Source organism: Microbacterium sp. ARD32, assembly GCF_031844385.1.
GTDB lineage: Bacteria > Actinomycetota > Actinomycetes > Actinomycetales > Microbacteriaceae > Microbacterium.
The window spans coordinates 112,155-1,025,416 of the sequence record NZ_JAUZVD010000001.1; the positions used below are offsets into that span (position 1 = coordinate 112,155).

The window sequence follows — 913,262 nt, forward strand, 5'->3', positions numbered from 1 at the left end:
CTGCAGGACTACCGCTTCCGCACGATCGTCATGGAAGAGGTCATCGCTGCCGGTGCCGGCTCTCTGGCGGGTGCCTTCGGCATCCAGGACGACCTGGCCGTGCCGTACCTGGTGCACATGGGCACGCAGGAGCAGAAGGAGAAGTGGCTGCCGAAGATGGCCACCGGTGAGATTCTCGGCGCGCTCGCCATGACCGACCCGGGGGCGGGCTCTGACCTCCGCGGCATCAAGACCAACGCGAAGAAGGTCGACGGCGGCTACATCCTCAACGGCGCCAAGACCTTCATCTCCTCGGGCACGACGGCCGACATCGTCGTCACGTTCGTCAAGACCGGCGAGGGCACCCGCCCCGACGCGTTCAGCCTGCTGATCGTGGAGAAGGGCATGGAGGGCTTCGACCAGGGCAAGAAGCTCAGCAAGATGGGCTTCCACGGGTGGGACACCGCAGAGCTCAGCTTCACCGACGTGTTCGTCCCCGACGAGAACCTGATCAGCGGCAAGGAGGGTCAGGGCTTCATCCAGCTGATGATGAACCTGCCGCTGGAGCGACTGTCGATCGGCGTCGCTGCGGCGGCCGCCGCCGAGGCCGCCACCAACTGGACCATCGCATACACGAAGGACCGCGAGGCGTTCGGCGAGCGCATCGCCGACTTCCAGAACACCCGCTTCCGTCTGGCCGACATGGTCACCACCACCGAGGTGATGTGGGCGTACGTCGACCGCGCACTGCTGGCCTACAAGGAAGGCAAGCTCAGCGCCGAGGACGCCGCGAAGGTGAAGTTCTGGGCCACCGAGCGCGAGTGGGAGGTGCTCGACATGGGCGTGCAGCTGCACGGCGGCTACGGCTACATCATGGAGTACCCGATCGCGAAGGCCTTCACCGACGCCCGCGTGCACCGCATCTACGGCGGCACCAACGAGATCATGCGCGACCTCGTCGGCCGTCAGATCGCCGGCAAGCGCTGACGTCGCGGTCGCCGACCCCGCCCCCCGCGGGGATCGAAGCGTCGCGTCAGCCCAGCTGCCAGGGGAACGTCGCGGCGAACACGGCGGCGGATGCCAGGATCACGACGATCACGAACACCGTGTCGCGCGTGCGCCACGGAACCAGGTGCCGCTCGGTGCGGCTGGGGTGGGCGCCGAAGGCACGGGCATCCATCGACAGCGCCACGCGCTCGGCGTGACGGATGCCCGAGGCCAGCAGCGGCACGACGTACCCCCACCCGCGCACCAGGCGGGCGATCGGGCCGCGGCCGCCGCCCGTGCCTCCGTACCCGTGCCCGCGCACACGGTGCGCGGCGCGGATCACCGACAGCTCGTACCCGAAGCGGGGCACGAACCGGTAGGCGGCCAGCGCCGTGTACCCGATCCGGTACGGCACCTTCAGCTGCTGCACCGACGCGCGCACCAGGTCGGGCCCGCCCGTGGTGAGTCCGCCGATCAGGGCGAGCGCGAGGATCGCGCCCAGGCGCAGCGCCGTCGCGAGGCCGATGGCCAGCGCGCCCTGGTGCAGCATCCAGTCGCCGATCCGCAGCACGACGGCGCTGCCGGCGACCTGCTCGGGCGCGATCCACACACCGAACCCGACGGTGAGCACGGCGATGCCGATCGGCACGCCGAGCAGCAGAGCGGTGGCGCGGCGGGTGAGCCGCGCGCCCGTGAGCACGATCACGTACGACAGCGCCAGGAAGACCGCCGGGGTGAGCAGATCGCGGGTGGCGATCAGCAGCGCCATCGCGGGCAGCACGGCGGCGATCTTCGCGAGCGGGTTGAGATGGTGCAGCCAGAACCGGCGTGACGGCGATGCCGCGGAGTACGGATCGATCGGGTTGGGCTCGGTCGGGGCGGAGGCCGGTGCGACGGAACCCGGTGCGACGGACGACCTGCGAGCGGCGGCGTCGGACGACTCACCGGCAGCGGGATGCCGCGCGGCGAGCACCTCGGCGGTGGGACCGGCGGCGGCGAGCGCGCCCGCCTCCAGCACGACCGTATGAGTGGCGTACCCGGCGACGAGGTCGAGGTCGTGCGTGACGATCACGATCGTGGTGCCCGAATGCTGCAGCTCCCGCAGCAGCTCCAGCAGTTCGCGGGCGCGGGCGGCGTCCTGCCCGAAGGTCGGCTCGTCGAGGGCGATCACGCGCGGCCGGGTGATGAGCGCGGTGCCGACGGAGAGCCGGCGCTTCTCGCCGCCGGAGAGCAGGAACGGATGCTCGTCGGCCTTGTGCCTCAGCCCGAAGCGGTCGAGCATCTCGTCCACGCGGGCGTCGATCTCGGCGGCGTCGGTGCGCTGCAGCCGCAGCCCGTGTGCCAGCTCCTCCCGCACGGTGTGGGCGATGAACTGGTGCTCGGGGTTCTGGAACACGAAGCCGATGTGCGAGGAGAGTTCGCGCGGCGATGCCCTGCCGGCATCCAGCTCGCCGATCATCACGGTGCCGCGCGGCGGCGGCACGACCCCGCCCAGCGCCTGCAGCAGCGTGGTCTTGCCCGCGCCGTTGGCGCCGACGATGGCGGTGAACGAGCCGGTGGCGATCTGCAGAGCGGGTATGCCGAGGATCGTCGTGCCCTGCTTGCGCACCACCAGCCCCCGCACCGTGATGGCGGCCCCGCCTTCTCCCGACCCTTGATCCGGTTCCTTGGGTCGCTGACCTGCCTCCTCGGGCCGCCGGTCCTCATCCTCGGCCGGCCCGTCGTGCACCACGCGCCCTGCGGCATCCAGCTCGATCACCCGCGTCGCGAGCCGCAGCGCCGCGTCGATATTGTGCTCCACGAGCACGATGGCCCGGTCGGCGGCATCCGTCGTCAGCTCGGCCAGCGCGGCGTACACGTCGGCGACGCCCTGCGGATCGAGGTTGGCGGTCGGCTCGTCCAGCACGATCACGCGCGAGCGCATCGCCAGCGCGCACGCGATCGCCAGGCGCTGCCGTCCGCCGCCGGAGAGCAGGTCCGGGTTCCAGCCGCGGCGGTGCCAGAGGCCGACGCGGCGCAGCGCCTGCTCGGTGCGCTCCAGCACTTCGGATGCCGGCAGCAGCAGGTTCTCGAGGCCGAAGGCGACCTCGTCGAGCACGGTGCCGGTGACCAGCTGCGAGTCGGGGTCCTGGAACACCAGCGAGATCTCGGTGCTCAGCTGCGCCACCGGCGTGGTGCGCGTGTCGTGCCCGGCCACCTCGACGGTTCCGGTCATCTCGGCGTCGATCGTCTGCGGGATCAGGCCGTTCAGCGTCAGTGTGAGCGTGGACTTGCCCGACCCGCTGGGTCCCCGCAGCAGGACGACCTCACCCGGGTGCACGTCGAAGCTCACGTGCTGCGGCGACGGGTGCGCGGCGTCGACGTGCGTGACGCTGAGGTCGCGCACGCGCAGCAGGGGCGCAGGCTCATGCACGGTGACTCACCCTACCCTCGCCGCCTCGCGCGCTCCCGCAGCGCGCGGCGCCGCACTTCGTGCTGGCGGGGTGCGTGCCACTGTGCTTCGCGGGGCCCGAGTGGCGCCCTCCGCGGGGCTGAGGCCGCAATCCGGAACCCGCGACACGCCCGGAGTGAAACCGCGAGACGCCCGGGGGCACGACCAACGCACGGCGAACGCGATTCAGCGCTTCGGGGCGATGCCCGCGCGGCGCAGCGCGTTGCCGACGGCGATGCCGATCGCGGTCCAGGCGACCGGGCCCAGCACCGAGATGGACAGATACACGACCTGCACCCAGAGTGCGAAGCGGCCGAGGTCCACCACGAAGCCGACCACGACGGCGACGATCGCGCCGATGATCGCGGCCGAGACGAAGAACCGCCAGCGACCCCACGCGCGGTACCGCGTGAGGGCGGCTACGCCCTCCTGGATGGCGCCGAACAGCAGTGCGGTGCCGATGAAGCGCATCGCGAAGGTGGGATTGAACGCGCTGGAGATCAGCGCCGCGATCACGTGCGTGATCAGCGCCACCAGCGGCCGGCGCAGCACCTCCTGCGCGATGATCCCGGGCAGCACGTGCACGCCCAGCACCAGCCCGTACAGGTAGGGCGTCACGGCGAGCACGCCCAGCGTGATCACCCCGGCGATGCCGCCCAGGATGCCCGTGGCGACGCCGATGGCCGCGCAGACCAGAAGCGTGCGCGTGCTCAGGACGGCGGCGGGTGGCACCGCTCCAGGCTACGCGATCACCGCGGGGTCCGGCGCCGCGCCGGCGGATGTCGACTTTCGGCCAGACCTTCGCGAATCGGTCGCGAACGCTCTCAGCCGAGGGATACGTTTTTACGGCGATGCGGCACAGTGGCCGCATCGGGAACAGGAGCACCTCGTGAGACGAACCCCCCTCAGAGTGACAGCGGCCGTATCCCTGGCCGCGTTGTTCATCGGATGCACGGCCACCACCGGCTTCGCGGCAGAGGGGGTGACCACTCCCACGCCGGTCGACGGAACCCCCGGGCATTACATCGTGGTGCTCAAGGCCGATCCGCTGGCGACCTATGACGGCGACACCAAGGGCCTGCGGGCGACGAAGCCCCCGAAGGGCCACAAGCTCGATGCGCACTCCGCCGACTCGCAGAAGTACATCGCCCACCTCAGGAACGAGCAGCGCAAGCTCGCCAAGAAGGCGGGCGTCACGCCGGATGCCGATTACCAGGTGACGGTGAACGGCTTCGCCGCAGACCTCACCGGTCCGCAGGTCGACGAGCTGCGCGCCTCGAAGGACGTGCTCGGCGTGTACGCCGACAGCATCCGGCATCCGCAGGCGCAGTCCTCCACCGACTTCCTCGGCCTCGGCGACGACGCCAAGGGCCTGGGCGGCGTGTGGCAGCAGACGGGCGGCGTCGCCACCGCGGGCGCGGGCGTCGTGGTGGGCGTGGTCGACACCGGCATCGCGCCGGAGAACCCGTCGTTCGCCGGTGAGAAGCTGAAGAAGGCGAACAACAAGAAGTCGAAGGGCCAGCCGTACACGGACGGCTCGTACGTGTACTTCGACAAGGCCGACGGCAACACGTTCAAGAGCCCGATCGTCACCGGACAGCAGTGGGACAAGCACGACTACTCGACCAAGCTGGTCGGTGCGCAGTACTTCTCATCCGGCGCCGCGGCGGCGGGCTTCGACTTCCAGTACGACTACCTCTCCCCGCGTGACGGCGCCGGCCACGGCTCGCACACGGCGAGCACCGCGGCCGGCGACTTCGGCGTGAAGGCATCGGTGTCCGGCGTCGACCTGGGCACGATCTCGGGCGTCGCGCCGGCAGCCAAGATCGCCATGTACAAGGCCTGCTACGAGGGCCCCGATCCGGCCGTCACCGACGACGACATCTGCGCCCTCAGCGACCTGGTCTCGGCCATCGACGCGGCGGTCGCCGACGGCGTCGACGTGATCAACTACTCCATCGGCGGCGGAGCGGCCACCGGGGTCGTCGAGCCCGACGACCTCGCGTTCCTCAGTGCGGCGGCCGCGGGCATCTTCGTCTCGGTCAGCGCCGGCAACGCCGGCCCGGATCCCATCACGGCCGACCACGCGTCCCCCTGGTACACGACGGTCGCGGCATCCACCATCCCGACCTGGGAGGGCACCGTGCGCTTCCCCGGCTTCGAGAAGGCGGGCGCGTCGGTGAGCGTGCCGTTCGGCAGTGAGATCGACGGCCCCTCCATCTACGCCGGCGACGCGGCGGCGGCGGACGGTGCTGAGCTGTGCCTGCCCGGCTCACTCGACCCCGCCCAGGTGAAGGACCACATCGTGGTCTGCGATCGCGGCGAGAACGCGCGTGCCGAGAAGTCCGAGGTCGTGAAGGCCGCGGGCGGCATCGGGATGATCCTGGTGAACGTTCCCGGCGGCGCCGACTCGCTCGACAACGACTTCCACGTCGTGCCCACCGTGCACCTCGCCGCGGCGAACCGCGCGGCCGTGCTGGAGTACGTGCGCGGCGGCGCCGATCGTCCCGTCACGCTCATCGGCGAGAACACCACAGGCGAGGTCACCCCGGTGCCGCAGATCGCCGGCTTCTCGAGCCGCGGCCCGATGAAGGCCGCCGGGTCCGACATCATTAAGCCCGATGTCGCCGCCCCCGGCGTGGCGATCCTCGCCGCGACGAACAACGCGCGCAAGGCGAAGCCGACCTTCGGCATCCTGTCCGGCACGTCGATGGCGTCGCCCCACGTCGCCGGCCTCGGCGCCCTCTACCTCGGAGAGCGTCCGAACGCGACGCCGGCCGAGATCAAGTCGGCACTGATGACGACGGCCTACGACACGGTGAACGCCGACGGCTCGAAGAGCACCGACGTGTTCGCCCAGGGTGCCGGTCAGGTCGACCCGAAGCGCTACTTCGAACCGGGGCTGCTGTACCTCAACGACGTGCAGGACTGGGCGTCGTACATCGAGGGCGTGCTCCCCGGCAGCTTCAGCGGGGTGGATCCGATCGACGCCAGCGACTTCAACGGCGCATCGATCTCGATCGGCACGCTCGCCAGCGCGCAGAAGGTCACCCGCACGGTCACCTCGACCGCCGCGGGCACCTACACGGCCCAGGCGTCGATCCCCGGCGTGAACGTGACGGTGGAGCCGGCGACCCTGTCCTTCTCGAAGGCGGGGGAGTCGAAGAGCTTCACGGTGACGTTCGACAACGCCACCGCTCCCGTCGAGAAGTGGGCCACCGGCTCGCTGACCTGGAAGAGCTCGGCCGGCGACGTGCGCTCGCCGCTGGCGGTCTTCCCGGTCACCGCCGACGCACCCGCCGAGGTCAGCGCGACCGGTGCCGAGGGCTCGACCGCAGTCGAGATCACCCCGGGACTGAACGGCACGCTGCCGCTGAACCTGAACGGACTCACCCCGCTGCAGCTGCTCGTCGACGAGGACAACCCCGTCGACGGCCACTCCGGCGACGGCGCGTCCGGTGACGACAACAACGACGTCGCCTGGATCGTCGACGTGCCCGAGGGCACGACGCTGAGCCGTTTCGACCTGGACTCGTCGGACGACGCCGGCAGCGACCTCGACCTGACCGTCTACCGCGTGGTGTCGCCCACCGACCTGCGCTACTACGAGAAGTGGCAGTCGGCGACGGCTTCGGCCGACGAGCAGGTGACCGTGACCGCGCCGACGGCCGGCACCTACGTGGTCATCGCGAACATCTACTCGGCGCCGAACCCGATGACGTGGGACATGACCTACGCCAACGTGGCGCCGGGGGCGGGCCAGGGGGCGCTCACAGCGACCCCGAACCCGCTGAGCGTCACGCGCGGGCAGGCCGTCTCGTACGACCTCTCGTGGTCGGGCCTGGATGCCGCGAAGTACCTCGGCGTCGTGCAGTACGGCGACTCCGACGTGCGCACGATCGTGACGGTCGACGCCCGGTAGCGGGTCGCGCAGCGGGGCCGGATGCCGATCGGCATCCGGCCCCGTCCGGTCTGGGGTGAGGTCCCGATACGAATCGGCTCCCGGAATGCATCCGGCCGTCGGCGTCAGCCCTGGTTCGGCAGCCGCACCTCGACGCCGTCCAGCGGGAACTTCTCGAGGTAGGCGGCGATGTAGGGGCAGTAGGGCACGATGGTGTCGCCGGTCGTGGCGGCGTCGGCGAGAGCCTCGGATGCCAGCTGCTGGGCCAGCCCGCGGCCCTGGAAGGCGTGGTCGACCTCGGTGTGGGTGAAGCGGAACTCGCCCCGGCGTCGTTCGAACTCGGCGAATCCCGCGAGGGTGCCGTCGAGGTGGATCTCGTAGCGCGAGGCGTCATCGTTGCGGTTGACGGTGATGTCGGGCATTGCTCCTCCTTCGGTTCCGTCCAACCTACGCGCTCCCGGCGCGCACGGGGGCTGTGGAGAGCCGGGCCGGGTGTCGGTCGTGATCGTTAGGCTGGAGGGATGCCGCAGCCGCCCGACCCGCGCGAGTGGGCCACCCCGTCCGCCGACGGCGCGCACCCGGACGAGCCGTGGCCGGACGAGCCGTGGCCGGACGAGCCGTGGGACGTGCCGGAGGAGGGCGACTGGATTCCGCCCGAGGACGGTTACGTCCCGTCCTCCGACTGGGGTGCGCCACCGGCATCCGCTCCTTCCTCTTCCACGGGGGCGCCCACGCGCCCGGCGCCCTCCCGGTTCCCGACCGCCCTCGAGGCGCTGCGGACGGTGTTCGGCTATGACGCGTTCCGCGGCGACCAGGCCGCCATCGTCGAGCAGGTGATCGGCGGCGGGGATGCCGTGGTGCTGATGCCCACCGGCGGCGGCAAGTCCGTCACGTATCAGGTGCCGGCACTGGTGCGCGAGGGCACGGGGCTCGTGATCAGCCCGCTGATCGCGCTCATGCACGACCAGGTGGATGCCCTGCGCGCGAACGGCGTGCGCGCGGCGTACCTCAACTCCACGCAGAGCGCCGACGAGCGGCGGGAGGTCGAGCGGGCGTACCTGGCCGGCGAGCTCGACCTCATCTACGTCGCACCGGAGCGACTCTCGTCCGCGCAGACCACGCGGCTGCTGCAGCGCGGATCGCTCAGCGTGATCGCGATCGACGAGGCGCACTGCGTGTCGCAATGGGGCCACGACTTCCGCCCCGACTACCTGACGCTCGGCGATCTGGCGGAGCGGTTCCCCGGTGTGCCGCGCATGGCGCTCACCGCCACCGCGACCAGAGCCACGCACCAGGAGCTCACGCAGCGCCTGAACCTCGACCGCGCCGAGCACTTCGTCGCCAGCTTCGACCGCCCCAACATCCAGTACCGCATCGTGCCGAAGGCCGACCCGCGCAGGCAGCTGGCGGAGTTCATCCGCTCGCAGCCCGAGTCCGCCGCAGGCATCGTCTACGCCCTCAGCCGCAAGTCGGTGGAGCAGACGGCCGAGTACCTGGCATCCCGCGGCCTCGACGCTCTGCCGTACCACGCCGGCCTCCCCGCCGAGGTGCGCGCCGCGAATCAGGCGCGCTTCCTGCGTGAGGACGGCGTGATCATGGTCGCCACGATCGCGTTCGGGATGGGCATCGACAAGCCCGACGTGCGCTTCGTCGCGCACATCGACCTGCCCAAGTCGGTGGAGGGCTACTACCAGGAGACGGGGCGCGCCGGGCGCGACGGCGAGCCGTCGGTGGCGTGGATGGCGTACGGCCTGGCGGATGTCGTGCAGCAGCGCCGCCTGATCGATCAGAGCCCGGGAGACCGCACGTTCAAGATGCGGATGGGGCAGCATCTGGATGCCATGCTCGCCCTCTGCGAGACAGTGGCCTGCCGGCGGCAGAACCTGCTGCGGTACTTCGGGCAGGATCTTCCGGAGGCTGGGTCCCTGAGCGAAACCGGCGGAGCCGGGAGAGTCGAAGGGTGCGGCAACTGCGACACCTGCCTGGAGAAGCCCGACACCTTCGACGGGCTGGTCCCCGCGCAGAAGCTGCTGTCCACGATCGTGCGGCTGAAGCGCGAGCGCAATCAGGCCTTCGGCGCCGGCCACCTCATCGACATCCTGCGCGGGGCGTCCAACGATCGCATCCGCAGGATGCACCATGAGCAGCTCGCCACCTACGGCATCGGAGCGGACCTGTCCGATCAGGACTGGCGCAGCGTGGTGCGGCAGCTGCTGGCCCGCGGCATCCTCGTCGCGCAGGGCGACTACGGCACCCTCGCGCCCGGCGAGGCGGCCACCGCTGTCCTGCGCGGCGAGGCCGAGGTGCCGCTGCGCAAGGACACGATGGGACGGGCGAGCGCGTCGCGCGCCCGCAGGCAGAGCGCCGCGCAGGAGCTGGATGCTGATGCTCAGCCGCTCTTCGAGGCGCTGCGCGCCTGGCGGGCGGCGACCGCGAGAGAGCAGGGAGTGCCCGCGTACATCGTCTTCGGCGACGCCACGCTGCGTGCGCTCGCCGAGCACCGTCCGGCGTCCGTCGAGGCGCTCAGTGGCATCAGCGGCATCGGCCAGAAGAAGCGGGATGCCTACGGCGAGGCCGTGCTCGAGGTGATCGCGGCGCACTGATCGCGGCGCAGTGATCGCGGCGCACTGATCGCGGCGCAGGGATCGCGGTGCACTGATGATCGAGCGTGTGATCGGACGCTCGACGCGCCCCGGGACGTTTCGCGCACGAATCTGTGAGAACACTGGACGCGGTCCGCGAGGTGCGAAACGTTTCCGGCAACGCCTGCCGACACGGATGTCGGTTCTGGGGAGGACTCGTTGATGACGGAGTGAGGGCTCCGCCGCCAGGGAGAGGTGTCATGGATCACAGGAAGTTCGGGTCTCAGAGAGGGCAGAAGCTGATAGGGCTTCTGGGAGCCGCGGCCGTCGTGATCGGAGGTGGGCTCACGCCATTGGCCGCGTACGGCGCGCCGGGGGACCATTCAGAGTCGTCGTCTCGATTCCTCAGCGGTAGCCTGCTGCTGGACGGGGTCTCTCTCGACGGCGTGGCCGCATTGGCGGGTGTTCAGACAGTCATGACGGGACGTCCACGTCGCCGCAGACGAAGACGAATCCGCTGGATCTCACCGCGTTGAGCACGCTCAACGTCCAGATTCCGGGCGGCGTCAGCGTGCCGTTGGCAGACTTCCTTCAGCTGGGCGCGGTGAACGAGTATTCTCAATCCTCCGACGGAGCCGCGTCGCGAGCGGCAACCGGTGCTGTCAGCGACAGCGGCGCGGTCGACACCTCTGCGCGCGACGACTATCCGTCCGACGCCTCGCTTCACCTTTCGGAGTTGCTGGGCTGGGGAGCCACCAGCACGATCGCAAACCTCGACCTCGAGATCGGTGCGGTCACCGCTCAAGCGGGTGTTGACGGAGCTGGGACGGTCACGCGCGACTACAGCGCCGCCGGTGCCACGCTGGATCTCGCCCTGCCGGCGATCGCCGGACTTGAAGACGTGCTCACCGGCACCGACGGCGTCGCCGATCTGGTCGATGACGCAGTCGGTTCTCTTGTCGGACCGAACGGCGCACTTGCCGGAGCTATCGCAACGCTGACGGGAGTGACTGGCATTCTCGGTGAGAGCGGAGTGGACATCACACTCACCACCGATGTGCAGTCGGCGCTGAACACGATCCTCGACACTCCGCTGGAGGATGCTGACGGTGTGCTCTCGGTGACACTGCGAGGCGGGATCGTGCATGTCGACCTCGATAAGCTGCTGCAGACGACACCAGGGGGCCCGTCCTTGGTCTCAATGCGGGCGCGTTGCTCGGTGCTCTGACGACGCCGATCAACAACACACTGCTGGCCTGTGGCCGTTCTCACTGGCGATGATCGCGCTCGATCTGCTGTTCATCCGAGACGAGTCGTGGGAGCGCCTGGCCCGCGGAACGCGCGAGCTGCGGGTGCGAGCGCAGCGGGCGGGGCGGCGCCTGTTCGCCGCGGAATCCGACGCGGTCGCCTGACTGCTCGGGAGTTGCCGCAGCCATCGCTCGAACAGGATGTCGCTGGTCACAGGGCACGATGGCCGGCCTTCTGCTGTGGCGAGCGGACAATCCGACCCGGGCCCGCCTTGCCTAAACATTGAAGGAAGGGTACAGGTGACTTCGCGTGGCATTGTCGAAGACCTACTGTTGAGGAATCCCTGCTCCTGCTCCGAGAGGAAACGCCATGGTCGACGCAGCCGTCCGTCCGGCATCCGCACCCCACGCCGACATCGACGTCGCGCGTGTGAACGATCTGCTCCTGGGCACCTGGGCGCACACGCGCCGCGAGGCGCGCGCGCTGATCAAGGACCCGGCGTTCTGGCGTGACGAGAGCCTGGGCAAGGACGAGCACCGCGAGCGCGTGCTCACCCAGCTGCACCTGCTGGTGGAGAACAAGGCCGTGCATCGCGCCTTCCCGAAGCAGTTCGGGGGCGAGGAGGACAACGGAGCCAACATCGCCGGCTTCGAGGAACTGGTCGCCGCCGACCCCAGCCTGCAGATCAAGTCGGGCGTGCAGTGGGGCCTGTTCGGCGGGGCGGTGCTGCAGCTGGGCACGGAGGAGCACCACAAGAAGTGGCTCCCCGGCATCATGGACCTCTCCATCCCGGGTGCTTTCGCGATGACCGAGATCGGGCACGGCTCGGATGTCGCCGCGGTCGGCACCACCGCGACCTACGATCCGGTGACCGAGGAGTTCGTCATCAACACGCCGTTCCGCGCGGCGACCAAGGAGTACCTGGGCAACGCCGCCCTGCACGGCATCGCCGCGACGGTGTTCGCCCAGCTGATCACGAACGGCGTCAACCACGGGGTGCACTGCTTCTACGTGCCGCTGCGCGACGAGCACGGCAACGACCTGCCCGGAATCGGCCGTGAGGACGACGGTCTCAAGGGCGGACTGAACGGCATCGACAACGGCCGACTCAGCTTCGATCACGTGCGCGTCCCGCGCACCAATCTCCTCAACAAGTACGGCGATGTGGCGGCGGACGGCACCTACACCAGCCCGATCGACAGCCCCGGACGCCGCTTCTTCACCATGCTCGGCACTCTCGTGCAGGGCCGCGTCTCCCTCGACGGCGCCGCATCCTGGGCATCCGCCCTCGGCCTGCACATCGCGATCACCTACGGCTCTCAGCGCCGCCAGTTCGACGGCGCTGACGGCTCGGAGACCGTGCTGCTGGACTACGGCAAGCACCAGCGCCGTCTGCTGCCGCGGCTGGCGACCACCTACGCGCAGATCTTCGCGCACGACGAGTTCCTGCAGAAGTTCGACGGCGTCTTCTCCGGGCGCACCGACACGCCGGAGGATCGGGAAGATCTCGAGACCCTGGCCGCAGCGCTCAAGCCGCTGTCCACCTGGCACGCCCTCGACACGCTGCAGGAGGCGCGCGAGGCGTGCGGCGGCGCCGGGTTCATGTTCGAGAACCGCCTGGTCGGTCTGCGCGCCGACCTGGACATCTACGTCACCTTCGAGGGCGACAACAACGTGCTGCTGCAGCTGGTCGGCAAGCGGCTGCTCACCGACTTCGCCCAGCAGTTCAAGGGCAAGGATGCCGCGGCGCTGGCCAAGTACGCGGTCGGGCAGACCGCGGGCAAGGTGTTCCACGGCGCTGGCCTGCGCGCCCTCGGCCAGGCCGTCGCCGATCTGGGCTCGACCGCCCGATCTGTGGAGAACGGCCTGCGCGCCGAGCAGCAGCACGAGCTGCTCACCGAGCGGGTGCAGCAGATGGTCGCCGACATCGCCGGCCGCCTGCGCCCAGCGGGCCGGGACAAAGTGCTCGGCGAGAAGCTGTTCAACGAGAACCAGGCCGAGCTGATCGAGGCCGCCCGCGCGCACGGTGAGCTGCTGCAGTGGGAGGCGTTCACCGATGCGGTGAACTCGGTCGAGGATGCCGACACGAAACAGGTGCTCACCTGGCTGCGCGACCTGTTCGGGCTGAGCCTGGTCGAGAAGCACCTGGCCTGGCATCTTATCAACGGGCGGCTGTCCACGCAGCGCGCCGCCGCCGTCTCGAGCTACATCGACAGGCTGTGCGCACGGCTGCGCCCGCACGCGCTCGAGCTGGTGCAGGCCTTCGGGTTCGAACCCGAGCACGTGCGCGCTCCGATCGCCAGCGGCATCGAGCAGCAGCGTCAGGACGAGGCGCGTGCGCATTACGCCGCGCTCGCCGCCGACGGCACCGCGCCGATCTCCGAGAAAGAGCTGCGCCGGCGCGCGAAGCGAGACGAAGCGGAGCTGCGCAAGAAGAAGGCCTGAGCACACGTCTCCGCGCGGAGCGCACGGCCCGGTAGCGTGAAGCTGTGACGTCCATGGCATCCGTCCTGACCGGCCCGGACCTGCGCGACCGCTGCGCGTGGGTCGGCGACGACGACGAGTACCGCCGCTACCACGACGAGGAGTGGGGCCGGCCCCTGCACGGTGACCGCGCCCTGTTCGAGAAGATGTCGCTGGAAGGTTTCCAGGCCGGGCTCAGCTGGATCACGATCCTGCGCAAGCGCCCGCGGTTCCGCGAAGTGTTCGCAGGCTTCGATCCGGCTCAGGTCGCCGAGTTCGGCCCCGACGACGTGGACCGGCTGATGACGGATGCCGGGATCATCCGCAACCGCGCGAAGATCCTCGCCACGATCTCGAACGCGGCACTCGTGCGTGAGCTGGCGGAGGGCGAGCTGGATGCCCTGATGTGGTCGTTCGCGCCTGCGGCATCCGCTCGCCCGCGCTCCTTCGCCGACGTGCCGGCGACCACCGCCGAGTCGACCGCCCTCAGCAAGGCGCTGCGCAGGCGCGGGTTCCGCTTCGTCGGCCCGACGACCATGTATGCGCTGATGCAGTCCGCCGGCATGGTCGATGATCACGTGGGCGGATGCTGGCGGGCATCCGCCGGCTGACCGGGCGGCATCCGGCGGGATGGTGACCACTCCCCATCGGGCGATCGACCGCGCGCGATAAACTCGTGAGCGGCGCGCGCTGCGCGCGCACAGGGGGGACTCAGCAGTATGAGGATGCTGTCTTGGATGCGGGCGCGCCCGAAGGCGATCGCGGCCGGCGCCGGAGTCGCGATCGGCGCGGTGGTGCTCACCGGCATGGCGGTCGCCTACGACGGCCTCCCCACGGCGAAGGTCGACCTGAACGACGCGGGCGTGTGGCTGACGAAGACCTCCAGCCTGCTCGTGGGCCATTTCAACCACGAGTCCACCGTGCTCGACGGCGGGCTGCGCACCGCCGGTGAGAGCTACGACATCCTGCAGGATCAGTCCTCGGTCCTCATCGTCGACAGCGGCAGCAACACGATCGCCCCGGTCGATCCGGCCCGCGTCTCGCTGGCCGGCTCCGTCAAGCTCGCCGGCGAATCCCAAGTCGCGCTGGGCGCATCCACCGTCGCCGTCATGGAGAACTCGTCGGGCCGGCTCTGGGTGATGGCGTTCAGCGCACTGAGCGGGTTCGATCCGCGCAGCACCGAGCCCGTCGTCACGCTGGGAGAGAACTCGGCGGTCACGGTGGGCGCAGACGGCGCCGTGTACGGGGTGGCCGGGGCCAAGGGCCAGATCGTGACGATCGAGACGGATGCCCAGGGCGCGCCGGCCGGCCGGTCGACGACCGAGATCGGGAAGGTCGACAAGCACAAGCGCCCGACGATCACCGCGGTCGGCTCCGTGCCGGTGGTGCTCGACGGATCCGGCACCGTGCTCGCTCCCGACGGAGTGCGCTCCGAGATCACCACCGACGGGTCCGCGGTGCTGCAGCAGGTGTCGGCGCAGACGGATGCCGTCACCGTCGCCACCGCCGACTCGCTCGTGCGCGTGCCGCTGGACGGCGGTGAGCCGACCCGTCAGTCGGTGCCGGGCAGCGGCGCTCCGGCGGCGCCTGTCTTTCTGCAGGGCTGCACGTACGGCGCCTGGGCGGGCTCGGCGCGCTTCATCCGCGACTGCGCCGGCGAGCGCGCCGACGTGGCCGAGAAGATCCCAGGGGCCAAGAGCCGCAAGCACCTGACGTTCCGCGTCAACCGCGACGTGATCGTGCTCAACGACATCGTCAGCGGCGCGGCCTGGCTGGCGGACGAGAGCATGCAGCGCGTGGATGACTGGACCGTCCTCACCCCGCCCAAGGGCGAGACCGAGGACGAGGACGAGCGGACCACCGAGGAGACGGTGGAGACGACTCTGCCCAAGCGCGGTGAGAAGAACACCCCTCCCACCGCCGAGGACGATCCGGGCCTGGGCGTGCGCCCCGGCGCGACCACCATGCTGCCCGTGCTGGACAACGACAACGACCCGGACGGCGACGTGCTGGTGGCCTCGCTGGTCGGTGCGCAGCCGTCGGTCGGGGTGGTGCAGCCGGTGCTCGACGGCGCGGCGCTGCAGATCGCCGTGCCGGAGGATGCCCGCGGTTCGGCATCCTTCCGGTATCAGGCCGACGACGGCCGCAGCGGAACCGACACCGCCCGGGTGCGCGTGTCCGTGCACGAGTGGAGCGTCAACGCCGCCCCGAAGTCCAAGCGACCCACCCGGCTCGCCGTCGAATCCGGCGGCACGATCTCGTACAACGTGCTGCCGGACTGGATCGATCCCGACGGCGACGACATCTACCTGCGCGAGGTGGTCGCGGCTCCCGGCGACGAGGTCGAGTTCACCACCGGCGGTCAGATCACCTACCGCGCCCTGGGCAGCCTGCAGGGCCGCAAGGAGGTGCAGGTCACGGTGTCCGACGGGCTGGGCGAGACGGCCACCGGCATCATCCGGCTCGACGTGCAGCCGGCGGGCTCGACGCTGCCGAAGACCAACGCCGATCACGTGGTGACCCGTCCCGGCGTCTCGGTCACGGTCTCGCCCCTCACCAACGACGCCAGCTCCGGCCGGGAGCAGCTGCGGCTGGCGGGCGTCGACCCCGTAGCCGGTGCGAGCATCGACTCGGACTTCCCCAACAAGCAGTTCACGTTCACGGCGCAGAAGTCCGGCGTCTACTACGTGCAGTACCTGGTCGCCGCCGGCCCCAACGCGGTGCCCGGCCTGGTGCGGGTGGACGTGCTCGACACCGCCGACAGCGACCTGCCGCCGGTGGCCGTGCGCGATGTCGCGCTGCTGCCCGCCGGTGGCGAGGTGCTGCTCGACCCGCTGGCGAACGACTCCGATCCCGCCGGCGGGGTGCTGGTGCTGCAGTCCGCGAGCCTGGACGATTCCGCGCGCGGCGTCTCGGTGTCGGTGCTGGAGCATCAGACCCTGCGCATCGGCGACCAGGGCGGGATGAACGGCCCGACCCGCATCGAGTACCGCATCTCCAACGGCACGCGCTCCGCAGTGGGCGAGGTCGTGGTGCTGCCGATCCCCGCACCCGAGCGGGTGCTCGCGCCCGTGGCGCTGGACGATCAGGCCGTGGTGCGCGCAGGCGACGTGGTGACGATCCCCGTGCTGGCCAACGACTCCCACCCCAGCGGCGACGCGATCCACGTCGTGCCCGAGCTGGTCGAACCGCTGGTCGACCCCGCCGACGGCGAGATCTTCGTCTCGCAGGACACCGTGCGCTTCCGCGCCGGTGACGAGCCGAAGACGGTGAGCGCCACCTATGAGATCGTCGACTCGATGGGCCAGAAGGCGGCCGCGTACATTCGCATCCAGATCGTGCCCGTCGACAGGAAGACGAACGCGGCCCCCACCCCGCGCGACCTCACCGTGCGCACGCTCAGCGGCGCCACGCAGCGGATCGCGATCCCGCTGGACGGCCTCGACCAAGACGGCGACTCCGTCGAACTGCTCGGGCTGGGCAGCAGCCCGCTCAAGGGCCGGGTCGCTGAGACCGGGCAGGACTTCCTCAGCTATGAGGCCTTCGAGGATTCGACCGGCGTGGACACCTTCACCTACCGGGTGCGCGACCGTCTCGGGCGCGAGGGCATCGGCACGATCCGGGTCGGGATCGCCCCACGTGAGAAGGTGAACCAGGCGCCATACGCGGTGAAGGACTCCGTGGTCGTGCGTCCGGATCGCGAGGTGGCGGTGCCGGTGCTCGCGAACGACTCCGACCCCGAGGGCGGCAAGATCGTGCTCGTCAAGGACGGCATCTCCCAGCCGGATGTCGACGGGGTGAAGGCGCGCGCCCTGGGCGATCGGGTGCTGGTGCGGGTGCCCGATCGCGAGTTCGAGACCTCGGTGCGCTACACGATCGTCGATGAGCTGGGCGCCACGGCATCCGCCGCGATCGCGGTGACGGTCGACCCGGATGTGCCGCTGAAGGCGCCGATCGCGCGCGACGACCGCGTGCTGGTCACCGATGTCAAGGACACCGCCACGGTCGACGTCGACGTGCTCGCCAACGACGAGGACCCCGACGGCACGACCCAGGCGCTGAGCCTGGATGTCGGCGCCGGGGGCACGCTGCGTCCGGACGAAACAGTGCGGGTGACCGTCGGCGAGAAGGCGCACATCGTGCGATACACGATCACGGATCGCGACGAGAAGCAGGCATCCGCGTTCATCTTCGTGCCCGCGCTGGCCGACATGCGCCCCATCCTGACGAGCGTCGAGCCCGTGGTGGTGAAGAGCGGCGAGACGAAGGTGCTGCCGCTGGCCGACTACGTGACGGTGTTCGGCGGGGGCCGCGCGATCATCACCGAGACCGCGAAGGCGAAGGCCCCGCACAGCAATGGCGACAACCTCGTCAAGGACGAGAACACGCTGGTCTACACGCCGGCCGACGGATACTTCGGCAAGGACTCCCTCACCTTCGAGGTGACCGATGGCGACCGGGTCGACGACCCGAAGGGGCGCAAGGCCACCCTCACCATACCGATCACGGTGCTCCCGCCTGAGAACCAGCCGCCCGCCTTCACGGATGCCGAGCTGTCCGTCGCTCCCGGCGAGAAGGCGACCACGCTCGACCTGGCGGCACTCGCCTCCGACCCCGATCCCGACGACGAGGTCTCGTTCCGTCTCACCGGCGGCTCGGGCAACGGCATCACCGCGCGCGTGGAGGGCACGACGCTCAGCGTCGAGGCGGCGAAGGACGTACCCAAGGGCACGACGGCGAACCTCGTGCTCAGCGTCACCGACGGCACCGCCGACCCGATCCAGGGCCGCGTCACGGTGACGGTCACGGCATCCACCCGCGACCTCCCGATCGCCACCGACGACGTGCGCGACGAGGTCGACCAGGGCGAGCCGATCACGATCGACGTGCTCGAGAACGACATCAACCCGTTCCCGGACACGCCGCTCTCGGTGATCTCGGCGTCACCCGAGACCGGCCGCGGCGAGGTGGTGCTCGACGGCGATCAGGTCACGATCACCCCCGACCCGGATTTCGTCGGGATGCTGGTGGCGCGCTACCGCATCCAGGATGCGACCGGCGACCCCGATCGGGCGGCGGAGGGCCGCATCCGCCTCACGGTGCAGGGCGTGCCCGACGCGCCGGGAACGCCGACGGTGACCAGCGTCACCGACCGGCAGGTGGTGCTCTCGTGGGGGTCGCCGGTGAACAACGGCGCCGAGATCACGAAGTACACGGTGCGCGCGGTGCAGGGCGGCGCGTACTCAAAGGAGTGCGAGTCCACCACCTGCACGCTCGACAAGCTCACCAACGACGTCGAGTACGTGTTCCAGGTGACCGCGACCAACCGCGTCGGCGAATCGGAACCGTCGCCCTCCAGCGAGGTGGCGCGGCCGGACACCCGCCCCGACACGCCCAGCGCACCGACCCTCGCGTTCGGGGACCACGAGCTGAAGGTGGACTGGACCGCGCCCAGCAGCTCCGGCTCGCCCGTCGAGTCGTACACGCTCGAGATCAGTCCCGCACCGCCCTCGGGGGCGACGCAGCTGACCGGCATCACCGGCACCAGCACCGTCTGGAAGGGCCTGGAGAACGGGCGCGAGTACCAGGTGCGCATCCAGGCCCACAACCGGGCGCCGCAGCCGTCGGAGTGGAGCCTGTACTCCCGCGGCGAGACGCCGGCCGGTCCGCCGAAGGCGCCCGCGCAGCCGACGACCGCCGAGCTGGATCCTGTCGGATCCAAGGCGCAGATGAAGGTGAGCTGGGTCGCGCCCGACGACAACGGGGCGGCGATCTCGGGCTACGAGCTGAACATCATGCGCGGGGGCGCGGTGGTCGGCGAGCCGATCATGGTCGCTGCCGGTGTGACGAGCCAGGCCGTGCAGGTCGACCCGTCCGAGACCGGCTACACCTTCCGCGTGCGGGCGATGAACAAGGCGCCGAAGCCGGGCGATTGGAGTCGGCCGTCCGCGGAGCGCCGCGGTGTGCTCGCCCCGGGCGCGCCCACCGGGGTGCGGGCCACGCCGGGCGACAACACGGTGACCGTCGCGTTCGCCCCCGGTCCGCTCAACGGCGCGAAGTCCGGCGAGGTGAGCTACGAGTACCGCATCGGCGAGAACGGCACCTGGAACGCCATGCCCGGCGACAAGGTGATCCGCAGCGGCGTGGCGAACAACAGCACGTACTACATCTATGTGCGCGGTGTGGCCAGGGTCGCGGGCACCTCCACCAAGGCCGGAGCAGTGTCGGCCGGTTCGAATGCGGCCAAGCCCTTCGGCGCGCCGAACACACCGAGCCTCTCCGCCAGCGTCAGCGGGCAGGAGATCACCTGGCACATCGGTGCGACCACGCGCAACGGCCGGGACGTGACGGTGAGCTGGGCCGACAACCGCGGGCACTCCGGAACCGTCGGCACCGGCGGCGGAAACGTGCCGTTGAGCTACGGCTGGAGCACGCCGGTGTCCTTCACCGTGACCGTCACCGACAAGCCGAACTCCGACCAGCCCGCCGCGCCGCAGACGCGCACTGTGACGGCCAACAGCGGCACGGGGGCCAAGCCTCTGCCTGAGGTCTGGGTTTCGAGGGGCGGTCGGATGAACGGCACCTGCAACTACGTGCGCGTGGCGACATCAGCCGATTTCCCTGGGGGAAAGTACCTTGTCACAGTCTGGAAGAACGGCGTGTTCTCCGCGAACAACGAGGGAAATTCTCAGTCGATTGCCGCAGGCGCATCGACGGATCTCAAGTCGTGGATCTGCGATGGCGAAGCAGGGAAGACTGTGACGGTGAGCTTCGACGGCGTGAGTGCCAACATCCACTCCACGACGTGGTGATGGCACAGGCTGGGGCACTTCTGCCCATGTCGCCGCCTGGGCAGCGGAATATCGCTCTGCGTACAATGACACGGACGCATGAAGGAGCGCCGAGGGGGGAATTCGCCGTCATGAAGGCACTGTCGTGGATGCGCGCGCGCCCGAAGACCCTCGCGGCGACGGCGGGCGTGGTCATCGGCAGCGTGGCCCTCACCGGCATGGCACTCGCCTACGACGGACTGCCCACGGCGAAGGTCGACCTGAACGACGCGGGCGTGTGGCTCACCAAGTCGTCCAAACTGCTCGTCGGTCACTTCAACCACGCGTCGACCGTGCTCGACGGGGGCCTGCGCACCAGCAGCGATGACTACGACATCCTGCAGGACGGCGGAACGGTGCTGGTGGTCGATCGCGGCAGCTCGACGCTCACCGCCGTCGATCCCGCCAACGTCGCGCTCACCGACAGCGCGACGATCCCCGGCAGCGCCGAGGTCGCGCTCGGCAACCGCACGGCGGCTGTGCTCGACGCCGCCTCCGGCGATCTCTGGGTGGTGGGCACCTCGTCGCTCTCCGGCCTCGACATCAAGGGCGGCAAGCCTCTGATCGAACTCGGCAAGAACGCCGATGTCGCTGTCGGCCAGGACGGCACGGTCTACGCCGTCTCGCCGGAGGGCGGCGATCTGGTCACCATCCCGGTCGACGAGCAGGGCGAGGCGCTCGAGCCGAGCACGTCGGCGCTCGACGGCGTCAAGGACGCCGAGCAGCCCGAGATCACCGTCGTCGGAGACGTGCCGGTCGTGCTGGTTCCCTCCAGTGGTGCTGTGCTGACCGGAGGGCACCGCACCGAGATCGAGAATGCGAAGGATGCCGTGCTGCAGCAGGCATCCGCCTCCTCCGACGCCGTGGCGGTCGCGACGCCGTCGGCGCTGGTGCGGGTGCCGCTGGACGGCGCCGACCCGACGGTCAGCGACCTCGGGTCGGAGGGCGTGCCCGCCGCTCCGGTGTTCCTGCAGGGGTGCACGTACGGGGCGTGGGGCGGGTCGGCCCGGTTCCTGCGTGACTGTGCGGGGGAGCGGGACGACGTCGATGCGAAGATCCCGGGTGGCAAGCGCAGCAAGCATCTGACGTTCCGGGTGAATCGCGACGTGATCGTGCTGAACGACATCATCGGCGGGGAGGCGTGGCTGGCCGATGAGAGCCTGCAGCGGGTGGATGACTGGAGCATCCTGACTCCGCCGGAGGGCGACACGGAGGACACGGACGAGTCCACGGAGGAGACGGTGGAGACGTCTCTGCCGGATCGCAAGAAGGAGAACACACCTCCTGAGGCGGCGAACGATCGGCTGGGTGTGCGCCCGGGTGGGACGACGCTGCTGCCGGTGCTGGACAACGACAACGACTCCGACGGCGACGTGCTGGTGGCCTCGCTGGTGGGCGAGCAGCCCTCGATCGGGCAGGTGCAGCCGATTCTGAACGGCGCCGCGCTGCAGATCATGGCACCCGAGGACGCGTCCGGCCGGGCGGTGTTCACGTATCAGGTGGATGACGGGCGCGAGAACGGCACCGACACGGCGAAGGTCACCGCGACGGTGTACGACTGGGACACCAACTCGTCGCCCAAGCAGAAGCGCCGCACCAAGACCAAGCTGTCGGTGGAGTCCGGCGGCACCCTCGCGTACAACGTGCTGCAGGACTGGATCGACCCCGAGGGCGACGATCTGTACCTGAAGGGCGTCGAGGCGGCGGATGGCGATGAGGTGGAGTTCACCACCGACGGGCAGATGACCTACCGCGCGGTCGGCAGCCTGCAGGGCCGCAAAGAGGTCGGCGTCGTCGTCGCCGATTCCCTGGGCGAGCTCACCAACGGCACGATCCTGCTCGATGTGAAGCCCGCCGGCACCACCGCGCCGGTCACCAACGCCGACCACATCGTCACCCGCGTCGGCGAGACGGCGACGGTCGCGCCCCTGGCCAACGACACCAGCTCCGGCCGCGATGAGCTGCGGCTCAGCCGGGTGGAGCCGCTGGACGGCACCACGATCCGGCCGGACTACGCCAAGAAGCAGTTCACCTTCCGGGCGAACGCCCCTGGCGTCTACTACGTGCAGTACCAGGCGTCATCGGGTCAGGCCGATGCCAAGGGCATCGTGCGCGTCGACGTGATGGACGAGCAGGACTCCGAGCTGCCGCCGGTGGCGGTGCGCGATGTGGCGCTGCTGCCCAGCGGCAAGGAGGCGCTGGTGGGCGTGCTCGCCAACGACTCCGACCCCGCCGGCGGCGTGCTGGTCGTGCAGTCGGTGTCGGTGCCGCCGCACAGCGGCGTGGCGGTGTCGATCCTGAACCACGAGATGCTGCGGATCAGCGACCAGGGCGCACTGGACGAGCCGGTGAAGATCACGTACCGCATCTCGAACGGCAGCAAGTCCGCCGAGGGCGATGTGACCGTGGTGCCGATCCCCGCACCCTCCAAGCTCTCGCCTCCCGTCACGCACGACGACGAGGCCGTGGTGCGCGCGGGCGATGTGGTGACCATCCCCGTGCTCGACAACGACGTGCACCCCAACGGCGACGCGATGCACGTCGCCCCGAAGCTCGTCGATCCGCTTCCGGACCCTGCCGAGGGCGAGGCCTTCGTCTCGCAGAACACCGTGCGGTTCAAGGCCGCCGACCAGCCCGGCACCGTGTACCTCACCTACGAGGCCGTCGACACGAGGGGGCAGAAGGCCGGCGGACACATCACCGTGCAGGTCCTGCCCGTCGACGCCGAGGTCAACGCGCCTCCGCATCCCGCCGACCTGACCGCGCGCACGCTGGCGGGCGCCAGCATCCGCATCCCGATCCCGCTGGACGACATCGACACCGACGGCGACTCGGTGGAGCTGCTCGGCCAGGACATCGCGCCGGTCAAGGGGCGGATCACCGAGACCGGCGGCGACTTCCTGGAGTACGAGGCCTTCGCCGACTCGCACGGCGTCGACAGCTTCACCTACCGGGTGCGCGACCGCCTGGGCGGCGAGGGCACGGCGACCATCCGGGTGGGCATCGCCCCGGCCGAGTCGATGAACCAGGCGCCGTTCGCCGTGAAGGACAGCGTGGTCGTGCGCCCCGGCCGCTCGGTGGCCGTGCCGGTGCTGGCGAACGACTCCGACCCCGAGGGCGATGAGATCCGGCTGGTCAAGGACGGCATCACAGCGGCGGACGAGTCCGGCGTCACCGGCAAGGTCTCCGGAGACCGCGTGATCGTGCGCGTGCCCGACCGCGAGCTCGAGGCGTCGCTGCAGTACACGATCCGCGATGCGAAGGGATCCGAGGCATCCGCCCCGATCCTGGTCACGGTCGACGAGGACGTGCCGCTGATGGCGCCGATCGCCCGGGACGACCGGCTGCGCGTGGAGGATCTGAAGGACTCGCTGACCGCCGACCTGGACATCCTCGCCAACGACGAGGATCCCGACGGCACCGCCGCCGCGCTCGAGGTGCGGATCGAGGGCGGCGCGAAGCTGATCGACGGCCACAAGGCGCGGATCACCGTGACCGAGAAGCGCCAGCTGATCCGGTACACCATCACCGACCAGGATGAGCAGTCCGCGTCGGCCTTCATCTTCGTCCCGTCGCTGAGCGAGCTGCGCCCCACCCTGCGCTCCACCAAGCCCGTGGAGGTCAAGAGCGGCGAGACCAAGCAGCTGCCGCTGGCCGACTACGTCACCGTCGTCGGCGGCGGCTCCGTGCGCCTGACGGAGGCCGCGAAGGTCAGCGCGGGCCACGACAACGGCGACTCGCTGATCAAGGACAAGACCACGCTGGTGTACACGCCGAAGAAGGGATACTCCGGCAAGGACTCGCTGAGCTTCGAGGTGACCGACGGCAAGACCGTCGAGGACCCGAAGGGCCGCAAGAGCACCCTGTCGATCCCGATCACGGTGCTGCCGCCCGAGAACCAGCCGCCGGAGTTCATCGACGGCCAGCTGGACGTCGCTCCCGGCGAGGATGCAACCTCGCTCGACCTGGCGGCGCTGACCACAGACCCCGACAAGGGCGACGCCGACAAGCTCCGCTATCGCATCACGAAGGGCCCCGGCGACGGACTGAACGCCCGGCTCGACGGCAGCACGCTGCTGGTCGACGCCTCGAGGACCACTCCCAAGGGCACGACGGCCTCGGTCGTGCTGAGCATCACCGACGGCACGACCGACCCGATCGAGGGAAGAGTCGCCGTCACCGTCACCGCCTCGACCCGCGAGCTGCCGGTCGCGAGCCCCGACACCGTTGACGAGGCCGATCAGGGCGAGACGATCACCGTGCCGGTGCTGAAGAACGACATCAACCCGTTCAAGGCCGACGGCGAGCCGCTGAAGCTGCTCTCCGCGGTGCCGGAGAGCGGAGACGGCCAGGCCGAGGTCGACGGGGACCAGGTGAAGATCACCTCCGGCGCGGACTTCGTCGGCGTGCTCGTGGTGCGGTATCGCGTGCAGGATGCGACGAAGGATCCGGATCGTGAGGTGGACGGCCGGGTGACCGTGACCGTGCAGGGCGTTCCGGATGCCCCGGGCGTGCCGCGCGTGACGACGGTGGAGGACCGCACGGTGGTGCTGAACTGGTCGGCGCCATCGAACAACGGCGCCGAGATCGACCACTACACGGTCACGTCGGTGGGCGGGCGGCCGTACTCCAAGACCTGCGCCACGACCACCTGCACGCTGGAGGGTCTGGTCAACAACGTCGAGTACACGTTCGAGGTGACCGCCCACAACCGGGTGGGGGACGGGCCCGCCTCGGCGCTGTCCGAACCCGCGCGTCCCGACGTCAAGCCCGAGACCCCGCTGCCGCCCAAGCTCGTGTTCGGCGACAAGGCGCTGAAGGTGAGCTGGGAGACGCCGCAGTCCAACGGATCGCCCGTGGAGTCGTACACGCTGCAGATCTCACCCGCACCGCTGAGCGGACCGTCGGAGCGCACCGGCGTGACCGGCAACACGCTCACCTGGGAGGGGCTGGAGAACGGCACGAGCTACCAGGTGCGGGTGCGCGCGCACAACAAGGCGCCCGACCCCTCGGGGTACAGCATGTGGTCGCTCGACGAGGTGCCGGCGGGGATCCCCGGAGAGGTCGCCGCGCCCACCGTGAACAGCGCCCCCTCCCTCGGCAGCGAGGCGCAGATGAGCGTCTCCTGGAACGACGCCGATCCCAATGGCGACGCGGTCAAGAACTACGACCTGCTGATCTACCGCGGCGGCACGCTGTTCAAGACGGTCAAGGCCGGGACGGCCACGTCGCAGACGGTGTCGGTGCCCACGAACGCGGCCGACTACACCTACGCGGTGCGGGCGACCAACAAGGCCGGCACCAGCGCCGCCAGCCCGCAGTCGACGCCGCGTCGCGCGTTCGGCACCCCGGGCGCCCCCTCGAACGTGAAGCTGAAGGAGGGTGACCGCACCATCACCATCACCTCCTACGACATGCCGGCCTCGGCGCTGAACGGCGCCAAGCCCGGCGAGATCCGCTACCAGTACCTGCTCAAGGGCTCGGGAAGCTGGACCGACTGGAACGGCAGCAGCGCCATCGCCGCGACGAACGGAACCTCGTACACGGTGCAGCTGCGCGCGTACTCCGTGATCGACGGGCAGCAGTCCCAGGCAGGGCCGGCCTCGGCCGCCTCGAACTCTGTGATCCCCTTCGGCGCACCCAAGGCGCCGACCGGCTCCGCGTCGAAGAAGGGGGACCAGCAGATCACTCTGGGCTGGAACTCGGGCGGCTCCGGCAACGGACGCCCGGTGACCACCTACATCAAGATCGACGGTGGCGGCTGGAAGAAGGTAGCTGGACCGAACGACAAGAAGAGCGGCACTGAGACCGTCGGCAACGGCTACAAGCAGACGCACAGCATTCAGGTCAAGGTGGTGGCGACCGAAGGCGGCGAGGCACTGTCACCGGTCTACAAGGCGACGACGAGCAACCCGCCACCGCCTCCGCCCGCCAAGGTCTGGGTGACGCAGGGCGACCCGAAGGGGAGCTGCGTCAACGGATGCCGTCAGTTCATCGTCAACTGGGAGAACCTCAACATCGGCACGAAGGACGTCATCTGCTATTCGAGCGCGGACGGCGCCATCGGAAACCCGCCGTACCGGTACTCGATCAACTTCGACGGCAAGGGGTCCAAGCAGATCGGCTGCTACAAGGGACGAGACGACGTCAACGTCTGGGTCGACATCCAGGGCTGGGGAGACAGCGTCGACACGACGAAGAAATTCTGGTCCCGCCCCTGACCCATTCAGGTTTCACCACTCGAGAAGAAGAGAACAGACATGAGTATGACCCCCGAACAGGCAGCCTGGTTCCAGAGCACGTTCCAGCGCCTGGTGGAGAACATCGACAAGGCGCTGCAGGGCAAGCCCGAGGTGGTCGGCCTGGTGCTCTCCGCCATGCTCGCCGAGGGCCACGTGCTGCTCGAAGACGCTCCTGGCACGGGGAAGACCAGCCTGGCCAAGGCGCTGGCCGCCACCGTGCAGGGCACGAGCTCCCGCATCCAGTTCACGCCCGACCTGCTGCCCTCCGACGTGACCGGTGTGACGATCTACGACCAGCAGGCGCACAAGTTCGAGTTCCACAAGGGGCCGATCTTCGCATCCATCGTCCTGGCCGACGAGATCAACCGCGCCTCGCCGAAGACCCAGTCCGCCCTGCTCGAGGTCATGGAGGAGTCGCGGGTGACCGTCGACGGCGTCACGCACGAGGCTGGCCGTCCGTTCCTGGTGATCGCGACCCAGAACCCCGTCGAGCAGGCCGGAACCTACAAGCTCCCCGAGGCGCAGCTGGACCGCTTCCTGGTGAAGACCTCGATCGGCTACCCCAGCCTGTCGGTCACCGAGAGCATCCTCGGCGGCGCCGCCCAGCGCAACCCCGCCGCCTCGCTGTCCGCGGTGATCACCACCGGTGCCGTCGCCGACATGGCAGACCTGGCCGCCACCGTGCACGTCGAGTCCGCCGTGCTGCGGTACGCCGCCGAGCTGGCCGAGGCCACCCGCACCGACGGCGCCATCAAGCTCGGCGTCTCGGTGCGCGGCGCGATCGCGATGATCCGCATCGCCAAGGTGTGGGCCGCAGCGCACGGCCGCCACTACGTGCTGCCCGACGACATCAAGGCGCTCGCCCGCCCGGTGTGGCAGCACCGGCTCATGCTGGATGCCGAGGCGGAGTTCGCCGGCACCACCGCCGACGCTGTCATCGCCCGCGTCCTCGAGTCCGTCGCCGCGCCGCAGGCGCGCACGAACGCCTGATGACCGCGGAGACGATCGCGGCGCCGGCACCGGTCGACCGCGAGGCAGGATGGCGCGACATCGTCGCTGTCATCGGCGCGCGCGTGCTCGCCCGGCTGCAGAGCATCGCGGCCGTCATCCGCCCCCTCGGCTGGACCGTGATGGCGCTCGCCGTCGCGGCGTGGATCACCGGGCAGCTCCTCGGCTGGCACGAGCTGATCGTCGCAGGGCTCGTGCTGGCCCTGGTGGCCGCGATCTGCGCGCTGTTCCTGATCGGCCGCACCGAGTACGACGTGTCGCTCGACCTGGCGCGCACCCGCGTGGTGGTCGGCGAACGCGCGGTCGGCGGCCTCACGCTGCTGAACCGCGGCGCGCGGGCGATCCTCCCCTCGCGCGTCGTGCTGCCGGTGGGCGGCGGACGCGGCGAGTTCTCCATTCAGCGCCTGGCCCCTGGTCAGGAGGCCGAGGAGCTGTTCGCGATCCCCACCCACCGCCGCGGCGTCGTGAAGGTCGGGCCGGTCAGCGTGGTGCGCGGCGACCCGCTCGGGCTGTTCGAGCGCGCCCACCGCCGCGACGAGCCGGTCGACCTGTACGTGCATCCGAAGACCACCCTGTTCGGCGGCCAGTCGCTCGGCTTCCTGCGCGACCTGGAGGGTCTGCCGGCATCCGACCTGTCCCGCGACGACGTCTCCTTCCACGCCCTGCTCGAGTACCAGCCGGGCGATGACCTGCGGCACGTGCACTGGCGCTCCACCGCGCGCACCGGCACCATGATGGTGCGTCAGTTCGAGGAGACCCGCCGGTCGCACTTCGTGATCGGCCTCACGCGCTCGCCGCGCGACTACCGCACCGACGACGAGTTCGAACTGGCGATCTCGGTCGCGGGCTCGATCGGCCTGCGCGCGCTGCGCGATTCGCAGAAGGTCGACGTGCGGGTGCAGGGCCGCGAACTGCCGGCCGGAACCGGCAAGCAGCTGCTCGACTCGCTGGCGATGGTCGATCACTCGCGCGGCCGCGACGGCGGGGTGCCGGAGCTGGCCGGCGTGCTGTCCGCGACCATGGCATCCGCCAGCGTCGTCGCCCTGGTCTGCGGTTCTGCGGTCTCCGGCGAGGACCTGCGACTGGCATGCTCGCGGATGCCGTTCGGCGCCCGCGTGATCGCCGTCGTGGTGCAGGGCGGCGTGGAGCAGCCCGCGCTGCGGCGCATCGCCGACGCCGACGTGGTCACCATCGGCGCCCTCGACCAGCTGCCGCTCGCCCTTCAGAAGGTGCTCGCATGACCTCCGTGCCGACTTCGACCGCGACGCCGCTGCCGCTGCGGCGCTGGATTCTGGATCTCTCCGCGACCGCGGTCCTCCTGCTGGTGGCGCTGATCGGCTTCTGGCCGAGCTTCGCCGGTCCGTCGTTCCTCGTCGCCGCTGTCGGCGGGATGCTGCTGGGCCTGGCCATCGCCGCAGTGTGCGCGCTGAAGCGCTGGGGCATCCTCATCGTCGCTGGCTTCACGATCGCCGCCTACTTCCTGTTCGGCGGAGCACTCGCCCTTCCCGGCACGACGCTGATCGGGGTGGTCCCCACGCTGGAGACGCTCCAGGGCCTCGCGCTCGGTGCCGTCACCGCGTGGAAGCAGCTGCTGACCACCGTCGCACCGGTCTCGCCCGCTGACGGCCACCTGGTGGTGGTGCTCATCGTGGCACTGGTCGCAAGCGCGACCACCGCTTCGCTGGCGCTGCGGCTGCGTCAGGTGTGGTGGGCGCTGATCCCCGCGGCATCCGCTCTGCTGCTCGTGATCGGACTCGGCGTGCCCGACCCTGCTTTCCCGCTGACGCAGGGCGTGATCTTCGCCGCTGTCGCCGTGGTGTGGATGTCGCTGCGCACCTGGTGGGCGCCGCAGAGCAGCGCGGTGGACGTGTCGGAGATCGATCCCGGTCGCGCCGCGCACATGCGCACCAGGCGGATGCTGAGCGGCGTCGCCGTGCTCGCGGTCGCCGGTCTCGCCGGCGCCGGCCTGGGTGCGATCGCGCAGCCGGGCGAGCCGCGCCACGTGTTCCGGGATGCCATCGTGCCGCCGTTCAACATCCGCGACTATCCCAGCCCGCTGCAGGCGTTCCGCAAGAACGTGCGCGACGAGGCGGACAAGACGCTGTTCACGGTGACCGGCCTGCCCGAGGGCGCCCGGGTGCGTCTGGCCGCGATGGACGACTGGGACGGCATCGTCTACAACGTCACCGACGGCGGCCCTGGCACCTCCAGCGCGTTCAGCCCGCTGCGCTCGAACATGGCCGCCGGAGCGGACGGGCAGAAGGCCACGCTGCGCTTCGACATCGGCGACTACAGCGGCGTCTGGGTGCCGGGCACGCAGGGCGAGGACCAGATCACGTTCGAGGGCTCCCGCGCCGAGCGGCTGCGCCGCAGCGGGTACCACAACACCGCCACCGGAACCACGGTGGTCACTGAGGGGCTGCAGAAGGGCGACACGTACACGGTCGACGCGGTGCTCCCGAAGATCCCCACGGACGAAGAGCTCGGCGACACCGCGATCGTGAAGATGAAGCTGCCCGAGCTGCACAACGTGCCCGAGGAGCTCAGCACCCTCGCCGCCGAGACCGTGACCGAGGCGAAGACCCCGATCGGGCAGGTGCGCGCCCTGCAGACGTACCTCTCCAAGAACGGTTTCTTCAGCCACGGACTCGGCTCGCAGGCGCACCTGTCCCGCGCCGGTCACACGGCCGAGCGCATCGCGACGCTGGTCGGCGGCGAGCAGATGATCGGCGACGACGAGCAGTACGCCGTGACCATGGCGCTGATGGCGCGCGAGATCGGCATCCCGGCGCGCGTGGTGATGGGCTATTACCCGAAGAAGGAGAGCGACTCGGGGGTGTTCAAGGCCACCGGCGACGACGTGCACGCGTGGGTGGAGGTGAACTTCACCGGCTACGGCTGGCTGCCGTTCGACCCGACGCCGCCCGAGGACCAGGAGCCGCAGGACCAGAACACCAAGCCGCGCGTCGACCCCAAGCCGCAGGTGCTGCAGCCGCCGCCCCCGCCGCAGGAGCCGGTCGACCTGCCGCCGACCGTGCCGGACGACCGCAAGCCCGAGGACGACGCGCCCAACATCCTGGGCATCATCGGGGTCATCCTCGCCATCGGCGGCATCTCGCTGCTGACGCTGCTGATCCTCAGCTCGCCGTTCATCGTGATCGGCGCGTGGAAGGCATCCCGCCGCCGCGCCCGCCGCAACGCGCAGCGCACGGCCGATCGGATCAGCGGCGGCTGGGACGAGCTCACCGACCGTGCGATCGACTACGGCGCGCGCCTGAGCCCCGGCGGCACGCGCTTCGAAGAGGCGGCCACCGTCTCGGCGGCGCTGTCGCTTCCCGCCGCGACCACGCTGGCAGACCGCGCCGATGATCAGGTGTTCGGGCCGGACGACCCGAGTCAGGGCGACGTCGACGCCTTCTGGGCCGAGGTCGACTCGCTGGTCGGCGGGCTGGGCAGACAGGCGGGTTTCTGGAAGCGCGTCAAGGCGCGCCTCAGCCTGCGCTCGCTCACCGGTCGCGGCCGGATCTCGGCGCGGATGCAGGAGCTGAAGGATGCCGCGACCGCGCGCGTTCGCCGTGAACCTGGCAACATCGACAGCAAGACCACGCGATCCGAGAGCGAGACCTCATGACGACGATGCTTCCGCCCGGTGACGTCGCGCCGATCGGGCGCAGGGCCGTCGCGTACCTGATCGACGCGGCCATCGGCTTCGCGATCGCGGTGGTCGTGCCGACGGTGATCATGATCGTCGTCGTCATGACCAGCCGCGACCTGATGGGCTCGCTGCTGGTCGCGAGCCCGGTCTTCGGCGTGCTCGGCATCGCGTGGGCGGTGGTCTACACGCTCATGCAGGCCGGTCGCGGATCGATCGGGATGCGCGCGCAGGGCATCCGGCTGGTGAAGGCGAACGACGGCTCGCCCCTCGGGTTCGGCCGGGCGCTGCTGCGCAATGTGATCTGGGGACTGGCCGCGTCGATCGTGGTCGGCTACTTCACGGTGCTCTTCGACGGCTCCGGGCGGTTCCAGGGCTGGCACGACAAGGTGGCCGGGGCGCTCATGCTCCAGGGCGCCGCGCCGGCGGCATCCGGTCGCACTCCGGCGCCGTCTGCCGCGGGCGCCGTCCCCACTGCCCCGACGCCCGCTCCCGCGTTCGGGGCTCCGGCTCAGGGCGCTCCGGCTCAGGGGGCTCCGGCTCAGGGTGCGCCCGGTGGTCCCGCGTTCGGGGTCCCGGCTCCGCAGGATGCGCCGGCGATCCCGCAGACGTCGATGCCCGGGTTCGCCCGGCCCGGCGGATTCGCTCCGCCGCCCGCGTCCGCGCCCCCGGCCGCCCCGGCCGAACCGGTGCACCCGGGTACCGCGGCGCAACAGCAGCCGGCGGACGACGAGTTCTCCGAGCACACGGTGCTCTCGCCGCCGATGCGCCGAGACCTGCCCGAGGATCCGCTGATCTCGTTCGTCCCGGGGGTGACCCAGGAGTCGGCGCCGATGGCATCCGCCCCGGAGCCCGCTGAGCCGGCCGCTCCGGCCCCGGTCGAGCCCGTCTCGGACCCGACGCCGCTGGACACCGTCGCGGCCCGGCTGGGCGGGCAGGCCGCGTCCGTGCCGTCGGTGGATGCCCCCGGCGCGCCGACGCCCCCGCCCTTCGTGCCCCCCGTCGCTTCCGAGCAGCCGGTCACGGCGCAGCACCCGCTCGTGCAGCCGGACGAGCACCCGCTCGTGCAGCCGGACGAGCCGGACGGGGAGCAGGATGACGACATCGAGTCGACGCGCATCAGCGTCCCGGGGCACCGCCTGGTGTTCACGTGGGACGACGGACAGCGCGCCACCGTGTCGGGCCGCACCGTCTTCGGCCGCAACCCCGAGGACGACGGCGCCGTGAACGTCGCGGTGCGCGACGAGACCCGTTCGCTGTCGAAGACCCATTTCGAGGCCGGCGCCGAGACGCGCGGCGGCTGGGTCATGGACCGCCGGTCGACGAACGGGACGGTGATCGTGCGCGACGGCGTGCGCATCGCCTGCCCGCCCGGACAGCGCGTGCCGATCCGCCTGGGCGACGCCCTCGAGATCGGCGACCGCATCGTCACGATCGGGGGTTACGTGTGACCGCGCCGGTGCTCACCTCCAGCGGATGCGCCACCGACGTCGGGGCGCGCCGCAAGCTCAACGAGGACTCGTACCTGGCATCGGCGCCGCTGTTCCTCGTGGCCGACGGGATGGGCGGGCACGACGCGGGCGAGATCGCGAGCGCCACCGTGATCGAGCACTTCTCGTCGCTGGTCGGACAGGATGCGCTGTCGATGGGGCAGGTGCGCGACGCGCTGGCATCCGCCCGGCAGGCCGTCGCCGCGATCAGCCAGCAGGGCGGCGCGGGCGCCGGCACCACGCTCAGCGGCGTGGCCGTGGCCACGGTCGACGGCCTCGGCTACTGGCTCGTGATCAACATCGGCGACTCGCGCACGTATCAGTTCGCGGGCGGCGCGCTCGAGCAGATCAGCGTCGACCACTCGTACGTGCAGGAGCTGATCGAAGAGGGCGAGATCACGCCCGAGCAAGCCAACATCGATCCGCGGCGCAACATCATCACCCGGGCGATCGGCGCGGGCAGCGTCGGCGACGCGGACTACTGGCTGTTCCCGGCCGAGCGGGGCGACCGGATGCTGGTGTGCTCCGACGGCCTGACCACCGAGCTGACCGACGAGCGGATCGCCGAAGTGCTGCGCAGCGAGTCCGATCCGCAGCGCGCCGCCGAGATCCTGACCGCCGAGGCGGTGCGCGCCGGCGGCCGCGACAACGTGACCGTGGTGATCGTCGACGCCGTGACCGTCGCCTCGGTGCGCGGCATCCACGTGCAGGCCGACGACGACGAAGAGCTTGCCGACACGCGCCCGCGCGCGGCGGCGGATGGAGGAATGCGATGAGTGACGTGATCTACCGCCCGGGCGACTGGCAGGTCGTGGTCGAGGAGTCGGGCATCGCCGCGCTTCCCGGCGATGCCGGCGCCGACAAGGTCGTCGCGCTCTCGGCGATGCTCCGCGACGGCGTTCCGGCGCTGACCGAGGTCATCGACGTGCTCTCCGGTGGCGCCATCACCGGTCTCGGCTCGTTCGCGGTCGCGCTGTTCGACGCCGGGGGCACCCGCTTCGCCGTGCGCGGCGCGGTGACGGTGAGCACCGGCTTCGAGGAGGGCTTCTCGGGCGAGGACATCACGACGTGGAGCGAGCGCTACATCGCCGGCGAGCCGCGCTTCGAGATCCGCATCGGCGACGCGGGAGACGGCGTCGAGTACCCGATCCGCTCGGGTGTGGTGCTCACCTCGGGCATCCGCGTGGGCGAGGCGTTCTCCGCGCCGGACGCCGTGCCCGAACCGGAGGCGCCGGTTGCGGTCGAGGGCGAGCCGGCGGACGCCGCCGAGGTCCCGGCCGAGGAGGCGCAGGGGGACGACGCCGAGGCGGATGCAGCGCCCGCGATCGACGCCGCGCCGGAGCCGGAGCCCGAAGCGGATGCCGAGCCGGAGCCGGAGCCCGAGCCGGAGCCCGAAGCGGATGCCGAGCCGGAGCCCGAGCCCGGGCCCGGGCCCGAGCCCGAGTCCGAGCCGGAAGCGGATGCCGAGCCGGAGCCCGAAGCGGATGCTGAGCCGGAGACCGAATCCGGCGACGCGCCGAGCGAGACCATCACTCCCGACGAGCTGCTGCTCGCGCGCTCCGCGAACGAGCCCGACGACGCGGCGGGCGAGCCCGACGTGAACCGGACGATCGCCCCCGATGAGCTGCCCTCGGCCGCCCCCCAGCAGGCGGGCGATGACGCCGATGCGGCGGCATCCGCTCCGCACGTGCCCGACGCGATGGGCGGCCTCGTGACGCCCGCACCCGTGGCGGCGCCGGCGGAGGACGACGACCTCGGCGACCATGACGGCGCCACCATCTCGGTGGCCGAGGCGCGACGACTGCGCGTTGCCGGGTCGTCGCCCGAGGCGCCCACCGAGGCGCTGCCGGTGATCGACGACATCCGCCCGCCCGCCGCCGGCGCGCGGATCCGGCTGTCCACCGGTCAGGTCGTCGACCTGGACCGCGCCGTCATCATCGGACGCAAGCCGCGCTCCACGCGCGCCAGCGGCAGCACCATGCCGCACCTGATCGCCGTGGACAGCCCGCAGTCCGACATCTCCCGCAACCACCTCGAGGTGCGCCCCGAGGGCGACTCCGTGGTGGTCGTCGACCTGCACACCACCAACGGCTCCACGCTGCTGCGCACCGGCTCCGACCCGGTGCGCCTGCATCCGGGCGAGCCCACGCTCGTGCTCGGCGGCGACGTCATCGACGTGGGCGACGGCGTCACGGTCGCCGTCGAGGGGGTCTGATGAGCCGCGCTCCGTCGCCGCCGCCCGAGCTGCCGGGGTTCGAGTACCTCCGGCCGCTCGGCACCGGCGGCTTCGCCGACGTGTTCCTCTACGAGCAGCAGCTGCCCAAGCGCGAGGTAGCAGTGAAGGTGCTGCTCGCCGATCGCCTGGCGGCGGGTGCCGCCGAGGAGTTCACCAACGAGGCGAACGTGATGGCCATGCTGTCCACGCATCCCGCCATCGTCACCATCTACCAGGCGGGCGTCGCCACCGACGGCCGCCCGTACATCGTGATGGAGTACTGCCCCAGGCCCAACCTGCAGGTGCGCACCCGCAAGGAGCCGTTCTCGGTCGCCGAGGCGCTGCGCGTGGGCGTGCAGGTCAGCGGAGCGGTGGAGACCGCGCACCGCGCCGGGGTGCTGCACCGCGACATCAAGCCCGCGAACATCCTGGTCACCGTCTACAACCGCCCGGCGCTGACCGACTTCGGCATCGCCTCGACCACCGGCGTCGACAGCGACGCCGCCGGCATGTCGATCCCGTGGTCGCCGCCGGAGTCGTTCGCCGAGAACCCGTCCACCGGCGTGCGCACCGACGTGTACGCCCTCGGCGCGACCGTGTTCACGCTGCTCGCCGGCCGCTCGCCGTTCGAGCGCAAGGGCGAGCGCAACTCCAGCGCCGACCTGATCGAGCGCATCGAGCGGATGGCCGTGCCGCGCATCGAGCGCGCCGACGTGCCCGAGAACCTGCAGGCCGTGCTGGCCAGGGCGATGGCCAAGCGCCCCGACGACCGGTACCCCAGTGCGGTGGCGTTCGCCCGTGCGCTGCAGAAGGTGCAGATCGAGCTGGCGCACTCGGTCACCCCCATCGACATCGTCGACGAGCATCCCTCGCACGACGAGCTGGAGGATGACGACGACGGCCTCACCCGGGTGCGTGAGGTGCGCTCGATCAACCCGGACACGCAGTCCGCCACGCGCCCGTCCGCCACCACGCTGCGCAAGCAGCCGAGTGAACCGGCCGGCGGGATGCCGCGGTTCGACAGCCCGGCTGCGGAAGAGCTCGATCAGACGCAGCGTCGCGCGCCGTCCGCGTCGTCCGCGCCCGGCCCGCAGACCGATGACGACGACGCACCCACCGTGCTGCGCGCCCCCCGGGTGGTCGCACCCGTCGCAGCGACGGCCGGGACGCCCGCCGGGGCGCAGCCGCTCCCCGAGCAGGCGCAGCCGCAGCATCCGGGGGAACCGGCCGCCGGCCGCCGGCGCGGTGGCATGCCGTGGTGGGGCTGGCTCATCGCGGCGGCGGGCGTGGTCGCCGTCGTGCTCGGCATCGTGCTCGCCAGCGCGTTCGCCGACGGCCTGAAGCCGGCCGCGCAGCAGACGACCGAGGCGCCGCCGCAGCCGAAGGACCCGATCGCGGGACTGGTGCCCGAGGTGACCGACCTGAAGGGCGCCGCCGACGACGGCGTCGTGACGTTCACCTGGAAGAACCCGGCGCCCGAGGACGGCGACGCGTACATCTGGTACGAGGTGACCCTGGACGGACAGGGCGATACGAACGCGACGGAGAAGACGAGCGTCACGCTGGACGGGACGCACACGGGGCGCACCTGCATCGAGGTGCTCATCAAGAGGGCTGACGGGCGATCCTCGCCCGAGCCGGTCAGGGGGTGCGTGGGCTGATGGAAATCACGGTGGAGTACGCGGGGGAGTACTTCTCCCTCGATCCCGGCGAGGCGTTCTGCGTCGGGCGTCAGGGCGACCTGGAGCTCGACGACAATCTGTTCCTGCATCGCAACTTCCTGGAGATCTCGAACACCGACGGCTTCTGGTGGCTGTCCAACGTGGGCGCCCGGCTCACCGCGACCGTCACCGACTCGTCCGGCGGCGTGAACGCGTGGCTGGCGCCGGGGGCGCGGCTGCCGATCGTGTTCGAGCAGACCACGGTCGTGTTCACCGCGGGACCGACGACCTACGAGTTCACGATCCACGCCAAGGGCCCGGCGTTCCGCATCGCTCCCCGCGAGGCGGCCGACGACGGCCAGTCGACCATCGGGCACGTGCCGCTCACTGAGAGCCAGAAGCTGCTCATCCTCGCGCTCGCCGAGCCGCTGCTGCGCCGCGAGGGCACCGGCACCAGCGAGATCCCCAGCTCGGCGCAGGCGGCCGAGCGGCTGGGGTGGACGAGCACGCGCTTCAACCGCAAGCTCGACAACGTGTGCGACAAGTTCGACCGGATCGGCGTGCAGGGCATGCGCGGCGGCCAGGGCAAGCTGGCGACCAACCGCAAAGCGCGCCTGGTCGAGCACGCCGTGTCGAGCAGGCTGGTCACCCGGGACGATCTGGCCCTGCTGGATGCCCCGGAGCAGACCCCGGAGGACGACGCCGACGCCTAGCGCGCAGACGCCGTCCGATCACCGGTCGCAGGAATGACGCGCGATAGTGTGAAGCGCGCGTGTTCAAGGAAAGCAGGGAACCATGCCGTCTCAGACGACAGCAGCCGCACCGTCGCAGCTCGTGCGCCTCTCGGTGCAGTGGGAGTCCGAGCGCATCGACGTCGGCGTGCCCGGCGGCGTACCTGTCGCCGAGGTGCTCCCGTCGCTGACGCGACGACTGCGGATGCTGGACAGTTCGTCGGCATCCGCCGGATTCCGGCTGGTGCGCGCCGAGGGCAGCCCGCTCGACCCCGACCGCACCCTCGCCGCGCAGAACGTGCACGACGGCGATTTCCTGGTGCTCGAGCAGGGGGCCACCGCGGCACTGCCCAAGCGCTACGACGACCTGGTCGAGGCCGTCGCCGACGTGGTCGAGGAGAACGCCCCGGCCTGGTCGGTGCAGAACACGGTGACCACGGCGACCGTGGTGGCATCCGTGCTGCTGCTGCTGGGCCTCGTCCCGGCGGTGTGGGCGTGGGTGGATGCCGGCACCGTCGTCACCGCCGCCGGCGCGGGCGCGGCAGCCGTCGTGCTGCTGATCTGCGCGCTGGTGATGGATCGCACCGGGGCGCCCCCGCAGGCGGCCATGGCCCTCGCACTGGTCTCGTCGGTGTACGCCGGAGTCGGCGGGTACACGGCGCTGCCCGGCGGGCCGGGCTGGGGCCTGCCGGTCGTGCTCGCCGCCGCCGGGATGCTGGTCTTCGGAATCGTCACCATGCTGGGCCTGCGCAGCCAGCGCGAGTACGGGCTCATCCCGGTCACCCTCGGTGGCATCCTCCTGGTCGTCGGCGCCGTGATCGAATGGCTCGGCGCGCCGGTCGCCTCGACGCTGGCGGCGGCCATGAGCCTGGCCGGCATCGCCGGTCTGGGCGCACCCTGGGTGGCGCTGGCCTCAGTGCCGCTGAGGGTGGTGTCCGCGCGTGACGACTCCGAGGTGTACGACGCCCCCGCGCACATCTCGCCGCAGCAGGTCGCGGCGCTGTACGTGCGAGCGCACCGGTACCAGGTCTCGCTGCGCATCGCGCTGTGCCTGATCGTGCTGGTCGCCATCGTGCCCGTGGTCGCCTCGGGCTTCTGGGGACTGCTGCTGAGCATCGTCACGCTGCTCGGCATGCTGCTGGGCACCAGGCAGGTCTACTCGCGGTTCGACATCGTGGTCGTCGTCGCCGGCGTGCTCACCGGGGCCTCGCTCGCCCTGGTCGCCGCGGTCATCGCGCACCCGACATGGATCGGGGGACTGGTCATCGGCCTGGCGGCGTCCGCCGCGTGCGTGATCGTGATCGTGCTGCTCAGCACCAGGGTGCGCATGGGGCTGACCCGGTTCGCCGACTTCGCGGAGTGGGCCACCATCGCCCTGCTGCTGCCCCTGGCCATCATCGCCGGAGGCTGGTTCTGATCCATGGCATCCAAATCCGAGCTGCTGCAGGCGCAGGCCTTCAACCGCCGTCGCCTCCAGACGGCCTTCACCAGCGGAGCGCCCGGCGGGCGTGAGCTGCCCCCGGCCAAGCCGATGCGCGGCGTGGTCGTCAGCGTCGCCCTCGGCATCCTGACGATCATCGTCTCGCTGCTGATCGGCACCTTCACCGGCACCCTGCCGAAGGGCTGGGGCGACGGGTCGATCATCGTCGTGCAGGGCGAGGGGTCGCGCTACGTCGCCCTGGGCGACACGCTCTACCCGGTGAAGAACCTCGCCAGCGCGCGCCTGCTGGTGGGCACCACCAAGATCACCTCGGTGCCCGCGAGCAAGCTCGACGGCATCACACGCGACCCGTCGCCGGTCGGCATCGACGGCGCGCCGGACTACCTTCCGGCGCCGGATCGCCAGTACGACGGCGCCTGGCTCAGCTGCGTCGCGGCCGACGCGCCGCTGAAGATCTCCACCCGGCTGCTGGGCGATCCGTCGGGACCGGCGGATCAGGCGGCGCTGGTGAAGGACGACGACGGCGGCTACTGGTTCGTGCAGGACGATCGCCGCTACGCCGTGCCGCGGGACAGTGTCGCCGTGGTCGCCAGCGTCTTCCTGGGCATCGACGACGTCGGGTCCGTGCCGAAGGTGCCGGGCGCATGGCTGAACCTGGTCGCACCCGGCACGCCGCTCGATGTGAATCTGGGAAGCAAGCTGGGGTCGGATGCCGGAGCCGCGGGCCTCATCGTCGGCCAGGCCGTGCAGACGCAGGCCGACGGCCAGACCGTGGCCGAGTACATCGTGGACGGGAAGGGGCGCCTCGTGCCCGCGACGCCGTTCGCCCGCACCCTGCTGACCGCGTACGTCGGCGTCGACCCGGTCGTGATGACGGTGGCCGAGGCGACCAACCTGCGCGACGTGAACTCCGACGCCGTGCCCGAGGACTGGCCCGAGCGCGTACCTGCCGAGTCGGCCGACCCCGCTCGTGCCTGCCTGCAGATGAAGCCGACCTCGGACGGGCCGATGGTGTCGGTGGCGACCAGTCCGGACGAGCTCGAACCCGGCACCAGGGTGCAGCCCGGTGCCGGAGCGGCGCTGACCGCACGCGGCAGCGGCGAGGGGGCCACGTACGGATTCGTCTCGGAGGCCGGCGTGTTCTTCCCGATCGAGGCCGCCGAGGACCTCAAGCTGCTCGGCTACAGCACCGCGCAGTCGGTGAGCGTGCCCACGGCGTGGACGCAGCTGCTCGAACAGGGCCCGACGCTGAGCCAGGGGATCGCGCAGAGGACGGCGCCGAGGCAGGAGAAGTGATGCGCGCGCTGCGCAGTGCGGCGGCGGTCGTGGGCATCGTCGTCGCTCTCGGGCTGGGTGCTCCGGCGGCGGATGCCGATCAGACGCCACCGGCATCCGCTCCCTCCATGGATGCCGGTCAGCAGTGCACGCCGGGCAAGCGGCTGCTCTCGTCGGCCCCGAGCTACCTCGTCGACCGCCTCGGCCTGGCCGAGGCGTGGACGCTGAGCCGCGGGCGGGGCGTGACCGTCGCGGTCGTCGACTCGGGCGTGCAGGCGGGCAACGTGCACCTGAAGGGCGCCCTCGTGCCCGGGTTCACCAGCTTCGGCGGCGGATCGGCGCCGGCCGACGCCGACGTGGCCGGGCACGGCACGGCCGTCGCCGGACTGATCGCGGCACGGCGGGTCGAGGGCTCCGGGGTGATCGGCATCGCACCGCAGGCGAAGATCATGCCCGTGCGCGCCTTCGAGGCCGCGCCCGATTCCAACGGCTCCTCCCGCGACCTGGTGGTGCCGACCACGGCATCCATCGTCGCCGGCATCCGCTGGGCGGCCGACCACGGCGCCCAGATCATCAACGTCTCGCTGTCCGACGACGGCTCCGCCGGGGCCTACCGCAGCGCGGTCGACTACGCGCACGACCGGGGCGCGCTGGTGATCGCCAGCGCGGGCAACCGCCGCACCGCCGGCACCGACGGCCCCGACCCGGCGCACTTCTACCCGGGCGAGCTGCCCGGCGCGCTCGCCGTGGCTGCGGTGCTGGCCGACGGCAGCTGGAGCGCGGAGTCGTCGTACGCCGGCGAGCACGTCGACATCGCCGCTCCCGGCCAGTCGGTGCCCACCGCGTACATCTCCGGCGGCGACTGCGTGCTCAACCCGGACTCGGCGTCGTCCAGCTACGCCACCGCAATCATCTCGGGTGCGGCGGCGCTGATCGCCTCCCGCTACCCGGACGAGTCGCCCGATGAATGGGCGTTCCGGCTCACGCAGTCGGCACTGCGCGTGTCCCCCGGTCAGCGCAGCGACACCGTCGGGTGGGGCGAGGTGCGGCCCGCCGGCGCCCTGGCGCTCATCGACGACGGCAGCCTGCCGGGGCCGGATTCTCCCGCGCATCCGCCGCAGAAGCCCGAACCGCAGGCGGAGCGCACGGTCGACCTCGATCCGGTCTCCGATCCCCTCGACCCGGCGCGCGTGATCGTCGGGTGGGGGCTGGGCGCGGGAGCGACGATCTCGATCGTCCTGCTGCTGATCTCCCGCTCGCGGGCACGGCGTCTGCCCGGCTGACCTGCGCGCCGCATGGGGAGTGCTCCCCCTATGGCGCGCGGAGACCTCTTCGTAGGATTGCTTCAACGGTCCACGGAAGAGGAGTTCATGGTGAGTCTCGACATGGCGGACGCCAATCGCCTGCTGGCAGAGCTGCGCGAGAGCGCCGCCGAGATGCAGCGTGAGCTCCGCGCGGTGGCGACGGCGACGGAGCAGATGACTGCCGTGACCGTCGAGGACGACAAGAAGGCCGTCAAGCTCACGCTCGCCAGGAACGGCGCGGTCGAAGCGCTGGTCCTCGACGAGGACTGGCGCGACACGATCGGCGAGGAGAACCTCGGCGCGTCGGTGAGCATGTGCTACCAGACGGCGCTCGGCAAGCGGTTCGACCAGCTGCTCAGCGGTGTCGAGGAGCAGCCCGACGACGACGCCCGCATCGCGATCCCGGCGTCCGCGCCGGCGCCGCTCGGCGACCCGACGACGGCCTCGGCCGAGGAGGGGCGCAGCAGCATCCAGCACGCGGTCGACCAGGCGCGCGACCAGCGCGAGGCGTACCTGGCCAAGGTCAACCAGCGCGGCAGCGAGGTGCGGGATGCCGTGAACTCGGCCCAGACCGTCATGGTGACGCGTCGCGGAGCGACCATCACCGGCGTGGCCGTGGACGACCGCTGGGTGCGCAACGCGGATGACGCCGTGATCGAGCGGGAGATCGTCCGGGCGATGAACAACGTGATGACGATGTCGGCCCGCGATCGGCAGAACGCATATGAAGGCTTCCCGGCCGTGCAGCGGCTGATGGAGATGACGAAGGATCCTCGCGAGATGCTGCGCCGTATGGGCAGCATCCGCTGAGAGAAGGAGCAGAGACATGGGCCTGTGGGGAACGATCAAGGACGTGGGCGGCGACATCGTCGATGCGGTCACTCCCGTCGACGAGATCATCGATTTCGGCAAGAACATCGCGGAGGGCGACCTGATCGGCGCAGGGGGCAACATCCTCGACGCGCTCACTCCGATCGACGAGATCGTCAGCATCGGATCCCACATCTTCGGGGGGCCTGACGGCCTGGGGATGTCGGAGCTGACCGACGACGTGGCCGACAGGCTGCCGGTGATCGAGGGGGAGTCGGCGCTTCCCGAGGCGCCCCCGCAGCCGGACGCCTCGTCGTTCGGCCCCGAGGGAGAGGTCGACGTCGAGACCGAGTACCTGCGCAAGGATGCCGGGATCTGGGATGAGGGCGGATCCAGCTACGCGACCATCGCCGGCGCGGCCGACGGCCTGACGATCGACCCGTCGGCGTTCACGTTCTTCGGCGTCGAGGCGGCGCAGGCGTATGCCGACTTCCAGGTGACGATGGCGCAGCTGCTGCACAGCGCTCCGGACGCGCACAAGGGGTTCGCGGAATCGCTGCGGCTGACGGCCGACGACTACGACAGGACCGACCAGGACTCGGAGACCGCGCAGAAGAAGGACATTCCCGACGGCGGGGACGGCACGCCCGGCGGCGGCGGGGGGAGTACCGGCACCGGTGGCGGAAGCGTCGGCGGCGGCGGCGGAGGGAACCCCGGCGGTGGTGTCGGCGGCGGTGGCGGGGGGAACCCCGGCGGTGGCGTCGGCGGTGGCGGCGTCGGCGGCGGTGGCGTCGGCGGCATCGATGAGGGCGACTCCGGGATCGACGACCCCAAGGTCGACGGCTCGGTCGACGGGTCGGTCGACGACGCGGGCGACGATGCCGCTCAGGATGCCCTGCTCGACGCCAGGGCGGATCAGCTCGACACCCGCGCCGACGCGCTCGACAAGCAGGCGGACCAGGCTGACGCGCACGCCGAGAAGGCGCTGCAGCAGACCGAGGCGATCGATCAGCAGATCGACGAGCTGCAGGAGCGCGCCGCGGAACTGGACCGCACCGCCACGGACGCCGACCGGCGTGCGACTGAGCTCGACCTCAAGGCCGAGCAGCAGCTCGAGGCCGGAGACTCCTCCGGGGCGCTGCAGAGTCGCACCGATTCGGCCGCGCTGCGCGCCGACGCGGCCGCCCAGCGCGCCGAGGCCGCTGAGATCCGCGAGCAGATCGAGGACCTCGAGGGCCAGCGGGACGAGGCGATGGAGGAGATGACCGACGCGCGCGAGGACGCCGCCGAGCTGCGCGACAAGGCGGCCGAGCTGCGTGACAGTGCTGCTGACCTGCGTGATCAGGCGGCGGACGGCACGCAGGGCGACCAGCCCGCCGAGGCCGAGCTCGAGACCCCGGTCGAGATGGACGTCGATCCGGTCGGCGACCCGGTTCCGGACAACGTGGCCGGCGAGCACGTGCCCGGCGACCTGGTCGGCGACCCCGCGCCGGATGGCCCCGCCGGAGGCGATGTGGCCGGCGAGCCCGTGCCGGATGGTGCGGCCGGTGGCGATGTGGCCGGTGGCGATGTGGCCGGTGGCGATGTCGCCGGGGGCGACGTGGCCGGGGAGCCCGTGCCGGATGGTGCGGCCGGTGGCGATGTCGCCGGGGGCGATGTGGCCGGAGAGCCCGTGCCGGATGGTGCGGCCGGTGGCGACGTGGCCGGAGAGCCCGCGCCGGTTGACGCGCCTGATCGTGAGGCCATCCGCGTCGACACCGGCGACGGCGCTGTGCAGACCGGCTTCCCCGGCGGCGGCGGCGCCGAAGGACTCGGTCAGTCGGCCTCCGCCTGGCAGAGCCGCCTCAGCAACTGAACGTGAATCGAAGCAGCAGGAAGAAGGACTGAAATGAACAATCGTGCTCCCACCGGTCGCGGCGGCAGTGACATGACTGCTCGGAACGCAGAGGATTCGAAGTCGGACTTCGACCGCTTCACGGGCTTCATCGATACGGTCGTCGACATCATCAACGGCGGCATCGGCATGCTCGACCTGGTGCTTCCCGACGGGATCATGGAGAGGATCCAGGGCCTGCTCGACAAGATGTTCGCCAAGGTGAAGGAGGCGATCGACAAGGTCGGCGAGGTCTTCGCCTATGTCGGAAGCCCCTCCACGCTGCGCACCACCGGGCTGGACTGGGTGCAGGACGTCGGCAACCCGGCGCAGCAGTGCACCGCCACGCTGCAGCCGTCCGTGCTGCCGACGACCGGCCACTGGACGGGTCAGGCGTACGACGCCTACCGGCTCCGTGTCGACCTGCAGAAGCCGGCCGCCGACGACGTGCTCACCAAGTGCCAGGACATCAACACCCAGCTCGACAGCTTCGCGGGCGCGATCGAGAACTTCTGGATCGGGATGCTCGGCGCGGTCGGCGCCCTGGTGATCGGCGTGCTCGCCACCGCAGCCGAACTGGCCGGCGTCGTCACGGCGCCCGCGGCGATCGCCACGATCATCGGCGCCGTCGGCGTGTTCCTCACCTTCCTGGTAGACGGCATCTCCGCCATCACATCCGCCAACCAGGCGACTTCGTCGTTCGTGGTGAGCGTCACGAACGCTCTCGCCTCGACGAGCGCCTACCCGGGCGGAGCCTGGCCGCGTCACACGGCTGCGTGAACGTGACCGGCATCCAGCAGGCCCCAGCAGCGCAGCACGCGCTGCTGCTGGAGTTCGGCGAGCACCGCGAGCGCATTCCGGCCGGCGAGCCGTTCGTGATCGGGCGTGCCGCCGACCTGTCGATCGGCGACAACCCGTACGTGCACCGGCGCTTCCTCGAGATCGCGGAGCGCGATGGCATGTGGTGGCTGACGAACGTCGGCTCGGGGCTCACCGCCTCGGTAGCATCCGCCGACGGGCTCGCGCAGTCGTGGCTCGCTCCGGGCGCCACGATGCCGCTGGTGTTCGGCGCGACCACCGTGATGTTCACGGCGGGCGAGACCACGTACGAGCTCGCCCTCAGCGCGGACAGCCCGTACTACGAGGTGACCGCGTCGTGGCGACCGGGCGCCGGCTCGGAGAGCGTCTCCGGGCTGCTCTCGCCCGTGCAGCGGATCCTGCTGACGGCGCTGGCCGAGCCCATGCTGCGCGCAGGCGCCGCAGGGTCGGTGCGGCTTCCGCCGCTGGAGCAGGTCGCGGTCCGGCTGGGCTGGTCGCTCGAGAAGCTCGAGCGCCGTGTGGGCAGCCTGTGCGGCAAGTTCGCACGACTCGGCATCCGAGGACTGGAGCGCAACGCCGACGGCGAGCTGCTCGCGTCGGCGCGGTCGCGGATCGTGGAGCATGCGGTCGGCGCGCGGATCGTGACGCCCGAGGACCTCGAGCTGCTCGACGCGTTCGTCGCGCAGGACGCGTTCGCGACGGTCTGACAAGGTGTTCCCCCGGCGGTTCGTCTCCAGGGGCACCTGATATACACGTAGAGGCGCGTCGAGCGCCTCGGGGGCCGCGCGCGACGCGCGCGGGTCGTTTGACGAGGAGGATGTGGATGAGTACTCCGGCAGGTTGGTATGACGACGGTTCCGGGCGTCAGCGCTGGTGGGACGGGCAGCAGTGGACCGAGCACTACGCGCCGGCCGGCGAGCAGGCCGCTGCCGCCGATGACGCGGCTGCGGTCGACGCCACGGCTGCGCCGGCGGATGCCGATGCCGCTCCGGCATACGCCGCTGCGGGGTACTCGGCACCGGCCGCCCCGGTGCAGACGACCGCGCCGGTGAGACGGACGGCCGTGCTCGGCTTCATCGGGCTGGGCCTGGCCGTGGTGGGCACGGTGCTCGCATGCATCCCGAACGTCCTCACGTTCGCGATCGCCTGCGTCGTGCTGCTGGCGGCCTTCGTGGTGTCGCTGATCGCGGTGTTCCAGAAGGGCACGGCCAAGTGGCCCTCCATCACGGGAATGGCGCTGGCGGTCGTCGGCGGCATCATCGGGATCGTCGTGCTGGTGGTCACGCTGGCAACGGCCATCGCGAAGATCCCCATGCCGCCGCTGCCGACGGACTTCCCGTCATCGCCCGGCATCGAGCAGCCCTCCGACCCGCCCGCCGACGGGCAGAGCGACGGACGCCCATCGCCCGAGGAGATCGCCCACGGGGTCGAGCAACTTGCTCACGAGGGCGGCGTCACCGACTACGACGACAAGCCCGACTTCTACCCGTGCGTGGGCCAGTACCTTTACGACTCCGATCTCTCGGACGAGGCGCTGCGCGCCACGGCCGCGGGTGAGGACCTCGATGGCGCTGAGCGTGAGAAGGCCATACAGATCGGGGTTGAGGCCACAGTCGAGTGCTCCACGCCTTAGGAGATCGCGTGCGGTCTCGATGGGCACAGCTCCCCATGGGATCGCGCGGCGATGCGGGCTATCATCGCCGTGGACGAGTTCGTAGGAGGGGATGACCGATGGTCAACAAGGCGCAGCGGTTCGACGGCGGCGGGTTCCAGCTCGACGAGGACACGGCGATGCGTCAGATCAAGCTCGTCGAAGACGCTCAGAAGATCGTCGACGAGTCTCGCAAGACGATGGCCAGCCTCGGTGAGGGGCAGACTCCCGTGGTGTGGACCGAGGATGGCAAGTCCGTGGATCTGACTGCAGAGCTGAAGCGTCGCTACGATGCCTCAGGCAAATGGCTCGACGCGATCAGCGCCGACCTCGCCACAGCACGCGAGAACATCAGCAAGGCCATCGACGAGACGCAGCTGCTGAACGAGGCGCAGAAGGTTCACTATCAGAACCTGCTGTACCGGACGACCGGCACCACGTCCAACGGGCCGATCGCCGTCTGACCGGGGGAGAACATGGGACAGAACGTAGAACGCCTCGGCCGGCTGAAGCTGAACCAGTCCAACTGGGTCGCCGTATCGGTCCGGCTGGGCCAGCACGTGCAGCGCAGCGCGACCTTCGAGTCGATCGATGAGGCCAGCTCGGGGGTCCAGAAGGCGGCACACACCGACGGCTTCGAAGGCGACCTGGGCGACGTGATCCGCACGGGTCTCACGAAGATCCACAAGGATCTGCTGGATTTCACCGAGTATCAGGCCAAGCTCAACAAGGTGATCACCATCGCCAACGATGTGCTGCACAGCACCGCATCCGAGATGGACGGACTGCCGGACAGCGAGCTCAGCTCGCATCAGAAGGACACGCTCGCCCACGCGACCGAGACCAATTCGCCGGTGCAGGTCTCGCCCGGCGTCATGCTGACTCCCGCGCAGGCCGAGAAGTACTACCTGGATCAGGCGGATGCCCGGCAGGAGGAGGCCGCCACCAAGCTCACCATGAGGCTGGACAAGCAGCTGCAGGAGCTCATCGACGGGCTGCCCGAGTCGAAGTACGATCCGCCCAAGCCGCCCAGCGACGACGAGAACGGCGGCGGTGGCACCGGCGAGATCTCCCACGAGTACGGCGGCACCGGCTCGGGCGGCGGCGACGGGCGCTACGACGGGCCGGGTGTGCACAACCCGAACGACCTGAACGACGACAACAACCCGAACAACAACAACAACTCGAACAACGACGGCAACAACAACGGTGACGGCAACGGCAACGGCGACGACGACGGTCGGCCTCCCAGACTGTCGACGTGGCCGCCCATCACGGAGCCGCCGCTCCCGCCGTATGAGCCGCCGCTCCCGCCGTACGAGCCGCCGGTGTGGCCCCGGCCCGATGACAGCGACCCGCCGCCCAACGTGGACGGCGACGGCAACGGCAACGTGCCCGGCCCCAATCCTCCGGGCTCCAACCCGCGGCTCACCCCGCCTCCCGGCACGATCGGCACGCCCCCGGGCGGTGTCGGCGGCGGCATCGGCGGCGGCGTCGGCGGAGTGGTCGGCGGCACCGCAGGCGGTGTCGGCGGTGCAGCCCTGGCCGGTGGCCTGGCACGTCCGGGTGCCCTGGGCGCTGCCGGTGGAATGGGCGGCCTGAACGGCGCAGCCGGCGCGGGTTCGGCACCTGGAACCGCCGGTGCGGGCGGTGCAGCCCGCGCGGGTGGCGCGAACGTGATCGCGCAGTCCGGGGGAGGCGGCGGGCGTGCCGGCATGATGGCCGGTGGCGGCGCGGCGGGCGGCGGACGCGGTGGCAAGGGCAAGCGCCGCCGCGGTCAGGATCTGGTGGCATTCGAGGTCGATCCCGAGGATGACGACGTCACTCCGGATCTCGGTGCCGCCGGCGCAGCAGGCAGCTCGACATCCGACGGTCGCGAAGAACTCGGCTGGTGACTCTCGGCCCAAGGGCGCTCTCCTTCGGGTGAGCGCCCTTCGGCGTGCGCGCGCGCTGGCGTGTCAGCGCGCATCAGCGCCGGCCGCGATCGCAGGCGGCGGCCTCAGGCGGCGATGATGCGGATCACGCAGTCGCCCAGCTGCAGCACCATGCCCGGCACCAACCCGAAGCGCTGGTGCGGGGTCATCGGGCCGGAGCGTCCGTCACCGGTGCGCAGCATCGAGCCGTTGCCCGAGCCCAGGTCCTCGAACCACGCCTGACCGTCCACGACCCCGAACCGGCCGTGCGTCCGCGACACCGAGCGGTCGCCGTCGGGTACGGCCACGAGCGCGGCATCCGGCCGCTCGCCATCGGGCAGACTCGGAGCGCGACCGATGTAGCCGATGCCGGTGATCGGCATGGTGCTGCCGTCCTGGAACTGCAGAGCGACCACCGCCTGCGCGAGGGCGTCCATCGGCGCGGGTTCCGGAGCCGGAGCGACGGGACCGGCGACGGTCTCGGCCGGTGCAGCCGTGTCTGGTGCGTCGGATGCCGGGGCGACGGCATCCGATTCCGCCGCGGAGGCCCGTGCCGCGGAAGCCTGCGCCGCGGGCTGCGGGGCGGGCGGAGCCGAACGCTCCAGCACGCGACGGAACGCCAGCTCGGCATCGCCGCCGAGCACCAGCACATCACCGGGCACGAGGAAGTACGGCGTCTGCGAGGCCAGGTCGGTCACGCCGCCGCCGAGGTGGCGCACGGAGGCGCCGTTGGCGGAGCCGAGGTCCTGCACCCACAGGTCGCCGTCCTCGATGCCGAATGCGGCGTGCGTGCGCGACAGCGAGCGCGCGCCGTCGGGAACGCGCACCAGGATCGCGTCGGGGATCGACTCGGGCGCGCGGGGCGCTCGGCCGATGAAGCCCAGGCCGCTCGCCCTGACCACGGTGCCGTCGGCCAGTTCGAACACCGGGACGGTGCCGGCGTCGGGCAGCTGAGGCTGGGCGGGAGCGGATGCGGGGGATGCCGGAGCGATCGACGCCGGCGCCGCGCCGGGCACCCGCGAGATGGGGGCGCTCGCGATCACCGCGCCGTCCGTGCCGATGACGGTCGACTCGCCGGCGGCGGTCACTCGCGCCTCCAGGCTCGGCGCGCGACCACCGGCGGCGGTGGCCAGGCGGGCTTTGCGCACGTCGATCATCCGCGCACCGCTGACGCCGTCGAGCGCACCCGCGGCGGCCAGGCCCACCGGCAGCAGCACCGGGATGACGTGCGCCACGCCCATCAGCAGGCTGCGCGGCAGCAGACGGCGTGCGCCGACGGTCACCTCGGAGTCGCGGCGCACCGTGCGGATGCCGCAGGCGAGGTTGCCGGGTGTGGCCCCGGTGTGCCCCTCCCACACCCATGCGATCGCCCACAGCTCGATCACCGTCACGGCCAGCAGCACGAGAGAGCCGCTGACCAGCCAGACCAGCGCCGCCGCGACCGCCACGATCGCGACGTCGATCAGATACGCACCGGCGCGCTGCCCGGAGGTCGCCACCACGGAGGCGGCCCCCGGGCGCGACGGTGCGGGGGAGACGCCGGATGCGGGTGCCATGGGCGGCGAGAGAGTCACGAGAAGACCTCCAGGATCTGTCCGGCGATGTCCGAGCCGTAGAGCAGGGCGGCGGGGGCGAGAGCCAGCATCAGCCCCTCCAGGATGTCGCCCGTGCGCGACCATCCCAGCGAACGCCAGTCCCCGGCGAGCGGGACGGTCAGGCATCCGATGATCGTGCCGGCGAGCACCAGCACGATCGCGACCAGCAGTGTGCTGAACTGCAGCGCCAGCACCAGCGCCGTCGCCGCGAGCACGGCCACGACCGCCCCGGTGCCGAGCGCCGCGCCGCGCGCGACGCCGTCGCGCAGCTTGCGCGAGGTGAGCAGCAGGTAGCATCCGACGCCCAGCGTGCCGCCGAGCACGCACCACGACTGCACCGAGTCGGCGCCGGCGGCCGGAAGCGCGTACAGGGTCGACAGCAGCGCGAGCGCGCAGGCCATCACGATGCCCGCCTCCGAGCGCCGTCGCGCCAGGCGGTACTGGGCGGCCGCCTGCGCGGCGTGCACCGGTGCGGGCTCCGCCGGAGGGCGGGAGCGGATGCCCTGCGCGTCGCGGATGACGAACGGGATGTCGATCAGGTCCTCGGCATCCACATCCAGCGCCGCGCCGCGCATGTAATGGAACAGCGGGGCCGCGCACGCGATCTGCACAGCCACGATCGCCGCGGCCGGTATGTCGGCGATGAACGCCGCCGCGTGGATGACGGCGAGCACCGACCAGATCACCGCGACCACCGCGGTGCTGCCGGCCGCGGTGCGTCCGTGCGCGCGCACCAGCGCGTGACGCGCGCACGCCACGGTCGCGCCGGCGATCGCGCCGGCGGCCATCATCGCGCCCGCGTCGGCGAAGCCGGCCAGGGCGAGCGCGCCGGCGCCGGCGGCCAGAGCCGGTGAGAAGAAGGTGACGTAGGCGTTGCGCCCGGCCACCGGCTGCCCGAGCAGCACCAGGGATCCGACCAGCAGCACGCCCGCCGAGACCGAGACGGTCAGAGCGCTCGGTGCGATCACCGTGCAGGCCACCAGAGCGAGCGCGATCAGCAGCAGCAGAGTGAGCAGGGTCCAGCTCTGCGAGGAATCCCCGTGATGCGAGGCGTCCTTCGCGCGTCCTCGGCCGGCGCGACCGGTGCTCGCGCTCGCCGTGCGGTCGAACAGCCAGATGACTCCGCCGTCGCCGGGGGTGTCGGAGACCTCGCTGTCGAGCTCGATGGCGGCGCCCGAGGTGGTGGTGCCCACGTAGCGCTGCAGATCGACGCCGCCGACCGTGAGCAGTTCGGCCACCGTCGAATCGGCGGGAACGACCAGATCGTGGCGGCTGTGCGCGTCGGCCACGGTCAGGCGAATCGTCTTGGCTGCCATCCCCGCCCCTCGACGCTCCTCCATGAGACGCCGGTTCATCGCGGCATCCCTGACATGATAGTAGGCGACTCGAGGAGGGCCAGTCGTGAGCACCACCAGCAACCGCCGTGCGCCGAAACCGCCGGCCGGAGGCCAACTCACCCTGCAGCAGGCGCCGGAGCTGCCCAAGCCGGAGGGCGCCTCGAACACCCTGATGATGGCCCTGCCGATGGTCGGCAGCCTGGGCTCGGTCGCCGTGCTCTCGCTCACGCAGGGCGGCGATGCCACGCGCACCTACATCATGGGCGGCATGTTCCTCTTCATGGCGCTGTCCATGGTCGGCGGTCAGATGTGGCGCCAGAAGTCGCAGCACTCCACGAACGTCGAGAACACCCGGCGCGAGTACCTCGCCTACCTCGCCGAGACGCGGGATGCCGTGCGCGAGGTGGCGACCCGGCAGCGCCGGTACGACGAGTGGATGCTGCCGGCGCCCGAGACGCTGCCGTTCATCGTCGAGGAGGGCTCGCGGGTGTGGGAGCACGCGGCCACCAGCCCCGAGTTCCTGGTCACGCGCATCGGCACCGCGACGCAGCCGCTCGCGATGACCCTCGACGAGGCGCCGATCCCGGCGCTCGCGCAGCTCGATCCGGTGAGCGCCTCGGCCGCGCACCGCTTCGTGCTCACCCACGATCAGGTGCCCGACCTGCCGCTCGCGCTCGATCTCGGCAGCTGCGCGCGGCTGGAGATCGTCGGCGACCGGGTGCGCGCGCGCGGTCTGGCGCGCGCGGTCGTCGCGCACCTGGCCACCTTCGTCGCCCCGGAGGATCTGCAGGTCGCCGTCGTCGCATCCGGTGCCGATCTGCCGTACTGGGAGTGGGCCAAGTGGCTGCCGCACGCGCAGTCCGACACGCAGACGGATGCCGTCGGCGGGGCGCGCCGGATCGGCTCGTCATGGTCGGAGATCGAACCCCTCGTCGTCGACATCCGCTCCCGCGGGCTGGCGAGCGGCCGCGGCGGCGGCACGGTGCCGCACCTGGTGGTCGTGCTCGACGGCGCGGAGCCGCCCGCCGGGCATCCCCTCGCCGAGGAGGGCGGCGTCGACGGCGTCACCGTCATCGACCTCGCCCGTGAGTGGGCCGAGCTCAGCGACCCGCTCACCACCCGGCTGATCGTCGAGGGCGAGGGCGGCTCGCAGCTCACCGTCGCCCGCCGCGGCTACGGCGCGATCCAGGCCGCGCCCGACTTCCTGGGCATCGCCTCGGCGGAGGCCGTGGCCCGTCGCCTGACCGGGCTGGGCGAGACCGCGCAGGACGACGAGGCGGCCGGCGGTGCACGCGCGATCTCGGCCGAGCTGACCGATCTGCTGGGACTCCCCGACGTGCGCGATTTCGATCCGGAGCTGGCGTGGAAGCCGCGCTCCGCGCGCGACCGGCTGCGCGTGCCGATCGGACTGACCGCCACCGGGCAGCCGATGATCCTGGACATCAAGGAATCCGCCCAGCAGGGCATGGGCCCGCACGGCATGCTGATCGGCGCCACCGGCTCGGGAAAGTCCGAGGTGCTGCGCACCCTGGTGCTCTCCCTCGCGCTGACCCACTCGTCCGAGGCGCTGAACTTCGTGCTCATCGACTTCAAGGGCGGTGCGACCTTCGCGGGCATGGCCGACATGCCGCATGTCTCTGCCGTGATCACGAACCTCGGCGACGACCTCACCCTGGTCGATCGCATGCAGGACGCCATCCAGGGCGAGATGACCAGACGGCAGGAGCTGCTGCGCGACGCCGGCAACTTCGCCAACGTCACCGACTACGAGGCGGCGCGCAAGGGCGGCCGCACCGACCTGAAGCCGCTGCCGGCGCTGCTGATCGTCGCCGACGAGTTCTCCGAGCTGCTGGCGGCCAAGCCCGACTTCACCGAGCTGTTCGTCGCGATCGGGCGGCTGGGCCGCTCGCTGCAGGTCCACCTGCTGCTGTCCACCCAGCGGCTCGAGGAGGGCAAGCTGCGCGGGCTGGACTCCCACCTGTCCTACCGGATCGGTCTGAAGACGTTCTCGGGCGCCGACTCGCGGGCCGTGATCGGCGTGCCCGACGCGTTCACCCTGCCCGGCGGCGGCGGGCACGGCATCCTGAAATCGGATGCCGAGACGCTCACCCAGTTCCGCGCCGCCTACGTCTCCGCTCCGCCGAAGACCCGGCGGCGGCGACCCGGCTCCGCGGTGGACGCGGCCGAACCCGAGCAGCCGATCCGCGCGATCGAGGCGAGGGCGTTCACCGCCGCGCCGGTGATCGTGCAGGAGGAGGAGCCCGCGCTCGAGGCGGTGCCCGAGGCCGCGGCGAGCGGCGGCGAGGCGCCCGAGAAGCGCGTCACCTTCGACATCGCCGTCTCGCTCATGAAGGGCCGCAGCATGCCGGCGCACCAGGTGTGGCTGCCGCCGCTGGATGTGCCCGCGACGTTCGACGAGCTGCTCGGCGACCTCACCGAGGATCCGCAGCTCGGGCTGATCTCGCCGCGCTGGCGGCAGGCCGGCCCGCTCACGATCCCGCTCGGCATCGTCGACCGGCCGCTCGAGCAGCGCCGCGACAGCCTGACGATGAGCCTGGTGGGCGCCGGCGGTCACCTGGCGATCGTCGGCGGCGCGCGCAGCGGCAAGAGCACACTCGCGCGCAGCGTGCTGACCGGCATCGCCCTGACGCACACTCCGCACGAGGTGCAGTTCTACGTGATGGACTTCGGCGGCGGCACGTTCGTGCCGTTCTCGAAGATGGCGCACGTCGCCGGCGTCGCCGGCCGCAACCAGCCGGACGTGCTGCGACGCATGTTCCAGGAGGTCGTCGGCATCGTCAACGCCCGCGAGCGGTACTTCACCGCGAACGCGATCGACTCGATCGAGACCTACCGGCGCATGCGCGCGCAGGGCCGGGCGGACGACGGCTACGGCGACGTCTTCCTGATCGTCGACGGCTGGCCGACGATCCGCGCCGAGTTCGAGGAGATGGAGTTCGAGATCCAGGCGCTCGCGGGACGCGCGCTCACCTTCGGCGTGCACCTGGTGGTCACGACCACGCGCTGGATGGACTTCCGCACCGCGATCCGCGACACCTTCGGCTCCAAGCTCGAGCTCCGCCTGGGTGACACGAGCGACTCCGAGATCGACCGCAAGATCGCCGCGAACGTGCCGCTGAGCCGGCCCGGCCGCGGCCTCGACCCCACCAAGCATCACATGCTCACCGCGCTGCCGCGCGTGGACGGATCCGGCGACCCCGACACGCTGAGCGAGGGCGTTGAGGATCTCATCACCCGCGTGAACGCGGCCTGGAAGGGCCCGCGCGGGCCCAAGCTGCGGCTGCTGCCCGAGATGCTGGAGATCTCCGAGCTGCGTCGCCGGGCGGAGGGCACCCCGCAGCAGGACCAGGTGCTGCTCGGCGTGGACGAGGCAGAGCTCGCGCCGACGGCGTTCGACGTGAAGCGCAACCCGCACCTGTACCTGTTCGGCGACACGCAGTCGGGCAAGTCCAGCTTCCTGCGCACCTTCGCGCACGAGATCATGCGCACCGCCACGGCCAAGGAGGCGCAGTTCTTCGTGGTGGACTACCGGCGAGCCCTGCTGTCGGAGATCCCGGACGAGTACCTCGCCGGCTACTACACGACGGCCCAGCAGGCCGGCGAGGAGCTGGGCGGCCTGACCGAGTACCTGCGCAGCCGGCTGCCAGGGCCGGACGTCACGCCGCAGCAGCTGCGCGATCGGTCCTGGTGGTCGGGGGCGGAGGTGTATGTGCTGGTGGACGACTACGACCTGGTCAACACCCAGTCGGGCAACCCGATCGCGGTGCTGCAGCCCCTGCTGGCGCAGGCCACCGACGTGGGGCTGCACCTGCTGCTCACCCGCCGGTCGGGCGGTGCGTCGCGCGCCACGTTCGAGCCGGTGATGCAGACGCTGCGCGATCTGGCCGCCCCCGGCATCCTCCTCTCGGGCAGCCCGGACGAGGGCGCGCTGATCGGGAACGTGAAGGCCACACCGGCCGTGCCAGGGCGCGCGAAGGTCATCACGCGCGAGCACGGGCTGCAGATCATGCAGCTGGCCTACGCGCCCTCTCAGCTGTGAGCATGGGCAGTCCTGAGTGGGCAGAGCTACCCATAGGCATCCGCTGGAGGCGGGTCGTAGGGTGTTACTAGTCGCCGAACAGCGGTGACACGGCCCCTCCGGGGCTGAAGCAATCAGGGCGATGAACGCCCTCAGGACCAGGAGGTGACCGTGGGCGGAGAAGTCTCTGCAGCGGATGGTGCTCTTCAGCGGGGCGCCAAGATCGTCAACCAGTCGAAGGTGGACATCGTCGGTGAGCTGAACGCGATTCAGAACAAGCTCTCCGGCATCGGCTCGTCGTGGACCGGCTCCGGCGCCGCGGCCTTCCAGCAGACCTTCCAGGCGTGGCAGGACAAGTCGCGCCGCATCACGAACGCTCTCGACCAGTTCGAGCAGAACCTGATCGACTCGCAGAGCGCGTACACGCAGACCGACGACACATCCAAGGCGTCGCACAACAAGTTCATGGGCCGTCTCGGCTGAGACGCGGAGGGAAGAACAACATGGGTGGTAACGGCTACAAGATGCAGTTCGGCGCCGTCGACGCAGCAGGTACAGACCTGGTCGGCAGCGCGAGCACCATCGAGACCAAGCTCAACGACATGGAGACCGCACTCCGTCCGCTGCAGGCGGACTGGACCGGTTCGGCCTCCGAGGCCTACGTTCAGGCCAAGGCCAAGTGGAACGCGGCGCTGACCGAGATGAAGGCGCTCCTGCACGACATCGGTCGTCAGGTCTCGCAGGACTCGGCCGACGCGCAGGCCAACGAGAACCGCAACAAGAACCGCTGGTGACCTCGCGTCACTGACGCGGCTCGCGTTCAGAACCGGCTGTCGCCCCTTCGGGGGCGGCAGCCGGTTCTCGTTCAGCCCTCGGCGTCGGCGAGGTGCCGCGCGTGATGGCCGAGCACCTTGACCATGATGCCGCGGCGACGCAGCTCGGCCACCGTGCGGGTCTCCTCGTCGCGGTCGCGGCCGAGGGCGTGCACATTGGCGACCACCAGCACGTCGCCGGCGCGCAGCGTCTCGATCAGCCGCGCGAGCCGGTCGCCCCAGCTCTCCAGGATCTCGGGAGCCGGATGCCGGAAGCCCTCGATGGGCACGCCGAAGCGGGTCAGATCCTCGCGCTGCTGCGTGACCGACGGCATCCCGTCGCGCGCCACGACCAGCCCGACCAGCCGGGCGCCCTCGGGGCGGGCCGACCACCAGTCGTGATCGTCGTTCGCCAGGCACTTGGGGCAGGTCGCCGCCGCGTGCGGCAGGTGCAGCGGGCTCGTGAGCGCGATCTCCGGATTCCCGTCCCCCGCATTAGCCACGTCACTCATGTCGGCACCTCCGGCCTCCATTCTGCCCGAAGTCTGCGTCTCAGATTCGAATCGCTCAAGTTGCTGCATCTCGGCATCGAATGGGACCGTTTGCGCGACTCGAACGCGCGAGTCAGAGCATCCCGAGTGCCCGGACCGCGTCGCGCTCCTCCACCAGCTCGGCCACCGACGCGTCGACGCGCGCCTGCGCCCAGGCATCCGGTTCCAGTCCCTCGACGATCTGCCACTGCCCGTCGACGGACCGCACCGGGAACGACGAGATCAGACCTTCCGGCACCCCGTACTCTCCGTGCGAGACCACGCCGGCACTGGTCCAGTCGCCATCGCCCGCCGTGTCCCCCGTGCCGTGCACCCAGTCGCGCACGTGATCGATGGTCGCGTTCGCCGCCGATGCCACCGACGACGAGCCGCGCACGTCGATGATCTCCGCGCCGCGCTTGGCCACCCGCGGGATGAAGGTCCGCTCCTGCCAGGCGCGCACGTCGCCGACGCGCTGGGCCAGGGCATCCGCCGCCGGCCGCCCGTCGAGCGTCGCGTGCGCGATGTCGGGGAACTGCGTGGCGGAGTGGTTGCCCCAGATCGGCAGCCGGCGCACGCTCGCGACCGGCGCGTCCAGTGCCAGTGCCAGCTGCGCCCGCGCACGGTTCTCGTCGAGTCGGGTCAGGGCGGTGAACCGCTCGGCGGGTACGCCATCGGCGGCGGATGCCGCGATCAGCGCGTTCGTGTTGGCCGGGTTCCCCACGACGGTCACCCGGATGTCGGATGCCGCGGATGCCGCGATCGCGGCGCCCTGGGGGCCGAAGATCCCGGCGTTCGCCGCCAGCAGGTCGCCTCGCTCCATGCCGGGCCCGCGCGGGCGGGCACCGACCAGCAGGGCGAGGTTCGCGCCGTCGAAGGCCACGGACGGGTCGTCGGTCACCTCCACGTGCTCGAGCAGCCCGAACGCGCCGTCCTGCAGTTCTAACGCCGCACCCTCGGCCGCTTTGATGCCCTGCGGGATCTCCAGCAGTCGCAGCCGCACGTGCTCGCCCGCGCCGAGCATGTCGCCGGCCGCGATGCGGAACAGCAGCGCGTAGCCGATCTGTCCGCCGGCCCCCGTGATCGTGATCGTCGTCGCCATGGAATCCGAGCCTACGCCGTTCGCCGAAACCCCTCCTGGTCGCCGAAACCCCTCCTGATTCGCGCAGTTCACGAGGGGTTTCGACGGCAGCGAGGGGTTTCGGCGCAGTACCCGGGGTACCTTTTCTCCATGACCTTCAATCCGGATGCCGACATCTCGGGCAACACCACCCGCCGCCGCGGGCGCACCGCCGCGATCGCGGGAGGCGGAGTGGGAGTGATCGGCATCCTCGCCCTGATCATCGGGCCGATGCTCGGCGTCGACCTGTCCGGCCTCGTCGGCGGCGTCCCAGGAGGCGGCGGCCAGCCGGCGGCGACCGGTGAGAACACCCTCAGCGAGTGCGACACCGGCACCGACGCGAACACGAACGACGACTGCCGGATGGCCGGCGCCGAGGTCATGCTCAACGACTACTGGGCCGCGCACGTCGACGGCTACGTCAAGCCGTCGCTGACGATCGTCGACGGTCAGACCTCCACGCAGTGCGGCACGGCATCCAACGCGGTCGGCCCGTTCTACTGCCCGCCCGAGCAGGGCGTGTATCTCGACCCGACGTTCTTCCAACTCATGCAGCAGCAGTTCGGAGCCTCGGCCGGCAATCTCGCGCAACTGTACATCGTCGGGCACGAGTGGGGCCACCACATCCAGAACATCACCGGCGTGATGGACGAGCATCCGAACAACGGCACCGGCCCCGACAGTAACAGCGTGCGCACCGAGCTGCAGGCCGACTGCTACGCCGGAGCCTGGCTGAAGGATGCCGTGAAGCTCAAGGACAGCAACGGCGAGAACTACCTTCAGCCGTACACCGAGGCGCAGCTGGCGGATGCCGTGAACGCCGCCTACGTGGTGGGCGACGACCACATCCAGGAGCAGTCCGGCTTCGTCAATCCGGAGAGCTTCACGCACGGCACCAGCGAGCAGCGCAAGTACTGGTTCGCCAACGGCTACACCAACGGCCTGGGCGTGTGCGATACGTTCCAGGTGCCCGGCGACCAGCTGTAGCCGGGCGCGGATCTCCTTGCAGGGGGCTCAGGCGCGCAGCGCCCGGGGGGGCTCAGGCGCGCAGCGCCTGGAGCAGGGTTTTCGCCAGGCCGAGCACGCCGCCGCGGGCGCGGAACCGCGTGAGGCCCTCGCTCACCTGCGCGGCGGTGCGGGCGGAGACGAACCACGGCGGGGTCGGCAGGATCGTCGCCCGCGACCGGCTCAGGGCCTCGGGGTGCAGGATGCGATCGGGCACCCACCGCGGGAACGGGCGGAACGGCCCGCGCACGATCGACCGCTCCACGCCGTCGAGCAGCAGTGCGTTGTGCACGACACCGATGCCGCTTCCCACGTCGTCGAGTGTGTTCCCCGGGAACGCGCCCCAGGTCAGCGTCGGGATGATGAATCCGAACGCCGTCCAGCCGTTGATCGCGATCGAGCCGTAATGCAGTTCGGCGATCGCACGCCCGAAGCCGCTGCCGAGCGCCTTCTCGGTGGCCGGGTCGATCAGCAGGTTGGCGCCCAGGGTGCCCTGCAGCTTCTCGTTGGCGTGCGCGACCGCGGCATCCAGGAACTCCTGCCCGGTGCCGGGCAGCTCCACCACCCCGAGCACGGGTGCGAAGTACTCGGTGGTCTCCAGGGCCGTGGCATCCTGCCCGTCGTCGATCTCGACCAGCAGGCGGTCGGCCAGCACCAGGGCATCAGGATAGTCCTCGGCCGCCCGCTGCATGCGCGACGGCGACCCGGGGTACCAGATCGGCCGCTCGGGGGCGCCGGCGTAGGCGCGACGCAGCTCGGCGCGGAACTGCTCGGCCTGCGGCCAGTCGGATGACATGATCACGAGCTGCCCGGCGATGCAGTTGTGCCCGCAGTTCTGCAGCCGCATGGTGGCGACGTGCTCGGCCTGGTAGGCGAGGTCGGCATCCGTCCACTCGCCCGGAACGACGATGATCGGCGAGACGCCGCCCAGCTCGGCGGTGATCGGCTTCTTCAGCTGCGGACGGTTCTCGCGCCGGCGGCGCTTCCCTGCGGCGCCCGGGCCCCACACGATCGCGTCGAAGGTCGCGGCGGATCCGGTGATGTGCACGTGCACCAGGTCGCGATGCCCGGTCAGGTAGGCGCCGACGCCCGGCCCCCCGCGCACGATGCGCAGGAACCCGGGCTCGATCAGCGGGGCGAGCGCCCGTTCGTACACGGGCACCAGGGCGTCCTGCGTGGGGTTGACCTTGAGCAGCGCGACGCGGTTGTGCGCGAGCAGCTCGTACAGCACGTCGAGCACGGGGATCGAGGTGATGTTGCCGGCGCCGAGCACCAGCCCCACGCCACCGGATGCCGAAGGCGTCAGCTGCGCGAGGCCCGCTGACTCGCGCGCGGTGTTCGGCGTGATGCCCGGTTCGAGCCACACCTCGCCACGGAAGCCGGAGAGCAGAAACCTGTCGATGCCGGTGAGCGGGAACGCGTCGACCTTCGTGCGCCCGCCCGGTGCGCGGCCGAGCGCGACGCCGTCGAGGGCGCTGCGACCCTGCGACAGCTTGGTGAGGGTGTCGGCGTACGCGTCGAGCGCGCCGAGCACCGAGTACGGGCCGCTCAGCCATTCCTCACCGCGCAGCGGATGCCCGGGGCGCAGCCCCTTGGAGTCGGATGCCGTGTTCGCCCAGTCCTCGATGGTCGCGGACACGCTCGCCCGCAGCGCGCGCAGCAGGGTCACGCGCTGCGCGACGGTGAGGTTCGACCAGGTGCGCGAGCCCTGCTGCAGCACCGCGATGTCGGCGTCGAGAGCCTCGCGCGTCGCGTCGTCGAGCTCGGGGAGAGCGGATGCCGCGGCATCCGACTTCTTCGCCGTGGTCACGGCAGCATCCTGAGTCATCGTCGTCTCCTTCGGGCCTCGCCGCGTGCGGGATGACACCCAGCCTACGAGGATGTGGGACCGGGTTCCAGGCGGCCGGTCTCAGATCAGCGAGAGCTCGCGCAGCTTGGCCTCGACGTCGGCGTTGGACGGCTCGACGTGGTGGCTGGAGTCGGGATACACGACCACCGGGATGTTCGTGCGCCCGGAGATCTCCTTGGCCACATCCGCTGCGGCGGGGTCGGCGACCAGGTCGATGTAGGTGTACTGGATGCCCAGCTCGTCGAGCTGCTTCTTGGTGCGGCGGCAGTCGCCGCACCACGCGGCGCCGAACATGGTGATGGTGTCGGATGCAGGAGTGGTCATGCATCCAGGGTAAGGCCGCCGCGGATGCCGAGGGTCGCGCTGAGCCCGTCGAACTGTCGTCAGAGCACCTTGGACAGGAAGTCCTGGGTGCGCTCCTCCTTCGGGTGGTCGAAGATGTCGGCGGGAGCGCCGGACTCGACCACCTTGCCGTCGGCCATGAACACCACACGGTCGGCGACTTCGCGCGCGAAGCCCATCTCGTGCGTGACCAGCACCATCGTCATGCCGGATGCCGCCAGGTCGCGGATCACCTGCAGCACCTCGCCGACCATCTCGGGATCCAGAGCGCTGGTGGCCTCGTCGAACAGCATGATGCCTGGGCTCATCGCGAGTGCGCGGGCGATCGCGACGCGCTGCTTCTGGCCTCCCGAGAGGGATGCCGGACGGGCATCCGCCTTGTCGGCGAGCCCCACCCGCGTCAGCAGCTCGGTGCCGCGCTTGCGCGCCTCGGCCCTGCTGAGCATCTTCAGCTCGATGGGCGCCAGCGCGACGTTCTCGAGCGCGGTCATGTGAGGGAACAGGTTGAAGTGCTGGAACACCATGCCCACGCGCTGGCGCACGGCATCCAGAGTCTTCCCCTTGGCGGTCGCGATGTTCTCGCCCAGGATCAGCACCTCGCCGCTGGTGACCTCCTCCAACCGGTTCAGGCAGCGCAGCAGGGTGGACTTGCCCGACCCCGAGGGGCCGATCACCGCGACGACCTCGCCGTTGGTGACGGTCAGGTCGATGCCCGTGAGCACCTCGTTCTTCCCGAACGACTTGTGCAGGTCGCGCACCTCGATCGGGTTGCCCTTGGCGGTGGAGACCGGGCGGGTGTATGTCTGCTCGTTGTTCGTCATGGTCATCCCCTACTTGTTGAACTTCCGGTCGACCCAGTTCGACAGAACTGTGAGCAGCCAGATCACGATGAAGTACATCACGCCGACCACGATCCAGATCTCGAACGAGCGGAACGTGGAGGCGATCACGATGCGACCCTGGTAGGTCAGCTCGGCGAAGCCGAGCACCGAGAGCAGCGAGGTGTCCTTCAGCGTGATGATGAACTGGTTGATCAGGTTGGGCGTCATGATCTTGAACGCCTGCGGCATCACCACCCGGCGCATCGACGGACCCCAGCCCAGTCCCAGCGAGCGCGAGGCCTCCATCTGCCCTGGATCCACCGACTGCACGCCGCCGCGCACGATCTCGGTGATGTACGCTCCCGCGTTCAGCGAGAGCGTGATCACACCGGCGGTGAGCGCGTCCAGCGGCTGCCCGGTCACGGCCGGCACGCCGAAGTAGAAGAAGAACGCCTGCACCAGCACCGGGGTGCCGCGGAAGATGTTCACGTACGCGCTGGCGAGGAAGCGCAGGAACCGGTTGGTCGACAGCTTCAGGATGCCGAAGATGATGCCCAGGATCATCGCGAAGATGATCGACAGCGCGGTGGCGAGCAGCGTGAGCAGCAGACCCTGCGACAGCGGGCCGATCGAGGTCTTCAGCAGCGCCCAGAACGAGTTGTCGGCCGTGGCGTCGGCGTCGTCGATCGCCAGGTAGCGGTCGACGATCTGCTGGTAGGCGCCCGAGTCCTTGGCGTTCTGCAGGCCGGCGTCGAACATCTTCAGCAGCTCGGCGTTCTGGCCCTTCAGCACGGCGAAGCCGTAATCAGCGCCGGGCTCCGGATCGGTGACGACCTTCAGCGGCACGTTGCCGGAGGCGATGCCGAACTGCAGCACCGGCGCGTCCTCGAAGGTCGCGGCCGAGTTGCCGGTGGCGACGTCGTTGTACATGTCGGCCGAGTCCTGGAAGGCGTTGACCGTGAAGCCCACGTCCTTGCCGAGCTCCTTGGCGAAGTCGTATCCCACGGTGCCGGTCTTCACGGCGACGGTCTGACCCTTGAGATCCTCGTACGAGCTGATGTCGCTGTCCTTCGCGACGGCCATCTGCACGCCCGACTCGTAGTACGGATCGGAGAAGTCGAACACCTGCTTGCGCTCGTCGGTGATGCTCATGCCGGCGATCACGCCGTCGGCCTGACCGGCGGTCACGGCGGCGAGGGCGGCGTCGAAGCCGAGCGGCTTGATGTTCACCGTGAAGCCCTGGTTCGCCGCGATCGCCCGCATCAGGTCCATGTCGATGCCGACGTTCTTGCCGTCCAGCTTGTAGATGAACGGTGCGAACGTCGTGTCGGTCGCGATCGTGAACTCGCCGTGGGTCTTCTCGGTGTCGGTCGCGAACGCCGGGTTCTTCGGCAGGTCGCCCGGCTTGCCGGGGTCGAGCTTGTCGTTGCCCAGCGCCGCCTTGCCGCCGCCGATCGACGTCGCCTCGGGTGCGTTGTCGCCCAGGTAGTCGTCGAGGATGCCCTGGTACGTGCCGTCCGCGATGACGTTCTTCAGGCCGGCGTTGAACGCCTTGCGCAGCGCCTCGTTGTCGCCCTTCTTCACCGCCATGCCGTAGCTGGAGGCCTTCTCCTGGTCGGTGACGGTCTTCAGCGCGACATTGCCGGTGGCGATGCCGTAGGCCAGGATCGGGTAGTCGTCGAAGACCGCGGCGGAGTTGCCGGTGGTCACGTCGTTGTACGCATCCGCGGCATCCTGGAATCCGGTGACGGTGAAGTCGTACTCCTTGCCGAGGTCCTCGGCGAAGTCGTAGCCCTCGGTGCCGGTCTTGGCCGAGACCGTCTTGCCGGCGAGGTCCTCGTACCCGGTGATCGAGTCGTCGTCCGAGGCGATCGCCATCTGGATGCCGGAGTCGAAGTACGGGTTCGAGAAGTCGAACGTCTTCTGCCGCTCCTTGGTGATGGACATGCCCGCCATCACGGCATCCGCCTGACCGGCGGTGACGGCGGCGAGCGCCCCGTCGAAGCCGAGCACGTCGATCTTGACGTCGAAGCCCTGATCCTCGGCGACCGCGTGGATCAGGTCGATGTCGATGCCGCGCAGTTCGCCGTCGCGCTGGAACTCGAACGGCGCCCAGGTGGTGTCGGTCGCGATCGTGAAGGTCTTGCCCTTGACCCCGTCGTCGGATGCCGCGGGCTTGGTCGCCGCGTTGGCGATGCCGACCGCCCCGCCCACCGTGAACAGCAGGATGAACATGGCCGTGAGGGTCGCGAGCAGCGGGAGACGGTTCTCGCGCCACCAGTTCGCCGGTTGTCTGAGCAGAGTCATGGAGTCCTCGTCGTCTTCGTCGTCAGCGGTGTGTCCTGGCCCGTGCCACCTTACTCGCCCCCCGTTTCCGGCCCAGGCCCGCAGTACTGGCACACACTGAAAGATGGCACGATTGAACCCGCGTCGCATCGATCCGGGGGAGGTGGGCAGATGAGCGCTCCTGTCACCGGCATCCCGGTCACCGTCATCGTGCCGACCTTCAACGAGCGCGACAACGTCGCAGAGCTGGTCGCGCGCACGGCCGCGGCGCTCGCCGCGTACGACGTGGAGATCCTGTTCGTGGACGACAGCTCCGACGACACCATGGCGGAGATCGCCCGGGTCGCGGCATCCGCCGCCGTGCCGGTGCGCGGCATCCACCGCGAGCACAACACCGGCGGACTCGGCGGCGCCGTCGTGCTCGGTCTTGCCGAGGCCGCGCACGACGTCTGCGTGGTGATGGACGGCGATCTGCAGCATCCGCCGGAGCTGCTGCCGGCCATGCTCGCGCGGTTCGGCGAGGGCGATGCCGATGTCGTGGCGGCGTCCCGCTACATCGGCGGAGGGGACTCGGCGGGGCTGGGCACCGCGATGCGGTACGGGGTCTCGAGGGCGGCGACCGTCATCACCAAGGCGATGTTCCTGCGCCGGCTGTGGCGCAGCAGCGACCCGATGACCGGCTTCTTCCTGGTCGACCGCACCCGTCTCGACCTGGCGCGACTGCGTCCGCAGGGCTTCAAGATCCTGCTCGAGATCCTGGTGCGCGCGGGGGAGCGGCATGATCTGCGCATCGCGGAGGTGCCGATGGAGTTCGGCGAGCGCCGCCACGGCACCTCGAAGGCCAGCCTGCGGCAGGGTGCGACGTTCCTGGCGCATCTGGCCCGCCTGCGCTTCGGCAAGATGGGCCTGTTCGCGATGATCGGCGGCCTCGGCGCGATCGCCAACATCGGCATCATGTGGGCGCTCACTCAGCTGGGCATGGACTACGTGCCGGCGGCGATCATCGGCGCCGCGGTGACCATCGTCGGCAACTTCGTGCTGCAGGAGCTGTTCGTGTTCCGCGCCGAGCGCGCCGACGCATCGCGCCTGTGGGTGCGCTTCGCGGCATCCGCCTCGTTCAACAGCGCCGAGGCGGCGCTGCGCATCCCGGTGATGGCGCTGATGGTGGAGACGTGGCACATCTCGGCGGTCGTCGCGACCGCGATCTCGCTGGTCGTGGCGTTCCTGGCCCGCTTCCTGTTCCACGCGCTGGTCGTGTACGCGCCGCGCCGGCGTCAGCCGGATGCCGTTGAGGAGCCGCCCGCCGACACGGCGGCGCTGCGCGTGCTGAAGGCGATCGATGCCGAGGCCATGCGCCCCGGCGAGCTCTGACCGCGCGCTGGGCTTCCGAGCCGCAGGTGCGCCCCTGAGCTCGTCGAGGGAGCGGGCATATCCTGGCTCGGTGAGTGAGACCGCCCAGCCCCGCTTCCGCCTGCAGCGGATGCTGCCCCGCGACCCGCGCGAGCCGCATCGCGTCGCGAGCTCACTGGAGCTGTTCTTCGACCTGGTGTTCGTGATCTCGGTGAGCACCGCCTCCGGTCAGCTGCACGACGCGCTGTCGGCAGGGCACGCGATGACCGGAGTGGTGTCGTACCTGATGGTCTTCTTCGCCATCTGGTGGGCATGGATGAACTTCACCTGGTTCGCGACCTCGTTCGACGTCGACGACTGGCTGTACCGGGTGGTCACGATCGTGCAGATGGCCGGCGTGCTCGTGCTGGCCGCCGGGATCGCACCGGTCTTCGACGCGCACGACCCGGACTTCACGATCGTGGTGATGGCGTACGTCGTGATGCGGGTGGCGATGATCGTGCAGTGGCTGCGGGCGTCCCGCTCCGATCCGGCGCTGCGTCGCACCGCGCGCACCTACGCGATCGGCATCGGCGTCGTGCAGGTGCTGTGGGTGGGGTTCCTCCTTCTTCCGGATGCCGTGCGGCTGCCGGCGTTCATCGTGCTGATGCTGGCCGAGCTCTCGGTGCCCGTCATCGCCGAGCGGCGGGCGTCGACGCCCTGGCATCCGCACCACATCACCGAGCGGTACAGCCTTTTCACGCTGATCGTGCTGGGCGAGAGCCTGCTGGCATCCGCCACCGCGATCATCGGCGCGCGGGAGGAGGTGGAGCCGATCGGCCCGCTGATCTGGATCGCGGCGGTCACGCTTGTCTCGGCCGCGGCGATGTGGTGGATCTACTTCTGGCCGCCGCACCACCGGGCGATCACGACACTGAGCAGATCGCTCGCCTACGGGTACGCGCACTACTTCGTCTTCGCCGCCGCTGCCGCGTTCTCGGCGGGTGTGGAGGTGCAGATCGACGAGCTCACCGATCACACGGAGCTGGGCTTCGTCCGCGCCTCGTTCACCACCAGCGTGCCGATCGCGATCTTCCTGCTCGGCATCTGGATCGTGGCGATCCGCGAGAACGCGGACCGGGTCGTGAACACGGCGGTGCCGCTGGGCGCGGCGCTCGTGCTGGTGGATGCCGTGCTGCCCGTGCCGGTCACCCTGACCGCCGTGGTGCTCGTCGCCATCGTGGTGGTGCTCGTGCTGCGCCCGCCGGTGAGCGCAGAGGCGTCTGACGCCTTGTCAACCCCATAGGCGGCGCCCGCGCGGGCATCCATCCTGGAACTCCACGGCGAGGCCTCCGGCGTCGCCCGAACGAAGGGAACCCGTCATGACCATCGGAACCGGAATCGTCCTGTTCGTGATCGGTGCGATCCTCGCCTTCGCGCTGAACGTGCAGGTGGAATGGGCCGATCTGCACATGATCGGCTACATCCTCATGGGAGCGGGCGTGATCGCCTTCCTCGTGGGGCTCGTCCTGATGGCGCGCCGCCGCAGGACCGACGTCATCACCCGCACGGAGGCGGCCCCCGACGGCAGCGGCGTGTCGCGCCGGTCGGTGCGGGCGCCGGGTGAGGTCGACGACCAGTTCTGACGTGCGCGCGCAGTTCTGACGATCGCGGTCCGGCGGGTCCTCGCCGGACCGCGATCCTCTGCTGTCCGGTCGGTCGCGGCCCGGACGGGTCAGGCCAGAGCGGGCGTGGGGGACTCCGCGGTGATCAGCGCCTGTAGCGCCTCGATGCGGCTGCCGAATCGCATCGGCAGGCTGACGTGCCGGAACCAGCGCACCTCGGCGCGGCCGTCGTCCTCGGTGATGCAGGCGACGAGATGGTGGGCGTCGGTCGCGCCGAAGCGGGTGTCGATGATCATCCAGTCATCCGGTGAGACCTGGTGCAGCATGAAGTCGTCCGACATCGCATCCTCCTGAACGTCTGCTCCCCCGATGATGCACAGTATGCGTCGCGGGGACGGGGAAAGCGCGGGGATTGACGGCGGTCGGATACGTCTGGTAGCCGCCGGACGGGGGATGCCGCGGTCAGGGCACGATGACGAGCTTGCCGCGCACGTGGCGGGTCCTGCTCTCGCGGAAGGCATCCGCAACGCCCTCGAGCGGGAAGGTCTTCGCGATCTCGACGCGCAGCACGCGCTCCGCGGCCATGGCCGCCAGCCGCGCGGTCTCGGCGCCGTCGGGGCGCACCCAGATGTGCCGGCCGCCGTGTTCGGTCACCGACGAGTCGGCGATGGAGACGTGCACGCCGTCGTCGCCGAGCACGGCGAGGGTGGTCTCCAGCATCCCTCCCGCGAAGTCGGCGACGGCGTCGACCGGCCCGCCGTTGAGCTCGAGCACGCGGTCGGCCAGGCCGTCGCCGTAGGCGACGGGATGGGCGCCCAGGTCGCGCAGGTAGTCGTGGTTGGCCTCGGATGCCGTCGCGATGACCCGCGCCCCGCGGGCGTGCGCGATCTGCACCGCGAAGCCGCCGACGCCGCCCGAGCCGCCGTGGATGAGCACGGTGCGGGCGTGCAGCTCGCCGAGTGCGTCGATCGCGCGCAGCGCCGTGCCGCCGGCGAGCGGGATCGCGGCGGCCTGCTCCCAGCTGAGGGATTCGGGCTTGTGCGCGACCGCGCGGACGGGCACGGTGACCCGTTCGGCGAAGGTGCCGCCGCCCACTGTGTCGGTGCGGGCGTACGCCATCACCTCGTCGCCGACCTGGAACTCCGGGGTGTCCATGCCGACCGCGACCACCACGCCGGACACGTCCCAGCCCGGGATCACCGGGAACTGGGTGGGCATGATGGCATCCAGGCCGCCGGCCATCAGCTTCCAGTCCACCGGGTTCACGCCGGCGGCCCGCACCTCGACCAGCACGGATGCCGGTGACAGCTTCGGCTCGGGGACCTCGCGCACCTGCAGGGCATCGAGATCATCGGTGAACTGGTGGTAGACGACGGCGCGCATGGGTCCTCCTGACGGTGTTCCCTCCACTCTGGCACGCCCTGCGGCGGGCGGGGCCGCGAGCGGCCGGGAGTCAGAGTCCCTGGCCGGCGTCCCAGAGCCGCTCGGTGCGGCCGGCCAGCAGGGCATCCAGCGAGATCGCCTGCGCGTCGGTCAGCGAGGCGACGTAGTCGATGATGCCCCGTCCCCGCGCGAGCGCGTCGAGCTCGGCATCCGTGCACGACTCGCCCTGCCCCGCCGACGTGCGCAGCCGACGGTGGTCGTCGGTCGCCAGCTCCACCAGATCGATCAGCCGCCGCGGGGCGCGGCGGGCGTCGCGCGGATCGTTCAGCCAGGCGGTGAAGCCGTCCACAAGCCGCTGCAGGATGCTGGCCTGTCCGCGCTGGTACACGGTGAGGTCGGGGCGTTCCAGGATGAACCGCTCGTGCAGGAACTTCAGCACCGCCACTTCGTGCCAGGCGGGGCGGTTCAGGCTGACGTGGCCGGAGCGGAGGTGCGGATGCCGGTGCACCTGCACCGACGACTGCAGCCGGGCGATCCATCCGGTCGTGAAGCGGGCCAGGGCGCGCTCGCTGGCCAGCGACCCGTCGAAGGGCTCGGCGAGCAGTCCGTCGATGACCTCGGATGCCACCTTCGCGACCGCTTCGCCGAACGCGTCGGGGTCGGCGATCCAGGCATCCTTCTCGAGCAGGCGCCGCCACAGCAGCTCCAGCGAGTGGCCCGGCACGCGGGTGGTCAGGTCTTCGGCATCCGTCGCGCGCAGCGTCGCGAGCTCCCGCCGCCACGAACGGAACTCGGCCGACAGCGCAGCCGGGTTCAGCAGACCCGCGCGGTAGAAGTCGTCGAGGTCGTGCAGCGAGTACGCGATGTCGTCGGAGATGTCCATGATGGAGCATTCGACGGTCTGCTGGCCCGGTTCGATCAACGGGAAGGCGGCCAGGGCGCTGCGGGCGTCGGCCTCGTCGATCGCATAGAAGCTGTACTTGCCGAAGCCGCCGCGGCGCGGCCCGCCCTGCCCGCGGCGCCACGGGTACTTCAGCACCGCGGCGCGCACGGCGGCGGTGAGGTTGAGGCCGACGCCGGGGCGGTCGTGCTCGTCGAGGCGGGTGAGGATGCGGTAGGTCTGCGCGTTGCCCTCGAATCCCTCGGTCAGGCCGAAGCGGCTGCGCGCGAGCCGGTCCAGGGCCTGCTCGCCCAGGTGCCCGAACGGCGGATGCCCCAGGTCGTGCGCCGCGGCGGCCGCCTGCACGACCACAGGATGCGCGCCGCCGAGCTCCTCGACGACGCGGTTCGCCTGGTCGGTGCGGGTGGAGAGGTGAGTGGCGATCGCACGGGCGACGGCGGCGACCTTGATGGAGTGGGTCAGCCGGTTGTGCACGGCTAGGCCGGCACCTGTCTGCGAGATCACCTGCGTCACCGCGGACAGGCGCGAGTAGTACGGCGAGAAGCGGATGCGCTCGACATCCACCCGGAAATGCGGATGCCCCTCGGCGCGCTGGAACTCGTCGAGGATCTCGGGCAGCCGTCGTGCCTGGCGGGGATCGTCCGTCATGAGTTCAGTGTGGCATCGACCGGGGGTGGTCCTGGCCCGACGACGTCTAGTCGAGTCCGTTGCAGTACGTCGTGAGATTCGCCACTCCGCGCGTGAGGACGCCGTCCCAGTCCTGGAACATCTTGTCGGACCTGTCCGTCAGCTCTATCAGCTCGTCCTCCGACATCCGGCTCATCTCGTCGTCGGTTGGCACCGTCGAGAACCCGGTGTAGTACGTCTCATACGCGTCGTACATGACAACGAGCTCGTCCAGCACCTCGGGAACGTTCACCTGGATCATCGCAGCCTTGATCTGCTGCAGGGCCGCCTCTCCGGATTCGATGCCACCGGTGATGTCACCGCGCGACACCGACCGGGCGGCGGCGTTGAAGGCCTGTGCTCCGTCCGTCCAGGCCTGGTTGACGATCTCGCAGGCCTGAACGCCGGTCTGATTGCTCTTCACCGCGCCGCACAGGTCGTAGCGCTGCATGTCGGCGGCAGCCAGTTCGCGCTTGTAGTCCGACACCTTCTCGCCGACGATCACCAGTTTGTTCTTGGGATCGTCCAGTACGACGGGGTAGCCCGCGGGTACGTCCTCCAGGAGCCCCCAGATCTCATCGGCATACCGCTGGTGGGCGTCGATCGTCGTGTCGAGAACGCTGCGGACGTCGGGTGCCTCGATCTTGTCGGCGACCTTCTGCAGGTCGGCGATCATCGCCTTGTGCTCGGTCTCCGCCTTCGCGAAGTCCTGTCGGGCGCCGGTGTCCTGGGGATCCTCGATCGCGGGCCACGCATCCAGGGCCAGGCCCCACTCGGCGGTGACGATCCCGCACGCCGCGTCGACGGTCTGCTGCTGGGGCTGCTGGGGCTGCTGCGGTGATGCGGCCTGGGGGCCGGGATCAGACGTGGGCAGCAGCGCCGAGCATCCGACGGTGCTGAGGGCCACTGCAAGGCCCAGTGCGACGATGCCCGCTCGTGTCGATGCCCTGCGCAGCATGATTTCCCCCCGGATCGGTGCGATGGGTCGATCCTATCGGCACCCCTCCAGCGCACGCGCCGGGACTGTCTCGGGTGAGGGGTGGGTGGCAGGAGCGGGAGCGGGAGCGGGGCGGAGCCGGGGCAAAGCGAAACCCCCGCGATGTAGAAGCTACGCGAGGGTTCCTGGGATGATTGTAACGATCACCCTTGTGGCTCCGACCGGCATCGATCCGGTGACCTTTCGATTTTCAGTCGAACGCTCTACCAACTGAGCTACAGAGCCGCGCGACCGGCGAACCTGTCGCGTCCGATACGAAAGGCCTTCCCGAAAGAAGGCCCGTCGCTTGGAGCGACCCTGACGGGACTTGAACCCGCGACCTCCGCCGTGACAGGGCGGCACGCTAACCAACTGCGCTACAGGGCCATAACTTTTCAATTGTATCGGAAGAGTGACCCCAACGGGATTCGAACCCGTGCTACCGCCGTGAAAGGGCGGCGTCCTAGGCCGCTAAACGATGGGGCCGCAGAGGTGAACCCTGGGGTTTCCCTTGCCGACGCTCAAGCATAAGGGACGGCGGGAGGAAAAACGAAATCAGGGGCGCGTCTGCTGCCGCTCCGGGCGTTTCGGGAGGACGATGGCAGTGCCTCCTGTGCCCGCAGGAGGCGCAGATCTCACGGCTCCGGCGACGACGCGGCCCGTGCCTCTGGTGCGGATGTGACGAATGTTGTTAGTGTGGCACCTGTGAAACCGGCGGAAGGGGCCGTGTGAACAGTGAAGTCAGTACGGACGCCCGCGCGGCGTCCGAGGAATGCGGGTGCGCCCCGACGCCCGCTGAGCGACGTGCCCTGTGGCCCTCGGCCACGGTGAGCCGCCGCGGCGCCATCGCCGTCGGCGCGCTGAGCGCGATCGCACTCACGGCGTTCGGTGTCTCCGCCGGCACGACCGCCGCGCTGGCCGAGCCCGGTTACCCCAGCTGGGACGACGTGCAGCGTGCCAAGGCCAGCGAAGCGGCCAAGGGCGCCGAGATCACCCGCATCCAGAACCTGATCCAGACCCTCACCCAGCGGGCCGCCGCCGCCGAAGAGGCCGCACGCGTCGCCGGCGACGAGTTCTACGCGGCGCAGCAGGCCTATTTCGACGCCGACGCCGCCGCCGAGTCGCTGCAGAGCCAGGCCGACGAGCAGTCCAAGATCGCCGACGAGAGCTCCCGTCAGGCGGGGCAGGTCGCCACCCAGCTGTACCGCACCGGCGGAGACCAGGCCGCCCTCGAGCTGTTTCTCTCGGATTCCGCGAGCGGCGCCGACGACCTGCTCTCCCGCCTGGGGAGCATGGACAAGCTCCTCGAGTACAACCGCACCGTCGCCGACCAGGCCGCTGCCGCACGCGACTCCGCCCAGCATCTGACGGACCAGGCCAAAGCGGCGCGTGACGAGCGGGATCGGCTGCAGAAGATCGCCGAAGACAAGATGGTCAAGGCACAGCAGGCATCGGATGCCGCGCAGGCGGCGCTCGACGAGAAGCAGAACAACCTCGTCACGCTGCAGGCCCAGCTCGCCGCGCTCAAGGACAACACGACGGCGACCGTCGCCGGCTACCAGGAGGGCGAGCGCAAGCGCAAAGCACGCGAGGCCGCCGAGAAGAAGGCGCGCGAAGAGGCAGCGCGCAAGGCCGCCGAGGCGGCGCGCAAGGCCGCCGAGGAAGCCGCGAAGAACCACGGCAGCGGCGGAGGTGGCGGAGGCGGCGGAGGCGGCGGAGGCGGCGGTTCCGGCTCCGGCGCATGGCGGCGACCCTCGGGCGGCCGGATCTCCTCCTACTACGGCCGGCGCAACGTCCAGTGCAGCAACAGCTACTGCGCGTCCCGCGACCACGGCGGCATCGACATCGCCAATGGCTGCGGCGCGTACATCTACGCGGCGCACTCGGGCACGGTCGACTTCGCAGGCTACAACGGCGGCTACGGCAACTACACGCGTATCCAGCACGGCGGCGGCATCGCCACCGGCTACGGGCACCAGTCCCGCTTCGCGGTACGCCGCGGACAGTACGTCAGCGCCGGACAGGTCATCGGCTACGCCGGCAACACGGGCAACTCGTTCGGATGCCACCTGCACTTCGAGGTGTACATCAACGGCGGGCGCGTGGATCCGTACCCGTTCATGGCGGCGCGCGGCGCGATCTAGCATCCGTCGCACGCTCGCGCGCATACGAAACCCCCGGCGTGAACCGAACGGTTCGCCCGGGGGTTTCGGCGCTTCGATCCCCACGCCCCACTCCGACCGCCGCTTCGCGTCGGACGGAGCCTCGGGGGCGCGTGGGCCCGGCTCAGCGACCCAGGGTGCGGAGCGCGCTTCGACAGGCTCAGCGACCCAGGGTATGGAGCTCAGCGACGCAGGTGCGGGGCGCTTCGACGAGCTCAGCGACCCAGGGTGTGAAGCTCAGCGACCCAGGGTATGGAGCTCAGCGACGCAGGTGAGGGCTCAGCGACCCAGAGTGCGGAGGTCAGTGCCCTTCGGTGCCGAAGCGCTCGATCGCCTCGTCGAGGATGCGCTGCGCCTCAGCGGCGTCGCCCCACTCGTCGACCTTGACCCACTTGTTGGGCTCCAGGTCCTTGTAGTGCTCGAAGAAGTGCGCGATCTCCTTCTTGGTGTACTCGGGCAGGTCGCCGATGTCCTGGATGTGCTCCCACCGCGGGTCCTTCGACAGCACGGCCACGAGCTTGTCGTCGCCGCCGGCCTCGTCGCTCATCTTCAGCACCGCCACCGGACGCACGTTCACGACGACGCCCGGGTAGATCGCGTGGTCGAGCAGCACGAGCACGTCCAGCGGATCGCCGTCCTCGCCGAGCGTGTTGTCGAAGTAGCCGTAGTCGGCCGGGTAGCCGAAGGTCGTGTACAGCACCCGGTCCAAGTGCACGCGACCGGTCTCGTGGTCGACCTCGTACTTCACGCGGCTGCCGCGCGGGATCTCGATGACGGCGTCGTGTGCGCCCATGTGGTGTTCTCCTCGGTTCGGATGCCGGAATCCGACGGATCCCGGGTGGAAGATCGCGGGGAGTCCAGCGGCCGCCCCGCACCAGAATACTCGGGCGCGCGCCCAGTCCGAGGCGTCAGCTCTTCTCCACCCAGACACAGACCACCGAGTCGTCGACCGGCTCGTCCGGGAGGAACCCCGTCAGCATCCAGCCCTCGGGCTGCAGGAACGGGTAGTGCTGGATGGGTGTGAACAGCTTCTCACCGCTGGCGGACGTCTGAGGTGCGGCATCCGACGGGCCCACCCGTCCCTGCGCGGGAGCGCGCTCGCCCTCGGTGATCACCTTCACCGGGCAGTACCCGCCGAAGCCCTCGCCGTCGAGCGTCACCGGCCACGAGCCGTCGGCGGTGCCGTCGCCCTCCGCGCCGATGTCGCGGGTGCGCTCCATCGTGCCGACCTGCGCGCATGCCGCGGTCGACTCGATCGCGTCGCGCATCACCTCGTGCACCCGGAATCCGCCGTCGATGGCCTCCACGCCGCTCACGGCGTCGGCGCAGCGCGCCCCAGAGGCGATCGGGAAGACGATCTGCTGCGGTGCATCCGGGGCATCCGGCTGCGCCAGCCACAGGAACCAGTTCTTCATGATCCCGTTGCCCGCCTCGAACTGCAACGGCACCGCGGCGTCGATGAGGCCGTCTCCGTTGGCATCCGAGTACGTCGGCTCGCCCAGCCGGAAAGTGGCGGTCTGCTGGTAGTACGGGTCCTCCACCTGCGCCGCGCCGTCGCTGAGCTTCACCGGGTACTGCACGCCCAGCGTGTCCCACGTGAAGGTGAGCGAGCCGAAGTCGACGTCGCGGATGGCATCCGGGTCCGGGGCGGACGTCGCAGGTGCCGCGGAGGACACCGGATCGGATGCCCGCGGCGCCGAAGGCGCGGGCGTGCACGCGGTGAGCAGTGCGCCGGTCAGCAGCAGCACGACGACGGGTTCCCTGCGGATCATGTGAGCAGGCTATCGGCGCGCGCGGCGGCGTGCACGGGCACCCGCCGATCGTTCCTCCCCCGTGACCGCGGACCTGCCCGTACGGTGGAGGGGTGCCATCGCTCGATCCCGCCGTCGCTGAAATCCGTCGCGCCGTCCGCTCCGCACTCGCGTCCGCGCCGAGCGCTCGCGTCGTCGTCGCACTCTCCGGCGGGGCGGATTCGCTCGCGCTGACTGCCGCGACCGTCTTCGAAGCCGGAAAGCTCGGCACGGCGGTCACGGCCGCGGTCGTCGATCACGGGCTGCAGCCCGGCTCGGATGCCGTCGCGCTGCGCGCGGCCGAGCAGGCCAGAGCACTGGGCGCGGATGCCGTGGTGCTGACCGTGCAGGTGGATGCCCAGCATCCGGATGGTCTCGAGGCCGCCGCGCGCGACGCCCGCTACGCCGCGCTGCGGCAGCGCGCTCGGGATGCTGCGGCATCCGCTGTGCTGCTCGGGCACACGCTCGACGACCAGGCCGAGACCGTGCTGCTGGGCCTGGCCCGCGGATCGGGCGCCGCGAGCCTGCAGGGCATGGCCGCGGCGCGCGCGGACGACGAGGGGATGCTGTGGCTGCGTCCCCTGCTCGGGGTGCGGCGGGCGACCACGCGGGCGTGCTGCGCGGCATCCGGACTGGAGCCGTGGGACGACCCGCACAACGTCGAACCGCGCTTCGCCCGCGTGCGCGTGCGAGAGCGGGTGCTGCCGGTGCTGGAGGACGAGCTCGGCCCCGGCATCGCCGAGGCGCTGGCACGCACGGCCGAGCAGCTGCGTGAGGATGCCGAGGCGTTCGACGAGATGATCCACGAGACCATCGAGGACATCGTCGAACATGCCGAGGCGGGCATCTCGGTGAGCGTCGCCGCGCTCGCCGCGAACCCGGCCGCGCTGCGCAACCGCATCATCCGGCTGGTGGTCGCCAGCGAGTTCAGCGCGGCGCTGAGCCGCACGCAGACGCTGGAGGTGGCGCGGCTCGTGACCGACTGGTCGGGCCAGGGGCCGATCGACCTGCCCGGATGCACGGCGAAGCGCGCCGGAGGACGGATCGTGTTCGCGGCACGCTGAGACCAGAGCACCGGTCCACGTGCGTTCGCGGGGCCCGGATGGTTGCCTCCGGGGCATCCGAGGCCGCGAAACGGGCCCCGCGAACGTCTCGGGCGGGACTACCTCTTGCCGAGCAGGCCGCCGAGGATGTCGCCGAGGCCGCCGCCGCTGGATTCCTGGGTCCCTGAGCCTGTCGAAGGACCGCCGCCGAGCAGCCCGCCGAGGCCGCCGAGGATGTCTCCCAGGCCGCCGCCACTGGATGCCTGGGTCCCTGAGCCTGTCGAAGAGCCGCCGCCGAGCAGCCCGCCGAGGATGCCGCCCAGGCCGCCACCCGAGCCGGAGGAACCACCCTTGGCACCCGCGATCAGGCCCATCACGATCGGGGCGAGGATCGGCAGGAGCTTGCCGAAGTCGATGCCGCCCGCGGTCTTCTCCGACTTCGTGAGGCTGTCGGTGACCTCCTGCTTCTTGTCGCCGAACACGTGGCCGAGGATCTTGCCGCCGTCCGCCTGATCCACGTCGTCGACCTTCGATGCGCCCGAGAAGCCGCCGTGTCGGTTCAGCGCGCCCTCGATCGCGGAGGAGCCCTCCGGCGTCTCGGCGTTCTTGGCCAGTCCGCCCACGATGGCGGCGCTGCCCTCCTGGACGGCCTGGCGCGCGACATCCCGGCTCACGCCGAACTTCTCGGCGATGTCGTCGATGGGCACGTGCTTGAGAATCTCTTCGACGTCCATGTCTTCCTTCCCCGCGGGCGCGTGCCCGCTCCACCGCTCACAGTAGCGCCCGATGCCCGGGCCGCAGCGGACACCGCCTAAAATCGATCCATGCGCGCAGCGGACATCTCTGAAGACCTCGCCCAGATCCTCGTCACCGAGGAGCAGATCCACGTCAAGCTCGAAGAGCTCGCGGAACGCGTCGCCGCGGATTACGAGGGCAAGGACATCCTGCTGGTCGGGGTGCTCAAGGGCGCGGTCATGGTGATGGCGGACTTCATCCGCGCACTGCCGTTCCACGCGCCGATGGACTGGATGGCGGTCTCCAGCTACGGCGCGAGCACCAAATCCAGCGGCGTCGTGCAGATCCGCAAGGACCTCGACACCGACCTGCACGGCAAGCACGTGCTCATCGTCGAGGACATCATCGACTCGGGTCTGACGCTGAGCTGGCTGCTGGAGAACTTCGCCTCGCGCGGTGCGGAGTCCATCGAGGTGCTCGCGCTGCTGCGCAAGCCCGAGGCCGCGAAGGTGGAGATCGACTGCAAGTACGTCGGCTTCGACATCCCGGTGGAGTTCGTCGTCGGCTACGGTCTGGACTACGCCGAGCGCTACCGCAACCTGCGCGACGTCGCCGTGCTCGCCCCGCACGTGTACAGCTGACGCCTCACTTCGTCCCGCGAGCCAGGGCGGTACGCCGACGGTGAACGCACAGCAGGGCGCTAGGCCCCGGGCGGTACGCTGAACGGATCATGGATGTCAAGAAGGTCTCCCGCAACCCGCTGATCTACATCGTGCTGATCGGCGCGCTGCTGTTCGCCGGTTTCCTGCTGATCTCGAACCTGTCGGCGCCCAAGCAGATCACCGCGCCGCAGGGGCTCGAGCTGCTCAACGGCAAGACGGTGACGAAGGCCGTCAACACCGACGGCGACCAGCGGGTCGACCTCACGCTCTCCAAGGCCTTCGAGGGCTCCAAGAACGTGCAGTTCTACTACGTCGAGGCCAGGGCGGACCAGGTCGTCAAGGCGATCGACGGCGCCGACATCAAGGCCGCCGATGTGGTTGACGTCGTGCCGCGCGCCACCTGGTTCGACGGCTTCCTCTCGCTTCTCCTCCCGCTGGTGCTGCTCGGGCTGCTGTTCTGGTGGCTGCTCTCATCGATGCAGGGCGGCGGCAGCAAGGTCATGCAGTTCGGCAAATCCAAGGCCAAACTCGTCAGCAAGGAGACGCCCACCGTCACCTTCGCCGACGTCGCCGGAGCCGACGAGGCCATCGAAGAGCTGCACGAGATCAAGGAGTTCCTGCAGGATCCCGCCAAGTTCCAGGCGATCGGCGCCCGCATCCCGAAGGGCGTGCTGCTGTACGGTCCTCCCGGAACCGGTAAGACCCTGCTCGCCCGCGCGGTCGCCGGCGAGGCGGGTGCCCCGTTCTACTCGATCTCCGGTTCGGACTTCGTCGAGATGTTCGTCGGCGTGGGAGCATCCCGCGTGCGCGACCTGTTCAACCAGGCCAAGGAGAACGCCCCGGCCATCATCTTCATCGACGAGATCGACGCCGTCGGCCGCCACCGCGGCGCGGGCCTGGGCGGCGGCAATGACGAGCGCGAGCAGACGCTGAACCAGATGCTCGTCGAGATGGACGGCTTCGACCCCAACGCGAACGTGATCGTCATCGCGGCGACCAACCGTCCCGACATCCTCGACCCCGCGCTGCTGCGCCCGGGCCGCTTCGACCGTCAGATCGGTGTGGACGCGCCCGACCTGAAGGGCCGGCAGAAGATCCTCGAGGTGCACGCCAAGGGCAAGCCGCTCTCCAAGTCGGTCGAGCTCGAGGTCGTCGCCCGCAAGACCCCCGGCTTCACCGGTGCGGATCTCGCCAACGTGCTCAACGAGGCGGCCCTGCTCACCGCCCGCTCCAACGCGCAGCTGATCGACAACCGCGCCCTCGACGAGGCCATCGACCGCGTGATCGCCGGCCCGCAGCGCCGCACCCGCGTGATGAAGGACCGCGAGAAGCTGATCACCGCCTACCACGAGGGCGGCCACGCGCTCGCCGCGGCCGCGATGAACCACACCGACCCGGTCACCAAGATCACCATCCTGCCGCGCGGCAAGGCCCTCGGCTACACGATGGTGCTGCCGCTGGACGACAAGTACTCCGTCACCCGCAACGAGCTGCAGGACCAGCTGACCTACGCCATGGGCGGTCGCGTCGCCGAGGAGATCGTGTTCCACGACCCCACCACCGGCGCCAGCAACGACATCGAGAAGGCCACCGGCATCGCCCGCAAGATGGTCACCGAATACGGCATGACCACTGAGGTCGGCCCCGTCAAGCTGGGCTCCGAGGGCGGCGAGATGTTCGTGGCGCGCGACATGAACCGCGGTCACGACTACTCCGACAAGATCGCCGAGACGGTCGACGAGCAGGTGCGCGTGCTGATCGAGCAGGCCCACAACGAGGCCTACCAGGTGCTCAGCGAGAACCGCGACATCCTCGACCGCCTGGCGCTCGCGCTGCTCGAGGAGGAGACGCTCGATCACCACCAGATCGCCGAGATCTTCACCGACGTGCGCAAGCTGCCCGAGCGTCCGCAGTGGCTCTCCAGCGCCGACCGACCTGTCTCGACGCAGCCGCCGATCGCCGTGCCGGTGCGCGAGGAGCCGATCGCCGCGGATGCCGCCGCCCCCACCACCACGGCCCGCGCAGCGGGTCCCAAGCCCGCCGGCGGACAGGCCCGACCGGCGACGGCGTGACGTGGCTGTCGACAGGGCGCGTGTCGAGCGGCTCACCCGCGAGCTGCTCGAGGCGATCGGGGAGGACCCGGAGCGGCCGGGACTGAAGCAGACCCCGAGCAGGGTGGCGGAGCTGTACGCCGAGCTCTTCGCCGGCGTCGACGAGGACCCCGCCGCCCACCTGGCGCGCACGATCAGCGTGACCCGCGGTCCCGCGCCGGACACCGTGCCCTCGGGAGCGGTGCTCGTGCGCGACATCCGGTTCCGCTCCGTCTGCGAGCACCATTTGCTGCCGTTCGCCGGCGTCGCCCATCTGGCGTACCTGCCGGGCGAGCAGGTGGTCGGGCTGGGTGCCCTCGTGAAGGTCGTCGAGACGCTCGCGGCGCGCCCGCAGGTGCAGGAGCGGCTGGGTGAGCAGATCGCGGATGCTGTCGCCGCGCACCTCGACACGCGTGGCGTGCTGGTGGTGCTGGATGCCACGCACGGCTGCGTCACCCTGCGCGGGGGCCGGCAGCCGAGCGCGTCGACCGTGACGGTCGCCGCGCGGGGCGAGTACACCGAGCCGTTGGCGCGGGCCGAGCTGATCGCCCTGATCGGCGCTTCGATTCCCACGCCCCACGGGGGATCGGGCTCAGCGACCGAGGGCGCAGCCGATGCGGCGACCCGGGAGCCGGTGTGACGGGCATCTGGGGCATCCTGAACACGACCCCCGACTCGTTCAGCGACGGCGGGCGCTACGTCGATCCGTCGGTGGCGATCGACCGGGCGCGGCTGATGCACTCGCAGGGCGCGCTGATCATCGACGTCGGCGGGGAGTCGACCCGGCCCGGAGCGGTGCGGGTCGACCCGCGGATCGAACGGGAGCGGGTGCTGCCGGTGATCGAGGCGCTGACGGATGCCGGCATCCCGACCTCCATCGACACTCTCAACGCCGACACGGCCGCCGCAGCGGTGCGCGCCGGCACGCGGATCGTGAACGACGTCTCCGGCGGGCTCGCCGACGAGCGGATGCTGGCCACCGTCGCCGACCTGGGCGCGGACATCGCGCTCGGGCACTGGCGAGGGCCGAGCGAGGACATGTACGCGCACGCCACGTACGCGCGCGCCGCCCGCGAGGTCGCCGGCGAGCTGCGCGCCCGCGTGGAGGCGGCCAACGCGGCCGGCATCGCCCCCGCGCGGATCATCGTGGATCCCGGCATCGGGTTCGCGAAGACCGCCGAGCAGAACTGGGAGGTGCTGCGCGGGCTGGACGAGATCACCGCGCTCGGGCACCGGGTGCTGGTCGGCACCTCGCGCAAGCGGCTGCTGGCGGACGCCCTGCACCGGGCATCCGGTCCCGACCCGCTCAGCGAGCGGCGCCGCGATCTCGCCACCGCCGTCACGAGCGCGCTGGCCGCGCGTGCCGGCGTCTGGGCGGTGCGGGTGCACGACGTCGCGGCCACGAGGGACGCGCTGGCGGTCGCCGGCGCCTGGGACGGAGCGTGAGATGGACTTCCTCGACGAGATCGCACTGACCGGGCTGACCGTGTTCGGCTATCACGGCGTCTTCGACTTCGAGCGCCGCGAGGGCCAGGAGTTCACGATCGATCTGCGCCTGGGGCTGCCGCTGAAGGAGGCCGCGGTATCCGATGACGTCGCCGATACGGTGCACTACGGCGAGCTCGCCGACCGGGTCGCCGCGATCGTCGCGGGCGAGCCGGTGAACCTGATCGAGACGCTCGCGCAGCGGATCGCGGATGCCGTGCTGCAGGACCGGCGCGTGCGCACGGTCACGGTGACGGTGCACAAGCCGCACGCGCCGATCGAGCAGACCTTCGCAGACGTCGCCGTCTCGGTCCACCGCGCGCAGCAGGAGGAGGCCGCATGGACGTCCGCCTGAACCAGCTGACCGAGCCGCCGGACCCCCGTCCAGGGCGGGACCCGCAGGTGGCGGTGATCGCGCTCGGCTCCAACGAGGGCGATCGCGGCGAGACGCTGCACGCGGCCGCCGAGCGGCTGCGCCGCCTGCCGCTGGTCGACGATCTGGTGATGTCGGAGCCGATCGAGAGCGTCGCCGTGAAGGTCGACGGACCCGACCACGACGCGCCGCGCTACCTGAACGCCGTCGCGCTGCTGACCACGCGGCTGGCGCCGCAGGTGCTGCTGGGCATGATGCACGCGATCGAGGAGGAGCACGGTCGCGTGCGGCTGGAGCGCTGGGGCGATCGCACGCTCGACCTCGACCTGATCGCGTACGGGGACTCCCGCAGCGACGAGGAGCACCTGCGCGTGCCGCATCCGCGTGCCGCGGAGCGGCTGTTCGTGCTGGAGCCGTGGCTGAGCATCGACCCGGATGCGGTGCTGCCGGGCGCGGGGCGAGTGGACCAGCTGGTGCGCCGACTGAAGGACCCGGCGACGGATGCAGGGGCCGACCGGTGAGGCGGACCTCCCTGGGCGTGCTGGCAGTGCTCGCGCTGCTGTCGGCGGCGGCCGGCTACGGCGTCGACCATCTGCTGACAGTCACCGGCCGCGCGACGTTCACCCCGACGATGCTGCTGCCGGTGCTGCTGGTGCTGCTCGCGGCCGGATGCCTGCTGCTCGCGTGGCCGGTGCGGCGCAGCGTGCGCGGCGGTACCCGGATCGATCCGTTCCGCGCCGCGAGGGCCTCGACGCTCGCTCAGGCGTCCAGCCTGCTCGGCGCGATCCTGACCGGCATCGGTGCGGGACTCCTGCTGTTCATCTCCAGCCGTCCGGTGCCCGCTCCGGTAGGGTCGACCCTGGCGATGATCGCCCTGATCGTCGGCTCGCTCGTGCTGATCGGGGCGGCACTGCTCGCCGAACAGTTCTGCACTCTGCCGAAGGATTCTGATGACCGAGATCCCGACGAACACGCCCGGTGAGGAGCACGACTCCGGGGCCACCGCGCTGGATGCCGGAACCTATCGGCGGCTGCGTGAGCCGCGCAGCGCCTCGGCGCTCGCGCTCGACGGCTCCTGGCACCAGATCTCGCCGCGCTACGTGGTCTCGCAGTTCGTGCAGAACGCGATCTTCATCGTGGTGCTGGTCGCCGCAGCGCTGATCCTGGCGTTCGTGCTCGATCAGACCTGGGTGTGGATCCCGGCCGGCGCCGTGCTGCTGATCACGCTGATCACCCTGATCATCCTGCCGCGCCAGGCCAGAGCGCTCGGCTACATGCTGCGCGACGACGACGTGGTGTTCCGCAAGGGCATCCTGTGGCAGCGCATGGTGGCCGTGCCCTACGGACGCATGCAGCTGGTCGACATCACGCAGGGTCCGCTGGATCGCGCATTCGGCATCTCGCAGCTGAAGATGGTCACCGCCGCGGCGACCACCGGCGTGCAGATTCCCGGCCTCACGCAGCAGGCCGCCGAGGCGCTGCGCGACACGCTCATCCAGGTCGCCGAGACCCGCAGGACCGGCCTGTGACTCTGCCCGCGGTACCCGGCCCCGAGCCCGATCGCGCCGACACGGCTGCGCCCGACGCGGTGCTGCCCGAAGGCGGCTCGTCGTCGCTCGCCGACGGCGAGTGGCACCGCCTGCATCCGCTCACCCCCCTGTTCAAGGGCGGCCTGGTGCTGATCATCGTGGCCGGAATCGTCATCTCGAATATGCGCGAGCGCCTGATCGGCTGGGTCGTGAGCCTGTTCGCCCCCGACGAGGCCAAGTACATGGGCTACGGCGGCGACCCGGTGGACTGGGTGCTGGAGAACAACCTCATCCTGCTCGTGCTGCTGGGGGTGCTGGCACTGGCGATCGTGCTGGTGCTGGTGTTCTGGCTGGTCTGGCGCTTCCACCAGTTCCGCATCACGGGAGACCACGTCGAGGTGCGCAAGGGCATCGTGTTCCGCGCGCACCGCCGCGCTCCCCTCGACCGCGTGCAGGGCGTGAACCTCACCCGTCCGTTCCCCGCGCGCGTGATCGGCCTCGCCAAGCTCGAGGTGGTCGGCGCCGGGACCGACGCGAACGTCGAGCTGGAGTACCTCGCCACCACGCGGGCGGAGTCCATCCGTGCGGACATCCTGCGCCTGGCGTCCGGTGCACGGGCTGCGCGGGAGCTGGCCCGCAACGGCGACGCGATCCCCGGCGCGGCCGCACCGACCGGGATGACCGCCCAGCTGGTCGGATCGATGAATGACGGGGTCAGCGGTCTGATCCAGGGCGTCGACCTGCAGGACGTCGCTCCCGAGAGCGTGGTGAAGATCCCCACCGGACGACTGGTCGGCTCGCAGCTGATCTCCGCAGTGCTGTGGGTGCTGTTCTTCGGCGCGATCTACGTGACCGTCGTGGTCTCCGCGTTCATCGGGATGACCGCGGACGGCGAATCCGGCGCGGACGTCACCGTCGCGATGCTGGGGATCACCTTCGGAATGGGCATCCCGCTCGTCATCGCCGTGGTCGGCATAACGTGGTCGCAGATCTCCAAGTCGCTGCGGTACTCGATCGCGCCCACGCCCGACGGTGTGCGCATCACCTACGGCCTGCTGACCACGATCACCGAGACGCTGCCGCCGGGGCGCATCTTCGCCGTGGAGGTGACCCAGTCGCTGCTGTGGCGGCCGTTCGGCTGGTGGGCGGTGAAGATCAACCGGATGAGCGGCAAGAGCGCCGCGCAGCAGCAGAGCAGCACGGCGCAGCAGTTCAACGTGGTGCTGCCGGTCGGCAAGCGCGCCGACGTCGAGCGGGTGCTGTCGCTGATCCTGCCCGATGCCCCGCAGGCGGACATCCCGCTGGTGTGGGAGCACGGCATCCTCGGACCGGTGCCGGGCGACCCCTACAAGACCATTCCACGCCGTGCCTGGTGGCACCGGCCGTTCTCGTGGCGGCGCCACGGCTACGCCGTGACCGACTTCGGGGTGCTGCTGCGGCGCGGAGCCGTATGGCGCAAGCTCGCCGTGTTCCCGCTGGCCCGGCTGCAGGGAGTGTCGATCGCGCAGGGGCCGATCGACCGGCTGCAGCGCGTGGCCGGCGGGCAGGTCCACTCGGTCACCGGGCCCATCTCGGGGACACTGTCCGGGTTGGAGCGCGACGACGCCCTCGAGCTGCTCGATCGCGTGAGCCGGGCGGCCGCGGATGCCGCCGCTCGCGATCACACGCATCGCTGGGGTGAGCAGGAGTCGGCTGTGGGCAGCGGCGTCGTGGCGGATGCCGTGAATGCGGCGGCACTGGATGCCGTGGAAGCGGTGGATGCGGTGGATGCGGCGGCGCTGGATGCTGGGCGCCCGCAGGCGCCGGCCGTCGAGCCGGAGCAGCGCTCGGAGTGAACGTGCATCGCGACGGACGGCTCGGCGTCGGGATCATCGGCGCGGGGCGCGTCGGACCCGTGGTGGGCGCAGCGCTCGCCGGAGCCGGACATGCCGTGACGGGGATCACCTCGGGCTCGGATGACGATCGCGCCGCGGCCGTGCTGCCTGGCGTGCCCGTGCTGGACGCGCTCGAGGTGGCGCGCCGCAGCGAGCTGGTCGTACTGGCGGTGCCCCATGACGAGCTCCCCGGGCTGGTCAGCGGCATCGCCGAGGTCGGCGGCTGGCAGCTGGGGCAGCTGCTGCTGCACACCGACCCGATCTACGGCATCGACGTGCTGCAGCCGGCCGCTGCGCAGGGGGCGATCCCGCTGGCCGTGCATCCGGCGATCGCTTTCACCGGCACCACGATGGACCTGCGCCAGCTGCAGGTCGCGTTCGCGGCCGTCACCGCGCCCGCCCCGGTGCTGCCGATCGCGCAGGCGCTCGCCGTGGAGATGGGCTGTGAGCCGGTGGTCATCGCCGAGCAGCATCGCGCGGCGTACGGGGAGGCCATCTCCACGGCATCCGAGTTCTCCCGCTCCATCGTCGGCCAGGCGACCTCCCTGCTGCGAGAGGTGGGAGTCGAGAACCCCGGCGGCTATCTCTCGGCGCTAGTGTCGTCCACCGTCGAGCAGGCGCTGCGCGAGGCATCCGGTCCGCTGGATCCGCCGCTGCTCTGAACAGCGCTTCGATCCCCGCGCCCACGCCGAGCGCCGCTCCGCGTCGGACGGAGCCTCGGAGGCGCGTGGGCCCGGCACAGCGACCCGGGGACTCAGCGGCCGCCGGAGAAGCCGCCGCCACCTCCTCCGCCGGAGAACCCGCCCCCGGTCGAGCCGCCGCCCGACGAGCTGGAGGGCGTGTAAGTGGCCGCCGTGTTCATCGACGTGGAGTAGTGCGACAGGCGCGAGCTGATCGAGACGCCGGCTGCCACGTCCATCCAGCCCGGGCTGCTGCCGGATGCCGAGTACGTGGTCTCCAGCACGGCGGTCCAGCTCTTCTCCTCGCCGAACAGCATGGCGTAGGGGAGCAGCTTCTCGTACAGGTGCACGACGTCGACCGTGCCGTCCTGGCCGCGATCGGCGCCGCGGTAGGACTGCAGCATCCGCAGCCGGTCGGCCTCGGCCACGCGGATGAACTCCTTCACCCCCATCAGGTACTCGTACTGCAGTGCTCCGTCCGGAGTCAGCACCGTGTGCGGGGCGAACGCGAAGAACGAGGTGATCGTCACGACGATGCCCGCCGCCAGCAGCGCCAGGAACGACAGCCCCAGCAGGTCGCGATCCTTCATCGCCGCGCTGATGAAGAACCCCAGCGTCGCCAGGAACAGGGCGATGGCGACCCAGCCGAACGCCATGGCGCCCCCGCTGCGCTCGGCGGTCAGCCAGCCGTTGCGCTCGGCCGCCGTGCGTCCCTTGGCGACCAGCCGCGTCATGCGCTTGGCGAAGCGGGTGCTGGACTTCGGGATGCGGCGCACGGTGTTCTCACCCGGGAACAGGCTCTCGATCGTCGCGCGATCCAGCGGCTGGTCGAGTTCGCGGTGGTGCAGGCGCCGCAGTGACGGCCGCTTTCTGGCATCCGTCGGATCCTCCTCCAGCCGCACCGCGCCCGTCACCGCCAGGTGCACCAGCTGCGCGGGCACCGGGTTCGGCGCCGCCGGGATCAACGGCGCCGCGGCCAGCGGCGGCAGCTCGGCGGGAACGTCGAACTGCGCGACGACGACGCCGGTCGCCCTCCGGCGGCGACGTGCGCGGACGGCGACCGCCACCCAGGCACCGATCGCGGTCGCGATGGAGCCCAGGCCGAACGCGGCAGCCCCGAAATCCGCCACGGGGTCCGCTCGGCGGGCATCCGGCTGCGTGACCGTGGCCGAGGTGAAGCCGATGGCCACCGTGACGCCGTCGCCGGCGGCTCGTGCGGCAGAGCGGACCGTGAAGGTCGCACCGTCGGACGTGCGCTCGGGCCCCTCGAGCGTGCACGGAGCACGCTCGCCCGTGCGGCCGCCGTAGCAGGCGGTGTCGCCCGTGAGCGCGTCGGCGAGCTGCGTCGAGAACGTCATCGTGGCCTGGAAGCGGCCGATGTCCTGCGTGCTGTTCAGCGGCAGCAGGTTCCAGTAGAACTCGTCGTTGCCGCTCTCGCCGCCGTGGATCATGAAGTCGTGCATGGTGGACTCGATCACGTAGGTGGTCGGTCCGTGCACGTAGTCGTCGTCGCCGGTGAGCACCAGCAGCATGCCGTCCTCGGTCTCGGTCTCGTACGGGACGTCGTGACCCTCGGCATCCTTCACCGACAGGATGCGGACGCTGAGCCCCGCGCCCTCGTAGCGCTGCGGATAGCCGCGGATGATGCCCTTGTTCTGGTCCGTGTCGGGGAACTCGGCCACGAGCGTCTCGGTCACGTGCGCGACCGCGCGGCCGTGGTCGTCGAGCGATATCCGGTAATCGGAGTCCCACGACGAGTACGAGAAGTCGTCGACGTCGGCGGAGGCGGCGGATGCCGGCAGCAGCACGGTCGCGAGCAGCCCGAGCGCCAGTGCGAGCATCGCGACGAGCCTCGCGGATGCGTGCCGCGCGGCGGGTGCGTGCGACGCGGGGGATGCGTGCGGCGCGGCGGGTGCGTGCGGGAAGGCGCGGAGTCGAGGTCGCATGCGTCCGAGGCTAGCCGAGGCGCCGTCATGCGCACCTCCGGCGATGCCCTCGTGCCGGATGCTGTGCTCGCGGGGCCCGAATGGTGGCCTCGCCGGGGCACGAGGCGGCGATTCGGGACCCGCGAAGCGCGCCGACGGCCGCCGGTAGACTTGAGGAGACTTTCTGCGAGGAGCCTCCACCCATGACTGACGCGTCTGCGCCGACCACCCCTTCGACGAGCTCAGGGACCCAGGCGGGTTCCGCGGGTTCAGGGACCCAGCAGGTGGCCTCCGAGGAGGACGTGTTCGAGCAGAAGGCGGTGCGGCTGGCCAAGCGCGACAGGCTGATCGCGAACCGGGCGGATGCCGGCGGCGGGGCCTTCCCGGTGGGCGTGCCGGTGACGCACGGCATCCCCGCGCTGCGCGCACAGTACGGCGACCTCGAGCCGGGCGCCGAGACGGGCGAGATCGTCGGCGTCGCGGGCCGCGTGGTGTTCAGCCGCAACACCGGCAAGCTCTGCTTCGCCACCCTCCAAGCCGGCGACGGCTCGCGCATCCAGGCGATGGTGTCGCTCGCGAACGTCGGCGACGAGTCGCTGGCGAACTGGAAGGAGCTCGTCGACCTGGGCGACCACGTCTTCGTGCACGGCGAGGTGATCTCCAGCCGCCGTGGTGAGCTCTCGATCATGGCCGACGACTGGGCCATCGCGTCCAAGGCGATCCTGCCGCTGCCCAACGTGTACGCCGAGCTGAACGAGGAGACGCGCGTGCGCAGCCGCTTCCTCGATCTCATCGTCCGCGACCGGGCCCGCACCACCGTACGCGCCCGCGCGGCGGTGAACGCCAGCCTTCGCGCCACATTCACCAGTCACGACTATCTCGAGGTGGAGACGCCGATGCTGCAGGTGCAGCACGGCGGGGCATCCGCTCGCCCCTTCATCACCCACTCCAACGCGTTCGACACCGAGCTGTACCTGCGCATCGCCCCGGAGCTGTACCTCAAGCGAGCCGTCGTGGGCGGAATCGAGCGGGTGTACGAGATCAACCGCAACTTCCGCAACGAGGGCGCCGACTCCACCCACTCGCCCGAGTTCGCGATGCTCGAGGCGTACCAGGCGTACGGCGACTACCACCAGATGGCCGAGCTCACGCAGGAGCTGGTGCAGAACGCGGCGATCGCCGTGGCCGGCTCCACGACGGTCACCTGGGCGGACGGCACCGAGTACGACCTGGGCGGCGAATGGGACCGCATCTCGATGTACGACTCGCTGTCGGCGGCGTGCGGCCGCACGGTCACCCCGCAGGACCCGGTGGAGGATCTGATCGCCTTCGCCGAGGCGAACGACGTGGAGATCCCGCCGCACGCCACCCACGGCAAGCTCGTCGAGGAGCTGTGGGAGCACTTCGTGAAGGGCGACCTGGTGCGCCCCACGTTCGTGATGGACTTCCCCGTCGACACGTCGCCGCTGGTGCGCGAGCACCGTTCGATCGACGGCGTGGTGGAGAAGTGGGACCTGTACATCCGCGGCTTCGAGCTGGCCACCGGCTACTCCGAGCTGGTCGACCCGGTCATCCAGCGCGAGCGCTTCGTCGAGCAGGCGAAGCTCGCCGCCGGCGGCGACCTCGAGGCCATGCGCGTGGACGAGGAGTTCCTGCGGGCTCTCGAGCACGGCATGCCGCCCTCCGGCGGCATGGGCATGGGCATCGACCGCCTGCTCATGGCCGTCACGGGCCTGGGCATCCGTGAGACGATCCTGTTCCCGCTGGTCAAGTAGTCATCGCCTCCGGAGCACCCACTCCGGCAGCAGCGCCGCCGAGAGCATCGTCGAGATGAGCGAGGCCATGCTGTGCTGCGGGTCGAGTTCCAGCGCCTCGTCCACGTAGCATCCGGCGTGCGACGAACGACCCAGGGCCCATGCCAGCCAGGCCGCCGCCGTCAGCGCGGCGGGCTTCGCACGGCGGGGCGCGCGCGAGGCCGCCAGCCGGACCACCTCGAGCGCACAGCCGAGCCGGTCGGGATCGGGCTGCGCGCCCCGGCCGAGGAACACCTCCCCGATCGCCGGTGGGACCTCGGTGTGCTGGTGCGAGAACTCCAGCTGCGCCTCGAGCGCCCGGTGCCCGAACGACAGATCCGTCGCCCACTGCACCAGGATCGCGTCGCGCAGCACGGGCCGCTCCAGGCACCAGAGCAGTGCGGCGCAGCTGTAAGGGCCGATGTCGCTCGGATCATCCAGCATCCCCTCGACGAACGAGGGCAGCCCGTCCAGCAGCACTTCGGCGGTGGCGAGCGCGAGCGGATTCTCGGACGCGCCGACGGCGGCGCGACCCTCGCGGTGCCGCTCCAGCACGTCGTCCAGCTCGGCGAGGGCGCGTCCGACCTGCTCGCGCTCGACGAGGTCGCTCGGCGGCAGCTGCGCCCCGGTGCGCTGGTCTCCGCTGAGATCACCCACACCGGGGATGTCCGGCAGGTGTGGGATGCCGTCCAGAGACTGCACGGTCGGTTCATCCTCCCGGTAATCGGCCCAGCCCTGCGGGGTGACGCACAGCGCGTCGACCAGCCGCAGTCCCGCGTCTGCCGCGACGTCGGCGAGTGCCTCCACCAGGACCAGATGAGGCAGCAGCAGGCCGTCGGGCACGGGCTGGGCCGGCTCGTCGGTGTAGACGACGATCGCGGCGGCGTCGATCCCGCTGACCTGCAGCAGCGCGTGAACGGCCGCGTCGGCGAACTCGTCGGGATCGATGTCGGGGTCGGGGAGGTCGACGCGCATCGCCCCGTCGGCCCGGGTGTCTCGGAACGGCAGCAGCACGAGGCTGCGTCGCGGGGTGAAGCCGGCCAGGGCCGGCACGATGCCGAGCAGATCGGCGGGGCGGGTGGCGTGGATGATCGTGTTCATGCGCCGAGTGTGCTCGCACCCCGCCCACGTCTGCGCGGCGTCGAGCCGCGTCATCCTCGGAAACTGTGCACAACTCGTCACTGAGGCGCCGATGTGGAGGAGCGATGGCGGTCCGGCCTCCGCCCGGCGAGCCGAGGGGCGGGACGACAGCGTACGATGGATGCGTGGACAACATCTGGATCGCGGCGGGGTGGGCCATTCTGCCGACCCTCGCGGTGAGCGTGATCTTCGTGATCGTGCTTCGCGGCATCCTGCGATTCGACCGCACCGAGCGCAAGGTGCACGCCCGGATCGAGGCGGAGGAGCGCGCAGCGCGCGGGCTCCCGCCCAAGGCATCCTGACGCCGGCCCCGGCCTGCGCCGTCGACCCGATCTCTGCGGCTACTCTGATCGAGAGCGAGCAGTCGAGACGGAGAGGGGGCGCACGGTGAGCTGGTTGGAGGCCTGGCCGTGGTGGGCCGTCATCGGCTACCTGGTGATCGACGTGACCGTGCGCGTGGTCTCCATCATCGTCGTGCCGCGCAACCGGCGCCCCACCGCGGCGATGGCATGGCTGCTGGCCATCTTCCTGATCCCCGTCCTCGGCGCGCTGCTGTTCCTGCTGATCGGCAATCCCAAGCTGCCGCGCGCGCGTCGGCGCAAGCAGGAGCAGGTGAACGCTTACATCGCCGAGACCGCCAGCCACTTGAACTTCGGATCGCTTCGGCCGAACGCCCCCGAATGGTTCCCCCCGCTGGTGGCGATGAACCAGCGTCTGGGGGCGCTGCCGCTGTCCGGCGGCAACGACGCGCACCTGATCAGCGACTATCAGGAGTCGCTGGATGCGATGGCCGACGCCATGCGGCAGGCCGAGCACTACGTGCACGTGGAGTTCTACATCCTGCAGAGCGACGCCTCCACCGACGACTTCTTCCGCGCCATGGAGGAGGTCGCCGCCCGCGGCATCCCGGTGCGGGTGCTGCTGGACTACTGGGCCAACCGCTGGAAGCCGCGGTATCGCGAGACGCTGCGGCGGCTGGATGCCATGGGCGCCGACTGGCACCTGATGCTGCCGATCCAGCCGCTGCGCGGACGATTCCAGCGGCCCGACCTGCGCAACCACCGCAAGCTCGTCGTCGTGGACGGCACCGTCGGGTTCGTCGGCTCGCAGAACGTGACGGACTCGTCGTACAACCTGCCCAGGAACATCAAGCGCGGGCTGCACTGGGTCGACCTGATGGTGCGGGTGCAGGGACCGGTCGTCGCGAGCCTGAACGCCGTGTTCCTGAGCGACTACTACGCGGAGACGGATCAGGTGCCCGACGCCGGCGACCTCACCCACGTGGAGCTCGGCGACGGGGAACTGGGGTGCCAGATCGTGCCGTCGGGGCCCGGGTTCGAGGTGGAGAACAACCTGCGGCTGTTCCTGGGACTGCTGTACGCGGCGCAGGAGCGGATCATGATCGTCAGCCCGTACTTCGTGCCCGACGAGGCGCTGCTGCTGGCGGTCACCGCCGCCGTCGACCGGGGTGTGCAGGTGGAGCTCTTCGTGTCGGAGCAGGGCGACCAGGCCGTCGTCTACCACGCGCAGCGCAGCTACTACGAGGCGCTGCTGCGCGCCGGCATCCGCATCTGGATGTACCCCAAGCCGTACATCCTGCACACCAAGAGCCTCACGATCGATGAGCAGGTCGCGGTGATCGGGTCGAGCAACATGGACATGCGCTCGTTCGGTCTGAACATGGAGGTGTCCATGCTCGTGCGCGGTGAGGAGTTCGTCGACGAGGTGCGCATCGTGGAAGACGAGTACCGCTCGCTCAGCCGCGAGCTGACCCTGGAGGAGTGGAACAAGCAGCCGCTGCGCTCCACCGTGCTCGACAACCTCGCCCGCCTCACCTCGGCCCTGCAGTAAAGCGTTCGCGGGTAAGCGTTCGCGGGTCCTGAATTGCGCCCTCCGTGCTCGCGAGGCGGCCTTTCGGGCCCCGCGACACGCGCGGGTGCGCTCGACCTGAATCTCGCCGGTCCCGGATCGTCGCCTCATGACGCGCGAGGCAGCAAAGTGGGACCCGCGAAGCGCGCGTCCGATGCGCGCAGCGAGAGGGGTGGATGCTGATTGCGAGACGCCCCGAGATCGCGGACACTGAGGGTATGAGCCGCTCGCGACTCCGCTTCGCTCCCGTCATGCTCGCCCTCGCCGCCGTGGCGCTGCTGGCGTCCGGGTGCTCGGCGACTCCGGCATCCCCGGTGCCGACCAGCACGCCCTCGCCGCGCGAGCATCGCAGCACCGAACCGGGCGATCTCTACGCCGCATGGCTCGACGGCGGGCGCATGATCGGCATCGTGACATGGGGTTCGTCGACGCCGACCTGTCAGCCGTTCGTGCAGGCGTCCTCAGCTGACGGACAGGACATCTCCGTCGAGCTGACGTATCCGCCGGAGGCGAGTGACGGATGCAACAGTGACCTGCGCCTGCTCGCCCACGTCATCGGCGTCGCGGACGGTGTCGACGCGAGCCGCGACGTGCGGATCAGCATCCGCGACGGCGACGAGTCGGGCTCCGCGGCGCTTGCCGGCTTTGCAGACCAGGAGACCGGAGTGCCGGATCAGGCTCCGACGGCCGGCTGGTTCGCCGACGACGGCATCCTGCTGCTGACGTACGGATCGAGTTCGTGCCCGCCGGAGGTCGACGAAGTGGAGCGCACGGATGCCGGCGCCACAGTGCGCTTCGCGAGTCGCGACCGCATGTGCACGATGGATCTGGCCCCGCGCGTGACTCCGATCGTGCTGCCCGACCCTGTCGACCGCGACGTCGCGTTCGTGCTGACGCTGCAGGGCGACAACCTCGACGGTGAGGTGCGCGTGCGCGGCTGACCCGTGCCCGGGCGCGCACGGCCTTTCGTGGCCCAGCCCGCGTGCTCCAGCCCGCATGCTCGCGGGGCGCATATGGTCGCCTGGCCGCACGGGAGCCCGTGACCTGGGACCCGCGACGCGCCCGGGTGCGCCGAATGTGGGTTTGGTGGGGCCCGTATGGCTGGCTCGCGGCGTACGAGGCAGCAAGGTGGGACCCGCGAAGAGCAGCAAGGTGGGACCCACGAAGAGCAGCAAAGTGGGACCCGCGAAGAGGCGCCGTGGCACGAGAGGGCGCGCAGCGCGCTAGAAGCGCGAGACGTCGTGGCCGGCAGGGAGCACGATGCTCAGAGCGCCCTGCTCGATGCGGCACAGCATCCGCACCGCCGTGCCGAGCTCGTCGCCGTCGAGCTCGATCGAAGTGGGCGCCGCCATCGCAGCCTCCGCCGACCGCGCGCGCAGGTAGCGGATCGAGGCGCTGCGCCCGCGCCGCTCCAGCGCGAGTCGTCCCGCGCGCGTGCGGCGCAGCACCGAGTTGTCCCACCAGATCTTGCGCCAGATCCCCAGCCAGCCCAGCGGCCCGGTCGGCTGGATGACGGCGACATCCATCGTGCCGTCGTCGAGCGAGGCATCCGGCATCAGCGCGATTCCGGCGGGCAGTGCGCCGCAGTTCGCGAACAGCATGCTGTGCACCTTGACCGTGTGCAGCCGCCCGTCGTCGAGCTGATACACCACGCGGAACGGCGTCGCGCGCGGCAGCGACCGGGCCGCACCGTCGAGGTACGCGACCCAGCCGACCGACCTCTTCAGGTCGGGCCGGGTGTTCGCGATCATGTCGGCATCCAGACCCATGCCCGCGAGCACGACGAAGCCGTGCTCGCTCTGCACGCCGTCCTCGCGCGTGAGGGTTGCCCAGCCGATGTCGACCGGATGCGTGAACCCGGTGAACACGGCATCCATCACCCGCTCGGGCGCCAGCAGCGGCAGCCCGAGGTTGCGCGCGAAGAGGTTGCCAGTGCCGCTGGGCACGACCGCGAACGGGATGCCGGTGCCGGCCATCGCCTCGGATACCGACCGCACCGTGCCGTCGCCGCCCGCGGCGAGCACGGCGGCCGCACCCTCTTCGATCGCGGTGCGCGTCACGCCCCGTCCCGGGTCGTCGACGCTGGTCTCGTAGATGCGCGGCGGATCCCACCCGTGTTCGTGGGACGACGCCAGCAGCGCGCTGCGCAGTCGCTGGGCGTCGGCCTTGACGGGATTGAGCACGAGTGCCGCGTGGCTGCGCTCGCTCCCGGATGCCGACATGACGCAACTCTAAGGCCGAACGCGGGCGGTCCCGTGCTCGGGGCCGTTCGCGGGTCCCGAATCGCGGTGCGCGGGTCGCTCCCGCCCGCTCGCGGGTCCCGAATCGCGGCATCCCGCCGGTGGATGCCGCAATTCGGGCCCCGCCAACGCGACACCGCCCAGCCCCGGATCAGCCCTGGGGGCCCGTGCGGGCGCTGCCGGCGCCGTCGATAGACTTGAGCGATGATCGATCTCACCCTCCTCCGCGACGAGCCCGAGCTCGTCCGTCGTTCACAGCTCGCGCGCGGCAACGCGCCCGAGACCGTCGACGTCGCGATCGAGGCCGACCGATCGCGCCGCGATGCGCTGAACGCTTTCGAAGCCCTCCGCGCCGAGCAGAACGCTTTCGGCAAGACCGTCGCGAAGGCCCCGAAGGACGAGAAGGCGGCACTGGTCGTGCAGGCCAAGGACCTGGCCGAGCGGGTCAAAGCCGCGCAGCAGGCGTCGAACGAGGCGGCGGATGCGGCAGCATCCGCTCTCGCGAAGATCGAGAACATCATCATCGACGGCGTCCCCGCCGGCGGCGAGGAGGACTTCGTCGAGCTGCGTCGCGTCGGCGACGTGCCGACCTTCGATTTCGAACCGCGCGACCACCTGGAGCTCGGCGAGCTGCTGGGCGCCATCGACATGGAGCGCGGCGTGAAGGTCTCCGGATCCCGCTTCTACTTCCTCAAGGGCATCGGCGCGCGGCTGGAGATCGCGCTGATGAACCTGGCGCTCGACAAGGCGCTGCAGAACGGGTTCACGCCCATGATCGTCCCGACGCTGGTGCGGCCCGAGATCATGCAGGGCACGGGGTTCCTGGGCGAGCACGCGGACGAGGTGTACCACCTCGACAAGGAGGACCTCTATCTGGTCGGCACCAGCGAAGTGCCGCTGGCCGGCTATCACAAGGACGAGATCCTCGACCTGACCGGCGGAGCGCAGCGCTACGCCGGCTGGTCCACCTGCTACCGCAGCGAGGCCGGCTCGTACGGCAAGGACACCCGCGGCATCATCCGCGTGCACCAGTTCAACAAGCTGGAGATGTTCGTCTACACCACCCCCGAGGATGCCGAGGCCGAGCACGACCGGCTCGTGGCGCTGCAGGAGGAGATGCTCACCGCGCTCGGCCTGTCGTACCGCGTCATCGACGTGGCCGCGGGGGATCTGGGATCGAGCGCCGCCCGCAAGTTCGACATCGAGGCGTGGGTTCCCACGCAGGGCGCGTTCCGCGAGCTGACCTCCACGTCGAACTGCACCACGTACCAGGCGCGCCGCCTCGACATCCGGTACCGGCCGGAGGAGGGAGCCAAGACAGCGAGCGTCGCCACGCTGAACGGCACCCTGGCGACCACGCGGTGGATCGTCGCGATCCTCGAGACGCATCAGCAGGCCGACGGGTCGGTGACGGTTCCCGAGGTGCTGCGCCCCTACCTGGGTGGAATCGACGTGCTGCGCCCGCTGGGCTGGACCGATCCCGCGCAGGCACCCGCAGAGGCACCCGCGCAGGTCGAGGAGTGACCCCGCGCGGCCTGGTCGGGCTGGACATCGACGGGACGATCCTGCTGCAGGACGAGACCCTCAGCCCCGGGGTGGTGGAGGCGATCGCGCAGGTGCGCGACGCCGGCTACGAGACGATGCTGGCAACCGGGCGCAGCTGGGCGGGCACGCGCCGCTATGTGGAGCAGCTCGAGCTGACCTCGGAGTTCACGGTGTGCTCCAACGGCGCGGTCATCATGCGCCGGGTCGACGACGAGTGGGTGCGCTGGCGCGTGGAGGTGTTCGACGCGAAGCCCGTGCTCGGACTGCTGCGCGACCGGCTGCCCGAGGCGCGATACATGGTGGAGCTCGCGTCGGGACAGCGGCTGTACACCGCCACGATGGACGACTGGACGCTGGATGGCGGGCGTGAGGTGGAGTTCGACGAGCTCGCCGCGCAGCCCGTCTCGCGGGTGGTCGTGGTCTCGCCCGAGCACGATGAAGCGGACTTCCAGCGCCTGGTCGCCGAGGCGGGGCTCAACGAGGTCTCCTACGCGATCGGGTGGACGGCGTGGCTCGACATCGCCCCGCTCGGCGTGGACAAGGGCACCGCGCTGGAGCGCGTGCGTGCCGAGCTCGGCATCCCGCGCGATCGCGTGCTGGTCGCCGGCGACGGACGCAACGACCTGGGGATGTTCGCCTGGTCGCTCGCCGAAGGCGGGCGCGCGGTGGCGATGGGCCAGGCTCCCGACGAGGTGAAGGATGCCGCGGGCGAGCAGACCGCCGTGGTGGACGACGGCGGCCTCGCGATCGCCCTGCGCACCCTGCTCTGAGCCGGGCGCGGCCACCTGCTCCCCAGTGGTTCCCCAGGTGAGCGCGGCAGAATGGCGGATGCCGACCATCGGCATCCTGCGGGAACCGATAGACTCGACGCCTGATCGTCCGGTGCGAACCGGGATCGGGAGGGTTGTCCGAGCGGCCGATGGAGCTGGTCTTGAAAACCAGTGGGCAGCGATGTCCCGTGGGTTCGAATCCCACACCCTCCGCTTCTGTTCGTGAAAGGCACTGAGTGAGCGAGTCCCGCAGTCGACGCACTCCCATCGCGCGTCATGGTCAGCTGCGCTCGCCTGGCGCGACCGGGCAGCTGCTCAAGCTGATCGGAATGGCCATGGCCGTCGTGCTGGTCAGCGGTCTCGGCGTGGCCGGCTTCGTGTTCGGCGGGATGCTGAACACGGTGAGCGCCAACGCGGTGGAGATCGACGGAGGCAAGGAGCTGCCGCCGGACATCTCTGCTCTGGAGGGCGGCTTCGACGTCCTGCTCACCGGCGTCGACACCTGCGAGCCGAAGTACGCGAAGCTGTTCGAGGACCGCTGCACCGGCCCGGATTCCGAGGGCACCCTCAACGACGTCAACCTGCTCGTGCACGTGTCGGACGCGCCGCGCCGTGTGACGGTCGTGAGCTTTCCGCGCGACCTGATGATCCCGATCCCGTCCTGCACGGATGCCGGCGGCCGCACCTATTCGGCCATGAGCAAGGCGCAGCTCAACATCGCCTACGAGCACGGTGGGGAGAAGGGCGGCCTGAACTGCGTCGCCAAGACCGTCTCGAGCCTGGTCGGTGACGAAGACATCGAGTTCGCCGCGAAGGTCACCTTCGGCGGTGTGATCGAGATCACGAACGCCATCGGCGGTGTGGATGTGTGCCTGGCCAACCCGATCAGGGACAGCTACACGGGTCTGGATATGAAGGCCGGCGACTACACGATCGAGGGCCTGCAGGCGCTGCAGTTCCTGCGCACCAGGCACGGCGTCGGCGATGGCAGCGACCTGGGCCGCATCAGCAACCAGCAGCAGTACATGTCGAGCCTGGTGCGCAAGCTGCTCAGCGGCGAGGTGCTCGGCAACGTCGGCACCATGCTGAAGCTGGCCGACGTGGGGCTGAGTAATCTCGAAGCATCCACGTCGCTGGCCAACCCGATGACGATCGCGCAGATCGCGCTCGCCGTGAAGGACGTGCAGCCCGAGGACTTCGTGTTCGTGCAGTATCCGGTGGTCGACGACCCTGCCGACAAGAACCGTGTGGTGCCCGACCAGCGCTCGGCGACGATCCTGTGGGACGCCATCAAGGCCAACAAGCCGCTGCAGATCACGCACGAGAACACCGACAAAGACGGTGTTGTCGTCAAGGAGCCGGCAGACGGCGAGACCGCACCGACGCCGGGTGCGACGGATGCGCCGTCGGATGCCGTGGAGCTGCCCAGCTCGGTCAAGGGCACGTCGGCCGCGCAGGTGACCTGCTCGAACGGCAACGTGCGTCGCTGAGTGCCTCGGTTCTCCGCTGAGCCCGCTCGGTTCGCCGCACCGCCGCCGACCGGTTATGATTGCATGACGTGCTCGATCGCGGTCGAGCACCTGGAGACGTCGCATAGTCAGGCCTAGTGCACCACCCTGCTAAGGTGGAGTCCTCGCAAGGGGACCGAGGGTTCAAATCCCTCCGTCTCCGCCATTGTCCTGAGTCGCGACATCGTTTACGAATGTGTCGCGGCTCGGGACCTTTTTCGTTGCTGGGGTGTTGACGAGTGACGGGGTGTTGGTGAGTCGGGTCATCGTTGACGGCGGTGGTCAAGGTTTTCGACGCTGCGCCACAGGCGTCAGTTCGCCTCGCAGCGCGGGTCTCATCCCGCACCGCCTGACCGATCGGGTCATGCCCGTGGTGCGCGAGAACGCGGGGCGACGCCGTCTGGTCCTTCCTGCTCGTAGCGGCGCACGAGGGTGTGCACCCATTGGCGGGTGACGCCGTAGCGGGTGGCGGCTTCGGCGTGGGTGAGGCCCTGGTCGGTGACGGCACGGACGATGACGAGGTTCTTCGGTTTCACCCGTCAACGATGACGCGACTCACCGGTCAACGATCACGACCCGGATCCGCGCGATCACCTGTCAACGATGTCGTGAATCTCAACACCTCCGTCTTCGCCATGTCCTGAGCCGCGACATAGTTTACGAACTGGTCGCGGCTCAGGATCTTTTCGTGGGTTTGACACCCCGTGCACCCGCACCTCGGGGCTGCCTAGGCCGTGAGTCGAGCGAGATGGAAAGTGCCGGGTCCAGGGGTCGCGAACCAGTCACTTTCCATCCGCTCGATGGTGGGTGATATGGAAAGTGTCGGGTAGGACGCCCACGTACCGACGCTTTCCATCTCGCCCAGAAGATCGCAGAAGTGACAGTCGTTCGATCGCAAACACGATAGTCGCCGGTCATGGCCTACCGGGAACGCATCGCGCCGGTCGGACCACCGGGTGCCGAGCGAGATGGAAAGTGCCTGGTCCACATGCCGCGGACCAGACGCTTTCCATCTCGCCCGCACTCAGCGCGGCTCGAACCGCACCGGTTCCTGACTGGCGGTGACGATCTCGCGCAGCCGCTCCAGCGTCGCAGGGGCGTCGCCCGCGGCGCGCGCCTGGATCAGTACGTTCCCGAGCGCGGTCGCCTCGACGGGGCCGGCGAGCACCGGCAGTCCGGTGCGGTCGGCGGTCGCCTGGCACAGCAGGCGGTTCAGCGAGCCGCCGCCGACCAGGTGGATGCTGTCGATCTCACGTCCGGACAGCTCGGATGCTGTGCGGACGGCATCCGCGAACGCCTGAGCGATCGACTCCACGATGCTGCGGGCGAAGGCCGCTCGCGAGGTCGGCGCGTCCGCGCCGCGCAGCGCGGCGATGCGGGCTGGCATGCCACCCGGCGCGCTGAGCGACGGGTCGTTCGCGTCGAACAGCGGCGTCTCGCCACCGGTATCCGCTGCCTGCGCCAGCAGCTCCGGCAGGTCGATCGCCTCTCCGTCCTCCTGCTCCCAGGCGCGCACGGTCTCGCTGAGCAGCCAGAGGCCGGTGACGTTGTGCAGGAAGCGGATGCGGCCGTCCACGCCGAGCTCGTTGGTGAAGTTCGCCTCGCGCGCGGCATCCGTCACGACCGGCCCGGGCAGCTCCAGCCCGACCAGCCCCCACGTTCCGCAGGAGATGTACGCGGAGTGCGGTGAGGACAGCGGAGCGGCGACGACCGCGGATGCCGTGTCGTGCGAACCCACGGCGATGACGGGCAGCTCCGCCCCGATGCGCTGAGCGAGCTCGGGGCTGAGCGTGCCGATCACGGTTCCCGGATCGACGAGCTCGGGAAGGACGCCGACCGGGATGCCGAGCCGCTCGGCGAGCTCGAGGTCCCACTCCGAGGTGTGCACGTCCAGCAGGCCGGTCGTGGACGCGTTCGTCCGCTCTGCGACCCGCCGGCCGGTCAGCAGGAACGCGATGAGGTCGGAGATCAGCAGTGCAGCATCCGCCTGCACGATATGCCCGTCGATCCGGTACTGGTACAGGGTGTTGAACGGCAGGAACTGCAGGCCGTTGCGGCGGTACAGCTGGTCGAACGGGATGATCTCGTGCACCTCGTCCACGCCGCGTCCGGTGCGCGCATCGCGGTAGTGGAACGGCTCCGCCACCAGCTCTCCGTCGCGCAGCAGCCCGTAGTCCACTGCCCACGAGTCGATGCCGATGCTCCGGATGCCCGGCTCACGGCGCACCGCCTCGGCGAGCCCCTCGACGACGTTCTCGAAGAGCGCGCCGAAGTCCCAGTGCAGTCCGTCCGCCCTTTCGACCGGGCCGTTGGGGAAGCGCGAGACCGGCTCGAGCTCGACGCGATCGTCGTGCACGCGTCCGATCATCACGCGGCCGCTGGTGGCCCCCAGGTCGACCGCTGCGAAGGCGCTGACGGCGCTCATCCCAGGCATCCGATCGTCGAGAGCACGACATCTCGTCGGGCGCACCGGACGTTCACGCGAACCTCCCGTGCGTTCGGCGAGATCCCGTGCTGTCGACGCGTAGCGCTCATCGCAGGAACGCGGCGGCCACGCCGGAGTCGACGGGGATGTGCAGACCGGTGGTGCGAGAGAGCTCGGGGCCGGTCAGCACGTACACGGCATCCGCGACGTTCTCGGGAACGACCTCGCGCTTGAGGATCGTGCGGTTCGCATAGAACTGACCCAGGTCCTCTTCGGCGACGCCGTAGGTGGCGGCGCGGTTGGCGCCCCAGCCTGAGGCGAAGATGCCCGAGCCGCGCACGACGCCGTCGGGGTTGATGCCGTTCACGCGGATGCCGTGCTCGCCGAGCTCCACCGCCAGCAGACGCACCTGGTGCGCCTGATCGGCCTTGGTCGCCGAGTAGGCGATGTTGTCCGGGCCGGCGAAGACGGAGTTCTTCGAGGAGATGTAGATGATGTCGCCGCCGAGCTTCTGCTCGATGAGCACCTTCGCGGCGGTCTTCGAGACCAGGAACGAGCCCTTGGCCATCACATCGTGCTGCAGGTTCCAGTCCTTCTCGGTGGTCTCCAGCAGCGGCTTCGACAGCGACAGTCCGGCGTTGTTCACCACCAGATCCACGCCGCCGAAGGCGAGCACGGCTTCGTCGAGCGCCGCCTGCACGGCATCCGCATCCGCGACGTTCGCCGCGACGCCGATCGCGACATCCGTGTTCCCGAGTGCGGCCGCGGCGGCCTGTGCCTTCTCCAGGTCGAGGTCAGCGACGACCACGCACGCGCCCTCGGCGGCCAGGCGGGTCGCGATCGCCTTGCCGATGCCGGATGCCGCGCCCGTCACGAACGCGATGCGGCCCTGGTGGCTCTTCGGCTTCGGCATCCGCTGCAGCTTGGCCTCTTCCAGCGCCCAGTACTCGATGCGGAACTTCTCTGCGTCCGAGATGGGGGAGTAGGTCGACAGCGCCTCGGCGCCGCGCATGACATTGATCGCGTTGACGTAGAACTCGCCGGCCACCCGCGCGATCTGCTTGTTCGCGCCGTAGGAGAACATGCCCACGCCGGGGATCAGCACGATCAGCGGGTCGGCGCCGCGGATCGCGGGGGATGCAGGCTGGGTCGCTGAGCCTGTCGAAGCGTGCGCATCGTAGTAGGCCTGGTAGTCGGCGCGGTACTCGGCGTGCAGCTCGTGCAGGCGGGCGATCTGCTCGTCCACCGACGCGGTCGCCGGCAGGTCGAGGATCAGCGGCTTGACCTTGGTGCGCAGGAAGTGATCGGGGCAGCTGGTGCCGAGGGCGGCCAGCGCGGGTGCCTTCTCGGACGCCAGGAAGTCGGTGACCACGGCGGCGTCCGTGAAATGCCCGACCATGGGCTTGTCGGTGGATGCGATGCCGCGGACGGTCGCGGCGAGGGCCGCTGCGCGGGCCCGGCGCTCCGCATCCGGCAATGCCTCGAAGCCCGGGCGGATGCCGCCGAAGGGCTGCTCCTTGCCGTTCGACGCGATGTACGCGGCGGCGGTGTCGATGATCCACAGCGAGTTCTTCTCGGACTCCTCCGAGGTGTCGCCCCAGGCGGTGATGCCGTGTCCGCCGAGGATGCAGCCCACGGCATCCGGGTTCTGCTTCTTGATCTCGGCGATGTCGAGACCGAGCTGGAAGCCGGGGCGGCGCCACGGCACCCACGCGACCTTGTCGCCGAAGATCTTCGCGGTCAGCTCCGGGCCGTCGGCGGCGGTCGCGATCGCGATGCCGCTGTCGGGGTGCAGGTGGTCGACGTGCGCGGCATCCACGAGCCCGTGCATGGCGGTGTCGATCGACGGAGCTGCACCGCCCTTGCCGTGCAGGCAATAGTCGAAGACGGCGACCATCTCATCCTCGCGGTCCGCGCCCGGGTAGACGTCGACGAGCGCGCGCATGCGGTCCAGGCGCAGCACGGCGAGGCCCTGCTCCTTCAGGGTGCCGAGGTCTCCGCCGGAGCCCTTCACCCACAGCAGCTCCACCGGCTGCCCGGTGACCGGATCGGTCTCCGTGCCCTTCGCGGACGTGTTCCCGCCGGCGTAGTTGGTGTTCTTCGGGTCGGCACCCAGTCGGTTCGAGCGCGCGAGCAGCGCGGCGACGGTGGGATTGGTCATGTCGGTGTCCTTAACTCGTGTTCTCGTTATCCCCGTCTATATGGCACAGAATGCCGGAATCGGGTGTGAATAGCGCCCATATGTGCCAAATAGACGGGGGAAGCGGGGGATCGGGGGTCAGGCGCCCCAGCCCGCCTGCACGCCGCCGACGCGATCGGCGGCGATCTGGGAGAGGTAGCCGGATGCCGCGAATGCGGCCATCGGGTCGGCGGGGAGCCCGCGTGATTCGCGCCATTCTGCGAGCGCGGGACGCACGTCGGTGTAGAACGCATCCATGAAGACGGCGTTCGCGGCCAGTACGTCGTTCGACGACTGCGCCTTCGCCAGAGCCTCGCGGTCCACCAGCAAGGCGCGGGCGGTCATCTCCTGCACGTTCAGCACCGAGCGGATCTGGCCGGGGATCTTGTCCTCGATGTTGTGGCACTGGTCGAGCATGAAGGCGACGTCGGGGTTGTTCAGGCCGCCGCCGCGCACCACCTCGAAGATGATGCGGAACAGCTGGAACGGGTCGGCCGCGCCCACGATCAGGTCGTCGTCGGCGTAGAAGCGCGAGTTGAAGTCGAACGAGCCGAGCCTGCCCAGGCGCAGCAGCTGCATGACGATGAACTCGATGTTGGTGCCGGGTGCGTGGTGGCCGGTGTCCAGGCAGACCATCGCCTTCTCTCCCAGCGCCGCCACCTGCGCGTACGACGTTCCCCAGTCCGGAACGTCGGTGTGGTAGAACGACGGCTCGAAGAACTTGTACTCCAGCACCAGGCGCTGCTCGTCGCCGAGCGCGGCGTAGATGGTGGCCAGCGAGTCGTGCAGCCGGTCCTGGCGCGCGCGCATGTCGGCCTGGCCGGGATAGTTCGAGCCCTCGGCCAGCCAGATCTTCAGGTCGCGGCTGCCGGTGGCATCCATCACCTCGATGCACGCGAGGTGGTGATCAATCGCCTTCTGCCGGATGCGGTCGTCCTCATGCGTCAACGCGCCGAACTTGTAATCCTCGTCCTGGAAGGTGTTCGAGTTGATGGTTCCCAGCCGCACGCCCAGGTCCTCGGCGTGCGTGCGCAGGTCGCCGAAGTCGCACATGTCCCACGGGATGTGCAGGGCCACGCTGGGTGCGAGCCCGGTGTGCTTGTGCACCTGGGCGGCATCGGAGATCTTCTCGAAGGGATCGCGCGGCGTGCCGGGCGTGCCGAACACGCGGAACCGGGTGCCGGAGTTCCCGAACGCCCAGGACGGCAGCTCGATCGACTGCTTCTCGAGCTCGGTCAGGATGTCGGGGGAGAGGATGCTCATGATTCGGTGCTTTCTGCTGCGGCGAGCTGTGTTTCGAGGTTGAAGACTTCGGTGAGCGGTGTGGCGGCCTGATCCGGCCGCCCGTCGAGGTCGACGAAGAAGCGGGCCATCTCGGCCTCCCAGCGGCCGGCGACCTCGGATGCCGCGAGGTAGGCCTGCGCGGCGGCATCGTCGTCGGTCTCGTAGTAGCCGATGAGCCGGCCGCCCTCGCCGAGGAACAGAGAGTAGTTGCGGCGTCCGGATGCGGCGATCTCAGCGAGCATCTCCGGCCAGACCGGCGTGTGTCGCGCGACGTACTCGTCGAGCAGCTCGGGACGCACCTGCAGCTGGAAGGCGACACGGGTGGGAGACGTCATCGTGCGGCTCCTGTCGATGTCCGGGAATCTCGATACTAAAGAATGAATCGTTTCATGCTCATGATTCGACTCTAGGCTTAGCGGTGACGGATGTCAACGACGCTCGAGCCATGGTTCGGGGAAGGAACACGCATGGCCGTGGGCGTGAAGGAGGTCGCAGCCGCGGCCGGGGTGTCCGTCGGCACCGTCTCGAATGTGCTGAACCGGCCCGACCGGGTGCCGGAGGGCACGGTTCAGCGCGTGCAGCAGGCCATCGACCAGCTGGGTTTCGTGCGCAACGACGCGGCCCGTCAGCTGCGCGCCGGGCGCAGTCGCAGCATCGGGCTGGTGGTGCCCGACATCGGCAACCCGTTCTTCGCCGAGGTCGCACGCGGTGCGGAGGACCGGGCGGCGGATGCCGGGATGACAGTGCTCCTGGGCAACAGTGACGAGAACGACGCGCGCCAGGGCGCGCACCTGGCGCTGTTCCAGGAGCAGCGGGTGAACGGCGTGCTGCTCACCCCGGCGTCGGACGATCTGGCGTCGCTGCGCCGGTTCACGGATGCCGGGATGCCGATCGTGCTCGTGGACCACGAAGCGGAGGAGGGCGCCCTCGCGTCCGTGGCGGTCGACGACAGGGAGGGCGGGAGGCTCGCGGTCTCGCACCTGCTGCAGGCGGGTCGCCGCCGGATCGCCTACGTCAGCGGCCCTCGCACGGTGCGGCAGGTGGCGCAGCGGCTGCGCGGCGCCGAGGATGCGGTGGCCGCCGTACCGGATGCGGTGCTCGAGGTGATCGAGCAGCCGTCGCTGACGGTGCTGCAGGGACGCGCGGCGGGCGAGCAGCTGGCCGCTCGCGCGGCGGAGGATCGTCCGGATGCCGTCTTCGCCGCCAACGACCTGCTCGCGGTCGGGCTGCTGCAGGCGTTCAGCTTCGGCTCGGGCATCCGCGTTCCCGAGGACATCGCGATGGTCGGCTACGACGACATCGACTTCGCGTCGGCGACGGTCGTGCCGCTCAGCTCGGTGCGTCAGCCCGCCCGGCTGCTGGGATGGACGGGCGTGGACCTGCTGCTGAAGGAGCTGGGCGGTGCCACCCAGGACGGTGACGACCACGATCGGCGCATCCGATTCCAGCCGGAGCTGGTCGCGAGGGACTCCAGCGGCGGCTGAGTTCTATCGTTCCCGCCGCGCCGGACGACGGCGAGTGCCCGTCACCGACCGCTGATGTGCTCCCGCAGGCAAGCGACGCGGTCGTCGATGGCTCGACCCACGAGCTTCTGCTCTGATTCCGGCACACCATAGCGCTGCGCGAGTCCTCGCCATTGCTCAACGGCCGACAGCACCTTGCCGACGCGCGCCTTGGCCTCGTCACCCGAGATCCTCATGGTCGACGCGAGCTCCGCCAGCCCCGCCGCTTCCTCGTCGCTGCCCGTGGCGCCTGCGATGGACGTGGAGCGGTCCTCGGCGAGGTCGGGGTTCGGGTTCACATCGAACACAGGGCTGAAGCGCCAGCCTCCGGGTGCTGCGAGGAATCCGTGATTTCGGAGGTGATCGTCGGTGTTGTGGAGCGCGATGCTCAGCACTACTCGGTCGAAGAGCTCGCGATGGTCTTCGCGAAGGGCAGCGGAGAGGTCCCGAAGATGCTCCGCGATCTCCACGTAGTCTCCGGACGCTCCGTCGACCTCTTCGAGCATGGTCATCGCGCTGATGTAGCCGATGCGCTGAGCCTCGGCGACGGGGCCGGATCGATCGAATCGGGAAAGGAGGAGGACGTGGCGCTCTCCCACCTTCACGAGGCTTCGGCCCGGAGCGCTGATTCCGGCGTTCTCTGCGATGTCCAGCGCGATGCACTCCCACGCCATGACATCTCGCCGGTCGCCGCTGTGGGGGAACTTCGCGATCCCCAACGTGCCGTCAGCCAGCTGCACCGCCGCTTTCGGCCGTGCGCCTCCGAGCGATGCTGTGCCCGCAGCCAGGAGCTTCTTGTAAGCAGTGGCGTCCTCGCCATCAGCTGCGACCTCGTCGCTTGCGCGCAGCAGTTCCGGCAGCGCGACGAGCCTCGGGACATCGGTGCGGGGTGAGAGCATCTCGTCGCTTCCGGGGCGCGAGTAGCGCAGTGCGCCCTGGCGTGTCTCATCGTTCACGCCGAGGAGGAAGTCAACCTCGTCCAGCGATCTCGCGCGGCGTCCTTCTTCAGCCGCGAGCTGGCGCTCGCGTCGGGCGAGGAGGTTGCGTCCCCACCTGTCCGGTGCACTGTCGCTGAACGCCCCGGGAAGTCGCTGCAAGTACTGGTTGCCGGAGAACAGCTGCAAGCCAGGATCGATCGGGGTATTGTCGCGCCCGCGGAGGTAGGCGGAGTCGTAGGTGAAAGTCGTCGTCACGCCCCTGCGCTCCCGAGTGAAATGCGCGGTTCCGGCGATGGTGGAGTTTCCGCCCTGGTGGACATGTACGACTATGTCGGTCATCGCACGCGCTTCCGATGGATGAGCTCGGAACGTGCTCGGCCGATATCCGTGCGGAGCGGATCGATGCTGTCAACCAGCGAGTCGAGGATGCCCAAGGCGCGAGCCACCTGAAGTGCGGACTCGAGCCGCACTCCGCCGTCACCCCGCTCCAGGTTGCGCAGAGTCGTCAGGGAGATGTCAGCGCGCTCGCTGACCTGCCGTGCCGTCAGGCCTTGCACCATGCGCCACGCTCGCAGGTGCGCGCCGAAGGTCGACTGCTGTCGCGTGATGTCGTATGGCATGATCAGCCTGCTTTCTAATGCCAGAATAATATCACTTACCGAAGTTAAGTGGCATCTTCCTGGCATTAGTGCTGCGTGCACGACTCCCGCATCGCGCTCTGCCCTCTCGGGTACCCTCGAAGCCATGGTGAACGCGACGACGCAGCCCGCCAGACGTGAGGCATTCGGATCCCGCAACGTCTTCATTCTCTCCGCCATCGGCTCGGCGGTCGGCCTCGGCAACATCTGGCGCTTCCCGTATGTCGCCTACGAGGGCGGCGGTGGGGCCTTCCTCATCCCCTACCTCTGCGCGCTGCTGACCGCCGGCATCCCGCTGCTCTTCTTCGACTACGCGATCGGGCACCGGTTCCGCGGCTCGTCGCCGCTGGCGTTCCGCCGCATGCATCGCGCTGCCGAGCCGCTGGGCTGGTGGCAGGTGCTGATCTGCGTGGTGATCGCCACCTACTACGCGGTGATCATCGCCTGGGCGGCGATGTACACCTGGTTCTCGGCGCAGATCACCTGGGGCGCTGGCAACGAGAACGACTTCTTCTTCAGCGACTTCCTGCAGTCCGGCGATGTCGCCAAGGGCGGTGTCTCGACCGACTTCGTGCCACAGGTGGGCTACCCGCTGATCGCGGTCTGGCTGGTCGTGATCGTGATCATGGCCCTGGGCGTCAAGCGGGGCATCGGCCGGGCCAACACGGTGCTCATGCCGCTGCTGACCGTGATGTTCGCCGCTCTCGTGGTGCAGTCGCTGTTCCTGCCGGGGGCGGTCGAGGGGCTGAACGCGTTCTTCACCCCGAACTGGGAGGCACTCGCGGATCCGGCGGTGTGGGCCTCGGCCTACGGGCACATCTTCTTCTCGCTCTCGGTGGCGTTCGGCATCATGGTCACCTACTCCTCGTACCTGAAGCGCAAGACCGACCTCACCGGGTCCGGTCTGGTCGTCGCCTTCGCGAACTCGGGGTTCGAGATCCTCGCCGGGATCGGCGTGTTCGCGGCGCTCGGGTTCATGGCGCAGGCGCAGGGGACGGACGTCGCGGGCGTCGCAGCCGACGGCATCGGGCTGGCCTTCGTCGCCTTCCCGACGATCGTGTCGCAGGCGACGGGCGGATCGATCATCGGCGTGCTCTTCTTCGGTGCGCTGGTGTTCGCCGGCATCACCTCGCTGATCTCGGTGCTCGAGGTGGTGGTCGCAGCCCTGCAGGACAAGCTCGGCTGGCGCCGAGTGCGCACCACCCTGGCCGTGACGATCCCGGTCGCACTGATCTCGATCGCACTGTTCTCCACCACCACCGCGCTGGCCGTGCTCGACACAACGGACGCGTTCGTGAACGCGTTCGGCATCATGGCTGTCGCGCTGGTGGCGGTGATCGTGGTGGCATGGCTGCTGCACCGGCTGCCCGTGCTCCGCGAGCACCTGAACCGCCGTTCGAGCTTCAGAGTCGGCTGGTTCTGGATGCTGCTGGTCGGCGCCGTCGCCCCTCTCGTACTCGGCTATCTGTTCGTCAACGAGCTGATCGCCAAGATCTCCGAACCGTACAGCGGCTACCCGGGCTGGTTCCTGGCGATCTTCGGCTGGGGGATGGTGATCGCCCTGGTGGTGCTCGCGATCCTGCTGTCGCTGCTGCCGTGGAGCCGCCGCTCGCACGCCAAGGACGATCCCGACTACGACGAGTTCCTGGTGCGGGAGAGGTACGAACCGGATGCCGAGACCGGCGCTGTCGGGCTGCCCGGCGCCGCGGAGGGAGCGCGCTCATGACCACCGCCGCCGTCGTGATGATGGTCGTCTCGCTCGTCACCGTGTGGGGCGGGCTGATCGCGGGGATCGTCAACCTCGCCCGGCATCCCGATGCCGCCGAGCCGGAGCCGCCTGCCGAGCTGTGACGCGGTCTCCGGCGCGTTCACCGCGACCTCAGTGCCGCGACATCCACGCCGCGACGCGGGTGATGGTGGGCGCGAACGCGGGTTCGTCCGGCCGGTTCAGGTGGCCGTGGGTCGTGCCGGGCTCGATCGACACGTCGACATCGACGCCGGCATCCTTCAGCGTGCGCGCGAAGTGCTCGCCCGAGACGCGCAGCTCGTCCACCTCGTCGTTGACCATGACGGTCGGCGGGAAGCCGGTCAGGTCTGCCGACGCGGCCAGGCCGGGGATCGCCGAGATCGGCGCGTTCCCCGGATCGCGGCCCAGATAGTTCTCGTACATGCCGTGCACGACGGCAGGGGGGAAGTGGTCGGCGTCCGGGTCGGCGTCCAGCGCCGCCCGCAGTGCGGCATCCGGAGCGGGCTGGACCGCAAGCAGCGTGGGGTAGGCCAGGAAGAGCCCGGTGGGCGGCGGAGCGGATGCCGTGGCGGGGGCGTGCCCCAGCATCCGCAGCACGGCACCGACCACGAGGTTCGCGCCCGCGCTCGCCCCGCCCGCGAACAGGCGCGCGGGGTCGGCGCCGAGTTCGGCGGCGTTGGCGACGAGCCACCGCCACGCGGTGAGGACGTCGTCCGAGCCGGCCGGGAAGCGGTTCCTCCCGTCCACGACGCGCCGATAGTCGACGCTGGCGACGGCCGCGCCGCGCTCTGCGAAGGCGCGGGAGACGGCATCCGCCTCGGGCATATCCAGATCGCCGTGCATGAACCCGCCGCCGTGAGCCCACAGCAGCGCTGAGCCGCGCAGCGGGCCGTCGGCGGCGGGGTAGACGCGGACAAGACCGTCGAGGGCTGCGCGGGGAGGGTGCATGTCTCCCAGAATGCCATCGGTCGGCCGGAAGTGCTGGCCGAGCGTCGCTGTGCAGTGGTTGAATCCACTCATGGGGCGGGAGAGGGCAGCAGGGCTGGAGTCGGTGCGCGTCGCGGAGGCTCTGCGGGAGGACATCATGCTCGGGCGTCGTCAGCCGGGGTCGCGCTTGATCGAGCGGGACATCGCCGCCGAGCTGCAGGTGTCCCGGCTGCCCGTGCGCGAGGCGATCCGAGCGCTCGTCGCGGACGGGATCGTCGTCACCCGGCCGCACAGCGGGGCCGTGGTGCGGGAGTTCTCCGTGCGGAACCTCCAGGACTTCGCCGAGGTGCGCACCGCGGTGGAGACGCTCGCCTTCGAGCTGGCCACGCAGCGCGCCGACGAGGAGGGACTGGCCGGCCTGGAGGCGATCATCGCCGAGGAGGAGGCGTCCGCGGCGAGCGGAGACATCCAGGCGGCGCGGCGGGCGTCGGCGCGGTTCCACGTGACCGCGGTGCACCTGGCCGAGAACGACATGCTCGCTGAACTGGCGGATTCCCTCGTGACGCGGCTGCGGTGGCTGTTCGGGCAGCACGACGAGCTCGCGGACACGGCGGCGTCGCACCGGGAGATCCTGCAGGCGATGCGCGCGCGGGACGTGGATGCGATCAAGACCCTCATTCCGGCGCACCTCGCTGCGGGCAGAGAGGCCGCCGAGGGGCGCCTGCGGGCGCGCCGCGCCGCCGCGGGCTGATTCCTCTCCCAGACGTCGGAGCCTGCCGGTACGCTCGTTGCGGGAGGTTCTCGTGGGACGAACGGCGGATGCCATCGGCGAGGGCGTCGCGATCGCGACGGCGGCGGCGAAGCTGACCGTGAAGAACCAGATCCTGGTGGGGACGATCGCCCGCGGGGGCGTGTTCGAGCTGGAACGCTACCTGGGGGTGGCGCGCGATGCGCTGCTGGCCATGGCCGAGGAGTCCGATGCTGCCGCCGATCTTCTCACCAGGCTGCGCAAGCGGGCCAAGGGGCGTCATTCCGATCCGCACGGCACGCACGACTACCGCGACCGCGACGTGCGCAATCTGCGTCGGCGTGCCAAGCAGTCCGCCGGGGTGGCCGACCGGCTGCGGAAGATGACAGAGGAACCCGACGCGCTGCGCGAGCTCGTCGAAGACGCGCGCGTCGCCGCGTGGGGAGACGTGCGCGGCAACCTCGACCGGCGGCTGCGCGTGGAGGGCATGCGCCCCGACCAGGACCCCGACTACGAGCGCATGCGCGACGCGCGGATGCAGGCCCTCAAGCTCGTCGACCTGCAGGCGCTGTCCTCCGAGCAGCGGGCCCGACGCAAACGGGAGAAGGCGGCCGAGAAGGCGGCAGAGAAGGAGTCCGCGCGCAGCGAGCGGAGCGCCCGTCGCGAGATGCGACACGCGGGGGATGCGTGACCACGTCGAGCGATTTCGCGTCGCGGTGAGCGGTGCTGTAGGCTGGTCCCTGGCCCGCTGAGCGGGCATGCGCCACTAGCTCAATGGATAGAGCATCTGACTACGGATCAGAAGGTTGGGGGTTCGAGTCCCTCGTGGCGCACACTGTGTTGAGACAGTGCTGAAGTCCCCTCCGCGGAGGGGACTTCTTGTGTCTGGGGGCGGTTGCTCTGTCTCCAGGCGGAGCGCGCGGTGTGCCGTCACCGGCTGCCCGTCGGGCGGGCCGGCGAATACCGACCGATCGGTCTGCCGCGCGACGTAGGCTGGTGGTGTGACTGCGTACGTCTCGGCTTTCGACCTGTTCTCCATCGGAGTGGGGCCGTCGAGCTCGCATACGGTGGGTCCGATGCGCGCCGGCGTCGACTTCGCCGCACGACTGGAGGCCGACGGCGCGCTCGCGCGCGTCGCGCGCGTCACGTGCGAGCTGTTCGGCTCCCTGGGTGCCACGGGGCTGGGCCACGGGACGCCGGATGCCGTGGTCGCCGGGCTGCAGGGCCTGCATCCGGAGACCTGCGATCCGGACGACGTCCGGGCGGCGTGGCAGGACTGGCAGCCCGGGCAGCGCCTGAACCTGGCCGGACGGCATCCGATCGACTTCGTCAAGGACGACGTCGTGCTGGTCCCGCGCACCCGGCTCCCCGGCCACCCGAACGCGATGACCCTGCGCGCCCTGGACGCCGACGGCGCGGTCGTCGCCGAGCAGACCTACTACTCGATCGGCGGCGGGTTCATCCGCCGCGACGGCGAGCAGGCGCGGGTCACCGCGGCCGAGCAGCCCTACCCCTACACCGACGCCGCCTCGCTGCTCGCACAGTGCGACGAGCACGGCCTGTCGATCGCCGAGCTCGCGCGCATGAACGAGACGGCATCGCGCAGCGAGGAGGAGGTGGCCGCGGGCCTGGATGCGATCTGGGACGCGATGCGCTCCTGCGTCGAGGCAGGTCTGCACACCGGCGGTACGCTGCCGGGAATCCTCAAGGTCAAGCGGCGCGCGAACGACATCCGTGAGCAGCTGGAGTCGGCCGAGGCCGACGGGCACGCGCAGGTCCCCGGCGAATGGCTCGGTGCGTTCGCTCTGGCGGTCAACGAGGAGAACGCCGCGGGCGGGCGCGTCGTGACGGCGCCCACCAACGGCGCCGCGGGCATCCTTCCCGCCGTGGCGATGTACTGGTGGCGGTTCCTCGCCGATTCCGGCCTGGGCATCGGCAACGCGGTCACGCCCTACGGTGAGCTCGTCGGCAGCGCGCTGCTCGGGTTCGGCGCGGAGGCATCGCTGATCGCCGTCGGCGCCATCGATGACCCCGACGTCATCGCCGAGGCGAACCGTCGCCGCGGCATCCGTCGCTTCCTGCTCACGGCGACCGCGCTGGGATCGCTGTTCAAGGCCAACGCCTCGATCTCGGGAGCTGAGGGCGGATGCCAGGCCGAGGTCGGGTCGGCCTGCGCGATGGCCGCCGGCGGGCTGACCGCCGTAATGGGCGGCACGAACCGGCAGATCGAGAACGCCGCGGAGATCGCGATGGAGCACCACCTCGGCCTCACCTGCGACCCGATCGGCGGGCTCGTGCAGATCCCGTGCATCGAGCGGAATGCGATCGCGGCCTCCACCGCCGTCACCGCAGCGCGGCTCGCGCTGCGGGGCGACGGCGAGCACTACGTGTCGCTGGATGCCGTGGTCGAGACGATGCGGCAGACCGGACTGGACATGTCGACCAAGTACAAGGAGACCAGCGAGGGCGGTCTCGCGGTGAACGTCATCGAGTGCTGATGCTCAGAGCTGCGAGCTCGCGAGGATCGAGGCGAGCAGCCCCGGGAAGCGGGCCTCGAGGTCGTCGCGACGCAGCGTCACCCGGCGTCCCGGCCCGTTCGGCGTCGGGTCGTTGCGGATGACCCCCGCCTCCCGCAGAACTTTCATCAGGTGCGAGCGGGTCGACTTCGGCACGTTCGGGTTGTCCCGGAAGCACTCGCCGATGTCCTGCGGGCCCTGCGCGAGCTGAGCCACGATCGTCAGGCGCTCCGGGTCGCCCAGCGCCTTCAGCACCGTAGAGAGCGAGAAGTCCTCGGGCTCGGGATGCGGCAGCGCTGTCTGTCCGGACATGGTTCAATAATAGTTGAACCAGGTGCTTCCGTGTGGCATCATCGTCTAGTTCGAAAATTATGGAACTAGGAGACGATGAGCATCCAGCCCGCAGACGTCAGACCGTCGCACAGCACCACAGGATTCATCCTCACGATCGTCGCGATCGCTCTCGCGATGGCGGCGTCGACGGCGTCATCGCCGTTCTATCCGCAGATCCAAGACGCGCTGCACCTCGATATCGTGCAGATCACGCTCGTCTTCGCCGTCTACCCGGCGGGCCTGCTCGCGACACTCCTCGTGGCCGGATCGCTCTGCGACCATCTCGGGCGACGGCCGGTCGCCTTCGCCGGGCTCCTCATGCTGGCGGTCAGCCTGGCGCTGTTCGCCTGGGGCGACTCGCTCGGCATCCTCCTGGTCGCGCGCATCCTGCAGGGCATCGCCACTGCGCTCGTCGTGGCCACCGTGAGCACGTACATGGCCGAACTGGCGCCGCCGGCGCTCGCGGGCCACGTCGCGCTGGCCAACGCGGCGGGCCCGGCGGCCGGCCTCGCCATCGGCGCCGTCTTCGGCGGCATCATGCTCGATCTGGCCTCGCCGGCTCTCACCCCGACCTTCTCCGTCATGATCGTGCTGATCGTGGTCATCGCCGCGCTCGTCTGGCTGCTCCCGGAGGTCGCGCTGCGGCGCCCGGGCGTCGTCGGATCGCTGCTGCCCCGGCTACGGGTTCCCCGTGCGGCGGCGCCGACGCTGCTGCGCGTGACACCCGCGATCATCGCGTCGTGGGGAACGGGCGGTCTGTTCATCTCACTGGGCGCCCACATCGCCGCCGAGGTGTTCGAAGCGCAGAGCCACACGCTCCAGGGTGCGACAGTGGGCATTCTCGCCGCGAGCGCCACGGCGGCGACCATCGCCCTCTGGCGCTGGAGCTCCCGCACGCTGTTGATCATCGGCGCTCTCGCGCTGGCGGCGGGCACGCTGGCGAGCATCGTGGCAGTGCTCACGGCATCGGCCCTCGGGTACTTCGCGATCATCGTCGTCATCGGCGTCGGCTTCGGACTCTCCTACGCCGGCTCTCTGCGACTGGTGCTTCCTCACGTCGCTCGCGAGGATCGTGCGGGGCTGTTCTCGGTGATCTACGTCATCGCGTACCTGTCGTTCTCGGTGCCCGCCGTGATCGCCGGAGCTCTGATCTCGCTCATCGGTCTCATCCCTGCGATCATCGGCTACGGCGTCCTCGTGAGCGCCTTCGCGCTGGTCGCGCTCGTCGCGCTGCTCGTCCAGCGGCCGGGAGCCGCCCGTGCGCAGGATGCTCCTGAGCCGAGCCGCGTCGTAGGCTGACGTCATGGCGACCAGACGCGGCAGAGGGCGGCCCCCGGGCGAGTCCGACGCGCGGGAGCGCATCGCGGCGGCCGCCGTGCACGAGTTCGGCGAGCACGGGTACGACGGCGCCACCGTGCGCGCGATCGCCGCCAGGGCTGAGGTGGATGCTGCGCTCGTGCACCACTACTTCGGGTCGAAGGCCGACCTGTTCGCCGAGATCACCGACTTCCCGCTGCGGCCGGACCTCGAGGTGCCGCGGATCCTGCGCGGGCCGCGTGAGCAGGCGGGCGAGCGGATCGTGCGCTTCGTGCTCGAGGCGTTCGAGCGCCCCGACGTGCGCAAGCGCGGCGTCATCGTGCTGCGCACCGCGATCAGCGGCAAGCTGACGGCTCCGCTGGTGACGGGTTTCCTCTCCCGCGAGCTGCTGCCGCGCATCGCCACCGAGCTGGACGCCCCGGATGCTTCACTGCGGGCGTCGCTGGTCGCGTCGCAGATCGCCGGGATGCTGATCACCCGGCACGTCGTGAAGCTCCCCGCGGTGGCGGCTGCCACGGTCGATGAGCTCGTCGCTCACATCGCTCCCACGATCCAGCGCTACCTGTTCGAGTAGCACGCCGCTCGCTGCGGACTGCCCTCTGTGGGCCTTGCTCTCTCTGCCGCTCGCGGGTCCCGTTCTGCGGCATCCTGCGCCCTGAGGCAGCAAAGTGGGACCCGCGACACGCCCGATCCGACCCAGCACCCGCATCCTGACCCCGGCCTTGACGCGGAGCGCAGCGCGATGAATAATTCATCGCATGATGAATAACGCGGACGCGGTGGTGATCGAGGGACTGCACGTCAGACGCGGCCGCCACGTCGTCTTCGACGGATTGTCGCTGAGCATTCCGCGCGGCCAGGTGATCGGCCTGCTCGGTCCTTCGGGATGCGGCAAGACCACGCTGATGCGCTCCATCGTCGGCGTGCAGCGCATCAAGGACGGCACCGTGCAGGTGCTCGGCGCGCCCGCGGGCTCGCGCCGGCTGCGCAGCCGCGTCGCATACGGTACACAGGGCTCGGCGGTGTACACCGACCTCACCGTCCGCGAGAACCTGCGCTATTTCGCATCCGTGCTGGGCGCGCCCCGCGCCGACGTCGACCGCGTCATGGCGCAGGTCGGGCTCGACGAGCACGCGAACCAGGCGGTCGACGATCTGAGCGGCGGGCAGCTGAACCGCGTCTCTCTCGGTGCCGCGCTGCTCGGCTCGCCCGAGCTGGTGGTACTGGACGAGCCGACCGTCGGCCTGGACCCGGTGCTGCGGGCCGAACTGTGGGCGCTGTTCCGCGAGATCGCCGATGCGGGCACCACCATGCTCGTCTCCAGCCACGTGATGGACGAGGCGCAGCGGTGCGACCGGCTGCTGCTCATGCGCGACGGGCGGATCATCGCCGACACCACCCCGGCGCAGCTGCTGGCCGAGACCGGGCAGAAGGATGCCGAAGCGGCGTTCCTGGCGCTGATCGAGCACGACGCGGACGCGCACTCGCGAACGACGCGGCGCTCGCGAAGGGAGCAGGACCGATGACCCGCACTCTCGCCACGGCCGGCCGCGTGCTGCAGCAGCTGCGCCACGACCCGCGCTCGATCGCCCTGATGCTGATCGCCCCGAGCCTGCTGGTCGGACTCTTCGCCTGGCTGTTCGCCGATCAGGACGGCGTCTTCGACAGGTTCGGCGGGGCGATCCTGGCGCTGTTCCCCTTCATCGTGATGTTCCTGATCACCTCGATCACCACGCTGCGCGAGCGCCGCTCTGGCACCCTGGAGCGGCTGATGACGACCCCGCTCGGCAAGGCGGAGCTCATCCTGGGCTATGCGGTGGCGTTCGGGCTGATGGCGATCCTGCAGGCGGTGATCACGGTTGCCTTCGCCGTGTACATGTGCGGGCTGAGTGTGGACGGGCCGCTGTGGCAGTTGGGGGCGGTGGCGGTGGTGGATGCCGTGCTCGGCACCTCGCTCGGGCTGCTGGCCAGCGCCTTCGCCCAGACCGAGTTCCAGGCGGTGCAGTTCATGCCGCTGCTGGTGTTCCCGCAGATCATCGTGGGCGGGCTGTTCATGCCGCGCGACCAGATGCCCGACGTGCTCTACGCCATCTCGGACTGGCTGCCGCTCAGCTATGCGATCGACGCCGTGCAGGCGGTCGCTGACGGCGACGAGGGGTGGGACCTCGGCGCACCGCTGCTGGTGGTGGCCGTGTTCGCGGTCGCTTTCCTGGTGGTGGCACCGCTCACCCTGCGCCGCCGCACGCCCTGATCAGTCCCGCGCCGCCCGGCTCTTGGTGTACGGCGTCGGTGCGGCGGCCCACGGGTCCTCGGGCCAGGGATGCTTCGGGTACCGCCCCCGCATCTCCGCCCGCACCTGGGAATAGGGGCCCGACCAGAACGACGCGAGGTCGTCGGTGACGGCGAGCGGTCTTCCGGCGGGGGAGAGCAGGTGGAACAGCACCGGCACCCTGCCGTCCGCGAGTCGCGGAGTCTGCGCCCATCCGAAGCACTCCTGCAGCTTCACGGCGACCACCGGGCGGGCGTCGGGATCGCCCAGCGGCGGGTAGGCGATGCGGATGCGGCTGCCGCTGGGCACCTCGAGTCGTTCGGGCGCGAGCTCGTCGAAGCGGCTCGCGGCCGGCCAGGGCAGCAGCCGGTGCAGAGCGGATGTCAGGTCCTGCCGGCCCACCGGGGTTCCCGCCGCGAGGCTGTCGAGCTCGGGCGCCAGCCAGTCATCGAGCCGGGCGAGCAGCGCGGCATCCGACACCTCGGGCCAGGGAGCGCCGAGCTCGCGGTGCAGCAGCGCCATGCGGCGGCGCAGCGCCTCAGCGGGCTCGGCCCACGCGAGCAGATCGAGACCCTCACGCCGAAGCGCACGCCGCACGGCATCCCTCCCCTCGGTCGCGGCGGCGCGAACCGGGGTGGAGGAGAGCAGAATGGCGCCGGCGCGGCGCTCACGACGGGCCTGCACCCGTCCGCCCGAGAACTCCGCCTCGATCCGGTCGGTCATCAGGTGGCCGGCGGCCTGCTGCAGCTGCTCCGCGCCGAGCACGGCGGCGGTCCGGATGATCGCTCCGGATGCTGCCGCCGCTCGACCGTTCGCCCGGGTCACCTCGGCGACGGCCAGCCACTCGGCGTCCGCCAGCGGTCCGCGGACGCCCGCGCGGGTGCCCGATGCCAGCAGGAAGGTCGCTCCGTCGGCGGTGCGGTCCACACGGCGCGCCACGCGATCGGGAAAGGCCAGCGCGATGACGAGGCCGGTTCCGTCAGCAGCGTCCCGAGCAGTGCGCGTGCGGCCCGGTGCTGCGGCGACGAGTCGCTCCAGTCGCCGCACGTCGTGCGACCAGCCACGCGCGTCGGGTCCGCGCCCGCCCCGCAGCGCGACGATGGCGGCCGCGGCATCCCCGTCGGCCATCCGGACATCGCGGTCGAGCAGGGCGACGATCTCGGCGGCCAGCCGGTGCCCGACGAGGGGACCGCCGTCGAGCAGGGCGCGGGCCAGGCGCGGGTCGGCGGGGATGCGGGCGAGAGCGCGCCCCTGGTCCGTGGCGCGTCCCGCGTCGTCGATCGCGCCCAGAGCGTTCAGCGCGGCGAGGGCATCGGCGAGGCCGACGGCGGGGAGTGGGTCGAGCAGCCGCAGTCCGGCGCCGGCTGGTGCACCCCAGCACGCCAGCAGCAGCGCGGCGCCCGTGAGGTCGGCGGTGACGATCTCGGGCGCGGGCCGGGCCGGAGCCGCGGCGTAGGCCCGTTCGTCGACGCAGCGGACGACGGTGCCGGGTCCCTGCCTGGTGGCGCGTCCGGCGCGCTGCACGCACGAGGAGCGCGGGGCGGCCGAGGTGACCAGCCCGGTCATGCCGCGTGACGCGTCGCGCTGCGGATGCCGCGACAGGCAGGTGTCCACCACCAACCGGACGCCGGGAACGGTCAGCGAGGACTCGGCGAGCGAGGTCGTGACGATGATGCGCGGCGGCTGGCCGGGCGTGCGGCCTCGGATCACCGCGTCCTGCTCGGCCGCCGGGAGCCTGCCGTGCAGCTCGCGCACGTCGAAGCCGCCGGCCGCATCGCGGACGCGCCGGGCGATCTCGGACACCTCCCGCGCGCCCGGGGCGAAGACCAGCACGTCGGCGGCCGGATCCCGGCCGTGCACGTCCCGGGCGGCGGATGCCGTCACCTCCGCGACATGATCCAGGAACGCGCGCGTCACTCCGCGCTCGTCCAGCCGTGGTGCGGGGCTCGGCGCCCAGCGCTCGGTGAGCGGGAAGGCGGGCTCGGTGTGCTGGACGATCGGCGCCGGGGCGTCATCGGCGGCAAGCGTCCGGGCGATCCGCTCGGCATCCAGCGTGGCGGACATCGCGATGAGCACGAGGTCGTCGCGCAGTTCGCGCACCTCGCCGAGCAGGCCGATCAGCAGGTCGGTCTCGAGCGCCCGCTCATGCACCTCATCGATGACCACGGCGCTGATGCCGTCGAGGCCGGGGTCATCCAGCATCCGCCGCAGCAGCACGCCGGCGGTGACGAACTCGACGAGCGTGTCACGGCCGACCGAGCGCTCGCCGCGGACGGTGAAGCCGACCCTGCCGCCCGGCGCGGAGCCGTCGAGCTGTGCCAGTCGCCGGGCCGCGGCGCGGGCGGCGACCCGGCGCGGCTGCGTCACGATCACCCGGCCGGACGCGCGGGACGACAGCAGCGGGGGCACCAGCGTGGTCTTCCCCGTGCCGGGCGGCGCGGTGACCACCACCGTGCGGCTGATGTCCAGCGCCCTGTCGAGGTCGCCGAGGGCGGCAGCGAACGACAGTCCGTCGCCGATGCGGTCCAGATCGAACACGGAGCGCCTGCCGGTTCAGCCGGACGCGGACGGCTGCTGGGGCGGGACGGTCATCCTCCGAGTCTACGGAGCCCCCACCGGGGCCGAGGTCACGTCGTCACGACGATCTTCCCGCCCTGGTGGGCGCCGCTCGCGACGTGCGCGTGCGCGGCGGCGACCTGCTCGAAGCCGAACACGCGCTCGACGGCGGGATGCAGCGCACCGGCTCGGACGGCCGCGGCGAGGAACGCCGCCATGCGCCGGACGGCCGCCGGGTCGAGAGTGTGGTCGAAGCTGCGGTAGCGGCGGATCGTCGACGGAGCGAAGGGCAGCGGGGCGGGCCGGGGATCGAGGAACCCCGCGAGCACGAGAGCGCCGTCGGGCCGGATGCCTCGTGACAGGCTCTCCACCCCGGGGCCGCCGACGAGGTCGAACGCGATGTCGACGCCTTCGCCGCCGGTGCGGCTGAGGACCTGTTCGCCGAGGTCGCCGGCATCATGGGCGATGACGGTCGCGGCACCGGCGTCGCGCAGCAGGGTCGCCTTCCCGGCGCTGCGCGTGACGGCGATCGGCTCCGCTCCGAGATGGTTCGCGAGCTGGATCGCGGCGCGACCGACACTGCCGGAGGCGGCGGTGATCAGGATGCGGTCGCCGGGCCGCATCCGCGCGGTCTCGACCAGCGCGCCGTAGGCGGTGGAGTAGCCCACCCACACTGCGGCCGCCTCTATCGCATCGAGCCCGTCCGGGCGCGGCAGCACCCGGCTCGCGGGCACGACGACGTGGTCGGCGTAGGTTCCGCGCTCGGCGGCATCGGGAACCGCGGCGAAGATGACCGGATCGCCCACGCGCAGCGAGGCCACGTCCGGGCCGACGGCATCGACGATGCCCGATCCCTCGACGCCCAGGCGCGCGCCCGGCAGCTGCACGGGCGCGGGCGAGCTGCCGGACCGCGCCATGACATCCAGCGGGTTGACGGCGAACGCCTCGATCCGCACCCGCACCTCTCCCGCAGCCGGCGCGGCGACCGGCTCTTCGCGCACCTTCAGAACCTCCGGTCCGCCGAACTCGTCGAAGACCACCACTCGTGACATCGTCATTCCTCTCCTCGGGACGGGCATCCCGTGAATCACGTTAGGAAGCGACGTGTTACCCGGTGGTAACCTCGGGCGCGTGCAGAACGAGCATGCCGGCGGTCTCCTGGTCGACTGCCCCACCCGGTTCGCGGTCGAGATCATCGCCGACAAGTGGTCGGTGCTCGTGCTGTTCGCGCTCGGCCAGCGGCCGCGTCGGCACGGCGAGCTCATCGAGGTGATCGGCGGCGTCTCGCGCAAGGTGCTGACGCACGCTCTTCGACGTCTGCAGGAGTACGGTCTCGTCGATCGTCGTGCACAGGGGCGGCACGTGGAGTACTCGCTGACACCCATCGGCGAGACTCTCATCGAGCCCATCGACGCGCTCACGTCGTGGGCGCGGGACAACGGCTCGGCGATCCTCGACTTCCAGGCCGACGCCTGACGTCGCCCCCGCGCCGTCTCCCCCGTCAGTCGGAGGCGGGTTCCGGCGCGGCGCTCGCCGCAGCATCCTTCGCCTGGGCGACACCGGCGCCGAAGCCTCGGCCGACTGCCTGACCCTGGATGAGCGCGGCCAGGTCGAGGCCGGTGGCGGCGTTCACGCTGTCGAAGACGGCGCGCATGGCGCGGGCATTGTCCCCGCCGACGACACCGGAGGCGCCGTCCTCGCCGGAGCCGCCGATGATCGACACGCTGCCGATGGTGGCGTAGCCCTTGGCGAACTCGGTCATGAGCGACGGCAGCACCTCGAGCACCCGCTGCGACAGGAAGGCCTCCTGGTTGGAGGCGATCGCCTTGGCCTCTGCCTCGACGGCGGCGGCACGGGCTTCGCCCTCGGTGCGGATGGCCTCTGCTTCGGCGCTGGCGCGCAGACGGCGGGCCTCGGCCTCGGCCTCGGCCTGTGCGCGCAGCGCGGCCGCCTCGCCGGCGGCGCGAGCCTTGTCGGCCTCGGCCTGCTGCTCGGCGATGCGGGTGCGGGCCTCGGCCTGCTTCACCTGCTCGATCGCGGCGGCCTCGGCGGACTTCTCGCGCGTGAACAGGTCGGCCTGGGCGCGGGTCTCCGCCTCGTAGCGCTGGGCGTCGGCGACGCGCTTCACGTCGGCATCCAGCTGCGCCTGCTTGTTCTCCGCCTGCTGCTGGAGGACCGCCTGCTCGGCCTGTGCCCGGGCCAGCTGCTCGGCCTGCTCGGCCTCGGCGCGCGCCCGGCCGATGCCGGCGTTCGCGTTGGCGGTGTTGGTGTCGAGCGCGGTCTGCTCGATCAGGTTGGCTTCCTGGTTGGCGATGTTCTTCTGGTTGATCGCGCGGTCGGCGTTGGTCTGCGAGATCTCGGCCGCCTGACGCTTGGCCTGGATCTCGGGCGCGCCCAGCGACTGGATGTAGCCGACCTTGTCGGTGATGCCCTTGATCTGGAAGGAGTCGAGGATCAGCCCCTGCTCCGCGAGCTCGCCGGAGATGTCGGAGCCGATCTGCTCGGAGAACTTCTTGCGCTCGCGCATCAGCTCGACGACGGACAGCTTCGCGACGATGCCGCGCAGTGCGCCCTCCAGCTGCTCGGTGGTGAACTGCTCGATGGCCTTGTCCTGCGAGGCGAAGCGCTCTGCGGCGCGACGCACGTAGAGGGGGTCGGAGCCGATCTTCACGATCGCGACGCCGTCGACGTTCAGCGTGACGCTGTCCAGCGACTGCGCCTCAGCATTCAGTGACACCTGACGCGAGCGCAGCGAGATGATCTCGTGACGCTGCGTGATCGGGTTGACCAGTGACTTGCCGTTGACGATCACCGTGACGGGCGATTCGCCGAGCTCGGAGCTGGTGCTGCCGTCCGCGTTGATGATCGCGCGCTGCACCTTCTGCTTGCGACCCGAGATGACCAGGGCCTCGTCGGCTCGGGCGACCTTGATCCAGCTGCGTGCGAACAGCAGCAGGACCAGTCCGACGATGACGACACCGACGACGGCGACGCCGACGATGATCAGGATGCCGAGTGCTCCGGCGATCTCCATAGAAGTGCCTTTCCCCTCACAGGTGGATTCAGCATCCACCTTGCCAGAGATCGGGAAGCGGTGGACAGACTTGGCCCCTGAGTGAGCGAAGCGGGACGAAGGACTATCTGCCGCGCAGCTTCTCCGTCAGCTCGAGCAGCGCTCGCAGCTCGTCGTCATCGAGCTTGGACATCCGCTCGGCGATCGAGCGCCCGTGCGCAGCGGCCAGCGTGCGGAACGCCCGCGCCCCGGCATCCGTCGCGGTGACCAAGGCGCCGCGTCCGTCGTCGGGGTCGGACGCCTTCGTCACCAGTTCTCGCGACACCATCCGATCGATCAGGCGGGAGACGCTGGGCTGGCTGATGAGGGACTTCGCGGTGATGTCGCGCAGGCGCGCGGTCATCTCGCAGGAGCGCACCACGGTGAGCAGCACGTCGTACTCGGCCTGCGTGATCGGTGCGCCCTCGAAGTCAGCGGTCATCTCGCCGAAGAGCTCGTGCTGGGCCCGGAACAGGCTCTCCCAGGCCTGCATGGCGAGCTGGCGATCGGTCATGGTCTTCAGCGTAGTGTCGGGCGCGGACATCGGGGCGGACGCAAAGTAAGGGCCGGTCGGAGAGGCTTCCGACCGGCCCTTGTCCCTTGCACCAAGAGTGTCCTGCAATCACATGCGGTTCATGCCACAGCAAACATTCACCGTGTGATGAGCATATAACGGCGAGGTAACGAATGCAACGGTTTGGTCACGGATCTGTCTTACTCTCGGAGCATGACCTTCACACGCACCGGCGTGCGCCGGTTTCAGCGCGCACCGAGCTCATGGGCTCTGATGCTTGCGGCGACCGCGCTCACAGGCGGCGCGATCGCGCTGGTCTGGCTGGTGGCGGTCCCGTGGGGACCGATGGTCTGCCCCGCGATCTATCCCGCGCCAAGGAACTGCTTCGCGTCGGACCGCGCCGGCACGGCGCTCGTGTCGACGGTCATCGTGATTGTGCTCTACCTGGCGACGATGGCGACGGCACTCGTCGGGCGTCGCGTCCGCGCGCTGACGATAGCGGGCGTCGTGCTGCTCGCGGCCGCAGCCGTGGTCTCGCACCTCGCGGTCGTCTGGATTCTCGGATTCACGCTCTGACGCCCAGGCTCCCGCCCTCCTCGGTAGGCGCATGCGCGCCGGCTCACGCTTCCGCGTATCGCGGCAGCTCGATGTCGGCGGACTTGCTGAACTGCTTCTGCATGAAGCCGCGCATCGGCCATCGCATCGCCCAGGCCATCGACGCCTGCATCAGCCGGATCGCCGGTGCCGTCATCGGGGCGTACCCGCCAGCCCCGCCGGCGAGCTCCTGAGCGCCGTCGGCATAGGGGCGCACGACACGGTCGTACTCGGCGAACCCCGTGGCGTGGTCGTCGCCGCCGCCGAGCTCTCCGGCCAGCACGTAGGCACCGACCAGTGCCACGCTGGTGCCCAGGCCACTGAGCGGGGTGGGGCAGGCCGCGGCATCCCCGACCAGAGCGATCCTGCCGATCCACCAGCGTGACATCCTCACCTTGCCCATCGAGTCGAACGAGAAATCGGATGCCGAATGCGCGGCTTCGAGCAGCCGCGGCACGTGCCATCCGACGCCCGCGAAGCGGTCTTCGAGCAGCGCGAGCTGAGACGCGCGATCGCGCCGATCGTATGAGACGCGTACGCCTGGTCGAGTGCGAAAGCTCAGCGCAGCCTTGGACTCCTCCGGCCGGCGACCCGGACGGATCGAGGCGACCAGGCCGCCGCGATGGTTGTACAGCTGGTACCAGTCGTCGAGGCCATCGAACGCGGGAGCAGTGAACCAGGCGGTGTACAGGCCGAGCGGATGCACGGCTTCGTCCTCCATGCCGAAGGCGATCGTCCGTACGGTCGAATGCAGACCGTCGGCGCCGATCACGAAATCGAATCGCCGCTGCGGCATGCCGCGGAAGGTGACGTTCACCCCGTGCGCATCCTGCGCGAGCCCGGTGATCGTGTCGCCGAAGATCCACTCGACGTCCTCGCGCAGCCGGCAGTGCAGCAGTTCGACCAGGTCGCCGCGCAGTATCTCGATCTCGGAGATGAACCCCTCTCCGCCGAAGGCGTCCGCAGGCATGGCGGCCCGTACTCTGCTCTCGGCATCCACCCACGACATGCCGGCCTGTGTCAGGCCCAGCTCTCGCGCCTCGTCCAGCAGGCCCATGCGCTGCACCACCTCACGTCCGGCGCCGCGCAGATCCACCGCCTGACCGCCCGACCGCGGACGTGCCGCGATCTCGACGATCGTCACGGCGAATCCGTTGCGCTGCAGCCAGTAGGCGCTGGTCAGACCCGCGATGCTGGCACCGGAGATGAGCACTCGTTTCCTGTTCATGCGTTGAAGGTACGAACGCGCCGGATTCACGAGCAAGCACGTACTAGTACGGATCGATGACGCCGAACGAACGGCCGCGCAGCAGCAGGAGGATCGAGGTTGCCGGCGCCGGTGTTCTAGTACAGGATGACGAGGATGGGAACCTCCTCTGCCGAGATCGCGACCTATTTGCGCTCTCAGATTCTCGCCGGCGAGCTGCGGCCCGGCGATGCGCTTCCCTCAGCCAGGGAGATCACCCGCACCTGGGGCGTGGCGATCGCCACGGCCAGCCGGGTGCATGCGCTGCTGCGCGCCGAGGGGCTGGCCACCCCGGTCCGCGGGGTCGGCACAGTCGTCAGGACCCCGGCATCCGCCGCCCGCTCTCGATCCGTTCGGATGGCGGGCTCGAGCAGCGCACGACGCGAGAACGAGTCCGACGCCGCTGCCGCGGTCCGCATCGTCACGGCGGCCGTCTCGATCGCCGACGTCGAGGGGATCGGATCGCTGTCGACGCGCAGAGTCGCGCACGCGGTGCAGCTGCCGCCGACGCTGCTGAACCGGCTCCACCCGACCAGGGAGGACCTGGTCGCGGGAATGCTGGAACGCACCCTGCGGGAGTGGTCACCGGAGCCGGTCACCGGATGCTGGCACGATGACCTCATCGCCGGACATCTCGAGCTGTGGCGGGTGTTCCGGCGTCACCCGTGGGCGGCGCCGGAGCTGTCCATCACCAGACCGCAGCTGATACCCGGCGCGCTCGCCTTCGCCGAGTGGGCGATCAGAACACTCACCCAGGCCGGCATCAGCCCGGAAGACGCTCTGGAGACGCACATCCTGCTGTTCCTGCAGGCAAGGGGCACGGCGATTCTTCTCGAACCCGAGGAGGAGGCCGAGTCGGTCACCGGAATGGATGCCGACACCTGGGTCGACGGCAGACTCGACACCCTCCGAGAGCTCAGCTCGACCGAGAACCATGCTGCGCTGCGGTCACTGGTCGGCTCGGGATACGCGCTCGACCTGGATCGCGCCTATGACCGCGGACTCCGTCTTCTCGTGGACGGAATCGCGTCTCGTATCCGGAGCGCGCAGTGAACGGTGCGAGCACTCGCGACCCGAGAGGGGCCGTGTGCTAGCCTGCCGAGGCGATGCGGCCGCATTGCATCCGACTCCCCGACCAGAACCGTGAATGCCCCATGCTCAACGGCGCCGCCTCGGCTGATGACCTGCTCGATGTCGACCCCATGATGATCCCGACGATCATGGCCCTGGCGGTGATCGTCTTCGTCGTGCTCCGGCGGCTGCGTCCCACGAAGGTGAGGCCTGTCGGGCTCATCCTGCTGCCGGTGATCGTGCTGCTGTTCGGTGTCGCCATCGCGGTGCCGGCCGCCATGCCGTGGCCGATCCTGCATCCCATCGATGCCGCCGTGCTGCTCGCCGATCTCGCCGTCTCGGTGGGACTGGGTGTGGCTCGCGGAAACAGCATCCGCATCGACTCCGGCGCCGACGGCATCCGCTACCGCTACACCGCTCCCACAGTGGCGCTGTGGGCGGCATCCATCGCCGCGCGGTTCGCGATCGGCACTGCAGGCGCCGCCCTCGGGGCCGTTCCGCTTCTGACCAGCGCGGCGGTGCTGGGGATGCTCGGTCTGTCGCTGATCAGCCAGAACAGCACACTGCTCGTCCGCATCCGCCGCTCTGGTGCCGGTCGCGCCGCTCAGATCAGCGCGAGCACCGGACCCTCGTGGGCCGCACGGTAGATCCGATTGCGGATGGCGTTCGCCTCATCCGCCGTCAGCGTGCTCTTCCGGCATTCCCGGTCCTCGCGAGGCTGTCGCCGCATCGGGTTCCGCACCGCACGCGTCGCAGACGATCCGCCCGTGGACTTCGCCTGTGCATCCGTCGTGCCGGTAGATGATCGGCGGGCCGTCTGGTGCGGCCCAGCGGTCGCCCCAGTCGGTGAGCGCGACGAGCGCTCCGCGCAGGTCGCGGCCCTTCTCGGTGAGCAGGTACTCCGCGGTCGCGGCCGACGACGACCGCTCCATCACGCCGGCGGTGACGAGGCCGTCCAAGCGTGCGGCGAGCACGTTGGTGGCGATTCCCAGTCGGCGCTGGAAGTCGCCGAATCGCGTGGCTCCGGCGAAGAGCGCGTTGCGAATGATCAGAAGAGTCCAGCGCTCGCCGACGATCTCCAGCGACCGCGCGATGGAGCACACCTCGCCGTCATACGTTCTGCCCAGCATGCCGTCCATTCTACTCCAGACACTTGCATCATAAAAGTGAGTGTGCGAGGGTGGACCCGCTTGCATGACGCAAGTAATCGATCCGCCGATGTGAGGACCAGATATGACGACAGCAGCAGCCGACTACACCTTCTCCTACGAGGTGCCGCAGTCCCCAAGAGAGGTGTACGACGCCGTCGTCGACGTGCGCGGCTGGTGGTCGCAGCGCATCACGGGCGACACCGACCGACTCGGCGAGTTCGTCTACGAGGTGCCAGGCATCCACCGGACCCGTGCGCGCATCACCGATCTCGCGCCGGGCAGGCGGGTCGTGTGGCGCGTCATCGAGAACTGGTTCGCGTCCGACCCGGATGTCGATGAGTGGGCCGGCACCGACATCGTGTTCGACATCGCACCGACCGAAGGCGGATCGCGGCTGACCTTCACTCATCTCGGCCTGACGCCAGAGCTGGATTGCTTCGACCGATGCTCTGTGGGCTGGTCTCGTCACGCGCTGGAGAGCCTGCGCAAGCTCATCACCACGGGAACCGGAGCGCCGATCACGCCCGCTGACGAGACCGCGCTGCAGAGCGCGTAGACGAAACGATGGCAACGTTCATCCTCATTCCCGGCGCGTGGCACGGTTCCTGGGCCTTCGAAGCCGTGACTCCGCTGCTGGAGGCCGCGGGGCACACTGTGCACGCGCTGACGCTCACCGGCCTGGGGCCCGATCACGACGAGGCGACGGTGGCGCGTGCGAACCTCGATACGCACGCCGATGATGTCATCCGGGTGCTGGACGCCTTCGACATCGCCGAGGCGACGCTCGTCGGGCACAGCTACGGCGGGATGGTGATCACGGCGGCTGCGGATCGCGCGGCCGAACGCATCTCCCGCCTGGTCCATCTCGACGCGTACGTCCCTCGCGACGGCGACTCCTGCTGGTCGTTGACGACGGATGCCTACCGGCAGTCCTTCATCGATGGCGCAAGTGAGACGGGTCACTCCGTCCGGCCGCCGTTCCGGGCCCCGAGCGGCGGCGAGCCTCGTCGACGCCCGCATCCGATGGCCTCGTTCGTTCAGCGTATCCGGCTGACCGGAGCTCTCGAGAGCATCCCCCGGCGCGACTTCATATACTGCTCCGGGTGGGAGGACGCAACTCCCTTCGCAGATCTGCGTACCCGTCTCGAAGCCGATCCGGGCTGGCAGGTGCATGACATCTCGACCGGCCACAACGCGATGCGGGAAGCCCCGGAGACAGTCGCCGAACTGCTGATCGACCCACCAGCATGAAAAGGGAGTGCCCATGACCTGGCCGATCGGATACCTGATCACCGTCACCATCCTGGCGTGGTGCACCTTCTTCGCCTGCGTCGCTCCGCGTCGTCCCAACCTGCTGGCGAAGTCGAGCTGGCTGTTCGGCATGATCGTCAACGAGGTGCCGTTTCTGGCCGCGTACTTCCTGATCGCCTCCACTGCTCTCGCGGCTTCCGAGGGCGACCTTCGCTCCGCTCCCGGACGGGTGGCAGCAGTGTTCGCCGCCGTTGTGCTCGCCGGCCTCGTGGTCATCGCCTGGCGAGGCATCCGATCCGATCGCGCCGTCGCACGCGCGCTGAACAAAGGGCTCGGAACCGACTGGCGCGACCGCGTGCAGGTTCCGCTGCGCCGGCACCGGCCCTGGCTGCGCATCCTGCTGGCCCCGTTCTGGCAGCGGCGACCCGACGTGCAGCGGATCAGGGACATCGCGTACGGCGATGCCGGCCGCCGCAATCTGCTGGACGTCTACCGGCGCAGGGATGCGCCGTCGAACGCGCCCGTGCTCATCTACTTTCACGGCGGAGGCTTCACCACCGGACGCAAGAGCCATGAGGCGAGGCCTCTGCTGACCTGGCTCGCCAGTCGCGGATGGGTCTGCATCAGCGCGAACTATCGCCTGCGTCCGGAGGTGGACTATCCCGAGCACCAGATCGACGCGAAGAAGGTCATCGCGTGGGTGCGCGAGCACGCAGACAGCTACGGCATGGACCCGGCGCGGCTGTTCGTCTCGGGCAGCTCCGCGGGCGCGAACCTGGCGGGCCTGTGCGCGTTCACCCCGAACGCCCCCGAGTTCCAGCCCGGCTTCGAAGAGGTCGACACCGCCGTCACGGGTGCGATCCTGCTGTACGGCTATTACGGGCGCTACTTCGGCGAAGCGCCCGACGAACCGGGCTCCGTCCTGCAGCCGCAGGGCCATTTCACCGGTCGCACACCGCCGCTGTTCATCGCACACGGCACCAGCGACGGCTGGGGCACAGTGGAGGCGGCCAGGCATGTCGCCGAGCTCACGCGGGCATCCGGTCGCAACACCGTCGTCTACGCCGAGCTGCCCGGCGGCCAGCACTCCTTCGACGTGTTCCACTCGCCGCGGTTCGAGGCCGTCGTCGACGGCGTCGAGGCGTTCACCGCGTGGGTGCTCGCCCAGGACCGCTCCGCTGTCGTCGGAGGGCAGGCATGATCCCCGGGCTGACGCCCTCCGGCGTGGCGGTGTTCTGCGTCGCCGCACTGGCCCTGGCGATGATGCCAGGGCCGAACGTCGTGTTCCTCGTCACGACCTCTCTCACCCGCGGTCCACGGGCGGCGTGGCGTTCCGCGATCGGCGTGGAGACCGCAACGCTGCTCTTCGCCGTCGCGACCGCGGCGGGGCTGGGCGTGATCATCGCGACGAGTGCCGTCCTGTTCCAGCTGCTGAAATGGGTGGGCGTCGGATACCTGATCTGGCTGGGCATCCGCAGCCTCCGTCTGCGGACGGATGCCCAGGGGCAGACCGAACCGCCGGACGAGTCCTGGCCGCGTGCATACGCCCGCGGGTTCCTTCTCGGCGTGGCGAACCCGAAGGTGATCCTGTTCTTCCTGGCGTTCCTGCCGCAGTTCGTCGATCCCGCGCATCCGGTGTGGCCGCAGCTGCTCGCTCTCGGGGTCGTCTTCGCGGTCATCGGGCTGCTCTGCGACCTGTTCTACTGTCTCGCCGCAGGCGGCGTGGGTCGCGCTGTCGGCCGTCGGGTCTCCGGTGGCCGGATGCTCAGACGCGCGCCCGCGCTGGCATACTTCGGGCTCGCGGCCTGGGCTGCGACGACGCAGCAGCATCCTGCGTGATCGCCGAGTCGACGAGGCGCGGCGGGGTGGCACTCGGGCGGGGAAGCGCGCGACGCTGCGGTTGGTAGATTCGCATCATGGCCCCGAGCGATTCCACGATGCGTCGCGTCAGGATCACGCTGCGCAAGCCGTGGTTCGCGCTGTACGGATTCGTCCGCCCGACGCTTGTCATCGCGGGCCGAGGGCAGCCGAGCCAATGGGGCACGGGCACCTGGCAGATGCCCGCAGGCGAGTCCGTGCGCGTGGCCGTGTTCCTGTTCAACAGGATCTGGCGCTTCGGGCGCGCGGAGGTCGTTCTGGAGCCTGATCATGCTCCCGAGTTCGAATACCGCGCACCCGCGCTCCCGTTCCTGTCCGGTCGGATCAGCGCACGGCCGACGACGGCTCGGTGAACGCCGGTGCCGATCTGTTCTCGCCGCGCGACCTGGCAACCCCGCTGAAGCGCCTCATCGGCGGTGATATCCCGCGCACGCCCGTCCTGCTCGGGCGGTGACCCGCCCGGAGCCTTCCGAGCCTGACAGCCGCGGTCACCGCATCCCGCGGGCCAGCTCCTGCATGTGCGCGTGCTCCTCGAACATCCCGGGGTTGTGAATCCGCGAGTCGGAAGACTCGCCCCGAACCGTCATGTCGTCGATGTAGCGGCGGTCGGCCTCGAGCCTGGCGGGCGCGTCAGCACCGACGTTCCCGTGGCCGGGAATGATCACCTCCGCCTGGGCGACGTACGGTGCCAGGCGGTCGAGTGCGTGGACGTACGCGGGCAGATCGTCCGGATGAAACGGCAGCGGCAGCTCGACGTCGCTGAGCATGTCGCCCGCGATCAGCACGCGCTGCGCGGGCAGCCACAGCGCGGTGTGGCCCGGTGCATGACCGTCGTGGATGATCAGCTCGATCTCGATCCCGGTCGGTGTCGACTCGGAGGGGACGCCGGTGTCGACGCTGCGCACCCGGCCCATCAGCTCCACCAGAGCTTCGGGGAAGTCGTCGCCGAGGAACTGGATGAGTGCCTCCCGCTCGGATGCCGCCAGCGCGGCCGTTCTCGCGGAGGCCCAGCGTGGAGCCGCGCCGAATCCCGGATGCCAGAGCAGATGATCCTGGTGCGCGTGCGTGGCGAACCCGCCGATCACGCGCAGGGACCGCCGGCGGATCGCGCCGGCCAGCGCGTCGAGCTCGTCGGGCATCCACGCGGGGTCGATCAGCAGGGCATCCGATCCGCCGACCAGCAGCGTCGAGTTCGTAGACATCCTCCGGCTGGTGGCGACCAGCACTCCGGGTGTCACTTCACGCAGTCGGGTCACCCCACCATCCTGACAGGGCTTTCGAACCGGCCGCCGATCGGCGACGGCTCCCGGGTCCGAACGCTTCGTCCCCCATCGAAACGTCGCACGCCTACGCTGATCAGCATGACGGTACACACCTACGAGTCGACCCTCTCCTGGGAGGGCAGCACCGGCACCGGATACCGGGCATACGGCCGCGCACACGACGTGCAGGTCGCCGATGAGATCATCACCCTCAGCGCCGACGCGGCGTTCCGCGGCGACGCCTCCCTGCCCAACCCCGAGCAGCTGCTGCTCGCCGCGGCCAGCTCGTGCCTGCTGCTGTCGTTCCTGGCCGTGGCCGCTCAGGCCGGCGTCGATGTGATCCGCTACGAGGATGCGGCGAGGGCGCACATGCCGATGGATCAGCAGCCCGCTCGCATCACCCGGGTCGAGCTGAGCCCGCGCATCACAGTGCGCAGCGCGGACGCCGAGGCCGTCACCGCCCTGCTGCATCAGGCTCACGAGGGCTGCTACATCGCCAACTCGATGACCGCCGAGGCCGTCATCGAGCCGACCGTGGAGGTGATCGCGTGAACGACCTCACGATCCCCATCACCGAGGTGGCCGCCGATATCGCGCGCATCGGCGCGGTGCTCGGGGCAGCCGGCATCGGTCTGGAGGGTGGCGGCGTCTGGAATGGCGCTGCGCACTACCTGGTCGCCGACGGCACAGCGGCCGTGCACGCGCTCGAGCAGGCGGGCATCCGCGGCGCCGACTCCCGGCCGGCGCTGGTCGTGCCGCTGCGCGCCGACGTGCCCGGAGAGATGGGGCGCATGATGAGCGCCCTGCACATCGCAGGCATCCGCGTCGACGCCCAGTACAGTGATCACGACAACCGCAAGGTGTTCGTGGTGGACGACCCGCAGCGGGCCGAGGCCGTGCTGCGATGAACCGGCCCGCGCTGGACCAGCTCGCCCAGGCGCTCGCCGAGCCCCGGCGCCTGCAGATCCTGCAGGAGCTGCTGGGTGGTGTGCCGCTGCCGGTGGGCGCGCTCGCGACCCGCATCGGCGTGGCGCCCTCGACGGTGACCTCCCACGTCTCGCGACTGCTCGATGCCGGGCTGCTCGATGTGGAGCAGAAGGGGAGGACCAGGCTGGTCACCATCGCCGACCCTGCCGTGGCCGAGGCCGTCGAGGCTCTGCTGCGGCTGACCGGCGAGCCGGCCGTCTCGTCGTGGGCGGCCAGCGACCGCCGCACCGCCATGCGCAGGGCGCGCTCGTGCTACGACCACCTGGCCGGGGATCTGGGCATCGCTGTGGCCGACCGGCTGGTGCAGCGCGGCCTGCTGGATGCCGATCTGGGCTCGGCATCCGTGGACCATACCGGCATCGGCGCCGAGCTGGGGCTCGAGCTGACGGTCGCCGACTCCTCCCGGCCGTTCGTGCGCGGATGCCTGGACTGGACAGCCCGCCGTCCGCACGTGGCCGGAAGGCTCGGCGCGGCCCTGCTGGACGCCATGCTGACGGCGGGATGGGTCACGCGGCGTCGCGACGACAGATCGCTGCGCATCACCCCGCACGGCGCCGCCGAACTCGACCGCCTGCAGCTCTGAGGCACCGCGCATACGGAAAACACAGGATGGGCATGCGTCGCGCATATCCGACCTGCATACCTTCTCCACTGTTCCCGCCCCAGGCCTCCCGCCCGGGCAGGTGAGCGGATCGGCAGCGATCCGCCGCACGGGAGCGCGGAGGAGGACTCGTGGGAATCAGAGAGCTGGTGCGCCGCACCACCCGGCGCACCTGGTTGATCGTCGGCGCGGTGGTGCTGGTCGCCGCCGGCACCGCGGTGTGGATGCTGGGATTCGTGCTGCCCTCGCAGCCTCAGGCGCAGCCGGCGACGCGCACGGCGACGGCGACGCTGGAGACGATGCAGAAGGTCGTCACCACCAGCGGCACGGTCACTCCGGCCGTGAACGACGATGTGACCTTCACCGTGTCGGGCGTCGTCACCGAGGTGGCCGTCAAGGCGGGCGACACAGTGGAGCAAGGGGCGCTGCTGGCGAAGGTGGACACGCTCGAGCTCGACGCGGACCTGCTCAGCGCGAAAGCCTCGCTGGCCGAGGCTCAGGCGACTCTCGCGTCGGCGAAGAGCGCGAACGACGGCAGCACCGCGGCGACCGCCCGGGTGTCGGCGGCGGCCGCTGCTGTCGAGGTGCAGCAGGCGCAGGTGGCGGATGCCGAGAGCGCGGTCTCCGCGGCGACGCTGGTCGCACCCGCCGCCGGGCTCATCACCGACGTGGGCATCGAGGTCGGCGATCGGATCTCCGGCACCTCGGGTGCATCCGGCTCATCTGGTTCATCGGGTGGCTCAGCCCCGGCGTCCGGCGGCGGAAGCAGCACGTCCTCCACCGCAGCATCCAGCGCATCAGGCATCTCACTGGTGAGCACCGACTCCTGGTCAGTGGACGTGAGCGTCGGCGAGACCGACATCGCGCAGGTGAAGAGCGGGCTGCAGGTGGAGCTGACCACCGCCGACGGAGACACGCTGTTCGGCACCGTCAGCGAGGTGGGCCTGGTGCCCTCCACAACCTCCGGCTCGCCCCAGTATCCGGTCGCCATCGCGATCACCGGCGACGGAGAGGGGCTGTTCGACGGGGTCTCGGTCGACGTGGACATCGTCTACGAGCGCCGCACCGACGTGCTGACCGTCCCGTCGGCCGCGGTGACGACCGCCGACGGAGCCAGTACGGTCACGATCGTCGCCGAGGACGGCACGCAGAGGAAGACCGAGGTGCAGGTCGGGGAGACTTCCGGCTCGCTCACCGAGATCACCTCCGGGCTGAGCGAGGGCGACGGTGTGCTGGTGGCGTCGTTCACGCCCGGCGAGGGCAACTCGAACGGCGGCGGCCAGGGCCAGTTCCCAGGTCGCGGACAGCTCCCCGGCGGCCAGATCCCGGACGGATTCCAGCCGCCCAGCGGCGGGTTCCCCGGCGCTGGCAACGGCAGCGGCAGCGGCGGGGGCGACCGATGAGCGTCGTGGCGGATGCCGCCGAGCACACCTCTGCAGATGCCCTCGACGCCCCGGTGATCGACCTGCAGGGCGCGCGCAAGACCTACCGCAGCGGCGAGATCGAGTTCGAGGCGCTGCGTGGGATCGACCTGACCGTCACTGAGGGCGAGTACGTCGCGATCATGGGGCCCTCGGGCTCGGGTAAGTCCACGCTGATGAACATCCTGGGCTGTCTCGACGTGCTCACCTCGGGCTCGTACCGGCTGGGCGGCGACGACGTGGAGCACCTCAGTGAGGCGCAGCTGGCCCAGGTGCGCAATCGCAGGATCGGCTTCGTGTTCCAGCAGTTCCACCTGCTGCCCTCGCTCACCGCGGCCCGAAACGTGGAGCTGCCGATGGTCTACGGGCGGGTCGATCCCGGCATCCGCCGCGACCGCGCCGCGCAGGCACTGGCCAGGGTCGGACTCGCCGACCGCCCGGGCAACCGGCCGGGCGAGCTCTCCGGCGGTCAGCAGCAGCGCGTCGCGGTGGCCAGGGCTCTGGCCGGTGACCCGACGATGATCCTGGCCGACGAGCCCACCGGGAATCTCGACTCGGCATCCACCGACGACGTGCTGGCGCTGTTCGACGAACTGCACGAGAACGGCCGCACGATCGTGCTCATCACCCACGAACTCGACGTGGCGCACCGCGCGCGCCGGATCGTGTCGGTGCGCGACGGGCGCATCGACTCCGACGAACTGTCACCGCTCGCCGCCGGCGCGAACGGGAGATCGCAGGGGAGCGCCGCATGAGCATCAACGAGACCTTCGCCACCGCCTGGCACGCCATCCGGGCGCACACGCTGCGCTCGCTGCTCACGGTGCTCGGCATCCTGATCGGCATCGCCGCGGTGATCGTGACCGTGGGGCTGGGGCTGGGCACGCAGAAGGATGTCAGCGAGCAGATCAACTCGCTCGGCAGCAACCTGCTGATCGTCTCGCCCGGGTCGAGCACCGACTCATCCGGCATGCGCGGCGGGTTCGGCACCGGCGCCACTCTCACCCTCGATGACGCGACAGCGCTGGAATCGGTGGTCGCCGTCCCCGACGTGCAGGCGGTCGCTGCCGAGAAGACCTCCTCGCTCTCGCTCGAGGCGAACGATACGAACTGGACCACCTCGGTCACCGGCACCACCGTCGCGTGGCCCGAGGTGCGCTCCCGCGAGGTCGCCTTCGGTGAATTCTTCGACCAGGAGGACTACGACTCCGACGCGCACGTGGTGGTGCTCGGTTCGCAGACGGCCACCGAGCTGTTCGGCCGTACGGGTGTGGTCGGGCAGTCGGTCACGATCGACGGCACCGACTTCGAGATCGTGGGCGTGCTCGCCAGTGCCGGAGCCAGCTCGTCCACCGACCTCGACGACGTCGCCGTCATCCCGATGAGCACCGCTGTGAGCACCGTGATGGGCGGCACCCGGGCGGCCAGCGTCTCGACGGTGTACGTCAAGGCCGAATCGGATGCCGTGCTCTCCGCCGCCTATCAGGAGGTGCACGCGACGCTCATGAATCTGCACGGCATCACCGACACCGACAGCGCCGACTTCACGGTGTCGAGCCAGACTGCCCTGGTCTCCACGGCGACCTCCGTGTACCAGACGCTCACCGTGCTGCTGACCGGTGTCGCCGCGCTCTCGCTGCTGGTCGGCGGCATCGGTGTGATGAACATCATGCTCGTCTCGGTCACGGAACGCACCCGCGAGATCGGGCTGCGCAAGGCGCTCGGCGCGCCACCCGGCGCCATCCGCAACCAGTTCCTCACCGAGGCGGGAGTGCTCGGCCTCGCCGGCGGGCTGGTCGGAGTCGTGCTGGGACTGGTGGCCTGCTGGCTGCTGCCCGCCGTCATCGGCAGCTCCCTCGTCGTGTCGGTCCCCGTCGTGCTGCTCTCCCTGGGCATGGCGGTCGCGATCGGCCTGGTCTTCGGCGTCTACCCCGCCACGCGGGCCGCTCGGCTCGCTCCCATCGACGCGCTGCGCAGTGAATGAAAGAAGGACAACCCATGCACACCACCCGCATCCGCCGGTCCCGGCTGGCGCTCGCCGCGGCAGGAGCTGCCACGCTGCTGACGCTCACCGCGTGCTCGGCCGCGTCCACGGCATCCGACTCCGCACCATCTTCGACAGCCGCACCGCAGGATGCGCAGGGCGCGCGCCAGCCCTCGGGCGTCTCGGGTGTGATCGCCGCCGCGCAGGACGGCCAGTTGCAGGTGCAGACCTCCGACGCGCAGACGACCGTGCGCTACACGTCGGAGACCGCGGTGCGCACGACCGTCAGCGGCACGGTCGCCGACCTGCAGCTCGGGGAGTGCGTGCTGGCCGTCGGCGGGGACGACGAGGCCGCGACCCGCATCACGGTCACCGAGTCGGTGGACGGCGAGTGCGCGATGGCAGGCATGCCCGGCGGAGGCGCGCCAGGCGGAGCGGCACCTGGAGCAGGCGGCGGAACACCCCCGGAAGGCGAGAGGCCGGAGGGGATGCCGACCGGCGCTCCGGGCGAGATTCCTGCGGAGCGCCCCGAGGGCATGCCGACGGATCGTCCGGACGGCGGTTCGGGTGAGGGCGCGCAGGGCGGCTTCCCCGGTGGCGGCATCACGATCGGGAAGGTGACGGCCGTGACCGCCGAAGCCGTGTCCATCGATGCGCTCGCGCCGGACGACGACGAAGCGGGTGCCACCACCAGCACCGAGCTGAGCGTGAACGCCGACACCACGGTGTCCCGCACCGCCGAGGGCACCACCGACGACATCGCCCAGGGCCTGTGCGTGAGCGCGCAGGGCGAGGCCGACGACGCCGGCGGCTACGACGCGACCTCGCTGACGCTCTCGCAGCCCGGCGACGACGGCACCTGCTCGCGCGGCCGCGGCGGCTTCGGCGGTCCGCCGAGCTCCGGAGACGGCCAGGGCGGTGACGGGGATGACTGACCGGACAGCGACCGTGTCCGGGCGCGTGTCCGGCGCGGTCCGTGCGCTGCTCGGCACGCTCCGGCGCCGCATCGTCGCCGGAGTCACGGCTGCCACCCTGGCGCTGGTTTGCGGTGGAGGGGCCGTGTACGCCGCCACCCGTGACGCCTCCGGCCAGTACCGCACGGCGGTCGCCGAGCGGGCCGATGTCACCCAGACCCTCGCCCTCACCGGACAGCTGGCCGCGGCGGCGAACCGCGACGTGGCCTTCCAGGTCGACGGAACGGTGCAGAGCGTGCTGGTGGAGCTCGGGCAGACCGTGACGGCAGGCCAGCAGCTGGCCACGCTCGACACCGAAGAGCTGGATGCCGCGGTGACGGATGCCGAGGACCGGCTCGCCCAGGCGCAGCAGCAGCTCGAGGACGACCTGGAGACGCAGCAGCACGGCGGCTCCTCCGGAAGCTCGTCGGGAGGATCGTCGGGCGGCGCGGCGTTCGATGGGTCAACGTCCGGCGCCGGGCCGGCCGGGTCGGGATCGGGTGGATCCGGGCCCTCGGCGTCAGGATCGGCGGGATCGGGGTCCGGCTCGTCCGACCGGCCGTCCGAGGGGATGGACCCCACGCCCACGGCCGAGCCCGAGCCCACGGCTACACCCACGCCGACGGCACCCGCCACCCCGTCGCCCGGCGACGGGTCGGGCAGCGACGAGGCGAGCGGCGATGCGGGCGGCGATGACGGGGACACTCCATCGGGCTCCGACGACCGGGATGATGCCGCCGTCACGGCCGCGGTCGCCGATGTCGCCGACGCCCAGCAGGCTCTGCTCGACCAGTACGAGCTCGCCGCCACGGCGCAGCAGAAGTCCGCGCAGTCGCTCACTTCCGCGCAGGACGTCTGCACGCCGTTCCTCGACGCGACGATCGCGGTCGACGAGCCCGCACCGTCAGAGGACGACGCCGCCGACGAGAATGCGCCGTCCTCCGAATCCACCGACGCGGAGGAGCTTCAGCAGCAGCTCGCCGATTGTCAGGCCGCGATATCGGGCACCCAGCAGCTACAGCAGCAGACCGCCGATGAGCAGTCCGCTCTGACCGATCGCGCCGACGCCCTCGATGGCGCCGTCGCCGCCCTGCAGAAGGCGCTCGGCGCCGTCGGCGGCGGATCCGATGCAGACACCTCGACAGATCCGGATGCCGAGCCGGATGCCGACGTCGAGCCGGGCGCCGGCACCGACCCGGACGCCGCTCGCGCATCGACTTCGTCCGATACCGGCCGGTCATCCACCGTGGTTGCAGTCGCCGCCTACCACTCGGCCTCACAGCCGGCATCCGCGCAGACCGCAGACGTGCAGTCGGCATCCGTCCAGACGGCGACCGGTGAGCAGACGCCCTCGGCATCCGGTGGATCCGGCATCGTCACCGCAGAGACGATCCTCGCCGATCGAGCGGCGATCGACGCGGCCGAGGCGACGCTCGCCGTCGCGCAGCGCGACCGCTCCCTGGCCACGCTCTCCAGCCCCATCGCCGGCACGGTCGTCTCGCTCGGGATGGCCGCGGGCGACGCGGTCACGGCGGGTTCCGGCGACACCGCCGTCGGCGTGCAGGCGGCCGACGGCTACATCGTGGAGCTCTCGGTGCCGCTTGCGCAGATCACCGGAGTGCAGGTGGGGCAGACCGCCACGGCCTCCCTCTCGGCCTTCGACGCCGAGTACGACGGCACGGTCTCGGCGGTCGGGGTGCAGAATGTCTCGGACACATCGACGCCCTCGTACACCGTGACGGTCGCGGTCGACGCCGGTGACGATCAGCCTCGCATCGGCGCCACCACGCGCGTCGAGATCAGCCTCGCAACCGCCGAGGACGTGCTCACCGTGCCGATCTCCGCCCTCGCGCGCGACGGCTCCAAGGCATCCGTCACGGTGCTCTCCGACGACGACACGACGCGCACCGTGACGGTGAAACCGGGCGCGGTAGGCTCCGAGCGTGTCGAGATCACCGATGGCCTCAGCGCGGGTGACCGCGTGGTGATCGCCGATCTCACCCAGCCGGTGGGTGATGAGGACGCCTCGTCGAGCACCGGCCTGAGCGGACTCGGCGGCAGCGGCTCGACACGGGGTGGATCCGGCGGGTTCCAGCCGCCGGAGAGCTTCACCCCGCCCAGCGGCTGAGCACGGCGATGCAGGAGAGGAGACGACGATGAGCGCGCAGCGCCCCCGGATGACGCATGTCGACGGTTCGCCCGTGCGCGCCCTCGTCGTCGACGACGAGCCGTCGCTGTGCGACATCCTGGCGATGGCACTGCGACACGAGGGCTGGCAGGTCGAGACGGCGATCACCGGTCAGGATGCCATCCGCACGGCCCGCAGTGCCGACCCCGACGTGATCGTGCTCGACATCATGCTCCCCGACATCGACGGCCTGACCGTGCTGCAGCGGCTTCGCGAGAGCGGCGTCGACGCCCCCGTGCTGTTCCTGACCGCGAAGGATTCGCTCGATGACCGGCTGGCCGGGCTGGATGCCGGGGGCGACGACTACGTCACCAAGCCGTTCAACCTCGGCGAGGTGGTCGCGCGTCTGCAGGGGCTCGTGCGCCGCACGGCCTGGCTGGATGCCGAGAGCACGGGTCCGCTGATCACGGTGGGTGACCTGAGCCTCGACGAGGACAGCTACGAGGTCGCACGGGCCGGCGTGGCCGTGGAGCTGTCGCCCACCGAGTTCCAGCTGCTGCGGTTCCTGATGCGCAACCCGCGTCGCGTGCACAGCAAGGCGCAGATCCTCGACAACGTGTGGGACTACGACTACGACGGCCGCTCCACCGTCGTCGACCTGTACATCTCGTACTTGCGCCGCAAGATCGACACTCTCGGGCCGCCGATGATCCACACCATCCGCGGTGTGGGGTACATGCTCAAGCCGGCGGCCGACGGATGAGCGCCGACGCGCCGTCCTCACACCGCCGTGGCCCGTTCCCGGGGCGGCGCGGGCCCTGGTCGCTGCGCGGCCGACTGCTGCTGGGGCTCACGCTGCTGGTCGCCGCGATCGCGGTCACCAACGGCGTCCTCACGGTCACCGCCTCGCACTCGCAGCTGATCGCACGCCTGGACCAGCAGCTGATCGGCGCGGCAGAGCGCACGCGCATGGTGTTCGACCGCGCCCCCGGTGACCGCCCTCCGCGCGACCAGCCGCCCCGGCCGGTGACCGAGTTCCTGCCAGGGCAGGGCGCCGGTGCGATCGGGTTGCTGGTGGTGGAGGGCAAGACCCTGTCGGCCGGCTACGTGGCCGACGACGGCACCGCGCACGACTTCTCAGACAAGCAGCTCGATGCGCTGCTGGCGCTTGACGCCGCGCACACGGCGGTGACGATCGATCTGGGCGGCGATCTGGGTGACTACCGGGTGATCCGCACCGAGGCCGACAGGGGACGGGTGGTCGCGGTGAACGGCCTGTCGCTGCGCGACGTCGAGCAGACCACCGCGAGCCTGATCGCCAACACCGCACTGGTCAGCGCCGCCGGGCTGCTGCTGGCGGTGCTGCTCGGCTGGCTGATCATCCGGGTGGCGATCCGCCCGCTCGATCGAGTGGCGGGCATCGCGACCCGGGTGTCGCAGCATCCGATGGAGTCGAAGGTGTCGGTGCCCGAACGCGTACCGGCGGCCGACACGTCGCCGCGCACCGAGGTGGGCAGGGTCGGGCTCGCTCTGAACGACCTGCTCAACAGCGTCGAGCAGGCGCTGGTCGCCCGCGATGCCGGGGAGCAGAAGCTGCGACGGTTCATCTCGGATGCCAGTCACGAGCTGCGCACGCCGCTGGCCGTCATCCGCGGATACACCGACCTGGCCGAGGGGGACGCGATCGACGTTCCTGAGCCGCTGCGGCGCCCGCTGCAGCGCATCGGCGCCGAATCCGTGCGGATGACCTCGATGGTCGAGGACCTGCTGCTGCTGGCCCGGCTCGACGAGGGACGCGAGCTGCGTCGAGAGCCCACCGCGGTCGCCGCGGTGCTGGCGGATGCCGTTGCCGACGCGCACGTCGCCGGGCCCGAGCACGTCTGGCAGCTCGACCTGCCCGAGCACATGCTGGAGGTCGAGGTGGACGCCGATCCGGAACGCCTGCACCAGGTGTTCTCGAATCTGCTGGGCAACGCACGCACGCACACGCCGGCGGGTACGCGCGTGCAGGTGCGGATGCAGGCGGATGCCAGTACGGCCACGGTCGAGGTGATCGACGACGGCCCCGGCATCCCTGCCGATGCGCTCCCCGACCTGTTCGAGCGCTTCACCCGCGTGGATCACTCCCGCACGCGGGACACCGGCGGCGCGGGGCTCGGGCTGGCGATCGTGCGGGCCATCGTCGAAGCCCATGGCGGCACGGTCGAGGTGCAGAGCGAATCCGGGCGCACCTGCTTCCGGGTGCTGCTGCCGCGCAGCGCGGCATCGGCCTGAGATCGGCGCGGCTCAGCCCTCTGCCGGTGCGCTCACGCCCAGCAGGAGCTGCGGCAGCGTCTGGCGCACGTAGGACGACTGCGGGAACGACTGCTCGTTGCCGCCCGACATGATCCACGACTCGAACGAGCGCTCATAGGTGAGGATCAGCACGCGCACGCCGAGCGCGGGCTGCCATTCGAAGCGACGTCCGATCCGCGAGAGCAGCAGCTCGAACGCGTCCAGCAGCGCCGGCAGGAAGGCGCGCTCCGAGGCGATCACGTCCTCGCTGCGGGCACCGGTGGCGGCGGCGAGCCGGCGCTCGCGCAGGCGGATGTTCAGCGAGCTCCAGTCCAGCGGGCGCATCTCGGCGAGCGCGATCGAGAGTGCCAGGGTGAGATCCTCACCCTCGTGCTGAGCGGCGTCGAAGCTCTCGGCCGCGGCTCGCACGCGCTGGGCGCACTCCTCGAGCAGCTCCACGTCCACGGCGTGCAGCAGATCCCGGTCGGCCGGGAACAGGGTGCGGAAGGCGCCCTCGCCGATGCCAGCCTCGCGGCTGAGCTCGGCGGTGAGGGCGGCGAGCGTGTCGTCCCAGGTGGGGAGCATGATGCGCGCGAACGTGATCACTCGCGATCGGTTCACGCGGCGCGTGGATTCGACTCGGGGATCGGCTTCCGCGCTCATCCTGCATCCGTCCTTCGCGCTGCGGTCTCGGCATCCGTCCGCGCAGCGGTGTCGCGCGGCCCGGCGTCTGTCAGCGTACCGGCCCGGGGTGCGGTTCCCCCGGGCGATGCGGTTCTCCCGCGCGCCGCATGCCTCGGCGCCTCGTCAGCCTCTGCGCCGGCGGGATCCCTCGACTCCAGCAGCGCGTGCAGTCTGCCGGATGCCGCCAGCAGCGCCACGCTGCGTTCGGCCAGCTGCGACAGGCGCTGCTGCAGCAGCATCCTCGCCTCCTCGCCGGAACCGTGCTCGCGGACCAGTTCGATGGCGCGTGCGACCAACGGCAGCGGGAAGCCGCCGGACCGCAGCGCGGCGGTGATCCGCGCGGCCGTGGTGGCGTCGGCGGCGTAGCGGCGTGCGCCGGAGCGCGGATCTCGATCGGGCGCGATCAGTCCCTGATCCTCCCAGTGGCGTAACGCGGAGGGCCGCACGCCCAGCGCGCCGGCGAGTTCGCCGATCGTCATCGCGTCGGCGTCTTCGAAGACGGTCGGGGCGTCGCGCGAGACGGCATCCAGCCCGTTCAGCGCATCGCGCACTCGGGCACGGGACTGAGCGATGTCCCTGTGCAGCTGGTCGATCTGCGCGGCGGCTTCGTCGAGGGATGCCGTGCGCAGCACCGGCATCAGCGAACGTGCCGCCACGGGGCCGATCGCGACGGCGAGCGCGCGGTACGCGCGGAGCGCGATCTCGTGCGTGCGCGCGTACCTGCGATAGCCGTTCGAGGCACGTTCGGCCGCAGGCAGCGCCCCGAGCCGCTCGAGATCGCGTACCTGCTGTGTGGAGTACCCCACTGCGCGCGCCAGCGCGGCAGTGGTGACGTGCTCTTGAGAGTTGTGCATCGGCTTCACCGGATTCCTGCGCTTGAAGTCCACATAAGCACATGAAGCTCACCATTGAAGTATGGAGATTCACAAGATCATCGAGGCCGTCCGTGACTTCGACGGCGCACTCGCCGTCGTGCCCGAGGGGGAGCCGTACCCCGAACTCGCCTGGGGAGACGCGTTCTTCTACTTCGCCCCCGACGGTGTGATGCCTGAGCGGACGCAGCCGTACGGCACTATCGTCACGAAGGACTATCCGGACGACACCGCCTTCTCGCTCGGCTCGGACAGGTTCCGGGTGAACATCCACGTCGGTCGGGACAGCGCGGCTCGGGTGACGGATGCCGACGCGAGTCCGGGCGACACCGACCGGATGCTGGCCCACCCGCTGTACGGCGAGATGGGGTGGGTGTGCGTGGTGAACCCAGCGGAGCACACCGGGGACCTGGTGCTCGCGCTGCTGCGTGAAGCGCACGAGGCGGCGCGCGAGCGGATGCTGCGGCGCGCACGGCGGGCGGGCTGATGCCCTCCGCGCAGACGCTGAGCCTGACCGATCGCCGGATCGTCGCTGCGTGGGCGGCGGGGTGCGCGGAGCGCGCGCTGCCACTGTTCGAAGGGGAGTGCCCCGGGGACGGCCGCCCCAGAGATGCGATCTTCCGCGCGCGGGCGTTCTCTGGAGGGGAGCTCAGCGCCGACGGCGAGATCCGTCGGCGGTTCGTCGCGGGGCGCGCTGCGGCCGCGGCGGGCTCGCCTGCGGCGGTGGCCGCCGCACGAGCGGCCGCCCAGGCCGCAGGGGTCGCGCACATGGGCGCTCATGCGCTGGGTGCGGCTGCGTATGCGGCGAGGGCGGCACGGCTGGCGAGTGCTGATGGTGAGAACGTGTTCGCGGCGGAGCTGGCGTGGCAGCTCGCCCAGGCATCCGCACCGGTCAGGACCGCGCTGCGGCAGCTGCCCGCGCTGGGGGCTGACCGATCCGGTCCGCTCGGCGCCGGCCTGCTCGCGCGCGGGGACCTGGGTGAGGCGATCCGGCGCCTTCAGACGGCGCTCTGATCGCGCGGCCTCGTGCGATCACCTTCTAAAAACAATAAGGCTTGCTTTTAGAAGTCGATCGGGTGTGTCATGGAGACGACAGACACGGGGAGGTCGGCCATGACGATGACGGCGATGCACGATGAGGATCCGACCGAGGCGTGGCCGGACGGTCCGCAGCGGGTGCGGATCGAGGCGGCTCCCCGTCCGGTGGATCTGGATGCCGCCGAGCACGCCGGCCGGCTCTTCCTGAAGGCGCTCGGCATCGACCCGGATGCCGCGGATGCCCCCGACCTGGCGCGCACGCCGCGCCGCTTCGCCGAGGCCTACGCCGAGCTGCTGCAGCCGGATCCCTTCGACTTCACCACCTTCGCCAACTCGGAGGGCTACGACGAGCTGGTGCTGATCCGCGACATCCCGGTGCGCTCGCTCTGCGAGCACCACCTGCTGCCGTTCACGGGAGTCGCCCATGTGGCCTACCTGCCCGCCGACCGGGTGGTGGGGCTGTCGAAGATCCCGCGCATCGTCGACCACTACGCCCGCCGCCCGCAGACCCAGGAGCGCCTCACCGTGCAGATCGCCGACGCGCTCGCCGCGCGCCTGCAGCCGCGTGGAATCGGAGTGGTGATCGAGGCGGAGCACACCTGCATGACCCTTCGCGGCGCTCGCGCCACCGGGACGAAGACGTCCACCTCGGCGCTGCGCGGACTCCTGCGGGAGGACCCGCGCTCGCGCGCCGAGTTCCTCGCGCTCGCCGCGGATCGCACACGCTGATCCCCGGCATCCACCCGTCATCAGCATCGGAAGGAGCACAGATGACCATCGCCATCGTCGGTGGGGGCCTGGCGGCCGCCACCGCTGCAACAGAACTGAGGGAGAAGGGCTACGACGGGGATGTCGTGATCTACGCCGCCGAGGACCATCTGCCCTACGAGCGCCCGCCGCTGTCGAAGGACGTGCTGCTGGGCAGCAAGCAGCTCGAGGACGCGCGGGTGCACGACGAGGCCTGGTACGCCGAGAACGACGTGAAGCTGCAGCGCGGCGTCACCGTGATCTCGATCGACTCCGCCGCGCACACGCTGCGCACCGAGCCCGTCGCCGGCGGGGAGGTCACGGAGCACTCCTATGACAAGCTGCTGCTGGCCACCGGCGCATTCCCTCGCCACTTCGACGTCGCCGACCGCGTCACGAACCCGGTGTACCTGCGCACCGTCGAGGACAGTGCACGCCTGCTCGCCGCGCTCAAACCCGGCGCGAGGGTCGTCATCGTCGGCGCGGGCTGGATCGGCCTGGAGGTGGCGTCGGCCGCTCGTCAGAAGGATGCCGAGGTCACGGTGTACGAGGTCGCCGACCTGCCGCTGGTGGGCGTGCTCGGGCCCGAGGTGGCAGAGCTGTTCGCCGAGCTGCACCGTGCGCACGGCGTGGATCTGCGCCTGGGCGCGTCCGTCGACGAGGCGGCGCTCGCCGATGCCGATCTGGTGGTGGTCGGCATCGGGGCGATCCCCGCGACCGAACTGGCCGAGAAGGCGGGTCTCGACGTCGACCACGGCGTGCTGGTCGATGCGACCCTGCGCACCTCCGACCCGGACATCTACGCCATCGGCGACGTCGCCAACCACCAGCATCCGGTGCTCGGCCGGCGCATCCGCGTGGAGCACTGGGACACCGCGATCGAGCAGGGCAAGGTGGCCGCGCACAACCTCGCCGGTGCGTCGGAGCCGTACACCCACCTGCCGTACTTCTTCACGGATCAGTACGATCTGGGCATGGAGTACTTCGGCAGCGTCGGCCCCGAGGGCTACGACCGCGTCGACATCGAAGGCGACACCGACGTCGCGCACGGCGGCGCGTTCCGCGCCTACTGGGTGAAGGACGGCACGGTCCGGGCGGCCATGCACGCCAACGACTGGGACGCGTCCGACGCCGTCCGGGACAGCATCGGCACGGCTCGATGACGGTGGCCGAGGGAACGGATGCCGGCATGGCCGGCGATCGGATGCGTCGCCGCATCGGCATCCGCGACTTCGACTTCTCCCGTCAGGTGGCGGTGATGGCCGTGATCAACCGCACACCCGACTCGTTCTACGACAGGGGCGCGACCTTCGCCCTGGAGCAGGCGGTGCAGAGCGCGCTGCGCGCCGGCGACCAGGGCGCGGACTGGGTCGACGTCGGCGGGGTGCCGTTCGGGCGCGGGCCCGCGGTCAGCACCGCGGAGGAGATCGACCGGGTGGTGCCGGTCGTCGCCGCGATCACCGCAGCCCGGCCCGAGCTGGTCGTCTCGGTCGACACGAACCGCGCCGCGGTCGCCGCCGCCGCGATCGACGCCGGCGCCGCGGTGATCAACGACACCAGCGGGCTGGGGGACGAGCGCATGGCCGAGGTCATCGCGCGCAGCCGGGCGCACGTCGTGATCACGCACAGCGTGGGACCGCCGCGGGCGGAGAAGCCGGCCGCGCACTACGACGACGTGGTCGGCGAGGTGCGCTCCTTCCTGCTCGAGCGGATGGCGCGCGCCGAGGCGGCCGGCATCCCGCGTGAGCGGATCGTCGTCGACCCCGGGCACGACCTCGACAAGAACACCCTGCACACGCTGGAGATCACGCGGCGGCTCGACGAGATGGCCTCCCTCGGCGCCCCGCTGCTGGTCGCCGTGTCGAACAAGGACTTCATCGGCGAGTCGATCGACCGTCCGCAGGGCGAGCGGCTCTCCGGATCGCTCGCGGCGATGACGGCCTGCATCCTGAAAGGGGCGAGAATCGTGCGCATGCACGACATTCCGCAGACCGTCGACGCGGTCCGCATGGTCGAGGCGATCCTGGGCTGGCGGGCACCGGTGCGGCTCGAGCACAACACCCACCCCACGCACAATGTCTGACGCCTCGATCGATCTCGTCTGGCCGGATCCGGCATCCGACCTCGACGATTCCGACCTGCTCGCACTGACCGCGTTCCCCGTCGCCCGCACCTGGCTGCGCGCGAACTTCATCGCCAGCCTCGACGGCGCCGCGACCCGCGACGGGCTCTCCGGCGGGCTCGGAGACGCCGCCGATCGGCGTGTGTTCGCCCTGCTGCGCCGGCCGGCCGATGTCGTCCTCGTCGGCGCGGGCACGCTGCGCGACGAGGGGTACGACGGGCTGCGCGTCGATGATGCGTCCATCGGCTGGCGCATGGCGGCCGGCATGCCGCCGCATCCGACCCTCGCCACCGTCAGCCGCAGCCTGCACCTGGATCCCGCGTCGCCGCTGTTCACGGAGGCGCCCGCGCGGCCGATCGTGTACACCGTGGCATCCGCTCCGCACGACCGGCGCGAGGCGCTGGCCGCGGTCGCCGACGTGGTGACCGTGGGTGAGACGGATGCCGACCTGCGCCGGCTGCGCGACGATCTCGCCGCCCGCGGCCTGCATCGCATCCACGCCGAGGGCGGCCCGCACGTGTTCGGCGCCCTGCTGGCGGCCGGCGTCGTGGATGCCCTGCATCTGACGCTCGCGCCCAGCCTGGAGGCGGGCGACGCGGGGCGCATCGTGCGCGGTACCGCAGCCGGGCCGCTGCCGGCGGATGCCCGGCTGGCGTCGGTGCTGCGATCCGGCGACGAGCTGCTGCTGCACTACCTGCTCTGAGGGCGTGCGGGCCGCTCGCAGGTTCTACGCGGCCTGCTCCTTCTCCGGTCCGCGGCCGAGCAGCACCAGCACGCGCTGCAGATGCATCGCCGTCAGCACCCCCGGTCCCGTTACGGCGTCGGTGTCGATGGAGCGCGTGTGCACGACCCGCGTCAGCGCTTCGACGGCCTGCGACGCCTGCTCTCGCAGAGCCTCGTCCTGGTCGTCGCCGAGCGCCGTCGCCACGGCGTGCGTGGCCGTCGACAGCGGCTCGACGACAGGCGGATCGAGCGGGAGGGCTCCCGGGCGCTCCCAGATCGTGTCTCCCAAGCATCCGGCGATGTCGCGGATCTGATGAGCGATCTCGTCGAGGGTCTCCAGCCGCTCGTGCGCATGCCCGGTGTCGAGATGGCGCCAGACGGCGCGCGGATTCCAGCGGCGGCTCTCATCCGCTTCGGCGAGTGCGGCGCGCAGCGATCGGCTGGTCTCGGCGAGCGCGCCCGCGCTGCCGTCCCACGAGCTGTGCTCGGGCGGCCAGGAATCGGCCACGGCATCCGCGATGTCGTCCAGATGGGTGGCGAGGCGGTGCTGGAACGCGTCGATGCGATCGATCGCCTCGGCGCCGAGCGGCGCGGGCGGGATCGCCAGATTGATGCCCAGGCCGATGACGATCCCCACGGCAGTCTGCGTGACGTAGCCGAGCGAGTAGTCCTCGCCGTCGGAGCCCCCGACGATGAGCACGAACAGCGCGGCCACCGGGATGTATTCGCGGGCGGCGCCGAACCAGCCCGTGCCGGAGATCAGCGTGCCGAGTCCGACCGCGCCCACGATCGTCCACAGATTCGGTCCGACCGTGAGCACCACCACCGCGGCCAGGCCCGCGCCGACCGCGAGACCGAGCAGGGTCTGCAGGCTGGAGCGCGCGGACGACATCAGCGTCGGATACATGCTGATCAGCGCTCCGAACGGCCCGTAGTACGGGTAGTCGTCGGTGACGCCGGGCATGAGCGGAGCGACCAGCCAGGCGATCCCGACCGCGGCGGCGGTCTTCGCGGCCAGCAGCAGCCGCGCGGGCGTGACGGCGTCGCGCAGAGACTGCGCTATTCCACGTCGAGGCATGCGCGGCGTCCTTCATCGGGTGACTGAGCTGCCATTCCACGCCGTGATGCGCGGGCGGGAGAAGGGGATTACGTGCCGGGCGTGTTTCTGGGACAATCCCGAACGGGTCAGGCGAACGCCCGCGTCAGCTTGTGCGGGTTGCAGACCTGACGGATGCCGCGGATGCGGCCCTGCGCGTCGAGCTCGAGCGAGAGCAGGTCGGTGCGCCCGGAGTGTCCCAGTGCGAACGCGGGCTCGCCGTTGACCTCGATCGGCTCGAGGGTGAAGGGCCGCGCGGGGTCGAACGCCGCCGCCTTCTCGAGCACGCCGCGGTAGAAGCGGCGCACCTTCTGGGCTCCGAAGATCGGGTTGCGCGTGGCCGAGACCACTCCGCCCCCGTCGGTCCACAGGATGCTGTCGTCGGTGAGCAGTCCGAGCAGCGCCTCGACGTCCCCGTCCTGCACGGCATCGACCAGCGCGCTGAGCGCCAGTGGATCCGCGGGAGCCGGGGCAGCGGCATCCTCGTCGAGTCGCAGCCGGCGCTCGGCCCGCGAGATCAGCTGACGCACCGCGGCCGGTGCCTTCTCGAGGATCTCCCCGATCTCGGTCGCCGGCATCCCGTAGGCGCGGTGCAGCACCACGGCCGCGCGCGCGTCGGGCGTGAGCTGCTCGGCCAGATGCAGCAGGGCCAGCGAGAGCAGCTCGCGGTCGGCGACCGCATCCTCGGGAAGCCGCGAGGTGGCGACCGGCTCGGGCAGCCAGTGCCCGACGTAATCCTCGCGCACGGATGCCAGCGACCGCACCCGGTCGATCGACCGGCGCACGCACGTGGTGGTCAGCCATGCCGGCCACGAGCGCACGGCCCCGGCATCCGCCCGCTCGGCCTTCACCGCGTCGATCGCGACCTCCGAGACGACGTCCTCGGCGTGGCCCAGGTCGCCCAGCATCCGGTAGGCGATGCCGATCAGCCGGCCGCGCTCCGCCTCCCAGGCGCGTGCGGCCGGGGTAGCAGGGGTCATGGTGTTCACGGTACCTCTTCGTCGTGCGCTCGCGAGTCCCGAATGGCTGCCTCGATACCCGCCGACGCCGCCGAACGGGACCCGCGAACGCGCCTGATCACACGATGGGATGCTTGGCATCCACCGGCGGCGCCATCTCCGTGGCGATCGCGATCCGGTTCCACACGTTGATCGTGCAGATCGCCATCACGATTCCGCCCAGCTCGCTCTCCGAGAAGTGCTCGGCGGCGACGCTCCAGATCTCGTCGGTGACGGTGTCGGGGCCGAGCTTCGTGATCGCGTCGGTGAGGGCGAGGGCGGCCAGCTCTTTCGGCTCGAACAGGTTCTTCGCGTGCTGCCAGGCGCCGACCGCGTGCAGGGTGCGCTGCGGGATGCCGTGCTTCGCGCCGTCGGTCGCGTGCATGTCGACGCAGAACCCGCAGCCGTTCACGATCGACGCGCGCAGCTTGATCAGCTCGTACAGCCGCTTCTCGACCGCCTTGCCCGAGTACGCCTCCATCCCGATCACCGCGGCGTAGCCGAGCTTGTTGGTGCGCGACATGTCGATCCTGGTCATGATGCTCCTTCCGTCGTGGACGTCGTCCGGACGCCCTCACCGTGTATGTCGGATCGCGCGCGCGAGGTGTGACATGCGTCATCCGGGCTCGGCCCGTCGCCCGTCCTGTCAGAATGGAAGCCCGAGCCCGTGACCGAGGAGTTCCCGTGCAGTACATCTCCACCCGTGGCGGCATGCGAGCCCAGCCGTTCAGCGAGACGCTGCTCGAAGGGCTCGCACCCGACGGCGGCCTCGCGGTGCCCGCCGAGCTGCCCCGGGTCGACGCCGAGACGCTCGAGCGCTGGCGCGCCCTGACCTACCCGCAGCTGGCCGCCGAGGTGCTCGGACTGTTCGCCACCGACATCCCCCGCGAGGACCTCGCGCGGATGACCGCCGCCGCCTACGCGGACTTCCCCGACGAGGTCGTGCCGCTGCACTCGATCGGCGACGGCATCACGCTGGTCGGGCTCTCGGAGGGGCCGACCCTCGCGTTCAAGGACATGGCGATGCAGTTCCTCGGCCAGGTGCTCGAGTACGTGCTCGAGCGCAAGGACCAGGTGCTGAACATCGTCGGCGCGACCAGCGGCGACACCGGCTCCGCCGCCGAGCACGCACTGCGCGGCAAGGAGCGCGTGTCGGTGTTCATGCTGTCGCCGCAGGGCCGGATGAGCCCGTTCCAGCGCGCGCAGATGTACTCGCTCGACGACGCGAACGTGCACAACATCGCCGTCGAGGGCGTGTTCGACGACTGCCAGAACCTGGTCAAGAAGCTCGCTGGCGACCTGGACTTCAAGCGCGCGCAGCATCTCGGCGCGGTCAACTCCATCAACCTCGGTCGCATCGCCGCGCAGGTCGTGTACTACTTCTGGGCGTGGCTGCGGGTGACGGATGCCGTGGAGCCGGAGTTCCGCACCGGCTTCGAGGTCTCGTTCGCGGTGCCGTCCGGCAACTTCGGCAACATCCTCTCGGGGTTCTTCGCCAAGGGGATGGGAGTGCCGATCCGGCGTCTCGTGCTCGCGGCGAACGAGAACAACGTGCTCGACGAGTTCTTCCGCACCGGCGTCTACCGGCCGCGCTCCGCCGCCGACACGCACGCCACCTCCAGCCCGTCGATGGACATCTCCAAGGCATCCAACCTGGAGCGCTTCATCTTCGAGCTGCTCGGCCGCGCACCCGAGCGCGTGGTGGACTTCTTCGCCGCGATCGATGAGCACGGCTTCGCAGATCTGTCGGCGGAGCAGCCGCGCTTCGCGGCGGAGTTCGGCATCGTCAGCGGCACCTCCACGCACGCGGATCGGCTGGCGACCATCCGCTCGGTGCACGAGAGCGCCGGCACCATCATCGACCCGCACACCGCCGACGGGGTGAAGGTGGCACGCGAGTACGTGGAGCAGGACGTGCCGATGCTCGTGCTCGAGACCGCCAAGCCGCAGAAGTTCGCCGAGACCATCACCGAGGCCATCGGCGTCGACCTGGAGTTCTCCGCCGAGCTGCGCCGGATGCTCGCGGCCCCGCAGCACGTCACCGAGATGGCCGACGACGAGCAGGCGCTGCGCGCCTTCGTCGTGGCGAACGCCCTGCACTGACGCCGGCCCCGGGTACACCTGCACGACCGGGGAACAGACGCACGGCCGATCGCGGCCTTTCGTCGTGCAGGTGTTCCCGGATCGTGCAGCTGTGACCGGAAGCAGGCGGAACGCCACCACTAGGCTGAGCGGATGAGCACCGTCCGCCCCGGCATCGCCGAGCGCCTGTCGCAGATGATCCGGCTGCCGACCGTCTCGGCGGAGCTCGAGCAGCGCGGGCTCGAGCCCTTCCACGCCTTCGAGCGACTGATCGCCGAGGAGTACCCCCGCGTGCACGAGCACCTCGCGCTCGAGAAGCACACCGACCTCGGCCTGCTGTTCCGCTGGAAGGGTCGGGATGCGACATCCGATCCGGTCGTGCTGATGGCGCACTACGACGTCGTGCCCGTCGACGAGTCCGACCCGTGGAGCCACCCGCCGTTCGAGGGGCGCATCGCCGACGGCCGCGTGTACGGGCGAGGCGCGCTCGACGACAAGGGCCCGCTGATCGTCGTGATCGAGGCCGTGGAGAACCTGCTGGCCGACGGCTTCGTGCCGGCGCGCGATGTCTACCTGTCCTTCGGCGGCAACGAGGAGACGTTCGGCGACGCCGCGCTGGCGATCTCCGACGCCTTCCGCGAGCGCGGCATCACGCCGTGGCTGGTCGTCGACGAGGGCGGCGCCGTGGTCGACTCACCCCTGCCGTTCGTACCGGGCGGTGCCGCCATGATCGGCGTGGGGGAGAAGGGCATCGTCACACTGCGGCTCTCCGCGCGCGGCGACGGCGGGCACGCCTCCACGCCGCCGACGCTCACGGCGGTGCGGCGCATCGCCCGCGCCGTGAATCGCCTCCACCCGGCGATGTTCCCGGCCCGCACGCCGAAGGCGATCAGCAGGATGCTGGCGCAGTTCGCCTCCCGCACCCGCGGCACCGCCGGGGTCGCGCTCAATATCCTCAGTAGGATGCCGTGGATCACGGCTCAGCTGTTCGCACGTCTCGGCGGCGAGCCGGCGGCGCTCGTGCGCACCACGGTCGCCGCCACCATGCAGTCCGGCGGCACGGCTTCGAACGTCATCCCGTCCCAGGCATCCGCCACGATCAATCTGCGCCTCGCGCTCGGCGAGACGGTCGACGGCACCGTGCTGCGCGTGCGCGACCGCATCCGCGATCCGCAGGTGGCGATCGAGGTGCTCGACGCCTCCGAGCCCTCCCCGGAATCGTCCACCGACGGACCGCCGTGGAAGCTGCTCGCCGATGCGCTCGCGGTCTCGCATCCCGGCATCCCCGCCACCCCCTACGTGATGATGGCCGCCACCGACTCGCGCCACTTCCACCGCTTCTCACCCGCCGTCTACCGGTTCGCTCCGCTGGAGATGTCGTCCGTGCAGCGGGCCGCGATCCACGGCGTGGACGAGTTCGTCGAGATCGCGGCGCTCGAGCGAGGGGAACGGTTCCACCGCGCGCTCCTCGAACGGCTAGGGTGAACCCACCCGACCCTTCGACAGGCTCAGGGACCCATCTGAAAGAGAGGCGCGATGACGCGCACATCACCCAGCCGAGTGACCCTCGGCGCGCTCGCCGCCGTGGTCGGTTTCCTCGCCTTCGTCGAGTTCACCAGCGGGGTGCTGCAGGGCTACTACACGCCCATGCTCACCGACATCGCCCGACACCTCGGCATCCACGACGCCGATGTGAACTGGCTGGAGGGCGCGCAGCTGATGCTGTCGGCACTCGTCGTGCCCGCGTTCGCGAAGCTGGGCGACATGATCGGGCACAAGCGGATGCTCCTGGTCTCCACCGCGCTGACCGGTGCCGCCGCGTTCGTGCTGCCGTTCACCGACTCGTTCGTCGTGTTCCTGATCGGCTGGGCGCTGATGGGGTTCTACGTGGTGTGGCTGCCGCTGGAGATCGCCCTGATCTGGTCGCGGTCGCGTTCGATGGCCGGTCGCTCGGTGATCACCGCCCGTGCGGCGGGGATGCTGGTCGCGGCGCTGGAGAGCGGAGCGATCCTCGGGGCACTCGCCGGCGGCGCGCTGATCGACCTCCTGCCGCTGTGGCTGGTGCTGCTGATCCCGGCACTGCTGATCGTGGTGTGCTTCCTCGTCGTGCTGTTCGGCGTGACCGAGTCGCCCGAACTGACCGGCGGACGCCTCGACACGGTGGGCATCGTGCTCATCTCGCTCGCGCTGATCGCGTTCACCGGCGGGCTCAGCCTGCTGCGGCTGCCGGGCGGGGTGACGAGCTTCTGGTCGTGGGGCGTCGTGGTGCTGGGCATCCTGCTGGTGATCCCGTTCGTGCTCTGGGAGCTGCGCCACGACGACCCGGTGATCGACGTGCGCATGTTCCGCTCGCCCGCGCTCGGTCCGGTGTTCCTCACCGCGGGGCTGTTCGGGGTGAGCGTGCTCGGCGCGCAGGCTCCGCTGTCGACGTTCGCGCGCACCGACCCTGCCGTCAACGGCTACGGACTCGGCACGACAGGATTCGCGACCTCGCTGATCATCGGCATCTACCTGATCGCGATGATCACCGGCGCGCTGCTGTTCCCGCTGATCGCACGACTCACCGCGCCGCGGGTGACGCTGATGGGGGCCTCGGTGCTCGTCGGCGTGGGATTCCTGCTGTTCCTGCCGTTCCACGACAGCTATCTGCAGGTCATCGTCAACATGATCGTGGTGGGACTGGGATCGGGGGCGCTGGTGGCCGCGCTGCCGGCTGCCGCGGCATCCGCTGCGCCGTCGACGCAGACCAGTGTCGCGACCGGCCTGACCAACTCGGTCAAGACCGTGGGCGGTGCGATCGCGTCGTGCGTGTTCGGCATCGCGCTGCTGAACGGCGTGGTCGCCGGCGGGGCGGAGGGCACCGCCGGCTCGTTCTCCGGGTACCTGACCGTGTGGATCGTGTGCGGGCTCACCGCGCTCGCCGCGGCCGTGCTGCTCGCCTTCGTGCCGAAGCGGGCGTTCACCGATCGCGTGGCGGAGGACGCCCCGGTCGTCTGACCGCACTGCCTCCCGCTCCCGTATGCGTCCGTGTCGCCTGGATCGTGCTCAGGCGACACGAACTCATACTGGAGCAAGGAGTGGTTCGGAGGATGCCGGTCAGTCGCCCTTCACGTTGACGATCTGGCGCAGCGTGTGCCGGATCGTCACCAGGTCGGATGCATCCGCCATAACGGTGTCGATCGGCTTGTACGCCTGCGGGATCTCGTCGATGAAGGCGTCCGTGTCACGGAACTCGATGCCGGCCATCGCCGTCCGCAGTTGGTCGTGCGTGAAGGTGCGCCGCGCCGCCGACCGGGAGTACTCCCGGCCTGCGCCGTGCGGTGAGGAGTTCAGCGACAGGGGGTTGCCCAGCCCCTCCACCACGTACGAGGCGGTGCCCATCGAACCGGGGATGAGCCCGGGCCGACCTGCGTCCGCCTGGATGGCGCCCTTCCGCGACACCCACACCTGCTTGCCGAAGTGCTTCTCCGACTCGGTGAAGTTGTGGTGGCAGTTGATCCGCTCCTGCTCGTCCACCGCAGTGCCGGCGAACTCCGACACCTGACGGATCACCCGGTCCATCATCTCCTCCCGGTTCAGCAGAGCGAAGTGCTGGGCCCACCGCAGCTCCCGGATGTACCGGGTGAACTCGGGAGTGCCCTCGACCAGGTAGGCCAGGTCAGGGTCCGGAAGGTCGATCCGTCCCCACGTCCCCTCCACGCATCGCTCCGCGCTGCGCGGAGCCTCTGACGCGTGGCCCCTCTGCTTCGCCAGCCGCTGTGCGACCGCGATGTGGTGCGTCGCGATCCTGTTGCCCACGCCCCGGGAGCCCGAGTGCAGGAACAGCCAGACCCTGTCGAGCTCGTCGAGCGAAACCTCGATGAAGTGGTTGCCCGAGCCGAGGGTGCCCAGCTGCAGCATCCAGTTGCCGGCGTACGACGCCGGGTCGAAGCCGTTCTTCTCGGCGAGGCCGTCCAACTCCGCGATCCTCGGCTCTGCGGTGGCGACGACCTTGCGGTTGTACCGGCCTGCCGAGAGGGGGATGGCGCGCTCGATCGCCTCCCGCAGCGGGGCGAGGTCGCGCTGGGCGAACTCGGATGCCGTGAACTGCGTGCGGACGGCGATCATGCCGCAGCCGATGTCGACACCGACGGCGGCGGGGATGATCGCGCCGAGCGTCGGGATGACCGAGCCGACCGTCGCCCCCTTGCCGAGGTGAGCATCCGGCATGAGCGCCAGGTGCGGGTGGATGAACGGCATGCGTGCCGTGGTGTGCGCCTGATCGAGCGTCTTCTCGTCGATCAGGGACGCCCACGACAGCAGCCGTGCGGAGAGCCTCTCCATGATTCCTTTCCTTCTGTGATGTGCCGGTCACAGGTCACGGAGGATTCATGAAAAATGCCCCGGACCTGACGGTGCGGGGCATGCGAGCAGCGGATGCTGTCACACGGCGCGCGCCGGAGGGTACGACTCGTCGCGGTCGTTGCGCTTCTGCTCGAAGGCAAGGACCGTGGGAAGGGCGCGCAGTGCGGTCATTCCGTCGTCTCCTCGGCTGGCTGCTGCACCGGTCGGCGCAGCCTTGCAACCATAGGGGAGGATCGCACGGCAGGTCAAGGGCGAATCCGCGGCCGGTGCGCAGCAGGCCTGGGCCGAGTGAGTCAGCGGATCGGCGCACGACCCATGGAGCGGCCGCTACGCTGAGCCGATGACCGAGCGCATCCGCAACATCGCTGTCGGCCTGATCGTGCGCGATGGGCACGTGCTGGCCGAGGAGTATCCCGCGACCGACCGGTACGGCCGATTCCTGCGTGCGGTCGGCGGCGGCATCGACTTCGGTGAACGCGCCGAGGAGGCCCTTCGACGGGAGTTCCAGGAGGAGCTGGCCGTCGAGATCCAGGCGGCCGAACTGCACGCGGTGACCGAGAACCTCTTCACGCTCGCGGGGCGCCGCGGGCACGAAGTGGTGCACGTGTTCTCGATCCGCAGCGACGAGCTCGAGCGGATGCCCCTGGATGAGCGGCGCCGCATCATCGACGGCGCTTCGACAGCCGGATGGTGGCCGCTCGACGAGCTCGGCGACTCGACGCTGCCGATGTATCCCGACGGCATCCTCGACCTCGCGCGGAGCCTTGCGGGATGATCAGCCCGCGTCGCGCGGCGGGTTGTGCATGATCTCGAGCCGGATGCCGTTGTCGTCCTCGATGAAGCCCGCGTAATAGCGCTCGGTGAAGCGCGGGTACTCCTTGGGCGCCCGCACCTCGGTCCATCCCGCGGCCAGGGCGATCGCGTGGATGCGCTCGACCTCCTCCCGGGACTCGACGGCGAACGCGAGGTGTTGCCAGCCGACCCGGCCGTGCACGTGCTGACCGGACTCGCGGGACTTGTAGAGCAGGATCTCGGGCTCGTCGGTGCGTCGCCAGTACGCGTGCTCATCCGCGTCATATGAGCGGGTGTATCCGAGAGCCTCGAAGACCGGGTTGAACTGCGCGGATGCCGCGGGCACGTCGTCGACGCTGATGCCGAGGTGATCGAAGGTCGCCATCCCCACAGTGTGCCGGATGCCGCCGACATCCGCGCGGACCGGATGACGGCGGCCGTACGGCTCAGGCGTCGATCGACACCATCCAGGCGATGCCGAAGCGGTCGACGAGCATGCCGAACTCGCCACCCCAGGGCGCAGGCGCCAGGGGGATGGTTGCGGTTCCGCCGTCGAGCAGGCCGTCCCAGATGCCACGCAACCGGTCAGCATCCTGCCCGCTCACCGCGGCCGGCTCACGCAGCACGACGAGGACAAGATCTCCGAGGCGATCGACTTCCTGAACCTCACCGACCTTGAGCAGCGCTTCCTCGACCAGCTCTCGGGAGGGCAGCGACAGCGCGCCTACGTCGCGATGGTGCTCGCGCAGGACACCGAGTATCTCCTGCTGGACGAGCCGCTGAACAACCTCGATGCGCAGCACTCCGTGCAGATAATGCGCCAGCTGCGCAGGGCCGCGGATCCGCTCGGACGCACGATCGTCGTCGTGCTGCACGACATCAACTTCGCGGCCGCCTACAGCGACTACATCGTCGCCATGGAGAGCGGGCGGATCGCCGTGCACGGCACGCCGGAGGAGATCATCCGCGACGAGGTGCTGAGCGCGGTGTTCCACACCCCCGTGACCGTGGTCGATGGACCTGGCGGGAAGTTCGCCGTGTACCACCGGTGACGGCCCCGGGTCACCGGTCCCGGTGATCCTCGGGAGCGAGGCGCGCACCACGCCGCGGCTCGCGGACGCCGGAGGCGAAGATCAGCCGGATGACGCGCTGCCGGTGGCCCGCCCACGGGGCCAGCAGCTCCAGCATCCCGTCGTCATCGGTCCGGCTGCCGGTCAGCGCGAACCCGACCTCGTGCGCGAGATGGAAGTCCCCGACGCTCACGGCGTCGGGGTCGCCGAGTGCGCGGATGCGGGTCTCGGCGGAGGTCCACGGTCCGATGCCGGGCAGGCTGGTGAGCACCCGCTCCCGCCCGTCGCCGTCGGATGCCGCGAGCACGGCGCGCTCGATGCTCGGACCACGCATCGCCGCGCGGGCGATCGTGCGCGCCTGAGGCGGCTCGAGCCCTGCGCGATGGAACTCCCACGAGGGGATCGCCCGCCACACCTCGGAGTGCGGTGCCGCGAACATGGGTCGCGGCGTGGGCCCGGGCGCGCGCTCGCCGTTGCGGCTGACCAGATGCCGCCAGGCGCCGAACGCCTGCATGCCGGTCACCTTCTGCTCGATGATCGCGCAGGTGAGCGCGTCGAAGACGCGGCCGGTGCGGGTCAGGCGGATGCCGGGATTGCGCCTCGCGACCTCCGCGAGCCTCGGATGCCCGGAGACGTCGAATCCGCTCTGATCGTCGTCAGCACCGCACAGCGCGGGTACCCGATCGAGCGCCTCGGTCGCGCCCGGGCCCCAGGCGGTGGCGTGCACACCGCCGGACGTGGCGCGGAGGCAGAGCGTGGCGACGCCGGCATCCGTGCGGAACGCCATCCAGATGCGTCCGCCCTCGACGACCATGGTCGGATCGTTGCGGCCGCGCTGCAGCATCCCGACCGTCGCCATCAGATCCAGCGGATGCCGAGGCCGATGGACGGATTCGCGCGGGACCGCGTGCGCTGTCGGCGCGGCATCCGTCAGGGTCATACCGAAACCCTACGCGCGGCGCCTGACATCGCCGACACCCCGTGTCGTCGTCCAGACCCCGTGGTGCCGACGCGGCGGAAGCCGGGGTCTCGGCGGAACGAATCGATCAGAAGCGGTCGGGCGAAGGGGTGCCGTGGCCGTAGCGGATGCTCACGTCGGCGTGCCGGTCGAACCGGTAGCCCACGCCGCGCACCGTGCGGACGATGTCCTCGTGACGGCCGAGCTTGGCGCGCAGGCGGCGCACGTGCACGTCGATGGTGCGCTCGCCCGGGGCATCCTCATCCGAGGACGACTGCCACAGGGCGGACACGAGCTCGGCGCGCTCGATGGTGCGGCCCTCGCGCAGCACCAGGTACTGCAGCAGTTCGAACTCCTTGTAGGTGAACGCGGCGGACTCGCCGTCGAGCAGCACGCGCTTGCGGGAGATGTCGACGACGACGCCGGCCTCCTCGTCCTTCTCCTCCTCGACGGCCGCATTCGCGCGGGCGATCGCGCCGGGCTCGTGCAGGGCGAGGCGCACGACGTCGAGGTCGCGGCCGCCGGCCGACTGAGGGGCGAGTGCGACGGTGGCGTGGGTCTCGGCGCTCGGGGCCAGCTCGGCGAGCGTGCGGCGCAGAGCGTCGACCAGCACCGGCAGGCTCACACCGGATGCGGCGGCCTTGATCTCGTCGATCCCGACGTACAGGGCGAAGCCGCGCGGCGAGCGGATCGAGGGCAGGTCTGCGGCGGCGTCTGCGGGAGAGACGACGCGGACGGGTGCGGTGACGGGACGCTCGAGGAGGGCGGTGTTCGACATGATGATGGTCCTTGAAGGCTGCGAGCCGGCGGGCTCAGGAGGCGTTGCACGAATGACCGGGATGAGCCGGTGGGGGATGAGCGCGAAGGGTGGGCGCTCAGAGACCTGCCCCTCAGGATGGAGGGACGAAACAGGTCGATCTGTCTTGTTGCGCCTTAGCAACACATTCGGCAACACATGCCGACGCGACCGGGCATCATCATCCCGGCAGTCCTGTTCGCCTCCTGGGCGGACGAAGGGCGTGCGTCGGTGGTCATGGGGCTGATTATTTCCCATCGTGTCGCCGTGTGTCAAAACGTGGCCTTCCCGGCTTCGTCACACGGCGTAACGTGGTGGCGTGACCCAGCCCGCGTATGATCCCGATTTCGAGCTCACTGATGAGAAGGATGCCTCCCGCTACGCACTCACGCGCGACGGCGAGCTGGTGAGCGTGCTGGACTACCGCGACGACGGGCGCACCGTGGCGCTCACCCGCGCGTTCACCGTTCCGGCGCACCGCGGGTACGGATACGCCGCGCAGGTGGTCGCCGGAGCGGTCGCCGACGTCGAGGCCCGCGGCGACCGCAGGGTGGATGCCGTGTGCTGGTACGTCGCGGACTGGTTCGACGCCCATCCCGAGAAGCAGGGCCTGCTCCGCACCCGCTGATCCGACGCATCCGATCGCGCTGATCCGACGCATCCGCACCCGCTGATCCGACGCATCCGATGACTCGCGCGCCCCGTCGCAGTGTGTGACGATGGCGGCATGAGACTCGCCGAAGCACTCGCCGTCCGCGCGGATCTGCAGCGCCGCATCGAGCAGCTCCGTGCGCGCATATCCGACAACGCCCGCTACCAGGAGGGCGAGGAGCCGGCCGAGGACGCATCGGCCCTGCTCGTCGAGGCGGATGCCGCGCTGGACCGGCTGCGCGAGCTGATCCAGCGGATCAACGCGACCAACACGCGCGTCGCGGTGGGCGACGGCACGATGACGGATGCCCTGGCCGCACGCGACGTGCTGCGGATGCGGCATTCGCTGCTTACCGACGCCGCGGCGGCGGCATCCGGCCAGGGGTTCCTGCGGCAGATGCGCTCCGAGCTGCGCCAGTTCTCCGCGCTTCCGGTCGGCGAGCTGCGGAGCAGGGCGGATGAGGCGGCCAGGGAGCTGCGCGAGCTGGACAGCAGCATCCAGCAGGCGAACTGGGGGAACGATCTGGACGAGTAGCGAAAGTCGGTAGTCGCGACGAAGCGGGCACAACCCCTTGGTCGGCGGGGCAAGTCGACCAGTACCGGGCGGAGGGCAGCCCATCCATCGCATGATGCAGCCCCGCATTCCGCACCGGTGACAGCGCACAGCGCAGGTCGCATCACCACGTGCCGGTCGTCGCGGTGAGGGTGGGTCAGGGGACCTTCCGCTGCTGTCACGGCACGCCTCAGGGGCGATGTCGGAGGCCGTCCGTACCTTGGAGACATGCGAATCCTGCACACCTCCGACTGGCACATCGGCCGCACGTTCCACGGGCACTCCACGCTCGCGGCGCTGGCCGAGGTGCTCGACGCGCTGGCGGCGCAGGTGCGCGAGAACGACGTCGACGTGGTGGTCGTCGCGGGCGACGTCTTCGATTCGGCCACGCCCGCCGCATCCGCCTACACCCTGCTCGACGACGCGCTGATGGCACTGCACGACACCGGTGCCACGGTGATCATGACCAGCGGCAATCACGACTCGGCGGCGCGGCTCGGGTTCCACTCGCGGCTGCTGCGCGACGGCATCCACGTGCTCACCGACCCGCTCGCGATCACGACCCCGATCACCGTGCACGACGAGCACGGCCCGGTGCGCTTCTTCGGCATCCCGTACCTCGAGCCCGCGATCGTGCGTCAGCACTGGACGGAGGCCGAGGGGAACGCCCCCGCGCTGCGCACGCAGGCGCAGGTGATGCATCACGCGATGAGCCGCGTCCGCGAGGGGATGGCCGCGCACGAGGGTCGCTCGGTCGCCGTGGCGCATTGCTTCGCGGCCGGGGTCGACGCCACCGCGGGCCTCGAGCGCGAGGTGCGCCAGGGCGGGCTCGACGTGGTGCCGCTGGCATCCTTCGACGGGCCCGACTACGTGGCGCTCGGGCACATCCACGGTCGCCAGCAGCTCAGCGACCGCGTGCGGTACTCGGGGGCGCCCCTGCACTACAGCTTCGGCGAGCAGCACAAGGAGCGCGGGTCCTGGCTGGTGGAGCTGGATGCCGACGGGCTCGCCGCCACGCAGTGGCTCCCGCTGCCGGTGCCGCGTGCGCTGGTCACGCTCACCGGCACGCTGGCGGAGATCCTCTCCGACGAGAACACCGCAGCGCACGCCGGCGACTGGGTGTGCGCGGTGTACACCGACGCCGTTCCGCAGCACGAGCCGATGCGGCGCCTGCGCGAGCGCTTCCCGTTCTGCGCGCTGGTGCAGCACCAGCCGCGGGGGGCGGATGCCGGCGACGAGCGCTCCTACGCCCAGCGGCTGCGCACGGCGGTGACCGATGTCGAGCGCATCGAGGCCTTCCTGGAGCACGTGCGCGACGGGCAGGGGGCGACCGACCGCGAGACCGAGCTGATCCGCGAGGTGCTCGACGATCGGGTGCGCGCCGAGGCGCTCGTCTGATGCACCTGCACCGCCTCGAGGTCGAGGGGTTCGGCCCGTTCCGCACGCGACAGATCGTCGATTTCGACGCGTTCGCCGACGATGGGATCTTCCTGATCGCGGGGCGCACCGGGGCGGGCAAGTCGTCGATCCTGGATGCCGTGTGCTTCGGCCTGTACGGGGGTGTGCCGCGTTACGACGGCGGCGAGAGGCGGCTGCGCAGCGATCACTGCGAACCCGAGGACGCGACCGAGGTGGTCGTGGAGTTCAGCACCGTCGCCGGCCGCTACCGGGTGACCCGCTCGCCCGCCTACGAGCGCCCCGCCAAGCGCGGCGGCGGCATGACCACGCAGCAGCCGTCGGCGCTGCTGGAGGAACTCGTCGACGGCGAGTGGATCGGCCGAGCCGCCCGCGTGGTCGATGTCGCGCACGAGCTGGATGAGATCCTGCAGCTCAGCCAGGAGCAGTTCCTGCAGGTGATCCTGCTGGCGCAGAACCGGTTCGCCGACTTCCTGCTCGCCGACAGCAAGGAGCGCCAGGCGCTGCTGCGCCGGCTGTTCGGCACCGAGCGCTTCTCCGATTACCAGGCGCGGTTCGATGAGCGGCGCCGCACGGCCGAGCAGGCGCTCGCCGGCCGCAGGGCCACGGTCGACGCCCGGCTCGACGAGGCCGAGCGGGTCGCCACCGATGCGCAGCTGTGGGGCGAGGATGCCGAAGCCGGCTCCGACACTGCGGACTCGCGCATCGAGCGCCTGCGACGGGCCATCACGCGCGCCGATTACCAGGTGGAGCGTTTCGGCGCGGAGCGCGACGCCGCGGAGAAGGCTCTCGCGGCAGCGGATGCCGCACTGGCCGAGCTCAAGGAGCAGCGACAGGGGCAGCTGGACCGCGACCGCGCCCGTGCTGCTCTCGCCGAGCTCGATGCGCAGGCGGACGGGATCGCGGTGGCCGCCGACCGGCGAGACCGTGGGCGCGCGGCCGAGGCGCTGCGAGCGCTGATCACCGCGGCCGCGCGGGCGCACACGGCTGCGGAGCAGGCCGCACGGGCCGAGGCGGGTGCCGTCGACGCGACCACCGACGCCGGCGTTCCCGCATCGGCTCTCGCCGGCGATTACCGCGCCTGGGCCTCCGACCGCATCCGCGAGAGCGGCGCCTGGCAGCAGGCGGCCGAGCTGGAGGCATCCGCTCCCCGGCGCGCCGCCGAGCTCGCGACGGCGCGGGAGACCGAGCGCGCGCTGAAGGCCGAACTGGCCGCGATCGATGTCGAACGCGACACGCTCCCCGAGCGGGTGGCGCAGGTGAGCGCTGAGCGCGACGCCGCCCGCACGCAGGGAGCGCTCGCCGAGGCGGCCGCCCAGGCCGTCGCGGCGGCCGAGGCCCGCGCCACGGGCGTGCTCGACGTCGAGAACCTCGCCGACGCCGCCGCGCAGGCCGCTCGCATCGAGGCCGAGGCGAGCGAAGCCCACGCGCGCGCTCAGACCGAGCTCTCCGCGCTGCGCAGACGCCGCCTCGAGGGCTACGCCGGTGAGCTCGCCCAGTCGCTGGTGGCCGGCGAGCCGTGCGCCGTGTGCGGTTCCGTCGAGCATCCGTCGCCCGCCGAGCACGCCGACCCGGTGACGGCCGACGACATCGCCCAGGCGGAGGCCGTCCGCGACGCCGCGGCGACCGCCGAGAGGGAGGCGACCCGCGCCCTGTCGGCTGTGCGCGCCGACCAGGCGGCCGCGGCCGAGCGGGCGGGCGGGCGCACCGCGGAGCAGGCGGCCGCAGAGCTGGAGCAGGCGCGCACCGCGCGCGAAGCGGCTCTCGCGGCAGCGGCGCGCGCGGAGGCGCTGACGGCAGAACTCGAATCGCTGCAGCGGGATGCCGCGGATGTCGAGCTGCGGCGCACGGCGGCATCCGAGGCGCTCCAGGCCGCCCGCACCGCGCTCTCCCTCGTCGAGCAGCGCATCGCGGATGCCGATCAGCTCGTCACCGCCGCCCGCGGCGATCACGAATCGGTTGCCGCGCGTGTCGCCGAGGCGCAGCGGCAGGTCGCCGCCGCCACGGCCGCCGCCGAGGCGATCGATGCGAATCTGGATGCTGCGGAGCGGGCGAGCGCGGCCCGGCGAGAGCGTGACCGGGCCATCGAGGATTCGATGTTCGACGACGTCACCGCGGCGGAGCAGGCCCTGCTGAGCACCACCGAGACCCAGGCGCTCGACGACCGGGTCACCGCGTACCGGGTGGCGCGCGAGAAGGAACGCGCCCTGCTGCTCGATCTCGAGCTGCGGGTGCTCCCCGACGAGGCGATCGATCTCGCCCCGGCGCAGGAGTCCGCCGCCGCCTCCCGCAGCGCGTGGCTGAAGGCCGTCGACGATGACAGCCGGGCGCGCGGTGTGCAGTCCGGTCTCACCGCGGCCGTCGACGCGGCGGCATCCGAGCACGCGAAGACCGCCGCCGAGGCCGAGGAGTTCGAGGTGCTGCGCGGCCTGGCCGACACTCTCGCCGGCCGCTCGGGCAACACCCGCCGGATGACCCTCGAGACCTTCGTGCTCGCCGCCGAGCTGGAGGAGATCGTCACTGCGGCGAACCTGCGGCTGCGCGACATGTCCGACGGGCGCTACGAGCTGCGCCACTCCGATGCGCTGGCGGCCAGGGGCGCGGCATCCGGACTCGGCATCGTCGTCTTCGACGCCTTCACCGGCCAGACCAGACCCGCCAAGTCGCTCTCCGGCGGGGAGACGTTCCTGTCTTCCCTCGCACTCGCCCTGGGACTGGCCGAGGTGGTCACGGCCCGCGCCGGCGGCATCCGCCTGGACACCCTGTTCATCGACGAGGGCTTCGGATCTCTCGACTCCGACACGCTCGAGACGGCCATGCGCACGCTCGACGAGCTGCGTCAGGGCGGCCGCACGGTCGGGGTGATCAGTCACGTGGAGGCCATGCAGGAGCAGATTCCGGCGCAGCTCACCGTGCGCGCACTGCCCGATGGACCGAGCGTGGTCGACGCTCCGCGCGGCTGACCGCGCACGGCGCGACCGATCGCCGCTGCGATCAGAGCGCGTACTCGCCGCGCACGTGCTCCCACAGCTGCGCGCTGCACACGGCGACGACCTCGTCCCACACCTGAGTCGCGCCGTCCTGAGCACGGTCCGACACCACCCGCAGCACCCGGATCGGCACGTCGAACTGCTGCGCCACCCACACGAACGCGTACGTCTCCATGTCGACGAGCACACCCCCGAGCGAGCGGATCCGATCCACGGCATCCGCGTCGTCGACGAAGATGTCGCCGGTCGCGATCGTGACGCCGACCCTCCCCGTCTCCACCCGCGCGGGCAGCGAGACGTGCCGGCCGATCACGCCCTCCAGATCCTGCACATCGTGCTGGATGGCGGCGCCGACGTCGTGGATGCCCGCTGCGACGGAATCGTCCACCGCACCCGCGGTGCCGACCACGACGATCTCCTCGTACTGATCGTCCGCGTCACGCGCATCCAGCGCCCGGGTCAGACCGACCCCGGCCATCAGCTTGCCCGGACCCGTGACGAGCCGATCGAAGCCGGGGAGCTCGGCGGGGAACGCCTGCAGCTCGGAGGCGAGGGCGGCGACGAGAAGTTTCACCCATCCATTCTGTCAGTGGGGCAGACTGGAACCGACGAAGGAGGCCACCGTGACCCTGCAGCAGCAGATCGCAGAAGAGCTGGGCGTCAAGCCCGAGATCGACGCCGCCGCCGAGGCGGAGGCGAGGATCGGGTTCCTCGCCGACTATCTGCGCGCCACCGGCGCGAAGGGCTTCGTGCTCGGCATCTCCGGCGGGCAGGACTCCACGCTGGCCGGGCGTCTCGCGCAGCTGGCGGTCGAGCGGGCGCGCGCCGACGGGCGCGAGGCGACGTTCGTCGCGGTGCGGCTGCCGTACCGGGTGCAGGCGGATGCCGCGGATGCCGAGGCCGCGCTCGACTTCATCGCCCCCGTCCGCTCGCTGACGATCAACATCGAGCACGGCGTCGACGGGCTGGAGCGCGACCTGGAGGAGGGCGCGGGCGAGAGCATCAGCGACTTCAACCGCGGCAACATCAAGGCGCGACTGCGGATGGTCACCCAGTACGCCGTCGGCGGTCATGACGGCCTGCTCGTGATCGGCACCGACCACGCGGCCGAGGCCGTGACCGGCTTCTACACGAAGTTCGGCGACGGCGCGGCGGACGTCGTGCCGCTGGCCGGGCTGAGCAAGCGGCAGGGGCGGATGCTGCTGCAGCACCTCGGCGCGCCCGAGCGGCTGTATCTCAAGGTGCCCACCGCCGATCTCCTGGACGGCGTGCCCGGGCGCCCCGACGAGGACGAGCTCGGCCTCTCCTACGAGCAGATCGACGACTACGTCGAGGGCCGGGAGGTCCCGGCGGACGTGGCCGCCCGCATCGAGGCGAAGTACCTCGCGACCAGGCACAAGCGGCATCTGCCGGTGACGCCGGCCGATGACTGGTGGCGCTGACCGCCGGCGCTGAATGGGGACTTCTCCCCCGAGACGACGCCCGCTCCGGCGAGTAGCATCGGGGCCATGGAAGCGGAAGAGCTCGAGGCTGTGCTGGCGCGGGGGTTCGAGGTGCTGCGCGAGGCGCAGGACGGACAGGCGCTCCCCCTTCCGTCGGATTCGCGGGGGAGCGACCGGGACGGCCTCGTCGAGATCGTCCTCGACGGCCACGGCATCCTGAAGGACGTCACGTTCTCGGATGAGGTCGGCGACCTCTCGCCGTCGGAGCTGGAGTCCGCGCTTCTCGAAGCGCAGCAGGACGCGATCCGCGCGTCCGGGCGCGGCCGGGTGCAGGATCTGCCTGACATCGGTTCGAGTGAGGTCGACGAGCAGGCCAGACGGCTGTTCGGCATGGAGGGGGAGTGATGGCAGGCGATCAGGTCGAGGTCGACTACGACAGGCTGGCGGGGGAGGTCTCGGAGGTTCTCGCCGCGAGCGATGCGCTCGACGAGGCAGTGAGCGCGGGGCTGGCCGCGCAGAAGATGACCGACGACGCGTTCGGTCTGCTCTGCCTGATGATGGTTCCGCCGGCGCAGCTCGTGCAGACCATCGGCAGCGCGGCTCTCGCGGTCGAGGCGATGGCGTATGAGGCGGCGGCGACGAACCTCAAGAACACGGCAGCCGACTACGAGTCCACCGACACGGCGTCCGCCGCGGCGTACCGCGCGATCTCGAGGGTGCTCCGGTGAGCCTGGTGGTCGCCCCCGAGCAGTGGGAGGCGCCGCAGTGGTTCCAGGGGAAGGCTCTCGGGGTCCCCGTGCTGGGGTCCGCGTTCTCGGCCGGGGCGAGTCTGGGATCGGGCGACTGGGCGGGTGCCCTCGGCTCGGGTGCGGGCCTGGTCGGTGACGTCGTCGGCATGGCGACCGACCCGCTGGGGACGCTCGCGTCGAGCCTGGCCGGGTTCCTGCTGGATCGCATGTCCTGGTTCCAGGAGGCCCTCAACGTGCTCGTCGGGAACCCGGCGGTCGTCACCGCCGTCGGGCTGACCTGGTCGAATGTCGGCGGCGTGCTCGCCGCGCAGTCGGAGCGGCTCATCGCGATCCGTGACAGGACCGCCGAGTACTGGCATGGTCAGGCGGCCGACGCCTTCCGCGAGCGGCTGACCCAGATGGCGGAGCGCGCCCAGATCGAGTCGGCGATGTGCCAGGGGCTGAATTCGGGATTCGCGATCGGCAGCGCCATCGTGAGGATCGTGCGCGACATCGTCTCGGCCATCTGCGCCGAACTGGTCGGCAAGCTCATCGTGTGGGTCGGCGAGGCTCTCGCCACGGCGGGCTTCGGTCTGCCCGCGATCGTCGCGCAGGCCACCTCGGCCATCGCGCGGTGGGTGTCGAAGGCGTCGAAGTGGTGCGACGAGCTCCTGGACTCGGCGGGACGCTTCGGGGAGCTCGTGAACAAGCTCTACAAGGCCTTCGACGAGGTGAAGATCATCAATACCACGATCGGTCCGGGGTCGGTGCTCGGTCTGCGCCTTCCGGCGAAGCCTCTTCAGATCAGCATCACACCCGATGTGATCGTCGGTGCCGGCGCGAACGGCGTGGATCAGGAAGTGAAGACCCTGGGCTGATGGATCTCGACGAAGAGCAGATCATGGCCGCCCGCGACCGGCTCGCGCAGCTGCAGCGCGAGGCGGAGGCGGCAGCAGCGGACAGCGCTCAGCTTGCGGACCGCCTGGCGAGCCGCAGCTACCGAGCGTGGTCGCGCGGGCGCGACGTGCAGGTGACGGTGGGCGCCGACGGGCTGGTGCAGGGCGTCGAGTTCACGGGAGACGCGATGACGCTGTCGCCGCGGATGCTGGCGGCGGCGACCCTGGATGCCCATGAGAAGGCGCTGGTCGTGCTGCGGGAGTCCGTGGAGGAGGAGGTCGCTCAGGCGCCGGATTCCTTCAGCGGGCTGCGCGGTGCGATCCTCGCCGACCTGCATCGGGTGATCCCGGTGGACGACGACCTTCCGGGCACCCGACGCTGACCGCACGCGTCGCCGGTGCGTGACCGGCAGCCGATGCGATACTGATGCCCGTGAGCGAGCAGAGACTGTCAAAGCGTTCCTGGACCGCGTCTTCGGGGGTGGTCCTGATCGTCATCGTGGCGACGATCGTTGGAGCCATCGTCGCCGCCGGTCTCACGACCGGAGTGGTGCGGCAGATCCTGGTTCCCGTCGTCGTGATCGTCGGCGCTCTTCTGGCCGTGCGGCTGAACCGAACGCGCGGCGTCCGTCAGAACGAGGCGCGCGTCGCGGCGGTCCGTGCCGCCTGGGCGCCGACCTGGAACGGCGCATCCTTCGAGCCGGAGGGCGAGCCCGACGGGCAGAGCGTCGGGCTGGCGCTGCCGCAGGGCTGGCAGTTGTGGGCGGTGCGCGCCCGGCTGCGCTTTCCGGTGTCCGGCACGCAGGTGAGTGCGGAGACCTGGGTGCTCGAGTCGGCACCGGGCTCGACGCGCTCACCCGCCTTCCGCGAGGTCGTGTGGGCGGGCGCGAGCACGGGTTCGGCACGGGTCTCCATCCCGCTGGGACAGTCCATCGACCCGCTGCTCGTCAAGCCGGCGTGGGCGGACGTAGACGGTGAGGGCGCGGACGGGACGGCGTGGATGCCCGCGGTCCGCGAGCGCGTGGCCCGGCACCACGACCTGGTCTCGACGCTGACGATCGGGGACGATCGCGTGGTCTTCCTCGCCGTGGACGACCCGCGACCCGAGAAGATGGTCGAGCGCGCCCAGCTGGTGCGCGATGTCGCGGCGATCGTGCGTCGGTAGCCCGCCGGCGCGGGCGATGTCCCACCCTGCCGATAGCCTCGGAGCAGGGCAACGGAGAGGGGCATCGTGCGGGTCATCACGGCGGAGCATCGCGTGGTCTGGAGTGCGAGCGATCTGAAGCTCGCCGCGGAGTGCGAGTTCGCGTGGGCGCGCGCTGTCGACGCCAAGCTCGGCCGCGTGCCCGCGGTGGAGGAGCCCGAGGACGCGACTCTCGAGCGCGCGGCGCGTCTGGGCGATCGCCACGAGGAGCAGGTGCTGCAGCGCTACGTCGCCGAACTCGGCGAGTCGACCGGGGAACGGCCGGGCGTGGTCATCCTGCCGAAGGTGTCGTCCAGGGATGTCGAGGCGCTGGATGCCGTGGTCGCCGGCACCGTGCGCGCGCTGCGCTCGCAGGCATGCGTCGTGTACCAGGCGGCGTTCTCCACGCCGGAGTTCGTCGGCTTCGCCGACTTCCTGCGGAGGGACCCGCGCGACGGCCGCTGGCGGGTGCAGGATTCCAAGCTCGCCCGGACGGCACGGAGCACGGCGCTCATGCAGCTGGCGGCATATGTCGACCAGCTCGACCGCCTGGGCATCCCCCGGGCTGACGAGGTCGACCTGATCCTCGGCGACGGCACGACCAGCACGCACCGCGTCGAGGACGTGCTGCCGCTGTTCCACGTGCGGCGCGCGCGGCTGCGCGCACTGATCGCCGATCGCGATCCCGCCGCGGGCGCGGCGGGTGCGCCGCTCGCCTGGGGCGACGACCGCGGCGATCTGCAGGTGACAGCCTGCGGGCGCTGCGCCACGTGCGAGGAGCAGGTGATCGCGCACCGTGACCTGCTCATGGTCGCGCGCATGCGGCCGGTCCAGCGGCAGCGGCTGCGGGCGGCCGGCATCCGCACCATCGACGATCTGGCCACGGCATCCGCTGCTCCCGGCGGGATGAACATCGACACGTTCACCGCCCTGCGCGCGCAGGCGCGGCTGCAGGCCGGGATGGCGCCGCAGCCGGGCGAGGCGCCGCCGTACGAGCTGATCTCGGCGAACGCGATCGGCATGATGCCGCGGCCCAGTCGCGGCGACCTGTTCTTCGACTTCGAGGGCGACCCGCTCTACACCGAGCCGGTCGCCTCGCCGGCCGGCACGCCGCAGTGGGGGATCGACTACCTGTTCGGGTGGACCGATCAGGACGAGCAGTACTCCGCGCTGTGGGCGCACACCTTCGCCGACGAGAAGCGCGCGCTGCTGGACTTCCTGGAGTTCGTGAAGCTGCGTCGTCAGGCGCATCCCGACCTGCACATCTACCACTACGCGCCCTACGAGACCTCGCACCTGGCGGCGATGGCCGCGCGCCACGGGGTCGGCGAGGCCGATGTCGATCGGCTGCTGCGCGAAGGCGTTTTCGTCGACCTGTATCCGATCGTGCTGCGGTCGGTGCGCATCGGCTCCCGCTCGTACTCGATCAAGAAGCTGGAGCCGCTGTACATGGGCGCCGAGGTGCGCACCAGCGACGTGCAGAAGGGCGACGACTCCATCGTCCAGTACGTGCAGGCGCGGGCGCTGGCGGCGTCGGGGCAGGATGCCGAGGCGCAGAGCATCCTCGACGATCTCGCCGACTACAACCGGTACGACTGCGTGTCCACCCGGCGACTGCGGGACTGGCTGGTGGGGCTCGCACGTCAGGAGGGGGTGCTCCCTGCGCCGCCCGACGACCCCGAGACCCGGGCGTACGAGCCGTCGCCGCTGTCGCTGGCGCTGCAGGCCGAGGCGATGCGGGCCGAGCGTGCGGGACGCAGCGGTGCGGAGTTCCGCGTCGCCGCGGCGGCGATCGACTACCACCCCCGCGAGGCGAAGAGCTTCTGGCAGGGGCACTTCCAGCGGCTGCGCGAGCCGGTGTCGATCTGGGAGTCCACGCGCGATGTGCTGCGGGTGGACGCGTCGTCCAGCGCTGTCGACGACGACTGGGGCGTCGCCGAGGGGCAGCGCGTGCAGACCCGACTGCTGCGGCTGCGCGGTGAGGTGGCGCCCGGGAGCACCCTCGGCATCGGCGCACGGCCCTTCGCCCTGTACGCCGTGCCGACGCCGTTCTCGGTGCAGGCGCCCTCGCGCGTGATCCACGTGCCGCACGAGGTCGAGGTCCTCGAGGTGCTCGATGACGGGTATCTGGTGCGCGAGCGCACTGTCGGCGGCCAGACCTGGGACACGCTGCCGCTCGCCCTCGCGCCGGCCGCGCCGCCGAACGCCGCGTCGCAGCAGACGGCCGTCGAGGAGTGGGCGGAATCGGTGCATCACGCGGCGCCGGACCTTCCCGCCGACGCCGCGACCGACATCCTGCGGCGCGTACCGCCGCGAACGCGCTCCGGCGCGCCGCTTCCGGATGCCGGAGCCGACCGCATCGATGCGATCGTGCGCGGCGTCGTCGACCTCGACGACAGCTACCTCGCCGTGCAGGGGCCTCCCGGCACCGGCAAGACCTACACCGGATCCCAGGTCATCGCGCGACTGGTGAACGAGCACGGGTACCGCGTCGGAGTGGTCGCGCAGTCGCACGCCATCGTCGAGAACCTGCTCGAGCGCGTGGTCGCCGACGGCGTGCCCGCGGCCAAGGTCGCCAAGAAGCCCAAGACGGGGGATGAGAGCGAGCGCCCCTACACGCTGCTCCGGCGCGACGGGATGGCCGCCTTCCTCGCCGAGCACGCCCAGGGCGGCGCCGTCGTGGGCGGGACGGCCTGGGACTTCAGCAACACGCGCCGGGTGGAGCGCAAGAGCCTGGACCTGCTCGTGATCGACGAGGCGGGCCAGTTCTCGCTGGCCTCCACCATCGCCGTCGCCGCCGGCGCGAAGCGGCTGCTGCTGCTCGGCGACCCGCAGCAGCTGCCGCAGGTCAGCCAGGGCACGCACCCCGAGCCCGTGAACACGTCGGCGCTGGGGTGGGTGATGGACGGGGATTCGGTGATCGACCCGGCGTACGGGTACTTCCTCGCGGAGTCGTGGCGCATGCATCCCGAGGTCGCAGCGCCCGTCTCGCAGCTGGCCTACGCCGGCCGGCTGGCGTCGGCGTCGGGGGCCGAGCGGCGCATCATCGACGGCGTCGCGCCGGGCCTGCACGTCGTCCCCGTGCGACACCGCGGCAACGCCACGCAGTCGCCCGAGGAGGCCGGCGAGGTCGTGCGCATCGTGCGCGACCTGGTCGGTCGCGACTACGTCGACGGGATGGTGGATGCCGCACCGCGGCCGCTCGAGCAGGCGGACATCATTGTGGTCGCACCGTACAACGCGCAGAAGCAGCTGATCCACGACGAGCTCGCCGCCGCGGGCTTCGCGGGAGTGGCGGTGGGCACCGTCGACAATTTCCAGGGCAAGGAGGCGGTCGTCTCGATCACGTCGCTGGCGGCGTCCAGCGGCCGGGACGCGCCACGCGGGCCGGAGTTCCTGCTGCTGCAGAACCGCCTGAACGTCGCGATATCGCGGGCCAAGAGCGTCGCCTACCTGGTGCACTCGCCGGCGCTGCTCGACGATCTTCCCTGGACGCCGGAGGGCGTGGCGCGCCTGAGCGCGTTCGCGCATCTGGTCGGGGCGGACCGTGACTGAGCGCGGGATGTCTGCTGGCCGGCACAGCCTCGACGACATCATGCGGGCATCCGCAGCGTGGATCTGGATCCCGCGAGGCGGCGACCACGAGAGGTCCGACCTGCAGCTGGTCCGCTACCCGGAGCGATTCGGAGGCGGAGTGCGGGCTTCGATGGTGCAGTCCGAGCGGGATGCCGCTGCCGTGCTCGACCACGCCGTCGAGCGCACCCGCGCGTGGGGGGAGCCGACGCTGACGTTCTGGACGAACGCCTCCGACCGGCCCGAGCTGGAGGCGGAGCTGCAGCGCAGGGGCGCCGAGCACGCGGACACGGTCGCCGTGTTCGCGAGGCCCATCGCCGGACTGTCGGTCGAGGTGCCGGCGGACGCCGTCGCGGAGGTCGTGCGGACGCTGGAGCAGGTGCGCGAGGTGGATGCCGTGAACGTGGGGGTCTGGGAGCAGCACCCGCTCGACGAGGCCGGGCTGCACGAGGAGCTGGCCGAGGTCACCGCCGCGTTGGAATCAGGAGAGGGTGCCCGCGTGCTGGCCCGCCTGGACGGATCGGCGGTCAGCACCGGCGGCTGCACCGTCGTCGACGGCTTCGTGCGGCTGTGGGGTGCTGCGACCCTCCCGCAGGCGCGCGGACGCGGTGCCTACCGCGCGGTGCTGGCGGAGCGGCTGCGGATCGGCGCCGAGCTCGGCGCTTCCACGGCCATCGTGAAGGGCCGCATCTCGACCTCTGCTCCGATCCTCGCGCGAGCGGGCTTCACCCACTACGGCGACGAGCGCGCGTACGTGCTGAACGTCGCGTAGCGTCGTCTGGCGGCATCCGTCCGGCACCCGCCGCCGGGCTCGCCGTCCGGCGGTGTCCGCGACGTGTGTCCGGCCGGCGGCGTTCGTGTCGATGGTGTCCGCGAGCCGCGAGCCGCGAGCCGCGAGCCGCGAGCGGGGCTCAGACCGTGCCGTACAGCCGGTCGCCCGCGTCGCCGAGGCCGGGCACGATGTAGCCCTTCTCGTTCAGGCGCTCGTCCAGCGCGCCCAGCACGAGCGTCACGTCGCGGTCGCCGACGAGCTTCTCGATCGCTGCGACGCCCTCGGGAGTGCCGAGCAGGCAGATCGCGGTCACGTCCTTCGCGCCGCGGTCGAACAGGAACTGGATCGCCGCGCCCAGCGAACCGCCGGTTGCGAGCATCGGGTCGATGGCGAAGCACTGCCGGTCGCTGAGATCGTCGGGCAGCCGCTCGGCATAGGTGGTGGGCTCGAAGGTGGTCTCGTCGCGCACCATGCCCAGGAATCCGACCTCGGCGGTGGGGATGAGCTTCACCAGTCCTTCCAGCATCCCGAGACCCGCGCGCAGGATCGGCACGACGATCGGGCGCGGCTCGGCGATCTTGACTCCCGTGGTGAGGGTCACCGGCGTCTTCACCTCGACAGGGGCGACCTTCACGTCGCGAGTGGCCTCGTACGCCAGCAGCGTTACCAGCTCCTCGGTGAGCTGGCGGAACACCGGCGACGGCGTCCGCTCGTCCCGCAGCACCGTGAGCTTGTGAGTGATGAGCGGGTGGTCGGCCACATGAACGCGCATGGTTACAGGTTACTGGGATGCGGGCCGCGCCGCCGCACTAGGCTCGACCGCATGACCGCCTACGACGAGCCCATGATGCGTGCGCTCGCGCTGGCAGCCCGCGCCGGCGCGGAGGGCGACGTGCCTGTGGGCGCGGTGGTGCTCGACCCGTCGGGCGCGGTCATCGGAGAGGGAAGAAACCTGCGCGAGCAGACACACGATCCGTCAGCGCACGCCGAGATCGTCGCACTGCGCACGGCAGCCCGGGCGCATGGCGGGTGGAACCTCGAGGGACACACCCTCGTCGTCACGCTGGAGCCGTGCACGATGTGCGCCGGGGCGATCCTGCAGGCGCGCGTCGGTCGCGTCGTGTTCGGGGCGTGGGACGACAAGGCGGGGGCCGCCGGATCGCAGTACGATCTGCTGCGCGATCGCCGCCTGCCCCACCGTGCCGAGGTCGTCGGCGGCATCCGCGCCGAAGAGGCAACCGTGCTGCTGCGCGACTTCTTCGAATCCCGCCGCTGAGCGCTTCGCCCTGCGAGGTGGGGTACTTCGCGGGTCCCGGATCGCGCCCTCCCGGCCCTCGAGCCAGCCATTCGGGCCCCGCGACACGCCCGGGGTGCTCGGGCCGGTTGTTCGCGGGTCCCGGATCGCGCCCTCCCGGCCCTCGAGCCAGCCATTCGGGCCCCGCGAGGCACCGACCCGGGCTCGCCTCAGAGCGCGGCGACCGCGGCCTCCGCGAGTCGCGCGACCAGCGTGAGATACCCCTGCGCATTCTCGTCGTAGTACCCGGTGTGACGGCCGTGCTCGTCGACGACGGTCTGCGAGGCGTGTCCCTCTGCGGCGCGGCCGATGGTGATGCCGCCGTCCACAGCGGGCGCCTCACCGCCATCGCACTCGTAGACGATGACGCCGGGGATGTCGCGCGGATCGACCGGATGCTGGCCGAGCCGGCCCAGGGGTGCGATGCTGTCGTTCGCGCCCTCGGTGGCGTACAGCACCAGGCGACCCTCGGCGATCGCCTCTGCCAGCGCCACCCCGGCGGCGTGCGTGACGCCCGCGGACGCGATCGAGAAGGCCGTGTTCACGTTCTCGGCGAGGTCGAGCGCGAACAGCTCGCCGAGCAGTGTCGACGAGTACGAGTACGTGACCGGCACCAGCCGAGCATGCGCGTTGCGCGCGTGCACGCGGTCGATGTCGATCGCCAGCCGGGCGGCGCCGACCGTGGCGTGCCTGGTCGCCAGCGCCGACACGTGCGTGCCCGAGTCCCACCCGAACCAGGCGATCACCGCCACCCGGCGCGGCTCGCCGCGGGAGACGCAGGAGCGGATCACGTCGGCGCACAGGCGCTGGGCGGCATCCGCCCACGCCGGGAACAGCCCGAGGTCGGTGTCGATCCCATGCAGCAGGAACACGACGAGATCGGCACTGCGGATGTCGCCGAACGAGACCACCGCGTGCGGGCCGGGATCCACCATCGTGAGGGATTCCAGATGCGCCTGCGAGTCGTGCTCCAGCACGGTCAGCAGATTGCGCAGCTTCTGCCGGGTGACCGCAGCGAGGCCGTCGCGCGCCAGTTCGGCGCGGAGCTGGTCGATCACGGCGGGGTCAGTCGGAGGACTTCAGGACGAACGCATCCGTGGAGGGCTCGGGATCCAGGGCCGGCCGGTACACGTCCGGTTCCAGGTAGATCACGCGGGCGGCGGGCACGGCAGCCCGGATGCGACGCTCGATCTCGTCGATGTCGGATGCCGCCTCGCGCACCGACTTGTCGGCGGTCAGGGCGATCTTCGCGGCCACCATCAACTCGTCAGGACCGAGGTACAGGGTCTTGATGTGGATGAGCTTCTCCACGTCATCGCATCCCGAGATCGCGTCCACGATCCGGTCGTAGTCCGCGCGGCTGGCTCCCTCGCCGACCAGCAGGCTCTTCGTCTCGACGCCGAGGATCAGCGCGATCACGATCAGCAGCAGACCGATCATCAGCGTGCCGAGCGCGTCGAACACCGGGTTGCCCGTCACGAGCGTGAGCCCCACTCCGAGCAGCGCGAAGGTCAGACCGGTCAGCGCCCCGGTGTCCTCCAGCAGCACCACCGGCAGCTCCGGCGCCTTCGAGCGGCGCACGAACGAGATCCACGACTGGCCCTTATCGCGCACCCGGTTGCTCTCCTTGACCGCGGTGCGTAGCGAGTAGCCCTCCAGCGCGATCGAGATCAGCAGCACCGCGAGCGGCAGCCACCACCAGGCCTTGTCCAGCTCGTGCGGGTGGACGAGCTTCTGCACGCCCTCGTAGACGGCGAACAGCCCGCCCAGCGAGAACAGCACGATCGAGACCACGAAGGCCGACACGTACCGCTCGCGGCCGTAGCCGAACGGGTGGGCGCGGTCGGCCTGCTTCTTCGACTTGCGGCCGCCGAGCATGAGCAGCAGCTGGTTGCCGGAGTCGGCGACCGAGTGGATCGCCTCGGCGAGCATGGATGCTGAGCCCGAGAGCGCCCACGCGATGAACTTGGCCAGGGCGATGCCCATGTTCGCCGAGAATGCCGCGATGATCGCCTTGCTGCCGCCCGATGCGCTCATGCCACGATTCTAGGCCGCGGATCCGGCGCGGCTCCGGCCACACGCCCGATTCCGGAGCCGCTCGCCTGGCGACCGGGCGCGGCTCGTAGGATGGGCGCATGGTCGATTCGCTTCCCTCCCTCGCGTTCCTCGGTGCCGGTTCGATGGGCGGCGCGATCCTGAACGGGGTCGTCGCGTCGGGTGTTCCGGTCGACGGCGGCATCATCGCCACCAACAGGACAAGGCAGAAGGCGGATGCCCTCGCATCCCTGCCCGGCGTCACCAGCATCGCACTCGAGGAGACTCCGGCCGGGAACACGGATGCCGTGGCCGCGGCGCGCATCGTCCTGATCGGCGTGAAGCCGGGGATGGTGCCCGATCTGCTGCGCGAGATCGCCCCGGCGCTGCGCGATGACGCGATCGTCGTGAGCCTGGCGGCGGGCGTCACCCTGGATACGTTCGAGAGCGTGCTGGGGGCGGGCGTGCACAGCATCCGCTCGATGCCGAACACTCCCGCGACGGTGGGACGCGCCGTGACCGGCATCGCCGCCGGCTCGGCGACCACCGGCGACGACATGGCGCTCGTGCGCTCGCTGTTCGAGACGGTCGGCGCCGTGATCGAAGTGTCCGAAGAGCAGATCGACAAGCTCGGCACCATTTCGGGCTCCGGGCCCGCCTACGTGTTCCTGCTGATCGAGGAGCTCACGAAGGCGGCCACCGGAATGGGCTTCTCCGAGCACGATGCGCGGCTGATGGCGGAGCAGACCTTCATCGGCGCTGCCGCACTGCTGGAGGCATCCGGCGAAGACCCGGCCGAGCTGCGCCGTCGCGTGACCAGCCCCAAGGGAACCACCGAGCGTGCGATCGCGGTCATGCAGGATGCCGGGCTGGAAGACATGTTCGCGCGTGCCACGGCGGCCGCGCTCGCGCGCTCCAAGGAGCTCGCCGCAGGTTCCTGAGCCGACCCCGATGTCGCGAGGCCTCCGACCGGGCGGCGCCTCGACAGGCTCAGCGACCCAGCGACATGCTCAGCGGTCCAGGCTGGCGAAGCGCTCGATGTCGCCGTTGGTGCCCGACACGATGATCAGATCGTGGTTGGTGACCACGGTGTTCGCCTCCGCATAGCGGAACGGCTTGCCGGGGCTCTTCACGCCCACGACCGTGACCTTGTACTTGGTGCGCACGCCCGACTCGTTCAGGCCGATGCCGCGGATGAACTTGGGCGGGTACATCTTCGCCAGCACGAAGTCGTCGTCGAAGCGGATGAAGTCCAGCATCCGTCCGCTGACCAGGTGCGCGACGCGCTCGCCCGCCTCGCGCTCGGGGTAGATCACGTGATTGGCGCCGACGCGAGCGAGGATCTTGCCGTGCGACTGCGACACCGCCTTCGCCCAGATCTGCGGCACCTTCAGGTCGACGAGGTTGGCGGTGATCAGCACGGATGCCTCGATCAGTGAACCGACGGCGACGACCGCGACCTGGAAATCCTGCGCGCCGATCTGCCGCAGGGCATCGATGTTGCGGGCATCCGCCTGCACCGTGTGCGTGACGCGCTCCGACCATTTCTGCACGAGCCCCAGGTCCTCGTCGATCGCGAGCACCTCGCGGTCGAGCCGGTCCAGCTCACCGGCGCACGCCGCACCGAAGCGTCCGAGTCCGATCACGAGCACCGGCGCGTCGCCGCGAACCATCTCAACCATGCCGATCAGTCTACGAGCGACCGGGCGGTATCCGAACGACTGCCGCCCGGTGGTCGGCAGACGCGGCACTCGAGGTTCAGTCGATGGGCGCTGGCGGTGCACCCTCGATGACCGCGGAGTAGCGCACACCCGGCGTCGCCTCGATCACCATGGTGAGCCGGTTGGATTCCGTCTTGAACGGCGCGGATTCACCGCCGTAGGCGACATCCGGTGCGCATTGCTCGTTCCACACGTGCATGATGTCTTCGTGACCGTCTCTCACGGTGATGTCCACCGCTCCGCTGCCCTCACAGGTGAACACCACGAACAGAGTCCCGCCCGCGCTGACGTCTGCGATGCTCAACCGACGATCGGCCTTTCCACGGGCAGCGAGTAGAGCTGCGATCGGCTCGTCGCGGCGACCGCCGCGGCGAGAGTCACCGTGCCGACGCGGCCCATGAAGATGGTGGCGGCGAGGATGTAGGAGCCGGCATCCGGCAGCGCCTCGGTCACGCCCGAGGAGAGACCCACCGTGCCGAAGGCGGAGATCACGTCGAACAGCACGTCGATGACGGGCAGCTTGGTGAGCTGGGTGATCGCGATCGTCGAGACGGCGACGATCGTCGCGCCCCAGGCGACCACCGACAGTCCCACGCGCTGCACATCAGACGGGACGCGGCGCCCGAACGCCTCGACCGACTGGCGTCCCCGCGCCTCCGACCAGACGGCGATGGCGAGCACGGCGAGGGTGGTCACCTTGATCCCGCCCGCGGTGGATGCCGAGCCGCCTCCGACGAACATGAGCATGCAGGCGACCAGCATCGACGAGCCGTTCAGATCGGAGATGTCGATCACGCCGAACCCGCCCGATCGCGTCATCGCCGAGAGGAAGAACGCCTGCATGGTGGTGTCCGCGGCATCCATCGACCCGAACGTGCGCGGATTGTCGTACTCCAGCAGCAGGAACACCGCCGCACCGAGCACGAACAGCAGCACCGTGGTGACCAGCGTCAGCTTGGAGTGCAGCGACCAGCGCTTCACGTGCCAGACGTGCTTGGCGAGGGTGTAGATCACCGGGAAGCCGATGCTGCCCAGGAAGACGCCCGCCATCAGGAGCAGGAGCACCAGGTAGTCGTCGTGGAACGCCACCACGCCTCCGTCGTTGGGTGCGAAGCCGGTGTTGGTGAACGACATGGCTGCGAAGTAGGGCGCCTCCCAGAGCGCCGAGACCGGATCGACTCCGGCCATCACCAGTGCCGGGTACAGCAGCACGGCCAGACCGATCTCGATGATCAGCGCCGACATGGCGACCGTGGTCAGCAGCTGCCCCACCTCGCCCAGCCGCACCGTCTGGCTCTCGTTGACCGGTCCGCCGTGCGCACGCAGTGGATTGGTGTCTCCTGCGGCCATCAGCTTGGCGCTGAGACCCAGTCGCTTGGAGATCACCTTGCCCAGCAGCGTGGCGACGGTCAGCACGCCCAGTCCCCCGATGTTGACGCCGATGAAGATCACGACCTGGCCGAAGCCGGACCAGTGCGTGCTCATGTCCACGGTGGACAGACCCGTGACGCAGATCGTCGACACGGCGGTGAACAGCGCGTCGCTCAGCGGGGTCACCGTGCGGGCGACCGACGAGATCGGCAGTGACAGCAGGCCTGTGAACAGCAGGATCAGCGCGGCGAAGATGACGAGCGCGAAGCGCGACGGCGACGAGATGATGAAGTGCTTGATCTGCTTCACGACGTCGCGCACGGAGCGTCGTGGAGAGGATGCCGACATCATGCCCGACATCGAACCCCCTCCTGCCACCGCGCGACGCCCTTCGCCGAGCTTCCGACATGGTACTCCGGGAGCGCGCGTGGTACTCCGTGTCCGCGCCGACTACCCTGATGGCATGACGGACATCTTCGACGTGATCGCGGACGGCACGAGGCGTGACATCCTCCAGCTCCTGCTGGGTCGCTCCGCGGAAGGGGATGCCGGCACCAGCGTCACCGAGATCGTCAGCGAGCTCGGCGTCAGCCAGCCCACGGTGTCGAAGCACCTCAAGGTGCTGCGCGAGGCGGAGCTGGTCACCGTGCGTGAGGACGGTCAGCGCCGCTTCTACAGCCTCTCGGTGGCTCCGCTCGAGGCGGTGGACGACTGGCTCGTGCCCTTCCTGGTGGATGCGTACGGCGATCAGGCGCCCGATGTCGACTATCCGGCGGTGCCCCTGCCGGACGGTGCGGCGCACGCCGCCGAGGTGGTCGGCCGCGCCGCGGCGTCCGCCAAGCACGTGGTGACGACCGCGCTGCGCCGGCTCAGCTGACGACATCCGCCACCGAGGGCGCTCGCCGCTTCGCCGCGATCACTCCAGTCACAGCGGTTTACATGCGTCGCATGTACCCCATATGCTGTGCTTCAGCAGAAAGGGGTATTGGGGATGCCCGATGTTCAAGACGTCCGATTCCTGACGGTGGCCGAGGTCGCCGAGCTGATGCGCGTGTCCAAGATGACCGTGTACCGGCTCGTGCATGCCGGTGAGCTGCCCGCGATCCGCTTCGGCCGCAGCTACCGCGTGCCCGAGTCGGCCGTCGCCGAGGCCCTGCAGCGTCCCATCGCCGACGTCGGATGACGCGGTGCGGGGCATGCCCTGCCGTTTGCTAGAATCGACGAAGGCATTTTTCCGTGCCCGTACCCGGGTGCCCGTCTTCGTGGCATCCAGCCCCTGACTTAGTGAGGTTTCCGTGGGTTCAGTCATCAAGAAGCGCCGCAAGCGCATGGCGAAGAAGAAGCACCGCAAGCTGCTTCGCAAGACTCGCCACCAGCGCCGCAACAAGAAGTAAGCGGCACGACACCGAGCGCCTGTCTTCGGACGGGCGCTTCGTGTTCTCCGCGGGATAATGGATGCCATGAAATCGATCGACATCGCCCAGCTCGCCGCCCGCGAGGGAGTCCCCCTCATCGACGTGCGCGAGCGCGACGAGTACGCGTCCGGTCACGTGCCCGGAGCTGTCAACGTGCCGCTGTCCGAGCTGGTCGACCGCCTCGACGAGCTGCCCACGGAGGCGTTCGACGTGATCTGCCAGGCCGGCGGCCGCTCCGCACGCGCAGTGAAGGCGCTGGAGTCGCAGGGCTACGACGCCACGAACGTCGAGGGCGGCACGGGCGAGTGGATCGCTCAGGGCCGACCGGTCGAGAAGTGACCACCCTCACCCTGATCGGCAAGCCGGACTGCCATCTGTGCGAGGTGGCGAAGCAGGTCGTCGATGCGGTCGTCGCCGAGCTGCCGGATGCCGCCGCCGAGCAGGTGGAGATCGTGCAGCAGTCGATCGCCGATGACCGCGATCTGCACGAGCGCTGGTGGGAGAAGATCCCCGTGGTGCTGATCGACGGATCGCTGCACGCGCACTGGCGGGTCTCGCCGGAGCGGCTGCGGGACGCGCTCGAAGAGGCGATCGGAAGCGATGTGCTGAGCGAGCGGAGCGAGTCGAAGTGCGATGTGCTGAGCGAGCGGAGCGAGTCGAGATGATCCGTCACGTGGTGAGCTGGAAGCTGGCCGAACCGGATGCTGCGCTGCGCGCCGAGCAGGCCGCGGAGGTCGCACGCAGGCTGAACGCGCTGATGGGCGTCGTCCCCGAGCTGCGCGCGGTGAGCGCGGGCGTCAATGTCGCGCATCCCGACGTCAACTGGGACGTCACTCTCGTCGCCGACGTCGAATCGCTCGACGCGCTGGAGGCCTACCAGGTGGATCCTGCGCATCAGGAGGCCGCCGCGTACATCCGCTCCGTGGTGGCGTCGCGGGTGGCTGTCGACTACGAGTTCTGAACAGCAGAACTCCTCAGAGCTGACGAGTTCTGACCATACTGCTTTACAGTAATGCGCACTGTCGAAACCCAACCGTGATCCCGAGCATCCCGCTCGTGTTGGTGGCGGGGGTGCGGGACGTGTCAAGATGAGTGGCGTACCCGTCCCCGGGCGCAAGCCCCGTCACATTGGAGTGGCCATGAACCGTCGTCCTCTTCTTCTCGCCACCGCTGTCGCGGCCGCCGCTGTGCTTGCACTGAGCGGCTGCGCGAGCAACCCGGGCTCGGACGGTGACGGTGGCGACAAGGCCCCGGCCGCCTCCGGCCCGGATTACGGCCTGGTCACCGCCGGCACGCTGACCATCTGCTCCGAGGTGCCCTACGTCCCCTTCGAGTTCGAGGGCGGTGACAACGGGACCGGCTACACCGGCTTCGACATCGACCTGACCGACGCGATCGCGAAGAAGCTCGACCTCAAGCTCAACGTGCAGGACGTCAGCTTCGACGGGCTGCAGTCCGGCACCACCCTGATCGCAGGCACCTGCGACATGGGAGCCTCGGCGATGACGATCACGGACGAGCGCAAGAAGAACATCGACTTCTCCGACCCGTACTACGACTCGCTGCAGTCGCTGCTCACCAGCGTCGACTCCGGCATCAAGAGCATCGGCGACCTCAAGGGCAAGAATGTCGGCGTGCAGCAGGGCACCACGGGCGAGAGCTACGCCAAGGAGCACGCCGAGGGCGCCACGCTCGTGCAGTACCCGGGCGACGCCGAGCTGTGGCCGGCGCTGAAGGCCGGACAGATCGACGCGATCCTGCAGGACCAGCCGGTGAACATCGAGCACGAGAAGGCCGACGACACCTACAAGATCGTCGAGGAGTACGACACCGAGGAGTCCTACGGCTTCGCCTTCGCCAAGGGCGAGAAGACCGAGCTGCGCGAAGCGGTCAACGAGGCGCTCCAGGAGCTGCGCGACAGCGGCGACTACGACACCATCTACGACACCTACTTCGCGGCGAAGTAAGCCGCGCGGGCGGATGGGAGGTCCACTCCGATGGCACTGAAGCGGAGGACCAGGGGCAGGCTGTACCGGTACTCGATGTACGCGCTGTTCGTCGCGCTGATCGTGCTGATCGCGATCGCCACGGACTGGGCGAAGATCGGCAAGCAGTTCTTCGACCTCGAGATCGCGGCCGAGCTGTTCCCCGACATCATCGTCGTGGCGCTGCGCAACACGGTGCTGTTCACGCTGATCGCCTTCGCCGGCGGTCTGCTGCTGGGCGTCGTGTTCGCCCTGATGAAGCTGTCCATCATCGCGCCCTTCCGCTGGTTCGCGACCGCGTGGATCGAGCTATTCCGGGGTTTGCCGGCACTGCTGACGATCTTCGCGATGGCGTTCATCCTGCCGATCGCGTTCGGGATCAAGCCTCCGGGCGGTCCCGTCGGCGCGGGCCTGATCGGTCTCATCCTGGTCGCCTCGGCGTACATGGCCGAGGTGATCCGCGCCGGCATCCAGGCCGTGCCGAAGGGCCAGACCGAGGCCTCGCGGTCGCTGGGCATGTCGCCGATGAAGACGATGTTCTGGATCGTGCTGCCGCAGGGATTCCGCATCATCATCCCGCCGCTGACGAACGAGTTCGTGCTGCTGCTGAAGGACACCTCGCTGCTGTTCATCGCGGGGACGTTCATCTGGTCGAAGGAGCTCACCAGCTTCGCGCGCGATGCCAACACCATGTACGCGAACGCGACGCCGCTGATCATGGCCGCGCTGCTGTACCTGATCGTGACGATTCCGCTCACCCGCTTCACCGCGTGGCTGGAGCGGCGGATGGCGAGGGAGAGATGAGCACGGATCTGATCGATGTCCACGCACCGGCGATCGACATCCAGGGCCTGGTCAAGAGCTTCGGCGAGAACGAGGTGCTCAAGGGCATCGACCTGACGGTCACTGCAGGTGAGGTGATCTGCATCATCGGCCCCTCCGGATCGGGCAAGTCCACGCTGCTGCGCTCGGTGAACCTGCTCGAGGAGCCCACCGGCGGGCACATCCTCATCGAGGGGATCGACGTCACCGACGAGGAGACCGACATCGACCGGGTGCGTCAGCGCATCGGCATGGTGTTCCAGAGCTTCAACCTGTTCCCGCACATGACCGTGCTGGGCAATCTCACGATCGCCCAGCGGCGCGTGAAGAAGCGCTCCAGGGCCGAGGCCGAGCAGGTCGCTCGGGAGATGCTGGACCGGGTCGGGCTGAGCAAGAAGGCGGATGCCTATCCCAGTCACCTCTCCGGCGGTCAGCAGCAGCGCGTGGCGATCGCCCGTGCGCTGTGCATGAACCCCGACATGATGCTCTTCGACGAGCCCACGTCAGCGCTGGACCCCGAGCTGGTGGGCGAGGTGCTGCAGGTGATGCGCCAGCTGGCGGACGAGGGCATGACCATGCTCGTCGTCACGCACGAGATGGGCTTCGCCCGTGAGGTCGGCTCGCGCCTGATCTTCATGGACGGCGGCCACATCCTGGAGCAGGGCGACCCGCGCGAGGTGCTGGCGAACCCGCAGCATCCGCGCACGCAGGACTTCCTCGCGCGCGTGCTCTGAGCCGCGACCTGTGAACACAGCAGCGGGCGGGATGCCGAAGCATCTCGCCCGCTGTCCTGATCTCTCAGCCGTCGACTTCGACGACCTCGGCTTCCGCGGCGTTGCGGCGCACCGAATCGATGCCGTTCAGCGCGCTCGCCTTGGACGAGTAGCTCTCGCCGGTGGCGATGGTCTCGCCGTTGCCGGCCTTCAGCCGGAAACGCCAACCGCCGCTCCTGTCGGTGTACAGCTCGAACTTTCCTGCCATGGGGCGTCCCCTCTCGTTCGGGTTCGAGGGCTGATCCCTCACGATGAAGATAGCGTGGCGCCCGATCCCGGGGAAGCATCCGGTTCACTCGTCTCCGCGACGGAGTACTTGAAGCCGATGTGCGAGCCGGCGAAGCCGAGCCGCTCGTAGAAGCGATGCGCGTCCACGCGCGCGGCATCCGAGGTCAGCTGCACCAGGCCCGCGCCGAGCTGCGGCGCCGCGGCATCCGTCACCCACCGCATCAGCGCGGAGCCCAGTCCCGCCGAGCGCAGGTCGCTGCGCACCCGCACCGCCTCGACGAGCAGGCGGCTCGCCCCCCGGCGCGCCATCCCGGGGATGAGGGTCAGCTGGAACGTCGCGGCGACGCCGTCGGCGGTCTCGGCGATCAGCAGGTCGTTCGAATCGCTCGCGAGGATGTCGCGCAGCGCCGACGTGTACAGCCCGCGATCCTCGGGCCGAGCCCGGTCGCCCCGCGCGGAGCTGACCGCATCGTCCGCGAGCAGGGCGATGAGGGCATCGGCGTCCTGCTCGGCGGCGCGACGCAGGACCGCCTCACCCGTGCGGAAGGGAAGCGGATGCGGCAGCGTGAGGTCCCGGAGCATGGGAACAGTCTGGCATCCTGAATCATGATGGACATCGGCACGCTTCTCGGTATCGAGCAGCTCACCTGGGGCATGCTCGTGCTGGTCGTCATCGCGGCCTTCGGTGCCGGCTGGATCGACGCGGTGGTCGGCGGGGGAGGACTGCTGCAGCTGCCGGCGCTGCTGCTGATCCCGGGCATCCTGCCGGTGCAGGCACTGGCGACCAACAAGCTCGCCGGGCTCGCGGGCACCACCACCAGTGCGGTCACGTACTACCGGCGAGCGAAGCCCGACCTGCGCACCGCGGTGCCGATGGCCCTCGTCGCCCTCGCCGGCTCGTTCGGCGGAGCCGCCGTGGCGGTGGTGCTCCCGGCATCCGCCTTCAAGCCGATCATCGTGATCGCGCTGCTGGCCGTGGCGATCTTCACCGCCTTCCGGCCGGAGCTCGGCGCGGCGACCAGGCTGCGCTTCCACGGGCGCCGTCATCACGTCGCCGCCGGCGCGACCGGCGCGGTGATCGGGTTCTACGACGGGCTGATCGGTCCGGGGATGGGCACGTTCCTGGTGATCGCGCTCGTCGCGCTGATGGGCTACGACTTCCTGCAGTCCAGCGCCAAGGCGAAGATCGTGAATCTCGCCACCAACGCGGGGGCGCTGCTGCTGTTCATCCCGCACGGAGCCGTGCTGTGGCTGTTCGGCCTGATCCTCGCCGCCGCGAACGTCGCCGGCAGCTATCTCGGCTCGCGGATGGCGATCGCGCGCGGCTCCACGTTCATCCGCGTCGTGTTCCTGGTGGTCGTGATCGCCCTGATCGGCAAGCTCGGCGTGGACGTCTGGAACGAGAACGTCGCCCCCGCCCTGGCATCCTGACCTCTCCCGATCGTCGAAACCCCTCCCGATTGTCGAGACCCCTCCTGATTCGCGCAGATCCTGAGGGGTCTGGGCAACCAGGAGGGGTCTCGGCGCAAGCGCGGTATCAGGACTCGGCGGGCTCGTCCTCGGGGACGAAGTCCACTCCGGCCTCGGCACGCTGCTCTGGCGTGATCGGAGCAGGTGCCTCGGTGAGCGGGTCGAACCCGCCGCCGGACTTCGGGAAGGCGATGACCTCGCGGATCGAGTCGGTCTTGGTCAGATGCTGCATGACGCGGTCCATGCCCAGCGCGATCCCACCGTGCGGGGGAGCGCCGAACTTGAAGGCATCCAGCAGGAAGCCGAACTTCTCGTCGGCCTGCTCTTCGGAGATGCCCATCACACCGAAGACGCGCTTCTGGATGTCCTCGCGGTGGATGCGGATCGACCCGCCGCCCAGCTCCGAGCCGTTGCAGACGATGTCGTACGCATACGCCAGAGCCGATCCGGGATCGGTGTCGAACGTGTCCTCGAACTCCGGCTTGGGGCCCGTGAACGCATGGTGCACGGCGGTCCAGGCGCCGGCCCCGACCGCGACATCGCCGGAGGCGACGGCATCCGACGCCGGCTCGAACATCGGCGCGTCGACGACCCACGTGAAGGCGAACTCGTTCGGGTCGAGCAGGTTCAGCCGACGGCCGATCTCCACGCGCGCGGCGCCCAGCAGCGCGCGCGAGTCCTTCGCGGAGCCTGCGGCGAAGAACGCGCAGTCGCCGGGCTTGGCGCCCACCAGCTCCGCCAGGCCGGCCTGCTCGGCCTCGGACAGGTTCTTCGCCACAGGGCCGCCCAGCGTGCCGTCCTCGTTGAAGAGCACGTACGCGAGTCCGCGCGCGCCGCGCTGCTTGGCCCAGTCCTGCCAGGCATCCAGCGTCTTGCGCGGCTGCGAGGCGCCGCCGGGCATGACCACCGCGCCGACGTACTCCGACTGGAAGACACGGAACGGGGTGTCCTTGAAGTACTCCGTGGCCTCGACCAGCTCCAGTCCGAAGCGCAGGTCGGGCTTGTCCGACCCGTACTTGGCCATCGCCTCGGCATACGTCATCCGCGGCAGGGGCGTCTGCACCTCGACGTCGATGGTCTTCCACATCGCGACGATGAGCGACTCCATCATCTCGATGACGTCCTCCTGCTCGACGAAGCTCATCTCGATGTCGAGCTGCGTGAACTCCGGCTGACGGTCGGCGCGGAAGTCCTCGTCGCGGTAGCAGCGCGCGATCTGGAAGTACTTCTCCACGCCGCCGACCATGAGCAGCTGCTTGAACAGCTGCGGAGACTGCGGCAGGGCGTACCAGCTGCCGGGATGCAGGCGAGCGGGCACCACGAAGTCGCGGGCGCCCTCGGGGGTCGACCGCGTCAGGGTCGGCGTCTCGATCTCGACGAAGTCGCGCTCGTGCAGCTCGTCGCGGATCGCCTTGTAGACGTCCGAGCGCAGGCGCATCGCGGCGGCCGGCGCCGGGCGGCGCAGGTCGAGGTAGCGGTGCTTGAGACGCGCCTCCTCGCCGATCGGGTCGGCCTCGGCCAGCCCGCTGGAGACCGGGAAGGGCAGCGGCGCCGACTCGTTGAGTACGACGACGTCGCTGGCGATCAGCTCGATCTCGCCCGTGGGCAGGTTCGGGTTCTCGTTGCCGGCAGGGCGGCGCGAGACCTCGCCGGTCACCTGCAGCACGAACTCGCTGCGCAGCGGGTGGGCGACCTCCTCATCGCGGATGACGACCTGGGCGATGCCCGAGGCATCCCGCAGATCGATGAACGCGACTCCTCCGTGATCGCGGCGACGATCGACCCAGCCCGAGAGGGTGACGGTCTGACCGATGTGCGCGGCTCGCAGCGAGCCTGCCGTGTGTGTGCGAAGCACGGAGGATTCCTTCTGATCGGGGAAATACGGACCTGCCCAGTCTACGTGGGGCGCTGCGGGGCCCAGCATCCGCCGGCGCCCCTCGCGGCGGGGCTCGCCTCGGCGGCCGCGCCGGCCGGGTCGGCAATACTGCCATTGCGCGTACTGCGATCAGGTACATACTTGCAATATGGAAAGTGAAGCGCGGATGCCGAGGGAAGAGGCCGCACGGGCGCTGCGCGCCGCGGAAGCCGTGCAGGCGCGAGCAGCCGGGGTGCCGCGCGGGCATGCGGTGCTGCAGCTGCTCCACGCCGTGATGATGTCGGCCTACATGGCCGTGTTCGTCTACACCGGGTCGGATGCCGTCGACACCGAGACCGCCGGCGGGATGCTGATGATGCTGGTGCTGCCGCCGATCGTCATCTCCAGCGGTCTGGTCAGCGGAGCAGGCGAGCGGTACGCGGGACGACTGCGCGCCGGCCGACGCTACTGGCTGGCGGTCGGCGTGTTCCTCGCGATGCTGCTGGTGCTGATGGCCTGGCGGATCCTGGGTGGTGGATACCCAGTCTGGGTGGTGGCCGTCAGCGCGGCGGTGACGCTGGTGATCTTCGCCGCCCGGCCGATCAGCAGCCTGCGGCGCGCCGACACCGGCGTGCGGGCGGAGGTTCCCGCGGTACCGCTGCCACACGGCGTCAGAGTGACTACGGTCATGATCGGCGCGGGCTTCGGTGGTGCGTGCGCGACGGTCTTCTTGCCGACCGCGGGCTGGCTGGTCGTATCGGCTCTGATGCTGTTCACGATCATGGCGCTCGCCGGCTCCTCGTCCTGGAGCCTGCGCTCCACCGGGTGGTGCTGGGGTGGTGCGCAGTGGACGGCGTTCGGCGCCTCCTCGGCGATCCTGTTCGCGCTCGCCGTGCTGCTGATTGCCACGGATGCCGTCTCTCCGGTCGTGCCGGTCGCGATGGGAGCGGTGATCGCGGCATCCCTGGTCGGCGTGGCCTTCCTGCCCGGGCGCGGCGAAGGCGAGGATGACTTCGCCCATGACGAAGGGGCGGGCGATGGCGCACCCGAGGCATGACCTCGACCCCGCGCTGCTGACGCCGGTGCGCCTCTCGCTGCTGGCGGCGCTGCCCGAGGGGATCGAGCTCGACTTCGCGGCGCTGCGCGACCTGCTCGAGACCGACGACTCCGCGGTGTCGAAGGGCATCGTTCACCTGCAGGATCAGGGCTACGTCGACATCACCAAGGGGTATGCGGGCACGCGTCCGCGCACCTGGGTGTCTTCCACCGCAAAGGGCCGCCGCGCCCTGGCACGCCACATGGCCGCCCTGCGCGCGATCGCGGGTGACCTCTGATCCTGGGCCGCCGCAAGGAGGGGTTGGCGGGAAGAGGCCCGCGATACGGTGAGGGAATGCCGGCATCCCGACTCCATCTCGTCCGCCACGGCGAGGTCTTCAATCCCGCGCGCGTGCTGTACGGGCGCCTGCCCGACTACCACCTCAGCGAGGCGGGCCGGGCGATGGCACACGCCGCGGCCGATCACGTCGCAGCGCTCGATCGGCCGGTCGTCGAGCTGCGCTGCTCGCCGCTGGAGCGCACGCAGGAGTCCGCCGCCCCCTTCGCCGAGCTGTTCGGGCTGATTCCCGTGCTGGAGCAGCGCATCATCGAGCCGACCAACGTGTTCGAGGGCAAGCGGATGTCGCGCGCGCTGCGCGACCCGCGCAACTGGCGGCACCTGCGGCGTCCGTCCCTGCCGAGCTGGGGGGAGCCGTACCGGTCGATCGCCGATCGGATGCTGGCGGCGATGGACGACGCCTGGGATGAAGCGGGCGGCGACGCTTCGATCCCTACGCCCCACTCCGACCGTCGCTCCGCGCCGCCCGGAGCCTCCGGGGCGCGTGGGCCCGGCTCAGCGACCCATGGGACGGGCTCAGCGGCGCAGGGTGAAGGCTCAGCGGTGCGGGGTGAAGGGGATGTGGTGCTGGTCTCGCATCAGGCGCCGATCTGGATCACGCACCTCGCGGTCGCTGGGCTTCCGCTGCGACACGACCCGCGCACGCGGCGGTGCGCGCTCTCCAGCGTGACCAGCTTCGAGCGGGTCGGCGACGTGTGGCGCGAGGTCGACTACGCCGAGCCCGCGGCATCCGGAATCGACCTCGGCGCCGTATGACTTTCGAAGAGCGCAAATGGCTGTACATCGCGCCGAAATACAGCCATTTGCGCGACTCGAACGGGGGTCACCGCCGTCGCATCGTTCCAGAGCACCCATAGGAAACGCGCGTACGATTCCCAGCGTGTCCTCGCCCGCCCGCTCCCGCCGTGACGTGCTGCGCATCGGCGCCGCCGCGCTCGCCGGCGCGCTCGCCGTGGGCTTGAGCGCATGCGCGCCCGATCCGGCCACCGAGGCGTTCCTCAACGGCGACGAGAAGGCCTACACGGCCGCCGACCTGCGATGGCAGGAGATCCCCGCCGACGAGCGCGGCGAGCCGGTGGTCTTCGGCGGCACCACGGATTCCGGTGAGAAGTTCTCCAGTGACGATCACACCGGAGACGTGATCGTCGTGAACTTCTGGTACGCCACCTGCGGTCCGTGCCGCGTAGAGGCGAAGGACCTCGAAGCCGTGTGGCAGCAGCACCAGGACGACGACGTCGTCTTCATGGGCGTGAACATCTTCGATCAGGCCGCCACGGCCAAGGCGTTCGCGAAGAAGTACGGCGTCACCTACCCGAGCCTGATGGACGCGGACAGCGGCCAGGCCAAGCTGGCCTTCGCCCGCGTCGCGCCCATCCAGGCGCCCCCGGCCACTCTCGTGCTCGACCGGCAGGGCCGTGTCGCCGCGCGCATCATCGGTCCGATCGACGGCACCTCGATCCTCTCGTCGATGATCAAGGGTGTGCTCGAGGAGCAGGCGTGAATCCGGATGCCGTGATCGGAGCCGGCGCGCTCTGGCTGGCGATCCCGCTGGCGATGCTGGCCGGTCTCGTGTCGTTCCTCTCGCCGTGCGTGCTGCCGCTCGTGCCGGGGTACCTCGGGTTCATCAGCGGCGCGGTCGGCGCTTCGACGCCCATGCCCCGGTCCGACCGTCGCTTCGCGCGCCCCGGAGCGTCCGGCGCGCGTGGGCCCGGCTCAGCGACCCAGGTGGGTGCGGGGCCGACGACGCGGCGCCGGCTGCTTCTGGGCGTGCTGCTGTTCATCCTGGGCTTCACGGTGGTGTTCGTGGGCATCACCGCGCTCAGCGGCACGGTCGGCGTCTTCCTGGTGCAGTGGTCCGAGCTGATCACGCGCATCCTCGGTGTCGTGATCATCGCGATGGGGCTGGTGTTCCTCGGCTTCTTCGGTTTCGCGCAGCGGGAGATGCGGATGCAGGTCAGCTCCACCGCCGGGCTCGTCGGCGCCCCGCTGCTGGGCGTGGCGCTGGGCCTGAGCTGGGCGCCCTGCATGGGCCCCACGCTCACCGCGATCGTGGCGCTGTCCTTCAACGTCGGAACTCCGGCGCGTGCGGCGCTGCTCGGCGCGTCGTACTCGCTGGGCCTCGGCATCCCGTTCCTGCTGCTGGCGCTCGGCTTCGGCTGGGCCACCAGAGCAGTCGGCTTCCTGCGTCGTCACATCCGCGTCGTGAACATCATCGGCGGCGCGATGCTGATCATCCTCGGCATCCTGATGGTCGCCGGCATCTGGAACATGATCATGTCGAGCCTCGGGGCGGTGATGGGCAGTGTCATCCTCCCGCTCTGACGGGTCGTCCGCGGCATCCGATCCGCTCCGCCCGGCCGACCACATCGACTCGGCCGACGCCGACGACGGCATCACGCAGCCCAAGCTCGGCCTCGTCGGCTGGCTGCGCTGGGGCTGGCGTCAGCTGACCTCCATGCGCGTCGCGCTGATCCTGCTGCTGTTCCTGGCGATCGGCGCGGTTCCCGGCTCGGTGTTCCCGCAGCGGTCCGCCGACCCGAACGGCGTACTCAAGTACAAGACCGACAATCCCGACCTGTTCCCGATTCTCGACAAGCTGAGCATGTTCGACGTGTACTCGTCGCCGTGGTTCTCGGCCATCTACATCCTGCTGTTCATCTCGCTGATCGGCTGCATCATCCCGCGCATCCGGCACCACGCCAAGGCGCTGCGGGCGCTTCCGCCGCGCACACCGGCGCGGCTGGCCCGGCTGGAGGACCACCGGTCGGTCACGCGCGAGGCTTCGGAGGCGGATGCCGCGGCATCCATCGACGTCGCCGAGAAGCAGCTCAAGGCGCTCGGCTACCGCGTCGCACGGTACGACCGCGGGCGCGTCTGGTCGGTCTCCGCCGAGCGCGGCTATTGGCGCGAGACCGGCAACCTGATCTTCCACATCGCCCTGGTCGGCGTGCTGATCACCGTCGGCGTGGGCGGCGGGTTCGCCTACACCGGCCAGCGCGTGGTCGTGGAGGGCAGCTCGTACGTGAACGCCCTGATCGACTACAACTCGATCAACCGCGGGCGCTTCGTGCCGGACGACGCGTTCGTGCCGTACGCGGTCTCACTGGACTCCTTCGACGTCACCTACGAGGCGGTCGGCGCTCCGGGAGCCGGGCAGGCCGGCAACTTCAAGGCCAACGTCACCGTGACAGAGCCCGACGGCTCGACGCGCAAGGACGCCGTCGAGGTCAACCATCCGCTGAGCGTCGGCGGCGACCACATCTATCTGCTCGGCAACGGGTACGCTCCCAGCATCACGGTGCGCAACGCGCAGGGCGTCGAGGTCTTCAGCGGCCCGGTCGAGTTCCTGCCGCAGGACAACAACCTCACCTCGCTGGGCGTGCTGAAGATCCCCGACGGCATGCCGAAGCAGCTGGGACTGGTCGGGTTCTTCTACCCGACCGCGGTCAAGCTCGACACCGGGGCGTTCACCTCGTACCGCGGCGACCTGACCATCCCGCTCCTGACGCTCGACGTCTACCAGGGCGACCTCGGCATCGACAGCGGCACCCCGGTCTCGGTGTACCAGCTCGACACGCAGGACATGACCAAGCTCAACGGCCGCGGAACCGAGACGAAGTCCATCCAGCTGCAGCCGGGCGAGACCGCCGATCTGCCCGACGGACTGGGCACGGTCACGTTCGAGGACGAGTCACCCGCAGGCGCGAAGGACCTCAGCGAGTCCGTCAAGCGCTACGTGTCGCTGCAGATCCACCACGACGACTCGGTCATCTGGGTGCTCGTCTTCGCACTGCTCGCGCTGGCCGGCCTCGGCCTGGCGCTGTTCGTGCCGCGTCGCCGCATGTGGGTCAAGGCGACGGCATCCGACGACACCATCCACCTGGAGTACGCTGGCCTCGCACGCGGCGAGGACCCGACCCTCGCCGCGGCCGTGGACGATCTCGTCCGCGGGCACGAGCGGCTGCTCGACGCGGCCGCATCGCGGCACCCCGCGAAGGGAGCATGACATGCCCGATCTGGATTCCATCTCGCGTCTGACGCTGTGGACGGCGATCGCCATCTACGCGCTGGCGTTCATCGCCTACGCGTTCGACCTGGCGAAGCGCTCGTCCACGGTGAAGGCCGAGGAGCGGATGCTGGTGATGGCGGACGGCTCCACCGTGGCATCCGCGCCGGTCGACGGTGATGCGGACGCGCCGGTCGGCAAGCGCTTCGTGATGGCGCGCATCGGCACCTCGCTGATGGTGCTGGGCTGGCTGTTCCACCTGACCGCGACGCTCACCCGCGGGTTCGCCAACGGACACGTGCCGTGGGCCAACCTGTACGAGTTCGCCATGACGGGCACGCTGCTGGTCGTACTGGTGTACCTGGTGATGCTCACCCGTCTCGACCTGCGCTACCTGGGCACGTTCATCTCCGGCTTGGTGCTGGTGCTGCTGGGCGCGGCGTCCGCCTACTTCTACGTGGAGGTGAAGCCGCTCGCCGATCCGCTGAAGTCGGTGTGGCTGGTCATCCACGTGTTCGTGGCCTCGCTGTCGGTGGGCATCTTCGCGCTCGCCTTCGCGCTCTCGGTGATGCAGCTGCTGCAGTCGCGGCGCGAGCGCCGGGTGGCAGAGGGCGTCGCGAACGCCGGCCCGGGCTTCCTGCGCACCCTGCCCGACACGGTGCGCCTGGAGAACCTGGCGTACCGGTTCGCGGTGGTGGGCTTCATCTTCTGGACCTTCACGCTGATCGCAGGCTCCATCTGGGCGTACTTCGCGTGGAGCCGGTTCTGGGGCTTCGACGTGAAGGAGACCTGGACCTTCATCATCTGGGTGCTCTACGCCGGGTACATCCACGCCCGCGCCACGCGCGGTTGGCGCGGCACCCCGTCGGCGTGGCTGTCGATCACCGGGTTCACCGCCGTCATCTTCAACTTCACGATCGTGAACGTGTACTTCAAGGGACTGCACGCCTACAGCGGCCTGAGCTGAGCCTCCCGTCAGGCGGCGCCCAGAGCCGGTCAGGCGGCGCCCAGGGGGATCACCTCGCGATACTCGGTGGCGTCGAAGTAGGTGACGAGCTCGACCTCGGCGATCGTCTCGGTCGGCGGCGTCGGATACTCGTGGTGGGTGTCGGATGCCAGCTGCGCCCACGCCTGGGCATCCAGCGTCTTGGCGTAGACGGTGGAGAGGTGGAAGGTCCACTCCTGCAGCGGCAGTTCGCCGATGCGGTGCAGGTCGGTGGCATCCAGCGCCTCGGTCAGCGACGCATACGCGCGCAGCAGCGAAGGGGTGCGCCTCAGACGCGCGATGATGATCTGCCACGGCGCGGGGAACGAATCGACAGCCTCGGTCGCGACGTCGATCGGATGCAGCGCTGCCGCCCACTTCTTCACGACTGAGCGCACCACGTCGATGCGCTCGGGCTCGTAGAGCCCGCGCAGGGTGACGTGCGCGGCGCCGGGATAGCGCACGCTGTTGCCGAGCCGCTGCCGCGCGGCATCCTGCACCCGGTCGAACTCCCGCATGACCGCACCGATCGGACGCAGCACGATGTACTGCTGCCCTTCGAGGTCCCGCAGCTGCTTCGGATCGGTCATGAAGTCGCGTGTCATCACGCGACCCTACCGGCGACGCCGGCGGGCCGCCGTCACATGTCGACCCCGGGCGGGGCGGATGCCGGATGCTACGCGGCGGCGAGCACCGCCTTCGCGCTGGTCGTGCGCCGGGCGGTCACCGCGAGGGTCGCGGCTCCCAGCGACAGCACGGCCCACACGATCAGCCCCGCGGCGGCCGCGCCGTTCGGCACGATCAGCCCCCCGAGCGCCGGCGCCGTGGGCATCGCGGCGCCCAGGCCCGCGAGCCAGCCGGGGATCGTGGAGATCAGCCCGGTCGCGACGGCGATCACGCCCACCAGGGCGCTGACCCATCGTCCGATGCCGCCGAGCACGGCCACCAGCGCCTGGTTCACCGCGGCGAACGCGACACCGGCGAGCATCGCGAAGGCGGCGAAGCCCCACCAGGTGGCGGCGTCGTAGCCGGCCACGATCTGGACGATCAGCGCGACGAGCAGACCCTGCCCGGCGCCGAGCGCAGCGGCGGGCCAGAATCCGCGCAGCACCATGCCGATCGATGAGCGACGTGAGGTCAGCGCGTTGCCGGGCACCGCCCGCAGCGCGATGAACGAGGCCAGCGCGCCGAACCACAGCACCACCGCCGAGAGCAGCGGGATGGCGGTCGGTCCGAACAGGGCATCCCCCTCGGCCGACGCCTTCACCGGGTCGGCGATCACGGAGGCCAGCTTGGTCGACTGCTGCTCGTCGAACGATGGCAGCGAGGTCGACGCGGTCTTCAGCCCGTCGGCGAGGTCGCCGGTGCCGGATGCCAGGCTGTCGACGCCGTCCGCCAGCTTGCCCGCGCCCTCGGACAGCGCGGATGCCCCGTCGCCGAGCTGGGTGGCACCGGATGCCAGAGCCGATGCGCCATCGCCCAGATCGCTCGCGCCGCCGGCGAGGGAGCGCGCCCCCGCCGCTGACTGGTCGACGCCGCTCGCGAGCTGCCCGAGCCCGCTGCCCAGCTGCGAGGCGGCCGAACCCGCCGTGCGCATCTGCTTCGCCAGCTCTGCGGGCGCCTGCTCGTCGAAGGCCGCGAGCCCCGCGGCGACACCGGCCGACGCGGCCTTGGCCTGAGAGGCACCGTCGCTCAGCTGCGGCAGTCCGCTCTGCAGCTGGGTCAGGCCAGCGCACACCTGCTCGAGCAGGGGGTCGACGCCGGGCACGCGCGTGCCGCAGGCCTGCACCAGCCCGTCGACACCTGACTTCACGCCGGCGACGCCGTCCGCGACGCCTGCCGTCGCCTGCGCGGCGCCGTTCGCCCCCGTGAACAGCAGCTCGGGCACGAGCCCGTCCTTCTCGAGGGTCGCCGCGCCGCTGGTGAGACCCTGACCGAGCTGTGTGGCGCCAGCGCCGGCCTCGCGCGTCTTGGAGGCGATGGTGTCGAGCCCGCTGCCGAGCTTCGTCGCGCCGTCCGAGAGCTGCGCGGCACCGCCGGAGAGCTTCGAGGCGCCATCGGCGAGGCCGTTCGCGCCGTCGGCGAGCTTCGACGCACCGTCGGGCAGCGCTGCGGCGCCGTCGGCTGCTGAACGCGCGCCGTCGGCCAGCTTCGAGGCTCCGTCCGCGGCATCCCCGAGCTGATCGCCGATCGTGGTGAACCCGACCAGCACGTTGCCGACCGTCGCCTCGCTGAGCATGGTGCCCATCGTGGAGGCCGCCACCGTGGCGATCTGGTTCGTGATCAGGTCGTCGGCGACCCGGCCGTCGGGCGGGGTCGTCACGGTGATCTTCGCCTGCTCGGCGGCATCCCCGCCGTCCTTCAGAGCGACGCCCGACGAGGTGGCGTCCGCCGAGAACGACTCGGGGATCGTGACGACCGCCTGGTACGTGCCGTCGCCGAGTCCCTTCGCCGCGTCGTCCTCGTTCGAGATCACCCAGGTGAGGTTCGAGTCGATGTCGTCGGAGCCCTCCACCAGCCCCGAGGCCAGCTGCCGCCCGAGCGGCGTGTACTGGTCGTCGATCGTGACCGGCTTGTCGAGGTTCACGACGGCGGCGGTCATCGACTCCAGCCGGTCGGTCGGGTTCTGCAGCGCCGTGACGAGGATGCCGCCGATGATCGCCGGCAGCAGCAGCACGCCGATCAGCGTCAGCCAGGTGATCGGCCGGCGCGAGCGCGCTCGTTCGATGGGGAGAGTCACTTCGTCTCACTCCGTTCGCTCAGTACATCGCACTTCGTCTCACTCCGTTCGCTCAGTACATCGCTTGCGGTCAGCTCGGACGCCTCGGACGAGGAATCGGTTCGCCGAGACCCCTCGCCCTTGCCGAGACCCCCCTCTGCAGACGCAATTGCGGAGGGGTCTGGACGAAGGGAGGGGGTATCGGCAGTCTCAGAAGAGGGTGCGGTCTCGCGGAGGTCGACGACGGATGCCGGGGAGCGGCCCGCATCCGTGAAGAGAGCCTGCGCGGCGGTCACGTCCGTGGCCGTGGCGAGCACGGCGACGGTGCGCCCCGCATCGCGCAGCCGCGCTGCCAGCTGGTCGCGCTCGGCGGCGGTGATCCGGTCCACGCCGTCGAGGACGACCAGACGCGTGCGGCCGCGCAGCGCCTCGGCGAGCTGCGCGGTGCCGTCTGCGTCGCCGAGCATGGCCACCCCCACCCGGGAGCGCACCCAGGCGGAGCGTCCGGGCAGCAGGTGGCCGTCGACGCGCAGCATCCCGGCATCCGCGTTCATCCGCCCCGCGAGGGTGAGCGACAGGGCGCGCAGCGCGCGCGGCGGTGCGCCGGTGACCACCAGCGCGCCGCCCGGCGCGAGCCGCAGGCGCGCACCCTCGATGTCGACGGCCGAGATCGTCAGGTCGTCGGCGGCGAGGATGCTGTCATCGCCCGGCCATGCCTCGAGCGACCGCTCCCGCTCCACGGCCTCGCCCTCGATGTCGACGTGCGGCAGGATGCGCTCCAGCCACCGCGGGATGCGCCAGGCGCGGTCGCCGAGGATCGCCATGACGGCGGGGATCAGCGTCATCCGCACCAGGAAGGCGTCGATCGCGATGCCGGATGCCAGGCCCAGGGCGATCGGCTTGAGCGACGAATCGCCCTCGGGCACGAACGCCACGAACACGGCGAACATGATCAGCGCGGCGGCGGTCACCACTCGCGCCGTGCTCGAGAAGCCGGAGCGCACGGCCCGGATCGCCGCCTCCCGGCGGGTTGCCGGATCGTGGCGGGCGGGGTCGTGCACGAAGTCCTCGCGCATGCGCGAGACCAGGAACACCTGATAGTCCATCGCCAGACCGAACAGCACTCCCATCAGCACGATCGGCATGAAGCTGATGATCGGACCTGTGCGGGCGACGTGCAGCAGGTCGGCGAACCAGCCCCACTCGAAGACGGCGCCCACCACTCCGAAGGCGGCGACGATCGACAGCAGGTAGCCGATCGCGGCGGTGACGGGCACCCAGATCGAACGGAACACGATCGCCAGCAGGATCAGCGACAGGCCGATGACGAAGATTCCGAAGGGCAGCAGGGCCGCGCCGAGCTGGTCGGAGATGTCGATGGCGACGGCGGTGAATCCGGTGACCTTCAGGTCGATCCCGAACTCGTCCTGCCACTCGTCGTGGTGGGCGCGCAGCTCCCTCACCAGGTCGGCGGTGGCAGAGTCGTCTGGCGCGGTCTCGGGAATGATCTGCACGATGCCCGTGTCGGCGGTCTCGTTCGGGGTGGCCAGCGCCACCTCGCGCACGCCGGGGAGCTTCTCGACGGCGTCGCCGAGATCCTCCATGAGGTTCAGCGGATCGGTGGAGGTGACGATCGTGCCGGTGAGGATCAACGGTCCGTTGAAGCCGGGGCCGAACTCGGCTGCGGTCAGGTCGTAGCTCTGCCGCGCTTCGGAGTCCTTCGGCAGCACGCCGGCATTCGGCAGGGCGAGATTCAGGCTCAACGCGGGCACGGCGACGATCGCCAGACCCAGCACGACCGCGATCGTGACCAGCACCGGCCGCTTCGTGATGCTGCCCGCCCAGCGCTCCGAGAGGCTGCGGCGCGCGCGCGGCGTGGGCGCGGCATCCGCCTCCCCGATCCTGACCCGTCGAGACCCCTCCTGGTCGTCGAGACCCCTCCCTGTCGACGCTGCTGCGGAGGGGTCTCGACGCTGCGGAGGGGTTTCGGCGGAGTGGGCGGAGCGGGCGCGGCGCGGCCGGCCGGCCACGCGACCCTTCACGAATCCGAGGAGTGCGGGGGTGAGGGTGACGGCGATCATGACGGCGATCGCGACGGCGACGGAGGCCGCGATGCCCATCGTGGTGAGGAACGGGATGCCCGCGAAGCCGAGCCCGATCAGGGCGATGAGCACGGTGATTCCGGCGAACACCACCGCGGAGCCCGCGGTGCCGACCGAGCGCGCGGCGGACTCCTCGGGGTCGACGCCCGCGCGCACCTGATCCTGGTGGCGGGCGACGATGAACAGCGCGTAGTCGATGCCGACAGCCAGGCCCAGCATGAGTGCGAGCAGGGGCGTGGTCGACGACACCGTCGCGAAGGCGGTCGCCGCGAAGATGCCGGCCATCGAGATGCCCACGCCCAGGATCGCGGTCAGCAGCGGCAGGCCCGCGACGACGAAGGAGCGGAATGTGACGATCAGCACGAGCAGCGCGATCAGCAGACCGACCGCCTCGGTGACCGTGACGGTCGGGATCGAGGTGGCGAACAGGTCGCCGCCGAGCGCGACGTGCGACCCGTCCGGCAGTGCGGTCCGCAGCTCGTCCACCTGCTGCTGCAGGTCGGCCTTGGCCTCTGCCGGGACGTCGGTCGACTGGCCCTCGAACTGCAGGCGCACGATGGCGGCGCTGTGTTCGGCGTTGACCATGCCGGTGATGTTCTCGTCGTACGGCGAGGTGACCGCCAGCACGCTGTCGTCGAGGTGCGTCAGGTCCTCGACCGATTCCTCGATGTCCGCTCGGTAGGGGTCGTCGCGGATGTCGTCGCCGGATGCTGCGACCACGATGAACTGCGCGTTCGTGCCGCTGACCTGCGGGAACGTGCGCTCGAGCTGCTCGAGGCCGGCCTGCGACTCGGTCCCCGGGATCGAGAAGGTGTTGTCCGTCCCTGCGCCGAGCACGAGTGCGCCGCCGCCGGCGATGCCCAGCACGAGGAGCCAGCTGACGAGCACGCGCCAGGGGTGGCGGTACGACCAGCGGCCCAGTGACGACAGGAGAGTGGACACGCGGCCTCCACGAGGGTTCGATACACAGGTGTATTCAATACGTACATGTATCGTAAGTGAGAGGTGCGGCCGGATGCTGTGCGCAGGATGTGAATGCGCGAGGATGGCCTGAGATGCAGCGAGCTTCTGGAGGGGTGATGTCATCTGCCACGCGAAGCAGGGAGAACACCCGAGCGCGCCTGCTCGAAGCGGCCACCCAGGTCTTCGCCGAGGTGGGCCTGGAGGGCGCGACCGTCGAGGCGGTGTGCGAGCGGGCGGGCTTCACCCGCGGCGCGTTCTACTCCAACTTCGAGTCGAAGGACGAGCTGTTCCTCACCCTCGCCGCCTCCGTCGGCGAGGCGCGGCTGAGCGCCGTGCGAGAGCGGGTCAGCGACCTCGTCAGCGCAGAGGCCCTGGAGGGATGCGACCCCGTCGAGCTCGTGCAGCAGATCATGGACTCCGGCGCGGACGACCGGCTCGGCGTGATGATGATGAGTGAGATCCGCATCCGTGCGCTGCGCGACCCGGCCTTCGGCGCGGCGTACCTCGCGCAGGAGCGCGAGATGACGGGCAGCATCGCCGAGATGATCCAGGAGATCATCGACTCCGGCCAGATCACCCTGCGCATCACCGCCGCCGAGGCCGCGAGCCTGCTCATGGTGGTCTGGGAGGGCATGACCGTGCGCGGCGCCATGGAGGGCGAGGACTCGACTCGGCTCCGGCGTGTCGGCAGCGAGTCCCTCGGCCGCATGGTCGAGCTCATGCGGGTCTGAGTCGGCGCGGTTCGCTCGCGCCCGTTCGCTCGCGCCGCGCGAAGGGCAGGTCAGTCGGGCAGCAGGGCGTGGCAGCGCTCCAGCCGCGCGAGCCACCACTCCCGGCGCTCGGTGGGGGCCTCCAGGCGCGTCAGCGCGGCAGCATCTGGAATCACCCGCGCCGCTGACACCGCACCGCCCATGGGACGCGCGTCGGCGACATCGTCGGCGAACAGTGAGGCGGTGCCCAGCCCGCAGTCGTAGTCGAGCTCGGGGAGGGATGCCGCGAGCGCCGCTCCCTGCGACAGGCCGATGGCCGTGTCGAGGGCGCTGGAGACCACGGCCGGCAGCCCGGCATCCGCGACGATCGACAGTGCGCGGCGGATGCCGCCCAGCGGCTGCGCCTTGACCACGATGAGGTCGGCTGCCTTGGCCTGCGCCACCGCCAGAGGATCGGCGGCCTTGCGGATGCTCTCGTCCGCAGCGATCGGGATGCCCTTGTGCTTGACGCGGTAGCGCAGCTCGGCCAGTTCCTCGACCGCGGTGCAGGGCTGCTCGGCGTACTCCAGGTCGAACTCCGCGAGCGCGTGGATGGCGGTCTCCGCCTCGTCGAGGTTCCACCCGCCGTTGGCGTCGATGCGGATCCGCCCGTCCGCGCCCATGGCCTCACGCACGGCGCGCACCCGGGCGATGTCGTCGGAGAGGGTCTGACCGCGCTCGGCGACCTTCACCTTCGCGGTGCGGCATCCGCCGAACCGCGCGAGCACCTCGGCGACGCGAGCGGCCTCGACAGCAGGGACCGTCGCGTTCACCGGCACCCGGTCCCGCACGGCGGCGGGCTGCACGTTCCAGGCGAAGTCGATCGCGGCATGCAGCCAGGTGGTGGCCTCGGCATCCTCGTACTCGACGAACGGCGAGAACTCCGCCCAGCCCTGAGGCCCTTCGAACAGCAGCGCTTCGCGCACGTCCACGCCGCGGAACCGCGTGTTCATCGGCAGGGCGACGACGCGGGCGGTGGCGGCGATCTCGGCGAGTGGCGGCGTCATGCGTCCATCATGCCCCGCCGTGGTTCACAACTCCGGAAGAACCTGGCCGAACTGCCGCTCAGTGGCGCCTGACAGCGCTTTCATCGCGCAGATCTCCGGAGTTGTGGACAGGCGCGTCAGCCGAGCTTCTTGTGCAGCTCGCCCATGCGGGCGCTCACGCGGAAGCCGAGGCGGGTGTTGACGGCGAGCATGTGCGTGTTCGACTCGGCGTTGAACGTGTAGATGCGCGGTGTGTCGGGGGAGTGGTGCTGCAGCATCCGCAGGTTCTCGAGCTTGATGCGAAGACCCAGGCCGTGCCCGCGATCCTCCCGGCGCACCAGCGTGCCCCACTGGTAGGCGTTGCCGTCGTCGCCGGAGACGACGATCTGCGTGTACGCGGCGACACGACCGTCGGCTGCCAGGGCGATCGTGCCGTAGGAGGTGCGCCGCTGCGCGGCCTGCATCGCCTCATCCGCCCGGAAGTCGGTCACGTCGGACGTGGATGCCTCCACTTCGAGGTCGCCGGTGGGAGCCTCGGTGTCCAGGAGCGCATCCAGCGCCGCCCACTCGGCGACGAACGCGTCGGGCACGGGACCCACCCAGCTGCGCAGCGTGTACCCGTCGTCAGGTGCTTCGGGGATCAGCGCATCGAGCAGGGAATCCGCCACGGGCAGGTCGAGGCGATTCTGCACGTCGCCCAGCGCCACGTCGTACCCGTGCCGGCGGGCGAACTCGCGGTTGGCGGCTCCGGTGCCGTCGGCGGGCAGGGAGACCGGCCAGAAGATGTCTGTGCGCATGGTGCTGCGCCCCTCGCGGGCCGCCTCGGTCTCGATGTGCTCGAGAAGCGCGGAGCCGACGCCCCTGCGACGGTGCTGAGACGGCACGTTCACGCCCATCATCGCGATGTGCAGATTGTCCTTCAGCGGCAGGGCGAGCGAGCCCGAGCCGACCACAGCGTCGTCGCGGACGGCGACGTACGCCTGTCGCCGCGTTGTCGCGGAGTCCTGCTGCAGCTCGGCGCGGCGCTCCTCCAGGCTCCAGATCAGCGCGTTCTCGCCCATGTCAGCGCGACGCGCGTCGGCGTACGCGTGCCACCAGGCGTCGACCTGGTCGCGGATGAATGGATCGATGCGGCGGATCTGAACAGCGGATGCCATCGTGCCAGCCTACGAGGGCGATCGAGGCGTTCCGTTGACAATAGTGTGTGGCGCACAATATAGTTTCACGCATGAGCGACTCGGAGTTCGACGGACATCTGCAGGAGCTGCGGCGCGGCACGGTCGTGCTGGCCAGCCTGCAGCTGCTGCGCACGCCCGGCTACGGCTACGGGCTGCTCGAGCAGCTGGCATCCGCCGGCTTCCCGACCGACGCCAACACGCTGTACCCGCTGCTGCGCCGACTCGAGAAGCAGGGATACCTCGACAGCGAGTGGAACACCGAAGAGGCGCGGCCCCGCAAGTTCTACCGCACCTCGGTTTCCGGCATCCGCCTCGCCGACACACTGATCCAGGAGGTCGCAGCCATCGCGAGCGCGACCGCCGCACTCCGTCCGGAGGAGAACTGACATGACCGCCACCGCCGACTACGCCGAGCGCTACCTCGCAGCCGTCTCCCGCGCGCTTCCGGCGTCCTCGCGCCCCGAGCTGCTCGCCGAGGTCGAATCGTCCATCGCCGAGCAGGTCGAGCCGCGCGTCGCCCGGGGCGAGAGCCGCGAAGACGCCGAACGCCACGTCGTCGCCGCACTCGGCGAGCCGATCGCATACGCCTCCTCGCTCATCGATCGCCCGATGTGGCTGATCGGGCCGCGCTACTACGCGGCCTGGCTGCGCCTGCTGCGGCTGCTGCTGGTGATCGTCCCGCTGTGCGCGGTCGGCGGCAGCGTGCTCGGGCAGCTGATCGCCCGCGCCTCGGTGGGAGAGGTGATCGGCAGCACCGTCGCGGTGCTGATCGGCACGATCGTGCACGTGGCCTTCTGGACCACGCTGGTGTTCTTCGTGCTCGAGCGCACCGGGTCCACCGGCGAGTCCGTGCTGGACTGGAGTCCCGACCAGCTGCCGCTGCCGGCCGAGCACCGCGCGGGTCGCAACGAGCTGATCGGGTCGCTCGTGTTCCTCGCGCTGGTGCCGCTCGCCATGCTGTGGGACGTGCTGCTCGGATTCTTCCCCACCGGTGCCGCGCCCGTCCCGGTGCTCATGCCCTCGCCGTGGACCTGGACGGTGATCCTCGGGTTCGTCGTGCTCGAGGCCGTGTTCGCCGTCGTGCTGTTCCTGCGGCGCCGCTGGAGCATGGCACTCGCCGTGGTGAACACGGTGCTCGCCGTCGGCTTCGCCGCGGCCAGCCTGACGCTGCTCATCCGCGGCGCGCTCGTGAACCCGGAGTTCATGGCATTCGTCACCCGTGCCGGCGGCGACGGCTTCGCGCAGGGCGAGCAGGGCTCGACCGCGCAGGGCGGCGTCTTCGGCATCCTCGCGGCGATCCTCGGCTTCTGCCTGATCGCGTTCCCCGCCTGGGACATCGCCGACGGGTGGCTGAAGCTGCGCCGGGCGGGTGCCGGCGGCGGCACCGCGGCGACGAGGGCGGAATAGGGTGGATGCCGTGACCGACGACTTCGTCTCCGACCTCTTCGACCCGGCGGAATGGGTGCTCGCACCGGGCGCCGAGGACTACACCGACATCACCGCGCACGTCTCCCGAGACGGTGGCGTCGCCCGCATCGCATTCGACCGGCCCGAGGTGCGCAACGCGTTCCGCCCGCACACGGTGGACGAGCTGCACCGGGCACTCGATGTCGCCCGGCAGGATCCGCGCATCGGCGCCGTGCTGCTCACCGGCAACGGTCCGAGCCCGAAGGACGGCGGCTGGGCGTTCTGCTCCGGCGGCGACCAGCGCATCCGGGGCCGCGACGGCTACAAGTACAGTGATTCGGACACCGAGGTGGCGGACCCGGCCCGCGCCGGGCGCCTGCACATCCTCGAGGTGCAGCGGCTGATCCGCTTCATGCCGAAGGTGGTCATCGCGGTCGTCCCGGGCTGGGCGGCCGGCGGCGGGCACTCTCTGCACGTGGTCTGCGACCTGACGATCGCGTCGGCCGAGCACGGCCGGTTCAAGCAGACCGACGCCGATGTCGGCAGCTTCGACGCCGGCTACGGCTCCGCGTACATGGCGCGCCAGGTCGGCCAGAAGTTCGCGCGCGAGGTGTTCTTCCTGGCCGAGGAGTACTCCGCGCAGCGCGCGTACGAGATGGGTGCGGTGAACCGAGTGGTCCCGCACGCGGAGCTGGAGCGCGAGGCGCTGGCGATGGCGCGCACCGTCCTGACCAAGTCGCCGACGGCGATCCGGATGCTGAAGTTCGCCTTCAACGCGGTCGACGACGGCATGGTCGGTCAGCAGGTGTTCGCGGGCGAGGCCACCCGCCTGGCGTACGGCACCGACGAGGCCGTCGAGGGGCGCGACGCCTTCCTGCAGAAGCGCGACCCGGACTGGTCGCCGTTCCCTTACCACTTCTGACGCGGTGCGGGTCGAAACGCGATGAGGCTGCATCCGATCGATTCCGGCGATCCGCGCGCCGTGCTCGAAGCGCTCCCCGCGGCACTCGACGGCACCCGCCCGCTCGCCCTGGGCTTCACCCCGTCAACCGGCGACGAGGTGGCGGACGGGACCGCCGCTGTCATCGCCACCTCCGGCTCCAGCGGCATCCCCAAGCGCGTCGTCCTCAGCGCGCAGGCGCTGCGGTCCAGCGCCGAGGCCACCGCCGAGCGGATCGGGTCGGGGCGGTGGACCCTCGCGCTGCCGGCCGGGTACGTCGCGGGTCTGCAGGTGCTGGTGCGATCGCTGCTCGCCGGCACCGCTCCGATGCTGCAGCAGGGCAAGCTGACGCCGGATGCCCTGGTCGCCGCCGCCGAGGCGGGCGGCCGGTACATCTCGGTGGTGCCCGCGCAGCTGGATGCGCTGGTCGATGCGGCCGGAGATCCGCGGGTGCTCGCCGCATTGCGCGCGCACGACGCGATCCTGGTGGGCGGGCAGGCGCTGTCCGACGGCATCCGGATGCGCGCTGCCGAACTGCGCATCCCTTTCGTGCACACCTACGGCTCGAGCGAGACCTCGGGCGGCTGCGTGTACGACGGCATCCCTCTGGACGGCGTCCGCGTGCGCCGGGTCGAGGACGAACTGCAGATCACCGGTCCGACGCTGGCGACGTCGTACCTGGGCGCCCCCGGTCTCACCGCCCGCGCGTTCATCACCGACGAGCACGGCACCCGCTGGTACCGCACCGGCGATCGGGGCTTCATCCTGGACGGCGAGGTCGAGGTGCACGGACGGCTCGACAACGTGATCGTCTCGGGCGGCGTCAACATCTCGCTCGACCGGGTGGAGCAGGCGGTGCGGGGCGTGCCCGGACTGGAGCAGGCCGTCGTGCTCGGGATGCCGGACGAGCGCTGGGGCGAGGCGTCGATCATCTTCGCCGACGTGCGCGGCGACGAGTGCGGGCGGATGCTGGAGCAGGCCCGCGACCGCGTGGAAGTCGAGGTCGGCCGGCACGCCCGGCCCGTGCAGCTCGAGAACGGGGAGATCCCGCTGCTGGCATCCGGCAAGCCCGACCGCGAACTGCTGCGCCGGATGATCCACGACGTGCCACCGATCCACGACGTGCCACCGCGTCCGTGAGCGCGCGGCTCGGGCTGTTGCACGCGTTCGCGGGTCCTGCTCTGCGGCCTCCGCGCGCATGAGACCGCAGGACGGGACCCGCGAACCGCGAAGACGCACCCCGCGCCCGCATCGTAGGCTGAGCGCATGGCGGTATACACCCACGGGCATCACGACTCGGTGCTGCGCTCGCACAGCACCCGCGACATCGCGAACTCGGCGGCGTATCTCGCCGAGCACCTCACCGCCGACGCGCACCTGCTCGACGTCGGCGCGGGGCCGGGCACCATCACGATGGACTTCGCGAGCCGCGTCGCCCGCGTGACCGCCACCGAGCTGAACGCCGACGCCCTCAGCCTGTCGCAGGCGCTCGCCGCCGAGCGCGGCGTGACGAACATCGACTTCACCGTCGAGGACGTGCATGCGCTCAGCTTCGCCGACGACAGCTTCGACATCGTGCACGCCCACCAGGTTCTGCAGCACGTGGGCGACCCCGTGCAGGCTCTGCGCGAGATGCGCCGGGTCGCCCGGCCCGGTGGCATCGTCGCCGCCCGCGACGCGGACTACGCGGGCTTCATCTGGTTCCCGCTGCTGCCCGAACTGGACGAGTGGCTGCGGCTGTATCGCGCGGCCGCACGCGCGAACGGCGGCGAGCCCGATGCCGGCCGGCGCCTGCTCGGCTGGGCGCGCGCCGCCGGATTCGCCGAGATCACCGCCACGGCATCCACCTGGTGCTACGCCACTCCGGCCGAGCGCGAGTGGTGGGGCGGCATGTGGGCCGACCGCATCCGGGAATCCGCTCTCGCCCGGCAGCTCACCTCCACCGGCATGGCGACGGATGCCGATCTGCAGCGCATCAGCGACGCCTGGCGCGCGTGGGCCGCCGACGGCGACGGCTGGTACCTGATCCCGCACGGCGAGATCATCTGCCGAGTCTGACGGTGCCGCCGCGGCCGTGCCGGACCCGAGGAGCCGTCGGATACATCCTCAGGCGGATGCCCCGGGGCGGGCGTTCCCGTAGCGTGAGAGCGTGATCCGCTCCGTCTCGCGCGCCTGGCTCGTCGTCGACATCATCGTCAGCGTGCTCGGGCTGGTGCTGACGACGCCCGTCTCGTTCGTCTTCGTCGCCGGTCAGCTGAGTTCGTGGCTGCAGCCGGACTGGCTCTCGAGTGGGGTGCTCGTGGTCGTCGCCGTGGCGATGTGGGGAGCGGCGTCCATCTCACGGCTCTCGCCGACGCTCGCCCTGATCGTCGCGTGGGGTGCCGCAGTGGTGCAGATGGCGTGCGGCCTGCCACCGCTGGTCGTCGACATCGCGGTGTTCCCGGTGCTGTTCGCCACCGGTGCCTGGGGCAGTCGCCGGTTGATGTGGTGGGGTGGGGCCTCCGCGGTCGGCGGGGGCGTGATCGCCGGAATGTACATCGCCCTGCTGCAGGTGAGCTCTCTGATCACCTCGGACGGCCCGCTGGACACCGCCGCGCGCGTGTCGCTGGTCGCCGTGCTGACGGCGACGAGCATCGCCTTTGCGCTGGTGATCGCGTGGGGCGCGGGCGTGCTGTGGCGGTCGGTGGCCTCCGGCAGGCAGACCCGCGACGCGCAGCTGCGCGCCGAGGCGGTGGCCGCCGAGGAGGCGGAGCGGGTGCGCATCGCCCGCGACATGCACGACATCGTCGCGCATTCGCTGGCGGTGGTGATCGCGCAGTCCGACGGGGCCCGGTACGCGGCGGCCGCGAGTCCGGAGCTCGCGCAGGAGGCGCTGGGCACGATCGCGCAGACGGCGCGCGGGGCGCTGTCGGATGTGCGGATGCTGCTCACGCAGCTGCGGCACCGTCAGGGCGACGGCCCGCAGCCGACCCTCGCCGACCTGGAGTCGCTGTTCGCGCACGTGCGGCAGGCCGGCGTCGAACCGCGGGTGACGGTCGATCCGATGCCGCCGGGCGAGCCGCCGGGCGCGATCCAGCTGGCGGTGTACCGCATTCTGCAGGAGGCGCTCACCAACGCCCTGCGGCACGGCGAGGGCGAGGTCGACGTGCGGCTGTCCTGGTGGGCGGACCGGGTCGATCTGGAGGTGCGCAACCGGGTGGCGACCCCGTCGGCGGCCTCGGCATCCGCATCGGGAGGGCACGGGCTGGTGGGCATGCGCGAGCGCGCCCAGCTGGTCGGCGGCTCGCTGGCCGCGCAGCAGGAGGACGGCTTCTTCGTGGTGCGGGCGTCGATGCCGATCGGCGGATGAATCGCGCGGGACGGTAATCCTGGACCGGTGCACGGCGGGGAGCGACGAAGATGGATGCCGGGGTTCTTCACCCGGCCAGGAGGGGTCATCATGATCAAGGTCGTGCTCGTCGACGACCAGGCGCTGTTCCGCGCGGGGGTGCGGATGCTGGTGGGCTCGCAGCCCGACATGGATGTCGTGGGGGAGGCCGGGGACGGGCGCGAGGCGCTCGAGGTGGTCGCGCGCACGCGTCCCGATGTGGTGCTGATGGACATCCGGATGCCGGTGATGGACGGGCTGTCCGCCACGGCGGAGCTGCTGAAGCAGCCGAACGCTCCGCGCATCGTCATGCTCACCACCTTCGACCTCGACGAGGCCGCGGCGCGCGCGATCCGGCAGGGCGCCAGCGGATTCCTGCTCAAGGACGCCGATCCCGAGTTCCTGCTGGCGGCCATCCGCACGGTCGAGTCCGGCTCGAGCGTTATCGCGGCCTCCGCGACCCGCGAGCTGTTCGCGCACTTCACCTCCGAGACCAAGCCAGTGCCGCCCAACTACGCAGACCTCACCGACCGCGAGCGGGAGATCTTCGCGCTGGCCGCACGCGGGCTGTCGAACTCCGAGATCGCCGCGCGCGAGTTCCTCAGCGAGGCGACGGTGAAGACGCACATCAGCCGCATCCTCACCAAGCTCGCGCTGCGCGATCGAGTGCAGCTGGTGGTCTTCGCCTTCGAGCACGGCCTGGCCTGAGCATCCGTCCTGCAGGTGCGGGTCGGCCGGATCCGCTCAGCGCGCGACGAGCAGGGCGCGAAGCGCCTGTGCGGCGCGCGTGGGCGATGGGCGCCAGGCGATGCCGAGCCGCGAGCGGACCTCGGGCGCGTCCACCGGCACCGCCTTCACCTCGTCCCAGCGGCGCCGCGTGGCGTCGCTGACCACTCCCACGCCCAGGCCGCGCGCGGCCAGCCGTTCGATGAACCACGGGGTCGACACCTCCCAGCGCGGCTCCAGGCCCGGACGCAGCTGCTCGAGGGCGGCGCGGTCGCCGGTGCCCGGCGGAAGGGCGATCACGTCGACCTTGCTCAGCTCGGCGGGACGGATGCCGCGCCGTGACGCCCACGGATGATCCGGGGCGACCACGGCCACGAGCGGGTCGTCGAAGAGCGTCACCGTCTCGAGTCCGGACGGCGGATGCTGCGCCCAGGCGACCACGGCGATGTCGAGCTCGCCGTGACGCAGGGCCGTGACGAGGTTCTCCGAGGTGTCCTCGTGCAGGCGCATCTCCAGCCCGGGGTGCGCGGTGTGCAGCTCTCCGAGCGCATCGAACAGCCGCGGCCAGGTCAGCCCCGACACGGTGCCGACGCGCAGCGACCCGAGCAGCAGGCCGCGCAGGTCGGCGGCGGTGCTGCGCACCTCGTCGAGGGCGCGCAGGGACGCGCGCAGCGCCGGCAGCATCCGCTCTCCGTCGGCGGCGAGCGACACACGCCGTCCGGTGCGGTCGAACAGCGCGACGCCGAGCTCCCGCTCCAGCTTCTGCACCTGCGTGCTCACGCCCGACTGGCTCACGTTCACGGCCTCGGCGGCCGCGGTGAAGGAGCCGGTGTCGGCGACGGCGACGGCGTAGCGCAGCTGATGAATCTCCATTTCCAGAACAGATGATACCCATGTGGATCAGCTGTTGGACAGATGAACGGACGGTCGCGAGGCTGGAGACATGAACACCACAGACCAGACCGTCCCCGTCCTCGTCCGCCTCGACATCGACACCGTCGCCCCGCACTTCTCCAAGGCGCTCGCCCACCTCGACAACGCGATGGTGCGGGAACTGGATGCCGTCGGCCTCGACGCCCGGCTCCGCGAGCTCGTGCGGCTGCGCGCCTCGCAGCTGAACGGCTGCAGCTACTGCGTCGACATGCACACCGCCGACGCGCAGAAGGCGGGCGACACGACGGCGCGCATCGCCGCGGTGGCCGTCTGGCGCGAGTCGTCCCTGTTCACGGCGCGCGAGCGTGCGGCGTTCGCCCTCACCGAGAGCATCACCCGGGCATCCGAGACCCACGTCCCGGACGCCGACTGGACGCCCGCCGCGCAGGTCTTCTCCCCCGAGGAGCTCGGCGCGCTCGTCTCGCTGATCGTCACGATCAACGCCTGGAACCTGGTGGGCGTCTCCACCCACGCCTGGGTCTGACGCGATGGACGAGAGTGCGGATCATCCTGCAGATGTACACGGGATGATCCGCACGGGCGATGTGCGCGGAGGGATGCCGCAAATAGCGTCGATGGCATGGAGATCACCACCACCGACCTGGGCCTCGCCGCACGCGTCCAGCACCTGACCAAGTCCTACGGCGCGGGGGCGGCCGGCGTGCGCGCGCTCGACGACATCAGCGTCGGCATCCGCCGCGGCCAGTTCACCGCCATCATGGGCCCCTCCGGCTCGGGCAAGTCCACGCTGATGCACATCATGGCCGGCCTGGACGCCCCCACAGAGGGGCGCGCATGGATCGGCGACACCGAGATCACCGGGCTGAGCGACCTGGAGCTGACGATCCTGCGCCGCCGTCGCGTGGGCTTCATCTTCCAGGCGTTCAACCTGGTGCCCACGCTGGATGCGCTCAGCAACATCCTGCTGCCGTTCGAACTGGACGGCCGCAGGCCCTCGGCGATCGAGAAGGCGCGCATCGACGGCCTCGTGGAGCGGCTCGGCCTGGCATCCCGCCTGAACCACCGCCCGCACGAGCTCTCGGGCGGGCAGCAGCAGCGGGTGGCGATCGCCCGCGCGCTGGCGACTGCGCCCGATCTCGTCTTCGCCGACGAGCCGACCGGAAATCTCGATTCGCGCAGCGGCCGCGAGGTGCTGCAGCTGCTCGCATCGGCGAGCCGGGAGCAGGGCCAGTCCATCGCGATGGTCACCCACGACGCCATCGCCGCCAGCCATGCCGACCGCGTGCTGTTCCTGGGCGACGGCCGCATCACCGCCGACCACCCGAGCCAGAGCGCCGAGCAGATCGCCGCGCACATGCTCGCGGCCGAGAGCGACAGCGAGGTGGCGGCATGACCGCGCTGGCCGCGGTCGTCCCCGACACGATGGCGACGCGCCCCCGCCTCGCCTGGCTGCGTGAGCGCGGCATGGGCGCCAGCATCCTGGTCGCGGCGCTGGCGGCGGCGTTCGGGGTGATCCTGGTCGAGGTGACCGCGTACATCGGCGCCGTGCTGCAGGCCGACCCGTTCATCGGCGACAGCGAGACGCTGACGATCGTCGTGATCATCCTGTCGGTGCTGCTGACGGGCGTCGCGATGTACGTCGCCGCGGTCGTCACTGCGAACACGTTCTCGACCATCATCGCCGGCCGCACCCGTCGCATCGCGCTGATGCGGCTGATCGGGGCATCCGCCCGCTCGCAGCGCGCCGAGGTCACCGGGCAGGGGCTGGTGGTGGGCGCCATCGGGGCCATCGCCGGTCTCGCAGTGGGCCTCGCGGCGTCCGCCCTGGGGATGCTGATCGGCGACCGCCTGATCGCGAACGCGCCCGACGGTGCGATCCTCGCGCAGCCGGCGATCGCCGTGCCGGCGATCGGCGTGGCGCTGACCACCTGGCTGGCCGCGCACATCGGCTCGCGCCGGGTGCTGGCTGTCACTCCGCTGCAGGCGCTGGGCGGCTCGGTGGAGCGCACGCACGAGCAGGTCTCGGGCCGCCGCGGCACGCACGTGGCCGCCTGGGTGCTGATCGTCGCCGGCGCCGCACTGCTGGCAGCCGGCGTCGCGGTCGGACTGGTCACGCCGCTCGGGGTGGTGGTCGCGTTCTTCGGAGGAGTGCTCTCGTTCACCGGCATCGTGACGGGTTCGGCGCTGTTCATGCCGCCGGTGCTGCGCCTGGTCGGACGGATGCTCGGGCGGGGCGCGACCGCGCGACTGGCCGCCGAGAACGCCCTGCGCCATCCCGAGCGCTCCAGCCGCATGGCCATCGGCGTGGTGATGGGCGTCGCGCTGGTGACCATGTTCGCCGTCGCGCTGGAGTCGTCCAAGGCGCTGATGATGCGCCAGACCGACGACGTGCCCGCCGACTTCTTCGCTCCCATGGACGCCTTCGCCGACATCATGATGGTGCTCGTGGCGGTCTCGGCCGTGATCGCCGCTGTCGGACTGGTGAATCTGCTGACCATCGGCGTCGTGCAGCGCCGACGCGAGCTGGGGCTGCTGCGGGCGATCGGGCTGACCGGCTCACAGGTGCGCCGGATGGTGCTGCTCGAGGCCGTGCACATCACGGTCGCCGCGACCGTGACCGGGCTGGTGCTGGGCATCGCGTACGGGTGGATCGCCGCGCAGTCGCTGCTGGGCGCGGTGCCCGTGCTGCCCGACTTCCAGCCGGCGGGCTTCGTCTATCCGGCGGTGCCGTGGGGGCCGGTGGCGGTGATCGTCGCGGCGACCGCGCTGCTGACCGTGATCGCCGCGGTCACGCCCACGCGCCTGGCCACCCGCGTCGCCCCGGTGGAGGCGCTCGCCGCCGACTGAGCCGGCGGCGAGCCGCAGACCGACTCGGCGGCTTGCCGGAATAGGCTGGACGAATGCCGTCGCCGTTCGATCAGTCGTACTACCAGGTCCGCGTCGAGTGGGGTGTCGAGGGGGTCGCGCGGCTGGCGCCTGCGGACGTGGTCGTGGTCGTGGATGTGCTGCGCTTCTCGTCCACGCTGGCGAACGTGGCCGCCGAAGGGCGCACCGTCGAGCTGGCGGATGCCAGGGAGTGGTCCTCCAACGGCGCGGCCGTCGCGGCAGCCGCGGCCGAGACCGGTGCCGTGGTGCTGATCGGCGGCATCCGCAACGCTGCGGCGACCGCCCGCGCGGTGATGACGCTGCAGGAGCGCCGCGGCGCACGCACCTCGGTGACCGTGATCGCCGCGGGGGAGCGGGCCGCCACCGGCGAGCTGCGCTTCGCGGTGGAGGATCACCTCGGTGCCGGTGCGGTGATCGCCGCCCTGGTCGACCTGGGCATCGACCACTCCTCGCCCGACGGCGCCGTGGCCGCGGAGTCGTTCCGAGCCCTGCGCCGCGCGCTGCGGCATCTGCTGGCCGCGTCAGGGTCGGGCCGCGAGCTCGCCGACGGGGTCGCCTCCACCGCGCGGATGGCCGAGGCGGGCATCCGTCCCGCGACGATCGAGGAGGCGGCTCAGGCGGATGCCGTGGATGCGGTCCCCGTGCTCGAGGACGGGGTCTTCGTGCGCTTCCGCTGAACCCGCGCGGGCGCGCTCGCGGCATCCGCGCGCCGCGCCGGCCGGTCGCCGGAAGCGCATAGGGTTTCCTGCATGAGGTACCTCCCCGCCTTCCTCGTCGACGCCGTGCTCGTGCTGGTCTTCGCCGTCATCGGGCGCGCTTCGCACAGTGAGGATCCTGCCGGGTTCCTGATCACGGCATGGCCGTTCCTGGTGGGGCTGGTCATCGGGCACCTGCTGGCGACGCTCGTGCCCGCGAGGCCCCGCCGCCCGTGGTCGCTGGGCTGGGGCGTGATCGCGTGGGTCGTGACGGTGGCGGGCGGGATGCTGCTGCGCATCGCGTCCGGAGACACCGCTGAGCTCCCGTTCATCATCGTCGCGACGCTGGTGGTCGGAGTCTTCCTGCTCGGCTGGCGCCTGATCGCCCTGCTGGTCCGTCGCTACCGCGGTGGCCGCCGGCGGGACTGAGCGTCCGGGTCAGCGCGGGACCAGCGCCGCCCGGCGATCGGCGGCAGTGATCTCGCGGCGGGTCCACACGAACAGGTGGCGCCGATCGAACTGTCGCGAGCACCTCGCGCAGGACGTCTCGCGGGCCGGTCTGCGATGCCGGTACGAGACGTGACCGGCCGGGCAGGTGCCCACCCACGGGGCGAGTTCGGTGGCGGTCTCGCCATGGTGCGTCGTGCCGCCGACGTAGCCGAGATCGCGCGCGATGCGCTTCCACTCGCGTCCGTGCCCGGCGGCGGACCCCGCGATCGCGTGGGCGACCTCGTGCAGCAGGGTCTGGTGGATGTCGTCGTCCTCGAACCGCGCCGCCAGGTACCGCGACACCGTGATGCGACGGCGCTGATAGTCGCACAGGCCCGCGCGCCGCTTGGCGTGATCGAAGTCGAAGCTCCACGTGTCGTCGAGGTGCAGGTCGATCAGCGCCTGTGCCCAGACGCGCACGCGGTTCAGATCGGCCATGGGATCAGCGTAGAACGCCGCGCCGACATCGGGCGACGCTTCGACAGGCTCAGCGACCCGGAGGACGGGCTCAGCAACCCAGGGGGACGGGGCCCGGATCAGACCAGCGCGTCGGCGCTGCGGCGCTCGGCCGCCTCGATGGCGCGCAGCGCCTGCTCGAGCTCGGTGTCGTCGGCACCCGCCTCGCGGCGCAGGAACAGCGAGCGCTTGAAGCTCTCCCGCGCCTCGTCGAAGTCGCGCGCCTCGTAGGCGTTCCTGCCGTGATGCTGATGAGCGAACGCGGCGATGCCGGCCCAGCCGTGGCCCTCGGCCTCTCCGGCGCAGTGCGCCAGCTCGAGTGCGGCGGCGGCGTGCGCCCCGCGGTTCTGCAGCACGGTGGCGTGCAGCACGCGGGCGCGCAGCAGATCCTTGCGGGTGCCGGCCATGCGCGCCTGGCGCACCGTCTCCTCGGCGACCTCGAGCGCCTCGTCGAGCCGGTCGAGCACCTTCAGCAGCCACACCCGCTCGAGCAGTACCGGCAGGCTGCGCTGATTCTCGATCTCGTCGAGCCGCATCAGGCACTCGCGTTCGCTGACGATCTCACGAAGGGTGTCGGGGTCGTAACCCTGGATCAAATTCACGACTGCTGGCTCCTCTCCGCGCACAGTCCAGTGTGCCGCCCAGGACCGGGAACGACGCGAGCCACGCCCTGCCGCACAGCATCCGGATCAGCGCAGGAACAGCCCCGCATCCGGCCGCGGCGACGCCACGGCATCCGCATCCGTCACCAGCGCGGCCCCGTGCGCGAAGGCGACGACCTCGTCTCCCTGTGCGATCTTCGCCGGATGCGGGCCTGCGGCCAGCATCCGCGGCAGCCAGTCGGTCGGCAGGGGGGAGGCGGATGCGGCGAGCACGAGGTTCCCGAAGCGCCGCCCCTTCAGAACCTGCGTGTCGGCCAGCAGCGCGACCTCGGCGAACACCGCCGCGGCCGTCGCCACCTGCCGGCGCGCGAAGGCCAGGCCGGGGCCGTCGGCGACGTTCACGAGCAGAACACCGGTGGGGGAGAGCAGCGTCGCGATCTCGCGGTAGAACTCCACACTGGTCAGGTGGGCCGGGGTCTGCGCTCCGGAGAACACGTCCGAGACGACGAGGTCGCAGTTGCCGGTCAGCGCCGGGGGGAGCCGGCGAAGCCCTTCGCGGGCATCGCCGATCCGGATGCGGATGGCGGCGCCGCGCGGCAGGGGAAGGTGCTCGCGCACCAGGTCGATCAGGGGCGCCTCCCACTCGATCACCTGCTGGCGGGAACCGGGGCGCGTGGCGGCGACGTAGCGGGGGAGGGTCAGCGCGCCGGCACCCAGATGCACGACGCTGAGCGGGTCGGATGCCGAGGAGCCGAGCTGATCGATGACTGCGCCCATCCGCACGATGTACTCGAAGTGCAGGTGGGTCGGATCGTCCAGATCCACGTGCGACTGCGGGGTGCCGTCGACGATCAGCTCGTGCCCGCCGCCGAACTCGCTGGGGGCGATCTCCGCGATCCCGCCGTGATCGAGGCGCGCCCGCGGGTTCTCGGCATCCCTCCCGCGTGACCGGCCCATGATGATGAGCCTAGCGATGGCGGGACGCGACGCTTCGAGGGGCTCAGCGACCCGGGCGCTGCGGGGACGGATGCCCATACCGCAGCTTTCCGGATTGGTCAAGGACTCCACTTGCCATGTCGCCGAAACGGACGTATAGTTGGTAGTTGCGCTCGCTTCTCCGTGCCCTCATATGGTGGTCGGCTCGTTGAGTTCTCGAGCGTGCACTCCACCGACGTCCAGGATCGACCAGCCCCTTGCCCGGGGCTCACGGAGGTTACTCCCTTGGCTGCTGCTCGCAACGCATCCACATCCACCACCAAGAAGAACGGCCGCGGAGTCTCCCGCCTCTCGTTCGCCAAGATCTCCGACACGCTGACGGTCCCGGATCTGCTCGCACTGCAGACCGAGTCGTTCGGCTGGCTCGTCGGGAACGAAGACTGGAGGGCTCGCGTCGCCGAGGCCAAGAAGGCCGGTCGCACCGACGTTCCCGAGGTCTCCGGCCTGGGCGAGATCTTCGAGGAGATCTCGCCGATCGAGGACCTGGGCGAGACCATGCAGCTCTCGTTCACGAACCCGTACCTCGAGCCGGAGAAGTACTCGATCGAGGAGTGCAAGGAGCGCGGCAAGACCTACGCCGCCCCGCTGTACGTCGAGGCCGAGTTCATGAACCACCTCACCGGTGAGATCAAGACCCAGACGGTCTTCATGGGCGACTTCCCGCTGCAGACCGACAAGGGCACGTTCATCATCAACGGCTCCGAGCGCGTCGTCGTCTCGCAGCTGGTCCGCTCGCCGGGCGTCTACTTCGACAAGACCCCCGACAAGACCAGTGACAAGGACATCGTCACCGCGCGCGTCATCCCCAGCCGCGGCGCCTGGCTCGAGTTCGAGATCGACAAGCGCGACCAGGTGGGCGTGCGCATCGACCGCAAGCGCAAGCAGTCGGTCACCGTCTTCCTGAAGGCCCTCGGCATGACCAGCGAGGAGATCCTCGCCGAGTTCGCCGGGTTCCCCTCCATCGAGGAGACGCTCGCGAAGGACACCATCCTCACCAAGGAGGACGCGCTCCGCGACATCTACCGCAAGCTGCGTCCGGGCGAGCAGGTCGCCGCCGAGGCCGCCCGCGCGCTGCTGGACAACTTCTACTTCAACCCGAAGCGCTACGACCTGGCCAAGGTGGGTCGCTACAAGATCAACCAGAAGCTCGGCCTGGCCGGCGCTCTCACCGACTCGGTGCTGACCGTCGAGGACATCGTCGCGACGATCAAGTACCTGGTGCGCCTGCACCGCGGTGACGAGTCGTACGAGGGCATCCGCTCGGGCAAGAAGGCCGAGATCCGGGTCGCCACCGACGACATCGACAACTTCGGCAACCGCCGCATCCGCGCGGTCGGCGAGCTGATCCAGAACCAGGTGCGCACCGGTCTGTCCCGCATGGAGCGCGTCGTCCGCGAGCGCATGACCACGCAGGACATCGAGGCGATCACCCCGCAGACCCTGATCAACGTGCGCCCCGTCGTGGCCGCGATCAAGGAGTTCTTCGGCACCTCGCAGCTGTCGCAGTTCATGGACCAGAACAACCCGCTCGCGGGTCTGACCAACAAGCGCCGCCTCTCGGCCCTGGGCCCCGGTGGCCTCAGCCGCGACCGCGCCGGCGTCGAGGTCCGTGACGTGCACCCGTCGCACTACGGCCGGATGTGCCCGATCGAGACGCCTGAAGGTCCGAACATCGGCCTGATCGGTGCGCTCGCCACGTTCGCGCGCATCAACTCGTTCGGTTTCATCGAGACCCCATACCGTCGCGTGATCGACGGCAAGGTGACCGACCAGATCGACTACCTCACCGCGGCCGAGGAGGCGGACTACAACATCGCCCAGGCCAACGCGCCGCTGGCCAAGGACGGCGCCTTCACCGAGAGCCACGTACTGGCCCGCCCGCGCGGCGGTTCGGGTGAGGTCGACCTGTTCCTGCCCGAGGAGATCGGCTACATCGACGTCTCGCCGCGCCAGATGGTGTCTGTCGCGACCTCGCTGGTGCCGTTCCTCGAGCACGACGACGCGCAGCGCGCCCTCATGGGCGCCAACATGCAGCGCCAGGCCGTGCCGCTGCTCCGCTCGGACTCGCCGCTGGTGGGCACCGGCATGGAGGGCTACACCGCGATCGACGCCGGTGACGTGGTCACCGCGCTGAAGGCCGGTGTGGTCAGCGAGGTCTCGGCCGACCGCGTGGTCGTCATGCTCGACGAGGGCGGCACGCAGGAGTACCACCTGCGCAAGTTCGACCGCTCCAACCAGGGCACGTCGTACAACCAGCGCGTCATCGTCAGCGAGGGCGAGCGCGTCGAGGTCGGCGAGGTCATCGCCGACGGCCCCGCCACCGACAACGGCGAGCTCGCGCTCGGCAAGAACCTGCTCGTCGCGTTCATGCCGTGGGAGGGTCACAACTTCGAGGACGCCATCATCCTCAGCCAGGAGCTGGTGAAGGACGACACCCTCTCCTCGATCCACATCGAGGAGTACGAGGTCGACGCCCGCGACACCAAGCTGGGTAAGGAGGAGATCACCCGTGACCTCCCCAACGTCAGCCCCGAGCTGCTGAAGGACCTCGACGAGCGCGGCATCATCCGCATCGGCGCCGAGGTCCGCCCCGGCGACATCCTGGTCGGCAAGGTGACGCCGAAGGGCGAGACCGAGCTGTCGGCCGAGGAGCGCCTGCTGCGCGCCATCTTCAACGAGAAGAGCCGCGAGGTGCGAGACACCTCACTGAAGGTCCCGCACGGCGAGCAGGGCACGATCATCGCCGTCAAGGAGTTCAACGCCGAGGAGGGCGACGACGAGCTGGGCTCGGGCGTCAACCGCCGTGTCGTGGTCTACATCGCCCAGAAGCGCAAGATCACCGAGGGCGACAAGCTCGCCGGCCGCCACGGCAACAAGGGCGTCATCGCCAAGATCCTGCCGGTCGAGGACATGCCGTTCCTCGCTGACGGGACCCCGGTCGACGTCGTGCTGAACCCGCTCGGCATCCCCGGCCGGATGAACTTCGGCCAGGTGCTCGAGACCCACCTCGGGTGGATCGCGAAGACGGGCTGGAAGATCGAGGGCGACCCGGAGTGGGCTGCCAAGCTCGGCGACGACGCCCGCGACGTCGCCCCGAACACCAAGGTCGCGACCCCGGTGTTCGACGGTGCCAGCCAGGAGGAGATCGCAGGGCTCCTGGACTCGACCCGCGAGACCCGCGACGGCGTGCGCCTGATCGACAGCTCCGGCAAGACGCAGCTGTTCGATGGCCGCTCCGGCGACCCGTTCCCGGCGCCCGTCTCGGTCGGCTACATGTACATCCTGAAGCTGCACCACCTCGTGGATGACAAGATCCACGCGCGCTCCACCGGCCCGTACTCGATGATCACCCAGCAGCCGCTCGGTGGTAAGGCGCAGTTCGGCGGTCAGCGCTTCGGTGAGATGGAGGTGTGGGCCCTCGAGGCCTACGGCGCCGCATACGCGCTGCAGGAGCTCCTCACGATCAAGTCCGACGACATCCTCGGCCGCGTCAAGGTGTACGAGGCGATCGTCAAGGGCGAGAACATCCAGGAGCCCGGCATCCCCGAGTCCTTCAAGGTGCTCATGAAGGAGATGCAGTCGCTCTGCCTGAACGTCGAGGTGCTCTCGGCCGACGGCACCGCGGTCAACCTCCGCGACACCGATGACGAGGCCTTCCGCGCGGCGGAGGAGCTCGGCATCAACATCTCCAGCCGCTTCGAAGCCGCATCGATCGACGAGATCTGATTCCTTCGGCAGGCTCAGCGCCCCTGGGCCGCTGAGCCTGCCGAAGCCCCCGACTTCTCTCAAAGAATTCCCACACAGGAGAACAAGTGCTCGACGCAACAACTTTCGATGAGCTTCGAATCGGCCTCGCGACCGCTGACGACATCCGCGGATGGTCCTACGGCGAGGTCAAGAAGCCCGAGACGATCAACTACCGCACGCTGAAGCCCGAGAAGGACGGGCTCTTCGGCGAGCAGATCTTCGGACCCTCCCGCGACTGGGAGTGCGCCTGCGGCAAGTACAAGCGCGTCCGCTTCAAGGGCATCGTGTGCGAGCGCTGCGGCGTGGAGGTCACCAAGAGCTCCGTCCGCCGTGAGCGCATGGGCCACATCGAGCTCGCCGCGCCCGTGACGCACATCTGGTACTTCAAGGGCGTGCCCTCGCGCCTGGGCTACCTGCTGGACATGGCGCCGAAGGACCTCGAGAAGGTCATCTACTTCGCCGCGTACATGGTGATCTCGGTCGACGAGGATGCTCGTCACCGCGACCTCGCCACGCAGGAGAACAACATCCGCCTCGAGCTGAAGACGCTCGGCGACCGCCGCGACGCCAAGATCGCGGAGCGGATGGCCAAGCTGGAGGAGGAGCTCGCCGCCCTGGAGGCGGAGGGCGCCAAGGCCGACGCCAAGAAGAAGGTGAAGGACGCCGCCGAGAAGGAGATGACCCTCACCCGCAAGGGCGCCGACGAGGCGATCGCCAAGCTCGAGCGCGTGTGGGAGGACTTCCGCACGCTCGAGGTGGGCGCCCTGCGTCCCGAGGACGACGTGTTCCACGAGCTGCAGGACCGGTTCGGTCAGTACTTCGAGGCCCACATGGGTGCGGAGTCGATCAAGCGCCGCCTGGAGACCTTCGACCTGAACGCCGAGGCCGAGAACCTGCACCTGCAGATCTCCGAGGGCAAGGGCCAGCGCAAGATCCGCGCGATCAAGCGCCTGAAGGTCGTCAACTCGTTCCTGGAGACCGGCATGAGCCCGGCCGCCATGGTGCTGGACGTCGTGCCGGTGATCCCGCCGGAGCTGCGCCCGATGGTGCAGCTGGACGGTGGCCGCTTCGCGACCAGCGACCTGAACGACCTGTACCGCCGCGTGATCAACCGCAACAACCGTCTTCGTCGTCTGATCGACCTCGGCGCCCCCGAGATCATCGTCAACAACGAGAAGCGGATGCTGCAGGAGGCCGTCGACGCGCTGTTCGACAACGGCCGCCGCGGCCGTCCCGTCACCGGCACCGGCAACCGCGCCCTGAAGTCCCTCAGCGACATGCTCAAGGGCAAGCAGGGCCGGTTCCGCCAGAACCTGCTCGGCAAGCGCGTGGACTACTCGGGCCGTTCGGTCATCATCGTCGGTCCGCAGCTCAAGCTGCACCAGTGCGGTCTGCCCAAGCAGATGGCGCTGGAGCTGTTCAAGCCGTTCGTGATCAAGCGCCTGATCGACCTCGGTCACTCGCAGAACATCAAGGCCGCCAAGCGCGCCGTCGAGCGCACCCGCCCCGAGGTGTGGGACGTGCTCGAGGAGATCATCCGCGAACGCCCCGTGCTGCTGAACCGCGCCCCCACGCTGCACCGTCTGGGCATCCAGGCGTTCGAGCCGCAGCTCGTCGAGGGCAAGGCCATCCAGCTCCACCCGCTGGTGTGCGCGGCGTTCAACGCCGACTTCGACGGCGACCAGATGGCCGTGCACCTGCCGCTGTCGGTCGAGGCTCAGGCCGAGGCCCGCGTGCTGATGCTCGCCTCGAACAACATCCTCAAGCCGTCGGACGGCCGCCCGGTCACCCTGCCCTCGCAGGACATGATCATCGGTCTGCACCACCTGACCACGGTCAAGGAGGGCGCTCTCGGTGAGGGTCGTGCGTTCGGCTCGGTCGGCGAGGCCGTGCTGGCGAAGGACGAGGGCACCCTCGACCTGCAGGCGAAGGTGCGCATCCGCATCCCGGGTCTGAGCTTCCTCGAGGGCGAGGCCCCCGAGGGCTACGAGCGCCACGGCCTGGTGGACGCCTCGCTGGGTCAGGCGATCTTCAACGACGCGCTGCCGAAGGGCTACCCGTTCGTGCGCGGCGTCGCCGACAAGGGCAAGCTGTCGCAGATCGTCAACAAGCTGGCCGAGGAGTACCCCAAGGTCGAGACGGCTGCCACGCTGGACCGCATCAAGGACGCCGGCTTCCACTGGGCGACCCGCTCGGGTGTGACCGTCGCGCTCAGCGACGTCATCACGCCCCCGGAGAAGGCCGACATCGTCGCCAGCTACGAGAAGAAGGCCGCCAAGGTCCAGTCGCAGTACGACAAGGGTCTGACCACCGACGCCGAGCGTCGTCAGGAGCTGATCCAGATCTGGACGGCGGCGACCGACGAGGTGCAGGCCGCGATGATGGAGCACTTCCCTGAGGACAACACCATCAACCGCATGGTGACCTCGGGCGCCCGTGGTAACTGGCTGCAGATCCGCAACATCGCGGGTATGCGTGGTCTGGTGAACAACCCGAAGGGTGAGCTCATCCCGCGTCCGATCATCTCCTCGTACCGCGAGGGGCTGTCGGTGGCCGAGTACTTCATCGCGACGCACGGTACCCGCAAGGGTCTGGCCGACACCGCTCTGCGCACCGCCGACTCGGGTTACCTGACCCGTCGTCTGGTGGACGTGTCGCAGGACGTCATCATCCGCGAGCAGGACTGCGGCACCTCGAAGGGCCTCGAGCTCCCGATCGCCGCTGTCAACTCGCAGGGCGTGCTGACGCGCGACCCGAACGTGGAGAACTCCGTGTTCGCGCGCACGCTGGCATCCGACGTCGTGTCCGAGTCGGGTGAGGTCGTCGCCTCGGCCGGTGAGGACGTCGGCGACGTGCTCATCGACAAGCTGGTCGAGGCCGGCGTGGAGACCATCAAGGTGCGCTCCGTGCTCACCTGCGACTCCGCCGTCGGCGTCTGCGCGCAGTGCTACGGCCGCTCGCTGGCCACCGGCAAGACGGTGGACATCGGCGAGGCCGTCGGCATCATCGCGGCGCAGTCGATCGGTGAGCCCGGTACGCAGCTGACGATGCGCACCTTCCACCTGGCATCCGCCGGTGACATCACCCAGGGTCTGCCGCGTGTGCAGGAGCTGTTCGAGGCGCGCACCCCGAAGGGCGCCTCCCCGATCGCCGAGGCCGACGGCCGCATCACGATCGAGGAGACCGAGAAGGCCAAGAAGGTCATCCTCACGCCCGACAACGGTGACGAAGAGGTGGTCTACCCGGTGCTGAAGCGTGCGACGCTCCTCGTCGAGGACGGCCAGCACGTCACGGTCGGTCAGCCCCTGCAGGTCGGCACGCTCGACCCCAAGGAGGTCATGCGTGTCATGGGTGCCCGCGAGGTGCAGAAGTACCTCGTCGGCGGCGTGCAGGGCGTGTACCGCTCGCAGGGTGTGCCGATCCACGACAAGCACATCGAGGTCATCGTGCGCCAGATGCTGCGCAAGGTCACCGTGGTCGACCACGGCGACACGGCGCTGCTCCCCGGCGAGATGGTCGACCTGAAGCGCTACCAGCAGATCAACCGCGAGGCCGTGTCCGAGGGCAAGCGCCCCGCGTCGGGCCGCCCGGAGCTGATGGGTATCACCAAGGCGTCCCTGGCGACCGAGTCGTGGCTGTCGGCCGCATCCTTCCAGGAGACGACCCGCGTGCTCACGCAGGCCGCCATGGAGGGCAAGCGCGACCCGCTGGTCGGTCTCAAGGAGAACGTCATCATCGGCAAGCTCATCCCGGCCGGAACCGGTCTGTCGAAGTACCGCAACATCACGGTCGAGGCGACCGAGGAGGCCAAGAGCGAGCGCTACCCGAACCGGATCTTCGCATCCGACGGGGCGTACGCCGACGGCGACTTCGGCTACGTCGACTTCGACGCGTTCTCGACCGACGACATCACCCCCGGCACCTATAACTGATAGCTGCTGGGAACGGCGGGTCTGCTCCTTGTGGGCAGGCCCGCCGTTTTCTTGTCTGCCCAGAAGAGGAGAACACCCAGAACAGGACGAATCACCGCCGTTCTCTCCTGTTCTCGGCTGTTCTCCTCTTCTCGGCATCGGCCCGAGGGCGAAGAGGCAGCCCCGCGCGCGATAGTCTCGCGGGGTGAGCACAGACACCCGCGGCGTCGTCGTGATCGGCGACGCCCTGATCGATGAGATCCGGGATGCCGGCGGCGTCCGCGAACTGGTCGGCGGCGCCGCCCTGAACGTGGCGGTGGGGCTGCGCCGGCTCGGCGTGCCGACGACGCTGATCGCGATGGTCGGAGCGGATGCCGCGGGCGACCACATCCGCGAGTATCTCGCCGACCACGGCGTGACGCTCATCGACAGCCCGTCCGAGCGCGGCTCGTCGCGCGCGGTGGTGCGACGCTCGGCGAGCGGAGAGCCCGAGTACGCCTTCAACGAGGCGGCGCAGCGGCGCAGCATCCGCTACTCCGACGCCGCGCGCGACGCGATCCGCGCGAGCGCGCTGGTCGCGGTGAGCTGCTTCCCCTTCGATGTCGAGGCCGAGACGCGGGCGCTGACGGATGCCGTCGGCGCCGCGCGACTGGTGATCGATCCGAATCCGCGCTCGGGCATGCTGCGCGATCGGGATCGCTTCGTGCGCGGGTTCGAGTCGCTGGCCGCGCGGGCCGAGCTCGTGAAGGTGGGATCCGACGATGCGGCGCTGCTCTACGACGGCGACCTGGATGCGCTGCGCAGGCGGTTGCGCACGCTGGGCGCCGGCGCCGTGCTGGCCACGGCGGGCGCCGACGGCGCGGTGCTCGAGACCGACGTCGCTGCGCTCACCGCTCCGATCGCGACGCTTCCGGGCCGCATCGTCGACACCGTGGGCGCGGGCGACGCCACGCTCGCGGCGGTCGCCGAGGGCCTGGTCGAGGGGCGGCCGACCTCGGATGCCGGCTGGCAGGCGCTCCTGGAGCGGGCGATGCTGATCGCCGCCGCGACCGTGCGCGGGGAGGGTGGTCTGCTGCGCACGCCCGAGTCACTCGCCGACGCGGATCGTGGCGTCTTCGGCAGCTGAGACGGCACCGTCGGAACGGCTCGCGCGGGAATCGCTCTCGATTTCCCGCGTCACGCGTCGGGACGGTATGCTTGACCTTCGTGCCCCCGGTTGACTGGACAAGCCGGACGGGGGTGCCTTGGCAAGTTGCCCGAGCGGCCAAAGGGAGCTGACTGTAAATCAGCCGCGTAAGCTTCACAGGTTCGAATCCTGTACTTGCCACCGTGCGGACAGCACAGGCGGAACCCCTCTCAGAACGTCGTTCGGGAGGGGTTCGCTCTGTGCGCAGCGGGTTCTTCGGCGTACTGTTGCCGACATGGGCAGTCTCGAATACAACAGCTCGCGTCCGCCGATCCAGGTGGACGACGTCACGCTCGCCCACCTGAAGATCGTGATCGGCACGAAGCTGCGCCGACACGAGAGCTTCATGATGACCTGGCTCGTCGATCCCGCCGGCACAGGGGGCAGGCTCACGACGTGGATGCACCCCAGCATCCCGCTGGTGTTCTCCTTCGACTCCTCGACGATGCCCGAGATCGATCCGAAGCGGATCGAGCACATGATCGAGTACCTGAACACCCGCGGTGATCTGGTGCTCGATCAGCTGGGGTGACCGGCAGCGGGCGCCGCCACATCGTTCACCGAGGGCGCTCGGGAGATCAGAGCTGTTGCAGGCGCTTCGCGGGGCCCTCGAATCGCGCGATCGCGATCTTCACATCCACCAGCTCCGTCTCGACGCGCTCCATCCGCGTCTCGAACCGGTCCATCCGCGTCTCGAACCGGTCCATCCGCACGTCGACCGCGTCGAAGCGTCGGTCGATCTGCCGGGTCTGGTGGCTGATCATCCAGCCGACGCCGCCCAGCATCGCCACCCCGAAGGCGAAGAGGGAGATGATCATTCCGATCACGTCGGCCGACATGTACATGGCTCCATTCTGCTCCGCTCGCGGGCTGATGTCACCGAATGTACTCAGCCGCTCGACACCAGAGGGGCCGGATCACGAGAACTGTGGAGAAGTCGTGAAACCGGCCCGGCTGTGCAGGATGAGTCGCTCAGGCCGCGTTGCGCACCAGGATGCGCCAGCGCTCGGGACCCTCGTCCAGGTAGCGGGTCTTGTAGGCGCCGCCGTGCTTGGCCTGCAGCTGGGTGAGCAGCGGCACCGGGTTGTGGGTGGCGGAGATCACCATGGCCGCGCCGGGGCGCAGGGATTCGATGGCTCCGAAGATCGCGGCATGGCGCACGGCATGCGGAATGGTCTGCACGTCGAGCTCGGGAAGCTCCTCGTCGACCTCGCCGCAGGTGCAGCCGGCCGTGGGGGACTGGTCGGTCGCCTCCGACCTGGATCGGTGGATTTCGATGTGGCCCATGATGTCTCCGTCTCTTCGGTGGGGATCTGCCCTGCGATTTTATTACAATGAACACCGTGGAAAAGAATCTCGCCGCCCCTGGCTCCGATCGCGTCTCCGCCGCGCACGCGGCGCACGCTGAGCCCCGGCGCGATACCGGTGGCAGGCGCCATGCCTCCACGCGCGAGCGGCTCCTGCGCGAGGTCGAGACGCACGGCCCCGTCTCCACGAGCGACCTGGTCACCGCGACCGGGCTGCACGAGAACACGGTCCGTGAGCATCTGGAGCGGCTGCGCCGGGACGGCCGGCTCCGCCGCATCCGCGCTCAGGCGCAGGGACGCGGGCGGCCCGGCTGGCGCTGGCAGGCGGTGCCCGCCGACGTCGTCAACCCGTACGCGGGCCTCGCGCTCGCGCTGGCCGACTCCCTCACGCACGCCGCACCCGATCCGGTCGTCCGGGCGCGCAGCGCCGGCATCCGCTGGGGTGCGGCGATCGCCGAAGATCATCCGGATGCCGCCGGCCCGACGCGCGCGCTCGTGATCGACCTGATGCGCGAGCAGGGCTTCGCGCCCGAGCCCGCCGCCGATGCGGGCGACGCGATCGTGCTGCACCGCTGCCCCCTGCTGGCGGCAGCCGCGCGCCGCAGCGACGTGGTCTGCGCCGTGCACGAGGGCATGGTCGCCGGCATCGTGCGCTCTCGCGACGAGGCCGCGGATGCCGTGCTGCTGCCCCTGCGCGCCGAGGGCGGCTGCCTGCTGCACCTGCGCGCCGCCTCGTGAGCGCCCGCACGCGCCTGCCGGCGCGGATGCTCTGGATGCTGCCCGCCGGCGTGGCGCTCCTGGCCGGACTCGACGCGGGCCTGGTGCTGCTCGGACTGCCCGCCCCTGTCACCACCGAGCGGCTGCCCGAGGTGCACGGGATGCTGCTGGTGCTGGGCTTCGTCGGCACTCTGATCAGCCTCGAGCGTGCCACCGCGTACGCGCGCCCCGCCGGGTTCATCGCACCCGCGCTGCTCGGGGCCGGCGGCGTCCTGCTCGTCGTCGCGCCCGTTCCCCTGGTGGCCGGCAAGTTCGTGCTGGCCGCGGGGGCGGCATCCTTCGTGCTGCTCTACGTTCCTCTCTGGCGACGGCAGTACGACGCCGCCCTGCTGACCCAGCTGTTGGCGGCCGGCCTGGCCCTGTGCGGTGCGGTGATCTGGATCGGGCAGGACGGCATGGAGCGCGTGATCCCGTGGCTGATCGGGTTCCTGGTGCTCACGATCGCCGCCGAGCGCGTGGAGCTGGCGCGCATCACGATGGGTCCGCGGGCCGCCATCCGCCTGCTGATCCACACCTGGGCAGCATCCGGCGCACTCGCGCTGGGCATCGTCCTCCCCGACGCCGGCGCGATCGCGCTGGGCGCGGTGCTGCTCTCGCTCACCGGCTGGCTGGTGGTGCACGATGTCGCCCGTCGCACCATCCGCGCGCGCGGCGTCACACGGTACATGGCGGCGTGCATCCTGGCCGGCTACGTCTGGCTGGCGGTCGCAGGCCTCGTGCTGCTGCTGGGCGAGCCGTCGGCGCAGCCCGCCTACGACGCGGTGATCCACTGCGTCTTCCTGGGCTACACGTTCTCGATGATCATGGCGCACGCCACCACGATCCTGCCCGCCGTGCTGCGCATCCCGCTGCCGTACCGGCCGGCGTTCTGGGTGCCGATCGGCCTGCTGCAGGTGGCGCTGGTCGTGCGGGTGTGGCTGGGCGACGGGCTCGGAATGCCGGTGGCCTGGCGCGTCGGCGGGGTGCTCGGCGTGGTCGCGCTGCTGCTGTTCGTGCTCACCGCTGTGGCCAGTGCGGTGGTGGGGCCACCGCAGAACTCCTTCCGAACGGATGCCGAAAGGGCCACCGCATGACGCCGAATCTCTCCGCCGGACCGAGCGACGGCCGTGCTTCCGCCCCGAGGAACCGCGGCTTCTGGCCGATGCGCGACATCCCGACCGTGGTCTGGCTGCTGCTGACGATCATCGCCGCGATCGCCCACCGTGCGCTGCCGATGCCGGGCTGGCTCATGCTGCATCTGCTGCTGCTCGGTGCGGTCACCCACGCGATCCTGGTGTGGAGCCAGTACTTCGCGTTCGCGCTGCTGCGCAGCCGGGCCACCGAGGCGGATCGTCGCACGCAGAGCGCGCGGCTGATCCTCTCCAACGCCGGTGCCGCCGTGGTCATCGCGGGCGTGCTCTGGCACAGCTGGCCGGTCACGGTGGTCGGGGCGGTCGCGCTGATCACGGCCGTGGCGTGGCACGCGATCAGCCTGCTCCTCCGCGCTCGCCGCAGCATGCCCGGACGGTTCGGGCGCACGATCCGGTACTACATCGCCTCCGCCGCGCTGCTGACGATCGGCGCCGGGCTCGGCGCCTGGCTGGCGCGCGGTGACGGAGCGGCGAACCTCGTGCTCGCCCACGCGTTCCTGAACGTGCTGGGCTGGATCGGACTGACGGTCGCCGGCACGGTCGTGACGCTGTGGCCGACGATCCTGCGCACGCGCGCCGACGAGCACGCGGCGACCGGGGCCGCGCGCGCACTGCCGCTGATGGCCGCAGGCGTGCTGATCGCCGCGGGCGGTGCTGTGGCCGAGCTGCTGCCCGTGGTGGCGCTGGGGCTGCTCGCGTATCTGGCCGGACTGATCATCATCGGCGTGTCGCTGTTCCGTGCGGCGCGGCGGAAGGCGCCCCGCAGCTTCGCGGCGCTGTCCGTCGGCATGGCGCTGGTCTGGTGGGCCGGAGCGGTGGGGATGCTGGCGATCGGCACGATCATCGCGTTCGCAGACGGGGCCGGGTTCGATGCTCTCGCGCGCCTGGTTCATCAGGTGGTGCCCTACCTCGCCGCAGGCTTCGCCGCCCAGGTGGTGATCGGAGCCCTCAGCTACCTGATCCCCGTCGTGCTCGGCGGCGGGCCCACCCCGGTGCGCGCCGGAACCACCGGGTTCGATGCGGCAGGCCCGCTGCGCGTCACGGTGGCCAATGCCGCGCTCGCCGTGTGCGCGCTGCCGGTCTCGAGCACGATGCGCGTGGCGGCATCCGTGCTGTACCTGATCGCGATGGCGTCGTTCCTGATCGTGATGCTCCGCGCGATGCGCGCGCAGCGCTGGGCCAAGGCATCCGTCGTCCCTCCGGCGGACGCGGCGGATGCCACCGGTGAGGATGCCGCGCAGCGGCCGGCACGCAGGCACGGACCCATCAGCCCCGAGGGCGAGCAGCCGCACGGGCGCCGCGCCGGGCAGGCGGTCGCGGGGCTGCTCGCCGTGCTGCTGATCGTGGCGGGCGCCGCGGCAGCGGACCCGATCGGCTTGGGCTGGGGTTCGCCGCCGGCCGGTGATGCGGATGCCCCGGTGCAGACCGTGCAGGTCGAAGCGGCGAACATGCGCTTCACGCCTGATCGCATCGAGGTCCCGATCGGCACCAGGCTGGTCATCAAGATCACCAACACGGACAAGCAGCTGATCCACGACCTCGTCACCGCGAACGGCGCCGCCAGCGTGCGGCTGGCGCCCGGCGAGTCCGACACCGTCGACGTCGGCGTGATCACGAGCGACCTCGACGGCTGGTGCTCGATCGCAGGGCACAAGCAGATGGGCATGACGCTGCAGATCGTCGCGACGGGGGCGCCGACGGCATCCGCTTCCCCCTCCCCGACACCGACGGCGGCCCACGATATGGATGGCATGCCCGGCGCGGAGCCCGGCGCCGGCTTCGCGCCCTACGACGCGGCCCTCCCTCCGCTTCCGGCATCCGCTGCCCCCGTCACCCGCGAGATCACGCTGACCGTCCGCGACGAGAAGACCGAGGTGGCGCCGGGCATCACGCAGACGCTGTGGACGTACAACGGCACGGCGCCCGGCCCGGTGATGCACGGCAGGGTCGGCGACCGGTTCGTCGTCACCCTGGTGAACGAGGGCACGATGGGACACTCGATCGACTTCCACGCGGGCTCGCTGGCGCCCGATGAGCCGATGCGCACGATCGGGCCGGGAGAGCGACTGACCTACACGTTCACCGCGACGCGCGCCGGCATCTGGATGTACCACTGCGCGACCATGCCGATGACCGCCCACATCGCGAACGGCATGTATGGCGCTGTCGTCATCGAGCCGCGTGACCTGCCGGCCGTCGACCGCAGCTATGTGCTCGTGCAGGGGGAGTACTACGTGGGCGATCACGACGGCGGTGAAGTGGATGCCGACCGGATCGCTACGCGTGACCCCGACCTGGTGACGTTCAACGGCTACGCGAACCAGTACGACCACGCGCCGCTTCCGGCCGCGGTCGGCGAGCGCGTGCGGGTCTGGGTGCTGGATGCCGGGATCGAGCGCCCCACGAGCTTCCATGTGATCGGCGGGCAGTTCGACACGGTGTGGGCGGAGGGCGCCTACCTGCTGAACCGCTCGGCGGACACCGGGTCGCAGGCGCTCGGGCTGCAGCCCGCGCAGGGCGGCTTCGTGGAGCTGACCTTCCCCGAGAAGGGCACCTATCCGTTCGTCTCGCACTTCATGATCGATGCGGAGCGCGGCGCGCACGGCCTGTTCGCCGTGACGGGTTAGCGCCGCAGGCGCGTTCGCGGAGCCGCGGCATCCGATTCTTCTTAGACTGAACCGATGCGACCCCTCACCGAGCCTCAGGTCCGCGCGGCGATCCGGAATGCGGATGCCGATGAGATCGACCGGATCGGCATGCCGCACGACTTCATCCTCACCGACTGGGACTACCTCGACTTCCTCGCCTGGCGTGACCCGGAGTCCAGCCGCCGGGCCGTGGTGATCGTCGAGCACGAGGGCGAGCCGGTGGGCATCGTGCTGCGGGCCACCGATCCCGTGCGGGTGCGCTCGGGGATGTGCAACATCTGCCGCACGCTGCAGCCGGGCAATCAGGTCGCTCTGCTGACCGCGCGTCGCGGCGGGGCGAAGGGCCGCAGGGGCGACAGCGCGGGAACGTACATCTGCGCCGACCTGTCCTGCCACGAGAACGTGCGCATCGCGCATCCGCTGGCTCCGAACGAGGTGCGCGCGCCGGGCCAGGCCGATCAGCGCCTGGACGGCACGCGGCAGCGCATGGAGGAGTTCGTCGCCCGCGTGCTCAGCGAGGAGTGAGTGCGCGCTGTGGCCGTCCGCGCGCTGTGGCCGTCCGCGCTGCTTCGCGTCCGCGCGGTTCGCGGGTCCCATCCTGCGGTCTCAACGGCGTCGACCCCGCAATTCAGGACCCGCGAGCACAGGGGACCGGATGCCCGAGCGTGTCGCGGGTCCCGGATCGCGGCCTGGCGCGCAGGGAGCCCGCGATTCGGGACCCGCGAAATTCTGGGCCTGAGTCCCAGCTAGGCTGACACTCAAGATCTGCGCGTCGAAGGAGAGCCATGTCCGAGTCCATCCTGCTTGCGGTCGACGACGGGCTCGCCCGCCTCACACTCAACCGTCCGGCGAGCCTGAACGCCTTCGACGCCGATCTCGCCCACGCGTGGCGAGACGCCACCGCCGAGGCCGTCACCCGCGACGACGTGCGCGCCATCCTGCTCGAGGGCAGTGGGCGCGCGTTCTGCGCAGGTGGCGACGTGGTGACCATGTCCACCTGGACCGGCGGTGGCGAGGACATCACCTCGCTGGCGCACGTCATCAACGAGGGCATCCTGTCGCTGACGACCTCGTCGGTCCCCGTGGTCGCCGCCGCGCACGGCACCACAGCCGGAGGCGGCCTCGGAATCCTGATGTGCAGCGACTACGCGGTGATCGGCGCCGGCTCGAAGATCGGCAGCCGCTACGCGAACGTCGGCCTGACGCCCGACCTGTCGGTCACCGCGCAGCTGGCTCGCGCGATCGGCGAGCGTCGCGCGCTGCAGCTGGTGCTGCAGGACCGCATGCTCTCGGCGGCCGAGGCGGTCGACTGGGGGCTGGTGGCCGAGGCGGTGGCGGTGCCGGCGGGCGGGGATGCCGATGCCGAGGCGGATGCCGTGCGGGAGCGCGCCGAGCAGGTGGCGCGCTTCTGGCTGGCGGGGGCGGCGGGAGCGTACGGGCAGGCCAAGCGCTTGATCCGCTCGCAGCCGTCGCGCACCTATCCGGAGCAGCTCGCCGAGGAGGCGCGCACGATCGGCGAGGCCTTCGACACCGCGGACGCCAGAGCGCGCGTGGCGGCGTTCGCCGCGGCATCCGGGAAGTCCGCGCGCTGAGTGCCGGGAGGCGGACACCTCCGCACGTGCCGGGAGTTATCCACAAGGGCAGGTGAAGCATCTGCGCCCCGTGGCAGGATGGGAGCACGATCGCCGGGAGGATCATCATGTCCGACAGCACGCCGCAGGCAAGTGGCCAGCAGCTGACCTCGAAGCTCATGCGCGGGGCCATCTGGATAGCGATCGGCGCGCTGATCGCCGCAGCCCTCGTCTGCGTCGTCTGGGTGCTGATCGGCAACCAGGACGGCCTCATCGGCCGCGCGTTCCTCACGATCCTGCTGCTGGCGGTGTTCGCCGGGATCGCGATCCTGGAGGCGAACCTCGCGCACCAGCGGCCCGACTGGCTGGCGCTGTCGAGCATGATCTCGTGGATCGTCGCGCTGCTGGTCGGCGCGGTGAAGATCTGGATGCCGGAGCCCAGTCCGCACCTCGGATGGGCGATGGGGCGCTTCTGGTACCTGCTCCTGGTGGTCGGCATCCTGCAGCTCGCGCTGGTGCACGCACGGTTCTACCTGAAGGCCTCGCAGCGGTACGTCACCACCTTCACGCGCGTGATCGTGATGGTCACGTTCGTGATGCTCGCTCTGCTCGTGGCGATGCTGGTGTTCTACCTGACCTTCCCCGAGCTGTTCCATTACGACGACCTGTACTGGCGCATCGTGATCGCTCTCGCGATCCTCGCCGCGGTGGGGACCACTCTCATCCCGCTGCTGAACGCACTGTTCGCGCCGAAGAAGACTCCTCCCGTGACGCCGCCGAGCGACTTCGTCGCTCCGCATGCCCCGTCGAACGGGCAGCCGCAGCCGGCGGCGTGGCCGACCTACGCCGATGGGCGCACTCCTCTGCCGGTGATGCCCGACGGCTCGCCGGACTGGAACGCCTACTACACCGGCTTTCCGACTTTCACGCCACCCGCCCAGTCCCTCCCTGCTCCGGATGCTGCGCCGCAGGCGTTCCCGGCAGCGTCGGACGCCCCGGCGCCCCACGTCCCGGCAGCACCTGAGGCGCCGGCTGCGCCCACGGACCCGCCCGCATCGAGCACCCCGCCTGCCGATCCGGGGCCGCCGCAGTACGGTGCGTTCCCGCCTCCGCCGCCCGCGCCCGGTCCCGGCCGGTGAACGCGGTCGATCTCGGACTGCTCGCCGCGGACATCGCGCGTGAGGCCGGTGAGCTGGCCGCACGCCGACGATCCGAGGGCGTCGCGCTCGCCGCCACCAAGTCGACCCTCGCCGACATCGTCACCGAGGCCGACCGCGAGGTGGAGCAGCTGATCCGTGAGCGGTTGCGCGCCGAGCGTCCGGACGACGGGTTCCTCGGCGAGGAGACCGGCGCCGAGCAGGGTTCGAGCGGGCTCACCTGGGTCGTGGATCCCATCGACGGCACGGTCAACTACGCGTACGGCCTCGGCGCATACGCGGTGAGCATCGCCGTGGTCGGCGGCGAGCCCGTTCCGGAGCGCTGGGACGACGTGGCGGCGGCCGTGTGCGTGCCTGCGGCCGGCGAGCTGTTCACCGCGGTGCGCGGCGATGGCGCCCGGCTCGACGGCATCCGCCTTCGGGTGAGCGACGAGACCCCGGCCGGCGCGCTGCTGGCCACCGGCTTCGGCTACGACCCCGCCACGCACGACGGCGACCTGGCCACGGTGCGCCGCGTCATGTCGATGGCGCGCGACCTGCGCCGGATGGGTGCGGCCGCCATCGACCTGTCGTACGTCGCCGCCGGCCGCCTCGACGGCTATTTCGAACGCGGCCTCAACCCCTGGGACCTCGCCGCGGGCGCGCTGCTCGTGCGCGAGGCCGGAGGCGTGGCCTCCCGGCTGGATCCGGACGCCGCGCGACCGATGCTGATCGCGGGCGCGCCCGCCGTGCACGACCGGCTGCGCGCGCTGATCACCGGCACCGGAACGCCGCGGTGAACAAGTTCGGTCAGACCATGGTTTTCTCAGCCATCAGCCTGTAACGTATTTACCTGTTCGTTACTTTCTCCCCCGACGTGAAAGTGACCAAGCGCCCCCGAGCTTGACAACGACCCGAGAGATCCGACTTGCCCCCTGTACGTTCCGAGGTTGACGCCGCGCCCACGCGTCGATCCAACCGACTCCGCGCCGCAGCACAGAGCACTTCGACGACCTCGGACGTCGATTCCTCGCCGACGCCCATCGTCGAGACCGTGCTGGCGGATGCCGTCGTCGCCGAGGCCGTGGTCGCACTCGCGGATGCCGTGGTCGCGCCCGGCGAGACTTCGTCCGACCCAGTGGATGCTGCGCGCACGGCCCCGCTGAGCCGCCGCGCACGTCGGCTCGCACGCACCGGACCGTCGCAAGTCGTGTCCGCTGACGCCGACGACACCGACACCGACCGAGCCCCGTCCGCAGCGACGGTCGCCGCAGCGATGCCCGAGACCGCAACGCCCGTCGCAGAGCCCGAGCTGCTGACCGAGCCCGAGCTCCAGGCCGAGCAGGCGCTCCAGGCCGAGCCGGAAGCCTCCCGGCCGGAGCTGCAGTCCGTGCACCCGCAGGTGTCGCAGTCCACCGCGGATGCGTTCACTCTGGCATCCGATGCTTTCGGATTCTCGCCTGTCGACGACTCCGCGCCCGCCAGCGCTTCCGCCGCCACCGACCAGACAGCGCCGACCGCGCAGCACGAGCAGGCCGAGCCGATCGCGGCATCCGGGCACGTCGCCCCCCGCCGCATCCGCCGCCGGATCACCGCCGCCGCCGCGTCGCTGGGTGTGATGGGCGTCGCGGGTCTCATCGCCGTCTCGATGACGGTCCCGGCCGGCGCGATCACCGCGGTGCAGCAGAAGGGATCCGCCGCCACCGCCTCGCTCGTCGCCGCCGATGCGCCCGCGAAGAAGGTGGCCGACGACGAGATCCAGGCCTACGTCGCCTCGAGCGACGTGCAGGACGAAGCGCTCGTCCGTGACAGCGAGTACTCCACGGTCTCGCTGATGGACGTGGCCGCCGAAGAGGGCATCAAGCGCGTCTCCGACAGTCTCTACACCAACGACCCCAACGCCGCGATCCAGTGGCCGTTCATGGTCGGCGTCGCCATGAGCTCGCCCTACGGAATGCGCAACGGCCGCATGCACGCGGGCATCGACCTGGTGCCCGGCGCAGGTGCGACCATCCAGGCGATCGCCGATGGCACGGTCCGCAAGGCGACGGAGTCCGGCGGCGGCTACGGCGTCACCGTCTATGTCGATCACATCATCGACGGGCAGGTCGTCACGAGCCACTACTCGCACATGCAGCACGGCTCGCTGGCGGTCAGGACGGGTCAGAAGGTGAAGGTCGGCGACCCCATCGGAAAGGTCGGCAACACCGGTCGTTCGTACGGGGCGCACCTGCATTTCGAGATCATCATCAACGGTTCCACAGTGAACCCGCTGACCTGGATGCGGGCGAACGCCGGACGGTATTCGTACTGACCGGCCGATTTCCATCCCGAGCCTCGCGGATGCTAGGCTCATCTGGTTGCCCTGACAGGGGCAGCACGCCCCGATAGCTCAGTGGCAGAGCACTTCCATGGTAAGGAAGGGGTCGTCAGTTCAATCCTGACTCGGGGCTCGTAGCGTCCATTCCACGGAACGGGCGATTGCGGCGGAGTAGCTCAGATGGTGAGAGCGCACGACTCATAATCGTGAGGTCGCGGGTTCGAGTCCCGCCTCCGCTACAGAATGTGAAACCCTCGGTGCGCCGAGGGTTTCGTCGTCTCCGGCGCAGCGCCCGCGCCGTTCCCCACATCGCGCGTGCCTCGCGCGTGCCTCCCGCTTCGCGGGTCCCGACACGCTGTCTCCTCGCCGACGAGGCCGCACACCGGGACGCGCGAAGCCCGCAGGTCGAGCGATTCGAACGTCGGTCCCCGCCCGATAAACTGAACCCGATGACTGGTACGCGTGCCGAGGCGGCATATTCCCGCTCTCTGGCAGCGTTCCGAACCCCGACTCTGGGACTGCTGCACGGGCGTCAGGCGCCGTTCGTGATCGCCGCGCTGTCGATGCTGTTCACCGCCCACCGACCGTCGGTTCCGATCGCCGAGGCCCATGCCGAGGTCGCCGAGGCACTGGACGAGCTGCGCGCCGCCGGTTACGACGATGACGATCGCCGCATCCCCGCCGGCACGGGCCGCGAGGTGTGCCGCACCTGGGCCAAGCAGGGCTGGCTGGTGCAGCAGATCGACGACGACGTGGAGGTCTACCGGCTCTCCGCTCACGCCGTCGAGGCGCTCGAGATCACCGGCCGCACCGGCGGCGGTCGCACCCGTGTCTCGAACTCGCGCGTGCGCACCCTCCTCGAGGCCGTCGAGCGGCTCTCCGACGATGCCGAGGCCGACCCGGCCAAGCGCATCGCGCGGCTCACCGCGGAGCGGGATGCCCTGGATGCCGAGATCCTCAGCATCCAGGCGCACGGCGCGGTTCCCGTCGACGACGAGGAGCTGTACGAAGAGGCCGAGAACGTGCTGCACCTCGCCCGCGAGCTGCCGGCCGACTTCACCCGCGTCGCCGAGTCGCTCAAGCAGATGCAGCGCGACGTCGTCGCCCACCTGCGCCGCGACGACCGCCCCACCGGCGACGTGCTGCGCGAGTACCTGCAGCGCGCCAAGGACGTCATGCAGTCCACGCCCGAGGGTCGTGCCTTCGCCGGTGCGCTGCGCCTGATCGGCGATCCCGATCGCATCGACGCGCTCACCTCGCAGCTGCACGAGCTGCTCGCACAGCCGTTCGCGCGCCTCCTCGACCCCGCGCAGCGCGTCGAGTTCGACGCCATCGGCCGCCGGGTCGAACTCGGCGTGGAAGAGGTGCTGAACGCCCAGCGGCGGGCATCCCACGTCATCTCCGGACAGGTGAAGACGCACGACCCGCTGCGCGACCGGCAGATCGACGAGCTGCTGCGCGACGTGATCTCCGGCCTGCACGACTGGTCGCGGAGCGCGCCGTCCTCGGCATCCGTCGACCCGATCCGCAGCCTGCCGCTGATCGACCTCGGCCGGCTGCGGCAGAGCATCGGCGACATCCGCCCGCCCGGCGCTCCGGCGCCCTTGACGGATGCCGACGACGTGGAGTATCTCGAGGCCGACTCCCGCTCGTGGGGCGGCCCGCGCTACGCCGAGCTGGAGGCGTACATCGCCGGGCTCGGCGCCGAGTTCGATCTGGGTGAGGCGTTCGCGGAGGCCCCGGACCAGACCCGCCGACCGGTGGACCTGGTCGGGCTGCTGGAGATCGCGCACCGCAACGGCATGACCGAGCACGACGGGATCTCGACCGTCGACACGCTGCGCCCAGACGGCACGACCAGGCGCTTCGCGTTCGTCTCGGCGACGGCGCGCTCTGCGGGCGGCTCGGCTGACGAGTCCGTCGCGACCAAGGAGGATCAGGATGCCTGAGACGACGACCGATCCGTCGGAGGGCGGTGCCCTGGAGACCGAGGCGCTTCGGCCCGTCGAGGTGGATGACGTCGGTGCGGATGCCTCGGAACCTGCGGCTTCCATCCCGGGCTCCGAGGTCGAGATGGATGACGTCGGTGCGGATGGCTCGGAACCTGCGGTTTCCATCCCGGGGCGTGCCGGCGACCCGTTCATCGCGCCGGTGGCGATGGAGGACGACCCTGACGAGCTGTTCCCGGGTGACCGCGGCACGCTCGACGCTGAGATCCGCCGCGTGCTGGTGCACGTGCTGCAGCGCCGGTTCCTGAGCGCCGAGGGCAACCGCGCCGAGTGGAGGCTGCTGCTCGAGCACCAGCACATCATCGAGTCCCGCATGCACGACCTGTACCTGCGGCTGGTCGTCGACCTGGGCCGTGGGTTGGCGTACAAGCAGCAGATCCGCTCCGATGAATTCGAGGTGCCGATCCTGCTCAAGGATGCCCCGTACAACCGCACCGAGACCCTCGTGCTCGTGCATCTGCGCACGGTCTTCCAGCGCGAGTCGGCGGCCGGCGAGGCCGCGCCGCGCATCGACATCGAAGACGTCGAGCAGACCGTGCTCAGCTATCTGACGGATGCCGACGGCAGCACCGCGCGCCAGCAGAAGACCATTCGCGCCGCACTGGACCGGCTCGACCGAGAGGGCGTGATCGACGAGGAGACCACCGGCCGCTACCGGATCAGCCCGCTGGTCGAGGTGGTGCTGAGCGCCGAGAAGCTCGCCGAGCTGCGCGCCTGGCTGCGCGCGCAGACGGAGACGGATGCTGATCCCGAGGCTCCCGAGGCTCCCGAGGCTCCCGAGCACGACACCCGCGCCACGGAGGTGGTCGCATGACCATGCTCGACACCCTCTTCGGCCTGATCCCCGCCGAGTCCCGCGGCCAGCAGTGGGTCGCCGAGGATCTGCAGCTGATCAACTGGGGCGGCTACGACGGCGGTCCGCACCGGGTGCGCTTCTCGCCGTACGCGACGCTGCTGTGCGGCGGCTCGGGCTCGGGCAAGTCCACCCTGATGGACGCCTACATCGCCCTGATGATGCCGCACACCACGCCCTTCAACGGTGCATCCAACGGCGGCGTCACGGGTCGCCCGCGCGGCGACGAGCAGCGCAACATCCTCTCCTACGGCCGCGGCAAGATCGACGAGTCGCGCACCGACGAGGGCACCAGGCTGCGCGTGCTGCGCGGCGACGGCGAGGACACCTGGACCGCCATCGCGATGACCTGGCGCGACCACGACGACTCGCGCTTCACCGCGATCCGCGCCTGGTACATCCCCGCCGGCGCGCGCATCCTCGAGGACACCGTGCGCGTGCGCGCGACGATCGACGGCTGCTTCGATCTCGCGCGCCTCGAGAGCGCAGCATCCCACCGCCTCAGCGATGCCTCCCTCAGGGAACTGGGACTGGAGACGCTCGGCACCGACCGCGAGTTCTCCGCACGCCTGCACGCCGTGCTCGGCATCGGCGCGGCGGGCTCCGGTGCCAAGGCGATGAGCCTGCTCGCCCGCATCCAGGCCGGCCAGCAGATCACCACGGTCGACGACCTGTACAAGCGTCTCGTGCTCGAGGAGCCCGAGACCATGGCCACCGCCGACGCCGTCGTCGCGCACTTCGACGAGCTCGAGGCCACGCGCACCAGTATGATCACCGCGCGCCAGCAGGTGAACGCCCTGGAGCCGATCGCCGGCATCCGGCAGCGGATCGCGGATGCTGCGGAGCAGACCCGCCTGATCGATGAGATCGGCGACTTCGCGAACCCGGACTCCCGCGCGGCTCTGTGGCGCGCTCAGCGGCGCCTCGACCTGCTGCGTGAGGTCGAGAGCGAACTGGGTGCTCGCAAGCGCACGCTGGACGCCGGCATCCGCGAGAAGAAGGCTCTCGTCGACGCCGTCGAGGTGCAGCGCGACGGCCTGCTCGACGTGCTGCGGCAGTCCGGCGGCGATCGGCTCGAGACCGCGCAGCGCGAGCTGCGGGCGGCCGAGCGGCGGCTCGCCGACGTGCAGCGCGAGCGCGCCCGCGTGGATGCCGTGCTGAGCGAGCTGGGCCTGTCGGCTGCGACCTCCGAGGAGTTCGCCGCTGTGCTCGCCGGCGCCCACCGGGCCGACGGCGAGGGCGACACGCGCCGCGCCGCCCGTGCCGCCTTCGCGGATGCCGAGACTGCGCGACGCGACCTGATGAGGCGCCGCGGCGAGCTCGACGCGGAGCGCGCCAAGGCGGATGCCGTGCACGGCAGCATCCCGTCACGATTGCACGAGGCACGGACACTGCTGGCGCGGGCGGCGGGTCTCGGGATCGACGACCTGCCGTTCGTCGGCGAGCTGATCGAGGTGCGCACCGAGTTCGAGCCCTGGCGCGAGGCGTTCAACCTGGCGCTCGGCGGCTTCGCCACGACGCTGCTCATCGACGTCGCGCACGTGGCCTCGTTCCGTGCGGCCATCGACCAGGTGCGCACCCCGATCCGACTGCGGTACGAGGGCGTGCACACCGGCCTGGCGACCTCGACCACCGCCGACGGGCGCACGCTGCCCGGTCGCCTCGACTTCCGTCCGACGCCGTTCACGGGCTGGCTGCAGCAGCGGCTCGATGAGCGTTTCGGCTTCGTGTGCGTGGACTCGTCCGCGCAGCTGGCGAAGCACCCGATGGCGCTGACGATCACCGGCCAGATGTCGCAGGGCAACCGCGGCGCGCACGGCGGGCACGGGCGCGAGAACGTGGTCGGCTTCTCGAACGAGCGGCGTCTGCACGACCTGGAGCGACAGCTGGCGGAACTGGATGCGCAGGTCGTCGCAGCGACGGAGGCTGCGGATGCGGCCGAGCAGGCGATCGAGGCCCTCGAGAACCGGAACACGGCGTTCGCGAAGATCCAGGACGTGACCTGGGAGCAGATCGACGTGAACGCCCTGGAGCAGCAGGTCGAGCGCTGGGCATCCGTCGAGGCCGAGGTGACCGGGGCGAATCCCGAGATCGCGCAGCTGAAGGAGCAGGCCGAGACGCTCAAGCTCAAGGCATCCGTCCTTCGCGACGAGATCGGCTCGCTGAGCGCGCAGCGCGACCAGGTCGCCGCACGCTGGGGCGATGTGACCGACGACGTCGACGACTGCCAGCGCGTGATCGATGCCGCGGACGGCACGGAGCTGGATGCCGGGCAGGCCGCGTTCCTGGATGAACGGTTCATCCTCGCCGACGAATCCTGCGATGCGGCCGGCGACCGCCTGGCACGGCTCGACGTCGCGCTGAAGACCGCGGCGGCACGGCTCGCGGCGGATCGGCGCGCGGCAGCCGAGGCGCACGAGGAGCAGCGCGAGCGGATGCGGCAGCTGATGGCATCCTTCCTGGAGCGGTGGCCGAACCTGAACCTGCTGCCCGACCCTGACGAGTCCGTGGCCGAGTTCGAGGGGATTCTGCAGGCGCTGCTCACCAGCGGTCTGCACGAACTGGAGACCGAGTGGCGCGACAGCCTGCTCGGCCTCTCCGGCAACGACCTGACCAGCCTGGATTCGACGCTCAGCCGGTCGGTGCGCGAGATCAGAGATCGCATCGAGCCGATCAACAGCATCATGCGCGAGCTGCCGTTCTACGACGACGAGCACCGGCTGCAGATCGCACCGCGCGAGAACCAGTCCGAGGCGCGCAAGCGCTTCCGGCGCGACCTGCGCGAGGTGCGCGGGCTGATCGATGCGGCGTCGACCGATGAGGAGCGCGAGAACGCGTACCGTCGGATGAGCCGGCTGATCGGGCGCATGCGCCGCACCGCTCCGGACTTCGCGGAACTGATCGATGTGCGCAACCACGTGCGCGTGTCGGCCGAGCGGGTCGTGGCGGCGACCGGCGAGCACGTCGCCCTGTACGACCACATCGGCGAGAAGTCGGGCGGCGAATCGCAGGAGCTGGTCGCGTTCATCGTCGGCGCGGCGCTGCGGTATCAGCTGGGGGATGCCGGGGCTTCGCGGCCGCGCTACGCGCCGGTGTTCATGGACGAGGCGCTCATCAAGGCGGACGCGCACTTCACCAAGCGCGCGATCGGCGCCTGGCGCGGCCTGGGCTTCCAGCTCGTGATCGGCGCACCGAACGACAAGTACAGCGCCATCGAGCCGCACGTGGACGTGGAGTACACGATCCTCAAGGACACTCGCGGAAGGTCGTGGGCGAAGCCCAAGGTCGCCGTCGCCTGAGCCCTGCCCGCTCCGCCGCCTCGAGACGCGCGCACTTCGACAGGCTCAGTGGCCCTGGGCTTCTGCTGCAGGAGCCAGGGGCTGCGGCTCCCAGTGCGGGCGGGCGGCGCGCTCGGCCTCGGAATCGCGGATGCCCTGCTCCACGACCTCGGCGAAGATGCGGCCGCCGGCATCGCCGGGGTGGATGCGGTCGCCGGCGAGCAGGTTCTCGTGCGGCTTGATGGCATTCGCCCAGTCGGCCACGACGACGCCTCTGCGCGCCGCCGCGAACTCCTGCAGATCGCGGTTGACGCCCGGAATCCAGTCGCGCGGGGCGTAGGCGTTCACGAGCACCAGGTCGCGGTTTCGGCCCACGGTGTCGGCCATCTTCTGCAGCACGCCTCTGTCGACCGGACCGTTGGTGCCGAGCGCCACGATCACGTGCTCGCGCAGCTCTCCGGCGGCGTCCAGATCGTCGATGATGCGCGGCCCGGCCCAGATCGACCGCGACACCTTCGCGTCGACCTCGACGCCGGGGAACCTCTGGTACAGCTCGGGAGCGGATGCCAGCATCACCGAGTCCCCGATGGCCGTCATCTCGTCGCCGCGGATCGCCTCGGGCGTCGGCTCGGGCGTCGGAGTCGGCGTCGCGGCAGCCCGCTTCATCGCCGCCTGGCCGGCGCGGATCGCCATCTCGGAGGTGGTCATCGGCGGCGCGCTCGCGACGGCCGCGGTGGTGCCGCTCAGCGCCAGCACGCCGGTCAGCAGACCGCCCAGCATCGCCAGACGACTCACCGGTCCGCGCGCGAAGCGCGCCCGCACCGCCCGCAGCGAGCGGCGGAGACCGAGCCGGCGCAGGGGTGTCTCCACGAGACGGTATGACGCGGCGGCCGCCACGATCGAGAGCACCAGCGCCACCGATCCGGCCCATACCGGCACCTCGGCGTCGCTTCCCGAGACTCCGAGATCGCTCGCCGCGAGGATCAGCACCAGCACCGGCCAGTGCCACAGGTAGATCCCGTACGAGCGGTCGCCGACCCAGCGCAGCGGCAGCACGTCGATCGCGCGCCCGAACCACGACCCGGGCGCGACGCCCGCGAACACCGCGAGCAGCGATCCGACGGACGCCAGCAGCAGGCTCTCCGGGAATCCCGCGCCGGAGGGCGTCTCGGGCTGCAGTGCGGCGGCGACGATCAGCCCGATCCCCAGCGTCCCGAGCAGCACGCCGCCGGCGCGCGCGAGCGGCCGCAGCATCCATTCCCGCTGCGGCATATTCCGGATGCCGAAGGCGAGGGCGATCCCGAGGAGCAGGCCGAAGGCGTGCGAGTCGGTGCCGAAGTAGCCGCGGGTCACGGCATCCGCCGCGACCAGCACCGACATCCACCACGCCGACGCGCCCGCCGCGACCACGGCGAACGCGACGAGCGCCCACCGCCATCGCAGGATCGCGACGAGCAGCGGCAGCAGCAGCGGCCACAGCAGATAGAACTGCTCCTCCACGGCCAGCGACCAGACGTTGCGGAACAGCTCCGGCTGCGTGGCGGTGAAGTAGTCGGAGCCGGCCAGCAGGGCCGTCCAGTTGTAGCTGAAGGTCGAGGCGCCCAGCAGCTGCCGGCCGATCCCGACCAGCACGTCGCCGCCGATCATCCACGCGGCGCTCGCGCACACCGTCAGCATCACGGCCAGCGCCGGCAGCAGGCGGCGTGCGCGGCGGCGCCAGAAGTCCAGCATCCGATGCCGCAGGCTGCGCCCGGTCGGTCGCAGCAGCAGCGAGGTGATGAGGAATCCGCTCACCACGAAGAACACGTCGACGCCGACGAATCCGCTGCGCAGCCCGGCGCCGGGGAACAGGTGATAGGCCAGCACCAGACCGACCGCGATCGCCCGGAGCCCGTCGAGACCCGCATACCGCGGGGCGTGGGGCACAGACGAGGACATCACGGAAGAAGGCGCATCTCAGAAGCAGGGGAAGGCCCCCAGTCTAGGCTGGACGGGTGCGAATTCGGCTGGACATCGCCTATGACGGCACCCACTTCCGCGGCTGGGCGAAGCAGCCGGGGCTGCGCACGGTGCAGGGCGTGCTCGAGGCCGCGCTGGCGCGGATCGTCGGGTCGCCCGCGCAGCTGGTGGTCGCCGGGCGGACGGATGCCGGCGTGCACGCGTCCGATCAGGTGGCCCATGTCGACCTGGACGAGGCGCAGTGGTCGCGCGTGACCGCGCGGCACGGACGAGCGGCCGCGGATCCCGCAGGATCTCTCGCCCATCGCATCCGCGGGGTCCTCGGGCAGTACCCCGATGTCACCGTCACCCGCACGACTCTCGCGCCCGAGGGCTTCGACGCGCGGTTCTCGGCGGTGTGGCGCCGGTACCGCTACCGGCTCGCCGACGCGACTGTCGGATACGACCCGATGCGCCGTCATGATACGACCATGGTGCGCGCGGCGCTGGATGCGGATGCCATGGACGCCGCCGCGCGCACGCTGATCGGCCTGCACGACTTCGCCGCCTACTGCAAGCCGAAGGAGGAGGCGACGACCATCCGCACCCTGCTGGACTATCGCTGGGCTCGGGATGCCGAGGGCGTGCTGGTGGCCGAGGTGAAGGCCGACGCCTTCTGCCACAGCATGGTGCGCGCGCTGGTCGGCGCGTGCGCGGCCGTGGGGGAGGGGAAGCTATCCGTCGACGACGTCGTGCGGCTGCGCGACGAGCTCACCCGCACGAGCGCGTTCAAGGTGCTGCCGGCCAGGGGGCTGACCCTGGCCGAGGTGGGGTATCCGGCGGACGATCTGCTGGCATCCCGCGCCGAGCAGACCCGCAACCGGCGCGATCGCGAGTGACGAGCGCGATCGCGAGTGATCATGCCCCGGTCAGACAGCGGCGGTAACGTGGCCGCATGAGGCTGATCTCATACAACCTGCGCAAGCACCGGGCGGCGTCCGAGCTGGTCTCGCTGGTCGTCGATCACGACCCCGACATCCTCTGCCTGCAGGAGTGCGACACGACTGCGCTGCCCGACTCGATCGACGGACTCTCGCTGGTGCGGGCCACCAGCGGCAACCGTCTGGGGCTCGCGATGTACCTGCGCAGCAACCAGTTCCGGGTCGAGCGGGTGCGCGCGATCGGGTTGAAGAAGTCGCTGCACGACCGGGTGCTGAAGCCGGCCGACGAACGCGTCCTCGGGGCGCTGCTGACGAACATCGACACCGGCCGGCAGGTGATCGTGGCCTCGTTCCACGCCGCTCCGCTGACGGCGCTGAACTCGCTGCGCCGCAACCAGATCCGCGCCGCCCTGGATGCTCTGCAGGAGCTGGCGCCGGGCGAACCCGTGCTCATGGTGGGCGACTACAACTACCCCGTGTTCAAAGAGAGCCTCAGCCAGACTGTGCGCGACCACGGCTACCGGCTGACGCTCAGCGACGATCGCACGTACACGAGGTATCGCGTGTTCCGCGGGCACTACGACTTCGCGACCTCGAACGGCTTCGACATCTCGAACATCACCACGCTGCCGCAGGGGACCAGCGATCACCGCCCGATCCTGGTGACCGCCGAGGCCGCGTAGGGCGCGGGTCTCCCTCTCACTGCGTCCGTCACTGCGTCCGTCCCCGGGATTCGCGGGTCCCAAGTTGCTGTCTCCGCCGGCGGTGAGCCAGCGATTCGGGCCCCGCGAGGTGCGGTGGGCTGCGGCTCGGGCGTGTCGCGGGTCCCGTTCTGCGGTGTGACGGGCGTGGAGCCCGCGATTCGGGACCCGCGGAGTGAGGTGCGGGGTGGGCGAGGACCCGCGAAGTGAGGTGCGGGGTGGGCGAGGACCTGGGGAGCGGGGTGCGGGCGCGCGAACCCGCCGGAGCTTCAGGCGCGGCGGGCGAGAGCGTCGCGCACGATGCGAGGTGCGCGGCGCGTCACGCGGATGTCGTTGGCGGTGAGGCGCACCACATCCCAGCCGGCTGCCGCGTAGTCGCGGTACTTCTGCAGATCGCGGTTCCACTGCTCTCGCGACGTGCGATGGTGGTCCCCTCGACCTCGATGGCTACCCGGAGCGACGGGTACGCGAACTCCGAGATCCCGAGCAGGCGGCCGTGGTCGTCGCGCACCTCGAAGTCGAGCACGGGTTCGGGCAGCCCGGCATCCTCGGCATCCAGACGGTACTCGGTCTCCAGCGGCGACGAGCTGCCCACCCGGATCCGCTCCAGTGCTGTGCGCAGCTTCTTCACGCCGATCTGGCGGCCGGATGCCACGGCCTCGAGCAGCTGCTCGAGCGTGGCATCCGCCTCCTCCGGATGCGGCGTGCCGTACCTGTCGCGCGGCACGTGCACGATCGCATCGCCGACGATGATCAGCTGCCGTGTGCTCAGGTCGCGGGCGAGCATCGTCCAGGTCGACGCCGCTGAGGAGATCGGGATGCCGTCGACCCGCTCGACCGACACCAGCCGCGGTTCGATGCGCCTGCCCTTCACGCCGACGCCCTTCGGCGCACGCCGAGGCGAGAGCACGGCGACGTCGAGATCCGTCGGGGCGTCGACCGGGTAGCCGCGGATGACGGCGGCGCTGCGTCCGCAGATGAACGCGCCCGGCGGCATGACTGTGAGGAAGCACTTCGCCTTCGACCGCATCCGGCGCGCCGCCGCGTGGCTAGATGCGAGCGGTGCGGAGTCGTCGGCGAGCTCCTTGTCTTCATCCCGGATGTCGGATGCGGTGCGGCGAGCCCCATGGAACGGGGCCGTCAGGTCGCGCGCTCGCAGGCGGGAGCGGCTGATTCCGGCACGCAGAGCATCGGTCGTGCTGAACTGCGCCCCGAGGAGATGAGGCAGCGGTGCGGGTGGAACTGGCATGCGAACAACATTGAGCGTCGCCGCGGACAGCGGATGCCGCAGAACCCGGTGACTGTGGACAACTCGCGCGATCGTTGAATTGTGGAGAGCAGTGGGTGCATGCGGTCCGGGTGTGTCGCGGGGCCTGAATGGCGGGGTGGGGGCGTGGGAGGCCGCGAAGTGGGACCCGCGAAAGGTGGGTGCATGCGGTCCGCGCGTGTCGCGGGGCCTGAATGGCGGGGTGGGGGATGGGGAGGGCGCGAAGTGGGACCCGCGAAGAGTGAGCCCCAGACCCCAGGCCTGAGGCCCGGGCCCCAGGAAGCCTGACCAGCGCAGGACGGGCCATCCTACGACGATGGTGTAAGCTAAACCCTTGGTGTCCGCTCTGCGCTGCGCGCGGGGTGGATACGACGAACGTGAGCCCTCCACTGGCGCCCTTCGACAGGCTCAGGAACCCCTGGCAGCGAAGCACCCCGGAGTGGGATTCACGAACTCCTCCGTTCGAATCAAGAAAGCAGCACTATCGTGACGCGCACTTACACCCCGAAGGCCGGGCAGGTCCAGCGTGACTGGGTCGTCATCGACGCCACCGACGTCGTTCTCGGCCGCCTGGCTTCGCACGCCGCCGCAATCCTGCGCGGCAAGAACAAGCCCACCTTCGCACCCCACGTCGACACCGGCGACTTCGTCGTCATCGTCAACGCCGAGAAGGTCGCCCTCACGGGTCAGAAGCTTCTGCAGAAGAAGGCCTACCGCCACTCGGGCTACCCGGGCGGCCTGACGGCCACGTCCTACGCCGAGCTTCTCGAGAAGAACCCGGTTCGCGCCGTGGAGAAGGCCGTCCGCGGCATGCTCCCGAAGAACACCCTGGGTCGTCAGCAGCTCGCCAAGCTCAAGGTGTACGCCGGTGCCGAGCACCCGCACGCCGCTCAGCAGCCGACGCCGTACACCCTCGACCAGGTCGCCCAGTAAGCGCCTCCCAGACTTCAAAGGACATACTCGTGGCTGACAACCAGGACACCACCGAATTCCCGCAGAACTTCACCACCTCGACCCCCGAGACCGAGGTCGCGGAGTCGTCGGCTCCCCGCCCCGTGCTCTCCGTGCCGGGCGCTGCCGTGGGCCGTCGCAAGCAGGCCATCGCCCGCGTGCGTCTGGTCCCCGGTTCGGGCACCATCACCGTCAACGGTCGCACGATCGAGGACTACTTCCCGAACAAGCTGCACCAGCAGCTGATCAACGACCCGTTCACCGCACTGAACCTCGTGGGCGCGTACGACGTGATCGCGCGCATCTCGGGTGGCGGCGACTCGGGTCAGGCCGGTGCTCTGCGCCTGGGCATCGCCCGTGCGCTGAACAACATCGACGTGGAGAACAACCGTCCGACCCTCAAGAAGGCGGGCTTCCTGTCTCGTGACGCCCGCGTCATCGAGCGCAAGAAGGCCGGTCTCAAGAAGGCCCGCAAGGCTCCTCAGTACTCCAAGCGCTGATCCGCGCAGTTCCTTCAATGGCACTGTTCGGTACCGACGGGGTGCGGGGGCTGGCCAACGGCCCCCTCACCGCCGAGCTCGCGCTCACCCTGGCCCAGGCGACCGCCGTCGTCCTGGGTCAGGGCCGTATCGCCGAGGCGCGCAGGGCCGCAGGCCGGCGCCTCACCGCGGTCGTCGCCCGTGATCCGCGCATCTCGGGTCACTTCCTCAGCGCTGCCGTCGAGGCGGGTCTCGCCTCCTCCGGCGTGGATGTGCTGGATGCCGGCACTCTGCCGACCCCGGCGGCGGCGTTCCTGATCTCGGACATCGACGCCGACTTCGGCGTGATGATCTCGGCATCCCACAACCCGGCCCCGGACAACGGGATCAAGATCTTCGCTCGCGGCGGTGTCAAGCTGCCCGACGAGGTCGAGCAGCGCATCGAGGCGACCATGCTGGCGGGCACCAAGCTGCAGCCCACCGGCGCCGACGTGGGTCGGGTGAGCCGATTCTCGGATGCCGAGGATCGCTACGTGCTGCACCTGCTGGCCTCGCTGCCGCACCGACTGGACGGCATCCACGTGGTGCTCGACTGCGCCAACGGCGCGGCATCCGGAGCATCCCCCGAGGCGTTCCGCAGCGCCGGCGCCAAGGTGACGGTGATCGGCGCCGACCCCGACGGCATCAACATCAACGACGGCGTCGGCTCGACCCACCTGGACAAGCTGGCCGCCGAGGTGGTGCGCGTGGGCGCCGACGTGGGCATCGCGCACGACGGCGACGCCGACCGCTGCCTGGCGGTCGACGCCGGCGGCAACATCGTGGACGGCGACCAGATCATGGCGATCCTGGCGGTGGCGATGAAGAGCCGCGGACGGCTCGCCGAGAACACCCTGGTGGCCACCGTGATGAGCAACCTCGGCCTGCACATCGCCATGCGCGAGCACGGCATCACCGTGCGCAAGACCGGCGTCGGCGACCGCTACGTGCTCGAGGACATGAACAACGGCGGCTTCTCGCTGGGTGGCGAGCAGTCCGGCCACGTGATCATGCGCGCCTTCGCCACGACGGGCGACGGCGTGCTCACCGGCCTGCACCTGGTGGCCGAGATGGCCCGTCAGAAGAAGTCGCTCGCCGAGCTCGCATCGATCATGACGGTGTATCCGCAGGTGATGATCAACGTGCCCGACGTCGACAAGGACGCGGTCTCGGATCACGCGGGCGTGCAGGACGCGGTGAAGGCCGTCGAGGGCGAGCTGGGCTCGAGCGGGCGGGTGCTGCTGCGCAAGTCGGGCACCGAGCCGCTGGTGCGGGTGATGGTGGAGGCGGCGGATGCCGAGACCGCCAGCGCCCACGCGGAGTCGCTCGCCGAGGTCGTGCGCAGGAATCTGGCTCTCTGAGCGCAGGATGCGACAGCGAGGCCCCGGCGAGTGGGGACTCGTCGGGGCCTCCGGCACAGGCGCTGGGGACGCTCTGCACCTGGCGCGGTGCACTGGGGATGCTGTTCCGCGCCAGTGGCATGTCCAGACGATGCCACTCCGCCAGTATATGAGTGCGGCGCGGTCCTGCGCGGTCAGTCGCGCGTGGCGAGGTATTCCGAGAGAGCGGTTTCTGCGTCGGGCGGCGTGAATCCGGCGTCGATGATCTTCTGCAGGTCGAGCACGCTGTTGCGCGGCCGCGGTGCGACCGGACCGGCGGCCGAGGCGAAGTAGTCGGCGGTGCTCACCCCGGTGACGCGGTCGGGGTCGTGCCCGGTCAGGCGGAACACGTCGCGGGCGATGTCGGCCCAGGTGCGGGCGGCGCCGGAGCCGGTGAGGTTGTAGGTGCCGTACGCGGCCCCGGTGCTGATCAGATGCCGGATGCCGCGGGCGATGTCCGCCGTGAAGCTGAGACGCCCGGTCTGGTCGTCGACGACGTCGGGATCGATGCCGCGCTGCGCGAGGGATGCCATGGTGCGCACGAAGTTGCCTCCGTCGCCGATCACCCACGAGGTGCGGACGATGTAATGGCGGGGAGCGGTCGCCACGGCCAGGTCGCCGGCCGCCTTCGACTGCCCGTACACGCCCAGCGGACTGAGCGCGGCGTGCTCGGCGTAGGGCTGCTCGGCCGTGCCGTCGAAGACGTAGTCGCTGGAGACGTGCACCAGGGTGATGCCGTGCTCGGTGGCGATGCGGGCGAGCGCGGCCGGTCCCGCGGCGTTGGCCGTCCAGGCCGCCGCGCGGCCCTCGGGCGTCTCCGCGGCGTCGACGGCGGTGTAGGCGGCGGCGTTGATGATCACGCCGTAGTCCCGCCATCGGCGCGCGGCGGAGAGATCGCCGGATGCCAGGTCGAGGTCGTCGCGCGTGGCGAACTCCACGTGGCCGAGGTCGCTGAACTCGGATGCCAGGGCACGGCCCAGCTGTCCGTTGGCGCCGAGCACCAGCATCCGGCGCGGCGGCACGGGCGTGACCTCGCCCAGCTGCGGATGCTGCAGGTCCTTCTGCGAGATCTCGGCGCCCTGCAGCGGGATCGGCCACTCGATCGCCGCGGTGGGGTCGGCGAGGTTCAGGAACGCGTACTCGGCGTCGGGCGACCAGTGGTCGTTGACCAGGTAGGCGTAGGCGGTGTCGGGTTCGAGCGTCTGGTACGAGTTGCCCACGCCGCGCGGCACGAACACAGCGCGCGACGGGTCGAGCTCGATCGTGAACACGGTGCCGAATGTGGCGCCCTCGCGCAGATCGACCCAGGCGCCGAAGATGCGTCCGGTGGCGACCGAGACGAACTTGTCCCACGGCTCGGCGTGGATGCCGCGGGTGGTGCCGACCTGGTCGTTGAAGGAGATGTTGTTCTGCACCGGGCCGAAGTCCGGCAGTCCGGCATCCGTCATCTTCTGGCGCTGCCAGTTCTCCTTGAACCAGCCGCGGTTGTCGCCGTGCACGGGCAGGTCCACCACGAGCAGACCGGGAATGGGTGTGGTGGTGACGCTGAGCGCTCTGCCGAACTCGAGGCTCATTGCCCCTTCTCCGCGTAGAAGGCCTCGGTGGCGTCCTTGGCGGGCGCCCACCACTGCTCGTTCGCGCGGTACCAGTCGATGGTGTCGGCCAGGCCCGCCTCGAAGTCGCCGTACTGCGGCTGCCAGCCCAGTTCGGTGCGCAGCCGAGTGGAGTCGATGGCGTAGCGCAGGTCGTGTCCGGCGCGGTCGGTGACGTGGTCGTACGCGTCGGCGGGCTGCCCCATCATGGTGAGGATCAGCTCGACCACGCTCTTGTTGTCCTTCTCGCCGTCGGCGCCGATCAGGTAGGTCTGGCCGAGCTCACCGGCATCCAGAATCCGCAGCACGGCCGACGAGTGGTCGTCGGCGTGGATCCAGTCGCGCACGTTCAGCCCGGCGCCGTACAGCTTGGGACGGATGCCGCGGATGACGTTGGTGATCTGCCGGGGGATGAACTTCTCCACGTGCTGGTACGGGCCGTAGTTGTTGGAGCAGTTGCTGATGGTGGCCCGTACGCCGAAGGAGCGCACCCAGGCTCGGACGAGCAGGTCGGAGCCGGCCTTGGTGGACGAGTACGGCGAGGACGGGTTGTACGGGGTGGTCTCGGTGAAGCGCTCGGGATCGTCCAGCTCCAGGTCGCCGTACACCTCGTCGGTGGAGATGTGGTGCAGGCGCACGTCGTGCTTGCGGGCGGCCTCGAGCAGCGTGTACGTGCCGATGATGTTGGTGTGCAGGAACGGCGACGGATCGGCAAGCGAGTTGTCGTTGTGCGATTCGGCGGCGTAGTGCACCACGGCATCCGCTTTCGCGAACAGCGAGTCGACCAGCGCCGCATCCGCGATGTCGCCCTGCACGAACGTCACCCGATCGGCGGGCAGCCCCTCGAGCGAGGCGAGGTTGCCGGCGTAGGTGAGCTTGTCCAGCACCGTCACGTGGTGGTCGGTGTGCGCGACCACGTGGTGCACGAAGTTCGATCCGATGAATCCGGCACCGCCGGTGACCAGCAGGTTCAACGCTCGCCCCTCTCCAGCAGCTCCAGCAGGTAGGAGCCGTAGCCCGACTTGACCAGCTTCTCGGCGCGTTCGCGCAGCGCGGCATCCGAGAGGAATCCCTGCCGCCAGGCGACCTCCTCGGGGGCGCCGATCTTCATGCCGGTGCGGCGCTCCATGGTGCGCACGTAGTCGGCGGCATCCGTCATCTGGTCGAACGTCCCGGTGTCGAGCCAGGCGGTGCCGCGGGGGAGCACCTGCACCTGCAGCTTGCCGCGCCGCAGGTACTCGCGGTTCACGTCGGTGATCTCGTACTCGCCGCGCGCCGACGGCTGCAGGTCGCGGGCGATCGATACGACGTCGTTGTCGTAGAAGTAGAGGCCGGGGACGGCGTAGTTGCTCTTGGGCTGCGCGGGCTTCTCCTCGAGCGAGACGGCCGCGCCGGAAGCGTCGAACTCGACCACGCCGTACGCGGTGGGCTCGGCGACCCAGTAGGCGAACACCGCGCCGCCGTCGATGGTCGAGAAGCGCTTGAGCTGGGTGCCCACGCCGGGGCCGTAGAGCAGGTTGTCGCCGAGCACCAGCGCCACCGAGTCGTCGCCGATGAAGTCGGCGCCGATCGTGAACGCCTGAGCCAGTCCGTCGGGGGAGGGCTGCTGGGCGAAGGAGATGCGGATGCCGAACTGCGAGCCGTCGCCGAGCAGACGCTCGAAGTGCGCGGCGTCGTGCGGCGTGGTGATCACCAGGATGTCGTCGATGCCCGCCAGCATGAGCGTGGACAGCGGGTAGTAGACCATCGGCTTGTCGTACACCGGCACCAGCTGCTTCGACACCCCCAGGGTGATCGGATGCAGACGCGTGCCGGAGCCCCCGGCGAGAATGATGCCCTTCATGCGTTCTCCTTGATCCGGCTGCATGAGGGCAGCCCTCTCAGTGCGACTCCCACAGCCGCGCCCTCTCAGCGTAGCGATATTGCCGTTGCGGCGTGTGATCGCCCTTTCCGCACGGCGACTGTTGTGCCACACTGAAGCGTCGGCACAGCAGGATCTGGGGAGACGTGCCGTCGCCAACCTGGGGAGAATCATCATGAGCAAGTTGAACGAGCTCGCATTTCGCACCAAGTCCCGCGCGCTGTCGCCATCCAGCTTCCGCGCATGGCGCGAGTTGGAGTCGCACGACCGCCTGTCGCCCGAGCAGATCACACAGCTGAGAGACCGTCGTGCGGTCGAGATCGCGCGGTTCGCGTTCGAGAACTCTGCGTTCTACCGCGAGTTGTACAGTGCTCACGGCTTCTCTCGCGCTGATCTCGAAGACCCGGCGGTGTTCACCGCTCTGCCCTTCCTGACCAAGGACATGATCCGTGAGAACTTCGATCGGATCCGAACCGCCGACGCGACACCGAAGAACGCGGTCAAGAGTGTGTCCAGCGGTAGCACCGGTCATCCGCTGACCGTGTTCAGCGATCGGCGCGCCCCCGTTCGCGCATACGAATGGCGCGCGATGGGGTGGTGGGGCGTCTCGCCGTGGGAGAACGCCGCGACGATCGACCGGTCGTGGCGCAAGGGATCCCGCAAGTGGCAGCACCGCGTCTTCTGGTGGCCCATCCAGCGGATGCTCTTCCATACGCTCGAACTCGACGATGCCACGCTGGAGCGATTCCTCTCGGAGTGGCACCAATATCGTCCCCAGTACGTCGTGGGATTCATCGGAGGCATCTCCACCGTCGCACAGCATGCCGCACGACGAAACGAGTCGCTCGAGCCCGCGAAGGCGGTGGCGGTGACCGCTGGTCCTCTGTTCGAGGGACACCGTCGCGAGATGGAGTCGGTGTATGGCGGCCGCGTCTACAACGTATATCGATCGACGGAGAGCAACTGGCTGGCCGCTGAGTGCCAGGAGCAGGACGGGCTGCATGTTTTCGAGGACATCAAGCGGCTCGAGGTCGTCCGTGAGGACGGCTCGCCGTGCGATGTGGGCGAGTCCGGCGAGACCGTGTTCACCGATTTCGAGAACCGCGTCTTCCCGCTCGTGCGATACCGCATCGGCGATCGCACTTCTCGCCTCGACGGAGCGTGCGCGTGCGGACGGCCCTTCGGCCGTGTGACACGCATCGACGGCCGCATCGTGGACTCGCTCGTCTTTCCCAGCGGGCGCACACTCACGGGAGACATCTTCGACTACTTCGAAGGCTGCAGCGACCAGATTCGTCAGTATCAGGTCTACCAGGGCGAGGACTTCGGTGTAGAGGTGACGCTGCGCCTCACGGAGCATTCCGATGCTCGCAAGGTGGCTGAGGAGCGTGTAGCGCGTTTGCGCGCCCACGTCGGCGGGGAAGCGCCGGTCACTCTGAAGGTCGTTGACGAGATCGAGCCCGTGCGGGGCAAGTTCCGGCCTATCGTGAGTGACGCTCAGCGGCCCTAGGCCTTACGATCCCGGCTTCGATGCGGCGCGCTCTGCTGTCCTGCGCCGGCGACCGTACTCGTTGTACGCGTATCCGGCACTGCCCGCAATCATCCCGGCGCCGCGATAAACCGTGATGAGACCGCGCGACCGATGGAGCAGTGACCGCGTCAGAACCCCGCGAAGCCATCTGATCGCTCCACCGACGATCCGAACAGCTCCCCTGAACACCATCAGTGTCCTCGCCCTGAGTCGACCGAGTGCAGTCGCCTCCAGAGTCACGTTCACGCGGGTTGCGGAGTTCCCGAAACGGAACATCCGCATGAGCACCCAGTTTCTGCTGAATCGAGCGGGATCCTCCTGCTCGACGACGACCGCATCCTCTGCCCAGCGGATCGTTCCTGCTCTCTGGGTGAGCAGACGCGTGAACATGCTGTCGCTGCCGCCCGTGAGTCCGAACTGCTCGTTGAACCTCAGTTTCAGTCGCTCGACGGCCGCGCAGTCGAGAAGCAGATTGTTCGTTGCTGCTTCCGGCATCAGCTGCAGATGATGCCGCTTCGGTCGTTCGAAGGCACCGCTGGCTCTCACCCACCTGTCAACATCGCGCGGAAGAGGAGTGAGGACCTTTCCGGCGACTGCAGTGGGCTGAAGGTCTCTATAGACGCGTGTGATGGCGGCCAGCCATCCTGGCTCGGCGACTTCGTCATCGTCGAGGAAGATCACCGTCGTGGCGCCGCTGCATTCGTGCAGCGCGCGGTTGCGGACGGCCGCGATGCCGGGTGAGGGCTCGACGACGTAACGCACTCCTCGCGACTGCACCGCTTCTCGGCCGCTCTCGGCCGGGTCGTTGTCCACCACCAGTAGCGAGGCGGACTCACCGTGCGGGAGATCCGCCAGCTGCGGCAGCACGGCGTCGAGGGCACGAGCGATCGCCTCGGGACGCTTGAATGTCGGGATCGCGACGACGTGGTGCCTCACGGGAGATCCTTTCGATGGCGGTTGTTGAGTGTCATGGCCTGCAGGTATGCATCGACATGGCGACGTCCCGCATGGGTCCACTCGCGGTTGTCGAGCCGCGGCTTCTGCGTCGGCGGTGAAGCACGGAGGTCCTGAATGGCGTCATCGAGTCCCTGAGCGGTGAGTTCACCTTGGAAGAGATGGACCCACCCCGGTCCGACCTCGTTCGCGAGGGCTCGATTCGTAGGATTGTCTGGCACCAGGATCGGGCGTTCGAGGGACAGCGCGGCGAGCGCGGCCCCCGAATTGTGCATCACGATGTAGGGGAGCACGATCAGCTCACTCGAAGTGACGAGCGTCACGAGCTCTGCCTCGCTGATGTAGCGCAGGTCTGCCTCCGCGCGGGGGAGAGATGCTACGCGCTCTCGGACGAAGCGGTCGGTCTGGGCGTCCGCAGGCTTTCCCGCCACGCGCAACGACAGTCCTGGCATATGGGACTCGCTGAAGGCGCTCAGGAGGCGGTCAATCCCCTTGTAAGCCTTGAGCAGTCCCGCGTACCCGATCCGACCCGTGACGGCGTCAGATTTCCGGTATTGGCCGAACCAGTTGATGTAGTGCCCATGCTCGATGAGCACGGCTGGTGTGCCCTCTTCGTCCGGTGTCGTCGGACTGAGGTGGATGCGCAGAGTGGTTCTGCCGATCAACGCGCGGACCAGCGCGCGGTCGACGGGCCCCACCGACGGCTCTGTGAGATTGTGCACGGTGCGTACGACCGGGATGCGGAACAGACGAACACGGGCGACGAAGAGAGCGAAAGCCACGCGCTTGGCGAGTCGGGTCAGCGGCGTGCGTCCAGCGAGCACCGCGTCCGCCCAGTGGACGTGGACGACGTCGAGGGGCTCGATGAGTGCTGACCGCCAGCTGAACGGAACATGCGTGATGCGCGGATCGGCTTCGATGGCGTGCGCCAGCTGGACGATATACGGGTTGGTCGTCGTCCTCGGCGCACCGAATGTCTGCATCACACGGATGCTGGGCATGGCATCTCCTCTCTTTTTCAATGGCGCCCACTCTGCGGTCAGCCCAGAGAGCGATACCAGCGGAAGGCAGCCGCGCCGAGCAGGAGGGCGTTCGCGACCGTCAGTAAGCCATACACGATGACAAAGGCCGGGCGGAGCCACAGCAGGATGAATACGAGGAGAAGCAGGCCGTAGTCGCTGGGCAGGACTGCCAGCGAGTACAGCGGCGACAGGCGATACTGAGGAGAGGATGCCGGCTCCGGAGACGGGGATGAGCGGCGGATCAGATCGGTGAGTACGAATCCGAAGAACATGACGTTCGCGACTACCTGAAAGGCGATCGGGAACAGCAGCATCGCCGTGTCGAGTTCGTAGAAGCGCCACCAGCACACCAAGACGGCGAGGTGGATGGTCGCGATCTTGAGCGCGTCGAACATGTGGTCGAGCCACTCGCCTCGTCGAGTGCCCCCGCCTCGCAGGCGTGCGAGCTGACCGTCTGCCGAGTCGAGTGCGTAGCCGAGCACCAGCAGCGCGACGATGAGGGCGGATGTGCCCAGCGTGGGTGGAAGCGCGGCGATGAGCGCGATTCCCGTGAGCGTGCAGATGGCGCTGATCACGGTCACCTGGTCCGGCGTCATCCTCAGCACGAACGCAACCGCTGCGAAGAACCGGCCCAGCGGGCGGTTCACGAATCGTGAATACGCTGCGGCACCCGCATTCGACTTCTGCGCTGATCGCAGCGACGCCATCGCGCTGCCCACACTCGCACTACGAGTCATGAAAGTCCCCTGCCCCTCATGCCAGACCCCACATCCGGCGCTGAGCACTCAGTTTAGTGATTCGCTGCGTGCGCTCGCTGGGGGTGCGCGCGCGAGCCGCGTGGAGGGAAGGACAGGTCACTGTTCATATGGCCGTAACGGTTTGCCCAGACCTTATGGTGGGCATGTGAGTGAGGCGCCGACGATCCTGGCCGTGTGCACGGGCAACATCTGTCGTTCTCCGATTGCCGAGTCGATCCTGAACGCTCGTCTGCGCGACGTCGGTGTGCGCGTCCGTAGCGCAGGAGTGCGAGCCGCAGTCGGACAGGAGATGCCGAAACCCGCGCAGCGGGTGGCTCTGAGCCGGGGTGCGGATGCCCGCGAACTGGGCGCGCACACCGCCCGCGCGGTGGACAGAACGATGCTTCTGGGCTCGGATCTCGTCATCGCCATGACGCGCGAACATCGTTCGCGCATCCTCGCGCTGGAGCCGACTCTGATGCGCCGAACCTTCACGGCGCGCGAGTTTGCTCGCCTTGCCGCGATGCTGACCGACACCGAGATGCGCGGCGTGGCTGACCGCCATCGGGGTGATCCTCCGGCGGGGATGCGCGCAGTGGCAGCGGTCGTGGCCGCCCGGCGCGGAGCATCAACAGTGCGGCCGAAGGACGACGATGTGATCGATCCGTACCGCCGCTCGTCCTGGGTATACGAGAGATCCACACGCCAGTTGGACGGGCCGATCGCGCAGCTGGAACGGGTTGCACGGATGGTGCTCGAATGAAATCTGTTCCATCAATGGACACGGTCAGGAGACTTCCAGATCACAATCGCGTAACATAGTGCCGGTCAGTGTCGATCAGGACTCGTCCCCGAGGGTCACGATCGTCTCCTCCCCCGAATGGATTCTGATACATGCCCTCCCCTCACGCATCGCTACATCCTGCCCGAACAAGCTCTCGTTTCAAGTCCTCGCGCCTCACTCGTACCGCAGCCGCGGTGGTCGCAGCAGTGGCCGTCACGCTCGCTGGTGCATCCTTCGCCCCGGCGCCGGCGAGCTCGCCGACGCGTGCGACCGCGAGCACCGCTGTCAAAGTCGTGCCCGGGTCTGAGAAGACCGTAGCCATCTCCTCCGCGACGCGACGCGACGTTGCCGCGACTGCGACGATGTCGCTCAAGAAGGTTCCCGCCACTGGCGATGGGGTCTACAGCACTGTACGTGTCAGATCCGGATCCTCCGGTGCCTATCTCGGCCAGGTTCGGGTGTGGCCGGGAGGCAAGTTCACGCTCACCATCAAACGGGCCAACGGCGCCAAGAAGGCTCAGACCTTGACGACTCTGACCGCAGCGGTCGCGCCACAGCGTCTCAAGAGCGGGCAGCGTCTCACACTCACCATGTCTGCGACCGGTGCCACCAAGGTAGCTCTTGCAGCCTCTGTTCGTGTGGGCGCAGCGAAGCTGCTGAGCGTGAAGGCGACTGATGGTTCGGTGCGCCGCATTCGTTCCGCTGGCACGTCTCGCCTGGAGTTCTACACGTCGAAGCGTTCTCCGGCAGCGACTTTCTCGGTGGTCTCCGCCTCGTCTTCCGCGCCGGGACAGGCGGCGCTCAAACCAGCGAAGGGCGCTGACAGCGCTGCGCCGAAGCCGACGAAATCCGCCGCGCCGAAGCCGACGAAGTCCGCCGCGCCGAAGCCGACGAAGACGGTCGCGCCGAAGCCGACGAAGACGGTCGCGCCGAAGCCTGCAGCGCCGAAGCCTGCAGCCCCGAAGCCTGTAGCCCCGAAGCCCGCAGCCCCGAAGCCCGCAGTGCCCGATCGCGACGCTGGAGGGGCGACTGCCACTCAGGCGCGGGGGCTGTCCGCATCGAACACGGGCGTTCCTGCTGGGACGGCGTTGAAGGTGCACAATGGCGACATCGTGGTCAACACACCGAACGCGGTGATCAGTGGCCTCGAAGTTCGGGGCACCATCCGGATCGAAGCGCCAGGAGTGGTCATCAAGAACTCCAAGATCATCGGTGGTAGCAGAGCCAGCAGCACCGGGCTGGTCACGAACATCCGCTCCGGGCAACCGTTCCGAATCGTCGACTCAGAACTGTATGCCGCGACGCCCGACCCGCTGTGGTACGGAATCCTGGGCTCGAACTTCACTGCAGAGCGGGTCAACATTCATGGTGTCGTCGATCCGGTGCACATCGTCGGCAACAATGTGATCGTCCGCAGTTCGTGGCTGCACGACACCTCCCACTGGGAGAAGGATCGCGAGCAGGGCGGCACCCCGACCCACGACGATTCGATCCAGATCGTCGGTGGGACTTCCCTCGTCATCGAGGGAAATCGGCTCGAGGACGCTCACAATGCGGCGATTCAGATATCGCAGAGCACATCCCGCGCGAAGCTGGGATCGATCGTCATCCGCGGCAACTACATCCAGGGCGGAGGGTGCTCGGTGAACATCGCCAGTACTCCCAGCCCCGTTCGTCCGATTGTCGAGAAGAACGTTTTCGGACCGGATCGCGTGTTCGCCACGTGCGCTGTCACTGCGCCGTCCAGCAATGCTCCATCGTTGAGCGGCAACTCCTGGTACTCCGGCGGCGCGGCTATGTCGAGCTACGTCCCGCGGTGAGCCCGGTGCACCGGCCGAGGCGGCCCCGTCGCCCGGCCGGTGGCACCGTTGATCGTGTGACGGGAGCCACGAGCGCTCCCCGTCGGCCATACTGGTCGCATGGTGTCTGGGATCTGGGGTTCCGGCGGAGTCCGCGGAAGGGGGAACGCGTGAGTCACCCTGCTGCATTGCTGGTCGTCAGCTATGGCTCGCACGAACTGGTAAGGGAGAACATCGGTCGTACGGCGATGCCGGACGAGACGCTTGTCGTCGTCGTCGACAACTGGACGACGGAGGTTGAGCGCGTCGCAATGACCGCGCTGGCACAGCGAAGCGGCTGGGTCCTCCTGACGCCTGATGAGAATCTCGGATTCGGCGGCGGGATGAACATCGCAGCCGCCGAGGCGATCGCTCGCGGGGCGGGGACACTCGTACTGCTCAATCCCGACGCGCATCTGCTCGATGATGGCTTCGAGCAGCTGATACACGCTGTGAACGAGCCAGACGTAATCGTCGCACCCGTCGTCCTGCGACCCGACGGATCGCATTTCTCCTCGGAGATGGAACTCGACCTCACCCGGGGGCGTATCCGCAGGAGAGAGGACGACCGCTCTTACCCGGAGACAGCGGTTTGGGTCAGCGGTGCGTGCCTGGCAATCGGTGCAGAGTTCTGGCAGCGTATCGGCGGATTCGACGACGACTACTTCCTGTATTGGGAGGACGTCGACTTCTCGGTGCGAGCCGGAGAGCTCGGCGGACGAGTGCGTGTCGATCCAACCATTCGCGCCGTGCACAGTGCCGGCGGAACACAGGTGACGGGCTCCCAGGCGAAGTCGCCGATCTACTATCGCTTCAATGCGCGCAACCGGCTGGTCTTCGCGGCCAAGCACGTAGGACGCGCGGCACAGTCTCGCTGGTTGCGCAGTTCGGTCACCGCGGCGTGGGGAATCCTGAAGCGAGGCGGGCGGAGACAGTTTCTTCGCCCCGCCCAGAACATCGGTCCGGTCCTCCGAGGAACTTGGGAAGGATGGCGCTACCTGCGTGCGTCGCGTCGCGTCGAAGCGGCACACAGCCGAACAGCCGGTGGCAGCGTGTCATGAATCGTTCGATCATTGCCGTCACGAGACTCCACCACGGCTTGGGAAACCGCATTCGGGTGGTGCTCTCCGCGCAGGATCTCGCCGAGTCCACCGGGCGCGATTTCGCCTACGTCTGGCCCACGGGGAGAGCCTTCGGCGCCCGCCTCGACGATCTGTGGCAGGCCGACATGCGACAGATCTCGGTGCCGCGGTCCCGAATGCTGGCGATTCGCCATCCATACCGGGATGCATCCGCAGACTGGCGTATGGAGGCCGACGGGGACGCCGTCTGGCAGATTCGTACGGCACAACCCATCGTCGTCGACGGAGCCATCGACACGTGGCATCCCCGCCTGCGTCGTCTGCGCCCCGTCGCGCCGATCACCGAACGCGTTGAAGAACTGTTCGACGCTGAGCTGCGCGGACGCCCCTACCTAGGGGTCATGATCCGCTCCCACTCTGTGTCGCACGAACGCACGCGAGCGGAGTCTCCGCTGGAGTGGTACTTGAAGCGCATCGGCGACGTCCGCCGTGACCATCCCCATATCCCGGTATTCGTCTCGGCCGACACCACCGATGCGCTGGATCAGGTGTGCTCGAGGTTCGACGATGTCCACGCGATCCGAGAGAAGGGTCCGTACAACAGCCTTTCGGCGCTCCGCGCTGCGGTGGTCGACCTCTATATGCTGGCGAGCTCAACACATATCCTCGCTCCGCACTACTCGAGCTTTCCCGAACTTGCACGGTACCTCGCAGGACCGGAAGTGCGCCTCGAGACCTCGATGACCGGTGAGAAGTCGCGATTCGATGCGACGGCCCTCACCCGTGTGGATGACCCCACGCGCCCTTTCAAGCGAAAGTCTGCTGAAGGGTAGACAAGTCGGGGGCGAAGCACTAGATTGCGTCGTGGGGAATTGTCGGAGTGTTGATGGCCACTGGGATACGGCCGCAACATTCCTTGAGGGGAATCTGGGGAGTTTGAGGTGACTCGAACGCTACGCGCTCTCTGCGCGATCGCGATGGCAGCTTTCGTGGCCTTGGCGTCTGCCGCGTGCACGCCGCAGGCGGACGAGGCGCTGCAGCCGGTGAAGAGCCAAACGCCGGCTTGGTCCACACCGGTGCCGGCACCCGGGGGATCGACTGTCGACGATGTTGAGGAGTCTCCTGCGCCCGTGCCGACGACCGAGGTGACGCTGAAGGAACCGGCTGAGCTGGGTGGCGGCGTACAAGCGCGCATCGACAAGGTCAGTCCTTTGGACGTCAAGGCGGAGACGCCTGGCGAGATCGCGGGTGCCGCAGTCGCGGTGTCGCTCACGATCGACAACGACAGCGACAAGGCCATCGATGTCTCGTCTGCGATGGTCTCGCTCACCGGAGCTGACGGTGTTCTCGGACAGCCGACCACGTCGGATCCGTATCGCCCGTTCCAGGGCACGGTCCGTGCAGGCGGCACGGCAGATGCGGTTTACGTCTTTCTGCTCCCGGAGAAGGCGCGAAGCGCTTTCGTTGTGAGCGTTCAATACCTGGCAGGAACGACGATGGCGCGTTTCGCCGAAGGATCATGAGAAAACTGGGGAATCTGATGCTGGGGAAGAGAATCTTACGCTCCGCAGTCGTGCTCTCGGCCGCGGCCGTGATCGGCGCTTCGCTGGTCGTCGGTGCTGGAGCGACTGCAGCGGCGGCTGACGTGCTGCCTGGGCCCGCGCCGATCGAGCAGCGAAACCCATCGCTGGTCACGGCAGACGTGCTGCCCACCGTGCAGATCGACTCCGGCGTCGTCTGGACGCAGGTCATGCACGGCAATGTCGTGTACGCGGGAGGATCATTCTCGCAGACGCGTCCTGCCGGAGCTGCTCCGGGAACGAACCTGACGCCGCGGTCCAACCTGCTTGCCTACGATGTGAGGACGGGAAACCTGCTGCCGTTCGACCCACAGGTCAACGGCACGGTGAAAGCGCTCGCGCTTTCCCCAGATGGGAACACGCTCTACGTGGGTGGGACTTTCACCAAGGTCGGATCGACGACGAGGTTCAACGTGGCGGCCTTCGATACCGCCACAGGCGCTCTGTCCGCCACGTTCAAGCCTGCGATCGGCGGCTCATATGTCAATGCCATCGTCGCTACCGATTCCACGGTCTACTTCGGCGGTCTGATCGGCGCAGCCGGTGGACAGCCGCGCACGAACTTCGCCGCCGCGAACGTTGCGGGGAAGGTCGTCGGCTGGGCACCGACCACTGACCTGCAAGTCGACTCGATGGTGATGGCTCCGGACGGACAGAAGCTTGTCGCGGCCGGGCGGTTCGCACACGTGAACAACGTCGAGCAGCGGGGACTCGCCGCGCTGGATCTGAGCAACGGCGCGCTGCTGCCCTGGAACGTTGCGAACGTCGTCAAGAACGGCCGTAACGACGGCAGTGGCAACTCAGGCAAGGCGGGGATCTGGTCTCTCACGACCGACGCGCACAATGTGTACGGCACCGGCTGGGTGTTCGCCGACGTGCCCACGGGCAACCTCGAGGGGCTGTTCGCCGCCGACACCGCGCAGGGCGATGTCGTGTGGATCGCGGACTGCCACGGCGATCATTACGGGGTCTTCAGCGACGGCGTCAACGTCTACAGCACCGGGCACGAGCATGAATGCACCACTGCCGGCGGTCTCCCGCAGGGCAACGGCACGATGCGCAACGCGACTGTGTACACAGCCGCAGCCAAGGGAACGCTGACCCGCTCGCCTTACGTGAACAGTATCTACGCAGACTGGAGCGGCTACACGGCTCCGGCCGCAGTCAACTGGTATCCCGATTGGCTGGGTGGCACTGCAACGGGGATGGGCCAGGCGGCCTGGACAGTGACGGGCGATTCCGATTACGTCGTCTTCGGTGGCGAGTTCATCGGCGTGAACAATCAGCGTCAGCAGGGACTCGTGCGTTTCGCTCGCGACCCTCAGGGCGGCGCGAAGCAGGGTCCCCGTCTGTCTGGTTCTGACTGGCAGCCCAGCGGCAGATCGGTGCGCGGTGGGACTGTAGATGTGGTCGTCAGTGCAAACTGGGATCGGGATGATCGGGATCTCACCTACGAACTCTGGGAGGACGGTGCGACAGCTCCTGCTGCCAGCACTGAGGCATCGTCGACGTTCTGGAACATGCCCGACGTCAAGCTCTCAGCAAAGGGCCTGACACCGGGGTCGACCCACACCTACACGGTCCGCGCCAAGGACGGAGATGGCAACACCTCGACCAGCAGCTCGATCACAGTGCAGGTGACTTCCACGCCTCCGTCGGCGTACGCGGATGAGGTACTGGCAGACGGACCCTCGCTGTACTGGCGCTTCAATCAGCCAGATCCGCGGATCGACTGGGCAGGCAGCAACAATGCCGTGACGCGGGCCGGGTACTCGGCGAGCTCCGACTCCGCGATCTCGGGCGAGGCCGGAGGCTCGGCCACGTTCGATGGCAGTCGACAGGGCTTCGCCGCCTCTTCGAAGACCGTGGCTGCCCCTGCGGCATACAGCGTCGAGCTCTGGTTCAAGGCGAACTCGGGGGCCACCGGCAAACTGATCGGGTACGGAAGCGCGTCGACTGGTGACTCCGGCTCCTACGACCGGCACGTCTATCTGACGTCTGACGGACGCCTGGTCTACGGCAACTACCCGAGCGCCGTGCGGACAGTCTCAACGCCGACCGGCACCTCGTATGCGGACGCCAGCTGGCACCATGTGGTCGCGACTCAGAGTGCCGAAGGTATGGCGCTCTACGTCGACGGGGAACTCGCTGCGAATGACCCGAGCACGACGACGGCGCAATCGTACCTCGGGTACTGGCGGATCGGCGGAGACAACCTCAGCGGGTGGCCGAGTGACCCGTCGAGTGACTACTTCAGCGGCAAGATCGACGAGGTGGCGGTCTATTCCGGAGCGCTGACTGCGCAGCAGGTCGACCGGCACTACGCTCTCGGGATCGGGAACCAGCTGCCGACCGCGAACTTCAGCGTCGCCGGCCAGGACCTCACCTGGAGCTTCGACGGATCCGCATCGACCGCGGGAGATGGCCAGACGCCAACGTCCTATCAATGGGATTTCGGCGACGATTCCGCCGTCGTCACGGGGGCGAACGCTGAACACGTGTATCAGCAGGCGGGTACCTACACCGTCACTCTCACGGTGACTGATGCGCATGGGACACAGGCCAGCAGCACTGAGACGGTCACGGCAACCGAGCCTCACCAGCCGCCGACGGCAGTCATCGGCGAAACCGCAGATGGCCTGACCGTGTCCTTCGACTCCGCTGCGTCCACGGCTGCGGGAGAAGCGACCATCGCGGCGGCGGCCTGGGACTTCGGCGACGACACGACGTCGACGGCGCTCGCGCCCTCGCACAAGTACGCGCAGGCCGGTGACTACACCGTCTCACTCGTGGTCACGGACAGCCTGGGAGCTGCGAGCGCCCCGGTGACGGCCACAGTGACGGTCGCCCATGCCGATCCGACCGCGGAGTTCAGCACCCAGGTGTCCGCTCTCGACGTGAACGTCGATGCGAGCGAGTCGACGGCCTCGGACGATGCGACGCTCACATACAGCTGGGATTGGGGCGATGGGAGCGCTGCCGAAACCGGTGTGACGGCGTCGCACACGTACACTGAGGCCGGCGCATTCGACATCACTTTGACAGTGCTCGACTCGCTTGGCGCGAGTGCGACGAAGACGCAGAGCGTCGACGCATCGGACTTCGTCGTGAAGGACGGTTTCGAACGCTCGGTGTCCTCGGGGTGGGACGCCGCCGATCAAGGCGGCACATGGACGGGCAGCACCGGGCTCAGCGTGAGCGATGGCTTCGGAAAGCTGACGGCGAACAAATCGCAGACGCGGAAGGCGACGTTGGCGGGCCTCGACCTCGCGGACTTCGACACGACGCTGACGGTCGGCTTCGACAAGATCGCCGACGGCGGCGGCCTGCACTTCAATGTGTTCGGGCGAGTAGTCGGAACCGACAGCTACGGGACGAAGTTGAGGATCGCTGCGAACGGCTCGGTGATCGTGAACCTGACGCAGACGCTGAACTCCGCTGAGGCACTCATCGCTACCACGCGCCTGTCCGACGTCGTCCTCCAGCCGGATGACCGGCTCAGCATCCGCTTCGCGGTCACCACACAGGGTGACGGTACGCAGCTGAAGGCGAAGGTCTGGCCGGCCGGTACGGCACAGCCCTCCGACTGGACTGTCACCGCCGTCAGCGCTGCGGCCGCGCTGCAAGGTGCGGGTGCGTTCGGCGTGGGCACATACGTGACCGGAAGCGTGACCAACGGGCCCATCGTGGTCATGGTCGACGACGTCGCCATCAGGGCGACCGAGGCGGTTGCGCACGTAGCGCCGACGGCCGCGATCGGTGCGACTCCCGACGGGCTCACGGTCGCGTTCTCGGCAACCGGTTCGCAGTCTCACGACGGGGCAGCGATCGTGGGTTACGACTGGGACTTCGGTGACGGGGAGACCTCCACCGAAGCTGCACCGAGCCACGTCTACGCCCAGCCCGGGACCTACACGGTCAAGCTCGTTGTGACCGACAGTTTCGGAGCGCACAGCGTCGAAGCGGCCACGCCGGTGACGGTGACGCGAGCGGCGCCGACCGCGGACTTCAATGCATCAACATCCGACCTCACCGTCTCTGTCGACGCGTCGTCGTCGAAGGCTGCCGCAGGCGGGGGCATCGACTCGTTCTCGTGGAACTGGGGCGACGAGTCGGCGCCCGGCACTGGTGAGACCGCGACGCACACCTATGCGAGCGCGGGCAGCTACGAAGTCGAGCTGACCGTCACCGACAGCTTCGGTGCGACCTCGAGTTCCACGAAGTCGGTGCTCGTGACCTCGGAGCAGTTCGTGGCCTGGGACGACTTCTCCAGTGACGTCGCGTCTGGATGGGGGACCGCCTCGGCCGGTGGCGCCTGGTCGGGGACGAAGGGGTTGTCGGTGAGTGGCGGCAAGGGTCTGGTGACCAACAACAGGTCGCAGACGCTGCGAGTGTCGCTGGATGAAGTGCAGTCCGACACGAGTGATTCCCGGTTCTCCCTTTCGCTGGATCGCGTCGTGGACGCCGGGAGCACACACGTCAACTACGGCGTGCACCGCAGCGCGGCAGGCGAGTACCGTGCAAAGCTGCAGGTCGCCGCCGGCGGCGTCGTGCGCGTCGGAGTTGCGAAGGTCGTCGGGACGGCCGAGACCCTGATGGCGAACAAGGTGCTGCCGGATTACACGTACGCAGCGGACGCCGTGCTGAACGTCCGCGTTCAGACCACCGTAGGTGGCGGGAGCACGACCGTGCAGGTGAAGGTCTGGGCTGCGGGAACGGACGAGCCGTCCGCGTGGCTCGTGGCCGCCACCGATGACGAATCCTCGCTGCAGGTGCCGGGGTCGATCGCACTCACGACCTACGTGAGCGGCTCCGCCACCAACGGCCCGGTGACGATCGCCTTCGACGACCTCAACGTTCGCTGACGTCGCGTACCGAGAGTGCCGCCGGGCGGAAGCCGCCCGGCGGCACTCTCCGTGCAACGACCGATGTCGGCAGGGGTTCGATCACGCGACTCTCTGCCTGAACAGTGCGTTCAGCGACCGCTCGAGTGCCCGGGTGACTGTTCGTGGTGCTTCGAAGAGCCAGCGGATCGGCGCACGCTGTTTGTTCCAGGCGAGGAACCAGCCGAGGCCGAGTGCTGCCAGCAGGTTCAGGACCGCCAGCGGCACCGCGCCCAGCTGGGCGAGCGCGGACATCGAGAGCAGCGCCATAAGCGGGAAGTGGCTCACGTAGTAGATCAACGACGAACGCCCGAATGCCTGCAGCGCAGGTGCCCCACGCCCTCGGCTCGTAAGTCTGGAGAACAACGCCGCCAGCAGCAGCATCCCGGCGACGCTGGCGGGGGCGGTCCACACGGCGAAGTGCAGTTGCTCCGGCCAGAAGCACGATGCGAGACCCAGCGCGGCGACGGGGATCCCCGCTAGGAAGACGAGGCGGCTGTTTATGATGGCCGCCAGCTTGTCTGGGAATTTCGCCAGCCAGTACCCGCCGAAGAAGAAGACCGCGAAGTAGGCCATCCGCTGCTCCATCGTTCCCGCGGGCAGCATGACACCGATGATGACGGCGAGGGCGGCCGGAAGCCAAGAAGGCAGCCGGGCGAACGCCGGGGCGATCAGGTAGTACACGCCGATGAAGAACAGGAACCACAGGTACGAGGTCGCGTACCAGGCACGCCAATGCCACCAGGGCATCCCCTCGATGTCGAGGAAAGTCATCTTCGCGATGATCACCCACACCAGGTACGGCCACAGGATCATCGAGAACTTGCCCGCGTAGTACTTCGCAAGGGGCTTCTCGAGTGATCTGGCCAGAAGAATGCCCGAGAGCAGCATCAGCGTCGGCATCCGATACGGCATGAAGAACTCATTGACGGTGCGGATGCCGCTGGGCATGTCGACACCGTAGAGCTCGGGCACCGCGCTGGCGTGCCAGATGAGCAGCAGCACGATCGCGGTGCCTCGCACTGCATCCATCCATGTGATCCGCGTAGCGGTGGTCGTCAGCGTCCCCATTGCCTGCCATTCCCCGTGCGGCTATCGGATTCCGCGGATTCGGTCCCTCGTGCGTTCCGCGATCGGTGATGGCCCGCCCCAGGGGTCCACCGCCATCAGGCCAGTTTACAGCCACCGCCGGACTACGCTTTGAATGAATGCGCCCACGATCGGGCGGGCGAGCACGCGATGGGGAGGATCCGGTGGACGGCAACCCCCTGCGACTCCTCGCGCTACTGGTGATCGGCCTGAACGTCGCTCTCGCTGTGTGGTTGCTGTTCCGCCGCGACTCCCGGTGGGCGATGGTCCTGTGGGGCGCGGCCCTGTTCTTCACGCCGGTGTATGTGAACTTCACGGTTCAGGGCGTCACCCTCACCATCCTGGATGCCGTCACGATCGTCGCGATCGCGGCGTCGATGCTCGACACTCGCTGGCAATGGTCGATCATCGACGCTCTGATGGGCACGGCGGTGCTGTGCATCTTCGTCAGTGGAATGTTCGGGGCGGTGCCGGGACATATCACCTACACCGTGGTGTCCTGGGTGCTGCCCTACATCTGGGGCCGCATCGTGGTCGCGCGGGTGGGCTTCGAGTGGGTGGCGAGCTGCATCACCGTGGCAGCGGTGCTGGCAGCGCTGCTCGCGATCATCGAGTTCCTCACCGGTGAGAACCTCTTCGTCCAGCTGCCCGGCGTAGCCGGCGCGATGTGGACCAACCTGCAGTATCGCGGGGGTCTGCTCAGAGCGGAGGGTGCGTTCGGGCATTCGATATCGCTGGGTTCGAGCCTTGCGATCTCGACAGCGTTCGCGATCGCCGTGCCATGGCACCTCAGGTGGAAGATCCCCGCACTGGTGACCATCGCCGTCGGGGCGGTGATGACCGTCAGCCGGATCGGGATGGTCGGGATCCTGCTCGTGGTGGGGTTCTCGCTCCTCTTCCTCGGACGCTACGTGCGCAGGGCGCACCGACTCGCCGTGGTAGCGATCACTGCCGTGGGCCTGCTGATCGCGCTGCCGTTCATCGCCACGGTCTTCGACGATGCCGGCAGTGAAGCCTCAGGCAGCGCCGAGTACCGCGCCGATCTCGTTCCGCTCATCCGAGACATGGTGGCGATCGGGATCAGCCCCGCTCGTGAGGTCTCTGCAGACGGCGCTGACTACTACGGGGGCTTCCGCTCCATCGACAGCGCACTCATCCTGACGGGCCTGCGCCATGGACTCCTGCCGCTCGCGATCTTCATTCTCATGCTCGGGATCTGCGCCTGGGTGGTGGTCACCGGAAAGGGCAACCCCGCTGCTGTCGCTGTGCTCAGTCAGGTGCCCGCACTGGCCACGGTCGCCCTCATCACGCAGTACGCACCGTTCGTGTGGTTCGTCGCGGGAGTCGCAGTCACGTCCTATAGTCTTGAAACCCGGCGGGGGTCTGCGGGGGCGCCGGAGACACGCCGACTCGCGCACCGCAGGATCCTGGAGGCATCGTGAGTCAGACGCAAAGCGCGGCGACGCGAATTCCGCTCATCCTTCTGCAGTTCTGGTGGGCGATCCTACTGGCCGCTGTGATCGGTGGCGCACTGGCGTACGGGTACAGCGCACTGCAGACGCCCCTGTTCCATTCCTCTGCGTCCGTGTATTTCTCAATGCGCTCCGCGACCAGCGGATCGGACATCAATCAGGGTTCTGCGTACACGCAGAACCAGATGCTGTCCTTCGCTCAGCTGGCCAAGTCCGCCGCCGTGCTCGAAGGCGTGCAAGACGAACTCGCAGGGAAGAACATCACGGTCGACGACACGCAGCTGCGCCGGATGGTGGCGGTGAGCATCCCTCAGAACACCGTCATCCTCGATATCACCGTCGCGTCCGCAAAACCCGCTGTGGCAGCTCAGGTCGCCAACCTCGTCGCCGAGAACCTCACGGACGCGGTCTACGAGATCGCTCCGAAGGACACCGATGGTGCACCGACGATCGACGCGAGAGTGATCGATCCGGCGGTTCCTGCCGCGTTCCAGTCGTCGCCGAACAAGACACAGGATGCGATTCTCGGCATCGTCGTCGGCGGTCTGCTGGCAGTGCTCGCGATCACCGTATGGACGCTGCTGGACCGCCGGGTGCGTTCCGTCACGGCGCTTGACGAGGTGACGGACCTTCCCGTGCTCGGTCAGGTTCCTTATCGCAGAGGCGGCTGGGAGACCGCGGCGTTCCTGTCGAGCCCGAACGGCTCAGCGGCAGAGGCGCATCGACAGGTGAGGTCAGCGTTGAAGTTCTCCGCCGTTGAACGGCCCATCGAGACGCTTGCGGTGACATCGTCTGTCGCGGGTGAGGGGAAGACGACCTCGTCGGTCAACCTCGCGCTCGCCTTCGTGGAGATGGGGCAGCGGGTGCTCCTGATCGATGCGGATCTTCGGCGACCCAACGTGGCACACGTGCTCGGGCTGGAGAACATCGTCGGACTCTCCACGGTTCTCGTCGATTCGATCGAGCTCCAGGACGCCATCGTCAGCATCCCCGCCGAACTCGATGTGCTGGTCGCCGGCGAGCGCGTGCCGAATCCCGCCCAGCTGCTCGCTTCCCATCGCATGACCGAGGTGCTCGCCGAACTCCGGGCGCAGTACGACCTGCTGATCATCGATACCGCCCCGGTGCTCTCCGTAGCCGACGCCACCATCATCTCCCAGTACGCCGACAGCACGATCGTCGTCACGAACACGCGCAAGACCACCAGAGCGCAACTGGAGCGCTGCCTCACCGCACTTCATGCGGTCGGCGCGAACCTCGCCGGGATCGTGCTCAACAAGGTGCGTGAACAGAAGAAGGAGAAGTACCTGTACACTGCCGACTCGTGAGATCGGCGGTCGCGTCAGGCCCTGTCCCGCTTGATCATGAGCCTCACGAAGGACAGCAGTGAGGTCGCGTCGCGACGGTACACCGGCAACGCCAAGAAGGCTGTGGAGACAGCGAGACCAACTGCGGTGCCGATGGCGGCCTGCCCCCACATTCCCAGCGCGTTGGTCAGGATGCCCGACGCCCACGCGGTTGCTCCTGCGGCGAGCGTGATGGCGATGATTCGGGAGGCTCCCTGATAGAGCTGCCGGCGCGGCATCGGTGTCACACGGGAGAGCCAGGCCAGCGAGATCGGCCATGCGATCGCAGGGTGGACGGCGAAGGCGACTGCCACGCCGAAGACGCCGAAGAAGGATCCGATCACGATGCAGACGATCTTGATCGCAGTCGTGACCATCGTGTAACGGAACAGCTGGGTTCCCAGGCCGCGGGCGAGGTAGACCCAGTAGCCGACGAATGACACGGTGGTCAGAAGCCCGGCGATGGCGAACATCTGCATCATCGGCGCCGCTTCGATCCATGCCGCACCGAGCATGATGCGCACGACGGGCTCAGCCAGTCCTGCCACGATGGCGAGGGGGATTCCGAGCAGATATCCCAGCGCGAGCTGTGCGGCGATCACGTAGGCGTTGAACCGTGGCCCATCCTGTTGCACGCGCGACAGCAGCGGAAGCGCGACAGACTGCAGAGGCGAGCGGACCTGCCCCAGAGGCGTCGTGACGAGCTGGTACGCACGGTTGTAGAGGCCGAGCGGGGCGGTGCCGAACCGCATTGCGACGACCATCGTGTCGACCTGTCGTGATGCGTACCCGATGAGGTTGGTCGCGACGATCGACCAGCCGAATCTCATCAGAGTCCGGATGGAGGTGGAACGGGAGTATGCGCGCGGGAGCCACCTGCCGACGATCACCACCCCTACGAGAATCACCAGGCCGGTGGTCAGCTGCTGCACCACCAGCGCCCAGTAGCCGACTCCCGCGGCCGCCGCGAGGATGGCGGCTGCCAGTGCGATCGCGGCAGCGAGCACATCGACGACGGCGAGTCCTCGCAGTTTGAGATCTCTCATCAGATTCGCGCGATGCTGCGTTGCCAGCCCGTTGAGCACGAAGGTGAGTGAGAGCCATTGAGTGATGCCGAGCAGATCGGGCTCTGCGGTCATCGCGCTGAGCGGCCACGACAGGCAGAACATCGCTGATGCGAGCACTGCTCCGATCAGCGCGTTCACCCAGAACAGATTGTCCCGCTGCGCATTCGTGAGCTCCGGTGCCTGGATGGATGCCGAGGTCAGACCGAAGTCGCGGAAGATCTCACCGAATCCGACGGCCACCAGCACGATCGCGAGAAGTCCATAGTCGTGAGGCGACAGCATTCGAGCGAGCACGACCACGGAGGCGAGTTGCAGGATGATGCGCGACGCCTGTGCGGAGAGCGTGAACAGCGCGCCTTTCGCCGCAGCCTGGGCCAGTGACGAAGCCATCAGCGGCTCCGCGTCGATCGCACTCGCTGGAAGGTCCCGCGTCCGATCCGGGCGGCCTTCAGCGGGTGCCGCACGGCGAGCCGAAGCAGCCCGAACCCGCGGAAGCGAGGCGGCCTTCGCCCAGCCAGGCGAGACCCCAGCAGCCGAGCGAAGAGGTATCGCCGTCTGCTGACCTGCAACGGCTGCGCGCCGGCGAGCTCCCGGATCGGCAGCGGTGACAGGGAGATGATCCCCGCGGCCTCGGCATCCCGGATCGCCTGCAGGCCGCGCGGCGTGCGTGCTATCAGTGCGCTCATCCCGTCGCCCTCGGAGAACACCGGGTAGCCTCGCTCGTCTGTCCGCCACGAGTCCGCGCAGACGATGTCAGCTGACTCGCCGACACCATCCGGGCACACTTTGCAGCGCCACTGCGTGGTGGGGCCGAGCACTCGGCCCCACGATTCCTCGTAGTCGGTGGATGCCGCGTGCTTCCCGGAGCGGACGAAGAAGCGTCCCGGCCATCCATCACCTCGGTAGCGCATGGCATCCACCGGCTGGTCATCGGGTACGCCGAGCTCGTTGAGCAGCGTTGACGTGGCGTGCTGGCTGGGCGTGCCCGCGCAGAAGAACGAGAGCATGAGCGGTGCTTCGCCGTCGACGAGGTCGGGAGCTGCGTTGCGAAGAGCAGAGATCTCGCACGGCTTTCCGCAGACGGCACTGCCCGGGTTGAGTACGTCGGCGTTGTCCAGCGCCGCCACTGGGGCGTATCGGGAGCCGGCCGCGGCGAGGGCCTGATCCCGCGTCATGATCGTGACGGGCACCGTGCGCCTCGGCTCCTTCTCGGCTGCAGCGGCACCTGTGATCCTCGCGGCGCGGTCTTGTGAGAGCAGCCACTGGTGCAAAGCCGTCAGCACGCCTCCGCTGCTGCCCGCTCTGCGAACTTCGGGGTCGGTCGCATGAGCCCGCCAGATGCCCTCGTAGCGGCCGAGGAGACGGTGCGGTGTCGACGATCGGCTGACGCTCGGTGCTGAGACAGTGACACCTGGGCAGCTTCGCTCGAAGATGCGCACAGCGTCGGGAACCGGTCGAGACTCCCCCTCAACCTGCGGACGCAGATACCCGCGGTCGTCGAGGCGCATCTGCACAGCGGTGTCGAGGCGGGCGCAAAGGCCACAACCGCTGCAGGCGTCGCGCCGCAGCACGTCGTCGATTGCTTTCTCCAGGGTTGTCATCCGGCCGCTCCCAGGAGGGCGACGATGTCATCCAGGGTGCGTCTTCCCGTGGCAGCTGCTTGCTGAGCCGCGCTCCTGTCGACCTGCGCGACAGCCGTCTCGACTCGTCGAGGCAGCGTGTCCGCGTCGTCGGTGCGCAGATCGAACCCGGTCGTCCAGCCCACCGAGTTGAGGAGGGGAGCGAACTTTCGTGAGTAGGCGAGTGGAACGGCGGGAACGCCGACTGAGAGCGCGTTGAGGCAGGCATGCATACGCGATCCCACAACGACCCGCGCTCCTGCGATCGTCTCGCGAACCGAGTCCAGGCTTGTGGGGACGACGAGCTCGATGTCTTCGCCCAGTTGCGCGGCGAGTGAGCGAATGGCTGGCACGTCGTTGTCAGCCATCGGCGAGTCGAGCACGTGGGCGAGCAGTGCAACCTCGCGGCCAGCCGCTCGCAGATGCTCGACAGTCTCGGTGATGACACGACGATAGATATCCGCCGGCACGTGAGGATTGTCATTCCAGAGCAGACCGCTGACGTTGACGAGTACGTCGCGCGTCTGTCCGACCGCGGGTTGATCGATCGCGAACACGAGGTCGGCTGTGGTCAGGTCGGGCGTGCGCCCCAGCTCTGCGGAGACTCGAGTGCTTTCCGGATCGCGTGAGAACACGAAACGTGAGCGGGCCAGGTTTCTGCGTGCAAGGGCGCGGCCACGTCTGGTGTTGAAAGGCCCGATCGTCTGCGGTGCCATCGCGATCGGCGTGCGAGCTTCGCTGGCGAACTCGTGCACGAGACCCATCGTGAGATGCCTTCGCAAGCCATAGATGTCGGCGAAGCTATCGCCTGATCGGGTGTCCCAGATCAGCGAGAAGTCCGCGAAGTACTTCTGCATCCCGAATCTGGGCAGAAGGCGCTCACGTACCAAAGACCGCGGTGCTCCCCAGGGGATCTGGCGCGGAGCGCTGCCGAAGTTGGCGAACGTGAATTCTGCGTGGGGGTAAGCGCGGCGCAGCAGATCTCGCGATCCGCGGGCGAGCACTGCAACTCCGAGGTTCGGTGACGATTCGTCTGCCCACAGGACGAGGATTCGTTCGGGCATGGGAGAGGTGGTCGACATTCTTCTCAATCAGGTTCTGCGATCGGCAAGCGAGGTGTGGTCGGAGCCGGCATGGGCCGCGGGCTGCAGCGCTGCGGCCACTACGATGCGGTACACATCTGGCGAATGGCGTCGGAGGGCTTGTCGACGGCTATCCGCGACGCCGGCGATGAGCTGACTCCAGTGTGCAGCGAATTCTGTCAGTTCGTCGGCGATGGCTTTTGCGTCGTCGACGGGCACGACTTCGGCGGTGATGTAGTCGCCGGCGGCTTCGGACGCCCCACCGGCATCGCTCACGACGACCGGGCGAAGTGCGAGCACGCCTTCGACGACCGTGTTCCCGAAGGACTCGTCGCCGCGAGAGGGCACCACCAGCACGTCGGCGTCGGCCAGGAAAGGCCAGATCGAAGGATGGAACCCGGCGAAGTCGACGTCGACTCCAGAGGAGCGAGCCTGCTCGCGCAGCTGCTCCTCGTACCATTCGTATCCGTCGAAGACCGCACCGACCAGAGTGACGGCCACCTCGCGCCCTCCGGCGTGGAGCATGGCGGCGGCGTCGATCACGAGGTCGACGCCCTTGCGTGGTGACAGACGACCGACATACAGAATGCGGAGGGGCCCGTCGAGCCGATCACGCGGCGCAACGGGATCATCCGGCGACGCCACTCCGTTGTGGATGATCGCCGAGCTGTGGGCGAGCGCGGGAAGAGCTGCACGGATGGTCTCGAGTGTGTACCGGCTGTTGGCGATCACGCGGTTCGCGGCCAGATGCGGCAGGTACAGCGCGGCGTTGATCAGGCGGCTGCCGGATGCCTCCGCCTCGTGCACGTGACTCACGACACGCACACGGCGGAGCCGCGCGATGACGGGCCACTGCGGAACGATGATGGTCGACACGTAGACCGCATCCGGTCGGACGCGGCCGATCAGGCGCCAGGCCGCTCTCAGACCGCGCAGTGCGCTGCTCAGCAGCGTCGGCCAGCCGCGGGGCTTGAGCAGAGACTTGCGCAGCACGAGCATCGGCACGATCACGACGTCAGCCCCCGCGGCGCGCAGCTCGTCGACGAGAGGACCCAGCGAGGGCAGCGCCACCACCACGCGCGCCCCTGTCTCGCGAAAGCCGATAACGCTCTCCAGCGCCATGCGGTCCGAGCCGAACAGCTCGGCGCCCGGGTGGACGACGAGCACGGTCTGCGGGACGCTCATCGCGGTACCCCGCCGGCGAACTCCCACTCCTCCGCCCGCCGCTTCGCGCGGCGTGCGCTGCCGTGTACGGATGAGCCGCGTGCGAGCCGGTGCGCGAGCTCCTCGTACGCCCGCGCCACGTCATCCCAGCGGAACCGGCGGCCCGCGCTCTCGCGCACCATCCGCCCCAGCTCCTGCACGCGCTCCGGCGACGCCTCCGCGGCGCTGAACGCCGCCGCGGCGTCGTCGGGGGTGCGGAAGAACCAGCCCTGCTCGTCGAGCACCTCGCGGTTGAAGGGCACGTCGAACGCGATCACCGCGGTGCCGGCGCCCATGGCGCGCAGCAGCGACGGGTTGGTGCCGCCCACGGAATGCCCGTGCGCATACGTCATCGCGTCGGCGTACAGGGTGTCGAGCAGTTCCTGGTCGTAGACGCCGCCGAGCAGGCGGATGCGGGGGTCGGATGCCGCGATCGCCGCGATCCGGTCGGTGTACTCGGCGCTGTACGGTGCCGATCCCACCACGAGCAGCGGCTTCGTCGCGCTGCTGCGGTGGTAGCCCTCCACGATCTCGAGCACATGGTTCTCGGGCTCGAAGCGCGCGACGACCAGGTGGTAGCCGCCCGGCTCGACGCCGTACTCGGCCAGCGAGCGGCCGGGGGAGCTGTTCAGGATCGGCGCCCCGTACCGGATCAGCTCGGTGGGCACGCCGAACTGGTGCGTGTAGTAGTCGGCGATGCCTGGTGCGTCGGCGATCAGGGCATCCGCCGTGCGCACACCGAACTGCTCGGCCCAGCGGTAGTACGCCCGGCCGCGCGGCCCCCACTTCGACCGGCGCCACTCGAGGCCGTCCATGTGCAGCGCGGTCGGAACCCGCCGCAGGCGCAGCAGCGGCACGAACGGCGAGTTGGCGGCGTTGAACACGAAAGCCGCGTCGGGCCGGCGCCGCGTCATCAGGTGCACGGTGGACAGGCCGGTGTGGCTGAGCGTCTCGATCTGCTTGACCGGCACGGCGGGCAGATGCACCACCCGCATCCCGAGGTACTCCTTCGCGGTGCTCTGCGAGCCGCGCGTGTAGACGACCACCTCGTGCCCGCGTTCGGCCAGGCGCCTGCCGACCTCTTCGATGGCGGTCTCGAACCCGCCGTACGCGGCGGGCACGCCCCTGGTCCCCACCATCGCGATGGTGAGGTGATCCCCTGTCCTCATCAGATCAGTATGCCCCGCTCGGCTGCAGCATGACCTTCGCGGTGCGCCACATGATCTGCAGGTCGTTCAGCACCGACCAGTTCTCCACGTACCGCAGATCCAGCCGCACGCTCTCGTCCCACGACAGGTCGCTGCGTCCAGACACCTGCCACGGGCCGGTGATGCCGGGCTTGATGTACAGGCGGCGGAACACCTCCGTCTCGTAGTCGGTCACTTCGCGGGGCAGCGGAGGGCGCGGGCCCACGACGCTCATGTCGCCGATGAGCACGTTCCAGAACTGCGGCAGCTCGTCCAGCGAGAACTTGCGCAGGATGCGTCCCACACGCGTCACGCGCGGGTCGTCCTTCATCTTGAACAGCACGCCTGCGCCTTCGTTCTGCTCCTGCAGCAGCGCGAGCTGCTGCTCGGCATCCGTGCGCATCGAGCGGAACTTCACCATCTTGAACAGCCGCCCGTCGCGACCGACCCGCTCCTGGAAGAAGAAGACCGGTCCGGGCGAGTCCGCCTTGATCAGCAGCGCGAGCAGCGGATAGATGACGGCGATCGGAATGAGCGCGAGGCCGGCCACGACCACGTCGAGCGCGCGCTTGACGATGTGCTGGCCGCCCGAGTACGACGGGATCTCCACGCGGATCAGCGGCAATCCGTCGAGCGCCTCGAAGGACAGCCGGGGGCCGGCCACGTCGGCCAGCCGGCTGGAGAGCACGAGCTCGGCGGCGGTTCCTTCCAGCTGCCAGCTGAGCCGCTTGACGAACTCCGCGTCACCGCTGGGCCGGCTGGCCACGACGATGGTGTCGGCGCCCAGCTCGGCCGCCGTCCTCGCCACCACGTTCACGTTGCCGAGCACCGGATAGGCGGCGTCGTCGACCACGATCTCGCGCGCGTTGCCGTCGAGCAGGGTCACCCCGACGATGCCGAAGCCCGCGGCGCGCGAGCGACTCAGCTTGGTGACCACGTACTCGACGTCCTCCCGGTTGCCGACCACCAGCGTGCGCGACGAGAACCGTCCGCGTCCGCGCTGCACGGTCAGCCACCGACGACAGGACCACCGGCTCAGCATCAGCAGCCCCAGCCCTGAGGGGAGGGCGACGAGCAGGAGCAACTGCATTCCATGCAGGCTCAGGAGCGCGTCGCCGATGGCGAGAGCGCCGAATGCCAAGCCGGTGGCGTGCGCGACGCCGCGGTACTCTGCCACGCTGGGACGGAAGAGTGCAGCATCGCGCGTGTGGGTGCCACCCAGCATCGCCAGCCACAGAGCGCACAGAAGGGATGCGCGCAGTGCGGTGTCGAGCAGGGGAGCCCCCAGCTGGAGCTGGATGACAGCGGTCACGCCCACTGCGAGGGCGATCATGCCGGCATCCGTGAGGTGCAGAAGCATCTTGTAACGCCGCTCCCAACGTCGGCGCTGCTCCAGCGTGGTGGTCGCGCGCGGTGCCACGAGCGTGTCGGGCATCGCGCGCCGGGCTCGCGGAGTGGAGGCAGGACGGGTGACCGTCGTGCCCCGCTGCAGCTCGAAGACCTCTTCTACAGAAGTCATGCTGCGACTCCGCGAGCCCGTGATGTGCGCAAACCCCAGTGCGACATTGTTTCCCCAGATTCCCCAGATTCTTCAAACCCCAGTCCCACTGCCCGAAGGCAGTGGGACTTCGAGTGCACCGTCCCCACGGTGCGTGGTCCGTGACCCCAGATCACGGAGAGTGGATGCAGCTCCCCAGCGGCATCCACGCCTGTGCCCCGATCAGCGATCCGGGGGAGCGCGGTTCTCGCGGCGGTTCATCGAGCCACCGCCAGAGCGTTCTGCGAGATGGTGTCGAGCGCGCGTCGCAGCGCGGTGCTCGATGTGTGCGCCGTGTACGGGAAGTACACGACCTCTACACCGACGACGGCGAACTCCCGCTCCAGGCGCAGACCCTTCTCTGTGCCCCGCCAGTCGTCGCCCTTGAAGAAGTGCGTGAAGCGCACATCGTTCCAGGCTTCGAGCTTGCTCGGGTCGGTCTCGATGTAGACGTCGTCGACGTACTGGATGCTGCGCACGATCTCGGCGCGCTCGGCGGTCGGGATGACGGGCTCGATGCCCTTGACCTGGCGGAGCATCTCATCGCTCACGACGCCGGCGACAAGGCGGTCGCAGTGCTGCCGGGCGTGACGAAGAATGTTCAGATGCCCGACGTGAAAAAGGTCGAATGCTCCAGCGGCATAGCCGACGCGCGTCCCCATGATCTCCCCAGATCGATATTCCCCAGAGTAGGCGGATCCCCATCCACCTCGCGGCTCCCAGTGCCGCGTCTCGAAGCCTACTGGATTCTACCCGCGTAGCGCAATGATGGATTTCCCGGCGTGGCGGACCCGTATGCTCGTCGCAACGACGGGAGCGTGCTACTGCCGCCGGGCATGCCGCACCGCCGCCAAGATCGCATCAACCGTCTCGGCGTCGGCATCCGACGCCGCCGCAGTGTTCTCCGCGACCACCGCCTGCACGATCTCGGCGCGCTGGATGCGGGTCTCGCGCGGGGCGTTGATGCCGATGCGCACACTGTCGCCCTTGATATCGAGCAGCGTCACCTCGATATCGTCGCCGATCAGCAGGCTCTCACCGATCCGCCTCGTCAACACCAGCATCCGATCAGCCTACCCGGCGGGGCCCACCAGGCCCGTCACGGCGGACTGAGGAGCATCGCGCACCACGCCGACCGTCTCGATGGCGAACGCGCCGGCCCCGCCGGCCTCGGTGTATGACAGCACCGGCAGCCCGTCGGTCTGCGCCGACACCATCCGCCGCACTGCCGCGCGCAGCGTCGGCGCGCACACCAGCACCGGTTCGCCGCCGTCGCCGGCGGACGCCGCGATCACCGCCTGACGCACAGACTCGACCACCGCCTCCATCCGGTCGGGCTCGAACACGATCTGCGGACCCTCGTCGCCCATCCGCAGGCTCTCCAGCATCGCCTGCTCCAGCAGCGGGTTGATCATGATCACGCGCAGCTTGCCGTCCTCGGCGAAGCGCGCGGCGATGGCGGGGCCGAGCGCCGCGCGGGCGGCCTCGACCAGGCCCTCCGGATCGGTCGAGATCTTGGCGCGCACGGCGAGCGCCTCGTAGATGCGGCTGAGGTCATTGATCGGCACCCGCTCGGCCAGCAGCGCCTGCAGCACCCGCTGCACCTCGGCCAGCGACAGCAGCGCCGGAGTCAGCTCCTCCACCGCCGCGGGCGACACCTGCTTGAGCGCGTCGGTCAGCTGACGCACGTCCTCGCGGCTCAGCAGACGTGCAGCGCCGGCATGGATCACGCTCGACAGGTGCGTGACGACCACGCTGGCGCGGTCGACGACCGTCGCCCCGGCGAGCTCGGCGCTGTGCCGCATCTCCACCGGGATCCACTTGCCCTCCAGGCCGAACACCGGATCGTGCACGGCCACTCCGGGCAGCGCGTCCAGTCCTGCCCCGAGTGCCAGCAGACGCCCGGGCGGCACGACGCCGCGGCCGGCCTCGACGCCGGCGATGCGGATGACGTAGGTCGACGCGGGCAGCTCCACGCTGTCGCGGGTGCGCACCGGCGGCACGACCAGACCCAGCTCCAGCGCGATGCGCCGGCGCAGCGCCTTGACGCGGGCGAGAAGATCGTCCGGTCCGCCGGTGACGAGGTCGACCACGTCGGAGGACAGCTGGATCTCCAGCGCGTGCACCCGCATCCGCTCCATGAGGTCTTCCGGGGTGTCCGCCGTCGACGTCTCGGCGGGCGCCTCCTCGGCGGCGGCGGCGGTGGCCTGCGTCGCCTTGACGCGCTGTGCGGCCAGGATCAGCAGGGCGCCGACGACGAGGAACGGCAGGATGGGCATTCCGGGGATGAAGCCCATCACGATCGCCGCGCACCCGGCGATGTTCAACGCGTTCACCGACTGGCCCAGCTGCGCGAACGCGGAGCTGCCCATGTCGGCCTCGGCGTTCGAGCGGGTCACGATCATGCCCGTGGACACGGCCATCAGCAGTGCCGGGATCTGCGTGACCAGGCCGTCGCCGATGGTGAGCAGGCTGTACGTGCTGACCGACTCCTCGATCGACATGCCGTGCGAGACCATGCCGATCGCGATGCCGCCGACGATGTTGATGATGATGATCACCAGGCCGGCGATCGCATCGCCCTTCACGAACTTCGAGGCGCCGTCCATCGCGCCGTAGAAGTCGGCCTCCGCGGCTACCTCCGCGCGGCGCTCGCGCGCCTGCGAGTCGGTGATGAGCCCTGCGTTAAGGTCGGCGTCGATCGCCATCTGCTTTCCGGGCATGGCATCCAGCGTGAACCGGGCGCCGACCTCGGCGACGCGTTCGGCGCCCTTGGTCACCACGACGAACTGGATGACCACCAGGATCAGGAAGATCACCGCGCCGATGATCAGCGACCCGCCCACCGCGATGGTTCCGAACGCCTCGATCACCTGCCCGGCGTACGCCTCGCCCAGCACGAGCCGGGTGGATGCCACGTTCAGCCCCAGCCGGAACAGTGTCGCCACCAGCAGCAGCGACGGGAAGACCGAGAAGTCCAGCGGCTTGCGGATGAACATCGTGTTCAGCAGGATCACCAGGGCGAACAGGATGTTCAGGATGATCAGCAGATCAAGCAGCACCGGCGGCACCGGCACTACCAGCAGCATGATGATGCCCACCACCGCGATCGGCACCACGATCCTGTTCAGCACTCCGCGCATGCGGTCCTCCTCGTCATAGCGGCCTCTCCCATCACGCCGTCGTCACCGGCAGCGAGTGCACGCCACGCGCCGAACCGCGCCGCCGCAGCATGTCGACGAACACCAGCACCCGGGCCACGGCCGTGTACAGCTCTGCGGGGATCTCCTGCCCCAGCTCGCAGGCCGCGTGCAGCGCCCGCGCGAGCGGGATGTCGCGCACCATCGGCACGCCCGATTCGAGCGCGCGCTCGCGGATCTTCTCGGCGACCACGCCCTTGCCCTTCGCGACCACCTTCGGCGCCGCCCGGCCCACCTCGTAGCGCAGCGCGACGGCGACGTGCGTGGGGTTGACCAGCACGACATCCGAGCCGGCCACCGCGGCGATCATGCGGTTGCGGCTCATCGCCAGCTGCCGTGATCTGCGCTGCTGGCGGATCAGCGGGTCGCCCTCGGAGTTCTTGTGCTCGTCGGTGACCTCGCGATGCGTCATCCTGGTGTGCTTCCTGTTGCGGCGCATCACCACGAACATGTCGATCGCTGCCAGGCCCAGACCGACGATGATCGCCACCTGCAGCAGCGCGGCTGTGCCCTCGGCGGCCGTGCCGAGCAGCCGCGTCACCGAATGCGCGCCGCTCGCCGAGAGGACCGGGATCAGCGTGGAGATCACGGCCCAGAGGGCGATCGCGATGGCGGCGGTCTTCAGCAGCGCCTTCGCGCCTTCCCACAGCGACTGCAGGCCGAAGATGCGCTTGAGGCCGTTGACGAGGTTGAACTGCTCGTAGCGGCCCGAGAGCTTCCGCGTCCGCACCCCGCCCTGCACGACGGCGCCGAGCAGAGTGACGATCACGACGCTGGTCAGCAGGGTGCCCAGCGTGGGCAGCACCGATCCCAGCCCGAGTCCGAGCACGCCCAGGGCCGCATCCGGGGAGGGGGCGCGCATGATGCCCGGCAGCGAGATGAGCTGCTCGGTTCCCGCCGCGGCCCCGGCCGCCATCGCCGCCGGCATGGTGATCGCCGCCGCCCCGATCCCCAGCCAGGCGGTCAGGTCCTGACTGCGTGAAAGCTTGCCCTTCTGGCGCGCTTCGCGCAGGTGCTTGTCGGTGGCCTTCTGATTGCGCTCGCCGCTGTCGCTCACTGGTGCACCCCCTGCATCAGGTGCACGGCCTGCGACACCAGCGCGTCGACGATGCCCGGCAGCGCCACGAACGTGAAGCCGACCAGCACGAGGGTGAGCAGGATCTTGATCGGGAAGCCCATCGCGAACGCGTTCAGCGCGGGCGCGACACGGGTGATCAGGCCGAGGCCGGCATCCGCGAGGAAGAGCACGAGGATCAGCGGACCGGCGATCTGCACGCTCGCGAGGAACAGCTGCACGACTCCGTCGACCAGCAGCTGCGCCGGCGAGACCAGCGACAGCAGACCGTCCACGGGGATGACGTCGAAGCTGCGCGCCAGGCCGGCGAGCACCACCTGGTAGCCGCCCGAGGCGAACAGCAGCGCGAGCGCCGTCATCTGGAACAGCCGGGTGAACTGCGCGCCGTTGATCGAGGCCAGCGGGTCGAACGCCTGCGCCATCTGGAAGCCGCCGAACACGTCGATCAGGCTGCCCGCCGCCTGCACCGCCGAGAAGCACACCAGCACGAGAAAGCCCAGCACCGCGCCGGTGAGCACCTGCAGCGTGAGCGCGGCGAAGAACGGACCGGTGTCCAGGCTCGCGTAGCCGGGCGAGACCGCACCGGACATCGCGAGTGCCAGCGCCATGGCGAGCATTGCCTTGATGCGCGCCGGGATGGCCCCGTATGAGAACGGCGGGGCGATCATCACGAACGCCGTGGTGCGCACGCCGGCGAGCATCGTCGCCTCGAGCCACGCGAAGTCGATCGGGATGTTCACCTCAGCCGCCGCTCAGCAGCTGGGGTATGCGGTCGAACATCGTGTGGGTGAACTGCACGATCTCGGAGATCATCCAGTTGCCGGCGATGAGCAGCGCGATCCCGACGGCGACGATCTTCGGCACGAACGACAGCGTCACCTCCTGCACCTGCGTGATGGACTGCAGCAGCGAGATCGCGAAGCCCACCACCAGCGCCGTGATCAGCAGCGGAGCGGCGAGCTTCGCCGCCACCAGCAGGCCCTCCATGCCGATGTCGAGCACCGCCTCCGGACTCATCCCGCACCCCCGTAGCTCTCCAGCAGGGTGCGGATGATGAGCCCCCACCCGTCGACGAGGATGAACAGCAGGATCTTGAAGGGCAACGAGATCATCACTGGCGGCAGCATCATCATGCCCATCGACATCAGCGCCGCGGCGACGACGAGGTCGATCACCAGGAAGGGCACGAAGATCACGAACCCGATGATGAATGCGGCGCGCAGCTCCGAGATCATGAACGCGGGGATCAGGGTGTACATCGGCACGCTCTGCGCATCGTCCGGGTTGGGCTGCGATGCCATCCGCGTCATCAGCGCGAGATCCTCTTCGCGCGTGAAGCGCAGCATCCAGTCCCGCAGCGGCGGCTGACCGAGGTCGATCGCCTGCGTGAACGTGATCGACCCGTCGATGTACGGCTGCACGGCGCTCTGATTGATGTCGGTCAGCACCGGCCACATGATGAACAGCGACAGGAACAGCGACAGTCCGGCGAGCACCTGGTTCGGGGGGATGCTGGGCAGCGACAGCGCGTTGCGCGTCATCGCGAGCACCACGAAGATCTTCGTGAACGACGACATCATCAGCAGCAGCGCAGGTGCGACCGACAGCAGCGTGATGCCCAGCAGGGTGAGGATCGAGGCGGACGGCGTGCCGTCCAGGCCGTTGATGCCGATCGTGATGCCCTCGCCGTCGGGCGGCGTCGGGGGAGTGGGGGCGTCTGGGTCGTCCGGCGCCGTGGCGGTCGGGACCGCGGATGCCATGGATGATGCGTCTGCGTGGGCCGTCGCTGCGGTGACCGGCGACGACTCGGCCAGTGCCTGAGCGCCCACGCCGGTGCCGAGCACCGCGCCTGCAGCGAGCAGCGTCGCGCAGATCAGCAGCAGCATCCCGTGCATCCCCGGCATCCGCAGCAGGCGGGCGGTGACCGAGCCCGCTCTCACCGGGCCTGCTGTCAGCGGGCGGGCCGTGACCGGACGGACGTTCATCGCCCGCGTCGCAGGAAGTCGGCGGTCTGCCGCCAGGTCTGCGGGGACAGGATCGAGCCGCTCAGCTGATCGGGCCGAGCCGGCCGGCGATGCCGGCGCAATGACTGCGACTCGGCGCCCGCCGCCTGCTGCTCCTCGGAGAGGAGGCTCTCGAAATCGGTGTGCACCTCGCTCCGCAGCGGCCGGGTGACGTGGCTGGCGGGCAGGCTGTCGATGACGTTCACGCCGTGCTCGGTCACGCCCAGCACATACCTGCGGTCGTCGGTCTCGACGATCACCAGCTGTGCCTTCGACCCCAGGGCCTGCCGGCCGATCACCGAGATCTCGGCGTCGTCGCGACGCCGCTGCATCCGCTTCCCCACCCGGCGCTGCACGTACCAGAGCAGCCCGAGCACCGCCGCCAGCGACAGGGCGACGCGTAGGAGGAGAAGCAGATCGTCCAGGTCAGACCTCGGCGTTCTCGAGGATCCGGGTGATCCGCACCGCGTAGTCCTGGTCGACGACGACGATCTCGCCGTGCGCGATCACCCGACCGTTCAGCAGCACGTCGGCCGGGGCGCCCGCCGAGCGGTCGAGCTCGACGATGCGGCCCGGCTCCAGCCCGAGCACGTCGCGCACCGCCATCCGCGTGCGTCCGATCTCCACGGTCAGATCCATCTCCACACCGGCGATGCGCTGCAGCCGGCGCGAGGCGGTCGGCGCGGCGACGGGGCTGTGCGTGATGCGGACCGCGAGGCGGCCGATCACGCGTCCGTCCTGGTCCTGCAGGTCGAACACCTGCGCGGCGGGGTGCGAGAACACCGCCGAGGCGTCTCCGACGGTCGCGTCGTCCAGGCGGCCGGCGCCGAGTGCGGCGACGGCCGCTTCGAGCGGTCCGTGCAGGCGCTCGACCAGCGGGGCATCCGCCAGGCCGTCGATGAGGGCGTCGGCCTCGAGGATCTGCACGGCCAGCTGCGCGCTCGCCTCGCCGACATAGCCGACGATCACGGCATCCCCGGTGTCGCCAGACGCCTGCGACGCGACCGCGACCGTGGGGGTGGCGGTGGGCAGACGCGAGGCGAGAGCGGCGGCGACCGCGGATTCGTAGGCGATGGTGCTGGTCACGGGAGCTCCTGTGCGGGTTCGGGGGTCGTGGCGGTCACGACGCAGGCGAGGCGTGCGCCGCTCGTGCCGACCGCGGCCGTCGCGACCGGCAGATCGCCGACCATGAGGTCGAGCGGCCGGTCGGCGGTGTGCGGAAAGGTGATGAGATCGCCGACGGACAGATCCAGCACCTCATGCGGGCGGATCGAGCGGGGTGCGAGCCGCAGTGAGAGCTCGACCGGGGTGCGCTCGACCTGGCGGTCGATCATGCCGGCAGGTGCGGTCTCCGGCGCGTTCCCTGCGCCGCCGGCCAGCGAGCGCAGCACGACGGATGCCGGCAGCATGACGCTCGCGTTCGCGGTGCCGCCGCTGACGCCGATCGGGAGCACCGCGACGATCACCGGGTCGTTGGCGGCCGCGACCTGGCTGAACTGCGAGCTGTGCTGGATGCCGGAGATCGTGATGCCGTCGGGGAGGACGCCGTCGAAGGAGCGGACCAGGTGCTCGATGGCATCCGCGATCAGCGAGCGGACGAGGGCCTGCTCGATGTGCGTCAGCGGGCGCTCCGGGGCATCCTCGCTCGCGCGGCCGCCGACCATCTGCACCACCCAGGCCGTCGCCAGCGAGGCGGGGAACTGGATCACCGCACGAGCGTCGGAACCGGGCAGCGCGCACACCACCAGGGTCGTCGCCGGCGGCAGCGAGCGGGCGTACTCGTCGTACGTCTGCATCGACACCGACTCGACGTCGACCTGCGAGCGGCCGTGCGTCTGCGCCGACAGCAGCGAGCCCCACTGCCGGGCGAACGCCTCGAACGACATCTCGAGGATGCGCGCCTGCTCGCGCGAAAGGGTCGTCGAACGGCCGAAGTCGTAGAGTACGACCTCGGTCTCCGTGCGCACGGCTGAGCGCGCGCCCTCGTCCATCACCACGAACCGGACTATCGGGCGATCGTCCGCGGGCGTAAGCAGTTCACAGGATCAGCGGGAGGGTGCCTTCGCCTGCAGGGCAGGCAGCAGCTGGCGCACCCCCTCATCGGCATCCGAGAGAACGACGACGTCGACGCGCCTGTTCTGGGCGAGCGCCTCGGCGCTGGTGCCCTTCGCGACCGGCCGGGCGTCGCCGTAGCCGACCGATTTGATCACGCCGGGGCTGATCCCGCACACCTCCACGAGGTGACGCAGCACCTGCGTGGCGCGGGCGGCGGACAGCTCCCAGTTGGTGGCGAAGGGGGCCGCCGACTGACGGGTATCGGCGTGCCCCTCGATGGAGATCTCGTTCGGGATGCTGGCGAGCACACCGCCCAGGGTGTTGAGGATATTGACGGCGATGCCCGAGAGCGTGGTGCTGTTCGTCGCGAAGAACGTCTCGGCGCTGACCAGGCTGATGGTCAGCCCGCGCGAATCGATCGTGAAAGTGGCCGTGTCGGCGAGGCCCTGCTCGCTGAGAGCCGTGCGGATGCGGTCGCGCAGCGCGGAGAGATCGTCGAGCTCCTTCTGGGCCGCGCTGACCTCGATGTCGGCGGAGTCCTCGCCGTCCTCGTCCAGCAGATGTGCGGGCACGATGACGCCGGCCGAGACGTCGACCTTCTCGGTCTGCTCCTGGCCGAACCCGGTCGCCAGCGATTCGCTGAGCGCGTTGAACTTCTTCAGGTCGATGGTCGACATCGAGAACAGCACGATGAACATGCACATCAGCACGGTGATCATGTCCATGTACGACGCCATCCAACGCTCGTCCGGACCCTCGTGCCCTTCGGACTCGATCCGGCGGCGCCGGCGCACGCTCATGACCCGCCACCCGGGGGCGCGGCGATCTCGTCGGCATCCTTGGCGGACTTGCCGGACTTGGTCTTGGCGGACTTGCCGGACTTGCCGCCCTTGCCGGATCCGGAATCCGAGAGGAGGGCGCTCAGGCGCTCCTGGACGAAGGCGGGAGTGGCGCCGGACTGCACGGCGAGCATGCCCTCCATGACGACGGTCATGCGCTCCAGCTCCAGCTCGCCCAGGCGCTGCAGGCGCCCGCCGATCGGCAGCCAGATGAAGTTCGCCGACAGCAGTCCCCACAGCGTGGCGACGAACGCGGTGGCGATCATCGGGCCGAGCGTCTCGGGGGAGTCCAGGCGCTCCAGCACGTGCGTGAGCGACACGACGGTGCCGATGATCCCCACGGTCGGCGCGAACCCGCCGAGGGTCATGTAGAACCGACTGCTCGCGCGGCTGCTCGCGGCGGAGGATGCGATGGCATCCTCGAGCAGGATGCGCAGATCCTCGGCATCCACCCCATCGGCGATGCTCTGCAGCGCCTGCCGCATCACCGGATCCTTCTCGTCGGCGACGCCCTGCTCCAGAGACAGCAGGCCCTCGGTGCGGGCCTTGTCCGCGTAGCCGACGATCGTGTCGATCACGCTCTGCGTGGAGCCCCCCTGGCCTCGGAAGGCGCGCGGAAGGGCGGCGACGGCGTTGAGGAAGTCGCGCAGCGTGCCGCTGGCGATGCCGACGGCGATCGTGGCGCCGAAGACGAGCACCATGGGCGCCGGCAGCAACAGGGCCGCGATCGACGCGCCCTCCATGTTGATCATCGCCAGGAGGGCACCGAAGGCCAGGACGAGCCCGAGGATGAGTGCGATGTCCATCAGCTGTCTCCGTCCGCTGCCGAGGAGGACATCCGGAGGGCCGAGTGGAGCACGCGCGCACGGAAATCGGTGATCTGCGCGATCAGCTCGTCCATGCTCTCCTGAACGACGAAGCGCGCGCCGTCGACCATGATGATCGTGGTGTCGGGCGAAGCCTGCACCCGTTCGATCAGGTCGGGGTTCACCGCGAACCGTGTGAGGTTCAGGCGCGTGACGACGATCATGAGCTCCATCCTGGAAGATCGGCCCCTCGCGAGAGGAGCGGCGACGGCCCATCCTGGTCCGTCGTCTCTGACTGTCGGCAGAGCGAGTCGCCCCGTTAGCCCACTCGTTCTCGGCACCAGCGCCGAGAACGAGTGCCCGTACGGTGAATCAGCGCTTCAGGTTGGTCAGCTCCTGCAGCACCTCGTCGCTCGTGGTGATGATGCGGGCGTTCGCCTGGAAGCCCCGCTGCGCGACGATCAGGTTGGTGAACTCCTGCGACAGGTCGACGTTCGACATCTCCAGCGCCCCGCTGATGATGTCGCCCAGTCCGTCGGCGCCGGCCTGTCCCACGGTGGCCTGACCGGAGTTCGCCGTCGGACGGAACTGCGAGGAGCCGGCCTTCTCCAGGCCGCCGGGGTTGGTGAACGCGGCCAGCGACAGGCGCGCGAGCACCTTCGACTCGCCGTTGCTGAACGTGCCCATCAGGCTGCCGTCCTCGGTGAGGGCGTACGACGAGAGCGTGCCGGCGGGGCGGCCGTCCTGTCCGGTCAGGGCGAGCGTGCTCACATCGCTGAAGCCGGTCAGCGCCGACAGGTCGACGGTGATGCCGTTGGATGTGATCGACGAGGCGCCGGCCTGCTTGCCGTCGGTGAACGTCAGCGCGGTGCTCGCGCCGTCCTGGTCGGCCACGTTCCATCCACCGGCGGTGCGCGTGAACGTCAGGCGCAGCGTCGAGGTGGAGCCGTCCGCGGCGTACACCTCGATGTCTCGGACCAGCTGGCCGTCGACGAGGGTCTCGGCGGGCAGGTTGCCCGTCGCATCCGCGCTGGTGGTGGCGACGGCGGGCACGACGGCGCCGACCGGCAGTGTGATGTCGCCGATCGCCTGCCCGCCGGTGATCACGCCGTCCTGGGCGGTCCAGCCCTGCACGAGCGCGCCGTCGACCGTGGTGAGGCGCCCTCCCGCATCGAAGGAGAACCCGCCGTTGCGGGTGTAGAGGGTCTCGCCGCCGTTGCGCACCATGAAGAAGCCGTCACCGGCGATCATCAGGTCGGTCGGCACGCCGGTCGGCTGCGGGGCTCCCGAGCTGAAGTTCGTGCGGATGCCGGCGAGCTGCACGCCCAGCCCCACCTGTGCGGGGTTCGAGCCGCCCGCATCGGCCTGCGGCATGGTGGAGTTCTTGACGAGCTGCGACAGCGAGTCCTGGAACTGCACGGCCGACGACTTGAAGCCGACGGTGTTGACGTTGGCGATGTTGTTGCCGGTCACGTCGAGCATGGTCTGGTGCGTGCGCAGTCCGGAGATGCCGGAGAAGAGAGAGCGGAGCATGAGATGCCTTTCGGGGGAGGGAGGATCAGGAGGAGAGGGTCAGCCCGGAGAGGGCGTCGAGCGGTACGGACTGCCCGCCGATGGTGACCAGGGGAACAGGGCCGGCGAACGAGACCGCCGTGACGGTGCCCGTCTGCGCGACGCCGTCGGCGTCGGTGTACTGCGCCTCGCGGCCCATGAGGACGGCGGCCGTGTGACGCATGCTCAGCGCGAAGCTCTCCGACGTCATCGTCGTGAGCTGGGTGAGCTGCTCCATCGAGGCGAGCTGCGTGGTCTGCGCGATCATCTCGTTGGTGTTCATCGGAGAGCTCGGGTCCTGATTCGACAGCTGGGTCACCAGGAGCTTGAGGAACACCTCCGAGTCGAGCGTCTTCTTCTGCTCGGTCGCCGGCACGGTGCTGCGGGACTGCAGGCCGGTCGCGGCGATGGGGTCGATCGAGGTCATCGTTCTCCTTTCGGTCAGGCGTACACGTCGATGCTCGAAGGCGACGACGAAGTCAGGAGGGAAGCGGTGCGGGGGATGCCGGCGGGTGCGGTCGGCAGCCCGCCGGACGTTCGAGCGCCCGGATGCTCGGATGCAGGGCGGCCCTGCGCATCGCGCTGCGACTGCCCATCCGCGCCGGTGCCGGCTTGACCGTCGGCGCGGGTCTGGCCGTCGGGACGGGCGTGGGACTGCGACGAGGATGCGGAGGACGAGTCGCCCGCGGCGACGTGGACGGATGCTCCAGGGGCTGCCACCGCGAGATCGCGGCGCAGATCGGTGAGGATCGTGCGCAGCGCGTCGCGGCCCACATCCGAGGGTGCGTGCAGCTCGAGGCGGATGCTCTCACCGGTGATGTGCGCCCGCACGGTGACCGGCCCGAGATTCTCGGGCGAGACGGTCAGCGTGATGCTGTGCTGACCCTCGGCTGAGCGGGCCAGCGCGATGATCGGCGGCGTCACCTGGGGGAGCAGTGCTGCGCGCGGAGCGGCGCTCGGAGCAGGAGCCGGTGCTGACGTCGCCGGCGTCGCCGTCGGGACGATGGGAGACGGAGCGGGCGCTGTGAGGTCGCCCGCGGCGGGCGCCGGCCCCTGAGCCTGTCGAAGGGCCGGGATGCCCGCGTTCTCAGATCCCTGAGCCCGTCGAACGCCCGCCGCCGGTTCACCCTCCGGCGCCTGAGCCCGTCGAAGGGCCGTCGCTGGTTCGCTCTCCGGTCCCTGAGCCTGTCGAAGGCCCGGAGCCCCCTCGCTCGCAGGTCCCTGAGCCTGTCGAAGGGCCGTGGCTGTGTCGCCGGGTGCGTCAGCTGCAGGTCTCTGAGCTTGTCGAACGGCCGGGACACCCTCGGAACCGGCGTCGTCCACGGACGCCTGCACCTGTCCTGCGGCAGCGACTGTCATCGGGGTCACGGCGCCGTCGAAGGCGGGCGACGCCGTCGGGACCGGAAGCTCGTCTGCACCGGCGGGGCCCTTCGACAGGCTCGGGGACCCATCGGCCAGAGGCTCGTCGGCGGAGCCCTGCGACAAGCTCAGGGACCCGTCGGTCAGAGGCTCGTCGGCGGGGCCCTGCGACAAGCTCAGGTACCCGTCTGTCGAAGGGGCGGCCGACACGTCCACCGGCACGGCCGCGGCAGCAGCCGCCTCTCGAACAGCATCCGCGAATCCGGACGACGACGCGGAGTCCGCGCTCCCAGACCGCTGGCCCGCGGCGGCTCGGGTCTCCGGCGCCGCGGCAGGAGCCAGCGTGAGCGGCATCATTCGGTGCCTCCGCTTCCGCGACGCAGCGCGATCTCATCGAGCTCATGCTGCTCGACGCGCAGGTCCTCCACCCGCAGCCGCATCTCGTGTGCGACAGCCAGCCGGTCCAGGCCCCGCACCGCGCGGCGCGCGTCGTCGTGTGCGCTCTGGGCGGCATCCACCGCCTCCTGCTGCTGCGTCGACAGCGACTCCAGATCGACCAGCATGCTGCGGCTGGCCACCCGAGCCGCAGCCAGTGATGCGAGGGTGCGCACGTCCACGGCATCCGACTCCGTCGCCGCGAGTGCTGCACGCAGATGACGATCCCTGGCCCGGGTCTGGTTCGCGTCGATCACCGCGCGCGACAGCTCCTGAGCGGCCTGGCGCTCCTGGATCGCGCGCACGCGCAGCAGACCGGCCAGCGAGAACAGGCGGCTCACGACACACCTCCGAGATCGGTGACCAGTCCGGCCAGCCGCCGCCACGACTCGTCTGCGGCACTGGTCTCATCCAGCGGCTGGGTGAGGAAGCGCGAGATGGCCTGCTCGTTCGCGAGAGCGGCATCCACGCGCGCGTTCGCTCCCGACTGGTAGGCGCCGATGTCGATCAGGTCGGCTGCCGCCTTGCGGGCGGCGAGCACCGCGCGCAGCGCAGAGGCCTGGGAGCGATGCTCGGGGGTGATGATCTTGCCAGCCACGCGAGACACCGAGGACAGCACATCCACGGCGGGATGGTGGCCCATCAGCGCCAGTGCCCGGTCCAGCACGACGTGGCCGTCGAGGATCGAGCGCACGGCATCCGCGATCGGCTCGTTGTGGTCGTCGCCGTCGACCAGCACCGTGTAGATGCCGGTGACCGACCCGCCGCTTCCGGTGCCCGCCCGTTCGAGCAGCCCCGCCAGGATCGAGAACGTCGACGGCGGATACCCGCGGGTGGCCGGCGGCTCACCGGCCGACAGGCCGATCTCGCGCTGGGCCATCGCGACGCGGGTCAGCGAGTCCATCATGAGGATCGCGTGCGCGCCGTCGTCGCGGAACGCCTCGGCGATGCGGGTCGCGGTGTACGCGGCGCGGATGCGGGCCATCGCCGGCTGATCGGAGGTCGACACGACCACGACGGAGCGTGCCAGGCCCTCCGGGCCCAGGTCGTCTTCGAGGAATTCGCGCACCTCGCGACCGCGCTCGCCGACGAGGGCGATGACCGTGGCATCCGCTTCCGTACCGCGCGCCACCATCGACAGCAGGGAAGACTTGCCCACGCCGGAGCCGGCGAACAGGCCCACGCGCTGCCCGCGCCCCACGGTCACCATGGTGTCGAGCACGCGCACGCCGAGTGGCAGCTGGGTGTCGATGCGGTCGCGGCCCAGGATCGACGGCGGCTCGTGATCCAGGCTCACGCGGGTGGCCTGCAGCGGTCCCTTGCCGTCGATCGGCCGACCGAGTCCGTCCAGCACCCGACCCAGCAGGCCGGCGCCGACGGGAACACGCAGCGGCCCGCCGCGGCCGCGCACCGGCATCCCGATCGTCAGGCCGGCGGTCGACGACAGCGGCATGCAGCTGAGCCCGTCCGGGCCGGTCGCGACCACCTCGGCTTCCACGCCTTCACCCAGCTCGACCAGGTCGCCGACCGCGCCGTCCAGCCCGCGCACCTCGACCCCCAGCCCGCGCACCCGGGAGACCAGGCCACGACGCTCCGGTCGTGCGGCCTCGAGCACCGCGCCCCAGCCGGTCACGGCGCCACCTCGTCGAGCACGCGCCGGGCGCGATCCAGCGCCTGCCCGATGCGGGCGTCGACGTATCCGTGCTGCAGCACCGCGATGGCATCGCCCGCGACGAGCGACTCGTCGGCGACCACTCGCACGTGCGCGGGTGCCGCATCGCTGCGCTGCAGAGTGCGCACGTCATCCGCGCTCATCCGCACCTCGGCGACGGGATCGGCGCCGCCGGCGGCGAGGGCGCGGCGCAGTGCGGTGCTCGCGGACAGGTCGCGATCGGCGAGCGCCTCGGCGAGGATCGTCTCGGCCAGCTCGATCGCCCGGGCCGAGATCCGCTGCTCGTCCAGCCGGGTCAGCTCCTCGGCGCGGGCGTGCAGCGCGGCGACGGCCGCATCCAGAGCGGAGACGGCGGATGCCACCTCGCGGCGGGCGGTGGCATCCGCATCGACTCGCTCGGCATCCGCGCGTGCCGCGGCCTCGGCGGCCTCGGCCATCGCCACTCGGAAGCCCTCGGCGTGTCCGTCCGCGTAGCCGCGCTGACGCGCGAGACGGCGCTCATCCGCAGCGACGGCATCCGCACCGCGCAGCCGGGGATACACCGCCGGGGCGAACGCGTCAGTAGACATATTCGTCCTCTTCGCTGCGCTGCACCGAGATCTCGCCTTCGGCCTCCATGCCGCGCAGCATGTGCACGATCTCGGCGCGGGCCTCCTCCACCTGGGAGACGCGCACCGGACCCAGCGCGCGCGACTCGGCCTCGAGGTTCTCGCGGTTGCGCTCGGAGACGTTGCGGCGGATGATCTCGGCGATGCCCTCGTTGGCGCCCTTCAGCGCCAGTGCGAGCGTGCGCAGGTCCACGCCGCGCAGCACGCGCTGGGCGTCGCGGTCGTCGAGGCGCACGATGTCGGCGAAGGTGAACATGCGCGAGCGGATGTCGTCGGCCAGGGTCCGGTCCCGGCTCTCGATGCTCTCCAGCAGCGCCTTCTCGATCGACGCGTCCGAGCGGTTGATGATCTCGACCAGGGGCGCGACCCCGCCGATGCGATCCGGCGCGTCCCGTGCGGCGAGGACGCCGGTGCGGGCCTTGAGCGACTCCGCGACGATCGCGATGGCATCCGGCGAGGCCGTTCCCATCATCGCGATCGCGTGCGCGACGTCGGTGCGGGTGGCCTCGGGCAGCACAGCCAGCACGGCCGCGGCCTGGTCGGTGGGCAGGTGCGCCAGCACGAGCGCGGCGGTCTGCGGCAGCTCGCCGTCGAGCAGGCTCGCCACCTGTGCGGGGTCGGCGGCGTTAAGGAAGTCGAACGCCGAGTTCGAGGAGCCCACTCGACCAAGCAGCGCCGCCGCGCGCTCGGCGCCGAACGACGCCTCCAGCAGGGTGGTGGCGATGTCGCGGCCGCCCCGGGCCGGCGGCAGGTGCCCGGCGGCCATCCGCTGGAAATCGCCCAGCGCCCGGGCGGTCGTCGTCACGTCGAGATTCTGCAGGCCGATGATCTCGGCCGTGATCGCCTCGGCCTCGGGCTCGGACAGGTGCTTCATCACCTCGATCGCCGCGGCGCGGTCGATGTTCATCAGCACCACGGCGGCGGTCTGTCGTCCTGTGAGCATCGTCACACCCCCACCCGGTCGGAGAGCAGCGTGCGCAGCAGCTCGGCGGTGCGCTGCGGGTCGCGCCGGCTGATCGCCTCGATCTCGCTGCGACGTCGCTCCAGGCTGACCTGTGCGGGCTCCTCCGGCTCGATCTCCAGCTCCATGACCGGCGACGGGTCGGGGGCGCTGATCGGCATCGGCACGGTCGGCTGCTGCTCCAGCGGCAGGGCGCCCGCGTAGGCGGCCACCGACGGGGCGCGCTCGCCGAACATCAGGTCGAACTCGTCGGGCTCCTGCTTGCGCCGCCGCATCCGCACGATCAGGAAGATGATCACGGCCAGCACCGGCAGCGCGATGGCGACCACGGTCAGCGCAAGCCCGAGCAGCGCGGCCTGCTGCTCGGCCGCCGCGGCATCCTTCGACGCCTGCAGCGCGGCCTTGGCGGCATCGGCATCGCGTTCGCTGAACGACACCATCTCGACCGTCAGAGCGTCGCCGCGCTCGCGGTCGATGCCCGCAGCGGCCGCGACGAGATCCTTCAGCTGGCCCGGCCCGATGTCGGCACCCGCCTTCTCGTCGACGGCGACCGACACCGACTGCCGGGTGATCGAGCCGGCCGGGGTCGACGTCGTCTGCGTGGACTTGTTCATGACGTTGTTGCGCGTCTGATCAGTCACCTCGGACGTGCTGTCGCCGTCACCGGAGGGCACCGCGATGTTGTCGGGTCCGAGCACGCCGGCGCCGCTCTTGCCGCCGGTGTTCGTCTCGGTGCGGGTGTGCTCCGAAGACGGCACCCCGCCCTCGACCGGCGTGTACGTCTCGTCGAGCCGCTCGTTGACGGAGCGGTCGACGTCGGCGACCACCGTGACGGTGGCGTTGCCCGCACCGACGACCTTGTCCAGCAGCTGCTGCACGCTGGCGGCCACCCGCGCCTCGTAGTCGCCGGCCTGCCGGTCGACGCCGCCGGTGGCGCCGACTCCGACAGTGGAGAGGGTGCGGCCGCTCTGGTCCACGACGGCGACGTTCTCGGTCTTCAGCCCGCTGACGGCAGCCGAGGTCAGGTGCACGATCGCCTCGATCTGCGACGGGTTGAGCGAAGATCTTCCCGTCTCGACGAACACCGAGGCGGTCGGGTCGACGGTCTCCGAGACGAACACGCTCTCTTCGGGGATGGCCAGGCGCACGGATGCCGCCGAGACGCCGTCCAGAGAGGAGATCGTCGCCGCGAGCTCGCCCTCGATCGCGCGCTTGTAGGCGACGGACTGCTGGAACTCCGACGTCGTCACGCCCAGGTCGTCGAGCAGGGAGTACCCCTCGGTGCTGTCGCTCGGCAGGCCCGCCGCTGCGGCGGCGAGGCGCTGGTCGTACACCTGCGCCTCCGGTACGAGCACGGTCGAACCGCCGTCGGCGAGCTCGTAGGAGACGGATGCCGAGCGCAGCTGCTCGACGACCGCATTCGCGTCCGACGCGCTCAGGCCGGTGAACAGCGGAGTCATCGTCGGGCGCGCGGCCCAGCTGGCGAACGCCGCGATGCCCAGGGCGAGCACCGCGATGCCGATGATCGCGATGGTGCGCTGCGCGATGGTGAACCCTGCGATGGTCTGCCGGGCGCGCTGGAACAGGGAGGAGACGGCCTTGGGCATCAGGCCTGCATCCGCATGATCTCGGTGAACGCGTCGACGCCCTTGTTGCGCACCGCGGCGACCAGCTCCAGCGTGACGGCGGCGCGGGTGGAGGCGATCATCGCGGCGTGGATGTCATCGAGATCGCCGGTGACCGCGGCCACCTTGAGGGTGTCGGCCTCGGACTGCAGGCTGCGCAGCTCATCGACTGCGCCGGTGATGCTCGCGGCGAACGTCGAGTCGCTCCCGGCGGAGGCAGCGGTCACCGAGGAGGCTTCGCCGATGAGCGAGGAGGTTCCGCCGATGAGCGAGGCGGTTCCGCCGATGAGCGAGGCGGGCAGGCCGGACGAGAGGGCGCCGATCCCGGATACGGCATCCATCAGCCACGTCCGATCTGCAGCGCCGCCTCGTAGGCATTGCGAGCGCGATCGACCACGCCGGCGCTGGCCTGATAGCCGCGCTGGGCGAGGATGAGCTGGCTCATCTGGTCGCCGAGGTCGATGTCGGGGTAGCGCACGTAGCCGTCCGCGTCGGCGAGCGGATGATCCGGCTGGTGCACCAGCCGGCCCTCATCGCTGCCCAGCTCGGTGCCGGCGACATACACGCCGGGGGAGGACGCGCTGTTCTCCACGAGCACGTAGCGCTGCTGGAACGCGGGAGCGGCCGGGGTGACGGCGGTGTTGATGTTGGCGATGTTGTCGCTGATCGCATCCAGCCACTTGCGGTGCGTGGTCAGGCCGGTGCTCGCGATGCCGATCGCGTCGAAGGTCATGATGTCGTCCGCAGGGCCGTGCGCACCGAGGCGAAGGAGCCGTTGATCGCCTGGGTCGCGAACTGGTAGCGCAGCATCGTGTCGATGCTGGAGAGCGTCTCGGTGTCGAGGTTGACGTTGTTGCCGTTCAGCCGCGTCGGCTCCAGCGACTCGCCGACGGTGGCGGTCGCCGAGCCGCGGCCGGCCTGCACGGCATCTGCGAGAGCCTGCTCGAACTGCACGCGCTTGGCGTGATAGTCGGGGGTGTTGACGTTGGCGATGTTGTCGGCGATGGCACGCTGGCGCAGCGAAAGGCCATCGAGCGCGCTGGAGAGCGCGGAGAAGGTGACAGAGTCGAACACGAACCGCTTCCATCCGTCGTCGGAATAGAGGCCGATCCGTGGCCTGTCTCGGTGAGCGCTCCCTGCTCGAGGTGCTCTATCGGCACGCGCGTCGCGCGCGTTAGGCGAGGCGCCCGATCAGCCGGCTACGTCGTTCAGCCAGCTACGTCGAGGAACGCGGGCACGTCGGCGCTGGTGTCGGGGACGCGCCGCAGCGCGACGAGCTGATGCGCGATGGCATCCTGCTCGGCGCGGACGACCGCGATGTGCTCCTGCTGCCGGCGCAGCACCTCCCGCGCGCGATCGGCGAGTTCCGCGGGCAGCGGCTCGGCGGGCGGATGCCATGATGCGGGCTCCCGCGAGCTGTCCAGGTCGCGCTCGAACCGGTCGAGCAGCTCCTCCCAGGTGGTCATGCCCGGCGCGCGACGAGCGACTCGGATGCCGAGTACCAGGCGTCGCGCAGCGGCGCGACGAACTCGAGGCAGGCGTGCGTGCGCTCCGGGTCGCGGCCGATGTTCGCGCCGATCAGGGTCTGGGTGAGGAACGTGTACACCGCGCGCAGCTGAGCGCTGCTCTCCCACGCGTCGGTCAGAGATGCGTTCAGCTCGGCGACGATGGCCTGGGCGTGCTGCAGCTGTGCGTTCGCCTCGTTCCAGTCCTCGCGGCGCTGGGCGACCTCGCCGCGCTCGATGTCGAGCATCAGCCGGTCGTAGAGCATCGTGAGCAGCCGTTCGGGGGTGGCCGACAGGATGGCATCGTCGAGGTAGCGCTGCTGCGCCCTCAGTGCGGCGTTCATCAGTTCGAGTCCTTCTGCGATGTGGGCAGCGAAGCCAGCTGCGAGGTCAGGTACGACGACTGCGACTGCAGCTGCGCCAGCTGGGTCTCCCACGCCATCATGCCTGCGCCGCGCCGGGTTCGGCGTGCAGCGAGTCCGCTGCCGCATGCCAAGCGTCGCAGAGCGGGGCGACGAGCTCCGCGCAGGATCGGGTGCGCTCCGGGTCGCGGCCGATGTTCGCGCCGATCAGCGTCTGGGTCAGGAAGACGTATAGCGCGTGCAGACTGGCACTGCCGTCCCAGACATCGGTCAGGGATGAGCGGAGCTCGGCGATGATCGCCTGGGCGTGCTGCAGCTGCACGTTCGCCTCGTCCCAGTCTCCGCGGCGCTGCGCGGCCTCACCGCGCTCGATGTCCAGCAGCAGGCGGTCGTACAGCATCGTCAGCAGCCGCTCAGGTCCCGCCGAGAGGATGGCGAGTTCGCGGTAGCGCTGCTGTGCCTTCAGGGCGGCGCTCATGAGCCTGATCCATTCTGCGACGGCGTCAGTGCCGCCAGCTGTGAGGTGAGATAGGAGGATTGCGACTGCATCCGGGAGAGCTGCACTTCGAGCTGCGCGTAGGTGCGCTCCAGGGTGGCCTTCCGCTGCGCGAGGCGCACGTCCCACCGCTCGATCTGGTCGCCGAGACCGTCGACCTCCTTCTGCTGACCGGTGATGCGTGCGGTGAGCAGTCCTTCGTGCTTGTCCGAATAGGTCTCGGAGACGTTCTGAACCCTCTCCGCGACTCCCGCGAACACCCGCGCGACCTGAGCGGGATCCTCGGCCAGAGCGGCGGAGTAGCGGGCCTGATCGAACGACAGCACGCCGTGTCTGTCGACGGAGATGCCGATGCTCGAGGGGGAGATGCCGTCGACCGGGTGCTGCACGGCGTCAGACAGCGCGAGCCGCAGCGCACGCACGGTGCTGTCTCCGGTGAAGACGCCCAGGGTGGTCGTTTCACCGACGCCGGTCGGCACGGTCGCGGTCGAGCCGTTGTCGATGCGGGTGAGCAGCGAGGCGATCTGCGAGATGAGGTCGCCGTGTGCCTTCGCCTGTGCAGAGGAATCACGTGCGACGCCGATCGTGACCGGGTCGGCAGGCTTGGCCGTCACCGTCACGTCCACGCCGGTGAACAGGTCCGTGAAGGTCCCGCTCGGCGAGGTGATGATCTGCTCGGCGGTGGTCCCCGCCCACAGGCGGATCTGCGCGTCGGCGCCGGTGGTGATGGTGGCGGCGCCCCCTTCGGTCGCGAGGTCGATCGAGGTGCCCGCATCGACAGAGGCGATGTCGCCGCGGTCGACACGGAACGCGCCTTCAGCACCGGCCTCGGCGGCGGTCAGCTGCAGCCGATAGAGGGGATCGCCCGCAGCATCCGCTCCTGCTGACACGGCGCGGGCGGTGATGCCGAACCCGGCAGCGTTGATCGCCTTCGCGACGTCCTGAGGGGAGGACGAGGTCGCTGTGATCTGCATCCGCTCGCCTGCCGAGTTCTGCAGAGTGAGGGTGGGCGGGTCATCGGGCCAGGACGCGTAGGCGGCACTGACGACGGAGTGCCGCTGCGCGACGGCGTCGACGACGATCTCAGCGCTGACCGGGTCGGCGTCCTTGCCGGCGGAGACAGTGATTCCGGATGCCGAGGAAGACGTGGTGAACCGGCTCAGGGCTCCGGGCTCGAGCGCTGCCGCTGCCTTCGTCCCGACATCCTGCAGGGAGGAATTCAGCGATTGGAGGTTCGAGATGATGACCCCCTTGTCAGTCATCTTCGACTTCAAGAGGTTGCGGGGGATGGCGTTGACATCCATCAGGGACTTGATGAGCTCGGTGGTGTTCAGGCCCGACACCAGACCGTCGAGTGCGATTCCCATGGGAGCCTTTCCGGAGCGGGGCGAAGCATCCGGGTGAGGACCGTTCGGACCTCACCCGGATGCGTGATCAGGATCAGCGCAGCAGCTGCAGAACGCCCTGGTTGGCCTGGTTGGCCTGAGCCAGCATGGCGGTGCCGGCCTGCGACAGGATGTTCTTCGCCGTGAACTTGACCATCTCGGCCGCCATGTCGGTGTCGCGGATGCGGCTCTCTGCAGCCGACAGGTTCTCCGCCGACACGTTGAGCGAGTTGATCGTCGACTCGAAGCGGTTCTGGATCGCACCGAGGTCGGCGCGGGACGACGAGACCGCCTCGATCTGCGCGTCCAGCAGCGTGATCGCGTTGGCCGCACCACCGGATGTGGTGAAGTCCAGCGCGCCGGCTGCGCCCGCCGTGCCGGCAGCCAGGCCGGTGCCAGGCGCGGTGACGGCGACCGATCCTCCGTTCAGCGAGGTGACGACGAGCTGGTTGCTCGCGTCGACCGAGGCGCTCAGCACCGCGCTGAAGCTGTCGCTGCTGTTGAGTGCGTCTGCGACTTCCTGAACGGTGTTGTAGGCGCCGGCCGCACCCAGGGTGACGCCGATGTTGCTCGTGCTGCCGTCAGCGTTTGTGACGGCGAACGCCTGCGCACCCGTCACGAGGGTGGGGGTGGCCACCGCGAAGCTCGTGCCGGATGCGCCGACCGTCAGCGAGTTCGCGATGCCGCTCACGTTCGCGCTGGTGAGGTTCACGCCGATGCGGCTCGCGGCGTCGCCGTCTGCGCCGACCTGGAAGCTCAGGTTGGCGCTGCCGTCGAGCAGCTTGATCCCGTTGAAGTTGGTCGACTCGCCGATGCGCTTCAGCTCGGCGGAGAGCTGCGTGGCCTCCTTGGTGATCGCCGCACGCGACTCACCGTTGTTCGAGTCGTTACCGGCCTGCACCGCGAGGTCGCGCATGCGCTGCAGGATGGAGTGGACCTCGGTCAGGGCGCCTTCTGCGGTCTGGATGACCGAGATGCCGTCCTGGGCGTTGCGTGCCGCGACGTTCAGGCCGTTGACCTGCGAGCGCAGGCCCTCGGAGATCGCCAGGCCGGCCGCGTCGTCCGCGGCCCGGTTGATGCGCAGACCGCTCGAGAGCTTCTCGAGCGACTTCGACAGGTCGTTCTGCGTGCTCGACAGGTTGCGGTAGGCGTTGAGCGCCGACACGTTGGTGTTGATCTGCATACCCATGATGTGTTCCTCCGTGATGGATTCTTACGGAGCCCATCCGTGGGCTCCGCAGAGACCTATCGGCAACCGGAGGCAGGGGGTAAGCAGACGCGGCGAAGGAGTCAGGTGACGGCGACTCCGACGGGCGAGAGGGCCCGCGCGACCCGGCTGCCGCCTGCTTCCGCGATCCGGGCGAGGAAGCCCTCCCGCACGGATGCCGAGACCCGGGAGGTCACCGACGCCTCCTGTCCGTCGCGGTAGTACTGCTCGAGCGCATCGCGCAGCAGGCGGATCGCCTCCGCGCGCTGCTGCGAGACCGCCGAGTGCGAGACGCCGAGCTCCTCGGCGATCTCCTTCACCGGACGCTCCTCGATGTACACGGCCTGCACGATCGCTCGCATCCGCTCGGGCAGCGCCTGGATGGCGTGCTGGAGCAGCTCGCGCCGCTCCGCGACGATCGCGGACTCCTCGGGAAGCGGGGTGAGAGAGGCCAGATCGGCCTCGCACGCCTCATCGATCGTGGTCACCGTGCGGGATGCGTCTGCCAGGGCCGCCGACACCTCGGTCGCAGACACTCCCATGGTCGCCGCGATCTCCACGGTGGACGCCTGCCGGCCCAGGGCCGTGGACAGGGTCTCCTGAACGCGCGTGGTCTCCTTGATGCGGCTGCGCACGCCGCGCGGGGCCCAGTCCATGGAGCGCATCTCATCGGCGAAGGCACCTAGAATTCGTCTGCGGGCGTACGCGCCGAAGGGAACCCCGAGTTCGGGATCGAAGGCATCGGCAGCTGTCACCAGTGCCAGGGCGCCGGCCGAGACCAGCTCTTCGCGGGGCACGTGCGTCGCGCGTGCATGGGTCTCGGAGGCGAGATAGCCGACCAGAGGCAGGTTCTCTACTATGAGGCGATTGCGCTCGTCTCGCGTCGGCATAGCTCTCGTTATCCTCCGGATAGCTGGGTTGGGTCTTCCCGCGTGGCCAGTATCCCCACCTACCACAACCTGAATGATAGCTGTATGGGGAGAAATACCCATACCCCTGGGATAACAATGTTGTGGAGCCGGTCGATAGTCGTCTCTGACCGTTCGATCGAAGTGGTCATCTGGGGAGAGAAGCCTAATGGGAGCCAACGAATTGTCCATGCTGCTATGGCGTGAACGCGAACTGCTGGAGCTGCTGCTGTTCAAGCTGGAGGAGCAGGAGCTGCTGCTCGCAGCCGGCCGCTCGCGCTGGACGCAGTTCGCCACACGCGAGATCGAGCAGGTGCTGGAAGGCCTGCGCGAGGCCGGCATCACGCGCCTGGTCGAGGTCGAGGCGATCGCCGCGGAGTGGGGTGCGCCCGAGGGCGCCGGCATCCGCGATCTGATCGAGGTCGCACCGACCGCCGCCTGGCGCGACGTCCTCACCGGGCATCTGCACGGGCTGACGAAACTGACCGACGAGGTCGCACGCCTTCGCGAGGGGAACTCCGAACGGCTGCGCGCCGTGCTGCGGGCGACGCAGGAGACGCTCTCCGGCCTCGGTGAGACCACCGGCGAGTACACCACGCAGGGCGAACGCGCGCGCGGCGATTCCGCGCGCATCGTCGACACGGAGATGTGAGGCACGATGTCCACTTTCAGCGGTCTCGGCACGGCGGCCAGCGCACTGGCGGCAGCGCGCCGCGGCATGGACGTCGTCGGGCAGAACATCGCCAACCAGGGAACGGACGGGTACACCCGGCAGCGCGTGACCACCTCGGCGATCCCCGCGGCGGCGCTGTCCACGCGATTCAGCGTCGGCGCGGCACCCGGACACGGCGTGGCCGTGGACGGCATCGCGCGGCTGGGTGATGCCCTGCTCGACGCACGGGTGCGCGAGTCGTCCAGCTCTGCCGGCTTCTGGTCCGCTCGGGCGCTCGCCGCCACCACCGCGGAGGCGGCGATGGCCGAGCCCACCGAGCACGGACTCTCGTCGCGCCTGTCGAAGTTCTGGGCCGGCTGGCAGGACCTGGCGATCGCCCCCGACTCCGGAGCGGCCGCCGCGGTGGTGCTGGAGAGCGCCGCGCAGCTCTCCGCCCAGCTCGCCGGCGGCTACCGCTCGGTTGCCACTCAGTGGAGCGACACCAGGGCATCCGCAGAGCGCACGATCGCGCAGGTGAACGCCACTGCCACGCAGATCGCCGATCTGAACGCCGAGATCCGCGACGCGCTGGCATCCGGCCGGTCCGCGAACGAGATCATCGACCGTCGCGACAGCCTGGTGCAGACGGCCGCTCGCCTCGTCGGCGCACGCGGCACGCTCGAAGCTGACGGGACGATGACCGTGCGTGTCGACGGCAATGCGCTCGTCTCCGGTGACAGCGCCCGAGGGCTGCAGCTGGACGGACCGGCATCCATGGGCGAGGCCGGGAAGCCGACGGTGTCGTGGTCCGGCCCGTCTGGATTCGCGGTGGCCGTGGACGGCGGCGAGCTGGGCGGGATGCTCAGCGTGCTCGCTCCCGCCGAGGACGGCGGCACCCTCGCCGGCATCGCCGACTCGTACAACGCCGTGGCGAAGGCCCTGCACGACCAGGTCAATGAGGTGCATCGCCTGGGTGAAACGGCATCCGGACAGCCTGGCGGCGACTTCTTCACACTTTCGACCACGGGACCGGCGGCGCTCGGCCTCGGGCTCGCCGTGCAGGATGCATCCGAACTGGCCCTCGCGAAGGCGGGCGGCGGACCTCTCGACGCGGGCAACGCGAACGCGATCTCCCAGATCGGGCGCGCAACCGGCTCGCCGGACTCGCTCTGGACCGAAGCCGTGGGCGTCTTCGCCGTCAGCACCGCCGGTGACATCCAGCGCGCACAGCTGTCGGACGCCACAGCAGTCACCGCGGTCACCGCACAGCGGTCCGTCGCCGCGGTCGACGGCGACGAGGAGACGATCAGCCTGCTCACCTACCAGAGCGCGTACCAGGCCGCAGCACGCGTGCTGACTGCGGTCGACGAATCCCTCGACGTGCTGATCAACCGCACCGGTCTCGTGGGTCGATAGGAGCCGCACATGATCTCTCGTGTCACCACCTCATCGATGGCATCTTCCGCGATGCGGCAGCTGCAGACGAATCTGTCGCAGCTGTCGCGGCTGCAGGAGCAGGCCACCTCGCAGCGGGCGTTCCTGGCGCTGTCCGACGATCCGGCCGCGGCGACGACCGCGCTGCGGCTGCACGGCGAGCAGCAGCGCAACGAGCAGTACGCCCGCAACATCGGCGACGGCCTGGCCTGGCTGACCGCCGCGGACTCCGCGATCACGGCCGGCACGACTCTGCTCGGCCGCGTGCGCACCCTCACGCTGCAGGGCGCGAACGACGGCGCCATGGATGCGACCGCCAAGGAGGCCATCGCCGTCGAGCTGGAGAGCATCCGTGCGGAGATGCTGTCCACGGCCAACACGACCATCGTTGGACGCTCGGTCTTCGCCGGAACCTCCGACAAGCCGGCCTTCGCCGAGGACGGCACCCACAGCGGCATCCCGGGGTCTGAGGTCGTGCGCCAGATCTCGGATGCCGGATCGATCCGGGTCGACAGCGACGGCGCCGCGGTGTTCGGCGTCGGAGCGGAATCCGTGTTCGCTCTGATCGACGACATCGTGGCCGACCTCCGCTCCGGCGTGAACGTCGGGTCCCGCGTGGAGCAGATCGACGAGCGACGCAACGCTATGCTCAGTGCGCAGGGCACGGTCGGTGCCAGGCAGACCCAGATCGAGCGAGCTCAGGAGGCGACGGTGCAGGACGCTGTGTCACTCGAAGCGAGACGCGCTGCCGTTGAAGACGTCGACTCCGTCGAAGTGCTGGTGCGCCTGCAGGCGCAGGAGCTCGTGTATCGAACCGCTCTGGCCGTCACCGGCCGCGTGCTGCAGCCGACCCTGATGGAGTTCCTGCGGTGAGCGCGGTCCTGAGCTTCATCACGCCCCCACCGGGGTTCACACCGCATACCGAGTTCGTGCTCGATCCGGTCGACGGCGCGGACGGTCTCTTCCGTCTCGATGCTGTGGCGGATGAAGCGCTGCGACTGTTCGTCGTGGACCCGCACACCGTGGTCGAGGGCTATGAGCCCGTGCTGACGGATCAGCAGGTTGCCGAGCTCGGCATGAGCGGTGCTGACGACGTGCTCGTGCTGGTGGTCGCCAGCCGCACACCCGACGGCGTGCACGTCAACCTTCTGGCGCCGATCGTCGCCAACCCCGCGACCGGTGTGGCCGCGCAGGTCATCCTGGACGGGCAGGACTACCCGCTCCGCGCAGCGCTCGGCTGAACCCGCAGCCGTCCTGGATTCATGCGACGGCGGAGAACGTCTCCCCGCCGCGACCCTGGGCCGCTGCGGATACGATTGAACCCGTCGAAGGGACACCGGATTCGTGACGGATGAGATCACGCGGATGCTGAGCGCCGCGCCTGAACGGCCTGCCGTGCCCCCGGCGAAGAGCCGCCTGCGTGCGAGCATCGCCATCGCACTGCTGCTGGTCTACGTGGCGGTCGTATTGGTGATGACGATGTCGCCGACGCCACTCGATCGCGGGTACGAGAGCTCGATCGACAAGGTGCTGGGTGTGCTGCACCGCAACGGCGTGCCCGAGTGGTTCGGCTACTCCAAGCTGGAGTTCACCGCGAACATCGCCATGTTCGTTCCTCTCGGCTTTCTGGTGGGGCTCGCGCTGCCGCAGCGCATCGCGTGGCTCGGTCTGCTGCTGCTCCCCGCCTTCTCGGGCGTGATCGAGATGACGCAGTCACTGATGCTGGCCGAACGCTTCGCCACCATCGAGGACGTGATCGCCAACAGCGCCGGCGGCTGGATCGGACTGCTGATCGCGTTCAGCATCCGGGCGATGGTGCACGCCCGCGATCAGAAGGTGATCGCGCGCGCCGAGTGGGAGCTGCGGCACCGCCGGTGGTGAGCCGCCAGGGGTTGCACAGCACGCCACTCGGTATGATCTCGGTGACCTAAGGAGCCATCATCAGCACGCCGAACCAACCCCTCAGCCGCCGGGAGGCGCGTCTCGCGCGCGAGCGCGAGAGGGCGACCGGCGCTTTCGCCGAGAAGCCGGGATCGCCGGATGCCGATGATGCGCCGACCACGCCGGCCGTCCCGATCCCGGATGCGCCGACGGCGGCGGCCCCGACCGTGCCGATCGGCTCGGGCGAGGACGACGTGGATGCGATGACGCGGCTTCAGCAGGACTACGACAGGCTGCACGGCCGCGGCTCAGGCGGCGATGACGGCGGCGACGGCGGGGATGGAGATGACGTGGACGGAGACGCGCCGAAGAAGAAGAGGCGTCGCTGGCCGTGGGTCGTCCTCTCGATCCTGGTCGTGCTGATCCTGCTCGCCGGCGTGGGGCTCGTCTTCCTGCTCCAGGCGATGCAGGTGCGCGATGACCTGCAGGCGGCCAAGGGGAAGATCACGCAGGTGGTTCCGCTGGTGAAGGCCGGCGACACCGAAGGGGTGAAGAAGACGGCATCCGACGTGCTCGCGCTGACGACAGCTGCCGACGAGACGGTCAGCAATCCGCTGTGGCAGTTCGCCGCGGGCGTGCCGTTCGTCGGGCAGAACGTGGCGGCCGTGAGCGAGACCACCAAGGCCACGCATGTGCTGGTGCGCGACGCGATGCCGATCGCGCTCGATCTGCTGGCCACGCTCGACGTGAAGAAGCTCAAGGTGGAGGGCGGCGGCATCAACCTGCAGCCGTTCCGCGACATCGGGCCCAAGCTTCCGCAGATCAAGGCGGCGTTCGACGAGGCGCAGGTGCACGTCGACAGGATCGACCGCACGGCGATCCTGCCCTTCGTCGACGAGAACATCGGCCAGCTGGTCGACATCGTCGACCAGGCGACTCCGGCCATCCAGGCCATCGAGAAGTACCTTCCCGACATCCTGAAGGTGCTCGGCGACGGCGGTGAGCGCACCTATGCGCTGCTGTTCCAGAACAACGCCGAGAGCCGCGCCACCGGCGGCAACCCGGGCACCGGAGCCATCCTCACCATCGCCGACGGCCGCGTCACCATGCGCGAGGACCGCGACGTGGAGCGCTACATCTACGCCGGCCTGAAGCTGGGATCGCCCGCCTCTATCGAGCCGGCCGAGACCCGGGCGCTCTTCGAGCCCGACACCACCAAGCACTCCCAGAACTTCACGCGCCTGCCGCACTTCCCCGACACGGTGAAGCTGTTCGACGGGCTGTGGAACCGGGTGAGCGGGCAGCAGCTGGACGGCGTCATCTCGCTCGACCCGGTGGTGCTGTCGTACATGCTCGAGGTGGCGGGGCCCGTCACCGTGGACGGCGAGAAGGAGCCGGTGACCGCCGAGAACGCGGTCTCGCTGCTGCTGTTCGACACGTATCAGCGGTTCGGTCTGGACGGGGATGCCTCGGACGCGTACTTCGCGAAGGTCTCCTCGGCCGTGTTCAAGCACATCATGGGTGGCGGCTGGGACCCGGTGAAGATGTTCGAGCAGCTGCAGAAGAGCGCCGAGGAGCAGCGCATCTACCTGTGGTTCAAGGACGAGAACGAGCAGAAGATGGCGGCCGACCTGGGCTTGGACGGCACGATCGCGTCGACGAACGAGAAGACCACGCAGCTGGGCATCTACCTCAACGACGCCGCGTACTCCAAGCTGGAGTACTTCCTGACGACGTCGATGGCGGTCACCTGCTCGGCCGAGAAGCGCACCGTCACGACGAGCGTCACGCTCAACAACGCCGTGCCGAGCGCGAACCTCAACGGCTGGACGCTCAACTGGCGGTACGACCGCCTGGGCATCGCGCGCACCACCATGGCCTTCGACGTGATCTCGATGGCCCTTCCCGGGGGCGAGCTCGTCGCCACCGAGCCCGCCAAGGGCGAGAAGGGGCGCGACCGCGACGGCGTGTACAACGGCCGGCAGACGAAGAGCCTGTTCACGACCGTTCCGATGGGGGAGTCGCGCACGGTGTCGTTCACCTCGACCGTGCCGAAGGATGCCACCCAGCCGCTCTCCGTGCGCTATTCGCCCACCGTCACGCAGACGCCGGTGAAGATCGACGACTCCTGCACCGGGATGTTCCCGGCCGCGAAGTGACCGGCGCGGGGTTTCCCGGGGCGCCTCAGCGTGCTTGACGGATTCTTCAGCAGATCTTGCGGTTAGACAAAGGTCTACATCTGGATATCCGAACGTCGATGTAGCAGACTACTTATGTGCGGGGGACGAACCCGAATCGGAACTCGCACGATGAGGATGAAGAGGTCCACAGGTCAACGCATCGACCACGGGGAGGGCCTGTGCGAAGACCTGGGTCAGGACGACGCTCTGGGGAGACGTCCTGACAACGGGCAACTGGGAAGTTACTCGTCCGCGGTCGGGCCACTGGGGGGCCCGATCGCCCTCATCCCGCGTCGTCGGCGGTGAGGCGGTAGCCGACGCCGCGCACCGTCTCGATGTAGTTCGGCCGCATCGCGCGGTCGCCGAGCTTTCTGCGCAGGTTCGTCATGTGCGCCTCGATGGCGCGTTTGTCGGCATCGGTCACCCGGTCGCTGACCGCATACGAGTCGCCGTGCACCAGCAGCGCCAGGTCGGCCTTGCTGCGCACCCGACGCCGCGATTCCATCAGCGCTTCCAGCAGGTCGAACTCGGTGCGCGTCAGCTCGACCTCCGTGCCGCTCATCAGCACGATCCGGGTCTCGGAGTTCAGCCGCAGGTCGCGGTGCGCCGCCCACGCGGCATCCGTCGTCTGGGTCGCAGCGCTCCGCTGCTGCACCGCCACCCCGCCGGTGCTCACGGTGGCGGACATCCGCTCGTCGACGACCGGCATCGCAGCCGACACCGTGGCCGGCACCAGCACTCGCGGTCGGCGCAGCAGCGCGTCGATGCGGGCGCGCAGCTCACGAGGACGGAACGGCTTGCTCAGGTACTCGTCGGCGCCGGCGCCGAGCCCCAGCACGATGTCGGCCTCTTCATCGAGTGCGGTGAGCATGACGATGTAGGTGTCGCTGGCGGCTCGGATGCGCCGTGCGGTCTCGAAGCCGTCGATCCCCGGCATGTTCACATCCAGCGTGGTGACCACCGGATGATGAGCGATCACGGCGTCCACGCCGTCGATGCCGTTGTCCACGGTGATGACGGCGAATCCCGCCGATTCCAGGGTCTGCGCCAGCAGATGGCGCACGTCCGGGTCGTCCTCGATGACCACGGCGGTGCGCAGAGGCGACGCATCGAACATCACAGGCCTCTCTGGGGAACGGGACCGCACATGTGTCCGCCTATGCTACCGCGTGGCGGACCCTCGCGGTTCCGCGATGTTCTCCGGGGGTCACTCGTCGCCGCGGGTGCGCTCCCAGCGGTCTCCGCCGTTGCGGAAGGCGGTGTCGGCGGCGTCGGCGGCAGCCGCGGCCAGATCGTCGTATTCGTAGCCGACCGCCGCCACCGAGGCCCAGCCGATGCTGGCCGAGGGGCGCAAAGACAGCGTGAGAGAGGGTGCATCGCTCGTCGTCACGCGTTCGAGCAGCTCGGTCAGCAGCTCCCGCACGCCGCCCTGCGAGCGCGGGAGCAGCACCGCGAAGCGGGTGGGGCTGAGTCGTTCGATGTCGGCGTCGGCCGGCAGGACGCCGTCGATGTCCTGCGCGAACTTCTCGCACACCGCGTTGAAGGCCGCGGTGCTGGACGCCAGCCGGATCTGATCCGGGTCGTCCAGCCTGATGTCGAGCAGAACCCACCATTCGTCTCCGGCGGCCTGTGCGCGGGCCAGACGGGCGCGTGCCGTGCGCTCGAAGCTGCGGTCGGGAGCGGACGACGCGTCGCCGGAGCGGGTGGTCAGCAGCAGCGTCGTCACCAGCGTGCACGTCACGTAGATGTCCACGCCGATCATGTTCAGGTTCCGGATCAGGTCCAGGCTGTCGTCGGGCGTGATGCCGCCGGTCGCCTGCACCACGCCGTTGATCAGGATGATCCCGGCCAGCAGCACGTAGGCGGCCGACACGCCCAGCAGCGGCATCGCCTCGTCGCGCAGCTGAGGCCCCAGGCGCAGCAGATCCACGATGATCAGCGCGGCGAAGACCGCCATCGCCACGAACACGACCCGGAACGCGATCGTGTACACCCCGAGCGCGTTGGCGGCGAGCAGGATCGCGGGAACGGCGACGAGCACGGCGAACGACAGCGGCAGAAAGCTGCGGCGCAGACCCCGGTACACGCGCAGCCCCGACCAGACCAGCGGCATCGGCGCCACCATCAGCGCCGAGCCCAGGGCGCGCAGCCTGCTGGGGAACCCGTAGTCCTGCGCCAGCCAGACGTACGAGCCGATCATCGCGAGCGCGAACGCCGCCGCCCACAGCGCCGTGGCGCGGGAGGGGCGGGGGAGGAAGCCGAGCCCGATGAAGATGATCGTGGCGAGCGTGGATATCGCGATCATCGGTATGGCGAGCGTCGTGGTGATCATGCGGACCCTCCTTGGTCGGGCGCGTCGGGCGCGGCGGGTGCGGCGGGCGCGGCGGAGGCCGGGAGGACGACGGTCACCCTGGTGCCCTTGCCGAGTTCGCTGTCGATCTCGAGCCGGCCACCCGCGGCGAGCACGATGTCCCGCGAGATGCTCAGGCCCAGCCCTGTGCCGGGGATGCCGCGTGCGCGCGCGAGTTCGGTGCGGTACTCGCGCTCGAAGACGCGGGGCAGTTCGTGTTCGGAGATGCCGATGCCGGTGTCGGCGACGATCAGTGCGACCTCCTGCTCGGCGGTGGGGAAGCCGGCGACCGAGACGCGGCCACCGCGCTGGGCGTACTTGACGGCGTTGCCGATCACGTTGTCGACGACCTGGCGGATGCGGAACGCGTCGGCGCGCAGCGGCAGCGGCTCGTCCAGGGACGATTCCACGATGACGCCCGCCGAGTCGGCCGCGGGCGCGAAGCCCTCCAGCGACGAGCGGGCGATCTGGGCGAGGTCGAAGTCCACCTCGGAGTCCTCGGCGATCGCTCCGGGCACGGACAGCGCATCGTCGATCAGCCGCTCCATGCGTGCCCCCGCGCGCTCGACCACGCGCAGCTGCTCGAGTGCGGCATCCGGCAGATCCTCCCGCTCCAGCAGCAGGTCGACGTGCCCCAGGATCGCCGTCAGCGGGTTGCGCAGCTCATGCGAGATCGTGCGCCGCTTGGCGTTCTCGCTGGCGCGCGGATCGGCGCTGGCGGTGATGTCCTCCACGACCAGCATCTGGCCGTCGCCGGTGACGATGCCGTGCTCGATGCTCTTGGTCGACGCTCTGACCGCGCGCCACTCGCCGTCCAGGCCGAACAGCCACACGACGCGGTCCTTGAACTGCTCGCCGCGTGACGCACGGGCGATCGTGGTCTCCTCCGAGGGGATGGCCGCGCCGCGGCGGCTGTAGTACTCGACTGAGCGGATCGGATGCTGCTGCGCCGCGCCTCCCAGCGCGAAGATCGTGCGGAACGTCTCGTTCGACACCTCCAGCACGCCGCCCGCGCCGACGCGGGCCAGACCGAGGTCGAGGGAGTTCATCAGGCGGTTGGTGCGCGCCTTCTGCTCGTTCACGCGCTGCAGTGCGCGCGCCAGGCGGGCCGACTGGGTGCGCAGCAGCTGCGCGGAGGAGCGGTTGCGCTGCGAGCCCACCGACATGATCATGCCGACGAATCCCAGGGTGATGATCAGCGCGACGGCGTTGATCGTGGTGGCGACGGTGATGCCGATCACGACCACGCCCAGGCCGCTGATCAGCGTGATCAGCGCGAGGGCCGCGATCAGCACGCCGGCGGAGTAGTACGTGGCGATCCACGAGACCGGGAGCACCCACAGGAAGGCGACCACGGGAACGTCGCCGACGGCGACGAGCGAGATCGCGGCGATGTCCGTCAGCGGGAGCAGCAGCACCACGGCAGATCCGACACGATGCCAGGGGAAGGCGAGCGACCCGACCGAGATCGCGACGAGCAGCAGCAGACCCGCGCTGAAGCACGCGTCGGTGAACCGCACCGGCGCGAGCAGTGCGATGCCGCCGCTGATCGTCACCACGGTGAAGGCGATCACGAGCTGCCATTGCCAGATCGAGCGGCAGCGGGCGTCGCCGAACGAACGGGCCACCGCCGAGAAAGGCGCTGTTGACCCGGTCGGCATGCGGCAAGTCTAGCGACGGCGGACGTCTGCGAGAGGGGGTCGGCCGCGCCATCGCGCCGATACGATGGAACCCGTGACTGCTGCCGCCAACCTGCCGCTGTCCCAGTACCGCGAGATCGACCGCGCCGACTGGGCGCGACTGTCGACCGGTCTGGATCAGCCGCTCAGCGAGACCGAGGTCGTCGGCATCCGGGGCATCGGCGACCGCCTCGATCTGAACGAGGTGCGCGAGGTGTACATGCCGCTGAGCCGGCTGCTCAGTCTGTACGCCTCGTCGATCCGCAAGCTGGGGGCGGCGACCAGCGAGTTCCTGCAGGAGGACGACGCGACCACCCCGTTCGTGGTGGGCGTCGCCGGGTCGGTGGCGGTGGGCAAATCGACCATCGCCCGGCTGCTGCGCGAGCTGATGAGCCGCTGGCCGGGCACGCCCCGGGTGGAGCTGGTCACCACCGACGGCTTCCTGTACCCGAACGCCGAGCTCGAGCGTCGCGGGCTTATGGAGCGCAAGGGCTTTCCGGAGTCGTACGACCGCCGCGCGCTGATCTCGTTCCTGACCGAGGTCAAGAGCGGAGCGGCCGAGGTGCGGGCGCCGTTCTACTCGCACATGCGCTACGACATCGTGCCCGACGCGCACGTGGTGGTGCGCCGGCCCGAGGTCGTGATCGTGGAGGGGCTGAACGTGCTGCAGCCGCCGCCCGCGCCGAACGACGTGGCCGTGAGCGACCTGTTCGACTTCTCGATCTACGTCGACGCCGACCCGAAGCACATCGAGCGCTGGTACATCGATCGCTTCCTCGCGCTGCGCCAGGCCGCGTTCGCCAACCCGTCGTCGTACTTCAACGTGTTCGCGCACCTGACCGACGACGAGGCGGTGGCGACGGCGCTGGGCTACTGGAACGAGATCAACATGCCCAACCTGCTCGAGAACGTGATGCCCACCAAGCACCGCGCCACCCTGGTGCTGCGCAAGGGCGCCGAGCACGCCGTCGAGAGCGTGCAGCTGCGGAAGGTGTGATCCGGTGACGGATGGCGCCACCCGACGCGGCCGGGTGATCGTCGTCGCCGCGCTGCTGCTGTACGCGGCAGGGGTGCTGCTGCTCACGCTGTCCCCGGCACCGATCAACCTCGGTCACGAAGAGGCGATCGACAAGGTCGTCCGCACCGTGCGCGACGACGCCGGGCAGGGCTGGTTCAGCTACTCCAAGCTGGAGCTCGCGGCCAACGTGGCGCTGTTCGCACCGCTCGGCCTGCTGCTCGCGCTGGCACTGCGACGCGGACTCGTCTGGCTCGGACTGCTGCTTCTTCCCGCGTTCTCGGGCTGCATCGAGCTGGCACAGGCGGTGTTCCTGCCCGATCGCACGGCATCCGTCTGGGACGTCGTCGGCAACAGCCTCGGCGGGTGGGCGGGACTGCTCGCCGCGGTCGTGCTGCTCGCACTGGTGCGCGGGCGCCCGGTCAGTGCGCGGTCTTACCCGGAGCGACGACGGCCTTGATCGTGCGGAACAGGATGTGGATGTCCTGCGTGAACGACCAGTTCTCCACGTAGTAGAGGTCCAGGCGGATCGAGTCCTCCAGCGACAGCTGGGAGCGCCCGCTCACCTGCCACAGCCCGCTCATGCCGGGCTTGACCAGCAGGCGTCGCTCGACCACGTCGTCGTACAGCGCGACCTCGTCGGGGCGCTGCGGGCGCGGTCCGACCAGGCTCATGCGGCCGGTGAACACGTTGAGCAGCTGCGGCAGCTCGTCGATGGAGTAGCGACGGATGAACCGGCCGACGCGGGTGATGCGCGGGTCGTCGGTCACCTTGAAGAACGGCCGGTCGGTGGTGCCCTGCAGATCGAGCAGGCTGGCCAGCTGGTCGTCGGCGCCCTGCTTCATGGAGCGGAACTTGATGATGGAGAACAGCGTGCCCCGCCGGCCCACGCGCTGCTGCGTGTACATGATCGGCCCGGGGCCGTCGACGCGGATGGCGATGGCCGTGGCGAGCATGATGGGCGAGGTGAGCACGATCAGCAGCGTGGAGACCACGATGTCGAACGAGCGCTTGGCGAACCGGCGATAGCCCTCGAGCCGGGGGAAGTCCACGTGCACCAGCGGCAGTCCCGCCACCGGCTGGGCGTGGATGCGCGGGCCCGCGACGTCGGTGAGCGCCGGCGCCACGACCCAGTTCACGTCTCGCTCGGCCATCGCCCAGCCCAGCCGCCGCATCGCCTGCGGCTCGAGCTCGTCGGCGCCGGTCAGGATGAGAGTGTCGGCGCCGACCGTGTCGATGGCCTGCGCGGTCTGAGCGAAGGAGCCGAGCACGGGCACGTCGTCGATCAGGTCGGACGCGCCGCCCGTCGTCACCGCGCCGACGATCACGTAGCCGGTGCCGTGGGTGCCGCGGATCTGCTTGATGATGTGCGCGATCTTGGCCCGGTCGCCGAGCACCACGGCGCGGTAGACGAAGCCGCCGTCCTTCTGGCGGCTTCGCAGCCACTGCCGGCACACCCACCGGCCCACGAGCAGGCCGGTGAGCCCGACCGGCAGCGAGAAGAGGAACAGCGTGCGGGCCACTTCGATGCGCAGGAAGAACGCGACCACGACGATGGCTGCGAACACGAACACCGTCGCATCCACCACCCGCCGGTACTCGACCACGCCGTGGCCGACGATGTGGCGGTCCCTGGTGTCGAAGGCGGCCAGCGCCAGCATCCAGAGCAGGCCGACGATGGTCAGCGGAACGGTGTAGGGCAGGCCCTTCGGGCCGTTCTCCCAGGCGAGGTTCGTTCCGAAACCGGGGAGGACCAGCGCCCCGAAGCCGGCCATGGTCGCGATGATGATCAGCGTGTCGACGTAGACGAGGCGCAAGGCGAAGCGCAGCGCCCACGCCGCCTCGCGGCGTCGCGGCGTGCTCGTCGTCGCGGCAGGAGCGTGCGCGTCAGCGCGCGTCCACGACAGCGGGGTGCCTCCATGGCGCGCGTTCAGCCCTTCGCTCGGCCCAGCTGTCACAACACCCGCTTCGTCAGTCGAATCAGCGATCTCGGCGTCGTGCAGTGTGCGACGGCGCGTGCTCACAGGGTACTACGCGTGTGCTCATCGCCGATGAGCAGCGCGCTGTTCAATCGCGACCGTAGATGTCGCGGGTGTACACCTTGTGCGCCACGTCGGCCAGCACGTCCTCCGAGCGGTTGGCGATGATCACGTCGGCGCGGCTCTTGAAGTCCTCGAAGTCGCGGACGACCTCGGAGTGGAAGAACTCGTCCTCTTCGAGAGAGGGCTCGTAGACGATCACGGTCACGCCCTTGGCCTTGATGCGCTTCATGATGCCCTGGATCGACGATTCGCGGAAGTTGTCCGATCCCGACTTCATGACAAGCCGGTGGATGCCGACCGTCTTCGGGCGGCGCGCGAGCACGTCGGCCGCCACGAAGTCCTTGCGGGTGGTGTTGGCATCGACGATCGCGGCGATGAGGTTCTGCGGCACCTCGGAGTAGTTGGCGAGCAGCTGCTTGGTGTCCTTGGGAAGGCAGTAGCCGCCGTAGCCGAACGACGGGTTGTTGTAGTGCGATCCGATGCGCGGATCCAGGCCGACGCCTTCGATGATCTGCCGGGTGTCCAGGCCCCGCACCGCCGCATACGTGTCGAGCTCGTTGAAGTACGCCACCCTCAGTGCCAGGTAGGTGTTGGCGAACAGCTTGATGGCCTCGGCCTCGGTCGGGTCGGTGAGCAGCACCGGCACGTCGGTGTCGAGTGCGCCCTCGAGCAGCAGATCGGCGAACCTGCGCCCCTCCGGGCCGCGATCACCGACGACGATGCGGGAAGGATGCAGGTTGTCGTACAGCGCGCGCCCCTCGCGCAGGAACTCGGGGGAGAAGATGATGGTGGCGTCGGGATGCTCTGTCGATACCCGGGCGGTGAACCCGACGGGCACCGTCGACTTGACCACGATGACCGCCGTCGGGTTGATCTCGAGAACCTCGTCGATGACCGACTCCACCGACGATGTGTCGAAGAAGTTCGCGTCTTCGTCGTAGTTCGTGGGTGTCGCGATGACGACGAAGTCCGCGTCACGGTACGCCGCCTGCGCATCGAGGGTGGCGGTGAGGTCGAGCTCGCGGGTGGAGAGGTAGTCCTGCAGCTCGGCGTCGATGATCGGGGAGATCCGGTCGGTGAGCAGCTGCACCTTGTGGGGATCGATGTCGACGGCGAACACTTCGTGGTGCTGTGCGAGGATGACGGCGTTCGACAGGCCCACGTAGCCCGTTCCGGCGATGGCGATCTTCATGACTGCAAGAGTATCGGCAGCGCGGGTGGTCGCCGTGCGGTCGCCGGGCGCCGGCTGAGCGTCAGGAGGCGGGGGTGCTCTCGGCGGCTGGAGTGCTCTGAGCCGCCGGTGTGCTCTCTGCCGCCGGCGTGCTCTCCGCGGCCGGCGGCGTCGGGTTCGTCGTGCCGGGATCCGTCGTGCCGGGATCGGTCGTGCCGGGGTCGGTCGTGCCGGGATCCGTGTCGGTCTCGGGGTCGGTGGTGCCGGTCCCGGGGTCGGTGGTGCCGGTTCCCGGGTCGGTGCTGCCCGTCCCAGGATCGGTCGTGTCGGGATCGGTCGTGCCCGGATCAGTCGTGCCCGGGTCGGCCGTGCCGGGATCGGTCGTGCCGGGGTCGGTGTCGGATGCCGGGGGCGGTGCGTTCTGTGCCGGGGGTGCGGGCTGTTCCGGCTGCGAGGCGCTGTCGTCCGGCGGGGTCGTGGGGAGCGCGGCGCGCGTGACGGTCAGGGCTTTGGTCACGCGGGTGCCGTCGGCGCCGGCAGCGGTCAGGGTGTAGCTCTGCGTCTCATCAGCGCAGCTGAAAGGCAGTTCGTAGCCCGCGGTCTCTGCGGGCATCGTGGCAGGCGGTGCGGCCGGGTCGATCACGGTCGAGGTCGGAGCGACCTGCACGTTCTCGGCGCCCACGACCTCCCAGCTGAAGGTCGCCGTGCCCTCGGCATCCGCGCTTGCGCACGCCACCGGCGCGAGGCCGGCGGCGAAGTCGACGATCACCGGCTGCTGCTTGCTCACCTGCTGCAGCACCGCGTTCTTCGATGTCGCGGCGGCCGGGTTCGACGCGCCGTTGGCCAGCAGTGCGAAGGCGGCGCCGACGCCGATGGCGAGCAGAATGGCCGCACCGGTGATCAGCGCGGCAACCACCCGGCGCCTCATCCGCCTCTTCGCGGCCTGCTGGTAGCGCTCGCGCCGTGCGGCGGCGCGAGTGGTGCGGTCGGGCCGGGGAATCAGTTCCGTCGTGGACTCGGCGGACTGCTGCGGCGTCTCGGGAGTCAGGCCCATGAGCAGCTCGTCGATGATCGACGTCTCATTCTGCGACTGCTCGGGCTTCGACGGGGTGGCGCGCTGCGGCGCGGCGGCCGGGGCCGTGGTGGCCGCCTTGCCGGCTGGATCTGTGCTGGCAGCAGGGGCCGCAGGCTTTCTGGCGGTGGCGGCTGATGCGGCGCCGACGGCCACGCTCTTGGCGTTCTTCGTCCACCTCACGTACTCGTCGATGACCGACTTCGTGTCGCCATCGGCGCGAAGCTCGCCCTTGTGCACCCAGAGCACCCGATCGCAGGTCTCCTTGAGGGAGCCGATCGAGTGGCTCACGATCATCACGAGCCCGGCGCTCTCACGCAGCTCGGCGATGCGCTTCTCGCTCTTCTGCCGGAAACGGCGGTCACCGACGGCGAGCGCTTCGTCGACGAGCAGGATCGAGTGGGCGCGCGCTGACGCGATCGCGAAGCGCAGCCGGGCTCCCATGCCCGCGGAGTAGGTGCGCATCGGGTGATGGATGAACTCGTTCAGCTCCGCGAAGTCGGCGATCTCGTCGACGCGTGCGGCAGCTTCCTCGGCGCTGAATCCCATCGCGAGCAGACCGAGCTTGATGTTGTTCTCGCCCGACAGCTCGGGCATGAGCGCGGCATTGACGCCCAGCAGCACCGGGCGGTCGCGCACGTAGATCGAGCCCTGCGAGGTGGGGATCAGTCCGCTGATGGCGCGGAAGAGGGTCGACTTGCCCGATCCGTTGTGCCCGACGACGCCGATCGTCTCGCCCTCTGACGCCGTGAACGTGATACCGCGCACGGCGGGGACCGTCGTCAGGTCGCGGCCGCCGCGCAGGGCCCGCAGACTGATCGTGTTGTCGCGCGCGGATACTCGCTTGCCCGACTTGAACACGCGATAGGTCACGTGGGCGTCGTCGGCGACGACCATCGCTCGCGGCGTCGCTCCGGACGCCGCAACCGGGGAGGAGGACAGAAGGTCAGTCACTGAGTCCGTACCTCGCTTCGGCCCGCCAGAAGTAGATGACGCCGAAGAGCAGGGTCCCGACGGCCCAGATGGGCGCCGCGATCCACGCGATGAGCGGAACGGTGTAAGTGGAGAGCACTGCGTCTCTCGCCATCGCGATGAACTCGTAGGTGGGCAGGAGATGGACGGCGGTGAGTGCGACGGGAAGGTGCGCGAGCGCACCGTCGACGTTGAACAGGATGCCGCTGCCGTAGAACAGCAGGCGGTTGAGGATGGGAATGAGCTGCTGCACGTCGCGCACGACCACCGTCATCCGTGCCACGATCAGCGCGACGCCCAGGTTGAAGATGCCCATCAGAAGGAGGATCGGGATCACCAGGAGCCACTTCCAGGTGATGGGTTCGCCGAACGCGATCAGCAGGATGTAGAGCAGGCACACGATCGGCACCATGCGCATCGCCTGCTCGATCACCGTCGAGACCGGGAGCAGGATGCGCGGAAATCCCAGGCTCTGAACAAGTTTCGCGTTGCTGGTGATGGACTTCGCTCCGCTCCCCAGCGAGCCGGTGAAGAACTCGAAGACGAACGTGCCGACGATCACGTACTGGGCGAATCCGGGGGGACGAGCCGCGCCCGACAGGATCAATCCGAAGATGGTTCCGTAGATCAGCGCCATCGACAGCGGTTTCAGCACCAGCCACAGCATGCCGAGACGATTGCGCACCAGGCTTCCGACCAGGCGCTGGCCGGCGAGCGTGAACGCGAATGAGCGTCGGCGCCAGGTCTCGGCCAGGTACGCACCCAAGGGCGGACGCTGCCCGACGGGATACAGTCCGTCGACGAGACTCGAGGAAACTGCATCGACCACGTCGCCGCTGCCCCTCTCTCCTGGTCGGCGCACTCGTGCCCGAAACAGCACAGGTGTTTCGTCGATTCTAGCCATGGCGCCCGGCAAGCTCCCTGCCGCCGTGTGATGATTCTTGCGGCGACTCTGCGCATCAGGAGGGATGTCCCATGTCCGAAAGCCCGTTCTCCCGGGTTCGCGCGCTGGCGCTGCGCGTGCTGCGGCGCGCCTCGGCAGCGCGTCCTGCCCGGCAGCGCGCGCGCCGTTCGGTCGCCGTTCCGGTGCGTTCGGAGCCGCTGCCTGAGACCGGGGCGACCATCCGTCGTTTCTTCGGCGGGGAGGCCCTGCCGGCGACCGAACGACCCGCCATTCCGGACGTGACCGTCGTGATCCCGGTGTACGACTCGGCGGCGTGGCTCGACGACTGCCTCTCGAGCGTGCTGGCGCAGACCCGCGTCTCCCTCGAAGTGGTGTGCGTCGACGACGGCTCCGCGGACGCGTCGTCACGAGTGCTCAGTCGCTATGCGGCTGCGGATCCGCGAGTGGTCATCCTGGAACAGCAGAACTCCGGGCAGTCAGTGGCGCGGAACACCGGACTCGCCGCGGCGCGCGGTCGCTACCTGATCTACCTGGACAGCGACGACTTCTGGCGCGAGGACAGACTGGCGGATCTCGTTGCGATGGCCGACCGCGACCGCCTCGACGTACTGCTGTTCGACGGGATCGCGTTCCGCGATGGCCGGGTTCGGGAACAGACGTGGGACTGGTATGCCACCTACTATCCGCGCGTGCGCAGGCATCGGCGGGTGCGATCGGGCGCTCGGATGATCGCCGATCTGCGGCGATGGGGCGACTACCGGCCGCACGTGGGCATGTACCTGTCCCGCACCGATTTCGTGCGCAGGAGCGAGGTCGCGTTCATCCCCGGCATCGTGCACCAGGACAATCCCTACACGTTCTCGCTGCTTCTCGCGGCGGAACGGGTCAGCCACGTCGGCTTCTCGATGTACGCCCGCCGGATGCGGGAGGGATCGACGATCACCGCACTGAAGGAGGCGGCATCGGCGAAGGGCTACTTTCTCAGCTACCTCGCCATGAGCCGGGTCCTGCGCCAGCGGACATTCGACGCAGCGGTGACCGACCGGCTGCAGGGAGTGATCGCGGGCGTGTTCGCGAGCGCGCGCAAACGGATCGCCGTTCTGCCGGCGGAGGCCCAAGAGCAGCTGGGGCAGCTGGACGCTTCCGGCGATGCGCAGGCAGCGCTGGCCGCGCTGCGGTCGAGCATCCGGACCGGCGAGTGAGGCGACGCGCGCGAGAGCGCGGGATTCGGCGTGTGAGATACTTCCGATGAAAGTCTGATGAAGGGGATTCGAACCTGGTGCTACAGCAAAAGTCTGCACAGGGCGTGGAAACTGAAGGTGATCGTCCGTCGGCGTCGGCTCCGGACGGCGCCGATTCTGCTTCAGCGGACCCCAACATCTCGCAGTCCGAGCAGAACGACCCAGCCGTCGCGCTCGTGCCCGACGTGCTGTTCCCCGGGCTGAGTCTGACCATCACCGCGATCGAATGGGAACGGGTGTGGGTCTCGCTGACCCTGGAGTTCAGCAGGCCGGTGTCGGGCGATGTCGACTTCGTCATCTACGACACGCTCCGGGCGTTCCCGGTCGACGCCGAACAGGTGGACGAGCGAACCCACCGCATCCGCATCAACGTGACGAACTTCCGCGACCGGCATCAGCTCCCGAACGGCACCTGGCGTTTTCTCGCGGTCATCGACGGGGAGCGGGGGCCGCTGGCCGGTTACCCACTCGCGCGGGCCGGTGAGCTGGCGGCATCGGGCCGGTCGTACCTCTACAACAGGAATCTGTCGACGTACGTGATCACGTTCGGGCTCTCGCAGGACGATCGAGCCGACGTCGTGATGCGGTCGTACCAGCTGAACCGTCCGACGCCCAAGCCGAAGTCGAAGGGGCGCTGACATGGGAGACAAGCCGACAGGGCGGCCGACGCAGATCCGAAGGGTTCTCAACGGCCTCGACGCGGTCACCTTCGGGCTCACGGGAAGATTCGCGACCTGGTTCGACGAGAAGACCGAGGGCGCCGTGACCGGCTGGGGTCACCGGGAACTGTATCGAATGCGTCAGTTCGGACTTCGCGTCCGTGCCGCGACCGCTGCTCGGGACCTGCGACTGCTGGCCGGACCCCGCTCACGGGATATCGCCGTCGCCGAAGGCGGTGACCGCCCCACCGAGCTTCGTGATCCGCGCCAGGAAGCGGAAGAGCGGATGCGCAAGCGCGCCGGCCGGCAGACGATCCTGTTCGCGTCCGAGATGCGGCCGACCCTCGCAGGCAATCTCTTGAGCATCTACGAGCGGATGTGCGAGCGCGGCCTGGACAGCGAGTTCGACATCCGCTTCAGCTTCCGCACTCTCGACCAGGTCACGCAGGAGGGCACGGCGCAGTTGGCGTCCGAGCTCGCGGCGGCCGACATCATCCTGATCGACGACTACTTCCCCCTGCTCAACAAGGTCACTCTGCGACACGATCAGAAGCTCATCCAGGTGTGGCACGCGGGCAGCGGCTTCAAGTCAGTCGGCTACAGCCGCTTCGGCAACTACGGATCGCCGCGTCTGACGGATACGCACCGCAAGTACACGTTCGCGATCTGCGGATCCACGCATCTCGTACCGGTGTACGCCGAGGTCTTCGGGATCCCCGAGGATGCTGTCATCCCGACGGGACTGCCCAGGATCGACTCCTTCCTCGACCCCGTGCGCTCCGAGCGGGTGAAAGCAGACTTCGCGGACTCCTATCCGCAGCTCGAAGGCAGGAAGAAGATCCTCTTCGCCCCGACGTTCCGGGGCGAAGGTGCGAAGTCCGCCTTCTACGACTATTCCAGGCTCGACTTCGAGCGCATCTACGAGATGTGCGGCGACGAGTACGTCTTCCTCATGCGGATGCATCACTTCGTCGCCGGCGCCCCGCCGATTCCGGCCGAATACGCTGATCGCATCCTGGACTTCTCGCACTTCCCGAACGGCAATGATCTGCTGCACTCGATCGACATCCTCATCACCGACTATTCGTCGATTCTCTACGAGTTCTCGCTGCTCGACCGGCCGATGCTCTTCTTCGCGTACGACAAGGACCTGTACTCCGCGACGCGCGGCTTCCATCGCGACTACGACGAGATGGCTCCGGGCAAGGTCTGCAACACCTTCGATGAGCTGATCCAGGCGCTCGAGACCGCCGACTTCGAGGAGTGGAAGGTCGAGCGCTTCCGCGAGGAGAACTTCGATCACATCGATACGGACTCCAGCGATCGAGTGATCGATCAGCTCATCCTCGACGACCCGCGCAATCAGCCGGAGGCGATCGAGGCGGCAGAGCGCGAGATCGTGCGCTTCGAGCTGGCCCGGCGGCTGGGTGCGGAGCAGTTCCACGTCGACCATCCAGACCACGTCGCGGCGCGCAACGTCGTCGCGGACTACCTGCGTCTCGATTCCGCAGTGGAAGAGACAGCTGAAGACAGCGCCGTTGAGACGCCGGGTGAGGGCGTTCTCTCGAGTGCTGACGATCGAGAGGTGCTTACATGAACATCGCCGTGATCTTCGCCGGCGGCGTCGGCTCACGCATGAAGCTGAAGTCGCTGCCGAAGCAGTTCCTCGAGGTGCACGGCAAGCCCGTGATCGTGCACACGCTCGAGCGCTTCGAAGAGCACCCTGACATCGACGGAATCGTCGTGGCGATCCTGCCCGAGTACTACGAGCAGCTCGAGAAGCTGGTGCACCGCTACGACCTCACCAAGGTGCGCATCGTCAACGGCGGCTCGACCGGTCAGGAATCCCGTCACTTCGCACTGCGCGCGGTGGCGGAGTGGTACCCGGCGGATTCGGTGGTGCTCGTGCACGACGGCGTGCGCCCGCACATCGATGCCGATCTCATCAGCGCGAACATCGCCGCCGTGCGCGAGCACGGATCGGCGATCACCTGCACGAAGGTGTTCGAGACGATCGTCGTGTCGGCGTCGGGCAAGGTCGACGACGTGATTCCCCGAGAGCTGCTCTACACGGCCCAGGCGCCGCAGAGCTTCATTCTGAGCGAGGTGCTCGCGGCGTACGATCAGGCGGTCGCCGACGGCGAGAACGACTCGATCGATTCGTGCAGTCTGATGCGGCACTACGGCCATGCGGTCCACATGGTGGAGGGTCCTCGTTCGAACATCAAGATCACGACGGCGGATGACTTCTACATCTCGAAGTCGTTCTTCGAACTCGCCGAGGCGCGGCAGCTGGTGGAAGCCTGATGCCCGAAGCCGCGTCGAACTCGGTCATCGCAGGCGATCTCGACGAGATCCTCGCCCGTCCCCTCCCGTGGGAGCTGCTGCGGGGAACCTCCGTCCTCGTCACCGGCGCGTCGGGGATGCTGCCGTCCTACACGGTGCGAACACTGCTCGCGCTCAACGATCGACTCGAGATGGGCATCACCGTGCATGCGCTCGTGCGCAACGAGCAGAAGGCACGCACGCTGCTGTCCGACATCGTCGACCGCGACGACCTGCACCTCATCGTGCAGGACATCTCCGACCCGGTGAGCATCGAGGGGCCGGTCGACTACGTCATCCACGGGGCGAGTGCGGCGCGCCCATCGCTGCATGCATCGAACCCCGTGGGCACCATCCGTGCGAATCTGACGGGAACGTTCAACCTGCTCGATCTGTGCGTCGAGAAGCAGGCCCGCGGTTTCGTGTTCATGTCCTCCGCCGAGGTGTACGGTGCGCAACCCGCGGGAACAGAGCTCATCACCGAGTCGAGCTACGGCGGGTTCGACATCCTGAACCCGCGCGCGTGCTATTCGGAGGGCAAGCGCGCCGCTGAGACGATCTCGGTGGCGTACGCCGCGCAGTACGGCATCACGGCCCGGATCATCCGCTTCGGGCACATCTACGGCCCGGGTATGGCGCTGGACGACGGCCGGGTTCAGGCCGACTTCGCGGCGCACGTGGTTCAGGGGCGCGACATCGTGCTGAACAGCGACGGGTCAGCCGTGCGGACGTACACGTACGTCGCGGATGCGATCGCCGGAATGTTCTTCGCCGTGCTGACGGGTGATGAGACCGCGTACAACGTCGCCGATCCCGAGGGATTCGTGTCGATCCGCCGCCTGGCCGAGCTCTTCACCGAAGTGCGGCCCGAACTGGGACTCAAGCTGCTGTTCACCAACGATGCCGATCGCAGCGCCTACAGCCCGTCGAAGGGGCAGGGGCTCGACAGCGCGCGTCTCTCCGCTCTCGGATGGCAGCCGGTCGTCGGCCTGCCCACCGGACTGTCGCGCATGGTCACGGCGCTGTCGGAGAGCTGATGCTCAGGGACGCGATGGCTGCTGGGCGCCGAGTTGATTGGCCAGCATGAGACTCTTTCGACGGATTGCACGTTTGGGCTCTCGTTCCGACGCCCGGCGACCGAACGTTGCGGCAGAACCCGAGTGCGAAAGTTCGCCTGAGCGCTCTGTCCTTCCGGCCATCGACGACGCCGTCAGGGACCATCTGGCGACGATCGATTCCCCGCGATTCGTCGTGGTGACAGACGAGCCCGACCATGGCGTCGAAGCTCTCGCGGAACGTTGGCGGGGGGCTCGCGGGTACATGGAGTTCCGACGCAGTGGTCTGCCACTGCTCAAGTCCGACAAGCGGGTTCACGGCTGGTTCACAACATCCGCCGAACTTCGTTCACTGCTCGCCGAACATGGGCCCTTCGACGCGATCATCGATGCGCGTCGGACGACAGAGAGATCGACTGCGCGATTCTGGGGATGGGCTCAAGCCTATTTGCGAAAGGGAGGATTGCACGTCGTCGTCGACGGCGCTGAGCACTCCGTGGAGTCGAGAATGCCGGGCTGGGTCGCTGGGACTCCGAGCACGCTCACCATTGGAGATTGGCGAGCTATAGCTGCGGCAAAGTCAACTGCATCCGAATACACGGCTCTCGAAGATGGTTTCGCGATCACTCAGGGCTCTCGGTATCTGCACGTCGTCAATGAAGCCGCCGCTGCGAGAGGCGTGCTGCAGGAGACGCTGCAGAAGACCAGCGTCGAGACGATCGACACCCTGCCATCAGTGGACTTCAGGTCCGACGCAGTAGTGACACACCACAATCTGACGCGACCACCAAAGAACTTGGAGACTGAATTTCTCGCGCCCGCGATGACCTTGCGGCATTACAGTGGTGAAATACGTTTTCACGGACAAATGGCTGCGAGTGTTGAGGATACGCTTCTCCCGCATTCCTTTCGGTGTCCGTGGAGCACCTGGAGGCACCACACGGTGCCGGCAAGCGTGGCGACGTTCACGGATAACAGCATCTTTCTGCTCAACGACGCTGACGAAGCTCCGTTTCTGCCAGACCGGCCGTACATCGATCTGACTCATCCTTACTCCGGGCACTTTGGGCACGTGATCGCTCAGGGGCTCGCACGGACCTGGGGAGTGAGCCGCGCGCTTGAGCGCTACCCGGAAGCCAAGGTTCTGCTGCAACGTCGTTGGAATTATGCCAAGAACCCGAACGCGAACGCCTTTGGCATCCTTGAACTCGCTGGGATCTCGGACGAACGGATTGAGTGGGTAACCGGCCCTGTCAGGATGCGGTCATTCATCGTTCCGTCGCTGGGGCTGCAGTATGCGTCTCCGATCTTCATGCACCCGGTCGTCGACGAAACATTCCGTCGCATGCGTGACCGCGTTGTGCATGGGGATGCGAAATCCCCGAAGAAGATCTTCATCAGCCGCTTGCCTCAGCCCGGAAATCGCACGTGCCTCAATACCGACGAGGTCGAGACGATCTTCGAGGAGCATGGTTTCTCGATCGTCTTCCCGGAGCGACTCAGCATGCGCGAACAGGCGAATCTCTTCGGGAACGCCGAAGTCGTCGCGGGCTTCGGTGGCTCGGGTCTGTACAGCCTGCTCTACGCCGACAGTCTCGAGCGCTTGATCGTGATTCAGTCTGAGTCGTACACAGGTCGAACAGAGCATCTGATGGCACTGACCCGCGCGAAGAATATTGACTACTTCTGGAATCCACCTGTGTCCGCGAAGGCGGATCACAAGACCGACTGGCGCTTCGACACAACACATAACGGTCCCGCATTGCGCCGCCTGCTCTCTGAAGTGTGAGCAAACGGGTTCCGCCTGCGTCGATCCGATGCCCGTAGTCTCAAAGCTGTTGCCAGCAGCGGACTACGATGATCGAATGAGGACGGCATGACTGATCCGACGCCAGACGCAACGCCTGCGTTGCCCGTGCGCGACGTGGTCGCGAGGATGGCGCCCTTCCTTCGCAGCTATGCCGTTGCTCCTTTCGCGCTGGTCATAGATCCGCAGGCATCGCCTCGGGAGAGATGGGAGGTTCGGGGGGATCGATGGTTCCGATGCGCCGTCGCGTCGGACGATGATCGACCGGACAATCAGTCGTGGGCTGCGACGGCAGCTGAAGCCGCAGCGTCTCCGAACCTGGTGGGACTGACCATCGTGTATCACGCGTGGTCTGTTCTGTTCGCGCGCACACAGGATCTGGAACTTGACGTCGGATGGCGCCAGGCCGCGTTCATTTGGATGAACAATGCCTACAACGCGCTCTCCTTCATCGCCGGCGGGAGCTTGGTGCAGCTGTCCGACGTAGAACTGCGAGTCGCACGGGAGAACCGCGATCGGGCTCACCGGATGACGCTCAGAGCGCGCTTTCACGTCTGATCCGGTGGCTCGGCGCGGAAACTCGAACGAATGGGCGCTCGAGTAGATCGCTGTCGTCAGTTACTGGCCGGGCGCCACTGCGCGACGAAGACGGCGATGCTGACGTGGTTGACGGGGAGGTGCGGGATCGTTGCGCCATCCGCAAGGATGGCCTTCCGCCCCTCCAGTTCCTTCCCCGCCACCGTGCCGAGCGCGATTGTTCCGTCGTCCAGATACCAGAACCAACTGTTGTCGATCCGGAATCGAAGACTCCAGCCGATCAGCTCCTTGCCGGGTAGGACGAAACGATTGGAAGGCAGGGTGGTGCGCCCGTCATTCTTGTACCGCATTCCCGGCGTGGAGTACTCGATCGCGCCGGACTTCGTCCGCTTCAAGGAGACCTCGCCCGTCGCGACGACGACGCGCTTCGTGTCCGCCGCGCTCAGTGACGATCCGCTGTGGAAACTCGCCGGATACATGAGGCTGCGCCGCTTCTGCTCGTAGACGGCGAGGTCAGTGCGCTCTCCTCGCTCAATGCGCGCGCTGGCCCGGTCCAGCGCGCCCAGGATGAACTCGCCCGACGCGGCCTGCAGTGTCTCGAGCTTTTTCTTCACCGGTGTGTAGTCGATGTCGCCGGGAAGCTCGGCGACATCGGTGGTGCCTGTGAACTGTCGGTCGTCGAGGCCGAACGTCGCAAGGAAATTCGGCACCTTCTGACCGTTGCGCTTTCCGACGAAGAGCTTCTTCTCGAACTGAACCGCAAAGCAGCACCCGTGGAATGAATTGGTGAACACTGCTTCTGCGTGCTCGATGTAACCGAGCCACTCTTCCATGCCGACGTCGTAGCGCGCGATGTGCTTGACGTCCGGGTCGGTCACTCGGCCGTGCTTGAGCGGGCGATCTGACAACTCGACGAGAGTGAGATCGTTTGCCTTCGCGTACTCGACAGCCTTCGTGATGGTGTCGGTCGCCTGCTCCATGACGTAGTAGAGAAGGACGAACCCTTCGAGCTTCGGCTTCTCCGAGACGTTCTGCCAGAATGCCTTGTCGTGCAGCATCACGGGGTCCATCACCGTGGGCGCCTTGACATCCGAATTCTGTTCGATATAAGCGCCGAAGTCCGCTTCGCGCACGCTGACATCAGAGATGTCGCTCAAGTACTCGAAGAACAACTCGGCTTCGTGCTCGGTGAAGTCCGAGGTCGCCCCGCGGCTCGCCGCATACGAAATCTTCTGCTTTCCTTCGAAAGCTTTGCTCCCGAGAAGGAAGCCGCGGTCGAAGACGTGCCTGGCGATCGGCTGCCAGATCACGTCAGTCACACAGATGTAGCAGTCGAAGCCGGGATCCTCGATCTCGAGAAGATCGGAATCATACACCTCTGCGGTGAACTTGAGATGCTTGCCGATGAAGGCTTCGAACTTGTCAAAACGACGTTCTCGTTCGACGGTGACGCTGCGGTACCCCACGGCGAGCTCTGCCCACTTCTCAAGCTCCGTTTCGCGGGCGGCCTTCTGCTTCGCGTCGGTCGCGTTGCGCAGGATCGCTTCGCGGTACTTCCGCTCGGTGTACTCCGTGGGGTTCCTCATGTTGAAGTCGTAGAAGTACGCCGGCTTGTAGTCCAAGATGGTCACATCGTGGCCATGCTGAATCAGGTACTCCTGAAATGCGTAGACGTGAAGGTCACATGCGAAGTTGAGGAACTTGGCATACCTGTTAATGCCAATCAGGGCAATCTTCAAAGTTGTTCCTCCGCCTGGCGGCATCGTCGGGGCTGACTGCTGAGTATCCATAGTATCGCGCTGGTGCGAGCGTGAGCGCGCCCGCGCCCGACGCGCGCGCGTGAGCGCCGACGGGCGTGGACAGCGCGCTGATACATTGGGCATCGAAGAGGAGCTGCGACGAACGACATGTGGGGAGTTGCCGAATGCCTGCACGCCCGTTCGTCTCGATCGTGGTCCCCGTCTACAACGACGAGCAGACTCTTGTGGCGTGCCTCGAGAGCTGCCTGAGCCAGACTCTGAGTGACATCGAGATCATCTGCATCGATGATGCGTCCACGGACGCTTCGGCCGACATCGTGACACGCATCGCGCACACCGATCATCGCGTTCGGCTGATTCGCCTCAATCAGAACCGCACTGCGCTGCACGCGCGCCGGCTCGGCGTCGAGGCGGCCGCGGCGGACCATGTGCTGTTCCTCGACGGCGACGACGAACTGGTGCCGGAAGCTGCCGATCTCGCCTGGCGCCAGGCGCAGCGATCGGGGGCGGATCTCGTGGGCTTCGGCATCTTCGTCGTGGATCCGCATGGGCGCACCGGGGGTGCGTACGAGCAGCGGTTGCGGCCGAAGCACGACGCTCTGCAGGGCCCAGAGGTGGTGCGCGGTCTGTTCCCCCAGGGGAAGCCAGCACAGGGCCAACTGTGGAGGCACCTGTACCGCACTGAGGTCGTGCGGCAGGCATACGCGTTGATCCCGGACGACACTGCTCTTGCGCGCATGAACGATCTCCCGCTGATGTTCCTCGTCGCCGCCCTCTCGAACAGTTACGTGTCGCTGCCCGAACGGCTGTATCGGTACCATTTCGGACGGGGCGGCAGCGGTCACCACATCGAGGATGTCGCACGCGTCGAGTTCTATGTGAGCGGCATCGACTCGATCGACGCCATCGCTGATGCGGTCGAGATCGTTGCCGATCGGGCTCCGGATCCAGACGCAGTGCGCGCAGCGTACGAGTCGGCTCGTACGTCGATCATCGCTTACATCTGCGACCAGATCGCGCGCTCCCCACACCCAGAGCTGCGCGCGGCGGGTCTTGATCGCGTGTACGAGAGTGTGGCCCCGCGGGCCGTGGCCCGGGCTGTCGCTGCTTTCTACCCGGCGGCTCTTGATGCACTGCGGGAGCATGGTGCCTCGGTGCCGCTGGAGGTGTGCCCGGTTCGCAACGTGATGCTGGTCGCGCGCACTCTCACAACCGGCGGGATCTCGAACGTGCTCTCTGCCCAGGCGCGTATCCTGCGCGACGCCGGCCACCGCGTGACGATCGTGCTGCGCGGCTCGATGAAGGACCGCTCGCTCGTGCCCACTGGCGTGGACGTGCATGAGCTGAGCGGACGCAGGCGCGCTGAAAAGTACGCCGAGTGGATAGGGCTCATCGTCGAGCGTGAGGTCGACGCGGTCCTCGACCACGAGATCCTTTCCGGGCTCGACTGGCATGAGTACGCAGCCCTGTCGAGGGCGGCCGGGGTCCCGACGATCGGCTGGATCCATAACTTCGCATTGCGCCCACTGCATGACGGCACTGCTCGCATCGGAGCGCTGCGAGAGTCGCTGCCACTGCTGCGCACGGTTGTGACGCTGTCGCCGCTGGATGTCGCACTCTGGAAGTCGCTCGGGATCGCGAATGTCGTTCACCTGCCGAATCCGCCTTCCCCCATGCTGCTGGACACGGTCTCCGCGCCCGCTGATCGCCAGGCACCTCGCGGGCGAATCGAATTGGTATGGCTCGGGCGGCTGGAAGAGCACACGAAGCAGTGTCTCGATTTGATTCGTGTCGGCGAAGAGCTCTCGCAACGTGGTGTGGATTTCCGGCTCACGGCAGTAGGCCCGGACTGGATCGATCTGACCGCCCGATCGTTCAATTCGAAAGCTGCCAAGGCGGGGCTCGCCGACCGCGTACGTGCCGTCGGGCCGCTGCAGGGACGTTTCCTGGTGGCGGCGCTCGACCGCGCGGATGTATTCCTTTCGACCAGCGCAATCGAGGGATACCAGCTCACGATCGCCGAGGCGCAGTCGCGTGGTTTGCCAGTGTGCATGTATGCGTTGCCGTGGCTACCTCTTGTGCGCGGCAACGGCGGCATCGTGTCGGTGCCTCAGCGTGACGCCGTCAGTCTTGCCGAGGCGGTGATCGATCTCGTCTCGGATCCACAGCGCTACGAGCGCATGTCCCGGGAATCTGTGGCAGCCGCCGAACGGGCCACCGCACATGATTACGGGCGACTGTATGAGGCACTGCTCGCTGACGATCTTCCGGCGGAATTCTCACCCGAGCCCACAGAGACAGATCTGCGAGCGTTGTTGGAGCTTGCCATCGGATACGCCGAGCCGCGCTCGGACAAGCTGAAGAAGTCGAGACAGGCCAATGACAAGCAGCGTCTGCTGTCGCTGGGTCGGCGTATCGTGCACAGGGTCCCAGCGCTTCGCCCGCTGGCCGAGAACGTCAGGCGAATCCTGGTTCGAATCTAGGCTCGGATACTCTGGCTATCGGAGTTGACCCAGATGGAAAGGCGCGAAGTGCGAGCATTGACGCGAGCGGAGCTGGTTGCCGGCGCGGTGGTCGCAGTGCTCGCGGTAGCGGGTGCCGTGTCGGCGTTGAGTGGGAGCTGGAAATGGGCGCTCGCGCTGCTGTGCCTGCTCGTTGCATCGATCGGCCTCTTCCTCGTCGCATGCCGTGTGGCGTCGCGTCGGCGCAGTGACCTCATCGTCCGCAAGATCGATCGGATCGAGGCGGACCTGCGTGGGGTGTCGAGCATGATGACTCGCAGCGCTGAACGATTGCGCACGCTCGACATGCGGAGTGCGGATCTCGGCGAGCAGGCCGGAGCACAATCCCGGCAGCTGGAAGCCGGCTTCGCCGACGTTCGAGGGATCGCCGAACGAGCTCAGCACATCGCCCGCGATCTGTACGATCTGCGCCTCGTGCTTGACGATCTCCAGGTGCACGGTCGGCAGGAGGAGGGATGACGAGCTTTCCTCAGCCTCACAGGGATGACCTGCTGATCCGCCTTCACGAGAACACGATCGAGACCGAGCGCTTCGACGAAGACGGAGTTGAGGCTGAGCGGCTTGCGCTGTATCGATCGCCGCTCCTCTCCGATGAGCAACTCGTGCGCGCGGCCGCTGAACTCGGCTCGACATGGGCGCTGCTGGCGCTGGTCGACCGGGCGGCTGACGGTGACTTCGATTGGGAGGACCTGCGCCGCGAGATCATCGCGCATGGCGATCGTCCGCGCGTGCGGGAGCCGTTTCTCGACCGCATCCCGCTCACACGCCTGTGGGCCATCACGCAGGCGATGGGTGGGACGACGGACGAGGTGGCGACGATCAGCGCCGGGGCGTCTTTCATAGCTCACAGAGCACTCGCCGGCGATCGCTTTCCGAGCGAGGATCGCGACGCGCTGGCGGCGTTGCTCACACAGGTCGGCCGGCGCCAGCTGGCTGAACGACTGTCCGGCGGTGCAGCGCCTGCGGGGTCGCCTGCCGGACGGGTGGGTGTGGCCGCGCATGCCGGGAAGCCGTCACGTCGCGTCGAAGTCGAGAACCAGCCGCCGGAAACCGAATATGACGTCCTGGTCATCGCCGACTGGTCGAGCGCGGCCATGGCGACGTCATTCGGCGAGCAGGTGGCAAGGGAACTTGCGGCGACCGCCGCTTCCGGATTGCGTGTGGCGATCCTGCAGCGCGAGTCGATTGCCCAGCCCCGTGCGCTTCAACCCGCTGAGGCGGTGGCACGACTGGTCGAGGAGGGTGTCGTCGCCCAGATCACGGACCAGACCGCGGCGATCGCGGGCCTCGTCGTGGTACGGCACGCCGGAGCGGCGCAAGGCCACTCGATGGCGCGTCTTCACATCGATGCGGCGCGTGTTGTCGTGATCGACGACCCGTCGTCGGGCGACATGCGAGCACGAACCTTCGCTCGGGCGGACGTCGACGACACTGTTCGCGGCTGGTTCGGCGATCGGAAGCCGGACTGGCTGAGGGTCGTACCCTCGCCCGCGACGGCACCGCAGGCGCGGCAGGTGGCGACAAGAGGACGTGCAGACGTCGATGATGCGCAGGCTCCGGTGCTGTCGATCGTCATGCCGGTCTACAACGTCGCTCCGTTCCTCGAAGCGGCGATCGTCTCGGTGCTGTACCAGGAGTTCCAGGACTTCGAACTGATCGTCGTCGACGACGCCTCGACGGACGAGTCCGCCCGGATCATCGACATGTACGCCTCGCTGGATCGGCGCGTGCGCGTGGTGGCTCTCGCGCAGAACACGATCGGCGGCGCCGGCATCCCGAGCAACATCGGCATCAGGCACGCCAGAGGCCGGTATCTCGGCTTCGCCGACAGTGACGATATCGTCACGCGCGGCGGGTTCGCGCGGATGATCGAGGCTGCCGATCGGGCGGATGCCGACGTCGTCATCGGAGGATTCGCGACCTTCCGAGACGATCTGCGCATCGTCGAACCGGCGTACGATCACGGTCGCGCCGTCGGGGTGCCACGCGGTGCCGTGATCTCCGCCGCCAGCCATCCGAGCCTGCTGCAGATGTCTCCCGTGCCATGGCGCAAGCTCTACCGCCGATCCTTCATCGAAGAATTCGCGATCGAATACCCTGAGGGCGACTACTTCTACGAGGACAATCCACTGCACTGGACGGTGCTCGCGCTTGCACAGAGCGTCGTGCTCATCGACGATCGGGTCAGCCTGCACCGACTCGGACGCGCAGGACAGACGATGGCTTCGGCTGAGCACAGGAAGGCTTCCTACGCTCATCACTTCACCACGGCGTTGCGTGCCGTCCTCGCCGTCCACGCCGAAGGGCGAGAAGCGCTGCTCGATGCCTTCGTCGAGAGATTGGCGGCGTCGCAGTGGGTGGTGCGTCAGCAGACGCACCCGGCAGCGCGCGCGATGATCGCGAAGCGGTTCGCTGCTCTGTTCGATCGCGTGGAAGCCGCCGGCGGCGTCGTCCCGAAGGCGCTGCAGGAAACCGTCAACGCCTACCGGTCAGGCTATCCGCATCGCGACGTCACCGTCGTCATCCCGGTACCGGACGGCGCCGGTCGGCTTCGACGTACCCTCGAACCGGTCCTTGCCACCATCGGCCTCAGCATTGATGTGCTCCTTGTGGACCAGGCAGCGACTGGCGAGACCGCCGAGTTGCTCAGAGACTATGCACGCCGCCACGCGAACGTTCACGTCTTCGAGCAGGGACGCGACGGGACCGGACGCGCATGGAACTCGGTGATTCCCCTGATCACGGGTCGCTACGCCCTGTTCCTCGAGTCCGGGGACGTCGTGGAGCCGACTGCCTTGCGCGCCGCCGCCGAGCGTGCGTCCAGTGAGCGCGCTGACCTCCTGCTCGGACGGCACCGCTTCAAGAAGTCGAGCGCCGAGTATGCGGCGCATGCCGCTGAGTGGCGAAGCCTGGCTGCATCGCAGACTGACGACGAGCGCCGTGTGCTGTCGGCGCAGATCGGAGCGGATGAGACCGCCCGGTTGGTTCGAACGGAGCTGCTGCAGGATGCCAACATGTTCTTCGGCGGGATCGGCGTCTTCGACGAGCTGCCATTCCATTGGCAGAGCCTCGCGAACGCCGAGAGCATCATCATCGCGGAGAAGCCCTTCCTCACCCGCAAGAACTCTGTGCGGCGACGCGAAGCTCGGCGCAGGGAGGAAGCTGATCCTGATTCGGTGAGGCAACTCCTCGACCTGATCGACGCTCGCCTTCAGGGCCTGTATCACTGGAGTGCGCTCCGCGAACCGTGGAGGGCAGCCGCCACGCAGATCATGGCCCATCAGCAACGAGGGCTCGATGACGAACAGCGGTGAGCGCTCGTCAACATGGTCTCGGCAACGGCAGCGTCCGGGTGACGTGGTGCGCCACTGCCCCCGTAGAATGGCCGCGCGCCGTCTCACCAACCTCCCGCGTGTCGGCGCCCGCCGACGCAGGCGGGTCACCATCGCAGTTTGGAGAGCGTCCTCATGAGTGCCGTCAGAACCCTCGAGCCCTATCGCGACGACAGGGGCAATGAGATCATCTACGAGGGCGAACCCCGTCGCGAACATGTCAGCGTTCGATTCGCCGGTGACAACAATCGTCTGTACGTCGCGGAGAATGCCAAGATCGTCTCCCTGAGCGTGGATTTCGCGGGCGATGGCGGGCAGGTCGAGATACTTCCCACTTCACGGCCACGAACCGGTCTGCGACTGAGTCTCCGCATCGGGCACAGTTCCAAGATCCACATCGGCGAGAACGTCGGCACGACCAATCGTGCATTCATTTCTGCCGTTGAGGGCGCAGAAGTGCGGATCGGGTACGACTGCATGATCGCCACCGGCGTCGAGATCCGCACTGACGATGCTCATCCGATCTACGGTGTGCGCACGGGAAAGCGCATCAACCCATCGGAGTCGATCGAGATCCGCGATCATGTCTGGATTGCCAAGAACGCTGTCATCATGGGCGGAGTCACCATCGGCACTGGATCTGTTGTCGGCTTCGGCAGCATCGTGACACGAAATGTGCCGAACAACAGCATCGCTGCGGGAGCGCCAGCTCGGGTCGTCAAACGACACATCGCCTGGGAGCGGCCTGTGTTGCGAACCCGGCGACCTGGGCAGGTTGTGCCCGCAGCGAACGAGAAGAACGCGGAGTACTGGAACCTGACCGAGGAGACGACGCCGGACGTCGTTCCCGTCGAGCGTCAACTGCGGCGCGGCTTCGCACAGTGGTTCACTCCGCGCCGGCAGCAGCGAAGCAAGCGCTGACCGCACCGTCGACAGCGCAATGAGTCCCCGGTGCGCGGCCCGGATGCCGCATCCCAGTAGATTGGGCTGATGCGAAGCGGGAAGGTCGGCAGACGAGTGCACACTCACAGACCCACCCGCACGTTCGTCTCTCTGACCGGTCCGGAGGGCAACATCGGCGACGCGCTCATCCGGCGCGGAACGCTCGAGTGGGCACTCGGAACCTCCGACGAGCTTGTCGTCTACACCGGCGCCGGCCCCGACGTGTGGCTTCGCCAGCTGGGCGTGCCCGACGAGGCCGTGGTGCTGCGCTCCAAGCGCAGCGTGCCGCGGTGGCTGTGGATGCTGCTGACCGCGCCACAGCATCCTGTGCTCGTGTTCGAGGCGGGGGAGGTGCCGCTGGATCGCGGCAACGTGCTGCGCGAACTCGTCTTTCTCGCCGAGACCGTGCTCGTACGGCTGAAACGCGGCGTGGTCGTGCGACCTCCTCGCGGCATCCGCGCGCCCACCGACCCCGCCACCTGGCTGCATGCGCGCGCCGCGCGACTGTCGCAGATCGCTCTGTGGCGAGACGCCAAGAGCGCTGCGCTCGCGGGCGGCAGCACGATCGCACCCGACATCGGATTCGCCGCCAGACCTGCCGCCGACGCGCCGAACGCAGCCCGCGACGAACTGATCGTGAGCCTTCGCGGCGCGCGCCCCATGCCGAACGTCGAGTGGATGCAGGCGATCCGCCGCACGGCCGAAGCCGAGCACCTGCGCATTCGCACGGTCGTGCAGGTGCGCGAGGACGAACAGCGCGCCCGCGAGCTCGCCGATGCGCTCGGCGGTGAATTCACGCCGTGGGGCGACACCGACGCCGTGGCACAGGAAGCCCGCCTGCGCGCGCACTACGGCCGCGCCCGACTGGTGGTCAGCGACCGCATGCACGTGCTCGTGCTCGCCGCGATCGACGGCGCCGCTCCCGCCGAGCTGGTGCCCGCCCCCACGCAGAAGATCTCAGAAGCCTTCGCAGCCATCGGCATCCGAGGGATCTCTCACGACGCCGCAACGGGCGATGCGGAGCAGCTGCAGCAGTTCCTTCGCGCGCAGCTCGACCGCACATCAGAGCTCCGCGGCCACCTCACGGCCGCCCGGATGCGGCTGGCCGAGATCGAGCACCGGATGCGCGAGACGATCCGGGCGGCACGGGCATGACCGGTCTGACGCGCGTGCTCTTCCTGTCGCACAGTCACGCCTTCGGCTCGTTCCGGGTGGGGAGCCACCACTACGCCCGGGAACTCGCGCGCCGCGGCGCCGAGGTGGTGCACCTGTCCACGCCGATCTCGCGGGTGCACCGGTGGCTGCGCCGCGTCAGCGGTGAAGACGACAGGGCAGTCCCACGGGGAACGCATCGCGACGCCGACGGCGTGACCCATCTCGTCCCGCGCACCGTGCTCCCCGCCCCCTACGGGCGCTTCGAGGTCGCCCGCGAACTCGCCGACCACGGCATCGGTCTCGACTTCGACGCGGTGCTGATCGATCAGCCGCTGCTGTGGGACGAGTCGGTCCGGCAGCTGTCGAAGCGGCTCGTCTACCGCCCCACCGATCTGTACCCGTCGGGGGTGAAGCACCGCATCCAGCCGCGCATCGTCGCCGCAGCGGACGGGGTCGTCGCGACCTCGTCCGAGGTGCTGCGCGGGCTCGGCGGCATCCGTCGGCCGTCGCTCGTGATCGGCAACGGCGTCGATGTCGGGCATTTCACGGCGGCACAGGACGACTCCGATCCGCGGCCGCCGGTGTGCGTCTACGTCGGCGCCCTCGATGCGCGCTTCGACTGGGATCAGCTGATCAGGTGGGCCCGTGCCCGCGCCGACGTGCACTTCGTCGTCGCCGGCCCGTCACCGCAGCCGCCGGTCGCTCTGCCGTCGAACGTGGAGCTGGTGGGCGCCGTGTCGTATGACGACCTGCCCTCGCTGCTGCACAGTGCGCGCGTCGGCCTGCTGCCGCTGTCCGACGACCCCCTCAATGCCGGGCGCAGTCCGATGAAGCTCTACGAGTACCTCGCCGCCGGACTGGCCGTCCTCGCGCGCGAGACGCCGGTGATCCGTGCGGACGAGAGCACGGGCATCCACACGTACTCGGACGCCGACGACGGCAGCGAGTCGCTGGAGCAGGCGCTGGCGCACGCATCACCGAACCGTGACGGGGAGACTCGCGCGATGGCTGAGTCGTGGGCGGCGAAGACGGATCAGCTCGTCGACTTCATCCTGGACCTGCCGCGCCGCTGACGAACGCGCTCACTCCACCGGCTGACCGGCGCGGGGGTGCGGCAACGCCGGCACGCCACGCCGTCGTCGCCGCACCAGCGCCCGCACCGCCAGCACGATGGCCAGCAGCGAGGCGAACACGCCGATCACAGCGAAGACCGACGTCACCACCGCCAGGGTGGTGAGCGCTCCTGCCGAAGAGGCCACAAGCGGAGCGGGGGTGATCGTCGGCGTGGGCGTCGCGGTCGGCGTCGGCGTAGGCGTAGGAGTCGGTGTCGGCGTGGGCGTCGCGGTCGGCTTCGGCTTGGCCTTGGGCAGCTTGGGGATGTAGAGCGTGCTGGCCAGGTGATGCGTCACCGCCTCCCATGTCGTCACATTGCCGGCGTAGTTGTCGACGGCGCGATGCTCGGCGATGAACTGCTTCACCGGATTGCTGCCCGATTTCGGCTTCGGGTAGCCGGGGATCGAGATGGCAGGCAGCTTCACGCCCTTGCGGACGGCATAGGCGTTGTAGAACGTGTCGACCGGCAGCTCGGCGAGCGAGACATCGGTGCTGAGATCGGTCGCTCCGCCGCAGAACCCGCGCGGCCACCCGCGGGATTCGAAGCCCTGCGCGATCTGCACCGTGTAGAGCACCCCGGCGATGATGCGCTTCTGCTGCTCTCCGTACAGGTCGTCGCCCTGAATCCATGCGGTCTCGGCCGTGTTGATGATCCCGCCGAGTCCCATCGAGGCGTGCTCGAAGTCTCGGCAGGACTCCTGGTTCTGCCCGTTCTGGAACTGGACGCCGGGGTTCGGCATCGGGGTTCTCTGGCAGGCCTTCACCTTGTCGTCCACCCACTGGCACATCAGGTCCTCCGGCGTCCGGAAGCTGCCGGCGGCGCTCGCCGGGGGCGTGGGCAGCTTGCCGTCGCTCGACACGTAGATGTACGCCTTCGTCCGCTCCCGCCACATGCTCAGCGCATGGTTGTAGAGGTCACGATCATCGAGGAAGACAGCGATGCTGATCAGGCCCTCGGCGGCCGAGAGCTTCCAGTTGCCGTTGTTCCGTCCGTAGTCGAAGGTCGTGAGTGTCGGGACGAACACCTTGCGCAGCATCTTGCTGAACGCGTCGACGTCGAACTCGTGCTTGGGTGACTTCGGGGCGTAGGTGTAGCGGATCAGCTCCGCAGCGCGCACCATCTGGCTCGCCTGCCAGGCGGTCATCAGGGGCCCGTTCGATCCGCCGTTCCCGCGGAAGTGCTTCGCGTACGCGTTGAGGATGGCCACGGCACGCTCGGCGTACGTCTGCTTTCCGGTGTACCAGTACATGAGCGCCTGCGCGTAGACCGCTCGGCTGTCGGCCCGCTGGTCGGAGCAGCCGACGCTGGGGTTCTGGTTGAACGATCCGCAGGCGGTGATCCGGCCGTGCGGGTCCGAGGCTCCCGCGGCGCCGAATCCTCGGAAGCTCGGCGCATCACGGGAGACGTAACGCGATGCGGCGAGCTTGGTGAAGTTGTCGTACCACGGCGCCTCTTTGGCGAGGATGTGCTGCTTCGTCGTCCGCAGATCGTCGAGGCTGAGGAATACGCCGGGATGCATGAACCCCGCCTTGGACACCACGGGCTGCAGGGTGTCCGGATTCGTCGCCGCCACAGCCTGATTCGCAGGAGACGCGACGACGACCGACGCCACCATGATCGCGGTGAGCAGCACGAAGGAGAACGCGCGGCGGATCAGCGCACGGTACGCCGTGCGCACCGATCGCCTGCTCGCCATGTTCGTCCTCCGCCGCCCCGCACGTGATCCTGTCGGCTATCCACTCTTGCCGACAACACGCGCTGCGCCAAACCGGAGCGCGAACGCAGGTTACTTGACCACGGATCTGGCGGCGCTGGTCTTGGCGACGGTCTTGTAGCCGGTCTTGGTGCCGGTGACGGTGACGGTGATCTTCTTGCCGGCGTCGGAGGCGGTGAGCCTATAGGTGGACTTGACGGCGCCGGTGATGCTGGCTCCGTTGCGCTTCCACCGGTAGTGCAGGGCGACGCCGGAGGGAGCCCACGTTCCGGCCTTGGCGGTGAGAGTCTTGCCGACCTTGGTCGTGCCCGAGATCGTCGGCGTCGGCGTGGCCGTGAGCTTCAATGCCATGGACAGTTTGTAGGTCTTGCCCCACGTCGAATAGCTGTCACGCCCGCTCACGAGAAGGTACGTGCGTCCCGCTGGCAGAGTGATCGCCTGCGACCGCAGCTGCGCGCCGTTCCAGTCGCCCGCTTTCACGGGGACTTGGTACAGCACGGTGCCGTTCTGGTCGAGCACGTTCACGTAGTAGGCGGTGCCGGTTCCCAGCCCGCTGGGGAAGGTCAGCGAGATCGTGGCTCGTCCGGCCTTGGGCACGTCGAACGCGTAGTAGTCGTCGTCGTAGTAGGTCGTCGTCAGGGAGGACCCGGCCACTGTCGCGCCCAGGGGGACGACATTCGCGCTCGCAGTCGAGCGGTTCGGCTCGGCTTCGGCGCGTGTGGCGGTCACAGTCATGGACAGCTTGTAGGTCTTGCCCCACGAGGCGTAGCTGTCGCGACCGCTGACTCCGATGTAGAACCGGCCAGCGGGCAGGTATGTGGCCAGCGACTTGAGTGCGGCGCCGTTCCAGTCGCCCGCTTTTACGGGGACCTGGTACAGCACGGTGCCGTTCTGGTCGAGCACGTTCACGTAGTAGGCGGTGCCGGTTCCCAGCCCGCTGGGGAAGGTCAGCGAGATCGTGGCTCGTCCGGCCTTGGGCACGTCGAACGCGTAGTAGTCGTCGTCGTAGTAGGTCGTCGTCAGGGAGGACCCGGCCACTGTCGCGCCCAGGGGGACGACATTCGCGCTCGCAGTCGAGCGGTTCGGCTCGGCTTCGGCGCGTGTGGCGGTCACAGTCATGGACAGCTTGTAGGTCTTGCCCCACGAGGCGTAGCTGTCGCGACCGCTGACTCCGATGTAGAACCGGCCAGCGGGCAGGTATGTGGCCAGCGACTTGAGTGCGGCGCCGTTCCAGTCGCCCGCTTTTACGGGGACCTGGTACAGCACGGTGCCGTTCTGGTCGAGCACGTTCACGTAGTAGGCGGTGCCGGTTCCCAGCCCGCTGGGGAAGGTCAGCGAGATCGTGGCTCGTCCGGCCTTGGGCACGTCGAACGCGTAGTAGTCGTCGTCGTAGTAGGTCGTCGTCAGGGACGATCCGGCCACTGTCGCGCCCAGAGGGACGGCATTCGCCCTTGAAACACTGCTGTTGGGCTCTGTCTCAGTGAGGCTTGTTGCGGCTGTCGCGGTGGACGCACCGGTCACCACAAGAACTGAGCCGATCAATGAAGCGATCGCGAGGATGGCGAGTCTGCGCAGGCCCGCAACCGGGCGCGACGAGTCGAGTTTCATGTTGTCCCCAGAAAGAATGCGGCCCGGTCAGATCCGGCCCAGCGGCCAAATACTATTGGGCGCAGTCGAGCCCGCACAAGCATTTGTTTTTCACCCCAGCGCGCCCTCCAGCACGTCGGAGATGATCCCGGCGGTGCGGTCCCAGTCGTGGGCACCGTGCGGCGGCTCCACGCGTCGCCGTGACGCCGACGCGAGGGTCAGCGCGGCCGCCCACTCCTCGGCATCCGTGGCCGAATCGAGGGCCCACCCGCGGTCGCCGACCACCTCGGCCACCGCCTCGCAGCCGCGCCAGAAGATCACGGGCACGCCGCAGGCGACCGACTCGAGCGCCGGCAGGCCGAACCCCTCGATCGTCGAGGGCATCACCGTCGCGGCGGCCCCGCGGTACAGCGCGGCCAGGCGCTCGTCGTCCACGCCGTGCAGCCACTGCACGCGCTCGCCGACACCCAGCGCCACAGCGCGGGCGGTCGCCGCCTCGATCTCGGCGGCCGGCAGCACCGCCCGCAGCCGCACCTGCGGCGCGAGCGCCAGCGCACGCAGCACCACCTGCAGGTTCTTGTGCCCGCGCAGGTTGCCGACGTACATCACGTACGGATCGACCGCAGCATGCGCTGGGCCCTGCAGGCTGAACGCCCGCGAGCATCCGTTTCCGGCATCCACCACCCGCACCGCGTCATCGCGCAGCCACTCGCGGATCTCCCGCGCAGAGGTCTGCGACACGGTCAGCACCACGCCCGCCCTGCGCACCGTGCGGCGCACCGGGCCGCGGTAGTACGCCTCGAACTTCGCGCGCGCGGGCCACGGCATCCGCAGCTGGATCAGGTCGTGCACCGTCAGCACCTGACGCGGCGCGCGCACCAGCGCACCGTAACCGGGCGAGTAGACCAGCGCGTCCTTCCCCACGCCGGGCAGCGCGCGGAACGCGTCCAGCGGCGCGTGCGCGGTGCCGCTGAGCCCCAGCGGGCGCCACGCGGGGCGCAGCCGCGGCAGCACCTCGCCGGCGTACCGGCCTATCCCGTGCGCGCCGCGGTAGCGGTCGTCGACGAACAGCTCCGTCATCGCCGGAACCCGCCATCCGAGGTGCGCGGGTGAGCATCCGCTCCGGTGTGCTCGGCCACCCACTGCGCGATCCGCGTCTCGAAGACGGGGGTGTCGAACTCGAATGCCCGCGCGACGCAGGCGTCGGATGCCGCACCCGCGGCCCGTTCCACGGCATCCGCCAGCTCGTCGCGACCCCACCCGGCCACCAGCGCACCGGTCACGCCGTCGATCACGGTCTCGGCGGTGCCGCCGACCGCGTTCGCCACCACCGGCGTGCCCGCGGCCATCGCCTCCACCGGCATGATGCCGAAATCCTCCACCGCGGGGAAGACCAGCGCGAGCGCGCGGCGGTACAGCTGCGCGAGCAGCGCCGGCGAGGGGTCGCGGATGAAGAGCACGTCGCCGTGCGCCTTCGCCGACTCGCGCAGCCGCGCCTCTTCCGGCCCGCTGCCGGCGAGCACGACCGGCAGTCCCGACGCTCGTCCGGCCTCGATCACCCGGTCGAGTCGCTTGTACGGCACGAACCGCGACACTCCGAGCAGGAACTGCGACGGGAGCGCGGCGAGCGCGGCGGCGTCGTCCGGATGCTGGGCGGCGGGATGCTGTGCGGCGGGATGCTGTGCTGTCGGATGGTGTGCTGCGGCAGCGACGATCCCGGAGACATCCACCGGCGGATGGATCACCGTCGCCTCCCGCTGCCACGTGTCGGCGATGCGCTGCGCCACGAAGGCGCTGTTCGCGGCGATCGCCACCGGCTCGGCGGCCCGTTGGCGATCGATCGGCTTCAGCAGCGACGACACGGCGCGCGCCGCGAGGCCCGAGCCGCGGCCGTCGAGTTCGGGCGTCCACACGTAGCGCGCCGGCGTGTGCGCGTACACGAGCTTGGGGGCCGTGCGGGCGGGGCCGGCGAAGCGGGCGTGGTGCGCGAACAGGTGGCTGCTGCAGAGCACCCAGTCGGCCTGGCGCTCGGGAAGGTGGCGCCACACGGCCGGCATGAACGGCAGCGCCGCGGCCTTGCTGTGCCGCAGTGGCGTGCGCGCCAGCATCGTCTCCTGCACGCCGGGGAACCGGCCGTCGCTGTCATCCCACAGGCAGAACCGCTCGGCGTCGGGGAAGACCCGCGCGAGCACCTCGAACACGTTCTCCGAGCCGCCGTGCCGTGCCAGCCATTCGTGCACCAGGATTCCTGACACGTCCCGCACCTCCCACGGTCCTGCAAATCCTCTCATGGTGCGGGCGTCACCGGCATCCGCCGTTCGTTCGGAACCCTCGCAAACTCGCGCGATTATTCTTTTCCTCATGTGTGGAATCGTCGGATACGTGGGCCCGCGGCCCAGCCAGGACATCCTTCTCGCGGGCCTGGCCCGCCTTGAGTACCGCGGCTACGACTCGGCCGGCATCGCCGTGATCGACTCCGAGGGCCAGCTCGGCATGCGCAAGAAGGCCGGCAAGCTGCAGGTGCTGCGCGACTCGCTCGCGGACGCCCCGCTCGCCGACGGCAGCACCGGCATCGGCCACACCCGCTGGGCCACGCACGGCGGCCCCACCGACGTCAACGCCCACCCGCACCTGGCCGACGAGGGGCGGCTGGCGCTGATCCACAACGGCATCATCGAGAACTTCGCCGCCCTGCGCGACGAGCTCACCGCCGAGGGCGTCACCTTCGTCAGCGAGACCGACTCCGAGGTGGCTGCAGCCCTGCTCGGCCGCGAGTACCGAGCATCCGGCGACCTGCAGGCGGCGTTCCGCAGCGTCGTCAACCGCCTGGAGGGCGCGTTCACGCTGCTGGCGGTGCACCAGGACGAGCCGGGCCTGGTCGTCGGCGCTCGCCGCAACTCGCCGCTGGTGATCGGCCTGGGCGAGGGCGAGAACTTCCTCGGTTCGGACGTGGCCGCGTTCGTCGAGCACACCCGCAGCGCGCTGGCGATCGGACAGGACCAGATCGTCGCGATCACCCCCGCGTCGGTCACCGTCACCACCTTCGACGGCGAGCCCGTCGACGCGCAGCCGTTCGAGGTCTCGTGGAATGCAGCCGCGGCCGAGAAGGGCGGCTGGTCGTCGTTCATGGCCAAGGAGGTGGCCGAGCAGCCCGAGGCCGTCGCCAACACCATCCGCGGCCGCATCCACGACGGCGAGGTCGTGATCCCCGAGCTCGACGGACTCGACGACCTGTTCACCGGCGTGAGGCGCGTGATCATCACCGCCTGCGGCACGGCATCCTACGCCGCACTCGTCGGCAAGTACGCGATCGAGCAGTGGGCGCGCGTGCCCGTCGACGTGGAGCTGGCCCACGAGTTGCGCTACCGCGACCCGGTGATCGGCTCCGAGACCCTGGTGGTCTCGATCAGCCAGTCCGGGGAGACCATGGACACCCTGATGGCCGTCAAGTACGCGCGTGAGCGCGGCGCCAGGACGCTGTCGATCTGCAACACGCAGGGTGCGACCATTCCGCGCGAATCGGATGCCGTCGTCTACACGCACGCCGGGCCCGAGGTCGCCGTCGCCTCCACCAAGGCGTTCTCCGCCCAGATCACCGCGCTGCTGCTGCTCGGACTGCACATGGGGCGCGTGCGCGGCACGGTCTCGGCATCCGACTCGCGTGCCGCCGTCGCCGAGCTGCAGTCGCTCTCGGCGAAGGTCGCCCAGGTGCTGGCCGAGGAGAGCGAGCACGTCTCGCAGCTGGCCGGCTGGATGGCCGACACCCGCTCGGTGCTGTTCCTGGGCCGCCACGTCGGATTCCCGATCGCGCTCGAGGGCGCGCTCAAGCTGAAGGAGATCTCGTACATCCACGCCGAGGGCTTCGCCGCCGGCGAGCTGAAGCACGGCCCGATCGCCCTGATCGAGCCCGGCCAGCCCGTGTTCGTGCTGGTGCCCTCGCCGCGCCACTCCGCGCTGATCCACTCCAAGGTGGTCTCGAACATCCAGGAGATCCGCGCCCGCGGCGCCCGCGTGATCGTCGTCGCGGAGGAGGGCGACGCCGCCGTGCTGCCCTACGCCGACGAGGTCATCCGCATCCCGCTCGCCGAGCCGCTGTTCGAACCGCTGCTGTCGGTGGTGCCGCTGCAGATCTTCGCCATGGCGCTCGCCACCGCGAAGGGCCTGGACGTCGACCAGCCCCGCAACCTCGCGAAGTCGGTCACGGTGGAGTGAGCTGACCGCTCGGCTCGCTCGTTTCACTCCGGGGGCCGACACGCCAGATCTCGGACGTTCTCGCGGGAACGTCCGAGAAGGGGCGTGTCGGCCCCGATCCGCAACAGGCTCTTGCCGCATATAAGAAGCGACTTATATAGTGAGGTCGTGCATGAGTTCGAGGTTCTCGCGGATGCCGTCCGCCGGCGGCTGCTGAGCGTGCTCGCCCTGGGTGAGCAGCCGGCGGGGATGCTGACCGATATCGCCCGCGAGGAGTTCGGCATCTCGCAGCCGGCCGTCTCGCAGCACCTCAAGGTGCTGCGAGAGAACGGTTTCGCGACGGTGCGCGCCGAGGGGACGCGTCGTGTCTACGCGCTGGATCAGGCGGGGCTGGATGCCGCCGCCCGCGCGCTCGCGCGGCTGAGCGATCCGCTCGGCCAGCGTCTCGACGCCCTGCACACCGAGGTCGCGCGGGGACGCCGCGCGGCATCCGGGAAGAACAGCACGAAGATCACGGAGAGGAACGCATCATGAGCATCACCCGTCCCGTCATCGAGAAGCATCCGTCCGGCTTCCGGCTCGTCTACGAGGACGTCTACGCCACCGACATCGACGACCTCTGGCAGGCGATCACCACGCCAGATCGCCTCGGGCGCTGGATGGTCGACCTGACCGGCGAGTTCCGGCTCGGCGGCACCTGGGCGGTCGTCGCGGAGGGCGATGAGCCGTCCTGGGCGACCGGCACCGTCACCTCCTGCGACGCACCGCTCTCGTTCACCACCACCTGGCATGCCGTCGAGGAGGAGCCGACCGAATTGACCGTCACGCTCGACGAGGTCGCCGGCGGCACCCGCATGCGCCTGGTGCACACCGGCATCCGCTCGATCTTCTACGGTGCCGGATGGCAGACCTATCTCGAGCGCCTCGCCGCCCACGTCGCAGGCGAGGCCTTCGCCCACGAATGGGCTGCCCGGTTCGCGGAGCTCTCGCCGGAGTACGAGGCGCGGTTCGGGTCGCTCTGAGCTCGTTTCCCTTCGTCTGCAGGTCGGGGTGACGTTCCGGATGCCGGTTCGGTCGTTCTCGGCATCCGGACGTGCGACCCGGCCTGCGGACGGAAGAGCACGGCAGCGGAAGGGAGCCCCGGATGCCGGGCATCCGACGCCCCGAGTAGGCTGAACCGGTGATCATCGGCACCGGAATCGACCTCGTCGACGTCGCGCGGTTCGAGCGCTCGGTGACCCGCACTCCCCGGCTCCTGGCCCGTCTCTTCACACCGTCCGAGCAGCAGCTGCGCCTGCGTTCGCTGGCCGCCCGGTACGCCGCCAAGGAGGCACTGATCAAGGCGCTCGGCGGCAGCGACGGCGTGTACTGGACCGAGATCGAGATCGCCTCCGAGGCCTCCGGCCGTCCGCACTTCGTGCTGAGCGGCTCCACTGCGGCCGTCGTCGCCGAGCGCGGCATCACCGCCCTGCACCTGAGCCTCACCCACGACGCCGGCCTCGCCGCGGCGTACGTCATCGCCGAGAGGACGGACGCCGCATGAGCAGCCTCGCACGAGACAGGGACCTCCGCATGATCCGCACCTTCCCGTTCCGTCAGGCCACGATCGACCTCGGCGCGGTCGCCGAGAACGTCCGCCACCTGCGCAGCCTCACGGGCGTGCAGGTGATCGGCGTCGTCAAGGCGAACGGCTACGGGCACGGTGCCGCCGCCGTCGCCACGGCGGCGCTCGCCGGAGGCGCCTCGCGAATCGGCACGGCGACCCTGGAGGAGTCCTTCGCGCTGCGCCGCGCGGGCATCACCGCGCCGCTGATCGCCTGGCTGCACGAACCCGGCCGACGGTTCGATGACGCGGTCGAGGCCGAGATCGAGATCGGCGTCTCCTCGTTCGCGCAGCTGAACGCGGCATCCGAGGCCGGATCCCAGGCATCCGTCCACCTCAAAGTCGACACCGGGCTCTCCCGCAACGGCATCCCCACCGAGCAGCTCGAGCAGGTTCTGGCCGAAGCCGCCCGGCTGGAGCGCATCGGACGTATCCGCATCGTCGGGATCTTCAGTCATCTCTCCGGTGCGAGCCCCGACGACGACCGGGCGCAGCTCGCCCGGTACCAGGAGATCCTCGCGCAGGCCGAGTCCTTCGGCATCCGTCCGGAGATCCGTCACCTCGCCGCCACCGCAGGCGCCATCTCGCTGCCCGAGGCGCGACTCGACGCGGTGCGCGTGGGCCTCGGCATCTACGGACTCTCGCCCTTCGCCGACCGCACCTCGGCCGATCTGGGGCTGCGTCCGGCGATGAAGCTCAGCGCAGCTGTCGCGAACGTCCGCCGGGTCGCCGCCAGCACCGGCGTCTCGTACGACTACGCGTACCGCTGCGACCGCGACACCACGCTCGCGCTCGTGCCGCTCGGCTACGCCGACGGCGTGCCGCGTCAGGCATCCGGCCTCGGGCCGGTGCTGATCAACGGCCGCCCGCACACCGTCGCGGGCCGCATCGCCATGGACCAGTTCGTCGTCGACGTCGGCGACGAGCCCGTCGAGGTGGGCGACGAGGTGGTGCTGTTCGGCGACCCGACGCTCGGTCATCCGTCGGCGACGGACTGGGCGGACGCCGCGGGCACCATCAACTACGAGATCGTCACGCGCATCGGCGACCGCGTCCCCCGGCGGACCGTGTCATGAGCATCGATCCCGCGTTCCTGGGGCGGCACGAGATCGCCACCTCGGATGCCATGGAGCGGCTCGGCCTGCACATCGGCGAGCAGCTGCTGGCGGGCGACCTGCTCGTGCTGACCGGGCCGCTCGGAGCCGGAAAGACGACGTTCACGCGCGGGCTCGCCGAGGGGCTGGGCGTGCGCGGACCCGTGCAGAGCCCGACGTTCGTGATCGCGCGCACGCATCCCTCGCTGGTGGGCGGCGCGCCGCTGGTGCACGTGGACGCGTATCGGCTGGGCTCGGCCGCCGAGCTGGACGACCTGGACATCGACTTCGCGCGCTCGGTGGTGGTCATCGAGTGGGGCCGCGAGATGGCCCCGTCGGTGGCGGACGCGTGGTGGGACATCGAGCTGGAGCGCCCGGTGGGCGGGGACGACGGGCTGGCGGATGACGAGCTGGATGCCGACGCGCCTCGCTTCGTGACGATCGCGCGCGTCGAGCCCTGAGCTCGCGGGTCGCGGGGGCGGCGGTGTTCGCGGGTCGCGGCGTTCGCGGGTCGCGGTGTTCGCGGGGCCCACTTTGCGATCTCACCCGCGTGGAGGCCGCGATTCGGGACCCGCGAACGAGGGGGCACCATCGGCGAGCGCCGCACGCTGCCGCGGTGCGCGCCGACTAATCTGGAGGGGTGATCCTCGCCGTCGACACCTCCCTGGGCACGGCCGTCGCCGTCATCGACGCCGACGGGCGCACGGTCGCCGAGGCCTCGACGCCCGATCGGCTCGGACACGCCGAGGTCGTCGGAGATCTGCTCGCGCGGGTCGCGCGCCGGGGCATCAGCCACGTCGTCGCCGGCATGGGTCCCGGCCCGTTCACCGGCCTGCGCATCGGCATCGCCGCCGCACGCGCGTTCGCGCTCGGCCGCGGCATCCCGGTCATCCCCGTCCCCAGCCACTACGCGATCGCGCTCGATGCGGACGGCCCTGTCACCGTCGTCACCGACGCCCACCGTCGCGAGATCGCGGTGAGCGAGTTCGACGGGTCGGATGCCGACGGCATCCCGCACCTGGTGCGGCCCACCCGGCTGACGCGGCGCGGAGCCGAGCCGGTCCACGAATCCGCCGAGCTCTCGGCATCCGCTCTGGCCCGGGTCGGCGCCCGCGCCATCGCCGCAGGCCGCACGCTCGCGGATGCCGAGCCGCTCTACCTGCGCTCGCCGGATGTCGTGCTGCCCGGCCCGCCGAAGCGGGTGAGCGGATGACCCTGCGCACCGCCACGATCGACGACCTCGACGCGATCATGAGTCTCGAGCGCCGCAGCTTCCCGACCGACGCGTGGAGCGAGGCGACCATGCGGGCCGAGATCGCGAGTGACCACAATCACTACCTGGTCGACGAGCAGGACGGGAGCGTCGTCGGCTACGGCGGGCTGCGCGCGCTGCACGGAGGGGCGGACGCCGACATCCAGACCATCGCGCTCTCCGCGGAGGTGCGCGGACGGGGGCGCGGGCGCGCCCTGCTGCGCGCCCTGATCGCCGAGGCGGTCGCCCGCGGTGCGCGCGAGCTGTTCCTGGAGGTGCGCGCCGACAACCCGGTGGCCGAGGGGCTGTACCGCTCGGAGGGATTCACCGAGCTGGGACGGCGCCCGCGCTACTACCAGCCCGACGACGTGGATGCTGTGGTGATGCGGCTCGATCTGCGGTCGTGGGCGGCGCGGGAGGCGCAGGAGATCTCACGAAACGCAGGAGCGGATGCTGATATGCGTCCTGCAGATCATGCGAAGTCCTGCGATTCGCACGTGGAGCAGGAGGCCTCGGCATGAACAGCACCGAACCGCTCGTGCTCGGCATCGAGACCAGCTGCGACGAGACCGGGATCGGCATCGTGCGCGGTCGCACTCTGCTGTCGAACACGATCGCCTCGAGCATGGACGAGCACGCCCGCTACGGCGGCGTGGTGCCCGAGGTCGCGGCGCGCGCGCACCTGGAGGCGCTGCAGCCCTCGATCGAGCGCGCGCTCGCCGAGGCGCAGGTCGACCTGAACGACCTGGACGCCATCGCCGTCACGAGCGGACCGGGCCTGGCCGGCGCACTGATGGTCGGCGTGGGCGCGGCGAAGGGCCTGGCAGTCTCGCTGGACAAGCCGCTGTACGCCGTGAACCACCTGGTCGGGCACATCGCCGCGGACATCCTCGACGCCGATGCCGACCCCATCGAGTACCCCACGATCGCGCTGCTGGTCTCGGGCGGGCACACCTCGCTGCTGCACGTGCGCGATCTGACCACCGACGTCGAGCTGCTCGGCGAGACCATCGACGACGCCGCGGGCGAGGCCTTCGACAAGGTCGCGCGCCTGCTCGGGCTGCCGTATCCGGGCGGACCGCAGATCGACAAGGCGGCCGTCGACGGCGATCCGAAGGCCATCCGGTTCCCGCGCGGTCTGTCGAAGGCATCCGACCTGGAGAAGCACCGCTACGACTTCTCGTTCTCGGGACTGAAGACCGCCGTCGCCCGCTGGGTGGAGCGGGCCACCGAGGCAGGCGAGCCCATCCCCGTCGCCGACGTCGCTGCGAGCTTCCGCGAGGCGGTGGTCGACGTGCTCGTCACCAAGGCGCTCGCCGCCTGCGCCGACCGCGGCGTGCCGAGGCTGCTGCTGGGCGGGGGAGTGATCGCCAACCGCAGGCTGCGCGAGGTGGCGCTCGCGCGCGCTGCGGCGGCCGGCGTGACCGTGCGCATCCCGCCGCTGAGCCTGTGCACCGACAACGGTGCCATGATCGCAGGTCTGGCGGCGGAGCTGATCGCGAGCGGGCGCGGCCCGTCGACCCTCGCCTTCGGCGCCGACTCCACACTGCCGGTCACCGAGATCCAGGTGAGCCGAGCATGAGCGAGCCGCGCATCGAGGGACCGACTCCCGAGGTCGAGCGACCCGAGGGCGGCGCCGCGCTGCCGGGAGCGTCGAAGGGGTACGGCAGACTGCCCACGGCACCGGTTCCGGTGGACAGGACGGTGGAGGGCCCGGATGCCGAGCAGTTCGCCGGCGCCTGGGAGCCGACGGCCCAATCCGAGCACGGCCCGGCGGACGATGCCAAGCTCGCGCCGTGGGCGCTGCTCGCGGCGATCGTCGCCCTGGCCACGTCGATGTTCGTCGGGTGGGGGATTCCGGTGGCCGTCGTCGCCGTGATCGCCGGGATCATGTCGCTGCGTCGGCCGATCGAGAGCCGTGCGATGGCGACGTGGGCCCTGGTGCTCGGCCTCTGCGCGACTCTGTTCAGCTCGGGGTGGCTGATCTGGGCGACGATGCAGTTCGAGAAGCTGGGGTGATGGATGCTGGATGCCGGCGAGGCCGCACGACGACGTGAGCTTCAGCAGCGGGCCTTCCGGCCCGGCAGCGCGCTGACGGATGCCGAGGCCGTCGAGCTGCGGGATCTGAACGCCCGGAACTCGGTCGCTGAGCCCGTCGCTCGTGCTGAGCGAGCGCCAGCGAGTCGAAGTGAAGCGTCCCCCCGGGCCGACGGGGACTCCAGGAGTTGGGCCGCTGAGCCTGTCGCTCGTGCTGAGCGAGCGCCAGCGAGTCGAAGTGAAGCGTCCCCCCAGGGGGGCCCAGCCCGCCGCATCCGACGCCGCGCACTGATCCCGCTGGTCGCGGTGATCTGCCTGGTGCTCGGCCTGGTCGTCGGGCGCCTCGCGATCGAGCACGCGAATGAGCCGGCGATGAACGAGACGCAGCAGAGCATGTGGTCTGCGCTCGAGGCATCCGGCGACTACGATCCCGGCTCGGTGCACCTGCTGGGCAGCAGATACGGCGTGGATGCCTGGGAGGTGACGCGTTCGAACGGCCGGCAGCAGTGCATCCTGATCACCCGCGGCTCCTCGCTCGACGACGACGACGCCGGATCGCCGACGGCAGGCTGCGCGGCCCCGGAGGCCGACGGCGCGAGCCCGGACGAGGGTGACGAGAGCGACAGCATTCAGGCGAATCTCGCCTACACGGAGGACGGTGTCGACTACATCGCCTGGGCGAACCGGATCGATGACGTCAACGGCGACTCCGTCGTGCTGCTGCGCCGCAACGATGCGAACGCGGGCTGGGACTGGCGCTCGCAGTACACCGACGCTGAGCTGGAGCTCGTCGATCAGCTGGAGGGGGCGGGGCTCGACGGGGAGACGCTGCGGATCATCGCATACGACGGCGACCTGCCGGTGTGGACCGGCTTCTCCGACACAGGACAATGCGTCGCGATCGTGAAGGACGGCGTCGCGTCGCACTGCGGCGAGCTCACGCCCGAGTCCGCGCCGCTGGAGCTGCAGGTCGACTCGACCGTCTACGAACTGCGGGTCGGGTACGAGCGCGGCGACAGCCTCACCATCTACCGCGGAATCGACGGAGCGGGGGAGCAGGAATGACTGAAGCGGATGCCGCTCGCCGGCGCGAGCTGCAGCACCTGGCCTTCGCGCCGGGTGGCGGGCTGACTGCGGAGCAGGCCGAGGAGCTGCGGATGCTGTCGCAGCCGGCTGAGCCTGCGTCGCGGGTGCGTGGCCTCAGCGCAGAGACCCAACCATGGGTCGCTGAGTCCCAACCATGGGTCGCTGAGTCCCAACCATGGGTCGCTGAGTCCCAACCATGGGTCGCTGAGCCTGTCGCTCGTACTGAGCGAGCGCCAGCGAGTCGAAGTGAAGCGTCGCCGGCGAGTCGAAGTGAAGCGTCGCCGGCGAGTCGAAGTGAAGCGTCGCCGGCGCCAGCAGCATCCGCCCTCTCCGCGCGCCGGCGCTGGCTGCTCCCCGTGATCGGCGCCGCCGCCGTGGCGGTCGGGTTCGCCATCGCGTGGCTGGTCTCGCCACAGGCATCCGCTTCCTCGCCTCCCGAGATGACCGACGCTCAGCAGAAGGCGCAGCGCGAAGCCGCCGCGAGCGGCGACGTGGATGCCGACAGCCTGATCTTCATGGGCGCCGAGCACGGCGCGTGGACGTGGAGGGCAACGGAAGGCGACGAGGCCTGCCTCGTGCTGGTGTACGACGGCCAGCGCAGCATCGCCTGCGGTGACCCCGAGACGGGCGCGTTCGGCAGCGGCGTGATCAGCGCCGGCCTCTCGACCGACGACGACGAGACCACGGTGAGCGTCACCGCGAGCATGATCCGAACGCTCGAGGACGAGTGGGCCGTGGTCGTGGACCGGTGGCAGAGCGAGCGCGACGACGACAGCTGGACGCAGCAGTACTCGCCGGAAGAACTGCAGCTGGTGCGCGTGCTGCAGGACGCCGGCTTCGACGGACAGCAGCTGCAGCTCGTCGTGCAGGACGGCGATTATCCGGTGTGGGCGTCGAACGAGCAGCAGGACTGCCTGATGATCGTGGACCCCGCCAATCTGCAGCTGATGCAGAGCTGCGTGCCGGGTGACTCGTCCGAGCGGGCGAGCCTGATCTTCCGCGACGCGACGTACGTCCTGAACTGGTCGGAACTTCGCGGGCCGGTGGTCACGATCATCCGCAACCCGAAGGCGGTCACGAGGCTGTCCTGCGACACCGCGACCGGCGACTGCACCTCGATCGACGACAAGACGGGCGACGTGGGCTGATCACACCCGATCGGCGAGGATGGCGATGCGGCCGGCCTGCGTGCGCGTGAGGATCAGCGTCGCCGGCTTCGAGCCCTTCAGCGTGAGCTTCCTGCGGAACGCGGCCGGGTCGATGTCCATGCCGCGCTTCTTGATCTCCAGGCGCCCGATGTCGTTCGCCCGCAGTGCCGCATTGATGGTCTTGGCATGCACGGGCATGGTCTCGCGCACCCGGAACGTCTGCACGAACGGACTCGTCACCGCATCGTCGCCGGTCAGGTAGGCGATCTGCTCGTCGAGCATGCCCGCATTCAGCATTCGTGCGGCGTCGCCGATCAGGCGCGCGCGGATGACGGCGCCGTCGGGTTCGTGCAGGAAGGCACCCAGTCCGCGCACCGGCTCGTCGGCGGCATCCGCGGCGGCGGTCAGCTCGTGCGTCTGCCCGTCGGCGATGACCAGGGCGGAGCGGCGCACGCCCTCGCGCGCGAGCGCGCCGCTCCAGAGCACCAGCTCGACCACGCTTCCGTCGGCGCTGACCCACTGCGCCTCGACGTCGTCGGGGATGAGGTCGCGGTCCAGACCGGGGCCGAGCTTGATGCCGGTCGGATGCTCGCGCGCCACCTCGAAGCACCAGTCCAGCGACGGCGACCAGTCGGATGCCGACAGCCGGCGCGTCTCGCTGTGTCCGGCCGTGCGGCGCGCGGGATCGAGCCAGACCGCGTGACCCTCCTGGGGCGCTGAACCTGCCTGGGGCGCTGAGCCTGTCGAAGCGTCGTCCTGCCTCTGGGTCGCTGAGTTCTCCTGGGTCGCTGAGCCTGTCGAAGCGTCGTTCTGCCTCTGGGTCGCTGAGTTCTCCTGGGTCGCTGAGCCTGTCGAAGCGTCGTTCTGCTCCTGGAGCGTTGAACTTGCCCGGGTCACGGGATGCGCACCTCCGGGCACATGCTCCTCCGCGCGGCCGGTCCGCACTTCGGCATCCGCCCCGAACGGAGCCAGGTTGTAGGCCGCGATCCCGGCGGTCACCTCATCGGCATCCACGGCCGTGACTCGCAGCCCCGCGCCGGCGAAGGCCAGGCTGTCGCCCCCGATGCCGCAACCGAGGTCGGCGACCGCGGTGATGCCCGCTCGGCGCATCCGCACCGCGTGCAGGGTCGCGACGTTCAGGCGTGTGGCCTGCTCGAGGCCGGCGCGGGTGAACAGCATCCGCTGGGCGAACTCGCCGAACTTGGCCCGCGCCCGCACCCGCAGGTGCGCCTGGCCGACAACGGCGGAGACGAGTTCGGGGGAGTGGCCCGCCGCCCGCAGCCGCGAGACGGCGCGCGCGACGTCGTCGGAGGATGCGATCGGCCCGACCTCGTCGAGCAGGGCGAGCCCGTCGCGGGTGAGCAGTGCGCTCAGCTCGGATTTCTCCACGGGGCAAGCCTACGGCGCGCCTCAGCCCCTGCTTCGCGGGTCCCGAATTGCGGTGTCGAAGGGGTGGGATGCCGCAGAGTGGGACCCGCGAAGGAGAGCGACGAGATGCCCGGGCGTGTCGCGGGTCCCGGTTTGCGGGCTCAGCGTGCCGGATGCCGCAGAGTGGGACCCGCGAGGAGATGGGGACGAGTGAGTCGAGGTGCTCGGGCGGGCGGGATGGCCGGCCCCAGGGTCTGTGCTTCGCGGGTCCCGAATTGCGGTGTCGACGGGGTGGGATGCCGCAGAGTGGGACCCGCGAAGGACAGCGACGAGAGGTCCGGACTGGCACTCGCATTGCGTGAGTGCCAGCGGTCGGCATACACTGGAGTTAGCACCCTCGGCATGAGAGTGCTAACAGTCTTCTGATCTCAGTCACGAAAGAAGAGGTACACCGTGTCGGTTTCCATCAAGCCGCTCGAGGACCGCATCGTCATCCAGCAGGTCGAGGCAGAGCAGACCACCGCAAGCGGTCTGGTCATCCCCGACACCGCCAAGGAGAAGCCCCAGGAGGGCGAGGTCGTGGCCGTGGGCCCCGGCCGCATCGACGACAACGGCAACCGCGTTCCGCTCGACGTCGCCGTGGGCGACCGCGTGCTCTACAGCAAGTACGGCGGCACCGAGGTCAAGTTCGGCGCCGACGAGTACCTCGTGCTCTCGGCCCGCGACGTGCTCGCGGTCGTCGTCCGCTGACGACAGTTCTCGAAGGGGCCGGATGCTGAGCATCCGGCCCCTTCGTCGTCCCCGCCACCAGTAGGCTTGGGCGGTGAGCACGAAGAGCGCCGGAACGCTGTACACGATCGGTGCGTACCTGCTGTGGGGCGTGTTCCCGCTGTACTTCATCTTGCTCGACCCGACCGGCCCGTTCGAGGTCGTCGCCTGGCGGCTGCTGCTCACCCTGGTGTTCTGCGTCGTGCTGCTGACCCTCACGCGCGGCTGGCAGCGGCTGCGCGAGATCTGGCGTCGGCCCCGGCTGCTCGCGCTCACGGCCCTCGCCGGGCTGCTGATCTACGTCAACTGGCAGGTCTTCGTGATCGCCACGATGGGCGAGGCCGTCGTGGAGACCAGCCTGGGCTACTTCATCAACCCGATCTTCACCGTGCTGCTGGGCGTGCTCGTGCTGCACGAGCGGATCCGCGCAGCGCAGTGGGTCGCGATCGGCATCGCGGCGGTCGCCGTGGGCGTGATCATCGTCGCGCACGGCACATTCCCCTGGATCGCCCTCACGCTGACGGCCTCGTTCGGGCTGTACGGGCTGGTCAAGAAGAAGATCGGGCCGGCGGTGGATGCCGTGAGCGGACTCACCCTGGAATCGTTCTGGATGATCCCCATCGCCGTGGTCATCCTCGTCGTCGTGTCCGGCGACGGCGGCATCACGATGGGCACGGTCAGTCCGCTGCACACCGCGCTGCTCTCGTGCGCGGGCATCGCGACCGCCGTGCCGCTGCTGCTGTTCGCCGCCGGCACCCGCCGCGTGGACCTGTCGCTGGTCGGGATGATCCAGTTCATCACCCCGATCATGCAGTTCCTGCTCGGCTGGGCGGTACTGGGGGAGCCCATGCCGCCCGAGCGCTGGACCGGCTTCATCCTGGTGTGGATCGCGATCGCGGTCTTCGTCGGCGACCTGCTCGTGCAGAAGGGCCGCGGGCGCCGCGCGGCACCCGCGCAGCTGGTCTGACCGGATCGTTAAGGGACCGAGACCCGGGCTGGCGTTCGTGCGCCGCGCGACCGCATAGGGTAAGAGTCACCCGAAGGTGGTACTCCACGTTCAGTCACGCAAGGGAGCAACATGAACGCATTGAAGGGCTCGCGAGCCGCGAGAGTCTTCGCAGGGATCGCGCTCGTCAGCGCATCCGCACTGGTGATCGCCGGCTGTGCCAGCACTCCGGCAACCGAGAAGCCGACCGACGGCGGCGACAAGAAGCCGGCCGCCGACGTCACCCTCAAGATGGGGTCGCTGCTTCCCTCGTCGGGTACGCTCGCGTTCCTCGACCCGCCCATGGAAGCCGGCGTGCAGCTGGCCGTCAAGCAGGTCAACGATGCGAAGCTCGGCGTGACCATCGAGCTGAGCAAGGGCGACGAGGGCGACCTCGACAACAAGGCGTACGAGACCTCGATGAACAAGCTGCAGAGCGAGGGCATCACCACGCTCGTCGGCGCGGCCTCCTCGGGCGTCACCAAGCTGATCGTCGACGGCAACACCAGCGCCGGCATCCTGGCGATCTCGCCGTCCAACACCGGCGTCGCCTTCGCCGGGCTGAGCCCGCTGTACTTCCGCACCGCGCCGAGCGACGCGCTGCAGGGTGAGGTGCTGGCGAACACGATCGCCCAGGACAAGCACAAGACCCTCGGCATCATCTACCAGAACGACCCGTACGGTCAGGGTCTGGAAGGCGCCATCAAGCAGGTGTTCGAGAGCACCGGCGGCAAGGTCGTCGCCGAGGCGTCGTACAACCAGGGCGACGGCCAGTTCAACGCCCAGGTGAGCGAGGTCGCGGCCGCCAAGCCCGATGCCGTCGCCGTCGTCTCGTACGACCAGTTCGTGACGATCGCGCCGCTGCTGAAGAACGCCGGCATCGACACCAGCTCGCTGTACCTCGTGGACGGCAACCTGGTCGACTACCCCGACCTGCCCGTCGACCTGACCGGCTCGAAGGGCACCAAGGCCGGTGCCGAGCTGCCGGACAGCTTCGTCAAGGACCTCAACGATGTCTGGACCTCGCAGGGCAACAAGGACCTCACGTCGCAGACCTACTCGGCTGAGGCCTACGACGCCGTGATCCTGATGGCGCTCGGTGCGCTGCAGGCCAACTCCGACAAGGGCGCCGACATCGCCGATCAGCTGATCGAGATCTCGGGCGGCTCGGGCGACGGCGAGAAGTGCACGTCGTTCGTCGACTGCGCCAAGCTCATCAACGACGGCAAGAAGGTCGACTACGACGGCTTCTCCGGCGACGTGACCTTCGATGAGGACCACGACCCGCAGGGCGCCGCGATGGGCGTCTACGAGTACGGCGAGGGCAACACCTTCAAGCGCATCAGCTGACGCGCGGTACGCAGAGGGGGCTCCGGATGCCAGGCATCCGGAGCCCCCTTCGCGTGTCTCAGCGCCCCACGCCCCACGGGCCCACGCCCGACCCACGACCCACAGACAGTTCGCGGGTCCCAGATTGCTGCCTCAGCTGAGTGTGAGGCAGCAATTCGGGACCCGCGAAGTATGAAAAGAGGGGATGTCAGGCGGCGTCCTGGCCGAGGGTGCCCAGGTACAGGCCGATCACCTTCGGATCGTTCAGCAGATCGCGGCCGGTGCCCTCATAGGCATCCCGGCCCTGGTCGAGCACGTAGCCGCGGTCGCAGATCTGCAGGCACCGGCGGGCGTTCTGCTCGACCATGATGGTCGTCACACCAGCCTTGTTGATGTCGGAGACGCGGATGAACGCGTCATCCTGCCGCACCGGCGAGAGGCCGGCCGACGGCTCGTCCAGCAGCAGCACCGACGGGTCCATCATCAGCGCCCGCGACATCGCCACCATCTGGCGCTCACCGCCCGAGAGCGACCCGGCGCGCTGCTTGAGCCGCTTGCCCAGCTCGGCGAAGATGCCGGTGACGAACTCGAGCCGCTCGGCGTACACCTTCGGGTTCTGGTACAGACCCATCTGCAGGTTCTCCTCGATGCTCAGCGAGGGGAACACATTGTTGGTCTGCGGCACGAAGCCCACACCGCGGCGCACGAGCTTGTCGGCCTTCAGCCCCACGATGCTCTCGCCGTTCACGGTGATCTCGCCCTGCCGCACCTGCACCATGCCGAAGATCGCCTTCAGCAGGGTGGATTTGCCGGCTCCGTTCGGGCCGATGATGCCGATCAGCTCGCCCTTGCGGGCGATCAGGTTGGCGCCGTTGAGGATGTTCACGCCCGGCAGGTAGCCGGCGTGCACGTCGGTCAGCTCGACCACGACGTCGCGATCGTCGAGCTCGCGGTCATCGGGCCGGGCCCTTGCGCCCGCCGGAGTGCTGGTCATGACTGCTCCTCTTCTTCCTCGAGCTCGGCCTCGGCCTCGGCGTCGATCTTCTCGCGGATGCGGGCGGCGGCGGCATCCGATATCGCCTCGCCGTGCGCCACCGGAACTCGCCCGGTGACCGCTCCCAGGTCGACGTCCTGGTGCGCACCGAGATACGCGTCGACCACGGCCTGATCCTCCATGACCTCCTCGGGCGGGCCCTCGGCCACGACGCGGCCCTCGGCCATCACGACCACCCAGTCGGCGATGTGCCGCACCATGTGCATGTCGTGCTCCACGAAGAGCACGGTCATGCCGCGGTCCTTCAGGTCGAGGATGTGGTCCAGCAGCGACTGCGTGAGGGCGGGGTTGACCCCGGCCATCGGCTCGTCGAGCAGCACCAGGTTCGGATCGCTCATCAGCGCCCGCGCCATCTCGAGCAGCTTGCGCTGTCCGCCCGAGAGCGCGGCGGCGAAGTCCTTCTCCTTGGCGTCGAGCTTGAACCGGGCCAGCAGCCCGCGCGCCTTCTGCTCGATCTCCTTCTCCTGCGCCCGCCAGAAGAACGGGAACAGGCTCTGCCAGAAGCGCTCGCCGGTCTGGTGCGGAGCGCCCAGCTTCATGTTCTCCAGCACGGTCAGCAGCGACAGCGCCTTCGTCAGCTGGAACGTGCGCACCTGCCCCATGCGCGCCACCTTGAACGAGGGGACCCCGGCCAGGCTCTTCCCGTCGTACGACCAGGTGCCGGTGTTGGGCCGGTCGAAGCCGCACAGCAGGTTGAACAGCGTGGTCTTGCCGGCACCGTTCGGTCCGATCAGTGCGGTGATCGCCCCGCGGGGGATCTCGAGGTGGTCGACGTCGACAGCCACCAGACCGCCGAAGCGCCGCTGCACGGCATCCACCACCAGGATCGGGTCGACCTTCGCCACGCCGGGCGCGGCCGGACCCTTGGTCAGCCCTGTCGTCTTCGGTCGGCGGATGCTGCCCGTCGACACGTTCTCACTTGACAAAGGTCATCTCCCTCTTGTCTCCGAGGATGCCCTGCGGGCGGAAGATCACGATCAGCATCAGCACGACGCCGACGATGATGTAGCGCACGACATCGGCCTGGGCGCTGCTCATCGGCAGCAGCCCGGCATCCGACATCTGCGGCAGCAGGTTGCCCAGGAACGCGAACACCATCCAGAACAGCACCGCGCCCAGCGTGGGACCGAACACCGTGGCGGCGCCGCCGAGCAGCAGGATCGTCCACAGGAAGAACGTCAGCGACGTCGAGTAGCTGCCCGGCACGACCGCACTCGGCATCACGAAGATGATCCCGCCGAGGGCGCCGATCACGCCGCCGACCACCAGGGCCTGCATCTTGTAAGCGAAGACGTTCTTGCCCAGCGAGCGCACGGCGTCCTCGTCCTCGCGGATGCCCTTGAGCACCCGGCCCCAGGGGCTGCGCATCAGCGCCCAGACCAGCAGCACCGCGATGGCGAGCATGATCAGGCCGAACACGCGGTTCCACAGGCCCACCTCGTTGAAGGTCCACGGGCCGAAGCCGTAGGTGCCGGGAGGGAACGGGTTGATGTCGCGGAAGCCGGTGCTGTAGCCGCTGAGTCCGCCGGCCGAGTTCGTCCACTTCTTGAACAGCTCGGTCAGGAACAGCAGTCGCACGATCTCGGCCGCGGCGATCGTCGCGATGGCCAGGTAGTCGGCGCGCAGTCGAAGGGTGGGGATGCCCAGCAGCAGCGCGAACGCGGCTCCGCCGACCAGGCCGACGAGCATGCCGAGCCACCACGGGAACCCGAAGCTGAGCACCGAGATCGCGTAGCCGTAGCCGCCGACCGCCATGAAACCCGCCATGCCGAAGTTGAGCAGGCCGGCGTAGCCGAAGTGCACGGCCAGGCCCGTCGCGGCCAGTGCATACGCGATGGTGACGGGACTGAACAGGTAGGCGAGGGTGTTGCCGAAGATGCTTCCGAAGTCCATGGTCAACCCAGCCTCTCTCTGCGTCCGAACAGACCCTGCGGACGCACCAGCAGGACCACGATGAGCGCGATCAGCGCGCTGGCGTACTTCAGGTCGGTGGGGATCCACAGCGTCGAGATCTCCACCGCGATGCCCACGACCAGCGAGCCCAGCAGGGCGCCCATCGCCGAGCCGAGCCCGCCGAGCGTGATCGCGCAGAACATCAGCAGCAGCATCTGCATGCCCATGTCCCACTTCACGCCGGGACGGAAGTACGCCCACAGGATGCCGGAGATCGCGGCCAGGACGCCGGAGATGATCCAGGTGATGCGGATCACCTTGTCGACGTCGATGCCGGAGGCCGACGCCAGCTGCGGGTTGTCCGAGATCGCCCTGGTCGCCTTGCCGATGCGGGTGCGGGTCAGGAAGAACGCCATGCCCAGGATCGCGACCAGGCTGACGCCCATGCCGATCAGGTCGATGTACGACAGCGAGATCGGACCGAACCTCATCGGCTGCGGGCTCGCGCCCGGAATCTGGTGCGTCGCGCCCCCGACCACGTACTGCAGCGCGTAGCGCAGCGCGAGGGAGAGGCCGATGCTGACGATCATCAGCTGCACCACACCGAGACCGCGTCTGCGCAGCGGACGCCAGATCCCGGCATCCATCGCCCAGCCGAGCAGCCCGCCGGCGAGCACCGCGACGACGATGCCCAGCCACAGCGGCAGGTTCATGAGCGAGGTGACGATGACCACCGCGACGCCGCCCCAGGTGACCATCTCGCCGTGCGCGAAGTTCGACAGCCTGGTCGTGCCGTAGATCAGCGCCGCACCCATCGAGGCCAGGCCGAGCAGCAGGCCGAAGTTGATGCCGCCGACCGTGCGGTTGATCAGCTGGTCGAGGAACGACACCGTGACCCGCTCACCCTGCCCGAGGAAGAGGTTCACGATCTTGGTGCCGGTCAGACCGAACTCCGCCTCGAACGAGCCGCTGGTCCCGTCGACGGCCTTCACGCCGTCGGGGAGCTGCTCGGCGTCGACGATCACGCCCTCGGGCAGCGTGTCCTCGTCGATCGAGATCGTGTACTGCGCCTTCTCGGGAACGTAGAGACGCCAGGAGCCCTCGGCATCCGTCTTCGTCTCGCCCTCGAAGCCGTCGCCCTCGACCTTGAGCTCCACGTCGGGGATCGGCTCGTCCTGATAGGTGATGTTCCCCGCGAAGTAGAACTGGGTGATCTCCTGGCCGTCATCGGTCGTGTCGGCCTGTGCTGCGCCGGCGGGTATGCCGAGCACCAGGAAGGCGGCCAGCAGCGTCGCAAGCAACGCGATCAGCCCGTTATGAGGGCGCTCAAGCGCCGCGGTTCTCAGTCCCACGCATCCTCCACATCGAGTGCCCTCGAACGAACTCGGGCAGCCGTTCGATGATGGACGTCGCATTGAGCGTAGCCCGTATCGGTCGCACTCGGAATATCCGCAGGGCGGTGGAGCTTAGAATCAATACACGACGGCAATGCTCCCGTCCCCGGTCGCAGCCGTCCCGCGCACATTCGTCATTCGATCGCGCCCTCCGGCGCAGAGGAGCCAGTTCCATGCCCCAGCACGACCCGTTCGGTTTCGTCGGTCTCACCTACGATGACGTGCTGCTGCTGCCCGGGCACACCGATGTCATCCCCAGCGAGGCCGACACCTCCTCGCGCATCACCCGCCGCATCTCGGTCGCGACCCCGCTGCTCTCCAGCGCCATGGACACGGTCACCGAGGCGCGCATGGCGATCGCGATGGCGCGCGAGGGTGGCATCGGCATCCTGCACCGCAACCTCTCCATCGCCGACCAGGCCGCCGACGTCGACCGCGTCAAGCGCAGCGAGTCGGGCATGATCACCGACCCGATCACCACGACCCCCGACGCCACCGTCGAAGAGGTCGACAACCTGTGCGCCAAGTACCGCATCTCGGGCCTGCCCGTCGTCGACGACGAGGGCCGCCTGGTGGGCATCGTGACCAATCGCGACATGCGCTTCGTGTCGGGCTTCGAGCGGCGCACGACCCTGGTGCGCGATGTGATGACCAGCGAGAACCTCGTCACCGCCAAGGTGGGCGTGGCCGCGGGCGAGGTCATCGCGCTGTTCGCGCAGCACCGGGTCGAGAAGCTGCCGCTGATCGACGAGGACGGCAAGCTCGCGGGCCTGATCACCATCAAGGACTTCGACAAGAGCGAGAAGTACCCCCTGGCCACCAAGGACGACCAGGGCCGTCTGCGCGTGGGGGCAGCGATCGGCTTCTTCGGCGACGCGTGGGAGCGCGCCGAGGCGCTGCGGGATGCCGGCGTGGACGTGCTCGTCGTCGACACCGCCAACGGCCAGTCGCAGGGCGTGATCGACCTGGTCAAGCGGCTCAAGGCCGACCCGACGTTCGAGCACATCGACATCATCGGCGGCAACGTCGCCACGCGTGAGGGCGCGCAGGCGCTGGTGGATGCCGGCGTCGACGCCGTCAAGGTCGGGGTCGGCCCCGGCTCGATCTGCACCACCCGCATCGTCGCCGGCGTCGGAGTGCCGCAGGTGACGGCCGTGTACGAGGCCTCGCTGGCGGCGGCGCCCGCGGGCATCCCCGTGATCGCCGACGGCGGTCTGCAGTACTCGGGCGACATCGCCAAGGCGCTGGTCGCGGGAGCGGATGCTGTGATGCTGGGCTCGCTGCTGGCCGGAACCGACGAGTCGCCGGGCGAGATCGTGTTCCAGTCGGGCAAGCAGTTCAAGCTGTACCGCGGGATGGGCTCGCTGGGCGCCATGCAGACCCGCGGCAAGCAGACCTCGTACTCCAAGGACCGCTACTTCCAGGCCGACGTGCCCAGCGACGACAAGCTCATCCCCGAGGGGATCGAGGGCCAGGTGCCCTACCGCGGACCGGTGTCGGCCGTGGCGTACCAGCTGATCGGCGGGCTGCGTCAGTCGATGTTCTACGTCGGCGCACGCACGATCGAAGAGCTGAAGGCGCGCGGGAAGTTCGTGCGGATCACCGCCGCGGGGCTGAAGGAGTCGCACCCGCACGACGTGCAGATCGTCGTCGAGGCCCCGAACTACAAGCGCTGACCCGCTTCATCGCGCTCAGGGTGCGGCCCTTCCGTGTGGGAGGCGGGGCGTTTCTGCGTTCGCGGGACGGGCGTGTCTGCGTTCGCGGGTCCCGAATTGCGGCCTTCGGGCATCCGAGGCCGCGAATCAGGACCCGCGAACCGCGTCGGCGGGCGGGGACCCGGCGTCGGCGGGCGGCGAACGGCTTCGGAGGGAAGGTTGCGCCGTGTGACGCGGAGTTGCGCGGGATGACGAAGGTGGATGCGCGGCATCCGCCCGCCGGTTACCGTCGCCGCATGACTCTTCTCGACGATCAGAACATCGCCCTCGCCGACGTGACCGCAGACGAGCGCGCGCAGCGCCTCACCGACGCGGGCTCGGTGTGGAGCGAGCGCATCGCACGCGATGCGAGCAATGCGCAGCTCACCTATCGCGTGACAGGGCGAGGAGTCGGCTCGGTCGGCACTGAGATCCGTGCGGGCAAGCACGCCTTCCTCGTGGACGAGCCTGCGGCGCTCGCCGGCGACGATGCGGCGGCAAGCCCCGTGGAGTACGCGCTCGGGGCGCTCGTCTCCTGTCAGGTCGTGGTCTTCCGGCTCTACGCGCAGGCACTGGGTCTGACGATCGACGACATCGAGATCACCGCCGAGGGCGACCTGGACGTGCGGAAACTGTTCGGCATCGACGAGGCGGGGCGGGCAGGCTTCCACGATGTGCGGGTCAGAGTCGACGTCACCGGGCCGAACACGCCCGAGGAGTATGAGAAGCTGCGCGCCGTCGTCGAGGAGCACTGCCCGGTGCTCGACCTGTTCGCGAACACCGTGCCCGTCACGGGCGCGCTCGCCTGACGGCATCCGCCGCCCCCATCTTGCGCGCTCGCGGGTCCGGCTTTGCGCGCTCGCGGGTAGGGCTTTGCGCGCTCGCGGGTAGGGCTTCGCGCGCTCGCGGGTCCGGAACGGCTGCCTCACAGGCATCCGAGGCCACGATTCGGGACCCGCGAACGACATCGGGCTGGGCAGGGCCGGGCCGGAGGGCAGGGCTGGGCCGGATGCCCGGATGCCCGGATGCCGGATGCCGGATGCCGAGGTGCTGCCGCGCCAGCAGCTCCTTCGCGCCCCGCTAGAGTGAGCGACATGCGTTCAGGGTCGAATTCGCTCAGCCGCGGGCAGGTCACCCGCTACGCGATCGGGTCGCTCGGCACGGGCGGCTTCGCCACTCTCCCCGGGCTCGTGCTGGTCTACTACCTGACCGACTCGCTGGGCGTCACCGCGCTCGCCGCCGGCGCGATCGTCACCGCGGCGAAGGTGTGGGACGTGCTGATCGATCCCGTCATCGGCGGGCTCAGCGATCGCGCGCTGGCGCACTCCGGAAGCCGTCGGCGCACCATGCTGATCGGCGGCATCGGGCTGCCGGTCGCCTTCGTGCTCACCTTCGCCGTCCCCGCCGGATTCGGGCCGCTGCCGGCTGCGCTCTGGGTGCTGGTCGCATTCATGCTTGCCGCGACGTTCTTCAGCCTGTTCCAGGTTCCCTACATCGCCCTGCCGGCCGAGCTCACCGATGACTACCGCGAGCGCACGCGCCTGCTCAGCTGGCGCGTCGTGCTGCTCACCGTCGCCATCCTGCTGTTCGGCGCGGGCGGGCCCGAGCTGCGGGCGCTGTTCCCCGATGACCCGCTGCTGGGATACCTGACCATGGCGGTCGTCGCGGCGGTCGTGCTCGGGCTGGGCATGGTGACCTCCGCGTCGGTCGCGCCGCAGCGCCCGCTGCTGCCCGTGCGGCCCGGCGCCACGATCATGGAGCACTACCGCGACGGCGTGGTCGTGCTGCGCGAGAGCCAGCCGTTCCGCGCGCTGCTGGCCACCTTCCTGCTGCAGGGCCTGGCCACCGGCATGATGCTCGCGGCCGCGCAGTACGTGGCGCGCTGGGTGCTGCACGACGAGACGGCGGTGACGCAGCTGTTCGTCGCGCTCATCGCCCCGGCGCTGCTGATGGCGCCGGTGTGGAAGCTGATCGCCGACCGGGTCGGCAAGGAGCGCGGCTTCGCGCTGGCCAGCGTCGTGTTCCTGGTGGCGACGCTGGTGCTGATCGGCATGGTGTGGATGCCGGGCTGGTGGATCCTCGCGCCGGTCGCACTGGCCGGCGCCGCCTACGCCGGCATGCAGACCCTGCCGATGGCCATGCTTCCCGACGTGATCGCGCACGACAGCACGACCCGCGCGGGCGCGGGCACGCGCGACACCGCGAACCGCTCGGGCATCTTCGGGGGCGTGTGGACGGCGGGCGAGACCACCGGCATGGCGCTGGGTGGCACGATCCTCACCGTGGTGCTCGCACTGACCGGGTATCTGGAGACGACGGCCGGCACCACCGTCGTGCAGCCGGAGTCGGCGGTGATCGGCATCGCCGTGTCCTTCAGCATCCTTCCCGCCCTCCTGATGCTGCTGAGCCTGGCGGCCCTGGCACGGTACCGGCTGCGCGAGCAGGACATCGTCGGCACGTCCGCGTGAACGGTCCGGCAGCATGAGCGGTGACTCGCACGACATCCTGGCCAGGCTCCGCGCGCTGCGCGAGGGCGACGCTCCCACGCACGGCGGTCGGGTGCTGTCGTACGTGTACGACTCCGGGCTCGGCGAGCTCGACGAGCTCGCCGACGCCGCCGCCCGCCTGGCGCGCCCGCTGAACGGTCTGGACCCGACCGTCTTCCCGTCCATCGCGGCGATGGAGAGCGACGTGGTCGGGTTCGCCCGGCGGATGCTGCACGGCGGGCGCTCCGTGGTCGGATCGGTCACCAGCGGCGGCACGGAGAGCTGCCTGCTCGCGGTGAAGGCGGCGCGCGACCTGTGGCGCGAGGCGCATCCGGACGGCGGACGCCCGCGGCTGCTGACCGCGTCGACGGTGCACGCGGCGTTCCAGAAGGCGGCTCTGCTGTTCGACCTGGACTGGGACGCCGTGCCCGTGGGGCCCGACGGCGCTCTGGGTGCAGAGGACCTGATCGCGCGGATGGACGGCGACGTGGCGCTCGTCGTCGTCAGCGCCCCGGCGTATCCGACGGGTGCGCTGGATGCCGTGGCATCCGTCGCGCCGGCCGCCGCCGACCGGGGCATCGCGTGCCACGTCGACGCCTGCTTCGGGGGCTTCGTGCTGCCGTGGTGGCCGGGGCTGCCGCGCTGGGACTTCCGCGTGCGCGGCGTGACCAGCATCTCGGCCGACCTGCACAAATTCGGATACGCGCCCAAGGGCGTGTCGGTGCTGCTGCACGGCGGTCGGGGGCAGGGCGGGCGGCGGCGGCAGCGGGCGCAGTTCTTCGCGACCACGCGGTGGGCGGGGTATCCGGTGGTCAATCCCACCCTGCTCGGGTCGCGCTCGGCGTCGCCGCTGGCCGCCGGCTGGGCGATCATGCAGCACCTCTCCGACGACGGGTACGCGCAGCTGGCCGGGTCGATCCGGCGGGTGGCGGATGCCGTGCGCGAGACGGTCGTGGACATTCCAGGACTGACCGTCCTGGGCGACCCGGTCGGGCCGGCGATCGCGCTCGTCGCCGACGACTCCGTGCCACCGGGCGAGCGCGTGGATCCGCACCGGCTGGCGGACGAGCTGGCCGGTCACGGCTGGAAGATCCAGCACCAGCCGGGGCTCGTGCAGACCGACGGCGTGCGCATCCCGCACAGCGCGCACCTGACCCTCACGCCGGTGCTCGAGCAGCGGGTGGGGGAGTTCGGCGACGCTCTGCGCGCAGCATCCGATTCCGTCCGCGGCAGACCGCGAGCCGACGCACGGATGCTGCTGGCGGGCATGCGGGCACTCGGCTACGGCGAGGGCGGGCGCGTACCGGGGCCGAAGGCCGCCTGGCGCCTGCTGCGGCTCGCCGGGGCGGGGAAGGTGTCGGCCGATCAGCCGATGGCCGTGCTGATGGCGCTGATCGAGAAGCTGCCGCCCCCGGTCGCCGAAGTGCTGCTCACCGAGCTGCTGGCGCGGCTGTCCGAGCCGCGCTGAGGCGGGATGTCCGACCCGCGCTGAGGCGGGATGTCCGACCCGCGCCGAGGCGGGTCGAGCGGTTCCGGCCGGGTCGCCGTATTATCTCCGGTAGGAGAAATTGCCTCACGATGACCGGAGGGCGGGGGCGGCGTGCCGAAGAGGGTGGACCATGATCAGCGACGCAAGGAGATCGTCGAGGCCGCGTGGCGGCTGATCGGTCGCGGCGGGTTCGAGGCGGCCACGATGCGTGAGATCGCCGCCGAGGCCGGGTTCGCCAACGGGGCGCTGAAGTACTACTTCTCGAGCAAGGACGATCTGCTCGCCGCTGCGTTCCAGCACACGTTCTTCCGAGTCAACGAACGCGCCTCGCACACGATCGAGGGTCGCACCGGTACGGCGGCGATCCGGACGCTGTGCCTGGAGATGCTGCCGCTGGATTCCGAGCGGCAGATCGAGTCACGGGTCGCTGTGGCGTTCTGGGATCGCGCTGCCTCCAGTGCCCCGTTGCGGAAGATCCACCGCGACTCCTTCGCGATCTGGCGCAAGTGGATCGAGGACGAGCTGGAGACGGCTCGTCGCAACGGTGAGATATCGAGCGGTCTCTCCGACCGGGCGATCGTGGACACGCTCTTCTACATCATCACCGGCATGCGCGTGCTGCCCACTCTCGAACCCGGTGCGACGCGCCCCGAAGCGCAGTTGGAGATGCTCGACTCGGTTCTTTCAAGAATTGCTTGACAAACCTCCGGTTTATTTCTACAAATGTAGACATCAATGGTGATGAGCGTCGAAGACCACGGTCTACGGCGCATGGACGGAGGGCGGCAGTGGACGCGACGTTCTTCTTGCAGCAGACCCTCAACGGGTTGAGCTTCGGCGCGCTGCTGTTCCTGGTGGCCAGCGGCTTCACGCTCGTGTTCGGTCTGATGCGGATCTCCAACCTCGCGCACGGAGGGTTCTACCTCGTCGGCGCGTATGTGGCGCTGACAGCCGTGGCTCTGACGAAGAGCTTCTGGATCGGTCTGATCGCCGGGGCGATCGCGGCAGGTGTCGTCGGCCTCGGAGTCGAACGCGGACTGCTGCGGCGCGTGCGCAATCGCGAGATGCCGGAGGTGCTCGTCACCGTCGGCGTGCTGTTCATCATCTCCGACCTCATGCTCGCGATCTTCGGCGGCGACCCGAAGTCCGTCGGACGATCAGGGGCGCCGAGCGGCTCGCTGGTCGTGGGCGACTTCGCCTACCCGTGGTACCGGCTCTTCATCATCGGCGTCACGCTGGTGATCGGCCTGATCATGTTCATCCTGCAGCGGCGCACCCGCGTCGGTGCCATCGTGCGCGCCGGAGTCGACAACCGGGAGATGACCGTGGCGATCGGCATCAACGTCGACCGGGTCTTCACCGGGGTGTTCGTCTTCGGTGCCGTGCTCGCCGGCATCGCCGGCGCCATCGGCTCAGGGCTGCTCAGCCTCAATCCCTCGTCCGGCACCGAGATCCTGCTCTTCGCGATGGTGGTGGTCATCATCGGCGGACTCGGGAGCATCCCGGGCGCAGCGATCGGCGCGGCGTTCATCGGACTCGTCGACGCCTTCGCGAAGGTCTGGCTCCCCGAGTTCTCATACTTCACCGTCTTCGCGCCGATGGCGCTCGTGCTCGTGTTCCGTCCCTACGGGCTGCTGGGGAGGCCTGCATGATCCGCCCACGCCCGAACCGCCGGCAGGTGGCCGTCACAGCCTTGTGCGGCGCACTGCTGATCGCCGCGGTCGTCCTGCCGTACGTGGCGACGAAGTACTACGTGACCGTCGCGGCACTCATACTGGCATCCGCGCTGCTCGCCTCCAGCGTCAACCTGCTGGCAGGGAACGCCGGCCTCTACTCGCTGGGCCACGCGGGCATCGCGGCGGCGGCCGGCTACGGACTCGCCTGGTCGTCGAGACAGGGGATGAGCCTGACGGGTCAGCTTCTGGTCGCACTGCTGCTGACCCTGATCGCCAGCGTCGTCTACGGCGTGATCTCGATGCGCACCTCTGGTGTCTTCTTCCTGATGGTGACGCTCGCGGCGGGCATGGTCTGCTACGGGATGGCCTACCGATGGTCGTCCGTGACCGGAGGTGACAACGGCCTCACCGGCATCCGCAGACCCGAGGCGATCTCCGACTACTGGCAGTACTACTTCTTCGTGCTCGCGGTGTTCCTGGTGGCGACCCTGGCCACTCGCGCGCTGTCGGCGTCGCGGTTCGGGCTGAGCCTGCGCGGCATCCGTGACAGCCAGTCGCGCATGCGCAGTCTCGGTTACAGCGTCTCCGCGTACAAGTTCGCCGCGGTCGTGCTGTCGGGATTGCTCGCAGGCCTCGCCGGAGTGCTCCTGGTGTGGCAGAACGAGTTCGTCAGCCCCGCGTCATCCGGATTCCAGGCGTCAGCACTTGCACTGGTGATGGTCGTGCTCGGCGGCGCCGGCCGCACACTCGGTCCGCTCATCGGGGCAACGGTCGTCGTCCTCATCCAGCAGGTGCTGAGCACGTACGTGGACCGCTGGCCGACCGTGCTCGGCATCATCTTCGTGGTCGTCGTCATCGTCAAGGAGAGCGATGGCATCCCACGACTCCGTGCAGCCGCGCAGCGGCTCCGCACGGACCCTCGTCGTCGGCATTCCGAGCCGACGCGATCCACACAGCAGTACTGAGGAGGCAAGGCAATGCGATCAACTCAACGGCGAGGATTGCGGTACGTCCTCGCGGCGACGGTCACGGCGGCGGGACTCGTCTTCGTCGGATGCGCGCCATCGAGCTCGCTGTCCGACGACGGCGACGGCGACGAGCCCGTCGGCGGCGGCACCACGTTCAAGGTGGGCGTGCTCGCACCCATGACCGGCTTCGTGTCGGCCATCGGCGCGGATCTCAAGCAGGGATGGGAGCTGTACTGGGACCAGAACGGCGCCACGGCGGGCGCCTTCACGGTCGAGACCGTGCTCGAGGATGACGCGAGCAGCCCCGACACGGCCCTGGCCAAGGCGACTCGACTGGTCACCGAGGAGAAGGTCGACGTCGTCGTCGGACCCGTCCTCGCCAACCAGGCGCTCGCTGTCGCCGACTACCTCAGCCAGCAGGGAGTCGTGAACCTCGCGCAGTCCTCGGCGGACGACATCACGCAGCGGGAGTTCAGCGAGCTCGTGCTGCGCACGGGGGCGCTCGCCGGCAGCCAGACGACGTTCCCGGGCGGCCAATGGGCGTTCGACGAGGGGCACCGCACCGCCGCGACGCTGTGCGTCGACTACGCGTTCGGATGGGAGAGCTGCGGCGGATTCGTCAGCGCCTTCACCGAAGCGGGCGGCGACGTGCCGCTGCAGCTGTGGTATCCCGGCGACGCCACCGACCTGAGCACCTACGTCACACAGCTGGCGAACGCCGATGTCGACGTGGTCTTCGCAGGCACGGCCGGCGGCACCGACAGCTCCAACTTCCTGCGATCCGCCGCCGACTTCGGTCTGCTGGAGAGGACTCCGGTGCTGGCGAACTGCTGCACGCTCGATCAGGCGATCCTCGAGGATGTCGGCGACATCGCGCTCGGGATCAACTCCGTCGCCTACTACGCCGAAGGCGCGCCGCTCGTGGCCGGCTTCGTCGAGGCCTACGAGGCCGAGTACGGCATCCTCCCGTCGGTGTACGCCTTCGGCGCGTATGCGACCGCGCAGATGCTGGCGGCGACCCTGGAGGGCATCGATGAGAAGCTCACGGGTGCCGATCTGGTCGACGCGATCACCTCAGCCGATCTGTCGGCCAGCCCTTGGGGCAAGGTGAGCTTCGATGACCACAACAATCTGGTCGCCCCGGTGCTGGTGCGCGACGTCACCGCGCGTGACGACGGCAAGCTGTGGAACACCGTCGTGGACGAGTTCTCGGACGTGAGCCAGTTCTGGACGTTCGACCCGGACGAGTTCCTGTCCAGCCCGTCGTTCTCGACCTCGCGGACAGGTCGATGAGCAGCGTCATGACCGCAGGTTCTCCCTCGGCGCCCGTCGCCGGGGGAGAGCCCGACATGCGCCTGGACGGCATCTCCAAGCGCTTCGGCGGGCTGACCGCTGTCGACGGCGTGACGATCGAACTGCCGCCGGGCGGGCGTCTGGCGGTGATCGGGCCGAACGGTGCGGGCAAGAGCACCCTCTTCCGGCTGATCGCGGGTGAGTACCGTCCGACAGCGGGCCGTGTTCATCTGCTGGGTGAGGATGTCACTCGGCTGGGTGAGCGCGCTCGCGCGCGGCGGGGCATCGCGCGCACCTTCCAGGTGTCGAACCTGTTCGAGCAGCTCAGCGTGTTCGAGAACGTGTGCATCGCGGCGCAGGTCGGCACCTGGCGTGCGCGCAGCGTGTGGGGGCGCCCGCGTCCGGAGTCGGCCGCCGACGCGGACTCGGTCGCCGTGCTCGACCGAGTCGGGCTCGGCGCTCGCCTGAACCATCCCGTCCACGAGCTCTCCCATGGAGAGCAGAGGCAGCTCGAGATCGCGGTCGCGATGGTGCGGATGCCGCGGCTTCTCCTGCTGGACGAGCCCGCCGCGGGCCTCTCCGCCTCCGAGCGAGGGATGCTGCGCGGCCTGCTGGAGACCATTCCGCGCGAGACCAGCGTGGTCCTCATCGAGCACGACATGAGTCTCGCCCTCGAGCTCTCCGACATGGTGCTCTGCCTGGACAACGGCGTGCCCCTGGCCTATGGGACGCCGGAGGAGATCCGTGCGAATCCGGCGGTGCAGGCGGTCTATCTGGGAAGGCGGGACTGACGGATGCTGAAAGTGCGCGATCTGCATGCAGGCTATCGCACCGCCCGCGTGCTCAACGGCGTCGACCTGGACGTCGAGCCGGGTGAGTCCGTCGCCCTGATGGGGCGCAACGGCATGGGGAAGACGACGTTGCTGCGTGCGATCAGCCGGCTCGCGCCTCCGACGGTGTTCTCCGGCAGCGTCCAGCTGCAGGGGGTGGAGCTGCTGCGCCTCCCGCCTCACCGCGTGGCGGATGCAGGCAGCAGTCTCGTGCCGCAGGGGCGACAGGTGTTCGGGAGTCTCACGGTTCGCGAGAACCTGTCGATCGTGCCCCGCCCACGTGACCGCGACGCCTGGACGATCGAGCGGGTGTTCGAGTTCTTCCCCCGCCTGGAGGAGCGCGAACGCGCGCTGGCACGCACTCTCTCGGGCGGCGAGCAGCAGATGCTCGCCATCGGACGGGCGCTCATGTCCGGGCCACGGCTGCTGCTGATGGACGAACCCTCCGAGGGCCTCGCCCCGGCCGTTCTGCGGGTGATCGGCGAGCGGCTGCAGGAACTGCGAGCGACCGGCCTCTCGGTGCTGGTCGCCGAGCAGAACGTGGACTTCGCGCTGGCACTGAGTGATCGCGTCCTGATCCTCGGTGAGGAGGGCGCGATCGCGTGGGCCGGGTCGCGCGCGGGACTCGTGGCTGACCCGACCCCGGTGCACCGATACCTGGGGCTGTGAGCCCTCGCGCCGACGCGGTCCCCGAGCGCGAAGGCACACACACAACAGAAGGAGAATGGCGATGCCACGAATGGAACTGATCGAACTCGACGAGAGCAAGGCGTACATGCTGCCGTACGCTCCGGCGATCAAGGTGCATCCCGGTTCGGAGTACGTCTTCATCTCCGGAGCGATCCAGCCGGGAGACGACGCGGCGCTGCCGGACGGGATCGTCGAGCAGGTGCGTTTCGTCATGAGCCGCCACACCCAGGTCCTGCAAGCCAACGGGCTCACCTGGGATGACGTCGTGCACGTGTACGAGTTCCTGACGGACATGCGCGACACGGTCGACGTGCACATCACGATGGCGGAGTTCACCGGCGATTCCGGCTGGAAGCCCGCGAACACGCTCATCGGCGTCAATGCGCTCAGCCGTCCCGGCGCGCGCTTCGAGCTGGATGTCATCGCGGTGCGCACCACCGCGTGAGAGAGGACAGGACATGACATTCCCCACTGCCCGGGCGACGGCCGGCGCGGACTCCCTCTTCTGGATGTCGGGAGCCACCGCGATCGCGCTGTACCACCATCACCCGCACGTCGAGGAGGAGTGCATCCTTCCCGACGACATCCGCGAGCAGACGCTGCGCGTGCTGACGACCTTCGACGAAGTGCTCCGATTCAACGGACTCGAATGGAAGCACGTCGTCAAGCTCGCACAGTTCCTCACGGACCTGCGCGACCACGACATCGTCCAGGAGACGATCGCAGAGCATCTCGCGCGACGTGGAGGCGGAGCGCCGGCGACGACCGTCGTCGGCATCAATGCGCTGAGCGCGCCCGGCGCGCGTCTCGAGCTGGAGCTGGTCGCCGTGCGTCCTGCCGAGGAGGAGCTGTCATGATCGAGCCGATGATGATCGAGGGCCACGGACCTGTGGTGGTCGTCGGCGGGCCAGCGGGACTGGTGTTCCTCTCCGGGATCGGCCCGGCGCATGCCGCCGATGCTGACCCGGCGGCAGCGATCGAACTCCAGGTGGAGCAGACGGCCGGCCGTCTCGAGGAGGTGCTCGCAGAACGGGATCTCGCCTGGACGAACGTGGCGAAGGTGATCGTCTACCTGACCGACAACAGCGAACTGGATGCCGTGATGTCCGGCCTCAGGCTGCGCTTCGGCTCGACGTGGAGCCCCGCAGTGACGTTCGTGCAGGTCGACAATCTCCCCGTGCGCGGGGTGCGGGTCCAGCTCGACGTCGTGGCCGCAGCCTGAGCACTGCCCAGAAAAGGGAAACCGCCCAGAACAGGCGAAGAAGCACGGAGATTCACCTGTTCTGGGCGGTTCTCCTCTTCTCGGCAGGGGCACGGCGTAGCCGGCCGGGGCGGCGTGGTCGGAGTCAGCGGTGGGATGCCCGGTGCAGGCCCTGCGCGATCGCGTTCAACAGGGTCTCCTGCACGTACCGCATGTCGAACATGACCTGCTGATAGTCGAAGCGGAGCACGGTGTACCCGAGCAGCGCCAGTCGGGCATCCTGGCGCAGGTCCTTGCGCCGATCCTTCGCGCTGCCGTGGAACTCGAAGCCGTCCAGCTGGATCACGAGACGCTCGCCGATCAGCGCGTCCACCCGATGCCCGTCGATCCGCACCTGCTGCTGCACCTCGACGCCGCAGCTGCGGGCGATCGCGAGGAAGGCGGTCTCCACTCCGGAGTCCGACCCGGTCCCCACACGGTCGAGCACCGCGCGACAGGCCGTGGCTCCCCACTCCGTGCGCCGAAGCTGGTTCAGCGTCACCGCGCCCGTGCGCAGCCCCGACTCCCAGACGGCGGCGGCGGATACCGGCGGCACGCAGCGCGCCACGTGGAAGAGCACGTTCAGCATCGGCTCCTCCACGGCGAACCGTGCGACCGGCGCGGGTGCGGTCGCGCGATGCAGCACCAGCCCGGGGCGCCCGCTGTGCGCAGAACTGGGCGGCACCCAGACATGCGTGTCCGCGGCATCCGGCGTCCACAGCCCCCGTTGCGCGGCGGCGGTCACGCACGTCACCCGGCCGCTCACCTCCGCGGCCGCGCGCCGCGCAGCGGAGCACTCTCCGGCCACCAGCCAGGTGCGGTGCACGCGCTGCAGGTGCCCGGCATCCACCGCCTTCGCGACCTGATGACGTGAGAACCCCGCCTCTCGCAGGTGACGCGTGTGCGCGATGCCGTGATGCCGCCGCATCCATTCGCCCAGAGATGTGCTCATGCGTACCGAGGATGCTCGATCCCGCTGCATCGTGGACTCGATACCCGCCGACTGTGGACAACCCACCCGGATCCGCCGGTTGTGGAGAGAAGTCGGGCACTGCCCAGAACAGGAGAATGACCGAGAACAGGAGAAGAAGCGGTCGGATGCTCCTGTTCTGGGCTGTTCTCCTGTTCTCGGCCGGCTGACCCGGCCCGCGCCTGCGCCTGCGGAAGCGGCCCCGCGCACGTCGCCGGGTAGTCTGGTGAGGTGAGCATGGACATCGAGATCGGCCGAGGCAAGCGCGCGCGCCGCGCGTACACGTTCGACGACATCGCGGTCGTGCCGTCGCGACGAACCCGCAACCCCGAGGACGTCTCCACGGCGTGGTCGATCGACGCGTTCTCGTTCGACATCCCGGTGCTCGGCGCGCCGATGGACTCGGTCGTCAGCCCGCAGACGGCGATCATGCTCGGCCAGCTGGGCGGCCTGGGCGTGCTCGATCTGGAAGGCCTCTGGACCCGCTACGAGAACCCGCAGCCGCTGCTCGACGAGATCGCGGCGCTGCCGGCTGAGCGCGCCACGACGCGGATGCAGCAGCTGTACTCCGAGCCGATCAAGCCCGAGCTCATCAAGCAGCGCCTGGCCGAGATCCGCGACGCGGGAGTGACGGTGGCGGGCTCCCTCACCCCGCAGCGCACGCAGGAGCTGTACGAGACGGTGGTCGCGGCCGGTGTCGACCTGTTCGTGATCCGCGGCACCACGGTCTCGGCCGAGCACGTCTCCAGCGTGGCCGAGCCGCTCAACCTGAAGAAGTTCATCTACGACCTCGACGTGCCCGTCGTCGTCGGCGGCGCCTCCACCTACACGGCAGCCCTCCACCTGATGCGCACCGGAGCCGCCGGCGTGCTGGTCGGCTTCGGCGGGGGAGCGGCCTCCACCACGCGGGTCACGCTCGGCATCCACGCACCGATGGCCACCGCCGTCTCGGACGTCGCCGCCGCCCGGCGCGACTACCTCGACGAGTCCGGCGGACGCTACGTGCACGTGATCGCCGACGGCGGGGTGGGCACCTCGGGCGACATGGTCAAGGCTCTCGCGATGGGGGCGGATGCCGTGATGCTCGGCGTCGCGCTCGCCAGGGCGACGGATGCCCCGGGCCAGGGCTTCCACTGGGGCGCCGAGGCCCACCACCCGCAGCTTCCGCGCGGGCGTCGCGTGGCGGTGGACGGCGTCGCGAACCTGGAGGAGATCCTGTACGGGCCGGCTCCCGTCGCCGACGGCACCGCCAACCTGATCGGGGCGCTGCGCAAGTCCATGGCGACGACGGGCTACTCCGACTTGAAGGAGTTCCAGCGCGTCGAGGTCGTGCTCGCGCCGTACGAGCTGGGATGACCGGCAGCGCGCCGCTCGCACCGCAGGAGTTCCCGCCCACCCTGCGCGAGGTGATGCTGCGCGGGCGCTGGATCGGCGTGCTCGCGCTGTGCCTGGTGGTGGCCGGCGTGTTCGCCTGGCTGGGCCAGTGGCAGCTGTCTCGCGCGGTCGACACCGATCCGCCGCCGCCCGGAGCCACCGAGCAGGTGCGCCCGCTGACCGACGTGATCGAGCCCGGGCAGTACCTGGGCGAGCAGCTGGGCGGACAGCGCGCGCGCACCGAGGGCACGTGGGTGCCGGGGGACTTCATCGTGGTCTCGCAGCGCTTCAACGACGGGGTCGAAGGCTACTGGGTCACCGGCCAGCTGCGCGTGGCCGAGCGCACCTCGATCGCCGTCGCGGTCGGGTGGGCCCCGACGCGCGAGAGGGCGGATGCCGCGGCCGCCGCTCTCGAGAAGAGGGGCGCGGTCGCCGCCGAGATCACCGGCCGGCTCATCGACGACGAGGGTGTGGAGGTGCCGCCGCGCTCCGATCCCGAGGAGCTGGTGCGGATGTCGCCGGCGGCGCTGCTGGCGCGCTGGCACGACATCGACGAGCTGAACGTGTACCGCCCGTACCTGGCATCCGTCACCGCTCCCGACGGACTCGTCGACATCAGCTCGCCGCCTCCGCAGGAGAAGTCGCCGATCAACTGGCTGAACATCTTCTACGCGGCCGAATGGGCGGTGTTCGCCGGGTTCGCGTTCTACCTCTGGTACCGGCTGGCGAAGGACGCCTGGGAGCGCGAGGTGGAGGAGTTCGAGGATGCTGCGGGCACGGCATCCGACGCCGAAGCGGATGCCGGCTGAGCAGAGTCCCCGATCGGGTGCACTTTCGGTGACCATCGGATGGCCGATCGGCCAACATCCGTCCAGTTCCTTGCCCGATGTCAGAAGGCGGTTCTAGGGTCGCACTGTGCGCGCCCACCGGCGCTCACGGCGCCGGGTTCACGAGACCCGGCGTCCATCCGGACCCGAGGAGACAGCAGTGAAGATGTCCGCTCCCAATGCGGTGGCCGTGACGGCCCCCGCTCCGCACCACAGGAATCGAGCGCGCGTGTGCGCCCTCGCGATGACCACCGCGTTCGCGCTGGGATTCGGCTCGCTGAGCGCGGCTCCCGCCCTCGCCGCGGTCGACGGCACCGGCGTGGTGATCAACGAGGCGGCGCTCTCCGGGGGGAGCAGCGGCGCCGCGTTCCGGAACAAGTTCGTCGAGCTGTACAACCCGACCGATAAGGCGATCGCACTGGACGGCATGTCGCTGCAGTACCGGTCTGCGACCGGCAGCGCGGCGTTCTCCGCCGTCGTCGAGCTGACCGGATCGATCCCCGCGGGCGGGTACTACCTGGTGCAGGGGAACAGCAACGGCGACGCGGGCGCCGAGCTGCCCGCTCCCGACGCCACCACCGGCGCGGCCTTCAGCGGCACCAAGGGCACGCTCGCGCTGGTGGAGGGCACCGCCGCCATCTCGCCGGAGACCGGGTCGCTGGTCGGCGTCGACGGGATCGTCGATCTGCTCGGCTACGGGTCCTCGAAGACCTTCGAGACGGCGCCGGCGCCGGCGCCGAGCAGCAACGCGGATGCCGGGTCGATGAACCGCACCGACGGGAAGGACACAGACGACAACAGCAAGGACTTCTCGCTGTCGGCATCCATCACACCCACCAACTCCCGGGGCGAGACCGCGGCGAGCGATCCCGACCCGGACCCCGAACCGGATCCTGAGCCCGAGCCCGGGGAGAAGGTCGCGATCGCCGACGTGCAGGGCACCGGCGACGAGTCCCCGCTGGCCGGGGACAGAGTCAGCGTCGAGGGCGTCATCACCGCCGACTACCGCACGGGCGGCTACGACGGCATCGTCATCCAGACCCCCGGCGAGGACACCACGCCCGGCGCCTCGGACGGCATCTTCGTCTACCTGGGCGGCAAGACCGTGCCCGGCAGCATCGGCGACCTGGTCTCGGTCGACGGCACAGTGAGCGAGCGCTTCGGCCAGACGCAGATCACCCCGGCGTCCGCTTCGGATGTCGCACTCGTCACCGCCGGCGTCGGTGTGCCCGCGGCCGCACCTCTTCCCGCCTCGGTGGTGGGCGCCGACCGTGAGGCGTACGAGAACATGCTCGTCGCGCCCACGGGCGACTACCTGGTGGCTTCCAGTCACCAGCTCTACAACTACGGCACGCTGTGGCTGAACCCGGGAGAGCTGAACGTCAAGAGCACCGAGCTGGAGCAGCCCGGTGATGCGGCGGACGCCATCGCAGCATCCAATCGCGCCGATCGGATCCTGCTCGACGACGGCTACAGCATCACCGTCACCAACAGCGCGCACGAGGGCGACCAGCCGTACTTCACGAAGGACGTCGTGGTCCGCAACGGCGACGCCGTGGACTTCGGCGACAACGCCTACGTGTTGCAGTACGACCACGACGACTGGCGCCTGCAGCCGGTCACTCCGCTGAACAGCGCCTCGCCGGCGTCCGAGAAGGTGACGTTCACGACGAACAACCCGCGGCCCGAGGTGCCCTCGGTCGGCGGCGACGTGCAGGTCGCGTCGTTCAACGTGTACAACTACTTCACCACGCTGAGTGCGGACGACTCCAACGCGCGCGGTGCGCGGGATGCGGCCCAGTTCGCCATCCAGAAGTCGAAGATCGTCGCGGCGATCAACGGCACGGATGCCGAGATCGTGTCGCTCATGGAGATCGAGAACTCGATCAAGTTCGGCAAGAGCATCGACTCGGCGCTCGCCGACCTGGTCAGCGGCCTGAACGCGGCGCTCGGCTCCGACGAGTGGGCGTACGTTCCCACGCCCGAGGCGCTCGACGACGCGGCGACCACTGACTTCATCACCAGCGCGATCATCTACCGCAAGGATGCCGTCACCCCGAAGGGCGATGCGCAGACCATCCAGGACGAGAGCGTCTGGGGCAACGCGCGCGAGCCGATCGCGCAGGCGTTCGACATCGACGGGCGCACCGTGACCGTGGTGGCCAACCACTTCAAGTCCAAGGGCGGCGACGGGCCGGAACCGGCCGACGGCCAGGGCCGGTTCAACGCCGACCGCGTGGCGCAGGCGACCTCGCTGCTGGAGTTCACCGACCAGCTGAAGCAGGACAGCGGCAGCGGCGACATGCTGCTGATCGGCGACTTCAACTCGTACGCCCAGGAGGATCCCATCGACGTCTTCACCGACGCCGGCTGGAGCGACCTGGTGCCGGAGAAGGCGAAGGGGCAGTACACGTACACCTTCGACGGCGAGCTCGGCTCGCTCGATCACGTGATCGCGTCGCCGTCGCTGGCGGCATCGATCACCGGTGCGGGCGTGTGGGGCATCAACTCGCCGGAGTGGAGCGACCGCGGGTACGCGTTCGGCGCCACCGAGTCGGGCACGCCGTTCCGCTCCAGCGACCACGACCCGATCGTCGTGGGCGTCTCGGCGAGCGTGCCGCCGGTGAGCATCGACATCGCCACGATCAACGACTTCCACGGCCGGATCGAGGCCGACGGCAAGGCGGCGGGCGCTGCCGTGCTCGCCGGTGCCGTGCAGTCGGTGCGCGACGCCAACCCGAACACGATCTTCGCTGCGGCGGGTGACCTGATCGGGGCATCCACCTTCACCTCGTTCATCGACAACGACGTGCCGACCATCGAGGCGCTCAACGCCGCAGGGCTGGAGGTCAGCGCGACGGGCAACCACGAGTTCGACCAGGGCTGGGCCGATCTGCGCGATCGCGTGCAGGACCTGGCCGACTGGGAGTACATCAACGCGAACGTCTTCGTCACCGAGACCGGCGAGCCGGCTGTCGCCCCCGCCTGGGTCAAGGACGTCGACGGCGTGCGCGTCGGGTTCGTCGGAGCGGTCACCGAGGATCTGGACAGTCTGGTCTCGCCCGACGGCATCAAGGACCTCGAGGTGCGCAGCATCCCCGACTCCGTGAACGCGGTGGCCGACGACCTGCGCGACGGCGACCCGTCCAACGGCGAGGCCGACGTGGTGATCCTGCTCGTGCACGAGGGGGCGACCACCACCGCGGTGGACAGCATCACGCCCGATTCGGCGCTCGGTCAGGTCGTCTACGGCGTCGATGACGATGTGGATGCCATCGTCTCCGCGCACACGCACTTGGCGTACAACCACGTCATCGACGGCCGGCCGGTCGTCTCGGCGGGGCAGTACGGCGAGAACATGGGCGTGATGAACCTGCAGGTCGATGCGCAGACCAAGGAGCTGTTGTCGATCACGAACGAGATCAAGCCGCTGGCTCACGAGGAGAAGGGCGCCGACGGCAAATCGGTCTGGGTGCCGAACTACCCGGCCGTGCAAGAGGTGCAGACGATCGTCGATGCGGCGAAGCAGAAGGCCGATGAACTCGGAGCCGTGAAGGTCGGAGAGATCACCGGCGACTTCAACCGGGCGCTGCAGAGCGACGGCAAGACCGAGAACCGCGGTGGCGAGTCCACCATCGGCAACTTCGTCGCCGACGTGCAGCAGTGGTCCACCGGCGCGCAGATCGCGCTGATGAACCCGGGCGGCCTCCGCACCGACCTGAAGTACGCGGCGACCTCGGACAGCGATCCGGCGGGCAACGTGACCTACCGTGAGGCCGCCACCGTGCAGCCGTTCGCCAACACGCTGGTGACCATGCAGCTCACCGGAGCGCAGCTGAAGTCCGTGCTCGAGGAACAGTGGCAGCCCGAGGGCGCCTCGCGTCCGTTCCTGAAGCTGGGCGTGTCGAACGGACTGCAGTACACGTACGACCCGACGGCCGCACGGGGCTCGCACATCACCTCGATCACGCTCGACGGCACGGCCGTCGATCCGGGGGAGTCGTACCTGGTGGCGGCGAACTCGTTCCTCGCGGCCGGCGGAGACAACTTCGCCACCCTCGCCGAGGGCGCCGACCAGAAGGACACCGGCAAGGTGGACCTGCAGTCGATGGTCGACTGGTTCGACGAGAACCAGAGCGCGTCGCCCGATCTCGCTCAGCGCGCGGTGGGTGCGACCCTCAGCGCTCCCGACGCCGACGGATACAGCGCCGGCGACCAGGTGACGGTCGACCTCTCCTCGCTCGCGTTCAGCACGAACGAGCAGGCGCCCGGCGATGTGACGCTCTCACTGGGCGACACCGTGCTCGCCGCGGGAGCCGTCGACACGACGGTGGTGGATGCCACCGACGAGGTCGGCAGGGCGAGCCTGACCTTCACCGTCCCGGAGGGCGTGGAAGGCGCGCAGCAGCTCACCGTGTCCGTCGCCGGAACCGGCACGTCGGCGGAGGTGCCGTTCACCGTCACCGGCTCGGAGGAGCCCGGCGAGTTCACCGGGACCATCTCGCTCGGCTCGTCCAAGGTGGCCGCGGGCACGGCGCTGAAGATCACCGGCGAGGGCTACCAGCCGGGTGAGACCGTCACCCTCGAGCTGCGGCCGAAGAAGGGCGACGCGATCCGGCTCGGCACCGTCGAGGTCGGCGAGGACGGCTCGTTCTCGGCATCCGTGACCGTGCCGAGGGCGACCCACCCGGGCACCTATACGGTCGCCGCAGCGCAGGCCGACGGGGATGCCGCCACCGCGGTGGTGCACGTGAACCGGAAGGGCGGCATCGGACACGTGATCAAGGAGATCATCGACTGGGTGCTGGACCTGTTCCGCGGCTGGTTCTGAAGCGGCTGGTTCTGATCCTGCGGGATCCGATCCGCGGCTGAGTGTCCGCGAGCACGGTGGGGGCCGTCGGGAGCGATCCCGGCGGCCCTCACCGCGTGCGGCCGGCGGTCCTCGCCGCTTGCGGCCGGGATCGCGCGGCGGAACGGTGCGTGCACGACGTCTAGACTGGGGAGCATGCCAGAGCCGAAAATCGCCAGCTTCCCGGCGATCCGCGGGGCGCTGAAGTTCTATCAGATCGCCTCGATCATCACCGGCGTCATGCTGCTGCTGCTGTGTGCGGAGATGGTGCTGAAGTACACGCCCATCCGCCTCGAGCTCTTCCTGGGCGGCTCAGGCGGATTCCTGTGGTTCGCCGATGTCGTCGAGGGGCCCGAGGGACTCGAGTCCACCGGAGACGGTGTCAACCTCTCGCTCGGCATCCTGATCGTGCACGGCTGGTTCTACGTCGTGTACCTGTTCGCCTGCTTCCGGATGTGGAGCATGATGCGCTGGCGCTTCCCGCGGTTCATCCTGCTCGCCCTCGGCGGCGTCATCCCGCTGCTGTCGTTCTTCATGGAGACGCGGGTGGCCCGCGACGTGAAGGCCTATCTCGCCCGCCGCGAAGCCACCGACCCGACAGGCTCAGCGACTCAGAACCCCGCCACGGAAGGTGCCCGTTGACCGAGCAGACCGAGACCCAGCAGCGCCCCGCGCTCGTCGTCGACTTCGGTGCGCAGTACGCGCAGCTGATCGCCCGCCGCGTTCGCGAGGCCGGCGTGTACAGCGAGATCGTGCCGCACACCGCTAGTGCTGAGGAGATCGCCGCGAAGAACCCTGTCGCGCTCATCCTCTCGGGCGGGCCGTCTTCGGTGTACGAAGAGGGCGCGCCACGCCTGGACCCCGCCGTGTTCGAGCTCGGCGTGCCGACGCTGGGCATCTGCTACGGCTTCCAGTACATGGCGCAGACCCTGGGTGGCGAGGTCGCCAACACCGGGCTGCGCGAGTACGGCGCCACCGACGCGCACGTCTCCGCGGGCGAGAGCACGCTGCTGGGCGGCCAGCCGACCGAGCAGAACGTGTGGATGAGCCACGGCGACCAGGTCTCCCGTGCCCCCGAGGGATTCGACGTGCTCGCCACGACGGACGCGACCAAGGTGGCCGCCTTCGCCGACGAGCAGCGCCGGTTCTACGGCGTGCAGTGGCACCCCGAGGTGAAGCACTCCGACCACGGCCAGGCGATCATCGAGAACTTCCTGCACAAGGGTGCGGGTCTGCCGGCCGATTGGAACAGCGACAACGTGATCGCCGAGCAGCTCGAGCGCATCCGCGAGCAGGTCGGCGACGCGCGGGTGATCTCCGCGCTCTCCGGCGGGGTGGACTCCGCCGTCTCGACCGCCCTCGTGCACAAGGCCATCGGCGACCAGCTGACCGCGGTGTTCGTCGACCACGGGCTGCTGCGCAAGGGCGAGCGCGAACAGGTCGAGAAGGACTACGTCGAATCCACCGGGGTGCGCCTGATCACCGTCGATGCGGCGGACACCTTCCTGGGACACCTCGCCGGCGTCACCGACCCCGAGACCAAGCGCAAGATCATCGGCCGCGAGTTCATCCGCGCCTTCGAGCAGGTGCAGCGCGACCTGGTCGAAGAGGCGAAGGCATCCGGCGGCGCGCCCGTGAAGTTCCTGGTGCAGGGGACCCTCTACCCGGATGTGGTGGAGTCGGGCGGAGGCGCGGGCACCGCGAACATCAAGTCGCACCACAACGTGGGCGGCCTGCCCGAAGATCTCGACTTCGAGCTGGTCGAGCCGCTGCGCGCCCTGTTCAAGGACGAGGTGCGCGCGATCGGCCGCGAGCTCGGCATCCCCGAGGCGATCGTCGGCCGCCAGCCGTTCCCCGGCCCAGGTCTGGGCATCCGCATCATCGGCGAGGTGACCCGTGAGCGTCTCGAGGTGCTGCGCGAGGCCGATGCGATCGCCCGCGAGGAGCTCACCAAGGCCGGACTGGACCAGACCATCTGGCAGTGCCCGGTCGTGCTGCTCGCCGACGTTCGCTCGGTAGGGGTGCAGGGCGACGGCCGCACCTACGGTCATCCGATCGTGCTGCGACCGGTCTCCAGCGAGGACGCAATGACCGCCGACTGGACCCGCCTGCCCTACGACGTGCTCTCGAAGATCTCCAACCGCATCACCAACGAGGTGCGCGAGGTCAATCGCGTCGTGCTCGATGTGACCTCCAAGCCGCCGGCGACCATCGAGTGGGAGTGAGCGCTGTTGCCGGATTCCGCCCCCGGCCAGTCGGTCCCTGAGCCGGGCCCACGCGCCCCCGAGGCTCCGTGCGGCGCGGAGCGGCGCTCGGAGTGGGGCGTGGGGATCGAAGGGTTCCCCGACGCGGCGTTTCTCGTGCTGTCGAGCCGGCTGGTCCCAGGCCTCGACGGCGGCTACACGATCGCCACCGCCGCCCGCGCGCGGCAGCTGGCGGAGCACGGCGCCGACGTGCAGGTGCTCACCGTCGATCCCGCGGATGCCGCAGCGCACGCCGCTCATCGCGCGGAGTTCGCCCGCCTGGGGATGCTGCCCGCCGGCATCCCGCTTCGCAATCTGTTCGACGAGGCGAGTGCGCCGGAGGGCGGTGCGGCGGGGTGGCTGCGCGCGGCATCCACCCCCGCCTCGACGGAGAGCACGGCCGACTCTTACCGCGAGCTGACGGATGCCGAGGGCCGGCCCTGCCTGGCGCTGCCGGTGATCCAGGGGAACCCGGACTGGCATCTGAGCACGGCGCCGGTGCGGGTGTACGACGAGCACGGCGACGTCATCGGCACGCTGCCCGGCTTCGGCGGGCTGTACCGCGCCTGGCTGGATCAGCTGGTGGAGCAGTCTGCCCGCCCGGTGGTCGTGATCTGCGAGTCTCGTCAGCTCGGCGAGCTGCTGGCGGAGTGGTCGAATCCCGGCGCGCGCATCGTGCACGCGATCCACACCATGCATCTGGAGCCGCCGTACACGGCGGATGCTCCGCTGAACGCCCTGTGGAGCCGCTGGTTCGCCGTCAGCGACCGGTTCGACGCGGTGATCTGGCCCACGCCGGCGCAGCGCGATGATGTGCAGGCCCGGTTCGGCGGGGATGCCGTGAACCTGGTCGCGCCGCACGGCATCCGCCTTCCTGAGGCGAGCGACGCCGATCGCGAGACGGGGCTCGTGGTCAGCGTCTCCAGGCTCGCCCCGGGCAAGCGCGTCGACCACCTGGTGCGCGCCTTCCTCGCAGCGGACGTCCCGGGCACGCGCCTGGAGATCTGGGGCGACGGGCCGTCCTCGGCGTCCGTCGCCGAGCTCATCGGCTCGCTCGGCGCGGGCGAGCGGGTCAGGCTGATGGGCCGCACCGACGACCCGGATGCCGTGCTGCGCCGGGCGTCGCTCATGGTCACCGCCACCGCGTACGAGGGGCAGGGGCTGTCGATCGTCGAGGCGCTCGCCGCCGGCTGCCCGGTCGTCTCCTACGACGTGCGCTACGGTCCCGGTGACGCGCTGCGTCGCGGGGGAGGGCTGCTCGTCCGCTCCGGTGATGAGGGTGCGCTGGCTGATGCGATCCGGCGGGTGCTCACGGACGCCCCGCTGCAGGCGCGCCTGGCCGCGGAGGCCCCGGCCGCGGCATCCGCCTGGAGCGAGGATGCCGCGATGGCCGCCCTCGCCTCCGCCACCCGCACAGCCCTCGCGTCCCCGCCCCGCCGCTGACACCGCGGCGTCGCTGACACCGTCCCGCCGCTGATCCGGCGCCCACTGATCACATTCTTCGACGCGCTGACCCGCGCGGCTCACGCCAGGTGCTTCAGCGCCTCTCGGCGGGAGAGCGGGGAGAGCGGATGCTGTGCGGCGAACGCCCGCACCCAGCCGGGGTTGCTCTTGGCGAGCTCGCGCAGCGCCGTGCCGATCGCCTTGTGGATGAAGAACCGGTCATCGTCGATGTTCGTGAGGATCGCGTATTCGAGCAGGCCGAGATCGGTGGCACCCTTCCGCCCGACCTGGCAGATGATCGCGGCGCGGCGCACCCAGAAATCCTCGTCGTCGGCCCAGATGCGCATCTCCACCGCGAACCGCTCGGGATCGGCATCCAGCAGCTCCCGCAGCCGGTGCGAGGCCTCGTCGACGTAGTCCCACCAGGCGCCGCTGCGGATCATCTCCTCGTGCACGGGCAGCGTCGCGGGATCGCCGCGCAGTGCGGGCAGCGCCATCAGCGCCAGCGCCGCGTAGCGCTCCTCGCGGAACTCCGCCTGACGCCACAGCTCCAGCGCCGTCTGCTGCAGCACCCCGGCATCCGTCTCGCCCTTGGCGAGCCGACGCACGAGCGCACGCGCGGCGGGCACCCGCACGCCGAGATTCGGCATGGTGGACTTCAGATACGACTGCTGGGCCGGAGCGATCGCCGGATCGGCCAGCTCCTGCAGCCCGGTGCGGATGCTGTCCGCCAGCGTCGCCGTCATCGCCCCAGGCTACGCCGCCGCGGGGCGACCGGCCAGAAGCGGCGACCGGCTAGAAGCGTCGCCCGCCCGAGCGTCCCGAGGAGCGGCTTCCCGACGAGCGGCTGCTGAACGACCGCGACGAGTGCGAGCGCGACGAGCGCGAGGAGCTGTGCCACGACGAGCGCCGGGACGACGATCCGCCCCAGCCCGACGAAGAACCGCCGCCCTGGCCGCCGAAGGCGCCGGAGAGCGCGCCGAAGACGGCACCGAGGATGATGAACAGCACGATCGCGCCGCCGTTGCCGTCGGCGATGCTCAGGCTGCTGAAGAAGCCGAGCACGGCCCCGCCGAGGGCGCCGAGCACGGCCTTGCCTCCGCGGCCGTCATCGTCGCGGCTGGATGCCGCGCTCTGCGCGCTCCAGCTCGGGCGCGAAGGCGCGGTGTGGTGCACGATGTGCTGCGCCGAGCCGGTCGCGGAGGCCGAGGAGCGGGTGAAGCGGCCGGAGATCGGCGCGGTCGGCGCGGAGGTGAGCGACTGCACCTGCTCGGCCACGCTCAGGGCTGAGGAGGCGAGCAGCTCGACCCGTGCGGGATCAGCGGATGCCTCGGCCTGAGCGAGCTGGCGCTTGGCCAGGTTCAGCCGGGTCAACGCGAGTGCGTTCACGTCCGCCGGCCGCGCCTGTGCGGAGAGGTCTGCGGCATGCACGGCGGCCCGCGCCAGCTCCAGGGTGCTCTTCTGCGCAGCATCCGCCCCGGCTGCGCCACTGCCCGCAGCACCCGCGGCGAGGGCGTCGGCCTGCGCCTTCACCGCGTCGCGCAGCGCGGTCGCCTCGGCAAGCAGGCGCTCGATCTCGTGCACGGCATCCGAGATCGCCTTCGCCCTGTGCGCCTTCACGGCCTTCTCCAGCGCGGCCAGCTGGGCATCGGCATCCCGCAGCCGGTCGCCGATCTCGTCGGCGTTGCCTGTCACTCCCACCAGCGCCGCCGGCGGGAAGGCTGCGCGCAGCGCGTCCAGGCGCTGCGCGGCATCCTGCTGCAGGTGGGCGGCCTCATCCCGTGCGGTCTGCAGCCGTGCGAGCGTCTTGGCGGAGCCCTGTGCGAGAGCGCGCAGCGACGCCAGCCGCTGCGTGCGGGCGTCGAGGTCGCGATCGATCTGCGCGCACAGCGCGATGATCTCGTCCGTCCAGGCGCGGGTCTGCGCGGGTGTGTCCTCGATGGCGTCCTCGAGCTTCTGCAGCAGCTGGAAGCCGTGGTCCAGTCGCGCGCGGCACTCCTCGAGCACCGAGGTGAACTCGGCCGTGGTCTCCTCGCCGTACTCCGCGGTCACGAAGCCGAGCTCCTGCTCGCTGGTCTTCACCGCCTCGTCGGCCCTCACCAGCAGACGCGCCGCGCGCTTCTTCTGCCCCTCCAGCGTGCGCAGCTCCGCGGCCAGCGCAGCGCGGCGCCGCAGGTAGACGACCAGGCGCACGACCGCGAATACGATCAGCGCCAGCACGGCCACGCCCAGCACCCACACCCACCACGGCCACGGCACCTTGTCGAACTCGCCGGCGACGTAGGAGATGCCGCCGGACCAGTCGTCGTCCGCCAGGTACTCGCCGCCGAGGTGATCCTCGATGCTCAGCACGCGGCTCTCCGAGAGCGGGCCGGCGGCGACGCCGTCGCCGCCGTACTCGGCGGAGATGGCCAGGCTCCTGCCCTCGGTGGCGATCGCGAGCAGGTACTGATCCGGTGCGAGGTTGTTGCGCAGAGCCGTGGCATCCGCCCAGGCGAGCGCGTTGTCGGGGTCTTCGAAATCGGGAACCAGGATCACGTACAGCTCGGGGCGGTCGGGCTTGCCTGCGAGCTCGGACAGCTGCTGCTCCAGCCGGGCCTGCGCGGCATCGTCCAGCACTCCGGAGGCGTCGGTGACGAAGCCGGGGTCGAGGTCGGCCGGGGTATCGGCGGATGCTGCTCCCGCACCGGCCAGCACCAGCCCGGCCGCCAGCGCGATTGTGCTCGTCAGCGCCGTGATCGTCTTCCAAGGTCCACGCATCGAGTCCCCTCCCGCTCGCGGGCCCGGTCGTGGAACCGGCCCCCTGCCGTGACAACCATCATGGCAGGGCGGGATCGTTCGCGCGGATCCGCGCGGAGCGGGCCGGCCGCGGACACGCGTGTGGCCCGCCTCCCCAGCGGGAGACGGGCCACCGTCGCGTTGCGAGGGTCAGGCGCTGCTGCGGCTGCCCCGTCCGACGATGAGGCCGTAGATCAGGAGGACGATGATCGATCCTCCGATGGCGCACAGCCACGTGCCGAGATCGAAGAAGCCCGAGATGTCGAGCCCGAAGAGGCTGCCGATCCAACCGCCGATGATGGCACCGACGACGCCCAGCAGCAGTGTGACGAACCAGCCGCCGCCCTGCCTGCCGGGGAGGATCAGCTTGGCGATCGCACCGGCGATCAGCCCGAGAAGAAGGAATCCGAGGAAGCCCATGATGGAGTCTCCGTTCTGTTGTTCGACGCGGCATGTTGCCACGATCCGAGCGTGGCGCAGCCGCGGCGGAACAGGTAGGCCCTTGTGTGCGTTCCCGGCGGTGTGCTAAGTGCTCCCGCACGTGAGAACGGCCGCCCTCCGAGGAGAGCGGCCGTTCGTCTGCTGTCGGGGTGGCGTCAGTCGTTGCCGCGCAGGATCGCCAGCATGCGCAGGATCTCGACGTACAGCCAGACGACGGTCACCATGATGCCGAAGGCGCCCAGCCAGCCGTACTTGCGGGGAGCGCCGTTGCGCACCCCCTGCTGGATCTGATCGAAGTCCATCACCAGCGAGTAGGCCGCCAGGAACACCACGAAGATGCCGATCAGCACACCCCACGGGATGCCGAACAGCGGGCTCGGCGCGCTGCGCATGCCGAACATCAGGTCGCCGGGCAGCACATTCGTCCACATCAGCACGACGTTCAGCAGCGAGAACACCAGGTAGCCGATCATCGCGATCAGCACGATCTTGCTCATCTTGGCCGAAGCGCGCACCTTGCCGCTGACGAACAGCGCCAGGGTCACGCCGACCACAGCGACGGTGGCCAGAGTCGCCTGCATCACGATGCCGGGCCACATTACCTCGAAGAACGACGAGATGCCGCCGATGAACAGGCCCTCGAAGGCCGCGTAACCGAAGATCAGCGCGGGGCGCACCTTCTTGCGCGAGGTGAAGGTGACCACCATGGCCAGCACGAAGCCGCCCAGCGCGCCGATGATCCACGGCATCATGTTCGGCTGGCCGGTGCTGGGCAGCGCCGACGCGGTCCACACCCAGCCCACCACCGCGGTGACGAGCAGGATGCCGAACAGGCCGGCGGTCTTCCAGATGGTGTCCTCGACCGTCATCCGGTCGGTCTCGATGGCTCCGGCCGGCGGTGCGGCGTACATGCCCTCGAGGTTGGCCTGCGCGGCGGCGTTCACTCCCGCCTGCTGGAAGGCGGCGGTCTGCGCGGCGGCGGGCGGCGGCGGCGCATACTGGCCCTGCCGGCCCTGCTGCGCACCCTGGGGCGCGCCCGGATAGGTGGCGACCTTCCGCGGATCCTGCTGCTGGAATGCCTGGTTGTTGAAGACGAAATTGCTCATGGGTGGCCTCTGCTCCCGAGGGATCGGTCAACTCTTTCTACAACGATAGCCGCGCAACCCTATGAACGGGGTGCTTTACGCTGAGAGCGTGCCCAGGAAATCACCGCTGATCATCGGGCATCGCGGCGCGCCCGGGTACCGCCCCGAGCACAGTCGCTCCTCCTACGAACTCGCGTTCGCGCTGGGGGTCGATGCCGTCGAGCCCGACGTGGTCGCCACCAAGGACGGCGTGCTGGTCATCCGGCACGAGAACGAAATCTCCGGCACGACCGACGTGGCCCAGCATCCGGAGTTCGCCGACCGCCGCACCACCAAGAGGATCGACGGGCAGTCCCTCACCGGCTGGTTCACCGAGGACTTCACCTGGGACGAGCTGTCCACCCTGCGCGTGCGGGAGAGACTGCCGAAGATCCGCACCTCCAGCGCGACCTTCGACGACGCGCAGCCGATCCTGCGGCTGACCGAGCTGATGCGGCTGATCAGTGCGGCATCCGTCGAGCACGGCCGTGAGATCGGCATGGTCCTCGAGGTCAAGCACGCCACCTATTTCGCGTCCATCGGGCTCGACCTGGCTCCCCTCATCGAACGGGACCTGCGGGCGGGCGGCTGGGCCACCGGCGACCTGCCGCTGGTGATCGAGTGCTTCGAGTCCACGGTGCTGACGCGGCTGCGCCGGACCGGGATCGCGGCATCCTTCGTGTACCTGATCGAGGCGAGCGGCAAGCCGTTCGATCTGGTCGCGGCCGAGGGACGCGCGGCACCGGACTACGCCTCGATCGTCGCGCCGGCGGGACTGGATGCCCTGGTCGGGCAGGTCGACGGGATCAGCGTCGACAAGCGGATGCTGCTGCAGCCGGACAGCACGATCGTGGCCGACGCGCACGTCCGGGGCCTGCGGGTGTTCACCTGGACCTGCCGGCCCGAGAACCGGTTCCTGTCAGCCCCGTTCCGCGCCGGCGGCGGCAAGGCCGCCTTCGGTGACTACGAGGGCGAATGGCGGACCATCGCCGCGACGGGCGTGGATGGAGTGTTCGTCGATCACCCGGATCTGGGGGTGGCCGTCTTCCGGTGAGTCGAGCGGCGCTCGCGGAGTCGGCTGTCGGATGCCGCGCCTAGACTCGTATGGCCATGACCGACGCGCCACTCATTGTCCCCGCATCCTCCGCGCCGCGCCCCTCCGACGGCGCCGACGCGCTGCTCGCCGGACTGAACCCCCAGCAGCTCGAGGCGGTGACCCACCGCGGCCCCGCGCTGCTGATCGTCGCGGGTGCCGGGTCGGGGAAGACGAGCGTGCTCACCCGCCGCATCGCCCTGCTGCTGCGGCAGCGCGAGGCGTGGCCCAGCCAGATCCTGGCGATCACGTTCACCAACAAGGCCGCTGGCGAGATGCGCGAGCGCGTGGCCGGGCTCGTCGGCGATGTGGCGCGGGGCATGTGGATCTCCACGTTCCACTCGGCGTGCGTGCGCATTCTGCGGCGCGAGGCCGAGCAGTTCGGGTTCACGAAGTCGTTCACGATCTACGACTCCGGCGATTCGCGCGCGCTGCTGAAGCGGCTGGTCAAGGAGCACGAGGCGGATGCCTACGGACTCACCCCCGGGGCGGTGCAGTCGCGGATCTCCAAGCTCAAGAACGAGCTGCTGGATGCCGAGGGGCACGCCAGGCAGGCGAACATGTCCGACCCCGCCGAGCGCAAGTTCACCGACATCTTCGCCGACTACCAGCGGGCGCTGCAGAAGGCGAACGCCTTCGACTTCGACGACCTGATCGCGCAGACCGTGTTCCTGTTCCGGGCGTTCCCGAAGGTGGCGAACGTCTACCGGCGCCGGTTCCGCCACATCCTCGTGGACGAGTACCAGGACACCAACCACGCGCAGTACGCGCTGATCCGCGAGCTGACCAAGCCCGTGGACGCGTCGGCGGAGGCGGACTCCTCGACGGGCTCAGGGACCCAGTTCGAGATGAACGGCATGATGATCTTCGAGCCGGACGCTTCGACGGGCTCAGCGCCCCAGGGCGATGGCGTCGAGGGGGCGTCGCTGACGGTGGTGGGCGACTCGGACCAGTCGATCTACGCGTTCCGCGGTGCCGACATCCGCAACATCACCGAGTTCGAGCGCGACTTCCCCGGCGCGAAGGTCGTGCTGCTCGAGCAGAACTACCGCTCCACCCAGAACATCCTCTCGGCGGCCAACGCGCTGATCGGCAACAACTTCGACCGCAAGGCGAAGAACCTGTGGAGCGACAAGGGCGCGGGCGAGAAGATCGTCGGGTTCACCGGTTACTCGCAGCACGACGAGGCCCAGTTCGTGGCCGACGAGGTGGAGCAGCTGCGGCGTTCCGGCGTCGCGTACTCCGAGATGGCGGTCTTCTACCGCACCAACTCGCAGTCCCGCGCGCTGGAGGAGATCTTCATCCGCTCGGCCGTGCCGTACAAGATCATGGGCGGCACCAAGTTCTACGAGCGCGCCGAGATCAAGGACGCGCTGGCGTACCTGGTCGCGGTGGCCAATCCCGCCGACGAGATGGCCGTGCGCCGCATCCTCAACAAACCCCGACGCGGCATCGGCGCTGTCACCGAGACCTCGATCGCGATGTTCGCCGAGCAGCACGGCATCAGCTTCCGCGACGCGCTGCGGCATCCCGCCGAGCTCGGTGTCGGGCCCAAGCTGCAGGCGGCGATCGCGCAGCTGGACGCCGTGCTGACCGAGGCCTCCGAGATCCTGCAGCCGGCCTCCGGCGAGGTGCCGCCGTCGACGTCGGTGGCCGAGGGGCTGACCGTGCTGCTGAACCGGAGCGGCTACTTCGACGCGCTGCGCGCCAGCCGCGACCCGCAGGACGAGGCGCGGCTGGAGAACCTCGACGAGTTCGTGGCCGTGGCGCGCGACTTCGCGCGCAACAACCCCGACGGCACGATCGTGGATTTCCTCACCGAGGTCGCGCTGGTCTCGGATGCCGATGACCTCGACGACGAATCCGGCGTGGTCTCGCTGATGACCATGCACACCGCCAAGGGGCTGGAGTACGACGCGGTGTTCGTCACCGGCGTCGAGGAGGACCTCATCCCGCACCGCATCTCGGCGGGGGAGCCGGGCGGCCCGCAGGAGGAGCGGCGACTGTTCTACGTGGGCATCACGCGTGCCCGCAAGCGGCTGCACCTGTCGCTCGCGATGACCCGCGCTCAGTTCGGCGAGGTGTCGGTGGCCATGCCCAGCCGGTTCCTGCAGGAGATCCCCGCCGAGCTGATCGATTGGCGCCAATCGCCCGGTGATGTGAATTCCCGCGGCGGAATGCAATCGCGGGCGCTGAACGCGCGCAGGTCCGGCGGCTGGGGTGGTGACGGCCGGGAGAGCGACCGGTTCGCGCCCACGTCCCTGCCGAAGGGCGGCGGACTGAAGCCGCTGTCCACGGCCATGGACCGCTTCCCGAACAAGGTCACCGGCAAGGTGCGCGACAACGGCGATCTCGAGCTGGCCGCCGGCGACCGCATCCGTCACGACGACTTCGGCGAGGGGCGCGTGGAGGCCGTCACCGGCGAGGGCGCGAAGCGCATCGCCCACGTGCGGTTCGACACCGCCGGCCAGAAGAAGCTGCTGATCAAGATCGCGCCGATCCAGAAGCTCTGAGCCGGCGGCGACTCAGTCCGTGTCGGGCCCAGCCCCCGTCATCGCCACCGCATCGCGCACCGCGTCGTCGAAGTCGGCGGACTGCGACAGGCCGGCGACACCCAGGCTGCGGCCCTGCGGGTCGCTGGCGATCACCCGCATGCCGCGGGCGCGGCACCAGGTGGCCAGGGCCGCCAGCATCCACACCGCCACCGACTGCAGCTGCGTCACCTCGGTCAGATCCAGCACGATCACGGCGGGCGAATCACGGTCAGCGGGGCGGGCGGCCAGCCACGCGTCGAGGTCGAGCAGCAGGCGCTCGGCACCGTCGAAGTCGATGTAGCCGCGCAGGCGCCACACCGCCAGATCGTCGGCGTTCTGCTGCAGCAGCTGGCTGGCCACGGCATCCTGCTCGGCCCCCAGCCCCGCGGCGAGCTCGTCGTTCGCGGCCGTCACCTCGGCGGCCGACAGCGTGAGCGGGCGATGCAGCACGTGCAGTCCGAACCGGGTCGCCAGCCGCTGGGCGGCCGCCACCCCGCGCACGCTCGCGCCGCTGGCATCCAGCCTCGGGCTGAACAGCCCCAGCCCGAACTCACCCGGCGAGCTCGCGACCAGCCCGCCGGCGACGCCCGACTTGGCGGGGAGCCCGGCGCGCAGCAGCCACTCGCCCGCGTAGTCGTACATGCCGCAGGTGGCCATGATCGTCATGACGTGCTGGCAGGTCTCAGCGCTGGTGACCCGCTGCTGCGTGACCGGATTGACTCCGCCATTGGCGAGCGTCGCGCCCATCACCGCGATGTCGCGCGCGGTGACCAGCACGGAGCACTGCCGGAAGTAGGTGTCCAGGGTCTCCGACACCGGAGCGGTCAGCGATCCGGCACCGCGCATGAGATAGGCCAGGGCGCGGTTGCGGTCACCGGACTCGTGCTCCGACGCGAAGACCGCCTCGTCCACGCGCAGGTCGCGCCCGGCGAAGGCGCTGAGCCGGGCCAGAATGCGCGCGAAGCGCTCCTCGGCGGAGTCTCCGCGCACCAGCGAGGTGGTCACGATCGCACCCGCATTGACCATCGGGTTGGGCGGACGACCGGTGCCCGCTTCGAGCTTGACCGAGTTGAACGCCTCGCCGCTCGGCTCTGCTCCCACCCGGGCGTGCACCGCGTCCAGGCCCTGATCGTCGAGGGCGAGGGAGTACACGAACGGCTTCGACGCCGACTGGATCGTGAACACGACATCGGTGTCGCCGCTCTCGTACACGCGGCCGTTCAGTCCGCACAGGGCGATCCCGAACAGCTCCGGATCGGTGTCGGCCAGCTGCGGGATGTAATCGGCGACCGTACCGCGCCGGTCCGAGACGAGCCGGTCGTGCACGACGTCGAGGAACGACGTGACGATGTCGGAGAGCTTCTCGGGGGCCGTCATACGCCCATGCTACGGGCGGGCCCGGTGTGCGGACCGGTGCCGTTTCCCGGGGGTGCTTAAGTGGGGCTTGGTCTACGCCGTCGCGATGTACCTGATGGTGCTGCGCTCGTACGACTCCACCCCGAAGGCGCTGTGCTGGGCGGAGCGGATGCAGAAGGAGGCCGGCGCATACTTGGAGGCGCAGCCTGTGGTGCGGGTGTTCGGCGGCGCCGCCGCATCCACCTTCCGTGCCCGGCTGGGCGAGTACGTGCGCTTCCTCTCCGACTGGCAGCGCCCGTTCATCGGCGCCAAGACCGTGATGGATCTGGCCACCCGGCCCACGACCTTCCTGCTGCTGATCTGCGTGTTCGGCACGCTGTGGGTGACCGACGGCACGATGAGTCCGCTCGATCTGCTGCCGTTCCTGCTGCTGGGCACCACCTTCGGCTCCCGCCTGCTCGGCATCGGTTACGGGCTCTCCGGGCTGCGCGACGGTCTGCTGGCCGCCACGCGCGTGCAGCGTGTGATCGAGGACGACGAACTCGCAGCATCCGCACCCTCCGAGGCAGCAGCATCCGCCTCCGCAGCATCCGCCCGCGCCGAAGGCGTGCGGTTCGACGGCGTCGGGTTCGGCTACCGCACGGGCGCGCCGGTGTTCGACAGGGACGCCATCGTCGAGCAGCTGCCCGACGGCTGGGAGTCGCGAGCGGGTGAGGCGGGGTCGGCGCTCTCCGGCGGCGAGCGGCAGCGGGTCTCCATCGCCCGCGCTCTGCTCAAGCCCGCCCCGGTCCTGCTGGTGGACGAGGCGACGAGCGCGCTGGATGCCGAGAACGAGGCCGCCATCGCCGCCGCGCTCACCGGTGATCCCGTGCCGCGCACGCGAGTGATCGTCGCGCACCGGCTCAGCAGCATCCGCTCGGCCGACCGCATCGTGTTCCTCGAACGCGGGCGCGTGGTCGAAGAGGGCGGCTACGACGAGCTGCTGGCGCGCGACGGGCGCTTCGCCCGGTTCCACAGGCAGCAGCGTGCCGCTGCGGCCTGGCGGATCGGCGAAGTCGCGCCGGAGGAAGCCGATTAGGCTGGGACGCATGGCCCTCTTCTCCCGCCGCAGCAAGCACGTCGACAAGCCGGATGCCGAGCAGGAGGCACCCGCCCCGGAGGCGGTCGAGGAGGCGACGCCATCCGAGGCGCCGGCCGCGGAGCAGTCCGAGACGGCCGAGGATGCCGTGCCCGAGGTCGGCATCTCGGTACAGGCCTTCCGCGGCGTCGGCGCACAGGCCGGCCCCGAGGTCACGCTGCCGGACGAGACCGCGGCATCCGGTGCCGGTGCGTCCGGTGCCGAAGCGACGGCCGAGCGCCCGCAGACGCCGGCGGCGCCCGGTGCCGCCCCGCTCACGATGGGCGGCCCGCGCCTGCCGCTCGCGCCCGCCGAGCCGCCGCAGCAGACCCACACCGTGGAGGGTCTCGTCGACAACGTTCTGCTGCGCGAGGCCCTGCAGCAGCTCGAGGAGGGCGCGGGCAACGAGCAGCTGCTCGGTGTGATGCGGCAGTCGCTGCAGGGGCACCTGTACCTGCGTGTGAGCGGCGACGCCCGCGAGCAGGTCGCCGCAGGCAAGCCGCTGTCCGTCGGCATCGTGCGCGACGGCGACCGCACCTTCATGCTCGCGTACAGCTCCGGCGCTGCTCTGCGGGCATCCGTGCAGAGCGAGGAGGACGCCGCATCCACCTCCGCGATCGCGCAGCCCGCGACCGAGGTCTACCAGCAGGTGGTCGGCGGCGGCTTCACCGGCATCATCATCGACAACAGCTCCGCCCCGCACCGCGTGGTCTTCCCGACCGAGCTGCTGCAGCGCGCCCTCGAGCAGGGCGACCCGCAGATGCGCATCAAGACGCTGCTGGCCGCACCGCGCGACCAGCAGACTCCGGTGCGCGTCGCCGAGGCGCTCGCCGCAACCCGCAGCTGGGTGGCGATCAACGACGGCTCGAACGGTCAGCCCGTCGGCATCGCCGAGGCGCGCACCGCGGATGGGCGCCGCTTTCTGCAGCTCTTCTCGCATCCCCTCGAAGTCGTGGCGCTCGGGCGCAAGGACCAGCCGATGCCGTTCGAGCCCGAGCAGCTGGGCAAGGTGCTCAGCGAGCACGCGGAGATCGCGGGCATCCTCGTCGACATCGCCGGCCCCTCGATCGCGATCGAGCGCGACGACCTCAGCGCGCTGCTGGTGCTTGCGGTCGATCTCGGCGACGACTGAGCGGGCGCGCATCCGCGTGCTGACGCGCGCCGGTGCTCGTCGCCGTTCGTCAAGCCCCCTGTGTTCGGCCGAGACGACCGCCTAAAGTCGGGTCATGGCCTCCGAGCGCGTGACTGTGACCGTGACCGATGCCGATGGCGAGCGCGAGGTATCGCTGTCGAGCCCGAACAAGGTGATCTGGCCGGTCGACGGCGGTGAGGGCATCACCAAGGCCGAGTACGCCGAGTACGCGCAGCAGGTGGCGGAGCCGTTCCTCGCGGCGAACGGGCATCGTCCGGTCTCGCTGGAGCGGTTCCGCGACGGCATCCGCCCGACCGCCGACGGCGGGGACCCCGGCGCCGGCGGCTTCTTCTCGAAGAATCCGCCCAAGGGCGCACCCGAGTTCGTGGATGCCGTGACGGTCACCTACAACTCGGGGCGCAGCCATCCGCAGATCGTGCTGAACCGCGCGAGTGCCCTCGTGTGGGCCGTGCAGATGAACACGGTGGTGTTCCATCCCTGGGCGTCGCTGGCCTCCGACACCGACAACCCGGTGGAGCTGCGCATCGACCTGGACCCCCAGCCGGGCACGGGCATCGCCGAAGCGGTCGTCGCCGCACACGCGCTGCGCGAGGTGCTGCGCGAGGCCGGTCTGGAGCCGTTCATCAAGACCAGTGGCAACCGCGGGCTGCACGTGTTCTGCCCGATCGTGCCGGAGTGGGAGTTCCTCACCGTGCGGCATGCCGTGATCGCCGCCGGACGGGAGCTGGAGCGGCGGATGCCGGATGCCGTGACGATGAGCTGGTGGAAGGAGGAGCGCGGGCAGCGCATCTTCGTCGACTTCAACCAGGCCAACCGCGACCGCACCATGGCGGGCGCCTACAGCCCGCGCGCCAAGGTCGGCGCTCCGGTGTCGACCCCGATCCACTGGGACGAGCTCGACCAGGTGGATCCGACGCGGTTCACCGTGCGGAGCATTCCGGCGCGCCTGTCCGAGGTCGGCGACCCCTGGACCGACCTGCAGAAGTCCCCGGGACGCATCGACACGCTGCTGGAGTGGTGGGAGCGCGATCTGGAGAACGGCTTGGGCGAGCTGTCGTTCCCGCCCGAGTTCCCCAAGATGCCCGGTGAGCCTCCGCGCGTGCAGCCCAGCAAGAAGGTCGCCGAGAACTGGGACGCCGAGGGCAACCCCGTCGACTGAGCCCGTCGACTGAGCCCGTCTATGTGGCGTAAAGTGCCGCTGTCCGGGCCGCGAAACGGCAATCTGTGACACATAGACGGGGGTGGGGTCAGGTGAGGACGTCGGCGAGGTCGTAGCCGGCGACCGTGTCGAGCTGGTCGTAGGTGCACGAGCGCGCATCGCGATCGGGCCGCCAGCGCTCGAACTGCACGGTGTGCCGGAAGCGTGCGCCCTCCAGCTGGTCGTAGCGCACCTCGAGCACGCGCTCGGGACGCAGCCGCACGAAGGACACGTCCTTCGCTCCGGTGAACCGGGAGCGCTCGCCCTCGCCGACCACCGCCTGTCCTGTCGCGTCGCGCTCCACGAGGGGTGCGAGCTCTTCGACGAGGCGCGCTCTCATGGCATCCGTCCAGGCGGCGACGCCGCCCACCTGCCGCAGCACGCCGTCGTCGTCGTACAGCCCCACCAGCAGCGACCCCACGCCCGATCCGCTCTTGTGCACGCGGTAGCCGAGGGCGATGACATCCGCGGTGCGAGCGTGCTTGATCTTCAGGAGCGTGCGCTTGCCCGGGGCGTACGGATCATCCAGCGGCTTGGCGACCACGCCGTCCAGGCCCGCGCCCTCGAACTCCGCCAGCCAGCGGCGGGCCAGCTCGGCGTCTTCGGTGGTGCGGGTCAGGTGCAGCGGGGAGCGTGCGGCAGCCAGCATCCGCTCCAGTCGCGCCCGGCGTTCGCGGAACGGGAGCGCACGCAGGTCGTCGTCGCCCTCGGCGAGCAGGTCGAACGCGATGAACATCGCGGGAGTCTCGGCGGCGAGCCTCGCCACGCGCGAGGCCGCGGGATGGATGCGCTGGCTGAGCGCCTCCCAGTCCAGGCGCTGCGCGCCGGCGGGACCGGTCGCCACGACGATCTCGCCGTCCAGCAGGCACGGACCGGGCAGCTGCGCCGGCAGCTGCTCGATGAGCTCGGGGAAGTACCGGGTGAGCGGTTTCGCGCCGCGCGACCCGATCTCGAGTCGCTCGCCGTCCCACGCGATCAGTCCGCGGAAGCCGTCCCATTTCGGCTCGTACAGCATGGGCCGCTTCGGGTCGTCGGGCACGGCCGCGACCGCCTTCGCCAGCATGGGCGCCGGGATCTCGTACATGCCCCCATTCTTCCCTCCGCGTCACCGCCCGTCCATCCGTGCCGAACGCGGTGGAATCCGCGCCATTCGCGCGCATTCGGCACGAGTGGACGGGCTTCAGAACAGATCGGCGAGGGTGTGGGGGCGACCGGCATCGCGCAGGGCGGTGCGGGCCGCGTGCCAGCCGGACATGCCCGAGACACCAGGGCCGGGGGGAGTCGACGCGGACGCCAGGTACACGCCGCGCATCGGCGTGCGCCATGGCGCACGAGAGAGCACCGGACGCCGGAACGCCTGGCGCATCGAGAACGCGCCGCCGAACACGTCGCCCCCGATCTCGGCCGGGTTGATCAGCTCGCGGGCGGATGCCGGCATCGCACTGCTGGCCAGCACCAGGTCACGGAATCCGGGCGCGAAGCGCTCCACCTGGCGGGTGATCAGCTCGGTGGCATCCAGCTCCGAGCCCGCGGGCACGTGGATGTACGCCCACAGCACGGCCTTGCCCTCCGGCGCTCGGCTGTCATCGAGCACGGACGGCTGCACCGCGAGCACGTACGGGTGCTCGCTCACCTCGCCGCGGGCGACCGCGTTCTCGCTCGCCCACACCTGATCGCGCGTGCCGCCGAGATGCACGGTGGGGGAGCGCGCGACATCCGGATTCGTCCACGGGATCGGCGCGTCCAGCGCGAAGTCGACCTTCGCCACGCCCGCGCCGTAGCGGAAGGCGCGCAGCGCCCGCGCGTACCGCGCCGGGACCTCGGGATGCGTGAGCGCCAGCCGCGGCGACGTGTCGAGCAGCAGCAGATCGCCGCGGCGCGGGTCGCCCCAGTCGAGGGCGCTCAGGTCGCGCACGTGCTGGTCGGTGCGGATGCCCCCGCCGTGCGCGATCAGATCGGATGCCAGGGCGTCGGCGATGCGCTGCGCGCCGCCGCGGGGGTACGCCCATCCCGCCGCATGGGCGTGCGCCGCCAGCAGCAGGCCGGCCGCCGCAGCCCCGAGCGAGGGCAGCGGTGCGTTCGCGTGCGCGACGACGCCCGACAGCAGCGCGGCGCCCGCTTCGGTGCGGAGCGTGGTGCGCGCGAAGGGTGTGCCCTGCTCCAGCACCCGGATGCCGTACCGCAGCGCCGCGATGGGATCCGCGGGCATCCGCAGCAGCTGGTTCCCGGTGAAGTCGGTGACGCCCTCGATGCGGCGCACGAGCGGTCGCAGCAGCGCGTACCACGCACGGGCGTCCGCGCCCAGGGCATCCGCCGTCCGGTCGAGATCATGCCAAGCCACGGCGGCGCGCCCGCCGTCCAGAGGATGCGCGTACGCGATCTCGGGGCGGATCCAGTCGATGCGCTCGGCGATGTCGAAGGCCCGGAAGAACGGGGAGGCGAGTACGGCCGGATGCACGGCCGAGCAGACGTCCGTGACGAAGCCGGGCAGCGGCCCGGGCTGCGTGCGCAGTCCGCCGCCGTGGGAGGACGCCGCCTCCCGCACCTCGACCTCATAGCCGGCCCGGGCCAGGGTCACGGCGGCCGCGAGCCCGTTCGGCCCGCTGCCGATCACCGTCGCGCGCGTCATGCTCCCAGTGTTCCACGGACGTCCACGGTCCCGCCGCGACGCTGTCCGCCGAAGGGCTCGCGACCATATGGGCCCCGCGAACCCCGCGGATGAGAGAATCAGAACACGATGAACGAAGTACAGGGCCCGACCCCCGCAGGAACCTCCCGACCGTACCGATCCCTCGCCGAAGCGCTGCGCGCGCACCGGATCCCCGTCGAGAATCACGCGTTCATCGGCGCCGTCACGGATGCCGTCGGCATCATCAGCTACATCGACCGAGGTCGCTACATCGAGGCGCTTCGCCGCGAAGGGGCGCCGCTGCACATCGGCCGCACCTACATCAACGGCTTCGCCGAGGACGAGCAGATCCTCGTCGGCGGACGCGCGCTGCCGCTGCAGCCCAGCGAGGGACGGGCACCGCACTTCTACGTCACCCAGCCCAGCGCGCTGCCATCGGCCACAGCGCGGCGCACCGGCACGCGCACCTCCGGCGCTCGCGCGGCCGCGAAGCCGGCATCCGCTCCCCGGCAGCCGAAGGCGACCCCCGCAGCCGACCGCGACTACGGCGTGTGCGATGTCTGCTTCATGATGAAGACGCCCTCCGGCGGCTGCGGCTGCGACTGACGCACCCGCGCTCTCTCCGCGCCGCTCAGCTCAGCTCGGCCTGCACCCGCCGGGAGATCTCCGCGATCGGCATCGAGCGGGGGAAAACGGCGACCACGACGTCATCGGGCGCGGCATCCGATGCCTCAGGCAGCACTCCGTAGCGCCGGCGCACGTCGTCCAGCGCCGCGCGGAGCGTGGACACCGGCACCTTCCTGCCCCGCAGCAGCTGCCGCAGCACGTGATTGTGCACGGCGGTGACCAGCGCCGAGAAGCCGACGGCATCGATCGGAGCGATCCCGGGCAGCGCGTCGCGCAGGTACTGGTCGAAGAGGCGCTCGTAGCGGAACACGGTCACGATCTCGCGGTCGCGCAGCACCGGCACCCGCCGCACGATCTGGTAGCGGCGACGCGCCAGTTCCGGATCGCGCACGAAGTGCTCGAACACGCGCTCGGATGCCTCGCACACGGCCTCCCACGGGTCGTCGTGCGGCTGATCGAGAAAGGTGCGCAGATCGTCGAGCATGTGCTCGTGATCGGTGAAGACCACATCCTCCTTGCCGCCGAACTGGCGGAAGAAGGTGGAGCGCGAGACGCCGGCGGCCTTGGCGATCTGCTCCACCGACGTCGCCTCGAATCCCTGTGCGGCGAACAGTTCGAGCGCGGCGGCGACCACGCCGGTGCGGGAGGGAGACGGATGCTGCATAGGGTGAAGCCTAGTCTCGGCCGTTCTTGTGATGTCGCCGGCGGTAGTAGGCTCTTTGATCGGGTCGAATGATATCGACACCCGACAGAACTGTCGCGTCCCACCCGCCGCAACCAGCGAAGGACTGCACTGTGGATCTCTACGAGTACCAGGCACGAGACCTTTTCGAGAAGTACGATGTGCCGGTCCTCGCCGGCATCGTCGCCGACACCCCCGAGGAGGTGAAGGCAGCGGCCGAGAAGCTCGGCGGCGTCGTCGTCGTCAAGGCACAGGTCAAGACCGGCGGCCGCGGCAAGGCCGGCGGTGTCAAGGTCGCGAAGAACCCTGACGAGGCATACGAGGCCGCCCAGGCGATCCTCGGTCTGGACATCAAGGGCCACGTCGTCAAGCGCGTCATGGTCGCCGCGGGCGCCCGCATCGCCGAGGAGTTCTACTTCTCGGTGCTGCTCGACCGCGCCAACCGCTCCTACCTGAGCCTGTGCTCGGTCGAGGGCGGCATGGAGATCGAGCAGCTCGCCGTCGAGAAGCCCGAGGCTCTGGCCCGCGTCGAGGTCGACCCGCTGGTCGGCATCAACAAGACCAAGGCGATCGAGATCGCCAAGGCCGCGAACTTCCCCGACGAACTCGTCTCGAAGGTCGCCGACGTCTTCGTCAAGCTCTACGACGTGTACAAGGGCGAGGGCGCCACGCTCGTCGAGGTGAACCCGCTGGTCCGCACCGAGGAAGGCGAGATCATCGCCCTCGACGGCAAGGTCTCGCTCGACGAGAACGCCTCCGAGGTGCGTCACCCCGAGCACGAGGCGCTCGAGGACAAGGCCGCTGCCGACCCGCTCGAGGCCAAGGCCAAGGCATCCGGACTGAACTACGTCAAGCTCGACGGCCAGGTCGGCATCATCGGCAACGGCGCGGGTCTGGTCATGTCCACCCTCGACGTGGTCGCCTACGCCGGTGAGAACCACGGCGGCGTCAAGCCCGCCAACTTCCTCGACATCGGCGGCGGCGCGAACGCGCAGGTCATGGCCAACGGTCTGGACGTCATCCTCGGCGACCCGCAGGTCAAGAGCGTCTTCGTGAACGTCTTCGGCGGGATCACCTCGTGCGTGGCCGTGGCCGAGGGCATCGTGAAGGCCCTGGAGATCCTGGGCGACTCCGCCACCAAGCCGCTGGTCGTCCGCCTGGACGGCAACCAGGTCGAGGAGGGTCGCGCGATCCTCGCCGCGGCGAACCACCCGCTGGTCACCTCCGCCGCCGGTATGGACGAGGGCGCCGACAAGGCCGCCGAGCTGGCGAACGCCTGAGATTGTAAGGACGAGAGAAACATGTCGATCTACCTCAACAAGGACTCCAAGGTCATCGTCCAGGGCATCACGGGCGGCGAGGGCACCAAGCACACCGCCCTCATGCTCAAGGCCGGCACCGACATCGTCGGCGGCGTGAACGCCCGCAAGGCCGGCACCACGGTCACCCACGACAAGCCCGGCTCGGGCGAGGTCGAGCTGCCCGTCTTCGGCTCGGTCGCCGAGGCCATCCAGAAGACCGGTGCCGACGTCTCGGTGGCGTTCGTGCCGCCGAAGTTCGCCAAGGATGCCATGATCGAGGCCATCGACGCCGAGATCCCGCTGCTGGTCGTCATCACCGAGGGCATCCCGGTGGGCGACTCCGCTGAGGCCTGGGCGTACGCCAAGTCGAAGGGCAACAAGACCCGCATCATCGGGCCGAACTGCCCCGGCATCATCACTCCCGGTGAGGCCCTGGCCGGCATCACGCCCGCCACGATCACCGGCCCCGGCCCGATCGGCCTGGTCTCCAAGTCGGGCACGCTCACCTACCAGATGATGTTCGAGCTCAAGGACATCGGGTTCTCCACCGCGATCGGCATCGGCGGCGACCCGATCATCGGCACCACCCACATCGACGCGCTCGCCGCGTTCGAGGCCGACCCCGACACCAAGGCGATCGTCATGATCGGCGAGATCGGCGGCGACGCCGAGGAGCGCGCGGCCGAGTACATCAAGGCGAACGTCACCAAGCCCGTCGTCGGCTACGTGGCGGGCTTCACCGCCCCCGAGGGCAAGACCATGGGCCACGCCGGCGCCATCGTCTCGGGCTCCGCGGGCACCGCCGCCGCGAAGAAGGAGGCCCTCGAGGCCGCGGGCGTGAAGGTCGGCAAGACGCCGTCCGAGGCCGCCGAGCTGATGCGCGCGATCGTCGAGGCGCTCTGAGTGCAGTAGGCTGATCGACGAAGGCCCCGGGCTCCACCCCGGGGCCTTCGTCATGCCCGGGCGCTGTGCTGGCGGGTTCGGGGCGCACGGATGTCGGCTCAGATCACGGATGTCAGCCGAAATGGCCTGTTTGGGCTGACATCTGTGATTTCGGCTGACATCTGTGCGGGCACTGGCCGGCGCCGTCGAGCAACCGGCACTGCCGGCCGGTGACACAATGGAGTCATGCGACCGTCCCGGCTCCCGCACCTGCTGCGCGGCCTGTCCACGGCGACGATCGCGACCTTCACCGCTCTGCTCGGCCATGTGTCCGCCGGAGGGGCGATGCCGGGAGTCATCGGCATCGTCGTGCCGCTGGTGCTCTCGAGCATGGTCAGCGTGCTGCTCGCCGGGCGCCGGCTCTCGCTGACACGGCTGATGCTGGCGGTCTCGGCCAGCCAGTTCTTCTTCCACACGCTGTTCATCCTCGGCGCCGTCACCCCCGCAGGGCTCACCGGAGGTCACCAGCACGGCATGGCGATGATCCTGCCGGCGACCGACGCGCTGCCCATCGTGACGCCCGACGCGATGATGTGGTTCGGCCACGCCGTCGCGGCGGTGCTCACCGCCCTGGCACTGCATCGCGGCGAGACGCTGCTGTCGGCGCTCGTGCACATCGCGGGCGTGATCGCCACCTGGGTCGTCGCCGTCTTCCGTGCGGCCGTGCGGCTCCAGCCGCGCCGATCGGTCAGCAGGCCCGCCGCGCACGGTCCGCGCACCGACGACACGGGCATCCGGATCGTCCGGCAGCAGCCGCGCCGGGGACCGCCCCGACTCTCGAGCATCTGAGAAGCGCCCACCCTCCGAGGGGTGACGGCGCTGTCCGTGCGTGTCACGGGCACTCGCGCACCGCGCTCGCGCGGTCGCGTGCCGCGTCGCGCGTCCGCGCGCCGGCAGAACAGAACTCGAAAGGCACTTCCATGAACATCGACCACCGCCGAAGCATCCCACGCGTCCTCGTCCTCGCGGCCGCCGCGCTGCTGCTGCTCACCGGATGCTCCCCATCAGCGGACTCATCCGCGCCCGAGGCGTCCGCCGAATCCGCCGTGACCGCGGGTCAGGCGGTGACCATCGAGGATGCCTGGGTGAAGGCCGCGCCCGAGGGCATGACCGCCGCTTTCGGCATCCTGTCCAATCCGACCGACCGCGACGTGACCATCGTCTCGGCGCAGACCGATGCCGCCGAGGGCACTCAGCTGCACGAGACGGTGGCCGACGACTCCGGCGCGATGGTGATGAAGGAGGTCGACGGCGGGTTCACGATTCCCGCGCACGGCTCCTTCGAGCTCGCACCCGGGGCGAACCACCTGATGCTGATGGGGCTGACCGCGCCCGTCGAGGCAGGCGCTGAGGTGCCGTTCACGCTGACGTTCTCGGATCACTCCACGATGTCGTTCACCGCGCCGGCCAAGGACTTCGCCGGCGCGGAGGAGCACTACTCCGACGGCTCCGACGCGGACCAGGACCAGTGACGTCCGCAGACCGCGAGCAGTCCGCGGCCTCGGGCATCCATCGCCCGTCGGGCCCGACCCGGCGGCAGCTCCTCCTGGGAGGGGCTGCCGCCGGCGCGGGCGCGGCGGCCGCGCTCGGGATCGATCGCCTCGTCGCGGCCGCCGCGCCGGCTCCGGAGGCCTCACCGGCGCCACCCGCGCTGCACGGTGGCGAGGTCGTCGCGTTCCACGGGGTGCATCAGGCGGGAATCGCCACCGTGCCCCAGGCGCACGCCACGGTGATCAGCCTGGACCTTCGCCCGGGGGTGGAACGCGACGGTCTGCGCCGCCTGATGCGCCTGCTCACCGACGATGCGGTCCGGCTCACCGCTGGGACCCCGGCACTGGCCGACATGGAGCGCGAACTGGCGCTCGAACCCGCCGGGCTCACCGTCACCTTCGGCTTCGGTCCGGGCTTCGTGCAGAGAGCCGGGGGCAGCGGGCCGGACTGGCTCGCCCCGTTGCCGTCATTCGGCATCGACCGGCTGCGTGCCGAGTTCACCGGCGGCGACCTGCTCATACAGGTGGCTGCCGACGACCCTCTCTCGGTTGCGCACACTGCGCGGATGCTGCTGAAGGACGCCCGCGCGTTCGCCACCGTCCGCTGGGTGCAGCACGGCTTCCGCCGCGCACGGGGCACCGTGGCGCAGGGGACGACGATGCGCAACCTGTTCGGACAGGTGGACGGGACGGCCAACCTCCGACCCGGCACCGAGGAGTTCGATCGGGCGGTGTGGTGCCGGGAGGACTGGATCGCGGGAGGCACGGGAATGGTGGTGCGGCGCATCGCCATGAACCTGGACACCTGGGATGGGCTGGACCGCACCGCTCGCGAGTTCGCGATCGGGCGCACCCTGGACACCGGAGCACCGCTCACCGGCGAGAAGGAGCACGACGAGCCCGACTTCGAAGCCAGGGGACCGCGCGGTTTCCCGGTGATCGACGACCTCGCGCACATCCGCCGGGCGCACGCGACCGAGCCGGGCGAGCGCATCTTCCGGCGGGTGTACAACTACGACGCACCGCCCGCGGAAGCTTCCGCGGTGTCGGAGTCGGGGCTGGTCTTCATCAGCTTCCAGGCCGACATCCAGCGTCAGTTCACGCCCATGCAGCAGCGGCTGGCGCAGGCCGATCTGCTGAACATCTGGACCACGCCGATCGGCAGCGCCGTGTTCGCGGTGCCGCCGGGATGCGATGAGGGCGGCTACATCGGGGAGACGCTGCTGGAGTGAGGTCCCGCGGGCGGGCCGCCGAGCGACCCGCCCGCGCCGGCGTGCCGCTGGAGATCGCCCGAGCGGCCGGGTACCGCCGTGCCGGAATCGCACCTATCCTGGGCGGATGCCTGGGAGCACGCCGAGCTCGGAACTGCGCAGGCGCTGGCGCGCGTCGGTGCTGCCCGGGCTGCGCGGCGTCGTGCTCGACCTCGGCGCGGGATCCGGGATCGCGGCCGATCAGCTGGCTTCCGACGTCGAATGGCTGGCGCTCGAGCCGCGCCGCCGGATCGAGCCGGCGCTGCGGCAGCGCCTGGGCCGCCGCAGCGGATCCCGTCTGCTCACGGCGCCGGCCGAGGCGATTCCGCTCGAGAGCGGCTCGGTGGATGCCGTGATCGCCTCCACGGTGCTCTGCTCGGTGCGTCGCCCCGCTGACGCGCTGCAGGAGGTGCGGCGGGTGCTGCGGCCGGGCGGCAGGCTGGTGTTCTTCGAGCACGTGGCGGGGGAGCGCGGCACCTGGACCTCGGTGCTGCAGGCCGCCTGCGCGCCGCTGTCCCGTCTGATCGATCATGGCTGCGATCCGCACCGCGACACGGCCGCGTCGATCCAGGCCGCCGGCTTCGCGTCGGTCGAGGTGAAGCGGATGCTGGCGCCCGGCATCCTCGGAACGGTCGAGCCGCTCATCGAGGGCACCGCGATCGCCTGACGCAACGCGACCGCGTCGACGACACTGCGACCGCGACGACACGGAAGGGGCCGGATGCTCGGCATCCGACCCCTCCCTGCGACCCCGATCAGGCGAAGAGCGCCGAGATCGGACCGCGCGCGAAGAACAGCACGAAGCCGATGCCGACGATCCACAGCAGCGGGTGGATCGTCTTCGCGCGACCGGAGAGCGCGTTGACGACGATCCAGCTGACGAAGCCCGCGCCGATGCCGTTGGCGATCGAGTAGGTCATCGGCATCACGGTCGCGGTGAGGAACACCGGCAGCAGTACGCGGAAGTCGCTGAAGTCGATGTTCTTGATCTGCGCGAGCATCAGCGCCCCGACGAGCACGAGCGCCGCAGCCGCGATCGCACCGGGCACCAGGGCGGTCAGCGGAGTGAAGAACATCGCCAGCAGGAACAGGACGCCGGTCACCGAGGTCGCGAAGCCCGTTCGCGCGCCCTCGCCGATGCCGGAACCGGACTCCACGAACACCGTCGCGGACGATGAAGATGTCGCGCCGCCGGCGAGAGCACCGACGCCCTCCACGACCAGCGCGGACTTGATGCGGGGGAAGTCGCCCTTCGCATCCGCCAGGCCGGCCTCTTCCGCCAGGCCCGTCATGGTGCCCATCGCGTCGAAGAAGTTCGAGAAGATCAGGGTGAAGACGATCATGATGAGGGCGACGACCGACACCCGACCGAGATCGAAGCCGAAGTCGACCTGTCCGATCAGGCTGAGGTCGGGAACGCCGACGATGCCGTCCGAGAAGTCGAAGGTGAACCCGGCGTTCGGCCAGATCGCAGCGATGATCGCCGAGAGCACGGTGCCGGAGATCAGCGCGATGAGGATGGCGCCCTTGCTGCGCAGCGCCATGAGCACGCCGCCGATGAGCAGCGTCACCACGAACATCAGCGTCGGGATCGTGGCGACCGACCCGCCGATGCCGAGGTCGATCGGCGGGGACGGGTTGCCGGTCGACGTGACGAATCCGGCGTTGACGAAGCCGATGAAGGCGATGAACAGGCCGATGCCGACCGTGATGGCCAGCTTCAGCTGCACCGGCACGGCATCGAAGATCATCTTGCGAAGCCCGGTGGCGGCCAGCAGCACGATGACTGCGCCGTTGATCATGACCAGGGCCATCGCCTCGGGCCAGGTCACCGTGCCCACGACGGAGAACGCGAGGTAGGCGTTGATGCCGAGGCCGGCGGCGAACGCGAACGGCAGGCGGGTGACCAGGCCGAACAGCAGCGTCATCACGCCTGCGGTGAGGGCCGTGGCCGCCGCGACCGCGCTGCCGCTGAGCACGTTGCCGTCGACGTCGGGGGTGGACAGGATGATCGGGTTCAGGATCACGATGTACGCCATCGTGACGAAGGTGACCACGCCGCCGCGGATCTCGGCGCCGAAGCTCGAACCCCGCTTCGTGATCTCGAAGAACCGATCGACCGCGTTGCGCGGTTCGGTGGCGGAATCGGGGTGAGCAGGGGCAGTTGTCATCGGGACCTCCGCAGAGAATCTATCGTGTCGCGCGCCCGCGCGTGCGCGAAGGTCAGCGCATCGTAGGCTCGATGAGTCATGCATCGTCTGATCGTCGCGCTCCTCGCCGCCCTCGACGCCGCCATCGCCGCGGCCGTGGGCGTGGTCGCCGTGCTCGCGCCCTTCACCCTGCTATGGGTGCTCGCCTTCGGCACCGGCGCCGACTGGGGCGCTCTGTGGCCGGTCAGCGGCACGCTGTGGCAGTTCGGTCACGCCGTGCCCGTGCAGGTGCTGCTGCCGGATGAGGTGCTGTCCTCGCTGGGGATCGCCAAGGAGGCGGCATCCTTCACCCTCTCGGTGCCGCCGCTCGCGCTGTGGCTGTTCACCCTGATCTTCGGTGCGCGCTCCGGCAGGCGGGCGGCCGACGCCCGCGCCTGGCTCAGCGGCGTGCTGGCCGGAGCCGTGACCTTCACCCTGCTGAGCACGCTGGTCGCGCTGAGCGCGCACTCGAGCGTGCTGCGCGCGTCGCAGTGGGCGGGCATCCTGATCCCGTCGGCCACCTACCTCGCCGGCCTGCTGCTCGGAGCGATCCGGCGCGCGTGGGCGGAGGGCGACGACGGGATCGTGGACCGTGTGCACGACGTCGTCGACGGCTGGGGCGATTGGGGCCCGGTGCCGGTGGAATCGCTTCGCGGAGCGGCCGTGGCCGTGGTCGCTCTCGCGGGTTCGGCGGCTGCCGGCTTCGCGGTGATGACCGTGCTGCGCGGGGGAGAGGTCATCGCGCTGTTCGAGGCCGCTCGCGTCGACGCGCTCGGCGCGACGATGCTCACGCTCGCGCACCTGCTGTACCTGCCGACGCTGCTGGTCTGGTCGGCGAGCTGGCTGGCCGGTCCCGGTTTCGCGCTGGGGACGGGCACCGCCGTCTCCCCGGCGGGCACCGACCTGGGCGTCATCCCGGGGATCCCCGTGCTCGGGCTCGTGCCGGAGAACTCGTCGATGTGGATGCTGGTGGTCGTGCTCGTGCCGATCGCGTGCGGTGCGCTCGCGGGCTGGATGGTGCGGTCGCGACTGGTGTGGGAGCGCACGGCGACCGGGCTGTGGCCGCGTGCGGCGATCGCCGCCGGCATCGCCGCGCTGTCCGCCGGGGCCGCCGCGCTCGCGGCCGTCCTGGCATCCGGATCCATCGGTCCGGGGCGGATGGCGGATGCCGGGCCCGCGGTCGGCCCGTTCGCGCTGGCGATCGGGATCGAGGTGCTCATCGGATGCGGCATCCTGCTGCTCGCTCCGCGCCACCGTGACGAACTGGCTGAGGAGCGCACCGACCGCTGGCGCGCGTGGCAGGCGGATGAAACGAGCGACCGGGCCGGGCTCACCGCGCCGGTAGACTGACCGGGTGCTGACGCTCGTCGTTCTCATCTCCGGGGCCGGCTCGAACCTCCGAGCCCTGCTCGAGGCGACGAGTCACCCCGATTTCCCGGCCCGCGTGCTGGCCGTGGGCGCCGACCGCGACGCCGCCGGTCTCGCGCACGCCGAGGAATTCGGCATCCCCACTTTCACCGTCCCGTACTCGGCGTACCCGAGCAGGGAGGCGTGGGGCGTCGAGCTGGCGGAGCAGCTGGATGCCTGGCAGCCCGACCTCATCGTGCTCAGCGGGCTCATGCGCCTGCTGCCCGCCGCGGTCGTGGCGCGCTACGCGCCGCGCATCGTGAACACGCACCCCGCCCACCTGCCCGAGTTCCCGGGAGCGCACGGGGTGCGCGATGCCCTGGCGGCGGGCGTGGAGCAGACCGGCGCCAGCGTGATCGTCGTCGACGACGGCGTCGACAGCGGACCGATCCTCGCGCAGGAGCGCGTCGCCGTGCTCCCCGACGACACCGAGTCCACACTGCATGAGCGCATCAAGCCGGTCGAGCGGCGACTGCTCATCGATGTCGTGCAGCGCATCGCCACGGGCGAGCTCGTCCTCTGAACCGCACAAGATCCCGACCCGCACCCGATCCCGAACCACCCACGTACGAAGGAGCATCATCATGGCCGGCCCCCGCCTCGATCCCTCGCTGTACCGTCACCGCGACCTGGTGCCGATCCGGCGCGCGCTGGTGTCGGTGAGCGACAAGACCGGGCTGGTCGAGCTGGCCGCGGCCCTGGCGGACGCGGGCGTGGAGATCGTCTCCACCGGCTCCACGGCGCAGACCGTGCGGGATGCCGGCTTCCAGGTCACGGACGTCGCCGCAGTCACCGGCGTCGAGGAGATGCTGGACGGACGCGTCAAGACGCTGCATCCGAAGATCCACGGCGGGCTGCTCGCCGACCTGCGGCTCGAGGACCACGAGCGCCAGCTGGCAGAGCTCGGCATCGAGCCCTTCGAGCTCGTCGTCGTCAACCTGTACCCGTTCGTGGAGACCGTCGCCTCGGGCGCCGAGTCCGATGCGATCGTCGAGCAGATCGACATCGGCGGCCCCGCCATGGTGCGCGCCGCCGCCAAGAACCACGCCAACGTCGCGATCGTCGTCTCGCCGGAGTCGTACCCGGCGATCATCGAGTCGGTCAGGGCCGGCGGCACCGATCTGGTGCAGCGCCGCGAGCTCGCCGCCCGTGCCTTCTCGCACACCGCCACCTACGACACCGCGGTGGCGCAGTGGTTCTCGGAGGGCACGCTCAGCGACGGCGCTGACCTGCCCGCGCATCTGACCATCAAGGCCGAGCGCCTCGCGACCCTCCGCTACGGCGAGAACTCGCATCAGCGCGCCGCGATCTACACGCGCACCGGCGGCCACGGCATCGCGCAGGCGACGCAGCTGCAGGGCAAGGAGATGTCGTACAACAACTACGTCGATGCGGATGCCGCGCTGCGCGCAGCCTACGACATGGTGCTGCCCTCGGTGGCGATCATCAAGCACGCCAACCCGTGCGGCATCGCCACCACCGCGCCGAACGCGCTGGACCCGATCGCCAGCGCCCATCTGCGCGCGCACGAGTGCGATCCGGTGTCGGCGTACGGCGGCGTGATCGCGGCGAACGGCACCGTCACGCTGAAGATGGCGGACAACCTCAAGGACATCTTCACCGAGGTGATCGTCGCTCCCGATTTCGAGCCCGCGGCACTCGAGGTGTTCAAGGCCAAGAAGAACCTGCGCCTGCTCAAGCTGCCCGAGGACTGGCAGCAGGAGCGCATGGACGTGCGCCTGGTCTCGGGCGGCCTGCTGCTGCAGGACGCCGACCGGTTCCCCGACGACATCGTCTCGGTCGCCAAGGACTGGGAGCTCGTGTCGGGCGAGCGTCCGGACGACGCCGAGATGGAGAACCTGATCTTCGCCTGGAAGGCGTGCCGCGCGGTGAAGTCGAACGCGATCGTGCTCGCCAAGGGCAACGCCACGGTCGGCGTCGGCATGGGACAGGTCAACCGCGTGGACTCCTGCCGTCTCGCCGTCGAGCGGGCCGGCGCGCGCGCGGCCGGATCGGTGGCGGCATCCGACGCGTTCTTCCCCTTCGCGGACGGGCCGCAGGTGCTGCTGGATGCCGGTGTCACGGCGATCGTGCAGCCCGGCGGCTCGGTGCGCGACGGCGAGGTCATCGACGCCGCGCGCAAGGCCGGTGTGACGATGTTCTTCACGGGTGAGCGCCACTTCTTCCACTGACGCACCGTCACTCGGGGAGAGTCACACCGTCGCGGAGGGGCACACCCGCGGCGAGGGTCAGACGGTCGCGGAGCTGAGCAGGATGCTGGTCTCGCTGTCGCGGATGCCGTCGATGCCGCGGATGATCCCGAGGGTCTCGTCGAAGGATGCCAGGCTGTCGCAGCTGACGTCGGCGACGAGATCCCAGCGGCCGTTCGTGGTGTGCAGCGCGGCGATCTGAGGAACCCCGCGCAGGCTGCGGATCACCTCGCTCGTGTTGCGACCCTCCACGGCGATCAGCATGACCGCGCGCACGACGGATGCCGCGGCCGGGTCGCGCACGCGCACCGAGAAGCCCACGATCACGCCGCTGTCGACGAGCCGCTTCAAGCGGCTGTCCACGGTCGCCCTGGTCACGCCGAGACGACGGGCAAGGCTCACGACCGACTCGCGGCTGTTCGCGCGCAGCAGCGACAGCAGGCGGCGGTCGAGGTCATCCAGAGAGCTCATACGCAGAACATACTGCATTGCTGATCAGAATGTGCGAGCACTGGCGCAAATGGTCCACTGTGTTGATTGAAAGTGGCATCCGCCGCGCGTAGCCTGGAGGGACCCGAGGAGAGGATGGACGATGGTCCGTTTCGTTGATGTCCCGAACATGCGCCGCTGGCTGATCGACACCGGCATCGAGCGCGCGATCGAGGGCATCGCCGAGACCCTGGTCGAGGACTTCCGCCGGTGGGAGCAGTTCGACAAGACCGCTCGGGTCGCCAGCCACTCCGAGATCGGCGTGATCGAACTGATGCCCGCCAGTGACGGCCGTCAGTACGGCTTCAAGTACGTCAACGGCCACCCCGGCAACCCCGCGCGCGGGCTGCAGACCGTGACCGCGTTCGGCGTGCTCGCCGACGTGGACAGCGGCTATCCCACGCTGTGGTCCGAGATGACCATCCTCACCGCGCTGCGCACCGCCGCCACCTCGGCGATGGCCGCTCGCGTGCTCGCTCCCGAGGGCGCCACGACCATGGCGATGATCGGCACCGGCAGTCAGGCGGAGTTCCAGGCGCTCGCGTTCCGCGCGCTGCTCGGCATCCAGAGCCTGCGCGTCTGGGACACCGACCCGCAGGCACTCGACGTGTTCGAGGCCAACATGCGTCCGCTCGGCTTCGACATCGTCTGCGCCTCCAGCGGCGCCGAGGCCGTGCGGGGAGCCCAGATCATCACCACCTGCACCGCGGACAAGGCCAACGCCACCGTGCTCACCGACGAGATGGTGGCACCGGGCGTGCACCTGAACGCGATCGGCGGCGACTGCCCGGGCAAGACCGAGCTCGATGCGCGCATCCTGCGCCGCGGCGACATCTTCGTGGAGTACCCGCCGCAGACCCGCATCGAGGGCGAGATCCAGCAGCTCAACGCCGAGCATCCGGTCACCGAGCTGTGGCGCGTGCTGCGCGGCGAGGCGGCGGGTCGCACGGATGCTGAGCAGATCACGATCTTCGACTCGGTGGGCTTCGCGATCGAGGATTTCTCCGCGCTGCGCTACCTGGATGTCGCGATCGACGGCACGGACTACTTCACCGAGGTGGACATCATCGCCGAGCCCGACGACCCGAAGAACCTGTTCGCGCTCGTCGCCGAGGGCGCTTCGGCGCACAGCCTGGTGTGAGAGCGGCATCCGCTCAGGCGCCGAACGCGGTGGTGCTGATCCGGCCCCACCACTTCCGGCCCAACCCGCAGACGGCCGCCGACAACGCCTTCCAGCGCCCCGCCGACCACGACGTCTCGCGTGAGGCGTACGACGCGGTCACCCGGGTGGCGGAGCGCCTGAGGATCGAGGGCGTGCGCGTGCACCTGTTCGAGGACGAGAGCGACCGGCATCCGGACAGCGTCTTCCCGAACAACTGGTTCTCCACCCACGCCGGCGGCCGGGTCGCCGTGTACCCGATGTACGCGCCGAACCGCCGGGGCGAACGGCGCGCCGACATCGTCGAGATGCTCAAGTCCGAGTACCGGGTGCAGGAGGTCATCGACTACTCCGGCCTGGAGGCCGACGACCTGTTCCTGGAGGGCACCGGCGCGATGGTGCTCGACCACGTGTCGCGCATCGCGTACGCGGTGCGCTCGCGGCGCTGCGATCCGGTGCTCGTGGAGCGGTTCTGCACCGTCTTCGGCTACGAGCCGGTGGTCTTCGATGCGGTCGACACGGACGGCGTGCCGATCTATCACACCAACGTGATGATGTGCATCGGCACCGATATCGCGCTCATCGGCCTGGATGCCGTCGTGGGGGACGAGCGTCGCGAGCAGATCGCGCAGCGCATCCGCGACAGCGGACGCACGCTGGTGGCGCTGGACGCACAGCAGGTCGCCTCGTTCGCAGGCAACGCGATCGAGCTGCGCGATCACCACGGTGAGCGGATGCTGGTGATGTCCGAGACGGCGCACCGCAGCCTCACCGACGAGCAGCTCGAACTCGTCTCCGCCTCGTGCCGCGTGCTGCCGCTGCCGGTCTCGCCGATCGAGCTCGCCGGCGGATCGGTGCGCTGCATGCTCGCCGGCATCCACCTCGACCCCCGCTGACCGCCGGCGCCGCGCACGGAGCAGCACCGGGTGGCGACGACAGTCGTGTCCGATTTCCGCCAGTCCGCCGGGCGCCGACGTGACAGCATGAAGACATGACCTCTTCGGCGCCGACTGCTCCTGCGATGACCTTCGCGGAGCGCTACCGCGCGATCAGCGCGCGCGACACGCGCTTCGACGGGCAGTTCGTCACGGCCGTGCGCTCCACCGGCATCTACTGCCGGCCCAGTTGTCCGGCCCGCACCCCCAAGGTCGCGAACGTCACCTTCTACCCCACGAGTGCCGCTGCGCACGAGGCCGGCTACCGCGCCTGCAAGCGGTGCCTGCCCGAGGCGACCCCCGGATCGCCGGCGTGGAACCTGCGCGGAGACGCGGCGGCGCGCGCGATGCGGCTGATCGCCGCCGGCGTCGTGGAGCAGGAGGGCGTGGGCGGCCTGGCGAACCGGCTCGGCTACTCTCCGCGCCACCTCACGCGGCTGCTGACGGCTGAGCTCGGCGCCGGTCCGCTCGCTCTGGCGCGCGCGCACCGGGCGCACACCGCACGGATGCTGCTGGTCGGCACCGACATGCCGATCTCCGAGGTCGCGTTCTCGGCCGGGTTCGCCAGCATCCGGCAGTGCAACGACACGATCCGGGAGGTGTTCGAGATGACGCCCGGGCAGCTGCGCGCGACGCGCCGCCGCAAGGCGGGCGGAACGGAAGCGGATGCCGCGGCGCAGGGCGCGATCGAGCTGCTGCTGCCGCACCGTGCGCCGATGGATGCCGCGGGTGTCTTCGCCTGGATGGCCGCACGCGCGCTCCCGGGCGTGGAGCACGCCACGGCCACCTCGTTCGCGCGTCACCTGCGGATGCCAGGCGGACCGGCCCAGCTGGAAGTGCGGCAGGATGCCGAGGGCCGGCTGCGGCTGCGCGCCAGGGTGAGCGGGCTCGGCGACCTCGCACCGCTGGTGGCCGTCGCACGTCGGCTGTTCGATCTGGACGCTGACCCGGCCGGCGTCGACGCCGCGCTGTCCTCGCACCCGGAGCTGTCCCCGCTCGTGGCCGCGATCCCCGGCATCCGCGTGCCCGGCTCGGCCGATCCGCACGAGATGCTCATCCGAGCCATGGTCGGCCAGCAGATCACGGTCGCCGCCGCACGGACCGCGCTGACCGCGCTGGCCGAGCAGCTGGGGGAGCGCACCGCCGATGGCGGCATCCTCTTCCCGACGATGGCCGCGATCGCCGAGCACGGCGCCGAGGTGCTGCGCGGTCCCGCCGCCCGCATCCGGGCGATAACCGGCGCTGCCGCGGCGCTGACGGACGGCTCCGTGGTACTCACCGTCGGAGATGATGCGGTCGAGCAGCGCACGCGACTGCTGGCCATGCCGGGCATCGGCCCGTGGACGGCCGACTACGTGCGGATGCGGGTGATCGGGGATCCCGATGTGCTCCTGCCGGGCGACGTGGCCGTGCGCGCGGGAGCGGCGGCATCCGGGCTTCCCTCCGGCCCCCGTGGCCTGTCCGCGTGGGCCGAGCGCGTCGCGCCCTGGCGCAGCTACCTCACCGCCCACCTCTGGCGCGCGGCTCCCGTCCGCGCCCCGCGTCGCCGCACCACAGCGAACAAGGAGACATCATGACCGCCCTCATCCAGACAATCGACACCCCCGACGGGGCGCTCACGATCCTCGCCGACGACGCGCAGCGGGTGCTCGCCTCCGGCTGGAGCGACGACCACGCCGCGATCGTCGGACGCGTGCATCCGTCGCTGCGCCCGGCTGAGGTCGCGGAGGGCGAGACGGATGCCGCCGACGCGGCGCGCGCGTACTACGCGGGTGACGTGCGCGCGATCGACACGGTCGCCGTCCGCCAGCACGGCACGGGGATGCAGCAGACCGGCTGGGCCGCGCTGCGCCGGATCGCCCCGGGCCGGCCGCTGACCTACGCGGAGTTCGCGATCGAGCTCGGCAGCCCCCGGGCGGTGCGCGCCGCCGCAGCCGTCTGCGCGCGCAACGCACCCGCGCTGTTCGTCCCGTGCCACCGCGTGCTCCGCTCGGACGGGACCCTCGGCGGCTTCGCGTGGGGCCTGGACGTCAAGCGCAGCCTGCTCGAGCGGGAGGCCGCGTTCGCCGTCTGAGGCTCCCTCGAAGTTCGCCGAAACCCCTCATGGTCGTCGAGACCCCTCCTGAATCGCGTTGCTCAGGAGGGGTTTCGACGCTCAGGAGGGGTCTCGACGGAATGTCGGAAAGGGATTTCCCCTTGCGTCCAGCGCAGTCACAGGAATACGCTTGAAGGCTGTCGCGCTGATCGGCCGACGAAGCCGAGCCGAGGAGGACACCATGGAAACGACTACTGTCACGACGGTCATCGCCTTCGGCTCGCGCGCACCTCGCCTGCGCGACTGAACGCGGCCGGCGGGCCTCCTCCCCGGAGCAGCACCGCCCTGCCCGAATGCACCGGATGCACGGCATCCGCTCCCGTCTTCGTCACCTGATCGCCACGCAACTGAGAGCCATGTCTGTCACTTCTCCCTCGTCATCCCTGTCCACCTTCGCCGCGCTGTGGCGTCTGAAACCCTTCATCCGGCCGATCCTGGGCCGACTGATCGGCGGCGCGGCCAGCGCCCTTGCGGCCGCCGTGATCGCGCTGATGATCCCGATCGTGCTCGAGAACATCGTGCGCGGCCTCGACGATGTCGCCGGTCTGCACCTGAGCAGCGGCGTGATCGGCCTGATCGTCGCCGGCGCCTTCGGCGTGCTCGCCCTTGCGCTCGGCGAGGCCGCGATGGTGTGGCTGCGTCGCTGGTTCGTGCTGACCCCGGCCACCGAGGTCGAGTTCCGCATGCGCGCCGAGCTGTATGCGCGCCTGCAGAGCCTGCCGGTGGCGTTCCACGACCGCTGGCAGTCCGGTCAGCTGCTCAGCCGCATGATGCAGGACCTCAGCCTGATCCGGCGCTGGATCGCATTCGGCCTGATCCTGCTCGTGGTCAACATCCTCACGATCGTGATCGGGGCCGTGCTGCTGTTCCGCTGGCACTGGATGCTGGGCGCGATCTTCATCATCACCGGCATCCCGCTGTGGATCTCGGGATACCTGTTCGAGAAGCGCTACGGCGTGCTCGCGCGCCGCAGCCAGGACCAGGCCGGCGACCTCGCCACCAGTGTGGAGGAGAGCGTGCACGGCATCCGCGTGCTGAAGGCGTTCGGGCGCGGCAAGCACGCGCTGACGCGCTTCAGCCGCCAGGCCGAGACGCTGCGCGAGACCGAGCTGAGCAAGGCGCGCGCGGTCGGGCAGATCTGGTTCTGGCTGGACCTGATGCCGCAGATCGCCTTCGGCGTGAGCCTGATCACCGGCATCTGGCTCATCTCGACCGGGGCGATCGACGTCGCCCAGCTGTTCGCGTTCTTCGCCATGGCCACCGTGCTGCGCTGGCCGATCGAGTCGATCGGCTTCCTGTTCTCGTTCATGCTGGATGCCCGCACGGCGACCGACCGCGTGTTCGACATCTACCGCGAGACCAATACGATCACCGATCCGGAGAAGCCCGTGCACCTGGCCGAGCCGCGCGGCGCGCTCGCCTTCGAGGGCGCCCGCTTCCGCTATCAGGATGCCGGCAGCTCCGAGCGGGACCTGCTCGACGGCATCGACCTGGTGCTCGAGCCCGGCGAGACGATGGCGCTGGTCGGCCTGACCGGTTCGGGCAAGACCACGCTCACCACGCTCCCCGCGCGACTGTACGACGTGACCGGAGGGCGGGTCACGCTCGACGGCGTCGACATCCGCGACCTCGAGCTGTCCGAGCTGCGCCGGCACATCGCCATGGCGTTCGAGGACGCCACGCTGTTCTCGGCATCCGTGCGCGAGAACGTGCTGCTGGGTCGCGCCGAGCTCGACCTGCACAGCGACGAGGCCGACCGCGTGCTGCGCGAAGCGCTCGATGTCGCGCAGGCGGGCTTCGTCGACTCGCTGCCCGAGGGCCTGGAGACCATCATCGGCGAGGAGGGGCTGAGCCTCTCGGGCGGTCAGCGGCAGCGGCTGGCGCTGGCGCGCGCAGTGGCGGCGGCGCCCAAGGTGCTGGTGCTCGACGACCCGCTGTCGGCGCTCGACGTCGACACCGAGGCCCTCGTGGAGGAGGCGCTGCGGCACGTGCTGGCCGAGACGACCGCGTTGATCGTCGCGCACCGTCCCTCGACGGTGGCGCTCGCCGATCGCGTCGCACTGCTGGAGAAGGGGCGGATCACGGCCGTCGGCACGCACTCCGACCTGCTGCGCACGAGTGCGCACTACCGGCACGTGATCTCGAGCCTGGAGGCCGAGGAGGCGGCGCGCACCGGAACCATCCCGATCATCACGGATGCCGTCGCCGAGGCGCACCGGGCAGCTTCGACAGGCTCAGCGACCCAGGATGGGGGCTCAGCGACCGAGGATGGGGGCTCAGCGGCCCAGGAGCAGGATCGGGGTCCGGAGCCCGTCGAAGGACACGCGAACGAAGAGGAGGTGCAGGCATGACCATCACCGGCACCCAGGACGAGGATCGCTCCGACCTGACCAAGGAGGAGAGCCGCGCCATCCGGCAGCGCTCGCTGCGGCTGCTCGGCTCCCTGATCCACCCGCTGCGCCTGCGCATCGTGATCGCCGCCCTCGTGCTGATCGTCTCGACGGCGCTGCAGGTGGCGGGGCCGATCCTGATCGGCATCGCCCTCGACGACGCGCTGCCGCGGCTGCTGGACGGCGCCGACTGGATGCCGTCGATCATGATCACCGCGGTGTACCTGCTCGCAGGCATCCTCGGCTCCGCACTGATCGGCGTGTACGTCGTGCTCGCGGCGCGCATCACGCAGGCCGTGCTGCTGGATCTGCGCAAGCGCATCTTCCTGCACACCCAGCGGCTGAGCCTGGAGTTCCACGAGTCGTACACGTCCGGCCGCATCATCTCACGCCAGACCAGCGACCTCGACTCCATTCGCGAGCTGCTCGACGGCGGTCTGAACAACCTCGTCTCCGGTGTGCTGTTCGGACTGTTCACGTTCATCGCCCTCGTGATCGCCGACTGGCAGGCCGGCTTCATCCTGCTGCTGGCCGGTGTGCCGCTGGTGCTGCTGATGCGCTGGTTCTACCGTCGCTCGCAGCTGGTGTACCGGGAGTCTCGGGTGATCAGCGCGAGGGTGATCGTGCAGTTCGTGGAGACCATGACCGGCATCCGTGCGGTCAAGTCGTTTCGCAAGGAGCCGCGCAACGATGTCGCCTTCCGCAAGGTGGCCGGCGACTACCGCGACGTCAACCGCCGCTCCATGGTGCTGTTCGGCACCTTCGAGCCGGGTCTGATGGCGGTGTCGGCGCTGACGATCACCCTGGTGGTGCTGTGGGGCGGCATCCGCGTCGCCGACGGCGCGCTGGGCGTCGGCGTGCTGCTGGCGACCGTGCTGTACGTGCGCAACTTCTTCGCGCCCATGCAGGAGATCGCGATGTTCCTGAACTCCTACCAGTCCGCCACGGCGGCGCTGGAGAAGGTGTCGGGCGTGCTCGACGAGGTGCCCACCGTTCCGGACCCCGCCAAGCCGGTCGACCTGTGGGAGTCGCGCGGCGCGATCCGCTTCGACGAGGTCACGTTCGGGTACAACGGCGACAAGACGATCCTGCCGAACTTCTCGCTCGACATCCCGGCCGGGCAGACGATCGCGCTGGTCGGCACGACGGGTGCAGGCAAGTCGACGCTCGCCAAGCTCGTGTCGCGCTTCTACGACCCGACCGAGGGCTCGGTCACGCTGGACGGCGTCGACCTGCGGATGCTGCATCCCAAGGACCTGCGTCGCGCCATCGTGATGGTGACGCAGGAGGCGTACCTGTTCAGCGGGACCGTCGCCGACAACATCGCGCTGGGCCGCCCGGACGCCACCCTCGACGAGATCCGCGCCGCCGCTCGCGCCGTGGGCGCGGACGGGTTCATCTCGTCGCTGCCGGACGGGTACGACACCGATGTGAACAAGCGCGGCGGCCGCGTGTCGGCGGGGCAGCGTCAGCTGATCTCGTTCGCGCGGGCGTTCCTCGCCGACCCTGCCGTGCTGATCCTGGACGAGGCGACGGCGTCGCTGGACATCCCGTCGGAGCGGCTCATCCAGGAAGCGCTGCAGACGCTGCTGGCCGATCGGACCGCCATCATCATCGCGCACCGACTCTCGACGGTCGCGATCGCCGACCGGGTGCTTGTGATGGAGCACGGCCGCATCATCGAGGACGACGCGCCGGATGCCCTGATCGCGGGCACCGGGAAGTTCGCCCAGCTGCACGCGGCCTGGCAGGAGACCCTGGTCTGACCCTGGCTGTTAGGTTGATGGGGTGGATCCGATCTGGGCCGCCGCGGCGGAGCTGTGGTGGGTCGCGCCGACGGTCGCCGGGGCGGGAGCCGTCGGGTTGGCGACAGTGCGGAGGCGGCAGACGGTGAACGGCAAGCGGCTCGGGTACGACGCAGCCAGGTTCGAGCTGCGTCAGGCGCAGCAGGAGGCCCGAGAGGCGGCCGTCACCGCGCGGCTGGCGCGGACGGAGTCCGCGCGGGTGGCCGCCGAGCGCGCCGCCTCCAATGCGGACGCCACGGCCGTGGCGTCCGCTCGTCGCCGGCTGCGGGACGCCCAGTCGGCGTCCCGTGCCGCTGCGGCTCGAGTGCGCGCGGCCAGGGCGCGATTGTCCGCGGAGCGCGCGGCCATCTCGTCGTCCGCCGGTCTGCCGCTGGACCGGCTCCGCTCACGCCACGACGCGGTGCTCGCCCGCTGGATGAGCTACGAGACCGATCCCGGTCTCGCGCTGACCTACCCCGCGATCAGCGATGCCCGCCAGCCGCACACGGCCGCGTTCCTGACCGCGGTGGAGCGCGCCCGCGATCTGCGTCCCGCGAGCGAGAGCGCCCGCACCACGGCATCCGATTTCTCCGCCTACCGCCGGGCGGTGGATGAGCTGGAGCGCGCCTTCGACATCGCGGAGCGCTCCGCGCGGGGCGAGCGCGTGCAGGCCGACCTGCCGGATGCCCTGTGGGATGCGGCGCGCGGCTTCGCCGAGAGGTCCACCGAGGTGATCTCCCGAACGACGGTCCGCATCAGCGAGTGGAGCGCCCGGCGCCGCCGGGAGCGCTGAGCGTCCCGTCCCGCTGCCGCAGCCTGCTCATCCCGTCACCTCCTCGAGGTTCACCTCGTACTCGCGGGCGGTGCCGTCGGGCGAGGTGACGGTGATGGATGCCGGCCCGGCGCCACCCGGGAAGACCCGCAGCCGCAGCCCGTCGTGGTAGTCGTAGTCCGGGCGGTCCTCGCGCGCGCCCCACGGCAGCACCGCCCCCGGACGCACGTACAGCGGGAGGGAGTCGTAGCCGTGAGTCTCGCGACGCCACGATCCGCCGGTCACCGTCTCGCCGGTCAGCAGCGACGTCCACTGCCCGTCAGGCACGTAGAACTCCGCCACCCCGTCCGGGCTGAACACGGGCACCACCAGCAGGTCGGGGCCCAGCATGTACTGCCGGTCCAGATGACCTGTGGCGGGATCGTCCGGGAACTCCAGCGCCATCGGGCGCATCAGCGGCACGCCGGTGCGGGCCGCATCCACGCCGAGCTGATGCAGATACGGCATCAGGCGCATCTTCAGCCGAGCGAACCGGCGCGTGACCTCCACGGCCTCCTCGTCGAACGCCCACGGCACCCGGTACGAGCTCGAGCCGTGGAAGCGGGAGTGCGAGCCGAGCAAACCGAACGCGGTCCAGCGCTTGAACACCCCGGCATCCGGCGTGCCCTCGAAGCCGCCGATGTCGTGGCTCCAGAACGCGAACCCGCTCATCGCCAGCGACAGTCCGCCGCGCAGCGTCTCCGCCATCGACGCGTACGTCGAGGTGGAGTCCCCGCCCCAGTGCACCGGCAGGCTCTGGCCCCCGGCCGTCGCCGACCGGGCGAACACCACCGCGTCCTCCGGGCCGCGAACCTCCGCGAGCACGTCGTGCACCGCGCGGTTGTAGAGCTGCGTGTACAGATTGTGCATCCGCTCCGGATCGGCGCCGTCGGACCAGACCACGTCGGTCGGGATGCGCTCACCGAAGTCGGTCTTGAAGCAGTCCACTCCCTGGTCGATCAGACGACGCAGGTGCGACTGGTACCAGGCCGTCGCTTCGGGATCGGTGAAGTCGACGAGCCCCATGCCCGCCTGCCAAAGGTCCCACTGCCACACCGAGCCGTCGGCGCGCGTGACCAGATAGCCGCGATCGGCGGCCTCGCGGAACAGCGGCGACCGCTGGGCGATGTACGGGTTGATCCACACGCACACCCGCAGGTTCTTCTCGTGCAGGCGCGCCAGCATGCCGTCCGGGTCGGGGAAGACCCGGGGATCCCACTCGAAGTCGCACCAGTTGAACTCGCGCATCCAGAAGCAGTCGAAGTGGAACACCGAGACGGGCAGCTCGCGGGCGGCCATCTCGTCGATGAACGAGTTCACGGTGTGCTCGTCGTAGTCGGTCGTGAAGCTCGTCGACAGCCACAGTCCGTAGGACCAGGCCGGCACCGACGGTGCGCGTCCCGTCAGCGCGGTGTACCTGGCGAGCACGTCCTTCGGTGCCGGCCCGGCGATGACGAAGTACTCCAGGACCTCGCCGGAGACCGAGAACTGCACGCGCTCCACCGCTTCGGAGCCCACCTCGTAGGAGACGTGTCCCGGGTCGTTCACGAGCACGCCGTACCCGCGACTGGAGAGGTGGAAGGGGATGTTCTTGTACGCCTGCTCGCTGGAGGTGCCGCCGTCGGCGTTCCAGATCTCGACGGACTGGCCGTTCTTGACGAGGGGGCCGAAGCGCTCGCCGAGACCGTAGATCAGTTCGCCCACGCCCAGATCCAGCTGCTCGTGCACGTAGGTCGAGCTGTGCGGTGCGGTGGTGTGCTGGCGCGCGTTGCCGACGATGCCGGCATCCACCTGCGCTCCCGCGGCCAGACGCATATAGCCCTGCGCCCTGTGCCCGCTGCCGGTGACCCGGCGTCCGTCGACCTCGAACGAGAGGTTCCAGGGAGCGCCCGGGGCGATACGGGCCACCAGGCCGCCGGCGTCCAGCGTCCCTTCGTCGGCGGAGAGGGAGACGGATGCCGCACCCGAGTCGGCACCAGGCAGTTCGAATCCGCCGTGCCAGGGCCCTCCGGAGTGATGTGCGATGCGCACGCGGATCACTCCGCGCGCAGGGGAGGAGAGCGTGGTGGTCAGCACCGGGCGGTTCAGCACGTCACCGCGCTTGGTGATGCGCGAGGTCGGTGCGGTGACGACCAGACCCGGACCGTCCTCGGTGTCGATGCGCTCGATGTCGTACGCCTCCTGCGCGTACAGCGCGCTCACTCCGGGCCGGAGCTGCCAGAAACCGTCGGTGAACTTCATTACTTGACTGCTCCTGCCGTGATGCCGCGAGTGAGTGTGCGCTGGAAGATGAGGAAGAAGACGAGCGTGGGGATGATGCCCAGCAGCGCCGACGCGCTCGTCGTGGTGACGTCCATGAGGCGATCGCCCTGGAGCACGCTGATGGCGACCGGGACCGTCTGATTGGCGTTGGATGCCAGGAACGTGAGCGGGATGAGGAATTCGTTCCACGTCCAGATGAAGAAGAAGATCAGCAGGACGGACAGCGTCGGGCGGCTGATCGGGAAGACGACCCGCCACAGGATCTGCCATCGTCCCGCGCCGTCGAGGGACGCGGCCTCCAGCACCTCCTTCGGGAATGTCCCGTAGACGGATGAGAGCAGGTACGTGCCGAAGGCCGCCTGGATCACGGTGAACACGATGATCACCGACCAGATGCTGTCGTACAGCCCGACGCTCTTGAACATGTAGTACAGCGGGTACAGCAGCGCCTCCTGCGGCAGCAGGTTCGCCATCAGGAACAGCAGCACGATCCAGCTGCGTCCCCGCACGCGTCCGATGCCGATCGCGAATGCGTTGAGCATGGAGATCAGCACGGCCAGCACGGAGACGATCCCGGAGATGAGGATCGAGTTCCACACCTTCTCGGGGAAGTTCACGCGCTCCCAGAACTTGGCGAGTCCGGTGAAGTCCAGTTCGTGCGGAAGGGCCAGCGGGCCCGAGGTGGCGTAGTCCACCGGCGACTTGAACGAGTTCACCAGCACGAGGTAGAACGGCACGAGCACGAGGATGCCGCCCGCGACGACCAGTGCCAGCAGCAGCCAGTCGACGGGGCGTCTGCGGCTCATGCCGCCGCGCGGACGGACGCCGGGCCGGCCGGTGACGATCGCGGATGTGGCGCTCACAGTCCCGCCCTCTCCTTCTGCTCCATGGAGTTCTGCACGCGGATGAACACGATCGAGACGATCACGACGACGATGGTCAGCACCGTCGCGATGGTGGCGCCGTAGCCGATGTGCCGCTTGGTGAAGAACTCCTGGTACGCGTAGTAGGCGGGCACGAGTGTCGCGCCCGCGGGGCCGCCCCGGGTGATCACGTACACCGGGCCGAACACCTTCAGTGCGGCGATCGTGCAGGTGAGCGTGACCACGAAGATCTCCGGACGGATGATGCTGACGGTGATCGCGGAGAACCGCTGCATCCAGTTCGCTCCGTCCAGTTCGGCCGCCTCGTACAGCTCGGGGTCCACGCGCTGCAGCGCCGCCATGAAGATCACCACCGGATAGCCGATCTGCACCCACACCATCACGACCATGAGCACGATCAGCGCCGACGGCATCCGTCCCAGCCAGTCGACCTCCGGGATGCCGAACCAGCTGAGCATCTGGTTGAGCGCGCCATCGCCGTCCGGGCGAACGATCCACCCGATCACGATGCCCGCGACGACCACGGGAAGGATCTGGGGCAGGTAGTAGGTGGCGCGCAGGAAGCTGCCGACCCTCCCTCCGAACTTGCGGCCGATGACGTCGAACAGCAGCGCGGCGACCAGCAGTCCGACGATCGTCGGCACCACGACCATCGCCAGGATCATCCACACCGAGTTCGCGAACGAGGTCCAGAAGGCGTCGTCGGTGAACAGCTTCTGCCAGTTCTCCAGGCCGATGAACTCGGGCGCGCGAACCCCGCGCCACTTCTGGAACGTCAGGTACACGTTCCAGCCGAGCGGGATCAGCACGATCACCAGCAGCAGCACGAAGCCCGGCAGCAGGTACAGCCAGTAGCCGCCGGCGCCGCCCTTTCCCTGGGGGATCGCAGCCTGCTCGCGCGGCATGGTCCGTCTGCTGCGCGAGGTGCGCCCGCGGGTCGCGGTGAGAGTCATGTCCATCACTCCTCGGTCGGACCGGGACGGCGCACGGGCGCCGCCCCGGCCTCGTCGATCAGCGGAAGTCCGCGGTTCCCTCGTCGTAGGCCTTGCCGAGGCCCTCGTCGACGGCCTTCACGTCCTCCGCGCCGGTCACCAGCCCCTGCAGCTGCTGCACGATCACGTCGTAGAAGCCGGGCGCCGGCCAGTCCGGGTAGAACGACAGACCGTCCTTGTCGAGGATGCCGTTGAACGTGTCGATCAGCTCGGCGCTCTTCTCGTCGGTGATGTCGGCGGCGTCGGCGGCGACCGGGAGGCCGCCGCTGTTGCCGATGATCGCCTGGATCTCGGGGCGCATCGTGATGTCGATGAACTCGTAGGCGAGCTCCTTGTTCGCGGCGTTCTCGGGCACGACCCAGAGGTTGCCCGATGAGCCGAGCGACAGGTCCGCCCCCGGGAACGCGGTCATCGTCCAGTCGAAGCCGGTGGCCTCGGCGACGAAGCGGCCGAACCACCACGATCCGGAGACGAAGATCGGCGCCTTGCCGTTGATGAACGAGACGCCGGCATCCTCGGCCTTGATCGATGAGACGTCGTCGGCGATGTAGCCCTTGTCGACGTACTCCTTGAGCGTCTCGGTCGCGGAGGTGATCTCCGGTCCCTGCCAATCGACCGGATTCTTGTACAGCTGGTAGTCGTCGACGAACGAGCGGTCGCCCTTCCTGAGCGCCAGCTGGTACCACAGCTGACCGAGCGGGTACTCGGCGCCGGCCTCGGCCAGCGGGGTGACGCCCTGGGCCACGAACGCATCGAGCACGTCGACGAACTCGTCGTAGGTGGTGGGGATCTCCAGCCCGGCGGCGGCGAAGGCGTCCTTGTTGTAGTAGACGCCGACGAACTCGCCGTAGTTCGGCACGCCGTACCAGGTGTCACCTCCCATCACGCCGTCGTCACTGTACTTCGCGGTGGTCTGCAGCGACGGTGCGAGCTTCTCGTCCCAGCCGTACTTCTCCACAGCGTCCGAGATGTCCGAGATCAGCCCCGTCGAGGCCAGGAAGCCGGCGGTGGCGTTGCCCTTGTTGAACTCCATCAGATCCGGCGCGGCGTCGGTGTCGAGAACCTGGCTGGCGGTCTTCTGGATCTGCTCGAACGACTTCTCCTCGAACTCGACCGTGGCACCGGTCTCCTTCTCGAAGACGTCGATGGCCTCGTTCCAGGCCTTCCCCATGGCGCTGTCCGCGCCCTCGTAGTGCCAGAGCTTGAGCGTCTTGCCGTTGCCGTCGTCTCCGGAGCCGCCGGCGGGGGAGCAGCCCGCCAGTGCGATGCCCGCGGCGGTCAGTGCCGCCAGTGTGATGACTGTCTTCGTCCTGCGGTCGGTGCGTGCCATCGTCGGCACTCTCCTTCGTGTCTGTCCCGGAGTCCGGGTGCTTGTTCGGGTTCTTCAGTTGTGAGGCGTGCCGTCGAAGCGCTTCGATCGCGGATGTGCGCGAGCGCCGCCGGCATCCGGGGTCAGCTCGGAGTGCGGACCGACCCCAGCTGGTGGTAGGCGGGTGGGATGAGGTGGATGCCGGCGTCGGCCTCTCCGCGCTCCAGGCGGTCGAGCACGATGCTCACGGCGAGATTGCACGACTGGGCGGGGATCAGCGGGATGGTGTCGAGCGGGACGCCGAGAGTGCGGGTGTCGAAAGAGGTGGCCGCGGAGACCACGGAGACGTCGGAGCCGACCGTCAATCCGTGTCGTGACAGCGCGCTCAGCAGCACCTCATGGGCGTCATCGGCGGCGTGGACGATGAACGCGCTGTCACCGCGCTCGACGGCCGCGTCGACGGCGGCGCGCACGGCGGCGGGGTCCGTCGCGACCGCGCCGGCGCACGCCGTGGTGAGAGCTGCGCCGTGCTGCTTCGCGCTGTCCTCGACGCCCCGGCGCAGGCGGCGCGGGAAGTTGGAGGTGCGGTAGGAGACCTCGGGCTGCCCGAGAAGTGTGATGGCGGCGTGACCGGCATCGGTCAGCCGCTCCACCGCCATCCGACCAGCCGCCTCGAAATCGAGGTCGACGCAGGTGAGACCGTCAGCATCGTCGGGGATGCCGATGAAGACCGTGGGAATGCGGATGGAGCGGGCGATCTGCGCGCGGGGGTCGTCCGGGGCGACGTCGAGCACCAGGATGGCGTCGACCAGGCGGCTCGAGGTGACGCGGCTCATGCCCTCGGAGGCCTGTTCGTCGGTCAGCAGCAGGATGTCGTAGCCGTGACGGCGGGCGGCCATCGAAGCCGCGAGCACGAACGCCATGTGTGTGGGCGCGTGGGTGTCGGTGCGCAGGGGCTCGGTCAGGGCGAAGATGTGCGTGCGGCGCCCCGCCAGCATCCGCGCTCCGGCGTCGGGCGTGTATCCCAGAGCCGCGGCCGCATCCTCGATGCGACGCCGGGTCTTCTCCGACACGGGGCGCTTTCCGCTGAGTGCGTAGGAGACCGTGCTGATCGAGACGCCGGCGGCCTCGGCCACCTCGTGGATCGTCGTCATCAGGGCTCCATCGTCACGGTGCGAAGCGATCGTCGAAGCGCTTCGATTGATTCCAGAGCGATAGTAGGCCACGCAGGACTGCGCGCGCAATGGTTCGCCGGAAATCGCCGCCGGAAGGGCGCAGGAAGGCCTCGCCGGCCGTTTGGGGAGGGCGGCGACGGGGTCTCGGTGGGGGAGGGGATCCGAGGCCCCGCCGCCGGTTCAGTCCGTGACGCGGATCTGCGCGATGACCTCGGAGTACTCGGTCTCGCCGACCGGCTCGAAGCCCACGCGGCGGAAGAACGCCTCGGGTCCGCCCTCTCCGGCCTCGTAGATCACGTTCACGTGATCGACGCCCCGCGAACGGGCCTCGTCGATCAGGGTCTTCACTGCGAACCTGCCGACGCCGCGACCCTGGTCGTCCGCGTCGACGTTGATGCGCCACAGCACGCTGCGGAAGTTCTCGTCGGTGGTGTCGGCGTCGAAGCTCGCGCTCACGAAGCCCACCACCTGGTCGCCGTCGAGCACGACGCGCTGCCATGACGTCTGCGGGTTCACCACGGTCGCGGCGATCCCGTAGGAGACCGGAGCCAGGAACTGCTCCTGCCCGGGTTTGAGGGACAGGTTGTTGACGGCGACGATCGTCGCCGCGGAGAGTTCCACCACACGCAGTTCCGACATGAGACCCAGGCTAGCCCCTCCGGGACCGTCTGTCGCGAAAACGGTGCAGCGGCGACGATTCGCCCGGGCAGGTGCGGGAAAGCAGACTCGGGTATCTTGGTATCGAGATAAATCTGCCCTCGCGAACGGAGATCCGGTGACCGACGACGCCATCATCTACACCCACACCGACGAGGCGCCGGCTCTGGCCACCGCCTCGTTCCTGCCGATCATCAAGGCCTACACCGGCCAGGCCGGCATCGAGGTGGAGACCCGCGACATCTCGCTGGCGGGTCGCATCCTGGCGGCCTTCCCTCAGAACCTCACGCCCGAGCAGCAGGTGGGCGACGCCCTCGCCGAGCTCGGCGGCCTGGCGACCCTGCCCGAGGCGAACATCATCAAGCTGCCCAACATCTCGGCATCCATCCCGCAGCTGAAGGCGGCCATCGCCGAGCTGCAGGAGCAGGGCTTCGATGTTCCCGACTACCCGGACGAGCCCGCAACGGTCGAGGCGAAGGACATCCGCGCCCGGTACGACCGGATCAAGGGCTCCGCCGTCAACCCGGTGCTGCGCGAGGGCAACAGCGACCGCCGCGCGCCCCTAGCCGTGAAGAACTACGCCAAGAAGCATCCGCACCGCAACAAGCCGTTCGCGGAGGGCTCCAAGACGCGCGTGGCGACCATGGGCCACGACGACTTCAAGCACAACGAGCGCTCCTGGGTCGCCGCCCACGACGACGTGCTCACCTTCCAGCACGTGGCCGCCGACGGCACCATCACCGTGCTCAAGGAGGGACTGAAGGTCCTGCCGCGCGAGATCGTCGATGCGACCTTCCTCTCCGCGGCCGACCTGGATGCCTTCCTCGCCGAGACCCTCGCGCAGGCCAAGGCCGACGACGTGCTCTACTCGGTGCACCTGAAGGCCACGATGATGAAGGTCAGCGACCCGATCATCTTCGGCCACGTCGTGAAGGCGTTCTTCAAGGACGTGTTCGCCCAGTACGGCGACAGGCTCGCCGAGGCGGGTCTGAGCGCGAACAACGGGCTCGGCTCGATCCTCTCGGGGCTCGCCGGCATCGCCGGGGGCGACGAGATCGCCGCCGCGTTCGACCGCGCGATCGATGAGGGTCCGCGCCTGTCGTACGTCAACTCCGACAAGGGCATCACCAACCTGCACGTGCCCAGCGACGTGATCGTCGACGCCTCGATGCCCGCGCTGGTCCGCAACGGCGGCAAGCTGTGGGGCCGCGACGGCGGCGAGGCGGACACCATCGCGGTCATCCCCGACTCCTCGTACGCCGGCGTGTATCAGGCCGTGATCGACGACGTGATCGCGAACGGTCCGCTGGACCCCGCCACGATCGGCACCGTGCCCAACGTCGGCCTGATGGCGCAGGCGGCGGAGGAGTACGGCAGCCACGACAAGACCTTCGAGATCGCCTCCGCCGGCGTGGTGCAGATCCTCGACGGCGACGGCACTGTGCTGATCTCGCACGAGGTCGCCGCCGGCGACATCTGGCGCGCCACGCAGACCAAGCACATCCCGGTGATGGACTGGGTGAAGCTGGCCGTGACCCGCGCCCGTGCGACCGGTGCGCCCGCCGTCTTCTGGCTCGACGCGAACCGTTCCCACGACGCGCAGATCATCGCCAAGGTGCATCAGGGTCTGGCCACACTCGACACCAGGGGGCTGACGATCACGATCCTCGCTCCCGAGGACGCGACCCGCTACACCCTGGCGCGCCTGCGCAAGGGCGAGGACACCATCTCGGTCACCGGCAACGTGCTGCGCGACTACCTGACTGACCTCTTCCCGATCCTCGAGGTCGGCACGTCGGCCAAGATGCTCTCGATCGTGCCGCTGCTCGCCGGCGGCGGCCTGTTCGAGACCGGCGCCGGCGGCTCGGCGCCGAAGCACGTGCAGCAGCTCGTCGCCGAGGACTACCTGCGCTGGGACTCGCTGGGCGAGTTCTTCGCGCTCGCGGCGTCACTCGAGCACTTCGCTGACCGCACCGGCAACGAGAAGGCTCGCGTCCTCGCCGAGACCCTGGATGCCGCCACCGGCACCTTCCTCGAGAACGACCGCTCGCCGGGGCGCTCGCTGGGCACGATCGACAACCGCGGCAGCCACTTCTACCTCAGCCTGTACTGGGCGCAGGAGCTGGCGGAGCAGACGGCGGACGCCGAGCTGGCCGCCGCCTTCGCCCCGGTCGCCGCGACGCTCGCCGAGAACGAGCAGAAGATCGTCGGCGAGCTGAACGCGGTGCAGGGGCAGCCCGTCGACATCGGCGGCTACTACCGTCCGGATGCCGACAAGGTCGACGCCGTCATGCGTCCGTCCGAGACGCTCAACGGAGTCATCGACGCGCTGAGCTGACCTCGACGCAGACGGGAACGGGCGGATGCCGTACGGCATCCGCCCGTTCCCGTCTGGCGCTGGGCATCCCCGCGCCGAAACCCGACCCGCCCGCCGAAACCTGCCCCGCGCGCCGAAACCCCTCCCGATCGTCGAAACCCCTCAGCATTCGCGGGAATCCGGAGGGGTCTCGACGGTGCTGAGGGGTCTCGAGGAGGGGCAGTGGGGTCAGGAATGCACCCAGACCTCCAGGCCCTCGGGCGTCATGTCGTAGACCTGCTTGGCGACGCTCGGCGGCATGTTCACGCAGCCGTGACTCATGCGATGGCCGAAGTTGTTGTGCCAGTACGCCCCGTGGAAAGCGATGTTCGGCGCGAACCAGGTGTTCCAGGGCACGTCCTTGGTGCAGTACGAGGCGCCCTCGAAGCAGCCCATGTTCTGCTTGGCGGTGTGCGCGAACACCGTGAAGTGGCCGAGCGGGGTGTCGGTGCCGTGCAGCCCGGAGGAGATCTTCCAGGTCTTGACGAGCTTCTCGTTCTCGAACAGGTACGTCTTCTGCTCGCTGATGTCCACCTCGAGGCGACGGAACACCGTGGTCGTCTCGAACGGGGTGGACGTGACCGGCAGCTCGAACACCGCGTTGCCCTCGCCCAGATCGGTGGCGAAGGCCGACGCGATGCCGGTGGTGTCTCCCAGGCGCCTGCCGTCCAGGCCCTCGGTGACCTCGCGCAGCACCTCGCCCTTGGAGTTGACGAGGTGGGAGGCGTTGACCGGCTCGCGGTCGACGAGCTCGGGCAGCGTTGCGACCATGGTCTGGATGGCGGACTGGTCGGCGGTGATCTGCACCTCGCCGTCGGCCGTGTCGATGGTCAGCCAGCTGGCGGCGACGTCGGGCGTCACGGGGACGGTGCGCTCGTCGCCGACGTAGAACCCGATCTTCGCGAGCATGCCGTTGAGCTTCTCCGCCGCGGCTGCTGCCTTCTCGTCGGTGATGTCCGGGATGACGGGGGTGGGACCGCCCGGGAAGGAGAAGGCCTCGTCGCTCCTGGCGGCAGCGGCGGTGAAGGCGGTGGAGAGGTCGGCCACCGAGATGCCGGTGCCGTTCTCGGCCGGAGTGGTCTTGTACGACGACGACGCCTTGTCGAACGACACGGTGGCCTCGACAGGATCGACGTAACTGGCCGGCACCGCGGCGCGCAGCGTGCGATCCGCCGCCTGGGGGTCGAGGTGCACCTCCGGCGTGATCGGGTCGCCCATCCACGCGCCCAGGTTCCACATCGGGCGTTCTGCGAACGCCTGCTCGGCGAGTCCCGTGGCGTCCACGCCGGCGCCCAGATCGCCGCCGCTGACGACGGTGCCGGCGCCCGGGCCGGTGAGCTCGATCTGGGTGGAGGCGAGTCGGCTGCTGACAGCATCCGCGGCCATGCCCGGCGTCATCCCGCCCACCGGCACGCCGGCGATCGTGGTGCCGGGAGCGATCAGGATCATCGACGCCCCCGCAGCCGCGAGCACGAGAGCGGCTGCGCCCAGGCCGATCCACAGGCCGAGACGCCGCTTCGTGGGTGCGGGTTCGGCGGGAGCCCAGGCCAGCGGCCGGTCGCCCTCGCTCGGGGGCAGCTCATCGGACGCGGTTCGCATGATCGCACCGGTGTCCGGCTCGGAGATCAGATCGGTCACGAACTCACCCCCCGTTTGCACGACGTGACTGACGTTCTCATGGTACGCGACGTCCTCACACGGCGGACCGGCCGGAGCCGGGATGATGGCCCGTCGCGGTAACATTTCGATAACCCACACCCATTCCCCGCGCAGACCTTGCGCTCCAGGCGGTTCGTAAGGTGTACTAACAAATATGGTTTCGTCACACGGCGCGCAGTCGCCCCTCGGTGAGATCGCCGCGCGCGGTCCCGGGCAGCGGCTGCGCCCCGCCGCGAAGGTGCTGCCGGAGCAGGCGCGCGCGCACAACCGCGCTCTGGTGCTGCAGACGCTGTACCACGGCGGTGCGATGAGCCGGGCGGATCTCGCCCGCGAGACCGGACTGACGCGGGTGACCATCTCCGATCTGGTGGCCGAATCGATCGCCGACGGCATCATCCGCGAACTCGGCATCCGTGAGTCGGCGGGCCCCGGCAAACCGCCGATCATGGTCGACATCGATCGCGAGGGTCACCAGATCATCGGGATCGACCTCTCCGGAACAGAGGTCTTCGCCGGCGCCGTGCTCGACCTGGACGGCACGCGCCTCGTGCAGCGGTCGCTGCCGGTCGCGGCCGAACTCGGTGCCGAAGAGGCCTACCGCGCTGCGCTGCAGCTCGCCCGCGAACTCGTGGCGGCCGCGACCCGTCCCCTGCTCGGAGTGGGGGTCGGCAGCCCCGGCGTCGTGCGCTCGGATGGCGTCATCCTCAGCGCTCCCAACCTCTCCTGGCACGACTTCCCGCTCGAGCATCGGATGGGCGCCGACCTCGGGCTTCCCGTTCTGGTCGGCAACGACGCCAACGCGGCGCTCCTGGCCGAGTACACCCTGGGCGACGCGCAGGCCGATGTCATGCTCATCCGCATCGGCAAGGGCGTGGGCGCGGGTGTGATCACCGGGGGGCGTGCGCTGATCGGGGCGCGCTTCGCGGCAGGCGAGATCGGCCACGTCGTCATCGGCACCGACGGGGGACCGCGCTGCGCCTGCGGACGGATCGGATGCCTGGAGGCATGGGTCAACGTCCCCCGGCTCACAGCCGCGACGGCCGCGTCCCCGGAGAGACGCGACGAGATCCTGACTGATGCCGGTACGCGCCTGGGCGTGGCCGTGGCGCTCATCGTGGCCGCACTCGATCTGGCGGAGGTGGTGATCGCCGGACCCGGGGAGCTGTTCGGCGGAGTGTTCCTGGAGGCCGCGACGCGAGCCCTGCACGAGCGCACGCTGGAGGGTGTCTTCGCCGATGTGGCGATCCGGCTGAGCCGGCAGAGCGACATCGTCGAACGCGGCGCCGCCGTCAGCGTGCTCTCCGCGCAGCTGGGCGTGTCGTGACGGCCGCCGGTGTGCGGATCGGTCTCGACGTCGGCGGCACCAAGACCGCGGGCATCGCCCTGGACGAGTACGGTGCGACCCGCGCGACGGTGCGCATCGGCACCGAGTGGGGAGCGGATGGCGTCATCGCCGGCGTGCTCGAAGCGGTCATGGCACTGCGTGCGGAACTGCCGCCGCTGACCGCGGTGGAGTCGATCGGCATCGGCATCCCCGGTCTGGTCGACGCCGAGAGCGGGCGGGTGCTGCACGCCGTGAACCTGGGAGTGCAGTCCCTGGACGTCGCCGATCGCGTGGCGCTGGCGACCGGGGCGCCGTGCTTCGTCGAGAACGACGTCAAGGCCGCAGCGCTCGGCGCCGCCTCGCTGCGGGAGAGCCGCGAGCCGCTGGCCTATCTGAACCTCGGCACGGGCGTGGCTGCCGGACTCATCGTCGAGGGGCGCATCTGGCGCGGCGCGCGCGGCACGGCCGGCGAGATCGGTCACCTGGTGGTGGATCCCGCCGGCCGCGTCTGCGGCTGCGGTCAGCGGGGCTGCATCGAGACGCTCTGCGGCGGCGGGGCGCTCGCCCGCGCGTGGGGCGCGGACGCCGAGTTCCCTGTCACGGACATGCTGGATGCCGCGGACGCCGGCGACGCCGCGGCATCCGCTCTGCGCGAGGACCTGTTCCGCGGCGTCGCAGCCGCGGTGCGCGCACTGGTGCTGGCCGCCGACGTCGAGACGGTGGTGATCGGCGGCGGGCTCAGCGCGCTCGCCGACCGCATCGTCCCCGGCATCCGCGCCCGGCAGCAGGAGGAGGCGGCGTCGTCCGCGTTCCTTCGATCGCTGCGGCTCGATGAGAGGATCGAGATGCTTCCGGCTGATTCGCCGGTGGCGGCCATCGGGGCCGCCCTGCTGGGCTCTGCACCCGCAGAGACCGTCGCCCGACACGAGGAGATCACCCATGGCTGAAGTCGTCATCACCGCCGACAAGGACGCCGCCGGTGCGCTGGTCGCGGATGAGATCGTGCGCCTCATCGACGCGGTGGCCGAGCCGGTGCTCGGACTCGCGACCGGCTCCACGCCGCTGCCGGTGTACCGGGCGCTGCGCGAGCGGCTCCGCGGACATGACGTATCGCACGTGCGCGGTTTCGCACTCGACGAGTACGTCGGCATCGACCCCGCCCACCCCGAGAGCTACCGGTCGGTGATCACGCGCGAGGTGATCGAGCCGCTCGGGCTGGACCCCGAGCTGATCCGGGTGCCCGACGGCGCGGTGGAGACGGTGCAGCACGCCGGCGACGACTACGACGCCGCCATCGCCGCCGCCGGCGGCGTGGACCTGCAGATCCTGGGCATCGGCACCGACGGGCACATCGGCTTCAACGAGCCGGGCTCGTCGTTCGCATCCACCACCCGGATCAAGACCCTCACCGAGCGGACCCGCCAGGACAACGCCCGGTTCTTCGAGTCGATCCACGACGTTCCGCAGCACTGCATCACCCAAGGCCTGGGCACGATCCTGCGGGCGCGCCATCTGGTGCTGCTGGCATTCGGCGAGGGCAAGGCCGCCGCCGTGGCGGCCGCGCTGGAGGGGCCGGTCAGTGCGATGGTGCCCGCGTCGGCTGTTCAGCTTCACCCGCACGTGACGGTGGTCGTCGACGAGGCCGCGGCCTCGAAGCTGAAGCTCGCGGACTACTACCGGTACGCCTACGCGAACAAGCCGGCCTGGCAGGGACTCTGATCGCGGCAGGGCGGGTCAGCGCCAGGCGAACGCCAGCAGGTGCTCCTCGCTGAGCGGGGCGAGCGGCACGCTCGTGCGGTCGCCCCGCTCGAGCCAGCGCAGCTCGGCCAGCTCCGCCTGCACGACGACATCCTCCGGCTCCGCTCGCAGCGCGAACGCGTCCGCGATCACGCGATGCCCCGGTTCGTTCGCGGCCGCCGAGACGAAGGTGCCCAGCGGCTCCAGCGCGGACTCGTCGACACGCAGCGACAGCTCCTCGTCGAGCTCGCGGATCAGCGTCTGCGCGGCGGTCTCGCCGGGCTCCGGCTTGCCGCCGGGCTGCATGAAGCGCGTGGTGCCCTGCTTGCGGACCACGAGCACACGGCCCGATCGGTCGACGATCACGGCGGCGCTGACGCGGATGTCAGGCATCGGCGAACACCTTCCCGGGGTTCAGGATCCCCTGCGGGTCGAACACGCGCACGATGTCGCGCTGCAGCTGCCACTGGTCGTCGCCGAGCTCCTCGGCCAGCCAGCGGCTCTTGAGCGTGCCGATGCCGTGCTCACCGGTGAGGGTGCCGCCGAGCCGGATGGCCGCGCGGAACAGGGCACCGGCGGCATCCCAGATCGCGTCGGGAACCTGCTCGCCGTCGAAGATGAAGTTCGGATGCAGGTTGCCGTCGCCGGCGTGCGCGACGGTGGGGATGCGGATGCCGTACTCGCGTTCGATGCGGGCGATCTCGTCGAACATCGCGGGCATCGCGCTGCGCGGCACGGCCACATCCTCGATCAGCGTGGTGCCCAGTGCCGCCATCGCCGGATGCATCGACCGGCGGATCGCGAGCAGCCGCTCGCCCTCGGCGGGGTCCTGCGTCATCCGCACGGTGCCGCCGGACGCGGTGAGCACGGTGGCGATGCGCTCAGCCTCATCGCGAGCCGCCGGCCCGTCGGTCTGGATGGTCAGCTGCGCGGTGCCCGCGGCCGGCGCCGGCAGGTCGAGCAGGTCGTGCACGGCCGCCAGGGAACCGGCGTCCATCAGCTCCATGATCGCCGGCTGCACGCCGGCGGCGGTGACGGCCGCCGATGCGACAGCGGCCTCGCGCACCGATGCGAACGACGCGGCGATCGTGCAGCCGGCGCCCTCCACGAGCCGGCGCAGCTTGAGCGTCGCTCCGACGATGACGCCCAGTCGACCCTCGGAGCCGATCGCGAGCGAGGTGAGGTCGAGCCCCGTGACGCCCTTGACCGTGCGGTGTCCGAGGTGCAGCATCCGTCCATCGGCCAGCACCAGATCGAGGCCGAGAACGGCATCGCGCACCACGCCGTACTTCGCGCACAGCAGCCCGCCGGCGCCGGTGGCGATGTTCCCGCCGACGGTCGAGATGTCGCGGCTGGCCGGGTCGGGCGCCCACCACACGCCGTGCTCGGCCAGCAGGGTGTTCAGCCGCGCGTTCAGGATGCCGGGTTCGACGACGGCCAGCAGGTCGTCGGCGCGCACCTCGAGCAGGCGGTCCATGTGCGCGGTGGACAGCACGATCTGACCCGGGCCGGCGTTCGCGGCTCCGGCGAGTCCGGTGCCAGCGCCGCGCACGACGACGCTCGTGCCGGTCGCCGAGGCGATGCGCAGGGTGCGCTGCACGTCGTCGGCGGTGCGTGCGTGCACCACCGCCAGCGGCCGGCCCGCAGAGCGCTGGCCGCTGCGATCGGCGCGGGCGGCTTCGAGCGTCGCGGCGGTGGTGTCGACGATGTCGCCGAGCTCGTCGCGCAGGCGCTCGAGGGCGCTCATACGACGGTGCGGCGTCCGGCGATCACGCCGGCGGTGACGGCCACCGCGGCGAAGGCCAGGCCGACCCACGCGTGGCCGAGCGACCACCACGCCAGCGTGACGGCCGCGTAGATCAGCAGCTCGACCAGCGCCCGCAGGAACGGATGCAGGTGCAGCACGGCGCGCGGAGAGAGGAACAGCGCCCACACCACGAGTGCGACGACCGGGGCGCCGATGCCCATCACGATGCTCCAGGGCATCGGCCACGCGGCGAGCCCCCACAGCGCGAAAGTGACCAGCGCGGCCAGCAGCACGAGCACGCGGATGATGTCCAGCGCGGTGAGAGGGCGGCGGTTCACGCCGGGGGTGACGACGGGATCCTGCGACATGCCTCAAGTCTATTCGGCGGTCGCGTCGCCATCCGCCGGGGTGGCCTGGTCGTCGTCCTCGCCCGAGGCCGAGAGCCCTTCGGATGCAGAGGCGTCGCCTGCGTCTGCGGGAGCGGTGTCGGCCGCATCGGCATCCGTCGAGCCGGTATCGGCCGGATCGGTGCCGGCCGACGCAGTGCCGGCCGCCTCCGTGCCGGCCGAGTCCGTGCCGGCCGAGTCCGTGCTGCTGTCGTCCGTCGGGGCCGGGTCATCGGTGGTCGATGGCTCGTCTGCGGGAGCGTCTGCGGCGTCGCCCGGCGTGGTCTGCTCCGGCTCATCGGCATCAGGATCGGTGTCGGCATCGGGGGCCGGCGTCTCGTCCCCGGGCGTGGCCGAGCCTTCCTCAGCGGGTGGTGTCGTCCCGATGCCGAGCAGCACAACTTGCAGCTCTGTCCACTCGCCGGGAACCCCGTCGATCACGTACCGGAGTCCAAGGGAGGTGACGAACGCCTGCTCCAAGGACGGCCGCAGGTCGACCACGCCCTTGCCCTGGTCGTCCAGCACGATCTCGTCATCGCCACCGGCCTCGCCATCCATCCACGCCTGAACTGTCGCACCCGGGGTGCCCTGGATCGGAAGGCTGTAATGCGTCGTGGATCCCTCGAACCAGGTCGAGACCGAGCCCCACGTGAGCGGGCGGGACTCCACGGGATCGGTCGTGCCGTCGTCGGGCTCCGTGGCGTCGTCGCCGGGCTCTGTGGCGTCGTCGTCGGGGTCCGTGGTTCCCTCGTCCGGGTCCGTGGTTCCCTCATCCGGGTCCGTGGTTCCCTCGTCCGGGTCCGTGGTCCCCTCATCCGGGTCCGTGGTTCCCTCGTCGGGGTCGGTCGTTCCCTCGTCGGGATCGGGCGCCGGGTCGGTCATTCCCGTGTCAGGGTCGGTCGTGCCCGGATCGGGGTCGGTGATTCCCTCGTCCGGATCCGGTGCCGGGTCGGTCGTCCCCGGGTCGGTCGTTCCCGGGTCGGTCGTTCCCGTGTCCGGGTCGCTCGTACCCGGATCGGGAGCGGGGGACCCCTCATCGGTCTGGTCCTCGGGCTCGGGCGAAGGCTCGGCGGGCGGCTCCGGTGCCGGTGATGGCTCGAACTCGGGCTCCGGCGGGAGCACGACCTCGGCGTTCTGCGGAGGTTCGGTCGCATCGACCGGCTCGTCGACGTCCGGGCTGCTCTTGGGCGTCGGAGGCGCCGGGTCGCCGACGTCGATGACCATCGGATCGTCCGCGGACATCGTGGAATCCGGCGTGACCTCCGCCGAGGAGATGGACGACGGCTCGGCCTCGGCCGCGCTCGGCAGCGAGGTGACGGGCGATCCGCCGAACACCGACGGCATCACCGCCACCGCGGCCACGACGCCGGCGACGACCAGAGCCGCAGAACCCGCGCCGACCAGCGCGCCGATGCCGGAGAGACCGGCGCCTCCGACGCCGGAGCCTGCCACGCCGGCGCCCGCACCGCCGGCCGCGCCACTCGCGCCGCCTCCGGTGCCGGCCGCGTGCGAACCGCCTGCTGCGTGCACCGCACCGCCGCTCGCAGCCGGGCCCACGGTCACGGCGCCGTGCACGACGCTGGAGGGCATCGCGGCCAGCGCGACGATCGGCGCACCGCCGCCCTGCAGCGCCGCGAGATAGCCCGAGGCGCCGGTCACGCCGAGCACGAGCGGCAGGAGCACCAGCGCCAGGCGACTGGAGACGTCCTTCGCCTCAGCGGCGACGATCATGCACCGTGCGCACTCCTGCAGGTGCCGGTCGGCGCGCTGCTGCGCGCGGACGCCGAGGTTGCCGCGCGCATACGCTCCCAGATGCTCGATGGTCCACTGGCACTCGGATCCCTCGCCGACGCTGCGCAGATGCGCTTGGATCCATGCCTCGCGCAGCCCCTCGCGTGCGCGGAAGGTGAGCTGGGACACGGCCCCGGCGCTCATGCCGAGCAGCGTGCCGATCGCCGCCGGCTTGAGCTGCTCGATCTCGGAGTACCAGAGCACCTCCTGCCAGCGGGAGGGCAGGGAGCGGAACGCCTGCGCGGTGAGGCTGCGATCCAGCTGCTCATCGGCTGCGGCCTCGCTGCTGGCGGGATCGGCGACGGTCTCGAGCTCATCGAGCGTGGTCTCGCGTCGTGCGCGTCCCCACGCGGCCGCGGTGTTGCGGATGCTGGTGAACAGATAGGCGCGGAACGAGCCGTTCGGGCCGCCGCCCTTGAGGATCGCCTGGTAGATGCGGGCGTACGACTCCTGCACCAGGTCGTCGGCGTCGATGGAGGAGGTGATCGAGCGGGCGACCGTCATGCCCGAGCGGTAATGGCGTCGCCAGAGTTCACCGAACGCGTCCGCGTCACCCGATCGGGTGCGCAGCACGAGGTCGGCGTCAGCCACGGCTGGCGTTCCGGTGTCCTGCTCGTCCACTTCGTCCTTCATCCGGTCTGCAGGGATGCTCTCACGGCGAACGGGGCATCCCTCACAGGAAGAGACGCATGAAGAGAGGAATCATCACGCGTCTTATCCATTCTCACCCGAAATCGATCCGCTGACCAGCCCTGACGCGAACCGGCCCACAGCATCCACGACCATCCCGAAAGATTTCTGCGGAACCCGCGTAATGAATCCGGCCGCCGCACGTCTCTTCTCGTAGAGCGTGCCCGACACGCCACCGGGGGGCGGCGTGTCGGGTCCGGTGCTTGGGGAATCGCTGGAAACGACCGTCCGGGACCTCGGGGGAGGAGCCCCGGGACGGTCAGCTCGAGGATGGGGCCGCCGACGCGGGGGACAGTGCGGCGGCCCCGATCTCCTCGTCGTCGCTCATCTCGGCACATCGCAGGCAGCCTCAGCGCGTCGGCGCGGTGCCCACCCACACGCCGTGCACGCCGAGCGCGGCGCTCAGCAGCACGGCATCCGCCACCCGACCGGACTGCAGCAGCCCCAGCGTCTCGCCGAAGCCGACGGCGGCGGCGGGGGTCGCGGTCAGCGCCCGCACGGCCTCGCCGATCGGCACGCCCGCCTCGACCGCCCGGCGGAGCGCGACATCCTGCGTCAGCGTGGAACCCGCGATCGAGCCGGTGTCGTCGGCACGGGCCATGCCGTCCTTGACCGTCACCTTCACGGCGCCCAGGTCGTAGTGCCCGTCCGCGCTGCCCGCCGCGGCCATCGCGTCGGTGATCAGGGCCACCCGGCCGGGAGCGGCGTCGAAGAGCAGCTTGATCACGGCCGGATGCAGGTGGAAGTTGTCGGCGATGCCCTCCAGGACGACCCGGTGATCGGCGGCCGCCACCAGCACCGGGCCCGGAGCGCGGTGATGGATGCCGTTCATGGCGTTGAACGCGTGGGTGAGGATCGTGGCGCCGGCCTCGAACGCCCGACGGGCGGTGTCCGCATCGGCGTCGGTGTGGCCGACGGCGACGGTGGCGCCGGATGCCACGATCTGGCGCACCGCCTCCAGGCCGCCGGGCAGTTCGGGAGCCACGGTCACCTGACGCACCGTCCCCCGGCCCGCCTCCAGCAGACGGGCGACGTCGGCGTGCTCCGGATGCCGCAGCAGCGACGGCTCGTGGGCGCCATGGTGTCCGGGGTCGAGGAACGGTCCTTCCAGGTGGCTGCCGAGGATCCCGGCATCCGTCTGCATCAGATCGGCGACCAGCGCCACCTCGCCGGCCAGGTCGTCGACAGGCGCGGTGACCAGCGAGATCACGGCGCGGGTCGTGCCGTGCGAGCGGTGCATGTCGCGGCCGGTGCGGATGGCGTCGGCCCCGTCGTCGTACGCGGCGCCCGCGCCGCCGTGACCGTGGATGTCGATGAAGCCGGGTGTGAGCACGGCATCCGTGCCGGCGACGGCGACCGCGTCGATCACGTCGTCGGCATCCGTCCAGTCCGCACCGCTGCCCCGTGCGGCGACCAGGCCGTCCTCGAAGCGCACCCAGCCGTCCTCGGTAACCGATCCGTCGCCGTCGACGATGCGCACGGAGTGGATCACCCGGGATCCGCGGAAGTCGGTGCAGGGCATCATCGGTCGGTCCAATCGATCTCGGCGACGGGGTGGAAGCGGATGCCGTCGGCTCGCCAGGCCGGCGCCAGTGCCCCTAGTCTCTCGCGGAAACCGTCCCAGCTGCGGGTGTCGCGCGTGGACCACGCGATCTCGGCGGCGGCGGCGATCCGCGGGTACATCAGCTGCTCCGCATCGGCCAGGCTGCCGACGCTCTCGGTCCACAGCGCGGCCTCGACGCCGGCGATCGCGTCCGGGGCGACCTCGAGCAGTTCTGCCGGCTCCCACTCGTAGGCGCGGCGCAGCCCCACGGTGCCAGCCCAGTCGAGTCCGAGCGGGAAGCCGGAGTCGTACTTCATGTCGAGGTACGCGGCGTCCGAGGGCGAGAGGATCAGCGACCCGCCGCGCCGCACGAACTGCGCGGCGTGGGCGGCGTGCGTGACGGTGGGCTCCAGCGCGCCCCAGTACTGGCCGACCGTGCCGGGTGCGACCTCGGCGGCGCCGGCCTCGTGCCAGGCGATCGGCGTCTTGCCCAGGTCGGTCACGATCGCCGTCGCGCGCTGGATGAAGGTCGAGAAGTCCTCGGCGGAGGTGCCCAGCGACTCGTCGCCGCCGATGTGCAGGTACGGTCCGGGGGTCAGCTCGGCCAGTTCGGTCAGCACGTCGCGCACGAACTCGTAGGTGCGCGTCTGATGGATGCGCAGACTGGAGTGGCCGACGCCCCATCCGGTGTACGGCTCGCCGGCCCGGGGGAGCGCCTGCCCCAGGCGCTCGGCGTCGGCGAGCAGCGCGTCGTTCATCACGGGCGCCTCGACCAGTTCCGGGTACGCCACGCCGATCGCATGCGTGTGCCCGGGCATGTCGATCTCCGGCACGATCGTGACGTGGCGCGACGCGGCGTGCGCGACGATCTCCCGGTAGTCGTCCTTGCTGTAGCAGCCGCCCTGGGTCGATCCGCTGCGGGCGGGGCTCATGGCGCTCGCCGTCGATGCGCGCTGCGAGAGCAGCGGCCAGGCGTCGATGTGGATGCGCCAGCCCTGATCGTCGCTGAGGTGCAGATGCAGGTGGTTGAACTTCAGGGCGGCGGCCCGGTCGATCACGAGCTTGACCTCGTCGACGGGGAAGAAGCGCCTGGCGACGTCGAGCATCACGCCGCGGTAGGCGAAGCGCGGAGCGTCGGCGACCGTGGCACGCCGCCAGGCCCAGCGCCCCGCATCGTCGGTGGTCAGCAGCTGCAGCAGCGTGCGGATGCCGTGGGCGAGCCCCGCGGCATCCGACCCGACGACCTCGATCGCGTCGGCGACGGCGAGACGGTACCCCTCGGCCGGACCGGTCCTCGGGTCGATGCCGAGCACCACGCCTCCGTGCTCGTCGCCGGAGGCGGGGAGACGGATGCCGGTGCGCGCGGCCACCAGGTCGATGAGCAGGGCCGCGGCCGCGGGATCACCCGTCACGGCGACATCGGACGCGAGCGGGAGCAGGCCCTCGCCCGGCAGTGCGGAGACCGGTGCGGGAACGAGCGGCAGCGAATCAGGAAGGACCATGAACAAAACCTACCGTGCCCGGGGTCACGCGCCGTGGCGCGTGGATCCGCATCATCCGCATCCGCTAAGCTTTTCCCGTCGCGACTGGCGTCTGGGTGGGTCACCACCGGGGAGCGGCCTCACATGGATTCGACCGCGCGCCTGGGCCGATGTGGAACACCTCTTTCCCCGTGTGAACAGGAGACCGCCATGACCGACCGCTACTTCGACGCCCCGCTCGCCGAGGTCGACCCCCAGATCGCCGAGGTGCTCGAGCGCGAGCTGAACCGCCAGCGCACGTACCTCGAGATGATCGCCTCCGAGAACTTCGTGCCCGTCTCGGTGCTGCAGTCGCAGGGCTCGGTGCTCACGAACAAGTACGCCGAGGGCTACCCGGGGCGCCGCTACTACGGCGGCTGCGAAGAGGTCGACGTCGCCGAGTCGCTGGCCATCGAGCGGGCCAAGGCGCTGTTCGGCTCGGAGTTCGCCAACGTGCAGCCGCACTCCGGCGCATCCGCGAACGCCGCCGTGCTGCACGCGATCGCCCGCCCCGGCGACACGCTGCTGGGCCTCTCGCTCGACCAGGGCGGGCACCTCACGCACGGCATGAAGATCAACTTCTCAGGCCGGCTGTACAACATCGTCGCGTACGGCGTCGACCCCGAGACCTCGACGATCGACATGGACGAGGTGCGCGCCCTCGCCCTCGAGCACAAGCCGAAGGTGATCATCGCCGGCTGGTCCGCCTACCCGCGCACCCTCGACTTCGCCGCCTTCCGCGCCATCGCCGACGAGGTCGGCGCACTGCTGTGGGTGGACATGGCGCACTTCGCCGGCCTGGTGGCCGCCGGGCTGCACCCGAACCCGGTGCCGCACGCGCACGTCGTCTCGTCGACCGTGCACAAGACCATCGGCGGTCCCCGTTCGGGCTTCATCCTCACCAACGACGCCGACATCGCCAAGAAGCTCAACTCGGCCGTGTTCCCGGGCCAGCAGGGCGGCCCGCTCATGCACGTGATCGCGGCGAAGGCCACCGCGTTCAAGCTCGCGGCGACGCCCGAGTTCACCGAGCGCCAGCAGCGGGTGCTGTCGGGTGCGAAGATCATCGCCGAGCGCCTCTCGCAGCCGGATGTGAAGGATGCCGGCATCGCGGTGCGCTCCGGTGGAACCGACGTGCACCTGGTGCTGGTCGACCTGCGTGACGCGGAGATCGACGGCAAGCAGGCCGAGGACCTGCTGCACGAGATCCACATCACCGTGAACCGCAACGCCGTGCCGAACGACCCGCGCCCGCCGATGGTCACCTCGGGGCTGCGCATCGGCACGCCCGCGCTCGCGACCCGCGGCTTCGGCGACGCGGAGTTCACCGAGGTCGCCGACGTGATCGCCCTCGCCCTGCAGCCCGGCGCGGACATCGAGGCGCTGCGCGCCCGCGTGGATGCCCTGGCCGAGGCCTTCCCGCTGTACCCGGGCCTGCAGCAGTGACCGCGAGGATCCTCGACGGCAGGGCCGCTGCGGCCGAGATCAAGAACGAGCTGGCCGAGCGCGTCGCGGCGCTGCGCGAGCGCGGTGTCGTGCCCGGCATCGCCACGGTGCTCGTGGGCGCCGACCCGGGCTCGCAGCTGTACGTCGGCATGAAGCACCGTCAGTCCGAGTCGATCGGGATGAACTCGATCCAGCGCGAGCTGCCGGCTGACGCCACGCAGGCAGAGGTCGAGGCCGTGATCGACGAGCTCAACGCCGATCCGTCCTGCCACGGCTACATCGTGCAGCTGCCGCTGCCGAAGCACCTCGACACCGACGCCGTCCTGGAGCGGATCGACCCCGCCAAGGACGCCGACGGGCTGCATCCGACCAACCTCGGTCGCCTGGTGCTGAACGTGAACGGGCCGATCCACACGCCCCTGCCGTGCACTCCGCGAGGGGTGATCGAACTGCTGGTGCGCAACGACTACGACCTGGCAGGCAAGCACGTCGTCGTCGTCGGTCGCGGAGTCACGATCGGCCGCCCGATCGGGCTGCTGCTCACCCGTCGGGAGATCAACGCCACCGTCACGCAGGTGCACACCGGCACGCCCGACATGACGCCGTACCTGCGCGAGGCCGACGTGATCGTGGCCGGCGCCGGCGTGAAGCACCTGATCAAGGCATCCGATGTGAAGCCCGGCGCTGCCGTGCTGGACGTGGGCGTGACGCGGGAGACGAATGCCGAGACCGGCAAGTCGAAGGTGCACGGCGACGTGCATCCGGATGTCGCGGGCGTCGCGGGCTTCCTCTCCCCGAACCCCGGGGGCGTGGGTCCGATGACCGTGGCGCTGCTGATGACCAACGTCGTCGAGGCGGCTGAGCGAGCGCAACGAGACGAAGTGCGCAGCCTGGGTTGACCCCGAGCCCCGGGGTATCGGGGATCAGCGGACTGAGCGCGAGAGTGCGTGCGGAGCCTCTCAGGCGCCGGCCAGCGACCCGTCGATGCCGGTGATCCGTGCGTACTCGTCGAAGCGGAAGCGCGCCGAGCCCGTGGCATCCGACAGCGTCGCCGTCGAGAACGACTCGTCGCCCCACTGCAGCTGCCAGCCGGCCAGCCGTCCGAGATCCCACACCGACGCCCGCGGATCGGCGAGGTCGAGTCCGGTCAGGATGCGGGGGAGCGCGGTCACCGCCGCCGCGACGGTGAGCGGTTCGATCGGGGCATCCAGCAGCAGCACGGCCCGTGCGCCGCCGGCGGGGGCGGAGTAGTACGGCGAGCGTCCGGTGATCTCCACCGCGGCGCCGGCCACCGCGTGCGCGAGATCATCGACCCACTGCCCGATGTCGTCGCCGGTGTCCTCCGGGAAGGCGACCTCGCCCTCGGTGAGCTCGGCGATGCCGTGCTCGGCGCCATACGCCCTCAGCTTCTCGGTGATGCCGGAGCGGTCGCCCTGGGGGAGGGCCCACGACCAGATCAGAGAGCGGGGTCCGGGGGCGATGGAGGCGAGCAGGTGCGGCGTCGCGGCGAGAGTGCGGTCGGCGTGCTCGGTGGAGGTGAACGTGAACCCGCCCGCAGCCAGGTCCACGTCCCAGCGGTGCTCGCCGAGCGCCTCGGTCGCGGAGCGCAGCTGGTCCTGGCGGAGTGCGGTGAACAGCGCGGCCCGGTCGGCGAGTGCCCGCAGCGTCTCGAAGGTCATGGACCCAGTCTGGCCCCGGATGCTGTGCACTGCCAAAGCACGGGTTGTGAGGTCGCTATGGCGTGCTCTCGGCGCGGGCGGCCGTGGAGCCCTCAGCGCGTCCCATGCGCCAGACGCTGGGGACCGCGGCGGTGCCGATCGCGATGAGCGCGTACAGGATGCCGGAGGTGACGAGCACCACCGCCGGATCGGCGCGCGTGATCAGCCAGCCGTACACGAGCGTGCCGATCGGCATCACGACGAAGCTCCCCAGCATGTCGTAGCTGGAGACGCGGCTGAGCTTGTCGGTGGGGACGTTCTCCATCATCGCCACGTTCCACCCGGTGCTGAACACCTCCGCACCCGCCCCGGCCAGGAACGCCGCGATGGCGACGAGCACCACGACCGGGTGCATGCCGAGCATCGTCAGCGGCAGGGCGAACAGGCTGATCCCGATCATCCCCATCCGCAGCGGCCGCTTCAGGGGGAACCACATCAGCAACAGGGTCATCAGCAGCACGCCCGCGCCCTCCGCGCTGACCACCCAGCCCCAGCCGGCGATGCCGAGACGCTCGTCGTTCTTGGCGATGTACGGGCCCACCACACCCCATGCACCCACGTGGATCGCGTTCATGATCATGAACGCGAGCACCACTGCGACCAGCCACGACCGGCCCCAGAACTCCGTCCATCCGATGCGCAGGTCGGCGAACAGCGAGAAGCGGCCGTCGCCCGCAGGCGGGGGCAGCTTCACCATGGCGAGGATGGGGATGGCGGCGACCCACCCGGCGACCTGCACCACCATCGCCCAGGCGGGGCCGACGGTCGTCACCAGGATGCCGGCGATCACAGGCCCGCCGATCGTGACCGCCGATCGCACGAAGGACAGCATCGCGTTGGCCTGCTGCAGATGAGCGGGGGTCGTCAGCTGCGGGATGATGCCCTGCATGGCGGGCAGCACGAACGCGGTCGACGCGCCGTTGACGGCAGCCAGGCCCACGACGACCGGGATCGTGGCGGTCGCGGTGAACAACAGATAGGCGATGGTTCCGATCGAGACGATGTCCAGCACGTAGCACGCCTGGATCACCAGCGCGCGAGGGAGCCGATCGGCGACCACGCCGCCGAACAGCACGAACACGATGTTCGCCACGGTGAAGGCCGTGAGCACCAGCGAGAGGCTGACCGGATGGTTGTCGATCTGCAGCACGGCGAAGGCCAGCGCGATCGACGACATCGATCCCGTGACCAGGGTGATGGCCCGTGCCAGGAAGAACCAGCGGAAGTTGCGGTCGCCGAACGCGGAGCGTGCGGGTGCGCCGTGGGGTGTCATCCTCGATTCCGAGTGCAATGCATCCGCTCATCAAATCATGTTCCGGCGGTCCCCGGCGGCCCGGGCGGGTTCCGAGCGCAGAGGTGCACGCCCGCGCCGGCGCGGCAGAGCGATCAGAGCGACGAGTGCACCGAACAGCGCGACGCCGGCCGCGACGAGCGCGGCCGAATGGAGTCCGCTCACGAAGGACTGCTCGGCGAACGGGAGGACGCTCGCCGCGACGTGCGGATCCGATTCTTCGAGCACGGCCTGCGTGACCTGCAGTGAGCCCGCGGCGGCATCGCGCACGCCCTCGGGCAGGGCGCCGAGGTGCGGCGCCATCTGCTCGCGGTACGCCGCGCTGAGGGCGGCGCCGAGCACCGCCAAGCCGAGCGCTCCGCCCAGCTGCCGGAACGCGTTGCTGGTGGCGGACGCCGAGCCGGCTTGCTCTCGCGGCACGGCACCCATCACCGAGGCGGATGCGGCGGGCATCACGAACGCGATGCCCGCGCCGATCAGTGCCAGCGGGATCTCGATCCACCACAGCGGCGTCGAGGTGTCGGCGAAGGAGAGGGCCGCGAAGGAAGCAGCCAGGATGAGCATGCCCAGTGCTGCCGTCGTGCTGTGCCCGAGGCGCTTCGACCAGGCCGGGGTCCGACCCGAGAGCACCAGCTGCGCGGCGGCGAGCGGCAGCAGCAGCAGGCCGACGGCGAGCACGTCCAAGCGGCGCAGCACGAGAAGGTACAGCGAGAGCAGGAACATGGAGCCCAGCATGGTGAAGAACGCGACGGTCATCACGGCGATCGATGCCGAGAACTCCCGGCGCCGGAACCACGCGAGCTCCAGCAGCGGCGAAGGCGCACGCCTCTCCCAGCCGACGAACAGCACGAGCACCAGCATCCCGCCCAGCAGGGGCGCCCACACCTGAGGCGCCATCCAGTCGCCGGAGTCGCCACCGGCGATCAGCCCGTCGATCACCAGCACCATGCCCAGCATCGACAGCAGGATTCCGATGACGTCGATGCGCTTCGGATTCGCAGCCCGCGACTCCGGGGTGAGGGCGGGGATCACCGCGATGGCCACGGACACGATGGGAACGTTGATCAGGAAGATCGAGCCCCACCAGAAGTGATCCAGCAGCAGCCCGCCGACCACGGGGCCCAGCGCGATGGCCGCCCCGACCCCGCCCGACCAGATGCCGATCGCTCGAGGTCGTTCGGCGTCGGAGAACACGTCCGCGATGATCGCCAGCGTGGTCGGGGTGATCACGGCCGCCGCGATGCCGAGCGCAACACGACCGCCGGTGAGCACGTCCCCGCTCGGAGCGAAGGCGCACAGCAGCGAGCCGCCGCCGAACAGCACCAGACCGACCAGCAGCATCCGTCGCCGTCCGAAGCGGTCGGCGATGGTTCCCGCCGCCAGCAGGCTGCCGGCCAGCACGAGCGTGTACGCGTTGAGCACCCACAGCAGCTCGCCCTGGGTGAGGCCGAGTCCGGACGGTCGCGGGGCGGAGAGCCGCTGCACCGCGACGCCGAGGATCATCGTGTCCAGCTGCACGACCAGCAGGCTGAGAATGAGGACGCCGAGCATCCACCACCGGCGGGGAGAATCCTGCATGTTCGCTCCTTAAGGCATCAGTTGTTGCGTTAAGAGTAGAACCCGTGATGCTGTTAATGCAACATCAGATGCGTTAGTGTGGCGCTATGCCCATCGACTCCGTGACCGAACGCATGGGCGGACGCAGCGCGCGCGTCCGCGAGGCGGCGCTCGCCGCAGTGGCCGCGCTGATGACAGAGAAGCCGCTCGACGAGATCACGGCCGCAGAGGTGGCCGAGCGCTCGGGCGTGAATCGCTCCACCCTGCATCGCCGATGGGGAGGGATGCCGGGGCTGCTGGCTGACCTCGCCATCGACAGGCTCAACGACGAGAGCCCGACACCGCCGGATGCCGGCGACCTGAGGGCGGAGCTGCGCGTGTGGGCGCGCGAGGTGATCGCCACCCTCAACGCGCACGAGCCCGGTCGGTCGCCGTTCCTGTCCGCACTGCTGGTCGGCGTGCGCAGCGGACGCATCCCCGCCGAGCTCTGGCAGGGTCGGCTGCGCGTGCTGCAGGTGATGCTGGATCGCGCGGCGGCGAGGGGCGAGGCCGTACTGAGTGCCGGCGATCTGGCCGAGATCGTGCTGGTGCCGATCTACGCGGCCGCTCTGCTCTCGCCCGATCCGGTACCGGCAGACCTCGCCGACCGGCTCGTCGACAGATTCCTCACCCTCGCCCGCGGCTGACCTTCCTCCCCGGTTCAGGGAGCGCAAATGGCTGTGGATTCACGGTTTCGGGAACCATTTGCGCTCCTCGAACGCGTCACCGTCGCAGTGCTGCGGCCACGCGGCGGATCAGACGGCGAGGATCGTCGAGAAGCGGATAGGTCACTTCGATGATCGTCCAGCCGGCGGCGCGCAGCGCGGCTGCCCGTTCGACGTCCCGGGCCCACTGCTGACCGTGCTGCACGCCGTGATACTCCACGATCACCCGCTGTTCGGGATAGGCCATGTCGACGCATCCGATGAACCGGCCGGCCTCGTCGAAGACGTCGACATTGAGATCGGGTTCGGGCAGACCCGCCTGCACCAGCAGACAGCGGACCTGCGATTCACGCGGTGACCAGGAGTCCTCGCGGATCAGCTCGACCGCGGTGCGCAGCCGCGCCGCTCCGCGTCGGCGGCCGGCATTGATCGCATTGCGCAGTTCGCCGGTCGTGGTCAGCGGCGGCCGCCCGGCATCGAGACGGCCGACGCCCTGACGCCACTGCCGGCAGAAGTAGTCGCCCAGCGCGACCAGCTGAACCACCGAGAGCGTGCCGAGCGACACCCATGTCGCAGCCGGGGACGACACCCTCAGATCGTCGTGCATGCGGACCGAGGTGAGACTGTCGAGAGTGCGGTGACCCGTCACTCCCGACGCCCGGGGCAGGGGTAGCGCTCCGCGCGCGCAGACATGCAGTTCGAGGTCTTCCAGGGCCGCCGGGCGCCCGAAGTCGTCGATCTCCAGGGGGAGAGGAGCGCCCCAGATCGACGCGGCGGTCTGATGGCTGAAGAAGTGGCCGCCGTGCAGGCGCGGGGCGTAGTCACGTGCTCGCGCCACCCTGGCGCGGCGCTGCCGTTCGTAGGGATCCAGCGATTCGTCGATCCCTGCGGCTTCCCCTTGCACCCGCACGCCGTGGAACGGGGCGCGCAGGTCCGCGCTGCGCAGGCGACCGCGCCCGACGCCGTGCGCTCTCGCGGTCCGAACGGCGAACGCCCGGCCCAGCTCGCTCGGCAGCGGTTCGTTCTCCATACCCCCCACTCTGTCGGGCCCCGATGGTGGCATCCGGTTATCCACAGGCGGGGATTCTCGTTCGAGGAGCGCAATCGGCTGTGAATCGAGCGTTTGGAGAGCCGTTCTCGCTCCTCGAAGCGTGGAAGGAGACCGTCAGTACGTGTCAGAAGAGGGGGCGGATGCGGGGATGAAGCGGGATGCGAGCGCCTCGGAGCCGCGCGCGAGAATCGTCACATCGGCGCTCGCGGAGAGGAAGTCCGCGCCGGCCTCGAGATAACCGTCGGCGGCGGCCGGATCGAAGGCGTTCACACCGGCCTTCTTGCCGGCGGCATGAGCCGCCTCGAACACCCGGTGCACGCTCGCCACCACGTCAGGGTGCCCCTGCTGGCCTGGCAGCCCCATCGAGGCAGACAGATCGGCGGGTCCCACGAGCACGCCGTCCACGCCGTCGACCGCGGCGATCGGGGCGGCCTGCTCCACGGCATCCGCCGATTCGATCTGCACGAACAGCGAGATCGTCTGCGAGGCGTTCGGCACGTACCCGGCCACCCGGCCCCACCGCGCGCTGCGCGCGAGCGCGGAGCCGACGCCGCGGATGCCCTGGGGCGGGTAGCGCACGGCGGCCACCGCCGCGCGCGCCTCGTCGGCCGAGGCCACCATCGGCACGAGCAGATTCTGCGCACCGGCATCCAGCACCTGCTTGATGACGACCGCATCGTTGAACGGCACCCGCACCACGGTGGTGACCGGGTACGCCGCGATCACCTGCAGCTGCTGCTGCACGGTGGTGAGCGTGTTCGGGCCGTGCTCCATGTCGATCAGCAGCCAATCCACGCCGGAACCGGCGCAGATCTCGGCGAGCAGGGGAGCGCCCGTGCTCAGCCACATGCCGATCAGCGGGCGGTCGGCCCGGTCCAGCTGGTCGCGGAAGGTCGGAGCTAGCTGAAGCGGCATTCGATGGTCCCCATCTCCCGGTAGTCGCACAGCACCTCGTCGCCGCGCTCGACCCACATCGGCCGTGTGAACGATCCTGCCAGGATGATCTCTCCGGCCTCCAGCCGCTGGCCGTGCTGATGGAACTTGTTCGCCAGCCACGCGACGCCCGTGGCGGGATGCCCGAGCACCCCGGCGGCGACACCGGTCTCCTCGATCTCCCCGTTGCGCGAGAGCACTCCCGGCACCCAGCGCAGGTCGATCTCGTCCGGCCGCAGCTGCACGTCGCCCAGCACCATCGCGCCGTAGGCGGCGTTGTCGCTGATCGTGTCGACGATCGTGCGGCCCTCCAGCTCGATGTGCGAGTTGAGCACCTCCAGTGCGGGCACGGCGTAGTCGATCGCGGCGAGGGCGTCGTCGAGCGTGCAGCCCGGACCCTCCAGCGGCGACTTCAGCACGAATGCCAGTTCGACCTCGATGCGCACGTTCGAGAAGTGATCGAACGGGATCTCGTCACCCGACCGGTACACCGTGTCGTCGAACATCACGCCGTAATCCGGCTCGGTGATCCCGGTGGCCTGCTGCATGGCCTTCGAGGTGAGCCCGATCTTGCGGCCGACCAGCGTGCGCCCCGCTGCCAGCTGCGCATCGCGCCACACGCCCTGGATGGCGTAGGAGTCCTCGATCGTGGCATCCGGATAGCGGGCGGTGATCCGCGGCATCACGCCGCGCGTTCGCTCCGCCTCGGCGAGCTCGGCGGCGATCGCGGCGATGGTCTCGGCCGGGAGGGTCACAGCTGGTGTCCGAGCTTGTACTCGCCCTGCTTCCACTCGGGCATCTCGCCCTCGTCCTCGGGCCGGGTGTACGAGAACCCGTCGGCGCCGATGGTCACGGCCATCTCGCTGGAGTCGGTGCGGGCGCGCACCGGCTGGGGGTTGCCGTCCAGGTCGAGCACGAGCGAGGCATCCGTGTACCAGCTCGGCACGACGGGGTTTCCCCACCAGTCGCGGCGCTGGTTGTCGTGCACGTCCCAGGTGATGACGGGGTTGTCCGGGTCGCCGGTGTAGTAGTCCTGCGTGTACACCTCGACGCGGTGCCCGTCGGGGTCGCGCAGGTACAGGTAGAACGCGTTGCTGACGCCGTGCCGGCCGGGGCCGCGCTCGATGGCGTCCGAGCGGCGCAGCGCGCCGAGCTTGTCGCAGATGGCGAGGATGTTGTGCTTCTCGTGCGTGGCGAAGCACACGTGGTGCATACGGGGGCCGTCGCCGCCGGTCATCGCGGTGTCGTGCACGGTGGGCTTGCGGCGCATCCACGCGGCGTACACCGTGCCCTCCCCGTCCTGGATGTCCTCGGTGACGCGGAAGCCCAGATCCTGCATGTACTTCACGGCGCGTGGCACGTCGGGGGTCACCTGATTGAAGTGGTCCAGTCGCACCAGCTCACCGGGGACGTGCAGGTCGTAGCGCCAGGACATCCGCTCCACGTGGTCGGTGGCGTGGAAGAACTCGTACGGGAAGCCGAGCGGGTCGACCACACGCACCGAGTCGCCGATGCCCTTGGTGAAGCCGCCCGGCTCCCGGCGCACCTCGCAGCCGAGCTCGGTGAAGAAGTCCACCGCGCGGTCGAGATCCTCAGGGGTGCGCACCCGGTACGAGAACGCCACGACCGCGGCGAGGTCTCCCTTGCGCAGCACGAGATTGTGGTGGATGAACTCCTCGGTGGACCGCAGGTAGATCGTGCTGTCGTCCTCCTCGGTCACGTACAGACCCAGGATGTCGACGTAGAACTCGCGGGATGCCGCCAGATCGGTCACCACGAGCTCCATGTACGCGCAGCGCAGCACGTCCGGCGCCGGCGACTGCGGCGTGGGCGTGGGGTTGTCGCAGGCGATCGGCGCTTCCTGGCTCACGTAGAAGCCGGAGGAGGTGAGGGTCTTTCCTTCATGGTCGGTCATGTCAGCGTCCTTGCTTTCGAGGTGGGGCGCTTCGACGGGCTCAGCGACCCAGGTGTTCTGGTGGGGCGCTTCGACGGGCTCAGCGACCCAGATGTGGGGGAGTCAGCGGGGATCCGGGTCATCGAGGTCCTGCTTGCCGAAGGCCGGGTTGTGCGGGGCGCCCAGGGTGATGTGCACGCTCTGCTGGTCGGTGTAGAAGTCGATCGAGCGGTAGCCGCCCTCGTGCCCGAGACCCGACGCCTTCACCCCGCCGAACGGGGTGCGCAGGTCGCGCACGTTGTTCGAGTTCAGCCACACCATGCCGGCCTCGACGGCGCCGGCGAAGTTGTGCGCGCGCTTGAGGTCGGCGGTCCAGATGTACGCCGCCAGACCGTACCTCGTGTTGTTCGCCAGCGACAGCGCCTCTTCATCCGAGTCGAACGGCGTGATGGCGACGACGGGTCCGAAGATCTCCTCCTGGAAGATGCGGGCGTCCGGCGCCACGTCCGCGAACGCGGTCGGGGCCACGTAGTTGCCGGTGGGGAACTCGTCGGGACGCCCGCCGCCGGCGATCAGGCGGCCTTCGGTCTTGCCGATCTCGACGTAGCTCATCACCTTGTCGTAGTGCTCCGGATGCACGAGCGCGCCCACTTCGGTGGTCGGGTCGTGCGGCAGCCCCACCTTCACCCGCTTGGTCAGCGCGGCGAAGCGCTCGACGAACTCGTCGTAGACCGCCCGCTCGACGAGGATGCGCGAGCCGGCCGTGCAGCGCTCGCCGTTCAGGGAGAACACGCCGAAGATGCAGGCGTCGACGGCGGTGTCGAGATCGGCATCCGCGAACACCACCGCCGGGCTCTTGCCGCCCAGCTCCATCGACAGTCCCTTCAGGAACGGCGCCGAGTTGGCGAAGATCAGCTGGCCGGTGGAGCTCTCACCGGTGAAGGAGATCAGCGGCACGTCGGGATGCTTCACCAGCGCGTCGCCGGCGTCCTCTCCGAGGCCGTTGACGAGGTTGAACACGCCCTTCGGCAGTCCCGCCTCCTCGAAGATCCCCGCCCACAGCGACGCCGACAGCGGCGTGAACTCCGCGGGCTTGAGCACGACCGTGTTTCCGGTGGCGAGCGCAGGGCCGAGCTTCCAGGACTCGAGCATGAAGGGGGTGTTCCACGGCGTGATGAGCCCCGCGACGCCGATCGGCTTGCGATTGACGTAGTTCAGCTGCTTGCCGGGCACCTTGAACGCGTCGTCGGCCTGGGCGACGATCAGGTCGGCGAAGAAGCGGAAGTTCTCGGCGGCGCGACGGGCCTGACCCAGCGCCTGCGTGATCGGCAGGCCGGAGTCGAAGGACTCCAGCTCCGCCAGGCGCGCGTCGCGCGACTCGACGATGTCGGCGATGCGGTGCAGCACGCGCGAGCGCTCACGCGGCAGCATCCGCGGCCACGGTCCTTCGGTGAACGCCCGTCGCGCGGCGGCCACCGCGCGGTCGATATCGGCCTTCTTGCCGGCGGCGGCGTGCACGTAGGCCTCATTGGTGACGGGGTTGAGCACCTCGAAGGTGTCGCCGTCGAGGGAGTCGACGGACTCGCCGTCGATGTAGTGCTGGATCTTCGCGGGCAGGTCGGCCGGAGTGTAGACGTCGGTCATCATCGTCCTTCTTCGATGGGGGCGGAGTGGCGCGCGTCCAGGAACGCGTCCATGGTGCGCCAGCGGTGGTCTCGGGCGGCGAGCTCGATCTCCAGCGGCTCGGCGCCGCCGCGGATCAGCTCGAGGATGCGGGTGTGCTCGTCCACCGAGTGCTGCGCGCGGCCGGGGACGAACGAGAACGACGAGTCACGGATGCCGGACAGCCGCGCCCACCCGCGGTGCACCAGCGCAAGGACGTGCGGGTTAGGGCACGGCTCGTAGAGCACGGAGTGGAAGTCCTGGTTGAGTCTGGTGAACGTGTGCGCGTCGAAGTGCCCGAGCAGCAGGCTCATCCGTTCGTTGATCGCCTCGGCGCGGGCGAGCGCGTCGGCGTCCAGCAGCGGAGCGGACAGCGCCGTGGCCGCTCCCTCGACGATGCCGAGGGTCTGCATGGTGTGCGCGTACTCGGTCTCGTCGATCAGGGCGACGTGCGCGCCGACGTTGCGCTCGAAGGTGACCAGGCCCTCGGCCTCCAGCCGGCGGATCGCCTCGCGCACGGGGACCACGCTCATCCCCAGCTCGTCGGCGATCGACCCGAGCACCAGCCGGTAGCCTGGCCCGAACGCGTGCGAATGGATCCGGGCGCGGATCCAGGTGTACGCCTGCTCGGACTTGCTTCCTTCGCGAACCAGCGTGCTCATGCGCTGTCTTCCTCCGGTCCCTGAGCCTGTCGAAGGGCGTACTTCTCCCGCCACTGCGCGTTCATGGGGAACAGACCGTCCACCGGATGCCCCGCGGCGACCTGCTCGGCGATCCAGGCGTCCTCGTCCTCCTGGGCGAGAGCGGCGTCGGCGACCTCCTCGGCGAGATCCGCCGGGATGACGATCACGCCGTCGCCGTCGCCGACGATGATGTCGCCGGGCTGCACGGCAGCCCCGCCGCACGCGATCGCGACGTCGGACTCCCACGGCACGTGGCGTCGGCCGAGCACCGAGGGGTGGGCGCCCTTCGAGAACACCGGAAGGCCGATCTCGGCCACGGCATCGGCGTCGCGCACGCCGCCGTCGGTCACCACTCCCGCCGCGCCGCGCGTCTTGGCGCGCAGGGCCAGGATGTCGCCGAGGGTGCCGGTACCGGCATCGCCGCGGGCCTCGATCACGATGACCTCTCCCTCGCCCACGGCATCGAACGCGCGCTTCTGGGCGTTGTAGCCGCCGCCGTGGCTCTTGAAGAGGTCCTCGCGGGCGGGGATGAAGCGCAGGGTCTTGGCGGTGCCGACGATCTTGGCGCCGGCGATGTTCGCGTGCACGCCGTCGATGAAGCAGGAGTGCAGGCCACGCTTGCGCAGCTGGCTGGACAGGCCCGCGGTGGGGGCGGCCTCGAGCTTGGCGCGCAGCTCGGGGGAGATGCCGGGAGCGTCGTCGGCGGAGAGCCCCGCCGCCTCCCGCGAGCCCCACGCCTCGGCGCGCTGCAGGTCGTCCACGGCGGGGAGCGATCCCAGCGCCGGATCGAAGGGCGCCTCGCCGCGCGTCACTGTGGTGATCAGCCGGCCGGAGGTCGGCGCGCCATCGGCATCCGGGGCATCCACCTCGATCTCGACGACGTCGCCCGGCACGATCACACTCGACCCGGCGGGCGTGCCGGCCAGGATCACATCCCCGGGCTCCAGCGTGAAGTGCTGCGAGAGGTCGGCCACGAGCCGGGGGAGCGGGAAGAGCAGCCCCGCCGTGCTGTCGTCCTGCCGCAGCTCGCCGTTCACCCAGGCGCGCACGCGCAGACCGGCCGGGTCGACGGACGCCGCATCGATCAGCCCGGGGCCGAGCGGCGTGTAGCCGTCGCCGCCCTTGGAACGCACGTTCGAGCCCTTGTCGGCGGCTCTCAGGTCGTACAGGCCCAGATCGTTGGATGCCGTGATCGACGCGACGTGCGACCACGCCTCGTCCACGCCGACGCGGCGGGCGGCAGTGCCGATGATGAGCGCGATCTCGCCTTCGAACGCGAGCAGCTCGGTGCCCGCGGGCCGTTCGACCGTGCCGCCGCTGCGGCCGACGGAGCTGGCCGGCTTGAAGAAGTACGAGGGGGCCGCGGGGGTGCGCCCGCGCTGCACGGCGCGGGAGAGGTAGTTCAGATGGACCGCGATGATCTTGCCGGGACGGGGGATCTCGGTCATGGATGCGCCTCCTCGCGTTCGCGCACAGGACCTCTTGTGCGTCGTATGTGAAATCGTATATCATCCTTGCGTCCCGGGGCAAGCATCAGAGAAGATCCCCCATCACCTCGAAGGAGAGAGACATGACCGGACAGCAGGCGGACGGCTTCACGCCGACCGGAACCATCGCGAGCGCGACGGATCGCCGTCGCGTGGTGTTCGCCACGGTGGTCGGCACGACCGTGGAGTGGTACGACTTCTTCATCTACGCGTTCGCGGCCGCCACGGTGTTCGCGGCGCTGTTCTTCGAACCCATGGGCAAGGACTTCGCGCAGATCGTCTCGTTCTTCAGCGTCGGGGTCAGCTTCCTGTTCCGTCCGCTGGGCGCCTTCCTGGCCGGGCACTTCGGCGACAAGATCGGCCGACGGCCGATGCTCGTGCTCACGCTGCTGCTGATGGGAGGGGCGACCACGCTGGTCGGTGTCCTGCCCACGCACGCGCTCATCGGCGTGTGGGCTCCCATCCTGCTGATCCTGCTGCGGGTCATCCAGGGCATCTCCGCCGGCGGCGAGTGGGGCGGCGCCGTGCTGATGGCCGTCGAGCACGCCCCCAAGCGAAAGCGCGGCCTGTTCGGCGCCTCCCCGCAGATCGGCGTGCCGATCGGCCTGCTGCTGGCATCCATGGTGCTGGCGCTGACCGAGACGATCTTCCCCGGCCCCAAGCCCGGCTCCGACGTCGCGCTCGCCGACACCGCGTTCGGCCAGATCGGCTGGCGCATCCCGTTCCTGCTCTCGATCGTGCTGATCGGCGTCGGGTACTGGGTGCGCCGTCGCGTGTCCGAGAGCCCCGTCTTCCAGGAGATCGCCGAGCGCAAGGACGAGACGCGGATGCCGATCGTCCAGCTGCTGCGCCACCACCTTCCCCTCGTGATCGTGGCCGCGCTGGTGTTCGCCGGTAACAACGCCGTCGGCTACATGACCACCGGCGGCTACGTGCAGCACTACGCCACCGACGCCGACGGCCCGATCGGGCTGGACACCGGCGCGGTCTTCTGGGTGGTCGCGCTCTCGGGCGTCACCTGGCTGCTGTTCACCTGGTTCGCCGGGTGGATCTCCGACCGGATCGGCCGGCGCAACACCTACATCATCGGCTGGATCGTGCAGCTGGTCGGCGTGTTCCTGCTGTTCTTCCTGACGAACCTGGGCACGCTCGTGTCGCTGACGGCCGCGCTGGTGATCCTGACGATCGGCCTCGGGTTCACGTACGGACCTCAGGCGGCGCTGTACTCCGAGCTGTTCCCGGCATCCATCCGCTTCTCCGGCGTGTCGATCTCGTACGCCATCGGGGCGATCGTGGGCGGCGCGTTCTCGCCGATGATCGCACAGGCGATCTTCCAGAACACCGGCTCCACCACCGGCATCACCTGGTACCTGGCGGGGATGACGGTGATCGGCCTGATCGCCACGCTGCTGCTGCGCGACCGCACGGGGATCCCACTCGGACCGGAGCACGAGGCCGAGCAGGCGAAGTCGCCGATCTACGGGATGTCCCGGGCCTGAGGCTCACAACTTCTGAAGGACGTCTGCGCTTCTGGGGGACGCTCGGTGCTGCGGCGTCCTTCAGAAGTGCGGGTTTCCTTCAAAGCTGTTGCTCAGCGGCGCGGGTCCCTCAGCCGCCGAGGGCCTCGCGGATCGCGGTCGCCGACTCCCGCAGTCGTGCGGCGATCGCGGCATCCGGATGCCGGGACGCCATGTGCACCACGGCGAGGGCTGCGGGGCGGCGGCCACGCAGCGCGAGCGGAACGGCCACAGCGCCGACCGAGCGGATGACCTCGTCGTGACTGGTGGCGTATCCGTCGGTGCGGGTCCTGAGCACCTCGGCGCGGAGCGCATCGGAGACGTCGGGCCATTCGGCATCCGGCAGCTGAGCCAGAATCGCCCTTCCCGGCGCGCCCGCCGTGACCGGATGCCGGGTACCCGGCCGCTGCGCGACACCCACGACCGAGTGACGCGGCTCGACGCTGGTGAGCGTGATGACCTCGTCGCCGTCCAGGACGGCCAGGAACGCGGTCAGCGCGAACTCGTTGGCCACCGCGGTCAGCTCCGGCAGCGCCTCGGCCTGCAGGTCGTGCGCGACGCCGGCCGCGAGAGCCGCCATCCGCGGGCCGAGCGCGGCGCGGCCGGCCGCGTCGCGCGCGACCAGCCGGTGATCCTCGAGCGTGCGCAGCAGGCGGTACGCGATCGAGCGGTGCACTTCCAGCCGCGCGGCGAGCTCATCGATCGAGAGCGGCCCGTCGGCGAGGATCTCGAGGATCCGGATGCCGCGGCTCAGCGTCTGCGAGGCGGGGGCGGGCATGGGTCTCCTCGGGGCGGCCTTGTCGGGGCATCCGATCGTCGGTTACGATCTGTTCAATAGTAGAACGTCATGTTCGAATATAGAACACGCGTTCCGCTGCCACAAGACCTGACGATGCAGTCCAGGGAAGGACCCGACGATGCAGTTCCACCACCATGGCTATGTCTCCCACGATCCGCGGGTGCTCCCCGCCGAGGGGATCGGCCTGGATCGACCGGCGGACCTCCCCGACGAGATGGACGTGCTCATCGTCGGCTCCGGCCCCGCGGGCATGCTGCTGGCCGCCCAGATGTCGCAGTTCCCGACCGTGAGCACGCGCATCATCGAGAAGCGCGAAGGGCGCCTCGAGCTCGGTCAGGCCGACGGCATCCAGCCCCGCAGCGTCGAGACGTTCCAGGCCTTCGGCTTCGCGCCCCGCATCATCGCCGAGGCGTACAACATCGGCTGGATGAACTTCTGGGGCCCGGACCCGGAGCATCCCGAGAACATCATCCGCACCTCGCGCACCGAGGACTACGGCTACAAGATCAGCGAGTTCCCGCACCTGATCGTCAACCAGGCGCGGGTGCTGGACTACTTCGCCGAGGCGGCGCTGCACGGGCCAGGGCGCATCGAGCCCGACTACGGGGTGGAGTTCCTCGGCCTCACCGTGCGCGACGAGGGTGCGTTCCCCGTCGAGGTGCGGGTGCGCCAGGTCGCGGACGGCAGTGAGCGCACCATCCGAGCGAAGTACGTCGCCGGCTGCGACGGCGCCCGCAGCGGCGTGCGCGAGGCCATCGGCCGCAAGCACGTCGGCGCGATGGCCGCGCACGCGTGGGGCGTGATGGACGTGCTGGTGAACACCGACTTCCCGGACTGGCGCACCAAGTGCGCGATCAATGCCGAGGCGGGCAACATCCTGCACATCCCGCGCGAGGGCGGCTACCTCAGCCGCGTGTACGTCGACCTCGGCGCGGTCGCCGAGGGCGACAACAGGCAGGTGCGGCACACTCCGCTGGAGGACGTGATCCGCAAGGCGAACGAGATCCTGCATCCCTACACGCTCGACGTGAAGCAGGTCGCGTGGCACAGCGTCTACGAGGTCGGCCACCGCGTCACGGACGGCTTCGACGACGCGCTGGATGCCGATCGTCACCCGCGCGTGTTCCTGACCGGCGACGCCTGCCACACGCACAGCGCCAAGGCCGGGCAGGGCATGAACGTGTCCATGCAGGACGGCTTCAACCTGGGCTGGAAGCTGGGCCACGTGCTCACCGGGCGGGCCCCGCAGCAGCTGCTGTCAACCTATGCCGCCGAGCGCCGCCCGGTCGCGCAGCAGCTGATCGACTTCGACCGGGAGTGGTCCAGCCTGATGGCGCGCAAGCCCGAGGAGATCTCCGACCCGCAGGAGCTGGCCGCCTTCTACCTGGGCACCGCCGAGTTCCCCTCCGGCTTCATGACGCAGTACGAGCCGTCGATGATCGTCGACGGGTCCTCTCGGCAGGAGCTGGCCACCGGCTTCCCGCTCGGCAAGCGCTTCAAATCGGCGCAGGTCACCCGCGTCAGCGACGGCAACGTCCAGCACCTGGGGCACCACGCCAGGGCCGATGGGCGCTGGCGCGTGTACGCCTTCGCCGATGCGGACGCCTCAGCGCTGGCATCCTGGGCCGATGCCGTGGAGCCGCTGTTCGCGTGCTTCACGCCGCAGGACGGCGACGTCGACGCCGTCTTCGACGTGAAGGCGATCTATCAGCAGGGCCACGACGAGTTCGAGTTCACCGACGCCCCGGCCCTGTTCCGCCCGCAGACCGGACCGCTCGGCCTGACCGACTGGGAGAAGGTGTACGCGGCGGCACCGACCGTGTGGTGCCAGGAGGACATCTTCGAGACGCGTGGGATCTCCCGCGAGGGCGCCGTGGTCGTCGTGCGTCCCGACCAGTACGTCGCGGCGATCCTGCCGCTGAACGCCGTCGACCGGCTCTCCGCCTTCCTCGAGGGCGCGCTGCTGCCGGCATCCTGATTCTTTCGAATCGCTTGAATTGCTCCATTCCGGCCGGATTCAGGGCCATTTGAGCGATTCGAAGGCGAGACCCGTCCCCGGGTCGGCATGACAACTGTCATGCCGACCTCGTGACATCGACATCCGGCACCGGCTGCGCTCGGCGGTCAGGATGGAAGCATGCAGACGACAGCAGCCCCGCAGACGCGGGTCGCACCCGCTCCCACCATCCAGGACGCGCATCCGAAGGATGCCGTGATCGAGCTGCGCGGTGTGCGCAAGGGATACGGCTCCGGCGAGCGCCGCGTGCAGGCGGTGGATGGCGTCGACCTGGTCGTGCGGCGCGGCGAGATCGTCGCGCTCCTCGGCCCGAACGGCGCAGGCAAGACGACCACCCTGGACATGCTCCTGGGCCTGACCGACGCAGACCAGGGCACCGTGCAGGTACTGGGCGGGCGCCCCTCTCAGGCCGCATCGGACGGTTCCATCGCCGCGGTGCTGCAGACCGGCGGACTGCTCTCCGACCTCACCGTCGCCGAGACGGTGCGTCTGATCGCCTCGCTGCACGGCAGGCCCGCGCTGGAGCGCGTGCCCGAGGTGCTCGAGCGCGCCGATCTGGAGAAGATCGCCCGTCGTCGCGTCTCGAAGTGCTCGGGCGGCGAGCAACAGCGCGTCAAGTTCGCCCTCGCACTGGTCGCCGATCCCGACATCCTCGTGCTTGACGAGCCCACTGCGGGCATGGACGTCACTGCGCGCCGGCACTTCTGGGACGTGATGCGGGCGGATGCCGACGCCGGCCGCACCATCATCTTCGCCACCCATTATCTGGAGGAGGCCGAGCACTTCGCCCGCCGTACCGTGGTGATGAACCGCGGCACGGTCGTCGCCGACGCCCCGACCGCTCAGCTGCGCGCCGGGCTCGGCGCCCGCACGGTCGCCGCGACCGTGGACGCACAGGATGCTGACGGCATCCTCGCCGAGCTGCGCGAGCGCGACGAGGTCACCGAGCTGCGCGTCGACGCGGATCGTCTCACGCTGCGGGCGGCGGACTCGGATGCCGTGGCCGCAGCACTGCTGGCGGCCGGCGCCCGCGACCTGGAGATCACCGCACCCACCCTCGAAACCGCGTTCACCGCACTCACGGAGCACTGACCCATGACCACCTCGACCGCCACTCCGACCTCCCGCCCGCTCGTGCGGGCTCCCCGCACGCCCCGCAAGGGCATCTCGACCACCATGCTCCGGATCGAGGCGCTGCGCCAGCTGCGCAATCCGTACACCCTGGCGTTCACCCTCACCATGCCCGTGGTCATGTACCTGCTGTTCGGGGCGAGCGCCGCCTACGGCGGCCAGTCCGCGGGACACGGCAACGTCTCCTTCTACGTGATGATCTCGATGGCGGCCTACGGCACCGCTGTGGCGATGAGTTCGCTGACCTCGCTGGCCGCCAGCGAGTCGAAGCAGGGATGGGGACGTCAGCTGGCGATGACCCCGCTCGGCACGGTCGGGTATGCGGTCACCAAGCTGATCACGGCGGTGAGCTTCGCCGCGCTCGCGCTGGTCGCCGTGTTCACCGCCGGCATCCTCACCGGCGCGAGCGCCGACGACACCTGGCGCTGGGTCGCCGCCGCGGCGATCATCCTCGGCATCGGGCTGATGTACGGACTGTTCGGGCTCGGGGTCGGGCTGTTCTTCAACGCCGATTCCGCGGCCGCGCTCGCCTCGATCTCGATGACGTTCTTCGCCTTCTTCGGAAACGTCTTCATGCCGCTGGACGGGGTCATGCTCGACATCGCCCGCTTCACTCCGCTGTACGGGTTCGTCGCCCTCAGCCGGTGGCCGCTCACCGACGGCACTCTCACCACAGGGCAGACCGATCCGGTGTGGGCCGTGCTGCTGAACGTGATCGTGTGGCTGGCGCTGTTCTCGGTGCTGGTGCTCGCGGGCGTGCGACGCTCGAAGGCCCGCCAGTGAACGACATCGGCCAGTAGGTTGAAGACATGACGCGGGAATCCCACGACACGGCTGCGGACCGGAAGGCGCCATCGGTCCGGTCCGCAGCCGGATCCACTCCCGCCACCTGGATGGCGAAGCCGCACGGCGGCGCGCCGAAGAGCCCCTGGGACCGGTTCGGCTGGCTCATGGCGGTGATCTGGCTGGTGTTCCTGGTCTACCCGGTGCTGGCGCTGCTCGAGTCGGTGGCGCCTGTGATGTGGATCATCGTCGCCTGGGTCGCGATGGCGGCGTTCGTCGTCCTGTACGTGGTCGGATTCATGCACGGTCTTTGCGCCGGCGGCGGCCTGGGCAGGGCGCCGGGACGGCCGGCGCAGTGGCTGTTCTTCGCAGGGCTGATCGTCTGCGCTGCGCTGTCCATCCCCGCAGAGGGGGGTGTCGCACTGAGCTTCCTGCCGTTCATCATGTCGTTCGCCTCGTACGGGCTGAACCGCATCGCGCACTGGACCACCTTCACCGTGGCCGTCGCGCTCACCCTCGGCTGGATGCTGATATCCGGCGACGTGCAGAGCTACATCTCGATCCTCGCGATCGTCCTGCTGCTGGGCGTGGTGAACACCGTGTCCACCTGGCTGATCCTCCGCTCTGCGGACGCGGAGCGACTCAGCCTGGAACTGGCCACCAGCGAGGGACGCGAGGCCGTCGCCCGTGACGTGCACGATCTGATCGGCCACTCGCTGACCGTCGTGAAGATGAAGGCGCAGCTGGCCCGCAGACTGATCGACACCGACCCGGAACGCGCCAAGACCGAGCTCGCCGACATCGAGGCGCTCGCCGCAGAGGCCATTTCGGGAGTGCGCTCGACGGTCGCGGGGGCCAGGGCGGCCTCGCTCACCGAGCAGCTGGCCGCCAGCTCCGCTGCGCTGAAATCCGCCGGGGTGAGCCCGGCGGTCGACGGCGAGCCTGGGGCGCTCTCACCCGCGCAGGGCCTGACCGCCAGCTGGATTCTGCGCGAAGCGACCACGAACATCCTGCGCCACGCGCAGGCGACCCGTGCCACCGTCACGCTGCGACCAGGGATGCTGGCCGTGCAGGACGACGGTCGGGGGATGAGCGGACACGAAGGCAACGGCGTGCGCGGGATGCGCGAGCGGGCGGCAGCGGCCGGCGCGCAGTTCCAGCTCTCCCAGCCGCCGACAGGGGGAACACGTGTGGAGGTGACCTGGTGAGCGTGCGGATCGTGATCGCCGATGACCAGGCGCTGGTGCGCGGCGCCCTCGCAGCGCTGCTGGCGCTGGAGCCCGACATCGAGGTCGCCGGTGTCGCGGCCGACGGCGCCGAGGCCCTGGCGCTGGCTGCCGAGCACGCCCCCGACGTGTGCCTGATGGACATCCAGATGCCCGGCCTGGACGGCATCGAGGCCACCCGCCGGCTGCGCGCCGCCAGCCCCGCGACGCGCGTGCTGATCGTCACCACGTTCGCGCGTCCCGGCTATCTGCGGTCGGCGCTGGATGCCGGTGCCGCGGGGTTCATGGCCAAGGACGCCCCGGCCGAGGAACTCGCCGACGCCGTGCGACGCGTGCACGCCGGTCTGCGCGTGCTCGATTCCGCGCTCGCCGAGGAGAGCCTGTTCGAGGGGGCGAATCCGCTGAGCGAGCGAGAGCGCCAGGTGCTGCGGCTGGCCGCCGACGGCCGGTCGGCTGCGGCCGTGGCATCCGAGGTCTTCCTCTCGGCCGGTACCGTGCGCAACCATCTGTCCGCAGCGATCGGCAAGACCGGTGCCGGCAACCGCGCCCAGGCGGTGCGCATCGCGCAGGACAAGGGCTGGATCTGAGGTCGCTCTTCCGCAGGCGGCCGGTCGGGAATACCGTGTCCCGCACAGGTGCTGTGCTTCTTCGCACGGCGCGCGCAGCCGGGACGGCGGAGGGAGTGGCGCATGGAAGGTCTTGAGGTCACGGTGCTGCTGGGGCTGACGATCCTGGTCGGCACGCTGCTGGCGCCGCGGCTGCGCGTCGCGCTGCCGCTGGTACTGGTCGTCTTCGGTCTGCTGCTCGGCTTCGTGCCTGCCCTGCGCGAGGTGCAGCTGCCGCCCGAGACGGTGCTGCTGCTGTTCCTGCCGGTCATGCTGTTCTGGGAGAGCCTGACCACCTCGCTGCGGTCGATCCGGCGCGACTTCCGCTACATCCTGCCGATGAGCACGCTGCTGGTCGTCGCCTCGGCGTTCGCGGTCGCCGCGGTCGCTGCGATGTTCGGGATACCGTGGGAGATCGCGCTGATCCTCGGCGCCGCTGTGGCCCCGCCCGACGCGACCGCCGTCGCGGCACTGGGCGGGCTGCTGCCGCGTCGCGCCTTCATGAAGCTCAAGGCCGAGAGCCTGACCAACGACGGCACGGCGCTCGTGCTCTATGCGATCGCCGTCTCGCTCGCCGTCGGCGGCCAGGTGACGCCGCTGATGGTGACGTGGACCGTGCTCGTCTCCTATCTCGGCGGCATCCTGGTCGGCGCGGTGGTGGCCGCCGCCGCCTGGCTGCTGCTGCGACGACCGGGCGGCAGCGCGATCGTGATCAACGTGACCATGCTGCTGGTGCCGTTCACCGCCTTCATGATCGCCGAGCTCATCCACGCCTCCGGTGTGCTCGCGGTGGTCGTGGCGGGCCTGATCGCAGCCTCCCTCAACGCACAGGTGACCACCGCGGCATCGCGACGTCAGGCGGAGGCGGCCTGGCCGTTCGGCGTGTTCCTGCTCAACGGCGCGCTGTTCGTGCTGATCGGTCTGGAGGTGCAGTGGATCGTGCATCAGACCTCGCTGCAGACCATCGGCTGGCTCAGCCTGATCACGGTCGCGGTGTGGGCGGTGCTGCTGGTCGTGCGCTTCCTGTTCCAGGTGCTGGCGGTGCCGCTGCAGAGGCTGAGCGGGGGCTCTGCCGCCCCGCTGGGAGTGCGCACGCGGATGCAGGTGGTGAGCACGGTCGCGGGCATGCGCGGGGCGGTGTCGCTGGCGATCGCGCTGTCGGTGCCGCTCGCGCTGCCCGACGGCTCGGCGCTGACCGGCCGCGGGGACGTCATCTTCGTGACGGCGGGCGTGATCCTGCTGAGTCTGCTCGTGCAGGGCCCGCTGCTGCCTGCGGTCGCGCGCTGGGCCCGTCACCCCGTCGACCACGGCGAGGACGAGGAGTTCGAGCTGGCCGAGCGCACGATCGCCGGCGCGGCGATGGCGGCACTGGATGCGCTGGCAGCCGAGCACGGGATCAGTGCCGAGGTGCGCGATCGCGTGCGCCGTGACGGTTACGAGATGCTCGAGCTCGCCAATGCGCGGGCGGCGGCCAGAGAACGGGCGATCATCGACGCCGAGGTGGGAGCGATGGAGGAGATGCTTGTCTCACCCGACCCGCTCGCCGGTGGCACGGCGGAGTCGGGCGACGTGGCCGTCGCGGACGGCACCACCCTGCAGATGGTCGCCACGTCGGAGGATGTCGACCTCGAGCAGCGCTCGCCGCTGATCCGGCACGACGAGTTCTCCCGGCTCAGGCTGGCGATGCTCGAGCAGAAGCGCCAGGTGCTGGGCGGCCTGCGGCGCTCGGGTGCGGTCGACGACCTGGTCGTGCACCGGATCTCGGCGCGTCTCGATCTGGAGCAGATCCGGCTGGAGGGCATCGAGCAGTTCGACTGACCTGCACCGCCGCCGGCGGCTGCGCAGGCGCGGACGCAGGACGCGGACGGCTCAGGAGTTCACGCGGATGATCTCCTGCTGGTACGGGGCGATCACCGCGCCCGAGATGCGCAGGTCGAGCACCAGGAAGCGCCGAGTCGCCGGATCCTCGGATGCCCAGGAGGCGAGCCTGTCGAGATCGGCCAGGGTGCGCACCACCACGCCCTCGGCGCCGACGGCCGCCCCGAACGCGGCGAAGTCGACCTCCGGAATGCGCATCGGGCCCTCCGCCAGGCCCTTCAGCCCGTACAGGTTCACCTCCGCGCCGTAGGCCGCGTCGTTCCAGATCACCGCGCAGCCGTGGCCGCCCGCAGCGCGCACAGCCGACTCGAGATCGGAGATCGCCATCAGGCCGCCGCCGTCGCCGGAGGTGAGCACGACCGTCGACTCCGGGCGGGCCCGGGTCGCGCCGACCACACTGGGCCAGCCCTGACCGATGGACTGGAACGCCGTGCCGACCATCATCATGCGGTCAGGAGCCGCGACCGGCCAGTACATGTTCGCCCAGCCGATGAAGTGCCCGCCATCCGACACCACCACACGGTCCTCGGGCAGCAGCTCGGCGATCCGGTGCGCCGCCGAGCGCGGGTCCAGGCGGCCGTCCGGCGCCACGGCGTCGCCCTCCGGATAGGCGCGCGCGGCGGCGACGTCGACGGTCTCGCGCCAGGGCATCCGTTTCGACGCTTCGACAGGTTCAGCGATCCATCCTTCATCGCGTCCTTCATCATGGGCCCCTGAACCTGTCGCCTGTACTGAGCGAGCGTCAGCGAGTCGAAGTGAAGGGCCGCCGAGCCGCTCGACGAGGGTCTCGGCCGCGATCCTGGCATCCGCCCGCACGAAGCCGCCGACGTGCGGATGCGTCGCCGCGGGCGTCACGTCGACCTGGAAGACGCGCGTGCCCGGAGCGAACAGCTCGCCGAAGCGCATCGTGAACTGGTTCAGCGACGCGCCGAACACGACGGCGACGTCGGCCTGGCGCACGAGCTCCATCGCCGCCTCGGCCCCGAAGCCGCCGGTCACGCCCAGGTCGTAGCGCGCGTCGGGGAACACGCCCCGGCCCAGCGCACTGGACGCGGTCAGCGCCCCGGTGGCCTCGGCCAGCGCGCCCAGTGCGTCTCCGGCGCCGGCGAGCCAGGCCCCGCGGCCCGCGAGGAGGAACGGCCGCTCCGCGCCCGCGAGCGCGGTGGCGATCTCGTCCAGCATCCGGTCGGCGAACTCCCCGCGCGGGATCAGGGGCGCGGGGATGCGGGGAGCGGGCGCCTCGGGCAACGCGCCCGCCTGGAGTGCCGCGACGTCGTAGGGGATCGCGAGCACGACCGGCACGCGGTAGGTGAGCGCGTGCTCGACCGCGATGACGGTGGTGGCGGCGGCATCCGCTCGGCCGGTGGTGTACGTGCGCGCCCCGACGGCCGAGGCCAGTGCGATCTGGTCGACATCCCAGGGGCGTGGACCGGACGTGGGCTCGTCGCCGACCACGAGCACCAGCGGCACGTGCGCCTGCACGGCCTCGGCCAGCGCGGTGATCGTGTTCGTGAAGCCGGCGCCGTACGTCGTCGTCGCCGCGGCGATCCGGCCGGATGCCCGGAAGTGCGCGTCCGCCGCGACCACGGCTCCCTGCTCATGGCGGACGGCGGTGAACACGGCATCCGTCTGCGTCTCGATCGCATCGAGGAAGTAGGCGTTGCCGTTGCCCATCACGCCGAAGACGTGGTCGACGTGCTGGGCGAGGGTGAGGGCGACGTGGGCGGAGACAGTGGGCACGGCAAGGCCTTTCGAGACGGAACGGAGGGGGTCCGTATATGTCTCGCCACTCGCGCGTCGTCGCGGCGACCCGACGGGTCGCGGAGTGCTTCGTGCCCCTTTTTCGGGCACCGGCCTCAGGCCGGACGTGACGATTCTACCGCCGGCGGTCAGGAGTGCGCGGCGGCGAGCGATCCGAGGGCGACGGTCGTGCGCTGCCGGTCGTGCAGGCGGATCGCGGTGACGGACTCGGCGGGCAGAGGCTCCCAGCCGACGCCCGCCACGCCGGTCGAGCCGACCATGACGGTGCCGTCGGCGCTCTCGCGCATGCGCAGCGCGAAGTAGTCCTCGTTGTGCTCGTCGGGGAGCAGCTCCGCGACCGGCGCCAGGCGTGCGAGATCGTGCTCGGTGAGCGCGCTGGTCGCGCTGGCGTGCACGACCACGAGGTGCTCGGCGTCGAGGATCAGGGCGTTCAGGCTGGCCAGGGGGAACAGCTCGCGCAGACTGTGCGCGACGTGCGCCGCGGCCTCGGGCAGCGCGTCCCCGGCGGCGAGCCGCTCGCGGATCAGCGCGAAGTACATCTCGCTGTCGGTCGTGCCCTGCAGTGCCTCGACGCTCTCGGGACGCAGCTGCGCCTGCAGAGTGTCACGCGGCTTGATCGACCCGTTGTGCGCGAACGCGACGCCGTCCGCCTCGAAGGGGTGCGCGTTGCGCAGATTGACCGGCAAGCCCGCGGTGGCCCAGCGCAGATGCACGACGGCCGCGCGGCAGGGCGTCGCCAGCGCGGCGTCGAAGCCGGGATCCTCTGCGGCCGAGACGGCCGAGCGCGTCACGATCGGTGCCGCGCCGGGTTCGCGCACGCTCGCGCGCCCCCAGCCGTCGCCGTGCAGGCGCGCCAGTGCCAGCAGACTCTCCACGCCGTCGGCACCGAGCTCCGTGCGTGCGCTGGCGGTGATGGGCGAGACGAAGGCGAAAAGACGACACATGGAGACCTCGGAGCGACGAACGGATGCGGGCGCCCGCGTTGTGCGACGGGCCCCATTCGTTTGTACCCCATCGCGCGACCGGTTCGGGCCGCGAGCGCCCGGCGGCGACCGGATGCATGAGAATGGAGCGATGACGGATGCGGCGATCGAGCGCGAGACGCTCACCTGGGACGGTTTCGGTGCGGCGACGCGCGAGCTCGCCAGGAGCATCCTCGCCAGCGGCTTCGCTCCCGAGGTGGTCGTCGCGATCGCCCGCGGCGGACTGCTGCCGGCCGGCGCGATCGCCTACGGTCTGGGTGCGAAGAACTGCGGTGCCATCAACGTCGAGTTCTACACCGGCATCGGCACGGTGCGGGATGCTCCGGAGGTGCTGCCGCCCGAGCTCGACATGGCCTACCTCGACGGTCGTCGGGTGCTGCTGGTCGACGACGTCGCCGACTCCGGGCGCACGCTGGCGCTTGCCGTGCAGCTGCTGCAGGACAAGGGCGCCGATGTGCGTTCGGTCACGATCTACAGCAAGCCCTCCACGATCATCCAGCCGGACTTCGCCTGGAAGGACACCGACCTCTGGATCGACTTTCCCTGGTCGTTCCGGGGCACCGTCGCCGAGGAGGACCAGGGGCTGGCGCCGAGCGCCTGACGCGAGGACCCGCCTGCCGTCAGCCGCGCAGCAGTGCGCGCAGCGTCTGGATGGTGTCGGCCTCGGCGACGCCCTTGTCCGGCCGGTATCCCTTCACCCGGGCGAAGCGCAGCGCGATGCCGCCGGGTAGCGCGGAGAGCGCTGCACGCCGTCGATCGCGATCTCCACCACGAGCTCCGGGCGCAGGAAGACGGCCTGTGCGGTGCGGCGCGTCTCGAGTTCGGGGAAGGTCTCGGTCTGCCAGCGCAGCAGCGCGTCGGTGAGACCCTTGAACGTCTTGCCGACCATGATCAGTCCGCCCGGCTCGCCGAACTCACCAGCAGGATCCAGGGCTCCGAGGTGCAGGTTCGACAGCATCCCGCGCCGACGTCCCGAGCCCCATTCGGCGGCCAGCACCACCAGATCGAACGTGAGCACGGGCTTCACCTTCACCCAGGACTTCCCCCGGCGCCCCGCGGTGTAGGTCGAGTCGATCGTCTTGACCACCACGCCCTCATGCCCCGCGGTCAGCGCCTCGCGGGAGAGCTGCTCGGCGGCATCCGGATCGTCGGTGATGATCCCCGGCATCCGCCACTCGCCGGCGACGCGCTCCAGCTCGGACAGCCGGGTGGACAGCGGCTCATCGATCAGGTCGCGCCCATCCAGATGCAGCAGGTCGAAGAACCACGGGCGCAGCGCGAGTTCGCGCGATGCCGCGGCGCCGAAGCGCGACATGGTCTCCTGGAACGGACGCGGTCCGCCGTCCTCGTCGAGCGAGAGCGTCTCGCCGTCGAGGATCGCGTCGTGCACGGGAAGCGCGCGCACGATCTCGACGATCTCGGGAACGCGGTCCGTGATGTCGGCGAGACTGCGGGTGAACACGCCGACGTCGTCGCCGTGCCGATGCACCTGGATCCGCGCCCCGTCGAGCTTGTACTCCACGGATGCTCGGCCGGTGATCTGCAGTGCGGCGCTCGCCGTGGCTGCGCTCGCCGCCAGCATCGGCAGCACCGGACGACCCACCTGCAGGCCGACCGCGCCGAGCTCGACCTCGGTGCCGGTCAGCGCGAGCCGGGCGGTCTCGCCGAGCTCGCCCGTGAGCATGGCGGCACGGCGGACGGATGCCGGCGGCCGGCCGGATGCCCGGGCGACGGCATCCGTCAGCACGCCGGAGAGCGCGCCGGTGCGCAGCTCGCCCAGCATCGCGCGGGCGAGGAGGCCCCATTCGGATGCGGTCGCGCGGCCGGCGAGATCCTGCAGCAGCTGATGACGGGTCGCGGCGGAGCCCGCACCGGATGCTGCGGCGAAGGCGTCCAGAGACCGGTCCACGTCGAGCACCGTCAGCCGCGCGGCATCCGCGTGCTCCACGTCGAGCGCTGTCAGCGTTCGCCAGCCCGCCCCCAGCCGACCCTGCCGCGGTGCGGCGAGCAGCAGGCCGGTCAGCGGCACGATCTCGTCCGGGTCGGCGCGCTCCAGCAACCGGGCGAGCGCATCGATCTTGGCCAGCCGCGACGATGTCGCCGCGACCGCCTCGGTGGTGTCGACCAGCTCCGAGAGCATCATCCCCTCATTCTCGCACCACGCCCCGACACTCGCGCCGGATGGATTTCGTCGGCGCCGAAGCCCCGGTGCCGACGTTCTCCATCTCGCAGCGCTTCGGCCGGATGGAATTCGTCGGTAGGGAGGGCTGTGAGCCGACGTTCTCCATCTTCCTGCCGCGGGTGGCACCGCGTGCGCCCCGGGAGACGAGGTCAGCGGCCGCGGAACTCCGGCGTGCGCTTCTGCTGGAAGGCCGCGAAGCCCTCGCGGTAGTCGTCCGTATCGCACAGGGCCGCCTGCGCGGCGTTCTCGAGCTCGACCGCCTCCCACAGCGCCAGACGCTCGTCGCGGATGCGGGCGATCAGCCGCTTGCTCGCCAGGAACGCCGCGGTCGCGCCGCGGGATGCTGCGGCCGCGGCATCCGTCGTCGCCGGCACCACCTCGTCATCGGGGAGCACTCGGGAGAACAGCCCCGACGCCACGGCCTCGGCGCCTGTCATCAGGCGTCCCGTGTAGATCAGATCGAGCGTCCTGTGCGCACCGAGCCGGTCAAGGAACAGGGCGTGACCGCCGGAGTCGAGCGTGGCGCCGAGTGCGGCGAACGGGGAGCCGATCTTCGCCGACTCGGCGACGTACACGACATCCGTGGCGATCAGCAGCCCGAGCCCCACGCCCAGGCACGCGCCGTGCGCGACGGCGAAGGTCGGGGCGGGAAAGGCTGCCATCCGCTTCAGCAGCGGGGTGACGATCCCACCCAGGTAGCCGGTCACGTCGTCGTCGCGCGGGTCGACCCCGGAGATGTCGCGCCCGGCGCAGAACGCGCGGCCCTCACCGCGCAGCACGAGCGCGCGGACGCCGGCGCGCTCGGCGTCGTCGTAGGCGGCGGCGAGATCGTGCAGTGCCTGCTCGTCGAGTGCATTGAGCTTGGCGGGGGCGTTGAGCGCGATGTGCGCGACGTCGTCGGCGATGGCGAGGTCGATCATGGTGCTCCTTTCGAGCCCGGGTCAGACGTCGTAGTCCACGACGAGGCGGTCGCTGGTGGGATGGGACTGGCAGGTGAGCACGTAGCCGCGCTCGAGCTCGTCGGGCTCGAGCGCGTAGTTCTCGGTCATCGTCACGCTGCCCTCCAGCACTCGTGCGCGACAGGTGCCGCACACGCCGCCCGAGCACGCGAAGGGAGCGTCCGGGCGCACGCGCAGCGCGGCGTTCAGCACCGACTCGTGCGCGTCGACGGGGCTCTCCACGGTCGAGGAGACGCCGTCCAGGTTGATCTCGATGCGATGAGACTTCTCCCCGGCACGCACTTCCACCTGGCGCGGACCCCGCTCGACGGGCGCGTCGCCGGTGGTGAACAGCTCGAAGCGCACGTGCTCGCGCGGCACCCCGATGTCGGCCAGCACTTCCCGGCACAGATCGACCAGAGCGAACGGTCCGCACAGGAACCACTCGTCGACTGTGGAGGGCAGGATCAGCGAATCCAGGATCGTGCGCAGCTTCGGCTCATCGATTCGACCCGAGAGCACGGGCGCGGTGCGCTGCTCGCGGGAGAGCACGTGGTGCAGCACCAGCCGGGTGGGATGGCGGTCCTTCAGATCGGCGAGGTCTTCGAGGAACATCACGTCGCTGGTCGCCTTGTTCGTGTACAGCAGCGTGAACCGGGTGGAATCGGATGCCGCGAGCAGATTGCGCGCGAGCGCCATCATCGGCGTGATGCCCGAACCCGCGGCGATGCCGACGACGTGCGTGCCCGCCAGTTCGGACAGCCCCGAGGTGAAGGTGCCCTGCGGGCTCATCACGTCGATCTCGAATCCCGGGGTGAGCTCGGTCTGCGCCCAGGTGGAGAACACACCGCCCTCGTCGCGCTTGACCGCGACGCTCAGGCTGGTGGCGCCGTCGCGCATCGGCGCGGGCGGACGGCAGAGCGAGTAGGAGCGGCGCACCTCGGTACCGTCCAGGTGCACGCGCAGCGCCACGTACTGCCCGGGCAGGTACGCGTAGTCGTCGACGAGGTCCGCGGGCACCGTGAAGCTCACCTCGATGGCGTCGTCGGTGAGGCGGCGCACGTCTGCGACGGTCAGCGTGTGGAAGCGCGCGCGTCGCCGGTCGGCGGCCGGGCGTGCGGCCGGGGTGCCGGGATCAGCGGGGGAGGGCATCCGGAACAGCGGCATCAGATCACCTTGAAATGGTCGAACGGCTCCAGGCAGGCGCGGCACTCGTAGAGCGCCTTGCAGGAGGTGGAGCCGAAGCGGGAGACCTCGCGGGTGTTCAGCGAACCGCACTGCGGACACTTGACGGCCAGCTGCACCTTGATCGGTCCCTGGCTGTGCGACGCGCGGCCGGACGGCGGTGCGATGCCGAACTCGGTGAGCTTGCGCCTGCCCTCCTCGCTCATCCAGTCGGTGGTCCAGGCGGGGGAGAGCACGAGCCGCACCTCGACGTCGTCGAACCCCTCGGCGGTGAGGGCGAGGATGACGTCGTCGCGGATGGCGTCCATGGCCGGGCATCCGCTGTAGGTCGGCGTGATGTCGACGGTGACGCGACCGGCGGCATCCGCCCTGACATCGCGCAGCACGCCCAGGTCGTCGATGGTCAGCACCGGGATCTCGGGGTCGGTCACGCGCGCGACGATCTCGCGCGCGTGGGCGGTGCGGGTTCTCGCGTCACGCATGAGGGTCACCACGTCGCACCCGGATGTCGGCGGGCGAGCACCTGCATCTCGGCGAGCAGGTGACCCATCGGCGTGGCGTGCGAGCCGCGTCGGCCGCCTGCGCGGGACCGGCCCACGGTCGGAACCTCGAGCTCGGCCTCGGCGAACACGGCATCGATCACGGCATCGAAGCCGGCGCGCAGCGCCGAGGGGCGCGCAGCGGCATCCGCGAGGCGGTCGATCAGCGGCTCGTCGCGGAAGAGCTCGTCGACGTACGGCCACATGTCGCGCAGAGCGCGGATCATGCGCTCCCGCGACAGCTCGGTGCCGCCGGCCAGGCGCAGCACCCACTGCACGGCGTGATCGCGGTGGTAGTCGACCTCCTTGACCGACTTCTCCGCGATCGCCGCGAAGGTCTCATCGGTCGAGGCGCGCAGCGCCGAGTACAGCTCGAACATGTACGTGGAGACGATCAGCTGGCGGGCGATGGTCTGCGCGAAATCGCCGTTGGGCTGCTCCACGATCCACGCGCTGCGGAAGTCGGGCTCGTCGCGGAAGTAGGCCAGGTCGTCCTCGCTGCGGCCGTCCCACGAGCCCGCATAGCGCAGCAGCGACCGGGCGTGGCCGAGCAGGTCGAGGGCGATGTTCGCCAGCGCCACGTCCTCCTCCAGCTCGGGCGCGCGCGTGATCCACGCGCCCAGCTGCTGCGAGCAGATCAGCGCGTCGTCGCCGAGCCAGAGCGCGTATTCGGCGATGTCGGCGGATGCTGCGCGGCTGTCGCCGCCGGAGAGCTCGGATGCCAGGTCGAGCTGGTTCACCGAGACGTGGACATCCTCGTGAGTCACAGGTGCGGCACCCCCTCGGATGCCGTGTAGTACACAGCGTGCCGGTAGTTCTTGCCGGCCGGGCTCTCGAAGAAGGCGTCCTTGTCGTCGGGATCGCTGGTGGTGATGGCGTCGGCGGGCACGACCCAGATCGACACGCCCTCGTTGCGGCGCGTGTACAGGTCGCGGGCGTTGCGCACCGCCATGCTCGCGTCGGGCGCGTGCAGGGAGCCGACGTGCACGTGGCTCAGTCCGCGGTTCGCGCGGACGAAGACTTCCCAGAGAGGCCAGGTCTCTTGCTCGTCGTAGCCGCTCGTCGCCATCAGGCCACTCCCTTTCCTGTGGTTGAGCGAGCGGAGCGAGACGAACCCCGGGCGTACTCGGCCGCGGCCTCGCGGACCCACGCGCCCTCCTCGTGCGCCGTGCGGCGACGCTCGAGCCGTTCCGCATTGCAGGGGCCGTCTCCGCGCAGCACCTCGAAGAACTCGTCCCAGTCGATCTCGCCCATCGCGTACTCGCCGGTGGCCTCATCGAAGCGCAGCTCGGGGTCGGGCAGGGTGATGCCCAGGATCTCGGCTTGCGGCACCAGCATCCCGACGAAGCGCTGGCGCAGCGCGTCGTTGGAGAAGCGCTTGATCTTCCACTTCATCGACTGCGCCGAGTTGGGCGACTGGTCATCCGGCGGGCCGAACATGGCCAGACTCGGCCAGTACCAGCGGTTCACGGCATCCTGCGCCATCTCGCGCTGCTCGTCGGTGCCCTGCATCAGCTGCAGCAGGATCTCGAAGCCCTGCCTCTGATGGAACGACTCCTCCTTGCACACCCGCACCATCGCGCGGCCGTACGGGCCGTACGACGCACGGCACAGCGGCACCTGGTTCACGATCGCGGCTCCGTCCACCAGCCAGCCGATCGCCCCCATGTCCGCCCAGGTCGGCGTCGGGTAGTTGAAGATCGATGAGTACTTGGCCTTGCCGTCGATGAGCTGCTGCATCATCGTGTCGCGGGTGATGCCCAGGGTCTGCGCGGCGGAGTACAGGTACAGGCCGTGGCCCGCCTCGTCCTGCACCTTGGCCATCAGGATCGCCTTGCGCTTCAGGCTGGGGGCGCGGGTGATCCAGTTCCCCTCGGGCTGCATGCCGATGATCTCGGAGTGCGCATGCTGGGAGATCTGGCGGATCAGCGTCCTGCGGTAGGCGTCGGGCATCCAGTCTCGCGGCTCGATGCGCTGCTCGTGTGCGACGAGGTCGTCGAAGCGGGCGATCGCTGCGGCGTCGTCCACGGCGGACAGGTCTGCGGGTGCGGTCATCTTCGACTCCTCGGCGTGCGCTGATTTACTGACCGATCGTTTGGTAATTCTCGCACCTGTGCGCTCGCCGTGCAACCCCGTGTCGGCGGCGCGGCGGGGGAGTGTGAGATGATCGGCTGGCATTCCTGGAGAGGTGACGGACTCGCATGACAGACGCCGATCCCACCGCACCGCTTCCGCTCGATCCGGACATCGAGGTCGAGCAGACCCCGACCGGTGCGCCTCGGCCCGCGCATCTGCGGCCGGCCGCTCTCGCGATCGTCTTCGCCGGGGGAACCGCCGGGGCGGGCGCGCGTGAGGCGCTCGCACTGCTTCTCCCCGCGGGCGGTGGCGTCCCGTGGGTCATCCTGGGCATCAACCTGTCGGGCGCGCTGCTGCTCGGCATCCTGCTCGACGCCCTCGCCCGGCGGGGTCCCGACCGCGGTCACCGCCGCCTGCTGCGCCTGCTGGCCGGCACCGGCTTCATGGGCGGGTACACCACCTACAGCTCGCTCGCCACCGGGGCTGCCGCGCTGATCGGAAGCGGCGCGACCGGAGCCGGCATCGCCTACGGGCTGGGCACGGTGCTGCTCGGAGGCGTCGCGACGTGGCTGGGGATCCTCATCGCGGCCCTGGCGCACCGCGGCAGAGCGCGGGGTGCAGCATGACACCACTGCTCTTCTGCGGCATCGCCCTGGCGGGCGGGCTCGGCGCGGCGACCCGGTTCCTGCTGGACGGCATCATCCGCTCGCGCACCGGCGGACGGATGCCGTGGGGGACGATCGTCATCAACCTCGCCGGGTCGTTCCTGCTCGGCCTGATCACGGGCTTCGCCGGCGGCCACCTGCTGCCGGAGTCCGTGCAGCTGGTGGCAGGCGCGGGATTCCTGGGGGGATTCACGACGTTCTCCACAGCCAGCTTCGAGACGATCCGCCTGCTGCAGGAGCGCAGGTGGGTCGCCGGAGCGATCAACGGACTCGGCGTGCTCGTCGCCGCGACAGCGCTGGCCGGTCTCGGCCTGTGGATCGGATCGCTGGCGTGATGCGCGCCGGGTGCAGGCCGACCGCACCCTGAGCCCGGCTGTCGCCGGCTCGTCCGGCGTGTCGGTGCCCTGCGGCAGAGTGGAGCGTATGACCTCCGGCATCCGCGATTCCGCTCTCGACGCCCTGCGCGATCTGGTCGGTCGCGGGGACGCCGATTTCCACGACGGACAGTACGAGGCGATCGAGGCGCTGGTGGCGGGCCGTCGCCGTGCGCTGGTCGTGCAGCGCACCGGGTGGGGCAAATCGGCGGTGTACTTCGTCGCCACTCTGCTGCTGCGCCGGCAGGGCGCCGGACCCACGGTGCTCGTCTCGCCGCTGCTGGCGCTCATGCGCGACCAGATCGCCGCCGCCGAGCGCGCGGGCGTGCGTGCAGTCGCCATCAACTCCACCAACGCGCACGAGTGGGACGACGTGCTGGCACAGCTGGACCGTGACGAGGTGGACGTGCTGCTGGTCTCGCCGGAGCGGCTGAACAATCCCGCGTTCCGCGAGCAGCGGCTGCCGACGCTGGTGCGCCGGATCGGGATGCTGGTGGTCGACGAGGCGCACTGCATCAGCGACTGGGGTCACGACTTCCGACCCGACTACCGCCGCCTGCGCGACCTGATCGGGCAGCTGCCCGCCGAGGTTCCCGTGCTCGCCACCACGGCCACGGCCAACAGCCGCGTGGTGGCGGATGTCGCCGAGCAGCTGGGCGGGACGGATGCCGAGGTCCTCACCATCCGCGGACCGCTGGCGCGATCGTCCCTGCGGTTGGGGGTGCTGCAGCTGCCGAACGCGGCGAGCCGGCTGGCCTGGCTGCTCAGTCATCTCGACGATCTCCCTGGCTCGGGCATCATCTACGCACTCACCGTCGCCGCGGCGGTCGATACGGCCCGCATGCTGCGCGAGCGGGGTCACGACGTGCGCGCCTACACCGGTCAGACGGATGCCGAGGAGCGCGAGGAGTCCGAGGGGATGCTCAAGCGCAACGAGGTGAAGGCGCTCATCGCGACGAGTGCGCTCGGGATGGGCTTCGACAAGCCGGATCTGGGGTTCGTGGTGCACCTGGGTGCGCCCTCATCGCCGGTCGCGTACTACCAGCAGGTCGGGCGCGCCGGACGCGCCAGCGAGAACGCCGATGTGCTGCTGCTGCCCGGGGTGGAGGACAAGGACATCTGGCACTACTTCGCCACGGCATCCATGCCCGATCGCGAGCGCGCCGAGCGCGTGATCGCGGCGCTCGGCGACGTCCCGATCTCCACTCCCGCACTCGAGGCCCTGGTCGACATCCGCCGCACGCCGCTGGAGCTGCTGCTGAAGGTGCTGGATGTCGACGGGGCGGTCAGGCGCGTGCAGGGCGGCTGGGTCGCCACCGGTGCGGGCTGGACGTACGACGCCGAGCGCTACGAGCGCATCGCCGGCGAACGCCGCGCCGAGCAGCAGCACATGATCGAGTACCAGCAGACCGACGGATGCCGGATGGAGTTCCTGCAGCGCTCGCTGGACGACGCCACCGCGGCGCCGTGCGGCCGGTGCGACAACTGCGCCGGCGCCTGGTTCCCGACCGGGATCGGTGCGGATGCCGGAGCCGCCGCATCCGATGCTCTCGACCGGGTGGGCGTGCCCATCGAACCGCGCAAGCAGTGGCCGACGGGCGCCGACCGGCTCGGCGTCCCGGTGAAGGGGCGCATCGACGCGGAGCATCAGGCTGCCGAGGGCCGCGCGCTGGCGCGGCTGACCGACCTGGGCTGGGGCGGGCCGCTGCGCGAGATCTTCGCGGCGGGAGCCGCCGACGCACCCGTGCCGCCACAGGTGCTGGCCGCCTGCGTGCGCGTGCTCGCCGGATGGGGCTGGGCAGAGCGCCCCGTCGCCGTGGTCGGGATGCCGTCGCGGTCACGCCCGCGGCTGGTCGACTCGCTCGCCCGTGGGATCGCCGAGATCGGCAAGCTGCCCTACCTGGGTGAGCTCGGGTTCGCGAACGGCGGGCCCTCCGGTGCGCCGGGCGGCAACAGCGCGTTCCGGGTCGCGGGCCTCTGGGATCGTTTCTCCGCCGAGGGACTGGAGGTACCGGAAGGCCCGGTGCTGCTGGTCGACGACATCGCCGACAGCCGCTGGAGCCTCACCGTCGCCGCTCGCACCCTGCGTCAGGCCGGCGCGAGCGCGGTGCTGCCATTCGTGCTGGGATTGCGGGGGTAGGACGCTCGTCGAAACCTGCGTTCCAGCACGACATGGGGCTCAACGGGGCAGGCCTCGGGCTGGAAGAGAAGTCTCGCGGGTCAGGGGTTCGGCGAGGTGTCTCCGAGAAGCCGCCGAACAGCCGCGGCCAGGCGGGGGACGTCGTGACGCGCTGTCGCGTCGACGACGGCGTGAGTCGCGTCGAAGTAGCGGTGGGCAAGGTGATCGCGCATTCGTGCGATGTCACTCCAGGGGATCTCCGGCTCGAGTGACGTGATATCGGCATCCAGGCCCTTGACCGCCTCGCCGACCTCGATCAGACGGATCCGGATCGCGTCGAAGACGATCTCGTCGTTCATATCGGCACGATGGATGTATCTACTGATTGCATCGCACGCCGCAGCGATGTCCTCGAGTCGGGTGTCTGCCCGCCGGATCACAACAGGATCGCCTCTCGCAGGGCAGCTTCCGCAACATCAGGTTTCAGACCCTCGCGAGGCACCAGATCCACGTCTCGACCGAGAATGGACTCTGCTTGACCCTGCATCCGCAGCAGGTTGAACAGTCCGACGTCCGGTGCGAGATCGACCAGTAGATCGACGTCGCTGGTGCTCGTGTCGTCGCCTCGAGCGACGCTGCCGAACACACGGATCGCACGGGCGCCGAGAGGCTCGAGTGCGGCGTGCAGCTCGGCTGCTCTGGAGCGGACGCGCGACAGCATCCGAGCCTCCTGTCCGGTGCGTGAGCTGATCTCGACGGTCAGGCCGGCGGCTGAGATCAACTGGTCGACCGCTCCGAACGACGGTTCGCGGCGGCCTTTCTCGTATGCGCTGATGACGCTCTGAGGGATGCCGGTCAGCTGGGCGAGGGCAGATTGAGTCAGCCCGCTCTCGCGGCGGGCCAGACGAATCAACTCTGCCGCACGACTCATGTGACGAGTCTATTGCGGATACGCAATATTGTGAACTCGCGATAGTGTCATTCGCCGGATGGCGTGTCGTCGCCCATCTCTCCAACCCACCCGGCCGGGTTCGCCCAACAGGCTGGATCAGAATCGCATCTGCGGGACCGGGCTGGATCAGAACTGCATCCCGCAGCGCCCCGGGGACGCGCTTCTGATCCAGCCCGGCGCCGAGCGTCACCGCAGGTCGTAGACACGCTTGTACTTGCCCTCGCTGCGGGGGAGCGCGCCCGGCTCCTCCAGCACGACCTCCACCGTCGTGCCGATGTGCTGCTTGATGCGCTGCTGCAGCACGACGGTCGCCGCGCGGCACTCGTCGATCCCGAGAGAAGGGTGCCGTTCGATCCGCACGGTCATCGTGTCCAGCCGGCTCTCCCGCCGCAGCTCCAGAATGAAGTGCGGCGTGAGCGCCTCGATCCCCATCACCAGTTCCTCGATCTGGGTGGGGAACAGGTTCACACCGCGCAGGATGACCATGTCGTCATCCCGCCCGGTGATCTTCTCGATCCGGCGCACCGCAGGATAGGTCGATCCCGGCAGCAGCCTGGTGAGGTCGCGGGTGCGGTAGCGGATGACGGGGAAGGCCTGCTTGGTCAGCGAGGTGAACACCAGCTCGCCCAGTTCTCCATCAGGCACGGTCTCGCCGGTCTCGCCGTCGATGGTCTCGGGCAGAAAGTGATCCTCCCAGATGTGCGGGCCGTCCTTGGTCTGCACGCTCTCGCTCGCGACGCCAGGGCCCATCACCTCGCTGAGGCCGTAGATGTCGACGGCATCGATCGCCAGGCGGCGCTCGATCTCCGCTCGCATCTCGTTCGTCCACGGCTCCGCGCCCAGCACCGCCACTTTCAGCGACGTGCTGGTCGGGTCGATGCCGGCCTGCTCCAGGGCATCCGCAATGGTCAGCAGATAGCTGGGCGTGCACAGGATGGCATCCGGCTCGAAATCGGTGATCAGCTGCACCTGCCGCGCCGTCTGCCCGCCCGAGACGGGAATCACCGTCGCACCCAGGCGCTCGACGCCGGTGTGCGCGCCCAGCCCGCCGGTGAACAGCCCGTAGCCGTACGCGTTGTGCACCTTCATGCCCGCACGGATGCCGGCGGCGTGCAGCGATCGCGCCACCAGGTCGCCCCAGTTGTCGAGGTCGGTCTGGGTGTAGCCGACGACGGTCGGACGTCCGGTGGTGCCGGAGGATGCGTGGATGCGTCGCACGTCGGCCATCGGCACCGCGAACATGCCGAACGGGTACGTCTCGCGCAAGTCGGCCTTCGTGGTGAACGGCAGTCGCCGCACGTCATCCAGGGAGCGGATGTCGCCGGGATCGACGCCGGCTTCATCGAACTTCCTGCGGTACAGCGGCACGTTCTCGTATGCGTGCCGCACCGTCCACTGCAGCCGGTCGAGCTGCAGGGCGCGCAGCGCCTGCACCGAGTGCAGCTCGGGCTCTTCTCCGGGGATGGGGTTCTCGGCGGTCATGATCGACTCCTCGTCGTGCCGTGCGGTCCCGTGGCGTCAGTGCGGCGTCCGGTTGGTGGTGAAGGAGCGGCCGCGCACCTCGGCGACCACGTCGCCGGTCTCATCGGTCACGGTGATGTCGTACAGGCCGCTGCGTCCGCTGATCGTCCGGCGCACGGCGGTCGCCGTGAGTCTCTGGCCCGCCGTCGTCGACTTCAGGAACGTGATGTCGGCGCCACCGGCCACCGTCACCCGCTCATCCTCGTTGCAGGCGATCGCGAAGGCCGTGTCGGCGAGGGCGAACACCAGTCCGCCGTGCGTGATGGCGAAGCCGTTGAGCATGTCCTCTCGCACGATCATCGAGACCACCGCGCGACCGGGCTCGTCCGATTCGACCCGCATGCCGAGCATCGCCGAGGCCTGATCGCGCTGCATCATCTCTCTCATGCGGCCGCTGGCTCCTTGCTCACCAGGGTGAGCACGTCGTAGGTCGCGACCAGTTCGTCGTCCTGGTTGCGGATCACGGCATCCCACCGCACCTCGCCGTACTCATCGGTCTCACGCGGGGTGATCTGCTTGGCGGTCAGCTCCACCCGGATGCTGTCGCCGGGCGAGACTGGCGTGATGAAGCGCAGATTCTCCAGCCCATAGTTGGCGAGCACCGGGCCCGGCTCGGGGTCGACGAACAGGCCGGCCGCCCACGACACCAGCAGGTAGCCGTGCGCGACCCGGCCGGGGAAGAACGGGTTCGCCGCCGCGGACTCCTCGTCCATGTGCGCGTAGAACGTGTCGCCGGTGAAGTGCGCGAAGGTCTCGATGTCGTCCAGGGTCACCTCGCGGGACGCGGACACGATCTGGTCGCCGATGCGCAGCTCGGCCAGCGACTTGCGGAACGGATGCCGATCGCCGGCCTGCGCGCTCGCACCGGTGTGCCACACGCCGGTCAGCGCGGTGAGCATCTCGGGGGAGCCCTGCACGGCGGTGCGCTGCATGTGGTGCAGCACGGCGCGGATGCCGCCGAGCTCCTCGCCGCCGCCGGCGCGGCCGGGTCCGCCGTGCACGAGACCGGGCAGCGGTGATCCGTGACCGGTGGAGCTGCGGGCGTCGTCGCGGTCGAGCAGCAGCATCCGCCCGTTGAACGGGGCGATGCGCGTCGCGAGCTCCACGGCCTGAGCCGGATCGTGCGTGGCGATGCTGGTCACCAGCGATCCTCCGCCGCGGTTCACCAGCGCTGCGGCCTGCGCGGTGCTGTCGTAGGTCAGCAGCGACGAGACCGGGCCGAAGGCCTCGACGTCGTGCACGGCATCCGCCTGCGCGTCATCGAAGCGCAGCAGCACGGGGGCGATGAACGCGCCGTCGGGTGCGGCGCCGCTCGTGCCGTCGGCCAGGCGCACCTCGGGGGCGTCCGTGCTGCCGGCGACGACCTGTCCACCGGCATCCTGCAGCTTTCGCAGCTGCCGAAGCACCTCGTCGCGCTGGGCGGTGGAGGCCAGCGGGCCCATGGTGACGCCTTCGGCACGCGGGTCGCCCAGCACGGTCTTGGCGGCGATGCGGGCCTGCACTGCGGCGATCACGTCGTCCGCCGCAGCACGGGGAACGATCGCGCGGCGGATCGCGGTGCACTTCTGCCCGGCCTTGGTGGTCATCTCCGTGACCAACTGGCGCACATACGCGTCGAACTCGGGCGTGCCGGCTGTGGCATCCATGCCCAGCACCGAGGCGTTGATGGAGTCCGTCTCAGCCGTGAACCGCACGCCGCCGGTCTGCACAGACGGATGCCGGCGCAGGGACTCCGCTGTCGACGCGCTGCCGGTGAAACCGACCAGGTCGCCCAGGCGCAGGTTCTCGAACAGCGTCGGCACGCTGCCGCTGACCAGTTGCAGCGAACCCTCAGGCAGCAGGTCCGAGTCGACCAGGATGCGCACCATCGCCTCGGCCAGGTATCCGGTCGGAGTCGCGGGCTTGATGACCGTGGGCATGCCGGCCAGGAACGCCGGAGCGAACTTCTCCAGGGAACCCCAGACCGGGAAATTGAAGGCGTTGATCTGCACGGCCACGCCGGGCAGGGTCGTGTAGACGTGGCGACCCAGGAACGAGCCGTCCTTCGAGAGCGCCTCGACGGGCCCGTCGACGTGCACGCGGCTGTTCGGAAGCTCGCGGCGGCCCTTGCCCGAGTACGAGAACAGCACGCCGATGCCGCCGTCGATGTCCACCCAGGAATCGGCCTTCGTGGCGCCGGTGCGCGCCGACAGGGCGTACAGCTCGTCCTTGCGCTCGGTGAGGGCGAGCGCGAACTTCTTCAGCAGCACCGCACGCTGGTGGAAGGTGAGCGCAGCCAGGCTCGCGTGGCCGGTGGCGCGGGCGTACTCCAGAGCGCCGGCGAGATCCAGGCCGTCGGTGGAGACCTGTGTGATCACCTCGCCTGTGGACGCGTCGCGGACCTCGGTTCCCTTCGACGCAGCGGAGGCCGGGGTCCACCATTCTCCCTGGACGTAGCTCGGCAGAAAGTCGGTCATCGTTCCTCGTTCCACACGTAGAATCCCTCGCCGCTCTTGCGGCCCAGCTTCCCCTCCGCGACCATGCGCCGCAGGAGCGCCGGCGGTTCGAACCGCGGGCCCAGTTCGCGCGCGAGCTCCTCGGCGATGCCCAGGCGCACGTCCAGCCCGACGACGTCGGTGGTGCGCAGCGGTCCCATCGGATGCCGGTAGCCCAGTTCCATGGCGGCGTCGATGTCCGCGGCATCCGCCACGTTCTCCTCCAGCATCCGGATCGCCTCCAGCGCGAGCATCACGCCCAGCCTGCTGGATGCGAAGCCGGAGGAGTCGCGGACGACCACCGGGGTCTTGCGCAGCGTGGCGACCCACTCCCTGGCCGAGGTGACCACGTCCTTGCCGGTGCGCTCGCCGACCACGATCTCCACGAGCCTGGATGCCGGGACCGGGTTGAAGAAGTGCAGGCCGAGGAATCGGTCGGGGCGGGCCAGGGATTCCGCCAGATCGTCGATCGAGATCGACGAGGTGTTCGTCGCGAGCACGGCGTCCGCGGCGACGGCGTCCTCGATCCGGGCGAGGGCACCCGCCTTGAGCTCGCGGTCCTCGGGAACAGCCTCGACCACGAGCGCGGCGGCGGCGAAGTCGGCGAAATCGGTGCTCACCGTCAGCGAGGCGGCGGCATGACCGGCATCGGCGAGGTCACCGCGCTGCACCGAGGTGACGATGCTGGACAGCACGCGCTCGCGCGCAGCATCCGCCGTCTCCGCATCCCGCTCCACGAGGCGGACGCGAGCGCCGGCCAGCAGGAACGCGTGCGCGATCCCCGCGCCCATGCGCCCGCCGCCGAGCACTCCGACGGTTCCGGGTACGGTCATGCCTTCCTCTTCCTCTCCAGGAACGCCGTCATGCGGCGATGCTTCTCGCCGCTCTCGAACAGCTCGGCCTGCAGCTCGCGCTCGATGTCGGGATGCTGCGCGTGCGGCGCACGCAGCGCGCGCTTGGTGTGCCGGGTGGCCAGCGCATCGTTCGCGGCGATGCGATCGGCCATCGCGTGCGCGGCGCCCAGCAGTTCGTCTGTGGGATGGATGCTCGAGATGAGCCCCCACGCCAGCGCCTCGTCCGCGTCGAGGATGCGTCCGGTCAGCAGCAGCTCGCTCGCGCGGGCGTGGCCCACGATCTGGGGCAGGCGCCAGGTGGCGCCGGCGGCCGCCATGATGCCCAGCCCGGTCTCGGGGTTGCCGATCTTCAGCGTCGGCGTGGCGATGCGCACGTCGGCGGCGAACGCGAGCTCTGCTCCGCCGCCCAGGGCGTAGCCGCTGATCGCGGCGATGACCGGCATCGGCAGCTCGTTGATGCGGATGAAGGCGGTGGCGTTGATGGCCTTTCGCGCGTCGTCGGCGCCGCGGTCGCGCAGCTGGGCGATGTCGGCGCCCGCCGCGAACACCGTGTCGCCGCCGGCGATGATCAGGGTGCGGGGCTCGTGCTCGAGCTCGGCGCACAGCGCGTGCAGGGCGTCGATCATGTCCTGGTCGATCGCGTTGCGCTTCGCAGGGCGGTTCAGCGTCGCGACCACGCGGTCGTCGTGACGATCGACGAGCAGCGGCTCGCCGCTCATGACAGGCGCTCCACGATCATCGCGGTGCCCTGGCCCACTCCCACGCACATGGTCGCCAGGCCGTAGCGGGCGCCGGTCGCCTCGAGCCGGCGCAGCAGGGTGACGATCAGTCGGGATCCGCTGGAGCCGAGCGGATGCCCGAGCGCGATCGCCCCGCCGTCGGCGTTGACGACCTCGGAGTCCAGACCCAGACGGCGGATGCTGGCCAGCGACTGCGTCGCGAACGCCTCGTTCAGTTCGACGGCGCCCAGGTCCGCGACGCTCAGGCCGGCCTTCGCAAGGGCCTTCTCGGTGGCCGGCACCGGGCCGAGGCCCATGATCTCCGGGGCGAGCGCAGCGGTCGCGGAGGCGACGATGCGCGCCCGGGCGCGCAGGCCGTGGCGCTGCACGGCATCCGCACTGGCGACGACGATCGCCGACGCGCCGTCGTTGAGCGAGCTCGCGTTGCCCGCGGTCACGACCTGACCTCCGGGAACGACGGGGCGCAGCTTCGCGAGCTTCTCCAGCGACGTGTCGCGACGCGGCCCCTCGTCGGTGTCGATGACGCCTGTCGTCGTCTGCACCGGGACGATCTCGGTGGCCAGCCGTCCCGCGTCGATGGCCGCGATGGCCCGCTGATGACTGAGCAGGGCGAAGGTATCGGCATCCGCTCTGCTGATGCCGTCGACCCGGGCGACCTCCTCTGCGGTCTCGGGCATCGAGAAGGTCGCCTTGTCGCGCGCGAGCAGCTTGGGGTTCGCGAAGCGCCAGCCGATCGAGGTGTCGAAGGCGGCGCCGGGCTTCGCCCAGGCGCGCTCGGGCTTGGCCTGCACCCAGGGGGCCCGCGTCATCGACTCGACGCCCCCGGCGACGATGACGTCGGCGTCGCCCGCTCGGATCGCCTGCGAGGCCATCGCGATCGCCGACATCCCGGAGGCGCACAGGCGGTTCACGGTGATGCCGGGGAGCGTGTCGGGCAGGCCCGCCAGCAGCACCGCCATGCGGGCGACGTTGCGGTTGTCCTCGCCGGCCTGGTTCGCCGCCCCCAGGATGACCTCGTCGATCGCGTCGTGCGGCACGCCGGCTCGCGCGACCGTATCGCCGACGACGAGCGCCGCGAGATCGTCCGGGCGCACGTCCGCCAGTGCACCGCCGTAGCGCCCCACGGGGGTGCGGATCCCGTCGACCAGGTATGCGTCGGTCATGCCATGCCTCCACGTCGCCGAATCACGTTCGAATCGCTTGAATTGCTGTGTTCTGGGCGCAGATGCAGCAACTTGAGCGATTCGAAACCGAAGGGGGGAGTCGTCATCGTACGCGTCCGTAAGCGCGCAGGGGATGTTCGATGAGGTCCACGACACGGCGCAGGAACGCAGCGGCGTAGCCGCCGTCGCACACACGGTGATCGAATACCAGGGACAGCTGCGCGATGCGTCGAACGGCGATCGCGCCGTCGACGACCCACGCCCGTTCGATGATGCGTCCGATGCCCAGCATCGCCACATCCGGGTGGTTGATGATCGGCGCCGAGCCGTCGACGCCGAGCCCGCCGTAGTTGTTCAAGGTGAACGTCGAGCCGCGCAGCCGCTCGGGCGGCATCCGTCCGGAGCGCGCCGTCTCGGCGAGCTCGCGCAGCGCAGCATCCAGCTGCTCGATCGACAGCTCGTGCGCTCGCGGGAGGACGGGCACCATCAGCCCCCGCTCGGTGTCGGCCGCGATCCCGAGGTTCACGCCCTCGAACGTGATGATCTCCGCGGCGTCGTCGCCGAGGCGCGCGGCGAGCAGCGGATGCTGCTCGAGCGCGATGAGCACGAACCGCGCCAGCAGCGCGGTCAGTGACGGAGCGCGGCCGCCTTCGGGTGCCAGTTGCGCGCGCAGGTTCCACAACTCCGTGGCATCCACGTCGACCCAGACAGTCGCCTCTGGGATCTCCGACCGGCTGCGGGAGAGCGCGGCGCTCACCGTCTTGCGCAGCGGGCTCATCCGCTCGCGAGAGCGGACCGCGAGTCCGTCGATCGCGTCGCCGGGTGCGGCGGTCGTGCCGGGTCCCCTGGGGGTACGGGAATGCGTGGATGCACGGGATGCCGTGGCGGCGTCCACTCCGGCATCCACTCCGGCATCCACCGCCGCTCGCAGGACGTCCGCACGGGTGACCGCGCCATCGGTTCCTGTGCCCGTCAACTCCCTGACATTCACCCCGAGATCCCGTGCGAGCCGTCGCACGATGGGCGACCGCACGGCCACGGTGCGGCGCGCACTCTGCTCGGCATCGGGCGCACTCGACGCGGCGGCGGGAGACGCGAGAGTGCGAGGTCGACGGCGCCCGGTGGGACGCTCGGTCGTGCCGTAGCCGATCAGCACGTTGCCGGAGCCGGCGCGCTCCTCACTGCGGTAGGCCTCCTGCTCCGTTGCGTCCGTCGACGCTTCGACAGGCTCAGCGACCCATTGCCCCTCGTGCCCTGAGCCTGCCGAAGAGTCCGTCACCTCGAGGACGGGTGCACCCACCTCGATCACATCGCCGGGTGCGCCGTGCAGCGCGACGATCACGCCGGCGAACGGCGACGGCAGCTCCACGATGCTCTTCGCCGTCTCGACCTCGGCGATCGGCTGGTCGGTGGTGATCGAGTCGCCCACCTGCACGAGCCACTGCACGAGACCGGCCTCGGTGAGCCCCTCACCCAGATCGGGCAGGCGGAAGACGCGTGCGGTCGCGGTGCTCATCGTGCGGCCTCGTCGCTGTCGTCGTCCCAGTGCAGCGACTCGATGGCATCCAGCACACGATCGGCATCCGGCAGGTACCAGTGCTCCAGCTTCGGCGGGGCGAATGGCGTGTCGAAGCCGGTCACCCGGCGCACGGGCGCCTCGAGGTGCTCGAAGCAGCGCTCGAAGACGCGCGCCTGGATCTCGCTCGCCACGCTCACGTATCCGGGAGCCTCAGCGACGACCACCGCGCGTCCCGTCGCGCGGACGGCGGCGGTGACCGTCTCGTCGTCGAAGGGGGAGAGGCTGCGCACGTCGATCACCTGCACGCTGCGTCCTTCGGAGGCTGCGATCTGGGCGGCCTCCAGCGCCACGGGAACCATCGCGGCGTAGGCCAGCAGCGTGACGTCGGCGCCGTCGCGGGCCACCCGTGCGGTTCCCAGTTCCGTGGTGATCGAGGTGTCGACCTCGCCCTTGGACCAGTAGAGCTTCTTCGGCTCCAGGAACACCACGGGATCGGGGGAGGCGATGGCTGCGCGCAGCATCGAATAGGCATCCTGCGGAGTCGATGGCGCGACCACCGTGAGGCCGGGCGTGTGGGCGTAGTACGCCTCAGAGGAGTCGCAGTGGTGCTCCACGCCGCCGATGCCTCCGCCGAAGGGGACGCGGATCACCATCGGCATCCGTACCGAGCCGCGCGTGCGGTTCCCCATCTTCGCGACGTGGCTGACCACCTGCTCGAACGCCGGCAGCGCGAAGGCGTCGAACTGCATCTCCACGACGGGGCGCATGCCGTTCATCGCCATCCCCACCGCGGTACCGACGATGCCTGATTCCGCCAGCGGGGTGTCGAAGCAGCGGTCCTCGCCGAAGCGCTCGGCGAGGCCGTCGGTGATGCGGAAGACACCGCCCAGTGCGCCCACGTCCTCGCCGAAGACGACCACCGACGGGTCCTCGGCGATGGCATCGGCCAGCGCGCGATTGAGCGCGGCGGCCATCGTCATGGTGCCGACCATATGATTCGCGCCGTCGAGCTCGGAGGGGACGGAGTCCCGGTCGTGACGAAGGATGGTCATGCGTGGCCTCCTGCCTCGGTGAGCGCTGCGCGTTCGATCTCGCCGTGCAGCAGCTGCCACTGCTCCTGCAGCTGCGGGGAGCGCCGGGAGGTGACGAACCGGAACAGGTCCTCGGGGTCGAGGTCGGAGTCGGCGTTCAGCGCCTCGCGCAGTTCGGCGGCGATCGCGTCGGCGCCTTCGGCGATGCGCTGCTGCGCTGCGTCATCGAGCAGTCCCTGCGCGGTCAGCCGCGTGCGCAGCCGCAGCAGCGGGTCGCGGTCGGCCCACGCCTTCACCTCGTCGCGGTCGCGGTAGCGCGTGTCGTCGTCGGCGTTGGTGTGCGCCTGCATCCGGTAGGTGTGGGCCTCGACCAGGGAGGGACCGGCGCCCTCACGTGCGCGGGTGACCGCGTCACCGAGCACGGCGATCACGGCGGCGGCATCGTTGCCGTCCACGCGCTGCCCTGGCATGCCGTACCCGATCGCCTTGTGCGCGAGTGACGGAGCCGCGGTCTGACGCGCCAGCGGCACCGAGATCGCGAACTCGTTGTTCTGCACGAAGAACACCACCGGCAGGTGGAACACGGCCGCGAAGTTCAGCGCCTCGTGGAAGTCGCCCTCGCTGGTGGCGCCGTCTCCGCACAGCGCCATCACGACGGTGTCCTCGCCGCGGCGCTGGGCGGCATGCGCGAATCCGACCGCGTGCAGCAGCTGCGTGGCCAGCGGCGTCGCCTGCGGCGCCACGCGGTGCTCGGCGGGGTCGTAGCCGGAGTGCCAGTCGCCCTTGAGCAGCACCATGGCATCCGCCGGCGCGACGCCGCGAGCGATGACGGCGACCGAGTCGCGGTAGGTGGGGAACAGCCAGTCGCGTTCCCCGAGCACCAGGGATGCCCCGATCTGGCAGGCCTCCTGCCCGTGCGAGGAGGGATACACGGCCAGCCGCCCCTGGCGCACGAGCGCGTAGGCCTGGTCGTTGACGCGGCGCCCCTCGACCAGCCCGCGGTAGGCGCGCAGAAGGGTGTCGTCGTCCGGCATCCGGTATCGGTCATCGGCGACCGCGTCACCGTGCTCGTCGATCAACGAGACGGGGATGTCGCGCGGAAGCAGGTCTTCGTGCCGCATCAGTTCGCCCTCCTTGCCAAACGTGCCCCCAGTCTGAACCCCAACTCGCAATCGTCCAAGACTGTGCGTTCAGAACTGAATGATTGAACAGATGCAAGGTGTGATGCGTACGATGTGTCAGGATGTGGTGACGGAACGCTCGCCACTCACCGAGGAGCACTCATGACGTCTCTGGATGCCACGGATCGCGCCATCCTCGACGAGCTGCGCCGCGATGCGCGCACCTCGATGACGGCCATCGCCGACGCGGTGCACATCTCCCGCGCGGGCGCGCACGCGCGCATCAAGAGGCTGACGGATGCCGGGGTGATCACCGGCTACACGGTGCGCACCGACCCCGTGCAGCTGGGACATCACGCCTCGGCGTACGTGATGCTGGCCATCGAGCAGGCGAGCTGGGTCGAGGTGCAGGCACGGCTGCGGGCGATCCCCGAGGTGGAGCACATGGCACTGGTGGGCGGCGACTTCGACGTGATCCTGCTCGTGCGCGCCAGCGATGCGCGTGATCTGCGGCGCATCGTGCTGGAGGACATCCAGGCCGTCCCGTCGATCCGGTCCACGCGCACCACGCTGATCTTCGAGGACTTCACCCGCGACTGAGGCTGGTCCCTGCAGCGTCATGTTCAGGGCCCCTGAGCCTGTCGAAGGGTCGCGGTCAGGGCAGCGTCAGCTCGATCCCCTCCGCCCGCACGGCGATCCGCACCTGCGTGAGGTCGTCCACCGCGTGCGTCGCGCCGTGCGCTCGGGCGGGTACGCCCACGCCGATCACGCGCATCCCGGCGGCCAGGCCCGCCTGCACGCCGGCGGCCGAGTCCTCGAACACCACGCAGTCCTCGGGCGCGATGCCCAGCATCCGGGCACCGAGCAGGAATCCCTCCGGGTCGGGCTTGGACGCCGTCACGCTCTCGGCCGTGACCGTCAGCGCGGGCACGGTCAGGCCGGCCGCCTGCATCCGCGCCGTCATCAGTGTCACGTCGGCCGAGGTCACGATCGCGTGCGGGATCTCGTGCAGCGCCCGCAGCAGGTCAGCGGCGCCGGCGATCTCGACGACGCCGTCGACGTCGGTGGCCTCGCGCGCGAGCATCTGCGCGTTCTCGGCGATGTTGACCGCGTGATCGCGCTCGGGCAGCAGGATCGACATGCTCTGGTGCCCCTGCCGGCCGTGGATCACCTCCATGACCCGCTGAGGCTCGAGGCCGTGCGGCCGCGCCCACTCCAGCCACAGCCTCTCGACCACCGCGGTGGAGTCGACGAGCGTGCCGTCCATGTCGAGCAGGACGGCGCGGGCGAGGATGCTCTGGGTCACCGCTTCAGGCTATCCGGCCCGCGACCCGATTCCTGCTGCGCGCGTGGCGCATCGAGCTCGGACGGGTTAAGAACCCGGTTCTTTGCCGCAGCCCGCATCCGGAGGCGATCTTGCGCAGAGAAGGCCACCGGGTGGTGCGGGACCGCGCCTTAGCCTGGTTCGGGCGGATCCGCCCGACCCCCCTCTCCGCGTCGTGACCGACGACGCTCGAACACGCCTCCAAGGACGCACATGGAACACGTCGTGACGCACCACGATGACTGGCACATCAGAGAAGAGCTCGCCGAGCGGATGATCCCGCTGATCGGCAGTCTGAACCGCAGGCACGACGTCGTCACCTCGCTGCACGGGCACCGCCTGTTGGGGCTGTCGACCACCGGCATCCTCGAGGTGCACGAGCGCGTCGCGCAGCTGGGGCACAGGCACCTCGCTCTCGACGGCACTCTCGCCGTGCTCGAGGCGCTGTGCGAGATCGGTCCGGGGGCGTCATCGCTGGATGTCGCCCGCCTGGCCGAGGGGCACGCGACCAGCGGCCGGGCGCTCATCGACTACCTGCGCGACGAGCTCGCCCCGGCGCTGGGTGCCGAGCTCTCCGAGCCGGTCGACGTGGTGCTGTACGGCTTCGGCCGCATCGGCCGCCTGCTCGCCCGCATCCTGATCGCCCACAAGGGCGGCGGCAGTGGCCTGCGTCTGCGGGCCATCGTCGTGCGCAAGGGTGCCGAGAACGATCTGGTCAAGCGCGCCTCGCTGCTGCTGCGGGACTCCGTGCACGGCCGCTTCGAGGGGACGGTGGATGTCGACGAGGCGAAGTCCCAGATCATCGCCAACGGCACCCGCATCCAGGTCATCTACTCCGATGACCCGGGGACGATCGACTACACCGCGCACGGCATCCACGACGCGATCGTCGTCGACAACACCGGCCGGTGGCGCGATGAGGAGGGCCTCAGCCGCCACCTGGAGTCCACAGGCGTCGCGCGCGTGCTGCTGACGGCGCCGGGCAAGGGCGAGCTGAAGAACATCGTGCACGGCATCAACGACTCGGCCATCGAGCCCGGCGACCGCATCCTGTCCGCGGCATCCTGCACCACCAACGCCATCACGCCGGTGCTCGCCGCGATGGACGAGGCGTACGGCATCGTGCGCGGTCACGTCGAGACTGTGCACTCGTTCACCAACGATCAGAACCTGATCGACAACTTTCACAGGGGCGACCGGCGCGGACGCTCGGCCGTGCTGAACATGGTCATCACCGAGACCGGAGCAGCGAAGGCCGTCGCGCGTGCCCTGCCGCAGCTGGCGGGAAAGCTCACCGGCTCGGCGATCCGCGTGCCCACGCCCGACGTGTCTCTCGCCGTGCTGCACCTGACACTGGAGAACCCGGCCACGAAGGACGAGCTGAACGACTACCTGCGCCGCGCATCGCTGCACTCCAGGCTTCGTCAGCAGATCGACTACGTCGAGTCGCCGGAGGTGGTCTCGAGCGACTTCGTGGGCTCGCACCGCGCCGGTATCGTGGACGGCCTGGCGACCATCGCGAACGACCGCGATGTGGTGCTGTACGTCTGGTACGACAACGAGTACGGCTACTCGTGCCAGGTGGTGCGCGTGCTCGAGGTGATGGCCGGCTCGCACCCGGTCGTCCTGCCCGCACGTCGCCAGGTGCGTCTGCACGAGGGCGCCCTGGTCTGAGGGCCGTCCTCGGTCGCTTCCTCGACCTGTCTTCGTCGGAAGACGGAGACCGGATGCCGGGGATGCGGCGCGTCGTGCGGTGACACGCCGCGCGGGGACCTGCTGATCTCCGTCTTCCGCCGGCTGCGGTGTCGGAGGCCGCCACGATGATAGGAGCATGACGCCCCGTGCCCAGCTGGATCACCGCCTGCGCTCACATCGGCTGAGCGCGCCCGCCGCGACGATGACGGATGCCGCACGACACATGCTCGCGGTGCAGAGCCAGGACTTCGTCGCCGGACGCTGGGCGCTCGGTGTGCGGACGCGCGGTTCGGGAACGAAGGCCGGGCCTACCATCGCGCAGGCCGACCGTGTCTTCGCGCGCGGCGAACTGGTGCGCGCCTGGACCATGCGCGGCACGCTGCACATCATCCCCGCGCGCGATCTCGCCTGGGTGCTGTCGGTCACGGCTGACAGGCAGCGCCGACAGGCTGCCGGCAGGCACCGCGACCTCGGCGTGGACGATCGGATGCTGTCCACCGCCTTCCGCGTGCTGCGCCCGGCGCTGAGCGATGGCGGAGGCACCAGGGCGGAGCTGTTCGCGCTGCTGGAAGCGGCCGGTATCGACCCGCGCGGTCAGCGCGGCAATCATCTGCTGTTCGCCCTCACGATCGCGGGCGAGATCTGCCAGGGACCGCTGGTGCCGAACGGCGGCGGAGTGGCCCGCGAGCAGCGTTTCATGCTCGCCGACGAATGGATTCGGGAGTCGGATGCCCCCGCCGACCCGCTGGCAGAGCTGTTCGTCCGCTACATCGACGGTCACGGGCCGGCCGGCGTCGCCGACTTCGCGTGGTGGTCCGGACTCACGCTGGGCACGTCTCGAGAGGCCGCCGAACGCGCGCGGGCACGCGTCGACGAGATCGATGACGGCGTCTTCGCGGCGCAGTCCACGCCGCGGCGCTCGCCGAAGGCCGCCGACGTGATCGCCCTGCCTGCCTTCGACGAGTACTACATCTCGTACGTCGACCGCACGCGCGTATGCGCCTCCGAGCAGCTGGCCGCCATCGGACCCGGCAGCAATGGAATGGTGCGCGCCACACTGATCGAACACGGGCGGGTGATCGGCACCTGGTCGCACGCCGATGCCGCCCGGGGCAGCGCGCCCGAGCTGTTCGACGGCGATCATGACCCGGATGCCGTGGCATCCGCTCTCGCCCGATTCGCGCACTTCGTCGAACCCTGACACTCCCTTGGCACAATGAGAATCGTGTCGAGCTACTTCCGCCGCCTGTCCGAGATCGCCTTCGAGCCCACCGAGCATGTCGGGGGCGCCTGGAACCCGGATGAGCAGCACATCGCCCCCGTGCTGGGCCTGCTCGCGCACGTGGTCGAGACGGAGCACGCAGCCCGGCGCCCGGAGACTCGCCTCGTGCTCGCCCGCGCGAGCTACGACATCCTCGGAGTGATCCCGATGGAGCGCTTCGAGGTCTCACCGGCACGCCTGGTCCGCCCGGGCAGGACGATCGAGCTGGTGGAGGTGACGCTGACCCACGGCGGCCGGGCCGCCGTCACCCTTCGTGCCTGGATGCTGCAGCCGAACGACACGAGCGTGATCTCGGGCATCCCCCTGCCGCACATGCCCGAGCGGCAGCACCTGCCGGAGTGGTCGCCGGCCGACGTGTGGCCAGGTGGCGCCATCCGCTCGATCGATGCGCGCAGGGAGAGCGAGGAGCCCGGACGCGCGCGAGCCTGGATCCGGCCACGGCATCCGCTGTTGGCGGGGGAGGAGATCTCGGCGCGGGCGCGGATGCTGGGCATGGTCGACTTCGCGAACGGCATCGCGACCCGCGTCGCACCCGAGCGCGCGCTCTACCCGAACGTCGATCTGACGGCCAGCATCTTCCGCGAGCCGGAAGGCGAGTGGTTCGGCCTGGACACCTCGGTGTCCTTCGGCTCCGACGGCGTCGGCCTGACCGAATCGGTGCTCAGTGACGACGGCGGCCCGGTGGGCACGTCATCCCAGACGCTCACCGTGCGCCCGCGCTGAGACCTTCCGGGTCGGTCACTCGCCGGCGTGGCGGTCGAGGAAGGAGTAGACCTCGGTCTCCTCGACGCCGGGGAACGCTCCGCGCGGGAGCGGGGAGAACATGTGCGTGTGCACCCGGGCGCTCGGCCAGGCGCGGCCCTCCCAGCGCTGCGACACGGCGGCGGATGCCCGGCGGCAGCACGCCTCATCCGGGCACGTCGACTGCGCGCGATGCGTGGTCTCGCGTCCGCGCCACCAGCGCGCATCGTCGAAGGGCACGCCGACCGTGATCGAGAACCCGCCCGAGGCGGTGGAGCCGGTCTGGGTCGCGCACCAGAACGTGCCGGAGGGCGTGTCGGTGTACTGGTAATGCTCCGTGGTGCGGTTGCGCTGCTCGAACGCGGCGCGGGCCGAGAACCTCCGGCAGGCGAGCTGGCCCTCCACCGCGCCGGTGACATCCATCGGCAGCGTGAGGTCGTCGTTCTCGTACACCCGGGTGATGGCGCCGTTCTCGTCCACGCGCAGGAAGTGCAGCCGCATGTCCAGGTGATGCGTCATGAGGTTGGTCATGCGCAGCCCGGCGGCCTCGTGCGTCACGCCGAACGCGTCGCGGAAGTCCTCCACAGCCAGGTTGCGATCCTTGCGCGCCTGCTGCAGGAAGGCGACGCCGGCGGTCTCGGGGATCAGGCAGCAGGCGGCGAAGTAGTTGATCTCCAGACGCTGCTGCAGGAAGTCCGCGTAGTCGGTGGGCCTGGTGTGCCCGAGCAGCCGGTGCGCCATCGCCTGCAGCGCCATCGAGCGCAGTCCGTGCCCCCCGGGAATGGATGCCGGAGGCAGGTAGATGCGCCCGTTGTCGAGATCCGTGATCGAGCGCGTGGAGTGCGGCAGGTCGTCCACGTAGATCAGCTCGAACCCCAGCCGCTCGGCCATGATGCTCACCGTGCGGTGGGTCAGAGCACCGGACACGTGACCCGCCGCCTTGAGCTGCTTCTCGGCGAGCGCCTCGATCTCGGGCAGATAGTTGGCCTTCGCCCGCATGGTGAGCCGCAGCTCGGTATTGGCGCGGCGCGCCTCCTCCGGCGTCGCGATCGCTTCGCGCTCGCGACGGTGCAGCTCACGGTGCAGGCCGAGTACCGCCTCGATGGTCTCGTCGCTCATGCTCTTGGACACGCGGATCGGCGAGATGCCCAGCTGCCGGAAGACCGGGCTGGCCTGTGCGCGGTCGAGTTCGATCTCGAGCGCCGCGCGGCGGTTGGGCGGCTCGCCCGAGATCAGATCGGCGACGTCGGTGCTGCACGCCTGGGCGATCGCCTGCAGCAGTGAGAGCTTGGGTTCGCGCTTGCCGTTCTCGATCAGGCTGAGCTGCGACCCCGCGATGCCCACCAGGCCGCCGAGTTCGTCGAGAGTGAACCCCCGCTTGGTGCGATGGTGCCGGATGCGATGTCCGAGTGTGCTGAGCTCGAGTCCAGGTGTCGCCATTCCTTGAGCATAGCCGAAAGAAGCATGGTTCTTTCAAGGCGAATGTCTCGAAAGGGTGGCGATTGTGTGCGGAAGATGGAGATATCGTCCCACCCTTTCCCTGAGGAGCAGACATGGCCATGGCAGAGACGCACGCCGCTCGCATCCCGTCCGTCGCGCCCGCGCGCAGCTTCGGCGAGGCGCCGGCGTATGACACCGCCGCGATGACCGAGCTGCGCGAATGGGTCGACGGCATCGCCGCGCTGACCCAGCCCGCCCGCATCCACTGGGTCGACGGCTCCCGCGCCGAGAACGACGCCATCCTGCGTCAGCTGGTCGACGAGGGGAAGATCATCAAGCTCAACCCGGAGTGGCGTCCCGGTTCGTACCTGGCCCGCTCGCACCCCAGCGACGTCGCGCGCACCGAGGCGCGCACCTTCATCGCCTCCGAGAAGGAGGAGGATGCCGGTCCCACCAACAACTGGGCGGACCCCGCCGAGATGCACGCGACCATGGACAAGGTGTTCGCCGGCTCCATGCGCGGTCGCACCATGTACGTCATCCCCTTCTCGATGGGTCCGGTCGGCGGCAAGCTCTCGCACATCGGCGTGCAGGTCACCGACAGCGCCTACGCCGTGGCATCCATCAGCATCATGACCCGCGTCGGCGACGCGGTCGTCCGGCAGATCGCCGAGGGCGCACCGTGGGTCAAGACGGTCCACTCCGTCGGTGCGCCGCTCGAGCCCGGTCAGGCCGACGTGGAATGGCCCTGCAACGACGAGAAGTACATCGTGCACTTCCCGGAGACGCTGGAGGTCTACTCGTACGGCTCGGGGTACGGCGGCAATGCCATCCTCGCCAAGAAGTGCTTCGCGCTGCGCATCGCCTCGGTGATCGCCCGCGACGAGGGGTGGCTCGCCGAGCACATGCTGCTGATCCGCGTGATCTCGCCCGAGGGCAAGGCGTACCACGTGGCCGCGGCCTTCCCCTCGGCGTGCGGCAAGACCAACCTGGCGATGCTGCGACCGACCATTCCCGGGTGGAAGGTCGAGACCCTCGGCGACGACATCGTCTGGCTCCGCCCCGGCGAGGACGGCCGCATGCATGCGATGAACCCCGAAGCCGGATTCTTCGGCGTCGCGCCCGGGACCGGCGAGTCGACCAACGTCACCGCGGTCGAGACGCTGTGGGGCAACACGATCTTCACGAACGTGGCGCTGCGTCCCGACGGCGATGTGTGGTGGGAGGGGCTCACCGACACGCCGCCGGCGAATCTCATCGACTGGCAGGGCAACCCGTGGACGCCGGACTCCGGCCGTCCGGCCGCGCACCCGAATTCCCGCTTCACGGTCTCGGCCGCCCAGTGCCCGCAGATCTCCGCGGACTGGGAGGACCCGGACGGCGTGACTCTGGACGTGATCCTGTTCGGCGGACGCCGCGCGTCGAACGTGCCGCTGGTCGTCGAGGCCACCGACTGGACGCACGGGGTGTTCCTCGGAGCCACGATCTCGTCCGAGCGCACCGCCGCGGCGGAGGGCACCGTGGGGGAGCTGCGCCGCGACCCGTTCGCCATGCTGCCGTTCTGCGGGTACAACATGGGGGACTACTTCGCGCACTGGCTCAAGGTGGGCCGCTCGTTGCGCTTCGACCGCGCGCCGCGCATCTTCCAGGTGAACTGGTTCCGCCGCGGCGCGGACGGCCGCTTCCTGTGGCCCGGCTTCGGCGACAACTCACGGGTGATCGACTGGATCATCCGCCGCATCGACGGGAAGGTCGGCGCTGTCGACAGCCCGATCGGCCGCCTCCCGCGCCGCGAGGACCTCGACCTGGACGGGCTGACGATTTCGGACGCCGATCTCGACGAGCTGTTCTCGGTCGACGTCGACGCCTGGCGCGCCGAGGCCGATTCCACCGAGGAGTACTTCGGCATCTTCGGCGACCGGCTGCCCGCGGCTCTGCGCAGTGAGCTGGATGCCCTGCGCTACCGGCTGACCGCCGCGCGCTGAGCGCACTCCGACTCGCGACGGCGGGATGCGGGAGACAACCCATGGCTGAGTGGTCTCCGGCATCCCGCCGTCGCGTCCTCTTCGGCGCAGCATCCCCGCTCCGCGACATGCCCGAGGAGCGGAGCGCTGTGGTTCGCGGGTCCCGAGTGGTGGCCTCGTGGGCGGGGATGCCGCGATTCGGGCCCCGCGAAGTCGCCCGCTTCGCCCGGCGAAGCGACGAAGCGACATGCCCGAGGAGCGGAGCGCCGTGGTTCGCTGGTCCCGAGTGGTGGTCTCGTGGGCGGGGATGCCGCGATTCGGGCCCCGCGACGCGCCCGGGGTGCGCGGCGCCGTGGTTCGCGGGTCCCGAGCGGTGGTCTCGTGGGCGGGGATGCCGCGATTCGGGCCCCGCGAAGTCGCCCGCTTCGCCCGCGCCCGTGCGGTTCAGACCAGCAACTGGTGGCGGGCGAGGTCGCGGTACAGCGGTGTGGATGCCACGAGTTCGGCGTGCGTGCCCTGGCCGACCACGGCGCCGTCCTGCAGCACCACGATCAGGTCGCTGTCCACCACGGTCGACAGGCGATGCGCGATGACGACCAGCGTGCGGTCCTCGGCGGCGGCGTCGATCGCCTCGCGCATGCGCTGCTCGTTGACGCCGTCCAGCGACGAAGTCGATTCGTCCAGCAGGAGGATCGGGGCCTCCGTCAGCAGGGCCCGCGCGATCGCCAGGCGCTGGCGCTCACCACCGGAGAGCATCACGCCGTCCTCGCCCACCGGAGCGTCGAGCCCGAGCGGGCTGCGCTCCAGCACGTCGCCCAGGTTCACCGAGCGCAGCACGCGCTCGCAGTCGGCGTCCGTGGCATCCGGTGCGGCCAGGCGCAGGTTCTCGGCGAGTGTTCCCGCCAGGGTCGGGGCATCCTGCTCGACGTAGCCGAACTGCGCGCGCAGCCGCTCCCGCGGATAGGCGCGCACGTCGTGTCCGGCGAGCCGGATCGAGCCGCCGGTGGGATCGTAGAAGCGCTCGATCAGCGAGAGGATCGTGCTCTTGCCCGCGCCCGACGGCCCCACCAGCGCGACGCGCGCACCGCGCGGCACGGCGAAGGAGACGCCTTTGAGCACATCGCGATCCCCGTCGGCGGACACGCTGTCCCCGGCGTGCTCCAGGTGCGCATCCGCCAGCACGGTCTGCGCCTCCTTCGCCGCCGCTGCCCGCGCGGCGACGACCTCGTCCGGGTAGCGGAAGCGCACGTCGCGGAACTCGATCGCCGGAGCGCCGACGACAGGAGCGGCCGTCGTCTCGGCATCCGCATCGTCGCGCTCGGTCTCGGTGGGCAGGTCGAGGATCTCCTGGATGCGACCCAGCGCGCCCAGCGCCTGGTTCACCGAGGTGATGGCGCCGAACGCCTGTCCGAGCGGCATCACGAGCATGAACAGGAACATGATGAACGTCACGAGCGACGCGATGCTGAGCGCGCCGGATGCCACGCGGAACCCGCCGACGCCCAGCACCACCAGCAGTGACACCTGCAGCGCGATGCCGGCGACCGGCACGACCATCGAGGAGACCTTCGCGATCCGCACGCCCAGGCCGTAGGCCTCGCCGGCGAGCCCGTCGACGGCGGCCGTCTCGCGCTCGGTCGCGCCGGAGGCGCGCACGGTGCGGATGCTGGAGATGCCGCGTTCGATGCCGGATGCCAGCTCGCCCACCTTGTGCTGCAGGGCGGCGGACGCCGTGCGGATGCGACCGCTGAGCAGCACGACGACCACGACGGATCCGCCGATGACCAGCAGGATCAGCAGCAGGAGCAGCGGGTCGATGATGAGCATCGCGATGAGCGCGCCGACGAACAGGATCGCACCGCCGACGGCATCCGCGAGTCCCTGTGTCAGCACTGCGTAGAGCAGCGTCGTGTCGGTGCCGACCCGCGAGACCAGGTCGCCGGTGCGGCGGGCGTCGAACTCGCTGATCGGCAGGTGCAGGATGCGGGCGATGAGCTGCCGGCGGCTGGAGTGGACCACCGCTGTTCCGGTGCGCTGCAGCAGGTAGTGCTGATAGCCCGAGATCACGGATGCCACGATCACGAGCACGATGAGCAGCCAGACCAGGCTGCCCAGCAGCTCGCCGCTCTGCACGCGCTCGATGACCTGCCCGACCAGCAGCGGCTGCGCCAGTGACGCCGCAGCACCGACGATGCTGAGCAGCGCGACGACCACCAGCACCCTCTTGTGCTCGAACAGGAAGGGGAGCAGCTGGCGGAACGTGGCGCGCGGGCCGTCCTGCTGCGCGCCGCGCCCGCGTCGGCGTGCTGTCGCCGTACGGGGCATGGGGAACCTTCTTCTCGGGGAGCGGAGCCGGCGTGTGCGAGCCGGGCCCGGTCTATTGTCTGCCGAACTTCTTATGTGCGGCCTGTCTGGTGACGCCGAGCGCACTGGCGATCGCCTGCCAGGAGTATCCGGCCAGACGTGCGCGGCGCACCTGCACCTCCTCGGCGCGCGCGAGCTCGCGGCGGATGCCGGCGAGTCGATGCAGTTCGGCGATCGGCTCGCCGTCGGGACCGGTGGCGAGGGTGGTGTGCGACGTCATGATGTCAATCTACATTGACGCAGATGCTCTGTCAACCCGAGTTGACGATGCGCATCGGGCAGGATGGACGGATGCTGATTCCTCCGAAAGCGCAGCCCGGTGACCGCATCGCGATCCTCTCGCCCGCCTTCGCGGGGCCGGCGGCGGGCCCCGAGGTGCACGAGCAGGCGATGCGGCGCCTGCAGGAGCTGACCGGCCTCGTCCCCGTCGAGTACCCCACCACGCGACGGCTGGATGCGAGCGCGCAGGACCGCGCGGCCGATGTGAACGCGGCGTTCGCCGATCCGAGCATCCGAGCGATCATCGCGACGATCGGAGGTGACGACCAGATCACCGTCACCCCGCATCTGGACGCCTCGCTCGCGCTCGCCGACCCCAAGCCCTTCGTCGGTCACAGCGACAACACCAACATCTTGAACTGGCTCTGGCGACACGGCATCGCCGGCTGGTACGGCGGCTCCACGCAGGTGCACCTCGGGCCCGGGCCGTCCGTCGAGGACATCCACGCCCGGTCGCTGCGCGCCGCGCTGCTCGACGGCGGCGAGCTCGAGCTCACCGAGCCGGGGGAGTCCGAGGACTTCGGCCGGCACTGGGATGCGCCCGAGGCGCTGACGGAGTTCGGCGACCGCGAGCCCACCGAGCCGTGGACATGGTCGGGGCCGGCGAAGACCGTCAGCGGTCGCACCTGGGGCGGATGCCTGGAGGTGCTGAACCAGCTTGCGCTCGCCGAGCGGCTGCCGTCGGACGATGAGCTGGCGGGGGCGATCCTCGTGCTGGAGACGAGCGAGGACCTCACGCCCACGACGGTCGTCGCCGAGCAGCTGCGCGCCTACGGGGAGCGCGGGATGCTGGCATCCGTGGCGGGAGTCGCCTTCGCACGTCCCGCCGTGAGCTCCTTCGACGTGATGCCCTCGACCGCCGAGAAGGCGGCGCAGCGCGCCGCACAGCGCGATGTCGTGATCGAGCAGGTCGCCGTCTACAACCCGGATGCCGTCGTGTGCGTGGGAGTGCCGTTCGGACACACCCGCCCGCAGTGGATCGTCCCGTACGGCGGCGAGCTGACCCTCGACGCCGTCTCGCAGACCGTGAGAGCGCAGTACTGATGGACGCGCGCAAGTGGGTGCTGTTCGACGTCGGCGGCGTGCTCGAGATCGTCGACGACGACGCCTGGCAGGAGCTGTGGTGGCAGCGCTGGTGCGCGCGCACCGGCATTCCCCGCCCGGAGTTCGACGCACGCGTGGCTGGGGCGCAGCTGCCGCCGATCGACATCGTGGCGGGCAGGGAGGCGGAGTTCTGGAAGGGGCTCGGTGCGGCTCTGGATCTCGAGAGCGCGGATCAGGATGCCATGCGCGCCGACTTCTGGGACGCTTACTGCGGCCAGGCGAACACCGATCTCATCGAGTACGCGCGGTCGCTGCGGGACCGCGCGGGGGTGGCGATCCTGTCCAACTCCGCCGACGGCGCACGCGAGGAGGAGGAGCGGCGCTTCGGCTTCTCGCAGATCTTCGAGCCCATCTGCTACAGCCACGAGCAGGGCGTGAACAAGCCGGACCCGCAGGCCTACCTGCTGGCGCTGGAGAAGCTGGGCGCCGACGCCGCCGACGTGTTCTTCGTCGACGACCACCGGTTCGCCCTGGACGGGGCTGCGCGCGTGGGCATCCGCGGCATCCTGCACCGCGACAACGCGGCGACGATCGCCGCCATCGAGGAGTTCCTCGCGGGCTGACCGCGCCCTGGCAGCCCGCCAGGGGCTCCCCGACGGGGGCGTCACTCCTTCGCGCGGCCCGTGCCCAGGTACGCCTGGATGATGTCGTCGTCGGCGAGCAGCTCGTCGGACGCCCCGGAGCGGACGATCTCGCCGTTCTGCAGGATGTGGCCCTCCCGCGCGGCCTGCAGGGCGCGCCGGGCGTTCTGCTCGACCAGCAGCACCGTCGTGCCGCCGGCGAGCACCTCGTCGATCACGCCGAAGACCTCGTTGACGATCTTGGGCGCGAGCCCCATCGACGGCTCGTCCATCAGCATCAGCTTCGGCCTGGCCAGCATCGCCCGGGCGATGGCGAGCATCTGCTGCTCGCCACCGGAGAGCGAGCCGGCCGCCAGCTTGCGCCGCTCTCCCAGCACGGGGAAGCGCTGATACATCTCGTCGATGCCGGATGCCGCCCCCGCGCCGTACGAGCGCGCGCCCATCTGCAGGTTCTCGGCGATCGTCATGGTGGCCAGGATCTGCCTGCCCTCCGGCACCTGCACCAGACCGCGCGGCACGAGCCGGTGCGACTTGGTGCGCGTGACGTCGTCGCCCTCGAACAGGATCCGCCCGCCCGAGGGGCGCACGACGCCGGAGATGGCGTTGATGATCGACGACTTGCCGGCGCCGTTCGCGCCGACCAGGGTCACCAGGGTCCCTGCCGCGACGTCGAACGAGATGCCGCGCACGGCCTGCACGCGCCCGTACGACACCGTCAGGTCCTGCACGCTCAGCAGCGGCTCACTCATGGGTCTCCTCCTCGGCCGCGCCCAGGTACGCCTCGATCACGCGCTCGTCCGCCGCGATCTGCTCCGGGGTGCCGTCGGCGAGCACCTCGCCGAAGTTCAGCACGACGATGTGGTCGCAGGTGTCCAGCACCATTCCCACGTTGTGCTCGATGAAGATGATGGTCAGCCCGTCGGCGGACAGGTCCTTGATCAGCGCGCTGAGTCCGTCGGCCTCGACGTGGTTCATGCCGGCGGCGGGCTCGTCCAGGATCAGCAGCGACGGATCCGCGGCCAGTGCGCGGGCGATCTCCAGCCTGCGCTGATCCCCGTAGGAGAGCCCCTTGGCCAGCGTGTTCGCCTTGTCGAGCAGCCCCACCCGGTCCAGACAGCGTGCGGCGTGCGCGAGAGCGGTCCGCTCGTCGCGACCTGCGGAGGGCAGCCAGAGCAGCCGGCGCAGGAAGGTGGGACGGGCGACCACGTGCGCGCCGATCAGCACGTTCTCCAGCGCGGTGAGCCGGTTGAACAGCTTGGAGTGCTGGAACGTGCGCGTCACGCCGGCGGCCGCGATCTTGTGCACCGGGGTGCGGCCGATCGGAACGCCCAGCACGGTGGCCGTGCCGGAGGACGGCGGGATGAGCCCGGAGACCATGTTCACCAAGGTCGTCTTGCCCGCGCCGTTCGGGCCGATCAGACCGACCACCTCGCCGCTGCGGACGGTGAGGTCCACACCGCGCACCGCGTGCACGCCGCCGTACTCCTTCGCCAGCTGCTTCAGCTCCACGACCACCTCGCCGGCGGCCGGGTGCGTGCGCAGCGCCGGCTGCGCGGCATCCGTCTGCAGCGACGCGACGTCGACCTTCTGTCGGCGACGGGGGATCAGGCTCGCGATGCCGCCCGGCAGGAACAGGATCACCAGCAGCAGCGCCAGCCCCGAGATGAACGGGCGGATCCAGCCCGCCTCCACGCCGGTGACGCGCAGGATCTCCGGGAGCATGGTCTGGAACCCGCTGCCCAGGATGGGGCCGACGAAGTTGGCCGTGCCGCCGACGACCGCGGTGACCAGGCCGTCGATGGCGGTGCTGAACCCGAAGTCCTCCGGCGCCATCAGGCGCACGTAGTACGCCCACATCACGCCGTACAGCCCCGCGAGCACGCCCGCGGCCACGAACGCCGACAACCGGTGCCCGCCCACGTTGATGCCGATCGAGCGCGCTGCGAGCTCGTCCTCGCGGATCGCCTCGAGGGCGCGGCCGTAGCGCGAGCGGCTCTGCCGGGCGAACCAGTAGGTGACCAGTGCCAGCACCACCCAGGCGACCGCCGGGGTGAGGGTCTTGGGCACCGCCATGCCCTGCGCGCCGCCGGTCCACTCGGCGTTCAGCAGGAAGATGCGGATGGCCTCCGCGAAACCGAGCGTCGCGATCGCCAGGTACACGCCGCGCAGCTTCATGGTCGGCAGCCCCAGGATCACGGCGGTGACCGCGCCAACCAGCATCCCCACGACCATCGCGAACAGCAGCGTGGGCAGCGGGCCCCACTCGGCGGGCGGCGGGGTGAGAGTGGCGGCAGTGAAGCCGGCGATGCCGGCGAACCCGGCCTGCGCCAGCGACAGCTGGCCGGCGACGAGCACCGCGTAGAACGAGAACGCGAAGACGCCGTTGAGGGCGATGAAGACGAGGGTCGATTCGGTGAACAGCATCAGACCTCACGCACCTTGCGCTTGCCGAACAGCCCCTCGGGCCGCACCAGCAGGATGACGAACAGCAGCGCGAACGCGATCAGGTCGCGCCAGCTGGAGCCGATGTACTGGATGGCGAACACCTCGGCGATGCCGAGGATGAGGCCGCCCACCAGCGAACCGGAGAGCGACCCCATGCCGCCGACGATGATCACCGCCAGACCCTTCAGCTCGATCGCACTGCCCATGCTCAGCTGCGCGCTGTTCACGTTCAGGGCGAACAGCACGCCGGCCACCGCGCCGAGCGCCGTCGAGATCGCGAACGTCAGTGCCGTCACGCGATCGACGTTCACGCCCAGGACGCGCGCCGCGGTCGGGTTCTCCGCCACGGCGCGCATCGAGCGGCCCAGAGGCGAGCGCTGCACGAGCAGGCTGAGGGCGATCATCAGGCCCAGCGAGACCGCCAGGATGATGATCTGCAGCCAGCTCGCCGTCAGGTCGCCCAGCTGCAGCGCATCCTCGGGGATCGTCCCCACCGGGAACCGGCGCGTGTTCGGACCGAAAGCGGCCTGCAGCAGTGCCACGATCATCCCCGCCATCGCGATCGACGAGATCAGTCCCGCGAAGTGCGCATCCGGCCTGTCCTTGAGAGGACGGAACGCGATGCGCTCGATGAGCAGACCCATGATCGCCCCGAACGCGAACACGAGGATCAGCGTCAGCCAGATCGGCAGGTCGAAGGATTCGGTCAGCCAGATCCCCACGAACGCCGACGCGGCGAACACGGAGGGGTGGGCGAGGTTCAGTCGATCCAGGATGCCGAACACCAGCGTGAAGCCGATGGCGAACAGCGAGTAGATCGATCCGAGGAACAGGCCGTTCAGCAGCTGCTGCAGCATGGGGTCTCCCGGGTCGTGCGACGGTCAGGCGCGAGTCACTTCAGAACAGCGAACTTGCCGTCCTCGACGATCTGCACCACGGCGTCGTGCTCGGCGTCGCGGTCCTTGTTGATCGTCAGCGAGCCCAGCGGCGTGGTCAGGTCCTTGACGTCGTTCAGGCCCTTCTGGACGTCGGTGCGCTCGCCGGAGCAGTTCTCGCGGACGGCGTGGTCGAGCACCAGCAGGCCGGTGTACGCCTGTGCGGCGAACTGGTCCGGGCCCGAGCCGTACTCGTCCTCATAGGCCTTCATGAACGCGGTGTTCTCGGGGCTGTCCGAGGCGGAGTTCCATGCGGCGCCCACGATCACGCCCTCGGCGGCCGGGCCGGCGTCCTTCATCAGCTGCGGGTTGTTGAACCCGTTGCCGCCGATGATCGGCACGTCGATGCCCAGCTCGCGAGCCTGCGTGACCAGCGGGATGGCGGCCTCGATCAGGGCCGAGACCACGATCGCGTCGGGGCTCTTCTCCTTGGCGGCGGTCAGCAGGCTGCGGAAGTCGGTGTCCTTGACCGAGAACTTCAGCGTGTCGGCGACGTCGACGCCCTCGCCCTTCAGGGAATCGGCCATGACCTTGTAGCCCGACTCGGTGAACGCGTCGTCGTTGCTGTACATGACGACGACCTTCTTCAGGCCGAACTTCTCGGTGGCGGCCTTGATGGTCTGCGGGATGACCTGACCCTCGGTGAGCGAGTCGCGGAAGATGAAGTCGCCCTGCTCCGTGATGCCGGCCGCGGTGTTGGAGATCGCCAGCACCGGCATGCCCGCCTCCTGCGCGATCGGCTGGGCCTGGAACGCGGTGTTCGAGAGGGTGGGGCCGATCACGGCGCTGGTGCCCGCGGCGACGAACTTCTCGAACACTCCGATGGCCTGCTTGGGGTCGGTGCCGTCGTCCTCGATGGTGAGGTCGTACTTCACGCCCTGCTTGGCGTTGAGGTCCTTCAGCGCCAGCTTGAGGCCGTTCTGCTGCGACTCGCCGTAGCTGGCGGCCGCGCCCGTCAGGCTGAGCGCCGCGCCGATGGGCACGGCTCCTTCGATGGTGCAGCTGTCGCCCGAGCCGCTGCCCTTCAGGCTGCCGCCGGCGTCGCTGTCGCCGCCGCCGGTCGCGCTGCATCCTGCGAGCAGAAGGACGGATGCCGACAGCAGTGCCGCATTGCGGATGAGTTTGCGCATGTGAACCTCCGTGATCGTCGAGGCACACGATGGGGATGCCCTGGTGCGGGGCCGCCCGCGGATGACCGCGGGTGATCCGCGTTCACGCCGTCTTCAGCCTCGACGATGGGCGACGCAGTGCGCGGATGAATCGATCATACGCACGTGATGGCGCCGTTCACGACCGGGTGACATGTCACACGTCAGTGCCAGAACAGTCCGAGCGCCGCGTTGAGCAGCGTCAGCACGCCCACGCCCCAGAAGATCACCGCGGGCGTGGCCTCGTCGCGCTTCTGGCGCGCGACGCCGATGCCGATGAACGCGCCGATGATCAGCAGCACGACCAGCTTGACCGTGATCTTCAGGTAGAAGCTCATCCCCGGCTCCCAGCCCCAGATGGGCGCCGCGAACGCCAGGCCGGCGATCAGAGCGAGGCCCAGGCCCCAGTTCATCAGGCCGGTCAGCTGCTTCTTGCCGCCGAAGGCCTGCGCGGCCCAGGCGCCGAACAGCAGCGCGAAGCCGATGATGTGGACGAAGACGGCGATCTGCAGCAGGGTGCTCATGCCCTCAGGCTAGCCGAGAACGTCCCGCTCGGCTCAGCCCCGATCGAGCCCCTGCGCAACCCACTGGGCCCCTGAGCCTGTCGAAGGGTCGACCTCAGCCTCGCAGGTCGGCGATCACACGCGCCGTGCGCAGTGCGGCATCCGCGGCCTCCGCACCCTTGTCCTCCTTCGAACCGGGAAGGCCCGCGCGGTCCAGGCCCTGCTGTTCGTCGTCCAGCGTGAGCAGTCCGAAGCCGACCGGCTTGCCGGCGTCCAGCGACACCCGCGTCAGGCCGTCCGTGGCGGCAGCGGAGACGTACTCGAAATGCGGTGTGCCGCCGCGGATGATCACGCCGAGCGCGACCACGGCATCCGCCCCGCCGGCGAAAGCCGCCTGCGCGGCGACCGCCAGCTCGAACGAGCCGGGCACGCGCACGAGCGAGTGCTCGGCGCCCGCGGCGTCGAGCGTGCGCTGCGCGCCGGCGATCAGCCCGTTCGAGATCGCCTCGTGCCAGGTGCCGGCGATCACGACGACCCGCAGACCGGTGCCGTCGACGGGGGTGGGGGGTGTGGGTGCTCCGGCGCCGCTCATGCGTCGTCCTTTCCGCCGGCGAGCGCTTCGGCCAGCTCGGCCTCGCCGATGATGTGACCCATGCGATCGCGCTTGGTCTCGAGGTACTGGTGGTTGTTGGGGCCGACGCCGACGATCAGCGGAACCTGCTCGATCACGTCCAGGCCGAGCTCGCGCAGCTGCGTGACTTTATCGGTGTTGTTGGTGAGCAGCCGCACCTTCGAGACGCCGAGGTCGGCGAGGATGCCGGCGGCGGCGGCGTAGTCGCGCGCGTCGGCGGGCAGCCCGAGGGCCAGGTTGGCGTCGACGGTGTCCAGACCCTCCTCCTGCAGGCTGTACGCCCGCAGCTTGTTGATCAGCCCGATGCCGCGGCCCTCGTGGCCTCGCATGTAGACGACCACGCCGCCCTCCGCCCGGATGCGGTCCAGCGCGGCCTGCAGCTGCGGCCCGCACTCGCACTTCTGCGAGCCGAACGCCTCGCCGGTCAGGCACTCGGAGTGCACGCGCACGAGCGCGGTCTGGCCCGGGGTGCCCGAGACGACCGCGATGTGGTCGGTGCCGGTGATGCGGTCCTTGTAGGCCAGGAAGCGGAAGGTGCCGTGGGCGGTCGGCACGGTGGCGTCGGCCCGCAGGCTCACGCGGCGACCGGTCCTGCGCGTGCGGCAGTCCGCTTCGTCACGGGGGTCGACCGTGTTCAGATGCGCGATGAGCTGCTCGATGGTGATCACCGGGATGCTCTCGCGTTCGCCCAGCTCCTGCAGGGCGGGAAGGCGCATCATGCTGCCGTCCTCGGCGACGACCTCGGCGATCGCGCCGACCGGATGCAGCCCCGCCAGCCGCATCAGCTCGACCGCAGCCTCGGTGTGTCCGCCGCGCTCGCGCACGCCGCCGTCCACGGCGCGCAGCGGGAGGATGTGACCGGGACGGATGATGCTCGTGGCGGTGGAGGCAGGATCGGCCAGCACGTTGAGGGTGCGTGCCCGGTCGTGCGCGCTGATGCCGGTGGTCACGCCTTCGGCCGCGTCGACGCTCACGGTGTACGCCGTCGAGCGCGCGTCCTCGTTGCTCTCGACCATGGGCGGCAGGTTCAGGCTGTCGGCGAGGTCGGCGGGCATCGGCGCGCAGATCAGGCCCGAGGTCCAGCGCACCATGAACGCCATCACCTCGGGGGTGGCCAGCTCGGCGGAGATGATGATGTCGCCCTCGTTCTCGCGGTTCTCGTCGTCGGCGACGATCACGGGACGGCCTGCGCGCAGCGCGTCGAGCGCCGATTCGATGGTGGAAAGGCTCATCGCGAGCCTCCTTCCGGAAGGGAGCGGAACGCGAGCAGACGCTCGACATGACGGGCCAGGATGTCGGTCTCGAGATTGACGACATCGCCGGGGGCGAGTGAGCCGAGGATCGTGGCGTCGAGAGTCTCGGGGATCAGGGACACCTCGAACCAGGCGTCGGCGCGGATCGCTGAGCCGGGCGTGGGGAGCGCAGGACCGCTGACGGCACTCACCGTCAGCGAGGTGCCGGCCACGCTGATCGATCCCTTGTCCACCACGAGGGGTGCGAGGTCGTCCGGCAGCGAGAAGCGCAGCACGCGCCACTGATCGCCTGGCCGCACCTCGAGCACGGTGCCGGTGCCGTCCACGTGACCCTGCACGATGTGGCCGCCCAGACGGGCGCCCACGGGCATCGCCTTCTCGATGTTCACGCGACTGCCGACCTGCACGGCGCCGAGCGCCGAGACATCGAGGGTCTGCTTCATGACATCCGCGTCGAACGTGTCGGCGGTGGAGCCGACCACGGTCAGGCACACGCCGCTGACCGCGATGGACTCGCCGTGCACGGCATCCGACGCGGCCCTCGGCGCGCGCACGGTGAGGCGCCAGCCGTCGCCGGATGGCGCGATCGCGGCGATCTCGCCGATCTCCTCGATGATTCCGGTGAACATCAGTGCCTCTCCTCCAGGGCGGATGCGGGATGGGCGACGGCGAGCAGGTCGTCGCCCAGCGGAAGCCACTCGTCGATCACGAGCCTGCGCACGTCGGCGATCGTGCCGACGCCGATGTCCGTCAGCGCCACGCGCGGGCCGCCGAGCAGCACGGGGGCGAGGTACGCGAGCACCGTGTCGGCCAGCCCGGCCGCCAGAAACGCGCTGATCAGCGCGGGACCGCCCTCCACGAACACGCGCTGGAAGCCCCGCGCTCGCAGATCCGCCAGCACGGCGGTCAGATCGTGCGTGGAGTAGAACAGCGGCTCGCGAGGGTGGCGGCGCAGCGCGGCATTCGCCGGTGTCGCACGGATGCCGATGACCACCGGCACGGGCTGGCGCGCGTGCAGGTCATCGCCGTCGCGCGCGGTGAGCGACGGGTCATCCGCGAGCACCGTTCCGGTGCCGACGACGATGGCATCGGAGGCCGCGCGGCGACGGTGCACGTCGGCGCGGGCGGCCGGTCCGGAGATCCACTGGCTGGTGCCGTCGGATGCCGCAGCCCGCCCGTCCAGGCTCTGCGCCCATTTCACGGTGACGTGCGGACGGCCCAGGCGCTGCACGATCAGCCAGTCGGCGATGAGCTCGTGTGCGGCGTCCGCCTGCTCTCCGCACTCCACGTCCAGGCCCGCGGCGCGCAGACGCCGCGCGCCGCCGCCGGAGTCGGCGCCGGGGTCGTCGAGCGCGTACACCACGCGAGCCACGCCCGCGTCGATGAGCGCCTGCGCGCACGGGCCGGTGTGTCCGGTGTGGTTGCACGGCTCCAGCGTGACCACGGCTGTGGCGCCCTCCGCCTGGCCGGGGGCGAGCTTCGAGAGCGCGTCCACCTCGGCGTGCGGCGTGCCGGCACCGCGATGCCAGCCCTCGGCGATGACGGCGCCTGCGGCGGAGAGGATCACGGCGCCCACCTGCGGATTCAGTCCGCGGGGCCCGTTCAGCGCGAGGGAGAGCGCGCGCGACATCGCGTCGCGTTCCGCCTCGGTCACTGCCATCGGTCGTCCTCGTCTGGTTGACCGGGGCCGGCAGCGCGCACGATGACGTCGCCCGTGCTGCCTCTCTTCCGGACTAGCGAGCTGCTGCTCGCATCACCGTCGGTTCCGGGATTCCACCGGATCGGCGCCTGTCGCCAGGCGTTCGCGGACTGTCACCGCCGGTTCGGATTCTCACCGACCCCGGAGCACGTTGATGCTCTGAGTCTACTCAACGCGGCCTGACGCGATTCATTCCCCGTAATAGAGCTCACTTCAGCAGGCGCGAGAGCCGCCGGTCGGCGAGGACCTTGCCGCCGGTCTGGCAGGTGGGGCAGTACTCCAGGCTGCGGTCTGCGAAGAACACGCTGCGCACCGTGTCGCCGCAGACCGGGCAGGCCTCGCCGCGGCGGGCGTGCACCTGCATGCCGCGTCGCTTGGCGTCCTTCAGATCCGCAGGTGGCTTGCCGGCGGACTCCGCGATGGCCTCGCGCAGCGTCTGCTGCATGGCCGCGTAGAGCTGGTCGATCTGCGCGTCGTCCAGGCCCGCGGCGGGCGCGTAGGGCGACATCTTCGCGGCGTGCAGGATCTCGTCGCTGTACGCGTTGCCGATGCCCGCGATCAGGTTCTGGTCTCGCAGCAGGCCCTTGATCTGCATCCGCCTGCCCGCCAGCAGCGCGGCGAACGCGTCTCTCGTGAAGGCCGCGTCCAGCGGGTCGGGGCCGAGCCGGGCGATGCCGGGAACGTCCTGCGGGTCGCGCACCACGTACACGGCGAGCGACTTCTTCGTGCCCGCCTCGGTCAGATCGAACCCGCTGTCGTCGTCCAGGGCGACGCGCAGGGCGATCGGACTGCGGCCGGGCTTGATCAGCGTCGTCGGCAGGGCCTCGTACCAGCGCAGCCATCCCGCCTTCGCGAGGTGGAAGACCAGGTGCAGATCATCGCCCAGGCTCAGATCGATGAACTTGCCATGACGTGCGGTGCCGGTGATCGTGGCGCCCTGCAGGGCGGTGATCTGCGGATCGAAGGTCTTCAGAGCCGCGATGGCGGCCACGCTGACGCGCGTGACCGTGCGCCCCGTGGCGCGCTCGCCGAGGAAATCGACCAGACCCTGCACCTCCGGCATCTCGGGCATGCAGACATCCTGCCATCCGCATCCGACAACCGACAGGGCTGACTCGCGTCAGAGAACCGGCCAGTCCACCGGTGTGCGGTCGTCGGATGCCAGCAGGCCGGCGATCCAGCCGTCGTCACGACCGCGACCGCTGGTCAGCCCCAGACGCAGCATCCCCTCGTACCGGAATCCGAGCCCGCGGGCCGTGCGCGCCGAGGGCACGTTGCCGACCACGGCCCGCCACGCGAGACGCGCGAGCTTCAGCTCGTCGAACGCGTAGTCGACGACCGCGCGCCCGGCTTCGCCCACGACGCCCTGGCCGCGATGGGCGGCGGTGCCCCAGTATCCGATCTCGGCCTCGCCGCCGTGCGGGTGGGAGGTGATCCTGTGCAGGCCGATCATCCCCGCCAGGTCGCCGTCGCGCCGGATCGCCCAGACGGTCTCGACGCCGTCCGCCCACCAGCCGGCGACGAGCTCGACGAAGTCCTCGCCGTCCTTGCGCGTGTAGGGGCTCGGCACGGTGGTCCAGCGCGGCACCTCGGGATCCTGGCAGGCTGCGGTGATCGCATCGACGTCGTCGACGGTGGGGATGCTGAGCACGAGCCGCTCGGTGCGCAGGGTGACGGGTTCCATCGCACCAGCGTAAACGCGCGCTCGGTAGGCTGTGGACGCGGCCGATCTGCCGTCTGCAGGGAAGGATGGCCGTGTCGATGCAGCGCTCATCGCCGAGGGGCGTGCTGATCTCGCTGCTGGCATCGGTGATGTTCGCAGCCATCTTCTACCTCGCCGGACACCTGAGCTCCTCGGCCGAGGTCGTGTTCGCCTGGCGGGTGCTCGCGACCCTCGCCCTCTACCTCGCGGCGCTGTGGCATCCGGCCACCCGGGATGCCCTGCGCGTGTACGTCCGCCGACTGCGCGCCCGCTGGTGGATGCCGCTGCTGGCGCTGTTCCTGACCGCCATCGTCGGCGTGCAGCTGTGGCTGTTCATGTGGGCGCCGATGAACGGACACGGTCTCGGCGTCGCGCTCGGCTACCTGCTGCTGCCGATCAGCCTGGTGCTCTGCGGGCGCTTCTTCATGCGGGCTCGGGTGAGTCGGCTGCAGTGGTGCGTGGTCCTGCTGGCGGCGATCGCGGTGACGGTCAAGCTCGTAGCCACCCCGCAGCTGTCGTGGGTGACCTGGGTGATCTGCGTCTTCTACGCCGTCTACTTCGTTCTGCGCCAGCGCTTCGGGCTGGATGGACCGATCGTGTTCGGCGTCGAGCTCGCGATCCTGACACCCGTCGCCGTGGCCATCCTGCTGCTGGCGACGCCGGGACCGGTCGGCGCACAGGAGCTGGCGGGTCTCGCGGCCGTCGGCTTCATCGGCGGCATCGCGATGGTGCTCTACCTGGCGGCATCAAGCCTGCTGAGCATGCCGGTCTTCGGACTGCTCAGCTACGTCGAGCCGGTGCTCCTGGTCGGGATCGCGCTGCTGCTCGGCGAGCGGATGCGGGGCGCGGATGCCGTGGTCTACGCCACCCTGGCCGTCGCCCTCACGCTGCTGGCCGTCGAGGGGTTCCGGGCGAGTCGGCGCTCGCGCGGCTGAGCTCATGGCGGCGCGATGTCGGTGGGCGGACAGTAGACTTCTCCGGTGACTGTTCCGGGGATTCTGCGCGCCTTGGAAGAGGCGAACCTGTACCGCGACGCCCTCACCTGGGCGAAGACCGATGCCGAGATCTCGGTGGTCGACGGGCTCGACGCCCCGGTGATCGCCGGCCTGCTCGACAAGCGCGCGCAGGGCGGCCTGCCGGCATCCGCTCTCGTCGTGACGCCGACCGGGCGGCGCGCCGAGTCGGTCGCGGCGGCTCTCGGCTCGTATCTGGCGGATGCCGAGATCCTCACCTTCCCCGCCTGGGAGACGCTGCCGCACGAGCGGCTGAGCCCCAGCCCCGACACCGTCGGCCGCCGTCTGGAGACGCTGCGGCGCATCACCACCTGGTCCGGAGAGAAACCGCTCGTGGTCGTGGCGTCGGTGCGCGCGGCACTGCAGCCGCTGGCGGCCAACCTCGGCGAGGCCGCACCGCTGGAGCTGCGGGTGGGCGCGCGCGGCACCGAGCTCGAGGATGCCGTGGAGCGGCTGGTCGAGCGCGCGTACTCCCGCGTGGACATGGTCTCGCGCCGCGGCGAGTTCGCGGTGCGCGGCGGCATCCTCGACGTCTTCCCGCCGACGGCGGATCACCCGCTGCGAGTGGAGTTCTTCGGCGACGAGATCGACCAGATCCGCGCCTTCTCGGTCGCCGATCAGCGCTCGCTTCCGGGCGAGGTCGACGTCGTCGAGCTGCCCGCCAGCCGGGAGCTGCTGCTCACCGCAGACGTGCGCGAGCGCGCCGGGGCTCTGGTCGGCCGGTTCCCGGCCATCTCCGGGATGCTGGAGAAGATGGCCGAGGGCATCCCTGTGGAGGGCATGGAGTCGCTGCTCCCGGCGGTCGCCGGCCCCCTGGTGACGCTGTCCGAGTACCTGCCCGCCGGGTCGGCCACCGCCATCGTCGACCCCGAGCGGGCGAGCGGCCGCGCGCAGAACCTCGGCGAGACCAACCGCGAGTTCCTCGAAGCCGCGTGGAGCGCGGCGACCTCGGGAGCGTCGGCTCCCATCGATCTGGGTGCGGGCGACTTCATCTCCATCGCGCGCCTGCGCGAGATCGTGCGCGAGCGCGACGGCGTGTGGTGGCGGCTGAGCCCGTTCGCGGTCGACGACGCGGATGCCGAGAACCTGGATTCCTCGATCATCCCGTCCTTCCACGGCAGCGTCGACGGCGCGATCGCCTTCGTCGAGGCGCGGCTGGGTCAGGGATGGCGCGTCGTCGTCATCGCCTCCGGCCAGGGGCTCGTCGAGCGCGCCCGCGACGTGCTGAGCGATCGCGGGCTGGCGGCCCGCATCGTCGACGACCTGGTGGAGACACCCGAGGGTGGTGTCGCGAGCCTGACCTGCGGCAGCGTCGAATCCGGCTTCCAGGTGCCCGAGGCGAAGCTCGCCGTGCTCACCGACAGCGAGTTCTACGGCCGCACGATCGGCGGCGACCAGCGGGTGGTGCGCAAGCTCGCCTCGCGCCGGCGCAACGTGGTGGATCCGCTGCAGCTCAAGCAGGGCGATTTCGTGGTGCACACCACGCACGGCATCGGCCGCTTCGTGGAGATGACCAAGCGCGAGGTGTCCTCCGGCGGGCGGAACGCGGTCAAGTCCACCCGTGAGTACCTAGTGCTGGAGTACGCGCCGTCCAAGCGCGGCTACCCGGGCGACAAGCTGTACGTTCCCACCGATCAGCTCGACCTGCTCTCGAAGTACGTCGGCGGCGAGGCGCCCGTGCTGTCGAAGATGGGCGGCAGCGACTGGTCGGCTGCCAAGGGCAAGGCCCGCCGGGCCGTGCGCGACATCGCCGTGGAGCTGGTGAAGCTGTACTCGGCGCGCATGAGCGCCAAGGGGCACGCCTTCGGGCCGGACACGCCGTGGCAGCGCGAGCTGGAGGAGGCGTTCCCGTTCGCCGAGACCCAGGACCAGCTGCAGACGATCGACGAGATCAAGGCCGACATGGAGCGGCCCATCCCGATGGACCGGCTGCTGTCGGGCGACGTCGGCTTCGGCAAGACCGAGGTGGCCGTGCGCGCGGCGTTCAAGGCGATCCAGGAGGGCAAGCAGGTCGCGATGCTCGTGCCGACCACCCTGCTGGTCAAGCAGCACATGGAGACCTTCACCGAGCGCTTCGCCGGGTTCCCGGTGCAGGTGCGCGCGCTCTCGCGCTTCCAGACCGACAAGGAGGCCAGGCAGACCCTGCAGAGGCTGCTGGACGGGTCGGTCGACATGGTGATCGGAACGCACCGCATCCTCACCGAGAAGGTGCTGTTCAAAGACCTCGGGCTGATGATCATCGACGAGGAGCAGCGCTTCGGCGTCGAGCACAAGGACGCGCTGAAGAAGCTGAAGACCAACGTCGACATCCTCGCCATGAGCGCCACGCCCATCCCGCGCACGCTCGAGATGGCGGTGACCGGCATCCGTGAGATGTCCACGCTGCAGACGCCGCCCGAAGACCGGCATCCGATCCTCTCCTTCGTCGGTCCGCGCAGCGACAAGCAGATCGCCGCGGCGATCCGGCGCGAGATCCTCCGCGAGGGCCAGGTGTTCTTCGTGCACAACCGGGTGCAGTCGATCCAGCGCGTGGCATCCGAGCTGGCCGAGCTCGTGCCCGAGGCGCGGATCGCGGTGGCGCACGGCCGGATGGGCGAGGCTCAGCTCGAACAGGTCGTGGACGACTTCTGGGAGCGCAAGTACGACGTGCTCGTGTCCACCACGATCATCGAGACCGGGCTGGACATCTCCAACGCCAACACGATCATCATCGACCGCGCCGACAAGTACGGCCTGTCGCAGCTGCATCAGCTGCGCGGGCGGGTGGGCCGCGGTCGCGAACGCGCCTACGCGTACTTCCTGTACGACGACTCGAAGCCGCTCAGCGAGACCGCCGCCGACCGTCTGCAGACCATCGCGGTGAACAACGACCTCGGGTCGGGCATGCAGGTCGCGCTGAAGGACCTCGAGCTGCGCGGCGCCGGCAACCTCCTCGGCGCCGAGCAGGCCGGTCACATCGCCGGCGTCGGCTTCGATCTCTACCTGCGCATGATCGGCGAGGCCGTGGCGACCTTCCGCGGCGAGGAGACCTCGTCGGATGTCGAGTTGCGTCTGGAGCTGCCGGTGGATGCCCGTATCCCGGAGCACTACATCGACAGCGAGCGGCTGCGCCTCGAGGCGTACCAGAAGCTGTCCGCCGCAGCGGGTGCCGGCGCGGCGGACGACGCGATCGACCTGGTCGCCGAGGAGCTCGTCGACCGGTACGGCGCGTTGCCTGAGGAGGTCGAGACGCTCGTGGCCGTCGCGCGGCTGCGTCGTCGGGCGGCCCGCGCGGGCCTCACGGATGTCGTGGCGATGGGATCCAACCTGCGCATCGCGCCGGCGCGCTTCGAGGACTCCATGCAGGTGCGCCTGAAGCGACTGTACTCGAAGGCGAAGCTCGTCGGCGGGGGAGAGGCGCTGGTGGTGCCGATGCCCGCGGACTCCGACCTGATCGAGTGGGTGGGGAACCTGTTCACCGCCATGTTCCCGGAACCGGTGAAGGCGGCCGCGCTTCCGGTCTGACCGACGCGCACCTGGCGCGGAGAAGTGCGCTTCGCGCGGAGCGGATGCCGGATTCCATCCGCGGCAGGTGCACATCCCCGCGGGAAGCGCCCGGCACTGGTAGTCTTCTACGGACTGTAGAATTGCGATATGAGCGCCGCACCGATCCCGAACGATCCCTGGGCGGCCGAGGCCGAGCGGACTCGGAATGCCCCAGGGTTCCGACGCCCCGAGTTCGGGCCCGTTCCCAAGGCGTCGATCTACCTGCTGGGCGCCCTGGCGGCCTCCCGGGCGGTCGGACTCGTGCTCGTCGCCGAGGCCGTGGCCCGCGGTGTCGGGGCGCTCGCGGGCGTCGGGCTCACCGCGGACGCGACCCGGATCATCCTGCTGTGCGGTCTGCTCGGCGTGTTTCTGCGCGCGGGCGGCGAATGGGCGGCATCCGTCGTCGCACGGCGCGTCGCGACCGACGTCAAGCGCGACCTGCGCAGCCGGCTGTGGCGGCGCATCGCGCAGGGCGAGGGTGCGGGCGGCGGCACGGCCGTGCTCGCCGCCGACGGACTCGACGACCTGGACGACTACTACGTGCAGACCCTGCCCGCGCTGATCAGCGCGGCCGTGGTGCCGCTGGTCGTCGGGGTCAGGATCCTCGGCGCCGACTGGCTGAGCGCACTCATCATCGTGCTCACGATCCCGCTGGTACCGCTGTTCATGATCCTGATCGGCAAGCACACCCAGCAGCGCACCGATGAGGCACTGACGGCCCTGACGCGGCTCGCCGACCACCTCACCGAACTCGCCCGCGGGCTGCCGGTGCTCGTCGGCCTCGGTCGGGTCGAAGAGCAGACCCGTGCGCTGGACGGCATCCAGCGCCGCTACCGCGCCCGCACCGAGGAGACGCTGCGCTGGGCGTTCCTCTCCTCGCTCGCACTGGAGCTCATCGCCACCATCTCCGTCGCCCTCGTCGCGGTCGTGCTGGGCCTGCGGCTGCTCGACCGCAGCATGACGCTGGAGCCGGCGCTGATCGCGCTGATCCTCGCCCCCGAGTGCTTCCAGGCGCTGCGCGACGTCGGATCGGCGTTTCACGCTTCGCAGGACGGGCTGTCCGCCCTCGACCGGGCCAAGGCGCTGCTCGCGAAGCCGTCACCTCGCGACGTGCGCATCGGGAAACGGGGCGCGGTCGCCGTCGGGAACCTGACCGTGCGGTACGCCGGGCGCGCGTACGCGACGCTGACGGATCTGTCCGCCGACCTGCACGGCATCACCGCGATCACCGGCCCCAGCGGTGCGGGCAAGTCGACGCTGCTGGCCGCGCTCGCGGGCGTGCTGCCGGCGGATGCCGAAGTGAGCGGCACCATCCGGGGAGCGGATGCCGTAGCCTGGGCGCCGCAGGCGCCGCGTGCGTTCGCGAAGACACCGCGCGAGGAGATCGCGCTGTACGGCGGGGGCGAGGAAGCCCTTGCCGAGCTGGGCCTGGCCGCCGTCGCCGATGCGTCGGTCGCCGAGCTGAGCCCCGGAGAGCTGCGGCGCCTTGCGGTCGCACGCGCGCTGGCTCGGGTGGATGCCGGGGCGACGCTGCTCGTGCTCGACGAGCCGACCGCGCACCTCGACCCGGCGGCCGCGCAGCTGGTGCGCGATGCCGTGCTGCGCCGCGCCGCCGCGTGCACCGTCGTGCTCGCCAGCCACGAGGCCGAGACTCTCGCGCTGGCCGAGCGCCGGATCGCTGTGCAAACAGCATCCGCGCCGTCGCAGCTGAAGGACGATTCGGCTTCTGAAGGAGTATCCGCCTCCAGGCGTCCTTCAGAAGTGCAGGCGTCCTTCGAAAGCGAGCCTGGCCAGTCGGCATCCGGGCGGCGGCTCACCCTGTTCTCGCTGCTGCGCCCGCACGCCTGGCTGTGGGCGGGGTCCATCGGGCTGGGAGCGCTCGCCGCGGGTCTGGCTGCCGCGCTCACCGCCGTCTCCGGGTGGCTCATCGTGCGCGCAGGCGTCGAGGAGCACATCATGTACCTGCTCGTGGCGATCGTGGGCGTGCGCGCCTTCGGTGTCGGGCGCGCCGCCGGCCGCTACGCCGAGCGGCTGGTCACCCACCGGGCGGCGTTCCAGGTGGTCGATGATCTGCGCCTGCGCCTGTGGCGTGCCATCGCCCAGCGAGGGGCGGGATCGCGCAGGCTGCTCGAGGGCGGAGCGCCGCTGGACTACCTCGTGACCCTCGCTGACGACCTGAGAGACCAGTTGCCTCGCCTCGTGCCGCCCGTCGGCGCCGGCGTGCTCGTGACCGCGGCGACCATCACGACCACCGCGGCCGTCACACCGCACCTGACCCTGCTCGTCGCGACCGTGCTGATCGTCGCCGTCGCCCTCGCGATGCTGCTCGCCATCCGCGGCGAACGCGGTGCCGGTCAGCAGCGCATCGCCGCGCGCTCGGCGATCGTGCGCGGCACCGCGGCCCTCGCATCCGCCTCCGACGACCTGCGCGGCAACGGCGCCACGGACGGCGCGTTGCGCCAGCTCGACGTGCAGTCCGGCGCGCTGGCGGCGGCTGAGCGGCGCGCCGCATGGTCGGCCGGGCTCGGCGCAGCCGTCATCACCGCCGCGACGACCCTGCTCGCCTTTCTTGCGCCGCTGCTCTCCGCCGGCACGCCCCCCGCCCTGGTCTCCGTGATCGCTCTGCTCGCGCTCGCCGTGGCCGAGCCGCTCGCCGACCTCGTGTCGGCGGCGCAGCGGATGCCGGCGGTGCGCGCGCTGCTCGAGCGGCTCGACCCGATCCTGCAGCCCGCCCCCGTCGCGGAGTGGGGGGCGCAGCATCCCGAGACGACTCGTCGCCTCGCGCTGGATGACCTCAGGATCCACTACCCCGGAGCCGAGCATCCGGCCGTCGCTGGCGTCTCCGGCTCGGTCCAGCGCGGTCGCTGGCTGGTGCTGGACGGGCCGTCGGGATCCGGCAAGTCCACGCTGCTGTCGGCGGTGATGGGGGCGCTTCCGCCGGCATCCGGAGCGGTGCTGGCGGACGACCTGCCGCTCACCGCGCTCGATGAGGACGCCTGGCGGGGCCGTGTCGCGTGGTGCCCTCAGGATGCCTACGTCTTCGACTCGACGCTGCGCGGGAACCTGCTGCTCGCCCGCGCTCGCGACGACGCGCCCGACGATCAGGACATGCGGGATGCCCTGAGCCGCGTCGGACTCAGCTCCCTTCTGGGCTCGCTCGCAGCTGGTCTGGACACCCGGGTCGGCGCCGGCGGCTCGGCGCTGTCGGGTGGGGAGCGCCAGCGCCTGGCCGTGGCGCGCGCTCTTCTCACCCGGTCGGACGTGATCCTGCTCGATGAGCCCACCGCGCACCTGGACGAGCCGACCGCGGCGGCGATGATGGCCGACGTCCGGGGCGCGACGGCGGATCGGATCGTGCTGCTCGTCTCGCACCGCGTGGCCGACCGACACGGCGACGACGAGATCGTGCGGCTGAGTGATGGCATCCTGGCCGCGGCGACCTGACTACGACGCTGAATGCGCGGGTCAGGCCGCGAGCCGGCGGAACCGGTCGCTCACGCGCGTGGACCCGGACATCGGCTGATCGGTCACGGCGCCGGAGACGCCTGCGGCGCCGACCTGCAGGATCGCACGGGCGAGCACCTCATCGCGCACTTCACGGCGGGCGTGGTCGTCCGCGAGCATCTCCACGAGCGCGGCGACCTCGACCTCGGCGCGAGCGGCGATCGGAAACCACGGCAGCGCCGACCGCCAGGCCCGGAACGCCAGCAGCAGCAGATCGTGCCGCTGCTCGACGTGCGCGCGCTCGTGCGCGATCACCGCGACGAGTTCGTCGGCGTCCAGCCGGTCGAGAAGCCCCTGCGAGAGCACGGTGACCGACCGCGCGCCGTTCGGCAGGCAGTACGCCACCGGCACCGCGTCATCCAGCACCCTGGTGCGCGCGCGGGTGGGATGCGGTGAGGTGAGCATCTCCAGAAGCGCGAGGTGCCTGTGACGCAGCCGCGTGACATGCACGATCGTGACGGCCAGATGAGCGAGCAGATACAGTGTGAACGCCAGTGCAGGGATCAGCGCGAGCCACGGATGCTCGGGCAGCGCGGCGTACCCGGCCAGCGCGAGGGCGCCGATCATAGACAGGCCGCCGGCCAGTCCGATGGCCTGCCACAGCAGCAGCGCCAGCACCGGCATCCGCATCGGCCAGCTCGCCCGCGAGAGGATCACTGGTGCCGGCCAGGCCAGCGCCAGCGCGAGCGCGCCCAGCAGCGCAGCGGCCGCGATCAGCACGCCGTGCGGGATCACCAGTGCGCCCGCCAGCGTGGCGTCGGCGTGTGTGAACCCGATCATCCGCGAGGACTCAGCTCGAGCGTCCGAGCAGCTGGCGCAGGATCGCGGCATCCTCCGCGGACACCCCGCCCACGAACCGCTCCAGCACGGCGGTCCGGTCGCCGGCGTCGCCCAGCACGGAGTGCATGAGCTCGGCGACGTGATCGGCGCGCGAGGCGATCGCGGTGTAGTGGTGCGGGCGCGAAGAGCGGTCCGAGCTGACGAAGCCCTTCTTCTCCAGGCGCGAGAGCACCGTCAGCAGCGTGGTCGCGGCGAGCGTGCGTCCGTCGGATTCGAGTCGGTGCTGCACGTCATAGGCGCTCAGCGAGCCGTCGGCATCCCACAGCGCATCCATGACCGCGCGTTCCAGTTCTCCGAGCGTTCCCACGATGGCCTCCTCCGACGCGGCATCCTGCGCACCGCAACCATGATTCTACCAGCTGTCGAAATTGTTCTATGCTGTGTCGAAGTAGTTCTACGTGCCGTAGAATTGAGACGTGCCGGCGTGACCCGCCGACCGCAGCCCGCATCCAGAAGGAGATCTCGCGTGGACCCGCTCGACATCGCTCGATGGCAGTTCGGCATCGTGACCGTCTACCACTTCCTGATGGTTCCGCTCACCCTGGGGCTGGGCATGATGGTCGCCATCATGCAGACCCGGTGGGTGCGCTCCGGGGACGAGAAGTTCCTGAGGATGACGAAGTTCTGGGGCAAGGTCTACCTGATCAACTTCATCATCGGCGTCGCCACCGGGCTCGTGCAGGAGTTCCAGTTCGGCATGGCCTGGAGCGAGTACTCGCGGTTCGTCGGCGACGTGTTCGGCGCACCGCTGGCGATGGAGGGCCTGCTGGCGTTCTTCGTCGAATCGACCTTCCTCGGCATCTGGATCTTCGGCTGGGGGCGCCTGCGCAAGGGGCTGCACCTGGCCGCGCTCTGGTGCGCGGTGATCGGCTCCTGGATCTCGGCGTTCTTCATCATCGCGGCGAACTCCTGGATGCAGCATCCGGTGGGCGTCGAACTGGGCGCCGACGGCCGGCCGGTGATGACCGACGTGTGGGCCGTGCTCACCAACAGCACGGCGCTTGCCGCCTACACGCACACGATCCTCGGCGCGCTGGTCGTGGCGGGCATGTTCCTGATCGGCATCTCCTGGTACCACCTCTGGCGTCGCCGCCACGACGGCATCGACACGGCCGACGAGACCGGGCACGTGATCATCGGGCAGACGGATGCCGCTCCTGGCCGCGACCGCGCCGACCACGGCGTGTGGCTCTGGTCGCTGCGCGTGGGCGCGGTGGTCGCCGTACTGGGCTTCCTCGGCACCGTGGCCACCGGCGACATCCAGGGCAAGCTGATGTACGAGCAGCAGCCGATGAAGATGGCCGCCGCCGAGGCCGCCTGTCACACCGGCTCGTCGTTCTCGGTGCTGTCGCTGGGCGACCCCGGATCGACCGACTGCGGCGACGTCGTCACGCTCATCGAGGTTCCCGGCGCGCTCGGCTTCCTCGGCACGGGGGAGTGGGGCGCCGACATGCCCGGCATCCGCGACCTGGAGCCGCGCTACGTCGACCAGTACGGTGCGACCATCCCCGACGACGCGCTGTACGGCGCGCACGCCGGTACCGAGGTGAACTACGTGCCCCTGATGTGGGTGACGTACTGGGGCTTCCGCCTGATGATCGGCCTGGGCGCGGTCGTCGCCTTCGGCGCGGTGGTGGCCGTGTGGCTGACACGCAAGGGCACCGTGCCGCGGTCGCCGTGGATCATGCGGCTCGCTCTGCTCGGCATCGTCGCGCCGTTCGCGGCGAACATCGCCGGGTGGATCTTCACCGAACTGGGCAGGCAGCCCTTCGTCGTGGCGCCCAACCCCGACCCGACCGGCGTCGACGGCGTGTTCATGTTCACCGCCGCCGCGGTCTCGCCCGGAGTGACCGCGGGCGAGATGCTGTTCTCGGTGATCACGCTCGCCGCCGTGTACGGCGTCATGCTCGTGATCGAGGGCTACCTGATGGTGAAGTACGTGCGCGGCGGCGTCGCCGCCGCCATGCCCGAGCTCGCATCCGCGGCATCCGATTCCGGTGGCGACGGCTCCGGCGACGGCGACGGACGAGACGCCGACCGACAGGGCGACGTGCTCGCCTTCGCCTACTGACCGGCTGAGAGGAACAAGGAAATGGAACCGCTCCCCGTCGTCTGGTTCACGGCGATCGCCGTGCTGTGGACCGGCTACCTGCTGCTGGAGGGCTTCGACCTCGGCGTCGGCATGCACATGCTCTTCTCCACGCGCTCCGAGCGCGACCGCCGGGTGATGCTCAACACGATCGGCCCCGTCTGGGACGGCAACGAGGTGTGGCTGATCACCGCGGGAGCCGCGATGTTCGCAGCCTTCCCCGCCTGGTACGCCTCGCTGTTCTCGACGCTGTACGTGCCGCTGACCATCACCCTCGTGGGGCTGATCGTGCGCGCGGTGGGCATCGAGTACCGCGGCAAGATCCACACCGGGCGCTGGCGCACGTTCTGGACCCGGATGATCGGGCTGGGCTCGCTCATCGTGGCGTTCTGCGTCGGCGCGGCACTCGCCCTGACGACCACCGGACTGCCGATCGACGCGAACGGCGACCGCGTGGGCGGCCCCTTCGTCTGGCTCACCCCGCCCGCCGTGCTCGGCGGACTCGCTGTGGTCGGATTCGCGCTCGCGCACGCCGCCACCTTCCTCGGTCTGAAGGCCGACGGGCCCGTGCGTGAGCGCGCCGGCCGGTTCGCCGCGCGCTGGGCGCCGCTGTGCCTGGTGCCGGCGGCGATCTGGGCGATCCTGGTGCAGTTCGCGCACGGCGGCAGCGTGCTCTCCTGGGCGCTCATCGCGCTCGCCGTGGTGGCCGCCGGGTTCGGCTGGACTGCCGCGCGCCGTCGCAGCGAGGGCTTCGCGTTCATCGGCTACGCCGGGTTCGGCGTGTTCGGTGCGGGTGCGATCTTCGCCGGCCTGTTCCCGCTGGTGCTCCCGTCGACGGTGGATGCCGCGTTCGACCTGACGATCTGGAACGCCGCCAACGGCGCGTACACCCTGGGCGTCATGACCGTGGTCGCCGCGGTCTCGCTGCCGGTGATCGTGCTGTACCAGGCATGGAGCTACTGGATCTTCCGCAAGCGGGTGACCCCAGGGATGATCCCCGAGGTGCACATCGTGCTGCCGGCGGTGCTGCGCGCTCGCTGAGTCGCACGCGCTGAGTCGCGCTCGCTGAGTCGCACGCGCTGAGTCGCGCTCGCTGAGTCGCGCCCGAGAGGCGCCGCACCGTGAGGCGCTACCGGGCCTCACCGCAGCGCGAAGCCGCCGTCGCTGCTGAGCACCTGCCCGACCACCCACGAGCCGGCGTCCGTGCACAGCCAGCCGATCAGGCGGGCCGGATCCTCGGGCCGCCCGAACCTGCCGAAGGGAGTGGATGCCAGGAACTCCGGCACCCAGCTCAGGTCGCGGTCGGTCGTGGCGGGATCCAGGTACCCGGTGTCCACCGGACCGGGGTTCACGGTGTTGAGCACGACCCCGGCATCCAGCAGCTCGGCGGCGACGGTCTTCGTGACACCGGCCAGTGCGGCCTTGCTGGCGGCGTAGGCGACCTCGCCGCGCATCGGCCCATCCAGCTGGCCCGAGGTCATCCAGATCACGTGCCCGGTGGGCTTCTCGAACGGCCGCGACGACGCGCCGCGATCGCCGGGACGCGCCGCTTCCGCGGCGTCAGGCCCGCCGAGTCGAGCGCGGGTACGGCGCGCGAACTCCGCGGTCAGCAGCAGCGTGGCTCGCGCGTTCGCCTGCCAGTGCGCGTCCAGGCCATCGGCGGCCATGTCGAAGATGCTGCCGTCGGAGCCGCTCAGCGCCTGGTTGCACACGAGGATGTCGAGCTGCCCGGTGAGTGCCGAGGCCGCGTCGATGAGCGGTCCGATCGTGCTGGCATCACGCAGATCGGCGTGCAGATCGCCCTGCTGCGCGCCGGGGACGAGGGCATCCCGGACGCCCTGGCGCACGGCGTCGAGATCATCGCCTCCCCACGGCTGGTCCAGGTCGTGCGGGCGGTAGTGGTGGATGAAGACGCCGGCTCCGAGAGAGGCGAGCGTCGTCGCGACGGCGAAGCCGATTCCCGCGCGGCGCGAGACGCCGGTGACGAGCGCGGTCCTTCCGGACAGGGACAGGTGCATGATGAGTCCTTCGATCTGAGGATGCCGCGGAGTGCGGCGGATGATTGCGACGGGCTCACCTGCATGGCATGCCTGACACGATAGCAACGTCGGTCGCTCGGGCATCGTGGGGACCGCTACCGGAACACGGCGCCGGGGTCAACGCCCTGTGCATCTCTCGCCGAACGACGCAGATTGGGCGCATGTGGACTCTGCTGATCGTACTGCTGGTCATCTGGCTCGGCTTCTCGGTGCTGGGCTTCGTCGTCAAGGGCCTGCTGTGGCTCGCCATCGTGGGGATCATCCTCTTCCTCGCGACGCTCGTGTTCGGCTTCATCCGCAACGGGCGCTCCCGCACCTGACCCGTTCTGCGGACCGTCGGGCTAGTCTGGCCGCATGATCTACGAGCACCTCGGGGCTCGGCCCCGCATCCACGACACCGCCGTCGTGGCCCCGACCGCAGTCATCTCCGGCGACGTGGAGATCGGGCCGAACTGCCAGGTGCTGCATGGCGCGGTGATCACGGCCGAGGGCGGGCCCATCGTGCTCGGCGAGCACGTGATCGTGATGGAGAACGCGCTCATCCGTGCGACGGCGGCGGACGCCGTGCGCGTCGGCCACCACTCGCTGCTGGGGACGCTGTCGTCCGTGGCCGGGGCGAGCATCGGGGAGGAGTCGTTCCTGGCATCCGGTGCCCGCGTCTTCAACGGCGCACGCGTCGGCGCGCGCTGCGAGGTCCGGGTCAACGCGATCGTGCATCGGCGCTGCATCCTGCCGGCCGACAGCGTGGTCCCGATCGGCTGGATCGCGGTGGGCGAGCCGGCCCGGGTGCTCTCACCCGACCACGACGAGGAGATCGCGGCACTGCAGCCCGAGCTCGACTTCCCCGGCTACGTGTTCGGGGTCGACCGAGACACCCCCGACCTGATGGTGCAGCTCACCGAGCGCTACGCCAGCTCGCTGGCCCGTCACGCCGACGACCGCCGGCTCTGAGGACGACCGTCCGCTCTGAGAAGGGCGCGGGTCAGATCACGCCCTGCGCGAGCATCGCGTCGGCCACGCGCTCGAAGCCGGCGATGTTCGCACCCGCGACGTAGTCGCCGGGAGTGCCGTAGCGCTCGGCGGCGCGGAACGACGCGTCGTGGATGTCGGACATGATGTCGCGCAGCTTCTGCTCGCTGTTCGCGAAGTTCCAGCGCTGACGCGATGCGTTCTGGCTCATCTCCAGCGCCGACGTCGCGACGCCGCCGGCGTTCGCGGCCTTACCCGGGGCGAAGAGCACCTCGGAGTCCTGGAACGCCCCGACGGCCTCGGGGGTGGAGGGCATGTTGGCGCCCTCGGCGACCGCGCGCACGCCGTTCGCGATCAGCATCCGCGCCGAGTCGAGATCGAGCTCGTTCTGCGTGGCCGACGGCACGGCGATGTCGACCGGAACCTCCCAGACGTTGCCGCCCTCGATGAACCGCGCACCCGGGCGGCGGTTCGCGTACTCCACGATGCGGCCGCGCTCGACCTCCTTGATCTGGCGCAGCAGGCCCAGGTCGATGCCGGCGTCGTCGACCACGTAACCGGAGGAATCGGATGCCGTGACCGCGCGCGCGCCGAGCTGCGTGGCCTTCTCGATGGCGTAGATCGCGACGTTGCCGGAGCCCGACACCGCGACCCTCTTGCCCTCCAGGCTCTCGCCGTGCACGGCGAGCATCGACTGCACGAAGAACACCGCACCGTAGCCGGTGGCCTCGGTGCGCACCTGCGCGCCGCCCCAGCCGATCCCCTTGCCGGTGAGGATGCCGGACTCGTGGCGGTTCGTGATCTTGCGGTACATGCCGAACATGTAGCCGATCTCGCGGCCGCCCACGCCGATGTCGCCGGCCGGAACGTCGGTGTGCTCGCCGATGTGGCGGAACAGCTCGTTCATGAACGACTGGCAGAAGCGCATGACCTCGGCCTCGCTCCTGCCGTGCGGGTCGAAGTTGGAGCCGCCCTTGCCGCCGCCGATGCCCTGGCCGGTGAGCGCGTTCTTGAAGATCTGCTCGAAACCGAGGAACTTGATGATCGAGATGTTCACCGACGGGTGGAAGCGCAGACCGCCCTTGTACGGGCCGAGCGCCGAGTTGTACTGCACGCGGTAGCCGCGGTTGACGCGCAGCTTGCCGGAGTCGTCGATCCACGGCACCCGGAAGATCACCTGACGCTCGGGCTCGACGAGCCGCTCGAGGATGCCGTTGTCGACGTACTCGGGGTGACGCTCCAGCACTGGGCCGATCGAGTGCAGCACCTCGTGCACCGCCTGGTGGAACTCCGGCTCGTTCGGGTTGAGCGTGCGCACGGTGTCGAAGATCGGCTGTGCGGCGGTGCTGAGCGGATGGAAGTCGGCAGTGGTATCGGTCACGCGGGAAGCTTTCTCGGAGTGTGAATGGGATGCGAGCGATCGTGTCGCAGGATGCTTCGCCGGATCAGGCTGAGTTTTCACCTTACAACGATCGGTAGGGACCCCTAGCAATCGTGTCGACAGGCCCTGCGGACCCGGCCTCACCCGGTGTTCTGCAGACCTGCGGCGACGCCGCTGACCGAGAGCAGCAGCAACCGCTGCAGGTCGGCGTCCGGCATCGGCTCCGTGGTCGCGGTCGTGCGCAGCGCCCGCAGGGCGCGCAGCTGCAGCAGGGAGAGCGCGTCCACGTACGGAGTGCGCAGCTGCACCGCGCGCTGCAGGATCGGCTTGTTCTGCAGCAGGGCGTCGCCGCCGGTGAGACGGATCACCCACTCGCGGGTCAGCCGCAGCTCGTCCAGCACGATGTCCGCGAGGTCGTCGCGGTCGCCCAGCTGCAGGTACTCGCGGGCGATGCGCTCGTCGGTCTTCGCCAGGCTCATCGCGACGTTGTCGACCATGGTGTGCAGCAGCGGCCATTCGCGGTACGCCTCGCGCAGGGCATCCTCATCGCCGACGGCCTGCAGCGCCGAGCCCAGGCCGAACCAGCCGGCCAGGTTGATGCGGGCCTGGGTCCACGCGAACACCCACGGGATCGCGCGCAGATCCTCCAGCGACTCCACCGACAGGCCGCGCCGCGCCGGGCGGGAGCCCAGCGCCAGCAGGCCGATCTCCTCCATCGGGGTGACCGTCGCGAACCACGGGGCGAAGCCGTCGGCCGCCACCAGCGAGAAGAACCTCTCGCGCGATGCGGTGTCCATGGTCGCCGCGATCGGCGCGAAGCGCTCGGCGGCGCCGCTGGTGCGCTGCTCGACCGTGGGAGAGGACGCCAGCAGCGTGGCGGCCGCCACCTGGTCGATGTGCCGCATCGCGATGGCGGGCTCGCCGTAGCGGGCGAAGATCACCTCGCCCTGCTCGGTGAGCTTGAAGCGGCCGTCGACGGAGTGCGGCGGCTGGGCGAGGATCGCCGAGTTGGCCGGGCCGCCGCCGCGGCCGAGGGCGCCGCCGCGGCCGTGGAAGAGGGTGAGGCGGATGCCGGCATCCAGCGCCCACTGCGCGATGTCGCGCTGTGCGTCGTACAGGGCCAGCGTCGCCGCGACAGGGCCGACGTCCTTCGACGAGTCGGAGTAGCCGAGCATGACCTCGAGCCGGTTGCCGGTCGCCTCCAGGCGGGAGCGGAACTCGGGGAACTGCACGACCTCGGCCATGATCCCCGGTGCCGCCTGCAGATCGGCGAAGGTCTCGAACAGCGGCACGACGTCCAGCACCGGCGCGTCATCGCCCAGGGCGTACGCGGCCAGGCGATGCACGTTCTGCAGGTCGGCGGCAGAGCGGGTGAACGAGACCACGTAGCGTCCTGCGGCACGAAGGCCGTAGCGACGCTGGATGTCGGCCACGGCGCGGAAGACCTCAAGCACCTCCTGAGTGCGCTCGCTGAGCTCGCCGCCGGCGTCCAACTCGGCGAGAGCCTCGGCGTGCACCTGCGAGTGCTGGCGCACCTCGAGCTCGGCGAGGTGGAACCCGTAGGTCTCCACCTGCCAGATCAGGTGCTGCACGCCGCCGAACGCGTGCCGCGCGGCCCCGGCATCCGCCAGCGACGACTGCACCGCGCGCAGGTCGGTCAACAGCTCCTCGGGAGCCGCGTAGGCATCTTGCTCACCGAGCCGGGTCGCGCGCACCCGGTGCGCGAGCGACAGCACCGCGCGGCGGTGCGGCTCCGCGGGGGAGCGCTTGGCGATCTCTGCGGCAAGCTGCGGCTGCGACCGCTCGAAGCGCGTCCACAGCGCGATCACCTCGGTGCTGGGCGGTGTGACCTCCGCATCGAGCGTGAGCGTACGGCCGATCCGCTCGATGGCGCGCTCCAGCCCGCGCAGCACGTGGTCGGCGGCGATCTCGGCGGCCTCGCGGGTGACGGACGCGGTGACGAACGGGTTGCCGTCGCGGTCCCCGCCCACCCACGATCCCACTCTCACGAATGCCGGGACGAGGGGGGCGCCGTTGCCCGACTCCTCGCCACGGAGCGCGTCGTCGATCCGCCGGTACACGTGCGGGACGGTGGTGAACAGGGTCTCGTCGAACACGCCCATCACCGTGCGCACCTCATCGGTGGGCGAGGGCTTCTGCGCTCGCAGCGGGGCGGTGCGCCAGAGCGTGTCGATCTCCTCCAGCATCCGCCGATGAGCGCGCTTCTGCTCGGCCCCTCCCGTGCTGGCGGCGTCATGCTGGGTCAGCAGGTCGGACAGGCGGCGGATGCTGCCGGACACGGCCCGTCGGCGAGCCTCGGTGGGGTGCGCCGTGAACACGGGGTGGAAGCGCAGGTCGGCCAGCCGCTCGTGCGCCTCGTCATCGCCCAGTTCGCGGCGCAGCTGCGCGAACGCTCCGGCCACGGTGTCGCCGGCGTCCTCCCGACCGGGCTGGCCGGCGCGCTCGCGCAGCACGCGGACGCGCTGGTGCTCCTCGGCGAGGTTGACCAGGTGGAAGTAGCAGGTGAAGGCGCGCGCCACCTCGTCGGCGCGCTCGATCGTGAAGGAGTCGGCGATGGATGCCGCCCGCTCGAACGCATCGTCATCGGCCTCGGCAGCCTGGATGGTCGCCAGGCGCAGCCGCTCCACGTCCTCGAACAGCCCGGGACTGCCGGATTCGCGCAGCACCTGGCCGAGCAGGCCGCCCAGCATGCGCACGTCTGCGCGCATGCTGTCCGGAATGCCGTTGGAGGCCTCGAAACGGGTGATGACGCGGATGGCTTCGGTGTTCGTCGGCTCGAGGGGCATTCTTCGAGCGTAACGCCGGCGACCGCGGCATCCGTTCTTCGTGACAGGCGATCGGATGCCGTCTCCGGGGGCCGCGGAGCCCGACGACCTACGATGGAGGGGATGCGCATCTCGGCAAACCCCCTTCGTGGTCAGCAGTTCCCCTCCGCCCTCCTTCTGGCCGCTGCGGCCCTCGGGCTGCTGCTGGCCAATCTGTCCACCCACGACGGGATCGCCGCGGTGCTGGAGGCGCACATCGCGATCCCCGGCACTGCCCTCGACCTGTCGGTCGAGGAATGGGTGGCCGACGGACTCCTGGCGATCTTCTTCCTGGTCGTCGCGATCGAGCTGAGGCATGAGCTCACCCACGGCGAGCTGAACTCGGTGCACAAGGCCGTGCAGCCCGCGATCGCCGCCGCCGGTGGCGTCATCGTGCCGATCATCGTCTACCTGCTCATCGCCGGCGGCGGTGAGACGCATGTCGGCTGGCCGATTCCCACGGCGACCGACATCGCCTTCGCGCTGGGCGTGCTGGCCATGTTCGGCAAGGGGCTGCCGGCGGCTGTGCGCGTGTTCCTGCTCGCCCTCGCGATCCTCGACGACATCATCGGCATCATCTTCATCGCCGTCCTGTTCGCCCACGACGTGAACTGGCTGATGTTCGGGCTCTCGGTGGTCGCCGTCGCCGTGTTCTGGGCGCTCAGCCACTGGCTGCACGCCACGGGGCACTCCGGCATCGCCGTGACCATGGGCGTGGTCGGCGTGATCGCCTGGGGCCTCATGGCGGTCTCCGGCATCCACGCGACGATCGCCGGCGTGCTGCTCGGACTCGTGATGGCACCCGTCCCCGCGGAGCGGGTGCGGCATGCGCTGGAGCCGACGGTGAACGGCCTGATCCTGCCGGTGTTCGCGTTCGTGGCCGCCTTCGTCGTGATCCCGCACGTGTCGCCCACGCAGCTGTCGCCCGCGTTCTGGGGCATCCTCGTCGCCCTGCCCGTCGGCAAGGTCATTGGCATCACGCTGTTCGGCTGGCTGAGCCTTCAGCTGCGCCCGCGCGGAACGGCGCCCGCTCTCGTGCTTCCCGATCTGATCGCCGCCGGCGTGCTCGGCGGCATCGGGTTCACGGTCTCGCTGCTGCTGGCCAACCTCGCGTTCGCCGGGGACGGCGCCGTGCGCGACGAGGCGATCCTGGGGGTGCTCGGCGGATCGCTGATCGCCCTGGTGCTCTCGGGTGCGGTCGTGTCGGTGCGCGCACGGCACTACCGGATGCTGGCGAAGACCGCCTGAGGAGGATGTCGTGACCGACCCTGATCCGCTGCGCGACGTGCCTGATTCGTTGCGCGCCGCGGCGGAGACCATGCGACAGGTGCGGGAGCGCTGCGTGTGGTCGCAGCGGATCACGCACCGGGACCTCGTGCCGTACCTGATCGAGGAGTCGCACGAGGTGATCGACGCCGTCGAGTCCGGCGATCGTGCCGAGCTGCGCGAGGAACTGGGAGATCTGCTCTGGCAGGTGCTGTTCCACTCCGCCGTCGCCGCGCAGGACGCCGACGACCCGTTCGACATCGACGACGTGGCCCGCGGCCTCACCGAGAAGATGGTGCGCCGGCATCCGCACGTCTTCGGGGATGCTGTCGCGACCACGCCCGAACAGGTGCTCGTGCACTGGAACGCGGCCAAGGCCGCGGAGAAGCGGGAGCGCCGCAGCGTGCTGGACGGGGTACCCGCCGGCATGCCGGCGCTGGCCCGCGCGCAGAAGGTGCTCGGGCGGGCGCCACATGCTCTCGGTGACACCTGGGGCCCTGAGCCCGTCGAAGGGTCGACCGTCGCATCCGAGTCCGAACTCGGCGATGCCCTCCTCGCCCTCGTCGACCGGGCCCGCCAGAACGGCTGGGACGCAGAGCGCGCCCTGCGCGAGCGCCTCCGCCTGCTCGAGGACCAGGTGCGCGCCGCCGAGGCCGGCTGAGGCGATCATCCGACTTCGAATCGCTCAAGTTGCTGTATCGGGCGCCGAAATGCAGCAACTTGAGCGATTCGAAACCGCTCAGCGGTGAGTCGGTGCCCAGTACCGGCGCATTCCATTGTGGGAGTCCTGATAGATCCCGCCGTTCCGCTCGATCATTCGTGCCGAGGGGATATTGTCCTCATCGCAGGTGATCAGGCACGCGCCCCAGTCCGATCGCGGAGGCCTCGACCAGCGCATCGGCCAGTGCTCGGCCAGCGAGGCCTTCCCCGCGTCGCGAAGGGCGGATCGAGTAGCCGATGTGCCCGCCGGTTTCGAGGAGCGCGGCGTTCAGACTGCGTCGGAGGGCGAGGAACCCGACCCACGCGCCGTCGTCATCGAGAACCCAGAACCACGAGCTCTTGATCCTTCCCGGGTGGGACGGAAGAGACTCGTCGGCCTCCTCGGCGAGCATCGCGAGCCAGGTCGAGTAGCCGTCCCGGGTGAGCACGGGGATCCGTGGTTCCCGGTTGCCGTGGAATCCGGAGCCCACGAGCTCGGTCGACTCCGGGCCGCCGTAGTCCTCGACGAGCTGGACCCATTCGGCGAAGCGATCGGCGGAGGGAACAGTCAGCGGCACGGCCGATCCTCTCGGTCTGTGGTGCGCCAGTACTGCGTCCCGGCGGCATCGCGATCCAGGATGCCGTGGTCGACGAGCATCCGGCGCAGGAGGGCGACATCCGCGGTGAGCGCCTCGAGCCTCGCCCCCAGCTCCGGCTCGCTGAGCGTCTCGTCCGCGCCGATCACCCGAGGTACGAGGAATCGCAGGAAGGGGTCCCGCTCGCCGTGCTGTGACGGGTAGCGATCGATGCGCCCCGCGGCGGTGAGGAACCGCTCGGGCCCATCTTTCGGTCGGCGCTTCGCGCCCTGCTGCAGAAGTGAGCGGAGGTGCGCCTCGTCGACGGTCCAGCCGCCCGTGGTCCCCGTGATCAGCCCGGCGGAGGCCAGCTGCTCCAGTGCACGATCCTCGCGCCGCGCCGGAGAATCGGATGCTGTGCCCAGCACGACTCGCGCGAACGCCTCCCGTGCGGCAGGGTTCGCAAGCGCCGCGAGGATCGGGCGAACGTCCTTCTCGGGCATGTCCTTCACTATGCCAGCCGAGACCTGACCGAAACTCCGCGGTGCACGCTGCGACCTGGAAAGATGGACGGGTGGCAAACGTGAACCCGCCGCGCGGAATGCGCGACTTCCTCCCCGCTGACAAGGCCCGACGCGAGCGCGTGCTCGCCGTCATCCGCGAGCGCTACCGCGCGCACGGCTTCGACGAGATCGAGACCCCCGTGGTCGAGGAGTACGACCGGCTGCATGCCGGCATCGGCGGCGACAACGAGAAGCTGTCGTACAACATCCTGCGCCGGGGGCTCGACGCCGATGCGATCCGCGAGGCCGCCGACGACCCGGCGGCGCTCAGCGACCTGGGTCTGCGTTACGACCTGACCGTTCCGCTCGCGCGCTTCTACGCCACCAACCGGGGTCAGCTGCCCACGGTGTTCCGCTCGATCCAGATCGGTCCCGTCTGGCGCGCCGAGCGCCCGCAGAAGGGCCGCTACCGCCAGTTCGTGCAGTGCGACATCGACATCATGGGCGACGACAGCGCCCGCGCCGAGGCCGAGCTGATCGTGGCATCCCTCGACGCCATCGACGCGCTCGGGCTCGAGGGCGGCATGGTGCGGGTCAACGACCGGCGCGCACTGGAGTGGATGCTCGACTCCTTCGGCTTCACGGCGGACGAGCGCCCCGGGGTGCTCATCACGATCGACAAGCTCGACAAGATCGGGCCCGACGGCGTGGCCGCCGAACTGCGCGAGCGCGGTGCGACCGCATCCGCGGTCGACGCCTTCGCAGCGTTCCTCAATCGTCCGCAGACCCTCGAGTACAACCCCTACGGCGAGCGACAGATCCGCAAGGCGCTGCCTGAAGGAGCGCCCGACGAGCTGGTCGCGCACCTGGTCGGCCTCGGTGAGGCCGTGGTCGCCGCCCTCCCGGATGCCGGGGAGCCGCCGCTCGTCTACGACCCGTTCCTGGTGCGCGGCATGGGCTACTACACCGGCACGATCTTCGAACTCGCGCACCCCTCGGTGAGCTATTCGCTGGGCGGTGGCGGGCGCTACGACGGCATGATCGGCCGGTTCCTCGGCCAGCAGGTGCCCGCGGTCGGCTTCTCGATCGGCTTCGAGCGCATCGTCGACCTGGTCGCCGAGCAGGAGGCGGATGCCGCGCAGTCGATCGTGCTCGTGCACGACCGCGACGTGCCGGTGCCCGAGCTGCTCGCGCACAAGGCCGCCCTGGTGGCGAACGGTGCCCGGGTGCGCCTGGAGCGTCGCCCGAAGAACCTGAAGGCGCTGCTGGAGCGCTCCGCCGCTGACGGCTACACGTCCTTCGCGATGGTGCGCCTCGGCGATCAGCCGGGCACGGCGGAGCTGAAGCCCCTCGGCTGAGCAGCATCCGCGGTTCGCCGGGTTGCATTCCGGGGGCCGACACGCCAGTTGTCGGACGGATTCGCGGAAGACGCCCGTGATCTGGCGTGTTGGCCCCCGATCTGTGCCACCGGGCTGACGTCAACTCGAACTTGACACCCGTATCGCGTCAAGCATAGATTGACAGCATGAGCACTCACGGCACATCGAACGTGACATCCGGCATGATCGGCGGGGCCATCACGGGCATCGTCCTGGGTATGGTCCTCGTCATCCTGTCGATCGGCTTCGACTGGAGCGGGTTCGTCGGAGGCCTCGCCTTCGGCGCGGGTGTCGGAATCGCCCTCGTCGGCGCGTTCTTCTGGGGCCTCGCAGTCGGACTTCGGCGCGCAGGGCGCCCGATGTGGCGGCCCAGCGCGGACTCCGCGGAATGAGCGCGCTCGCCGACGACATCGCGCGCGCAGTGCTCGCCGACGCGGGTCTCGCGCAGGACGACGGGGCGGACGCTCCGCCGCCCGACGCCGAGGCCTTCCTGGCGCTGATCGCCTCGAGCGCCGCCGCCGAGCGCGAGATCGCCACGCTGCTGCAGCGGTCGGTGGCCTCGGCCCGCGCGGCGGGCGTCAGCTGGGCGCGCATCGGCGGCGAACTGGGCATGACCCGGCAGGCGGCGCAGCAGCGGTTCGGTCGGGGTGATGCCGTCGAGGCGCAGGGCGAGCGCTGGCTCGGACCCGTGACGGCTTTCGACGAGATGGCAGAGCTCGAACTCGCCGGGCGGCAGGGCTGGCACTCGGTGGAGGTGCAGCTCCTCTCCCACCGGCTGATCCGTTCGGACACGCAGTGGCAGCATCGCCGCATCCTGTGGCGAGGATCACTGGCCAGGGAGCGCGCGGAAGGCTGGGAGGTCGGCAGCCGGGCGTTCCCGTGGATCTACCTGGTCCGGGACACCGGGATGCCTGCCGAGCCGTCGGCCTGAGGCTTGGGCCCATTCACCGCGCGCGCGACTCGGTGACGCGCTTCTTCTCGCGAACGTACACTTCGCGGCGCACGCGTGCGACGGTGTCGCCCGCGGCATCCGTGATCTCGGTCTCGAACCACTCCAGCACCTTCGCTCCGCCACGGGCGCGCTCGCGCAGCTCCTCGGCCTTCTGCTTCGGCACGGAGAACTCGGCGGTCAGCACGCCGCGGCCGGGCTTGATGAACTCGATCTCGCCGCGGGTGTCCCAGACGACGTGGTCGCGGCCCAGCTGGTGCATCACGAGCATGAAGAAGTACGGGTCCGTCATCGCCGACATCGAGCCGCCGAAGGCGGTCTTCACGTAGTTGCGGGTGAAGAGGTTCACGTGCAGTTCGACGGTGGCGTGCGTCCAGTCGTCGCTGAACCGGCGCACGCGGATGCCGCTGAACAGGTTCGGGATCCACAGACTCATGCCGATGGCGAGACGCCGAGGGGTGATCTTCATGCTGCAAGTGTCCGCGAAGCGCTCCGGCGAGCGAATTGTTTGCAGGGTTTCCGCAAAATAGTTATAGTTGTTCTATAACTATTTGGAGAGTGACGTGCTCATCAGAATCGACGGCGACAGCACCACCGCCATCTTCGATCAGGTGGCGGCCTCGGTGCGATCGGACATCCTCGCCGGGCAGCTGGTTCCAGGCGATCGGCTGCCGCCCGCCCGCGAAGTGGCCGCCGCGCTCGACATCAATGTGCACACCGTGCTGCGCGCCTACCAGCAGTTGCGCGACGAAGGACTGATCGATCTGCGTCGTGGCAGGGGAGCGGTGATCTCGGCATCCGCCGGGCCCCTGGTCGATCTCGCACACGACATCCACGCCCTCGTCGCCCGAGCCGCCGCCGTCGGCGTCAGCCCGGCCGCACTCGCCGCACTCGTGAAGGAGACCACGTCATGAACAACGACGTCCGCCGCAGCCGCACCGCCTTCGTCTGGGTGGGACTGATCGCACCGATGGCGCTGCTCGTCGCGGCCGCGGTCGCCATCCTCGCCTGGATGCCGCTGCTGCCCGACCCCATGGCGATCCACTGGGGCGATGACGGCGTCAACGGCTTCGCGTCGAAGGGGGCGTACATCCCGCTGGTGCTCGGCATCGGCGCCGCGGTGATCGCCATGACCGCGCTGCTCGCGGTGTTCGCGCACCGCCTGCCGCAGAGCAGCGCCGCACCGGCGATCGGGCCGTGGTCCTCGACCACGCGGTTCATCGGGGCGCTCAATCTGGGGCTGGCCGCGCTGATCGCGATCATCGGCGTCTCCGGCGCCTGGATCCAGCGCGGACTTCCGGATGCGGCGCAGACTCCCGGCATCGGCATCCCGACCCTCATCGGATTCATCGTGATGGGCGCGCTCGCCGTGCTCGGCTGGTTCGTGCAGCCGCCGAGTCCGGCGACCACGACGGAGGCTGCGCCGGCAGGCAGCATCACCCTGACGGCCACGCAGCGCGCCGCCTGGTTCGGCACGGCGACGATGGCGCGCAGCGGCGTGATCGTGCTCATCGCCGCACTCGCGCTGCTCGCACTGACGACCGTGTTCTTCCTTGCGCTCGGTGAGGACGGGTCCTGGATGCTCCTGATCGTCACGATCGTCCTGGCACTGACGATCGGGGCCATGCTCGTCTTCCGCGTGCGGGTGAACGCCGACGGCCTTCGCGTGCGCTCACTGCTGGGCTGGCCCGACACGCGCATCCCGCTGGATCGCATCGACAGGGTCGAGACCGTGCAGCTGGACCCGTTCCGCGAATTCGGCGGCTGGGGGTGGCGACTCGCCCTGGACGGGAGGCGCGGCGTCGTCCTGCGCGCCGGAGCGGCGCTGCAGGTGACGCAGACGGACGGGCGCGTCTTCGTCGTCACCGTCGACGGAGCCTCCGCCGCCGCCGCCACGCTCGAGACGCTGCGCGCGCACGCGGGGCGCGATTGAGCAGTGGCGTCAACCGATCACCGATGAATCAGAGGAGACGATCATGATCCGCATCCGCCCGCTCGCCACCATCGCCTACGTCGTGCTGGCGGTGGGGCTGGCCTGGCTGGTCGCTCTGCCGCTGTGGCTGGGCGACGGGCTGGCCACGCCGGGCGCCGGTCTGCTGCTGCCGGTGATGATGTACACGCCGGCGGCCGCCGTGCTGATCGTCATGCTCGCGCTGCGCCCGGTTCCCCAGGGGCAGCGGCTGCGATTTCTCGGGATGTGGCCGCTGCGCCCTGCGAAGCGGGTGATCTGGACGAGCGTGATCGCCGTGTTCGGGGCGTTCGCGGTCGTGATCCTGTCGCTCGCGGTCGCCTCGCTGTGCGGCTGGATCACGCTCGACCTGGTCGGCTTCTCCGGTTACGGGCAGATCCTGCAGGCCAACCCCGCCGTCGCTGCCAGCGGGCAGGCGCTTCCCCCGCTCGGCGTGCTGGTCCTGGGTCAGCTGATCATGATGCCGTTCGCGGCCATCACCGTCAACGCGCTCGCCGCGTTCGGCGAGGAGCTGGGCTGGCGCGGCTTCCTGGTGCCCGCGCTGCGGCAGTACGGAACCTGGACGGCGCTGCTGGTCAGCGGGGCGATCTGGGGGCTGTGGCACGCGCCGGTCATTCTGCTCGGCTACAACTTCGGGCGTGCCGACCTCACCGGGGTGCTGCTGATGACGGGTGGATGCATCGCCTGGGGCGTGCTGCTCGGCTTCCTGCGGCTGCGGTCCGGGTCGATCTGGCCAGCGGTGTTCGCGCACGGGGCGATGAACGCCTCCATGGGCCTTCCCATGCTGCTCTTCGCGGCGGGCACGCAGCCGGACCCGGCGCTCACGATCGCGCTGGGCGTGTCGGGCTGGATCGTCTGCGCCGTCGTGGCGGTCATCCTGCTGCTGACCGGTCAGTTCCGCCGTCAGCCCGCGCTCGCCCAGCCGCGCCCCACGGCCGCTTGACTCGATCGGAAAACCCAGACCGTTCAGCATCCGACCGGCGCGTCGCGGGCTTCCTGTGCGCGACCCGCCGAGGATGTCTGGGTTCTCCGTGCACGGGAGACTTGACCGCGTCGGGGCCTCGGGGTTGGCTGGGCGCATGGACTCCACCCCGGCGGCCTGGCGGGCCGCAGACGACTTCCTCGCCGATACGCTCGTCGACCACGATCCCGCTCTCGCGGCGGCCCTGTCCGCGCAGCGGGCGGCTGATCTGCCCGCGATCGAGGTGGCCCCGGTCGCGGGCAAGCTGCTGAACCTGCTGGTGCGGATCGCGGGCGCGCGGCGCGTGCTGGAGATCGGCACGCTGGGCGGCTATTCCACGATCTGGATGGCCCGCGGCGTGGGCGAGCAGGGCCGAGTGGTCACGATCGAGGCGGAGGCCGCCCACGCCGACGTCGCCCGCCGGAGCATCGATGCGGCCGGGGTGGGAGAGCGGATCGACATCCGGGTCGGACGCGCGGCAGACGTGCTTCCGACCCTCGTCGGCGGATTCGACCTGGTCTTCATCGATGCGGACAAGGAGTCGAACACGATCTACCTCGACTGGGCGGCGAGGCTCGGGCATCCGGGCACGGTCGTCGTGGTCGACAACATCGGACGCGAGGGCGAGATCGCGAACGACGACACGACCGACCCGCGCGTGATCGGCACGCGCGACGGACTGCGGATGCTGGGGGAGGACCCGCGGTTCGACGCGACGGCCCTGCAGACGGTGGGCGCGAAGGGCTGGGACGGCTTCGCTCTCGCGGTCGTCGTGTGATCGGCCTCCGCCCCTTCGCGCGCGCGAGCGGAGATCATCTGAAACGCCGGATGCCGGTTGGCTAGACTGGCCGAGGACCGACGTCGCTCCACCACCCTTTTCTCCCTTTCGAAGGAGCACATCTGTGGCACTTATCGAGGCTGTAGGCGCACGCGAGATCCTTGACTCGCGCGGAAACCCGACCGTCGAGGTGGAGGTGCTCCTCGACGACGGCATCGTGCAGCGGGCGGCTGTCCCCTCGGGTGCATCCACCGGCGCCTTCGAGGCGTACGAACTGCGCGACGGCGACAAGGGCCGCTACGGCGGCAAGGGCGTGCTCAAGGCGGTCGAGGCGGTCATCGACGAGCTCGGCCCGGCCATCGAGGGCGTGGAGGCCAGCGAGCAGCGCGTGATCGACGAGATCCTGATCGACGTCGACGGCACCGAGAACAAGAAGCGCGTCGGCGCGAACGCCATCCTCGGCGTCAGCCTGGCCGTGGCAAAGGCCGCAGCCGACTCGGCCGACCTGCCGCTGTTCCGCTACCTGGGCGGACCGAACGCCCACCTGCTGCCCGTGCCGCTGTTCAACGTCATCAACGGCGGATCGCACGCCGACAACGGCATCGACATGCAGGAGTTCTTCCTCGCACCGATCGGCGCCGACACGTTCTCCGAGGCGCTGCGCTGGGGCACCGAGGTGTACCACGTGCTCAAGGGCGAGCTGAAGGCCGCCGGCTTCGCCACCGGCCTGGGCGACGAGGGCGGCTTCGCCCCTGACCTGCCCAGCAACCGCGAGGGCCTGGAGTTCCTCGTCAAGGCGATCGAGAAGGCCGGCTTCACCCCGGGCACCGAGATCGCGCTGGGCCTGGATGCTGCCGCCACCGAGTTCTTCAACGACGGCGTGTACCGCCTCGACGGCAAGGACTGGGACGCCGCATCCCTCACCGACTACTACGTGGGCCTGGCCGCCGACTTCCCGATCGTCACGATCGAGGACGCGCTCGCCGAGGACGACTGGGACGGCTGGAAGGCCCTCACCGAGAAGCTCGGATCGCAGATCCAGCTGGTCGGCGACGACCTGTTCGTCACCAACCCCGAGCGCCTGCAGAAGGGCATCGACCTCGGCGTGGCGAACTCGCTGCTGGTCAAGGTGAACCAGATCGGCACCCTGTCCGAGACGCTGGACGCGATCAAACTCGCGCACCGCTCGGGATACACCACCATGCTCTCGCACCGCTCGGGCGAGACCGAGGACACCACCATCGCCGACCTGGTCGTCGCCGTGAACTCCGGCCAGATCAAGAGCGGCGCGCCCGCCCGCAGCGAGCGGGTGGCGAAGTACAATCAGCTTCTGCGCATCGAGGAGGAGCTGGGCGACGCCGCGGTGTTCGCCGGCCGCTCCGCCTTCCCGCGCTTCAAGGGCTGAACCCGGGAGCGCGACAGCACGAACCGTACGACGAAGGGGGAGCCATGGCGAGACGTCCGGCTCCCCCTTCGCCGTCCCCGGCCAGGGCATCCGGCGACTCACAGGGCGCGCGCGGACCTGCCGAGCCGCGCGCCGCGCGTTCCGCGGAGCGCTCGCGCCGCGTCGATGTGCGGGAGTGGGCCGGCGGCATCCGCCTCTCCGGCTTCGCCGTGATCATGCTCTCGCTCGTCGTGCTCGGAACGTGGGTGCTCGTCCCGTCGATCGGCACCTACCTGGACCAGCGGCAGAAGATCGCGGCGCTCGAGCAGTCCGTGCAGCTCACCAAGGACCAGATCGCCGCGCTCGAGCAGGAGCGCACCCGCTGGTCGGATCCCGCCTACATCACCACGCAGGCGCGCGAGCGGCTGTACTACGTCAAACCCGGCGAGGTGATCTACCTGGTCGACAACGATCTGGACCCCGCCGACATCCCGCCCGAGCAGCATCAGGTCAGCGAGAAGATCCAGGAGCGTCCGTCGGATTGGATGCCGCAGCTGCTGCGCAGCCTGACCTCCGCGGGGCTGGCGAAGAACGCGGTCGCGTCGCCCGCGGACTGACCGCGCGCCGAGCCATCGCACAGGTCCCGCCGCGTAGTCTGGAAGGGTGACGACCCCGCCCTTCGAGACGCCGACCGCCGCTGAGATCTCCGTCGTGTCGGCCCAGCTCGGCAGGCGGGCTCGCGGCGTCGTCGGCATCGCCGCGCGCTGCGTGTGCGGCAACCCGACCGTCGTCGCCACGGCGCCCCGGCTGGCGGACGGATCGCCGTTCCCCACCTTCTACTACCTGACGCACCCGGCTGCCACGGTGGCGATGTCCACGCTCGAGGCCGAGCACGTCATGCCCGAGCTCGCCGAGATGCTCGACGATGAGGACGTCGCCGCCGCGTACGCCGCCGCGCACCGCGCGTACCTCGCCGATCGCGGACGATTCGGCGACGTCCCCGAGATCGCCGACGTGTCCGCCGGCGGCATGCCCACCCGGGTGAAGTGCCTGCACGCGCTCGCGGGGCACGCACTCGCCGCCGGTCCCGGCGTCAACCCGATCGGCGACGCCGCGCTGGCGCGCTCCGGCTGGTCGCCGGAGCGGTGCGCGTGCGCCCATCCCGGTGCGGCGTCAGAGACGAGCGCGGCAGGATGATCCGCCGTCGGATGCTGTCCGCCATCGCCGTGTCGACGGCGCTGGCGGCATCCGCTGCTCTCGCCGCCGCTCCGGCCGTCGCCGCGCCGGTCACGGCCACCGCCACCGGGTCGGTGCAGGCCGCGACGCCGTCGCCGACAGCGCCGCCGGTGCCGGACGACCCTGCCGATCCCATTCGCGCGCAGGAGTACTGGCTCGATGGCGCCCGCATCCGCGATGCCTGGAACACGACTCTCGGCGAGGGCGTGACGATCGCGGTGCTCGACACCGGCATCGGCCGCGCGGGCGGTGCGTTCGGCGATGCGGTCGTCGACGGCGTCGACGAATCCGGAGTCGGAGGCAAGAACGGCCGCACCCCGGTCGGCGTGATCAACAGCGATCATGGCACGCTGGTGGCATCCACCGCGGCCGCCCCCGGCAACTCCGACGGCACCGGCATGATCGGCGTGGCGCCGCGCGCGAAACTGCTCTCGGTGTCGCTCGGCTTCCCCGGCTCGTCGGCCACCGTGCCGTTCGCCGAGCAGGTGGCCAAGGGCATGCGCTGGGCCGTCGATCACGGCGCGGACATCATCAACCTGTCGTTCACGACGAACACCCTCGACTGGGACAAGAGCTGGGACGACGCCTTCCTGTACGCCTACGAGCACGACGTGGTCGTCATCGTGGCGGCGGGCAACCGCGGCAGCGGTACTCCCATCGTCGGTGCACCCGCCACCATCCCCGGGGTGCTCACCGTCGGCGGGGTCGATCAGACCGGGACGGCCAGCGTCGAGGCGTCGACGCAGGGGATCACGATCGGCGTGATGGCGCCGAGCGAGCAGCTGATCGGTCTGACTCCCGACGGCGCGGTCGTGGGCTGGAGGGGTACCAGCGGTGCGGCGCCGATCGTCGCCGGTGCGGCGGCGCTCGTGCGCGCGGCGCATCCCGAACTGGATGCCGCGAACGTCATCAACCGGATCATCAGGACGGCCATCCGCGTGCCCGAGATGTCGGCGAACACGCCCGACGTCGAGTACGGCTACGGGTTGCTGGACGCCCATGCCGCAGTCACGGCATCCGTGCCGAAGGTGGACGCCAACCCGATGGGCGACCTGAAGGAATGGGTCCGCCTGTACCGTCGGGCCTCATCGCCGGCCAAGCCGACTCCGGAGGCCACCGCGACTCCTGTCGCGGTTCAGCCGCTGCCCGCCGCAGACCCGCCCCGCAAGCCCGGGTCACCGCTGCTGCCGTCGGCCGAGACGCTGCGGTACGGGACTCTTCCGCTTCTGGCGCTCACCGTGCCTGGTACTCTGATAGCGCTTGGCGTCACCGCAGCTGCCCGGCGCATCCGAATGGAGCGCGGTCGACGCACTCCCACACCCTGACGACGAGGAGTTGTCCCCCTGTGCCTCAGAACAGCACTGCACCCCGCATTCTGATTGTCGGTGGAGGCTACGCAGGTTTCTACACCGCATGGAAGCTCGAGAAGCACCTTCGCAAGGGTGAGGCCGAGGTGACGATGGTGGATCCGCTGCCGTACCTCACCTACCAGCCGTTCCTGCCCGAGGTCGCGGCCGGCTCGGTGGAGCCGCGGCATGCGGTCGTCGCGCATCGCCGGCACCTCAAGCGCACCAACGTGATCACCGCGAAGGTCACCGGCATCGATCACGCGAACAAGATCGCGACGATCTCGCCCGAGGCCGGTGAGCCGTACGAGTTCGCCTACGACCAGATCGTGGTCACCGCCGGTGCCGTCTCGCGCACCTTCCCGATTCCCGGCATCGCCGACAACGCGATCGGGCTCAAGACCATCGAAGAGGCCGTCGCCGTGCGCGACAAGCTGATGTCCAACTTCGACCGGGCCGCGTCGATCCCGGCCGGTCCCGAGCGCGACCGCCTGCTGACCGTGGTGGTGGTCGGGGGTGGCTTCGCCGGCATCGAGGCGTTCGCCGAGCTGCGCTCGCTCGCGTCGGCCCTGGTGTCGAAGTACCCGCAGGTCTCCTTCGAGGACACCCACTTCCACCTGATCGAGGCGATGGGCCGGATCATGCCGGAGGTCTCGCTGAAGACCAGCGAATGGGTGCTGAAGGACCTCGCCAAGCGCGGTGCCAGCGTGCATCTGGACACCCAGGTGACCGGCGCGGTCGACGGCAACGTGGAGCTGTCCACGGGCGAAGTCATCCCGACCGACCTGATCGTGTGGACGGCCGGCGTCATGGCCAACCCGACCGTCGTGCGCGGGGGAGACCTGCCCGTCGAGGAGCGCGGGCGAATCCAGACCCGCGCCGACCTGCGCGTCGGCACGGACGAGGAGCCGGTCGAGGGCGCCTGGGCCGCTGGCGACGTGTCCGCGGTGCCCGATCTGTCCGGCGGCGGCGTCGGCGGATTCTGCGTGCCCAACGCACAGCACGCCGTGCGCCAGGCCAAGCGCCTGGCCAAGAACCTCACCGCCGTGCTCCGCGGCGAGGAGACCAAGGACTACTTCCACAAGAACCTCGGAGCCGTCGCGGGCCTGGGGCTGTACAACGGTGTCTTCCAGTCCGGGAAGATCGCCTTGAAGGGCTTCCTCGCGTGGGTCGCGCACCGCGGCTACCACGGTCTGGCCATGCCGACCTGGGAGCGCAAGTGGCGCGTGCTCTGGGGCTGGTGGAACAACCTGTGGCTCGGTCGCGACATCGTCAGCCTCGAGGCGGTGCAGCAGCCGCGGGCCGTGTTCGAGCAGTTCGCCGCGCGTCCGCGTCCGGCTGCGGCGGCGCCCGCGCCGAAGCCCGAGACGCCCGCCGAGGTGCCCGATGAGAAGGACGTCCCGGTGAAGGACGACGCCGTCAAGAAGGTCACAGCCAAGCAGGCGGCCGAAGCGAAGGCCTGAGCAGCATCCGGCTGAAGGGCCCGGCCGAGAGCAGCTCTCGGCCGGGCCCTTCGCCGTGCACGCGGCGGGCGCGGAGCGTCCTCGCGGTGATGACGCGGTGCGGGTTGCGGGCTGGCGCGGTCAGCGGATGCGGATGCCCTCGGTCAGGTGCGTGATCAGACGCCGCGCGTGCCGCAGCGCCAGGTGCTCGGGTGCGGCGACGGTCACGGAGCCGAGCGCCACCAGGATGATCGTCATGTCGTCAGCGCCGAAGTCGTCTCGCACCAGCCCCGCCTGCCGCAGCCGCTCCGCCAGCGTGCTCAGACCGGCGACCGCACGGGAGCGGAACTCCTCGTAGAGCGGAATCGTCTCCCGTCGCTCGGCGATGGCCTGAGCGACGCCCGGGTTCTCGATCTCCAGCCTCACCACGGTCTCCAGGGACCGGATGAATCCCCGCCAGCGGTCCGCATCTGCCACCGCGTCGTCCAGGATCGCGATGCGGTGGGCGATCTGCTCACCGAACATCTCGGTGAGCAGCGCCTCCCGAGAGGGGAAGTGACGATACAGCGTCGCCGCACCCACGCCGGCGGCGCGCGATGGCCGTCATGGGGGCATCCGCGCCGTGAGCCGCGACGGATCGTCGCGCCGCATCGAGGATCCGCGCACGATTGCGCAGGGCGTCCCTTCGGGCCGAGACCGCGGTCACAGTCGCTCCGTGCGCTGCGCGTTCGCCGGATTCGAGAGCTCCACGGCGGGCTTCTTCTCGGTTCGGTCCGAAACGGCGGGCCATGCCCGCTTCGCTGCCTAGCGTAGTCCTCATGCCTGACCAGATGAGAGCTGCGATGTTCGACAGCTACGGCGCACCGGAGGTGCTGTACGTGACGCAGACGGAGCGGCCGGTTCCGCAGCCGGGTGACGTGCTCGTGCGGGTGAGCGCGTCGTCCGTGAACGGCGGCGAGGTGATCGCGCGTCAAGGCCGGTTGCGCCTCGTCACCGGCAGGCGCTTCCCGCAGCGCGTCGGCATCGACTTCTGCGGTGAGGTCTCGGCGGTGGGGCTGGGCGTCACCGACCTCGCCGTCGGCGACCGGGTGTGGGGTGCGGTCGACGAACGCGGTCCCAGAGGTGCGGCCGCGGACTACGTGACGGCCCCGGCGGGGAACGTCGCGATCGCCCCCGCGTCGCTCTCGCCCGCCCAGGCGGTGTCGCTGCTGTCCGGCGGCAGCACCTCTCTGGTCGCGCTGCGGGATGTCGCCGGCCTGCGACCGGGGGAACGGCTGCTCGCGCGCGGAGGAGCGGGCGGCGTCGGCTCGGTCGGGGTGCAGATCGGCGCCATGATGGGTGCGCACGTCACCGCCCTCGCGAGCGCGGCGACCGCGGCCTTCGTGCGCGGTCTGGGGCGGCCGAGGTGATCGACTACCGCACGCCGGCCGCCGCGCTGGGAAGGTTCGACGTGATCCTCGACACCCGCGGCACCGACCTCCGGGCGTTCCGGCGACAGCTGTCGCCCGAGGGCCGGATGATCACCATCGCCTTCGATCTGGAACGGGCGGTGCGCAGCCTCGGCGGCATCCTGGGCTCCCGGGTGCACGGCTCGCGCCGCATCCGCCTCTTCTTCGGTCACCCGCGCCGAGAGCTGTTCGACGAGCTCGCCGGGCTCGCCGACCAGGGACGCCTGCGATCCGTCGTCGATGAGACGTACCCGCTGGAGCGCATCGCCGAGGCGCACGCACGACTGGAACGCGGCGGCGTCGAGGGCAAGGTCATCGTGCTCGTGGCCCCTTAGGACTTCGTGCCCCACCGGGATTCGAACCCGCCCCGTCGGCTCTCCGCTCGCCGCTTCGCGTCGTGCGGAGCCTCGGCCGACGCGGTTCCGTTTCGGGTTCTCACCCGGTGAGGTCACTCCGTGCCCCCACCGGGATTCGAACCCGCCCCGTCGGCTCTCCGCTCGCCGCTTCGCGTCGTGCGGAGCCTCGGCCGACGCGGTTCCGTTTCGGGTTCTCACCCGGTGAGGTCACTTCGTGCCCCCACCGGGATTCGAACCCGGACTGAAGCGTGTTTAAGACGCCTGCCTCTGCCGTTGGGCTATGGGGGCCGCGCCGCAATCCTAGTCGGATACCGGTGCGCGCCTGCCTGCTCCGGCAGTGGCGGCACCGCGGACAAGCGCGGCGATGGCGGGCGAATGCGCGTCCTCGTGCCAGGCGATCACGAGCGACGCAGGCGGAGCGTCCGCGATCGGCACGTAATGGATACCCGGTCGCGGGTAACGCGCTGCGACCGAGCTCGCGAGCACGATCGCAGCGGCGTCGCCCAGCGAGATCAGCGTGAGCAGCTGCGCGAGATCGGCGGCCGGGTGGATGCCGAAGGAGCGCTCGGCGTGCCGATCGATGCTCTCGGCGGAGATCCCGAGGGCGCCGAGGGTGATCGCATCCCGTGATCCGAGCGGGTGGCCTGCGGGCAGGGCGGCGACCCTCGGCTCGGTGTGTATCGTCTCGGCATCCAGCCCGCGCAGATCGTGCGGATCGTAGATCAGCGCGGCATCGACCTCTCCGCGGCGGATCAGGTTCGCGTGCTCGCCCCAGCCGCACAGCTTCACCGCGACCGGCTCCGAGCCCGGCTCCCTCGAGGTCGCAGCCAGAACGTCGTCCAGCAGGCCGCCATCCGCGTCCGCCTTCACCGCGAGGACGACGCTCCTCGCCGGCGCGGCGGCACGGCGCGCACGCAGGACGGCTGCATCCAGACCTTCCAGCGCCCGCACCGTGTCCACGAGGAGCGCTTCGCCCGCGGGGGTGAGTGCGACCGAGCGGGTCGTCCTGCTCAGAAGCATCACTCCCAGTTCGGATTCGAGCGCGCGCACGGTGCGGGAGAGCGCTGGCGAGGCGATTCCGAGCTCCTCCGCCGCACGCGCGAAGCTGCGGTGGCGGGCGACTGCCGAGAAGTAGCGCAGCGACCGCGACTCGATGGGCATGGAGAGCAGTCTATGAGCGAAACGGCACGGCGATTGATGCCGTTGCGGCACGGATCATTGCCGAACCGGACCTTCAGTCTGCGAAGCGCGACCGCGACTCTGGAGGCGACGGATGAGCGTCACCCAACGAATCGGCATCAGAGGAGCACCACATGCAGGGAATCGGCATCGAGCACTACGGCGAGCAGCCCCGCCTCATCGACATCCCACTGCCGGACCCGGCAACCGGCGAGATCGAGGTGGAGCTCTTCGCGGCGTCCCGGAACCCGCTGGACGAGGCAGTCGCCGCCGGGCACCTCGCGGGGCACGGCGAGTTCCGCTTCCCGCTGATCCTCGGCTTCGACGGAGCGGGCGTGATCCGGCGGACAGCAGGCGCCTCGGCCGGCTTCTCCGCGGGCGACCGCGTATTCGGTCAGTTCTGGGCAGCCGCGATGCAGTTCGGGACCTTCGCCGAGGCGACGGTCGTGCAGGCCCGGCCCGCATTCGGTGCGCTGCGCCGCATTCCGAACGGCGTCTCGTTCGAGGATGCCGCGGCGGCGCCGACCGCGGGCATGACGGCGGTGGGGGCCCTGGACAGCAGCCGCGCCGCCTCGGGGGACACCGTGCTGATCCTCGGTGCGAGCGGCGGAGTCGGAGCCTTCGCCGTCCAGGAGGCGAAGGCCCGCGGCATCCGGGTTCTGGCCGGCGTCAGCCCGGAAGCCGCCGATGCCCTCCGGGCGCTGGGAGCCGACGATGTCCTGCCCCGCGACGCGGACCTGCCAGAGGCGCTCGCCGCCCTCGGCGCGGCGGAACTCGCCGCCGTTCTCGACTTCACGGGAGCGACCGACGCGGTGGATGTCGCCGCCGAGAGCGTGCGGGGCGGCGGCACGGTCGTCTCGACGGCCTACGGCGTGTCCGACGCGCTCCGGGCGCAGAACCGGATCGTCGCCGTGGAGTACGTGCTCGACGAGAAGCCGGCACGGCTCGAGCGCCTCGCCGATGCGCTGTCCGCCGGCGCCGTCCGTCCGGTCGTCTCGCGTGAGATCGGGCTTGAGGATGCCCTGCACCGCCCCGCGCCGCCGCGCGACGGACTCCGCGGCAAGACCGTTATCCGCCTGCGGTGACCGTGTCGGCGATCGGGAACGGCGCTGCCCTCGGACTCAGCGTCAGCGGAAGTGAGTCCGAGTCCCGAACGTCATAGGGTAGGGGAGTGCTCGACCTCACTGCCGAAAAGAGCCCCATCGCCGGCCAGGGCAGGCTCGCCCGCGCAGAGCCGTGGCGCGATCCTGAACGCTACTGGCGCACGCTCACCGAGGCGACAGCGCATCTGCCTGCACCGGTGGCGGTGATCGAGCGCGAAGCTCTGCGCCACAACGCGATGGATCTGCTGGTGCGCGCCGGCGGGCTGCCGATCCGCGTCGCGACGAAGTCGGTGCGGGTGCGCTCGGTGCTGGACGCGGTGCTCGCGATTCCCGGCTTCCGCGGCATCCTGTCCTTCACCCTGGCTGAGGCGCTCTGGCTCGCCGAGGACCACGACGACATCGTGCTCGGGTACCCGACGGCTGACCGGAGCGGCCTGGCGGCGCTGCTCGCCGACGAGCGGCTCGCCGCGCGCATCACCCTCATGGTCGATGATCTCGCGCAGCTCGACCTGATCGACTCGATCGCGGCGCCCGGCTCCCGTCCCGAGGTGCGCATCGCCATCGACGTCGACGCGTCGTACCGGGCACCGGGACTCGGGCACATCGGCGTGCGCCGCTCCCCGCTGTTCACGGCGGCGGATGTCGCCGGCTTCGCCCGGCAGGTGGTGCGCCGTCCCGGCTTCCGCCTGGTGGGTCTGCAGATGTACGACGCGCAGATCGCCGGGCAGGGGGATGCTGCAGGGCCGGATGCCCCGGTCATCCGCCTGGTGCAGTCGCGCTCGCGCGACGAACTGCTGCACCGTCGGGCCGAGATCGCCGACGCCATGCTGGGCATCGCGCCCCTGGAGTTCCTCAACGGCGGCGGCACGGGGTCGCTCGAGTTCACCGCACGTGACGAGTCGCTGACCGAGGCCACGGCAGGCAGCGGCCTGCTCGCGGGGCACCTGTTCGACGGCTATCGGTCCTTCCGCCCGGCGCCGGCGACAGCCTTCGCGTTCGATGTGGTGCGCCGGCCGGCCCCCGACATCGCGACGGTGCTCGGAGGCGGGTGGATCGCATCCGGTCCCGCAGTGGCCTCCCGCCAGCCCGTCGCGGCGTGGCCGCCGCGGCTGCGCACCATGCCGCGCGAGGCGGCGGGCGAGGTGCAGACTCCGCTGCAGGGCCAGGCGGCGCGCGAGCTGAGAGTCGGCGATCGCGTCTGGTTCCGTCACGCCAAGAGCGGCGAGCCGGCCGAACGCATCCTCGGCTATCACCTCGTCGCCGACGGCTCCGTCGTCGACGAGCTGCCCACCTACCGCGGCGAGGGGAAGGCCTTCCTGTGACCAGACCAGGCGGCACATGGCAGAACTGGGGACGCTCGGCTTCGGTGCGTCCGGTGCGCGTGGAGCGCCCGCGCTCGCCGGAGGGTGTGCAGCGCGCCGTCAAGGCCGCGACCGCCCAGGGGCTGACGGTGAAGGCGATCGGCGCCGGGCACAGCTTCACCGGCATCGCCGTGGCACCCGGCGTGCTGCTCGAACTCGACGACCTGCAGGGTCTCGTGTCGGCGGATGCGGCGACCGGCCGCGTCACGCTGCTCGCGGGCACGCGCCTGCACCGCATCCCCGAGCTGCTGCGCCCGTACGGACTCGCCATGGAGAACCTGGGCGACATCGACCGGCAGTCCATCTCCGGCGCGATCTCGACGGGCACGCACGGCACCGGCGTGCGCTTCGGCGGCATCGCGACGCAGGTGCGCGGTCTGACGCTGATCACCGCCGAAGGCGAGTTCCTGCGCATCGACGAGACGCACGAGCCCGGACTGCTCGCCGGCGCGGTGGTGGGCCTGGGGGCGCTCGGCGTGATCGTCGAGGTGACGCTGCAGTGCGTGCCGGCGTTCGTGCTGCACGCGATCGACGCCCCGGCACCGCTGGATGCGACGCTGGAGACCGTGCACGAGCAGGCGGCGGCCGCCGACCATCTCGAGTTCTACTGGCATCCGCACACCGATGTCGCGCTCATGAAGACGCAGACCCGGCTGCCGGAGTCCGCGAAACGGCATCCGATCCCCGGGGCACGGCGCTGGCTCGACGAGACCGTGCTCTCCAACGGCGTCTTCGGAGCCTTCTGCGCCCTCAGCCGCTTCGCCCCGGCGATCATCCCGTCGTTCAACCGCCTGGCTGTGCAGCTGACCGGTGACGCAGAGTACTCCGACCGCTCGCACCGCGTGCTGATCCACCACCGCGATGTGCGCTTCCGCGAGATGGAGTACGCGATCCCGGCCGCCGACCTGGTACCCGCCTTCGACGAGCTGCGCCGGCTCATCACCGATCGCGGCTGGCGCATCGAGTTCCCCGTGGAAGTGCGCTTCGCGGCATCCGACGACCTCTGGCTGTCCACAGCCTCGGGGCGCGACAGCGCCTACATCGCCGTGCACCGCTACTGGCGCGTCGACCCGCGCGAGTACTTCGGCGCCGTCGAGCAGATCATGCTCCGCCACGGGGGCCGCCCGCACTGGGGCAAGCTGCACAGCCTCACGGCAGATCAGCTGCGAGAGCGCTATCCGCGCTTCGACGACTTCGTGGCCCTGCGCGATCGCCTCGACCCCGAGCGGGTGTTCGGGAACCGCTACCTGGAGCGCGTGCTGGGCGCGTGATCACGGCCCGCCTTCCAGGCGATGTGCAGAGTCACGCGCATAGGATGGACGAAGACTCAAGAGGGGGAATGGCATGGAATGGCTGTGGCCGGTACTGATCGTCGTCGGAGTGCTCGTGCTCGTCGGCATCTACCTCTGGTCGACCTACAACTCGCTCGTGCAGCTGAACGTGCGCGTGGACGAGGCGTGGAGTGGCATCACCGTGCAGCTCAAGCGTCGAGCGGATCTGATCCCGAACCTCATCGAGACGGTCCGCGGGTACGCGGCGCACGAGAAGGCCGTCTTCGAAGGCGTCACCCGCGCCCGCGCCGAGACGCTCTCGGCCAGCGGACCCGCAGAGGCCGGCGTCGCGGAGGGGCACCTGCAGCAGGCCCTGCGTAGCCTGTTCGCGGTCGCTGAGGCGTACCCGCAGCTGCAGGCCAGCCAGAACTACCTGCAGCTGCAGCACGCCCTCGTCGACACCGAGGACAAGATCCAGGCCGCACGTCGCTTCTACAACGGCGGCGTGCGCGAACTGAACACCAAGATCAAGGTCTTCCCGAACAACATGTTCGCCCGCGGGCTCGGCTTCAGCGAGCGGGAGTTCTTCGAGGTCGCCGACGACAGCGCGATCTCAGAACCGCCGAGGGTGCAGTTCTGACACGGAACGACTCAATGCGACGAAGGAGCGTTGAGTCGTTCGCGTGTCAGGGTTGAGCGAGCTTGCGAGTCGAAACCTCTCGCGGCGTCCTCAATGCGACGAAGGAGCGTTGAGTCGTTCGCGTGTCAGGGTTGAGCGAGCTTGCGAGTCGAAACCTGCGCTCTACTCGCGCGGATGCACGTGGCGCTGGACGTCGGCCTCGCGGCCGCCCAGCGCGCGCGCCACGGCATCCGCGGCATCGCCCCAGCCCGACACGCTGATGCGCTCCAGCCCCTGCCACGCGGCCGCGCGCGCGAGCTCCTCGGCCACCCGGGGTGCATCCGCTTCGGGTGTCGCGTGCCCCTCCCACCAGGCCGACTGCACCCGCAGCACGGATGCTGCGCGGTCGGCCTTCAGATCCACGCGGCCCACGATCCTGTCGCCCACCAGCACGGGCAGCGAGTAGTAGCCGTAGCGGCGCTTGTCGGCCGGCACGTAGATCTCGATGCGGTAATCGAAGTCGAACACCCGCAGCGCGCGGTCGCGGAACCAGACGACCGGGTCGAACGGCGTCAGCAGCGCGGCGCGATCGATCCGGCGTGGGAGCACGGCATCGCGATGCCGCCAGGCGGGCAGGGGCCGGCCGGAGCGCTCCCAGCCGCGCACGACGACGGGCTCGAGCTCTCCGGTCTCCACGAGATCGGCGACCGCGTCGCGCACGGCGGCCTGGTCGCGCAGCCGGTAGTAGTCGTTCAGATCCGAGATCGTCGCGACGCCGTAGGAGCGTGCGGCGCGGCGCACCAGCTCGCGCACCGCGTCCCGCTGCGGTACCGGCGAGGCCAGAATCCGCGCCGGGACGATCTGCTCGGCGAGGCCGTAGCGCCGTTCGAATCCGGCGCGGCCGGCGATCGCCACCTCCCCGCTCCGCCAGAGGTGCTCCAGCGCCGTCTTCGCGACATCCCAGTCCCACCACTGGCCCCGCTCGCGGGGCGCATCGTCGCGCAGATCCGCCGGGCGCAGCGGTCCGCGCTCCCGCAGCTCCGCACGCACCCAGTCGAGCGTGCGCGCGTTCGCGTGCATCCACGAATCGGGGTCGGCCGCGCGCCGTCGCCACGCCGCCATGCGGAACTCCCACAGCGCCCAGTCCTCCACGGGCATGAACGCGGCCTCGTGGGCGAGGTACTCGACGTAGTGCGTGGTGCGGGAGAGGAAGGTGCGGTCCAGCAGTTCTGGCGCGTATGCGCCCAGCCGGGAGAACATCGGCATGTAGTGCGAGCGTGCGAACACGTTCACCGAATCGATCTGCAGCACGCCGAGGCGCTGCATCGAGCGGTGCAGATGCCGGGAGGCGACCGCATCGGGCATCCGCCGGGAGAACCCCTGCGCGGCGAGTGCGATGCGGCGGGCCTCCCCGGCGCTGAGCGCTGCAGTCGATGTCACGCACCCAGGCTAATGCCGACCTCCGACATGCGGCGGGCGCAGCGGGGGCTCATACGTAGAATTGGACGATGAGCGACAACCCCGCACCGAGGTTCCGCAATCCGTTCCGCCACCACCCGCCCGTGACCGACCGGACGATCACGACCGAGGTCGACGAGGCCGTGCCCAAGCCGCTGAGGGTCACCGCCGCCTACTCGTGGCGCCTGCTGGTGATCGCCGGTGCCATCGCCCTGTTCATCTGGCTGGTCATGCTGCTGAAGGCGCTGGTCATCCCGCTGATGGTCGGCATCCTCATCACGGCACTGCTCTGGCCGGCGTTCCAGCTGATGCTGCGGGCGCGGTTCCCGCGCTGGCTGGCGATCGCCGTGAGCCTGATCGGCACGATCGGCATCGTCACCGGGCTGCTGTGGCTGGTCGTCTGGCAGGTGCGCGAGCAGTGGAAGGACGTCCAGGAGAAGACCGCTCTGGCCGTTGCGCAGTTCAAGGACGTGCTGCTGGACAGCCCGCTGCACCTGACCGCGGGCGACATCGACGCGTACATCGCCCAGCTGCAGACGCTGATCACCGAGCAGCAGGACTGGCTGCTCAGCGCGGCCGGCGCGGTCACGGGCACCGCGGCCGAGGTGGTCACGGGCGCTCTGCTGTCGCTGTTCATCCTGATCTGCCTGCTCGCCGACGGCGGCGGCATCTGGAAGTGGACGCTGCGCCTGTTCCCGCGCACGGCGCGCCCCGCCGTGGATGCCGCGGCCCGCAACGGCTGGGACACCGTGATCAACTACGCACGCACGCAGATGCTCGTGGCCGCCATCGATGCGGTCGGCATCGGCATCGGCGCCGTCGCGCTGGGCGTGCCGATGGCGATCCCTGTCGCGGTGCTGGTGTTCCTGGGCTCGTTCATCCCGATCGTCGGTGCAGTGGTGACCGGCGCGGTGGCGGTGTTCCTCGCACTGGTCTACAACGGCATCTGGATCGCGATCGCGATGCTGGGCGTGGTGCTGCTCGTGCAGCAGCTGGAGGGCCACATCCTGCAGCCGATCCTGATGGGATCGGCGGTCAAGGTGCACCCCCTCGCCGTCGTGCTGGTGGTCGCGGGAGGCGCGATGATCGCACGTATCCCCGGCGCCCTGTTCGCGGTTCCGCTCGCGGCCTTCATCAACGTGGCGGCGGTGACCATCAGCACCGGCGCCTGGCGGACGGGCGAGGAGCCCGCCGCCGATCTCATCTGGAGCACAGTACCGCGTGAGCGGACGAGGAGGAATCGATGACCGAGGTCCCGAGCCTGGCGGAGTTCTCAGCCGCCGCGGAGAGTCTTGCCGGGGTGATCTCGCACACGCCCACCGAGCTGTCGCGCGCCCTGAGCGACATTCTCGGATCGCCGGTGCTGCTCAAGATGGAGAACCTGCAGCGCACGGGCTCGTTCAAGATCCGCGGCGCGACCTACCGGCTCGCGCAGCTCACCGACGACGAGCGCGCACGTGGCGTCGTGGCGGCGTCGGCCGGCAACCACGCACAGGGGGTGGCGCTGGCCGCCCAGTCGCTGGGCATCCCGGCCACCATCTTCATGCCGCTGGGCGTGCCGGTTCCCAAGCTGCTGGCGACCCGCGGATACGGCGCCGAGGTGGTGCTGGAGGGCGAGACCGTGGCGACGTCGCTGCGGCTCGCGGCGGAGTTCGCCGAGCGCACCGGGGCCGTGCTGATCCCGCCGTTCGACCACCGCGACGTCATCATCGGCCAGGGCACCCTCGGGCTGGAGATCATCGCGGACGTGCCGGACGTGGACACCGTGGTGATGGGCATCGGCGGCGGGGGACTGATCGCCGGAGTCGCCGCGGCCATCAAGCAGGCCGCGGCCGAGGCCGGACGCACGGTGCGCGTGATCGGCGTGCAGTCCGAGAACGCAGCCGCCATGCCGCCGTCGCTGCAGGCCGGGCATCCGGTCGAGATCACCACCCTTCCCACCATCGCCGACGGCATCCTGGTGGCGCGTCCGGGGCAGGTTCCGTTCGAGATCATCCGCGATCTCGTGGACGACGTTGTCACCGTCTCCGAGGACGACATCGCCCGCGCCCTGCTCGTGCTGCTCGAGCACGCCAAGGTCGTCGTGGAGCCGGCCGGCGCGGTCGGCGTCGCGGCGATCCTCGCAGGCAAGGTGAAGAGCACCGGCACGACGGTCCCGATCCTCTCCGGCGGCAACATCGATCCCATGCTGCTGCAGCGGGTCGTCTCGCACGGGCTGGCAGCCTCCGGGCGCTACGCGACCGTGCGCGTGCCGCTGCCCGATCGCCCGGGACAGCTCGCAAAGGTCTCCGAGATCCTCGCGCAGGTCGGTGCGAACGTCATGGAGGTGCTGCACACCCGGCACGGGCACGGGCTGCAGATCAGCGAGATGATCCTGCAGCTGTCGATCGAGACCCGCGGCCCGGAGCACACGCAGCTCGCGCTGGACTCGCTGCGCGCCGCCGGGTTCGACCCCGTGGTGGTCGAGGACTGATCCCCGCGCCCACTCGACGCATCGCTTCGCGCTGCGCCGAGCCTGCTGGCGTGGCCCCTGGTGAGCGCCCGTATGGAGACGAGATCGTCAGGGCGCACAGCAGAAGGCGGGATGCCCGATCCGGGCATCCCGCCTTCTGCGGCACCGGCAGCGCTCAGCCGGCGTAGGTCTCGACGCCGGTGATCTCCACGGAGATCGCGCGTCCGTTGGGCGCCTCGTAGCTGGCCTTCTCGCCGACCTTCAGACCGAGGATCGCCTTGCCCAACGGGCTCGCCTCGCTGTAGACGTCCAGATCGCCGCCGGCCGAGATCTCGCGGCTCCCGAGCAGGAACACCTCTTCGTCGCCGGCCACGATCGCGGTGACCACCGTGCCGGGCTCCACGATGCCGCGGCTGGTGGGGGCCGCGCCGACCTTCGCGGTCTTCAGTAGCTGCTGCAGTGTGGCGATGCGCGCCTCCTGCTTGCCCTGCTCGTCCTTGGCCGCGTGGTAGCCGCCGTTCTCCTTGAGGTCGCCCTCTTCGCGTGCGGCTTCGATGCGCGCCGCGATCTCGTCGCGACCCACGGTGGAGAGGCGTTCGAGCTCGTCGACCAGCCGATCGTAGGCCTCCTGCGTGAGGAACGGAACCTGAGCGTCTGTGGACACAGCGTGCTCCTTCGGTGTGGGCCCCTTCAGGGGCTGAGGGATCCGGGCCGTCTGCTGCGGACCGGGGGGATATGCCAAGACGCCCCGGCGTAGGCCGGGGCGTCGGTCGTCTTGCGGACGAGTCTAAGCGACCCAGCAGGACTTCACCAAACCGGTGGTCGCGGCTGCGACCGTCGGAATGCGCACGTCCATCACCGAGGTGTGGTCCTGACTCGCGGGGATCTCGAGCACCTTCCAGCCCACCACGCCGAACTCCTTGTCGAGCGCCTGCACCACGCACACGACGCCGGATCCGCGCGGCGCGGTGTACTGGAAGCGCAGGTCGACGCTGTGCTCGTCGGTCAGCGTGAAGCCGACGTCGTCGGCGCTGACCGCGCTCAGCTGGCTCGTCACCGTCATCCATCCGAACGCGCCCACGGCCAGCACCGCGAGCGCGCCGGCGACGATCCAGGGCAGTCGCCGTCGGCCGGTACGGCCGTAGCGCTCATCCAGTTCGCGTGCGGTGGTCACGGGTCTCTCTGTTCTTCGGGAGGTCGGGTCGGCCGATAGGCTGATACTCCCAGGTTATGCGACCTGAGAGGAAAGGCGCCCCATGATGCTGCTCGGCGAGAACACCCCGATGCCGACGCCGACGTCGACCGTCCCGCCCGAGCTCGTGACGCCGGGTTTCGCGGGGTTCGCCGTCGTGATCGTGGTCGTCGCCGCCGTCGTGCTGCTGATCTGGGACATGAATCGTCGCATCCGAAGGGTGCGCTACCGCGAAGAGGTGCGTGAAGAGCTGGATGCCGAGCAGGCCGCGGCCGCGGCATCCGATTCCGCGCCGGGAGCCGGGACGGATGCCGAACGCGGGACGGATGCCGATGGTGAGACCGGCACGGGCGACGCCGACCCGGGGAGCGCGAAGCGCTGAGCCGACGGCGGCGTCCTCAGACGCCGACGCGCTCGAAGGCGTCCTGGCTGATCCCCTGATCCAGGATGCGCCGAGCCCACTCCTTCGCGCTGTGCAGGCTGTGGTCGCGGTAGTTGCCGCACTCCACGGCCGAGACGCCGGGCACGTCGCTCCACTGGGCGGGACCGGCGATGAACTCCAGCCCAGCGCGCACCGCAGCCACCACGTCGGCGACGGCGGGCTCGCCCCACATGATCAGGTGGAAGCCGGTGCGGCATCCGAACGGCGAGAAGTCGATGACGCCGTCGATCTCGTCGCGCAGCACGCTGGCCATGGTGTGCTCGATGGTGTGCAGTCCGGCGGTGGGGATCTCGCCCTCGTTGGGCTGCACGAAGCGCACGTCGAAGTTCGAGATCGCATCGCCCTTCGGGCCGTGGTCGACGCCGATCAGGCGCACGTACGGGGCCTTGACGGCGGTGTGGTCCAGGGTGAAGCTCTCGACATCGGCCATGGTGGTCCTCCAGATCGTCTGCGCTGTCAGGATGCCATGCGAGGCTGTGCGCCGAGCCGCGGATGACGGCCGGTTTCAGCCCGCCAGGCCGAGTGAGGGCGCGTGCGGAGCGAGCGAGATCAGCAGGCACGCCGCCCAGTGGCACAGGAACGCGAGCACCGTGCACACATGGAAGATCTCGTGGAAGCCGAAGTGCCCTGGCCACGGGTTCGGCTTCTTCATCGCGTAGATGACGGCGCCCACCGTGTACAGCACGCCGCCCACGCACACGAGCACCATCATGGCGACGTTCGCGTTGACCAGATCGACCATGTACATCACGGCCGCCCACCCCAGCACCAGGTACAGCGCGACGTAGAGCCAGCGCGGCGCGTTGATCCAGAACACGCGGAACAGGATGCCCAGCAGTGCGCCGCCCCACACCAGGAACAGCAGCAGCCGTCCCTTCTCGGGTGCCAGCGCCAGCACCGCGATGGGGGTGTAGGTGCCGGCGATGAGCAGCAGGATGTTGGCGTGGTCGATGCGCTTGAGCACGGCCTTGGTCTTGGGGCCCCAGTCGAACCGGTGGTACACGGCGGAGTTGCCGAACAGCAGCAGTGAGGTGGCCATGAACACCGCGGCGGCCCACTTCGCCGGCGCACCCTGGGCGAGCACGATGAGCACCACGCCCGCGGCGATCGCCACCGGGAAGGTGCCCGCGTGGATCCACCCTCGCCAACTGGGTTTGATCTCGACGACGGCGTCCTTCTTCGCCGCGTCGAGCAGCGGCAGCTGCGGAACATCTGGACGTCGTGCGGCTCGGGTGCTCACCCCGCCCACTCTAGGCTCGGTCGCATGCCGTGTGCAGTACATATCCTGTGCGGGCCGGTGCGCGGGCGGCGGGCGCGGTAGCGTGGGAAGCGTGAGTGCGCGCGAGAGCTCGGGGCGGGGACCCCTCTATCGGCTCTACGGAAACCGGCTGCGACGCCGGATCGATCCGGCGACCGTGCCCCATCACGTCGCGATGATGATCGACGGGAATCGGCGCTGGGCGCGCCAGCTCGGCTACGAGTCCGCCGCCGACGGACACCGTGCCGGCGCCGCCAAGATGCGCGAGTTCCTGGGCTGGTGCGACGAGCTCGGCGTGAGCGTGGTCTCGCTGTACCTGCTCTCGGCCGACAACCTGACCAAGCGCGATTCGAAGGAGATCGGCGACCTCATCGAGATCATCGCGGAGCTCGCCGACACGCTCTCCCAGCACGGCGACTGGCGGGTGCAGCAGGTGGGACGGTCCGACATCCTGCCGCCCGAGCTGTCCCGGGTGCTGGCGGATGCCACCGAGCGCACCCGCGAGCACACCGGGCTGCACGTGAATCTGGCCGTCGGCTACGGCGGGCGCAATGAGATCGTCGACGCGGTGCGCAGCATCATCGCACAGCACAACGCCTCCGGCGGCACGCTCGAGGACCTTGCGGCGCGGCTCACCCCCGAGATGATCGGCGAGCACCTGTACACCGGCGGCCAGCCCGACCCCGATCTGGTGATCCGCACCAGCGGCGAGCAGCGGCTGAGCGACTTCCTGCTGTGGCAGAGCGCGCACAGCGAGTTCTACTTCGTCGAGGCCCTCGGTCCCGACCTGCGCCGGGTCGACTTCCTGCGAGCGATCCGGGACTATGCCGACAGGGATCGGCGTTTCGGTCGCTGACCACGTGCGCGAGACTGGAGTCATGAGCGCTCTGGAGGAGTACATCGCGTCATTCGCAGGCGAGACCGGCTACCTGAACTGGGCGGCATTCGGACCGCTCTCGCCAGAGGTGCGCACGAGCATGCACGAAGCCGTCGAGGTGATCGGCGGGTACGACCCTCGCGAGCATCTGGCGGTCAACACGAACACCGACAGGGCCGCCGAGCTGGTCGCCGAGCTGCTGGGCGTGGGCCGTTCCGAGGTCGTGCTGCGGCCGAGTTCGACGGACGCCCTGCAGCACGCCTTCACCGGGCTCGACGGCGCCGTGATCGCCGGTGCCGGGGAGTTCCCCAGCATCAGCCTCACGCTGCAGCGGGCCTCCGCCGCGTCATCCGGAGCGGTCTCACCGCGCTGGATCGACCCTGTCGACGGTCGTGTGACGACGGACGCCGTCGCAGAGGCGCTGGACGACGACGTCACGGCCGTGGCGGTCAGTCACGTCGACTACCGCACCGGGTACCGCGCCGACCTGCCGGCGCTGCGTGATCTGCTGGGACCTGATCGGCTTCTGATCGTGGACGCGGTGCAGTCCTTCGGCGTCGTCGACGAGGACTGGACAGCGGCCGATGTGATCGCGGGTCACGGCTACAAGTGGCTGCGCGCGGGCCGCGGCACCGGCTTCGCGCGGTTCTCGCCACGGGCATCCGAGTGCATCCGGCCGGTGCTCAGCGGGATCACCGGCATCGCATCCGACGGACCGTTCACAGGAGCGGTCCCGCCGCCGGCATCCGGTGCGCGCGCGTACAGCACGAGCGTGCCCGACCATCTGGCGGCGGTGCGCCTCGCCACCGCGCTGGACGAGGTGCGGCGGGCCGGCGTGGCGACGATCGCGGAGCGGGTGACGCGCAACGTCGACGAGATGCTCGCGGCCGTGGAACGCCACGGCATCCCGGTCGGCACCCCGCAGGACCCCGTCCGGCGGGCCGGCATCCTTTCGCTGACGCCGGCCGATCCCGAAGGCCTGGGAAGAGCGCTGTCCGATGCCGGGCTGTCGGTCACCTCGCGCGGGGGAGCAGTGCGCGTCGCCGCGCACGCGGGCACAGGTGCGGAGACGCTGCGGATGCTGGAGGACGGGCTGACAGCGTCCGGCAACCGAACGTTCACCCTCTGACGACGACGCGCCCGCGTGTCGATCGCGGCACTTCGATCATCGGGTCGTACGGTCAAGGCATCGGGCACCGTGCCCGATCGAGTCGGCCTCCAGGATCGCGACTCGTGGCCCTCGGTCGACTCGCAGCAGAGCCGGGATCATCCCGGGTTGGAGTGGATCGTGACCACACGTTCAGCGCAGCAGCAGTCCACCCGCAAGGCAGCCGCAACCGGAGCCGTGTCACACGATGACACGGCTCTTCGCACCTATGTGCTCGACACCTCGGTGCTGCTCAGCGACCCGCAGGCCCTCTTCCGCTTCGCGGAGCACTCGATCGTCCTGCCGGTCGTGGTGATCACCGAGCTCGAGGCCAAGCGGCACGATCCCGAACTCGGGTACTTCGCCCGGCGTGCGCTGCGGCACCTGGACGACCTGCGCATCGAGCACGGGCGGCTCGACTTCCCCGTCGAGGTGGGGGAGGGCGGCACGCTGCGGGTCGAGCTCGGTGCGACCGACCTCTCGATCCTCCCCGCCGGCATCCGCCTGAGCGACAACGACAGCCGCATCCTCGCCACCGCCGCCCAGCTGGCGCAGGACGGGCAGGCGGTGACGATCGTCTCGAAGGATCTGCCGATGCGGGTCAAGGCCGCCTCTCTGGGGCTGCAGGCCGAGGAGTACCTCGCCGAGCAGGCGATCGATTCCGGCTGGACCGGGATCGCGCCGCTCGACCTGTCGGGCGATGACATGAGCGATCTCTACGAGGCCGAGGTGGGGCTCAGCGACGCCGTGCGCGGGATGCCGCTGAACACCGGGCTGATCATCCACTCCGAGCGCGGCTCGGCGCTGGGCCGCGTCGTGGGCGATGGCGAGTACCGGCTGGTGCGCGGCGACCGCGAGGTGTTCGGGCTGCATGGGCGCTCGGCCGAGCAGCGCATCGCGATCGACCTGCTGCTCGACCCCGACGTGGGGATCGTGTCGCTGGGCGGACGCGCCGGCACCGGCAAGTCGGCGCTGGCGCTGTGCGCGGGCCTGGAGGCGGTGCTGGAGCGTCAGCAGCAGAAGAAGATCATCGTCTTCCGTCCGCTGTTCGCCGTCGGCGGTCAGGAGCTCGGCTACCTGCCCGGCGACCGCGAGGAGAAGATGAATCCCTGGGGGCAGGCGGTGTTCGACACACTCGGCTCTGTCGTCTCCGGAAACGTCCTCGAAGAGGTCGTGGAGCGCGGGATGCTGGAGGTGCTGCCGCTCACGCACATCCGCGGCCGCTCGCTGCACGACGCCTTCGTGATCGTGGACGAGGCGCAGTCGCTGGAGCGCAACGTGCTGCTGACCGTGCTCAGCCGGATGGGGCAGAACTCCCGCGTCGTGCTCACCCACGACGTGGGCCAGCGCGACAACCTGCGGGTGGGGCGGCACGACGGCATCGCGAGTGTGATCGAGACGCTGAAGGGCCACGACCTGTTCGGCCACGTCACCCTGACCCGCTCCGAGCGCTCGGCGATCGCGGCCCTGGTGACGGAGCTGCTGGAGGGCGGGGAGATCAGCTGACGGCATCCGGCCGCGCCGAGCTCGGGGCCGTTGATGGGGTACACCTGCACGACCCGGGAACGGATGCACGATCAGATCACCGACTCGGTCGTGCAAGTGTTCCCGCGTCGTGCATCTGTACCGGGCTATGCGCGCGCGTACGCGCGCCGAAGCGCGGCGAGGATCGCAGGTTGCACGCTCTCCCAGTCGTAGATGATCTGGGCATAGTCGAAACGCAGCGACTCATAGCCCAGGGCGGATGCCGCAGCATCGCGAACCAGGTCCTTGTGACGCTTCACAGGTCCGTCGTGGTTCTCCTTGCCGTCCACCTCGATGATCAGACGGCCTCCGGCGACGAAGTCGACAAGGCCAACACCGTCGATGTCCACCTGTCGCCGGAGTTCGATACCCAGCAGGTGGAGGCGCAGCCGAAGCAGCGATTCCAGACCGCTGTCGGCGTCGGGGCGCGCCAAGTCCACGAGCCAGCGTGCGGACTCGGGCATGGCGGCGCGGATGCGAAGACGAGCAGCCTTCGAGACCTTGCGCCTGCGCCATGCGGACTCGAAGGCAGCGAAGAACGCCTCCTCCCCGGTGCAGAAGAACACGTGGACGAGCGCGGTCTCCACCGACGCCACACCGAACCGGGTGGGACCGCCGAAGAAGTGGGTCACGCAATCGCACTTCGGATGCGGATGCCTGCGGCCGTTGGCACCCAGCCAGACGTGCGGGTCGGGCTCCTCCGACATCGTCCAGATACCGTGCAGCTTCAGCGCCGCCTCGCATGTCAGCATCCCGCCGTGCTCAGCGGCGCGCACCACCTGCGAGTTCGTATCGTTCGAGGCGAAGACGCCGGGGCGAACGCGCTGTATGGAGCCGGCAGCTGCGTGGGCTGCGAGCGCCTTGCGCGAGATACCATGCTTCTGCAGCATCCGGCCTCTCGCGATGCCACCGGCGCGTCTGATGAGGACTGAGGGATCGAGCATCCCCTTACCCTGCCTCTTCGCTGGCGCGTGGCATCCCGGAATTCCGCGACCTGTGAATAACTCGCCGCGAGTCGCGAACTGTGCAGGGCGAATGTGTCGGGTACAGATGCACGACCCGGGAACGGAAGCACGATCAGATCAGCGGATCGGTCGTGCAAGTGTTCCCGGGTCGTGCAAGTGTGCCCGGCCAGCCGCGAGAACCGGTCACGCCCCGGCAGGCGTCAGCCCGGGTGGGTCATGCTCAGCAGGTCGAGCTTCTCGTCGAGCTGCGCCTCGGTGATCTCGCCGCGCTCGACGTAGCCCAGGTCGATCACCGCGTCGCGCACTGTGATGCCCTTGGCGACGGCGTGCTTGGCGATCTTCGCGGCCGCCTCGTAGCCGATGACCTTGTTCAGCGGGGTCACGGTCGACGGGCTCATGCCGGCCAGCGCCGCGGCCCGCTCGACGTTGGCCTCCAGGCCGTCGACGGTCTTGTCGGCCAGCACGCGGGTGGCGTTGGCGAGCAGACGGATCGACTCGAGCAGGGCGGTGCCCATCACGGGGATGGCGACGTTCAGCTCGAACGCGCCGGATGCTCCGCCCCAGGCGACGGTGGCGTCGTTGCCGATCACGCGGGCGCAGACCATCAGCACGGCCTCGGGAATGACCGGGTTGACCTTGCCGGGCATGATCGACGACCCCGGCTGCAGGTCGGGCAGGTGGATCTCGGCCAGGCCGGTGTTGGGGCCAGAGCCCATCCAGCGCAGGTCGTTGTTGATCTTCGTCAGCGACACGGCGATCGTGCGCAGGGCGCCGGATGCCTCGACCAGGCCGTCACGGTTGGCCTGAGCCTCGAAGTGGTCCTTGGCCTCGGTGATCGGCAGCTCGGTCTCGGCAGCCAGGAGGGCGATGACCTTCTGCGGGAAGCCGAGCGGGGTGTTGATGCCGGTGCCCACCGCGGTGCCGCCCAGCGGAACCTCGGCGACCCGCGGGAGCGCCGCCTGCACGCGCTCGATGCCAAGACGCATCTGACGGGCGTAGCCGCCGAACTCCTGACCGAGAGTGACGGGGGTGGCATCCATCAGGTGCGTGCGACCGGACTTGACGACGCTCTTCCAGGCATCCGCCTTCGCCTCGAACGCGACCGCCAGGTGGTCGAGAGCGGGGATGAGGTCGTCGATCAGCGCCTGGGTGACGGCGACGTGCACCGAGGTCGGGAACACATCGTTCGACGACTGCGACGCGTTGACGTGGTCGTTCGGGTGCACCGCGGAGCCGAGAACGCGGGATGCCAGCGTGGCGAGCACCTCGTTCATGTTCATGTTCGACGAGGTGCCCGAGCCGGTCTGGTACGTGTCGATCGGGAACTCGCCGTCGTGCGCGCCCGAGGCGACCTCGTCGGCGGCCTGGGCGATAGCATCCGCGATGGCGCCGTCGAGCGTGCCGAGCTCCTTGTTCGCGAGCGCCGCCGCCTTCTTGATGCGCGCCAGGGCTGCGATCTGCGCGGGCTCGAGGCCCTTGCCGGAGATGGGGAAGTTCTCCACCGCGCGCTGGGTCTGCGCGCTGTAGAGCGCGTTCACCGGGACGCGCACCTCGCCCATGGTGTCGTGCTCGATGCGGAACTGCGTGTCGTCGCCGCTGTGCTGGTTCTCAGTCACTTCTGCTCCTTCGAGAGTGAGGGGATGTCGGAGTCGGCCAGGCCGACCTGCGCGATCGGGACGGCGCTGCCGTCGGTGAGCCGGTACTTGGCGCCGACGATGGCCAGGCGGCCCTCGGCGACGGCGTCGCTGATGATCTCGGACGACTCCATCAGGCCCAGAATGGTGCCGCGCAGATGCTCGCGGCCGACCTCTTCGGGATCGATGTCGTCGACCGAGGTGCCGCCACCGGCCTTGAGCACCTCACGTGCGGCGGGGACGATCGGCGCGATCAGCTTCCAGATCTTCGGCGGGATCGGCTCGGCGTCGATCGCGGTGCCGCGCACGGCGGCGGCGACCGCGCCGCACGAGTCGTGCGCGAGCACGATCAGCAGCGGCACGTCGAGCAGTGCGACGGCGAACTCGATGCTCGCCACGGCGGAGTCGGTCACCATGTGGCCGGCGTTGCGGGTGGTGAACAGGTCGCCGAGTCCCACATCGAAGAGCGTCTCGGCGGCGACTCGCGAGTCGGAGCAGCCCAGGAAGGTGGCGAAGGGGTTCTGCCCGTTCGCGATCTCGGCTCGGCGGTGGGCGTCCTGATTCGGATGCCGGGATGTGCCGGCGACGAAGCGCCGGTTCCCCTCGATCAGCTTGGTCCAGGCCTCGACGGGGGTGAGTGTCGTGGTCATCCGGCCTCCTTCAGGTCGTTCAGTTGTGCGGTGAGTGATTGAGCAAGCTTCTTGGTGGACTCCGCCGAGCGGGAGCCGTACAGCAGGACGTAATCCGACCCGGCCTGGGTGCCCAGCGCGTAGGTGACGTTGGCGGTGCCGCGGTCGCCCATGTCGAACACGTCCCATTCCACGCCGTCGATCCGCTCGGTGCCGTTGGGTGCGAGCCCCCCGGTCACCCGCGGCGCCCAGGTGACGTCGGCGTCGAACGCCTGCCCGAGCTTGACGAAGCCGCGCTCGCGGTCGCCGGCGGGGGCGAGCGTGATGCTCCACACCTTCACGGCCCCGCCCTCGAGCTGTGCCGCGTTGACGCGCCAGAAGTCATCGAGATCGGGCACGATGACGGGGCGCTCCAGGGCGGACGACACGTCGGAGGCGACCGCCGCCACGTCGATGGTCGGCCTCGGGGTCGGCTCGCCGCGCGGGACGGCGAGCACGATGATCACGACCACCGCGACGGTGACGACCAGGGCGGCGATCAGATTGCGGAAGGTCTGGCTCGACCGGTACACGCGGCTGGACTCCGCCTTGCGGTCGGCTGTCTCCTGCGGCGTCTCGGGACGGCCGAGCTCGGCGACGATCCCCGGCTTGCGGCTCATGCGTCGTCTCCGCCGGATGCCGCATCGCGGGCGGCGTCGAGGCGGCACTTCGCGCCGAGCAGCCACTCCTCGCAGCGGGCCGCGAGCGCCTCGCCGCGCTCCCAGAGCGCCAGGGAGTGCTCCAGCGTGGGCGAACCCTGCTCGAGTTCGGCGACGACGCGGACGAGCTCGTCGCGCGCGGCCTCGAACGACAGCGAGTCGACGGGGGAGTCGTTGGACGCAGTCACGGCATCCATCCTACCGGCGGGCGCCGACGCGGCCGTCCCGGGTCAGTCGCCGGGATGACCCTCCCGGGTCAGTCGGCCTCGGGGACCTCTCCCTCGGACCGGGCGCGCAGCGAGCCGCGGTCGACCGTGACCGTCAGCGCGGTGCCGGCCGGCGCGTCCGCCGCATCGCGCACGATGCGTCCGTCGTCCAGGTGCACGATCCCGTATCCCCGCGCGAGGGTGGCGGCGGGGGAGAGGGCGCGCAGGGAGGCGCGCAGCTCGGCGGTGCTGCGCTGAGCGGCATCCAGCCCCCGGGTGAGCGTGTCGCGGCCGCGGGAGGCCAGCAGCCACACCTCCTGCGCGCGGTCGTCGATGATCGGGTCGGGCGTGCGAAGCACGGGGCGGGAGCGCAGCTGCTCGAGCTGGGCGATGTCGTGCGAGACGCGCTGCGTGAGGCGGCCGGTCGCCCGGGCCCGCAGCTGCGCGATCAGCGCGCGCTGCTCGCCCACGTCGGGGACGACGCGCTTGGCGGCATCCGTGGGGGTGGAGGCGCGCAGATCGGCGACGTCGTCCAGCAGCGGGTGGTCGTTCTCGTGCCCGATCGCGCTGACGACGGGGGTGGATGCCGCAGCCACGGCGCGCACGAGTCGCTCGTCGCTGAAGCCCAGCAGGGTCTGCGGGTCGCCGCCGCCGCGGGCGATGATGATCACGTCGACCTCGGGATCGGCATCCAGCCGCTGCAGGGCCGCGAGCGTCTCGGGCACGCAGCGATCTCCCTGCACGGCGACGTGCTCGGTGCGGAAGTGCACCTGCGGCCAGCGCAGCTCGGCATTGCGCAGCACGTCCTTCTCCGCATCCGACCTCTCACCGGTGATGAGGCCGATGCAGCGCGGCAGGAACGGGAGCGGCTTCCTGCGGTTCGGGTCGAACAGTCCCTCGGCGCGCAGCTGAGCCCGCAGCTTCTCGAGCCGCTCGAGCTGGTCGCCCAGGCCGACGTGCTTCATGGCCGAGACGATGAAGCTGAAGTCCCCGCCCTTGACGAAGTAATCGGCCTTCACCGCGGCCACGACGTGGTCGCCGATCGCCAGGTCGGCCGGCACGCGGGCGCGCACGCTGGACCACACCCGGATGGAGATCTGCGCGTCGGATCGCGCGTCCTTCAGGCGACCGAACACGTTGCCGGCCCGCACGTTCCAGGAGGTGATCTCGCCCTCCACCCACACCGTGTTCCACCGTGCGATGAAATCGCGGATCGTGCCGTTCAGGCGGGCGACCGAGGTGGGGGCGTCGGGGGTCGAGTCGCGCGGTGCGACCGAGTCGGGCGGCGGCGGCTCACCGGGGAGCACGGCGGCTGCGAAGACGGTCATGCGTCCATTGTCGCGGATGCCGCCGACACCTGCCGGTTTCGGTCGTTCCGGGCCGCCCGCCCCGTACAGATGTCGGCTCAGATCACGGATGTCAGCCCGTAGCGGCCGTTTCGGCTGACATTCGTGTTCTCGGCTGACATCTGTGCGGAACGTGGGAGCGGGGAGGGATGACGGATGCCGCCGACACGGCCCTTCATCAGGTGCCCTCGGTAGACTCGAGGGTGTGAGCGCAACCATCGTCAGGCTTCCCGACCCGCCGCGTCCGGCGCGTCGTTCCGCCCCGCTGCAGGACCGGCCGGTGGACGGCGCCAAGCGCGTGCTGCTGGCCGCGCCGCGCGGATACTGCGCGGGCGTGGATCGGGCCGTCGTGGCCGTCGAGAAGGCGCTGGAGCGGTACGGCGCACCGGTGTACGTGCGCAAGCAGATCGTGCACAACATCCACGTGGTCACCGAGCTCGAGAAGAAGGGCGCGATCTTCGTCGAGGAGGTCGAGGAGGTGCCCGAGGGCGCTCACGTCGTCTTCAGCGCGCACGGCGTCTCGCCGACGGTCGTGAATGCGGCATCCGACCGGGGTCTGCACGCGATCGACGCGACCTGCCCGCTCGTCACCAAGGTGCACCGCGAGGCGGTGCGCTTCGCGCGCGACGACTTCGAGATCCTGCTGATCGGTCACGACGGGCACGAGGAGGTCGAGGGCACCGCGGGGCACGCGCCCGACCGCGTCACCATCGTGAACAGCCCCGACGAGGCCGACACCGTGCAGGTCGAGGACCCCAGCAAGGTCGTCTGGCTCTCGCAGACCACGCTCTCGGTCGACGAGACGATGGAGACCGTCAACCGGCTGCGCACCCGCTTCCCCGAGCTGCACAATCCGCCGTCGGATGACATCTGCTACGCCACCCAGAACCGTCAGGTGGCGATCAAGAAGGTCGCCAGGGATGCGGATCTGGTGATCGTGGTCGGGTCGGCGAACTCCTCCAACAGCGTCCGTCTGGTGGAGGTCGCCCTGGAGTACGGCGCCAAGGCCGCCTATCGCGTGGACTACGCGCACGAGGTGCGCCAGGAATGGCTCGAGGGCGTGCGCACGGTGGGCGTCACCAGCGGCGCGTCGGTTCCCGAGGTGCTCGTGCGCGAGGTGCTCGAGGATCTCAGCCAGGCCGGCTATGCGGATGTGGAAGAGGTGCGCACCGCCGAGGAGGACCTGATGTTCTCCCTTCCCAAGGAGCTGCGGCAGGATGCCTCGGGCAAGCGCGACGCGCGAGCCCTGGGCGGCCGGTCGGCGCACTGACCGAGCCCACGGCCCGGCGCAAGGCCTGGCCGGCTCACGACGCGGCCGGCTCACGGCCCGGCCCAAGGCGCGCCCGGTAGCGTAGGGGCCATGAGCATGGACCGGCCGCAGTACGGCGAATACGCCTCTCCGGAGGAGCAGCGCGCCCGTGCCGGGCTGCCGCCGCTGGAGCAGACGCCCACGGCATCCGCTCCACCTCCGGCGCCCCCGGCGGCGCTGTCGCCGCGGCACACGCAGCAGCAGGCGCACGTCGCGACGCAGGCGCGGCGCCCGGCAGGGCGGGCGGACCGGCTGATCGCGATGGTGCTGCTGGGGATCGGCCTGGTCAACGTGCTCACCTCGATCCCCGGCTTCCTGCAGCTTTCCGACTCGCTGGATCAGTCGCTGAAGATGCTCGGCGTCGACGCCGACTTCTCCAACTTCCAGGCCGCTCGCGTCTGGGGCGTGATCGCCGTGGTGGCGCTGATGGCCGGTTACGCGACCACGCTGTGGCTGACGGTCCGCCGCATCCGAGCCGGTCGCAGCGCCTGGTGGGTGCCGCTGCTGGGGTTCGTGGCGACCATGGTCCTGGTCTCGGTGTGCATCTCGGTGCCGATGTTCGGTGATCCGGCGTTCGTGTCGAATCTCGGGACGCCGCCCGCCGGGTAGCCTCGAGAGGTGTCAGCAGAGCAGATCGCGTTCCAGATCGCATTCGCCTCGGTGGAGTCCGCCGACGGCTCGGACCCGCGTGTGCGCGCTGAGGGCATCCTGCGATCGCAGCGCGTGCTGGCCGCGATCCGTCCCGGCGAGCCGGAGCTGATCGTGCTGCTGCCGGTGACCGAGTCCGCCGATGTCGTGGCTCTGGATGCCGAGGGCGCGCTGCGCTTCGATCTGAGCGCCGCGCGGCTGGGTGAGCTGTTCGCGGCGGCCGGACTGACGCTGCTGCTCGGGCTCGCCGATGACGGTGGCGACGACGGGGATGCGGAGCTGGAGCAGGAGTTCGCCGACGCGTTCGAGCAGCTGGACGATCCGGCCGAGGCGCCGCACGAGTTGAGCGCGTTCGGGATGCCAGAGGGCGCCGAGGGCGCCGACGACCCCTTCGCGCCGGATCCCGTGCGCGTGGTGGAGTTCTCGCGACGCGGCCCGTGGGCCGCCCGGCTGACCGCGCAGCTGCTGGACACGCCCGTGGAGTACCTGGAGGACCGCACCTGGTCGGCGTACCGCTACGCGACCGGCCGCGTGCATACCGCGATATCGGGCGGAGCATCCGACGGACCGATCATCGAGGTGAACGTGCCGCACGACGGCGACGCGTGGGTCGAGGTGAGCGGACCGCACGGCCGCACGGCGATGTTCTGGCCCGACGCCGAGCGGCTGACCCGCCCCGTGCTCGAGATCGACGAGATCGCGCTCGCCTCGAGTGCCGAGGTGTATCGACGGATGCTGAGCGAGATCGACGGCGCGCGCGAGGAGCTCGCGGAACTGGCGATGGCGGATGCGGTGGACGCGGATGCCGTGCGGCGGGCCTGCCTGCCCGAGTCCCTGGGCGGCGTGGCGGGCGAGCGCGAGCGCCTGCACGCGCTGGTGACCGCCTTCGGCGTTCCGGAGTCGCTGGTCACCGCAGCGCTCTCCGAGGTCGGGCTCGGGCGTCGTTACGCGCCGCGCGGCTGGCCGCACGCCATCGGCGAGCTGCTGCTCGGCGGCATCGGCGAGATGGTGCCGCTCACGCGACGCGACCGCCCCGTTCCGCGAGCGGCCCGGCTGCTGCGCAAGCGTCCCCTGCTGGGCATCGCGCTGAGCACCGCGGAGCTCGCCGTCGGCGTCGGGCTGGGCCGCGGGCGTTCGCGCGCAGGGCGCGCCATCGGCATCCTGCTTCTGATCGACGCGATCGTCGATCTCACGATCTGGGCGATCCGCATCAGACGGCGCTGACTCAGACGGCGCTGACGCGCCGAGCGACCCGCCCGCCCGGGGTCACAGCACGGCGGCGAGGAAGTCCTTCGTGCGCTGCTCCTGCGGTGCGCTGAAGATCTGGTCGGGGGAGCCCTCCTCGACGATCCGTCCGCCGTCGAACATCAGCACCCGGTTGGACACGTCGCGGGCGAACTGCATCTCGTGCGTGACGATCAGCATGGTGACATCCGTGTCGCGGGCGACGTCGCGCAGGATGTTCAGCACCTCGCCGACGACCTCTGGGTCGAGCGCGCTGGTGACCTCGTCGAGCAGCAGGATCTCGGGCTCCATGGCCAGCGCCCGCGCGATCGCGACACGCTGCTGCTGGCCGCCGGAGAGCTGGGTGGGGTGGGCGTCGGCCTTGTCGGGCAGGCCCACCATCTCGAGCAGCTCGTGCGCTCGGGCGATCGCCTTGGCCTTCGGCTGTCCCAGCACGTGCACGGGCGCTTCGATGATGTTCTCCAGCACCGTCATGTTGGGGAACAGGTTGAACTGCTGGAACACCATGCCGATGCGCTTGCGCATCTCGTTCTTGTGCTTCTCCTTCAGCTCGACGCGCCTGCCGTCGCGCTCGGTGTGCGTGAGCGGCTGCCCGTCGATCAGGATGTAGCCGGCGTTCGCCTCTTCGAGGGTCATCACCAGGCGCAGGATCGTGGTCTTGCCCGACCCGCTGGGGCCGATCAGCGTCACGCGGTCGCCCTTGCGCACGGTGAAGTCGAGGTGGTCCAGCACGACGTTGTCACCGAAGCGCTTCTCGACCTTGTCGAAGCGGATCGCGGGGACGATGCCGTCCTCCAGGCTGATGGCGCCGGTGTGGGGCTGGTGGTCAATGGAAGGCAAGGCGCTTCTCCAATCGGGTGACGAGGAGGGACGTCGGGTAGCTCGCGATCAGGAACAGGATGCCCGCCATCGTGATCACCTCGATGTACCGGAAATGATTGCCGCCGTAGGTCTGCGCCGCGCCGAGCATGTCGATGACCGTGATGGCGGCGAGGAACGGCGTCTCCTTGAACATGGAGATGACGTAGTTGCCCAGAGCGGGGGCGGTGGCCCGCACGGCCTGCGGGATGATCACGGCGATCCAGGTGCGGCCGGGCGACATCGACAGCGCTGTGGTGGCCTCCCACTGCCCCTTCGGGATCGAATCGATGCCGGCCCGGTACACCTCAGCCATGTAGGTGGCGTAGTGCACCCCGAACACGACGATGCCGATGGTGAGCGGGTCGATGCTCGTGAAGGTGAAGTAGATGAATAGCAGCTGCACGACGATCGGCGTCATCCGCACGAAGTTCATCGCGAACGTGATGACCGCGGCGACCGGGCGTGGAGCGCTGCGCCGGGCGAGGGCGATGAGCAGCCCGAGCACGGCGGCGATGGCGCTGCCGACGAAGGTGACCAGCAGCGTGACGGTGAGGAACTTCCAGAGCATGTCGGGAAGCGCCGCCCAGACGTGGTCCCAGTTCCAGAGCGAGTTGTCGATCATGCGCCTGCACTCGCCCCCTTGAGGTCGGGAACGGCCGAGGAGGTGGTGCGCGGCTTCTGGCCGAGGCGGTGCTTGGCGCGCCGCTCGAGAAGCGTCATCAGGCCGGAGAACGCGTAGGCGATGGCGAAGTAGACAACCAGCGCGAGCGAGTAGGTGAAGAAGACGTCGCGCGTCTCCTGGCGGAGGTCGTTGAACACGGCGGTGAGGTCGATGATCGTGATCAGGTACACGACGGCGGTGCCCTTGATCAGCTGGATGAGCAGGTTGTTCAGCGACGGCAGCATCAGCGCCCACGCCTGGGGGAAGATGATCCGCCACATCCGCTGCGCCCGGCTCATGCTGAGGGCGGTGGTCGCCTCCCACTGGCCGGCGGGCACCGACTTGATCGAGCCGCGCACCACCTCGGCGCCGTACGCGCCGTAGTTCAGTCCCAGCCCGACGATGCCGACCACGATGGCGGGCAGCTCGACGTTCATCGGCGGCAGCGGCAGCACGAAGAAGAGGAAGAAGAGCTGCACCAGCAGCGAGGTGCCGCGGAAGAACTCGATGATCGTGCGGGCGATGCCGCGCAGCACGATGTTGTCGAGCCCGGCCATGAGGCCGAGCCCGACGGCGATGAGGAACGCCAGGAGGGCGCCGCCGATGCTGAGTTCGAGGGTGATGATCAGCCCGTCGAACAGCCGCGGCAGCGCTCTCCCCAGCGCGTCGAGGTTGTCGCTCACGAGAGTAGGCTCAGCCCCTCGTCACTGCAGGTCGTCGAGGTCGCCCGCGCAGAGCTTCTCGGTGGTGACGTTCTCGGGCGGCAGGTTCTCGGCGGTGAAGCCGAACGGCTCGACGAGGTCGAGGTAGGCCTGCTCGTCGCCGGTGATCTTCGCGAGCTCCTTGTTGTACGCCTCGAGCAGGTCCTTGTCGGCCTTGCGGAAGACGGTGGCGCCGGCGCCGATCTGCTTGACGCCGTCGATCTCCTGCACGAACGCCTCGGTGGTCTCGAGGTCGTCCATCTTCTCGGTCATCCAGTTCAGCGACACCGCCGTGAGGGCGAACGCGTCGGCGCGACCGGATGCGACGGTCTCCAAGCCGTTGGCCGCGCTGTCGACCTCGACGGTGTTGTCGTAGCCGCCGAGATCCTTGACGTAGCCGGCCTCGATGGCGCCGGACTGGAGGGCGAGCTTCACATCGCCGCCGGTCGCGAGCACGGAGTCGAGGTCGCTCAGGCCCTTCGGGTTGCCCTTCGGCACCGCGAGCGTGGTGGTGTACATGATCTCGGGATCGCTGAACGCGGCCTGCTCGCAGCGCTCGGGAAGGATCGACATCCCGGCGCTGACGACATCCCAGCGACCGGCGTTGAGCCCGGGGATCAGGTTGTCCCAGTCGACCTGCTCCACCTCGATGTTGTCGATGCCGAGGTTCTTGAAGATCTGCTTGTGGATCGCGATGGTCGCACCGGTGGGGCCGTCGTCGCCCTTCCACGAGTAGGGCTGCTCGCCGTTGATCGCGAGCTTGATCGTGCCCGACTCCTGCGCCTTCTCAAGGGTGGTCTGGCTGCCTGCGCCTTCGGAACCCCCGTCGCCGCCGGACGTGCAGCCGGCGAGCGCGAGCGTCAGCACCCCCATGGTCGCGAGTGCTGTGAGTGCTGCTTTACGCGTCATGATGCTCCCTGTTCGTCGTGGATCGGAGTCCTCGTCGTGGATGTGGCCGCGTTCGGGTGTGCGACCCCGGAACACGATACGGGACTGTGTCGATCCACGTACAATCGGACGTGCAGATTGTCGACAATGAGACAGAAACGTTGCCAAAGCGTCGTGACCGTGTGCACGGGTGCGGCGGGGCGACAATGGATGCGACGCACTGCGCGTCGTGACGTGAGGAGACCCGTATGGCCCGTGACCTGCCCCGATCCGTCGGACGGGCGTCCGTGCTGCGCGTTCCGCGCCTGTCGACGGTCGATCTGATCACGATCGAGCTGCGCAAGGCGATCTTCTCGGGCGCGCTGCCCGTGGGCGCCCCGCTCGGAGAGGTCGAGATCGCGTCGCAGCTCGGGGTGAGTCGCAGTCCGCTGCGGGAGGCCGCGCAGCGGCTGGTGCAGGACGGCATCCTGGTGGCCGTGCCCGGCCGCGGGATGAGCGTGGCGGTGATCGCGGGCGATCAGGTGGCGGATGTGTACGAGATGCGGCTGGCGATCGAGGCCCAGGCCGCGCGCCGGATCGCGCGGAGCCGGGATGCCGCGGCGCTGGCCCGCATCGATGCGGCCTTTCAGGAACTGGTCGTCGCCAGCGAAGGGGACGACCCCAGGGCGATCGGCGACGCCGACCTGGAGTTCCACCAGGTGCTGGTGGATGCCGCGGGCAGCGACCGGCTGACGCGCAGCATGTCGGCGCTGGTGATGCAGACGCGCATCGCGAGCTTCAGCGCGCCCGAGGGGTACTCGGTGCGCCGCTCGATCTCGCCCACGTACCGCGTGCTGCTCGATGCGCTCAGCGCAGGGCAGGAGGCGGACGCCGTCGCGGCGTTGGAGGAGCAGTTCGCAGAGGCCGTCTCGCGTCTGCGCGGCGACGACCTGACCGTGGACACGGTCGAGGTGGAACTGGCGGACCAGGCGCAGGTGTTCGACCCGATCGACGCCCGCGCCGCTCACGACGTGCACTGAGGGGCGTCACCGCAGACGGGGCGTGGACGTTGGCGGTGCAATAGTCCTGGAGAACCAGCGAAGCGCCGCCGGAATGGATCCGACGGCGCTTCACTGCGTCTCGCTGGCGCTCGCTCAGTACAAGCGACGGGCTCAGCGACCCAGGAGAGCGGGGCACAGCGCCCCAGGCAGGGTGCCGCAGCGACCCGCCGTCAGCTCTGGGACTGGCCGTACGAGCCGAGCTGGCGGGTCGACTCGACCACGCGGGCGGCCATCGCGGTCTCGGCGATCTTGCCCCAGGCGCGCGGGTCGTACTGCTTCTTGTTGCCGACCTCGCCGTCCACCTTCAGCACGCCGTCGTAGTTCTTGAACATGTAGTCGGCAATCGCCCGGGTGTACGCGTACTGCGTGTCGGTGTCGATGTTCATCTTGATCACGCCGTTCGCGACAGCGGTGGCGATCTCGGCATCCGTCGAACCGGAGCCGCCGTGGAAGACCAGGTCGAGCGGCTTGGCGCCGGTGTTGTACTTGGCGGCGACCTCGGCCTGGATCTCGCCCAGCAGCTCGGGGCGCAGCTTCACGCCACCCGGCTTGTACACGCCGTGCACGTTGCCGAAGGTGAGGGCGGCGATGTAGCGACCCTGCTCGCCCAGACCCAGCGCCTGCACGGCCTGGTCGACATCGGCGAAGGTGGTGTAGAGCGCTTCGTTCGAGCCCTCGTGCGCGACGCCGTCCTCCTCGCCGCCGACGACACCGATCTCCACCTCGAGAATGGCGTTGATCGCCTTCATTCGGGGGAGCAGCTCCTTGGCGATCTCGATGTTCTCCGCCAGGGGAACGGCCGAGCCGTCCCACATGTGCGACTGGAAGATCGGGTTGCGCCCGGCCTTGACCTCTTCCTCGGATGCGGCGATCAGCGGCTCGACGAAGCCGGCCAGCGCGTCCTTCGGGCAGTGGTCGGTGTGCAGCGCGACGGTGACGGGATAGTTCTTGGCGACCTCGGTGGCGTAGCGCGCGAAGGCCAGGGCGCCGGTCGCGCGCGCCTTGACGGTGTGGCCGGCGAAGTAGTCGGCTCCACCCGTGGTCACCTGGATGATGCCGTCGGAGCCGGCCTCGGTCAGCCCCTGCAGCACGGAGTTGATCGTCTGCGAGCTGGAGACGTTGAAGGCGGGGTACGCGAAGCCACCGGCCTTCGCGCGGTCGAGCATCTCTGCGTACTGTTCCGGAGTGGCGACGGGCATGAAATCTCCTGCTTCTGAAGTGCGGGGGTCACGTTCACTCTATCGGCGCGGATGATCCTTCTTCTGTGCTGTTGCGCGCCGCCGGGCCGCTGTTCTTGGCCGCCTGTTAAGAACCGCCGATCCTTCATGGCGTAGACGCCAAAAGTCCCCGGTTTCGATCGCGTCGATCGATACCATGACCGCATGGTGAGCCTCACAGCCGATCTCAGCCCCCTCCGACCCGACCGCAACCTGGCGTTGGAACTGGTGCGCGCCACCGAGGCGGCGGCCATCCGCGCCGTGCCGTTCATCGGCCGCGGCGCCAAGGAGGCGGCCGACGGCGCCGCCGTCGACGCGATGCGCGCGTTCCTCGGAACCGTCGACTTCCAGGGCCGGGTGGTGATCGGCGAGGGCGAGAAGGACAATGCGCCCATGCTCTTCAACGGCGAGCAGGTCGGCACCGGACGCGGCCCGGAGTGCGACATCGCCGTCGACCCGATCGACGGCACCTCGCTGACCGCGGCCGGCCGGCAGAACGCCCTGTCGGTGCTGGCCGTCTCCGACCGCGGCTCCATGCTCGACGCGTCCAGCGTCTTCTACATGGACAAGCTGGTCACCGGGCCCGCGGGTGTCGGCGTCGTCGACATCCGCCTTCCCATCGGCGAGAACATCCGCCGCCTCGCCGGGGCGCTGGGCAAGCCGGTCGACGAGATGGTCGTCTCGGTGCTGCATCGTCCGCGTCACGAGAGGCTCATCCAGGAGATCCGGGATGCCGGTGCCGGCACCCGCCTGATGAGCGACGGCGACGTGGCCGGCGGCATCAACGCCGCCCGCCACGACGCGCGCACCGACATGTGCGTCGGCGTCGGCGGCAGCCCGGAGGGCATCGTCACCGCCTGCGCCATCAAAGCGCTCGGGGGTCACATCCAGGGCATCCTGTGGCCGCGCGACGATGAGGAGCGCCAGCGCGGCATCGACGCCGGCCTGAAGATGGACACCGTCTACGAGGCCGACGACCTGGTCAAGGGCAACAACACGATCTTCGTCGCGACCGGCGTCACGGACGGCCAGCTCGTCAGCGGCGTGCGCCGCGACGGCGGCTACCTGTACACCGAGAGCATCGTGCTGCGCAGCGCCTCGGGCACGCTGCGCCGGATCACCTCCGACCACCTGGTCTCGAAGTGGCTGTGAGCGCCCGCGATCGGCTCTGCTGAGGACGACGGCGCCCCGGCTCCCGGCGTTCTCAGCCGCGGCTGGCACAATGGGGTGGACCCGGTGCCGTTCGCGCGCCGGGAGGACGCAGAACAGGGGAGCTCGGGATGACAGCGCGCGAGCAGTCGAGCCACGGTCAGCAGATCACCACGAAGACCGGTCGCATCGTTCGGGTCACCGAGGAGCAGCTCGCCGCAGCCGCCGCCGCGAAGGCCGCGGCCAACGCGTTCCCGGACCCCGCTCGCCGCAAGGACGTGCTCTTCCGGGTGCGCCGCGAGGAGGGCCACGAGATCAGCTCGTGGTGGATGATCGGCGCCTTCCTGCTGACCTCGAGCATCGTCGTCATGCTGCTCTCGGGAGTGCCGGGCGGAGCCTGACCCCGCTCCTGCGTCGCTGACCCCGCCGCTCAGGCGACGGCGCGCTGCGGCGCGGATGCCGCCGGTGCCGACAGACGGACGCCGAGGGCCGCGGCGAGCGACTCCACATCATCCGCTGCGGCACGGCGCGCGGCATCGATCACGATCTGCGCGCACGCGCGCGCGTCGGCGAGGGCGTCGTGGTGCGGGAACTCGCCGAATCCGGCGGCCGCTGCCGCCTTGGGCAGCCGGTACGAGTCGAGGTCGTAGGTCTTGCGGGCCACCGCCAGCGAGCACAGCGAACGATACGGCGGCGCCTCCAGCCCGGTGGCCTCGCACGCACGGCGCAGCACGTTCAGATCGAATCCGGCGTTGTGCGCGACCAGCACGTCCGCGCCGGCGAAGGCGCAGAGCCTGCCGAGCTGCTGCACCCAGGTGACGGCATCGGCCACATCGTGAGCGCGGAGGCCGTGGATCTTCGTGTTCCACTCGTTGAACTCGTCGTGCCCGGCCGGCGGCCGGATCAGCCAGCCGGTCTGCGCGACCACCCTGCCCTCCCGCACCCTGACCAGTCCGACGGAGCAGGCCGAGGCGGGGCTGGAGTTCGCCGTCTCGAAGTCGATCGCGGTGAAATCCAGTGGCACGTCTCCACTCTGCGCCCGGGTCCCGCACGGCCGTCGCAGGCTCGCCGTAGGCTGACGACATGAGCGATGCGCGAGCGACATCCTTCGGAGCGGAGGCCGACAGCTACGAGGCGGCGCGGCCGGACTACCCGTTCGAGGCGGTGGCGTGGATGCTGGAGCGCCTGCCCCACGGCGCACGGCGGGTGGCGGACGTCGGCGCGGGCACCGGCAAGCTCACCCGCGTGATCGCGGACGCGCCGGACGCCGAGGTCGTCGCGATCGATCCGGATGCCGGGATGCTGGCGAAGCTGCGCGAGACGGTCCCCGGCGTGCCGACCTTCGTGGGCACCGCCGAGGCATTGCCGCTGCCGGATGCGAGCGTGGATGCCGTCGTGCTCGGCCAGGCCTGGCACTGGGTGGACCCGGCCGCGGCATCCGCCGAGATCGGCCGCGTCGTGCGCCCGGGCGGCACGCTGGGGCTGATCTGGAACATCCGCGACGAGCGGGAGGAGTGGGTGCGGCGCCTGACGCGGATCATGCACTCCAGCCCCGCGGAGAACATGGTCAACGGGCCGACCTCCCGCGGGCCGCGCATCGCCGAGCCGTTCGAGGATGTGCAGATCGAGCGCTGGGAGTGGCTGCGTCCCATGACCCGCGCACAGGTGCATCGCATGGCCGACTCCCGCAGCTACCTGATCACGGCGCCTGCGCAGGAGCGGGCGGACATCCACGCGGGAATGGACGAGCTGTTCGATGAGCTGGGCGTGCAGGACGAGCAGACGATCGATCTGCCGTACGTCACTCACGCGTTCCGGGCGCGACGGCACGACTGAGCCGGCATGTGCGCCGAGCGCCGTCAGGAGCGGGGGAGGATGTCCTTCTCGAGGTCCTGGAAGTCGATGAAAGACGCGCCGTGGGGTATGCGAACGCAGGGCTTGTCGATCGTGATGCCGAGTGTCATCTCGTCGGCGCCGTAGTGCGTCTTGCCGACCGTGAACCCGCCGGTCTTGACATCGACGGTGATGTCATCGCGCTCATAGCGCCCAGCCGGCTTGCCAGGGTCGAGTTCGACGTCCCGATAGGCATCCGTCTCCTCCCACCCCGATGCCGTGAGCTGCTTCACCAGCGAGTCGAATCCGGCGACGAGGTCTTCGCCGACTTTCACGGAGATTCCCGCCCGGTACGACACGCCGGGAAGGGGCTCGCTCTGGCACACGTCGACCGCGCTGCCTGCCGAGGCATCCGTCAGGCCGGCGGCGTCAAGGGCGGCCAGCAGATCCTGAGCCGCGGCGTCGACGGAGGCGGCCTTGGTCTCGAGCACCGCGTGCGGATCGGCAGGTACGGCCGAGCATCCGCTCAGCAGGAAACTGAGAAGCCCCACCGCGATCACCACGCTCCGTCTGAGTCTCATGGAATGTTCGTCCCCGTATCGGATCGACCCGGCACATCCGCAGTGGGCGTGCGATCCTTCTCCGGATCGACGGCCAGCCGCCACCACGGATCGTACGACTGCGAGGCCGCGTTGACGTCGCCGCCGTGCCCGTCCACGATCCGCCCCAGGTTGTAGAGCGACTCGCTGTCCCGATCGTAGTACCGGCTGTGGTCGTCGAAGTTGCGCCCGTCGCCGCGGTGCACCGACTCGGCCTCGAAGCGCTGGGCGCCGAAGTCCTCGGATGACGGGTCCACGCCCAGCCCGCCCTCGATCCAGTCTTTGCGGGCCCAGCCCTCGTCGCCGAAGAAGGCGACGGCGTCCCTGCTGTTCCGCCCGTCGTACACGTGAGCGGCGCCGACGCTGAAGTCGGAGGCGTGATCGGCGGGCCCGGCGCCGGGGCTGCCGATCAGGGCGATGTCGTCCACGGCGAGATCGTGATCGGTCGCCGCATAGGACGTCGCCGTCGACCCGTAGCTGTGCCCGATCGCGGTCATGTGGGCGGGGCTGTCGGGCCGGGAGGCGCGCAGGCCGTCGACTGCGGTGGCTAGTCGTTCACCGCCGTCCTTCGCGCGCCCCTCCGTCAGCGTGGCCGGATCCACGGCGCTGTCCGGTGTGTCGTAGCCGAGCCAGAACATCGTCGCCACGCTCGAGCCGTCGCCGCCGTAGCGGGCGCTCTCATACAGGCGGGTGGCCGCGGCGGCGCCGCCGGGAGCATCCGTCATCTCGGTCTTGATGCCGGGCACCTGCACCGAGACGTCATCCGCGGTGTCCAGATCTCCCACGGCGATCGCGACGCGGCCATCGCCCCCGAACGCATCCGGATCGTAGAGCCAGAGCTGGCCTCCGGGATGGTCTTCGCCATCGGTGCCTGGCACCGTGTAGTCGTCGGCGTGCTTCAGCGCCTTCTGCGTCGCCTCGGCGTTCTTCAGGCGCTGCCTCTCCTGAGCGGTCAGGGTGCCGTCCGCCTCCTTCTGGTGCAGCTCGGCGAGGTCGGATTCCAGCAGCTGACAGTTCGCGCGATCGCGAGCGGATGCCGGAAGGCCGTCGGCGCTGCCGATCTTCTCGGGGTATGCGGCGATCACGGCGTTCTGCTCGGCCTCGGACAGGCTGTTCCACCAGTCCGCCATCGCCTTGGGCGTGGCGAACAGCGGCCTCTTCAGCAGCGCGATCGCCGCCAAGCCGTCGACGCCGCCACCGGGCGCCCGCGCCTCGGCAGCGGTGTCGGCCCCCGTGAAGAGCCGCACCAGGTAGTCCTCGTTGTCGGCGGTGCGCGCGCGGAAGCCGGTGATGTCATCGATGATCGAGGTGCGCTGCGTGCGGAGCCGGCGAGCGCGGTCCTGCAGCGCCGGCGCATCCTCTTCGGTCCCTGCGTCGGCATCGGCGACCAGCGCGACCCGGTCCCGCTCATAGGCGGTGACCTGCCCGGAGAGAGTGGTGTGCTCGCTCTGCAGCTCGCGCAGCTGCTCCGCGAAGACGTCGATGCCGCGTGCGACGCGCTTGAGCGTCTCGCCCATCGGATCGTGCTGCTTCGCGAATCGCTGGGCGTGCGCGGCATAGGCATCCGAGGCGGCACCGAGCCAGAACGCGCCGGGGCGCGAGAGCCGGTCGGCTTCGTCGGCGAACTCCGCGATGCTCGCGGATCCGTGCAGCAGCGTGCTCGCCAGCGCTTCTGCGCCGGACGGATCGCCGTCGGGGCGCTCGGGATAGTCGATGGCGGCGGGGATCTGGATCGTGATCATCGTGCATCCGGCTTCATGGCATCCATCCGGCGCGCGATCTCGGCGTCGATGCTCTGGTACGACGTGCCGGTGGAGGTCAGCTCGTCCGCGTACACGTCGGCGGCGATGGATGCCTTGCGGGCGGTGCTCTCCCACATGTCCAGAAAGGTCTGCGCAGCGCTGACGGCGTCGGCGGGGAGCGCCGTCGTGGTCGCGGCGGCGAGCGAACTGGTCGCACGGCGCATCTGCGACGCCTGCGTGCGCCAGCGCGAGACCAGGGCGCCGGCGCCGAGCGGGTCGTAGCTCACGCCGCCGGTCATGCTGCACCGCCGAGCAGTTCGTAGGCGATGCGCTCGCCGACGGGAACTCCGGCGGACTCCAGCCGCAGGAACAGGTTGCGGTTCGCCGGGGCGTGGCCGAACAGCAGGTGCGCGTCCCCGAGCTCGCCGTCGCGGTCGGCCATCACGCGCGGCGTTCCGGTGGGCGGGAGGAAGACCCGCCAGCCGTCGGCGGTCAGCCGTTCCGCCGCGCCGCGCAGGTGGCCGAGGGCGATGCCCTCGTCGACGTCGCCGAGGGTGAGCGTGACGCTGTGGCGCACGGAGTCGACGGCCGGGCCCGGGATCCAGCGCGCGTCGCTGCGCGGCATCCCGTGACCGACCAGAGCGGCCCAGAGCCGATCCGTCTCGCCGATGTGCTCCTGCGCGAACGCCTCCGGCGCCCGGGGCGGGAGCTGCGGAGCCTGCGGAGCCGGATGCTGCGGGGGCAGCAGCACGATGTCGATGTCGGGATGCCGGCGGCGCACGACCGACCAGAACGGGTCGTCGATCTGCTCTTCGCTGACCTCGTCTGGCACCATCGGCTCCTCTGCTCGGCTGGCACCATGCTAGGGCGATGCCGCGGTGGGGCCGAGGGGGACAACTGCCCATCGCCGGTAGACTGGATGCCCGTGGCCCTAACCATCGGAATCGTGGGACTGCCGAATGTCGGCAAGTCGACCCTCTTCAACGCGCTGACCAAGAACGACGTGCTCGCGGCGAACTACCCTTTCGCGACCATCGAGCCGAACATCGGCGTCGTCAGCCTGCCCGATGAGCGCCTCGGCGTGCTCGCCGGCATCTTCGGCAGCGAGCGCATCCTGCCCGCCACGGTGTCGTTCGTCGACATCGCCGGCATCGTGCGCGGGGCGAGCGAGGGGGAGGGATTGGGCAATCAGTTCCTCGCCAACATCCGTGAGGCCGATGCCATCGCGCAGGTCGTGCGCGGCTTCGTCGACGACGACGTCGTGCACGTCGACGGTGCCGTCAACCCGCAGAACGACATGGAGACGATCAACGCCGAGCTGATGCTCGCCGACCTGCAGATGATCGAGAAGGCCCTTCCGAGGTACGAGAAGGAGACCAAGCAGAAGAAGATCGACGGTTCGGTGCTCGAGGCGGCGCTCGGCGCGAAGGACGCCCTCGAGCGCGGTCAGCTGCTCTCGACCGCAGGCATCGACCTGGCGCCGGTGCGCGAGCTGGGCCTGCTGACGGCCAAGCCGTACATCTACGTCTTCAACGTCGACGAGTCCGTGCTCACGGACGACGCGAAGAAGGTCGAGCTGCAGGCGCTGGTCGCCCCCGCTCAGGCGGTGTTCCTGGACGCGAAGATCGAATCGGAGCTGATCGACCTCGACCCGGAGGACGCGCAGGAGCTGCTCGAGGCGACCGGTCAGACCGAGTCCGGCCTGGACCAGCTCGCGCGCATCGGCTTCGCGACGCTGGGACTGCAGACCTACCTGACCGCCGGACCCAAGGAGTCGCGCGCGTGGACCATCCCGCAGGGCGCCAAGGCCCCGCAGGCGGCCGGCGTGATCCACACCGACTTCGAGAAGGGCTTCATCAAGGCGGAGGTCATCTCTTTCGAAGAGCTGGTCGAGGCCGGGTCCGTCGCCGAGGCGCGCGCCAAGGGCAAGGCCCGCCTGGAGGGCAAGGACTACGTCATGCAGGACGGCGACGTGGTGGAGTTCCGCTTCAACGTCTGATCTGTCCCGGTCGTTGAGCGACGCTTCGTCTCGCTTCGCTCGCTCAGTGCGGGTCTCCGCGAGACGAAACGCAGCAACGTAGGCTGGAATCCAGCCACGGCCGGAGGTGGAGATTGTCGACGATCACGGACGATGCCGGATTGCGGATCGCGTGAGTGGTCATCTTGTCGTGATCTCCGGCCTTCCCGGGGTCGGAAAGACCAGTGTCGCCGAGATCGCTGCTGCACGCATGGACTCCGTTCACCTGTCCATCGACGCGGTGGAGGAATCGATGCTCTCCTGCGGACTGCCCGCGAGTTGGCAAGTCGGCGTGGCGGCGTACGAAGCGACACGCGCGATCGCGGAGTCGAACCTGAAACTCGGCCGCAGCGTCGTGGTCGATGCGGTGAACGACAGTGACGAGGCCCGGCAGACCTGGCGGACTGCGGCGTCGCGCACAGGCGCACGGCTCGACTTCGTGCACCTCGTGATCGAAGACGAAAGAGTGCACGAGCAGCGGCTTCGCAACAGGAATCGGGGTCTCGCCCACGTCGGCGAACCTGCCTGGGCGGAGGTGCAGCGGCGTCGTGTCGATTACGCGGCATGGTCCGATGAGGTCTTGGAGTTCGACACGACCGTGCGAACGGCGGATGAGGTCGCGAACGCGCTCGTGTCCTGTTTCGCTGCGGAGTAGGAGCGGTCGGAGTCAGGCGGCGAGGCGCCTGTCCGCGACGCAACCAGGTGGAGTTCCGCTGCAACGTCCGGTCCTTTCCCGGTCGTTGAGCGACGCTCACCGTCCGGCGAAGCGCGCCTTCGCCTCGTCGGTGCAGGGCGCGTAGAGGTTGACGCGATTGCCGTCGGGATCGACGAGCATCATGGCGCGGTTTCCCCACGGCATCGTCGTCGGCTCCTGCACCACCTGCACGCGGTCGCCGAGGCGGGCTCTCTCGTCGTCGACGTCATCGACCTGGAACTCGAGGATCGCGCTGGTGTTGGAGGCGACGGTCAGCCCCGTGCCGGGGAAGAGCGGAAGGGTGGCGTCGCCGCCGATGGCCAGAGTCCCGCCGGCAGTGATCAGCTCTGCGAACACGGGGTTGGGGCGTTCGAACGTCGCGCCGGTGACCAGTTCGTAGAACTCCACGAGTTCGTCGAGGCGGCTGGTGAGCAGGCGAATGGAAGCGAGTTTCACGAGTGTCCGTTTCTGGTCGGCGCGTCGGGTCGGTGAACCCAAAGATGTAAGGTGCCTGATATTATCAGAGTCCGGAACGGAGGGGAACATGGCTGAGGACTTCGGAAGACGGCTGCCCTACCTGCTGCGACGCGTCAACGGTGCGCTGTCGCAGCGGCTCGACGAGGATCTGCGCGAGTTCGACCTGACGCAATCGCAGCTGTCCGCGCTCGCGATCCTCGCTGTCGAGCACCCGGACGGCTTGTCTGGAGCGACGCTCAGCACGCGATCCGGCGTGACGCCCCAATCGATGTCCGCGGCGGTCTCGGATCTGGCGCGGCGGGGGCTCATCGAGCGGTCTCCGCATCCCTCCCACGGCAGGATCCTGGAGTGCCGCATCACTCCGGAGGGCACGGACGTGCTGCTGCGCGTGCAGCAGGTCACCCGCGACAGCGGCCGGTACGACGCCGGCCTCAGCGCATCGCAGCAGGAGACGCTTCGCCGGCTGCTCACCGAGATGATGCGCAACCTCGGGCTCCACCTCCCCGCGGTCGAGGCGCCCGCGACTGATGTACGCGGGGATCGTTAACCTCCGGCGCAAGTGAGGTTGCGCGACTGGCCGTTGTTCGGGTGACGCAGTGCGCAGAGAGTGAGATGTACCGCAACCACCGCAGCAAGGAGAGACGAATGTCCGCATTGACCGTGACTGCCACCCCGCGCATGTCCAACCCCACCGCGCTCCTGGACGGAGCATCCAGCGCGATCTTCGCGCTCATGAAGGCGGCGCACCAGACCGACCTGTCGCACAAGACGCTCGAGCTCGTGCACCTGCGGGTCAGCCAGATCAACGGCTGCAGCCCCTGCGTCGACTCCGGCGTCACGTCCGCGAAGAAGGCGGGCGAGACGGATCAGCGACTGCACGCCGTGGTCGCCTGGCGCGAGACGCCGTACTTCACCGACGAGGAGCGGGCGGCGCTCGCGCTCGCCGAGAGCGCCACCCGCCTGGCCGACCGGCCGGATGCCGTTCCCGACGAGGTGTGGGATGAGGCCGCGAGCTTCTTCGACGAGCGTCAACTGGCGGCGCTCGTGCTGTACATCGCGACCACGAACCTGTTCAACCGACTGAACGCGACCACCCGGCAGCTCGCCGGCGGGTCCTGGAACTGAGAAGAGGCACGATATGACGTCTGTACGCACCCACCGCTACGCCGTCGACGCGGGCGACGTGGACACGATGCTGGAGCGCCGCGGGAACCTGCTCGACGGCATCCGCTCCGCCAACCCCGCTTTTGCGGGCGCGACGCTGATCCGGCTCGACGACGGCTCCTACCTCGACATCTGGAGCTGGAACTCCGCTGAGGACATGCAGCGGGCGTCGCAGGCCGCCGCCGAGGTGCCGCTGGTCGGCGCGACGATGTCGCTGACGTCGGATCACACGAGCATCGACGGCGAGGTTCTGGATCAGCGATGAGACCGGACGGGCGCCGACGGTGGCCGCAGAGCGCGAACGCCGTCGGCGCGCGTCTGTCCTGAGAGCGAGCAGCAGAGGAAGGATGCACGGATGAGCAGCGACCACAGCAGTGCGGCGGAGGAGATCGACGCGATCATCGCGAAGGCCGGCGGATGGCGGGGCGATACCCTCGCCGCGCTGCGCCGGGCGGTGATCGGAGCGGATGCCGGGATCGTCGAGGAGATCAAGTGGCGCAAGCCCTCCAAGCCCGAGGGTGTGGCCACCTGGGTGTGCGAGGGGAACGTGTGCCTGGCCGACGTGCTCAAGAGCGCGGTGCGGCTGACGTTTCCCCAGGGGGCGCGACTGGATGACGTCGACGGGCTGTTCAACTCCCGGCTCGACGGAGCCACCGTGCGGGCGATCGACTTCTCGGAGCAGATGTCGGTCGACGAACAGGCCGTGCGCCGACTGGTGCGCCTGGCGGTCGAGCGGAACCGAAAGGGTGCCGGTGTGGCAACTACTTGAATGATCGGAAAGTATATGCTTCACTGGCAAGTGCAAGCTCGTCCGCCGCGGACGGGTTCTCACCGACAGGAGGCATCATGACGACACCAGACAGGCCCGGCGCCCCGACGACGGCGACCGCGGCGGAGACGCTCGGCACCGTGGACGCGATCGCACGTCGCATCCGCTCGCACCGGCGGTGGTACGTCTTCGGCGCACTGGTGATGGCACTCGCCCTGGCCGCGTTCACCGTCGCCTTCGCGTCGTGGCCGGATCGCCTGGCCGAGGTGCTCATCCCGGGCATCCTGGTCGTCGGCGCGATCCTCGCCGTGTTGGCCTGGCGCGGGCGCACCGTGCCCGCCGCCGCGGCATCCGCCAACGTCACGATCTATGTCAGCGCCGGGCTCATCATCGCCGCGCTGGCGCTGATCAAGCTGCTGCTTCCCGCGGGATTCTCCGGCTGGGCCGTGCTCATCGCGCTGCTGCCGGCCCTGCCGTTCCTCCACCTCGCCTGGCGGGTGGGGCGCGCGTGACGCACCCGCGCATGCGCCTCGACGACGTCATCCACTCGCCGGTGCGCCTGTCGATCATGGCAGCGCTGCGCGCAGCGGATGCCGTGCACTTCGGACTGCTGCGAGACGAGCTGGAGGTCAGCGACTCGCTGCTCTCCAAGCACCTCGCCTCGCTGGAAGCGGCCGGCTACATCCTGGTCACCAAGGGATACGAGGGCCGCCGCCCGCGCACCTGGTACACGCTGACCCCCGAGGGTCGCGCGGCGTTCGACGCGTACATCGCGGCGCTGCGCGAGATCGTGGACGCCGCAGGGCAGTAGCTCGCAGCCGTTCGGCGTGCTGTGCCGACCGACCTCGAAGTAGGGTGGTTGAGGCGCGCGACGCCCCGCACACCTCCGAGGAGCATCCAGTGGCAGAGAACAGCATCTTCGAGCCCGACGGCCGTGCCGTCCCGTACGTCGACGAGGGCGAGGGCCCCGTCGGCCTGGTGCTGATCCACGGCATCGGGCGCACCGGCGAGGCGCTCGGCGTGATCGCGCACTACCTCGCCGAGGAGGCAGGATTCCGGGTCGTGCAGATCGGTGCGGATGCCGTCGAAGACGTGGTCGCGGTGATGGACCACGTCGGGCTCGAGGACGCCTGGATCGGTGGTCATGGCACGGGAGGGACCCTCGCTCGCCGGGTGGTCGATGCCCACCAGGAGCGTTCCAACGGCCTGCTGCTGCTCGGCGTCGAAGAGGAGGACATCCCGCTCGCGCCGGCGCTGCCCGTGCTGATCATCCAGGGCGCGGACGACCAGGTCGCTCCGCCCGCGAACGGCGATCGCCTGCAGGCCACGGCACCGGAGCGCGCGAGCGTGAAGACCCTCGCGGGGGCCGACCACCACTTCCCGATGACGCACCCGATCGAGACCGCCTACATCATCGAGGAGTACCTGGACTGGGACTGACCGCATGACCGGCCAGGAGGAGCCCCGCAGCGCCGAAGCGCTGATGCGCTCGCGGTTCGCCGCCTTCAAGGCGGCCGACGCCGCGTGGCTGCTGCGAACCTGGCATCCGTCCACCCGTCCCAAACGGCTGGACCTGAGCGAGAATCCGCGCTGGCGCGGCCTGCAGATCGTCGACGTCGTCGACCAGGGAGCGGATGCCGGTGTCGTCGAGTTCCGCGCCACCTACCTGGACGATGACGGCGAGCTCGGCATCCTGCACGAGCGCTCCCGGTTCGTGCGCGAGGCGAGTCGCTGGTTCTACCTGGACGGCGACCTGCTCGGATAGCGCCGCAGCAGCACGGGATACTGGAACGGGCGGCATCCGCCGCCGACACCACGACAGGAGCGGACGATGACCGGGACGGCGCAGGTCGACGCGGCGCCGCTGTCGCCGATCCGTCACGCGGTCGCGGAGCTCTCTCCCGGATACTTCGCCGCGGTCATGGGCACGGGCATCGTCTCCATCGGGCTGCGGGCGGCCGGGATCACGGCGCCGTCCACTGTGCTGATGTGGATCGCCGGCATCCTGTACCTGGCGCTGTGGGCGCTCTACCTGTGGCGGGCGATCGCGTACTGGCCCCGGGTGGTCGCCGACCTGCGCGACCCGCAGGTCGCCTTCGCGTACTTCACCGTCGTCGCGGCCAGCGACGTGCTCGGAGTGCGGCTGGCGCTGGAGGGCGCGCACCCTCTTGCAGCCGTGCTCTTCCTGTTCGCCGCGCTGATCTGGTTCGTGTTCGGCTACGCGCTGCCATGGCAGGTGCTGATGGTCAGAGACGGGCGGACGATCCTGCGGCACGCGAACGGGACCTGGTTCGTGTGGGCGGTGGCCAGCCAGTCCCTGGCGATCGGCATGGCGCAGCTGCGCCCGCAGGTGGACAGCGTCTTCGCGCAGGGCGTCGGCCTGCTCGCGGTGCTCGCCTGGGCCGTCGGCCTGATCCTGTACGCGGCGATGGCCATGCTCGTGCTGCTGCGGGTGGTGCACTTCGGCGTGACGCCGCAGCAGTTCGACCCCGCGTACTGGGTGGCCATGGGCGCGCTCGCGATCGCCGTGGTCGCCGGGGCCGGCATCGTGCAGATGGAGCACACGCCGCTCGTCGACGCGGTCCGTCCGCTGATCGCGGCAACCGTGGTCGTCTTCTGGGTGTTCTGCCTGTGGTTGATCCCGCTGCTGGTCGGCGCGGGCATCTGGCGTCACGCGCTGCATCGGGTGCCGTTGCGCTACGTGCCGACGCTGTGGTCGATGGTGTTCCCGATGGGGATGTTCGCCGTGGCGTCGCTGTCGCTCGGCGAGGCCGACGCGCTGCCTGCGGCCGGCGCCGTGGGCGGGGTCGCACTGGTGGTCGCCGCGCTCGTGTGGGCCGTGGTGCTGATCGGGATGCTGCAGCGCCTGGTGAAGGTGCTGTGGGCGTCTCGGCGCTCAGGAACGCGCTGAATCCGGGCGTTCAGGCGCGCGGGGCATGCGAAGAGCCGCCGCCCCGAGGGGAGACGGCGGCTCGTCGCGAAGCCGGGGATCAGGCCGGCTGAGGAAGCAGGCTGAACGACACCGCACCCTGCTCGTCGACCGTGGCGTCGAGCACCTTGTCGGTCAGCGCCTCGGCGGCCGCATGCTCGAGGAACACGCGGATCTCCTCGTCGCCGATCACCTCATCACCGGGTTCGGGAGTCGGGGCGACGGTCACCGAGAACCGCGGCTCCTTCTCCGTGCCCGACGTGTGGATGCGCAGTCCCGCATCCGGCGTCGTGCTCTGCTGGGCGACGATGGTCGCCGCGATCGTGTTTGCGTTCTCGGTCAGGGTGAGCATGTCGCTCTCCTTCCGGTTGCGGGCACCGCACCGTCCAGTACGGTGTCCGGGCCACGATTCCGCACACAGCGGGCCGAGGGCAACCCGTGCGCGAGGACTCGGAGGCCATTCACATCTCGCGACGATCGCAGCGGTACCATGCCGCCCGGGCCGGCTTGGCGACGACCGGCGGACGGCATCCGGCGGTCAGTCGTAGCGCCGGCGCAGCAGCCGAGGCAGGGCGACCCACAGCAGCAGGATCACGATCACTCCGAGGAACGCCGCGACGATCGCGCTCGGTCGATTCACCGTGACGTCGAGGATCAGGGCCACCACCCCGACGGTCACCGCGCCGATCACCACGAGGTTCGCCTTCACGAGCCGGTCCGCCATGCGCACCAGCTCGATCTTGCGGTGCTGGTGGAACAGCATCCGATGCAGCCCGACCGGGGTCAGCGCCAGCACCGTCGCGGCCGCGGCGAGCAGCACCAGCGAGATGTAGAGCGTGCGCTGCACGGCATCCAGGTCCGCGAACCGCGGCTGGAACGCGACCGCCAGAAGGAAGCCGGTGAGGATCTGCGTGCCGGTCTGCATGACCCGCAGCTCCTGCATGAGCTCGTTCCAGTTGCGGTCGGCCCGCTCTGCGGGAGTCTCGCCGGGACGCTGCTGGGCTGCTTCCATGTGCGGAACGGTAGCCGTGATCGGCGGCCCGCGGAAGAGGGTGGCGCTCGTGGTCGATCGCCACCTGGATCCGGGACGGCGGCGCGTGCGGCCCGCGAGGGTCCTGCGAGGCGTACCATCGAGGGATGCCCGAGAACCCGCTGTCCGCGACGCCCGCGACCGCACCCGTCCCCGCCGCGGCCGAGACGGGCGCTCCGCACGCGCTGCGCCTGCTGCAGGAGGGGACGACGGCGGGGATGTGCACCGGCGATCACTGCGTGATGCCCACCGGCGGCGGCGCGACGGCCGGCTGAGACGCAGCGGGTGAGTCACGCCGCCCGGCGGGCGCTCGCCCGGGCGAGGAGTTCCAGGGCCTCCGCCGTGGCGTCCCAGCCCATGCACGCGTCCGTGATGCTCTGACCGCGCACCAGCCCGCTCGGCCCCGCCGCGACGTCGTGCTTCTGCGCCCCCGCGATCAGGTTGCTCTCCAGCATCACGCCGGCGACGGCACGCCCGTCGTCGGCGATCTGCGCGGCCAGCTCGGCGGCGACCTGCGCCTGGCGCACGTGGTCCTTGCCGCTGTTGCCGTGGCTGGCATCCACGATCAGCCGGCTCGTCAGTCCCGCCGTCGCAAGCCGTTCTGCGGCCAGACCCACGTGAGCCGCGTCGTAGTTGGGGCCGTCCGCACCGCCGCGGAGGATCACCGAGACGTCAGGGTTGCCCGTCGTGGTCACCAGGCTCGCGCGGCCGTCGGCGCCGATGCCCAGGAACGCCTGCGGAGCGGATGCCGCGGCCGCGGCATCCAGGGCGACCTGCAGTCCGCCGTCGGTGCCGTTCTTGAATCCGATCGGCATGGACAGGCCGGACGCCAGCTGCCGGTGGATCTGGCTCTCGGCCGTGCGCGCCCCGATCGCGCCCCACGCGATCAGATCGGCGGTGTACTGCGGGCTGATCGGCTCGAGGAACTCCGTGGCGCACGGCAGCCCCAGGGCTGTCACATCGCGCAGGAAGCCGCGCGCCAGCTGCAGGCCCGTCTCGATGTCGTGACTGCCGTCCAGCCAGGGGTCGTTGATCAGGCCCTTCCAGCCGACCGTCGTGCGCGGCTTCTCGAAGTAAGTGCGCATCACGATCAGCAGATCGTCGCCGTGCCGTTCCGCCTCGGCTGCCAGCAGCCGGGCGTACTCGAGGCCGGCATCCGTGTCGTGGATCGAGCACGGGCCGACGATGACGAGCAGACGGCTGTCCAGCCCGTTCATGACCGCGCGCACGTCGTCGCGGGCACGACTCACGGTGGCGGAGAGCGCGTCGTCGACGGGCAGCCGGTCGATCACCTCGGCCGGGCTGGGCAGCGTGGCGAAGCCCGATACATGCACGTCGGCGGTGCGGTCAGTCGTCTGGCTGGTGGGCATGGGTCCTGTCCTCTCGAAGGCGGACCCCGTGCAGAGCCCGCCGAAACGGCACGGGGCTTCGCCCCGAAACGGCACAGGGCAGAGCGGATGCTCTGCCCTGTCGGCTCTGAAGGTGTCGGTGCGCGTCAGCTTCGCGCCGGCTCCTCCAGAGCCGGCCGAAAATACGCGAACCAACGGGTCATGTCCAGCACACTACCGCACGGAGACGAACGCCCGCGCCAGTGTCTGTGAGAGGCGGCGGTGATCAGTGCCCGGCGTGCGCCGGTGCCTCGTCGTTGTCCGCGGGCTTGCGGATCAGGAAGGCGCCGATGATCGTGATCGTGGCGATGACGGCGCCGATCGTGACGGCGGTTCGGGTGCCCGCGGCGACTGCGGCGGGCACCTCGGTGCCACCTGTGGAATTCGCGACGGCGGTGAACACGGCCATCATCACGGCGATGCCCGCGGCACCCGCCACCTGCTGGATGGTGCCCAGCACCGCACTGCCATAGGAGTAGAACTTGGGCGTGAGCGATGCCAGCGCGGCGGTGAACAGCGGCGTGAAAGACAGGGCGAGTCCGACCGACAGCAGCGTCTGCGCCACCAGCACCAGCCACACCGGCGACCCCACGTTCAGGGTGGTGAAGAGCCAGAGCATGGCAGCGGCGAGGATCGAGCCGGGGATGAGCAGGATGCGCGTTCCGCGGCTGTCGTAGATGCGGCCGATGACGGGCCCCAGCAGTCCCATCGCCAGGGCGCCCGGCAGCACGACCAGACCGGCATCCAGCGCGGGCAGCTCGAGGGCGTCCTGCAGGAACAGCGGGATCACGGTGATGCTGCCGAAGAAGGCCAGGGACAGCAGGAACATCTGCGCCATCGACAGCGAGAAGTCCCGCGAGGCGAACACGCGCAGATCCAGCAGCGCGTCGTCCTGCTTCTGCAGTGTCACCTGACGCCACAGGAACACCGCCAGGCCCACGACGCCCACCGTGAGGGAAACGATCATCGGCATCCAGCTGACGCCCTTGCCCAGGCCGCCGATCTGGCTCAGCCCGAACACCAGCCCGCCGAACCCGAACGCCGACAGCACGATCGAGAGCGCGTCGATCGGCGCGTGCGTGGTCTCGCCGACGTTGGTCAGCCAGCGCCAGCCGATCAGCATCGCGACCAGTGCGATCGGAAGCACGACCACGAAGATCGCGCGCCAGCCGAAGTGGTCCAGCAGGAAGCCCGACATCGTCGGGCCGATGGCGGGGGCGAGCGAGATGACGACGCTGACGCGGCCCATCATCCGCCCGCGGGAGGCGGCGGGGACGAGATTCATGATCGTCGTCATCAGCAGCGGCATCATGACCGCGGTGCCGGATGCCTGCACCACGCGCGCGCCGAGCAGCATAGGGAAGCCGGTCGCCAGCGCTGCCAGCAGCGTTCCGACCGAGAACAGCGTGATGGCGCTGAGGAACATCTGCCGCGTCGTGAACCGACGCAGCAGGAACCCGGTGATCGGGATGACCACGGCCATGGTGAGCATGAACGCGCTGGTCACCCACTGCGCGGCGACCGGGGTGATGCCCAGGTCCGAGATCAGATGGGGGATCGCCATGCCCATCGTCGTCTCGTTGAGGATCGCGACGAAGGCGGCGGCCAGCAGCACCCAGATGACGGCCATGTCCTTCGCGGGGATCATCCCGGAAGACGCTCCCTGAACGGGGGTGGTGCCGGTGTCGGCGGTGGTCATGAGTCTCCCAAGGGCTCGAACTGCGTGTGGATCTGTGCGAATGCGATGGATCAGCGTTACAGCGTAACCGCTGCCGCCGACGTTTCATTCCGGGTCGCGGGAGATGCTTCAGGATGCGTCCGATCGCGTGCCGAGGTCGGTGGCGCGCACTAGCCTGAAGCGATGAGCATGGGTGGCGTTCGGGGTGGTGGACGCGGCTTCCGCGGTGTGGACGAAGCCGCTCAGAAGAGACTGAATGCAGAGGCGCCGAGGATCGCCGGCCTCGGCAGGCGGGTCATCGCCCTGTTCCAGCCGTATCGCGGGCGCATCCTGCTGACGGTGGTCCTTGTGGTGCTGGGAGCGGCGGTCGCCGTGATCCCGCCGCTGATCGTGCAGCGCGTGTTCGACGACGCGCTCTTCCCGGTGGACGGCGGCGGCCCCGTGCTCGGGCTGCTGCTGCAGCTGGTGCTGACCATGATCGGGTTGTTCCTGCTCTCGGCGGGGCTCGGGGTGGCGCAGACCTGGTTGACCTCCACGGTGGGCAACAGCGTCACCGGCGACCTGCGCGTGCGGCTGTTCGAGCACCTGCAGGCGATGGAGCTGGGGTTCTTCACCCGCACCAAGACCGGCGTCATCCAGTCGCGCCTGCAGAACGACGTCGGCGGCGTCTCGGGGGTGCTCACCAACACGATCACCAGCATCCTCGGCAACGTGGTCACGGTGATCGCGTCGCTGGTGGCGATGATCCTGATCGACTGGCGGCTCACGCTGATCGCCGTGGTGCTGATGCCGCTGCTCGTGCTGGTGCAGCGCCGGGTCGGGCAGGTGCGCGCCCGCATCGCCGGGCAGACCCAGGAGTCGCTTTCCGAGCTGACCGCCATCACGCAGGAGACCCTGAGCGTGTCGGGCATCCTGCTGTCGAAGTCCTTCAACAGGCAGCGCACCGAATCCGCCCGCTACCAGCAGGAGAACCGCAACCAGGTGCGCCTGCAGGTGCGCCAGGCGATGAGCGGCCAGGGATTCTTCGCCGTGGTGCAGGTGCTGATGGCTTCCGTGCCGGCGGTGATCTACCTGGTCTCGGGCTATCTCGTCGCAGGCGGCACGGGGGCGATCACGGCGGGGACGATCGTCGCGTTCACCACGGTGCAGGCGCGCCTGCTCATGCCCATGATGGGGCTCATGCGGGTGGCGCTGGACCTGCAGACCTCCTCTGCGCTGTTCGCCCGCATCTTCGAGTACCTCGACATGGTGCCCGAGATCCAGGACGCACCCGACGCGATCCCCGTCTCGCAGGCACCCGGCCCCAGAGGACGGGTCGAGTTCCGCGACGTGGTGTTCCGCTACCCGGATGCCCCGGCGGACGCCAGGGCGACTCTGCAGGGTGTGTCTTTCATCGCCGAGCCGGGGCAGCAGGTCGCGTTCGTCGGCCCATCGGGCGCGGGCAAGACCACGATCCTGTATCTGGCGCCGCGGATGTACTCCGCGTCATCCGGCGAAGTGCTGTTCGGCGGTGCGGACGTGCGCACGCTGACGCAGGAGTCGATCATTGACGACGTCGGGATCGTGTCGCAGGAGACCTACCTGTTCCACGCGACGATCCGCGAGAACCTGCTGTACGCCAAGCCGGGCGCCAGCGAGCAGGAGCTCATCGCGGCGTGCACGGCCGCCAACATCCACCACATCATCGCCGGCTTCGAGCAGGGTTACGACACGGTGGTGGGCGAGCGCGGCTACCGGCTGTCCGGCGGCGAGAAGCAGCGCATCGCGATTGCGCGGGTGCTGCTGAAGGATCCGCCGGTGCTGCTGCTGGACGAGGCCACCAGCGCTCTGGACACCGTCTCGGAGCGCGTCGTCCAGCAGGCACTCGATCACGCCGCCGCAGGGCGCACCGTCCTCACCATCGCCCATCGGCTCTCCACGGTGATGGGTGCGGACGTGATCCACGTCGTGGAAGCGGGCCGCATCGTGGAGTCGGGCACGCACTTCGAGCTGCTGGCCGCAGGCGGTCTCTATGCAGAGCTGGCGGCGCAGCAGATGGCCGCCTCGAACGTGCTGGATGACGCGCCCGCGCTGCCGGAGCGCCGCGCCGACCAAGCACCGCACGACTCGGCGGCGGCGGACGCGGTGCAGGCGCTCACCTCGCCGATCCCGACGCCGGACGCCGCGCCTCTTGATGACGGCCCATACCGCGATCACGGCTGACCGGCACAGCAGAGACCGGGCGCTCCTAGTGGGCGGACAGGCCGCCGTCCACGAACAGCGAGTGGCCCGTGACATAGGCCGATCCGGCGCCGGCCAGGAACACGGCGGCCCCGGCGAAGTCGTCCGGCAGGCCGTTGCGACCGATCATGGTGCGCGCCGCGAGCTCGGCGACCTTCGACGGATCGTCCTGCAGCCGCGCGTTCAGCGGCGTGAGCACGAAGCCGGGAACCAGCGTGTTGCTCGTGACGCCGGTGCCGCCCCAGGCCTCGGCCTCCGAGCGCATCAGCGACTCTACCGCGCCCTTGGAGACGCCGTAGATGCCGCTGGCGACGAAGGCGCGATGCGCCTGCTGCGAGCTGATGTGGATGATGCGGCCGTAGCCGCGCTCGGCCATGCCCGGCGCGAAGCGCTGACCCAGCAGGAACGGCGCGTGCGTGTTGACGGTGAGGGTGGCGTCCCAGTCGGCATCCGTGATCTCGGTCATCGGCGGGCGGATGTTGATGCCCGCCGAATGCACCAGGATGTCCGGCTCCCCGAACGGCTCGGCCACGGCCTCCGCGAGCGCCCGGATGCCCTCGCGGGTGCTGAGATCTCCGATCACGCCGGCGGCCCGGCATCCGGCATCCGTCAGCTCCTGCACCGTGCGATCGACGCGATCCCGCCCGCGCGCGGCGATCACGGTGGCGGCGCCCGCCTTCGCGAGGGCGGTGGCGATGCCGCGGCCGATCCCCGAGGATCCGCCGGTGACCAGCGCGGTGCGGCCGCGCAGCGAGAAGAGCGAGTCGAGGTAGGCGGTCATCGGATCTCCTGTCGTGCTCACCAGGCGAGGGCGGCGGCGAGAGCGGGGTCGGGGCGGGCATCCGCGAACTCGGGCAGGGTGCGCAGCTCGGCCTCGAATCCCTCCAGCGCGGCGGCGTAGGCGGGGTCGGGATGCTCGGCGGCGATGCGTCGCAGCGGGGGAAGGTCCATCGCGAGGATCAGGTTCAGGCGCGCGACGACGGCCGCGCGCTGCCCTGCCTCGTGCAGCACGCGGATGCCGCCGCGCAGCGCCGTCAGGTAGTCGTGCAGCACGGGCAGTCTGGCCTTCCCCTGGGTGATCGAGGTGCCGTCGGCGCGCAGCCGCCAGTGCACGACGATGTCCGGGATGACATCGAAAGCGCGGGCCTGCGTGTACATCCGCTGCGCGACGATCTGGTCCTCGTAGGCGACGTTCTCGGGAAAACGCAGACCGTCCCACATCGGCGTGCGGCTCAGCTTCGACCACGCGACGATGTTGGCGGAGGCGTCGGGATGCTCGGCCAGGGCCACACCCAGCCGGCGCGGCGAAGTCGCGCGCGCCACCCACGGCTGCACGCGGCCGGGCAGGTAGGTGCCGTCGGCATCCGCACGCGAGCGCACGTAGGCGCCGACCACGAAGTCGCTGCCGGACTCCTCGAGCGTCCCCAGCCAGAGCGCGAGTGCGTGCGGGGTCAGCTCGTCGTCGGCATCCAGGAACCCGACGAAGGGCGTGTCCACGCGGTCCAGGCCCAGATTGCGGGCGGCACCCAGACCGCGCGCCTCGACGTGGTGAAGCACCTCGAAGCGCGGATCGGAGTCGGCGGCAGCCGCGAACACCGCGCGGGTGTCGTCGACCGATCCGTCATCGATCAGCAGCGCGCGCCAGCGCGGTTCGCTCTGCGCGCGCAGCGAGGCGACGGCGGCGGCCGCGAAGACGCCGACATCGCGCCCCGGGACGATGACGGTGACGAGCGGATGCACGAGACGATCCTACTTTTCCCGCGGCTCCCCGCGGTCGGCACGGGGGAGGGCGGCGGATGTCGCCGGCACGGAGTACCGTCACTCGCATGTCTTCACTGACGCAAGAGACGACGGACTGGCTGCTGGATTCCGATCCGGCGCTGCGGTGGCAGGTCGAACGGGACCTGGTGAGAGCCCCCGAGTGGGTGTACGAGACGACGCGGAGCCGCATCGCGACGGAGGGGTTCGGCGCGAGCATCCTGTCGCATCAGGACCCGGACGGGCAATGGGCGGGCGGCGCGTACTTCCCCGAGCGCGACCGCGACTACTCCGGGCTCGGGATCATCGAGCGCGACGAGGACGCGCAGCCGTGGATCGCCACCACCTGGGCGCTCAAGGACCTTCGGGATCTGGGGTTGCCTGCGGCCGCGCTGGCGGGAACGGCGGAGAAGCTCGCCGAGAACAGCCGGTGGGAATACGACGATCTGCCGTACTGGGGCGGGGAGATCGATGTGTGCATCAACGCGTTCACCCTCGCGACGGGCGCCTGGCTGGGCGCGGACGTGTCCGGACTCGTCGCCTGGTTCCCCGCGCACCGGCTCGCCGACGGCGGCTGGAACTGCGAGGCGGAGGAGGGCAACTCGCATCGCTCGTCGTTCCATTCCACGCTCAACGCGCTGGTCGAGATGCGGGTGTACGAAGAGCTCACCGGCGATCGGTCGCTGCGCGATACGCGGCACGCCGGCGAGGAGTACCTGCTGGAGCGCCGGCTGACACGCAGGCTCTCCACGGGCGAGATCGTCGGCCCGTGGGTCGCGGACTTCATCGCGCCCAGTCGCTGGCAGTACAGCGCTCTGGCCGCACTGGATCATTTCCGGGCGGCGTCCGCGCTGGAGGGAACGGCGCCGGATGAACGGCTGGCCGAGGCCGTGGAGATGGTGCGCGCGGCGCGCCGGACCGACGGCACCTGGCTGCAGGGCGACGTGCCGGGCGGCGCCGTCTGGGTCCAGCTCGACGTGGAGCAGGGCAGCCCGTCGAAGTGGCTCACTCTGATCGGCACACGGGTGCTGGACTGGTGGGATGCGGCCCACTGAGCGCTGCAGGGGTCGACGGCTGTCGGGAGGACCGCATCCGGCCGGTGGAGTCACCGCACGGGCGCGGGCCGTTCTACTGTGGCAGGTGGGGATCACGTGCGCGGCGACGCGTGCGTGTCGCCGCCACCCGACCGGCCGTGATGACAGGAGCGTGAAGCCATCCACGTCGACACCCCCGCGACCGGCGCCCGGCAGGCCGGGACGCCCGGCATGCTGCGCGCACACAACGACAGGCTCACCCTGGACCTGATCTTCGATCGTGGTCCGATCTCGAAGACCGAGGTCGGGGCGGGCACGCGCATCTCCAAGCCCACGGTGGGACACAGCCTGCGCCGGCTCACCGAGCTGGGCCTGGTGACCGAGAGCGGCACCCGTGTCGGCGGGGTGGGCCGCGCGCCCACGCTCTTCGAGGTGGATCCGCGCGTCGGCTCGATGATCATGGTCGAGGTGGGTCCCGAGCTGGTGCACGGCATCGGCGTCACGATCGCTGGACAGTACACGCCTGAGGCGCAGGTGCAGCCCGGAGGACGTGACATCGTCGAGGTGATCCGCGAACTGCGCGATCAGGTGGTCGCAGGCCTGCCCGAGACCACCTTCGGGCACACCCTGGTTCTGGGTCTCTCCGGCGCCTACGATGCGATCGCCGACCATGTGCGCCACGGCGCGCACATGGTTCCCCGCGTCGGGGGGCTGGAGCGTCCGGGCCTGGGTGCGCGACTGCGCGAAGCCTTCGGGCCCGTCGTCGCCGTCGAGAACGACGTCAACCTCGTCGCGCTCGCCGAGCACACCGAGGGAGTGACGGCGGGCACCGCGACTTCGGTGCTGTTCTGGGCGGACACGGGGGTCGGCGCGGCATCGATCATCAACGGCCGCATCCACCGCGGTGCCACCGGCAGCGCGGGGGAGATGGCGTTCCTCCCCGTCGCGCGCGCCGAGCGCACCCCCGATGACGGCGAGGGCGGCTTCCAGCGCTGGGCGGGCGGTGTGGCACTGGCGGCGCTCGGCGAGAAGCTCGGGCTGAGCGGGAGAACGCGGCAGATGATCGCGGCCGCGGTCGCCGACACCGCGCAGTACGGGCTCTTCCTGGATGCGATCGCAGAACGGTACGCCCAGGCGATCGGCTCGCTCATCGCCGTGCTCGACCCCGACGTGGTGGCGCTCTCGGGCGCCTACGCGATCGTCGGCGGAGAGGAGCTCGCCGATCGGATCCGCACCGCCGTCGACGCGCAGGCGATCCGTTCCGTGCCGGTGCGGCTCGGTGCCTTCACCGAATCACCGGTGCTCGCGGGAGCGGAGGTTCTGGCGCGACGCCTGCACCGGGAGGCACTGCTGAATCGCGTCGGGTCCGCCACCTGAACGGGCCCGTGCCCCGACCCCTCCCGCCGTCGGTCCTGTCGCTGCGTCACCCGGCGACTGCGGCGACGGATTCCGCGACGAGTGCGACGAGCTGTGCCGCGGCACCCGCCGGCAGGGGCACTCTGCCGAAGGTGAAGCGCACGGCCGTCTGAGCGACTTCGGGTGTCACACCGCAGGCAAGCAGCACGTGGGACGGCTCATCGGATCCCGCCGCGCACGCTGATCCGCTCGAGCTGATCACTCCGCGTCGCTCCAGCTCCAGCAGCACCGCCTCGCCGCTGGTGCCCGCGAACGTGAACGCGACGGTGCCGGGCAGGCGGTGCGTGGGATGTCCGGACAGGCGCGCCTGCGGCACAGCATCCAGCACACCCTTCGCGAACTCCCGCGCCGTGTGCGCCACGGCCACGATCGCGCGTTCGCGCTCCGCCTCGCTCAGGGCCAGAGCCGTCGCGAGAGCCACCGCGCCCGCCACGTTCTCGGTGCCGCTGCGCCGGCCGCGCTCCTGCCCGCCGCCGTGCAGCAGGGGCTCCAGCGGCACGCGGGAGCGCACCGCCAGCGCGCCGGTGCCCTTCGGAGCGCCGAGCTTGTGCCCGGCGATCGAGACGGCGGACACACCGGCATTCCGCCCCAGTTCTCGCAGATCCAGCCAGCCGGCCGACTGCACGGCATCCACATGCAGCGGCACGCGCTCCGCAGCCGCGACCGCAGCCAGCGCGCCGATGTCCTGCACCGTGCCGATCTCGTTGTTGGCGTGCGCGATCGAGACCAGCGCGGTCTGCGGGCGCAGGGCGGCAGCCAGATCGCCGGCCAGCACCTCGCCCGTCTGCGAGACCGGAAGCCGCGTCAGCTGCACGTCGTGGAACCGCTCCAGATACCGGGCCGACTCCAGCACGGATTCGTGCTCGATCGGCGTTGTGATCAGCTGACGGCGGCCGGAATCGGCGTGCAGTGCGGCCAGCACGACGCCCTTGACTGCCAGATTGTTCGCCTCGGTCCCGCCCGAGGTGAAGATCACATCGCCAGGTCTCATGCCCAGCGCGGTCGCGACCGCGGTGCGAGCGCGCTCGAGGGCCTGTGCGGCTGCCCCTCCGGCGGTGTGATGGCTCGAAGGATTGCCGAACACGTCGGTCAGGTACGGCCGCATGGCCTCGAGCACCTCTGGACGAACCGGCGAAGTCGCAGCGTGGTCGAGGTACAGCACGTCAGCCGATCCGCACGTCGAGACCCAGATCCAGCGCACGGGCGGAATGCGTCAGGGCGCCCACCGAGATCACCTGCACGCCGGTCTCGGCGATCGCGCGCACGCTCTCCAGTGTCACCCCGCCCGAAGCCTCGGCCGTCGCACGACCGGCCATCAGGGCCACGGCGGTGCGCAGGTCCTCCAGCGAGAAGTTGTCGAGCAGCACGGTGTCGGCGCCGCCGTCGAGCACGGCGGTGAGCTGGTCGAGGCGGTCGACCTCCACGACGACATGCGTGGTGTGCGGCAGCCGCGCAAGTGCCTCGCGCAGGGCGGTCGCCAGGTCCTGACCGCCCTGGCGCAGCACTTCGAGATGGTTGTCCTTGGCCATCACGGCATCCGACAGCGTGCGCCGGTGGTTGGAGCCGCCGCCGCTGAGCACCGCGTGGCGCTCGAAATCGCGCAGCCCCGGAGTGGTCTTCCGCGTGTCGGCGATGCGCACGCCGGTGCCCTCGACGGCGTCCGCGTAGGCCGCCGTGAGGGTGGCGATCCCGCTCATCCGCTGGGTGAAGTTGAGCGCGACGCGTTCCGCCGTCAGGATGCCGCGCGCCGGGCCCGAGACCGATGCCAGCGCGTCGCCGGACTCGAACCGGTCTCCGTCGGCGAGATGCAGATCCACCCGGATCGCGGGATCGGTGAGCGCGAACGCCGCGGCGAACACGTCACCGCCGCTGAACACCCCGGGTTCGCGGGCGATCAGATCGGCCGTGGCCCGGGCGTCTTCGGGCAGCAGCGCCTGACTGGTGATATCACCCCACGGGGCGTCCTCCTCGAGCGCGGCCGCGACGGTGCGGTGCAGGGTGGCGCGGGTGATCATGCGGCTCCGATCAGGGCGGGGGAGAGGCGGAAGTGCGCGCCGAGCGACTCGGTGCGCTCGAGGGCGGCGGATGCCATGGCCCGCGCCACCACGAGCAGGTTCGCGTCCTCCTGCTCGGCCGACGTGCGCGGCGAGGGCGCCTCCCACGCGTGCAGGGTGCGGACAGCATCCGTCAGCCCCTCGTCATCGCGCAGCAGACCGACCCGCTCCCACATCAGCTGCTGCAGCGCGTGCCGCGAGAATCTCCCAGCCTTCTTCGAATCGCTCGAATTGCTGCATCTCGAGGCAGAACCGAGCAACGTGAGCGACTCGAAAGCGCGCGGCGCCTCCAGCGCCTCCGCGAGACGGGCGCCGAAGACGGCGCCCTCGAGCAGCGAGTTGGATGCCAGTCGATTCGCGCCGTGCACGCCGGTGCGGGCGGTCTCGCCGACCGCCCAGAGCCCGGGCAGCGAGGCGCGGCCGTCGACGTCGGTGACCACGCCGCCCATCAGGTAGTGCGCGGCGGGTGAGACCGGTACCGGCTGCCGGGACCAGTCCAGGCCGCGCCGGCGCAGCTCGGCATCGATGGTGGGGAAGCGGTGCGCGAGCTCCGGCGCGCCCAGGATCGTGGCATCCAGCACCACGGGCGAGCCCTGCTCGTCGGCGCGCCGTGCCACCGCCCTGGCCACGATGTCGCGGGGCGCGAGCTCGGCGTCCGGATGCTCGTCGACCATGAAGCGCCGGCCGCCGGCGTCCCGCAGCACTGCCCCCGCACCGCGCACCGCCTCGGAGATGAGGAACGGCGTGCCCACGGCCAGCACGGTGGGGTGGAACTGCATGAACTCGAGATCGGCGACCGCGGCGCCGGCGCGCAGCGCCATGGCGATGCCGTCGCCCGTCGTCTCCGGCGGATTCGTCGTGTGAGCGAACAGCCGGCCCGCCCCTCCGGTGGCCAGCACGACGGCATCCGCCTCGATCTCGGAGCCACTCACCAGGCGGATGCCGCGCACCCGGCCCTCGTCGATCAGCAGGTCGGCCGCGAACGCGCGCTCCCGCACCCTCACCTCGCTCGCACGCAGCCGCGCGACCAGGGCGTGCGAGATCGCACGCCCTGTGGCGTCGCCGCCGGCGTGCGCGATGCGCGGCCGGCTGTGCGCGGCTTCGAGTCCGCGGGCGATGGATCCGTCCGCGGCCCGGTCGAAGGCGACCCCGGCTGACACGAGTGCGTCGAGAGCAGCGGCGGCACCGTCCACCAGCGTCGCGATCGCGAGTGGACCACCGTGTCCGTCGCCGGCGTGCATCGTGTCCAGTGCGTGCAGTGCGGGGGAGTCGCCCGCCCCGTACGCGCCCGCGATGCCGCCCTGCGCGTGCGCCGTGCTGCCCCCGCCGAGCTCGCCCTTCACGATCAGCTCGACGTCGTGGCCGAGGGCGTCCGCGCGCAGCGCCGTCGTCAGTCCGGCGATGCCGGAGCCCGCGATCAGCACCTTCATCGCGGCTTCGCCGCCAGCATCCGCTCCAGGGCGAGGCGCGCCGGTGCTGCGACCTCGTCCGCGACGCGTATGCGGTTCTGCACCCGTCCGGCGACCAGCTCCTCCAGCACCCAGGCGAGGTAGCCGGGGTGGATGCGGTACATCGTCGAGCACGGGCAGACCACCGGGTCGAGGCAGAAGATCCGGTGCTGCGGATGCTGCGCCGCCAGCCGCCGCACCAGGTTGATCTCGGTGCCGATCGCGAAGGTCGTGGGCTCGGTCGCCGCGGCGATCGCCTTGCGGATGTAGTCGGTGGAACCGGCTTCGTCGGCGGCGTCCACGACCTCCATCGGGCACTCCGGATGCACGATCACGCGCACGCCCGGATGCTCGGCGCGCGCCTTCTCGATCTGGTCGACGCTGAACCGTCGGTGCACCGAGCAGAAGCCGTGCCACAGGATCACGCGGGCGTCCTGCAGCTCGGCGATGCTCGACCCACCGAGCGCACGGCGCGGGTTCCACATCGGCATCTGCTCCAGCGGCACGCCCATGGCCTTGGCGGTGTTGCGCCCCAGGTGCTGGTCGGGGAAGAACAGCACGCGGCGACCGCGCGCGAACGCCCACTCCAGCACGGTGCGCGCGTTCGACGAGGTGCACACGATGCCGCCGTGACGCCCGACGAACCCCTTGATCGCGGCGGACGAGTTCATGTACGTCACCGGGATCACCGGCACGCGACCCTCGGCATCCGCTTCGTCGAGCGGGCCGTAGACGTCGGCCAGCTGCTCCCAGCAGTCCTCCACCTGGTCGATGTCGGCCATGTCCGCCATCGAGCAGCCGGCGGCGAGGTTCGGCAGGATCACCGACTGCTCGGGCCCGGAGAGCAGATCAGCGGTCTCGGCCATGAAGTGCACGCCGCAGAACACGATCGCCTCGGCATCGGGATGCTCCAGTGCGGCGTTCGCGAGCTGGAAGGAATCGCCCACGTAGTCGGCGTGCCGCACGACCTCCTCGCGCTGATAGAAGTGCCCGAGCACGACCACCCGTTCGCCCAGCGCCTGCCTGGCGGCGCGGATGCGCTCGTGCAGTTCGTCCTCGGGGGCCTCGCGGTACTCCGAGGGCAGCTCGCCCTGGCGGGGCGCTCCGGTCGGGATGACGTCGCCCATCGACGAGCCCGGGCCGTAGCCGGGGCGGGTGTCGAAGTCCCAGGGGCCCGCGGCGAGGTCGGTGGTGCAGGTGGATTCCGTCGACTCCCCGGCGACGATCGCCTGCAGGGCGTGGTCGACCGAGGGGTCTACCGGGGTGAGGGACAGGGTGGACATCGGCCGCCGCCTTCTGGTCACTTCGACACTTACTGGGCGGGACCAGATTATGTCGATCTGACCAGAAGTGCAATCCGGCGACGTTCGTGCACGGATGTCGGCTCAGATCACAGATGTCGGACGAAAAGGCCGATTCTGTCCGACATCCGTGTTCTCGTCCGACATCCGTGCGCGCGCGTGCGGGCCGGGGCGGGACGCGGGGTGGATGCGGGGCTCAGGCTTCGGCGTGGTACCGGTACAGCCGCGCGGGCCGATGCTTGCCCGTGCGGAACGACTCGGTCGGGACCAGTTCGTCGGAGCCCTCGAGCAGGCGACGGAAGTTCGACGGGTCCAATCGGCGCCCCAGCACGGTCTCGTACACCTCGCGCAGTTCCGTGAGGGTGAACTCGTCGGGCAGCAGCCCGGCCGCGATGCGGCTGTAGGCCACCTTGTTGCGCAGCCGGTCCAGGGCGCAGTCCGCGATCCGGTTGTGATCGAAGGCCAGGGCGGGCAGTGCGTCGACGTCGAACCACTCGACGTTCTCCGGCGCCCCCACGGCCGCGCGCTGCGCGTCGACGAGGTCGGAGCGCAGCAGCGCCCAGTACACGATCGAGATGGCCCGGGTGGGGGATCGGCCGAGGTCGCCGAACGTGTAGAGCTGCTCGAGATAGCTGGGCTTCAGCCCGGTGGTCTCGGCGAGGGTGCGGGATGCCGCGGCATCCAGATCCTCCGCCGGATCCAGCCACCCGCCGGGCAGCGCCCACGCGCCCCGATGCGGGTCGCGGGTGCGCCGCACCAGCGGCAGCATGAGCCGGTCGCCCTCGGCGGCGGTGCGCAGCGAGAAGATGACGGCCGACACCGCGACGCGGATCGCGTCGTTCTCGCCTGTCGTGCCGGTCACATCATGAGCCTAGAGCAGAGCGCCTAGTAGGCGATCTTCACGGATTTCGCGCGAACCGTTGATTGCATTAGGTTAATTAGGCTACTATCCTAACAAATCCCGAACGGGATGGCCGTGACCGGCCAGCCCTCCTGCAGTGAAGCACCGAGAGGAAACACAGCAATGAACCGTTTCGGCAGGCGCGGCATCGCGCTCTCCGCACTGGCCGGTGCCTCGGCACTCGCCCTCGCCCTGACCGGCTGCTCCGGCAACGGCGCGGGAACAGGTGACACCGACGCCACCGGCTTCGACGCCGAAGGCGCGAAGGATCAGAACATCACCTTCTGGGTGATGGGCGGGGACACCCCCGACGCGCTGCGCGAGTACCTCATCGAGGAGTACAAGGCCGCCACCGGCGGCACGCTGACCATCAAGCAGCAGGACTGGGGTGACGCTCTCACCAAGCTGACCAACCAGCTGCCCGACGCGAAGAACACCCCCGACGTGACCGAGATCGGCAACACCTGGTCGCCGACCTTCACCACCGCAGGCGCCTTCGCCGACCTCTCGCCCATCTACGACGATCTCGGCGGAGACAAGCTGCTGCGGTCCTTCGTCGACGTGGGCACGGTGGACGGCAAGCAGTACGCGCTGCCGTACTACTTCGGATCGCGTTACATCACCTACCGCAAGGACATCTGGGACGCCGCGGGCCTGTCGGTGCCGACCACCCTCGCCGAGTTCAACGAGGACGTGGCCAAGCTGAGGACGGGCGACCAGTCCGGGTTCTACATCGGCGGCCAGGACTGGCGCAACGCCGTCTCGTGGGTCTTCGCCAACGGCGGCGATCTGGCGAAGAAGGACGGCGACAAGTGGGTCTCCACGCTGTCCTCCGACAAGACGGTCGCCGGCCTCGAGCAGTTCCAGGAGCTGTTCCAGAGCGCGTCGAACGCACCGGTCACCGAGGACGACTCGACGCCGTGGGTCAACATCAACAACGACAAGAACGGCGCTGCGCCCACGACCGCCACCATGATCGCCCCCGGCTGGGCGCACTGGTCGGTGGGCGACTACAAGGGCGACAAGGACGGCAAGGAGGTCCGCGAGTGGAACGACGCCAACTTCGGCGTGTTCCCGCTTCCGGGCGTCGAGGCCGGTTCCGTCGCGCCCGTGTTCGCCGGCGGGTCGAACATCGCGATCTCCGCGAAGAGCACCAAGAAGGAAGGCGCCAAGGAGCTGCTGCGCATCATCTTCTCGGATGAGTACCAGCAGATGCTCGGCGAGAACGGTCTGGGCCCGGCGAACACCGACTTCGTCAGCTCGCTCGGCGACGACCAGTTCGCGAAGGCGCTCATCGACTCGGCGCTGGACTCCAAGCTGACCCCCGCCGCGCCCGGCTGGGCGGCCGTGGAGGGGCAGAAGATCCTCGAGGAGTTCTTCGGCAAGATCGCCGACGGCGGTGACGTCGCCGCACTCGCGAAGGAGTACGACGCCAAGATCGATCCCATCATCAACGGCTGACCCGCCGAGCGGGGGCCGGGCGCACGGCTCGGCCCCCGCACCCCGATCTCCGCAGCACCCGACCGGCAAGTGAGCAGAATGACCACCACCGCAGCCCGCGCCCAGACGCGGCCGCCGACGCGATCCGCACCCGAGCGGATCGCAGCCCCCGCCCGACGCCGCGGGTGGGCGCCCTACGCCCTGATCACGGGGGCCTCGCTCGTGCTGCTGCTCGGCATGGGGTACCCGATCGGCTGGCAGATCGTCACCTCGTTCCAGAAGTACGGTGCCATGCAGCAGCTGGGTGGGAGGGCGCCCGACTTCATCTGGTTCGACAACTACATCGCCATCGCGCAGAACCCCGCCTTCTGGGAGGTCACCGTCCGATCGGTGCTGTTCTGCATCGTCACCGCGTTCATCACGGTGATCATCGGCGTGCTGATCGCCCTGCTGATGACCCGGATCCCGGCGGTGCTCCGCCTCATCCTGCAGCTGGCGCTCCTGCTGGCCTGGGCGATGCCGGTGATCGCGGCGATGACGGTGTGGATCTGGCTGTTCGACCGACGTCGAGGCGTGATCAACTACCTGATCAACCTGATCCCGGGTGTCGACATCGGGAACTTCAACTGGATCGGCACCACTCCGATCCTGTTCTTCTTCGTCGCCGGCGTGATCATCACCTGGATGTCGGTGCCGTTCGTCGCCTTCTCGGCCTACGCGGGGCTGACTCAGGTCTCCGGCGAGGTGCTCGAGGCGGCGCAGCTGGACGGCGCCGGTGCCTGGCACCGCTTCCAGCACATCATGTATCCGGTGCTCAAGCCCGTCATCGCGATCGTGCTGCTGCTGAACCTGATCTGGGATCTGCGGGTGTTCGCTCAGATCACCCTGCTGCAGGATGCCGGGCCGAAGGCGACCGATTACGACCTGCTCGGCACCTACATCTACAAGACCGGCGTGGCCGGCATGGACTTCGGCGGGGGAGCGGCGATGTCGATCGTCGTGCTCGCCATCACCATCGCGCTGAGCTGGTTCTACGTGCGCAGCCTCATCAAGGAGGAGGCCCAGTGACAACGGCATCCCGCACCCGCCGCCGGTTCCGTCCGAGCACGTGGCTGTTCAGCATCCTGGCGATCATCCTCACGGTCATGTGGGCGTTCCCCGTGTACTGGATGGTCAACTCGTCGATGCTCTCCGCTGCGACCCTCGAGTCCGCGACCCCGACCTTCCTGCCGATCGGCGGATCGCTGGAGAACTTCGGGCGCGTGCTCACTCCGCAGTTCTTCGCCGCGCTCGGCGTGAGCGTGAGCGTGACGCTGCTGTCGGTCGCGGTGTGCCTGGTGTTCGCCTTCCTCGCCTCGGTCGCCATCAGCCGGTTCCGCTTCCGCGGCCGGGTGAGCTTCATCGTGACGATCCTGCTCATCCAGATGCTGCCGGCCGAGGGGCTGTTCATCGCGCAGTACAAGATGATGTCGGCACTCGGACTGCTCAGCAACGTGCTGGGTCTGAGCATCCTGTACGTCGCCGCCGTCGTGCCGTTCACCATCTGGATGCTGCGCGGATTCGTCGCCGGCGTGCCGGTGGAGCTCGAGGAGGCCGGCATGATCGACGGGCTCAGCCGCACACAGGCGTTCATGCGCATCACCTTCCCGCTGCTGGCTCCCGGCCTGGTTGCCACAGGGGTCTTCGCGTTCCTGCAGTGCTGGAACGAGTTCACCGTCGCGCTCGTGATCATGGAGAACAACCGCACCCTGCCGCTGTGGCTGCGAGGGTTCGTGCAGCAGAGCGCCACCCAGGCGATCGACTGGGGGCAGGTCATGGCTGCATCGACCATCGTCGCCATCCCCGTGATCGTGTTCTTCGTGATCGTGCAGGGGCGCATGACCAGCGGCCTGGTCTCCGGCGCGGTGAAGGGCTGAGAAGGACTGAGAAGGACGAGAAGGACGCGATCCGAGCATCCGGAATCCCGGCCCAGCCGGTATGCTGTCGGATGCAGTGCCACAACTTAACACAGGCCGAACGACCTGTGCGGGAGAGTCCGGTGATCGCAGCCGGGCACCGAAGGAGCAAGCCTCCCCGCCAATCTCTCAGGTATCCATACCGTGCTGGTCCGGCCGCTCTGAAAAGCGAGATCGAGCGACGCGGTCCACCCGCTGCGATCTCCGCCGACGGTGAAAGCCCCCTCGTTCTCGAGACAGGGCGAAGCTCTCAGGCCCGATGACAGAGGGGGAGTTCCGCGGACGCCGATGATGGCGTCCGGCCCGATCCTGACCGGGAGAACTCCGTGACCGAAACGCCCCCGACCGATTCCGCGGCGCAGCCGCGCTACACCCCACTCCGTGCGCGCCACGAGGCGCTCGGCGCCTCATTCACCGACTTCGGCGGCTGGCAGATGCCGGTGCGCTACACGTCCGATCTGGCCGAGCATCACGCGGTGCGCCAGGCCGCGGGCGTGTTCGACATCTCGCACATGGCCGAGTTCACGGTGCGCGGGGCCGACGCCGCCTCCTACCTCGACTACGCGCTCGCCGGTCGTCTGTCGGCGATGGCGGTGGGCCGGGCGAAGTACTCCCTGCTGCTCGCCGAGGACGGCGGCATCGTCGACGACGTCATCGTCTACCGGCTGGCCGACGACGACTTCCTCATCATCTCCAACGCCGGCAACCGGGACGCTGTGCGCGAGGCGCTGCGCGCCCGCACAGCGGGGCGGCAGGTCGACGTCGCCGATGTCTCGGATGACTACGCGCTCATCGCCGTGCAGGGCCCTGCCGCCGAGCAGATCCTCACCGCGGTCGACGGCATCGACGATGTCTCGATCCCGTGGGGCGAGCAGAAGTACTACTCGTGGGCGGGCGCCACCTGGAACGGCCGACCGCTGCTGCTGGCGCGCACCGGGTACACCGGCGAGGACGGCTTCGAGCTGCTGGTCGCCGCCGATGACGCCGAGTCGCTGTGGGATGCCGTGCTCGCCGCCGGCGCGCCGCATGGTCTGGTCCTGGCCGGTCTCGCCGCGCGCGACACGCTGCGGCTGGAGGCGGGCATGCCGCTGTACGGCCACGAGCTGAGCCGCGAGATCAAGCCGGCGCAGGCGGGGCTCGGACGGGTCGTGGTCGCCGACAAGGAGCGCTTCGTCGGCAAGGATGCGGTCAACCCGGCCGGCGGCTCCCGCGTGCTCGTCGGCCTGACCGCCGACGGCCGCCGCGCCGGTCGCGCGGGCTACGCCGTGGTGGATGCCGATGGCGCCGCGATCGGCGAGATCACCAGCGGTGCGCTGAGCCCGACGCTCGGGCATCCCATCGCGATGGCCTTCATCGATCCCTCTTCCGCCGAGGAGGGAACCGCAGTATTCCTTGATGTGCGCGGGACCAGGATCCCCGCGACCGTGACCGCCCTGCCTTTCTACCGGAGGAAGAAATGACCGATCTGAACGCCCTCAAGTACAGCGAAGAGCACGAGTGGGTGGCGCTCGACTCTTCGACGGGCTCAGCGACCCAGCTCGCGACCATCGGGATCACCGACTTCGCTGCCGACGCGCTCGGTGACATCGTCTTCGTCGAGCTGCCCGAGGTCGGCACCGAGCTGAGCCGCGGTGACGTGTTCGGCGAGGCGGAGTCGACCAAGTCGGTCTCGGAGCTCTACGCGCCGGTCGCCGGCACCGTGGTGGAGATCAACGACGCCGTGGTCGATGACCCGGCGCTGCTGAACTCGTCGCCGTTCGAGGACGCCTGGCTGATCAAGGTCGGGGTCGCGGACGGTGCGCTCGACGGCCTGCTCGACCGCGACGGCTACGTCGCGATCACGGAGGCGTGAGAGTGACCTCATTCGCCGACCGCCACATCGGGACGACGGCCGACGCGCAGCGGGACATGCTGCGCGCGCTCGGCGTGGAGGGCGAGGAGCCGGTCGAGGCGCTGATGCGCCAGGCCGTGCCGGCGTCGATCTTGTCCCCTGCATCCACATCGGTCATCCCCGCCGCGGCATCCGAGGCCGAGGCGCTCGCCGAGCTGCGCGCCCTGGCCAACCGCAACACCGTGAACCGGGCCATGATCGGCCTGGGCTACTACGGCACGTTCACCCCGAGCGTGATCCAGCGCAACGTGCTCGAGAACCCGTCCTGGTACACGGCGTACACGCCCTACCAGCCGGAGATCTCGCAGGGGCGCCTGGAGGCGCTGATCAACTTCCAGACCATGGTCACCGACCTCACCGGGCTCACCACGGCCAACGCGTCGATGCTCGACGAGTCGACGGCCGTCGCCGAGGGGATGCTGCTGGCGCGGCGCGCCTCGAAGGCGAAGACCCCGGTGTTCGTCGTCGACGCCGATGCGCTGCCCCAGACCAGGGCGCTGCTGCGCACGCGGGCGGAGGCCGTGGGCATCGAGCTCGTCGAGCGCGACCTCGCGGGCGGCGAGGAGCTGCCCGCCGAGCTGTTCGGCGTGTTCGTGCAGTACCCCGGTGCATCCGGGCGGGTGTGGGACCCGACCGCCGTGATCGAGGCGGCCCACCTCGCCGGCGGCATCGCCCTGGTCGCCGCCGACCTGCTCGCTCTCACCCTGCTGCGCTCGCCGGGCGTGATGGGCGCCGACGTCGCGGTGGGCACCACGCAGCGCTTCGGCGTGCCCATGGGCTTCGGCGGTCCGCACGCGGGCTACATGGCCGTGCGCGCGGGGCTGGAGCGTCAGCTGCCTGGCCGCCTGGTCGGGGTCTCGCAGGATGCAGTGGGCTACCCCGCGTACCGGCTGTCGCTGCAGACCCGCGAGCAGCACATCCGCCGCGAGAAGGCCACCTCGAACATCTGCACCGCCCAGGTGCTGCTGGCGGTGATGGCGTCGATGTACGCGGTGTACCACGGACCGGACGGTCTGCGCGCGATCGGTCGCGAGGTGGCCTCGAACGCGGCGCTGCTGCGCGACTGGCTGGTCGAGGCCGGTGCGGAGGTCGTGCACGACGCGTTCTTCGACACCCTGAACGTGCGAGTGGCGGGCGGCGCGGCCGCGCTGGTCGAGAAGGCCCATCGAGCCGGCATCCTGCTGCGGCTGGTGGATGCCGACACCGTCGGCGTCGCCGTGGACGAGACCACCACGGTCACCGACCTGCACCGCGTCGCGGTGCTGTTCGGCGGCAAGGAGGAGCGCGTCTTCGGGCGCGTCGACGGCGGGTCCACCGGGGCGCTGCCGACCGGCCTGCTGCGGGAGGACGAGTACCTCACGCATCCGGTCTTCCACGTGCATCATTCCGAGACGGCCATGATGCGCTACCTCAAGCGGCTCGCCGACCGCGACTACGCGCTCGACCGGGGAATGATCCCGCTGGGCTCGTGCACGATGAAGCTCAACGCCGCCACTGAGATGGCGGCCATCAGCTGGCCGGAGTTCGCCCAGCTGCATCCGTTCGCCCCGGCGGAGGATGTCGAGGGGTCGCTGGCCATGATCGACCAGCTGGAGGCCTGGCTGGCCGAGGTGACGGGCTACGATGCTGTCTCGCTGCAGCCGAACGCCGGATCGCAGGGTGAGCTGGCGGGGCTCCTCGCGATCCGCGGCTACCACCACGCGAATGGCGAGACGGAGCGGGACGTGTGCCTGATCCCGTCCTCGGCACACGGCACCAACGCGGCATCCGCCGTGCTGGCAGGCATGAAGGTCGTCGTCGTGGCGACTGACGAGCTCGGCAACGTCGACCTCGACGACCTGCGCGCCAAGATCGAGAAGCACGCCGAGAGCCTCGCGGCGCTGATGATCACCTATCCGTCCACGCACGGCGTGTACGAGGAGCAGGTGGTCCAGATCACCTCCGCCGTGCACGACGCGGGCGGTCAGGTATACGTCGACGGCGCGAACCTCAACGCGCTGCTCGGCTACGCGCGCTTCGGCGACCTGGGCGGCGACGTCTCGCACCTCAACCTGCACAAGACGTTCGCCATCCCGCACGGCGGCGGCGGTCCCGGCATCGGCCCGGTGGCGGCGAAGGCGCACCTCGCGCCGCACCTGCCCGGGCATCCGCAGGCGCAGAGGGACGTGCACGCGGGCGGCCACGTGTTCGAGGGCGGCCCGGTCTCCGGTGCGCCCTACGGTTCCGCCGGCGTGCTGCCGATCTCGTGGGCGTACGTGCGCATGATGGGCGCCGAGGGATTGCGCGACGCCACCGCGGCTGCCGTGCTGTCGGCGAACTACGTCGCCGCACGCCTGGCGGACCACTACCCGGTGCTCTACACGGGCGAGCAGGGGCGCGTCGCGCACGAGTGCATCCTGGATCTGCGTCCGCTCAAGGAGTCCACGGGCATCACGGTCGACGACGTCGCCAAGCGCCTGATCGACTTCGGATTCCACGCGCCGACCATGTCGTTCCCGGTGCCGGGCACGCTGATGGTCGAGCCGACCGAGTCCGAGGACCTGGACGAGCTGGAGCGGTTCGTCGAGGCCATGATCATGATCAAGGCCGAGGCGGATGCCGTGGCAGCCGGTCGCTGGCCCGCGGACGACAACCCGCTGGTGAACGCGCCGCACACGGCGGAATCGCTGATCTCGGGGGGGTGGACGCACGCGTACACCCGCGAGGAGGCCGCGTACCCCGTCCGCGCCCTGGTGGCCACGAAGTACTGGCCGCCGGTGCGCCGCATCGATCAGGCCTACGGTGACCGCAATCTGGTGTGCGCCTGCCCCCCGGTGGAGGCGTTCGCCTGACCAGCACGGGGATTCGGTTAAGAGGGGATAACACTTGCACCCATGACGCACGTTGCCGTGGCAACCGACGTACCATCGAACCTGAGCGCGCTCGAAGCGGAGCGCGCGCTTGACCCGGTCCACAGGAGGACACAGTGAAGCACAACAAGATCACCCTTGCGGGCGTCGCGCTGCTCGCCGTGAGCGCACTCGCGCTCGCCGGCTGCGCGAGTTCGGGCGACAAGCCCGAGAAGGGCGGCGGCGGCTCCGACGTCGACGCCAGCGCGATCATCAAGGTCAACGGCTCTGAACCGCAGAACCCGCTGATCCCGACCAACACGAACGAGGTCGGGGGCGGCAAGATCCTCGATTCGATCTTCGCGGGCCTGATCGGCTACGCGGCCGACGGCTCGGTGTACAACGACGTGGCCGAGGACATCAGCGTCGACGACCCGCAGCACCTCACCGTCAAGATCCGCAAGGGGCTGAAGTTCACCAACGGCGAGGAGGTCACCGCCGACAACTTCATCAAGGCGTGGAACTACGGCGCACTCGCCTCGAACAAGCAGCTCTCCAGCTACTTCTTCGAGGACATCGAGGGCTTCAGCTACGACGAGGACTCCGAGCTGACCGGTCTGAAGCAGGTCGACGACTACACCTTCACGATCGCGCTCAACAAGCCGGCCTCCGACTTTGCGCAGCGCCTGGGCTACTCGGCGTACTTCCCGCTGCCCGACGTGGCGTGGGATGACCTGAAGGCGTTCGGTGAGAACCCGATCGGCAACGGTCCGTACATGCTCGACGGCGACGGCGCGTGGAAGCACGAGGTCGGCATCGACCTGGTGGTCAACCCCGACTACGACGGCCCGCGCAAGACGGCGAACGGCGGTCTGAACATCGTCTTCTACGCCACGCAGGACGCGGCGTACAACGACCTCCTCGGTGGCGAGCTCGACGTGCTCGACGCGATCCCGGACTCCGCGTTCGGCACCTACGAGTCCGACCTGGGCGACCGCGCGGTCAACCAGCCGGCGGCCATCTTCCAGTCGTTCACCATCCCGGAGAGCCTCGAGCACTTCAGTGGCGAAGAGGGCCAGCTGCGGCGTCAGGCGCTGTCGATGGCCATCAACCGCGACGAGATCACCAAGGTGATCTTCCAGGGCACCCGCACTCCCGCCAGCGACTTCACCTCGCCGGTGATCGACGGCTGGAGCGACTCGCTCAAGGGTGCCGAGGTGCTGGATTTCAACGAGTCCAAGGCCAAGGAGCTGTGGGCCGAGGCTGACAAGATCAGCCCGTGGAGTGGCAAGTTCCAGATCGCGTACAACGCCGACGGCGGCCACCAGGCCTGGGTCGACGCCACGGTCAACTCCATCAAGAACACGCTCGGCATCGAGGCCTCGGGTGCTCCGTACCCGACGTTCAAGGAGCTGCGCGCGAAGGTCACCGACCGCACGATCACCACGGCGTTCCGCACCGGCTGGCAGGCCGACTACCCGGGTCTGTACAACTTCCTCGGACCGCTGTACGCCACCAACGCGGGCTCGAACGACGGCGACTACTCCAGCCCCGAGTTCGACAAGCTGCTCTCCGAGGGCATCTCGGAGACCGATCCGAAGGCGGCCAACGCCAAGTTCCAGGAGGCGCAGGAGGTCCTGCTGAAGGACCTGCCCGCCACTCCGCTGTGGTACTCGAACGTGGTCGGCGGCTTCGGCGAGGACGTGAAGAACGTCCAGTTCGGCTGGAACTCGGTCCCGCTGTACGGGGAGATCGAGAAGACGAAGTAACCCTTCGCGACGAGGCGGTGGTGCCGCGCACCACCGCCTCGTCATCTCTGTCCGGAGACGCCGACGCGTCTCTCACCCGAAGGGAGGTCGAGGGTGGCCTTCTACATCCTCAGACGGATCCTGCAGGCGATCCCCGTGTTCTTCGGCGCGACCCTGCTGATCTATTTCATGGTCTTCGCCATGCCGGGCGACCCGATCGCCGGCCTGTTCGGCGACAAGCAGCCCAATCCCGCGCTGCTCGAGCGGCTGCGCGCCGAGTACCACCTGGATCAGCCGTTCATCGTGCAGTACTTCCTGTACATCGGCGGCATCTTCCGGCTCGACTTCGGCACGAGCTTCTCCGGCCAGCCGGTGATCGAGATCCTGGCGCGCACATTCCCGGTCACGCTGCGCCTGGCGGTGATGGCGGTCGCCATCGCCTTCATCCTCGCGATCATCGTGGGACTGTTCTCGGCGCTCGACAAGGGCGGCCTCTTCGACAACTCGATGCTGGTGCTCGCGCTGATCTTCCTGGCCGTGCCCATCTTCGTGCTCGCGTTCCTCGCCCAGTACTTCCTGGCCGTGCAGCTGGGCTGGTTCAGACCCACGGTGGGCGGCAACAACGACTGGGGTGATCTCTGGCTGCCCGCCTGGGTGCTCGGCTTCAGCGTCTACGCCACCAGCATGCGGCTGACCCGGGCATCCACCATCGAGACGCTCGGTCAGGACTGGGTGCGCACCGCGTACAGCAAGGGGCTGCCGCGGCGCCGCGTGATCCCCGTGCACGTGCTGCGCAACTCGCTCATCCCGATGGTCACCGATCTGGGCACCGTGTTCGGCGTGCTGATGGTCGGGGCGACGGTCACGGAGGGCATCTTCAACGTGCCCGGCGTCGGCAACACCCTGTACCAGGCGATCATCCGCGGAGAGAACCCCACGGTGGTGTCGTTCGTGACGGTGTTCGTCGTGGTGTACGTGCTCATCAATCTGCTCGTGGACCTGCTCTACGGGCTACTCGATCCGAGGATCCGCTATGTCTCGAACTGATCGGAACGCGGAGCACTACGTCGCTCCCGTGGACACCACATCGGTGCCCGTCGATGTCGTCCGCATCGACGAGAAGCCCAGCAACCTGTGGCTGGACGCCTGGCGCGACCTGCGCCGCCGGCCGCTGTTCTGGGTGTCGGCCGCATTCGTGCTGCTCGTGATCGTCGTCGCGGTCGTCCCCACGCTGTTCACGCAGGTGTCTCCGACACTGCATTGCAGCCTGACCAAGAGCAATGGCGGGTCCGAGTTCGGGCATCCCATGGGCTTCACCCGCCAGGGCTGCGATGTGTACGCCCGGGTGATCTGGGGAACGCGCACGTCGTTGATCGTGGGCGGGCTGGCCACCGTGATCAGCACGGTCATCGGCATCGTCATGGGCGCCTTCGCCGGCTTCTACGGCGGCTGGCTGGACTCGGTGCTCTCCCGCGTGGGCGACATCTTCTTCACCATCCCCTACATCATCGCGGCGATCGTGGTGATGTCGGTGCTGCCGCAGCGCAACGAGCTCGTGCTGGCCTTCGCTATCGGCGGCTTCGCCTGGGCATCCACGGCGCGCATCATGCGCGCCGAGGTGCTGCGGGTGAAACAGGCCGATTTCGTGATGGGCGCCGAAGCGGTGGGCATGTCGCGGTTCCGCACGATGCTCGTGCACGTGCTGCCCAACGCCATGGCGCCGGTCATCGTGGTGGCCACGCTCTCCCTGGCCAGCGCGATCGTCGCCGAGGCGACGCTGTCCTTCCTCGGTGTCGGCCTGGGCGGCGACACCATGTCGTGGGGTCTGGACATCAGCCAGGCGCAGACCAACCTCCGCACCGCGCCGATGGCGCTGTTCTGGCCGTCGCTGGCCCTGACCCTCACCGTGCTCGCGTTCGTGACGCTCGGTGAGCTGCTGCGCGACGCCGTCGACCCGAAGGCGAGGGCACAGCGATGAGCGAACCCCTTCTCAGCGTGCGCGATCTGCGCATCGCGTTCCGCAGCGGCAAGAAGGTGCGCGAGGTCGTGCACGGCGTCAGCTTCGACCTGTTCCCGGGCGAGACGCTCGCGATCGTGGGCGAGTCCGGTTCGGGCAAATCGACCACGGCATCCGCGATCATCGATCTGCTGCCCGGCACCGGGCACGTCACCGGCGGCAGCATCACCCTGGACGGGCGCGAGCTCACCAAGGCCAGGCGCGCCGAGATGGAGCACATCCGCGGGCGCGAGATCGGCTACGTGCCACAGGATCCGATGTCCAACCTCAACCCGGTGTGGTCGATCGGCTTCCAGGTCAAGGAGGCCGTCAAGGCCAACGGTCTGGCGCAGAGCCGAAGTGAGGTGCACGACCGCGCCGTCGAGGTGCTGCAGCAGGCCGGGCTCGCCGACGCGGCACGGCGGATGCATCAGTTCCCGCATCAGTTCTCCGGTGGCATGCGTCAGCGCGCACTGATCGGCATCGGGCTGGCGGCGGATCCGCAGCTGCTGATCGCCGACGAGCCGACCAGCGCACTCGACGTCACCGTGCAGCGCGTGATCCTGGACCACCTGGCCAGCCTCACCGCCGAGCGCGGCACCTCGGTGCTGCTGATCACGCATGATCTGGGACTGGCCAGCGATCGCGCCGACCGCATCATCGTCATGAATCAGGGCGAGATCGTCGAGGCCGGCGACAGCACCGAGATCCTGACCAATCCGCGGCATCCGTACACCCAGCGGCTCGTCGCCGCCGCGCCGAGCCTCGCCTCCAAGCGGATCGGCGCGCACGCGCACGAGGTCGACGAGAAGATCTACGACGCCCCGACCATGGTCGAGGTGCGCGATCTGGTGAAGGAGTACTCCATCCGGTCGGGTGGTCTGCGCAGCGAGAAGTTCCTCGCTGTCGACGGCGTCTCGTTCTCGATCCCGCGCGGCAAGACGCTCGCGCTGGTGGGCGAGTCCGGATCGGGAAAGTCCACGGTCGCCAAGATGCTGCTGCAGCTGGAGAAGCCCACCAGCGGCGAGATCGTGATCGACGGCGAGTCCGCCGGCACGATGTCGCGGGTCGGGATCTTCAAGCTGCGCCGGCGCATGCAGCCGGTGTTCCAGGATCCGTACGGATCGCTCGATCCGCTGCGCAGCATCGGCAACCTGATTGCGGAGCCGTTGAAGGTGCACGGCATCGGCACGAACGATGAGCAGCACAAGCGCGCGCTCGAACTGCTGGACCAGGTGGCGCTGCCACGCGAGTTGGCGTCCCGATACCCTAACGAGCTCTCGGGCGGCCAGCGCCAGCGCGTGGCCATCGCCCGTGCTCTGGCACTCAAGCCCGACATCGTCGTGCTCGACGAGGCGGTATCGGCGCTCGACGTGCTGGTGCAGGACCAGATCCTGCACCTGCTGTCGGACCTGCAGAACGAGCTCGGCCTGACGTACCTGTTCATCACGCATGACCTCGCCGTGGTGCGCGTCGCCGCAGATCTCGTGTGCGTCATGGAGAAGGGGCGCATCGTCGAACAGGGAACGGTGGATTCGATCTTCACCGATCCGCAGGAGGAGTACACCCGCCGCCTGCTCGACGCGATCCCGGGAGCATCGCTGCCGCTCGGCGGTGCCACCCTGTGACATCCGAACCACCGGCCGGCACCGCCACCCCGTTCCGCAACAGGGGCGGGGTGGCGATGCTCGTCATCTGCGCGGTGCTCGTGGCGGCGCTGCTGATCGACGCGGCGGTGCGCGCGGGCATCGGCAGGGCGCTGCTGCTCGCGCCATGGCCGCTGCTGGTGCTGTGGGTCGTGCACGTCGTGGGTGTCGCCTCACGGGTGCGGCCGTCCCCGGACGGCCTGTTCGTGCAGAACCTGCTGCGCACCACACGTGCGCCGTGGGCGCGGGTGGAGCAGATCCGGATGCGCTGGCAGATCGAGGCGACCCTTGACGACGGCACCGTGCTCACCTGCTTCGGCGGCCCCGCGCGGCGCAGGCCGCAGCGGCTGGGCCCGGGCCGCCGGCTGGAGGATGCCAATGGCGGCGCCGATGACGCGGTCGCCGCGCTGCGCCGCGCCAAGAGCGAAGCGGATGCCGGGGCGGCAGCATCCGCCGATCCGATCCGGCGCGGCTGGGACCTGCCCGCGCTCGCGGTGCTGGCCGTCCTGATCATCTGGGCGGTCGTCGCCGTCCTCGTCACCCGCTGACCCCGCTCCCTGGGTCGCTGAGCCGGGCTGAAGCGCGCCTCAGCCCGGCAGCCCGAACAGCGCCGGCCACATCGCCGCCGCCCACGGGTAGCCGACGAACGCCGCGGCGTCGATCAGGAAGTGCGCGACCAGGAACGGCATCAGTCGCCCCGTGCGCGCGAAGAGCCAGCCGAACAGCATCCCCATGGCGAAGTTCCCCACGAACGCTCCGGGACCCTGGTACAGGTGGTAGCTGGCGCGCAGCGCGCTGGTCGCCACGATGATCGGCCAGACGCCCCAGCCCAGCTCTCGCAGGCGCGCGAACAGGTAGCCGAGCACCACGAACTCCTCTTGGATCGATGCGCGCGCCGCCGACAGCAGCAGGATCGGCACCGTCCACCAGTGCGCGCCGAGGCCGCCGGGATCGACGGCGACGAACCAGCCGAGCGCCCGGCCCAGCAGATACAGTCCGATGCCCGGGATGCCGATCGCCAGCACCAGCAGTGCGCCCCAGCCGGCATCCCGTCCGTACCGGCGGCCGTCCAGCCCCAGCTCCTGGAGGTGCGGGCGGCGCGATTGCCACAGCAGGAAGCACACCAGCAGTGTCGGCACGATCGCGAAGCCGATCGAGAGCAGCTGGTAGATCAGGTCGAACACCTCGCGGTCGCTGCGCGACGGGTTCAGCGTGGTCGTCTGCTGGGACAGGGGAGTGCTGGCGGTCAGCCGGTACGCCAGCTGCACGATCGCGTACACCGCGGACTGGCCGAGCCCCAGCGCGAGCACGATCGCGATCTCCCACCACGTTCTCGCTCGCGTCACCCTCCGATCGTAGGTCAGGGGGCGTTCAGAGAGCGTGCGCTATCCTGGAACGTCGCCCTTGGACTCTGTCGGGGTCGGCCGTTCACTTTCCCACAACTCCGCATAGGACCCCTTGAATGGCGCACGCCCTCCGCTCTGACCTCCGTAACGTCGCGATCGTCGCACACGTCGACCACGGCAAGACCACTCTCGTCGACGCGATGCTCCGCCAGACCGGCTCGTTCGGCGAACACGCGCACGTCGAGGAGCGCGCGATGGACTCCAACGACCTGGAGCGTGAGAAGGGCATCACGATCCTGGCCAAGAACACGGCCATCACCTACAACGGTGCGCACACCGAGACGCCCGTGACGATCAACGTCGTCGACACCCCGGGTCACGCAGACTTCGGCGGCGAGGTCGAGCGCGCGCTGTCCATGGTCGACGGCGTCGTGCTGCTGGTGGATGCCTCGGAGGGCCCGCTGCCGCAGACCCGCTTCGTGCTGCGCAAGGCGCTCGAGGCCAAGCTCCCCGTCATCCTGCTGGTGAACAAGACCGACCGCGCCGACGCGCGCATCGCCGAGGTCGAGGCCGAGGCGCAGGACCTGCTGCTCGGCCTGGCATCCGATCTGGTCGACGACGTGCCCGACCTCGACGTCGACGCTCTGCTCGACGTGCCGGTCGTCTACGCATCGGGCCGTGCCGGCGCGGCATCCCGCACCCGCCCCGCCAACGGCGAGCTGCCCGACAACGACGACCTCGAGCCGCTCTTCGAGGCGATCCTCGAGCACGTGCCCGCACCGTCCTACGACGACGAGGCACCGCTGCAGGCCTGGGTCACCAACCTCGACTCCTCCTCGTTCCTGGGCCGCCTGGCACTGCTGCGCGTCTTCAACGGCACGCTCAAGAAGGGGCAGACCGTCGCGTGGGTGCGCCAGGACGGCACCACCCAGAACGCGCGCATCACCGAGCTGCTGATGACCAAGGCGCTGGAGCGCTACCCGGCGGAATCCGCGGGCCCCGGCGACATCGCAGTGATCGCCGGCTTCTCCGACATCATGATCGGCGAGACGATCGCCGACCCCGACGACGTGCGCGCGCTGCCGCAGATCGAGGTCGACGAGCCGTCGATCTCGATGACGATCGGCACCAACACCTCGCCGCTGGTCGGCAAGGTCAAGGGCCACAAGCTCACCGCCCGCATGGTGAAGGACCGCCTCGACCGCGAGCTGATCGGAAACGTGTCGATCCGCGTCAACGAGATCGGCCGCCCGGATGCCTGGGAGGTGCAGGGCCGCGGCGAGCTGCAGCTGGCCATCCTGGTCGAGAACATGCGCCGTGAAGGCTTCGAGCTGACCGTGGGCAAGCCCCAGGTGGTCACTCGCAAGGTCGACGGCAAGGTGCACGAGCCCTACGAGCACCTCACCATCGACGTGCCAGAGGAGCACCTCGGCGCTGTGACCCAGCTGATGGCGAACCGCCGCGGTCGCATGGACAACATGATCAACCACGGCACCGGCTGGATCCGGATGGAGTTCATCGTGCCCTCGCGCGGTCTGATCGGCTTCCGCACCGAGTTCCTCTCGATCACGCGCGGCACCGGCATCGCCAACGCGATCTCGCACGGCTACGACGAGTGGGCCGGCTCCATCGTGGCCCGTCAGAACGGTTCGATCGTGGCCGACCGCGCCGGGGTCGCCACGCCGTTCGCGATGATCGCGCTGCAGGAGCGCATGTCGTTCTTCGTGCGTCCCACCGAGGAGGTCTACGAGGGCATGGTCGTCGGTGAGAACTCCCGCTCGGACGACATGGACGTGAACATCACCAAGGAGAAGAAGCTCACCAACATGCGCTCCTCCACGGCCGACACGTTCGAGTCGATGACGCCGCCGCGCATCCTGTCGCTGGAGGAGTCGCTGGAGTTCGCCCGCGAGGACGAGTGCGTGGAGGTGACCCCGGATGCCGTCCGCATCCGCAAGGTGATCCTCGACCAGACGGTGCGCGGCCGCGAGGCATCCCGCCTGAAGCGCCAGGACGCGAACGCCAACGCCTGACCCACCTTCGCCGAGACCCCTCCGGGTCGCCGAAACCCCTCGTGGGTGACGCGAATCCGGAGGGGTTTCGACGTTCAGGAGGGGTTTCGGGACGGGGCTGGCGGGATGCACAGAGCCCGGGATAACGAACTCATAACACATCTACTTGGGAGTGCCAGCCCGGGATTCCCACGAATCGGGTACGGAATGCCCAGGTCGGTGGCATCTTCCGTCCAGACGGCGGGTGAAGACTGGTTCCCCGTGCCCGGGATGCGCTCCCGAAGAGCGGCCCCGCGCGGGCTCCGGGCCGACGAAGCCACATCGACGACCCGAAAGTCGAACCCACATGCATTCCTCCTCCCACACCCGTGCCTCGCGCCGGGTGGGCGCAGCCGCGTCCGCCCGCACGGCCATGCGCCGTCCGCTGATCGGCATCGCCGTCGGTGCCGTGCTCGCCGCCGTCGCCGCAGGCGGCATCGTCGCGGCCCCTGCTCTCGCCGCCCCCTCCGAAGCGGATCTGCACCGCGCAGCCTCCGCCGAGAAGGACGGCCGCATCGCGCTGACCAACGCCGTCGCGCTCAACCATGTCGCAGCTGACGCCGAGCTTCTGCCCGGTACGACGCTCGACGATGTCGTGATCGCCGATCTGAGGCACGACGTCAGGCTGCTGTCGGTCGCTGACGAGGCCACAGCCGAGCAGCTGGGCGACTTCACCGACGACGTGGTCCGCAGCACCGTGCTCGTGCAGCAGGACACTGCGGCGCTGCAGGAGTCCCTGACCGCCGCGAAGGAGGCCAAGGCCGCCGACGACGCACGCAAGAAGGCCGAGGCCGAGCGCATCGCCGCGGAGAAGGCGGCAGCCGAACGCCGCGCGGCCGCGGCGGCGCTCGCCGCCGCGAACACCCCGGACGGCGCCCGGGCGACTGCGCGCAGCATGGCGGCGGGCCGCTACGGCTGGGGCGGCGGACAGTTCTCCTGCCTGTCGAGCCTCTGGCAGAAGGAGTCCGGCTGGAACTACCAGGCCTACAATCCCAGCGGCGCCACCGGCATCCCCCAGGCGCTTCCCGGCGGAAAGATGGCATCCGCCGGAGCGGACTGGAAGACGAACGCCGCGACGCAGATCTCGTGGGGACTGGACTACATCAAGCGCGCCTACGGCACCCCGTGCGGCGCCTGGGCGCACTCCCGCGCTGTGAACTGGTACTGAGCCCCTGCGGTTCGCGGGGGTGCTGATCACCGCAGCTCGGTGATCAGCACGGCACTCGTGCCCGGTTCGCGGGTCTCGAACACGTGCGGCGCGTCGCCGGGATACGACAGGTAGTCGCCCGGATGCAGCAGCTCCGGCGCCTCGGCGGGGCCGACCAGGGCCTCGCCCGAGACCAGCACCACGTGCTCGGTCGTGCCGGGATGGTGGGGGAGCGAATGCCGGGGTTCGCCCGGCTCCGCCTGGATCAGATAGATGTCGCGGCGCGTCCCTGGCGCCGCAGCCGACAGCAGCGTCGCCAGGTAGGGAGCGGCCGCGGACGGGACGCCGGCGTGGTCGCCCACGCGGATCAGCCGTGGGGCGCTCGCGCTCTGGTCCACGAGGGTGGAGAAGGGGATGCTCAGAGCATCGCCCAGCGCCCACAGCGTCTCCACGCTCGGATTGCCTGCTCCGCTCTCCAGCTGCGACACGGTCGCTTTCGAGACGCCGGCGCGGCGGGCGAGTTCCGAGACCGACAGCCCCGCCGCTTCGCGCTCGCGGCGCAGTGCATGGGCGATGCGTTCGCGCAGTTCCATGTGTTCAGTATGGCAAACGATCGTTCGACTTGACGCACAGCCTTGCCCTGTTCAGAATGATGGACATGCGTTCGATGAAGCGAACAGACGTCGGTGCCGGCACCCGAGCCGAGGTGTGGCGGGAGGGGCTCGGGGTGGCGATCGCCACCAGCGCCTACGGCATCTCGTTCGGGGCGCTCGCCGTGGCTTCCGGCCTGGATGTCTGGCAGACCTGCGTGCTGAGCCTGCTGATGTTCACCGGCGGATCGCAGTTCGCCTTCATCGGCGTGCTCGGCTCCGGCGGGGTCGGCGCGCTGCCCTCCGCGGTCGCATCCGCGGCTCTGCTCGGGGTGCGCAACGTCGCTTACGGCATGCGGATGTCGCCGATCATCGGCCACGGGTTCTGGCGGCGCACGGCCGCAGCGCAGGTGACCATCGACGAGTCGACGGCGGTCGCGATCTCGCAGGAGTCGCCGGCGCTGGGCCGGCTGGGCTTCTGGATCACCGGCGTGGGCATCCTGATCGGCTGGAACCTCACCACGCTCGCGGGAGCGCTGCTGGGCGACGTGCTCGGCGATCCGAAGGCGTGGGGTCTGGATGCCGCGGCCGCAGCGGCGTTCCTGGCGCTGCTGTGGCCCCGGCTGAAACAGCGCCAGGCGATCGCCGTCGGCGTCGCAGCAGCAGTCGTCGCCGCGATGCTCACGCCCGTGCTGATGCCCGGCCTGCCCGTGCTGGTCGCCGCCGTCGTCGCGATCGTGGTCGGGTGGTTCAACTGGCTCGGCCGCACACAGGCCCGCAGCACCGAGGGGGCGTCGCTGTGACCGTCTGGAACGCCGTGCTGCTGGCAGCCTGCATCTGCGTCGCACTGAAGGCGGCGGGCTACCTGGTGCCGGCTCACGTGCTCGAGGCGCCCCGGCCCGCGCGGATCTCGGACCTGCTCACGGTCGCCCTGCTGGGCGCGCTGGTGGCCGTGCAGACGCTGGGTGCCGGGCAGGGGATCGTCGTGGATGCCAGGGTGCCGGCCGTGCTCGTGGCGGCCGGCCTGCTGTGGATGCGGCAGTCCTTCCTCGTGGTGGTGTTCGCCGCGGCGGCCGTCGCCGCGCTGCTGCGCCTGCTGGGCTGGGCGGCCTGACTGTCTCGGCGAGGCTCGTGCGTGGACGCAGCGGGCGCGCGGCACAGCATCCGCGAGTACGCTGGTGCGGTGCGCTCCGTGATCTCCCGTGGTCTGTCCTGGCTGGCTGCCGTCCTCATCGGCGCTGTGTACGGCATCGCCGCCACCATCGCGCACAGCTACACGCTGGGCCGGTTCCCGGTGGGCCTGGTCCTGGGCGGGATCGCCTGCGCGGCGCTGCTGATCGCGCTGCGTGCGCTGACCGGCGATCGCTGGGCGGCCCTCGCTGCGGGCCTCGGCATGCTGACGCTCATCCTGGTCATCTCGCAGCGCGGCCCCGGCGGGTCGATCGTCGTGCCCGACACGCCACTCGGCAACATCTGGATGTACGTCGCCGCCGGCATCGTCGTGCTGGTCGTGATGTGGCCTGACCTCTCCCGGCTGCAGCACGCGTCGCCGCGCCCCGTCACCGCACCGGGCGAACGGGACTCGCGCGCGTCGTAGACTGGTCGTGTGACGTATGTGATCGCCCTTCCCTGCGTCGACGTCAAGGACCGCGCCTGCGTCGACGAATGTCCCGTGGACTGCATCTACGAAGGCGAGCGGATGCTGTACATCCACCCCGACGAGTGCGTGGACTGCGGTGCGTGCGAACCGGTCTGCCCGGTCGAGGCGATCTTCTACGAGGACGATCTTCCCGGCGAGTGGGCCGACTACTACAAGGCCAATGTCGAGTTCTTCGACGAATTGGGCTCGCCGGGCGGCGCGGCCAAGGTGGGCGTGCTCCCGTACGACCATGCCGTCGTCGCGGCGCTGCCTCCGCAGGGGGAGTGAGTGGGCGTCCACGAGCTCGCGGACTACCCCTGGGACGCCGTCGAGCCCTACCGGGAGCGGGCTGCCCGGCATCCTGATGGACTCATCGACCTCTCGATCGGCTCGCCGGTCGACCCCACGCCGGAGGTGATCCGCGTCGCGCTCGCCGAGGCGACCGACGCGCACGCCTATCCGCAGACCGTGGGCACGCCCGCGCTGCGCGAGGCGATCGTCGACTGGTACGCCCGGCGGCGCGGCGTGCCGGATCTCGGCGTGCAGAACGTGCTGCCCACCATCGGCTCCAAGGAGCTGGTGGCGCTGCTGCCGCTGCTGCTGGGGCTCGGTGAGGGCGACATCGTGGTGCATCCGCGCGTCGCCTATCCGACCTATGCGGTCGGCGCGACCGTCGCGGGCGCCACGCCGGTGGCGGCCGACGACCCCGCCGAGTGGCCCGACGGCGCGAAGCTGATCTGGATCAACACCCCGGGCAACCCCGACGGACGCACCTGGAGCGTCGACGAGCTCGCCTCCGCCGTCCGCCGCGCGCGCGAACTGGGCGCCGTGCTCGCCAGCGACGAGTGCTACGCCGAGCTCGGATGGGACGGGCCGTGGGCGTCCGAGCTGATCCCCTCCGTGCTCGACCCGCGCGTGACCGGCGGCACCCGCTCCGGTCTGCTGAGCGTCTACTCGCTCAGCAAGCAGTCCAACCTCGCCGGCTATCGGGCGGCGCTGGTCGCCGGCTGCGCACGTGTCGTGGGCGATCTGCTGGCCGCTCGCAAGCACCTCGGCCTCATGCCCCCCGCGCCGGTGCAGCACGCGATGGCCGTGGCGCTGCGCGACGACGCGCACGTTGCCGCGCAGAAGGCGCTGTACCGACAGCGCCGTGAGCTGCTGGTGCCCGCGGTGACCGCGGCGGGCTTCCGCATCGACGGCTCCGAGGCCGGCCTGTACCTGTGGGTCACCGAGGGGCGCGATGCCTGGGATTCCCTGGGGCGCCTCGCCGATCTCGGCATCCTGGCCGGCCCGGGGCACTTCTACGGCGACCACTCCGCCGAGCACGTGCGGATCTCGCTGACCGCACCACTGGAGCGCGTCGCGCAGGCCGCGGGACGTCTGACGACGGCCGCTGGCTGAGATGTTGTCGGAATCCGTAGCGAATCCGCGCATCTCTTGGCGGATGTCACAGTAGGCCGAGGGCGCGACTAGGCTGTAAAGGCGATGCGGTCCACACCAGGCAGGCGCTCTGCGCCAGACATCGTCCCAGACGACACAGACGCAGCAGGAGGTAGGCGTGAGCGCAGCTCAGCCGGGCAAGGCGACTCTTTCGATCGGTGACACGACCGCGGAGTTCCCACTGCTGGAGTCAGTGAGCGGCGTCAGCAGCATCGATTTCTCGACGTTGACCCGTCAGACCGGTTACACCGGACTGGACTACGGCTTCGTGAACACGGCCTCGACCAAGTCGGCCATCACCTTCATCGACGGTGACAAGGGCATCCTGCGCTACCGCGGCTACCCGATCGAGCAGATCGCGAAGAACTGCAGCTACCTCGAGGTGGCCTGGCTGCTCATCTACGGCGAGCTGCCCACCGCGTCCGAGCTGGCCGAGTTCGACGAGAAGATCCGCCGGCACACGCTGCTGCACGAGGATCTGAAGCACTTCTTCTCCGCTCTGCCGCACACCGCGCACCCGATGTCGGTGCTCTCGTCGGCCGTCGCCGCTCTCTCGACCTACTACGAGGGGCAGACCGACCCGAACAACCCCGAGCACGTCGAGCTGAACATGGTGCGCATGCTCGCCAAGCTCCCGGTCATCGCCGCGTACGCGCACAAGAAGAGCGTCGGCCAGGCGTTCCTCTACCCGGACAACTCGCTGAGCTTCGTCGACAACTTCCTCAAGCTGAACTTCGGCGTGCTCTCCGAGGAGTACGAGGTCAACCCCGTCATGTCGAAGGCGCTCGAGCTGCTGCTGATCCTGCACGAGGATCACGAGCAGAACGCCTCCACCTCCACGGTGCGCCTGGTGGGCTCGACCGGTGCGAACCAGTTCGCGTCGATCTCGGCCGGCATCCAGGCCCTCTCCGGGCCGCTGCACGGCGGCGCCAACGAGGCGGTGCTGACCATGCTCGGGCAGATCCGCGAGTCGGGTCAGAGCGTGCAGCGCTTCGTGGAGCGGGTGAAGAACAAGGAGGAGGGCGTCAAGCTGATGGGCTTCGGCCACCGGGTCTACAAGAACTACGACCCGCGCGCCAAGCTCGTCAAGGAGGCCGCCGACGAGGTGCTCGCCTCGCTGGGCGTCAGCGACCCGCTGCTGGACCTCGCCAAGGAGCTGGAGGAGATCGCGCTCGCCGACGACTACTTCAAGGAGCGTCGTCTGTACCCCAACGTCGACTTCTACACCGGCGTGATCTACAAGGCGATGGGGTTCCCCACGCGCATGTTCACGGTGCTGTTCGCCATCGGCCGCCTGCCGGGCTGGCTGGCGCAGTGGCGCGAGCTGAACCTCGACCCGCAGACCAAGATCGGCCGCCCGCAGCAGCTGTACGTCGGCTCGCCGGAGCGGCAGTTCCCGCGCCGCTGATCGCGTGTCCGGGCCGTCCAGAATAGGATGTGCTCATGGATGATGCCTTCTTCGACACCGGGCCCGATCTGAGCGGGGTGTTCGTGCTGTTCGGCCTGCTGTTCGTGGCCGTCGTGATCTTCATGATCGTCACCGTCGTTCGCAAATGGAACGTCGCCAAGAAGGCCGGTTACGATCCGCTGGCCATGGACACGCAGATCGCCGCGCAGATCGGTCAGAGCGCGTTGCTCCGTCGGCCGGATGCGGCGCCCGAGCGTCCGTCGATCGAGCAGCGGCTCGCCGAGCTGGATGACCTGCATGCCCGTGGTGTGATCTCGGATGTCGAGCACGTCGCCGCGCGCGCCAAGGCGCTGGAGAGCTGACGATCTGACGCAGGAGCGGCCCGCCACGAGTTCATGGCGGGCCGCTCTTCTGTGTGCTCAGCGGGACAGATGCACGACCCCGGCACGGCTGCACGATGGATCGGGCGATCCGACCGTGCAGGTGTTCCCGGGTCGTGCAGGTGTTCGCGGGTCAGTTGCCCTGGGGGCGGCTGGCACGGCGCGAGCCGCTGCGCGAGCGGCCCTGCGCGGCGGCGGGGGTGCCCGAGGTGGTGCTGTAGACCTGTGCGGTGCGGCGCGACTGGCCCTGACCGGCGCCGCGCTGGCGCGGCTGAGCCTGGTCGCGCTGTGCGCCGGCGCCCTGGCCCTGTGCGCCTGCACCACGGCCACCACGGCCACGGCCGGCGGCCTGTGCGTTGCCGCGGCCCTGGCCGGACTTGGCCTTCGGCGTGCCCTGCGGCTGCGCCGGAGCCGGAACGTACTTCACCTTGGGGGCGCGCTCGCCGACGAGCTCGGCGACGATCGCCGGGGTGACGTCCTCCAGGCCCACGGCGATCTGCGCCTTGCGCAGGATGTCCTTCACGTCGCGGCGCTGCTCCGGCAGAGTCAGCGTGACGACGGTGCCGGCGGCGCCGGCGCGGGCGGTGCGGCCCGAGCGGTGCAGGTACGCCTTGTGCTCGACCGGCGGGTCGACGTGCACGACGAGCTCGACGTCGTCCACGTGCACGCCGCGGGCCGCCACGTCGGTGGCGACCAGCACGCGCACGCCGCCGTCGGCCGGATCGGCGCTGAAAGCGGCCAGGTTGCGCTCGCGGGCGTTCTGCCCGAGGTTGCCCTGCAGATCCACGGCCGGGATGCCGGCAGAGGTCAGCTGCTTGGCGAGCTTCTTCGCGTGGTGCTTGGTGCGGGTGAACATGATGCGGCGCCCAGTGCCGGAGGCGAGGTCCTGCACGAGCTGCTTCTTGGCGTCGGCGTCGGCGGCGATCAGCACGCGGTGCGTCATCTCGCCCACCGGCACGCTGGCCTCGTCCACCTCGTGGCTGACGGGGTCGTGCAGGAATCGCTTGGCGAGCGCGTCGATGCCGCGATCCAGCGTGGCGCTGAACAGCAGCCGCTGGCCGTTCTTGGGCGTCGCGGTCAGGATGCGGGTGACACCGGGCAGGAAGCCGAGGTCGGCCATGTGATCGGCCTCATCGAGCACGGCGACCTGCACCGAGTCCAGCGAGACGACGCCCTGCTTCATGAGGTCTTCCAGGCGGCCGGGGCAGGCCACCACGATGTCGACTCCCGAGCGCATGGCCTGCTCCTGCGGGCGCTGGCTGACGCCGCCGAACACGGTCGTGACCCGCAGGCCGACGGCCTCGGCGAGCGGCCGGACGGTGGCGGCGATCTGGGTGGCGAGCTCGCGGGTCGGCGCCAGCACGAGGCCGCGCGGGTGGCCGGCGCGGCTCTTCGATGGGGATGCCGACAGCCGGGCGACCAGGGGCAGAGCGAACGCGATGGTCTTGCCGCTGCCAGTGCGGCCGCGACCGAGCAGGTCGCGGCCGGCGAGGGAGTCGGGGAGCGTGTCGCGCTGGATGGCGAACGGCTCGGTCTTGCCGTCGGCGGCGAGCACGTTCGCGAGGGCGGCGGGCACGCCGAGATCGAGGAAGGAAGGCATGGTTGTCTCCGGGGGAAGGCGCAGGGATACTGCGGAAAGGGCGACGGCGCGGGTTCGCGCATCGTTTCGCCGCTCGAGGTGGGCCCGCGAACCGGATGCCGGTGCGGAAGCGTGTCGACGACGCAGACGTCTCGCTTGGCGAGGAGCGTCGGATCAACAGTAGCAGTCGCCGACGGCCCCGACTGTACGAACGCCGAGACCGGGTCAGGCGTGCAGGGCGTCGTTCAGGGCGACGCCGTGCCCCTGGCGGCGGACCACCTCGACGGCTCCGCTCAGGGAGTTGCGGCGGAACAGCAGGCCGTTCTCGCCGGACAGCGCGGCGGCCTTGACCGCCTGCCGGCGACCGTCGGCGGTGGGCGCGGCATCGGCGAGCTGCACCTTCGCTCCTGCCGTGACGTAGAGGCCCGCCTCGACGATGCAGTCGTCGCCGAGCGAGATGCCGACGCCGGCGTTGGCGCCCAGCAGCGTGCGCGCGCCGATCGAGATGCGGTGGGTGCCGCCGCCCGACAGCGTGCCCATGATGGAGGCGCCGCCGCCGATGTCGCTGCCCTCGCCCACCACCACGCCCTGGGAGATGCGTCCCTCCACCATCGAGGCGCCCAGCGTGCCGGCATTGAAGTTCACGAAGCCCTCGTGCATGACCGTGGTGCCGGGCGCGAGGTGCGCGCCCAGGCGCACGCGCGACGCATCGGCGATGCGCACGCCCTCCGGCTGCACGTAGTCCGTGAGTCGCGGGAACTTGTCCAGGCCCTGCACCTGGATGCCGTGACGCTGCAGCTCCGGGCGCAGGCGCGCCGCGTCGGCGGGCAGCATCGGCCCGGCATTCGTCCACGCCACCGTGGGCAGATGCGCGAAGATCCCCTCCACACTCACCTCGTTCGGCTTCACCAGCAGGTGCGAGAGCGCGTGCAGGCGCAGGTAGGCATCCGGGGTCGAGGCGACCGGCGCATCCAGATCGATGCTCAGCGCGACGGGCTCGATCGTGACGGCCCGGCGCTCGTCGGCACCCTTCGACAGGCTCAGGGACCTGTCCGGCAGGCTCAGCGACCCATCGCCGAGCGCGCCGGCGACGTCGGGCAGCTCGCCCAGGCCGAGCTCGGGAAACCAGGCATCCAGATCGGTGCCGTCCGATGCGATGGTGCGAAGGCCGATGCCCCAGGCGGTGCGCGCAGTGCTCATGGTGCAACGCTAGCGCCGTTCGCACGGTGGCCACCCGGCGTGTGACGCACGGTTTAGTGTGGAGAGCATGGTGCTCGATCTGACCGCATCCTCGTCCGAGATCACCCGGGCCATCTGCGACATCCCCAGCGTCTCCGGTGACGAGGCACGGCTCGCCGACGAGATCGAGCAGACGATGCGCGCCTACCCCCATCTGGAGGTGACGCGGCACGGCAACACGATCGTCGCCCGCACCGACCTGGGGCGCGCGCAGCGCGTGGCGATCGCGGGGCACATCGACACGGTCCCGATCAACGCGAACGTTCCCACCCGCGACGTCGAGATCGACGGCGTCCCCTTCCTGTGGGGCCGCGGCACGGTGGACATGAAGTCGGGCGTGGCGGTGCAGCTCAAGCTCGCCGCCGAGCTGACCGAGCCCGAGGTCGACATCACCTGGATGTGGTACGACAACGAAGAGGTCGATGAGTCGCAGAACGGCCTGTTCCTGCTGGCGACCGCGCGTCCCGACCTCTTCGACGCCGACTTCGCGATCCTCGGTGAACCCTCCGACGGACGCGTCGAGGGCGGCTGCAACGGCACGATGCGCGCCGTTGTGCGCACCCGCGGCGTGCGGGCGCACAGCGCGCGCTCCTGGGTGGGCGAGAACGCCATCCACGGCGCCGCGCCGATCCTGATGCGGCTGGCCGAGTACCGGGCGCGCGAGATCACCGTGGAGGGTCTCGGATACCGCGAGGGTCTGAACGCCGTCAGCATCCGCGGCGGGGTGGCAGGCAACGTCATCCCGGACCTGTGCGAGATCGAGGTGAACTACCGCTTCGCACCGAGCAAGAGCGTGGCCGATGCCGAGGCGCACATCCGCGCCGCCTTCGACGGCTTCGAGGTGGAGATCACGGATGCCGCGGCCGGTGCGCGACCGGGGCTCGATGCCCCCATCGCGCAGCGCTTCCTCGCCGCGGTCGGCGGCGAGGCGCTCGCCAAGTACGGCTGGACCGACGTCGCGCGCTTCTCGGCACTGGGCGTTCCCGCCGTCAACTACGGGCCCGGCGATCCGCATCTCGCGCACCACGACGAGGAGCGCGTGCCGCTGAGCCAGATCGAGGCGGTCGAACGCGGACTGCGGGCGTGGCTCACAGCATCCTGACTCCGGCGCTGCGCGGCTGGGCGCGGATGCCGGTGCTCGGGCGCATCGCGGTGGTCTACCTGCTCGCCCGGCTGGCCACCACCGGCTTTCTGCTGATGGCGGCACAGGTGTCCACGTCGCTGTCGCGGTTCGGCGCGAACGCCGGGCTGCGCGACTTCGTGCTGGGCTGGGACGCGCAGTGGTACTGGTGGGTGGCCGTGAACGGCTACCCGTCGACCCTGCCGCTGACCGACGCGGGCGGGGTCGGCGAGAACGCATGGGCATTCATGCCGGTGTACGCATACGTCTCGGAGTGGATCGGGCGGGGCGACTGGGGCACCGGGGCCATGCTCGTCTCGCTCGTGTCGGGGTTCTTCGGCTGCGTGGTACTGCATCGCCTGCTGCGCCGGCGCATCGGATCGGCCGCGGCGATGTGGGCGGTCGCGTTCTTCGCGAGCGGGCCGCTGGCCGCGCTGTTCCAGGTCGGTTATGCCGAAGCGCTGTTCGTGCTGCTGCTGCTGCTCGCGCTCGACCTGGTCGCCACACGCAGATACAGCTGGCTGTACCTCGTGCTGCCGATCATGGGATTCACCCGCCCCGGCATCCTCGCCTTCGCGCTGTTCCTCGGGCTGCACGGCATCCTGCGATGGCTGCGCCGCGACCGCGAGCCGCTGCCGGCGAGCCAGATCCTGCACATCGTCGGCGCGGGCGTGCTCGCGGTGGTCGTGGGCTTCGCGTGGCAGGCGATCGCCGGGATCGTGACGGGGGACCCCGGTGCCTACCTGAAGACGGAGCTGGCGTGGCGGCGCAACTGGCTGGCCGAGCCGAGTTCGCAGTTCCTGCCGTTCGAGGGGTTCGTACGCGGCGCCGAGTTCTGGGTGGGGCAGTGGGGGCTGCCAGCGTGGGGCGGCTGGATCCTGCTGACCGTCCTCGTCGCGGGAGCCGCGATCCTGCTGCTGCGCTCCCGGGCCGTGCGAAGGCTCGGCCCGGACATCCGGCTGTGGAGCGCGAGCTATCTGCTCTACCTGCTCGCGGTGTTCTTCCCGCAGTCCAGCACGCTGCGGCTGCTCATGCCGCTGACGCCGCTGTGGGGTGCGCTCGCCGTCCCGCGCTCGCGCGGATTCCGGTGGGGGATGCTGGGGGTGTGCCTGCTGGCGCAGTGGCTGTGGATCCTGTCGATGTACGGCCTGGCATACACGTACTTCCAGGTTCCGTAGCGGCGCGGCGGCGTCGGGTCGGGACCTCCGATCGGTGATCGTGTCGCGCGGCACGCTGGTGTCGCTCGCTGGCGATAAACTTGACGCATACCACCGAGGGAAAGGAAGCCACGATGGCAGCGATGAAGCCGAGGACCGGCGACGGACCGATGGAGGCCGTGAAGGAGGGGCGACTCATCATCGTGCGTGTTCCGCTCGAAGGAGGCGGACGTCTGGTCGTCTCCGTGAACGATGCTGAGGCGAAGGAGCTTCACGACGTGCTCGGCGCGGTCGTGACCGCCTGATCACACGAACGCAGGAGGGGCGATGGGTGCACACCCATCGCCCCTCTTGCGCTCCCGGAGCTCAGTCGGTGATGCGGGCCAGCTGCAGCAGGCCCTCCCCGGTGGTGGAGAGCGCAGCGAGGACGGCCGGCGACTCCTGCGTCTCCTGCACCAGCGAGCGGTAGGCGGAGGTGACCTTGTCGCGCTGCACCGGGTCGGCCGCGCGTCCGCCGGCGAGCACGCGGGGCACGAGCACCAGCCCGCCCGGCCGCACCAGCCGCAGGCCGTGCTCGACATACTCGATGACGTTCTCGGCGTCGGCGTCGATCAGGACGATGTCGTACGAGGACTCGTTCATGCGGGGGAGCACATCCGCCGCACGGCCCGTGATGAAGCGTCCCTTCGCCGCGGGGATCTTCGCGTCGGCGAACGCCTGCCTGGCCGCGGCGAGGTGCTCGGGCTCGTTGTCGATCGTGGTGAGCACGGCCTGAGGCGCACCACGCAGCAGCCACAGGCCCGAGACGCCGGCCCCGGTGCCGATCTCCACGATCGAGCGCGCGGCGACCGACGCCGCGAGCACCGCGTACTGCGCGCCGACGGCCGGGCTGATCGGGTCGGCTCCCAGCTCGAGCGCGTGCGTGCGGGCGCGCGAGATGGTCGCCGGCTCCACGATGGTCTCGCGGACGAATCGGGCGTTCGCGTCGTGCTCGCTCATGGCTCTCTCCTGAGGTATCGGTCACTGACAGCGTACGGGCCCGCGGTGCATCCGGAAGGGAGGCGCGGCGGGTAGCCTGGGGGGATGGAACTGGGCCTGACCTTCGACAAGCTGCTGCTGATCGGGCTGGTCGCTGTGCTCATCATCGGTCCGGAACGGCTTCCGAAGGCCGCTGAGACGTTCGCGAGGTTCGTGCGCAGGGCGGGGGAGTACCTGCGCGACACCAAGACCAAGATGAAGGATGAGCTCGGCCCGGAGATCGACGAAGTCGACTGGCGCAAGCTGGATCCCCGTCAGTACGACCCGCGGCGCATCATCCGCGATGCGCTGTTCGAGGAGCCCGCGTTCGACACGGCGCGGGCGATGTCGAATCCGTTCACCACCGACCCGGTCAGCGCCGATCCCGTCGCCACCGATCCGGTGGGTGCCGCTCCGGCGCGCGCTCCGAGGGCCCGCGAGGTGTTCACCCGCTTGAGTCCGCCGCCGTTCGACGCCGAGGCCACCTGAGCCGCAGTGCTCACCCGAGCCGCGGTGCTCACCCGAGCCGCATCGGCAGCGGGCGGCCCGCCAGACCGCGCCCGCGGTGCGCGATCGTGCGCGCCAGCTCGTCGATGACGAGCGCCGCAGCATCCTCCGGAGCGCCCAGCACGACCGGAAGCCCGGCATCCCCGCCCTCCCGCAGCGCGGGGCTGAGGGGGACGGATGCCAGTAGCGGCACGTCCTCGGCGACCGCCGTCTGCTCGCCGGCGCTCTGGTCCGGTGCGCTCTGGCCGGGTGCACTCTGGTCCGGTGCGCTCAGCGCCCGGGCCACCTCGGCCCCGCCGCCGCTGCCGAACAGATCGATGACCGTGCCGTCCGGCAGCGTGTACGCCGCCATGTTCTCCACCACGCCGATGACGCGCTGACCCGTGCGCCGGGCGACGAGCGCGCTGCGGATCGCCACCTCCGATGCCGCCGGCTGCGGCGTGGTCACCACCAGCACCTCGGCGTGCGGCAGGATCTGCCCGATCGAGATGGCGATGTCGCCGGTGCCCGGTGGCATGTCGATCAGCAGCACGTCCAGGTCGCCGAAGTACACGTCGGTGAGGAACTGCTGCACCGTGCGGTGCAGCATCGGACCGCGCCAGGCGACGACCGACTCGCCCTCGCGCAGGAACATGCCGATCGACACCGTCTTCACGTCGTGCGCGACCGGCGGCAGCATGAGGTCGTCGATGCGCGTGGGCTGCGTGCCGGGCGCGATGCCCAGCAGGCCGGGGATCGAGAAGCCGTGCACATCGGCATCCACCAGCCCGACCCGCAGGCCCTGCCGCGCGAGCGAGACCGCGAGGTTGGCGGTGACGGTGGACTTGCCGACGCCGCCCTTGCCGCTGGTGACGAGGATCACCCGTGTGAGGGAGTCGGGGCCGAACGGCATCTGCCGCGCGGGCCGACCGGCGCGCAGCCGCTCGGTGAGCGCCCGGCGCTCGTCCGGCGTCATCACGCCGACGTCCACGACCACCTCGTCGATGCCGTCGACGGATGCTGCGGCGTCGCGCACGTCCTGCTCGATGCGCTGCGCGGCCGGACAGCCCACGATCGTCAGCACGATCCGCACGTGCGCCGTCGCACCCTGCACCGTCACGTCCCGCACCATGTCGAGGTCGCCGATCGGACGCCGCAGCTCGGGATCGGTGACGTTCGAGATCGCCTCGTGCACCCGATCGGACGTCGTCATGACGGCGTCTCGTCTGCCGCGTCGCCGTCCAGCTCGGCGAGCAGAGCCTTCAGCTCCTGGCGCAGCACCTCGCGGGTGACGATGTGAGCGTTGCGCTCCTCCAGCGCCTGCCGCAGAGCGACGATCTCTCGCGCGAGGTACTCGGTGTCGGCCAGGTTGCGCTCGGCGCGCTGCCGGTCCTGCTCGATCTGCACGCGATCGCGGTCGTCCTGCCGGTTCTGCGCGAGCAGGATCAGCGGGGCGGCGTACGACGCCTGCAGCGAGAGCATCAGCGTGAGCGCGGTGAATCCCAGAGTCGCGTCGTCGAAGCGCAGCGAGTCTGGCATGAGCGTGTTCCAGGTGATCCAGGCCGCGCAGAACAGGGTGAGGATGATCAGGAACGTGGGTGTGCCCATGGCGCGGGCGACCCATTCCGTGAAGCGCCCGAACCGGTCGCGGGATGGTGCGGACGCGCGCCCCCCGCCGCTGCCGGAGCGGGGCGTGTCCAGGCGGGCTGTGCGGGCCATCATCGACCGCCGCCCGTCTCGGCGTCGTGCACGTCGTGCGTGCGCCAGTCATCGGGGAGCAGGTAGTCCAGCACGTCGTCCACGCTGATCGCGCCCACCAGACGGTGCGCGGCGTCGATCACGGGAAGGGAGACCAGGTCGTAGCTGGCGAGCATGCGGGCGACCTCGGCGGCGGATGCCGTGACCGAGGCGGGCTCGATGTTGTCGTCCAGGATCGCGCCCAGATGCTCGTGCGGCGGATAGCGCAGCATCCGCTGGAAGTGCACGACGCCCAGCAGGCGCCCGGTGGGCGTCTCGAAGGGAGGCAGCGTCACGAACACGGCGGCGGCCAGCGCCGGGTGCAGCTCGTGTCGACGGATCAGCGCGAGCGCCTCCGCCACCGTCGCGTCGGCCGAGAGGATGATCGGCTCGGTGGTCATCAGTCCGCCGGCGGTGTCGGGGCCGTAGCGCAGCAGGGTGCGCACGTCCTCGGCCTCCTCGGGCTCCATCAGCGCCAGCAGCTGCTCCAGGCGGTCGGGCGGCAGCTGCGCCAGCAGGTCGGCGGCGTCGTCGGGCTCCATCTCGTCGAGCACGTCGGCGGCGCGCTCGTCGCCCAGACGGTCGAGAATGCCCACCTGGTCGTTCTCGGGCATCTCCTCGAGCGCGTCGGCGAGACGCTCGTCGGGCAGCTCCTCGGCGACCTCGATCATGCGCTGCTGGGGCAGGTCGAGCAGAGTGGTCGCCAGATCGGCGGCGTGCAGCTCCGAGTAGGTGGCGACCAGCTGCTCGGCGGACTGCGACTCCCCGGGCTGCTGCTGCTCTGTCACATCGTTCCAGCCGGCGAACGCGGTCGCGCCCTTCGCGAACGGCGAGGCGCTCGTCTTCGGCTTGCGCAGGAACAGCTGGCCGATGGCCCATTCGCCGTGCCGGTCCTGCTCGATCGCGGCATCCTCGATCACCGCCGTGCCGCTGCCGTCGACAAGGCTGACGCGACGACCCAGGTACTCGGCCAGCACGCGCACCTCGCCCGGGCGCGGCTGGAAGCGGCGCACATTGATGAGCCCGGTGGTGATGACCTGCCCTGCCCGGATGGAGGTGACCCGGCCGATCGAGAGGAACACGTGGCGGCGGCCGGGGATCTCGATGACCAGGCCGATCACGCGCGGCGCGGCGCTCTTGCGGTAGACCACGACGACGTCGCGGACTCTGCCGAGCCGGTCGCCCACGGGATCGAAGACGGCGCAGCCGGCCAGGCGCGCGACGAAGACCCGTTGTGTGCTCACGTGCTCCAGCGTAGTCGGCGCGTCAGGCCCGGACGCCTTCTGATGACCAGTCGCAGGAGGGTCTGGGACAATGGGGCGATGAGCATGTTGAATCGGCCCGCGAACGGCACCGATCTGGGCGAGACGGTCGCGTCGACGCGTGACTACGAGGTCGCCCAGAAGACGGTGTCGAAGCTGATCGCGGGCGAGGTGCCCGCGCGCGAGATCGCGATCGTGGGTGAGGGCGTGCGCACCGTGGAGCGGGTGACCGGCAGGCTCGGATACGCCGCCGCCGCGCGCTCGGGGGCGATCAACGGCGTGCTGATCGGCCTGGTGCTCTCGGCGATCATGCTGTTCGGCAACTCCGAGGCACCGACGTCGCTGTTCCTCGGATTCATCCTGATCGGCGTCGCGCTGGGCATGGTGATGAGCCTGGTCACCTATTCGATCGTGCGGCGCCGGCGTGACTTCGCCAGCATGACGCAGATGCTCGCCGACCACTACGAGGTGCGCGTGCAGGCGGCCTCGCTGGCGAAGGCGCGGCAGGTGATGGGCGGCGAGCGTCAGCCGGCGCCGCGGCCGGCCGTCGATCTGAGCAAGCCTCCTCAGTACGGTGAGCGGATTCCGGCGCCCGACGCCGCCGAGCCGGGTCCTGCCGCCGAACCGGGTCCTGCTGCGGAGCCGGATGCCGCCGAGCCGGATGCCGCTCAGCCGGGTCCTGCCGCTGAACCAGATGCCGTCGAGCCGCCCGCCGCACCGGAGCCCGGGCGTCCGGGCGAGGGCCCGGAGCCCGAGACCCGGTGACCGGGCGGCGCAGCGAGGCGACCGGCGTCTCCGCGTGGGCGCTGGGCCTGCTGATCCTGCTTCCCGTGCCGATGCTCGGGTCGCTCGCCGCGGGCGGTGCGATGGTCGCCGCGTACGGCTCGCTGTCGCGCCAGGGCCCGCTCGCGAAGGCGAACGCGGCGTCGGCGCGGCGATGGGGTGCGCTCTTCCTGATCGTGTCCACCGCACTGCTGGTGATCCAGCTGATCATCGGGCTGGTCCGGCTGACGACGTCCGCGGGCGTGACATCCGGCTTCTTCCCGCAGGGCATCCCGATCACGCTGTACGCGCTGGTGTGCATCGTGCACCTGGTGGTCGTGATCATCGGCACGCTGCGCGCGCGCCGCGGCGAGGTGGTGCGGATGCCCTTCGTGCGGGGGAGCGCATGAGCATCGCCGTGGAGCTGCCTGCGGGACCCGTGCAGGTCTCCGCGGTCTGGGAGCACCCTGCCGCCGACTCCCGCGGAGTGGTCCCGATAGCGCACAGCGCCGGCACTCGGCTGGATCATCCGTTCCTGATCGGGTTCGCCGGCGCGCTGCGCGCTGAGGGCTTCACCACGCTGCGGTTCAACTTCCCGTACGCGGAGGCCGGAAGACGGATGCCGGGGCCCGCCGCTCACGCGGTGCTGACCTGGCGTGCGGTGGTCGACCGCATCCGCGCCCAGGCGCCGGATGCATCGGTGTTCGCCTGCGGCAAGTCCTACGGTGGCCGGATGGCGTCGATGGCGGCGGCTGAGGGACTGCAGGTGGACGGGCTCGTGTACCTCGGCTATCCGCTGCATCCGCCCGGCCGACCGGACAAGCCGCGCGCCGCGCATCTGCCCGGCGTACGCCCACCGCAGCTGTTCGTCGAGGGCACGAACGACCCGTTCGTGCAGCCCCCGACGCAGCTGGAGGAGGCGGTGCGGACGTGTCAGGATGCCGCGATCTCCTGGTTCGAGGGCGGCGGGCACTCCTTCGAGGTAAAGGGCCGCAAGCACGCGGCCGACGAGGTGGGCGCGTCGGTCGCTCCGGTGGTGGCGGAGTTCCTCGGGCGCGTGCTGAACGCAGGCTGATGCCCGGATCCCGCACGCGACGCCGGTTGCGGGCGTGAGGTCAGGACGACGCCGAGTCGAACTCGTCCTTGCTGTTGTCGCTGGTGCTCTCCTTGGTCTCCAGCCCCACGGCCGCGCGCAGCTCCTGCGCATCACGGGTGGCGTCGTGCTCGAACATCAGGTCGGCCAGCGCATCCGCGATCGCGTTGAGCTTGTGCTGAACGGCCTGGTCCGCCCTCATCTGGCTGTTCTGCAGCAGCGCCACCATGAGGAACGTGACGATGGTGGTCAGCGTGTTGATGATCAGCTGCCACGTGTCGATGTTGCGGATCAGGAGGATCGAGGGGGCCCAGAGCAGCACGAGCAGCACGCAGAAGCAGAAGAACCACGCTCGGCTGGCCAGGCGCGACGCGCTCTCGGCGAATCGATCGAAGACGCCGAGGCGATCCGAGACATCGGTCGGCATGACGGGATTGTGGCTCATGGTGGGGCTCCTTGCTCGCTCCATGCGCATCCGGCCGGATGCGACCATTCCATCAGGCCGCACGGCGGCGACTTCCGCCAGGCCCTTGACTGCAGCGTGCGCGCACGGGAGTGTTCCGCACTCGGGCGCGACCGCATGCGCGGAGGCGGGCGCCCTGCCGCCCGTGGCACGATGGTCGGATGACGGACCGCATCGCTCTCATCTCCGATGTGCACGGCAACCTGGGAGCGCTCGAGGCGGTGCTCGCCGACATCCGCGCGCGCGGGATCGAGCAGATCATCAACCTGGGCGACACGGCGGGCAAGGGGCCGCGCGGCGAGGCCGCCGTGCGGCTGTGCCGTGAGGTGTGCGCGGTGAACGTGCGCGGCAACTGGGACGACTTCCTGCCCGGGATCAGCGACGACGCGTCCGAGGGGCTGGTGTGGTGGCGGGACGAGCTGTCCGCGTCCAGCCGGGCCTGGCTCGGCTCTCTGCCGCTGAGTCACGATCTGGTGATGAGCGGCCGCCGCATCCGCCTGTTCCATGCCTCGGCGGAGAGCCCGCACGTGCGGGTGCATTTCCACCACACGCCCGAGCAGTTCGCGGCCATGTTCGAGAACACGGCGATGACCGGTGACGGACCTGTGCCGGATGTCGTCGGCTACGCCGACATCCACGACGCCTACATCGAGTCTTTCGAGGGCAGGACGCTGTTCAACGTCGGCAGCGTCGGCAATCCGCTGGACGAGCCGACACCGTCGTACGCCATCCTCGAGGGAACTCTGGATGCGGCGGATGCCGCGCCGTTCGGCATCCAGTTCGTGCGCGTGCCGTACGACGTCGAGGCCGAGATCGCGGTGGCCGAGGAATTGCGGATGCCGGAGTGCGACGTCTGGGCGGTCGAGCTGCGCACGGCCGTGTACCGCGGGCGGCAGTGATGGCCACCGTCACCAGCTGAGCGCCGGCCGTCAGCGGTTACGAGCCGCCGCATCCCATTCGCCGGTCAGCTTCGCCTGCACCACGCGCAGGGCGCCGAGGATGGTCATCACCGGCGTCGCGCCGAAGCGGTGCTCGGCACCGCGCACCAGTCGCGCGGCGAGGTCGGGGCGCTGCAGCCACAGGAGCTCGCGGCCGCGTTCAGCGTGCGGGGCGTTGGAGACGATGGCGATGGTGTCGGCGTGCTCGATCATCGGAATCGCGTTGGCGATGTTCTCGCGGGTGGAGCGGCTGGTCTCGTCCAGTTCGATGGGGCCGCGGAAACCGAGATCGCGCGCGCAGCGCTGCATGATGACAGCCTCGGGTGTGGCGCTGTGCACGGGGCCGCCGCACAGGACCAGCACGTTCTCGGCCGTGGGGTCGAGTGAGCGGATGCCGGCGCGCACCCGGAATCGGTTGACGAAGTTGGCGCGCTCGCCGCGGTTGCCATAGCCGAGCACCACGACGGCGTGGGTGTGCGGTGCCGCGGTGCCCTGGGCGGTGCCGGCCGAGTGGCGGGCGGCGGAGGCCGCGCCGAGCCGACTGCGGCTGGCGCGCGCGTCGAGGGTTTCCGCCCACAGCCACAGCGCGATCAGGCCGGACGCGGCCACGGCGGCTGCGCACGCGAGAAACCCTCGGCTCATGGGCACGCCAATCACACTAGCTGTCGAGGAGGTGGCTCACCGACCCTCCGGTTCATGCGGCCGAGTCCGCGTCACGTCTTCACAGCCGGTCGACGAAGCGCATCACCTCGTGCACGTAGGCGGCGGGCTGCTCGACGAAGGCGAAGTGACCGGCATCCGCGACCGTCGCGACCTGGCCGCCGGTGAGTTGGCGATATGCGTCCACGACGACCGGCGGTGCCACCAGGTCGTCCTCGCCGTGGATCAGCGTGGAGGGCACCTGCAGAGAGGGCAGCGCCGGGCGCCGATCCGTGTACATCTCGCCGATGAGCGCCAGGTGCGCCATCCCCTTGCCCCAGTCCAGTCCCTCGGGTGCGGCGTTCATCACCTCGTCGTACCGGGCGCGCGTCTGCGCGTCGTGGAAGAACAGGTCGAGGTAACGGTCGCCGAGCGGCAGCATCGCCTCCCAGGTGCGATCCTCTCCGGTCAGTCGGCGCTCGAGCCCGGCCAGACGGCGACATTCCGCGGCGGCATCCGCATCGCCCGCCTCGTCGAGCATCGCCGCTGCCCTCGGCAGCCGGTGCCGGTCGGTGGCGTCGGTGTCCAGGGCCGGGCAGTCCAGGATCAGGCCGCTGATGCGCTCGGGATGCCGCAGTGCGTAGTCCAGCGCATAGGCGCCGCCGGAGGAGTGCCCGATGATCGTCCAGCGTTCGATGCCCAGCGCCTCGCGGAGCTGCTCGAAGTCGCGGATCAGCAGATCGACGCTCAATGGCGGCTCGGCAGGCAGGTCGTCGGAGCGCAGCACGCCGCGCTGGTCGACGCCGATCACGCGCACGCCCTGCTCGGCGAGAAGGTCGCCGACACTCGCCATGAAGTCCCAGGAGGGGTTGCCCGGTCCGCCGTGGATGAACAGCAGGGGCTGCCCGTCGGCGGGACCGCGTTCGTCGACGAAGAGGCGGGTGTCATTGATGTCGAAGATGCGATCCACAGTCGAATCGTAGGGGGCACCGCGGACATCGTGAAGAGCTCTTGTACATCTCCGACCGAGCGGGTGCTGTCCTCCTCGCCGCCGATGTCGGTGACCCGAGCGATGATGGCCGGGTGAACAGATCAGCAGCATTGGCAGGTACCGAGATCACAGGGCGAGGGCAGTCGCTGAACCCGTTCGTCATCGTGCAGGACGCGGCGGGCTTCATCCGCTTCGCGGAACGCGTCTTCGGCGCTGAGGAGGTCGAGGCGGCCCGCACGCCGACGCCATCGGGCGGACTCATCCACGCCGAGCTGCGGATCGGCGACTCGCTGCTGCTCCTGTCGGATCCGCAACCGGGCTGGGCGCGCAGGCCGGGACTGTTCCAGCTCTGGGTCGACGACGTGGATGCGGTGATCGAGCGTGCCGTCAAGGACGGTTCGACGGTGGTCACCCCACCCACGCCGTTCTACGGCGCGCTCACGCTCGCACGCGTCGAGGATCCGTGGGGCAACCTGTGGTGGCTGTATCAGCCGGTGGCCGGCCAGCCGGACCCCGTCCCGTCGTGGGAGGGCGGGTCGGACGTCGTCTTCCGGTCGCTGGACGAGCACCTCCGAGGTGCATCTTCTGCGTGACCGACGCAGCCAGCGGTGCGTGGCATGCTGAGATCATGATCCGCGCCGTCGTCTTCGACCTGGACGGGGTGCTGCGGCATTTCGATCCGGCGCACGTCGCCGCGATCGAAGAGCAGCACGGGTTGCCCGACGGCAGCGTGCACCGGGCGGCGTTCGCGCCCGAGCTGCTCGACCCGGTCGTGACCGGACGTACGAGCCGGGCCGCGTGGGTGCGGAGCGTGGGGGAGCAGCTGGGAAACCCGCGGGCGGCGGAGGAATGGGGACGGCATCCGTCCGTTCCGGATGCCGGGATGCTGGCGCTCAGCGACGAGTTGCGCGCCGTCGGTATCCGCACGGCCATCCTCACCAACGGCACGGACACGATCCCCGCCGAGCTGCGCGAGTCGGGCATCGATCGTCACGTCGACGCGGTGTTCAACTCCGCAGAGATCGGGTTGGCCAAGCCCGACGTCCGCGCCTTCCAGCACGTGCTCCATGCGCTGGTCCTTCCGCCGCACGAGGTGTTCTTCACCGACGATTCCGTGTCCAAGCTCGCCGGCGCCGACGCCCTCGGCATCCGCACTCACCACTACGCGGGCATCACCGGCCTGCGCGCCGCCCTGCGGCTGGCCGGAGCGCCCGTCAGCGGCTGATGACTTCAACCGCGAACTGCGGCACGTCGCCCACCACCAGGTCGGCCGCCGTCCCTGCACGGGGACGGTCGGTGACCCAGGCCGTGCGCAGTCCAGCTCTGCGGCCGGCCTCGACGTCCGTCTCGAAGCCGTCGCCCACCATCCAGCCTTCCAGCGGCGCGTCGAGGCGCTCTGCAAGCGCGATCAGCAGACCGGGATCCGGTTTGCGGATGCCGATCTCCGAGGACACGATCCAGCCGTCCACCAATGCGTCGAGGCCGGTCCGCTCGATCTTGCCGATCTGATTGTCGGCCATTCCGTTCGTCGCGATCCCCAGCATCCATCCGGCTTCTCGCAGGTCGCGCAGCGCCCGGGCGACGTCGGGGAAGAGCGTGACGAGCTGTGGCATCCGACTGCGGTAGTCATCCCACAGCGTGGACGACTCAACCGCTGCCGCGGATCGATCGACGATGCGCGCGAACGCCTGGTCCTTGGGCATGCGTGCGGTCAACTGGTCGACGATCCAGGTGCGCAGCGCGTATTCGGCGTCGTACTCGCGGATGAAGTCGTCGACCCACTGTTTGACCGCAGCCTCCTGATCGACGAGCGTGCCGTCGAGGTCGAAGATGACCAGCCCGGTGCTGCTCATCCGCGCAGATCCGGATCGTCCAGCACGCGTGCGACCGTGCTGCGGCCCAGCTCGGTCATGACCGGATTCGAGGTCTCGTAGTACCAGACCAGCCCCATCGCCTGCTGCAGTGCCCAGGCTGCCCCGCGACGCCACTCGTCATCCGAGGCGCTGACGATCTCACGCAGGCGGCGCCGCGGCCCCGCGGAGAGCAGATGCCAGGCGCACACGAGGTCCAGGGAGCGATCGGCCGGGCCGAAGCCGCCGCCGTCGAGAACGCCCGTCAGGCGCCCGGCCTGGACCAGCAGGTTCGACGGCGTCAGGTCGCGGTGGCTCATCACGTGTGCACCCGCCTGCGGCGTGTCACGCAGACGACGCCAGGCGCGCGCAGCACCGACGACGTCGACCAGTCCCTCGCTCCGCGTGAGGCAGTGAGTCATCCATTCGTCGTGGTCATGCAGCACGCCACCGCGGCCGCGGCCGTCGAACTCGCGGTCGCCCGCGGGCACTGCCCGCAGCGCGAGGAGCAGCGCACCGAGATCGGCAGCGAACTCGTCCGAATCGGCGGCCGAGAACGGGTCGGCCGCTTCGCCGGAGACCCAGCTCTGCAGTGTCCACGCCGATGGGTAGCGCTCATGCGCGCTTCCGATCCCCAGCGGAACCGGAGCCGCGAACGGGCAGGCCGCGGCGAACTCCGCCAGCGCGGATGCCTCGGAGTCCAGCTCCTTGCGAGAAATCACCGCCAGCGGGAACCGCGCGGCGACAGTATCGCCGACCCGGAAGATCGCGTTCACGGTTCCGGATCCTGGCACCGCAGTCACGGGCGCGCCGGCGAGGGCAGGGAACTCGCGGGCGATCAGCTCGCCCGCGAGTTCCTCGTCGACGGAGAGCTGTCCGTCGTGCATCCGCGCCGTCACGCTCAGAGCTTGCCCTGATCCACCCACCGGGTGTGCGCCTTCAACGCGTGCTGCACGGCCAGGCGCACCACGAAGTAGAGCGCGACACCGACGACGCCGATGCCCACGAGAGCGATCGTCAGCGTGAGCAGCAGGTGCAGCCCCGCGAATCCGACAGCCATCATCAGGCTTTCGTGCGCGCGATCCAGGCCTCGACGTCCGCCACCGTGCGCGGGATGTCGGCCGAGAGGTTCACGGGGCCGTCCTCGGTCATCAGGATGTCGTCCTCGATGCGCACGCCGATACCGCGGAGCTCTTCCGGGACCGTGAGGTCATCGATCTGGAAGTACAGTCCGGGCTCGATCGTGAAGACCATGCCGGGCTCCAGGATGCCGTCGTAGTACATCTCGCGACGCGCCTGCGCGCAGTCGTGCACGTCGATGCCGAGATGGTGACTCGTGCCGTGCACCATGTACCGGCGCTGCTGGCCGCCCTTGTCGGCATCCAGCGCCTCTTCGGCGGTCACGGGCAGCAGTCCCCACTCGGCCGTGCGCTCGGCGATGACCTTCATGGCCGCCTCGTGCACGCTCCGGAAGCGCACACCCGGCTTGGCGGCGGCGAACGCGGCATCCGCCGCCTCCAGCACGACCTCGTACACGCGTCGCTGCACGTCCGAGAACGTGCCGTTCACGGGCAGCGTGCGGGTGATGTCGGCGGTGTACTGGCTGTCGACCTCCACGCCCGCGTCGATCAGGATCAGATCGCCCGGCACGACGGCGCCGTCGTTGCGCGTCCAGTGCAGGTAGCAGGCGTGCGGGCCGGATGCTGCGATGGTGTCGTAGCCCTCCCAGTTGCCGTCGCTGCGGGCGCGCTGGTGGAACACGCCCTCCACGATGCGCTCGCCGCGCGGATGCGCGACGGCGCGATCGAAATCGCGGATGATGTCGTCGAAGCCGGATGCCGTGATCGCCACCGCGCGACGCATCTCGGCGATCTCGAACTCGTCCTTCACCAGGCGCAGCTCCGAGACGAAGCGGGTCAGGTCGTCGTCCTCGTCCACCACCAGATCCTCGGCACCGGCCGCGAAGGTGTCGATGTGCGCTGTCGCCACGTCCAGGTCGGCGGCGACGGCCTGCAGCGACGGGCGCGGGCCGATCCAGAACTCGCCGATCGTGGCATCCGAGTAGAACTCGCTCGTGGTGCGGTCGGCGCGCTCGCGGAAGTACAGCGTGACCTCGTGACCGGCGTCGGTCGGCTCGAACACCAGCACGGAGTCGGGCTCGGCGTCGTTCTCCCAGCCGGTCAGATGCAGGAACGCCGAGTGCGCGCGGAACGGGTAATCCGTGTCGTTGCTGCGCTGCTTGAACGATCCGGCGGGCACGACCAGGCGCTTGCCGGGGAACGCGGCCGAGACCTTCGCCCGGCGGGCGGCGGCGTACTCAGCGTGGGCGCGCGCCGACGGCAGCGACTCGGGACGGTCCGCCCATCCGGTGGAGATGGTGTCGAGGAATCCCTGCGGAAAGGGCTGCTTGCGGGCGCTCTTGGCGTCTTCAGTCGTGGCCGTCGGGGTGTCGACGACGGTGTCGTTCTCTGCGGTGGTCATGAGACCCATTGTCTCATCGACGACGGCCCTTCGACACGCTCAGGGACCCAGAGAGTGCGGGGTCAGGGACCCAGAGGGTGCGGGGTCAGGGACCCAGAGGGTGCGGAGTCAGGCACCCAGGGGGTCGGACAGGGGCGTCACCGCGCGGCGGGCTCCAGCTGCGCCACGAGCGCGCGGTGGTCGCTTCCGCCGGCATCCTCCAGCACCTGCGAGCCGGTCGCTCTCCAGCCATCGCTGGACATGATGTGATCGATCGGCGCGCCGACGAGCGCCGGCAGCGTCGCCGGCCACGTGCCCAGCATCCCGTTGCCGGTGCTGCTGGCCGCATCCCGGCAGCGCCCGACGGTGCCCCCGTCGACGCCGAACGGCGCCAGGTGGTCGAGCGTCGCGTTGAAGTCGCCCGCGAGGATGAAGTCCCCGGCCGGACACTGGTCGGCGATCCAGGCCAGGTCGGACTGCCATCGGCTCATCGCGTCGCGACGCGGGGCGACCGCGTGCACGGCGACGATCGTGGGTCCGGAGCCGTCCACCGGCATGGCCACCACGCTCGGCACGGAGCCGGTGTTGCTCGACCCGTCGCGCGACGACGTGATCACCGAGTACTCGCCCAGCTTCGCCGAGATCAGGATGGTGGTCTGCCAGGCCTGCGGGCCGTTGACGACGTCGGGACGGATGTTGACGTTGTGCACCCACATCGGGTTGCCCGCTTCGCGCATCAGGATCGCGATGCGCTCGCCGACCTTCTCGGAGGTCTCCGGCAGTGCGACGATGTCGACGTCCTGCTCCTCGACCACCTGAGCGATCTTCTCGGCGGGCACGGCTGCGCCGTTCGTGTTCCAGGTGAGCACGCGCAGCGCCTGATCGGTCTTCGCCGGCAGCGACTCGGAGCCGATGCCGCGCACCGCGCCGACCGCCGCGGTCGCTCCGGCGCCGAGCAGCGCCACGATCAGCAGCGAGGCGGCGAAGCCGCGCAGCGGCCTGGCGATCAGCATCAGCAGCGCGAGCAGCGCGACCACCAGGAACCCGCCGATGACGAGTGCGCGCGAGGCGATGAGCTGCGCGATCGGGAACGTGCCCTCCAAGTGGAAGAACTGCGGCCACACCAGGATCGCGGCGGCGATCGCGAAGAGCACCGTGACGAGGATTCCGAGCAGTCGTAGCATCGCTGGAAAGCCTAGGGGAGCCGGCTGTGACACCCCTGGCGGTACGCTCGGAGAATGACCCAGGGCGCGCTCTCCTTCAGCGAACCCGGTTTCAGCGGACCGAGTGACCTGCATCTGCACTCCGACCACTCGGACGGCACTGAGAGCCCCGCCGAGGTGGTCCGTGCCGCTCATGCCCACGGCATCCGCACCCTGGCCCTGACCGACCACGACCGCACGACGGGCTGGGCCGAGGCGGGAGAGGCCGCCGCAGCGCTCGGAATGACCTTCCTGCCCGGCATCGAGCTGTCATCTCGGCATGAATGGCGCAGCGTGCACGTGCTCGGCTACCTGTTCGACCCGGATGAGCCGCAGCTCGTCGCCGAGACGGAGCGCATCCGACTCGACCGCGTCGGCCGCGCCGAGCGGATCGTCCGCAGCATCGCCCGCGATTACGACCTCAGCTGGGCGGACGTGCTCGCCCAGACCACGCCGGACGCCACGGTCGGGCGTCCGCACATCGCCGACGCCCTGGTGGCGCGGGGCATCGTCGCAGACCGTACCGCGGCGTTCGCCGGCATCCTGCATCCGCGCAGCGGGTACTACGAGCCCCACTACGCGCCCGATCCGCTCACGGCCGTTCGCCTGATCACCCGCGCCGGGGGAGTGGCGGTCATCGCCCACCCCGTCACGGCGGGCCGCGACCGGATGCTCCCCGTGCCGTACCTGGAGCGTCTGATCGCCGAGGGGCTGGGCGGGTTCGAGGTCGATCACCGCGAGAACACCGAGGACGGCAAGCGCATGCTGCGCGACATCTCAGCCCGGCACGACCTGATCATCACCGGCTCCAGCGACTACCACGGTGCGGGCAAGCCGAACCGCCCCGGCGAGAACACCACCTCCGACGAGATGGTCGCCCGGATCATCGATCGCGCGACCGGCACGCCGCCGCGATTCCCGTAGCCGGGAAGCACGGGGCGAGATGCGGTCTCAGGCCCCGGTGGGTGCGGCACCGCCGGAGCGGCGACGACGGCGCCGGCGCTGCGGGGCCGACTTGCCGTCGCGGTGCTCGTTGGTGGCGTCACCGTCATGGGTTCCTGCGCCGTCCGCGTCGCGGGAGGCGGAGGAGTCACCGGTGGCAGCGGATGCCTGCGACTCGGTGCCCTCGGCGAACGTCGCTCCGACCTTGTCGCCCCCGGAGCTGCGGCGACGGCGCCGGCGGCGGCGCGTGGTCCCCTCGTCGCTCCCCTCGGCTGCGGCGTCCGCGGCCCGCTGCGGCTGGCGCTGACGACGCTCGGACGGCGCCTTCTCGGCCTTCGGCGCGGTGCGCAGGCGTCCCTTGGTGCCCTCGGGGATGCCCAGGTCGGTGTACAGGTGGGGGCTGGAGGAGTACGTCTCCACAGGCTCGGGCTGACCGAAGTCCAGCGCCCGGTTGATGAGGGCCCACTTGTGCAGGTCCTCCCAGTCGACGAACGTGACCGCGATGCCGGTCTTCCCGGCGCGGCCGGTGCGGCCGGCGCGGTGCAGGTAGGTCTTCTCCTCGTCGGGGATGGTGTGGTTGATGACGTGCGTGACGTCGTCCACGTCGATGCCGCGCGCGGCGACGTCGGTGGCCACCAGCACGTCGCGCTTGCCGGCCTTGAAAGCGGCCATCGAGCGCTCGCGCTGCTCCTGACCCATGTCGCCGTGCACGCCGCCCACGTTGAAGCCGCGGTCACCCAGCTCGTCGACGAGCTTCTGCGCGGCGCGCTTGGTGCGCGTGAAGATGACCGTCTTGCCCCGGCCCTCGGCCTGCAGGATGCGGGCGATGATCTCGTCCTTGTCCAGCGAGTGCGCCCGGTAGACGATGTGCTTGATGTTCGCCTGCGTGAGCCCCTCGTCGGGGTCGTTCGCGCGGATGTGGATCGGGTTGGTCATGAACCGGCGCGCCAGCGCGACGATCGGGCCCGGCATGGTCGCCGAGAACAGCTGGGTGTGCCGCACGGCGGGAACCTTCGAGAAGATCTTCTCGATGTCGGCGAGGAAGCCGAGATCCAGCATCTTGTCGGCCTCGTCGAGTACGACCTCGGTCGCGTTCGACAGATCGAGCAGTCGCTGGTTCGCCAGGTCGATCAGCCGGCCCGGCGTTCCGACCACGATCTGCGCGCCCGCCTTGAGCTGGTCGATCTGCCCCTCGTACGCCTTTCCGCCGTAGATCGCCACGACGCTGGTGGGACGGTTCGAGGTGAGCATGTCGATGTCCTCGTACACCTGCACCGCGAGCTCGCGGGTGGGCACGACGATCAGCGCCTTGACGCCGGGCTCCGGATTCCGTCCGAGTCGCTGCACCACGGGGATGCCGAAGCCGAACGTCTTGCCGGTACCGGTCTTGGCCTGACCGATGATGTCCTGGCCGGGAAGACCCAGCGGGATGGTCTGCTCCTGGATGGGGAACGCGTCGACGATGCCCTTCGCGGCCAGTGCGTCGAGGATGTCCTGATCGATCCCCAGATCAGCGAATGAAGTCACGGTATGTCTTTGCCTGTCCGGCGCATGCGCGGCGGTGAGCCCGGCGCGCGGCGCCTCGTAACGGATCCACGCCGTCACGTGTGCCACAGGCGCGGGGCCCTGCTCCGATGGCAGGACAGGAACAGCCTACCGGAGGCGCGCTCCGGGCACCCGCGGCCGGGACCGCGGCCGGTAGTCTGGGCGGGTGGTCAACTGGTTCTGGAAGCGCAAGCCGCAGCGGCGGACCCTCATGCTGCGCAGCAGGGGCGACAACGGCGGCGCGCAGCGCGTGGACTTCGCCGAGCTCGCGCCCGAGCTGAACCGCTTCCTCGGACAGGCCGCGTATCTGCAGCTGGGCTACTTCGAGACGCTCAGCCGCAGCATCCGCGGAACGCCGTCGCTGGCGCGCAAGGAGGCGCTCTCCCGTGCCGCGGGCGCGGCGCTGGACAAGCACCGCGGCATCGTCGCGGTGATCGCCGAGCAGGGTGAGGACCCGACCGACGTGATGCTGCCGTTCCGGGAGAACCTGGACGCGTTCCGTCGCAAGACGATCGGCGAGCGCCAGGAGGAGACGCTGCTCGCGGTGCATCTCACGGCCGGGATGCTCGATGACTTCTATCTGGCGCTCGCCTCGAGCTACGACCGCACCGGCGAGCAGGTCGCCGAGATCCTGCGGCAGCCGGATGCCGGTGACGAGATCGTGGCGATCATCCAGGAGACCATCGAGAGCGACGACGAGTGGCGCTCTCTGCTGTCGATGTGGGGCCGTCGCCTGGTCGGCGACACCCTGCTGGTCTGCCGCGACGCGCTGCGCCCTGGCCGGCTGGAGGCGGACGACAAGCGCATCGAGCCGGTGTACACCGAGCTGATGGGGGCGCATTCGCGCCGGATGGATGCCATGGGGCTCGCCTCGTAGCATCCGCTCAGCGTCTCGGCATCCGCGGATGCTGCCGAGCAGGCCTCAGATGCCGAGGGCCTGCTTCTGCTCGGCGTCGCGCCGGGTGCGCACCGCGCTGATCGCGATCGTCGCGAGCGCAGCCAGCACGAGTGCGCCGCCGATGCTGATCACCCACAGCCAGACGCTGCTCTCGGCGATCCCCGACCACTGCAGCAGCGTGTAGAGCGCGGCTGCGGCCGCCGTCGCGATCGCCGGCGTGACGGCCACGCCGCGCAGCGCGCGGTGCGGCAGCAGGAAGTGCAGGGCGATGCCCAGGGCGCACGCGGCGATCAGCGCGAGCAGGATGTACATGTCAGGCGACGAAGCCGACGCGACGGGACTCCTCGGTGCCCACCTCGATGTAGGCGAGGTTCGCAGTGGGGACGATGTACGAGCTTCCCTTCGCGTCGGTGAAGCTCAGGTGGCTGGCGTTCTGCTCGAGCGCGCCGGTGACCTGCGCGCGAACCTCGTCGGCGCTGGTGCTGCTCTCGAAGCTCAGCTCACGACCGGTGTTGACGATGCCGATGCGGATTTCCACGCGTTCTCCTCAGATGTCTGCGAACACGCTCGACTCTACCCGCTGGCCCGCGGCCGGGCCGGGCGCGCGGGCCGATTTCGCCGTGGGCGCACAGCGGCGCCGACCGGCGATGTCCGACGCCGCCGCTAGCGTGGGATGCATGACCCAGGACGCCGCTCAGCACGTCGTCGTGCACGCCGACGCCGCAGCATCCGGCGTGGTGATCGGCGCGCCCGGCACGGGCAAGACGACCGCGCTCGTGCAGCGCGTCGTGCACCTGCTGGACGAGGGGCTGCGGCCCGAGGAGGTGCTGGTGCTCACCCCCAGCAGGCAGGCCGCGACCGCGCTGCGCGACCGCGTCGGCGTGCTGGTCGCCCAGGCGACGCCGGGGCCGCTGGCGCGCTCGGTCGGGTCGTTCGCCTTCCAGCTGGTGCGCGGCGCCATGGTGCACGCCGGGGAGGAGCCGCCCGCGCTGCTCACGGGCTCCGACCAGGACCGCATCATCGCCGACCTGCTCGCCGGCGACGCCGAAGACGAAGCGGTGCGCTGGCCCGCCGCGCTCGGACCGGCGGTGCGGGCGTCGAAGGGCTTCCGCTCCGAGCTGCGCGCGTTCCTCGCCGAGTGCACCGAACTGGGCGTGCAGCCGGGTGAGCTGCGCGATCAGGGTGACGAGGTGTGGGCGGCAGCCGGAGACTTCCTCGACGGCTACCGCGAGGTGCTGGGCCGGCTGAGGTCGGCGCACCGTGACGCCGCCGACCTGCTCAGCGAGGCGACGGCGGTCCTGCGCACGGCGGACGCCGCGATGCTGGGGCCCCTCGCAGCGCTGCGCGTCGTGCTGATCGACGACGCCCAGGAGCTCACCCGGGGCGGCATCGCGCTGGTGCGCGCCCTGCGCGGGCGCGGCATCGCGGTGCTGGCGTTCGGGGATCCCGACATCTCCTCGGGCGCTTTCCGCGGAGCGAGCCCCGAGCTGTTCGCGCGGCTCGCCGGGGAGCTCGGCGACGTGCACGTGCTCGACACCCCGCATCGGCAGGCACCCGCGCTGACAGCGCTCACCCGGACGGTGACGCAGACGATCGGCGCGTCCGGCCGGGTCGATCATCGCCGTCCGCCCGTGGTGGTCGACGACTCCGCCGCCCTCACCACGTTCATCGCCCCCTCGCCCTACGAGGAGATCGATCGCATCGCCGGCGTGCTGCGCGAGTGGCATCTCGATGACGGCATCCGCTGGGATCGCATGGCCGTCATCGCGCACGACACCCGTCAGGTCGCTCAGCTCGAGACCGAACTGGCCGCGCGCGACGTGCCCACCCGCGCCGCCGGGGTGCAGCGTCCGCTGGGCGACGAGACCGTGGTGCGCGACCTGGTCGGCATCGTCGAGCTGGCGCTCACCCCGATCGAGCAGCGCACGCCGCAGCGGCTCGAGGAGGCGCTGCGATCGCCGTTCGGCGGGATGGATGCCATCGGCCTGCGCCGACTGCGCGCGCGGCTGCGCCACCTCGAGCTCGAACAGGGCGGCTCGACCCCGGCGCGGGAGCTGCTGCGGCAGGCGATCGCCGCGCCCGCCCACCTGACCCTCATCGACTCCGGCGAGGCCAGGGCGGCGGCGCGCTTCGCCGAGACGCTCGCCGAGATGACGGTCGCCGCCGCCGAGGGCGAGACCGTCCACGACCTGCTGTGGCGGGCGTGGGATGCCGCGCGGGGAGTCGACGGGCGCAAGCTGCAGATCTCCTGGCGGGAGAACGCCCTGCAGTCGACAGGCGGCGAGACGGCACGGGCACTGGACGCGCTGGTGGCGCTGTTCGACGCCGCCAAGCGCTCCGTGGAGCGCGCGCCCAACCAGCGACCCGAGGTCTTCGTGCGCGACATCCTCGGCAGCGAGGTGCCCGAGGACACCCTCTCGGCCCCGGAGCGACCCGGGCGCGTGACCCTGCTGACACCGGCGACGGCTCTGGGCGCGGAGTTCGACGCGGTGGTCATCGCCGGCGTGCAGGACGGCGTCTGGCCCAACGTGCGACTGCGCGGTGGGATGCTGCAGACCTGGCGACTCGCCGACGCCGTCACCGCCGCGCGCACCGGCGTCGACGCGGTCGTGCCCGGTGCGCTCGACCGCCGTCGCAGCGCTCTGCACGACGAGTTGCGCCTGTTCGTGAGAGCCGTCTCGCGGGCGCGGTCGCGGCTGCTGATCACCGCCGTCGACGATGACGACTCCACCCCGAGCCCGTTCTTCGGGTTCCTGCCCGCACCCGAGCCGCCGGAGCGCCACGCCTCCGCCGAGCATCCGCTCACTCTGCGCGGGCTGGTCGCCCGCCATCGGCGCACGCTGACGACCTCGGCCTCGCCCGCGGTGCGCGCCGCGGCCGCCGGGCAGCTCGCCGTCCTCGCCCGCGAGGGCGTGCCTGGTGCCGCGCCCGACGAATGGTACGGGGTGATCCCGCCGTCGACAGACGCTCCGCTGCACGACCTCGACGTCGAGTCCGCCCGGGTCTCGCCGTCGCGGATGGAGGCGTTCGAGGAGTGCGGCCTGAACTGGGCCGTCTCGGCGCTCGGCGGCGACACGGTGCTGCCGCCGTCGGCCGGGATCGGCACGATCGTCCATGCGGCGCTCGAAGCCGCGCCGGACGGCGACCTCGAGCGCATGCGCGAGGTGGTCGCGCAGCGCTGGCCCGAGCTGGACTTCGACACCGAGTGGATCGGCCGCAAGGAGCGCCGTCGCGCCGAGCAGTACGTCGATCGCGTGCACTCCTACCTCGATCGGGTCGCGAAGGACGGCGGTCGGGTGCTCGCCAGCGAGGTGGAGTTCCGCCTGGCCGTCGACGTCCCGGCCGACGAGCACGCCGCGCCGGGCGCCCACCCGGCGGGCGAGGAGACGGCGCGGCAGGCGATCATCCACGGCTACATCGACCGGATCGAGGCGTACCCCGCGGGTTCGGGAGAGCACCCCGAAGCTCGCGGGCGCGGCTGGCAGCCGATGGCCGGAGAGAACGAGAGGGTGGTCGTGGTCGACCTGAAGACGGGCAAGTACGAGCCCGAGAACGATGAGAAGGTGCTCGCGCACGCGCAGCTGGCGACGTATCAGCTCGCCGTGCAGCAGGGCCTGATCGAGGGCGCGGACCCCGCCGCACTCGGGGGTGCGCGGCTGGTGCTGGTGGCGAAGACCCTCTCCAAGAGCGACTACCGCGTGGCGCACCAGCATCCTCTCGACGGCGAGGCGCGCGACGAGTTCCTGCGGCGCGTGGCCGAAGCGGCCCGGGGCATGTCCGCCAGCAGCTTCACGGCCCAGGTGGAGGCGCACTGCGCCGACACGCAGTGGCGGGTGCAGCCGTGCCGCATCCACACCGTTCCGGCGGTCAGCGCGTGACCGGGTGGAATGCGGCGGCCGGCCCCGGCATCTCGGCGACCGACGTGTCCGCCGCACTCGGGCTCCCGACTCCGACGCCGGCGCAGCAGAGCGTGATCGAGGCGCCGCCCGGCCCGGCGCTGGTCGTCGCCGGTGCCGGCAGCGGCAAGACCGAGACGATGTCGGGACGCGTGGTCTGGCTGGTCGCCAACGGTCACGTGCGCCGCGACGAGATCCTGGGCCTGACCTTCACCCGGAAGGCCGCCGGCGAGCTGTCGGAGCGCATCGCCGCACGCCTGTCGCGGATCGACGACTTCGGCCGGCGCGGCCTGCTGCCGCACCTTCCCGAGATCGTGGCGTCGGGCGCGCTGCAGCGGGTGGACGCCGCCGCCCCGGGCCGTCAGCGCGAGCTGGTGCGTGCGCACGTGCTGGACGAACTCGCCGGCGCGTACGCGACCGGCTGGGATCCCGACGTGCCGCGCACCGCGGAGGAGCTGATGATCCGTCCGCGCGTGTCGACGTACAACGCCTTCGCCGACGGCATCGTGCGCGAGCACGGCGCGCGGATCGGCCGCGATCCCGACGTGGCGATGCTGAGCCAGGCCGCATCGTGGATCCTCGCCCGGGACGTGGTGCTGCGCGCCGACCTCCCCGGTCTCGAGTTGATCGACCGTGCCCTGCCGGGTGTCGTGGATGCCGTGCAGAAGCTGGCCGGCGATGCGCTCGACCACCGGGTCGACCTCGACCGGGCCGTGCGGATCGCCCTCGACCAGGCGGCGGCCTTCGAGCCCTGCCTCGGCGTCGAGGCAGTCGACAAGGCATCGGCGAATCTGCTGGCGCTGCCGGTGCTCGTCGAGCTGGTGCGCGACTACATCTCGGAGAAGGCGCGTCGCGGCGTGCTCGACTTCGCCGACCAGGTGTCCGGCGCCTACGACATCATCGAGTCCTCGCCCGACGTGCGCGACGAACTGCGCGAGCAGCACCGCGTGGTGCTGCTGGACGAGTACCAGGACACCTCGGTCATCCAGACGCGGTTCCTGGCCGATCTGTTCCGCGACTCGGCCGTGATGGCGGTGGGCGACCCGCACCAGTCGATCTACGGCTGGCGCGGCGCGAGCGCCGACAACCTGTACGCGTTCTCGCGCTCCTTCGCCGCCGAGCAGCCGGCCCGCACCTACAGCCTGATGACCAGCTGGCGCAACGACGAGCACATCCTCGAGGTCGCGAACGAGGTGCTGCGACCGCTGCAGCGCGAAGGGCTCGACGTGCCGCCGCTGGAACCCCGTCCCGGCGCCGGGGCGGGCAGCGTGGGCGTGCGCTTCGCATTCACCGTCGACGACGAGGCGGCGCAGGTCGCCGAGTGGTTCGTGGATCGCCGTGCGGCGCATCGGGGCGGCTCCCCGCATACCGGCGCGATCCTGTTCCGCTCGAAGCGGCATATGCAGACCTTCGCCGGCGCGCTCGCCGCCGCCGGTGTGCCGCACCGGATCCTGGGCCTGGGCGGGCTGCTGGCGACGCCCGAGGTGGTCGACGTCGTCTCGACGCTGCGGGTGATCCACGATCCCAACTCCGGCTCGGCGCTGATCCGCCTGCTCACCGGCCCCCGGTTCCGTGTCGGGGTGGCCGACATGGCGGCGCTGTACGACCTGGCATCCGAGATCTCCCGGCGCGACAGCGCGCTGATGCCGCTCTCGGACGAGGTGCGCGCGCTGGTCCGTTCGTCGAGCGGCGCCGACGAGTCGGTGTCGATCATCGACGCCGTCGACGTCGTGCGGGGCATGCGCGACGACTACCGCCTGATCGAGCGCATCACACCCGACGGCAGGGCCCGCATCCGCGCCGCGGGGGAGATGCTCGAACGCCTGCGCCGGGCGGTCACCCAGCCGCTGCCCGAGCTGATCCGCCTCATCGAGTTCGAGCTGCGCCTGGACATCGAGCTGGCCGCCAACGAGACCCGCGGACCCGCCCGCCTCGCCACCACCCAGCTGCGCTCGTTCAGCGACGAGGTGCGCGCGTTCCTCGCGGCCGACGAGCGCGGCACCATCAGCAGCCTGCTCGCCTGGCTCGACAAGGCCGAGGCCACCGACGAGCTCATGCCGCGGCCCGAGCCGCCCGAGCCCGGCGTGGTGCAGCTGCTCACCATTCACGGCTCGAAGGGACTGGAATGGGATGCCGTCGCCGTGGTGCGCCTGGTCGACGACGAGCTGCCCTCCCGTGCCACCGACACCGCCGGCTGGTTCGGGTTCGGCTCGATCCCGTTCCCGCTGCGCGGTGACGCCGACGCGCTCCCCGGGTTCGAGTGGGATCCGGAGGGGGCGATGGATGCCGTCGGCCAGGATCCCGTCAAGCGCAGGCGCGAGCTGCAGCGCTCGCTGTCGGGCGGCATCACGAAGTCGTATCCGGGCGGGGCGCTGACCAGATTCAAGAAGGAGTACTCCGACTATCAGAAGCAGGAGGAGCGTCGATTGGCGTACGTCGCGGTGACCCGGGCGCGCAGCGACCTGCTGCTGACGGGCGCGCACTGGGCGGGGCAGAAGAAGCCGCGCACGCCCAGCCCCTACCTGCTCGAGGCGATCGACGTGCTCGGTCTCGATCCGATCGCGCAGGTCGACGCCGACGAGAACCCCTACGACGGACCAGGCATGACGAGGAGCTGGCCGCTGGACCCGCTCGGGGCGCGCCGCCCGCTGATCGAGCGCGCCGTCGACGAGGTGCGCCGCGCGCAGGAGGCGCCGCCCGAGCCGGATGTCGCGCTGCAGCGTCTGCTCGATGAGCGCGAGGCGCGTCGCCGGGGTGCGGATGCCGAGGCGCCGACGCGCGTGCCCGCCTCGCGGTTCAAGGACTACGTCACCGACTACGCCGGCGCGCTCGGGCGGATCGTCCGCCCGATGCCGGAGCGTCCCTACCGGCAGACGCGGCTGGGCACGCTGTTCCACGCCTGGGTCGAGAGCCGCTCCGGGCTGGTCGGCGCGGGGACGCCGCTGGACGACGGGCTGTGGGAGATCGACGACGACGCGCCGGGCGGTGCAGACGTCTCGGATGCCGACGCGGCCGACCTGGAGCGTCTGCGCGAGATCTTCGAGCGGAGCGAATGGGCGCCGCTGCAGCCGATCGCCGTCGAGATCGAGATCGACTTCGCATTCGGTCCGTCATCCGGCGCCGCACCGTCGGGCACCGGGGCTGCGCCGACGGACGAGGAGCACATCGTCATCTGCAAGCTCGACGCCGTCTATCGCCGCGCGGACCGCGGCGGTCGCATCGAGATCGTCGACTGGAAGACCGGTCGCGCGCCGCGCACCGAGAAGGAGCGGGAGGAGCGGATGCTGCAGCTCGCTCTGTACCGGGTGGCGTATCACCGGCGCTTCGGCGTGCCGCTGGAGGAGATCGACGTGGCGCTGTACTACGTCGCGGACGACCTGGTGATCCGTGGCGACCGGGTCTACTCGGAGGCCGAGTTGGTCCAGCGCTGGAGAGCTGCCCGCGCCGCGCGCTGAGCCTCCTCGGCGGAGTCGATGTCGCTCGGCGGCGCCGACTGCGACTGCGCGTCGGGGCGTTCGCCCGCGGGGTGCTCGACTCCAGAGCGCTCGCGACCGGCGCCGCCGCGCACGGTGCTGACCTCGCTGAGATCCTGAGTGGGCTCGTCCCAGGACGGGTGAGCCTCCGTGCCGGCCTCGGCGGTCGCAGCATCCGAACGATTGCCGTGCTCGGCGGCACCGGAGACATCCGTCTGACCGGCGACACCCGCCTGCTCGGGCGCTTCCGCCCGGTCGGGCGCATCGTCCTGGTCGCCGTCCGTCTCGTCCTGCCAGAGCTCCTCGGCACGGTACGCATCGGTCTGCATGGAGGTGTCGACGCCGCCGCCCGGGGTATCGGGCGTCCGGTCGAGCACGTCGAGCGCCGAGTCCACCCCGCCCGTGTACGCGGCCACCACGCGCAGATCGTCGCTGCGCAGCCCGTCGGCCAGCGACTGGAGCAGTCCGGCCGCGTCGTCGACGATGTCGGGACGGCGCAGCTCGTCGCCGTGCACCAGCCAGCGCACGAACTCCAGCTCGGCGTGCAGGCGCGCCCGCACGCGCAGTGCTTCGTCGCTCGCGCGCGAGGAGGCCGCCGCGTACGACGAGAACACGTCGTCGGCGGCCTCGCGTGCGCCGGAGAGCCATCCCAGATCCTCGGCGGGGTCGCCCACGGTCAGCCCTCGCCAGCCGATCATGCCGGTCACCTGCGGGCCGTCGTCCGGGTCGTCCTCGAAAAGGAAGGACTGCGCCTGCACGCCGGCCAGCGTGACGGCGGTCTCGAAGCGCCACAGCTCGTCGTCCGCCGCCGCGGAGCGCCACCGCGAGGTCAGCCTGGCAGGCACGCGCCCCGTGTCGGCCGCCCGGTCGATGAGCTGCTGGATCTCGTCGCGCACGGCGGCCGCATCGCGCACGCTCAGCCCGGCCGCGCGCACCACCGAGGTGGGCAGCGCGTGCACTGCGGCGATCGCCGCGCCGACCGAGACCGCGGCGCCCCGGCCCGCGGGGATGTCTCCGGCGTCGATCTGGAAGCCGGGCATCAGGTCGGTCACCAGGGCCCGGTCGATCCCGAGGGTCGTCTCGCCGAGGTGAGCGGGGGCGCGGAACGGCAGCATCTCGCGCGCGCCGGCGGTGAGCGCCCGCAGGGCGAGCGACTCCTCGCTCAGCTCGCGCGAACCGGCGTCGTCGACGGCTGCGCGGATGACGACCTCTCGGCCGTCGGCGAGCGTCGCGATCGCCGAGTCGAACCTCCCATCCCCGTCCGAGGTCAGGGCGCGAGCGCCGGTGACCTCCGCCCCGGGCAGCGCGGCCGTGACCGCCGCCGCTAGAGTGAAAGGTGAGCGTGCCATGTCCTCCAGGGTAGGCGTGCACCGCACCGGTGCGCCCGCGCCACGCCCTTGCTCCGGTATGCGGCGAGTGAGCGCACGAGGCATGAGAGCGGGAGGAGCGCGATGAGGTCGGAGCCGGACATTCTCGATCGGGCCGCCGAGCTGCGCACGGAACCCGACGTGCTCACGCGACTGCGCGCAGCCGCGGACACGCGGGTCGTGGTGATGCGCGAGGGCCGCGTCCGGGTGGCGGACGGCGCCGTTCTCCGCGTCGGCGTCGAGAGCGTCGGCGAGGCGGAGTGGGCGCTGCTCGGGCGCGACGGCGACGGCGCGGCACTGCTGCTGGCATCCGCGCCCGCCCTCACCGCCAGCCTCGACAGCGCACCGGAGGAGACGTGGCTGGGGCTGCGCGACGTCGGCGGGATGCTGGACGCGCACGAGTCCGAGCTGTTCGTCACCGCGGTGGCGCTGTCGGCCTGGCTCACCGACGCCGTCTTCTGCGCACGCTGCGGTGACCGGCTCTCCCTGCAGGGAGCCGGCTGGTCCCGGCGCTGCGCGGCCTGCGAGATCGAGCACTTCCCTCGCACCGATCCCGCGATCATCGTCGCAGTGGAGAGCCCGGACGGCGAGCGGCTGCTGCTCGGCGCCAACGCCACCTGGCGCGGCCGCATGCACTCCTGCTTCGCGGGCTTCGTCGAGGCGGGGGAGTCCGTCGAGGACACCGTGCGTCGCGAGCTGCTGGAGGAGGTCGGGGTGCGCGTGCGCGACATCCGCTACGTCTCCTCGCAGGCGTGGCCCTACCCGCGTTCGCTCATGCTCGGCTTCCGGGCGGTCGCGCGGGATGAGGACGTGCGACCCGACGGTGAGGAGATCATCGACGCACGCTGGCTCACCAGGGCCGAGCTGCGCACCGCGCTGGCGGGTGACGGGCCGGTGGGGCTTCCCGGGCCGGCATCCATCGCACGCAGGCTGATCGCGGACTGGTGCGACTCTCATCCCGCTCCGCTTGCTGAGGAGCCGCCTGCGAGTGTCGTGCCGAGCGGGTCGAAGTGAGCGCGCTGGACGGACTCGACGAACGTCAGCGCGAGGCGGCCTCGGTGCTGCGCGGGCCGGTCGCGGTGCTCGCCGGCGCCGGCACCGGCAAGACCAGGGTCATCACGCACCGCATCGCGCACGGCGTCGACACCGGCGCGTACACGCCCTCGCGGGTGATGGCGGTCACCTTCACGGCGAAGGCGGCCGGAGAGCTGCGCGGGCGCCTGAGGGCACTGGGCGTCGGCGGGGTGTCCGCCCGCACGTTCCACAGCGCGGCTCTCGCGCAGCTGAACTTCTTCTGGCCGACGGTGGCCGGCGACACGGCGCCGAAGATCATCGACAACAAGGTGCGGATGCTGGGGCAGGCCGCCGACGCCATGGGGCTGCGGCCGAGCACCGCGACCCTGCGCGACATCGCCGCCGAGATCGAATGGCGCAAAGTGTCGATGCTGTCGATCGAGCAGTACGCCGAGCAGCAGCGCCCGATCACCGGCATCCGCTCCGAGCAGCTGCTCGAGCTGCAGGCCGGCTACGAGCTGCTGAAGGACGAGCGCCGCCAGCTGGACTTCGAGGACGTGCTGCTGGCCTGCGCGGGCATGCTCGAGACGGAATCGCGGGTCGCGGCGGCCGTGCACGAGCAGTACCGGCATTTCACGGTCGACGAGTTCCAGGACGTCTCTCCGCTGCAGAATCGCCTGCTGGAGCTGTGGCTGGGGGACCGGCGCGACATCTGCGTGGTGGGCGACGCCAGCCAGACGATCTACTCCTTCGCGGGTGCCCAGCAGCGCTACCTGCTGGAGTTCGAGAAGCGCTACCCGGATGCCACGGTCGTGCGCCTGGAGACCAACTACCGCTCGCGGGCGCCGATCCTGGCCGCGGCGAACGCGCTCATGCGCGGCCGGCCGGGTGCGCTGGATCTCGTGCCCGCTGGCGGTGCCGCCGCCGGACCGGAGGAGGGGGCGGATGCGAGGCCGGGCGTCGCGGAGGCGCCGACGGTCACCGCGTACGACAGCGAGCGCGACGAGGCCGACGGCGTCGCCGCCGCGATCGCCGATCGCATCGCCTCGGGGATCTCGCCCGCCGACATCGCGGTGCTCTACCGCGCGCACGCGCAGTCCGCACCGCTGCAGCAGGCGCTCGCCGCGCGGGGCGTCGCGACCAGCGTGCTGGGCGGCACGCGGTTCTTCGACATGCCCGAGGTGCGCCAGGCGGTGCTCGGTCTGCGCGGTGCGGCGGTCGCGCCGACGGATGCCGGATTCCTGCCGACTGTGCGCGATGTGCTGCGCGGGCTGGGGCTGACCGACGAGCCCCCGGCTGCGGGAGGCGCGCAGCGCGACGGCTGGGAGGCGCGCCGCGCCATCCTCCGCCTGGCAGAGGACGCTCCCGACGGCACGACGCTGCGCGTGTTCGCTGACGAGCTCATGGCGCGCGCGAAGGATCAGCACGAGCCGGCCCTGCGCACCGTGACGCTCTCCACGCTGCACGCGGCGAAGGGACTGGAGTGGCCGCACGTGCTGCTGGCGGGCTGGGCGGAGGGGGCGCTGCCGATCTCGTACGCGTCGACGTTCGAGGCGGTGGACGAGGAGCGGCGCCTCGCCTACGTGGGGATCACGCGGGCCGCGCGAACGCTCGCGATCTCGTGGTCGCGGAGCGCGGGACGAGGCGAGCGGGCTCCGTCGCGCTTTCTCGCGGAGATCGGGACGTCGGATCGAGGCACAGGCATTCTTCGTGACGTCGCACCGAGCCCCAGACGTGCCGCTCGTCGGGGCTGACGCGCACCAGCGCGCCGGCCTGCTCGACGGGGGTGCGCAGCAGGCGCGCCACCAGCGTCGCGGCGTGCGCGACCCGCGCGGCGCTGATCTGCACCCGGCGCCCCACCAGCTGGGCGTGCAGCGTCGGCCAGGCGGGGTTGCGACGCACCTCGTGCGCATCCCGGCACGCCAGGCAGGGGGTGCGCCCCGGGATCACGAGCGGTCCGATCGTCGCGGCCTGCTCCTCGAAGGCCACCGGCAGGTGCGGGCGGTCCTCGCGCAGATACGGCGCGAGCTGCAGCGCGGCGGCCGCACCCTCGATCAGCACCACGGCCACCGCGCCGGGCTCGTCGGCATCCGCCGTCACGATGTCCTCGTCCTGCAGGGCCTGACGCATGCGCGCCTGCGCTCGGCCGTCGGACAGGTTCACTCCCTCCACGCACACCGGCGGGGCGGGCGCGCGATCGCCCACCACCACCGGCTGCAGCGCCGCGAGCAGCGCGCGGGCCTCGGCGCGCGGCGCTCCGACGCCGTGTGCGACGACATCGAAGGAGACCTTGCGGATGCCGGCGCTCAGACGCGCCAGCAGCGGCTCCGCCCACGGCTCGGATACGTCGACCGTGACGATCGCCTCCAGGCCGAACTGCACGGTCTGCTCGTCGCGCCAGAGCATCGGGTAACGCGCGTCGAGGCGGATGATCGGTGCGGGCGGTCGCGGACTCATACCCTCGATTGTGGACATCCGGACGCGTCCGCGGGCCGTGTCCGCCCGATCTGTGGATGAACTCCCCGTTTCCACAGCCCGCGCAGCCGAAGTGCCGCCGGCCGGCCCCCGGATCAGACCGGCCGGTCGCCCTCCGGGCGGTCGTCCCCGGGTGCGTCGTCTTCGGGTGCGCTGTCTTCGCCGGGTGCGTCGTCCTCGGGACGATCTTCAGACGCGCCGCCGGGCGCCTGACCGAAGTCGTCGCCGTCCAGCAGGCGCGCGAGGGCCTCATCGAACTCGTCGGCGGCGGGAGCCTCGCCGCGCTCGCTCGCCTGCAGGCGCTCCACCAGCGCGGAGGGGTCGTCGATGTCGGACGACGAGGGCATCAGGTCGGGGTAGTCCCACAGCGAGTCCCGCGCGGCGACGCCCACGGCATCCGTCACCGTCTGCCACATCGCGGATGCCTCGCGCAGGCGGCGCGGGCGCAGCTTCAGGCCGACCAGTGCGCCCAGTGCGTCCTCCGCCGGGCCGCCGACCGCGCGACGGCGGCGGGCCGCCTCGCCCAGTCGCGCGCCGTCGGGAAGCCGGGCGATGGCCTGGCTCGTGACCACGTCCACCCAGCCGTCGATCGTGGCGATGAGGTTCTCCAGCCGTGTGAGCGCTTCGCGCTGTGCATCCGTCTGCGCCGGCAGCAGCGCGCCGCCTTCGATCGCGGCGCGCAGCTCCTCGGGATCCGTCGGATCCAGGCGTGAGGCGAGGTCCTCGAGGGCGTCGATGTCGACGGTCACGCCGCGAGCGAAGTCGGTGATCTGCGACAGCACATGCAGGTGCAGCCACTTCGCGTGCCGGTACAGCCGCGCATACGCCAGCTCGCGCACCGCGAGGTACAGCGCGATCTGGTCATCCGGGATCTCCAGCCCCTCGCCGAAGGCCGAGATGTTCTGCGGGATCAGCGCGGCGGTGCCGGCGGGCAGCACCGGGATGCCGACGTCGCCGCCGGAGACGACCTCCAGCGACAGCCGGCCGAGCACCTGCCCGAACTGCCCGGCGAACAGTGAACCGCCCAGCCCCCGCATCAGCTGCCCGGCGCCCTGCACCATCCCCTGCATCTCGTCGGGCACCTGCGTGCGCAGGGCATCCATGAGGGCATCGGCGATCGAGGTCGACACCGGCGAGGCGATCTCCTTCCACACCGGCAGGGTCGCCGCCACCCATTCTCCGCGGGTCATCGCCTGCGGCGGCGTGGACAGCTCCGAGATCGTGGTGGCCTCGCTCAGCCACAGATTCGCCAGGCCGAAGGCATCCGCCAGCGACGCCTGCGCGCCCGCGGCGATGCTCTGACCGTCCTGATTGGCGATGTGCAGGGCCTGCCGCTCGGCGCTCTGCCACGGGTCGGCGGAGAACATGCCCTGCATCTGCGCCATGAAGCCCTGCAGCTGCGCGGGGTCGAAGGACTGACCCTGCATGCCGGAGAGCGCGTCGCGCAGCTGCTCGGGATCGATCTGCCCGCCGGACATCATGCGGCGCAGCATCTCCTCGAAGTCGGACGGATCGCGGTCGTCGTCTGTCATGCGAATGGCCCTCTCAGCATGCCCGTAGCGTGTGCGCTCTACGCTAGTCACACGATCCTGTGGTCCGACCCTGGGAGCGTGGATATCTGTACGCCGCTCGCGAACGCCGGAGGTCACGTGTCATCACGCCGCAGCAACGGCACGATCGTCGGCGTCGTCGCGCTGAGCGTCGCGCTGATCGCGCTGGTCGGGCTGACCTTCATCCCGACGCAGTACGTGATCCAGCGGCCGGGCCCGGTGTTCGACACGCTCGGCACCGCGAAGGGCAGCGATGGCACGGAGGTGCCGCTGATCGAGGTGCCCGACGCCAAGACGTATCCCACGGGCGGGACCCTCGATCTGACCACGGTGCAGGTGATCGGCAACCGGCAGCGCACGCCCACCTGGTTCGAGCTCGCGCTCGCCTGGTTCGATCCGTCGCGTGCCGTGGTGCCCATCGACGCGGTGTTCCCGGAGGGCGTGACCAGCGAGCAGCGCGACGAGCAGAACGCCGCGCTCATGATCGACTCCCAGCACGAGGCCACGGCTGCGGCGCTCACCGAGCTCGGCTACGACGTGGGCGCGCAGGTCGAGGTGGTCAGCGTGCTGGAGGACTCGCCCGCCGAGGGGAGGCTCGCCGCGGGCGACCGCATCCTCGCCATCGACGGCGTCGACGTCGACTCCGCGACCGCGCTGCGCGATGCGATCCAGAAGGCGAAGGGGGACGAGGTCGTCCTGAGCGTCGAGCGCGACGGCCGGCCGGCCGACGTCGAGATCGCGCCGCAGAAGACGAAGGATGCCGACGGCAAGACCGTCTGGCTGATCGGAATCACCCTCACCACGGACTACACGTTCCCTGTCGACGTGGAGCTGCAGCTGGACAACGTGGGCGGCCCGAGCGCGGGCATGATGTTCGCCCTCGGGATCATCGACACGCTCACTCCCGGCGAGCTGAACGGCGGCGAGAAGGTCGCCGGCACGGGAACCATCGACGCCGCCGGCGACGTGGGGCCGATCGGAGGCATCCGGCAGAAGCTCTACGGTGCGCGGGATGCCGGGGCGAGTGTGTTCCTGGCCCCGGAGAGCAACTGCGACGAGGTCGTCGGCCACGTGCCGGACGGGCTCCACGTGTACAGCACCTCGACCCTGGAGCAGTCCCTCGACATCCTGAAGGTCATCGCCGACGACGGCGACACCTCGATGCTGCCGGTGTGCACTGCGGCATCCGCGAAGTGACGCGGCATCCGCGAAGTGATATTGGGCAGCCGTGCCGCACCACCGCGTCGCTGAGCCCGTCGAAGCGTCCGCGGTGAGCGGAACCCCGGACGTCTCATAGAAGCCCTGCATAGGATGGGACGGTGACCACCTCCTCTCCTCGTCCTGCGGCCACACGCAGCGCTTCGCGTCGGATCCTCGGGGTCTCGGTGGCGATCATCGTCGCCCTGATCGCGGCGTTCTTCGTGTTCGCCTCGCTGTTCACCGACTACCTCTGGTTCGACCAGCTGAAATTCACGAACGTGCTGACCACGCAGTGGATCGCCACGGTGTCGATGTTCGTCGTCGGCTTCCTCGGCATGGCGCTGCCGATCTTCCTGTGCATCCAGCTGGCCTACCGGCTGCGCCCGGTGTACGTGCGGCTGAGCTCTCAGCTGGACCGCTATCAGGAGGTCATCGAGCCTCTGCGCCGGCTGGCCATGTGGGGGATGCCGGTGTTCTTCGGGATCTTCGCCGGCTTCGCCGCAGCGGGCAACTGGAAGACGGTCTGGCTGTGGGCCAACGGCGTCACGACCAAGACGGTCGATCCCGAGTTCGGCGTCGACACCGGGTTCTACCTGTTCGCCATGCCGTTCTACTCCACGCTGCTGGCATTCGTCTCGGCCGTGCTGCTGCTGTGCTTGGTGATCACCGCGCTGGTGTCCTACCTGTACGGCTCGGTGCGCGTCGGGCAGCGTGAGCTGCGCATCTCCAAGCCCGCCCGGATCCAGCTGGCGGTGCTGGCCGGCCTCTACCTCGCCGTGCAGGCCGTCAGCCTCTGGCTGGACCGCTATCTGACCCTGGTGCAGCCGGAGGGACGCATCACCGGAGCCGGTTACACCGGCGTCAACGCCACCATCCCCGGGCTCGCGATCCTCGCGATCATCGCGGCCGTCGTCGCGGTGCTGTTCCTGATCACCGCGGTCATCGGGCGCTGGCGCTTCCCGCTGGCGGCTACCGCGCTGCTGATCGTGGCGTCGCTCGTGGTGGGCATGGGGTATCCGTGGGTCGTCACCACTTTCCAGGTCAAGCCGAACGAGAACAGCTACCAGGCGCAGTTCTACGACCGCAACATCAAGGCCACCAAGGAGGCCTACGGCGTCGCCGACATGAAGGTCACCTCGTTCAAGGCCAGCACCGACACCGCCGCCGGTCAGCTGCGCGCCGACGCCGACACCACGGCATCCGTGCGCATCATGGACCCGGCCGTGATCGGACCCACCGTGCGCCAGCTCGAGCAGTACCGCTCCTACTACCAGTTCGCCGACGACATGGACGTGGACCGCTACACGATCGACGGCAAGAAGCAGGACACCGTCGTCTCGGTGCGCGACCTCGACATGACCAAGCTCGGCGGGGGCGACAGCTGGAACAACCGCACCGCGGTGTACACGCACGGCTACGGCCTGGTCGCCATGGCCGGCAACGAGCGCACCTCGGACGGCGAGCCCGTCTTCCTCGAGCAGGGCATCCCGACGTCCGGGTTCCTCAGCGACAGCGAGCACTTCGAACCGCGGGTGTACTTCGGCGAGACCTCGCCCGACTACTCGATCGTCGGGGCACCCAAGGGCACCAAGCCCGTCGAGATCGACTACCTGCGCGGACAGGGCGACGAGAGCGACGACACCACGACGGTGAAGACCACGTTCACCGGCGACGGCGGGCCCAGGATCGGCAACACCTTCACCAAGCTGCTGTACGCGCTGAAGTTCCAGTCCGAGCAGATCCTGTTCTCGAATCTGGTGAACTCCGAGTCGCAGATCCTGTACGACCGCGACCCGCTCACGCGCGTGAAGAAGGTGGCCCCGTACCTCAAGCTGGATCACGACCCGTACCCGAGCGTCGTGGACGGTCACATCGTGTGGATCGTCGACGGCTTCACCACCAGCTCGACCTACCCGTACTCCAAGACCGTCAGCCTGCAGGACGCGATCGCCGACTCGAAGACCCCGGCATCCGCCGTCGCCTTCGACAACGTGAACTACATCCGCAACTCGGTCAAGGCCACCGTCGACGCGTACGACGGATCGGTCAAGCTGTACGCCTGGGATGACGAGGACCCGATCCTGAAGGCCTGGCAGAAGATCTATCCGGCCACGATCGAGCCGATCAGCGAGATGTCCGCGGATCTGATCAGCCATGTGCGCTATCCCACCGACCTGTTCAAGGTGCAGCGCGACATCCTCGGCGTCTACCACATCGACGACGCCGGCTCGTTCGCCCAGGAGGACAACCGCTGGCAGACACCCGAGGATCCCCGCGTGAAGGGGCAGCTGCAGCCGCCGTACTACCTGTCGATGAAGATGCCCGGTCAGGATGAGCCGCGCTTCTCGATGTTCTCGACCTTCATCCCGGCTGACGGCGCCGGAGACAGCCGTCAGGTGCTGATGGGCTACCTGGCCGTCGACTCGGATGCCGGAAGCAAGGCCGGCGTGAAGTCTCCGGACTACGGCAAGCTGCGGATGCTGGAGCTGGACACCTCCACCACCGTGCCCGGTCCGGGACAGGTGCAGAACACCTTCGACTCCAACGCCAGCGTGGCGGAGAAGCTCAACGTGCTCACGATCGGAAAATCCGAGGTGAAGTACGGCAACCTGCTGACTCTGCCCGTGGGTGGCGGACTGCTCTACGTGCAGCCCGTGTTCGTGCAGTCCTCCGAGGGTACCAAGCTGCCCACGCTGCGCAAGATCCTCGTCGCGTTCGGCGATCGGGTGGCGTTCGAGGACACCCTCACCGAGGCCCTGGACGCGCTGTTCGGCGGAGACGCCGGCGCGCCGGGCGGCGATGAAGGCGTGACACCGCCGGACGACGGAGAGGGCGACACCCCGCCGGAGCAGGGCGAGGGCGAGACTCCTCCGGATGACGGCGGCACGCCGGCGCCGTCGGATGCCGTCGCGCAGGCGCTCTCGGATGCCAAGGACGCGCTGGCGGCTCGCGAGACCGCGCTGAAGGCGGGCGATCTGGGCGAGTTCGCCGTGCAGGACAAGAAGCTCACCGCCGCGATCGAGAAGCTTCTCGAGCTGGAGGGCGGCGCCTCGGCCGAGTAGCCGCCGGCACATCGGCTTCGCGGGGCCCATATTGCTGCCTCTCCCGCATGGGAGGGCACAATATGGGCCCCGCGAACTGTGTCCGCGCCGGGAACGTGGCCCTGTAGGGAGTGCGGCATGGGGGTCGAAGGGCCGACACGCCCGCGGGCGCGACCTCCCGGCTCGATTCGCCTCCCGTCCGGGGCCGTGTTAGGCTTTAAGACGTGCCGCGGGGTGGAGCAGTTCGGTAGCTCGCCGGGCTCATAACCCGGAGGTCGCAGGTTCAAATCCTGTCCCCGCAACAAGAAGATGAAGGCCTGGTCCGCAAGGATCAGGCCTTCATCGTTTCCGGGTGGATGCGAGGATGGGCACATGCCAGCATCCGCTCCGCTCGTCGCCGTCTGCCAGTTCGCGCCGCAGGATGACCGCGCGCAGAATCGGCGGCGCATCGCCGAACTGGTCGCCGAGGCCGCGCGCCGCGGCGCACGGGTGATCGTGCTGCCGGAGTACTCCAGCTTCTTCGTCGATCCGATGGATCGCTCCCTCGCCGTGAACGCCGAGGCACTGGACGGCGAGTTCGTGCAGGCGCTGCAACGCCTGGCCGCCGAGCACGGCGCGGTGATCGTCGCGGGGCTGGTCGAGCGGGCGGATGCCGGGCGGGTGCGCAACACGCTGGTGGCGGTGTCGGATGCCGGGGTGCAGGCCGTCTACCGCAAGCAGCACCTGTACGACGCGTTCGGGCAGACCGAGTCCGACTGGATCGAGCCGGGGAACACCGGGCAGACGTCCGTGTTCGAGGCCGACGGCATCCGGTTCGGCATGATGACCTGTTACGACCTGCGCTTTCCCGAGGTCGCCCGCACGCTGATCGACGCCGGCGCGGATGCCCTGATCGTGCCCGCCGAGTGGGTGCGCGGCGCACTGAAGGAGCACCACTGGTCGACTCTGCTCACCGCGCGGGCGATCGAGAGCACCGCCTACGTGATCGCCGCCGACCACCCCGCGCCCATCGGCGTGGGGCTGTCGCAGGTGATCGACCCGCAGGGCGTCGCGGTGGCCGGCGTCAGCTCGGGGGAGGGGATCGCCGTGGCACCCCTCGATCCAGCCCTGCTCGCGCGCACCCGCGAGGTCAACCCTGTGCTGCGGCTGCGCCGGTACCGCGTCGTCCCGCGCGACTGAGTCCTCAGGCCAGGGCGGCCAGCCGCCGCGCGGCCTCCTCGAGCACCTCGACCCGCTTGCACGCCGCGAACCGCACCAGCCCGGCGTACTGCGCATGATGCTCCGGCGCCACGAACGCGGTGATCGGAATCGCCACCACTCCGGCCCGCTCGGGAAGCGCGCGGCAGAAGGCCGCGGCATCCGCTCCGCCCAGCCCCGTGGCATCCGCGACCGTGAAGTACCCGCCCTGCGGCGCGTGCACCTCGAATCCGGCGGAGCGCAACGCGTCGCCGAGCAGCTCGTGCTTGTGAAGCAGCGCCGCGCGTGCGTCGTCGAAGTACGCATCCGGGAGTCGCAGCCCGACGGCGATCGCAGGCTGGAACGGCGACCCGTTGACGTAGGTGAGGTACTGCTTGACGGTCAGCACGGCGGTGATCAGGTCGGCCGGGCCGTGCACCCAGCCGATCTTCCAGCCGGTGGCCGAGAAGGTCTTCCCGCCGGATGAGATGGTCAGGGTGCGCTCGGCGGCACCGGGCAGTGTCGCGATCGGGATGTGCGGGGCGTGGAAGGACAGATGCTCGTACACCTCGTCGGTGACGATCACCGCGTCGTGCTGGTTCGCCAGGCGCACGATCTCGGTCTGCACCTCGGATCCGAACACGGCACCGGTCGGGTTGTGCGGGTCGTTCACCAGGATGATGCGGGTGCGGTCGGTGACGGCCGCCGCGAGCTCGTCCAGGTCGGGTTGCAGATCCGGCAGTCGCAGCGGAACCGTCCGCAACCGGGCGCCCGCCAGCGCGACCGCTGCGGCATAGGAGTCGTAGTAGGGCTCGAAGACGACCACCTCGTCGTCGTGGGAGTCGATCAGCGCCAGCAGCGTGGCCGTGAGCGCCTCGGTCGCGCCCGCGGTGACCAGCACCTCGGTGTCGGGGTCCACCTCCAGGCCGTAGAACCGCCGCTGATGCTCGCTGATCGCCCGCCGCAGATCGGGGATGCCGCGCCCGGGCGGGTACTGGTTGGCGCCGTGCGCGATCGCCTCGCGCGCAGCCTGGAGCACGGCATCCGGCCCGTCCTCGTCGGGAAAACCCTGCCCCAGGTTGATCGCATCGAATCGCACAGCCGCGGCCGACATCTCTGCGAAGATGGTGGGCGCCACGTCGCCCTGTGGTGAGAGCAGACCGGCTCCCGCTGCGGTGCGCCGCCAGGCGCCGGGAATGACATCCATGCAGAACAGGCTAAGACCATAGGAGAAATCCAACCCGGCCATATGAAAAGCACAGATTGTCTTGTCAGTCTGATGGTGCGCCTGGAAGGAGCAGATCATGAACGACGACAACACCAACGGTGAGGGTTTCACGCCCGGCACTCCGGCCCCACAGCAGCCCGCCGCGCAGCAGCACGCTTCGCAGCAGCCCTCCGCGCAGCATCCCACCCCGCAGGTGCAGCCGCCGCAGCCTGTGCATCCCTCGGCATCCCACCCGGGGTACAGCGGGCCCGCGCACCTCGCGCCGCACCCCACCGGCTCCGCGTTCGGCGGCGCGGCGCAGGCCGCCCCGCAGCATCCGGCCCAGCACCAGACGGCGCCGCAGGGCGGCGCGCCGACGCTCCCGCTCGACCCGACCCTGCTCGCGGCGCCCGCGGACTCGTCCGCCGGTGCTTCGCAGCCCCGCGGCAACGGGCCGCTGAAGGTCGCAGGTCTCCTGCTCGCGGCCGCTCTCGTGGGCGGTGTCGCCGGTCTCGGCGGCAGCGTGCTCGGCAGCTCGATGACCAGCGCGCCCACCTCGCAGTCCGCGACGGGACCGCAGACCGTCACCGTGAACAACCCGGGCTCGGTGAACGAGACCACCGCCATCGCGGCCGACGTGCTGCCCTCGGTGGTCACGATCAACGTCAACGGCACGCAGCAGGCCGGCAGCGGATCCGGCGTCATCCTGAGCAAGGACGGCTACGTCATGACGAACACGCACGTGGTCACCCTCGGCGGCTCCGTCGCCGACCCCACCATCAGCGTCACCACCTCGGACGGCCACATCTACTCGGCGACGGTGGTCGGCACCGACCCGATCTACGACCTTGCCGTCATCAAGCTCAAGGGCGCCAGCGGGCTCAAGCCGATCGAGTTCGGCGACTCGTCCAAGCTCAACGTCGGCGATGCCGCGGTCGCGATCGGCGCACCGCTGGGGCTGTCCAACTCCGTCACCGACGGCATCGTCAGCGCGCTGAACCGCAGCATCCAGGTCGCCTCGTCCGCCGTCCCGGACGACTCGTCCGCGCAGAGCGAAGAGGGCGGCGTCGACAACGGCAACCCGTTCCAGTTCGACCTGCCCGGGATGCCTCAGCAGCAGCAGCCCAAGCAGTCCATCTCGATCGCCGTGATCCAGACCGATGCGGCGATCAACCCCGGCAACTCCGGCGGGGCGCTCGTCGACAGCAGGGGACGGCTGATCGGGGTGAACGTCGCCATCGCGACAGCGGGGCAGTCCTCGTCGTCCTCCAGCGAGCCCGGCTCCATCGGCGTCGGCTTCGCGATCCCGGCCGACATCGCGCAGCGCGTCTCGTCCGAGATCATCGATGACGGTGCGGCCACCCACGGACTGCTGGGCGCCCGCGTGCGCGACGCGTCGTCGCTGCGGAACGCGTCGATCGCCGGCGCCGTGATCTCCTCGTCCGACGGGGAGTCCGGCGTGGTCGAGGGCGGCGCGGCCGCGGAGGCGGGCCTGAAGGACGGCGACATCGTCACCGAGTTCAACGGATCCCCGATCACCGGCGCCACCGACCTCACCGCGCAGGTGCGCGCGGAGGCCGCGGGATCCACCGTGAAGATCACCTATGTCCGCAACGGCAGGACCTATGAGACCGAGGCCACTCTGGGCACGCTCAAGCTCTGACGCGCGGCCGGCGCTCGTCGCCACGCGCACGGCCGGGACGCCACCCCGCGATAGGCTCGCGGGGTGGCGTCCTTCTCGTTCGGAACCGGCAACGCGGCCAAGCTGCTCCGGTTGCCGATGTATGCCGCCGGTCGCCTCGGCACCCTGATCGTGCCCCGCGGCGACACGTGGGTGTTCGGCTGCGGCGCGGGGATCGGCGACGGCGCGCTCGCGCTGCTCCGCGAGGCGCAGTCCCACGGGCACCGCACCCTCTGGCTCACCCGCTCACCGCGCGAGGAGGCCGATGCCAGGGCGCTGGGCATCCGCACTCGACCGCGCGACGGCCTCCGCGGCTGGTGGGCGACCGCACGCGCCGGCGTGATCGTCGTCACCCACGGACTGGGCGATGTGAACCGCTACGGCAGCACCGACGGCTTTGTCGTGCAGCTGTGGCACGGCATCCCGCTCAAGCGCATCGGACTCGACTCCCCGGTGACCGCGCAGGTGCCGGCAGGTGTTCCTGCGGCGCGGATCCTGCGCAGGATGCTGACGGTCGCCTACCGCGCGGCCGCGCAGCGCATCCGCGTGTTGCCGGCCGCATCGCACCGATCCCGCGGACGGCTCGAATCCGCGTTCGGACTGGGCGGCGATCGGGTGGTCGTCACCGGCGAACCGCGCGTCGACGTGCTGTCGGCGGGCACCCCGGAAGAGCGGCGGGGCACGGCATCCGCCCTGCTCACCCGCACCGGCCCGCTGCTGACGAGGCAGCGCGCGCTGCTGTACGCGCCCACCTGGCGCGACGGCGCCGCCGATCCCGCCGTGCCGACGGCGGAGCAGTGGGTGCGGATCGTGCGGATGCTGGAGCGGCACGACGCGATTCTCTTCGTCCGCTCGCATCCGCTGGGCGAGGGGTCGTACTCGCCGCCCTGGTCGAGCGGGCGGGTGCGGATGCTGAGCTCCGAACTGCTTCCCGACGTCACCCCCGCACTGCCGCGGGTGGACGCGCTGATCACCGACTACTCGTCGCTGGCGTACGACGTCGGCCTGCTGGCGATGCCGGTCGTGTACCTGGCTCCGGATGCCGAGCAGTACGGCCGCGAGCGCGGCTTCTACGGTCGCTACGAGGACGTCGCCGGCTCCGACCCGGCCCTCGACTGGGACCAGGCGATCGATCAGCTCGACGCGCTGCTGGGCGACGATGCGGTGCGCCGGGAGCGCGCGGAGCGCTCCGCCGCGCTCAGCGCCGACATGCACGCCCATCGCGACGGGCGCAACGCTCTTCGCGTCTACCGGGCCATCCGCGCGCGGGGAGTCCCCGCGCCGAAGGGAGCACGATGACCACCGCTCGCATCGATGAGCAGGCACAGGCGCTGATCATCGCCGGCGCCGGACCGCGCCCGGCATCCGCAGTCCTCTCCGGACCGCGGGCGCAGGTCGCGGCGAAGGTGACCGGCGGCGGGAAGACGTGGCGGGCGGTCTTCCCGCTGCGCGCCGCGCGCTGGGGCGGTGCCCCGCTGCCGCTGCCCTCCGGCGAGTACGAGCTCGACGTCGCCGGCGCCGACCTCTCCGACATCGCGGTCGAGCCCGCCCTGCTGCCGATCCTGCGCGTCCAGGTGCGCGGCTCACGGGTGACGATCTCGCCGCCGCTCGACCCGGTGTACGAGACGCCCGAGGGTCAGCGCACGCTGGAGGAGCGCTACGTCTCGCAGATCGGGGGCGGCGAGAACGCGGTGTTCTTCGAGAGCTTCTACGGACAGACGTCAGGGTGCAACCCGCGCGCCATCGATCGCGTGCTCGCGGAGCGCGCTCCCGCGGTGACCCGGTACTGGGCGGTCGCCGATCTGTCGATCGAGATCCCCGAGGGCGCGATCGCCGTCGTCGAGGGCAGTCCGGACTGGTGGCGCGCCAGGGCCGAGGCGCGGATGCTGATCGTGAACGACTGGCTGCGGCGGCGCTTCGTGCGCAAGCCGGGCCAGCACGTGCTGCAGACCTGGCACGGCACCCCCCTCAAGCGACTGGCGCTGCATCGTCCCGGCTTCGACCCGCGGCGCATGGCGGCGGTGGTCAAGGAGTCGCGCCGGTGGGACGCGCTGCTGGCGCAGAACGTCTACGCGGAGCGCGTGCTCAAGAAGGCGTACGCGTTCTTCGGCAAGCCGATCTGGACCGACGGCTATCCGCGCAACGACATGCTCGCCGGCGGCGACCCCGCTCCGATCCGCGCCGCGCTCGGGATCGGCGCCGACGAGCGCGTGCTGCTGTACGCGCCGACCTGGCGCGACGACCGTGCCGAGATGGTCGACTTCATCGATCCGGAGGAGCTCGCCGCGCGCACCGACTCCGTCGTGCTGGTGCGCGGGCACTCCCGCACGCTGCGTCCCGGTCGCGACCGCTCCGGCGCGCGCGTGATCGACGTGACCGGCTACCCGGAGACGGCGCGACTGCTGCTGATCGCGGATGCCCTGATCACCGACTACTCGTCCGTGATGTTCGACTTCAGCGTCACCGGCCGGCCGATGTACTTCCTGGTGCCCGATATGGAGCACTATCGCGGCCAGCTGCGCGGCTTCTACTTCGACCTGGCGCAGCGGGCGCCCGGCCCGCTGGTGCGCACGCAGGACGAACTGGTCGCGGCGCTGTCGGACGACGACGCGACGGCCGCGTATCGCGAGCGCTACGCCGCCTGGTCGGCGCAGTTCAACCGGCTCGACGACGGCGCCGCCGCCGACCGCGTGGTCTCCCGCATCCTCGACCAGGGATGGCTCACGCCCTGACGTCCGTGCTCGAGGGCCCCTGAACCTCTCGACGGGTCCGTCAGGGCAGCGGGGTGTTGCGCGATCCGAGTCGCGACGCGTCGACCGTGTCGCCCGCGCCGTGCAGCACGCCCGTGAGGAATCCGAGCCCCCAGGCGATGTGCATGGTGGGCAGCACCGCGAGCGTCCAGAGCCGTTCGCGCAGACTGCGCCGGCCGCGGGCGATGCCCGCGCCGCCCAGGCCCACGGCCAGCACCAGCACCGCGTAGGCGACGAGGGGCAGGTAGACGACCGATGCCAGCACGGCGACCAGGCCGTGCAGCACGCCGGTGAGCTGCAGGATGCCGACCACGACGGCAAGTGCGAGCAGGACCACCAGCGCCGGAGGCGCGAAGAAGCGGATGCTGTTGCTGCGCCCGTAGCGACGCACGAGCTCGCCGCGCCACGCTCCCGTCGCACGGAACTGGCGGGCCAGCCGCGACCAGCTCTCGCGCGGCCAGTAGGTGACCGACAGCTCCGGATCGAACCACACCCGGTGACCGGCCTGGCGGATGCGCAGGTTCAGCTCCCAGTCCTCACCGCGACGGATGCTCTCGTCGAACAGCCCCACTTCGTCGAGCACGTCGCGGCGCATCACCCCCAGGTAGGCGGATTCCGCCTCGCCCTCGGGCGCACCGCCGTGATAGGCGCCCCCGCCCAGGCCGACGGGCGCGTTGTACAGACGCGCGACGGCGCTCTGGAACGGCGTGCGGCCGTCCGCGCGCATCACGCCGCCCACGTTCGCGGCTCCTGTGCGGCGCAGCGTCTCCAGGGCGCGGCGGGCATAGCCGGGGGAGAGCTCGGAGTGCGCGTCCACCCGGATCACCGTGGGGTGCCGGCTGGCACGGATCGCGGCGTTCAGCCCCACCGGGATGTGCGCCTGCGGGTTCTCGACCAGCCGCACGCGGTCGTCCGCGGCCGCGAGCCGGCGCGCCAGCTCGGTTGTTCCGTCGCTGGAGGGGCCCAGTGCGAGCACCAGCTCGGTCGGGCCGTCGACATCCTGCGCCAGCACCGAGCGCACCGCGTGCTCGAGGTAGTCGATCTCGTTCAGCACCGGCATCACGAAGGAGACGCCGCCGGGTTCGGGCCTGTCGCTGTGCTGCACCCGTCGATCATGTCATGCATCCCGCACCGTATTCTGGAGGGATGGGTGTCGTTTCGGACGGGAAGAAGGCGTATCGGCTGCTGCGGAAGGCGCTCAGCTCCCGCGCGTCCGTGCAGCGCGTCCGCCGCACGCTCCGGGCGCGCGGGCCGCATGAACGGGGACGCTACCGCATCGCGGTGTACTTCGCCGACGGCGCCGTGAACATGTACCAGATGCGGCAGTGGTACCGCCCGCTGCAGGAGCTGTCCAGCCGCTGGCCGGTGATCGTGCTCGCCCGCAACGCGACCGGGGCCGAGCAGCTCATCGACGAGGACGGGCTGCCGGTGGCGTTCGTGCCCACCGTGCGCAATCTGGAGAAGTTCCTGGCCAAGCAAGACATCCGCATCGTGCTGTACGTGAACCAGAACACCCGGAACTTCCAGATGTTCCGCTACGGGCGGCGCTGGCACGTGTTCATCAACCACGGCGAGTCCGACAAGATGTACATGACCACCAACCAGTACAAGGCCTACGACTACGCGCTGGTCGCAGGCCAGGCCGCCCGCGATCGCCTCAGCCGCACGCTGTGGGACTACGACATCGACCGGCGCACCATCGACATCGGCCGTCCCCAGGCCGATCACTACTCGGGCACCCTGCCCTACACGCCCGATGAGCGCACGGTCGTGCTGTACGCCCCCACCTGGGAGGGCGACCGTCCCTCGGCGCACTACGGCTCGATCGCCACGCACGGCGAGACGCTCATGCGCGCTCTGCTCGCCAGCCCGGCTCACCGCGTGATCTACCGTCCGCATCCCCGCAGCGGGGTCGTGAGCGACGAGTACGGCGCGGCGCACCGCCGCATCCTCACCGCGATCGCCGAGGCGAACGCGGCCGACCCGAGCGCGCACCACGTGCATGACGACGGAGCGGACCTCGGCTGGCAGCTGGCGGCCGCCGACGTCGCCGTCGTCGACATCTCGGCGATGGTCTACGACCGGCTGGCGGCGGGGAAGCCGCTGCTGATCACGCGTCCGGCCGACGAGCGGGCATCGATCGACACCTCCGGATACCTCTCGGCCTGCGAATGGCTGACCGTCGACGGCGCGCGCGACATCGTCGCCGAGGTCGAGCGCGTCAGCGCAGACGCGGATGCCGTGACGCGACTGCACACCTGGGTGCAGCACTACTTCGGCGACACGGCGCCCGGCGCCGCGACGGCGAAGTTCCACGCCGCGATCGAGCAGCTGATGGCGAAGTGGGACGAGTGGCACGCCCGCGACGCGGTCGATCCCCAGCCCGACGATGATGACGTGAGCGACGACGACGGCGACGATGACGACTGAGATGCGGTGGAACGCGGCATCCGCCATCGCCTCCCGTCTGCTGGTGCTCGACGAGTGCGGGTCGACCAACGCCGAGCTGCGCGGGAGGGTCTCGGATGCCGAGGCCTGGCCGCACCTGTCTGTGCTGCTCACCGACACGCAGACCTCCGGCCGCGGGCGGCTGGATCGCACCTGGACCGCCCCGGCCGGTACGGCGCTCGCCGTCTCGGTGCTGCTGCGCGAGCTGCCCGACGACGCCGGCACGCGGGGCTGGATCCCGCTGGCGGCGGGAGTGGCGATGACCGACGCGGTCGCCGCCCGGCTGCCCGGCCACGAGGTGGGCCTGAAGTGGCCCAACGACGTGCTGGTGGACGGCCGGAAGATCTGCGGCATCCTCGCCGAGGTCGCCGGCGGCGCGATCATCGTCGGCACCGGTGTCAACACAGCGATGCGCGAGGAGCAGCTGCCGGTGCCGACGGCGACCTCGTTCGCAGCGCTCGGCGTCGACGTCGAGATCGACGGGTTGCTCGCCGACTACCTCTCGGGCCTGGCGGAGATCGTCACCGCGCTGACGCGGACGGCGGATGCCCGGGCTGGGGGGCTGCACGCCGCAGCGACCGCGCGGTGCCTGACGCTCGGGCAGGACGTGACCGTGTCTCTGCCCGGCGGCGACACCCTGACAGGCCGGGCGGCCCGCCTGGCGGCCGACGGCCGCCTCGTCGTCGACGACGGTCGCGATGCGCATGCCGTCGCCTCGGGCGACGTCGTGCACGTGCGCCCCGGCGGCGCGTGAAACACCTGAGTCCGTCGAAGGGCTGAGCCGTGGGACACACCTGGGCGCCTGAGCCTGTCGAACCGGCGCCCGGGCACAATGGACGTGTGACCCAGCCCGTGACGCTCGGCGGACGGCCGATGATGCCGCCGCCCGGCGCGCCCGTCGAGGAGCTGCTGGTCGCGCGGTTCCGCAGCCACGCGCGACGCCTGTTCTGGTCGGCACTCGTCCTGATCGGCGTGTGCGGAGCGACGGCGTATCTGTACGGGAACCTGCTGGATCCGCTCGAGAACTGGATGCTGGTGGCGGCCGCTGCCGCCGTGGTGCTGCTGCTGGTGGTCGTCCCGTACGTCATGTGGGCGTCGCGCACCTACACGATCACCACGCGCCGCGTGATCGTGCGCGAGGGGCTGCGGACGCGCAGCCGGCGCGAGCTGTCGCACACCCGCGGGTACTCGATCGCCGTGCGCCGCGGGCTGATCCAGCGGATGTGGGGAGCCGGGACGATCACGCTCAGCAACGGCGTCGACGCACCGCTGCGGCTGGTGAACGTGCCCAGCGTCAACCTGGTGCACGAGGCGCTGGCCGACCAGATCGAGGTGAATCAGATCCTGGCGCACCGCGACGCGCAGTCCGGCGTCGTGGCCGACTGAGCACCGGCTTCGACGCGATCGCCGCGCAGCGGTTGCGCATGCGGGACAATGGTCCTCGACGAAAGGGGCGGCGGATGACCGTGCGCGTGGGTGTGATCGGCGGAGGCCAGCTGGCGAGGATGATGATCGCCCCGGCGGTGGAGCTGGGCATCGAACTGCGAGTGCTCGCCGAGGATCAGGGGATGTCGGCGCAGCTGGCGGCCACTGCGGTCGGCGACTATCGCGATCTGGAGACGGTGCGGGAGTTCGTGCGCGACGTCGACGTCGTCACCTTCGACCACGAGCACGTTCCCCAGGAGGTGCTGCGGGCTCTCGTCGCGGAGGGCGTGCAGGTTCATCCCGGGCCCGATGCCCTGCAGTTCGCGCAGGACAAGCTCGTCATGCGCGCGCGCCTGGCCGAGCTCGGCGTGCCGCAGCCCGACTGGGCGGCGGTGCACGACGCCGACGAGCTGCAGCGCTTCATCGACGACCACGGCGGCGGTGCGGTGGTCAAGACGCCGCGCGGAGGGTACGACGGCAAGGGCGTCCGCGTGGTGCGCGCCGGGGACGAGGCGTCAGACTGGTTCGCCGCGCTCGCCGAGGGCGACGCGCTGCTCGTCGAGGAGCTCGTCGCGTTCACCCGCGAGCTGGCGCAGCAGGTCGCCCGCCGACCGAGCGGCGAGATCGTCGCGTACCCGGTCGTGGAGACCGTGCAGCGCGACGGCGTCTGCGCCGAGGTCATCGCGCCCGCGCCGGGGGCCGGAGCGCGACTGACCGAGCTGACCGAGCGGATCGGCCGCACCATCGCTGAGGGCGTGGGCGTGACCGGGATGCTGGCCGTCGAGCTGTTCGAGACCGACGACGAGCGCGTGCTCGTGAACGAGCTGGCGATGCGCCCGCACAACAGCGGCCACTGGAGCCAGGACGGCTCGGTGACCGGGCAGTTCGAGCAGCATCTGCGTGCTGTCGCCGACCTGCCGCTGGGGCGCACCGAGCAGCGCGCGCAATGGAGCGTGATGATCAACATCCTCGGGGGACCCGCCGAGGGTGCGCTGGAGGACCGGTTCGCGCGGGCGATGACCGCACATCCCGAGGCGAAGATCCACACCTACGGCAAGGCACCGCGCCCCGGTCGCAAGGTCGGTCACGTGAACGTCGCCGGATCCGACCTGGATGATGTCGTCTACGCCGCCCGCGCCGCCGCAGCGCACTTCAGCTGAGCAGCACCCGCGCGGGCACGGGCGCGTGCCGCTGCGCGGTTCTCACAGACGCGCCCCGTAGCCTGTCAGGGTGACTGAGCTGCTGCATTCCTCCAGTGCGCCCCTGGTCGGCGTCGTGATGGGTTCCGACTCCGACTGGCGTGTGATGAGCGACGCATCGCAGGCGCTCACCGACTTCGGCATCCCGCACGAGGTCGAGGTCGTCTCGGCGCACCGCACACCCGACAAGCTGATGAGCTACGGGCGCGAGGCGCGCGGCCGCGGCGTCCGGGTGATCATCGCGGGAGCCGGGGGAGCAGCGCACCTGCCAGGGATGCTCGCCTCCGTCACCGCTCTTCCGGTGATCGGTGTGCCCGTGCCGCTCGCCTACCTCGACGGCATGGACTCACTGCTGTCGATCGTGCAGATGCCCGCGGGCATCCCGGTCGCGACGGTCTCGATCGGCGGGGCCCGCAACGCCGGCATCCTCGCCGCGCGGATTCTGGCGGCCTCGGATGCTGCGCTGGCGGACCGCATCGAGGCGTACGCCCGCGACCTCGAAGGTCAGGTGGAGCAGAAGAATCAGCGGCTGAAGGACTCGCTGTGACCCTGGCGGCTCCGCGGGCTCCCGAACGGAGCGCGCGTCCGCTGATCGAGTCGAAGCCGATCCGGCATCCCGACCCGCAGGACGCGCACGGCATGGGACGTCGCGCGTGGTGGCTGGTCGTGCTGAACGTGCTCGTGCCGGGCTCCGCGCAGGTGCTGGCAGGCAACCGGCGACTGGGCCGCTTCGGGCTCGGCGCGACGCTGCTCAGCTGGGCGCTGGTGGTGCTCGCGGCGGGTCTGGCGCTGTTCGCCCGTCCCGCCCTGATCTGGCTCGGCACGGGACCGCTGTCGTGGTTCGTGCTGACCGCGATCCAGGTGTTGCTGCTCGGGTACGCCGTGCTGTGGGTCGTGCTCACCGTCGACACGCTGCGGCTGCTTCGTCTGGTGAGGCTGCCCGTACTCACCCGCTGGATCGCGCCGGTCGCCGCCCTGCTCGCGCTGGTGCTGGTCGCGTCGGGTGCGGTGACCGCGTCGAATGCCGTGGCGTCCAGTCGCGGCGCGCTCGATGCGATCTTCAAGAGCAGTGGGCCGAGTCTGCCGCCCAGCGACGGCTACTACAACATCCTGCTGCTCGGCGCCGACAGCGGCGACGGCCGTGACTCCATGCGGTTCGACAGCATCTCGGTGGTGTCGGTCAACGCGACCACCGGTGCGACGACGATCACCGGCATCCCGCGCGAACTGCCGCACCCGCCGTTCTCCGAGGACAGTCCGATGCACGGGCTGTACCCCGACGGCTTCCAGTCGCACGGAGATCAGACCTGCGGCTGGAACGCGTGGATGAACCAGATCCGCAACGCGGCCGAGGTGTGCCGCGAGGATCGCGGCAAGGGCCTCTATCCGGATGCCGCGGCGCACGGCTCCGCACCGGGCATCGAGGCCACGAAGGATGCTGCCGAGGCGGTGCTCGGCATCCAGATCCCGTACTACGTGTTCGTGGACATGAACGGCTTCGCAGACTTGGTCGACGCGCTCGGCGGCGTGGAGATCACCGTCAGCGAGCGGCTGCCCAAGGGGGGACCCGCTCCGGGGCAGGGTGCCGAGGATGTGAACGACTGGGCGATCGGATGGATCGAGCCCGGCGAGCAGCGCATGAACGGCGACACGGCGCAGTGGTACGCCCGCTCGAGATACACCACCAGCGACTACGACCGCATGAAGCGTCAGCGTCAGCTGCAGCAGGCGATCCTGGACCAGTTCACGCCCGAGAACGTGCTGACGCATTTCAGCGAGATCATGAACGCGAGCACGGAGCTGGCGAGCACCGATCTGCCCAGGGACAAGCTGTCGGAGTTCTTCGACCTGATGATGAAGGCCAAGCAGCAGCCGGCCGCCCAGCTGGAGCTGACACCCGAGAACGGCATCGAGGAGAAGAACCCGGACTACGACCTGATCCGCTCGATGGTGAAGGACGCTCTGCATCCGCCGACGAAGACGCCGACGGCGGAGTAGACCAGAGCGGGACGACGGCGGCACGGCGTGCGCGCGCACCGCAGTCCGAGTGCACCGGTCAGGAGGCGGGGCACCCGGGCTGCGGGCGGACCGGCGGCGGCTGACGAGGGGGGAGGTCAAGCCGTCGCCGGTGGCGCGGAAGGCGGGATCAGCCCCGTCGTGCGCGGCGCACCATGCTGATGCCGACCAGCACGCTTCCGAGCGCGAGGGCCGCCGCACCGCCGCCGACCATCCACGGCGACACATCCGCGCCGGTGATGGCGAGCGTGTCGGCGTCGCCGGACGCGACCCGTGCCGCGGTGACGTTCGGGTCGTGGTCGCAGTTCGCGACCGCGTCATGCCCGTCCGACACGGTGATCGTCGCGACGTACGGGCGCGAGCCGCCGAACGACAGCTCGTACGCGCCCTGTCCGTGTGCGGGCGGCCGGAATGACGCGACCATGCTGCCGTCGGAGCGTGCCGTGTTGTCGGTGATCGTCGCGTCCGCGGCCGCGGTGCCGGCGATCGAGACCGGCACGTGCTCGCCGGCCTGGAAGAATCCCGCGCCGAAGATGACCGACGACACCTCGCAGACGCCGATGCTCGGATCGGCGACAGCGGCGTTCGGCCCGTCGGCGTAGGTCGCCGCGGATGCGGCAGATGGACCGGCCAGCACGAGTGCGGCCACAGCGATGCCGAGTGCGATCGGCGCCTTCTTGTTCAGCATGATTCTCCCCAGTGGAATTCACGCGGAATCACATCCCAAGGCTCCCCAGCCCTCGAATGCTCGGGCCCCTCCTGCCCCCACGGCAGAATGAACGGACCCGGTAATCCCCAGTTACGAGAAATCTACCTCATCGTGCTCGGATTGTCACGACCCGCAGACGAGTTTCCCGGATGCGACGTCCGGGCCGAACGCCATCGGGGTGTGTACGACGGCGGTGGAGCGCACGCCCGCGCCCGCTCCGATGTAGTCGACGGTGATGGTCGTGGACTCGCCCGGCGCGAGCAGGACGTCGTGCTGCACGGCGATCCGCCCGTCCAGACCGGCCGTCTGCACGGGCTCCTGCGCGCCGTCGCGCTCGATTCTGGCGGGCGTGGCGCCCTCGGGTCCGTAGACGGCGATCAGCGACCGGATGCTGCCGGCGGGCACGCCGTAGTGGCCCCCGGCGGTCACGTACTCGGGCAGCGTCGAGGCGGCATCCGCCGGTGCCGTGCTGCGCCAGGTGACGGTGACCCGGGTGGTGGCGTCGCCGTGGCACACGCCCGTGGCGACGACGATGTCGGCGCGGGCGTAGAAGTCCATCTTGCCGCCGGTGGTGTCGTTGATGAGCACTCCGACGACGGGCTGCTCGGCGGTGTCGCGCGGCAGCGCGCCCCCGAGCGAGGATGCCGCGAGGATCCGCTGCTCGTCGGCGTGGGCGCTCCAGAGCCGGATGCGGTTCTGGTCCGCGGCATCCGTCATCGCCGCGAGCAGCGCGCGCGGGTCGTCCGTCCGCATCGCGGCCGAGAACAGCTTCGCCGCGGTCTCGGCGAACACCGCGTCCTGCGCCCGCGGATCGGGGAGGTCGCGATACACGTCGGAGAGCAGGACCGTCAGCGCGTTGTCCGCGTCGAGCCGCAGCGGGCCGACCTGCTGCGGCCCGGTGACCCGCAGCAGACGCTGCGCGACGACCGTGTCGACCGCGATGACGCCGTCGACATCGCCGCCGAACGCGCCCCGCCAGCGTTCGGCGAGCAGGGGAGCGCCCTCGGTGAAGTCGGGGATGCTGGCGATGTTCTGCACGTAGCGGCCCGGGCCGTCGCCGAACAGGGCGTTCGTGGCCGCGCTCACAGGCAGCGGCTCGACGAGCGGGGGGAAGTCCACCGTGGAGGCATTGCCGACGATGCTGATCCTGCCCTCGTCGGCGCGGACCACGGCGAGTGCGCCGATGATGCCGCCGGCGGACTTCAGCTCTGCGTTGTTCAGCATCGCGACGATGTAGGTGCGCGGACCGTCGCCACCCAGCATCGGCGGGATCAGTGTCGCCGAGTCGTGCAGCGTCGCCATCACGGAGTCCGCCTCGCCGATGGCATCCCGCAGCTCGGAGACGGCGTCCGCCAACGGCGGGAGCAGCCCGTCGACGCGGATGCGCCCGGCGTCGGCCACAGCGCGGGAGAAGGCTGCGGAGGCGGAGCTCAGCGGCTTCTGCGCCTTCTCGAAGGGCGCGAGGTCGACCGCGCCGTCGCGCAGGCCGAAGCCGGTCAGGTCGATGCCGTCGGACGCCTCCAGGAGCGGCTGCACGCCGTCGGCGGCGATGCTGTCGGCGATGCGGGATACCTCCCGCACGGCGGTGAAGTCGGCGCCGATCCAGGGGAGGATCTCGAAGGCCCGCCAGACGGGGTCGGAGGTGAGCGCGTGAGCCGAAGACGCCTCGCGCTCGAGATCGTGCGCCCGGTCCGCGGCGCGGGTGAGGTCCCCCGACGCGACGTCCGAGCGCAGCTGCGCCGCGGCCGTCCTCACGGTCTGCAGGCTCGACACGGCGCTCAGGCCGCGCACCACCACCCAGCCGATCGCCAGCAGCAGCACGAGGGCGATCGCGGCGATCGACCACCGGATCCACCGTCGGGGCGACGCAGGCGGGAGCGGTGCGGTGCTGTCGGTCACCGGAGCATTCAAGCACGATTCCGTCGCCGGCGGTCCCGGTCGCCCCGGCGGCGCTCCGGGGATGCGGCCCCGCCTCGGCGGCATAGCCCGATCGCGCGCTTAGGCTTTCCTCATGAGTGTGCAGCTGCGGGTGGTGCTGGATCAGGCATCCCAGATCGTGGATGCGGATCAGGCGGATGCCGCCCTGTCGCTGACAGCCGGACTGGTCGCGACGGCGCCCCGGGGGTGCGTGGTGTCGGCTCTGGTTCCGCGCGGCGCGGAGCCGAAGGTGCCCGGGCTGCACGACGTGCGTGCGCTGCCTTTGGCGCGTGCGGAGCTGGCCGCCGCCTGGCAGCTGGGCGTCGCGCCCGGGGTCGGTGGCGGGCTGATCCATGCTCCGGGACTGATGGCGCCGCTGGTGCGCCACGACCGCAGCAACGACAACGACCAGACGACGATCACGCTGTGGGATCTGTCCGCGTGGGAGCGGCCCGAGGCGCTGCCCAAGGCGCAGGTGGTGTGGCAGCGCGGAATGCTCAAGCGCGCGGTCAGGTACGCGGATGCCGTGGTCGTGCCCTCGCACGAGATGGCGCAGCGCCTGGGCGAGATCGCCCGCCTGCGCGATCGCGTCCGGGTGATCGCGGGTGCGGCACCGGACGGCTTCCGGGTGCCCGACGACGCGGCGGCACGGCGCCGGGAGCTGCAGCTCCCGCAGCGCTACGTCGTGCTCACAGGCGACGCCGACTCGCTGGCGACCGGGTTCCGCGCCGCAGCACGCGCCGACCTGGATGCGGTGGTGCTGGATGCCGCCGAGGGGGCCGAGCCCGCGCTCGCCGAGGTCGCGGCGGCGGCCGGGCTGCCCGAGCGTCGAGCGCACATCCGCGGAGCGCTGGATGTCGCCGAGCGCGGCGCCGTGCTCGGCGGCGCGGCGGCGTTCGTGGCGACGTCGACGGCGTCGGTGTGGCCGTGGCGGGCGATCGAGGCGATGACGCTGGCGGTGCCGGTCGTCGCGGTCGATTCCGGCGTGCATCGGGACGTGATCGCCGACGGCGGTGCGGTCGTCGACTCTGATGAGGTGACGGATGCCGTGGTTGACGCGCTCGCTGCGGGGGAGCGCCGGATGCGGGTGCTGGCGTCCGACAGAGCGCGCGCGTTCTCGTGGGCGAGCGCCGCCGAGCGGTTGTGGGCGCTGCACGCCGAACTCTGATCCTGCGCTGTGAACCTGGCGACACGCCGCGCCGGATGAGCGAATATCCTGCCGCGCTGGCATCATCCGGCAACTTCAGTCACACTGGTCACATGCATTCCCGCGGTATCCCCAACGCGCGCGCGTTCCGCTCGACTCGGCTGATGGCCACTCTGATCGCTGTTCTAGCGCTGGTCCTGGGCACCGCTGTGCCCTCTTTTGCCTCCAGTGCGGTGCCGGCCGTCGCAGGCGGTCCGGTCAAGACCTCGCTGGAAGGATTCTCGGCCGGCGACATCATCAGTGATGCGGTGTTCACCGACAAGAGCACGATGACCGAGGCTCAGATCCAGAAGTTCTTCGACTCCAAGGTCAAGAGCTGCCGCGGTGGAAGCGACAAGTACGGCCCGATCGTCTGCCTCAAGGACTACCGCACCGATTCGGCGAACCGCCCGGCCGACGCTTACTGCAAGGGCTACACCGGCGCCAAGAACGAGTCCGCGGCCCGCATCATCCACCGGGTGTCGCTCTCGTGCGGCATCAACCCGCAGGTGCTGATCGTCATGCTCCAGAAGGAGCAGAGCCTCATCACGCACACCTGGCCCAGCGCATGGCGCTACGACAAGGCGCTCGGGCAGGGCTGCCCGGACGACGCCGGGTGCAACCCCAAGTACGTCGGCTTCTTCCAGCAGATCTATGGCGCGGCGCGGCAGATGCAGTTGTACATGGAGGGGAAGTACTTCACCTGGTACGCCCCGGGCAAGACGTGGAACATCCAGTACCACCCCAACAAGTCCTGCGGCACGGCGCCGGTGCACGTCGCCAACAAGGCGACCTCCGCGCTCTACTACTACACGCCGTACCAGCCCAACGCCGCCGCGATCAAGGCCGGCTACGGCACGGGCGACTCGTGCTCCAGCTACGGCAACCGCAACTTCTACAACTACTTCACCTCCTGGTTCGGAGGAACGCAGAAGGCGACGTTCAAGATGGGGGCGGTGAAGGTCACCGGGAAGGCGCAGGTCGGACAGACGCTGCGCGCTTCGGCTGCTGTCTCGCCGCAGCCCGCCACGCTGGGCTATCAGTGGTTCCGTGACGACAAGGCGGTCAGTGGTGCGACGAGCGCCGCCTACCCGCTGACGAATGCCGATCGGGGCATGACGGTGAAGGTGAGTGTCACTGCGAAGTCCACTGGATACAGCACTGCAGTCGCGACGTCGGCGAAGGCGACGGTCGCGCAGGTGACCATCGACCGCATCTCCGGCGAGAACCGCATCGCGACGGCTGTGGGCGTATCGCGCGAAGCGTGGCCATCCGGTACTCGCACGGTCATGCTCGCGACCAGCAAGGACTTCCCCGATGCTCTCAGCGCCTCGGCCGCTGCGGGCAGGGCAGGCGGATCATTGCTGCTCACCTTCCCCGACTCCCTCGCGCCCGCGACCGCGGCCGAGATGAAGCGCCTCGGTGCGACACACGTGGTTCTCATCGGCGGTGAAGGCGTGCTGTCGAAGAAGGTGGTCGCGCAGGTGCGAGCGGCGCTGCCGAAGGCGAAGCTGCAACGCGTCTCAGGGATCGACCGATACGCGACGTCGCGTGCTGCAGCGGAGCTGAACGGGACTTCTTCGAGGCTGCTCATCGCAACGGGCCGCGACTTCCCTGATGCGATCAGCGCGGCCGCAGCCGCGAACAGCATCGGAGCCCCGGTGCTTCTCGTCAACGGCGGGTCGGCCCGACTGGACGCCGAGACGATCGCCACAGTGAAGAAGGTCGGCGCGAAGAGCATCAGCATCGTCGGCGGAACCGGTGTGGTTCCTTCGAGCATGGTGAAGCAGCTCAACTCGCTCGGACTGAAGACGGTCCGGCTGTCTGGGGGCAACCGGTATGAGACGAACGCGGCTGTGGTGAAGAGCTTCTTCCCCGGCACCGCGCTGAAGGTGCTTCTCGCTTCCGGACAGGATTATCCAGACGCCCTGACCGGCTCCGTGTTGGCAGGTCGTTGGAAAGTTCCGCTCATGCTCGCCATGCAGTCGTGTGTGCCTCCCGAGGCCGCTGACTACATGAAGAACGCCGGAGTCGAGACGACAGTTCTCATCGGAGGGCCGGGCGCGCTCGACGACGAGGTGGCGCGACTGCGGCGCTGCTGACCGGCGCCATCCCCTCGTCGGTACCCGAGGCGCAACCGGCAGTCAGCGGAGAATCGGCAGCCGGGCGGTAACATGATCTGCGACCCCTCGGCTGGAGCACCCGTGACACCCAACGATCATTTCGCTCTCGTGCCGCGCACCGAATTCGATGTCCCCGGCAAGAGCCATGGGCTGATCGACGTGGTGCGCTGGCGGTATCTGCTGCGCCTGCTGGTGCGCACCGGCGTGACCACCCGGTACCGCAACTCGGTGCTGGGATGGCTGTGGTCGTACGTGCGGCCCGCCGCGCAGTTCCTTGTGTTCTGGGTGGTGCTCGGCATCTTCATGGATCTCGATCGCGTGCCGAACTACGCGGTCTATCTGTTCTCGGGGATCGTCATCATCAACCTGTTCTCGGAGGGGTTCAAGAACGCGACCACCTCGATCGTCGGGAACGCGGCGCTGGTGCGCAAGGTGTTCCTGCCCCGCCAGCTCTTCGCCGTCTCCGCGGTGCTGGTCTCGTTCGTGCACTTCCTGCCGCAGGTGGGACTGCTGCTGTTCGTCTGCCTGCTGATGGGCTGGGCAGTGCACGTCACCGTCCTCGGGGTGCTCGGCGCCCTCGCGGGCATGGCGATCGTCATGATCTTCTCGCTGGGACTCGGGCTGTTCTTCGGGGCCATGAACGTGCGATTCCGGGATGCCGAGAACATCGTCGAGCTGCTCCTGCTGCTCGCCACCTGGGCGTCGCCGGTGCTGTACGCCTGGACGATGGTGCACGACGCTGTGGTCGGCAAGCTCGGCTGGCCGAAGTGGGTCGTCGAGGTCTACCTGCTGAACCCGATCACGCAGGGCGTTGAGCTGTTCCACTACGCGTTCTGGCGTCCCGCCAGCCAGGCGGTGGTGGACGCCGCGGACTACGCGGGCGACCCGCTCACGCCCGTTCCGCCGGAGCTGCTGATGAACACCTTGTGGACCTCGGTCATCGCCGTCATCACGCTGCTCGTCGGCCAGCTCGTGTTCCGCCGCCTTGAAGGAAAGTTCGCTCAGGACCTATGACGCAGCCAGTGAAGCGCCCCAGCATCGTCATCGACGGCGTCCGCAAGACGTTCACCCTCAACCACGCCTTCTCGCTGAAGGACACGGTCGTGTCGTGGATCCGGCGGCGCAAGCTGTCGTCGACCTTCGAGGCGCTCAAGGGCGTCGATCTGGTGGTCAACGAGGGCGAGTCCGTCGCCATCCTCGGCATGAACGGATCCGGCAAGTCGACGCTGCTCAAGCTGATCTCGGGAGTCATGGAACCGGATGCCGGCGAGGTGCTCACCCGCGGTCGCGTCGCCGGACTCATCGAGGTGGGCGCCGGCTTCCACCCGGAGCTGTCGGGTCGTGAGAACGTGTTCCTCAACGCCGCGATCCTCGGCATGAAGAAGCACGAGATCCAGGCGCGCTACGACGAGATCGTCGCCTTCAGCGAGATCGAGGAGTTCATCGACCAGGAGGTCAAGCACTACTCATCGGGCATGTTCCTGCGCCTCGCATTCGCCGTGGCGATCCACGTCGAGCTCGACGTGCTGCTCATGGACGAGATCCTCTCCGTGGGCGACGTGCCCTTCCGTGAGAAGTGCCGGCAGAAGTTCGATGAGCTGATCGCGCGGGGCAAGACGCTCATCGTGGTCAGCCACGACATGGAGATGGTGCGCGAGCTGTGCACCCGCGGTGTGGTGATCAGCAAGGGCGAGGTCGTCTACGACGGCGACGTCGAGGGAGCGATCGCGCTGGTGGACCGATGAGCGGCTGGGTCACCCACGCGCCTGCCTTCCTGGCGACGCTGGCGCTGCTGATCCTGCCCGGCCTACCCACGGCGCTCCTCACGCGCACACGGGGCGTCCTCCGCCTCGGCATCGCGATCGTCCTGTCCGTGGCCATCATCGCGGCCGCCAGCATCGCCGCTCCCCTCGTGGGCATGGCGTGGTCGCCTCTCCCGGTCATCGCAGTGGCCGTCGTGGTCACGGCGATCGCGGCGGTGATCCGCTGGGCGGGCCGACGCGGCGCGCCCGCGCGGCAGCCGGCGGCGCCGAAGGCGATCTGGGCGACCCTCGCTGCGGGCTTCCTCGGCTGGACGGTGATCCTCGTCCTCGCGATCGTCGACCCAGCGCACCCCTCGCAGCTCTACGACGGCATCTTCCACATCAACGCCGTGGAGTTCATCGCGCAGACCGGCAGCGCCTCGCCTTTCGACATGACGATGGCCTACCCGGGGCGTGCGAGCATCTTCTATCCGACCGGGTGGCACGCACTGGTCAGCCTGGTCCTTCCGCTGACGGGATCGGCCGTCGTGGCGACGAACGTCGTCACCGTCGCCCTCATCGCCCTGGCCTGGCCGGTTGTGCTCTCCGCACTGACCCTCGTGATCCTCCCGACGCACCGAGCCGCAGCGGTGTGGGCGCCGTTGGTCGCCTTCGGGTTCAGCGTGTTCCCGCTGGGCTTCCTGAACTGGGGAGTGCTGTATCCCAATCTCATCGGCGACCTCATGCTGCCGATGCTCATCGCCCTCGTCGTGCTCGCCTGCCGGCGAGGAGAGAGTGCCGCGGATCGCATCCTCCTGATCCTCCTCGCCATCGCCGCGGCGGGAGCGACGGCCCTCGGGCATCCCTCCGCGCTTCTGGCTGGCATCGTGCTGCTGATGCCCTTCGGTATCTGGCACGCCTGGCGCGGATGGCGGATCGCGAGCGCGCGGTCGCGCGTCGTGCTCGTCGTGGCCGTCGTGGTCGCCGCGGCGATGCTCGCGGCCACGTGGCACGCGGCCAACGTCACGACCGAGGAGTGGCTGCCCTCGTCGACGCTGGCGCAGGCGCTGGGAGAGGTCGCCTTCCTCAGCCCGGTGGGCCGCACAACAGGCCTTCTGATCGGACCGCTCGCCGCGCTGGGCATCTGGCGCCTCGTGCGGGACCGGCGCTGGTGGGTGCTTGGGATGTACGGCGTGAGCGTCCTGTTCTTCGTCATCGCCGCCTGGATGCCCGTTCTCCGGGTGCGCAGCGCCTTCGTCGGCATCTGGTACGACGACACCACCCGGGTCGCGGCGATCCTCGCGGTCTCGGCGCTCCCGATCGCCGCACTCGGCGCCTCGATCGTCGTCTCCTGGCTGGGCGAGCTGCGCCAGCGCCGGGGGAGCGCGTGGTTCGTCGCCGCGCTCCTCGTCCTCGCCATCGCCGCTGCGACGCACCTGCTGGCTCTCCGCGCGGATCTGCGCTTCGCGCGGGACGTCGCCTTCCGCTTCGACGAGGAGTCGCAGGGGCTGTCGCCGGACGAGGCGGCGCTGTTCGAGGAGGCCGCCGCGATCGTGCCCGATGACAGCCCCGTGGTGGGGGATCCGCTGACCGGTGCGGCGTTCTTCCTCGCGTACACCGGCCACGACGTCGTGTTCCCGCACGCCGGGGGCGCTTATGGGGACGATGCGAAGGTCCTCGCGCTCGGACTCGCCGACGGCGGCGCCGCGGTGTGCGCGGCCGCGGAGCGCATGGGAGTGGAGTACGCCTTCGACTTCGGCGATCGGGTCATGTTCGAGAACTTCGGCTATTCCTTCGCCGGCCTGCATGAGCTGGCGGGCAGCGACGCCGTCACCGAGGTCGCCCGGGTCGGCGACGCGGCGCTCTATCGGCTCACCGGCTGCCTCCGGTGACCCTCAGCGTCGATCGGTAGGATCGCAGTCGATGCGCCTGGTTGATCAGTCCGTCCTCGTCGTGATTCCGGCGTTGAACGAAGAAGCGACCGTCGCGGACGTCGTCCGTGATGTGCGCGCCGCGTACCCCTCGGCGCACTGCCTGGTGATGGATGACGGCTCCCACGACCGCACGGGCGATCGGGCGAGGAGCGCGGGAGCCGACGTGCTTCGCCTGCCCTTCAATCTCGGAGTCGGCGGCGCGATGCGCACCGGTTATCGGTTCGCCCGTGCCCACGGCTATGACGTGGTGGTGCAGGTGGATGCCGACGGGCAGCACGACCCGTCGATGATCCCCGCCCTCATCGACGGTCTGAACCACGCAGACCTGATCATCGGTGCACGATTCGCCGGTGCGGGCGACTACGGCGTGCGAGGCCCCCGCAAGTGGGCGATGAGATTGCTGTCCACGGTCATCAGCCGGGTCGCACGCACCGCGCTCACAGATGTCACCAGCGGCTTCAAGGCCGCCGGTCCGCGCGCCGTGGAGCTCTTCGCCGACGAGTTCCCCGCGGAGTATCTCGGCGACACGATCGAGGCACTGGTCATCGCCTCGCGAGCCGGGATGACGATCCGCCAGGTGCCCGTCGCGATGCGACGCCGGCAGGCGGGCGAGCCGTCACACCGTCCGGTCAAGGCCGCCGTCTATCTCGTCCGCGCCTGCGCGGCGTTCGGTCTGGCCATGCTGCGCCCGCGAGCGAGGACGGGGATCTCGGGATGAGCATGATGAGCACCATGACCTACATCTTCGGCATCGTCGCGGCCGTGCTCGCGCTGGTTGCGATCATCGAGCTCATGCGGCGCGGTACGCTGCGCGAGCGCCACGCGCTGTGGTGGTTCATCGGCGGTGTGCTGGCGCTGGTCATCGCGGTCTTCCCGCAGACCCTCGGGTGGGCGGCCCGCCTGCTCGGCATCGCCGTACCCGTCAACCTCGTCTTCTTCGTGGCGATCGCGCTGCTGTTCCTGGTGAGCCTGCAGTACGGCGCGGAGCTCACCCGCGTCGAGGAGAAGCTTCGGGTTCTCGCGGAGGAGTCGGCGTTCCACGAACGGCGCCTGCGATCACTCGAGGCGTCGTCGGGTCCGGAGCCCGTCGCCGAGGAGGAGCGCGATGTCGAGGAGGGGGGATCAGCGCCGTGACGTCCGGCCGCCGCTTCGTCATCGCCTCGCGCCTGTTCCCACCTGAGGTCAGCGCGGGCGCCTTCCGGCTGGGTGCGCTCGCGCGTGCTCTGCGACACGGCGGCGCGGACGTGCGTGTGCTCACCACTCGGCCGCCGGCGCATGCTCCTGCGATCTCCGATCCCGACGGCGTCGAGGTGCGACGCTGGCCGGTGCTGCGTGACGCGGGAGGCAACGTGCGGGGGTACGTGCAGTACATGAGCTTCGACATCCCGCTCGCTCTCCGGATTCTCATCGGCCGCTTCGACGTGGCGGTGGCGGAGTCGCCGCCGACCACCGGACTCGTCGTCGCCGCGGCGTCGGCGCTGCGACGACGTCCGTTCGCCTACTACGCCGCGGACGTCTGGACGGACGGCGTCATCTCCATGGGCGCACCCCGACCCGTGGTGGCGGTGATGCGCTGGATGGAGCGGGCGGTTCTCCGTCGTGCGCGGACGATCATCTCCGTCTCGGACGAGGTCACCGAGCGGCTGATCCTGCTCGGTGCGCCGCCCGAGGCGATCGTCACGGTCGGCAACGGCATCGACACCGACGTCTTCAGCCCGCAGGTCGTGCCGGCCTCCGAGGAGAAGTACTTCGTCTACACCGGCACGATGTCCGAGTGGCAGCAGCCGGACGTGTTCATCCGAGCCTTCGCGCGGATTGCCGCAGACGACCCCTCGGTACGGCTGAGGTTCTTCGGTCAGGGAGCGGTCGAGCGCGAGCTGAAGCGACTCGCGAGCGAACTCGTCCCGGGGCGGGTCGAGTTCGGCGGCGTGGTCAGCCCCGCTCAGTCGGCCACCTGGATCCGCGGGGCGATCGCGTCGCTCGTCAGCATCGTCCCCGGCATCGGCTACGACTTCGCCAAGCCGACCAAGACCTACGCCGCCGCCGCGACCGGCACCCCTGTGCTGTTCGCGGGCCCGCGAGCCGGCGCGGAGCTGGTCGCCGGCGCCGGACTCGGCTACGCGGCGGAGTTCTCCGTGGAGGCCGTCGCGAACGCCATGCGACGGCTCATCGCGGATGCCGCAGACGGCACGACCGAGGCGCAGCGGAGCCGCCGAGCCGAATGGGCCGCGCAGCACGTCTCGCTACGGGCTGTCGCGCAGCGCGTCGCCGAGGCGGTCTCGCAGGCTTCGCAGACGCCCGCGGGTAGAATCGCATCCGGTTCCCGTGCCGTTCCCGGCGACGGAGAAAGGCCCTCATCGTGACTTCTTCCTCCTCGGTGCGCATCGTCGACACCGCTGATGTCTCGCCTGAGGCAGTCATCGGCGACGGCTCCTCGATCTGGCACCTCGCGCAGGTGCGCGAGGGCGTCAGGATGGGCCGGAACTGCATCGTCGGCCGCGGCGCCTACATCGGCACGGGAGTGCAGCTGGGTGACAACTGCAAGGTGCAGAACTACGCCCTCGTCTACGAGCCCGCCAAGCTGGCCGACGGCGTGTTCATCGGCCCTGCGGTGGTGCTGACCAACGACACCTACCCGCGCGCCATCAACGCCGACGGCACGCTCAAGAGCGCCCACGACTGGGAGCCGGTGGGCGTCACCATCGAGACCGGAGCATCCATCGGCGCACGCGCGACCTGCGTGGCTCCCGTGACGATCGGCGCGTGGGCGACGGTCGCCGCAGGCGCCGTGGTGGTCAAGGACGTGCCCGCCCACGCCCTCGTCGCCGGAGTCCCCGCCCGCCGGATCGGCTGGGTGGGGGAGTCCGGGGTGCCGCTCGCACCCGGCGACGACGAGTCGACCTGGATCTGCCCCACGACGGGCGACCGCTACTTCGAATCCAATGGAACCCTGACCAAGGAGGCCGCGTGAGCGAGTTCATTCCCCCGGCGAAGCCGATCATCGGCGACGAGGAGCGCGAGGCCGTCGATCGCGTGCTCCGCAGCGGCATGGTCGCGCAGGGACCCGAGGTGGCGGCTTTCGAGACGGAGTTCGCCGAGCACTTCGTGCCCGGTCGCCCCGCAGTCGCGGTCAACTCGGGAACCGCCGGACTGCACCTGGGCCTGCTGGCCGCGGGCGTCGGCCCGGGCGATGAGGTCATCGTCCCCTCGTTCACGTTCGCCGCCACCGGCAACTCGGTCGCCCTCACCGGCGGGACACCGGTGTTCGTGGACATCGAGCCGGAGACGTTCACGCTCGACCCCGAGGCCGTGGCAGCAGCGATCACGCCGAAGACGAAGGGCATCCTGCCCGTGCACCTGTACGGGCACCCGGCACGCATGCGCGAGCTGGAGAAGCTCGCCGCCGAGCGCGGTGTGGCGCTCTACGAGGACGCCGCGCAGGCCCACGGCGCGTCACTGGACGGCCGGCCGGTCGGCTCTTTCGGCGACTTCGCGATGTTCAGCCTGTATCCCACGAAGAACATGACCAGCGGCGAGGGCGGCATGGTCACGACGGCCACCGCCGAGCTCGCCCGGCGGGTGAAGCTGCTGCGCAATCAGGGGATGGAGCGGCAGTACGAGAACGAGATCATCGGGTTCAACGCGCGCATGACCGACATCCACGCCGCGATCGGGCGTGTGCAGCTGACGAAGGTGGATGCCTGGACGAAGACGCGTCAGAGCAACGCCGCGTTCCTCGATGCCCATCTGCGCGGTGTCGTGGTGCCGCCGGTCGCCGTGGGCGCGGTGCACGTTTACCACCAGTACACGGTCCGGGTGCCGGAGGATCGCGACGGCTTCGTCGCGGCGCTGAAGACCGAGCACAACGTCGGCGCGGGCGTGTACTACCCGATCCCGAATCACCGTCTGCCGTCCCTGGCGCCCTACGCTCCCGGGCTGGACCTGCCCGAGACCGAGCGCGCGGCGCGCGAGGTCGTGTCGCTGCCGGTGCATCCCTCGCTCTCGCAGGACGACCTGGACCGCATCGTCTCCGCGGTGAACGCCGTGGCCGGGGCCGGCGCCTGATGGCCGAGGTGCTGCGGGCCGGACTCCTCGGGGTCGGCATGATGGGCCGGCACCATGCACGGGTGCTGCGCGAGCTGGACGGGGTCGAGCTGGTCGGGATCGCCGATCCGGGCGGTGACCCGCACGGCGTCGCAGGCGACCTGCGCATCCTTCCGGACATCGACGCGCTGATCGGCGAGGGGATCGATGTCGCCGTCGTCGCGGTGCCGACTCGGTTCCACGAGGAGGCGGCGCTCAAGCTCGCAGCCGCCGGCGTGCACACCCTGGTGGAGAAGCCGATCGCGCACTCGCTGGAGGCCGGACAGCGGATGGTGGATGCCTTCCGGGAGGCCGGCCTGGTCGGCGCGGTGGGGCACATCGAGCGGTTCAACCCCGCGCTGCAGGAGCTGCGCCGGCGCATCGAGGCCGGCGAGCTCGGCGCCGTGTACCAGGTCGCCACCCGCAGGCAGGGGCCGTTCCCCGCGCGCATCGCCGACGTGGGGGTTGCGAAGGATCTCGCCTCGCACGACGTCGACCTGACCGCCTGGGTCGTCCAGTCGGACTACGACCGGGTGTTCGCGCAGACGGCGTTCAAGTCGGGCCGCGAATACGAGGACATGATCACGATCACCGGGCGCACCAAGTCGGGCGTGATCGTGAACAACATCGTGAACTGGCTCTCGCCGATGAAGGAGCGCGTCACCGTCGTCACGGGGGAGAAGGGCGCGTTCGTCGCCGACACCTCCACCGGCGACCTCACCTTCTACGCCAACGGCACGATCCCGCTCGAGTGGGAATCGGTGTCCAGCTTCCGCGGCGTGTCCGAAGGCGATGTCACCCGCTACGCGTTCGCCAAGCGCGAGCCGCTGCGGGTCGAGCACGAGGCGTTCCGGGATGCCGTGCTCGGCCACGACACCGACGTGGTCACCATGGAGCAGGGCCAGCGCACCCTCGTCGTCATCGAGGCCGCCCTCGATTCGGCGCGCACCGGCTCCGTCCGATCCCTGGCCGAGCAGCCATGAGACTCCGGCGGGGGAGGACGCCTCTCGAGGTGCTGCTGAGCATCCTGCTGACCACGGGCGTCCTCACCGCCGCGCCGGCGACCGCCGCCACCGGGCTCGCGACGACCGCGGTCGCGACGGCGGTCCGGACGGGTGCGAGTGTGCCGGCGAAGGTCACGCGGCTGGCCGGCGCCGACCGCTACGAGACCGCCGTGGCCGTGTCGCGCAACTTCGCCCCGGAAGCCCCGGTCGCCTACGTCGCCACCGGGCAGGACTATCCCGATGCGCTCTCCGCGGCCGCTGCAGCGGCCGCAGCCGGGGCGCCCCTCCTCCTCACGCAGCGCACGCTGCTTCCCGCCGCCGTCCGCGCGGAGCTGCGCCGGCTGCGGCCCGCGCGGATCGTCGTCGTCGGCGGGACGGGCGTGATCTCGGCGGCCGTGGCCTCCGCGCTGTCCGCGATCGCGCCGACGAGCCGGCGCTCGGGAGCCGATCGCTACCTCACCTCCGCGGCGCTCGTCTCCTCGGCCTTCGGCGCGAAGGGCGCTGAGCACGTCTTCCTCGCCACCGGGCGGACCTTCCCCGACGCACTCGCCGCCTCGGGGGCGGCCGGCGCGGAGGCCGCTCCCGTGCTGCTCGTCGACGGCGCCTCTTCCGCCGTGCCCGCCGCGACGATGAAGCTGCTCTCGGCGCTGGGAACGCGACGCGTCTCGATCGCGGGCGGATACGGCGCCGTGAGCGCCGGCCAGCAGGCGCAGCTGCAGAAGGCGGGCCTGACGGTCGAGCGCTATGCCGGCTCGAGCCGCTACGGGACGGCCGCCGCGATCAACGAGGCCTTCTTCGCACCCGGAGACGCCTCTCAGATCTTCCTCGCCACGGGGGCGGACTTCCCCGACGCGCTCGCCGGGGCCGCGCTCGCGGGCGCGCTCGGAGCACCGATTCACGTCGTCCAGCAGAAGTGCGCACCTCCGGCTGTGCGCTCGGCCGCCCGCGCTTTCGGCGCGAAGCAGCGCATCGCCCTCGGGGGGACCGCCGTGGTCTCCGACCGTGCGGCGGCGCTGACCTCCTGCGCTCCCGGCGATGCGCGCGGCCTGCCCGCCGACTACGCCACCACCGGATGGACCCTGCCCGCCGACGCGCCGACGCCCTATGCGGATCGCTCGCCGATCGACGTCCGATCCGCTGCTCAGCGGGTGGATGCCACCGGTCTGCGGATCTACGAGCGTCCCGGCCTCGGTCGCGTGGACCATCCGGTCGTCTACGCGCAGTACGGCATCTCCGCTCTCGCCGAGTACCAGCGCACCGGGGAGAGGCTCTGGCTCGACCGCGCCGTGCGGCAGGGCGAGCGCCTCATCGAGATGCGCACGCTGCGCGGGGACGCCTGGTGGTTCTCGTACCGGTTCCCCTGGACCTACGACACCCGCACGTTGTCTGCTCCCTGGTGGTCGGCGATGTCGCAGGGGCAGGCGCTGTCGCTGTTCGTCCGTCTGGCGGAGGAGACCGGAGCGCAACGGTGGGACGTGGCGGCGGGGCACACCTGGCAGAGCTTCCTGCAGGCGCGCTCGAAGACCGATCCCTGGTCGAGCACGATCATCGGCGGCGAGCTGTATCTCGAGGAGTATGCGGGGAACCAACCCCCGCTCCAAGTGCTGAACGGGCAGATCTTCGCGCTGTTCGGTGTGCACGACTACTGGCGCCGCACGGGCGACCCGGCTGCGGCGCGCGTCTTCGACGGCGGGGCGACGACGGTATTGGCGATGATGCCCAGCATCCGCGTCCGCGGGGGAGTGTCATACTACTGCACGCAGCCGGGCTTCTGTCAGCGTCCCCGTTGGCAGGACACGAAGTACCACGGCATCCACTCCTGGCAGCTGGGCACCCTCGCGGGGCTCACCGGTGACGCCGAGTTCAGCCGCTGGGCGACGCTGCTGCGCGAGGACTGGAGTGCTCCGTCGACGCATTCGCTCCTGCGGAGCGCGCCGCCGGCCCCGGTTCCGCTCGACGCCGATCCGCTCGACCCGGAGGACGGGCATGTCGGGGGCTGATCCGTCGACGCTGGGATCCTCGGCGATCCGCGGAGTGCTGTGGAAGCTGCTCGGACTGCTCCCCGAGGCCGCGCAGCTCCGACTGCGGCCGTCGAAGTTCGGCTTCGCGCCCGCTGACGTCCCCGCCCCCGTGGAAGCCCCGGATGCCGGCATCCGCCTGTACCTCGGTCCGGCGAACTCCGCCGGGCAGGGATGGGCCTGGGCCCGCGCCGCCGAGCGGAACTCCGACGTCGGCGCGGTGAGCATGCAGTACCGCGCCGAACGCGACCTCGGCTACCCGAGCGACAACGACGTGCCCCGCGCGGTCGTGGCGCGCTCCCGCACCTGGGGGCGCCGGCAGTTCCAAGCGGTGGCCGGGCGGTTCACACACGTCATCGCGGAATCGCAGCTTCCGCTGTTTGGCCTCGCTTTCGACAACGACCCGGTGCGCGAGGCGCGGGCGCTGCAGGCGGCGGGTGTGCGGTTCGCCTCCCTCTGCCACGGCAGCGACATCCGCCTGCCCTCCCGCCACCGCGTGCACGAGCCGGACTCGCCCTTCCACGCGGATGACGCGCCTCTGACGCTGCGTCTCGAGGAGGGCGCGCAGCGGCGCGCACAGATCCTCGACGAGCTCGACGGCGTGGAGTTCGTCTCCACCCCGGACCTGCTGCGCGACCGTCCGCGGGCGCTGTGGCTGCCCGTCGTCGTCGATCCGCAGCGCTGGGCGGCGGCGCGGCCGCCCCTCGAACACGAGCGGCCCGTGGTCCTGCACGCCCCGAGCGATGTGGGCCTGAAGGGCACCGAGCTGGTGCGCGAGACGCTGGAGCGCATGCACGAGGCCGGCGAGATCACCCTCCGGATGCCCGAGCGCATGCCCGCCGACCGCGTGCCAGCCGAGGTCGCGGCCGCGGACATCGTGCTGGACCAGTTCTCGCTCGGGATCTACGGCGTCGCCGCCTGCGAGGCGATGGCAGCGGGGCGCGTCGTCGTCTCGCACGTCAGCGACTTCGTCCGGGGTCACGTACGCCGGGCGACGGGATCCGATCTCCCGATCGTCGAAGCCCCGGCGGCCGAGCTGGAGGCCGTGCTCCGGGAGATCATCGCCGACCGGGGGCGGTTCCGCATCCAGGCCGAGAACGGCGTCGACTTCGTCCGCCGCATCCACGACGGCCGGCGCTCGGCGGAGGTCCTCGCCGCATTCCTCACCGCGCCCGAGGGCTCATGAGTTCTCCAGCCGGTCCGCGTAGAATCGGGCCCATGCTTGTTGACGGTACCGACGCATGAGCGGCAAGCCCCGTCTTCTCATCATCTCCTTCTCCGTGATCGAACGGGATGCGCGCGTCCTCCGGCAGATCCGGCTCTTCGCCGACGACTACGAGGTCACCACGCTCGGTCACGGCGAGGCTCCCGCCGGCGTCGCGCGGCACATCCGTGTCCCGGACGGACTGCGGGCCAACGACGTCAACGGGCGTCTGATCACGCTGCGGCAGTACACGCCGGCGTACTGGCGGACCTCGGCCATCTCCTGGGCGCGGAAGAACCTCGAACCGGGGGGATGGGACATCGTGCTCGCGAACGAGGCCGACGCCGTGCCCCTCGCGCTGCGGCTGAAGCCGCGTCGAGGCGTGCACGCGGATCTGCACGAGTACCATCCGCGGGTCAAGGAGGAGCTGCCGCTGTGGAACCGGCGCATCCGCCCGTACGTCGAGCACCTCTGCCGGCGCTTCGTCTCCCGCGCCGACTCCTGGACGACGGTCGGCGAGGGCATCGCCGCCGAGTACGAGCGCATGTTCGGCTTCCGTCCCGAGGTCGTCGCGAACGCGGCGCCGTACCAGGAGCGCGAGGCCGAGCCGGCGAGCACGCCGCTGCGCCTCGTGCACTCCGGCGGCGCCGTCCGCGCCCGTCATCTGGAGCTCACCGTGCAGGCCGTCCGGGACTCCGACCTCGACGCGACCCTGGATCTCTATCTCACGCCCAACGACCCCGCGCACCTGCAGGAGCTGAAGGATCTCGCGGCGCAGTCAGCCGGCCGGGTCCGGGTGCTCGATCCGGTGCCCTACGCGCAGCTGGCGGACACGATCGCGGCCTACGACGTGGGCATCCACGTCCTCCCGCCCGTGAACTTCAACCACCTCTGGGCTCTGCCGAACAAGCTCTACGACTACGTGCAGGCGCGGCTGGCGGTCGTGATCGGCCCCTCGCCGGAGATGGCGCGGATCGTCTCCGAGCACGGGTTCGGCGTCGTGGCCGATGGCTTCGAGACGGCCGACCTCGTGCGCGTGCTCGACGCGCTCACCCCCGAGAGCGTCACCCGCATGAAGCACGCGGCGGCCGAGGCGGCGCCGGCACTGGCATCCGACGCCGAGGACGAGGGATGGCGACGCGCGATCGACGCGCTCGCGCAGAAGGGCGCGGTGACGCGATGAGACTGATCTGGCGCACCTATCGGCGCATCCTGCCCTATCTCCCCGGCGACGCCCAGCGGTACATCCGCTTCTACATGATCGCCACGAGCCTGCTCGCACTGCTCGACATCGTCGCGCTGCTGCTGCTGACGACCTCGCTGGCGTCGATCGTCGCCGGCCTCGAGGTGAACATCCCGGTCATCGGCACGATCGGGCAGGACGGCTACGTCTGGATCCTCCTCGGGGTGTCCGGGCTCATCATCCTCAAGTCGATCGCGGCGATCATCTTCCAGTGGATCGCGACGCGGCGGATGGCGACCTTCGAACTCGAGATCGGCGACCGGCTCTTCGAGAGCTACATCCACGCGCCGTGGACCGAGCGGATGCAGCGCAACCGGGCGGAGCTCGTCCGTCTGGCCGACGTCGGCATCGGCAACGTCACCGGCGGCTTCCTGCTGCCGTTCATGCAGCTGCCGACGCTCGTGGTGACCTCCGCCTCGGTGCTCCTGGTCATCATCGTCGCCCAGCCGCTGACGGCGCTTGTCACCGTGGCCTACTTCGGCATCATCTCGGCGATCCTCACGCTTCTCATCTCCAAGCGCGCGGTCCGGGCGGGGCGGGTGAATCGGGACTACTCCTTCCGCGTCGCCTCGCTGCTGACCGACATGATGGGCGCGATGAAGGAGATCACCCTGCGCGGCAAGTCCGAGGACGTCGCCCGCACGGTCCACGAGAATCGGGTGCACACGGCCCGCGCGCGCGCGCATCTGAGCTTCCTCGGCGCCGTCCCGCGGTTCGTCCTGGACGCCGCGGTGATCGGCGGCTTCGTCCTCGTCGGCGGGCTCGCCTTCCTCGTCGGCGGCTACGAGCAGGCCATCACCGCCCTCGCCCTCTTCGGCGTCGCGGGCCTGCGCCTGGTCCCCTCGCTGACGAGCTTCCAGAGCTCGATGACGGTCCTCACCTCCAACAGCCCGCACGCCGACGCCGTCATCCGGGACATCGAGGCGTCCAAGCGCTACCGGGAGAACCCTGAGACGCTCGGCCGCGAGCCGATCCATGGGGAGCCGACCATGCTCACTCTCAGTGAGATCTCCTTCACCTACCCGGGGTCGGATGCTCCGGCCGTCGACGGGCTGAGCGCCGAGATCCCGCTGGGATCCAGCGTCGGAATCGTGGGCTCCTCCGGCGCCGGGAAGTCCACGCTGGTGGACCTCCTGCTCGGTCTGGTGACCCCGACCTCCGGCCGGATCCGGCTCGGCGAGCAGCCCATCGAGGAGATCCTCGCCGCGTGGCGCCACCGCGTCGGCTACGTCCCGCAGGATGTGGCGCTCTTCGACGGTTCGGTCGCGCAGAACGTCGCACTCTCCTGGGACGACGACATCGACGAGGAGCGCGTCGAGGATGCCCTGCGCCGTGCGCAGCTGCTCGACGTGATCCGGACTCGTGCGGGGGGCATCCGTGCCACGATCGGCGATCGCGGCGTCGCGCTCTCCGGCGGCCAGCGCCAGCGTCTGGGCATCGCCCGCGCCCTCTACGCCGACCCGCTGGTCCTCGTCATGGACGAGGCCACCAGCGCCCTCGACACGAAGACGGAGTCCGAAGTCGCCCGCGCCATCTCGCAGCTGCGGGGCGAGGTGACGATCATCTCCGTCGCGCACCGTCTCTCGACGATCCGCGACCACGACCAGCTCTGGTTCATGAAGGACGGACGCCTCGCAGCGCGAGGCACGTTCGAGGAGGTCGTGCACGCGGCTCCTGAGTTCGGCGAGCAGGCGAGACTGGCGGGCCTGGCATGAACGCGGTGGTCCTGACAGTGACGGGTCTGATCTCGGGCGAGCCGCTCGCCGAGCTTCCCTCCGGCGTCCGCATCCGGCAGATCACCGCCGCCGGGGAGACGGATGATCCGGACGTCCTCGTCATCGGCCTGCCCAACGGGCCGCTCGCGCGGTGGGCGCGCCGGCTGCACGACCGCTCGCGAAGCAGCGTCGCGCTGCGGATGCTGCTGCGCATCTCTCCGCTGGACGCGGGTGCCTCATTCTGGCGCGCCGTGCGCCGCGATGCCCGCGTCCCCGGCTTCCTCGCCGGCACGGACCTGCTGATCGCGGGGGAGCGGGACGCCAACTTCACCACCTGGCAGCTGGCGCGCCGGACGGGCCTCCCGGCGGTCAGCGGCTATGCGGCCGGCCGCACCGAGCTCATCGGCACGGGGGCGTCATGACCCGCCCTCACTTGCTCTACACGGCGTGGAGCTTCCCACCCAGTCGCGCCGGCGGCGTCTACCGCGCGCTGGCGACCGTCAACGCCTTCGCCGAGAACGGCTGGGACGTCACCGTCCTCACGGTCCCTCGCGACGTCTTCGAGACGAGCACGGGCATCGACCCCTCGCTCGAGGAGAAGGTGGCGCCGGGCGTCCGGATCGAGCGCGTCGACCCGGGTGCCACGGCACACCGCAACGACTTGCGGCAGTGGAGCCGCTTCCGGGCGCGGAACATCGAGCTCTGGCGTGGAGTCGATCGTCTGCGGGATCTGCGCCGGTTCCCCGAACTGACCTACGGCCGCTGGCGCACGGAGCTCGAGCGAGCCGCCGCCGGTGTGCACGCGGTGAAGCGGGTGGACCTGGCGATCGGCACGGCCAACCCGAACGTCGACTTCGCCACCGGCTCCTTCCTGTTCCGGAGGTTCGGCGTCCCCTACGTGATGGACTATCGCGATGCGTGGGCTCTCGACGTCTTCAGCGGCGAGCGTCAGGGCAGCTGGATCCCGGGCCGCGAGCGCGTCGAGAGGCGGCTGCTGTCGCACGCTGCCGAGGTGTGGTTCGTGAACGAGCCGATCCGGGCCTGGCATGCGCGCACGTTCGGCGGAGCCGACCGGATGCACGTCGTCGCGAACGGATACGACGAGTACGAGATCCCGCTCGCCGTGCCGGTGCGACCGCAGCGCAGCGAAGGGCTGATCTTCGGCTACATCGGAACGCTTTCGGACCAGGTGCCCGTTCAACCGCTGATCCGGGCATGGCGGCTGGCGCGCGAGCGCGGCGCGATCGCGAACACCGACCAGCTGGTCATCCACGGGTACGTCGGACACTCCGGCACCGGTGCGGCGGCCGACGCGCTCGCTGAGGCCGCCGCCGACAACGTGGTGTTCCGCGGACCGGTGACCAAGTCGCGCATCGGCGAGATCTATGCCGGCTTCGATGCGCTGGTGCTCGCGCTCGGGACGGGCCTGTACGTGACCAGCGGGAAGGTCTACGAGTATGCCGCGACCGGCATCCCGATCGTCTCGGTGCACGATCCTCGCAACGCCGCGACGGAGGTCGTGAGGGAATCGCCGGGCTGGGTGGGTACGCGGTCGCTCGCCCCGGCGGACATCGCTGACGCGCTCGCGGAGGTCGCCCAGATCGCCGCGACCCAGACGGATGAGGAACGCTCTCAGGCGCAGAGATGGGGCAGCCAGTACGCGCGCCGCGCGCAGCTGCAACCGCGCATCGCGGCGCTGCGACGGCTGGTGGAGGGAGACCGGTGACACGCATCGCGCTCACGAAGGGCTCTCTGAGGATCCCGCCGACCTACTTCGCCGTCCAGCATGCGATCGAGCTGGCCGAGGAGTTCGACTTCGAGTTCTTCACGATGGCCGCGCACGTCACGGACCCCGAGATCTCCGCCGCCATCCGCATCATAGATGCCTCGGCCGGGACTCCGTTCGCAGACGGGCGCCGATCCTGGCGGCAGCGTGAGAGAGCCCTGCCGCTGCTGTTCCGGCGCATGCATCGCGACATCCGCGACTGGGATCCAGGGCTCATCCACCAGCACTTCGCCAATTGGTCGCAGCCTGCTGTCGCGGCGTCCCGCAGCACGGGAGCGCCCTTGCTGCTCACGGTGCACGGTGCGGACGTCTACGTACCGCTGACGCCGTCGTCCGAACGCAACGTCTTCGGCAAGCCCATGCTCCGCTGGCACCAGCGCACGGTGGCCAGGGCGTTCGACAGCGCCACGCGCATTCTGGCCGTCAGCGAGTACCTCGCCGGCATGGCGGTGCGTGCAGGCGCGTCGGCCGAACGGGTCGTCGTGCACTATCAGGGCGTGGACACCGACCTCTACCGGCCGCATGGCGCACGGCCGAGCGCGCCCCCGCGGGTGGTGTTCGTCGGTGCGCTGTCGCAGGCCAAAGGAGTGCGGGACCTCATCGAGGCATCCGCTGCGCTGGCTTCTCGCGTCGAGCACGAGCTTGTCATCGTCGGCGACGGACCTCTGCGCGCGGAGGTCGAGGCGCGCGGAGCCGAACACGCTCACGTCGACGTCCGAGGGCCGTTGGATCGTGCGGGCGTGCTCGAGGCGCTCTCCGGTGCGACGGTGTTCGTGCTGCCGACCCAGCGATCGGGGCGGTGGCGGGAGGCAGCCGGTCTGGTCTCGCTCGAGGCGCAGGCTTCGGGCGTCCCCGCGATCGTGTACGACTCCGGTGGCGCCGCGGAGATGCTGGAAGATGGCAGCACCGGGCGGGTCGTCACAGAGAGCGACATACCCGCACTGGCGGATGCGATCCGCTCGGTGCTGACGCTCCCGGACGCCGAATGGCAGGCGATGAGCGCGCGCGCGCGGGAGTTCGTCGTCGAGAAGCGCAGCCTGCGCGCCAGCGCCGGGCAGCTGGCCGCTCACTACCACGACCTGATCGAGGAGGGCCGATGAGTCGACCCCGGATTCTCTGCATCTCCTTCTCCGACATCCGAAGTGACGCCAGGGTCCTCCGCCAGCTCGAGGTGCTGGCGCGGTTCGGTGACGTGACCACGTTGTCCTACGGTGCCCGTCCGGATGCGGCCGCGGACCACCTCGAGCTCGACCGCGCGCTGCCGTCGCTCCCGCAGACGCCGCTCGGCGTGGCGAAGCTTGCGCTCCGGCGCTTCGCGTCCGTCGCGTTGGATGCACCGGCCATGGTCGCCGCGAGAGGGCTCCTCGCGGATCGGGAGTTCGACGTCGTCGTCGCCAACGAGGCGCGCGCGCTGCCACTGGCATTCGCGGTGGCCGGCTCACCGAAGATCTGGTGCGATCTGCACGAGTGGGCGCCCGCCGAGCGCACGCACGTGCTGTCCTGGCGGCTGCTCGTCGCTCCGTTCATGTACTGGGTGTGCGCTCGGTACCTGCCGCGGGTGGATGCCGCGACCACCATCAACACGTCCATCGCCGACATGTACGCCGAGCAGTTCGGCGTGCGTCCCGAGATCGTCCGCAACGCCCGGCCGTTCGTTCCGGAACTGTCGCCGAGCCCGGTCACGGAGGGGCTCACGAGACTCGTGCACAGCGGAGGGGCGGTGCCCGGCCGCAACATCGAGGCGATCATCGACGCCGTCGACCGGCTCGGCGAAGGCTATTCCCTGGACCTCTTCCTGATCCCCTCCCGACAGGGGGACGCGTACTGGCAGAAGCTGACCGAGCGAATCGAGCGCTCGCCGAGGACCACGCTGCATCCTGCTGTCCCCCCGGACGATCTGCCTGCCGCCCTGAATCCCTTCGACCTGGGCGTCTTCCTGCTCCCGCCGCATACGCCGAATCACCGGCTGATGCTGCCGAACAAGTTCTTCGATTTCGTGCAGGCGCGGCTGGGGATGGTCTACGGGACGTCAGTCGAGACCGACCGGCTCATCGGCGATCACGGGCTCGGCGTCGTCACGCCCGGGTACAGCGCCGAGGACCTCGTGCACGCGCTCCGCGGGATGACGGCCGCCAGGATCCGCCAGTACAAGGAGGCCGCCGACGGGGTGGCCGAGTCGATGTCCTCCGACGCCGATGTCCTGGTCGAGGAGGGCATCCTCGTACGACTGACCGATGGCGACACGACCGCGGGAACGGGGGTGGGAGAGGCGCGCGGCCCGGCCTGAGCCGCGCCATAGGATTGATCGCGTGAAGATCGTCAGTGTGGTGGGCGCTCGCCCGCAGTTCGTCAAGCTCGCTCCCATTCACAAGGCCGCGAAGGCCGCCGGGGTGGAGCACGTGATCGTGCATACCGGCCAGCACTACGATCCGATGCTCTCGGACGTCTTCTTCGAGGACCTCGGCATCGGCGCGCCTGATGTGCATCTGGGCGTCGGCAGCGGCACGCACGGTGTGCAGACCGGCGCGATGCTCGCGGCGCTGGACGCGGTCTTCGAGGAGCATCGCCCGGACTGGGTGCTGGTGTACGGCGACACGAACTCGACTGTCGCGGCAGCGCTCAGCGCCGTGAAGATGCACATCCCCGTGGCGCATCTCGAGGCCGGTCTGCGCAGCTTCAACCGCCGCATGCCCGAGGAGCACAACAGGGTCATGACCGACCACGCCGCCGACCTGCTGCTCGCCCCGACGCAGGTGGCGGTCGATCACCTCTCGCACGAAGGGCTCGCCGAGCGCACCGTGCTCGTGGGCGACGTGATGACCGATGTGCTGTTCGAGGTGCGAGATCAGGTCGGCTCAGCGCCGTCCGCCCTGCTGACGGAGCTCGACCTCGAGGCGGGCGGCTACTACCTCGCCACGATCCACCGCGCAGAGAACACGGACGACCCCGAGCGCCTCGCCGAGATCGCCGAGTCGCTCGGCGGACTGGACCGCCCCGTGGTGCTCCTCGCGCACCCGCGTGTGGTCGCCAAGGCTGCGGCGCACGGCATCGAACTCACTCACGGCACCCTCATCGTCCACCCGCCGCTGGCCTACCCTGACCTGATCGCGGCTGCACTCTCCAGCGCCGGCGTCGTGACCGACTCCGGTGGCCTGCAGAAGGAGGCCTTCCTGCTGCGCGTCCCGTGCACGACCGTGCGCACCGAGACCGAGTGGGTCGAGACCGTCGAACTCGGGTGGAACGTGCTGGCGAACACGGCCGACGAGATCGCTGCGGGAGTGATTCGTCCCCGGCCCGCGGACACGGATGCCGCTCCGTACGGCGATGGTCATGCGGCGGCACGCGTCGTTGAGGTGCTTTCAGGTGGGGCATGAGACACACTCGATACGACAGATGGGCTGGTGACGCGTCGCCTCCGACGCATGGGCTCAAGGTCAGCGAATGCCTTGACCATCGACGTGGGGCGGGCCAGACTTGCGCGACAGGTAGCGTTTCGGCGTAGCGATCGCACATATCTGTCCGAGGGGGAATCGTGAGACGGAAGCGTTGTATCGCCGTAGGTGGAGTCTCCTTGCTGCTGTTGCTGATGACTGCGGGCTGTGGGTCTGTGGACTTGGAGCCGATCGGAAGCGGACGTTCACTCACCACAGAAGCTCTTGAGCGGACTGACACGCTTGAAGTGAGTCGGATCAAGGATTATGAGGAGATCAGGCAGCTGGAGATGGATAGCGATCTTGTGATCGTTGCCGCGGTCAGCGAAGACCGACATCTCACACAACTGAACGGGACGCCAGTCACTGAACGTGTTGTGCGCGTTCTCCGCACTTTGAAGGGGGACCCGCCAGCTGAGGTGGTGATCTCCGAGTTAGGGGACGGTGCAGGTGCCCTTGCTCTGCAACCCCGAACCACGCACCTGCTCTTCCTCACCGAGTACGAGCTGCAGCGCGGCGTTCCGACCGGGCAGTTCGTCGTCACGGGCGTCTACGCCGGTGATTACGAGCAGGCCGCAGATGGCTCATTCGTTGCGGTAGACCCGGAGTCTCTGCGACTGCCTCGCACACTTGAGAAGGACTTCTCGCTGTAGTCCAGCCGCTGACGGCGCTCTGCCGCCGGCAGATGAAGCGCGCGGCCGTGTGCCCAGCCGCGCCCCCGTAAACTGGACGCATGCGCATCGCTGTCGTCGCCCTCGGAAAGATCGGGCTTCCCCTCGCCGTCCAGTTCGCCTCCTCCGGTCATGACGTGATCGGCGTCGACGTCAATCAGAAGGCGGTCGATTCGATCAACGCCGCGGTGGAGCCGTTCCCCGGCGAGGCGCAGCTGCAGGAGAGGTTGGAAGAGCTCGTTCCCGCAGGAAGGCTGCGCGCGACGACCGATTACGCCGAGGCGATCCCCGGAGCGGATGCCGTGGTGCTGGTCGCCCCGGTGTTCGTGAACGACGAGACGTGGGAGCCCGACTTCAAGTACATGGATGCGGCGACGACGTCGCTGGCCGAGCACCTCACACCGGGAACGCTGGTCTCGTACGAGACGACGCTGCCGGTCGGCACCACCCGCACGCGCTGGAAGCCGATGCTCGAGCAGGGCTCCGGTCTGGTCGAGGGCGAGGACTTCCACGTCGTGTACTCGCCGGAGCGCGTGCTCACCGGCCGGGTGTTCGCCGACCTGCGCAAGTACCCCAAGCTGATCGGCGCGCTCTCCGAGGAGGGCACCCGACGTGCACGGGAGTTCTACGAGGCGGTGCTGCAGTTCGACGAGCGGCCCGATCTGCCTCGCCCCAACGGCGTGTGGGACCTGGGCTCGACCGAGGCATCCGAGATGGCGAAGCTCGCCGAGACCACCTACCGCGATGTGAACATCGGACTCGCCAATCAGTTCGGGGTGTTCGCCGCGAACCACGGCATCGACGTGTACAAGGTGATCGAGGCCTGCAACTCGCAGCCCTACAGCCACATCCACCGCCCCGGCATCGCTGTCGGCGGACACTGCATCCCGGTGTACCCGCGGCTGTACCTGTCCACCGACCCGGATGCCGACATCGTGCGTGTCGCGCGTAACTTCAACGCCTCGATGCCCGAGCGCCTGGTCGCGCAGGCAGCCGGCATCCTCGGCGATCTGACCGGCCGCCGTGCCGTCGTGCTGGGCGCCGCGTATCGCGGCGGCGTGAAGGAGACCGCGTTCTCGGGGGTCTTCCCGACGGTCGCCGCGCTGAAGCAGCGCGGCGCGGAGGTCTTCGTGCACGACCCGCTGTACACCGACGACGAGCTGCGCGCGCTCGGGTTCGAGCCCTTCGCCATCGGCGACGAGGCGGAGCTGGCGATCCTGCAGACCGACCACGCCGGCTACCGCACGCTCGCGCCCGCGCAACTGCCCGGCATCAAACTGCTGGTCGACGGCCGCAACGTCAGCGATGCGGAACTCTGGGCGGGCACGCCGCGCATCGTCGTCGGTACCGCAGGCTGACGTCCCCGTGCAGTCAGGTCCGATCGGCTCCTGTCAGACCTTCGAGCGACGGTAGCCTGCGCTGCGAGCATCGCCCTCGCTGCGGAAGCACTCCTCGGGATCGGTCCTGTCGTAGTAGCGTCCGCCAGGCAGATGGTAGATGTACGAGTCGGCGTTGCCCTTGATGGGCGCCCAGGAGGGGCACGTGCGGTATCCGCTCGGTGCTGTGCGGCCCGGGTACGCCACCTTCTTGGTTCGAACTGAGGTCGTGACGCTGGACGTATAGCCGCTCTTGCGGCCGGTCACCGCGACCGAGATCTGTCTTCCGGCCATCGCAGCTGTGAGAGTCAGGGCCTTTCCCGACACCCCCTTGATGGCATGACCGTCAGCGAGCCAACGGTACGTGAACGCGGTGGCGGCTGTCCAGTCTCCCGGCCGCGCCGTGAGAACCGAGCCCACCCGAGCCGAGCCCGAGATGGTCGGGACTGCAGTGGTCAGACAGCCGAGGTTCGCGGCCGCGTCATCCGAGACGACTGTCGTACCGCCGAGTACGATCGTGCTCGGCGCACCGAGTGCGACGAGTCCGCGATGCGGCTCTTCCGGTACGCATGCCGCGCGTGTCACGTATACGGGCGCGCTGGATCGGCCCGCCAGTGCAGCCCCTGCCAGCGCGTCTGGGAAGTTCTGGCCTGTGGCGAGGAACGCCGTCGACGCGGCGCCGGCGGGGAAGTATGCAGTGTTGATCCTCGCAGATGTCTCGTAGCGGTCGATGCCCGCGAGCCGGTCGACGCGATAGCCCTGCGCCCTGAGCTGATGGTCGATGCCCGCAGACACTGCGCCGGTGCCTCCGACGAGCGTCACAGACCGAACATCCAACCCGCGCAGCAGCGCGAGCGTTGTGGTCGGCACCGCACGCTGCGTGCCGTCCACCAGGATGACGGGGCCGTGCACCGATCCGGCGGCACCGGTAGCCGCCAGCGCATCAGGAAATGCACGCCCTGTGGCGATGAACACGTGCTCGGCACGGTCGAACACCTCTCGGACGATCCTGTCGCCGGTGTCGTACCGAGTAGCGCCGCCCAGCCGCTGGACAGGCGCGATGTGACGCAGAGCGGACTCGACAGCACGGCTCACAGCGCCGGTAGCACCCGTGACATAGATCTTCTTCGGCTTCAGGCGCACGAGCTCTTCACGAATCGCCGCTGGTAGGGAACCTGTGCTGGTGAGAAGCAGCGGACCGCCCAGGTGCGCTGCGGCGGCCGCAGCTGACAGCGCATCGGGGAAGCTCTGTCCTGTGGCGACGAAAGCCGCGGGAACTCCGGGAGAGTATCGCTTGGACACCGCGACGGCCGTGCCATAGCGGTCTGCGCCCGACAAGCGTGTGATCCCGGCCGGCGGAGAGGTCGTCGCCGTCTGATGCGGAGGTGTATCGGTCGGCGATGACACCGGCCGCTTATCGGGGAGCGTCACGGGAGTCGTTCCGCACGCACCAGACAATTGACGCTCGAGCGCGGCATGCTCAGCAGGGTCGACTGCGAGTGACCAGCGAAACTTCACGAGCGCCCATGAGATCGCATACTCGCAACGGTATGCGGTGTTGGTCGGCATCCAGAGCGCGGGATCCTTGTCGGACTTGGACTGGTTCGCCGTATTGGAAGCCACGGTGAGGGCGTACGGCACCGTGAGATCATTCGCGAACTCACGCCGTTGGGAGTCCGTCCACGCCCATGCGCCTGATCGCCAGGCCTCCGCGAGTGCGACGACATGGTCGATCTGGATCTGCGTCGTCTCGTGCGTGTTGAAACCGTCGTATGCCGAGACCCAGGTGCCGCCTGACAGCCGACAACGGTCGTCGATCGTCACAGGTGTCGTGCTCGCGGTGATGAGCACCTCGTAGCGCGTGTTGCACCCGTCGCCATCGGCATCGATCCAGTGCTCGAAGGCGCTGCGCTCGTAGGAGTGAGTCGTGTCGGCTGCGGCGACGGAGAGCAGGGAGGTGAGGTCTGACGCTGTGGTGACAGCCGCAGAAGCAGCGGGCGCGGTCACGGACGCGGCGACGACCACAGCCGCCGAAAGCGCGCTTGCAAGGACACGATTGAGCATGACGAAGTCCACTCTCGAAGCGGGTCCAGGCGCTGCGGGTTCATCGCCTGTGTCCACACAGTAGCGCATGCCACGCGCTAAGTTGTACGGGTCGTCGATGAAATGGGGAGCATGATTTCCGCAGCACGAGGAATCCGTTTGGCCGTGGTGGGAGCCGTCCTCGCGGTGACGTCTGTGTTGGTGGTGCCCGCAGCACCAGCCGCTGAGGCTGCGGCTTCGAGCCGTGTCTCCGGCGATGACCGGTACGAGACTGCGGCGGCCATCTCGAAAGCGAGCTTCCCCGACGCCTCGAAAGTGGAACGCGTGTTCATCGTCTCGGGCAACGGCTTTGCAGACGGCCTCAGCGCCGGGCCGGCGGCTGTTGCGACGCACGGGGCGGTGCTGCTGAGTGGAGTCGGCGATCTTCCGGCCGCGACAGCGGCAGAAGTGCGCCGGCTCGCACCTGACGAGATAGTGATCGTCGGGGGCACGGGGGCCGTCTCCTCGGCGGTGCGGAAGAAACTGGAATCGCTGGCACCCCACGTGCGGCGCATCGGCGGCATCGACCGCTACGAGACTTCGCGCAACGTCGCCGAGTACGCGTTCGCAGCGGGATCGAGTCAGGTGTATCTCGCCACGGGAAGGGATTTCCCTGACGCTCTGTCCGGGGGCGCGCTCGCCGTCAAGAACGCGGCGCCCGTGCTCCTGATCGACGGCGGGCGGACCGGAATCGATGCTGCTACACGGGACACGCTGCGTCAGCTCGACGCCGAGCGCATCACGGTCTTCGGCGGTACCGGTGTGCTCTCCTCCGAACTCGTGAGCGCGGCATCTGCAATCACAGGCGCTAAGAAGAGCAGGCTGGGCGGAGCCTCGCGGTATGAGACCAGCGCGAGGATCGCGAAGGCGTTCGGCAGCAGTCGAACCGCAATCGTCGCCACCGGGCGGGACTACCCGGATGCGCTCTCGGCGATCCAGCTGTCGGCTGCTCGGGGCGCCCCCATCGTGCTCACGATTCCCCAGTGCGTCTCCGCCGAGACGAAGCAGGCGCTGTCAGGTGCGCGATCACTGATGATCGTGGGCGGTGTCGGTGCCGTGCGCGGGCTCGTGGCCTCCCGTGCTGCCTGTCAGCCGACCACTTCGGCAACCAGCCCGTGGACGATGGTCAACAAGAAGAACACGCTGCGTCCGCTCACCTACGCACCCTCGGATCTGCGTACCGTGGCCGGCACCAACCAGCTCATGCGACGCGAGGCCGCAACTGCTCTCGAGAAGATGATCGCCGCCGCGAAGAAGGAAGGCGCCGGTCGCATCAAGCCGGGCAGCGGCTACCGCTCATACAGCACGCAGAAGTACATGTTCAACAGCGCGGTCGCGTCGAAGGGCAGGGCGAAGGCCGAACTCGGCACGGCACGGCCAGGACACAGTGAGCACCAGAGCGGCTGGACCATGGACGTCGTCGCGTGCACCACGACGAACTGCAGCGGAATCGACTACTTCGGCGGATCCCCGCAGGGCCGATGGACCGTCAAGAACGCGCACAAGTACGGCTTCATCGTTCGCTATGAGCCGGGGTACACGAAGATCACGGGATACGCGAGCGAACCCTGGCATCTGCGCTACGTAGGCAAAGCGCTCGCCACGGACTACAAGAAGGGTGGCTTCCACACGTTGGAGCAGTACCTTGACTTCCCCGCGGCCCCCTCGTACTGACAACCCCGGCGCGCCCGGCCTTTCAGCATCCTGCCGATACGATTAACGCATGGATCTTCTCGTCGTCGGGTCGGGTTTCTTCGGCCTCACCATCGCCGAGCGCGCCGCGGATGCCGGTCGCAGGGTGACTGTCATCGACCGCCGCTCGCACATCGGAGGCAACGCTTACAGCGAGGCGGAGCCCGAGACCGGCATCGAGGTCCATCGCTACGGCGCGCACCTGTTCCACACCTCCAACCCGACCGTGTGGGAGTACGTCAACCGCTTCACCGCGTTCACGAACTACGTGCACCGCGTGTACACGAACCACAAGAGCGTCGTGTATCCGATGCCGGTGAACCTCGGCACGATCAACCAGTTCTTCCAGGCCGCGTACACGCCGGCCCAGGCGCGCGAGCTGATCAGGGAGCAGGCGGGGGAGTTCGACGTCAAGACCGCGCAGAACTTCGAGGAGAAGGGCATCGCCCTCGTCGGGCGTCCGCTCTTCGAAGCCTTCTTCCGCGATTACACCGCCAAGCAGTGGCAGACCGATCCGCACAAGCTCTCCGGCGACATCGTCAGCCGCCTTCCCGTGCGCTACACGTACGACAACCGCTACTTCAACGACACCTGGGAGGGACTGCCCACCGACGGCTACACCGCCTGGCTGGAGCGGATGGCCGACCACCCGAACATCGAGGTCGAGCTCGATGTGGACTACTTCGACGAGTCGCAGCCGCTGAACAAGCGGGACACGGTGGGACAGCTGCCGATCGTCTACACCGGCCCTGTCGACCGCTACTTCGACTACGCGGAGGGCGCGCTCAGCTGGCGCACGCTGGACTTCGAGCAGGAGGTGCTGAACATCTCCGACTTCCAGGGCACCAGCGTGATGAACTATCCCGACCTGGACGTGCCGTTCACCCGCATCCACGAGTTCAAGCACTTCCACCCGGAGCGCAAGGACGTCTTCAACTCCGACAAGACCGTCATCATGCGGGAGTTCTCCCGCTTCGCCAAGCGCGAGGACGAGCCGTACTACCCGGTGAACACGCCGGCCGATCGCGACGGCCTGCTCGCCTACCGCGAGCTCGCCAAGGGCGAGCAGGATGTGCACTTCGGCGGACGCCTGGGCACCTACCAGTACCTCGACATGCACATGGCGATCGGATCGGCGCTGTCGATGTGGCGCAACGAGCTCGCCGGCGCGGAGAACTGACCCGCCGATGAGCAGGATCACGGTGGCGGCGCCAGGGACGACGCAGCGCTATCTGCACTCGCTGTGGCTGCTCTCCGCGCGCGATCTCAAGGTGCGCTACGCCACCAGCGCCCTCGGCTACGTGTGGTCGGTGCTCGACCCGCTGGTGATGAGCGCGATCTACTGGTTCGTCTTCACGCAGATCTTCCACCGCGACGTCGGCGAGGATCCGTACATCATCTTCCTGATCAGCGGACTGCTGCCCTGGGTGTGGTTCAACTCCTCGGTGTCCGATCTGACCAAGGCGTTCAAGCGCGACTCCCGTCTGGTGCGCTCCACGGCTATTCCGCGCACGATCTGGGTGAATCGCATCGTGCTGACGAACGGACTCGAGTTCCTGTTCTCGCTGCCCGTGCTCGCCCTGTTCGTCCTCGCGAACGTGCTGTTCGAGTCGCAGCCCGATCAGCTGGCGCACCTCGGCTGGGGCGTGCTGTGGGTGCCGGTCGCCATGCTGCTGCAGGCGGTGCTGCTGGTGGGGATCGGGCTCATCGTGGCGCCGCTGTGCGCGCTGTACTCCGACCTGCAGCGCACCACAGGGCTCATCCTGCGCGCGCTGTTCTACGCGACGCCGATCATCTACAACGTGTCGAACCTGCCCGAGGCCGTGCAGACGCTCGGATCGTTCAACCCGCTGGCGGGCATCTTCACGCTGTACCGGATGGCGTTCTTCCCCGACCAGTGGCACACGACGACGGTCATGATCAGCGTCGTGATGAGCCTGCTGATTCTCGCGCTGGGTGTGTGGGTGTTCCGCCGGCTCGAGCGCACCGTGCTGAAGGAGCTGTGATGACCGCGGCCATCGAGGTGAAGGGCCTGGGCGTGCAGTTCCGCCGCAACAGGCGCGGACGGCGCAGCTTCATGGACCTGTTCGGCGGGGCCTCCCGGCGCTCGCGCCCGGGGGAGTTCTGGGCGCTGCGCGATGTGAGCTTCACAGTGCAGGCGGGGGAGTCGATCGGGGTCGTGGGGCGCAACGGTCAGGGCAAGTCCACGCTGCTGCGGCTGGTCGCCGGCGTGCTGCTGCCCGACGAGGGCACCGTCGACGTGCACGGCGGCGTGGCGCCGCTGATCGAGCTGACCGGCGGCTTCGTCGGAGATCTGACCGTGCGCGAGAACGTGAGGATGACCGCAGGGCTGCACGGCATGTCCCGCGCGCAGATCGCCGGGCGCTACGACGACATCATCTCCTTCGCCGAGCTGGCAGGCTTCGAGGACACCCCCTACAAGCACCTCTCCAATGGCATGAAGGTGCGCCTGGCGTTCTCGGTCGTCTCGCAGCTGGATGAGCCGATCCTGCTGGTCGACGAGGTGCTCGCGGTGGGCGACAAGGCGTTCCGCGACAAGTGCTATTCGCGCATCGATGAGCTGCTCGCCGACGGTCGCACGCTGTTCTTCGTCAGTCACAACGAGCGCGACCTGCGCCGCTTCTGCACGCGCGGGCTCTACCTCGACAAGGGCGCCCTGGTGCTGGATTCCTCGATCGACGCCGTGCTCGACCGCTACGACGCCGACTACAGCACGCGCTGACCGGCGGGCCTCAGCGGCCCACCAGGCCGTTCAGCGTGCCGAGCGCGCTCGTCGCGGCCGCCGACTCGCTCTGCGCGGCGCCGCCCTGCTCGTAGGCCGCGCGAAGGCTCGCCAGCGCGTCCGCGTAGTCGTGCACGGCCGTGTTCCAGTTCGAGGCGATCGAGCTCGGCGCCACGAGATCCGCCAGACGGCCCGCGTCGTCCTGCAGCAGCCCCACATCCTGCGCCGCCTGCTGCGGATCCTCATCGGCGGCGTACTGCAGGCCCTGGCGAGCGGCGTCCAGCACCGGGGAGACCTTCTCGCGGAACGCGTCCACGTCCGGGTCCTTCGGCTCCGGCGGCGTCGTCTGCGTCGGCAGCGGCGTCGGAGCCGATGTGGGCGTCGGCGTCGATGTCGGTGTCGGCGTCGGGGTGGGCGTGGGGGACGCCGAGGGCGAGTCGGATGCCGTGGGCGTCGGCGTGCCGGAGCTCACCGGCGACGGCGCCCCACCGCGGGTGAACAGGAACAGCAGCACCGCCCCGACGATCAGCAGCGCGACGATCGACAGCGCGACGATGAGCCAGACGCGTCCGCGCCGCGGCCGGTCGGGAGTGGGAGCCCACAGGTACTCCTGCTGCGGTTCGGTCATCATGCCTCCAATGCCGGCATCGGCTGCCAGGATCTGTCCCGTCCGATTCTTCCGCCATCGCGGAGTCCCCGGACCAGGTTGCTCGTGCCGCGCACCGTCCGCTCCACGAAGAGCAGGCGGATGATCTCCTTGACGAAGGTGGCGGTGGTGCCCAGGCCGAACAGCACGGGGCTGTACACGCCGTTGAGCCGGTAGTAGTGCTTGATGTACGCGCGGTTGCGCATGATGTAGTAGCGGTACGCGTTGCTGGACGCGTTCATGTGGCGGATGCCCATGTCCCACTGCTTGATCTCGCGCGTGCGCCGCAGCACGAACTCGTTCACGATCACCGCGGTCGTCAGCCGCGACGCCAGCCAGCCGTACAGCTGGTCGTCCCAGTAGATGAAGAAGCGCGGGTCGGGCAGGCCGATCTGCGCCACGATCGAGCGGTGGATGAACATCCCCTCGAAGCAGCCGCTGTTCATCTCCTTGAACCCGGATTCGTCGAAGCCCGACGGCGCGAACGGGATCGGGATGCCCATCCGGTCGGCGATGCGGTACTGCCAGTAGAACTCGCTGCCGTCGTAGTCGTAGCGGCGGCCCTGGATGCTCTTGAACCGGCGGGACCAGTGCCCCATGCGCGCGAGGCCGTCGGGAAGCACCTCGACGTCGTCGTCCATCATCCAGATCCACTCGGCGCCGAGCTCGTAGGCGGTGCGCATCCCCTCGCTGAATCCGCCGGAGCCGCCCGTGTTCGTCTCCAGGCGGCGGTAGACGATCTCCGCGCCGAGGTCGGCGCGGAAGGAATCGACCACGGCAGGGGTGTCGTCGGAGGAGGCGTTGTCGATGATGACGACGCGGCCGGGCTTCGGGTCCATCGTGCGGATGCTGGTGAGCAGGCCGCGCAGCAGCTGCGAGCGGTTGAAGGTGACGATCACGATCGCCGCGGACGCGGGATCGAACTCGGCGACGGTCATGCCTGCTCCTCGAAGATCCGCTGCCAGGACGAGTCCGAGACCAGGTCGGGGAGCGCGCTGCGGTACTGCTGCTGCAGCCTGCCCCAGTTCCGGCGCAGCCTCCGGTGCAGCACCCAGCTCTCCCGCAGCATCCGGCGGTACCGGGCGCGATCACGGGTGTAGACGTTCTTCCCCGACCCGTCGGCAGAGCTGACGAGCGCGCTGTCGAAGTACGGCACGCGCCACCACATCGCGTCGTTCTTCCCGAACTCGACCTCCGGCTGGGCGAGGTTCGCCGGGTTCGGCGTGCGCAGCCAGTGGGTCACGAGGGTCCGCAGGGTGAACCAGCGCAGCCGCAGTCCGGTCGGGCTGTCGAACTCGTGCAGCTTGGACTGCTTGTACACCTGACGCCCGTGCCGGGAGTGCAGCACGCGCGTCGGGTCGCGGTGCACCACCGTCTCGGGGAAGTCGCCCGCGAGCCTGCGCGCGTCGGGCATGGCCGTCGCGAGGTTCCTGCGCATGTGGTCCGGGCCGGAGAGCACGTCGCGCAGCGCCTTCGTCCGCAGCGCCACGGGGTAGTACTGCATCATCATCAGGTGCTTCAGATCGACGCGCAGGCTGTGCTTGAGCAGGCGGCCGCCGTGCGGAGCACCGGAGTGCAGCAGCCCCGCGACGATCCGGTTGCGGGCGTGGAAGTACGCCTGCCAGTCGATGGTGTCGTCTTTGTTGACCCAGGAGACGTGCCACAGGGCGACACCGGGCAGGGACACCGTCGAATAGCCGGCCTCGCCCGCGCGCAGGCAGAACTCCGCATCGTCCCACTTGATGAAGGCGGGAAGCGACAGCCCCACCTGGCGGATCGCCTCCAGCGGGATCAGGCACATCCACCAGCCGTTGTAATCGGCATCCATCCGCATGTGCAGCAGTGGCGACTGCCGCAGATTGGCCACGCCGAAGTCGTGCGGCATCCGCTCCTGATAGAGGTTGCGCCACATGAAAGGCGCCTCGTCGACGACCTCCGCCCAGCCGTGCAGCTTGGGACGGTCGAGCAGGTCGAACATGTGCCCGCCGACGAGCACAGGTGCGGTGGCGAAGCGCGCGAACACGATCGAGCGGCGCAGCGACTCGGGCTCCAGGCGCACATCGTCGTCCAGCAGCTGCACGAAGTCGCTCTCGGGGCGCTTCAGCGTCTCGTGCATGGAGCGGGCGAATCCGCCGGAACCGCCGAGGTTGGGCTGCCGGATCACCTGCAGCGTCTCACCGAGCTGCTCGGCGACCTCGGCGAATCCGTCCTCGTCGGCCACCAGCTGCGTGCCCTGATCGATCAGGAAGACGCGGTCGACGAACTCCAGCGCGTCCGGAGACGCGGCCAGCGCGCGCAGCGTCTCGACGCAGTAGTCCGGCTTGTTGTAGGTCGTGATGCCCAGGGACGCCTTGCCGCGGCGCGCCGGCTCCTGCTCGGTGGTCCACTCCGCGCCCTCGAGCACGGCGTTCTTCTCGTCGGCCACGACGTCGAACCAGATCCACCCGCCGTCGCTGTACTCGGTCAGCGCGAGGTCGAACGAGGTGACTGCGTCGCCGGTCACCTCACGGGTATCGATCCGCTGGCGGATGCCGCTGCCGTTGGAGCGGTACACCAGGATCGTGGCGGGTCCGCTGGTGCGCACGGTGAGGCGCACCTGCCGGACGCTGGTCCAGTGCTGCCAGTACGACGCGGGGAAGGCGTTGAAGTACGTGCCGAGCGAGACGCGGCGGCCGGAGAGGATGCGCGCGCGGTGCCGGCCGAGGATGTTCCCCAGGTGCGCGCGATTGGAGACCCGCACGGGTTCCTCGTCGATGACGGACCACGTCTCCGGATCGGCGTAGAGCGGAAGAAGATCGGGATCCCTGTCGAGCGGGAAGACGACGTTCTGCAGCACATGGGTCACGAGGTGACAGCCTACCCGTGCTGGCCCTGGGAACCCCGAAGACGCTCGGTGGTCCCGGCTACCTCTCGGCGCCCAGCGTCGGCACGGCGCCGGTCTGCGCGTCGTCGATGTTCTGCCGCCAGGACCTGGTCTGTCCCGCACGCAGCGCGCACAGCACCAGCAGCAGCCAGCCGGCCCCGCTGAGCGTGAAGCTCTCGAACATCGACTCGACCGCCAGCGTGACCAGCAGCAACGGCGTCCAGGCATACACCACCGAGCGGCGCACGCTGGCCACCAGCCAGGACCGCACCGTGGCCACGCCGCCCAGCACGAGGAAGAGGGCGAGTCCCAGCACGCCCAGCTGCAGCAGCACGTCGAAGTACGCGTTCAGCGCCGACTGGTGGTGGTCGGAGAGCTGGAAGTTGATGTACTGGAACGGATACTCCCCGCCGGTCCACGATCCGAACCACCCGTAGCCGGTGACCGGCTTGCCGGCCACCCAGTCCAGGATCGCGTTCCACAGGTCGGCGCGCGTGGAGAAGTCCGAACCGGCATCCAGCAGCCGGATGATCCGGTGCCGCTGCGCGAACGCGAACGCGAGCGCGGCGGCCACCAGGGCGCCCAGCACCCACTGCACCGTCGCACGCCGGGCGGGCGGGGTGTGCCGCACGATCGTCAACGCCACGGTCGTGACTCCCACCGCGGCGGCGAGCACCACCACGGTGGGCGATGCCGACAGCAGGGCGAGAAAGCCCCCGAGCGCCACCGAGAGAACGCCCACCCCGCGTCCCACGGACTGCGTGCGCCACTCGATCACGAAGGTGATCAGCGCCACCACGCACACGAAGCCGAGCATGTTGCGGGTGCCGAAGATGCCCTGGATGGGCCCGCCGAGGGCCAGGTTGCCGTCGATCCCGAAAGCGGCGAAGGGGATGTCCAGCAGGATGCCGGAGAGCACCTCCAGCGCCAGGGAGAGACCGAGCAGCCACCGCAGGACGTCGCCGATCGCGCGCACGGTCTGCAGCGTGTCGCGCACATGCCCGATCGTGATCGCGACGATCGCGACCCCCAGCAGCGACAGCCAGTCGAGCACGGTGTGCGAGCGGTGAGACGACCACAGCACGCTGATGATCGCCAGGGCGAGGAAGCCGATCAGCGATGTCGGCGCGAACCGCAGCAGCGAGAGCTCCTCGCGTCGCGCCATCAGCACGGCGGCGCCGATCACCGCCAGCAGTCCGAGGATCGTGACGAGCGTCGGCGTCGAGGTGAGCCGCTCGATCAGGAACGAGGCGAAGACGGCGGCGAGGGCCGTGAGCGTGTACGCGCGAGCGAACTCCGCCGAGGCGAGCAGCGAGACGACCAGCCGCCGCGGCGTCATGGCACCTGCCGTGCACGCGGTCCGTGCGAGATCACCGGCGTGCGCTCGCCGACGCCGACGCCGATCAGCGGCACGGACTTCATCTTGAAGGACAGCAGGATCAGCAGCATCCATCCCCAGAGCATGATCGGAGCGGATTCGGCGAGCCCTTCGAACAGCAGGGCCGCCGTCAGCAGCAGCGGCATCAGCGCCAGCGCCGAATAGGGACGATCGGCATCGAGATCCCACCGCGGCCGGTCCACGGCGAAGAACCACGCCCGCCACGCCAGCGCCAGCCAGGCGACGGCCATCAGCGCGACTCCGACGGCGCCGAGCTGCAGGAACACGTCCAGCCACATGTCGTGCGCGTGGAACACCGTGATGCCGTGGTTGAGGATCCAGCCGTCGAAGGCCGGGTCCCACGGCACCCACGGCGACGAGAAGCCGTTTCCGAGCACCGGGCGGGTGATCGCGCGCTCCCACACCGCCCGCCAGATCTCCACCCGTCCGGTCAGGTCGGAGTTCTTGCCGAACAGGCCGAGCACCTGATCGCGCAGCAGCACGGCGGTCTTGATGCCGGCCGCGAACACCGCCGCGGCCACGAGATACACGGCACGGCGGGCCGCGGGGGTGCGCGCGGCCCGGGCGACCAGCGCCGCGGCGGCCACGGCCAGCAGCACGACCACGCTCAGGTAGACGGTGGCGGAGGCCGCCTTGACCAGCAGCAGCACCGCGAGTGCGCCCCACGCGATCAGCATCCCTCGCCGCCTGACGCGCGCGGCGTACAGCACGGCGAACACGATCAGCGCGAACAGGCACATCATCGCCAGCGCATGCGCATTGCCCACCACGCCCTGGATGCGCCCTCCGTTGAACAGGTTGCCCCGCACCCAGTAGCTCACCGGGTCGATCGGGCCCGGCGGCGGCTCGGCGAAGTTCGGCAGGATCGGATGCCGCAGCACGAGCGCCACCCACAGCTCGATCAGCAGCGAGAGCCCGAGGATCGCCTTCAGCGCGGTGGACAGCGCGCGGACGATCTCCTGCCAGGTCAGGATCGTCGCCACCATCAGCGCGGTCACCGTGACCGCCGCCATCAGCGCCCAGGTCAGCAGCGTGGCGCCGGGCCAGCGCGACCACAGCACCGAGACGAGCGCGAGCGCGCCGTAGCCCAGGGCGGTCCACGGCAGCCGTCGCCACGGGAAGCGTGTGGGACGGCTCGTCACGATGGCGGGTATCCAGACCGCCAGCGCGCCGAGCGTGAGCACGGCCAGGACGATCGCGGCACCCACCGGGCCGAGCAGGTCGTAGACGGCGGTGTGCGCGAGCACGCAGAACAGGCAGAGCACGCTGTAGGCGCGCACCAGCAGGTGCCCGGTCGTCTCGCGCGCGGGTGCGGCGAGCGGCGCAGCCACGGGGTGCTTGGTGTACACGGCCATCGCGTTCAGGCTACCTCGCGAAGTCCGTCGACGTCCCCGGACCCGCGGTCAGGACGACGGGCGCCTCCGAGGCGTCCGCGTCCTACGCTGGAGGCATGCTGCTGACGATCACGAACGCGCCGCGCGACTACGCCTGGGGATCGACCACACTGCTGGCGGAGCTGGAGGGGCGCGCCCCGTCCGGGTTGCCCGAGGCCGAGGTCTGGTTCGGCGACCACGCCGGCGACCCGGCCGACGTGGCGGGCGGGGGCACGCTGGACGCCATCACGGGCGGCACGCTGCCGTACCTGCTCAAGCTGCTGGCCGCCGCCGATCCGCTGTCGATCCAAGTCCACCCCACGCGGGAGCAGGCGCAGCAGGGCTTCGCGCGAGAGCGGGGGATGGATGCCGATGACCCGACGCGCAACTATCGTGACGAGAACCACAAGCCCGAGCTGATCGTCGCGCTCAGCGACCGCTTCGAAGCGCTCGCAGGGCTGCGCCCTGTCGCCGAGACCCTGGAGCTGCTGTCGGCGCTGCCGGACGCGCCCGGGGTCGTCGCGCTGCGCGACCGGCTCACCGGGGGAGCGGATGCCGAGGTGCTGCGCCGCACGATCGCCTGGCTGCTCTCGGGCGGCTCCGGCGACGCGGTCGACGAGATCGTCGCGGCGCTGCCGACGGCGCGGCCGGGGCGCTTCGACGGGGCCGTCGCCGCCGTACGGGCGATCGCGGAGCGCTGTCCCGGCGACCCGGGCGCAGTGGTCGCCCTGCTGATGAACTTCGTGGTGCTGCGACGGGGCGAGGCGATCTTCCTGCGCGCCGGCATGCTGCACGCGTACCTCGCGGGCCTGGGGGTCGAGATCATGGCCGCCAGTGACAACGTGCTGCGGGGCGGCCTCACCCGCAAGCACCTGGACGTCGCCGAGCTGCTGGCGATCGTCGACACCGCGCCGGGGGCGGTGCCCGTGCAGCCGGCCGGCGGGGCCGTGCGCGGCTACGACATCCCGGTGAGCGATTTCGCGCTCCGGCGCATCGAAGTGGCGGGGGAGCGGACCGTCTCCGTCTCCGTCTCGGGCCCGGCGATGGCGCTCGCCACGGCCGGCGAGGTGACCGTCTCGGGGGCGGACGGCGAGCCGGTCGACGTGCGCGTGGGCACCGCGGTGTTCGCCACTGCCGACGAGATCTCGCTGGTGCTGCGCGGCTCCGGCGAGATCTTCCTCGCCGAGCCCGGTCGCGCATGAGCGGTGCTGCGGCACGGTCCTGCGCCACGTGCCGCGACACGCCGATGGCGGGGTCATGAACCTTAAAGCCGCCATTGAGGGTTTACCATCCGCGACTTGACCGGAGCGAATGACACGGGTGTAATTATCTGAAGAACGGCCCGCGGGGGGCACGAACAGGGTTGGAGGATCGAGATGACGGGTTACCGCTCAGACGTTCCTGAGAATTGGTTCGTCGATCCGGTGAACCTCGGGGTTCCCGGGGTCCGTCGGGCCGATGCCGACGACGACGGGGCTCTCGCCTGGCAGGTCGACGCGCTGTGCGCGCAGACCGACCCCGAGGCCTTCTTTCCCGAGAAGGGCGGATCGACGCGCGATGCCAAGCGCATCTGCACCTCGTGCGACGTGCGCGGCGAGTGCCTCGAGTACGCCCTCAACAACGACGAGCGCTTCGGCATCTGGGGCGGGCTCAGCGAGCGCGAGCGCCGCAAGCTGAAGCGCCGCGCGAGCTGACGGCGACGCCGCGGCGCGCCGCCGCGGCGAACATCTTCGCGAACGCGCCGACGCGGTGAGCCCGCGCACGCGTCGCCCTGCATAGGCTGACATGGCCATGCCAGCACGCGCCCACGTCATCATCGTCGCCCGCGCGGGGAGATCCGCGAGTTCCCGACTCAGCCGCACCCTCGACGCCCTCTCCGCGCAGAGCGCGCCCACGGGGGCCGTCACGGTCGTGGTGCTGGGGGATGCCGCCTCCATCCGCGGGCTCGGCGGCATCGGGCGCACCGTCGAGGGCATCATCGAGGCGCGTCCCGGTACGACCTTCTCCGAGGCCGTGGCGCTGGCGCGTCCGCGCGTTCCCGCCGGCACGCCGGTGTGGCTGCTCACTGACGGGGCGGTCCCCGATCCGGAGGCGCTGGCACTGCTCTCCGGCGCGCTGGAGCGGTCGCCGTCCGCGGCGATCGCCGCCCCGAAGCTGGTGCGACGCGACGACGACCGCGAGATCGTGTCGATGGGCGTCAGCATGACCCGCTGGGGGCGCGCTGTCGAGCTGGCCGCCGGAGAGCTCGACCAGGGACAGCACGACGACCTCGAGGACGTGCTCGGCGCCGACGTGCGCGGGATGCTGATCCGGGCGGAGGCGCCACTGGTGCTGCGTCCCGACATCGCGCTCGCCGACGCCGATGAGGGCCTCGACCTGGGCGTCCGCGCGCGCCTCGGCGGCGCCCGGCTCGTGGTCGTCCCTCGTGCGCGCGTGGGCGTCGATCCCGGAGCGGAGCCGGCGCGCGGCCGTGCGACGATGGCGCGCGCGTGGGCCGCACGGCGGTCGCAGCTGCATCGCCGGCTGGCCTACGCTCCGGCGATCGCCGTACCGCTGCACTGGCTGTCACTGCTCCCGCTGGCACTGTGGCGCTCGATCACGCACCTGATCGGCAAGCGGCCGGGCAACGTCGCGCCGGAGTGGGGGGCAGCCCTGACTGCGATGGTGCGGCTGCGGGCCCTGGCCCGATCCCGGCGCGCGATCCGCTCGTTCCGGCGCGCCTCCTGGGCGGAGATCGCTCCGCTGCGGGTGAGTCGCACTCAGCTCAGGCAGCGTCTCGATGACGGGCACGGCACGGAGCGGGGAGCGACGAGCGAGCTCAACTTCTTCGGCGGCGGCGGCGCGTGGGCGGTGCTCGCCGCGCTGGTCATCGGTCTGGCCGCCTTCGTCGCGATGCTCGCCTGGCCGGCGATCGGCGGCGGAGCGCTGCTGCCGCTGCGGCGCACGGTGGGTGCGCTGTGGGCGGATGCGGCGTGGGGGCTGCGCGATGTCGGTCTGGGCGTGATCGGCCCCGCCGACCCCTTCGCCGGAGTCCTCGCCGTGCTCGGCACACTCTCGCCGGCGGCTCCCTCCTTCGCTCTCGTGATGCTCTGGCTGACGGCACTGCCGCTGGCGGTGCTGGGCGGCTGGTTCGCCGCCACGCGCGTGACCGACAGGGCGGGACTGCGCATCCTGGGCGGCGTGCTCTGGGCGCTGGCTCCCACTTTCCTCACCGCGCTCATGCAGGGGCGGCCGGCTGCGGTGCTGGTGCATCTGCTGCTTCCCTGGGTGCTCCACAGCGCCGCCGTGGCGCACCGCTCCTGGGGCGCGGCCGGTGCGGCATCCGTGCTCACCGCGGCGACGCTGGCCTGCGCGCCTTCACTCGCGCCCGCGTTCGCCGCGCTCTGGCTGATCACCCTCGTGCTGATGCTCGCCGGCCGGCGTCTGCGCGGGGCCGCACGCGTGTTCTGGCTGCTGATCCCGAGTGCGGCGCTGTTCGCACCGCTGGTCGTCCGCAGGATCCGCGACGGCGAGCCGTGGGCGCTGCTCGCCGACCCCGGCGTGCTGCTCGCACTCGATCCGGCCGCCCGCACCGACATCGCCACCGGCTTCCCCTCCGGGGATCGGTCGGGCTGGGGCTGGTTCGCCGACGGTGTGCTCGCGCCGTGGGCGCCGCTGCTGCTTGCCCCGGTCGCGCTGCTCGCGCTGCTGTCCGCGCTCTCGCCGCGCTGGCGCGCCGGCTGCGTGCTGCTCGTGACCTCGCTGGCGGGCCTGTCGACGGCGCTGTTCATGGCGGGGATCGTCGTGGCGTTCACCGGCGGCACCGGTGTGGCGGTCTGGCCGGGCACCGGCCTGAGCCTGGCCTGGCTGGGCGCGGTCGGGGCGGCACTGGTCGCCTTGGACACCGTCGTCGTGCTCACCCCGCTGCGCACCGGCGCGGCGCTGCTGGCGGGAGTGACGGTGGCGGTCTGCGCGGTGCCGGCGCTGCTGTCGCTGCACCAGGGCCGCGCGCTGGTGCAGAACGGCCCCACCAGCACGCTTCCCGCGCTGGTGGCAGCCCAGCCCGACGACGGCGACGGCCACGGGACGCTCGTGCTCACGCCGTTGAACGACGGCAGCCTGTCCGCACGGATCATCTGGGGCTCGAGCGACACGCTCGGAGCGCGCAGCACCCTGATGAGCACAGCGACCGCGCCGCTGGGCGAGGACATCGCCCCCGTCGCGGTGGACATGATCTCGGGTCGCGACTTCGATGCCGCCGCGTCGCTCGCCGACGACGGCATCAGCTTCGTGCTGCTCGCGACCACACCGCAGGAGCAGGATCGCGCCCGCGCACTGCGCGACCAGGCGACGACGGCCATCGATCAGCGCACCGGACTCGTCAAGGCGGGCGACACCGCACGAGGCATGCTGTGGCGCATCGACGGCGACATCGCGCCGCGCGCGCAGCTGACCGCCGGTCAGCACGCCGTGCTCACGCTGATCAGCGCCGTGCAGCTGATCGTGCTCCTGGCGGCGCTGCTGCTGGCCATCCCGACGCGGGCCTCCCGTCGCGCGTCCCGCTCCCGCTCGCGCATCGTCGGCCGGATGCCGGACGAGCCGATCGTGCTCCCGCGGCGCAGGATCGCGGATCACCAGGATCCGCAGGCGCCGCCGGTCACCGCGCACCAACCCGCCCACGACGATGACGAGGCCGAGACGGAGGTCAGCCGATGAAGCAGCGCAGCATCCGCCTCGCCGCGACGGGCGCCCGCCTCGCCGCCGGCGCGATCGTCGCCGCAGCCTGCGCACTCGCGGTGGTCGCCGGGTCGGTGGCGCCCTGGCCCGAGGTGCGCACCGAGCCCGCCACGAGCACGGTCACGCCCGTGCCGAGCGACTCCGTGCTGGTGTGCAGCGGTTCCTTCCGCGTGCTCGGCCGCGACGCGACCAAGGCCGACCTCATGGTCTCGGCCGCCGCGCTCGAGCTGCGCGTCGACGGCGACCACGACGCCACCGCCTCCGCGCCGCTGGAACTGCCCGACCTTGCCGGCGGCAGCGGGGCCCAGGCCATCACCGGCGCCGTCGAGGGCCGGAAGGTGCCGCGGTTCTCGGCGGTCGAATCCACGCGGCTCTCCGACGACGACGCCACCGGCTTCGCAGCCGCACCCTGCCGTGAGCCCTCGCTGAGCACCTGGCTGGTGGGCGGGGACGTCTCCACCGGAGCATCCGACATCATCGTGCTGTCCAACCCCGGAGCGGTGACCGCCACGGTCCAGCTGGACAGCTACGGCGCGTCACGATCGGCATCCACCGTCGTCGTTCCCGCCGAGACGCAGCTGGGTGTGCCGCTGGCGTCGGTCGCGGCCGGTGAGGACTCGCCGGTCGTCCGGGTGCGCTCCTCGGGCGCGCCCGTGCGCGCCAGTCTGCAGTCCACCATGGTGCGCACGCTGGATCCGGTCGGCATCGACCTGCAGGACGGTGTGAGCGGGCCGCAGGACCGCCAGATGATCCTCGGGGTGCACTCGGCGCCGGCGACCGTGGGCGACGACACCACCGGCATCGTCGTCCGGATGCTGGCGCCGGATGCTGACGCGCACGTCACCGTGCGGGTGCGCGCGGTCGGCTCGGCGACGGCGCTCGACGAGTACGCGGTCGACCTCGTGGCCGCGACTCCGGGCGAGATCGGCCTGACCGGCCTGAGCGATGGCGCCTACGACATCGAGATCGCCTCGTCCGAGCCGGTGGTCGCCGCCGCACGGCAGACCACGAGAGCGGGCGATCGCCAGGACTTCGCCTGGTCGCTGCCCGCCCCGGAGCTGACCGCCAGCACCGCGACGATGTTCTCGGTGCCGTCCGGGGCGCCTGCCACGCTGTACCTGCGCAACCCCGAGGATCACGAGATCACGGTCGCGCTGAGCGGGAAGGACGAGAAGACGGCGCGGCTGCCGGCCGGCGGCTCGGCCGCGGTGCGCGTGCGCTCCGGCGGCTACGTGCTCGAGGCCGACGGACGCGTCAGCGCCGCCGTCGGGATACTGGGCACCGGCGACGACGCCACGATCGCCGGATGGCCGCTGTGGCCGGTGGCGGCGACCCAGCGTCCCATCCTGGTGCGTCCCTGACCGGACATCACCGCTCAGCGGTCGGGACCGTCGGGGCCGAGTTCCCACGGCTCGCGCCCGACGTACTCCGCGGCGGCGTGGAAGACGGCGCTCTCGATCGCGACCCGGCGGTGCAGCGCGTCGTCGTGGCCCTTCGGGAGCAGCCTCTCGATCGGCACGCGGTACAGCGAGACGCACCGCGCGGCATGGTCGACGCGCCACCGGGGCACGCCGTCGTCGCGGTCGTGCACGGGCATGGCCGAGATCTCGAAGCGCACGTCGCGCAGATCCTCCCAGGCGCCGCGCAGGTACTCCACCGCGCTGCCGACGGTGATCTCGAACCTGTCGAGCCTGCCGTCCAGTGGCGGGAAGGGCGGGCGCACCACTTCGCTGCGCCCCAGCCGGCCGTGGCGCCCGTGGCGGGCGCTCCGCCTCGCGGCGGGACGGGCGGTGCGGCGACGGGGCATGTCTGAGAGTCTAGGCCGGGTCGGCGGCCGGTGCGATGAGCGTGCCGACGGATGCGGGGAAGACCCGCGCGGCAGCCGGGCGTCCGGCGTCCGTCGTCCTAGGCTGAACGCGATGGACGACTCACTCCGCATCGACGAACGGCTCTGCTCCAAAGTGGCGTGCGCGCGTGAAGCCGTCGCCACCCTCACGTTCGACTACGGCGACCAGATGGCGGCACTCGGTCCGCTGGGGCCGGGGGGAGACCCGCACGCGCACGACCTGTGCGCCCAGCACGCCGAGCGGCTGTCGGTGCCGGCCGGCTGGCTGGTCGTGCGCCACGAGGCGCTGCGGGGCTGAACGATGGGCGCGGAGCGCCTCCCGCGGGCCACTCCTGGTCGCTGAGCCTGTCGAAGCGCCGCTCAGACCCGCACGCGGCGTCCGCTGAGCCGCTCGGCGCGCTCATCGGCGATCATGAGCGCGCGCTGCTCGCGCCGGCGGCGCAGCACGGTCACGCCCCGCAGCAGGTCCTCCGCCGGGACCGGCGGCAGCGGAGAGACGAAGTCCGCGACCTCCGCGGCCAGCTCCTGTGCGACGCGCAGGCGCGCGGCGGGCGTCAGCTGGTCGGCGCCGGAGAGGAACTGCGAGATGCGGCGGGCGAGGCGATCGGGAAGCCGCGTGACATCGGCGATCGTGGCCCAGGCGGTCAGCGATGGCGGCAGGAAGGGCGTGTGCGGTGCCAGCCGCGGTGTGCGCACGCGCTGGGAGTACGTGCCGGCCACCAGATCGCCGAGCCGCTGCGAGCGCGCTGTCACCGCACCGGCGATCACCGCGCCGCCGCCGAGGGTCAGGTAGACCTCCAGCACGCCCACCAGCGCGCGGATGAACGTGTGCCGGAACGTGATCGCGCCGCCGTCGACGCGCACGATGCGGCCGCCGACCGCGAGCTTGCCCGCACTGCGACCGCGCGTGGCCGCCTCGACCGTGACCGGCAGCACCAGGAAGCTGATCACGGAGGCCCACACGATGAGCATCGGCAGGGTGTGCGCGTCCAGGAGCCCCTCGCCCAGCATCCACACGCCCAGCAGGGCGAACGCGGCGAACACCAGGAAGCCGATCACCATGTCGATGAGCGCGCCCGCCGCGCGCAGCACGAAGCCGACCGGCTGCACGTCGATGGCGACGGCCTCGCCGGAGAGGATCTCCTGCTCGGCGGAGATGGGTGTCGACATGAGTACAGTGAATCACGTGGATGCCGATGCCCTCGCCGACGCGCGCCGACCCGAGTGGGAGCGGCTGGACGAGTTGAGCCGGAGCCGGCATCTCACCGGTGCGGAGATCAATGAGCTGATCGTGCGGTACCGCGCAGCATCCGCCGATCTGGCCGAGCTCAAGACCTCGGTGGGGGACACTCCGCAGGGCGCCTACCTCTCCACCATCCTCGCCGCGGCGCGGCTGCGGTTCACCGGGGCATCCGAGAACATCGTCGCGCAGGCGGCGCGCTTCTTCACGCGGCAGCTTCCGGCGGCGCTGCACCGCCTGCGCTGGACGACGGCCGTCATCGCCGTCGTCTTCGTGCTCATCGTGCTCATCAGCGGCGCGTGGATCTCCGCGGATCCGGCGCGCGTGGCGACCCTGGGCGCACCGGCCGCACTCGCGCAGTACGCCGAGCACGATTTCGTGGACTACTACGAGCCGATGGCGTCGTTCGCGGGGATGGTGTGGTCGAACAACGCCTGGATCGCGCTGCAGTGCGTGCTCTTCGGCGTCACCGGCGTGTGGCCCGTGTGGGTGATCATGCAGAACGCGATCGGGCTGGGGCAGGCGGCGGCGATCATGGCCGCGCACGACCGGCTCGACGTCATGCTGCTGCACATCCTTCCGCACGGGATGCTGGAACTGACCGCGATCTTCATCGCCGCCGCCGCGGGCCTGCACATCTTCTGGGCCTGGGCTGTGCCGGGGCCGCGCACGCGCAGCCAGTCCCTGGCGGCAGGCGGACGCTCGCTGGCGACGGTCGCGATGGGCCTGGTCTTCGCGCTGCTGCTGTCGGGGCTCGTGGAGGGCTTCGTCACCGGATCGGCGCTGCCGTGGCCGGTGAAGATCGGGATCGGCGCGCTCGCGCTGGGCTGCGTGCTGTTCTACATGCTGGTGATCGGCGCGCGCGCCGCACGGGCGGGCGAGACCGGCGACCTGATCGAGTACGAATCAGGCACCCCCACCCTGATCGCCGGCTGAGCCGGCTGAGTGCATGAGAAGGGGACGGCCGCAGCCGCCCCCTTCACTCGTGCGTCAGGATGTCGCCGTCGGATGGACTCAGCCCCGGTCGGTGCCGTCGAACAGCGCCTTGTACGCGTAGCCCGCGATCAGGGCGCCCACGATCGGGAACACCAGGAACACCCAGACCTGGGCCAGCGCCTCGCCGCCGCCGTACACGGCCGCCGCGATGGAGCGGGCCGGGTTGACCGACGTGTTGTCCACCGGGATGGCGATCAGGTGGATCAGGGTGAGCGTGAGCCCGATGGCGATGCCCGCGTGCGCGGAGCCGCGGGTGGGATGCGTGGATCCGAGGATGACGATCACGAAGAACCCGGCCAGGATGACCTCGATGATGATCGCCGACATCATGCCGAAGCCGCCGGGGGAGTGCGCTCCCCAGCCGTTGCTCGCGAAGCCGGCGTCCTGCGCGCTCGTCAGCCACTTGTCCGGGCCGAACAGCCCGATCAGGACCAGCGCTGTCGAGGCGATCAGGCCGCCGACCACCTGGGCGATGACGTAGGGGGCGACGTCCCGCCACGGGATGCGGCCCGCGGCGGCGGCGCCGACGGTCACGGCGGGGTTGAAGTGGCCCCCGGAGATCGGTCCGAAGGCGTAGACGCCGGCGAGCACCGTCAGTCCGAAGGCCAGGGCGACCGCGACGTAGACGGCCGAGGCCGTGCCGGGCTCGGTGAAGTGGTTGGAGGCGAAGACCGCTGTGCCGACGCCGCCGAACACGAGCAGGAAGGTGCCGAAGCCCTCGGCGGCGAGCCTGGCGCCCAGCGTCGGCTTCGCTGTGGTGGGGGATGACTCAGACATCTGCATGTCCTTCCGGTCGGATGCCGCGACGGTCGTCGCGCGAGGCAATGATGGCGGCAAGGCTGAGCGTCCCCTGTGAGGCGCGCCGTGCGCCGCCGCCGTGGTCATCCGCTTTTCTTGATTCAGTCAAAACAAGGTACACTGGAGTCATGCGACAGGATCGGACGACGGATGCCTCGAGCGCGGCGATCCGCGCTGCGGGGCTGCGCGTGACCGATTCCCGTCGAGCCGTGTACGACGCGTTGCGCGCGCATCCGCACGCCACCGCCGATGCTGTGCACGAGCTGGTGCGCGAGGTGGTCGCCTCCACCAGCCCGCAGTCGGTGTACAACGCCCTGGGCGACTTCGCCGCCGCGGGCCTGGTGCGCAGGATCGAACCCGCCGGGCACCCGATGATGTTCGAGCTGCGCGTCGACGACAATCACCACCATCTGATCTGCACCGCCTGCGGTGCCGTCACCGACGTCGACTGCGCCACCGGCCACGCTCCCTGCCTCGCCCCGTCCGACGCTCAGGGCTATCGCGTCGTCGTCGCCGAGGTCACCTACTGGGGCCTGTGCGCCCCATGCGCGGCATCCGCCGTCCGCACACCCGCTGAGACCACCTCCACCGGAAGGACATCATGACCGACAACGTCATCGACGAGAACGAGGGCGTCATCCCCACGCCCACCGACCACGAGCAGAGCGCCGCCGATGCGGGCGCCTGCCCCGTCGTGCACGGCGGCCCCACCCGCGCCGGCGGCTCCGCCGCGAGCAACTGGTGGCCCGACCGCCTCAACCTGCGCGTGCTCGCGAAGAACCCGTCCGAGACCAACCCGTACGGACCGGAGTACGACTACCGCGCCAAGTTCGAGACGGTCGACCTGGACGAGCTGCGCCGCGACATCGAAGAGGTGCTGACCACGCCGCAGGACTGGTGGCCGGCCGACTTCGGCAACTACGGTCCCGCCATGGTGCGCATGGCCTGGCACAGCGCCGGCACCTACCGCGTCACCGACGGACGCGGCGGCGGCAACACCGGCCAGCAGCGCTTCGCCCCCCTGAACAGCTGGCCCGACAACGCCGGCCTCGACAAGCCGCGCCGCATCCTCTGGCCGGTCAAGAAGAAGTGGGGCGACCGGATCTCCTGGGCCGACCTGATGATCTTCGCCGGCAACGTGGCCATGGAGCAGATGGGCTTCACGACCTTCGGCTTCGCCGGCGGGCGCGTCGACGCCTGGGAGCCGGACGACGACATCTACTGGGGCTCGGAGAGCACCTGGCTCGGCGACGACAAGCGCTACACGCCCGGTCAGGAGCGCGACCTGGAGAACCCGCTCGCCGCGGTGCAGATGGGTCTCATCTACGTCAACCCCGAGGGCATCGGCGGCAACCCCGACCCGGTCGAGCTGGCGGCCGACATCCGCGAGACGTTCGCGCGCATGGCGATGAACGACGAGGAGACCGTGGCGCTGATCGCGGGCGGCCACACCTTCGGCAAGACCCACGGCGCCGGCTCCGCCGATCTGGTGGGACCCTCGCCCGAGGAGGCTCCGATGGAGCAGATGGGGCTGGGCTGGAAGAACGCCCACGGCACCGGCAAGGGCGACGACCAGACCGCGAGCGGCCTGGAGGTCACCTGGACCTATCACCCGACGCGGTGGGACAACGAGTTCTTCCACATCCTGTACGCGTACGAGTGGGAGCTGATGGAGAGCCCCGCCGGTGCCAAGCAGTGGCGCCCGAAGCACGGCGCCGGCGCTGACATGGTGCCGATGGCGCACGACGCGACCACGCGCCGTGAGCCGCGCATGCTCACCAGCGACCTGTCGCTGCGCTTCGACCCGATCTACGGTCCGATCTCGGCGAAGTTCCGCGACGACCCGCAGGCTTTCGCCGACGCGTACGCCCGCGCGTGGTTCAAGCTGACCCACCGCGACATGGGTCCGTCCAGCCGGTACCTGGGCAAGCTCGCCCCGACCGAGGAGCTGCTCTGGCAGGACCCGGTGCCCGCCGTCGATCACGAGCTGATCTCCGACGCCGACGCCGAGACGCTGAAGGCGAAGATCCTGGAGTCCGGCCTGACCGTGTCCGAGCTGGTGGCCACGGCGTGGGCGGCGGCGGCATCCTTCCGCAACAGCGACAAGCGCGGCGGCGTCAACGGCGCGCGCCTGGCGCTGGAGCCGCAGAACCGCTGGGAGGCCAACAACCCGGAGCGCTCCGCCAAGGTGCTCGACGTGCTGCGGGCGGTCAAGGCGTCGTTCGAGGAGTCCGGCAAGCGGGTGTCGCTGGCCGACCTGATCGTGCTCGCCGGCAACGCGGGCGTCGAGAAGGCCGCGAAGGATGCCGGTCGAGACGTGTCGGTGCCCTTCCGCGCCGGGCGGACCGACGCGACGCAGGAGAAGACCGATGTGGCCTCGTTCGAGTACCTCGAGCCGGTCGCCGACGGCTTCCGCAACTACCAGGGTCCGCTCGCCAGCGCTGCCGGCCTGAAGGCGGAGTACCTGCTGGTCGACAAGGCCAGCCTGCTGAACCTGACCGCACCCGAGATGACCGTGCTGGTCGGTGGCCTGCGCGCCCTGGACACCAACTGGGACGGCTCCAAGTACGGCGTCTTCACCGATCGCCCTGGCGTGCTCACCAACGACTTCTTCGTGAACGTGCTCGACATGGCGTACGAGTGGAAGCCGCTGGACCCGGGATCGCACGCGTTCCAGGCGACCGAGGTGGCCACCGGGGAGCTCAAGTGGATCGGCACCCGTGCCGACCTGGTGTTCGGCTCGAACTCCGAGCTGCGCGCCGTGGCGGAGGCCTACGCGTCGGATGATGCGGCCGACCGCTTCGTCGCCGACTTCGTCGCGGCCTGGACGAAGGTCATGGAGCTGGACCGCTTCGACCTGGTCTGAGCAGTGCGCTGACGGCCCTCGCCCCTCCCGGGGCGAGGGCCGTTCCCTTCTCGCCGCTCGCTTCTCACCGTTCGCGGGTCCCACTCTGCGGCATCCCACCCGGCGACCCCACAATCCAGGACCCGCGACACGCCCGGCCCCCTCGTGCCCCATTCCTCGCGGGTCCCGCTCTGCGGCATCCCACGCCCTTGACACCGCAATTCGGGACCCGCGAAGCGCGAGATCGTACCCCGCAGCTACAGGCGGCCGGCGGCCTTGAGTTCCAGGTAGCGGTCCGCGATGCGCGGTGGGAGGATCGCGGGGTCCGCGGCGATCGCCTCGCCTCCGGCACGGCGGACGGCATCCGCCACCACCTGCGCGTCGCGGATGGTCTGCTCGGCAGCGGCGGCGAGGTACACGTCCATGCGGGAGTCGCGTCGCCTGGCCAGCTGGGAGATCGCGTCGTCGGTCGCCGATCCGACCAGCAGCGTCGTCGATCGGGATGCCTCGGGGAAGGCCCCCAGGAACCCGCGCGCCGACTCCGCGGCGTCCTGCGCGGTGAGCACGACGACCAGCGACGGACGGGTGGTCAGGGTGCGGACGGAGGCGAACGCCCCTGTCCAGTCCGTGTCGATCAGCCGTGCGTGCACGGGCGCCATGGCGTCGGTGAGCGCGGGCAGCAGCCCTGCGCCGTCGATGCCGGTCACCCGGGCGCGGGCGACCCGGTCGTACATCAGCAGGTGCACGTGGTCGCCGGCGCGCGAGGCGAGCGCGGCCAGCAGCAGCGCGGCCTCGAGCGCGGCGTCGAGCCGGGTGCTGTCGCCGACCCGCGCGGCGGCGGTGCGGCCGGTGTCGATCAGGATGACGACGTGCCGGTCGCGCTCGGGGCGCCAGGTGCGCAGCATGGTCGTGCCGGCCCGTGCGGTGGCGCGCCAGTCGATGGAGCGGATGTCGTCGCCGCGCACGTACTCCCGCAGCGAGTCGAACTCGGTGCCCTGGCCTCGCACCTGGACGGACGTGTTCCCATCCAGCTCGCGCAGCCGCGCCAGCCGCGAAGGCAGGTGCTTGCGGCTGGTGAACGCCGGCAGCACGCGGATCGCGCCGCGCACATCGTGCCGTGCCTGACGGCCGGCCAGCCCCAGCGGCCCGCGTGAGCGGATGACGGCGAACTCGCTGCGCAGCTCTCCGCGGCGGCGGGGGAGCAGCGGCACCGGCATCCGTCGTCGCTCGCCGGCTGGGATGCTGACGCGCTCGCGCCCGGCGGGTGCACCCGCCGTGGGCTGCCAGGCGTCGCGCACCCAGCCGTGCAGCGTGCGCCGGCCGTTGTTCTGCACGGCGAGGCTCGCGCTCACGGGTTCGCCGAGGCGCGCGCGGGCCGGCACGCTGCGCGTGACGACCACGGTTCGCGGACTGGCGGCCAGCGCGACGTCCAGCCCCGCGAGCAGTGCGCACAGCGTCATCCACGCGGCGAAGACCGCCCACGCCGGGAGTCCGACCGCGCTCAGCAGCACGATCGGCACGACGCCCAGCGCGACCAGCGGCGCCAGCAGTGCCGTCACGAACATGTCAGATCGGCACCCGCGTCTGCTGCACGACCGACTGCAGCACGGCATCCGCCGAGACGCCCTCCATCTGCGCGTCCGGGCGCAGCTGCAGGCGGTGCCGCCATACCGGCATCAGCATGGTCTGGATGTGATCGGGGGTGACGGCGCGGGACGCGTTCAGCCAGGCCCACGCGCGGGCCGCCGCCAGCAGCGCCGTCGAGGCGCGCGGACTGGCGCCCAGCTCGACCGAGGGCGACTGCCTGGTGGCGCGCGCCAGGTCGACGACGTAGCCGAGCACCTCGTCGGTGACCTGCACGCCGGCGGCGGCCTGCTGGGCGGCGCGGATCTCGTCGCCGGTGACAGCCGCCTGAACGCCGGTGAGCAGCCGGGGCGAGAAGCCCTCGGCATGCAGCCGCAGCACCGAGACCTCCGCATCGCGCTCGGGCATGCCGACCACGAGCTTCATCAGGAAGCGGTCCAGCTGGGCTTCGGGCAGGGTGTAGGTGCCCTCGTGCTCGACAGGGTTCTGCGTCGCGGCGACCAGGAACGGATCGGGCAGGGTGCGGCTGACGCCATCGGCGGAGACCTGTCGCTCCTCCATGGCCTCCAGCAGCGCCGCCTGCGTCTTGGGCGGGGTGCGGTTGATCTCGTCGGCGAGCAGGATGCTGGTGAAGACCGGACCCTCGCGGAACTCGAACTCGCCGGTGCGCGCGTCGTACACCAGCGAGCCGGTGACGTCCCCCGGCATCAGGTCGGGGGTGAACTGCACGCGCTTAGTGTCCAGGCCGACGGCGCGCGCGAAGCTGCGCACCACCAGGGTCTTCGCCACGCCGGGCACCCCTTCCAGCAGCACGTGGCCGCGGGCGAGCAGCGCCACCAGCAGTCCGGTGACGGTGCCCGCCTGCCCGATCACGGCCTTGTCGACCTCGGTGCGCACCCGGTGCATGGCCTGCCGCAGCGCGTCGTCGTCCGTCGCGGGGCGTGGGGGGATCTGCTGCTCGTCGCTCACGGGCGATTCCTTTCGATGCGGATGGTGTTCCCGACCGCGTCCTCGAGCTCTGCGAGGCGGCGGGCGAGGGCGATCAGCTCGCGGTCGTCATGCGGGGGTGCGCCACCGAGCAGGTCGTACAGCGACGTGCGCGGCACGCCGACGCGGTCGGATGCCGCATCCGCGACCTCCTCCACGGACGAGCGCGGACCCAGGCCGAGACGCGCCGCGAGCCGCGCGATCGTTCCCGCGCGGATGGGTTCGGCGGCGTGCGCGGCGTCGGCGGCCCTGGCCGTGAGCCGGGCTCGGCCCTGCATGGTCTCGGAGGCGCGGACGGTGACCGGCAGGGACTCGGCGACCAGCGGTCCGAAGCGGCGTCCGCGCCACCACACGGCCGCCAGACCGGCCAGCAGCAGCAGGAGCAGCGCCGGGGTGACCCACTCGGGCGTGAGGTCGCCGAGGGTGGTCTCGCCGGACGAGATGTCGCCGTCGGCCAGGTTCGGCACGTACCAGACCACGCGCGGCTCCTGAGCGAGCAGCGCGATCCCCAGAGCCGCGTTCCCCCGCTGGGCGAGCGCGTCGTTCGAGAGCAGGCGGGTGCCCTCCAGCAGGCTGACCGTCCGTCCGTCCGCCGTGCTGCGCAGCAGTGCCGCCGCGCCGGACTCGTCGGCGAAGCATCCCTCGGAATCCGTGGCGGGCAGGAACATCCTGGTCGCGTCGATCGTGCCGACGCGGTCGAACTCGGCCGGCCTGCAACCGGCGGAGACCTCGCCGCCCGCACCGGGCGCGTCCTCGCCGAGCCGGAGCAGGCGCAGCATCCGAGCGCTGCTGCTGAGCAGCACCACCCGATCGGCCCGATCGAGCAGCGCGCGCACGGCCTCGTCGCTGAGCGGGTACGGGTCGGTGAGCACCAGCGTGGCGTCCGAGGAGAGAGCGGATGCCGCATCCCGCCGGCTGCGCGTGATCTGCACGTCCACGTCCTTGTCCCGCACCAGCTGCGCGAGCGCCTTCGCGCCGGTGGGACCGGGACTGCGCGGGTTGAGCACCCCGCCGAGGTCGGGATTGCTGACGATGAAGCGTCCCGACAGGAGCGCGATCCCGAGCAGCAGCGCGATCACGACGGCCCGGCCGACGATCCGGCCGCGGCGACCCGGTGCGGCGGCGGCAGCGGTGGAGCCCGCGTTCCCGGCATCCGCCGCGCTCGTCGCCGGTGATGGCGCGAGCCGCGCCCCGCTCACGCCGGCACCGCCGCAACAGGGGTGCCGAGCGCGGGTGCCGCGGAGCGCAGCGCGTCGTCGGTGGCGGCGAGTTCGCGGTACGCGCGCTCGTCGGCCGGGGCGCGCAGGTAGCGCACGGCGTCGAAGGCCGTCGCGGCGGCGTGCAGGCGCTCGGCGGACGCCGGGAACGGCGCACTGCCCTCGCGGGCGATCGCCTGCGCCGTCGCACCCGGCGACGGATCGATCAGATCGCGCTCGAGCAGGTCGCGCGCGAGCGCCCGGTAGCGCATCACGACGGCGCTGTCCCAGTCCTGCTCCCGTGCGCTGCGCTCGGCCGCGGCGCGCAGCTGCGCGGCGGTGCGATCGTCGTGCTCGCCGAGCAGCTCGCGTCGTCGCGGGACGGCACGCGAGGCGCGCGGACGGCCCCACACCAGCAGCGCCACGACGAGAGCGGCGATCACCACCACGACGATCACCGTCGTCGCCAGTGGGGCGAAGCCGGCGGCGCCCCGGGCGGTGAACAGATCCAGGAACCACTGCACCACCCCGGCCGCCAGCTCGTCGAACCACGTCGGCTTGGCCGCCTGGTACTCCCGCTGGGCGAGCTCCTCCTGAGCCCAGCGGCGCGCCTCGTCGCCGTCGGGGATGAGGATGTCGGTGAGCGGGAGGACGTTCATGCGTCCGAGCCCGGCGCCGCCCAGGGGCTGGGCGAGGAGGGCGGGATCACCTGCGCGGGCGGGACGGCCGGAGGGGCGGGCTGGGCGTACGGGGGCTGGCCGTATCCGGGCTGGACGTATCCGGGCTGGGCGTACGGGGGCTGGCCGTATCCGGGCTGGGCGTACGGGGGCTGGCCGTATCCGGGCTGGGTGTATCCGGGGCCGTACGGGGGCTGCCCGTAGCCGGGATCGGGATGCGCCGGCGGTGCCGTCGGCTGCAGCGGCGGGTTCTTCGACACGGCGCGCGCCGGGTCGACCGGCCACGGGTCGACGAGCTGCGCGTCGGGCACGCCCTGCGCGCTCTGCTCCACCCAGCGGATCAGGCTCTGGTCGAGCCCCTCGTACCGCATCCGCGAGTCGAGGTAGATCAGCGTGGCACCGGTGCCCTGCACGACGATCGCGATGGCCTGCACCGCCAGCACCAGCACCTGCGGGGCGAGGTTGGCCACGATCAGCGTGATCGTCGCGGTCGCCTCGTCGGCCCCGGTGGGCGCCAGCACGCCGCTGAGCACGCCGGCGACCAGCGATGCCGGCAGCGCGACGACCTGCACGGCGGCGCCCATGATCAGCTGGATCAGGAACATCACGCCGAACGCCGACCAGAAGCGGCCGCGGATCAGCCGCCACGACCGCACCAGCGCGACGCGCAGCGGCGCGGTCTCGAGCACGAGCACGGCGGGAACGACCAGCAGCTTCGTGGTGAGCCAGACCGCCAGTGGGACGCTGCCCAGCAGCAGCAGGATGCCGACGATCACGGCCAGGGCGATACCGCCCCCGGCGAAGCCGGTCGCGACGAGCAGACCGTAGACGATCCCGCCGAGCAGCAGCATCCAGATCAGCACTGCCAGTCCCTGCAGCAGCGAATACAGGAACAGCCGCCAGAACGCCGGCTTCACGCGCATCCACAGCAGCCGCAGCGAGGCGCGCCTGCCGACCGCGGCATACGACACGTCGGCGGCGACCAGCCCCTGGACGACCGCCGTGAACGCGACCGTCACGAGCGACATCACGATCATGGCGACGCCCGCCAGTGCCATCGAGCCGAAGAGGATCGGCAGGTAGTCGGGCGATGATTCCGGCACCGACGCCACCCGGACGGCGACGAACCAGGCCACCAGCAGCAGCACGCCCACGGTGATCAGGGTGATGACGAACTGCATCACCACGGCGAACCCGAACAGCACCTTGGGGTTGTGGCGCAGCGCGGCGAACGCCCGGCCGAGCAGGGTTCCGAACGTCATCGGATGCAGCGGGATCGCGCCCTTCCTCGGCGCGGGCGTCCAGCTCTGACCGGTCACTCGGCACTCCCTCCCCGTGCGTCACGACGTTCGTGCGCTCCCATCGTGGCACACGCGGTGGCCCGCGTGCGCGGGCGCACCGCGGGTTTCCGGGCGATGCGGGGATCGTCAAGTAGGCTGATCCGAGTTGGGGACACATGACGGCGTCGTGGTTCGCATCAGAGAGAGATGAGGCTGGGCAGAAGATGACCTCACGGATCCTCGTGGTCGACGATGACACGGCACTGGCCGAGATGATCGGCATCGTGCTGCGGACAGAGGGGTTCGACGTGCTGTTCTGCGCCGACGGCGCCGAAGCCGTCGACCAGTGGCGCGAGTCGCGGCCCGATCTCGTGCTGCTGGACCTGATGCTCCCCGGCATGGACGGGATCGAGATCTGCACGCGCATCCGCGCCGAGTCGGGCGTGCCGATCATCATGCTCACCGCTCGCAGCGACACCGCCGACGTCGTCCGCGGCCTCGAAGTCGGCGCCGACGACTACATGGTCAAGCCCTTCAACCCGAAGGAGCTCGTCGCGCGCATCCGCACCCGGCTGCGGCCCGCACCGCAGGCGACCGCCGAAGTGCTGCGCGTGGGCGACCTGACCATCGACGTCGACGCGCACGAGGTGCGCCGCGGCACCGCGCCGATCGCGCTGACGCCGCTGGAGTTCCAGCTCCTGGTCGCACTGGCATCCAAGCCCCAGCAGGTCTTCTCCCGCGAGATGCTGCTCGAGCAGGTGTGGGGGTACCACTACAAGGCCGACACGCGACTGGTCAACGTGCATGTGCAGCGGCTGCGCGCCAAGGTCGAGCTCGATCCGGACAACCCCCGCATCGTGATGACCGTGCGCGGCGTGGGCTACCGTGCCGGGAGCGTCGGCTAGGAGCTCCCGGTGATCGCGACAACCGCGACGCGGGTGCGGGCGACGTCCTGGCGGTCGCCTCGGGCGTGGCCCGAGCTGCTGATCGCCGACTGGCGGGGATCGATGCGCTTCCGCGCCACCGCGATCACGCTCCTGGCGACGGCGCTGACGGTGCTCGTGATCTGCATCGTCATGGGACTGGTCATCCGCAACGACCTCTTCGAGGCGCGCAAGGACGACGCGCTCCAGAACGCCAGGGCGGCGGTCGCGCAGGCGCAGAAGGTCGTCGACTCCGGGGTGGCCGGAGATGACCGCGCCACTCTCACCGCCGTGTGGAACGAGGCGCAGCGGGAGCTGGGTCGCGCCGCGTCCTCCAATCGCATCGTCGGCATCCTGCAGAAGCGGCTGGGCGACGGCTACATCCCCGGCGGGTTCGGCAGCCAGCAGCAGCTCACCTCCGATCAGCTCAGCAACGAGCTGCGCACCCGCGTGCGCGACGTGCCCACGCGGCAGGCCTGGCAGTCGATCGCGCTCCCGCACGGCGACTCCGCCGAATCGCCCGGCATCGTCGTCGGGCAGATGCTGATCATCCGCGATGTCGCGCGCTACGACGTGTACATCGCCTACGACTTCGCGGATGCCGATGCCACTCTGCTGTTCGTGCAGCGCACCCTCTGGCTGGCCGGCGTCAGCCTGGTCGCACTGATCGGCGTGATCTCGTGGGTGGTGCTGCGGTCGGTGTCCACGCCCATCATCGAGGCCGCCGAGACCAGTGCGCGGCTGGCCGCGGGTGAACTGGGCGTGCGGCTCCCGGTGCGCGGGGAGGACGAGCTGGCGAGCCTGGGCACGTCGTTCAACGCGATGGCGGACAGCATCGAGCAGCAGATCAAGGAGCTCGCCGAGCTCTCGCTCGTGCAGCAGCGCTTCGTCTCCGACGTCTCCCACGAGCTGCGCACCCCGCTGACGACGATCCGCCTGGCCGCCGAGATGATCAACGATCAGAAGGACGGGTTCGATCCGACCACGGCGCGCACCGCGGAGCTGCTGCACACGCAGGTGCAGCGCTTCGAGACGCTGCTGGCCGATCTACTGGAGATCAGCCGCTACGACGCCGGCTCCGTGCAGTTGGAGGTGGAGGCGACCAGCCTCGCCCAGCTGGCCGAGGAGCTGGTCGATCAGATGCGGCCGCTGGCGGCGACGCATGGCTCGGAGCTGCGCATGGTGGCCCCGGGCGGATATTCACCCGTCGACATGGACCCGCGCCGCGTGCGTCGCGTGCTGCGCAACCTCATCGGCAACGCCATCGAGCACGGCGAGGCGCAGCCGGTGGTCGTCACGGTGGACAGCAACCAGTACGCGGTCGCCGTGGGCGTGCGCGATTTCGGCCTGGGGATGCGACCGCAGGATGCGGAGCACGTCTTCGACCGGTTCTGGCGCGCCGACCCCTCCCGCAAGCGCTCGATCGGCGGCACGGGCCTGGGGCTCTCGATCGCCCTCGGCGACGCGACCCTGCACGGCGGGACGCTGCAGGTGTGGTCGGAGCTCGGCGTCGGCAGCAACTTCGTGCTCACGATCCCTCGTGCCGGCGGCGCGTCCGCCGGTCAGGGTCCGATCGCACTCGAGCCGCCCGAGACGCTCGCCGACCTGGGCAGCGTGACTCAGCCGATCGTGCTGGACCGGCCGGCGGATGAGAAGGGAGGGCGACGGTGAGGACCACACGCGCACTCCGGCTGGCCGCGGCCGCCGCCATCGCCCTGCTGCTGGCGGGCTGCTCGGGACTTCCCACCTCCGGCCCGCCGAACGCCGGCCTCACGCTCGGCGAGGAGGACGAGGGCCCGGTCTTCATCCAGACGGCACTGGACCCGCAGCCCGGAGACAGCCCCGAGAACATCGTCAAGGGCTTCCTCGAGGCGTCGATGACACCGACGGGCAACTGGGAGATCGCGCAGAAGTTCCTCACCGACGACTTCCGGCAGGTGTGGAAGCCGGACGCGACCGTGACGATCGACACCTCGATCGACGATCGCGCCTTCTCCTCGTCGGTCCCGGAGGACGACGAGACCGCGACGTCCGCGCAGGTGCAGGCCGAGTTCGCTCAGGTGGCCAGCGTCGACGCCGCAGGCACGTACAGCGCGGACGCGAGTCCGGCCAAGGCGACCTATCAGCTCGAGCGCGATGCGCGCGGGGAGTGGCGCATCTCCAAGGCCAAGGACGGCATCGTGCTGGACGCGCCGACGTTCCTGCGGGTGTACCAGAAGTACTCGCTGAAGTACTTCGACGCCTCGTGGACCCACCTGGTGCCGGACGTGCGCTGGTTCCCGCGACGGCCGGCGATGGCCACCACCATCGCGCGCGCGCTGGTCACCGGTCAGCCCGCCGAATGGCTCGCGCCTGCCGTGCACAACGCGTTCTCGACGGACATGTCGCTGGCAGGCGACGCGGTGACGGTGGATGCCTCTCAGGTCGCCTCGGTCGCGCTGTCGCGGGGCGCGCTCACGGCCTCGCCGACCGATCTGGCGCGCATGCGCACCCAGCTGGAGGCGAGCCTGTCCGGAGCGGGCGTGTCCGAGGTGCGCCTCACGGTCGACGGGGCGGAGCTGGATGCCGGTCTGGTGTCCGTCGATGACTCCATCACCGATGCGGGCGTGCTCGTGCAGACCGACGACGGCTTCGGCCGCACCGTCGCGGGCGACACGGTCGAGCCTGTCGGGGCGCTGAGCGCTCAGCTGGCCAAGACGGTCGACCCGATCGGTGCCGTGGACGTGTCGCTGGATGCCTCGCTGGCGGCGATGCAGCTGCGCGACGGACATGTGTTCGCCGTGACGGCTGGCAACATCGCGCTGCTCGACGATCGCGCCGATCTGATCGAGCCGTCGCTGGACCCGTTCGGGTTCGTGTGGACCGTGCCGCGCAGTCTGCCGGGGGCGCTGGAGTACTCCAACGCGCAGCTGGATCGGAAGGCGGTGATCGCGAAGGCCTGGCAGGTCGCCGATTCGATCAGCCAGCTGCGGGTCTCCGCGGACGGAGCGCGGGTGGCCGCGGTGGTGACCTCGGGCGGCCAGCGCCGGGTGATGGTCGCCGCTGTCATGCGCGGCAAGGACGACGAGCCCACCGCGCTGGGCGAGCCGCAGGAGATCGGAAGACTCGCCGGACCGGCGCAGGGCCTGGCCTGGATCGGCACGGACTCCCTCGCGGTGCTGACCAGCGCACCCGACCCGGTGCTCACGACCTTCGTGGTCGGCGGACCGTCGTCATCCACGCCGGCGCCAGACGGCGCGGACGCGCTCGCGGGCGCGAAGACGACGACGGGGCTGCGCGTGCTCGGCTCGGACGGGGCGCTGTACGCCCAGCGAGGATCGTCCTGGCAGGTGTCGATGGAGCACGTGCTGGTGCTCGGCAGACGTGCCGGGTACTGACTTCTGTGCACAGGAGCGACTCGCGGCTGAGTCCTCCACAGCTGCGGTGATCCGGGTGCGCGCCGGTCCGCTGCATGCGCGAGCATCGTGGGATGGCAGGCGCTCGGATGATGACCGCTATCGGCGCTGAGGCGCTGGCGCTGCTGCTGGCCGCAGTCTGTCCCGGCTGCGACAGCGTGGGCACGCTGCTGTGCGGCGAGTGCCGTCGGATGCTGATCGCCGACCCGCTCGAGATCCGCACCGACGGCGGTCTGGTGGTGCATGCCGCGCTGCGGTACGAGGGTGTCGTGGCGCGCAGCATCCGCCGGGTGAAGGAGGACGGCGCGACCATGCTGACGCGGCCGCTGGGAGATGCTCTGGCGCAGGTGCTCGCGCGGCACGCCCCACTCGATGCGCTGGTGGTTCCGGTGCCGACCAGCCGGGCGGCGTTCCGCCGACGCGGCTACCGCGTGCCCGAGCTGCTGATCCGGCGGGCCGGGTACCCGGCCGAGCGGATGCTGCGCCCGAGTCGGCGCACGCGCGATCAGCGCGGCCTGGATCGGGAGGAGCGGGCGCGCAACGTCGCCGGAAGCCTGCGTGCGGTCGGAGCGCCGGGGGAGGGGCGCCAGGTGGTGATCGTCGACGACGTGGTGACCACCGGGTCGACGCTGGACGAGGCGGCACGGGCGCTGCGGACGGCAGGATTCCGGCCGGTGTGCGCGGTCGCGCTGGCCGCCACGCCCGGGCACGGCGACACGCGCGAAATGCCGGTGGGTGGATAGTGACATGTCCGGTCGCGGCGACTAGCGTAGGGGGTCACAAGGCGACCACGGTCCGCCCTTGGCCGGGTGGACCGGGACAAGGAGGCAGTGATGGAAACGAGCATCGTCGGCGTCGGAGTGAGCATCTCCGATCGGTTCCGCACGGTTGTCGAGGAGAAGACAGCGCGTATCCAGACGCTCGCGCCGCGAGCGCTCCGACTCGAGGTCAAGGTCACGCACCGCGCCTATCGCAACGGCCGGATTCCCGATGAGACCGTGGAGCTCACACTCCTCGGAAAGGGGCCCGTCGTACGCGCGGAGGCGGTCGACGGCGACAAGTTCACCGCTCTGGACATGGCACTCGACAAGCTCACCGAGCAGCTGCGCCGCGCGAAGGAGAAGCGCATCGACGGGCGCAATCATCCGCGCGGACCGCACTTCGAGAAGGGCAGCGGCGCGCTCGCCGGCATCGACGTGCAGCCCGCTTCCGCCGACGTGCTGCAGGCCGTCGCGACCGGAACGATCCCCGTGGTCGAGGATGAGGAGGAGTCCTACTCGCCCGTGGTCATCCGCACGAAGAACTTCGATGCGGAATGGATGACCGTTGAGGAGGCCGTCGACCGCATGGAGCTGGTCGGACACGACTTCTTCCTGTTCGTCGACGTGCGCACCGACCACCCCAGCGTCGTGTACCGCCGCAAGGGCTGGGACTACGGCGTGATCTCGCTGACGACAGCAGCACCGCCGGCCGAGGCGCTGGCATCCTGATCGCGTGACGCAGATCGCTTCGGCAGGCTCACCGGCCCGGGTCGCTGGGCGGGTTCCCGCCCTTGGGTCGCTGAGCCTGTCGAAGCGTCGCGCCTTCAGTCGAAGATGCCGTCCAGGATGCTGCCGATCACCAGGCCGCCGAGCACGCCGCTGACGATGTCGCCCCCGCCGCCGCGACGTCCGCCGCCCCAGCCGCCCCCGCCCCACGGCTGCGGGTCCTGCGGACGCGAGGAGTCGATGTCGCGTTGCGCCAGCTGCAGCGCCTCGGCCGCCAGCTGCGCCACACGTCGAGCCGAGGCCAGCGCGTGCTCCCGGGTCTCCTCTGCCGGGAGCATCGTCGGCACGTCCACGCGCAGCCGCTCAGCCTCGGCGAGGCGGGTGCGGGCGTCGGCTCCGATCCAGCCGCGGTGGCCGGAGATCAGCCCGCGGGCGACACCCAGCTGCCGGTCGGCGTCATCGAGCGCGTTCTGCACCTGGGCCACCGAGGGCAGCGGGTGCTGGATGCGGTAGTGAGCCTTCGCGATCACCTCGTCCAGCGCAGTGTTGGCGGAGCGCAGCTGAGTGAGCTCGGCGAACGGATCGTTCAGCGTGCCCGCCGGGGCCAGCGCACCCAGCGCGGCCTCCAGCGCGGCTGCGGCCTGGGCGACCTCGGGGGTCTGCGGCGCGCTCCGTGCGGCGACGATGTCGCCGCGGGAGTCGGCCACGACGTTGGCGAGGGTGGACTCCGCGCGCAGCGCCTGGATCTCGAAGTCCTCCACGGCGTCGAGCATCGCCGCGGCGCGACGAACAGCCTCGGTCGCGGTCTCCAGGGCGAGGTTCGCCTCTTCGTTCTGCTTGGCGGCGCGCCGGCGCTCCGACACATCGGCGCCGTGCACCGCGAACTCGATCAGCTGCTCGGCCTCGTCGCCGGAGGAGGCGACGCGGCGCATGGCGCTCTCGGCGTAGCGCGAGGAGAGGCGTGTGATCGTCTCACGCGCCTGGGGGATGCGGGCGCTCAGCGCCTCGGCATCCCGACGCACCTGCGCGATCACCTGTGGAGCGCGACGGACCTTGGCGACGGTCTCGGCCAGGTCACCGGTCTTCTCGTCGAGCAGGCTCTCGGCCCACTCGCACAGCTGCACGATGCGTGCATTGCGGGTGCGCAGCTCCTCGTCGGTGTCGGGGATCTCGTCGTGGTTGAGCTGGTGCAGCTGGAAGGCCTCCTGCATGTGCAGCCGCACGGCATCCAGCGCCGCCTTCAGATCTGCGGTGAGCGAGTCGCCGAGCTCGGCCTGGGCGAACGCGAGTTCGTCGGAGGTGGTGCGGATGCGCTCGTCGGTCGCGACCAGCGACTGCTCGGCGCGGCGCGCGAGATCCGCGTCCTGCGCTGCGAGCGCCTCTTCTTCACGTCTGCGTCTGCCCCAGAAACCGGCCATGCGTCGATCCTACGAGTCTCGTGCGGCGTTCGCGCTGTGCGCCCGATGCGCCTTCGGCGAACACGCCTCCCGCCGAGACCCCTCCTGAGCGCCGAGACCCCTCGTGGTTGGCGCGATTCAGGAGGGGTCTCGGAGGTGATGAGGGGTCTCGGCGAATTCGGATGCGGTGTGGGAAGGCTGCTGGTGCGGTCAGGCGATCGCGGTGCGGCGGGTGACGACAGGGCGGCGGCGCGAGGTCAGCGCGTTGACCGCGGCGACGAGCAGCGGCAGCCCCACGGCGATGGTCGCGATCGCCCACCACGGGATGGATTCCGGGCGGTAGTACCCCTGCTCGGCCGGGACGATACCCCACACCGGCAGCAGTCCGATCGCGGCCCCGGTCACGGAGCCGAGCAAGGCGATGATCAGCCCCTGCCAGAACGAGATCCCGCGCCGCAGCGCGGGCGTCGCGCCGACGGCCGCCAGGGTCGCGTCGTCGGCCGCTCCGTCGATGCGGGCGAGTCCCAGCACGATCGCGCTGGTGCCCAGCATCAGGATGCCGGTGGCCGCGAGCAGCAGCAGGATGCCCACCATCGGGCTCGGCGGACCCTGCTCCGCGCGCACGTAGAGGCCGGCTTCGAAGCCCGCGGAAGCGTTGATCCGCTCCACCAGCTGCTGATCCGCCGGCTGCTCGAAGACTCCGACCAGGGTGAGCGAGTCGGTGAGGATGTCGAGCCGCTGCGCGGTGCGCTCGGAGATCAGCGCGGAGTACTGGTACCGCTCGGGCGCATCCACGACGACGGTGTCGAGAACCTCCTGACGATCCGCGTCGTCCTGCGCGACGACCGCATCCTCGCCGAGAGCCACCGAGCTGGTGCCCGAGTGCACGGTGCCGCCGGATTCGTACGCCTGCTGCGCGTTCCAGAAGCCCAGCACGAGCCGTCCGTCATGCAGCAGGTCGCGATCGAGCACCACGGCACCGCCGTCGCGAAGCGCGCGCTGAACCTTCTCTCCGCCCGCCGTCCCGAGCAGCATCGGCAGCGACTCGGGCGTGGTGATGCGCAGCCCGCTCAGGGCATCCAGCCGGCGGGAGCAGCCGGCATCCTGCTGCGCGGACCCGTCGCCGCGGCAGATGACATCCTGCGGCCAGACCGGCATCGTCACCGCAGCCTCCGGTCGCTCCTGCGCGACAAGGTTGAACGCGTCGGTGGGCCGGAGGAGCCGTGCCACACCGGTCGGCGACTGCGCCTCGAGCACGGCTTCCGCCCGCTCCACGATCGGGGACTCCGCTTCGGCGCCGCTCTCACCGAAGACCTCCATCGTCAGGGCGCCCCGCGGCGCCTGGGCCACGTAGTCGTGTCCCTGCGCTCCCACGGTCATGCCGGTCACCGACACCGCGAAGGTCGCGATCATCACCGCCGCGCCGATCGAACCGAGCGCCGCGGCCGAGCGGGTGCCGTTGGCCGCCGCATCCCGGATCGCCAGCCGGGGCGCGAGGCCGAGGCGGGACAGCGGCCGGACCAGCTTCGTCAGCAACCAGTGCCCGCTGACGATCACGCCGATCTGCACGACCACCGGCCCCGCGAACACGCCCACGTACGAGGCGATCGCGCGGATGTCATCCGAGCGCACCATGGCAGTGCGCACCCACAGCAGGCCCGCCACTGCGGCGATGCTGATCCCGACGCCCACGAGCATCAGCGCGATGCCCCACACCGGCCGCGACCGCCGCACGGTCTGCGGCCGACGCCCGCCGCGCAGCATCGAGAGCACGTCGACCTTGGCCGCCGCCCGGGCGGGCAGCATGGCCGACGCGGTGCCCACGAGCACCGCGAGAGCACCGATCGCGGCGACCAGCCACGGCACCGCCGAATACCCCCAGTACATCGTGCGGTTGCCGTCGTCGAGCATCCGCATGGCCGCCCACGCCCCGCCGAGTCCGAGCAGCACCCCCAGCAGGGCTCCGATGCCGCTGAGCACCAGTCCCTGCAGCAGGACGATGCGCGACAGGTCGCGCCGGGCCGAGCCGACGCTGGCCGCCATGGCCAGCGACCGCTGCTGGCGACGAGCGCTCACGCTGAACGCCGCGCCCGCCAGCAGCACGATCTGATACGCGACGAACGCGAAGATGATCCCGCCGATCGCCAGGATGCTGCCGAGGGTCGCCCCCGGGTTCACCAGCCGTGCCTGGTCCACCTGCGTGCCGGTCACCGGCGGGTCCAGCGCCACCGGCCGCGACAGCGCCGTCGCGCCCTGCGCGTTCAGCGCTCGGATCTGCTCCCACGTCAGCGCCGTGTCAGGCAGATACCACAGCGGCGTGCCCACGAGCTCGCTCGCCTCGGCATCCGGCAGCACCACGGTGCGCGTCGAGTCGGGCTGATCGACGATGTCGATCACGCCGACGATCGTGAACTCCCGGTCCGGATTCCGCAGCTCGAGCGCACCGCCGACCTTCTCGCCGATGCTCTCCAGCGCCGAGCGCGTCACCAGAGCCTCATCGTCGGATGCCGCGGCCCGCCCCTGCACGACGTCGTAGCGGCCGGTGAAGGCGGAGTCGCCGGCCGGTCCGACCAGCGCCGACATGGATGCGATGCCCGCTGCGGTGCGGGCGATGACCGTCGCCTGCTGGAGGCGCAGCGCGGCGGTGCCCGGCGGGAGCAGGCTGGTGATGTCCTGAAGCGGCTCCTGATCGGCGTTCAGCGGCTCCCCGGATTCGGGGTCGCGGTCGATCTCCCACCACTCCGGCTCGACGGGCGCCTGGATCAGGCTCTGATCCGGCCCGCTGACGATCTGCACTCGGGTCTGCGTGCTGCCCAGCCGCGCGTCCAGCACCTGCTCCGGCGTCGGGATCGTGCTGGTGGCCAGCGTCGCCGCCGTCACGAGGCCGGCAACCGGAAGCGCGATCAGCAGCACGATCAGCAGGCTGGATCCGCGCGAGCGCCAGGCCTGCCGCCTGGCCAGCCGTGCGGCGACGCGCCAGCGCGCGCCGCCGCCGCTGAGGTCGCGGAACATCACCGCGCCCCGCTCAGCAGGGCATCCGCGCTCTCGCGCGTCGACTCGTCCACCACCCGGCCGTCGCGGAGGAACAGGATGCGGTCCGCCCAGGACGCGTGCCGGGGCTCGTGCGTGACCAGGATGCCGGCGGCACCGGCATCCACGCGCTGGCGGATCACCTGCATCACCAGCTCGCCGGTCTCCGAGTCAAGGGCTCCGGTGGGCTCATCGGCCAGGATCAGCCGCCGCGCGCCGACGATGGCTCGCGCGATGGCCACGCGCTGCTGCTGCCCACCGGAGAGGTCGTCAGGATAGACGTCCAGCCGCTCGCCGAGTCCGACGCCGGTCAGCGCCTCTTGCGCGGCGCGGCGGACCGCGCGGCGAGGGACGCCGTCCAGCTCAAGTGGCAGGGCGACGTTCTCCATCGCGGTGAGCGTGGGGATCAGATTGAAGTCCTGGAACACGTATCCGAGCGAACGGCGCCGCAGCCGGGCGATGCCGTTCGGATCCAGTGATGACAGATACGTGCCCTCCACCACGACCTCGCCGGCGGTCGGAGTGGCCAGGCCGCCCGCCATCGCGAGCAGGGTCGACTTGCCCGAGCCGGACGGGCCCATCACCGCCACCAGCTCGCCCGGGTGCACGCTCAGATCGACGCCCGCCAGCGCGGACACCGACGAGGCGCCGTGCCCGTAGTGCTGGGAGATGCCGATCAGCTGCAGCACCGGGTCGCGGGCGTCGCGCTGCCGCTCCTGCGTCTTCGAGGCGGGGCGACGGGCCGCGCGCTCGCCGGCTCGCGCCGCCCGGTACTCCGCGCGCTTCATGAGGCCGACCCCGAGGTCGCGGTGGCAGTCGTGCGCGGGGGACGGCCCCGGCGCGGTGTCTGCATGCTGAGCTCCAGCTCCAGTGCCTGCGGCGTGTGGCGCGTGAGCCTCGACTCCACGTGATCGAGCCAGCGCACCTCGGCCTCCGCCTGGAAGATGAGCGAGTCCGCCACCAGCTGCCAGGCGAGCTCCTCGCCGCCCGCTGCGCCGGCGAACTGCACCCGGCGCAGCTCCTGCAGAGCGGCGAGGGATGCCTTGCGCTGCCGCTGCACGATGGCCGCGACGTCCACGCCCGGGAGAGTGGCGGCCAGCGCCAGCTTGATGGGCAGCTCGTCGCGGGTTCCGGCCTGTCGCAGCACGGGGGAGTCCAGCCAGTCGCGCACCTCCGCCCGCCCGGCATCCGTGATCTCGTAGTAGACGTGACCCTGGTCGTCGATGTCGCCCTTGCGCACCAGACCGTCGCGCTCGAGGCGCTCCAGGGTGTTGTAGATCTGGCCGACGTTCAGCGGCCACGTGGAACCGGTGCGGCGGTCGAACTCGGCGCGCAGCTGGTACCCGTAGCAGGGGCCCTGGTCGAGGATGGCGAGCAGACTCTGGCGGACGGACATGAGGTCTCCGATCATTTCCCGGTATTGCGTTTCTGAGTATATGCATATCCGGAAACATGCCGCCGGCATTCGATTCCCGCGTGTCCTGTTCGCGCTCAGCGTGCTCCGCGCGGCCGCTCGTGCACAGCGGATGCAAGTCGCGGGCCGCTAACATGGCACGGTATGTCCGGCGGCCACCCTCGCCGGAACCCGAGATCCAAGGGAGACATCCGTGGCGAATCCTCTCGAGAAGATGCTGCGTGCCGGCGAAGGACGCATCCTTCGCAGGCTCAAGCAGGTCGTCAAGGCCGTGAACGCTCTGGAGGACGACTTCGAGAAGCTCACCGACGAGGAGCTGCGGGGCGAGACCGCCGAGCTTCGAGCACGCCACGAGAAGGGCGAGACCCTGGATCAGCTGATGCCAGAGGCTTTCGCCGCGGTGCGCGAGGTCGCCAGGCGCACCCTGGGAATGCGCGCCTACGACGTGCAGATCATGGGCGGCGCGGCCCTGCACATGGGCAACATCGCCGAGATGAAGACCGGTGAGGGCAAGACGCTCACCGCCGTGTTCGCCATGTACCTGAACGCGATCCCGGGCAAGGGCGCGCACCTGGTCACCGTGAACGACTTCCTCGCCAGCTACCAGGCCGAGCTCATGGGTCGCGTCTACCGCGGCCTGGGCATGACCACCGGCGTGATCGTCTCCGGTCAGACGCCCGAGGTCCGTCGCCAGCAGTACGCCGCCGACATCACCTACGGCACGAACAACGAGTTCGGCTTCGACTACCTCCGCGACAACATGGCGTGGCGCAAGGAGGACCTGGTCCAGCGCGAGCACTGCTTCGTGATCGTCGACGAGGTCGACTCGATCCTGATCGACGAGGCCCGCACGCCGCTGATCATCTCGGGCCCGTCCTCCGGCGAGGCGAACCGCTGGTTCACCGAGTTCGCCAAGATCGCGCGCACCCTCGAAGCGGGCGTCGACTACGAGGTGGACGAGAAGAAGCGCACCGTCGGAGTGCTCGAGCCCGGCATCGAGAAGGTCGAGGACCACCTCGGCATCGACAACCTCTACGAGTCGGCGAACACCCCGCTGATCTCCTTCCTGAACAACTCCATCAAGGCCATCGCGCTGTTCAAGCGCGACACCGACTACGTCGTCATGAACGACGAGGTCATGATCGTCGACGAGCACACCGGCCGCATCCTGGTCGGGCGCCGCTACAACGAGGGCATCCACCAGGCCATCGAGGCCAAGGAGAACGTGCCGGTCAAGGCCGAGAACCAGACCCTCGCGACCGTCACCCTGCAGAACTACTTCCGCCTGTACGACAAGATCGCCGGCATGACGGGTACCGCCGAGACCGAGGCGGCGGAGTTCATGTCCACGTACAAGCTGGGCGTGGTGCCGATCCCCACCAACAAGCCGATGATCCGCAAGGATCAGCCGGATCTGGTCTACAAGAACGAGCAGGCCAAGTTCGCCCAGGTGGTCGAGGACATCGCCGAGCGCCACGCGGCCGGGCAGCCGGTGCTGGTCGGCACGATCAGCGTCGAGAAGAGCGAGTACCTCTCCCGCCTGCTGGCGAAGAAGGGCATCAAGCACGAGGTGCTCAACGCCAAGAACCACGCGCGCGAGGCGGAGATCGTCGCGCTCGCCGGGCGCCTGGGCGCGGTGACGGTCGCCACGAACATGGCCGGCCGCGGAACCGACATCATGCTCGGCGGCAACGCCGAGTTTCTCGCCGTGCAGGAACTGCGCGCCCAGGGGCTGGACCCCGAGGAGACGCCCGAGGAGTACGAGGCGGCCTGGGATGACACCTACGAGGCGATGAAGACCAAGGTCGCCGAGGACGGCGTCAAGGTCACCGAGGCGGGCGGCCTCTACGTGCTCGGCACCGAGCGGCATGAGTCGCGCCGCATCGACAACCAGCTGCGCGGCCGCTCGGGCCGTCAGGGCGACCCCGGCGAGAGCCGCTTCTACCTGAGCCTGACCGACGACCTGATGCGGCTGTTCCAGTCGGGCGCCGCCGAGGCGATCCTGGCGCGCACGAACTTCCCGGACGACGTGCCGATCGAATCGGGCCTGGTCAGCCGCGCCATCCGCAGCGCGCAGAACCAGGTCGAGGCCCGCAACGCCGAGATGCGCAAGAACGTGCTCAAGTACGACGACGTGCTCAACCGCCAGCGCGAGGCGATCTACACCGACCGGCGTCAGATCCTGCACGGCGACGACATCGCCGACCGCGTGAAGCACTTCATCGAGGACGCCATCGGAGGCGTGGTCGACGACCACACCGCCGAGGGGCACACCGAGAGCTGGGACTTCGACGCCCTGTGGACCGAGTTGAAGACGCTCTACCCGATCGATGTGACCATCGACGAGGTGGTGGCCGAGGCCGGCGACCGCAAGGGCGGGATCACCTCCGAGGGGCTCAAGCGCGAGCTGCTCTCGGATGCCCTGATCGCGTACGAGAAGCGCGAGGCGAGCCTGGGCGAGGCGGCCACCCGAGAGCTGGAGCGTCGTGTCGTGCTGCAGGTGCTGGACCGTCGCTGGCGTGATCACCTCTACGAGATGGACTACCTCAAGGACGGCATCGGCCTGCGTGCCATGGCCCAGCGCGACCCGCTGATCGAATATCAGCGCGAGGGCTACGCGATGTTCCAGTCCATGATGGGCCAGATCAAGGAGGAATCCGTCGGCTACCTCTACAACCTCGAGGTCGAGGTGCGCCGGGCCGACGCGGACCAGACCGAGGTCGAGGCCAAGGGTCTGGCGGACCAGCAGCCCGAGCAGAAGCTCGAGTACTCCGCCCCGAACGACTCCGGCGATGTCGAGGTGCGCAACGAGCGCGGCCAGGTGCAGCAGGCGGCGACCGCTCGCCTGCGCAAGGCGGCGGACGCCGACGCTGCCGAGGAGCCGGCCGCACGTGGTGCCTTCGGCCAGCGGACGGATGCCGCCGAGCCCGCGCCTGCGAATCGGGAGCAGCGCCGCGCGCAGAGCCGGGCGAAGGGCAAGAACAAGTAGCACGCCGCCGGCCCGTCTGCGGCCGGCACAGGATGCCCTAGGATCGGGCTGTCCCGACGTTCCGGCCGCAGCGAGGTGAAGGTGGCATCCGTGCGCATATCGGCGTCGAGCGCGCCTTCCGCTCTCGATGCGGTCGCGAACGATCTGCAGACGCTGCGCATCGAGAGGGGCGCGGTCTCGTATTCCGAGCTGGCGCTGCGCATCGCGGCGGGTCGAGAGGCGCAGGGGGTGGCGCCCAGCGCAGCGCGCATCGCGCGATCGACGGTGTTCGACGCGTTCCGGATGGGGCGTCGCCGGATCAACGCCGGTCTGGTCGCTGAGATCGCGATCGCTCTGGATGCGACGCCGGAGGAGGCGCAGCACTGGCGACAGCGGTGTCTGGATGCGCTGCGAGCCGACTCCCGAACGGCGAGGACCGAGCAGGCGACGGGGTCGACATCCGTGCCCGCGATGACACCCGCGCCCGCGTCCGTGCCTGGGCATGCCACGCCTTCGGACGACGTCGTCCCCGATGTGACCGTGCTGCGCACCGCGCTGCTCGTCGCGGTGCTCGTCGGGTGCGTCGGCTTGAATCTCTTCGGCGGCACGGTGATGGGACGGCACTCCCTGCCGCTGTTCCTCGACATGGTCGGCACGACGACTGCGGCCTTCGCGTGCGGCCCCTGGTGGGGCGCTCTCGTCGGAGCCACGACGAACGTGCTGGGCGCTGCCAGCGACACCCCCGAGACCGTCCTCTTCGCCCTCGTCAACATCGCGGGCGCGGTCGTGTGGGGACACGGCATCCGCCGCCTGCCGCGCACGATCCCGTGCTTCCTGCTCATCACCGTGGTCACGGCGATCGTCTGCTCGATGATCGGAACACCGCTGAACGTCCTGCTCTACGGCGGTGCGTCAGCCGGCCACGCCGGCGAGGCGGTGCTCGCCGCGTGGAACCTCGATGCCGAGCACCTCTGGACCGCTGCCTTCGCGGTGAACAGCACCGTGTCGATCGCCGACAAGATCATCTCCGGGCTCGTCGGACTGGCGATCGCGAGGCTCCTGGCGCCGCTGCGCCTGGGCAGCGAGGTGCCCGCGTCGGTCCGGGCCGCATTCCGCCCGCGCCGCTCCGGCTGATCCTGTCCCACGCGCCTTCGGCGGCGGATCGCCCTTCGCTCCGCTGCCGAAGAGAGTGCGAGGCGGCTGTCCGGGGTCGTCCGGATTCGGCGCATCCCTCTTCGCATCGCTTCGCCCGTCAATAGCATCTGGGTGGCCGCAGACGATCCGGCCGCACTGTTCCCTCGACGGAAGGTCATGATGAGTCCTCGTCTCCTGAAGCCCGTGGCCGTGATGGCCTGCGTGGCGATCCTGGCCACCGCACTCACCGCATGCGAGGCGCATCAGCGGCCCGGAGGGACGCGGATCGAGACGACGAGTGATATCGCGCTGCGTTCGGAGATCCCCGGGGAGGATTCGGCGGCGATGGCGGCGGACGAGAGCGCGGTGCCCGCCGTCGCGCCCACCGACTACTTCATGCTCCGGCCGATGGAGCTCACGAGCGATGAGATGCCGGCGGAGGGAATAACCCTGCGGGCCGAGCTGCCGGCCGAACTACCCGAGGGGGCACAGGCGCGCTTCGCCTATTTCGACGAGGGCACGGCCTCCTGGACGCCCGTGGAGACCGAGACGGACGGGAGGACCGTGACCGCCACGACGACGCACCTGTCGATGTGGTCGATCGTCGTGACGTTCCTCGACGACGTCTCGAGCGTGGTCAAGGACCGCTGGGACGCGGCAGGAGCTGTGTGGAAGGAGGTCGGCACGCGAATCGGGGACTCCTGGGCTGCCTGGAGTGCGAAGGGACCGGGGTCCTGGGTCTATCGCCAAGCCGGTCTGCTGCTGGGACTGCAGACGGAGGCGCCTCAGTGCGAGGGCGACTGGACTCAGGAGCCCGGTCTCGCATGGGTCGACACGGCAGTGATCACGCAGCTCGACGGCATTCCGGTCGAGAACCAGAGCGTCCTGCGCTGTGTCGGCGTCGATCCCGAGGACGGCACGCGTCTGCAGATCAAAGCCGCTGCGAACCGCGGGTTCGGCTTCCGGGTGCAGTTCGCCGCGGGGCTGGAGCCGCACGTGAGCTGGTCGTATCTGGCCGATCTCGCGACGGCTGACGTCGCCGCCCTCAGCGAGCTGCTGTCGGAGGAGCTGGCCGACGTCGGCCCGGCGGGCCCCGTCGGAGCGTTCCAGAACCTGCTCGTGGGAACGACCGAGATGTCGTTCTCGGTCTCCGAGAGCGAGGTGCGGCAGGCGCAGGCCACGGGGGAGCGGCTGGTCTCGTTCGTCCGTCCGGATGAACTCCAGCTGGCGACATCCGTGCTCCTCAAGATGGCATTCGACCTCGTGGAGGGCGTGGTCTCCGACGAGATCGTCTGGATGACCGTCGCGCTGGCCGTGCGGGAGTGCATCGGCGCCAACCTTCCCGGCGAGGGCGCTGATGCCGCCACCGTCGCGAGCTGGGCCGTCGGATGCCTCCAGTCGATCGTGGATCAGGACTTCCTTGAGGCGGTCGACGACGTCACAACCGAGATCGCGACCAACAAGGACGCGCGGTTCTCGCCCAAGACCAAGGCGCTGTTCGAGGCGAAGGATGCACGGACGCTGTTCGGCAAGGTTCTCCACGCGCTCAAGTGGATCGACGTCGTCACCTTCACGCTGACGATGACCGACTACAGCGGCGAGCGACTGGACGACCCCTGGGGCGTCGACGTCACCGCCGCGCCTCTGCGGCCGCGCTGGGAGGACCTCGAGGGCACCTGGTGCCATGCGGACGGGAACTGGTGCCGTCGCGTCGCGCCCGGCACGCACGACGGCGTCATCACGGTCTTCGACGCCATGATGGGGGACTGCATCCAGGGCACCTCCTCCAGTGCGGAGGGCGGCGGAGTGATGCTCGTCTACTGCCCTGCGGGGGCCGCTACGCCCGCTGACGTGCCCGGAGCGGCGCCCGGGCTGCCACCCGTGGACGACGACGCCGATTTCGACCGGCTCTTCGCCTACCAGGGCTACGGAACGATCACGGAGTTCCGCCACGAGGACATCCGCGCCCTGGGCGGTGCGTGAGGTGCCGGCCTGCCGGAACGCGCTCGGAGCGGTCACTAGAATCGGGGAATGACCCACACGCGCGCCTTCGATCAGTCCTCGAAGCTCAAGAACGTCCTGTACGAGATCCGGGGCAAGGCGCTGGTCGAGGCTGCGCGCCTGGAGGCGGAGGGCCATCAGATCCTCAAGCTCAACACCGGCAATCCCGCCACCTTCGGCTTCGAGGCCCCCCACCAGATCGTCCGGGACATGCTCGCGGCCGTGCCCACCGCGCACGGCTACAGCGACAGTCAGGGAATCATCTCCGCGCGTCGCGCCGTGGTGAGCCGTTACGAGGAGACGCCCGGCTTCCCGCGGATCGATCCGGATGACGTCTTCCTGGGCAACGGCGTGTCCGAGCTGATCACGATGGTCATGCAGGCGCTGCTGGACCAGGGCGACGAGGTGCTCATCCCGGCGCCGGACTATCCGCTGTGGACGGCGATGACCTCGCTGGCCGGCGGCACGCCGGTGCACTACCTGTGCGATGAGCAGAACGGATGGCAGCCGGATCTGGACGACATCCGCTCCAAGGTGACGCCGCAGACCAAGGCGCTCGTCGTGATCAATCCGAACAACCCCACCGGGGCGGTGTACTCCCGCGAGGTGCTCGAGGGGCTCGTGCAGATCGCCCGCGAGCACCAGTTGCTGCTGCTTTCAGACGAGATCTACGACCGCATCCTGTTCGACCAGGCGCGGCACATCCCCACGGCCACGCTGGCTCCCGATCTGCTGTGCCTGACCTTCAACGGCCTGTCGAAGACGTATCGGGTGGCCGGCTACCGCTCCGGCTGGCTGGTGATCAGCGGGCCCAAGGCACACGCCAAGGGATTCCTGGAGGGGATCACGCTGCTCGCCTCCACCCGGCTGTGCCCGAACGTGCCCGCCCAGCACGCCGTGCAGGCCGCACTGGGCGGCGTGCAGTCGATCGATGCGCTCATCGCACCGTCGGGCCGGCTGCACGAGCAGCGCGACATCGCCTGGCAGGGGCTGGAATCGATCCCCGGCGTCAGCTGCGTCAAGCCGGAGGGGGCGCTCTACGCGTTCCCGAAGCTGGATCCGAACGTGCACGAGATCCGCGATGACGAGAAGCTCGTCTACGATCTGCTCGTCTCGGAGAAGATCCTGCTGGTGCAGGGGACGGGCTTCAACTGGCCCGAGCCCGACCACCTGCGGGTGGTGACGCTGCCCGAGGCGCGCGTGCTCAGCGCCGCCGTCGAGCGGCTCGGGAACTTCCTCGCGAGCTACCGGCAGTGACCTGCTCCGTCGCCCCCAGACCGGACGCGATCCGCCGCACCGCGGCGACGAGCTGAGAACGGGGCACCACGTCCGCGATCGCTCGCGCGTGCAGCGCGGCGGCATCCGTCGCGCGCTGATCCTCCGGCACGAACACCACCTCGTCGATGCCGGCGAACCGGTCGAGAGTGCGCCGCAGCTGCCCGCGCGCGTCGATTCCGAGCGGCCCCGGTCGCACGCGGTTGGCCACCACGGTGACCAGCGTTCCGCCCAGCAGGTGACGCAGCTCGGCGTGCGCGCGCACGAAGCGACTCACGCCGAGCGGGTCGGCGGAGAGCACCGCGACCACCGCATCCGCCTCCAGCAGCGCGGCGGCCGTCGCGGCGTGACGGGACGGCGCGCCGGCATCCAGCTCGTCGTCCTCGGCGTCCAGCTCCGCGGCGACGTCGACGACGGTCTCGTCCACCCAGATGCGGCACGCGGCCAGGGTGGCGCGCACGCGGCCCGCACCCAGCTCGGGCCAGCGCGTGGGGCGGTTCAGCCCGCTCAGGACCTCCACGGTGCCGCCGGAGGTCTCGACCGGGCTCGCCAGGCGGGACAGCTCCGCCGTGTCCAGCGTGCCGAGCTCGGCGCGTCGGCAGGCCGCCGCGAGCCCGGGAGCGTCGTCGCCCAGCCCGAGCTGCAGCGCTATCGAGGGGGCCACGGCGTCGGCATCGACCAGCGCTGTGCGCCGTCCGGCGCGCGCCAGCTCCACGGCGAGCTGCACGGCGATCGTCGAACGGCCCGGGGCGCCGTGCGGACCCCACACGGCGATGACCCGCGACGAGCGCGCCGGCGCGGCGGCGGGGGCCGATGAGAGGGCGTCGAGCACGCGGGAGGCCGGAGTGTCGTAGGGCAGCGGTGCGGGCAGGCCGAACTGCGCCGCCAGCCGCGAGTCGGCGTCGCCTATGGGCAGCACCCGCACGCCTGCGCGGTCGCAGGCGCCGATCAGCTGCGCGGTCAGCACCGCTCTGGTCGCGGCGATGAGCAGCGCGTCCGCGCCGTCGAGCGTCGCGGCGGAGAGATCGGATGCCGGCAGCTGCCGCACCCCGACGCCCTCCAGCTCCAGGTCGGATGCCAGCATCGCGGCCTCCTGCGCCGGCGCGCACAGGATGACGCTCGTCACGAGCCCGCTCCCGCCGGGACGATCGAGATCACGGCGTCGCCGGTGATCGCAGCCAGCACGTCGGCGACATCCGATCGATCGACCACGACCTCCACATCCGTGCGGCTCTCGCTGAGCATGCCGTCGGCCTCGGCGACGCGGCCCACCACGGCGTCGCCGACGAGCACCCTCGGCTCGTCCCGGGTGCGGCCATCCTTGAGCAGCGGCGCCTGCCACAGCTCGACGACGGATCCCGCATCGACGCCGGTCGGGATCGCGGTGCTGCTGACCACGATCGTGGTCGTTCGGGAGTCCTTCTCATCGCCGACCCCGGCCGCGGCGACGAGCTCGCCCTTCGCCAGCGTGCGCGTCGCGACCGCCCCGGGTTCCAGGTCCTGCGGAGCCAGGTACGTCCCGGTGAGCGGGCCGAGCCCGACTTCGACGACCTGGAAGTCCGCCGAGGTGACCGGCTGCCCCGGCACCACGGTGTGCGTCGCCTGCAGCACGGCCGTGGTCTGCCGCGAGGACGAGACCAGCAGCCAGACTCCCGCGATCGACACCACGACGAGGACGAGCCCGATCAGGAAGCGGAGGTCGCCGAAGAAGGGCCGGCGTGCGCGCGAGGAGATCATGCACACATCGTCACAGATTCCGCGTTCGAGCCCGAAAAGTTATCCACAAGGCTGATTCCCAGTCCCCGCCGAGGCGGGTCCGGGAGAGAATTGATGCATGCCCGAAACATCCGACATGGCGCCTCGCTTCCTCGCTCCCTCGCAGGTGGCCGAGCTGCTGAGCATCGAGGTCGATGAAGTCATCGACCTCGTGCAGCAGGGACGTCTGCGCGGGTCGCAGCTGGGCTCCCCGCCGCGCTGGCGCGTGGAGGAGGCGAGTCTGGCCGACTATCTCGACGAGCAGTCCGAGGACGCCCGCCGCCAGGCGCTGTGGCGCCAGGCGAACGAGGCCAGCTTCCCGGAGCTGTGGGGCACGACGCCCTACCGTCGCGGCTGACCCTGCGGGCTCAGGATGCCGCGGTCCGACCGCTCTCCACCCGTACCCACACGACCGCGTCGAATGGGATCACGCGGAAGCCGCGCACGGCGCGGGACCGCCGCGGCTCGCCCGGATCGTGCAGCGCCAGATCCAGGTGATCGGCGCCGGCCCTGTCGATGCTGCCGTGCTGCGGGTCGGCGCCGCGATGTCCGACCGTCACCGGGGTGCGGCGTCGGGCGAGATCGCGGAGTACGAACCCGAACGTCATCCGGCTGCGCAGGGAGCTGCCGTCGCCGGCGGCATCCTCGTCCAGCGAGGAGAGCAGCGTGCCATGGTCGACGTCGATGGCGGCGTCGCTCGTCAGCGGGACGATGCGCAGCCGTGGATCCGCGGGGAGCGCCACTCCCGCCCAGTCGGCTCCCGTGGCGCGCAGCGTGCAGTCCCAGCGGCTGCCGTCGGCGAGTTCGAGGGAGATCCGGGCCGCCGCCGCGGCCATGCTGCGCAGGCGGTCCCGCATCGTCAGCCTCGAGATGCGCAGCCGTTCGGACTCGGCATCCAGCGCCGCGCGTTCGGCTTCCCACTCGGCGGCCAGCTGGCCCTCGAGATCTGCGAAGAGGTGATCCCATTCCACCCGAACGAGCGTAGGCGAACCGTGCATGCGCCGTACGAGTTATCCACAGATCTGCGCGAGAGCCTTCCGACGCGGCCCCTCGCGTGCTGTACTTCTGATGTTCGAAACCGACACGCATACATCACGGAACAGCCACGGCCCGGGGGGATCGCGGAAAATGACGACGACGCTGACCGAATACTTCGCACCGCAGCCGACCTCCACCTCCGCGCTTCCCGATCCGGTTCCCCTGCTGCGCAGTCTGACGAACGGTGCGCTCGAGGTGCTCGCCGGCAGCCGGAAGGTCGATCAGCTCGCGCGCTGGCTCAGCGAGGACGCGTTCCGCGCGCTCGCCACCCGCGCCAATCTCTCGGCCAGGGCACGCAGCGCCCGCGGCATCGCACCCGCGAGGTCGAGCTTCCAGATCCTGTCCATCCGCACCAGCGAGCCGGTCGACGGCGTGATCGAAGCGGTCGTCATCGTGGCAGGTCCGGGCCGGACCCGCGCGGTGGCCGTGCGCCTGGAGGGCCTGGACGGCCGGTGGCGCGCGAGTTCGTTCGCCGTGCTGTGAGCGGTGCTCGCCGGCGCCGCCAGTAGGCTGAACGAGTGTCAACGCTCAGTGATCTCGTCCACGCCCAGGGCCGTCTGAACGACGCCGACGTCGAGTGGCTGCATCGCCTGGCCGGGGACGGTCAGCTGCTGGCCGATCTCGCCTCTGCGGACATCGTGATGTGGATCGAATCCGCGGACGGTTCCTTCACTGCCGTCACCCACTCCCGGCCCAGCGGTGCGGCGACGCTCTTCTACCGAGACATCGTGGGGGAGAAGGTGCGCCCGCAGTGGCGCACTCAGGTGCAGTCGGCCTTTGAGACCGCCGGGATCGTGGACTCGTCCTCACCGGACTGGTTCGAGGAGACGCCCACCAGGGTGCGCGCGGTGCCGATCGTCCCCAAGGACGGCGGCGGCGAGGTCATCGGCGTGATCACCCGGCACACGAACCTGGGCGAGGCGCGGATGCCGTCCCGGCAGCAGATCAGCTTCGACGAGTGCGCCAACGACCTGTTCCGGATGATCGCGTCAGGGGAGTTCCCCGACCTCTCGGCTCCCACCGCGCCGCGGCGCGGTGCCCCCCGGGCATCCGACGGCCTGATCCGGCTGGACGTCGACGGGATCACCACCTTCGCGAGCCCCAATGCGCTCTCCGCGTTCAACCGGATGGGCTTCGACGACGAGCTCGAGGGGGAGTCGCTCGCCGAGGTGACCACCCGGATCGTCCCGCCCTCGCGCCAGGTGGACGAGTCGCTGCCGGTGGTCGTGACCGGTCGGGCCCCGTGGCGCACCGACATGGAGGCCCGCGGGGTGACCGTGTCGGTGCGGGCGATCCCGCTGAAGGACCACGGCACGCGCATCGGCGCGATCGTGCTGTGCCGTGACGTGTCCGAGCTGCGCCATCAGGAGCAGGAGCTGATCACCAAGGACGCCACGATCCGCGAGATCCATCACCGGGTGAAGAACAATCTGCAGACGGTCGCCTCGCTGCTGCGCATCCAGGCCCGCCGCACGCGCTCCGACGACGCGCGCGAGGCGCTGACGCAGGCGATGCGACGCGTGGAGTCGATCGCCGTCGTGCACGACACCCTCGCCAGCGGCCTGGCGCAGACCGTCGACTTCGACGAGGTCTTCGACCGCGTGCTCAAGCTCGTCGCAGAGGTCGCGGCAGCGCCCAACACCCGTGCGCGCACGCAGCTGGAAGGGCGCTTCGGCGTGCTCCCGAGCGAGTACGCCACACCGCTGGCGCTCGCGCTGACCGAGGTCGTCACGAACGCCGTCGAGCACGGCCTGGCCGGCCAGGAGGGCATCGTGCGCATCGAGGCGACCCGCACCTCGGAGCTGCTGACCGTCACCGTGACCGACACCGGGCACGGACTGGCCGAGGGGCGCGTGGGGCAGGGCCTGGGCACGCAGATCGTGCGCACGCTGATCCAGGGCGAGCTCAGCGGCACGATCGACTGGAAGGGCGCCGAGGGTGAGGGCACGCAGGTGACCATCGCGATCCCGATGCGCTGGATCGCGCCCTGACCGCTGCGACGACCTGGCACGGCGTCGGGACCGGACAGCGAGAAGCGCCGGCCGGATCCACGGGATCCTGCCGGCGCTCGTGACGTCGGGGTCAGCCGGCGCGGCGCGCGCGGGCGGCGCGACGCTTGAGAGCGCGCCGCTCGTCCTCGGAGAGGCCGCCCCACACGCCCGAGTCCTGACCGGACTCCAGGGCGTACTGCAGGCAGATCTCGGTCACCGTGCAGGTGGCGCAGACGGCCTTCGCCTTCTCGATCTGGTCGACAGCGGGTCCGGTGTTGCCGACCGGGAAGAACAGTTCGGGGTCGACGGTAAGGCAGGCCGCTTTATCGCGCCAGTCCATTGATGGCTCCTCAGCTAGGTGTTCGGTGTGGTGGCCGCAGACGCGGCACTCGAGTTCGGGGAGCGGATCGGGAGTCGGCTACCCTGGTCATGCGGACGATTCGCCCGCCCCACTCCGATGTGGGAGCACATGGCTTTGACTATTCTGTTACAGGAAACAAGCGAAATCAAGGGTTTTCACACAACTCTTGAGAGGAGTGCGCATGCGCCGATCCGGACCCGCCGTCGTCGCCGCCGTGCTCCTCGGCCTGGAGGGCGCCGCGCTCACGGCGATAGGACTGAGTGAGCTGCTCGCCCTGGGAGCGGGGGACGCCTCGTCGATGGCGAGCGGGATCGCGCTGATCGTGCTGACCCTGCTGGGTGCGTTCGCGCTGGTCGCCTTCGCGTTCGGTGTGCTGCGCAGGGCTTCCTGGGCGCGCTCGGGGGGAATCGTCTTCCAGGTGCTCGCCATCGCTCTGGCCCTGGCGGCGTTCAGCATCCGGCCCACGCCGTGGCCGTTCGTGCTGGTCCTCGGAATCGCCGGGACGGCGGGCCTGGTCGCGCTGATCGCGACGGTGCGCCGCGAGGGCGCGGAGGACCGGCGGCTGCAGCGGCCACCGTCCGACGACTGAGCCGGAGGAGCCCGCTGAGGCGGCCACCCGCTGAGCCGGACGAGGCCGCGACAGCGCGAGCCGATCAGGCGTCGACGCCGAGAGTCCTGCGCAGCCGTGCCACGTGCCCGGTGGCCTTCACGTTGTACTGGGCGAGGTCGACCACGCCCTGCTCGTCGATCACGAACGTCGAGCGGATCACGCCCTCGATGACCTTCCCGTAGTTCATCTTCTCGCCCCACACCCCGTACGCCGTGTGCACGGCGTGATCGGGGTCGCTGAGCAGCTCGAAGTCCAGCCCGTCCCGCTCGCGGAACTCGCGCAGCTTCGCGGGCTCGTCGCGGGAGACGCCGATCACCGTGTACCCGGCGCCCTTCAGGGAGGAGATGCTGTCGCGGAAGTCGCACGCCTGCGTCGTGCACCCCGGTGTCATCGCCGCGGGGTAGAAGTACAGGATGACCTTCTCGCCGCGATGGTCGGCGAGCGAGACGCGTCGACCGTCCTGGTCGAGCAGGGAGAAGTCGGGTGCGGGGGTACCGGGTTCCAGGCGCGTGGTGGTCACGTCACCAGCCTATCCGCCGAAGGTCTGCAGCAGCCGCTGCAGCGATTCCAAGCGAGAGCGCCCCGTCTCGCCCAGCGCGCCCGCGCGCGCTGCGAGGTTGAGCGCGCAGTCGTCGGCGTCGGGCAGGTGGGTGCAGCCGCGCGGGCAGTCCTCGGCGATCTCGGCGAGCTCGGTGTACGCCGCGAGGATGTTGGCGCGGTCGACGTGCCCGAGGCCGAACGAGCGCACGCCCGGCGTGTCGATCACCCAGCCCCGTCCCGCGGCCGAGGTGTATCGCAGCGACACCGTGGACGAGGAGGTGTGCCGTCCGCGACCGGTGACCTCGTTCACGTGCCCGGTGGCGCGTCCTGCGCTGGGCACCAGGGCATTCACGAGGGTCGACTTCCCGACGCCGGAGTGCCCGACGAACACGGTGGAGTGGCCGATCAGCTCGGCTCCGATCTCATCGACCGGCATGCGCCCGCGGGCGCTGGAGAACACCGTGAGCCCGAGCCCGTCGAAGTGGGACAGGAAGGCCGACGGATCGGCGAGGTCGGTCTTGGTCACCACCAGGAGCGGGCGGATGCCGGCATCCAGCGCCGCGACCAGATAGCGGTCCACGAGTCGTTCCCGCGGCTCGGGATCGGCGGCGGCGACGACGATCAGCATCTGATCGGCGTTGGCGACGATCACCCGCTCCACCTGATCGGTGTCGTCGGCGCTGCGTCGCAGCAGCGAGGTGCGCTCGACGATGCCCACGATGCGCGAGAGCGTTCCCTGATCGCCGGTCGTGTCGCCGACCACGCGGGCGCGGTCTCCCGTCACGATCGGAGTGCGGCGCAGCTCGCGGGCGCGGGCGGCGATCACGGTGTGCTCGTCAGGCCGGTCCTCGGCGATCAGCACGCTGTAGCGACCGCGATCCACTCCCAGCACACGGCCGACGACGGCATCCTCGTGCGCGGGCCGGCGCTTGGTGCGCGGCCGGTTCGCCTTCGGATTCGGGCGGGTGCGGATGCTGCTCTCGTCGTACTCCTCGAAGTCGTCGAGCTCGTCGTCGCCGCCCAGCCAGCTCACGCGGTGGCGCCCGTCAGCATCCGCTCCCACAGCAGGGTGAACTCGGGGAGCGTCTTGGCGGTCGTTCCGATGTCATCGATCTCCACGCCCGGCGTCCGCAGGCCGACCAGGGCGCCGGTGGTCGCCATCCGGTGATCGTGGTGCGCAGGCCAGCTCCCGCCCTGCAGGCGCCGCGGGGTGATGCGCAGACCGTCGGCCAGCTCCTCGACCTCGCCGCCGAGCGCGCGCAGATTGCCCGCCAGCGCCGAGATGCGGTCCGTCTCGTGCGTGCGGATGTGAGCGACGCCGCGGATGGTCGTCGGCCCGTCGGCGAATGCCGCGAGCCCGGCGATCGTCGGGGTCAGCTCGCTCGCCGCGGACAGGTCGAGCTCCAGCCCGCGGATGCCGTCGCCCGCTCTCACCGTGAGCGCACCGGCGTGCCGGCCGGTGTGCGCACCCATGGCGTGCAGGATCTCCGGGAGCAGTGCACCCGGCTGCGTGGAGTGCAGCGGCCATCCACTGATCGAGACCTCTCCGCCGGTGAGCATGGCGGCGCCCAGGAACGGTGCCGCGTTGGAGAGGTCAGGCTCGATCGCGACGTCCTTGGCCCGCGGCACGCCGGCCTCGACCAGCCACTCGCCGACCGCCGGGCGCTCGATGCGGATGCCGCGCCGGCTGAGCGACTCGATCGTCATGTCGATGTGCGGCAGGCTGGGCAGGTGCTCGCCGGTGTGCACGAGATGCAGCCCGACGTCGAATCGCGGCGCCGCCAGCAGCAGCCCCGACACGAACTGGCTGGACCCCGAGGCGTCGATCTCCACGCGGCCCCCGCGGATGCGCCCGCGCCCGCGCACGGTGAACGGCAGCGACCAGGTGCCCTCGTCGTCGACGTCCACCCCCAGGTCGCGGAGCGCGGTGATCAGGGTGCCCATCGGGCGGTGCAGCGCGTTCTCGTCGGCTGTCAGATGCACATCCTCGGCCGCCAGCCCCGCCAGCGGTGCGATGAACCGCATCACGGTTCCGGCCTGGCCGCAGTCGATGGTCGTCCCACCGGTCAGGTGCGCCGGTGTGACGAGCAGATCGGGGCCGAATTCGCCGTCCGATGGCACCTCCTCGATCCCGACGCCGAGCAGCCGCAGCGCCTCGATCATGCGTCGGGAGTCGTCGGAGTGCAGCGGTCGCAGCAGCCGCCCCGGTCCGTCGGCGATCGCGGCGATCATCAGCTCGCGGTTGGTCAGGGACTTCGAGCCCGGGACCGTCACCGACGCGTGCACGGGCGATCCGCTCTCCGGCGCGCGGTACGCGCCGCGGGCAGGGGCGGGGGAATACCGGTCGTTGCTCATCGGTTCTTAGCCTAGTGAAGCCTGCGACACGCGGAGAGGAAGAGGTCACCATGCCTGCGACGCTGATGATCGACGACGCCCCTGCGACGCTCGTCAACCCCACCGTCGACGAGTTGCTCAGCGGCCTAGACTGGCCGGTGATGGACGAGACGACAACCGCAGACCCTCGACGGGAGTTCGAGGAGCAGGCGATCCCCTTCATGGATCAGCTCTATGCGGCGGCGATGCGCATGACGCGCAATCCCGCCGACGCGGCTGACCTCGTGCAGGAGACGTTCGTGAAGGCGTATGCGGCGTGGTCATCGTTCGCGCAGGGCACCAATCTCAAGGCGTGGCTCTACCGCATCCTCACGAACACCTACATCAACATCTACCGCAAGCGCCAGCGCGAGCCGTTCCAGGGCACGATCGACGAGCTCGAGGACTGGCAGCTCGGCGGAGCGGAGTCGACCACCGCGTCGCACAGCAGATCCGCTGAGGCGGAGGCGATCGACCGGATGCCGGCGTCGGCCGTGAAGGACGCGCTGCAGCAGGTACCGGAGGACTTCCGCCTGGCCGTGTACCTCGCGGATGTCGAGGGCTTCGCGTACCAGGAGATCGCCGACATCATGAAGACCCCCATCGGCACCGTGATGAGCCGTCTGCACCGTGGCAGACGGATGCTGCGGGAGCTGCTGGCAGACTACGCCGCCGAACGAGGCATCGTCGCGGCCGAACCGAGGAGCAGGAGATGACGGACTGCGGCTGCGAGAAAGCGCGGAAGGACCTGGAGGAGTACCTCCGCAACGAGATCTGCACGACGGAGCACTCCGAGATCCGCGAGCATCTGGAGAACTGCGAGCTGTGCCGCAGCGAGGCGCTGGTGGCCACCACGCTCACCGAGGTGATCGCCAGGGCCTGCAGGGAGACCGCACCCGAGGAGCTGCGCGCCCAGGTCTTCGCCCGGCTGCGCGAGGCGCAGGCCGCGGCGCACTGACCGGCCGCGGCGCACTGACCGGTCGGCGCCCCGGCGGCCGATCAGCGCCCTCGTCCCGGCGTGCCGCGTGAACGCACGTAGGCTGGGACGATGAGCGCATCGAACGAACGCATTCCCGCCGTCGATCGGCGATCGCACAGTCGGCTCGCCGAGCTCGGCCTGGAGTACCGCCTCGTGGACGCGTCATCGGATGCCGATCTGGACGGCTTCCTGCACGCCGATGCGCGCGGCTTCCTCGACGACGACCCGACGCAGGCATCCCTCGCGCAGCAGCGGGAGCACATGCGCGACCGCCGCAACGTCGGCGTGTACGACCCGTCCGCCGGGGCCTGGCCGGTCGCGACCGTCAACAGCTGGGTGACTCCGCTCACCGTGCCCGGCGGTGAAGTCGACATGTGGGCGATCAGCTCGGTCACGGTGGCCGGAACGCACCGGCGCCGCGGCATCGCGCGCAACCTCCTGGAGGGCGAGCTGCGCGCCGCGGCCGACGCGGGGATCGCCGTCGCGGGGCTGACGGTCTCGGAGGCGACGATCTACGGTCGCTACGGCTTCGCCTCCGCCATCCCGGTGGCGCGCCTGACGATCGAGACCCCGCAGGCCGGCTGGGCGGGAGCGCCCGTGCCCGGCAGGCTGCTGTACACGGACAAGCCCATGCTCGTCGACGAGCTCGACCGGCTGCACGACGAGGCGCGCCGGTTGCGCTCCGGCCAGATCGCGGGCTGGCGCGGGCGGTGGCTGCGCTCAGCGGGCCTGGCCGAGGGCGACCGGAGCGCCGCCGCGGTGCGCGGCGTTCGCTACGTGGATGCGGAGGGCGTGGTGCGCGGAGCCATGGCGTTCACCCTCTCCGAGGTGAGCGGGACCTTCCGGTCCGAGCTGAAGATCCGCGCGCTGATCACGACGACCGATGAGGCGCTGCGAGCCCTCTGGCAGTTCGTGATCCAGCACGACCTCGTGCTGCGGGCGCACGTGGACCTGCGCCCGGTCGATGACCCGCTGCCCTGGCTCGTGGCCGATCAGCGCGCCGTGAAGGCCGAGGTGCACGATCACGGCTGGCTGCGCATCCTGGATGTGCCGGCCGCGCTGACGTCCCGCACCTACGCGGCACCGGCAGATGCCGTGATCCGCGTGGACGATCCGCTGGGGCTGGCCGGCGGCAGCTGGCGGATCGCGGTCGACGAGTCGGGCGCGGCATCCGTCGAACGCGACGATGCGGCGCCCGATCTCGAACTGGGCATCGCCGAGCTGTCTGCGATCTACGCCGGGGGAGTGCCGCTGACCCGACTGGCATCCGCCGGGCGGGTGCGGGGCGACGCCGAGACCGTGGCCGCCGTCAGTCGCGCGTTCCTCGCCGACCCCGCCCCGACACTCGGTATCTGGTACTGACCGGCTGCGGCGGGTGCTGACGGGGCAGCCGGTGCTGACGCGCTGCGGCGGCCCCGCACCGCAGACGCGGATGCCGCCCCCGGCGACGGGGACGGCATCCGCGTTCTCGGGACGGCGGATCAGCTCAGTGTCAGCACCTGCTTGAGCAGCGCCGACTGCTCCGCGGCGTGCACCTTCGACGAGCCCGTGGAGGGCGACGCGGATGCCGGCCGTGAGAACACCCGGAACTGACGATCTCCGGGGACATCGGCGAAGGCGAGCGCGAGGAAGGGCCACGCGCCCTGGTTCTCCGGCTCGTCCTGCGCCCACACCAGCTCCGCGTTCGGGTAGGAGTCGGTGATCTGCTTGAGCGCGTCGATCGGCGTCGGGTAGAACTGCTCGAGCCGCACCAGGGCGATCTCGGGATTCGGGTTCTTCTCGAGCTCGCTGGCCAGGTCCCAGTGGATCTTGCCGGAGTGGACGACCACGCGCTTGACGGCGGCGCGCTCGAGGGAGCGGTCGTCGTCGATCACCGGCTCGAAGCGGCCCTGCGTGAAGTCCTCGACCCGGCTGGTAGCCCCGCGCAGGCGCAGCATCGCCTTCGGCGTGAAGACGATCAGCGGCTTGCGCGGACGGGCGTACGCCTGGCGGCGCAGCAGGTGGAAGTAGGAAGCCGGCGTCGACGGCCGCGCGACGATCATGTTCTCCTGCGCGCACAGCTGCAGGAAGCGCTCCATCCGGGCGGAGGAGTGGTCGGGACCCTGACCCTCGTAGCCGTGCGGCAGCAGCATGACGACGCCGGACTGCTGACCCCACTTCTGCTCGGCGGCCGAGACGTACTCGTCGATCACCGACTGGGCGCCGTTGACGAAGTCGCCGAACTGCGCCTCCCACAGCACCAGCGCCTCGGTGTTCTCCACCGAGTAGCCGTACTCGAAGGCGAGCGCCGCGTACTCGCTGAGCAGCGAGTCGTAGACGAAGAAGCGACCCTGGTTGGCGGAGAGGTTCGTCAGCGGCAGCCATTCCTGGCCGTTGCTGCGATCGTGCAGCACCGCGTGACGCTGCACGAACGTCCCGCGACGGGAGTCCTGACCGGCGAGGCGCACGGGCGTGCCCTCCACGAGCAGCGAGCCGAAGGCGAGCAGCTCGCCGAAGCCCCAGTCGATGCCGCCTTCGCGACTCATCGTCACGCGCTTGTCGAGGGCCTGCTGCAGCTTGGAGTGCACGGTGAAGCCGTCGGGCTTGTTCGCGTGCGCGTCGCCGATGAGGTGCACGACCTCCAGCGGCACGCCGGTCACGTCCGGCTCGCCGATCTGCGCGTCCACGGGCGACAGCTCCGGGGCGATCGGCGTGGCGCCGGTCTCAGCGGCGTGCGTCTCGGCGAACGCGATCTCGAGCCGGTTCTGGAAGTCGGCCTTCGCCTTGTCGTACTCCTCCTCGGTGATGTCGCCGCGACCCACCAGCGCCTCGGTGTACAGCTTGCGCACCGAGCGCTTGGCCTGGATCAGGTCGGTCATCAGCGGCTGCGTCATCGACGGGTCATCGCCCTCGTTGTGCCCGCGGCGCCGGTAGCAGACCAGGTCGATGACCACGTCGCGGTGGAAGCGCTCGCGATACTCGAACGCCAGCTGCGCCACGTGGATCACCGATTCCGGATCGTCGCCGTTCACGTGGAAGACCGGTGCCTGGATGGTCTTGGCGACGTCGGTCGCGTACACCGAGGAGCGCGAATCGTTGGGCAGGGTGGTGAAGCCCACCTGGTTGTTGACGACGACGTGCACGGTTCCGCCGGTGCGGTAGCCGCGCAGCTGCGACATCTGCAGCGTCTCGACGACGACGCCCTGACCGGCGAAGGCGGCATCGCCGTGCACGAGGATCGGCAGCCAGGCGAACGTCCCGATCGGCTTGCGGTCCTGCTTGGCGCGCACGATCCCCTCGAGCACGCCGTCGACGGTCTCCAGGTGCGAGGGGTTCGCCGCCAGGTACACCGGCAGCTCGGCGCCGTCCTCGGCGACGAAGGTGCCCTGGGTGCCGAGGTGGTACTTCACGTCGCCGGAGCCGCGCTGGTTGCCCGGAGTCAGCGAGCCCTCGAACTCGCGGAACACCTGACCGTAGGTCTTGCCCGCGATGTTGGTGAGCACGTTCAGCCGGCCGCGGTGCGCCATGCCGATCGCAGCGCCGTCCAGGCCCGCGTTCGCCGCGCCCTGCAGGATCTCGTCGAGCAGCGGGATCAGCGACTCGCCGCCCTCGAGCGAGAAGCGCTTCTGGCCCACGAACTTGGTCTGCAGGAACGTCTCGAACGCCTCGGCCTCGTTCAGCTTGCTGAGCACGCGCAGCTGCTCGTCGTGGCCCGGCTTGACGTACTTGACCTCGAGCTTCTCCTGGAACCAGCGCCGCTGGTCGGGGTCCTGGATGTGCATGTACTCGATGCCGAGCGTGCGGCAGTACGAGTCGCGCAGCACGCCGAGGATCTCGCGCAGCTTCATCACGCGCTTGCCGCCGAAGCCGCCGGTGACGAACTCGCGGTCGAGATCCCAGAAGGTCAGGCCGTGGCTCTCGATCTCGAGGTCGGGGTGCGAGCGCTGCACGTACTCGAGCGGGTCGATGTCGGCCATCAGGTGGCCGCGCACGCGGTAGGAGTTGATCAGCTCCTGCACGCGGGACTGCTTGTCCACGCGCTCGGCGAGGTCGACGGCGATGTCCTCGTTCCAGCGGATCGGCTGGTACGGGATGCGCAGGGCGGCGAAGATCTCGTCGTAGAAGCCGCGCTCGCCGATCAGCAGCTCGTGCACCTTCTTGAGGAACTCGCCGGAGCCGGCGCCCTGGATCACCCGGTGGTCGTAGGTGCTGGTCAGCGTGATGACCTTGCCGATGCCCAGCTGGGTGAGCACCTTCTCGCTGGAGCCCTGGAACTCGGCGGGGTAGTTCAGCGCTCCGGCGCCGATGATGCAGCCCTGGCCCTTCATCAGCCGCGGCACCGAGTGCACGGTGCCGATGCCCCCCGGGTTGGTGAGCGAGACGGTGGTGCCGGCGAAGTCGGCGGCGGTGAGCTTGTTGCCGCGGGCGCGGGCGATGATGTCCTCGTACGCGGCGAGGTACTCGCTGAAGGACAGCTTGTCGGCGCGCTTGATGCTGGGGACCAGCAGCGCGCGGGTGCCGTCCGGCTTGGGCACGTCGACCGCGATGCCCAGGTTCACGTGGGCGGGGGCCACCACCGAGGGCTTGCCGTCGATCTCGGCGTAGAAGACGTTCTGGCTGGGGAACTCGCCCAGCGTCTTGATCAGCGCCCAGCCGATCAGGTGCGTGAAGGAGACCTTGCCGCCCCGCGTGCGGGACATGTGGTTGTTGATGACGATCCGGTTGTCGATCATCAGCTTGGCGGGCACGGTGCGCGCACTGGTGGCGGTCGGGACCGTCAGCGACTGGTCCATGTTCGCCGCGAGGGTCTTCGGCATGCCGCGCAGCGGCGTGACCCTGTCCTCGTCCTCCTCGGCGACGGCGTCGTCATCCTTCGTCTGCGGCTTCGGCGCCTGCGCGGGGATCGGCGCCTGCTTGGCCGGCTTGGCCGTGGTGCGCGCGACCGGCTGCGCGCCGATCACGGGGACGGGCGCGGTCACCGGGCTCGTCGTGGCGGGCGGCTGCGTCGCGGCGGCATCCGGGGTGTAGTTCTCCAGGACGGGCCACCACTCCTTGTCGACCGAGTCGCGATCCTGCTTGAACTGCTCGTACAGCTCGTCCACGAGCCACGAATTGGCTCCGAACCCCCCGTCGCCCCCGACGCCGGTCACCTGGTTCGACACGCTCTACCGCCTACTCTCATCGCTGAAGATGTGCGTGCGGCTCGTCGGCGAGAACGCGTCGGGTCGCACGTCTGTAACTGCCTACAAGCCTAATGCCATTCCCGATGCGGAAAGCCGTGCTGTCAGGCGGTTCGGCGATCGCCAGGGGGTAGCGTGACGATATGAAGTTCTCCGGCTCGCAGCCCGCCGTCGACCTGACCTATTCGGATGTGTTCCTGGTGCCGCGGCGGTCGGCCGTGTCCAGCCGTCTGGTGGTGGATCTCGCCCCGCAGGACGGCACGCCGGCGACCATCCCGCTGGTGGCCTCGAACATGAACTCGGTGACCGGCCCCCGACTGGCCGCGACCCTCGCCAGGCGCGGCGGACTCGGAGTGCTTCCTCAGGATCTGCCGCTGCAGGAGCTCGACGGCGCGATCCGCTGGGTCAAGCGCCAGCCGGTGCGCTGGGACACCCCGCTCGTGCTCTCGCCGCGCGCCAGCGTCGCCGACGCGCTGCGACTGCTGCCCGCGCTGCCCGGCCACGGCGTGGTCGTCGCCGAGCAGCGCGGCGGTGAGCCGCTGACGCGCGCCGACGTGCTCGGCATCCTGCCGGCACCGCGCCTGGCGACGGCGCTGCCGGACGCCGCGCTCGGAGACCTCGTCCACGCCGAGCCCGTCTCGCTCGCCGCCGAGGACATCGGAGAGGGCCGTGCCGCGTTCGACACCATCGACGCGGCGGATGCCGAGATCGTGCTGGTGCTCGACCGCGGACAGCTGGTGGGCACGCTCACCCCGCGCACCGCGCTGCGCTCGAGCCTGTACCGCCCTGCGGTCGACGCGGAGGGCCGCCTGGCGGTCGCCGCGGCCGTCGGGATCAACGGGGATGTCGCGGGCAAGGCCGCCGCACTGGTGGGCGCGGGCGTCGACGTGCTCGTGATCGACACCGCGCACGGCCATCAGGAGGGGATGCTGCGCGCCCTCGAGACCGTGGCTCGGCTGGACCTGGGCGTTCCGCTGGTCGCGGGCAACATCGTCACCGCCGACGGCGTGCACGACCTCGTGCGCGCGGGCGCGTCCATCCTGAAGGTCGGGGTCGGACCCGGTGCGATGTGCACGACGCGCATGATGACCGCCGTCGGGCGCCCGCAGTTCTCCGCAGTGCTCGAGACCGCTGAGGCGGCGGCCGGGCTCGGTGCGCACGTGTGGGCTGACGGCGGAGTGCGCTACCCCCGCGATGTCGCCCTCGCGCTGGCCGCGGGCGCGGCATCCGTGATGGTCGGCTCGTGGTTCGCCGGCACGATCGAGGCGCCGGGCGAGCTGCTGCACGACCGCGAGGGACGCGCGTACAAGGAGTCGTGGGGGATGGCGTCGACCAAGGCCGTGCAGGCGCGGTTCGACCGGCTCGACGCGTACGAGCGCGCTCGCAAGGAGCTCTTCGCCGAGGGCATCTCCTCATCGATGATCTACCTGGATCCGCTGCGCCCCGGCGTGGAGGATCTGCTCGACATGATCACCTCCGGCGTGCGGTCCTCCTTCACGTACGCCGGTGCGTCGACCGTGCCGGAGTTCCACGATCGCGCTCTGGTCGGCCTGCAATCGGCCTCCGGCTACGAGGAGGGCAAGGCGCTCCCGGTCAGCTGGTAGCCGCGCCGCCGCGCAGCTCACAGCAGGATTCTGTAAGATCTTCCCACCATGGACGACCCTCCTTCTTGCAGTCCCTCGCCCCACCGCCCGCTTCTCGCGCACAGCGAGGACGTCAGCTGATGGAATTCGTGCTGCTGGGCGTGGGGCTCCTCCTGATCGTCGGGACCGGCCTGTTCGTGGCCAGTGAGTTCGCGCTGGTCAATCTCGATCGCGCCGAGCTCGAGGCGCGTCAGGCGCGCGGCGAGTCCCGGCTGATGCTCACCATCCGCGCGCTGAAGATCACCTCGACGCACCTGTCGGCCGCGCAGCTGGGCATCACGCTGACGACCCTGCTGACCGGGTACACGATGGAGCCGGCGATCTCGCATCTGCTCGCACCCCTGCTGGAGCTGTGGGGCGTACCGGACGCCGCGGCGGTGCCGGTCTCGGTCACCGTCGCCATGCTGATCGCCACGTTCCTGTCGATGATCGTCGGCGAGCTGGTCCCCAAGAACTTCGCCCTCGCGCTGCCGGTGCAGACGGCCAAGCTCGTGATCCCGTTCCAGACCGCCTTCACCGTCGTGTTCAAGCCGGCGGTGGTGCTGCTCAACGGCAGTGCGAACGCGGTGCTGCGAGCCATGGGGATCGAGCCGAAGGAGGAGCTCTCCGGCGCCCGCAGCGCTGAGGAGCTGTCCTCGCTCGTGCGGCGCTCGGCGAGCCAGGGCGTGCTCGAGGAGGACACCGCCACGCTGCTGGATCGCAGCCTGACCTTCGCCCGTCTCACCGCCGACGACATCATGACGGCGCGCCCCAGCATGCACGCGATCTCGGTGGGGGATTCCGCCGACGACGTCATCCGCCTCGCCCGCAGCACCGGCCACAGCCGCTTTCCCGTCTACGACGACGATCTCGACGACATCACCGGAGTCGTGCACGTGAAGGCCGCTGTGTCGGTGCCGCGCGAGAAGCGCGCCGAGGTGCCCGTCGGCGCTCTGAGCACCGAACCGCTGCGCGTGCCCGAGACCGTGCATCTGGACGTGCTCGTGGCCGAGCTGCGCTCGAAGGGCTACCAGATGGCGATCGTGGTCGACGAGTACGGCGGCACGGCCGGGATCGTGACGCTGGAGGATCTCATCGAGGAGATCGTCGGCGAGGTCTTCGACGAGCACGACCGTTCGCGTGCGGGAATCGTCCGTCGCGTCGACTCCGTCACCTTCCCCGGCGAGCTGCGCCCGGACGAGCTGCTCACGCGCACCGGCATCGAGGTGCCCGAGGGCGACGTGTACGACACCGTCGGCGGCTACATGATGAGCCTGCTCGAGCGCGTGCCCGCGCTCGGCGACGAGGTGCGGATCGAGTCCGGCACGCTCACCGTCGTGCGGATGGACGGGCGTCGTGTCGATCGCATCCGCTACGTGGCGGATCCGCCCGCGGCATCCGACGACGGGACGGAGGTCGGGCGATGAGCGACTGGGCTGGGCTCGTCTGGCTGATCGTGCTGCTGCTGGCGAACGCGTTCTTCGTCGGCGGCGAGTTCGCGGTGATCTCCGCGCGCCGCTCGCAGATCGAGCCGCTGGCCGAGCAGGGGTCGCGTGCGGCGAAGACGGCCCTGTACGCGATGGAGCACGCCACGCTGATGCTGGCGACCTCGCAGCTGGGGATCACGATCTGCTCGCTGCTGATCCTGAACGTCTCCGAGCCGGCGATCCACCATCTGCTCGAGGTGCCGATGCACGCGGTGGGCTGGGACCCGGCGGTGATCGCCGTGCTCGCCTTCGTGATCACCCTCGCCCTGGTGTCCTTCCTGCACGTCGTGTTCGGCGAGATGGTGCCGAAGAACCTGGCGTTCTCGGTCCCCGACCGCGCGGTGCTGATCCTCGCACCGCCCCTGGTGTGGGTATCGCGCGCGTTCCGGCACGTGATCGCGCTGCTGAACGGCTCGGCGAATCTGTTCCTGCGGCTGTTCCGCGTGGAGCCGAAGAACGAGGCGGCCTCGACGTTCACGATCGAGGAGGTCGCCACGATCGTGGACCGCTCACGTCGTGAGGGCGTGCTCACCGACACGTCGGGCGCGGTAGCGGCAGCAGTGGAGTTCACCGACAAGAAGGCGCGTGAGATCGCCGTGCCGCTGGCCGAGCTGGTCACGCTCCCCGACTCGGCGACGCCCGACGAGGTGGAGAAGGCGGTGGCGCGCTACGGCTTCTCCCGGTACGTGATCGTCGACGACCAGGGCGCCGCGATCGGCTACGTGCACCTGAAGGACGTGCTGCGAGCGGGGGAGGATGCCGACGGCCATGCCCACGCCCCGCTGCCGGCCAAGCGCATCCATCACATGGTGCCCGTGCAGGAGGAGACCGACCTGGAGGACGCGCTGGCCGCCATGCGCCGTGCCGGGAGGCATCTGGCGAAGGTCCGGGATGCCCGTGGCGAGACGACCGCGGTGCTGTTCCTGGAGGACATCCTGGAGGAGCTCGTCGGCGAGGTGCAGGACGCCACGCGTCGCGGCCACGGGCGCTGACGCGCCGGCCGCTGACGCGCCGGGCGGGAGCGGCGACCGCTGAGCGCGCCCGCCGCGAATGCGCTCAGCGCCAGCGCGCCCGCAGGTACTGGGCGGGCCACTCGACCTCGCCGCCCAGCTCGTGCGCCGCACGCAGGGCGAAGTGCGGGTCGCGCAGCCACTCGCGGCCGGCGAACACGACATCCGCCGCTCCCGAGGCGAGCACCTCCTCCGCCTGGACGGCGGTCGTGATCAGTCCCACCGCGCCGGTGGGCACCTCGCCGCCGGAGCGGATCGTCGCGGCGAACGGCACCTGATATCCGGGCCGGAGGTCGATCCGGGGCCTGGCGACCGTTCCGCCGCCGGAGACGTCGATCAGGTCCGCGCCGTGCGCGACGCACCAGCGGCCCACCGTCGCCGCCTCCTCCGGCATGAAGCCGCCCTCGGCGTAGTCGGTGGCGGACAGCCGCACCAGCACCGGGAGGTCGGGGCCTGCCGCATCCCGCACGGCATCCACCACCCGCAGCAGCAGCCGTGCGCGGTTCTCCAGCGAGCCGCCGTACTCGTCGGAGCGGTCGTTGGACAGCGGCGAGAGGAACTGGTGCAGCAGGTAGCCGTGCGCGCCGTGCACCTCGAGGGCGTCGAAGCCGGCGTCCACCGCCCGTCGCGCACCGGCGGCGAAGGCGGCCACGACCTGCTCGATGCCCTCGGCATCCAGTGCGACCGGCGCTGCGAAGCCCTCGAACGCGATGGCCGACGGCGCGACGGTCGGCCAGCCGCCCGCAGCCGCCGGCACGGATCCGCCCTCGGCCGCCCAGGGCCACCAGGTGGACGCCTTGCGGCCGGCGTGGGCGAGCTGCAGACCGATCATCCCGCCGCGGTCGTGCACGTCTTCGACGATCCTCGCCCACACGTCGCGCTGCTCGTCCGTCCAGATCCCCGTGTCACGCGGCGAGATGCGACCCTCCGCGGCGACCGCGGTGGCCTCGGCGACGATCAGCCCCGCCCCGCCCGAGGCGAACTGCGCCAGATGCGTGCGGTGCCAGCTCTGGGGCACGCCGTCGACGGCGCTGTACATGCACATGGGCGACACCCAGAGCCGGTTGCGGAACGTGCGCGAACGCAGGACGAGAGGGGAGAAGAGCAGAGCCACACGTCGACGCTACGCGAAGCGAGCGCGGCGCGGCGCGATACCGTGGTCTCATGACGCGCGAGTGGACGCAGGCCGACGCGGCGCGGTTCGTGCGCGCGCCATCCGCCGATGATGACAAGTACTCGCGCGGGGTGGTCGCGCTGCGCACCGGCTCCGCCGAGTACCCCGGCGCCGCGGTGCTGGGCGTCGAGGCCGCCTGGCGCGCGGGCGCGGGATACGTGCGATATCTCGGCGGCGCCCCGGATGCCGTGCTGGCACGGCGCCCCGAGACGGTGGCCGGCGACGAGCTCGGGCGCACGCGCGTGGGCGCGTGGGTGATCGGGTCGGGATCGGATGCCGCGCAGCGCAGCGCCGCCGAGAGCGCCGCGCTGCGGCAGGTGCTGGGCGGCGAGGCGCCGGTGGTCGTGGATGCCGGAGCGCTGGACCTCGTCGAGGGCGCCGCGGCGCCCCTGGTGCTCACACCGCACGACCGCGAACTCGCGCGGCTCCGCGACCGGCTGGGGGCGGATCCGGTGCCCGATTCCGCGGAACGGCGCGTGGCGGAGGCGGTGCAGGTCGCGCGGATGCTGCAGGCCGTGGTGCTGCGCAAGGGCGCCAGGACGATCATCGCCGCCCCCGACGACGAGCCCCTCGTCGTCGCGAACGGGCCGGCCTGGCTCTCCACAGCCGGCACCGGCGACGTGCTCGCCGGTGTGCTCGGCGCGGTGCTCGCCGCCAATCCGCGGGCGCCCCGGAATGAGGCGGCCGCCGCGGCCGCGTGGCTGCACGGACTCGCGGCGCGGATCGCATCCGGCGCCCGCGGCGATGCTCCCGGACATCCGATCGTCGCGCTGGATGTCGCGGCCGCACTGCCGCGGGCGATCGAGGAGCTGGTCACGGGCACGCAGAGCGGCACGGGCCGGGCCGAGAGCACGGGACGTCCGTGACGCGGAGGACAGGCGGCATGCGGAGGGCGGCGCGCTCGGCCGTGCTCTGGAGCGCCTTCGTCGCCGCGCACGCCCTCGTCGGGTGGCTCGGCTGGGTGCTGCCCGGCCAGCCGATGGGCGACGTGGTGCTGGTGTATCAGCCGTGGTCCGCGGCGACCCTCGGCGGCGGCGCCGTGGTGGGGGTGACCGAGGCATGGGTGTATCCCCAGCTCGCGCTGCCGCCGATGCTCCTGGCGCAGCTGCTCGCGTTGCCGTTCACCGCCGCGCTCGGTCCGCTCGACGGCTATCTGATCGGCTGGGCTCTGCTGGTCACCGTCTGCGACGTGCTGGGCTTCGCGGCGCTGATCAGAGGCGGCGGCACGCGCCGCCGCCGGGTGGCGGCATGGTTCTGGATCACCGCACTCGTGCTGCTCGGGCCGATCGCGATGTACCGCATCGACGCCATCACCGTGCCGGTCGCCGTGGCAGGCGGGCTCTGGCTGGCGCGGCGCCCCGTCGTGGGGACCGCGCTGCTGACCGCCGGCGCGTGGATCAAGATCTGGCCCGGCGCCATCGTGCTCGCCGCAGTGGCCGCGGGACGGCGGGCCGGACGGGTGCTGCTGACGGCGGCATCCGCGACGCTCGCGATCGTCCTGACGCTGCTGCTGATGGGTGCCGGGAATCGCCTGCTCGGGTTCCTGGGCATGCAGACCGGACGCGGACTGCAGATCGAGGCCGTGGCGGCGACGCCCTTCCTGTGGCTCGCCGCCGTCGGCGGCGCGCGCATCGAGTACAGCCGCACGATCCTCACCTTCCAGATCCACGCACCCGGCGCCGACGTCGTCTCGGCGGCGCTCACGCCCGTCATGGTGGTGGTGGTCGCCGGCATCCTGATCCTCGGCCTGCTGCGCGCGCGGGCCGCCGCGCCCTGGCAGCGCCTGCTCCCGCCGCTGGCGCTCGCACTCGTCGTCGCGCTGATCGTCACGAACAAGGTGGGCTCGCCGCAGTTCCAGACCTGGCTCATCGCCCCGGTGATCCTGTGGATCGTGTTCGACCGGGTCCGCGCCGGGACCGCCACCGCACTCGTGCTGGCGCTGTGCGCGCTCACGTTCGCCGTCTACCCGCTCACCTACGACCGGCTGCTGGGGGCGGAGCTGCTGCCCGTGCTCGTGCTCACCGCGCGCAACCTGCTGCTGGTCGCGCTGCTCGTGCTCGCGGTCCGCGCCGTCGCGCTCGCGCCCCCGGCATCCGCCGGCGCGTCCCGCCCGCACCCCGCCGCCCAGCGACGCACCGTCGCCCACTGACGCTCCATCACCCACTGAACCGCCGCCAGCGACGCACCGTCGCCCACTGAAGCACTCGAACCGGAGGAATCATGCTCATCGCCTTCTCAGTCGCCCCATCCGGGAACGGTCGCTCCGGCGACTCCGTCCACAATGCCGTCGCCGCCGCCGTGCGCGTCGTGCGCGAGTCGGGCCTGCCCCACCGCACCACGAGCATGTTCACCGAGGTGGAGGGCCCCGACTGGGACACCGTGATGGACGTCGTCAAGCGCGCCACCGAGGCCGTCATGCCGTTCGGATCCCGCGTGTCGCTGGTGCTGAAGGCCGACATCCGTCCCGGTTACAGCGGCGAGCTCGACGCCAAGATCGATCGCCTCGAGGCGGCGATCGACGCCTCGGAGCAGAACTGACGGCCATGACCGGCGAGCAGCCCGAGCGGGTGGCGGGCACGGCGGTCGTGCTGCGCGACGGCGCGGCCGGCGTGGAGACGCTGATGCTGCGCCGCCCCGCCCGCGGCTCGTTCGCCGGCGCCTGGGTGTTCCCGGGCGGGCGGGTCGATCCCGGCGACTGGGACGGAGCGGCCACGCAGGCACAGGCGGCGCGCGCCGCAGCCGTGCGCGAGACCCGCGAGGAGGCGGGCATCCGCATCGCCGACGCCACGCCGCTGTCGAGGTGGACGCCGCCGCCCGAGCAGCCGGTGCGGTACGTCACCTGGTTCTTCCTCGCTCGCGATGTCGGCGACGAGGTCGTGCCCAACCCCGGCGAGATCGAGCAGGCCGAGTGGATGGCGCCGGAACAGGCGCTGGCCGAGCACGTGCGCGGAGGGATGACGCTGTTCCCACCGACGTGGGTCACGCTGAACGGACTGCTCGGCTGTGCGAGTGCGGATGCCGCGCTCGCCGCGGCCCGGGAGCCGGCCTTCTTCCGCACCCGGATGGGCGGCGGCGATGACGGCGGATTCGTGATGTGGGCCGGGGACGAGCAGCATCCGGATGAGCCGGGCGAGCCCGGGCGCAGGCACCGCCTGCTGATGGGCGAACCGCCCTGGACGTACCTGCGCGACTGAGCGGGCTCTGCCTGCGCGACCGAGCGGGCTCTGCCGGCGCGACGAGACAGGCCGCGGCGCCGCGACACGCGCACGGTGCGTCAGGTCGTGAGCAGCCGCCGCAGATGCATCCCGACCTCGTCGGTCTCGATCAGGAACCCGTCGTGACCGAAGTCGCTGGTCAGCACCACGGCCTCGTCGTCGATCAGGTTCGGGATGCTGCGCGCGATGCGCTGCTGGCCCTCCACGGGGAAGAGGCGATCGGTGTCGATCCCGATCACCAGACTCTTCGCGGTGACGGTGTGCAGCGCCTCCTCGACACCGCCGCGGTCGCGGCCGACGTCGTGCGAGTTCATCGCCTCGACGACGGTGATGTAGCTGTTCGCATCGAAGCGCCGGGTGAACTTGTTGCCGTGGAAGTCGAGGTACGACTGCACCGCGAAGCGGCCGCCGTGGCCCAGGGGCGACACGCCGGACTGCCACGAGCGCTGGAAGCGCTGGTTCAGCTCGACCGGGCTGCGGTAGTTCAGCAGCGCCATGCGCCGGGCCAGCGCCAGGCCGCGGTGCGGACCCTCACCGAGGGCGGCGTCGTAGTATTCGCCGCCGGCGAAGCGCGGGTCCATCCGCACGGTCTCCAGCTGCACGAAGTTCTGCGCCAGCTGATCGGCGGTGGTCACCGGGGGAGAGGACAGCACGGCCAGACGCTCAACGCGCTCGGGCTGCATGATCGCCCATTCCAGCGCGTGCATCCCGCCCATCGAGCCGCCCACGACGGCCGCCCAGCGCGCGATGCCCAGCTCGTCGGCCAGCCGGATCTGGGCGGCGACCTGATCGCGGATCGTCAGGTATGGGAAGCGGGACGCCCACTCCCGTCCATCCGGTGCGATGCTCGCCGGTCCCGTCGATCCCTGGCATCCGCCGAGCATGTTCGGCGCGATCACGAACCACTCGTCCGTGTCGATCGCCGCTCCCGCGCCCACGACCGCATCCCACCAGCCCGTGTTGGGGTGTCCTGCGCCGGCTTCGCCGCGCACGTGGCTGTCGCCGGTGAGCGCGTGCAGGATGAGCACCGCGTTGTCGCGGGCCTCGTTCAGCTCGCCCCACGACTCCCACGCCAGGCGCATCACCGGGAGGCGCTGACCGCTCTCGGTGCGCAGGTCGCCCAGGAACGTGAAACGGCGGTCTCCCACGGGGTCGCCGTCGCGCCAGGCTCCGGTGGCCGGCGGGCGGGCCCGCAGCAGACGCTCGTCCGCCTCGGTCACGGGCGCGGAGGGCACCGTGTCCTCTGAGGTCGTCTGCCAGTCCATGGCTCCCATTCTCACCGGTGGACCGCCCCGCGGGCGGCACGTTACGGGTTCCCGCGCCCGCGTCCCCTCGTTCCCGCCGCCGAAACCCCTCGATGTTGCCCAAACCCCTTCACAATCGCGTCAGCACGGAGGGGTTTGGATGCTCACGAGGGGTTTCGGCGATGTGGCCGCGCATGCGGGGCAGATGCGGCGCGGTCAGCCGGGAGGACGGATGCCGAAGGACTGCAGCCGGTGGGCGAAGACCTCCGGACTGAGGATGTGCTCCGACAGCCAACGTGCGGTCCGCCATCCGGTCACACCGCGCACGGCGTCCTCTCTGCGCTTCTCGTCGAGCAGAGCCTCCTCGAGTGTGCGCCCGGCGCGCATCCCGGCGTCGAGGTACTTCTGCCTGCCGTCGAACTCGCCGAAGCAGCGGCTGCGGGGAAATCCGAAGTCGACCCAGTAGTCCTCGCCCGCCGGGCCGGTGACATGCACCTGGAGTTCAAGGTTCCGGTATCCGAGTCGAGCCAGCTGCAACCGGCTCACGCTCTCGCCGGGGAGCTGGGCCCGTCCGTCGGCGAAGGCGATCAGGCGTCGTGCCCGGCGCACGCCGCGCGTGCTGAGCCGGTTGGCACGCATCTCCAGGCGCAGGCGCCACTCCGCGGCGCGGTCGGCGTCCTGTTCGTGCCCGTCGACGGCCTCGCGCCGCAGGGCCGCGTCCGCCACCGACAGGCCGACCTCCTCGTTGAAGGATCTGGTCATGTCGAGGATGGTCCGATCCGGAGACGTGCAGCGGATGCCGTCGACTTCGACGACATCCGCTTCGTCGAGCGGCACGTCATGCCACGCGACCCCTGCGCGGGACCGGCTGTGGCGCTCGCCGTGGATCACGACGTGAACGGCGGCGGGCGCGAGCCGGTACAGCGGCAGCCCGTGCAGCACTGCCGCCGACGGGCCCCAGAACACCTGCCCGGGTGCAGGTGCGTTGAGGTGGAAGGCGAGCACGCGAAGCAGGTGCCGGCCCTCGTTCCACAGGTCGGCCCACTGCCCGGCATCCACGTATCGGCCGCGCCTCACGCGGATCAGCTGCTCAGCGGCGATCTGACCCGCGATGTCCCTGTCGGTCAGGCCCCGCAGCGTCAGGTCGTCGCGCGTGGCCAGCATGGCGCGGGCGCCGGCGATATCGATTGCTCTCGGCATGAGATCGAGAGTGCACTCTCCTGCATCCGCCGTGCGCGCGATTCACCTCGATGTGGATAACTTCTGCCGATGCGGCAGATGTGCAGGAAGATCGATCACGCGCGCCGAAACCCCTCAGGAATGTCGAAACCCCTCCTGATTCACGCGAACCAGGAGGGGTTTCGGCGACCAGGAGGGGTTTCGGCGCAGAGAGTCAGGCGCGCAGCGCCTCGGCGACCTCGCGGGCCGCGACGAGCGCCTGCTCGAGGTCGGCCTTGAGGTCCTCGACGTTCTCCAGACCCACCGACAGGCGCACCAGGCCGGGAGTGACGCCGCTGGAGAGCTGCTCCTCGGGGCTCAGCTGCGAGTGCGTGGTCGAGGCCGGGTGGATGACCAGCGAGCGCACGTCGCCGATGTTGGCGAGGTGGCTGAACAGCTTGAGGTTGTCCACGAAGGCGCGGCCCACGTCGACGCCGCCCTTCAGCTCGAACGACAGCACGGCGCCGACGCCCTTGGGTGCGTACTTGTTCGCCAGCGCGTACCACGGCGAGGACGGCAGGCCCGCGTAGCTGACCGAGGCGACGTCATCGTGATCCTCGAGCCACTCGGCGATCTCCTGCGTGTTCTGCACGTGGCGCTCGATGCGCAGCGACAGTGTCTCGATGCCCTGGATGAGCTGCCAGGCGCTGGCCGGGGCGATCGCGGGGCCGGTGTCGCGAAGCAGCTGCACACGCGCCTTGATGATGTACGCGATGCCGTCGCCGAGCACGCCCGAGTAGCTGACGCCGTGGTAGGACGGGTCGGGCTCGCTCAGGCCGGGGAACTTGTCGGCGTGCTCCGACCACGGGAACGTGCCGCCGTCGACGATCGCGCCGGCGATGACCGTGCCGTGACCGCCGAGGAACTTCGTCGCCGCGTGGATGACGATGTCCGCGCCGTGCTCGAACGGCCGCACCAGGTAGGGGGTGGCGATGGTGTTGTCCACGATCAGCGGCACGCCGTTCTCATGCGCGATGTCGGCGACCGTGCTGATGTCGAGCACGTTGATCTTCGGGTTGCCGATGGTCTCGGCGAAGAACAGCTTGGTGTTCGGGCGCACGGCGTCACGCCACGCCTGCGGGTCGTCCTGGTCCTCCACGAAGGTGGTCTCGATGCCGAGCTTCTGCAGCGTGTAGCGCAGCAGGTTGTACGTGCCGCCGTAGATGGCAGAGGAGGCCACGACGTGGTCGCCGGCGCCGGCGATGTTCAGGATCGACAGCGTCGCCGCCGACATCCCCGAGGCGACCACGAGCGCGGCGGTGCCGCCTTCGAGCGCAGCCAGGCGCTGCTCGACGACGTCCTGCGTCGGGTTCTGGATGCGGGTGTAGATGTTGCCCGTCTCGGCCAGCGAGAACAGGTTCTGCGCGTGCTCCGTGTCGCGGAACACGTACGAGGTGGTCTGGTAGATCGGGGTGGCACGTGAGCCGGTGACCGGGTCGGGAGCTGCGCCCGAGTGGATCTGCTTGGTCTCGAATCGCCAGTTCTCAGCGGTCATCGGGAATCTCCCCTGGTACGTGGATGTCGGGTAATCGGGCGGGTGCCCTTCTGCGACAGTACGGATGCCCGGAGCGCCCGGACAAGCGGCGGGAAATGTTACGTAACACAGTGCGGCGCCGGAATAACACAGTGCGGCGCTCGAAAGGCCTTACGGTGGAGGCATGCTGAACAGACGTGCCGTGGTGACCGGGGCGAGTACCGGTATCGGAGAGGCGACCGTGCGCGCCCTGCGCTCGAGCGGATGGGACGTGGTCGGCGTCGCGCGTCGCGCCGAGAGACTGGAGACGCTGTCGGCCGAGACGGGATCGACGGCGATCACGTGCGACCTGACGGATGCCGATGACGTCAGCGCCCTGATCGACCAGCTGGAAAGCAGCGGCCCGGTGCACGCGCTCGTGCAGGTGGCAGGCGGCGCGCGCGGCACGGACAGCGTGGAGAACGGGTCGATCGAGGACTGGCAGTGGATGTACGACGCGAACGTGCTCTCGTCGCAGCGTCTGGTCGCAGGCATCCTGCCGCTGCTGCGCCGCGCCGCGCACGAGAGCGGCCACGCCGACACCGTCTTCGTCACGTCCACCGCGGCGCAGATCGCCTATCCCGGCGGGTCGGGCTACAACGCCGCGAAGGCCGCCGAGTCGATGCTGGTGAAGGTGCTCCGGCAGGAGCTGAACGGCGAGCCCATCCGCGTGGTCGAGGTGGCGCCGGGGATGGTGCACACCGAGGAGTTCACGCTGAACCGGCTCGGCGGCGACCGGGTCGCGGCCGAGGCCGTGTACTCGGGCGTGGACGAGCCGCTGGTGGCCGAGGACGTCGCCGACGTGATCGCCTACGCGCTGAACGCGCCGCGGCGTGTCAACCTCGACCTGATCACGATGCGGCCGGTGGCGCAGTCCGCCCAGCACCTGCTGGCCCGCGGGCCGCTGCACGTGCGGACCGACGTCGACTGATGCCGCGGACGCTCGCCGAACTCGCCCACGACGGGCGCATCGATCCCGGCTGGGCCGCCGCCCTCGAGCCCGTGCAGCCGCTGATCGCTGAACTCGGGGAGCGGCTGCGCGCCGAGAGCGCCGCGGGTCACGGTTATCTCCCGGCCGGGGCGAACGTGCTGCGAGCCTTCCAGCGTCCGCTGGCCGACGTGCGCGTGCTGATCACAGGTCAGGACCCGTACCCGACGCCCGGACATCCGATCGGGCTCTCCTTCGCGGTCGACCGCGACGTGCGGCCGCTGCCGCGCAGCCTTGGCAACATCTACAGGGAGCGCCAGGACGACCTCGGCATCCCGCCCGCCCCGCACGGCGACCTGACCGCCTGGAGCGACCAGGGCGTGCTGCTGCTGAACAGAGTGCTCACGGTGCGGCCGGGCACGCCCGCCTCGCATCGCGGCTGGGGGTGGGAGAAGGTCACGGAGCTCGCGATCCGCACCCTGGTGGCCCGCGAGCAGCCGCTGGTCGCGATCCTGTGGGGAGCGGATGCCAGGGGCGCGAAGCCCCTGCTCGGCAGCACGCCGATCATCGAGTCGGCGCACCCCTCCCCGCTGTCGGCGAGCCGCGGCTTCTTCGGGTCGAAGCCGTTCTCCCGCGCCAACGCGCTGCTGGAATCGCAGGGGGCACGGCCGGTCGACTGGCGCGTGGCGGGCGAGGAGTGAACGCGCTGCGCATCCGGCCGGTGACGCATGCCGATCTGCCCGCGATCCGCGACATCTACAACCACTACGTGCGCACCTCCACCGTCACCTACGACGAGGTCGAGTCCACGAGTGCGGGCTGGGCGGACAAGGCAGCCCGGATCACGGGTGCCGGCATCCCCTTCCTGATCGCCGAGGAGGGCGGGGTGCTCCTCGGGTACGCGCTCGGCCAGCCGTGGTCGCCCAAGTCCGCGTACCGCTTCACCATCGAGAACTCGATCTACCTGGCGCCCTCGGCCGCGGGGCGGGGCATCGGCCGGGCGCTGCTGGCCGAGTTCCTGGATGCCTGTCGGCAGGCGGGTCTGCGTCAGATCATCGCCGTGATCGCCGATCGCGGCACCGACGCGTCGCTCGCGCTGCATCGCAGAGCCGGGTTCGTCGACGCCGGGCGCCTCACCGAGGTGGGGGAGAAGTTCGGTGAGCCGCAGGGAGTGCTCCTGCTGCAGAAGACCCTCTAGCTGCCGGGGATGACCGGGATCGCCGCCAGCAGTCGGCGGGTGTACTCCTCGGACGGATGCCTCAGCACGGCATCCGTTCCGCCGCGCTCCACGATCCGGCCGTCCTTCATCACCGCGACGGTGTCGGCGAGGCTCTGCACCACGCCGATGTCGTGCGAGACCATGATCAGCGTGAGCCCCTCCTCGCGCCGCAGGCGCTCCAGCAGCTCGAGGATCTGCGCCCGCACGGTGACATCGAGCGCGGACAGCGGCTCGTCGCCGACCAGGATGCGCGGCCGGTGCGCGATCGCACGCGCGATCGCGATGCGCTGACGCTGCCCTCCCGAGAACTCGTGCGGATGCCGGTCCGCCATGTCGGCATCCAGCCCCACCTGCCCGAGCACCTCCCGCACGCGGGAGCGGTGGTCGCCGGGGACATCCAGCGCCCACAGCGGCTCCGCGATGATCTGCCCGGCCGTCATCCGCGGATCCAGCGACGCGTACGGATCCTGGAACACGAGACCGCTCTGCCGGCGCAGCCAGTGCAGCGAGCGCGCGGGTGCTGCAGCATCCACCTGCCGGCCGTCCACGACCACGCGTCCGGTGGTGGGCCGATCCAGCCCGAGCAGCAGCCGCACGAGCGTGGATTTGCCGGAGCCGGACTCGCCGATCAGGCCGACGGACTCGCCCTCGTCGATGGCGAGGTCGGTGGGGTGCAGCGTAGTACTGGTGCGGCGCGTCTCGAACATCGTGCGCCGGGGGAGCGGGAACGAGCGGCTCAGTCCGACCGCCTCGATCAGGTTCATCGCGCGCCTCCCTCAGCATCCGGCCGCCACAGCGTCGCGGTCGCATCGCGCAGCAGCGCCTGAGTGATCGGGGATGCCGGGGTGCTCAGCAGCGTCCGCACAGGCCCCTGCTCGACGACCCGGCCGTGCTCGAGCACCACCGCGTGCGTGGCGACCTGCGACAGCACCGCGAGATCGTGCGTGATGAACACCATGGACATGCCGTGCTCCTCCACCAGCGAGAGCAGCAGCTTCAGCACCTCGGCCTGGATCGTCACGTCCAGCGCGGTGGTGGGCTCGTCCGCGATGAGCAGCTTCGGACCGCACGCGAGCGCCATCGCGAGCGCGACCCGCTGGCGCTGGCCGCCGGAGAGCTGATGCGGATAGCGGTCGATCACCGCAGCCGGGTCGGGCAGCCGCACGCGAGCCGCCTCGGCGACGGCCCGTTGGCGGGCCTCACGGCGCCCGATACGCTCGTGGATGCGCACCGACTCGGCGATCTGACGGCCCACGGTGCGGATCGGGTTCAGCGCGGTGCGCGGCTCCTGGAACACCATCCCGATGTCGTCGCCGCGCAGCTTCGCCAGCTCGCGATCCGGCATTCCGAGCAGCTCGACTCCGTTCCAGCGGATGCTGCCGCTCGCCGCGGCTCCGGCAGGCAGCAGCCCGATCACGGCCAGTGCGGTGAGCGACTTGCCCGAGCCGGACTCGCCGATCAGCCCGAAGCGCTGGCCGTCGGCGACCGTGAACGAGACGCCGTCCACGACACGGCGGCCGTCGATCTCGATCACCAGCTCCCGCACCTCGAGGCTCATGCGACCACCGCCGGCACGTGGGTCTCGGCGCTGCGATGACTCAGGGTCGGGTCGGTCGCCTCGCGCAGCGCGTCGCCGAGCAGGTTCAGCCCCAGCACCGTGATCGTGATGGCCAGTCCGGGCCAGACGACGGTGAGCGGATGCACGCCGATGTAGCGCTGCAGATCGGCGAGCAGCGTGCCCCAGGAGGCTTCGGTGAGCGTCGCACCGAAGCCGAGGTAGGACAGCCCCGCCTCGGCGAGCACGGCTACCGCCATCGACCAGGACAGCTGCACGATGAACACCGGCGCCACGTTCGGCAGCAGGTGCCGCAGGAGGTTCTGCCCCGTGGTCAGCCCGTTGGCGCGTGCCGCGGTGACGAAGTCGCTGCGCTGCACGCGGCGCAGCTCGGGGCGGGTGACGCGGGCGATGCTGACGCCGAACCCGATTCCCACCGAGAACACCACGACCCACAGCGATCCGCCCCAGACGGCGGAGATCATCATAGCGATGATCAGCACGGGGAAGGCGATGAGGATGTCCACGAGTACGGCGACGGTCTCGCGCACCCAGCGCGCCGTCAGCGCACCGAGGGCGGCGAGGACGACGCCGACCACGGTGGCCACGATCCCGGAGCCCACCGCGACGAAGAGGGTCGTGCGGGCTCCGGCCATGATCAGGCTGAGGATGTCGCGCCCGGTGCCATCGGTGCCCAGCAGATGCGGCAGCCCCGGCGCGGCCCAGCGCCCGCGGATGTCGGAGAGCATCGGGTCGAACGGCGTCCAGAACACCGAGACGAGTGCGATCACCGCGATCAGCAGCACCACGATCACGCCGAACAGCCCGGTGGCGGACGAGAGCAGGGCACGGAGCCAGCGGGGCATCAGACCGCCTCCTCGCGCTGTCGGGGGTCGATCGCGTGATGCAGCAGGTCGACGAGGAAGCCGATCACCAGCACGAAACCGGTCAGCACGAGCAGCTCGCTCTGCACCTTCACCAGATCGCGGGTGCCGACGTCTGTGACCAGCATCCGCCCGATGCCGGGCAGGGTGAACAGCTGCTCGATCACCACCGAGCCCACGATGATCCCGGCCACCTGCACGCCCAGTACGGTCACGATCGAGAGCCCGACGGCGGGGATGCCGTGACGGATCAGCGCCTGACGGCGAGTGAGGCCCTTGGCCGCGGCGGTGCGGACGAAGTCCTGCCCCGCGGCCTGCAGCGTGGCGCTGCGGACGAAGCGCATGAGCATGGCGCCCTCGACGATGCCGATGGTCAGCGCCGGCAGCAGCAGCGATTCGAAGGCCTTGGCCGGCGTCGACCACCCCGTGCGCGGGAACCCCTGAGCGGGCAGCCAGCCCAGCCAGTGCGCGAAGACGACGACCAGCATCATCCCAGCCCAGATCACCGGGACTGCGGCGACCGCCTGCGCGGCGACGCTCATGCCCGTGCCGCCGGCGCGCCCCCGAAGCAACGCGGAGATCACGCCGAAGGGGGCGGCGATCAGCATCGCGATCACCATGGACATCAGCGCCAGCGGCCAGGTCACCCTGGCCTTCTCCGCGAGTTCGGCGCCCACCGAGGCCCCGCTGAGCTGGGAGGTGCCCAGGTCGCCGTGCAGCAGCCCGCCGAGCCAGTCGGCGTACTGCGCAGGCAGCGGCCTGTCCAGGCCCAGCGACTGCCGGATCGCCTCCACCTGCTCGGGGCTCGCCTGAGTTCCGGCGATGAGCTGGGCGACGTCGCCGGGGAACACGCGCAGCGTGAAGAAGATGATCACGCTCGACACGAGGAGCCCTGCGATGAGCAGGGCTCCTCGGGTGAGCGCGTAGCGGAGCATCTGTCAGTCAGCGGTCTTGGTGACGCCGGCGAGGTCGATGCGCGAGTTGATCGAGTCCTTCGGGAAGCCCTGCACGCCCGCGCTGAGCGCCGTGAGGGTCTCACCGGTGTACAGCCAGTCGGCGGCGTCGTCCTGAGCGACGATGCGGGCGGCCTTCTCGAGCAGCTCGGCGGACGCGGCCGGGTCGAGCTCGAGCTGCGACTGGGCGTACAGGTCCTGCACCTCGGCGTTGTCGTAGCCGAAGTAGTAGTCCGGGTTCGCCCAGTTGCCGAAGTCGCGCGGTTCGACATGCAGCACGAAGCTCAGCTCGTAGTCGTGGTTCTTGTAGACGTCCTCGAGCCAGGTGGCGAACTCGACGCGGTCGACCTCGAGCGACACGCCCACCTTCGCGAAGTCGGAGACCAGCACCTGCGCCACCGTGGTGCCGTAGAACGACGGGATCGTGAGCGTCAGGTCGAGGTCGGACGCGCCGGCCTCCTTCAGCAGCTTCCTTGCCTCGTCGGGATCGTACGGGGTCAGCTCGGAGAGATCCTCGTACCCCGGATCGAGCTCGGGGATCGGGCCGTACTGGGTCTGGCCCGCTCCGACGGCCTCGACGAGCGCCTCATGGTCGATCGCCAGCCGCAGCGCCCTGCGCACGCGCTTGTCGTCGAACGGCGCCTTCGCGTTGTTGAAGGCGAGCGTGGCCTTGTCGGTGGTGCGGCCGGTGGTGATCGTGAACTCGCCGCTGTCCTCCAACTGCGAGACCAGGTTCGGGTCGACCGCGGTGAGCACGTCGACGCTGCCGTCCATCGCGGCGTTCACTCCGGCGGTGAAGTCGGGGATGTACTGGAACGTGACCTCGGCGATCGTCGCCTTCTCGCCCCAGTAGTCGTCGTTGCGCGCGAAGGTGATGGCGCTGCCCTTCGCCCAGCGCTGGAGCGTGAACGGCCCGGTGCCGTTCTCGGCGGTCTTCAGATCGGTGGTGTCGCCGGTCTTGAACACCAGCCCCGCAGGTCCGGTGAGGTTGAACAGGAAGTTCTGGTCGGACTCGCTCAGCGTGATCTCCACGGTGGCAGGATCGGGGGCGGTGATCGCAGCGACGCCGGCGAACTCGGAGTTGCCCTGTACCGTCGCGTCGGCCTTCACGGTCTGATAGGACGAGACCACGTCGGCAGACGTCAGCGCTGTGCCGTCGTGGAAGGTGATGCCCTCGTTGAGCGTGAACGTGTAGGTGAGTCCGTCGGGCGACACCTCGTGCGAGGCGGCCAGGCGATCCTCGATCTCGTTGTCCTGCGTGCGGCTGACGAGGCCCTCGTAGATGTTGTCGATCAGCACCTGCTCCAGAGCGGCGCCGCTGGTGTGCCGGATGTCGAGGTTGGTCGGCTCGAGCACGAGACCGACGGTCAGCTCGGCGTTCGGGTCGGCCTTGCCCGTGACAGCCGGCTTCGGCGCGGACGAGCCGCCGCAAGCGGTCAGGATCAGGGCGCCGACGGCGAGGATGCCGACCGCCGCCAGGCGTGCGGATCGGCGCGTGCTGCGGATGGGAGACAAGGAGTGTCCTCTCGTGAAGGGTGCTGAGCGGCTCCGTTCGGGCGGAGCGGGCGTCGGGTCAGTCGGTCAGTGGGAAGGTCGGTTCAGTGCATCGGTGATGGTCGAGGCGAGGGATGCCGGATCGGTCTCCTGCACGTTGTGGCCGGCGTCGACGACGATCGTCGCGGCGGCGGGCAGCTGCCGGGCGAACGAGGCCGCGTCGGAGTCGTGCAGGAAGCCGCGCGCGCCGCGCACGAGCGTGACGGGGGCGGCGACTGCGAGCAGATCCGCCCACGGGTCGGGTGCCCCGGCGGCGCGCTTCGCGCCGTTCAGCGCGTCGAAGGCGTGTCCGATGATGTGCGCGAAGTGATGCTTCCACTCCACGCGGCCGTCCTCGCGCACGCGCGTGTTGAAGAAGACGCCGCGCTCGGTGTCGGCCCGAGTGCCCCCGAAGCCGAACTCCTGAGCGCGGTCCGTCGCCTCCTCGCGGGAGGCGAAGTCGGTGACGCGGTAGAACTCGCGCAGGATCGCCGGTGCGGCATCCGTGTCCATCCCGGGGACGATGTCGACCAGGATCAGCTCGCGCACCAGTTCCGGATGCCGTGCGGCGACGGTGGCCGCCGTCAGTCCGCCCAGCGAGTGCCCGACCAGCACCTGCGGCGCGCGCGTCCACGCGGCGACGGCGGCGGCGACGTCGTCAGCGAGCGCGGCGGGGGAGTAGTCCAGATCCACTCGCCACGACGAGTCGCCGTGACCGGCCAGGTCGATCGCCAGAGCGGGACGGGACAGCAGCAGCTGCACGGTGTCCCACGTGTGCGCGTTCAGTCCGGCGCCGTGCAGCAGGGTGACCTCGGGGTCGCCGTCTCCGAAGCGCAGTGCGCTTAGCATCCGCCCATCGGCCAGGGGCAGCCGGACCCGTTCGGCGCGTGGGACGGCGATGCCGAGGTCGCTCGCCTGCGCCGGCAGGTAGCGGAACTCGCTGGAGTCTTCGGTCACGGCGATATTCTCCTATCGGGAGGAGGATCACAGGAAATGCGAGATCAGTATGACAAGTAACATTCGCTCGATGCCTGTGCGTCTGCTCATGATCTGCGGTGTGTGCTTGTCGATCTGCAGGTGCGGGTGAATGACGGCGCTCGCTTAGGCTGGAACGGTGACGGTCATTCGGATCCCCGGCGTGAACAACCTGCGAGACGTCGGCGGCATTCCCGTCGGCTCCGGCCGAGTGCGCTCCGGGATGCTGCTCCGGTCGGGTCACCTCGCAGCATTGAGCCCCGAGGGCCAGGAGCTGCTGGGCGGCCGCGTGCGACGCGTACTGGATCTGCGCGATGACACCGAGGTGAGTTCCGAGCCGTCGATGCTGCGCGGGGTTCCCACGACGCGCGTGCCGCTGTTCCTGGGGTCGGTCGGGTCGTTCTTCGAGCAGGACCTCGATCTCGCGGGAATGTACCGTCACCTGGTCGACGACTGCTCGGCTCGCCTGGTCGACGCCGTCCGGGTGATCGCGGCGGGGGACCCGGTGCTGGTGCACTGCACCGTGGGCAAGGACCGCACCGGTGTGGTCGTCGCGCTGGCGCTGAGCGCGATCGGGGCGGATCGGGATGCCGTGGTCGCCGACTACGCGCTCACCGCCTCGCAGCTGCCCGAGGAGCGCAACCGCGCGATCGCGCGCTACTTCCGAGCGCACATGCCGGATGCGCGCAATGCGATCCAGCTGGCCACCGAGTCGCCCGCGCCGGTGATGGCGGGACTCCTCGATGGGCTGGACCGCAGCCATGGCTCCACAGCGGCATACCTGCGAGCGGCCGGGCTGTCGCAGGCGGAACTGAATGCGCTGGCCGACGCGCTCGTCGCATGATCCGGGGCTCGGCGCACTGGAGCGCGCGTCGACATAGGTAAGGCAACCCTACATCGGTGCTACGATGGTCTCATCATGAGCACGGTCGAGACGTCTGCAGGCGCACGCGCCGCACGCCGGGCATCCCGTCGTCCGCGCGTGCAGCACCTGATCACCGCCGACGAGCACTCGCTGACTGACCTGCAGATCCTGCTGACGACTCTGCCGCTGTGCGCGGTGGGTCGCGTGTTCATCGAGGTTCCCGATGCCGATCACATCGGCACCGTGAGCGCGCCGGCACGGATGACCGTCACCTGGCTGCCCCGCAAGCGACGTGACGGCGTGCGCCGCGCCGCTGGCGTCGCGCTGACCCGCGCCGCCGTCGCCTGGGCCGACGAGATGCTGTGCGACGAGTCGGAGGGCGCGCTGCGCACCGAGGTCGTGCTGCTCGGCGACTATGTCAGCACCGCCGACATCGCCGAGCACCTCACGCGGCGCCTCGAGATCGACGCGGCTGCGATCCGCACGCCTGCGCGCTACGGCATCGCCCGCTTCTGACTCGCGCGCTCGTGAGGGCGAGGCGAGCCATCACCCGCGCACGTAGCCGCCGTCCTCCAGCCCGGCCTCGATCTCGAACCGGTTGCGCAGCGCGTTGCGCCCGGCGAGCAGGTACAGCACGGGCATGAGGAACCCGTAGCGCAGCCACTGCTGCTTGTGCACGCCCTCGTGGCGCAGTACGGCGTCGGAGGGACTGGCGTCGCCGGTCAGGTAGCATCCGCCCACGCACACGCCGCCGCGTCCGTACGCCCAGCCTGGCAGACCGCGGAACACCCACAGCCCCGCGCGGCGCTCGACGGCGCCGGTGCTCCAGAGCGAACCCCAGACCCAGCCGACGGCTGTGCCCCACCAGTAGCCGACCCGGCTGATGGGGGAGCGCAGCAGGAACGCCGGGATCCCGCGGTCGAAGCGCCGCCCGCGCTGCAGCGCGTGCGCGGCGGCGAGCCGCCAGTCCTCGCTCCTGCGCTCCTTCACGCCACGGATCCGATCAGGCGCAGGATCACGCCCAGGTCGCGCACGGCATCCAGGGGAGTGCGCGGTGCGAAGCCCGCGATCGTCGCTCCCGCCAGCGGAAGGTGCTCGCGCAGCTGCCTGACGGCTGCGGCCAGTGCCGCCGCGCGCACGCCGAACGGCTCGGCATCGGACACGCCCTCCAGCTCGGACGGATCGATCACGTCGACGTCGATGTGCACCCACACCCGCGCTGCGCCGGTGGCGCGCACGGCCGCGACGACGGCATCCGGATCCTCGGCGTCATCCGCGCTGATCGTGCGGACCGCGCCGAGCCGGGAGCGCTCGCTCGCGTCGACGCTGCGTGCGCCGAGCAGCACGACCCGCTCGGCGGGGACGCCAGGCTGCAGCGCCAGCTGCGGTTCGCCGTCCCCGAGGATGGCTGCCAGCGCCATGCCGGAGAAGGCGCCGGACGGCGAGGAGCTCGGATCGTTCAGATCCGGATGCGCGTCGCACCACAGCACCGCGAGGTCGGAGGTGTCCACGGCCGAGAGCGCGGCCACGGTCACGCTGCAGTCGCCGCCGATGACGACCAGCTGCTCATCGGCGTCGCCCGGGTGCTCGGCGTGCAGGTGCTCGGCGACCAGTTCGCGCACGCGCCGCAGCGAGCTGAGCCGGCGCACGTCGGTGCCGAGGGCTTCGCCCGCCTCGAGCGGCACGTCCAGCATCGTGGTCTGCCTGCGCGGCAGGTCGCCGGCGATCGCGGAGGCGCCGTCGACCAGGAGCATCGCGCGCGCCGACGGCGAGCCCTGCCACTGCGGGACGATGAGGAATCGGGTCATCTCTGTCGTTCGGGGGATGGGGGCGGATGCCGGGAGTGCGGCATCCGCCCCTCGGGTCACTCTGCTTCGATGGCGGCCGGTGCCTTGCCGGCCTTGAGCTCGGCGAGCCGGGCCTCGACCTCGGTGAGCTCGCCGAGGTCCTCCAGGCTCTCGAACTGCGCGTCGAGCGAGGACGCCGCGATCTCGGCCTTGCCCTGGGCGATGGCCTCCTGGCGGCGGATCTTGTCCTCGAAGCGGCCCAGCTCGCTGGTCGGGTCCATCACGTTGATGGAGCCGATCGCGTCCTGCACCTTCGTCTGGGCCTCGGCCACCTTCGCGCGGGCGAGCAGCTCGCTGCGCTTGTTCTTCAGGTCGCCCAGCTTCTCCTTCATGCCGTTCAGGCCCGACTTGAGCTTCTCGACGATCTCGGTCTGCGCATCGATCTGCGGCTCGGCGGCCTTGGCCTCGCGCTCGGAGCTGATCTGACGCTGGAGCGCGATCTTGGCGAGACTGTCGAACTTGTCCGCGTCGGCGGTGCTGCCTGCGGCGCGCAGCTCGTCGGCCTTGCGGCTGGCGGCGATCGCCTTGTTGCCCCACTCCTTGGCGGACTGCACGTCCTCCTCGTGGTCGCGCTCGAGAAGGCGCAGGTTGCCGATGGTCTCGGCGATGGCCGACTCGGCGTCCGCGATGTTGTTGGTGAAGTCGCGGACCAGCTGGTCGATCATCTTCTGCGGATCCTCGGCCTGGTCGAGGAGCGCGTTGATGTTGGCACGGACGAGCGTGGAGATGCGTCCGAAGATGGATTCCTTGGCCATGGTGTGGTTCCTTTTTCTTCTCGGATGGGTGTCTTGCCGTGTACGTGTCTGGTCAGATTAGCGGTCGGGGTGAGGAGTCGGCGGTCTGGGACGGATGCCGGTCAGAAGTGGCCTCCGCTGCTTCCGGAGAACCCGCCTCCGCCGCCGCCGAAGCCGCCGACGGAGAAGCCGCCTCCTCCGCCACCGCCGCCGCCGAAGAAGCCTCCGCCGCTCCCGCTGATGCCGCCGCCTCCGCCGCCGAAGATGCCGCCGCCTCCTCCGCCGCCGAACATTCCGCCGCCGCCCCAGCCACCGCCGTGGTGACTGCTCGACTGCCCGATGAGGATGCCTCCCAGCAGCGCGCCCAGCGTGTCGTCACCCCCGCCGTTCCATCCGCCGTAGTCGTTCTGGGCGAGGCGCAGCGCCTCGGCGGCGAGGGAGTCGGAGCGCTGGGCGAGTGAGAGCGCGCGCACGGGGTCGGACTGCGCGAGCGCCTGGGCCTGGCCCAGGATCCCCTGCGCCTCGGAGAGCCGGGTGCGGGCAGTGGACATGATCGAGCCGCGGCGGGCCGATATGTATCTCTCGGCCGCGGAGATCTGCGCCTGGGCGCGCCGCATGGCATCGCCGAGCATCGCCGCGGCGCGCTGGAGCCTCGCCTGCTCGTCGCGTACGCGTGCGATCACGCCGTCGATCGCGACGTTCGCCGCCTCGAGCACCCGCAGCGCCTGGAGCGGATCGCGCCCCGAGGAGCCGAGCACGCTCTGCGCCTGGCGGATTCCCTGCTCCGTGGCCGTGACGGCCTGGGTGACCGCGCCCTGCGAGTCGGGCAGCGCGCGGGCGGTCTGCACGTCGCTGCTGAGCTCGGCGATGAGTGCGGCGGCACGATCATCGGCATCCCTGAGGTCGGTCTGCAGCTGCTCGACCGCGTCCTCCAGCTGTGTGGCCTGTTGCACGGCGCCCTCGGCCGCACGCACCGCCACCGCCGCGTCGCCGGTCTCGCCCTGGGCGATGAAGCCGTCGGCCGCCTGGATCTGGGCGTCGGTGAAGGTGAGGCGCGATCGCGCGTGCGCAGGGTTGTCGACGACGGCCGACACTGCGGCCGCGGAGTAGGACGAGGTGAGCGCGGCGAGGATCTGCTCGGCCCGGTCCACCTCGGCGCCCGCCGCGGCGCGGAGCAGGCGCACGTTGTCCAGCGCGGCGGGGGCGTTCTGCTCGAGCTTGCGCAGTTCATCGAAGTCGGCCTTGCGCTCCTCGAGCACTTTCGTCGACTCCGAGCACAGCTCCAGGATCCGCTGCGACCACTCCAGCCTCTGCTGATCGGTGTCGGGGATCTCGTCATCGAGCTTCTGCTGCAGGGAGAAGGCCTCGTCGAGGTTCGTGCGAGAGGTCTGCAGAGCGGTGACGAAGTCGCCGATCACCTCGTCGCCGAACTGGGCACGGGCGTACTCCAGCTCCTGCTCACTGGAGCGCACCAGATCGTCCGTGCGCACGAGCGCGATGTTCGCCTGCTGCGCGACCTCTGCGAGCTCGGCCTCGCGCTTCGCGCGCTCCGCCGCGTGCTTGCGCGCCCGGCGCACCAGCAGCACGATGACGAGCACGACCACTGCGAGCAGCACGATGATGCCGAACACCGTCCACCCCAGCGCGGTGCGCGCGGGACCGTCGACGAGCATCTCCTGCACCTGATCGGCTGCGGCGTCGATCGAGCCGACCCAATCGCTGTTGCGCAGCGCGGGCAGCATCGCATCGGTGATCCGCGTGCGGTCGGAGGCTGAGATCAGGCCGCCCTGCTTCGGCCCCGCGATGGCGAACGACCGGCCCTCCGTCGCGATGCCGATGAGGTACTGAGAATGGTCGTTGAAGCCATTGCCCGCAGCCGTCCGCGCGACCCAGTCGGTGTCGCCGTCGGCACCGGTGAACTGGGGGACGAAGACCACGAACAGGTCCAGGCCGGTGTCGTCCCTCAGCTTCGACAGCCGCGCGTCGGCGGCCGAGACCTGCTGGTCGGTGAGCACTCCGCTGACGTCGGTGACATTGCCCTCCCCGGTCAGCGGCCCCGGATCCGTCGCGGAGGCTGCACTCAGCGAGAACCCGCCGAGGATCACCCCCAGCAGCACGGCGACCCACGCCAGCGACCGTTTGCGCATAGTGTTCCCTCCGAACGGCAGCCGTGCCCCCATGCGACGAGTCTATGCACAGCGGCCGACACGCGACAGCGTCCGCTCGCGTCTGCCCGTTCGCTCTCCGCGCAGACGCATACGCTGGAGGGCATGGACGACAGGTACGGCAGCGATGTGCTCGCGGCGGGTTGGCGGGAGCGCGGCTTCACGAAGGCGAGCGACGTGCCCGCCGTGAAGGATCTCGTCGTCGAGGTCGCGACGGACGGCTACTGCGGCGCGATCACCCGTGTCGAGGCCGGGATGGTCGAGCTGGAGGACTGGAAGGGGCGCCGCCGCAGCTTCCCGATGGGCGGCGGATTCCTCGTGGAGGGGAAGCCCGTGCGGCTCGTGGCACCGGCCGCGAAGCAGCAGGGCACCCGGCGCACGGCATCCGGCTCCTTCGTCGTCGCGGACGACCGCGCGAAGGTCGCGCTGCCCAGCCGCATCCTGGTGGAGGGCCGGCATGACGCCGAGCTCGTGGAGAAGGTGTGGGGCGCCGACCTGCGGGTCGAGGGCGTCGTGGTCGAGTACCTGCAGGGCATCGACCTACTCGACGAGCTGCTGGCCGAGGCGCCGCCGAACGCGACCCGCCGCTACGGCGTGCTGGTCGACCACCTGGTGCCGGGATCGAAGGAGACCCGGATGGTCGAGCAGATCCTGCGCGGCCCGCACGGGAGGCATCTCAAGGTAGTCGGTCACCCGTACATCGACGTCTGGCAGTGCGTGACACCCGCTGCCATGGGCATCCGCGCCTGGCCGCAGATCCCGCGCGGCACCGACTGGAAGACCGGGATCTGCCGCGCGTTCGGCTGGCCAGCCGAGGATCAGGCCGACATCGCGCGGGCGTGGCAGCGCATCCTGTCCAGGGTGACCACTTTCCGCGACCTCGAGCCGGCGCTGCTCGGGCGCGTGGAGGAGCTGATCGACTTCGTCACCGCCCCCGCACAGCGCTGAGTCGTCCTGGCTGGCCTGGGTCGCTGAGCCTGTCGAAGCGCCCTGCCCCGGGTCGCTGAGCCTGGTGAAGCGCCCCGGTACCCTGGAGGGATGCCAGAACCCCGCACCTTCCGTGACGAGCCGGTCTCGTTCGTCCGTCGCAGCGGCCGGATGTCTGAGGGCCAGGAACGGGCCTTCGAGGAGCTCGCGCCGTTCTACCTGATCGACGTGCCGCGCGATGTGGCGTTCACCTCGGTGCATCCGGATGCCCGGCTCGATGTGGCATCCGTGTACGGCCGCACCGCGCCGCTGATCGTCGAGATCGGGTCGGGCCAGGGGCACGCGATCGTCTCGGCGGCGTCGTCGCGTCCCGATGACGACTTCCTGGCCGTCGAGGTGTTCCGAGCCGGACTCGCCAGGACGATGCTCGACGCGGATCGTGAGGATGCCCGCAATCTGCGCCTCGTGGAGGCGAACGCGCCCGAGGTGCTGTCGACGTACCTGCCGGAGGGCGCGGCATCAGAGGTGTGGATCTTCTTCCCCGACCCGTGGCACAAGTCGCGCCACAACAAGCGTCGCCTCGTGCGGCCGGGGTTCCCGGCGACAGTCGCGCGGGCGCTCGGCGAGGGTGGGATGCTGCGCCTGGCGACCGACTGGGAGGACTACGCGCTGCAGATGCGCGAGGTGCTCGACGAGGCCCCCGAGTTCGAGCGGGTCTTCGACGGAGAGTGGGCCGAGCGCTTCGACGGTCGCGTGATGACCGCCTTCGAGCGCAAGGGCATCGCCAAGGGGCGCGACATCCGCGATCTGACCTACCGCAGGGTGTCGCGGGCGTGAGCTCCGCCGCCTGGCGAGGGCTGGGCCCGGCCGTTCTGGTGTGCCTGGCGGCACCCGCATTCTTCGTGCTCGGCTGGTCCTGGGCGGGGTGGGTGCTGATCGCCGCCGGTGTCGGGTCGGCGGCGCTCGTCGAGCGCCGGGCGCCGCAGGCCGCGACGGTCACGGTGGGGCACCGGCCGACCTGGGTGATCGGGGAGAAGCGGATGCCGTCGCTCACGCGCGACCTCGCACTGATCGCCGTCGGGATGCTGATCGTGCACGCTATCTCGCTGGAGGCGCAGCTCGACGACCTCGCCATGCTGCGCTTCACCCTGGCCCTCGGCGGCGCCGTGCTCGTGCCGTACCTGGTGTCGCGGTTCGTCTTCCGCGACCGCGCGATCTCGTTCCCCTGGCGCACGCACCGCCGCTGGACGCGCTGGCAGTGGGCCTGGCTGATCGCGGTGCTGGTGCTCGGCTGGCTGATCCTGCCGTACTACTTCATCTCCAGCGGTGTGTATCAGAACTGGCCCGTCGTCGACACGCCCGAACTCATCGGCCGCCTCTTCGTCGGTGTGGGCGCCGTGGGCATCTGGGACGAGCTCTTCTTCATCTGCACGGTGTTCGCGCTGCTGCGGCGGCACTTCCCGGATCTGCTCGCGAACGTCCTGCAGACGGTCGTGTTCGTGTCGTTCCTGTGGGAGCTCGGCTACCGCGCCTGGGGTCCTGCGCTCACCATCCCGTTCGCACTGCTGCAGGGCTGGATCTTCCTGCGCACCCACTCCCTGGCGTACGTGGTCACCGTGCACCTGCTGTTCGACGCCGTCGTGTTCGCCGTGCTCGTGCACGCGCACAACCCCGGGCTGCTGCCGTTCTTCCTCGTCTGAACGCCTGCGACCCTCGCGACGGCACAGGAGAACCGGGATGCTGATCGCCTGCCGACCACGATCGCGGCCGGCACCGGGATCGCCTGGATCCCGGGGCCGGGACGGCCTCCCCGGGTGCGCGGAACGGCCAATCGAAACTGATAGGCTCGATGAGTTCGCCTCCGTAGCTCAGTGGATAGAGCGCCGGTTTCCGGTACCGTAGGTCGCAGGTTCGACTCCTGTCGGGGGCACAGACGAACGCATGAGGGGCCGCCTGGAGGCGGCCCCTCATGCGTTCCGCACCTTCGATCGCTGCACACCGCCCGCAGAGCCGTCCCTGCGCGTCTGTCAACCCGGTGGTCCGCGTCTCCCGACCGCGCGAGCATGCACGCGTACAGCGAGAGGAGAGCAAGATGACCGAGAGGTTCGAGGTGGGCGATCACGTCACCTGGAATTCCGAAGCCGGACACGTCAGCGGCCGCATCTCGAAGGTGCACACCGCCGACTTCGACTACAAGGGCCACACCCGCCGCGCGAGCGACGACGATCCGCAGTACGAGATCACCAGCGACAGGAGCGACCACGTCGCCGCGCACAAGGGCAGCGCGCTGAAGCTCGTCGATGACTGATCCGGCGATCCTCACGGTCGGGCATTCCACGCATCCGCTGGACGCGTTCCTGACGCTGCTGCAGAACGCCGCCGTGGGGATGATCGTGGATGTGCGGCGGCTCCCGGGCTCGAGCCGGTACCCGTGGTTCGACCAGGACGAGCTCGATGCCAGCCTGGGGACGGCCGGCATCCGCTACCGGCACGCCGCCGAACTGACCGGACGCCGCCCGCTGCAGCGTGATGTTCCCGATGCGGTGAACGCCCTGTGGCGCAACCGCAGCTTCCACAACTACGCCGACTACGCGCTGGGTGCCGAGTTCGCGCGCGGGCTGGACGAGCTCATCGCACAGGCTGATCCGCGGCATCCGCCGGCGGTGATGTGCTCGGAGGCGGTCTGGTGGCGCTGCCACCGCCGTCTCATCGCCGACGGGCTGCTGGCCCGTGGCATCCGCGTCGGACATCTCATGCCGGACGGCCGCGTGGCCGACGCCCAGCTCACGCCGGGGGCGGTCGTCCGCGACGGCGCGGTGGAGTACCCCGCGGCTACTTCGCCGGCTTCGGACGGGTCCCGTCGGCGGCGGTGACCGGGGCCGTGCTGAAGCGCTCCAGCGCCTGATGCACCCTCTGCGCGAGGTACTCGTGCCCGGCGTTGGAGGGGTGGCGGCGCCCGGTCTCCACATCGATCAGCTGCAGGTAGTTCTCGGGCGTGATCCAGTGGTCCTGCACGGGAGAGATGTACCACCAGGCGCGCTGGGCGGCCAGCTGCGCGAGAGCGCGGTCGATCCGCGCCGTCGACGCACCGACGGGCAGGATGTGCGGGGCGGGGCCCAGCACCACGATCGGCACCTCCGGGAACTTCTCGGTCAGTGCGTTCCAGGTGGCGTCCACGGCGGCGGGAAAGGCCGCGGCATTCTCTCGCCGGTCGTTGATGGAGCCCTGGATGATGATCAGGTCGGGGTCGATCGACGCGTCGAGCGCGTCGATCCGGGTCCTGTAGTCGGGTCCGTCGATTCCCGGCTTCAGGTAGCCGCTGCCGCGCACGCCGTCCACCACGGTCGTGCCGTCGATGAGGTCCGCGAGCAGGTACGCGTAGCCCGCGGTGGGCGGAGTGGCGGCGGAGCCGTAGGTCCACGAGTCGCCGAAGACGAGCACCTTCGGGTGCTCGGGCAGCACCAGCGGCGCCGGCGAGACGCCGTTCTCCGCCGCCGCGATCGGGGCGGTCTCGGCGGGCGGCACCCACGGTCGCGTCACGCCGAGCAGCACGGTGAGGGCGACGGCCAGCGCGCTCACGATCATCAGTGCCGTGCGGCGCCGGCGGGTCGGCCGGCGCAGGGTCATGGAAGAAGAGTAGGTCATGTTCTCTCGGATGCGAATTCCGGATGCCGGAGGGCCCGGACCCTTGCGGGAACCGGACCCTCCGGCGACGCGGATCGCCGCTACTTGGACGTGCCCTGCGACACGGAGCCCTGCAGCTGGCGCTGGAACAGGATGTAGACGATCAGCACCGGGATGATCGTGATCATCACCGCGGCGAACATCTGCCCGAAGTCCAGCGCGTAGCCCGCCGACGACGCGTACGCGGCCATGCCCTGCGACAGCACGTAGTTCTCCGTGCTGGTGTTCAGCGAGATCGGCAGCAGGAACTGGTTCCACAGCCCCAGGAAGTTCATGATCGCGACCGCGGCCATGCCGGGCTTGGCCATCGGCAGCATCACCTGGAAGAAGGTGCGCCATTCGCTGGCGCCGTCCACGTAGGCGGCCTCCTGGATCTCGTACGGCAGCGACTTGAAGAACGAGAACAGGAAGAACACCGTGAACGGCAGGGCGAACGCCACATACGTGATGATCAGGCCCTGCAGCGTGTTCAGCAGCTGCATGTTCCGCAGGATCATGAACAGCGGCACGATGGCGAGGAACACCGGGAACGTGAGCCCGGCCAGCATCAGGTAGTAGATGACCCTGTTGCCCGGGAGCGAGAACCGCGCGAGCACGTAGGCGCACATGGCGCCCAGGATCATCACGAGCACCAGCGCGACGCCGACCACGATCACGGTGTTCAGGAACATCCGGCCGAAGCTGTTGTCGATCCAGGCGCTGACGTAGTTGTCGAAGTTCCAGTTCGCCGGAAGGCCGAACGGAGACGCGAAGATCTCCTTCGTCGTCTTGAACGAGCCGATCAGCGTCCAGATCATCGGCAGGATCACCACGAGCGACCACAGGGCCATCAGCACGTGGGAGGTGGCCCCGACGGCACGGTCGCCGGCGGAGGACTTGGGGCGGTGGACGGACCGGGTGGATCTCGAGCGGCTGTCGATCGTGACGGCGGCGCGCGTGTCGACGCTCATGCGCGTCCTCCTTCATCCTTGCCGCCGATGAGGCGGAAGACGCCGATGATGAGCGCGGCGAACAGCAGCGTGATCACGGCGAGGACCACGCCCATGGCCGTCGCCAGGCCGAATTGGCCCTTCTCGAATGCCGTGCGGAACAGGTACTGGCTCATCACGAGCGTGCTGTTGCCGGGGCCTCCGGTCGAGTTCAGTCCCGCCATGTACACGAAGGCGTCCAGCGCCATGATGCCCAGATAGATGTATGCGGTCTGCACGTTGTCGCGCATCTGCGGCAGCAGGATCGAGGTGACGGTGCGGAACCGTCCGGCGCCGTCGATGCGGGCCGCTTCCAGCGTCTCGGCGGGGATGCCCTTGATGGCGGCGATGAACAGGATCATGTAGAACCCGACCATGCTCCACACGATCACGAAGATCGTCGCGCCCATCGCCGTGCGCTCGTCGCCGAGCCAGGCGAACTCCTTCGTGTCCAGGCCGATCGCTCCCAGCCCTCCGTTGAGCAGGCCGGTCGGCGAGTAGATCATGCTCCACAGGATCGCGATGACGATCGCCGGGATCACGTACGGGAAGAAGGAGATGACGCGGTAGAAGCTGGAGCCGCGCAGGCCGCGCACCTGACCGTGGCTGGGGCCGCCCACGGTGATCATGCTCGCGAAGATCAGGGCGATGACGATCGTGATCAGCGGGACGATCAGCGCCAGCACCACGTTGTTGAGCATCGCCTGCCGGAAGATGGAGTCGTTGAACAGCTTCACGTAGTTGGCGAAGCCGATGAAGTCCATGTTCGGGGAGAAGCCGGTCCAGTTCGTCATGGCGTAGTAGAGCGCCTGGGCGAACGGGGAGATCACGAAGACGAGGAAGATCGCGAGCGGCACGACGAGGAAGACCGCCACGAACGAGACGAAGTCGAAGGTCAGCTTTCGCCCGCCAAGGCGGGGCGGCATGCGCCGCCCCGCCTTGGCCGCAGTGACCGCGGCCGTCTCGAGCCCCGGTCCACCGCTGACGGTGGAATAGCTCACTTGATCTCGATCTTCTTGATGGAGTCGTCCTCACGCACCTTGTCGACGATCGCCTGCAGCTGCTTGGTCAGCTCGGCGACCGACATCCCGCCGGCCAGGAACGAGTTCCAGATCGGCAGCTGGTCGGAGTTCATCCCGTACAGGTTGGTCGACTTGATGGTGAACACGTTCGACCCGGCGGCCGCGAGCATCTCCGACTGCGACACGAGCGCGGACGAGCCGTAGCCGTCGGCCGGAACCGTGTCCTTGACGATCGTCGGAGCGAGCTTCGCCTTGGCGAACGCCTGAGCGGACTCCTTCGAGAGCATCGTGCGCAGCAGCTCCTTGCCGCCGGCCGGGTTCTTGGCCGACTTGGGGACGATGAACGGCTCGCCCGCCTCGGAGCGCATGGTGCCCTTCGGGGTGGTCTGGTTGCCGTCGAGGGGCAGCTCCGCGAAGCCCTTCATCGCGAAGCCGTCCTTGGTCGTCTTCTTCATCTCGTTCTCGATCCACGAGCCCGACGGATACAGCAGCGCCGCCTGGTCCAGGCTCCACTGCGACTGCGCCTGGGTGAACTGCGTGCCGCCGCCGCCGGGCTTCATGTACCCGGATGCGATGAGGTCGTGCAGGATCTCGAGGATGCTCTGGATGGCGGGGTGCGACCAGGCCTTCGGGTCGAGGTTCTCGAACGGGATGCGGAAGTCATCGCCGGCCTGGATGACGGCGGAGTCCACGACCATCGTGTTGTAGTAGGTCGCGGCCTCCTTGCCCCACAGGAACAGGTACTTGCCCTTCTCCTTCGCCGCGGCGCCCAGAGCCTTCAGATCCTGCCAGGACGTGGGCACCTCCCAGCCGTTCTCCTCGAACAGGCTGGAGGAGTACCAGATGCCGTAGACGGTGAGCACGTAGTTCAGCGCGACGAACCTGCCGTCGAACGTGCCGGGCGCCTCGACGCCGCCGAACAGCGTGTCGCGGATCTTCTCGCCCTCGAGGTTGTTCGAGTCGAGCACGTCGTCGAGCTCCTCGAGCTGGTCGAGGATGGTGTTCCAGCCGATCGAGTTCGCCCCCGAGTTGTCGATCAGGTCCGGCGGGTTGCCGCCGACGAAGCGGGGCTGCAGCTCCTGTGCGATCTTGGTCGAGGAGCTGACCTTGATGCTCACCCCGTCGAGGTTCTTGTTGCCCTCCATGATCTTGGCCGAGGTCTCGACGTAGTCGATGCCGTAGCCGCCGTCGAAGATCACGGCGTCGACCTTCGAGTTCGCCGCGACGCCGAACGGGTTGTCCGCGGAGACCTTGCCGGTTCCCGTTCCGCTTCCGGTGCCCTCTCCGCCCCCGCCGGGAGCGGCGCACGAGGCGAGCGTCGCGCCGAACGGCAGCAGGAGCGCAGCGGTGGCGGCGCCGCGCAGCAGGTTGCGACGGCTGATGGATGCTTCTTTGAGTTCCATCTTCATACCTTCCGTAGTGATGTGATCGGTGTGTTGGGTATCGGACCCTGCGAGGAGATCAGGGGCCCAGGGTGAGCTCGGAGGATCAAGCTCCCCGTCTCAGGCGGCCCGCATAGCGGTCCTCGAGGACGGAGTTGTGCTCATCGCCGCCGGGGATGTTGGCGGAGATGTACATCGGTGGGATCTCGCCGCGTGCGGCGATCGAGCGTGCGACGCCGAGCGTCAGCAGCTGCGCGATGAAGGCGGCCGTGATGGAGGAGATCGCGCCGGCGCTGATGCCCTCGGAGATCTCGAGCGTCGCGTCGCCGTACGGGGCGAGGTTGTCGATGACGACGTCGGCGATCTCGCTCAGCCGCCTGCCGCTGGGGTGCTTGGGCTCCACGCGAGCGGTGTGCTGCAGGCTGGTGACCGCGATGACCTGGTGCCCGCGCTCCTTCGCCCACAGCGCCGTGCCGACGATCGAGCCGTTCACCCCGGAGTTGGAGGCGATCAGGAAGACGTCGTCGTCGCCGACCGGCACGGTCGCCATCAGCTCGTCCACGACCCAGGGCTCGCGCTCCAGCGCGGCGCTGAGCACGTCGGCGCCGCGTCCGCCGTGCATGACGATGTCCCGCAGTGCGAAGCGGTTGGTCGGGATCAGCCCGCCGGCGCGGCCGGCGATCTCCATCGCGAACGCCTCCGAGTGACCGGTGCCGAACGCCTGGATGATCCCGCCGCGATCGAGCGACTGAACCATCAGCGCGATCGCGCCGTCGAGGGCGCCGGCCTCGGCATCGGCCGCGAGGCGCTCCAGCCGGCTGGTCGCCTGCTGCAGCAGGTCGTGCGGTGCGGCGGTCATCGGGCCACCTCCGGGACGAGACCCGCTCTGGCGGCGCGGATCGGACGGCGGTGCGCCGAGACGGCCATGGCACTGGCGGCGAGCCGTGTGGAGGCCTCGCCGAACATCTGCTGTGCGACCAGGAGGTAGAGCAGGTCGAGCACGAGCAGCTGCGAGTGCTTGACGGACAGGTCGTCGGGGCGCAGGTAGCGGGACGGCTCGGCTGTCGCGAGCGACACGTCGGCGAGACCTGCGAGCCAGGAGTCGGCATCGTGGGTGATCGCGACAGTGAAGGCGCCCGCGGCTCCCGCCTGCGAGAGCATCTGCACGGTCTCATCGGTGCGGCCGGTGCTCGAGATGCCGATCGCGACCGACGAGGTGCTCTGCATGACGGCGCTGGTGAGTCCGTCGTGCACGTCCGACCAGGCGTGGGCGCTGACGCCGATGCGATACAGCCTGCCCTGGAACTCGCGTGCGATCACGCCGCTTCCGCCGACTCCGTAGATGTCGACGTGCCGCGACGAGGCGAGCGCGTTCGCGACCTGCATGACGTCGTCCAGGTCGAGGCCCGCCGCGGTGCTCTCGAGATTGGCGACATGCAGCGCGACCAGCGTCTGCAGCACCTTGCCTGGCTCGTCCGTCGCCCCGAACTCCTCGCCGATGTCGGCCTGCCAGCTCTCGTCCGCGTCTCCCCGGCCGATCTCGCTGGCCACGCCCACGCGGAACTGCGTGTAGCCGTCGAAGCCGAGAGCGCGGCAGAAGCGGGTGACGGTGGCCGGCGAGGTGCCGGCGCGGTCCGCCAGCTCGGTGATGGTCAGCTCCACGGGCGCGGCGGGGTGCCCGGTGACCACGTCGGCGATCTTGCTCATCGCCGAGGGCATCGTGTGACGGCTCGCCGCGATGCGACGGGCGATCGTCATTCCGTTGCCGAAGTCCTTGGTCCGTGGCACCATTGCCTCCTGAATCCCGCTGGTCTCCTCGCTGAGGCGAGAAGTCCCGCTGACATGAAAACTATTCTCACGCGACGAAAACGTCAAACAGGACGACATCACAAATGAGTCACGAAGCGCTGCTGCTCGGTATCGACGCCGGCGGGACCACCACCCGAGCCGTCCTGACGGACGCCGCGGGCCGCTGCCTCGGGTACGGTGCCGGCGGGCGCGGGAACCCCATCTCGGCAGGCCCGGATCGGGCTGCCGAGGGCGTGCTGGATGCCGTGCGCGCTGCGCTGGCCAGCGCCGGTCGCGCGCTGGCGGACGTGTCGGTCGTCGTGCCGGCGATGGCGGGCATGCGGGCTGCCGGCGGCTCGGAGTGGCTGCGCAAGAGACTGGCGCCGCACGGCTTCGGGGGTGTGCTGCGGTTCGAGTCCGATCTGCTGGCTACGTATTTCAGTGGCGCGGCGGCGGACGCCGGCTACGCGCTCGTGTCGGGCACCGGTGCCTGCGTGATCCGCGTGCGCGACGGGCGCATCGACGGCACCGGCGACGGCCTGGGGTGGCTGCTCGGAGACCGGGGGAGCGGGTTCTGGATCGGCCGTGCCATCGCCCGCGCCGCGGTGCAGGACCTCGACGGCACGGGGCCGCGCACCGCACTGACCGACCGGGTGCTCGCCCACTACGGGCTCCACCGGACGGGTGTCCGTCACGATGGCCGGTGGCAGGAGCTGGAACTGCTGGTGGCAGCGCTCTACGAGCATCCGCCGATCGAACTCGCGGCGCTGGCTCCATACGCCTTCGAGGAGCCGGACGCCACCGCGCACGAGATCCTGATCACTGCCGGCGAGCAGTTGGCCGACACCCTGTCGGCGGTGCTGCGCGAACCTGGTCCGCTGGTGATCGGCGGCGGCGTCCTAGCGCGGCCGGGACCCGTGCGCGAGGCGTTTCTGGCGCGCTTGGGCGCAGCGGCCGACGCGCTCGAGCTGCGAGCGGTGGACGACGGCGCGGTCGGCGCCGCGATGCTCGCGATCCGCGCCGCCGGCGGGGTCGCCGACGACGCCACGCTGGCGCGGCTGACCCGCGCGGTCGCGGCGTTCCGGTGAGCGGTGCGCACTCGCGGGGCCGGTAGAATCGGGGGGCCATGAATCCAGAAGCCCTCGCCGCAGCCGTCCTCGCCGTCCTCGATCCGATCGCGGCGTCGCTGCGACCCGGCGAACCGCTCGGGGTGACGGCATCCGACGTCGTGCTGGACCGCCCTCGCAATCGCGACCACGGCGACTGGTCCACCAACATCGCGATGCGCCTGGCGAAGCGTCTCGGCACGAATCCGCGTGAACTGGCACAGCGCATCGCCGACGATCTGGGCTCCGTGGACGGCATCGCCTCGGTCGAGGTCGCTGGGCCCGGCTTCATCAACATCCGGCTGTCCGCCGCCGCCGCCGGCGCCCTGGCGAAGACGATCGTCGACGCCGGCTCCGCCTACGGCACGAACGACTCCCAGGCGGGAGTGTCGGTGAACGTCGAGTTCGTGTCTGCCAACCCCACGGGACCGCTGCACATCGCGCACACCCGCTGGGCGGCGCTGGGCGACGCGATCGTGCGACTGCTGCTGGCCAGCGGCGCGCACGCGGTGCGCGAGTACTACATCAACGACGCCGGCGTGCAGATGGAGCGCTTCGCGCTGTCGGTGCTCGCAGCGGCCAAGGGGGAGCCGACACCCGAGGGCGGGTACCCGGGCGAGTACATCGCCGAACTCGCCCGCCGCGTCGTCGCCGCGCACCCGCAGCTGCTGGAGCTGCCCGAGGACGAGCAGATCGTCGTCGCCCGCGATCAGGCCTACGAGTATCAGCTGGCCGAGATCCGGAACTCGCTCGAGCGGTTCAACGTCCCTTTCGACGTGTGGTTCTCCGAGCGCACCCTGCACGCACCCGCCGCCGACGGCGGACCGAGCCTGATCGATCACGCTGTCGAGCGCCTGCGCGAACAGGGCCACGTCTTCGACGAGGACGGGGCGGTGTGGGTGCGGACCACCGACTTCACCGACGACAAGGACCGCGTGATTCGCCGCTCCAACGGCGAGTACACCTACTTCGCGGCGGACGCCGCCTACTACCTGGACAAGGGCGATCGCGGCTTCCAGAACAAGATCTACCTGCTCGGCGCCGATCACCACGGCTATGTGAACCGCCTCAAGGCCGTCGCGGGCGCCGCCGGCGACGACCCGCAGAAGAACATCCAGGTGCTGATCGGGCAGATGGTGTCGATCGGCGGTGCCCGTCTGTCCAAGCGCGCGGGCAACATCATCGAGATGGACGACCTGCTCGACTGGCTGGGCACGGATGCGCTGCGCTACTCGCTGGAGCGCTCGCCCGCCGACTCGCCGCTGGATCTGGACCCCGAGCTGCTGCAGAAGCGCACCAACGACAACCCCGTGTTCTACGTGCAGTACGCCCACGCCCGCACGCACAATGTGGCGCGCAACGCGGCCGACTCCGGTGTGGACCGCTCGGAGTTCGCGCCGGAGCTGCTGACGCACGAGACCGAGAGCGCTCTGCTGGGCGCGCTGCAGGAGTTCCCCCGCATCGTCGCGTTCGCCGCCGAGGTGCGCGAGCCGCACCGCATCGCGCGGTACCTGGAGGAGCTGGCCGGGCTGTACCACCGCTGGTACGACAACTGCCGGGTCATCCCGAAGGGCGACGACCCGATCGAGACTGTGCACCGCACGCGGCTGTGGCTGAACGACGCAGCCGGCCAGGTGCTGCGCAACGGGCTCGAGCTGCTGGGCGTATCCGCGCCCGAGCGGATGTGACGTGACGACGCCGGCGAGCGGAGCGGATGCCGGTCGGCGTCGTGCGCGCTGGCCGTGGATGCTGCTGATCGCGGTGGTGGTGGTCGCGGTGCTGCTCGTCGCGGCCGAACTGGTGGCGCGGGCGGTCGTGCCCGGCCTCGTGCGCTCGGCGGTCGTGCAGGAGCTGAATCTGCCGGCGGATCAGCAGCTGGACGTCGAGACGAGCGGCATCCTGCTGCCGCAGCTGATCTCGGGAACCCTGCACGAGCTGCAGCTGTCCTCCGAGAAGGTGACGATCGGCGGGATCACGGGCGCCGCGCACGTGACCGCCGGCGGCGTGCCCATCCGCGGCGGCGCGCTCGATTCGGCCCAGGGGACGGTCGCGATCGATCAGCACCAGTTCGCGGCGCTGCTGAAGACCTCGCAGCTGCCGATCACGAAGGTCGAGCTGGACGCGCCGGATGCCACCGTGCGGGGCGACATCCCGCTCTTCGGCCGTGAGGTCCCGGTCGGGCTGACGGTCACTCCGGGGGCGCAGGACGGCGACCTGCTGCTGACTCCCGTATCCGCCGAGCTCGGCGGGAGCAGCGTGGACCTGCAGGAGCTCGCCCGCCTGTTCGGAGGGCTGGGGGAGCGGCTGGCCGCGCCGCAACGGGTCTGCATCGCCGATCGCCTTCCTGAGGGCGTCACACTGACGGGACTGCGTGTCGAGCGCGACCGTGCCGTCGCGCGCTTCCGCGTCGACGGACGCATCGGGGTCGATCCCGCGCTGCGCGAGAACGGCACCTGCCCCCGCTGAGCGCGCCCTGCCCCCTGCTGAGCGTGCTCAGTGCTCGCCGTCCGCGGCGTCTCGCGCGGCGCGCAGCACGGCGGTCGCCGTGCGCACGTCCTCCTCCGCGAAGCGGACCGTCAGATCCTGAAGGGTCGGCGTGCCGAAGCGGGATGCCACCCGATCGCGCTGCTCGTGCACCGATTCCACGACGAACGCACTCGCGATCAGGATCACCTGCGTGGAGAGGTTCAGCCAGATCAGCAGCGCCAGCAGCGAGGCGAATGTGCCCAGCAGCGGATTGGCCCTCGCGCCGCCGACGAACAGCCCGGACAGCTCCTGCAGGGCCAGCAGTGCCACGCCGCCGAGCAGGGCCCCGGACCACAGCGCCCGCGCCGAGGCGGTGACGCCCGACAGCATCCGGAACGCCGCCGCGATCAGCACCGCGTTCAGCGCCAGGACGACCAGCGCCGACACGATGCGCACCATCCAGGCGGCGGCCGCCGATCCGCTCGGCAGGCCCACCAGACCCGCGAACCAGTCCACCGCCACCGCTCCGGCGAAGGTCAGCGCCGCGGCTCCCGCGAAGGTGACGGCGATGATCAGCGCGAGCGCGATGTTGCGCAGGATGACCCAGTACCAGGCCACGTCGGCGCTCTCGGTGCCGGCGACGGAGCGGATCGCCGTGCGCAGCGATCCGATCGCGCCCAGTGCGGAGCCCACCAGCCCGACCAGGGCGATGACCCCGGCCAGGGACAGGCCGCCCGCCGCAGGGAGGTCGTCCAGGTCGACGATGCCCTGGCCGCCCGCGGTGGCGATCAGGCCGGGAACGGCCGAGTCGATCGCCTGCACGACCGCACCCCATGCGACATCGTCCTGGGAGAGCCACAGCGCCGCGGCCGAGAAGCCGAGCAGCACGGCCGCGAACACGCTGAACAGCGCGCGGTAGGTCACCGCGTCGGCGAGCACGGGACCACGCCGGGAGGAGTAGCGCAGCGCGGCTCTGACGAGCCGTACGCGCAGTAGCCAGGCGATCACCGCCGATGAGGTGCGCGCGATCAGTCCGGGATGCTCGCTGTCGGTTAGTCCGCTCATCCCGCCACCATAGTCACGACGCGGAACACGGGCGGAGGGGGTTGCGGTGATGACCTAGAATCGGGTCAGCCTCGCCGTGCGCTCCCGCCTCGAAGACCCGTACACGATTGGTGCTCTGTGCATTCCGCTGTCTCCTCGCCCGCTCCCGAATGGCTGACGCCTCCCGACGACGCCAACGATCTGGTGCCCGCGGTGTGGCCGGCATCCGCCGAGCGCGATGCCGACGGCGAACTGGTGCTCGGCGGTGTCACCGCGGGCCGGCTCGTCCGCACCTACGGCACGCCGCTGCAGGTGCTCGACGAGACCGAGGTGCGTCGGAGGGCGCACGTGCTGCGCGCAGCGTTCGACGCCGCTGCGCGGGCGCACGGCACCACCGCCCGGGTGTACTACGCGGGCAAGGCCCTGCTGAACACGACGATCGTCCGCTGGGTGCTGGATGAGGGCCTGAACGTCGACGTCTGCACCGGTGGCGAGCTGGAGGTCGCGCTCGCCGCGGGAGCGGATGCCGGCCGCCTGGGCTTCCACGGCAACAACAAGTCCGTCGCCGAGCTCGAGCGCGCCGTCGCGGCGGGCGTCGGCACGATCATCATCGACAGCGCCATCGAGATCGAGCGGCTCGCCGCGATCGTCTCGCGCGGCGCCTCTGCGGCCGGAGCGGATGCGGCGCAGCGTGTCATGCTGCGGGTGAACAGCGGCGTGCACGCCGAGACCCACGATTTCCTGGCCACTGCCCATGAGGACCAGAAGTTCGGCACGCCGCTGCAGCTCGCACCAGAGCTGGTGGCCCGTATCCGCGAGATCGAGGGGCTCGAGTTCGTCGGCCTGCACTGCCACATCGGCTCGCAGATCTTCGGCGTCGCCGGCTTCCGCGAATCCGCGTCCCGCGTGCTGGATCTGCACCAGGAGCTGCTCGCCGGCGGCGACATCCCGCAGCTGAACCTCGGGGGCGGCTTCGGGATCGCCTACACGCGGGCGGACGCTCCCGAGCCGATCGAGACCCTGGCCGACGGCATCGTCGCGGCGGTGGCGGAGGGGTGCGCCGCGCGCGGCATCCCGGTGCCGGCTCTCTCGTTCGAACCCGGTCGGGCGATCGTCGGCAACGCCGGCGTCACCCTCTACGAGGTGGGAACGATCAAGGACGTGGCGCTCGAGGTCGGCACCCGCCGCTACGTGAGCGTCGACGGCGGCATGAGCGACAACGCGCGGCCGGCCCTGTACGGCGCTCAGTACTCGGCGCGATTGGCCTCCCGCGCGGGGGAGGGCGCGCCGGTGCTCGTGCGTGTGGTCGGCAAGCACTGCGAGTCGGGCGACATCGTGGTGGACCACGAGCATCTCCCCGGCGACGTCGCACCGGGAGACCTGCTCGCGGTCGCGGCGACGGGTGCGTACTGCGCGCCGCTTTCGAGCAACTACAACCACGTGCCGCGACCGCCGATCGTCGCCGTGCGCGACGGGGAGTCCCGCGTGATCGTCCGCGGGGAGAGCATGGCCGATCTGCTCGCCCGCGACGCCGGCATCCAGCGGTGAACCCGCTTCCCGAATCCGGGCGCACCCTGCCCGACACCGAAACCGACGTGCTGAGGAGCGCTGATGACTGATTACCGACGACTTCGCGTGGCGCTGCTGGGTGCGGGCGCTGTGGGCTCTCAGGTCGCGTCGCTGCTGCTCAAGCACGGCGACGAGCTCGCCGACCGCGCGGGCGCCCGGCTCGAACTCGCCGGCATCGCGGTGCGCGATCCCGACGCGCCGCGCGATGTCGAGCTGCCGCGCGAGCTGTACACCACCGATCCCGAACCGCTGATCACCGGCGCGGACATCGTGATCGAGCTGATGGGCGGAATCGAGCCGGCCCGCTCGCACATCCTGCTGGGCCTGGGCTCCGGCGCCGACGTGGTCACCGCCAACAAGGCGCTGCTGGCCACGCACGGGCCGGAGATCTTCGAGGCCGCCGACCGGGTCGGCGCCTCCGTCTACTACGAGGCGGCGGCTGCCGGCGCCATCCCGATCATCCGCCCGCTGCGCGACTCGCTCGCCGGCGACCGCGTCGTGCGGATCATGGGCATCGTGAACGGCACGACCAACTACATCCTCGACCGGATGGACTCCGAGGGCGCCGACTTCGCCGACGTGCTCGCCGACGCGCAGCGGCTCGGCTACGCCGAGGCCGATCCGACCGCCGACGTGGAGGGCTACGACGCCGCGCAGAAGGCGGCGATCCTGGCATCCCTCGCCTTCCACACCGCCGTGCCGCTGGATGCCGTGCACTGCGAGGGGATCACCGCGATCACCGCCGACATGATCGAGGAGGCGCGCGATGCGGGCCTGGTGATCAAGCTCCTCGCGGTGTGCGAGCGGCTCAGCGAGGCGGGAGGCGAGTCGATCTCGGTGCGCGTCTACCCGGCGCTCGTACCGCGCTCGCATCCGCTCGCCTCGGTGCACGGCGCCAACAACGCCGTGTTCGTCGAGGCCGAGGCCGCGGGATCGCTGATGTTCTACGGCGCCGGCGCCGGCGGTGTGCAGACGGCCTCCGCCGTGCTCGGCGACGTCGTGTCGGCCGCGCGCAGGCACATGGCGGGCGGCACGGGGGTCGGCGAGTCGACCAGGGCCAACCTGCCCATCGTCTCGATCGGCCACGTGGTCACCCGTTACCAGATCACCCTCGAGGTCGCCGACGAGCCGGGCGTGCTCGCCACGATCGCGAACCTGCTCAGCGACGGCGGCGTGTCCGTCGCCACGCTGGTTCAGACCGCGGTCGACGCCGATGGGGAGTCCGGTGCCGCCGGCGGCACGGCGCGACTGATCATCGGCACGCACCGTGCGGCCGACAGCGCGCTGAGCGCCGCCGTCGAGCGCCTGACCGCCAGCGACGTCGTCGAGCGCGTCATCTCCGTGCTGCGGGTCGAAGGGGAGTGAGCATGAGCGTCACCGTGGTGCCCGCCGACATGGAGCCGGTCGTCTCCGACGCCCCCGTCGTCGACGGCGCTCTGCGAACGGTCACGGTCACGGTGCCCGCCACGAGCGCGAATCTCGGACCCGGATTCGACACCCTCGGGCTCGCGCTGAGCGTGTACGACATCCTCACCGCGTCGTCGTTCGACGACGACCGCCTCGAGATCGAGGTGGCCGGCTCGGGCGCCGCGGAGATCCCGACGGATGCCAGCAACCTCGTCGTCCGATCGATCGCGCACGTCTACGCGGACGCAGGGCGGCGGATGCCCGGGCTGCGCATCCAGGCGCTCAACGGCGTCCCGCACGGACGCGGCCTCGGGTCGTCGGGCGCCGCGGTCACCGCGGGCATCCTGATCGCGAAGGGTCTGCTGGCCGGCGATGTCGACATCGACGATGTCGCGCTGCTCCGCCTCGCGACCGAGCTCGAGGGCCACCCCGACAACGTGGCGCCGGCGCTGTTCGGCGGTCTGACGATCGCCTGGACGGGCGAGAGCGGACCTCAGCACAAGAAGCTGCTCGTGCACCGCGGCGTCGCGCCGCTGGTGCTGGTGCCCGGCTTCACGATGTCGACCTCGCTGGCACGCTCGCTGCAGCCGCCGCAGGTGTCGCGCGAGGACGCGGTGTTCAACGTCTCCCGCTCCGCGCTGCTGGTCGCCGCACTCACGCAGAGCCCCGAGCTGCTGCTGGACGCCACCGCCGACAGGCTGCACCAGGACTACCGCGGCAGTGCCATGCCCGAGACGCTGCGCCTGGTGCAGGCTCTGCGAGCCGAGGGCTTCGCCGCCGTCGTGTCGGGTGCCGGGCCCAGCGTGCTGGTGCTCGCAGACGGGCCCGGAACGCGTCAGCGCGCGGTGGAGGTGGCGGATGCCGTCGCTGACACTCCGTGGGACGCGCACATGCTCGCCGTCGACGTGCGTGGTGGTACAGTTAGGGATCGAGCGGAGGGCTCCACGTAACTTCGTGAATCTCGCCCCATCGCACTTCTGCGAAATCCGCACGCGATCCCCAGTACCACCCGGGTGCTGGCAGGCCGACGTTCTACTTCGTCAGCGCGTGTGAACGCGCAGCCTCGGCTGCGCACATCTGGATTGCTCATTTCCCACGACATATGAGGGAGTACTCGTGGAGACCTTCTCCGAGACCCAGAACGACCAGCCGACCGCCGAGGCGGCCGCGACCGAATCGGCGCCCGTGCGCAAGCGCGCTCCGCGCCGCGCCACCACGGCATCCGCTGCGGCCGCCGCGGAGACGCAGGGCGAGGCGCCCGCCGCGGCGGCATCCGACGCGCCGTCCTCTGCTGAGGCGCCCGCCGAGGAGAAGCCGAAGGCGGCGCGGCGCACCCGCGCGAAGAAGGCGGATGCCGAGACGCTCGACATCCCCGACGCGACTGCGGCATCCGATGCTGCTCCCGCCGCCGACGATGCACCTGCGAAGCCGGCGCGCAAGCGCGCCACGCGCACCGCGGGCAAGAGCGCTGCGGCCGACGCGCAGTCCGAGCCGGCCGGCGAGACCGCGTCGAGCACGGCGCAGGGCGCCGGCTCCGACAAGAGCGCGGAGCAGGGCGCCGAGGGCAGCGGCTCCGAGGGCACGGGCTCCGAGGGCAGGGGCTCCGAGGGCAGGGCCTCCGAGGACGCCGCCCCCGCCAAGCGCCCGGCGCGCAGCCGTCGTGCCAAGGCAGCCGACGCGGACGCTTCGCCGCAGGCATCCGACACTCCTGCCGAGAAGAAGGACGACGCGGACGGCTCCGCCTCGTCCGACCAGTCCGCGCAGGGCGACCAGAGCTCGGCCAAGGGCAAGCAGAGTGCGCCGAAGGACGAGTCGAAGGACGGTCAGAGCTCCGACGGTGACGACTCGTCCGACGGCGAGGGCTCGAACCGCGGCCGCAGCCGTAGCCGCAACCGCAGCCGCGGGCGCGGTGGCAAGGGGGAGAACGGCTCCAACGGCCAGAACGGCTCTCACGGCCAGAACGGCTCGCAGAACGGCGGCCAGCAGGATCACGGCCACGACGACGACCAGGGCTCGGGCCGCACCCGCCAGCGCAACAAGCGTCGCGGCGGCGGCAACCAGAACGCCGACGAGTTCGAGACCGAGATCGGCGAGGACGACGTGCTGATCCCGGTGGCGGGAATCCTCGACGTGCTCGACAACTACGCCTTCGTGCGCACGACCGGTTATCTCGCCGGCACCAGCGACGTGTACGTCTCCCTGGGCCAGGTGAAGAAGTACAACCTGCGCAAGGGCGACGCGATCGTCGGCGCCATCAAGCAGCCCCGCGAGGGCGAGCAGCAGGGGCGTCAGAAGTACAACGCGCTGGTCAAGGTCGACTCCATCAACGGGCTGTCCCCGGAGGACGCCGGCAACCGCGTCGAGTTCGGCAAGCTCACCCCGCTGTACCCGCAGGAGCGCCTGCGCCTGGAGACGGCCCCCGAGAAGCTCACGCAGCGGATCATCGACCTGGTCGCGCCGATCGGCAAGGGCCAGCGCGGCCTGATCGTCGCGCCCCCGAAGGCGGGCAAGACCATCGTGCTGCAGCAGATCGCGAACGCGATCGCGCAGAACAACCCCGAGGTGCACCTCATGGTCGTGCTCGTCGACGAGCGGCCGGAAGAGGTCACCGACATGCAGCGCACGGTCAAGGGCGAGGTCATCGCCTCGACCTTCGACCGCCCCGCCGAGGATCACACGACGGTCGCCGAGCTCGCCATCGAGCGCGCCAAGCGCCTGGTGGAGCTGGGCCGCGACGTGGTGGTGCTGCTCGACTCGATCACCCGTCTGGGCCGCGCGTACAACATCTCGGCTCCGGCATCCGGTCGCGTGCTCACGGGCGGCGTCGACGCCTCGGCGCTGTACCCGCCCAAGCGCTTCTTCGGCGCTGCGCGCAACATCGAGAACGGCGGTTCGCTGACCATTCTCGCCACCGCGCTGGTGGAGACGGGCTCCAAGATGGACGAGGTGATCTTCGAGGAGTTCAAGGGCACCGGCAACAGCGAGCTGCGCCTGTCGCGCGCGCTGGCCGACAAGCGCATCTTCCCCGCGGTGGACGTCAACGCGTCCAGCACCCGCCGCGAGGAGATGCTGCTCTCGGCGGACGAGGTCAAGATCACCTGGAAGCTGCGCCGCGCCCTCGCGGGCCTGGACCCGCAGCAGGCGCTGGAGGTCGTGCTCGGCAAGCTGAAGGAGACCAGCTCGAACGTGGAGTTCCTGTTCCAGATGCAGAAGTCGGTTCCGGCGCCCGCCTCGACCGGGTCCACGCACGCGCACGAGAACAGCATCCGCTGAGGCGCAGCCCAGGCTGACTCGTGTTCGAATCCGTCCAGGCGCTGATCGACGAGCATCGCCGGGTGCAGGAGGAGCTCTCCGACCCGGCGGTGCACGCCGACGCCGCGCGCGCCAAGCGCGTGAACCGGCGCTACGCCGAGCTGAACCGCATCGTCGCGGCGCACGAGGCGTGGGTGCGGGCCGGGGAGGATCTGGGTGCCGCTCGCGAGCTCGCCCGCGAGGATGACGCGTTCGCCGCCGAGGTGCCGGGACTGGAGGACGGGCTGCGTGCCGCGCAGGAGAAGCTGCGCCGCCTGCTGATCCCGCGCGATCCCGACGACGGCCGCGATGTGATCATGGAGATCAAGGCGGGGGAGGGCGGTGCCGAGTCGGCGCTGTTCGCCGCCGATCTGCTGCGCATGTACCTGCAGTACGCCGCGCACCGCGGCTGGAAGACCGAGCTGCTCGAGCGCAACGAGTCCGACCTGGGCGGCTACAAGGACGTCCAGGTGGCGATCAAGGGATCGTCGTCCGATCCGTCTCAGGGTGTGTGGGCGCACCTGAAGTACGAGGGCGGCGTGCACCGCGTGCAGCGCGTACCCGCCACCGAGTCGCAGGGGCGGATCCACACCTCCACCACCGGCGTGCTCGTCTTTCCCGAGGTCGATGAGCCGGAGGAGATCCAGATCGACCCGAACGATCTGAAGATCGACGTGTACCGGTCCTCCGGTCCGGGTGGGCAGTCCGTGAACACCACGGACTCGGCCGTGCGCATCACGCACGTGCCGACGGGGATCGTCGTGTCGATGCAGAACGAGAAGTCGCAGCTGCAGAACCGCGAGGCCGGCATGCGCGTGCTGCGCGCCCGGCTGCTGGCGCGTCAGCAGGAGGAGCTGGCGGCAGCGGCATCCGATGCCCGTCGCTCCCAGATCCGCGGCATGGACCGCTCCGAGCGCATCCGCACGTACAACTTCCCGGAGAACCGCATCGCCGATCACCGCACCGGGTACAAGGCCTACAACCTGGATCAGGTGATGGACGGCGCGCTCGAGCCGATCATCGACTCCTGCATCGAGGCCGACGAGGCCGAGCGTCTCGCTGCCGTCGGCTCCTGACGCTCCCGAAGCCCGTCTATGTGGCGCAAAGCGCCCTGGATCGCCGATTTTCCGGGCGCAGCGCGCCACATAGACGGGCCTGTGGAGAACTTCTGCGAGCCGTTGGGGCATTCCGACACTCTGGGGGGATGCCAGCGCAACCACTCCCTGCGGAACTCGGTGCCGCCTTCTCCACGCGTGAAGCGCGCACGCTCGGGGTCACCGCGAAACGTCTCCGCGGGCGGGATCTGAGCATCCCCTTCCGCGGCTCCCGGATGAGATGCGATCTGCCGGACCACGTCGATCCGTCGGACGCATCCGATCCGCCGGACGAATGGACGCAGAAGCGAATAGAGCATCTCCGCCTCATGGGCGGGTACCGCCCCGTGATGACGGACGGTGGGTTCTTCTGCGGCCAGAGCGCCGCGGTGGCCTGGGGCATCCCTCTACCACCCTGGTGCTGGCCGGACAGCGTGCTCCACGTCGGCATCCACCGGCCGCGGCGGGCTCCGCGGCGCCCACGCGTCATCGGCCACAAGTTCACGCGTGGTTTCATCCATGTGACGAGCTTGGAAGGGCTTCCGCTCACGGATCCGGCGAGCACCTGGGCGACTCTGGGAGGTGTCCTGCCGGAGGAAGCTCTGGTCGCAGCGGCAGATTACCTGCTGCGCACGCCGCGGCATCCCGGAGGATTCCGACCGGCGGTGGGCGCGGCTCTCGCGACCCGCGATGAGCTCCGCGTTCTGACGGAGCGCAAGGGAAGGCCGGGGGCGCCGCGGCTGCGTCGCGCGCTGGATCTGGCGCGCGACGGCGCCGCCTCGCCTCCCGAGACGCAGATCCGGCTGATCCTGCGCGAAGCGCACCTGCCCGAGCCGGCGCTGGACTTCGATGTGCACGACCAGCGCGAAAGGTTCCTCGGATGCAGCGAACTGGCCTATCCCGAACTGAAGATCGCGATCGAGTATGAGAGCGATGGGCATCTCACTCGGCAGCAGCTGCAACGCGATATCGACAAGTACCAGGCGTATGCCGAGGCGGGGTGGGATGTCGTCCGGCTGACCTCTCAGCATGTCTATCGCGATCGCGCCGAGGCGGTCCGGCGCGTTCGTGCGGCCCGTGACCGCGCGATCACGCGCTGACGCTCCCAGCCCGTCCCGCCCCCGTCCCAGCCCGTCTATGTGGCGCGTTGCGCCCCGAACGCACGGGATTCTGGGTACGAAGCGCCACATAGACGCGCGCTCGGGCGGCGGGTCAGATCGAGTAGTCGGGGGCGGAGAGCAGCGCCTTCACGCTCTCGTCGGCGTCGCGGGGCCGGGCCTTGGCCGGCATCCCCACCAGCACGCTGTCCGGCGGTGAATCCCGCGTGACGACCGCGTTCGCGCCGATGACCGAACGCGCGCCGACGCGCACCGGTCCCAGGATCTTCGCGCCGGCGCCGACCGCCACGCCGTCCTCCAGGGTGGGATGCCGTTTGCCGGCGTCCCTGGTGCGTCCCCCGAGTGTCACGCCGTGGTACATCATCACGTCGTCGCCGATCTCGGCGGTCTCGCCGATGACCACACCCATCCCGTGATCGATGAACAGCCGTCTGCCGATCCGCGCTGCGGGATGGATCTCGATGCCGGTCAGACAGCGCGTGAGCTGCGAGCCCAGGCGCGCCGGGAACCGCAGCCCCCGCCGCCACAGCCCATGCCACGCCCGGTGCGCCCAGACGGCGTGCAGGCCCGGGTAGAGCGCGGCGATCTCGAGCGCGCTGCGTGCGGCGGGGTCACGGCGCCGGGCGGCCGCGATGTCCTCGCGCATCCGGGAGAGGGCGCTCATCTCAAGATCCGTCAGGCCTTCGGCTTGTCGCGCAGATCCTCGAACAGCGCGGTGGAGATGTAGCGCTCACCGGTGTCGGGGACGACCACGACGATCGTCTTGCCCGCGTTCTCGGGCCGGTCGGCGACCTTCAGCGCCGCCCACACCGCGGCACCCGCGGACATGCCGACCAGGAGCCCCTCCTTGGCGGCCAGCTCGCGCGCCGTGCGCAGCGAGTCCTCGTACTCCACCGGGAAGACCTCATCGAGCAGCTCGCGATCGAGCACGTCGGGAACGAAGTTCGGTCCGATCCCCTGGATGCGGTGCGGACCGGGATGTCCTTCGCTGAGCACGGGGGAGTCCTTGGGCTCCACGGCGATCACCTGCACGTCCGGCTTCGCCTCCTTCAGCGCCTGACCGGCGCCGGTGACCGTGCCGCCCGTGCCGACCCCGGCGACCAGGATGTCGACGTTCCCGTCCGTGTCGCGCAGGATCTCCTGCCCGGTCGTCTCGCGGTGGATCTTCGGATTCGCCTCGTTCTCGAACTGTCGCACCCACACCGCATCCGGGTTCTCGGCGAGGATCTCCTTGAGCACGTCGATCGATCCGGTCATGCCCTTGTGCGGGTCGGTGAGCACGATCTCGGCGCCGAACGCGCGCAGCAGCACGCGCCGCTCCTTGGACATGGAGCCGGGCATGGTCAGGATCACCCTGTAGCCGCGCGCGGCGCCCACCATCGCGAGCGCGATGCCGGTGTTGCCGCTGGTGGCCTCGACGATCGTGCCGCCGGGCTTGAGCTGACCGGAGGCCTCCGCCGCGTCGACCATCGCGATGCCGATGCGGTCCTTGACACTCGATGCGGGGTTGTAGAACTCCAGCTTCGCGAGGACCGTCGCGCTCAGGCCCTCGGTGACGCGGTTCAGCCTGACCAGCGGGGTGTTGCCGAACGCGGTGGTGATGTCGGAGTGGATGCCGGCCATGGCGGGCCTTTCGTCGAAGGGTGTCGAAGTGAGCAGCGTGTTCAGCCTACGACCAGCCCACCCGGAGGCCGCCGAATGTGTCCGGGCGGTCGTCGCGCCTACGCTGGGAGGATGCCCGATTCCCTCTCCGCGCGCCTGCACGCCGTCGCGCACCGGCTCGCCGACGCCGGGGTGCCCGACCCGATGGTGGATGCCGAGCTGCTGACCGCCCACGTGCTGGGGATCAGCCGGGGCGAGCTGCAGGCCGCCGCCGTCCGCGGCGGCGAGATCGGCGAGGAGGATGCCGCCCGCCTGGACGCACTGGCGGCGCGGCGGGCGGCGCGTGAGCCGCTGCAGCACCTCACCGGTGTCGCGGCGTTCCGGCATCTCGAGCTGGCGGTGGGCCCCGGCGTCTTCGTGCCGCGCCCGGAGACCGAGACCGTGGTGCAGATCGCGATCGACGCGCTGATGGAGAGCGCGTCTCCCGCGCCGGTGGCGATCGATCTGGGCACGGGCAGCGGCGCGATCGCCCTGGCGATGGCCACCGAGGTCCCGCACGCGCGGGTGTTCGCGGTGGAGCGCTCGCCCGAGGCGCACGCGTGGGCGGCGAGGAACACCGCGGATGCCGAGAATCTCACGCTCGAGCTCGGTGATCTGGCCACCGCCTTCGAGCGGCTCGCGGGCACGGCATCCGTCGTCATCTCCAACCCGCCCTACGTGCCCGACGACGCGATCCCGCGCGATCCGGAGGTGCGCCTGCACGACCCGGCCCAGGCGCTCTACGCCGGACCGGACGGGCTGGACGTGATCCGGGTGATCAGCCGCCGCGCGCAGCGCCTGCTGCATCCGGGCGGGTTGCTCGTGCTCGAGCACGGCGAACTCCAGGGGGCGCAGATCCGCGATCTGCTGGCGGCAGACGGCTGGCGCTCCACCGCCACCCACGAGGATCTCACCAGGCGCGACCGCGCCACGACAGCGCTGAGCCGCTGAACCGCTGAACCGCTGAGAGCGACGGCGCGCGCGCAGGCCACCACCGTAGAATGGGCACGCCATGTCAACTGTCTTCGATTGCCGTGACGACGCCCAGATCCTCGCGGGCATGCGTCACGCCCGCCAGGCCATCGCCCGCGGCGAGCTCGTCGTCCTCCCCACCGACACCGTCTACGGCATCGCCGCGGACGCGTTCTCGCCCGCCGCGGTGCAGCGGCTGCTCGACGCGAAGGGCCGGGGTCGCGAGATGCCGCCGCCCGTGCTGGTCGCAGGCCAGGAGATGATGGCCGCACTGGTGGAGGCGGTGCCGGATGCCGTGCAGAAGCTGATCGACGAGTTCTGGCCCGGGGGGCTGACCATCGTGCTGCCGGCGCAGCCGTCGCTGACCTGGGACCTGGGCGAGACCAGGGGGACCGTGGCGGTGCGCATGCCCGACCGCAGGGTGGCCCTCGAGCTGCTGGCCGAGACGGGTCCGCTCGCCGTCTCCAGCGCGAACCTCACGGGTCGCTCGGCCGCGATCATCGCCTCTGATGCGGAGGAGATGCTCGGCGACTCCGTCGCCGTCTACCTCGAGGAGGGGTACAGCGAGAACGGCATCCCGTCCACGATCGTGGACGCGACCTCACTGGTCGGCGCATCCGCCGACGAGACGCCGACGGTGCGCATCCTGCGCGACGGCGCAGTGACCCGCGAGCAGCTCGAGGCGGTGCTGGGCGACCTGCTCGAGCCCGCCGCCGACGGCGAGAGCCCGGTTGACGAAGAGTGAAGCAGTACCTGTTCACGATCATCCTCACGGCGTCGATCACCCTGGCGCTGACGTGGGCGGTGTGGCGCCTGAGCATGCGGTTCAAGCTCTACCCCGGCATCCGTGAACGCGACGTGCACAAGACCCCCAAGCCGCGGCTGGGGGGCGTCGCCATGTTCCTCGGGATCGCGTGCGCGGTCCTGATCTCGGCGGCCAACCCGTTCTTCGAGCGGATGTGGTCGCCGCCGCAGACGCTGTGGGCGATCCTGGGTGCCGCCGCGCTGATCGCCGTCGTGGGCGTGATCGACGACCTGTTCGATCTGGACTGGATGATCAAGCTCGCCGCGCAGTTCCTCGCCGCCGGCATCATCACCGCCGGAGGCGGCCTTCAGGTGCTCTCGCTGCCGGTCGGCGACATGATCCTCGTCTCGCCGTGGGTGAGCATCTCGATCACGATGGTCGCGATCGTCGTGGTCATGAACGCGGTGAACTTCATCGACGGCCTCGACGGACTCGTGGCCGGAGTGTGCCTGATCGCGAACGGCATCTTCTTCGTCTACTCGTACATCCTCACCCGCGATTCCGGCGCCACGAGCTACTTCAACCTCGCGACCTTCCTCGCCGCCGTGCTGATCGGCGCGTGCGTCGGCTTCCTGCCGTTCAACTGGAGCCCGGCCAAGATCTTCATGGGCGACTCCGGGGCCCTCGTGCTCGGACTGCTGATGGCCACCTCGGCGATCGCCGTGACCACGCAGGGCGACGTGAACGCCTTCGATCCGTCCAAGTTCGGTCGCTCGCAGCTGCTCGGGGCGTTCATCCCGATCGTGCTGCCGCTGGTGATCGTGATGCTGCCGCTGCTCGACTTCGGGCTGGCCGTCTTCCGCCGCATGCGCGCCGGAAAGTCGCCGTTCGCCCCCGATCGCAAGCATCTGCATCACCGGATGCTGGACCTCGGTCATCGCGACCGCGATGCGGTGCTGGTGTTCTACGCGTGGACCGCCGTCATCTCGCTGGGCGTCCTGCTGATGTACATCGCGACCCGGCAGGACTGGCCGGGAGGCTACGTCGTCGGGATCGTGTTCACGGTCCTCGGCTCGGCGGCCTGCCTGGTGGTCACCCTGATGCCCTCGCATCGCCGTCCGCCGCGCGCGGAACCCCCGCCGTCCGATGAACCCGCGCGGATCGCCGCGCCCGCCCAGCACCTGGAGCCCCGATGACACCGAGCCCCGTATCCAGCACTCCCATCCTGCGCCGCACGCTGATCTGGTCCGCCGGCCTCGCCGCCGTGCTCGCCGTCGTCGCGGCGGGGATCGGGTTCGCCGTCTCCGGCAGGAACGGACTGTGGAGCGGACTGGCCGGCGTGCTGCTGGCGTTCGTCTTCCTGGGCATCACCGCCGGCAGCATCCTGTTCGCCAACCGCTGGTTCGGCGACCCGCTGTACGTCCAGCTGTTCTTCGCGATCGTGCTGGGCGGCTGGCTGCTCAAGATCGGCGTGTTCGTCGTGCTGATGATCGTGCTCCGCGGACAGCCCTGGATCGAACCACTGGTGTTCTTCCTCTCCCTGGTCGCGGGCATCGTGATGTCCCTGGTGGTGGACGTGGTCGTGCTGATGCGCATGAGGCTGCCGCACGTCAGCGACGTCGAGCTGCCCGCCGTCGATCCCGACGACGAGTGACGCGGGTGCGAATGAGCCTGCCTGCGGCGACGTCGGGCCGCAATCGAGTCTGGTAGTGTTGACCCGTGCCCGCCGCTCGTCCTGCGAGCGCTTGCGCTGATGCACACCGTCCCTCGTCGCCCCGGTCCTGACCGGTGACCCGAAGCTGGAGCCCGCGCTGTTGAATCCCGTTGCGACACTGATCCTTCGTCCGACTGCCGGTGATGGTGAGTTCCATGGCCCGTCCATGGGCGATTTCTTCCCGGACATCCTGTTCAACGTCTTCGGCGTCATCCCGATGCACCGGATCCACCTGATCCAGCTGATCTCGGTCATCGCCGTCGTGCTGATCCTGTGGCTGGGAACGCGGCGCATGCAGATCGTGCCCGGCCGGTTCCAGAGCCTGGTCGAGATGGGCGTCGGCTTCGTGCGCAACGGCATCGCCCACGATCTGCTCGGCCGCAAGGACGGGGAGCGGTTCGCCCCGCTGCTGGTCACGATCTTCTTCATGATCCTGTTCATGAACATCACCGGCATCGTCCCGTTCCTGAACATGCCCGGCACCGCGATCATCGCCGTGCCGCTGACGCTCGCGGTCATCAGCTACGTCACCTTCATCTACGCCGGCATGAAGAAGAGCCCGCTCGGCTTCTGGAAGAACTCGCTGTTCCCGGCGGGCGTGCCGTGGCCGGTGTACATCATCGTGACGCCGCTGGAGTTCATCTCGACCTTCATCATCCGTCCGGTGACGCTCACGCTCCGGCTCATGATGAACCTGGTCGTCGGGCACATGATCCTCGTGCTCTGCTTCTCGGCGACCGCCTTCTTCATGTTCACCGCAGGTGGCGGCTGGGCCGCACTCGGTATCGGAACCCTCGCCTTCGGCGGCGCGTTCACGATCTTCGAGGTCCTCGTCGTCGTCCTGCAGTCCTACGTCTTCACCGTCCTCACCGCGATCTACATCCAGCTCGCGGTCGCAGAAGAGCACTGAACGGGTCGGCCCTCCGGCTGACTCAAAACCGAAAGGAAACAATCCCGTGGACGCAACTACGGTTCTCGCTGACATCAACGGTCACCTCGCGGCAGTGGGCTACGGCCTCGCCGCCATCGGCCCGGCCATCGGTGTGGGCATCGTCGTCGGCAAGACCATCGAGGGCGTCGCTCGCCAGCCCGAGCTCGCCGGTCGCCTGCAGGTCCTCATGTGGATCGGTATCGCCTTCACCGAGGCTCTTGCATTCGTCGGCATCGCCGTCGGATTCATCCCCTTCCCGTAATTCGCAGCGACTTCTGAAGGAGACAGGATGCTGAACGCTCTTGTCACGAACCTGGCAGCGGAAGAGGCGCCCAACCCGCTGATCCCTGCCTGGTACGACATCGTCTGGTCGCTGCTGTGGTTCGTCATCATCCTCGCGGTGGTCTGGAAGGTCGCACTTCCCCGACTCACCGCGATGCTCGATGAGCGCTCCGCGGCGATCGAGGGCAACATCGCGAAGGCGGACGAGGCGCAGAAGCAGGCCGAGGCCGCTCTCGACGAGTACACCCGTCAGCTCGCCGATGCGCGCACCGAGGCAGGACAGATCCGCGACGCCGCCCGTGAGGACGGCAAGAAGATCGTCACCGAGGCGAAGGACACCGCAGCTGCGGAGGCCGCACGCATCACCGCGGCCGCGCACACGCAGATCGAGGCGGAGCGCCAGGCGGCGTTCGTGTCGCTGCGCAGCGAGGTCGGCACGCTCGCGATCGATCTCGCCGGCGGCGTGGTGGGGGAGACCCTCACCGACGACAGCCGCGCGACGGCCGTCGTGGACCGCTTCCTGGCCGACCTCGAGAAGGCCAAGTAATGGGCAGCGCGACCACTCAGGCACTCGCGGCATCCACGCAGGCGCTTGCCGCGGCGTCGGGTCTGGATCTGGACAGTGCGTCCGAGCTGTTCGCAGCCGCCCGCGCACTGGGGGACTCGGCCCAGCTGAGCGGCGCGCTCGCCGACCCCACGGCGTCTGCTCAGGCGCGCACCGCACTGGTCTCGAGCGTGTTCACCGGAGCATCCGCCCCGGTGCGCGCGCTGCTGACGACGGTGGCCGGTGAGCGCTGGTCCAGCGCGTCCGATCTCATCGACGGCGTCGAGGAGCTCGCGATCCGCGCGGCAGCCGTGGCCGCTGCGGAGGATGACGTCGCAGGAGAGCTCTTCGAGTTCTCCCGCGTCGTCGCGGCGAACCCGGAGTTCGAGCTCGCTCTCGGCAGCCGGCTCGGCGATTCCGCGGCCAAGGCCGCCCTCGTCGAGAACGTGCTGGGATCCTCGGCATCCGCTGCGACCGTGCTCATCGCGGCCTCCCTCGTGCGGCAGCCGCGCGAGCGCCGCGTGCGCCAGCTCCTGCGCCGGGCCATCGACATCGTCTCCGCGCAGGCGAACCGCTCGGTCGCGACCGTCTTCACGGCCGCTCCGCTCGCCGCCGCACAGGAGACGCGTCTGCGTGACGCTCTCGCGCGCCGCTATGGCGGGGAGATCTCCGTGAACCAGGTGATCGACCCCACGGTCGTCGGAGGACTGCGCGTGCAGATCGCCGACGACGTCATCGACGGCAGCATCTCCGCCCGACTCGCCGAGCTCCGTCAGAAGCTCGCGAGCTGACACAGACTGGCGCGGGGAACCGCGCTCACCAGACACACAAAGGGAAGACAATGGCAGAACTAGCTATCAGCCCCGACGTCATCCGTGACGCGCTGAAGAACTTCGCAGCCGCCTACGAGCCCACCGGCGCGGTCGCGACCGAGGTCGGCACCGTCATCGACGCCGCCGACGGCATCGCGCACGTGGAAGGGCTGCCGGGCGTCATGGCCAACGAGCTCGTCACGTTCGCGGACGGCACCAAGGGCCTGGCACTGAACCTGGACGAGCACGAGATCGGCGTGGTCGTCCTGGGCGACTTCACCGGCATCGAGGCCGGCCAGGAGGTCACCCGCACGGGCGAGGTGCTCTCGGTGCCCGTCGGCGACGGCTACCTGGGTCGCGTGGTCGACCCGCTCGGCAACCCGATCGACGGCCTCGGCGAGATCGCCACCGACGGCGTGCGCGAGCTCGAGCTGCAGGCGCCGGGCGTGATGCAGCGCAAGAGCGTGCACGAGCCGATGCAGACCGGTGTCAAGGCGATCGACGCCATGATCCCCGTGGGCCGCGGTCAGCGCCAGCTGATCATCGGCGACCGTCAGACCGGCAAGACCGCGCTGGCGATCGACACGATCATCAACCAGAAGGCCAACTGGGAGTCCGGCGACGTCGACAAGCAGGTGCGCTGCATCTACGTCGCGATCGGCCAGAAGGGCTCGACCATCGCCTCGGTGAAGGGCGCCCTCGAGGACGCCGGCGCGCTGGAGTACACCACCATCGTGGCCGCTCCTGCCTCCGACCCCGCGGGCTTCAAGTACCTCGCCCCGTACACCGGCTCGGCCATCGGCCAGCACTGGATGTACGACGGCAAGCACGTGCTGATCGTCTTCGACGACCTGTCCAAGCAGGCCGAGGCGTACCGCGCCGTGTCGCTGCTGCTGCGCCGCCCGCCGGGGCGCGAGGCCTACCCCGGTGACGTCTTCTACCTGCACTCCCGTCTGCTGGAGCGCTGCGCGAAGCTGTCCGACGAGCTCGGCGCCGGCTCGATGACGGGCCTCCCGATCATCGAGACCAAGGCGAACGACGTCTCGGCGTACATCCCGACCAACGTGATCTCCATCACCGACGGTCAGATCTTCCTGCAGTCCGACCTGTTCAACGCCAACCAGCGTCCCGCTGTCGACGTGGGCATCTCGGTCTCCCGAGTCGGCGGCGACGCTCAGGTCAAGTCGATCAAGAAGGTCTCCGGAACGCTGAAGCTCGAGCTCGCGCAGTACCGGTCGCTGGAGGCGTTCGCGATGTTCGCGTCCGACCTCGACGCCGCCTCGCGTCGTCAGCTGGCTCGTGGTGCGCGCCTGACCGAGCTGCTCAAGCAGCCGCAGTACTCGCCGTACCCGGTGGAGGAGCAGGTCGTCTCGATCTGGGCCGGCACCAACGGCAAGCTGGACACGCTCGAGGTCGAGGATGTGCTGCGCTTCGAGCGCGACCTGCTCGACTACCTGCGTCGCAACACGTCGATCCTCGACACGCTGCGCGAGACCAACGTCCTCGACGACGACACCGTCGCCGAGCTGGACAAGCAGACCGACGCCTTCCTTCTGGAGTTCCAGGGCGGCAAGGGTCACGCCATCGGCGCCCCGGGCCACGAGGAGCACGCCGCCGCCGAGGCGGACGACGTCAACCAGGAGAAGATCGTCAAGGGTCGTCGCGCGTAATCGCGTGAGGTACTGATTCATGGGCGCTCAACTCAGGGTCTATAAGCAGAAGATCTCTTCTGCTCAGACGACCAAGAAGATCACGAAGGCGATGGAACTCATCGCGGCTTCGCGCATCCAGAAGGCGATGGCACGCGTCAAGGCGTCCAGCCCCTTCGCGCGGGCCGTGACGAGGGCTGTGTCCGCCGTCGCGACGCACTCGAACGTCGACCATCCGCTCACCCGCGAGCCCGAGAGGATCCGCCGTTCCGCGGTCGTCATCTTCTCGTCGGACCGCGGCCTGGCGGGAGCCTTCAACTCGCAGGTCCTCCGTGAGGCCCTCGAGGTGGCCGAGCTCCTGCGCGAACAGGGCAAGGAGCCGGTGTTCTACCTGGTGGGCCGCAAGGCCGTCGGCTACTTCCAGTTCCGGGGCATCGCCTCGGCGGCGGAGTGGACCGGCGACACGGACACGCCGTCCTTCCACACCGCCGAGGAGATCTCGCACACCCTGCTGGACGCGTTCTCCCGTGGCGGCGAAGAGGGCGGCGTGGACGAGATCACCCTCGTGTACAACCGCTTCGTCAGCATGATGACGCAGTCGCCGGAGAACGTGCGCCTGCTCCCGCTGGAGATCGCGGAGGCCGATGACTCGGAGGCGGGCAGCACCGTCTACCCGCTGTACGAGTTCGAGCCGGATGCCGAGACCGTGCTGGATGCGATCCTCCCGGTCTACATCCAGAGCCGCGTGTTCAACGCGCTGCTGCAGTCCGCGGCCGCCAAGCAGGCCGCGACGCAGAAGGCGATGAAGTCGGCCAGCGACAACGCCGACAAGCTGATCACCGACTACACCCGCCTGCGCAACAACGCGCGTCAGGCCGAGATCACCCAGCAGATCGCCGAGATCGTCGGCGGCGCCGACGCACTGGCATCCAGCTGACAGACCCTCAGGAAAGAGACGAAGAAATGACCCCCACCGCTACGGCTGACCAGCCCGCGACCGCGGTCGTCGGGCGCGTCGCACGCGTCAACGGTCCGGTTGTCGACATCGAGTTCCCGCACGACTCGATCCCCGACATCTACAACGCGCTGAAGACCACCATCGTCATCGGCGAGGACTCCACCGAGATCACGCTCGAGGTCGCTCAGCACCTCGGCGACGACCTGGTCCGCGCGATCGCCCTCAAGCCCACGGACGGCATCGTCCGCGGCCAGGAGGTGCGCGACACCGGCGCCGCCATCTCGGTGCCCGTCGGCGACGTCACCAAGGGCAAGGTCTTCAACGTGATCGGCGAGGTCCTCAACGCCGAGCCCGGCGAGCAGATCGAGATCACCGAGCGCTGGCCGATCCACCGCAAGGCCCCGAACTTCGACCAGCTCGAGTCGAAGACCACCATGTTCGAGACCGGCATCAAGTCGATCGACCTCCTCACCCCGTACGTGCTGGGTGGGAAGATCGGCCTCTTCGGCGGCGCCGGCGTCGGCAAGACCGTCCTCATCCAGGAGATGATCCAGCGCGTCGCTCAGGATCACGGTGGTGTGTCGGTGTTCGCCGGCGTCGGTGAGCGCACCCGTGAGGGCAACGACCTCATCCACGAGATGGAGGAGGCGGGCGTCTTCGACAAGACCGCCCTGGTCTTCGGTCAGATGGATGAGCCGCCGGGGACGCGTCTGCGCGTCGCGCTGTCGGCCCTGACCATGGCGGAGTACTTCCGCGATGTGCAGAAGCAGGACGTGCTGCTCTTCATCGACAACATCTTCCGCTTCACGCAGGCCGGTTCCGAGGTCTCCACGCTGCTGGGCCGCATGCCCTCGGCCGTGGGCTACCAGCCGAACCTCGCCGACGAGATGGGTCTCCTCCAGGAGCGCATCACCTCCACCCGTGGTCACTCGATCACCTCGCTGCAGGCGATCTACGTGCCGGCCGACGACTACACCGACCCGGCGCCCGCGACGACGTTCGCCCACCTCGACGCGACGACCGAGCTCAGCCGTGAGATCGCGTCGAAGGGCCTGTACCCGGCCATCGACCCGCTGACGTCGACGTCGCGCATCATGGACCCGCGCTACCTGGGCGAGGACCACTACCGCGTCGCCACCACGGTCAAGCAGATCCTGCAGAAGAACAAGGAGCTGCAGGAGATCATCGCGATCCTCGGTGTCGACGAGCTCTCCGAGGAGGACAAGATCGTCGTGTCGCGCGCACGCCGCATCCAGCAGTTCCTCTCGCAGAACACCTACATGGCGAAGAAGTTCACCAACGTCGAGGGCTCGACGGTGCCGCTGAAGGACACCATCGAGTCGTTCGACGCGATCTGCCGCGGCGACTTCGACCACGTGGCCGAGCAGGCGTTCTTCAACGTCGGCGGCATCTCCGATGTCGAAGAGGCGTGGGCGCGCATCCAGAAGGAGAACGGCTGACCATGGCTCTGCAGGTCAGTCTCGTCTCCGCCGACGCGGAGGTCTGGGCGGGAGAGGCGACGCTCGTCGTCGCCAAGACCGTCGAGGGCGAGATCGGGTTCATGGCCGGGCACGAACCGGTGCTGGCCATCCTCGCCGAGGGCCAGGTCCGCATCACGCGGGCCGACGGCTCCAAGGTGCTCGCCAACGCGCAGGACGGCTTCGTCTCCATGGAGGGCGACGCCCTGACCATCGTGGCGGGCAACGCCGCTCTGGTCGCCTGACTTCTTCTCCTGAGACGTCCGTCTCGACTGCTCTTCGGGGCGAGTCGAGGCGGACGTCTCCGTCTGCGGTGAGCATATGAGGATCCTTCTTCCCCCATCCGAGACCAAGCGGTCCGGCGGGCGCCCGCGTCCGCTGGACATCGCCGGACTCGCACTGCCGTCGCTCGCGCCCCAGCGTGAAGCGGTGGTCGACGCACTGATCGCGCTGTCCGCCGATCCGGCGATCGCCCAGCGGGTGCTGGGACTGAGCGATCGGCAGCTCGGCGAGATCGAGCACAATCGGATGCTGCGCACAGCACCCACGATGGCGGCGATCGACCGCTACACCGGCGTGCTGTACGACGCGCTCGACTCCGCCGGGCTGGATCAGGCGGCGCGCCGCTGGCTCGGACGCCACGCTCTCATCCACTCCGCGCCGTTCGGGCCGGTCGGCGCGCTCGATCCGATCCCGGTGTACCGGCTGGCAGCGGGCGCCTCCCTCCCTGGACTGGCGGCGCTGCGGCGGCACTGGAGCGCACCGATCAGCGCCGCGCTGTCGGATGCGGACTTCGTGCTCGATCTGCGCAGCGAGGCCTACGTCGCGCTCGGCCCCGTCCCGGCATCCGTTCCCGCCGTGTATGTGCGGGTGGTCACCGGGACGGGCCGGGCGCTGAACCACTTCAACAAGCGGGCCAAGGGGGAGCTGGTGCGCGCACTGGCCGAGACACGCCCGAGGGTGAAGAGCATGCGCGCGCTGCTCACATGGGCTGACGCTCGCGGAATCGCGCTTCGCGAGGCATCCGGCCCTGGCGTGCTCGAACTCGTCGTCGAGACGGAGTGATTGCCCCGCACGCCGCGTGTTGGCTAGGGTGAAACCGCGTCCGCCCGGACGCCTTGCCGATCCGGAGGGACTCATGGATCCAAACATCGACTACTACGGGCCGAGCGTCGCCGTGATTCTCGGCGCGCTGTTCGTCTGGCTGATCATCGCGGCGGGCGGTTACGTCCTCAGCTCGATCTTCCTGATGAAGATCTTCGAGAAGGCCGGCGTGCAGGGCAAGTGGCGCGCCTGGGTGCCCGTCTACAACATGATGGTCTTCTTCAAGCTCGGTGACCTCAGCCCGTGGCTGGTGCTCTACGCCATCGGCGGCGCGGTGCTGCTCAGCTGGATCCTCATCGGCTACCTGTTCATGCTGGCGCTCGGCGTCCTGACGATCATCGCCGCGTACCGCATCGGTCAGAAGCTGCAGAAGGAGGGCGCCTGGGTCGTCCTGTTCATCTTCCTCAGCATCGTGTGGGAGGGCATCCTCGCGTTCGACTCCTCCCGCTGGAACCCCAACATCCCCGCGGCCTCGTGGGCGGGCAACGCCTTCCTCGGCGACCGCACGGTGTGGGACGGCATCCCGGTTCAGCCGAACGCCGCCCCCGCGCCCGGTTACGGCGCCCCGCAGGGCTACGGCGCCCCGCAGGGCTACGGTGCTCCGCAGGGCTACGGTGCTCCGCAGGGTTACGGTGCCCCCGCGCAGCCCGGTTACCCGGCTCAGCCTGGCCAGCCCGGGTACGGCGCCCCCGCGCAGCCCGGTTACCCGGCTCAGCCGGGCCAGCCCGGATACGGTGCTCCCGTGCCCGGGTACGGCGCTCCTCAGCCCGGCGCTCCGGTGCCGCCGCCTGCGACGCCCGGTGCCCCCGGTGCCCCCGGCGCCCCGGTCCCGCCGCCCGCCGCGCCCCCGTCGACGCCACCGGCTCCGCCCGCGACCGAGCCGCCCGCGGCCGAGCCGCCGGCAGCGCCGGGCGAAGGCACGCCGCCGCGCCCCGAGTGACGCACTCCGATTGACCGGCGCAGAGGCCCCCGATCCGCAGATCGGGGGCCTTTCCGTCGCCCGCTCCCGAGTGCGGGCGACGACCGGCGGAGTCGAGGTCCGCGCGCACCGATAGTGTGGGATGCATGGCAACATCGCAGCGTCGCGTCGGCGCATCCGGTCTCGTCGTCTCCGCCACCGGACTCGGCTGCAACAACTTCGGTCGCGCGGGCACCGTCACCGAGACGATCGAAGGCACTCGGGCCGTCATCGATGCCGCCCTCGCCAACGGCGTCTTCTTCTTCGACACGGCGGACATGTACGGCGCCGAGGCGGGCCGGAGCGAAGAGCTGATGGGCGAGGTCCTCGAAGGACGCCGCGATCGGGTGGTGCTCGCGACGAAGTTCGGGCACGAGCGCGACATGGGCTACGACTTCCCGGGCGGCCGCGGCTCGCGACGCTACATCCGGCTCGCCGTGGAGCAGTCCCTGCGCCGTCTGCGCACGGACTGGATCGACCTGTACCAGCTGCACCTGCCCGACCCGCAGACTCCGATCGCCGAGACGATCGACGCCCTCGACGAGCTCGTCGACGAGGGGAAGATCCGCTACTACGGCCATTCGAATCTCGACGGCTGGCAGATCGCCGAGGCCGAGTTCACCGCTCGCGCACGGTCGACGGGGCGGTTCATCTCCGCCCAGAACCACTACTCGCTGCTGGCGCGCGCCTCCGAGCGCGAGGTGCTCCCCGCGGTGAACCGCTACGACCTGGGCTTCTTCCCGTTCTTCCCGCTGAAGAACGGCCTGCTCACCGGCAAGTTCAGCCGCGAGGGCGGGCCGGAGGGCAGCCGCATCATGGACACGCGCCGGCACATCTGGGCGGATGCGCCCTGGGATGCGCTCGAGGCCTATCAGGCGTTCTGCGAAGCGCGCGGCATCACCATGCTGCAGGCGACGTTCGGGTGGCTGCTCGCCCAGCCCGGTGTCTCCAGCGTGATCGCCGGTGCGACGCGCCCAGAGCAGGTCGAGGCGAACGCCGCAGCCGCCGACGCATGGCAGCCGACGGCCGCGGAGCTGGCGGAGATCGACGGGCTCTTCCCGCTTCCGGAGGATCCGGCGTCGGCGATGTGAGCCGGCGACCGTTACGATGAATCAGAATCCCGCGGATGCCCCCGCACCCGCCCACGCTACGGAGATCACCCGTGCCTGACACCACCACGCAGACGCATCGCGTCAGCGACGAGCTGCAGCTCTCCTGGGCGGGCGTGACCGATCGGGGGAGACGCCGCGAGAACAATCAGGACGCGTTCCTCGTCAGCTTCCCGCTGTTCGTCATCGCCGACGGGATGGGCGGCCATGCCGGCGGAGAGATCGCCAGCCAGAGCACGATCGCGCGCCTGGAGGAGATGGTCGCCGAAGGCGAGGTGTCGGATGCAGCGATCCAAGCCGCACTGCAGCGCGCCGTCGACGACATCCATGACCATCCCGAGACGACCGACGAGGGCACCGGCACCACCCTGACCGGCGCGTATCTCGATCGCACCGACGACGGGTCCGCACGGTGGACGGTGCTGAACATCGGGGACTCGCGCGTCTACCTCGCACGTGACGACCGTCTGACGCAGGTCACCACCGATCACTCCGTCGTGCAGGAGCTGATCGCATCGGGCAAGATCAGCCCGGAAGAGGCGGACGGGCATCCCTACAGCAACGTGATCACCCGCGCTGTCGGCGCCAGCGAGCTGGTGCCGCCGGACTACGTGAGTCTCGACCTGCGCGACGGGGACCGTCTGGTGATCTGCTCCGACGGGCTCACGAAGGAGCTCACCGACTACGGCATCCTGCACTTCCTGCGCGAGCACGACGATCCGGGTGCCGCCGTCGACGCCATGCTCGATGCCGCGCTGGAGAACGGCGGACGCGACAACGTCACGCTGATCGTCGTGCGCGTCGCGCTGAACGAGTCGTCGTCCGCAGCCGACGAGTCCACCTCTGCAATCGACGATTCCTCCTCCACAATCGACGATTCCGGGGAATGATCCGCTCGGCCTGTGGATAAGCCGGATCGGCATGCCGGCGTGCGGTGCAATGGTGGGCATGGATGCCACCACGATCGTCCTTCCCGCCGCGCCGGCCGACACGAGGCGCCCGTCGCTCCCGCTGATGGCCGCGATCGTCCCGGTGATCGCCGGCGTCGTGCTGTGGCTGGTCACCGGCTCGCTGTTCGCGCTCTGCTTCGCCGCACTCGGCCCTCTGATGCTGATCGCGTCGTACCTGGACGGCCTGCGCGTTCGCCGCAGGGATCGCCGCCGCGGTGAGGCGGAGGTGGATGCCGCCTGGCAGCGCGCGGACGCCGAGCTGGAGCAACTGCACACGCAGGAGCACGCCGCCGCGTGGCGGCGCGAGCCGGGAGTCGCCGAATGCCTCCTCGAGCCGCCGCTGCGCGGCGCCGACGCCCCGGATCGCGCGACCGCGGTCGTGCTCGGCCGCGGCTCCCGCGTCAGCCGCGTGCAGGCTCGCGGAGGAGACGACGAGCGGTCCCGGGCGTTCCGCGCGCGAGCGGGCCGGCTGGACGACGCCCCGGTCTCGGGGCGCTGGGCGGCGGGATCTGCATCCGGGCGGCCGAGCCGGTCGCCGCCGCCGTGGCGCGCGCGATCGTCACGCAGCTGTGCCTGCGCTTCGGCCCCTCTCAGCTGATGATCGCCGGGGAGGCGCTGCCGCGCTGGTCGCTCGAGTCGATGCCGCACGCCGGGCGTCAGCGCTCCGCCTTCCGGCTGGCGGTCGGAGAGAGCGAGGAGCGGGCGGATGCCGTGGTGTGCGTCCGCGGCCCGGGAGAGGAGCCGCCGGAGGGCGTGACGACGGTGCTGGACTGCGTGGATCCCTCACGAGGGCGCATACGCACGCCCGACGGCGACGAGGAGCTCGCGATCGAGGCGCTCTCGGCGCAGCAGGCGATTCTCATCGGCGAGCGGCTCGCCGCCCGCACGGAAGGGGAGGCGACGCTGCCGGACCGCGTCGGGTTCGATGAGCTCAGGACCGCCGCACCCGACGGTCTGTCGGCGCCCCTGGGACGCGGGGAGCGCGGGGAGGCGACCGTCGACCTGGTCGCGGACGGACCGCATGCGATCGTGACCGGCATGACGGGAACAGGAAAGAGCGAGCTGCTGATCAGCTGGGTGACCGGGCTCGCGGCCGCGCATCCGCCCGAGGAGCTCGCCTTCGTGCTCGTGGACTTCAAGGGCGGCTCGGCGTTCGATCCGCTGCGCAGGCTTCCGCACGTGGTCGCCGTCATCACCGATCTCGACGCGGACGGCTCCCGCCGGGGCGTGGGCAGTCTCACCGCCGAGCTGCGTCGTCGAGAGGGCGTGCTCGCGGATGCGGGCGCGCGGGACGTGGCCGACTGCCCGGGGCTCGGGCGGCTGGTGATCGTGGTCGACGAGTTCGCCGCGCTGCTGCAGGAGCATCCAGATCTGGGCGCGATCTTCACCGACGTCGCGGCGCGCGAACGCGCACTCGGCATGCACCTCGTGCTGGCCACACAGCGGGCGAGCGGGATCATCCGGGATGCTCTCGCGGCGAACTGCCCGCTGCGGATCAGCCTTCGGGTCGCCGAATCCGCCGACAGCCGGTTCGTGATCGGATCCGACGATGCCGCGGCGCTGCCGGGAGGACCCGATTCCCGGGGACTGGCGTTCGTGCGCCGGCCGCGGGACGCGGACGCGGCCGCCGTGCGCGTCGCGCTCACGCAGGACGCGGACATCGCCGGCGTGCAGCGGGCCTGGGAGCGGCGGGAGCCGCAGCGCAGCCCCTGGCTGCCGCCGCTGCCCGCGCGCCTGGCACTGCCCTCCGGTGCCGTACGACAGGAGGTCGAGCTGCGGTCCACGCGGCACGGCGTCGCCGAGGTGACCATCGGCCTGGCCGACGAGCCCGAGCGTCAGCGGCAGCCGTGGGTGCGACTCGGTGCCGCCGACGGACTGTCGATCATCGGCGGGCCCCGCTCGGGCAAGAGCAGCGCGGTGGCGATGCTCGCGCAGCAGCTGTCCGACGCCGTCATCGTCCCCGGCGACCCGGAGGCGGCCTGGGACGCGGTCGAGCGGCTGAGCGCGGGATTCCGCGGGACGGTGCTCTGCGACGACCTGGACGTGCTGACCGCGCAGTACCCGCCCGAGCACGCGCAGCTGTTCCTCAGCCGCTGGGAGAGCATCGTGCGCGCACCCGGCAGGGTGGTGGTGACCATGTCGCGGGTCTCCGGGCCCGTCGGGCGACTGATCGACGCGCTGCCCAGACGCGCCCTGCTGCGCCTGACCAGCAAGGTGGAGCACATCGCGGCCGGCGGGGATCCGGGCGCATTCGATCGGGAGCGGCCCGACGGGAGGGCGTTGCTGGACGGACGCGAGGTGCAGCTGTGCGCTCCCGACGTCGCAGGGCGTGATCCGGTGGCTGTCGAGCAGAACGAGCCCTGGCGGCCTTCCGCGGTGCGAACGGGCGTGATCACGTCAGCGGTCGACGCGGCCAGGGCCGTGCTTGCGCGGGCGCACCCCGGACACCGGCTCGTCCCTCCGGCGGAGGCGGCGGACGTGCCCGCCGAGGCGCCGGCGGTGATCGTCGGGGATCCGGAGGAGTGGCGTTCACAGTGGGCGCTGCTGCAGGGCATCCGCAGCGGCGGCGAGCTGGTGGTCGCCGCCGAGTGCGCGAGCGAGCTGCGTCAGCTCGCCGGTGTTCGCGAGCTGCCGCCCTATGCGCGTCTGCACGCGGACAGGGCCTGGAGCGTCATCGGCGGCCGGATGCCGCGGCGAGTGCTGCTCGGCTGAGCCCACCGCGCAGTGCTCGACCGAGCGTCAGATGCCCGGCGCGACGCGGATGGCGCCCACCGGGCTGCCGCCGCCGAGCATGGCCAGCGGCAGCGCCGCGGCGAGCGTCGCGACATCCGCGTCGGTCAGTGCGCCGGCGCGTGCCAGCAGCGTCGCCGCCACGATGGTCGCCGCGCGACCGCTGCCGTCGAGCATCTTCAGTGCGACGGTCGCGCCGTTCGGGGCGACCATCACCATGACGCCCTCCGCCCCGCCCTTGGCGAAGACCCCGAGCGTCTCGATCGCGATCGTGTCGGGCTCGCCCGGTCCCGCGATGGTCCACGGATTCTCACGCACGGCGCGCACCAGCATCCCGGCGACGCGGTGCAGGGCGAACGGCGAGCGCTCCGAGGCGGAGCCGATGCGATGGATGCCCCGGGCCAGGCCGGTCAGTGTCATGGCGTGCACCGGCGCGCCGCAGCCGTCGACCGAGGTGTGCGCGACCTTCTCACCCGTGAGCCGCTCGATCACGTCGCGGATGTGCACCTGCAGCGGGTGCGAGGGCGCGAGATAGCCTTCGGTCGGCCAGCCGGTGGCCACGCACGCCCGCAGCATGAGCGCGTGCTTGCCCGAGCAGTTCATCCGGATGCGCGATTCGGCGGCATGGTCGCTGATCATCTCGCGCCTCGCCGCGGCATCCGAAGGCCATGCCGGAGGGCAGTCCAGGTCATCCTCGGTCAGGCCGCCTGCCGTCAGCACCTCGCGCACCACCTCCGCGTGGCGGTCGGTGCCCGAGTGACTGGCGGTGCCGAGCGCGAGCTGCTCGCCCTCGAGCACGGCTCCCGCGGTCAGGCTCGCGACCGCCTGCAGTGGTTTCAGGCTTGAGCGCGGCAGGATGAGAGCATCCGGGTTGCCGTGCTGGGCGATCACCTCGCCCTCCGGCGACAGCACGACCGCGGCGCCCGCATGGCGGGATTCCACGAAGCCGCTGCGCTCCACGACGGCGAGTTCGACAGCATCTCGGACAGTCAGGGTCTCCAGCACCACACCAGCCTACTGCGACTGCCCGCGCGCCCCGAGAGATGCGAGACTGGCGGCATGGCACGTCATCCGCTCGGCGAACACCACTACGCGCTCACCACGACCTGGACGGGTGCGGGTGCGACCGGCACCAGCGGCTACCGCGACTACACGCGAGACGTGACGGTCTCGATCGAGGGCAAGCCCGATCTGCTCGCCTCCGCCGACCGGCCGTTCCGCGGCGATCCCAGCCGGTGGAATCCCGAGGATCTGCTCGTCGCCGCGCTCTCGCAGTGCCACCTGCTGGCGTACCTGCATGCGTGCGTCACGGCCGGGGTGGTCGTGACCGCCTACCGCGACGAGGCGACCGGCGTGATGCGGGAGGACGGGCGAGGCGGTGGCGCGTTCGCCGAGGTCGTGCTGCACCCGCAGGTGACGGTCGCGGATGCCGGGATGCTCGAGGCCGCGCAGCGCGCGCACGACCAGGCGCACGAGTGGTGCTTCATCGCGAACTCCGTGAACTTCCCGGTGCGTCACGACGCGACGATCAGCGTCGCTCGTGCGGGAGCGCCTGCTTGATCCGGTCGATCGGGTTCTGCGCGGGAGGTTCGTTGTAGACGTCGGCGAGCTCCTGGCCGCTGAGCGCATGGATGCCGGCCATGATCTCATCGGTCGCCAGACGACGAGCCCGCCCGCTGGTGGCCGGACCGTGCTTGGACACATCGATCGGCTCGCCGAAGCGCACGGTGATGCGCTCCGTCAGCGAAGGCATCTTCGCGCCCACAGGCATCACCCGATCCGTGCCGATGAGTCCGACGGGAACGACCGGGGCGCCGGTCTGCAGGGCCAGGAACGCCACGCCGGTGCGGCCCTTGTACAGGCGCCCGTCCGTGGAGCGCGTGCCCTCCGGATACAGTGCCACCGCCAGGCCCTCCTCCAGCAGCTGACGCTGCTGGTCGAGGGCGTTCAGCGCGGCCTGCCCTGCGCCGCGGCGCACCGGGATGGCGCCCACCGAGGTGAAGAACTCGCGTGAGAGCGCGCCCTTCAGGCCGGTGCCCTCGAAGTAGCTCGATTTCGCCAGGAAGTGCACCGGACGCGGTGCTGCCACGGGAATGGCCATCGAGTCGATGAACGACAGATGATTGCTCGCCAGGATCACCGCGCCGTGCCTGGGCACGTTGTCCCGCCCCTCGACGCGGGGCCGGTAGATGAGCCGGGCCAGGGGAGTCGCGACCATGCGGCCGACCGCGTACTTGAACCCGGCATGTCGGGGGGTGTGCGATTCCGGTTCGTGCTCGGACCCGACCGACTGCTCAGAGCTCATCCGGAAAGCTTATCGAGCGATGCATGCCCGGCGCGGAATGCCGCCGAGCGCGCTCGCGTTCAGCGCCGCCAAAGCCGGATGCGGCAGGATGGACTCCTCCCTTCACTGATTCCGAGGTCCCATCTTGCGCCTGCGTCCCGTTGCCCTCCTGGCCACGCTCACCCTGTCTTCGCTGCTGCTGGCCGGCTGTGCCGGCACTCCCGAGGGGAAGGCATCGCCCGAGCCGACCTCGTCGTCCGAGTGCCTCGTCGACGCCAAGCCCGGCGCAGGATCCGATGCCATCAAGGTCACCGGGGAGGGAGTGGATGCCAAGGTCGAGGTGCCGAAGGGCACGAAGTTCGAGGGCGTGGAGCGCACCATCCTGAAGAAGGGCTCCGGCGACGACGTGCACGCCGGCGACCTCATCGCGATCCGCTACCAGGTCATCGAGGCCGACACCAACAAGGTCGTCGAGACCTCTGAGCGCGGTGTCGACGGCGTGCTGCCGATGCTCCTGGATCCCTCCAACGCGCAGAACCCGCAGATCGTGGACTCGACCCAGTCGCCCGTCTTCATCGCCGCCGCCGAATGCGCGCCCGTGGGATCCGACATCGTGCTGGCGCTTCCCGGTCAGGACGACCAGGGGGCCGTCGTCGTGTACATGCAGACTCTCGAGGAGCTGCCCACCACGGCGTCCGGCAAAGCCGTCGACGCACCGGCGGACATGGCGACCGTGAAGCTGGCGAAGGACGGCGAGCCCGCGATCAGCATCCCCGGTGGTGAGAAGCCGACCGAGACCGTCGTCGGCCTGCTGAAGCAGGGCGACGGTCCGAAGGTGGCGGCGGGCGACCTGGTCACGGTGCAGTACATGGGCGTGAAGTGGAGCGACGGCACGTCGTTCGACTCCTCGTGGAGCAGGGACGCGATGCCGACCCAGTTCCAGACCACCGGCGTGGTCGCCGGCTTCCGCAAGGCGCTGGAGGGCCAGCAGGTCGGTTCGCAGGTGCTCGTCGAGATTCCGCCGGCGGACGGCTACGGCGCCGTCGACGGGAACGAGCTCCAGAAGGAGACGCTGGTGTTCGTGGTCGACATCCTCGGCACCACGCCCCTGCTCGCCGCCTCCGCCGAGTGAGCGCGACCGCCGCCGCGGAGTGAGCCGCGAGCGGCGGACCCGCCGCGGCGGCGCCATCGCGCTCGGTAGGCTGGCGGCATGCGTCGCATCATCGTCCTCGGCTCCACCGGCTCCATCGGCACGCAGGCCCTGGACGTGATCCGCGCCCACCCGCGGCGGTTCGAGCTGGTCGGCATCTCAGCGGGATCCAACACCGAGCTCGTTGCGCAGCAGGCCGAGCAGTTCCATCTCGAGCACACCGCCATCGGCGCCGCCGAATCGGAGCAGCTGGTGCGCGATGTCGAAGCGGATGTCGTGCTGAACGCGATCACCGGATCGATCGGACTCGGCTCGACGCTCGCGGCGCTGGACGCGGGACGCACGCTCGCGCTGGCCAACAAGGAGTCGCTGATCGTCGGCGGCGAGCTGGTGCGCGCTGCGGCGGCGCAGGACCAGCTCGTCCCCGTCGACTCCGAGCACTCCGCGATCGCGCAGGCGCTGCGCGCGGGAACGCGAGCCGAAGTGCGCAGACTCGTCGTGACGGCATCCGGCGGTCCGTTCCGCGGGCGCACCAGGGCGGCGCTGCGGGATGTCACGCCGGCGCAGGCGCTCGCGCATCCGACCTGGGACATGGGCCGGATGGTCACCACCAACTCCGCCACCCTCGTGAACAAGGGGCTCGAGGTGATCGAGGCGCACCTGCTGTTCGACGTGCCCTACGACGACATCGAGGTGGTCGTGCACCCGCAGTCGATCGTGCACTCGATGGTGGAGTTCGTCGACGGCTCGACGATCGCGCAGGCGTCGCCGCCTGACATGCGGCTGCCCATCTCACTGGGCCTGGACTGGCCGCACCGCGTGGGCGGTGTCGGCAGGCCGCTGGACTGGCGGCACGCGACCAGCTGGACGTTCGAGCCCCTGGACGAGGACGCGTTTCCCGCGGTGGCACTGGCGAAGTCCGTCGGACGCGCCGGCGGCACGTTTCCCGCCGTCTACAACGCCGCCAACGAGCAGGCGGTGCACGCGTTCCACGACGGGCGGCTGTCGTTCCTGGGCATCGTCGACACGATCGAGCGGGTCATCCAGGCGCACGACGCACCCGAGGAGCTCACGCTCGATACCCTCGCCGAGGCCGAGTCCTGGGCCCGCGCGAAGGCGGACTCCCTGATCGGCGCCGCCTGACCCGCCCGTCTGCTCAGTGCACGGGCACGGGCCCAGTCCGAAAGGCGTGCACAAGCGCCAGAGGGACGCGGCTCAGACGCGGTCGTCGTACGGGACCGGCCAGTGCGAGTCGGGGGCGGGCCAGCCGGCGGCGATGAGCGCGCGCCGGGCGAGCTCACGCGCCGAGTACGGGGTGCGCACGCCGCGGATGTCGCGGTAGTCCTGATGTCCGGGACCCGCCCACAGGATGGCATCCCCGTCGCCGACCATGCCGATCGCGGCGACGATGGCCTTCTCCGGCGGGGAGTACTCGTGGATCTCGGCATCCGGCCGCGCCCTCCGTGCACCCGCCACGAGCGTCGCGCGGATGGAATCCGGGTCCTCGAAGCGCGGGTGGTGATCGGTGACGACGAGGATGTCGCTGCCCTCCACGGCCGTGCGCGCCATGTCGTACCGCTTGGTGGCGTCGCGGTCGCCGTCGGCGCCGAACAGCATGAGCACCCTCCCTGGCGTGACGCGACGGACCGCGGCGAGGGTCTTCTCGAAGGCATCCGGAGAGTGCCCGAAGTCGACGTACACAGCGGGTCCGGTCTCGCCGGAGATGAACTGGGTGCGGCCGGGCAGGTATGCCAGGATCTGCCCGTCGCGCTCGAACGCCGCGACCATGCGGTCCCAGGCGTAGCCGCCTTCCAGCAGCATCACGATAGCGAGTCCGGCGTTGGCGGCCATGTGCTGGCCGATCACCGGAACCATGGTCGTCAGTGAGCGCCCGTCGCGGCCGGTGAGGGTGAACACCGTGCCGGCCTGCTTCTCGTCCACGATCGAGACGACCCAGTCGGCCGCGGCGGCGGCCTGCGGATCGGCGGCGATCGAGGGCGTGCCGACGGTGACGATCGGGATGCCGGCGGCCTGGACCACTCGTGGGCTGTACGCCGAGTCCAGGCTGATCACGCCACGACGCGCGCGCTCCGGGGTGAACAGCGGAAGCTTGGCCTGGAAGTACTCCTCCATGTCGGCGTAGTCGTCCAGGTGGTCGTGCGAGAGGTTGGTGAACCCGGCGACGTCGAACACGATTCCGTCCACGCGGTGGCGCGTGAGGGCCTGCGCGCTGACCTCCACCGCGACGGCCTCGACCGCGCGCTCGCGCATCAGGGCGAGGAGCGCATGGAACTCGGATGCCTCGGGCGTGGTCAGCCGCGAGACGATCACTTCGCCGGCGATGTGCCGCTCGGCGGTCGATGACAGGCCGGACACGACGTCGAGCTGGTCGAGGATGCCCTGCAGCAGGTGCGACACGCTGGTCTTGCCATTCGTCCCGGTCGTCCCGAACAGCAGCGGCAGGGGATCGGTCGGCTCGGTGCCGTAGACCCACGCGCTGAGATCGCCGAGCACCGCGCGCGGGTCGGCGACGATGATGATCGGAAGGCCGGTGGCGGCAGCGATATCGGCGCCCGCGGCGTCGGTGATCACCGCGACTGCGCCCTGGTCGGCTGCCGCCTGCGCGAACTCCGCTCCGTGCCGGTTCACCCCCTGGATGGCGACGAAGGCCTCACCCGCTCGCAGATCGGCGGTGGCGAGAGTGATGCCGCTCAGCTGGACGCCCGCGAGATCGCCGCGGACCTCCTGCGCGAAGCGGTCTGCGAGCTCGGTCAGCGCACGACGGGGCGGGTCGGCGGGACGGAGCACGGGTGGCAGGGATGTCGTGGTCATATCCCGTCAATGATCTCACGCGCTGCTGTCGGATCCTCTCCGCCGAGCGGGCCGGACTCAGCCGATTCCTCGCCTGCGGGCACTAGCGTTGCAGGGTGGAGATCCTGCTGTATCTGGGCGGCATCCTGTTCATGCTCGTCGGTCTCGGCGTCTCGATCGGGCTGCACGAGGCGGGCCATCTGGTGCCCGCCAAGCTGTTCGGCGTGCGCGTGGGCCAGTACATGATCGGGTTCGGCCCGCGGCTGTGGTCCAAGCGCATCGGCGAGACGGAGTACGGCTTCAAGGCGCTGCCGGTGGGCGGCTTCATCTCCATGTCCGGCATGTACCCGCCCTCGGCGAACAGCGGGCCGGCGAAGGGGCTCTTCGCCGCTCTCGTGCAGGATGCCCGCACCGCCAACGATGAGACGATCGCCGAGGGCGAGGAGGAGCGCGTCTTCTACCGGCTGCCGGTGTTCAAACGCGTGATCGTCATGCTCGGCGGTCCGGCCATGAACCTGGTGCTCGCGATCGTGCTGTTCACCCTGATGGCATCCGGAATCGGCATCCAGCAGGCCAGCACGACCATCTCCGCGATCAGCGAGTGCGTGGTGCCGGCCACGGCGACGCAGCAGGAGTGCACGGCCGACGATCCTGCCGCTCCCGCCGCCGAGGCCGGTTTCCAGCCGGGTGACATCCTGGTCAGCATCGACGGCGAGCCCGTGGCCACGTTCGCGGCCGCGTCGCAGACCATCCAGGCTTCGCCCGGACGCACGCTGGACGTAGTGGTGAACCGGGCGGGACAGGACGTCACCCTGCAGCTCACGCCGGTGGCCGCCGAGCGTGGCCAGGTGGATGCGAACGGCAGACCCGTCACCGACAAGGGCGGCACCCCGGTCACGCACAGCGTCGGCTACGCGGGGATCACCGCGCAGCTGGAGTACGCGCGCCAGCCGCTCGGCACCGGCGCCGAGCTCGCCATGCAGCAGGTCGGCGGGGTCACCTCGCTGATCCTGAACCTGCCGGCCAAGCTGTGGAACGTCGCCGAGGCGCTGATCACCGGGTCGGAGCGCGACCCGAACGGTCCGCTCAGCGTGGTCGGCGTGGGCAGGATCGCCGGTGAGGTCGCGGCGACGGATGCCCCGGTGCTGAACCGCCTGGCGGTGCTGCTGAACCTGCTCGCGGCGTTGAACATCGCGCTGTTCGTGTTCAACCTCATCCCGCTACTGCCGCTGGACGGCGGTCACGTGGTGGTCGCGCTGTGGGAGGGGATCAAGCGGCTCTGGGCGAAGGCGACCGGACGGCCCGGGCCCGCACCCGCGGATGCCACGCGCCTGGTGCCGATCACCGTCGTCGTCGCCGTGGTGCTGATCGCCATGGGCGCGCTGCTCATCATCGCCGACATCGTCAAGCCGATGAACCTGCTGGGCTGACGTCGGGTCGGATGCGTTTCGACGGGCTCAGCTGAGCGCGTGTGCCGTGAGGCGCTCCAGCGTCGCGATGCCGTCGCGTGACAGGATCGACTCCAGGTGCCCCTGCACCGAGGCGAAGCGCTCGCCGCGCAGCGCGTACACATCGCCGCTCGCAGCATCCGCCGACACCTCCGCACCGCCGACGCGCGTCGTGCCTGGCGAGACCCGCGCCGTGAAGGTGTTGTAGAAGCCGATCGACGCATCGTGCTCGAACACCGGCACGACCTTCTGCACGCCCTGGTGCGGTGACTCCAGCGGCACCAGCTCGATGCCGAGGCTGTCCGCGAGGATCTGGTGACTCAGGCACACGGCCAGCAGGGGCCCGCCGGCGGCCCGGCGCCGCGCGACGATCTGCTGCATGCGGGTGATGCGGTCGGAGGAGTCGTCTCGCGGATCTCCCGGCCCGGGGCCGGAGACCAGCAGGTCGGCGGCGTCGGCCGCTTCGTCGGTCACGACATCCCATCCGGCGATCTCCACCTGGAATCCGAGGTGGCGCAGCTGGTGCGCGAGCATCGTGGTGAAGCGATCCTCGGCGTCGACGACGAGCGCGCTGCGCCCGGCGAAGCGGCCGCCGGGATGCGCGTCCTGCGGCTGCATCCAGAAGTCGGCCAGGCGGGTGTTGCGCGATGCCAGCAGGGCTGCCACGTCGGGGTCGTCGGCGAGCCGAGCAGGCGCGGGGGCGTCATCGTCACGGGCCTCCGCGGCGTGGTCGCGCTCGATGGCGCCGATCGCGCCGAGCACCCCTGCCGCCTTGCCGTGCGTCTCGCTGACCTCGCCGAGCGGGTCGGAGTGGCGCACCAGCGTGGCGCCGACCGGCACACGCAGGTGACCCCGGTCCAGGTACACGGTGCGGATCAGGATCGGGGCGTCCAGGTCGTGACCGCCGTCGGCATTGGGCGTGAACAGCGCGGCGACGCCCGAGTAGTAGCCGCGCGGCGTGCGCTCGTGGCGGCGGATCACCGCGCACGCGTTCTGCATGGGGGAGCCGGTGACGGTGGGTGCGAACATCGTCTCGCGGAGGATGTCGCGCGGGTCGAGGCGGCTGCGGCCGCGCAGCATGTACTCGGTGTGCGTGAGCCGCGACATCTCCTTCAGATGCGGCCCGGTGATGCGTCCGCCGTCCGAGCAGACCTGGCTCATCATCTTGAGCTCCTCGTCGACGACCATGAACAGTTCCTCGGTCTCTTTCGTGGAGGAGAGGAACTCGGTCAGCGACTCGCGGGTCGCACCTCCGGCGGGGTGGCGGAAGGTGCCCGAGATGGGGTTCATGGTGACGATGCCGTCTCGGGCGACGACGTGCGCCTCGGGACTCGCGCCCACCGCGATGTGCCCCGGCGTGATCACGGCGAAGGTCCAGTAGGCTCCGCGCTCGTGCTCCAGCAGGGCGCGGAACCACGTGAGCGCAGCGGTGCGGTCGTCGCATTCGAAGGCGGCGCGGTAGTCGCGGCGGATGACGAAGTTCGCACCCTGGCCCAGGCCGATCTCCTCGGCGATCACCTGCTCCACGATTCCGGCGTACTCCGCATCCGAGATGTCGAAGCCGCCGCCGCGCAGGTCGATGGATGTGCCGGGGAGCGCAGCGCGCAGCAGCCCGGCATCCAGCGTCTCGTGATCGTCGACGAGCAGGCAGCGCAGGGGAGTGCCGTCGTCCTGAGCCTCGAAGCCGCGCTCGCGCACCTGCCGGTAGGGCACCATCGCGAACACCTCGCGCGGTCCGGACGGGCCGTTCAGGGGGATGTCCGCCAGCGCCTCGACGTCGACGACCTCACCCGTGAGCAGCTCGGCGCGACCGTCTCGGGCTATCAGCACGAAGGACGCATCGCGGTCGGCGGCCAGATCGCGGATGCGGCGGGGCAGGTCGGTCATCGGTGTCTCCAGGTTCTGGGAATCCGGTGCGGAGAACGAAAAAGACCGCCCCGGAAGGCGGTCGTGTTCTCGTGGGTACGCGAAACACCGCCTAGAAGGCGGGCCACCAGGTGCGGGTCGCGGACATACCGTGAAAGTACCACATCAGGAACGACCCGCCGTTCGGCGTGACATCACCAGATGCTGCCGCCCGGCCGCAAGTCATCGGGATCGAAGGCGTGGTCCACGATCAGGCGCACCGCGCGTGCGAGCTCCCCCTCCGACAGACTCGGCGCGTCCTCGGGCGCGGTCGCCGGCGTCCACGGCAGGTGCACGAAGCCCGTCGGCACGTCGGGGTGGGATGCCCCAAGCGCGGTGTACAGCACGTGGTTGCACACGTACGAGCCCGCCGACAGCGATGCGCGCACGGGAATCCCGGCCTCTTCCAGCACTCCGACGATTCGCTTGACAGGGAGAGTCGCGAAGCGCGCGGCGGGGCCGTCGGGCTCGCTGGGCACGTCGACCGGCTGCTCACCGTCGTCATCCGGGATGCAGGCATCCATCAGGTTCACGCCGACGCGCTCCACGGCGACTCGATCGCTGCCGCCGGCCAACCCGGTCGCGATCACGGCATCCGGGTCGTGCTCCGCGATCAGCGCGCGCAGCCGCGCTGCGGCGCCCGCGAACGATACGGGCAGAACGGCGCTGATCAGTCGATGCAGACCGTCGTAGCCCGCAGCGACGGCGTCGACGGCATCCGCCGACGGATTACGATCCGCGCCGTCGAACGGGGCGAATCCGGTCAGCAGGATCGTGGCCATGGGTCCAGCCTACGAGCATCCGGTCGGCGGCCGTTCAGCAGAGCCACGACTCAGACCGGGCCTCAGAGCGGGCGTCGCGCGCACAGGCGGAATCGCCGCAGCGTCAGTGCGAGTTCTCCGTCGTTCTGCTCGTGCAGGCGCAGCAGCGCATCGGCGTGGCGCTCGACGGAGAAGTCGGCCGGGGCGTCCCACGGCACCTTGCGCAGATACCGGATGAGCGCGGTCACGTCGGCGAAGCGATAGCTTCCCTCGAAGCGGTCCGCGCGCTCGATGACCAGGCCGGCCGCCTCCGCCTCGGCGGCGAAGCGCTCCAGCGTGACATCCAGATCGACCGGCTCCCAATCGAGCAGCTCGTGCAGCTCGTGCAGCTCTCCGCTGCCGACTTGCTGGGTGAGCAGCACACCTCCCGGCATCAGCACGCGCGCAACCTCTCCCGGCGAATAGCTCTCATGCCGGTTGAGCACCAGATCGAACCGCTCGTCGGGGAAGGGCATCGCGACGGAGTCCGGGTCGTCGTCGGGCGCGCCGAACTCGACCACAGGGACGCCGATGTCGGCGAGCGCGCTTCTGGCGACGGGCACGTTCGGCGCCCAGCCCTCGGTCGCCGTGGTGTCTGCGGGCAGCGCGGAGGCGAACCGCAGCAGGTGCTCACCGCCTCCCGTGCCCATATCGAGCACATGCGCGGCACCCGCCAGGGCCGCACGGTATTCCGCATCGAGATCCCAGGGAGCCGGATCCTCGCTCATCACGGCGTCGAGAGCGGAGAAGTCCCAGCCGGGTGTCTGCGGACCCGTCGCCTCCCGCCACTGCTGCATCAGTTCCTCGCGCATGCCTTCGCCCTCCGGATCGGCTGCCATTATCGGCGGGCGGACGTGCGGCTGTCCAGCCCGCATCGATCAAGCGGCGGTAGCCTTGACGGGTGCCAGCAGTGAACCTTGGGATGCCGCGCGTCCCCGAAGTCCTCGCCCCTCGCCGCAAGTCCCGTCAGATCCGGGTCGGCAAGGTTCTCGTCGGCGGTGACGCACCCGTCAGCGTGCAGTCCATGACCACGACGAAGACCACCGACATCAACGGGACGCTGCAGCAGATCGCCGAGCTGACGGCGTCCGGCTGCGAGATCGTGCGCGTGGCCGTGCCCTCGCAGGACGACGCGGACGTACTGCACATCATTGCGCAGAAGAGTCAGATCCCGGTGATCGCCGACATCCACTTCCAGCCGAAGTACGTCTTCCAGGCGATCGACGCGGGGTGCGCGGCCGTGCGCGTCAACCCGGGGAACATCCGCAAGTTCGATGACCAGGTCGGCGCCATCGCGAAGGCCGCGCAGGCGGCCGGGGTGTCGCTGCGCATCGGCGTGAACGCCGGGTCGCTGGATCGGCGCCTGCTGGAGAAGTACGGCAAGGCCACGCCCGAGGCGCTCGTGGAGAGCGCCGTGTGGGAGGCATCGCTGTTCGAGGAGCACGACTTCCATGACTTCAAGATCTCGGTCAAGCACAACGATCCCGTCGTGATGGTCAAGGCGTACCGTCAGCTGGCCGAGCGCGGTGACTGGCCGCTGCACCTCGGCGTGACCGAGGCGGGCCCGGCATTCCAGGGCACCATCAAGAGCGCCACGGCCTTCGGCATCCTGCTCGGCGAGGGAATCGGCGACACGATCCGCGTCTCGCTTTCGGCGCCGCCTGCCGAGGAGGTCAAGGTCGGCCACCAGATCCTGCAGTCGCTGAACCTGCGCGAGCGTAAGCTCGAGATCGTCTCCTGCCCGTCCTGCGGTCGCGCACAGGTGGACGTGTACTCGCTCGCCGATTCCGTGACCGAGGGACTGAAGGGCATGACCGTGCCGCTGCGCGTCGCGGTGATGGGCTGCGTCGTGAACGGGCCGGGTGAGGCGCGCGAGGCCGATCTGGGCGTGGCATCCGGAAACGGCAAGGGGCAGATCTTCGTGAAGGGCGAGGTCATCAAGACCGTGCCCGAAGCCGAGATCGTCGCGACCCTGATCGAGGAGGCGAACCGCATCGCGGCCGAGATGGGTCCGGATGCCGCGGTCGGCACCGCCCAGGTCATCACCGCCTGACGGATCCCAGGGGTCAGGGGCTGGTCTCGGAGGCACTCCCGGGTTACGCTCGGCCTCCGGATGCCGGACTCGACCCGGCTCGAACCGAGGAGGCACCGATGCCCGCTGCAGATCTTCCCGCGCCCGTCCAGGCGATGGTCGACGCCATCAACGCCGCCGACACCGAGGCGTTCGTCGCGGCGTTCACGGCCGACGGCTTCGTCGACGACTGGGGGACGGTGAGGTCCGGCCCGGAGGGGATCCGCTCCTGGGCGGACAGCGACGCTATCGGCGCCGGCGCGCGGATGACGGTGCTCTCGGCCGAGACTGCGGGCGCCACCACCAGCATCCGCTTCGGCTGGCGCAGCAACGTCTTCAACGGGGAGTCGACGGGCGTGTTCGTCGTCCGCGGCGACAGGCTCGTGAGCTTCACGATCCCGCCGAGCCACTAGACCTCCGCAGGCTCCGCGGCCGCTGGTCGCATCGTCGTCCAGCCCCTCGGTCGCGTAGCGTGGGAGCATGCAGTCCACGCGCGTGACGTTCCCCGATGGCTCTCTGACCGGTGAGGGCGATGTGCTGATCGTCGACCGCGAGCGGGCGGTGGTCGTGGTGGACGCGACGCCGTTCCACCCGGTCGATCACACCTGGCCCGATCAGCCGGGGGACAGCGGGACGATCACCGTCTCCGACGTCGTGCTCGACGTCTCCGAGGCGGTGATGGCCGCTGTCAGCGATGAGGGCGAGTTGGCGATCGGCACCGACATCCCGGTCAAGCGCGGCGCGGACGGGTGGACGTGGCTGGTCGGCCATCGCGTGGACGGAGAGATCCCGGGATCCGTCGTCGCAGGGGCATCCGCGCGTCTCGAGGTGGATGCCGCACGCCGGGCCGGGCTGAGCCGCGGTCACACGGCCTGCCATCTCGCTTCGCTGGCGCTGGACGCCGCGCTCGCCGACCTGTGGCGCAAGGAGATCGGCGTCGACCCGCTCGGGCATCCCGACTTCGAGGGACGGGCGAACCAGACCAGCCTCATCCACCCGGACGGCAGCGTCGACGAGTACCGACTGGGCAAGAGCCTGCGCAAGGCGGGTTTCGACTCCGAGGGATTCGCCGCCTCACTCGCCGCGCGCGAAGCGCGGATCAACGAGCTGCTCGCGGGCTGGGTCGCCTCGGGCGGTGAGAGCCGCATCGATGCGGAAGGGCGCAGCATCGTGGACCGACGCACCTGGCGGTGCGTGCTGCCCGAGGGCGAGGTCGGCTTCCTCTGCGGCGGCACCCACGTGCGCTCGCTGGCGGAGTTCGCCACGATCACGGTGTCGCTGCAGCTGAGCGACCCTCAGCTGCTGGTGATGACGACCACGGTCGTCCCCGCCTGAGCGCCTCGCAGCTGCGTCTGCGTGACAGAACGGCGGAGATCTGCGGCAGCGCGGATCCCGGAAGCCGAATGGCTCCGCGATTGTGCATTTCTCCGCGGTTATGACGCGTCGAAGGTTGCCACCAGCGAACCCAGCGCCGCGCCGAGCCCGGCGGCGAGCACATGAGCGTCCTTCAGAGGAAGCCACCAGCAGGTCCAGCTGTGCGGCGCGCCACCGTCAGCGGGATCCGTCTCGCCGGCCTGCCACCGGGCGGTCGGGTCGAAGGCATCCACTCTCAGCTCGAAGAAGTGCCGGCGGGCGATCTCGTCCCGTGCGGGCGCGAGGTCGTAGTCCGCCGTACCCAGGGCGCGCACGACCCTCCCGTGCTGCCCCGTCTCCTCTTGCAGCTCGCGCACCGCGGCATCCGCCGGCTCCTCGCCGTCGCGGATCGTGCCTGCGGGTACCTGCACGCCGGCCACCGTCAGTGGGACGTGATCGTGCGTGAACACCAGCAGATGCTCGTCGGCCACCACATAGCAGACCACCTTCTCGACGATGCGCGTCATCGCACGAAGCCCGCCTGCACGCGACCACCGGCTCGCACCAGTTCTGCTTCCACCCGGTCGGCGAAGGCGGCATAGTCATCGCGGAGCAGCGGCGTCGTGAGCTGCTCGGTGCGTTCGGAATCGAAGACTCGCAGACGGCGAGGAAGCCATTTCCCAGTGCCGATCCAGTGACCTGCCTCGAGCAGGATCAGTTCGGCGGTGCGCTCGAACAGAGCGGATGCCAGCACTTGGAGCTCCAGAGGGTCGGATGCGTCCCGCAGATCGTCCAGCGCGTCAGTGATGATGTAGCGGCGGAGCCTCGATTCCTCTTCCGTCAGCTCCGGGCCCGCCTCCAGCACGGCACCCCAGCGAGCCCGGAGCGCCTCGAGCGAGGCATCCTGTCGGATGCTGATCCCCTCGATCAGCATGTGCACGATGACCGGCCGGTGTCTTTCGATATCACGCTGGGCCCACTCGTCATAGCCCGAGGGCGTGTACGCGAACACCTCGAAGATCTCGCCCTCGAAGTAGTAGGTGGCGGCGGCACTGGTACGCCCGTCGTCGAACAGGGCCTCCCCGATGAGCAGCAGGTCGATGTCGCTGGTCGCCGTGCGCTCGTCGCGCGAGGTGCTGCCTGCGACGATCGCGATGTCCGCGCGAGGGAAGTTCGCGGCGATGAATTGTTCGGTGACGGCGGCATAGTCCATCCTCGACAGCGTACCGGCGCGGAATTGCGCCGCAGGTCTGCAGAGCAGCGCATGGCGGCGGCCGGAGACCCGCGGTCCTGTGCAGATCTACGGAGATCTGCAGCGTTTCGGATGCTCCGGGCTGAAAGTCTCCGCAATCGTGCAGATCTCCGCTGTTATGACGCGTCGAAGGCCGCCTGGGCGGCGTCGAGCCCGGGTAGCTCGCTCATGCGGCGAAGGTCGCGATGCCCTTGGCGACGTCGACGCTCTCCAGAGTGAGCGTGACGCTCTCGCCGGGCTTGGCATCAGCGGGCACGGGAGCGGATGCGGTGACCGCCGGCTCCGCGATCTGCACGGCAGCCCGGGATTCGCCCCGCAGCTCGATCACGGTCGCTTCGATGCGTTTGCCGACCAACGGATGCAGCAGCGCCGCCTCGACGCGATTGATCGTCTCGGCGTTCAGCGTCGATGCCCGCTGCGCGGACTGCTGCATGAGGTCTGGGAGCTGAGGGAGCGACTCCCGCGCCCACTCCGGTGCGGGCCGGCCTTGCGACACCGCCTCGCAGATCGCCAGCGACCAGCGATCGACCAGCCGGCGCAGGGGAGCGGTCGCGTGCGCGTAAGGCGCACCGATCGCGGCCTGCTCCAGTCCGCCATCGGGCACCGCACCATCGAAGGTCAGGTAGCCCGCCCCGCGGAACAGCGACGCCGCCTGCTCCAGCACCGGCAGTGTCATCGGGTCGCTCTTGTCCAGCTCGCGCAGATAGTCGCCGTATCTGCCGTGCTTCCACGGGCGTCCGAGAGCCTTGGTCTGCCGCCGGAACCTCGCGAACGCCTCCTCGTCGGGCTCGGGCATGGTGCGCAGCACACCGACCTTCGCATGGAGCATCAGCTCTGCGGCGGCCATACCCGTCATCAGCGACAGCTGAGCGTTCCAGTCCTCGATGGGCAGCGGACGTCGTCGCTCGATGCCGTACGAGCCGTCGTCGCGCTGGACGACCTCCTCGTCCGGGAGGTTCAGGCTGGCGCCGCCGCGCTGCTGCTCCTGATGCTGGCGCAGCCCGCCGATCTCGCCCAGCAGCGACAGCGGACCCTCGTCCCCGGCATGCAGCGCGGTCTGGGCGGCGGAGTAATCCAGCTGGGCGCGCGAGCGCACCAGGGCCCGCTCGAGACGGAAGTCGCTCACCGAACCCGCCGAGTCGAGCCTGAACGTCCACACCAGCGCGGGTCGTTCCTGTCCCGCGAGCAGCGAGGCGCGCCCCTCGGAGAGCACCTCCGGATGCAGGGGGATGTTGCCGTCGGCCAGGTACAGCGTCTGTCCGCGCTGACGTGCCTCGGCATCCAGTGCACCGCCCGCCTTCACGAAGCCCGGCACGTCGGCGATGGCATAGCGCACCTGGAATCCGGTGCCCTCGCGCGCCAGGTGCAGCGCCTGATCCAGATCCTTCGATCCCGCCGGGTCGAGGGTCACGAACGGGACATCGCGCAGATCGAGGTCAGGAGTCTCCGGTGTCGCCGCGGCGGCCTCGGTGACCGCTTCGGGGGAGAACTCCGTGGGGGAGTCGATGCTCGCGCGCAATGCCGCCAGCGCTGCGGCCAGCTCACTCTGCTCGGCGGACGGGGCGACATGGGATCGACGCTGAGGCATGACGCCCAGCCTATTCCGGCAGGCGGGCCGTGCCGCCGGAATCCTCCCGCGCGTCATTCCCCGCCATCCGCGCGCCGCTGTCCCCGATCGGCACTAGCGTGAGAGTCATGAGCATCGCAGACAAGGCCCGCACCCTCACCGACCTCTACGCCGCACCCGAGATCCTCCGCGTCGTCAACATCTGGGACGTCATCTCGGCCAAGGCCGTCGCAGCGCTGCCCGAGACCCGCGCCATCGCCACCGCAGGGCACTCGATCGCCGCGACGTTCGGCTACGCCGACGGCCAGATCCCGCGCGAGCTCATGATCGACATGGTCGGCCGCATCGCGGCATCCGTCGACCTCCCCGTCACCGCCGACCTCGACGACGGGTACGGGGACGCCGCCGAGACCACGCGTCTGGCGATCGGCGCCGGCGTCGTCGGCGCGAACATCGAGGACAGGCTCAAGCCGTTCGCCGAGTCGGTCGCGCAGGTCGAGGCGATCGTGCGGGCTGCGGAGGCGGAGGGCGTCCCGTTCGCGCTGAACGCCCGCACCGATGCGATCGTGCGCGGCGGGGAGAAGCCGCTCGCGGACAAGCTGGCGGATGCCGTCGAGCGCGGCCGCGCCTTCCTGGATGCCGGTGCGACCGCCGTGTTCGTGCCTGGCGTGCTCGACGCGGACGCGACCCGCACGCTCGTGGACGGCATCGGCGCAGGCAAGGTCAGCGTCATCGGGCTGCCGGGCGCGCTGAAGGCGGCCGAGTACGAGGCGCTCGGCGTCGCACGGATCTCGTACGGCCCGATGGTGCAGCGCGTCGCGCTCACCGCCGTGCAGGACCTCGCCACCGACCTGCACGCCGACGGCGTGATCCCGGCGAGCACCCGCGCCCTGAACTGACGCCGCGGCAGGACGAGGGACCACGGGTCAGTAGACTTGGCCCGTGGTCACTCGTCTCTCGAACTTCTTCCTCCGCACGCTCCGCGAAGACCCTGCCGGCGCCGAGGTCGCCAGCCACCGGCTGCTGATCCGGGCCGGGTACATCCGGCCGCAGGCGGCCGGCATCTTCGCGTGGCTGCCGCTGGGCCTGCGCGTGAAGTCCAAGATCGAGACCGTCGTCCGCGAGGAGATGGCCGCCGCCGGCGCCCAGGAGGTGCACTTCCCCGCGCTCATGCCCCGTGAGGCATACGAGGAGACGGGGCGCTGGGAGGAGTACGGCGACCTGCTGTTCCGGCTGCAGGACCGCAAGGGCGGCGACTACCTGCTCGCACCCACGCACGAAGAGGCCTTCACGCTGCTCGTGAAGGACCTCTACTCCTCGTACAAGGACCTGCCGCTGACGATCTTCCAGATCCAGGACAAGTACCGCGACGAGGCCCGGCCGCGTGCCGGTCTGCTGCGCGGACGCGAGTTCACGATGAAGGACGCCTATTCCTTCGACGCCTCGGATGAGGGCCTGGACGCCAGCTACATGGCTCAGCGCGACGCCTACGAGCGCATCTTCCAGCGGCTCGGGCTCGAGTACGTGATCGTGCAGGCGGATGCCGGGGCGATGGGCGGCTCGCGCAGCGAGGAGTTCCTGCACCCGACGCCCGTCGGCGAGGACACCTTCGTGCGCAGTGCGGGCGGCTACGCCGCGAACGTCGAGGCGTACACCACGCACGCGCCGGCACCGGTCGGCTGGGAGGATGCCGGCGAGGCGACCGTGTTCGACTCGCCGGACACGCCCACCATCGACACGCTCGTGGCGCACTCCAACGCGGTGCTCGAGGGCGACTACACCGCCGCGGACACTCTGAAGAACGTCGTGCTGGCGCTCACCCATCTCGACGGCACCCGCGAGCTCGTCATCGTCGGCATCCCCGGTGATCGCGACGTGGACCTGAAGCGCGCCGAGGTCGCCTTCGCGCCGGCCGAGGTCGAACCCGCCACGGATGCCGACTTCGCGCACTTCGACGAGCTCAGCGACCGGGACGGGAAGCTGGTCCGGGGATACATCGGACCCTGGACGCCGAACGGCCCGCACCTGGGCGAGCAGTCCGCCACCGGCATCCGCTACCTCGTCGATCCCCGGGTCTCCGACGGAACGCGCTGGATCACCGGTGCCAATGTCCACGAGAAGCACGCCCACACGGTCGTCGCCGGCCGCGATTTCGTCGCCGACGGCGTCGTCGAGATCGCGAACGTCCGCGAGGGCGACCCGGCGCCCGACGGCTCCGGCCCGGTCTCGATCGCGCGCGGCATGGAGATCGGTCACGTGTTCCAGCTCGGGCGCAAGTACGCCGAGGCGCTGGGGCTGAAGGTGCTCGACCAGAACGGCAAGCTCGTCACGGTCACGATGGGCTCCTACGGCATCGGGGTGACCCGCATCCTCGCGATCATCGCCGAGCTGAACAACGACGACAAGGGCCTGATCTGGCCGGCATCCGTCGCCCCGTTCGACGTCCACGTCGTCGCCGCCGGACGCGACCAGATCGCCTTCGACACAGCCTCGGACATCGCGAACCAGCTCGAGGGCGCCCGCCTGGACGTGCTCTACGACGACCGCGTGAAGGTGTCGCCCGGCGTGAAGTTCGGCGACGCCGAGCTGGTCGGTGTGCCGAAGATCGTGATCGTCGGGCGCGGTGCCGCCGAGGGCCAGGTCGAGCTGTGGGATCGCGCGACCGGCGAGCGCGAGACCGTGTCTGCGGCGGAGGCCGTGGCGCGACTGACCCGCTGACGCGACTGACCCGCTGACGCGACTGATCCGCTGACGAGCCCGCGGCTGTGACAGGCTGAGAGCATGACCGATGGCACCCTCACGGATGATCTGCGGCACGAACTGACGGCGCTGCTCGACCGGGCCGGCATCCATGCCGAACGCGGCCTCATCGCCCGGATGCTGCAGACCGCGCTCCTGCTCGGCAGGGAGAGCACCGACCGGCTCGACCTGAAGATCGCTTCGGCGGCGCTCAGCGAGATGCACGAGGCGTTCCGGCTGTTCCAGCCCTTCCATCGCGTTCCCAAGGTCACCGTCTTCGGCTCCGCCCGCACGCTGCACGACGACCCGCTGTACACCCAGGCGCGCGACGTCGCGGCCGAGCTGGCCGGAGACGGCTGGATGGTGGTGACCGGCGCCGGACCGGGGATCATGCAGGCGGCCGTCGACGGCGCCGGCGCCAGGATGTCGCTGGGCGTCTCGATCCGTCTGCCGTTCGAGCAGCCCGCGGAGACGATCGTCGAGCAGGATGCCCAGATCGTGTCGATGAAGTACTTCTTCACCCGCAAGCTCATGCTCATGAAGGAATCCCGCGGCTTCATCTGCCTGCCGGGCGGCTTCGGCACGATGGACGAGATGTTCGAGCTGCTCACCCTGCAGCAGACCGGCAAGGCCGAGCCCATGCCGATCGTGCTGCTCGATGCTCCCGGCGGCTCCTTCTGGAGCGGGCTGAAGACCTTCGTCGACGAGCATCTCGTGCCCGCCGGCGTGATCTCCCCGAACGATCTCGACCGGGTGCTCATCACGGACTCCGTCGAGCAGGCCGTCGCCGACATCACCGGCTTCTGGCGCAACTACGACTCGCTGCGCTGGGTCGACGACCGGCTGGTGCTGCGGCTGGTGCACGAGCCCTCGGATGCCGAGATCCAAACCCTGAACGAGCGGTTCGGCGACATGTGCGCCGAGGGGCGCATCGAGCGCAGCGGACCGCTGGAGCCCGAGGTCGCCGACGGCGACGTGGTCGAACTGCCCCGGCTGGTGCTGAACCTCCGCCAGCGGGCCGTGGGCTCTCTGTTCGCCCTCATCCGGGCCATCGACGCGCTGCCGTCAGCGGGCTGATCTCCCGCCCGGGCATCGCCTGCAGCTGGGCGTCGCCTGCAGGTTGGCGCAGAATCCGGATGCCCGTGCGGAGCGTCCTTCCTTAGCCTCGGGTCAGGACTCGAGGAGGCGGCGGGATGGCGGCATATCGACGGAGACACGGACTGCTGGCCGGTGCTCTCGCCGTGTGCCTGCTGCTCAGCGGCTGCACGTCGGAGGGGAGCGTCGGGGACGACGGCTACCCGGAGGTGCGGGCCATCGCCGATGCGCTGACCGGACTCGGCGAGGGTCTGCCGTCCGATCCGGCCGAGGCGGCGGGCGCGCTCGTGTCGATCGTGCGCGAGGGCGCCGATCCCGTGCAGGCCGTCGCGGCGACCGCCGAGTTGCTGCGTCGTGCCGGCATCCCGCTGGTCACCATCGATGGCGACGTCGTCGCGATGCCGGACACGATGGTATTCGACGAGCTTCCGGTGTACGTCGAACTGATTCCTGGCCTGACCCGTTCGGTGCGCGAGGAATCGACCTATCCGGTCGAGACCGTCGGCGCCATCCTGGAGCTGGTCGGCGCCGTCGACAGGCCGGTGCCCTGGGAACAGCTGGCCGGCACGGTCGCACTGTGGGGCAGGGTCGCCGACGACCCGCCGGAGGTGACTTCGGCAGCCGCCACGGTACGGGCGCTGTCGGGGCAGCGGGGCCGGGTGTTCAGCGCGCGGCTGCCCGCCGAGGGGCAGGGGATCGACGCCCTGGCACTGATCATCCTGCTGGCGCACATGATCGGGGACGTGACGGATGCCGCGGATGACGCCTCCGGGGATGCGGCGCAGTCGCTCGGCCCCGCGGGGGGATCACCAGGGCATCCGGCGGCCTCGGTGCCGATGTCGGGTCTCGGCCAGGCCTGCGACGCCATCTCGGCCGTCCTGGAGGCGAAAGAGCTGCCGAAGGCGTCGCAGGAGAGCCTGAAGGTGAGCAAAGGCGCGCTCACCAAGGCCTTCGAGACGAAGCTGGAGCAGCTGATGGCACTCGAGGACGATGCGCCTGGGACGCATCCGTGGGCGAAGCGGGTGACTGCGGCGAAGAAGGGGGTCGGGGTGATCAAGAAGGTCGGCGCCTACATCAGCACGGCGCTGCTGCTGCTCGGGACGCGCCTGCAGGTGACCAGCGACAAGCCCGGCACGCACTACAAGCACGAGGACGGCTCCACCGCCGAGAACATCGATCTGACCGCTCTGGTCGACTTCCACTCGCCGATTCCGCAGAAGGAGATCACCTGCTTCGCCCTGGCCGGCGTGAAGGTGCCGAAGAACGGTCCGCTCACGGATCTGAACGTGAAGTGGAACCTCGACCAGGACATGAGCGGAAGCGGCACCGACATCGCCGGTGGTCGGCACCTGCGGCCGGTCAAGGCGTCGCAGCAGGCGTTCCTGCGCAAGTCCACCCCTGATGCCGACGGGCGGTCGCGAGTGACGCTGAAGCCCGCGGTCGAGGACAACCCGCCACCGAAGGGCTCGAAGGCCACGGAGATGACATCGGCCGTGACTGTATCGGTCAAGATCACCAAGGACGACTTCCCGTTCAGCGTCTCCGACCTGATCAATGTGCTCAGCGTGGCGAATGCGGCGAAGACCGCCTTCGAGAAGTCCATCGACTTCATCAAGGATCGCGTGATCGACGAACTGCTGCCGGAGGAGTCGATCAAGATCCCGGTGACCTATCACTCCTCTCAGGCTGTGGTGGCGAAGGTGGAGGACTCCGTCGAGGCCTACTCCTACACGATGCCGCGTGTCTATGTCGACCTGGTCAGCTGCACCGGCGCGGAGGGGCCGTTCACGGGCGTCGGCGGGCACGACGAGCTGAAGATCAGCGTGGGCGGGAAGCTGGCGAACGTAGGATTCGGCTTCTTCGGCTTCGGCGACGTGCTCCCGGATACGCTTCCCGCGGTGCAGACGAATATCAAGGCTTCAGGCAGCGAGCTGAGGCACAACCCGCTAGTGCTGGTGAGCACTCCGAAAGGGCCGCTGGTTTCGCTGCTGCTCGATGTCCGGCCCACGGAGGAGGCGAACAGCGGGATCGGCTCGTTCGTGGTGTATCCCCTCGGCGACGGACGCTATGGCAAGCATGTCGGATGGGTCGAGCTGCTGATCGCCGACGAGCACTGGCCGTTCGGGAACTTCAAGGGCCTTGTGTATGCGGTCGACCACGACGACCGCTGCCCGGGAGGAGGGTCGCACTTCGATGGCTCATGAGAACAGGATGTTGAGAATCACGGCTGCCGCCGTGCTGGCCGTCGCGCTGGCGGGCTGTACGGCGACGGCGCCTGAAGACGGCGCGCGTTCGGCCGATCCGGCGGCGGCACAGGGCGCCCGTGCGGGCATCGGCGGGGAAGCGCTGCGTGTCGCCTTCCCGGGCCTCTACCTGGACGATGGCAGCTACTCCGAGCGGGCGGACAACGGCATCATCAGCGTGTACTCGTCGCAGAGCTGCGACGCGCTGCGCGAGCAGTTGGCGGCTGGCGAGTATGCGTTCGTCGACGAGCTGACCGCCAGCGGCGACTTCGACTTCGTGCTGATGTTCGCCGGCCTCTACCGTTTCGAGATTCTCGCGCACGGGTATCAGGCGGTGAAAGCCGTGCTCACGCCCTGGATGCAGGGCTGTACGGCCACGCTGGAACCTGGCGCTGCAGGAGAGATCGCGGCCTCAGGCGGAGGGATCGAACTGAAGGGCGAGGGCTACTCCGTCCCCTCGATCTGCGGGATCGACGAAGGCGGCCTGTCGATCGGCGTGGTCGCCGCGACCGACGGCGGCGGCATGATCCTGACCGTGCTCCTGCCATCGGATGAGCCGGGGGAGCAGATCCCCGTGCAGCTGAGCAGCACCATGAACCTGGTCATCCACGCACCGCAGCCGCCGCTGCGCGCGTTCAGCGGCTGGCTCGCGCTCGCCGCGGACGGCGCGAGCCTCGACCTCGGCGACGATCCGCCGGCGGGCACGACGATCGCCCAGCTGAGCCGGCCGGACGAGGACGATCCGGCTCCGCTCGGCACCGCCTCGCTGGAACGGAGCGAGAACGGTGCCGTCCGCGGCGTCGTCACCATCGACGCGCCCATCGAAGCGGGAAGCGGCGCAGGCGGGAGGATGTCGGTGACATTCCCCTACGCCTGCGCCGCGGTTCTCGTGGACGAGGGCGACTGAGTCAGCTGCTCTTGACCCTCGGGCACTCGGCGACCAGGGAGTATCCGGTGCCGTCCGACCAGGTCCCGGTGAAGGTCACCGTGTCGCCGTCCCGCTCAGCGGACGGCGCGGTGCCTCCTTCATCGTCGCCCGACGCGAACTGCGCGCCCTTTCCCGGCACGAAGGCATTTCCCGTCAGCGCCGTGGCGGTGAATTTCGTGCCGGGGTACGGGGACTTCTCGTCGTCCACATGCGCGTCGGCGGCGAGCCAGATGTTCGCGATGTACACCTTGTCCTGGGCGTCGTCGTCTCCGGCGAACACGACCCACCACGAGTCGGGGACGAAATCGCCGTAGCCGCACTTCAGCGAGCCGGTGCCCGTGTACTCGCCGGCGTTCTCGCCGCCGGTCAGCGTCAGGGTGACGCTGCCCTGATCCTCATCCTCGCCGACCTGCTCATGGTCGGACTGCTGCTCCTCGGCTTCCTGCCCGTCGGAGTCCTGCCCCTCGGAGTTCTGCTCGTGGGAAGCCTGTCCGGCGGCGGAGTCGCCGCCGTCGGATGCCGGCTGCCCGGGTGCGCCCGAGCAGCCGGACAGCATGCCGAGCGACAGCAGTGCGGCAGCGGTGAGGGACAGAGGACGGATGCCGATGTTCATGCGAATGCTCCTTGTTCGGTGGTTTCCTGTTCATCCAGAGGCTCCAGCGAGTGGCCGAATCGGAACCGCCGATCCGGATCCCACTGCTGCTTCACGCGCAGCAGCCTGGTGACCGTCGCAGCGGGCCAGGCGCGCCGGATGGCGTCGGCCGCCGTTCGGGCGCCCTGGAAGTTGATGTTCGCGCCGCCGGAGGACCATGGCGCCAGTGCGTCCAGCAGCAGCAGGCCGGCCGCCTCCACGGCATCCCCCGCACCGGGCGGGCAGACGCCGATCACGGTGACGGCGAACGCGGCGTCGCGGCCCCCGACGGCCGAGTCGACCGGTCGGGCCAGCGCACCGCCGAGCTGCCGCAGCTCCACGATCGTCAGCGGGCTCGGCCTGCCGGACCCAGCCGCCTCGAGCATGGCCTCGGCCGCCTCGGCGGGAAACGCCGTCAGCAGGGTGCCGGCGTCCCAGACCGGCATCGGCTGCTCCGGATCGCGGTGCACCGCGGCGATGTCGCGGTACGGCATGGCACCCACCGCATCGATCAGCAGCGGAGCGCACGCCCGCATCGGCGCGACCAGTTCGGCGCCCCGAACGGGATCGCCGACGTGGATGAAGCGCAGGTGGGCCACCGGCACGCCGCGCAGCGGCTCGGGCACGTCCGGCAGAGGAGGCAGACGCAGGATCGCGACCGAGGCGCAGGATTCATCGGGCAGACCGGCCGACCAGGTGCGGAACGCCTCGAGCACGTCGGCGATGTGCTCGCCCGCGAAGAACAGCCCGCCGCCGTAGAACCCCGGCAGATCCAGCAGCTCGAACTCCAGCTCGGTGACGACGCCGATCTCGCACTTGCCCCCGCGCAGCGCCCAGAACGTCTCCGGTTCGTGCTGCGCATCGATCACGTGCACTTCTCCTGCGGCGTCCACGAGCCGCAGCCGGCGCACCAGGTCCGACGTGAACCCGAACGCGCGTCCGAGCGGGCTCAGGCCACCGCCGAGCGTGTAGCCGACCACACCGACGTCTGTCGATGATCCGTTCAGGGCGGCCAGCCCGTGCGACGCGGCGGCATCGATCACGTCCCGCCACCGGCAGCCCGCCTGCACGATGGCGGTGCGCTGCACCGGGTCCACCCGCACCCCTCGCATCCGTGTGGTCGTGATCAGCATCCCGCCTGCAGCGGGGATGCCGATGCCGTGGCCCGTCGCCTGCACCCGCACCGTCAGGCCGAAGCGGGCGGCGAAGCGCACGCCGGCGCGCACATCCGCCTCGGAGGCCGCGCCCAGCACCAGCTCCGGACTGTGCGCGAGCGCGAGATCGAACCCGCTGCACTCCTGCGCGAAGCCGTCGTCCTGCGGGGTCAGCACCGGCCCGCTGACCTCGGTGCGCAGCGCGTCGAGCTGTTCCTTCCGCATGGCGGATCCTCCCGTCGGTCGATCACGACCGACGGTACGGAGGTCAGCGCCGCTCAGGCATCCGTAATCCGCGCCATCATCGGTACGGGGAGATCGTCGAGCCGGTCACGGTCGAGGGCGATCAGCGCGGCGAGGCTCGGGGCGTCGAACCGCGCGCGCAGCCCGGCGACGCGTCGATCCGCCGTGCGGCGCGAGACGTGCGCGGCACGCGCCGCAGCGGTGAGCGTGGCGCCGTCGGTCAGCGCGGCCAGGAGCGCGCGATCGGTGCGGTGGAGAACGGCGTCGTCCGGGTGGCGGTGCGCGAACGCGCCCAGATGCCTCAGATCGGCGCAGAGTTCGTCCAGCACCGTTCGCTCCGCTTCGCCGCGCAGCAGCAGGCTGTGCCCGCGCATGGCTGCGAGAGCGGCGTCCGCCGCGTCTGCCGCGCTGCGGACTGCCAGGACGTGCAGCCGTCCTGCACTCTCGGGTGCGAGCGGCCGTGTCGCCGGGTCTCCGCGCCCCGGGGAGACCTCCGCTGCGGCGACGATGAGCGTCCACCCCACCCGCCGAGCGTCGTCGACGGCCTGCTCCCACGCCGCGTCACCGCCCTCCACGAGTATCGCGGCGGTCCGGAGGGTCCCGCTGCCCGTCATGACCGCATCGCGAGCGCCGCGGCCTGGTCGCGGGTGGCGGCGCCGAGCTTGCGGCGCGCGGCGACGACGTGCGACTCGACCGTGCGTGCCGAGATGCCCAGCCGCGTCGCGATCGCAGCGTCCGAGAGTCCACGCATCACGTACTCGAGCACCTGGCGCTCCCGTACGGTGAGGAGCGCGCCGTGCTGCTCCGTCGGCGCGGGCGTGCGCACGCCCAGCGCTCGGCGCATGCGTGCGATCGCGTCGAGTTCGGCGCGTCGGCCGAGGGGACGCGCGATGCGCTCGATCTCGTCGAGTCTGCCGAGCGCCTGTGCGACGTCGTCACCTTCCGAGCGGGATGCGAGCGCCTGCGCCGCCGCGATGCGGCAGCGCAGTTCGCCGCGCCGGTGATACGGCGCCCAGAGGGCGGCGGCCTCGTCGAACAGGGAGACGGCGGTGTCGGTGCCGTCCTCGTCGCGGAGGGCGTGGATCGCGGACAGCTCGCGCGGCACCCCGCGTAGCATCGGAACCTCGAACGCGGCCTGCATGTCGGGCAGCTCGGGGGAGGATGCGGCGGCGTGCAGCGCGGCCCAGTGGAACACGGGTGCGGCGAACGCCAGTCGATGCTGGTCCTCCGCCAGCTCCAGGAAAGGCGCCAGTTCGCCCAGTGCCTCGTGCGATCGGCCGGTGGCATCGAAGGCGGCGGCCCGCAGATGATGCCGGCTCGACGGATAGAGCGATCCGGGCAGCTCCTCGTCGGCGATCTCCATCGCCTCGTCGTAGCGGGCCAGATCCAGCAGCGCCAGCCCCCACGACTGCGCCACCGAGCCCCGACCGCGTGACGGCAGGGGCTGGGCGAGCATCCGAGGGGCGATCTGATCGACCTGAGGAGCATCCCCGGCGTGCATGACGAGGTTCAGCTTGACGGCGGCGAAGTACCGCCGCCACCTCTCCATCCCGGACGACGCCGACCGCTCGATCAGCTCGTCCGCGATCCGCGCGGCCTCGGCGGGATCGCCGCTGCTCTCGTGCGCGGAGACGAGATTGTTCGCGGCGACGACCTCGGAGAGGAAATCGTGCTCCTCCCGTGCGATCGCGATCGCCTCCGGCCAGACGCGCAGCCACCGCCGATCGTTCTGGAAGTACAGCGCAGTGCCGAGAGTCGCTCGCGCCAGTGCGCGATGCGCTCGCAGACGGTCGGCCTCGTGCAGCGCCTGCTCCGCGAGCGTGCGTGCGGTGTCGAGGTCCTGCTCGACGAAGATCGCGCGACGCGCGGACTCGACGGCCAGGGCGACCGATGGCGGCGTATCGGCCGGTGCGATCGCCAGACCCGCCTCGAGCTGCCGCAGCCATTCCTCCAGGTCGCCCGACTCGCGGGCCGCGAGCCCGCGCAGCCAGTGCGCCTGAGCCTGCAGCTCGGGACGATCGGGCAGCCCGGTGAGGATGTCGCCGCAGGCGTCGTACTCACCGGCTTCGACAGCAGCGCCGGCTGCCCGCAGCAGCAGATCCGGCTCGGTCTGCGGTGAGGCGGACCGGGCGGCGGTGACCAGATGGCGGGAGCGCTCGCCCGCGGTGGCGGCGGCCTCCACGGCGACCAGCGCTGCGGCGTAGGACCGCTCATGCTCTCCGGCCAGCTGCCAGTGCCGGGCGGCCTCTCCGGGGTCATCCATCCGCGCGGCCAGTTCGGCGTGCAGCCGCATCGCATCCTCCGCCGAGAGCCGTTCGGAGACGATCCCGCCCAGGAGCGCATGACGGATGGCGGTGCGCCCGCCGCCGGTCGTCGCCATTCCCGCACGCACCAGCACGGCGGGATCGGCGAGCGCGTCCGAGCGGATCGGCCGGCCGGCCAGCGCGAGCAGTCCGAGGTCGTGGCGTGCGGCCTCCCCCAGTGCGTCCACGCGCGCACCGATGCTCAGAGCGAGGCTGCGGGCGTGCCCATCGCCCCGGGCCAGCTCCTCGACCGCGAACGGATTGCCGCCGCCACGCGCCGCGATCGCCTCGGCCTCGTGATCGGGCAGTCCCGGCTTCACCGACTGCGCCAGCCGTCTGGTGTCCTCCGGCGCAAGCGGTGCGAGCTCGAGCGTGCGGAAGCCCGCGTCCTGCAGCTGCTCGATCGCTCGCGCGCCGGCGCCTTCGGCACGGCTGGCCACGACCAGCGGGACGCGCCCGACGAGCACCAGGAGCGCGGCGATCGTCTCGGGATCGGTCCAGTGCAGATCGTCGACGAACAGCGCGGCGGTGCCGAGACGATCCTCGACGCGCTGTGCCGCGGCGTGGGCGTCGCCGCGCCAGAGCCGGTCGTCGCCGACCTCGTCGAGAGCGCGGCGCAGCGGCAGGAACGGCATCCAGGAGAGCATCGACAGCCCGCCGCCTGCGCGCAGCGGCACCTGCGCAGCGGTCGCGGCCTCGGTCACCAGCCGCGTCTTGCCGATCCCCGCCTCGCCGAGTACGAGCATCCGGCAGTCATCGCCGTGCATCGCGTCGACCAGCTGCGACAGCTCCGTGCGTCGTCCGATGAACACCATGCCTCCCCATCGAGTGCAGTCGGGTGTGCCTGGACTATAGCGCGCCAGCGCGCACAGAGGTCCGGGTGCGCCTGTTTCGGCTATTCTGGACGGATGCCCGCGGAGTGTCTGTCCGCGGGGAGAGCTGAATAGAGGAGACCGCTGATGGACATCGAACTCGGACTGCTGCGCGGCATCGAGAAGGAGAAGGCGATTCCCTTCGACGAGCTCGTGTCGATCATCGAGCAGGCCATCCTCACCGCCTACGGCAAGCACATCTCCGCCGACGGCGCCGTGCCGGAGGGCGTGCGCGTGGAGCTGGACCGCAGGACCGGTCACGTCGCCGTGCTGCAGCCCGTCACCGACGACGAGGGCGCCGTCATCGGCGAGGAGGAGACGAGTCCCGCCGACTTCGGGCGCATCGCCGCCTATGCCGCGAAGCAGGTGATCGGCCAGCGCCTGCGCGACATCGCCGACGACGCCGTGCTGGGCGAGTTCCGCGGCAAGGAGGGCGACATCGTCGCCGGGGTGATCCAGCAGGGCCCGAACCCGCGGATGATCCACGTCGACCTGGGCTCGGTCGAGGCGATCCTCCCGCCGGAGGAGCAGGTGCCGGGGGAGGAGTACGCGCACGGCACGCGCCTGCGCGTGTACGTGACCAGCGTCGCCAAGGGCACGAAGGGGCCGCAGATCACGGTCTCGCGCACGCACCCCGGACTGGTGCGCAAGCTGTTCTCGCTCGAGGTGCCCGAGATCGCCGCCGGTCTCGTCGAGATCGTCTCGCTCGCCCGCGAGGCCGGGCACCGCACGAAGATCGCCGTCAAGGCCAACGACCCGTCCGTCAACGCCAAGGGGTCGTGCATCGGCGAGATGGGCCGCCGCGTGCGCGCGGTGACCGAGGAGCTCTCCGGCGAGAAGATCGACATCGTGGACCACCACCCCGACCTCGCGACCTTCGTCGCCAACGCGCTCTCGCCCGCGAAGGTCACCTCGGCGTTCGTGCTGGATGCCGCGACCAAGGCCGTCCGCGCTCTGGTGCCCGACTACCAGCTGTCGCTGGCGATCGGCAAGGAGGGCCAGAACGCCCGCCTCGCCGCCAAGCTGACCGGCGCCAAGATCGACATCCAGCCCGACAGCGTGATGGCGCAGGAGTGATTCGACCCGGGTGCGCCGCCCCGCCCGACCGCGGGGTGGCGGGCTCGGATGCAGGCGGCGAGGTGTAAGATGGAACCTGTACGAACGTGTGTCGGTTGCCGCGGTCGTGCCTCTCGATCCGCCCTGATCAGGGTGGCCCTGCACAACGGTGAGCTCGTCTTCGACGAGCGAGCAGTGCTGCCGGGGAGGGGCGCGTGGCTGCATCCGTCGCCCGAGTGCCTGGATGCCGCGCTGCGGCGCCGGGCCTTCGCACGAGCACTTCGCATCTCTCCGGCCGTCGGGTTCCCCGCGGCCGAGGATGCGCAGATCACCGAACGGTACTTCCACCGAAACAAAGGCTGAACGGCTATGGAAACAAAGTGAACGGCTCGAAATGAGACCCGTCCGCGACTAGTGGTCTGCCCTGCCAGGGCGGACCGACCCTGACAGGAGAATTGTGGCTGGTAAACCACGCGTACACGAGATCGCCGCTGAACTCGGCGTCGACAGCAAGTTCGCTCTCGCGAAGCTCAAGGAGCTCGGCGAGTTCGTGAAGAGTCCCTCTTCGACGGTCGAGCCCCCCGTGGCTCGCAAGCTCCGCGCTGCCATCGAGGCCGACCCGTCGGCCAAGCCCGCGGAGAAGCCGAGCGAGAAGCAGGCGAAGACTCCGGCAGCCGGCGCCCCCAGGCCCGGCGCCCCGGTGCCCGGACCCAAGCCGGGTCCGGCCAAGCCGGCCAAGGCCGAGGAGCCGGCAGCCGAGACGCCGTCGGCACCCGCCGCGCCGGCGCCCGAGAAGTCGTCCGCGCCCAAGCCGGGCGGAAGCGCACCCAAGCCGGGTGGCTCACAGAGCTCCGGCGCACCCAAGCCGGGTGCTCCGCGTCCGGGCAACAACCCGTTCTCCTCCTCGCAGGGCATGGGGTCGCGTCCGGCGGGTCCCCGCCCCGGCAACAACCCGTTCGCCTCGGCGCAGGGGATGGGGCAGCGGCCCACGCCGGGCAACATCCCGCGTCCTCAGGCGCCGCGTCCGGGCTCCCCGCGCGTCGGCGCTCCGCGTCCCGGTCGTCCCGGTGGCGCGCGCGGCGGCCAGGGCGGTCGTCCCGGCGCACCGTTCCAGCAGCGCTCCGGCGGCCCCGGCCGTCCCGGCGGTGGTGGCGGCGGATTCCAGCGTCCCGGCGGCGCACCCGGCGGCGGTTTCGCCGGTCGTCCCGGTGGTGGCGGTCGTGGTCGTGGACCCGGCGGCGGAACCGCTGGTGCCTTCGGCAAGGGCGGCGGCAAGAGCAAGCAGCGCAAGTCGCGGCGGGCGAAGCGGCAGGAGTTCGAGATGCGGTCGGCGCCGGTCGTCGGCGGCGTCAACGTCTCCAAGGGCAACGGCGAGACGATCCGTCTGCGCCGCGGCGCCTCCATCGCCGACTTCGCGGACAAGCTCGAGGCGCTGAGGGGCTACACCGTGCAGCCCGGCACGCTCGTGACCATCCTGTTCAACCTGGGCGAGATGGCCACGGCGACCGAGTCGCTCGACGAGGCCACCTTCGAGGTGCTGGGAGCCGAGCTCGGCTACAAGATCCAGATGGTCTCTCCCGAGGACGAGGACAAGGAGCTCCTGGAGGGCTTCGGTCTCGACCTGGAGGCCGAGCTGGAGGCCGAGAGCGACGACGAGCTCGAGATCCGTCCGCCGGTGGTCACCGTCATGGGCCACGTCGATCACGGTAAGACCCGCCTGCTGGACGCCATCCGCAAGACCAACGTCATCGAGGGCGAGGCCGGCGGCATCACCCAGCACATCGGCGCGTACCAGATCTGGACCGAGCACGACGACGTCGAGCGCGCGGTCACCTTCATCGACACCCCGGGCCACGAGGCGTTCACCGCCATGCGCGCCCGCGGTGCGCAGGTGACCGACATCGCGATCCTCGTGGTCGCCGCGGACGACGGCATCATGCCGCAGACCGTGGAGGCGCTGAACCACGCCCAGGCCGCCGAGGTGCCGATCGTCGTCGCGGTGAACAAGGTCGACAAGCCCGAGGCCAACCCGGCCAGGGTGCGTCAGCAGCTCACCGAGTACGGTCTGGTCGCCGAGGAGTACGGCGGAGACGTCATGTTCGTGGATGTGTCGGCCCGCCAGGGCACCGGCATCCAGGAGCTGATCGACGCCGTCCTGCTGACCGCAGACGCGGGGCTGGACCTCACGGCCAACCCGAACAAGGCGGCTCGCGGTGTCGCGATCGAGGCCAAGCTCGACAAGGGCCGCGGATCGGTCGCCACCGTGCTGATCCAGTCCGGAACGCTGCGCGTCGGCGACGCCATCGTCGCGGGCACCGCCTACGGTCGCGTGCGCGCCATGCTCGACGAGAACGGCGAGCAGGTCACCGAGGCCGCGCCGTCCCGCCCCGTGCAGGTGCAGGGTCTGAACTCCGTGCCCCGCGCCGGTGACGTGTTCATCGTCACCGAGGAGGACCGCATGGCGCGGCAGATCGCCGAGAAGCGCGAGGCCGTCGAGCGCAACGCTCAGCTGGCCAAGGCCCGCAAGCGCATCTCGCTCGAGGACTTCACCCGCGCCCTGGAAGAGGGCAAGGTCGAGACGCTCAACCTCATCATCAAGGGCGACGTGTCCGGTGCCGTCGAGGCGCTGGAGGAGTCGCTGCTCAAGATCGAGGTCGACGACTCGGTGCAGCTGCGCATCATCCACCGCGGTGTCGGTGCGATCACGGAGTCGGATGTGAACCTGGCGACGATCGACAACGCGATCATCGTGGGCTTCAACGTCCGTCCGGACGCCAAGGCGCGCGAGGCCTCGAACCGCGAGGGCGTGGACATCCGCTTCTACTCGGTGATCTACTCGGCCATCGAGGAGATCGAGAACTCCCTCAAGGGCATGCTCAAGCCGGAGTTCGAAGAGGTCCAGTCGGGTGTCGCCGAGATCCGCGAGGTGTTCCGCTCCTCGAAGTTCGGCAACATCGCCGGTGTCATCGTCCGCTCCGGAACGATCACGCGCAACGCCAAGGCGCGCGTCATCCGCGACGGCGTCGTCATCGCCGATGGCCTGGCCATCGAGTCGCTGCGTCGCTTCAAGGACGACGTCACCGAGGTGCGCACCGACTTCGAGGCGGGTATCGGCCTGGGCAAGTACAACGACATCCAGATCGGCGACGAGATCGAGACCACGGAGATGGTCGAGAAGCCTCGCGGCTGACATCTGGACGCTGCTCCGGCGGCTGCCTTCCCTTCACTCGCAGAGTGGGGCCCTACCCCGATGCTCGCGAAGGGAAGGCAGCCGCCTTCGCGGTTCCACATGGAATCCGCTCGGAAGGTATAGGAATAGGAACATGGCTGGAGAACGACAGGCACGGCTCGCGGACCGCATCCGCGTCATCCTCGCCGAGCGCCTCGAGAAGGGGCTGCGCGACCCGCGGCTCGGGTTCGTGACGATCACCGATGTGCGCGTCTCCGGCGATCTGCAGCACGCCTCGGTGTTCTACACCGTGCTGGGATCGGACGAGGAGCGCGTCGCCAGCGGCGCCGCGCTCACCTCGGCGACGGGGATGCTGCGCAAGGAGGTCGGCCGGCAGCTGAACGTGCGCCTGGTGCCGACCCTCGAGTTCATCCCCGATGCGCTGCCGGAATCGGCCGGGCACATCGCCGACCTCCTCCGCGAGGCGCGCGAGCGGGACGCCGAGGTGGCCAGGCTCGCAGCCGGTGCCAGCCACGCCGGCGAGGCCGACCCGTACGTGCGCGACGACGACGAGGACGAGTCGCGCTGACGGCGTCACCGTCGCGCTGACGGCGTCACCGCGGAAGCAGCAGCATGCCGTCCGCGGCCTCGACGAGGCCGTCGGCGATCAGCGAGTCGATCGCCCGATCGCGCTGCGCCGCGTCGGGCCAGTGCGTGAGCACCGCATCCGCCGGCAGTCGATGCGAGGGCGCCTCCCGCAGGGCGCGCAGCACCCCGCCGCGCGCCTGACGATCCGACCCCTCGTAGCGCGCCTGCCGCCGGCGATCGTCGCCGGTGTCAGGGCGTCCGGCTGCCAGCCAGGCGCAGGATGCCGAGATCGGGCACGCGTGGCAGCGCGGCGCCCTGGCCGTGCAGACCACGGCGCCGAGCTCCATCATCGCCGCGTTGAAGACGGCCGCCTGCTCCAGATCATCCGGCAGCAGCTCCGCCATCCGCTCGAGATCCCGCCTCGACGGCGCGCCCGGCTGCGAGCGGCCGTCGACCGCACGCGCGATCACCCGGCGCGTGTTCGTGTCGACCACCGGATGCCGATCGCCGTACGAGAAGACCGCCACGGCCCGGGCCGTGTAGTCGCCGATGCCCGACAGCGCGAGCAGCGCGTCGACGTCCCGCGGAACCTCGCCGCCGTGCCGCTGCACCACCTCGACGGCCGCGCGGTGCAACCACAGGGCGCGGCGCGGATAACCCAGGTTCGCCCACTGGTGCACGATCTCCGCCGGCGACGCCTGCGCCGTCTCGGCCGGCGACGGCCAGCGCTTCAGCCACGCCTCCAGGTGGGGGATCACCCGGGCCACCGGAGTCTGCTGCAGCATGAACTCGCTGACCAGCGTTCCCCACGCGCCGTAGCGCTCGGTGAACTCCGCCCGCCGCCAGGGCAGGTCGCGGGCCTCGCGCCGGTACCACTCCGCGACATCGCGGGGGAGCACGACGCGGGCTGGCACCTGCACAGCCTACCCATCAGCCGCCGCCGCGCCGCCTCGGTAGGCTGACCGGGTGGCATCACACGGCATCCTCCTCGTCGACAAACCCGCAGGGCTGACCAGTCACGACGTGGTCGCGCGCGTCCGGCGCGCGTTCGGCACCCGCAAGGTGGGTCATGCCGGCACCCTCGATCCGATGGCCACCGGCCTGCTCGTGATCGGCATCGAGGGCGCGACGCGGCTGCTCACCTACGTCGTCGGCGCCGACAAGACGTACACCGCCACGATCCGGCTCGGCGCCCGCACGTCCACCGACGACGCCGAGGGGCAGATCATCGACATCGCGGACGGCGAGCGCTGGGCGTCTGTCGACGACGCGGCCGTCATGGCCGGCATCCGCGGGCTCACCGGCTCGATCTCCCAGGTGCCCAGCTCGGTCTCGGCGATCAAGGTCGGCGGCAAGCGCGCCTACGACCTGGTGCGCGCGGGGGAGAGCGTGGAGCTCGCGGCCCGCCCGGTGACGGTCTCGCGCTTCGAGGTGCTGGCGCAGCGGCGCGAGGACGGATTCCTCGAGCTGGACGTGATCGTGGACTGCTCGTCGGGAACCTACATCCGGGCCCTCGCGCGCGACCTCGGCGACGGACTGGGCGTCGGAGGCCACCTCACCGCGCTGCGGCGCACCCGCGTCGGCGGTTTCGCCGTGACGGACGCCGTCGGCGTCGACGCGCTCGATGGCGCGGTGACGCTCGCCCCCGCCGAGGCGGCGGCCCGAGTGATGCCCGTGCTGCACGTCACCGCCGACGAGGCGCGCGATCTGCGACACGGCAAGCGGCTCTCCGGCCAGAGCGGCCGGCTGGATGCGCCCGCCGTCGCGGCCGTCGACCCCGCCGGCGACCTGGTGGGGGTCGTCGAGGCGCGCGGCCACGACATCAAGAGCGTCATGAACATGCCGGAGGTGCAGGCGTGATCCTGTGGTTCACCGTCGTCCAGATCGTGCTCGCCTGCGCGGCGGGTCTGTTCTGCCTGATCGCCGGGCTCGCCGGCCGGCGGCCCAGCGACTACACGGTCGGCAGCCTGCTGCTGGTCGAGGTGCTGCTGCTCGTGCAGGTGGTCGTCGCGATCATCGCCCCGCTCGCGGGGAATCCGCCCACCGGCGACCTGCTGGAGTACTGGGTGTACCTGATCGCCGCCGTGCTGCTGCCGATCGGCGGAGTCGCGTGGGTGCTGATGGACCGCACCCGCTGGAGCACCGTCGTGCTCGGGGTGATCGGTCTGTCGCTGGCGATCATGCTGTGGCGGATGCAGAGCATCTGGACGCTGCAGATCGCGTGATCGCGGGAAGGGCCCGGCGCGGATCGCGCACCCCGCGGCGGCATAGGATGGTGGATGCGATGTCCCACACCGATGCCCCTGCCCAGGCCCCCGCGCGCACCCGGATGACGGGCATCGGGCGCGTGCTCGTCATCGTCTACGCCGTCATGGCGCTCGCCGCCACCGGCCGCAGCTTCGTGCAGATCGTGCGTCGCTTCGACGAGGCGCCGCTGGCGTACTCGCTGTCGGCGCTGGCCGCCGTCGTGTACGTCCTGGCGACCCTCGCCCTCGTGCTGGCGCACCGGCGCGGCTGGTACGCGGTCGCATGGGTCGCGATCCTGTTCGAGCTCACCGGCGTGATCGCCGTCGGTCTGCTGAGCCTGCTGGTCCCGGCGCTGTTCGGCCACGACAGCGTCTGGTCGTACTTCGGCCTGGGCTACGTCTTCATCCCCCTCGTGCTGCCGCTGTTCGGACTGTGGTGGCTGCGCACGCATCGACCGCGGGAAGTCTCCGCATGATCGTCTTCCGCGACCCCTCCGAGATTCCCGCCGATTTCGGCCGCACCGTCGTCGCGATCGGCAAGTTCGACGGCGTGCACGTCGGGCACCGTGCGGTGATCGAGCGGATGCGGGCGGATGCCGCCGCCGTGGGCGCGAGGACCGTCGCCGTGACGTTCGATCGCAATCCGCTGGAGGTGCTGCGGCCGGAGCTGTGCCCCGAGAACGTCGTGAGCATCGCGCGCAAGATCGAGCTGCTCGGCGAGCTGGATCTGGATGCCGCACTCGTGCTCACCTTCGACCGCGCGCTGGCCTCGCTCGAAGCGGAGGAGTTCGTGCGCAGCATCCTGGTGGACGCGCTGCACGTGGTGACCGTCCTGGTCGGCCGCGACTTCCGCTTCGGCCGCGGCGGAAGCGGCGACCCGGCGCTGCTGCGTGAACTCGGCCCCGACTACGGCTTCACCGTCGACGTCGTCGAGGACGTGCATCCCGCCGGCGCCGAGCGCAGGGTCTCGTCGACCTGGGTGCGCGAGCTGCTGGCGGCCGGCGACGTCGCGCAGGCCGCGAAGGTGCTCGGCCGCCCGGTCACCGTCTCCGGCGAGGTCGTGCACGGACTCAAGCGCGGCCGTGAGCTGGGCTTCCCGACGGCGAACCTGTCCGAGCTGATCGACGCGCTCGCCCCGGCGGACGGCATCTACGCGGGCTGGCTGGACGACCGGGACACCGGCATCCGGCATCCCGCCGCGATCTCCGTCGGCACGAACCCCACGTTCGACGACGTGGAGCGGCGGCAGGTCGAGGCGCATGTGCTGGACGAGTCCGGGCTGGATCTGTACGGGCACCGCGTGACGGTGGAGTTCGCCGATCACCTGCGCGGCATGGTCGCGTTCGAGGGCATGGACGCGCTGATCGAGCAGATCGCCGCCGACGTCGCCGAGGCCCGCGCGCGGCTCGGACTGCCCCGACCGTAGCGAAACGCCGCCGATGCCGTAAACTGGCACTCAGGCATCCGGCCGCGCTCGCAGCGCGCGACCCGACGCCGCTCTCCGCACGGTCCTGGCTGGCGCCACACGCGGAAACCGCCCAGGCGGAACACAGTAGGAACCGAAGGCCTCTTCGGCGCTTCGGCACTCACGCTCAGGAGGAGCATGCCGACCACGGCGACCGCCGCACCGCGGCGCAGGAAGACCTCTCGTCGAGACGAAGAGGCGCCACTGATCCCGATCCTCGCGCGCAAGGTGCGCGAGATCGAGGCGAAGGCACAGCGCTCGAAGCTGGGCCCCACCAACCGTGTCAAGTTCCAGGTCATCGCCTTCCTGGTGCGCGAGGAGCGCGCCCGGGTGAAGGCGGATGCCGAGCTGGGCGATTCCGCGCGGGCCGAGCTGCTCAAGCGGCTCGACGGCGTGGCGACGATCCTCGCCAAGACGGCGGCGCGCGACACCTCGCTGATCCAGCTGCTGGAGGCCGATCAGGCGACCTCCCCGGTGGCCAAGCGGATGCGGCGCGACTGGCTGCTCGAATCCGGTGCGGAGCTCGCGCCGGAGGAGCTGGTCATCACCGACGTCGCGCCGGTGCGGACCACCCAGGTGGTGCCCGCGGCGCTGGCCGAGAAGCAGGTGACCCCGCCGTCCGTCGAATCCCGGCAGCTGGCCAACCCGTTCCTCGCCCCCGACCTCACGCCGCGCCCGGCGTCCGTGCCGCGGCGCCGTCTGGACGGCTGGGAGCTGATGGGCCCGCTGTACAAGGCCTTCGAGTCCGGTGCCGGCGGGGGAGCGGCCACCATGGAGCTGCCGCCGCTGCCGGAGTACGACCACATCTCGCCGAAGGGGCGCGAGGTGATGGTGCACCAGTCGCGCTTCGTGGAGTCGGTGCGCGCCGGTCACCGCAGCTTCCTGCTGGCCGACGAGCCGGGGCTCGGCAAGACGGCGCAGTCCGTGCTGGCGGCATCCGTGGCCGACGCCTACCCGCTGCTGGTCGTCGTGCCCAACGTCGTGAAGATGAACTGGGCGCGCGAGGTGGAGCTGTGGACGCCGCAGCGCCGTGCCGCCGTCATCCAGGGCGACGGCGACGACATCGACGCGTTCGCGGACGTCTTCATCGTGAACTACGAGATCCTCGACCGGCACCTGTCGTGGCTGGGCGGGATCGGCCTGAAGGGCATGGTCGTCGACGAGGCGCACTTCATCAAGAACCTCTCCTCGCAGCGTTCGCAGAACGTGCTCGCCCTGGCCTCCCGCATCCGCGAGCGAGAGCCGAATCCGCTCATGCTCGCGCTGACCGGCACGCCCCTGATCAACGATGTCGAGGACTTCGACGCGATCTGGCGGTTCCTGGGCTGGACCAACGGCGAGAAGCCGGAGCCGGCGCTGATGGACAAGCTGGATGCCACGGGTCTGACGCCCGCGGACAAGTCGTTCTACGCCGAGGCGCGCGAGGCCGTGATCTCGATGGGCATCGTGCGTCGCAAGAAGAAGGATGTCGCGGCAGACCTGCCGGACAAGCTGATCGCCGACCTGCCGGTGCAGCTGGACGACGAGTTCGGACGCAGCATCCGCCAGGCCGAGCGCGAGCTGGGCGAGCGGATGGCGGCGAAGTACCGTCGCATCGTCGAGGCGCGGGAGGCCGCCCATGGCCCCTCCGGCTACGGCGAGCTCGACGACGACATCGTCCGCCTGGTCGCGCACAACGAGCTGGAGGAGTCCAAGGCCGCGGGCACCGGCGGAGACAACGTCTTCACGATGGTGCGCCGGATCGGTCAGGCCAAGGCGCTGCTCGCGGCCGACTACGCCGTGCAGCTGCAGCGCTCGGTGGAGAAGGTCGTCTTCTTCGCCAAGCACATCGACGTCATGGATCAGGCCGAGGCGCATTTCGCGGCGGCCGGCGTGCGCGCCGTCTCGATCCGGGGCGATCAGACCTCGACCGTCCGGCAGCAGGCGATCGATGCGTTCAACGGCGATCCCGAGGTCGGCATCGCCGTGTGCTCCCTGACCGCCGCCGGGGTCGGGGTGAACCTGCAGGTCGCCTCCAACGTCGTGCTCGCCGAGCTCAGCTGGACCGCGGCCGAGCAGACGCAGGCGATCGACCGGGTGCACCGGATCGGGCAGGACGAACCGGTCACGGCCTGGCGGATCATCGCCGCGCACACGCTCGACACCAAGATCGCCGAGCTGATCGATCAGAAGCAGGGGCTGGCCGCACGCGCGCTCGACGGCGAGGCCGTGGAGCAGGAGCCCGGCGAGTCCGTGCAGCTGGCGGCCCTCATGCACCTGCTGCGCGAGGCGCTGGGCGGCGACTGAGCGTCATCCCGCTCGAAGGGCACGTTAAGAACACGGGTTCTTGACGCGCCTTTCGCGCGGGATTCGCGTGTTCGGGGAAGAATCGGGTGTCGCCACCGGTTCGGGCGTCAAGATCGCCGGTTTTCCCGCCTGCGGAATGGCGCGCGCCGCGCTTCACCAGTAGGGTCGGAGGCAGGCAGCGTCGCCTTTCCCCTCATCCCGAAGCACGAAGGCAGCAGCATGAAGATCGGCATCCTCACCAGCGGCGGCGACTGCCCCGGACTCAACGCCGTCATCCGCGGCATCGTGCTCAAGGGCACCACCACCTACGACCTCGAGTTCGTCGGCATCCGCGACGGCTGGCGCGGCGTCGTCGACGGCGACTTCTTCCCGCTGACGCGCCACGAGGTGAAGGGCCTGTCCAAGGTCGGCGGCACCATCCTCGGCACCAGCCGCACCAACCCGTACGAGGGCACGCGCGGGGGAGCGGAGAACATCGCGAAGACACTGGCGGCGCATGGCATCGACGGGATCGTCGCCATCGGCGGCGAGGGAACGCTCGCCGCGGCCGACCGCCTCGCGAACGACGGCATCAACGTGCTGGGCGTGCCCAAGACCATCGACAACGACCTGCAGGCCACGGACTACTCGTTCGGCTTCGACACCGCCGTCAACATCGCCACCGACGCGATGGACCGGCTGCGCACCACCGGCGACTCGCATCAGCGCTGCATGGTGGCCGAGGTCATGGGGCGGCACGTCGGCTGGATCGCGCTGCATGCCGGCATGGCAGCCGGCGCCCACGTCATCTGCATCCCCGAGGTGCCGATGTCGATCGACGAGATCTGCGCCCTCGTGAGCCGCGCCTTCGACCGCGGTCGAGCCCCTCTGGTCGTCGTCTCCGAGGGCTTCAAGCTCACCGGCATGGACGAGGCCTACAGCGACAAGGGGCTGGACGCCTTCAACCGCCCGCGGCTGGGCGGCATCAGCGAGATCCTGGCCCCCGAGATCGAGCGCATCACCGGCATCGAGACCCGCTCGACCGTGCTCGGTCACATCCAGCGCGGCGGCTCGCCCTCCGGCTTCGACCGCGTGCTGGCCACCCGTCTCGGCCTGAACGCCGCCGACGCGCTGGTGGACGGATGCTGGGGGCAGATGGTCGCGATGCGCGGGACCGACATCGTGCGCGTGCCGTTCGCCGACGCGCTCGGCGAGCTGAACACGGTTCCGCTCAGCCGCTACGAAGAGGCGTCGGCCCTGTTCGGCTGATCCAGAGCATCCCAGAGCCGGAGCAGCGCGCGGCGGATCAGCCGGCCAGGCCGAGCACGTCCAGCATCCAGGCGATCTCGAAGGCGCGCTCGCGCCAGGCGTTGTAGCGTCCGCTCACCCCGCCGTGCCCGGCGGACATCTCGCACTTCATCAGCACGTCCGGCGCGCCCGCGTGCCGCAGCGCCTGCACCCACTTGGCCGGCTCCACGTACAGCACGCGGGTGTCGTTCAGCGAGGTCATCGCCAGGATGCGCGGATAGGCGGAGGCATCCGCGGCGATGTTCTCGTACGGCGTGTACCCCTTCATGTACGCGTACACCTCGGGGTCGTGCAGCGGGTCCCCCCACTCGTCCCACTCCACCACGGTCAGCGGCAGCGACGGGTCCAGGATCGAGGTCAGCGCGTCCACGAAGGGCACGCCGGCGAGCACGCCGGCGAACAGCTCCGGGGCGAGGTTGGCCACCGCGCCCATCAGCAGGCCGCCCGCGCTGCCGCCTTCGGCGACCATCAGCTGCGGGATGGTGATGCCGGCGCGCACCAGGTGCTCGCCGCAGGCGACGAAGTCGGTGAACGTGTTGCGCTTGTGCAGCTCCTTGCCGTCCTCGTACCAGTGCCGCCCCATCTCGCCGCCGCCGCGCACGTGCGCCACGGCGAAGATCACGCCGCGGTCCATCATCGACAGCCGCATGGTCGAGAAGCCCGGATCGATGGAGTGCTCGTACGATCCGTAGCCGTACAGGTGCACCGGCCTGGCCTGCGCGCCCGGCTCGCCGAACGAGTGCTTCCAGACCAGCGAGATCGGCACCTGCGCCCCGTCGGGCGCCGTCGCCCACACGCGACGCTGACCGTAGTCCGCGGGGTCGTAGCCGCCCAGCACCGGCTGCTGCTTGCGCACGTGCTTCTCGCCGGTGGCGAGCTCGAGCTCCAGCACAGTGGACGGCGTCACGAACGAGGTGCAGCCCATGCGCAGGAACGGCGCATGCCATTCGGGATTGCCGCTGAAGTACGCCTCGTACAGCGGCTCGTCGAACGCGACCACGTCGAGCTCGGCGCTGCGGTGGTCCAGCAGTGCGGCGTGCGGCATCCCGTCGGCACGGTACTCGACGGTGGCGAAGTCGCGGAAGCAGTCCACATCCAGCAGGCGGCGGCCGGGAGTGTGCGGGAGCAGCACCCGCCGCTCGCCCTGAGGATCGGATGCCGGCACCGAGACCAGCTCGAAGTCCAGCGCCCCGTCGTTGTGCAGGATCAGCAGCCGGTCCTCGCCGTCCACGACCGCGTGGTCGACGGAGTACTCCACGCCGTCCCGGCGCGGCCAGACCACCTGGGGGGCGGCCGTCGGATCGGCCAGCTCGATGAGCAGCTCCTCGCTGGTGACCTTCGACCCGAGCCCGATCACGAGGTACTTCCTGCTGCGCGTCACGCCGGCGCCGAGCCAGAAGCGCTCGTCGGGCTCGTGGAACAGCCGCACGTCGGCGTCCGCCGGCTCGCCGATGCGGTGCAGCCAGAGCGTGTCCGGCCGCCAGGCCTCGTCGCGGGTCGTGTAGATCACCGACCGGCCGTCGGGGGTGAAGAAGGCCTGGCCGGTGTTCTCGATGACGTCGTCGAAGCGCTCGCCGGAGACGAGATCGCGCAGGTGCACCGAGTACAGCTCGCTGCCGACGACATCCGCCGACCACAGCATCCGCGTGCCGTCGTCGGAGACGTCGAACGCCCCCATCGAGAAGAACTCGTGGCCCTCGGCCTCGACGTTGCCGTCGAGCAGGATCTGCTCACCGGGAACGGCGACCCCGGCTTCCAGCACCGGCGGAGTCCAGTCGTCCGGTCCGGCGATCGCGGTGCGGCACTGGATGCCGTACTGCGCACCCTCCTGAGTGCGTCCGTAGTACCACCAGTCGCCGCGCCGGGTCGGCACGGACAGGTCCGTCTCGAGCGTCCGCGACCGCACCTCCTGGAACACCTGCTCGCGCAGGCCGGCCAGGTGCGCGGTGCGCGCGTCGGCGTACGCGTTCTCCGCCTCCAGATGCGCGACGACCTCGGCATCCTCCTTGGCGCGCAGCCACTCGTACGGGTCCGCGAACGAGTCGCCGTGATGGGTGCGGGTGACGGGGCGGCGGTCCGCGACGGGCGGCCGGATGCTGGAATCGCTCACCCGTCCACGGTATCGCCAGCGCACCGGCGGCGGGCGCCGCCGGGCTGAGTTGACCGCGACGGAGGAGGATGGGAGGATTCCAGCGGGCCCCTATAGGGGACGTGAACCCACGGTGAACTCTTCGTTCGTCACGCCGCTTCCACGGCATCCCCTCCTGACAGTCCCAACGAAAGAGAACGGTGGAAACCGCAGCCCTCGTCGTCGTGCTGGTGATCGCGCTGGCACTCTTCTTCGATTTCACCAATGGCTTCCACGACACCGCGAACGCGATGGCCACGCCGATCGCGACCGGCGCGCTCAAGCCCAAGACCGCCGTCCTGCTGGCCGCGAGCCTGAATCTCGTCGGCGCATTCCTGTCGACGGAGGTCTCCAAGACGGTCTCGGGCGGGATCATCAACGAGGCGGACATCGATCACACGCTGCTGCCCGAGCTGATCTTCGCCGGTCTCATCGGCGCGATCACGTGGAACATGCTCACCTGGCTGCTCGGGCTGCCCTCCAGTTCGTCCCACGCGCTGTTCGGCGGGCTCATCGGCGCGACGCTGGTCGGCGTCGGGCTGGCCGGCATCAACTTCGGCGTGGTGCTCTCCAAGGTGGTGCTGCCCGCTCTCATCGCGCCGCTCACCGCCGGGATCATCGCGTACGCCGCGACCAAGGTGGCCTACGGCGTCACGCGCCGTTACGACCGCAAGCCCGACGGGCGCTCCGGCTTCCGCTGGGGGCAGATCTTCACCTCCTCCATGGTCGCCCTGGCGCACGGCACCAACGACGCGCAGAAGACCATGGGCGTGATCACCCTGGCGCTGATCACCGTCGGCTGGCAGACCGGCGATCCTGGCAGCGACAGCTACCACAACCCCGAGTTCTGGGTGATCGTGGCGTGCGCCTTCACCATCGCGCTGGGCACCTACCTCGGCGGCTGGCGCATCATCCGCACTCTCGGCAAGGGCCTGACCGAGGTCAAGCCCGCGCAGGGCTTCGCCGCGGAGAGCTCCACTGCCGCCACCATCCTCGCCTCCAGCGCGTTCGGCTTCGCGCTCTCGACCACGCAGGTGGCCTCCGGCTCGGTGATCGGCTCCGGCCTCGGGCGCCGCGGCTCGGTGGTGCGCTGGCGCACCGCGGGACGCATCGCGGTCGGGTGGCTGCTCACGCTTCCGGCCGCCGGCCTGGTCGGCGCTCTCGCAGCCGTGCTCGTGGTGCAGCTGGACGGCTGGGGCGTCGCGATCGACGCCGCGCTGGCCGTGATCATCATCGTCGGCCTCTTCCTGCGCTCCCGCAGGAACGCGGTCACCCCCGCCAACGCGATGAGCGACGTCGCCGAGTCCGGGCATGCCGTGGAGCTGCCCGAGGTGCCCGGTCCCACCCGCCGCACCAGCCGCATGGAGCTGATGCGCGCGCTGGAGCGCGCCGAGCGCAAGGCCGACGAGGCGGAGCGCGCGGCCCGCAAGGCGAAGAAGCTCAAGAAGTCGGGCGGATCGCCCAGCGAGGTCAAGGCGGCCCGGAAGGCGGCCGAGCGGGCCGCGCAGAAGTACGCGGATGCCGAGCAGGCGGCGCAGGAGTGGGAGGCGCTCAGCGCCAGCCGCCGCGCCCGCGCGAAGCTGGCGGAGTGGGATCTGGACATCGATGAGCAGGAGGGCGTCCGATGAGCATCGAGATCGACTGGGCGGCCTTCCTGAGCGTGTTCGGCGCCGCACTGGTGGGCGCGGTCGCGATCGTGCTGTTCTACGCTCTTGGCCTGCGGATGCTGGTGCGCGCGGGCCGCGTGCCCGTGGTCACTCCTGCGGAGTTCACGGACGCGATCACGGTGCTCACCGAGAAGGAGATCAGGAAGGCCGCCAAGCAGGCGGCGAAGGCGGCGCGGAAGAACCCGCTCACCGAGGGACAGAGAACGCTCGCGTTCGTCGCGGCGATCGCCTGCTTCGTGCTGTGCGGCGCCGCGGTGATCGGCGGCATCCTGCTCATCGTCATCGGGTTCTGAGCGAGCGCGCATCCGACGCGACGTCGGCATCCGACCCTAGGGTGGAGGCATGATCGCCCACCCCGCATTCGGACGCCACCCGCAGCCGTCGCACACGATCATCCATCTCAGCGACCCGCATCTGGTCGCGGGCGGTGCCCGTCACTCCGGCGGGTCGGACAGCGACGGCAACCTCGATCTCACACTCGAGACGATCCGGCGCGTGCATCCGAATCCGTCGGCGATCGTGGTGACGGGTGATCTGACCGACTTCGGCGAGGTCGACGCGTACCGGAGGCTGCGCGCTGCCATCGAGCCGGTCGCCGCCGACCTGCGCTGCCCGATCGTGTGGGTCGCGGGCAATCACGACGAGCGCCCCGCGCTGCGCTCGACGCTGCTCGGCGGCGAGGCGACCGAGGATCCGGTCACCGGTGTCTGGGACCTGGACGGGCTGCGGCTGATCGCGCTGGACAGCAGCGTTCCGGGCTGGCACCACGGCGACATCGACCGGGCGCAGCGGGACTGGCTGGCGGGGGTCCTCGCCGAGCCCGCCCCGCACGGAACCCTGCTGGCCATGCATCATCCGCCGCTGCCCGCGCACGTGCCGCTCTTCGACATCCTCGAACTGCGGCATCAGGACGAGCTCGCCGACATCATCCGCGGCACCGATGTCAGAGGCATCCTCGCCGGGCATCTGCACTACTCGTGCTCCGGCACGTTCGCGGGCATCCCCGTCAGCGTCGCCTCGTCGACCTGCTACACGATGAACCTCGGCCGGCCGGCGCAGCAGGTCAACGGCATGGATGCCGCGCAGTCCTTCCAGCTGGTCCACGTGCGCCCCGATGTGATCACCCACACGGTCGTGCCCGTGGCGGACGCGCCCACCGGAGACCACTTCAGCGAGGAATGGGTGCAGCGGATGGCCGCGCTGTCACCGCAGGAGCGGCTGGAGGCGTTCTCGCGAAAGCCGCCGGCGGCGCGGGCGTAGACTTGCAGCATCCCCGCAATCCATCCGCCACCACCCACAAGGAAGTGACATGGCTGCTGACGCGCCCGCCCCGACCCGTACTGAGACCGATTCCATCGGAAGCCTGGAGATCCCCGCGGACGCCTACTACGGCGTGCACACCCTGCGCGCGGAGCAGAACTTCCCGATCACCAAGCGCGCGATCTCGGTGTATCCCGATCTGATCCGCGGGCTGGCCATGGTCAAGCAGGCCTCCGCACGCGCCAACAAGGAGATCGGCGTACTGGATGCGGAGCGCGCCGATCTGATCGACGCCGCCGCGCAGCGGGTGATCGACGGCGAGTTCCACGATCAGTTCATCGTCGGAGTCATCCAGGGCGGAGCCGGCACCTCGACCAACATGAACGCGAACGAGGTGATCACCAACATCGCGCTCGAACTGGCGGGCCGCGAGAAGGGCGACTACGCGTTCCTGTCGCCGATCGACCACACCAACCGCAGCCAGTCGACCAACGACGTCTACCCGACGGCGGTGAAGATCGGCCTGTCGCTGAACCTGCGCTCGCTGCTTGACGAGCTCGATCTGCTGCGCCGCTCGTTCCTGAGCAAGGCGGGGGAGTTCCACGACGTACTCAAGGTCGGCCGCACGCAGCTGCAGGACGCTGTCCCGATGACGCTCGGCCAGGAGTTCCACGGCTTCGCGACCACACTCGGCGAGGACCACAGCCGCCTGACCGAGAACGCATCGCTGCTGTTCGAGATCAACATGGGCGCCACGGCGATCGGCACCGGCATCACCACCCACGCCGGCTACGCGCCGACCGTGCTCAAGCACCTGCGCGAGATCTCCGGGCTCGAGCTGCAGACGGCGGGCGACCTGGTCGAGGCGACCAGCGACACCGGCGCCTTCATGTCGTTCTCCTCCTCGCTCAAGCGCAACGCCATCAAGCTGTCCAAGATCTGCAACGATCTGCGCCTGCTCTCGTCCGGGCCGCAGGCGGGCCTCGGCGAGATCAACCTGCCGGCCATGCAGGCGGGCTCGAGCATCATGCCGGGCAAGGTCAATCCGGTCATCCCCGAGGCCGTCAACCAGGTCGCCTTCGCGGTGGCCGGCTCCGATGTCACGGTCACGATGGCGGTCGAGGCGGGCCAGCTGCAGCTGAACGCCTTCGAGCCCGTGATCGCGCACTCGATCTTCCAGTCCATCACCTGGATGCGCCAGGCGATGTGGACCCTGCGGGTGAACTGCGTCGACGGCATCACCGCCAACCGCGAGCGCCTGGGTGCGATGGTGGGCGCCTCCGTCGGCGTCGTCACGGCGCTGACGCCGTTCATCGGCTACGCGGCATCCGCCGCGCTCGCCAAGACCGCGCTGCTGACCAACCGCAACATCGCCGACCTCGTCGTCGAGGCCGGCCTGATGTCGCGCGAGGAGGTCATGAAGCAGATCTCGCCGGCGCGCCTCTCGGGCCTCGAGACCGTCACCTCGGCCATCCCGGTGGTCGCCGCGGAGGACCTTCCCGACAGCTGAGCTTCGGTATCGATCCGTCGAAACCCCTCCTGATCATCGAAACCCCTCCTGAATCGCACGATTCAGGAGGGGTTTCGACGCTGGTGAGGGGTTTCGGCGCTGTCAGTCCAGGATGCGGCAGTGCGTCGTGAGCTCGCCGATGCCCTCGATGCCGACCGTCACGGTCGAGCGATCGCGCAGGAAGATCTGCGGGTCGCGGGAGTAGCCGGCGCCGCCGGGGCTGCCGGTGGAGATCAGCGTTCCCGGCTGCAGGGTGACCGACGAGGACAGATGGGCGATCAGCGTCGCGACCGAGCGCACCATCTGCCCGGTCGTGGCGTCCTGCACGGTGTGGCCGTCGACGACGGCCCAGATGTGCAGCTCCTGCGGATCGGGGATCTCGTCGGCGGTCACGACCACGGGTCCGGTCGGAGTGAAGCCGTCGAAGGACTTGCATCGGCACCACTGCGCCTCGGCGAACTGGATGTCGCGCGCGGTGATGTCGTTGACGGCCGTGTAGCCCCAGACGGTGCTCAGCGCGTCTTCGGCGGACACGTCCTTGGCGGGGGCGCCGATGATCACGCCCAGTTCGGCCTCGTAGTCCACCGACTCGCTCAGCGTGCGGGGCCACGAGGTGGTGCCGTCGTGCCCGGCCAGCGAGTTGGGCCAGAGCGTGAACACGGTCGGCGCAGTGTCGGTCTTCAGGCCGAGCTCGCTGGAGTGCGCGGAGTAGTTCAGGCCGACCGCGAGGATCGCGGGGGGATCGATCACGGCGGATCCGAAGCCGAAGCCGGCGAGCGGATGCCGTGGGGCCGACCCCTCGGCGAGAGCGGAGCGCACGGCATCCAGCATCTCGTCGCCGCCGACGATCAGCTCCTGGAGCGTGCGCGGAGCGGGGGAGAGGAGGTCGCTGACCAGCACCGCCTCATCCTCTTCGATGACGGCGAGGGCGATGGCGTCGGAGTCGCGAGCACTGAGATGGGCAAACCGCATGCCTCTACGCTACCGGCCCGGATGCCCGCGCCGCCTGAGGCTCCCTCTAGGCTTTGCACATGAGCTTTGGAGGACAGCCGGCGGCGTCTTCGCCGCCGCCCACGGGGCAGCCGGCGCACGGTCAGCCTCGGCAGACGTACGGACTGCCTCCTGCCCCCGTGTACGGCCAGCCGCCCGCACCCGTGTACGGTCAGCCCCCGCAGCCGGTGCACGGCCAGCCTCCTGCACCGGCGCACGGTCAGCCGGCCGCGCCGGCGCACGGGCAGCCGGCACCCGTTGCGTCGGGAGCCGGCATCCCCGCCCTGCCGATGCCCGTCAAGAAGGGACGCACGGTCTCGATCTGGGTGTTCGGTGTCCTCGGCTTCGCGATGCTGGCGCTGATCGCGTACTTCGCGGTCTTCCTCGGCACCGGCGCCTCGGTGGTCGGACTGCTGCTGGCCTTCGTCCCGCTGGGGATCGTGCTGTTCGGCGTGCACCTGATCGACAGGTGGGAGCCGGAGCCGCGCAGTCTGGTGATCTTCGCGCTCGCCTGGGGCGGTGTCGCCGCCGTCGGCATCGCGCTGCTCTTCGACCTGCTGATCAGGCTCGCAGCCGGCCGTCCCGACGCGTTCTTCAGCGCGGTGGTGCAGGCGCCGATCATCGAGGAGGCGGGCAAGGGCCTGGGCGTGCTGCTGATCTTCGTGATCGCGCGGCGCGCCTTCGACGGGCCCGTGGACGGCGTCGTCTACGGCGCGCTCGCGGGCGCCGGCTTCGCGTTCACCGAGAACATCCAGTACTTCGGTCAGAGCCTGATCACGGGCGGCGCAGGCGAGCTGACCATCACCTTCGTGCTGCGCGGGCTGATGTCGCCGTTCGCGCATGCGATGTTCACCGCGCTCACCGGTTTCGCCCTGGGGCTGGCCGCGCGTCGCGGAGCCGCCGTCGCAAGCGCCCTCGGCACGGGGACGCTCGGCCTGCTCGGCGCGATCGCACTGCATGCCTTCTGGAACGGCTCCTCGCTGCTCGGCGACTTCTTCACGCTCTACCTGACGGCGCAGATCCCGCTCTTCGCGGGCTTCATCATCGCGATCGTGGCGCTGCGCCGGGCCGAGGCCCGGCTGACGCAGCGGCGGCTGGACGACTACGCCACGGCAGGATGGTTCACTTCCGAGGAGGTCGTCATGCTGGCGACCCCGGCCGGGCGGCGGGCGGGTCTGCGGTGGGCGCGCGGTCTGCGCGGGGACAGGCGCACGCTGATGCGGTCGTTCATCAAGGATGCGACTGCGCTGGCGGCCGTGCGGCAGCGCGCCATCACCGGTCACGACGCGTACGCGGCGTCCGACGAGCAGGCGCTCCTGCTGCGGACGAGGGCCACCAGAGCGCAGCTGCTGGCGTACTGAACGGAGCCTGCTGCCGAACAGACTCAGCGCCCGGTGCTGCGGCGATGCCTGCTGAGTCTCCCGGGCGCTGAGTTGATCTACTGACAGCGTGCACCGACCGGATGCGGAAGTCAAGAGGTGCTCCCGGCGGGCGAGACCGAGCGTTCCCCGTGGCCGTCCGCGTTCGCGTTCAGCGCACGGATCGCGTTGACCGTCGCCGCGTGCTCGGGTTGGATGGAGGCATGACAGACCGTACCAAGCCGGAGTTCGACGCTCCGACCGGCCCCGCACCCTCCGAGCTCGTCATCCGCGACCTGATCGTCGGCGACGGCGACGAGGCGAAGCCGGGCGACACCGTCACCGTCCACTACGTCGGTGTGGAGCACGACTCCGGCGAGGAGTTCGACTCCTCGTGGGGCCGCGGCGAGACGATCCAGTTCCCGCTGCGCGGCCTTATTCAGGGATGGCAGGATGGCATCCCGGGCATGAAGGTCGGGGGCCGTCGCGAGCTGACCATTCCGCCGCACCTCGCCTACGGACCGGCCGGATCCGGTCACTTCCTCTCGGGCAAGGCCCTCATCTTCATCATCGATCTGGTCGCCGTCGGCTGAGCCGGCTCGGCGACCCGTCGCACGCCGAGAACCCCCGTCCGCACCTGCGGACGGGGGTTTTCTGTAAGAAGCCTGAGAGCGGGGAATGCATGCGAGTGAATGCAGGTTGACCCTTCATGCAGCGCCTCAGCGGCATCCACGAGTTCAAGGAGAGAATGCACATGTCGATCGAGATCCCCGGCTACCGTCCTGGCACCTGGGTCCTGGACCCCGCGCACAGCGAGGTCACCTTCAGCGTCCGCCACATGATGATCTCCAAGGTGCGCGGATCCTTCGGCGTCAAGGAGGCCACTCTCGTCGCGCCCGAGAACCCGCTGGAGGCCAGGGTCGAGGCGAAGGTCGACGTCGCATCGATCGACACCAACGACGACAACCGCGACGCGCACCTTCGCTCCGCTGACTTCTTCGACGTCGAGAACCACCCCACGATGGAGTTCGTGTCCACCGGCACCCGCTACGAGGACGGCGAGTTCCTGGTCGACGGCGACCTGACCATTCGCGGGATCACCAAGCCGGTGACGTTCGAGTTCGACTTCGGCGGCTTCGGGCAGGACCCCTACGGCAACTACAAGGCCGGGGCGTCGGCGCATACCGTCATCAACCGCGAGGACTTCGGTCTGACCTGGAACGCGACTCTGGAGACCGGCGGCGTGCTCGTCGGCAAGGAGATCACGATCGGCCTCGACCTGCAGGGCGCCCTGCAGGCCTGACCGGCACCCGCTGAGCCCCGGGGTCTGCGCGCAGCGCGTCAGGCCTCGGGGCTCAGTGCGTCGTAGGCCCGGAAGCGCGGGTTCAGCCGCGCCAGCACCGCGGCGATGCCGATCACCAGGAACCCGCCGAGCAGCGGGGGGAACCACAGGCTGGTGGCGGTGGCCAGCGCGCCGGCGTAGAGCGCCCCGACGCGAGGTCCGCCCGCGACGACGATGATGAAGACGCCCTGCAGCCGCCCGCGCATCGTGTCGGGCACGGCGGCCTGCATCATGGTGTTGCGGTAGATCGAGCTGACGTTGTCGGCCGCACCCGACAGCGCCAGCGCCACGCAGGCGACGATGATCAGCGCGATGTGGGGTGCCGATTCGGATGCCGAGGGCAGGAACACCCCGATCAGCAGCACCGCACCGAACAGCGCGATCGCCGCGCCGTACGCCTGCACGGCACGGGCGATCCCCTGTCCGTGCCAGCGGTAGTGCACGATCCGGCCGGAGAAGAGGCTGCACGTGAAGGTGCCGACGGCGACGGCCGCCGTGAGGATGCCGGTGGTGAGTGCCCCGCCGCCCAGGAGCACGGTGCCCAGCGCGGGGAACAGCGCCAGCGGCTGGCCGAAGGTCATGGCGGTGATGTCCAGCAGATACTGCATCCGGATGTTGCCCGCGCGGCGCAGGAACCGCCACCCATCCACGAGCGACGCCAGGCCGGGGCGCACGATGGTGCCCTCCGGCAGAAGAGCCGGCAGCGTCCACAGCCCCAGGAACATCGACAGCATCAGGATCACGTCGATCGTGTACGTCCACCCGAAGCCGGTGAGCGCGACCAGCATCCCCGCGACGGCCGGGCCGACCATCACGGTCAGGCCGAACGCGACGCCGTTCAGCGCGGAGGCGGCGGCCAGGTGATCCAGCGGGATCAGTCGCGGAACGATGGCGGTGCGCGTGGCCATCCCGACCGAGTTGGCGGCCGCGATCGTCATGCTCAGCCCGTACAGCCACCAGACGGTCTCGGTGTGCGTCCAGGTGAGCGCGGCCAGCAGCGCGGTGGCGATGAAGGCCACGGTCGCCGAGATCAGCGCGACGCGGCGGCGGTCGAAGGCATCCGCCAGCATCCCGCCGTACAGCCCCGCGAGAATCATCGGCACCAGGCCGGCCACCGCGATCATCGACACGGCGAAGGTGCTTGCGGTGAGGTCGAAGACGTGCAGCATGACCGTCACCACGGTCAGCTGGCCGCCGATGCCCGCCAGCGTCGAGCCGATCCACATCCGGGTGAAGGCGGGGCTGATCCTCAGGGGGGACAGATCGATGAGAAGACCGCGGGAGAACTGCACCACTGAAGGCTACCGGCCGTGCGCGCGCAGGGCGCCGATGCTGGTAGGCTGTTGAGGTTGCCGTTCGATCGGCCGCGGATAAAGAGAGCCCACGCATCAGGCGTCGGGCGCCGCGCAACAAGCAGAGAGGGGATCGAATCTATGGCACTGGAAGCAGACGTCAAGAAGGCGATCATCGAAGAGTACGCGACGCACCCCGGCGACACCGGATCCCCCGAGGTGCAGGCCGCAATGCTGACGCAGCGCATCAAGGACCTCACCGAGCACCTCAAGGAGCACAAGCACGACCACCACTCGCGTCGTGGGCTGTTCCTGCTCGTCGGTCAGCGCCGCCGTCTGCTCGGCTACCTGCAGAGCGTGGACATCGAGCGCTACCGCTCGCTGATCCAGCGTCTGGGGCTTCGCCGATAACGACCCCGCGTTCAATCGCGCAGAACATTCTTGGAGAGCCGCCTCACGGTGTGAGGCGGCTCTCGCTGTGTCCGGCGGGCACCGGTTCCGGCGACTGCGGGGCCGGCGGCTGAGTCAGGCCCCGACCAGATCCGGATGGTGGATCGCGGCCACATCCGGATGCGCCCGCAGGCGCGACTTCAGCGCGTTCTCGCCGTACAGGCTGTGGATCGGGTTGGCGGGGTCGTCGCTCACGCCGCGCGCCTGAGCCGCAAGCTCTGCCGGCAGATCGATCAGCGGCAGCTGCGAGTCCAGCGCGGGGTTGAAGAAGAACGGGATCGACAGGCGGTCGGCCGGGGCGACGGGGGAGATGACCCGGTGATTCGTGGCCTTGAGATAGCCGCCGGTCGCGTACTCCAGCAGCTCGCCGATGTTCACGACGAACGCGCCCTGCACCGGCGGGGCGTCCACCCATTCGCCGTCGCGCTCCACCTGCAGACCGCCGCGCCCGGGCTCCACCCACAGCAGGGTGAGCACCCCGCTGTCCCGGTGCGCGCCCACGCCCTGCTGGGGGAGCGGCGCATCGGTGCCCGGGTACCGCACGATCTTGATCAGCGTCGACGGCTCGCCGAAGTGGTCGTCGAAGTACGACTCGGCGGCGCCCAGCGCCAGCGCCCACGCGCGCAGCAGCCGACGGGAGATGGCGGACAGCTGCGCATGCCACTCCGCGACCACCTCGCGCAGCTCGGGCTGCGCCGCGGGCCACAGGTTCGGTCCGATCAGCCGCGAGTAAGGCGGGCCGCCGGCCACGGCGTCCCGCTCCGGTCCGATGTCGATCTGCTCGCGCCAGTCCACCGCGCCCTGCGTGCGCTCTCCGCCGATGCGCGTGTACCCGCGGAAGTGCGGGCTCTTCACATTCTCGATCGCGAGCTTGTCCTGCTCAGGCAGGGCGAAGAAGTCGCGTGCGGCGCGGTGCAGCCGCTGCTCGAGCTCGGCCGGGATGCCGGTGCCGGTCAGGTAGAAGAATCCGACGTCGTGCGTGGCGGCCCGCAGGTCGGCACGGAAGGCGACGGCTTCCTCGTCGCCGGCGTCGAGCCGGGACAGGTCGAGGATGGGGAGGTTGAGGTCGGGCATGGCTCGACGGTAGGCGGATGCCCGTGGATGACGCCACATCTGTTGCCGCGAGTTACCCGGATGCTACGCTTCTTAGGTAAGGCATCCCTTACTCGAAATCCGAATCTCGGAGCGCCTGTGTTCGCCACCTTCCTGATCGGCCTGCGTGAAGGCCTCGAGGCCGCGCTCGTCGTCGGCATCCTGATCGCCTACCTGCGCAGGATCGGCCGGTCCGACATGCTGCCGCGCCTGTGGGCCGGGATCGGTCTCGCGATCGCCCTGGCCCTCGGCATCGGCGCCGTGCTCACCTTCGGCGCATACGCGCTCACCTCGCAGGCGCAGGAGATCCTCGGGGGGACGTTCTCGCTGCTGGCCGTCGGCATGGTCACGTGGATGATCTTCTGGATGCAGAAGGCCGGGCGCCGCATGAAGGCCTCCCTGCAGGGCGGCATCGACCGCGCGCTGGCGGCGGGAACGCTGTGGGCGCTGGTGGCGGTGGGCTTCGTCTCGGTGGCGCGAGAGGGCATCGAGACCACGCTCCTGCTGTGGTCGATGTCGCAGACGTTCGGCCGCGATCCGTCGGTGCTCATCGGCGCTGCTCTCGGTCTGATCGTCGCGGTGGTCGCGGGCTGGCTGCTGGCGCGGGGAGCGCTGCGACTGGACCTCGGCCGGTTCTTCACCTGGACGGGGGCATTCCTCGTGGTCGTCGCCGCCGGCGTGCTGGCGTACGCCGTCATGGACCTGCAGGAGGGCGGAGTGCTGCCCGGCCCCTTCAGCGCTGTCGCTCCCGTCGATGCCTCCGGCGCCGTCCTCACCGGCTGGGCGGGCTTTCCGCTCGGCTGGGCGTTCGACGTCAGCGCGGCGATCCCGCCGACCGGCGTCTGGGCCGTGCTGCTGCAGGCGATCGTCGGGCTCATGCCGCACATGACCTGGCTGCAGGTCATCGCCTGGACCGCCTACATCGTCGTGGTCGGCCTCCTCTTCGTGCGCGGTATCCGCCGTGCACGCCCGCGCACCGCCCCCAGAGCGGCCGCGCCGTCCTCATCCCTCGCACCATCGAACTCGGGAGCAGCATGATCAGCAAGGCCCGTCCTCTCAGCGTCGCCGCAGCACTGGTGGTGACGGCCATCGCAGTCACCGGCTGCGTCGCCAAGTCGGCGGCCGACCCGGCAGCATCCTTCACCGTGGAATCCAGCGCCGATTCCTGCACGGTCTCGGCGGACTCGGCCGGCAGCGGCACCCTCGACTTCGACATCACCAACAGCGGTGATCAGATCACCGAGTTCTACCTGCTCGCCGAGGACGGCCTGCGCATCATCGGCGAGGTCGAGAACATCGCGCCGGGGGCGGCGCGCTCGCTCACGGTGGTGGCGCAGCCCGGGTCGTACTTCACCCTGTGCAAGCCGGGGATGGTCGGCGAGGGGGTCGGCCGTGCGGCGTTCACGGTCACCGGTGACGCTGTGACCGTGGATGCCGAGGACTCCGAGCAGAAGAAGCAGGCGGTCACCCTGTACGAGGCGTTCGTGAAGGATCAGGTCGAGCAGCTCGTGCCCGCGGTGGCCGAGCTGACGAACGCCTACGCGGCCGGCGACGACGAGCAGGCCCGTGAGCTCTTCCCGAACGTGCGCGCCTTCTACGAGCGCATCGAGCCGGTCGCCGAATCGCTCGGCGATCTCGACCCGCGCATCGACTACCGCGAGGTCGACGCAGTGGCCGAAGGACTGGACTGGACCGGCTTCCACCGGATCGAGAAGGATCTCTGGGTTCCGGCGCAGGATGCTCTGAACGCCGACGAGGCGACTCCGGCCTGGCAGGACTGGAAGCCCTCGACCACCGCGCAGCGGCAGGAGTTCGCCGACGGGCTCGTCGCGGATGTGGCCGAGTTGAACGACTACGTGCACTCCGAGGACTTCACCGCGGCGCTGCAGGACCAGGGCATCGCCGGCATCTCCAACGGTGCGATCGCGCTGCTCGACGAGGTCGCGACGGGCAAGATCTCCGGCGAGGAGGACTGGTGGTCGCACACCGATCTGTACGACTTCGCCGCGAACGTCGAGGGGTCGAAGATGGCGTTCTCCCTGGTGCGCGACTTCGCCGCCGCCCAGGGCGACGCGGGGCGGGCACTGGCGAAGGACATCGACGCCGGCTATGCCGACCTCGAGGCGGCGCTGTCGGCGCAGGGCTCGCTGCAGTCCGGGTTCCCCGACTACTCGAGCGTGGGTGAGGATGTCAGGCGCGACTTCGCCGATCTGATCAACGCGCTGGCCGAGCCGCTCTCGAAGCTGACGAGCACGGTTCTCGACTGACGTGAACGACGCGGTGGACGCGGCGCAGGCGGGTTCGCAGGAGCCCGCCTCGCCGGAGCGCGCTGCGCTGAGCCGCCGCGGAGTGCTCGGCCTCGCGCTCGGCACGGGAGCCGTCGGCCTGGCAGCCGGGGCCGGATCGGTTCTCGCCGCGACGGCGCGCCGGGACGAGCCGTCGATCATCCACCCGTTCTTCGGAACGCACCAGGCCGGCATCACCACTCCGGTGCAGGAGCATCTGCACTTCGCCGCGTTCGACATGACGCCTCGCAGCGACCGCGCCGACCTGATCCAGCTCCTGCAGGACTGGAGCTACGCCGCCGCGCGAATGACCCAGGGGCTGCAGGTGAGCGCGACCGGCGCGGTGGGCGGCTCCCCGCAGGCACCGCCGGACGACACCGGGGAGGCTCTCGACCTGCCCGCTGCCGCGCTGACGGTGACGTTCGGCTTCGGGCCGACACTGTTCGAGCACGAGGACGGCGACCGGTACGGCATCCGCCACCTGCGTCCGGCAGCGCTCGAGCGACTGCCGGCGTTCCTCGGGGACGATCTCGATCCGGGCCAGTCCGACGGAGACCTGTGCATCCAGGTGTGCGCGGATGACCCGCAGGTCGCCGTCCACGCGGTGCGAAACCTCAGTCGCATCGCCTTCGGCCGGGCTCGGCTGCGCTGGTCGCAGCTGGGATACGGCAAGACCTCCCGGACGACGGCCACCCAGCAGACGCCGCGCAATCTATTCGGCTTCAAAGACGGCACGGCGAACATCCTCGCCGACGATGCGAAGGCGCTCGGCGAGCACGTCTGGGTCTCCGACTCGGATGAGCCCGACTGGCTTGCGGGCGGGTCCTACCTGGTGGCCCGCAAGATCGCGATGCTGATCGAGACCTGGGATCGAGTCCGTCTCGCCGAGCAGCAGCAGATCTTCGGTCGCGACAAGGGCCAGGGCGCGCCGCTCTCCGGCGGTACGGAGATGACGGCGCCGACGCTGTCGGGGCTGGACCCGCACAGCCACGTGCGGCTGGCGCATCCCGACAGCAACGGCGGCGTGCGCATCCTGCGACGCGGTTTCAACTACGTCGGCGGCAACAACGCGCTCGGGCGCCTGGATGCCGGGCTCTTCTTCCTGTCGTACCAGCGTCATCCTGAGCAGTTCATCACCCTGCAGCGCAGCCTCTCCACCGACCTGCTCAACGAGTACATCCGGCACGTGGGCTCCGGCATCTGGGCGATCCCGCCGGGAGCGGCCAGGGGGTCGTACGTCGGCGCAGGACTGCTCGGCTGATTCACCCCGCCCGGCGCGAGCCCGTCGGGTCGTTGCGGCGGTCCGACCCGGACGACAGCGCGGCGTCGGTGAACATCCAGCGCGGGCGGGGCTCGATCAGAGGCCGGAAGACGCGTCGGACCGGCCGGGACGCGAGCACGAACGCGATGCCGATCGCCAGCGCGGTGACCAGCGGCAGCCAGATCCAGGTGGGGTCGAGCCCACGCAGCATCCCGGACTGACGGAACGGGTACAGCACGAACGAGTGGAGCAGGTACACGTACATCGTGTACTGGCCCAGGGTGGTCCACCACTGCGCTCGCCGCGGCAGCAGCACGAAGAAGCACGTGGCCAGCAGCACGGCCAGCGCGATCAGGCACAGGCGGATGCCGCCGGCCCACCACTGGTCGGCCGACAGCCCCGAGTACGAGTCGTCGTAGAAGAACCAGAAGCGCAGGTCGACCTCGTCCCACAGCGACAGCCAGCGCCAGCACACGAAGGCCCAGGCCGCCAGCACCAGGGCGGCACCCGCGCGCAGCCACCAGGGACGGAAGTCGACCAGCGAGAGCCGGCGCACGAGATCGTGCTCGCGCAGCCACCAGCCCAGCGTGAAGAAGAACAGCAGGCCCAGCGTGCGCGAGAGCGAGAACGTGCTGTCGATGTTGCTGAAGTAGCCCACGCCCACCGAGATCGCGAGCGCCCAGGCCAGCGGCCACCGCAGCAGCGCGAGATAGGGGAGCACCAGTCGGAAGATGCCCAGCGCCAGCAGGAACCACAGCGTCCAGGACGGCTGGGTGGGGTTGGGGTTCGCCCTGCCCTCCACGAGCCACTTGGTCAGGGTCCACAGACCCTCGAAGATCGCGTACGGCACGAGGATGTCGGTGATCACCCTGGCCATCTGGCGCCTGGTCGGGCTGGACGACTTGGAGAAGTATCCGGAGATGATCGCGAAAGCCGGCATGTGGAACGCGTAGATCCACAGGTAGAACGCGTAGGAGATGTCGGAGTCGTAGATCAGGCGCTGCGTGCCGTGCCCGACCACCACCAGCACGATGCAGGCGAAGCGCGCGTTGTCCCAGAACGGCACCCGGCGCCGCTGCCGCACCGTCCCCGTCGGACTCGTCTGGGGAGGACGCTGATCGGCACTGCTCATCCTCCGAGGCTACCCGCGCGGAGTTCTCCGCCGCCTGAGGGAATACTCGCGGGTCCGCGGCGTTTCATCAATTACATTCAGGTGAATAGATGCGGATGTCACGGCATCCGGAGTGGAGAATCAGAATCATGGACGCGCAGGACAGCACCCGGCCGGCAGGTATGCAGTTCGGCATCATGTCGGTCAGCGACATCACGCAGGACCCGACCACGGGCATCACGCCCAGCGAGCGCGAGCGCATCGAGGCGGCGGTGACCATCGCCAGGCACGCGGAGGATGCCGGGCTCGACGTCTTCGCGATCGGCGAGCACCACAACCCGCCGTTCTTCTCGTCGTCGCCGACCACTCTGCTGGCGTACATCGCCGCGCAGACGCAGCGGCTGATCGTGTCGACCTCCACCACCCTGATCACCACGAACGACCCGGTGCGCATCGCCGAGGAGTACGCGATGCTGCAGCACCTGTCGGGCGGCCGGATGGACCTGATGATGGGGCGCGGCAACACCGGTCCGGTCTATCCGTGGTTCGGCAAGGACATCCGTCAGGGCCTGCCCCTGGCGATCGAGAACTACGCCCTGCTGCACAAGCTGTGGACCGACGATGTCGTGGACTGGGACGGCAAGTTCCGCACTCCGCTGCAGGGCTTCACCGCAACGCCGCGTCCCCTCGACGGCGTGGCGCCGTTCGTGTGGCACGGATCGATCCGCACTCCCGAGATCGCCGAGCAGGCCGCGTACTACGGCGACGGCTTCTTCGCG

At 70.0% G+C, this 913,262-nt stretch carries 831 protein-coding genes, 12 tRNA genes, 3 pseudogenes and 1 riboswitch (2 of these 847 cut by a window edge); of the genes and pseudogenes, 507 read left to right on the forward strand and 339 right to left on the reverse strand.

Annotated features, from left to right (window positions below; all coding sequences use genetic code 11):
* A protein-coding gene (locus tag Q9R19_RS00525; protein ID WP_311254405.1) for an acyl-CoA dehydrogenase family protein crosses the window boundary here: on the forward strand, positions 1-966 show its 3' portion. It extends 198 nt beyond the left edge of the window; the window shows 966 of its 1,164 coding nt (coding positions 199-1,164); its start codon lies off the left edge, out of view; its stop codon occupies positions 964-966.
* Positions 967-1,012: 46 nt separating this feature from the next.
* Here Q9R19_RS00525 and Q9R19_RS00530 read toward each other — a convergent pair whose 3' ends face one another.
* Together Q9R19_RS00530 and Q9R19_RS00535 are read right to left on the reverse strand one after the other, a co-directional pair.
* Positions 1,013-3,379 carry an ATP-binding cassette domain-containing protein gene (locus Q9R19_RS00530; protein ID WP_311254406.1) on the reverse strand — a complete coding sequence of 789 codons (2,367 nt, stop codon included), beginning with the start codon at positions 3,377-3,379 and terminating at the stop codon, positions 1,013-1,015.
* A 204-nt stretch (positions 3,380-3,583) separates the two neighbouring features.
* On the reverse strand, positions 3,584-4,129 hold the full coding sequence (locus tag Q9R19_RS00535; RefSeq protein ID WP_311254407.1) for an ECF transporter S component: 546 nt from the start codon (positions 4,127-4,129) through the stop codon (positions 3,584-3,586).
* Between the two features lie 157 nt (positions 4,130-4,286).
* Between Q9R19_RS00535 and Q9R19_RS00540 the strand changes: the two genes are divergently transcribed.
* Positions 4,287-7,319: a S8 family serine peptidase gene (locus Q9R19_RS00540; protein ID WP_311254408.1), complete on the forward strand. Its 3,033-nt coding sequence runs from the start codon at positions 4,287-4,289 to the stop codon at positions 7,317-7,319.
* A gap of 104 nt (positions 7,320-7,423) precedes the next feature.
* Here the strand turns inward: Q9R19_RS00540 and Q9R19_RS00545 are convergent, their stop codons facing one another.
* The gene (locus Q9R19_RS00545) at positions 7,424-7,720 is read right to left on the reverse strand and encodes a GNAT family N-acetyltransferase (RefSeq protein WP_311254409.1); all 297 of its coding nucleotides are present in this window, start codon (positions 7,718-7,720) and stop codon (positions 7,424-7,426) included.
* 99 nt (positions 7,721-7,819) lie between these two features.
* On the opposite strand from Q9R19_RS00545, the gene recQ reads away from it, so the two are divergent.
* The 25 genes from recQ to Q9R19_RS00670 all read left to right on the forward strand — a co-directional run bounded on the left by recQ (position 7,820) and on the right by Q9R19_RS00670 (position 48,488).
* Positions 7,820-9,901, forward strand: a complete 2,082-nt coding sequence (gene recQ, locus Q9R19_RS00550; protein WP_311254410.1) for a DNA helicase RecQ — start codon at positions 7,820-7,822, stop codon at positions 9,899-9,901.
* A gap of 433 nt (positions 9,902-10,334) precedes the next feature.
* Positions 10,335-11,108, forward strand: coding sequence for a choice-of-anchor G family protein (locus Q9R19_RS00555; RefSeq protein WP_311255831.1), 774 nt, complete (start codon positions 10,335-10,337; stop codon positions 11,106-11,108).
* Positions 11,109-11,157: 49 nt separating this feature from the next.
* The gene (locus Q9R19_RS00560; RefSeq protein ID WP_311254411.1) at positions 11,158-11,292 is read left to right on the forward strand and encodes a hypothetical protein; all 135 of its coding nucleotides are present in this window, start codon (positions 11,158-11,160) and stop codon (positions 11,290-11,292) included.
* A gap of 205 nt (positions 11,293-11,497) precedes the next feature.
* Positions 11,498-13,573 carry an acyl-CoA dehydrogenase gene (locus Q9R19_RS00565; protein WP_311254412.1) on the forward strand — a complete coding sequence of 692 codons (2,076 nt, stop codon included), beginning with the start codon at positions 11,498-11,500 and terminating at the stop codon, positions 13,571-13,573.
* 53 nt (positions 13,574-13,626) lie between these two features.
* Positions 13,627-14,202: a DNA-3-methyladenine glycosylase I gene (locus Q9R19_RS00570; protein WP_311255832.1), complete on the forward strand. Its 576-nt coding sequence runs from the start codon at positions 13,627-13,629 to the stop codon at positions 14,200-14,202.
* 108 nt (positions 14,203-14,310) lie between these two features.
* Positions 14,311-20,403, forward strand: a complete 6,093-nt coding sequence (locus Q9R19_RS00575) for an Ig-like domain-containing protein (RefSeq protein WP_311254413.1) — start codon at positions 14,311-14,313, stop codon at positions 20,401-20,403.
* Between the two features lie 110 nt (positions 20,404-20,513).
* Entirely contained in the window at positions 20,514-26,642 is a 6,129-nt protein-coding gene (locus Q9R19_RS00580) for an Ig-like domain-containing protein (protein WP_311254414.1), read from the forward strand.
* 39 nt (positions 26,643-26,681) lie between these two features.
* A complete protein-coding gene (locus Q9R19_RS00585) occupies positions 26,682-27,653 on the forward strand; it encodes a MoxR family ATPase (protein ID WP_311254415.1) in 972 nt (323 codons plus the stop codon).
* Positions 27,653-28,912 (forward strand): DUF58 domain-containing protein, encoded by a 1,260-nt coding sequence (locus Q9R19_RS00590; protein ID WP_311254416.1) that lies wholly within the window; start codon positions 27,653-27,655, stop codon positions 28,910-28,912. Before Q9R19_RS00585 ends, Q9R19_RS00590 begins: the two co-directional genes overlap by 1 nt.
* A complete protein-coding gene (locus Q9R19_RS00595; RefSeq protein WP_311254417.1) occupies positions 28,909-31,302 on the forward strand; it encodes a transglutaminaseTgpA domain-containing protein in 2,394 nt (797 codons plus the stop codon). The genes Q9R19_RS00590 and Q9R19_RS00595 overlap by 4 nt, the downstream gene beginning before the upstream one ends.
* The gene (locus tag Q9R19_RS00600; RefSeq protein ID WP_311254418.1) at positions 31,299-32,774 is read left to right on the forward strand and encodes an RDD family protein; all 1,476 of its coding nucleotides are present in this window, start codon (positions 31,299-31,301) and stop codon (positions 32,772-32,774) included. The genes Q9R19_RS00595 and Q9R19_RS00600 overlap by 4 nt, the downstream gene beginning before the upstream one ends.
* Positions 32,771-33,589 carry a protein phosphatase 2C domain-containing protein gene (locus Q9R19_RS00605; RefSeq protein WP_311254419.1) on the forward strand — a complete coding sequence of 273 codons (819 nt, stop codon included), beginning with the start codon at positions 32,771-32,773 and terminating at the stop codon, positions 33,587-33,589. The genes Q9R19_RS00600 and Q9R19_RS00605 overlap by 4 nt, the downstream gene beginning before the upstream one ends.
* The gene (locus Q9R19_RS00610) at positions 33,586-35,028 is read left to right on the forward strand and encodes an FHA domain-containing protein (RefSeq protein WP_311254420.1); all 1,443 of its coding nucleotides are present in this window, start codon (positions 33,586-33,588) and stop codon (positions 35,026-35,028) included. The genes Q9R19_RS00605 and Q9R19_RS00610 overlap by 4 nt, the downstream gene beginning before the upstream one ends.
* Entirely contained in the window at positions 35,028-36,689 is a 1,662-nt protein-coding gene (locus Q9R19_RS00615) for a protein kinase domain-containing protein (protein WP_311254421.1), read from the forward strand. Before Q9R19_RS00610 ends, Q9R19_RS00615 begins: the two co-directional genes overlap by 1 nt.
* Entirely contained in the window at positions 36,686-37,402 is a 717-nt protein-coding gene (locus tag Q9R19_RS00620) for a hypothetical protein (RefSeq protein ID WP_311255833.1), read from the forward strand. Before Q9R19_RS00615 ends, Q9R19_RS00620 begins: the two co-directional genes overlap by 4 nt.
* Before the next feature lie 82 nt (positions 37,403-37,484).
* The gene (gene eccD, locus Q9R19_RS00625; RefSeq protein ID WP_311254422.1) at positions 37,485-38,837 is read left to right on the forward strand and encodes a type VII secretion integral membrane protein EccD; all 1,353 of its coding nucleotides are present in this window, start codon (positions 37,485-37,487) and stop codon (positions 38,835-38,837) included.
* A 3-nt stretch (positions 38,838-38,840) separates the two neighbouring features.
* Positions 38,841-40,157 carry a type VII secretion protein EccB gene (gene eccB / locus Q9R19_RS00630; protein ID WP_311254423.1) on the forward strand — a complete coding sequence of 439 codons (1,317 nt, stop codon included), beginning with the start codon at positions 38,841-38,843 and terminating at the stop codon, positions 40,155-40,157.
* On the forward strand, positions 40,157-41,419 hold the full coding sequence (locus Q9R19_RS00635) for a S8 family serine peptidase (RefSeq protein WP_311254424.1): 1,263 nt from the start codon (positions 40,157-40,159) through the stop codon (positions 41,417-41,419). The genes eccB and Q9R19_RS00635 overlap by 1 nt, the downstream gene beginning before the upstream one ends.
* Before the next feature lie 87 nt (positions 41,420-41,506).
* Positions 41,507-42,250, forward strand: a complete 744-nt coding sequence (locus Q9R19_RS00640; RefSeq protein WP_311254425.1) for a hypothetical protein — start codon at positions 41,507-41,509, stop codon at positions 42,248-42,250.
* Positions 42,251-42,266: 16 nt separating this feature from the next.
* On the forward strand, positions 42,267-44,105 hold the full coding sequence (locus tag Q9R19_RS00645; protein WP_311254426.1) for a type VII secretion target: 1,839 nt from the start codon (positions 42,267-42,269) through the stop codon (positions 44,103-44,105).
* Between the two features lie 72 nt (positions 44,106-44,177).
* A complete protein-coding gene (locus Q9R19_RS00650) occupies positions 44,178-44,903 on the forward strand; it encodes a hypothetical protein (RefSeq protein WP_311254427.1) in 726 nt (241 codons plus the stop codon).
* A 2-nt stretch (positions 44,904-44,905) separates the two neighbouring features.
* Positions 44,906-45,649: a hypothetical protein gene (locus Q9R19_RS00655; protein ID WP_311254428.1), complete on the forward strand. Its 744-nt coding sequence runs from the start codon at positions 44,906-44,908 to the stop codon at positions 45,647-45,649.
* A gap of 116 nt (positions 45,650-45,765) precedes the next feature.
* A complete protein-coding gene (locus Q9R19_RS00660) occupies positions 45,766-46,575 on the forward strand; it encodes a DUF2510 domain-containing protein (protein WP_311254429.1) in 810 nt (269 codons plus the stop codon).
* A 98-nt stretch (positions 46,576-46,673) separates the two neighbouring features.
* Entirely contained in the window at positions 46,674-47,057 is a 384-nt protein-coding gene (locus tag Q9R19_RS00665) for a hypothetical protein (RefSeq protein WP_311254430.1), read from the forward strand.
* 12 nt (positions 47,058-47,069) lie between these two features.
* Positions 47,070-48,488 (forward strand): hypothetical protein, encoded by a 1,419-nt coding sequence (locus tag Q9R19_RS00670; protein ID WP_311254431.1) that lies wholly within the window; start codon positions 47,070-47,072, stop codon positions 48,486-48,488.
* A gap of 104 nt (positions 48,489-48,592) precedes the next feature.
* Here Q9R19_RS00670 and Q9R19_RS00675 read toward each other — a convergent pair whose 3' ends face one another.
* Together Q9R19_RS00675 and Q9R19_RS00680 are read right to left on the reverse strand one after the other, a co-directional pair.
* Positions 48,593-50,062: an FHA domain-containing protein gene (locus Q9R19_RS00675; protein ID WP_311254432.1), complete on the reverse strand. Its 1,470-nt coding sequence runs from the start codon at positions 50,060-50,062 to the stop codon at positions 48,593-48,595.
* Between the two features lie 14 nt (positions 50,063-50,076).
* Positions 50,077-51,417 (reverse strand): hypothetical protein, encoded by a 1,341-nt coding sequence (locus Q9R19_RS00680; RefSeq protein WP_311254433.1) that lies wholly within the window; start codon positions 51,415-51,417, stop codon positions 50,077-50,079.
* An 85-nt stretch (positions 51,418-51,502) separates the two neighbouring features.
* Here Q9R19_RS00680 and eccCa point away from each other — a divergent pair, with 85 nt between their 5' ends.
* The 3 genes from eccCa (at position 51,503) to Q9R19_RS00695 (ending at position 56,271) form a co-directional block, all read left to right on the forward strand.
* Positions 51,503-55,498: a type VII secretion protein EccCa gene (gene eccCa, locus Q9R19_RS00685; RefSeq protein ID WP_311254434.1), complete on the forward strand. Its 3,996-nt coding sequence runs from the start codon at positions 51,503-51,505 to the stop codon at positions 55,496-55,498.
* 150 nt (positions 55,499-55,648) lie between these two features.
* Positions 55,649-55,960 (forward strand): WXG100 family type VII secretion target, encoded by a 312-nt coding sequence (locus Q9R19_RS00690; protein ID WP_311254435.1) that lies wholly within the window; start codon positions 55,649-55,651, stop codon positions 55,958-55,960.
* A gap of 20 nt (positions 55,961-55,980) precedes the next feature.
* The gene (locus tag Q9R19_RS00695; RefSeq protein WP_311254436.1) at positions 55,981-56,271 is read left to right on the forward strand and encodes a WXG100 family type VII secretion target; all 291 of its coding nucleotides are present in this window, start codon (positions 55,981-55,983) and stop codon (positions 56,269-56,271) included.
* Between the two features lie 71 nt (positions 56,272-56,342).
* Here Q9R19_RS00695 and Q9R19_RS00700 read toward each other — a convergent pair whose 3' ends face one another.
* Together Q9R19_RS00700 and Q9R19_RS00705 are read right to left on the reverse strand one after the other, a co-directional pair.
* Entirely contained in the window at positions 56,343-56,801 is a 459-nt protein-coding gene (locus Q9R19_RS00700) for a recombinase family protein (RefSeq protein WP_311254437.1), read from the reverse strand.
* Positions 56,802-56,913: 112 nt separating this feature from the next.
* On the reverse strand, positions 56,914-57,921 hold the full coding sequence (locus tag Q9R19_RS00705; RefSeq protein WP_311254438.1) for a malate dehydrogenase: 1,008 nt from the start codon (positions 57,919-57,921) through the stop codon (positions 56,914-56,916).
* A 129-nt stretch (positions 57,922-58,050) separates the two neighbouring features.
* Between Q9R19_RS00705 and Q9R19_RS00710 the strand changes: the two genes are divergently transcribed.
* The gene (locus Q9R19_RS00710; protein ID WP_311254439.1) at positions 58,051-58,926 is read left to right on the forward strand and encodes a neutral zinc metallopeptidase; all 876 of its coding nucleotides are present in this window, start codon (positions 58,051-58,053) and stop codon (positions 58,924-58,926) included.
* A gap of 52 nt (positions 58,927-58,978) precedes the next feature.
* Here Q9R19_RS00710 and Q9R19_RS00715 read toward each other — a convergent pair whose 3' ends face one another.
* From Q9R19_RS00715 to Q9R19_RS00730, 4 genes are all read right to left on the reverse strand, one after another.
* Positions 58,979-60,772, reverse strand: a complete 1,794-nt coding sequence (locus tag Q9R19_RS00715) for an aldehyde dehydrogenase family protein (protein WP_311254440.1) — start codon at positions 60,770-60,772, stop codon at positions 58,979-58,981.
* 81 nt (positions 60,773-60,853) lie between these two features.
* Complete coding sequence (locus Q9R19_RS00720) at positions 60,854-61,117, reverse strand: glutaredoxin domain-containing protein (RefSeq protein WP_311254441.1); 264 nt, start codon at positions 61,115-61,117, stop codon at positions 60,854-60,856.
* 59 nt (positions 61,118-61,176) lie between these two features.
* Positions 61,177-61,956 carry an amino acid ABC transporter ATP-binding protein gene (locus Q9R19_RS00725; RefSeq protein WP_311255834.1) on the reverse strand — a complete coding sequence of 260 codons (780 nt, stop codon included), beginning with the start codon at positions 61,954-61,956 and terminating at the stop codon, positions 61,177-61,179.
* Between the two features lie 9 nt (positions 61,957-61,965).
* Positions 61,966-64,263, reverse strand: a complete 2,298-nt coding sequence (locus Q9R19_RS00730; protein WP_311254442.1) for an ABC transporter substrate-binding protein/permease — start codon at positions 64,261-64,263, stop codon at positions 61,966-61,968.
* Between the two features lie 150 nt (positions 64,264-64,413).
* Here Q9R19_RS00730 and Q9R19_RS00735 point away from each other — a divergent pair, with 150 nt between their 5' ends.
* The 3 genes from Q9R19_RS00735 (at position 64,414) to Q9R19_RS00745 (ending at position 67,217) form a co-directional block, all read left to right on the forward strand.
* On the forward strand, positions 64,414-65,613 hold the full coding sequence (locus Q9R19_RS00735) for a glycosyltransferase (RefSeq protein ID WP_311254443.1): 1,200 nt from the start codon (positions 64,414-64,416) through the stop codon (positions 65,611-65,613).
* 109 nt (positions 65,614-65,722) lie between these two features.
* Positions 65,723-66,877 carry a low temperature requirement protein A gene (locus Q9R19_RS00740; RefSeq protein WP_311255835.1) on the forward strand — a complete coding sequence of 385 codons (1,155 nt, stop codon included), beginning with the start codon at positions 65,723-65,725 and terminating at the stop codon, positions 66,875-66,877.
* Between the two features lie 76 nt (positions 66,878-66,953).
* Positions 66,954-67,217, forward strand: coding sequence for a DUF6458 family protein (locus Q9R19_RS00745; RefSeq protein ID WP_311254444.1), 264 nt, complete (start codon positions 66,954-66,956; stop codon positions 67,215-67,217).
* 89 nt (positions 67,218-67,306) lie between these two features.
* Here the strand turns inward: Q9R19_RS00745 and Q9R19_RS00750 are convergent, their stop codons facing one another.
* From Q9R19_RS00750 to Q9R19_RS00780, 7 genes are all read right to left on the reverse strand, one after another.
* Positions 67,307-67,537, reverse strand: coding sequence for a hypothetical protein (locus Q9R19_RS00750; protein WP_311254445.1), 231 nt, complete (start codon positions 67,535-67,537; stop codon positions 67,307-67,309).
* 121 nt (positions 67,538-67,658) lie between these two features.
* A complete protein-coding gene (locus tag Q9R19_RS00755) occupies positions 67,659-68,579 on the reverse strand; it encodes an NADP-dependent oxidoreductase (protein WP_311254446.1) in 921 nt (306 codons plus the stop codon).
* A 70-nt stretch (positions 68,580-68,649) separates the two neighbouring features.
* Complete coding sequence (locus Q9R19_RS00760; protein ID WP_311254447.1) at positions 68,650-70,128, reverse strand: dGTP triphosphohydrolase; 1,479 nt, start codon at positions 70,126-70,128, stop codon at positions 68,650-68,652.
* Between the two features lie 46 nt (positions 70,129-70,174).
* A complete protein-coding gene (locus Q9R19_RS00765) occupies positions 70,175-71,104 on the reverse strand; it encodes a hypothetical protein (protein ID WP_311254448.1) in 930 nt (309 codons plus the stop codon).
* A 191-nt stretch (positions 71,105-71,295) separates the two neighbouring features.
* Positions 71,296-71,368, reverse strand: a tRNA-Phe gene (locus tag Q9R19_RS00770).
* Positions 71,369-71,435: 67 nt separating this feature from the next.
* Positions 71,436-71,509 (reverse strand) — tRNA-Asp (locus tag Q9R19_RS00775).
* Between the two features lie 26 nt (positions 71,510-71,535).
* Positions 71,536-71,608: transfer RNA gene (locus Q9R19_RS00780), tRNA-Glu, on the reverse strand.
* Between the two features lie 341 nt (positions 71,609-71,949).
* Between Q9R19_RS00780 and Q9R19_RS00785 the strand changes: the two genes are divergently transcribed.
* Positions 71,950-73,266, forward strand: coding sequence for a M23 family metallopeptidase (locus Q9R19_RS00785; protein ID WP_311254449.1), 1,317 nt, complete (start codon positions 71,950-71,952; stop codon positions 73,264-73,266).
* A gap of 319 nt (positions 73,267-73,585) precedes the next feature.
* On the opposite strand, the gene ppa is transcribed toward Q9R19_RS00785, so the two are convergent.
* Together ppa and Q9R19_RS00795 are read right to left on the reverse strand one after the other, a co-directional pair.
* The gene (gene ppa / locus Q9R19_RS00790) at positions 73,586-74,077 is read right to left on the reverse strand and encodes an inorganic diphosphatase (protein WP_311254450.1); all 492 of its coding nucleotides are present in this window, start codon (positions 74,075-74,077) and stop codon (positions 73,586-73,588) included.
* Between the two features lie 115 nt (positions 74,078-74,192).
* Positions 74,193-75,056 carry a hypothetical protein gene (locus tag Q9R19_RS00795; protein WP_311254451.1) on the reverse strand — a complete coding sequence of 288 codons (864 nt, stop codon included), beginning with the start codon at positions 75,054-75,056 and terminating at the stop codon, positions 74,193-74,195.
* Positions 75,057-75,148: 92 nt separating this feature from the next.
* Here Q9R19_RS00795 and tilS point away from each other — a divergent pair, with 92 nt between their 5' ends.
* Positions 75,149-76,138 carry a tRNA lysidine(34) synthetase TilS gene (tilS, locus tag Q9R19_RS00800; RefSeq protein ID WP_311254452.1) on the forward strand — a complete coding sequence of 330 codons (990 nt, stop codon included), beginning with the start codon at positions 75,149-75,151 and terminating at the stop codon, positions 76,136-76,138.
* 98 nt (positions 76,139-76,236) lie between these two features.
* Here the strand turns inward: tilS and Q9R19_RS00805 are convergent, their stop codons facing one another.
* Complete coding sequence (locus tag Q9R19_RS00805) at positions 76,237-76,851, reverse strand: DUF937 domain-containing protein (RefSeq protein WP_311254453.1); 615 nt, start codon at positions 76,849-76,851, stop codon at positions 76,237-76,239.
* A gap of 90 nt (positions 76,852-76,941) precedes the next feature.
* Here Q9R19_RS00805 and hpt point away from each other — a divergent pair, with 90 nt between their 5' ends.
* From hpt to Q9R19_RS00855, 10 genes are all read left to right on the forward strand, one after another.
* Positions 76,942-77,493, forward strand: a complete 552-nt coding sequence (gene hpt / locus Q9R19_RS00810) for a hypoxanthine phosphoribosyltransferase (RefSeq protein ID WP_311254454.1) — start codon at positions 76,942-76,944, stop codon at positions 77,491-77,493.
* Positions 77,494-77,582: 89 nt separating this feature from the next.
* Positions 77,583-79,586: an ATP-dependent zinc metalloprotease FtsH gene (ftsH, locus tag Q9R19_RS00815; protein WP_311254455.1), complete on the forward strand. Its 2,004-nt coding sequence runs from the start codon at positions 77,583-77,585 to the stop codon at positions 79,584-79,586.
* A gap of 1 nt (position 79,587) precedes the next feature.
* The gene (folE, locus tag Q9R19_RS00820) at positions 79,588-80,244 is read left to right on the forward strand and encodes a GTP cyclohydrolase I (RefSeq protein ID WP_311254456.1); all 657 of its coding nucleotides are present in this window, start codon (positions 79,588-79,590) and stop codon (positions 80,242-80,244) included.
* Entirely contained in the window at positions 80,241-81,050 is an 810-nt protein-coding gene (folP, locus tag Q9R19_RS00825; protein WP_311254457.1) for a dihydropteroate synthase, read from the forward strand. The genes folE (Q9R19_RS00820) and folP (Q9R19_RS00825) overlap by 4 nt, the downstream gene beginning before the upstream one ends.
* Position 81,051: 1 nt before the next feature.
* Positions 81,052-81,444, forward strand: a complete 393-nt coding sequence (gene folB / locus Q9R19_RS00830) for a dihydroneopterin aldolase (protein ID WP_311254458.1) — start codon at positions 81,052-81,054, stop codon at positions 81,442-81,444.
* Positions 81,429-81,983 carry a 2-amino-4-hydroxy-6-hydroxymethyldihydropteridine diphosphokinase gene (gene folK, locus Q9R19_RS00835; RefSeq protein ID WP_311254459.1) on the forward strand — a complete coding sequence of 185 codons (555 nt, stop codon included), beginning with the start codon at positions 81,429-81,431 and terminating at the stop codon, positions 81,981-81,983. The genes folB and folK overlap by 16 nt, the downstream gene beginning before the upstream one ends.
* On the forward strand, positions 81,980-82,444 hold the full coding sequence (locus Q9R19_RS00840; protein ID WP_311254460.1) for a DUF3180 domain-containing protein: 465 nt from the start codon (positions 81,980-81,982) through the stop codon (positions 82,442-82,444). Before folK ends, Q9R19_RS00840 begins: the two co-directional genes overlap by 4 nt.
* Complete coding sequence (locus Q9R19_RS00845) at positions 82,413-82,991, forward strand: PH domain-containing protein (RefSeq protein WP_311254461.1); 579 nt, start codon at positions 82,413-82,415, stop codon at positions 82,989-82,991. The genes Q9R19_RS00840 and Q9R19_RS00845 overlap by 32 nt, the downstream gene beginning before the upstream one ends.
* On the forward strand, positions 82,988-84,826 hold the full coding sequence (locus tag Q9R19_RS00850) for a PH domain-containing protein (protein ID WP_311254462.1): 1,839 nt from the start codon (positions 82,988-82,990) through the stop codon (positions 84,824-84,826). The genes Q9R19_RS00845 and Q9R19_RS00850 overlap by 4 nt, the downstream gene beginning before the upstream one ends.
* Before the next feature lie 2 nt (positions 84,827-84,828).
* On the forward strand, positions 84,829-85,527 hold the full coding sequence (locus tag Q9R19_RS00855) for a Rossmann-like and DUF2520 domain-containing protein (RefSeq protein ID WP_311255836.1): 699 nt from the start codon (positions 84,829-84,831) through the stop codon (positions 85,525-85,527).
* Positions 85,528-85,619: 92 nt separating this feature from the next.
* Here Q9R19_RS00855 and Q9R19_RS00860 read toward each other — a convergent pair whose 3' ends face one another.
* Positions 85,620-87,491 carry a DUF2207 family protein gene (locus Q9R19_RS00860; protein ID WP_311254463.1) on the reverse strand — a complete coding sequence of 624 codons (1,872 nt, stop codon included), beginning with the start codon at positions 87,489-87,491 and terminating at the stop codon, positions 85,620-85,622.
* A gap of 182 nt (positions 87,492-87,673) precedes the next feature.
* Between Q9R19_RS00860 and lysS the strand changes: the two genes are divergently transcribed.
* Positions 87,674-89,245: a lysine--tRNA ligase gene (gene lysS / locus Q9R19_RS00865; protein WP_311254464.1), complete on the forward strand. Its 1,572-nt coding sequence runs from the start codon at positions 87,674-87,676 to the stop codon at positions 89,243-89,245.
* Here the strand turns inward: lysS and Q9R19_RS00870 are convergent, their stop codons facing one another.
* The gene (locus tag Q9R19_RS00870; protein ID WP_311254465.1) at positions 89,246-90,364 is read right to left on the reverse strand and encodes a DUF4192 family protein; all 1,119 of its coding nucleotides are present in this window, start codon (positions 90,362-90,364) and stop codon (positions 89,246-89,248) included.
* A 164-nt stretch (positions 90,365-90,528) separates the two neighbouring features.
* Here Q9R19_RS00870 and Q9R19_RS00875 point away from each other — a divergent pair, with 164 nt between their 5' ends.
* The 3 genes from Q9R19_RS00875 (at position 90,529) to Q9R19_RS00885 (ending at position 93,213) form a co-directional block, all read left to right on the forward strand.
* A complete protein-coding gene (locus Q9R19_RS00875; protein WP_311254466.1) occupies positions 90,529-90,705 on the forward strand; it encodes a hypothetical protein in 177 nt (58 codons plus the stop codon).
* 94 nt (positions 90,706-90,799) lie between these two features.
* Positions 90,800-92,254: a cardiolipin synthase gene (cls, locus tag Q9R19_RS00880; protein ID WP_311255837.1), complete on the forward strand. Its 1,455-nt coding sequence runs from the start codon at positions 90,800-90,802 to the stop codon at positions 92,252-92,254.
* A gap of 236 nt (positions 92,255-92,490) precedes the next feature.
* Positions 92,491-93,213: a hypothetical protein gene (locus tag Q9R19_RS00885; protein WP_311254467.1), complete on the forward strand. Its 723-nt coding sequence runs from the start codon at positions 92,491-92,493 to the stop codon at positions 93,211-93,213.
* A gap of 282 nt (positions 93,214-93,495) precedes the next feature.
* Here Q9R19_RS00885 and Q9R19_RS00890 read toward each other — a convergent pair whose 3' ends face one another.
* On the reverse strand, positions 93,496-94,494 hold the full coding sequence (locus Q9R19_RS00890) for a diacylglycerol kinase family protein (protein ID WP_311254468.1): 999 nt from the start codon (positions 94,492-94,494) through the stop codon (positions 93,496-93,498).
* 222 nt (positions 94,495-94,716) lie between these two features.
* Between Q9R19_RS00890 and serS the strand changes: the two genes are divergently transcribed.
* The 5 genes from serS (at position 94,717) to Q9R19_RS00915 (ending at position 98,501) form a co-directional block, all read left to right on the forward strand.
* Positions 94,717-96,036 carry a serine--tRNA ligase gene (gene serS / locus Q9R19_RS00895; RefSeq protein WP_311254469.1) on the forward strand — a complete coding sequence of 440 codons (1,320 nt, stop codon included), beginning with the start codon at positions 94,717-94,719 and terminating at the stop codon, positions 96,034-96,036.
* Complete coding sequence (locus Q9R19_RS00900; RefSeq protein WP_311254470.1) at positions 96,033-96,827, forward strand: HAD family hydrolase; 795 nt, start codon at positions 96,033-96,035, stop codon at positions 96,825-96,827. The genes serS and Q9R19_RS00900 overlap by 4 nt, the downstream gene beginning before the upstream one ends.
* A gap of 128 nt (positions 96,828-96,955) precedes the next feature.
* A tRNA-Ser gene (locus Q9R19_RS00905) sits at positions 96,956-97,040 on the forward strand.
* Positions 97,041-97,063: 23 nt separating this feature from the next.
* On the forward strand, positions 97,064-98,317 hold the full coding sequence (locus Q9R19_RS00910; protein ID WP_311254471.1) for an LCP family protein: 1,254 nt from the start codon (positions 97,064-97,066) through the stop codon (positions 98,315-98,317).
* 92 nt (positions 98,318-98,409) lie between these two features.
* Positions 98,410-98,501, forward strand: a tRNA-Ser gene (locus tag Q9R19_RS00915).
* A 196-nt stretch (positions 98,502-98,697) separates the two neighbouring features.
* On the opposite strand, the gene Q9R19_RS00920 is transcribed toward Q9R19_RS00915, so the two are convergent.
* From Q9R19_RS00920 to Q9R19_RS00940, 5 genes are all read right to left on the reverse strand, one after another.
* Entirely contained in the window at positions 98,698-98,871 is a 174-nt protein-coding gene (locus tag Q9R19_RS00920) for a helix-turn-helix domain-containing protein (RefSeq protein WP_311254472.1), read from the reverse strand.
* 488 nt (positions 98,872-99,359) lie between these two features.
* Positions 99,360-100,760 (reverse strand): rhamnulokinase family protein, encoded by a 1,401-nt coding sequence (locus Q9R19_RS00925; protein WP_311254473.1) that lies wholly within the window; start codon positions 100,758-100,760, stop codon positions 99,360-99,362.
* Between the two features lie 106 nt (positions 100,761-100,866).
* The gene (locus Q9R19_RS00930) at positions 100,867-102,921 is read right to left on the reverse strand and encodes a bifunctional aldolase/short-chain dehydrogenase (RefSeq protein WP_311254474.1); all 2,055 of its coding nucleotides are present in this window, start codon (positions 102,919-102,921) and stop codon (positions 100,867-100,869) included.
* Between the two features lie 117 nt (positions 102,922-103,038).
* Positions 103,039-104,202, reverse strand: a complete 1,164-nt coding sequence (gene rhaI / locus Q9R19_RS00935) for an L-rhamnose isomerase (protein WP_311254475.1) — start codon at positions 104,200-104,202, stop codon at positions 103,039-103,041.
* Complete coding sequence (locus Q9R19_RS00940; protein ID WP_311254476.1) at positions 104,199-104,558, reverse strand: L-rhamnose mutarotase; 360 nt, start codon at positions 104,556-104,558, stop codon at positions 104,199-104,201. The genes rhaI and Q9R19_RS00940 overlap by 4 nt, the downstream gene beginning before the upstream one ends.
* A 132-nt stretch (positions 104,559-104,690) precedes the next feature.
* On the opposite strand from Q9R19_RS00940, the gene Q9R19_RS00945 reads away from it, so the two are divergent.
* Positions 104,691-105,707, forward strand: a complete 1,017-nt coding sequence (locus tag Q9R19_RS00945; RefSeq protein ID WP_311254477.1) for a LacI family DNA-binding transcriptional regulator — start codon at positions 104,691-104,693, stop codon at positions 105,705-105,707.
* A gap of 41 nt (positions 105,708-105,748) precedes the next feature.
* Here Q9R19_RS00945 and Q9R19_RS00950 read toward each other — a convergent pair whose 3' ends face one another.
* Positions 105,749-107,002 carry a type II toxin-antitoxin system HipA family toxin gene (locus Q9R19_RS00950; protein WP_311254478.1) on the reverse strand — a complete coding sequence of 418 codons (1,254 nt, stop codon included), beginning with the start codon at positions 107,000-107,002 and terminating at the stop codon, positions 105,749-105,751.
* A complete protein-coding gene (locus Q9R19_RS00955; protein WP_311254479.1) occupies positions 106,999-107,283 on the reverse strand; it encodes a helix-turn-helix transcriptional regulator in 285 nt (94 codons plus the stop codon). Before Q9R19_RS00955 ends, Q9R19_RS00950 begins: the two co-directional genes overlap by 4 nt.
* A gap of 124 nt (positions 107,284-107,407) precedes the next feature.
* Here Q9R19_RS00955 and Q9R19_RS00960 point away from each other — a divergent pair, with 124 nt between their 5' ends.
* Together Q9R19_RS00960 and Q9R19_RS00965 are read left to right on the forward strand one after the other, a co-directional pair.
* Positions 107,408-109,027, forward strand: coding sequence for a sodium-dependent transporter (locus Q9R19_RS00960; protein ID WP_311254480.1), 1,620 nt, complete (start codon positions 107,408-107,410; stop codon positions 109,025-109,027).
* Positions 109,024-109,152, forward strand: coding sequence for a methionine/alanine import family NSS transporter small subunit (locus tag Q9R19_RS00965; protein WP_311254481.1), 129 nt, complete (start codon positions 109,024-109,026; stop codon positions 109,150-109,152). Before Q9R19_RS00960 ends, Q9R19_RS00965 begins: the two co-directional genes overlap by 4 nt.
* Positions 109,153-109,180: 28 nt before the next feature.
* Here the strand turns inward: Q9R19_RS00965 and Q9R19_RS00970 are convergent, their stop codons facing one another.
* Complete coding sequence (locus Q9R19_RS00970; RefSeq protein ID WP_311254482.1) at positions 109,181-109,996, reverse strand: alpha/beta hydrolase fold domain-containing protein; 816 nt, start codon at positions 109,994-109,996, stop codon at positions 109,181-109,183.
* Between the two features lie 70 nt (positions 109,997-110,066).
* Here Q9R19_RS00970 and Q9R19_RS00975 point away from each other — a divergent pair, with 70 nt between their 5' ends.
* The 4 genes from Q9R19_RS00975 to Q9R19_RS00990 all read left to right on the forward strand — a co-directional run bounded on the left by Q9R19_RS00975 (position 110,067) and on the right by Q9R19_RS00990 (position 113,221).
* Complete coding sequence (locus tag Q9R19_RS00975) at positions 110,067-110,726, forward strand: GntR family transcriptional regulator (protein ID WP_311254483.1); 660 nt, start codon at positions 110,067-110,069, stop codon at positions 110,724-110,726.
* A gap of 52 nt (positions 110,727-110,778) precedes the next feature.
* Complete coding sequence (locus Q9R19_RS00980; protein ID WP_311254484.1) at positions 110,779-111,414, forward strand: asparagine synthase; 636 nt, start codon at positions 110,779-110,781, stop codon at positions 111,412-111,414.
* Positions 111,415-111,483: 69 nt separating this feature from the next.
* A tRNA-Arg gene (locus tag Q9R19_RS00985) sits at positions 111,484-111,556 on the forward strand.
* Between the two features lie 168 nt (positions 111,557-111,724).
* Positions 111,725-113,221, forward strand: coding sequence for an L-serine ammonia-lyase, iron-sulfur-dependent, subunit alpha (locus tag Q9R19_RS00990; RefSeq protein ID WP_311254485.1), 1,497 nt, complete (start codon positions 111,725-111,727; stop codon positions 113,219-113,221).
* Positions 113,222-113,224: 3 nt separating this feature from the next.
* On the opposite strand, the gene Q9R19_RS00995 is transcribed toward Q9R19_RS00990, so the two are convergent.
* Positions 113,225-113,551, reverse strand: a complete 327-nt coding sequence (locus tag Q9R19_RS00995; RefSeq protein WP_311254486.1) for an ArsR family transcriptional regulator — start codon at positions 113,549-113,551, stop codon at positions 113,225-113,227.
* A gap of 75 nt (positions 113,552-113,626) precedes the next feature.
* Here Q9R19_RS00995 and Q9R19_RS01000 point away from each other — a divergent pair, with 75 nt between their 5' ends.
* The 4 genes from Q9R19_RS01000 to Q9R19_RS01015 all read left to right on the forward strand — a co-directional run bounded on the left by Q9R19_RS01000 (position 113,627) and on the right by Q9R19_RS01015 (position 117,140).
* Positions 113,627-114,871: an MFS transporter gene (locus Q9R19_RS01000; protein ID WP_311254487.1), complete on the forward strand. Its 1,245-nt coding sequence runs from the start codon at positions 113,627-113,629 to the stop codon at positions 114,869-114,871.
* Positions 114,872-114,875: 4 nt separating this feature from the next.
* Positions 114,876-115,463 carry a TetR family transcriptional regulator gene (locus Q9R19_RS01005; protein ID WP_311254488.1) on the forward strand — a complete coding sequence of 196 codons (588 nt, stop codon included), beginning with the start codon at positions 114,876-114,878 and terminating at the stop codon, positions 115,461-115,463.
* A gap of 184 nt (positions 115,464-115,647) precedes the next feature.
* Entirely contained in the window at positions 115,648-116,415 is a 768-nt protein-coding gene (locus tag Q9R19_RS01010; RefSeq protein ID WP_311254489.1) for an ABC transporter ATP-binding protein, read from the forward strand.
* Entirely contained in the window at positions 116,412-117,140 is a 729-nt protein-coding gene (locus Q9R19_RS01015; RefSeq protein WP_311254490.1) for an ABC transporter permease, read from the forward strand. Before Q9R19_RS01010 ends, Q9R19_RS01015 begins: the two co-directional genes overlap by 4 nt.
* Here the strand turns inward: Q9R19_RS01015 and hrpB are convergent, their stop codons facing one another.
* Positions 117,141-119,696: an ATP-dependent helicase HrpB gene (hrpB, locus tag Q9R19_RS01020; protein WP_311254491.1), complete on the reverse strand. Its 2,556-nt coding sequence runs from the start codon at positions 119,694-119,696 to the stop codon at positions 117,141-117,143. It abuts the gene before it with no gap.
* Between the two features lie 89 nt (positions 119,697-119,785).
* On the reverse strand, positions 119,786-120,772 hold the full coding sequence (locus Q9R19_RS01025; protein ID WP_311254492.1) for a zinc-dependent alcohol dehydrogenase family protein: 987 nt from the start codon (positions 120,770-120,772) through the stop codon (positions 119,786-119,788).
* A 73-nt stretch (positions 120,773-120,845) separates the two neighbouring features.
* On the opposite strand from Q9R19_RS01025, the gene Q9R19_RS01030 reads away from it, so the two are divergent.
* Complete coding sequence (locus tag Q9R19_RS01030) at positions 120,846-121,190, forward strand: helix-turn-helix domain-containing protein (protein ID WP_311254493.1); 345 nt, start codon at positions 120,846-120,848, stop codon at positions 121,188-121,190.
* 25 nt (positions 121,191-121,215) lie between these two features.
* Here Q9R19_RS01030 and Q9R19_RS01035 read toward each other — a convergent pair whose 3' ends face one another.
* Both Q9R19_RS01035 and Q9R19_RS01040 read right to left on the reverse strand, forming a co-directional pair.
* A complete protein-coding gene (locus Q9R19_RS01035; RefSeq protein WP_311254494.1) occupies positions 121,216-122,748 on the reverse strand; it encodes an SPFH domain-containing protein in 1,533 nt (510 codons plus the stop codon).
* 103 nt (positions 122,749-122,851) lie between these two features.
* Positions 122,852-123,280 carry a MarR family transcriptional regulator gene (locus Q9R19_RS01040; RefSeq protein ID WP_311254495.1) on the reverse strand — a complete coding sequence of 143 codons (429 nt, stop codon included), beginning with the start codon at positions 123,278-123,280 and terminating at the stop codon, positions 122,852-122,854.
* 213 nt (positions 123,281-123,493) lie between these two features.
* Here Q9R19_RS01040 and Q9R19_RS01045 point away from each other — a divergent pair, with 213 nt between their 5' ends.
* Positions 123,494-123,856 (forward strand): hypothetical protein, encoded by a 363-nt coding sequence (locus Q9R19_RS01045; RefSeq protein ID WP_311254496.1) that lies wholly within the window; start codon positions 123,494-123,496, stop codon positions 123,854-123,856.
* Between the two features lie 43 nt (positions 123,857-123,899).
* Here the strand turns inward: Q9R19_RS01045 and Q9R19_RS01050 are convergent, their stop codons facing one another.
* Positions 123,900-125,102 (reverse strand): FAD-dependent monooxygenase, encoded by a 1,203-nt coding sequence (locus tag Q9R19_RS01050; protein WP_311254497.1) that lies wholly within the window; start codon positions 125,100-125,102, stop codon positions 123,900-123,902.
* A gap of 135 nt (positions 125,103-125,237) precedes the next feature.
* On the opposite strand from Q9R19_RS01050, the gene Q9R19_RS01055 reads away from it, so the two are divergent.
* Positions 125,238-126,173 carry a GntR family transcriptional regulator gene (locus Q9R19_RS01055; RefSeq protein WP_311254498.1) on the forward strand — a complete coding sequence of 312 codons (936 nt, stop codon included), beginning with the start codon at positions 125,238-125,240 and terminating at the stop codon, positions 126,171-126,173.
* Between the two features lie 101 nt (positions 126,174-126,274).
* Positions 126,275-126,838, forward strand: coding sequence for a hypothetical protein (locus tag Q9R19_RS01060; RefSeq protein WP_311254499.1), 564 nt, complete (start codon positions 126,275-126,277; stop codon positions 126,836-126,838).
* Between the two features lie 24 nt (positions 126,839-126,862).
* Here the strand turns inward: Q9R19_RS01060 and Q9R19_RS01065 are convergent, their stop codons facing one another.
* Positions 126,863-127,321 carry a helix-turn-helix domain-containing protein gene (locus Q9R19_RS01065; RefSeq protein ID WP_311254500.1) on the reverse strand — a complete coding sequence of 153 codons (459 nt, stop codon included), beginning with the start codon at positions 127,319-127,321 and terminating at the stop codon, positions 126,863-126,865.
* Between the two features lie 103 nt (positions 127,322-127,424).
* Between Q9R19_RS01065 and Q9R19_RS01070 the strand changes: the two genes are divergently transcribed.
* From Q9R19_RS01070 to Q9R19_RS01090, 5 genes are all read left to right on the forward strand, one after another.
* Positions 127,425-127,898 carry an SRPBCC domain-containing protein gene (locus tag Q9R19_RS01070; RefSeq protein ID WP_311254501.1) on the forward strand — a complete coding sequence of 158 codons (474 nt, stop codon included), beginning with the start codon at positions 127,425-127,427 and terminating at the stop codon, positions 127,896-127,898.
* An 8-nt stretch (positions 127,899-127,906) separates the two neighbouring features.
* The gene (locus tag Q9R19_RS01075; protein WP_311254502.1) at positions 127,907-128,593 is read left to right on the forward strand and encodes an alpha/beta fold hydrolase; all 687 of its coding nucleotides are present in this window, start codon (positions 127,907-127,909) and stop codon (positions 128,591-128,593) included.
* A 13-nt stretch (positions 128,594-128,606) separates the two neighbouring features.
* The gene (locus tag Q9R19_RS01080) at positions 128,607-129,794 is read left to right on the forward strand and encodes an alpha/beta hydrolase (protein WP_311254503.1); all 1,188 of its coding nucleotides are present in this window, start codon (positions 128,607-128,609) and stop codon (positions 129,792-129,794) included.
* Positions 129,791-130,432 (forward strand): LysE family translocator, encoded by a 642-nt coding sequence (locus tag Q9R19_RS01085; protein WP_311254504.1) that lies wholly within the window; start codon positions 129,791-129,793, stop codon positions 130,430-130,432. The genes Q9R19_RS01080 and Q9R19_RS01085 overlap by 4 nt, the downstream gene beginning before the upstream one ends.
* Positions 130,433-130,509: 77 nt before the next feature.
* Positions 130,510-130,824, forward strand: a complete 315-nt coding sequence (locus Q9R19_RS01090) for a hypothetical protein (RefSeq protein ID WP_311254505.1) — start codon at positions 130,510-130,512, stop codon at positions 130,822-130,824.
* A gap of 135 nt (positions 130,825-130,959) precedes the next feature.
* On the opposite strand, the gene Q9R19_RS01095 is transcribed toward Q9R19_RS01090, so the two are convergent.
* Positions 130,960-131,727 carry an MBL fold metallo-hydrolase gene (locus Q9R19_RS01095; RefSeq protein ID WP_311254506.1) on the reverse strand — a complete coding sequence of 256 codons (768 nt, stop codon included), beginning with the start codon at positions 131,725-131,727 and terminating at the stop codon, positions 130,960-130,962.
* A gap of 105 nt (positions 131,728-131,832) precedes the next feature.
* Here Q9R19_RS01095 and Q9R19_RS01100 point away from each other — a divergent pair, with 105 nt between their 5' ends.
* From Q9R19_RS01100 to Q9R19_RS01145, 10 genes are all read left to right on the forward strand, one after another.
* A complete protein-coding gene (locus Q9R19_RS01100; protein ID WP_311254507.1) occupies positions 131,833-132,285 on the forward strand; it encodes an OsmC family protein in 453 nt (150 codons plus the stop codon).
* A complete protein-coding gene (locus tag Q9R19_RS01105; protein WP_311254508.1) occupies positions 132,282-132,641 on the forward strand; it encodes a hypothetical protein in 360 nt (119 codons plus the stop codon). Before Q9R19_RS01100 ends, Q9R19_RS01105 begins: the two co-directional genes overlap by 4 nt.
* Entirely contained in the window at positions 132,638-133,303 is a 666-nt protein-coding gene (locus Q9R19_RS01110) for a helix-turn-helix transcriptional regulator (protein ID WP_311254509.1), read from the forward strand. Before Q9R19_RS01105 ends, Q9R19_RS01110 begins: the two co-directional genes overlap by 4 nt.
* Positions 133,304-133,452: 149 nt before the next feature.
* Complete coding sequence (locus tag Q9R19_RS01115; RefSeq protein ID WP_311254510.1) at positions 133,453-134,724, forward strand: biotin/lipoyl-binding protein; 1,272 nt, start codon at positions 133,453-133,455, stop codon at positions 134,722-134,724.
* Positions 134,721-135,497, forward strand: a complete 777-nt coding sequence (locus Q9R19_RS01120; RefSeq protein WP_311254511.1) for an ABC transporter ATP-binding protein — start codon at positions 134,721-134,723, stop codon at positions 135,495-135,497. Before Q9R19_RS01115 ends, Q9R19_RS01120 begins: the two co-directional genes overlap by 4 nt.
* Positions 135,494-136,726 (forward strand): ABC transporter permease, encoded by a 1,233-nt coding sequence (locus tag Q9R19_RS01125; protein ID WP_311254512.1) that lies wholly within the window; start codon positions 135,494-135,496, stop codon positions 136,724-136,726. Before Q9R19_RS01120 ends, Q9R19_RS01125 begins: the two co-directional genes overlap by 4 nt.
* Positions 136,727-136,740: 14 nt before the next feature.
* Positions 136,741-137,661, forward strand: coding sequence for a hypothetical protein (locus Q9R19_RS01130; protein WP_311254513.1), 921 nt, complete (start codon positions 136,741-136,743; stop codon positions 137,659-137,661).
* The gene (locus Q9R19_RS01135; protein WP_311254514.1) at positions 137,654-139,807 is read left to right on the forward strand and encodes an HlyD family efflux transporter periplasmic adaptor subunit; all 2,154 of its coding nucleotides are present in this window, start codon (positions 137,654-137,656) and stop codon (positions 139,805-139,807) included. The genes Q9R19_RS01130 and Q9R19_RS01135 overlap by 8 nt, the downstream gene beginning before the upstream one ends.
* A gap of 28 nt (positions 139,808-139,835) precedes the next feature.
* Positions 139,836-140,570, forward strand: coding sequence for a response regulator transcription factor (locus Q9R19_RS01140; RefSeq protein WP_311254515.1), 735 nt, complete (start codon positions 139,836-139,838; stop codon positions 140,568-140,570).
* Positions 140,567-142,081, forward strand: a complete 1,515-nt coding sequence (locus Q9R19_RS01145; protein ID WP_311254516.1) for an ATP-binding protein — start codon at positions 140,567-140,569, stop codon at positions 142,079-142,081. The genes Q9R19_RS01140 and Q9R19_RS01145 overlap by 4 nt, the downstream gene beginning before the upstream one ends.
* 12 nt (positions 142,082-142,093) lie before the next feature.
* Here the strand turns inward: Q9R19_RS01145 and Q9R19_RS01150 are convergent, their stop codons facing one another.
* Together Q9R19_RS01150 and Q9R19_RS01155 are read right to left on the reverse strand one after the other, a co-directional pair.
* A complete protein-coding gene (locus Q9R19_RS01150; RefSeq protein ID WP_311254517.1) occupies positions 142,094-142,744 on the reverse strand; it encodes a hypothetical protein in 651 nt (216 codons plus the stop codon).
* Complete coding sequence (locus Q9R19_RS01155) at positions 142,741-143,619, reverse strand: MerR family DNA-binding transcriptional regulator (RefSeq protein ID WP_311254518.1); 879 nt, start codon at positions 143,617-143,619, stop codon at positions 142,741-142,743. Before Q9R19_RS01155 ends, Q9R19_RS01150 begins: the two co-directional genes overlap by 4 nt.
* 61 nt (positions 143,620-143,680) lie before the next feature.
* Between Q9R19_RS01155 and Q9R19_RS01160 the strand changes: the two genes are divergently transcribed.
* The 6 genes from Q9R19_RS01160 to Q9R19_RS01185 all read left to right on the forward strand — a co-directional run bounded on the left by Q9R19_RS01160 (position 143,681) and on the right by Q9R19_RS01185 (position 148,247).
* Positions 143,681-144,124: a DUF6194 family protein gene (locus Q9R19_RS01160; RefSeq protein WP_311254519.1), complete on the forward strand. Its 444-nt coding sequence runs from the start codon at positions 143,681-143,683 to the stop codon at positions 144,122-144,124.
* Positions 144,124-144,651 (forward strand): putative immunity protein, encoded by a 528-nt coding sequence (locus Q9R19_RS01165; protein WP_311254520.1) that lies wholly within the window; start codon positions 144,124-144,126, stop codon positions 144,649-144,651. Before Q9R19_RS01160 ends, Q9R19_RS01165 begins: the two co-directional genes overlap by 1 nt.
* 105 nt (positions 144,652-144,756) lie before the next feature.
* Entirely contained in the window at positions 144,757-145,404 is a 648-nt protein-coding gene (folE, locus tag Q9R19_RS01170; RefSeq protein ID WP_311255838.1) for a GTP cyclohydrolase I FolE, read from the forward strand.
* Positions 145,405-145,445: 41 nt separating this feature from the next.
* A complete protein-coding gene (locus Q9R19_RS01175; protein WP_311254521.1) occupies positions 145,446-146,585 on the forward strand; it encodes an FAD-dependent oxidoreductase in 1,140 nt (379 codons plus the stop codon).
* Positions 146,582-147,505: a dihydropteroate synthase gene (folP, locus tag Q9R19_RS01180; RefSeq protein ID WP_311254522.1), complete on the forward strand. Its 924-nt coding sequence runs from the start codon at positions 146,582-146,584 to the stop codon at positions 147,503-147,505. The genes Q9R19_RS01175 and folP (Q9R19_RS01180) overlap by 4 nt, the downstream gene beginning before the upstream one ends.
* The gene (locus tag Q9R19_RS01185) at positions 147,498-148,247 is read left to right on the forward strand and encodes a pyrimidine reductase family protein (protein ID WP_311254523.1); all 750 of its coding nucleotides are present in this window, start codon (positions 147,498-147,500) and stop codon (positions 148,245-148,247) included. Before folP (Q9R19_RS01180) ends, Q9R19_RS01185 begins: the two co-directional genes overlap by 8 nt.
* A gap of 24 nt (positions 148,248-148,271) precedes the next feature.
* On the opposite strand, the gene Q9R19_RS01190 is transcribed toward Q9R19_RS01185, so the two are convergent.
* From Q9R19_RS01190 to Q9R19_RS01200, 3 genes are all read right to left on the reverse strand, one after another.
* On the reverse strand, positions 148,272-149,345 hold the full coding sequence (locus Q9R19_RS01190) for an FUSC family protein (protein WP_311254524.1): 1,074 nt from the start codon (positions 149,343-149,345) through the stop codon (positions 148,272-148,274).
* Positions 149,346-149,452: 107 nt separating this feature from the next.
* A complete protein-coding gene (locus tag Q9R19_RS01195; protein ID WP_311254525.1) occupies positions 149,453-150,343 on the reverse strand; it encodes a sigma-70 family RNA polymerase sigma factor in 891 nt (296 codons plus the stop codon).
* 97 nt (positions 150,344-150,440) lie between these two features.
* On the reverse strand, positions 150,441-150,899 hold the full coding sequence (locus tag Q9R19_RS01200; protein WP_311254526.1) for a carboxymuconolactone decarboxylase family protein: 459 nt from the start codon (positions 150,897-150,899) through the stop codon (positions 150,441-150,443).
* Between the two features lie 146 nt (positions 150,900-151,045).
* Here Q9R19_RS01200 and thrC point away from each other — a divergent pair, with 146 nt between their 5' ends.
* The 3 genes from thrC to Q9R19_RS01215 all read left to right on the forward strand — a co-directional run bounded on the left by thrC (position 151,046) and on the right by Q9R19_RS01215 (position 155,440).
* Positions 151,046-152,464: a threonine synthase gene (gene thrC, locus Q9R19_RS01205; protein ID WP_311254527.1), complete on the forward strand. Its 1,419-nt coding sequence runs from the start codon at positions 151,046-151,048 to the stop codon at positions 152,462-152,464.
* 132 nt (positions 152,465-152,596) lie between these two features.
* A complete protein-coding gene (locus tag Q9R19_RS01210) occupies positions 152,597-153,928 on the forward strand; it encodes a M20/M25/M40 family metallo-hydrolase (RefSeq protein ID WP_311254528.1) in 1,332 nt (443 codons plus the stop codon).
* Positions 153,929-153,979: 51 nt separating this feature from the next.
* A complete protein-coding gene (locus Q9R19_RS01215) occupies positions 153,980-155,440 on the forward strand; it encodes an MFS transporter (RefSeq protein WP_311254529.1) in 1,461 nt (486 codons plus the stop codon).
* 99 nt (positions 155,441-155,539) lie between these two features.
* Here Q9R19_RS01215 and Q9R19_RS01220 read toward each other — a convergent pair whose 3' ends face one another.
* The gene (locus Q9R19_RS01220) at positions 155,540-156,766 is read right to left on the reverse strand and encodes an RtcB family protein (RefSeq protein ID WP_311254530.1); all 1,227 of its coding nucleotides are present in this window, start codon (positions 156,764-156,766) and stop codon (positions 155,540-155,542) included.
* A 361-nt stretch (positions 156,767-157,127) separates the two neighbouring features.
* On the opposite strand from Q9R19_RS01220, the gene Q9R19_RS01225 reads away from it, so the two are divergent.
* The gene (locus tag Q9R19_RS01225; RefSeq protein ID WP_311254531.1) at positions 157,128-157,562 is read left to right on the forward strand and encodes an NUDIX domain-containing protein; all 435 of its coding nucleotides are present in this window, start codon (positions 157,128-157,130) and stop codon (positions 157,560-157,562) included.
* Here Q9R19_RS01225 and Q9R19_RS01230 read toward each other — a convergent pair whose 3' ends face one another.
* On the reverse strand, positions 157,563-157,964 hold the full coding sequence (locus Q9R19_RS01230; protein WP_311254532.1) for a VOC family protein: 402 nt from the start codon (positions 157,962-157,964) through the stop codon (positions 157,563-157,565). It abuts the gene before it with no gap.
* A 211-nt stretch (positions 157,965-158,175) separates the two neighbouring features.
* On the opposite strand from Q9R19_RS01230, the pseudogene Q9R19_RS01235 reads away from it, so the two are divergent.
* Positions 158,176-158,631, forward strand: a pseudogene (locus Q9R19_RS01235) (ATP-binding cassette domain-containing protein); the annotation flags it as partial.
* A 10-nt stretch (positions 158,632-158,641) separates the two neighbouring features.
* Here Q9R19_RS01235 and Q9R19_RS01240 read toward each other — a convergent pair.
* Both Q9R19_RS01240 and Q9R19_RS01245 read right to left on the reverse strand, forming a co-directional pair.
* On the reverse strand, positions 158,642-159,589 hold the full coding sequence (locus Q9R19_RS01240; protein WP_311254533.1) for a DNA-3-methyladenine glycosylase 2 family protein: 948 nt from the start codon (positions 159,587-159,589) through the stop codon (positions 158,642-158,644).
* A gap of 106 nt (positions 159,590-159,695) precedes the next feature.
* Entirely contained in the window at positions 159,696-160,385 is a 690-nt protein-coding gene (locus Q9R19_RS01245) for a winged helix-turn-helix domain-containing protein (RefSeq protein ID WP_311254534.1), read from the reverse strand.
* 337 nt (positions 160,386-160,722) lie between these two features.
* Between Q9R19_RS01245 and Q9R19_RS01250 the strand changes: the two genes are divergently transcribed.
* The 4 genes from Q9R19_RS01250 (at position 160,723) to Q9R19_RS01265 (ending at position 165,986) form a co-directional block, all read left to right on the forward strand.
* Positions 160,723-161,031: a GNAT family N-acetyltransferase gene (locus Q9R19_RS01250; RefSeq protein WP_311254535.1), complete on the forward strand. Its 309-nt coding sequence runs from the start codon at positions 160,723-160,725 to the stop codon at positions 161,029-161,031.
* A gap of 99 nt (positions 161,032-161,130) precedes the next feature.
* Entirely contained in the window at positions 161,131-161,589 is a 459-nt protein-coding gene (locus tag Q9R19_RS01255; protein ID WP_311254536.1) for a DIP1984 family protein, read from the forward strand.
* A 246-nt stretch (positions 161,590-161,835) separates the two neighbouring features.
* Positions 161,836-163,005: an exonuclease SbcCD subunit D C-terminal domain-containing protein gene (locus Q9R19_RS01260; protein ID WP_311254537.1), complete on the forward strand. Its 1,170-nt coding sequence runs from the start codon at positions 161,836-161,838 to the stop codon at positions 163,003-163,005.
* Positions 163,005-165,986 (forward strand): SMC family ATPase, encoded by a 2,982-nt coding sequence (locus tag Q9R19_RS01265; RefSeq protein ID WP_311254538.1) that lies wholly within the window; start codon positions 163,005-163,007, stop codon positions 165,984-165,986. The genes Q9R19_RS01260 and Q9R19_RS01265 overlap by 1 nt, the downstream gene beginning before the upstream one ends.
* Positions 165,987-166,017: 31 nt before the next feature.
* Here the strand turns inward: Q9R19_RS01265 and Q9R19_RS01270 are convergent, their stop codons facing one another.
* Positions 166,018-166,587 (reverse strand): nucleoside phosphorylase, encoded by a 570-nt coding sequence (locus Q9R19_RS01270; protein WP_311254539.1) that lies wholly within the window; start codon positions 166,585-166,587, stop codon positions 166,018-166,020.
* Positions 166,588-166,636: 49 nt separating this feature from the next.
* Here Q9R19_RS01270 and nadE point away from each other — a divergent pair, with 49 nt between their 5' ends.
* The 8 genes from nadE to Q9R19_RS01310 all read left to right on the forward strand — a co-directional run bounded on the left by nadE (position 166,637) and on the right by Q9R19_RS01310 (position 174,607).
* The gene (gene nadE, locus Q9R19_RS01275) at positions 166,637-167,455 is read left to right on the forward strand and encodes an ammonia-dependent NAD(+) synthetase (RefSeq protein WP_311254540.1); all 819 of its coding nucleotides are present in this window, start codon (positions 166,637-166,639) and stop codon (positions 167,453-167,455) included.
* Between the two features lie 66 nt (positions 167,456-167,521).
* Positions 167,522-167,860: a YbaB/EbfC family nucleoid-associated protein gene (locus tag Q9R19_RS01280; protein WP_311254541.1), complete on the forward strand. Its 339-nt coding sequence runs from the start codon at positions 167,522-167,524 to the stop codon at positions 167,858-167,860.
* A complete protein-coding gene (locus Q9R19_RS01285; RefSeq protein ID WP_311254542.1) occupies positions 167,860-168,183 on the forward strand; it encodes a hypothetical protein in 324 nt (107 codons plus the stop codon). The genes Q9R19_RS01280 and Q9R19_RS01285 overlap by 1 nt, the downstream gene beginning before the upstream one ends.
* Positions 168,180-169,061: a hypothetical protein gene (locus Q9R19_RS01290; RefSeq protein ID WP_311254543.1), complete on the forward strand. Its 882-nt coding sequence runs from the start codon at positions 168,180-168,182 to the stop codon at positions 169,059-169,061. The genes Q9R19_RS01285 and Q9R19_RS01290 overlap by 4 nt, the downstream gene beginning before the upstream one ends.
* The gene (locus tag Q9R19_RS01295; protein WP_311254544.1) at positions 169,061-169,462 is read left to right on the forward strand and encodes a YbaB/EbfC family nucleoid-associated protein; all 402 of its coding nucleotides are present in this window, start codon (positions 169,061-169,063) and stop codon (positions 169,460-169,462) included. The genes Q9R19_RS01290 and Q9R19_RS01295 overlap by 1 nt, the downstream gene beginning before the upstream one ends.
* Positions 169,463-169,512: 50 nt before the next feature.
* A complete protein-coding gene (locus Q9R19_RS01300; RefSeq protein WP_311254545.1) occupies positions 169,513-170,244 on the forward strand; it encodes a hypothetical protein in 732 nt (243 codons plus the stop codon).
* A gap of 66 nt (positions 170,245-170,310) precedes the next feature.
* On the forward strand, positions 170,311-173,817 hold the full coding sequence (locus tag Q9R19_RS01305; protein ID WP_311254546.1) for a TM0106 family RecB-like putative nuclease: 3,507 nt from the start codon (positions 170,311-170,313) through the stop codon (positions 173,815-173,817).
* Entirely contained in the window at positions 173,810-174,607 is a 798-nt protein-coding gene (locus Q9R19_RS01310) for a hypothetical protein (RefSeq protein ID WP_311254547.1), read from the forward strand. The genes Q9R19_RS01305 and Q9R19_RS01310 overlap by 8 nt, the downstream gene beginning before the upstream one ends.
* Positions 174,608-174,746: 139 nt before the next feature.
* On the opposite strand, the gene upp is transcribed toward Q9R19_RS01310, so the two are convergent.
* Positions 174,747-175,379, reverse strand: a complete 633-nt coding sequence (gene upp / locus Q9R19_RS01315) for a uracil phosphoribosyltransferase (protein ID WP_311254548.1) — start codon at positions 175,377-175,379, stop codon at positions 174,747-174,749.
* Between the two features lie 51 nt (positions 175,380-175,430).
* Here upp and Q9R19_RS01320 point away from each other — a divergent pair, with 51 nt between their 5' ends.
* Entirely contained in the window at positions 175,431-175,883 is a 453-nt protein-coding gene (locus tag Q9R19_RS01320; RefSeq protein ID WP_311254549.1) for a nucleoside deaminase, read from the forward strand.
* Between the two features lie 188 nt (positions 175,884-176,071).
* On the opposite strand, the gene Q9R19_RS01325 is transcribed toward Q9R19_RS01320, so the two are convergent.
* Both Q9R19_RS01325 and Q9R19_RS01330 read right to left on the reverse strand, forming a co-directional pair.
* Positions 176,072-176,959 (reverse strand): alpha/beta hydrolase, encoded by an 888-nt coding sequence (locus Q9R19_RS01325; RefSeq protein WP_311254550.1) that lies wholly within the window; start codon positions 176,957-176,959, stop codon positions 176,072-176,074.
* A 7-nt stretch (positions 176,960-176,966) separates the two neighbouring features.
* Positions 176,967-177,938, reverse strand: a complete 972-nt coding sequence (locus Q9R19_RS01330) for a cation diffusion facilitator family transporter (RefSeq protein ID WP_311254551.1) — start codon at positions 177,936-177,938, stop codon at positions 176,967-176,969.
* A 98-nt stretch (positions 177,939-178,036) separates the two neighbouring features.
* Here Q9R19_RS01330 and proC point away from each other — a divergent pair, with 98 nt between their 5' ends.
* Entirely contained in the window at positions 178,037-178,876 is an 840-nt protein-coding gene (proC, locus tag Q9R19_RS01335; protein WP_311254552.1) for a pyrroline-5-carboxylate reductase, read from the forward strand.
* A gap of 69 nt (positions 178,877-178,945) precedes the next feature.
* Here the strand turns inward: proC and Q9R19_RS01340 are convergent, their stop codons facing one another.
* From Q9R19_RS01340 to Q9R19_RS01350, 3 genes are all read right to left on the reverse strand, one after another.
* Entirely contained in the window at positions 178,946-179,617 is a 672-nt protein-coding gene (locus Q9R19_RS01340) for a TrkA family potassium uptake protein (protein ID WP_311254553.1), read from the reverse strand.
* Positions 179,618-179,693: 76 nt separating this feature from the next.
* Positions 179,694-179,960 carry a hypothetical protein gene (locus Q9R19_RS01345; RefSeq protein WP_311254554.1) on the reverse strand — a complete coding sequence of 89 codons (267 nt, stop codon included), beginning with the start codon at positions 179,958-179,960 and terminating at the stop codon, positions 179,694-179,696.
* Positions 179,957-181,387, reverse strand: coding sequence for a potassium transporter TrkG (locus Q9R19_RS01350; RefSeq protein WP_311254555.1), 1,431 nt, complete (start codon positions 181,385-181,387; stop codon positions 179,957-179,959). Before Q9R19_RS01350 ends, Q9R19_RS01345 begins: the two co-directional genes overlap by 4 nt.
* A 103-nt stretch (positions 181,388-181,490) precedes the next feature.
* On the opposite strand from Q9R19_RS01350, the gene Q9R19_RS01355 reads away from it, so the two are divergent.
* From Q9R19_RS01355 to Q9R19_RS01395, 9 genes are all read left to right on the forward strand, one after another.
* Positions 181,491-181,904: a metalloregulator ArsR/SmtB family transcription factor gene (locus tag Q9R19_RS01355; protein WP_311254556.1), complete on the forward strand. Its 414-nt coding sequence runs from the start codon at positions 181,491-181,493 to the stop codon at positions 181,902-181,904.
* 114 nt (positions 181,905-182,018) lie between these two features.
* Entirely contained in the window at positions 182,019-182,210 is a 192-nt protein-coding gene (locus Q9R19_RS01360; protein WP_311254557.1) for a helix-turn-helix domain-containing protein, read from the forward strand.
* A gap of 112 nt (positions 182,211-182,322) precedes the next feature.
* A complete protein-coding gene (locus Q9R19_RS01365; protein WP_003792170.1) occupies positions 182,323-182,421 on the forward strand; it encodes a 30S ribosomal protein bS22 in 99 nt (32 codons plus the stop codon).
* A 66-nt stretch (positions 182,422-182,487) separates the two neighbouring features.
* Entirely contained in the window at positions 182,488-182,781 is a 294-nt protein-coding gene (locus Q9R19_RS01370) for a rhodanese-like domain-containing protein (RefSeq protein ID WP_311254558.1), read from the forward strand.
* Positions 182,778-183,107, forward strand: a complete 330-nt coding sequence (locus tag Q9R19_RS01375) for a glutaredoxin family protein (RefSeq protein ID WP_311254559.1) — start codon at positions 182,778-182,780, stop codon at positions 183,105-183,107. Before Q9R19_RS01370 ends, Q9R19_RS01375 begins: the two co-directional genes overlap by 4 nt.
* An 8-nt stretch (positions 183,108-183,115) precedes the next feature.
* Entirely contained in the window at positions 183,116-183,403 is a 288-nt protein-coding gene (locus tag Q9R19_RS01380; protein ID WP_311254560.1) for a Dabb family protein, read from the forward strand.
* Positions 183,404-183,581: 178 nt separating this feature from the next.
* Positions 183,582-184,409 carry a transporter substrate-binding domain-containing protein gene (locus tag Q9R19_RS01385; RefSeq protein ID WP_311254561.1) on the forward strand — a complete coding sequence of 276 codons (828 nt, stop codon included), beginning with the start codon at positions 183,582-183,584 and terminating at the stop codon, positions 184,407-184,409.
* A 30-nt stretch (positions 184,410-184,439) separates the two neighbouring features.
* On the forward strand, positions 184,440-185,231 hold the full coding sequence (locus tag Q9R19_RS01390; protein WP_311254562.1) for an amino acid ABC transporter permease: 792 nt from the start codon (positions 184,440-184,442) through the stop codon (positions 185,229-185,231).
* Positions 185,228-185,983 (forward strand): amino acid ABC transporter ATP-binding protein, encoded by a 756-nt coding sequence (locus tag Q9R19_RS01395; protein ID WP_311254563.1) that lies wholly within the window; start codon positions 185,228-185,230, stop codon positions 185,981-185,983. Before Q9R19_RS01390 ends, Q9R19_RS01395 begins: the two co-directional genes overlap by 4 nt.
* A gap of 64 nt (positions 185,984-186,047) precedes the next feature.
* On the opposite strand, the gene Q9R19_RS01400 is transcribed toward Q9R19_RS01395, so the two are convergent.
* A complete protein-coding gene (locus tag Q9R19_RS01400) occupies positions 186,048-186,230 on the reverse strand; it encodes a YegP family protein (protein WP_311254564.1) in 183 nt (60 codons plus the stop codon).
* 38 nt (positions 186,231-186,268) lie between these two features.
* Positions 186,269-186,832 carry a GNAT family N-acetyltransferase gene (locus Q9R19_RS01405; protein WP_311254565.1) on the reverse strand — a complete coding sequence of 188 codons (564 nt, stop codon included), beginning with the start codon at positions 186,830-186,832 and terminating at the stop codon, positions 186,269-186,271.
* A 27-nt stretch (positions 186,833-186,859) separates the two neighbouring features.
* On the opposite strand from Q9R19_RS01405, the gene Q9R19_RS01410 reads away from it, so the two are divergent.
* On the forward strand, positions 186,860-187,681 hold the full coding sequence (locus Q9R19_RS01410; RefSeq protein ID WP_311255839.1) for a TSUP family transporter: 822 nt from the start codon (positions 186,860-186,862) through the stop codon (positions 187,679-187,681).
* A 106-nt stretch (positions 187,682-187,787) separates the two neighbouring features.
* Here the strand turns inward: Q9R19_RS01410 and aspS are convergent, their stop codons facing one another.
* Positions 187,788-189,575, reverse strand: a complete 1,788-nt coding sequence (gene aspS, locus Q9R19_RS01415) for an aspartate--tRNA ligase (protein ID WP_311254566.1) — start codon at positions 189,573-189,575, stop codon at positions 187,788-187,790.
* Positions 189,576-189,744: 169 nt separating this feature from the next.
* Between aspS and Q9R19_RS01420 the strand changes: the two genes are divergently transcribed.
* The 7 genes from Q9R19_RS01420 to ccsB all read left to right on the forward strand — a co-directional run bounded on the left by Q9R19_RS01420 (position 189,745) and on the right by ccsB (position 195,941).
* Positions 189,745-190,632, forward strand: a complete 888-nt coding sequence (locus Q9R19_RS01420; RefSeq protein WP_311254567.1) for a hypothetical protein — start codon at positions 189,745-189,747, stop codon at positions 190,630-190,632.
* Complete coding sequence (locus Q9R19_RS01425; protein WP_311254568.1) at positions 190,613-190,909, forward strand: transcriptional regulator; 297 nt, start codon at positions 190,613-190,615, stop codon at positions 190,907-190,909. The genes Q9R19_RS01420 and Q9R19_RS01425 overlap by 20 nt, the downstream gene beginning before the upstream one ends.
* Positions 190,910-190,965: 56 nt before the next feature.
* Positions 190,966-191,724: a histidine phosphatase family protein gene (locus Q9R19_RS01430; RefSeq protein ID WP_311254569.1), complete on the forward strand. Its 759-nt coding sequence runs from the start codon at positions 190,966-190,968 to the stop codon at positions 191,722-191,724.
* Positions 191,725-191,848: 124 nt separating this feature from the next.
* A complete protein-coding gene (locus Q9R19_RS01435) occupies positions 191,849-192,469 on the forward strand; it encodes a TlpA disulfide reductase family protein (RefSeq protein WP_311254570.1) in 621 nt (206 codons plus the stop codon).
* Positions 192,466-193,290, forward strand: a complete 825-nt coding sequence (locus Q9R19_RS01440) for a cytochrome c biogenesis CcdA family protein (RefSeq protein WP_311254571.1) — start codon at positions 192,466-192,468, stop codon at positions 193,288-193,290. The genes Q9R19_RS01435 and Q9R19_RS01440 overlap by 4 nt, the downstream gene beginning before the upstream one ends.
* Complete coding sequence (locus Q9R19_RS01445; protein ID WP_311254572.1) at positions 193,271-194,974, forward strand: cytochrome c biogenesis protein ResB; 1,704 nt, start codon at positions 193,271-193,273, stop codon at positions 194,972-194,974. The genes Q9R19_RS01440 and Q9R19_RS01445 overlap by 20 nt, the downstream gene beginning before the upstream one ends.
* 1 nt (position 194,975) lies before the next feature.
* A complete protein-coding gene (gene ccsB / locus Q9R19_RS01450) occupies positions 194,976-195,941 on the forward strand; it encodes a c-type cytochrome biogenesis protein CcsB (protein WP_311254573.1) in 966 nt (321 codons plus the stop codon).
* Positions 195,942-195,970: 29 nt separating this feature from the next.
* Here ccsB and Q9R19_RS01455 read toward each other — a convergent pair whose 3' ends face one another.
* The 3 genes from Q9R19_RS01455 to Q9R19_RS01465 all read right to left on the reverse strand — a co-directional run bounded on the left by Q9R19_RS01455 (position 195,971) and on the right by Q9R19_RS01465 (position 201,722).
* Positions 195,971-196,564: a 2'-5' RNA ligase family protein gene (locus Q9R19_RS01455; RefSeq protein WP_311254574.1), complete on the reverse strand. Its 594-nt coding sequence runs from the start codon at positions 196,562-196,564 to the stop codon at positions 195,971-195,973.
* Positions 196,565-196,635: 71 nt separating this feature from the next.
* Positions 196,636-198,699: a YhgE/Pip domain-containing protein gene (locus tag Q9R19_RS01460; protein WP_311254575.1), complete on the reverse strand. Its 2,064-nt coding sequence runs from the start codon at positions 198,697-198,699 to the stop codon at positions 196,636-196,638.
* Positions 198,696-201,722 carry an MMPL family transporter gene (locus Q9R19_RS01465; protein WP_311254576.1) on the reverse strand — a complete coding sequence of 1,009 codons (3,027 nt, stop codon included), beginning with the start codon at positions 201,720-201,722 and terminating at the stop codon, positions 198,696-198,698. The genes Q9R19_RS01460 and Q9R19_RS01465 overlap by 4 nt, the downstream gene beginning before the upstream one ends.
* Before the next feature lie 137 nt (positions 201,723-201,859).
* Between Q9R19_RS01465 and Q9R19_RS01470 the strand changes: the two genes are divergently transcribed.
* Positions 201,860-202,474, forward strand: a complete 615-nt coding sequence (locus Q9R19_RS01470; protein ID WP_311254577.1) for a TetR/AcrR family transcriptional regulator — start codon at positions 201,860-201,862, stop codon at positions 202,472-202,474.
* Positions 202,475-202,524: 50 nt separating this feature from the next.
* On the opposite strand, the gene Q9R19_RS01475 is transcribed toward Q9R19_RS01470, so the two are convergent.
* Together Q9R19_RS01475 and Q9R19_RS01480 are read right to left on the reverse strand one after the other, a co-directional pair.
* Entirely contained in the window at positions 202,525-203,499 is a 975-nt protein-coding gene (locus Q9R19_RS01475) for an o-succinylbenzoate synthase (protein WP_311254578.1), read from the reverse strand.
* A gap of 116 nt (positions 203,500-203,615) precedes the next feature.
* On the reverse strand, positions 203,616-204,635 hold the full coding sequence (locus Q9R19_RS01480; protein WP_311254579.1) for a GNAT family N-acetyltransferase: 1,020 nt from the start codon (positions 204,633-204,635) through the stop codon (positions 203,616-203,618).
* 71 nt (positions 204,636-204,706) lie between these two features.
* Between Q9R19_RS01480 and Q9R19_RS01485 the strand changes: the two genes are divergently transcribed.
* The 7 genes from Q9R19_RS01485 (at position 204,707) to Q9R19_RS01515 (ending at position 211,078) form a co-directional block, all read left to right on the forward strand.
* Positions 204,707-205,042 carry a helix-turn-helix transcriptional regulator gene (locus Q9R19_RS01485; protein ID WP_311254580.1) on the forward strand — a complete coding sequence of 112 codons (336 nt, stop codon included), beginning with the start codon at positions 204,707-204,709 and terminating at the stop codon, positions 205,040-205,042.
* A gap of 1 nt (position 205,043) precedes the next feature.
* On the forward strand, positions 205,044-206,063 hold the full coding sequence (locus Q9R19_RS01490) for an HAAS signaling domain-containing protein (RefSeq protein WP_311254581.1): 1,020 nt from the start codon (positions 205,044-205,046) through the stop codon (positions 206,061-206,063).
* Between the two features lie 10 nt (positions 206,064-206,073).
* Positions 206,074-206,985 (forward strand): 1,4-dihydroxy-2-naphthoyl-CoA synthase, encoded by a 912-nt coding sequence (locus Q9R19_RS01495; RefSeq protein ID WP_311254582.1) that lies wholly within the window; start codon positions 206,074-206,076, stop codon positions 206,983-206,985.
* 21 nt (positions 206,986-207,006) lie between these two features.
* Complete coding sequence (locus Q9R19_RS01500) at positions 207,007-208,143, forward strand: AMP-binding protein (protein WP_311254583.1); 1,137 nt, start codon at positions 207,007-207,009, stop codon at positions 208,141-208,143.
* Between the two features lie 126 nt (positions 208,144-208,269).
* Complete coding sequence (locus tag Q9R19_RS01505) at positions 208,270-209,061, forward strand: class I SAM-dependent methyltransferase (RefSeq protein WP_311254584.1); 792 nt, start codon at positions 208,270-208,272, stop codon at positions 209,059-209,061.
* Positions 209,062-209,152: 91 nt separating this feature from the next.
* Positions 209,153-210,352, forward strand: a complete 1,200-nt coding sequence (locus Q9R19_RS01510; RefSeq protein ID WP_311254585.1) for a histidine kinase — start codon at positions 209,153-209,155, stop codon at positions 210,350-210,352.
* Positions 210,353-210,442: 90 nt separating this feature from the next.
* Positions 210,443-211,078 (forward strand): response regulator transcription factor, encoded by a 636-nt coding sequence (locus tag Q9R19_RS01515; protein ID WP_311255840.1) that lies wholly within the window; start codon positions 210,443-210,445, stop codon positions 211,076-211,078.
* Positions 211,079-211,114: 36 nt separating this feature from the next.
* On the opposite strand, the gene Q9R19_RS01520 is transcribed toward Q9R19_RS01515, so the two are convergent.
* Complete coding sequence (locus tag Q9R19_RS01520) at positions 211,115-211,969, reverse strand: LysR family transcriptional regulator (protein WP_311254586.1); 855 nt, start codon at positions 211,967-211,969, stop codon at positions 211,115-211,117.
* 70 nt (positions 211,970-212,039) lie between these two features.
* On the opposite strand from Q9R19_RS01520, the gene Q9R19_RS01525 reads away from it, so the two are divergent.
* The 5 genes from Q9R19_RS01525 (at position 212,040) to Q9R19_RS01545 (ending at position 216,000) form a co-directional block, all read left to right on the forward strand.
* Entirely contained in the window at positions 212,040-212,513 is a 474-nt protein-coding gene (locus Q9R19_RS01525) for a carboxymuconolactone decarboxylase family protein (protein WP_311254587.1), read from the forward strand.
* 96 nt (positions 212,514-212,609) lie between these two features.
* Complete coding sequence (locus tag Q9R19_RS01530; protein WP_311254588.1) at positions 212,610-213,383, forward strand: ABC transporter ATP-binding protein; 774 nt, start codon at positions 212,610-212,612, stop codon at positions 213,381-213,383.
* Positions 213,380-214,837, forward strand: coding sequence for an FtsX-like permease family protein (locus Q9R19_RS01535; protein ID WP_311254589.1), 1,458 nt, complete (start codon positions 213,380-213,382; stop codon positions 214,835-214,837). Before Q9R19_RS01530 ends, Q9R19_RS01535 begins: the two co-directional genes overlap by 4 nt.
* A 53-nt stretch (positions 214,838-214,890) precedes the next feature.
* The gene (locus Q9R19_RS01540) at positions 214,891-215,553 is read left to right on the forward strand and encodes a 2-phosphosulfolactate phosphatase (protein ID WP_311254590.1); all 663 of its coding nucleotides are present in this window, start codon (positions 214,891-214,893) and stop codon (positions 215,551-215,553) included.
* A 72-nt stretch (positions 215,554-215,625) separates the two neighbouring features.
* A complete protein-coding gene (locus Q9R19_RS01545; RefSeq protein ID WP_311254591.1) occupies positions 215,626-216,000 on the forward strand; it encodes a DUF3054 domain-containing protein in 375 nt (124 codons plus the stop codon).
* 9 nt (positions 216,001-216,009) lie between these two features.
* Here the strand turns inward: Q9R19_RS01545 and Q9R19_RS01550 are convergent, their stop codons facing one another.
* From Q9R19_RS01550 to Q9R19_RS01560, 3 genes are all read right to left on the reverse strand, one after another.
* Positions 216,010-216,498, reverse strand: coding sequence for a SprT-like domain-containing protein (locus Q9R19_RS01550; RefSeq protein ID WP_311254592.1), 489 nt, complete (start codon positions 216,496-216,498; stop codon positions 216,010-216,012).
* A 98-nt stretch (positions 216,499-216,596) separates the two neighbouring features.
* Positions 216,597-217,118, reverse strand: a complete 522-nt coding sequence (locus tag Q9R19_RS01555) for a hypothetical protein (protein WP_311254593.1) — start codon at positions 217,116-217,118, stop codon at positions 216,597-216,599.
* An 87-nt stretch (positions 217,119-217,205) separates the two neighbouring features.
* Positions 217,206-218,075, reverse strand: a complete 870-nt coding sequence (locus Q9R19_RS01560; protein ID WP_311254594.1) for a fused MFS/spermidine synthase — start codon at positions 218,073-218,075, stop codon at positions 217,206-217,208.
* Positions 218,076-218,339: 264 nt separating this feature from the next.
* Between Q9R19_RS01560 and Q9R19_RS01565 the strand changes: the two genes are divergently transcribed.
* The 5 genes from Q9R19_RS01565 (at position 218,340) to Q9R19_RS01585 (ending at position 227,490) form a co-directional block, all read left to right on the forward strand.
* On the forward strand, positions 218,340-221,840 hold the full coding sequence (locus Q9R19_RS01565) for a DNA-directed RNA polymerase subunit beta (protein ID WP_311254595.1): 3,501 nt from the start codon (positions 218,340-218,342) through the stop codon (positions 221,838-221,840).
* A gap of 86 nt (positions 221,841-221,926) precedes the next feature.
* Positions 221,927-225,793, forward strand: coding sequence for a DNA-directed RNA polymerase subunit beta' (gene rpoC, locus Q9R19_RS01570; protein WP_311254596.1), 3,867 nt, complete (start codon positions 221,927-221,929; stop codon positions 225,791-225,793).
* Between the two features lie 184 nt (positions 225,794-225,977).
* On the forward strand, positions 225,978-226,898 hold the full coding sequence (locus Q9R19_RS01575; RefSeq protein WP_311254597.1) for a PfkB family carbohydrate kinase: 921 nt from the start codon (positions 225,978-225,980) through the stop codon (positions 226,896-226,898).
* A 120-nt stretch (positions 226,899-227,018) separates the two neighbouring features.
* Positions 227,019-227,099: transfer RNA gene (locus Q9R19_RS01580), tRNA-Tyr, on the forward strand.
* Between the two features lie 94 nt (positions 227,100-227,193).
* Entirely contained in the window at positions 227,194-227,490 is a 297-nt protein-coding gene (locus Q9R19_RS01585) for a hypothetical protein (protein ID WP_311254598.1), read from the forward strand.
* 46 nt (positions 227,491-227,536) lie between these two features.
* On the opposite strand, the gene Q9R19_RS01590 is transcribed toward Q9R19_RS01585, so the two are convergent.
* Both Q9R19_RS01590 and Q9R19_RS01595 read right to left on the reverse strand, forming a co-directional pair.
* Positions 227,537-227,803, reverse strand: coding sequence for a hypothetical protein (locus Q9R19_RS01590; protein WP_311254599.1), 267 nt, complete (start codon positions 227,801-227,803; stop codon positions 227,537-227,539).
* A gap of 127 nt (positions 227,804-227,930) precedes the next feature.
* On the reverse strand, positions 227,931-228,245 hold the full coding sequence (locus tag Q9R19_RS01595; protein ID WP_286299460.1) for a DUF2249 domain-containing protein: 315 nt from the start codon (positions 228,243-228,245) through the stop codon (positions 227,931-227,933).
* A gap of 56 nt (positions 228,246-228,301) precedes the next feature.
* On the opposite strand from Q9R19_RS01595, the gene Q9R19_RS01600 reads away from it, so the two are divergent.
* From Q9R19_RS01600 to Q9R19_RS01660, 13 genes are all read left to right on the forward strand, one after another.
* Positions 228,302-229,003, forward strand: coding sequence for a hypothetical protein (locus Q9R19_RS01600; RefSeq protein WP_311254600.1), 702 nt, complete (start codon positions 228,302-228,304; stop codon positions 229,001-229,003).
* Complete coding sequence (locus Q9R19_RS01605; RefSeq protein ID WP_311254601.1) at positions 229,000-230,115, forward strand: hypothetical protein; 1,116 nt, start codon at positions 229,000-229,002, stop codon at positions 230,113-230,115. Before Q9R19_RS01600 ends, Q9R19_RS01605 begins: the two co-directional genes overlap by 4 nt.
* Entirely contained in the window at positions 230,112-232,799 is a 2,688-nt protein-coding gene (locus Q9R19_RS01610; RefSeq protein ID WP_311254602.1) for a multicopper oxidase domain-containing protein, read from the forward strand. Before Q9R19_RS01605 ends, Q9R19_RS01610 begins: the two co-directional genes overlap by 4 nt.
* A gap of 54 nt (positions 232,800-232,853) precedes the next feature.
* Positions 232,854-233,345, forward strand: coding sequence for an FBP domain-containing protein (locus tag Q9R19_RS01615; protein ID WP_311254603.1), 492 nt, complete (start codon positions 232,854-232,856; stop codon positions 233,343-233,345).
* 260 nt (positions 233,346-233,605) lie between these two features.
* Complete coding sequence (locus Q9R19_RS01620; protein WP_311254604.1) at positions 233,606-234,412, forward strand: enoyl-CoA hydratase/isomerase family protein; 807 nt, start codon at positions 233,606-233,608, stop codon at positions 234,410-234,412.
* Between the two features lie 107 nt (positions 234,413-234,519).
* A complete protein-coding gene (locus Q9R19_RS01625) occupies positions 234,520-235,530 on the forward strand; it encodes a hypothetical protein (RefSeq protein ID WP_311254605.1) in 1,011 nt (336 codons plus the stop codon).
* A complete protein-coding gene (locus Q9R19_RS01630; RefSeq protein ID WP_311254606.1) occupies positions 235,527-236,327 on the forward strand; it encodes an inositol monophosphatase family protein in 801 nt (266 codons plus the stop codon). Before Q9R19_RS01625 ends, Q9R19_RS01630 begins: the two co-directional genes overlap by 4 nt.
* A gap of 128 nt (positions 236,328-236,455) precedes the next feature.
* A complete protein-coding gene (locus Q9R19_RS01635; RefSeq protein WP_311254607.1) occupies positions 236,456-237,841 on the forward strand; it encodes a M23 family metallopeptidase in 1,386 nt (461 codons plus the stop codon).
* Positions 237,842-237,908: 67 nt separating this feature from the next.
* Positions 237,909-237,980, forward strand: a tRNA-Thr gene (locus Q9R19_RS01640).
* 32 nt (positions 237,981-238,012) lie between these two features.
* Positions 238,013-238,086 (forward strand) — tRNA-Met (locus Q9R19_RS01645).
* A 210-nt stretch (positions 238,087-238,296) separates the two neighbouring features.
* Positions 238,297-239,796 carry a DUF3375 domain-containing protein gene (locus Q9R19_RS01650; protein WP_311254608.1) on the forward strand — a complete coding sequence of 500 codons (1,500 nt, stop codon included), beginning with the start codon at positions 238,297-238,299 and terminating at the stop codon, positions 239,794-239,796.
* A complete protein-coding gene (locus Q9R19_RS01655; RefSeq protein WP_311254609.1) occupies positions 239,789-240,670 on the forward strand; it encodes a DUF4194 domain-containing protein in 882 nt (293 codons plus the stop codon). The genes Q9R19_RS01650 and Q9R19_RS01655 overlap by 8 nt, the downstream gene beginning before the upstream one ends.
* Complete coding sequence (locus Q9R19_RS01660; protein WP_311254610.1) at positions 240,667-244,008, forward strand: SbcC/MukB-like Walker B domain-containing protein; 3,342 nt, start codon at positions 240,667-240,669, stop codon at positions 244,006-244,008. The genes Q9R19_RS01655 and Q9R19_RS01660 overlap by 4 nt, the downstream gene beginning before the upstream one ends.
* Before the next feature lie 45 nt (positions 244,009-244,053).
* On the opposite strand, the gene Q9R19_RS01665 is transcribed toward Q9R19_RS01660, so the two are convergent.
* Positions 244,054-245,925, reverse strand: a complete 1,872-nt coding sequence (locus Q9R19_RS01665; protein WP_311255841.1) for an acyltransferase family protein — start codon at positions 245,923-245,925, stop codon at positions 244,054-244,056.
* A gap of 56 nt (positions 245,926-245,981) precedes the next feature.
* On the opposite strand from Q9R19_RS01665, the gene truA reads away from it, so the two are divergent.
* Entirely contained in the window at positions 245,982-246,824 is an 843-nt protein-coding gene (gene truA / locus Q9R19_RS01670) for a tRNA pseudouridine(38-40) synthase TruA (RefSeq protein WP_311254611.1), read from the forward strand.
* Between the two features lie 56 nt (positions 246,825-246,880).
* A complete protein-coding gene (locus tag Q9R19_RS01675) occupies positions 246,881-247,549 on the forward strand; it encodes an endonuclease/exonuclease/phosphatase family protein (protein WP_311254612.1) in 669 nt (222 codons plus the stop codon).
* Positions 247,550-247,886: 337 nt separating this feature from the next.
* On the opposite strand, the gene Q9R19_RS01680 is transcribed toward Q9R19_RS01675, so the two are convergent.
* On the reverse strand, positions 247,887-248,816 hold the full coding sequence (locus Q9R19_RS01680) for a hypothetical protein (protein WP_311254613.1): 930 nt from the start codon (positions 248,814-248,816) through the stop codon (positions 247,887-247,889).
* Positions 248,817-249,320: 504 nt separating this feature from the next.
* Between Q9R19_RS01680 and rplM the strand changes: the two genes are divergently transcribed.
* Genes rplM through glmM form a run of 3 tightly spaced genes read left to right on the forward strand, consistent with a single transcriptional unit; the run spans position 249,321 to position 251,664 of the window.
* The gene (gene rplM, locus Q9R19_RS01685) at positions 249,321-249,767 is read left to right on the forward strand and encodes a 50S ribosomal protein L13 (protein ID WP_311254614.1); all 447 of its coding nucleotides are present in this window, start codon (positions 249,321-249,323) and stop codon (positions 249,765-249,767) included.
* A 29-nt stretch (positions 249,768-249,796) separates the two neighbouring features.
* The gene (gene rpsI / locus Q9R19_RS01690; RefSeq protein ID WP_311254615.1) at positions 249,797-250,285 is read left to right on the forward strand and encodes a 30S ribosomal protein S9; all 489 of its coding nucleotides are present in this window, start codon (positions 249,797-249,799) and stop codon (positions 250,283-250,285) included.
* Positions 250,286-250,302: 17 nt separating this feature from the next.
* Entirely contained in the window at positions 250,303-251,664 is a 1,362-nt protein-coding gene (gene glmM, locus Q9R19_RS01695; RefSeq protein WP_311254616.1) for a phosphoglucosamine mutase, read from the forward strand.
* A gap of 173 nt (positions 251,665-251,837) precedes the next feature.
* Here glmM and Q9R19_RS01700 read toward each other — a convergent pair whose 3' ends face one another.
* From Q9R19_RS01700 to rfbA, 3 genes are read right to left on the reverse strand one after another with little or no spacing between them, the layout of a single operon-like run.
* Positions 251,838-253,256 (reverse strand): bifunctional dTDP-4-dehydrorhamnose 3,5-epimerase family protein/NAD(P)-dependent oxidoreductase, encoded by a 1,419-nt coding sequence (locus Q9R19_RS01700; protein WP_311254617.1) that lies wholly within the window; start codon positions 253,254-253,256, stop codon positions 251,838-251,840.
* Positions 253,253-254,248: a dTDP-glucose 4,6-dehydratase gene (rfbB, locus tag Q9R19_RS01705; RefSeq protein WP_311254618.1), complete on the reverse strand. Its 996-nt coding sequence runs from the start codon at positions 254,246-254,248 to the stop codon at positions 253,253-253,255. Before rfbB ends, Q9R19_RS01700 begins: the two co-directional genes overlap by 4 nt.
* Entirely contained in the window at positions 254,245-255,117 is an 873-nt protein-coding gene (rfbA, locus tag Q9R19_RS01710) for a glucose-1-phosphate thymidylyltransferase RfbA (protein WP_311254619.1), read from the reverse strand. Before rfbA ends, rfbB begins: the two co-directional genes overlap by 4 nt.
* A 94-nt stretch (positions 255,118-255,211) precedes the next feature.
* On the opposite strand from rfbA, the gene Q9R19_RS01715 reads away from it, so the two are divergent.
* Entirely contained in the window at positions 255,212-256,645 is a 1,434-nt protein-coding gene (locus tag Q9R19_RS01715; protein ID WP_311254620.1) for a hypothetical protein, read from the forward strand.
* 3 nt (positions 256,646-256,648) lie between these two features.
* On the opposite strand, the gene Q9R19_RS01720 is transcribed toward Q9R19_RS01715, so the two are convergent.
* From Q9R19_RS01720 to Q9R19_RS01730, 3 genes are read right to left on the reverse strand one after another with little or no spacing between them, the layout of a single operon-like run.
* Positions 256,649-257,602, reverse strand: a complete 954-nt coding sequence (locus Q9R19_RS01720; protein WP_311254621.1) for a glycosyltransferase — start codon at positions 257,600-257,602, stop codon at positions 256,649-256,651.
* Positions 257,599-258,621, reverse strand: coding sequence for a glycosyl transferase (locus Q9R19_RS01725; RefSeq protein WP_311254622.1), 1,023 nt, complete (start codon positions 258,619-258,621; stop codon positions 257,599-257,601). The genes Q9R19_RS01720 and Q9R19_RS01725 overlap by 4 nt, the downstream gene beginning before the upstream one ends.
* Before the next feature lie 38 nt (positions 258,622-258,659).
* Positions 258,660-259,379 (reverse strand): CDP-alcohol phosphatidyltransferase family protein, encoded by a 720-nt coding sequence (locus Q9R19_RS01730; RefSeq protein ID WP_311255842.1) that lies wholly within the window; start codon positions 259,377-259,379, stop codon positions 258,660-258,662.
* Between the two features lie 166 nt (positions 259,380-259,545).
* On the opposite strand from Q9R19_RS01730, the gene Q9R19_RS01735 reads away from it, so the two are divergent.
* From Q9R19_RS01735 to Q9R19_RS01760, 6 genes are all read left to right on the forward strand, one after another.
* Positions 259,546-260,142 (forward strand): low molecular weight phosphatase family protein, encoded by a 597-nt coding sequence (locus tag Q9R19_RS01735; RefSeq protein WP_311254623.1) that lies wholly within the window; start codon positions 259,546-259,548, stop codon positions 260,140-260,142.
* 383 nt (positions 260,143-260,525) lie between these two features.
* Complete coding sequence (locus Q9R19_RS01740) at positions 260,526-261,983, forward strand: hypothetical protein (protein WP_311254624.1); 1,458 nt, start codon at positions 260,526-260,528, stop codon at positions 261,981-261,983.
* 149 nt (positions 261,984-262,132) lie between these two features.
* Positions 262,133-263,062: a glycosyltransferase family 2 protein gene (locus Q9R19_RS01745; RefSeq protein WP_311254625.1), complete on the forward strand. Its 930-nt coding sequence runs from the start codon at positions 262,133-262,135 to the stop codon at positions 263,060-263,062.
* Entirely contained in the window at positions 263,059-263,916 is an 858-nt protein-coding gene (locus Q9R19_RS01750) for a hypothetical protein (protein ID WP_311254626.1), read from the forward strand. The genes Q9R19_RS01745 and Q9R19_RS01750 overlap by 4 nt, the downstream gene beginning before the upstream one ends.
* Positions 263,917-264,060: 144 nt before the next feature.
* A complete protein-coding gene (locus Q9R19_RS01755; RefSeq protein ID WP_311254627.1) occupies positions 264,061-264,606 on the forward strand; it encodes a DUF4352 domain-containing protein in 546 nt (181 codons plus the stop codon).
* A gap of 50 nt (positions 264,607-264,656) precedes the next feature.
* Positions 264,657-269,528, forward strand: coding sequence for a PKD domain-containing protein (locus tag Q9R19_RS01760; RefSeq protein ID WP_311254628.1), 4,872 nt, complete (start codon positions 264,657-264,659; stop codon positions 269,526-269,528).
* An 81-nt stretch (positions 269,529-269,609) separates the two neighbouring features.
* Here Q9R19_RS01760 and Q9R19_RS01765 read toward each other — a convergent pair whose 3' ends face one another.
* Complete coding sequence (locus Q9R19_RS01765) at positions 269,610-270,578, reverse strand: acyltransferase family protein (protein WP_311254629.1); 969 nt, start codon at positions 270,576-270,578, stop codon at positions 269,610-269,612.
* Positions 270,579-270,799: 221 nt separating this feature from the next.
* On the opposite strand from Q9R19_RS01765, the gene Q9R19_RS01770 reads away from it, so the two are divergent.
* Both Q9R19_RS01770 and Q9R19_RS01775 read left to right on the forward strand, forming a co-directional pair.
* The gene (locus tag Q9R19_RS01770; protein ID WP_311254630.1) at positions 270,800-272,077 is read left to right on the forward strand and encodes a hypothetical protein; all 1,278 of its coding nucleotides are present in this window, start codon (positions 270,800-270,802) and stop codon (positions 272,075-272,077) included.
* Positions 272,074-273,435 carry a polysaccharide biosynthesis tyrosine autokinase gene (locus Q9R19_RS01775; protein ID WP_311254631.1) on the forward strand — a complete coding sequence of 454 codons (1,362 nt, stop codon included), beginning with the start codon at positions 272,074-272,076 and terminating at the stop codon, positions 273,433-273,435. The genes Q9R19_RS01770 and Q9R19_RS01775 overlap by 4 nt, the downstream gene beginning before the upstream one ends.
* 14 nt (positions 273,436-273,449) lie before the next feature.
* Here the strand turns inward: Q9R19_RS01775 and Q9R19_RS01780 are convergent, their stop codons facing one another.
* The 36 genes from Q9R19_RS01780 to Q9R19_RS01955 all read right to left on the reverse strand — a co-directional run bounded on the left by Q9R19_RS01780 (position 273,450) and on the right by Q9R19_RS01955 (position 305,182).
* The gene (locus Q9R19_RS01780) at positions 273,450-274,910 is read right to left on the reverse strand and encodes a lipopolysaccharide biosynthesis protein (protein WP_311254632.1); all 1,461 of its coding nucleotides are present in this window, start codon (positions 274,908-274,910) and stop codon (positions 273,450-273,452) included.
* A complete protein-coding gene (locus Q9R19_RS01785) occupies positions 274,910-276,121 on the reverse strand; it encodes a Coenzyme F420 hydrogenase/dehydrogenase, beta subunit C-terminal domain (RefSeq protein ID WP_311254633.1) in 1,212 nt (403 codons plus the stop codon). Before Q9R19_RS01785 ends, Q9R19_RS01780 begins: the two co-directional genes overlap by 1 nt.
* Positions 276,118-277,221, reverse strand: coding sequence for a polysaccharide pyruvyl transferase family protein (locus Q9R19_RS01790; protein WP_311254634.1), 1,104 nt, complete (start codon positions 277,219-277,221; stop codon positions 276,118-276,120). Before Q9R19_RS01790 ends, Q9R19_RS01785 begins: the two co-directional genes overlap by 4 nt.
* A gap of 9 nt (positions 277,222-277,230) precedes the next feature.
* On the reverse strand, positions 277,231-278,406 hold the full coding sequence (locus Q9R19_RS01795) for a glycosyltransferase family 4 protein (protein ID WP_311254635.1): 1,176 nt from the start codon (positions 278,404-278,406) through the stop codon (positions 277,231-277,233).
* Entirely contained in the window at positions 278,403-279,593 is a 1,191-nt protein-coding gene (locus Q9R19_RS01800; RefSeq protein ID WP_311254636.1) for a glycosyltransferase, read from the reverse strand. Before Q9R19_RS01800 ends, Q9R19_RS01795 begins: the two co-directional genes overlap by 4 nt.
* A 4-nt stretch (positions 279,594-279,597) precedes the next feature.
* Positions 279,598-281,130, reverse strand: coding sequence for a sugar transferase (locus tag Q9R19_RS01805; RefSeq protein ID WP_311254637.1), 1,533 nt, complete (start codon positions 281,128-281,130; stop codon positions 279,598-279,600).
* 236 nt (positions 281,131-281,366) lie between these two features.
* Positions 281,367-281,810, reverse strand: coding sequence for an adenylyltransferase/cytidyltransferase family protein (locus Q9R19_RS01810; RefSeq protein ID WP_311254638.1), 444 nt, complete (start codon positions 281,808-281,810; stop codon positions 281,367-281,369).
* Between the two features lie 159 nt (positions 281,811-281,969).
* Positions 281,970-282,212, reverse strand: a complete 243-nt coding sequence (gene csrA, locus Q9R19_RS01815; RefSeq protein ID WP_311254639.1) for a carbon storage regulator CsrA — start codon at positions 282,210-282,212, stop codon at positions 281,970-281,972.
* A 9-nt stretch (positions 282,213-282,221) separates the two neighbouring features.
* Entirely contained in the window at positions 282,222-284,291 is a 2,070-nt protein-coding gene (locus tag Q9R19_RS01820) for a flagellar biosynthesis protein FlhA (RefSeq protein ID WP_311254640.1), read from the reverse strand.
* A gap of 31 nt (positions 284,292-284,322) precedes the next feature.
* Positions 284,323-285,405 carry an EscU/YscU/HrcU family type III secretion system export apparatus switch protein gene (locus Q9R19_RS01825; protein ID WP_311254641.1) on the reverse strand — a complete coding sequence of 361 codons (1,083 nt, stop codon included), beginning with the start codon at positions 285,403-285,405 and terminating at the stop codon, positions 284,323-284,325.
* Complete coding sequence (locus Q9R19_RS01830) at positions 285,402-286,163, reverse strand: flagellar biosynthetic protein FliR (RefSeq protein ID WP_311254642.1); 762 nt, start codon at positions 286,161-286,163, stop codon at positions 285,402-285,404. Before Q9R19_RS01830 ends, Q9R19_RS01825 begins: the two co-directional genes overlap by 4 nt.
* A 1-nt stretch (position 286,164) precedes the next feature.
* The gene (fliQ, locus tag Q9R19_RS01835; RefSeq protein WP_311254643.1) at positions 286,165-286,440 is read right to left on the reverse strand and encodes a flagellar biosynthesis protein FliQ; all 276 of its coding nucleotides are present in this window, start codon (positions 286,438-286,440) and stop codon (positions 286,165-286,167) included.
* Positions 286,437-287,408, reverse strand: a complete 972-nt coding sequence (fliP, locus tag Q9R19_RS01840) for a flagellar type III secretion system pore protein FliP (RefSeq protein ID WP_396653434.1) — start codon at positions 287,406-287,408, stop codon at positions 286,437-286,439. Before fliP ends, fliQ begins: the two co-directional genes overlap by 4 nt.
* Entirely contained in the window at positions 287,405-287,851 is a 447-nt protein-coding gene (gene fliO, locus Q9R19_RS01845) for a flagellar biosynthetic protein FliO (protein WP_311255844.1), read from the reverse strand. Before fliO ends, fliP begins: the two co-directional genes overlap by 4 nt.
* A 1-nt stretch (position 287,852) precedes the next feature.
* Positions 287,853-288,512 carry a flagellar motor switch protein FliN gene (fliN, locus tag Q9R19_RS01850; RefSeq protein WP_311254644.1) on the reverse strand — a complete coding sequence of 220 codons (660 nt, stop codon included), beginning with the start codon at positions 288,510-288,512 and terminating at the stop codon, positions 287,853-287,855.
* On the reverse strand, positions 288,509-289,417 hold the full coding sequence (locus tag Q9R19_RS01855) for a FliM/FliN family flagellar motor switch protein (RefSeq protein WP_311255845.1): 909 nt from the start codon (positions 289,415-289,417) through the stop codon (positions 288,509-288,511). The genes fliN and Q9R19_RS01855 overlap by 4 nt, the downstream gene beginning before the upstream one ends.
* 54 nt (positions 289,418-289,471) lie before the next feature.
* Positions 289,472-290,281 (reverse strand): flagellar motor protein MotB, encoded by an 810-nt coding sequence (locus tag Q9R19_RS01860; RefSeq protein ID WP_311254645.1) that lies wholly within the window; start codon positions 290,279-290,281, stop codon positions 289,472-289,474.
* Positions 290,278-291,126, reverse strand: a complete 849-nt coding sequence (locus tag Q9R19_RS01865; RefSeq protein ID WP_311254646.1) for a MotA/TolQ/ExbB proton channel family protein — start codon at positions 291,124-291,126, stop codon at positions 290,278-290,280. The genes Q9R19_RS01860 and Q9R19_RS01865 overlap by 4 nt, the downstream gene beginning before the upstream one ends.
* On the reverse strand, positions 291,126-291,350 hold the full coding sequence (locus Q9R19_RS01870; protein WP_311254647.1) for a flagellar FlbD family protein: 225 nt from the start codon (positions 291,348-291,350) through the stop codon (positions 291,126-291,128). The genes Q9R19_RS01865 and Q9R19_RS01870 overlap by 1 nt, the downstream gene beginning before the upstream one ends.
* 148 nt (positions 291,351-291,498) lie before the next feature.
* Positions 291,499-292,659, reverse strand: a complete 1,161-nt coding sequence (locus Q9R19_RS01875; RefSeq protein WP_311254648.1) for a flagellar hook protein FlgE — start codon at positions 292,657-292,659, stop codon at positions 291,499-291,501.
* 25 nt (positions 292,660-292,684) lie between these two features.
* Positions 292,685-293,104 carry a flagellar hook capping FlgD N-terminal domain-containing protein gene (locus Q9R19_RS01880; protein WP_311254649.1) on the reverse strand — a complete coding sequence of 140 codons (420 nt, stop codon included), beginning with the start codon at positions 293,102-293,104 and terminating at the stop codon, positions 292,685-292,687.
* Between the two features lie 14 nt (positions 293,105-293,118).
* Positions 293,119-293,601, reverse strand: a complete 483-nt coding sequence (locus tag Q9R19_RS01885) for a flagellar hook-length control protein FliK (RefSeq protein WP_311254650.1) — start codon at positions 293,599-293,601, stop codon at positions 293,119-293,121.
* Positions 293,602-294,389: 788 nt separating this feature from the next.
* On the reverse strand, positions 294,390-294,812 hold the full coding sequence (locus Q9R19_RS01890) for a hypothetical protein (protein WP_311254651.1): 423 nt from the start codon (positions 294,810-294,812) through the stop codon (positions 294,390-294,392).
* A complete protein-coding gene (locus tag Q9R19_RS01895) occupies positions 294,809-296,104 on the reverse strand; it encodes a FliI/YscN family ATPase (RefSeq protein ID WP_311254652.1) in 1,296 nt (431 codons plus the stop codon). Before Q9R19_RS01895 ends, Q9R19_RS01890 begins: the two co-directional genes overlap by 4 nt.
* The gene (locus Q9R19_RS01900; RefSeq protein WP_311254653.1) at positions 296,101-296,712 is read right to left on the reverse strand and encodes a FliH/SctL family protein; all 612 of its coding nucleotides are present in this window, start codon (positions 296,710-296,712) and stop codon (positions 296,101-296,103) included. The genes Q9R19_RS01895 and Q9R19_RS01900 overlap by 4 nt, the downstream gene beginning before the upstream one ends.
* Entirely contained in the window at positions 296,702-297,700 is a 999-nt protein-coding gene (fliG, locus tag Q9R19_RS01905) for a flagellar motor switch protein FliG (RefSeq protein ID WP_311254654.1), read from the reverse strand. The genes Q9R19_RS01900 and fliG overlap by 11 nt, the downstream gene beginning before the upstream one ends.
* Positions 297,697-299,319, reverse strand: a complete 1,623-nt coding sequence (gene fliF, locus Q9R19_RS01910; protein ID WP_311254655.1) for a flagellar basal-body MS-ring/collar protein FliF — start codon at positions 299,317-299,319, stop codon at positions 297,697-297,699. Before fliF ends, fliG begins: the two co-directional genes overlap by 4 nt.
* The gene (gene fliE / locus Q9R19_RS01915) at positions 299,319-299,678 is read right to left on the reverse strand and encodes a flagellar hook-basal body complex protein FliE (RefSeq protein WP_311254656.1); all 360 of its coding nucleotides are present in this window, start codon (positions 299,676-299,678) and stop codon (positions 299,319-299,321) included. The genes fliF and fliE overlap by 1 nt, the downstream gene beginning before the upstream one ends.
* Complete coding sequence (locus Q9R19_RS01920) at positions 299,678-300,070, reverse strand: flagellar basal body rod C-terminal domain-containing protein (RefSeq protein WP_311254657.1); 393 nt, start codon at positions 300,068-300,070, stop codon at positions 299,678-299,680. Before Q9R19_RS01920 ends, fliE begins: the two co-directional genes overlap by 1 nt.
* A complete protein-coding gene (locus tag Q9R19_RS01925) occupies positions 300,067-300,411 on the reverse strand; it encodes a flagellar basal body protein (RefSeq protein ID WP_311254658.1) in 345 nt (114 codons plus the stop codon). Before Q9R19_RS01925 ends, Q9R19_RS01920 begins: the two co-directional genes overlap by 4 nt.
* A 134-nt stretch (positions 300,412-300,545) precedes the next feature.
* Positions 300,546-300,803 carry a hypothetical protein gene (locus tag Q9R19_RS01930; protein WP_311254659.1) on the reverse strand — a complete coding sequence of 86 codons (258 nt, stop codon included), beginning with the start codon at positions 300,801-300,803 and terminating at the stop codon, positions 300,546-300,548.
* On the reverse strand, positions 300,800-301,186 hold the full coding sequence (gene fliS / locus Q9R19_RS01935; protein WP_311254660.1) for a flagellar export chaperone FliS: 387 nt from the start codon (positions 301,184-301,186) through the stop codon (positions 300,800-300,802). Before fliS (Q9R19_RS01935) ends, Q9R19_RS01930 begins: the two co-directional genes overlap by 4 nt.
* Positions 301,187-301,283: 97 nt before the next feature.
* On the reverse strand, positions 301,284-301,682 hold the full coding sequence (gene fliS, locus Q9R19_RS01940) for a flagellar export chaperone FliS (protein WP_311254661.1): 399 nt from the start codon (positions 301,680-301,682) through the stop codon (positions 301,284-301,286).
* Positions 301,679-303,067: a flagellar filament capping protein FliD gene (fliD, locus tag Q9R19_RS01945; RefSeq protein WP_311254662.1), complete on the reverse strand. Its 1,389-nt coding sequence runs from the start codon at positions 303,065-303,067 to the stop codon at positions 301,679-301,681. Before fliD ends, fliS (Q9R19_RS01940) begins: the two co-directional genes overlap by 4 nt.
* Before the next feature lie 73 nt (positions 303,068-303,140).
* A complete protein-coding gene (locus Q9R19_RS01950) occupies positions 303,141-304,274 on the reverse strand; it encodes a flagellin (RefSeq protein ID WP_311254663.1) in 1,134 nt (377 codons plus the stop codon).
* A gap of 101 nt (positions 304,275-304,375) precedes the next feature.
* On the reverse strand, positions 304,376-305,182 hold the full coding sequence (locus Q9R19_RS01955) for a sigma-70 family RNA polymerase sigma factor (protein WP_311254664.1): 807 nt from the start codon (positions 305,180-305,182) through the stop codon (positions 304,376-304,378).
* 187 nt (positions 305,183-305,369) lie between these two features.
* Between Q9R19_RS01955 and flgN the strand changes: the two genes are divergently transcribed.
* The 6 genes from flgN (at position 305,370) to Q9R19_RS01985 (ending at position 311,326) form a co-directional block, all read left to right on the forward strand.
* Entirely contained in the window at positions 305,370-305,852 is a 483-nt protein-coding gene (gene flgN, locus Q9R19_RS01960) for a flagellar export chaperone FlgN (RefSeq protein WP_311254665.1), read from the forward strand.
* Between the two features lie 6 nt (positions 305,853-305,858).
* Positions 305,859-307,268 (forward strand): flagellar hook-associated protein FlgK, encoded by a 1,410-nt coding sequence (flgK, locus tag Q9R19_RS01965; RefSeq protein ID WP_311254666.1) that lies wholly within the window; start codon positions 305,859-305,861, stop codon positions 307,266-307,268.
* A 9-nt stretch (positions 307,269-307,277) separates the two neighbouring features.
* The gene (gene flgL, locus Q9R19_RS01970) at positions 307,278-308,159 is read left to right on the forward strand and encodes a flagellar hook-associated protein FlgL (protein WP_311254667.1); all 882 of its coding nucleotides are present in this window, start codon (positions 307,278-307,280) and stop codon (positions 308,157-308,159) included.
* On the forward strand, positions 308,156-308,527 hold the full coding sequence (locus Q9R19_RS01975) for a flagellar assembly protein FliW (protein ID WP_311254668.1): 372 nt from the start codon (positions 308,156-308,158) through the stop codon (positions 308,525-308,527). Before flgL ends, Q9R19_RS01975 begins: the two co-directional genes overlap by 4 nt.
* A 103-nt stretch (positions 308,528-308,630) precedes the next feature.
* Positions 308,631-309,167 carry a VanZ family protein gene (locus Q9R19_RS01980; protein ID WP_311254669.1) on the forward strand — a complete coding sequence of 179 codons (537 nt, stop codon included), beginning with the start codon at positions 308,631-308,633 and terminating at the stop codon, positions 309,165-309,167.
* A gap of 263 nt (positions 309,168-309,430) precedes the next feature.
* Positions 309,431-311,326 carry a DUF4012 domain-containing protein gene (locus Q9R19_RS01985; RefSeq protein ID WP_311254670.1) on the forward strand — a complete coding sequence of 632 codons (1,896 nt, stop codon included), beginning with the start codon at positions 309,431-309,433 and terminating at the stop codon, positions 311,324-311,326.
* Positions 311,327-311,630: 304 nt separating this feature from the next.
* Here the strand turns inward: Q9R19_RS01985 and Q9R19_RS01990 are convergent, their stop codons facing one another.
* The 3 genes from Q9R19_RS01990 to Q9R19_RS02000 form a co-directional block, all read right to left on the reverse strand.
* On the reverse strand, positions 311,631-312,464 hold the full coding sequence (locus Q9R19_RS01990) for a response regulator transcription factor (RefSeq protein WP_311254671.1): 834 nt from the start codon (positions 312,462-312,464) through the stop codon (positions 311,631-311,633).
* Positions 312,465-312,554: 90 nt separating this feature from the next.
* Positions 312,555-313,679 carry a hypothetical protein gene (locus Q9R19_RS01995; RefSeq protein WP_311254672.1) on the reverse strand — a complete coding sequence of 375 codons (1,125 nt, stop codon included), beginning with the start codon at positions 313,677-313,679 and terminating at the stop codon, positions 312,555-312,557.
* A complete protein-coding gene (locus Q9R19_RS02000; RefSeq protein WP_311254673.1) occupies positions 313,676-315,358 on the reverse strand; it encodes a HAMP domain-containing sensor histidine kinase in 1,683 nt (560 codons plus the stop codon). Before Q9R19_RS02000 ends, Q9R19_RS01995 begins: the two co-directional genes overlap by 4 nt.
* 64 nt (positions 315,359-315,422) lie before the next feature.
* On the opposite strand from Q9R19_RS02000, the gene coaA reads away from it, so the two are divergent.
* Positions 315,423-316,373: a type I pantothenate kinase gene (gene coaA / locus Q9R19_RS02005; protein ID WP_311254674.1), complete on the forward strand. Its 951-nt coding sequence runs from the start codon at positions 315,423-315,425 to the stop codon at positions 316,371-316,373.
* A 4-nt stretch (positions 316,374-316,377) separates the two neighbouring features.
* Complete coding sequence (locus Q9R19_RS02010; RefSeq protein ID WP_311254675.1) at positions 316,378-316,851, forward strand: VanZ family protein; 474 nt, start codon at positions 316,378-316,380, stop codon at positions 316,849-316,851.
* On the opposite strand, the gene Q9R19_RS02015 is transcribed toward Q9R19_RS02010, so the two are convergent.
* From Q9R19_RS02015 to Q9R19_RS02030, 4 genes are all read right to left on the reverse strand, one after another.
* Complete coding sequence (locus Q9R19_RS02015) at positions 316,814-318,415, reverse strand: sugar transferase (RefSeq protein ID WP_311254676.1); 1,602 nt, start codon at positions 318,413-318,415, stop codon at positions 316,814-316,816. The genes Q9R19_RS02010 and Q9R19_RS02015 overlap by 38 nt on opposite strands.
* Before the next feature lie 43 nt (positions 318,416-318,458).
* Positions 318,459-319,625, reverse strand: coding sequence for a nucleotide sugar dehydrogenase (locus Q9R19_RS02020; protein WP_311254677.1), 1,167 nt, complete (start codon positions 319,623-319,625; stop codon positions 318,459-318,461).
* A gap of 61 nt (positions 319,626-319,686) precedes the next feature.
* Positions 319,687-321,630, reverse strand: a complete 1,944-nt coding sequence (locus Q9R19_RS02025; RefSeq protein WP_311254678.1) for an ATP-binding cassette domain-containing protein — start codon at positions 321,628-321,630, stop codon at positions 319,687-319,689.
* Positions 321,623-322,477, reverse strand: coding sequence for an ABC transporter permease (locus tag Q9R19_RS02030; RefSeq protein ID WP_311254679.1), 855 nt, complete (start codon positions 322,475-322,477; stop codon positions 321,623-321,625). The genes Q9R19_RS02025 and Q9R19_RS02030 overlap by 8 nt, the downstream gene beginning before the upstream one ends.
* Positions 322,478-322,623: 146 nt before the next feature.
* Between Q9R19_RS02030 and Q9R19_RS02035 the strand changes: the two genes are divergently transcribed.
* The 7 genes from Q9R19_RS02035 to Q9R19_RS02065 all read left to right on the forward strand — a co-directional run bounded on the left by Q9R19_RS02035 (position 322,624) and on the right by Q9R19_RS02065 (position 330,197).
* Positions 322,624-323,754 (forward strand): glycosyltransferase, encoded by a 1,131-nt coding sequence (locus tag Q9R19_RS02035; protein ID WP_311254680.1) that lies wholly within the window; start codon positions 322,624-322,626, stop codon positions 323,752-323,754.
* A gap of 104 nt (positions 323,755-323,858) precedes the next feature.
* A complete protein-coding gene (locus Q9R19_RS02040; protein ID WP_311254681.1) occupies positions 323,859-324,431 on the forward strand; it encodes a hypothetical protein in 573 nt (190 codons plus the stop codon).
* 1 nt (position 324,432) lies between these two features.
* Positions 324,433-326,049, forward strand: a complete 1,617-nt coding sequence (locus Q9R19_RS02045; protein WP_311254682.1) for a CDP-glycerol glycerophosphotransferase family protein — start codon at positions 324,433-324,435, stop codon at positions 326,047-326,049.
* Entirely contained in the window at positions 326,046-326,759 is a 714-nt protein-coding gene (locus Q9R19_RS02050) for an IspD/TarI family cytidylyltransferase (protein ID WP_311254683.1), read from the forward strand. The genes Q9R19_RS02045 and Q9R19_RS02050 overlap by 4 nt, the downstream gene beginning before the upstream one ends.
* On the forward strand, positions 326,759-327,814 hold the full coding sequence (locus tag Q9R19_RS02055) for an NAD-dependent epimerase/dehydratase family protein (protein ID WP_311254684.1): 1,056 nt from the start codon (positions 326,759-326,761) through the stop codon (positions 327,812-327,814). The genes Q9R19_RS02050 and Q9R19_RS02055 overlap by 1 nt, the downstream gene beginning before the upstream one ends.
* Positions 327,815-327,887: 73 nt before the next feature.
* Positions 327,888-329,621 (forward strand): glycosyltransferase 61 family protein, encoded by a 1,734-nt coding sequence (locus Q9R19_RS02060; RefSeq protein ID WP_311254685.1) that lies wholly within the window; start codon positions 327,888-327,890, stop codon positions 329,619-329,621.
* 87 nt (positions 329,622-329,708) lie between these two features.
* Entirely contained in the window at positions 329,709-330,197 is a 489-nt protein-coding gene (locus Q9R19_RS02065; protein WP_311254686.1) for a hypothetical protein, read from the forward strand.
* Positions 330,198-330,253: 56 nt separating this feature from the next.
* On the opposite strand, the gene Q9R19_RS02070 is transcribed toward Q9R19_RS02065, so the two are convergent.
* Positions 330,254-331,915: a polysaccharide pyruvyl transferase family protein gene (locus Q9R19_RS02070; protein ID WP_311254687.1), complete on the reverse strand. Its 1,662-nt coding sequence runs from the start codon at positions 331,913-331,915 to the stop codon at positions 330,254-330,256.
* A gap of 185 nt (positions 331,916-332,100) precedes the next feature.
* Between Q9R19_RS02070 and Q9R19_RS02075 the strand changes: the two genes are divergently transcribed.
* From Q9R19_RS02075 to Q9R19_RS02100, 6 genes are all read left to right on the forward strand, one after another.
* Entirely contained in the window at positions 332,101-334,419 is a 2,319-nt protein-coding gene (locus tag Q9R19_RS02075) for a glycosyltransferase (RefSeq protein WP_311254688.1), read from the forward strand.
* Positions 334,420-334,443: 24 nt separating this feature from the next.
* Complete coding sequence (locus tag Q9R19_RS02080) at positions 334,444-334,917, forward strand: hypothetical protein (protein WP_311254689.1); 474 nt, start codon at positions 334,444-334,446, stop codon at positions 334,915-334,917.
* On the forward strand, positions 334,914-337,772 hold the full coding sequence (locus Q9R19_RS02085; RefSeq protein WP_311254690.1) for a glycosyltransferase: 2,859 nt from the start codon (positions 334,914-334,916) through the stop codon (positions 337,770-337,772). Before Q9R19_RS02080 ends, Q9R19_RS02085 begins: the two co-directional genes overlap by 4 nt.
* Before the next feature lie 153 nt (positions 337,773-337,925).
* Complete coding sequence (locus tag Q9R19_RS02090) at positions 337,926-338,711, forward strand: acyltransferase (protein ID WP_311254691.1); 786 nt, start codon at positions 337,926-337,928, stop codon at positions 338,709-338,711.
* Positions 338,712-338,780: 69 nt separating this feature from the next.
* Entirely contained in the window at positions 338,781-339,887 is a 1,107-nt protein-coding gene (locus tag Q9R19_RS02095; protein WP_311254692.1) for a hypothetical protein, read from the forward strand.
* Entirely contained in the window at positions 339,884-340,960 is a 1,077-nt protein-coding gene (locus tag Q9R19_RS02100) for a glycosyltransferase (RefSeq protein ID WP_311254693.1), read from the forward strand. The genes Q9R19_RS02095 and Q9R19_RS02100 overlap by 4 nt, the downstream gene beginning before the upstream one ends.
* A gap of 9 nt (positions 340,961-340,969) precedes the next feature.
* Here Q9R19_RS02100 and Q9R19_RS02105 read toward each other — a convergent pair whose 3' ends face one another.
* From Q9R19_RS02105 to Q9R19_RS02120, 4 genes are all read right to left on the reverse strand, one after another.
* On the reverse strand, positions 340,970-342,697 hold the full coding sequence (locus tag Q9R19_RS02105; protein WP_311254694.1) for an alginate lyase family protein: 1,728 nt from the start codon (positions 342,695-342,697) through the stop codon (positions 340,970-340,972).
* A 90-nt stretch (positions 342,698-342,787) separates the two neighbouring features.
* A complete protein-coding gene (locus Q9R19_RS02110; RefSeq protein ID WP_311254695.1) occupies positions 342,788-344,137 on the reverse strand; it encodes a hypothetical protein in 1,350 nt (449 codons plus the stop codon).
* Positions 344,138-344,413: 276 nt separating this feature from the next.
* Positions 344,414-345,382: a glycosyltransferase family 1 protein gene (locus tag Q9R19_RS02115; RefSeq protein WP_311254696.1), complete on the reverse strand. Its 969-nt coding sequence runs from the start codon at positions 345,380-345,382 to the stop codon at positions 344,414-344,416.
* Positions 345,379-346,557 carry a glycosyltransferase gene (locus tag Q9R19_RS02120; RefSeq protein WP_311254697.1) on the reverse strand — a complete coding sequence of 393 codons (1,179 nt, stop codon included), beginning with the start codon at positions 346,555-346,557 and terminating at the stop codon, positions 345,379-345,381. The genes Q9R19_RS02115 and Q9R19_RS02120 overlap by 4 nt, the downstream gene beginning before the upstream one ends.
* 106 nt (positions 346,558-346,663) lie before the next feature.
* Here Q9R19_RS02120 and glmS point away from each other — a divergent pair, with 106 nt between their 5' ends.
* The 12 genes from glmS to Q9R19_RS02180 all read left to right on the forward strand — a co-directional run bounded on the left by glmS (position 346,664) and on the right by Q9R19_RS02180 (position 356,713).
* Positions 346,664-348,514 carry a glutamine--fructose-6-phosphate transaminase (isomerizing) gene (gene glmS, locus Q9R19_RS02125; RefSeq protein WP_311254698.1) on the forward strand — a complete coding sequence of 617 codons (1,851 nt, stop codon included), beginning with the start codon at positions 346,664-346,666 and terminating at the stop codon, positions 348,512-348,514.
* A 147-nt stretch (positions 348,515-348,661) separates the two neighbouring features.
* Positions 348,662-349,027, forward strand: a complete 366-nt coding sequence (locus tag Q9R19_RS02130) for a metalloregulator ArsR/SmtB family transcription factor (protein WP_311254699.1) — start codon at positions 348,662-348,664, stop codon at positions 349,025-349,027.
* Entirely contained in the window at positions 349,024-349,515 is a 492-nt protein-coding gene (locus tag Q9R19_RS02135; RefSeq protein ID WP_292700503.1) for an SRPBCC domain-containing protein, read from the forward strand. The genes Q9R19_RS02130 and Q9R19_RS02135 overlap by 4 nt, the downstream gene beginning before the upstream one ends.
* Positions 349,516-349,673: 158 nt before the next feature.
* A complete protein-coding gene (locus tag Q9R19_RS02140) occupies positions 349,674-350,036 on the forward strand; it encodes a holo-ACP synthase (RefSeq protein ID WP_311254700.1) in 363 nt (120 codons plus the stop codon).
* Between the two features lie 29 nt (positions 350,037-350,065).
* Positions 350,066-351,172: an alanine racemase gene (gene alr, locus Q9R19_RS02145; protein WP_311254701.1), complete on the forward strand. Its 1,107-nt coding sequence runs from the start codon at positions 350,066-350,068 to the stop codon at positions 351,170-351,172.
* The gene (gene tsaE / locus Q9R19_RS02150; RefSeq protein WP_311254702.1) at positions 351,169-351,651 is read left to right on the forward strand and encodes a tRNA (adenosine(37)-N6)-threonylcarbamoyltransferase complex ATPase subunit type 1 TsaE; all 483 of its coding nucleotides are present in this window, start codon (positions 351,169-351,171) and stop codon (positions 351,649-351,651) included. Before alr ends, tsaE begins: the two co-directional genes overlap by 4 nt.
* A 179-nt stretch (positions 351,652-351,830) precedes the next feature.
* The gene (tsaB, locus tag Q9R19_RS02155) at positions 351,831-352,403 is read left to right on the forward strand and encodes a tRNA (adenosine(37)-N6)-threonylcarbamoyltransferase complex dimerization subunit type 1 TsaB (protein ID WP_311254703.1); all 573 of its coding nucleotides are present in this window, start codon (positions 351,831-351,833) and stop codon (positions 352,401-352,403) included.
* A complete protein-coding gene (gene rimI, locus Q9R19_RS02160; protein WP_311254704.1) occupies positions 352,400-352,963 on the forward strand; it encodes a ribosomal protein S18-alanine N-acetyltransferase in 564 nt (187 codons plus the stop codon). The genes tsaB and rimI overlap by 4 nt, the downstream gene beginning before the upstream one ends.
* Positions 352,960-354,024 carry a tRNA (adenosine(37)-N6)-threonylcarbamoyltransferase complex transferase subunit TsaD gene (gene tsaD / locus Q9R19_RS02165; protein WP_311254705.1) on the forward strand — a complete coding sequence of 355 codons (1,065 nt, stop codon included), beginning with the start codon at positions 352,960-352,962 and terminating at the stop codon, positions 354,022-354,024. The genes rimI and tsaD overlap by 4 nt, the downstream gene beginning before the upstream one ends.
* Positions 354,021-354,461: a hypothetical protein gene (locus tag Q9R19_RS02170; protein ID WP_311254706.1), complete on the forward strand. Its 441-nt coding sequence runs from the start codon at positions 354,021-354,023 to the stop codon at positions 354,459-354,461. Before tsaD ends, Q9R19_RS02170 begins: the two co-directional genes overlap by 4 nt.
* A 390-nt stretch (positions 354,462-354,851) precedes the next feature.
* A complete protein-coding gene (locus tag Q9R19_RS02175; RefSeq protein ID WP_311254707.1) occupies positions 354,852-355,544 on the forward strand; it encodes a hypothetical protein in 693 nt (230 codons plus the stop codon).
* Between the two features lie 377 nt (positions 355,545-355,921).
* Complete coding sequence (locus Q9R19_RS02180; RefSeq protein ID WP_311254708.1) at positions 355,922-356,713, forward strand: hypothetical protein; 792 nt, start codon at positions 355,922-355,924, stop codon at positions 356,711-356,713.
* On the opposite strand, the gene Q9R19_RS02185 is transcribed toward Q9R19_RS02180, so the two are convergent.
* Positions 356,714-358,102 (reverse strand): class I SAM-dependent methyltransferase, encoded by a 1,389-nt coding sequence (locus Q9R19_RS02185; protein ID WP_311254709.1) that lies wholly within the window; start codon positions 358,100-358,102, stop codon positions 356,714-356,716. It lies immediately after the preceding gene.
* A gap of 432 nt (positions 358,103-358,534) precedes the next feature.
* On the opposite strand from Q9R19_RS02185, the gene groES reads away from it, so the two are divergent.
* From groES to Q9R19_RS02200, 3 genes are all read left to right on the forward strand, one after another.
* On the forward strand, positions 358,535-358,831 hold the full coding sequence (gene groES / locus Q9R19_RS02190; protein WP_067242196.1) for a co-chaperone GroES: 297 nt from the start codon (positions 358,535-358,537) through the stop codon (positions 358,829-358,831).
* A 73-nt stretch (positions 358,832-358,904) separates the two neighbouring features.
* A complete protein-coding gene (gene rarD / locus Q9R19_RS02195; RefSeq protein ID WP_311254710.1) occupies positions 358,905-359,816 on the forward strand; it encodes an EamA family transporter RarD in 912 nt (303 codons plus the stop codon).
* 111 nt (positions 359,817-359,927) lie between these two features.
* Positions 359,928-361,184: an ABC transporter substrate-binding protein gene (locus tag Q9R19_RS02200; RefSeq protein WP_311254711.1), complete on the forward strand. Its 1,257-nt coding sequence runs from the start codon at positions 359,928-359,930 to the stop codon at positions 361,182-361,184.
* 187 nt (positions 361,185-361,371) lie between these two features.
* Here the strand turns inward: Q9R19_RS02200 and Q9R19_RS02205 are convergent, their stop codons facing one another.
* From Q9R19_RS02205 to Q9R19_RS02220, 4 genes are read right to left on the reverse strand one after another with little or no spacing between them, the layout of a single operon-like run.
* The gene (locus Q9R19_RS02205; RefSeq protein WP_311254712.1) at positions 361,372-362,157 is read right to left on the reverse strand and encodes an ABC transporter ATP-binding protein; all 786 of its coding nucleotides are present in this window, start codon (positions 362,155-362,157) and stop codon (positions 361,372-361,374) included.
* A complete protein-coding gene (locus Q9R19_RS02210; RefSeq protein ID WP_311254713.1) occupies positions 362,154-363,128 on the reverse strand; it encodes an ABC transporter ATP-binding protein in 975 nt (324 codons plus the stop codon). Before Q9R19_RS02210 ends, Q9R19_RS02205 begins: the two co-directional genes overlap by 4 nt.
* A gap of 4 nt (positions 363,129-363,132) precedes the next feature.
* A complete protein-coding gene (locus tag Q9R19_RS02215; protein ID WP_311254714.1) occupies positions 363,133-364,110 on the reverse strand; it encodes a branched-chain amino acid ABC transporter permease in 978 nt (325 codons plus the stop codon).
* 2 nt (positions 364,111-364,112) lie between these two features.
* The gene (locus Q9R19_RS02220) at positions 364,113-365,462 is read right to left on the reverse strand and encodes a branched-chain amino acid ABC transporter permease (RefSeq protein WP_311254715.1); all 1,350 of its coding nucleotides are present in this window, start codon (positions 365,460-365,462) and stop codon (positions 364,113-364,115) included.
* 215 nt (positions 365,463-365,677) lie between these two features.
* Here Q9R19_RS02220 and guaB point away from each other — a divergent pair, with 215 nt between their 5' ends.
* The 13 genes from guaB to Q9R19_RS02285 all read left to right on the forward strand — a co-directional run bounded on the left by guaB (position 365,678) and on the right by Q9R19_RS02285 (position 377,852).
* Positions 365,678-367,180 (forward strand): IMP dehydrogenase, encoded by a 1,503-nt coding sequence (gene guaB, locus Q9R19_RS02225; protein WP_311254716.1) that lies wholly within the window; start codon positions 365,678-365,680, stop codon positions 367,178-367,180.
* Positions 367,181-367,455: 275 nt separating this feature from the next.
* The gene (locus Q9R19_RS02230; RefSeq protein WP_311254717.1) at positions 367,456-368,007 is read left to right on the forward strand and encodes an OsmC family protein; all 552 of its coding nucleotides are present in this window, start codon (positions 367,456-367,458) and stop codon (positions 368,005-368,007) included.
* Between the two features lie 285 nt (positions 368,008-368,292).
* Complete coding sequence (locus Q9R19_RS02235; protein ID WP_311254718.1) at positions 368,293-369,666, forward strand: MFS transporter; 1,374 nt, start codon at positions 368,293-368,295, stop codon at positions 369,664-369,666.
* 13 nt (positions 369,667-369,679) lie between these two features.
* Positions 369,680-371,152 (forward strand): pyridoxal-dependent decarboxylase, encoded by a 1,473-nt coding sequence (locus Q9R19_RS02240; protein WP_311254719.1) that lies wholly within the window; start codon positions 369,680-369,682, stop codon positions 371,150-371,152.
* 132 nt (positions 371,153-371,284) lie between these two features.
* Complete coding sequence (locus Q9R19_RS02245) at positions 371,285-371,872, forward strand: TetR family transcriptional regulator (RefSeq protein WP_311254720.1); 588 nt, start codon at positions 371,285-371,287, stop codon at positions 371,870-371,872.
* Positions 371,873-371,961: 89 nt separating this feature from the next.
* A complete protein-coding gene (locus tag Q9R19_RS02250; RefSeq protein WP_311254721.1) occupies positions 371,962-372,825 on the forward strand; it encodes a branched-chain amino acid ABC transporter permease in 864 nt (287 codons plus the stop codon).
* Complete coding sequence (locus Q9R19_RS02255) at positions 372,822-373,814, forward strand: branched-chain amino acid ABC transporter permease (protein ID WP_311254722.1); 993 nt, start codon at positions 372,822-372,824, stop codon at positions 373,812-373,814. Before Q9R19_RS02250 ends, Q9R19_RS02255 begins: the two co-directional genes overlap by 4 nt.
* A gap of 12 nt (positions 373,815-373,826) precedes the next feature.
* On the forward strand, positions 373,827-375,110 hold the full coding sequence (locus tag Q9R19_RS02260) for an ABC transporter substrate-binding protein (RefSeq protein WP_311254723.1): 1,284 nt from the start codon (positions 373,827-373,829) through the stop codon (positions 375,108-375,110).
* Between the two features lie 8 nt (positions 375,111-375,118).
* Entirely contained in the window at positions 375,119-375,901 is a 783-nt protein-coding gene (locus Q9R19_RS02265) for an ABC transporter ATP-binding protein (RefSeq protein ID WP_311254724.1), read from the forward strand.
* Between the two features lie 12 nt (positions 375,902-375,913).
* Positions 375,914-376,609 carry an ABC transporter ATP-binding protein gene (locus tag Q9R19_RS02270; RefSeq protein ID WP_311254725.1) on the forward strand — a complete coding sequence of 232 codons (696 nt, stop codon included), beginning with the start codon at positions 375,914-375,916 and terminating at the stop codon, positions 376,607-376,609.
* A 61-nt stretch (positions 376,610-376,670) separates the two neighbouring features.
* Positions 376,671-377,075 (forward strand): RidA family protein, encoded by a 405-nt coding sequence (locus Q9R19_RS02275; protein ID WP_311254726.1) that lies wholly within the window; start codon positions 376,671-376,673, stop codon positions 377,073-377,075.
* A 13-nt stretch (positions 377,076-377,088) separates the two neighbouring features.
* Complete coding sequence (locus Q9R19_RS02280) at positions 377,089-377,487, forward strand: RidA family protein (protein ID WP_311254727.1); 399 nt, start codon at positions 377,089-377,091, stop codon at positions 377,485-377,487.
* Positions 377,484-377,852, forward strand: a complete 369-nt coding sequence (locus Q9R19_RS02285) for a RidA family protein (RefSeq protein ID WP_311254728.1) — start codon at positions 377,484-377,486, stop codon at positions 377,850-377,852. Before Q9R19_RS02280 ends, Q9R19_RS02285 begins: the two co-directional genes overlap by 4 nt.
* Positions 377,853-377,976: 124 nt before the next feature.
* On the opposite strand, the gene Q9R19_RS02290 is transcribed toward Q9R19_RS02285, so the two are convergent.
* Positions 377,977-378,822 (reverse strand): type IV toxin-antitoxin system AbiEi family antitoxin domain-containing protein, encoded by an 846-nt coding sequence (locus Q9R19_RS02290; protein ID WP_311254729.1) that lies wholly within the window; start codon positions 378,820-378,822, stop codon positions 377,977-377,979.
* A 255-nt stretch (positions 378,823-379,077) separates the two neighbouring features.
* Between Q9R19_RS02290 and Q9R19_RS02295 the strand changes: the two genes are divergently transcribed.
* From Q9R19_RS02295 to Q9R19_RS02320, 6 genes are all read left to right on the forward strand, one after another.
* The gene (locus tag Q9R19_RS02295) at positions 379,078-380,196 is read left to right on the forward strand and encodes a GuaB3 family IMP dehydrogenase-related protein (protein WP_311255846.1); all 1,119 of its coding nucleotides are present in this window, start codon (positions 379,078-379,080) and stop codon (positions 380,194-380,196) included.
* Positions 380,193-381,023: an SURF1 family cytochrome oxidase biogenesis protein gene (locus tag Q9R19_RS02300; RefSeq protein WP_311254730.1), complete on the forward strand. Its 831-nt coding sequence runs from the start codon at positions 380,193-380,195 to the stop codon at positions 381,021-381,023. Before Q9R19_RS02295 ends, Q9R19_RS02300 begins: the two co-directional genes overlap by 4 nt.
* A gap of 184 nt (positions 381,024-381,207) precedes the next feature.
* A complete protein-coding gene (locus Q9R19_RS02305) occupies positions 381,208-385,872 on the forward strand; it encodes an ExeM/NucH family extracellular endonuclease (protein WP_311255847.1) in 4,665 nt (1,554 codons plus the stop codon).
* Between the two features lie 174 nt (positions 385,873-386,046).
* Positions 386,047-386,532 carry a DUF3817 domain-containing protein gene (locus Q9R19_RS02310; RefSeq protein WP_311254731.1) on the forward strand — a complete coding sequence of 162 codons (486 nt, stop codon included), beginning with the start codon at positions 386,047-386,049 and terminating at the stop codon, positions 386,530-386,532.
* Positions 386,529-388,115: a glutamine-hydrolyzing GMP synthase gene (guaA, locus tag Q9R19_RS02315; protein WP_311254732.1), complete on the forward strand. Its 1,587-nt coding sequence runs from the start codon at positions 386,529-386,531 to the stop codon at positions 388,113-388,115. The genes Q9R19_RS02310 and guaA overlap by 4 nt, the downstream gene beginning before the upstream one ends.
* Positions 388,116-388,214: 99 nt before the next feature.
* Positions 388,215-389,576 carry a glycosyltransferase gene (locus Q9R19_RS02320; protein ID WP_311254733.1) on the forward strand — a complete coding sequence of 454 codons (1,362 nt, stop codon included), beginning with the start codon at positions 388,215-388,217 and terminating at the stop codon, positions 389,574-389,576.
* An 80-nt stretch (positions 389,577-389,656) separates the two neighbouring features.
* Here the strand turns inward: Q9R19_RS02320 and Q9R19_RS02325 are convergent, their stop codons facing one another.
* The 4 genes from Q9R19_RS02325 to Q9R19_RS02340 all read right to left on the reverse strand — a co-directional run bounded on the left by Q9R19_RS02325 (position 389,657) and on the right by Q9R19_RS02340 (position 393,901).
* Positions 389,657-390,322, reverse strand: coding sequence for a DNA alkylation repair protein (locus Q9R19_RS02325; protein ID WP_311254734.1), 666 nt, complete (start codon positions 390,320-390,322; stop codon positions 389,657-389,659).
* A 49-nt stretch (positions 390,323-390,371) separates the two neighbouring features.
* Positions 390,372-392,336: a TPM domain-containing protein gene (locus tag Q9R19_RS02330; protein ID WP_311254735.1), complete on the reverse strand. Its 1,965-nt coding sequence runs from the start codon at positions 392,334-392,336 to the stop codon at positions 390,372-390,374.
* Between the two features lie 168 nt (positions 392,337-392,504).
* Positions 392,505-392,774: a GlsB/YeaQ/YmgE family stress response membrane protein gene (locus tag Q9R19_RS02335; protein ID WP_311254736.1), complete on the reverse strand. Its 270-nt coding sequence runs from the start codon at positions 392,772-392,774 to the stop codon at positions 392,505-392,507.
* A 176-nt stretch (positions 392,775-392,950) separates the two neighbouring features.
* Positions 392,951-393,901, reverse strand: a complete 951-nt coding sequence (locus tag Q9R19_RS02340; RefSeq protein ID WP_311254737.1) for a Bax inhibitor-1/YccA family protein — start codon at positions 393,899-393,901, stop codon at positions 392,951-392,953.
* A gap of 88 nt (positions 393,902-393,989) precedes the next feature.
* Between Q9R19_RS02340 and Q9R19_RS02345 the strand changes: the two genes are divergently transcribed.
* A complete protein-coding gene (locus Q9R19_RS02345; protein ID WP_311254738.1) occupies positions 393,990-394,973 on the forward strand; it encodes a glycerophosphodiester phosphodiesterase family protein in 984 nt (327 codons plus the stop codon).
* A gap of 56 nt (positions 394,974-395,029) precedes the next feature.
* On the forward strand, positions 395,030-397,525 hold the full coding sequence (locus Q9R19_RS02350; protein WP_311254739.1) for a UvrD-helicase domain-containing protein: 2,496 nt from the start codon (positions 395,030-395,032) through the stop codon (positions 397,523-397,525).
* A gap of 12 nt (positions 397,526-397,537) precedes the next feature.
* Here Q9R19_RS02350 and glsA read toward each other — a convergent pair whose 3' ends face one another.
* Positions 397,538-398,923 (reverse strand): glutaminase A, encoded by a 1,386-nt coding sequence (gene glsA / locus Q9R19_RS02355; RefSeq protein ID WP_311254740.1) that lies wholly within the window; start codon positions 398,921-398,923, stop codon positions 397,538-397,540.
* Positions 398,924-398,990: 67 nt separating this feature from the next.
* On the opposite strand from glsA, the gene Q9R19_RS02360 reads away from it, so the two are divergent.
* The 3 genes from Q9R19_RS02360 (at position 398,991) to Q9R19_RS02370 (ending at position 402,331) form a co-directional block, all read left to right on the forward strand.
* On the forward strand, positions 398,991-399,980 hold the full coding sequence (locus Q9R19_RS02360) for an ATP-binding cassette domain-containing protein (RefSeq protein ID WP_311254741.1): 990 nt from the start codon (positions 398,991-398,993) through the stop codon (positions 399,978-399,980).
* A 10-nt stretch (positions 399,981-399,990) separates the two neighbouring features.
* Positions 399,991-401,151 (forward strand): SseB family protein, encoded by a 1,161-nt coding sequence (locus tag Q9R19_RS02365; RefSeq protein ID WP_311254742.1) that lies wholly within the window; start codon positions 399,991-399,993, stop codon positions 401,149-401,151.
* 94 nt (positions 401,152-401,245) lie between these two features.
* Positions 401,246-402,331 (forward strand): ATP-dependent DNA ligase, encoded by a 1,086-nt coding sequence (locus Q9R19_RS02370; protein ID WP_311254743.1) that lies wholly within the window; start codon positions 401,246-401,248, stop codon positions 402,329-402,331.
* Between the two features lie 88 nt (positions 402,332-402,419).
* Here Q9R19_RS02370 and Q9R19_RS02375 read toward each other — a convergent pair whose 3' ends face one another.
* Both Q9R19_RS02375 and Q9R19_RS02380 read right to left on the reverse strand, forming a co-directional pair.
* Positions 402,420-403,454: an ATP-dependent DNA ligase gene (locus Q9R19_RS02375; RefSeq protein WP_311254744.1), complete on the reverse strand. Its 1,035-nt coding sequence runs from the start codon at positions 403,452-403,454 to the stop codon at positions 402,420-402,422.
* A 96-nt stretch (positions 403,455-403,550) separates the two neighbouring features.
* Positions 403,551-404,999 carry an NAD(P)/FAD-dependent oxidoreductase gene (locus Q9R19_RS02380; RefSeq protein WP_311254745.1) on the reverse strand — a complete coding sequence of 483 codons (1,449 nt, stop codon included), beginning with the start codon at positions 404,997-404,999 and terminating at the stop codon, positions 403,551-403,553.
* A 108-nt stretch (positions 405,000-405,107) separates the two neighbouring features.
* Between Q9R19_RS02380 and Q9R19_RS02385 the strand changes: the two genes are divergently transcribed.
* Positions 405,108-405,605 (forward strand): hypothetical protein, encoded by a 498-nt coding sequence (locus Q9R19_RS02385; protein ID WP_311254746.1) that lies wholly within the window; start codon positions 405,108-405,110, stop codon positions 405,603-405,605.
* 25 nt (positions 405,606-405,630) lie between these two features.
* Here Q9R19_RS02385 and Q9R19_RS02390 read toward each other — a convergent pair whose 3' ends face one another.
* On the reverse strand, positions 405,631-406,290 hold the full coding sequence (locus Q9R19_RS02390; protein WP_311254747.1) for a helix-turn-helix domain-containing protein: 660 nt from the start codon (positions 406,288-406,290) through the stop codon (positions 405,631-405,633).
* Between the two features lie 131 nt (positions 406,291-406,421).
* Here Q9R19_RS02390 and sucC point away from each other — a divergent pair, with 131 nt between their 5' ends.
* The 6 genes from sucC (at position 406,422) to Q9R19_RS02420 (ending at position 411,958) form a co-directional block, all read left to right on the forward strand.
* Positions 406,422-407,588 carry an ADP-forming succinate--CoA ligase subunit beta gene (gene sucC / locus Q9R19_RS02395; protein WP_311254748.1) on the forward strand — a complete coding sequence of 389 codons (1,167 nt, stop codon included), beginning with the start codon at positions 406,422-406,424 and terminating at the stop codon, positions 407,586-407,588.
* A gap of 21 nt (positions 407,589-407,609) precedes the next feature.
* The gene (gene sucD, locus Q9R19_RS02400; protein ID WP_311254749.1) at positions 407,610-408,512 is read left to right on the forward strand and encodes a succinate--CoA ligase subunit alpha; all 903 of its coding nucleotides are present in this window, start codon (positions 407,610-407,612) and stop codon (positions 408,510-408,512) included.
* Positions 408,513-408,737: 225 nt separating this feature from the next.
* Complete coding sequence (locus Q9R19_RS02405) at positions 408,738-409,340, forward strand: hypothetical protein (protein ID WP_311254750.1); 603 nt, start codon at positions 408,738-408,740, stop codon at positions 409,338-409,340.
* Positions 409,341-409,471: 131 nt separating this feature from the next.
* Positions 409,472-410,023: a copper chaperone PCu(A)C gene (locus Q9R19_RS02410; RefSeq protein WP_311254751.1), complete on the forward strand. Its 552-nt coding sequence runs from the start codon at positions 409,472-409,474 to the stop codon at positions 410,021-410,023.
* Entirely contained in the window at positions 410,020-411,273 is a 1,254-nt protein-coding gene (locus Q9R19_RS02415; RefSeq protein ID WP_311254752.1) for a Dyp-type peroxidase, read from the forward strand. Before Q9R19_RS02410 ends, Q9R19_RS02415 begins: the two co-directional genes overlap by 4 nt.
* A 106-nt stretch (positions 411,274-411,379) precedes the next feature.
* Complete coding sequence (locus Q9R19_RS02420) at positions 411,380-411,958, forward strand: class I SAM-dependent methyltransferase (protein WP_311254753.1); 579 nt, start codon at positions 411,380-411,382, stop codon at positions 411,956-411,958.
* A gap of 88 nt (positions 411,959-412,046) precedes the next feature.
* Here Q9R19_RS02420 and Q9R19_RS02425 read toward each other — a convergent pair whose 3' ends face one another.
* Entirely contained in the window at positions 412,047-413,462 is a 1,416-nt protein-coding gene (locus Q9R19_RS02425; protein WP_311254754.1) for an NCS2 family permease, read from the reverse strand.
* A gap of 78 nt (positions 413,463-413,540) precedes the next feature.
* Here Q9R19_RS02425 and Q9R19_RS02430 point away from each other — a divergent pair, with 78 nt between their 5' ends.
* The 3 genes from Q9R19_RS02430 (at position 413,541) to purH (ending at position 417,079) form a co-directional block, all read left to right on the forward strand.
* Positions 413,541-414,830, forward strand: coding sequence for a DUF6350 family protein (locus Q9R19_RS02430; RefSeq protein ID WP_311254755.1), 1,290 nt, complete (start codon positions 413,541-413,543; stop codon positions 414,828-414,830).
* Positions 414,831-414,834: 4 nt separating this feature from the next.
* Positions 414,835-415,410, forward strand: coding sequence for a phosphoribosylglycinamide formyltransferase (purN, locus tag Q9R19_RS02435; RefSeq protein ID WP_311254756.1), 576 nt, complete (start codon positions 414,835-414,837; stop codon positions 415,408-415,410).
* 61 nt (positions 415,411-415,471) lie between these two features.
* Entirely contained in the window at positions 415,472-417,079 is a 1,608-nt protein-coding gene (gene purH / locus Q9R19_RS02440; RefSeq protein ID WP_311254757.1) for a bifunctional phosphoribosylaminoimidazolecarboxamide formyltransferase/IMP cyclohydrolase, read from the forward strand.
* Between the two features lie 57 nt (positions 417,080-417,136).
* On the opposite strand, the gene Q9R19_RS02445 is transcribed toward purH, so the two are convergent.
* Entirely contained in the window at positions 417,137-417,568 is a 432-nt protein-coding gene (locus Q9R19_RS02445) for an Lrp/AsnC family transcriptional regulator (RefSeq protein ID WP_311254758.1), read from the reverse strand.
* Positions 417,569-417,689: 121 nt separating this feature from the next.
* On the opposite strand from Q9R19_RS02445, the gene Q9R19_RS02450 reads away from it, so the two are divergent.
* The 7 genes from Q9R19_RS02450 (at position 417,690) to Q9R19_RS02480 (ending at position 426,742) form a co-directional block, all read left to right on the forward strand.
* Positions 417,690-418,727, forward strand: a complete 1,038-nt coding sequence (locus Q9R19_RS02450) for an ornithine cyclodeaminase (RefSeq protein WP_311254759.1) — start codon at positions 417,690-417,692, stop codon at positions 418,725-418,727.
* Positions 418,724-419,641: a citrulline utilization hydrolase CtlX gene (gene ctlX / locus Q9R19_RS02455; RefSeq protein ID WP_311254760.1), complete on the forward strand. Its 918-nt coding sequence runs from the start codon at positions 418,724-418,726 to the stop codon at positions 419,639-419,641. The genes Q9R19_RS02450 and ctlX overlap by 4 nt, the downstream gene beginning before the upstream one ends.
* A gap of 95 nt (positions 419,642-419,736) precedes the next feature.
* A complete protein-coding gene (locus Q9R19_RS02460) occupies positions 419,737-421,257 on the forward strand; it encodes an Ada metal-binding domain-containing protein (protein WP_311254761.1) in 1,521 nt (506 codons plus the stop codon).
* Positions 421,254-421,754, forward strand: coding sequence for a methylated-DNA--[protein]-cysteine S-methyltransferase (locus Q9R19_RS02465; RefSeq protein WP_311254762.1), 501 nt, complete (start codon positions 421,254-421,256; stop codon positions 421,752-421,754). The genes Q9R19_RS02460 and Q9R19_RS02465 overlap by 4 nt, the downstream gene beginning before the upstream one ends.
* Positions 421,755-422,131: 377 nt before the next feature.
* Positions 422,132-424,126 carry an ABC transporter ATP-binding protein gene (locus tag Q9R19_RS02470; RefSeq protein WP_311254763.1) on the forward strand — a complete coding sequence of 665 codons (1,995 nt, stop codon included), beginning with the start codon at positions 422,132-422,134 and terminating at the stop codon, positions 424,124-424,126.
* Entirely contained in the window at positions 424,123-425,931 is a 1,809-nt protein-coding gene (locus tag Q9R19_RS02475) for an ABC transporter ATP-binding protein (protein ID WP_311254764.1), read from the forward strand. Before Q9R19_RS02470 ends, Q9R19_RS02475 begins: the two co-directional genes overlap by 4 nt.
* A gap of 22 nt (positions 425,932-425,953) precedes the next feature.
* Complete coding sequence (locus Q9R19_RS02480) at positions 425,954-426,742, forward strand: hypothetical protein (protein WP_311254765.1); 789 nt, start codon at positions 425,954-425,956, stop codon at positions 426,740-426,742.
* A 27-nt stretch (positions 426,743-426,769) separates the two neighbouring features.
* Here Q9R19_RS02480 and yicI read toward each other — a convergent pair whose 3' ends face one another.
* The 6 genes from yicI to Q9R19_RS02510 all read right to left on the reverse strand — a co-directional run bounded on the left by yicI (position 426,770) and on the right by Q9R19_RS02510 (position 434,021).
* Positions 426,770-429,001, reverse strand: a complete 2,232-nt coding sequence (gene yicI / locus Q9R19_RS02485) for an alpha-xylosidase (protein ID WP_311254766.1) — start codon at positions 428,999-429,001, stop codon at positions 426,770-426,772.
* Positions 429,001-429,885: a carbohydrate ABC transporter permease gene (locus tag Q9R19_RS02490; protein ID WP_396653435.1), complete on the reverse strand. Its 885-nt coding sequence runs from the start codon at positions 429,883-429,885 to the stop codon at positions 429,001-429,003. The genes yicI and Q9R19_RS02490 overlap by 1 nt, the downstream gene beginning before the upstream one ends.
* On the reverse strand, positions 429,882-430,859 hold the full coding sequence (locus Q9R19_RS02495; protein WP_311254767.1) for a sugar ABC transporter permease: 978 nt from the start codon (positions 430,857-430,859) through the stop codon (positions 429,882-429,884). Before Q9R19_RS02495 ends, Q9R19_RS02490 begins: the two co-directional genes overlap by 4 nt.
* 58 nt (positions 430,860-430,917) lie before the next feature.
* Positions 430,918-432,228, reverse strand: a complete 1,311-nt coding sequence (locus Q9R19_RS02500; RefSeq protein ID WP_311254768.1) for an extracellular solute-binding protein — start codon at positions 432,226-432,228, stop codon at positions 430,918-430,920.
* A gap of 122 nt (positions 432,229-432,350) precedes the next feature.
* Entirely contained in the window at positions 432,351-433,361 is a 1,011-nt protein-coding gene (locus Q9R19_RS02505; RefSeq protein WP_311254769.1) for a LacI family DNA-binding transcriptional regulator, read from the reverse strand.
* Positions 433,362-433,562: 201 nt separating this feature from the next.
* Positions 433,563-434,021 carry a GNAT family N-acetyltransferase gene (locus tag Q9R19_RS02510; RefSeq protein WP_311254770.1) on the reverse strand — a complete coding sequence of 153 codons (459 nt, stop codon included), beginning with the start codon at positions 434,019-434,021 and terminating at the stop codon, positions 433,563-433,565.
* A 136-nt stretch (positions 434,022-434,157) separates the two neighbouring features.
* On the opposite strand from Q9R19_RS02510, the gene Q9R19_RS02515 reads away from it, so the two are divergent.
* Positions 434,158-436,377 (forward strand): NADP-dependent isocitrate dehydrogenase, encoded by a 2,220-nt coding sequence (locus Q9R19_RS02515; RefSeq protein ID WP_311254771.1) that lies wholly within the window; start codon positions 434,158-434,160, stop codon positions 436,375-436,377.
* 207 nt (positions 436,378-436,584) lie between these two features.
* Here Q9R19_RS02515 and Q9R19_RS02520 read toward each other — a convergent pair whose 3' ends face one another.
* The gene (locus Q9R19_RS02520; protein WP_311254772.1) at positions 436,585-438,033 is read right to left on the reverse strand and encodes a L,D-transpeptidase; all 1,449 of its coding nucleotides are present in this window, start codon (positions 438,031-438,033) and stop codon (positions 436,585-436,587) included.
* Positions 438,034-438,208: 175 nt separating this feature from the next.
* On the opposite strand from Q9R19_RS02520, the gene Q9R19_RS02525 reads away from it, so the two are divergent.
* The 3 genes from Q9R19_RS02525 to nagB are packed head-to-tail and all read left to right on the forward strand — an operon-like array spanning position 438,209 to position 441,097.
* Complete coding sequence (locus Q9R19_RS02525; RefSeq protein WP_311254773.1) at positions 438,209-439,378, forward strand: ROK family transcriptional regulator; 1,170 nt, start codon at positions 438,209-438,211, stop codon at positions 439,376-439,378.
* Positions 439,375-440,325: an ROK family protein gene (locus Q9R19_RS02530; RefSeq protein ID WP_311254774.1), complete on the forward strand. Its 951-nt coding sequence runs from the start codon at positions 439,375-439,377 to the stop codon at positions 440,323-440,325. Before Q9R19_RS02525 ends, Q9R19_RS02530 begins: the two co-directional genes overlap by 4 nt.
* Positions 440,318-441,097, forward strand: a complete 780-nt coding sequence (nagB, locus tag Q9R19_RS02535) for a glucosamine-6-phosphate deaminase (RefSeq protein ID WP_311254775.1) — start codon at positions 440,318-440,320, stop codon at positions 441,095-441,097. Before Q9R19_RS02530 ends, nagB begins: the two co-directional genes overlap by 8 nt.
* Positions 441,098-441,112: 15 nt before the next feature.
* Here the strand turns inward: nagB and Q9R19_RS02540 are convergent, their stop codons facing one another.
* From Q9R19_RS02540 to Q9R19_RS02565, 6 genes are all read right to left on the reverse strand, one after another.
* Positions 441,113-441,508, reverse strand: a complete 396-nt coding sequence (locus tag Q9R19_RS02540) for an NUDIX domain-containing protein (protein ID WP_311254776.1) — start codon at positions 441,506-441,508, stop codon at positions 441,113-441,115.
* Positions 441,501-442,862: an FAD-linked oxidase C-terminal domain-containing protein gene (locus Q9R19_RS02545; RefSeq protein WP_311254777.1), complete on the reverse strand. Its 1,362-nt coding sequence runs from the start codon at positions 442,860-442,862 to the stop codon at positions 441,501-441,503. The genes Q9R19_RS02540 and Q9R19_RS02545 overlap by 8 nt, the downstream gene beginning before the upstream one ends.
* On the reverse strand, positions 442,859-443,230 hold the full coding sequence (locus tag Q9R19_RS02550) for a YrdB family protein (RefSeq protein ID WP_311254778.1): 372 nt from the start codon (positions 443,228-443,230) through the stop codon (positions 442,859-442,861). The genes Q9R19_RS02545 and Q9R19_RS02550 overlap by 4 nt, the downstream gene beginning before the upstream one ends.
* Before the next feature lie 9 nt (positions 443,231-443,239).
* Positions 443,240-445,672, reverse strand: a complete 2,433-nt coding sequence (locus tag Q9R19_RS02555; protein ID WP_311254779.1) for a sigma-70 family RNA polymerase sigma factor — start codon at positions 445,670-445,672, stop codon at positions 443,240-443,242.
* 406 nt (positions 445,673-446,078) lie between these two features.
* A complete protein-coding gene (locus Q9R19_RS02560; RefSeq protein ID WP_311254780.1) occupies positions 446,079-447,254 on the reverse strand; it encodes an N-acetylglucosamine-6-phosphate deacetylase in 1,176 nt (391 codons plus the stop codon).
* Complete coding sequence (locus Q9R19_RS02565; RefSeq protein WP_311254781.1) at positions 447,251-448,774, reverse strand: family 20 glycosylhydrolase; 1,524 nt, start codon at positions 448,772-448,774, stop codon at positions 447,251-447,253. Before Q9R19_RS02565 ends, Q9R19_RS02560 begins: the two co-directional genes overlap by 4 nt.
* Positions 448,775-448,963: 189 nt before the next feature.
* Here Q9R19_RS02565 and glyA point away from each other — a divergent pair, with 189 nt between their 5' ends.
* Together glyA and Q9R19_RS02575 are read left to right on the forward strand one after the other, a co-directional pair.
* Positions 448,964-450,238 carry a serine hydroxymethyltransferase gene (glyA, locus tag Q9R19_RS02570; protein WP_311254782.1) on the forward strand — a complete coding sequence of 425 codons (1,275 nt, stop codon included), beginning with the start codon at positions 448,964-448,966 and terminating at the stop codon, positions 450,236-450,238.
* Positions 450,235-451,137 carry a bifunctional methylenetetrahydrofolate dehydrogenase/methenyltetrahydrofolate cyclohydrolase gene (locus tag Q9R19_RS02575; RefSeq protein WP_311254783.1) on the forward strand — a complete coding sequence of 301 codons (903 nt, stop codon included), beginning with the start codon at positions 450,235-450,237 and terminating at the stop codon, positions 451,135-451,137. The genes glyA and Q9R19_RS02575 overlap by 4 nt, the downstream gene beginning before the upstream one ends.
* Before the next feature lie 60 nt (positions 451,138-451,197).
* On the opposite strand, the gene Q9R19_RS02580 is transcribed toward Q9R19_RS02575, so the two are convergent.
* The 3 genes from Q9R19_RS02580 to Q9R19_RS02590 are packed head-to-tail and all read right to left on the reverse strand — an operon-like array spanning position 451,198 to position 454,825.
* Positions 451,198-451,917 carry a DUF6882 domain-containing protein gene (locus tag Q9R19_RS02580; protein WP_311254784.1) on the reverse strand — a complete coding sequence of 240 codons (720 nt, stop codon included), beginning with the start codon at positions 451,915-451,917 and terminating at the stop codon, positions 451,198-451,200.
* 55 nt (positions 451,918-451,972) lie between these two features.
* Positions 451,973-453,229, reverse strand: coding sequence for an MFS transporter (locus Q9R19_RS02585; RefSeq protein ID WP_311254785.1), 1,257 nt, complete (start codon positions 453,227-453,229; stop codon positions 451,973-451,975).
* A 30-nt stretch (positions 453,230-453,259) separates the two neighbouring features.
* Positions 453,260-454,825 carry an MFS transporter gene (locus Q9R19_RS02590; RefSeq protein WP_311254786.1) on the reverse strand — a complete coding sequence of 522 codons (1,566 nt, stop codon included), beginning with the start codon at positions 454,823-454,825 and terminating at the stop codon, positions 453,260-453,262.
* 86 nt (positions 454,826-454,911) lie between these two features.
* Here Q9R19_RS02590 and Q9R19_RS02595 point away from each other — a divergent pair, with 86 nt between their 5' ends.
* Complete coding sequence (locus tag Q9R19_RS02595) at positions 454,912-455,490, forward strand: TetR/AcrR family transcriptional regulator C-terminal ligand-binding domain-containing protein (RefSeq protein WP_311254787.1); 579 nt, start codon at positions 454,912-454,914, stop codon at positions 455,488-455,490.
* Between the two features lie 76 nt (positions 455,491-455,566).
* On the opposite strand, the gene Q9R19_RS02600 is transcribed toward Q9R19_RS02595, so the two are convergent.
* The 7 genes from Q9R19_RS02600 to Q9R19_RS02630 all read right to left on the reverse strand — a co-directional run bounded on the left by Q9R19_RS02600 (position 455,567) and on the right by Q9R19_RS02630 (position 463,179).
* Entirely contained in the window at positions 455,567-456,538 is a 972-nt protein-coding gene (locus Q9R19_RS02600; RefSeq protein WP_311254788.1) for a DUF559 domain-containing protein, read from the reverse strand.
* A 135-nt stretch (positions 456,539-456,673) separates the two neighbouring features.
* The gene (locus tag Q9R19_RS02605) at positions 456,674-457,474 is read right to left on the reverse strand and encodes an HpcH/HpaI aldolase/citrate lyase family protein (RefSeq protein ID WP_311254789.1); all 801 of its coding nucleotides are present in this window, start codon (positions 457,472-457,474) and stop codon (positions 456,674-456,676) included.
* Positions 457,459-458,247 carry a fumarylacetoacetate hydrolase family protein gene (locus Q9R19_RS02610; protein WP_311254790.1) on the reverse strand — a complete coding sequence of 263 codons (789 nt, stop codon included), beginning with the start codon at positions 458,245-458,247 and terminating at the stop codon, positions 457,459-457,461. The genes Q9R19_RS02605 and Q9R19_RS02610 overlap by 16 nt, the downstream gene beginning before the upstream one ends.
* Entirely contained in the window at positions 458,244-459,407 is a 1,164-nt protein-coding gene (gene hpaD / locus Q9R19_RS02615) for a 3,4-dihydroxyphenylacetate 2,3-dioxygenase (protein ID WP_311254791.1), read from the reverse strand. The genes Q9R19_RS02610 and hpaD overlap by 4 nt, the downstream gene beginning before the upstream one ends.
* 102 nt (positions 459,408-459,509) lie before the next feature.
* The gene (gene hpaE, locus Q9R19_RS02620) at positions 459,510-461,030 is read right to left on the reverse strand and encodes a 5-carboxymethyl-2-hydroxymuconate semialdehyde dehydrogenase (RefSeq protein WP_311254792.1); all 1,521 of its coding nucleotides are present in this window, start codon (positions 461,028-461,030) and stop codon (positions 459,510-459,512) included.
* On the reverse strand, positions 461,030-461,710 hold the full coding sequence (locus tag Q9R19_RS02625) for a GntR family transcriptional regulator (RefSeq protein WP_311254793.1): 681 nt from the start codon (positions 461,708-461,710) through the stop codon (positions 461,030-461,032). The genes hpaE and Q9R19_RS02625 overlap by 1 nt, the downstream gene beginning before the upstream one ends.
* Positions 461,707-463,179 carry a fumarylacetoacetate hydrolase family protein gene (locus tag Q9R19_RS02630; protein WP_311254794.1) on the reverse strand — a complete coding sequence of 491 codons (1,473 nt, stop codon included), beginning with the start codon at positions 463,177-463,179 and terminating at the stop codon, positions 461,707-461,709. Before Q9R19_RS02630 ends, Q9R19_RS02625 begins: the two co-directional genes overlap by 4 nt.
* Positions 463,180-463,301: 122 nt before the next feature.
* On the opposite strand from Q9R19_RS02630, the gene Q9R19_RS02635 reads away from it, so the two are divergent.
* On the forward strand, positions 463,302-464,717 hold the full coding sequence (locus Q9R19_RS02635) for an MFS transporter (RefSeq protein WP_311254795.1): 1,416 nt from the start codon (positions 463,302-463,304) through the stop codon (positions 464,715-464,717).
* A gap of 109 nt (positions 464,718-464,826) precedes the next feature.
* Here the strand turns inward: Q9R19_RS02635 and Q9R19_RS02640 are convergent, their stop codons facing one another.
* Positions 464,827-465,513: a helix-turn-helix domain-containing protein gene (locus tag Q9R19_RS02640; RefSeq protein WP_311254796.1), complete on the reverse strand. Its 687-nt coding sequence runs from the start codon at positions 465,511-465,513 to the stop codon at positions 464,827-464,829.
* A 139-nt stretch (positions 465,514-465,652) separates the two neighbouring features.
* Here Q9R19_RS02640 and Q9R19_RS02645 point away from each other — a divergent pair, with 139 nt between their 5' ends.
* From Q9R19_RS02645 to Q9R19_RS02670, 6 genes are all read left to right on the forward strand, one after another.
* The gene (locus tag Q9R19_RS02645; RefSeq protein WP_311254797.1) at positions 465,653-467,512 is read left to right on the forward strand and encodes an FAD-dependent monooxygenase; all 1,860 of its coding nucleotides are present in this window, start codon (positions 465,653-465,655) and stop codon (positions 467,510-467,512) included.
* Positions 467,513-467,671: 159 nt separating this feature from the next.
* A complete protein-coding gene (locus tag Q9R19_RS02650; RefSeq protein ID WP_311254798.1) occupies positions 467,672-468,643 on the forward strand; it encodes an ABC transporter ATP-binding protein in 972 nt (323 codons plus the stop codon).
* 3 nt (positions 468,644-468,646) lie between these two features.
* On the forward strand, positions 468,647-469,465 hold the full coding sequence (locus Q9R19_RS02655) for an ABC transporter permease (RefSeq protein WP_311254799.1): 819 nt from the start codon (positions 468,647-468,649) through the stop codon (positions 469,463-469,465).
* A gap of 26 nt (positions 469,466-469,491) precedes the next feature.
* Positions 469,492-470,673 carry a sensor histidine kinase gene (locus Q9R19_RS02660; RefSeq protein ID WP_311254800.1) on the forward strand — a complete coding sequence of 394 codons (1,182 nt, stop codon included), beginning with the start codon at positions 469,492-469,494 and terminating at the stop codon, positions 470,671-470,673.
* The gene (locus Q9R19_RS02665; RefSeq protein WP_311255849.1) at positions 470,667-471,278 is read left to right on the forward strand and encodes a response regulator transcription factor; all 612 of its coding nucleotides are present in this window, start codon (positions 470,667-470,669) and stop codon (positions 471,276-471,278) included. Before Q9R19_RS02660 ends, Q9R19_RS02665 begins: the two co-directional genes overlap by 7 nt.
* Before the next feature lie 102 nt (positions 471,279-471,380).
* Complete coding sequence (locus tag Q9R19_RS02670) at positions 471,381-473,114, forward strand: Na+/H+ antiporter (protein ID WP_311254801.1); 1,734 nt, start codon at positions 471,381-471,383, stop codon at positions 473,112-473,114.
* 51 nt (positions 473,115-473,165) lie between these two features.
* Here the strand turns inward: Q9R19_RS02670 and Q9R19_RS02675 are convergent, their stop codons facing one another.
* Complete coding sequence (locus tag Q9R19_RS02675) at positions 473,166-474,914, reverse strand: thiamine pyrophosphate-binding protein (RefSeq protein ID WP_311254802.1); 1,749 nt, start codon at positions 474,912-474,914, stop codon at positions 473,166-473,168.
* 149 nt (positions 474,915-475,063) lie between these two features.
* Positions 475,064-475,879 (reverse strand): class II glutamine amidotransferase, encoded by an 816-nt coding sequence (locus tag Q9R19_RS02680; protein ID WP_311254803.1) that lies wholly within the window; start codon positions 475,877-475,879, stop codon positions 475,064-475,066.
* A 130-nt stretch (positions 475,880-476,009) separates the two neighbouring features.
* Here Q9R19_RS02680 and Q9R19_RS02685 point away from each other — a divergent pair, with 130 nt between their 5' ends.
* A complete protein-coding gene (locus Q9R19_RS02685) occupies positions 476,010-476,519 on the forward strand; it encodes a phosphoribosyltransferase (RefSeq protein WP_311254804.1) in 510 nt (169 codons plus the stop codon).
* 19 nt (positions 476,520-476,538) lie between these two features.
* Here the strand turns inward: Q9R19_RS02685 and Q9R19_RS02690 are convergent.
* From Q9R19_RS02690 to paaA, 7 genes and pseudogenes are all read right to left on the reverse strand, one after another.
* Positions 476,539-478,061, reverse strand: a pseudogene (locus Q9R19_RS02690) (ATP-dependent DNA ligase).
* A 188-nt stretch (positions 478,062-478,249) separates the two neighbouring features.
* Positions 478,250-479,020, reverse strand: coding sequence for an enoyl-CoA hydratase/isomerase family protein (locus Q9R19_RS02695; protein ID WP_311254805.1), 771 nt, complete (start codon positions 479,018-479,020; stop codon positions 478,250-478,252).
* 21 nt (positions 479,021-479,041) lie between these two features.
* Positions 479,042-480,205: a 1,2-phenylacetyl-CoA epoxidase subunit PaaE gene (gene paaE / locus Q9R19_RS02700; RefSeq protein WP_396653436.1), complete on the reverse strand. Its 1,164-nt coding sequence runs from the start codon at positions 480,203-480,205 to the stop codon at positions 479,042-479,044.
* Positions 480,205-480,705, reverse strand: coding sequence for a 1,2-phenylacetyl-CoA epoxidase subunit PaaD (gene paaD / locus Q9R19_RS02705; RefSeq protein ID WP_311254806.1), 501 nt, complete (start codon positions 480,703-480,705; stop codon positions 480,205-480,207). The genes paaE and paaD overlap by 1 nt, the downstream gene beginning before the upstream one ends.
* Before the next feature lie 5 nt (positions 480,706-480,710).
* The gene (gene paaC, locus Q9R19_RS02710; RefSeq protein WP_311255851.1) at positions 480,711-481,550 is read right to left on the reverse strand and encodes a 1,2-phenylacetyl-CoA epoxidase subunit PaaC; all 840 of its coding nucleotides are present in this window, start codon (positions 481,548-481,550) and stop codon (positions 480,711-480,713) included.
* Positions 481,526-481,831 (reverse strand): 1,2-phenylacetyl-CoA epoxidase subunit PaaB, encoded by a 306-nt coding sequence (gene paaB, locus Q9R19_RS02715; RefSeq protein WP_311254807.1) that lies wholly within the window; start codon positions 481,829-481,831, stop codon positions 481,526-481,528. The genes paaC and paaB overlap by 25 nt, the downstream gene beginning before the upstream one ends.
* Entirely contained in the window at positions 481,831-482,817 is a 987-nt protein-coding gene (gene paaA, locus Q9R19_RS02720) for a 1,2-phenylacetyl-CoA epoxidase subunit PaaA (RefSeq protein ID WP_311254808.1), read from the reverse strand. The genes paaB and paaA overlap by 1 nt, the downstream gene beginning before the upstream one ends.
* 146 nt (positions 482,818-482,963) lie before the next feature.
* Between paaA and Q9R19_RS02725 the strand changes: the two genes are divergently transcribed.
* The 3 genes from Q9R19_RS02725 (at position 482,964) to Q9R19_RS02735 (ending at position 486,017) form a co-directional block, all read left to right on the forward strand.
* On the forward strand, positions 482,964-483,464 hold the full coding sequence (locus Q9R19_RS02725) for a CrcB family protein (protein ID WP_311254809.1): 501 nt from the start codon (positions 482,964-482,966) through the stop codon (positions 483,462-483,464).
* The gene (gene crcB / locus Q9R19_RS02730; protein WP_311254810.1) at positions 483,461-483,838 is read left to right on the forward strand and encodes a fluoride efflux transporter CrcB; all 378 of its coding nucleotides are present in this window, start codon (positions 483,461-483,463) and stop codon (positions 483,836-483,838) included. Before Q9R19_RS02725 ends, crcB begins: the two co-directional genes overlap by 4 nt.
* Positions 483,839-483,926: 88 nt before the next feature.
* Entirely contained in the window at positions 483,927-486,017 is a 2,091-nt protein-coding gene (locus tag Q9R19_RS02735) for a RecQ family ATP-dependent DNA helicase (RefSeq protein ID WP_311254811.1), read from the forward strand.
* Positions 486,018-486,097: 80 nt separating this feature from the next.
* On the opposite strand, the gene Q9R19_RS02740 is transcribed toward Q9R19_RS02735, so the two are convergent.
* The 11 genes from Q9R19_RS02740 to pdhA form a co-directional block, all read right to left on the reverse strand.
* Positions 486,098-486,436, reverse strand: a complete 339-nt coding sequence (locus Q9R19_RS02740; RefSeq protein WP_396653437.1) for a DUF86 domain-containing protein — start codon at positions 486,434-486,436, stop codon at positions 486,098-486,100.
* A complete protein-coding gene (locus Q9R19_RS02745; RefSeq protein WP_311254813.1) occupies positions 486,433-486,927 on the reverse strand; it encodes a nucleotidyltransferase domain-containing protein in 495 nt (164 codons plus the stop codon). Before Q9R19_RS02745 ends, Q9R19_RS02740 begins: the two co-directional genes overlap by 4 nt.
* A gap of 207 nt (positions 486,928-487,134) precedes the next feature.
* Positions 487,135-488,430: a phenylacetate--CoA ligase PaaK gene (gene paaK / locus Q9R19_RS02750; RefSeq protein WP_311254814.1), complete on the reverse strand. Its 1,296-nt coding sequence runs from the start codon at positions 488,428-488,430 to the stop codon at positions 487,135-487,137.
* Between the two features lie 36 nt (positions 488,431-488,466).
* On the reverse strand, positions 488,467-488,856 hold the full coding sequence (gene paaI, locus Q9R19_RS02755; RefSeq protein WP_311254815.1) for a hydroxyphenylacetyl-CoA thioesterase PaaI: 390 nt from the start codon (positions 488,854-488,856) through the stop codon (positions 488,467-488,469).
* The gene (paaZ, locus tag Q9R19_RS02760; protein ID WP_311254816.1) at positions 488,853-490,925 is read right to left on the reverse strand and encodes a phenylacetic acid degradation bifunctional protein PaaZ; all 2,073 of its coding nucleotides are present in this window, start codon (positions 490,923-490,925) and stop codon (positions 488,853-488,855) included. Before paaZ ends, paaI begins: the two co-directional genes overlap by 4 nt.
* Positions 490,922-491,776: a 3-hydroxyacyl-CoA dehydrogenase family protein gene (locus Q9R19_RS02765; RefSeq protein ID WP_311254817.1), complete on the reverse strand. Its 855-nt coding sequence runs from the start codon at positions 491,774-491,776 to the stop codon at positions 490,922-490,924. Before Q9R19_RS02765 ends, paaZ begins: the two co-directional genes overlap by 4 nt.
* Entirely contained in the window at positions 491,773-492,516 is a 744-nt protein-coding gene (locus Q9R19_RS02770; protein ID WP_311254818.1) for an enoyl-CoA hydratase/isomerase family protein, read from the reverse strand. Before Q9R19_RS02770 ends, Q9R19_RS02765 begins: the two co-directional genes overlap by 4 nt.
* A complete protein-coding gene (locus Q9R19_RS02775) occupies positions 492,513-493,700 on the reverse strand; it encodes an acetyl-CoA C-acyltransferase (RefSeq protein WP_311254819.1) in 1,188 nt (395 codons plus the stop codon). The genes Q9R19_RS02770 and Q9R19_RS02775 overlap by 4 nt, the downstream gene beginning before the upstream one ends.
* Before the next feature lie 103 nt (positions 493,701-493,803).
* Positions 493,804-495,216 carry a dihydrolipoamide acetyltransferase family protein gene (locus Q9R19_RS02780; protein WP_311254820.1) on the reverse strand — a complete coding sequence of 471 codons (1,413 nt, stop codon included), beginning with the start codon at positions 495,214-495,216 and terminating at the stop codon, positions 493,804-493,806.
* Positions 495,213-496,211, reverse strand: a complete 999-nt coding sequence (locus Q9R19_RS02785) for an alpha-ketoacid dehydrogenase subunit beta (RefSeq protein ID WP_311255852.1) — start codon at positions 496,209-496,211, stop codon at positions 495,213-495,215. Before Q9R19_RS02785 ends, Q9R19_RS02780 begins: the two co-directional genes overlap by 4 nt.
* 56 nt (positions 496,212-496,267) lie before the next feature.
* Positions 496,268-497,371 carry a pyruvate dehydrogenase (acetyl-transferring) E1 component subunit alpha gene (pdhA, locus tag Q9R19_RS02790; protein ID WP_311254821.1) on the reverse strand — a complete coding sequence of 368 codons (1,104 nt, stop codon included), beginning with the start codon at positions 497,369-497,371 and terminating at the stop codon, positions 496,268-496,270.
* Between the two features lie 162 nt (positions 497,372-497,533).
* Between pdhA and Q9R19_RS02795 the strand changes: the two genes are divergently transcribed.
* Positions 497,534-497,971, forward strand: a complete 438-nt coding sequence (locus tag Q9R19_RS02795; protein ID WP_311254822.1) for an Lrp/AsnC family transcriptional regulator — start codon at positions 497,534-497,536, stop codon at positions 497,969-497,971.
* A 55-nt stretch (positions 497,972-498,026) separates the two neighbouring features.
* Here the strand turns inward: Q9R19_RS02795 and Q9R19_RS02800 are convergent, their stop codons facing one another.
* Entirely contained in the window at positions 498,027-498,677 is a 651-nt protein-coding gene (locus tag Q9R19_RS02800) for an HAD-IA family hydrolase (protein WP_311254823.1), read from the reverse strand.
* Between the two features lie 231 nt (positions 498,678-498,908).
* Between Q9R19_RS02800 and Q9R19_RS02805 the strand changes: the two genes are divergently transcribed.
* The 3 genes from Q9R19_RS02805 to Q9R19_RS02815 all read left to right on the forward strand — a co-directional run bounded on the left by Q9R19_RS02805 (position 498,909) and on the right by Q9R19_RS02815 (position 502,395).
* Positions 498,909-500,369, forward strand: coding sequence for a glyceraldehyde-3-phosphate dehydrogenase (locus tag Q9R19_RS02805; RefSeq protein WP_311254824.1), 1,461 nt, complete (start codon positions 498,909-498,911; stop codon positions 500,367-500,369).
* Between the two features lie 157 nt (positions 500,370-500,526).
* Positions 500,527-501,591, forward strand: a complete 1,065-nt coding sequence (locus Q9R19_RS02810; RefSeq protein ID WP_311254825.1) for a winged helix DNA-binding domain-containing protein — start codon at positions 500,527-500,529, stop codon at positions 501,589-501,591.
* A 15-nt stretch (positions 501,592-501,606) separates the two neighbouring features.
* Positions 501,607-502,395, forward strand: a complete 789-nt coding sequence (locus Q9R19_RS02815; protein WP_311254826.1) for a thioesterase family protein — start codon at positions 501,607-501,609, stop codon at positions 502,393-502,395.
* Between the two features lie 15 nt (positions 502,396-502,410).
* On the opposite strand, the gene Q9R19_RS02820 is transcribed toward Q9R19_RS02815, so the two are convergent.
* A complete protein-coding gene (locus tag Q9R19_RS02820) occupies positions 502,411-503,853 on the reverse strand; it encodes a helix-turn-helix domain-containing protein (RefSeq protein ID WP_311254827.1) in 1,443 nt (480 codons plus the stop codon).
* 113 nt (positions 503,854-503,966) lie between these two features.
* Between Q9R19_RS02820 and Q9R19_RS02825 the strand changes: the two genes are divergently transcribed.
* Positions 503,967-505,838: a phosphoenolpyruvate carboxykinase (GTP) gene (locus tag Q9R19_RS02825; protein WP_396653438.1), complete on the forward strand. Its 1,872-nt coding sequence runs from the start codon at positions 503,967-503,969 to the stop codon at positions 505,836-505,838.
* 423 nt (positions 505,839-506,261) lie between these two features.
* Here the strand turns inward: Q9R19_RS02825 and Q9R19_RS02830 are convergent, their stop codons facing one another.
* A complete protein-coding gene (locus Q9R19_RS02830) occupies positions 506,262-508,142 on the reverse strand; it encodes an ABC transporter ATP-binding protein (protein WP_311254828.1) in 1,881 nt (626 codons plus the stop codon).
* Positions 508,143-508,194: 52 nt separating this feature from the next.
* Positions 508,195-508,401, reverse strand: a complete 207-nt coding sequence (locus tag Q9R19_RS02835; protein WP_311254829.1) for an AsnC family protein — start codon at positions 508,399-508,401, stop codon at positions 508,195-508,197.
* A 71-nt stretch (positions 508,402-508,472) separates the two neighbouring features.
* On the opposite strand from Q9R19_RS02835, the gene Q9R19_RS02840 reads away from it, so the two are divergent.
* Both Q9R19_RS02840 and Q9R19_RS02845 read left to right on the forward strand, forming a co-directional pair.
* Entirely contained in the window at positions 508,473-509,504 is a 1,032-nt protein-coding gene (locus Q9R19_RS02840) for an LD-carboxypeptidase (protein ID WP_311254830.1), read from the forward strand.
* Entirely contained in the window at positions 509,504-510,127 is a 624-nt protein-coding gene (locus Q9R19_RS02845) for an HAD-IA family hydrolase (RefSeq protein WP_311254831.1), read from the forward strand. Before Q9R19_RS02840 ends, Q9R19_RS02845 begins: the two co-directional genes overlap by 1 nt.
* 41 nt (positions 510,128-510,168) lie before the next feature.
* Here the strand turns inward: Q9R19_RS02845 and Q9R19_RS02850 are convergent, their stop codons facing one another.
* From Q9R19_RS02850 to Q9R19_RS02900, 11 genes are all read right to left on the reverse strand, one after another.
* The gene (locus tag Q9R19_RS02850) at positions 510,169-510,894 is read right to left on the reverse strand and encodes an ABC transporter ATP-binding protein (RefSeq protein ID WP_311254832.1); all 726 of its coding nucleotides are present in this window, start codon (positions 510,892-510,894) and stop codon (positions 510,169-510,171) included.
* Complete coding sequence (locus Q9R19_RS02855; protein WP_311254833.1) at positions 510,887-512,569, reverse strand: branched-chain amino acid ABC transporter ATP-binding protein/permease; 1,683 nt, start codon at positions 512,567-512,569, stop codon at positions 510,887-510,889. Before Q9R19_RS02855 ends, Q9R19_RS02850 begins: the two co-directional genes overlap by 8 nt.
* Complete coding sequence (locus Q9R19_RS02860) at positions 512,569-513,447, reverse strand: branched-chain amino acid ABC transporter permease (RefSeq protein ID WP_311254834.1); 879 nt, start codon at positions 513,445-513,447, stop codon at positions 512,569-512,571. The genes Q9R19_RS02855 and Q9R19_RS02860 overlap by 1 nt, the downstream gene beginning before the upstream one ends.
* Before the next feature lie 35 nt (positions 513,448-513,482).
* The gene (locus tag Q9R19_RS02865; RefSeq protein WP_311254835.1) at positions 513,483-514,655 is read right to left on the reverse strand and encodes an ABC transporter substrate-binding protein; all 1,173 of its coding nucleotides are present in this window, start codon (positions 514,653-514,655) and stop codon (positions 513,483-513,485) included.
* A 182-nt stretch (positions 514,656-514,837) separates the two neighbouring features.
* Complete coding sequence (locus Q9R19_RS02870) at positions 514,838-515,197, reverse strand: Fe-S protein (RefSeq protein ID WP_311254836.1); 360 nt, start codon at positions 515,195-515,197, stop codon at positions 514,838-514,840.
* A gap of 94 nt (positions 515,198-515,291) precedes the next feature.
* Positions 515,292-515,768, reverse strand: a complete 477-nt coding sequence (gene ribH, locus Q9R19_RS02875; protein ID WP_311254837.1) for a 6,7-dimethyl-8-ribityllumazine synthase — start codon at positions 515,766-515,768, stop codon at positions 515,292-515,294.
* Positions 515,765-517,039, reverse strand: coding sequence for a GTP cyclohydrolase II (ribA, locus tag Q9R19_RS02880; protein WP_311254838.1), 1,275 nt, complete (start codon positions 517,037-517,039; stop codon positions 515,765-515,767). The genes ribH and ribA overlap by 4 nt, the downstream gene beginning before the upstream one ends.
* Positions 517,036-517,689 (reverse strand): riboflavin synthase, encoded by a 654-nt coding sequence (locus tag Q9R19_RS02885; RefSeq protein ID WP_311254839.1) that lies wholly within the window; start codon positions 517,687-517,689, stop codon positions 517,036-517,038. The genes ribA and Q9R19_RS02885 overlap by 4 nt, the downstream gene beginning before the upstream one ends.
* Positions 517,689-518,720, reverse strand: a complete 1,032-nt coding sequence (ribD, locus tag Q9R19_RS02890) for a bifunctional diaminohydroxyphosphoribosylaminopyrimidine deaminase/5-amino-6-(5-phosphoribosylamino)uracil reductase RibD (RefSeq protein ID WP_311254840.1) — start codon at positions 518,718-518,720, stop codon at positions 517,689-517,691. Before ribD ends, Q9R19_RS02885 begins: the two co-directional genes overlap by 1 nt.
* 247 nt (positions 518,721-518,967) lie before the next feature.
* Positions 518,968-519,831, reverse strand: coding sequence for a DNA-formamidopyrimidine glycosylase family protein (locus tag Q9R19_RS02895; RefSeq protein ID WP_311254841.1), 864 nt, complete (start codon positions 519,829-519,831; stop codon positions 518,968-518,970).
* 48 nt (positions 519,832-519,879) lie between these two features.
* Entirely contained in the window at positions 519,880-520,443 is a 564-nt protein-coding gene (locus Q9R19_RS02900) for a GNAT family protein (protein ID WP_311254842.1), read from the reverse strand.
* Between the two features lie 77 nt (positions 520,444-520,520).
* Here Q9R19_RS02900 and Q9R19_RS02905 point away from each other — a divergent pair, with 77 nt between their 5' ends.
* The 3 genes from Q9R19_RS02905 (at position 520,521) to cydC (ending at position 528,443) form a co-directional block, all read left to right on the forward strand.
* Positions 520,521-521,396, forward strand: a complete 876-nt coding sequence (locus Q9R19_RS02905) for an EamA family transporter (protein WP_396653455.1) — start codon at positions 520,521-520,523, stop codon at positions 521,394-521,396.
* Between the two features lie 45 nt (positions 521,397-521,441).
* Complete coding sequence (mfd, locus tag Q9R19_RS02910) at positions 521,442-524,978, forward strand: transcription-repair coupling factor (RefSeq protein ID WP_311254844.1); 3,537 nt, start codon at positions 521,442-521,444, stop codon at positions 524,976-524,978.
* A 129-nt stretch (positions 524,979-525,107) separates the two neighbouring features.
* The gene (gene cydC / locus Q9R19_RS02915) at positions 525,108-528,443 is read left to right on the forward strand and encodes a thiol reductant ABC exporter subunit CydC (protein ID WP_311254845.1); all 3,336 of its coding nucleotides are present in this window, start codon (positions 525,108-525,110) and stop codon (positions 528,441-528,443) included.
* 21 nt (positions 528,444-528,464) lie between these two features.
* Here cydC and Q9R19_RS02920 read toward each other — a convergent pair whose 3' ends face one another.
* Both Q9R19_RS02920 and Q9R19_RS02925 read right to left on the reverse strand, forming a co-directional pair.
* Positions 528,465-529,283 (reverse strand): M56 family metallopeptidase, encoded by an 819-nt coding sequence (locus tag Q9R19_RS02920; protein ID WP_311254846.1) that lies wholly within the window; start codon positions 529,281-529,283, stop codon positions 528,465-528,467.
* 10 nt (positions 529,284-529,293) lie between these two features.
* A complete protein-coding gene (locus Q9R19_RS02925; protein WP_311254847.1) occupies positions 529,294-529,650 on the reverse strand; it encodes a BlaI/MecI/CopY family transcriptional regulator in 357 nt (118 codons plus the stop codon).
* Between the two features lie 159 nt (positions 529,651-529,809).
* Here Q9R19_RS02925 and Q9R19_RS02930 point away from each other — a divergent pair, with 159 nt between their 5' ends.
* Entirely contained in the window at positions 529,810-531,414 is a 1,605-nt protein-coding gene (locus Q9R19_RS02930) for a cytochrome ubiquinol oxidase subunit I (RefSeq protein WP_311254848.1), read from the forward strand.
* A 21-nt stretch (positions 531,415-531,435) separates the two neighbouring features.
* Complete coding sequence (gene cydB / locus Q9R19_RS02935) at positions 531,436-532,473, forward strand: cytochrome d ubiquinol oxidase subunit II (protein WP_311254849.1); 1,038 nt, start codon at positions 531,436-531,438, stop codon at positions 532,471-532,473.
* Between the two features lie 98 nt (positions 532,474-532,571).
* Here the strand turns inward: cydB and Q9R19_RS02940 are convergent, their stop codons facing one another.
* Positions 532,572-533,450 carry an SDR family oxidoreductase gene (locus Q9R19_RS02940; protein ID WP_311254850.1) on the reverse strand — a complete coding sequence of 293 codons (879 nt, stop codon included), beginning with the start codon at positions 533,448-533,450 and terminating at the stop codon, positions 532,572-532,574.
* A 182-nt stretch (positions 533,451-533,632) separates the two neighbouring features.
* On the opposite strand from Q9R19_RS02940, the gene Q9R19_RS02945 reads away from it, so the two are divergent.
* On the forward strand, positions 533,633-533,791 hold the full coding sequence (locus Q9R19_RS02945; RefSeq protein WP_311254851.1) for a hypothetical protein: 159 nt from the start codon (positions 533,633-533,635) through the stop codon (positions 533,789-533,791).
* 34 nt (positions 533,792-533,825) lie between these two features.
* Entirely contained in the window at positions 533,826-534,422 is a 597-nt protein-coding gene (locus tag Q9R19_RS02950; protein ID WP_311254852.1) for a gamma carbonic anhydrase family protein, read from the forward strand.
* 31 nt (positions 534,423-534,453) lie between these two features.
* On the opposite strand, the gene gdhA is transcribed toward Q9R19_RS02950, so the two are convergent.
* A complete protein-coding gene (gene gdhA / locus Q9R19_RS02955) occupies positions 534,454-535,821 on the reverse strand; it encodes an NADP-specific glutamate dehydrogenase (RefSeq protein ID WP_396653439.1) in 1,368 nt (455 codons plus the stop codon).
* 140 nt (positions 535,822-535,961) lie between these two features.
* Positions 535,962-538,628, reverse strand: coding sequence for a phosphoenolpyruvate carboxylase (locus Q9R19_RS02960; protein WP_311254853.1), 2,667 nt, complete (start codon positions 538,626-538,628; stop codon positions 535,962-535,964).
* 102 nt (positions 538,629-538,730) lie between these two features.
* Here Q9R19_RS02960 and Q9R19_RS02965 point away from each other — a divergent pair, with 102 nt between their 5' ends.
* Positions 538,731-539,894: a Na+/H+ antiporter NhaA gene (locus tag Q9R19_RS02965; RefSeq protein ID WP_311254854.1), complete on the forward strand. Its 1,164-nt coding sequence runs from the start codon at positions 538,731-538,733 to the stop codon at positions 539,892-539,894.
* Between the two features lie 70 nt (positions 539,895-539,964).
* Positions 539,965-540,573 (forward strand): MazG nucleotide pyrophosphohydrolase domain-containing protein, encoded by a 609-nt coding sequence (locus Q9R19_RS02970; RefSeq protein WP_311255855.1) that lies wholly within the window; start codon positions 539,965-539,967, stop codon positions 540,571-540,573.
* Between the two features lie 178 nt (positions 540,574-540,751).
* On the opposite strand, the gene Q9R19_RS02975 is transcribed toward Q9R19_RS02970, so the two are convergent.
* On the reverse strand, positions 540,752-541,189 hold the full coding sequence (locus Q9R19_RS02975) for a hypothetical protein (RefSeq protein WP_311254855.1): 438 nt from the start codon (positions 541,187-541,189) through the stop codon (positions 540,752-540,754).
* The gene (locus Q9R19_RS02980; protein WP_311254856.1) at positions 541,180-541,689 is read right to left on the reverse strand and encodes a DUF2087 domain-containing protein; all 510 of its coding nucleotides are present in this window, start codon (positions 541,687-541,689) and stop codon (positions 541,180-541,182) included. Before Q9R19_RS02980 ends, Q9R19_RS02975 begins: the two co-directional genes overlap by 10 nt.
* 98 nt (positions 541,690-541,787) lie before the next feature.
* Between Q9R19_RS02980 and hisS the strand changes: the two genes are divergently transcribed.
* From hisS to Q9R19_RS02995, 3 genes are all read left to right on the forward strand, one after another.
* Entirely contained in the window at positions 541,788-543,047 is a 1,260-nt protein-coding gene (gene hisS / locus Q9R19_RS02985; protein WP_311255856.1) for a histidine--tRNA ligase, read from the forward strand.
* 167 nt (positions 543,048-543,214) lie between these two features.
* Positions 543,215-543,460 (forward strand): hypothetical protein, encoded by a 246-nt coding sequence (locus Q9R19_RS02990; RefSeq protein ID WP_311254857.1) that lies wholly within the window; start codon positions 543,215-543,217, stop codon positions 543,458-543,460.
* Positions 543,457-543,999, forward strand: coding sequence for a hypothetical protein (locus Q9R19_RS02995; protein WP_311254858.1), 543 nt, complete (start codon positions 543,457-543,459; stop codon positions 543,997-543,999). Before Q9R19_RS02990 ends, Q9R19_RS02995 begins: the two co-directional genes overlap by 4 nt.
* A gap of 13 nt (positions 544,000-544,012) precedes the next feature.
* On the opposite strand, the gene Q9R19_RS03000 is transcribed toward Q9R19_RS02995, so the two are convergent.
* Positions 544,013-544,486 (reverse strand): DUF4442 domain-containing protein, encoded by a 474-nt coding sequence (locus Q9R19_RS03000; RefSeq protein ID WP_311254859.1) that lies wholly within the window; start codon positions 544,484-544,486, stop codon positions 544,013-544,015.
* 94 nt (positions 544,487-544,580) lie between these two features.
* Here Q9R19_RS03000 and Q9R19_RS03005 point away from each other — a divergent pair, with 94 nt between their 5' ends.
* The 9 genes from Q9R19_RS03005 to Q9R19_RS03045 all read left to right on the forward strand — a co-directional run bounded on the left by Q9R19_RS03005 (position 544,581) and on the right by Q9R19_RS03045 (position 553,154).
* Positions 544,581-544,931 carry a GntR family transcriptional regulator gene (locus Q9R19_RS03005; RefSeq protein WP_311254860.1) on the forward strand — a complete coding sequence of 117 codons (351 nt, stop codon included), beginning with the start codon at positions 544,581-544,583 and terminating at the stop codon, positions 544,929-544,931.
* Positions 544,928-545,950, forward strand: coding sequence for a hypothetical protein (locus Q9R19_RS03010; protein WP_311254861.1), 1,023 nt, complete (start codon positions 544,928-544,930; stop codon positions 545,948-545,950). Before Q9R19_RS03005 ends, Q9R19_RS03010 begins: the two co-directional genes overlap by 4 nt.
* 43 nt (positions 545,951-545,993) lie before the next feature.
* The gene (locus Q9R19_RS03015) at positions 545,994-546,929 is read left to right on the forward strand and encodes a CPBP family intramembrane glutamic endopeptidase (RefSeq protein WP_311254862.1); all 936 of its coding nucleotides are present in this window, start codon (positions 545,994-545,996) and stop codon (positions 546,927-546,929) included.
* 136 nt (positions 546,930-547,065) lie between these two features.
* Positions 547,066-547,725: an O-methyltransferase gene (locus Q9R19_RS03020; RefSeq protein ID WP_311254863.1), complete on the forward strand. Its 660-nt coding sequence runs from the start codon at positions 547,066-547,068 to the stop codon at positions 547,723-547,725.
* 124 nt (positions 547,726-547,849) lie between these two features.
* Positions 547,850-549,130: a phosphopyruvate hydratase gene (eno, locus tag Q9R19_RS03025; RefSeq protein WP_311254864.1), complete on the forward strand. Its 1,281-nt coding sequence runs from the start codon at positions 547,850-547,852 to the stop codon at positions 549,128-549,130.
* Positions 549,131-549,174: 44 nt separating this feature from the next.
* A complete protein-coding gene (locus Q9R19_RS03030; RefSeq protein ID WP_311254865.1) occupies positions 549,175-549,726 on the forward strand; it encodes a septum formation initiator family protein in 552 nt (183 codons plus the stop codon).
* A gap of 46 nt (positions 549,727-549,772) precedes the next feature.
* Positions 549,773-550,306: a DUF501 domain-containing protein gene (locus Q9R19_RS03035; protein WP_311254866.1), complete on the forward strand. Its 534-nt coding sequence runs from the start codon at positions 549,773-549,775 to the stop codon at positions 550,304-550,306.
* Positions 550,307-550,317: 11 nt separating this feature from the next.
* Complete coding sequence (locus Q9R19_RS03040; RefSeq protein ID WP_311254867.1) at positions 550,318-551,670, forward strand: S8 family serine peptidase; 1,353 nt, start codon at positions 550,318-550,320, stop codon at positions 551,668-551,670.
* A 20-nt stretch (positions 551,671-551,690) separates the two neighbouring features.
* Positions 551,691-553,154: an FAD-dependent oxidoreductase gene (locus Q9R19_RS03045; protein WP_311254868.1), complete on the forward strand. Its 1,464-nt coding sequence runs from the start codon at positions 551,691-551,693 to the stop codon at positions 553,152-553,154.
* A gap of 120 nt (positions 553,155-553,274) precedes the next feature.
* Here the strand turns inward: Q9R19_RS03045 and Q9R19_RS03050 are convergent.
* Positions 553,275-553,718 (reverse strand): annotated as a pseudogene (locus Q9R19_RS03050) (TetR/AcrR family transcriptional regulator); the annotation flags it as partial.
* Positions 553,719-553,951: 233 nt separating this feature from the next.
* On the opposite strand from Q9R19_RS03050, the gene Q9R19_RS03055 reads away from it, so the two are divergent.
* Positions 553,952-554,542: an alcohol dehydrogenase catalytic domain-containing protein gene (locus tag Q9R19_RS03055; protein ID WP_311254869.1), complete on the forward strand. Its 591-nt coding sequence runs from the start codon at positions 553,952-553,954 to the stop codon at positions 554,540-554,542.
* Complete coding sequence (locus tag Q9R19_RS03060) at positions 554,539-554,916, forward strand: zinc-binding dehydrogenase (RefSeq protein WP_311254870.1); 378 nt, start codon at positions 554,539-554,541, stop codon at positions 554,914-554,916. The genes Q9R19_RS03055 and Q9R19_RS03060 overlap by 4 nt, the downstream gene beginning before the upstream one ends.
* A gap of 236 nt (positions 554,917-555,152) precedes the next feature.
* On the opposite strand, the gene Q9R19_RS03065 is transcribed toward Q9R19_RS03060, so the two are convergent.
* Together Q9R19_RS03065 and Q9R19_RS03070 are read right to left on the reverse strand one after the other, a co-directional pair.
* Positions 555,153-555,225: transfer RNA gene (locus Q9R19_RS03065), tRNA-Leu, on the reverse strand.
* 12 nt (positions 555,226-555,237) lie between these two features.
* Positions 555,238-556,098 (reverse strand): LysR family transcriptional regulator, encoded by an 861-nt coding sequence (locus Q9R19_RS03070; RefSeq protein WP_311254871.1) that lies wholly within the window; start codon positions 556,096-556,098, stop codon positions 555,238-555,240.
* 152 nt (positions 556,099-556,250) lie between these two features.
* Between Q9R19_RS03070 and Q9R19_RS03075 the strand changes: the two genes are divergently transcribed.
* From Q9R19_RS03075 to Q9R19_RS03090, 4 genes are all read left to right on the forward strand, one after another.
* Positions 556,251-557,201, forward strand: a complete 951-nt coding sequence (locus Q9R19_RS03075) for an NADP-dependent oxidoreductase (RefSeq protein WP_311254872.1) — start codon at positions 556,251-556,253, stop codon at positions 557,199-557,201.
* 86 nt (positions 557,202-557,287) lie between these two features.
* On the forward strand, positions 557,288-558,541 hold the full coding sequence (locus Q9R19_RS03080; RefSeq protein WP_311254873.1) for an alanine racemase: 1,254 nt from the start codon (positions 557,288-557,290) through the stop codon (positions 558,539-558,541).
* Positions 558,538-559,851: a D-arabinono-1,4-lactone oxidase gene (locus Q9R19_RS03085; protein ID WP_311254874.1), complete on the forward strand. Its 1,314-nt coding sequence runs from the start codon at positions 558,538-558,540 to the stop codon at positions 559,849-559,851. Before Q9R19_RS03080 ends, Q9R19_RS03085 begins: the two co-directional genes overlap by 4 nt.
* 73 nt (positions 559,852-559,924) lie before the next feature.
* Positions 559,925-560,491, forward strand: coding sequence for a LemA family protein (locus tag Q9R19_RS03090; RefSeq protein ID WP_311254875.1), 567 nt, complete (start codon positions 559,925-559,927; stop codon positions 560,489-560,491).
* Between the two features lie 162 nt (positions 560,492-560,653).
* Here the strand turns inward: Q9R19_RS03090 and Q9R19_RS03095 are convergent, their stop codons facing one another.
* Complete coding sequence (locus Q9R19_RS03095) at positions 560,654-561,910, reverse strand: DNA glycosylase AlkZ-like family protein (RefSeq protein WP_311254876.1); 1,257 nt, start codon at positions 561,908-561,910, stop codon at positions 560,654-560,656.
* 68 nt (positions 561,911-561,978) lie between these two features.
* Between Q9R19_RS03095 and Q9R19_RS03100 the strand changes: the two genes are divergently transcribed.
* Entirely contained in the window at positions 561,979-563,175 is a 1,197-nt protein-coding gene (locus Q9R19_RS03100; protein WP_311254877.1) for an AI-2E family transporter, read from the forward strand.
* Positions 563,172-564,401: a threonine ammonia-lyase gene (gene ilvA, locus Q9R19_RS03105; RefSeq protein WP_311254878.1), complete on the forward strand. Its 1,230-nt coding sequence runs from the start codon at positions 563,172-563,174 to the stop codon at positions 564,399-564,401. Before Q9R19_RS03100 ends, ilvA begins: the two co-directional genes overlap by 4 nt.
* Before the next feature lie 154 nt (positions 564,402-564,555).
* Here the strand turns inward: ilvA and greA are convergent, their stop codons facing one another.
* Both greA and Q9R19_RS03115 read right to left on the reverse strand, forming a co-directional pair.
* Positions 564,556-565,044, reverse strand: a complete 489-nt coding sequence (greA, locus tag Q9R19_RS03110) for a transcription elongation factor GreA (RefSeq protein ID WP_311254879.1) — start codon at positions 565,042-565,044, stop codon at positions 564,556-564,558.
* A gap of 123 nt (positions 565,045-565,167) precedes the next feature.
* Positions 565,168-565,554, reverse strand: a complete 387-nt coding sequence (locus Q9R19_RS03115; protein WP_311254880.1) for a DUF4307 domain-containing protein — start codon at positions 565,552-565,554, stop codon at positions 565,168-565,170.
* Positions 565,555-565,636: 82 nt separating this feature from the next.
* Between Q9R19_RS03115 and Q9R19_RS03120 the strand changes: the two genes are divergently transcribed.
* Entirely contained in the window at positions 565,637-565,954 is a 318-nt protein-coding gene (locus Q9R19_RS03120; RefSeq protein WP_311254881.1) for a hypothetical protein, read from the forward strand.
* Between the two features lie 16 nt (positions 565,955-565,970).
* Here the strand turns inward: Q9R19_RS03120 and Q9R19_RS03125 are convergent, their stop codons facing one another.
* Entirely contained in the window at positions 565,971-566,444 is a 474-nt protein-coding gene (locus tag Q9R19_RS03125) for an S-ribosylhomocysteine lyase (RefSeq protein ID WP_311254882.1), read from the reverse strand.
* A gap of 75 nt (positions 566,445-566,519) precedes the next feature.
* Positions 566,520-567,254 carry a hemolysin III family protein gene (locus Q9R19_RS03130; RefSeq protein ID WP_311254883.1) on the reverse strand — a complete coding sequence of 245 codons (735 nt, stop codon included), beginning with the start codon at positions 567,252-567,254 and terminating at the stop codon, positions 566,520-566,522.
* 91 nt (positions 567,255-567,345) lie between these two features.
* On the opposite strand from Q9R19_RS03130, the gene Q9R19_RS03135 reads away from it, so the two are divergent.
* The 3 genes from Q9R19_RS03135 (at position 567,346) to Q9R19_RS03145 (ending at position 570,802) form a co-directional block, all read left to right on the forward strand.
* Entirely contained in the window at positions 567,346-568,128 is a 783-nt protein-coding gene (locus Q9R19_RS03135) for an isoprenyl transferase (protein WP_311254884.1), read from the forward strand.
* A 22-nt stretch (positions 568,129-568,150) separates the two neighbouring features.
* Positions 568,151-569,278: an aminotransferase class V-fold PLP-dependent enzyme gene (locus Q9R19_RS03140; protein ID WP_311254885.1), complete on the forward strand. Its 1,128-nt coding sequence runs from the start codon at positions 568,151-568,153 to the stop codon at positions 569,276-569,278.
* Between the two features lie 216 nt (positions 569,279-569,494).
* Positions 569,495-570,802 carry a PhoH family protein gene (locus Q9R19_RS03145; RefSeq protein ID WP_311255857.1) on the forward strand — a complete coding sequence of 436 codons (1,308 nt, stop codon included), beginning with the start codon at positions 569,495-569,497 and terminating at the stop codon, positions 570,800-570,802.
* A 125-nt stretch (positions 570,803-570,927) separates the two neighbouring features.
* Here Q9R19_RS03145 and Q9R19_RS03150 read toward each other — a convergent pair whose 3' ends face one another.
* The 6 genes from Q9R19_RS03150 to xseA form a co-directional block, all read right to left on the reverse strand.
* A complete protein-coding gene (locus Q9R19_RS03150; RefSeq protein WP_396653440.1) occupies positions 570,928-571,764 on the reverse strand; it encodes an endonuclease domain-containing protein in 837 nt (278 codons plus the stop codon).
* Positions 571,765-571,985: 221 nt separating this feature from the next.
* Positions 571,986-573,401 carry a class II fumarate hydratase gene (locus Q9R19_RS03155; RefSeq protein ID WP_311254887.1) on the reverse strand — a complete coding sequence of 472 codons (1,416 nt, stop codon included), beginning with the start codon at positions 573,399-573,401 and terminating at the stop codon, positions 571,986-571,988.
* On the reverse strand, positions 573,398-574,069 hold the full coding sequence (locus Q9R19_RS03160; protein WP_311254888.1) for a carbonic anhydrase: 672 nt from the start codon (positions 574,067-574,069) through the stop codon (positions 573,398-573,400). The genes Q9R19_RS03155 and Q9R19_RS03160 overlap by 4 nt, the downstream gene beginning before the upstream one ends.
* On the reverse strand, positions 574,066-574,707 hold the full coding sequence (locus tag Q9R19_RS03165; RefSeq protein WP_311254889.1) for a DUF4245 family protein: 642 nt from the start codon (positions 574,705-574,707) through the stop codon (positions 574,066-574,068). Before Q9R19_RS03165 ends, Q9R19_RS03160 begins: the two co-directional genes overlap by 4 nt.
* A complete protein-coding gene (locus Q9R19_RS03170) occupies positions 574,704-574,943 on the reverse strand; it encodes an exodeoxyribonuclease VII small subunit (protein WP_311254890.1) in 240 nt (79 codons plus the stop codon). The genes Q9R19_RS03165 and Q9R19_RS03170 overlap by 4 nt, the downstream gene beginning before the upstream one ends.
* Positions 574,944-575,002: 59 nt before the next feature.
* Entirely contained in the window at positions 575,003-576,280 is a 1,278-nt protein-coding gene (gene xseA, locus Q9R19_RS03175) for an exodeoxyribonuclease VII large subunit (RefSeq protein ID WP_311254891.1), read from the reverse strand.
* A 223-nt stretch (positions 576,281-576,503) separates the two neighbouring features.
* Between xseA and Q9R19_RS03180 the strand changes: the two genes are divergently transcribed.
* The 3 genes from Q9R19_RS03180 to Q9R19_RS03190 all read left to right on the forward strand — a co-directional run bounded on the left by Q9R19_RS03180 (position 576,504) and on the right by Q9R19_RS03190 (position 579,479).
* The gene (locus Q9R19_RS03180) at positions 576,504-577,568 is read left to right on the forward strand and encodes a 4-hydroxy-3-methylbut-2-enyl diphosphate reductase (RefSeq protein ID WP_396653441.1); all 1,065 of its coding nucleotides are present in this window, start codon (positions 576,504-576,506) and stop codon (positions 577,566-577,568) included.
* Positions 577,569-577,658: 90 nt separating this feature from the next.
* Positions 577,659-578,216: a DUF6264 family protein gene (locus tag Q9R19_RS03185; protein ID WP_311254892.1), complete on the forward strand. Its 558-nt coding sequence runs from the start codon at positions 577,659-577,661 to the stop codon at positions 578,214-578,216.
* Between the two features lie 9 nt (positions 578,217-578,225).
* Positions 578,226-579,479, forward strand: a complete 1,254-nt coding sequence (locus Q9R19_RS03190) for a hypothetical protein (RefSeq protein ID WP_311254893.1) — start codon at positions 578,226-578,228, stop codon at positions 579,477-579,479.
* 42 nt (positions 579,480-579,521) lie between these two features.
* Here the strand turns inward: Q9R19_RS03190 and ehuA are convergent, their stop codons facing one another.
* The 4 genes from ehuA to Q9R19_RS03210 are packed head-to-tail and all read right to left on the reverse strand — an operon-like array spanning position 579,522 to position 582,632.
* Positions 579,522-580,331 (reverse strand): ectoine/hydroxyectoine ABC transporter ATP-binding protein EhuA, encoded by an 810-nt coding sequence (gene ehuA / locus Q9R19_RS03195; RefSeq protein WP_396653456.1) that lies wholly within the window; start codon positions 580,329-580,331, stop codon positions 579,522-579,524.
* Positions 580,327-580,983 carry an ectoine/hydroxyectoine ABC transporter permease subunit EhuD gene (gene ehuD, locus Q9R19_RS03200; protein ID WP_311254894.1) on the reverse strand — a complete coding sequence of 219 codons (657 nt, stop codon included), beginning with the start codon at positions 580,981-580,983 and terminating at the stop codon, positions 580,327-580,329. Before ehuD ends, ehuA begins: the two co-directional genes overlap by 5 nt.
* Positions 580,980-581,705: an amino acid ABC transporter permease gene (locus Q9R19_RS03205; RefSeq protein WP_311254895.1), complete on the reverse strand. Its 726-nt coding sequence runs from the start codon at positions 581,703-581,705 to the stop codon at positions 580,980-580,982. Before Q9R19_RS03205 ends, ehuD begins: the two co-directional genes overlap by 4 nt.
* A gap of 21 nt (positions 581,706-581,726) precedes the next feature.
* Positions 581,727-582,632, reverse strand: coding sequence for a transporter substrate-binding domain-containing protein (locus tag Q9R19_RS03210; protein ID WP_311254896.1), 906 nt, complete (start codon positions 582,630-582,632; stop codon positions 581,727-581,729).
* Between the two features lie 227 nt (positions 582,633-582,859).
* Here Q9R19_RS03210 and Q9R19_RS03215 point away from each other — a divergent pair, with 227 nt between their 5' ends.
* Positions 582,860-583,630, forward strand: coding sequence for a GntR family transcriptional regulator (locus tag Q9R19_RS03215; protein WP_311254897.1), 771 nt, complete (start codon positions 582,860-582,862; stop codon positions 583,628-583,630).
* 191 nt (positions 583,631-583,821) lie between these two features.
* Here Q9R19_RS03215 and fbaA read toward each other — a convergent pair whose 3' ends face one another.
* Positions 583,822-584,850, reverse strand: coding sequence for a class II fructose-bisphosphate aldolase (gene fbaA, locus Q9R19_RS03220; protein ID WP_311254898.1), 1,029 nt, complete (start codon positions 584,848-584,850; stop codon positions 583,822-583,824).
* Between the two features lie 183 nt (positions 584,851-585,033).
* Between fbaA and glpX the strand changes: the two genes are divergently transcribed.
* The gene (gene glpX / locus Q9R19_RS03225) at positions 585,034-586,020 is read left to right on the forward strand and encodes a class II fructose-bisphosphatase (protein ID WP_311254899.1); all 987 of its coding nucleotides are present in this window, start codon (positions 585,034-585,036) and stop codon (positions 586,018-586,020) included.
* A gap of 128 nt (positions 586,021-586,148) precedes the next feature.
* The gene (locus Q9R19_RS03230) at positions 586,149-586,418 is read left to right on the forward strand and encodes a hypothetical protein (RefSeq protein WP_311254900.1); all 270 of its coding nucleotides are present in this window, start codon (positions 586,149-586,151) and stop codon (positions 586,416-586,418) included.
* A 29-nt stretch (positions 586,419-586,447) separates the two neighbouring features.
* On the opposite strand, the gene Q9R19_RS03235 is transcribed toward Q9R19_RS03230, so the two are convergent.
* Positions 586,448-587,041, reverse strand: a complete 594-nt coding sequence (locus tag Q9R19_RS03235) for a 3'-5' exonuclease (protein ID WP_311254901.1) — start codon at positions 587,039-587,041, stop codon at positions 586,448-586,450.
* A gap of 59 nt (positions 587,042-587,100) precedes the next feature.
* Between Q9R19_RS03235 and Q9R19_RS03240 the strand changes: the two genes are divergently transcribed.
* Positions 587,101-587,853: a class I SAM-dependent methyltransferase gene (locus tag Q9R19_RS03240; RefSeq protein ID WP_311254902.1), complete on the forward strand. Its 753-nt coding sequence runs from the start codon at positions 587,101-587,103 to the stop codon at positions 587,851-587,853.
* A 23-nt stretch (positions 587,854-587,876) separates the two neighbouring features.
* Here the strand turns inward: Q9R19_RS03240 and Q9R19_RS03245 are convergent, their stop codons facing one another.
* From Q9R19_RS03245 to Q9R19_RS03260, 4 genes are read right to left on the reverse strand one after another with little or no spacing between them, the layout of a single operon-like run.
* Positions 587,877-588,431 carry a hypothetical protein gene (locus Q9R19_RS03245; RefSeq protein WP_311254903.1) on the reverse strand — a complete coding sequence of 185 codons (555 nt, stop codon included), beginning with the start codon at positions 588,429-588,431 and terminating at the stop codon, positions 587,877-587,879.
* Positions 588,428-590,191, reverse strand: coding sequence for an alpha/beta hydrolase (locus Q9R19_RS03250; RefSeq protein WP_311254904.1), 1,764 nt, complete (start codon positions 590,189-590,191; stop codon positions 588,428-588,430). Before Q9R19_RS03250 ends, Q9R19_RS03245 begins: the two co-directional genes overlap by 4 nt.
* Complete coding sequence (locus Q9R19_RS03255) at positions 590,188-590,490, reverse strand: hypothetical protein (protein ID WP_311254905.1); 303 nt, start codon at positions 590,488-590,490, stop codon at positions 590,188-590,190. Before Q9R19_RS03255 ends, Q9R19_RS03250 begins: the two co-directional genes overlap by 4 nt.
* Complete coding sequence (locus Q9R19_RS03260) at positions 590,487-591,023, reverse strand: hypothetical protein (RefSeq protein ID WP_311254906.1); 537 nt, start codon at positions 591,021-591,023, stop codon at positions 590,487-590,489. The genes Q9R19_RS03255 and Q9R19_RS03260 overlap by 4 nt, the downstream gene beginning before the upstream one ends.
* Positions 591,024-591,116: 93 nt before the next feature.
* Here Q9R19_RS03260 and ychF point away from each other — a divergent pair, with 93 nt between their 5' ends.
* Positions 591,117-592,190 (forward strand): redox-regulated ATPase YchF, encoded by a 1,074-nt coding sequence (ychF, locus tag Q9R19_RS03265; protein WP_311254907.1) that lies wholly within the window; start codon positions 591,117-591,119, stop codon positions 592,188-592,190.
* A 106-nt stretch (positions 592,191-592,296) separates the two neighbouring features.
* Entirely contained in the window at positions 592,297-592,863 is a 567-nt protein-coding gene (locus Q9R19_RS03270) for an AAA family ATPase (protein ID WP_311254908.1), read from the forward strand.
* A gap of 96 nt (positions 592,864-592,959) precedes the next feature.
* Here the strand turns inward: Q9R19_RS03270 and Q9R19_RS03275 are convergent, their stop codons facing one another.
* A complete protein-coding gene (locus tag Q9R19_RS03275; RefSeq protein WP_311254909.1) occupies positions 592,960-593,358 on the reverse strand; it encodes a VOC family protein in 399 nt (132 codons plus the stop codon).
* An 88-nt stretch (positions 593,359-593,446) separates the two neighbouring features.
* On the opposite strand from Q9R19_RS03275, the gene Q9R19_RS03280 reads away from it, so the two are divergent.
* From Q9R19_RS03280 to Q9R19_RS03320, 9 genes are all read left to right on the forward strand, one after another.
* Entirely contained in the window at positions 593,447-593,926 is a 480-nt protein-coding gene (locus Q9R19_RS03280) for a MarR family transcriptional regulator (protein WP_311254910.1), read from the forward strand.
* Positions 593,927-594,024: 98 nt separating this feature from the next.
* Entirely contained in the window at positions 594,025-594,504 is a 480-nt protein-coding gene (locus Q9R19_RS03285; protein WP_311254911.1) for a carboxymuconolactone decarboxylase family protein, read from the forward strand.
* A gap of 13 nt (positions 594,505-594,517) precedes the next feature.
* Positions 594,518-594,808 (forward strand): hypothetical protein, encoded by a 291-nt coding sequence (locus Q9R19_RS03290; RefSeq protein ID WP_311254912.1) that lies wholly within the window; start codon positions 594,518-594,520, stop codon positions 594,806-594,808.
* Between the two features lie 90 nt (positions 594,809-594,898).
* Positions 594,899-595,312, forward strand: coding sequence for a DUF1801 domain-containing protein (locus tag Q9R19_RS03295; RefSeq protein ID WP_311254913.1), 414 nt, complete (start codon positions 594,899-594,901; stop codon positions 595,310-595,312).
* Between the two features lie 77 nt (positions 595,313-595,389).
* Positions 595,390-595,824: a hypothetical protein gene (locus Q9R19_RS03300; protein ID WP_311254914.1), complete on the forward strand. Its 435-nt coding sequence runs from the start codon at positions 595,390-595,392 to the stop codon at positions 595,822-595,824.
* On the forward strand, positions 595,821-596,123 hold the full coding sequence (locus tag Q9R19_RS03305) for a transcriptional regulator (protein WP_311254915.1): 303 nt from the start codon (positions 595,821-595,823) through the stop codon (positions 596,121-596,123). The genes Q9R19_RS03300 and Q9R19_RS03305 overlap by 4 nt, the downstream gene beginning before the upstream one ends.
* Positions 596,124-596,212: 89 nt before the next feature.
* Positions 596,213-596,752, forward strand: a complete 540-nt coding sequence (locus Q9R19_RS03310) for an alpha/beta hydrolase (RefSeq protein WP_311254916.1) — start codon at positions 596,213-596,215, stop codon at positions 596,750-596,752.
* Between the two features lie 4 nt (positions 596,753-596,756).
* Positions 596,757-597,077, forward strand: coding sequence for a YchJ family metal-binding protein (locus Q9R19_RS03315; protein WP_311254917.1), 321 nt, complete (start codon positions 596,757-596,759; stop codon positions 597,075-597,077).
* Positions 597,078-597,143: 66 nt separating this feature from the next.
* Positions 597,144-598,223, forward strand: coding sequence for a tellurite resistance/C4-dicarboxylate transporter family protein (locus Q9R19_RS03320; protein ID WP_311254918.1), 1,080 nt, complete (start codon positions 597,144-597,146; stop codon positions 598,221-598,223).
* A gap of 79 nt (positions 598,224-598,302) precedes the next feature.
* Here Q9R19_RS03320 and Q9R19_RS03325 read toward each other — a convergent pair whose 3' ends face one another.
* Together Q9R19_RS03325 and Q9R19_RS03330 are read right to left on the reverse strand one after the other, a co-directional pair.
* Positions 598,303-598,593 carry a Fe-S cluster assembly protein HesB gene (locus tag Q9R19_RS03325; protein WP_311254919.1) on the reverse strand — a complete coding sequence of 97 codons (291 nt, stop codon included), beginning with the start codon at positions 598,591-598,593 and terminating at the stop codon, positions 598,303-598,305.
* Positions 598,594-598,779: 186 nt separating this feature from the next.
* Entirely contained in the window at positions 598,780-599,253 is a 474-nt protein-coding gene (locus Q9R19_RS03330; protein ID WP_311254920.1) for a DUF6328 family protein, read from the reverse strand.
* A 125-nt stretch (positions 599,254-599,378) separates the two neighbouring features.
* Between Q9R19_RS03330 and Q9R19_RS03335 the strand changes: the two genes are divergently transcribed.
* Positions 599,379-599,546 (forward strand): hypothetical protein, encoded by a 168-nt coding sequence (locus tag Q9R19_RS03335; RefSeq protein WP_311254921.1) that lies wholly within the window; start codon positions 599,379-599,381, stop codon positions 599,544-599,546.
* A 15-nt stretch (positions 599,547-599,561) separates the two neighbouring features.
* Here Q9R19_RS03335 and Q9R19_RS03340 read toward each other — a convergent pair whose 3' ends face one another.
* Both Q9R19_RS03340 and Q9R19_RS03345 read right to left on the reverse strand, forming a co-directional pair.
* Positions 599,562-600,641, reverse strand: a complete 1,080-nt coding sequence (locus tag Q9R19_RS03340; protein WP_311254922.1) for a 3-deoxy-7-phosphoheptulonate synthase — start codon at positions 600,639-600,641, stop codon at positions 599,562-599,564.
* Between the two features lie 244 nt (positions 600,642-600,885).
* On the reverse strand, positions 600,886-602,358 hold the full coding sequence (locus tag Q9R19_RS03345; RefSeq protein WP_311254923.1) for an MDR family MFS transporter: 1,473 nt from the start codon (positions 602,356-602,358) through the stop codon (positions 600,886-600,888).
* Between the two features lie 168 nt (positions 602,359-602,526).
* Here Q9R19_RS03345 and Q9R19_RS03350 point away from each other — a divergent pair, with 168 nt between their 5' ends.
* Complete coding sequence (locus Q9R19_RS03350; protein WP_311255860.1) at positions 602,527-604,539, forward strand: ABC transporter ATP-binding protein; 2,013 nt, start codon at positions 602,527-602,529, stop codon at positions 604,537-604,539.
* A 25-nt stretch (positions 604,540-604,564) separates the two neighbouring features.
* On the opposite strand, the gene Q9R19_RS03355 is transcribed toward Q9R19_RS03350, so the two are convergent.
* Positions 604,565-605,338 (reverse strand): SDR family oxidoreductase, encoded by a 774-nt coding sequence (locus tag Q9R19_RS03355; RefSeq protein ID WP_311254924.1) that lies wholly within the window; start codon positions 605,336-605,338, stop codon positions 604,565-604,567.
* Between the two features lie 17 nt (positions 605,339-605,355).
* Positions 605,356-606,297 (reverse strand): glycosyltransferase family 2 protein, encoded by a 942-nt coding sequence (locus Q9R19_RS03360; protein WP_311254925.1) that lies wholly within the window; start codon positions 606,295-606,297, stop codon positions 605,356-605,358.
* Positions 606,298-606,383: 86 nt separating this feature from the next.
* Here Q9R19_RS03360 and Q9R19_RS03365 point away from each other — a divergent pair, with 86 nt between their 5' ends.
* Together Q9R19_RS03365 and Q9R19_RS03370 are read left to right on the forward strand one after the other, a co-directional pair.
* On the forward strand, positions 606,384-607,370 hold the full coding sequence (locus Q9R19_RS03365) for a squalene cyclase (protein WP_311254926.1): 987 nt from the start codon (positions 606,384-606,386) through the stop codon (positions 607,368-607,370).
* Between the two features lie 210 nt (positions 607,371-607,580).
* The gene (locus tag Q9R19_RS03370) at positions 607,581-608,726 is read left to right on the forward strand and encodes an ROK family protein (protein ID WP_311254927.1); all 1,146 of its coding nucleotides are present in this window, start codon (positions 607,581-607,583) and stop codon (positions 608,724-608,726) included.
* A 46-nt stretch (positions 608,727-608,772) separates the two neighbouring features.
* On the opposite strand, the gene Q9R19_RS03375 is transcribed toward Q9R19_RS03370, so the two are convergent.
* The 5 genes from Q9R19_RS03375 to Q9R19_RS03395 all read right to left on the reverse strand — a co-directional run bounded on the left by Q9R19_RS03375 (position 608,773) and on the right by Q9R19_RS03395 (position 614,430).
* The gene (locus Q9R19_RS03375) at positions 608,773-609,927 is read right to left on the reverse strand and encodes a cysteine desulfurase family protein (RefSeq protein WP_311255861.1); all 1,155 of its coding nucleotides are present in this window, start codon (positions 609,925-609,927) and stop codon (positions 608,773-608,775) included.
* 1 nt (position 609,928) lies between these two features.
* Entirely contained in the window at positions 609,929-610,780 is an 852-nt protein-coding gene (nadC, locus tag Q9R19_RS03380; protein ID WP_311254928.1) for a carboxylating nicotinate-nucleotide diphosphorylase, read from the reverse strand.
* Complete coding sequence (gene nadB / locus Q9R19_RS03385) at positions 610,777-612,249, reverse strand: L-aspartate oxidase (protein WP_311254929.1); 1,473 nt, start codon at positions 612,247-612,249, stop codon at positions 610,777-610,779. Before nadB ends, nadC begins: the two co-directional genes overlap by 4 nt.
* The gene (gene nadA, locus Q9R19_RS03390; RefSeq protein WP_311254930.1) at positions 612,246-613,550 is read right to left on the reverse strand and encodes a quinolinate synthase NadA; all 1,305 of its coding nucleotides are present in this window, start codon (positions 613,548-613,550) and stop codon (positions 612,246-612,248) included. The genes nadB and nadA overlap by 4 nt, the downstream gene beginning before the upstream one ends.
* A gap of 214 nt (positions 613,551-613,764) precedes the next feature.
* On the reverse strand, positions 613,765-614,430 hold the full coding sequence (locus tag Q9R19_RS03395; protein WP_311254931.1) for an NrtR DNA-binding winged helix domain-containing protein: 666 nt from the start codon (positions 614,428-614,430) through the stop codon (positions 613,765-613,767).
* Between the two features lie 162 nt (positions 614,431-614,592).
* On the opposite strand from Q9R19_RS03395, the gene Q9R19_RS03400 reads away from it, so the two are divergent.
* The 11 genes from Q9R19_RS03400 (at position 614,593) to Q9R19_RS03450 (ending at position 628,521) form a co-directional block, all read left to right on the forward strand.
* A complete protein-coding gene (locus Q9R19_RS03400; RefSeq protein WP_311254932.1) occupies positions 614,593-615,930 on the forward strand; it encodes an extracellular solute-binding protein in 1,338 nt (445 codons plus the stop codon).
* 78 nt (positions 615,931-616,008) lie between these two features.
* Positions 616,009-616,977 (forward strand): sugar ABC transporter permease, encoded by a 969-nt coding sequence (locus Q9R19_RS03405; RefSeq protein WP_311254933.1) that lies wholly within the window; start codon positions 616,009-616,011, stop codon positions 616,975-616,977.
* Between the two features lie 77 nt (positions 616,978-617,054).
* Positions 617,055-617,825 (forward strand): carbohydrate ABC transporter permease, encoded by a 771-nt coding sequence (locus Q9R19_RS03410; RefSeq protein WP_396653457.1) that lies wholly within the window; start codon positions 617,055-617,057, stop codon positions 617,823-617,825.
* 100 nt (positions 617,826-617,925) lie between these two features.
* Positions 617,926-618,019: riboswitch (glycine riboswitch) on the forward strand.
* A gap of 171 nt (positions 618,020-618,190) precedes the next feature.
* Entirely contained in the window at positions 618,191-619,324 is a 1,134-nt protein-coding gene (gene gcvT, locus Q9R19_RS03415) for a glycine cleavage system aminomethyltransferase GcvT (RefSeq protein WP_311254935.1), read from the forward strand.
* Positions 619,321-619,716: a glycine cleavage system protein GcvH gene (gene gcvH, locus Q9R19_RS03420; RefSeq protein WP_311254936.1), complete on the forward strand. Its 396-nt coding sequence runs from the start codon at positions 619,321-619,323 to the stop codon at positions 619,714-619,716. Before gcvT ends, gcvH begins: the two co-directional genes overlap by 4 nt.
* Before the next feature lie 56 nt (positions 619,717-619,772).
* Complete coding sequence (gene gcvP, locus Q9R19_RS03425) at positions 619,773-622,586, forward strand: aminomethyl-transferring glycine dehydrogenase (RefSeq protein WP_396653458.1); 2,814 nt, start codon at positions 619,773-619,775, stop codon at positions 622,584-622,586.
* 134 nt (positions 622,587-622,720) lie between these two features.
* Positions 622,721-624,352: an ABC transporter substrate-binding protein gene (locus tag Q9R19_RS03430; RefSeq protein WP_311254938.1), complete on the forward strand. Its 1,632-nt coding sequence runs from the start codon at positions 622,721-622,723 to the stop codon at positions 624,350-624,352.
* Positions 624,353-624,445: 93 nt separating this feature from the next.
* Positions 624,446-625,378, forward strand: a complete 933-nt coding sequence (locus Q9R19_RS03435) for an ABC transporter permease (protein ID WP_311254939.1) — start codon at positions 624,446-624,448, stop codon at positions 625,376-625,378.
* Positions 625,365-626,309 carry an ABC transporter permease gene (locus tag Q9R19_RS03440; RefSeq protein ID WP_311254940.1) on the forward strand — a complete coding sequence of 315 codons (945 nt, stop codon included), beginning with the start codon at positions 625,365-625,367 and terminating at the stop codon, positions 626,307-626,309. Before Q9R19_RS03435 ends, Q9R19_RS03440 begins: the two co-directional genes overlap by 14 nt.
* Positions 626,306-627,955, forward strand: a complete 1,650-nt coding sequence (locus Q9R19_RS03445) for an ABC transporter ATP-binding protein (protein ID WP_311254941.1) — start codon at positions 626,306-626,308, stop codon at positions 627,953-627,955. Before Q9R19_RS03440 ends, Q9R19_RS03445 begins: the two co-directional genes overlap by 4 nt.
* Positions 627,952-628,521: a PH domain-containing protein gene (locus Q9R19_RS03450; protein ID WP_311254942.1), complete on the forward strand. Its 570-nt coding sequence runs from the start codon at positions 627,952-627,954 to the stop codon at positions 628,519-628,521. Before Q9R19_RS03445 ends, Q9R19_RS03450 begins: the two co-directional genes overlap by 4 nt.
* 39 nt (positions 628,522-628,560) lie before the next feature.
* Here the strand turns inward: Q9R19_RS03450 and Q9R19_RS03455 are convergent, their stop codons facing one another.
* Positions 628,561-629,319, reverse strand: a complete 759-nt coding sequence (locus Q9R19_RS03455) for a CPBP family intramembrane glutamic endopeptidase (RefSeq protein WP_311254943.1) — start codon at positions 629,317-629,319, stop codon at positions 628,561-628,563.
* 116 nt (positions 629,320-629,435) lie between these two features.
* On the opposite strand from Q9R19_RS03455, the gene typA reads away from it, so the two are divergent.
* Together typA and Q9R19_RS03465 are read left to right on the forward strand one after the other, a co-directional pair.
* Positions 629,436-631,352: a translational GTPase TypA gene (gene typA, locus Q9R19_RS03460; RefSeq protein WP_311254944.1), complete on the forward strand. Its 1,917-nt coding sequence runs from the start codon at positions 629,436-629,438 to the stop codon at positions 631,350-631,352.
* Positions 631,353-631,677: 325 nt separating this feature from the next.
* Positions 631,678-632,538, forward strand: coding sequence for a phospholipase (locus Q9R19_RS03465; protein WP_311254945.1), 861 nt, complete (start codon positions 631,678-631,680; stop codon positions 632,536-632,538).
* Between the two features lie 26 nt (positions 632,539-632,564).
* Here Q9R19_RS03465 and Q9R19_RS03470 read toward each other — a convergent pair whose 3' ends face one another.
* Positions 632,565-633,110 carry an XRE family transcriptional regulator gene (locus Q9R19_RS03470; RefSeq protein ID WP_311254946.1) on the reverse strand — a complete coding sequence of 182 codons (546 nt, stop codon included), beginning with the start codon at positions 633,108-633,110 and terminating at the stop codon, positions 632,565-632,567.
* Between the two features lie 65 nt (positions 633,111-633,175).
* Here Q9R19_RS03470 and Q9R19_RS03475 point away from each other — a divergent pair, with 65 nt between their 5' ends.
* The 7 genes from Q9R19_RS03475 to Q9R19_RS03505 all read left to right on the forward strand — a co-directional run bounded on the left by Q9R19_RS03475 (position 633,176) and on the right by Q9R19_RS03505 (position 637,956).
* Positions 633,176-633,910 carry an AzlC family ABC transporter permease gene (locus Q9R19_RS03475; protein ID WP_396653442.1) on the forward strand — a complete coding sequence of 245 codons (735 nt, stop codon included), beginning with the start codon at positions 633,176-633,178 and terminating at the stop codon, positions 633,908-633,910.
* The gene (locus tag Q9R19_RS03480) at positions 633,907-634,221 is read left to right on the forward strand and encodes an AzlD domain-containing protein (protein ID WP_311254948.1); all 315 of its coding nucleotides are present in this window, start codon (positions 633,907-633,909) and stop codon (positions 634,219-634,221) included. Before Q9R19_RS03475 ends, Q9R19_RS03480 begins: the two co-directional genes overlap by 4 nt.
* 21 nt (positions 634,222-634,242) lie before the next feature.
* Positions 634,243-634,704 carry a histidinol dehydrogenase gene (locus tag Q9R19_RS03485; protein WP_311254949.1) on the forward strand — a complete coding sequence of 154 codons (462 nt, stop codon included), beginning with the start codon at positions 634,243-634,245 and terminating at the stop codon, positions 634,702-634,704.
* A 9-nt stretch (positions 634,705-634,713) separates the two neighbouring features.
* Positions 634,714-635,034: a ferredoxin gene (fdxA, locus tag Q9R19_RS03490; protein ID WP_311254950.1), complete on the forward strand. Its 321-nt coding sequence runs from the start codon at positions 634,714-634,716 to the stop codon at positions 635,032-635,034.
* Positions 635,035-636,147 carry a succinyldiaminopimelate transaminase gene (gene dapC, locus Q9R19_RS03495; protein ID WP_311254951.1) on the forward strand — a complete coding sequence of 371 codons (1,113 nt, stop codon included), beginning with the start codon at positions 635,035-635,037 and terminating at the stop codon, positions 636,145-636,147.
* Between the two features lie 157 nt (positions 636,148-636,304).
* The gene (locus tag Q9R19_RS03500; RefSeq protein ID WP_311254952.1) at positions 636,305-637,594 is read left to right on the forward strand and encodes a citrate synthase; all 1,290 of its coding nucleotides are present in this window, start codon (positions 636,305-636,307) and stop codon (positions 637,592-637,594) included.
* Positions 637,595-637,629: 35 nt separating this feature from the next.
* Positions 637,630-637,956 (forward strand): SHOCT domain-containing protein, encoded by a 327-nt coding sequence (locus Q9R19_RS03505; protein WP_311254953.1) that lies wholly within the window; start codon positions 637,630-637,632, stop codon positions 637,954-637,956.
* Positions 637,957-638,107: 151 nt separating this feature from the next.
* Here the strand turns inward: Q9R19_RS03505 and Q9R19_RS03510 are convergent, their stop codons facing one another.
* Both Q9R19_RS03510 and dapD read right to left on the reverse strand, forming a co-directional pair.
* On the reverse strand, positions 638,108-639,574 hold the full coding sequence (locus tag Q9R19_RS03510) for a DEAD/DEAH box helicase (RefSeq protein ID WP_311254954.1): 1,467 nt from the start codon (positions 639,572-639,574) through the stop codon (positions 638,108-638,110).
* Between the two features lie 204 nt (positions 639,575-639,778).
* Positions 639,779-640,753, reverse strand: coding sequence for a 2,3,4,5-tetrahydropyridine-2,6-dicarboxylate N-succinyltransferase (dapD, locus tag Q9R19_RS03515; protein ID WP_311254955.1), 975 nt, complete (start codon positions 640,751-640,753; stop codon positions 639,779-639,781).
* Positions 640,754-640,820: 67 nt separating this feature from the next.
* Here dapD and dapE point away from each other — a divergent pair, with 67 nt between their 5' ends.
* The 3 genes from dapE (at position 640,821) to Q9R19_RS03530 (ending at position 643,374) form a co-directional block, all read left to right on the forward strand.
* Entirely contained in the window at positions 640,821-641,894 is a 1,074-nt protein-coding gene (gene dapE, locus Q9R19_RS03520) for a succinyl-diaminopimelate desuccinylase (protein ID WP_311254956.1), read from the forward strand.
* Complete coding sequence (locus tag Q9R19_RS03525; RefSeq protein ID WP_311254957.1) at positions 641,876-643,090, forward strand: hypothetical protein; 1,215 nt, start codon at positions 641,876-641,878, stop codon at positions 643,088-643,090. The genes dapE and Q9R19_RS03525 overlap by 19 nt, the downstream gene beginning before the upstream one ends.
* Positions 643,091-643,203: 113 nt before the next feature.
* Complete coding sequence (locus Q9R19_RS03530) at positions 643,204-643,374, forward strand: DUF3117 domain-containing protein (protein ID WP_311254958.1); 171 nt, start codon at positions 643,204-643,206, stop codon at positions 643,372-643,374.
* A 61-nt stretch (positions 643,375-643,435) separates the two neighbouring features.
* On the opposite strand, the gene Q9R19_RS03535 is transcribed toward Q9R19_RS03530, so the two are convergent.
* Positions 643,436-644,068 carry a class I SAM-dependent methyltransferase gene (locus Q9R19_RS03535; protein ID WP_311254959.1) on the reverse strand — a complete coding sequence of 211 codons (633 nt, stop codon included), beginning with the start codon at positions 644,066-644,068 and terminating at the stop codon, positions 643,436-643,438.
* 84 nt (positions 644,069-644,152) lie between these two features.
* Between Q9R19_RS03535 and Q9R19_RS03540 the strand changes: the two genes are divergently transcribed.
* On the forward strand, positions 644,153-644,575 hold the full coding sequence (locus Q9R19_RS03540; RefSeq protein ID WP_311254960.1) for a Sec-independent protein translocase TatB: 423 nt from the start codon (positions 644,153-644,155) through the stop codon (positions 644,573-644,575).
* A gap of 28 nt (positions 644,576-644,603) precedes the next feature.
* On the opposite strand, the gene Q9R19_RS03545 is transcribed toward Q9R19_RS03540, so the two are convergent.
* The 3 genes from Q9R19_RS03545 to Q9R19_RS03555 are packed head-to-tail and all read right to left on the reverse strand — an operon-like array spanning position 644,604 to position 647,553.
* Entirely contained in the window at positions 644,604-645,785 is a 1,182-nt protein-coding gene (locus Q9R19_RS03545) for a P-loop NTPase (RefSeq protein ID WP_311254961.1), read from the reverse strand.
* Positions 645,782-646,291, reverse strand: a complete 510-nt coding sequence (locus Q9R19_RS03550; protein ID WP_311254962.1) for a DUF1003 domain-containing protein — start codon at positions 646,289-646,291, stop codon at positions 645,782-645,784. Before Q9R19_RS03550 ends, Q9R19_RS03545 begins: the two co-directional genes overlap by 4 nt.
* The gene (locus Q9R19_RS03555) at positions 646,291-647,553 is read right to left on the reverse strand and encodes a magnesium transporter MgtE N-terminal domain-containing protein (RefSeq protein ID WP_311254963.1); all 1,263 of its coding nucleotides are present in this window, start codon (positions 647,551-647,553) and stop codon (positions 646,291-646,293) included. Before Q9R19_RS03555 ends, Q9R19_RS03550 begins: the two co-directional genes overlap by 1 nt.
* Positions 647,554-647,631: 78 nt before the next feature.
* On the opposite strand from Q9R19_RS03555, the gene Q9R19_RS03560 reads away from it, so the two are divergent.
* The 3 genes from Q9R19_RS03560 to Q9R19_RS03570 are packed head-to-tail and all read left to right on the forward strand — an operon-like array spanning position 647,632 to position 649,408.
* Positions 647,632-648,336 carry a general stress protein gene (locus Q9R19_RS03560; RefSeq protein ID WP_311254964.1) on the forward strand — a complete coding sequence of 235 codons (705 nt, stop codon included), beginning with the start codon at positions 647,632-647,634 and terminating at the stop codon, positions 648,334-648,336.
* Positions 648,333-648,743, forward strand: coding sequence for a hypothetical protein (locus Q9R19_RS03565; RefSeq protein ID WP_311254965.1), 411 nt, complete (start codon positions 648,333-648,335; stop codon positions 648,741-648,743). Before Q9R19_RS03560 ends, Q9R19_RS03565 begins: the two co-directional genes overlap by 4 nt.
* Positions 648,740-649,408: an alpha/beta family hydrolase gene (locus Q9R19_RS03570; RefSeq protein ID WP_311254966.1), complete on the forward strand. Its 669-nt coding sequence runs from the start codon at positions 648,740-648,742 to the stop codon at positions 649,406-649,408. Before Q9R19_RS03565 ends, Q9R19_RS03570 begins: the two co-directional genes overlap by 4 nt.
* 40 nt (positions 649,409-649,448) lie before the next feature.
* On the opposite strand, the gene Q9R19_RS03575 is transcribed toward Q9R19_RS03570, so the two are convergent.
* Entirely contained in the window at positions 649,449-649,871 is a 423-nt protein-coding gene (locus tag Q9R19_RS03575) for a low affinity iron permease family protein (RefSeq protein WP_311254967.1), read from the reverse strand.
* A 179-nt stretch (positions 649,872-650,050) separates the two neighbouring features.
* On the opposite strand from Q9R19_RS03575, the gene Q9R19_RS03580 reads away from it, so the two are divergent.
* A complete protein-coding gene (locus tag Q9R19_RS03580; RefSeq protein WP_311254968.1) occupies positions 650,051-650,788 on the forward strand; it encodes a metallophosphoesterase family protein in 738 nt (245 codons plus the stop codon).
* Positions 650,789-650,818: 30 nt separating this feature from the next.
* Here the strand turns inward: Q9R19_RS03580 and Q9R19_RS03585 are convergent, their stop codons facing one another.
* Both Q9R19_RS03585 and Q9R19_RS03590 read right to left on the reverse strand, forming a co-directional pair.
* Positions 650,819-651,469: a YdcF family protein gene (locus tag Q9R19_RS03585; protein ID WP_311255862.1), complete on the reverse strand. Its 651-nt coding sequence runs from the start codon at positions 651,467-651,469 to the stop codon at positions 650,819-650,821.
* Positions 651,470-651,548: 79 nt separating this feature from the next.
* Positions 651,549-652,436, reverse strand: a complete 888-nt coding sequence (locus tag Q9R19_RS03590) for an alpha/beta hydrolase (RefSeq protein WP_311254969.1) — start codon at positions 652,434-652,436, stop codon at positions 651,549-651,551.
* A 113-nt stretch (positions 652,437-652,549) separates the two neighbouring features.
* Here Q9R19_RS03590 and Q9R19_RS03595 point away from each other — a divergent pair, with 113 nt between their 5' ends.
* Positions 652,550-653,050 carry a VOC family protein gene (locus Q9R19_RS03595; RefSeq protein WP_311254970.1) on the forward strand — a complete coding sequence of 167 codons (501 nt, stop codon included), beginning with the start codon at positions 652,550-652,552 and terminating at the stop codon, positions 653,048-653,050.
* The gene (locus Q9R19_RS03600) at positions 653,047-653,682 is read left to right on the forward strand and encodes an HAD family phosphatase (protein ID WP_311254971.1); all 636 of its coding nucleotides are present in this window, start codon (positions 653,047-653,049) and stop codon (positions 653,680-653,682) included. The genes Q9R19_RS03595 and Q9R19_RS03600 overlap by 4 nt, the downstream gene beginning before the upstream one ends.
* Here the strand turns inward: Q9R19_RS03600 and Q9R19_RS03605 are convergent.
* The 5 genes from Q9R19_RS03605 to Q9R19_RS03625 form a co-directional block, all read right to left on the reverse strand.
* Complete coding sequence (locus Q9R19_RS03605; RefSeq protein WP_311254972.1) at positions 653,672-654,310, reverse strand: HAD family hydrolase; 639 nt, start codon at positions 654,308-654,310, stop codon at positions 653,672-653,674. The genes Q9R19_RS03600 and Q9R19_RS03605 overlap by 11 nt on opposite strands.
* On the reverse strand, positions 654,307-655,206 hold the full coding sequence (locus Q9R19_RS03610) for a phosphotransferase (RefSeq protein WP_311254973.1): 900 nt from the start codon (positions 655,204-655,206) through the stop codon (positions 654,307-654,309). The genes Q9R19_RS03605 and Q9R19_RS03610 overlap by 4 nt, the downstream gene beginning before the upstream one ends.
* A 2-nt stretch (positions 655,207-655,208) precedes the next feature.
* Positions 655,209-655,370 (reverse strand): hypothetical protein, encoded by a 162-nt coding sequence (locus Q9R19_RS03615; protein ID WP_311254974.1) that lies wholly within the window; start codon positions 655,368-655,370, stop codon positions 655,209-655,211.
* The gene (locus tag Q9R19_RS03620) at positions 655,370-656,788 is read right to left on the reverse strand and encodes an aminopeptidase P family protein (protein WP_311254975.1); all 1,419 of its coding nucleotides are present in this window, start codon (positions 656,786-656,788) and stop codon (positions 655,370-655,372) included. The genes Q9R19_RS03615 and Q9R19_RS03620 overlap by 1 nt, the downstream gene beginning before the upstream one ends.
* Positions 656,789-656,925: 137 nt before the next feature.
* The gene (locus Q9R19_RS03625) at positions 656,926-657,951 is read right to left on the reverse strand and encodes an endonuclease/exonuclease/phosphatase family protein (RefSeq protein ID WP_311254976.1); all 1,026 of its coding nucleotides are present in this window, start codon (positions 657,949-657,951) and stop codon (positions 656,926-656,928) included.
* Between the two features lie 54 nt (positions 657,952-658,005).
* Here Q9R19_RS03625 and Q9R19_RS03630 point away from each other — a divergent pair, with 54 nt between their 5' ends.
* Complete coding sequence (locus tag Q9R19_RS03630; RefSeq protein ID WP_311254977.1) at positions 658,006-658,893, forward strand: PHP domain-containing protein; 888 nt, start codon at positions 658,006-658,008, stop codon at positions 658,891-658,893.
* 27 nt (positions 658,894-658,920) lie between these two features.
* Here the strand turns inward: Q9R19_RS03630 and Q9R19_RS03635 are convergent, their stop codons facing one another.
* Positions 658,921-660,438: a DEAD/DEAH box helicase gene (locus Q9R19_RS03635; RefSeq protein ID WP_311254978.1), complete on the reverse strand. Its 1,518-nt coding sequence runs from the start codon at positions 660,436-660,438 to the stop codon at positions 658,921-658,923.
* A gap of 184 nt (positions 660,439-660,622) precedes the next feature.
* Here Q9R19_RS03635 and Q9R19_RS03640 point away from each other — a divergent pair, with 184 nt between their 5' ends.
* The gene (locus tag Q9R19_RS03640; protein ID WP_311254979.1) at positions 660,623-661,333 is read left to right on the forward strand and encodes a ferritin-like fold-containing protein; all 711 of its coding nucleotides are present in this window, start codon (positions 660,623-660,625) and stop codon (positions 661,331-661,333) included.
* Between the two features lie 45 nt (positions 661,334-661,378).
* On the opposite strand, the gene Q9R19_RS03645 is transcribed toward Q9R19_RS03640, so the two are convergent.
* Together Q9R19_RS03645 and Q9R19_RS03650 are read right to left on the reverse strand one after the other, a co-directional pair.
* Complete coding sequence (locus Q9R19_RS03645; protein WP_311254980.1) at positions 661,379-661,666, reverse strand: hypothetical protein; 288 nt, start codon at positions 661,664-661,666, stop codon at positions 661,379-661,381.
* Position 661,667: 1 nt separating this feature from the next.
* Positions 661,668-661,892: a DUF3107 domain-containing protein gene (locus Q9R19_RS03650; protein WP_311254981.1), complete on the reverse strand. Its 225-nt coding sequence runs from the start codon at positions 661,890-661,892 to the stop codon at positions 661,668-661,670.
* A 139-nt stretch (positions 661,893-662,031) separates the two neighbouring features.
* On the opposite strand from Q9R19_RS03650, the gene Q9R19_RS03655 reads away from it, so the two are divergent.
* Together Q9R19_RS03655 and Q9R19_RS03660 are read left to right on the forward strand one after the other, a co-directional pair.
* Positions 662,032-665,232: an ATP-dependent DNA helicase gene (locus Q9R19_RS03655; protein ID WP_311254982.1), complete on the forward strand. Its 3,201-nt coding sequence runs from the start codon at positions 662,032-662,034 to the stop codon at positions 665,230-665,232.
* Entirely contained in the window at positions 665,229-668,705 is a 3,477-nt protein-coding gene (locus Q9R19_RS03660) for an ATP-dependent DNA helicase (RefSeq protein WP_311254983.1), read from the forward strand. The genes Q9R19_RS03655 and Q9R19_RS03660 overlap by 4 nt, the downstream gene beginning before the upstream one ends.
* On the opposite strand, the gene Q9R19_RS03665 is transcribed toward Q9R19_RS03660, so the two are convergent.
* Entirely contained in the window at positions 668,651-670,072 is a 1,422-nt protein-coding gene (locus tag Q9R19_RS03665; protein WP_311254984.1) for a phosphotransferase, read from the reverse strand. The two genes, Q9R19_RS03660 and Q9R19_RS03665, sit on opposite strands and share 55 nt — an antisense overlap.
* Before the next feature lie 102 nt (positions 670,073-670,174).
* Here Q9R19_RS03665 and nudC point away from each other — a divergent pair, with 102 nt between their 5' ends.
* Both nudC and Q9R19_RS03675 read left to right on the forward strand, forming a co-directional pair.
* Positions 670,175-671,104 carry an NAD(+) diphosphatase gene (nudC, locus tag Q9R19_RS03670; RefSeq protein WP_311254985.1) on the forward strand — a complete coding sequence of 310 codons (930 nt, stop codon included), beginning with the start codon at positions 670,175-670,177 and terminating at the stop codon, positions 671,102-671,104.
* Positions 671,101-672,858: an ATP-dependent helicase gene (locus Q9R19_RS03675; RefSeq protein WP_311254986.1), complete on the forward strand. Its 1,758-nt coding sequence runs from the start codon at positions 671,101-671,103 to the stop codon at positions 672,856-672,858. Before nudC ends, Q9R19_RS03675 begins: the two co-directional genes overlap by 4 nt.
* A gap of 816 nt (positions 672,859-673,674) precedes the next feature.
* Here the strand turns inward: Q9R19_RS03675 and Q9R19_RS03680 are convergent.
* Positions 673,675-675,111, reverse strand: coding sequence for a zinc-dependent metalloprotease (locus Q9R19_RS03680; RefSeq protein WP_311254987.1), 1,437 nt, complete (start codon positions 675,109-675,111; stop codon positions 673,675-673,677).
* A 117-nt stretch (positions 675,112-675,228) separates the two neighbouring features.
* On the opposite strand from Q9R19_RS03680, the gene Q9R19_RS03685 reads away from it, so the two are divergent.
* From Q9R19_RS03685 to Q9R19_RS03700, 4 genes are all read left to right on the forward strand, one after another.
* Positions 675,229-676,326: a PDZ domain-containing protein gene (locus tag Q9R19_RS03685; RefSeq protein ID WP_311254988.1), complete on the forward strand. Its 1,098-nt coding sequence runs from the start codon at positions 675,229-675,231 to the stop codon at positions 676,324-676,326.
* A gap of 122 nt (positions 676,327-676,448) precedes the next feature.
* On the forward strand, positions 676,449-679,391 hold the full coding sequence (locus Q9R19_RS03690; RefSeq protein ID WP_311254989.1) for a UPF0182 family protein: 2,943 nt from the start codon (positions 676,449-676,451) through the stop codon (positions 679,389-679,391).
* 207 nt (positions 679,392-679,598) lie between these two features.
* A tRNA-Met gene (locus Q9R19_RS03695) sits at positions 679,599-679,672 on the forward strand.
* 70 nt (positions 679,673-679,742) lie between these two features.
* Positions 679,743-680,549, forward strand: a complete 807-nt coding sequence (locus tag Q9R19_RS03700; RefSeq protein WP_311254990.1) for a carbon-nitrogen hydrolase family protein — start codon at positions 679,743-679,745, stop codon at positions 680,547-680,549.
* 4 nt (positions 680,550-680,553) lie between these two features.
* Here Q9R19_RS03700 and Q9R19_RS03705 read toward each other — a convergent pair whose 3' ends face one another.
* Positions 680,554-681,753, reverse strand: a complete 1,200-nt coding sequence (locus Q9R19_RS03705) for an aminotransferase class I/II-fold pyridoxal phosphate-dependent enzyme (RefSeq protein ID WP_311254991.1) — start codon at positions 681,751-681,753, stop codon at positions 680,554-680,556.
* A gap of 97 nt (positions 681,754-681,850) precedes the next feature.
* On the opposite strand from Q9R19_RS03705, the gene Q9R19_RS03710 reads away from it, so the two are divergent.
* From Q9R19_RS03710 to Q9R19_RS03720, 3 genes are all read left to right on the forward strand, one after another.
* Entirely contained in the window at positions 681,851-683,416 is a 1,566-nt protein-coding gene (locus Q9R19_RS03710; RefSeq protein WP_311254992.1) for a trypsin-like peptidase domain-containing protein, read from the forward strand.
* 63 nt (positions 683,417-683,479) lie between these two features.
* Positions 683,480-684,733 (forward strand): CDP-glycerol glycerophosphotransferase family protein, encoded by a 1,254-nt coding sequence (locus Q9R19_RS03715; protein ID WP_311254993.1) that lies wholly within the window; start codon positions 683,480-683,482, stop codon positions 684,731-684,733.
* Positions 684,730-686,166: a CDP-glycerol glycerophosphotransferase family protein gene (locus Q9R19_RS03720; RefSeq protein WP_311254994.1), complete on the forward strand. Its 1,437-nt coding sequence runs from the start codon at positions 684,730-684,732 to the stop codon at positions 686,164-686,166. The genes Q9R19_RS03715 and Q9R19_RS03720 overlap by 4 nt, the downstream gene beginning before the upstream one ends.
* A gap of 40 nt (positions 686,167-686,206) precedes the next feature.
* On the opposite strand, the gene Q9R19_RS03725 is transcribed toward Q9R19_RS03720, so the two are convergent.
* Complete coding sequence (locus Q9R19_RS03725) at positions 686,207-687,244, reverse strand: glycosyltransferase (protein ID WP_396653459.1); 1,038 nt, start codon at positions 687,242-687,244, stop codon at positions 686,207-686,209.
* Positions 687,245-687,330: 86 nt separating this feature from the next.
* Here Q9R19_RS03725 and Q9R19_RS03730 point away from each other — a divergent pair, with 86 nt between their 5' ends.
* The 6 genes from Q9R19_RS03730 (at position 687,331) to Q9R19_RS03755 (ending at position 693,254) form a co-directional block, all read left to right on the forward strand.
* Entirely contained in the window at positions 687,331-688,614 is a 1,284-nt protein-coding gene (locus Q9R19_RS03730) for a CDP-glycerol glycerophosphotransferase family protein (RefSeq protein WP_311254996.1), read from the forward strand.
* A complete protein-coding gene (locus Q9R19_RS03735; RefSeq protein ID WP_311254997.1) occupies positions 688,604-689,386 on the forward strand; it encodes a biotin--[acetyl-CoA-carboxylase] ligase in 783 nt (260 codons plus the stop codon). Before Q9R19_RS03730 ends, Q9R19_RS03735 begins: the two co-directional genes overlap by 11 nt.
* A gap of 86 nt (positions 689,387-689,472) precedes the next feature.
* Positions 689,473-690,018, forward strand: coding sequence for a PH domain-containing protein (locus tag Q9R19_RS03740; RefSeq protein ID WP_396653443.1), 546 nt, complete (start codon positions 689,473-689,475; stop codon positions 690,016-690,018).
* Between the two features lie 74 nt (positions 690,019-690,092).
* Positions 690,093-691,217 carry a 5-(carboxyamino)imidazole ribonucleotide synthase gene (locus Q9R19_RS03745; protein WP_311254998.1) on the forward strand — a complete coding sequence of 375 codons (1,125 nt, stop codon included), beginning with the start codon at positions 690,093-690,095 and terminating at the stop codon, positions 691,215-691,217.
* 118 nt (positions 691,218-691,335) lie between these two features.
* Positions 691,336-691,803, forward strand: coding sequence for a 5-(carboxyamino)imidazole ribonucleotide mutase (gene purE / locus Q9R19_RS03750; protein ID WP_311255864.1), 468 nt, complete (start codon positions 691,336-691,338; stop codon positions 691,801-691,803).
* The gene (locus Q9R19_RS03755; RefSeq protein ID WP_311254999.1) at positions 691,800-693,254 is read left to right on the forward strand and encodes an LCP family protein; all 1,455 of its coding nucleotides are present in this window, start codon (positions 691,800-691,802) and stop codon (positions 693,252-693,254) included. The genes purE and Q9R19_RS03755 overlap by 4 nt, the downstream gene beginning before the upstream one ends.
* A gap of 148 nt (positions 693,255-693,402) precedes the next feature.
* Here Q9R19_RS03755 and Q9R19_RS03760 read toward each other — a convergent pair whose 3' ends face one another.
* Both Q9R19_RS03760 and Q9R19_RS03765 read right to left on the reverse strand, forming a co-directional pair.
* Positions 693,403-693,960 carry a hypothetical protein gene (locus tag Q9R19_RS03760; RefSeq protein ID WP_311255000.1) on the reverse strand — a complete coding sequence of 186 codons (558 nt, stop codon included), beginning with the start codon at positions 693,958-693,960 and terminating at the stop codon, positions 693,403-693,405.
* Between the two features lie 144 nt (positions 693,961-694,104).
* On the reverse strand, positions 694,105-695,880 hold the full coding sequence (locus tag Q9R19_RS03765) for a DUF4012 domain-containing protein (RefSeq protein ID WP_311255001.1): 1,776 nt from the start codon (positions 695,878-695,880) through the stop codon (positions 694,105-694,107).
* 112 nt (positions 695,881-695,992) lie between these two features.
* Between Q9R19_RS03765 and Q9R19_RS03770 the strand changes: the two genes are divergently transcribed.
* From Q9R19_RS03770 to Q9R19_RS03875, 22 genes are all read left to right on the forward strand, one after another.
* A complete protein-coding gene (locus Q9R19_RS03770) occupies positions 695,993-697,066 on the forward strand; it encodes a glycosyltransferase (protein ID WP_311255002.1) in 1,074 nt (357 codons plus the stop codon).
* A gap of 143 nt (positions 697,067-697,209) precedes the next feature.
* Positions 697,210-699,186, forward strand: a complete 1,977-nt coding sequence (locus tag Q9R19_RS03775; protein WP_311255003.1) for a cell wall-binding repeat-containing protein — start codon at positions 697,210-697,212, stop codon at positions 699,184-699,186.
* A gap of 102 nt (positions 699,187-699,288) precedes the next feature.
* Entirely contained in the window at positions 699,289-700,221 is a 933-nt protein-coding gene (locus Q9R19_RS03780; RefSeq protein WP_311255004.1) for an ABC transporter permease, read from the forward strand.
* Positions 700,218-700,952: an ABC transporter ATP-binding protein gene (locus tag Q9R19_RS03785; RefSeq protein ID WP_311255005.1), complete on the forward strand. Its 735-nt coding sequence runs from the start codon at positions 700,218-700,220 to the stop codon at positions 700,950-700,952. The genes Q9R19_RS03780 and Q9R19_RS03785 overlap by 4 nt, the downstream gene beginning before the upstream one ends.
* Positions 700,949-702,841, forward strand: coding sequence for a DUF6541 family protein (locus tag Q9R19_RS03790; RefSeq protein WP_311255006.1), 1,893 nt, complete (start codon positions 700,949-700,951; stop codon positions 702,839-702,841). Before Q9R19_RS03785 ends, Q9R19_RS03790 begins: the two co-directional genes overlap by 4 nt.
* Before the next feature lie 31 nt (positions 702,842-702,872).
* Positions 702,873-703,601, forward strand: a complete 729-nt coding sequence (locus tag Q9R19_RS03795) for a glycosyltransferase family 2 protein (protein ID WP_311255007.1) — start codon at positions 702,873-702,875, stop codon at positions 703,599-703,601.
* Positions 703,598-704,017 carry a DUF2304 domain-containing protein gene (locus tag Q9R19_RS03800; RefSeq protein WP_311255008.1) on the forward strand — a complete coding sequence of 140 codons (420 nt, stop codon included), beginning with the start codon at positions 703,598-703,600 and terminating at the stop codon, positions 704,015-704,017. The genes Q9R19_RS03795 and Q9R19_RS03800 overlap by 4 nt, the downstream gene beginning before the upstream one ends.
* Entirely contained in the window at positions 704,014-705,246 is a 1,233-nt protein-coding gene (locus Q9R19_RS03805) for a glycosyltransferase family 4 protein (protein WP_311255009.1), read from the forward strand. The genes Q9R19_RS03800 and Q9R19_RS03805 overlap by 4 nt, the downstream gene beginning before the upstream one ends.
* On the forward strand, positions 705,243-705,854 hold the full coding sequence (locus Q9R19_RS03810; protein WP_311255010.1) for a DapH/DapD/GlmU-related protein: 612 nt from the start codon (positions 705,243-705,245) through the stop codon (positions 705,852-705,854). The genes Q9R19_RS03805 and Q9R19_RS03810 overlap by 4 nt, the downstream gene beginning before the upstream one ends.
* Positions 705,851-706,948, forward strand: coding sequence for a DegT/DnrJ/EryC1/StrS family aminotransferase (locus Q9R19_RS03815; protein ID WP_311255011.1), 1,098 nt, complete (start codon positions 705,851-705,853; stop codon positions 706,946-706,948). Before Q9R19_RS03810 ends, Q9R19_RS03815 begins: the two co-directional genes overlap by 4 nt.
* Positions 706,948-707,949, forward strand: a complete 1,002-nt coding sequence (locus Q9R19_RS03820) for a Gfo/Idh/MocA family oxidoreductase (RefSeq protein WP_311255012.1) — start codon at positions 706,948-706,950, stop codon at positions 707,947-707,949. Before Q9R19_RS03815 ends, Q9R19_RS03820 begins: the two co-directional genes overlap by 1 nt.
* A 29-nt stretch (positions 707,950-707,978) precedes the next feature.
* Complete coding sequence (locus tag Q9R19_RS03825; protein ID WP_311255013.1) at positions 707,979-709,970, forward strand: cell wall-binding repeat-containing protein; 1,992 nt, start codon at positions 707,979-707,981, stop codon at positions 709,968-709,970.
* Entirely contained in the window at positions 709,957-711,174 is a 1,218-nt protein-coding gene (locus Q9R19_RS03830) for a hypothetical protein (RefSeq protein WP_311255014.1), read from the forward strand. The genes Q9R19_RS03825 and Q9R19_RS03830 overlap by 14 nt, the downstream gene beginning before the upstream one ends.
* A 55-nt stretch (positions 711,175-711,229) precedes the next feature.
* The gene (locus tag Q9R19_RS03835; RefSeq protein WP_311255015.1) at positions 711,230-712,375 is read left to right on the forward strand and encodes a glycosyltransferase family 1 protein; all 1,146 of its coding nucleotides are present in this window, start codon (positions 711,230-711,232) and stop codon (positions 712,373-712,375) included.
* Positions 712,372-714,150 (forward strand): ABC transporter ATP-binding protein, encoded by a 1,779-nt coding sequence (locus tag Q9R19_RS03840; protein ID WP_311255016.1) that lies wholly within the window; start codon positions 712,372-712,374, stop codon positions 714,148-714,150. Before Q9R19_RS03835 ends, Q9R19_RS03840 begins: the two co-directional genes overlap by 4 nt.
* Complete coding sequence (locus Q9R19_RS03845) at positions 714,147-714,572, forward strand: hypothetical protein (protein WP_311255017.1); 426 nt, start codon at positions 714,147-714,149, stop codon at positions 714,570-714,572. The genes Q9R19_RS03840 and Q9R19_RS03845 overlap by 4 nt, the downstream gene beginning before the upstream one ends.
* On the forward strand, positions 714,569-715,876 hold the full coding sequence (locus Q9R19_RS03850; RefSeq protein ID WP_311255018.1) for a glycosyltransferase: 1,308 nt from the start codon (positions 714,569-714,571) through the stop codon (positions 715,874-715,876). The genes Q9R19_RS03845 and Q9R19_RS03850 overlap by 4 nt, the downstream gene beginning before the upstream one ends.
* Positions 715,873-717,036 carry a glycosyltransferase gene (locus Q9R19_RS03855; RefSeq protein WP_311255019.1) on the forward strand — a complete coding sequence of 388 codons (1,164 nt, stop codon included), beginning with the start codon at positions 715,873-715,875 and terminating at the stop codon, positions 717,034-717,036. The genes Q9R19_RS03850 and Q9R19_RS03855 overlap by 4 nt, the downstream gene beginning before the upstream one ends.
* A complete protein-coding gene (locus tag Q9R19_RS03860; protein ID WP_311255020.1) occupies positions 717,033-718,223 on the forward strand; it encodes a hypothetical protein in 1,191 nt (396 codons plus the stop codon). Before Q9R19_RS03855 ends, Q9R19_RS03860 begins: the two co-directional genes overlap by 4 nt.
* Before the next feature lie 22 nt (positions 718,224-718,245).
* Positions 718,246-719,310: a non-hydrolyzing UDP-N-acetylglucosamine 2-epimerase gene (gene wecB, locus Q9R19_RS03865; protein ID WP_311255021.1), complete on the forward strand. Its 1,065-nt coding sequence runs from the start codon at positions 718,246-718,248 to the stop codon at positions 719,308-719,310.
* Positions 719,311-719,507: 197 nt separating this feature from the next.
* Positions 719,508-720,020, forward strand: coding sequence for a hypothetical protein (locus tag Q9R19_RS03870; protein WP_311255022.1), 513 nt, complete (start codon positions 719,508-719,510; stop codon positions 720,018-720,020).
* Positions 720,021-720,100: 80 nt separating this feature from the next.
* On the forward strand, positions 720,101-721,396 hold the full coding sequence (locus Q9R19_RS03875) for a nucleotide sugar dehydrogenase (RefSeq protein WP_311255023.1): 1,296 nt from the start codon (positions 720,101-720,103) through the stop codon (positions 721,394-721,396).
* Between the two features lie 33 nt (positions 721,397-721,429).
* Here Q9R19_RS03875 and Q9R19_RS03880 read toward each other — a convergent pair whose 3' ends face one another.
* Complete coding sequence (locus Q9R19_RS03880) at positions 721,430-723,490, reverse strand: cell wall-binding repeat-containing protein (protein WP_311255024.1); 2,061 nt, start codon at positions 723,488-723,490, stop codon at positions 721,430-721,432.
* Between the two features lie 99 nt (positions 723,491-723,589).
* Here Q9R19_RS03880 and Q9R19_RS03885 point away from each other — a divergent pair, with 99 nt between their 5' ends.
* Genes Q9R19_RS03885 through Q9R19_RS03900 form a run of 4 tightly spaced genes read left to right on the forward strand, consistent with a single transcriptional unit; the run spans position 723,590 to position 727,931 of the window.
* On the forward strand, positions 723,590-725,170 hold the full coding sequence (locus Q9R19_RS03885; protein ID WP_311255025.1) for a cell wall-binding repeat-containing protein: 1,581 nt from the start codon (positions 723,590-723,592) through the stop codon (positions 725,168-725,170).
* Positions 725,171-725,219: 49 nt separating this feature from the next.
* Positions 725,220-726,368, forward strand: coding sequence for a UDP-galactopyranose mutase (gene glf / locus Q9R19_RS03890; protein WP_311255026.1), 1,149 nt, complete (start codon positions 725,220-725,222; stop codon positions 726,366-726,368).
* A 7-nt stretch (positions 726,369-726,375) separates the two neighbouring features.
* Entirely contained in the window at positions 726,376-727,194 is an 819-nt protein-coding gene (locus Q9R19_RS03895; protein ID WP_311255027.1) for an ABC transporter permease, read from the forward strand.
* Positions 727,194-727,931, forward strand: a complete 738-nt coding sequence (locus tag Q9R19_RS03900; protein WP_311255028.1) for an ABC transporter ATP-binding protein — start codon at positions 727,194-727,196, stop codon at positions 727,929-727,931. The genes Q9R19_RS03895 and Q9R19_RS03900 overlap by 1 nt, the downstream gene beginning before the upstream one ends.
* A gap of 10 nt (positions 727,932-727,941) precedes the next feature.
* Here the strand turns inward: Q9R19_RS03900 and Q9R19_RS03905 are convergent, their stop codons facing one another.
* Genes Q9R19_RS03905 through Q9R19_RS03925 form a run of 5 tightly spaced genes read right to left on the reverse strand, consistent with a single transcriptional unit; the run spans position 727,942 to position 734,194 of the window.
* Positions 727,942-728,559, reverse strand: coding sequence for a hypothetical protein (locus Q9R19_RS03905; RefSeq protein ID WP_311255029.1), 618 nt, complete (start codon positions 728,557-728,559; stop codon positions 727,942-727,944).
* On the reverse strand, positions 728,559-729,515 hold the full coding sequence (locus tag Q9R19_RS03910) for a glycosyltransferase family 2 protein (protein ID WP_311255030.1): 957 nt from the start codon (positions 729,513-729,515) through the stop codon (positions 728,559-728,561). The genes Q9R19_RS03905 and Q9R19_RS03910 overlap by 1 nt, the downstream gene beginning before the upstream one ends.
* Positions 729,512-731,422 carry a glycosyltransferase gene (locus Q9R19_RS03915; RefSeq protein WP_311255031.1) on the reverse strand — a complete coding sequence of 637 codons (1,911 nt, stop codon included), beginning with the start codon at positions 731,420-731,422 and terminating at the stop codon, positions 729,512-729,514. The genes Q9R19_RS03910 and Q9R19_RS03915 overlap by 4 nt, the downstream gene beginning before the upstream one ends.
* Before the next feature lie 58 nt (positions 731,423-731,480).
* Entirely contained in the window at positions 731,481-732,779 is a 1,299-nt protein-coding gene (locus Q9R19_RS03920; RefSeq protein ID WP_311255032.1) for an O-antigen ligase family protein, read from the reverse strand.
* The gene (locus Q9R19_RS03925) at positions 732,776-734,194 is read right to left on the reverse strand and encodes an O-antigen ligase family protein (RefSeq protein ID WP_311255033.1); all 1,419 of its coding nucleotides are present in this window, start codon (positions 734,192-734,194) and stop codon (positions 732,776-732,778) included. The genes Q9R19_RS03920 and Q9R19_RS03925 overlap by 4 nt, the downstream gene beginning before the upstream one ends.
* 95 nt (positions 734,195-734,289) lie before the next feature.
* Between Q9R19_RS03925 and manA the strand changes: the two genes are divergently transcribed.
* The 4 genes from manA to Q9R19_RS03945 all read left to right on the forward strand — a co-directional run bounded on the left by manA (position 734,290) and on the right by Q9R19_RS03945 (position 740,289).
* Entirely contained in the window at positions 734,290-735,414 is a 1,125-nt protein-coding gene (gene manA / locus Q9R19_RS03930; RefSeq protein WP_311255034.1) for a mannose-6-phosphate isomerase, class I, read from the forward strand.
* A 174-nt stretch (positions 735,415-735,588) separates the two neighbouring features.
* A complete protein-coding gene (locus tag Q9R19_RS03935; protein ID WP_311255035.1) occupies positions 735,589-735,906 on the forward strand; it encodes a WhiB family transcriptional regulator in 318 nt (105 codons plus the stop codon).
* Positions 735,907-735,997: 91 nt separating this feature from the next.
* Positions 735,998-738,907, forward strand: a complete 2,910-nt coding sequence (locus tag Q9R19_RS03940) for a glycosyltransferase (RefSeq protein WP_311255036.1) — start codon at positions 735,998-736,000, stop codon at positions 738,905-738,907.
* Positions 738,904-740,289 carry a DUF5719 family protein gene (locus Q9R19_RS03945; RefSeq protein WP_311255037.1) on the forward strand — a complete coding sequence of 462 codons (1,386 nt, stop codon included), beginning with the start codon at positions 738,904-738,906 and terminating at the stop codon, positions 740,287-740,289. The genes Q9R19_RS03940 and Q9R19_RS03945 overlap by 4 nt, the downstream gene beginning before the upstream one ends.
* Positions 740,290-740,303: 14 nt before the next feature.
* On the opposite strand, the gene Q9R19_RS03950 is transcribed toward Q9R19_RS03945, so the two are convergent.
* On the reverse strand, positions 740,304-740,735 hold the full coding sequence (locus Q9R19_RS03950; protein ID WP_311255038.1) for a hypothetical protein: 432 nt from the start codon (positions 740,733-740,735) through the stop codon (positions 740,304-740,306).
* Positions 740,736-740,847: 112 nt separating this feature from the next.
* Here Q9R19_RS03950 and Q9R19_RS03955 point away from each other — a divergent pair, with 112 nt between their 5' ends.
* Positions 740,848-741,072, forward strand: coding sequence for a DUF3499 family protein (locus tag Q9R19_RS03955; protein ID WP_396653444.1), 225 nt, complete (start codon positions 740,848-740,850; stop codon positions 741,070-741,072).
* 62 nt (positions 741,073-741,134) lie between these two features.
* Here Q9R19_RS03955 and Q9R19_RS03960 read toward each other — a convergent pair whose 3' ends face one another.
* Positions 741,135-741,944 (reverse strand): RDD family protein, encoded by an 810-nt coding sequence (locus Q9R19_RS03960; RefSeq protein WP_311255039.1) that lies wholly within the window; start codon positions 741,942-741,944, stop codon positions 741,135-741,137.
* 16 nt (positions 741,945-741,960) lie between these two features.
* On the opposite strand from Q9R19_RS03960, the gene Q9R19_RS03965 reads away from it, so the two are divergent.
* A complete protein-coding gene (locus Q9R19_RS03965) occupies positions 741,961-742,950 on the forward strand; it encodes a stage II sporulation protein M (RefSeq protein ID WP_311255866.1) in 990 nt (329 codons plus the stop codon).
* 78 nt (positions 742,951-743,028) lie between these two features.
* Here the strand turns inward: Q9R19_RS03965 and aqpZ are convergent, their stop codons facing one another.
* Positions 743,029-743,787 (reverse strand): aquaporin Z, encoded by a 759-nt coding sequence (gene aqpZ / locus Q9R19_RS03970; RefSeq protein ID WP_311255040.1) that lies wholly within the window; start codon positions 743,785-743,787, stop codon positions 743,029-743,031.
* A 149-nt stretch (positions 743,788-743,936) separates the two neighbouring features.
* Between aqpZ and Q9R19_RS03975 the strand changes: the two genes are divergently transcribed.
* Positions 743,937-744,413, forward strand: coding sequence for a Fur family transcriptional regulator (locus Q9R19_RS03975; protein ID WP_311255041.1), 477 nt, complete (start codon positions 743,937-743,939; stop codon positions 744,411-744,413).
* A complete protein-coding gene (gene katG, locus Q9R19_RS03980; RefSeq protein WP_311255042.1) occupies positions 744,410-746,674 on the forward strand; it encodes a catalase/peroxidase HPI in 2,265 nt (754 codons plus the stop codon). Before Q9R19_RS03975 ends, katG begins: the two co-directional genes overlap by 4 nt.
* Positions 746,675-746,910: 236 nt before the next feature.
* Here the strand turns inward: katG and Q9R19_RS03985 are convergent, their stop codons facing one another.
* Genes Q9R19_RS03985 through Q9R19_RS04005 form a run of 5 tightly spaced genes read right to left on the reverse strand, consistent with a single transcriptional unit; the run spans position 746,911 to position 752,416 of the window.
* On the reverse strand, positions 746,911-748,218 hold the full coding sequence (locus Q9R19_RS03985) for a DUF58 domain-containing protein (protein ID WP_311255043.1): 1,308 nt from the start codon (positions 748,216-748,218) through the stop codon (positions 746,911-746,913).
* A 1-nt stretch (position 748,219) separates the two neighbouring features.
* The gene (locus Q9R19_RS03990) at positions 748,220-749,143 is read right to left on the reverse strand and encodes a MoxR family ATPase (protein ID WP_311255867.1); all 924 of its coding nucleotides are present in this window, start codon (positions 749,141-749,143) and stop codon (positions 748,220-748,222) included.
* 59 nt (positions 749,144-749,202) lie between these two features.
* Positions 749,203-750,423: a DUF4350 domain-containing protein gene (locus Q9R19_RS03995; RefSeq protein WP_311255044.1), complete on the reverse strand. Its 1,221-nt coding sequence runs from the start codon at positions 750,421-750,423 to the stop codon at positions 749,203-749,205.
* Positions 750,420-751,079, reverse strand: coding sequence for a DUF4129 domain-containing protein (locus tag Q9R19_RS04000; RefSeq protein WP_311255045.1), 660 nt, complete (start codon positions 751,077-751,079; stop codon positions 750,420-750,422). Before Q9R19_RS04000 ends, Q9R19_RS03995 begins: the two co-directional genes overlap by 4 nt.
* Positions 751,076-752,416 carry a hypothetical protein gene (locus Q9R19_RS04005; protein ID WP_311255046.1) on the reverse strand — a complete coding sequence of 447 codons (1,341 nt, stop codon included), beginning with the start codon at positions 752,414-752,416 and terminating at the stop codon, positions 751,076-751,078. Before Q9R19_RS04005 ends, Q9R19_RS04000 begins: the two co-directional genes overlap by 4 nt.
* A gap of 185 nt (positions 752,417-752,601) precedes the next feature.
* Between Q9R19_RS04005 and mtrA the strand changes: the two genes are divergently transcribed.
* The 5 genes from mtrA to hpf all read left to right on the forward strand — a co-directional run bounded on the left by mtrA (position 752,602) and on the right by hpf (position 758,185).
* The gene (mtrA, locus tag Q9R19_RS04010) at positions 752,602-753,282 is read left to right on the forward strand and encodes an MtrAB system response regulator MtrA (RefSeq protein ID WP_311255047.1); all 681 of its coding nucleotides are present in this window, start codon (positions 752,602-752,604) and stop codon (positions 753,280-753,282) included.
* A gap of 9 nt (positions 753,283-753,291) precedes the next feature.
* Positions 753,292-754,971, forward strand: a complete 1,680-nt coding sequence (gene mtrB, locus Q9R19_RS04015; RefSeq protein ID WP_311255048.1) for an MtrAB system histidine kinase MtrB — start codon at positions 753,292-753,294, stop codon at positions 754,969-754,971.
* Positions 754,968-756,677: an LpqB family beta-propeller domain-containing protein gene (locus Q9R19_RS04020; protein ID WP_311255049.1), complete on the forward strand. Its 1,710-nt coding sequence runs from the start codon at positions 754,968-754,970 to the stop codon at positions 756,675-756,677. The genes mtrB and Q9R19_RS04020 overlap by 4 nt, the downstream gene beginning before the upstream one ends.
* Positions 756,678-756,784: 107 nt before the next feature.
* Positions 756,785-757,438 (forward strand): phosphoribosyltransferase family protein, encoded by a 654-nt coding sequence (locus tag Q9R19_RS04025; protein ID WP_311255050.1) that lies wholly within the window; start codon positions 756,785-756,787, stop codon positions 757,436-757,438.
* Between the two features lie 90 nt (positions 757,439-757,528).
* Positions 757,529-758,185, forward strand: coding sequence for a ribosome hibernation-promoting factor, HPF/YfiA family (gene hpf / locus Q9R19_RS04030; RefSeq protein ID WP_311255051.1), 657 nt, complete (start codon positions 757,529-757,531; stop codon positions 758,183-758,185).
* Positions 758,186-758,280: 95 nt separating this feature from the next.
* On the opposite strand, the gene Q9R19_RS04035 is transcribed toward hpf, so the two are convergent.
* From Q9R19_RS04035 to Q9R19_RS04050, 4 genes are all read right to left on the reverse strand, one after another.
* Positions 758,281-759,600 (reverse strand): hypothetical protein, encoded by a 1,320-nt coding sequence (locus tag Q9R19_RS04035; protein WP_311255052.1) that lies wholly within the window; start codon positions 759,598-759,600, stop codon positions 758,281-758,283.
* A gap of 189 nt (positions 759,601-759,789) precedes the next feature.
* Positions 759,790-762,591, reverse strand: coding sequence for an FtsX-like permease family protein (locus Q9R19_RS04040; RefSeq protein WP_311255868.1), 2,802 nt, complete (start codon positions 762,589-762,591; stop codon positions 759,790-759,792).
* Positions 762,591-763,397 (reverse strand): ABC transporter ATP-binding protein, encoded by an 807-nt coding sequence (locus Q9R19_RS04045; RefSeq protein ID WP_311255053.1) that lies wholly within the window; start codon positions 763,395-763,397, stop codon positions 762,591-762,593. The genes Q9R19_RS04040 and Q9R19_RS04045 overlap by 1 nt, the downstream gene beginning before the upstream one ends.
* Positions 763,394-764,005, reverse strand: a complete 612-nt coding sequence (locus Q9R19_RS04050) for a PadR family transcriptional regulator (protein WP_311255054.1) — start codon at positions 764,003-764,005, stop codon at positions 763,394-763,396. The genes Q9R19_RS04045 and Q9R19_RS04050 overlap by 4 nt, the downstream gene beginning before the upstream one ends.
* Before the next feature lie 211 nt (positions 764,006-764,216).
* Between Q9R19_RS04050 and secA the strand changes: the two genes are divergently transcribed.
* The 4 genes from secA (at position 764,217) to Q9R19_RS04070 (ending at position 771,383) form a co-directional block, all read left to right on the forward strand.
* Positions 764,217-767,012, forward strand: coding sequence for a preprotein translocase subunit SecA (secA, locus tag Q9R19_RS04055; RefSeq protein ID WP_311255055.1), 2,796 nt, complete (start codon positions 764,217-764,219; stop codon positions 767,010-767,012).
* Between the two features lie 81 nt (positions 767,013-767,093).
* On the forward strand, positions 767,094-768,125 hold the full coding sequence (locus Q9R19_RS04060; protein ID WP_311255056.1) for a hypothetical protein: 1,032 nt from the start codon (positions 767,094-767,096) through the stop codon (positions 768,123-768,125).
* A 180-nt stretch (positions 768,126-768,305) separates the two neighbouring features.
* Positions 768,306-770,108, forward strand: coding sequence for a hypothetical protein (locus Q9R19_RS04065; RefSeq protein ID WP_311255057.1), 1,803 nt, complete (start codon positions 768,306-768,308; stop codon positions 770,106-770,108).
* A 48-nt stretch (positions 770,109-770,156) separates the two neighbouring features.
* On the forward strand, positions 770,157-771,383 hold the full coding sequence (locus Q9R19_RS04070; RefSeq protein WP_311255058.1) for a pyridoxal phosphate-dependent aminotransferase: 1,227 nt from the start codon (positions 770,157-770,159) through the stop codon (positions 771,381-771,383).
* On the opposite strand, the gene Q9R19_RS04075 is transcribed toward Q9R19_RS04070, so the two are convergent.
* Positions 771,331-772,527, reverse strand: a complete 1,197-nt coding sequence (locus tag Q9R19_RS04075) for a P-loop NTPase (protein ID WP_311255059.1) — start codon at positions 772,525-772,527, stop codon at positions 771,331-771,333. The genes Q9R19_RS04070 and Q9R19_RS04075 overlap by 53 nt on opposite strands.
* Positions 772,524-773,138, reverse strand: coding sequence for an SAF domain-containing protein (locus Q9R19_RS04080; protein WP_311255060.1), 615 nt, complete (start codon positions 773,136-773,138; stop codon positions 772,524-772,526). Before Q9R19_RS04080 ends, Q9R19_RS04075 begins: the two co-directional genes overlap by 4 nt.
* Positions 773,139-773,235: 97 nt before the next feature.
* On the opposite strand from Q9R19_RS04080, the gene Q9R19_RS04085 reads away from it, so the two are divergent.
* On the forward strand, positions 773,236-773,514 hold the full coding sequence (locus tag Q9R19_RS04085) for a helix-turn-helix domain-containing protein (protein ID WP_311255061.1): 279 nt from the start codon (positions 773,236-773,238) through the stop codon (positions 773,512-773,514).
* A 10-nt stretch (positions 773,515-773,524) separates the two neighbouring features.
* Here Q9R19_RS04085 and Q9R19_RS04090 read toward each other — a convergent pair whose 3' ends face one another.
* Entirely contained in the window at positions 773,525-774,127 is a 603-nt protein-coding gene (locus Q9R19_RS04090; RefSeq protein ID WP_311255062.1) for a hypothetical protein, read from the reverse strand.
* 157 nt (positions 774,128-774,284) lie between these two features.
* Between Q9R19_RS04090 and Q9R19_RS04095 the strand changes: the two genes are divergently transcribed.
* Complete coding sequence (locus Q9R19_RS04095) at positions 774,285-774,677, forward strand: Rv3235 family protein (RefSeq protein WP_311255063.1); 393 nt, start codon at positions 774,285-774,287, stop codon at positions 774,675-774,677.
* 35 nt (positions 774,678-774,712) lie between these two features.
* Positions 774,713-776,185 carry a histidine kinase N-terminal domain-containing protein gene (locus tag Q9R19_RS04100; protein WP_311255064.1) on the forward strand — a complete coding sequence of 491 codons (1,473 nt, stop codon included), beginning with the start codon at positions 774,713-774,715 and terminating at the stop codon, positions 776,183-776,185.
* A 91-nt stretch (positions 776,186-776,276) separates the two neighbouring features.
* Here the strand turns inward: Q9R19_RS04100 and Q9R19_RS04105 are convergent, their stop codons facing one another.
* On the reverse strand, positions 776,277-776,525 hold the full coding sequence (locus Q9R19_RS04105) for a WhiB family transcriptional regulator (RefSeq protein ID WP_071641453.1): 249 nt from the start codon (positions 776,523-776,525) through the stop codon (positions 776,277-776,279).
* Between the two features lie 202 nt (positions 776,526-776,727).
* Here Q9R19_RS04105 and Q9R19_RS04110 point away from each other — a divergent pair, with 202 nt between their 5' ends.
* On the forward strand, positions 776,728-777,135 hold the full coding sequence (locus Q9R19_RS04110) for a hypothetical protein (RefSeq protein WP_311255065.1): 408 nt from the start codon (positions 776,728-776,730) through the stop codon (positions 777,133-777,135).
* Between the two features lie 64 nt (positions 777,136-777,199).
* On the opposite strand, the gene bcp is transcribed toward Q9R19_RS04110, so the two are convergent.
* From bcp to aroA, 3 genes are read right to left on the reverse strand one after another with little or no spacing between them, the layout of a single operon-like run.
* Positions 777,200-777,676 carry a thioredoxin-dependent thiol peroxidase gene (gene bcp / locus Q9R19_RS04115; protein ID WP_311255066.1) on the reverse strand — a complete coding sequence of 159 codons (477 nt, stop codon included), beginning with the start codon at positions 777,674-777,676 and terminating at the stop codon, positions 777,200-777,202.
* A gap of 9 nt (positions 777,677-777,685) precedes the next feature.
* Positions 777,686-778,729: a ribosome small subunit-dependent GTPase A gene (rsgA, locus tag Q9R19_RS04120; RefSeq protein ID WP_311255067.1), complete on the reverse strand. Its 1,044-nt coding sequence runs from the start codon at positions 778,727-778,729 to the stop codon at positions 777,686-777,688.
* Positions 778,726-780,051, reverse strand: coding sequence for a 3-phosphoshikimate 1-carboxyvinyltransferase (gene aroA / locus Q9R19_RS04125; RefSeq protein WP_311255068.1), 1,326 nt, complete (start codon positions 780,049-780,051; stop codon positions 778,726-778,728). The genes rsgA and aroA overlap by 4 nt, the downstream gene beginning before the upstream one ends.
* A gap of 140 nt (positions 780,052-780,191) precedes the next feature.
* Between aroA and Q9R19_RS04130 the strand changes: the two genes are divergently transcribed.
* The 3 genes from Q9R19_RS04130 (at position 780,192) to Q9R19_RS04140 (ending at position 782,410) form a co-directional block, all read left to right on the forward strand.
* Positions 780,192-780,785 (forward strand): sigma-70 family RNA polymerase sigma factor, encoded by a 594-nt coding sequence (locus Q9R19_RS04130; protein WP_311255869.1) that lies wholly within the window; start codon positions 780,192-780,194, stop codon positions 780,783-780,785.
* Complete coding sequence (locus Q9R19_RS04135; protein ID WP_311255069.1) at positions 780,782-781,027, forward strand: zf-HC2 domain-containing protein; 246 nt, start codon at positions 780,782-780,784, stop codon at positions 781,025-781,027. Before Q9R19_RS04130 ends, Q9R19_RS04135 begins: the two co-directional genes overlap by 4 nt.
* Positions 781,028-781,117: 90 nt before the next feature.
* Entirely contained in the window at positions 781,118-782,410 is a 1,293-nt protein-coding gene (locus tag Q9R19_RS04140) for a GNAT family N-acetyltransferase (protein WP_311255070.1), read from the forward strand.
* 119 nt (positions 782,411-782,529) lie between these two features.
* Here the strand turns inward: Q9R19_RS04140 and Q9R19_RS04145 are convergent, their stop codons facing one another.
* Entirely contained in the window at positions 782,530-786,189 is a 3,660-nt protein-coding gene (locus Q9R19_RS04145; protein ID WP_311255071.1) for a multifunctional oxoglutarate decarboxylase/oxoglutarate dehydrogenase thiamine pyrophosphate-binding subunit/dihydrolipoyllysine-residue succinyltransferase subunit, read from the reverse strand.
* Positions 786,190-786,350: 161 nt separating this feature from the next.
* Here Q9R19_RS04145 and Q9R19_RS04150 point away from each other — a divergent pair, with 161 nt between their 5' ends.
* The 3 genes from Q9R19_RS04150 to Q9R19_RS04160 all read left to right on the forward strand — a co-directional run bounded on the left by Q9R19_RS04150 (position 786,351) and on the right by Q9R19_RS04160 (position 790,308).
* Positions 786,351-787,811 carry a GuaB1 family IMP dehydrogenase-related protein gene (locus tag Q9R19_RS04150; protein ID WP_311255072.1) on the forward strand — a complete coding sequence of 487 codons (1,461 nt, stop codon included), beginning with the start codon at positions 786,351-786,353 and terminating at the stop codon, positions 787,809-787,811.
* Between the two features lie 119 nt (positions 787,812-787,930).
* Positions 787,931-789,256, forward strand: coding sequence for a hemolysin family protein (locus tag Q9R19_RS04155; protein WP_311255073.1), 1,326 nt, complete (start codon positions 787,931-787,933; stop codon positions 789,254-789,256).
* Positions 789,253-790,308: a hemolysin family protein gene (locus tag Q9R19_RS04160; RefSeq protein WP_311255074.1), complete on the forward strand. Its 1,056-nt coding sequence runs from the start codon at positions 789,253-789,255 to the stop codon at positions 790,306-790,308. Before Q9R19_RS04155 ends, Q9R19_RS04160 begins: the two co-directional genes overlap by 4 nt.
* A gap of 64 nt (positions 790,309-790,372) precedes the next feature.
* Here the strand turns inward: Q9R19_RS04160 and Q9R19_RS04165 are convergent, their stop codons facing one another.
* The gene (locus Q9R19_RS04165; protein WP_311255075.1) at positions 790,373-791,440 is read right to left on the reverse strand and encodes an NADH:flavin oxidoreductase/NADH oxidase; all 1,068 of its coding nucleotides are present in this window, start codon (positions 791,438-791,440) and stop codon (positions 790,373-790,375) included.
* 50 nt (positions 791,441-791,490) lie between these two features.
* On the opposite strand from Q9R19_RS04165, the gene Q9R19_RS04170 reads away from it, so the two are divergent.
* The 4 genes from Q9R19_RS04170 (at position 791,491) to Q9R19_RS04185 (ending at position 794,694) form a co-directional block, all read left to right on the forward strand.
* Positions 791,491-792,366, forward strand: a complete 876-nt coding sequence (locus Q9R19_RS04170) for an ADP/ATP-dependent (S)-NAD(P)H-hydrate dehydratase (protein ID WP_311255076.1) — start codon at positions 791,491-791,493, stop codon at positions 792,364-792,366.
* 17 nt (positions 792,367-792,383) lie between these two features.
* Positions 792,384-793,649, forward strand: a complete 1,266-nt coding sequence (locus Q9R19_RS04175; RefSeq protein WP_311255077.1) for a hypothetical protein — start codon at positions 792,384-792,386, stop codon at positions 793,647-793,649.
* Positions 793,650-793,720: 71 nt separating this feature from the next.
* Positions 793,721-794,038, forward strand: coding sequence for a thiamine-binding protein (locus Q9R19_RS04180; RefSeq protein ID WP_311255078.1), 318 nt, complete (start codon positions 793,721-793,723; stop codon positions 794,036-794,038).
* A 5-nt stretch (positions 794,039-794,043) separates the two neighbouring features.
* Entirely contained in the window at positions 794,044-794,694 is a 651-nt protein-coding gene (locus tag Q9R19_RS04185; protein WP_311255079.1) for an NUDIX hydrolase, read from the forward strand.
* Between the two features lie 80 nt (positions 794,695-794,774).
* Here the strand turns inward: Q9R19_RS04185 and Q9R19_RS04190 are convergent, their stop codons facing one another.
* The 3 genes from Q9R19_RS04190 to Q9R19_RS04200 form a co-directional block, all read right to left on the reverse strand.
* A complete protein-coding gene (locus Q9R19_RS04190) occupies positions 794,775-795,980 on the reverse strand; it encodes a homoserine O-acetyltransferase (protein ID WP_311255080.1) in 1,206 nt (401 codons plus the stop codon).
* A gap of 195 nt (positions 795,981-796,175) precedes the next feature.
* Positions 796,176-797,159, reverse strand: a complete 984-nt coding sequence (locus Q9R19_RS04195; protein ID WP_311255081.1) for a hypothetical protein — start codon at positions 797,157-797,159, stop codon at positions 796,176-796,178.
* Between the two features lie 193 nt (positions 797,160-797,352).
* Complete coding sequence (locus tag Q9R19_RS04200) at positions 797,353-798,672, reverse strand: bifunctional o-acetylhomoserine/o-acetylserine sulfhydrylase (RefSeq protein ID WP_311255082.1); 1,320 nt, start codon at positions 798,670-798,672, stop codon at positions 797,353-797,355.
* Positions 798,673-798,835: 163 nt separating this feature from the next.
* Between Q9R19_RS04200 and Q9R19_RS04205 the strand changes: the two genes are divergently transcribed.
* The 3 genes from Q9R19_RS04205 to Q9R19_RS04215 are packed head-to-tail and all read left to right on the forward strand — an operon-like array spanning position 798,836 to position 800,816.
* A complete protein-coding gene (locus Q9R19_RS04205; RefSeq protein WP_311255083.1) occupies positions 798,836-799,621 on the forward strand; it encodes an SDR family oxidoreductase in 786 nt (261 codons plus the stop codon).
* Positions 799,621-800,319 (forward strand): uracil-DNA glycosylase, encoded by a 699-nt coding sequence (locus Q9R19_RS04210; RefSeq protein WP_311255084.1) that lies wholly within the window; start codon positions 799,621-799,623, stop codon positions 800,317-800,319. Before Q9R19_RS04205 ends, Q9R19_RS04210 begins: the two co-directional genes overlap by 1 nt.
* Positions 800,316-800,816, forward strand: a complete 501-nt coding sequence (locus Q9R19_RS04215; protein WP_311255085.1) for an N-acetyltransferase family protein — start codon at positions 800,316-800,318, stop codon at positions 800,814-800,816. The genes Q9R19_RS04210 and Q9R19_RS04215 overlap by 4 nt, the downstream gene beginning before the upstream one ends.
* On the opposite strand, the gene Q9R19_RS04220 is transcribed toward Q9R19_RS04215, so the two are convergent.
* The 6 genes from Q9R19_RS04220 to Q9R19_RS04245 all read right to left on the reverse strand — a co-directional run bounded on the left by Q9R19_RS04220 (position 800,813) and on the right by Q9R19_RS04245 (position 806,719).
* Positions 800,813-801,601 (reverse strand): ATP-binding cassette domain-containing protein, encoded by a 789-nt coding sequence (locus Q9R19_RS04220; protein ID WP_311255086.1) that lies wholly within the window; start codon positions 801,599-801,601, stop codon positions 800,813-800,815. The genes Q9R19_RS04215 and Q9R19_RS04220 overlap by 4 nt on opposite strands.
* Complete coding sequence (locus Q9R19_RS04225) at positions 801,598-802,395, reverse strand: ABC transporter ATP-binding protein (RefSeq protein WP_311255087.1); 798 nt, start codon at positions 802,393-802,395, stop codon at positions 801,598-801,600. The genes Q9R19_RS04220 and Q9R19_RS04225 overlap by 4 nt, the downstream gene beginning before the upstream one ends.
* Positions 802,392-803,258, reverse strand: a complete 867-nt coding sequence (locus Q9R19_RS04230; RefSeq protein WP_311255088.1) for an ABC transporter permease — start codon at positions 803,256-803,258, stop codon at positions 802,392-802,394. The genes Q9R19_RS04225 and Q9R19_RS04230 overlap by 4 nt, the downstream gene beginning before the upstream one ends.
* Positions 803,258-804,211, reverse strand: a complete 954-nt coding sequence (locus tag Q9R19_RS04235; RefSeq protein ID WP_311255089.1) for an ABC transporter permease — start codon at positions 804,209-804,211, stop codon at positions 803,258-803,260. Before Q9R19_RS04235 ends, Q9R19_RS04230 begins: the two co-directional genes overlap by 1 nt.
* A gap of 3 nt (positions 804,212-804,214) precedes the next feature.
* Positions 804,215-805,744 (reverse strand): ABC transporter substrate-binding protein, encoded by a 1,530-nt coding sequence (locus tag Q9R19_RS04240; protein WP_311255090.1) that lies wholly within the window; start codon positions 805,742-805,744, stop codon positions 804,215-804,217.
* 66 nt (positions 805,745-805,810) lie between these two features.
* Positions 805,811-806,719, reverse strand: a complete 909-nt coding sequence (locus Q9R19_RS04245; RefSeq protein ID WP_311255091.1) for an alpha/beta hydrolase — start codon at positions 806,717-806,719, stop codon at positions 805,811-805,813.
* Positions 806,720-806,876: 157 nt separating this feature from the next.
* Here Q9R19_RS04245 and Q9R19_RS04250 point away from each other — a divergent pair, with 157 nt between their 5' ends.
* Both Q9R19_RS04250 and Q9R19_RS04255 read left to right on the forward strand, forming a co-directional pair.
* Positions 806,877-807,581 (forward strand): tyrosine-protein phosphatase, encoded by a 705-nt coding sequence (locus Q9R19_RS04250; RefSeq protein ID WP_311255092.1) that lies wholly within the window; start codon positions 806,877-806,879, stop codon positions 807,579-807,581.
* A 75-nt stretch (positions 807,582-807,656) separates the two neighbouring features.
* Positions 807,657-808,118: an SIP domain-containing protein gene (locus Q9R19_RS04255; RefSeq protein ID WP_311255093.1), complete on the forward strand. Its 462-nt coding sequence runs from the start codon at positions 807,657-807,659 to the stop codon at positions 808,116-808,118.
* 30 nt (positions 808,119-808,148) lie between these two features.
* Here the strand turns inward: Q9R19_RS04255 and Q9R19_RS04260 are convergent, their stop codons facing one another.
* From Q9R19_RS04260 to Q9R19_RS04275, 4 genes are all read right to left on the reverse strand, one after another.
* Positions 808,149-808,592, reverse strand: coding sequence for a Fe-S oxidoreductase (locus Q9R19_RS04260; protein WP_311255094.1), 444 nt, complete (start codon positions 808,590-808,592; stop codon positions 808,149-808,151).
* Entirely contained in the window at positions 808,589-809,410 is an 822-nt protein-coding gene (locus Q9R19_RS04265) for an arginase family protein (protein WP_311255095.1), read from the reverse strand. The genes Q9R19_RS04260 and Q9R19_RS04265 overlap by 4 nt, the downstream gene beginning before the upstream one ends.
* Positions 809,411-809,466: 56 nt before the next feature.
* Complete coding sequence (locus Q9R19_RS04270) at positions 809,467-810,204, reverse strand: PspA/IM30 family protein (RefSeq protein ID WP_311255096.1); 738 nt, start codon at positions 810,202-810,204, stop codon at positions 809,467-809,469.
* 101 nt (positions 810,205-810,305) lie between these two features.
* Positions 810,306-812,363: a TPM domain-containing protein gene (locus Q9R19_RS04275; protein ID WP_311255097.1), complete on the reverse strand. Its 2,058-nt coding sequence runs from the start codon at positions 812,361-812,363 to the stop codon at positions 810,306-810,308.
* A 90-nt stretch (positions 812,364-812,453) separates the two neighbouring features.
* Between Q9R19_RS04275 and Q9R19_RS04280 the strand changes: the two genes are divergently transcribed.
* From Q9R19_RS04280 to Q9R19_RS04305, 6 genes are all read left to right on the forward strand, one after another.
* Positions 812,454-813,296, forward strand: a complete 843-nt coding sequence (locus Q9R19_RS04280) for a DUF3097 domain-containing protein (protein ID WP_311255098.1) — start codon at positions 812,454-812,456, stop codon at positions 813,294-813,296.
* A gap of 90 nt (positions 813,297-813,386) precedes the next feature.
* Entirely contained in the window at positions 813,387-814,112 is a 726-nt protein-coding gene (gene trmB, locus Q9R19_RS04285; protein ID WP_311255099.1) for a tRNA (guanosine(46)-N7)-methyltransferase TrmB, read from the forward strand.
* Positions 814,109-814,975 (forward strand): CPBP family intramembrane glutamic endopeptidase, encoded by an 867-nt coding sequence (locus tag Q9R19_RS04290; protein WP_311255100.1) that lies wholly within the window; start codon positions 814,109-814,111, stop codon positions 814,973-814,975. Before trmB ends, Q9R19_RS04290 begins: the two co-directional genes overlap by 4 nt.
* Before the next feature lie 157 nt (positions 814,976-815,132).
* Positions 815,133-815,205 (forward strand) — tRNA-Arg (locus Q9R19_RS04295).
* A gap of 162 nt (positions 815,206-815,367) precedes the next feature.
* Complete coding sequence (locus tag Q9R19_RS04300; RefSeq protein ID WP_311255101.1) at positions 815,368-815,583, forward strand: DUF2945 domain-containing protein; 216 nt, start codon at positions 815,368-815,370, stop codon at positions 815,581-815,583.
* Positions 815,576-816,148 (forward strand): DUF488 domain-containing protein, encoded by a 573-nt coding sequence (locus Q9R19_RS04305; RefSeq protein ID WP_311255102.1) that lies wholly within the window; start codon positions 815,576-815,578, stop codon positions 816,146-816,148. Before Q9R19_RS04300 ends, Q9R19_RS04305 begins: the two co-directional genes overlap by 8 nt.
* Here Q9R19_RS04305 and Q9R19_RS04310 read toward each other — a convergent pair.
* The 6 genes from Q9R19_RS04310 to Q9R19_RS04335 form a co-directional block, all read right to left on the reverse strand.
* Positions 816,108-816,902, reverse strand: a complete 795-nt coding sequence (locus Q9R19_RS04310; RefSeq protein WP_311255103.1) for an SGNH/GDSL hydrolase family protein — start codon at positions 816,900-816,902, stop codon at positions 816,108-816,110. The genes Q9R19_RS04305 and Q9R19_RS04310 overlap by 41 nt on opposite strands.
* A gap of 98 nt (positions 816,903-817,000) precedes the next feature.
* Positions 817,001-817,909 carry a carbohydrate ABC transporter permease gene (locus tag Q9R19_RS04315; RefSeq protein ID WP_311255104.1) on the reverse strand — a complete coding sequence of 303 codons (909 nt, stop codon included), beginning with the start codon at positions 817,907-817,909 and terminating at the stop codon, positions 817,001-817,003.
* Positions 817,906-818,853 (reverse strand): carbohydrate ABC transporter permease, encoded by a 948-nt coding sequence (locus tag Q9R19_RS04320; protein WP_396653460.1) that lies wholly within the window; start codon positions 818,851-818,853, stop codon positions 817,906-817,908. The genes Q9R19_RS04315 and Q9R19_RS04320 overlap by 4 nt, the downstream gene beginning before the upstream one ends.
* Positions 818,854-818,924: 71 nt before the next feature.
* Positions 818,925-820,352, reverse strand: coding sequence for an N-acetylglucosamine/diacetylchitobiose ABC transporter substrate-binding protein (gene ngcE / locus Q9R19_RS04325; RefSeq protein WP_311255106.1), 1,428 nt, complete (start codon positions 820,350-820,352; stop codon positions 818,925-818,927).
* A gap of 85 nt (positions 820,353-820,437) precedes the next feature.
* Entirely contained in the window at positions 820,438-821,190 is a 753-nt protein-coding gene (locus Q9R19_RS04330) for an SIS domain-containing protein (RefSeq protein ID WP_311255107.1), read from the reverse strand.
* Positions 821,187-822,119 (reverse strand): MurR/RpiR family transcriptional regulator, encoded by a 933-nt coding sequence (locus Q9R19_RS04335; RefSeq protein WP_311255108.1) that lies wholly within the window; start codon positions 822,117-822,119, stop codon positions 821,187-821,189. Before Q9R19_RS04335 ends, Q9R19_RS04330 begins: the two co-directional genes overlap by 4 nt.
* 104 nt (positions 822,120-822,223) lie before the next feature.
* Here Q9R19_RS04335 and Q9R19_RS04340 point away from each other — a divergent pair, with 104 nt between their 5' ends.
* The 3 genes from Q9R19_RS04340 to Q9R19_RS04350 are packed head-to-tail and all read left to right on the forward strand — an operon-like array spanning position 822,224 to position 825,691.
* The gene (locus Q9R19_RS04340) at positions 822,224-823,207 is read left to right on the forward strand and encodes a BadF/BadG/BcrA/BcrD ATPase family protein (RefSeq protein ID WP_311255109.1); all 984 of its coding nucleotides are present in this window, start codon (positions 822,224-822,226) and stop codon (positions 823,205-823,207) included.
* Positions 823,208-823,245: 38 nt separating this feature from the next.
* The gene (argS, locus tag Q9R19_RS04345; protein ID WP_311255110.1) at positions 823,246-824,913 is read left to right on the forward strand and encodes an arginine--tRNA ligase; all 1,668 of its coding nucleotides are present in this window, start codon (positions 823,246-823,248) and stop codon (positions 824,911-824,913) included.
* Between the two features lies 1 nt (position 824,914).
* Complete coding sequence (locus tag Q9R19_RS04350; RefSeq protein ID WP_311255111.1) at positions 824,915-825,691, forward strand: LmeA family phospholipid-binding protein; 777 nt, start codon at positions 824,915-824,917, stop codon at positions 825,689-825,691.
* 27 nt (positions 825,692-825,718) lie between these two features.
* Here the strand turns inward: Q9R19_RS04350 and Q9R19_RS04355 are convergent, their stop codons facing one another.
* Entirely contained in the window at positions 825,719-826,756 is a 1,038-nt protein-coding gene (locus tag Q9R19_RS04355) for a YhjD/YihY/BrkB family envelope integrity protein (RefSeq protein WP_311255112.1), read from the reverse strand.
* A gap of 117 nt (positions 826,757-826,873) precedes the next feature.
* Here Q9R19_RS04355 and lysA point away from each other — a divergent pair, with 117 nt between their 5' ends.
* The 6 genes from lysA (at position 826,874) to Q9R19_RS04385 (ending at position 835,196) form a co-directional block, all read left to right on the forward strand.
* Positions 826,874-828,283 carry a diaminopimelate decarboxylase gene (gene lysA, locus Q9R19_RS04360; RefSeq protein ID WP_311255113.1) on the forward strand — a complete coding sequence of 470 codons (1,410 nt, stop codon included), beginning with the start codon at positions 826,874-826,876 and terminating at the stop codon, positions 828,281-828,283.
* A 63-nt stretch (positions 828,284-828,346) separates the two neighbouring features.
* Positions 828,347-829,669: a homoserine dehydrogenase gene (locus tag Q9R19_RS04365; protein ID WP_311255114.1), complete on the forward strand. Its 1,323-nt coding sequence runs from the start codon at positions 828,347-828,349 to the stop codon at positions 829,667-829,669.
* Between the two features lie 29 nt (positions 829,670-829,698).
* Positions 829,699-830,661 (forward strand): homoserine kinase, encoded by a 963-nt coding sequence (gene thrB / locus Q9R19_RS04370; RefSeq protein ID WP_311255870.1) that lies wholly within the window; start codon positions 829,699-829,701, stop codon positions 830,659-830,661.
* A gap of 166 nt (positions 830,662-830,827) precedes the next feature.
* Positions 830,828-832,984, forward strand: a complete 2,157-nt coding sequence (rho, locus tag Q9R19_RS04375; protein ID WP_311255115.1) for a transcription termination factor Rho — start codon at positions 830,828-830,830, stop codon at positions 832,982-832,984.
* 20 nt (positions 832,985-833,004) lie between these two features.
* Positions 833,005-834,078, forward strand: a complete 1,074-nt coding sequence (gene prfA, locus Q9R19_RS04380; protein ID WP_311255116.1) for a peptide chain release factor 1 — start codon at positions 833,005-833,007, stop codon at positions 834,076-834,078.
* Positions 834,079-834,425: 347 nt separating this feature from the next.
* Positions 834,426-835,196, forward strand: a complete 771-nt coding sequence (locus tag Q9R19_RS04385; protein WP_311255117.1) for a hypothetical protein — start codon at positions 834,426-834,428, stop codon at positions 835,194-835,196.
* Positions 835,197-835,308: 112 nt separating this feature from the next.
* Here the strand turns inward: Q9R19_RS04385 and epsC are convergent, their stop codons facing one another.
* Together epsC and cysK are read right to left on the reverse strand one after the other, a co-directional pair.
* On the reverse strand, positions 835,309-835,878 hold the full coding sequence (gene epsC, locus Q9R19_RS04390) for a serine O-acetyltransferase EpsC (protein ID WP_311255118.1): 570 nt from the start codon (positions 835,876-835,878) through the stop codon (positions 835,309-835,311).
* 11 nt (positions 835,879-835,889) lie between these two features.
* Positions 835,890-836,837 carry a cysteine synthase A gene (cysK, locus tag Q9R19_RS04395; protein WP_311255119.1) on the reverse strand — a complete coding sequence of 316 codons (948 nt, stop codon included), beginning with the start codon at positions 836,835-836,837 and terminating at the stop codon, positions 835,890-835,892.
* 111 nt (positions 836,838-836,948) lie between these two features.
* Between cysK and prmC the strand changes: the two genes are divergently transcribed.
* The 18 genes from prmC (at position 836,949) to Q9R19_RS04485 (ending at position 853,773) form a co-directional block, all read left to right on the forward strand.
* Positions 836,949-837,806, forward strand: a complete 858-nt coding sequence (gene prmC, locus Q9R19_RS04400; RefSeq protein WP_311255120.1) for a peptide chain release factor N(5)-glutamine methyltransferase — start codon at positions 836,949-836,951, stop codon at positions 837,804-837,806.
* 61 nt (positions 837,807-837,867) lie between these two features.
* Entirely contained in the window at positions 837,868-838,572 is a 705-nt protein-coding gene (locus Q9R19_RS04405; RefSeq protein ID WP_311255121.1) for an L-threonylcarbamoyladenylate synthase, read from the forward strand.
* A complete protein-coding gene (locus Q9R19_RS04410) occupies positions 838,569-839,768 on the forward strand; it encodes an MraY family glycosyltransferase (RefSeq protein WP_311255122.1) in 1,200 nt (399 codons plus the stop codon). Before Q9R19_RS04405 ends, Q9R19_RS04410 begins: the two co-directional genes overlap by 4 nt.
* On the forward strand, positions 839,765-840,226 hold the full coding sequence (locus Q9R19_RS04415; protein ID WP_311255123.1) for a hypothetical protein: 462 nt from the start codon (positions 839,765-839,767) through the stop codon (positions 840,224-840,226). The genes Q9R19_RS04410 and Q9R19_RS04415 overlap by 4 nt, the downstream gene beginning before the upstream one ends.
* Before the next feature lie 226 nt (positions 840,227-840,452).
* Complete coding sequence (atpB, locus tag Q9R19_RS04420) at positions 840,453-841,196, forward strand: F0F1 ATP synthase subunit A (RefSeq protein ID WP_311255124.1); 744 nt, start codon at positions 840,453-840,455, stop codon at positions 841,194-841,196.
* A 46-nt stretch (positions 841,197-841,242) separates the two neighbouring features.
* Positions 841,243-841,479 carry an ATP synthase F0 subunit C gene (gene atpE, locus Q9R19_RS04425; RefSeq protein WP_067198640.1) on the forward strand — a complete coding sequence of 79 codons (237 nt, stop codon included), beginning with the start codon at positions 841,243-841,245 and terminating at the stop codon, positions 841,477-841,479.
* A 27-nt stretch (positions 841,480-841,506) separates the two neighbouring features.
* Positions 841,507-842,046, forward strand: a complete 540-nt coding sequence (locus Q9R19_RS04430; protein WP_311255125.1) for a F0F1 ATP synthase subunit B — start codon at positions 841,507-841,509, stop codon at positions 842,044-842,046.
* Complete coding sequence (locus Q9R19_RS04435) at positions 842,046-842,834, forward strand: F0F1 ATP synthase subunit delta (RefSeq protein WP_311255126.1); 789 nt, start codon at positions 842,046-842,048, stop codon at positions 842,832-842,834. The genes Q9R19_RS04430 and Q9R19_RS04435 overlap by 1 nt, the downstream gene beginning before the upstream one ends.
* A gap of 50 nt (positions 842,835-842,884) precedes the next feature.
* Positions 842,885-844,525, forward strand: a complete 1,641-nt coding sequence (atpA, locus tag Q9R19_RS04440; protein ID WP_311255127.1) for a F0F1 ATP synthase subunit alpha — start codon at positions 842,885-842,887, stop codon at positions 844,523-844,525.
* Positions 844,526-844,544: 19 nt separating this feature from the next.
* On the forward strand, positions 844,545-845,441 hold the full coding sequence (locus Q9R19_RS04445) for a F0F1 ATP synthase subunit gamma (RefSeq protein WP_311255128.1): 897 nt from the start codon (positions 844,545-844,547) through the stop codon (positions 845,439-845,441).
* Positions 845,442-845,467: 26 nt separating this feature from the next.
* A complete protein-coding gene (gene atpD / locus Q9R19_RS04450) occupies positions 845,468-846,922 on the forward strand; it encodes a F0F1 ATP synthase subunit beta (protein ID WP_311255129.1) in 1,455 nt (484 codons plus the stop codon).
* A gap of 2 nt (positions 846,923-846,924) precedes the next feature.
* A complete protein-coding gene (locus Q9R19_RS04455) occupies positions 846,925-847,185 on the forward strand; it encodes a F0F1 ATP synthase subunit epsilon (protein ID WP_311255130.1) in 261 nt (86 codons plus the stop codon).
* A gap of 76 nt (positions 847,186-847,261) precedes the next feature.
* Positions 847,262-848,005, forward strand: a complete 744-nt coding sequence (locus Q9R19_RS04460; protein ID WP_311255131.1) for a peroxide stress protein YaaA — start codon at positions 847,262-847,264, stop codon at positions 848,003-848,005.
* A 73-nt stretch (positions 848,006-848,078) separates the two neighbouring features.
* A complete protein-coding gene (locus Q9R19_RS04465) occupies positions 848,079-848,984 on the forward strand; it encodes a DUF5684 domain-containing protein (RefSeq protein WP_311255132.1) in 906 nt (301 codons plus the stop codon).
* Between the two features lie 125 nt (positions 848,985-849,109).
* On the forward strand, positions 849,110-850,093 hold the full coding sequence (locus Q9R19_RS04470) for an aldo/keto reductase (protein WP_311255133.1): 984 nt from the start codon (positions 849,110-849,112) through the stop codon (positions 850,091-850,093).
* A 71-nt stretch (positions 850,094-850,164) separates the two neighbouring features.
* Complete coding sequence (locus tag Q9R19_RS04475) at positions 850,165-851,001, forward strand: protein phosphatase 2C domain-containing protein (protein WP_311255134.1); 837 nt, start codon at positions 850,165-850,167, stop codon at positions 850,999-851,001.
* Positions 851,002-851,059: 58 nt separating this feature from the next.
* Positions 851,060-851,659: a hypothetical protein gene (locus Q9R19_RS04480; protein ID WP_311255135.1), complete on the forward strand. Its 600-nt coding sequence runs from the start codon at positions 851,060-851,062 to the stop codon at positions 851,657-851,659.
* On the forward strand, positions 851,605-853,773 hold the full coding sequence (locus Q9R19_RS04485; protein WP_311255136.1) for an FtsK/SpoIIIE domain-containing protein: 2,169 nt from the start codon (positions 851,605-851,607) through the stop codon (positions 853,771-853,773). The genes Q9R19_RS04480 and Q9R19_RS04485 overlap by 55 nt, the downstream gene beginning before the upstream one ends.
* A 27-nt stretch (positions 853,774-853,800) precedes the next feature.
* Here Q9R19_RS04485 and Q9R19_RS04490 read toward each other — a convergent pair whose 3' ends face one another.
* Entirely contained in the window at positions 853,801-854,796 is a 996-nt protein-coding gene (locus Q9R19_RS04490; protein ID WP_311255137.1) for an asparaginase, read from the reverse strand.
* A gap of 54 nt (positions 854,797-854,850) precedes the next feature.
* Here Q9R19_RS04490 and Q9R19_RS04495 point away from each other — a divergent pair, with 54 nt between their 5' ends.
* The gene (locus tag Q9R19_RS04495) at positions 854,851-855,351 is read left to right on the forward strand and encodes an OsmC family protein (RefSeq protein WP_311255138.1); all 501 of its coding nucleotides are present in this window, start codon (positions 854,851-854,853) and stop codon (positions 855,349-855,351) included.
* Here Q9R19_RS04495 and Q9R19_RS04500 read toward each other — a convergent pair.
* On the reverse strand, positions 855,320-856,096 hold the full coding sequence (locus tag Q9R19_RS04500; protein ID WP_396653445.1) for a lysophospholipid acyltransferase family protein: 777 nt from the start codon (positions 856,094-856,096) through the stop codon (positions 855,320-855,322). The two genes, Q9R19_RS04495 and Q9R19_RS04500, sit on opposite strands and share 32 nt — an antisense overlap.
* Before the next feature lie 124 nt (positions 856,097-856,220).
* Between Q9R19_RS04500 and Q9R19_RS04505 the strand changes: the two genes are divergently transcribed.
* Positions 856,221-857,207, forward strand: coding sequence for an FKBP-type peptidyl-prolyl cis-trans isomerase (locus Q9R19_RS04505; protein WP_311255139.1), 987 nt, complete (start codon positions 856,221-856,223; stop codon positions 857,205-857,207).
* 78 nt (positions 857,208-857,285) lie between these two features.
* A complete protein-coding gene (gene dxr, locus Q9R19_RS04510) occupies positions 857,286-858,368 on the forward strand; it encodes a 1-deoxy-D-xylulose-5-phosphate reductoisomerase (RefSeq protein ID WP_311255140.1) in 1,083 nt (360 codons plus the stop codon).
* A 72-nt stretch (positions 858,369-858,440) separates the two neighbouring features.
* On the opposite strand, the gene Q9R19_RS04515 is transcribed toward dxr, so the two are convergent.
* Positions 858,441-860,057, reverse strand: a complete 1,617-nt coding sequence (locus tag Q9R19_RS04515) for a UDP-N-acetylmuramoyl-L-alanyl-D-glutamate--2,6-diaminopimelate ligase (RefSeq protein WP_311255141.1) — start codon at positions 860,055-860,057, stop codon at positions 858,441-858,443.
* Between the two features lie 95 nt (positions 860,058-860,152).
* Here Q9R19_RS04515 and Q9R19_RS04520 point away from each other — a divergent pair, with 95 nt between their 5' ends.
* On the forward strand, positions 860,153-861,466 hold the full coding sequence (locus Q9R19_RS04520) for a site-2 protease family protein (protein ID WP_311255142.1): 1,314 nt from the start codon (positions 860,153-860,155) through the stop codon (positions 861,464-861,466).
* 27 nt (positions 861,467-861,493) lie between these two features.
* Here the strand turns inward: Q9R19_RS04520 and Q9R19_RS04525 are convergent, their stop codons facing one another.
* The 3 genes from Q9R19_RS04525 to Q9R19_RS04535 all read right to left on the reverse strand — a co-directional run bounded on the left by Q9R19_RS04525 (position 861,494) and on the right by Q9R19_RS04535 (position 865,001).
* A complete protein-coding gene (locus Q9R19_RS04525; RefSeq protein WP_311255143.1) occupies positions 861,494-863,371 on the reverse strand; it encodes a chorismate-binding protein in 1,878 nt (625 codons plus the stop codon).
* Positions 863,372-863,544: 173 nt separating this feature from the next.
* Entirely contained in the window at positions 863,545-864,171 is a 627-nt protein-coding gene (locus Q9R19_RS04530; protein WP_311255144.1) for a pyroglutamyl-peptidase I, read from the reverse strand.
* 62 nt (positions 864,172-864,233) lie between these two features.
* Entirely contained in the window at positions 864,234-865,001 is a 768-nt protein-coding gene (locus Q9R19_RS04535; protein ID WP_311255145.1) for a methyltransferase domain-containing protein, read from the reverse strand.
* 110 nt (positions 865,002-865,111) lie between these two features.
* Between Q9R19_RS04535 and ispG the strand changes: the two genes are divergently transcribed.
* The 3 genes from ispG (at position 865,112) to Q9R19_RS04550 (ending at position 867,595) form a co-directional block, all read left to right on the forward strand.
* Positions 865,112-866,242 carry a flavodoxin-dependent (E)-4-hydroxy-3-methylbut-2-enyl-diphosphate synthase gene (gene ispG / locus Q9R19_RS04540; protein ID WP_311255872.1) on the forward strand — a complete coding sequence of 377 codons (1,131 nt, stop codon included), beginning with the start codon at positions 865,112-865,114 and terminating at the stop codon, positions 866,240-866,242.
* Between the two features lie 98 nt (positions 866,243-866,340).
* Positions 866,341-866,673 (forward strand): nuclear transport factor 2 family protein, encoded by a 333-nt coding sequence (locus Q9R19_RS04545; protein ID WP_311255146.1) that lies wholly within the window; start codon positions 866,341-866,343, stop codon positions 866,671-866,673.
* 67 nt (positions 866,674-866,740) lie between these two features.
* On the forward strand, positions 866,741-867,595 hold the full coding sequence (locus Q9R19_RS04550) for a hypothetical protein (protein WP_311255147.1): 855 nt from the start codon (positions 866,741-866,743) through the stop codon (positions 867,593-867,595).
* Between the two features lie 98 nt (positions 867,596-867,693).
* On the opposite strand, the gene Q9R19_RS04555 is transcribed toward Q9R19_RS04550, so the two are convergent.
* The 3 genes from Q9R19_RS04555 to Q9R19_RS04565 form a co-directional block, all read right to left on the reverse strand.
* Complete coding sequence (locus tag Q9R19_RS04555; protein ID WP_311255148.1) at positions 867,694-868,140, reverse strand: NUDIX domain-containing protein; 447 nt, start codon at positions 868,138-868,140, stop codon at positions 867,694-867,696.
* Entirely contained in the window at positions 868,137-868,826 is a 690-nt protein-coding gene (locus Q9R19_RS04560) for a hypothetical protein (protein ID WP_311255149.1), read from the reverse strand. The genes Q9R19_RS04555 and Q9R19_RS04560 overlap by 4 nt, the downstream gene beginning before the upstream one ends.
* Before the next feature lie 205 nt (positions 868,827-869,031).
* Positions 869,032-870,453, reverse strand: a complete 1,422-nt coding sequence (locus Q9R19_RS04565) for an RNB domain-containing ribonuclease (RefSeq protein WP_311255150.1) — start codon at positions 870,451-870,453, stop codon at positions 869,032-869,034.
* A 107-nt stretch (positions 870,454-870,560) separates the two neighbouring features.
* Here Q9R19_RS04565 and Q9R19_RS04570 point away from each other — a divergent pair, with 107 nt between their 5' ends.
* The 5 genes from Q9R19_RS04570 (at position 870,561) to Q9R19_RS04590 (ending at position 877,416) form a co-directional block, all read left to right on the forward strand.
* Positions 870,561-871,331: an isocitrate lyase/phosphoenolpyruvate mutase family protein gene (locus tag Q9R19_RS04570; protein ID WP_311255151.1), complete on the forward strand. Its 771-nt coding sequence runs from the start codon at positions 870,561-870,563 to the stop codon at positions 871,329-871,331.
* Between the two features lie 43 nt (positions 871,332-871,374).
* Entirely contained in the window at positions 871,375-873,150 is a 1,776-nt protein-coding gene (locus Q9R19_RS04575; RefSeq protein WP_311255152.1) for a proline--tRNA ligase, read from the forward strand.
* A 63-nt stretch (positions 873,151-873,213) separates the two neighbouring features.
* Positions 873,214-874,248, forward strand: coding sequence for a TIGR00730 family Rossman fold protein (locus tag Q9R19_RS04580; RefSeq protein ID WP_311255153.1), 1,035 nt, complete (start codon positions 873,214-873,216; stop codon positions 874,246-874,248).
* A 116-nt stretch (positions 874,249-874,364) separates the two neighbouring features.
* Complete coding sequence (locus tag Q9R19_RS04585; RefSeq protein ID WP_311255154.1) at positions 874,365-876,470, forward strand: hypothetical protein; 2,106 nt, start codon at positions 874,365-874,367, stop codon at positions 876,468-876,470.
* A gap of 7 nt (positions 876,471-876,477) precedes the next feature.
* Complete coding sequence (locus tag Q9R19_RS04590) at positions 876,478-877,416, forward strand: hypothetical protein (protein ID WP_311255155.1); 939 nt, start codon at positions 876,478-876,480, stop codon at positions 877,414-877,416.
* A 1-nt stretch (position 877,417) separates the two neighbouring features.
* Here the strand turns inward: Q9R19_RS04590 and Q9R19_RS04595 are convergent, their stop codons facing one another.
* From Q9R19_RS04595 to Q9R19_RS04610, 4 genes are read right to left on the reverse strand one after another with little or no spacing between them, the layout of a single operon-like run.
* Complete coding sequence (locus tag Q9R19_RS04595) at positions 877,418-878,050, reverse strand: hypothetical protein (RefSeq protein ID WP_311255156.1); 633 nt, start codon at positions 878,048-878,050, stop codon at positions 877,418-877,420.
* Entirely contained in the window at positions 878,047-879,447 is a 1,401-nt protein-coding gene (locus tag Q9R19_RS04600) for an FAD-binding oxidoreductase (protein WP_311255157.1), read from the reverse strand. Before Q9R19_RS04600 ends, Q9R19_RS04595 begins: the two co-directional genes overlap by 4 nt.
* Positions 879,448-879,500: 53 nt before the next feature.
* The gene (locus Q9R19_RS04605; RefSeq protein ID WP_311255158.1) at positions 879,501-880,079 is read right to left on the reverse strand and encodes a hypothetical protein; all 579 of its coding nucleotides are present in this window, start codon (positions 880,077-880,079) and stop codon (positions 879,501-879,503) included.
* On the reverse strand, positions 880,076-882,583 hold the full coding sequence (locus Q9R19_RS04610) for a LuxR C-terminal-related transcriptional regulator (protein ID WP_311255159.1): 2,508 nt from the start codon (positions 882,581-882,583) through the stop codon (positions 880,076-880,078). The genes Q9R19_RS04605 and Q9R19_RS04610 overlap by 4 nt, the downstream gene beginning before the upstream one ends.
* 144 nt (positions 882,584-882,727) lie before the next feature.
* Here Q9R19_RS04610 and nusA point away from each other — a divergent pair, with 144 nt between their 5' ends.
* The 4 genes from nusA to rbfA all read left to right on the forward strand — a co-directional run bounded on the left by nusA (position 882,728) and on the right by rbfA (position 887,454).
* Entirely contained in the window at positions 882,728-883,717 is a 990-nt protein-coding gene (gene nusA, locus Q9R19_RS04615; RefSeq protein ID WP_311255160.1) for a transcription termination factor NusA, read from the forward strand.
* 69 nt (positions 883,718-883,786) lie between these two features.
* Positions 883,787-884,059 carry a YlxR family protein gene (locus Q9R19_RS04620; protein WP_311255161.1) on the forward strand — a complete coding sequence of 91 codons (273 nt, stop codon included), beginning with the start codon at positions 883,787-883,789 and terminating at the stop codon, positions 884,057-884,059.
* A 94-nt stretch (positions 884,060-884,153) separates the two neighbouring features.
* Positions 884,154-886,886: a translation initiation factor IF-2 gene (infB, locus tag Q9R19_RS04625; protein ID WP_311255162.1), complete on the forward strand. Its 2,733-nt coding sequence runs from the start codon at positions 884,154-884,156 to the stop codon at positions 886,884-886,886.
* A gap of 133 nt (positions 886,887-887,019) precedes the next feature.
* Positions 887,020-887,454 (forward strand): 30S ribosome-binding factor RbfA, encoded by a 435-nt coding sequence (gene rbfA / locus Q9R19_RS04630; protein WP_311255163.1) that lies wholly within the window; start codon positions 887,020-887,022, stop codon positions 887,452-887,454.
* Between the two features lie 25 nt (positions 887,455-887,479).
* Here rbfA and Q9R19_RS04635 read toward each other — a convergent pair whose 3' ends face one another.
* Complete coding sequence (locus Q9R19_RS04635) at positions 887,480-888,367, reverse strand: A/G-specific adenine glycosylase (protein WP_311255164.1); 888 nt, start codon at positions 888,365-888,367, stop codon at positions 887,480-887,482.
* Positions 888,368-888,419: 52 nt separating this feature from the next.
* Here Q9R19_RS04635 and truB point away from each other — a divergent pair, with 52 nt between their 5' ends.
* The 6 genes from truB to Q9R19_RS04665 all read left to right on the forward strand — a co-directional run bounded on the left by truB (position 888,420) and on the right by Q9R19_RS04665 (position 894,698).
* Positions 888,420-889,313 carry a tRNA pseudouridine(55) synthase TruB gene (truB, locus tag Q9R19_RS04640; protein WP_311255165.1) on the forward strand — a complete coding sequence of 298 codons (894 nt, stop codon included), beginning with the start codon at positions 888,420-888,422 and terminating at the stop codon, positions 889,311-889,313.
* Positions 889,310-889,678 carry a hypothetical protein gene (locus tag Q9R19_RS04645; RefSeq protein WP_311255166.1) on the forward strand — a complete coding sequence of 123 codons (369 nt, stop codon included), beginning with the start codon at positions 889,310-889,312 and terminating at the stop codon, positions 889,676-889,678. The genes truB and Q9R19_RS04645 overlap by 4 nt, the downstream gene beginning before the upstream one ends.
* 59 nt (positions 889,679-889,737) lie before the next feature.
* A complete protein-coding gene (locus Q9R19_RS04650; protein WP_311255167.1) occupies positions 889,738-890,175 on the forward strand; it encodes a hypothetical protein in 438 nt (145 codons plus the stop codon).
* The gene (locus Q9R19_RS04655; protein WP_311255168.1) at positions 890,172-891,125 is read left to right on the forward strand and encodes a bifunctional riboflavin kinase/FAD synthetase; all 954 of its coding nucleotides are present in this window, start codon (positions 890,172-890,174) and stop codon (positions 891,123-891,125) included. Before Q9R19_RS04650 ends, Q9R19_RS04655 begins: the two co-directional genes overlap by 4 nt.
* A 177-nt stretch (positions 891,126-891,302) precedes the next feature.
* Positions 891,303-893,450 carry a DEAD/DEAH box helicase gene (locus Q9R19_RS04660; RefSeq protein ID WP_311255169.1) on the forward strand — a complete coding sequence of 716 codons (2,148 nt, stop codon included), beginning with the start codon at positions 891,303-891,305 and terminating at the stop codon, positions 893,448-893,450.
* Between the two features lie 219 nt (positions 893,451-893,669).
* The gene (locus Q9R19_RS04665; RefSeq protein WP_311255170.1) at positions 893,670-894,698 is read left to right on the forward strand and encodes a 6-phosphofructokinase; all 1,029 of its coding nucleotides are present in this window, start codon (positions 893,670-893,672) and stop codon (positions 894,696-894,698) included.
* Between the two features lie 37 nt (positions 894,699-894,735).
* Here the strand turns inward: Q9R19_RS04665 and Q9R19_RS04670 are convergent, their stop codons facing one another.
* Positions 894,736-896,847 carry a S9 family peptidase gene (locus Q9R19_RS04670; RefSeq protein WP_311255171.1) on the reverse strand — a complete coding sequence of 704 codons (2,112 nt, stop codon included), beginning with the start codon at positions 896,845-896,847 and terminating at the stop codon, positions 894,736-894,738.
* A 179-nt stretch (positions 896,848-897,026) separates the two neighbouring features.
* On the opposite strand from Q9R19_RS04670, the gene Q9R19_RS04675 reads away from it, so the two are divergent.
* Genes Q9R19_RS04675 through Q9R19_RS04690 form a run of 4 tightly spaced genes read left to right on the forward strand, consistent with a single transcriptional unit; the run spans position 897,027 to position 901,302 of the window.
* Positions 897,027-898,493, forward strand: coding sequence for an inorganic phosphate transporter (locus Q9R19_RS04675; RefSeq protein ID WP_311255172.1), 1,467 nt, complete (start codon positions 897,027-897,029; stop codon positions 898,491-898,493).
* Positions 898,490-898,825, forward strand: a complete 336-nt coding sequence (locus tag Q9R19_RS04680) for a peptidase (RefSeq protein ID WP_311255173.1) — start codon at positions 898,490-898,492, stop codon at positions 898,823-898,825. Before Q9R19_RS04675 ends, Q9R19_RS04680 begins: the two co-directional genes overlap by 4 nt.
* A 49-nt stretch (positions 898,826-898,874) precedes the next feature.
* On the forward strand, positions 898,875-899,792 hold the full coding sequence (locus Q9R19_RS04685) for a phosphodiesterase (RefSeq protein ID WP_311255174.1): 918 nt from the start codon (positions 898,875-898,877) through the stop codon (positions 899,790-899,792).
* Positions 899,793-899,841: 49 nt separating this feature from the next.
* Positions 899,842-901,302, forward strand: coding sequence for an aspartate ammonia-lyase (locus tag Q9R19_RS04690; protein ID WP_311255175.1), 1,461 nt, complete (start codon positions 899,842-899,844; stop codon positions 901,300-901,302).
* Between the two features lie 102 nt (positions 901,303-901,404).
* Here Q9R19_RS04690 and Q9R19_RS04695 read toward each other — a convergent pair whose 3' ends face one another.
* On the reverse strand, positions 901,405-902,274 hold the full coding sequence (locus tag Q9R19_RS04695; protein ID WP_311255176.1) for a fumarylacetoacetate hydrolase family protein: 870 nt from the start codon (positions 902,272-902,274) through the stop codon (positions 901,405-901,407).
* 59 nt (positions 902,275-902,333) lie between these two features.
* On the opposite strand from Q9R19_RS04695, the gene Q9R19_RS04700 reads away from it, so the two are divergent.
* The 3 genes from Q9R19_RS04700 (at position 902,334) to Q9R19_RS04710 (ending at position 904,953) form a co-directional block, all read left to right on the forward strand.
* Complete coding sequence (locus Q9R19_RS04700; protein WP_311255177.1) at positions 902,334-903,653, forward strand: PrsW family glutamic-type intramembrane protease; 1,320 nt, start codon at positions 902,334-902,336, stop codon at positions 903,651-903,653.
* A 221-nt stretch (positions 903,654-903,874) separates the two neighbouring features.
* Positions 903,875-904,243 carry an FKBP-type peptidyl-prolyl cis-trans isomerase gene (locus tag Q9R19_RS04705; RefSeq protein WP_311255178.1) on the forward strand — a complete coding sequence of 123 codons (369 nt, stop codon included), beginning with the start codon at positions 903,875-903,877 and terminating at the stop codon, positions 904,241-904,243.
* A gap of 161 nt (positions 904,244-904,404) precedes the next feature.
* Positions 904,405-904,953 carry a YceI family protein gene (locus tag Q9R19_RS04710; protein WP_311255873.1) on the forward strand — a complete coding sequence of 183 codons (549 nt, stop codon included), beginning with the start codon at positions 904,405-904,407 and terminating at the stop codon, positions 904,951-904,953.
* A 38-nt stretch (positions 904,954-904,991) separates the two neighbouring features.
* Here the strand turns inward: Q9R19_RS04710 and Q9R19_RS04715 are convergent, their stop codons facing one another.
* Positions 904,992-906,218, reverse strand: coding sequence for an MFS transporter (locus Q9R19_RS04715; protein WP_396653461.1), 1,227 nt, complete (start codon positions 906,216-906,218; stop codon positions 904,992-904,994).
* Between the two features lie 207 nt (positions 906,219-906,425).
* Here Q9R19_RS04715 and rpsO point away from each other — a divergent pair, with 207 nt between their 5' ends.
* Entirely contained in the window at positions 906,426-906,695 is a 270-nt protein-coding gene (gene rpsO / locus Q9R19_RS04720) for a 30S ribosomal protein S15 (protein ID WP_144795440.1), read from the forward strand.
* 114 nt (positions 906,696-906,809) lie between these two features.
* Here rpsO and Q9R19_RS04725 read toward each other — a convergent pair whose 3' ends face one another.
* Positions 906,810-907,808: a 2-oxoglutarate and iron-dependent oxygenase domain-containing protein gene (locus Q9R19_RS04725; RefSeq protein ID WP_311255180.1), complete on the reverse strand. Its 999-nt coding sequence runs from the start codon at positions 907,806-907,808 to the stop codon at positions 906,810-906,812.
* A 117-nt stretch (positions 907,809-907,925) separates the two neighbouring features.
* Between Q9R19_RS04725 and efeU the strand changes: the two genes are divergently transcribed.
* From efeU to efeB, 3 genes are read left to right on the forward strand one after another with little or no spacing between them, the layout of a single operon-like run.
* Positions 907,926-908,864, forward strand: a complete 939-nt coding sequence (gene efeU / locus Q9R19_RS04730) for an iron uptake transporter permease EfeU (protein WP_311255181.1) — start codon at positions 907,926-907,928, stop codon at positions 908,862-908,864.
* The gene (efeO, locus tag Q9R19_RS04735; RefSeq protein WP_396653462.1) at positions 908,864-910,093 is read left to right on the forward strand and encodes an iron uptake system protein EfeO; all 1,230 of its coding nucleotides are present in this window, start codon (positions 908,864-908,866) and stop codon (positions 910,091-910,093) included. Before efeU ends, efeO begins: the two co-directional genes overlap by 1 nt.
* Before the next feature lies 1 nt (position 910,094).
* Complete coding sequence (efeB, locus tag Q9R19_RS04740; RefSeq protein WP_311255183.1) at positions 910,095-911,372, forward strand: iron uptake transporter deferrochelatase/peroxidase subunit; 1,278 nt, start codon at positions 910,095-910,097, stop codon at positions 911,370-911,372.
* Between the two features lies 1 nt (position 911,373).
* On the opposite strand, the gene Q9R19_RS04745 is transcribed toward efeB, so the two are convergent.
* Entirely contained in the window at positions 911,374-912,504 is a 1,131-nt protein-coding gene (locus tag Q9R19_RS04745; protein ID WP_311255184.1) for an acyltransferase family protein, read from the reverse strand.
* Between the two features lie 161 nt (positions 912,505-912,665).
* On the opposite strand from Q9R19_RS04745, the gene Q9R19_RS04750 reads away from it, so the two are divergent.
* Positions 912,666-913,262, forward strand: partial view of an LLM class flavin-dependent oxidoreductase gene (locus Q9R19_RS04750; protein ID WP_311255874.1) — the 5' end (the start) only. 621 nt of this gene lie beyond the right edge of the window; 597 of the gene's 1,218 nt are visible here — the first part of the coding sequence; its start codon is at positions 912,666-912,668; the stop codon falls past the right edge of the window.

Coding starts and splice junctions, on each gene's coding strand:
- Q9R19_RS00545 (WP_311254409.1), bottom strand. CDS start 7,720: ATGCCCGACATCACCGTCAACCGCAACGATGACGCCTCGCGCTACGAG.
- recQ (WP_311254410.1), top strand. CDS start 7,820: ATGCCGCAGCCGCCCGACCCGCGCGAGTGGGCCACCCCGTCCGCCGAC.
- Q9R19_RS00560 (WP_311254411.1), top strand. CDS start 11,158: ATGATCGCGCTCGATCTGCTGTTCATCCGAGACGAGTCGTGGGAGCGC.
- Q9R19_RS00565 (WP_311254412.1), top strand. CDS start 11,498: ATGGTCGACGCAGCCGTCCGTCCGGCATCCGCACCCCACGCCGACATC.
- Q9R19_RS00570 (WP_311255832.1), top strand. CDS start 13,627: ATGGCATCCGTCCTGACCGGCCCGGACCTGCGCGACCGCTGCGCGTGG.
- Q9R19_RS00575 (WP_311254413.1), top strand. CDS start 14,311: ATGAGGATGCTGTCTTGGATGCGGGCGCGCCCGAAGGCGATCGCGGCC.
- Q9R19_RS00580 (WP_311254414.1), top strand. CDS start 20,514: ATGAAGGCACTGTCGTGGATGCGCGCGCGCCCGAAGACCCTCGCGGCG.
- Q9R19_RS00585 (WP_311254415.1), top strand. CDS start 26,682: ATGAGTATGACCCCCGAACAGGCAGCCTGGTTCCAGAGCACGTTCCAG.
- Q9R19_RS00590 (WP_311254416.1), top strand. CDS start 27,653: ATGACCGCGGAGACGATCGCGGCGCCGGCACCGGTCGACCGCGAGGCA.
- Q9R19_RS00595 (WP_311254417.1), top strand. CDS start 28,909: ATGACCTCCGTGCCGACTTCGACCGCGACGCCGCTGCCGCTGCGGCGC.
- Q9R19_RS00600 (WP_311254418.1), top strand. CDS start 31,299: ATGACGACGATGCTTCCGCCCGGTGACGTCGCGCCGATCGGGCGCAGG.
- Q9R19_RS00610 (WP_311254420.1), top strand. CDS start 33,586: ATGAGTGACGTGATCTACCGCCCGGGCGACTGGCAGGTCGTGGTCGAG.
- Q9R19_RS00615 (WP_311254421.1), top strand. CDS start 35,028: ATGAGCCGCGCTCCGTCGCCGCCGCCCGAGCTGCCGGGGTTCGAGTAC.
- eccD (WP_311254422.1), top strand. CDS start 37,485: ATGCCGTCTCAGACGACAGCAGCCGCACCGTCGCAGCTCGTGCGCCTC.
- eccB (WP_311254423.1), top strand. CDS start 38,841: ATGGCATCCAAATCCGAGCTGCTGCAGGCGCAGGCCTTCAACCGCCGT.
- Q9R19_RS00635 (WP_311254424.1), top strand. CDS start 40,157: ATGCGCGCGCTGCGCAGTGCGGCGGCGGTCGTGGGCATCGTCGTCGCT.
- Q9R19_RS00640 (WP_311254425.1), top strand. CDS start 41,507: ATGGTGAGTCTCGACATGGCGGACGCCAATCGCCTGCTGGCAGAGCTG.
- Q9R19_RS00645 (WP_311254426.1), top strand. CDS start 42,267: ATGGGCCTGTGGGGAACGATCAAGGACGTGGGCGGCGACATCGTCGAT.
- Q9R19_RS00650 (WP_311254427.1), top strand. CDS start 44,178: ATGACTGCTCGGAACGCAGAGGATTCGAAGTCGGACTTCGACCGCTTC.
- Q9R19_RS00660 (WP_311254429.1), top strand. CDS start 45,766: ATGAGTACTCCGGCAGGTTGGTATGACGACGGTTCCGGGCGTCAGCGC.
- Q9R19_RS00665 (WP_311254430.1), top strand. CDS start 46,674: ATGGTCAACAAGGCGCAGCGGTTCGACGGCGGCGGGTTCCAGCTCGAC.
- Q9R19_RS00670 (WP_311254431.1), top strand. CDS start 47,070: ATGGGACAGAACGTAGAACGCCTCGGCCGGCTGAAGCTGAACCAGTCC.
- Q9R19_RS00675 (WP_311254432.1), bottom strand. CDS start 50,062: ATGGCACCCGCATCCGGCGTCTCCCCCGCACCGTCGCGCCCGGGGGCC.
- Q9R19_RS00680 (WP_311254433.1), bottom strand. CDS start 51,417: ATGGCAGCCAAGACGATTCGCCTGACCGTGGCCGACGCGCACAGCCGC.
- Q9R19_RS00695 (WP_311254436.1), top strand. CDS start 55,981: ATGGGTGGTAACGGCTACAAGATGCAGTTCGGCGCCGTCGACGCAGCA.
- Q9R19_RS00700 (WP_311254437.1), bottom strand. CDS start 56,801: ATGAGTGACGTGGCTAATGCGGGGGACGGGAATCCGGAGATCGCGCTC.
- Q9R19_RS00705 (WP_311254438.1), bottom strand. CDS start 57,921: ATGGCGACGACGATCACGATCACGGGGGCCGGCGGACAGATCGGCTAC.
- Q9R19_RS00710 (WP_311254439.1), top strand. CDS start 58,051: ATGACCTTCAATCCGGATGCCGACATCTCGGGCAACACCACCCGCCGC.
- Q9R19_RS00715 (WP_311254440.1), bottom strand. CDS start 60,772: ATGACTCAGGATGCTGCCGTGACCACGGCGAAGAAGTCGGATGCCGCG.
- Q9R19_RS00720 (WP_311254441.1), bottom strand. CDS start 61,117: ATGACCACTCCTGCATCCGACACCATCACCATGTTCGGCGCCGCGTGG.
- Q9R19_RS00725 (WP_311255834.1), bottom strand. CDS start 61,956: ATGACGAACAACGAGCAGACATACACCCGCCCGGTCTCCACCGCCAAG.
- Q9R19_RS00730 (WP_311254442.1), bottom strand. CDS start 64,263: ATGACTCTGCTCAGACAACCGGCGAACTGGTGGCGCGAGAACCGTCTC.
- Q9R19_RS00735 (WP_311254443.1), top strand. CDS start 64,414: ATGAGCGCTCCTGTCACCGGCATCCCGGTCACCGTCATCGTGCCGACC.
- Q9R19_RS00740 (WP_311255835.1), top strand. CDS start 65,723: ATGCTGCCCCGCGACCCGCGCGAGCCGCATCGCGTCGCGAGCTCACTG.
- Q9R19_RS00745 (WP_311254444.1), top strand. CDS start 66,954: ATGACCATCGGAACCGGAATCGTCCTGTTCGTGATCGGTGCGATCCTC.
- Q9R19_RS00750 (WP_311254445.1), bottom strand. CDS start 67,537: ATGTCGGACGACTTCATGCTGCACCAGGTCTCACCGGATGACTGGATG.
- Q9R19_RS00755 (WP_311254446.1), bottom strand. CDS start 68,579: ATGCGCGCCGTCGTCTACCACCAGTTCACCGATGATCTCGATGCCCTG.
- Q9R19_RS00760 (WP_311254447.1), bottom strand. CDS start 70,128: ATGACGGACGATCCCCGCCAGGCACGACGGCTGCCCGAGATCCTCGAC.
- Q9R19_RS00765 (WP_311254448.1), bottom strand. CDS start 71,104: ATGCTGCGCAGGGCATCGACACGAGCGGGCATCGTCGCACTGGGCCTT.
- ppa (WP_311254450.1), bottom strand. CDS start 74,077: ATGGGCGCACACGACGCCGTCATCGAGATCCCGCGCGGCAGCCGCGTG.
- Q9R19_RS00795 (WP_311254451.1), bottom strand. CDS start 75,056: ATGATCCGCAGGGAACCCGTCGTCGTGCTGCTGCTGACCGGCGCACTG.
- Q9R19_RS00805 (WP_311254453.1), bottom strand. CDS start 76,851: ATGGACGTCGAAGAGATTCTCAAGCACGTGCCCATCGACGACATCGCC.
- hpt (WP_311254454.1), top strand. CDS start 76,942: ATGCGCGCAGCGGACATCTCTGAAGACCTCGCCCAGATCCTCGTCACC.
- ftsH (WP_311254455.1), top strand. CDS start 77,583: ATGGATGTCAAGAAGGTCTCCCGCAACCCGCTGATCTACATCGTGCTG.
- folB (WP_311254458.1), top strand. CDS start 81,052: ATGGACTTCCTCGACGAGATCGCACTGACCGGGCTGACCGTGTTCGGC.
- folK (WP_311254459.1), top strand. CDS start 81,429: ATGGACGTCCGCCTGAACCAGCTGACCGAGCCGCCGGACCCCCGTCCA.
- Q9R19_RS00845 (WP_311254461.1), top strand. CDS start 82,413: ATGACCGAGATCCCGACGAACACGCCCGGTGAGGAGCACGACTCCGGG.
- Q9R19_RS00860 (WP_311254463.1), bottom strand. CDS start 87,491: ATGCGACCTCGACTCCGCGCCTTCCCGCACGCACCCGCCGCGCCGCAC.
- lysS (WP_311254464.1), top strand. CDS start 87,674: ATGACTGACGCGTCTGCGCCGACCACCCCTTCGACGAGCTCAGGGACC.
- Q9R19_RS00870 (WP_311254465.1), bottom strand. CDS start 90,364: ATGAACACGATCATCCACGCCACCCGCCCCGCCGATCTGCTCGGCATC.
- Q9R19_RS00885 (WP_311254467.1), top strand. CDS start 92,491: ATGAGCCGCTCGCGACTCCGCTTCGCTCCCGTCATGCTCGCCCTCGCC.
- Q9R19_RS00890 (WP_311254468.1), bottom strand. CDS start 94,494: ATGTCGGCATCCGGGAGCGAGCGCAGCCACGCGGCACTCGTGCTCAAT.
- serS (WP_311254469.1), top strand. CDS start 94,717: ATGATCGATCTCACCCTCCTCCGCGACGAGCCCGAGCTCGTCCGTCGT.
- Q9R19_RS00925 (WP_311254473.1), bottom strand. CDS start 100,760: ATGAGCGCCGTCAGCGCCTTCGCAGCGGTCGACCTGGGGGCCACCAGC.
- Q9R19_RS00930 (WP_311254474.1), bottom strand. CDS start 102,921: ATGACCAATCCCACCGTCGCCGCGCTGCTCGCGCGCTCGAACCGACTG.
- rhaI (WP_311254475.1), bottom strand. CDS start 104,202: ATGAGCATCCTCTCCCCCGACATCCTGACCGAGCTCGAGAAGCAGTCG.
- Q9R19_RS00940 (WP_311254476.1), bottom strand. CDS start 104,558: ATGACGTCTCCCACCCGTGTCGCCTTCCAGCTGCAGGTGCGTCCCGAG.
- Q9R19_RS00945 (WP_311254477.1), top strand. CDS start 104,691: ATGGCCGTGGGCGTGAAGGAGGTCGCAGCCGCGGCCGGGGTGTCCGTC.
- Q9R19_RS00950 (WP_311254478.1), bottom strand. CDS start 107,002: ATGACCGACATAGTCGTACATGTCCACCAGGGCGGAAACTCCACCATC.
- Q9R19_RS00955 (WP_311254479.1), bottom strand. CDS start 107,283: ATGCCATACGACATCACGCGACAGCAGTCGACCTTCGGCGCGCACCTG.
- Q9R19_RS00960 (WP_311254480.1), top strand. CDS start 107,408: ATGGTGAACGCGACGACGCAGCCCGCCAGACGTGAGGCATTCGGATCC.
- Q9R19_RS00965 (WP_311254481.1), top strand. CDS start 109,024: ATGACCACCGCCGCCGTCGTGATGATGGTCGTCTCGCTCGTCACCGTG.
- Q9R19_RS00970 (WP_311254482.1), bottom strand. CDS start 109,996: ATGCACCCTCCCCGCGCAGCCCTCGACGGTCTTGTCCGCGTCTACCCC.
- Q9R19_RS00975 (WP_311254483.1), top strand. CDS start 110,067: ATGGGGCGGGAGAGGGCAGCAGGGCTGGAGTCGGTGCGCGTCGCGGAG.
- Q9R19_RS00995 (WP_311254486.1), bottom strand. CDS start 113,551: ATGTCCGGACAGACAGCGCTGCCGCATCCCGAGCCCGAGGACTTCTCG.
- Q9R19_RS01000 (WP_311254487.1), top strand. CDS start 113,627: ATGAGCATCCAGCCCGCAGACGTCAGACCGTCGCACAGCACCACAGGA.
- Q9R19_RS01005 (WP_311254488.1), top strand. CDS start 114,876: ATGGCGACCAGACGCGGCAGAGGGCGGCCCCCGGGCGAGTCCGACGCG.
- Q9R19_RS01010 (WP_311254489.1), top strand. CDS start 115,648: ATGATGAATAACGCGGACGCGGTGGTGATCGAGGGACTGCACGTCAGA.
- Q9R19_RS01015 (WP_311254490.1), top strand. CDS start 116,412: ATGACCCGCACTCTCGCCACGGCCGGCCGCGTGCTGCAGCAGCTGCGC.
- Q9R19_RS01025 (WP_311254492.1), bottom strand. CDS start 120,772: ATGACGATGTCACGAGTGGTGGTCTTCGACGAGTTCGGCGGACCGGAG.
- Q9R19_RS01035 (WP_311254494.1), bottom strand. CDS start 122,748: ATGGAGATCGCCGGAGCACTCGGCATCCTGATCATCGTCGGCGTCGCC.
- Q9R19_RS01040 (WP_311254495.1), bottom strand. CDS start 123,280: ATGACCGATCGCCAGCTCGCCATGCAGGCCTGGGAGAGCCTGTTCCGG.
- Q9R19_RS01045 (WP_311254496.1), top strand. CDS start 123,494: ATGACCTTCACACGCACCGGCGTGCGCCGGTTTCAGCGCGCACCGAGC.
- Q9R19_RS01050 (WP_311254497.1), bottom strand. CDS start 125,102: ATGAACAGGAAACGAGTGCTCATCTCCGGTGCCAGCATCGCGGGTCTG.
- Q9R19_RS01055 (WP_311254498.1), top strand. CDS start 125,238: ATGGGAACCTCCTCTGCCGAGATCGCGACCTATTTGCGCTCTCAGATT.
- Q9R19_RS01060 (WP_311254499.1), top strand. CDS start 126,275: ATGCTCAACGGCGCCGCCTCGGCTGATGACCTGCTCGATGTCGACCCC.
- Q9R19_RS01065 (WP_311254500.1), bottom strand. CDS start 127,321: ATGCTGGGCAGAACGTATGACGGCGAGGTGTGCTCCATCGCGCGGTCG.
- Q9R19_RS01070 (WP_311254501.1), top strand. CDS start 127,425: ATGACGACAGCAGCAGCCGACTACACCTTCTCCTACGAGGTGCCGCAG.
- Q9R19_RS01075 (WP_311254502.1), top strand. CDS start 127,907: ATGGCAACGTTCATCCTCATTCCCGGCGCGTGGCACGGTTCCTGGGCC.
- Q9R19_RS01080 (WP_311254503.1), top strand. CDS start 128,607: ATGACCTGGCCGATCGGATACCTGATCACCGTCACCATCCTGGCGTGG.
- Q9R19_RS01085 (WP_311254504.1), top strand. CDS start 129,791: ATGATCCCCGGGCTGACGCCCTCCGGCGTGGCGGTGTTCTGCGTCGCC.
- Q9R19_RS01090 (WP_311254505.1), top strand. CDS start 130,510: ATGGCCCCGAGCGATTCCACGATGCGTCGCGTCAGGATCACGCTGCGC.
- Q9R19_RS01100 (WP_311254507.1), top strand. CDS start 131,833: ATGACGGTACACACCTACGAGTCGACCCTCTCCTGGGAGGGCAGCACC.
- Q9R19_RS01110 (WP_311254509.1), top strand. CDS start 132,638: ATGAACCGGCCCGCGCTGGACCAGCTCGCCCAGGCGCTCGCCGAGCCC.
- Q9R19_RS01120 (WP_311254511.1), top strand. CDS start 134,721: ATGAGCGTCGTGGCGGATGCCGCCGAGCACACCTCTGCAGATGCCCTC.
- Q9R19_RS01125 (WP_311254512.1), top strand. CDS start 135,494: ATGAGCATCAACGAGACCTTCGCCACCGCCTGGCACGCCATCCGGGCG.
- Q9R19_RS01130 (WP_311254513.1), top strand. CDS start 136,741: ATGCACACCACCCGCATCCGCCGGTCCCGGCTGGCGCTCGCCGCGGCA.
- Q9R19_RS01135 (WP_311254514.1), top strand. CDS start 137,654: ATGACTGACCGGACAGCGACCGTGTCCGGGCGCGTGTCCGGCGCGGTC.
- Q9R19_RS01140 (WP_311254515.1), top strand. CDS start 139,836: ATGAGCGCGCAGCGCCCCCGGATGACGCATGTCGACGGTTCGCCCGTG.
- Q9R19_RS01145 (WP_311254516.1), top strand. CDS start 140,567: ATGAGCGCCGACGCGCCGTCCTCACACCGCCGTGGCCCGTTCCCGGGG.
- Q9R19_RS01150 (WP_311254517.1), bottom strand. CDS start 142,744: ATGAGCGCGGAAGCCGATCCCCGAGTCGAATCCACGCGCCGCGTGAAC.
- Q9R19_RS01155 (WP_311254518.1), bottom strand. CDS start 143,619: ATGCACAACTCTCAAGAGCACGTCACCACTGCCGCGCTGGCGCGCGCA.
- Q9R19_RS01160 (WP_311254519.1), top strand. CDS start 143,681: ATGGAGATTCACAAGATCATCGAGGCCGTCCGTGACTTCGACGGCGCA.
- Q9R19_RS01165 (WP_311254520.1), top strand. CDS start 144,124: ATGCCCTCCGCGCAGACGCTGAGCCTGACCGATCGCCGGATCGTCGCT.
- folE (WP_311255838.1), top strand. CDS start 144,757: ATGACGGCGATGCACGATGAGGATCCGACCGAGGCGTGGCCGGACGGT.
- Q9R19_RS01175 (WP_311254521.1), top strand. CDS start 145,446: ATGACCATCGCCATCGTCGGTGGGGGCCTGGCGGCCGCCACCGCTGCA.
- folP (WP_311254522.1), top strand. CDS start 146,582: ATGACGGTGGCCGAGGGAACGGATGCCGGCATGGCCGGCGATCGGATG.
- Q9R19_RS01185 (WP_311254523.1), top strand. CDS start 147,498: ATGTCTGACGCCTCGATCGATCTCGTCTGGCCGGATCCGGCATCCGAC.
- Q9R19_RS01190 (WP_311254524.1), bottom strand. CDS start 149,345: ATGCCTCGACGTGGAATAGCGCAGTCTCTGCGCGACGCCGTCACGCCC.
- Q9R19_RS01195 (WP_311254525.1), bottom strand. CDS start 150,343: ATGACCCCTGCTACCCCGGCCGCACGCGCCTGGGAGGCGGAGCGCGGC.
- Q9R19_RS01200 (WP_311254526.1), bottom strand. CDS start 150,899: ATGACCAGGATCGACATGTCGCGCACCAACAAGCTCGGCTACGCCGCG.
- Q9R19_RS01210 (WP_311254528.1), top strand. CDS start 152,597: ATGAGCACCGTCCGCCCCGGCATCGCCGAGCGCCTGTCGCAGATGATC.
- Q9R19_RS01215 (WP_311254529.1), top strand. CDS start 153,980: ATGACGCGCACATCACCCAGCCGAGTGACCCTCGGCGCGCTCGCCGCC.
- Q9R19_RS01220 (WP_311254530.1), bottom strand. CDS start 156,766: ATGGAGAGGCTCTCCGCACGGCTGCTGTCGTGGGCGTCCCTGATCGAC.
- Q9R19_RS01225 (WP_311254531.1), top strand. CDS start 157,128: ATGACCGAGCGCATCCGCAACATCGCTGTCGGCCTGATCGTGCGCGAT.
- Q9R19_RS01230 (WP_311254532.1), bottom strand. CDS start 157,964: ATGGCGACCTTCGATCACCTCGGCATCAGCGTCGACGACGTGCCCGCG.
- Q9R19_RS01240 (WP_311254533.1), bottom strand. CDS start 159,589: ATGACCCTGACGGATGCCGCGCCGACAGCGCACGCGGTCCCGCGCGAA.
- Q9R19_RS01245 (WP_311254534.1), bottom strand. CDS start 160,385: ATGTCGAACACCGCCCTCCTCGAGCGTCCCGTCACCGCACCCGTCCGC.
- Q9R19_RS01255 (WP_311254536.1), top strand. CDS start 161,131: ATGAGACTCGCCGAAGCACTCGCCGTCCGCGCGGATCTGCAGCGCCGC.
- Q9R19_RS01260 (WP_311254537.1), top strand. CDS start 161,836: ATGCGAATCCTGCACACCTCCGACTGGCACATCGGCCGCACGTTCCAC.
- Q9R19_RS01265 (WP_311254538.1), top strand. CDS start 163,005: ATGCACCTGCACCGCCTCGAGGTCGAGGGGTTCGGCCCGTTCCGCACG.
- Q9R19_RS01280 (WP_311254541.1), top strand. CDS start 167,522: ATGGAAGCGGAAGAGCTCGAGGCTGTGCTGGCGCGGGGGTTCGAGGTG.
- Q9R19_RS01285 (WP_311254542.1), top strand. CDS start 167,860: ATGGCAGGCGATCAGGTCGAGGTCGACTACGACAGGCTGGCGGGGGAG.
- Q9R19_RS01295 (WP_311254544.1), top strand. CDS start 169,061: ATGGATCTCGACGAAGAGCAGATCATGGCCGCCCGCGACCGGCTCGCG.
- upp (WP_311254548.1), bottom strand. CDS start 175,379: ATGCGCGTTCATGTGGCCGACCACCCGCTCATCACTCACAAGCTCACG.
- Q9R19_RS01320 (WP_311254549.1), top strand. CDS start 175,431: ATGACCGCCTACGACGAGCCCATGATGCGTGCGCTCGCGCTGGCAGCC.
- Q9R19_RS01330 (WP_311254551.1), bottom strand. CDS start 177,938: ATGAGCGCATCGGGCGGCAGCAAGGCGATCATCGCGGCATTCTCGGCG.
- proC (WP_311254552.1), top strand. CDS start 178,037: ATGGTCGATTCGCTTCCCTCCCTCGCGTTCCTCGGTGCCGGTTCGATG.
- Q9R19_RS01340 (WP_311254553.1), bottom strand. CDS start 179,617: ATGGTTGAGATGGTTCGCGGCGACGCGCCGGTGCTCGTGATCGGACTC.
- Q9R19_RS01350 (WP_311254555.1), bottom strand. CDS start 181,387: ATGTCGGGCATGATGTCGGCATCCTCTCCACGACGCTCCGTGCGCGAC.
- Q9R19_RS01355 (WP_311254556.1), top strand. CDS start 181,491: ATGACGGACATCTTCGACGTGATCGCGGACGGCACGAGGCGTGACATC.
- Q9R19_RS01360 (WP_311254557.1), top strand. CDS start 182,019: ATGCCCGATGTTCAAGACGTCCGATTCCTGACGGTGGCCGAGGTCGCC.
- Q9R19_RS01370 (WP_311254558.1), top strand. CDS start 182,488: ATGAAATCGATCGACATCGCCCAGCTCGCCGCCCGCGAGGGAGTCCCC.
- Q9R19_RS01385 (WP_311254561.1), top strand. CDS start 183,582: ATGAACCGTCGTCCTCTTCTTCTCGCCACCGCTGTCGCGGCCGCCGCT.
- Q9R19_RS01390 (WP_311254562.1), top strand. CDS start 184,440: ATGGCACTGAAGCGGAGGACCAGGGGCAGGCTGTACCGGTACTCGATG.
- Q9R19_RS01395 (WP_311254563.1), top strand. CDS start 185,228: ATGAGCACGGATCTGATCGATGTCCACGCACCGGCGATCGACATCCAG.
- Q9R19_RS01400 (WP_311254564.1), bottom strand. CDS start 186,230: ATGGCAGGAAAGTTCGAGCTGTACACCGACAGGAGCGGCGGTTGGCGT.
- Q9R19_RS01405 (WP_311254565.1), bottom strand. CDS start 186,832: ATGCTCCGGGACCTCACGCTGCCGCATCCGCTTCCCTTCCGCACGGGT.
- Q9R19_RS01410 (WP_311255839.1), top strand. CDS start 186,860: ATGGACATCGGCACGCTTCTCGGTATCGAGCAGCTCACCTGGGGCATG.
- Q9R19_RS01420 (WP_311254567.1), top strand. CDS start 189,745: ATGGAAAGTGAAGCGCGGATGCCGAGGGAAGAGGCCGCACGGGCGCTG.
- Q9R19_RS01425 (WP_311254568.1), top strand. CDS start 190,613: ATGGCGCACCCGAGGCATGACCTCGACCCCGCGCTGCTGACGCCGGTG.
- Q9R19_RS01430 (WP_311254569.1), top strand. CDS start 190,966: ATGCCGGCATCCCGACTCCATCTCGTCCGCCACGGCGAGGTCTTCAAT.
- ccsB (WP_311254573.1), top strand. CDS start 194,976: ATGCCCGATCTGGATTCCATCTCGCGTCTGACGCTGTGGACGGCGATC.
- Q9R19_RS01455 (WP_311254574.1), bottom strand. CDS start 196,564: ATGACACGCGACTTCATGACCGATCCGAAGCAGCTGCGGGACCTCGAA.
- Q9R19_RS01470 (WP_311254577.1), top strand. CDS start 201,860: ATGTCATCTGCCACGCGAAGCAGGGAGAACACCCGAGCGCGCCTGCTC.
- Q9R19_RS01475 (WP_311254578.1), bottom strand. CDS start 203,499: ATGACGCCGCCACTCGCCGAGATCGCCGCCACCGCCCGCGTCGTCGCC.
- Q9R19_RS01480 (WP_311254579.1), bottom strand. CDS start 204,635: ATGGCATCCGCTGTTCAGATCCGCCGCATCGATCCATTCATCCGCGAC.
- Q9R19_RS01485 (WP_311254580.1), top strand. CDS start 204,707: ATGAGCGACTCGGAGTTCGACGGACATCTGCAGGAGCTGCGGCGCGGC.
- Q9R19_RS01490 (WP_311254581.1), top strand. CDS start 205,044: ATGACCGCCACCGCCGACTACGCCGAGCGCTACCTCGCAGCCGTCTCC.
- Q9R19_RS01500 (WP_311254583.1), top strand. CDS start 207,007: ATGAGGCTGCATCCGATCGATTCCGGCGATCCGCGCGCCGTGCTCGAA.
- Q9R19_RS01505 (WP_311254584.1), top strand. CDS start 208,270: ATGGCGGTATACACCCACGGGCATCACGACTCGGTGCTGCGCTCGCAC.
- Q9R19_RS01515 (WP_311255840.1), top strand. CDS start 210,443: ATGATCAAGGTCGTGCTCGTCGACGACCAGGCGCTGTTCCGCGCGGGG.
- Q9R19_RS01520 (WP_311254586.1), bottom strand. CDS start 211,969: ATGGAGATTCATCAGCTGCGCTACGCCGTCGCCGTCGCCGACACCGGC.
- Q9R19_RS01525 (WP_311254587.1), top strand. CDS start 212,040: ATGAACACCACAGACCAGACCGTCCCCGTCCTCGTCCGCCTCGACATC.
- Q9R19_RS01530 (WP_311254588.1), top strand. CDS start 212,610: ATGGAGATCACCACCACCGACCTGGGCCTCGCCGCACGCGTCCAGCAC.
- Q9R19_RS01535 (WP_311254589.1), top strand. CDS start 213,380: ATGACCGCGCTGGCCGCGGTCGTCCCCGACACGATGGCGACGCGCCCC.
- Q9R19_RS01540 (WP_311254590.1), top strand. CDS start 214,891: ATGCCGTCGCCGTTCGATCAGTCGTACTACCAGGTCCGCGTCGAGTGG.
- Q9R19_RS01545 (WP_311254591.1), top strand. CDS start 215,626: ATGAGGTACCTCCCCGCCTTCCTCGTCGACGCCGTGCTCGTGCTGGTC.
- Q9R19_RS01550 (WP_311254592.1), bottom strand. CDS start 216,498: ATGGCCGATCTGAACCGCGTGCGCGTCTGGGCACAGGCGCTGATCGAC.
- Q9R19_RS01560 (WP_311254594.1), bottom strand. CDS start 218,075: ATGGGCCGGTCACGCGGGAGGGATGCCGAGAACCCGCGGGCGCGCCTC.
- Q9R19_RS01585 (WP_311254598.1), top strand. CDS start 227,194: ATGGGCAGTCTCGAATACAACAGCTCGCGTCCGCCGATCCAGGTGGAC.
- Q9R19_RS01590 (WP_311254599.1), bottom strand. CDS start 227,803: ATGTACATGTCGGCCGACGTGATCGGAATGATCATCTCCCTCTTCGCC.
- Q9R19_RS01595 (WP_286299460.1), bottom strand. CDS start 228,245: ATGGGCCACATCGAAATCCACCGATCCAGGTCGGAGGCGACCGACCAG.
- Q9R19_RS01610 (WP_311254602.1), top strand. CDS start 230,112: ATGACGCCGAATCTCTCCGCCGGACCGAGCGACGGCCGTGCTTCCGCC.
- Q9R19_RS01615 (WP_311254603.1), top strand. CDS start 232,854: ATGCGACCCCTCACCGAGCCTCAGGTCCGCGCGGCGATCCGGAATGCG.
- Q9R19_RS01620 (WP_311254604.1), top strand. CDS start 233,606: ATGTCCGAGTCCATCCTGCTTGCGGTCGACGACGGGCTCGCCCGCCTC.
- Q9R19_RS01625 (WP_311254605.1), top strand. CDS start 234,520: ATGTCCGACAGCACGCCGCAGGCAAGTGGCCAGCAGCTGACCTCGAAG.
- Q9R19_RS01650 (WP_311254608.1), top strand. CDS start 238,297: ATGACTGGTACGCGTGCCGAGGCGGCATATTCCCGCTCTCTGGCAGCG.
- Q9R19_RS01655 (WP_311254609.1), top strand. CDS start 239,789: ATGCCTGAGACGACGACCGATCCGTCGGAGGGCGGTGCCCTGGAGACC.
- Q9R19_RS01660 (WP_311254610.1), top strand. CDS start 240,667: ATGACCATGCTCGACACCCTCTTCGGCCTGATCCCCGCCGAGTCCCGC.
- Q9R19_RS01665 (WP_311255841.1), bottom strand. CDS start 245,925: ATGTCCTCGTCTGTGCCCCACGCCCCGCGGTATGCGGGTCTCGACGGG.
- Q9R19_RS01675 (WP_311254612.1), top strand. CDS start 246,881: ATGAGGCTGATCTCATACAACCTGCGCAAGCACCGGGCGGCGTCCGAG.
- Q9R19_RS01680 (WP_311254613.1), bottom strand. CDS start 248,816: ATGCCAGTTCCACCCGCACCGCTGCCTCATCTCCTCGGGGCGCAGTTC.
- glmM (WP_311254616.1), top strand. CDS start 250,303: ATGGCACTGTTCGGTACCGACGGGGTGCGGGGGCTGGCCAACGGCCCC.
- Q9R19_RS01700 (WP_311254617.1), bottom strand. CDS start 253,256: ATGAGCCTCGAGTTCGGCAGAGCGCTCAGCGTCACCACCACACCCATT.
- rfbA (WP_311254619.1), bottom strand. CDS start 255,117: ATGAAGGGCATCATTCTCGCCGGGGGCTCCGGCACGCGTCTGCATCCG.
- Q9R19_RS01725 (WP_311254622.1), bottom strand. CDS start 258,621: ATGCCCAGCATCCGTGTGATGCAGACATTCGGTGCGCCGAGGACGACG.
- Q9R19_RS01730 (WP_311255842.1), bottom strand. CDS start 259,379: ATGACTCGTAGTGCGAGTGTGGGCAGCGCGATGGCGTCGCTGCGATCA.
- Q9R19_RS01740 (WP_311254624.1), top strand. CDS start 260,526: ATGTCGCTCAAGAAGGTTCCCGCCACTGGCGATGGGGTCTACAGCACT.
- Q9R19_RS01750 (WP_311254626.1), top strand. CDS start 263,059: ATGAATCGTTCGATCATTGCCGTCACGAGACTCCACCACGGCTTGGGA.
- Q9R19_RS01755 (WP_311254627.1), top strand. CDS start 264,061: ATGGCAGCTTTCGTGGCCTTGGCGTCTGCCGCGTGCACGCCGCAGGCG.
- Q9R19_RS01765 (WP_311254629.1), bottom strand. CDS start 270,578: ATGGATGCAGTGCGAGGCACCGCGATCGTGCTGCTGCTCATCTGGCAC.
- Q9R19_RS01780 (WP_311254632.1), bottom strand. CDS start 274,910: ATGGCTTCGTCACTGGCCCAGGCTGCGGCGAAAGGCGCGCTGTTCACG.
- Q9R19_RS01785 (WP_311254633.1), bottom strand. CDS start 276,121: ATGACAACCCTGGAGAAAGCAATCGACGACGTGCTGCGGCGCGACGCC.
- Q9R19_RS01790 (WP_311254634.1), bottom strand. CDS start 277,221: ATGTCGACCACCTCTCCCATGCCCGAACGAATCCTCGTCCTGTGGGCA.
- Q9R19_RS01795 (WP_311254635.1), bottom strand. CDS start 278,406: ATGAGCGTCCCGCAGACCGTGCTCGTCGTCCACCCGGGCGCCGAGCTG.
- Q9R19_RS01800 (WP_311254636.1), bottom strand. CDS start 279,593: ATGAGGACAGGGGATCACCTCACCATCGCGATGGTGGGGACCAGGGGC.
- Q9R19_RS01805 (WP_311254637.1), bottom strand. CDS start 281,130: ATGACTTCTGTAGAAGAGGTCTTCGAGCTGCAGCGGGGCACGACGGTC.
- Q9R19_RS01810 (WP_311254638.1), bottom strand. CDS start 281,810: ATGGGGACGCGCGTCGGCTATGCCGCTGGAGCATTCGACCTTTTTCAC.
- csrA (WP_311254639.1), bottom strand. CDS start 282,212: ATGCTGGTGTTGACGAGGCGGATCGGTGAGAGCCTGCTGATCGGCGAC.
- Q9R19_RS01820 (WP_311254640.1), bottom strand. CDS start 284,291: ATGCGCGGAGTGCTGAACAGGATCGTGGTGCCGATCGCGGTGGTGGGC.
- fliQ (WP_311254643.1), bottom strand. CDS start 286,440: ATGAGTCCGGAGGCGGTGCTCGACATCGGCATGGAGGGCCTGCTGGTG.
- fliP (WP_396653434.1), bottom strand. CDS start 287,408: ATGAACGTCCGTCCGGTCACGGCCCGCCCGCTGACAGCAGGCCCGGTG.
- Q9R19_RS01855 (WP_311255845.1), bottom strand. CDS start 289,417: ATGGACGAGGGCGCGCGCTCAGCCGTGCGCACGGAGACCGAGGTCGTA.
- Q9R19_RS01860 (WP_311254645.1), bottom strand. CDS start 290,281: ATGAGCGTGCGCCGGCGCCGCCGGATCGAGTCCGAAGGGCACGAGGGT.
- Q9R19_RS01865 (WP_311254646.1), bottom strand. CDS start 291,126: ATGGACATCGCACTCATCCTCGGGCTCGTCCTGGCCTTCGGTGCCCTC.
- Q9R19_RS01870 (WP_311254647.1), bottom strand. CDS start 291,350: ATGATCGTCGTCACGCGCCTGAACCTCACACGGTTCGCGGTGAACCCC.
- Q9R19_RS01875 (WP_311254648.1), bottom strand. CDS start 292,659: ATGCTCCGCTCTCTCTTCTCCGGCATCTCCGGACTGCGCACGCACCAG.
- Q9R19_RS01880 (WP_311254649.1), bottom strand. CDS start 293,104: ATGACCTCGATCGACCCCATCGCCGCGACCGGCCTGCAGTCCCGCAGC.
- Q9R19_RS01900 (WP_311254653.1), bottom strand. CDS start 296,712: ATGTCTACTGACGCGTTCGCCCCGGCGGTGTATCCCCGGCTGCGCGGT.
- fliF (WP_311254655.1), bottom strand. CDS start 299,319: ATGCCCAAGGCCGTCTCCTCCCTGTTCCAGCGCGCCCGGCAGACCATC.
- fliE (WP_311254656.1), bottom strand. CDS start 299,678: ATGGATGCCGTATCCGGGATCGGCGCCCTCTCGTCCGGCCTGCCCGCC.
- Q9R19_RS01920 (WP_311254657.1), bottom strand. CDS start 300,070: ATGACCTTCGACGCGATCGGCATCGCGAGCACCGGCCTGACCACGCAC.
- Q9R19_RS01930 (WP_311254659.1), bottom strand. CDS start 300,803: ATGACCACCTGGGAGGAGCTGCTCGACCGGTTCGAGCGCGACCTGGAC.
- fliS (WP_311254660.1), bottom strand. CDS start 301,186: ATGAACGCCGCACTGAGGGCGCAGCAGCGCTACCTCGACGATGCCATC.
- fliS (WP_311254661.1), bottom strand. CDS start 301,682: ATGAGCGCCGCCCTGAAGGCACAGCAGCGCTACCGCGAACTCGCCATC.
- fliD (WP_311254662.1), bottom strand. CDS start 303,067: ATGGGAATCGCACTCGACGGTCTGGTGTCGGGCCTGAACACCACCGAG.
- Q9R19_RS01950 (WP_311254663.1), bottom strand. CDS start 304,274: ATGGGTATGCAGATCAACACCAACGTGTCGGCGCTCAACGCCTACCGC.
- Q9R19_RS01955 (WP_311254664.1), bottom strand. CDS start 305,182: ATGCCGACGCGAGACGAGCGCAATCGCCTCATAGTAGAGAACCTGCCT.
- flgN (WP_311254665.1), top strand. CDS start 305,370: ATGGGAGCCAACGAATTGTCCATGCTGCTATGGCGTGAACGCGAACTG.
- flgK (WP_311254666.1), top strand. CDS start 305,859: ATGTCCACTTTCAGCGGTCTCGGCACGGCGGCCAGCGCACTGGCGGCA.
- flgL (WP_311254667.1), top strand. CDS start 307,278: ATGATCTCTCGTGTCACCACCTCATCGATGGCATCTTCCGCGATGCGG.
- Q9R19_RS01985 (WP_311254670.1), top strand. CDS start 309,431: ATGACGCGGCTTCAGCAGGACTACGACAGGCTGCACGGCCGCGGCTCA.
- Q9R19_RS01990 (WP_311254671.1), bottom strand. CDS start 312,464: ATGTTCGATGCGTCGCCTCTGCGCACCGCCGTGGTCATCGAGGACGAC.
- Q9R19_RS01995 (WP_311254672.1), bottom strand. CDS start 313,679: ATGATCACCACGACGCTCGCCATACCGATGATCGCGATATCCACGCTC.
- Q9R19_RS02000 (WP_311254673.1), bottom strand. CDS start 315,358: ATGCCGACCGGGTCAACAGCGCCTTTCTCGGCGGTGGCCCGTTCGTTC.
- coaA (WP_311254674.1), top strand. CDS start 315,423: ATGGAACCCGTGACTGCTGCCGCCAACCTGCCGCTGTCCCAGTACCGC.
- Q9R19_RS02020 (WP_311254677.1), bottom strand. CDS start 319,625: ATGAAGATCGCCATCGCCGGAACGGGCTACGTGGGCCTGTCGAACGCC.
- Q9R19_RS02035 (WP_311254680.1), top strand. CDS start 322,624: ATGTCCGAAAGCCCGTTCTCCCGGGTTCGCGCGCTGGCGCTGCGCGTG.
- Q9R19_RS02045 (WP_311254682.1), top strand. CDS start 324,433: ATGGGAGACAAGCCGACAGGGCGGCCGACGCAGATCCGAAGGGTTCTC.
- Q9R19_RS02050 (WP_311254683.1), top strand. CDS start 326,046: ATGAACATCGCCGTGATCTTCGCCGGCGGCGTCGGCTCACGCATGAAG.
- Q9R19_RS02055 (WP_311254684.1), top strand. CDS start 326,759: ATGCCCGAAGCCGCGTCGAACTCGGTCATCGCAGGCGATCTCGACGAG.
- Q9R19_RS02065 (WP_311254686.1), top strand. CDS start 329,709: ATGACTGATCCGACGCCAGACGCAACGCCTGCGTTGCCCGTGCGCGAC.
- Q9R19_RS02075 (WP_311254688.1), top strand. CDS start 332,101: ATGCCTGCACGCCCGTTCGTCTCGATCGTGGTCCCCGTCTACAACGAC.
- Q9R19_RS02085 (WP_311254690.1), top strand. CDS start 334,914: ATGACGAGCTTTCCTCAGCCTCACAGGGATGACCTGCTGATCCGCCTT.
- Q9R19_RS02090 (WP_311254691.1), top strand. CDS start 337,926: ATGAGTGCCGTCAGAACCCTCGAGCCCTATCGCGACGACAGGGGCAAT.
- Q9R19_RS02095 (WP_311254692.1), top strand. CDS start 338,781: ATGCGAAGCGGGAAGGTCGGCAGACGAGTGCACACTCACAGACCCACC.
- Q9R19_RS02100 (WP_311254693.1), top strand. CDS start 339,884: ATGACCGGTCTGACGCGCGTGCTCTTCCTGTCGCACAGTCACGCCTTC.
- Q9R19_RS02105 (WP_311254694.1), bottom strand. CDS start 342,697: ATGGCGAGCAGGCGATCGGTGCGCACGGCGTACCGTGCGCTGATCCGC.
- Q9R19_RS02115 (WP_311254696.1), bottom strand. CDS start 345,382: ATGACGGAGCTGTTCGTCGACGACCGCTACCGCGGCGCGCACGGGATA.
- glmS (WP_311254698.1), top strand. CDS start 346,664: ATGTGTGGAATCGTCGGATACGTGGGCCCGCGGCCCAGCCAGGACATC.
- Q9R19_RS02135 (WP_292700503.1), top strand. CDS start 349,024: ATGAGCATCACCCGTCCCGTCATCGAGAAGCATCCGTCCGGCTTCCGG.
- alr (WP_311254701.1), top strand. CDS start 350,066: ATGATCCGCACCTTCCCGTTCCGTCAGGCCACGATCGACCTCGGCGCG.
- tsaE (WP_311254702.1), top strand. CDS start 351,169: ATGAGCATCGATCCCGCGTTCCTGGGGCGGCACGAGATCGCCACCTCG.
- rimI (WP_311254704.1), top strand. CDS start 352,400: ATGACCCTGCGCACCGCCACGATCGACGACCTCGACGCGATCATGAGT.
- tsaD (WP_311254705.1), top strand. CDS start 352,960: ATGAACAGCACCGAACCGCTCGTGCTCGGCATCGAGACCAGCTGCGAC.
- Q9R19_RS02170 (WP_311254706.1), top strand. CDS start 354,021: ATGAGCGAGCCGCGCATCGAGGGACCGACTCCCGAGGTCGAGCGACCC.
- Q9R19_RS02175 (WP_311254707.1), top strand. CDS start 354,852: ATGAACGAGACGCAGCAGAGCATGTGGTCTGCGCTCGAGGCATCCGGC.
- Q9R19_RS02200 (WP_311254711.1), top strand. CDS start 359,928: ATGAACGCATTGAAGGGCTCGCGAGCCGCGAGAGTCTTCGCAGGGATC.
- Q9R19_RS02205 (WP_311254712.1), bottom strand. CDS start 362,157: ATGACCAGCACTCCGGCGGGCGCAAGGGCCCGGCCCGATGACCGCGAG.
- Q9R19_RS02215 (WP_311254714.1), bottom strand. CDS start 364,110: ATGGACTTCGGAAGCATCTTCGGCAACACCCTCGCCTACCTGTTCAGT.
- guaB (WP_311254716.1), top strand. CDS start 365,678: ATGCCCCAGCACGACCCGTTCGGTTTCGTCGGTCTCACCTACGATGAC.
- Q9R19_RS02230 (WP_311254717.1), top strand. CDS start 367,456: ATGACTCTTCTCGACGATCAGAACATCGCCCTCGCCGACGTGACCGCA.
- Q9R19_RS02235 (WP_311254718.1), top strand. CDS start 368,293: ATGCGTTCAGGGTCGAATTCGCTCAGCCGCGGGCAGGTCACCCGCTAC.
- Q9R19_RS02240 (WP_311254719.1), top strand. CDS start 369,680: ATGAGCGGTGACTCGCACGACATCCTGGCCAGGCTCCGCGCGCTGCGC.
- Q9R19_RS02255 (WP_311254722.1), top strand. CDS start 372,822: ATGATCCGCCCACGCCCGAACCGCCGGCAGGTGGCCGTCACAGCCTTG.
- Q9R19_RS02260 (WP_311254723.1), top strand. CDS start 373,827: ATGCGATCAACTCAACGGCGAGGATTGCGGTACGTCCTCGCGGCGACG.
- Q9R19_RS02265 (WP_311254724.1), top strand. CDS start 375,119: ATGACCGCAGGTTCTCCCTCGGCGCCCGTCGCCGGGGGAGAGCCCGAC.
- Q9R19_RS02275 (WP_311254726.1), top strand. CDS start 376,671: ATGCCACGAATGGAACTGATCGAACTCGACGAGAGCAAGGCGTACATG.
- Q9R19_RS02280 (WP_311254727.1), top strand. CDS start 377,089: ATGACATTCCCCACTGCCCGGGCGACGGCCGGCGCGGACTCCCTCTTC.
- Q9R19_RS02285 (WP_311254728.1), top strand. CDS start 377,484: ATGATCGAGCCGATGATGATCGAGGGCCACGGACCTGTGGTGGTCGTC.
- Q9R19_RS02290 (WP_311254729.1), bottom strand. CDS start 378,822: ATGAGCACATCTCTGGGCGAATGGATGCGGCGGCATCACGGCATCGCG.
- Q9R19_RS02295 (WP_311255846.1), top strand. CDS start 379,078: ATGGACATCGAGATCGGCCGAGGCAAGCGCGCGCGCCGCGCGTACACG.
- Q9R19_RS02300 (WP_311254730.1), top strand. CDS start 380,193: ATGACCGGCAGCGCGCCGCTCGCACCGCAGGAGTTCCCGCCCACCCTG.
- Q9R19_RS02305 (WP_311255847.1), top strand. CDS start 381,208: ATGTCCGCTCCCAATGCGGTGGCCGTGACGGCCCCCGCTCCGCACCAC.
- Q9R19_RS02310 (WP_311254731.1), top strand. CDS start 386,047: ATGCCAGAGCCGAAAATCGCCAGCTTCCCGGCGATCCGCGGGGCGCTG.
- Q9R19_RS02325 (WP_311254734.1), bottom strand. CDS start 390,322: ATGACGGCGACGCTGGCGGACAGCATCCGCACCGGGCTGCAGGAGCTG.
- Q9R19_RS02330 (WP_311254735.1), bottom strand. CDS start 392,336: ATGCGTGGACCTTGGAAGACGATCACGGCGCTGACGAGCACAATCGCG.
- Q9R19_RS02335 (WP_311254736.1), bottom strand. CDS start 392,774: ATGGGCTTCCTCGGATTCCTTCTTCTCGGGCTGATCGCCGGTGCGATC.
- Q9R19_RS02340 (WP_311254737.1), bottom strand. CDS start 393,901: ATGAGCAATTTCGTCTTCAACAACCAGGCATTCCAGCAGCAGGATCCG.
- Q9R19_RS02350 (WP_311254739.1), top strand. CDS start 395,030: ATGACCGACGCGCCACTCATTGTCCCCGCATCCTCCGCGCCGCGCCCC.
- glsA (WP_311254740.1), bottom strand. CDS start 398,923: ATGACGGCCCCCGAGAAGCTCTCCGACATCGTCACGTCGTTCCTCGAC.
- Q9R19_RS02365 (WP_311254742.1), top strand. CDS start 399,991: ATGGCCCTCTTCTCCCGCCGCAGCAAGCACGTCGACAAGCCGGATGCC.
- Q9R19_RS02370 (WP_311254743.1), top strand. CDS start 401,246: ATGGCCTCCGAGCGCGTGACTGTGACCGTGACCGATGCCGATGGCGAG.
- Q9R19_RS02375 (WP_311254744.1), bottom strand. CDS start 403,454: ATGTACGAGATCCCGGCGCCCATGCTGGCGAAGGCGGTCGCGGCCGTG.
- Q9R19_RS02380 (WP_311254745.1), bottom strand. CDS start 404,999: ATGACGCGCGCGACGGTGATCGGCAGCGGGCCGAACGGGCTCGCGGCC.
- Q9R19_RS02385 (WP_311254746.1), top strand. CDS start 405,108: ATGAACGAAGTACAGGGCCCGACCCCCGCAGGAACCTCCCGACCGTAC.
- Q9R19_RS02390 (WP_311254747.1), bottom strand. CDS start 406,290: ATGCAGCATCCGTCTCCCTCCCGCACCGGCGTGGTCGCCGCCGCGCTC.
- sucD (WP_311254749.1), top strand. CDS start 407,610: ATGTCGATCTACCTCAACAAGGACTCCAAGGTCATCGTCCAGGGCATC.
- Q9R19_RS02405 (WP_311254750.1), top strand. CDS start 408,738: ATGCGACCGTCCCGGCTCCCGCACCTGCTGCGCGGCCTGTCCACGGCG.
- Q9R19_RS02410 (WP_311254751.1), top strand. CDS start 409,472: ATGAACATCGACCACCGCCGAAGCATCCCACGCGTCCTCGTCCTCGCG.
- Q9R19_RS02420 (WP_311254753.1), top strand. CDS start 411,380: ATGCCTGGGAGCACGCCGAGCTCGGAACTGCGCAGGCGCTGGCGCGCG.
- Q9R19_RS02425 (WP_311254754.1), bottom strand. CDS start 413,462: ATGACAACTGCCCCTGCTCACCCCGATTCCGCCACCGAACCGCGCAAC.
- Q9R19_RS02430 (WP_311254755.1), top strand. CDS start 413,541: ATGCATCGTCTGATCGTCGCGCTCCTCGCCGCCCTCGACGCCGCCATC.
- purH (WP_311254757.1), top strand. CDS start 415,472: ATGGCCGGCCCCCGCCTCGATCCCTCGCTGTACCGTCACCGCGACCTG.
- Q9R19_RS02445 (WP_311254758.1), bottom strand. CDS start 417,568: ATGAGCTCTCTGGATGACCTCGACCGCCGCCTGCTGTCGCTGCTGCGC.
- Q9R19_RS02450 (WP_311254759.1), top strand. CDS start 417,690: ATGGTCCGTTTCGTTGATGTCCCGAACATGCGCCGCTGGCTGATCGAC.
- Q9R19_RS02460 (WP_311254761.1), top strand. CDS start 419,737: ATGACCTCTTCGGCGCCGACTGCTCCTGCGATGACCTTCGCGGAGCGC.
- Q9R19_RS02465 (WP_311254762.1), top strand. CDS start 421,254: ATGACCGCCCTCATCCAGACAATCGACACCCCCGACGGGGCGCTCACG.
- Q9R19_RS02470 (WP_311254763.1), top strand. CDS start 422,132: ATGTCTGTCACTTCTCCCTCGTCATCCCTGTCCACCTTCGCCGCGCTG.
- Q9R19_RS02475 (WP_311254764.1), top strand. CDS start 424,123: ATGACCATCACCGGCACCCAGGACGAGGATCGCTCCGACCTGACCAAG.
- yicI (WP_311254766.1), bottom strand. CDS start 429,001: ATGAAGTTCACCGACGGTTTCTGGCAGCTCCGGCCCGGAGTGAGCGCG.
- Q9R19_RS02495 (WP_311254767.1), bottom strand. CDS start 430,859: ATGACTCTCACCGCGACCCGCGGGCGCACCTCGCGCAGCAGACGGACC.
- Q9R19_RS02500 (WP_311254768.1), bottom strand. CDS start 432,228: ATGGCACGCACCGACCGCAGGACGAAGACAGTCATCACACTGGCGGCA.
- Q9R19_RS02505 (WP_311254769.1), bottom strand. CDS start 433,361: ATGACGACGATCCACGAGGTGGCCGAGGCCGCCGGCGTCTCGATCAGC.
- Q9R19_RS02510 (WP_311254770.1), bottom strand. CDS start 434,021: ATGTCGGAACTGCGTGTGGTGGAACTCTCCGCGGCGACGATCGTCGCC.
- Q9R19_RS02525 (WP_311254773.1), top strand. CDS start 438,209: ATGGTTTCGTCACACGGCGCGCAGTCGCCCCTCGGTGAGATCGCCGCG.
- nagB (WP_311254775.1), top strand. CDS start 440,318: ATGGCTGAAGTCGTCATCACCGCCGACAAGGACGCCGCCGGTGCGCTG.
- Q9R19_RS02540 (WP_311254776.1), bottom strand. CDS start 441,508: ATGCCTGACATCCGCGTCAGCGCCGCCGTGATCGTCGACCGATCGGGC.
- Q9R19_RS02545 (WP_311254777.1), bottom strand. CDS start 442,862: ATGAGCGCCCTCGAGCGCCTGCGCGACGAGCTCGGCGACATCGTCGAC.
- Q9R19_RS02550 (WP_311254778.1), bottom strand. CDS start 443,230: ATGTCGCAGGATCCCGTCGTCACCCCCGGCGTGAACCGCCGCCCTCTC.
- Q9R19_RS02555 (WP_311254779.1), bottom strand. CDS start 445,672: ATGAAGGACGAAGTGGACGAGCAGGACACCGGAACGCCAGCCGTGGCT.
- Q9R19_RS02560 (WP_311254780.1), bottom strand. CDS start 447,254: ATGATGCCCTGCACCGACTTCCGCGGATCCCGGGTGATCCACTCCGTG.
- Q9R19_RS02565 (WP_311254781.1), bottom strand. CDS start 448,774: ATGGTCCTTCCTGATTCGCTGCCGCTCGTTCCCGCACCGGTCTCCGCA.
- glyA (WP_311254782.1), top strand. CDS start 448,964: ATGACCGACCGCTACTTCGACGCCCCGCTCGCCGAGGTCGACCCCCAG.
- Q9R19_RS02580 (WP_311254784.1), bottom strand. CDS start 451,917: ATGACCTTCGAGACGCTGCGGGCACTCGCCGACCGGGCCGCGCTGTTC.
- Q9R19_RS02585 (WP_311254785.1), bottom strand. CDS start 453,229: ATGACACCCCACGGCGCACCCGCACGCTCCGCGTTCGGCGACCGCAAC.
- Q9R19_RS02590 (WP_311254786.1), bottom strand. CDS start 454,825: ATGCAGGATTCTCCCCGCCGGTGGTGGATGCTCGGCGTCCTCATTCTC.
- Q9R19_RS02595 (WP_311254787.1), top strand. CDS start 454,912: ATGCCCATCGACTCCGTGACCGAACGCATGGGCGGACGCAGCGCGCGC.
- Q9R19_RS02600 (WP_311254788.1), bottom strand. CDS start 456,538: ATGGAGAACGAACCGCTGCCGAGCGAGCTGGGCCGGGCGTTCGCCGTT.
- Q9R19_RS02605 (WP_311254789.1), bottom strand. CDS start 457,474: ATGCCGCTTCAGCTAGCTCCGACCTTCCGCGACCAGCTGGACCGGGCC.
- hpaD (WP_311254791.1), bottom strand. CDS start 459,407: ATGACCGACCATGAAGGAAAGACCCTCACCTCCTCCGGCTTCTACGTG.
- hpaE (WP_311254792.1), bottom strand. CDS start 461,030: ATGACCGACGTCTACACTCCGGCCGACCTGCCCGCGAAGATCCAGCAC.
- Q9R19_RS02625 (WP_311254793.1), bottom strand. CDS start 461,710: ATGAGCACGCTGGTTCGCGAAGGAAGCAAGTCCGAGCAGGCGTACACC.
- Q9R19_RS02630 (WP_311254794.1), bottom strand. CDS start 463,179: ATGACCGAGATCCCCCGTCCCGGCAAGATCATCGCGGTCCATCTGAAC.
- Q9R19_RS02635 (WP_311254795.1), top strand. CDS start 463,302: ATGACCGGACAGCAGGCGGACGGCTTCACGCCGACCGGAACCATCGCG.
- Q9R19_RS02640 (WP_311254796.1), bottom strand. CDS start 465,513: ATGCCCGCCCCCGCCTCGCAGACGCTGAGCCGCGGCATCCGGATCCTC.
- Q9R19_RS02645 (WP_311254797.1), top strand. CDS start 465,653: ATGCAGTTCCACCACCATGGCTATGTCTCCCACGATCCGCGGGTGCTC.
- Q9R19_RS02650 (WP_311254798.1), top strand. CDS start 467,672: ATGCAGACGACAGCAGCCCCGCAGACGCGGGTCGCACCCGCTCCCACC.
- Q9R19_RS02655 (WP_311254799.1), top strand. CDS start 468,647: ATGACCACCTCGACCGCCACTCCGACCTCCCGCCCGCTCGTGCGGGCT.
- Q9R19_RS02660 (WP_311254800.1), top strand. CDS start 469,492: ATGACGCGGGAATCCCACGACACGGCTGCGGACCGGAAGGCGCCATCG.
- Q9R19_RS02670 (WP_311254801.1), top strand. CDS start 471,381: ATGGAAGGTCTTGAGGTCACGGTGCTGCTGGGGCTGACGATCCTGGTC.
- Q9R19_RS02680 (WP_311254803.1), bottom strand. CDS start 475,879: ATGTGTCGTCTTTTCGCCTTCGTCTCGCCCATCACCGCCAGCGCACGC.
- Q9R19_RS02685 (WP_311254804.1), top strand. CDS start 476,010: ATGACGGATGCGGCGATCGAGCGCGAGACGCTCACCTGGGACGGTTTC.
- Q9R19_RS02695 (WP_311254805.1), bottom strand. CDS start 479,020: ATGATCGACCTCGCCATCGCCGACGACGTCGCGCACATCGCGCTCAAC.
- paaE (WP_396653436.1), bottom strand. CDS start 480,205: ATGCCGCTGTTCCGGATGCCCTCCCCCGCTGATCCCGGCACCCCGGCC.
- paaD (WP_311254806.1), bottom strand. CDS start 480,705: ATGCGTGACGCGAGAACCCGCACCGCCCACGCGCGCGAGATCGTCGCG.
- paaB (WP_311254807.1), bottom strand. CDS start 481,831: ATGGCGACGAGCGGCTACGACGAGCAAGAGACCTGGCCTCTCTGGGAA.
- paaA (WP_311254808.1), bottom strand. CDS start 482,817: ATGACCGCACCCGCAGACCTGTCCGCCGTGGACGACGCCGCAGCGATC.
- Q9R19_RS02725 (WP_311254809.1), top strand. CDS start 482,964: ATGACAGACGCCGATCCCACCGCACCGCTTCCGCTCGATCCGGACATC.
- crcB (WP_311254810.1), top strand. CDS start 483,461: ATGACACCACTGCTCTTCTGCGGCATCGCCCTGGCGGGCGGGCTCGGC.
- Q9R19_RS02735 (WP_311254811.1), top strand. CDS start 483,927: ATGACCTCCGGCATCCGCGATTCCGCTCTCGACGCCCTGCGCGATCTG.
- Q9R19_RS02745 (WP_311254813.1), bottom strand. CDS start 486,927: ATGAGTCGTGCGGCAGAGTTGATTCGTCTGGCCCGCCGCGAGAGCGGG.
- paaK (WP_311254814.1), bottom strand. CDS start 488,430: ATGACCGCCGAGAACCCCATCCCCGGAGAAGAGCCCGAGCTGCACTCG.
- paaI (WP_311254815.1), bottom strand. CDS start 488,856: ATGAGAGAGATGATGCAGCGCGATCAGGCCTCGGCGATGCTCGGCATG.
- paaZ (WP_311254816.1), bottom strand. CDS start 490,925: ATGACCGACTTTCTGCCGAGCTACGTCCAGGGAGAATGGTGGACCCCG.
- Q9R19_RS02765 (WP_311254817.1), bottom strand. CDS start 491,776: ATGACCGTACCCGGAACCGTCGGAGTGCTCGGCGGCGGGCGCATGGGC.
- Q9R19_RS02770 (WP_311254818.1), bottom strand. CDS start 492,516: ATGAGCGGCGAGCCGCTGCTCGTCGATCGTCACGACGACCGCGTGGTC.
- Q9R19_RS02775 (WP_311254819.1), bottom strand. CDS start 493,700: ATGACCGACGCATACCTGGTCGACGGGATCCGCACCCCCGTGGGGCGC.
- Q9R19_RS02780 (WP_311254820.1), bottom strand. CDS start 495,216: ATGAGCACCGCGACCGCACGCGTCTTCCGCCTGCCCGATCTGGGTGAG.
- Q9R19_RS02785 (WP_311255852.1), bottom strand. CDS start 496,211: ATGGTCGGCACCATGACGATGGCCGCCGCGCTCAATCGCGCGCTGGCC.
- pdhA (WP_311254821.1), bottom strand. CDS start 497,371: ATGCGGCACGAAGACCTGCTTCCGCGCGACATCCCCGTCTCGTTGATC.
- Q9R19_RS02795 (WP_311254822.1), top strand. CDS start 497,534: ATGACGTCTCTGGATGCCACGGATCGCGCCATCCTCGACGAGCTGCGC.
- Q9R19_RS02805 (WP_311254824.1), top strand. CDS start 498,909: ATGGAACACGTCGTGACGCACCACGATGACTGGCACATCAGAGAAGAG.
- Q9R19_RS02810 (WP_311254825.1), top strand. CDS start 500,527: ATGACGCCCCGTGCCCAGCTGGATCACCGCCTGCGCTCACATCGGCTG.
- Q9R19_RS02815 (WP_311254826.1), top strand. CDS start 501,607: ATGAGAATCGTGTCGAGCTACTTCCGCCGCCTGTCCGAGATCGCCTTC.
- Q9R19_RS02820 (WP_311254827.1), bottom strand. CDS start 503,853: ATGGCGACACCTGGACTCGAGCTCAGCACACTCGGACATCGCATCCGG.
- Q9R19_RS02825 (WP_396653438.1), top strand. CDS start 503,967: ATGGCCATGGCAGAGACGCACGCCGCTCGCATCCCGTCCGTCGCGCCC.
- Q9R19_RS02830 (WP_311254828.1), bottom strand. CDS start 508,142: ATGCCCCGTACGGCGACAGCACGCCGACGCGGGCGCGGCGCGCAGCAG.
- Q9R19_RS02835 (WP_311254829.1), bottom strand. CDS start 508,401: ATGACGTCGCACACCACCCTCGCCACCGGTCCCGACGGCGAGCCGATC.
- Q9R19_RS02840 (WP_311254830.1), top strand. CDS start 508,473: ATGCTGATTCCTCCGAAAGCGCAGCCCGGTGACCGCATCGCGATCCTC.
- Q9R19_RS02845 (WP_311254831.1), top strand. CDS start 509,504: ATGGACGCGCGCAAGTGGGTGCTGTTCGACGTCGGCGGCGTGCTCGAG.
- Q9R19_RS02850 (WP_311254832.1), bottom strand. CDS start 510,894: ATGAGTGAGCCGCTGCTGAGCGTGCAGGACCTGACGGTGTCGTACGGG.
- Q9R19_RS02855 (WP_311254833.1), bottom strand. CDS start 512,569: ATGCTGTTCACCGAATCGACCCTCGTCTTCATCGCCCTCAACGGCGTC.
- Q9R19_RS02860 (WP_311254834.1), bottom strand. CDS start 513,447: ATGCTGCAGCAGCTGCTGAACGGCCTGTTCCTCGGATCGATCTACTCG.
- Q9R19_RS02865 (WP_311254835.1), bottom strand. CDS start 514,655: ATGCGCAAACTCATCCGCAATGCGGCACTGCTGTCGGCATCCGTCCTT.
- Q9R19_RS02870 (WP_311254836.1), bottom strand. CDS start 515,197: ATGAGCACCCTGCTGCAGATCGCCGTCTTCGTCCACATCATCGGCTTC.
- ribH (WP_311254837.1), bottom strand. CDS start 515,768: ATGAGCGGCGCCGGAGCACCCACACCCCCCACCCCCGTCGACGGCACC.
- ribA (WP_311254838.1), bottom strand. CDS start 517,039: ATGAGCCTTTCCACCATCGAATCGGCGCTCGACGCGCTGCGCGCAGGC.
- Q9R19_RS02885 (WP_311254839.1), bottom strand. CDS start 517,689: ATGTTCACCGGAATCATCGAGGAGATCGGCGAGATCGCCGCGATCGCG.
- ribD (WP_311254840.1), bottom strand. CDS start 518,720: ATGGCAGTGACCGAGGCGGAACGCGACGCGATGTCGCGCGCGCTCTCC.
- Q9R19_RS02895 (WP_311254841.1), bottom strand. CDS start 519,831: ATGCCCGAGATGCCGGAGGTGCAGGGTCTGGTCGATTTCCTCGGCGAG.
- Q9R19_RS02900 (WP_311254842.1), bottom strand. CDS start 520,443: ATGGAACCCGTCACCCTGCGCACCGAGCGGCTCGTGCTCAGCATCCCC.
- Q9R19_RS02905 (WP_396653455.1), top strand. CDS start 520,521: ATGCAGCGCTCATCGCCGAGGGGCGTGCTGATCTCGCTGCTGGCATCG.
- cydC (WP_311254845.1), top strand. CDS start 525,108: ATGAGCGCCGCACCGATCCCGAACGATCCCTGGGCGGCCGAGGCCGAG.
- Q9R19_RS02920 (WP_311254846.1), bottom strand. CDS start 529,283: ATGATCGGGTTCACACACGCCGACGCCACGCTGGCGGGCGCACTGGTG.
- cydB (WP_311254849.1), top strand. CDS start 531,436: ATGGAACCGCTCCCCGTCGTCTGGTTCACGGCGATCGCCGTGCTGTGG.
- Q9R19_RS02940 (WP_311254850.1), bottom strand. CDS start 533,450: ATGCACCTGTCCCTGTCCGGAAGGACCGCGCTCGTCACCGGCGTCTCG.
- Q9R19_RS02945 (WP_311254851.1), top strand. CDS start 533,633: ATGTGGACTCTGCTGATCGTACTGCTGGTCATCTGGCTCGGCTTCTCG.
- Q9R19_RS02950 (WP_311254852.1), top strand. CDS start 533,826: ATGATCTACGAGCACCTCGGGGCTCGGCCCCGCATCCACGACACCGCC.
- Q9R19_RS02960 (WP_311254853.1), bottom strand. CDS start 538,628: ATGCCCCTCGAGCCGACGAACACCGAAGCCATCCGCGTCATCACCCGT.
- Q9R19_RS02965 (WP_311254854.1), top strand. CDS start 538,731: ATGCGCATCTCGGCAAACCCCCTTCGTGGTCAGCAGTTCCCCTCCGCC.
- Q9R19_RS02970 (WP_311255855.1), top strand. CDS start 539,965: ATGCGACAGGTGCGGGAGCGCTGCGTGTGGTCGCAGCGGATCACGCAC.
- Q9R19_RS02980 (WP_311254856.1), bottom strand. CDS start 541,689: ATGCCCGAGAAGGACGTTCGCCCGATCCTCGCGGCGCTTGCGAACCCT.
- hisS (WP_311255856.1), top strand. CDS start 541,788: ATGCGCGACTTCCTCCCCGCTGACAAGGCCCGACGCGAGCGCGTGCTC.
- Q9R19_RS02990 (WP_311254857.1), top strand. CDS start 543,215: ATGAGCACTCACGGCACATCGAACGTGACATCCGGCATGATCGGCGGG.
- Q9R19_RS02995 (WP_311254858.1), top strand. CDS start 543,457: ATGAGCGCGCTCGCCGACGACATCGCGCGCGCAGTGCTCGCCGACGCG.
- Q9R19_RS03000 (WP_311254859.1), bottom strand. CDS start 544,486: ATGAAGATCACCCCTCGGCGTCTCGCCATCGGCATGAGTCTGTGGATC.
- Q9R19_RS03010 (WP_311254861.1), top strand. CDS start 544,928: ATGAACAACGACGTCCGCCGCAGCCGCACCGCCTTCGTCTGGGTGGGA.
- Q9R19_RS03015 (WP_311254862.1), top strand. CDS start 545,994: ATGATCCGCATCCGCCCGCTCGCCACCATCGCCTACGTCGTGCTGGCG.
- Q9R19_RS03020 (WP_311254863.1), top strand. CDS start 547,066: ATGGACTCCACCCCGGCGGCCTGGCGGGCCGCAGACGACTTCCTCGCC.
- Q9R19_RS03030 (WP_311254865.1), top strand. CDS start 549,175: ATGGCGAGACGTCCGGCTCCCCCTTCGCCGTCCCCGGCCAGGGCATCC.
- Q9R19_RS03040 (WP_311254867.1), top strand. CDS start 550,318: ATGCTGTCCGCCATCGCCGTGTCGACGGCGCTGGCGGCATCCGCTGCT.
- Q9R19_RS03055 (WP_311254869.1), top strand. CDS start 553,952: ATGCCTGACCAGATGAGAGCTGCGATGTTCGACAGCTACGGCGCACCG.
- Q9R19_RS03070 (WP_311254871.1), bottom strand. CDS start 556,098: ATGCCCATCGAGTCGCGGTCGCTGCGCTACTTCTCGGCAGTCGCCCGC.
- Q9R19_RS03075 (WP_311254872.1), top strand. CDS start 556,251: ATGCAGGGAATCGGCATCGAGCACTACGGCGAGCAGCCCCGCCTCATC.
- Q9R19_RS03090 (WP_311254875.1), top strand. CDS start 559,925: ATGGAATGGCTGTGGCCGGTACTGATCGTCGTCGGAGTGCTCGTGCTC.
- Q9R19_RS03100 (WP_311254877.1), top strand. CDS start 561,979: ATGAGCGACAACCCCGCACCGAGGTTCCGCAATCCGTTCCGCCACCAC.
- ilvA (WP_311254878.1), top strand. CDS start 563,172: ATGACCGAGGTCCCGAGCCTGGCGGAGTTCTCAGCCGCCGCGGAGAGT.
- Q9R19_RS03120 (WP_311254881.1), top strand. CDS start 565,637: ATGATGCTGCTCGGCGAGAACACCCCGATGCCGACGCCGACGTCGACC.
- Q9R19_RS03125 (WP_311254882.1), bottom strand. CDS start 566,444: ATGGCCGATGTCGAGAGCTTCACCCTGGACCACACCGCCGTCAAGGCC.
- Q9R19_RS03140 (WP_311254885.1), top strand. CDS start 568,151: ATGAGCGCTCTGGAGGAGTACATCGCGTCATTCGCAGGCGAGACCGGC.
- Q9R19_RS03150 (WP_396653440.1), bottom strand. CDS start 571,764: ATGCTCGATCCCTCAGTCCTCATCAGACGCGCCGGTGGCATCGCGAGA.
- Q9R19_RS03160 (WP_311254888.1), bottom strand. CDS start 574,069: ATGACCACGACACTCACCCCCGTCGAGGCCTGGACCAAGCTGATCGAG.
- Q9R19_RS03165 (WP_311254889.1), bottom strand. CDS start 574,707: ATGAGCCGCAAGCCGGGGATCGTCGCCGAGCTCGGCCGTCCCGAGACG.
- Q9R19_RS03170 (WP_311254890.1), bottom strand. CDS start 574,943: ATGGATGCCGTGACTGCGTCCAACGACTCCCCCGTCGACTCGCTGTCG.
- xseA (WP_311254891.1), bottom strand. CDS start 576,280: ATGACCGTCTTCGCAGCCGCCGTGCTCCCCGGTGAGCCGCCGCCGCCC.
- Q9R19_RS03185 (WP_311254892.1), top strand. CDS start 577,659: ATGAGCATGGACCGGCCGCAGTACGGCGAATACGCCTCTCCGGAGGAG.
- ehuD (WP_311254894.1), bottom strand. CDS start 580,983: ATGATCGACAACTCGCTCTGGAACTGGGACCACGTCTGGGCGGCGCTT.
- Q9R19_RS03210 (WP_311254896.1), bottom strand. CDS start 582,632: ATGACGCGTAAAGCAGCACTCACAGCACTCGCGACCATGGGGGTGCTG.
- Q9R19_RS03215 (WP_311254897.1), top strand. CDS start 582,860: ATGGCCCGTGACCTGCCCCGATCCGTCGGACGGGCGTCCGTGCTGCGC.
- fbaA (WP_311254898.1), bottom strand. CDS start 584,850: ATGCCCGTCGCCACTCCGGAACAGTACGCAGAGATGCTCGACCGCGCG.
- glpX (WP_311254899.1), top strand. CDS start 585,034: ATGGTGAGCCTCACAGCCGATCTCAGCCCCCTCCGACCCGACCGCAAC.
- Q9R19_RS03230 (WP_311254900.1), top strand. CDS start 586,149: ATGACAGCGCGCGAGCAGTCGAGCCACGGTCAGCAGATCACCACGAAG.
- Q9R19_RS03240 (WP_311254902.1), top strand. CDS start 587,101: ATGAGCGATGCGCGAGCGACATCCTTCGGAGCGGAGGCCGACAGCTAC.
- Q9R19_RS03245 (WP_311254903.1), bottom strand. CDS start 588,431: ATGAGACTCAGACGGAGCGTGGTGATCGCGGTGGGGCTTCTCAGTTTC.
- Q9R19_RS03250 (WP_311254904.1), bottom strand. CDS start 590,191: ATGATCACGATCCAGATCCCCGCCGCCATCGACTATCCCGAGCGCCCC.
- Q9R19_RS03255 (WP_311254905.1), bottom strand. CDS start 590,490: ATGACCGGCGGCGTGAGCTACGACCCGCTCGGCGCCGGCGCCCTGGTC.
- Q9R19_RS03280 (WP_311254910.1), top strand. CDS start 593,447: ATGGCTGAGGACTTCGGAAGACGGCTGCCCTACCTGCTGCGACGCGTC.
- Q9R19_RS03285 (WP_311254911.1), top strand. CDS start 594,025: ATGTCCGCATTGACCGTGACTGCCACCCCGCGCATGTCCAACCCCACC.
- Q9R19_RS03290 (WP_311254912.1), top strand. CDS start 594,518: ATGACGTCTGTACGCACCCACCGCTACGCCGTCGACGCGGGCGACGTG.
- Q9R19_RS03295 (WP_311254913.1), top strand. CDS start 594,899: ATGAGCAGCGACCACAGCAGTGCGGCGGAGGAGATCGACGCGATCATC.
- Q9R19_RS03300 (WP_311254914.1), top strand. CDS start 595,390: ATGACGACACCAGACAGGCCCGGCGCCCCGACGACGGCGACCGCGGCG.
- Q9R19_RS03315 (WP_311254917.1), top strand. CDS start 596,757: ATGACCGGCCAGGAGGAGCCCCGCAGCGCCGAAGCGCTGATGCGCTCG.
- Q9R19_RS03320 (WP_311254918.1), top strand. CDS start 597,144: ATGACCGGGACGGCGCAGGTCGACGCGGCGCCGCTGTCGCCGATCCGT.
- Q9R19_RS03325 (WP_311254919.1), bottom strand. CDS start 598,593: ATGCTCACCCTGACCGAGAACGCAAACACGATCGCGGCGACCATCGTC.
- Q9R19_RS03330 (WP_311254920.1), bottom strand. CDS start 599,253: ATGGAAGCAGCCCAGCAGCGTCCCGGCGAGACTCCCGCAGAGCGGGCC.
- Q9R19_RS03335 (WP_311254921.1), top strand. CDS start 599,379: ATGCCCGAGAACCCGCTGTCCGCGACGCCCGCGACCGCACCCGTCCCC.
- Q9R19_RS03340 (WP_311254922.1), bottom strand. CDS start 600,641: ATGCCCACCAGCCAGACGACTGACCGCACCGCCGACGTGCATGTATCG.
- Q9R19_RS03345 (WP_311254923.1), bottom strand. CDS start 602,358: ATGACCACCGCCGACACCGGCACCACCCCCGTTCAGGGAGCGTCTTCC.
- Q9R19_RS03350 (WP_311255860.1), top strand. CDS start 602,527: ATGGGTGGCGTTCGGGGTGGTGGACGCGGCTTCCGCGGTGTGGACGAA.
- Q9R19_RS03355 (WP_311254924.1), bottom strand. CDS start 605,338: ATGACCGCCTACCTCGACTCGCTCTTCTCGCTGCGCGGCCGCACCGCG.
- Q9R19_RS03365 (WP_311254926.1), top strand. CDS start 606,384: ATGTCTTCACTGACGCAAGAGACGACGGACTGGCTGCTGGATTCCGAT.
- Q9R19_RS03370 (WP_311254927.1), top strand. CDS start 607,581: ATGCTGCGCGCACACAACGACAGGCTCACCCTGGACCTGATCTTCGAT.
- nadC (WP_311254928.1), bottom strand. CDS start 610,780: ATGATCACCCGCGCCACCCTGCACCGCACCGTCGCGGCCGCGCTCGAG.
- nadB (WP_311254929.1), bottom strand. CDS start 612,249: ATGAAGGTGCTGATCGCGGGCTCCGGCATCGCCGGACTGACGACGGCG.
- nadA (WP_311254930.1), bottom strand. CDS start 613,550: ATGTCCACCCTGTCCCTCACCCCGGTAGACCCCTCGGTCGACCACGCC.
- Q9R19_RS03400 (WP_311254932.1), top strand. CDS start 614,593: ATGAACCGTTTCGGCAGGCGCGGCATCGCGCTCTCCGCACTGGCCGGT.
- Q9R19_RS03405 (WP_311254933.1), top strand. CDS start 616,009: ATGACCACCACCGCAGCCCGCGCCCAGACGCGGCCGCCGACGCGATCC.
- Q9R19_RS03410 (WP_396653457.1), top strand. CDS start 617,055: ATGTGGGCGTTCCCCGTGTACTGGATGGTCAACTCGTCGATGCTCTCC.
- gcvH (WP_311254936.1), top strand. CDS start 619,321: ATGACCGATCTGAACGCCCTCAAGTACAGCGAAGAGCACGAGTGGGTG.
- gcvP (WP_396653458.1), top strand. CDS start 619,773: ATGCTGCGCGCGCTCGGCGTGGAGGGCGAGGAGCCGGTCGAGGCGCTG.
- Q9R19_RS03440 (WP_311254940.1), top strand. CDS start 625,365: ATGTCTCGAACTGATCGGAACGCGGAGCACTACGTCGCTCCCGTGGAC.
- Q9R19_RS03445 (WP_311254941.1), top strand. CDS start 626,306: ATGAGCGAACCCCTTCTCAGCGTGCGCGATCTGCGCATCGCGTTCCGC.
- typA (WP_311254944.1), top strand. CDS start 629,436: ATGGCGCACGCCCTCCGCTCTGACCTCCGTAACGTCGCGATCGTCGCA.
- Q9R19_RS03465 (WP_311254945.1), top strand. CDS start 631,678: ATGCATTCCTCCTCCCACACCCGTGCCTCGCGCCGGGTGGGCGCAGCC.
- Q9R19_RS03470 (WP_311254946.1), bottom strand. CDS start 633,110: ATGGAACTGCGCGAACGCATCGCCCATGCACTGCGCCGCGAGCGCGAA.
- Q9R19_RS03475 (WP_396653442.1), top strand. CDS start 633,176: ATGCGTTCGATGAAGCGAACAGACGTCGGTGCCGGCACCCGAGCCGAG.
- Q9R19_RS03505 (WP_311254953.1), top strand. CDS start 637,630: ATGGATGATGCCTTCTTCGACACCGGGCCCGATCTGAGCGGGGTGTTC.
- Q9R19_RS03510 (WP_311254954.1), bottom strand. CDS start 639,574: ATGCCTTCCTTCCTCGATCTCGGCGTGCCCGCCGCCCTCGCGAACGTG.
- dapD (WP_311254955.1), bottom strand. CDS start 640,753: ATGAGCACTGCGCGCACCGCCTGGGGCATCGGCCTTCGCACCATCGCA.
- dapE (WP_311254956.1), top strand. CDS start 640,821: ATGGTGCTCGATCTGACCGCATCCTCGTCCGAGATCACCCGGGCCATC.
- Q9R19_RS03530 (WP_311254958.1), top strand. CDS start 643,204: ATGGCAGCGATGAAGCCGAGGACCGGCGACGGACCGATGGAGGCCGTG.
- Q9R19_RS03535 (WP_311254959.1), bottom strand. CDS start 644,068: ATGAGCGAGCACGACGCGAACGCCCGATTCGTCCGCGAGACCATCGTG.
- Q9R19_RS03540 (WP_311254960.1), top strand. CDS start 644,153: ATGGAACTGGGCCTGACCTTCGACAAGCTGCTGCTGATCGGGCTGGTC.
- Q9R19_RS03545 (WP_311254961.1), bottom strand. CDS start 645,785: ATGACGACGTCCGATCGGGTGCACGAGGCGATCTCGAACGTCACCGAT.
- Q9R19_RS03550 (WP_311254962.1), bottom strand. CDS start 646,291: ATGGCCCGCACAGCCCGCCTGGACACGCCCCGCTCCGGCAGCGGCGGG.
- Q9R19_RS03560 (WP_311254964.1), top strand. CDS start 647,632: ATGAGCATGTTGAATCGGCCCGCGAACGGCACCGATCTGGGCGAGACG.
- Q9R19_RS03570 (WP_311254966.1), top strand. CDS start 648,740: ATGAGCATCGCCGTGGAGCTGCCTGCGGGACCCGTGCAGGTCTCCGCG.
- Q9R19_RS03575 (WP_311254967.1), bottom strand. CDS start 649,871: ATGAGCCACAATCCCGTCATGCCGACCGATGTCTCGGATCGCCTCGGC.
- Q9R19_RS03580 (WP_311254968.1), top strand. CDS start 650,051: ATGACGGACCGCATCGCTCTCATCTCCGATGTGCACGGCAACCTGGGA.
- Q9R19_RS03585 (WP_311255862.1), bottom strand. CDS start 651,469: ATGAGCCGAGGGTTTCTCGCGTGCGCAGCCGCCGTGGCCGCGTCCGGC.
- Q9R19_RS03605 (WP_311254972.1), bottom strand. CDS start 654,310: ATGAGCAGCACCGGGCTGGTCATCTTCGACCTCGACGGCACGCTCGTC.
- Q9R19_RS03615 (WP_311254974.1), bottom strand. CDS start 655,370: ATGATGGCTGTCGGATTCGCGGGGCTGCACCTGCTGCTCACGCTGACG.
- Q9R19_RS03620 (WP_311254975.1), bottom strand. CDS start 656,788: ATGACCACCGCAGAGAACGACACCGTCGTCGACACCCCGACGGCCACG.
- Q9R19_RS03625 (WP_311254976.1), bottom strand. CDS start 657,951: ATGCTACGACTGCTCGGAATCCTCGTCACGGTGCTCTTCGCGATCGCC.
- Q9R19_RS03630 (WP_311254977.1), top strand. CDS start 658,006: ATGACCCAGGGCGCGCTCTCCTTCAGCGAACCCGGTTTCAGCGGACCG.
- Q9R19_RS03645 (WP_311254980.1), bottom strand. CDS start 661,666: ATGTACATCCTGCTCGCGCTGATCGCCGCGTGCGCCCTGGGCATCGCC.
- Q9R19_RS03655 (WP_311254982.1), top strand. CDS start 662,032: ATGACCCAGGACGCCGCTCAGCACGTCGTCGTGCACGCCGACGCCGCA.
- Q9R19_RS03665 (WP_311254984.1), bottom strand. CDS start 670,072: ATGGCACGCTCACCTTTCACTCTAGCGGCGGCGGTCACGGCCGCGCTG.
- nudC (WP_311254985.1), top strand. CDS start 670,175: ATGAGGTCGGAGCCGGACATTCTCGATCGGGCCGCCGAGCTGCGCACG.
- Q9R19_RS03680 (WP_311254987.1), bottom strand. CDS start 675,111: ATGACAGACGACGACCGCGATCCGTCCGACTTCGAGGAGATGCTGCGC.
- Q9R19_RS03700 (WP_311254990.1), top strand. CDS start 679,743: ATGCCAGCATCCGCTCCGCTCGTCGCCGTCTGCCAGTTCGCGCCGCAG.
- Q9R19_RS03705 (WP_311254991.1), bottom strand. CDS start 681,753: ATGGATGTCATTCCCGGCGCCTGGCGGCGCACCGCAGCGGGAGCCGGT.
- Q9R19_RS03710 (WP_311254992.1), top strand. CDS start 681,851: ATGAACGACGACAACACCAACGGTGAGGGTTTCACGCCCGGCACTCCG.
- Q9R19_RS03720 (WP_311254994.1), top strand. CDS start 684,730: ATGACCACCGCTCGCATCGATGAGCAGGCACAGGCGCTGATCATCGCC.
- Q9R19_RS03725 (WP_396653459.1), bottom strand. CDS start 687,244: ATGCCGGTGCTGAACGAGATCGACTACCTCGAGCACGCGGTGCGCTCG.
- Q9R19_RS03730 (WP_311254996.1), top strand. CDS start 687,331: ATGGGTGTCGTTTCGGACGGGAAGAAGGCGTATCGGCTGCTGCGGAAG.
- Q9R19_RS03735 (WP_311254997.1), top strand. CDS start 688,604: ATGACGACTGAGATGCGGTGGAACGCGGCATCCGCCATCGCCTCCCGT.
- Q9R19_RS03745 (WP_311254998.1), top strand. CDS start 690,093: ATGACCGTGCGCGTGGGTGTGATCGGCGGAGGCCAGCTGGCGAGGATG.
- purE (WP_311255864.1), top strand. CDS start 691,336: ATGGGTTCCGACTCCGACTGGCGTGTGATGAGCGACGCATCGCAGGCG.
- Q9R19_RS03760 (WP_311255000.1), bottom strand. CDS start 693,960: ATGCTGAACAAGAAGGCGCCGATCGCACTCGGCATCGCTGTGGCCGCA.
- Q9R19_RS03770 (WP_311255002.1), top strand. CDS start 695,993: ATGAGTGTGCAGCTGCGGGTGGTGCTGGATCAGGCATCCCAGATCGTG.
- Q9R19_RS03775 (WP_311255003.1), top strand. CDS start 697,210: ATGGCCACTCTGATCGCTGTTCTAGCGCTGGTCCTGGGCACCGCTGTG.
- Q9R19_RS03785 (WP_311255005.1), top strand. CDS start 700,218: ATGACGCAGCCAGTGAAGCGCCCCAGCATCGTCATCGACGGCGTCCGC.
- Q9R19_RS03790 (WP_311255006.1), top strand. CDS start 700,949: ATGAGCGGCTGGGTCACCCACGCGCCTGCCTTCCTGGCGACGCTGGCG.
- Q9R19_RS03795 (WP_311255007.1), top strand. CDS start 702,873: ATGCGCCTGGTTGATCAGTCCGTCCTCGTCGTGATTCCGGCGTTGAAC.
- Q9R19_RS03800 (WP_311255008.1), top strand. CDS start 703,598: ATGAGCATGATGAGCACCATGACCTACATCTTCGGCATCGTCGCGGCC.
- Q9R19_RS03820 (WP_311255012.1), top strand. CDS start 706,948: ATGGCCGAGGTGCTGCGGGCCGGACTCCTCGGGGTCGGCATGATGGGC.
- Q9R19_RS03830 (WP_311255014.1), top strand. CDS start 709,957: ATGTCGGGGGCTGATCCGTCGACGCTGGGATCCTCGGCGATCCGCGGA.
- Q9R19_RS03835 (WP_311255015.1), top strand. CDS start 711,230: ATGAGCGGCAAGCCCCGTCTTCTCATCATCTCCTTCTCCGTGATCGAA.
- Q9R19_RS03840 (WP_311255016.1), top strand. CDS start 712,372: ATGAGACTGATCTGGCGCACCTATCGGCGCATCCTGCCCTATCTCCCC.
- Q9R19_RS03845 (WP_311255017.1), top strand. CDS start 714,147: ATGAACGCGGTGGTCCTGACAGTGACGGGTCTGATCTCGGGCGAGCCG.
- Q9R19_RS03850 (WP_311255018.1), top strand. CDS start 714,569: ATGACCCGCCCTCACTTGCTCTACACGGCGTGGAGCTTCCCACCCAGT.
- Q9R19_RS03860 (WP_311255020.1), top strand. CDS start 717,033: ATGAGTCGACCCCGGATTCTCTGCATCTCCTTCTCCGACATCCGAAGT.
- Q9R19_RS03875 (WP_311255023.1), top strand. CDS start 720,101: ATGCGCATCGCTGTCGTCGCCCTCGGAAAGATCGGGCTTCCCCTCGCC.
- Q9R19_RS03885 (WP_311255025.1), top strand. CDS start 723,590: ATGATTTCCGCAGCACGAGGAATCCGTTTGGCCGTGGTGGGAGCCGTC.
- glf (WP_311255026.1), top strand. CDS start 725,220: ATGGATCTTCTCGTCGTCGGGTCGGGTTTCTTCGGCCTCACCATCGCC.
- Q9R19_RS03895 (WP_311255027.1), top strand. CDS start 726,376: ATGAGCAGGATCACGGTGGCGGCGCCAGGGACGACGCAGCGCTATCTG.
- Q9R19_RS03900 (WP_311255028.1), top strand. CDS start 727,194: ATGACCGCGGCCATCGAGGTGAAGGGCCTGGGCGTGCAGTTCCGCCGC.
- Q9R19_RS03905 (WP_311255029.1), bottom strand. CDS start 728,559: ATGACCGAACCGCAGCAGGAGTACCTGTGGGCTCCCACTCCCGACCGG.
- Q9R19_RS03910 (WP_311255030.1), bottom strand. CDS start 729,515: ATGACCGTCGCCGAGTTCGATCCCGCGTCCGCGGCGATCGTGATCGTC.
- Q9R19_RS03920 (WP_311255032.1), bottom strand. CDS start 732,779: ATGACGCCGCGGCGGCTGGTCGTCTCGCTGCTCGCCTCGGCGGAGTTC.
- Q9R19_RS03925 (WP_311255033.1), bottom strand. CDS start 734,194: ATGGCCGTGTACACCAAGCACCCCGTGGCTGCGCCGCTCGCCGCACCC.
- manA (WP_311255034.1), top strand. CDS start 734,290: ATGCTGCTGACGATCACGAACGCGCCGCGCGACTACGCCTGGGGATCG.
- Q9R19_RS03935 (WP_311255035.1), top strand. CDS start 735,589: ATGACGGGTTACCGCTCAGACGTTCCTGAGAATTGGTTCGTCGATCCG.
- Q9R19_RS03940 (WP_311255036.1), top strand. CDS start 735,998: ATGGCCATGCCAGCACGCGCCCACGTCATCATCGTCGCCCGCGCGGGG.
- Q9R19_RS03945 (WP_311255037.1), top strand. CDS start 738,904: ATGAAGCAGCGCAGCATCCGCCTCGCCGCGACGGGCGCCCGCCTCGCC.
- Q9R19_RS03950 (WP_311255038.1), bottom strand. CDS start 740,735: ATGCCCCGTCGCCGCACCGCCCGTCCCGCCGCGAGGCGGAGCGCCCGC.
- Q9R19_RS03955 (WP_396653444.1), top strand. CDS start 740,848: ATGGACGACTCACTCCGCATCGACGAACGGCTCTGCTCCAAAGTGGCG.
- Q9R19_RS03960 (WP_311255039.1), bottom strand. CDS start 741,944: ATGTCGACACCCATCTCCGCCGAGCAGGAGATCCTCTCCGGCGAGGCC.
- aqpZ (WP_311255040.1), bottom strand. CDS start 743,787: ATGTCTGAGTCATCCCCCACCACAGCGAAGCCGACGCTGGGCGCCAGG.
- Q9R19_RS03975 (WP_311255041.1), top strand. CDS start 743,937: ATGCGACAGGATCGGACGACGGATGCCTCGAGCGCGGCGATCCGCGCT.
- katG (WP_311255042.1), top strand. CDS start 744,410: ATGACCGACAACGTCATCGACGAGAACGAGGGCGTCATCCCCACGCCC.
- Q9R19_RS03985 (WP_311255043.1), bottom strand. CDS start 748,218: ATGTTCGTGACGGCACTGCTGGCGCCGCTGGTCGCGCTGGGCGTCGTG.
- Q9R19_RS03990 (WP_311255867.1), bottom strand. CDS start 749,143: ATGCACCGGGTGCGCACCGAGGTCGACAAGGCCGTGATCGGGCAGGCG.
- Q9R19_RS04000 (WP_311255045.1), bottom strand. CDS start 751,079: ATGAACGTCCTCCCGCTCACCGACATCCTCATCCCCGACGGCGACGAG.
- mtrA (WP_311255047.1), top strand. CDS start 752,602: ATGACCTCACGGATCCTCGTGGTCGACGATGACACGGCACTGGCCGAG.
- Q9R19_RS04025 (WP_311255050.1), top strand. CDS start 756,785: ATGATGACCGCTATCGGCGCTGAGGCGCTGGCGCTGCTGCTGGCCGCA.
- hpf (WP_311255051.1), top strand. CDS start 757,529: ATGGAAACGAGCATCGTCGGCGTCGGAGTGAGCATCTCCGATCGGTTC.
- Q9R19_RS04035 (WP_311255052.1), bottom strand. CDS start 759,600: ATGGCCGGTTTCTGGGGCAGACGCAGACGTGAAGAAGAGGCGCTCGCA.
- Q9R19_RS04040 (WP_311255868.1), bottom strand. CDS start 762,591: ATGTTCCGCGACCTCAGCGGCGGCGGCGCGCGCTGGCGCGTCGCCGCA.
- Q9R19_RS04045 (WP_311255053.1), bottom strand. CDS start 763,397: ATGAAGCGCGCGGAGTACCGGGCGGCGCGAGCCGGCGAGCGCGCGGCC.
- Q9R19_RS04050 (WP_311255054.1), bottom strand. CDS start 764,005: ATGTCCGTCCGCCAGAGTCTGCTCGCCATCCTCGACCAGGGCCCCTGC.
- Q9R19_RS04065 (WP_311255057.1), top strand. CDS start 768,306: ATGAGTCCTCGTCTCCTGAAGCCCGTGGCCGTGATGGCCTGCGTGGCG.
- Q9R19_RS04070 (WP_311255058.1), top strand. CDS start 770,157: ATGACCCACACGCGCGCCTTCGATCAGTCCTCGAAGCTCAAGAACGTC.
- Q9R19_RS04080 (WP_311255060.1), bottom strand. CDS start 773,138: ATGATCTCCTCGCGCGCACGCCGGCCCTTCTTCGGCGACCTCCGCTTC.
- Q9R19_RS04085 (WP_311255061.1), top strand. CDS start 773,236: ATGCCCGAAACATCCGACATGGCGCCTCGCTTCCTCGCTCCCTCGCAG.
- Q9R19_RS04095 (WP_311255063.1), top strand. CDS start 774,285: ATGACGACGACGCTGACCGAATACTTCGCACCGCAGCCGACCTCCACC.
- Q9R19_RS04105 (WP_071641453.1), bottom strand. CDS start 776,525: ATGGACTGGCGCGATAAAGCGGCCTGCCTTACCGTCGACCCCGAACTG.
- Q9R19_RS04110 (WP_311255065.1), top strand. CDS start 776,728: ATGCGCCGATCCGGACCCGCCGTCGTCGCCGCCGTGCTCCTCGGCCTG.
- aroA (WP_311255068.1), bottom strand. CDS start 780,051: ATGAGCAACGACCGGTATTCCCCCGCCCCTGCCCGCGGCGCGTACCGC.
- Q9R19_RS04130 (WP_311255869.1), top strand. CDS start 780,192: ATGGACGAGACGACAACCGCAGACCCTCGACGGGAGTTCGAGGAGCAG.
- Q9R19_RS04135 (WP_311255069.1), top strand. CDS start 780,782: ATGACGGACTGCGGCTGCGAGAAAGCGCGGAAGGACCTGGAGGAGTAC.
- Q9R19_RS04140 (WP_311255070.1), top strand. CDS start 781,118: ATGAGCGCATCGAACGAACGCATTCCCGCCGTCGATCGGCGATCGCAC.
- Q9R19_RS04150 (WP_311255072.1), top strand. CDS start 786,351: ATGAAGTTCTCCGGCTCGCAGCCCGCCGTCGACCTGACCTATTCGGAT.
- Q9R19_RS04155 (WP_311255073.1), top strand. CDS start 787,931: ATGGAATTCGTGCTGCTGGGCGTGGGGCTCCTCCTGATCGTCGGGACC.
- Q9R19_RS04160 (WP_311255074.1), top strand. CDS start 789,253: ATGAGCGACTGGGCTGGGCTCGTCTGGCTGATCGTGCTGCTGCTGGCG.
- Q9R19_RS04170 (WP_311255076.1), top strand. CDS start 791,491: ATGACGCGCGAGTGGACGCAGGCCGACGCGGCGCGGTTCGTGCGCGCG.
- Q9R19_RS04175 (WP_311255077.1), top strand. CDS start 792,384: ATGCGGAGGGCGGCGCGCTCGGCCGTGCTCTGGAGCGCCTTCGTCGCC.
- Q9R19_RS04180 (WP_311255078.1), top strand. CDS start 793,721: ATGCTCATCGCCTTCTCAGTCGCCCCATCCGGGAACGGTCGCTCCGGC.
- Q9R19_RS04185 (WP_311255079.1), top strand. CDS start 794,044: ATGACCGGCGAGCAGCCCGAGCGGGTGGCGGGCACGGCGGTCGTGCTG.
- Q9R19_RS04190 (WP_311255080.1), bottom strand. CDS start 795,980: ATGGACTGGCAGACGACCTCAGAGGACACGGTGCCCTCCGCGCCCGTG.
- Q9R19_RS04195 (WP_311255081.1), bottom strand. CDS start 797,159: ATGCCGAGAGCAATCGATATCGCCGGCGCCCGCGCCATGCTGGCCACG.
- Q9R19_RS04200 (WP_311255082.1), bottom strand. CDS start 798,672: ATGACCGCTGAGAACTGGCGATTCGAGACCAAGCAGATCCACTCGGGC.
- Q9R19_RS04205 (WP_311255083.1), top strand. CDS start 798,836: ATGCTGAACAGACGTGCCGTGGTGACCGGGGCGAGTACCGGTATCGGA.
- Q9R19_RS04210 (WP_311255084.1), top strand. CDS start 799,621: ATGCCGCGGACGCTCGCCGAACTCGCCCACGACGGGCGCATCGATCCC.
- Q9R19_RS04220 (WP_311255086.1), bottom strand. CDS start 801,601: ATGAACCTGATCGAGGCGGTCGGACTGAGCCGCTCGTTCCCGCTCCCC.
- Q9R19_RS04225 (WP_311255087.1), bottom strand. CDS start 802,395: ATGAGCCTCGAGGTGCGGGAGCTGGTGATCGAGATCGACGGCCGCCGT.
- Q9R19_RS04230 (WP_311255088.1), bottom strand. CDS start 803,258: ATGCCCCGCTGGCTCCGTGCCCTGCTCTCGTCCGCCACCGGGCTGTTC.
- Q9R19_RS04235 (WP_311255089.1), bottom strand. CDS start 804,211: ATGCTCCGCTACGCGCTCACCCGAGGAGCCCTGCTCATCGCAGGGCTC.
- Q9R19_RS04255 (WP_311255093.1), top strand. CDS start 807,657: ATGAGCACGGTCGAGACGTCTGCAGGCGCACGCGCCGCACGCCGGGCA.
- Q9R19_RS04265 (WP_311255095.1), bottom strand. CDS start 809,410: ATGACCCGATTCCTCATCGTCCCGCAGTGGCAGGGCTCGCCGTCGGCG.
- Q9R19_RS04270 (WP_311255096.1), bottom strand. CDS start 810,204: ATGGCCAAGGAATCCATCTTCGGACGCATCTCCACGCTCGTCCGTGCC.
- Q9R19_RS04275 (WP_311255097.1), bottom strand. CDS start 812,363: ATGGGGGCACGGCTGCCGTTCGGAGGGAACACTATGCGCAAACGGTCG.
- Q9R19_RS04280 (WP_311255098.1), top strand. CDS start 812,454: ATGGACGACAGGTACGGCAGCGATGTGCTCGCGGCGGGTTGGCGGGAG.
- trmB (WP_311255099.1), top strand. CDS start 813,387: ATGCCAGAACCCCGCACCTTCCGTGACGAGCCGGTCTCGTTCGTCCGT.
- Q9R19_RS04300 (WP_311255101.1), top strand. CDS start 815,368: ATGACCGAGAGGTTCGAGGTGGGCGATCACGTCACCTGGAATTCCGAA.
- Q9R19_RS04305 (WP_311255102.1), top strand. CDS start 815,576: ATGACTGATCCGGCGATCCTCACGGTCGGGCATTCCACGCATCCGCTG.
- Q9R19_RS04310 (WP_311255103.1), bottom strand. CDS start 816,902: ATGACCCTGCGCCGGCCGACCCGCCGGCGCCGCACGGCACTGATGATC.
- Q9R19_RS04315 (WP_311255104.1), bottom strand. CDS start 817,909: ATGAGCGTCGACACGCGCGCCGCCGTCACGATCGACAGCCGCTCGAGA.
- Q9R19_RS04320 (WP_396653460.1), bottom strand. CDS start 818,853: ATGCCGCCCCGCCTTGGCGGGCGAAAGCTGACCTTCGACTTCGTCTCG.
- ngcE (WP_311255106.1), bottom strand. CDS start 820,352: ATGGAACTCAAAGAAGCATCCATCAGCCGTCGCAACCTGCTGCGCGGC.
- Q9R19_RS04330 (WP_311255107.1), bottom strand. CDS start 821,190: ATGACCGCCGCACCGCACGACCTGCTGCAGCAGGCGACCAGCCGGCTG.
- Q9R19_RS04340 (WP_311255109.1), top strand. CDS start 822,224: ATGAGTCACGAAGCGCTGCTGCTCGGTATCGACGCCGGCGGGACCACC.
- argS (WP_311255110.1), top strand. CDS start 823,246: ATGAATCCAGAAGCCCTCGCCGCAGCCGTCCTCGCCGTCCTCGATCCG.
- Q9R19_RS04355 (WP_311255112.1), bottom strand. CDS start 826,756: ATGAGCGGACTAACCGACAGCGAGCATCCCGGACTGATCGCGCGCACC.
- Q9R19_RS04365 (WP_311255114.1), top strand. CDS start 828,347: ATGACTGATTACCGACGACTTCGCGTGGCGCTGCTGGGTGCGGGCGCT.
- thrB (WP_311255870.1), top strand. CDS start 829,699: ATGGAGCCGGTCGTCTCCGACGCCCCCGTCGTCGACGGCGCTCTGCGA.
- Q9R19_RS04385 (WP_311255117.1), top strand. CDS start 834,426: ATGGGCGGGTACCGCCCCGTGATGACGGACGGTGGGTTCTTCTGCGGC.
- epsC (WP_311255118.1), bottom strand. CDS start 835,878: ATGAGCGCCCTCTCCCGGATGCGCGAGGACATCGCGGCCGCCCGGCGC.
- cysK (WP_311255119.1), bottom strand. CDS start 836,837: ATGGCCGGCATCCACTCCGACATCACCACCGCGTTCGGCAACACCCCG.
- prmC (WP_311255120.1), top strand. CDS start 836,949: ATGCCCGATTCCCTCTCCGCGCGCCTGCACGCCGTCGCGCACCGGCTC.
- Q9R19_RS04405 (WP_311255121.1), top strand. CDS start 837,868: ATGTCAACTGTCTTCGATTGCCGTGACGACGCCCAGATCCTCGCGGGC.
- Q9R19_RS04415 (WP_311255123.1), top strand. CDS start 839,765: ATGACACCGAGCCCCGTATCCAGCACTCCCATCCTGCGCCGCACGCTG.
- atpB (WP_311255124.1), top strand. CDS start 840,453: ATGGGCGATTTCTTCCCGGACATCCTGTTCAACGTCTTCGGCGTCATC.
- Q9R19_RS04430 (WP_311255125.1), top strand. CDS start 841,507: ATGCTGAACGCTCTTGTCACGAACCTGGCAGCGGAAGAGGCGCCCAAC.
- Q9R19_RS04435 (WP_311255126.1), top strand. CDS start 842,046: ATGGGCAGCGCGACCACTCAGGCACTCGCGGCATCCACGCAGGCGCTT.
- atpA (WP_311255127.1), top strand. CDS start 842,885: ATGGCAGAACTAGCTATCAGCCCCGACGTCATCCGTGACGCGCTGAAG.
- Q9R19_RS04445 (WP_311255128.1), top strand. CDS start 844,545: ATGGGCGCTCAACTCAGGGTCTATAAGCAGAAGATCTCTTCTGCTCAG.
- atpD (WP_311255129.1), top strand. CDS start 845,468: ATGACCCCCACCGCTACGGCTGACCAGCCCGCGACCGCGGTCGTCGGG.
- Q9R19_RS04455 (WP_311255130.1), top strand. CDS start 846,925: ATGGCTCTGCAGGTCAGTCTCGTCTCCGCCGACGCGGAGGTCTGGGCG.
- Q9R19_RS04460 (WP_311255131.1), top strand. CDS start 847,262: ATGAGGATCCTTCTTCCCCCATCCGAGACCAAGCGGTCCGGCGGGCGC.
- Q9R19_RS04465 (WP_311255132.1), top strand. CDS start 848,079: ATGGATCCAAACATCGACTACTACGGGCCGAGCGTCGCCGTGATTCTC.
- Q9R19_RS04470 (WP_311255133.1), top strand. CDS start 849,110: ATGGCAACATCGCAGCGTCGCGTCGGCGCATCCGGTCTCGTCGTCTCC.
- Q9R19_RS04480 (WP_311255135.1), top strand. CDS start 851,060: ATGGATGCCACCACGATCGTCCTTCCCGCCGCGCCGGCCGACACGAGG.
- Q9R19_RS04495 (WP_311255138.1), top strand. CDS start 854,851: ATGGCACGTCATCCGCTCGGCGAACACCACTACGCGCTCACCACGACC.
- Q9R19_RS04500 (WP_396653445.1), bottom strand. CDS start 856,096: ATGAGCTCTGAGCAGTCGGTCGGGTCCGAGCACGAACCGGAATCGCAC.
- dxr (WP_311255140.1), top strand. CDS start 857,286: ATGCGTCGCATCATCGTCCTCGGCTCCACCGGCTCCATCGGCACGCAG.
- Q9R19_RS04515 (WP_311255141.1), bottom strand. CDS start 860,057: ATGACCACGACATCCCTGCCACCCGTGCTCCGTCCCGCCGACCCGCCC.
- Q9R19_RS04525 (WP_311255143.1), bottom strand. CDS start 863,371: ATGACCGACCTGCCCCGCCGCATCCGCGATCTGGCCGCCGACCGCGAT.
- Q9R19_RS04530 (WP_311255144.1), bottom strand. CDS start 864,171: ATGGCCACGATCCTGCTGACCGGATTCGCCCCGTTCGACGGCGCGGAT.
- Q9R19_RS04535 (WP_311255145.1), bottom strand. CDS start 865,001: ATGCGCGAGGAACTGATGCAGCAGTGGCGGGAGGCGACGGGTCCGCAG.
- ispG (WP_311255872.1), top strand. CDS start 865,112: ATGCCGCGCGTCCCCGAAGTCCTCGCCCCTCGCCGCAAGTCCCGTCAG.
- Q9R19_RS04545 (WP_311255146.1), top strand. CDS start 866,341: ATGCCCGCTGCAGATCTTCCCGCGCCCGTCCAGGCGATGGTCGACGCC.
- Q9R19_RS04550 (WP_311255147.1), top strand. CDS start 866,741: ATGCAGTCCACGCGCGTGACGTTCCCCGATGGCTCTCTGACCGGTGAG.
- Q9R19_RS04555 (WP_311255148.1), bottom strand. CDS start 868,140: ATGACGCGCATCGTCGAGAAGGTGGTCTGCTATGTGGTGGCCGACGAG.
- Q9R19_RS04560 (WP_311255149.1), bottom strand. CDS start 868,826: ATGGACTATGCCGCCGTCACCGAACAATTCATCGCCGCGAACTTCCCT.
- Q9R19_RS04565 (WP_311255150.1), bottom strand. CDS start 870,453: ATGCCTCAGCGTCGATCCCATGTCGCCCCGTCCGCCGAGCAGAGTGAG.
- Q9R19_RS04570 (WP_311255151.1), top strand. CDS start 870,561: ATGAGCATCGCAGACAAGGCCCGCACCCTCACCGACCTCTACGCCGCA.
- Q9R19_RS04580 (WP_311255153.1), top strand. CDS start 873,214: ATGACCGATGGCACCCTCACGGATGATCTGCGGCACGAACTGACGGCG.
- Q9R19_RS04585 (WP_311255154.1), top strand. CDS start 874,365: ATGGCGGCATATCGACGGAGACACGGACTGCTGGCCGGTGCTCTCGCC.
- Q9R19_RS04590 (WP_311255155.1), top strand. CDS start 876,478: ATGTTGAGAATCACGGCTGCCGCCGTGCTGGCCGTCGCGCTGGCGGGC.
- Q9R19_RS04595 (WP_311255156.1), bottom strand. CDS start 878,050: ATGAACATCGGCATCCGTCCTCTGTCCCTCACCGCTGCCGCACTGCTG.
- Q9R19_RS04600 (WP_311255157.1), bottom strand. CDS start 879,447: ATGCGGAAGGAACAGCTCGACGCGCTGCGCACCGAGGTCAGCGGGCCG.
- Q9R19_RS04605 (WP_311255158.1), bottom strand. CDS start 880,079: ATGACGGGCAGCGGGACCCTCCGGACCGCCGCGATACTCGTGGAGGGC.
- Q9R19_RS04610 (WP_311255159.1), bottom strand. CDS start 882,583: ATGGTGTTCATCGGACGACGCACGGAGCTGTCGCAGCTGGTCGACGCG.
- nusA (WP_311255160.1), top strand. CDS start 882,728: ATGGACATCGAACTCGGACTGCTGCGCGGCATCGAGAAGGAGAAGGCG.
- Q9R19_RS04620 (WP_311255161.1), top strand. CDS start 883,787: ATGGAACCTGTACGAACGTGTGTCGGTTGCCGCGGTCGTGCCTCTCGA.
- rbfA (WP_311255163.1), top strand. CDS start 887,020: ATGGCTGGAGAACGACAGGCACGGCTCGCGGACCGCATCCGCGTCATC.
- Q9R19_RS04650 (WP_311255167.1), top strand. CDS start 889,738: ATGTCCCACACCGATGCCCCTGCCCAGGCCCCCGCGCGCACCCGGATG.
- Q9R19_RS04655 (WP_311255168.1), top strand. CDS start 890,172: ATGATCGTCTTCCGCGACCCCTCCGAGATTCCCGCCGATTTCGGCCGC.
- Q9R19_RS04660 (WP_311255169.1), top strand. CDS start 891,303: ATGCCGACCACGGCGACCGCCGCACCGCGGCGCAGGAAGACCTCTCGT.
- Q9R19_RS04665 (WP_311255170.1), top strand. CDS start 893,670: ATGAAGATCGGCATCCTCACCAGCGGCGGCGACTGCCCCGGACTCAAC.
- Q9R19_RS04680 (WP_311255173.1), top strand. CDS start 898,490: ATGAGCATCGAGATCGACTGGGCGGCCTTCCTGAGCGTGTTCGGCGCC.
- Q9R19_RS04685 (WP_311255174.1), top strand. CDS start 898,875: ATGATCGCCCACCCCGCATTCGGACGCCACCCGCAGCCGTCGCACACG.
- Q9R19_RS04690 (WP_311255175.1), top strand. CDS start 899,842: ATGGCTGCTGACGCGCCCGCCCCGACCCGTACTGAGACCGATTCCATC.
- Q9R19_RS04695 (WP_311255176.1), bottom strand. CDS start 902,274: ATGCGGTTTGCCCATCTCAGTGCTCGCGACTCCGACGCCATCGCCCTC.
- Q9R19_RS04700 (WP_311255177.1), top strand. CDS start 902,334: ATGAGCTTTGGAGGACAGCCGGCGGCGTCTTCGCCGCCGCCCACGGGG.
- Q9R19_RS04705 (WP_311255178.1), top strand. CDS start 903,875: ATGACAGACCGTACCAAGCCGGAGTTCGACGCTCCGACCGGCCCCGCA.
- Q9R19_RS04710 (WP_311255873.1), top strand. CDS start 904,405: ATGTCGATCGAGATCCCCGGCTACCGTCCTGGCACCTGGGTCCTGGAC.
- Q9R19_RS04715 (WP_396653461.1), bottom strand. CDS start 906,218: ATGTGGATCGGCTCGACGCTGGCGGGCATCGGCGGCCAGCTGACCGTG.
- rpsO (WP_144795440.1), top strand. CDS start 906,426: ATGGCACTGGAAGCAGACGTCAAGAAGGCGATCATCGAAGAGTACGCG.
- Q9R19_RS04725 (WP_311255180.1), bottom strand. CDS start 907,808: ATGCCCGACCTCAACCTCCCCATCCTCGACCTGTCCCGGCTCGACGCC.
- Q9R19_RS04745 (WP_311255184.1), bottom strand. CDS start 912,504: ATGAGCAGTGCCGATCAGCGTCCTCCCCAGACGAGTCCGACGGGGACG.